829 protein-coding genes, 2 tRNA genes, 12 pseudogenes and 2 riboswitches (2 of these 845 running past the window's edge) are annotated in these 904,389 nt (G+C 72.9%); of the genes and pseudogenes, 368 read left to right on the top strand and 475 right to left on the bottom strand.

Annotated features, from left to right (window positions below; genetic code table 11):
- Both ACZ466_RS40410 and ACZ466_RS40405 read right to left on the bottom strand, forming a co-directional pair.
- Nucleotides 1-293 carry the 5' portion of an aldo/keto reductase gene (locus ACZ466_RS40410; protein ID WP_378287528.1) on the bottom strand. It extends 694 nt beyond the left edge of the window, so 293 of the gene's 987 nt are visible here — the first part of the coding sequence; the start codon lies at nt 291-293; the stop codon falls past the left edge of the window.
- Between the two features lie 160 nt (nt 294-453).
- Nucleotides 454-1,053, bottom strand: a complete 600-nt coding sequence (locus ACZ466_RS40405; RefSeq protein ID WP_378287529.1) for an NADPH-dependent FMN reductase — start codon at nt 1,051-1,053, stop codon at nt 454-456.
- A gap of 115 nt (nt 1,054-1,168) precedes the next feature.
- Here ACZ466_RS40405 and ACZ466_RS40400 point away from each other — a divergent pair, with 115 nt between their 5' ends.
- Entirely contained in the window at nt 1,169-2,065 is an 897-nt protein-coding gene (locus ACZ466_RS40400; protein ID WP_378287530.1) for an AraC family transcriptional regulator, read from the top strand.
- Between the two features lie 284 nt (nt 2,066-2,349).
- Here the strand turns inward: ACZ466_RS40400 and ACZ466_RS40395 are convergent, their stop codons facing one another.
- The 3 genes from ACZ466_RS40395 to ACZ466_RS40385 all read right to left on the bottom strand — a co-directional run bounded on the left by ACZ466_RS40395 (nt 2,350) and on the right by ACZ466_RS40385 (nt 6,217).
- Nucleotides 2,350-3,561, bottom strand: coding sequence for a DUF6745 domain-containing protein (locus tag ACZ466_RS40395; protein WP_378287531.1), 1,212 nt, complete (start codon nt 3,559-3,561; stop codon nt 2,350-2,352).
- Nucleotides 3,562-3,563: 2 nt separating this feature from the next.
- Nucleotides 3,564-4,118, bottom strand: a complete 555-nt coding sequence (locus ACZ466_RS40390) for a hypothetical protein (protein ID WP_378287532.1) — start codon at nt 4,116-4,118, stop codon at nt 3,564-3,566.
- Between the two features lie 545 nt (nt 4,119-4,663).
- A complete protein-coding gene (locus ACZ466_RS40385; RefSeq protein WP_378287533.1) occupies nt 4,664-6,217 on the bottom strand; it encodes an MFS transporter in 1,554 nt (517 codons plus the stop codon).
- Nucleotides 6,218-7,168: 951 nt separating this feature from the next.
- On the opposite strand from ACZ466_RS40385, the gene ACZ466_RS40380 reads away from it, so the two are divergent.
- Both ACZ466_RS40380 and ACZ466_RS40375 read left to right on the top strand, forming a co-directional pair.
- Nucleotides 7,169-8,419 (top strand): cytochrome P450, encoded by a 1,251-nt coding sequence (locus ACZ466_RS40380; protein WP_378287535.1) that lies wholly within the window; start codon nt 7,169-7,171, stop codon nt 8,417-8,419.
- Between the two features lie 219 nt (nt 8,420-8,638).
- Nucleotides 8,639-9,118 carry a hypothetical protein gene (locus ACZ466_RS40375; RefSeq protein WP_378287536.1) on the top strand — a complete coding sequence of 160 codons (480 nt, stop codon included), beginning with the start codon at nt 8,639-8,641 and terminating at the stop codon, nt 9,116-9,118.
- Between the two features lie 8 nt (nt 9,119-9,126).
- Here ACZ466_RS40375 and ACZ466_RS40370 read toward each other — a convergent pair whose 3' ends face one another.
- From ACZ466_RS40370 to ACZ466_RS40350, 5 genes are all read right to left on the bottom strand, one after another.
- Nucleotides 9,127-10,011, bottom strand: coding sequence for a sugar phosphate isomerase/epimerase family protein (locus ACZ466_RS40370; protein ID WP_378287537.1), 885 nt, complete (start codon nt 10,009-10,011; stop codon nt 9,127-9,129).
- A gap of 82 nt (nt 10,012-10,093) precedes the next feature.
- Complete coding sequence (locus ACZ466_RS40365) at nt 10,094-11,104, bottom strand: ABC transporter substrate-binding protein (RefSeq protein ID WP_378287538.1); 1,011 nt, start codon at nt 11,102-11,104, stop codon at nt 10,094-10,096.
- 66 nt (nt 11,105-11,170) lie between these two features.
- A complete protein-coding gene (locus tag ACZ466_RS40360; RefSeq protein ID WP_378287539.1) occupies nt 11,171-11,896 on the bottom strand; it encodes an SDR family oxidoreductase in 726 nt (241 codons plus the stop codon).
- A 33-nt stretch (nt 11,897-11,929) separates the two neighbouring features.
- Nucleotides 11,930-12,760, bottom strand: a complete 831-nt coding sequence (locus tag ACZ466_RS40355) for an ABC transporter permease (RefSeq protein WP_378287540.1) — start codon at nt 12,758-12,760, stop codon at nt 11,930-11,932.
- A complete protein-coding gene (locus ACZ466_RS40350) occupies nt 12,753-13,607 on the bottom strand; it encodes an ABC transporter ATP-binding protein (RefSeq protein ID WP_378287541.1) in 855 nt (284 codons plus the stop codon). Before ACZ466_RS40350 ends, ACZ466_RS40355 begins: the two co-directional genes overlap by 8 nt.
- A 365-nt stretch (nt 13,608-13,972) precedes the next feature.
- On the opposite strand from ACZ466_RS40350, the gene ACZ466_RS40345 reads away from it, so the two are divergent.
- The 3 genes from ACZ466_RS40345 to ACZ466_RS40335 are packed head-to-tail and all read left to right on the top strand — an operon-like array spanning nt 13,973 to nt 17,299.
- Entirely contained in the window at nt 13,973-15,508 is a 1,536-nt protein-coding gene (locus ACZ466_RS40345; protein ID WP_378287542.1) for an AMP-binding protein, read from the top strand.
- Entirely contained in the window at nt 15,501-15,875 is a 375-nt protein-coding gene (locus tag ACZ466_RS40340) for a 2Fe-2S iron-sulfur cluster-binding protein (protein ID WP_378287543.1), read from the top strand. Before ACZ466_RS40345 ends, ACZ466_RS40340 begins: the two co-directional genes overlap by 8 nt.
- Nucleotides 15,872-17,299 carry an aromatic ring-hydroxylating oxygenase subunit alpha gene (locus tag ACZ466_RS40335; RefSeq protein WP_378287544.1) on the top strand — a complete coding sequence of 476 codons (1,428 nt, stop codon included), beginning with the start codon at nt 15,872-15,874 and terminating at the stop codon, nt 17,297-17,299. Before ACZ466_RS40340 ends, ACZ466_RS40335 begins: the two co-directional genes overlap by 4 nt.
- A 68-nt stretch (nt 17,300-17,367) precedes the next feature.
- On the opposite strand, the gene ACZ466_RS40330 is transcribed toward ACZ466_RS40335, so the two are convergent.
- The gene (locus tag ACZ466_RS40330) at nt 17,368-18,120 is read right to left on the bottom strand and encodes an SDR family NAD(P)-dependent oxidoreductase (protein ID WP_464041869.1); all 753 of its coding nucleotides are present in this window, start codon (nt 18,118-18,120) and stop codon (nt 17,368-17,370) included.
- A 217-nt stretch (nt 18,121-18,337) separates the two neighbouring features.
- On the opposite strand from ACZ466_RS40330, the gene ACZ466_RS40325 reads away from it, so the two are divergent.
- Nucleotides 18,338-19,375, top strand: coding sequence for a zinc-dependent alcohol dehydrogenase (locus ACZ466_RS40325; protein ID WP_378287546.1), 1,038 nt, complete (start codon nt 18,338-18,340; stop codon nt 19,373-19,375).
- A 231-nt stretch (nt 19,376-19,606) separates the two neighbouring features.
- Entirely contained in the window at nt 19,607-20,233 is a 627-nt protein-coding gene (locus tag ACZ466_RS40320) for a TetR/AcrR family transcriptional regulator (protein ID WP_378287547.1), read from the top strand.
- 114 nt (nt 20,234-20,347) lie between these two features.
- Here the strand turns inward: ACZ466_RS40320 and ACZ466_RS40315 are convergent, their stop codons facing one another.
- On the bottom strand, nt 20,348-21,253 hold the full coding sequence (locus ACZ466_RS40315; RefSeq protein WP_378287548.1) for a TIGR03619 family F420-dependent LLM class oxidoreductase: 906 nt from the start codon (nt 21,251-21,253) through the stop codon (nt 20,348-20,350).
- A 136-nt stretch (nt 21,254-21,389) separates the two neighbouring features.
- Here ACZ466_RS40315 and ACZ466_RS40310 point away from each other — a divergent pair, with 136 nt between their 5' ends.
- Genes ACZ466_RS40310 through ACZ466_RS40300 form a run of 3 tightly spaced genes read left to right on the top strand, consistent with a single transcriptional unit; the run spans nt 21,390 to nt 24,039 of the window.
- Nucleotides 21,390-22,142 (top strand): ThuA domain-containing protein, encoded by a 753-nt coding sequence (locus ACZ466_RS40310; RefSeq protein WP_378287549.1) that lies wholly within the window; start codon nt 21,390-21,392, stop codon nt 22,140-22,142.
- The gene (locus tag ACZ466_RS40305) at nt 22,139-22,951 is read left to right on the top strand and encodes a ThuA domain-containing protein (protein WP_378287550.1); all 813 of its coding nucleotides are present in this window, start codon (nt 22,139-22,141) and stop codon (nt 22,949-22,951) included. The genes ACZ466_RS40310 and ACZ466_RS40305 overlap by 4 nt, the downstream gene beginning before the upstream one ends.
- Nucleotides 22,952-22,962: 11 nt before the next feature.
- A complete protein-coding gene (locus ACZ466_RS40300; protein WP_378287551.1) occupies nt 22,963-24,039 on the top strand; it encodes an acyl-CoA dehydrogenase family protein in 1,077 nt (358 codons plus the stop codon).
- A gap of 74 nt (nt 24,040-24,113) precedes the next feature.
- Here ACZ466_RS40300 and ACZ466_RS40295 read toward each other — a convergent pair whose 3' ends face one another.
- The 6 genes from ACZ466_RS40295 to ACZ466_RS40270 form a co-directional block, all read right to left on the bottom strand.
- Complete coding sequence (locus ACZ466_RS40295; RefSeq protein ID WP_464041868.1) at nt 24,114-24,587, bottom strand: nuclear transport factor 2 family protein; 474 nt, start codon at nt 24,585-24,587, stop codon at nt 24,114-24,116.
- Nucleotides 24,584-25,462, bottom strand: a complete 879-nt coding sequence (locus tag ACZ466_RS40290) for an enoyl-CoA hydratase (RefSeq protein WP_378281352.1) — start codon at nt 25,460-25,462, stop codon at nt 24,584-24,586. Before ACZ466_RS40290 ends, ACZ466_RS40295 begins: the two co-directional genes overlap by 4 nt.
- 15 nt (nt 25,463-25,477) lie before the next feature.
- On the bottom strand, nt 25,478-26,458 hold the full coding sequence (locus ACZ466_RS40285; protein ID WP_378281353.1) for an alpha-ketoacid dehydrogenase subunit beta: 981 nt from the start codon (nt 26,456-26,458) through the stop codon (nt 25,478-25,480).
- Nucleotides 26,446-27,471: a thiamine pyrophosphate-dependent dehydrogenase E1 component subunit alpha gene (locus ACZ466_RS40280; RefSeq protein WP_378281354.1), complete on the bottom strand. Its 1,026-nt coding sequence runs from the start codon at nt 27,469-27,471 to the stop codon at nt 26,446-26,448. The genes ACZ466_RS40285 and ACZ466_RS40280 overlap by 13 nt, the downstream gene beginning before the upstream one ends.
- 14 nt (nt 27,472-27,485) lie before the next feature.
- Nucleotides 27,486-28,916, bottom strand: a complete 1,431-nt coding sequence (locus tag ACZ466_RS40275) for an aldehyde dehydrogenase family protein (RefSeq protein ID WP_378281355.1) — start codon at nt 28,914-28,916, stop codon at nt 27,486-27,488.
- 99 nt (nt 28,917-29,015) lie between these two features.
- On the bottom strand, nt 29,016-29,606 hold the full coding sequence (locus ACZ466_RS40270; RefSeq protein WP_378281356.1) for a TetR/AcrR family transcriptional regulator: 591 nt from the start codon (nt 29,604-29,606) through the stop codon (nt 29,016-29,018).
- A 254-nt stretch (nt 29,607-29,860) separates the two neighbouring features.
- On the opposite strand from ACZ466_RS40270, the gene ACZ466_RS40265 reads away from it, so the two are divergent.
- Genes ACZ466_RS40265 through ACZ466_RS40255 form a run of 3 tightly spaced genes read left to right on the top strand, consistent with a single transcriptional unit; the run spans nt 29,861 to nt 32,960 of the window.
- The gene (locus ACZ466_RS40265) at nt 29,861-31,090 is read left to right on the top strand and encodes an acyl-CoA dehydrogenase family protein (RefSeq protein ID WP_378281498.1); all 1,230 of its coding nucleotides are present in this window, start codon (nt 29,861-29,863) and stop codon (nt 31,088-31,090) included.
- Complete coding sequence (locus ACZ466_RS40260) at nt 31,087-31,515, top strand: VOC family protein (RefSeq protein WP_378281357.1); 429 nt, start codon at nt 31,087-31,089, stop codon at nt 31,513-31,515. The genes ACZ466_RS40265 and ACZ466_RS40260 overlap by 4 nt, the downstream gene beginning before the upstream one ends.
- Before the next feature lie 38 nt (nt 31,516-31,553).
- A complete protein-coding gene (locus ACZ466_RS40255; RefSeq protein WP_378281358.1) occupies nt 31,554-32,960 on the top strand; it encodes an FAD-dependent oxidoreductase in 1,407 nt (468 codons plus the stop codon).
- A gap of 58 nt (nt 32,961-33,018) precedes the next feature.
- On the opposite strand, the gene ACZ466_RS40250 is transcribed toward ACZ466_RS40255, so the two are convergent.
- Entirely contained in the window at nt 33,019-34,077 is a 1,059-nt protein-coding gene (locus ACZ466_RS40250; RefSeq protein WP_378281359.1) for an NADP-dependent oxidoreductase, read from the bottom strand.
- A gap of 561 nt (nt 34,078-34,638) precedes the next feature.
- On the opposite strand from ACZ466_RS40250, the gene ACZ466_RS40245 reads away from it, so the two are divergent.
- The 3 genes from ACZ466_RS40245 to ACZ466_RS40235 all read left to right on the top strand — a co-directional run bounded on the left by ACZ466_RS40245 (nt 34,639) and on the right by ACZ466_RS40235 (nt 37,717).
- Nucleotides 34,639-35,190: a G5 domain-containing protein gene (locus tag ACZ466_RS40245; RefSeq protein ID WP_378281360.1), complete on the top strand. Its 552-nt coding sequence runs from the start codon at nt 34,639-34,641 to the stop codon at nt 35,188-35,190.
- A 446-nt stretch (nt 35,191-35,636) separates the two neighbouring features.
- Nucleotides 35,637-36,647 carry an endonuclease/exonuclease/phosphatase family protein gene (locus tag ACZ466_RS40240; protein WP_378281361.1) on the top strand — a complete coding sequence of 337 codons (1,011 nt, stop codon included), beginning with the start codon at nt 35,637-35,639 and terminating at the stop codon, nt 36,645-36,647.
- 275 nt (nt 36,648-36,922) lie between these two features.
- Nucleotides 36,923-37,717, top strand: a complete 795-nt coding sequence (locus ACZ466_RS40235; RefSeq protein ID WP_378281362.1) for a VOC family protein — start codon at nt 36,923-36,925, stop codon at nt 37,715-37,717.
- Between the two features lie 26 nt (nt 37,718-37,743).
- Here the strand turns inward: ACZ466_RS40235 and ACZ466_RS40230 are convergent, their stop codons facing one another.
- The 3 genes from ACZ466_RS40230 to ACZ466_RS40220 form a co-directional block, all read right to left on the bottom strand.
- The gene (locus ACZ466_RS40230) at nt 37,744-38,100 is read right to left on the bottom strand and encodes a hypothetical protein (protein ID WP_378281363.1); all 357 of its coding nucleotides are present in this window, start codon (nt 38,098-38,100) and stop codon (nt 37,744-37,746) included.
- Nucleotides 38,088-38,447: a hypothetical protein gene (locus tag ACZ466_RS40225; protein ID WP_378281364.1), complete on the bottom strand. Its 360-nt coding sequence runs from the start codon at nt 38,445-38,447 to the stop codon at nt 38,088-38,090. Before ACZ466_RS40225 ends, ACZ466_RS40230 begins: the two co-directional genes overlap by 13 nt.
- Before the next feature lie 383 nt (nt 38,448-38,830).
- On the bottom strand, nt 38,831-39,601 hold the full coding sequence (locus ACZ466_RS40220) for a hypothetical protein (RefSeq protein ID WP_378281365.1): 771 nt from the start codon (nt 39,599-39,601) through the stop codon (nt 38,831-38,833).
- A 361-nt stretch (nt 39,602-39,962) separates the two neighbouring features.
- Here ACZ466_RS40220 and ACZ466_RS40215 point away from each other — a divergent pair, with 361 nt between their 5' ends.
- The 4 genes from ACZ466_RS40215 (at nt 39,963) to ACZ466_RS40200 (ending at nt 44,117) form a co-directional block, all read left to right on the top strand.
- Complete coding sequence (locus ACZ466_RS40215) at nt 39,963-40,556, top strand: RNA polymerase sigma factor (RefSeq protein ID WP_378281366.1); 594 nt, start codon at nt 39,963-39,965, stop codon at nt 40,554-40,556.
- Nucleotides 40,549-41,601, top strand: a complete 1,053-nt coding sequence (locus tag ACZ466_RS40210; RefSeq protein WP_378281367.1) for a CU044_5270 family protein — start codon at nt 40,549-40,551, stop codon at nt 41,599-41,601. The genes ACZ466_RS40215 and ACZ466_RS40210 overlap by 8 nt, the downstream gene beginning before the upstream one ends.
- A gap of 79 nt (nt 41,602-41,680) precedes the next feature.
- A complete protein-coding gene (locus ACZ466_RS40205) occupies nt 41,681-43,390 on the top strand; it encodes a hypothetical protein (RefSeq protein ID WP_378281368.1) in 1,710 nt (569 codons plus the stop codon).
- 121 nt (nt 43,391-43,511) lie between these two features.
- Nucleotides 43,512-44,117 carry a dihydrofolate reductase family protein gene (locus tag ACZ466_RS40200; RefSeq protein WP_378281369.1) on the top strand — a complete coding sequence of 202 codons (606 nt, stop codon included), beginning with the start codon at nt 43,512-43,514 and terminating at the stop codon, nt 44,115-44,117.
- Nucleotides 44,118-44,140: 23 nt separating this feature from the next.
- On the opposite strand, the gene ACZ466_RS40195 is transcribed toward ACZ466_RS40200, so the two are convergent.
- The 12 genes from ACZ466_RS40195 to ACZ466_RS40140 form a co-directional block, all read right to left on the bottom strand.
- On the bottom strand, nt 44,141-45,121 hold the full coding sequence (locus ACZ466_RS40195) for an NAD(P)-dependent alcohol dehydrogenase (RefSeq protein ID WP_378281370.1): 981 nt from the start codon (nt 45,119-45,121) through the stop codon (nt 44,141-44,143).
- Between the two features lie 140 nt (nt 45,122-45,261).
- On the bottom strand, nt 45,262-45,978 hold the full coding sequence (locus ACZ466_RS40190) for a TetR/AcrR family transcriptional regulator C-terminal domain-containing protein (RefSeq protein WP_378281371.1): 717 nt from the start codon (nt 45,976-45,978) through the stop codon (nt 45,262-45,264).
- Between the two features lie 63 nt (nt 45,979-46,041).
- Nucleotides 46,042-47,016 carry an aldo/keto reductase gene (locus ACZ466_RS40185; RefSeq protein ID WP_378281372.1) on the bottom strand — a complete coding sequence of 325 codons (975 nt, stop codon included), beginning with the start codon at nt 47,014-47,016 and terminating at the stop codon, nt 46,042-46,044.
- A 14-nt stretch (nt 47,017-47,030) separates the two neighbouring features.
- Entirely contained in the window at nt 47,031-47,624 is a 594-nt protein-coding gene (locus ACZ466_RS40180; RefSeq protein WP_378281373.1) for a hypothetical protein, read from the bottom strand.
- 10 nt (nt 47,625-47,634) lie between these two features.
- Entirely contained in the window at nt 47,635-49,425 is a 1,791-nt protein-coding gene (locus tag ACZ466_RS40175; RefSeq protein ID WP_378281374.1) for a hypothetical protein, read from the bottom strand.
- A gap of 38 nt (nt 49,426-49,463) precedes the next feature.
- A complete protein-coding gene (locus tag ACZ466_RS40170) occupies nt 49,464-50,141 on the bottom strand; it encodes an isochorismatase family protein (RefSeq protein WP_378281375.1) in 678 nt (225 codons plus the stop codon).
- Nucleotides 50,138-51,199 (bottom strand): ABC transporter ATP-binding protein, encoded by a 1,062-nt coding sequence (locus tag ACZ466_RS40165; protein ID WP_378281376.1) that lies wholly within the window; start codon nt 51,197-51,199, stop codon nt 50,138-50,140. Before ACZ466_RS40165 ends, ACZ466_RS40170 begins: the two co-directional genes overlap by 4 nt.
- On the bottom strand, nt 51,196-52,239 hold the full coding sequence (locus ACZ466_RS40160) for an ABC transporter ATP-binding protein (RefSeq protein WP_378281377.1): 1,044 nt from the start codon (nt 52,237-52,239) through the stop codon (nt 51,196-51,198). Before ACZ466_RS40160 ends, ACZ466_RS40165 begins: the two co-directional genes overlap by 4 nt.
- Complete coding sequence (locus ACZ466_RS40155) at nt 52,229-53,209, bottom strand: ABC transporter permease (protein WP_378281378.1); 981 nt, start codon at nt 53,207-53,209, stop codon at nt 52,229-52,231. The genes ACZ466_RS40160 and ACZ466_RS40155 overlap by 11 nt, the downstream gene beginning before the upstream one ends.
- A 1-nt stretch (nt 53,210) precedes the next feature.
- Nucleotides 53,211-54,152 carry an ABC transporter permease gene (locus ACZ466_RS40150; RefSeq protein WP_378281379.1) on the bottom strand — a complete coding sequence of 314 codons (942 nt, stop codon included), beginning with the start codon at nt 54,150-54,152 and terminating at the stop codon, nt 53,211-53,213.
- A 61-nt stretch (nt 54,153-54,213) separates the two neighbouring features.
- A complete protein-coding gene (locus ACZ466_RS40145; RefSeq protein WP_378281380.1) occupies nt 54,214-55,821 on the bottom strand; it encodes an ABC transporter substrate-binding protein in 1,608 nt (535 codons plus the stop codon).
- A 46-nt stretch (nt 55,822-55,867) separates the two neighbouring features.
- A complete protein-coding gene (locus ACZ466_RS40140) occupies nt 55,868-56,752 on the bottom strand; it encodes an alpha/beta fold hydrolase (RefSeq protein WP_378281381.1) in 885 nt (294 codons plus the stop codon).
- Between the two features lie 375 nt (nt 56,753-57,127).
- Between ACZ466_RS40140 and ACZ466_RS40135 the strand changes: the two genes are divergently transcribed.
- Nucleotides 57,128-57,829 (top strand): GntR family transcriptional regulator, encoded by a 702-nt coding sequence (locus ACZ466_RS40135; RefSeq protein WP_378281382.1) that lies wholly within the window; start codon nt 57,128-57,130, stop codon nt 57,827-57,829.
- 100 nt (nt 57,830-57,929) lie between these two features.
- Here the strand turns inward: ACZ466_RS40135 and ACZ466_RS40130 are convergent, their stop codons facing one another.
- Together ACZ466_RS40130 and ACZ466_RS40125 are read right to left on the bottom strand one after the other, a co-directional pair.
- A complete protein-coding gene (locus tag ACZ466_RS40130) occupies nt 57,930-58,349 on the bottom strand; it encodes a carboxymuconolactone decarboxylase family protein (RefSeq protein WP_378281383.1) in 420 nt (139 codons plus the stop codon).
- Nucleotides 58,339-59,100: an alpha/beta fold hydrolase gene (locus ACZ466_RS40125; protein WP_378281384.1), complete on the bottom strand. Its 762-nt coding sequence runs from the start codon at nt 59,098-59,100 to the stop codon at nt 58,339-58,341. The genes ACZ466_RS40130 and ACZ466_RS40125 overlap by 11 nt, the downstream gene beginning before the upstream one ends.
- Before the next feature lie 236 nt (nt 59,101-59,336).
- On the opposite strand from ACZ466_RS40125, the gene ACZ466_RS40120 reads away from it, so the two are divergent.
- The 7 genes from ACZ466_RS40120 (at nt 59,337) to ACZ466_RS40090 (ending at nt 69,587) form a co-directional block, all read left to right on the top strand.
- On the top strand, nt 59,337-60,818 hold the full coding sequence (locus ACZ466_RS40120; protein ID WP_378281385.1) for an aldehyde dehydrogenase family protein: 1,482 nt from the start codon (nt 59,337-59,339) through the stop codon (nt 60,816-60,818).
- A 258-nt stretch (nt 60,819-61,076) separates the two neighbouring features.
- Nucleotides 61,077-64,802, top strand: coding sequence for a nitrate reductase subunit alpha (locus ACZ466_RS40115; protein ID WP_378281386.1), 3,726 nt, complete (start codon nt 61,077-61,079; stop codon nt 64,800-64,802).
- Nucleotide 64,803: 1 nt separating this feature from the next.
- The gene (gene narH, locus ACZ466_RS40110; protein WP_378281387.1) at nt 64,804-66,456 is read left to right on the top strand and encodes a nitrate reductase subunit beta; all 1,653 of its coding nucleotides are present in this window, start codon (nt 64,804-64,806) and stop codon (nt 66,454-66,456) included.
- Nucleotides 66,453-67,085 (top strand): nitrate reductase molybdenum cofactor assembly chaperone, encoded by a 633-nt coding sequence (gene narJ / locus ACZ466_RS40105; RefSeq protein ID WP_378281388.1) that lies wholly within the window; start codon nt 66,453-66,455, stop codon nt 67,083-67,085. Before narH ends, narJ begins: the two co-directional genes overlap by 4 nt.
- Nucleotides 67,082-67,819 (top strand): respiratory nitrate reductase subunit gamma, encoded by a 738-nt coding sequence (narI, locus tag ACZ466_RS40100; protein WP_378281389.1) that lies wholly within the window; start codon nt 67,082-67,084, stop codon nt 67,817-67,819. The genes narJ and narI overlap by 4 nt, the downstream gene beginning before the upstream one ends.
- Nucleotides 67,816-68,430, top strand: coding sequence for an HPP family protein (locus tag ACZ466_RS40095; RefSeq protein WP_378281390.1), 615 nt, complete (start codon nt 67,816-67,818; stop codon nt 68,428-68,430). The genes narI and ACZ466_RS40095 overlap by 4 nt, the downstream gene beginning before the upstream one ends.
- Complete coding sequence (locus tag ACZ466_RS40090) at nt 68,430-69,587, top strand: sensor histidine kinase (protein ID WP_378281391.1); 1,158 nt, start codon at nt 68,430-68,432, stop codon at nt 69,585-69,587. Before ACZ466_RS40095 ends, ACZ466_RS40090 begins: the two co-directional genes overlap by 1 nt.
- Here the strand turns inward: ACZ466_RS40090 and ACZ466_RS40085 are convergent.
- The 6 genes from ACZ466_RS40085 to ACZ466_RS40060 all read right to left on the bottom strand — a co-directional run bounded on the left by ACZ466_RS40085 (nt 69,569) and on the right by ACZ466_RS40060 (nt 74,461).
- Nucleotides 69,569-69,772, bottom strand: a complete 204-nt coding sequence (locus ACZ466_RS40085; protein ID WP_378281392.1) for a winged helix-turn-helix domain-containing protein — start codon at nt 69,770-69,772, stop codon at nt 69,569-69,571. The genes ACZ466_RS40090 and ACZ466_RS40085 overlap by 19 nt on opposite strands.
- Nucleotides 69,772-70,230: a response regulator transcription factor gene (locus ACZ466_RS40080; RefSeq protein ID WP_378281393.1), complete on the bottom strand. Its 459-nt coding sequence runs from the start codon at nt 70,228-70,230 to the stop codon at nt 69,772-69,774. Before ACZ466_RS40080 ends, ACZ466_RS40085 begins: the two co-directional genes overlap by 1 nt.
- Nucleotides 70,231-70,279: 49 nt before the next feature.
- Nucleotides 70,280-71,284, bottom strand: coding sequence for a sporulation protein (locus ACZ466_RS40075; protein ID WP_378281394.1), 1,005 nt, complete (start codon nt 71,282-71,284; stop codon nt 70,280-70,282).
- Between the two features lie 69 nt (nt 71,285-71,353).
- Nucleotides 71,354-72,199 (bottom strand): ion transporter, encoded by an 846-nt coding sequence (locus ACZ466_RS40070; protein WP_378281395.1) that lies wholly within the window; start codon nt 72,197-72,199, stop codon nt 71,354-71,356.
- A gap of 220 nt (nt 72,200-72,419) precedes the next feature.
- Nucleotides 72,420-73,751 carry a hemolysin family protein gene (locus ACZ466_RS40065; RefSeq protein ID WP_378281396.1) on the bottom strand — a complete coding sequence of 444 codons (1,332 nt, stop codon included), beginning with the start codon at nt 73,749-73,751 and terminating at the stop codon, nt 72,420-72,422.
- An 83-nt stretch (nt 73,752-73,834) separates the two neighbouring features.
- A complete protein-coding gene (locus tag ACZ466_RS40060) occupies nt 73,835-74,461 on the bottom strand; it encodes a TetR/AcrR family transcriptional regulator (protein ID WP_378281397.1) in 627 nt (208 codons plus the stop codon).
- 62 nt (nt 74,462-74,523) lie between these two features.
- Between ACZ466_RS40060 and ACZ466_RS40055 the strand changes: the two genes are divergently transcribed.
- Nucleotides 74,524-75,285, top strand: a complete 762-nt coding sequence (locus ACZ466_RS40055; protein WP_378281398.1) for a DUF4097 family beta strand repeat-containing protein — start codon at nt 74,524-74,526, stop codon at nt 75,283-75,285.
- A 21-nt stretch (nt 75,286-75,306) separates the two neighbouring features.
- Here the strand turns inward: ACZ466_RS40055 and ACZ466_RS40050 are convergent, their stop codons facing one another.
- From ACZ466_RS40050 to ACZ466_RS40005, 10 genes and pseudogenes are all read right to left on the bottom strand, one after another.
- A complete protein-coding gene (locus tag ACZ466_RS40050; protein ID WP_378281399.1) occupies nt 75,307-77,517 on the bottom strand; it encodes a N,N-dimethylformamidase beta subunit family domain-containing protein in 2,211 nt (736 codons plus the stop codon).
- Between the two features lie 11 nt (nt 77,518-77,528).
- Nucleotides 77,529-78,689 carry an ABC transporter ATP-binding protein gene (locus tag ACZ466_RS40045; RefSeq protein ID WP_378281400.1) on the bottom strand — a complete coding sequence of 387 codons (1,161 nt, stop codon included), beginning with the start codon at nt 78,687-78,689 and terminating at the stop codon, nt 77,529-77,531.
- 17 nt (nt 78,690-78,706) lie between these two features.
- Complete coding sequence (locus ACZ466_RS40040) at nt 78,707-79,546, bottom strand: carbohydrate ABC transporter permease (RefSeq protein ID WP_378281401.1); 840 nt, start codon at nt 79,544-79,546, stop codon at nt 78,707-78,709.
- Complete coding sequence (locus ACZ466_RS40035) at nt 79,543-80,403, bottom strand: carbohydrate ABC transporter permease (protein WP_378281402.1); 861 nt, start codon at nt 80,401-80,403, stop codon at nt 79,543-79,545. Before ACZ466_RS40035 ends, ACZ466_RS40040 begins: the two co-directional genes overlap by 4 nt.
- 9 nt (nt 80,404-80,412) lie before the next feature.
- Entirely contained in the window at nt 80,413-81,666 is a 1,254-nt protein-coding gene (locus tag ACZ466_RS40030; RefSeq protein ID WP_378281403.1) for an ABC transporter substrate-binding protein, read from the bottom strand.
- Between the two features lie 32 nt (nt 81,667-81,698).
- Entirely contained in the window at nt 81,699-84,017 is a 2,319-nt protein-coding gene (locus ACZ466_RS40025) for a family 78 glycoside hydrolase catalytic domain (protein WP_464041867.1), read from the bottom strand.
- Nucleotides 83,983-84,525: pseudogene (locus tag ACZ466_RS40020) on the bottom strand (glycoside hydrolase family 78 protein); the annotation flags it as partial. The pseudogene ACZ466_RS40020 and the gene ACZ466_RS40025, both read right to left, overlap by 35 nt.
- Nucleotides 84,526-84,578: 53 nt before the next feature.
- Nucleotides 84,579-85,334 (bottom strand): SDR family NAD(P)-dependent oxidoreductase, encoded by a 756-nt coding sequence (locus ACZ466_RS40015; protein WP_464041866.1) that lies wholly within the window; start codon nt 85,332-85,334, stop codon nt 84,579-84,581.
- The gene (locus ACZ466_RS40010) at nt 85,331-86,302 is read right to left on the bottom strand and encodes a C-terminal binding protein (protein WP_378281406.1); all 972 of its coding nucleotides are present in this window, start codon (nt 86,300-86,302) and stop codon (nt 85,331-85,333) included. Before ACZ466_RS40010 ends, ACZ466_RS40015 begins: the two co-directional genes overlap by 4 nt.
- Nucleotides 86,295-86,969 (bottom strand): GntR family transcriptional regulator, encoded by a 675-nt coding sequence (locus tag ACZ466_RS40005; protein WP_378281407.1) that lies wholly within the window; start codon nt 86,967-86,969, stop codon nt 86,295-86,297. Before ACZ466_RS40005 ends, ACZ466_RS40010 begins: the two co-directional genes overlap by 8 nt.
- 129 nt (nt 86,970-87,098) lie before the next feature.
- Here ACZ466_RS40005 and ACZ466_RS40000 point away from each other — a divergent pair, with 129 nt between their 5' ends.
- The 5 genes from ACZ466_RS40000 to ACZ466_RS39980 are packed head-to-tail and all read left to right on the top strand — an operon-like array spanning nt 87,099 to nt 91,148.
- Nucleotides 87,099-87,890 carry an SDR family NAD(P)-dependent oxidoreductase gene (locus ACZ466_RS40000; RefSeq protein WP_378281408.1) on the top strand — a complete coding sequence of 264 codons (792 nt, stop codon included), beginning with the start codon at nt 87,099-87,101 and terminating at the stop codon, nt 87,888-87,890.
- Nucleotides 87,890-88,774 carry an amidohydrolase family protein gene (locus tag ACZ466_RS39995; RefSeq protein WP_378281409.1) on the top strand — a complete coding sequence of 295 codons (885 nt, stop codon included), beginning with the start codon at nt 87,890-87,892 and terminating at the stop codon, nt 88,772-88,774. Before ACZ466_RS40000 ends, ACZ466_RS39995 begins: the two co-directional genes overlap by 1 nt.
- The gene (locus ACZ466_RS39990; protein WP_378281410.1) at nt 88,771-89,862 is read left to right on the top strand and encodes a Gfo/Idh/MocA family protein; all 1,092 of its coding nucleotides are present in this window, start codon (nt 88,771-88,773) and stop codon (nt 89,860-89,862) included. The genes ACZ466_RS39995 and ACZ466_RS39990 overlap by 4 nt, the downstream gene beginning before the upstream one ends.
- A 12-nt stretch (nt 89,863-89,874) precedes the next feature.
- Complete coding sequence (locus tag ACZ466_RS39985) at nt 89,875-90,318, top strand: VOC family protein (RefSeq protein WP_378281411.1); 444 nt, start codon at nt 89,875-89,877, stop codon at nt 90,316-90,318.
- The gene (locus tag ACZ466_RS39980) at nt 90,318-91,148 is read left to right on the top strand and encodes a fumarylacetoacetate hydrolase family protein (protein WP_378281412.1); all 831 of its coding nucleotides are present in this window, start codon (nt 90,318-90,320) and stop codon (nt 91,146-91,148) included. The genes ACZ466_RS39985 and ACZ466_RS39980 overlap by 1 nt, the downstream gene beginning before the upstream one ends.
- A 7-nt stretch (nt 91,149-91,155) precedes the next feature.
- Here ACZ466_RS39980 and ACZ466_RS39975 read toward each other — a convergent pair whose 3' ends face one another.
- The 7 genes from ACZ466_RS39975 to ACZ466_RS39945 form a co-directional block, all read right to left on the bottom strand.
- The gene (locus tag ACZ466_RS39975; protein ID WP_378281413.1) at nt 91,156-91,872 is read right to left on the bottom strand and encodes an anti-sigma factor; all 717 of its coding nucleotides are present in this window, start codon (nt 91,870-91,872) and stop codon (nt 91,156-91,158) included.
- Nucleotides 91,869-92,462 (bottom strand): ECF RNA polymerase sigma factor SigK, encoded by a 594-nt coding sequence (sigK, locus tag ACZ466_RS39970; RefSeq protein WP_378281414.1) that lies wholly within the window; start codon nt 92,460-92,462, stop codon nt 91,869-91,871. Before sigK ends, ACZ466_RS39975 begins: the two co-directional genes overlap by 4 nt.
- A gap of 81 nt (nt 92,463-92,543) precedes the next feature.
- Entirely contained in the window at nt 92,544-93,773 is a 1,230-nt protein-coding gene (locus ACZ466_RS39965) for a metal-dependent hydrolase family protein (protein ID WP_464041865.1), read from the bottom strand.
- A gap of 68 nt (nt 93,774-93,841) precedes the next feature.
- Nucleotides 93,842-94,174, bottom strand: coding sequence for a hypothetical protein (locus tag ACZ466_RS39960; RefSeq protein WP_378281416.1), 333 nt, complete (start codon nt 94,172-94,174; stop codon nt 93,842-93,844).
- Nucleotides 94,171-95,430: an aromatic ring-hydroxylating oxygenase subunit alpha gene (locus tag ACZ466_RS39955; protein WP_378281417.1), complete on the bottom strand. Its 1,260-nt coding sequence runs from the start codon at nt 95,428-95,430 to the stop codon at nt 94,171-94,173. The genes ACZ466_RS39960 and ACZ466_RS39955 overlap by 4 nt, the downstream gene beginning before the upstream one ends.
- Before the next feature lie 62 nt (nt 95,431-95,492).
- Nucleotides 95,493-96,257: an SDR family NAD(P)-dependent oxidoreductase gene (locus ACZ466_RS39950; protein ID WP_378281418.1), complete on the bottom strand. Its 765-nt coding sequence runs from the start codon at nt 96,255-96,257 to the stop codon at nt 95,493-95,495.
- A gap of 26 nt (nt 96,258-96,283) precedes the next feature.
- Nucleotides 96,284-97,321 (bottom strand): 2Fe-2S iron-sulfur cluster-binding protein, encoded by a 1,038-nt coding sequence (locus ACZ466_RS39945; RefSeq protein ID WP_378281419.1) that lies wholly within the window; start codon nt 97,319-97,321, stop codon nt 96,284-96,286.
- Between the two features lie 149 nt (nt 97,322-97,470).
- Here ACZ466_RS39945 and ACZ466_RS39940 point away from each other — a divergent pair, with 149 nt between their 5' ends.
- Entirely contained in the window at nt 97,471-98,091 is a 621-nt protein-coding gene (locus tag ACZ466_RS39940; RefSeq protein WP_378281420.1) for a TetR/AcrR family transcriptional regulator, read from the top strand.
- A 30-nt stretch (nt 98,092-98,121) separates the two neighbouring features.
- Here ACZ466_RS39940 and ACZ466_RS39935 read toward each other — a convergent pair whose 3' ends face one another.
- The 3 genes from ACZ466_RS39935 to ACZ466_RS39925 are packed head-to-tail and all read right to left on the bottom strand — an operon-like array spanning nt 98,122 to nt 100,636.
- Complete coding sequence (locus tag ACZ466_RS39935; protein ID WP_378281421.1) at nt 98,122-98,967, bottom strand: TauD/TfdA dioxygenase family protein; 846 nt, start codon at nt 98,965-98,967, stop codon at nt 98,122-98,124.
- Nucleotides 98,964-99,299 carry a hypothetical protein gene (locus ACZ466_RS39930; protein WP_378281422.1) on the bottom strand — a complete coding sequence of 112 codons (336 nt, stop codon included), beginning with the start codon at nt 99,297-99,299 and terminating at the stop codon, nt 98,964-98,966. Before ACZ466_RS39930 ends, ACZ466_RS39935 begins: the two co-directional genes overlap by 4 nt.
- Nucleotides 99,296-100,636 carry an aromatic ring-hydroxylating oxygenase subunit alpha gene (locus tag ACZ466_RS39925; RefSeq protein WP_378281423.1) on the bottom strand — a complete coding sequence of 447 codons (1,341 nt, stop codon included), beginning with the start codon at nt 100,634-100,636 and terminating at the stop codon, nt 99,296-99,298. Before ACZ466_RS39925 ends, ACZ466_RS39930 begins: the two co-directional genes overlap by 4 nt.
- A 73-nt stretch (nt 100,637-100,709) precedes the next feature.
- Between ACZ466_RS39925 and ACZ466_RS39920 the strand changes: the two genes are divergently transcribed.
- Nucleotides 100,710-102,158: an aldehyde dehydrogenase gene (locus ACZ466_RS39920; RefSeq protein WP_378281424.1), complete on the top strand. Its 1,449-nt coding sequence runs from the start codon at nt 100,710-100,712 to the stop codon at nt 102,156-102,158.
- Here the strand turns inward: ACZ466_RS39920 and ACZ466_RS39915 are convergent.
- From ACZ466_RS39915 to ACZ466_RS39905, 3 genes are all read right to left on the bottom strand, one after another.
- Nucleotides 102,130-103,098: an arsenic resistance protein gene (locus ACZ466_RS39915; protein WP_378281425.1), complete on the bottom strand. Its 969-nt coding sequence runs from the start codon at nt 103,096-103,098 to the stop codon at nt 102,130-102,132. The genes ACZ466_RS39920 and ACZ466_RS39915 overlap by 29 nt on opposite strands.
- A 15-nt stretch (nt 103,099-103,113) precedes the next feature.
- Entirely contained in the window at nt 103,114-103,824 is a 711-nt protein-coding gene (locus ACZ466_RS39910; RefSeq protein ID WP_378281499.1) for a MerR family transcriptional regulator, read from the bottom strand.
- 105 nt (nt 103,825-103,929) lie between these two features.
- Nucleotides 103,930-105,489 (bottom strand): M28 family metallopeptidase, encoded by a 1,560-nt coding sequence (locus ACZ466_RS39905; protein WP_378281426.1) that lies wholly within the window; start codon nt 105,487-105,489, stop codon nt 103,930-103,932.
- A 317-nt stretch (nt 105,490-105,806) separates the two neighbouring features.
- Between ACZ466_RS39905 and ACZ466_RS39900 the strand changes: the two genes are divergently transcribed.
- Nucleotides 105,807-107,012, top strand: a complete 1,206-nt coding sequence (locus tag ACZ466_RS39900; protein ID WP_378281427.1) for an MFS transporter — start codon at nt 105,807-105,809, stop codon at nt 107,010-107,012.
- Here ACZ466_RS39900 and ACZ466_RS39895 read toward each other — a convergent pair.
- The 6 genes from ACZ466_RS39895 to ACZ466_RS39870 all read right to left on the bottom strand — a co-directional run bounded on the left by ACZ466_RS39895 (nt 106,996) and on the right by ACZ466_RS39870 (nt 113,052).
- A complete protein-coding gene (locus ACZ466_RS39895; RefSeq protein ID WP_378281428.1) occupies nt 106,996-108,582 on the bottom strand; it encodes a class I adenylate-forming enzyme family protein in 1,587 nt (528 codons plus the stop codon). The two genes, ACZ466_RS39900 and ACZ466_RS39895, sit on opposite strands and share 17 nt — an antisense overlap.
- A gap of 112 nt (nt 108,583-108,694) precedes the next feature.
- Nucleotides 108,695-109,774, bottom strand: coding sequence for a pyrroloquinoline quinone biosynthesis protein PqqE (pqqE, locus tag ACZ466_RS39890; protein ID WP_378281429.1), 1,080 nt, complete (start codon nt 109,772-109,774; stop codon nt 108,695-108,697).
- Nucleotides 109,771-110,034 (bottom strand): pyrroloquinoline quinone biosynthesis peptide chaperone PqqD, encoded by a 264-nt coding sequence (gene pqqD, locus ACZ466_RS39885; RefSeq protein ID WP_378281430.1) that lies wholly within the window; start codon nt 110,032-110,034, stop codon nt 109,771-109,773. Before pqqD ends, pqqE begins: the two co-directional genes overlap by 4 nt.
- Complete coding sequence (gene pqqC / locus ACZ466_RS39880; protein ID WP_378281431.1) at nt 110,024-110,749, bottom strand: pyrroloquinoline-quinone synthase PqqC; 726 nt, start codon at nt 110,747-110,749, stop codon at nt 110,024-110,026. The genes pqqD and pqqC overlap by 11 nt, the downstream gene beginning before the upstream one ends.
- 18 nt (nt 110,750-110,767) lie before the next feature.
- Nucleotides 110,768-110,899, bottom strand: a complete 132-nt coding sequence (gene pqqA, locus ACZ466_RS39875) for a pyrroloquinoline quinone precursor peptide PqqA (RefSeq protein ID WP_378281432.1) — start codon at nt 110,897-110,899, stop codon at nt 110,768-110,770.
- Entirely contained in the window at nt 110,896-113,052 is a 2,157-nt protein-coding gene (locus ACZ466_RS39870; RefSeq protein WP_378281433.1) for an outer membrane protein assembly factor BamB family protein, read from the bottom strand. The genes pqqA and ACZ466_RS39870 overlap by 4 nt, the downstream gene beginning before the upstream one ends.
- Before the next feature lie 258 nt (nt 113,053-113,310).
- Between ACZ466_RS39870 and ACZ466_RS39865 the strand changes: the two genes are divergently transcribed.
- A complete protein-coding gene (locus ACZ466_RS39865) occupies nt 113,311-114,303 on the top strand; it encodes a ThuA domain-containing protein (RefSeq protein ID WP_378281434.1) in 993 nt (330 codons plus the stop codon).
- Between the two features lie 58 nt (nt 114,304-114,361).
- On the opposite strand, the gene ACZ466_RS39860 is transcribed toward ACZ466_RS39865, so the two are convergent.
- From ACZ466_RS39860 to ACZ466_RS39835, 6 genes are all read right to left on the bottom strand, one after another.
- Nucleotides 114,362-115,087 carry an ABC transporter ATP-binding protein gene (locus ACZ466_RS39860; protein ID WP_378281435.1) on the bottom strand — a complete coding sequence of 242 codons (726 nt, stop codon included), beginning with the start codon at nt 115,085-115,087 and terminating at the stop codon, nt 114,362-114,364.
- Nucleotides 115,084-116,934, bottom strand: coding sequence for a branched-chain amino acid ABC transporter ATP-binding protein/permease (locus ACZ466_RS39855; RefSeq protein WP_378281436.1), 1,851 nt, complete (start codon nt 116,932-116,934; stop codon nt 115,084-115,086). Before ACZ466_RS39855 ends, ACZ466_RS39860 begins: the two co-directional genes overlap by 4 nt.
- Entirely contained in the window at nt 116,931-117,800 is an 870-nt protein-coding gene (locus tag ACZ466_RS39850; protein ID WP_378281437.1) for a branched-chain amino acid ABC transporter permease, read from the bottom strand. Before ACZ466_RS39850 ends, ACZ466_RS39855 begins: the two co-directional genes overlap by 4 nt.
- A 15-nt stretch (nt 117,801-117,815) precedes the next feature.
- Complete coding sequence (locus tag ACZ466_RS39845) at nt 117,816-118,973, bottom strand: ABC transporter substrate-binding protein (protein ID WP_378281438.1); 1,158 nt, start codon at nt 118,971-118,973, stop codon at nt 117,816-117,818.
- A gap of 68 nt (nt 118,974-119,041) precedes the next feature.
- Nucleotides 119,042-120,850, bottom strand: a complete 1,809-nt coding sequence (locus tag ACZ466_RS39840; protein WP_378281439.1) for a thiamine pyrophosphate-binding protein — start codon at nt 120,848-120,850, stop codon at nt 119,042-119,044.
- A complete protein-coding gene (locus ACZ466_RS39835; protein WP_378281440.1) occupies nt 120,847-122,364 on the bottom strand; it encodes an aldehyde dehydrogenase family protein in 1,518 nt (505 codons plus the stop codon). Before ACZ466_RS39835 ends, ACZ466_RS39840 begins: the two co-directional genes overlap by 4 nt.
- A gap of 347 nt (nt 122,365-122,711) precedes the next feature.
- On the opposite strand from ACZ466_RS39835, the gene ACZ466_RS39830 reads away from it, so the two are divergent.
- The 8 genes from ACZ466_RS39830 to ACZ466_RS39795 all read left to right on the top strand — a co-directional run bounded on the left by ACZ466_RS39830 (nt 122,712) and on the right by ACZ466_RS39795 (nt 130,014).
- On the top strand, nt 122,712-123,503 hold the full coding sequence (locus ACZ466_RS39830) for an IclR family transcriptional regulator (protein ID WP_378281441.1): 792 nt from the start codon (nt 122,712-122,714) through the stop codon (nt 123,501-123,503).
- A gap of 60 nt (nt 123,504-123,563) precedes the next feature.
- Entirely contained in the window at nt 123,564-124,757 is a 1,194-nt protein-coding gene (locus tag ACZ466_RS39825; protein ID WP_378281442.1) for a CaiB/BaiF CoA transferase family protein, read from the top strand.
- A 50-nt stretch (nt 124,758-124,807) separates the two neighbouring features.
- Complete coding sequence (locus ACZ466_RS39820; RefSeq protein WP_378281443.1) at nt 124,808-125,596, top strand: citryl-CoA lyase; 789 nt, start codon at nt 124,808-124,810, stop codon at nt 125,594-125,596.
- A 154-nt stretch (nt 125,597-125,750) separates the two neighbouring features.
- Entirely contained in the window at nt 125,751-127,115 is a 1,365-nt protein-coding gene (locus ACZ466_RS39815) for an MFS transporter (protein WP_378281444.1), read from the top strand.
- Nucleotides 127,112-127,897, top strand: coding sequence for an N-acyl homoserine lactonase family protein (locus ACZ466_RS39810; protein WP_378281445.1), 786 nt, complete (start codon nt 127,112-127,114; stop codon nt 127,895-127,897). The genes ACZ466_RS39815 and ACZ466_RS39810 overlap by 4 nt, the downstream gene beginning before the upstream one ends.
- A gap of 29 nt (nt 127,898-127,926) precedes the next feature.
- Nucleotides 127,927-128,370, top strand: coding sequence for a type II 3-dehydroquinate dehydratase (gene aroQ / locus ACZ466_RS39805; RefSeq protein ID WP_378281446.1), 444 nt, complete (start codon nt 127,927-127,929; stop codon nt 128,368-128,370).
- The gene (locus tag ACZ466_RS39800) at nt 128,367-129,221 is read left to right on the top strand and encodes a shikimate dehydrogenase (protein ID WP_378281447.1); all 855 of its coding nucleotides are present in this window, start codon (nt 128,367-128,369) and stop codon (nt 129,219-129,221) included. The genes aroQ (ACZ466_RS39805) and ACZ466_RS39800 overlap by 4 nt, the downstream gene beginning before the upstream one ends.
- Before the next feature lie 106 nt (nt 129,222-129,327).
- The gene (locus ACZ466_RS39795; protein WP_378281448.1) at nt 129,328-130,014 is read left to right on the top strand and encodes a DUF899 domain-containing protein; all 687 of its coding nucleotides are present in this window, start codon (nt 129,328-129,330) and stop codon (nt 130,012-130,014) included.
- Nucleotides 130,015-130,092: 78 nt separating this feature from the next.
- Here ACZ466_RS39795 and ACZ466_RS39790 read toward each other — a convergent pair whose 3' ends face one another.
- On the bottom strand, nt 130,093-131,667 hold the full coding sequence (locus ACZ466_RS39790) for a phosphodiester glycosidase family protein (protein WP_378281449.1): 1,575 nt from the start codon (nt 131,665-131,667) through the stop codon (nt 130,093-130,095).
- Nucleotides 131,668-131,965: 298 nt separating this feature from the next.
- Here ACZ466_RS39790 and ACZ466_RS39785 point away from each other — a divergent pair, with 298 nt between their 5' ends.
- The 3 genes from ACZ466_RS39785 (at nt 131,966) to ACZ466_RS39775 (ending at nt 135,426) form a co-directional block, all read left to right on the top strand.
- Entirely contained in the window at nt 131,966-132,937 is a 972-nt protein-coding gene (locus ACZ466_RS39785; protein WP_378281450.1) for an LLM class flavin-dependent oxidoreductase, read from the top strand.
- Between the two features lie 123 nt (nt 132,938-133,060).
- The gene (locus tag ACZ466_RS39780; RefSeq protein WP_378281451.1) at nt 133,061-134,197 is read left to right on the top strand and encodes an acyl-CoA dehydrogenase family protein; all 1,137 of its coding nucleotides are present in this window, start codon (nt 133,061-133,063) and stop codon (nt 134,195-134,197) included.
- On the top strand, nt 134,194-135,426 hold the full coding sequence (locus ACZ466_RS39775; protein ID WP_378281452.1) for an acyl-CoA dehydrogenase family protein: 1,233 nt from the start codon (nt 134,194-134,196) through the stop codon (nt 135,424-135,426). Before ACZ466_RS39780 ends, ACZ466_RS39775 begins: the two co-directional genes overlap by 4 nt.
- Nucleotides 135,427-135,476: 50 nt before the next feature.
- Here the strand turns inward: ACZ466_RS39775 and ACZ466_RS39770 are convergent, their stop codons facing one another.
- Nucleotides 135,477-136,082: a TetR/AcrR family transcriptional regulator gene (locus ACZ466_RS39770; protein WP_378281453.1), complete on the bottom strand. Its 606-nt coding sequence runs from the start codon at nt 136,080-136,082 to the stop codon at nt 135,477-135,479.
- A 90-nt stretch (nt 136,083-136,172) separates the two neighbouring features.
- Here ACZ466_RS39770 and ACZ466_RS39765 point away from each other — a divergent pair, with 90 nt between their 5' ends.
- The 3 genes from ACZ466_RS39765 to ACZ466_RS39755 all read left to right on the top strand — a co-directional run bounded on the left by ACZ466_RS39765 (nt 136,173) and on the right by ACZ466_RS39755 (nt 138,733).
- Nucleotides 136,173-136,697 carry a nuclear transport factor 2 family protein gene (locus ACZ466_RS39765; RefSeq protein ID WP_378281454.1) on the top strand — a complete coding sequence of 175 codons (525 nt, stop codon included), beginning with the start codon at nt 136,173-136,175 and terminating at the stop codon, nt 136,695-136,697.
- A gap of 214 nt (nt 136,698-136,911) precedes the next feature.
- Nucleotides 136,912-137,367, top strand: coding sequence for an ester cyclase (locus tag ACZ466_RS39760; RefSeq protein ID WP_378281455.1), 456 nt, complete (start codon nt 136,912-136,914; stop codon nt 137,365-137,367).
- 40 nt (nt 137,368-137,407) lie between these two features.
- Nucleotides 137,408-138,733 (top strand): LLM class flavin-dependent oxidoreductase, encoded by a 1,326-nt coding sequence (locus ACZ466_RS39755; protein WP_378281456.1) that lies wholly within the window; start codon nt 137,408-137,410, stop codon nt 138,731-138,733.
- Between the two features lie 4 nt (nt 138,734-138,737).
- Here ACZ466_RS39755 and ACZ466_RS39750 read toward each other — a convergent pair whose 3' ends face one another.
- A complete protein-coding gene (locus ACZ466_RS39750) occupies nt 138,738-139,379 on the bottom strand; it encodes a TetR/AcrR family transcriptional regulator (RefSeq protein WP_378281457.1) in 642 nt (213 codons plus the stop codon).
- Between the two features lie 92 nt (nt 139,380-139,471).
- On the opposite strand from ACZ466_RS39750, the gene ACZ466_RS39745 reads away from it, so the two are divergent.
- From ACZ466_RS39745 to ACZ466_RS39720, 6 genes are read left to right on the top strand one after another with little or no spacing between them, the layout of a single operon-like run.
- The gene (locus tag ACZ466_RS39745; protein ID WP_378281458.1) at nt 139,472-141,043 is read left to right on the top strand and encodes an ABC transporter substrate-binding protein; all 1,572 of its coding nucleotides are present in this window, start codon (nt 139,472-139,474) and stop codon (nt 141,041-141,043) included.
- Nucleotides 141,040-142,182, top strand: coding sequence for a zinc-dependent alcohol dehydrogenase (locus tag ACZ466_RS39740; RefSeq protein ID WP_378281459.1), 1,143 nt, complete (start codon nt 141,040-141,042; stop codon nt 142,180-142,182). The genes ACZ466_RS39745 and ACZ466_RS39740 overlap by 4 nt, the downstream gene beginning before the upstream one ends.
- Nucleotides 142,179-143,162, top strand: a complete 984-nt coding sequence (locus ACZ466_RS39735; RefSeq protein WP_378281460.1) for an ABC transporter ATP-binding protein — start codon at nt 142,179-142,181, stop codon at nt 143,160-143,162. The genes ACZ466_RS39740 and ACZ466_RS39735 overlap by 4 nt, the downstream gene beginning before the upstream one ends.
- Nucleotides 143,163-144,119, top strand: a complete 957-nt coding sequence (locus tag ACZ466_RS39730; RefSeq protein ID WP_378281461.1) for an ABC transporter ATP-binding protein — start codon at nt 143,163-143,165, stop codon at nt 144,117-144,119.
- Nucleotides 144,116-145,060, top strand: a complete 945-nt coding sequence (locus ACZ466_RS39725; RefSeq protein WP_378281462.1) for an ABC transporter permease — start codon at nt 144,116-144,118, stop codon at nt 145,058-145,060. The genes ACZ466_RS39730 and ACZ466_RS39725 overlap by 4 nt, the downstream gene beginning before the upstream one ends.
- The gene (locus ACZ466_RS39720) at nt 145,023-145,883 is read left to right on the top strand and encodes an ABC transporter permease (RefSeq protein WP_378281463.1); all 861 of its coding nucleotides are present in this window, start codon (nt 145,023-145,025) and stop codon (nt 145,881-145,883) included. The genes ACZ466_RS39725 and ACZ466_RS39720 overlap by 38 nt, the downstream gene beginning before the upstream one ends.
- A 13-nt stretch (nt 145,884-145,896) precedes the next feature.
- Here ACZ466_RS39720 and ACZ466_RS39715 read toward each other — a convergent pair whose 3' ends face one another.
- On the bottom strand, nt 145,897-146,709 hold the full coding sequence (locus ACZ466_RS39715; protein ID WP_378281464.1) for a mycofactocin-coupled SDR family oxidoreductase: 813 nt from the start codon (nt 146,707-146,709) through the stop codon (nt 145,897-145,899).
- 30 nt (nt 146,710-146,739) lie between these two features.
- On the opposite strand from ACZ466_RS39715, the gene ACZ466_RS39710 reads away from it, so the two are divergent.
- From ACZ466_RS39710 to ACZ466_RS39700, 3 genes are all read left to right on the top strand, one after another.
- Complete coding sequence (locus tag ACZ466_RS39710; RefSeq protein WP_378281465.1) at nt 146,740-147,942, top strand: cytochrome P450; 1,203 nt, start codon at nt 146,740-146,742, stop codon at nt 147,940-147,942.
- 136 nt (nt 147,943-148,078) lie between these two features.
- A complete protein-coding gene (locus ACZ466_RS39705; RefSeq protein ID WP_378281466.1) occupies nt 148,079-148,837 on the top strand; it encodes an SDR family NAD(P)-dependent oxidoreductase in 759 nt (252 codons plus the stop codon).
- 123 nt (nt 148,838-148,960) lie between these two features.
- The gene (locus ACZ466_RS39700; RefSeq protein WP_378281467.1) at nt 148,961-149,854 is read left to right on the top strand and encodes an acyl-CoA thioesterase; all 894 of its coding nucleotides are present in this window, start codon (nt 148,961-148,963) and stop codon (nt 149,852-149,854) included.
- Nucleotides 149,855-149,861: 7 nt separating this feature from the next.
- Here ACZ466_RS39700 and ACZ466_RS39695 read toward each other — a convergent pair whose 3' ends face one another.
- The gene (locus ACZ466_RS39695; RefSeq protein ID WP_378281468.1) at nt 149,862-150,575 is read right to left on the bottom strand and encodes an IclR family transcriptional regulator; all 714 of its coding nucleotides are present in this window, start codon (nt 150,573-150,575) and stop codon (nt 149,862-149,864) included.
- A gap of 83 nt (nt 150,576-150,658) precedes the next feature.
- Between ACZ466_RS39695 and ACZ466_RS39690 the strand changes: the two are divergent.
- From ACZ466_RS39690 to ACZ466_RS39680, 3 genes and pseudogenes are all read left to right on the top strand, one after another.
- A pseudogene (locus tag ACZ466_RS39690) lies at nt 150,659-151,255 on the top strand (DODA-type extradiol aromatic ring-opening family dioxygenase); the annotation flags it as partial.
- 58 nt (nt 151,256-151,313) lie between these two features.
- Nucleotides 151,314-151,736, top strand: a complete 423-nt coding sequence (locus tag ACZ466_RS39685; RefSeq protein ID WP_464044039.1) for a class III extradiol ring-cleavage dioxygenase family protein — start codon at nt 151,314-151,316, stop codon at nt 151,734-151,736.
- Nucleotides 151,733-152,569, top strand: a complete 837-nt coding sequence (locus tag ACZ466_RS39680; RefSeq protein ID WP_378281470.1) for an alpha/beta fold hydrolase — start codon at nt 151,733-151,735, stop codon at nt 152,567-152,569. Before ACZ466_RS39685 ends, ACZ466_RS39680 begins: the two co-directional genes overlap by 4 nt.
- A gap of 72 nt (nt 152,570-152,641) precedes the next feature.
- On the opposite strand, the gene ACZ466_RS39675 is transcribed toward ACZ466_RS39680, so the two are convergent.
- Nucleotides 152,642-154,276 (bottom strand): FAD-dependent oxidoreductase, encoded by a 1,635-nt coding sequence (locus ACZ466_RS39675; RefSeq protein ID WP_378281471.1) that lies wholly within the window; start codon nt 154,274-154,276, stop codon nt 152,642-152,644.
- A gap of 206 nt (nt 154,277-154,482) precedes the next feature.
- Between ACZ466_RS39675 and ACZ466_RS39670 the strand changes: the two genes are divergently transcribed.
- From ACZ466_RS39670 to ACZ466_RS39630, 9 genes are all read left to right on the top strand, one after another.
- On the top strand, nt 154,483-156,159 hold the full coding sequence (locus ACZ466_RS39670; protein WP_378281472.1) for a bifunctional 3-(3-hydroxy-phenyl)propionate/3-hydroxycinnamic acid hydroxylase: 1,677 nt from the start codon (nt 154,483-154,485) through the stop codon (nt 156,157-156,159).
- Nucleotides 156,149-157,930, top strand: a complete 1,782-nt coding sequence (locus tag ACZ466_RS39665) for an FAD-binding protein (RefSeq protein ID WP_378281473.1) — start codon at nt 156,149-156,151, stop codon at nt 157,928-157,930. Before ACZ466_RS39670 ends, ACZ466_RS39665 begins: the two co-directional genes overlap by 11 nt.
- A complete protein-coding gene (locus ACZ466_RS39660; RefSeq protein WP_378281474.1) occupies nt 157,927-158,775 on the top strand; it encodes a coniferyl-alcohol dehydrogenase in 849 nt (282 codons plus the stop codon). The genes ACZ466_RS39665 and ACZ466_RS39660 overlap by 4 nt, the downstream gene beginning before the upstream one ends.
- Nucleotides 158,772-159,635, top strand: coding sequence for a branched-chain amino acid ABC transporter permease (locus ACZ466_RS39655; RefSeq protein WP_378281475.1), 864 nt, complete (start codon nt 158,772-158,774; stop codon nt 159,633-159,635). The genes ACZ466_RS39660 and ACZ466_RS39655 overlap by 4 nt, the downstream gene beginning before the upstream one ends.
- Nucleotides 159,632-161,482, top strand: a complete 1,851-nt coding sequence (locus ACZ466_RS39650) for a branched-chain amino acid ABC transporter ATP-binding protein/permease (RefSeq protein ID WP_378281476.1) — start codon at nt 159,632-159,634, stop codon at nt 161,480-161,482. Before ACZ466_RS39655 ends, ACZ466_RS39650 begins: the two co-directional genes overlap by 4 nt.
- On the top strand, nt 161,479-162,204 hold the full coding sequence (locus ACZ466_RS39645) for an ABC transporter ATP-binding protein (protein ID WP_378281477.1): 726 nt from the start codon (nt 161,479-161,481) through the stop codon (nt 162,202-162,204). The genes ACZ466_RS39650 and ACZ466_RS39645 overlap by 4 nt, the downstream gene beginning before the upstream one ends.
- 67 nt (nt 162,205-162,271) lie before the next feature.
- Nucleotides 162,272-163,489, top strand: coding sequence for an ABC transporter substrate-binding protein (locus tag ACZ466_RS39640; protein WP_378281478.1), 1,218 nt, complete (start codon nt 162,272-162,274; stop codon nt 163,487-163,489).
- 27 nt (nt 163,490-163,516) lie between these two features.
- Nucleotides 163,517-164,371 (top strand): alpha/beta fold hydrolase, encoded by an 855-nt coding sequence (locus ACZ466_RS39635; RefSeq protein WP_378281479.1) that lies wholly within the window; start codon nt 163,517-163,519, stop codon nt 164,369-164,371.
- On the top strand, nt 164,368-165,165 hold the full coding sequence (locus ACZ466_RS39630; protein ID WP_378281480.1) for a 2-keto-4-pentenoate hydratase: 798 nt from the start codon (nt 164,368-164,370) through the stop codon (nt 165,163-165,165). The genes ACZ466_RS39635 and ACZ466_RS39630 overlap by 4 nt, the downstream gene beginning before the upstream one ends.
- A gap of 15 nt (nt 165,166-165,180) precedes the next feature.
- On the opposite strand, the gene ACZ466_RS39625 is transcribed toward ACZ466_RS39630, so the two are convergent.
- The 3 genes from ACZ466_RS39625 to ACZ466_RS39615 all read right to left on the bottom strand — a co-directional run bounded on the left by ACZ466_RS39625 (nt 165,181) and on the right by ACZ466_RS39615 (nt 167,495).
- Nucleotides 165,181-165,636 (bottom strand): Crp/Fnr family transcriptional regulator, encoded by a 456-nt coding sequence (locus ACZ466_RS39625; protein WP_378281481.1) that lies wholly within the window; start codon nt 165,634-165,636, stop codon nt 165,181-165,183.
- Nucleotides 165,637-165,644: 8 nt separating this feature from the next.
- Entirely contained in the window at nt 165,645-166,496 is an 852-nt protein-coding gene (locus ACZ466_RS39620; RefSeq protein WP_378281482.1) for a universal stress protein, read from the bottom strand.
- Between the two features lie 123 nt (nt 166,497-166,619).
- A complete protein-coding gene (locus ACZ466_RS39615; protein WP_378281483.1) occupies nt 166,620-167,495 on the bottom strand; it encodes a universal stress protein in 876 nt (291 codons plus the stop codon).
- A gap of 153 nt (nt 167,496-167,648) precedes the next feature.
- Between ACZ466_RS39615 and ACZ466_RS39610 the strand changes: the two genes are divergently transcribed.
- Nucleotides 167,649-167,975: an SHOCT domain-containing protein gene (locus ACZ466_RS39610; protein WP_378281484.1), complete on the top strand. Its 327-nt coding sequence runs from the start codon at nt 167,649-167,651 to the stop codon at nt 167,973-167,975.
- Between the two features lie 62 nt (nt 167,976-168,037).
- Here the strand turns inward: ACZ466_RS39610 and ACZ466_RS39605 are convergent, their stop codons facing one another.
- Complete coding sequence (locus ACZ466_RS39605; protein ID WP_378281485.1) at nt 168,038-168,631, bottom strand: TetR/AcrR family transcriptional regulator; 594 nt, start codon at nt 168,629-168,631, stop codon at nt 168,038-168,040.
- 218 nt (nt 168,632-168,849) lie between these two features.
- Between ACZ466_RS39605 and ACZ466_RS39600 the strand changes: the two genes are divergently transcribed.
- The 4 genes from ACZ466_RS39600 to ACZ466_RS39585 all read left to right on the top strand — a co-directional run bounded on the left by ACZ466_RS39600 (nt 168,850) and on the right by ACZ466_RS39585 (nt 171,804).
- Nucleotides 168,850-169,683 carry a TauD/TfdA dioxygenase family protein gene (locus tag ACZ466_RS39600; protein WP_378281486.1) on the top strand — a complete coding sequence of 278 codons (834 nt, stop codon included), beginning with the start codon at nt 168,850-168,852 and terminating at the stop codon, nt 169,681-169,683.
- 58 nt (nt 169,684-169,741) lie between these two features.
- A complete protein-coding gene (locus ACZ466_RS39595) occupies nt 169,742-170,317 on the top strand; it encodes a carboxymuconolactone decarboxylase family protein (protein WP_378281487.1) in 576 nt (191 codons plus the stop codon).
- A gap of 270 nt (nt 170,318-170,587) precedes the next feature.
- Entirely contained in the window at nt 170,588-171,181 is a 594-nt protein-coding gene (locus ACZ466_RS39590) for a peptidoglycan-binding domain-containing protein (protein ID WP_378281488.1), read from the top strand.
- Nucleotides 171,182-171,546: 365 nt separating this feature from the next.
- On the top strand, nt 171,547-171,804 hold the full coding sequence (locus ACZ466_RS39585; RefSeq protein ID WP_378281489.1) for a hypothetical protein: 258 nt from the start codon (nt 171,547-171,549) through the stop codon (nt 171,802-171,804).
- Here the strand turns inward: ACZ466_RS39585 and ACZ466_RS39580 are convergent.
- Entirely contained in the window at nt 171,756-172,724 is a 969-nt protein-coding gene (locus ACZ466_RS39580; protein WP_378281490.1) for a DMT family transporter, read from the bottom strand. The two genes, ACZ466_RS39585 and ACZ466_RS39580, sit on opposite strands and share 49 nt — an antisense overlap.
- An 80-nt stretch (nt 172,725-172,804) precedes the next feature.
- Between ACZ466_RS39580 and ACZ466_RS39575 the strand changes: the two genes are divergently transcribed.
- The 5 genes from ACZ466_RS39575 (at nt 172,805) to ACZ466_RS39555 (ending at nt 179,837) form a co-directional block, all read left to right on the top strand.
- On the top strand, nt 172,805-173,353 hold the full coding sequence (locus ACZ466_RS39575; RefSeq protein WP_464041863.1) for a CGNR zinc finger domain-containing protein: 549 nt from the start codon (nt 172,805-172,807) through the stop codon (nt 173,351-173,353).
- 33 nt (nt 173,354-173,386) lie between these two features.
- On the top strand, nt 173,387-174,229 hold the full coding sequence (locus ACZ466_RS39570; protein ID WP_378281492.1) for an SMI1/KNR4 family protein: 843 nt from the start codon (nt 173,387-173,389) through the stop codon (nt 174,227-174,229).
- Nucleotides 174,230-174,379: 150 nt separating this feature from the next.
- Nucleotides 174,380-175,237 (top strand): pirin family protein, encoded by an 858-nt coding sequence (locus ACZ466_RS39565; RefSeq protein WP_464041862.1) that lies wholly within the window; start codon nt 174,380-174,382, stop codon nt 175,235-175,237.
- Between the two features lie 43 nt (nt 175,238-175,280).
- Complete coding sequence (locus ACZ466_RS39560; protein ID WP_378281494.1) at nt 175,281-175,604, top strand: GNAT family N-acetyltransferase; 324 nt, start codon at nt 175,281-175,283, stop codon at nt 175,602-175,604.
- Nucleotides 175,605-175,763: 159 nt separating this feature from the next.
- Nucleotides 175,764-179,837 (top strand): molybdopterin-dependent oxidoreductase, encoded by a 4,074-nt coding sequence (locus ACZ466_RS39555; protein ID WP_378281495.1) that lies wholly within the window; start codon nt 175,764-175,766, stop codon nt 179,835-179,837.
- Nucleotides 179,838-179,850: 13 nt separating this feature from the next.
- On the opposite strand, the gene modA is transcribed toward ACZ466_RS39555, so the two are convergent.
- The 9 genes and pseudogenes from modA to ACZ466_RS39510 all read right to left on the bottom strand — a co-directional run bounded on the left by modA (nt 179,851) and on the right by ACZ466_RS39510 (nt 187,841).
- Nucleotides 179,851-180,660, bottom strand: coding sequence for a molybdate ABC transporter substrate-binding protein (modA, locus tag ACZ466_RS39550; protein ID WP_378281496.1), 810 nt, complete (start codon nt 180,658-180,660; stop codon nt 179,851-179,853).
- Nucleotides 180,661-180,810: 150 nt separating this feature from the next.
- Nucleotides 180,811-181,158, bottom strand: coding sequence for a WD40 repeat domain-containing protein (locus ACZ466_RS39545; RefSeq protein WP_378281500.1), 348 nt, complete (start codon nt 181,156-181,158; stop codon nt 180,811-180,813).
- Nucleotides 181,159-181,260: 102 nt separating this feature from the next.
- Nucleotides 181,261-181,521 (bottom strand): annotated as a pseudogene (locus ACZ466_RS39540) (WD40 repeat domain-containing protein); the annotation flags it as partial.
- A gap of 439 nt (nt 181,522-181,960) precedes the next feature.
- Nucleotides 181,961-184,123: pseudogene (locus ACZ466_RS39535) on the bottom strand (protein kinase); the annotation flags it as partial.
- A gap of 170 nt (nt 184,124-184,293) precedes the next feature.
- Complete coding sequence (locus tag ACZ466_RS39530) at nt 184,294-185,739, bottom strand: class I adenylate-forming enzyme family protein (RefSeq protein WP_378281497.1); 1,446 nt, start codon at nt 185,737-185,739, stop codon at nt 184,294-184,296.
- A 106-nt stretch (nt 185,740-185,845) separates the two neighbouring features.
- On the bottom strand, nt 185,846-186,991 hold the full coding sequence (locus ACZ466_RS39525) for a thiolase family protein (RefSeq protein WP_464041861.1): 1,146 nt from the start codon (nt 186,989-186,991) through the stop codon (nt 185,846-185,848).
- 1 nt (nt 186,992) lies between these two features.
- On the bottom strand, nt 186,993-187,292 hold the full coding sequence (locus tag ACZ466_RS39520) for a Zn-ribbon domain-containing OB-fold protein (protein WP_464044038.1): 300 nt from the start codon (nt 187,290-187,292) through the stop codon (nt 186,993-186,995).
- Between the two features lie 9 nt (nt 187,293-187,301).
- A pseudogene (locus ACZ466_RS39515) lies at nt 187,302-187,373 on the bottom strand (hypothetical protein); the annotation flags it as partial.
- A gap of 66 nt (nt 187,374-187,439) precedes the next feature.
- Nucleotides 187,440-187,841 (bottom strand): nuclear transport factor 2 family protein, encoded by a 402-nt coding sequence (locus ACZ466_RS39510; RefSeq protein WP_378292609.1) that lies wholly within the window; start codon nt 187,839-187,841, stop codon nt 187,440-187,442.
- A gap of 263 nt (nt 187,842-188,104) precedes the next feature.
- Here ACZ466_RS39510 and ACZ466_RS39505 point away from each other — a divergent pair, with 263 nt between their 5' ends.
- Genes ACZ466_RS39505 through ACZ466_RS39490 form a run of 4 tightly spaced genes read left to right on the top strand, consistent with a single transcriptional unit; the run spans nt 188,105 to nt 192,446 of the window.
- On the top strand, nt 188,105-188,893 hold the full coding sequence (locus ACZ466_RS39505; protein WP_378292606.1) for an enoyl-CoA hydratase/isomerase family protein: 789 nt from the start codon (nt 188,105-188,107) through the stop codon (nt 188,891-188,893).
- Nucleotides 188,894-188,896: 3 nt separating this feature from the next.
- Nucleotides 188,897-190,072: an acyl-CoA dehydrogenase family protein gene (locus ACZ466_RS39500; protein ID WP_378292604.1), complete on the top strand. Its 1,176-nt coding sequence runs from the start codon at nt 188,897-188,899 to the stop codon at nt 190,070-190,072.
- Nucleotides 190,073-190,076: 4 nt separating this feature from the next.
- Nucleotides 190,077-191,681: a class I adenylate-forming enzyme family protein gene (locus ACZ466_RS39495; protein ID WP_378292602.1), complete on the top strand. Its 1,605-nt coding sequence runs from the start codon at nt 190,077-190,079 to the stop codon at nt 191,679-191,681.
- 54 nt (nt 191,682-191,735) lie between these two features.
- Complete coding sequence (locus tag ACZ466_RS39490; protein WP_378292600.1) at nt 191,736-192,446, top strand: TetR/AcrR family transcriptional regulator; 711 nt, start codon at nt 191,736-191,738, stop codon at nt 192,444-192,446.
- Nucleotides 192,447-192,503: 57 nt separating this feature from the next.
- Here the strand turns inward: ACZ466_RS39490 and ACZ466_RS39485 are convergent, their stop codons facing one another.
- The 3 genes from ACZ466_RS39485 to ACZ466_RS39475 are packed head-to-tail and all read right to left on the bottom strand — an operon-like array spanning nt 192,504 to nt 195,768.
- Nucleotides 192,504-193,616 carry an acyl-CoA dehydrogenase family protein gene (locus tag ACZ466_RS39485; protein WP_378292598.1) on the bottom strand — a complete coding sequence of 371 codons (1,113 nt, stop codon included), beginning with the start codon at nt 193,614-193,616 and terminating at the stop codon, nt 192,504-192,506.
- The gene (locus tag ACZ466_RS39480) at nt 193,613-194,593 is read right to left on the bottom strand and encodes an acyl-CoA dehydrogenase family protein (protein WP_378292595.1); all 981 of its coding nucleotides are present in this window, start codon (nt 194,591-194,593) and stop codon (nt 193,613-193,615) included. The genes ACZ466_RS39485 and ACZ466_RS39480 overlap by 4 nt, the downstream gene beginning before the upstream one ends.
- On the bottom strand, nt 194,590-195,768 hold the full coding sequence (locus ACZ466_RS39475) for an acyl-CoA dehydrogenase family protein (protein ID WP_378292593.1): 1,179 nt from the start codon (nt 195,766-195,768) through the stop codon (nt 194,590-194,592). The genes ACZ466_RS39480 and ACZ466_RS39475 overlap by 4 nt, the downstream gene beginning before the upstream one ends.
- 100 nt (nt 195,769-195,868) lie before the next feature.
- Here ACZ466_RS39475 and ACZ466_RS39470 point away from each other — a divergent pair, with 100 nt between their 5' ends.
- Nucleotides 195,869-196,270: a nuclear transport factor 2 family protein gene (locus ACZ466_RS39470; RefSeq protein ID WP_378292590.1), complete on the top strand. Its 402-nt coding sequence runs from the start codon at nt 195,869-195,871 to the stop codon at nt 196,268-196,270.
- 108 nt (nt 196,271-196,378) lie between these two features.
- Here the strand turns inward: ACZ466_RS39470 and ACZ466_RS39465 are convergent, their stop codons facing one another.
- The 14 genes from ACZ466_RS39465 to ACZ466_RS39400 form a co-directional block, all read right to left on the bottom strand.
- On the bottom strand, nt 196,379-197,884 hold the full coding sequence (locus tag ACZ466_RS39465; protein ID WP_464041860.1) for a class I adenylate-forming enzyme family protein: 1,506 nt from the start codon (nt 197,882-197,884) through the stop codon (nt 196,379-196,381).
- A complete protein-coding gene (locus ACZ466_RS39460) occupies nt 197,881-199,110 on the bottom strand; it encodes an acyl-CoA dehydrogenase family protein (protein WP_378292586.1) in 1,230 nt (409 codons plus the stop codon). Before ACZ466_RS39460 ends, ACZ466_RS39465 begins: the two co-directional genes overlap by 4 nt.
- Before the next feature lie 25 nt (nt 199,111-199,135).
- A complete protein-coding gene (locus ACZ466_RS39455; RefSeq protein ID WP_378292584.1) occupies nt 199,136-200,266 on the bottom strand; it encodes an acyl-CoA dehydrogenase family protein in 1,131 nt (376 codons plus the stop codon).
- Nucleotides 200,267-200,303: 37 nt separating this feature from the next.
- Nucleotides 200,304-200,612 carry a hypothetical protein gene (locus ACZ466_RS39450; protein ID WP_378292582.1) on the bottom strand — a complete coding sequence of 103 codons (309 nt, stop codon included), beginning with the start codon at nt 200,610-200,612 and terminating at the stop codon, nt 200,304-200,306.
- On the bottom strand, nt 200,612-201,061 hold the full coding sequence (locus ACZ466_RS39445; protein WP_378292580.1) for a nitroreductase family deazaflavin-dependent oxidoreductase: 450 nt from the start codon (nt 201,059-201,061) through the stop codon (nt 200,612-200,614). The genes ACZ466_RS39450 and ACZ466_RS39445 overlap by 1 nt, the downstream gene beginning before the upstream one ends.
- Nucleotides 201,062-201,072: 11 nt before the next feature.
- Nucleotides 201,073-202,317, bottom strand: a complete 1,245-nt coding sequence (locus ACZ466_RS39440) for a cytochrome P450 (protein ID WP_378292578.1) — start codon at nt 202,315-202,317, stop codon at nt 201,073-201,075.
- A gap of 5 nt (nt 202,318-202,322) precedes the next feature.
- The gene (locus ACZ466_RS39435) at nt 202,323-203,102 is read right to left on the bottom strand and encodes an SDR family NAD(P)-dependent oxidoreductase (RefSeq protein WP_378292575.1); all 780 of its coding nucleotides are present in this window, start codon (nt 203,100-203,102) and stop codon (nt 202,323-202,325) included.
- A gap of 5 nt (nt 203,103-203,107) precedes the next feature.
- Nucleotides 203,108-203,314 (bottom strand): ferredoxin, encoded by a 207-nt coding sequence (locus ACZ466_RS39430; RefSeq protein ID WP_378292573.1) that lies wholly within the window; start codon nt 203,312-203,314, stop codon nt 203,108-203,110.
- A 2-nt stretch (nt 203,315-203,316) separates the two neighbouring features.
- Nucleotides 203,317-204,531 (bottom strand): amidohydrolase family protein, encoded by a 1,215-nt coding sequence (locus tag ACZ466_RS39425; RefSeq protein WP_464041859.1) that lies wholly within the window; start codon nt 204,529-204,531, stop codon nt 203,317-203,319.
- 26 nt (nt 204,532-204,557) lie between these two features.
- Entirely contained in the window at nt 204,558-206,024 is a 1,467-nt protein-coding gene (locus ACZ466_RS39420) for an aldehyde dehydrogenase family protein (protein ID WP_378288420.1), read from the bottom strand.
- Between the two features lie 29 nt (nt 206,025-206,053).
- On the bottom strand, nt 206,054-207,256 hold the full coding sequence (locus ACZ466_RS39415) for a thiolase family protein (protein ID WP_378288418.1): 1,203 nt from the start codon (nt 207,254-207,256) through the stop codon (nt 206,054-206,056).
- Complete coding sequence (locus ACZ466_RS39410) at nt 207,253-207,699, bottom strand: Zn-ribbon domain-containing OB-fold protein (RefSeq protein ID WP_378288416.1); 447 nt, start codon at nt 207,697-207,699, stop codon at nt 207,253-207,255. The genes ACZ466_RS39415 and ACZ466_RS39410 overlap by 4 nt, the downstream gene beginning before the upstream one ends.
- Entirely contained in the window at nt 207,696-208,904 is a 1,209-nt protein-coding gene (locus ACZ466_RS39405; RefSeq protein ID WP_378288414.1) for a CaiB/BaiF CoA transferase family protein, read from the bottom strand. The genes ACZ466_RS39410 and ACZ466_RS39405 overlap by 4 nt, the downstream gene beginning before the upstream one ends.
- A 430-nt stretch (nt 208,905-209,334) precedes the next feature.
- Nucleotides 209,335-210,132: a PaaI family thioesterase gene (locus tag ACZ466_RS39400; RefSeq protein WP_378288412.1), complete on the bottom strand. Its 798-nt coding sequence runs from the start codon at nt 210,130-210,132 to the stop codon at nt 209,335-209,337.
- 143 nt (nt 210,133-210,275) lie between these two features.
- Here ACZ466_RS39400 and ACZ466_RS39395 point away from each other — a divergent pair, with 143 nt between their 5' ends.
- Nucleotides 210,276-211,145 carry an acyl-CoA thioesterase gene (locus ACZ466_RS39395; protein WP_378288410.1) on the top strand — a complete coding sequence of 290 codons (870 nt, stop codon included), beginning with the start codon at nt 210,276-210,278 and terminating at the stop codon, nt 211,143-211,145.
- Between the two features lie 65 nt (nt 211,146-211,210).
- On the opposite strand, the gene ACZ466_RS39390 is transcribed toward ACZ466_RS39395, so the two are convergent.
- Both ACZ466_RS39390 and ACZ466_RS39385 read right to left on the bottom strand, forming a co-directional pair.
- A complete protein-coding gene (locus ACZ466_RS39390; RefSeq protein ID WP_378288408.1) occupies nt 211,211-211,384 on the bottom strand; it encodes an amidohydrolase family protein in 174 nt (57 codons plus the stop codon).
- Between the two features lie 607 nt (nt 211,385-211,991).
- Nucleotides 211,992-212,375, bottom strand: coding sequence for a hypothetical protein (locus tag ACZ466_RS39385; protein ID WP_378288406.1), 384 nt, complete (start codon nt 212,373-212,375; stop codon nt 211,992-211,994).
- Nucleotides 212,376-212,591: 216 nt separating this feature from the next.
- Between ACZ466_RS39385 and ACZ466_RS39380 the strand changes: the two genes are divergently transcribed.
- Both ACZ466_RS39380 and ACZ466_RS39375 read left to right on the top strand, forming a co-directional pair.
- A complete protein-coding gene (locus ACZ466_RS39380) occupies nt 212,592-213,410 on the top strand; it encodes a mycofactocin-coupled SDR family oxidoreductase (protein ID WP_378288404.1) in 819 nt (272 codons plus the stop codon).
- The gene (locus tag ACZ466_RS39375; protein ID WP_378288402.1) at nt 213,410-213,925 is read left to right on the top strand and encodes a DoxX family protein; all 516 of its coding nucleotides are present in this window, start codon (nt 213,410-213,412) and stop codon (nt 213,923-213,925) included. The genes ACZ466_RS39380 and ACZ466_RS39375 overlap by 1 nt, the downstream gene beginning before the upstream one ends.
- An 11-nt stretch (nt 213,926-213,936) precedes the next feature.
- On the opposite strand, the gene ACZ466_RS39370 is transcribed toward ACZ466_RS39375, so the two are convergent.
- The 7 genes from ACZ466_RS39370 to ACZ466_RS39340 all read right to left on the bottom strand — a co-directional run bounded on the left by ACZ466_RS39370 (nt 213,937) and on the right by ACZ466_RS39340 (nt 220,780).
- Nucleotides 213,937-214,668, bottom strand: coding sequence for an alpha/beta hydrolase fold domain-containing protein (locus ACZ466_RS39370; protein WP_378288400.1), 732 nt, complete (start codon nt 214,666-214,668; stop codon nt 213,937-213,939).
- Nucleotides 214,665-215,642 (bottom strand): phytanoyl-CoA dioxygenase family protein, encoded by a 978-nt coding sequence (locus ACZ466_RS39365; RefSeq protein WP_378288398.1) that lies wholly within the window; start codon nt 215,640-215,642, stop codon nt 214,665-214,667. Before ACZ466_RS39365 ends, ACZ466_RS39370 begins: the two co-directional genes overlap by 4 nt.
- Nucleotides 215,639-216,433: a phytanoyl-CoA dioxygenase family protein gene (locus tag ACZ466_RS39360; RefSeq protein WP_378288396.1), complete on the bottom strand. Its 795-nt coding sequence runs from the start codon at nt 216,431-216,433 to the stop codon at nt 215,639-215,641. Before ACZ466_RS39360 ends, ACZ466_RS39365 begins: the two co-directional genes overlap by 4 nt.
- 7 nt (nt 216,434-216,440) lie before the next feature.
- On the bottom strand, nt 216,441-216,953 hold the full coding sequence (locus tag ACZ466_RS39355; protein ID WP_378288394.1) for a cupin domain-containing protein: 513 nt from the start codon (nt 216,951-216,953) through the stop codon (nt 216,441-216,443).
- A gap of 87 nt (nt 216,954-217,040) precedes the next feature.
- Complete coding sequence (locus ACZ466_RS39350) at nt 217,041-218,390, bottom strand: MFS transporter (RefSeq protein ID WP_378288392.1); 1,350 nt, start codon at nt 218,388-218,390, stop codon at nt 217,041-217,043.
- 118 nt (nt 218,391-218,508) lie between these two features.
- Nucleotides 218,509-219,879, bottom strand: a complete 1,371-nt coding sequence (locus ACZ466_RS39345; protein ID WP_378288390.1) for a cytochrome P450 — start codon at nt 219,877-219,879, stop codon at nt 218,509-218,511.
- A gap of 40 nt (nt 219,880-219,919) precedes the next feature.
- Nucleotides 219,920-220,780: a mycofactocin-coupled SDR family oxidoreductase gene (locus ACZ466_RS39340; RefSeq protein ID WP_378288388.1), complete on the bottom strand. Its 861-nt coding sequence runs from the start codon at nt 220,778-220,780 to the stop codon at nt 219,920-219,922.
- A gap of 268 nt (nt 220,781-221,048) precedes the next feature.
- On the opposite strand from ACZ466_RS39340, the gene ACZ466_RS39335 reads away from it, so the two are divergent.
- Nucleotides 221,049-221,759, top strand: coding sequence for an SDR family NAD(P)-dependent oxidoreductase (locus ACZ466_RS39335; RefSeq protein WP_378288386.1), 711 nt, complete (start codon nt 221,049-221,051; stop codon nt 221,757-221,759).
- A gap of 22 nt (nt 221,760-221,781) precedes the next feature.
- Here the strand turns inward: ACZ466_RS39335 and ACZ466_RS39330 are convergent, their stop codons facing one another.
- Nucleotides 221,782-222,678 (bottom strand): LysR substrate-binding domain-containing protein, encoded by an 897-nt coding sequence (locus ACZ466_RS39330; RefSeq protein ID WP_378288384.1) that lies wholly within the window; start codon nt 222,676-222,678, stop codon nt 221,782-221,784.
- 83 nt (nt 222,679-222,761) lie between these two features.
- Between ACZ466_RS39330 and ACZ466_RS39325 the strand changes: the two genes are divergently transcribed.
- The 4 genes from ACZ466_RS39325 to ACZ466_RS39310 all read left to right on the top strand — a co-directional run bounded on the left by ACZ466_RS39325 (nt 222,762) and on the right by ACZ466_RS39310 (nt 226,949).
- On the top strand, nt 222,762-223,931 hold the full coding sequence (locus tag ACZ466_RS39325; protein WP_378288382.1) for an acyl-CoA dehydrogenase family protein: 1,170 nt from the start codon (nt 222,762-222,764) through the stop codon (nt 223,929-223,931).
- Between the two features lie 25 nt (nt 223,932-223,956).
- Nucleotides 223,957-224,697, top strand: coding sequence for a 3-oxoacyl-ACP reductase FabG (gene fabG / locus ACZ466_RS39320; RefSeq protein ID WP_378288380.1), 741 nt, complete (start codon nt 223,957-223,959; stop codon nt 224,695-224,697).
- Between the two features lie 27 nt (nt 224,698-224,724).
- A complete protein-coding gene (locus ACZ466_RS39315) occupies nt 224,725-225,939 on the top strand; it encodes an acetyl-CoA C-acetyltransferase (protein ID WP_378288378.1) in 1,215 nt (404 codons plus the stop codon).
- Between the two features lie 116 nt (nt 225,940-226,055).
- A complete protein-coding gene (locus ACZ466_RS39310; RefSeq protein ID WP_378288377.1) occupies nt 226,056-226,949 on the top strand; it encodes a helix-turn-helix domain-containing protein in 894 nt (297 codons plus the stop codon).
- A gap of 124 nt (nt 226,950-227,073) precedes the next feature.
- Here the strand turns inward: ACZ466_RS39310 and ACZ466_RS39305 are convergent, their stop codons facing one another.
- Entirely contained in the window at nt 227,074-227,964 is an 891-nt protein-coding gene (locus tag ACZ466_RS39305; protein WP_378288376.1) for an LLM class flavin-dependent oxidoreductase, read from the bottom strand.
- Nucleotides 227,965-228,081: 117 nt separating this feature from the next.
- Between ACZ466_RS39305 and ACZ466_RS39300 the strand changes: the two genes are divergently transcribed.
- From ACZ466_RS39300 to ACZ466_RS39285, 4 genes are all read left to right on the top strand, one after another.
- Nucleotides 228,082-229,212 (top strand): helix-turn-helix domain-containing protein, encoded by a 1,131-nt coding sequence (locus ACZ466_RS39300; protein ID WP_378288375.1) that lies wholly within the window; start codon nt 228,082-228,084, stop codon nt 229,210-229,212.
- 125 nt (nt 229,213-229,337) lie between these two features.
- The gene (locus ACZ466_RS39295) at nt 229,338-230,984 is read left to right on the top strand and encodes a flavin-containing monooxygenase (protein WP_378288374.1); all 1,647 of its coding nucleotides are present in this window, start codon (nt 229,338-229,340) and stop codon (nt 230,982-230,984) included.
- Nucleotides 230,981-231,964 (top strand): alpha/beta hydrolase, encoded by a 984-nt coding sequence (locus ACZ466_RS39290; protein ID WP_378288373.1) that lies wholly within the window; start codon nt 230,981-230,983, stop codon nt 231,962-231,964. Before ACZ466_RS39295 ends, ACZ466_RS39290 begins: the two co-directional genes overlap by 4 nt.
- Nucleotides 231,965-232,039: 75 nt before the next feature.
- A complete protein-coding gene (locus ACZ466_RS39285; RefSeq protein WP_378288372.1) occupies nt 232,040-233,071 on the top strand; it encodes a zinc-binding dehydrogenase in 1,032 nt (343 codons plus the stop codon).
- 26 nt (nt 233,072-233,097) lie between these two features.
- Here the strand turns inward: ACZ466_RS39285 and ACZ466_RS39280 are convergent, their stop codons facing one another.
- Nucleotides 233,098-233,523, bottom strand: coding sequence for a nuclear transport factor 2 family protein (locus ACZ466_RS39280; RefSeq protein ID WP_378288371.1), 426 nt, complete (start codon nt 233,521-233,523; stop codon nt 233,098-233,100).
- Nucleotides 233,520-234,530, bottom strand: a complete 1,011-nt coding sequence (locus ACZ466_RS39275; RefSeq protein WP_378288370.1) for a TIGR03619 family F420-dependent LLM class oxidoreductase — start codon at nt 234,528-234,530, stop codon at nt 233,520-233,522. The genes ACZ466_RS39280 and ACZ466_RS39275 overlap by 4 nt, the downstream gene beginning before the upstream one ends.
- Before the next feature lie 658 nt (nt 234,531-235,188).
- Between ACZ466_RS39275 and ACZ466_RS39270 the strand changes: the two genes are divergently transcribed.
- Complete coding sequence (locus tag ACZ466_RS39270; protein WP_378288369.1) at nt 235,189-236,598, top strand: MFS transporter; 1,410 nt, start codon at nt 235,189-235,191, stop codon at nt 236,596-236,598.
- A gap of 65 nt (nt 236,599-236,663) precedes the next feature.
- On the opposite strand, the gene ACZ466_RS39265 is transcribed toward ACZ466_RS39270, so the two are convergent.
- Nucleotides 236,664-239,741, bottom strand: a complete 3,078-nt coding sequence (locus tag ACZ466_RS39265; RefSeq protein WP_378288368.1) for a discoidin domain-containing protein — start codon at nt 239,739-239,741, stop codon at nt 236,664-236,666.
- 179 nt (nt 239,742-239,920) lie between these two features.
- Here ACZ466_RS39265 and ACZ466_RS39260 point away from each other — a divergent pair, with 179 nt between their 5' ends.
- The 5 genes from ACZ466_RS39260 to ACZ466_RS39240 are packed head-to-tail and all read left to right on the top strand — an operon-like array spanning nt 239,921 to nt 246,871.
- Nucleotides 239,921-241,852, top strand: a complete 1,932-nt coding sequence (locus tag ACZ466_RS39260; protein WP_378288367.1) for an outer membrane protein assembly factor BamB family protein — start codon at nt 239,921-239,923, stop codon at nt 241,850-241,852.
- Complete coding sequence (locus ACZ466_RS39255) at nt 241,849-243,996, top strand: outer membrane protein assembly factor BamB family protein (RefSeq protein ID WP_378288366.1); 2,148 nt, start codon at nt 241,849-241,851, stop codon at nt 243,994-243,996. Before ACZ466_RS39260 ends, ACZ466_RS39255 begins: the two co-directional genes overlap by 4 nt.
- Before the next feature lie 15 nt (nt 243,997-244,011).
- Entirely contained in the window at nt 244,012-244,872 is an 861-nt protein-coding gene (locus ACZ466_RS39250; protein ID WP_378288365.1) for a hypothetical protein, read from the top strand.
- Nucleotides 244,872-245,672 carry a hypothetical protein gene (locus ACZ466_RS39245; protein ID WP_378288364.1) on the top strand — a complete coding sequence of 267 codons (801 nt, stop codon included), beginning with the start codon at nt 244,872-244,874 and terminating at the stop codon, nt 245,670-245,672. The genes ACZ466_RS39250 and ACZ466_RS39245 overlap by 1 nt, the downstream gene beginning before the upstream one ends.
- Nucleotides 245,673-245,698: 26 nt before the next feature.
- Complete coding sequence (locus tag ACZ466_RS39240) at nt 245,699-246,871, top strand: protein kinase family protein (protein WP_378288363.1); 1,173 nt, start codon at nt 245,699-245,701, stop codon at nt 246,869-246,871.
- Here ACZ466_RS39240 and ACZ466_RS39235 read toward each other — a convergent pair.
- From ACZ466_RS39235 to ACZ466_RS39205, 7 genes are all read right to left on the bottom strand, one after another.
- The gene (locus tag ACZ466_RS39235) at nt 246,861-247,343 is read right to left on the bottom strand and encodes an Ohr family peroxiredoxin (RefSeq protein ID WP_378288362.1); all 483 of its coding nucleotides are present in this window, start codon (nt 247,341-247,343) and stop codon (nt 246,861-246,863) included. The genes ACZ466_RS39240 and ACZ466_RS39235 overlap by 11 nt on opposite strands.
- The gene (locus ACZ466_RS39230; RefSeq protein WP_378288361.1) at nt 247,343-248,041 is read right to left on the bottom strand and encodes a sigma-70 family RNA polymerase sigma factor family protein; all 699 of its coding nucleotides are present in this window, start codon (nt 248,039-248,041) and stop codon (nt 247,343-247,345) included. The genes ACZ466_RS39235 and ACZ466_RS39230 overlap by 1 nt, the downstream gene beginning before the upstream one ends.
- Nucleotides 248,038-248,973: an RNA polymerase sigma-70 factor gene (locus ACZ466_RS39225; RefSeq protein WP_464041857.1), complete on the bottom strand. Its 936-nt coding sequence runs from the start codon at nt 248,971-248,973 to the stop codon at nt 248,038-248,040. Before ACZ466_RS39225 ends, ACZ466_RS39230 begins: the two co-directional genes overlap by 4 nt.
- A 74-nt stretch (nt 248,974-249,047) precedes the next feature.
- Nucleotides 249,048-250,850, bottom strand: a complete 1,803-nt coding sequence (locus ACZ466_RS39220) for a ferritin-like domain-containing protein (RefSeq protein ID WP_378288359.1) — start codon at nt 250,848-250,850, stop codon at nt 249,048-249,050.
- Between the two features lie 68 nt (nt 250,851-250,918).
- Entirely contained in the window at nt 250,919-251,161 is a 243-nt protein-coding gene (locus tag ACZ466_RS39215) for a hypothetical protein (protein ID WP_378288358.1), read from the bottom strand.
- Nucleotides 251,158-251,613, bottom strand: coding sequence for a cupin domain-containing protein (locus ACZ466_RS39210; RefSeq protein WP_378288357.1), 456 nt, complete (start codon nt 251,611-251,613; stop codon nt 251,158-251,160). Before ACZ466_RS39210 ends, ACZ466_RS39215 begins: the two co-directional genes overlap by 4 nt.
- A 38-nt stretch (nt 251,614-251,651) precedes the next feature.
- Complete coding sequence (locus ACZ466_RS39205) at nt 251,652-252,404, bottom strand: SDR family oxidoreductase (RefSeq protein ID WP_378288356.1); 753 nt, start codon at nt 252,402-252,404, stop codon at nt 251,652-251,654.
- Between the two features lie 155 nt (nt 252,405-252,559).
- Here ACZ466_RS39205 and ACZ466_RS39200 point away from each other — a divergent pair, with 155 nt between their 5' ends.
- The gene (locus tag ACZ466_RS39200; protein ID WP_378288355.1) at nt 252,560-253,807 is read left to right on the top strand and encodes a low temperature requirement protein A; all 1,248 of its coding nucleotides are present in this window, start codon (nt 252,560-252,562) and stop codon (nt 253,805-253,807) included.
- Here the strand turns inward: ACZ466_RS39200 and ACZ466_RS39195 are convergent.
- Entirely contained in the window at nt 253,787-255,475 is a 1,689-nt protein-coding gene (locus ACZ466_RS39195) for a nuclease/transposase family protein (RefSeq protein ID WP_464041856.1), read from the bottom strand. The two genes, ACZ466_RS39200 and ACZ466_RS39195, sit on opposite strands and share 21 nt — an antisense overlap.
- Before the next feature lie 453 nt (nt 255,476-255,928).
- Between ACZ466_RS39195 and ACZ466_RS39190 the strand changes: the two genes are divergently transcribed.
- The gene (locus tag ACZ466_RS39190; RefSeq protein WP_378286676.1) at nt 255,929-256,120 is read left to right on the top strand and encodes a histidine phosphatase family protein; all 192 of its coding nucleotides are present in this window, start codon (nt 255,929-255,931) and stop codon (nt 256,118-256,120) included.
- A 14-nt stretch (nt 256,121-256,134) separates the two neighbouring features.
- Here the strand turns inward: ACZ466_RS39190 and ACZ466_RS39185 are convergent, their stop codons facing one another.
- The gene (locus ACZ466_RS39185; RefSeq protein ID WP_378286674.1) at nt 256,135-256,476 is read right to left on the bottom strand and encodes a hypothetical protein; all 342 of its coding nucleotides are present in this window, start codon (nt 256,474-256,476) and stop codon (nt 256,135-256,137) included.
- A 141-nt stretch (nt 256,477-256,617) separates the two neighbouring features.
- Between ACZ466_RS39185 and ACZ466_RS39180 the strand changes: the two genes are divergently transcribed.
- Both ACZ466_RS39180 and ACZ466_RS39175 read left to right on the top strand, forming a co-directional pair.
- Nucleotides 256,618-257,916, top strand: a complete 1,299-nt coding sequence (locus ACZ466_RS39180) for an aromatic ring-hydroxylating oxygenase subunit alpha (RefSeq protein ID WP_378286672.1) — start codon at nt 256,618-256,620, stop codon at nt 257,914-257,916.
- Between the two features lie 14 nt (nt 257,917-257,930).
- A complete protein-coding gene (locus ACZ466_RS39175) occupies nt 257,931-258,257 on the top strand; it encodes a hypothetical protein (RefSeq protein ID WP_378286671.1) in 327 nt (108 codons plus the stop codon).
- A gap of 85 nt (nt 258,258-258,342) precedes the next feature.
- Here the strand turns inward: ACZ466_RS39175 and ACZ466_RS39170 are convergent, their stop codons facing one another.
- The gene (locus ACZ466_RS39170; protein ID WP_378286669.1) at nt 258,343-258,972 is read right to left on the bottom strand and encodes a TetR/AcrR family transcriptional regulator; all 630 of its coding nucleotides are present in this window, start codon (nt 258,970-258,972) and stop codon (nt 258,343-258,345) included.
- 105 nt (nt 258,973-259,077) lie between these two features.
- On the opposite strand from ACZ466_RS39170, the gene ACZ466_RS39165 reads away from it, so the two are divergent.
- The 8 genes from ACZ466_RS39165 (at nt 259,078) to ACZ466_RS39130 (ending at nt 270,798) form a co-directional block, all read left to right on the top strand.
- The gene (locus ACZ466_RS39165; protein ID WP_378286667.1) at nt 259,078-260,478 is read left to right on the top strand and encodes a hypothetical protein; all 1,401 of its coding nucleotides are present in this window, start codon (nt 259,078-259,080) and stop codon (nt 260,476-260,478) included.
- Nucleotides 260,479-260,483: 5 nt separating this feature from the next.
- On the top strand, nt 260,484-261,959 hold the full coding sequence (locus ACZ466_RS39160) for an acyl-CoA reductase (protein WP_378286665.1): 1,476 nt from the start codon (nt 260,484-260,486) through the stop codon (nt 261,957-261,959).
- Between the two features lie 2 nt (nt 261,960-261,961).
- A complete protein-coding gene (locus ACZ466_RS39155; protein ID WP_378286663.1) occupies nt 261,962-262,969 on the top strand; it encodes an aldo/keto reductase in 1,008 nt (335 codons plus the stop codon).
- 57 nt (nt 262,970-263,026) lie between these two features.
- Nucleotides 263,027-263,794, top strand: coding sequence for an SDR family NAD(P)-dependent oxidoreductase (locus tag ACZ466_RS39150; RefSeq protein ID WP_378286661.1), 768 nt, complete (start codon nt 263,027-263,029; stop codon nt 263,792-263,794).
- Nucleotides 263,795-263,928: 134 nt separating this feature from the next.
- On the top strand, nt 263,929-264,681 hold the full coding sequence (locus tag ACZ466_RS39145) for a hypothetical protein (protein WP_378286659.1): 753 nt from the start codon (nt 263,929-263,931) through the stop codon (nt 264,679-264,681).
- A gap of 505 nt (nt 264,682-265,186) precedes the next feature.
- Nucleotides 265,187-266,296: an SEL1-like repeat protein gene (locus tag ACZ466_RS39140; protein WP_378286657.1), complete on the top strand. Its 1,110-nt coding sequence runs from the start codon at nt 265,187-265,189 to the stop codon at nt 266,294-266,296.
- Nucleotides 266,297-266,409: 113 nt separating this feature from the next.
- The gene (locus ACZ466_RS39135) at nt 266,410-269,958 is read left to right on the top strand and encodes a protein kinase domain-containing protein (RefSeq protein ID WP_378286656.1); all 3,549 of its coding nucleotides are present in this window, start codon (nt 266,410-266,412) and stop codon (nt 269,956-269,958) included.
- Nucleotides 269,959-270,249: 291 nt separating this feature from the next.
- Nucleotides 270,250-270,798: an RNA polymerase sigma factor gene (locus ACZ466_RS39130; protein ID WP_378286655.1), complete on the top strand. Its 549-nt coding sequence runs from the start codon at nt 270,250-270,252 to the stop codon at nt 270,796-270,798.
- 18 nt (nt 270,799-270,816) lie between these two features.
- Here ACZ466_RS39130 and ACZ466_RS39125 read toward each other — a convergent pair whose 3' ends face one another.
- The 9 genes from ACZ466_RS39125 to ACZ466_RS39085 form a co-directional block, all read right to left on the bottom strand.
- Complete coding sequence (locus tag ACZ466_RS39125) at nt 270,817-272,295, bottom strand: dynamin family protein (protein ID WP_378286654.1); 1,479 nt, start codon at nt 272,293-272,295, stop codon at nt 270,817-270,819.
- 48 nt (nt 272,296-272,343) lie between these two features.
- Nucleotides 272,344-274,200: a dynamin family protein gene (locus tag ACZ466_RS39120; protein WP_378286653.1), complete on the bottom strand. Its 1,857-nt coding sequence runs from the start codon at nt 274,198-274,200 to the stop codon at nt 272,344-272,346.
- Nucleotides 274,197-275,414 (bottom strand): hypothetical protein, encoded by a 1,218-nt coding sequence (locus tag ACZ466_RS39115; protein ID WP_378286651.1) that lies wholly within the window; start codon nt 275,412-275,414, stop codon nt 274,197-274,199. The genes ACZ466_RS39120 and ACZ466_RS39115 overlap by 4 nt, the downstream gene beginning before the upstream one ends.
- Entirely contained in the window at nt 275,411-276,454 is a 1,044-nt protein-coding gene (locus ACZ466_RS39110) for a TRAFAC clade GTPase domain-containing protein (RefSeq protein WP_378286650.1), read from the bottom strand. Before ACZ466_RS39110 ends, ACZ466_RS39115 begins: the two co-directional genes overlap by 4 nt.
- 19 nt (nt 276,455-276,473) lie before the next feature.
- Nucleotides 276,474-277,364 (bottom strand): TRAFAC clade GTPase domain-containing protein, encoded by an 891-nt coding sequence (locus ACZ466_RS39105; protein WP_378286648.1) that lies wholly within the window; start codon nt 277,362-277,364, stop codon nt 276,474-276,476.
- A gap of 8 nt (nt 277,365-277,372) precedes the next feature.
- On the bottom strand, nt 277,373-278,578 hold the full coding sequence (locus ACZ466_RS39100; RefSeq protein ID WP_378286646.1) for an Hsp70 family protein: 1,206 nt from the start codon (nt 278,576-278,578) through the stop codon (nt 277,373-277,375).
- A gap of 88 nt (nt 278,579-278,666) precedes the next feature.
- Nucleotides 278,667-279,641 (bottom strand): nucleotidyl cyclase domain-containing protein, encoded by a 975-nt coding sequence (locus tag ACZ466_RS39095; protein ID WP_378286644.1) that lies wholly within the window; start codon nt 279,639-279,641, stop codon nt 278,667-278,669.
- Between the two features lie 42 nt (nt 279,642-279,683).
- Entirely contained in the window at nt 279,684-280,355 is a 672-nt protein-coding gene (locus ACZ466_RS39090) for a nucleotidyl cyclase domain-containing protein (protein ID WP_378286642.1), read from the bottom strand.
- A 6-nt stretch (nt 280,356-280,361) separates the two neighbouring features.
- Nucleotides 280,362-281,093 (bottom strand): Crp/Fnr family transcriptional regulator, encoded by a 732-nt coding sequence (locus ACZ466_RS39085; protein WP_378286640.1) that lies wholly within the window; start codon nt 281,091-281,093, stop codon nt 280,362-280,364.
- Between the two features lie 198 nt (nt 281,094-281,291).
- On the opposite strand from ACZ466_RS39085, the gene ACZ466_RS39080 reads away from it, so the two are divergent.
- Both ACZ466_RS39080 and ACZ466_RS39075 read left to right on the top strand, forming a co-directional pair.
- A complete protein-coding gene (locus tag ACZ466_RS39080; protein WP_378286638.1) occupies nt 281,292-281,849 on the top strand; it encodes a hypothetical protein in 558 nt (185 codons plus the stop codon).
- A 224-nt stretch (nt 281,850-282,073) separates the two neighbouring features.
- Entirely contained in the window at nt 282,074-282,526 is a 453-nt protein-coding gene (locus ACZ466_RS39075; RefSeq protein ID WP_378286636.1) for a LysE family translocator, read from the top strand.
- A 63-nt stretch (nt 282,527-282,589) separates the two neighbouring features.
- Here ACZ466_RS39075 and ACZ466_RS39070 read toward each other — a convergent pair whose 3' ends face one another.
- Complete coding sequence (locus ACZ466_RS39070; protein ID WP_378286634.1) at nt 282,590-284,002, bottom strand: acyl-CoA reductase; 1,413 nt, start codon at nt 284,000-284,002, stop codon at nt 282,590-282,592.
- On the bottom strand, nt 283,999-285,351 hold the full coding sequence (locus ACZ466_RS39065; protein ID WP_378286632.1) for a hypothetical protein: 1,353 nt from the start codon (nt 285,349-285,351) through the stop codon (nt 283,999-284,001). Before ACZ466_RS39065 ends, ACZ466_RS39070 begins: the two co-directional genes overlap by 4 nt.
- A gap of 105 nt (nt 285,352-285,456) precedes the next feature.
- On the opposite strand from ACZ466_RS39065, the gene ACZ466_RS39060 reads away from it, so the two are divergent.
- The 3 genes from ACZ466_RS39060 to ACZ466_RS39050 all read left to right on the top strand — a co-directional run bounded on the left by ACZ466_RS39060 (nt 285,457) and on the right by ACZ466_RS39050 (nt 287,549).
- Nucleotides 285,457-286,104 carry a TetR/AcrR family transcriptional regulator gene (locus tag ACZ466_RS39060; RefSeq protein WP_378286630.1) on the top strand — a complete coding sequence of 216 codons (648 nt, stop codon included), beginning with the start codon at nt 285,457-285,459 and terminating at the stop codon, nt 286,102-286,104.
- Between the two features lie 20 nt (nt 286,105-286,124).
- Nucleotides 286,125-286,997, top strand: coding sequence for an SDR family NAD(P)-dependent oxidoreductase (locus ACZ466_RS39055; RefSeq protein WP_378286628.1), 873 nt, complete (start codon nt 286,125-286,127; stop codon nt 286,995-286,997).
- Nucleotides 286,998-287,096: 99 nt separating this feature from the next.
- On the top strand, nt 287,097-287,549 hold the full coding sequence (locus tag ACZ466_RS39050) for a hypothetical protein (RefSeq protein ID WP_378286626.1): 453 nt from the start codon (nt 287,097-287,099) through the stop codon (nt 287,547-287,549).
- A 60-nt stretch (nt 287,550-287,609) separates the two neighbouring features.
- Here ACZ466_RS39050 and ACZ466_RS39045 read toward each other — a convergent pair whose 3' ends face one another.
- Complete coding sequence (locus ACZ466_RS39045) at nt 287,610-288,083, bottom strand: carboxymuconolactone decarboxylase family protein (protein ID WP_378286624.1); 474 nt, start codon at nt 288,081-288,083, stop codon at nt 287,610-287,612.
- A 196-nt stretch (nt 288,084-288,279) separates the two neighbouring features.
- Here ACZ466_RS39045 and ACZ466_RS39040 point away from each other — a divergent pair, with 196 nt between their 5' ends.
- From ACZ466_RS39040 to ACZ466_RS39025, 4 genes are all read left to right on the top strand, one after another.
- Nucleotides 288,280-288,681, top strand: a complete 402-nt coding sequence (locus ACZ466_RS39040; protein ID WP_378286623.1) for a GNAT family N-acetyltransferase — start codon at nt 288,280-288,282, stop codon at nt 288,679-288,681.
- Between the two features lie 361 nt (nt 288,682-289,042).
- The gene (locus tag ACZ466_RS39035; RefSeq protein ID WP_378286621.1) at nt 289,043-289,240 is read left to right on the top strand and encodes a ferredoxin; all 198 of its coding nucleotides are present in this window, start codon (nt 289,043-289,045) and stop codon (nt 289,238-289,240) included.
- Nucleotides 289,237-290,619, top strand: a complete 1,383-nt coding sequence (locus ACZ466_RS39030; protein ID WP_378286619.1) for a cytochrome P450 — start codon at nt 289,237-289,239, stop codon at nt 290,617-290,619. The genes ACZ466_RS39035 and ACZ466_RS39030 overlap by 4 nt, the downstream gene beginning before the upstream one ends.
- Before the next feature lie 271 nt (nt 290,620-290,890).
- Complete coding sequence (locus ACZ466_RS39025) at nt 290,891-291,556, top strand: GAP family protein (protein WP_378286617.1); 666 nt, start codon at nt 290,891-290,893, stop codon at nt 291,554-291,556.
- Between the two features lie 3 nt (nt 291,557-291,559).
- On the opposite strand, the gene ACZ466_RS39020 is transcribed toward ACZ466_RS39025, so the two are convergent.
- Complete coding sequence (locus ACZ466_RS39020; protein WP_378286615.1) at nt 291,560-292,360, bottom strand: sporulation protein; 801 nt, start codon at nt 292,358-292,360, stop codon at nt 291,560-291,562.
- Between the two features lie 174 nt (nt 292,361-292,534).
- Here ACZ466_RS39020 and ACZ466_RS39015 point away from each other — a divergent pair, with 174 nt between their 5' ends.
- Nucleotides 292,535-292,990, top strand: a complete 456-nt coding sequence (locus ACZ466_RS39015) for a tellurite resistance TerB family protein (RefSeq protein ID WP_378286613.1) — start codon at nt 292,535-292,537, stop codon at nt 292,988-292,990.
- An 11-nt stretch (nt 292,991-293,001) separates the two neighbouring features.
- Here the strand turns inward: ACZ466_RS39015 and ACZ466_RS39010 are convergent, their stop codons facing one another.
- Entirely contained in the window at nt 293,002-293,583 is a 582-nt protein-coding gene (locus ACZ466_RS39010) for a hypothetical protein (RefSeq protein ID WP_378286611.1), read from the bottom strand.
- A 105-nt stretch (nt 293,584-293,688) separates the two neighbouring features.
- On the bottom strand, nt 293,689-295,056 hold the full coding sequence (locus ACZ466_RS39005; RefSeq protein ID WP_378286609.1) for an ABC transporter substrate-binding protein: 1,368 nt from the start codon (nt 295,054-295,056) through the stop codon (nt 293,689-293,691).
- A 438-nt stretch (nt 295,057-295,494) separates the two neighbouring features.
- On the opposite strand from ACZ466_RS39005, the gene ACZ466_RS39000 reads away from it, so the two are divergent.
- Nucleotides 295,495-296,439, top strand: coding sequence for a DUF7065 domain-containing protein (locus ACZ466_RS39000; protein ID WP_378286607.1), 945 nt, complete (start codon nt 295,495-295,497; stop codon nt 296,437-296,439).
- Nucleotides 296,440-296,491: 52 nt separating this feature from the next.
- Here ACZ466_RS39000 and ACZ466_RS38995 read toward each other — a convergent pair whose 3' ends face one another.
- On the bottom strand, nt 296,492-297,703 hold the full coding sequence (locus ACZ466_RS38995; RefSeq protein ID WP_378286605.1) for a cytochrome P450: 1,212 nt from the start codon (nt 297,701-297,703) through the stop codon (nt 296,492-296,494).
- Nucleotides 297,704-297,805: 102 nt separating this feature from the next.
- Between ACZ466_RS38995 and ACZ466_RS38990 the strand changes: the two genes are divergently transcribed.
- The 6 genes from ACZ466_RS38990 (at nt 297,806) to ACZ466_RS38965 (ending at nt 303,934) form a co-directional block, all read left to right on the top strand.
- Nucleotides 297,806-298,483 (top strand): hypothetical protein, encoded by a 678-nt coding sequence (locus tag ACZ466_RS38990; protein WP_378286603.1) that lies wholly within the window; start codon nt 297,806-297,808, stop codon nt 298,481-298,483.
- Nucleotides 298,484-298,585: 102 nt separating this feature from the next.
- Nucleotides 298,586-299,671, top strand: coding sequence for an NAD(P)-dependent alcohol dehydrogenase (locus ACZ466_RS38985; protein WP_378286601.1), 1,086 nt, complete (start codon nt 298,586-298,588; stop codon nt 299,669-299,671).
- 24 nt (nt 299,672-299,695) lie between these two features.
- Nucleotides 299,696-300,916, top strand: coding sequence for a cytochrome P450 (locus tag ACZ466_RS38980; RefSeq protein ID WP_378286599.1), 1,221 nt, complete (start codon nt 299,696-299,698; stop codon nt 300,914-300,916).
- Entirely contained in the window at nt 300,913-302,370 is a 1,458-nt protein-coding gene (locus ACZ466_RS38975) for an aldehyde dehydrogenase family protein (protein WP_378286597.1), read from the top strand. Before ACZ466_RS38980 ends, ACZ466_RS38975 begins: the two co-directional genes overlap by 4 nt.
- Nucleotides 302,371-302,519: 149 nt before the next feature.
- Entirely contained in the window at nt 302,520-303,179 is a 660-nt protein-coding gene (locus tag ACZ466_RS38970) for a hypothetical protein (RefSeq protein ID WP_378286595.1), read from the top strand.
- On the top strand, nt 303,176-303,934 hold the full coding sequence (locus ACZ466_RS38965) for an SDR family oxidoreductase (RefSeq protein WP_378286593.1): 759 nt from the start codon (nt 303,176-303,178) through the stop codon (nt 303,932-303,934). The genes ACZ466_RS38970 and ACZ466_RS38965 overlap by 4 nt, the downstream gene beginning before the upstream one ends.
- 63 nt (nt 303,935-303,997) lie before the next feature.
- On the opposite strand, the gene ACZ466_RS38960 is transcribed toward ACZ466_RS38965, so the two are convergent.
- Nucleotides 303,998-305,212, bottom strand: a complete 1,215-nt coding sequence (locus ACZ466_RS38960) for a cytochrome P450 (RefSeq protein ID WP_378286591.1) — start codon at nt 305,210-305,212, stop codon at nt 303,998-304,000.
- Nucleotides 305,213-305,230: 18 nt separating this feature from the next.
- Entirely contained in the window at nt 305,231-306,727 is a 1,497-nt protein-coding gene (locus ACZ466_RS38955; protein ID WP_378286589.1) for an aldehyde dehydrogenase family protein, read from the bottom strand.
- 136 nt (nt 306,728-306,863) lie between these two features.
- Between ACZ466_RS38955 and ACZ466_RS38950 the strand changes: the two genes are divergently transcribed.
- The 3 genes from ACZ466_RS38950 to ACZ466_RS38940 are packed head-to-tail and all read left to right on the top strand — an operon-like array spanning nt 306,864 to nt 310,439.
- Nucleotides 306,864-307,919: a CaiB/BaiF CoA transferase family protein gene (locus ACZ466_RS38950; protein ID WP_378286587.1), complete on the top strand. Its 1,056-nt coding sequence runs from the start codon at nt 306,864-306,866 to the stop codon at nt 307,917-307,919.
- Entirely contained in the window at nt 307,916-309,067 is a 1,152-nt protein-coding gene (locus tag ACZ466_RS38945; protein ID WP_378286585.1) for a CaiB/BaiF CoA transferase family protein, read from the top strand. The genes ACZ466_RS38950 and ACZ466_RS38945 overlap by 4 nt, the downstream gene beginning before the upstream one ends.
- The gene (locus ACZ466_RS38940; protein WP_378286583.1) at nt 309,060-310,439 is read left to right on the top strand and encodes an FAD-dependent oxidoreductase; all 1,380 of its coding nucleotides are present in this window, start codon (nt 309,060-309,062) and stop codon (nt 310,437-310,439) included. The genes ACZ466_RS38945 and ACZ466_RS38940 overlap by 8 nt, the downstream gene beginning before the upstream one ends.
- Nucleotides 310,440-310,441: 2 nt before the next feature.
- Here the strand turns inward: ACZ466_RS38940 and ACZ466_RS38935 are convergent, their stop codons facing one another.
- The gene (locus ACZ466_RS38935) at nt 310,442-311,419 is read right to left on the bottom strand and encodes an LLM class flavin-dependent oxidoreductase (protein ID WP_378286581.1); all 978 of its coding nucleotides are present in this window, start codon (nt 311,417-311,419) and stop codon (nt 310,442-310,444) included.
- Nucleotides 311,416-312,663, bottom strand: coding sequence for a cytochrome P450 (locus ACZ466_RS38930; protein WP_378286579.1), 1,248 nt, complete (start codon nt 312,661-312,663; stop codon nt 311,416-311,418). The genes ACZ466_RS38935 and ACZ466_RS38930 overlap by 4 nt, the downstream gene beginning before the upstream one ends.
- A gap of 187 nt (nt 312,664-312,850) precedes the next feature.
- Here ACZ466_RS38930 and ACZ466_RS38925 point away from each other — a divergent pair, with 187 nt between their 5' ends.
- The 7 genes from ACZ466_RS38925 (at nt 312,851) to ACZ466_RS38895 (ending at nt 320,627) form a co-directional block, all read left to right on the top strand.
- Nucleotides 312,851-314,185, top strand: coding sequence for an acyclic terpene utilization AtuA family protein (locus tag ACZ466_RS38925; RefSeq protein ID WP_378286578.1), 1,335 nt, complete (start codon nt 312,851-312,853; stop codon nt 314,183-314,185).
- Nucleotides 314,182-314,481 carry an AtuA-related protein gene (locus tag ACZ466_RS38920; RefSeq protein WP_378286577.1) on the top strand — a complete coding sequence of 100 codons (300 nt, stop codon included), beginning with the start codon at nt 314,182-314,184 and terminating at the stop codon, nt 314,479-314,481. The genes ACZ466_RS38925 and ACZ466_RS38920 overlap by 4 nt, the downstream gene beginning before the upstream one ends.
- Nucleotides 314,482-314,499: 18 nt before the next feature.
- Complete coding sequence (locus tag ACZ466_RS38915) at nt 314,500-315,714, top strand: amidohydrolase family protein (protein WP_378286576.1); 1,215 nt, start codon at nt 314,500-314,502, stop codon at nt 315,712-315,714.
- Nucleotides 315,715-315,895: 181 nt separating this feature from the next.
- Nucleotides 315,896-317,164: an ABC transporter substrate-binding protein gene (locus tag ACZ466_RS38910; protein ID WP_378286575.1), complete on the top strand. Its 1,269-nt coding sequence runs from the start codon at nt 315,896-315,898 to the stop codon at nt 317,162-317,164.
- A gap of 6 nt (nt 317,165-317,170) precedes the next feature.
- Nucleotides 317,171-319,162 carry a branched-chain amino acid ABC transporter permease gene (locus tag ACZ466_RS38905; RefSeq protein WP_378286574.1) on the top strand — a complete coding sequence of 664 codons (1,992 nt, stop codon included), beginning with the start codon at nt 317,171-317,173 and terminating at the stop codon, nt 319,160-319,162.
- Nucleotides 319,159-319,866 (top strand): ABC transporter ATP-binding protein, encoded by a 708-nt coding sequence (locus ACZ466_RS38900; protein ID WP_378286573.1) that lies wholly within the window; start codon nt 319,159-319,161, stop codon nt 319,864-319,866. Before ACZ466_RS38905 ends, ACZ466_RS38900 begins: the two co-directional genes overlap by 4 nt.
- Nucleotides 319,867-319,868: 2 nt before the next feature.
- Nucleotides 319,869-320,627 (top strand): ABC transporter ATP-binding protein, encoded by a 759-nt coding sequence (locus tag ACZ466_RS38895; RefSeq protein WP_378286572.1) that lies wholly within the window; start codon nt 319,869-319,871, stop codon nt 320,625-320,627.
- Here ACZ466_RS38895 and ACZ466_RS38890 read toward each other — a convergent pair.
- Complete coding sequence (locus ACZ466_RS38890) at nt 320,599-322,506, bottom strand: acetate--CoA ligase (RefSeq protein WP_378286571.1); 1,908 nt, start codon at nt 322,504-322,506, stop codon at nt 320,599-320,601. The genes ACZ466_RS38895 and ACZ466_RS38890 overlap by 29 nt on opposite strands.
- On the opposite strand from ACZ466_RS38890, the gene ACZ466_RS38885 reads away from it, so the two are divergent.
- The 4 genes from ACZ466_RS38885 to ACZ466_RS38870 are packed head-to-tail and all read left to right on the top strand — an operon-like array spanning nt 322,430 to nt 325,735.
- Nucleotides 322,430-324,178, top strand: a complete 1,749-nt coding sequence (locus ACZ466_RS38885; RefSeq protein ID WP_378286570.1) for an FAD-dependent oxidoreductase — start codon at nt 322,430-322,432, stop codon at nt 324,176-324,178. The genes ACZ466_RS38890 and ACZ466_RS38885 overlap by 77 nt on opposite strands.
- On the top strand, nt 324,175-324,369 hold the full coding sequence (locus tag ACZ466_RS38880; protein WP_378286569.1) for a ferredoxin: 195 nt from the start codon (nt 324,175-324,177) through the stop codon (nt 324,367-324,369). The genes ACZ466_RS38885 and ACZ466_RS38880 overlap by 4 nt, the downstream gene beginning before the upstream one ends.
- Nucleotides 324,370-324,380: 11 nt before the next feature.
- Nucleotides 324,381-324,890, top strand: a complete 510-nt coding sequence (locus tag ACZ466_RS38875) for a nuclear transport factor 2 family protein (protein ID WP_378286568.1) — start codon at nt 324,381-324,383, stop codon at nt 324,888-324,890.
- Nucleotides 324,887-325,735, top strand: coding sequence for an LLM class flavin-dependent oxidoreductase (locus ACZ466_RS38870; protein WP_378286567.1), 849 nt, complete (start codon nt 324,887-324,889; stop codon nt 325,733-325,735). Before ACZ466_RS38875 ends, ACZ466_RS38870 begins: the two co-directional genes overlap by 4 nt.
- Before the next feature lie 12 nt (nt 325,736-325,747).
- Here the strand turns inward: ACZ466_RS38870 and ACZ466_RS38865 are convergent, their stop codons facing one another.
- From ACZ466_RS38865 to ACZ466_RS38835, 7 genes are all read right to left on the bottom strand, one after another.
- The gene (locus ACZ466_RS38865) at nt 325,748-327,745 is read right to left on the bottom strand and encodes an alpha-ketoacid dehydrogenase subunit alpha/beta (RefSeq protein ID WP_464041855.1); all 1,998 of its coding nucleotides are present in this window, start codon (nt 327,743-327,745) and stop codon (nt 325,748-325,750) included.
- A gap of 2 nt (nt 327,746-327,747) precedes the next feature.
- On the bottom strand, nt 327,748-328,674 hold the full coding sequence (locus ACZ466_RS38860) for an alpha/beta hydrolase (RefSeq protein ID WP_378290078.1): 927 nt from the start codon (nt 328,672-328,674) through the stop codon (nt 327,748-327,750).
- A 12-nt stretch (nt 328,675-328,686) separates the two neighbouring features.
- Complete coding sequence (locus ACZ466_RS38855; protein ID WP_464041854.1) at nt 328,687-330,168, bottom strand: NADH-ubiquinone oxidoreductase-F iron-sulfur binding region domain-containing protein; 1,482 nt, start codon at nt 330,166-330,168, stop codon at nt 328,687-328,689.
- A gap of 14 nt (nt 330,169-330,182) precedes the next feature.
- Nucleotides 330,183-330,695 carry an aromatic-ring-hydroxylating dioxygenase subunit beta gene (locus ACZ466_RS38850; protein ID WP_378290074.1) on the bottom strand — a complete coding sequence of 171 codons (513 nt, stop codon included), beginning with the start codon at nt 330,693-330,695 and terminating at the stop codon, nt 330,183-330,185.
- Entirely contained in the window at nt 330,692-332,035 is a 1,344-nt protein-coding gene (locus ACZ466_RS38845) for an aromatic ring-hydroxylating oxygenase subunit alpha (protein WP_378290082.1), read from the bottom strand. The genes ACZ466_RS38850 and ACZ466_RS38845 overlap by 4 nt, the downstream gene beginning before the upstream one ends.
- A 2-nt stretch (nt 332,036-332,037) precedes the next feature.
- Nucleotides 332,038-333,336, bottom strand: a complete 1,299-nt coding sequence (locus tag ACZ466_RS38840; RefSeq protein WP_378290072.1) for a CaiB/BaiF CoA transferase family protein — start codon at nt 333,334-333,336, stop codon at nt 332,038-332,040.
- Nucleotides 333,337-333,397: 61 nt separating this feature from the next.
- Nucleotides 333,398-336,541 carry a BTAD domain-containing putative transcriptional regulator gene (locus tag ACZ466_RS38835; RefSeq protein WP_378290070.1) on the bottom strand — a complete coding sequence of 1,048 codons (3,144 nt, stop codon included), beginning with the start codon at nt 336,539-336,541 and terminating at the stop codon, nt 333,398-333,400.
- Nucleotides 336,542-336,746: 205 nt separating this feature from the next.
- Here ACZ466_RS38835 and ACZ466_RS38830 point away from each other — a divergent pair, with 205 nt between their 5' ends.
- The 6 genes from ACZ466_RS38830 to ACZ466_RS38805 all read left to right on the top strand — a co-directional run bounded on the left by ACZ466_RS38830 (nt 336,747) and on the right by ACZ466_RS38805 (nt 343,395).
- Nucleotides 336,747-337,829 (top strand): ornithine cyclodeaminase family protein, encoded by a 1,083-nt coding sequence (locus tag ACZ466_RS38830; RefSeq protein ID WP_378290068.1) that lies wholly within the window; start codon nt 336,747-336,749, stop codon nt 337,827-337,829.
- A gap of 73 nt (nt 337,830-337,902) precedes the next feature.
- Complete coding sequence (locus ACZ466_RS38825) at nt 337,903-338,862, top strand: alpha/beta hydrolase (RefSeq protein WP_378290066.1); 960 nt, start codon at nt 337,903-337,905, stop codon at nt 338,860-338,862.
- Nucleotides 338,863-338,914: 52 nt separating this feature from the next.
- Complete coding sequence (locus ACZ466_RS38820; protein WP_378290064.1) at nt 338,915-339,748, top strand: SDR family NAD(P)-dependent oxidoreductase; 834 nt, start codon at nt 338,915-338,917, stop codon at nt 339,746-339,748.
- Nucleotides 339,745-341,388 carry an AMP-binding protein gene (locus ACZ466_RS38815; RefSeq protein WP_378290061.1) on the top strand — a complete coding sequence of 548 codons (1,644 nt, stop codon included), beginning with the start codon at nt 339,745-339,747 and terminating at the stop codon, nt 341,386-341,388. Before ACZ466_RS38820 ends, ACZ466_RS38815 begins: the two co-directional genes overlap by 4 nt.
- A gap of 16 nt (nt 341,389-341,404) precedes the next feature.
- Entirely contained in the window at nt 341,405-342,415 is a 1,011-nt protein-coding gene (locus ACZ466_RS38810; protein ID WP_378290059.1) for a dihydrodipicolinate synthase family protein, read from the top strand.
- A 68-nt stretch (nt 342,416-342,483) separates the two neighbouring features.
- Nucleotides 342,484-343,395, top strand: a complete 912-nt coding sequence (locus ACZ466_RS38805) for a VOC family protein (RefSeq protein WP_378290057.1) — start codon at nt 342,484-342,486, stop codon at nt 343,393-343,395.
- A 43-nt stretch (nt 343,396-343,438) separates the two neighbouring features.
- Here the strand turns inward: ACZ466_RS38805 and ACZ466_RS38800 are convergent, their stop codons facing one another.
- Nucleotides 343,439-344,863 carry an NAD-dependent succinate-semialdehyde dehydrogenase gene (locus tag ACZ466_RS38800; RefSeq protein ID WP_464041853.1) on the bottom strand — a complete coding sequence of 475 codons (1,425 nt, stop codon included), beginning with the start codon at nt 344,861-344,863 and terminating at the stop codon, nt 343,439-343,441.
- Nucleotides 344,864-345,022: 159 nt separating this feature from the next.
- On the opposite strand from ACZ466_RS38800, the gene ACZ466_RS38795 reads away from it, so the two are divergent.
- Nucleotides 345,023-345,823 (top strand): SAM-dependent methyltransferase, encoded by an 801-nt coding sequence (locus tag ACZ466_RS38795; protein ID WP_378290053.1) that lies wholly within the window; start codon nt 345,023-345,025, stop codon nt 345,821-345,823.
- Here ACZ466_RS38795 and ACZ466_RS38790 read toward each other — a convergent pair.
- Entirely contained in the window at nt 345,816-346,733 is a 918-nt protein-coding gene (locus ACZ466_RS38790; RefSeq protein ID WP_378290051.1) for a sucrase ferredoxin, read from the bottom strand. The two genes, ACZ466_RS38795 and ACZ466_RS38790, sit on opposite strands and share 8 nt — an antisense overlap.
- A 189-nt stretch (nt 346,734-346,922) precedes the next feature.
- Here ACZ466_RS38790 and ACZ466_RS38785 point away from each other — a divergent pair, with 189 nt between their 5' ends.
- Nucleotides 346,923-347,711 (top strand): VOC family protein, encoded by a 789-nt coding sequence (locus tag ACZ466_RS38785; protein ID WP_378290049.1) that lies wholly within the window; start codon nt 346,923-346,925, stop codon nt 347,709-347,711.
- Nucleotides 347,712-347,742: 31 nt separating this feature from the next.
- Here the strand turns inward: ACZ466_RS38785 and ACZ466_RS38780 are convergent, their stop codons facing one another.
- The 14 genes from ACZ466_RS38780 to ACZ466_RS38715 all read right to left on the bottom strand — a co-directional run bounded on the left by ACZ466_RS38780 (nt 347,743) and on the right by ACZ466_RS38715 (nt 361,167).
- Nucleotides 347,743-348,576: a FadR/GntR family transcriptional regulator gene (locus tag ACZ466_RS38780; protein ID WP_378290047.1), complete on the bottom strand. Its 834-nt coding sequence runs from the start codon at nt 348,574-348,576 to the stop codon at nt 347,743-347,745.
- Nucleotides 348,577-348,631: 55 nt separating this feature from the next.
- Nucleotides 348,632-349,489, bottom strand: a complete 858-nt coding sequence (locus ACZ466_RS38775; protein ID WP_378290045.1) for an SAM-dependent methyltransferase — start codon at nt 349,487-349,489, stop codon at nt 348,632-348,634.
- A 108-nt stretch (nt 349,490-349,597) separates the two neighbouring features.
- Nucleotides 349,598-349,942, bottom strand: coding sequence for a hypothetical protein (locus ACZ466_RS38770; RefSeq protein ID WP_378290043.1), 345 nt, complete (start codon nt 349,940-349,942; stop codon nt 349,598-349,600).
- 83 nt (nt 349,943-350,025) lie between these two features.
- Nucleotides 350,026-350,808, bottom strand: a complete 783-nt coding sequence (locus ACZ466_RS38765; protein WP_378290041.1) for an ABC transporter ATP-binding protein — start codon at nt 350,806-350,808, stop codon at nt 350,026-350,028.
- The gene (locus tag ACZ466_RS38760; RefSeq protein WP_378290039.1) at nt 350,805-351,686 is read right to left on the bottom strand and encodes an ABC transporter ATP-binding protein; all 882 of its coding nucleotides are present in this window, start codon (nt 351,684-351,686) and stop codon (nt 350,805-350,807) included. The genes ACZ466_RS38765 and ACZ466_RS38760 overlap by 4 nt, the downstream gene beginning before the upstream one ends.
- Nucleotides 351,683-352,558, bottom strand: a complete 876-nt coding sequence (locus tag ACZ466_RS38755; protein WP_378290037.1) for an ABC transporter permease — start codon at nt 352,556-352,558, stop codon at nt 351,683-351,685. The genes ACZ466_RS38760 and ACZ466_RS38755 overlap by 4 nt, the downstream gene beginning before the upstream one ends.
- A 14-nt stretch (nt 352,559-352,572) precedes the next feature.
- A complete protein-coding gene (locus tag ACZ466_RS38750; RefSeq protein ID WP_464041852.1) occupies nt 352,573-353,598 on the bottom strand; it encodes an ABC transporter permease in 1,026 nt (341 codons plus the stop codon).
- A gap of 82 nt (nt 353,599-353,680) precedes the next feature.
- Complete coding sequence (locus tag ACZ466_RS38745; RefSeq protein ID WP_464041851.1) at nt 353,681-355,312, bottom strand: ABC transporter substrate-binding protein; 1,632 nt, start codon at nt 355,310-355,312, stop codon at nt 353,681-353,683.
- A 55-nt stretch (nt 355,313-355,367) separates the two neighbouring features.
- A complete protein-coding gene (locus ACZ466_RS38740) occupies nt 355,368-356,186 on the bottom strand; it encodes an MBL fold metallo-hydrolase (protein ID WP_378290031.1) in 819 nt (272 codons plus the stop codon).
- A 2-nt stretch (nt 356,187-356,188) separates the two neighbouring features.
- Nucleotides 356,189-357,031 (bottom strand): MBL fold metallo-hydrolase, encoded by an 843-nt coding sequence (locus tag ACZ466_RS38735; RefSeq protein ID WP_378290029.1) that lies wholly within the window; start codon nt 357,029-357,031, stop codon nt 356,189-356,191.
- Nucleotides 357,028-357,864, bottom strand: coding sequence for an MBL fold metallo-hydrolase (locus tag ACZ466_RS38730; protein ID WP_378290027.1), 837 nt, complete (start codon nt 357,862-357,864; stop codon nt 357,028-357,030). The genes ACZ466_RS38735 and ACZ466_RS38730 overlap by 4 nt, the downstream gene beginning before the upstream one ends.
- Before the next feature lie 8 nt (nt 357,865-357,872).
- Nucleotides 357,873-358,712 (bottom strand): MBL fold metallo-hydrolase, encoded by an 840-nt coding sequence (locus ACZ466_RS38725; RefSeq protein ID WP_378290025.1) that lies wholly within the window; start codon nt 358,710-358,712, stop codon nt 357,873-357,875.
- On the bottom strand, nt 358,709-359,989 hold the full coding sequence (locus tag ACZ466_RS38720; protein WP_378290023.1) for an FAD-dependent oxidoreductase: 1,281 nt from the start codon (nt 359,987-359,989) through the stop codon (nt 358,709-358,711). Before ACZ466_RS38720 ends, ACZ466_RS38725 begins: the two co-directional genes overlap by 4 nt.
- 299 nt (nt 359,990-360,288) lie before the next feature.
- The gene (locus tag ACZ466_RS38715; protein WP_378290021.1) at nt 360,289-361,167 is read right to left on the bottom strand and encodes an IclR family transcriptional regulator; all 879 of its coding nucleotides are present in this window, start codon (nt 361,165-361,167) and stop codon (nt 360,289-360,291) included.
- 66 nt (nt 361,168-361,233) lie between these two features.
- Between ACZ466_RS38715 and ACZ466_RS38710 the strand changes: the two genes are divergently transcribed.
- The 7 genes from ACZ466_RS38710 to ACZ466_RS38680 all read left to right on the top strand — a co-directional run bounded on the left by ACZ466_RS38710 (nt 361,234) and on the right by ACZ466_RS38680 (nt 367,347).
- Nucleotides 361,234-361,533 carry a Dabb family protein gene (locus tag ACZ466_RS38710; protein WP_378290019.1) on the top strand — a complete coding sequence of 100 codons (300 nt, stop codon included), beginning with the start codon at nt 361,234-361,236 and terminating at the stop codon, nt 361,531-361,533.
- A complete protein-coding gene (locus ACZ466_RS38705; RefSeq protein WP_378290017.1) occupies nt 361,530-362,225 on the top strand; it encodes an isochorismatase family protein in 696 nt (231 codons plus the stop codon). Before ACZ466_RS38710 ends, ACZ466_RS38705 begins: the two co-directional genes overlap by 4 nt.
- Nucleotides 362,222-363,139, top strand: a complete 918-nt coding sequence (locus ACZ466_RS38700; RefSeq protein ID WP_378290015.1) for an isocitrate lyase/PEP mutase family protein — start codon at nt 362,222-362,224, stop codon at nt 363,137-363,139. The genes ACZ466_RS38705 and ACZ466_RS38700 overlap by 4 nt, the downstream gene beginning before the upstream one ends.
- Nucleotides 363,136-363,879, top strand: coding sequence for a maleate cis-trans isomerase family protein (locus tag ACZ466_RS38695; RefSeq protein ID WP_378290013.1), 744 nt, complete (start codon nt 363,136-363,138; stop codon nt 363,877-363,879). Before ACZ466_RS38700 ends, ACZ466_RS38695 begins: the two co-directional genes overlap by 4 nt.
- Before the next feature lie 27 nt (nt 363,880-363,906).
- Complete coding sequence (locus tag ACZ466_RS38690; protein ID WP_378290011.1) at nt 363,907-365,622, top strand: nitrilase-related carbon-nitrogen hydrolase; 1,716 nt, start codon at nt 363,907-363,909, stop codon at nt 365,620-365,622.
- Nucleotides 365,623-365,909: 287 nt separating this feature from the next.
- Entirely contained in the window at nt 365,910-366,746 is an 837-nt protein-coding gene (locus ACZ466_RS38685; RefSeq protein WP_378290009.1) for an undecaprenyl-diphosphate phosphatase, read from the top strand.
- Between the two features lie 160 nt (nt 366,747-366,906).
- Nucleotides 366,907-367,347, top strand: a complete 441-nt coding sequence (locus ACZ466_RS38680; protein WP_378290006.1) for a hypothetical protein — start codon at nt 366,907-366,909, stop codon at nt 367,345-367,347.
- 31 nt (nt 367,348-367,378) lie between these two features.
- On the opposite strand, the gene ACZ466_RS38675 is transcribed toward ACZ466_RS38680, so the two are convergent.
- Nucleotides 367,379-367,852: an RrF2 family transcriptional regulator gene (locus ACZ466_RS38675; protein WP_378290004.1), complete on the bottom strand. Its 474-nt coding sequence runs from the start codon at nt 367,850-367,852 to the stop codon at nt 367,379-367,381.
- 82 nt (nt 367,853-367,934) lie between these two features.
- Between ACZ466_RS38675 and ACZ466_RS38670 the strand changes: the two genes are divergently transcribed.
- Nucleotides 367,935-368,681 (top strand): SDR family oxidoreductase, encoded by a 747-nt coding sequence (locus ACZ466_RS38670; RefSeq protein ID WP_378290002.1) that lies wholly within the window; start codon nt 367,935-367,937, stop codon nt 368,679-368,681.
- Nucleotides 368,682-368,699: 18 nt separating this feature from the next.
- On the opposite strand, the gene ACZ466_RS38665 is transcribed toward ACZ466_RS38670, so the two are convergent.
- On the bottom strand, nt 368,700-369,680 hold the full coding sequence (locus ACZ466_RS38665) for a DMT family transporter (protein ID WP_378290000.1): 981 nt from the start codon (nt 369,678-369,680) through the stop codon (nt 368,700-368,702).
- Nucleotides 369,681-369,841: 161 nt separating this feature from the next.
- Here ACZ466_RS38665 and ACZ466_RS38660 point away from each other — a divergent pair, with 161 nt between their 5' ends.
- The 12 genes from ACZ466_RS38660 to ACZ466_RS38605 all read left to right on the top strand — a co-directional run bounded on the left by ACZ466_RS38660 (nt 369,842) and on the right by ACZ466_RS38605 (nt 382,853).
- Nucleotides 369,842-371,062 carry an SfnB family sulfur acquisition oxidoreductase gene (locus tag ACZ466_RS38660; protein WP_378289998.1) on the top strand — a complete coding sequence of 407 codons (1,221 nt, stop codon included), beginning with the start codon at nt 369,842-369,844 and terminating at the stop codon, nt 371,060-371,062.
- 125 nt (nt 371,063-371,187) lie between these two features.
- The gene (locus tag ACZ466_RS38655; protein WP_378289996.1) at nt 371,188-371,619 is read left to right on the top strand and encodes a VOC family protein; all 432 of its coding nucleotides are present in this window, start codon (nt 371,188-371,190) and stop codon (nt 371,617-371,619) included.
- A 46-nt stretch (nt 371,620-371,665) separates the two neighbouring features.
- A complete protein-coding gene (locus ACZ466_RS38650) occupies nt 371,666-372,934 on the top strand; it encodes an amidohydrolase (RefSeq protein ID WP_378289994.1) in 1,269 nt (422 codons plus the stop codon).
- Entirely contained in the window at nt 372,931-374,148 is a 1,218-nt protein-coding gene (locus ACZ466_RS38645; protein WP_378289992.1) for a threonine synthase, read from the top strand. The genes ACZ466_RS38650 and ACZ466_RS38645 overlap by 4 nt, the downstream gene beginning before the upstream one ends.
- Nucleotides 374,149-374,197: 49 nt before the next feature.
- Nucleotides 374,198-375,019 carry an ABC transporter ATP-binding protein gene (locus tag ACZ466_RS38640; RefSeq protein ID WP_378289990.1) on the top strand — a complete coding sequence of 274 codons (822 nt, stop codon included), beginning with the start codon at nt 374,198-374,200 and terminating at the stop codon, nt 375,017-375,019.
- Nucleotides 375,003-375,872, top strand: coding sequence for an ABC transporter permease (locus tag ACZ466_RS38635; protein WP_378289988.1), 870 nt, complete (start codon nt 375,003-375,005; stop codon nt 375,870-375,872). Before ACZ466_RS38640 ends, ACZ466_RS38635 begins: the two co-directional genes overlap by 17 nt.
- Nucleotides 375,869-376,888, top strand: coding sequence for an ABC transporter substrate-binding protein (locus tag ACZ466_RS38630; RefSeq protein ID WP_464041850.1), 1,020 nt, complete (start codon nt 375,869-375,871; stop codon nt 376,886-376,888). Before ACZ466_RS38635 ends, ACZ466_RS38630 begins: the two co-directional genes overlap by 4 nt.
- Nucleotides 376,889-377,078: 190 nt before the next feature.
- Entirely contained in the window at nt 377,079-377,999 is a 921-nt protein-coding gene (locus ACZ466_RS38625) for a cucumopine synthase-related protein (protein WP_378289984.1), read from the top strand.
- Nucleotides 377,996-379,087 (top strand): NAD(P)/FAD-dependent oxidoreductase, encoded by a 1,092-nt coding sequence (locus tag ACZ466_RS38620; protein WP_378289982.1) that lies wholly within the window; start codon nt 377,996-377,998, stop codon nt 379,085-379,087. Before ACZ466_RS38625 ends, ACZ466_RS38620 begins: the two co-directional genes overlap by 4 nt.
- A gap of 3 nt (nt 379,088-379,090) precedes the next feature.
- Nucleotides 379,091-380,302, top strand: a complete 1,212-nt coding sequence (locus ACZ466_RS38615; protein WP_378289980.1) for a cytochrome P450 family protein — start codon at nt 379,091-379,093, stop codon at nt 380,300-380,302.
- Nucleotides 380,299-381,507 carry a class I adenylate-forming enzyme family protein gene (locus ACZ466_RS38610; protein WP_378289979.1) on the top strand — a complete coding sequence of 403 codons (1,209 nt, stop codon included), beginning with the start codon at nt 380,299-380,301 and terminating at the stop codon, nt 381,505-381,507. The genes ACZ466_RS38615 and ACZ466_RS38610 overlap by 4 nt, the downstream gene beginning before the upstream one ends.
- A gap of 86 nt (nt 381,508-381,593) precedes the next feature.
- On the top strand, nt 381,594-382,853 hold the full coding sequence (locus ACZ466_RS38605) for an acyl-CoA dehydrogenase family protein (protein ID WP_378289977.1): 1,260 nt from the start codon (nt 381,594-381,596) through the stop codon (nt 382,851-382,853).
- Between the two features lie 268 nt (nt 382,854-383,121).
- Here ACZ466_RS38605 and ACZ466_RS38600 read toward each other — a convergent pair whose 3' ends face one another.
- The gene (locus ACZ466_RS38600) at nt 383,122-383,286 is read right to left on the bottom strand and encodes a zinc ribbon domain-containing protein (RefSeq protein WP_378289975.1); all 165 of its coding nucleotides are present in this window, start codon (nt 383,284-383,286) and stop codon (nt 383,122-383,124) included.
- A gap of 359 nt (nt 383,287-383,645) precedes the next feature.
- Between ACZ466_RS38600 and ACZ466_RS38595 the strand changes: the two genes are divergently transcribed.
- Nucleotides 383,646-384,275 carry a hypothetical protein gene (locus ACZ466_RS38595; protein WP_378289973.1) on the top strand — a complete coding sequence of 210 codons (630 nt, stop codon included), beginning with the start codon at nt 383,646-383,648 and terminating at the stop codon, nt 384,273-384,275.
- Nucleotides 384,276-384,394: 119 nt separating this feature from the next.
- A complete protein-coding gene (locus ACZ466_RS38590) occupies nt 384,395-385,300 on the top strand; it encodes a helix-turn-helix domain-containing protein (protein ID WP_378289971.1) in 906 nt (301 codons plus the stop codon).
- Here ACZ466_RS38590 and ACZ466_RS38585 read toward each other — a convergent pair.
- Nucleotides 385,297-385,725, bottom strand: coding sequence for a hypothetical protein (locus ACZ466_RS38585; protein ID WP_378289968.1), 429 nt, complete (start codon nt 385,723-385,725; stop codon nt 385,297-385,299). The genes ACZ466_RS38590 and ACZ466_RS38585 overlap by 4 nt on opposite strands.
- A 647-nt stretch (nt 385,726-386,372) precedes the next feature.
- On the opposite strand from ACZ466_RS38585, the gene ACZ466_RS38580 reads away from it, so the two are divergent.
- The gene (locus ACZ466_RS38580; RefSeq protein WP_378289966.1) at nt 386,373-387,269 is read left to right on the top strand and encodes a polysaccharide pyruvyl transferase family protein; all 897 of its coding nucleotides are present in this window, start codon (nt 386,373-386,375) and stop codon (nt 387,267-387,269) included.
- An 11-nt stretch (nt 387,270-387,280) separates the two neighbouring features.
- Here the strand turns inward: ACZ466_RS38580 and ACZ466_RS38575 are convergent, their stop codons facing one another.
- Nucleotides 387,281-387,880 (bottom strand): TetR/AcrR family transcriptional regulator, encoded by a 600-nt coding sequence (locus ACZ466_RS38575; protein ID WP_378289964.1) that lies wholly within the window; start codon nt 387,878-387,880, stop codon nt 387,281-387,283.
- A 129-nt stretch (nt 387,881-388,009) separates the two neighbouring features.
- On the opposite strand from ACZ466_RS38575, the gene ACZ466_RS38570 reads away from it, so the two are divergent.
- Entirely contained in the window at nt 388,010-388,831 is an 822-nt protein-coding gene (locus ACZ466_RS38570; RefSeq protein ID WP_378289962.1) for an SDR family NAD(P)-dependent oxidoreductase, read from the top strand.
- 144 nt (nt 388,832-388,975) lie between these two features.
- On the opposite strand, the gene ACZ466_RS38565 is transcribed toward ACZ466_RS38570, so the two are convergent.
- Nucleotides 388,976-389,215: a hypothetical protein gene (locus ACZ466_RS38565; protein WP_378289960.1), complete on the bottom strand. Its 240-nt coding sequence runs from the start codon at nt 389,213-389,215 to the stop codon at nt 388,976-388,978.
- Between the two features lie 190 nt (nt 389,216-389,405).
- Here ACZ466_RS38565 and ACZ466_RS38560 point away from each other — a divergent pair, with 190 nt between their 5' ends.
- The gene (locus tag ACZ466_RS38560; protein WP_378289958.1) at nt 389,406-390,062 is read left to right on the top strand and encodes a TetR/AcrR family transcriptional regulator; all 657 of its coding nucleotides are present in this window, start codon (nt 389,406-389,408) and stop codon (nt 390,060-390,062) included.
- 35 nt (nt 390,063-390,097) lie between these two features.
- On the top strand, nt 390,098-391,006 hold the full coding sequence (locus ACZ466_RS38555) for an alpha/beta hydrolase (RefSeq protein WP_378289956.1): 909 nt from the start codon (nt 390,098-390,100) through the stop codon (nt 391,004-391,006).
- A 147-nt stretch (nt 391,007-391,153) separates the two neighbouring features.
- On the opposite strand, the gene ACZ466_RS38550 is transcribed toward ACZ466_RS38555, so the two are convergent.
- Complete coding sequence (locus ACZ466_RS38550) at nt 391,154-392,386, bottom strand: RNA-guided endonuclease InsQ/TnpB family protein (protein WP_464041849.1); 1,233 nt, start codon at nt 392,384-392,386, stop codon at nt 391,154-391,156.
- 167 nt (nt 392,387-392,553) lie between these two features.
- On the opposite strand from ACZ466_RS38550, the gene ACZ466_RS38545 reads away from it, so the two are divergent.
- From ACZ466_RS38545 to hypF, 5 genes are read left to right on the top strand one after another with little or no spacing between them, the layout of a single operon-like run.
- Entirely contained in the window at nt 392,554-392,922 is a 369-nt protein-coding gene (locus ACZ466_RS38545; RefSeq protein WP_378281861.1) for a PadR family transcriptional regulator, read from the top strand.
- A 9-nt stretch (nt 392,923-392,931) separates the two neighbouring features.
- Nucleotides 392,932-393,549, top strand: a complete 618-nt coding sequence (locus tag ACZ466_RS38540; protein ID WP_378281860.1) for a D-sedoheptulose-7-phosphate isomerase — start codon at nt 392,932-392,934, stop codon at nt 393,547-393,549.
- Nucleotides 393,546-393,764: a HypC/HybG/HupF family hydrogenase formation chaperone gene (locus ACZ466_RS38535; protein WP_378281859.1), complete on the top strand. Its 219-nt coding sequence runs from the start codon at nt 393,546-393,548 to the stop codon at nt 393,762-393,764. The genes ACZ466_RS38540 and ACZ466_RS38535 overlap by 4 nt, the downstream gene beginning before the upstream one ends.
- Nucleotides 393,761-394,417 carry a D-sedoheptulose-7-phosphate isomerase gene (locus ACZ466_RS38530; protein WP_378281858.1) on the top strand — a complete coding sequence of 219 codons (657 nt, stop codon included), beginning with the start codon at nt 393,761-393,763 and terminating at the stop codon, nt 394,415-394,417. The genes ACZ466_RS38535 and ACZ466_RS38530 overlap by 4 nt, the downstream gene beginning before the upstream one ends.
- Nucleotides 394,414-396,681 carry a carbamoyltransferase HypF gene (gene hypF / locus ACZ466_RS38525; protein WP_378281857.1) on the top strand — a complete coding sequence of 756 codons (2,268 nt, stop codon included), beginning with the start codon at nt 394,414-394,416 and terminating at the stop codon, nt 396,679-396,681. The genes ACZ466_RS38530 and hypF overlap by 4 nt, the downstream gene beginning before the upstream one ends.
- A 3-nt stretch (nt 396,682-396,684) precedes the next feature.
- On the opposite strand, the gene hypE is transcribed toward hypF, so the two are convergent.
- From hypE to ACZ466_RS38465, 12 genes are all read right to left on the bottom strand, one after another.
- Nucleotides 396,685-397,779: a hydrogenase expression/formation protein HypE gene (gene hypE, locus ACZ466_RS38520; protein WP_378281856.1), complete on the bottom strand. Its 1,095-nt coding sequence runs from the start codon at nt 397,777-397,779 to the stop codon at nt 396,685-396,687.
- Nucleotides 397,776-398,903, bottom strand: coding sequence for a hydrogenase formation protein HypD (gene hypD / locus ACZ466_RS38515; protein ID WP_378281855.1), 1,128 nt, complete (start codon nt 398,901-398,903; stop codon nt 397,776-397,778). Before hypD ends, hypE begins: the two co-directional genes overlap by 4 nt.
- A 54-nt stretch (nt 398,904-398,957) precedes the next feature.
- The gene (locus ACZ466_RS38510; protein WP_378281854.1) at nt 398,958-399,230 is read right to left on the bottom strand and encodes a HypC/HybG/HupF family hydrogenase formation chaperone; all 273 of its coding nucleotides are present in this window, start codon (nt 399,228-399,230) and stop codon (nt 398,958-398,960) included.
- A gap of 19 nt (nt 399,231-399,249) precedes the next feature.
- Entirely contained in the window at nt 399,250-399,360 is a 111-nt protein-coding gene (locus ACZ466_RS38505; protein WP_378281853.1) for a DUF6893 family small protein, read from the bottom strand.
- Nucleotides 399,361-399,413: 53 nt separating this feature from the next.
- Complete coding sequence (locus ACZ466_RS38500; protein ID WP_378281852.1) at nt 399,414-399,623, bottom strand: hypothetical protein; 210 nt, start codon at nt 399,621-399,623, stop codon at nt 399,414-399,416.
- A 6-nt stretch (nt 399,624-399,629) separates the two neighbouring features.
- Nucleotides 399,630-400,265, bottom strand: coding sequence for a DUF5947 family protein (locus tag ACZ466_RS38495; protein WP_378281851.1), 636 nt, complete (start codon nt 400,263-400,265; stop codon nt 399,630-399,632).
- Entirely contained in the window at nt 400,262-400,834 is a 573-nt protein-coding gene (locus ACZ466_RS38490) for a NifU family protein (protein WP_378281850.1), read from the bottom strand. The genes ACZ466_RS38495 and ACZ466_RS38490 overlap by 4 nt, the downstream gene beginning before the upstream one ends.
- A complete protein-coding gene (locus tag ACZ466_RS38485) occupies nt 400,827-402,632 on the bottom strand; it encodes a nickel-dependent hydrogenase large subunit (RefSeq protein ID WP_378281849.1) in 1,806 nt (601 codons plus the stop codon). Before ACZ466_RS38485 ends, ACZ466_RS38490 begins: the two co-directional genes overlap by 8 nt.
- An 86-nt stretch (nt 402,633-402,718) precedes the next feature.
- On the bottom strand, nt 402,719-403,798 hold the full coding sequence (locus ACZ466_RS38480; protein WP_378281848.1) for an NADH-quinone oxidoreductase subunit B family protein: 1,080 nt from the start codon (nt 403,796-403,798) through the stop codon (nt 402,719-402,721).
- A complete protein-coding gene (locus ACZ466_RS38475) occupies nt 403,795-404,175 on the bottom strand; it encodes a hydrogenase maturation nickel metallochaperone HypA (protein WP_378281870.1) in 381 nt (126 codons plus the stop codon). Before ACZ466_RS38475 ends, ACZ466_RS38480 begins: the two co-directional genes overlap by 4 nt.
- 1 nt (nt 404,176) lies before the next feature.
- Nucleotides 404,177-404,761: a hydrogenase maturation protease gene (locus ACZ466_RS38470; RefSeq protein ID WP_378281847.1), complete on the bottom strand. Its 585-nt coding sequence runs from the start codon at nt 404,759-404,761 to the stop codon at nt 404,177-404,179.
- The gene (locus ACZ466_RS38465) at nt 404,758-406,212 is read right to left on the bottom strand and encodes a hypothetical protein (RefSeq protein WP_378281846.1); all 1,455 of its coding nucleotides are present in this window, start codon (nt 406,210-406,212) and stop codon (nt 404,758-404,760) included. The genes ACZ466_RS38470 and ACZ466_RS38465 overlap by 4 nt, the downstream gene beginning before the upstream one ends.
- 203 nt (nt 406,213-406,415) lie before the next feature.
- On the opposite strand from ACZ466_RS38465, the gene ACZ466_RS38460 reads away from it, so the two are divergent.
- Both ACZ466_RS38460 and ACZ466_RS38455 read left to right on the top strand, forming a co-directional pair.
- Nucleotides 406,416-406,922, top strand: coding sequence for a hypothetical protein (locus ACZ466_RS38460; RefSeq protein WP_378281845.1), 507 nt, complete (start codon nt 406,416-406,418; stop codon nt 406,920-406,922).
- 90 nt (nt 406,923-407,012) lie between these two features.
- The gene (locus tag ACZ466_RS38455; protein WP_378281844.1) at nt 407,013-407,789 is read left to right on the top strand and encodes a VOC family protein; all 777 of its coding nucleotides are present in this window, start codon (nt 407,013-407,015) and stop codon (nt 407,787-407,789) included.
- A 9-nt stretch (nt 407,790-407,798) separates the two neighbouring features.
- Here ACZ466_RS38455 and pip (ACZ466_RS38450) read toward each other — a convergent pair whose 3' ends face one another.
- The 4 genes from pip (ACZ466_RS38450) to ACZ466_RS38435 all read right to left on the bottom strand — a co-directional run bounded on the left by pip (ACZ466_RS38450) (nt 407,799) and on the right by ACZ466_RS38435 (nt 411,129).
- A complete protein-coding gene (gene pip, locus ACZ466_RS38450; protein WP_378281869.1) occupies nt 407,799-408,755 on the bottom strand; it encodes a prolyl aminopeptidase in 957 nt (318 codons plus the stop codon).
- Between the two features lie 76 nt (nt 408,756-408,831).
- Entirely contained in the window at nt 408,832-409,653 is an 822-nt protein-coding gene (locus ACZ466_RS38445) for an alpha/beta fold hydrolase (protein ID WP_378281843.1), read from the bottom strand.
- A gap of 1 nt (nt 409,654) precedes the next feature.
- On the bottom strand, nt 409,655-410,044 hold the full coding sequence (locus ACZ466_RS38440) for a VOC family protein (protein ID WP_378281842.1): 390 nt from the start codon (nt 410,042-410,044) through the stop codon (nt 409,655-409,657).
- A gap of 116 nt (nt 410,045-410,160) precedes the next feature.
- Nucleotides 410,161-411,129, bottom strand: coding sequence for an AraC-like ligand-binding domain-containing protein (locus ACZ466_RS38435; protein ID WP_378281841.1), 969 nt, complete (start codon nt 411,127-411,129; stop codon nt 410,161-410,163).
- Nucleotides 411,130-411,359: 230 nt separating this feature from the next.
- Here ACZ466_RS38435 and ACZ466_RS38430 point away from each other — a divergent pair, with 230 nt between their 5' ends.
- On the top strand, nt 411,360-411,950 hold the full coding sequence (locus tag ACZ466_RS38430) for a CGNR zinc finger domain-containing protein (RefSeq protein ID WP_378281840.1): 591 nt from the start codon (nt 411,360-411,362) through the stop codon (nt 411,948-411,950).
- The gene (locus ACZ466_RS38425; protein WP_378281839.1) at nt 411,947-412,504 is read left to right on the top strand and encodes a GNAT family N-acetyltransferase; all 558 of its coding nucleotides are present in this window, start codon (nt 411,947-411,949) and stop codon (nt 412,502-412,504) included. Before ACZ466_RS38430 ends, ACZ466_RS38425 begins: the two co-directional genes overlap by 4 nt.
- 22 nt (nt 412,505-412,526) lie before the next feature.
- Here the strand turns inward: ACZ466_RS38425 and ACZ466_RS38420 are convergent, their stop codons facing one another.
- Genes ACZ466_RS38420 through ACZ466_RS38410 form a run of 3 tightly spaced genes read right to left on the bottom strand, consistent with a single transcriptional unit; the run spans nt 412,527 to nt 417,716 of the window.
- Nucleotides 412,527-413,885, bottom strand: coding sequence for an NAD(P)/FAD-dependent oxidoreductase (locus tag ACZ466_RS38420; protein WP_378281838.1), 1,359 nt, complete (start codon nt 413,883-413,885; stop codon nt 412,527-412,529).
- A 37-nt stretch (nt 413,886-413,922) separates the two neighbouring features.
- A complete protein-coding gene (locus ACZ466_RS38415) occupies nt 413,923-416,085 on the bottom strand; it encodes an ATP-binding protein (protein ID WP_378281837.1) in 2,163 nt (720 codons plus the stop codon).
- On the bottom strand, nt 416,082-417,716 hold the full coding sequence (locus ACZ466_RS38410; protein WP_378281836.1) for a Scr1 family TA system antitoxin-like transcriptional regulator: 1,635 nt from the start codon (nt 417,714-417,716) through the stop codon (nt 416,082-416,084). The genes ACZ466_RS38415 and ACZ466_RS38410 overlap by 4 nt, the downstream gene beginning before the upstream one ends.
- Before the next feature lie 218 nt (nt 417,717-417,934).
- On the opposite strand from ACZ466_RS38410, the gene ACZ466_RS38405 reads away from it, so the two are divergent.
- Nucleotides 417,935-419,059, top strand: a complete 1,125-nt coding sequence (locus ACZ466_RS38405; RefSeq protein WP_378281835.1) for a CapA family protein — start codon at nt 417,935-417,937, stop codon at nt 419,057-419,059.
- Here the strand turns inward: ACZ466_RS38405 and ACZ466_RS38400 are convergent, their stop codons facing one another.
- From ACZ466_RS38400 to ACZ466_RS38390, 3 genes are read right to left on the bottom strand one after another with little or no spacing between them, the layout of a single operon-like run.
- The gene (locus ACZ466_RS38400) at nt 419,060-419,827 is read right to left on the bottom strand and encodes an FkbM family methyltransferase (protein ID WP_378281834.1); all 768 of its coding nucleotides are present in this window, start codon (nt 419,825-419,827) and stop codon (nt 419,060-419,062) included.
- A gap of 29 nt (nt 419,828-419,856) precedes the next feature.
- A complete protein-coding gene (locus ACZ466_RS38395) occupies nt 419,857-420,861 on the bottom strand; it encodes a right-handed parallel beta-helix repeat-containing protein (protein ID WP_378281833.1) in 1,005 nt (334 codons plus the stop codon).
- Complete coding sequence (locus tag ACZ466_RS38390) at nt 420,861-421,733, bottom strand: Rossmann-fold NAD(P)-binding domain-containing protein (protein ID WP_378281832.1); 873 nt, start codon at nt 421,731-421,733, stop codon at nt 420,861-420,863. Before ACZ466_RS38390 ends, ACZ466_RS38395 begins: the two co-directional genes overlap by 1 nt.
- 289 nt (nt 421,734-422,022) lie before the next feature.
- Between ACZ466_RS38390 and ACZ466_RS38385 the strand changes: the two genes are divergently transcribed.
- Nucleotides 422,023-422,568: a beta-class carbonic anhydrase gene (locus ACZ466_RS38385; protein ID WP_378281831.1), complete on the top strand. Its 546-nt coding sequence runs from the start codon at nt 422,023-422,025 to the stop codon at nt 422,566-422,568.
- Here ACZ466_RS38385 and ACZ466_RS38380 read toward each other — a convergent pair.
- Nucleotides 422,565-423,707 carry a S1 family peptidase gene (locus ACZ466_RS38380; protein ID WP_464041848.1) on the bottom strand — a complete coding sequence of 381 codons (1,143 nt, stop codon included), beginning with the start codon at nt 423,705-423,707 and terminating at the stop codon, nt 422,565-422,567. The genes ACZ466_RS38385 and ACZ466_RS38380 overlap by 4 nt on opposite strands.
- 295 nt (nt 423,708-424,002) lie before the next feature.
- Between ACZ466_RS38380 and ACZ466_RS38375 the strand changes: the two genes are divergently transcribed.
- Both ACZ466_RS38375 and ACZ466_RS38370 read left to right on the top strand, forming a co-directional pair.
- Nucleotides 424,003-424,494 (top strand): ATP-binding protein, encoded by a 492-nt coding sequence (locus tag ACZ466_RS38375; protein WP_378281829.1) that lies wholly within the window; start codon nt 424,003-424,005, stop codon nt 424,492-424,494.
- A gap of 713 nt (nt 424,495-425,207) precedes the next feature.
- Nucleotides 425,208-426,113 (top strand): hypothetical protein, encoded by a 906-nt coding sequence (locus ACZ466_RS38370; RefSeq protein WP_464041847.1) that lies wholly within the window; start codon nt 425,208-425,210, stop codon nt 426,111-426,113.
- Here the strand turns inward: ACZ466_RS38370 and ACZ466_RS38365 are convergent, their stop codons facing one another.
- Nucleotides 426,114-427,202: a S1C family serine protease gene (locus ACZ466_RS38365; RefSeq protein ID WP_378281827.1), complete on the bottom strand. Its 1,089-nt coding sequence runs from the start codon at nt 427,200-427,202 to the stop codon at nt 426,114-426,116.
- A 228-nt stretch (nt 427,203-427,430) separates the two neighbouring features.
- On the opposite strand from ACZ466_RS38365, the gene ACZ466_RS38360 reads away from it, so the two are divergent.
- Nucleotides 427,431-428,741 (top strand): amidohydrolase family protein, encoded by a 1,311-nt coding sequence (locus tag ACZ466_RS38360; RefSeq protein ID WP_378281826.1) that lies wholly within the window; start codon nt 427,431-427,433, stop codon nt 428,739-428,741.
- Nucleotides 428,742-428,759: 18 nt separating this feature from the next.
- Here the strand turns inward: ACZ466_RS38360 and ACZ466_RS38355 are convergent, their stop codons facing one another.
- Entirely contained in the window at nt 428,760-429,389 is a 630-nt protein-coding gene (locus tag ACZ466_RS38355; protein ID WP_378281825.1) for a TetR/AcrR family transcriptional regulator, read from the bottom strand.
- 322 nt (nt 429,390-429,711) lie between these two features.
- Between ACZ466_RS38355 and ACZ466_RS38350 the strand changes: the two genes are divergently transcribed.
- Nucleotides 429,712-430,353: an alpha/beta fold hydrolase gene (locus ACZ466_RS38350; protein WP_378281824.1), complete on the top strand. Its 642-nt coding sequence runs from the start codon at nt 429,712-429,714 to the stop codon at nt 430,351-430,353.
- A 10-nt stretch (nt 430,354-430,363) separates the two neighbouring features.
- Nucleotides 430,364-431,215 (top strand): DUF72 domain-containing protein, encoded by an 852-nt coding sequence (locus ACZ466_RS38345; protein ID WP_378281823.1) that lies wholly within the window; start codon nt 430,364-430,366, stop codon nt 431,213-431,215.
- Nucleotides 431,216-431,236: 21 nt separating this feature from the next.
- On the opposite strand, the gene ACZ466_RS38340 is transcribed toward ACZ466_RS38345, so the two are convergent.
- The 3 genes from ACZ466_RS38340 to ACZ466_RS38330 all read right to left on the bottom strand — a co-directional run bounded on the left by ACZ466_RS38340 (nt 431,237) and on the right by ACZ466_RS38330 (nt 435,236).
- Nucleotides 431,237-432,496: an MFS transporter gene (locus ACZ466_RS38340; protein ID WP_378281822.1), complete on the bottom strand. Its 1,260-nt coding sequence runs from the start codon at nt 432,494-432,496 to the stop codon at nt 431,237-431,239.
- 248 nt (nt 432,497-432,744) lie between these two features.
- The gene (locus ACZ466_RS38335; protein ID WP_378281821.1) at nt 432,745-433,752 is read right to left on the bottom strand and encodes an NAD-dependent epimerase/dehydratase family protein; all 1,008 of its coding nucleotides are present in this window, start codon (nt 433,750-433,752) and stop codon (nt 432,745-432,747) included.
- A 251-nt stretch (nt 433,753-434,003) separates the two neighbouring features.
- Nucleotides 434,004-435,236 carry a DegT/DnrJ/EryC1/StrS family aminotransferase gene (locus tag ACZ466_RS38330; RefSeq protein WP_378281820.1) on the bottom strand — a complete coding sequence of 411 codons (1,233 nt, stop codon included), beginning with the start codon at nt 435,234-435,236 and terminating at the stop codon, nt 434,004-434,006.
- Between the two features lie 876 nt (nt 435,237-436,112).
- Between ACZ466_RS38330 and ACZ466_RS38325 the strand changes: the two genes are divergently transcribed.
- The 3 genes from ACZ466_RS38325 to ACZ466_RS38315 all read left to right on the top strand — a co-directional run bounded on the left by ACZ466_RS38325 (nt 436,113) and on the right by ACZ466_RS38315 (nt 438,703).
- The gene (locus ACZ466_RS38325; protein WP_378281819.1) at nt 436,113-436,865 is read left to right on the top strand and encodes an SDR family NAD(P)-dependent oxidoreductase; all 753 of its coding nucleotides are present in this window, start codon (nt 436,113-436,115) and stop codon (nt 436,863-436,865) included.
- A 53-nt stretch (nt 436,866-436,918) separates the two neighbouring features.
- Nucleotides 436,919-437,911: a hypothetical protein gene (locus ACZ466_RS38320; RefSeq protein ID WP_378281818.1), complete on the top strand. Its 993-nt coding sequence runs from the start codon at nt 436,919-436,921 to the stop codon at nt 437,909-437,911.
- Nucleotides 437,912-438,091: 180 nt separating this feature from the next.
- A complete protein-coding gene (locus ACZ466_RS38315; protein WP_378281817.1) occupies nt 438,092-438,703 on the top strand; it encodes a Dps family protein in 612 nt (203 codons plus the stop codon).
- A gap of 10 nt (nt 438,704-438,713) precedes the next feature.
- Here ACZ466_RS38315 and ACZ466_RS38310 read toward each other — a convergent pair whose 3' ends face one another.
- Nucleotides 438,714-439,724, bottom strand: a complete 1,011-nt coding sequence (locus ACZ466_RS38310; protein ID WP_378281816.1) for a 2-dehydropantoate 2-reductase — start codon at nt 439,722-439,724, stop codon at nt 438,714-438,716.
- A gap of 218 nt (nt 439,725-439,942) precedes the next feature.
- Between ACZ466_RS38310 and ACZ466_RS38305 the strand changes: the two genes are divergently transcribed.
- Nucleotides 439,943-443,119, top strand: coding sequence for an AAA family ATPase (locus ACZ466_RS38305; RefSeq protein ID WP_378281815.1), 3,177 nt, complete (start codon nt 439,943-439,945; stop codon nt 443,117-443,119).
- Nucleotides 443,120-443,176: 57 nt separating this feature from the next.
- On the opposite strand, the gene ACZ466_RS38300 is transcribed toward ACZ466_RS38305, so the two are convergent.
- The 5 genes from ACZ466_RS38300 to ACZ466_RS38280 form a co-directional block, all read right to left on the bottom strand.
- Entirely contained in the window at nt 443,177-444,034 is an 858-nt protein-coding gene (locus ACZ466_RS38300; RefSeq protein WP_378281814.1) for an ABC transporter permease, read from the bottom strand.
- A complete protein-coding gene (locus ACZ466_RS38295) occupies nt 444,031-445,056 on the bottom strand; it encodes an ATP-binding cassette domain-containing protein (protein ID WP_378281813.1) in 1,026 nt (341 codons plus the stop codon). The genes ACZ466_RS38300 and ACZ466_RS38295 overlap by 4 nt, the downstream gene beginning before the upstream one ends.
- A gap of 29 nt (nt 445,057-445,085) precedes the next feature.
- A complete protein-coding gene (locus ACZ466_RS38290; protein ID WP_378281812.1) occupies nt 445,086-445,685 on the bottom strand; it encodes an NADPH-dependent FMN reductase in 600 nt (199 codons plus the stop codon).
- Nucleotides 445,686-445,808: 123 nt separating this feature from the next.
- Nucleotides 445,809-447,110, bottom strand: a complete 1,302-nt coding sequence (locus ACZ466_RS38285; RefSeq protein ID WP_378281811.1) for an NAD(P)/FAD-dependent oxidoreductase — start codon at nt 447,108-447,110, stop codon at nt 445,809-445,811.
- Nucleotides 447,111-447,167: 57 nt separating this feature from the next.
- A complete protein-coding gene (locus ACZ466_RS38280) occupies nt 447,168-447,755 on the bottom strand; it encodes a sigma-70 family RNA polymerase sigma factor (RefSeq protein ID WP_378281810.1) in 588 nt (195 codons plus the stop codon).
- A gap of 226 nt (nt 447,756-447,981) precedes the next feature.
- Between ACZ466_RS38280 and ACZ466_RS38275 the strand changes: the two genes are divergently transcribed.
- Nucleotides 447,982-448,533 (top strand): hemerythrin domain-containing protein, encoded by a 552-nt coding sequence (locus ACZ466_RS38275; RefSeq protein ID WP_378281809.1) that lies wholly within the window; start codon nt 447,982-447,984, stop codon nt 448,531-448,533.
- Nucleotides 448,534-448,606: 73 nt separating this feature from the next.
- Here the strand turns inward: ACZ466_RS38275 and ACZ466_RS38270 are convergent, their stop codons facing one another.
- Complete coding sequence (locus ACZ466_RS38270; RefSeq protein WP_378281808.1) at nt 448,607-449,503, bottom strand: DUF6338 family protein; 897 nt, start codon at nt 449,501-449,503, stop codon at nt 448,607-448,609.
- A gap of 149 nt (nt 449,504-449,652) precedes the next feature.
- Entirely contained in the window at nt 449,653-451,068 is a 1,416-nt protein-coding gene (locus ACZ466_RS38265; RefSeq protein WP_378281807.1) for an Nramp family divalent metal transporter, read from the bottom strand.
- A gap of 148 nt (nt 451,069-451,216) precedes the next feature.
- On the opposite strand from ACZ466_RS38265, the gene ACZ466_RS38260 reads away from it, so the two are divergent.
- A complete protein-coding gene (locus ACZ466_RS38260) occupies nt 451,217-453,100 on the top strand; it encodes a bifunctional sugar phosphate isomerase/epimerase/4-hydroxyphenylpyruvate dioxygenase family protein (RefSeq protein WP_378281806.1) in 1,884 nt (627 codons plus the stop codon).
- A gap of 31 nt (nt 453,101-453,131) precedes the next feature.
- Nucleotides 453,132-453,800, top strand: coding sequence for a TetR/AcrR family transcriptional regulator (locus tag ACZ466_RS38255; protein ID WP_378281805.1), 669 nt, complete (start codon nt 453,132-453,134; stop codon nt 453,798-453,800).
- Between the two features lie 24 nt (nt 453,801-453,824).
- On the opposite strand, the gene pqqB is transcribed toward ACZ466_RS38255, so the two are convergent.
- Complete coding sequence (pqqB, locus tag ACZ466_RS38250; RefSeq protein WP_378281804.1) at nt 453,825-454,727, bottom strand: pyrroloquinoline quinone biosynthesis protein PqqB; 903 nt, start codon at nt 454,725-454,727, stop codon at nt 453,825-453,827.
- Nucleotides 454,728-454,874: 147 nt separating this feature from the next.
- Between pqqB and ACZ466_RS38245 the strand changes: the two genes are divergently transcribed.
- Together ACZ466_RS38245 and ACZ466_RS38240 are read left to right on the top strand one after the other, a co-directional pair.
- Entirely contained in the window at nt 454,875-455,771 is an 897-nt protein-coding gene (locus ACZ466_RS38245; RefSeq protein ID WP_378281803.1) for a DUF5753 domain-containing protein, read from the top strand.
- 88 nt (nt 455,772-455,859) lie between these two features.
- Nucleotides 455,860-456,657, top strand: a complete 798-nt coding sequence (locus tag ACZ466_RS38240; RefSeq protein ID WP_378281802.1) for a hypothetical protein — start codon at nt 455,860-455,862, stop codon at nt 456,655-456,657.
- Between the two features lie 3 nt (nt 456,658-456,660).
- On the opposite strand, the gene ACZ466_RS38235 is transcribed toward ACZ466_RS38240, so the two are convergent.
- On the bottom strand, nt 456,661-456,795 hold the full coding sequence (locus ACZ466_RS38235) for a hypothetical protein (protein ID WP_378281801.1): 135 nt from the start codon (nt 456,793-456,795) through the stop codon (nt 456,661-456,663).
- Nucleotides 456,796-456,869: 74 nt separating this feature from the next.
- On the opposite strand from ACZ466_RS38235, the gene ACZ466_RS38230 reads away from it, so the two are divergent.
- From ACZ466_RS38230 to ACZ466_RS38150, 17 genes are all read left to right on the top strand, one after another.
- Complete coding sequence (locus ACZ466_RS38230) at nt 456,870-457,712, top strand: PaaX family transcriptional regulator (RefSeq protein WP_378281800.1); 843 nt, start codon at nt 456,870-456,872, stop codon at nt 457,710-457,712.
- 94 nt (nt 457,713-457,806) lie between these two features.
- Nucleotides 457,807-460,167, top strand: coding sequence for a molybdopterin oxidoreductase family protein (locus ACZ466_RS38225; protein ID WP_378281799.1), 2,361 nt, complete (start codon nt 457,807-457,809; stop codon nt 460,165-460,167).
- A complete protein-coding gene (locus ACZ466_RS38220; RefSeq protein ID WP_378281798.1) occupies nt 460,164-460,676 on the top strand; it encodes a hypothetical protein in 513 nt (170 codons plus the stop codon). Before ACZ466_RS38225 ends, ACZ466_RS38220 begins: the two co-directional genes overlap by 4 nt.
- A 49-nt stretch (nt 460,677-460,725) precedes the next feature.
- Complete coding sequence (locus tag ACZ466_RS38215; protein WP_378281797.1) at nt 460,726-461,259, top strand: ArsR/SmtB family transcription factor; 534 nt, start codon at nt 460,726-460,728, stop codon at nt 461,257-461,259.
- A 41-nt stretch (nt 461,260-461,300) separates the two neighbouring features.
- The gene (locus tag ACZ466_RS38210; protein WP_378281796.1) at nt 461,301-462,158 is read left to right on the top strand and encodes a M23 family metallopeptidase; all 858 of its coding nucleotides are present in this window, start codon (nt 461,301-461,303) and stop codon (nt 462,156-462,158) included.
- 129 nt (nt 462,159-462,287) lie between these two features.
- Nucleotides 462,288-462,572, top strand: coding sequence for a hypothetical protein (locus ACZ466_RS38205; RefSeq protein ID WP_378281795.1), 285 nt, complete (start codon nt 462,288-462,290; stop codon nt 462,570-462,572).
- Nucleotides 462,573-462,770: 198 nt separating this feature from the next.
- A complete protein-coding gene (locus ACZ466_RS38200) occupies nt 462,771-463,841 on the top strand; it encodes a LacI family DNA-binding transcriptional regulator (RefSeq protein ID WP_464041846.1) in 1,071 nt (356 codons plus the stop codon).
- 118 nt (nt 463,842-463,959) lie between these two features.
- Nucleotides 463,960-465,159: a mandelate racemase/muconate lactonizing enzyme family protein gene (locus ACZ466_RS38195; RefSeq protein ID WP_378281794.1), complete on the top strand. Its 1,200-nt coding sequence runs from the start codon at nt 463,960-463,962 to the stop codon at nt 465,157-465,159.
- Complete coding sequence (locus ACZ466_RS38190; RefSeq protein WP_378281793.1) at nt 465,156-466,166, top strand: zinc-dependent alcohol dehydrogenase; 1,011 nt, start codon at nt 465,156-465,158, stop codon at nt 466,164-466,166. Before ACZ466_RS38195 ends, ACZ466_RS38190 begins: the two co-directional genes overlap by 4 nt.
- A 46-nt stretch (nt 466,167-466,212) precedes the next feature.
- On the top strand, nt 466,213-467,226 hold the full coding sequence (locus ACZ466_RS38185; protein ID WP_378281792.1) for a hypothetical protein: 1,014 nt from the start codon (nt 466,213-466,215) through the stop codon (nt 467,224-467,226).
- Between the two features lie 32 nt (nt 467,227-467,258).
- A complete protein-coding gene (gene chvE / locus ACZ466_RS38180; RefSeq protein ID WP_378281791.1) occupies nt 467,259-468,386 on the top strand; it encodes a multiple monosaccharide ABC transporter substrate-binding protein in 1,128 nt (375 codons plus the stop codon).
- 7 nt (nt 468,387-468,393) lie between these two features.
- Nucleotides 468,394-470,055, top strand: a complete 1,662-nt coding sequence (gene mmsA / locus ACZ466_RS38175) for a multiple monosaccharide ABC transporter ATP-binding protein (protein WP_378281790.1) — start codon at nt 468,394-468,396, stop codon at nt 470,053-470,055.
- Nucleotides 470,052-471,344 carry a multiple monosaccharide ABC transporter permease gene (mmsB, locus tag ACZ466_RS38170; RefSeq protein ID WP_378281789.1) on the top strand — a complete coding sequence of 431 codons (1,293 nt, stop codon included), beginning with the start codon at nt 470,052-470,054 and terminating at the stop codon, nt 471,342-471,344. The genes mmsA and mmsB overlap by 4 nt, the downstream gene beginning before the upstream one ends.
- A 56-nt stretch (nt 471,345-471,400) precedes the next feature.
- Nucleotides 471,401-472,597 carry an aldose epimerase family protein gene (locus tag ACZ466_RS38165; RefSeq protein WP_464041844.1) on the top strand — a complete coding sequence of 399 codons (1,197 nt, stop codon included), beginning with the start codon at nt 471,401-471,403 and terminating at the stop codon, nt 472,595-472,597.
- A gap of 89 nt (nt 472,598-472,686) precedes the next feature.
- Nucleotides 472,687-473,547: an SMP-30/gluconolactonase/LRE family protein gene (locus ACZ466_RS38160; protein WP_378281787.1), complete on the top strand. Its 861-nt coding sequence runs from the start codon at nt 472,687-472,689 to the stop codon at nt 473,545-473,547.
- 95 nt (nt 473,548-473,642) lie between these two features.
- Nucleotides 473,643-474,113: a hypothetical protein gene (locus ACZ466_RS38155; RefSeq protein ID WP_378281786.1), complete on the top strand. Its 471-nt coding sequence runs from the start codon at nt 473,643-473,645 to the stop codon at nt 474,111-474,113.
- Nucleotides 474,114-474,254: 141 nt separating this feature from the next.
- Entirely contained in the window at nt 474,255-475,025 is a 771-nt protein-coding gene (locus tag ACZ466_RS38150; RefSeq protein ID WP_378281785.1) for a class I SAM-dependent methyltransferase, read from the top strand.
- Here ACZ466_RS38150 and ACZ466_RS38145 read toward each other — a convergent pair.
- The 3 genes from ACZ466_RS38145 to ACZ466_RS38135 form a co-directional block, all read right to left on the bottom strand.
- On the bottom strand, nt 475,003-475,881 hold the full coding sequence (locus ACZ466_RS38145) for an MOSC domain-containing protein (RefSeq protein WP_464041843.1): 879 nt from the start codon (nt 475,879-475,881) through the stop codon (nt 475,003-475,005). The two genes, ACZ466_RS38150 and ACZ466_RS38145, sit on opposite strands and share 23 nt — an antisense overlap.
- Nucleotides 475,882-475,988: 107 nt before the next feature.
- Nucleotides 475,989-476,747 carry an ABC transporter permease gene (locus ACZ466_RS38140; RefSeq protein ID WP_378281783.1) on the bottom strand — a complete coding sequence of 253 codons (759 nt, stop codon included), beginning with the start codon at nt 476,745-476,747 and terminating at the stop codon, nt 475,989-475,991.
- Between the two features lie 32 nt (nt 476,748-476,779).
- The gene (locus ACZ466_RS38135; protein ID WP_378281782.1) at nt 476,780-477,391 is read right to left on the bottom strand and encodes an ABC transporter ATP-binding protein; all 612 of its coding nucleotides are present in this window, start codon (nt 477,389-477,391) and stop codon (nt 476,780-476,782) included.
- On the opposite strand from ACZ466_RS38135, the gene ACZ466_RS38130 reads away from it, so the two are divergent.
- Both ACZ466_RS38130 and ACZ466_RS38125 read left to right on the top strand, forming a co-directional pair.
- On the top strand, nt 477,350-477,535 hold the full coding sequence (locus ACZ466_RS38130) for a hypothetical protein (protein ID WP_378281781.1): 186 nt from the start codon (nt 477,350-477,352) through the stop codon (nt 477,533-477,535). The two genes, ACZ466_RS38135 and ACZ466_RS38130, sit on opposite strands and share 42 nt — an antisense overlap.
- Nucleotides 477,536-477,966: 431 nt before the next feature.
- Complete coding sequence (locus ACZ466_RS38125; RefSeq protein WP_464041842.1) at nt 477,967-478,212, top strand: hypothetical protein; 246 nt, start codon at nt 477,967-477,969, stop codon at nt 478,210-478,212.
- Here the strand turns inward: ACZ466_RS38125 and dmpG are convergent.
- Genes dmpG through ACZ466_RS38110 form a run of 3 tightly spaced genes read right to left on the bottom strand, consistent with a single transcriptional unit; the run spans nt 478,209 to nt 480,936 of the window.
- Entirely contained in the window at nt 478,209-479,252 is a 1,044-nt protein-coding gene (gene dmpG, locus ACZ466_RS38120) for a 4-hydroxy-2-oxovalerate aldolase (RefSeq protein ID WP_378281779.1), read from the bottom strand. The two genes, ACZ466_RS38125 and dmpG, sit on opposite strands and share 4 nt — an antisense overlap.
- Nucleotides 479,249-480,145 carry an acetaldehyde dehydrogenase (acetylating) gene (locus ACZ466_RS38115; RefSeq protein ID WP_378281778.1) on the bottom strand — a complete coding sequence of 299 codons (897 nt, stop codon included), beginning with the start codon at nt 480,143-480,145 and terminating at the stop codon, nt 479,249-479,251. The genes dmpG and ACZ466_RS38115 overlap by 4 nt, the downstream gene beginning before the upstream one ends.
- Nucleotides 480,142-480,936 (bottom strand): 2-keto-4-pentenoate hydratase, encoded by a 795-nt coding sequence (locus ACZ466_RS38110; protein WP_378281777.1) that lies wholly within the window; start codon nt 480,934-480,936, stop codon nt 480,142-480,144. Before ACZ466_RS38110 ends, ACZ466_RS38115 begins: the two co-directional genes overlap by 4 nt.
- Before the next feature lie 115 nt (nt 480,937-481,051).
- Between ACZ466_RS38110 and ACZ466_RS38105 the strand changes: the two genes are divergently transcribed.
- From ACZ466_RS38105 to ACZ466_RS38055, 11 genes are all read left to right on the top strand, one after another.
- Nucleotides 481,052-481,843 (top strand): IclR family transcriptional regulator, encoded by a 792-nt coding sequence (locus ACZ466_RS38105; protein ID WP_378281776.1) that lies wholly within the window; start codon nt 481,052-481,054, stop codon nt 481,841-481,843.
- A 93-nt stretch (nt 481,844-481,936) separates the two neighbouring features.
- Nucleotides 481,937-483,163 carry a helix-turn-helix domain-containing protein gene (locus tag ACZ466_RS38100; RefSeq protein ID WP_378281775.1) on the top strand — a complete coding sequence of 409 codons (1,227 nt, stop codon included), beginning with the start codon at nt 481,937-481,939 and terminating at the stop codon, nt 483,161-483,163.
- A 91-nt stretch (nt 483,164-483,254) separates the two neighbouring features.
- Nucleotides 483,255-483,815, top strand: a complete 561-nt coding sequence (locus tag ACZ466_RS38095) for an HU family DNA-binding protein (RefSeq protein WP_464041841.1) — start codon at nt 483,255-483,257, stop codon at nt 483,813-483,815.
- A 205-nt stretch (nt 483,816-484,020) separates the two neighbouring features.
- Nucleotides 484,021-484,962, top strand: a complete 942-nt coding sequence (pfkB, locus tag ACZ466_RS38090; RefSeq protein ID WP_378281773.1) for a 1-phosphofructokinase — start codon at nt 484,021-484,023, stop codon at nt 484,960-484,962.
- A 53-nt stretch (nt 484,963-485,015) separates the two neighbouring features.
- Nucleotides 485,016-486,221 carry a mannitol-specific PTS transporter subunit IIC gene (gene mtlA / locus ACZ466_RS38085; RefSeq protein WP_378281772.1) on the top strand — a complete coding sequence of 402 codons (1,206 nt, stop codon included), beginning with the start codon at nt 485,016-485,018 and terminating at the stop codon, nt 486,219-486,221.
- A 42-nt stretch (nt 486,222-486,263) separates the two neighbouring features.
- Complete coding sequence (locus ACZ466_RS38080) at nt 486,264-486,578, top strand: PTS lactose transporter subunit IIB (protein ID WP_378281771.1); 315 nt, start codon at nt 486,264-486,266, stop codon at nt 486,576-486,578.
- Nucleotides 486,562-487,101, top strand: coding sequence for a PTS sugar transporter subunit IIA (locus tag ACZ466_RS38075; RefSeq protein ID WP_378281770.1), 540 nt, complete (start codon nt 486,562-486,564; stop codon nt 487,099-487,101). The genes ACZ466_RS38080 and ACZ466_RS38075 overlap by 17 nt, the downstream gene beginning before the upstream one ends.
- On the top strand, nt 487,098-488,138 hold the full coding sequence (locus ACZ466_RS38070; RefSeq protein WP_378281769.1) for a zinc-dependent dehydrogenase: 1,041 nt from the start codon (nt 487,098-487,100) through the stop codon (nt 488,136-488,138). The genes ACZ466_RS38075 and ACZ466_RS38070 overlap by 4 nt, the downstream gene beginning before the upstream one ends.
- Before the next feature lie 56 nt (nt 488,139-488,194).
- On the top strand, nt 488,195-488,488 hold the full coding sequence (locus ACZ466_RS38065; RefSeq protein WP_378281768.1) for an HPr family phosphocarrier protein: 294 nt from the start codon (nt 488,195-488,197) through the stop codon (nt 488,486-488,488).
- Nucleotides 488,489-488,571: 83 nt separating this feature from the next.
- Nucleotides 488,572-489,333, top strand: a complete 762-nt coding sequence (locus tag ACZ466_RS38060) for a DeoR/GlpR family DNA-binding transcription regulator (protein WP_378281767.1) — start codon at nt 488,572-488,574, stop codon at nt 489,331-489,333.
- 92 nt (nt 489,334-489,425) lie between these two features.
- Nucleotides 489,426-490,280, top strand: coding sequence for an acyl-CoA thioesterase (locus ACZ466_RS38055; protein ID WP_378281766.1), 855 nt, complete (start codon nt 489,426-489,428; stop codon nt 490,278-490,280).
- Here ACZ466_RS38055 and ACZ466_RS38050 read toward each other — a convergent pair.
- The 4 genes from ACZ466_RS38050 to ACZ466_RS38035 form a co-directional block, all read right to left on the bottom strand.
- Complete coding sequence (locus ACZ466_RS38050) at nt 490,254-492,032, bottom strand: FAD-dependent oxidoreductase (RefSeq protein WP_378281765.1); 1,779 nt, start codon at nt 492,030-492,032, stop codon at nt 490,254-490,256. The two genes, ACZ466_RS38055 and ACZ466_RS38050, sit on opposite strands and share 27 nt — an antisense overlap.
- Nucleotides 492,033-492,131: 99 nt before the next feature.
- Complete coding sequence (locus ACZ466_RS38045) at nt 492,132-493,151, bottom strand: hypothetical protein (RefSeq protein WP_378281764.1); 1,020 nt, start codon at nt 493,149-493,151, stop codon at nt 492,132-492,134.
- A gap of 87 nt (nt 493,152-493,238) precedes the next feature.
- Nucleotides 493,239-494,816, bottom strand: a complete 1,578-nt coding sequence (locus tag ACZ466_RS38040) for an FAD-dependent oxidoreductase (protein WP_378281763.1) — start codon at nt 494,814-494,816, stop codon at nt 493,239-493,241.
- A 4-nt stretch (nt 494,817-494,820) separates the two neighbouring features.
- Nucleotides 494,821-495,780 (bottom strand): MBL fold metallo-hydrolase, encoded by a 960-nt coding sequence (locus ACZ466_RS38035; protein ID WP_378281762.1) that lies wholly within the window; start codon nt 495,778-495,780, stop codon nt 494,821-494,823.
- A 105-nt stretch (nt 495,781-495,885) separates the two neighbouring features.
- On the opposite strand from ACZ466_RS38035, the gene ACZ466_RS38030 reads away from it, so the two are divergent.
- The 9 genes from ACZ466_RS38030 to ACZ466_RS37990 all read left to right on the top strand — a co-directional run bounded on the left by ACZ466_RS38030 (nt 495,886) and on the right by ACZ466_RS37990 (nt 503,877).
- On the top strand, nt 495,886-497,223 hold the full coding sequence (locus ACZ466_RS38030) for a hemolysin family protein (RefSeq protein WP_464041840.1): 1,338 nt from the start codon (nt 495,886-495,888) through the stop codon (nt 497,221-497,223).
- A gap of 7 nt (nt 497,224-497,230) precedes the next feature.
- Nucleotides 497,231-498,250: a hemolysin family protein gene (locus ACZ466_RS38025; protein ID WP_378281760.1), complete on the top strand. Its 1,020-nt coding sequence runs from the start codon at nt 497,231-497,233 to the stop codon at nt 498,248-498,250.
- A gap of 31 nt (nt 498,251-498,281) precedes the next feature.
- The gene (locus tag ACZ466_RS38020; protein WP_378281759.1) at nt 498,282-498,515 is read left to right on the top strand and encodes a helix-turn-helix domain-containing protein; all 234 of its coding nucleotides are present in this window, start codon (nt 498,282-498,284) and stop codon (nt 498,513-498,515) included.
- A 7-nt stretch (nt 498,516-498,522) separates the two neighbouring features.
- The gene (locus ACZ466_RS38015; RefSeq protein WP_378281758.1) at nt 498,523-499,065 is read left to right on the top strand and encodes a Clp protease N-terminal domain-containing protein; all 543 of its coding nucleotides are present in this window, start codon (nt 498,523-498,525) and stop codon (nt 499,063-499,065) included.
- Between the two features lie 181 nt (nt 499,066-499,246).
- Nucleotides 499,247-500,479 (top strand): RNA-guided endonuclease InsQ/TnpB family protein, encoded by a 1,233-nt coding sequence (locus ACZ466_RS38010; RefSeq protein ID WP_378281757.1) that lies wholly within the window; start codon nt 499,247-499,249, stop codon nt 500,477-500,479.
- Between the two features lie 66 nt (nt 500,480-500,545).
- On the top strand, nt 500,546-501,595 hold the full coding sequence (locus tag ACZ466_RS38005) for an NAD-dependent epimerase/dehydratase family protein (RefSeq protein ID WP_378281756.1): 1,050 nt from the start codon (nt 500,546-500,548) through the stop codon (nt 501,593-501,595).
- A gap of 85 nt (nt 501,596-501,680) precedes the next feature.
- Nucleotides 501,681-502,061: a VOC family protein gene (locus ACZ466_RS38000; protein ID WP_378281755.1), complete on the top strand. Its 381-nt coding sequence runs from the start codon at nt 501,681-501,683 to the stop codon at nt 502,059-502,061.
- Nucleotides 502,062-502,174: 113 nt separating this feature from the next.
- Nucleotides 502,175-503,299 carry a tetratricopeptide repeat protein gene (locus ACZ466_RS37995; protein ID WP_378281754.1) on the top strand — a complete coding sequence of 375 codons (1,125 nt, stop codon included), beginning with the start codon at nt 502,175-502,177 and terminating at the stop codon, nt 503,297-503,299.
- Nucleotides 503,300-503,364: 65 nt separating this feature from the next.
- Nucleotides 503,365-503,877: a cupin domain-containing protein gene (locus ACZ466_RS37990; RefSeq protein WP_378281753.1), complete on the top strand. Its 513-nt coding sequence runs from the start codon at nt 503,365-503,367 to the stop codon at nt 503,875-503,877.
- Nucleotides 503,878-503,897: 20 nt separating this feature from the next.
- On the opposite strand, the gene ACZ466_RS37985 is transcribed toward ACZ466_RS37990, so the two are convergent.
- Together ACZ466_RS37985 and ACZ466_RS37980 are read right to left on the bottom strand one after the other, a co-directional pair.
- Nucleotides 503,898-504,698, bottom strand: a complete 801-nt coding sequence (locus ACZ466_RS37985; protein WP_378281752.1) for a carbon-nitrogen hydrolase family protein — start codon at nt 504,696-504,698, stop codon at nt 503,898-503,900.
- Nucleotides 504,699-504,793: 95 nt separating this feature from the next.
- Entirely contained in the window at nt 504,794-507,310 is a 2,517-nt protein-coding gene (locus ACZ466_RS37980; protein WP_464041839.1) for a DEAD/DEAH box helicase, read from the bottom strand.
- A gap of 92 nt (nt 507,311-507,402) precedes the next feature.
- On the opposite strand from ACZ466_RS37980, the gene ACZ466_RS37975 reads away from it, so the two are divergent.
- Nucleotides 507,403-509,112 carry a hypothetical protein gene (locus ACZ466_RS37975; protein ID WP_378281750.1) on the top strand — a complete coding sequence of 570 codons (1,710 nt, stop codon included), beginning with the start codon at nt 507,403-507,405 and terminating at the stop codon, nt 509,110-509,112.
- Between the two features lie 22 nt (nt 509,113-509,134).
- Here ACZ466_RS37975 and gndA read toward each other — a convergent pair whose 3' ends face one another.
- The gene (gndA, locus tag ACZ466_RS37970) at nt 509,135-510,580 is read right to left on the bottom strand and encodes an NADP-dependent phosphogluconate dehydrogenase (RefSeq protein WP_378281749.1); all 1,446 of its coding nucleotides are present in this window, start codon (nt 510,578-510,580) and stop codon (nt 509,135-509,137) included.
- Nucleotides 510,581-510,736: 156 nt separating this feature from the next.
- On the opposite strand from gndA, the gene ACZ466_RS37965 reads away from it, so the two are divergent.
- Both ACZ466_RS37965 and ACZ466_RS37960 read left to right on the top strand, forming a co-directional pair.
- Nucleotides 510,737-511,507 (top strand): beta-phosphoglucomutase family hydrolase, encoded by a 771-nt coding sequence (locus ACZ466_RS37965; RefSeq protein ID WP_378281748.1) that lies wholly within the window; start codon nt 510,737-510,739, stop codon nt 511,505-511,507.
- Nucleotides 511,504-513,927, top strand: coding sequence for a glycoside hydrolase family 65 protein (locus ACZ466_RS37960; RefSeq protein ID WP_378281747.1), 2,424 nt, complete (start codon nt 511,504-511,506; stop codon nt 513,925-513,927). The genes ACZ466_RS37965 and ACZ466_RS37960 overlap by 4 nt, the downstream gene beginning before the upstream one ends.
- 143 nt (nt 513,928-514,070) lie before the next feature.
- On the opposite strand, the pseudogene soxR reads toward ACZ466_RS37960, so the two are convergent.
- A pseudogene (gene soxR / locus ACZ466_RS37955) lies at nt 514,071-514,541 on the bottom strand (redox-sensitive transcriptional activator SoxR); the annotation flags it as partial.
- Nucleotides 514,542-514,621: 80 nt separating this feature from the next.
- Nucleotides 514,622-515,224 (bottom strand): HdeD family acid-resistance protein, encoded by a 603-nt coding sequence (locus ACZ466_RS37950; RefSeq protein ID WP_378281746.1) that lies wholly within the window; start codon nt 515,222-515,224, stop codon nt 514,622-514,624.
- A gap of 160 nt (nt 515,225-515,384) precedes the next feature.
- Between ACZ466_RS37950 and ACZ466_RS37945 the strand changes: the two genes are divergently transcribed.
- The gene (locus ACZ466_RS37945) at nt 515,385-516,248 is read left to right on the top strand and encodes a GNAT family N-acetyltransferase (protein ID WP_378281745.1); all 864 of its coding nucleotides are present in this window, start codon (nt 515,385-515,387) and stop codon (nt 516,246-516,248) included.
- A gap of 69 nt (nt 516,249-516,317) precedes the next feature.
- Here ACZ466_RS37945 and ACZ466_RS37940 read toward each other — a convergent pair whose 3' ends face one another.
- The 5 genes from ACZ466_RS37940 to ACZ466_RS37920 form a co-directional block, all read right to left on the bottom strand.
- Complete coding sequence (locus ACZ466_RS37940; RefSeq protein WP_378281744.1) at nt 516,318-518,150, bottom strand: phosphoenolpyruvate carboxykinase (GTP); 1,833 nt, start codon at nt 518,148-518,150, stop codon at nt 516,318-516,320.
- Between the two features lie 183 nt (nt 518,151-518,333).
- Complete coding sequence (locus ACZ466_RS37935) at nt 518,334-519,386, bottom strand: ABC transporter ATP-binding protein (RefSeq protein ID WP_378281743.1); 1,053 nt, start codon at nt 519,384-519,386, stop codon at nt 518,334-518,336.
- A complete protein-coding gene (locus tag ACZ466_RS37930; protein WP_378281867.1) occupies nt 519,383-520,138 on the bottom strand; it encodes an ABC transporter permease in 756 nt (251 codons plus the stop codon). The genes ACZ466_RS37935 and ACZ466_RS37930 overlap by 4 nt, the downstream gene beginning before the upstream one ends.
- Before the next feature lie 180 nt (nt 520,139-520,318).
- Nucleotides 520,319-520,714: a TOBE domain-containing protein gene (locus ACZ466_RS37925; protein ID WP_378281742.1), complete on the bottom strand. Its 396-nt coding sequence runs from the start codon at nt 520,712-520,714 to the stop codon at nt 520,319-520,321.
- A gap of 77 nt (nt 520,715-520,791) precedes the next feature.
- Nucleotides 520,792-521,952 carry a nucleoside 2-deoxyribosyltransferase domain-containing protein gene (locus ACZ466_RS37920; RefSeq protein WP_378281741.1) on the bottom strand — a complete coding sequence of 387 codons (1,161 nt, stop codon included), beginning with the start codon at nt 521,950-521,952 and terminating at the stop codon, nt 520,792-520,794.
- Nucleotides 521,953-522,076: 124 nt separating this feature from the next.
- Here ACZ466_RS37920 and ACZ466_RS37915 point away from each other — a divergent pair, with 124 nt between their 5' ends.
- Nucleotides 522,077-522,751 carry a hypothetical protein gene (locus tag ACZ466_RS37915; RefSeq protein WP_378281740.1) on the top strand — a complete coding sequence of 225 codons (675 nt, stop codon included), beginning with the start codon at nt 522,077-522,079 and terminating at the stop codon, nt 522,749-522,751.
- Nucleotides 522,752-522,791: 40 nt separating this feature from the next.
- Here ACZ466_RS37915 and ACZ466_RS37910 read toward each other — a convergent pair whose 3' ends face one another.
- The 8 genes from ACZ466_RS37910 to ACZ466_RS37875 all read right to left on the bottom strand — a co-directional run bounded on the left by ACZ466_RS37910 (nt 522,792) and on the right by ACZ466_RS37875 (nt 529,205).
- Entirely contained in the window at nt 522,792-523,001 is a 210-nt protein-coding gene (locus ACZ466_RS37910) for a hypothetical protein (protein ID WP_378281739.1), read from the bottom strand.
- 162 nt (nt 523,002-523,163) lie between these two features.
- Entirely contained in the window at nt 523,164-524,567 is a 1,404-nt protein-coding gene (gene der, locus ACZ466_RS37905; RefSeq protein ID WP_378281866.1) for a ribosome biogenesis GTPase Der, read from the bottom strand.
- 9 nt (nt 524,568-524,576) lie between these two features.
- Nucleotides 524,577-525,242, bottom strand: coding sequence for a (d)CMP kinase (cmk, locus tag ACZ466_RS37900; RefSeq protein ID WP_378281738.1), 666 nt, complete (start codon nt 525,240-525,242; stop codon nt 524,577-524,579).
- 127 nt (nt 525,243-525,369) lie between these two features.
- Nucleotides 525,370-526,473, bottom strand: a complete 1,104-nt coding sequence (locus ACZ466_RS37895; RefSeq protein WP_378281737.1) for a prephenate dehydrogenase — start codon at nt 526,471-526,473, stop codon at nt 525,370-525,372.
- Nucleotides 526,474-526,523: 50 nt separating this feature from the next.
- A complete protein-coding gene (aroH, locus tag ACZ466_RS37890; RefSeq protein WP_378281736.1) occupies nt 526,524-526,886 on the bottom strand; it encodes a chorismate mutase in 363 nt (120 codons plus the stop codon).
- 41 nt (nt 526,887-526,927) lie between these two features.
- The gene (locus tag ACZ466_RS37885) at nt 526,928-527,659 is read right to left on the bottom strand and encodes a pseudouridine synthase (protein WP_378281735.1); all 732 of its coding nucleotides are present in this window, start codon (nt 527,657-527,659) and stop codon (nt 526,928-526,930) included.
- Nucleotides 527,660-527,752: 93 nt separating this feature from the next.
- Nucleotides 527,753-528,322: an SMC-Scp complex subunit ScpB gene (gene scpB, locus ACZ466_RS37880; RefSeq protein ID WP_378281734.1), complete on the bottom strand. Its 570-nt coding sequence runs from the start codon at nt 528,320-528,322 to the stop codon at nt 527,753-527,755.
- Nucleotides 528,315-529,205, bottom strand: a complete 891-nt coding sequence (locus tag ACZ466_RS37875) for a segregation and condensation protein A (RefSeq protein ID WP_378281733.1) — start codon at nt 529,203-529,205, stop codon at nt 528,315-528,317. The genes scpB and ACZ466_RS37875 overlap by 8 nt, the downstream gene beginning before the upstream one ends.
- Before the next feature lie 168 nt (nt 529,206-529,373).
- On the opposite strand from ACZ466_RS37875, the gene ACZ466_RS37870 reads away from it, so the two are divergent.
- Complete coding sequence (locus ACZ466_RS37870; RefSeq protein WP_378281732.1) at nt 529,374-530,564, top strand: serine/threonine-protein kinase; 1,191 nt, start codon at nt 529,374-529,376, stop codon at nt 530,562-530,564.
- Nucleotides 530,565-530,857: 293 nt separating this feature from the next.
- Here the strand turns inward: ACZ466_RS37870 and ACZ466_RS37865 are convergent, their stop codons facing one another.
- From ACZ466_RS37865 to ACZ466_RS37845, 5 genes are all read right to left on the bottom strand, one after another.
- On the bottom strand, nt 530,858-531,733 hold the full coding sequence (locus ACZ466_RS37865; protein ID WP_378281865.1) for a ParA family protein: 876 nt from the start codon (nt 531,731-531,733) through the stop codon (nt 530,858-530,860).
- Nucleotides 531,734-531,913: 180 nt separating this feature from the next.
- The gene (gene xerD / locus ACZ466_RS37860) at nt 531,914-532,840 is read right to left on the bottom strand and encodes a site-specific tyrosine recombinase XerD (RefSeq protein WP_378281864.1); all 927 of its coding nucleotides are present in this window, start codon (nt 532,838-532,840) and stop codon (nt 531,914-531,916) included.
- A gap of 252 nt (nt 532,841-533,092) precedes the next feature.
- On the bottom strand, nt 533,093-533,746 hold the full coding sequence (locus ACZ466_RS37855; RefSeq protein WP_378281731.1) for an NUDIX domain-containing protein: 654 nt from the start codon (nt 533,744-533,746) through the stop codon (nt 533,093-533,095).
- Nucleotides 533,743-535,428 (bottom strand): CTP synthase, encoded by a 1,686-nt coding sequence (locus ACZ466_RS37850; protein WP_378281730.1) that lies wholly within the window; start codon nt 535,426-535,428, stop codon nt 533,743-533,745. The genes ACZ466_RS37855 and ACZ466_RS37850 overlap by 4 nt, the downstream gene beginning before the upstream one ends.
- Nucleotides 535,429-535,621: 193 nt before the next feature.
- Nucleotides 535,622-537,193 carry a coiled-coil domain-containing protein gene (locus ACZ466_RS37845; protein ID WP_378281729.1) on the bottom strand — a complete coding sequence of 524 codons (1,572 nt, stop codon included), beginning with the start codon at nt 537,191-537,193 and terminating at the stop codon, nt 535,622-535,624.
- A 696-nt stretch (nt 537,194-537,889) separates the two neighbouring features.
- On the opposite strand from ACZ466_RS37845, the gene pip (ACZ466_RS37840) reads away from it, so the two are divergent.
- From pip (ACZ466_RS37840) to ehuA, 9 genes are all read left to right on the top strand, one after another.
- Complete coding sequence (pip, locus tag ACZ466_RS37840) at nt 537,890-538,861, top strand: prolyl aminopeptidase (RefSeq protein ID WP_378281728.1); 972 nt, start codon at nt 537,890-537,892, stop codon at nt 538,859-538,861.
- A 514-nt stretch (nt 538,862-539,375) separates the two neighbouring features.
- Nucleotides 539,376-539,942, top strand: a complete 567-nt coding sequence (gene ectA / locus ACZ466_RS37835) for a diaminobutyrate acetyltransferase (protein WP_378281727.1) — start codon at nt 539,376-539,378, stop codon at nt 539,940-539,942.
- 166 nt (nt 539,943-540,108) lie between these two features.
- On the top strand, nt 540,109-541,371 hold the full coding sequence (ectB, locus tag ACZ466_RS37830; RefSeq protein ID WP_378281726.1) for a diaminobutyrate--2-oxoglutarate transaminase: 1,263 nt from the start codon (nt 540,109-540,111) through the stop codon (nt 541,369-541,371).
- Nucleotides 541,372-541,444: 73 nt separating this feature from the next.
- The gene (locus ACZ466_RS37825; RefSeq protein WP_378281725.1) at nt 541,445-541,840 is read left to right on the top strand and encodes an ectoine synthase; all 396 of its coding nucleotides are present in this window, start codon (nt 541,445-541,447) and stop codon (nt 541,838-541,840) included.
- The gene (gene thpD / locus ACZ466_RS37820; RefSeq protein ID WP_378281724.1) at nt 541,837-542,745 is read left to right on the top strand and encodes an ectoine hydroxylase; all 909 of its coding nucleotides are present in this window, start codon (nt 541,837-541,839) and stop codon (nt 542,743-542,745) included. The genes ACZ466_RS37825 and thpD overlap by 4 nt, the downstream gene beginning before the upstream one ends.
- 214 nt (nt 542,746-542,959) lie before the next feature.
- Entirely contained in the window at nt 542,960-543,859 is a 900-nt protein-coding gene (gene ehuB / locus ACZ466_RS37815) for an ectoine/hydroxyectoine ABC transporter substrate-binding protein EhuB (RefSeq protein ID WP_378281723.1), read from the top strand.
- A gap of 3 nt (nt 543,860-543,862) precedes the next feature.
- Nucleotides 543,863-544,576, top strand: a complete 714-nt coding sequence (ehuC, locus tag ACZ466_RS37810; RefSeq protein WP_378281722.1) for an ectoine/hydroxyectoine ABC transporter permease subunit EhuC — start codon at nt 543,863-543,865, stop codon at nt 544,574-544,576.
- A complete protein-coding gene (ehuD, locus tag ACZ466_RS37805; protein ID WP_378281721.1) occupies nt 544,576-545,229 on the top strand; it encodes an ectoine/hydroxyectoine ABC transporter permease subunit EhuD in 654 nt (217 codons plus the stop codon). The genes ehuC and ehuD overlap by 1 nt, the downstream gene beginning before the upstream one ends.
- Complete coding sequence (ehuA, locus tag ACZ466_RS37800; RefSeq protein ID WP_378281720.1) at nt 545,216-546,085, top strand: ectoine/hydroxyectoine ABC transporter ATP-binding protein EhuA; 870 nt, start codon at nt 545,216-545,218, stop codon at nt 546,083-546,085. Before ehuD ends, ehuA begins: the two co-directional genes overlap by 14 nt.
- Nucleotides 546,086-546,155: 70 nt before the next feature.
- Here ehuA and ACZ466_RS37795 read toward each other — a convergent pair whose 3' ends face one another.
- Complete coding sequence (locus ACZ466_RS37795) at nt 546,156-546,776, bottom strand: MFS transporter (RefSeq protein WP_464041838.1); 621 nt, start codon at nt 546,774-546,776, stop codon at nt 546,156-546,158.
- A gap of 214 nt (nt 546,777-546,990) precedes the next feature.
- A pseudogene (locus ACZ466_RS37790) lies at nt 546,991-547,425 on the bottom strand (MFS transporter); the annotation flags it as partial.
- Between the two features lie 241 nt (nt 547,426-547,666).
- On the opposite strand from ACZ466_RS37790, the gene ACZ466_RS37785 reads away from it, so the two are divergent.
- From ACZ466_RS37785 to ACZ466_RS37770, 4 genes are all read left to right on the top strand, one after another.
- On the top strand, nt 547,667-548,842 hold the full coding sequence (locus ACZ466_RS37785) for a thiolase family protein (RefSeq protein ID WP_378281718.1): 1,176 nt from the start codon (nt 547,667-547,669) through the stop codon (nt 548,840-548,842).
- Nucleotides 548,843-548,846: 4 nt separating this feature from the next.
- Nucleotides 548,847-549,248 carry a Zn-ribbon domain-containing OB-fold protein gene (locus ACZ466_RS37780; protein WP_378281717.1) on the top strand — a complete coding sequence of 134 codons (402 nt, stop codon included), beginning with the start codon at nt 548,847-548,849 and terminating at the stop codon, nt 549,246-549,248.
- A gap of 17 nt (nt 549,249-549,265) precedes the next feature.
- A complete protein-coding gene (locus ACZ466_RS37775) occupies nt 549,266-550,411 on the top strand; it encodes an NAD(P)H-dependent flavin oxidoreductase (protein ID WP_378281716.1) in 1,146 nt (381 codons plus the stop codon).
- A gap of 204 nt (nt 550,412-550,615) precedes the next feature.
- A complete protein-coding gene (locus ACZ466_RS37770; protein ID WP_378281715.1) occupies nt 550,616-553,531 on the top strand; it encodes a hypothetical protein in 2,916 nt (971 codons plus the stop codon).
- Here ACZ466_RS37770 and ACZ466_RS37765 read toward each other — a convergent pair.
- Nucleotides 553,515-554,552 (bottom strand): SGNH/GDSL hydrolase family protein, encoded by a 1,038-nt coding sequence (locus tag ACZ466_RS37765; protein WP_378281714.1) that lies wholly within the window; start codon nt 554,550-554,552, stop codon nt 553,515-553,517. The genes ACZ466_RS37770 and ACZ466_RS37765 overlap by 17 nt on opposite strands.
- A 127-nt stretch (nt 554,553-554,679) precedes the next feature.
- Here ACZ466_RS37765 and ACZ466_RS37760 point away from each other — a divergent pair, with 127 nt between their 5' ends.
- Nucleotides 554,680-555,261 carry a DUF4126 domain-containing protein gene (locus tag ACZ466_RS37760; protein ID WP_378281713.1) on the top strand — a complete coding sequence of 194 codons (582 nt, stop codon included), beginning with the start codon at nt 554,680-554,682 and terminating at the stop codon, nt 555,259-555,261.
- A 129-nt stretch (nt 555,262-555,390) separates the two neighbouring features.
- On the opposite strand, the pseudogene ACZ466_RS37755 reads toward ACZ466_RS37760, so the two are convergent.
- The 3 genes and pseudogenes from ACZ466_RS37755 to ACZ466_RS37745 all read right to left on the bottom strand — a co-directional run.
- A pseudogene (locus ACZ466_RS37755) lies at nt 555,391-555,837 on the bottom strand (DedA family protein); the annotation flags it as partial.
- Between the two features lie 117 nt (nt 555,838-555,954).
- Nucleotides 555,955-556,854, bottom strand: coding sequence for a GNAT family N-acetyltransferase (locus ACZ466_RS37750; RefSeq protein ID WP_378281712.1), 900 nt, complete (start codon nt 556,852-556,854; stop codon nt 555,955-555,957).
- Nucleotides 556,851-557,102 (bottom strand): hypothetical protein, encoded by a 252-nt coding sequence (locus ACZ466_RS37745; RefSeq protein ID WP_378281711.1) that lies wholly within the window; start codon nt 557,100-557,102, stop codon nt 556,851-556,853. The genes ACZ466_RS37750 and ACZ466_RS37745 overlap by 4 nt, the downstream gene beginning before the upstream one ends.
- 155 nt (nt 557,103-557,257) lie before the next feature.
- On the opposite strand from ACZ466_RS37745, the gene ACZ466_RS37740 reads away from it, so the two are divergent.
- The 3 genes from ACZ466_RS37740 to ACZ466_RS37730 are packed head-to-tail and all read left to right on the top strand — an operon-like array spanning nt 557,258 to nt 558,518.
- Nucleotides 557,258-558,112 carry a helix-turn-helix domain-containing protein gene (locus tag ACZ466_RS37740; protein WP_378281710.1) on the top strand — a complete coding sequence of 285 codons (855 nt, stop codon included), beginning with the start codon at nt 557,258-557,260 and terminating at the stop codon, nt 558,110-558,112.
- Nucleotides 558,109-558,303, top strand: a complete 195-nt coding sequence (locus ACZ466_RS37735) for a DUF397 domain-containing protein (protein WP_378281709.1) — start codon at nt 558,109-558,111, stop codon at nt 558,301-558,303. Before ACZ466_RS37740 ends, ACZ466_RS37735 begins: the two co-directional genes overlap by 4 nt.
- Before the next feature lie 20 nt (nt 558,304-558,323).
- A complete protein-coding gene (locus tag ACZ466_RS37730) occupies nt 558,324-558,518 on the top strand; it encodes a DUF397 domain-containing protein (protein WP_378281708.1) in 195 nt (64 codons plus the stop codon).
- Here ACZ466_RS37730 and ACZ466_RS37725 read toward each other — a convergent pair.
- Nucleotides 558,518-558,888 (bottom strand): annotated as a pseudogene (locus ACZ466_RS37725) (IS5/IS1182 family transposase); the annotation flags it as partial. The gene ACZ466_RS37730 and the pseudogene ACZ466_RS37725 overlap by 1 nt on opposite strands.
- 167 nt (nt 558,889-559,055) lie before the next feature.
- On the opposite strand from ACZ466_RS37725, the gene ACZ466_RS37720 reads away from it, so the two are divergent.
- The 3 genes and pseudogenes from ACZ466_RS37720 to ACZ466_RS37710 form a co-directional block, all read left to right on the top strand.
- On the top strand, nt 559,056-560,315 hold the full coding sequence (locus tag ACZ466_RS37720; protein ID WP_378281707.1) for a hypothetical protein: 1,260 nt from the start codon (nt 559,056-559,058) through the stop codon (nt 560,313-560,315).
- A 112-nt stretch (nt 560,316-560,427) separates the two neighbouring features.
- Nucleotides 560,428-560,685 (top strand): hypothetical protein, encoded by a 258-nt coding sequence (locus tag ACZ466_RS37715; RefSeq protein WP_378281706.1) that lies wholly within the window; start codon nt 560,428-560,430, stop codon nt 560,683-560,685.
- 48 nt (nt 560,686-560,733) lie between these two features.
- Nucleotides 560,734-560,856, top strand: a pseudogene (locus ACZ466_RS37710) (DUF397 domain-containing protein); the annotation flags it as partial.
- Between the two features lie 62 nt (nt 560,857-560,918).
- Here the strand turns inward: ACZ466_RS37710 and ACZ466_RS37705 are convergent.
- From ACZ466_RS37705 to ACZ466_RS37675, 7 genes are all read right to left on the bottom strand, one after another.
- The gene (locus tag ACZ466_RS37705; RefSeq protein WP_378281705.1) at nt 560,919-561,296 is read right to left on the bottom strand and encodes a hypothetical protein; all 378 of its coding nucleotides are present in this window, start codon (nt 561,294-561,296) and stop codon (nt 560,919-560,921) included.
- Between the two features lie 3 nt (nt 561,297-561,299).
- Complete coding sequence (locus tag ACZ466_RS37700) at nt 561,300-561,944, bottom strand: TetR/AcrR family transcriptional regulator (protein ID WP_378281704.1); 645 nt, start codon at nt 561,942-561,944, stop codon at nt 561,300-561,302.
- A 479-nt stretch (nt 561,945-562,423) separates the two neighbouring features.
- Nucleotides 562,424-564,409: a PKD domain-containing protein gene (locus tag ACZ466_RS37695; protein WP_378281703.1), complete on the bottom strand. Its 1,986-nt coding sequence runs from the start codon at nt 564,407-564,409 to the stop codon at nt 562,424-562,426.
- Between the two features lie 289 nt (nt 564,410-564,698).
- Nucleotides 564,699-565,805 carry a TolB-like translocation protein gene (locus ACZ466_RS37690; protein ID WP_378281702.1) on the bottom strand — a complete coding sequence of 369 codons (1,107 nt, stop codon included), beginning with the start codon at nt 565,803-565,805 and terminating at the stop codon, nt 564,699-564,701.
- 489 nt (nt 565,806-566,294) lie between these two features.
- On the bottom strand, nt 566,295-567,206 hold the full coding sequence (locus ACZ466_RS37685; protein WP_378281701.1) for a hypothetical protein: 912 nt from the start codon (nt 567,204-567,206) through the stop codon (nt 566,295-566,297).
- Nucleotides 567,203-568,366, bottom strand: coding sequence for a TolB family protein (locus ACZ466_RS37680; RefSeq protein WP_378281700.1), 1,164 nt, complete (start codon nt 568,364-568,366; stop codon nt 567,203-567,205). Before ACZ466_RS37680 ends, ACZ466_RS37685 begins: the two co-directional genes overlap by 4 nt.
- 1,439 nt (nt 568,367-569,805) lie before the next feature.
- Nucleotides 569,806-570,408 carry an SDR family oxidoreductase gene (locus ACZ466_RS37675; RefSeq protein ID WP_378281699.1) on the bottom strand — a complete coding sequence of 201 codons (603 nt, stop codon included), beginning with the start codon at nt 570,406-570,408 and terminating at the stop codon, nt 569,806-569,808.
- Between the two features lie 11 nt (nt 570,409-570,419).
- Between ACZ466_RS37675 and ACZ466_RS37670 the strand changes: the two genes are divergently transcribed.
- Nucleotides 570,420-570,683 (top strand): TetR family transcriptional regulator, encoded by a 264-nt coding sequence (locus ACZ466_RS37670; protein ID WP_378281863.1) that lies wholly within the window; start codon nt 570,420-570,422, stop codon nt 570,681-570,683.
- On the opposite strand, the gene ACZ466_RS37665 is transcribed toward ACZ466_RS37670, so the two are convergent.
- The 5 genes from ACZ466_RS37665 to ACZ466_RS37645 form a co-directional block, all read right to left on the bottom strand.
- Entirely contained in the window at nt 570,658-570,882 is a 225-nt protein-coding gene (locus ACZ466_RS37665; RefSeq protein WP_464041837.1) for a hypothetical protein, read from the bottom strand. The two genes, ACZ466_RS37670 and ACZ466_RS37665, sit on opposite strands and share 26 nt — an antisense overlap.
- 893 nt (nt 570,883-571,775) lie before the next feature.
- Nucleotides 571,776-572,342, bottom strand: coding sequence for a hypothetical protein (locus tag ACZ466_RS37660; RefSeq protein ID WP_378281698.1), 567 nt, complete (start codon nt 572,340-572,342; stop codon nt 571,776-571,778).
- 1,015 nt (nt 572,343-573,357) lie between these two features.
- On the bottom strand, nt 573,358-573,696 hold the full coding sequence (locus tag ACZ466_RS37655) for a hypothetical protein (RefSeq protein WP_378281697.1): 339 nt from the start codon (nt 573,694-573,696) through the stop codon (nt 573,358-573,360).
- Nucleotides 573,697-574,275: 579 nt separating this feature from the next.
- Nucleotides 574,276-575,463, bottom strand: a complete 1,188-nt coding sequence (locus ACZ466_RS37650) for a hypothetical protein (protein WP_378281696.1) — start codon at nt 575,461-575,463, stop codon at nt 574,276-574,278.
- Nucleotides 575,464-575,688: 225 nt separating this feature from the next.
- The gene (locus ACZ466_RS37645; RefSeq protein ID WP_378281695.1) at nt 575,689-576,183 is read right to left on the bottom strand and encodes a hypothetical protein; all 495 of its coding nucleotides are present in this window, start codon (nt 576,181-576,183) and stop codon (nt 575,689-575,691) included.
- 320 nt (nt 576,184-576,503) lie between these two features.
- Here ACZ466_RS37645 and ACZ466_RS37640 point away from each other — a divergent pair, with 320 nt between their 5' ends.
- Nucleotides 576,504-577,328 (top strand): SDR family oxidoreductase, encoded by an 825-nt coding sequence (locus ACZ466_RS37640; protein WP_378281694.1) that lies wholly within the window; start codon nt 576,504-576,506, stop codon nt 577,326-577,328.
- A gap of 163 nt (nt 577,329-577,491) precedes the next feature.
- Here the strand turns inward: ACZ466_RS37640 and ACZ466_RS37635 are convergent, their stop codons facing one another.
- The gene (locus tag ACZ466_RS37635) at nt 577,492-578,607 is read right to left on the bottom strand and encodes an FAD-dependent monooxygenase (protein ID WP_378281693.1); all 1,116 of its coding nucleotides are present in this window, start codon (nt 578,605-578,607) and stop codon (nt 577,492-577,494) included.
- A 74-nt stretch (nt 578,608-578,681) separates the two neighbouring features.
- Nucleotides 578,682-579,434, bottom strand: a complete 753-nt coding sequence (locus ACZ466_RS37630; RefSeq protein WP_378281692.1) for a siderophore-interacting protein — start codon at nt 579,432-579,434, stop codon at nt 578,682-578,684.
- A 181-nt stretch (nt 579,435-579,615) separates the two neighbouring features.
- Here ACZ466_RS37630 and ACZ466_RS37625 point away from each other — a divergent pair, with 181 nt between their 5' ends.
- A complete protein-coding gene (locus ACZ466_RS37625; RefSeq protein ID WP_378281691.1) occupies nt 579,616-580,344 on the top strand; it encodes a TetR/AcrR family transcriptional regulator in 729 nt (242 codons plus the stop codon).
- Between the two features lie 958 nt (nt 580,345-581,302).
- Here ACZ466_RS37625 and ACZ466_RS37620 read toward each other — a convergent pair.
- The 3 genes from ACZ466_RS37620 to ACZ466_RS37610 form a co-directional block, all read right to left on the bottom strand.
- A complete protein-coding gene (locus ACZ466_RS37620; RefSeq protein ID WP_378281690.1) occupies nt 581,303-581,959 on the bottom strand; it encodes a hypothetical protein in 657 nt (218 codons plus the stop codon).
- Nucleotides 581,960-583,957: 1,998 nt separating this feature from the next.
- Nucleotides 583,958-586,075, bottom strand: coding sequence for an excinuclease ABC subunit UvrB (gene uvrB, locus ACZ466_RS37615; protein WP_378288766.1), 2,118 nt, complete (start codon nt 586,073-586,075; stop codon nt 583,958-583,960).
- Between the two features lie 102 nt (nt 586,076-586,177).
- Nucleotides 586,178-587,332 (bottom strand): sensor histidine kinase, encoded by a 1,155-nt coding sequence (locus ACZ466_RS37610; RefSeq protein ID WP_378288764.1) that lies wholly within the window; start codon nt 587,330-587,332, stop codon nt 586,178-586,180.
- A gap of 149 nt (nt 587,333-587,481) precedes the next feature.
- Between ACZ466_RS37610 and ACZ466_RS37605 the strand changes: the two genes are divergently transcribed.
- Genes ACZ466_RS37605 through ACZ466_RS37595 form a run of 3 tightly spaced genes read left to right on the top strand, consistent with a single transcriptional unit; the run spans nt 587,482 to nt 590,206 of the window.
- Nucleotides 587,482-588,507, top strand: a complete 1,026-nt coding sequence (locus ACZ466_RS37605; RefSeq protein WP_378288762.1) for a hypothetical protein — start codon at nt 587,482-587,484, stop codon at nt 588,505-588,507.
- Between the two features lie 8 nt (nt 588,508-588,515).
- Complete coding sequence (locus ACZ466_RS37600; RefSeq protein WP_378288760.1) at nt 588,516-589,289, top strand: hypothetical protein; 774 nt, start codon at nt 588,516-588,518, stop codon at nt 589,287-589,289.
- A 2-nt stretch (nt 589,290-589,291) separates the two neighbouring features.
- Nucleotides 589,292-590,206, top strand: a complete 915-nt coding sequence (locus tag ACZ466_RS37595) for an inositol monophosphatase family protein (protein WP_378288768.1) — start codon at nt 589,292-589,294, stop codon at nt 590,204-590,206.
- Between the two features lie 10 nt (nt 590,207-590,216).
- Here ACZ466_RS37595 and ACZ466_RS37590 read toward each other — a convergent pair whose 3' ends face one another.
- Nucleotides 590,217-591,449, bottom strand: coding sequence for an ArsB/NhaD family transporter (locus ACZ466_RS37590; protein ID WP_464041836.1), 1,233 nt, complete (start codon nt 591,447-591,449; stop codon nt 590,217-590,219).
- A gap of 59 nt (nt 591,450-591,508) precedes the next feature.
- On the opposite strand from ACZ466_RS37590, the gene ACZ466_RS37585 reads away from it, so the two are divergent.
- Nucleotides 591,509-597,373: a WD40 domain-containing protein gene (locus ACZ466_RS37585; RefSeq protein WP_378288756.1), complete on the top strand. Its 5,865-nt coding sequence runs from the start codon at nt 591,509-591,511 to the stop codon at nt 597,371-597,373.
- A gap of 7 nt (nt 597,374-597,380) precedes the next feature.
- On the opposite strand, the gene ACZ466_RS37580 is transcribed toward ACZ466_RS37585, so the two are convergent.
- The gene (locus ACZ466_RS37580; protein ID WP_378288754.1) at nt 597,381-598,136 is read right to left on the bottom strand and encodes an integrase; all 756 of its coding nucleotides are present in this window, start codon (nt 598,134-598,136) and stop codon (nt 597,381-597,383) included.
- Between the two features lie 300 nt (nt 598,137-598,436).
- On the opposite strand from ACZ466_RS37580, the gene ACZ466_RS37575 reads away from it, so the two are divergent.
- Nucleotides 598,437-602,114 carry an ATP-dependent DNA helicase gene (locus ACZ466_RS37575; protein ID WP_378288752.1) on the top strand — a complete coding sequence of 1,226 codons (3,678 nt, stop codon included), beginning with the start codon at nt 598,437-598,439 and terminating at the stop codon, nt 602,112-602,114.
- A 74-nt stretch (nt 602,115-602,188) separates the two neighbouring features.
- Here the strand turns inward: ACZ466_RS37575 and ACZ466_RS37570 are convergent, their stop codons facing one another.
- Entirely contained in the window at nt 602,189-604,288 is a 2,100-nt protein-coding gene (locus ACZ466_RS37570) for a UvrD-helicase domain-containing protein (protein ID WP_378288750.1), read from the bottom strand.
- A 167-nt stretch (nt 604,289-604,455) separates the two neighbouring features.
- Here ACZ466_RS37570 and drmD point away from each other — a divergent pair, with 167 nt between their 5' ends.
- Nucleotides 604,456-607,671, top strand: a complete 3,216-nt coding sequence (gene drmD, locus ACZ466_RS37565) for a DISARM system SNF2-like helicase DrmD (protein ID WP_378288747.1) — start codon at nt 604,456-604,458, stop codon at nt 607,669-607,671.
- Entirely contained in the window at nt 607,671-611,831 is a 4,161-nt protein-coding gene (locus tag ACZ466_RS37560; RefSeq protein ID WP_378288745.1) for an Eco57I restriction-modification methylase domain-containing protein, read from the top strand. Before drmD ends, ACZ466_RS37560 begins: the two co-directional genes overlap by 1 nt.
- Before the next feature lie 447 nt (nt 611,832-612,278).
- On the opposite strand, the gene ACZ466_RS37555 is transcribed toward ACZ466_RS37560, so the two are convergent.
- Complete coding sequence (locus ACZ466_RS37555) at nt 612,279-612,515, bottom strand: hypothetical protein (RefSeq protein ID WP_464041835.1); 237 nt, start codon at nt 612,513-612,515, stop codon at nt 612,279-612,281.
- 47 nt (nt 612,516-612,562) lie between these two features.
- Between ACZ466_RS37555 and ACZ466_RS37550 the strand changes: the two genes are divergently transcribed.
- The 4 genes from ACZ466_RS37550 to ACZ466_RS37535 all read left to right on the top strand — a co-directional run bounded on the left by ACZ466_RS37550 (nt 612,563) and on the right by ACZ466_RS37535 (nt 615,121).
- Nucleotides 612,563-613,498, top strand: coding sequence for a helix-turn-helix domain-containing protein (locus ACZ466_RS37550; protein ID WP_378288743.1), 936 nt, complete (start codon nt 612,563-612,565; stop codon nt 613,496-613,498).
- Nucleotides 613,495-613,704 carry a DUF397 domain-containing protein gene (locus ACZ466_RS37545; RefSeq protein ID WP_378288741.1) on the top strand — a complete coding sequence of 70 codons (210 nt, stop codon included), beginning with the start codon at nt 613,495-613,497 and terminating at the stop codon, nt 613,702-613,704. The genes ACZ466_RS37550 and ACZ466_RS37545 overlap by 4 nt, the downstream gene beginning before the upstream one ends.
- A 68-nt stretch (nt 613,705-613,772) precedes the next feature.
- Nucleotides 613,773-614,387: a restriction endonuclease gene (locus ACZ466_RS37540; protein WP_378288739.1), complete on the top strand. Its 615-nt coding sequence runs from the start codon at nt 613,773-613,775 to the stop codon at nt 614,385-614,387.
- 344 nt (nt 614,388-614,731) lie between these two features.
- Nucleotides 614,732-615,121 carry a FliH/SctL family protein gene (locus ACZ466_RS37535; protein WP_378288737.1) on the top strand — a complete coding sequence of 130 codons (390 nt, stop codon included), beginning with the start codon at nt 614,732-614,734 and terminating at the stop codon, nt 615,119-615,121.
- Nucleotides 615,122-615,193: 72 nt separating this feature from the next.
- On the opposite strand, the gene ACZ466_RS37530 is transcribed toward ACZ466_RS37535, so the two are convergent.
- Nucleotides 615,194-615,559: a hypothetical protein gene (locus tag ACZ466_RS37530; RefSeq protein WP_378288735.1), complete on the bottom strand. Its 366-nt coding sequence runs from the start codon at nt 615,557-615,559 to the stop codon at nt 615,194-615,196.
- Entirely contained in the window at nt 615,556-616,020 is a 465-nt protein-coding gene (locus ACZ466_RS37525; RefSeq protein ID WP_378288733.1) for a hypothetical protein, read from the bottom strand. Before ACZ466_RS37525 ends, ACZ466_RS37530 begins: the two co-directional genes overlap by 4 nt.
- Nucleotides 616,021-616,175: 155 nt before the next feature.
- On the opposite strand from ACZ466_RS37525, the gene drmA reads away from it, so the two are divergent.
- Genes drmA through drmC form a run of 3 tightly spaced genes read left to right on the top strand, consistent with a single transcriptional unit; the run spans nt 616,176 to nt 622,401 of the window.
- The gene (gene drmA / locus ACZ466_RS37520; protein WP_378288731.1) at nt 616,176-619,739 is read left to right on the top strand and encodes a DISARM system helicase DrmA; all 3,564 of its coding nucleotides are present in this window, start codon (nt 616,176-616,178) and stop codon (nt 619,737-619,739) included.
- Entirely contained in the window at nt 619,736-621,583 is a 1,848-nt protein-coding gene (gene drmB, locus ACZ466_RS37515; protein ID WP_378288728.1) for a DrmB family protein, read from the top strand. Before drmA ends, drmB begins: the two co-directional genes overlap by 4 nt.
- Nucleotides 621,580-622,401 carry a DISARM system phospholipase D-like protein DrmC gene (drmC, locus tag ACZ466_RS37510; RefSeq protein WP_378288726.1) on the top strand — a complete coding sequence of 274 codons (822 nt, stop codon included), beginning with the start codon at nt 621,580-621,582 and terminating at the stop codon, nt 622,399-622,401. Before drmB ends, drmC begins: the two co-directional genes overlap by 4 nt.
- Here drmC and ACZ466_RS37505 read toward each other — a convergent pair.
- The gene (locus ACZ466_RS37505; RefSeq protein ID WP_464041834.1) at nt 622,382-623,491 is read right to left on the bottom strand and encodes a hypothetical protein; all 1,110 of its coding nucleotides are present in this window, start codon (nt 623,489-623,491) and stop codon (nt 622,382-622,384) included. The genes drmC and ACZ466_RS37505 overlap by 20 nt on opposite strands.
- A 23-nt stretch (nt 623,492-623,514) precedes the next feature.
- On the bottom strand, nt 623,515-624,075 hold the full coding sequence (locus tag ACZ466_RS37500) for a DUF4365 domain-containing protein (protein ID WP_378288722.1): 561 nt from the start codon (nt 624,073-624,075) through the stop codon (nt 623,515-623,517).
- A gap of 226 nt (nt 624,076-624,301) precedes the next feature.
- Here ACZ466_RS37500 and ACZ466_RS37495 point away from each other — a divergent pair, with 226 nt between their 5' ends.
- From ACZ466_RS37495 to ACZ466_RS37480, 4 genes are read left to right on the top strand one after another with little or no spacing between them, the layout of a single operon-like run.
- Entirely contained in the window at nt 624,302-625,843 is a 1,542-nt protein-coding gene (locus ACZ466_RS37495) for a DUF3375 domain-containing protein (RefSeq protein ID WP_378288720.1), read from the top strand.
- A complete protein-coding gene (locus ACZ466_RS37490) occupies nt 625,840-626,694 on the top strand; it encodes a DUF4194 domain-containing protein (protein WP_378288718.1) in 855 nt (284 codons plus the stop codon). Before ACZ466_RS37495 ends, ACZ466_RS37490 begins: the two co-directional genes overlap by 4 nt.
- Nucleotides 626,687-630,055, top strand: coding sequence for an ATP-binding protein (locus ACZ466_RS37485; RefSeq protein ID WP_378288716.1), 3,369 nt, complete (start codon nt 626,687-626,689; stop codon nt 630,053-630,055). Before ACZ466_RS37490 ends, ACZ466_RS37485 begins: the two co-directional genes overlap by 8 nt.
- Nucleotides 630,036-631,259 (top strand): Wadjet anti-phage system protein JetD domain-containing protein, encoded by a 1,224-nt coding sequence (locus ACZ466_RS37480; protein ID WP_378288714.1) that lies wholly within the window; start codon nt 630,036-630,038, stop codon nt 631,257-631,259. Before ACZ466_RS37485 ends, ACZ466_RS37480 begins: the two co-directional genes overlap by 20 nt.
- Before the next feature lie 131 nt (nt 631,260-631,390).
- Here the strand turns inward: ACZ466_RS37480 and coaE are convergent, their stop codons facing one another.
- The 6 genes from coaE to polA all read right to left on the bottom strand — a co-directional run bounded on the left by coaE (nt 631,391) and on the right by polA (nt 641,216).
- Entirely contained in the window at nt 631,391-632,011 is a 621-nt protein-coding gene (coaE, locus tag ACZ466_RS37475; protein ID WP_378288712.1) for a dephospho-CoA kinase, read from the bottom strand.
- A 43-nt stretch (nt 632,012-632,054) separates the two neighbouring features.
- Nucleotides 632,055-632,549: a GNAT family N-acetyltransferase gene (locus tag ACZ466_RS37470; RefSeq protein ID WP_378288710.1), complete on the bottom strand. Its 495-nt coding sequence runs from the start codon at nt 632,547-632,549 to the stop codon at nt 632,055-632,057.
- A 37-nt stretch (nt 632,550-632,586) separates the two neighbouring features.
- Nucleotides 632,587-634,533: an endonuclease/exonuclease/phosphatase family protein gene (locus ACZ466_RS37465; protein ID WP_464041833.1), complete on the bottom strand. Its 1,947-nt coding sequence runs from the start codon at nt 634,531-634,533 to the stop codon at nt 632,587-632,589.
- A gap of 765 nt (nt 634,534-635,298) precedes the next feature.
- Nucleotides 635,299-636,774 carry a 30S ribosomal protein S1 gene (gene rpsA / locus ACZ466_RS37460; RefSeq protein ID WP_378292146.1) on the bottom strand — a complete coding sequence of 492 codons (1,476 nt, stop codon included), beginning with the start codon at nt 636,772-636,774 and terminating at the stop codon, nt 635,299-635,301.
- A gap of 245 nt (nt 636,775-637,019) precedes the next feature.
- The gene (locus ACZ466_RS37455) at nt 637,020-638,144 is read right to left on the bottom strand and encodes a polysaccharide deacetylase family protein (RefSeq protein WP_378292144.1); all 1,125 of its coding nucleotides are present in this window, start codon (nt 638,142-638,144) and stop codon (nt 637,020-637,022) included.
- A 327-nt stretch (nt 638,145-638,471) separates the two neighbouring features.
- Nucleotides 638,472-641,216 carry a DNA polymerase I gene (gene polA / locus ACZ466_RS37450; protein ID WP_378292142.1) on the bottom strand — a complete coding sequence of 915 codons (2,745 nt, stop codon included), beginning with the start codon at nt 641,214-641,216 and terminating at the stop codon, nt 638,472-638,474.
- 45 nt (nt 641,217-641,261) lie between these two features.
- On the opposite strand from polA, the gene ACZ466_RS37445 reads away from it, so the two are divergent.
- Nucleotides 641,262-641,696: a PaaI family thioesterase gene (locus ACZ466_RS37445; protein ID WP_378292140.1), complete on the top strand. Its 435-nt coding sequence runs from the start codon at nt 641,262-641,264 to the stop codon at nt 641,694-641,696.
- Nucleotides 641,697-642,019: 323 nt separating this feature from the next.
- On the top strand, nt 642,020-642,583 hold the full coding sequence (locus ACZ466_RS37440; RefSeq protein ID WP_378292138.1) for a DUF4352 domain-containing protein: 564 nt from the start codon (nt 642,020-642,022) through the stop codon (nt 642,581-642,583).
- A 128-nt stretch (nt 642,584-642,711) separates the two neighbouring features.
- Here ACZ466_RS37440 and ACZ466_RS37435 read toward each other — a convergent pair whose 3' ends face one another.
- From ACZ466_RS37435 to ACZ466_RS37410, 6 genes are all read right to left on the bottom strand, one after another.
- Nucleotides 642,712-643,440 (bottom strand): ABC transporter ATP-binding protein, encoded by a 729-nt coding sequence (locus tag ACZ466_RS37435; RefSeq protein ID WP_378292136.1) that lies wholly within the window; start codon nt 643,438-643,440, stop codon nt 642,712-642,714.
- Complete coding sequence (locus ACZ466_RS37430) at nt 643,430-644,170, bottom strand: ABC transporter ATP-binding protein (protein WP_378292149.1); 741 nt, start codon at nt 644,168-644,170, stop codon at nt 643,430-643,432. The genes ACZ466_RS37435 and ACZ466_RS37430 overlap by 11 nt, the downstream gene beginning before the upstream one ends.
- Nucleotides 644,171-644,517: 347 nt before the next feature.
- On the bottom strand, nt 644,518-645,672 hold the full coding sequence (locus ACZ466_RS37425) for an ABC transporter permease subunit (RefSeq protein ID WP_378292134.1): 1,155 nt from the start codon (nt 645,670-645,672) through the stop codon (nt 644,518-644,520).
- Nucleotides 645,669-646,634, bottom strand: coding sequence for a branched-chain amino acid ABC transporter permease (locus tag ACZ466_RS37420; protein ID WP_378292132.1), 966 nt, complete (start codon nt 646,632-646,634; stop codon nt 645,669-645,671). The genes ACZ466_RS37425 and ACZ466_RS37420 overlap by 4 nt, the downstream gene beginning before the upstream one ends.
- A gap of 109 nt (nt 646,635-646,743) precedes the next feature.
- Nucleotides 646,744-647,904, bottom strand: coding sequence for a branched-chain amino acid ABC transporter substrate-binding protein (locus tag ACZ466_RS37415; RefSeq protein ID WP_378292129.1), 1,161 nt, complete (start codon nt 647,902-647,904; stop codon nt 646,744-646,746).
- A 471-nt stretch (nt 647,905-648,375) separates the two neighbouring features.
- Nucleotides 648,376-648,957: an ANTAR domain-containing response regulator gene (locus ACZ466_RS37410; protein WP_464041832.1), complete on the bottom strand. Its 582-nt coding sequence runs from the start codon at nt 648,955-648,957 to the stop codon at nt 648,376-648,378.
- 128 nt (nt 648,958-649,085) lie between these two features.
- On the opposite strand from ACZ466_RS37410, the gene ACZ466_RS37405 reads away from it, so the two are divergent.
- Nucleotides 649,086-649,158, top strand: a tRNA-Leu gene (locus tag ACZ466_RS37405).
- Nucleotides 649,159-649,322: 164 nt separating this feature from the next.
- On the opposite strand, the gene pyk is transcribed toward ACZ466_RS37405, so the two are convergent.
- Together pyk and ACZ466_RS37395 are read right to left on the bottom strand one after the other, a co-directional pair.
- Nucleotides 649,323-650,759 carry a pyruvate kinase gene (pyk, locus tag ACZ466_RS37400; protein ID WP_378292125.1) on the bottom strand — a complete coding sequence of 479 codons (1,437 nt, stop codon included), beginning with the start codon at nt 650,757-650,759 and terminating at the stop codon, nt 649,323-649,325.
- Nucleotides 650,760-650,925: 166 nt separating this feature from the next.
- Nucleotides 650,926-651,480 carry a type 1 glutamine amidotransferase domain-containing protein gene (locus tag ACZ466_RS37395; RefSeq protein WP_378292123.1) on the bottom strand — a complete coding sequence of 185 codons (555 nt, stop codon included), beginning with the start codon at nt 651,478-651,480 and terminating at the stop codon, nt 650,926-650,928.
- Nucleotides 651,481-651,553: 73 nt separating this feature from the next.
- Between ACZ466_RS37395 and ACZ466_RS37390 the strand changes: the two genes are divergently transcribed.
- Complete coding sequence (locus ACZ466_RS37390; RefSeq protein ID WP_378292120.1) at nt 651,554-652,270, top strand: helix-turn-helix domain-containing protein; 717 nt, start codon at nt 651,554-651,556, stop codon at nt 652,268-652,270.
- Between the two features lie 59 nt (nt 652,271-652,329).
- Here ACZ466_RS37390 and ACZ466_RS37385 read toward each other — a convergent pair whose 3' ends face one another.
- Nucleotides 652,330-652,677, bottom strand: coding sequence for an MmcQ/YjbR family DNA-binding protein (locus ACZ466_RS37385; RefSeq protein ID WP_378292118.1), 348 nt, complete (start codon nt 652,675-652,677; stop codon nt 652,330-652,332).
- On the bottom strand, nt 652,674-653,549 hold the full coding sequence (locus ACZ466_RS37380; protein ID WP_378292116.1) for a hypothetical protein: 876 nt from the start codon (nt 653,547-653,549) through the stop codon (nt 652,674-652,676). The genes ACZ466_RS37385 and ACZ466_RS37380 overlap by 4 nt, the downstream gene beginning before the upstream one ends.
- 103 nt (nt 653,550-653,652) lie before the next feature.
- Here ACZ466_RS37380 and ACZ466_RS37375 point away from each other — a divergent pair, with 103 nt between their 5' ends.
- Together ACZ466_RS37375 and ACZ466_RS37370 are read left to right on the top strand one after the other, a co-directional pair.
- The gene (locus ACZ466_RS37375; RefSeq protein WP_378292114.1) at nt 653,653-655,134 is read left to right on the top strand and encodes a pyridoxal phosphate-dependent decarboxylase family protein; all 1,482 of its coding nucleotides are present in this window, start codon (nt 653,653-653,655) and stop codon (nt 655,132-655,134) included.
- Between the two features lie 111 nt (nt 655,135-655,245).
- Nucleotides 655,246-656,829 (top strand): IS1182 family transposase, encoded by a 1,584-nt coding sequence (locus ACZ466_RS37370; protein WP_378293548.1) that lies wholly within the window; start codon nt 655,246-655,248, stop codon nt 656,827-656,829.
- Nucleotides 656,830-656,891: 62 nt separating this feature from the next.
- Here ACZ466_RS37370 and ACZ466_RS37365 read toward each other — a convergent pair whose 3' ends face one another.
- The 21 genes from ACZ466_RS37365 to ACZ466_RS37265 all read right to left on the bottom strand — a co-directional run bounded on the left by ACZ466_RS37365 (nt 656,892) and on the right by ACZ466_RS37265 (nt 679,371).
- The gene (locus ACZ466_RS37365) at nt 656,892-657,332 is read right to left on the bottom strand and encodes a VOC family protein (protein WP_378286983.1); all 441 of its coding nucleotides are present in this window, start codon (nt 657,330-657,332) and stop codon (nt 656,892-656,894) included.
- A 64-nt stretch (nt 657,333-657,396) separates the two neighbouring features.
- On the bottom strand, nt 657,397-657,864 hold the full coding sequence (locus tag ACZ466_RS37360) for a helix-turn-helix transcriptional regulator (protein ID WP_378286984.1): 468 nt from the start codon (nt 657,862-657,864) through the stop codon (nt 657,397-657,399).
- 17 nt (nt 657,865-657,881) lie between these two features.
- Nucleotides 657,882-658,460, bottom strand: coding sequence for a GNAT family N-acetyltransferase (locus ACZ466_RS37355; RefSeq protein WP_378286985.1), 579 nt, complete (start codon nt 658,458-658,460; stop codon nt 657,882-657,884).
- A gap of 186 nt (nt 658,461-658,646) precedes the next feature.
- Nucleotides 658,647-660,110, bottom strand: coding sequence for a glutamate synthase subunit beta (locus tag ACZ466_RS37350; protein ID WP_378286986.1), 1,464 nt, complete (start codon nt 660,108-660,110; stop codon nt 658,647-658,649).
- Nucleotides 660,111-660,127: 17 nt separating this feature from the next.
- Nucleotides 660,128-664,687, bottom strand: coding sequence for a glutamate synthase large subunit (gene gltB / locus ACZ466_RS37345; protein WP_378286987.1), 4,560 nt, complete (start codon nt 664,685-664,687; stop codon nt 660,128-660,130).
- A gap of 330 nt (nt 664,688-665,017) precedes the next feature.
- The gene (locus ACZ466_RS37340) at nt 665,018-665,803 is read right to left on the bottom strand and encodes a hypothetical protein (RefSeq protein WP_378286988.1); all 786 of its coding nucleotides are present in this window, start codon (nt 665,801-665,803) and stop codon (nt 665,018-665,020) included.
- A gap of 772 nt (nt 665,804-666,575) precedes the next feature.
- Nucleotides 666,576-667,400 carry a hypothetical protein gene (locus ACZ466_RS37335; RefSeq protein WP_378286989.1) on the bottom strand — a complete coding sequence of 275 codons (825 nt, stop codon included), beginning with the start codon at nt 667,398-667,400 and terminating at the stop codon, nt 666,576-666,578.
- Nucleotides 667,401-667,491: 91 nt separating this feature from the next.
- Complete coding sequence (locus ACZ466_RS37330) at nt 667,492-668,190, bottom strand: VIT1/CCC1 transporter family protein (protein WP_378286990.1); 699 nt, start codon at nt 668,188-668,190, stop codon at nt 667,492-667,494.
- 19 nt (nt 668,191-668,209) lie between these two features.
- A complete protein-coding gene (gene lgt, locus ACZ466_RS37325; RefSeq protein WP_378286991.1) occupies nt 668,210-669,547 on the bottom strand; it encodes a prolipoprotein diacylglyceryl transferase in 1,338 nt (445 codons plus the stop codon).
- Nucleotides 669,548-669,646: 99 nt separating this feature from the next.
- Entirely contained in the window at nt 669,647-670,648 is a 1,002-nt protein-coding gene (locus ACZ466_RS37320) for a DsbA family protein (protein ID WP_378286992.1), read from the bottom strand.
- Nucleotides 670,649-670,812: 164 nt separating this feature from the next.
- Nucleotides 670,813-671,586, bottom strand: coding sequence for a DsbA family protein (locus ACZ466_RS37315; protein ID WP_378286993.1), 774 nt, complete (start codon nt 671,584-671,586; stop codon nt 670,813-670,815).
- 116 nt (nt 671,587-671,702) lie between these two features.
- A complete protein-coding gene (locus ACZ466_RS37310; protein WP_378286994.1) occupies nt 671,703-672,194 on the bottom strand; it encodes a vitamin K epoxide reductase family protein in 492 nt (163 codons plus the stop codon).
- A gap of 340 nt (nt 672,195-672,534) precedes the next feature.
- Nucleotides 672,535-673,365 carry a tryptophan synthase subunit alpha gene (gene trpA / locus ACZ466_RS37305; protein ID WP_378287047.1) on the bottom strand — a complete coding sequence of 277 codons (831 nt, stop codon included), beginning with the start codon at nt 673,363-673,365 and terminating at the stop codon, nt 672,535-672,537.
- 5 nt (nt 673,366-673,370) lie between these two features.
- The gene (gene trpB, locus ACZ466_RS37300; RefSeq protein WP_378286995.1) at nt 673,371-674,606 is read right to left on the bottom strand and encodes a tryptophan synthase subunit beta; all 1,236 of its coding nucleotides are present in this window, start codon (nt 674,604-674,606) and stop codon (nt 673,371-673,373) included.
- 152 nt (nt 674,607-674,758) lie between these two features.
- Nucleotides 674,759-675,580, bottom strand: a complete 822-nt coding sequence (trpC, locus tag ACZ466_RS37295; RefSeq protein WP_378286996.1) for an indole-3-glycerol phosphate synthase TrpC — start codon at nt 675,578-675,580, stop codon at nt 674,759-674,761.
- 207 nt (nt 675,581-675,787) lie between these two features.
- Nucleotides 675,788-676,234 (bottom strand): DUF2752 domain-containing protein, encoded by a 447-nt coding sequence (locus ACZ466_RS37290; RefSeq protein WP_378286997.1) that lies wholly within the window; start codon nt 676,232-676,234, stop codon nt 675,788-675,790.
- 10 nt (nt 676,235-676,244) lie between these two features.
- On the bottom strand, nt 676,245-676,916 hold the full coding sequence (locus ACZ466_RS37285) for a response regulator transcription factor (RefSeq protein WP_378286998.1): 672 nt from the start codon (nt 676,914-676,916) through the stop codon (nt 676,245-676,247).
- On the bottom strand, nt 676,913-677,623 hold the full coding sequence (locus tag ACZ466_RS37280; RefSeq protein WP_378286999.1) for a Trp biosynthesis-associated membrane protein: 711 nt from the start codon (nt 677,621-677,623) through the stop codon (nt 676,913-676,915). The genes ACZ466_RS37285 and ACZ466_RS37280 overlap by 4 nt, the downstream gene beginning before the upstream one ends.
- Nucleotides 677,620-678,018 carry a phosphoribosyl-AMP cyclohydrolase gene (gene hisI, locus ACZ466_RS37275; RefSeq protein ID WP_378287000.1) on the bottom strand — a complete coding sequence of 133 codons (399 nt, stop codon included), beginning with the start codon at nt 678,016-678,018 and terminating at the stop codon, nt 677,620-677,622. Before hisI ends, ACZ466_RS37280 begins: the two co-directional genes overlap by 4 nt.
- Before the next feature lie 144 nt (nt 678,019-678,162).
- A complete protein-coding gene (locus ACZ466_RS37270; RefSeq protein ID WP_018657218.1) occupies nt 678,163-678,369 on the bottom strand; it encodes a cold-shock protein in 207 nt (68 codons plus the stop codon).
- Nucleotides 678,370-678,621: 252 nt separating this feature from the next.
- On the bottom strand, nt 678,622-679,371 hold the full coding sequence (locus ACZ466_RS37265) for a TIGR03085 family metal-binding protein (RefSeq protein WP_378287001.1): 750 nt from the start codon (nt 679,369-679,371) through the stop codon (nt 678,622-678,624).
- Between the two features lie 185 nt (nt 679,372-679,556).
- Here ACZ466_RS37265 and ACZ466_RS37260 point away from each other — a divergent pair, with 185 nt between their 5' ends.
- From ACZ466_RS37260 to ACZ466_RS37230, 7 genes are all read left to right on the top strand, one after another.
- The gene (locus ACZ466_RS37260; protein ID WP_378287002.1) at nt 679,557-681,506 is read left to right on the top strand and encodes an ABC transporter ATP-binding protein; all 1,950 of its coding nucleotides are present in this window, start codon (nt 679,557-679,559) and stop codon (nt 681,504-681,506) included.
- Nucleotides 681,503-683,284, top strand: coding sequence for an ABC transporter ATP-binding protein (locus tag ACZ466_RS37255; protein ID WP_378287003.1), 1,782 nt, complete (start codon nt 681,503-681,505; stop codon nt 683,282-683,284). The genes ACZ466_RS37260 and ACZ466_RS37255 overlap by 4 nt, the downstream gene beginning before the upstream one ends.
- A 143-nt stretch (nt 683,285-683,427) precedes the next feature.
- On the top strand, nt 683,428-684,696 hold the full coding sequence (locus ACZ466_RS37250) for a hypothetical protein (RefSeq protein WP_378287004.1): 1,269 nt from the start codon (nt 683,428-683,430) through the stop codon (nt 684,694-684,696).
- Between the two features lie 115 nt (nt 684,697-684,811).
- On the top strand, nt 684,812-685,240 hold the full coding sequence (locus ACZ466_RS37245) for a hypothetical protein (RefSeq protein WP_378287006.1): 429 nt from the start codon (nt 684,812-684,814) through the stop codon (nt 685,238-685,240).
- A 100-nt stretch (nt 685,241-685,340) separates the two neighbouring features.
- Nucleotides 685,341-685,679 carry a hypothetical protein gene (locus ACZ466_RS37240; RefSeq protein WP_378287007.1) on the top strand — a complete coding sequence of 113 codons (339 nt, stop codon included), beginning with the start codon at nt 685,341-685,343 and terminating at the stop codon, nt 685,677-685,679.
- 46 nt (nt 685,680-685,725) lie between these two features.
- On the top strand, nt 685,726-686,943 hold the full coding sequence (locus tag ACZ466_RS37235; RefSeq protein WP_378287008.1) for a winged helix DNA-binding domain-containing protein: 1,218 nt from the start codon (nt 685,726-685,728) through the stop codon (nt 686,941-686,943).
- A 113-nt stretch (nt 686,944-687,056) separates the two neighbouring features.
- Nucleotides 687,057-688,217: an acyl-CoA dehydrogenase family protein gene (locus ACZ466_RS37230; RefSeq protein ID WP_378287010.1), complete on the top strand. Its 1,161-nt coding sequence runs from the start codon at nt 687,057-687,059 to the stop codon at nt 688,215-688,217.
- Nucleotides 688,218-688,235: 18 nt separating this feature from the next.
- On the opposite strand, the gene ACZ466_RS37225 is transcribed toward ACZ466_RS37230, so the two are convergent.
- Nucleotides 688,236-688,865, bottom strand: coding sequence for a hypothetical protein (locus ACZ466_RS37225; protein WP_378287011.1), 630 nt, complete (start codon nt 688,863-688,865; stop codon nt 688,236-688,238).
- 193 nt (nt 688,866-689,058) lie between these two features.
- Here ACZ466_RS37225 and ACZ466_RS37220 point away from each other — a divergent pair, with 193 nt between their 5' ends.
- Together ACZ466_RS37220 and ACZ466_RS37215 are read left to right on the top strand one after the other, a co-directional pair.
- Nucleotides 689,059-690,792 (top strand): CocE/NonD family hydrolase, encoded by a 1,734-nt coding sequence (locus ACZ466_RS37220; RefSeq protein ID WP_378287012.1) that lies wholly within the window; start codon nt 689,059-689,061, stop codon nt 690,790-690,792.
- A gap of 127 nt (nt 690,793-690,919) precedes the next feature.
- Complete coding sequence (locus tag ACZ466_RS37215) at nt 690,920-692,185, top strand: YeeE/YedE family protein (RefSeq protein ID WP_378287013.1); 1,266 nt, start codon at nt 690,920-690,922, stop codon at nt 692,183-692,185.
- A gap of 24 nt (nt 692,186-692,209) precedes the next feature.
- Here the strand turns inward: ACZ466_RS37215 and ACZ466_RS37210 are convergent, their stop codons facing one another.
- Entirely contained in the window at nt 692,210-692,614 is a 405-nt protein-coding gene (locus ACZ466_RS37210) for an NUDIX hydrolase (RefSeq protein WP_378287014.1), read from the bottom strand.
- 79 nt (nt 692,615-692,693) lie between these two features.
- On the opposite strand from ACZ466_RS37210, the gene ACZ466_RS37205 reads away from it, so the two are divergent.
- On the top strand, nt 692,694-693,479 hold the full coding sequence (locus ACZ466_RS37205) for a GntR family transcriptional regulator (protein ID WP_378287015.1): 786 nt from the start codon (nt 692,694-692,696) through the stop codon (nt 693,477-693,479).
- A gap of 83 nt (nt 693,480-693,562) precedes the next feature.
- Entirely contained in the window at nt 693,563-694,003 is a 441-nt protein-coding gene (locus ACZ466_RS37200) for an ATP-binding protein (protein WP_378287016.1), read from the top strand.
- On the opposite strand, the gene hisF is transcribed toward ACZ466_RS37200, so the two are convergent.
- The 10 genes from hisF to ACZ466_RS37150 all read right to left on the bottom strand — a co-directional run bounded on the left by hisF (nt 693,975) and on the right by ACZ466_RS37150 (nt 700,782).
- Complete coding sequence (gene hisF / locus ACZ466_RS37195) at nt 693,975-694,739, bottom strand: imidazole glycerol phosphate synthase subunit HisF (RefSeq protein WP_378287017.1); 765 nt, start codon at nt 694,737-694,739, stop codon at nt 693,975-693,977. The genes ACZ466_RS37200 and hisF overlap by 29 nt on opposite strands.
- Nucleotides 694,736-695,125 carry a RidA family protein gene (locus tag ACZ466_RS37190; RefSeq protein WP_378287019.1) on the bottom strand — a complete coding sequence of 130 codons (390 nt, stop codon included), beginning with the start codon at nt 695,123-695,125 and terminating at the stop codon, nt 694,736-694,738. Before ACZ466_RS37190 ends, hisF begins: the two co-directional genes overlap by 4 nt.
- Complete coding sequence (priA, locus tag ACZ466_RS37185) at nt 695,122-695,841, bottom strand: bifunctional 1-(5-phosphoribosyl)-5-((5-phosphoribosylamino)methylideneamino)imidazole-4-carboxamide isomerase/phosphoribosylanthranilate isomerase PriA (protein ID WP_378287020.1); 720 nt, start codon at nt 695,839-695,841, stop codon at nt 695,122-695,124. Before priA ends, ACZ466_RS37190 begins: the two co-directional genes overlap by 4 nt.
- Before the next feature lie 31 nt (nt 695,842-695,872).
- Nucleotides 695,873-696,514, bottom strand: a complete 642-nt coding sequence (gene hisH / locus ACZ466_RS37180) for an imidazole glycerol phosphate synthase subunit HisH (RefSeq protein ID WP_378287021.1) — start codon at nt 696,512-696,514, stop codon at nt 695,873-695,875.
- Nucleotides 696,511-696,681: a hypothetical protein gene (locus ACZ466_RS37175; RefSeq protein ID WP_378287022.1), complete on the bottom strand. Its 171-nt coding sequence runs from the start codon at nt 696,679-696,681 to the stop codon at nt 696,511-696,513. The genes hisH and ACZ466_RS37175 overlap by 4 nt, the downstream gene beginning before the upstream one ends.
- Before the next feature lie 2 nt (nt 696,682-696,683).
- A complete protein-coding gene (hisB, locus tag ACZ466_RS37170) occupies nt 696,684-697,277 on the bottom strand; it encodes an imidazoleglycerol-phosphate dehydratase HisB (protein WP_378287023.1) in 594 nt (197 codons plus the stop codon).
- The gene (locus ACZ466_RS37165) at nt 697,274-698,362 is read right to left on the bottom strand and encodes a histidinol-phosphate transaminase (protein ID WP_378287024.1); all 1,089 of its coding nucleotides are present in this window, start codon (nt 698,360-698,362) and stop codon (nt 697,274-697,276) included. The genes hisB and ACZ466_RS37165 overlap by 4 nt, the downstream gene beginning before the upstream one ends.
- Nucleotides 698,359-699,669: a histidinol dehydrogenase gene (hisD, locus tag ACZ466_RS37160; protein WP_378287026.1), complete on the bottom strand. Its 1,311-nt coding sequence runs from the start codon at nt 699,667-699,669 to the stop codon at nt 698,359-698,361. Before hisD ends, ACZ466_RS37165 begins: the two co-directional genes overlap by 4 nt.
- 46 nt (nt 699,670-699,715) lie before the next feature.
- A complete protein-coding gene (locus ACZ466_RS37155) occupies nt 699,716-700,540 on the bottom strand; it encodes a PhzF family phenazine biosynthesis protein (RefSeq protein WP_378287027.1) in 825 nt (274 codons plus the stop codon).
- A gap of 68 nt (nt 700,541-700,608) precedes the next feature.
- Nucleotides 700,609-700,782, bottom strand: a complete 174-nt coding sequence (locus tag ACZ466_RS37150; RefSeq protein WP_378287028.1) for a hypothetical protein — start codon at nt 700,780-700,782, stop codon at nt 700,609-700,611.
- Nucleotides 700,783-700,981: 199 nt separating this feature from the next.
- On the opposite strand from ACZ466_RS37150, the gene ACZ466_RS37145 reads away from it, so the two are divergent.
- Nucleotides 700,982-701,644, top strand: coding sequence for an LON peptidase substrate-binding domain-containing protein (locus ACZ466_RS37145; protein WP_378287029.1), 663 nt, complete (start codon nt 700,982-700,984; stop codon nt 701,642-701,644).
- A gap of 16 nt (nt 701,645-701,660) precedes the next feature.
- Entirely contained in the window at nt 701,661-702,143 is a 483-nt protein-coding gene (gene ybaK / locus ACZ466_RS37140) for a Cys-tRNA(Pro) deacylase (protein WP_378287030.1), read from the top strand.
- Here the strand turns inward: ybaK and ACZ466_RS37135 are convergent.
- The gene (locus ACZ466_RS37135; protein ID WP_378287031.1) at nt 702,027-702,629 is read right to left on the bottom strand and encodes a hypothetical protein; all 603 of its coding nucleotides are present in this window, start codon (nt 702,627-702,629) and stop codon (nt 702,027-702,029) included. The genes ybaK and ACZ466_RS37135 overlap by 117 nt on opposite strands.
- A gap of 131 nt (nt 702,630-702,760) precedes the next feature.
- Here ACZ466_RS37135 and ACZ466_RS37130 point away from each other — a divergent pair, with 131 nt between their 5' ends.
- Nucleotides 702,761-703,483, top strand: coding sequence for a DUF6882 domain-containing protein (locus ACZ466_RS37130; RefSeq protein WP_378287032.1), 723 nt, complete (start codon nt 702,761-702,763; stop codon nt 703,481-703,483).
- A gap of 493 nt (nt 703,484-703,976) precedes the next feature.
- On the opposite strand, the gene dnaE is transcribed toward ACZ466_RS37130, so the two are convergent.
- Entirely contained in the window at nt 703,977-707,507 is a 3,531-nt protein-coding gene (gene dnaE / locus ACZ466_RS37125) for a DNA polymerase III subunit alpha (protein WP_378287033.1), read from the bottom strand.
- 231 nt (nt 707,508-707,738) lie between these two features.
- Nucleotides 707,739-708,593 carry an AraC family transcriptional regulator gene (locus ACZ466_RS37120; protein WP_378287034.1) on the bottom strand — a complete coding sequence of 285 codons (855 nt, stop codon included), beginning with the start codon at nt 708,591-708,593 and terminating at the stop codon, nt 707,739-707,741.
- A 288-nt stretch (nt 708,594-708,881) separates the two neighbouring features.
- On the opposite strand from ACZ466_RS37120, the gene ACZ466_RS37115 reads away from it, so the two are divergent.
- Genes ACZ466_RS37115 through ACZ466_RS37105 form a run of 3 tightly spaced genes read left to right on the top strand, consistent with a single transcriptional unit; the run spans nt 708,882 to nt 710,337 of the window.
- On the top strand, nt 708,882-709,244 hold the full coding sequence (locus tag ACZ466_RS37115) for a chorismate mutase (RefSeq protein WP_378287035.1): 363 nt from the start codon (nt 708,882-708,884) through the stop codon (nt 709,242-709,244).
- An 11-nt stretch (nt 709,245-709,255) separates the two neighbouring features.
- The gene (locus tag ACZ466_RS37110) at nt 709,256-710,029 is read left to right on the top strand and encodes an AzlC family ABC transporter permease (protein ID WP_378287036.1); all 774 of its coding nucleotides are present in this window, start codon (nt 709,256-709,258) and stop codon (nt 710,027-710,029) included.
- Entirely contained in the window at nt 710,026-710,337 is a 312-nt protein-coding gene (locus ACZ466_RS37105; protein ID WP_378287037.1) for an AzlD domain-containing protein, read from the top strand. The genes ACZ466_RS37110 and ACZ466_RS37105 overlap by 4 nt, the downstream gene beginning before the upstream one ends.
- 4 nt (nt 710,338-710,341) lie before the next feature.
- Here the strand turns inward: ACZ466_RS37105 and ACZ466_RS37100 are convergent, their stop codons facing one another.
- The 3 genes from ACZ466_RS37100 to ACZ466_RS37090 are packed head-to-tail and all read right to left on the bottom strand — an operon-like array spanning nt 710,342 to nt 712,322.
- Nucleotides 710,342-711,271, bottom strand: coding sequence for an RluA family pseudouridine synthase (locus ACZ466_RS37100; protein ID WP_378287038.1), 930 nt, complete (start codon nt 711,269-711,271; stop codon nt 710,342-710,344).
- A complete protein-coding gene (gene lspA / locus ACZ466_RS37095) occupies nt 711,271-711,948 on the bottom strand; it encodes a signal peptidase II (protein ID WP_378287039.1) in 678 nt (225 codons plus the stop codon). Before lspA ends, ACZ466_RS37100 begins: the two co-directional genes overlap by 1 nt.
- Complete coding sequence (locus ACZ466_RS37090; protein ID WP_378287048.1) at nt 711,921-712,322, bottom strand: TraR/DksA family transcriptional regulator; 402 nt, start codon at nt 712,320-712,322, stop codon at nt 711,921-711,923. The genes lspA and ACZ466_RS37090 overlap by 28 nt, the downstream gene beginning before the upstream one ends.
- 976 nt (nt 712,323-713,298) lie before the next feature.
- Between ACZ466_RS37090 and ileS the strand changes: the two genes are divergently transcribed.
- On the top strand, nt 713,299-716,481 hold the full coding sequence (gene ileS / locus ACZ466_RS37085; protein ID WP_378287040.1) for an isoleucine--tRNA ligase: 3,183 nt from the start codon (nt 713,299-713,301) through the stop codon (nt 716,479-716,481).
- Nucleotides 716,482-716,563: 82 nt separating this feature from the next.
- Nucleotides 716,564-717,310, top strand: a complete 747-nt coding sequence (locus ACZ466_RS37080) for a DUF1707 SHOCT-like domain-containing protein (RefSeq protein WP_378287041.1) — start codon at nt 716,564-716,566, stop codon at nt 717,308-717,310.
- A gap of 147 nt (nt 717,311-717,457) precedes the next feature.
- Here the strand turns inward: ACZ466_RS37080 and ACZ466_RS37075 are convergent, their stop codons facing one another.
- The 19 genes from ACZ466_RS37075 to mraZ all read right to left on the bottom strand — a co-directional run bounded on the left by ACZ466_RS37075 (nt 717,458) and on the right by mraZ (nt 739,771).
- Nucleotides 717,458-718,432, bottom strand: a complete 975-nt coding sequence (locus ACZ466_RS37075) for a hypothetical protein (protein WP_378287042.1) — start codon at nt 718,430-718,432, stop codon at nt 717,458-717,460.
- A gap of 145 nt (nt 718,433-718,577) precedes the next feature.
- Nucleotides 718,578-719,510, bottom strand: a complete 933-nt coding sequence (locus tag ACZ466_RS37070) for a DivIVA domain-containing protein (RefSeq protein ID WP_378287043.1) — start codon at nt 719,508-719,510, stop codon at nt 718,578-718,580.
- A 49-nt stretch (nt 719,511-719,559) separates the two neighbouring features.
- A complete protein-coding gene (locus ACZ466_RS37065) occupies nt 719,560-719,844 on the bottom strand; it encodes a YggT family protein (protein WP_378287044.1) in 285 nt (94 codons plus the stop codon).
- A gap of 23 nt (nt 719,845-719,867) precedes the next feature.
- Nucleotides 719,868-720,410 (bottom strand): cell division protein SepF, encoded by a 543-nt coding sequence (locus ACZ466_RS37060; RefSeq protein WP_378287045.1) that lies wholly within the window; start codon nt 720,408-720,410, stop codon nt 719,868-719,870.
- 91 nt (nt 720,411-720,501) lie between these two features.
- On the bottom strand, nt 720,502-721,263 hold the full coding sequence (locus ACZ466_RS37055; RefSeq protein ID WP_378287046.1) for a YggS family pyridoxal phosphate-dependent enzyme: 762 nt from the start codon (nt 721,261-721,263) through the stop codon (nt 720,502-720,504).
- Nucleotides 721,256-722,023, bottom strand: coding sequence for a peptidoglycan editing factor PgeF (gene pgeF / locus ACZ466_RS37050; RefSeq protein WP_378287049.1), 768 nt, complete (start codon nt 722,021-722,023; stop codon nt 721,256-721,258). Before pgeF ends, ACZ466_RS37055 begins: the two co-directional genes overlap by 8 nt.
- 71 nt (nt 722,024-722,094) lie before the next feature.
- A complete protein-coding gene (ftsZ, locus tag ACZ466_RS37045) occupies nt 722,095-723,603 on the bottom strand; it encodes a cell division protein FtsZ (RefSeq protein ID WP_464041830.1) in 1,509 nt (502 codons plus the stop codon).
- A 507-nt stretch (nt 723,604-724,110) separates the two neighbouring features.
- On the bottom strand, nt 724,111-724,851 hold the full coding sequence (locus tag ACZ466_RS37040; RefSeq protein WP_378292845.1) for a cell division protein FtsQ/DivIB: 741 nt from the start codon (nt 724,849-724,851) through the stop codon (nt 724,111-724,113).
- A gap of 96 nt (nt 724,852-724,947) precedes the next feature.
- Nucleotides 724,948-726,378, bottom strand: coding sequence for a UDP-N-acetylmuramate--L-alanine ligase (gene murC / locus ACZ466_RS37035; protein ID WP_378292843.1), 1,431 nt, complete (start codon nt 726,376-726,378; stop codon nt 724,948-724,950).
- A 127-nt stretch (nt 726,379-726,505) separates the two neighbouring features.
- The gene (murG, locus tag ACZ466_RS37030; RefSeq protein ID WP_378292841.1) at nt 726,506-727,594 is read right to left on the bottom strand and encodes an undecaprenyldiphospho-muramoylpentapeptide beta-N-acetylglucosaminyltransferase; all 1,089 of its coding nucleotides are present in this window, start codon (nt 727,592-727,594) and stop codon (nt 726,506-726,508) included.
- Nucleotides 727,595-727,709: 115 nt separating this feature from the next.
- Nucleotides 727,710-728,969, bottom strand: a complete 1,260-nt coding sequence (gene ftsW / locus ACZ466_RS37025) for a putative lipid II flippase FtsW (RefSeq protein ID WP_378292839.1) — start codon at nt 728,967-728,969, stop codon at nt 727,710-727,712.
- A gap of 4 nt (nt 728,970-728,973) precedes the next feature.
- Nucleotides 728,974-730,479 carry a UDP-N-acetylmuramoyl-L-alanine--D-glutamate ligase gene (murD, locus tag ACZ466_RS37020; protein WP_378292837.1) on the bottom strand — a complete coding sequence of 502 codons (1,506 nt, stop codon included), beginning with the start codon at nt 730,477-730,479 and terminating at the stop codon, nt 728,974-728,976.
- Nucleotides 730,461-731,522: a phospho-N-acetylmuramoyl-pentapeptide-transferase gene (gene mraY / locus ACZ466_RS37015; RefSeq protein ID WP_378292835.1), complete on the bottom strand. Its 1,062-nt coding sequence runs from the start codon at nt 731,520-731,522 to the stop codon at nt 730,461-730,463. The genes murD and mraY overlap by 19 nt, the downstream gene beginning before the upstream one ends.
- Nucleotides 731,519-733,045 (bottom strand): UDP-N-acetylmuramoyl-tripeptide--D-alanyl-D-alanine ligase, encoded by a 1,527-nt coding sequence (locus ACZ466_RS37010; RefSeq protein ID WP_378292833.1) that lies wholly within the window; start codon nt 733,043-733,045, stop codon nt 731,519-731,521. Before ACZ466_RS37010 ends, mraY begins: the two co-directional genes overlap by 4 nt.
- The gene (locus ACZ466_RS37005; RefSeq protein ID WP_378292832.1) at nt 733,042-734,589 is read right to left on the bottom strand and encodes a UDP-N-acetylmuramoyl-L-alanyl-D-glutamate--2,6-diaminopimelate ligase; all 1,548 of its coding nucleotides are present in this window, start codon (nt 734,587-734,589) and stop codon (nt 733,042-733,044) included. The genes ACZ466_RS37010 and ACZ466_RS37005 overlap by 4 nt, the downstream gene beginning before the upstream one ends.
- Before the next feature lie 93 nt (nt 734,590-734,682).
- Nucleotides 734,683-736,401 carry a peptidoglycan D,D-transpeptidase FtsI family protein gene (locus tag ACZ466_RS37000; RefSeq protein WP_464044037.1) on the bottom strand — a complete coding sequence of 573 codons (1,719 nt, stop codon included), beginning with the start codon at nt 736,399-736,401 and terminating at the stop codon, nt 734,683-734,685.
- A gap of 721 nt (nt 736,402-737,122) precedes the next feature.
- On the bottom strand, nt 737,123-738,073 hold the full coding sequence (gene ftsL / locus ACZ466_RS36995; protein WP_378286278.1) for a cell division protein FtsL: 951 nt from the start codon (nt 738,071-738,073) through the stop codon (nt 737,123-737,125).
- Nucleotides 738,070-739,047 (bottom strand): 16S rRNA (cytosine(1402)-N(4))-methyltransferase RsmH, encoded by a 978-nt coding sequence (gene rsmH, locus ACZ466_RS36990; RefSeq protein WP_378286277.1) that lies wholly within the window; start codon nt 739,045-739,047, stop codon nt 738,070-738,072. Before rsmH ends, ftsL begins: the two co-directional genes overlap by 4 nt.
- A gap of 292 nt (nt 739,048-739,339) precedes the next feature.
- The gene (gene mraZ, locus ACZ466_RS36985) at nt 739,340-739,771 is read right to left on the bottom strand and encodes a division/cell wall cluster transcriptional repressor MraZ (protein ID WP_378286276.1); all 432 of its coding nucleotides are present in this window, start codon (nt 739,769-739,771) and stop codon (nt 739,340-739,342) included.
- 628 nt (nt 739,772-740,399) lie between these two features.
- Between mraZ and ACZ466_RS36980 the strand changes: the two genes are divergently transcribed.
- The 3 genes from ACZ466_RS36980 to ACZ466_RS36970 are packed head-to-tail and all read left to right on the top strand — an operon-like array spanning nt 740,400 to nt 745,390.
- Nucleotides 740,400-741,470, top strand: coding sequence for an AAA family ATPase (locus tag ACZ466_RS36980; protein WP_378286275.1), 1,071 nt, complete (start codon nt 740,400-740,402; stop codon nt 741,468-741,470).
- A gap of 3 nt (nt 741,471-741,473) precedes the next feature.
- Complete coding sequence (locus tag ACZ466_RS36975; RefSeq protein ID WP_378286274.1) at nt 741,474-742,826, top strand: DUF58 domain-containing protein; 1,353 nt, start codon at nt 741,474-741,476, stop codon at nt 742,824-742,826.
- A complete protein-coding gene (locus ACZ466_RS36970) occupies nt 742,823-745,390 on the top strand; it encodes a transglutaminase TgpA family protein (protein ID WP_378286273.1) in 2,568 nt (855 codons plus the stop codon). Before ACZ466_RS36975 ends, ACZ466_RS36970 begins: the two co-directional genes overlap by 4 nt.
- A gap of 242 nt (nt 745,391-745,632) precedes the next feature.
- On the opposite strand, the gene ACZ466_RS36965 is transcribed toward ACZ466_RS36970, so the two are convergent.
- The 9 genes and pseudogenes from ACZ466_RS36965 to ACZ466_RS36925 form a co-directional block, all read right to left on the bottom strand.
- Nucleotides 745,633-746,058, bottom strand: coding sequence for a DUF3040 domain-containing protein (locus ACZ466_RS36965; protein WP_464041828.1), 426 nt, complete (start codon nt 746,056-746,058; stop codon nt 745,633-745,635).
- Between the two features lie 174 nt (nt 746,059-746,232).
- Nucleotides 746,233-747,499: pseudogene (locus ACZ466_RS36960) on the bottom strand (DNA polymerase IV).
- A gap of 184 nt (nt 747,500-747,683) precedes the next feature.
- Entirely contained in the window at nt 747,684-748,445 is a 762-nt protein-coding gene (locus ACZ466_RS36955; protein WP_378286282.1) for a methyltransferase domain-containing protein, read from the bottom strand.
- A gap of 69 nt (nt 748,446-748,514) precedes the next feature.
- On the bottom strand, nt 748,515-748,937 hold the full coding sequence (gene nusB, locus ACZ466_RS36950) for a transcription antitermination factor NusB (protein WP_378286269.1): 423 nt from the start codon (nt 748,935-748,937) through the stop codon (nt 748,515-748,517).
- A gap of 27 nt (nt 748,938-748,964) precedes the next feature.
- Nucleotides 748,965-749,522 (bottom strand): elongation factor P, encoded by a 558-nt coding sequence (gene efp, locus ACZ466_RS36945; RefSeq protein ID WP_378286268.1) that lies wholly within the window; start codon nt 749,520-749,522, stop codon nt 748,965-748,967.
- A gap of 93 nt (nt 749,523-749,615) precedes the next feature.
- Nucleotides 749,616-750,692, bottom strand: a complete 1,077-nt coding sequence (locus ACZ466_RS36940; protein WP_378286267.1) for a M24 family metallopeptidase — start codon at nt 750,690-750,692, stop codon at nt 749,616-749,618.
- A 67-nt stretch (nt 750,693-750,759) separates the two neighbouring features.
- Complete coding sequence (locus tag ACZ466_RS36935) at nt 750,760-751,806, bottom strand: LLM class F420-dependent oxidoreductase (RefSeq protein WP_378286266.1); 1,047 nt, start codon at nt 751,804-751,806, stop codon at nt 750,760-750,762.
- A gap of 77 nt (nt 751,807-751,883) precedes the next feature.
- Nucleotides 751,884-752,549 carry an enoyl-CoA hydratase-related protein gene (locus ACZ466_RS36930; protein WP_378286265.1) on the bottom strand — a complete coding sequence of 222 codons (666 nt, stop codon included), beginning with the start codon at nt 752,547-752,549 and terminating at the stop codon, nt 751,884-751,886.
- A gap of 33 nt (nt 752,550-752,582) precedes the next feature.
- Nucleotides 752,583-753,038 carry a PaaI family thioesterase gene (locus ACZ466_RS36925; protein ID WP_378286264.1) on the bottom strand — a complete coding sequence of 152 codons (456 nt, stop codon included), beginning with the start codon at nt 753,036-753,038 and terminating at the stop codon, nt 752,583-752,585.
- Between the two features lie 123 nt (nt 753,039-753,161).
- Between ACZ466_RS36925 and ACZ466_RS36920 the strand changes: the two genes are divergently transcribed.
- On the top strand, nt 753,162-753,743 hold the full coding sequence (locus tag ACZ466_RS36920) for a TetR/AcrR family transcriptional regulator (RefSeq protein WP_378286263.1): 582 nt from the start codon (nt 753,162-753,164) through the stop codon (nt 753,741-753,743).
- Nucleotides 753,744-753,776: 33 nt separating this feature from the next.
- Here the strand turns inward: ACZ466_RS36920 and aroQ (ACZ466_RS36915) are convergent, their stop codons facing one another.
- The 11 genes from aroQ (ACZ466_RS36915) to ACZ466_RS36865 form a co-directional block, all read right to left on the bottom strand.
- A complete protein-coding gene (gene aroQ / locus ACZ466_RS36915) occupies nt 753,777-754,229 on the bottom strand; it encodes a type II 3-dehydroquinate dehydratase (protein WP_378286262.1) in 453 nt (150 codons plus the stop codon).
- Nucleotides 754,226-755,302 carry a 3-dehydroquinate synthase gene (gene aroB, locus ACZ466_RS36910; RefSeq protein ID WP_378286260.1) on the bottom strand — a complete coding sequence of 359 codons (1,077 nt, stop codon included), beginning with the start codon at nt 755,300-755,302 and terminating at the stop codon, nt 754,226-754,228. Before aroB ends, aroQ (ACZ466_RS36915) begins: the two co-directional genes overlap by 4 nt.
- Nucleotides 755,299-755,802, bottom strand: a complete 504-nt coding sequence (locus ACZ466_RS36905; RefSeq protein WP_378286259.1) for a shikimate kinase — start codon at nt 755,800-755,802, stop codon at nt 755,299-755,301. Before ACZ466_RS36905 ends, aroB begins: the two co-directional genes overlap by 4 nt.
- Nucleotides 755,803-755,828: 26 nt before the next feature.
- Entirely contained in the window at nt 755,829-757,007 is a 1,179-nt protein-coding gene (gene aroC / locus ACZ466_RS36900; protein WP_378286258.1) for a chorismate synthase, read from the bottom strand.
- 59 nt (nt 757,008-757,066) lie between these two features.
- The gene (locus ACZ466_RS36895; protein WP_378286257.1) at nt 757,067-760,297 is read right to left on the bottom strand and encodes a DUF4132 domain-containing protein; all 3,231 of its coding nucleotides are present in this window, start codon (nt 760,295-760,297) and stop codon (nt 757,067-757,069) included.
- Nucleotides 760,298-760,529: 232 nt separating this feature from the next.
- Complete coding sequence (locus ACZ466_RS36890; protein ID WP_378286281.1) at nt 760,530-763,547, bottom strand: glycine--tRNA ligase; 3,018 nt, start codon at nt 763,545-763,547, stop codon at nt 760,530-760,532.
- Between the two features lie 79 nt (nt 763,548-763,626).
- Nucleotides 763,627-764,430, bottom strand: coding sequence for a phytanoyl-CoA dioxygenase family protein (locus tag ACZ466_RS36885; protein WP_464041827.1), 804 nt, complete (start codon nt 764,428-764,430; stop codon nt 763,627-763,629).
- A gap of 44 nt (nt 764,431-764,474) precedes the next feature.
- Nucleotides 764,475-765,101, bottom strand: a complete 627-nt coding sequence (locus ACZ466_RS36880; protein ID WP_378286255.1) for a prepilin peptidase — start codon at nt 765,099-765,101, stop codon at nt 764,475-764,477.
- Between the two features lie 7 nt (nt 765,102-765,108).
- Complete coding sequence (locus ACZ466_RS36875) at nt 765,109-765,804, bottom strand: SseB family protein (protein WP_378286254.1); 696 nt, start codon at nt 765,802-765,804, stop codon at nt 765,109-765,111.
- 91 nt (nt 765,805-765,895) lie between these two features.
- The gene (gene bar, locus ACZ466_RS36870) at nt 765,896-766,999 is read right to left on the bottom strand and encodes a barbiturase (protein WP_378286253.1); all 1,104 of its coding nucleotides are present in this window, start codon (nt 766,997-766,999) and stop codon (nt 765,896-765,898) included.
- Between the two features lie 5 nt (nt 767,000-767,004).
- The gene (locus ACZ466_RS36865) at nt 767,005-767,979 is read right to left on the bottom strand and encodes a carbamate kinase (RefSeq protein WP_378286252.1); all 975 of its coding nucleotides are present in this window, start codon (nt 767,977-767,979) and stop codon (nt 767,005-767,007) included.
- A 147-nt stretch (nt 767,980-768,126) separates the two neighbouring features.
- On the opposite strand from ACZ466_RS36865, the gene ACZ466_RS36860 reads away from it, so the two are divergent.
- A complete protein-coding gene (locus ACZ466_RS36860; protein WP_378286251.1) occupies nt 768,127-769,101 on the top strand; it encodes a hypothetical protein in 975 nt (324 codons plus the stop codon).
- Nucleotides 769,102-769,107: 6 nt separating this feature from the next.
- Here ACZ466_RS36860 and ACZ466_RS36855 read toward each other — a convergent pair whose 3' ends face one another.
- Nucleotides 769,108-770,271, bottom strand: a complete 1,164-nt coding sequence (locus ACZ466_RS36855; RefSeq protein ID WP_378286250.1) for a pyridoxal phosphate-dependent aminotransferase — start codon at nt 770,269-770,271, stop codon at nt 769,108-769,110.
- A 112-nt stretch (nt 770,272-770,383) separates the two neighbouring features.
- Between ACZ466_RS36855 and ACZ466_RS36850 the strand changes: the two genes are divergently transcribed.
- A complete protein-coding gene (locus ACZ466_RS36850; RefSeq protein WP_378286249.1) occupies nt 770,384-771,772 on the top strand; it encodes an amino acid permease in 1,389 nt (462 codons plus the stop codon).
- A gap of 104 nt (nt 771,773-771,876) precedes the next feature.
- Here the strand turns inward: ACZ466_RS36850 and ACZ466_RS36845 are convergent, their stop codons facing one another.
- On the bottom strand, nt 771,877-773,499 hold the full coding sequence (locus ACZ466_RS36845) for an aldo/keto reductase (protein WP_378286248.1): 1,623 nt from the start codon (nt 773,497-773,499) through the stop codon (nt 771,877-771,879).
- Nucleotides 773,500-773,636: 137 nt separating this feature from the next.
- Here ACZ466_RS36845 and ACZ466_RS36840 point away from each other — a divergent pair, with 137 nt between their 5' ends.
- Nucleotides 773,637-774,896, top strand: coding sequence for an aromatic ring-hydroxylating oxygenase subunit alpha (locus tag ACZ466_RS36840; protein WP_378286247.1), 1,260 nt, complete (start codon nt 773,637-773,639; stop codon nt 774,894-774,896).
- Nucleotides 774,897-775,151: 255 nt separating this feature from the next.
- Here the strand turns inward: ACZ466_RS36840 and ACZ466_RS36835 are convergent, their stop codons facing one another.
- Both ACZ466_RS36835 and sigJ read right to left on the bottom strand, forming a co-directional pair.
- Nucleotides 775,152-775,484 carry a frataxin domain-containing protein gene (locus ACZ466_RS36835; protein WP_378286246.1) on the bottom strand — a complete coding sequence of 111 codons (333 nt, stop codon included), beginning with the start codon at nt 775,482-775,484 and terminating at the stop codon, nt 775,152-775,154.
- A 180-nt stretch (nt 775,485-775,664) separates the two neighbouring features.
- A complete protein-coding gene (sigJ, locus tag ACZ466_RS36830) occupies nt 775,665-776,552 on the bottom strand; it encodes an RNA polymerase sigma factor SigJ (protein ID WP_378286245.1) in 888 nt (295 codons plus the stop codon).
- 143 nt (nt 776,553-776,695) lie between these two features.
- Between sigJ and ACZ466_RS36825 the strand changes: the two genes are divergently transcribed.
- The 3 genes from ACZ466_RS36825 to ACZ466_RS36815 all read left to right on the top strand — a co-directional run bounded on the left by ACZ466_RS36825 (nt 776,696) and on the right by ACZ466_RS36815 (nt 779,909).
- Entirely contained in the window at nt 776,696-777,844 is a 1,149-nt protein-coding gene (locus ACZ466_RS36825) for a serine hydrolase domain-containing protein (RefSeq protein ID WP_378286244.1), read from the top strand.
- Between the two features lie 11 nt (nt 777,845-777,855).
- On the top strand, nt 777,856-779,316 hold the full coding sequence (locus ACZ466_RS36820) for an MFS transporter (protein WP_378286243.1): 1,461 nt from the start codon (nt 777,856-777,858) through the stop codon (nt 779,314-779,316).
- Between the two features lie 95 nt (nt 779,317-779,411).
- The gene (locus ACZ466_RS36815; protein ID WP_378286242.1) at nt 779,412-779,909 is read left to right on the top strand and encodes a carboxymuconolactone decarboxylase family protein; all 498 of its coding nucleotides are present in this window, start codon (nt 779,412-779,414) and stop codon (nt 779,907-779,909) included.
- A 70-nt stretch (nt 779,910-779,979) separates the two neighbouring features.
- Here ACZ466_RS36815 and ACZ466_RS36810 read toward each other — a convergent pair whose 3' ends face one another.
- The 4 genes from ACZ466_RS36810 to ACZ466_RS36795 are packed head-to-tail and all read right to left on the bottom strand — an operon-like array spanning nt 779,980 to nt 782,093.
- Nucleotides 779,980-781,128, bottom strand: a complete 1,149-nt coding sequence (locus tag ACZ466_RS36810; protein WP_378286241.1) for a methyltransferase domain-containing protein — start codon at nt 781,126-781,128, stop codon at nt 779,980-779,982.
- Nucleotides 781,125-781,250 (bottom strand): hypothetical protein, encoded by a 126-nt coding sequence (locus ACZ466_RS36805; RefSeq protein ID WP_378286240.1) that lies wholly within the window; start codon nt 781,248-781,250, stop codon nt 781,125-781,127. Before ACZ466_RS36805 ends, ACZ466_RS36810 begins: the two co-directional genes overlap by 4 nt.
- A gap of 4 nt (nt 781,251-781,254) precedes the next feature.
- Nucleotides 781,255-781,503 carry a hypothetical protein gene (locus ACZ466_RS36800; protein ID WP_378286239.1) on the bottom strand — a complete coding sequence of 83 codons (249 nt, stop codon included), beginning with the start codon at nt 781,501-781,503 and terminating at the stop codon, nt 781,255-781,257.
- On the bottom strand, nt 781,500-782,093 hold the full coding sequence (locus ACZ466_RS36795) for a hypothetical protein (protein WP_464044072.1): 594 nt from the start codon (nt 782,091-782,093) through the stop codon (nt 781,500-781,502). The genes ACZ466_RS36800 and ACZ466_RS36795 overlap by 4 nt, the downstream gene beginning before the upstream one ends.
- On the opposite strand from ACZ466_RS36795, the pseudogene ACZ466_RS36790 reads away from it, so the two are divergent.
- Nucleotides 782,061-782,129 (top strand): annotated as a pseudogene (locus tag ACZ466_RS36790) (hypothetical protein); the annotation flags it as partial. The gene ACZ466_RS36795 and the pseudogene ACZ466_RS36790 overlap by 33 nt on opposite strands.
- A 165-nt stretch (nt 782,130-782,294) precedes the next feature.
- Nucleotides 782,295-783,311, top strand: a complete 1,017-nt coding sequence (locus ACZ466_RS36785) for a hypothetical protein (RefSeq protein WP_464044071.1) — start codon at nt 782,295-782,297, stop codon at nt 783,309-783,311.
- Here the strand turns inward: ACZ466_RS36785 and ACZ466_RS36780 are convergent.
- From ACZ466_RS36780 to ACZ466_RS36740, 9 genes are all read right to left on the bottom strand, one after another.
- Complete coding sequence (locus ACZ466_RS36780) at nt 783,266-783,805, bottom strand: GNAT family N-acetyltransferase (protein WP_378286236.1); 540 nt, start codon at nt 783,803-783,805, stop codon at nt 783,266-783,268. The two genes, ACZ466_RS36785 and ACZ466_RS36780, sit on opposite strands and share 46 nt — an antisense overlap.
- 31 nt (nt 783,806-783,836) lie before the next feature.
- Nucleotides 783,837-784,664: a class I SAM-dependent methyltransferase gene (locus ACZ466_RS36775; protein WP_378286235.1), complete on the bottom strand. Its 828-nt coding sequence runs from the start codon at nt 784,662-784,664 to the stop codon at nt 783,837-783,839.
- 89 nt (nt 784,665-784,753) lie between these two features.
- On the bottom strand, nt 784,754-785,359 hold the full coding sequence (locus tag ACZ466_RS36770; protein WP_378286234.1) for a response regulator transcription factor: 606 nt from the start codon (nt 785,357-785,359) through the stop codon (nt 784,754-784,756).
- A complete protein-coding gene (locus ACZ466_RS36765) occupies nt 785,356-786,519 on the bottom strand; it encodes a sensor histidine kinase (protein ID WP_378286233.1) in 1,164 nt (387 codons plus the stop codon). Before ACZ466_RS36765 ends, ACZ466_RS36770 begins: the two co-directional genes overlap by 4 nt.
- Before the next feature lie 30 nt (nt 786,520-786,549).
- A complete protein-coding gene (locus ACZ466_RS36760) occupies nt 786,550-787,404 on the bottom strand; it encodes an ABC transporter permease (protein WP_378286232.1) in 855 nt (284 codons plus the stop codon).
- On the bottom strand, nt 787,404-788,333 hold the full coding sequence (locus ACZ466_RS36755) for an ABC transporter ATP-binding protein (protein WP_378286231.1): 930 nt from the start codon (nt 788,331-788,333) through the stop codon (nt 787,404-787,406). The genes ACZ466_RS36760 and ACZ466_RS36755 overlap by 1 nt, the downstream gene beginning before the upstream one ends.
- A 90-nt stretch (nt 788,334-788,423) precedes the next feature.
- On the bottom strand, nt 788,424-789,743 hold the full coding sequence (gene codA / locus ACZ466_RS36750) for a cytosine deaminase (RefSeq protein WP_378286229.1): 1,320 nt from the start codon (nt 789,741-789,743) through the stop codon (nt 788,424-788,426).
- 5 nt (nt 789,744-789,748) lie between these two features.
- Nucleotides 789,749-791,053, bottom strand: coding sequence for a WD40 repeat domain-containing protein (locus tag ACZ466_RS36745; RefSeq protein ID WP_378286228.1), 1,305 nt, complete (start codon nt 791,051-791,053; stop codon nt 789,749-789,751).
- A gap of 21 nt (nt 791,054-791,074) precedes the next feature.
- Nucleotides 791,075-792,478, bottom strand: a complete 1,404-nt coding sequence (locus tag ACZ466_RS36740; protein WP_378286280.1) for an acyl-CoA synthetase — start codon at nt 792,476-792,478, stop codon at nt 791,075-791,077.
- 111 nt (nt 792,479-792,589) lie between these two features.
- Here ACZ466_RS36740 and ACZ466_RS36735 point away from each other — a divergent pair, with 111 nt between their 5' ends.
- Nucleotides 792,590-793,168, top strand: a complete 579-nt coding sequence (locus ACZ466_RS36735; protein WP_378286227.1) for a uridine kinase family protein — start codon at nt 792,590-792,592, stop codon at nt 793,166-793,168.
- Between the two features lie 3 nt (nt 793,169-793,171).
- On the opposite strand, the gene ACZ466_RS36730 is transcribed toward ACZ466_RS36735, so the two are convergent.
- On the bottom strand, nt 793,172-794,989 hold the full coding sequence (locus ACZ466_RS36730) for a hydantoinase B/oxoprolinase family protein (protein WP_378286226.1): 1,818 nt from the start codon (nt 794,987-794,989) through the stop codon (nt 793,172-793,174).
- Nucleotides 794,986-797,031: a hydantoinase/oxoprolinase family protein gene (locus ACZ466_RS36725; RefSeq protein WP_378286225.1), complete on the bottom strand. Its 2,046-nt coding sequence runs from the start codon at nt 797,029-797,031 to the stop codon at nt 794,986-794,988. Before ACZ466_RS36725 ends, ACZ466_RS36730 begins: the two co-directional genes overlap by 4 nt.
- 145 nt (nt 797,032-797,176) lie before the next feature.
- On the opposite strand from ACZ466_RS36725, the gene ACZ466_RS36720 reads away from it, so the two are divergent.
- Nucleotides 797,177-797,551 carry an FKBP-type peptidyl-prolyl cis-trans isomerase gene (locus ACZ466_RS36720; protein WP_378286224.1) on the top strand — a complete coding sequence of 125 codons (375 nt, stop codon included), beginning with the start codon at nt 797,177-797,179 and terminating at the stop codon, nt 797,549-797,551.
- Between the two features lie 14 nt (nt 797,552-797,565).
- Here ACZ466_RS36720 and ACZ466_RS36715 read toward each other — a convergent pair whose 3' ends face one another.
- Together ACZ466_RS36715 and ACZ466_RS36710 are read right to left on the bottom strand one after the other, a co-directional pair.
- Complete coding sequence (locus tag ACZ466_RS36715) at nt 797,566-798,462, bottom strand: carbon-nitrogen hydrolase family protein (RefSeq protein WP_378286223.1); 897 nt, start codon at nt 798,460-798,462, stop codon at nt 797,566-797,568.
- Nucleotides 798,459-799,139 carry an SRPBCC family protein gene (locus tag ACZ466_RS36710; protein WP_378286222.1) on the bottom strand — a complete coding sequence of 227 codons (681 nt, stop codon included), beginning with the start codon at nt 799,137-799,139 and terminating at the stop codon, nt 798,459-798,461. The genes ACZ466_RS36715 and ACZ466_RS36710 overlap by 4 nt, the downstream gene beginning before the upstream one ends.
- A 264-nt stretch (nt 799,140-799,403) precedes the next feature.
- Here ACZ466_RS36710 and ACZ466_RS36705 point away from each other — a divergent pair, with 264 nt between their 5' ends.
- Nucleotides 799,404-800,258: a polysaccharide deacetylase family protein gene (locus ACZ466_RS36705; protein WP_378286221.1), complete on the top strand. Its 855-nt coding sequence runs from the start codon at nt 799,404-799,406 to the stop codon at nt 800,256-800,258.
- A 6-nt stretch (nt 800,259-800,264) separates the two neighbouring features.
- Here the strand turns inward: ACZ466_RS36705 and ACZ466_RS36700 are convergent, their stop codons facing one another.
- Nucleotides 800,265-800,933 (bottom strand): TetR/AcrR family transcriptional regulator, encoded by a 669-nt coding sequence (locus ACZ466_RS36700; protein ID WP_378286220.1) that lies wholly within the window; start codon nt 800,931-800,933, stop codon nt 800,265-800,267.
- Between the two features lie 128 nt (nt 800,934-801,061).
- Here ACZ466_RS36700 and ACZ466_RS36695 point away from each other — a divergent pair, with 128 nt between their 5' ends.
- Nucleotides 801,062-802,522 carry a DHA2 family efflux MFS transporter permease subunit gene (locus tag ACZ466_RS36695; protein WP_378286219.1) on the top strand — a complete coding sequence of 487 codons (1,461 nt, stop codon included), beginning with the start codon at nt 801,062-801,064 and terminating at the stop codon, nt 802,520-802,522.
- Between the two features lie 34 nt (nt 802,523-802,556).
- Here the strand turns inward: ACZ466_RS36695 and cutA are convergent, their stop codons facing one another.
- From cutA to ACZ466_RS36670, 5 genes are all read right to left on the bottom strand, one after another.
- Nucleotides 802,557-804,980, bottom strand: a complete 2,424-nt coding sequence (gene cutA, locus ACZ466_RS36690) for an aerobic carbon-monoxide dehydrogenase large subunit (RefSeq protein ID WP_378286218.1) — start codon at nt 804,978-804,980, stop codon at nt 802,557-802,559.
- Entirely contained in the window at nt 804,980-805,462 is a 483-nt protein-coding gene (locus ACZ466_RS36685) for a (2Fe-2S)-binding protein (protein WP_378286217.1), read from the bottom strand. The genes cutA and ACZ466_RS36685 overlap by 1 nt, the downstream gene beginning before the upstream one ends.
- Entirely contained in the window at nt 805,462-806,334 is an 873-nt protein-coding gene (locus ACZ466_RS36680; protein WP_378286216.1) for an FAD binding domain-containing protein, read from the bottom strand. The genes ACZ466_RS36685 and ACZ466_RS36680 overlap by 1 nt, the downstream gene beginning before the upstream one ends.
- Nucleotides 806,331-807,788 (bottom strand): uracil-xanthine permease family protein, encoded by a 1,458-nt coding sequence (locus tag ACZ466_RS36675; protein WP_378286215.1) that lies wholly within the window; start codon nt 807,786-807,788, stop codon nt 806,331-806,333. The genes ACZ466_RS36680 and ACZ466_RS36675 overlap by 4 nt, the downstream gene beginning before the upstream one ends.
- A 170-nt stretch (nt 807,789-807,958) precedes the next feature.
- Nucleotides 807,959-809,761: a PucR family transcriptional regulator gene (locus ACZ466_RS36670; RefSeq protein WP_378286214.1), complete on the bottom strand. Its 1,803-nt coding sequence runs from the start codon at nt 809,759-809,761 to the stop codon at nt 807,959-807,961.
- Nucleotides 809,762-810,247: 486 nt separating this feature from the next.
- Between ACZ466_RS36670 and ACZ466_RS36665 the strand changes: the two genes are divergently transcribed.
- The 5 genes from ACZ466_RS36665 to ACZ466_RS36645 are packed head-to-tail and all read left to right on the top strand — an operon-like array spanning nt 810,248 to nt 816,470.
- Nucleotides 810,248-811,318, top strand: a complete 1,071-nt coding sequence (locus ACZ466_RS36665) for an oxamate carbamoyltransferase subunit AllH family protein (RefSeq protein ID WP_464041826.1) — start codon at nt 810,248-810,250, stop codon at nt 811,316-811,318.
- Between the two features lie 40 nt (nt 811,319-811,358).
- On the top strand, nt 811,359-812,840 hold the full coding sequence (locus ACZ466_RS36660) for an FdrA family protein (protein ID WP_378288425.1): 1,482 nt from the start codon (nt 811,359-811,361) through the stop codon (nt 812,838-812,840).
- Complete coding sequence (locus tag ACZ466_RS36655) at nt 812,833-814,275, top strand: YlbE family protein (RefSeq protein ID WP_378288427.1); 1,443 nt, start codon at nt 812,833-812,835, stop codon at nt 814,273-814,275. Before ACZ466_RS36660 ends, ACZ466_RS36655 begins: the two co-directional genes overlap by 8 nt.
- Nucleotides 814,276-814,305: 30 nt before the next feature.
- Nucleotides 814,306-815,247: an aldose 1-epimerase family protein gene (locus ACZ466_RS36650; RefSeq protein ID WP_378288429.1), complete on the top strand. Its 942-nt coding sequence runs from the start codon at nt 814,306-814,308 to the stop codon at nt 815,245-815,247.
- Nucleotides 815,244-816,470, top strand: a complete 1,227-nt coding sequence (locus ACZ466_RS36645) for a DUF6986 family protein (RefSeq protein ID WP_378288431.1) — start codon at nt 815,244-815,246, stop codon at nt 816,468-816,470. Before ACZ466_RS36650 ends, ACZ466_RS36645 begins: the two co-directional genes overlap by 4 nt.
- Before the next feature lie 4 nt (nt 816,471-816,474).
- On the opposite strand, the gene ACZ466_RS36640 is transcribed toward ACZ466_RS36645, so the two are convergent.
- Nucleotides 816,475-817,395 (bottom strand): nitroreductase/quinone reductase family protein, encoded by a 921-nt coding sequence (locus ACZ466_RS36640; RefSeq protein WP_378288433.1) that lies wholly within the window; start codon nt 817,393-817,395, stop codon nt 816,475-816,477.
- A 103-nt stretch (nt 817,396-817,498) separates the two neighbouring features.
- Between ACZ466_RS36640 and ACZ466_RS36635 the strand changes: the two genes are divergently transcribed.
- Nucleotides 817,499-817,975: a MarR family transcriptional regulator gene (locus tag ACZ466_RS36635; protein ID WP_378288435.1), complete on the top strand. Its 477-nt coding sequence runs from the start codon at nt 817,499-817,501 to the stop codon at nt 817,973-817,975.
- Between the two features lie 6 nt (nt 817,976-817,981).
- Here ACZ466_RS36635 and ACZ466_RS36630 read toward each other — a convergent pair whose 3' ends face one another.
- From ACZ466_RS36630 to ACZ466_RS36615, 4 genes are read right to left on the bottom strand one after another with little or no spacing between them, the layout of a single operon-like run.
- Nucleotides 817,982-818,575 carry a nucleotidyltransferase family protein gene (locus ACZ466_RS36630; RefSeq protein WP_378288437.1) on the bottom strand — a complete coding sequence of 198 codons (594 nt, stop codon included), beginning with the start codon at nt 818,573-818,575 and terminating at the stop codon, nt 817,982-817,984.
- Between the two features lie 18 nt (nt 818,576-818,593).
- Complete coding sequence (locus tag ACZ466_RS36625; RefSeq protein ID WP_378288439.1) at nt 818,594-819,724, bottom strand: XdhC family protein; 1,131 nt, start codon at nt 819,722-819,724, stop codon at nt 818,594-818,596.
- Nucleotides 819,717-820,871, bottom strand: coding sequence for a vWA domain-containing protein (locus tag ACZ466_RS36620; protein ID WP_378288441.1), 1,155 nt, complete (start codon nt 820,869-820,871; stop codon nt 819,717-819,719). The genes ACZ466_RS36625 and ACZ466_RS36620 overlap by 8 nt, the downstream gene beginning before the upstream one ends.
- 2 nt (nt 820,872-820,873) lie before the next feature.
- A complete protein-coding gene (locus ACZ466_RS36615) occupies nt 820,874-821,776 on the bottom strand; it encodes an AAA family ATPase (protein WP_378288443.1) in 903 nt (300 codons plus the stop codon).
- Between the two features lie 125 nt (nt 821,777-821,901).
- On the opposite strand from ACZ466_RS36615, the gene ACZ466_RS36610 reads away from it, so the two are divergent.
- From ACZ466_RS36610 to ACZ466_RS36600, 3 genes are read left to right on the top strand one after another with little or no spacing between them, the layout of a single operon-like run.
- Nucleotides 821,902-823,206 carry a sulfite oxidase gene (locus ACZ466_RS36610; protein ID WP_378288445.1) on the top strand — a complete coding sequence of 435 codons (1,305 nt, stop codon included), beginning with the start codon at nt 821,902-821,904 and terminating at the stop codon, nt 823,204-823,206.
- Between the two features lie 41 nt (nt 823,207-823,247).
- Nucleotides 823,248-824,648, top strand: a complete 1,401-nt coding sequence (locus tag ACZ466_RS36605; protein ID WP_378288448.1) for a selenium-binding protein SBP56-related protein — start codon at nt 823,248-823,250, stop codon at nt 824,646-824,648.
- Nucleotides 824,645-825,268: a hypothetical protein gene (locus ACZ466_RS36600; protein WP_378288450.1), complete on the top strand. Its 624-nt coding sequence runs from the start codon at nt 824,645-824,647 to the stop codon at nt 825,266-825,268. Before ACZ466_RS36605 ends, ACZ466_RS36600 begins: the two co-directional genes overlap by 4 nt.
- Before the next feature lie 37 nt (nt 825,269-825,305).
- Here the strand turns inward: ACZ466_RS36600 and ACZ466_RS36595 are convergent, their stop codons facing one another.
- The 7 genes from ACZ466_RS36595 to ACZ466_RS36565 all read right to left on the bottom strand — a co-directional run bounded on the left by ACZ466_RS36595 (nt 825,306) and on the right by ACZ466_RS36565 (nt 830,741).
- The gene (locus ACZ466_RS36595; RefSeq protein WP_378288452.1) at nt 825,306-825,752 is read right to left on the bottom strand and encodes a PH domain-containing protein; all 447 of its coding nucleotides are present in this window, start codon (nt 825,750-825,752) and stop codon (nt 825,306-825,308) included.
- Nucleotides 825,745-826,620, bottom strand: coding sequence for an ATP phosphoribosyltransferase (gene hisG, locus ACZ466_RS36590; protein WP_378288454.1), 876 nt, complete (start codon nt 826,618-826,620; stop codon nt 825,745-825,747). Before hisG ends, ACZ466_RS36595 begins: the two co-directional genes overlap by 8 nt.
- 289 nt (nt 826,621-826,909) lie before the next feature.
- A complete protein-coding gene (gene ribH / locus ACZ466_RS36585) occupies nt 826,910-827,395 on the bottom strand; it encodes a 6,7-dimethyl-8-ribityllumazine synthase (protein ID WP_378288456.1) in 486 nt (161 codons plus the stop codon).
- 49 nt (nt 827,396-827,444) lie between these two features.
- The gene (locus ACZ466_RS36580) at nt 827,445-828,677 is read right to left on the bottom strand and encodes a bifunctional 3,4-dihydroxy-2-butanone-4-phosphate synthase/GTP cyclohydrolase II (protein ID WP_378288458.1); all 1,233 of its coding nucleotides are present in this window, start codon (nt 828,675-828,677) and stop codon (nt 827,445-827,447) included.
- Nucleotides 828,678-828,694: 17 nt separating this feature from the next.
- A complete protein-coding gene (gene pnuC, locus ACZ466_RS36575; protein ID WP_378288460.1) occupies nt 828,695-829,345 on the bottom strand; it encodes a nicotinamide riboside transporter PnuC in 651 nt (216 codons plus the stop codon).
- Nucleotides 829,342-829,935, bottom strand: coding sequence for a riboflavin synthase (locus tag ACZ466_RS36570; protein ID WP_378288518.1), 594 nt, complete (start codon nt 829,933-829,935; stop codon nt 829,342-829,344). The genes pnuC and ACZ466_RS36570 overlap by 4 nt, the downstream gene beginning before the upstream one ends.
- 73 nt (nt 829,936-830,008) lie before the next feature.
- Nucleotides 830,009-830,139: riboswitch (FMN riboswitch) on the bottom strand.
- Between the two features lie 158 nt (nt 830,140-830,297).
- A complete protein-coding gene (locus tag ACZ466_RS36565; RefSeq protein ID WP_378288462.1) occupies nt 830,298-830,741 on the bottom strand; it encodes a DUF6069 family protein in 444 nt (147 codons plus the stop codon).
- Between the two features lie 113 nt (nt 830,742-830,854).
- Here ACZ466_RS36565 and ACZ466_RS36560 point away from each other — a divergent pair, with 113 nt between their 5' ends.
- Nucleotides 830,855-831,292, top strand: a complete 438-nt coding sequence (locus ACZ466_RS36560; RefSeq protein ID WP_378288464.1) for a MarR family winged helix-turn-helix transcriptional regulator — start codon at nt 830,855-830,857, stop codon at nt 831,290-831,292.
- A gap of 64 nt (nt 831,293-831,356) precedes the next feature.
- Here the strand turns inward: ACZ466_RS36560 and ACZ466_RS36555 are convergent, their stop codons facing one another.
- From ACZ466_RS36555 to ACZ466_RS36505, 11 genes are all read right to left on the bottom strand, one after another.
- Nucleotides 831,357-832,094, bottom strand: a complete 738-nt coding sequence (locus ACZ466_RS36555; RefSeq protein ID WP_378288466.1) for an ABC transporter ATP-binding protein — start codon at nt 832,092-832,094, stop codon at nt 831,357-831,359.
- The gene (locus ACZ466_RS36550) at nt 832,067-832,990 is read right to left on the bottom strand and encodes an ABC transporter permease (RefSeq protein WP_378288468.1); all 924 of its coding nucleotides are present in this window, start codon (nt 832,988-832,990) and stop codon (nt 832,067-832,069) included. Before ACZ466_RS36550 ends, ACZ466_RS36555 begins: the two co-directional genes overlap by 28 nt.
- The gene (locus ACZ466_RS36545; protein WP_378288470.1) at nt 832,987-833,946 is read right to left on the bottom strand and encodes an aliphatic sulfonate ABC transporter substrate-binding protein; all 960 of its coding nucleotides are present in this window, start codon (nt 833,944-833,946) and stop codon (nt 832,987-832,989) included. Before ACZ466_RS36545 ends, ACZ466_RS36550 begins: the two co-directional genes overlap by 4 nt.
- Before the next feature lie 143 nt (nt 833,947-834,089).
- Nucleotides 834,090-834,752, bottom strand: coding sequence for an HAD-IA family hydrolase (locus tag ACZ466_RS36540; protein ID WP_378288472.1), 663 nt, complete (start codon nt 834,750-834,752; stop codon nt 834,090-834,092).
- Nucleotides 834,749-835,447, bottom strand: a complete 699-nt coding sequence (gene rpe / locus ACZ466_RS36535) for a ribulose-phosphate 3-epimerase (protein ID WP_378288474.1) — start codon at nt 835,445-835,447, stop codon at nt 834,749-834,751. Before rpe ends, ACZ466_RS36540 begins: the two co-directional genes overlap by 4 nt.
- A gap of 12 nt (nt 835,448-835,459) precedes the next feature.
- Nucleotides 835,460-836,407, bottom strand: coding sequence for a phosphatase PAP2 family protein (locus ACZ466_RS36530; protein ID WP_378288477.1), 948 nt, complete (start codon nt 836,405-836,407; stop codon nt 835,460-835,462).
- 158 nt (nt 836,408-836,565) lie between these two features.
- Complete coding sequence (locus ACZ466_RS36525) at nt 836,566-838,038, bottom strand: RsmB/NOP family class I SAM-dependent RNA methyltransferase (RefSeq protein ID WP_378288479.1); 1,473 nt, start codon at nt 838,036-838,038, stop codon at nt 836,566-836,568.
- Nucleotides 838,038-838,967 carry a methionyl-tRNA formyltransferase gene (gene fmt, locus ACZ466_RS36520; protein ID WP_378288482.1) on the bottom strand — a complete coding sequence of 310 codons (930 nt, stop codon included), beginning with the start codon at nt 838,965-838,967 and terminating at the stop codon, nt 838,038-838,040. Before fmt ends, ACZ466_RS36525 begins: the two co-directional genes overlap by 1 nt.
- Nucleotides 838,968-839,513: a peptide deformylase gene (gene def / locus ACZ466_RS36515; RefSeq protein WP_378288484.1), complete on the bottom strand. Its 546-nt coding sequence runs from the start codon at nt 839,511-839,513 to the stop codon at nt 838,968-838,970.
- 57 nt (nt 839,514-839,570) lie between these two features.
- Nucleotides 839,571-841,421, bottom strand: coding sequence for a hypothetical protein (locus tag ACZ466_RS36510; RefSeq protein ID WP_378288486.1), 1,851 nt, complete (start codon nt 841,419-841,421; stop codon nt 839,571-839,573).
- A 41-nt stretch (nt 841,422-841,462) separates the two neighbouring features.
- Nucleotides 841,463-843,487: a primosomal protein N' gene (locus ACZ466_RS36505; protein ID WP_378288488.1), complete on the bottom strand. Its 2,025-nt coding sequence runs from the start codon at nt 843,485-843,487 to the stop codon at nt 841,463-841,465.
- A gap of 78 nt (nt 843,488-843,565) precedes the next feature.
- On the opposite strand from ACZ466_RS36505, the gene ACZ466_RS36500 reads away from it, so the two are divergent.
- Nucleotides 843,566-843,642 (top strand) — tRNA-OTHER (locus tag ACZ466_RS36500).
- 50 nt (nt 843,643-843,692) lie between these two features.
- On the opposite strand, the gene metK is transcribed toward ACZ466_RS36500, so the two are convergent.
- From metK to pyrR, 13 genes are all read right to left on the bottom strand, one after another.
- Nucleotides 843,693-844,898, bottom strand: a complete 1,206-nt coding sequence (metK, locus tag ACZ466_RS36495; protein WP_378288491.1) for a methionine adenosyltransferase — start codon at nt 844,896-844,898, stop codon at nt 843,693-843,695.
- Nucleotides 844,899-845,354: 456 nt separating this feature from the next.
- Nucleotides 845,355-846,560 carry a bifunctional phosphopantothenoylcysteine decarboxylase/phosphopantothenate--cysteine ligase CoaBC gene (gene coaBC / locus ACZ466_RS36490; RefSeq protein ID WP_378288493.1) on the bottom strand — a complete coding sequence of 402 codons (1,206 nt, stop codon included), beginning with the start codon at nt 846,558-846,560 and terminating at the stop codon, nt 845,355-845,357.
- 641 nt (nt 846,561-847,201) lie between these two features.
- Nucleotides 847,202-847,456, bottom strand: a complete 255-nt coding sequence (rpoZ, locus tag ACZ466_RS36485; RefSeq protein WP_026405772.1) for a DNA-directed RNA polymerase subunit omega — start codon at nt 847,454-847,456, stop codon at nt 847,202-847,204.
- Nucleotides 847,457-847,487: 31 nt separating this feature from the next.
- On the bottom strand, nt 847,488-848,099 hold the full coding sequence (gene gmk, locus ACZ466_RS36480) for a guanylate kinase (RefSeq protein ID WP_378288520.1): 612 nt from the start codon (nt 848,097-848,099) through the stop codon (nt 847,488-847,490).
- Between the two features lie 73 nt (nt 848,100-848,172).
- A complete protein-coding gene (mihF, locus tag ACZ466_RS36475) occupies nt 848,173-848,496 on the bottom strand; it encodes an integration host factor, actinobacterial type (RefSeq protein WP_378288496.1) in 324 nt (107 codons plus the stop codon).
- A gap of 453 nt (nt 848,497-848,949) precedes the next feature.
- Entirely contained in the window at nt 848,950-849,648 is a 699-nt protein-coding gene (gene pyrF, locus ACZ466_RS36470; protein WP_378288498.1) for an orotidine-5'-phosphate decarboxylase, read from the bottom strand.
- Nucleotides 849,648-850,718 carry a dihydroorotate dehydrogenase gene (locus ACZ466_RS36465; RefSeq protein WP_378288500.1) on the bottom strand — a complete coding sequence of 357 codons (1,071 nt, stop codon included), beginning with the start codon at nt 850,716-850,718 and terminating at the stop codon, nt 849,648-849,650. The genes pyrF and ACZ466_RS36465 overlap by 1 nt, the downstream gene beginning before the upstream one ends.
- A 22-nt stretch (nt 850,719-850,740) precedes the next feature.
- On the bottom strand, nt 850,741-851,628 hold the full coding sequence (locus ACZ466_RS36460) for an iron-sulfur cluster-binding protein (protein WP_378288502.1): 888 nt from the start codon (nt 851,626-851,628) through the stop codon (nt 850,741-850,743).
- A 38-nt stretch (nt 851,629-851,666) separates the two neighbouring features.
- Entirely contained in the window at nt 851,667-854,996 is a 3,330-nt protein-coding gene (carB, locus tag ACZ466_RS36455; RefSeq protein ID WP_378288504.1) for a carbamoyl-phosphate synthase large subunit, read from the bottom strand.
- Nucleotides 854,996-856,138, bottom strand: a complete 1,143-nt coding sequence (gene carA / locus ACZ466_RS36450; protein ID WP_378288507.1) for a glutamine-hydrolyzing carbamoyl-phosphate synthase small subunit — start codon at nt 856,136-856,138, stop codon at nt 854,996-854,998. The genes carB and carA overlap by 1 nt, the downstream gene beginning before the upstream one ends.
- Nucleotides 856,135-857,439, bottom strand: a complete 1,305-nt coding sequence (locus ACZ466_RS36445; RefSeq protein ID WP_378288509.1) for a dihydroorotase — start codon at nt 857,437-857,439, stop codon at nt 856,135-856,137. Before ACZ466_RS36445 ends, carA begins: the two co-directional genes overlap by 4 nt.
- Nucleotides 857,436-858,383: an aspartate carbamoyltransferase catalytic subunit gene (locus tag ACZ466_RS36440; protein WP_378288511.1), complete on the bottom strand. Its 948-nt coding sequence runs from the start codon at nt 858,381-858,383 to the stop codon at nt 857,436-857,438. Before ACZ466_RS36440 ends, ACZ466_RS36445 begins: the two co-directional genes overlap by 4 nt.
- Entirely contained in the window at nt 858,380-858,976 is a 597-nt protein-coding gene (gene pyrR, locus ACZ466_RS36435; protein WP_378288522.1) for a bifunctional pyr operon transcriptional regulator/uracil phosphoribosyltransferase PyrR, read from the bottom strand. Before pyrR ends, ACZ466_RS36440 begins: the two co-directional genes overlap by 4 nt.
- Before the next feature lie 596 nt (nt 858,977-859,572).
- Between pyrR and bldD the strand changes: the two genes are divergently transcribed.
- Nucleotides 859,573-860,067: a transcriptional regulator BldD gene (gene bldD, locus ACZ466_RS36430; RefSeq protein ID WP_160819162.1), complete on the top strand. Its 495-nt coding sequence runs from the start codon at nt 859,573-859,575 to the stop codon at nt 860,065-860,067.
- Nucleotides 860,068-860,168: 101 nt separating this feature from the next.
- Here the strand turns inward: bldD and ACZ466_RS36425 are convergent, their stop codons facing one another.
- The 9 genes from ACZ466_RS36425 to ACZ466_RS36385 all read right to left on the bottom strand — a co-directional run bounded on the left by ACZ466_RS36425 (nt 860,169) and on the right by ACZ466_RS36385 (nt 870,024).
- Complete coding sequence (locus ACZ466_RS36425; protein ID WP_378288514.1) at nt 860,169-861,173, bottom strand: SMP-30/gluconolactonase/LRE family protein; 1,005 nt, start codon at nt 861,171-861,173, stop codon at nt 860,169-860,171.
- A gap of 168 nt (nt 861,174-861,341) precedes the next feature.
- Entirely contained in the window at nt 861,342-862,142 is an 801-nt protein-coding gene (locus ACZ466_RS36420; RefSeq protein WP_464041825.1) for a hypothetical protein, read from the bottom strand.
- A gap of 98 nt (nt 862,143-862,240) precedes the next feature.
- On the bottom strand, nt 862,241-864,349 hold the full coding sequence (locus ACZ466_RS36415; RefSeq protein ID WP_378291717.1) for an MMPL family transporter: 2,109 nt from the start codon (nt 864,347-864,349) through the stop codon (nt 862,241-862,243).
- Entirely contained in the window at nt 864,346-864,582 is a 237-nt protein-coding gene (locus tag ACZ466_RS36410; RefSeq protein ID WP_378291715.1) for a hypothetical protein, read from the bottom strand. Before ACZ466_RS36410 ends, ACZ466_RS36415 begins: the two co-directional genes overlap by 4 nt.
- A gap of 89 nt (nt 864,583-864,671) precedes the next feature.
- On the bottom strand, nt 864,672-865,349 hold the full coding sequence (locus ACZ466_RS36405; RefSeq protein ID WP_378291713.1) for a response regulator: 678 nt from the start codon (nt 865,347-865,349) through the stop codon (nt 864,672-864,674).
- Complete coding sequence (locus ACZ466_RS36400; RefSeq protein ID WP_378291711.1) at nt 865,346-866,437, bottom strand: sensor histidine kinase; 1,092 nt, start codon at nt 866,435-866,437, stop codon at nt 865,346-865,348. The genes ACZ466_RS36405 and ACZ466_RS36400 overlap by 4 nt, the downstream gene beginning before the upstream one ends.
- Nucleotides 866,438-866,441: 4 nt before the next feature.
- Nucleotides 866,442-867,809 carry an MFS transporter gene (locus ACZ466_RS36395; RefSeq protein WP_378291709.1) on the bottom strand — a complete coding sequence of 456 codons (1,368 nt, stop codon included), beginning with the start codon at nt 867,807-867,809 and terminating at the stop codon, nt 866,442-866,444.
- Between the two features lie 733 nt (nt 867,810-868,542).
- A complete protein-coding gene (locus ACZ466_RS36390; RefSeq protein WP_378291707.1) occupies nt 868,543-869,034 on the bottom strand; it encodes an SAV_6107 family HEPN domain-containing protein in 492 nt (163 codons plus the stop codon).
- A 219-nt stretch (nt 869,035-869,253) separates the two neighbouring features.
- Complete coding sequence (locus ACZ466_RS36385) at nt 869,254-870,024, bottom strand: L,D-transpeptidase family protein (protein ID WP_378291705.1); 771 nt, start codon at nt 870,022-870,024, stop codon at nt 869,254-869,256.
- Between the two features lie 109 nt (nt 870,025-870,133).
- Between ACZ466_RS36385 and ACZ466_RS36380 the strand changes: the two genes are divergently transcribed.
- Genes ACZ466_RS36380 through ACZ466_RS36360 form a run of 5 tightly spaced genes read left to right on the top strand, consistent with a single transcriptional unit; the run spans nt 870,134 to nt 872,878 of the window.
- A complete protein-coding gene (locus ACZ466_RS36380) occupies nt 870,134-870,607 on the top strand; it encodes a YbaK/EbsC family protein (protein WP_378291702.1) in 474 nt (157 codons plus the stop codon).
- 10 nt (nt 870,608-870,617) lie between these two features.
- Nucleotides 870,618-870,986 carry an arsenate reductase family protein gene (locus ACZ466_RS36375; protein ID WP_378291700.1) on the top strand — a complete coding sequence of 123 codons (369 nt, stop codon included), beginning with the start codon at nt 870,618-870,620 and terminating at the stop codon, nt 870,984-870,986.
- 57 nt (nt 870,987-871,043) lie between these two features.
- Nucleotides 871,044-871,898, top strand: coding sequence for a hypothetical protein (locus ACZ466_RS36370; protein ID WP_378291698.1), 855 nt, complete (start codon nt 871,044-871,046; stop codon nt 871,896-871,898).
- Between the two features lie 24 nt (nt 871,899-871,922).
- Nucleotides 871,923-872,255 carry a hypothetical protein gene (locus ACZ466_RS36365; RefSeq protein WP_378291696.1) on the top strand — a complete coding sequence of 111 codons (333 nt, stop codon included), beginning with the start codon at nt 871,923-871,925 and terminating at the stop codon, nt 872,253-872,255.
- 23 nt (nt 872,256-872,278) lie between these two features.
- Nucleotides 872,279-872,878: a GNAT family N-acetyltransferase gene (locus ACZ466_RS36360; RefSeq protein WP_378291694.1), complete on the top strand. Its 600-nt coding sequence runs from the start codon at nt 872,279-872,281 to the stop codon at nt 872,876-872,878.
- On the opposite strand, the gene metF is transcribed toward ACZ466_RS36360, so the two are convergent.
- Nucleotides 872,821-873,774 (bottom strand): methylenetetrahydrofolate reductase [NAD(P)H], encoded by a 954-nt coding sequence (metF, locus tag ACZ466_RS36355; RefSeq protein WP_378291692.1) that lies wholly within the window; start codon nt 873,772-873,774, stop codon nt 872,821-872,823. The genes ACZ466_RS36360 and metF overlap by 58 nt on opposite strands.
- 217 nt (nt 873,775-873,991) lie before the next feature.
- On the opposite strand from metF, the gene ACZ466_RS36350 reads away from it, so the two are divergent.
- From ACZ466_RS36350 to ACZ466_RS36330, 5 genes are all read left to right on the top strand, one after another.
- Nucleotides 873,992-875,047, top strand: a complete 1,056-nt coding sequence (locus ACZ466_RS36350; RefSeq protein WP_378291690.1) for a polyprenyl synthetase family protein — start codon at nt 873,992-873,994, stop codon at nt 875,045-875,047.
- 102 nt (nt 875,048-875,149) lie between these two features.
- Complete coding sequence (locus ACZ466_RS36345; RefSeq protein WP_378291688.1) at nt 875,150-875,701, top strand: carboxymuconolactone decarboxylase family protein; 552 nt, start codon at nt 875,150-875,152, stop codon at nt 875,699-875,701.
- Nucleotides 875,702-875,717: 16 nt separating this feature from the next.
- Nucleotides 875,718-876,326 (top strand): glycoside hydrolase family 3 N-terminal domain-containing protein, encoded by a 609-nt coding sequence (locus tag ACZ466_RS36340; RefSeq protein ID WP_378291686.1) that lies wholly within the window; start codon nt 875,718-875,720, stop codon nt 876,324-876,326.
- 591 nt (nt 876,327-876,917) lie between these two features.
- On the top strand, nt 876,918-877,679 hold the full coding sequence (locus ACZ466_RS36335; protein WP_378291684.1) for a glycoside hydrolase family 3 C-terminal domain-containing protein: 762 nt from the start codon (nt 876,918-876,920) through the stop codon (nt 877,677-877,679).
- 128 nt (nt 877,680-877,807) lie between these two features.
- Complete coding sequence (locus ACZ466_RS36330) at nt 877,808-879,025, top strand: serine/threonine-protein kinase (RefSeq protein ID WP_378291682.1); 1,218 nt, start codon at nt 877,808-877,810, stop codon at nt 879,023-879,025.
- Nucleotides 879,026-879,050: 25 nt separating this feature from the next.
- Here ACZ466_RS36330 and ACZ466_RS36325 read toward each other — a convergent pair whose 3' ends face one another.
- From ACZ466_RS36325 to ACZ466_RS36310, 4 genes are all read right to left on the bottom strand, one after another.
- The gene (locus ACZ466_RS36325) at nt 879,051-879,212 is read right to left on the bottom strand and encodes a hypothetical protein (protein ID WP_378291680.1); all 162 of its coding nucleotides are present in this window, start codon (nt 879,210-879,212) and stop codon (nt 879,051-879,053) included.
- Between the two features lie 99 nt (nt 879,213-879,311).
- On the bottom strand, nt 879,312-879,986 hold the full coding sequence (gene thiE, locus ACZ466_RS36320; protein WP_378291678.1) for a thiamine phosphate synthase: 675 nt from the start codon (nt 879,984-879,986) through the stop codon (nt 879,312-879,314).
- A gap of 136 nt (nt 879,987-880,122) precedes the next feature.
- Entirely contained in the window at nt 880,123-880,506 is a 384-nt protein-coding gene (locus tag ACZ466_RS36315) for an Rv2175c family DNA-binding protein (RefSeq protein WP_378291675.1), read from the bottom strand.
- A 37-nt stretch (nt 880,507-880,543) separates the two neighbouring features.
- Nucleotides 880,544-881,767, bottom strand: a complete 1,224-nt coding sequence (locus ACZ466_RS36310; protein ID WP_378291673.1) for an NAD(P)/FAD-dependent oxidoreductase — start codon at nt 881,765-881,767, stop codon at nt 880,544-880,546.
- Between the two features lie 55 nt (nt 881,768-881,822).
- Nucleotides 881,823-881,937, top strand: a riboswitch (TPP riboswitch).
- On the opposite strand from ACZ466_RS36310, the gene thiO reads away from it, so the two are divergent.
- The 6 genes from thiO to ACZ466_RS36280 all read left to right on the top strand — a co-directional run bounded on the left by thiO (nt 881,926) and on the right by ACZ466_RS36280 (nt 888,057).
- Nucleotides 881,926-883,047: a glycine oxidase ThiO gene (gene thiO / locus ACZ466_RS36305; protein ID WP_378291671.1), complete on the top strand. Its 1,122-nt coding sequence runs from the start codon at nt 881,926-881,928 to the stop codon at nt 883,045-883,047. (Overlaps the previous riboswitch by 12 nt.)
- Nucleotides 883,044-883,280 (top strand): sulfur carrier protein ThiS, encoded by a 237-nt coding sequence (thiS, locus tag ACZ466_RS36300; RefSeq protein WP_378291669.1) that lies wholly within the window; start codon nt 883,044-883,046, stop codon nt 883,278-883,280. Before thiO ends, thiS begins: the two co-directional genes overlap by 4 nt.
- A gap of 2 nt (nt 883,281-883,282) precedes the next feature.
- On the top strand, nt 883,283-884,071 hold the full coding sequence (locus ACZ466_RS36295) for a thiazole synthase (RefSeq protein WP_378291667.1): 789 nt from the start codon (nt 883,283-883,285) through the stop codon (nt 884,069-884,071).
- 136 nt (nt 884,072-884,207) lie between these two features.
- Complete coding sequence (locus tag ACZ466_RS36290) at nt 884,208-885,173, top strand: DMT family transporter (protein WP_378291665.1); 966 nt, start codon at nt 884,208-884,210, stop codon at nt 885,171-885,173.
- 104 nt (nt 885,174-885,277) lie between these two features.
- Entirely contained in the window at nt 885,278-887,188 is a 1,911-nt protein-coding gene (gene pknB, locus ACZ466_RS36285; protein WP_378291663.1) for a Stk1 family PASTA domain-containing Ser/Thr kinase, read from the top strand.
- Nucleotides 887,189-887,208: 20 nt separating this feature from the next.
- The gene (locus ACZ466_RS36280) at nt 887,209-888,057 is read left to right on the top strand and encodes a deoxyribonuclease IV (RefSeq protein ID WP_378291661.1); all 849 of its coding nucleotides are present in this window, start codon (nt 887,209-887,211) and stop codon (nt 888,055-888,057) included.
- 1,023 nt (nt 888,058-889,080) lie between these two features.
- On the opposite strand, the gene ACZ466_RS36275 is transcribed toward ACZ466_RS36280, so the two are convergent.
- From ACZ466_RS36275 to ACZ466_RS36265, 3 genes are all read right to left on the bottom strand, one after another.
- The gene (locus ACZ466_RS36275; RefSeq protein WP_378291659.1) at nt 889,081-889,902 is read right to left on the bottom strand and encodes a LytR/AlgR family response regulator transcription factor; all 822 of its coding nucleotides are present in this window, start codon (nt 889,900-889,902) and stop codon (nt 889,081-889,083) included.
- A gap of 45 nt (nt 889,903-889,947) precedes the next feature.
- Nucleotides 889,948-891,369 (bottom strand): sensor histidine kinase, encoded by a 1,422-nt coding sequence (locus tag ACZ466_RS36270; RefSeq protein WP_378291656.1) that lies wholly within the window; start codon nt 891,367-891,369, stop codon nt 889,948-889,950.
- Between the two features lie 80 nt (nt 891,370-891,449).
- Nucleotides 891,450-892,073 carry a sulfite oxidase-like oxidoreductase gene (locus ACZ466_RS36265; RefSeq protein WP_378291654.1) on the bottom strand — a complete coding sequence of 208 codons (624 nt, stop codon included), beginning with the start codon at nt 892,071-892,073 and terminating at the stop codon, nt 891,450-891,452.
- 268 nt (nt 892,074-892,341) lie between these two features.
- Between ACZ466_RS36265 and aroF the strand changes: the two genes are divergently transcribed.
- The 3 genes from aroF (at nt 892,342) to ACZ466_RS36250 (ending at nt 895,566) form a co-directional block, all read left to right on the top strand.
- On the top strand, nt 892,342-893,391 hold the full coding sequence (gene aroF / locus ACZ466_RS36260) for a 3-deoxy-7-phosphoheptulonate synthase (RefSeq protein WP_378291652.1): 1,050 nt from the start codon (nt 892,342-892,344) through the stop codon (nt 893,389-893,391).
- A gap of 285 nt (nt 893,392-893,676) precedes the next feature.
- A complete protein-coding gene (locus ACZ466_RS36255; protein WP_378291650.1) occupies nt 893,677-894,618 on the top strand; it encodes an EamA family transporter in 942 nt (313 codons plus the stop codon).
- Between the two features lie 63 nt (nt 894,619-894,681).
- Nucleotides 894,682-895,566: a DUF5954 family protein gene (locus tag ACZ466_RS36250; RefSeq protein ID WP_378291648.1), complete on the top strand. Its 885-nt coding sequence runs from the start codon at nt 894,682-894,684 to the stop codon at nt 895,564-895,566.
- 10 nt (nt 895,567-895,576) lie between these two features.
- On the opposite strand, the gene thiI is transcribed toward ACZ466_RS36250, so the two are convergent.
- From thiI to ACZ466_RS36210, 8 genes are all read right to left on the bottom strand, one after another.
- Entirely contained in the window at nt 895,577-896,848 is a 1,272-nt protein-coding gene (gene thiI, locus ACZ466_RS36245) for a tRNA uracil 4-sulfurtransferase ThiI (RefSeq protein WP_378291646.1), read from the bottom strand.
- Between the two features lie 140 nt (nt 896,849-896,988).
- Nucleotides 896,989-898,014 (bottom strand): 6-phosphofructokinase, encoded by a 1,026-nt coding sequence (locus tag ACZ466_RS36240; RefSeq protein ID WP_378291644.1) that lies wholly within the window; start codon nt 898,012-898,014, stop codon nt 896,989-896,991.
- A 154-nt stretch (nt 898,015-898,168) separates the two neighbouring features.
- Nucleotides 898,169-898,624 carry a hypothetical protein gene (locus tag ACZ466_RS36235; RefSeq protein WP_378291642.1) on the bottom strand — a complete coding sequence of 152 codons (456 nt, stop codon included), beginning with the start codon at nt 898,622-898,624 and terminating at the stop codon, nt 898,169-898,171.
- Complete coding sequence (locus ACZ466_RS36230; protein WP_378291640.1) at nt 898,621-899,445, bottom strand: MbnB/TglH/ChrH family RiPP precursor modification enzyme; 825 nt, start codon at nt 899,443-899,445, stop codon at nt 898,621-898,623. Before ACZ466_RS36230 ends, ACZ466_RS36235 begins: the two co-directional genes overlap by 4 nt.
- The gene (locus tag ACZ466_RS36225) at nt 899,442-900,404 is read right to left on the bottom strand and encodes a TIGR04222 domain-containing membrane protein (protein ID WP_378291638.1); all 963 of its coding nucleotides are present in this window, start codon (nt 900,402-900,404) and stop codon (nt 899,442-899,444) included. The genes ACZ466_RS36230 and ACZ466_RS36225 overlap by 4 nt, the downstream gene beginning before the upstream one ends.
- 57 nt (nt 900,405-900,461) lie before the next feature.
- Nucleotides 900,462-901,100 carry a response regulator gene (locus ACZ466_RS36220; protein WP_378291719.1) on the bottom strand — a complete coding sequence of 213 codons (639 nt, stop codon included), beginning with the start codon at nt 901,098-901,100 and terminating at the stop codon, nt 900,462-900,464.
- A gap of 51 nt (nt 901,101-901,151) precedes the next feature.
- Entirely contained in the window at nt 901,152-902,438 is a 1,287-nt protein-coding gene (gene macS, locus ACZ466_RS36215) for a MacS family sensor histidine kinase (RefSeq protein WP_464041824.1), read from the bottom strand.
- A gap of 20 nt (nt 902,439-902,458) precedes the next feature.
- Entirely contained in the window at nt 902,459-903,175 is a 717-nt protein-coding gene (locus ACZ466_RS36210; protein ID WP_378292702.1) for a lysophospholipid acyltransferase family protein, read from the bottom strand.
- A gap of 327 nt (nt 903,176-903,502) precedes the next feature.
- On the opposite strand from ACZ466_RS36210, the gene ACZ466_RS36205 reads away from it, so the two are divergent.
- Nucleotides 903,503-904,339 carry a hypothetical protein gene (locus tag ACZ466_RS36205; RefSeq protein ID WP_378292700.1) on the top strand — a complete coding sequence of 279 codons (837 nt, stop codon included), beginning with the start codon at nt 903,503-903,505 and terminating at the stop codon, nt 904,337-904,339.
- On the opposite strand, the gene ACZ466_RS36200 is transcribed toward ACZ466_RS36205, so the two are convergent.
- Nucleotides 904,336-904,389, bottom strand: partial view of an endonuclease/exonuclease/phosphatase family protein gene (locus ACZ466_RS36200; protein WP_378292698.1) — the 3' portion only. Its footprint extends 675 nt past the window's final position; the window shows 54 of its 729 coding nt (coding positions 676-729); its start codon lies beyond the right edge, outside the window; its stop codon occupies nt 904,336-904,338. The genes ACZ466_RS36205 and ACZ466_RS36200 overlap by 4 nt on opposite strands.

Below are 904,389 nucleotides of genomic sequence, written 5' to 3'. Positions count from 1 at the left end.
CGGTGGTTGCCGGCGGCGTTCGGGTCGGTCGCGTCCCGGGTGACGGTGTACTTGGTGGCGAGGACGAAGCGTTCCCGGCGTCCGGCGAGTAACTCTCCGACGACGCGTTCGCTGTTGCCGTCGCCGTAGAAGTTCGCCGTGTCTATGACGTTGCCACCGGCGTCGGCGTAGCGGTCGAGGACCCTCCGGGCGTCGGCTTCGGTCAGACCGCCGTCGGGGTATCCGTAGGCCATCGTGCCGAGGAAGAGTTCGGAGACGCGCAGGCCGCTGTTGCCGAGCAGTCGGTATTCCATGTCAGCTCCGTCGATGAAGGTGTGGCCGCCAGGCGGTGACCGTTCCGATCAGTTCCGCGAGATCGGTGGTCCCGTGCTTCCGGCCGATGTCGATGGCGACTTTTCGCCGGGATCGAACGAGATACCGGCCGGCGGTCGTGTGGGCCGCGGCGACGGGCGCCTAGGTCCGGTTGTGGGCCCGCAGCGGCGCGAGCGCCCGTGCCCAGGCGATCAGTTGGTCGAGCATGTCGGTGAGGGCGTCTTCCTGGTGCGGCGCGGGGCGCAGGTACTGGAAGTCCTCGAAGTCGGTGTGCAACCCGAGCCCGACCTGCGCCGACACGTCGGCGATCTGGAGTTCGCCCATCATCGACCGGAGCTGCTCGACGGCCCGCGCCCCGCCGAAGGCGCCGTACCCGACGAACCCGGCCGCCTTGTTGGTCCACTCGGCGTACAGGTAGTCGATCGCGTTCTTCAGTGCGGCCGGGGGCGCGTTGTTGTACTCCGGTGTGACGAAGACGTAGCCGTCGAACCGGGCGACGACCTGCGACCAGGTCTTGGTGTGCGGCCTGGTGTACCGGGCCATCATCGGGGTGAACGGTTCGTCGAACATCGGCAGATCGATCTCGGCGAGGTCGACGAGCTCGAATTGCGCGTCGCCGCGCTTGGCCGCCGCCTCGTACACCCAGCGGCCGACATCGCCGCCCTTGCGGGGGATGCCCCCGCCGTTCCCGTCGTCGCCGGGTCGGGTGCTGCCGACGATGATCGCTATCTTGATGGTCATCGGGTCTCCTTCGCGCCGTTCACTCGCGGACGACGCTATGACCCCGGATCGAGATGACCAATGCATGCACGTCTCGAATTAATCATCGAACGTCTTGCTCCCTAGACTCTCTTCCGTGGACGTGTTGAGCGATGTCATCGCGAGCATGCGCATCGGGCGCCCCGGTTTCGCGCGGGCCGAACTACGCTCGCCATGGGGCATGCGGTTTCCGCCGAGCCCCGGCACCGCGGGGTTCACCGTGCTGCTCCGCGGGTCCTGCTGGCTTCTGGTCGACGGCCGGGAGCCGATCGCGGTCGGACCGAGCGACGTGATCTTCGCCCCGCGCGGAGACGGCCACGGCCTGGCCGACAACCCGGCCACACCGCTGGTCGAGGCCGTCCACCCACCGCCGCCCCCGGCCGGAGGAGGCGACGTGGTGACCCTGTGCGGCGGCTACCGGCTCGACCCGAACCGCACCCACCCGCTGCTGCAGGACGTTCCCGCCGTCCTCCACCTGCCCGCGCGGCTCGGACGCCACGACGACCTGCGCTCCACACTCGGCGCGCTCGGCCGGGAACTCGAAGCGCCCCGCCCTGGAAGCGCGGCGCTCGTCCCGCTCCTGCTCGACATGCTCCTGCTGCACGTCCTGCGTGCCTGGTTCGAAGACCAGCCGCACGAGCCCGGCGGCGCGGGCTGGGCGGCGGCACTGGCCGATCGATCGATCAGCTCGGCGCTGCACGCCATCCACAGGGACCCCTCGCATGGATGGACCGTCCAGTCGCTCGCTGAGGAGGCGGGCCTGTCCCGGGCGGCGTTCGCCCGCCGTTTCAGCGCCGCGGTCCGCCAGCCGCCCCTGACCTACCTGACCTGGTGGCGGCTGACGACCGCGGCGAGCATGCTCCGCGAGACCGACGCCTCGCTCGAACAGGTCGCCTTCCAGGTGGGTTACTCCTCCCAGTACGCCCTCGCCAACGCGTTCAAACGTGAGTACGGCGTCCCGCCCGGACGCTTCCGTCAGACCGCGAGGGCATGACCCCACCGCCTGAACCCCTGTTCTCGTGCATAGCCGGGCGGCGGCGACTCGACCTGTCGCGGACGGTGCTCAACACGTTGTCGGGCGGGCTGTGCAGTGCTGCTCGGCATCGTTGCGGCCGGGACGCACGACGCCCGCGCTCGGGTGGTGCGAACGTGCGGGCAGGTAGTCCGGGTCGATCCGCGTGCACAGGTATGGCTTGCCCTTGGGGGTGAGCATCGCGGCGATCGCTTGCCAGAACGCGTCGTGGTCACCGCCTGGTCGCGGGGCGATGCCCGGGCTGCTCAGGTCCGCCGGACGCTCTCCCGGTACTGCCCGGGAGTAAGACCGATCTGCCAGGCGGCGGCCTGCACCGGGTCCCGGATCCAGCCGGGCACCAGCTCGCCGAACTCCCGCCGGGTGCCGTCCCGTTCCACCGTCCCGTTGGTCATCAGCAGCAGGTGCAGGTGGTCGTCGTACAGTTCCTCGACGCACCAGAGACTGAGGACCTGCCCAGGGTTGCCCGGGTCCGGTGCCTCCCGACCGACCCGCGGCCATCCCGCCTGGCCGACCACCTGACCCCAGCCGGCCCGCCCGGCCAGCATCTCCACGGCGCAGCGCCGCTGTTCGGAGTTGCGCAGCGACACCGCGCGGCGGATCGGGACGTCCTCTTCGACGATCTCGCGCGGCATGGTGACGCCGTGCCACGCCCACAGGCACCAGCCGTCGGGGTACCGCACCGCCGGGCCGCTCGGATGGTGGAGCCGGCCTTCGGCGTCATGGTGCAGTTCGATGGGACGTTCGGTGAGGATCACGCTGTTGCGCATCGGCCACCACTCCCCGACCTCGCGTCCCACCCGGAGCAGGCCACGGCTGTGGCGGTCCGGTTCCCAGACACCGCAGCGTGCCAGGAAATCGAGACGGGCCAGCTGCCCCAGCATCGGCGGGCGGACCGCGCCCAGCCGGGGCAGCGCCGCCACCTCGGGAAGCTGCTGCGCGTCCTGCCAGGTCGCGGCCACCTGGTCGACGGCCGCGCCGACAGCCTTGCCGAGCCCGGTCTCGACCGCGGCGGTCACCTCGCGGCCGAGCCGGCCCGGCAACCCGCCCCACCGCGGGTCCCGCTCCAGGTCGTCCAGGTCAGGCGGCAGCGGCTCCAGCATGATCAGGTCGGTCTCCGGAGGGTCCTGCGGCACCTGTTCGACGACGGCCTCGCCAGTCGGTTCCGGCAGCGTCTGCCACGCCCGCCTGGTGACCAGCGGAAGCCGGCCCGCGCGGATGTCGGCACCGATGCTGCCCGCCATCGGGGAGCCCAGCCAGATCACGTGCTCGGGTGGCTGCCGGCCGGCGCCGAGGTAGACGTCCTGGACGCCCGCCTCGGCCGCCGCCCGGTCCACCGGCCCCACGGCCAGCCCGTGCCCCGTCCACTCCTCGCGCACCGACGCCGACAACGCCTGCTGCTCTGCGGTCGGCGCCGTCGGTGGCCGACCGTGACCGTGTGCGGGACGCAGGTCCGTCATCGTCAGTCCGCAACAAAGCGGACGGTCGCGCTCATTGCCTGCTCCCGTGCCGCCCGCTCGCGCGCCGCCTGGTCACGGGCCGCCTGCGCCATTGCCTCCTGCTTACGAGCCTGCTTGCGGGCCTGGTCGCGCTTGCGACGAGCCCCAGGATCGAGGACACGCGGCGCCAGTTCGCGCTTGCGGCGCAGCACGTACCGGCCGGGGGCGATTCCGGTGTCGCCGTGCTCGGGGTGGTCCAGCCAGGCGGTCGCGCCCTCGCCGACCTCCAGCGACCCCAGGGTGAGGTCGTCCGCCGCGCCGCCGTCGCGGAAGTCGTACCGGACGTCACCGGAGGCCAGCAACAGGTGCGTGTGGCCGCCCGCCTCCCCACGGACCACCGCGACACCGGCCGCCGGGACCGGGGTCATCGGACGCTGGTGGTCGTCCACCGCCATCGCGGCGGGGATCACGGACACATCCCCCTGGTGCTGCAACCCGGCGATCGTCGGGATGTCGAGTTCGGCGGCCAGATGAGCCAGGTCGATGCCATCCGACCGCACGCTGCTGAGGAGTTTCACCACGGCCTCCCTCGAAGTGACTTGCCCAAAAGCTAGCGCCGTCGGCCCCACAGGGGAAACGTATTTTTCGGGACCGCATTCAAAGCCGCCAGCACACCCCCGCCCGACCTGGGTTCGCGAATGTCCATCAGTCTTATTGAAAGCTCCGCTATTCCACCCGCACGGCCCCAGCAGCGTGCCGCCCAGCGCCGCCATCACTGCGATGGGCATGTTGCTGTACAGGCTCCAGCGCCAGTCGGCGCACATTCCAAACGCCCCGGCCGTGTTCACGGGTCTGGGTGAAGGTGGCGGGTACGAGCAGGGCGGCGAACGTCCCTTGCAGCGCCCGCGCCGCGAACAGCATCCCGGGGTTTTGATCGTCGGCATCTGCCCTCCGGGCGTTCGCCGCCGAACCAGGTACACGACCGCGTTCCACCATGACCAGGCCCGATGTGCCTTTGACGTCATTCGGTCACTCGTTTGCCCGGTGGGATGCGCAGGTGGTGGAAAGGCGGCGGGGCGGGTGGCTCGCGTCCGTCCCGCCGCTCGGGACGTGATCGGCTGGGTCAGCCCTGTGGTTTCCTGCGTTCAGATGTTGCCGGTTCCTGTTGCGGGTCGGCGTTCGAGGTGGGCGGCAGGTGCCGTAGCAGTGCCACGGCCGCAACGGCGAGCGCGGTCAGCAGCACGGCACAGCAGAGCGCCGCGGTGTTCATCCCGGTGGTGAAGGCGTCGCGGGCCGTCTCCAGCAGCCGCGCCGCCGGCTCGGGCGGTAGCTGCTGGGCGAGGGCGGTCGTTTCGGTGAGGGTCTCACCCGGTGCGGCTTTGGGAAGACCGTCGCGGTAGACGGCGGTGCCGACACTGCCCAGGGCGGCCACCCCCATGGCCACGCCGAGTTCGGTCCCGGTCTCGCTCAGCGCCGAGGCCGCGCCCGCCTTGCTCGGCGGCGCCGAGCCGACCACCATGTCGGTGCCCAGCGCGGTGGCGGGGCTGCCGCCGGCGTAGGCGAGGGTGAAGCCGAGCACCGTCAGCAGCGTCCCGGATCGGGCGTCGACCTGGGTGAGCAGCACGAATCCGGCCGCCGACACCACCAGGGCGGCCCCCACCACGTAGCCGGGACGCACCCGCCGGGCGGCCAGGGGCGCCAGCGTGGAGGCGATCAGCAGCGCGCCGGCCGATGGCAGCAGCCAGAGCCCTGCCTCCAGCGGCGACATCTGCCGCACCAGTTGCAGGTACTGAGCGACGAACAGGTAGATTCCGCCGACGGTGGCCGCGCTGACCAGCAGCATCACCAGGGAGCTGCCGAGGGTGCGGTCGGTGAACAGCCGCAGATCCAGCAGCGGCTCGGCCAGTCGCCGCTGCCGGCGCACGAACAGCACGCACACGGCGGCGCCGACCGCGATGAAGGCCAGCGGGACGAGCGCCGGACCCCGCACTGACAGTTCTTTGACGCCGTAGATGACCGGCAGCGTCGTGGCCGGCGTCAGCACGACGCTGAGCAGGTCGATGCGCCCGGGTCGCGGGTGGCGGACCTCCGGCAGCAGCATCGGCGCGGTCACCAGCAGCAGCGCCAGCACCGGCACGCCGGCTACGAACACCGACCCCCACCACAGGTGCTCCAGCAGGACTCCCCCGAGCACCGGCCCGGCGGCGACGCCCACCGAGAACACCGCCGCCCACACACCGATGGCCAGCCCGCGCTGGCGCGGCACCCGGAACATGTCACTGATCAGCGCCAGGGTCGACGGCATCAGCGTCGCCCCAGCCATCCCCATCAGCCCGCGAGCGGCGATCAGCGCTTCCGCGCTGGCGGAGTAGGCGGCCAGGAGCGAGGCGGCCCCGAAGCCGGCCGCGCCGAGCATCAGGAGCCGGCGACGACCCAGCCGGTCGCCGAGCGCGCCCATCGTGACCAGGAACCCGGCGATCATGAAGCCGTAGATGTCGACGATCCACAGCAGTTGGACGCCGCTGGGCCGCAGGTCGGCGCTCAGTTGTGGCACCGCCAGGTGCAGCACCGTCAGATCCACCGCCAGCAGCAAGGTGGGCAGGGCCAGCACGGCCAAGCCCAGCCATGCACGCAGCCGGGCCGGGGATGCGTCATGCGGCAGCATGGACGCGGACATTCGATCTCCTTCACAAGAAGGGTGATCAGCCCGCACGACCCGACGCGAATCGCCGACGGTCCGCGCCGCCCGTTCGCCGAGAACACCGCCCGCTACAGCGCAGGCGGTACGGCGGTCACGGCACGGAAAGGGAACCTCACCTCGAGCACCTCGACCCACGACGGTAATCCCGTCGAAGTGCGGTGAGACGACGGTTCAGGGCACCAAGCGCAGCGGCCCCATGCAGGCAGAATCAACCAGGCAGGAAACAGGTCGGATCACCTGTGGACACCGAAAGCCGCTCCGGCGCGAAGGCTCGCGCACGTCACTGTGGACGCGCTTGACGATGAACGGGAACGACGGTCAGTTCAGGGCGGGCCACGCAGGCGAAGCGGAAGCCTGGACCATACCGCGAACCACGATCGTCAAGATCACCCTCCAGGAGCCGGACGGCAGCGCTCCCGCGATGCTGGCACGCCAATTCTCGACCATGCAAACTCACCCCGGCCGACCAGCGCTCGGAGGTCGGTGCTCATCGCCGTCGATCGAGGTCCAGCCACCCCCTGGTGCGGGCGGTCATCGGCGGCTCCCGGGTTGCCGCACTTCTTTGCGGCCCGGCACGTGAGGCTGGTGGCGAACTGCCGCGTCACCGAAGAAGTCAGCGGCGCACGCCCGCGACAGTCCCGGCACCGGCTGGTCCCCGCTGATGGGACTCCGGCCGCAAGGAACACAGGCCGTTCGATCTGCGACTTCTGCCAGTCGTAAAGCTGATCGACGGCCCAGGCCACGGAGCTGGAGCGCTTCAAGGACCTCGGCGACGGTTTGAACACCGAATCTCGCATCGGGGTACCGAATGATATTCGGAAAACCCTCGTGATTGAGTGATCTTCGGCGGATATGCGATCGATGGGTCGCCCCCTGGATCGGGTTCCAGGTTCCCGTTGCGGGCGGCCGGCGTTGAAGGAGCCGAGGATGAGCCTGACCGTGGAGGAAGCGGGCCGCGCGCTCGCCGATCCGAGCGCGTACGCCGATGACGCGCGGCTGCACGCGGCGCTGGCGCTGCTGCGCCGCGAGGCCCCGGTGCACTGGGTCGAGCCCGACGGCTACCACCCGTTCTGGGCGATCACCAGGCATGCTGACGTGCTGGAGATCGAGCGCAACCATCAGATCTTCCTGAACGCGCCGCGCCCGCAGTTGCTCCCCTCGGCCGTCGAGGACGAGATCGAACGGCAGGCCGAGCAGGGCCTCGGGCTGCGCACGCTGATCCACATGGACGACCCGGACCACCGGGTGATCCGGGCGGTCGGGGCGGACTGGTTCCGGCCCAGGGCGATGCGCGACCTTGAGCCGCGGATCAAGGAGCTGGCCCGCCGGTACGTGGACCGGATGGCCATCCTCGGCGACACCTGCGACTTCGTCCGGCAGGTGTCGGTGCACTACCCGCTGTATGTGATCCTGTCGCTGCTCGGCCTGCCCGAGTCCGACTTCGAGCGGCTGCTCAAGCTGACCCAGGAGCTGTTCGGCGGTGACGACAAGGACATGCGCCGGGGCGAGACCCCCGAGGAGAAGTTCGAGGTCCTGATGGAGTTCCTCGGGTACTTCCAGGAGCTCACCGCCGCCCGCCGCGCCAACCCGACCGACGACCTGGCCTCCGCGATCGCCAACGCCAAGGTGGACGGGAAGCCGCTGAACGACTTCGACGCCGCCTCCTACTACGTGATCATCGCGACCGCCGGGCACGACACCACCAGCGCGACCATCTCCGGCGGGTTGCACGCACTGATCGAGCACCCCGGCCAGCTCGCCCGGCTGCACGACGACCCCGCGCTGATGCCCCTGGCGGTGGAGGAGATGATCCGCTGGGTGACCCCGGTCAAGGAGTTCATGCGGACGGCGAACCAGGACTACAAGCTGGGCCAGGTGACGATCCGCGAGGGCGAGTCGGTGCTGCTGTCGTACCCGTCGGCGAACCGGGACGAGGAGGTCTTCGACGACCCGTTCCGCTTCGACGTGGGCCGCGATCCCAACCGACACCTGGCGTTCGGGTCCGGCACGCACTACTGCCTGGGCGCCGCGCTCGCCCGGATCGAGATCCGCGTCTTCTTCGAGGAACTGCTGCCCCGGCTGGAGTCGATCGAGCTGGCCGGTACGCCGGAGAACACCGCCACCACGTTCGTCGGCGGCCTGAAGCGGCTGCCCATCCGCTACTCCCTGCGAGGCTGAATCCGCCGGAAGTAGGGACGGGACTGTGCGGGACGTCGATCAGTCGGCAGATGCTCACGGGATGTGCGGCGTGCCGTTGGAGATCAGGTGTCAAGGAACTGTGCACGCTCCGTCAAGGACGGCATGCGCGTGCCGCAGCATACTGAAGCCAAACTGCCGGGAATTCGATTTCCGCCCATGCGGCGATCTGCGTCATACAAGCGGTTGAGAGGGCCTGTAATGTCTCGGACGTACCGGCGCATATTCGTGCGTATCGGTTTGGCCTTTGGCCTTGTGCTCGCCTCGATCACGTTCGTGGCCTCGCCCGCTTCGGCCCACACCCTGGGCGAAGCCGTCGTTTCGGAGCGGGGGTGCGGTTGGCCGAACGGCGACTACAGGGTGCTCACCAGGGTGGATCTCTGGGATGACCGGAACGACATGCCCTTGGGCGAGGTCTATGTGTTGTGGAACGGCACCTATCGGGAGAACTGTGTCGTCACCTTGAGGGTCGGCCGGGCGGACGGCGTCGCCAGTTATACAGAGGCCGTCTTGGAACGCCAGGGCATGAAGACCATCAAGGACGAGGGGAACTACGCCCACTATGCGGCGGCCAGCGGCTACGCCGCCGGCACGTGCATCAGGTGGACGGGGTCCATCGCGGCGATCTACGGCGGAGGAATCTACGGCACCACCACCACCGAGTGGAGGTACTGCGGCTGATGTCCGGCTCAGCGCGAATCCAGCGGGTGACGTTGCGAGCCGGTCGTCAGGCCTGCCGAGGCCATAGCTGCCAGGACGCTGCGATGGCTCCTCGCCGCCGCCTCCGCGACGGGCATCGCCCGGTGGACCGGCGTGATCACCTCGGCGCCGATCCGTCGAAGAGCGCCGATCGGGTCGAGCGTTCGCAGGAAACGGTCCAGGTCGAACTCCCCCTCGGCCGGCAGTGCGCGGTCCATGCTCTCGTTCCGGGTGCCCGGCGTGTCGAGGAGCGCTCCGTCATCGAGTTGCACGGAGAGGACGCGATCGCCGTCGATCGATGCCAGGAGCTCGAAGTCAGGGTCCGAGCGGAAGAAGTGCCATGCGTCGATCAGAAGGCCGCCGTTGGCACGGTCTGCCTGCTCGACGATGTCCCATCCGGTTCGGAGGTCCGGTACCGACGACCAGGGCATGAACTCGAGTTGGGCCTCGGCTCCGAATGCGGCGACCCTGTCGCCGACGTCCCGGAACGCGGCCGCCATGCCCGTCTGGTCCAGGGCGCTGTGGGGATTCGGCACCACGCTCACGAGCTCGGCTCCCACCTCCGCGGCCCCGCGCAGCGAATCCTCCAGGCCGATCGCCGCGAAGGGCGATACGGGCGGCACGAGCGTCGGGTGCCATCCCATCAGAGGATCGAAGATGATCCTGAGTCCGGCCGTGCGGATGCGGTCGCCCACTTGTGCGGGCGAGAGTCCGCGCTCCGACTCGGTGGCGAGATCCAACGCGCTCAGGGACACCCATTCGTACGGACCGTCGGCCGCGACTTCGACGCGCGTCTCCAGGTCTCCGAAGAAGTCAGCGGTGCCGGCCCAGAGGATCCAGCTCACCGGGTTCCGGTCGATGCGTTCAACGGTCATCCGGCCTCCTCGTACTCGCCTCGGCGTTCACCGGCGCCCGGAGGGGGTGGACGCGCACACCCCCTCCGGGCCGTCGACCGGGTCAGCTCGCCGGCGCTTTCCAGATCATGTTGTCGCAGGTCATCTTCGGTTCGGACTTGATCTGCCCCTGCTTCTCCGCCAGCTCGATGGCGCGCTGGAGGGCACCGCAGTCCAGCTTGGTGGACAGCAGGCGCATCGGACCGTCCTTGGAGACGACCTGCTTGGCGAGATCCAGGCTCGGGACCCCGAAGGACTTCTGGAGCCCGGCCGCCACGGTGTCCCGGTTCTGCTCCGCGGTGACGTAGTCGAGTGCGTCGCCGAATGCCGCGCAGAACTTCTGGGCCTTGTCGGGGTTCTTGTCGAGCCAGTCCTTGTTCGCCATCCAGCCCGAACTCATCGTGTTGTACATGTCCGAGGGGGCGTCCTTTTCGTTGGGGACGTCGACGAACAGCTTGACGCGGTCCTCGCCCTGCTGGGTGAGGAAGGGGTAGGTCACCACGGCGTCCACCCGGCCCTGGTCGAGCGCGGAGAGGGCGCCCTTGCCGTAGCCGATCGCGACGTAGCTGACGTCGGAGGCCTTGAGGCCGCCGGCTTCGAGCATCATGCCGCCGAGCAGCTCGGTGGTCGACTTCAGTGCTGAGACACCGATCGACTTCCCCTTCAACGCGGCGATCTTCTGCTTGTAGGGCAGACCGGCCATCCCGGCCAGCGGGCCGTCCGAGTCCACGATGAGGCCGTTCCAGATCACGGGGCCGACACCGCAGAAGTAGCGGAGGTCGGCTCCCTTCTGATTGGCCTGCGCCATCACCACCGGGCCCTGCTGGACGGTCTGGATGGAGCCGTTGGCGAGACCCGCCAAGGCCGGAGCCGCACCCTGCATGGGGACGTTCTCGGCCTCGAGGCCGCGCTTCTTCCAGACCCCCGCCTCGGACCCGAGGATGAACGGGGAGTCGGAGGCGGTCAGGCTGGTCGCGACGTTGATCGTGCCGGCCTTGGAGTCGCCTCCGGCTCCGCACGCGGCCAGGCTGAGCGCGCACGCGACGCTGACCAGCGCGCAGGTCATCTTGTTCATCCGGGTCTCCTCGTCGTTGCGCGGTCGAGTTCCAGCTCGACCAGGGCCGTTCACTGGCCCATGTCTTCACAGGGTGTTCTGGTAGCCGCCCGCCACCGGCAGCCCGGCCCCCGACAGGTAGTCGGCCTGGCGCGAGCACAGGAAGGCCACCAGCGCGCCGAAGTGGTCCGGCGAGCCGATCCGGCGGCCGGGCCCGTCGCGGTCGGCCGCGAAGGCCAGGTAGCGGGCGGTCGAGTGCGGACCCGGCTGGATCGAGTTGACGGTGATGCCGTCGTCACGAACCTCGTCGTTGAGGGATTTGAGGTACACCGAGAGGGCGGCCCGGGCGGCACTGCTGCTCGCCAGGCCCACCAGCGGTTCGCGGGCCCCGAGCGAGGTGATCGCGACGACCCTGCCCCAGCCGCGCGCCCGCATGGCGGGCACCGTGGCCGTGCACAGTTCGACCGCGCTCATGAAGTTGAGCCGCATGGCCTCGTCGACCGCGTCCTTGGTCAGGTCCACCGCGTGGGCACCGCGTGGTCCGGGCGCGTTGGCGACCAGTATGTCGATCCCGCCCATCGCGGACCCGGCGTCCTCGGCCAGCCCGGTTCCCGAGCCTTCCGAGGAGAGGTCCGCGACCGATCCGGTGCATCGGGGCCCGAGCCGTTTCAGTGCGGCGTCGAGGCGATCGGGGTCCGAGCCGCAGATGTGCACCCGGGCCCCCTCCGCGACCAGTCGCCGTGCGGTGGCGAAGCCGAGCCCGGTGGTCGCCGCGGGGACCAGCGCACGCCGGTCACGCAGGCCCAGGTCCATGGCCGCTCCGCACGGTGGAACGTTCCGGCCGGTTCACTCCCAGCGGAGCAGCCACTGCTCGCCCTTCTCCGCGATGAGGCCGAACACGGTGGCGATGACCGCCATCACGACCAGTACCGCCAGCATGCTGTTGATATCGAAGGAGTTGCTGAAGGACACGACCGACAGCCCGAGCCCCTGCTTGGCGGAGACCATCTCGCTGGCCACCACTCCGAGGAGGCTGTAGGTCACCGAGAGCCGGACCCCGGCCGCGATGGAGGGGACCGCCGACGGCAGGGCCACCTTCCACATCACCTCGTGGCGCTTGAGACCGAGGGTCTTCACCACCGCCAGCTGGTCGGGCTGGACTCCTTTGACCCCGGCCCGGGTGTTGAAGAGCATCATGAAGAAGACGATGGAGACCGCGAGGAAGACCTTCGACCAGATCGTCAGGCCGAACCAGAGCAGGAACAGCGGTGCGAACGCGATCCGGGGGAGGCTGTTCACCGGGATCAGGAAGGGCGAGATCACCTTGTCGAGGAAGGGGACCTCGGCGAGCACGAGACCCGCGAGGATTCCGGACGGCACCGCGATCAGGAGCGCCAGGAGCGTGGCCCAGAGGGTGTCGAGTGTGGGAGCGACCAGCTCGCCCGATGCGAGCATCCGGGTCAGCGAGTCCCACACGCCCGAAGGCTGCCCGACGAACTGCGCGTCGAGGCTTCCCGTGCCGACCAGGAGTTCCCAGCCGCCCAGCACGATGACGACCAGTGCGGCCCGGCCCAGCCAGACCTGGATCGTTCCGGTCTTCTTCGGCTTGCGCCGCTGCCGCCGGGACGGCTTCTCCTTCGGAGTCGCCTCGGCGGTCCTGGTGAGAAGGTCACTCATGGCCTTCCCCTTCCTGCAGGAGGTCGAAGAGATCCCGGTGCAGCCGCTGGAACTCCGGGCTGAAGATGATCTCCTTGAGGTTCCCTGAACGCGGCCGCGGCAGGTCGACCGGCTGGTCGGACGCGATCCGCCCGGGCCTGGGCAGCATGACCACCACGCGGTCCGCCAGGAGGATGGCCTCGTTCAGGTCGTGGGTCACGAACAGCACGGTCTTGGAGACGCGGTCGGATCCCTCCTGCTCCAGGAGGTCGAGGAACTCCGCCTGCAGGCGGAGCTTGGTCTGGGCGTCGAGCGCGCCGAAGGGCTCGTCCATCAGGAGGATGTCGGGGTCGGTGACCAGGGTGCGGGCGATCGCGGCGCGCTGGCGCATGCCGTGCGACAGCTGGCGCGGGTAGACCTTCTCGAAGTCGGCCAGGCCCACCAGCTCGAGCATCTTCCGCGAGCTCGCGAGCCGCTCGGCCCGTGACAGGCTCGTGCGCGCCTCGAGACCGAGCTCGACGTTCTTGTGGACGCGGCGCCAGGGCAGCAGGCCGTCCCGCGCGAACATGTAGCTGGTCTTGTTGCTCGGGCCGCGCACGGGCTGCTCGTCGATGACGACCTCGCCCTCGGTCGGCTCGACCAGGCCGGCGAACATGTTCAGCAGGCTGGTCTTCCCGCAACCGGATGCTCCGACGAGTGCCACGAACTGGCCCTTCGGCACCTCGATGTTCACCTCGCGCAGCGCCTCGACCGTTCGCCCACCACCGAGCCCCCCATAGGTGAGGCTGACATTGCGGGCCGCCAGCACGGACTCACGCGCCTCAGTGCGCGCCTTGGGCGCGACCTCACCGGTCACGGATGTCGTCATTCGGGTGCCCACCTCCAAACGTTGCGTGTGTTCCCGACGGGGATCCAGGGCGGTCGTCATGCACTTCTCAGCTCGCCCGGGGCTCATCTGGGACGATGCCGGGCGAGTATGTTGCATCAGTGTGAAGTTACAGTGTGACGTACGTCAATAGGTCGGGATGAACAGCCTCAACTCCCGGCACGGAGAGGCCGTCCGGGAGCGGCCGAGAGGAACCCGAAACCCGCCTGGAGCGAGGCGGCAACCTCGATCGATGCCATCAGGATCATCGCGGGCGGGCCCTGGGCGGAGGGCTCTTGATACTAGACAATGACACTAGTAACCTCTCGGCCGGTAAGTGTAGTCCTCCTGTGGTAAGGAACGCCCTGGTGACACGAATCGAGATCGCTGGCATCACGGCTGAGGACACCGACCTCGCGCTGACCGACGGTGTCTCCGGCCTGACGTGGGGCCGGCTCCTGGACCAGGCCGTGCGCGCCGGCAACGCCCTCCGCGACGCCGCGGCCGGTGGCCGGGCGGCGGTCATCGGCGCCAACGAGGTCCGCACCCTGGTGGCGCATCTCGCGGCGGCCCTGGCAGGTGTCTCCTCGGTGGCGGTGAACGCGCGCCTGCGTCCGCAGGAGGTGGAGTACATCCTCCGGGACTCGGGATCGACGGTGTGCGTGGTCCCCGCGAGCCGGTATGCCGACCTCTTTCCCGTGGCCGAGCGCGCCGGCTGCCGGACGGTCGTCTCCGACGTCTCCGGCGCCACGGCCTGGCAGGAGCTCGTCGAGTCCGGCGCGCCCGACTGGGACCCGCACGCACCGGTCGAGCCGCTCGTCCTCTACACCTCCGGAACCAGCGGCTTCCCTAAGGGCACCCACTCGCGCTGGGCCGCACGGCCGGAGCCGGACGTCGGCCGGCACCTCGATTCCGTGCGCGCCGGCATGGCCGCGGTCCCCGACGGCCCCCATCTGGTGGCCGGGCCGCTGCACCACAACGGACCGTTGATGGGACTGCGCAGCCTGCTCATGGGACGGCCAGTCGTGATCCTGCCGAAGTTCACGGCCGAGGCCGCCCTGGCCGCCATCGAGCGGCACCGGATCGCCTCGACGGTGATGGTGCCGACCCACCTGAGCCGGATGCTCGCCCTGCCCGAGGACCTCCGCCGCCGGTACGACGTCGGCAGCGTGGCGCACCTCGTGCTCACCGGCGCCCCGTGCCCGCAGGAGGTGAAGCGCGCCTTCATCGACTGGTTCGGACCGGTGGTCAGCGAGGCCTACGGCGGTTCGGAGTCCGGGACCGTGTGCATGATCGGCTCCGAGGAGTGGCTGCGCAAGCCGGGCTCGGTGGGTCGTCCGCTGCCCCGCTTCGACGTGGTCGTGGTCGGCGACGACGACCGGCCGCTGCCCGCGCACCGTACGGGCCGTCTCTATTTCCGCGACCGGACGGGGCACGGGATCGAATACCTCGGCGACCCGGAGAAGACCGCGGCGGCCCATCTCGAGCCGGGGCTCTTCTGCCTCGGCGACGTCGGGCACGTCGACGGCGACGGCTATGTCTTCGTCACCGACCGTGCGGTCGACATGGTCCTCTCGGGCGGGGTCAACGTCTATCCCGCCGAAGCCGAGCGCGTCCTCCGTGACCACCCGCAGGTCGAGGACGCCGCGGTCATCGGCGTCCCCGACGAGGACATGGGCGAGAGCCTACTGGCCCTGGTCGTCCCGGTCGCCGGGCGGGCACTGGACGAGCGGGCCCTCGACGCGTACTGCCGCGGGTTCCTCGCCTCGTACAAGTGCCCGCGTTCGTACGCGTTCGTCGACAGCGTCGGACGGGACCCGATGGGCAAGGTGCAGAAGAAGCGGCTGCGCCAGGCGTATCTCGCGTCGAGTGCGGGGGCACCGGGTGCCGTTCCTCATGCCTGAGGCACCGGTGCCCGCGCAGGCGGCGAAGGCCGGCGCCGCCCGCTGGACGATCCACGTGCTGCCGTCCGGGGTCGAGTTCCGTGCGCGCGACGGCCAGACGGTGCTGGAGGCCGCCGAGGAGCAGGGCGTCATCTGGCCGACGACCTGCCGTGCCAACGCGGAGTGCACCCGCTGCTTCTTCGAGATCGTCGAGGGCCGGGAGAACCTCTCCGCCATGGAACGCCGTGAGGAGGAGGCCCTGGACGCGATCAGGTGGCGCGGGATCCCGCGCCCCCTGGAACGGCTTGGTTGTTGCGCAGAGGTACATGGCGACGTGGTGGTGCGTCGCCGCAGTGTTCGTAAACGCGAGGAGAAAGCGACCCGATGAGCATCACGGAAGACCTCGGCCGGATCCATGCCAACGTGGAGAAGCACAAGCTGTCGTACCCGGAGGAGGCCGGATTCGGGGAGCTGCACCGCCCCGAGCCCGCCTACTCCCACATCGACCCGAAGCGGTACACCTCGCCGGAGTTCCTCCAGCGTGAGTTCGACTCGTTGTGGTCCGGCACCTGGCAGATGGCGTGCCGGGCCGAGCAGGTCGCCGAGCCGGGCGACTTCCACGAGTACAGCATCGGCCGGCAGAGCTACCTGGTGGTGCACGGGCAAGACGGCAGGCTGCGCGCCTTCCACAACGTCTGCCCGCACCGCGGCAACCTGCTCAAGCCGTCCTGCGGTTCGGCGAAGGAGCTGCGCTGCGGCTACCACGCGTGGGCCTGGACCCTTGACGGCAGGCTCAAGGACATCCCCGACCGCCAGCTCTTCCCGGAGATCAAGGACGACGACTACGCCCTGCACGAGGTCGCCTGTGACCAGTGGGGCGGCTTCGTCTTCATCCACCCCGTCCCGGCCGAGGCGGGCAGCCTGCGCGAGTTCCTCGAACCCCTCGCCACCGAGGTGGACAAGTACCACCTCGACCGGTTCCGGGCCTCGATGCACGCCGAGATCGTCCTCGACTGCAACTGGAAGGTGGCCCTCGAGGCGTTCCTCGAGGCCTACCACGTCGGGGCGACCCACCCGCAGCTCATGACGTTCCTCGACGACGTCAACACCGCCTTCAGCGAGTACGGCAGGCACGCGATGATGATCGTCCCCTACGGCGTCCCGAGCATGCGGCTCGAGCACGTCGACCCGGCCGAGATCTACGAGTCCTACTACTCCCGGTCGGCCTCGGGCTTCCGGCACAGCAAGCAGGGCAAGGGCGAGGACGCCGCGGGGATGCCCCGGCAGCAGACCGTCGACCTGCCTCCGCAGCTGTTCGACGAGGACGGCGAGTGGCGGCTCGACGAGTCGGTCAGGGAGTACCTGATCAAGCAGAACCGCGCCAGGGCGGCCGAGCTCGGGCACGACTACTCCGAACTCAGCGACGCGCAGATGGTGGACGACTACGACTACCACATCTTCCCGAACCTCAAGTTCAACGCCCACGCCGGCGGTGCGCTGACGTTCCGCTCGCGTCCGCACCCGACGGACCCGAACCTGTGCGTCTTCGACGTCTACACGCTGGTGTGGGACAACGAGCACGAGGAGCGCGCCGAGGTCGCGCCGACCATCGCGGTGAACGTCAAGGAGGTCAGCATGGGCCAGGTCCTGGACCAGGACTTCTCCAACCTCCCCCACGTCCAGCGGGGACTGCACAACTCGGCGCTCGAGCACCTGACGGTCGGGGGTTCGGAGATGCGCGTCATCCACTTCCAGAAGAACCTGATCGAGCATCTCGAAGCGGCCGAAAGCGCCCGGGCCGGTCAGGACTGAGCGGGCGCCGGCCACGGGGCGGCGCGCACCACGTCATCGATCGTGGTGCGCGCCGCCCCGTGGGGCGATCAGAACTTGACCTTCTTCGTCAGGCCGCCGTCGGCCACGACGTTGACCCCGGTGACGAAGCCGGCGGCGGGACTGGCCAGGAAGGCGACCACGTTGGCGATCTCCTCGGCGGCGCCCATCGAGCCGCGCGGGATCTGGCCCAGGATCGACTCGTAGAACGCGGGGTTCTGTTCCTTGATCGTCGCCCAGCTTCCGCCCTCGAAGTACACCGGGCCGGGCGAGACCACGTTGGCCCGGATGCCTTTCGGGGCCAGGGTCTGGGCCAGGCCGGAGGTGTGGTGGATCGTGGCGGCCTTCAGCGCGCCGTACGGGCCCGCGGGGTTCCCGCCGAACGTCTCCACCGCGGCCGTGGTGCCGATGGCCACGATCGAGGCCGCGTCCGACTCCTCGAGCCTGGGCAGGGCGGCTTGGACCAGATGCACGTAACCGAGCACGTCGACCTCGAAGTTCCGGCGCCACGCGTCGACACCGGCGCCACCGAGACCGCTGACGTTGCTCACGACGATGTCGATGCCGCCGAGCGCCTCGGCGGCCGCCCCGACCCAGGCGTCGATCGACGCGGAGTCGGCCATGTCCACCTGCTGCGTGTGCACGTCACCGAGCGACTTCGCCGCCAGGGCGAGCGCGTCCGGATCACGACCGCAGATGGAGACCGCGGCGCCTTCGGCGACGAGCGCCCGCGCGATCGCGAGCCCGATCCCCCGGCTCCCACCCGTGATGAGGGCACAACGACCGTTCAGCCCCAGATCCACCGATTTCCTCCTGCTCGTTGCCGATCAATTGTCCCAGTTACTTTAGTGTAGTATCAGTAAGAAGGGAAGGTGAGGTGGGCCCAGTCCACCGCAGTACAGCACCGCCTTTCGCCCTAGGCAGTTGACCTGTGCGGCCCAATAACTTGATGCTCACCTAGATTTCTCCGTGCCCCGCGTTCATGCCGGGGTCACCCGGAGCCGACAACGAGGAGTCGCGGTGCGAGCAGCCTTCATCAGTGCGGCAGGAGCCATCCGGATCGAGGAGGTCGCGGATCCCGCGCCCGACCGCGGTGGCGTCGTCGTCGACATCGTGTCGTGCAGCATCTGCGCCACGGACGCGCACTACTTCGCGGCCGGCGGACATGACGTCCCACCGTCGATCTTCGGACACGAGTGGGTCGGCCGGGTCTCCGAGGTCGGTGCCGACGTCACCGATCTCGACGCCGGGCGGCTCGTCGCGGTGACCGTCGGCACGTCGTGCGGCACGTGCGCGCCCTGCCGGCGCAACCTCGGCGACCTGTGCGCGAGCACGCTCCAGCAGGCGCGCGGCCGGGACTCGGCCGCCTCTCCCTGGGGCGGCTTCTCCGATCGCATCGCCGTCACCGCGAGCCGGGTGCTGCCACTGCCGGAGTCGATGCCCGCGGAGTCGCGCGAGCTCGTCGAACCCGCCGCGGTCGCCCACCGCGGCGTGCGGCGGGCGGGGATCCGGCTGGACGATCTGGTCGTCGTCCAGGGCGGCGGTGCGATCGGGCAGTTCGCCGCCCAGTGGGCGAGACTCGCCGGCGCGGGCCGGGTGGTCGTCGTGGAACCCTCCGCGCCCAGGCGCGAACTGGCGGTCGCCTTGGGAGCGGACGAGGCGGTGCGTCCCGACGAGGCCGCCGACCGCGTCAGCGAACTCTCCGAAGGACTGGGTGCGGATGTGAGCATCGAGTGCACCGGGATCGCTTCGCTGGTCTACACCGGGTCCGAATTCCTGCGGCGGGGCGGCCGGCTCGCACTGCTGGGCTTCCCGCTGGAGCCGTCGACCATCCCCGTGCGCGAATGGCTGATCCGTGAGCTCGAGGTGGTCGCGTCGATGGGCTACAGCAGGTCCGACACCGCCACCACGGTCAGGTTCGCGGCCGACGGACGGCTGCGCGCCGCCGGGATGGTCACCATGCGGATCGGCTTCGACGGTCTTGAGTCGACCCTGGCCGGGATGCACGCCAGGACGATCGACGAACCGCGGGTGGTCTTCGACCCCGGAGCGCACTGAGCCGTCCGGTCGTCCTCCAGATCGGCGAAGGGCCGGAGGCCCTGGCACAGGGCGGGTTCCATGGTGACCTGACGCACCGTGAACCGTCGGGAACAGCACGTCGGGCGCCGCGGCTAGGATCTGTACCGACACTGGCCCTGAATCACGGCTCTTCGGGCACGGGCTTCTGGACGAAGCCGAACCCCCCACCGGACCGGGCGTGCGCACGGAGCCGACAGAACGGACTCGAGGATGACCAAACCTGAGGAAGGGGTACCCCGCGGCGCCCACCGGCCGTCCCGGCGGGCGCAGGTCGTGGAGGCGGCGATCCGCGTGTTCGCGGACCAGGGACTGAAGGCCTCGGTCGCCGCGGTCGCCGCGGAGTCGGGCATGAGCCCCGCGTCGATCTACTACCACTTCCCGACGAAGGACGAGCTCCTCACCGCCGCGCTCGAGGAGATCAGCTCGCGCATCTCGAAGACCACCCTGGCCGCCGGAGGCGAAGAGGCCCTGGACATCCGCGGGGCGGCGCAGGCGGTGTGGGAGTACCACCGCGAGCACGCCGCGGAGACGCGACTGCTCTACGCCTGGGCGGCCACCGGTCCCGAGCCGGCCCGGGCGGTCCGGGACCAGTTCGTGGCCCGGCACGTCGAGCAGTCCCGCCGGCGGATGAGCGATCAGGGGCGCCAGTCGCGACTGGACCTCGCGGTGGCGGACCTGGCGGCCCGCGCCTACGTACGGATGGCCATGGACCTGTCCCAGGCCTGGGCCGCGGGCGGCAGGATCGCCGGCTATCGGCGCAAGGACCTGATCGTGGAGGCGCTCATCGAGGTCGGCGAGCGCCTGGCCGGATCCTCGCCGGACACCCGGACGATGTGACGCAGGACGGCTGACTGCCGATGGCAGGAGCTCCGGGATGCGGAGCCCTGCCATCGGCGTCTTCGGTTAGCGCGTTACTTTAGTCATTTCATATATGGCGCACCGGGCGAAGGGTCACATTCCCAAGGCGTCCGCCACCCGGTCGGGCAGCCCGGTCCATGCCTCCGGCGAATCGATCCCGGTCCAGAAGTTGGGGTCGAGGATGACCTCGGCGACGCCCGCGTCCCGGGCCCTGGCGACCTGCTCCGGGATTCCGTCCACGCCCAGCAGGGGCCGCGCCTCGGTGGCTCCGCCCGGGGGCTCCATGAAGATCCGCCAGTAGAGCTCGACCGGGGCCCGGCCCTCCGCGCGCTGCGCGTTGATCTCTTCGTGCTGCCGCACGATCACGTCGAGGGGGAAGGTCGGGTTCCAGATGTCGAACAGCTTCGCCGTTCGGCGCCGGCCGGCTTCGGAGAACATCCCCGAGAGAAGCTTCGGGCGGGGGCGCTGGACCGGCTTCGGCGAGACGATCGAGGGCGGGATGTCGAAGAACTCGCCGTGGAACTCCACGGGGTCCTCGCCCCAGCAGGCGAGGACCGCCTCGATCAGCTCGTCCGCGCGACGGCCCCGGGTCCGGAAGTCGACGCCCATCTGGTCGTGCTCCTCGCGCGACCAGCCGATGCCGAAACCGGCGACCAGGCGTCCCCCGGAGATCACGTCGATGGTGGCCAGCCGCTTGGCGATATCGACCGGGCGGTGGTAGCCGGCGACGAGGATGCTGGTCCCGATCGCGATCCGCTCGGTCCACGCGGCGAGCGCGGACAGGGACTCCGTCGCGGAGAGCATCGTCCGGTACTGCTCGGGCACCGCCCGTCCGGGCTGGCCCGCGTAGGGCGCCGTGGGCTCCAGCGCGAAGAAGAGGTGGTCCTGCACCCAGAGGCTGGTGAAGCCCCTGGCCTCGGCGCGTTCGGCGAACGTCCGCAGCACCTCGCGGCCCAGATGAGGACCCAGCTGCGGAACCGAGAAACCGACACCCGTCATTTCGCGCCCTCCTCGACTCGTGCTCAGAAACTAGCGCCATCATGTTTCTTTAGTCAATCTCTTGTTACTGGTACGCTGCGGGAGATCGGTCTGGCAGGCTCCGCGGCGGCGCCGAGCAGAGAGAGCGGGAAAGCGCATGGACCATCGAGCACGACGCGGCCTGCTGGTCTGCGGTGGGCGGTTCCACGACTTCGACTTCGTCCGGCTCCGCCTGCTCCAGCTGCTGGCCGAGGACGAATCCGTTCGGATGCAGGTCGTCCCGGACTGGTCCGGGATCGAGGCACGGCTGCCCGCCTCCGACTTCCTGATCAGTTACACCTGCGACGTCCGGCCGACCGAGGAGCAGGCACGGGCGCTCTCGCGGTGGGTGCGGGACGGCCATCGATGGCTGGCCCTCCACGCCACCAACAGCGCCCTCGAGCTCGGCGGGCGGCGGGTCACCGCGCTACCGCTCCCGGAGGCGTTCGTGGACGCCCTCGGGAGCCGGTTCCTGTCGCACCCGCCGATCGCCCCGTTCACCGTGACCGCGGCCGAGCCGGATCACCCGCTGGTGGCCGGCGTCGGCGAGCTGGTGGTGAGCGACGAGCTCTACCTGAGCGAGCTGCGTCCGGGAATCCGGCCGCTCCTGACGACCCGCTGGAGCGGCGTGACCCCGCGCTTCGCGGACTCCGACTGGACCGGCGACGAACCGCGTCCCGTCGCCTATCTCAATGATCACGGCGCGGGGTGCGTCTACTACCTGACCCTGGGCCATGCCCGGGGGCACTACGACATGCAGCCCGAGACGGACTACTGGCCGGAGGTGGACCGCGGCCCCTGGGAGGAGCCGGGCTTCCAGCTGCTCGTCCGGCGCGGCCTCGGCTGGGTCTCGGAGAGGAGCACGGCATGAGCACGAAGGTCCTCGCCCTCACAGGCGGCCACTCCTACGACGTGGAGGCGTTCCGCGGATACCTCGGCGAGCTCCACGGGTGCGAGGTGACCTGGGCGGAGCAGCCGGACGGGAACGCGCTGATCCGTTCCGGCGAGGCCGCGTCCTACGATGCGCTGCTCTGCTACGACATGCCCGGCATCACCGTGAAACTGCGGAACCCGATCCGCACCGAGGCACCGGACGCGGCCCTCAAGCAGGGCTGGCGGCGGCTCCTGGACGCGGGAACCGGTGTCGTCTTCCTCCATCACGCCCTGGCGAGCTGGCCCGAGTGGCCGGAGTTCGCCGAGATCATGGGCGGGATCTTCCTGTACCGGGCGGGCACGGTGCGCGGTGAGCGCCATCCCGACTCCGGTTACATCGAGCACGTGCCCGAGGAGTTCCGGGTCGTCCGGGACCACCCGGTCACCCGGGGTCTGCCGGAGAGGTTCCGGCTCGCCGGCGACGAGCCCTATCTCTGCCCGGTCTTCGAGGACTCGGTCGAGGTCCTGGTCCGCCGGGTGGGGTACGAGGAGGCGGGCGCCTACCTGTCCAGCGAGCACACGGTGCTCACAGGCGAGGAGAGACCCTGCGCCGGCGCCTCGTCCCTGGTGAGTGACGCCGCCGCGTGGGTCCGGCGGGAGCGGAACAGCCGGATCGTCTACCTCCAGCCGGGGGACAACGGCTCGTCGTTCAAGTCCCCGCACTTCGTGCACCTGACCCGCAACGCCCTGGCCTGGGTCTCCGCGGTGCGATCGTGCGGTTCGTCCGCCGCTGCCGGCGAAGAGTAGAGGGGAAGTCCATGTTTCACCTGACTTCGGAGCACCTTGAGTTCCGTGATCTGACCAGGAAGTACTTCGGCGCGAAGGTCGATCCCTCGGCCGAGTCGGCCGGTGCCGGTGAGATCCGCGGCTGGTGGCGCCGCGCCGACGAGGAGCTCGGGCTGGGCGCTTCCTTCCTGGCCGAGGAGCTGGGTGGCCTGGGGCTGGACTTCGGCTTCGCCGCCGTCCTGCTCGAGGAGGCGGGCCGCGTCCTGCTCGATGCCCCCCTCCTGCCCGTCGTGGTGGCCTCACAGGCCCTGCGGGGGGTGGACGCGGAGGTCGCCGCGCGGCTGATCACCCCGGGAAGGTCCCTCGGGGCGGCCCTCGGCGGCATCGACTGGACGGCTCCGCCGCCCCTGCGGATCAGCGGCTCGGGCGCCTCGTCCACCGTCACCGGCGAGCTCGGGCTGGTCCTCTACGGCCAGAGCCTGGACGTCGTGCTCTTCCCCGCCGTCGACGCCGCAGGCGAGGTGGGGGTGTACGCCGTTGAGACGACCGCGGACGAATATGCCGCCTCGCCCATCACCGGCGTGGACCTGCGCCGGGAGGCCGCGCGGGTACGCCTCGACGCCGCCCCCGTGGTGAAGGTGTCCGCCCCCGGCGACGGTGCCGCGCAGGCCGGGCGCATCGGCGACATCGCCGCGATCGCGCTGGCCCTCGAACAGGTCGGCGCGGGTCAGGCCGCCCTGGAGATGGCCGTCGACTACGCGCGCACCCGCGTCCAGTTCGGGCGGGCGATCGGCTCGTTCCAGGCCGTCAAGCACCGGTGCGCGGAGATGCTCGTGGACGTCGAGCGCGCCCGGTCCGCCGCGTACCACGGGGTGACCCGCGTCCTGGCCGGCGAGGACCTGGCGGAGCCCGCCGCGCTCGCCCAGGCCACCGCGTCGGAGGCCCTGGACCGGATCGCCTACGAGAACGTGCAGGTGCACGGCGGCATCGGGTTCACCTGGGAGCACCGGGCGCACCTGTACGCCCGGCGGGCCACCTCGACGCGGGCACTGCTGGGCGGCCCCGACCTCCACCGTGACCGCCTGGTCGCGGCGCTCCAGCGCGCCTGACCTCCCGATCGAGTAGTCGGCCCCCGGCACCCAGAGGTGCCGGGGGCCGACCGCCCGGTGCCGACGGGTCCTCGTCAGGCGCCCGCCGTCCGAGCCGCCGCGAGGGCCGGCAGGTCCGGATTTCCCAGCCGCCAGCGGATCGCGAGGGCGAGCCCGTCGGCGAGCCACCGGCCATCGCCGGGAGCATCGCCGGCGCGGGCGAATCGCCAGGTGTAGGTGCCGCCCAGTTCGAGCCACTGCGTCTCCAGGACGTGCATGGCCCGCACCTCGCACTCGAGGACCACGTGGTCGCCGTCCTGGCTGATCAGAGGGTTGGAGACGCTGTGCTGGGTCGCGTCGCAGTCGTTGATGAAGCCGCCGCCGACTCGGGCGACCCAGTCGTCCGCCGTCCACCAGCCGATCGAATCGGGACGCCACGAGCTGTAATCGAGGTGCAGACGATCGGCGAAGGCGGCCCGGTAGTCGCCCCACTCGCGGCGGTCCAATCCCCGCAGTGCGCGGTGGACGATCTCGAGGACCTCCCGGCCGCTCTGCTCGCGGACGGTCATCCGGACGCCCGGCGGTCCTCGGCGAGCGCGGCGCGGACGCTGTCGACACCGCGGCCGCCGACCGCGCTGCCGGTGGCCTCCGCGCTGTGGGCATGCCCCAGGTGGTGCAGTCCGAAGACGGAGTCGAGTCCCGTGGAGAAGCCCATCAGGTCCTCGCACTGGTTGACCGCCCGCTTGGCCAGGGCCAGCCCGAACCGCGGCTGCTTCGCGATGCGCGCGGCGATGTCCAGTGTCCGGGCCTCCAGCTCGGCCCTCGGGACGACGCGGTTCACCATGCCGAGCTCCCTGGCGCGCAGGGCGTCGACCCGCTCGCCGAGGAAGAGGAACTCCTTGGCGAAGCGAGGGCCCATCACCCACGGGTGCGCGAAGAACTCGACACCGGGCACCCCCATCATCACCACCGGATCGGCGAAGAAGGCGTCCTCGGCGGCGATGATCAGGTCGCACGCCCAGGCGAGCATCAGCCCGCCGGCGACGCAGGCTCCCTGGACCATCGCGATGGTCGGCTTGGGGATCTCGCGCCAGCGCTTGCACAGGCCGAGGTAGAGCTCCGACTCCCGTGCGAAGCGGGACTCCACCCCCGGCTTCCCCACGTGGTCCCACCACATGCCGGCCGCGGGCGGGAAGGATGTGCCCGCGTCCCGTCCCGGCGTGCCGAGGTCGTGGCCCGCCGAGAAGTGGTCGCCCTCCCCGCCGAGGACGATGACGTGCACGTCATCGTCCCGGGCGGCCTTGAGGTAGGCGGAGTCGAGGGCGTAGAGGAGCGCCCCGTTCTGCGCGTTGCGGTAGCGCGGCCGGTTCAGCTTCAGCACCGCGACCCCGTCGCGCACGCCGTAGGTGACGAGCTCTTCCCCGGGATCCTGTCCTGCGGTCATCGTTCCTCCGGCCCTTCAGTCGACGACGTGCTTGCGCACGGTCTCCACGATCCGGTCCACCGACGGGATCGCCAGTGCCTCCAGCGACGGCGACTGGGGAAGCGGGATGTGCGGCGTGGTGATCCGGACCGGCGCGCCGTCGAGATACTCGAACGCCTCCTCGACCGCGATCGAGACCAGCTCCGCGCCCCAGCCCAGCAGACGGGGGTTCTCCTCGACCGTGAACAGCCGGCCCGTCTCCTTGAAGCTGTTCAGGACCGTGGTCACGTCGAGCGGCACCAGCGAACGCAGGTCGATGACCGTGCAGTCGATGTCGTGCCGGTCCGCCAGGATCTCCGCCGCCTCCACCGCCTTCGGCACCATCGCGGCCAGCGCGACGATCGTGGCGCGCCCGCCGGTCCGGACGATCCTGGCCCTGCCGAGCTCCTCGACGATCTCGCCGTCCTCGACGTCCTGCTTGGTGGCCAGCAGCGCCTTGTGCTCCATGAACATGACCGGGTCGCTGTCGCGGACCGCCGCCGCCATGAGCCCGACGACGTCGCGCGGTGTCGAGGGCGCCACGACCTTCAGCCCGGGCACCTGCATCAGCCAGTTCTCGACGCTCTGCGAGTGCTGCGCGCCGAAGCGGAGGCCGCCGCCGTTGCCGAAGCGGACCACCAGGGGCATCGTGATCTGGCCGTTCGTCATGTACGGCGTCTTGGCGATCTGGTTGACGATCATGTCCTGGCAGACCGAGACGAAGTCGGCGAACATGATCTCGGCGATCGGCCGCAGGCCCGTCATCGCGGCCCCCATCGTGGCGCCGATGATCGCGTCCTCGGAGATGGGCGTGTCCAGGACCCGCTTCGGGCCGAACCGGTCGAGGAGGCCGGCGGTCGTCTTGAAGACGCCGCCGGCCGCGCCGAGGTCCTCGCCGATGAGGATCACGCGCTCGTCGCGCGCCATCTCCTGGGCGATGCCGCGGGCGACGGCGTTGCGATAGATCAGTTCCGCCATGAGGCACCTCCGTCGGCCCACACGGCCGTCATCAACTCCGCGGGATCGGGATTCGGGGACGAGACCGCGAACTGCGCGGCGTCCTCGGCGTCGCGCTCGGACTCCGTCTCGATCTGGTCGAGGGCGGCCTCAGGGACGCCGGCCGCGACGAGCACGCCGCGGTAGAACGGGATCGGGTCGCGCTTGAGCCACTCCGCGATCTCCTCCTCGGGGCGGTAGGTGCCCGGGTCCGCACTGGCGTGGCCGAGGTGCCGGTAGGTGACGGCCTCGATCAGCGACGGCCCTCCCCCGCTCCTGGCCCGTTCGATCGTCCGGGCCGCGGTCGCGTAGACCTCGTCCGGATCGTTCCCGTCGACCAGGATCCGCTCCAGCCCGTAGGCGGAGGCGCGGTCGGCGGCCGGATTCGGCACCGCGGTGACGTCCCGGATCGGCGTGTACTCCATGTAGTGGTTGTTCTCGCACACGAAGACCACCGGCAGCTTCCAGACCGCGGCCAGGTTCAGGGCCTCGTGGAAGGCGCCGATGTTGGTCGTGCCGTCGCCGAAGAAGCAGACGGCGACCTGGCCGGTGCCGCGGTACTTCGCGGACAGGGCCGCGCCGGCCGCCACCGGGAGGTGCGCGCCGATCACGGCGTACGAGCCCATCATCCCGTGCTCGACGCTGGTCAGATGCATGGAGCCGCCCTTGCCCGCGGCGAGGCCGGTCGACTTGCCGAGCAGCTCGGCCATGATCGGACGCATCGGCACGTCGCGCGCGAGGATGTGGCCGTGGCCGCGGTAGGTGGCGAAGGTGTAGTCGTCCTTCCTCATCGCCACGCCGAACGCCGCGGCGATCGCCTCCATCCCGATCGACGCGTGCCCCGGCCCGGTCAGTCCCTGCTGGAAGAGCCGGTGCCACCGCTTGTCGAAGTGCCGGATCCGGGCCATCAGCCGGAAGATCGCGAGCTGCTGCTCGCGTGCCGGCGTGGCGCCGCCCTGCCGGTCATGACGCCGTTCGACGGCCGTGTCGGTCATCGCGCCTTCTCCATTCACAGACGAATCGCCTTGTACTCGAAGTACTCCTCGAGCCCGTACCTGCCGAGTTCCCGCCCGTTGCCGGACTTCTTGACGCCGCCGAAGGGCGCCCTGGCGCTGAACGCACCGCCGTTGACCGCCACCTGGCCGGTCCGGATCCGGCGGGCCACGGCGACGGCCCGGTCCTCGTCCCCGGACCAGACCGCGCCGCTGAGCCCGTACTCGGAGTCGTTGGCCACCTCGACGGCCTCTTCGGTGTCGTCGACCGGGATGACCACGAGCACGGGACCGAAGATCTCCTCCTGCGCCACCCGCATCCCGGACTTCACGTCGGTGAGCACGGTGGGCGTGACGTAGTAGCCACCGCCTCCGGATCGGCCTCCGGGGTCGTCGGAGATCCCGCCGGCCAGCAGCCGCGCGCCCTCGCTCAGGCCGAGCTCGATGTAGGAGTTGACCGTCTCCCGCTGTTCGGCCGACGCCATCGGGCCGACCACGGTCCGCGGGTCGGACGGGTCCCCGACGACGACTTCGGCGACCGCGGCCCTGATCTCGGCCTCGACCTCGGTCTGGAGCGATCGCGGCACGACCAGGCGGGTCAGCGCGGAACAGGTCTGGCCCCCGTTGGAGAAGCAGGAGCCGAGGGTGCCCCGGACGCTGCGTGCGACGTCGGCGTCGTCCAGCACCACGGAGGCCGACTTGCCACCGAGTTCGAGCGCGACCCGCTTCACCGTCGCGGCCGCGGTGGCGGCGATCCGCGCCCCGGCCTCGGTGGAGCCGGTGAAGCTGATCATGTCCACGTCCGGATGCGCGACCAGGGCCTCGCCGATCACCCGCCCGGTGCCGGTGAGCAGGTTGGCGGTCCCGGCGGGGAGGCCCAGGGCCTCGATCTCCTCGAACAGGAGGACCGAGCTCAGGGGCGCCACCTGCGAGGGCTTGACCACGATCGCGCATCCGGCGGCCAGTGCCGGCGCCAGTTTCGCGACGACCTGGTAGATCGGGTAGTTCCACGGCGTGATCGCGCCGACGACACCGACGGGTTCGCGGACGACGGTGACGTTGTCCACCCGCTCGTCCAGGGGGAGTTCGGCGAGGGCGTCCGCCGTGCCCCGGATCGTCGCGATCGACAGGCCGACCTGGACGGAGCGGGAGAAGGCCAGGGTCGACCCGACCTCCTTGCTCATCACGGCCGCCAGCTCGTCCTCGCGGGCGGCGAGCCGGTCGGCGAGCCGGCGCAGGAACGCGACGCGCTCGGGCACCGGGACGGCGCTCCACTCGCGCTGGGCCCGCCGGGCCGCGGCCACGGCCCGCTCCAGCTGGTCCGCTCCGGCCGGCCGGAGCGTTTCGACGACGGTCGCGCTCGCCGAGTCGAGAACGGTGATGCCGTCCCCGGATCCGGTGCCGGCCTCCCAGGCGCCGTCGATGTAGTTGCCCGGCCGCAGAGCCATGGACTGGCCTCCTCAGTCACTCCGAGTGGGCCCGGTCACAGGCCCACGCCGGGCAGGCTAACCAGTAACTAGATGATGTGGCAAGTAATCGACTGATACTCAAGAAAGAAGGATGCGGCGGCCCACCACGTGCGCGGCGTGGACATCGGTCCCGAAGGACGCCGAAGGCCCCTCCGGCCCCTCGAGGCCCTTGGCGGCCAGCTCCGCCAGGAGCGCCAGCAGCGCCATCGCGCGCATCGTCCCGCCGAGCCGCCCCAGCTCGGGGTCCCGTCGCAGCACCTCCTCGGCCATCACCTTGACCACCGGCTCGAAGGGGGAGACCTCGGGCTCGTCGTCGGCCCCGTGGGAAAGCCGGTTGGCCACGAAGAGGAAGCGCGCCTCCTTCGGCGAGCGGCGGATCCACTCGGCGGCCCGGTTGATCACTCCGTCGACCCAGTCCTCCATGGCCGCCTCGTCCCGCTGAGCTGTGACGACGTCCAGGAGCGACCGCCCGATGCGCTCCCGCAGGGCGTCGAGCAGCTCCTCCCGGCTGTCGAAGTGGTAGTAGACCGCCGCGGAGGTCATCCCGGCCCGTTTCGCGATCCGCGAGATGGCCACGTCGTACTGCCCGTCGCTCATCAGCTCGTCGAGCGCGGCGTCGAGCAGCTCCTCACGACGCGAAGGTCTGTGGGCCGGCCGAACAGTTGCCATCAGAGCCTTGCCACCTTTCTATAGTTATTGTTGACTATGTCGCACCCGCCGGACCGTTCACACCAGCGTTCGCAGCAGAACATCTAGATGATCGGTCCCTTGCACCCAGCGTAGTGATGCCCGCGAAGACAGGAGGGCGGCGACCGTGATCGACCGCACCGGACCGGTCCGTCCGGCGCCCGGCGAGCGCATCCTCACCCCCCTCGGCCACTCGGCTTCACGAAATCGATCATCCAGGAGGCGCCTTGCCCGAAGTGTCGCAAGCATCGGCGTTGGAGGACTGGGCCTCCGACGCGAACGGCTGGCTGGCCGGACGGCTGCCCGCCCGGCCCGAGGAGGGCTTCGAGTGGGGAGCCGGCGACGACGGCGCCCCGGTCTTCCACAACGTCTCCGACGAGGACCTGGGGCGGCTGGTCGAACGGAGCGCCGCCTGGCAGCGGCAGAAGTACGACGCCGGCTACGGCGCCCTGACCCTGCCCGAGGAGCACGGGGGCGCCGGACTCCCCGGTGAGTACGAGCGAACGTTCGCCCAGCTGGAGTCACGGTTCCAGGTGCCGCACACCCCCGAGCTGGTCGGTGTCACCGTCGGCCTGATCGCCCCCACCATCGCCCGGCTGGGCACCGAGGAGCAGCGCGCCCGGTGGCTCAGGCCGATGCTCCGCGCCGACCTGCTCGCCTGCCAGCTCTTCTCCGAGCCGGAGGCCGGCTCGGACCTGGCCAACGTACGGCTCCGTGCCGTGCGCGAGGGCGGCTCGTGGGTGCTCAACGGTCAGAAGGTCTGGACCTCGGGGGCGCAGTTCGCCCAGGTCGGCGAGCTCATCGCCCGCACCGACCCCACCGCCCCCAAGCACCGGGGCATGACCGCGTTCATCGTGCCGATGGACGCACCCGGTGTCGACATCCGCCCGTTGCGGCAGATGTCCGGTGGCACGTCGTTCAACGAGGTGTTCTTCAACGATGTCCGGATCCCCGACGCGGACCGCATCGGCGACGTCGGCGACGGCTGGCGGGTCGCCCTGACCACCCTGGGCTTCGAACGCGGCCACTCCGGACGGCGCAAGGTCGGCGGCAGCTGGGAGTACCTGTGGGAGCTCGCCCGGCACACCGGCGCCCTGGAGGATCCGCTGAAGCGTCAGAGCGTGGCCAGGGCCTACACCGCCCACCGCCTGCTCGAGCTGCTCGGCGACCGGGTCGCCACCGCGCAGGCCGCGGGCGAGGCACCCGGTCCCGAGGGGTCGCTGCGGAAGGTCTTCTGGGTCGACCAGCTCCGGGCCTTCTCGGAGACCAGCCAGGACCTGCTGGGCGAGCGCCTCGCCTTCGACCACGGCGAATGGGGCACCTACGCGTGGAGTGAGCACGTCCTCGGGGCGCCGGGCTTCCGCATCGCGGGCGGCTCCGACGAGATCCAGCGCAACATCATCGGGGAGCGCGTCCTCGGGCTTCCCGCCGAACCACGCAACGACAAGGGACCGATGACCGAGTGACCATCCTGGAAACGGCGATCGTGGCGGCGCGGCCGCAGGCCCTGGCCGACTACTACCGCACCGTCTTCGCCCTCGAGCCGGAGTGGAGCATCGAGCTCACCGACGAGGCGTTCGCCGCCTCGGGGCTGGGAGTGCCCTGCCAGGTGATCTGCCTCCGCACGCCCTCGGGCCAGCGGCTCAAGTTCCTGGGCCCCGCCCGGCGGCCGCGCACCGGCCACGGCGGCCCGCCGGTGATCGAACACGCCGGCGCACCGCTGTTCACGCTGGTCGTGGACGCCCTGGAGGAGGTCGTCCGCGCCTCGCGGGCGGCCGGTGGCGGCGTCCTCGGCGACGGGACGGTGATCGACGTCAAGCCCGGGGTCCGGGTCACCTTCCTCACCGACCCGGAGGGGAACGCCGTCGAACTGATCGAACGCGCGTCCTGACGCACTCCTCCGCCGCCACCCCACACCAAGGAGCAAGTATGGACACCATCGACGTGCTCGTCATCGGATCCGGCATCGCCGGCCTCTCGGCCGCGCTCTCCGCGACGGAGAACGGCGCGGAGAGCGTCGTGATCCTCGAGGCCGACACCGAGATCGGCGGGTCGTCCCGCCTCAGCGGCGGCATCATCATGGGCGCCGACTTCAAGCTGCAGCGCGAGGCGGGCATCGAGGACTCCGCGGAGAGCTTCTACCGCGACTACATGAACGCCAACGTCTGGAACCTGAACCCGGCGGCGGTCAAGGCGTTCTGCCGCGAGTCGGGCCGGGCGATCGACTGGCTGGTCGACCACGGTGTCCAGTTCCACCCCGCCCTGGTCTTCGGAGGCTCCGAGAACACCCCGCGCTGCGTGGCGGCGGTCGGGCAGGGCGGGCAGCTGGTGAACAGCCTCGCCCGCGCGGTCCGCGAGGCGGGGGTGGACATCGTCGTCAACCACCGCGTGGAGCGCATCCTGGTCGAGGACGGGCGCGCCGCCGGCGTGGTGGCGGACGGCGAGGAGATCCGTGCCGCCGCGGTGGTGATCGCATCGGGCGGCTACGGCGCCGACCGCCGGCTGCTGGCCGAGCACAACCCGTCCTTCACCGCGACCGGCGACTGGGGCTGGTACATCGGCACCGGCACGGCGCGGGGCGACGCCTTCGGTTTCGCCGAGCAGCTCGGCGCCCAGATCGTCGGGCACGACCGCGGCCTCCGCCTGCTCCACCCCGACTTCGTGCACACCTTCGAGAGCTACATCCCCGGGTGGATGGTCCTGGTGAACAAGGAGGGGCGGCGCTTCGTCGACGAGTCGGCCCCGTACGGCGTGCTCGAACGGACGACCCACCGGAACGGCGGCGTCGCCTGGTTCGTCTTCGACCACCAGGCCGTCGACCGGAGCACGGCCGGCCGGACCAAGGCGTACAAGCAGGTCTTTCCCGAGCGCGAGGAACGCCAGAGCCCCAACTGGAACCCGGCGATGATCGCCGAGCAGGTCGAGGCCGGCCGGATCCACTCCGCCGGCACCCTCGCCGGGCTCGCCGAGGCCGCTGGCCTTCCGGCCGACCGGCTGCAGGCCACCATCGAGTCCTACAACGACGACCGCCCCGACGAGATGGGGAAGGACGCCCAGTTCGTCCGCCCGGTCGCCGAGGGCCCGTTCTACGCCGCCGAGGTGCGCCTCGCCACCCTGTGCTGGACGGCCGTCGGCCCCGCCATCACCGGCCGCGGCGAGATCACCGACACCCTGGGCCGCCCGATCCCCGGTGCCTACGCCTGCGGCGAGGTGACCGGGGGAATTCTCGGCGACGTGTACGTCGGCAGCGGGAACTCCGTCGGCAACTCGGCCACCTTCGGGCGGATCGCCGGGCGGAGCGCGGCACAGGACGTCTCCGCCACGCACTCCGCCTGACCCTCGCCGCCCATGGCGGCCGCGGCTCTCAAGAGAGGCGCGGCCGCCATGAACGGGGTCACGCGAGCTTCACCAGCATCTTGCCGAGGTTGGCGCCGGTGAGCACACCGATCAGCGCTTCCGGTGCGTCGGCGATGCCCTCGCGCACCGTCTGCATGACGACCATCTCGCCCCGGTCGATCCAGCCGATGACGTCGTCCTCGAACTTGTCCTGCAGATCGAAGTGGTCCCTGGCGATGAAGCCGCGCAACGTCAACCGCTTGAGCACCGCCTGGATCAACTGGTCGACGGCCGGGCCCTGGTGCTGCGCGGAGAAGTCGACACCGAAGTTCGAGATCATCCCGCACAGCGCGATCCGGCCGAACGGATTGAGCAGGTCCAGCGCCGTCGTCAACTGCTCGCCCCCGACGTTGTCGAAGTAGACCGAGTAGCCGTCGGCACTGGCCGCCCGGAGCCGCCCGGCCAGATCTGGTTCGCGGTAGTCCAGACCGGCGTCGAAGCCGAAGTCGTCGACCAGCGCCCTGGCCTTGTCCGGGCCACCCGCGGTGCCGACGACGTGGACGGCCCCGAGGTTCCTGGCCATCTGGCCCGCCACACTGCCCACGCCGCCGGCCGCCCCCGAGACCCAGACGGTGTCACCGGGCACGATCTGCGCGATCTCGGTGAGGCCGACGTAGGCCGTGAGGCCGGTGAGTCCGAGGACACCGAGCCAGTACGGCGCCGGCGCCCGGTCGACCCGGATCCGGCGGACCTCGTCGGCCCGGACGACGGAATGCTCCCGCCACCCGAGCTGATGGCGTACCCAGGCGCCCTCGGGAACGTCCGCGGACTTGCTCGCCACGACCTGGCCCACGGCCATCCCGTCGAGGGGCGCGCCGAGCGCGAAGTTCTGCGTGTAGTGCTTCTCGAAGTCCTCGAGCCGACCCCGCGTAGAGGGATCGACGCTCATGTAGTGGTTCTCCACGAGCACCTCATCCGGCCCGAGCGCAGGCAGGCCGATGTCGGCGATCTCGAAATCCTCCACCCTGACGACCTGCCCCACCGGCCGGCGGGTCAGCACCACCGCCCGCGTGGTCGTCTCTCGTACGGAACGCGCCTGCCCTGCCGTGGTTCCCATAGACATCTCCTGGATCACTATCAACCCAACTATCTTAACAGAGCCTATAGAAACTGGCCCGCCATCGACAAGCCCCTCCCACCAGACCCCACAAAACCCCAGCGACCTGCACATACTCGCGAAGAGAGCCACCCGCTCACAGGACGCACACAACCCCACTCCCTACCGGTTCACGCCATCCGCACATGGAAACAACAAGTTGCCTCGGTAACCCGGCCCTCCCCCACGCAGCATCTGAACCCCAGACGCCTACGCAGAGCAGAAGCACCTACGCGGGTCGGCCAACATCACCTCGGGCGATTTGCGGAACAACCTCTTTTCAGCAGCCGTGCGAGGTCGGCTGACCACAGCATGGTCGCGTCCGGTGTGGCACCCCGAGAACGCGAAAAAGAGGCTTCACATGCTCATGGACCGTGCTTCGCTGCCGTTCTCTCCACCTACGTCACCGGGGTCAATGACAGCTGACGACGGCCCGCGTTAAAGCCGTTGTCATTCGGGACTCCTGTCCCTGTCGGCCCGAGTCCACCGAGTGCATGCTTCCCTCTGTTAAAGGGGGTACCAGTGAGACGTTCTGCCACGGCCATCGTCGTAGCGGCTGTTCTAGTCACTTCCAGTGCAGGGTGCGGGTCGACCGCGGCGCCGACAGCGGCAGGCTCGGAAAGCTCGCCGCCTTCCGCTCCTGCGAGCACGCCGTCACCCACGCCGTCGGTCGAGAAGCGCACCGTCACCGAGACCGAAGCGATCCCGTTCAAGACCAAGAAGGTGAACGACCCCACGCTCGCCAAGGGCGAGACCAAGGTGAGAACCCGTGGCGTCGCGGGTGTCAGAACCCTGACCTACAGCGTCACCATCACCGATGGAGTGCAGACCGGCAGGAAGCTGGTGCGAAAGGCGGTCACGAAGGCACCGGTCGCCCGGATCATCGCCGTCGGTACGAAGCAGACGCGGCAGTGCGATCCGAACTACAGCGGCGCCTGCGTACCGATCGCCAGCGATGTCGACTGCGCGGGCGGCAGCGGCGACGGCCCGGGCTACGTCCAAGGCCCCGTCCGCGTAGTCGGTTCGGACATCTACGACCTGGACCGCGACGGGGACGGCACGGCCTGCGACTGAATCCGCGTCCCGCAAACGCGCTCTCGGCATGGCACCTCGACCTGAGCACGCGGCATGCTGCGTCGCCGCTAGCCCTCTTGCCCCCGGACACACGCTGGTCGTCCCGACAGACCACTACACCGATATCTTCGACACGCCGCCCGGCTCCCTAGGTGACCGAGGCGTTCGCTGCGCAATCTGTTCGCTGTAGGCCCGGATGTTGTGCAGGGCCTGCTGCTCGGCTGGCCGGGATGTTGACCGGGCTGAGAATCGCTACCCGGGGGCGGCGGACGGTTCCTTGGAACCGGTCGGCTCCCGCTCGACGTGAACGCGTGGGCCGAACGGGCCGGGCATGTCCGCGCCGCGCCCAACGGGCGTGCCGGACGGCCACGTGTGCTGGGCCGGCGAACTCTCGCTCTGGCTAGACCGTCTGGGTCAGAGGGTGTCGTCTGCGAGAGGGGACTGCTGTGACCGTTCGCGCCGAGGAAGAGGACCGGCGAACGAGCAGCGCCGCACGGCGGATCCGAGGGCGCCGCGTCTGGGTGGACGTGCTGCTCTGGGTTGCTCTGGCGCCGTTCGCGGTTTGGGCGGCGCTGCGGGTGTCCGGCTGGGAACCGGTGTTCGGGTGGAAACAACTGGTCGCCTTCACCCCGTACGTGGCGACGGTCTCCCTGGTCGTCCCGCTGGCGGCGTTGTCGCTGCGCAGGTGGTTCGTCGTTGTGGTCGGGGTCCTGGTGGCCGGGGCGCTGGGCGTCGTGGTCGTCCCGCGTGCGCTGCCCGACGCGAACCCGGCGGCGGACGGGCCGCGGGTGCGAGTGCTCGCGGCCAACCTGCTGGCGGGAGGGGTGCCCGCGAAGGACATGGCGGACCTGGTACGGCGCGAGCGGCCCGACGTGCTGGCCCTGCAGGAGGTGACGCCGGAGGCGGTGGAGTCGCTGGACGGCGCGGGCCTGCGGGAGTCGCTCCCTTATCGGGTGCTGCGGCCGAGTCCCGGCGTGGTCGGTTCCGCCGTGTACGCGCGCTTCCCCGTCCGGGAGCAACCGCTGATCAAGATCGGGTTCGGGCAGGCGCGGGCGCGGGTGGACGTGCCCGGCGCCCCGCCGGTCGAGGTCGTCTCGGTGCACCCGTGCGCGCCTTCAGCGCCCGACCGCGCGGGCTGCTGGAAGGCGGGCTTGCGAGCGCTTCCCCGGGCGGACGGGCGCGGCCCGGTCCGGATTCTGGCCGGGGACTTCAACGCCACGGCCGACCACGCCGAGTTCCGCAGGCTGACCGATTCCGGGTACCGCGACGCCGCCGACGTCACCGGCGGCGGGCTGCGTCCCACCTGGCCGGCCGGATGGCGCGGCAGGGTGCCGCCGGTGACGCTCGACCACGTCTTGGCCGATGCGCGGGCGGCGGTCCGCGGCTTCGAGATCCACCGGCTGCCCGGCACCGACCACCGCCCCGTCCAGGCCGATCTCACCCTTCCCCGCGGATAGCCGGCCGCACGTCAGGGCCGCAGGACCAGCGAAGGACACCATCCCAGGGCTGCTAGTGAGCCTCCTGAGGTTGCGGGGGCGGCAGTGCCGCTTCACCGTTCGTTCGTCGTGAGGCACGGCTCTGGCGTTACCGAAACTTCCGATAAAAGGGATTCTTTGGGAAATATGATTCCGGCGGAGTGTGCCTGCTTACCCCGTCCGCTCGTAACCTGGATGTGGAAACTGCAGGCGCATGAGCCGAAAGATCGACCCGCGCCCCGAGCGAGGAGGTCGGCATGCCTGTGATGACAACGTACGAGCATGGGGCGCCCTGCTGGGCGGAGCTGTCCACGCCGAACATACAGCGGTCGAGGGACTTCTACTGCGAGCTTTTCGGCTGGAGCGTCTACACCATGGCGGATACGCTCATCGGCGATGTCGACATATTGACGCTCGGCGGGGTCGACGGCCCCCGGGTGGCCGGTCTGCTGGACATGGCCGATGTCACGCTCTCGCCGAACTGGACGTGCTATTTCAACGTCCGCGACCTGCCGCGCGCCGCCGACGCGGTCCGCGAGGCGGGCGGAGAGGTGTTCTTCGAGGCCGATGTCGGGCTCGGGTTCATGGCGCTCGCCGCCGACACCGAGGGCGCGGGGTTCGGGCTCTGGCATCCGCACGTCCAGGTCCACCGGGGCGCGCACGTCGTCGACGAGCCGAACGCGATGTGCTGGCTGGAGCTGGCCTGCCAGGACGCCGCCGCGGCCCAGGACTTCTACGGCCACGTCCTGGGCTGGGGGAAGCCGACCGAGTTCCAGGGCGCGACCAGCGACAAATGCTTCATGTGGACGATGACCGGCCGTCCGATCGCGAGGCTGGTGTGCGCCGACGAGCCGCCGCCGGACCGCGGCTCCCCGGCGCGCTGGTACCCGTACTTCGCCGTCGCCGACTGCGACGCTTCCGCCACCGCCGCGGTACGGCTGGGCGCGACGGTGAAGGTGACGTGCACCGAGACGGTGCACGGGCGGCTCGCCTCGTTCGCCGACCCCACCGAGGCGACCCTGGACGTCATCCAGTTGCGCCCGCGATCGTAGGACGGCACGGCGGTACCCGGCGCTTCTCAGACGTCGCGGACGCGGAGGGCGGTGTGGCCGGCGATGGCGATGCCCGCGGTCGCCGCGGCCAGGACCGCGAGTCCGGCTCGGGGGGCGAGCATGTCCTCGATCGGGACGACCGTGTAGGCGGCTTGGCCGGCGGTGATCGGCCAGTACCATGCGAACCGGTCGCCGATGGCGCCGGGCAGGCCCGGGACGAGGAGGGTGACGCCGACGAGCATCAGGTAGAGGGGTCCTCCGGCGAGTGCCGCGAGGACACCGGGATCACCGACGCCCGCCGCCGGCAGATCGGCGCCCCTGAGCATCAACTGCACCGCGGTGAAGCTGACGAGTGTCGTGGCGATGCCGGTCACGAGTGCCACGGCCCCCACGACCACGGCCTTCGCCGCGAGCAGGCGGGACCGTGAAGGTACGACGGTGATGCTGGTGCGAGGGGGGTGACGCTGAGCGCGCCGAGCATCCCGATGACCAGTTGCGCGAAGAGGAATCCCTTCAGGCCGGCCGCGGTCGGATCCCAGTCGCCGGGCAGGTCGGACGGGGAAGTGCCGAGCAGATCGGAGGCGCCCAGCACGCTCAGGGCCGCGCCGGCGGCGATCGTGCTGACGGCCGCGATCCAGGTGCTCCGGACGCTGCGGAGCTTGGTCCACTCGGAGCGGAGGACGCCCATGTGGCGGCGCCCGGCGGCCTGTTTCGGACGGACGGCGCTCATGCGGCGCGGCTTTCGTACTCGGTGGCATCGTGGGTGAGGCGGAGGAAGACCTCCTCCAGAGAACTAACGCGGGGACGCGACCTGCGCGACGCGCTGATGGCCTTCGCTCTGCGGGTGGCGACGACGGCGTTCCCGTCGTCGGAGTACGTGACCTTCCGCCGCCTGACCTCGCAGGAACGATCCGCACCGCGCCGCGCAGCACTTCGTCGTCCTCACCCTGCTTCTCGCTCTGGACACGCTCAAGGACGACCCGGGCGGCGAGGCGGCCAAGGCGAAGATTCCGGCCATCATCGCCGATGGCGTCGACGCGTTCCTGCGCGCCTACCGCTGAGACTCGCCGCGTCCGAGCAGGCGGAGCGCGCGCTGTACGCCGGCGCCGCGGTTCACGCTCTGTCCTGCGAACGGGGCTGCGCCTCCTTGAGGATGTCGTCCCCGTCGTACAGCGTGGCCCCGAAGTTCCACTCCTGCTCCGAGAGGAATGACACCAGCCGGTCCCAATCCTCCGGGTCGATCCGTCCCGCCAGCCGCACGAGCCCGTAGCGGGACAGCGTCTCCAGCACCGCCCAGTCGGTGGAGAAACGCAGCTCCTGGGCGTACTCCCCCGGGCCGACCTCCCAGCCGGCCTTCTCGAAGGCCATGCCGACCTCGCCGAGATCGGGCCCGATCTCACCGCGATACCTCTCGCCCGGCTCGGCGTGGACGCCCGCGTAGAAATTGGGCACCCTGGCCAGGATCTCCTGCCACCACCCCGGGATGTGCTCCGGATCGCGCGGATAGGTGGCCAGCTCCTTGCGGAACTGCTCGGGCACGAACCCGTGCGGCGGTTCGATCTCGCCGTCGTAGTCGAACTCCACCCTGAACCGCCCGTCGGCGGCCACCGTGAACTCCATGGAGTGCCAGGTGCCGGTCCCCTGCCGGTACATCCCGTGCTTCAACCGCCCGCACGGCTCGCTCAGCCCCTGGGGGATGTTCTCGGTCCGGTACGACCCGTCCTCCTCCTGGACGGCCAGAGAGGCCAGCGTCCCGGCTCCGACCAGCGCCGTCCACCGGAACGTCGCCTTGGCCCAGCCGGGACGCAGGCCGTCGGTGAGGATCTCGCCGATCCTCCGCTGGACCTCCTGCTGTCCCTCGGCATCGAGATCACCACGCGCCATGCCATCGCTCCTTCGAGATCGCGTCCACGTACAGGCACTGAGACGCGACTCTCCGTCCATCCGTTTCCCCGGATTCGGACGGACCTCGACGGTCGAGACTCCACTCCCTCGGGACGCGCCTGCGAATTCCTTATGAGCCGGTCGCCCTCACTCTGTCGGAAACCACAGGGCAGCGGTCTCGGGACGATCGGATCATGGCCTGGACGCGGCGAGGCCGATCGCCGGGGTGTTCCCGGGGCGGCACACCGAGTTCCGTTCTGGCGAGAACCGTAGGGGGCCGTTCGGGAGACAAGGGGTGTTCATCCCGATCCGAGCTGGAGGACCGCATCGTGCACCGACGACTGGGCGTCGTGTGAAGGCCGTGCCCGTGAAGCCGCCCGCGGCGAGCGGGCTCGCCGACGCCGACGTGATCCGGCTGTCCCTGGACGACCCCGAATGGTTCGCCGAGTTGTTCGACCGGCACCATCGCCGGATCCATCACTACGCCGCGCGGCGCCTGGGGGTGCAGGCGGCCGACGACATCGTGGCCGAGACCTTCCTGGCGGCCTTCCGCCGCCGCGCCGCCTACGACCTGGCGCAGCCGCTGGCACGGCCCTGGCTGTACGGGATCGCGACCACCCTGGTGGCCCGGCACCGGCGGGCCGAGGAACGCTACTACCGGGCGCTTCGGCGCACCGGGGCCGACCCTTTGCCCGAGCCGCTGGCGGACGCCGTGGCCACCCGGGTCGTGGCCGAGAGCCGGCAGCGCCAGCTGGCGGACGCGCTGGCCGGGCTGTCACGCGGCGACCGCGACGTGCTGCTGCTGGTGGCCTGGGGCGATCTCACCTACGAGGAGGTCGCCCAAGCCCTGGAGGTGCCCGTCGGCACCGTGCGTTCCCGCCTGCACCGGGCCCGGCGCAAGGTCCGCCGAGCCCTCGGCGACCCCATGACGGCCGAGGAGGCCACCGATGAATGACCTGGACCTGCTCAAGGACCTGCGCCGGGCCACCCCGGAGATCACTCCCGCGGCCGCGGCCGCGGCGCGTGACCGGCTGCGCGCCGAATGGACCGAGCCCGCGCGCGGGCCCCGCCGCGCCGTCCCGCGCGGCTGGTCACCGCCACGGCTGGCCACCCGCGCGGTCCTCGCAGGAGCCCTGGGGCTCGCGCTCGCCGTCGGGATCGGCGTCGCGCAGAACACCGGTGACCCGCGGCACGGCGTCCGTCCGGGCACCTCGATCGCCAACGCCGCCGTGCTCGGGGAACGGGCCGCCCGCGCCGTGGAGAACACCCCGTTCACGATGCCGCGCCCGGACCAGTGGATCTACCACAAGGGACAGTCCGCCCAGTTCAGGGGCGACATGAACACCTGGTGGCTCGGCATGGACACCCGGAGGATGAACACGTGGGAGGACTGGGAACGCGTCGACGGCCAGGGCTCGGCCCAGTTCGTCGGGGGCAGGCTGCAGGTCCGCACCCCCGGGAGGCGCGAGGACCTCTCGGGCGACCTCGTCGGCTACAAGGCCCCCGGCCCGGACATGTACCGCGTGATCAAGGAGCTGCCTACCGAGCCCGGCGCCCTGCTGCGCGCGCTCTACGACCCGGACACCCTGCGGGTCCCCGATAATCCGGACGCGCCGAAGAACGTGCCGCGTGCGGTGCGGGTGAAGCCGGACGACCGTTCGGTCTTCGGGACCATCACCGATCTGCTCCAGCGGCCCCTGCCCCCCAAGCTGCGGGCCGCCCTCTACCGGGCGTTGCCGCGCATCCCCGGCGTGTCGGTCCAGACGGACGCGACGGACGCCGCTGGACGGCACGGCACGGCCTTCACCAACACCTTCGAGGGATGGGTCCGCGAGATGATCATTCTGGCCCCGGCCACGTACCGCTATCTCGGCACACGTTCCTACGCCGTCCGCGACCACGTGGCCCAGGGCGAGGGCACGGTCAAGAAGGGCTCGGTCCTGCAGCTGACCGCCCAGCTCGACATGCGTGTCGTCGGCAAGCCCGGCGCACGGCACTGATAAACGGGTCGCTCCGGCGCCCCGGCAGCGACCCGGCCGTTACCAACCGCTGCGCACAATGCTGGCGGGAGGTGCCCGGGTGCGAAGGGTGGACCGCGAGCACTACGCCGGCCTGCTGCGGCTCGCGTACCTGGTGCTGGACGACGGCGACGCCCCTCTCGCGCGCGCCCGCCGCGTCGCCGCCGGTGCGGCACGGGTTCGGCACGGCGGTCACCCGGCCAGGCGGGCGCGGCTCGTCGCGCTCCTGCTCACCGCCCCGCCGGCCGGCCGGCACCGGCTGCACCGTCTCTTCGTCGAGCCGGTGCGGACCCCGCCGGGGCCGGTCCGGGCGGCGCTGCGGGAGCTGTCTCCGCACGAGCGGCTCGCCTACCTGCTGCGGTGCGACGGTCTCACCGCACCCGAGGTCGCCGCCGAGCTGGGCGTCCACCGCGAGTCCGGCGTCCGGGCCGATTTCCGGGACGTGGATCGGGTCACCGCCGCCGTGGACGGCCGGACGGGGCTGGACGAGGCCGCGCAGCGGGCCGAGATCGAGGCGTTCGAGCCCGACCTCGTCCGGCTCCGCCCGCCGCCCGCCGTCCCGCCCGCCTGGCGGGCCGGCATGGCGGCCGTGCTCGCGGCGGCGCTGGTGGCGGTCGCCGGGTTCGTCCTCACCCGGCCGGACGCGGCGCCTGGCGGGCCCGCCGCGATCGACCCTGGTGCGTGGCAGAAGACGGGCACACCGACCATCAACGAGTGGCCCGCCCAGGGCGGCCGGCTGCACGACGCCGGGCTGCTGCGCCGGGCCGCCGACGCCTGGCGGACCGACCGCCGCGACCCGCCGCTCGGCCGCGTCTTCGTCCTGTACGCCGGGACGGTGGACGGCGCGGCCCTGGTGGTGCTGCGCGACTCCCCCGGCCCGCGGGACGCGCCCCGCGTGGCGCAGTACTTCGAGCGGCGCCTGTCGCGCGGCGTGGAGTCGGTCCGCACGCTCGGGACGGGCGCGGGGCAGCTCATCATGCTGGGGATGACGTGGCGCTACCTCGTCCCGCCATGGCTGCGGGACGTGCGGGCGGCGATGCCGTCCCGGCGCTCCCCGGACTGGCAGCCGGTGGCGGTACGGGACGGGCTCAGCGATCCGCTGCCGTGGAGCTGGTTCACGCCGCGCTGCCAGAACTACGTGGTGTTCCAGATGACGTCCCGGCCGGCCGCCGGCGGGCGACCGCGGACGGTCACGCAGCTCGCCCCGCACAACCCGCAGTCCGCGGCGCCGCAGGTGTGGTTCCGCGACCCGCCGGAGCAGGAGGAGCGGTTCCGCTGGGCCGCGCTGCACGCCGTCGCCTGCGAGGCGGCGGCGACGCTGACCGAGTCGGGCGACCTGCGGCTCGGCCATCTGTGGAGCGGCGAGCTGCCCGAGGGCGGCGGCCGGGCGACGCTGCTGACGGTGGACGCGTCCTCACCGGCCCCGGGCGGCTCGATCCTGATCTCCGAGGACGGCCGGGCGCTGTCCGAGCGGGGCGGGACCAACAGCGCCACCACCTCGTCCGCCGGGACGATCACCGCCGCCCTGTGGTGGCGGGCGCCCCGGCGCTGGCATCTGGTGGCGGCGGCCGGCCCGAGCGTCGCGCGGCTGAAAACGGTCGGCGAACTGGGCTCCCACGAGAAGGGCGCGGGACGGCCGGGCGGAACGCCCCTGCTGGTGGTGCCGGGCCCGCGCGCCGGCGGCACGCCCCCGGAGACGGCCCGCCTCCCGGTCGTCCAAGTCGTGGCCTACGAGTCGGACGGAGACCGCACGGTCGTCAGCCCTTCATGAGAAGAGTGGCTCCCTGAAACGGCTGCGCCCAGCGTGCCCTACCCCCTCCTGAAGAGCGCCTTTGCCAAGCTGGACCCGCGCGGCCCGAACGAGCCCTGCGGATCCGGAGCGAAGGAGAGCCATGAGCAAGGTCTTCAGCGCCCATGCCGTCTCGGTCGACGGCTATATCAGCGGTCGCACGCCCGACGGCGGCGAGGAGTTCGGGCGCGGTCTCGGTGACGCGCCCATGCTCTTCGACTGGTACTTCGACGGGGACACCCCGAGCCGGCTGTTCGACGGATTCAAGCTCAGTGAGCCCAGCGCCCGGCTCTTCGACACCATCGCGGCACGAGTGGGGGCGGTGGTGGCGGGGCGCACCACCTACGAGCACTCGGGCCATTGGGGAGGCGGCGGCCCCCACCCGACGGCGCGGCTCTTCGTCCTCAGCCACCGGCCCGCGCCCGAGATCAGCGAGACGCAGACGCTCGTCACCACCGGCGTCGAGGACGCCGTCGCCGCGGCCCGCGAGGCCGCCGACGGCAAGGACGTCGCCCTCATGGGCGGCGGCGTGCTGACCTCCGCGCTGGAGGCGGGCCTCGTCGACGAGGTGATCCTCCACCAGGTGCCCGTCCTGCTGGGCGGGGGTCGCGGCTTCTTCCACGAGTTCCCGGAGCACGTGCGCCTGCGTCTGCTGGAGGCCGTCCCGGCACCCGGCGTGACCCACCTCCGCTACGAGGTGGCCCGATGATCCTCGTCACCGGCCCCGGGTGATCAGAAGGTGATGGCGACTTTGCCCCGGGCGCGGCCGCGTTCGAGGTAGCGCAGCGCGTCGGGGATCTCGGCGAACGGGTAGGTGCGGTCGATCACGGGGGTGATCTGTTCCCTGTCCATGAGGTCGGCCAGGAGGCGCAGGTCCGTGGAGTTGGGCTTCCAGGCGACGCTCGCGATGCGCTGCCTGACGAACGGGTTGGCGAGGGCTCCGCGCAGGATCTGCGCCGCCGGGCCGAGCAGGCTGCCGCGGGCCGAGGCGATGCCGCCCACGATCACGAGCGTTCCGCGGGAGGTCAGGGGACGCCGCAGTGCCACCAGCGACCGGTCGCCCACGATGTCCAGGAGCAGGTCGTAGCGTCCCCGGCGTTCGGTGAAGTCCTCGCGGGTGTAGTCGACGACGTCGTCCGCGCCCAGGGAGCGGACCAGTTCGATGTTGCGGGTGCTGCACACGCCGGTGACCTCGGCTCCGAAGGTCTTGGCGAGCTGGACGGCGAACGTGCCGATGCCGCCGGAGGCCCCGTTGACCAGGACCCGCTGACCGGCGGAGATCTCGCCCACGTCCCGCAGCCCCTGCAGGGCGGTGTGCGCGGCCATCGACACCGACGCCGCCTGCTCGAAGGTGAGGCGGGCGGGCTTGACGGCCAGCCTGTCCTGCGGGACGGCGACGGTCTCGGCGAACGAGCCCAGCCGGACCTCCCCGAAGACCTCGTCGCCGTGCCGCAGTCCGGTCACCTCGTCGCCCACGCGCTCGACGACGCCGGCGAGGTCGGCGCCGAGGACCAGGCCGGGCTTCGGCCGGCGCAGCCCCATGCTGAGCCGTACCAGCTTCGGGTCGGCCGCCGCGTGGCGCCAGTCGTAGGGGTTGACGGACGCCGCCCGCACCCGGACGAGCACCTCGTCCCGGGCGATGGCGGGCTCGTCGACGTCCTTGAGGGTCAGCACGTCGGGCGAGCCGTAGCGGTCCCAGCTCCAGGCCTTCATGGCGTCTTCCTTCCGGTGGATTCCGTCGTACGCCGTAAGGTTGTCATACGCCGTAAGGCTATCGTACGGCGTAAGGGAGTCAAGGGGTGCGGCGGAAGAGGGTCAGACGGTGACCGGAAGTGACGGAGCGCCCGGCGGGCTCAGGAGCCGGCGGTGCGGCGGCGCTCCAGGCCTTCGAGGATCAGGTCCAGCGCGAACTCGAACTCGAACTGGTCGTCGCAGAAGCCCAGGGTGCCGTCCGGGTCGTCGTGGACGGCGTCCGCCAGCATCCCGACGAGGTTCGGGAACTGCTCGGCCATCTGCTCCATCATCGCCGCGGCCGCGGCGTCCGTGCTCTGGGCATCGTCGGGCTGGAACAGCTCCTGGGTGAACCCCAGAGCGCGGCTGCCCAGGACGTGCAGCGCGCGGTGGGCCAGTTCGTAGGAGAACCCGCCCGCCCGGAGGAGGGCGACGATGTGGTCGACGTGGGCGATGAAGATCGGGCTCGTGCTGGCGCGGGTCTCGAGCACCCGCGGGGCCCAGCGGTGGCGCAGGAGGACCTCCCGGGCGGCGAGGATCCGCGCGCGCAGCGCCCCCTGCCAGTCCTCGTCGGGAGAGGGCGCCTCGACCTCCTCCACCGCCGCCATGATCTCCCCCAGGACCACCTCGACGAGGCCGTCGAAGACCGCGTCCTTGTTGGCGACATGGTGGTACAGCGACATCGCCTCGACCCCGACCTCCTGCGCGAGCCGGCGCATGGTCAGCGAGTCGAGGCCGTCCCGGTCGGCGAGCCGCACGGCCGCGCGCAGCACCCGCCTCCGGCTCAGCGGGATGCGGGGCTGCTCGGTCAGCTCGTCGGCGTCGGTACGTGGGATCATGGATCTTCCTCCCGGCGCACTCTACCCGTACACGGTAAGTCTCACGCCGGTTCCCACGCGCGGCTAGTGGGCGTAGCGGAGTCTGGCCTGGTAGGGCTCTTCCAGCCGGGCGATCTCCGCGGGGGTCAGTTCGAGCGTCAGTGCCTGCTCGATGACGTCGAGATGGGCGGGGGCGGTGGGGCCGAGGAGGGGCGCTCCGCTGGGGGACTTGGCGAGCACCCAGGCGAGGGAGACCGCGGCCGGAGAGGCGGCCCGGTCCGCGGCGACCGCCAGCAGGCGTTCCAGGACGCGCTGGTCGCTGTCGCGCCCGTACCACTTTCGCGCGTGGTCGTCGGTCCGGCCGCGCTCGGTGCCGCGGTCATGGCCCCGCGGGTCGCCGGCGAGGAAGCCGCGGGCCAGCGGGCTGTAGGGCAGGAGACCGATCCCCTCGGCCCGGCACATCGGGATCAGTTCGCTCTCGTGCTCGCGCCACACGAGGTTGTAGTGGTGCTGCATGGTCGAGAAGGCGTGGCGGCCCAGCCGCCGGGCCTCGTAGAAGAATTTCGCGAACTGCCACACCGGCATGTCGGTCGCGCCGACATAGCGGACCTTTCCCGATTCGACGAGGGTGTGCAGGGCGTCGAGCGTCTCCTCGATGCGGGTGTCCTCGCGCCAGACGTGCGTCTGGTACAGGTCGATGTAGTCGGTGCCGAGCCGGCGGAGGGAGTCCTCGACCGCGGCCAGGATGTGCTTGCGCGAATAGCCGCCGGTGGTGGGCGTGCCGCCCATGCGGTTGCCGACCTTGGTGGCGAGGATGTAGTCCTCGCGGGGCAGCAGGCGGCCGAGGGCGGCTCCGAGCACCCGCTCGCTCTCGCCGCCGGAGTAGAAGTTCGAGGTGTCGAAGAAGGTGATGCCGAGTTCGACGGCCCGTTCGATGACGGGAATCGACGCCTTCTCGTCGAGGACCCAGGATCGCCACGTCGGGCTTCCGATGCCCATGGCGCCGAATCCGATCCGCGATGTCCAGAGGTTCGTGGAGCCCAGCCGCGTGTGGTCCATCAGTCCGTTTCTCTTCAGCCCGCGTGCGAGCGGGATCGTTCGGATGTCGGCACCCGGAGGCTCTCGAAGAGCTGGGTGACGGTGTCGAAGTCGCGCTCGTCGATGTCGATGCCGTGATCGACGGCGTTCCGGTAGGCCGGGGTGTCGAGCCCCTCCCCCGCACCGCCGGTGGTGGCGCGCAGCGTCAGCTCGCCGGAATCGGGGCCGCGGACCTCGACGCGGACGTCTCGCTCGGCGGCGCGCGCGACGAGGTAGGGCAGGAACACCGCGCCGTAGACGTTCCGCACGCGGACCTGGCGGGAGCCCGCGGCGGCCGCCTCGGCGCAGGCGAAGTCGAAGATCCGGATGCCGAACTCCAGCAGGCTTCCGCCGCGGGCGTCGACGACGGCCTCCTCGGGGGTCTCCGCGATCACGCGCGGACGGGGCCGCGGGCTCCAGTTCAGCCGGGCGCGGTTGGTCTGGACGAACCGCAGCGCCCCGCCCGTCACCGCCTCGGTCCAGACCAGCATGTCGGCGGTCTCGTCGGCCTGCCCCAGCGGGACGCCCACCATGCGGAGCGCGTCGGGGGCGTAGCGCCGCAGCTCGGGCACGGCGATGTTGGTGGTCATCGTCTCGTCCTCATGTCCTCACGACCGTGTTCTCCGTCGCCCCCTGGGCGCCGATTCCCCACTCCCCCTCGTGGCCGTCGGCGAGATCCTCCGGCAGGGGCGCTCCCCGGTAGAAGAGTCCGCGCACCCACCGGCCGCTGTGCGGCGTCGGCAGCTCGATCCCGAGGACCGACAGGAAGCATCGGATTCCGTTGCTGGCGAGAAAGTCCGCGTCGCAGACGCTCGCCCGAAGCTCGCTGTAGGGCGACGTCGCCGCCAGCTGGACGCGTGCCACCGAGAGCGAGTGCTCGGGCTCCTCCAGCAGGAACCTGCCGATGCCGACGTCGCCGGGCACGGACGCCAGGAAGTCGTGCAGCCTGCGGGTCATGCCCGCGACGTCGATGACGGTCTCACGCTCGACGCCCACGTCGACCGATCGCTCGCCGCGCCGGTTCTCGCCGTTCTCCTCCGAGCGGTACCAGAAGAACTCCCGTTTGCCGGGGCTCTCCAGGTCCAGGGTGAGGGCCCAGCCGAAGTGCTCCTCCAGGAGCGCGCGGACCTCGCCGACGGTCATCGTCGGGTCGACGGCCTGCGGCCGCTGCATCCCCGCCCTGGTCACCCGGCTGAACTCGCCGGCCTCGGGATAGAGCTCCAGGAGGAGGCCGCGGACGACTTCGGCGGCCTCGACGCTGCCGTAGCCGTCCACCGCCTCCAGCAGGGCCGGCCACGTGCGTTCGGTGGCGTCCCCATCGGCTTCGAGCAGTGCGTGGAGGTCGTCACGTGCGCGGAGAAGTGCCGCGGCGACGTCTCCGCGAGGCTCGATCAGGTCGGCCGCGGCCTCGGGGGCACCGGCGTAGGTGGACGCCGCGTTCGCCAGCAGGGACGCCAGGCGCCTGATCCGTCCCGGGTCGGCGGGCTGGGCGGCGGCGTAGGCGAAACCGAGCTCACGGGTGAGCATGAAGGCCGAGAGCCGCGCCGGCCAGCGCACCAGCGCGGCGACGGTGCCCAGGCCCGAGGAGTTGCCGATGCCGATGTGCCGCCGGATCCGCGGGTCGAGCGCCACCGCCCGGACGTCGCGCACCCGCGCCGTCGCCTCGACCAGGTCGAGGCTGACCAGGCGCCAGAGGTAAACGCAGAAGAGGTCGATGTGGTACGGCATGGACAGCGGACCGCCGTGCCGGGCGTGGCTCTGCCAGGCGCGGGTGCCCATCCGGCCGTTGCCGTAGTAGCCGCCGTTGCGCAGGATGTAACCGCCGTTCGCGTCGAGGGAGGACACCGCCGGCTGCTCTCCGCGCGCCAGCGCGTCGACGACCTCGTCGAACGTCCTGGTTCCGCGACTGGCGATGGTCCAGCCGTAGACCTTCGGGTCGGTGCGCCCCCGCCACACATGGGCGTCGAACTCCCGGCGCTCCCGCAGGAACCGCTGCTTGTCGGCGGGGCCGTCCAGCAGGATCCCGAAGAACTCCACCCGGGTGTCGCGGAAGAGGCGCTGGTGCCCCGGCGGGAACGGCGGGTAGACGAAGACCCCGAAGGAGAGTCGTCGCTCCTCCGCCCGGATGTCGTAGGCCATGTACCCGGTGCCGTCCTCGGCGACGTCGCACTCGCGCAACGTGATGCGCCACCGGTTCTCGGCCATGCGGCGTACCAGGGTCTGGGCGAAACTCAGCTTGCCGGCGGTCATGCCGCGCAGCGTCCGCGGCGACATCACCTCGTCGGGTGAGCGCATCAGCGCCGCGGCCCGCCGGGCCTTCTCCGACAGCTCCCCCGGGAGCTCGTCGAACACCCACTGCGGAACGCGGACACCGGCTCGCGGCGTCGTCATCCGTCCATCCTTCCGACCGTTCCACGCCTGACCGTGTGTCACAGGCCCGCCAGGTAGTTCTCGGCGGCCCCGAGCGAGATCACGTCGGCGTACTTGGCGTCCATGTCGAACAGGTTCACCTGGTGCGGGAGGACGGCCCGGTCGAAGACGCACTCCTCCACCACGGCGTTGCGGAAACCGTGCGCCGCCGCGTCCACGACGCTCGCGCGCACGCAGCCGCTGGTCGTGCAGCCCGCGTGGACGACGGTGTCGACCCCGCCGCCGCGCAGGTGAGCGGCCACGTCCGTCCCGTGGAAGGCGCTGGCCGCCGATTTCGCCACGACGTACTCGCCGTCCCGCGGGGCGATCTCGTCGATGATGTCGGTGCCGCGGCGCGGCGTGCCGGGGCGGTCGCCCTCGGGCCTGCCGTGGGTGTAGACGACCGGGATCCGCGCGGCCCGGGCCGCCGCCAGGAGCCGTGCGATCGCGGGCACCGCGCGCCACGCGGCCCCGCCGCAGCTGTCGGGGTACTTCGCGACCGAGTCCAGAACCGGTTCGTCGGCGTCCCCGGTGAAGTTGTACTCCACGTCGACGACGAGCAGCGCCGGCGATGCGCCGAGCCCGAACACGCGGTGGTATCCGGCCTGCTCGTAGACGGCCCGCTCGGACGCGGTCAGCGCCTGGAACACATCGGCGGGCGCGCTCGCGGATGGTCCGGCCGACGGCACCCGGCTCATGGGGCGGCCCCCGCGCCGGCCCTGGCCGGGGTGTCCCTGACCTCCCGCCAGAAGTGGCAGGCGACCATCCGGCCGGGCTCCACCTCGGTGTACGCGGGCGCCTCGGCGCGGCACCTGTCCCGGGCCAGCGGGCACCGGGCCGCGAACCGGCACCCGGCGGGCAGGTTCGACTGGCTCGGCGGCTCGCCCGCCACCGGGACGACGGGCCGGTCGCGCTCGATCCGGGGGTCGGGGACCGGCGACGACGCGAGCAGGCTCACGGTGTAGGGGTGGTAGGGCCGTTCGTACAGCGGCTCGCTCGCCGCCGACTCCACCAGCCGGCCCGCGTACATCACCGCGACGCGGTCGGAGATGTGCCGCACGACGCTCAGATCGTGGCCGATGAACAGGTAGGAGAGGCCGAGTTCCCGCTGGAGCCTCCGCAGCAGGTTCAGCACCTGCGCCTGCACGCTCACGTCGAGCGCGGAGACCGCCTCGTCGCAGACGATGAACTTCGGGTTCACCGCGAGCGCCTTGGCGATGCAGACGCGCTGGCGCTGGCCGCCCGACAGCTCGGAAGGGCGGCGGGACATCATCTCGCGGCCGAGCCCCACCAGTTCGAGCAGGTCGCCCACGCGCCCGCGCCGCGCCTCGCCCTTGGCCAGACCGTGGATGGCCAGCGGCTCGGCGACGATGTCACCGACCTTCATCCGCGGGTTGAGGCTGTCGTAGGGGTCCTGGAAGACCACCTGCAGTCCGCGGCGGACCTCGAGCAGCCGCCGCCGGCCCGCCCCGGTGACGTCGACGCCGTCGAACCTCACCGTGCCGCCGGTCGGCTTGACCAGCTGCAGGACGGCCCGGCCCGTGGTGCTCTTCCCGCACCCGGACTCCCCCACCAGGCCGAGCGTCTCGCCGGGCGCGACGGCGAACGAGATGCCGTCGACCGCCCGGACGTCGTACCCGAGCCTGCGATGGGCGCGGGACCGGGACTTGTAGTGGACCCGGAGGTCGGTGACCTCCAGCAGGGCGCCGTCGCCGGACGGCGTCGCGCCCGTCGCGCTCGTCGCGGTCGCGGTCATCGTGCCTCCCCTCCCTCCATGACGGCGGCGTCCGCACGGCCCGTCCGAGCACGTACCTCGCCGGGGTCCACCCAGCACGCCGCGGTGTGCCGCTCCGGTGAGACGGGTTCTGGCGCCTCGGCGGTGCAGCGGTCGAGCACGACCTGGCACCGGTCCGCGAACGGGCATCCCGGGGGCAGTGCCAGCAGCGACGGGGGCCTCCCCTCGATCGAGACCAGGTCCTCCGACCGCGGGGTGTCCAGCCGCGGGATCGCGCCGAGCAGCCCGACGGTGTAGGGGTGCTCTGCGGCGTAGAAGATCTCGTCGACGTCGCCGATCTCGACGATCCGGCCGGCGTACATCACCGCCACCCGGTCGGCGAGGCCGGCGACCACCCCCATGCTGTGGGTGATCACGACCATGGCCGTGCCCAGCCTGGCCGTGACCCGTTTGAGCAGCCGCAGGATCTGCGCCTGCGTCGTCACGTCGAGCGCCGTCGTGGCCTCGTCCGCGATGAGCAGCTTCGGGTCGCAGCTGAGCGCCAGCGCGATCATGACGCGCTGCCGGAGCCCGCCGGAGAGCTGGTGCGGATAGCTCTTGAGCCGCGCGGCCGGATCGGAGATCTCGACCAGGCCGAGCAGCTCGACGGCGCGGGCGTCGGCCTCCCGCCGCGACGCGCCGGTGTGCTGCCCGATCACCTCGCGCAGCTGCGCGCCGACGGTGAGGGTCGGGTTGAGCGTGGTCATGGGGTTCTGGAAGATCAGCGCGATCTCGTTCCCGCGCAGCGCCCGCAGCCTGCGCTCCGGGAGTCGCAGCAGGTCGCGCCGCTCGTACAGGATCTGACCGGAGGTGATCCGGCCGCGGGTGCGCGGCAGCAGCCCCATGATCGCGAGGGCCGAGGCGCTCTTGCCGCTCCCCGACTCGCCGACGAGGGCCAGCACCTCGCCCGCCCGCACGGTGAACGAGACGCCGTTGAGGGCGTGCACCGGGCCCCGGGGCGAGTCGTAGACGGCCTGGAGGTCCCTCACCTCGAGCAGGGGCGTCTCGATGTCAGACTTCATCGCCGGCTCCTCCACTCCGTTCACCGGTCCGTTCGCCGGTCCGTTCGCCACCCTGGATCGCCGTGCCGGATCGCTTCCGCCGGCGGCGGGTACGCCCCGTGACCTTTGGATCGAAGAGGTCGCGCAGGCCGTCCCCGATCAGGTTGAAGCTCAGCATCGCGACGAAGATGAGGAAACCGGGGACGAGCGACATCAGCGGCACGGTGCCCAGATAGGGATAGCCGTCGCGGAGCATGCCGCCCCAGTCGGGCGCGGGGGCGGGGAGTCCCAGCCCGAGGAAGCTCAGGCTGGCCGCGGTGAAGATCGCCATGCCGCCGGTCAGCGCCGACTGCACCACCGTCACCTCCAGGACGTTGGGCAGCAGGTGCCGCAGCAGCACCCGCGACGTGGACGCGCCCGACACCTTCGCCGAGGCGATGAACTCCCGCTCCCGCAGGCTCAGCGCCTGGCCGCGCACGACGCGGGCGAACTTGGGCACGTTCACCACGGCGATGGCCGCGGCGACCGTCCAGAAACTCGGTCCGAGCGCGTAGGTGATCGCGAGCGCGAGGATCAGCTCCGGGAAGACGATCAGGCCGTCCATGACGCGCATCACGACCGCGTCGACCCAGCCGCCGACATAGCCGGCCAGCAGGCCGACCAGCACCCCGACGACGAGGGCGATCAGCACCGAGACGATGGCCACGGCGAGCACGAGCCGGCCGCCGTACAGGGCGCGGCTGAAGACGTCGCGTCCCAGCTGGTCGGTGCCGAAGACGTAGCCCCCTCCCGGAGGGCTGAGCACCGTCGCGAGGTGCTGTTCGAGCGGCTCGTGGGTGGCGAAGACCGGCGCGGCCAGCGCCAGCACGACCAGGACGGACAGCAGGACCGAGCCGAGCGTCAGCCGCGGGTAGGCGCTCGTCGCCGTCCACAGGCGGCGCCCCGTCGAGACGCGCGGCCGGGCCGCGGTCGGGAAAGTGGTCGCGGCCATCTCAGCTCACCTTGATTCTGGGATCGAGGGCGCCGTAGAGGAGGTCGACCAGCAGGTTGATGACGACGACGCCCAGGGTGATGACGAGGATCAGCCCCTGGAGTACCGGGAAGTCCTTGCCGAGGATCGAGTTGGTCAGCAGGGTGCCGACGCCCGGCAGGGAGAAGATGTTCTCGGTGACGACCGCGCCGCCCACCAGCCCCGCGGCGTTGAGCCCGACGACGGTGACCATCGGGATCATCGTGTTCTTCATCGCGTGGCGCACCACGACCCGGCGCGGGTCCAGGCCGCTCGCGTGCGCCCGCAGGACGTAGTCCTCGGAGAGCACGCTGAGCATCAGCGCCCTGGTGTAGCGGGCGAACGTCCCGACGTAGGCCATCGAGAGCGTGACCGACGGCAGCACCATGCGCTCCAGGTTGCCCAGCGGGTCCTCCGAGAACGGCACGTAGCCGCTGCTCGGGAGCACGCCCAGGGTGAGGGCGAAGAAGTAGACGAGCAGGATGCCCAGGAAGAAGTTGGGCAGCGACAGGGCCAGCACCGAGGCGCCCGAGGCGAGTGCGTCGATCCAGCGGCCGCGGAAGAGCGCGGCCGCCACGCCCAGCGCCGTCCCGGCCACCAGGGCGATCAGCAGGGCGAGCACCATCAGCTCGACCGTGACCGGGATCCGCTCCAGGATCGTCTCGGTGACCCCGGTCGGCGTCCGGAACGAACGGCCGAGATCGCCCTGCAGCAGGTTGCCGAGCCAGTCGAAGTACTGGACGGCCATCGGCTTGTCCAGGCCGAGGCTGCTGGTCATCTGCCGCAGCTGCTCGGGCGTCGCCGAGGAGTCCTGGCCCCCCATGAGCGTCCGCACCGGGTCGGGGAACAGCACCCGCGTGACGATGAAGGTCAGCACGCTGACCACGATCATCACCAGCACCGCCGCGCCCAGTCTCTTGATCACATACCACGTCACAGCAGCCTGTGCCTCCAGCCTTGAGGGATGTCCCGCGACCGCCCGGACGTCACCGGCTGATCCACATCTCGCGCAGGCGGTAGATCGCGTCGGGGTACAGGGTCACGCCGCCCAGCCCGCTGCTGTGCGGGACGAGGGCGTTGGGCCAGACGACCCACACGTACGGCGCGTCCTTCTCCACGATCCGCTGGATCCGCCGGTAGATCTTCGCGGCCTCGGCGTTGTCGAGGACGCCGGCGGCCTCGTCCAGCAGGCGGTCGACCTCGGGATTGCTGTAGCCGGTCGAGTTCTGGCCGCCCTTGCTGTAGAGCAGGGTCCGCAGGAGCCCGTCCGGGTCGGCCCGCGGTGTCCATTGGGTGAGCGACCAGCCGATCTTGTCGTCCACCACGTTGTTGTAGTAGTCGCTGCCGGGGACGGTGCCGACCTTCACCTTCAGGCCGATCTTGGCGTAGTCGCCCTGCAGGAGCTGGGCGATCGCCTGGTAGTCGGAATCGCTGGAGTTGACGTAGTTCACCGTCAGCCCCGCCGCCCCCGCCTGCTGGACGAGCTGCCTGGCCCGGTTCAGGTCGTAGGGGTACACCGGCAGGGTGTCCTCCTCGAAGTACGCCCAGCCGATGCCGGTGGGACCGGTGGCGACGCGCGCCTTGCCCCGGTAGATCGCGCTCCTGACGCCCTCGCGGTTGGTGGCGTGGGCGATGGCCTGGCGCAGCTCGGGCCTGTTGAACGGCGGCTTGTCGCAGTCCATCTGCAGCGCGTACCAGCTCCCGGTCCGCGCCTCCTTGAGCGCCACGCCCGAGTCCTTCTGGATCGTCAGGGCCAGCTGCGGGGTGATGGGGTCCGTGAGGTGCGCCTCGCCGGTGCGCAGCATCGTCAGCTGGACCTGCTGCTCCGGCGTGTTCTTGAAGGTGATGGAGTCGAGGTGCACCTTGCCGGGGTCCCAGTAGCCGTTGAACCGCTTGAGCTTGAGCTCGCTGTCGGCGGTGTAGCCGACGAACTCGAACGGTCCGGTCCCGACCGGGTGGACGCCGTAGTCCGCGCCGTACTTCTGGACGGCCGCCGGCGACACCATGAAGCCTGGCCGTTCCCCGAGCGCGGCGAGCAGCGGCCGCCAGGCGGTGGCCAGGTTCAGCTCGACGGTCGCGTCGTCGACGACCTCGACGGCTTCGAGGGGCGGCGTGAGCGAGCCGCGCAAGGGCGAGTTGGTCCTCCTGTCGAGGATGCGGTCGAGATTCCACTTCACGGCCTCGGCGTCGAAGGCCGTGCCGTCGTGGAACCGCACGCCCCGGCGCAGATGCAGGGTCAGCCGCTTGCCGTCCTTGCTCGTCTCCCACTTCTCGGCGAGCTCGGGGACGATGTTGAAGTCCTTGTCGTAGGCCACCAGCGTGTTGTAGATCGCGTAGTAGGCGAAGCGCTCGGTGGTGTTCTGCGAGAAGGCCGGGTCCAGCGTCGAGAAGTTCATGCTCATCGCGAAGACGAGGTCTCCGCCGCGGACCGGCGGCCCGGTCGGCCCCTCGGCCCACTGCTCGCCGGTCGAGACGCCGCCGCACGCGGCGATGAGCAGGCCCAGCGCGGAGACCCCACCGGCCTGCAGGACGAACCGCCGGCTCATCGCGCCGTCCGGCGCGGGGCCCGGCCGATCCGCGTTCTGGCGTGCCACTGCCTCCACCTTTCGTCAGAGTCGGATGATGCTGCGTGGACCCGGGTCAGTCGCCGCGCGCGACCGCGCGGCCGGGCGGGCGCCCGGACGGCGGGACCCGCGGGCCTTCCCCGGGCGGGTGCAGGAAGTCGCGGACGGTGGCGGCGACGATGCCGGCGGCCTCCTCGAAGACGGCGTGCTTGACGCCCTCGACGACCACCAGCCGCGACCCCGCGATCCGTTCGTGCATCGCCCGGGACATCTCGGGGGGCGAGCCGACGTCCAGCGCGCCCGTCATGATCAGTGTCGGAGCGGTGATGCGGTGCAGCTCGTCGATGAGGTCGGTGGTGGCCAGGACGCGGAAGGCCGCGGCGTAGGCGGCCGGGTCGTTCCGCCGGAAGCGGTCCAGGTGCGCGCGGACGACGCCGGGGTTCTTCTTCCGGAAGTCGTCGGTGTACCACCGCTCCCCGCCGTCGGCGACGACGGCGGGACCGCCGGTCTCCACCGCGCGCAGGCGGGCGAGCGCCGCGGCACGCTGTGCTGCGGTGCGGCCCGCGACGGCGCTCAGGATGACGAGCCTGCCGACCAGTCCGGGATGGCGCAGCGCGACGGCCTGGGCGATCAGCCCGCCGAGGGAGAAGCCGACGATGTTCGCCCTCGCGATGCCCAGCTCCGCCATCAGGCCGACGTGGTCGGCGACGAAGTCGGCGATGTCGTAGGGGCCCGCCGGCTTCGGCGAGGTGCCGTGGCCGCGCAGGTCATAGCGGACGACCGTGCCCTTGTCCGCGAGCGGTCCGATGACCGGATCCCATCGGGCCAGGTCGGAGCCGACGCCGTGGATCAGGACGGTCGGCGTCCCCGCCCCGGGCGCGCCGTCGACGACGGTGTGCAGCGTGGTGGCGGGGAGCGTCCCCTGTGCTGGTTCCGACGCCGAGGGGCGCATCCGTTCCATACAGGCATCCCTTGTTCTGATGGCGTACCGGGTTCCGATGGTGAACCGGGCCGGTCGTTCGGCGGGTCACCGGTCGTTCGGCAGGTCGATGGGCCGAAACGCGGTGTTCCCCGCGAAGATGCGCATCAGTCTGCCGTTAGCTATCTGACAGGTCAATAGCTGACGGTCTCGACATCTGCTTGTAACACACGCCGTGCGGGCACCGTGTCGTCCTCCGCGTGCGCGAGCCCCGGCGGAATGCTCGTCCGCGAAGCCGACGGCAGACGAGGCGGCGGCGCGGCGCCGGGACGGGCGGCGCGCGCACAGTGCGGTCAGCATCGCCGCCGAGCTGTCCTACAGCGGACATCTCTCCCGGTTCTGTGTCATGATTGCGCCGTGACGTTCTCTGGTACTGCCGTCAACCGCCCGCCCGCCCTGATCCGCGATCAGGTCGCGGCGCAGATCCGTGAAGCGATCACCGACCTGCGGCTCCTGCCCGGACAGGTGCTCGTGGAACGGGAGCTGTGCGAGACCACGACAGCGAGCCGCGCGACCGTCCGGGAGGCGCTCCGCCAACTCGAGTCGGAAGGTCTCGTCGTCTCCACCAACGGACGCGGGACCGTGGTGTCGACCCTCTCGGTCGAGGACGCGAAGCAACTCTACGAGGTGCGCTCCTCCCTGGAGGGCCTGGCCGGACGCCTGTTCGCCGAGCGCGCCACCGAGTCCGAGCGGCGCGCGCTGCGGACGGCGCTGATCCACCTCGAAGAGGTCGCCGAGGACACCCGCCGGCTGTCGATCGCCAAGACCGCGTTCTACGAGGTCCTGGTGAACGGGGCCAAGAACGCCGAGCTGAAGCAGATCCTCGACTCGATCAACCGCCGGGTGACGCTGGTCCGCGCCGTCTCGCTCTCCAAGCCCGGCCGGGCCAAGGAGTCCCTCGCGGAGGTGCAGGCGATCTGCGACGCGGCGGTCGCCGGTGACGCCGCCCGCACCGAGGAACTGTGCCGTCAGCACGTCGAGCACGCCGCCGAGACCGCGCTTCCCCTGCTCGCGGAAGGTGAGGGCCTCGATCTCATCTCTCCGGAGCTCAGGGGCTGAGTCCGGCCTCGGTGTGAAGAGCGCCCCGAGCCAGGGCCGAGGGGCGCCTTCCCACGTGTGGACCGTCGCGTGCGGACCGTCGCGTGCGGACCGTTGAGCCTCAGGCCGGGCCGGCGTCCGCGACCTCGCGCTCGTGGTCGGCGATCGCCGCCCGCGCGCTCGGCAGGATCGACACGGCGGCGGGGACGCCCGCGTAGACGGCGACCTGCCGGACCACCGCGGTGAGCTGCTCGGGGGTGAGCCCGTTGCGGAGCGCGCCGCGCGAGTGGATCTCGAACTCGCGCGTCTTGCCGAGAGCGGCCGTGACGCCCAGGACGACGAGGCTGTGCTGAGCCCGGGCCAGCCGGTCGTCGGTCCAGATCTCGCCCCAGCAGTACGTCGTCATGAACCTCTGGAACTCGACCGTCAGATCGTCGACGTGGGAGGTCGCGGCGTCGACGTACTCGGAGCCGAGCACCTCCCGGCGCACCTTCATCCCCTCGTCGTGAAGGTCCTGGTCGGGCAGCGTGTCAGCGGACATGTGTGGCGATCTCCTTCGCGATCGGTTCCGGGCATTCCTGCAGGACCGTGTGGCGCGCCCCCGGCAGCACCGCCGCGCGCCCGCCGGTCCGGTCGGCCATCAGCCGGGACATGCGAGGCGGTGACCCGATGTCGGACTCGCCGGTCATCGCGAGCAGCGGCGCACGGATACGCCCCAGGTCGTCCGCCAGATCCGTGGTGGCCAGCACCCGGTAGGCGCGGGTGTAGGCGTCGCGGTCGAGCCGCTCCATCCGGGCGACGACCTCCGCGCCGGCGTCCGGGTGCCCGGCCAGATACTCCTCGCTGAACCAGCGCCGCACGCTGCCGCGCGCGGCACCGGCGGGGCCTTCGGCCTCGACCGTCGCGAGCCGCCGCAGCACCGCGGCCCGCTCCTCCCCGGTCCGGCCGGCGACGGCGCCGATCACGACGAGACGGCGAACGGCCTCGGGACGCGTCACGGCGATCCGCTGGACGATGAGGCCGCCCAGCGAGAAGCCGACGGTGTCGGCCGTCCCGACGCCGAGGCGTTCGAGGAGCCGCAGGTGGTCGAGGACGAAGTCGTCCACGTTCCACGGACCGGCGGGCGCCGGCGAGCGGCCGTGCCCGCGAAGGTCGTAGCGGACGAACGCGCGCCCCGGCGGCAGCTCGTCCAGGACGCCCTGCCATGCCTCCAGGCCGCTGCCCACCCCGTGGACGAAGACCAGGGGCGGGCCCGCGCCGAGGTCCCCGTCGACGCGGTAATGGACGTCCACCGGCTCGGTGAGAGGCTGCGGTCCGCCCGTTGCCCGCGGCGATGCGGGGAAACCCGATGTCATGGCGTCCTGTCTGATAGCTGCTAGATGCTCGGAATCTAATCGGCACCGATCATCTTGTCAACGAGCGTGTCCCGCAGCTTCACGGTGGTTCGACCTCACAGCTGACAGACAGCCGACATTAGGTTAGCGTGCTGGCCTGCGGATCACGCGCTTCGCCTGAAGGGACGACCTGAATGCCACTGCTCCCCGACACCCACGTGCACGCCCCCGAGTGGCCCGGCCGCGACTGGCGCATGCTGATCGGAGGCAGGTGGGTGGAGTCCGAGGGGCACCGGGAGGTGGTGGACCCGGGGAGGGGCGAGGTCATCGCCGTCGTTCCCGAGGCCACGCTCACCCACACCGACGCGGCCGTCGACGCGGCCCGCCGCAGCTTCGACGCGGGCACCTGGCACCGCCTGCCCGCCGAGAACCGGGCACGCGTCCTGTGGCGCATCGCGGACCTGCTCGAAGAACGGGCGGACGAGATCGCGACGGCGGAGGCGCTCAACCAGGGCGCACCCCACCGCAACGTCCGCAACGGCTTCCTCCCCGAGGCGGCCCGCGTCTTCCGGTACTACGCCGGCTGGGCGGACAAGATCGCCGGCCGGGCCTCGCAGCTGCGGCGCCGCGGGATGGACCTGCACGCCTACACGCTCAAGAGCCCCGTCGGCGTCGCGGCCCTCATCACCCCGTGGAACTCGCCCCTGGTGATGGCGGCGTGGAAGGTCGCCCCCGCGCTGGCGGCCGGTTGCAGCTGCGTCGTCAAGCCCGCGGAACTGACGCCGCTCAGCACCCTCATGCTGGCCGAGATCGCCCAGGAGGCCGGCCTTCCCGACGGGGTGCTCAACGTCGTCACCGGCGACGGCGTCACCGTCGGCGCGCGCCTGAGCGAGCACCCGCTGGTGGACAAGGTGGCGTTCACGGGTTCGACCTCGGTCGGCAAGGCGATCGTCCGCGCCGCGACCGGCAACCTGAAGAAGGTGTCCCTCGAACTCGGCGGCAAGTCCCCGGTCCTCGTCTTCGACGACGCGGACGTCGAGGAGGCCGTCGCCGGGGCCGCCGCCGCGATCTTCTCCAACGCGGGCCAGGTGTGCACGGCCGGCTCCCGGCTGCTCGTCCACGAGGCCGTCTACGACGAGGTCGTGGCCGGCGTCGCACGGCGCGCGGAGGCGCTCAAGGTGGGGTACAGCTTCGACCCTCTCGCGGAGATGGGGCCGCTCATCTCCGCGGAGCAGCGCGAGACGGTGATGGGCTACATCGAGTCGGGGGTCACCGAGGGCGCCACCGTGGTCGCGGGAGGCCGGAGCGCGGGCCCGGGATTCTTCGTGGAACCGACCGTGCTCGGCGACGCGCGGCCGCGGATGCGTGCGGTCCGCGAGGAGATCTTCGGCCCGGTCGTCGCGGCGATGCGTTTCAGCACCCTCGACGAAGCGGTCGCGGCCGCCAACGACACCCCCTACGGCCTCGCGGGCTCGGTGTGGACGCGCAACGTCAGAACGGCGCATCAGGTCGCCGCACGCCTCAGAGCCGGCCGGGTCGGCATCAATGTCCACGGCCTGCCCGACGTCACCATGCCCACCGGGGGCTTCAAGGAGTCCGGCTGGGGGCGTGAGCTCGGGCCCGAGGGCCTCGACCTCTTCCTGGAGTCGACCTCGGTCTTCACCAGGCTGTCCTGATCCGGGCGGCGGCGCGATCCGTTCGGCGACTTTTCGGGTGTTCCTTTATTCGGGTCGGGGAAGGCGGGCGGCGGAGGGTTAGGGGAAGGTAAAGAAGGTTGACGTGAATGGTCAGATGGCGTGAGATTCCTTGAGGACGAACTCGCCCGGTACGTCGCGGGGAAGGGCGTCGATTCGGCTATTCGCCACTCGGCCCCGGCAGGTGTGTCTTTGTCGTGATCCCGGGCGGGTCGCGCACCCAGGAGGGGAGACGCCGCCTTGGCCGCACGCACGGGCCGCCGGAAATGGGAAGAAGCCGCATCCGAACGGCTGCTGAAATCCGGGCGATTTCTGCGGCGCACGGAGACGACCGCGGACCTGCGCGCCGTGTACCGGGACGACCAGGACGTCAACGACCGGCCCTACCGGGAGCGCTGGGCGCACGACCGGGTCGTGCGGTCCACCCACGGGGTGAACTGCACCGGCTCGTGCTCCTGGAAGGTGTACGTCAAGGACGGGATCATCACCTGGGAGACGCAGCAGACCGACTACCCGAGCGTCGGCCCGGACCGTCCCGAGTACGAGCCGCGCGGCTGCCCGCGCGGGGCGTCGTTCTCCTGGTACACCTACTCGCCGACGCGCATCCGCCATCCGCACGCACGGGGCGTGCTGCTGGAGATGTACCGGGAGGCCAGGGCGCGGCTGGGCGATCCCGTCGCCGCCTGGGCGGAGGTCACCGAAGACCCGGAGAAGCGGCGGCGCTACCAGGAGGCGCGCGGCCGCGGCGGGCTGGTGCGGGTCGGCTGGGACGAGGCCCTGGAGATCGCCGCCGCCGCGCACGTCCACACGATCGCCCGGTACGGGCCCGACCGGGTGGCCGGGTTCTCCCCCATTCCCGCGATGTCGATGGCCTCGCACGCGGTCGGCGCGCGCTTCATGTCGCTGATCGGCGCGCCGATGCTGTCGTTCTACGACTGGTACGCCGACCTGCCGATCGCCTCGCCGCAGGTTTTCGGCGACCAGACCGACGTGCCCGAGTCCGCGGACTGGTGGGACGCGGCGTATCTGGTGCTGTGGGGTTCCAACGTGCCGGTGACGCGCACGCCGGACGCGCACTGGATGGCCGAGGCGCGTTATCGCGGGCAGAAGGTCGTGGTCGTTTCACCGGATTATTCGGACGCCACGAAATTCGCCGACGAGTGGCTGCACCCGCATCCGGGAACGGACGGGGCGATGGCCATGGCGATGGGCCATGTGATCCTCACCGAGTTCTTCGTGCGCCGCACCGTCCCCTATTTCGCCGATTACGTCAAGAAATTCACCGATCTGCCGTTCCTGGTGTCGCTGGTCCCGGGAAAGGACGGGGAGCCGACGCCCGGCCCGTTCGTCACCGCGTCCGATCTGGACCTGGACACCGGCACCGCGCCGGAGTCCCGGAACTGGCAGCCGGTGCTGGTGGACGACCGCACCGGCGCCCCCGTGGCGCCGGGCGGGACGCTGGGCCACCGCTGGGACGAGGAGGGCGCCGGACGTTGGAACCTCGACCTCGGCGACGTCGACCCGCGGCTGTCCCTGCTCGGGGAGGGCGAGTCCGTCCAGGTGGTGCTGCCGCGCTTCGACGTCGAGGACGGCGTCGTGCGCCGGGGCGTGCCGGTCCGGCGCCTGAACGGCCTGCTCGTCACCACCGTGTTCGACCTGCTGCTCGCGCAGTACGGCGTGCGCCGCGAAGGGCTGCCCGGGCAGTGGCCCGCCGGGTACGACGACCCGTCGCAGCCGTGCACCCCGGCGTGGCAGGAGGGCATCACCTCCGTCCCGGCGCAGCGCGTCGCCCGCATCGCCCGCGAGTTCGCGACCAGCGCGGAGCGCACCGAGGGCCGGGCCATGATCGTCATGGGCGCGGGGACGAACCACTGGTTCCACTCCGACACGATCTACCGCTCGTTCCTGTCGCTGCTGCTGCTGACCGGGTGCCAGGGCGTGAACGGCGGCGGCTGGGCCCACTACGTCGGGCAGGAGAAGGTGCGCCCGCTCGGCGGCTGGCAGCAGCTGTCCCAGGCGGCCGACTGGGCGCGGCCGTCCCGGCAGATGGCGGGCACCCCGTACTGGTACATGCACACCGGGCAGTGGCGGTACGAGGGGTTCTCCGCCGAGGCCCTGTCGTCCCCCACCGGGCGCGGGCTGTTCGCGGGACGGCACACCGCCGATCTCGTCGCGCAGTCGGCGCGGCTGGGCTGGATGCCGTTCTACCCGACGCTGGCGGCCAACCCGCTCGACCTCGGCCGGCGTATCGCCGAGGCCGGGGCCGACCCCGGGCGGTGGACGGCGGCGGAACTGGCCGCCGGGCGGCTGTCGTTCGCCTGCGCCGACCCGGACGCGCCGGAGAACTGGCCGCGCGTGCTCACGGTGTGGCGCGCCAACCTGCTCGGGTCGTCCGCCAAGGGCAACGAGTACTTCCTGCGCCACCTGCTCGGCGCGGCCGACAACGCCTCCGCCCCGCCCGCCGGTCCCGAGGCGCGGCCGCGGGAGGTGACCTGGCGGGACGGCGAGCCGCGCGGCAAGCTCGACCTGCTGATGGCGCTGGACTTCCGGATGACGTCCACCACGCTGTACGCCGACCTGGTGCTGCCCGCCGCGACCTGGTACGAGAAGCACGATCTGTCCAGCACCGACATGCACCCGTACGTGCACGCCTTCTCCCCGGCGATCAGCCCGCCGTGGCAGACCCGCACCGACTTCGAGATCTTCCACGGGCTGGCCCGCGGGCTGAGCGAGCTGGCCGCGGGCCGGCTGGACACCGTCCACGACCTGGTCGCGACCGCCGCGCTGCACGACACCCCCGGCGAGCTGGCCACGCCCGGCGGGCGGGTCCGCGACTGGGCGGGCGACACCTCAGGCGCTCCGGGCGCGCCGCCGCCCGAGCCGGGCCGCAACCTGCCGTCGTTCACTCTCGTCGAGCGCGACTACACCGCCGTCGCCGACCGGCTGGCCGCCCTGGGCCCCCTGGTCGAGGGGAAGGGCATGACGGTCAAGGGCGTCACCGTCCGGCCGGACGCCGAGGTGGAGTGGCTGGCGGCGCGGTGCGGCACGGCGGCCGGCGGCACGGCGCGGGGCCGTCCCCTGCTGGACACCGACGTCAAGTTCTGCGAGGCGATCCTCGCGCTGTCGGGCACCACCAACGGGCGGATCGCCGCCGAGGGCTTCTCCCGGCTCGCCGAGCGCTGCGGCCCGTCGTCCGGGCTGGACGAGCTGGCCGCGTCGGTCGCCGAACGCCGCGTGCTGTTCAGCGACACCCAGGGCCGGCCCGTCCAGGTCGGGGCGAGCTTCGAATGGTCGGGCAAGGAGGCGCCGGACCGCCGGTACGCCCCGTTCACCATCAACACCGAGCACGCCAAGCCCTGGCACACCCTCACCGGGCGCCAGCACTTCTACCTGGAGCACGACTGGATCGCCGAGTGCGGCGAGCAGCTCCCGGTGTACCGGCCGCCGCTGGACATGGCCGCGCTCGGCGAGTTCCGCGACCACGCCTCCGGGGCCGGGGACACGGGCCGGTCGGTGACGGTGCGGTACGTCACGCCGCACTCCAAGTGGTCGATCCACTCCGAGTACCAGGAGAACCTGCTGATGCAGACCCTCGCCCGCGGCGGCCCGGTGATCTGGATCAGCGTGCCGGACGCCGAGGCGATCGGCGTCGCCGACAACGACTGGATCGAGGCGGTCAACGGCAACGGCGTCGTGGTGGCCCGCGCGGTCGTCTCGCACCGGATGCCCGCCGGCACCGTGTTCATGTACCACGTGCAGGAGCGCCTGGTGAACGTGCCGCGCTCGCAGGCCACCGGGCGCCGCGGCGGCGTGCACAACGCGCTCACCAAGCTGCTGATCAAACCGACGCACCTGATCGGCGGGCACGCGCAGCTGTCGTTCGCGCCCAACTACTACGAACCCACGGGCAACCAGCGGGACGCGGTCACCGTGATCCGGCGGCGGTCCCAGGAGGTGAGCTACTGACATGCGCGCGGCCACGACGAGAGTGATGGCGCAGATCGCGATGGTGATGAACCTCGACAAGTGCATCGGCTGCCACACCTGCTCGGTCACCTGCAAGCAGACGTGGACGAACCGGTCCGGCACCGAGTACGTGTGGTTCAACAACGTCGAGACGCGTCCCGGCCAGGGCTATCCGCGCGGCCACGAGGACCAGGAGAAGTGGAAGGGCGGCTGGACGCTGCGCGACGGGCGGCTCGTGCCGCGCGGCGGCGGGCGGCTCCGGCGGTTCGCCCGGCTGTTCGCCAACCCCGAGCTGCCGTCGCTGGACGACTACTACCAGCCGTGGACCTACGACTACGAGAACCTGACCAGCGCGCCCCTGGGCGACGACCCGCCCACCGCGCCGCCGCGCTCGCTGGTCGACGGCGGGCCGACCGCGGTGACGTGGGGCCCGAACTGGGACGACGACCTGGGCGGCGGCCCCGCCGAGCTGGCCCGCGACCCGCTGCTGCGCAAGGTCGGCGACGACGTCCGGCTGGAGTACGAGCGGTCGTTCATGTTCTACCTGCCGCGGATCTGCGAGCACTGCCTCAACCCGTCGTGCGTGGCGGCCTGCCCGTCCGGGGCGCTCTACAAGCGGATCGAGGACGGGATCGTGCTGGTCGACCAGGACCGCTGCCGCGGCTGGCGGATGTGCGTGTCGGGCTGCCCGTACAAGAAGGTCTACTTCAACCACCAGACGGGCAAGGCGGAGAAGTGCACGATGTGCTACCCGCGGATCGAGGCGGGCGAGCCGACCGTCTGCTCGGAGACGTGCGTGGGGCGGCTGCGCTACCTCGGGGTCATCCTGTACGACCCTGACCGGGTGGGGCGCGCCGCTTCCGTCCCCGACGACAAGGACCTGTACGAGGCGCAGCTCGAATGCTTCCTGGACCCGGAGGACCCGGCGGTGGCCGCGGCCGCGGAGGCGAGCGGCGTGCCGCACGACTGGGTGGAGGCGGCGCGCCGGTCGCCGGTGCACGCGCTGATCAGCCGCTACCGGGTGGCGCTGCCGCTGCATCCGGAGTACCGGACGATGCCGATGGTCTGGTACGTCCCGCCGCTGTCGCCGATCGTGGACGCGCTGGCGGAGACCGGCCACGACGGCGAGGACACCGGCAACCTGTTCGGCGCCATCGAGGCGCTGCGGATCCCGGTCTCCTACCTGGCCGAGCTGTTCACCGCGGGCGACCCGGAGCCGGTCGAGGCGGCGCTGCGCCGCCTGGCGGCGATGCGCGCCCACATGCGCCGCGTCAACCTGGGCGAGCCGCGCGACCCGGCGATCGCCGGGAGCGTCGGCATGGACGTGCGGGGCGTCGAGGAGATGTACCGGCTGCTGGCGCTGGCCAAGTACGAGGAGCGGTACGTGATCCCCACCGCCTACGACGGGCGGTCCGGCGGCGGCGAATCCGCGTCCTGCGGGTGCAGCCTGGACGGGCCGGGCGGCCCGGGAATGCTGGAGCCCGCCGCCCACTCCCACCCCGGCGCCGGCGCCGACTCCTTCCACGCCCCGCTCGCCCCTCCCGTGGCGCGCGCCACCGGCGACGGGCGCCGCGGGCGGGTCAACCTGCTGAACTGGAACGGGCGCGGCCGTCCCGCCGGGCTGTTCCCCGCACGTCCGGAGGAGCAAGAGTGATCAAGCCGATCGTGTGGCAGTCGGCCTCGCTGCTGCTGAACTATCCCGGGCCAGGCTGGGCGCGGGCGGTGTCGCTCGTCACGGACGCCGTGGGTCCCGGGAAGGGGCCTGCCGCCGAAGCGGTGCGCCGGTTCGTCCGGGAGACACGGGACGTGGAGGCGCTGGAACTGCAGGCCCGGTACGTCGCCACGTTCGACCGCACCCGCCGCCGCACGCTCTACATGACGTACTACACCGACGGCGACACGCGCTCGCGGGGCGGGTCGCTGGCGGCGCTCAAGGCGCGGTACCGGGCCGCCGGGTGGGCTCCCGAGGAGTCGGAGCTGCCGGACTTCCTGCCGGTCATGCTGGAGTTCGCCGCCCGCTGCCCGGCGGGCGGCGCGCTGCTGGCCGAGCACGGCGCCGGGCTGGAACTGCTGCGGCGGGGGCTGGACGCCCACGGCAGCCCGTACGCGCTGCTCGTGGACGCCGTCCGCGCCACGCTTCCCTCGCCGGGGCGCGCGGAGCGCCGTAGCGTGCGGTCGCTGGCCCGCACCGGGCCGCCCGCGGAGACGGTGGGCCTGGAAGGGGCGCCCGGGCTCCCCGCCTTCGGCGCCTCGGCGGCCGCGGCGGAGGGAACGCGCCGGTGAGTCACGTGCAGGTCGCCCTGTGGGGGGTCCTTCCCTACATGGTGCTGGTGCTGTTCGTCGGCGGGACGGTCTGGCGGTTCCGGTACGACCGTTTCGGGATCACGACCAGGTCCACGCAACTGCATGAGAGCAGGCTGCTGCGGATCGCGAGCCCGCTGTTCCACTTCGGCCTGTTCTTCGTGATCGCCGGCCACGCGGCCGGGCTGCTGATACCCGAGAGCTGGACGGAACGGGCGCACGTGTCGGAGTCGTTCTACCGGCTCAACGCGCTCGCGGTGGGCGGCGCCGCCGGGCTGGCCGCCGCGGTGGGGCTCGGCCTGCTGATCTGGCGGCGCGTCCGGGTCCGCGCCGTGCGGCGGGCCACCCGGCGGGACGACCGCGTGGTGTATCCGGTGCTGGCCGCCGCGCTGCTGGCGGGCCTCGCCGCGACCTTGCTGGGGCCCGCGTCGGGCGGCTACGACTACCGGCTGGGGGTCTCGGTGTGGTTCCGCAGCGTGTTCGCGCTCGCCCCGGACGTCCCGGCGATGGCGGACGCCCCGTTCGTCTTCCAGGCGCACGCGCTGCTCGGGATGGCGCTGTTCGCGCTGTGGCCGTTCAGCCGTCTCGTCCACGCGTTCGCCGCGCCGCTGGGTTACGCCGTGCGGCCCTATGTCGTCTACCGGTCGCGCGGCGCGGGTTCCGGGACGCGCGGCGGTCACTGGTCGGTGCCCCCGTCGAGCGCCGGCCGCCGATGAGGGCTTCCGCCACCGACCAAGTGCGGGACGGCGTCGCCGCCCCGCCGCGTCGCGGGCGCCTGCGTCCGGTGCTCGCGCCGCTCGGCGGCGCCGCCGCCACCGCGCTCATGGCGGCGGTGTGCATCAGCGTGCCCGCGGCGCTGGCGTGGTGGACGGACCGGCCGCTGGTCTTCCCCTCGCTCGGCCCGACCATCTTCCTGGCGCTGACCAGCCCGTTCGCCGAACCGTCGTGCCCGCGCAACACCCTGCTCGGGCATCTGGTCAGTGCCGCGGCGGGCTACGCCGCGCTCGTCTGCGCCGGGCTCACCCGGACGCCGCCGGACCTGCTCCACCCGGACGCCCGCCGGATCCTCGCCGTCGCGATCGCCCTCGGCCTGACCTGCGCCGGGATGGCGGCGCCGTGGACCCGCCACCCGCCGGGCGGCGCCACCACGCTGATCGTCGCCCTGGGCCTGCTGCGCACCCCGGCGCAGCTGCTGGACCTCATGGCGGCGATCGTCCTGACCAGCGCGCTGCTCGTCGTGCTGAACCGGCTCGCGGGCAGGCCCTGCCCGTGGTGGCGGCCGTCCCCCGCTCGGCGCGAGGGGCGCCCGGAGCGCACAGGAAGGTGATGAACACGAACACGCGCCTGGGCCGGTCCTTCCTGGCCACCGTCGGGCTCGTCGTGCTGCTGCTGGTGGCGGCGGCGGTCCCGCTGTCCCTGCTGGCCCGGCATCACTACCGCGACGAGGCGATGCTGCGGCTGGAACGCCAGGCCGTCGCCGCGGAGACGGCCTGGCGCACCGCGCGGCACCCGTCGACGCCCGTCGCGGCGCACTCGGCCGTCGGCATCTACGGGTACGCGGGACGGCGGTTCGCCGGGACGGGCCCCGCGCGCTCGGCCCTGGCGGCGGCGACCCGCGACGGGCAGTTCCACGAGGCGGTGGAGGACGGGCACCTGGCGATCGCGATGCCGGTCACCGACGCCCGGGTGATGCGGGTCAGCATGCCGTACGCCCCGGTGGCGCACCGGACGGAGCGCACCTGGACGATCATCTGGGCCGTCGCGCTGGCCCTGGCGCTGGCGGCGTCGCTGCTCACCCGCCGCTCGGTCCGCCTGGCCGGCCGCCTCGACCGGGCGTTCGCGCGGGAACGGCGGTACAGCGAGCACGTCGCGCACCAGATGCGCACCCCGCTCACCGCGCTGCTGGTCGGGCTGGAGGCCGCGCTGCAACGTCCCGGAACGGACCTGGGCGCGGCCGTCCGCACCGCGGTACGGCGCGGGCACCGCCTCGCCGACACCGTCGACGACCTGCTGCTGCTGGCGCGCGGACGGCAGGCGCCGGAGCCGCTCGACATCCCGGGGCTGCTGGGCGACGTCCGCGACGCCCGGCTGCCGCTGGCGGCCGAGGCCGGAAGGAGGCTGACCGTCGGCGTCCCCGCGCCGCTCCCCCGGATCCGCGCCGCGCGCGCCGCCCTCACGCAGATCCTCAACGTGCTGGTGGACAACGCGCTCGTCCACGGGCAGGGCGACATCACCCTGACGGCCCGCCACCACGGCGGCATCGTCGCGATCGACGTCGCGGACTCCGGCCCGGGAGTGCCGCACATAGCGCGCGACGGAACGCGCGACGGTGCGCGCGGCACCGGGCTGGCGCTGGCGCGGGCCCTGGCGGAGGCCGAGGGCGGGCGGCTGCTCGCACGGGCGGGCGCGCCGACCGTCTTCACCCTGGAGGTCCCGGTCCGGCCACGGCCACCGGACCCGGCGGTTCAGACCCCGGTGACGTAGCCGTAGCCGCGCCCGCGCACGGCGATGATGCGCCCGGACTCCAGCCCGGCCTCGGTGAGCCTGCGCCGCAGCGCGGAGATGTGCACGTCGAGCGTCTTGCGGTCGCCGAACCAGCCGGGACCCCACACCTCGCGCATGAGATCGTCCCGGAGCACCACCTCGCCGGCCCGGGACGCCAGCGCCATCAGCAGATCGAACTCGCGCGGCCGCAGCGCGACCTCCCGCGCGCCCGCGAACGTCCGGCGGGCCTCCGGCTCCAGCCGGAGCGCGCCCACGACCACCGTCTCGACCTCGGCCCCGTGCGGGTACCGGCGCAGCTGCGCGCGGGTGCGCGCCAGCAGCTCCCCCAGGCGCCGACGTCCAGCGCGCTCACCACGTCGCGTTCCCGGCTGCGCGCGGTGAGCACCACGATCGCGGTGTCGGGCAGCCGCCGCCGCAGCACCGAGCAGAGCTCCACCCCGTCCACGTCGGGCAGGCCGAGGTCCAGGAAGATCAGCTCGGGCGGCCGCCGGTCGACCATCGCCACCGCCGCGCCCCCGGTACCGGCCAGGCCGACGGTGTATCCCTGCTCGTTCAACGCGGTGACCAGTTCGGACCCGATCTCCGGATCATCCTCGATCACCAGCAGCCGCGCGCCGGACACACCGTCATCGTACGCACGCCGGCGCCGGCGGAGGCGACCGCCCGGCCGGTCAGCCGTCCTCGTCCTCGTCGTCCTCGGTGAACTCCTCGATGATCTCGCCGGCGACCATGCCGCCCACGACGCCGACCGCGACACCGGCGGCCGCGCCCGCGGCGACGCCGCCCCAGCCGGGGCCGCGGCGGTGGCCGTGCTCGTCATGATGGCCATGCCCCTTGTGGCCGTGGCCGTCGGGGTCGTGGCCGTACGGGTCGTGGCCGCCCGCCGTGTGGAAGCCGCCCGCGTGGCCTCCCCCGGTCAGGGCGTCCAGCCAGCCGGTCAGCTCGGCCGCCCAGTCCATCGCCATGAGCTCGTCGTGCCCGGCCTCGAGGCGGAAGATCTGGTCGCTGGAACCGAACAGGCCCGAGCGCTTGTCGGCCTCCAGCACCACCGCCATCCCCGAGGGGTTCGCGACGAAGGTCAGCTCGACCTCGGAGACCCGGCCCGCGTACGGGGCGGGCGGGTAGAACTCGATCTCCTGGTAGAACGGCAGCGACTGCGCGACGCCGTGGATGTGCCCGTGCTCCACATCGGCGCTCTTGAAGTGGAACCCGGCCTGGTCGAACCCCTCGATGATCCGCCGCTGGGACGGCAGGGGCTCCACCGTGACCGGGTCGAGGTCGCCCTTGTCGACCGCCTTGGCCACGGCCAGTTCGGTGCGCACCCCCATCGCCATGCCATGGAGCGGGTGCCCGTTCACCTCGGTGACGGGGGTCTCCCAGGGGACGGGGAACTCGAAGGCGATGACCTCGTCCTGCTTCGCCGGCACCCGGAACGCCCCGGCGACGTCCACGCGGTGGAACTCCACGGCGCCGGTGGACTCCTCCTCGCCGTGCTCGACCTCGATCCGGGTGCCCAGGGAGAGGGTCACGCGCTGGATCTCCACGTCGTACTCGGCGGCCGTGATGCGGACCTCGCCCGCCAGCGGCTCGCCCGGACGGCACCGCGAATCCGTGAGCACGGTGTCGACCTTGGGGCCGCCCACTCCAAGCGCCCCCATCATCTTCTTGAAGACCATGACGACTCCTCTCGCGTCCGGAACCGCCCCGCGGCGGCCTCCGCCGGCCATGCTATTACAAATGTAGTTTCAGTTGGCCGCCGGCTCCGTTCCAGGGCGTGTCCCGTCCCCGCCGTCCCGCACCGACGGGCGGTCGTCGCGCAGGGCCCGGACCTCGTCCCGCAGCGCGGAGATCTCCGCCAGCAGGAGCGTGTTCGACTCGCGCTGCGCCTGCATGAACGTCTCGGCCACCTCCTGGTCGTCCTCCTCCATCGCCCGGACGACCACCGCGATGAACAGGTTGAGCACCACGAACGTGCACAGGAGGATGAAGACGACGAAGAAGATCCACCCCGCGGGATGGTGCTCCATCACCGAACGCGCCACGTCCGACCACGCCTCCCCGGTCATCACCTGGAACAGCGTGAACAGCGAGGTCGGAAGGTCGCCGAAGTACTCCGGCGTCGTCGCCCCGAAGAGCTTGCTCGCCATCACCGCCGCGACGTAGAGCACCAGCGCCAGCAGCGCGGCGATCGAGGCCATCCCCGGCACCGCCCCCAGCAGCGCCGACACCACGCGGCGCAGGCTGGGCACCACCGAGATCAGGCGCAGCGCCCGCAGGATCCGCAGCGCCCGCAGCACCGACAGCCCGCCCGAGTGCGGGACCAGGGAGATGCCCACGACGACCGCGTCGAACAGGTTCCACGGGTCGCGCGCGAACCCCACCCGCTGGACGTACACCTTGGCCAGCAGCTCGACCACGAACACGCCCAGCGCGACCCGGTCCACGGCGTGCAGCACCGGGGCGTAGCGGTCCATCACCGGCGGGACCGTCTCCAGGCCGAGAGTGACCCCGTTGATGAGGATCACCGCGATGATCAGCCGTTGCGTGCGCCGCGACTCCACCACCGCGCGCACCCGCTCGACCCGGCTCACGTCATCGGACGGTCTCGTCCGCAGGGCCGCCCGCGCCGGAGGCGCCGGGCAACTGCTTGAACACCATGAGGGGCTTCTCTTCTCTTCTTCTGTTGTCGGAGCGAGGCCGTTGCCGGGCCGCCGCGCGCGAGTCGTCGCGCACGTTTCCTACGACAGTTGTAGCAGAGGAGTGGGAATCCCACCACGCGCTCCCCCGCCTCCACGGGCGGGGCGGCGACCGTCAGGCCCGGCCGCCCTCGGGCCGCTCCGCCCCGTCCCGCCCCCGGGAACGTTTCCGCGCCTTCTCGGGACGCAGCCGCACGCCGGTGATGGCGTGCCGGTCCAGCCGGGTGACCTCGATCTCCCACCCCGGCACGCGGACGCGGTCGCCCGTGCGTTCGGGGATGCGGCCGAGCCGGGACAGCGCCAGCCCGGCCACGGTGGTGTACTCGCCGCCGGCCAGGTCGTCGATCCGGACGCCGATGTCGGGCAGGTCGTGGATCGGGAACGACCCCGGCAGCAGCAGCGACCCGTCGGGCTCGGTCCGCACCGCCATCACGTCCGGGTCGGTCTCGTCGTAGATCTCCCCGACGATCTCCTCCAGCAGGTCCTCCAGGGTGACGATCCCGTCGACCGCGCCGTGCTCGTCCACCACCAGGGCGAACTGCTGGTGCTCGGTCTTGAACCGGCGCAGCGCGTCGGAGACCCGCACGGTGTCGGGGAACATCATCGCCTCCCGGGCCACCTCGGCGACCGGCGCCCCCGGATCGGTGGTGATCAGCTCGCGCAGGTTGGCCACGCCCACGACATGGTCGAGATGGCCGGACGCCACCACCGGCGCGCGCGAGTGCCCGGACTCGGCCAGCGCCTCCCGGGCCCGGCCGCCCGGCAGGTCGGCCGGCAGGGTGAACACCTCCCGGCGGGGCACGAGCACCTCGCGCAGCGTGCGCTCGTGGATCTCCAGCGCGCCGGAGATGATGGTGCGCTGCTCGGCGTTGAGACCGCGGTGCCCGGCCACCAGATCCCGCAACTCCTCCGGGGTGAGCTGCTCCTTGTCGGCCCGCGGATTGCCGCCGAGCACCCGGACCACCAGGTCGGTCGACCTGCCCAGCGTCCACACCGCCGGACGCGACACGGTGGCCAGCACGTCCAGGGGCCTGGCCACCAGCAGCGCCCAGGGGGCCGCGAACTGCATGGCCAGCCGCTTGGGCGCCAGCTCGCCCAGCACCAGCGTCAGGAACGTCAGCACGAGCGTGACCAGCCCGATGGCCACCGGTTCCGCGGCGCCGCCGAGGAAGCCCAGCGGCTCCACCAGCGGCCGGGCGAGCGACACCGCCGCCGTCGCCGAGGCCAGGAAGCCCGCCAGGGTGATGCCGATCTGGATCGTGGCCAGGAACCGGTTGGGGTCGCGGGCCAGCCGCACCAGGGTCCGCGCCCCCGCCCCGCCGCGCCGCTCGAGCTGCCGCAGCTGCCCCTCCCGCAGCGAGATCAGCGCGATCTCGCTGCCCGCGAACACCGCGTTCAGCAGGATCAGCAACGCGACCAAGGCGACGGTCAGCCAGTAGTCACCCATGTGAGCTCCCCACACGACACCGGAACGATCCCGCCCAATCTATTACATTTGTAGATGCAGGATCGGCGCCGGCGTGCGTCCCTTCAGGCGTCCGCGGACGGGGGGAGCAGCGCGGTCAGCACGGCGGTGAACGCCTGCTCGATCACCTCGGCCGTGACGGCCTCCGGGTCGGCGAGATGCTCGTTGACCAGGCCGTTGGTGAGGCAGTGCAGGATCAGACCGGCCAGTTCGGAGGGGACGGCCGGGTCGCCGCCCGCGCGTTCGGCCGCCTCGGCGATCGAACGGGCGGCCGCGTCCCGCTGGGCGCGGCGCACCGGGGCCAGGACGGCCCGGGTCCGCTCGTCGTGAGCGGCGCGGGCGGCGAACTCCAGGCCGAGCCGGCCGCGCCCGGTGTCCCCGACGATCCGGGTGCTGATCAGCTCGGCGACGCGTTCGACCATCGCGCGGGTGCCGCCCGCGGCGTCGAACTCGGCGGTCACGGCGGCGAGTTCGTCCTCGGCGCCCCTGCCGAGGACCGCACCGAAGAGTTCCCGCTTGCCGCCGAAGTTGGAGTACACGGCCCCCTTGGTGAAGCCGGCGCCGTGGGCGATGTCCTCCAGCCGGGCGTCGGCGTAGCCGCGTTCGGTGAACACCCGCACCGCCTCGGCCAGCAGCCGCCGCCGCACCTCGTCGCGCGGCACCCGCCGGGCGGGCCCTGGGTCGTCGGTCATGAACGTAGCGTAGCATACTCAAAGTATTCAGTACTTTCGGTATCGAACCTCGGGAGGGCCCGATGACCACCTCGTTCCGCCGCCGCCTGCCGCTCGCCGCGGGAGCGCTGCTCGCGCTCGCGTCCCTCACCGGCTGCGGCGCCTCGGCCGGCGACGCCGAGCCCGAGAAGCGCGACTTCGGCCCGGTCGGCACCCGGCTCACCATCGCCAAGGACGACGGCGACCTGGACGTGCGGCCCGCCGACGTGACGAACGTCCGGGTGACGCGCCGGTTCGACCGGTGGTCGCTGATCGGCGGCGAGCCGACCGCGACGTGGGAGCTCAAGGGCGACCGGCTCACCCTGGCCACCGGCTGCGGCACGCTGGTCGGCGGCTGCGAGGTGCGCTACGAGGTGCTGGTGCCCCGGAACCTCGCGCTCAGCGTCGAGGGCCGGAACGGCAGGATCACGGCCACCGGATTCGCCGCCGCGCTGCGCGTCCGCAGCGACAACGGCGCGATCGCGGTCACGGGCGCCGCCGGCCCGCTCGACCTGCGCAGCGAGAACGGCGCGCTGCGCTCGTCGGCGACCACGTCGCAGCAGGTCTCGGCCGCCTCGCAGAGCGGCAGGGTCGAGCTGTCGTTCACCGCCGCGCCGCGGCGGGTGGCCGTGACGACCGAGAACGGCGAGGTGACGGTGTCGGTGCCGCGCGCCGCGTACAAGGTCGCCACCGCCACCGAGAGCGGCGAGGTCCGCGCCGACGTGCCCCAGGCGGCCTCCGCCCCCCGTTCGATCACCGCCCGGACCGGCAGCGGATCGATCACCCTGACCACCCCGGCCGGATGACCTCGGCCGTCCGGCCGGGCTTCACGGGACGGGTGGTGGATCGAAGGGCCGCGGGGCCAGGAATCGGGTCAGGACGTTCTTGGTGATCGTCGAGACGTCGTTGGCATAGGCGTCGTACGACAGGGCGCCGCACCAGGCGATCGAGCCCGTGGAGAAGACCGCGCCGCCGGAAGGGGTCTCGTAGAAGACCATGTCCGCTCTGAGGTCCGGGGCGGTGAGTTCCTCGGTGGCGGGCGTCCAGTGGTCCTCGGGGAAGTCCGTGGCGGTCGCCAGGACGAGAGCGTGCGGAGGCGTGCCCAGCGACGGATCAGCGCGGTCCACCTCGTAACCCGCCGCGCCGTGGGAGAGGACCCGGTTGGGGAAGTCGCCGATGGGTTCGTCCGCGGGCACGCCCTCGAAGATCCAGCTCGCCCTGGGGTCTTCGCTGCCCGGCCCTCGCACGTAGGGTGCGCCGGTGGCCTTGGGCGTCGTGGACCAGCAGCCGGAGAAGCCCACGCCGACGTAGCGCTGCGGGGCCCTGCCCCGCCACCGCCACAGACCGCCGGGCTCGCCGGTCGTGCTCAGGTGCCCCTCCCCCGGCGCGCAGTGCCAGGCGGTGACGGCGGCTCCGTGCCGGCGGACCTCGATGGTGTGGCCCTCTTCCTCGTCCAGGCCCGTGACCCAGTAGAGGCCGTTGCCGGAGAGGTACATGTAGCGGCCGCCGGAGTTCTGGTACGCCTCCAGCGCGTCCAGCATCGGCCGCGACCAGTACTCGGCGTGGGTGCCCGAGAGCACGACCCGGTAGCGGTTCAGCAGGGCGGCGCCCTCTCGGTGCAGGTCCGCGTCCGTCACGATGTCGACGTCGTGGCCGTGGTGGTGCAGCCACTCCAGCAGGTGCAGGTCCGCGCCGAGCTGGTGCGGCGACTCCAGGATCGGCAGGTGGAAGCCGGGGCGCAGGTTCAGCAGGGGGCGGCGCCAGGAGGAGTAGCAGACGCCGCTGCCGTCGGTGTGGGTGTCGTAGGTGCTGTTGAGGCCGTGGTCGAGGACGTACCGGCCGGCGGCATCGCCCTTCCCGCCGTACTGCTCCAGTGCGCGGACGTTGCCGTAGGCCAGCCAGCTGAACAGCGGTGCCACGAACAGGATCGGCGCGGTGGCGCGGTCGCGCGGTGGTCGCACGACGAACGGGACGAGGTCCTCGCCCTTGTTCGCGCCCCGGACGCGGGCGGCGTAGATGCCGCTGGGCAGGTCCGCGTCCACGGTCCACTCGACGGTCGGGGTCCAGCCCGCGTCGTCGAGGTCGTCGTCGTGGAAGTGGAGGGCGTCGTAGCGGGACGGATCGGCGGCGGGCGAGTCGTGGCCGTCCCAGCGCGGCCCGGTCACGCCCCGGGTCGGCATCTGGACGGTGCGGCCGTGCGGCGCGTTCCCGGTCGCCTCGATGACGTTGCGGGTGCCGATGACCTTGGCGAAGTCCCAGGCCGCCGCCGGCATCGGCGGGGCCGTGAGGTCGAGGCGGTCGCGCTCGGCGACGCGTTCGGGCCGGGTCAGCGCACGGGCGAACAGCCGGGGCGCCGCGATCTTGCCATTGAAGGTCGCGCCGGTGTGGTCGCCGGAGGCGTCCCGGAGCCACGCTCCGGCGATCAGCAGGGGCGCCCCGGTCGCGGCCGGGCGGGCGACGGTGGCCCGCGCGGCGGCCTCGGCGATCTCACTGATCACCGACCGGGACGGAACGGTCCAGGCCCGGGCGGGCATGACCGTCACCGACAGCTCCTCCCCCGGCCCGTCGAAGGCGGCGACCACGCAGTGCCAGTCGTCTTCGCGGAGCCGGCGGCTCGTCTCCACCCGGTCGGCGCCGTCCCGGCCGGACGCCGTGAGACCGGTGACGGTGAAGCGCACGCGGCCGTCCTCGGTCAGGGACAGGGACCAGCCCGTGCCGGAGGCGTCCCGCTTGCCGATCAGGGCCTGCTCGCGGGCGGCCGGCAGCGTCGGCCGGACCCAGAGCGCGACGCTGAAGGCCGCACCGGGGTCGAGCCGGGGATCATGCGGCACCCGCACATGCGATCCGCGCCGCAAGGGCCGGGGCCCGGAGGGATAGGCGCCCTCCACGGTGGCGGCGACCGGCTCGGCCGCGCTCGCCTCCTCGCCGCGCAGGCGGACCAGGGACACCCGCACCTCCGGGTCGGCGCTGCCGACCATCAGCGAGAGCCGTTCGCCCGCACTCACGCAGATCGGGTCGCAGTACCCGACGACGTCCATCGCCCTCCCCCTCAGCCGGTCGCGAGGCGGGCGCCGGTCGCCGGGTCGAAGTAGTGCAGGGCGTGCGGGTTCACCGCCAGGTCGATCTTGTCGCCGGGCCGTACGCGCAGCCCGGCGGGCACGCGGGCGCACAGCAGCCGCTCCTCGCCCCCGTTCCCGGGTCCCGCGGCGCGCTCCTCGGTGAAGGTGGCCCGGCTGATCGCCGCGGTCTCCTCCGGTGTCGACGGGACGGCGAAGAACAGCAGCGCATCGGCGCCCAGGTCCTGGCGCACGGCGCATTCCACGCTCAGCACGCGGTCGCCCTGGGCGGCCTCCGGGCGCAGTTCCTCGGGCCTGAGGCCGACGAGGACCCGCTCGCCGTCGCGCACCGGGGGGAGCGGCCCGGCGTTCAGGCTCAGCGTGAAGCCGCCCAGCGCCAGCGCGTCCCCGTACCGGGTGCCGATCGCGAAGTTCATGGGCGGGGAACCGATGAACGCCCCGACGAAGGCGTTGGCGGGACGGGCGTACAGCTCCTGGGGCGCGGCCACCTGCTGGAGTTCGCCGCCGCGCAGGACGGCGACGCGACGGCCCAGCGTCATCGCCTCCACCTGGTCGTGGGTGACGTAGACGGTGGTGACGCCGAGCTTGCGGTGCAGCTGTTCCAGTTCGGCGCGCATGGAGACGCGCAGCTTGGCGTCCAGGTTCGACAGCGGCTCGTCCATCAGGTAGGCGCGGGGACGACGCGCGATCGCCCGTCCCATCGCGACCCGCTGGAGCTGGCCGCCCGACAGGGTGCCCGGCCGGCGGCCCAGCACCTCGCGCAGCCCGAGCAGGTCCGCGACCTCGTCCACGCGCGCGTCGATGTCGCGTTTGGCGGTGCCGCGGACCCGCAGCCCGTAGCCGAGGTTGGCGCGGACGGTCATGTGCGGATAGATCGCGTAGTTCTGGAACACCATCGCCACGTCGCGCTGCCGGGGCTCCAGCGCGGTGACGTCGTCGCCGCCCATCCGGACGGCCCCCGACGAGGGGCGCTCCAGCCCGGCGAGCAGCCGCAGCAGGGTGGACTTGCCGCAGCCGGACGGGCCGACCAGGACGAAGAACTCCCCCTCCTCGATCTCCAGCGAGACGTCGTCCACCGCCGCCCGCGCCCCGTCGTACCGCATGACCACATGGTCGAGTTCGATGGACGTCATCGCGCCCTCCTCTCCTCTCACCCGTGCAGGGTGCTGGTGAAGCCCTTCATGACCGAGCGCTGGGCGACGGCGAACAGCGCCACGACCGGCACGGCCGCGATCAGCGCGGCGGCGAAGATCAGGGGCCATTCCGCCGTGTAGCGCCCGACGAACGAGTAGACGGCGACGGGGAGCGTCACCTTGTCGCTCCCGCCCGCGAAGACCAGCGCGACGAAGAAGTCGTTCCACACGAACAGCCCCGTCAGCGTGGCGACGACGCCGGTGACGGGCCGCACCAGCGGGAACACGATCTGGACGAACACGCGCAGCGGCCGGGCGCCGTCCACCCGGGCGGCCTCTTCGTAGGCGGCCGGCATGCCGCGGAAGAAGCCGGTGTAGAGGAAGACCGCCAGGGGCATCTGGAGGCCCAGGTAGACCAGGATCAGCCCGGCGCGGGTGCCGGTGAGGCCCGCCTCGACCATGAAGGCGTACAGCGGGATCATCCCGAGCTGGATCGGCATGATCAGGGCGAGGACGAACAGCCCGAACACCGCGCCCGACAGCTTCGTTCCGCGGCGCGCGAGCGCGTACCCGGCCGGTGCCGCCAGGACGACGAGCAGCAGCACGACCGCGGCGGTCGTCAGCGCGCTGTTGAACAGCGCCTGCGGGAAGGACACGGTGTCGCCGCCCGCCTCGTTCCAGGCCCGCCCGAGGTTGCCGAGCGACGGCGAGGACGGCGGCGCCAGCGTCGACCCGCCGGAGTCGCCGGGATCGCGGAGCGTCGTGGCCACCACGAGGTAGACGGGCGCGAGCATGGGCAGCGCGCCGAGCCAGAGCCCCAGTTCGCGGAAGGCCGTCCAGCGGCCGTACCGGTTCACGCGCGCCTCCCTCGCAGCCCGCGGACCTGCACCAGCGCCGCCAGGCACACCCCGGCCACCAGCAGCAGCGCGACCGCCGCGCTGTAGCCGTACCGGCCGTTGACGAACGCCTGCTTGTAGACGTAGGTGCCGAGCGTGTCGGTGCCGCCGGCGGGGCCGCCGCCGGTGAGGGCCATCACCTGGTCGAACAGCATGAACGCCGAGATCGTGGACAGGGCGGTCCCGATGGCGACGGCGGGGCGCAGCAGCGGCAGCGTGATGTCGCGGAACCGGCGCCAGGGCCCGGCGCCGTCCACGTGGGCGGCCTCCAGCAGCTCGTCCTGGACGCTCTGCACGCCCGCGAGGTAGATGAGCATGTGGTAGCCGGAGAACTGCCAGATCATCACGATGACGACGGCCACGAGGGCGGTGTTCCGCTGGCCGAGCCACGGCTGGGCGAACGAGGCGAGCCCGGTGCCCTCCAGCAGCTCGTTCAGCGGGCCGTCGACGTCCAGGATGAACTTCCAGATGTAGGCGACCACCAGCGGGCTCACCACGGCCGGGACCAGGAACAGCGCGCGCAGGACGTGGCGGGTGCGCAGGGTGCGGGCCAGGCCGAGCGCCAGCCCGAGGCCGACGGCGTTGACGCCGACCACGTACAGCGCGGCCAGGACGAGCGTCTGGGCCACGACGTGCGAGCCTTCGCCGAAGAACTCGCCGAAGTTGGCCAGGCCGACCCAGGAGGGCGCGGTCAGCCCGTCCCAGTCGGTGAACGCCGACAGCCCGCCGAGCAGGGACGGCCCGAGCAGGAGCAGCAGGGTCAGCACGGCGGCGGGGGCGACGAAGGCCCACGGCACCGTTCTCGGACTTCTCATCATGGGGGGCTCCTAGGGGGCCTTGCTCGTCCAGGCCGCGTCCATGGGCCGCAGGACGTCGGCGGGCCCCGTCCGGCCGTTGAGGATCTTGACCAGGCCGCTGTCGAACAGGGTGATCAGCTCCGGGTTCGGCCAGTGCTGGTCCATGATCGGGCTGGTCCTCCCGTCGCGGAGGTAGGGCTCCAGGGCGGCGGCGTAGGCGGGGACGCGCCTGGCGTCCGGGCCCTCGGGGATGGCGGGGACGGCGTCGTCGAGCGCGGTGTAGCGGACGCGGTGGGCGGCGTAGTGGTCGACGAACCGCTTGGCGAGCGCCGGGGCGCCCGCCTTGGCGGGGACGACGAGGCCGCTGCTGGGACCGGCCGGGACGCGCACCCGCGCGGGGTCGTCGTCGCCGGGGAAGGGGAACATCGTGAACGTCGTCTTGGGGGCGGCGGCCTGCCAGAGAGGCAGCGTCACCGTGGGGGCGACGACCATCTGCGCCTTGCCCTCGCCGAGGGACCGCGCGGCCGCCTCCCGGGTCGTCCCGGCCACGCCTTCGGCGAAGCAGCGGGCGTCCTTCATCTGCCCGAAGCGCTCCACGGCCTTCGCCCAGCCCGCCGTACCGGCGAAGGTGGCCTGGTTCGCCAGGCGCTTGGCGGCATGGCCGGGGTCGTCGGCGAAGACGGTGGACGCCGCCAGCGCGAAGCCCACGATGTGCGGCATCTTCGAATCCTCATGGCCGGCCATCGCGAACGCGGCCTTCCCGCCCGCCGCGGCCTCACGGCACCGCGACAGAACCTCGGAGAAGGTCTTCGGCACGGGCGTGCCCTTGGGGGCGAGCACGCCGATCGCCATCGTGTCGATGGGGAGGCCGTACACCTTCGAGCCGTCGCCGACGACCGACCTGTAGTCCTTGGGGATCCCGCCCGCCCATGACGCGGCGCTCAGGTCGGCGAGCAGCCCCTTGTCCGCCAGGGCACGGGCCGTGCCGGACTCGCCGTAGCCGAGCACCGTCAGCGCGACGTCCGGGGCGCGGCCGGTGGCCAGCTGCCGCCTGAGCGCCTGGAGGTGCTGGTCGAAGGGGGTCTTCTTCACCGTGACGGTGACGCCGGCGTTCGCCTTCTCGAACTCCCGCGCCGCGACGTCGAAAGAGCCCTCCTTGCGCCCGTCGTCCCAGACCGAGAGGACGAGCTCGCCGTCGCCGCGGGCATCGCCGCCGCCGCATCCGGTCGCCAGCAGCGGCGGCGCCAGCGCGAGGCAGCACAGTGTTCTGAGCCTGTTCTTCATGAGTGACCTTCTTCCTGGCCGCGGGGCCTGACTCAGTCGCGCGCCGGCGCCAGCCGGAGCCGGTGGGACCCGCCGCCCACCTCGATCACGAGGTGCTCGCCGCTGCGCCTGACTCCCTCGACGCCGTTCGCGCCGGAACGCCACATCGTCCGGCCGTCCTTGGTCAGCTCCGCGGGGGCGGCGGCGGACGCGGGCAGCCAGATCTCGGCCTCGCTGGTCGCCGGGACCCGCACCACGATGTCCAGGGCGCCGTCGGCGGCGTGCCAGTCGACGGACGCGTCGCCGCGGACGGTGCGCAGCCGGGCGCTCGCGCGCTCCAGCCGGTGGGTGAGCGCGGGGCGCACCCGGATGCGCCGCCAGCCCGGTTCGGCGGGCGCGAGCCCGGCCACGTCGTTGAAGAGGAACTTCTCGATCATGGCCATGAGCTTCATGTTCCGGCTGAAGGTGGGATCCCCGCCCCAGGTCTCCCAGATCGTGGTGGCGCCGCGCTCGACCTGCTGCCCCCAGCTGGGGAAGGTGGTCTTGGTGGCGATGCCGTACATGGCGTCGGCCGCGCCGATCCCGGTCAGGACGTTCTGGAGCGCCGCGGTGCCCATCGTGCCGGTGCTCAGATGCCCGCCGTCGCTCTCGATCCGTTCGACGAGCACCCGGCCGACGCGGTCGCGATGCTCGTCCGGGACGATGCCGAACCACAGCGGCATCGCCTGCGCGGTCTGCGAGCCGGTGGCGTAGCGACCGGTGGCCGGGTCGAGGAACCGGTCGTTGAAGGCGGTCCGGATCGCCTCGGCCAGTTCGCGGTAGCGGGCGGCGTCGGCGTCCTCGCCGACGACCGCGGCGGCGTCCGCGACCATCGTGGTCACCGCGTGGAACCAGGCGGTGGAGGTCAGCTCCACGGGCGTCCGGTTGGGGCTGAGCGAGCACGTGCCGTCCGGCTGGGGCTCCATGTGGTCGCCGAGGCCCTCGCTGAGGATGAGGTCCTTGGCGCGGGTCCGCAGGAACTCCACGCCGCGGCGCATGCCCGGGTAGTGCCGCTCCAGGATCGAGCGGTCGCCGTAGAACCGGTACAGGTTCCACGCGATGCTCGGGTACGACGTCATCGCGAAGTCGGGCAGCGGCGCGTACGGCCAGTAGATCACCGCGGACCAGTCGTCGGGGAGCTCCTCGCGCGCCTTCTCCAGGTCGCCGTACTCCTGGCTGTCCAGCGCCTCCTGCATCTCGACCTTGCCGCGCCACTGGAGCGGGCAGATGGTCGGGAAGCGGCCGTCGGGCAGCTGGGTGCCGGCGAGGTCGTCCAGCCATTTCAGCCAGAACGCGCGCGCCTCGAAGTCGTAGAGGTAGTCCTCGACCGACCAGCCGGGGTCGCCGACCCAGCCGACGCGTTCGGCGCGGTCGGCGGCGTCCTGGGGGAAGCCCTGGAAGCTGGCGCGGAACGTCCACAGCACGTTGCGGTGGATGCGGTTCAGCAGGTCGTCGGAGCAGGCGAACGTGCCCGCGGGCTCCAGGTCGGAGTGGACGACCCGGGCGCGCACCTCGTGCAGCTCCACCTCGGGGCTGGAGGCCGTCACCTCGACGTGGCGGAATCCGTGCAGGGTGAACCGCGGCTCCCAGATCTCCTCGGCGGCGCCCTTGAGGGTGTACACGTCGGTCTGCCTGGCGGCGAGCCAGGACTGCGTGTTGGCGTCGTCGTCGAGGTTCCCGTCGGCGTCGACCTCACCGGCGTGCCGCAGCTCGACGCGCGCCCCGGCCGGGCCGGTCACGCGGATCGCCGTCCAGCCGGACACGTGCTGGCCGAAGTCGACGACCTGCCTGCCCTCATCGGCCCGAGTCGTGGCGACGGGTGAGAGCGTCTCGATCACGCGGACGGGCTCCAGGAGCTGCGCGCGGACCCGTCCGGCCGGGGCCCGCACCTCCGCCGCCGGGGACCAGCCCGCCGCCGCGAACCCGGCGCGGTCCCAGCCGGGGGCCTCCTTGCGGGCGTCGTAGTGCTCGCCGTGCGAGTAGTCGTTGTAGACGACGGGCCCGGCGGACGTGCGCCAGGTGCCGTCGCTGACGACGGTCACCCGCTGCCCCTCCGCCGTCTCGATCTCGATGCGCAGCAGCGCGGCGGGACGGTCGCCCCACGGCGTGCGCGGGAACGGCCCCGGGCCGTTGTCCGGCTCCGCGCTGTACCAGCCGTGGCCGAGGATCAGCCCGACCGCGTTCGCGCCCGCGTTCACCTGCCCGGTGATGTCGTAGGTGGAGGCCAGGACGCGGGGGGTCGGGGATGCGGGCGGGCTCGCCGTCGCCGTCGCGCAACTCCGGATCGTGGTCGTAGCTGGTGGTGGCGGGATCGAGGACGCGGTCGCCGACACGGCCGCCGTTCAGCCGCAGCTCGTAGTAGCCGAGCGCGGAGACGTGCGCGCGGGCGCGGGTGACCGTGCCGGGCACGGTGAACTGCGCGCGCAGCAGCGGCGAGGACACGCCCGCCTCCCCCGCGATCCACTGGGCCCGGCCCCAGTCCGACGGTTCCAGCAGCCCCATCTCGAATCTGGCGGGCGGGGCGTCCGGGCCCGGACCGCCGCCGCGACCCCACAGCCGGACCGTCCACCAGCAGCGCTCGCCCGAACGCAGCGGGCGGCCCGCGTAGGCGACCCCGTTCACCCGGTCCGCCGGGACCCGGCCCGAATCCCACAGGTCGGCGCTCCCGGCCGCCAGCAGCCCCGGCGCGGACGCGACCAGAATCTGGTACGCCCGCAGCTCCTCCGCGCCCGGCCCTTCGGGCACCCAGCCGAACACCGGCTCGGGCACGTCCAGGCCGAGCGGGTCCACCAGATGCTGGCAGCGCAACCCTGTGGCCCGCAGCTCTCCGGTCTCGGTCATCTGTCTCTCCCCTGCTTCGCGTGCGGTCGTGGCGGGCGGTGTCGGTCGATCGGTCAGTCCATGCGCAGGCCGCCGTTGACGTCGTAGGTGGCGCCGGTGGTGAACCCGGCCTCCGGGGAGACCAGCAGGCCGATCGCGTGCGCGACCTCCTCGGCCGCGCCGAGCCGGCCGAGCGGCACCGAGGCGGCGAGCGCGTCGCGGGCCCGGCCGTCCAGCGCGGCGATCATCTCGGTGCCGATGGGACCGGGGGCGACGGCGTTCACCCGGATGCCCTCGGGCGCGAGCCGGCGGGCGAACGACCGGGTGAGCGCCAGCACCGCGGCCTTGCTGGCGGCGTAGTGGACGCTGGTGGTGAGCCCCCCGGCCTGTCCCGCCAGCGAGGCGACGTTGACGATCGAGCGGTCGCCGCGCGCCGCCCGCAGCAGCGGGATCGCGGCCTTCACGACCAGGAAGGCGCCGCGGGCGTTGGTCTCCATGACGGCGTCCCAGTCCGCCGCCGTGATCGCCTCCCAGTCGGTGTACGGGCAGATCCCGGCGTTGTTGACGACGGCGTTGAGGCTCCCCCACTCCCCCGCGACCCGGTCGAGGAGCCGTGCGGCGCCGTCCGGGTCGCGCTGGTCCAGGTGCGAGGCGACCGCCCGCACGCCGAGGGCGCGGCATTCGGCGGCGACGCGGCCGGCGCCCGCGGCGTCGGCGGCGTAGGTGAGCCAGACGTCGTCGCCGCGGCCGGCGAGCAGGCGGCAGGTCGCGGCGCCGATGCCGCCGCTCCCTCCGGTGACCAGGACGGTGCGGTTCTCGGCCGGGGTCATCGGACGTACTCCGGGTTGACGATCGAGGGGACGGGCCGCCGGTCCAGGAAGTCCACGACCTGCCGCGCCGTCCGCTCGCCCAGTTCGTCCAGCGCCTGCGGCGAGTACCAGGCGGCGTGCGGGGTGAGGATGACGCCGGGCAGGTCGCGCAGGGGGCTGCCGGCGGGCAGCGGCTCGGTCTCGAACACGTCCAGCGCGGCCCCGGCCAGATGCCCGTCCCGGATCGCTCCGGCCAGCGCCGCCTCGTCGATCAGGCCGCCGCGGCAGGTGTTGACGACCACCGCGCCGCGCGGGAGGCGGGCGAGGGCGCGGGCGTCCAGCAGGTGGCGGGTGCGGGCGGTCAGCGGGACGTGCAGGCTGAGGACGTCGGCGGCGGCCAGCGTCGCCTCCAGCCCGGCGGGCCGGTGCCCCGCGGCCGTGATCACATGGTCGGTCACATGCGGGTCGTGCACGACGACCGGGAAACCGAGCGCGGCGGCGTGGGCGGCGGTGCGCGAGCCGATCCGGCCGAAGCCGACGACGCCCAGGGTGGTCCGGGACGGCCGGAAGGCGGCGGGCGCGTCCTCGGTCACCGCCCAGCGGCTCCGGCGCACCGCGCGGTCCAGCGGGAACAGCCGCCGTCCGGCCGCCATGACGAGCGCGATCGTGTGCGCCGCGACCTCCTCGACGCAGTAGTCGGGGGTGTTGGCGACGGCGATGCCGCGCGCGGTGGCGGCCTCGACGTCGATCATGTCGTAGCCGATCCCGAGCCGCCCGACGAACCTGCAGCGCTCCAGCCGGTCGAGGACCTTGGCGGTGATCGGCGCCCACTGCACCATCAGCGCGGTGGCGTCCGCGGCGGCCTCGATCACCTCGTCCTCGGTGCGGCACCGCGCGACCCTGGTCCGCAGCCCGCCCGCCCGCAGGATCTCCAGGACGCGTTCGGTGCCGGGCAGGTCGGTGTCGGTGACGACGACGAGCTCACTCATCGGCGGCCTCCGGCAGCGCGGTCCGGATGCGTTCGGCGGCGATCTCGATGTGGCGCGCCATCTCGGCCTGGGCGACCGCGGGGTCGGGGTCGAGGATCGCGTCGAGGAGCACGTCGTGGGTGGCGGCGTGGTGCTCCAGCTCCCCCGGCCGCAGCGCGGCCGTGGCCGCGCGCAGGAACGCGCCGATGCGGCTGCGCAGCTGGGTGACCAGCTCGCCCACGAGGCCGTGGTCGGCCAGTTCCCAGAGCCGCTCGTGGAAGCGCTGGTCGATGTCGAACACCTGCCGGAAGTTGCCCTCGACCGCTTCCTTGCGCATCCGCGCGACCATCGCGCGCAGTTCGCGTTCGTCCTCGTCGGTGAGGCGCTCCCGGACGCGGGTGACGACGAACTGCTCCAGGACGACGCGCAGCGAGCACAGTTCGTCCAGCTCCCGGGGCGTGAGCGTGGCGACCCGCGAGCCGCGGCGGGGCGTCCGCTCGATCAGCCCCTCGTCGGCCAGCTTCGACAGCGCCTCGCGGATCGGGATGTGACTCACGCCCAGCTCGGCGGCCAGCGCGCGCTCGACCAGCCGGGTCCCGGGCGCGTACCGACCGTCGTGGATCGCGTCCCGGATGCTGCCGGCCACCTGGTCGGCGAGGTTCCCGGGGTTCAGTGGGTTCAGTGTCATCTGCGCTTCCGTCATCTCGGCAGTGAACGCTATAGCATTTAGCGTATAGCGAGTTCATGGCAAACGCTATAGCATCTAGCGAACCCGTGGTGAGACCCGTGGTGAGACTCGTGGTGAAAGAGGGGCAGGATGCGGATCGCAGCACAGCGGAAGGCGCTGGTCACCGGCGGCGGATCGGGTTTCGGGCGGCTGATCGCCCACCGGCTGCACGCCGCCGGCGCGGCGGTGACGGTCGTGGACGTCGACGCGGACGGCGCCGCGGAGGTCGCCGGCGAGCTGGGCGACCGGGCGCTGGGCGTGACCGCCGACGTCCGGTCCCCCGAGGAGATGGCGCGGGCCGTCCGCACGACCGTGGAGAGGTTCGGCGGGCTGGACACCCTCGTCGTCTCGGCGGGCGTCTTCCACATCGGTTCGCTCGAGAGCACCACCGAGCAGGACTGGGACCGCACCCTCGGCGTCAACCTCAAGGGCGCGTTCATCACCGTCCAGGCCGCGGCCGCGCCGCTGCGCTCCAGCGGCCGGGGGCGGATCGTGACGATCGGCTCGGACTGCGGGCGGCGCGGCTTCGCCCGGCAGGTCCCCTACACCGCCTCCAAGTTCGGCCTGATCGGACTGACCGAGTCGGTGGCGGCCGAGCTCGCGCCGGACGGCGTCACGGCCAACTGCGTCTGCCCGGTGGGAGTGCCCACGACCGGCATGGGCCAGGAGGTGCTGGACTGGAAGGTCCGCCAGGCCGGGGAGACACCGGAGGCGATCATGAAGGCGACCGCCCGGACCAACCCGCTCGGCCGCAACGCCAGCGAGGACGACGTCGCCGACGCCGTGCTCTTCCTCCTGTCCGAGCAGGCGGGGTTCCTGACCGGGGTGACCCTGGACGTGGACGGCGGCGCGCACCTCGGCACGGTCCCGGGGACCCGCTGATGGCCGCCATCCCGCTGGTGGACACGCACGTCCACTTCCACGACATGGGCCATCCGAGGCTGCGCTACAGCTGGCTGGAGCCCGGCGCCCCCGTGGACGAGGTGACCGGCCCCGACGCCGCCATCCGCGCCCAGCGCTACTGGGCCGACGACTTCCTCGCCGAGACGCGCTTCCACAACGTCGCCAAGGTCGTGCACGTCCAGGCCGCGATCGGCAGCGAGGACCCGGTGGAGGAGACCCGCTGGCTCCAGGCGTTCGCCGACCGGCTCGGCGCCCCGCACGGGATCGTGGCCTACGCCGACCTCGCCCGTCCCGACGCGGCCGCGGTGCTCGCCCGGCACGCCGCGTTCGCCAACCTGCGCGGCATCCGCGACCTGCGCTACGACGGCTACCTGACCGACCCGGACTGGCATCGGGGCTACGCGGCACTGGAACGGTACGGCCTCGTCTGCTGCGACGACCCGGCCGTCGAAGAGATGGCCGACGCGCGGAAGCTGGCCGAACGCCATCCCGGGGTGACCCTGTGCGTGGACCACGCCGGATACCCGCGCCGCCGGGACCGCGCCTACTTCGAGGAATGGCGCGCCGGGATGCGCGAGCTGGCCAAGGCGCCGAACACGGTGGTGAAGATCTCCGGCCTCGGTCAGGCCGACCACCGGTGGACGGTCTCCTCGCTCCGCCCCTGGGTGCTCGAATGCGTCGAGGCGTTCGGCGCCGGCCGCGCGTTCTTCGGCTCGAACTGGCCCGTCGACCGCCTCTACAGCTCCTACGGCGACGTCGTGGACGCCTACGCCGAGATCATCGCGGAGTTCGGCGAGTCCGAGCGGCACGCGCTGTTCCACGGCAACGCCGAACGGATCTTCCGCCTCGGGGAGGGCTCATGACCGCCCGCTCCGGCGGCGGCGGGACCGGCGGGAGGGTCGCGCGGATCGCCGTGATCGGCTGCGGGTGGTGGTCCACCTACGCGCACCTGCCCGCGCTCTCCGAGCACCCCGGCGCGGAGATCGTCGCGGTGGCCGACTCCGACCCGGCGCGGCTGGAGGCGGCGGCGAAGGCGTTCGGCGTGCCCGCGGCGTTCGCCGACACGGCCGCCCTCCTGGACGCGGTGGACGTGGACGGCGTCGTGATCGCCGTCCCGCACGCCGCGCACCACCCGGTGGCCAGGCTCGCGCTGGAGCACGGGGCGCACGTGCTGCTGGAGAAGCCGATGACGATCGAGCCCGCGCACGCCCGCGAGCTGGTCGCGCTCGCCCGCGACCGCGGCGCCGAGCTGATCGTCGACTATCCGTGGCATTACAACGAGCATGTGCTGGCGCTGCGCGACACGATCGCCCAGGGGACGATCGGGCCCGTCGAGCACGTGTCGGTGCTGTACGCCTCCACGGTCCGCGAGCTGTACCGGGGCGATCCCGAGCCGTACCGGGAGGTGTTCGGTTACACCGTCAACGCCCCGGACTCGCGCACCTACAGCGACCCGGCACTGTCGGGCGGAGGGCAGGGGCAGACCCAGGTCACCCATGCGGCGGCCCTGCTGCTGTGGCTCACCGGGCTCCGCCCGCGGGGCATCGCCGCGTTCCGTGCCGATTTCGAGCTGGACGTGGACCTCGCCGACAGCATCGCGATCCGCTTCGAGGGGGGTGCGATCGGGACCCTGAGCTCCACCGGCGCCGTGCTGCCCGTCCATGAGGAGATCATGCGCCTGGAGGTCTTCGGCCGGCACGGGCACGTCCTGCTGGACGTCAACCAGGGCACGGCCTCGGTCCACCACGCGGGCGGCCTCACCGAACTGCCGCGGCTGCCCGCCGGGGAGCGCAATCCCGAGCACGCGCCCGTCCGCAACCTCGTGGACGTCGCGCTGGGGCGGGGCGGCAACGGCTCCCCCGCCGACGTCGGCCTGGGCGCCGTGCAGTTCGTCGCCGCCATGTACCGCTCGGCGCGGGACAACACCATCGTCGACCCGACGCGACTCTGAGAGGGACGCCCGATGCTCACAGGTTTCTCGCACGTGGGATTCACGGTCACCGACATCGAGGAGGCCGCCGCGTTCTACCAGAAGGTGTTCGAGGCCGAGCCGCTGGTGCGCCGCGTGTACGACGCCCCCTACACCTCGGTCCAGATCGGTTACCCCGACGCCCGGCTGGACATCGCGATCTTCCGGATCCCGGGGTCGGACGGGCTGCTCGAGCTCATCCAGTACCTCAACCCGGTCGGCGTCCCGGTCGACCTGGAGACCCGCAACCCCGGCACCGCCCACCTGTGCCTGAACACCGACGACCTGGACGCCGAGTACGCCAGGCTGACCGGGCTGGGGGCCACGCCCCGCAGCGCGGCCCCGGTGGAGATCACCTCCGGCCCCAACGCGGGGCGCCGGGTCGCCTACTTCCGCGACCCGCAGGGGCTGACCCTCGAACTGATGGAGATCCGCTGATGCGCGTCGCGAACCTCGGCGGACGCCTCGTCCTGCTCACCGGCTCCGGGGCGCTGGACGTGGAGGACGCCTCCGGCGGCCGGTTCGGCGCCGACCCCCAGGCCGTGTACGCCCGCTGGGCCGAGTTCGCCTCCTGGGCGGCGACGGCCTCCGGCGGGACGCCCTACGACCCGGACCTGCTCGGCCCGCCGGTCCCGGCACCGCGCCAGGTGTTCGCGATCGGGATGAACTACCGCGCGCACGCGGCCGAGGCGGGTTTCGAGACGCCCGACCGGCCCACGGTGTTCACCAAGTTCCCCAGCTGCGTCACCGGCCCCCGCGGCACGGTCGCGCTTCCGCCCGGCGGGCACACCGACTGGGAGGTGGAGCTGGTCGTCGTCATCGGCGCCACGGCCCGCCATGTGAAGGAGGCGGACGCCTGGGACCACGTCGCCGGCCTCACCGCGGGGCAGGACCTGTCCGAGCGCATCGGCCAGCTCGCGGGGCCCGCGCCCCAGTTCAGCCTGGCCAAGTCCCACCCGGGCTTCGGCCCGATCGGGCCGTGCCTGGTGACCCCGGACGCCTTCGACGACCCTGACGACATCGAGCTGTGGTGCGAGCTCAACGGGGAGCGGGTCCAGCACGGCCGGACGAGCGATCTGGTGTTCCCCGTCCCCCGCCTGATCGAGGAGCTGTCGGCGACGCTGCCGCTGCTGTCCGGCGACCTGATCTTCACCGGCACCCCCGCGGGCGTCGGCATGGGCCGCACCCCGCCGCGCCGGCTGGCCCCCGGCGACGAACTCGTCACCGGCGTCACCGGCGTCGGCGAGATGCGGCACCGGCTGCGTTGACGTCCCCTCAGCCGAGCGGGACGGTCAGGAAGGGCGCGCCGGTGGGTTGCGAGGACCCGCCTGCGGGTTCGACGGTGACGGCGATCGTGCGGGCGTCGGCAAGTCCCTCTGCGATGAACGGGCGCCGTCCCTGGCTCGCGGGCGGCGGCAGGGTTCCGGCCGAACGCGGGGCGGCCCGTCCGAGGTACCACAGCTGGTAGGTCTCGTTCTTGGGCAGGGCGCGGAGGCGGGACGCGGCGACCACGGCCTTGTCGAGCGAGCGGGAGGCCACGACGGTGAGGGTGCCGGCGCCGCCGGGCCGGGCGGTGGCGGTGCGGGCGTCGGGCGCGGTCAGGACGGCGGTGACCTGGCGGTCAAACGCCCGCGCGCGGTCGGCCTCGCGGTACTGCTGGACGGCCGCCGTACCGCTGATCAGGGCCAGGACCAGGCAGGCCGCGGCGAGGACCCACCCGGCGCCGCGGGCACGGGCGCGGGGCAGGCCGCGGGCGATCCTGGGCGGGAGCTGCCGGGTGTGGGCGATCTCCTCGAGGACGTCGCGGTGCAGGGAGTCCGGTGGCCGCCGGGTTGCGGCCACGGCCAGGCGCGCGGTGGTCTCGCGGAGGCCGCCGACCTCTTCGGCGCACGTGGCGCACCCGTCCAGGTGGCGCCGGAAGCGGCGGCGTTCGGTGTCGCTGAGCGCGTCCAGGGCGTAGGCGGCGGCCAGCAGGTGCGGGTCTTGGGTCATCGCTGGACTCCCAGGCAGTCGCGCATGCGGATGAGCCCGTCGCGCATACGGGTCTTGACCGCGGCCAGGCCGACGCCCAGCAGTTCGGCGACCTCCCGGTAGGTGTAGCCGCCGTAGTAGGCCAGGGTGATCGATTCGCGCTGGACGTCGGTGAGGCCGCCCAGGCAGCGCCGCACCTGCTGGTGCTCCAGGCGCGTGTGGGCCTCCTCCGCCACGACGTCGTAGTCCGGATCGGGGGCGGCGGCGCGCCTCTCCCGGTCGCGTCCCGCCTGGGAGGAGCGGACCCGGTCGATGGCGCGCCGGTGCGCCACCGTCATCGCCCACGCCAGGGCGCTGCCGCGCTCGGGCCGGTGGTGGGACGCCTTGCGCCAAATCTCGACGAGGACCTCCTGGGCGACCTCCTCTGCCTGGGCAGGATCGCGCAGCACCCGCAGGGCCAGCCCGTAGACGGGCCCGGACAACTGCTGGAAGACCTCTTCGAAGGCGTCCTGGTCACCGCGGGCGACACGGGCCAGCAGCACGGCCAGATCGTCCACGGCGTCCACCGTGCCCGGCGCCGCGCGCCGGGCCCGCCCGCTCGGATCGTTCATCGTCACAATCATGGTTCGGAGCGGACGGCGCCGCGGGTGGGTGTGTGAACAAGCTCACACGCCCGTCCGAACGGTGCGGGGTCAGGGGCCCTTGTGAATGCGGCCGTCCTTCATGACGAAACGGACGTCCTGGGTGACGGTGATGTCCCGGGACGGGTCGCCGGGGACGGCGATGATGTCGGCGAGAAAGCCCTCCCGCAGCCGGCCGAGCTCGTGGTCCAGCTCGACCAGCTCCGCGCTGGTGACCGTCGCCGCCCGCAGGGCCTGCATCGGCGTCATCCCGCGCGACACCAGCGCGACCAGTTCCTTGGCGTTGTCGCCGTGCGGGACGGCCGGGGCGTCGGTCCCGCAGGCGATCTTGACGCCGGCGGCGATGGCCTTGGGGAGCATCGACCGGGCCTGGGGGAACACCTCGGCCGCCTTCCTCCGCAGCTCCGGCGCGGCCCGCCCGATGTCCATCGCGTCGGTCAGGTAGGTCGTCGACACCAGGAACGTGCCGTGCTCGACCATCATCTTGAGGGTTTCCTCGCTGGCCAGGAAGCCGTGCTCGATGCAGTCGATGCCGGCCCGGACGCACGCCTGGACGGCCCGGTCGCCCACCGCGTGGGCGGCGACGCGGATGCCGGCCCGGTGGGCCTCGTCGGCGATGGCGGCCAGTTCCTCGTCGGAGTACTGCTGGGAGCCGGGGCCGGTGCTGTGCGACATCACCCCGCCCGAGGCCGACACCTTGATCACTTTGGCGCCGTGCCGGATCTGGTAGCGGACGCAGGCGCGCACCTCCCCCACGCCGTTGGCGATGCCCTCCCCGATGCTCAGCGGCATGATCCCCGGTGCCAGGCGCTGGAACACGGTCGGGTCGAGGTGGCCGCCGTAGGGGGTGACCGCGTGCCCGGCCGGGATGATCCGCGGGCCCTCCACCCATCCCTGGTCGACGGCGCGCTGCACCGCGACGTCCAGCAGGTAGCCGCCCGTCTTGACCATCAGGCCGAGGTTGCGGACCGTGGTGAAGCCGGCGTGCAGCGTCGTGCGGGCGTTGAGGGTCGCGCGGATCGAGCGGTACGCCGGATCGTCCTGGACGCCGTGCATCGGCAGCGGCAGGCCCGTCGGGGTCTCCGGGCCGCCGATCAGGAAGTTGAGCTCCATGTCCATCAGCCCGGGCAGCAGCGTCACCTCGCCCAGGTCGAGCTCGGTCGCCCCGGCCGGGATCTCGGCGGGGCCGATCGCGGCGATGCGGTCCCCCTCGACCACGATCACGGCCGGGGACCGGACCTCCCCCGCGTCGACGTCCACCCAGCGGGCGGCCCGCAGCACGATCGGCGCCGAAGGCGCCCCGGGGGGCGTGGGGGGTCGTCCCCCCTCGGACGGCGCAGCCGGAGCGGTCACGGGGCGGGCTCGATGTCGCAGTCGAAGGTCGACGAGCCGCTGTCGGGGACTTTCGGCTGGCGCCACACCTCGACGGGGAAGGACACCTCGATCATCGAGTACAGCAGGTGGAGGAGGTTGGTCGCGTCCTCGGGCAGCGCGTCGAACGGGAGCCGCTCGATGTAGGCCATGGCGTCCTCGGCGCGGGGCACGACCGCGTCGTAGAACGCCTGCATCTCCTCCATCGTGCTGGCGAGCCGGGTGCCGTACCGCTCGTGCTCGGTGGGGAGGCACCATTTCACGGCGAACGGTTCGAGACCGGCGAACTCCCGCGGCAGCAGCGCGCTCACTTGCGGGCCCCCTCGTGGTCGTGGACCCAGTCGCCGACGACCTTGTGGAGGTGCCGGCACAGGATCTCCTGGTCGTTGAGCAGGAAGCGGTCGACGTACCGGGTCTCCAGCATCATCTGCGTGGCCTCGAGCGTGTTGGCGTCCTGGAGTGCGAACTCCTTGAACGTCACCGCCGCCATCTCCTGGGCGATGCGCTCGCGGACGTTGGTGGCCGGCACGAAGTAGACGTTCCCCTCGAAGACGTGCGTGTTGGACGAGGTCGGCCAGTAGTGGTAGGTGAGGTACCACCCCTGGCTCCAGATGAGGATCACGAAGTTCGGGAACAGCTGGAAGGAGTCCAGCCCCCAAGGTTCGCACTTGGCGGGGTTGACGCCGGCCGGCATCTCGCCCAGGTCGATCTGGTCCCACGGGCCGAACAGCCCGCTGCGGGTCAGGATCTCCATGGGCTTGACCAGCTCGGTGTCCATCTCCCAGAAGCGGACGCCCGACGTGCTCACCATCCGGTGCGGATCCTCGAGCTGGTAGTGCGGCGCCTCGAATCCGGCCTGCTGGGCGGCCGTGGAGTACTTCTCCGGCGACTGCTTCGCGTGCAGGACCGGTGCGTGGTAGAACTCGGCGAAGGCGTCCATGTACAGCTTCCAGTTGGCCTGGATCGTGGTGCTGTACCCGAAGCGGGCGGTCTGCTTCTCGAACGGGTAGCCCTCCAGGGCGGTCACCATCGGGCCGAGGAACTCGCGCAGCGACTGCTCGGGCTCGCGGGCGAAGTTCACGAAGATGAACCCGGCCCAGACGTCGCAGTGCACCGGCGCCAGTCCGTACCTGCTCTTGTCGACGTCGAAGAACTCGCCCTCCTGCTGGATGAAGTTCAGCGAGCCGTCGAGGTCGTAGCGCCAGCCGTGGTACTTGCAGGTGAACTGGCGGCAGAAGCCCGCGGTGTCCTGCTTGGGGTCGTCCGACCAGACGAGCTTGTTGCCGCGGTGGCGGCAGATGTTGTGGAAGGCGCGGACCTCCCCCTCCCTGTCGCGGACGACGACGATCGCCGCGCCGGCGGCGGCGATGTCCTTGGTGAAGTAGCTGCCCTTGCGCGGGAGCTGCTCCACCCGGCCGACGTTCAGCCAGGCGCGCTTGAAGATCGCCGCCTTCTCACGCTCGTAGAACTCGGGGGTGATCGAGTCCTCGTAGGACACCGGCTCCGTGCCCAGCTCGGGATAGTGCTGGGTCCAGCTGCCCTCGGGCGGCTTGGGGAATCGCGGCATGGTCCTCCTCCTTCAGGGCGATGGGGCGGTGGGGCGATGGGGTGGATGGGGGCGGCCGGGCGTCACAGCACCGACCCGCCGTTGACGCCGAGGACCTGCCCGGTGATGAAGCCGGCCTCCTCGGAGGCGAGGAAGGCGGCCGCCGCGGCGATGTCGTCCGGGGTCCCGAGATGGCCGAGGGGGATGTTCGCGGCCATCTTCTCGTTCGGGGGCAGGTTCCCCTCGGCCTGCGACCGGTGCTGCATCGGGGTCTCGATCCCCGACGGCGGGATGCTGTTGACCGTGATGCCCTGGGACGCGTAGGCGCGGGCCAGGGACTTGGTCAGCACGATCACCCCGCCCTTGGCGGCCGCGTAGTGCGCCATGGTGGGCGAGCCCCGCTGGGCACTGGACGAGGCGATCGTGACGATGCGGCCCCAGCGCGCCGCGACCATGTCGGGCACGGCGGCCTGGCAGCAGTGGAAGGTGCCGGTGAGGTTCACGTCGATGAGGCGGTTCCACCGCTCGGGAGTGATCTCCTCGAACCGGTCGAAGGCGACGAGACCGGCGCTGGTCACGAGGATCTCCGTCGGCCCGAGCGCCGCGCGGATCTCGGTGAACGCGGCGTCGAGGGCGGGGCGGTCGGTGACGTCGGCGGCGAGCCCGAGCGTCTCCACGCCTTGCGTCCGCAGTTCCTTGGCGACCCGGGCCGCGCCGTCGCCGTCGAGGTCGAGCACGGCGACGCGGTGGCCCTGCTCGGCCAGGTGGCGGCAGGTGGCCTCGCCGATGCCCGACGCCCCTCCCGTGACCACCGCCACCCGGGGCCGCCGCCCCTCCGTACGTGGCATCGCTCCGTCCCTCCTCATTCTCATGGTCATTCGTAGACGACCTCGACGACGGGGCTGGCCGGCACCGCCTGGCAGGTGAGCACCCATCCCTCGTCGACCTCGTCGGGGGTCAGCGCCTCGTTGTTCCGCATGACCGCGCGCCCCTGCACGACGCGGGCCATGCAGGTGGCGCAGGTCCCCGCCTCGCACGACGAGGGCGCCCGGAGACCGGCGGACCGCGCCGTCTGCAGGAGCGTGGCGTTGTGGCGGTGCGCAACGGTCGCGGTCTTGCCGCCGAGCTTGACGGTCACCTCGATGCCGTCGGCGGGGCCGGTCGCGGGCTGCTCGGCGGGGGTGAACCGCTCGATGCGGATCCGGTCCTGTCCGACCCCCAGGTCACGGAGCCCGGCTTCGGCGACGTCCATGAAGCCGTCCGGCCCGCAGATGTAGAAGGCGGCGTCGCCGGCGCCGGCGGCGTGGCGGGCCACGGTGCCGCGGTCGACGAAGCCGCGCGCCAGGTCCTCGTGGTGCTCGACGGCGAGGCGGTCCGGGTGTCGTCCCGCCAGCGCGTCGAGCTCGTCGCCGAAGATGGCGGCCTCCCGGGCGCGGTTGGCGTAGAGGAGGCGGACGCGGCGTCCGGTGGTGGCGAGGGCGGTCTTCAGGATGGAGAACACGGGCGTGATGCCGCTGCCGGCGGCGAACGCCACGATGTCGTGCCCGCCCCGGTCGAGGACGAACGAGCCGCCCGGCCGGGCGACGTCGAGCACATCCCCCTCGCCGACGGCGTCGTTCAGCCAGTTCGAGACCAGGCCGCCCGGCACCCGCTTCACCGTCACCCGCAGTTCGCCGTCCACCTCCGGCGCGGACGACATCGAGTAGCTGCGCAGGTGGGTCCGCCCCTGGCGGGCGACGCGGATCGTGACGAACTGCCCGGCCTCGTAGGCGAAGGCGCCGGCCAGCCCGGACGGCACCTCGAACACGAGCGAGCGGGCCTCCGGGGTCTCCTCGACGATGCGCCGGACGCGCAGCGGGTGGTACCGGAGGCGCTCCGGGACCCGGTCCGGGGGCACCGCGTCTGAGGGCATGCTCTTCCCATCGGCCGGGACGTTAGTCAAGCGACTAACATCTTTGATCACATGATTAACATGGGAGCCGCACCGGGGGCAAGGGCCGGGGGCGGCCGCCCGGGCGCCATACTGGAGAAAGATCTGGGACCTGCAGGGGGAGGACGCGCATGCCGGCACGACGGAGCCCCGTCGACGAGTCGGCGACCCGCACCGCGCTGCTCGACGCCACCGAGGAGCTCATGCTCGAGGAGGGGTACGCGGCCGTCACCACCCGCCGGCTCGGGGCGAAGGCGGGGCTCAACAACGCGCTGGTGTTCTACTACTTCGGAACGGTCGACAACCTGTTCATCGAGCTCTTCCGGCGGGGCGCCGAGCGGAGCCTGCGGCGGCTCGAGGAGGCGCTGCGGTCCCCGCAGCCCCTGTGGGCCTTCTGGGAGCTGACCCACGACTTCTCCAGCAACGCGCTCATCATGGAGTTCACCGCGCTGGCCAACCACCGCAAGGCCATCCGCGCCGAGATCGCCGCGTATTCGAGGAAGTTCCGCACGCTGCAGCTCGAAACGCTCTCGGGCGTGCTCGAAGGCCACGGCGTCGATCCCCGGCGGTGGCCGCCCGCGTCGCTGATCCTCCTGATGGCCAGCTTCTCCCGCTTCATGCACATCGAAGAGGGATTCGACCTCGACATCGGCCACGCCGAGACGGTCGCGGTCATCGAGCGCGAGATCCGCGCCCTCGAGGGCGAGCGGCGGCCGGCCGGTGACGGGGCCGTCGCCGGCCGCGCCGAGTAGGCGCACCGGCCGGCGAACGACCCCGGGCCCTCAACGGATCGGCTCGTCTCCGAACACCGTCGTGCGGAGCAGCTCGCGGGGCGAGTCCGGAGGGTACGGCGCGGCGCGGTGCACGACGCCGGTGTTGTCCCAGATGACGGTGTCCCCCACCGACCACCGGTGGCGGTAGACGCGCTCGGGCGCGGTCGTCCGGTCGAGCAGCTCCTGCAGCAGGGCCCGGCCCTCGCCGGCGTCCATCCCGACGACATGGTCGGCATGGGCGCCGATGACGAGCGACCTGCGGCCGGTGCGGCGCGTCCACACCAGCGGGTGGGTCGACGTCGGCCGCCTCCGCCACCGTTCGAGCTGCTCGGGCGCGGGATCGGGCGTGACCCGGCGCTGGGACGCCTCCAGCGAGTGCACGACGCGCAGGGAGCCGAACCGTTCCCTCTCCTCGTCGCCGAGCAGCTCGTAGGCGGCGTAGGTGCTGGCGAACTCCGTCTCCCCGCCGCCGGCGGCCACCTCCTTGGCGCTGAGGACGGTGGCCTTCTGCGGCGGCTCTCCGTTGAGCGGCGTGCAGCCGTCCATGTGCCACTCGAAGGTGGCCTTGAGGTAGTCGGCCGACGCGTTCTTCGACTTGTCGAGCGTCACGCGGTAGATCCCGGGGACGGCGTGGTGCCCGGCCTCGTAGTCGATCTCGCCGAGCCGCCGGGAGAAGGCGACCTGGTTCTCCGGGTCGAGGTGGAGGCCGCGCAGGACCAGGACGCCGTACTGCTCGAGCGCGTCCAGGATGGCCCCGGCGACGGCGTCGTCCCGGGCGAGCCGCTCGGCGCTCAGGCCGCCGACCTCGGCGCCGACGGTGGCGGCGAGGGGCCGGCAGGTGATGGTCGTGGTCACGGGGAGGGCTCCAGGTAGCGGTCGAAGTAGGCGGTGCCGGAGTCGATGACCTTGGGCTGGTGCCAGACCTCGACGGGCAGCGAGACCATGATCAGCGAGTACACGAGGTGGAGCAGGTTCAGCTCCCGCTCGGGCAGCTCGTGCAGCGGGAACGTGTCCAGGTGCGCCATGGCGTCGCGCACGCGCGGGTACATCGCGTCGTAGAACGGCTGCATCTCCGCGATCGTGCTGTTCAGCCGCTCGGCGTACCGGGCCGCCTCGGTCGGGATGCACCACTTGGCGGCGAACGGCTCGCAGTCGGCGAACGCGTCCGGAAGCATCGGGTCGCTCACGCGGGGACCCCCTGCTCGTCGCGCAGGTAGGACCGCACCCAGTCGCCGACGACCTTGTGCAGGTGCCGGACCGTGACCTCCTGGTCGGACAGCGGGTACGCGTCGATGACCCGCGACTCCAGGCCCAGCTGGGTCCCGTCGAGGGTGCCCGCGTCCTGGAGGCCGGCCTCCTTGGACACCACGGCGGTGACCTCGTGCCGGATCCGCTCGCTGGCGTTGCGCGACGGCGGGAAGTAGTACGACATCTCCCACGTGTGCGTGTTGGGGGAGGTCGGCCAGTACTGGTACGTGAGATACCAGCCCCGCTCGTAGACCAGGATCACGAAGTTGGGGAAGATCTGGAAGTTCGAGATCGACCACGGATCGAGCCCTCCGGGGTTGAGCCCGGCCGGCAGGTTGACCGGGTCGAGCTCGGGGATGTCCGGGCGCTCCCAGGGGCCCATGAGGCCGGCCTCGGTGACGTGCTCGATCGGGTACATCTCGTGCGGCGGCGTCAGATGCCTGGGGACGCCCTTCCACCCGCCCGTGCTCACCAGCCGGTGCGGCCCGTCCATCTGGAAGTGCGGGACCTTGAAGCCGGTCTGGAAGCTCCGCAGCGCCGGGACCTGCTGCTGCGAGTGCAGGATCGACGCGTGGTAGTACTCCTGGAACGCGTCGAGGAAGATCTTCCAGTTGCTGAGGATGTCGGCCTTGAACGCGTACCGCTCGGTGACCAGGTGGAACGGGTAGCCCTCCAGGCCCCGCACCATCGGCCCGAGGAACTCCGGCAGCGACTGGCTCGGCTCGTCGGCCAGGTTGACGAAGACGAACCCTTCCCAGACCTCGCAGTGCACCGGCACGAGCGGGAACTCGGCCTTGTCGAAGTCGAAGTACTCCTCTTCCTGGAGGACGAACTTCAGCGCACCGTCCAGGCCGTACCGCCAGCCGTGGTACTTGCACATGAACTCGCGGCAGGTGCCGCGGGTCTCCTCGCGCGGCGTCTCGCCCCACAGCAGCTTGTTGCCGCGGTGGCGGCACACGTTGTGGAACGCGCGGACCCGGTCGTCGAGCCCCCGCGTGAGGATGAGCGAGGTCCTGGCGACGCCGAGGTCCTTGGTGAAGAAGCTCCCCTTGCGGGGCAGCTGCTCGACCCGGCCGACGTTCAGCCACGCCCGCCGGAAGATCGCCTCGCGTTCCAGCTCGTAGAACTCCGGCGAGATCGAGTCCTCGTACGACACCAGGCCGGTCCCCATCTCCGGAACCCGTCCGGTCCAGCTGGCCTCCGGCGGCTTGCCCGAACGCGCCATGGCCCGTCCTTCCCTGCCGTCCCGCTCGACGACATCTGTCGCGATGTTCATCGACTGACTAACATGCTCTGGATAACACGCGCCGAGCCGGGGCCGCAAGGTCCGCGCCGACGAGGGAGCGTTCATGAACGAGTGGAAAGACCTGTTCATCGGGGGCGAGTGGATCACCCCGGAGAGCGGCCGGCACATCGAGGTGATCTCCCCGCACACCGAGGAGCCGATCGGCCGCGCCGCCGCGGCGGGCACCGCGGACGTCGACCGCGCCGTCGCCGCGGCCCGGCGGGCGTTCGACGAGGGGCCGTGGCCGCGTACCGATCCGGCCGAGCGGGTCGCGGTGATCCGCCGGCTGGCCGCGCTCTACGGCGAGCGCCGCGACGAGCTGGCCGCGCTCATCACCGCCGAGCTGGGCGCCCCCATCTCCTTCGCCGAACGGGCGCAGGTCGCCCTGCCCTGGTCGATGATGAGCGCGATCGCCGACATCGCCGACGGCTACCCGTGGCAGGAGAAGCGGCCCGGCGTGTACGGGCAGGACATCGTCCTGCGCAGGGAGCCCGTCGGCGTCGTCGCCGCGGTGATCCCGTGGAACATGCCGCAGTTCCTCACGGTGACCAAGATCGTCCCGGCGCTGCTCGCGGGCTGCACCGTCGTGCTCAAACCGGCACCGGAGTCGCCGCTCGACGCGCTGTTCCTGGCCGGCCTGTTCGAGCAGGCCGGCCTGCCGCCGGGCGTGGTGAGCGTCATCCCCGCCGACCGCGACGTGAGCGCGCACCTCGTCGCCCACCCCGGCGTCGACAAGGTCTCCTTCACCGGCTCGACGGCGGCCGGCCGGCAGGTGGCGGCGGCGTGCGCCGCCAACCTCACCAGGGTCGGCCTCGAACTCGGCGGGAAGTCGGCGGCCATCGCGCTGGAGGACGCCGACCCGGCGGCGGTGGCGACGGCCGTCCGCTTCTCGGGCATGGGCATGGCCGGGCAGATCTGCAACGCCCTCACGCGCGTGCTCGTACCGGCGAACCGCGTCGACGAGCACGCCGACGCCCTCGCGGCGACGCTGTCGGCCCTCAAGGTCGGCGATCCGACCGACCCGCGGACCGAGATGGGCCCGCTCGTGGCCGAACGCCAGCAGCGGCGCGTGCGAGAGTACATCGACATCGGCGTGCGCGAGGGCGCCCGGCTCGTCACCGGCGGCACGGGCCTGCCCGAGGGCGTCGAGCGCGGCTGGTACGTGCGGCCCACCGTGTTCAGCGGCGTCGACCCCTCGATGACCATCGCCCGCGAGGAGATCTTCGGCCCGGTGATCGCGGTGCTGCCCTACCGCGACGAGGACGAGGCCGTCCGCATCGCCGACGACACCGAGTACGGCCTGGCCGGCGCGGTGTTCACGGCCGACACCGAGCGCGGCCTCGGCGTGGCCGCCCGGGTGCGCGCCGGCACCTTCGGCGTGAACCAGGGGTACTCGATGGACCCGGCCGCGCCCTTCGGCGGTGTGAAGGCCAGCGGCTACGGCCGCGAACTCGGCCGCGAGGGCATCGAGGGCTACCTCGACATCAAGTCGATCTCGATCGCGGCCCCGTAGCCGGCGTCGGCAGCAGCCGCGGCACCGCCCGGATGTAGACCACCATGCCGATCACCTCCACCAGGGTCTGGGCGACCACCACCACCGCGGCGACGGCCAGCGTGTCGGGCAGGGCCAGGGCCAGGGGGAGGACGACCAGGGAGTTGCGGGTGGCACCGGTGAACACGATGGCCCGGCCGGCGGGCACGTCCAGGCGGAACAGGCGGGCGACGCCGAGACCGGCGAAGGCCATCACCACCAGGAAGGCCACGTAGAACGGCACGACGCGGGCCACGGCGGCCAGGTCGCCGCCCAGTTCGGGCACCTGGGAGGCGACCACCGTGGCCAGGGTGGCCGCCATCAGCGGCACCATGGCCGTGCCCGCCGCGTCCGCGGCCCGCCGCCCGGCCGGCCGGCGGGCCGCCCATGCCTGGGTGAGCCAGGCCAGCGCGAGCGGGACGACGATCAGCGTCAGGAACGCCTCGACGAACGGGCGGGCGTCCACCACCTCGGCCAGCCCCGGCCCCATGAACACGAACAGGAACCCCGGCAGCAGGATCATCTGGACGAGCAGCAGCAGCGGGGTCGCGGCCAGCAGTCGCCGGTTGTCGCCGCCGGCCAGCCCCGAAAAGACGATCACGTAGTCGACGCACGGCGTCAGGAGCACCAGCAGCACGCCCAGCCGGACGGCCTGATCACCGGGCAGGAACCCGAACATCGCGGCCACGACCAGCGGGACGACCGCGAAGTTCACCACCAGGGCGGCGGCCAGGAACCGGCCCGCGCGCAGCGACCGGGCCAGATCGGCGGCGGGGACCTGCAAGAACGTCACGTACAGCAGTGCCGCCAGCACCGGGTTGATGGCGTGCTCGAGCCAGGGCCCCGCAGCGGGGGCGGCCCGGCCCACCAGGCCCCCGGCCGCCAGGGCCCCCACGTAGACGGCGACCTGGTGGCGTTCCATGGTGGACAAGAGCGGTCACACCGCCGGGGCGAACAGATCGGCGAGCAGGCCGGCGCCTTCGTCCGGGGCCCGGACCTCCAGACGCAGCACCGGGCCGTCCAGATGCAGGCGGAAGTCGAAGAAGGGGCAGCACCGCTGCTCGGCGGCGGCCAGCGCGGCGATGTCGGCGGTCCGTTCGGCGGGCAGGACCAGGCGCACACCGCCGTCGATCTCCTCGCGTCCGGCCCCCGACAGCAGTCGGCGCCACTGCCCGGCCCGCTCGGTGACACCGTCGCCGGGCAGCGAGCAGGCCACCGGGGCGGTGCGCCACCGTTCGGTCGGTACGGGGTCGGGCTCGAGGAAGGCGCAGTGCGGATCGCAGGGGGTGCTGCGGTCCGGCAACGCGTCCAGGTGCTCCAGCGCGCGGTGCAGTGTGCCGGTGAACGCGGCCAGCTCCGCCGCACGCCCCTCCGCCTCGGCGATCCGCGCGGCGATCCTGGGCCGCAGATCGGCCTTCACGTCCATGCAGGCGCCCGACTCCCGCACCGCCAGCAGCTCGGCGATCTCCTCCAGCGGCAGCCCGAGGTGCTTGGCCGCGCCGATGAACGCCAGGCGCTCGGCGGCGTCCTCGCCATAGAGCCGGTAGCCGGCCGGGCTGCGCCCGGCGGGCAGCAGCCCCGCCGCGTCGTAGAACCGCAGCGTGCTGGCCGGGACACCGGTACGTTCGGCGAGCTGGGAGATCCGCATCGTGTTCACGCCTCGACCGTAAACCTTTGACCCGACTCTAAGGTCAAGCGCCCAGAGGCCCCGATCCGGGCGATGGATCGGGGCCTCCGGAGGTGCGTCCTCGGGTTACCTGGTGAGGCTTCCGTCGTGGTGGTCGGCGGACGCCTTCGCCGTCCCGGCGGCCGCGGGCCGGGTGGCCGGGCCGGGGAGGTCCTTGCTGTAGGCGTAGGTGAGGGCCGAGTGGGCGATGGCGCCCAGGTTGACCTTCAGGGCGGTGTCGCTGATGTTGGTGATCGTGTCGCAGCCCTGGTGGTAGCACGGGTCGTACGGCTGGCCCGCGGTGCCGCCGAACAGGGCGGCCTCCTGCGGGGTCTTGACGCCCTCCGCGCCGGTGAACAGGCCGCCGGAGGGGATGCCGACCGCGATGAACGGGCCGTAGTCGGAGCGCCCGTCGAAGTCGGTGCCGACGTGGCCGAGCTTCAGGGTGTCGAAGTACTTCTCGAAGGTCTTCTCGATCTCGTCCGATCCGGGCGGCCCGGCGGGCGCGCCGGTCGCGTCGGAGTCGTCACCGTCGTAGATCTTGTACGCGAAGTTGGGCGAGGCGACCATGTCGTAGTTCAGGTAGAGGGCGATCTTCGCCTGCTCGGCGGCGGGCAGGTTCGCCACGTAGTGCTCCGAGCCGAGCAGTCCCAGCTCCTCGGCGCCCCACCAGGCGAAGCGCAGCTTGTTGCGCGGCGGCAGCTGGCCCAGCTGGACGGCCACCTCCAGCAGCGCGGCGCTGCCGGAGCCGTTGTCGTTGATCCCCGGCCCGGACAGGACGCTGTCGAGGTGGGCGCCGCCCATGACGACCTTGCTCGGGTCGCCCTTCTTGGACTCGGCCAGGACGTTCCAGGTGGTGCGGGTCTCGCTCTCGGTCTCGGTGCGCAGCCGCACGACCGTCCCGGCCGGGGAGGCGAGGTCCTCGCCGACGGCGAAGCTGGTGCCCACCGTGGGGATGGTGACGCCGGGCTTGTTCAGCGTCCCCTGCAGGGTGGCGGTGCGGCCGGGCTGCCCCTCGTTGAAGACGATGACGCCGCTCGCGCCGGCGGCCTGGGCGTTGAGGGCCTTGACCTCGAAGTCGCACGTCCCGCGCTGGACGAGGGCGATGTTGCCCGCGGTGAAGCCCGCGAAGTCGGCGGCCTCGCACCCGCTGGTGGAGCTCGGCGCCGGCGACGGCGGCAGGGTGAGGTCGACGGCCTGCACCGTCGCGGTGACGTCCCCGGACCCGGAGTAGGTCATGGTGGCGAAGTCGCCCACCGAGCTGCCGTCGGGCGGCGTGGGGGCGTAGGTCCTGGCCTCCGGCGAGGTCTGGTTCAGCACCGCGGTGGAGTTCTCCCGGAAGAACGGGAACGCGAACGGCTGGACCGTGACGTTGTACCCAGCCTTCTTCAGCAGGCCCGCGACGTAGTCACGCGAGGCCGCGTAGCCGGGCGTTCCCGAGGCCCGGCTCCCGCCGTTGGCGGCGGCGATGGCCTGGAACGCCTGCAGATGCCGTTTGGCGTTCGGAACCTTGATCGAGTTGAGCGCTCTCTGCTGGGCGCCGGCACCGGGATCGGCCGTGGCGGGCGCGGCGAGGGAGAGTGGCAGGGCGATGGCCGTGACCGCGGTGGCGGCACGGAACACACCCCGGCGAACGTGAAAACGCACGATCGGCTCCTCGGAGTTCGGATGATCTAGGAACGTATCCCTAAATATCCGCACAGGGAAGGCGCGTCGCTCCCTCACAAACGACCGAATATGGCCGCGGCGGAGGCCCGTCACCGCGTCGCCGGAAATCACGTTCCGCCGCGCAGCGGTAAATCACGATGATCACTTCGCGCGCCTTGGCGGGCCTTCCTACGGCCTGCGAGAAAGGGCCCTGAAAAAGGTCCGAAAATGGAAGGGATCCGCCGCCGAGGCGGCGGACCACTCGTCCGGCAGGTTCGGCCTCGACCCGCTGTTCGCAGGCGGCCGGGAGGAGACCGGTGGGGTATCTGCGGTTGCTGGGGGATCGCCGGATCCTCGTGCTGTGGCTGGCGCAGTCACTGAGCGTGCTCGGCGACCGGATGTACGCGCTGGTCGTGATGTGGCTGGTGTGGGAGACCACCGGCTCGGCGGCACTGATGGGCCTGGTCGCGGTCGCGGAGTCGGTGCCCTACGTCGTGATCGGGACGGCCGGTCGCCGCCTGCTGGTCCGGTTCGCCTCGCTGGGACGGCTGGCCGCCCTGGACGCGGCGCGGACGGTGGTCGTGGGTGCGCTGCCGGCGGTGTGGGCGGTGCACGGCGCGAGCCTCGTCGCGCTGCTGGTGGTGGCCGGGCTGCTGGGGGCGCTGGGGGCGCTGTTCGACCCGAACCTGGGCGCGCTGGTGCCCGATCTGGTGCGTGCCGATCAGGTGCAGGAGGTGACGGGGCTGATGGATCTGGTCGCCCGGATCGCCCGCATCGCCGGACCGGGCGCGGCCGGGCTGCTGCTTCTGGTCGTGCCTGAGGTCGCGCTGTACGTCGTGGACGCGTCCACGTTCGGGGTGTCGGCGGCCGCGCTGACGCTCTTGTCCCGCCGCGCTCGCGCGAGTCCGCGGCCCGCCGGTGACCGGGGGACGTCGGATGCACCCGGGCGGCCGCGGGCGCGGCGCCTGGTGGCGGCATATCCGCTGACGGGATGCATGGTCGGCCTGCACGGGGCGGGGCAGATGCTGCTGGGGGTGGCGTTGGTGCTCCCGGCGCTGCTGGCGCTGCGCGGCGGCGAGGGGGCGGGCGCATACGCCGCGGCGATCACGGCGACCGGGGTGGGCGCGGTGGCGGCGAACCTGGTGGCCGGCAACCTGCGGGCCGCCTCGACCGTCCCGGCGGCGTACTGCCTGGCGTGGATCGCCCAGGGTGTGGTGATGACCGCGACCGGCGCGGTGGGGTCGGTGGGGTGGATCGTGGGCCTGTCGCTACTGGCGGGGGCGGTCGGCCCGTTCTGCGCGATCGGGCTGCGCACCCACCTGGCCCGGTTCGGGCGTGATGAGCGGCTGGCCTGGATGGCGCTGGACCAAACCGTGCTGCGCGCGGCCGGCACCGTGGGGACGCTGGTGTTGCCGGTGCTGGCCGCTTCGCGTCCGGCGGCCGGGTTCATCGCCGGTGGCGCCGCGACCGTGGCGGTGGCGGCGGGGGTGTGGGCGGCGGCCGTCGTCAGGGGGCTTCGGTGAAGGTGGTTCCTTCGCGGATCAGGGCGGCGAGGCGGCGGCGGTCGGGTTTGCCCGAGGGGAGCAGCGGGAGCCGGGAGTCGTCGGCGATGAACCAGCGGCGGGGGACCTTGTAGCTGGACAGCGCTTCGCGGGCCTTGGTCCTCATGGCCCCGGTGTCCCAGGTCTTCGGGTCCTTCGGTACGACCACTGCGGCGACGACCTGGCCGCGGTCGGGGTCGTCCAGGCCGATCACGAGGGAGTGCCGGATCTCGTCGAACTCGTCCAGCACCGCCTCGACCTCCTTGGGCGAGACGTTGGCGCCCGCCGACTTGATCAGTTCGGTGGTGCGGCCGGCGAAGAACAGCCGGGCGTCGCCCTCGTCCTCGGACTGGAAGACGCGGTCGCCGGTGTGGTACCAGCCGTCGGCGTCGAAGACCTCCCAGCGTTCCCGCTTCAGGTAGCCCTCCATGGCCCCGGGGCCGCGGATCAGCAGCTCGCCCTCCGTGCCGCGCGGGACGGGCAGGCCGGTGGCCGGGTCGATGATCCTGACGTCGGTGGAGAAGAACGAGCCGCCCGACTCGCTGAGGCTGCGGTGGGTCGGCGTCTCACCCGGCACGCTGGTCATCGAGAGGTCCGCGGGCCCTTCGAGCAGCATCCGCGCCGAGGACAGGTCGCGTTCCGGGAAGTCGGGGTGCGCCCGCAGTTCCTGGACGAACGTGGGGAACCCGACCACTGCTGTCCCGCGCTCGCGCTCGATCAGTTCCATGGCCTCGGCCGGCCGGGGACGGGGCAGGCACAGCACCGTGACCGGCGCGTGCAGCGCGCCCGCCACCGAGAGGATCCCGCCCACCCAGAAGAACGGCATCGTGGTGAGGAACTTGGGCGGCAGTTCGCCCGCCCACGCCCGCTGGTGGCCCGCCATGATGGTGGTCTGCCGCATGATGGTGCCGTGCGTGAGCACCACGCCTTTCGGCTCGGCGGTCGTCCCCGAGGTGTAGACGACCACCGCCGGGTCGGCGGGGAACACCTGGTCCTCGACGGCGGCCAGCAACCGGGCGTCGGCGTCATCGGCGCGCGGGTCGGCGAACAGGTCGAAGTGGGTCGCCCAGGGCCGCTCCACCGGCTGCGTCGTCCAGATCCGGCGGAGGTACGGCGCCTCGGGCAGGCGCAACGGCCCGGTCCCGTGGTCGGCGAGGGACGGCAGCGCCTCCGGCAGGAACGCGGGGACGTCGACCTCCAGCACCCTTTCCGGGACGATGAGCACGTCGACGTCGCCGATGCGCAGGGCCGTGCGGAGCTCGCGCGGGGTGTAGAACGTGCTGAAGGGCATGACGAGCGCGCCGATGCGGCTCGCGGCCAGCCAGGTCAGCAGCCACTCGCCTCCGTAGGTGAAGAACAGCCCCACGCGGGTGCCCTTGCCGATGCCGCGCGCCAGCATGCGTCGGGCGATCGCCGCGGACAGCCGGTCGGCCTCGGCGTAGGTGTACCGCTCCTCCAGTGACACCAGGTAGTCGGTGTCCCCGAACTCGCGGGCCGCACGCTTGATCGCGTCACCGATGGTCGGCCTGAAACCGATGTCAGGAGGGTGCATGCGCCTCGTCTCTCCAGCCGCGACAGCGTTCGGCGTCCCAACGTATTACGCGAGTGTTCAGCCGATGTGACCGGCCTGGACGTTGGGTTTCCGGGAGCTTCGTCCACGCTGGTCAGCCCGGGCGCCGGTAGACGAACGCGGGGGCGGGCTCCTGTTCCGCGGCGGCGGCCGTGTCGCGGACGAGGTGGTGGTCCGGGGACAGGGAGCAGGCGGGGTCGGTGCGGGCGGCGTCGCCGGTCAGGGCGTGGGCCTGGCAGCGGCAGCCGCCGAAGTCGGTCTCGCGGCGGGGGCATTCGGCGCACGGCCCGCTCATCCAGCCGGTGCCGCGGTAGGCGTTGAACGCCGCCGACCGCTCCCAGATCCAGGCGAGGGACTTGTCGCGCACGTTCGGCGGGTCCAGGTCCGGGATCGCGTACGCGGCGGGGCAGGGCAGCGCGGTGCCGTCGGGGCCGACGGTGATGGAGCGGGCGCCCCAGCCGCCCATGCAGGGTTTGGGGACGCCTTCGTAGTAGTCGGGCATGACCCAGACCAGTTCGGGTCGCCGGTGGCGTTCGCGCCATGCGGCGACGGTGACCTTGGCGCGGTCGAGCTGGTCGCGGGCGGGGAGCAGCGCGGCACGGTTGCGCAGGGCCCAGCCGTGGAACTGGGTGTTGGCCAGTTCGATCCGGTCGGCGCCCCAGGCCGCGCCCAGTTCCAGGATCTCGGGCAGGTTGCCGAGGTTGCGGCGGTGCAGGACGACGTTGAGCCCGAACGGCAGGCCGGCGGCGCGGATCACTCCGGCCGCGGCTTCCTTGGCGGTGTAGGAGTCGCGTCCGGCGATGAGGTCGGAGCCGGGACGGCGGGCGTCCTGGAGGGAGAGCTGGACGCTGTTGATCCCGGCCCGGGCGAGTTCGTCCAGGCGCTCGGTGGTGAGGCCGAGGCCGCTGGTGACCAGCTGGGTGTAGATGCCGGCCTCGTGCGCGGAGGCCACGATGCCGGTCAGGTCGCGGCGCAGCAGCGGCTCGCCGCCGGAGATGTGGGCCTGGACGATGCCCAGGTCGGCGGCCTGGGTGAAGACGCGGGCCCAGTCGGCGGCGGACAGCTCGGCGCTGGTGCGGACCAGATCGAGGGGGTTGGAGCAGTACGGGCAGTGCAGCGGGCAGGCGTGGGTGACCTCCGCGAGCAGCGCCCATGGCGCGGGCACCTCGGTCATCGCAGCCAGCCCTCCTCGCGGACGCGTTCCAGGAACGCGGGCACCTCGTCGTCGAGCGGCGCGTCCGGGAACGCGGCGGACAGCTCGGCGATGACGTCGGCGACCGTGCGGCGGCCGTCGCACAGCCGCAGGATCCGGCCGCCCGCACCGGTCAGCCGGACCGCGCGCTCGGGCATGAGGAGCAGGTCGGCGTCGCGGACGCGGTCGTACCGCAGCATGACGGACCGGTCCAGGACGGGCCGCCAGGGTTCAGCGGACATCGAGGGTCTCCACACGGTGGATCATGGCGTTGTCGACCGCGTCGAGGAGCGTCCAGAGGACGTCGCACTTGAAGGTGAACGCGGCCAGCACCCGCTCCTGGTCGGCCCGCGTCCGCGCCCAGGCGTGGACGAGGTCGAGCGCCTCCTCCGAGTCGCGGCGGCCCTGCCCGACCCGTACCTGGAAGTAGCACAGCCCCTCGGGCTCGATCCACGGGTAGTGGCGCTCCCAGGCGGCGATCCGGGTGACCATCAGGTCGGGCGCGAACAGCTCGGTCAGCGACGACGCCACCGCCTCCAGCGGGGAGCCGTTGCGGCAGAAGTTGACGTAGCCGTCCACCGCGAATCGCACGCCGGGAAGCACTCCTTCCCCAGAGAGCAGAAGCGCTCTGTCGAGGCCGACGGCCTCCCCCAGCCGCAGCCACCGCTCGATCCCGCCGGAGCCCTCCTCCTCGGGACGCCCGTCGTGGTCGTGGATCCGCCGGATCCACGACCGCCGCAACTCCCGGTCATCGAGCTTGGCCAGGATCAGCGCGTCCTTGATCGGAATATGCCGCTGGTAGTGGAACCGGTTGAGGATCCACCGGCGCAGCTCCTCCGCCGACAGCAGCCCCTCGTGCATGCGCACGTTGAACGGGTGCCGGTGGTGGTACCGCTCCTCGGCGAGCGTCCGGAGCCGGTCTTCGAGCCGGCCGGGCGGCCAGGGTGCCGTCTTCATCGTTCGTTCAGCGCTCCCTCAGTCCTCGGCCGTGAGGTACGCCGTGACCTCCAGCGAGGTCTCCACGATCTGGTAGTCGGGCGTGATCCAGGTGTCGGTCATGCCGGTTCCTCTTTCCTCTCGGTCCGGGGCGGTCCCCCGGAGGCTCACTGGACGACGATCTTCCCCGTGCTCTGCGGGAAGACCGGGTCGTTGTAGAAGTACTCACCCGCCTTGGTGAAGGTGTGGGAGTACGACCGGCCGGGGCTGAGCCGGCCGGTGTCGAAGACGCGCTCGAAGAACGAGGCCGCGCCGTGGCTGTGCGCGTTGCCCTCCGGGTTCACGAAGGTGACCTTCGTCCCCACCGGCACGGTCAGGTGCTGGGGCGACATGGCGTTCTGCGCGACGATGTTCTCGGTGCCGCCCGGGGCTCCGGCACCGGCGTCCCACACGCGGCCGAGGGTGACGGTGTCGCCCACGGCGCTGCCCGCGACCGGCGCGGTGCGGATCTGGTTGCGCTTGGACGGCGGGGTCGGCGTGGGCGCCGGGGCCACCTTCCCGTCCAGTTTGAACGCCCAGAGGTGGTCGCCCTTGGGGATGTCGGGGTAGGGCAGGCCGTTTCCACCGGCCAGGACGGCGATGTACTGCTCGCCGTCGATCTCGTAGGTGACCGGGCTGGTGTGCACGCCCGCTCCGCACTGCCAGCTCCACAGCTTGCGGCCGTCGATGTCGTCCATCGCGTGCAGCACTCCGTCTGGGCCGCCCTGGAACATCACCCGGCCGGCGGTGCTGAGGATGCCGTTGCCGTGGGCGAGCGACCAGTCGCCCTCCCGGCGCCAGACGGGACGGTTGGTGCGGGGGTCGACCGCGACGATCCCGCCGGAGAAGTACTCCCCCAGCGGCCGGGCCGTGTTGACGCGGCCCCCGTTGGTGTTGGAGTAGGAGGAGTTGATCAGTCCGTAGCCGACGTACAGGAGACCGGTGTGCGGGCTGAAGGAGATGTGCGACCAGTCCGCGCCGCCGCCGGCCCCCGGGTACAGGATCGTGGCGTCGTCCCAGAACGGGGTGTAGATCGGGCCCGTGGGGTAGTGCGGCACCGGCCTGGTCGTGTCGCGGTGGCTGGGGGCCAGGGGGACGAACGGTCTTCCGCCCGGGAACGGCTGGGTGGGCCAGGTCTTCTGCCGCGCGTCCTGCGGTACGGGCCGCTCGGTCATGCCGTGGACGGGCTTCCCGGTGGCGCGGTCGAGGATGTAGTACATCCCGGTCTTGCTGCCGTACACGACGACCTTGCGGGTGCGGTGCCCGATCCGCAGGTCGATCAGCACGGGCGCCATGACGTTGTCGTAGTCCCAGATGTCGTGGTGCACCGACTGGAAGTGCCAGCGGCGCTCGCCCGTCTTGGCGTCGATCGCGACCAGGCAGTTGGAGAAGAGGTTCAGGCCGCCGCGGGTCGAGCCGTTGGTGCGCGGGTAGGGGTTGCCGAACGTCCAGTAGACCAGGTCGAGTTCGGGGTCGACGGCCGGGTGCATCCAGCAGACCGCGCCGCCGGTCTTCCAGCTCTCGCCCTCCCAGGTGTCGTTGCCGTACTCGCCGGGTCCGGGCGGCCCCCAGAAGGTCCACGCGACCTCGCCGGTGCGGGCGTTCAGCGCGTAGCCGCGGCCGCGGGCCCCGGCGGTGCTGCCCTCGGTGCCGATGTAGATCAGCCCGTCGTGGTAGACGACGGCGCCGGCCAGGCCGCCGCGGTTGCCGCCGCACTGGCCGTTCTGCGGGTCGCAGCCCGGGTCGCCCTCGCCGGGGACGAGCAGTTCGCGCTGCCAGACCACGCCGCCGGTCTTCTGGTCCAGCGCGTAGACGATGTTGGAGCCGGAGGTGGTGTACACCAGGCCGCCGCCGAGGCCGACGCCGCGCATGTTGGTGCGCTCGGAGCCGACGCTGGTCTTCCACTTGATCTCGCCCGTCCGGCCGTCCACGGCGAAGAGGTTCTGCTGCGCGGTCTGGACGTACAGGACGCCGTCCTGGGCGACGACGGTGCTCTGCTGCGCGCGCCCGTCGGTGGCGCCGCCCTCCAGGTTGACGTGCCAGGCGCCGCCGAGCCGCTTGACGTTGCGCCTGGTGACGCGCCGCAGCGACGAGTGGTTCTGGTTGCCCAGGTTCCCGCCGACCTTGGGGAAGTCGCCGCCGGCCGGTTCCAGCCCGCGGGGCTGCCCGGGGACGGGAAGCGCCATCGTCGAGCCGGTGTCGGCGTGCGCCGGCGCGCGGAAGGGTGTGAAGGCGGCGGTGCCGCCCGCGATGGCGGCCCCGGTCAGAAAGTTCCGTCGTCTCATGCTGCTCTCCAACCCGCCGGTCCGGCTGATGGTCCACTAGACGGATGACTCAGTCCGCTGAACGGACGACACGGTAAGCCGGGATCCGAAGGGCTGACAACCCCCCGATGCGAACGAACCCGGCACCATCAAGGCCACCTTTCGACGGCGCCCCTTGTTGTCCGGGCATCGGCGTGAGATCGTCATGCAACCTCTGAACGGTTCATCCAGACCACTAGATGGACCTCGGAGCGAGCATGTGAGGAAGGAACCTGCGTCATGAGGAGACCCTCGTCCCATCTGGTCACCGCGATGGTGTCGGCGATCGGCACCGCGGCCGTCCTGGTCGCGGGCACGCTGGCCGGAGGGCTGCCCGCCGCGGCCGGAAGCCCCCAGGCCAAGCCCGAGAAGCGCGGCGCCCAGGAGCTGGGCGACCCCGAGTACGGCGTCTGCCGGGGCACCGATCCCCGCTGCTACCACGACTGGGGCAACTTCGATCCCGCCGAGGGCTACAAGGTCCTGGTGTACAGCCGTACCGCCGGACCGCGCCACGCCAACCTCGGGCCCGCGCTCGCCGCCGGCCTCAATCCCCCGCTGAGCGCGGCCAACGCGGCCCAGAGCGCCCTGGTGAAGATGGGCAAGGACAACGGCTTCGCCGTCGACTGGACCGAGGACGTCACCCAGCTCTCCTCGGCCGGGCGGCTCCTCGGCTACAACGCCGTGGTCTTCCTCAGCACCACGCGCGACACCCTCGACGACGCGGCGCAGACGGCGCTGCGCCAGTACGTCCGGGGCGGCGGCGGCTTCGTCGGCATCCACAACGCGTTCGGCACCGAATACAACTGGCCCTGGTACGAGGGGCTCCTGGGCGGCGCCAACTTCTACGACCACGGCCCCGCCCAGCCCGGCACCGTCCAGACCCTGAACCGCAGGGACGCCTCCACCGCCGGCCTGCCCGCACGCTGGGCGTTCAGCGACGAGTGGTACAACCTGGTCCCCTTCCCGTCGCGCGTGCGGATCCTCGCCACCGTGGACGAGCGGACGATGGAGCGCGGCACCGAGGGCGGCCTGGGGCACCCCGGGCACGGTTCGTCGCATCCGATCGCCTGGTGCCACTACTACGACGGCGGCCGGGCCTGGCTGACCACGCTCGGGCACGACGCCAAGGCGTTCACCGACGACGGCTCGACCTTCGCCGGGGCACCCCAGTTCCAGCGGCTCGTCCTCGGCGGGATCGAGTCGGCCATGGGCAGGAAGCCCTTCTGCCGCTGAGCCGCGCCCGGCTCCACGGGTGGCCGGGGATCCCCCGGCCACCCGTGCACGCCACCCTCTACAGGCCCAGATAGATGCGCCGGACGCGGACGTCCTCGCGCAGTTCCCGGGACGTGCCGGTCATCGCGACCTCGCCGTTCTCCATCACCACGCAGTCGCTGGTCGCCTCGAACGTCAGCTTGGCGTTCTGCTCGACCAGCAGGAGGCTCAGGCCCTCCTCGCGCAGGCGGACGAGCACCGCGAGGATGTCCTCGACGAGCTTGGGCGACAGGCCCATGGACGGCTCGTCCAGCAGGAGCAGCCGGGGCTTGGCCATCAGCGCCCTGCCGACGGCGAGCATCTGCTGCTGCCCGCCAGACAGGGCCCCGGCCAGGCGCCCGCGCATCTCCCCCAGCACGGGGAACAGCTCGTACACCTCCCCCAGCGTCTCCCGGGTGGCGGAGTCGCGCCAGGAACGCGCGTAGGCGCCGAGCATCAGGTTCTTCTCGACTGTGAGCCCGGGGAAGACGTGCCGTCCCTCGGGAACGTAGCCGATCCCGTGCCGGACCACGTCCCGCGCCCTGACCCTGGCCAGGTCGGTCTCGCCGAAACGGACCCGGCCGCCGCTGCGGGGCACGAGCCCCATCAGCGCCTTGAGCGTGGAGGTCTTGCCGGCCCCGTTCGCGCCGATGATGCCGACCGACCGGCCGGGCTCGACGGTGAACGAGATCGACCTGACCGCGCACACCCCGCCGTAGTGGACCGAGAGGTCCTCCACCGCCAAGGTCGCGGTACCGCCGTTCATGAGCTCACCTCCGTGGTCGGAAGGGGCATCTCGGCCATGGCCGAGTCGCCGAGGTAGGCCTCGATCACCGCGGGGTCGCCGACGACCTCCTCCGGCGTGCCTTCCGCGATGACCACGCCGCCGGCGAGGACGGTCACCCGCTCGCACAGCGACATGACCAGGCCCATGTTGTGCTCGATGAGCACGACCGTGACGCCGCTGCCGCGGATGGACCGGACGATCTCGGCGAGCTGCCGCACCTCCTCGCCGTTGAGGCCGGCGGCCGGCTCGTCCAGCAGCAGCACGCGCGGCGAGCCCGCCATCGCGCGGGCGATCTCGATGCGGCGCTGGATGCCGTACGGCAGCGAGCCCGGGGCGGCGCCGGCGAACTCGGTCAGCCCGAACCGTTCCAGCAGCGCGTCCGCCCGCTCGTCGAGCCGGCGCTCGCGCCGCAGGACGCCGACCGGCCACAGCACGTACCGCCAGCTCGCGACGGTGCGCGACCGGTCCAGGGCGACCAGCAGGTTGTCCTTGACGCTCATCTCCCCGAACAGCCGCAGGTTCTGGAAGGTGCGGGCGACGCCCAGCATGGACAGCCGGTACGGGCGGGCGCCGGTGACGGTGCGGCCGTCCAGGACCACCCGCCCGCCGGACGCCTTGTAGAAACCGCTGATGACGTTGAACAGCGTGGTCTTGCCCGAGCCGTTGGGCCCCACGATGCCGCGGATCTCGCCGCGGGCGACGGTGACCGACACGCCGTCCAGCGCCTTGAGCCCGCGGAACCGCTTGCTCACTTCGCGGACCTCGAGCATGGGCGGGGCTCCCTCCGCGTCCGCCCCCGCGGCCTTCGCGGCGGGCTCGTACGGCTGGAACGGGCGCAGCTCGGCGCGGTCGGCGGACCTGCCGCGCCGCCGGTCGACCGCGCCGCGGACCCGCGCCGGGATGCCCGCCAGCCCGGTCGGGGCGAAGACGACCATGATGACCACGACGGTGCCGAATCCGAGCTGGGCGATGGTGGGGTAGTCGACCAGCTGCTCGCGGATCAGCGTCAGCCCGATCGCGCCGACCACGCAGCCGACCAGGCTCTGCCGCCCGCCGATCACCACCATCGCCAGCAGCAGGAACATGTTGGCGATGTTGAAGGTCTCGGGCGCGATGTAGCGGATCAGCCCGACGTACAGCACCCCCGCCACGCCGCCGAACACGCTGGACAGCATGAACGCGGCCATCCGCAGCAGGGGGATCTCCGCGCCCACCGCGCCCGCGGCGAGCGGGTCGTCCCGCATCGCCTTCAGCCGGCGCCCGAGCCCGGTGCGGACGACGAACAGCCCGAAGGCCAGCGCCAGCCCGAACACCACCACTTCGAGGTAGTAGTACAGGTACTCGCTGGTCAGGTCGATGCCGAACATCGGCGGCACGGGGATGGCGGAGATGCCCTCGGCGCCGCCGGCGATCTCGGCGTTGGTCGTCCAGTTGATGAACCCCAGCGCCAGGCCGAGCGTGACGATGCCGAGGTAGTGCGACTGCATGCGCAGCGCCGGGATCCCGACCAGCAGCCCGACCAGCGCCGAGGCGACCATGGCGAGCGCGGCCGCGGGCCAGAAGCCCAGCCCGCTGTGGGTGGTGAGGATCGCGGTCGCGTACGCGCTGACGCCGAAGAAGGCGACCTGCGCCAGGTTGATCTGCCCGGCGATGCCCATGGCCAGGCCCATCCCGATGGCCAGCAGGGCGAACACCAGCGCGATGTTGACCACGTGGATGGCGTAGCCGCCGACCTGGTACGGCAGGATCCAGGCCGCCGCGACCAGTGCCGCCAGCCCGCCGACCCTGGGCGCGCGGGGATGCCGGAAGGTACCGGGGAGGTTCATGCTCGGCTCACCGTCATCTCGCCGAACAGGCCCAGCGGGCGGACCATGATGATCACCGTGAAGACCAGGAACACCACCAGCTCGGAGTAGCCCTGGAAGTGCCCGGCGGCGAAGGAGTCCAGGACCCCGATCGCCAGCCCGCCGACGATGGCGCCGGGGATGTTGCCGCAGCCGCCGAGCATCGCGGCCGCGAACCCCTTGATGCCGATCGCGCCGCCCATCGTCGGGTTGACGTACAGCAGCGGCCCCACCAGGCCGCCGGCCAGCGCCGCGAGCCCCGCGCCGATCGCGAAGGCGATGGCGTTGCTGCGGCCGACGTGGATGCCCACGGCGGTGGCGGCCTCGTGGTCCATCGCGACCGCCTGCATGGCCGCGCCCCGCTTGGTCCGCTGCAGGAAGCCGACCAGCAGCACGACCGCGACCGCCGCGATGAGCAGGACGACGAGGTCGTAGGTGCGCACCCGCAGCCCGAACAGCTCGATCGGCGCGGCCTGCACCGGGTTGTCGACCGCGTGCCCGGTGGCGCCCCAGATCAGCACGGCCACCGCCTGCAGCACCATCCCGAAGCCGATCGTGCCGATCAGCATCAGCGTGAAGTCCTTGTTCTCCAGCGGGCGCAGCACCCGCTCGATGAACAGCCCGATCAGCCCGGTCAGCGCGATCGCCAGCGCCATCGCGACCGCGAACGGCAGCCTGGTCGACATGTAGAAGGTGGACGCCGCGTACGCGCCGATCATCAGGACGTCGGCGTGCGCGAAGTTGACCAGTCCCATGGTGCGGTAGACGAGGGAGAAGCCCATGGCGACCAGCGCGTAGATCGCGCCGAGGCTCAGCCCGCCTATCAGTGTCTGAAGGAAGACCTGCATGGTTCTCTTCTCCGGTCAGCCCTCGGCCTGGACGAGCTTGCCGTTCTTGATGAGCCCGATACTGGTCGCCTTGATGCCGACGCCCGTCTCGTCGTAGACGAAGTCGCCCAGCAGCCCCCGGTGCCGCACGGCCCGGATCGCGTCGGCCAGCTTCTTCCCGGTCGCGACATCGCTGTTCTTGAGCGCGGTCAGCATGATCTGGGCGCCGTCGTAGGCCTTGGCGCCGTGCATCTCGGCCTCCTCGTTGAAGGCGGCCTGGTAGGCGGCGGCGAACTTCCTGGCGGCCTCGCCGATGTCGTTGCTGAGGTAGGGCGAGCTGACGATGGTGCCCTCGGCGTTCTTGGCGCCGGCGGTGTCGATGAAGACGGGGGTGCCCTGCGGGGCGGCGCCGGCGAACGGGACGGTGATGCCGAGGTCGCGCGCCTGCTTGACGATCAGCCCGGACTCGACCTCCTCGGCGCCCAGGAAGACGACCTCGGGCCCGGCCTGCCGGATCTTGGTCAGCTGGGCGCTGAAGTCCTTCTGGTCGATGGTGACGACCTCGTCGGCGACCGGCTTGACGCCGCGGTCGGCCAGCGCCTTGCTGAACGCGTCGTGCTCGCCCTTGCCGTACGCGCCGTTGTTGGTGATCAGCGCGAACTTCTTCATCTTCTCGGTGTCGGCGAGGTGCTTGGCGAGCGTCTCGTCGTAGGTCGTGCTGGTGGGGCCGTTGAGGAAGAGGTAGGGGCTCTTGAGCGCCACCATGCCCGGGGACTGGCCCGAGGCGATGTTGGGGATCTCGAACTGGCGCAGCACGGGCGCCATCGCGATCGTGACGGCGCTCTCGGCGGTGCCGAGCATCGCGATGTACTTCTGGCTGGCGATCTTGCGGGCGATGTTGGTGCCGACGGTCGGGTCGCCCTGGTCGTCGAAGACGTCCAGCTGGATCCTGCGCCCGTTGATGCCGCCGGCCTTGTTCCACTCGTCGACGGCGAGTTTGACGCCCTTGTGCTCCCACTTGCCCAGCGAGCTCAGCTGGCCGCTCTGGGCGTTGACGACGGCGATCTTGATCGGTCCGGAGCCGCCGGAACCGGAGTCCTCCGACTCGCCGGGGGCGCCGCAGGCGGCGGTCAGGCAGGCCGCCAGCGCACCGGCGGCCAGGGCGGAGAGACGGAACCTGGACAGGTTGAACATGAGCGTCACCTCGGGGGGTGGGGGTTGCGGAAGGCGGCGGGGGACGGCGGCGGTGCGGGAGAACGGGGTCAGGCGCGGGGCGGTTCGCCGGGGAAGGCGCCCTGGTAGATGTCGTTGATGTTCCAGTGCCCGGGTGTGGGCACCGGCTCGTTGACCATGGGGACGTCCAGCACCGCCGGGCGCCGCCGGGTCACGGCCGATCGCAGTGCGGTGCCCAGCTCCCCGGGGGCGGAGATCTCGTAGCCGTCGGCTCCGCAGGATCGCGCGAGGGCGGCGAAGTCGGGGCTGTAGGGGCGGCCGTCGGGGTCGTGGAACTCGCAGCCGTAGGCGGCGCCGAAGTTGGCCGCCTGCAGGTCGGCGATGGTGCCGTGGGCGCGGTTGTTCATCACCACGAAGATCACCGGCAGGCCCTGCTCGACGGCCATGGGCAGCGCCGGGAGCTGGGCGCTCATCCCGCCGTCGCCGATCAGCGCGACGACGACGCGGCCCGGCCGGGCGATCTGGACGCCGATCGCGGCCGCGGGCCCGAAGCCCATGGTGGACGCGCCGCCGGGCGTGATGAACCGGCCCTCGGCGGGCAGCTCGTAGCACTGGGCGACGCCGTTCTTGTTCCAGCCCACGTCCGTCACGAGGATCGCGTCGTCCGGCAGGGCGTCGCGCAGGTCGCGCAGGATGCGCTCGGGCCTGAGCGGGAAGTCGTCGGCGCGGCCCCGCTCGCGGCTGCCGGCGAACAGCTCGGTGCGCGCGGTGCGGATCCGCTCGCGCAGCCCCGGCCGGGTGAGGGGTTCGGGCCGGGCCGAGCGCACCGCCGCGGCGATCGCCTCGACCGCCCGCGCGACGTCGGCGACGGCGCCGACCTCCACGGGGTGGTTGCGGCCGATCTCGGCCGGGTCGATGTCGATCTGGACCAGGCGGCCCTGCCCCTGCCCGGGGCCGAGGTTCCAGGTGAACCGCGGGTCCCAGGAGCTGGCGTCGGTCTCGGCGAACCGGGTCGCCAGCGCCAGCACCACGTCGGCGGTGCGCGCGTAGTCGTTGGTGGTGCGCAGTCCCCAGAAGCCCGGCATGCCCAGCAGCAGGGGGTGGTCGTCGGGGACGGCGCCCTTGCCCATCAGCGAGTGCGCGATCGGGATGTCCAGGTGCTCGGCGAGCGACAGCAGCGCGGCGCGTCCGGGCCCGCCGCGCAGGCCCCCGCCGAGGTAGATCAGCGGCTGCCGGGCCCCGTCCAGCAGCGCGGCGATCCGTTCGGCGACCGGGGCGGGCAGGTCGGGCCCGGACGTGCTCGCCGGGAGCGGGCGCTCCTCGCCCGGAACGGGCCGGGAGAACAGGTCCATCGGGACGTTCAGCAGCACCGCGCCGGGCCGGCCGCTCGTCGCCGTCCAGAAGGCCCGCTCGGTGAACCGGCCCAGGTCCTCGGCGCGGTGCACGTGCCAGGCCCGCTTGACGAACGGGCGGTAGATCGCGGTCTGGTCGGCGTCGGCGTGCAGGTTCACCTCCTGGTGCGGATGCCGGCCGTGGTAGTAGGAGGGCACGTCCCCGGAGATCGCGATCAGCGGCACCGAGTCCAGCGCGGCGGTCGCCACCCCCGTGACGGCGTTCATCATCCCCGGCCCGACGTGCACCAGCAGCACCCCGGGGCGGCCCGACGCACGGGCGTAGCCGTCCGCGGCGTGCGCGGCCGCCTGCTCGTGCCGCGCGATGACGAAGGTGATCGGGCTGCGGCCCAGCGCGTCCAGCAGCGCGATGTTGGTGTGCCCGCAGGTGCCGAACACGTACTCGACGCCGTAGGACTCCAGCTGGCGGACCAGCGCCTCGGCCGCGGTGACCGCCGCGGCGCGGCCGAGGGACTCGCCGTCGTGGGCGCGGGTGTCGACGGTCATCGGGCGTTCTCCTCGTCTCGGGGCAGGTCGCTTGATCCGCGCGCTCCCCAGAGGGAGACGCCGCGCAGCATCAGGGTCTTGACGACGGTGTAGTCGTCGATCATGCAGCCGGGGGACTCCCGGCCGAAGCCCGAGTCCTTGACGCCGCCGAACGGGACGTGGTCCAGCCGGTAGTTGGAGGAGCCGTTCACCACCAGCCCGCCGACCTCCAGATCGCGCCAGGCCGTGATGATCCGCTCCAGGTCGCGGGTGAAGATCCCGGCCTGCAGCCCGTACCGGCCGGCGTTGCAGCGCTCGATCGCCTCGGGGAGGCCGTCGAAGGGCAGGACCGCGACCAGCGCCCCGAAGACCTCGTCGGTCACGACCGCGGCGTCGTCGGGCGGCCCGGCGACGATGGTGGGGGCGGCGGTGGCGCCGTCGCGCTCACCGCCGAGCACCAGCCGGGCACCGGCCGCGGCGGCCTCGGCGCTCCAGCGCACGACGCGTTCGGCGGCCTCCTCGTCGACCATCGAGCCGACGTCGGTGGCCGGGTCGAGCGGGTCGCCGACCTTGAGCGCCGCGACGGCGGCGGTGAAGGCGTCCAGGAACTCCTCGAAGCGGGGGCGGTGCACGTACACCCGCTGCACCGAGATGCAGCTCTGCCCCGAGTTGGTGTACCCGGTGCGGGCGCAGACCCGCGCGGCGGCGGCGATGTCGGCGTCGTCGCAGACGATGGTGGCGGCGTTGCCGCCCAGCTCCAGGACCAGCCGCTTGGCGCCCGCCGCCCTGGCCACCGCCGCGCCCGTCGCGGCGCTGCCGGTGAAGCTGATGACGCTCACCTCGCCGGCCGCGCACAGGGCCGAGCCGACCTCGCCGCCCCCGTGCAGGAGCTGCACCGCCTCGACCGGCATCCCGGACTCGACCAGCAGGGCGACGACGGCGGTGGAGGCGGCCGGGGCCTGCGGCGGGGCCTTGACGATCGTGGTGTTGCCCGCGGCGAAGGAGGCGCCGAGCTTGTGCGCCAGCAGGTTGGCCGGGGCGTTGAACGGCGTGATCGCCAGGGCCACGCCCGCCGGGGCGCGGTAGGTGAACGCGGTGTTCCCGATCCCCCGGTCCCAGCCCGCCACCGGGAGTGTCTCGCCGCCGATCCGCCGGGCCTCGGCGGCGCACACCGCGAAGGTGTCGGCCACCCGGTCGATCTCGCCGCGCCCGTCCTTGAGGGGCTTGCCCAGCTCCAGGGCGAGGAGGCGGGCCAGCTCGTCCCGGCGCTCCAGGGCCGCGGCCGAGGCGCGTTCGAGGATCTCGGCGCGGGAGGCCGGGGCCAGGCCCGCCACCGTCCGCGCGGACGTGCGGGCATAGGCCCGGACGGCGGCGACGTCCTCGGGGCCGGCGGACGGCGCCCGGCTCACGAGCCGCCGCGAATACGGTCCGATTCGTTCACTCTGCGGACCATCGGTGACCCAGCCGCCGGCCACCAGAGCCGCCGCCTGTACCGCTGCGGCCTCGGGATCGGCGGCAAGAACCGGGTTCGGCATCAACTTCCTCCTGGACCGCTAAACGGTTCATCAGGCCCACTTCGCGGACCTGCGAGCCAACGTAAGGGCACCCGCCGCCCCTGACAAGGCCCCTCTCGCCGGAACTTGCGCCCGTCCGCGGGCCGCGGGCGGTCCGCACGACGGTGAAGGCCAGGAAGGATCGTCTCTAATGTTCGAACCAGTGAGTTAGTTATAGGTGACCTGGCTCACAGACGGAAGGGCGAGCGGAGGTTTTTCTGGACCCGCACCTCCCTCTGCACCGGCTGACGGTCCAACTAGACCGCCATGCGGACTGTGTGTAACGTACGAATCCGGGAGACCACCAGAGCCAGGGAGAGCGAACGCCTGTGAGTCCAGCGAGGAAGCCCGAGGCCGAACCGCCGGCCGACGCCCAGGGCGTGCGCAGCGTGCAGCGGGCCGTGGAGATCCTGTCGCTGCTGAGCGAGGAACGGCCCGTGGTGACGATCCGCGACATCGTCACCGCCACCGGCCTGGCGAAGACCACCGTCATCCGGCTCGTGCAGACCCTGGAGCACAACGGCCTGCTCTGGGCGACCCCCAACGGCTACCTGCCGGGCCCCGGGCTGTGGCGGTGGGCCCACCTGGCCCGCAGCAGCTGGGAACTCCCGCCCGAGACCCGCAAGATGATGCGCGACCTGGGCGCGCGCAAGCGGGAGACGGTCAACCTCTACATGCTCCGCGACATCTACCGGGTCTGCGTGGCACAGCAGGAGAGCCCGCAGCCGCTGCGGCACGTCGTCCACGTCGGCGACGAACTCCCCCTCTGGGCCGGCGCCTCGTCCAAAGTGCTGCTGCGGGACGCGCCCGAGGGGCTGCTCGCCCGGATCGCCGTCTCCTCCCCCTACGGCGAGGGCCACGTCCGCCGCCTGCGCGAGTGGATCGACGAGGCGGCGCACCGCGGCTGGGCGGTCAGCCACGGCGAGCGGGAGGACGGGCTGTCCGCCGTCGCCGTCCCGGTCCTGGGCCGCTCCGGCAAGGTGGTCGCCGCGCTGTCCCTCAGCGGCCCCACCGTGCGCTTCACCGACGACCAGGTCGAGCTGTTCGCGGCGGACCTGCGGCAGGTGGCCAAGGAGATGTCCGAGCGCGGCTTCGACCACCCGCTCGCCCCCGCGCACTGATCCCGCCGATCACGTAGGAACGCGCGCGCCGCCGCGGCGCGCCACCGAAGGAGCAAGCGCATGCAGGAGCGACCGCTCAGCGGCATCCGGGTCCTCGACCTGACCAACGTGCTCGCCGGACCCTACTGCAGCTACCAGCTGATGCTGCTCGGCGCCGAGGTCGTCAAGGTCGAGACCCCCGGGCAGGGCGACCTGGCCCGCAACCTCGGCCCCGACCCCGAGCTGAACCGCGCGGGCCTCGGCGCGTCGTTCCTCGCCCAGAACGCGGGCAAGAAGTCGCTCGAGATCGACCTCAAGGCCCCGGCGGGCCGGGCCGCCTTCGAGGACCTGGTGCGCGGCGCCGACGTGCTGCTGGAGAACTTCCGCGCCGGCGTGCTCGACCGCCTGGGCTTCGGCTGGCCCCGCCTGCGCGAGCTCAACCCCCGGCTCGTCTACTGCGCCGTCTCCGGATTCGGCCAGACCGGCCCCATGAGCCAGGCCCCCGCCTACGACCAGATCATCCAGGGCCTCTCGGGGATGATGAGCGTGACCGGGACCAGGGAGACCGCGCCCCTGCGCGTCGGCTTCCCGGTCTGCGACACCGTGGGCGGGCTCGCCGCCGCGCTGCACATCTGCGCCGCCCTGGCCGGCCGGGCGTCGACCGGCCGGGGCACCTTCCTGGACGTCTCCATGCTGGAGGCCGCGGTCTCCGCCATGGGCTGGGCGGTGTCCAACTACCTGGTCAGCGGGGTGCCGCCGGAGCCGATGGGCACCCAGAACGCCACCTCCGCCCCGTCCGGCACCTTCGAGGCCGCCGACGGCCCGCTGAACATCGCCGCCAACCGGCAGGAGCAGTTCGAGACCCTCTGCGCGATCCTGGACCGCCGCGACCTGCTCGACGACCCCCGCTTCGCGGACCGGGAGGCCCGCAAACTCCACCGCGAGGAACTCGACGGCGAGCTCAACACCGTCCTGCGTCGCCGTACCGCGCGGGAATGGGAGGAGACCCTCGGAGCGGCCGGGGTGCCCGCGGCCCGGGTCGCCGAGGTCCCCCAGGCGGTCGAGCTGGAGCAGCTGCGCCACCGCGGCTTCTTCACCGACCTGCCCTTCCCGGACGGGTCCGGGAGGACCCTGCGGGTGGCCGGAAGCGGCGTCCTCCATGACGGCGAGCCCCTGCGTCCCGCCGCCCCGCCCCCGCTGCTGGGCGAGCAGAACGGCGAGCGCCGGGAGCTGGCGGCGCGCTGGAACGGCACCGAGACGGCCGTCACCCCGTGAGACCGCACCCGTGAGACCGCACCCATGAGCCGGCACCGTGAGGAGCTTCCGTGACCGAGATCGACCCGACGGGGGCCGTGGCCGGCTGGTGGGCCACCGCCGTCTCCCGGATGGAACCCGGCGTCATCGAACTGCGCGGCCGTCCCGTGCAGGACCTCATCGGCACCACCGGCCTCAGCTCGATGATCTGGCTGATGCTGCGCGGCGACCTGCCGGACCCGCGGCAGGCCGGGCTGCTGGAGGCGGCCCTGGTCGCCGCGGTCGACCACGGCCCGCAGGCCCCCTCCATCGCCATCGCCCGCATGGCCGCCACCTGCGGCGTCGGCCTCAACAGCGCGGTCGCCAGCGCGGTCAACACGCTGGGCGACAGCCACGGCGGCGCCGGCGAGCAGTGCGTCCGGTTCCTGGACGGGATCCTCGAAGCGGAGGCCGCCGGCGCCGACCTGCCGGCCGCCGTCGAGCGGGCCGTCCGCCAGGGGCCCCGCTACGTCCCGGGCTTCGGCCACCGGTTCCACCCGGTCGACCCGCGCCGCGACCCGCTCCTGGGCCTGGTCGAGAGCGCCGTCCAGGACGGTGTCGTGCCCGGGGACCATCTCCGCGCCGGCCTCGCGGTCGAGGCGTACCTCGCCGCCAAGGGCGACAGGCCGATCCCGATGAACATCGACGGCGCCACCGCCATCATCTACGCCGAACTGGGCTTCCCCGCGCCCCTGGCCCGCGGCCTGTTCGTCCTCAGCCGCAGCATCGGGATCCTCGCCCACGCCTGGGAGGAGACCCAGCAGGGCCGCCGCAACAAGGGCCCGATCCCCCGCTCGATCCTGCCCGCCCGGCTGCCCTGACGGGCGTCCGGCGCGGCCCCGGCGCGGCGTCGTCCGAGGTGAACGTCGCTCTGACCTCTTGACATGTGATGCCGCGCACCATGAACATACGTGACGGCCCGATTAATTAACTATCTAGTTCGTACTAACGGGCTCTCACCCCGAGGAGCATCACGTGCGCGACCACCCGACCGCCGGCACGGCGGGAACCCCCGAGGGAGGCCAGCCCCGCAAGGCCGCGCTGGCCGCCTGGATCGGCAGCGCGCTGGAGTACTACGACTTCTTCATCTACGGCACCGCCGCGGCGCTGGTGTTCGGCAAGATCTTCTTCCCCGACTCCGACCCGGCCGCCGGCACCCTGCTGGCGCTGGCCACCTTCGGCGTCGGCTACCTCGCCCGCCCGGTCGGCGCGTTCGTCCTGGGGCACGTCGGGGACCGGTTCGGCCGCAAGAAGGTGCTGGTCTCCACCGTCATGCTGATGGGCGCGGCGACCTTCCTCGTCGGCTGCCTCCCAACCTACGGCCAGGTCGGCCTGCTCGCACCGGTGCTGCTGGTTCTGCTGCGGCTGGCCCAGGGCTTCTCGGCGGGCGGCGAGCAGGCCGGCGCCAACTCCATGACCCTCGAGCACGCCCCCTCGCACCGCCGCGCGTACTACACCAGCTTCACCCTCAACGGCACCCAGGCCGGCCAGATCCTGGCCACCGCGATCTTCCTGCCGGTCGCCGCCCTGCCCGAGGACCAGCTGCTGAGCTGGGGCTGGCGGGTCCCGTTCTGGCTCAGCGCGATCGTCATGGTGGTCGCGTACGGCATCCGCCAGAAGCTCGCCGAGACCCCCGTGTTCGAGCAGGAGGCCGCCCAGGGCGCCGTCGCCGGGCTGCCGCTGGCCGTCCTGCTGCGCGACCACTGGGCCGACGTGCTGCGCGTGATGGTCGCCGCCGTCATCGCCTCGGTCAGCACGATCTTCACCGTCTACGCCCTCTCCTACGCGGTCAACACCATGGACCTGGAGAAGACGCCCATGCTGTGGGTCGGCGTCCTCGCCAACGCCGCGGCGCTGGTCGCGCTCCCGCTGTTCGGCAGGCTCGCCGACAGGATCGGGCGCAAGCCCGTGTTCATCGGCGGCTCGCTGGGCTGCGCGGTCCTGATGTTCGCCTACCTGTGGGCCATCTCCGCCGGGAACTACCCGCTGATCTTCCTGGTCGGCATCCTGATGTTCGGCGTCGTGCACAGCGCCACCGGAGCCGTCTGGCCCGCCTTCTACGGGGAGATGTTCAGCGCCCGGGTCCGGCTGTCGGGCACCGCCATCGGCACCCAGATCGGCTTCGCCATCGCCGGGTTCGCCCCGAGCATCGCCGGCGCCATCGCCGGGGACGGCCCCGGCGCCTGGCTCGGCGTCTCGATCATCACCGCCGTGCTGTGCCTGATCAACATCGCCGCCGTCGCGACCGGCCGCGAGACCTACAAGGTCCCCACCGACCAGCTCGGCGTCCGCCCCGCGCCCGCCGCCCCGGCCGCCCCCTCGCTCGCGGAGCGGGCATGACCGGGGACGCCTTCCAGGTGTACGCGCTGCGTTACGCGCACCGCGACGGGAAGCGCGGCCAGCACTTCCACGGCTACGACGAGCGCTGGGACGAGCCGCACCCGACCGCCTACTACATCTGGCTGGCCGTCTCCGACCGGCACACCGTCGTCATCGACGCCGGGATCGCCCCGGACCAGGCCGGCCGGCTCGCCGGGATCGACTACCACGCCTCGCCGGTGACGCTCCTGGCCGACCTGGGGGTGGCCGCCGGATCCGTCGGCCACGTCGTCCTGACCCACCTGCACTACGACCACACCGGGACGGCCGCCGCGTTCGAGAACGCCCGCTACGTCCTCCAGCGCGCGGAACTCGACTACTGGACCGGGCCGTGGGCGCGGCGCGTCGAACGGGAGCGCTGGCTGGTCAACGACGACGACCTCGCCCACCTGCGCGGGGAGCGGGACCGGGTGCGGCTGGTGGACGGGGACGCCGACGTGGTGCCCGGCCTGAGCGTCCACCTGGTCGGCGGCCACACCGCCGGCATGCAGGTGGTGCGCGTCCGCACCGGCCGCGGCCACGTCGTCCTGGCCTCCGACGCGAGCCACTTCTACGAGAACCTCGAGGACGACCGCCCCTTCGCGATCCTGCACAGCATGACGGGCATGTACGGCGCCTTCGACCGGATCAAGGAGCTGGCCGGCGGCCCCGGACTGGTCGTGGCCGGGCACGACCCCGAGGTGCTCGAACGCTTCCCGCCGCCGTCCGAGCCCTTCCGCGGGCGGATCGCACGCATCGCCTGAACACCACGCCACAGATATCGGGGACCCCAATGCAACCGACCGTTCTCGTCCTGAACGGCCCCAACCTCAACCTGCTCGGACAGCGCGAACCCGAGCTGTACGGCACCGTCACCCTGGCGGAGATCGAGGCCAGATGCCGCACCGTCGCGGCCGGACACGGCCTGGGCGTGGACTTCCGCCAGAGCAACCACGAAGGGGCGCTGGTGGACGCCGTCCAGGAGGGCGCCGCCGGCATCGTGATCAACCCGGCCGCGTACGCGCACACGTCCATCGCGCTGCGCGACGCGCTGGCCACCGCCGGGGTCCCGATCGTCGAGGTGCACCTGACCAACCTCCACCGCCGCGAGGCGTTCCGGCACACCTCCCACACGGCCGCCATCAGCGACGCCGTGATCTGCGGCGCCGGCGCGCACGGCTACGAGCTGGCCCTGCTCCACCTGGCCGCGCTGCTGGACGGGGAGCGGCCGGCATGAGCGGGCACCTGATCGGCCTGATCGGCTCCGGCATCGCCACCTCGCTCAGCCCCGCCCTGCACGAGCGCGAGGCCGACCACCACGGGCTGCGCTACCTCTACAAGATCATCGACATCGCCGAGCTCGGCGTGGACGCCGGTGCCGCGGGCGACCTGGTCCGCACCGCCCGCCGGCTCGGCTACACGGGGCTCAACATCACCCATCCCTGCAAGCAGACCGTGATCGAGCACCTCGACGAGCTGTCCCCGGACGCCGCCCGGCTCGGCGCCGTCAACACCGTGACCTTCGAGGGCGACCGCGCCATCGGCCACAACACCGACTGGACCGGCTTCGCCGAGTCCTTCGCCCGGGGCCTGCCCGACGCCGCCGCGCACCGGGTCGTCCAGCTCGGCGCCGGCGGCGCAGGCTCCGCGGTGGCGCACTCCCTGCTGACGCTCGGCGCCGACCGGGTCACCCTGGTCGACGCCCGCGCCGACCGCGCCGAATCACTCGCCGCCGAACTCACCGAACGCTTCGGCCCCGGACGCGCCCACGCCGCGGCGCCCGCCGACCTGGAGTCCTCGCTCCGGCACGCGGACGGCCTGGTGAACGCGACACCGGTCGGAATGGCGGCGCACCCGGGATCCCCGGTCCCCGGCGAACTGCTCCGCCCGGACCTCTGGGTCGCCGACGTCGTCTACCGCCCGCTGCGCACCGAACTCCTCGGCCGGGCCCGCGACATCGGCTGCCGCACCCTGGACGGCGGCGGCATGGTCGTCTTCCAGGCGGCGCACGCCTTCCGCCTCTTCACCGGCCTGTCCCCCGCCACCGACCGCATGCTCGCCCACCTGTCCGCCCTGATCACAGCCTGACCACGGCGGGCAGGGCGCCGATGAGTTCCGCGGGCTCGCCGGGTCTACCTCGTCGGAAGGTGCCTACCGGCACGCAAACGATACGCAGGTGGGGAGAGATGCCGACGTGACCTCCAAACCACTGCCGCCGGTCGTCGACGAGCAGAGCTGGCGCGGCCGGCTCGACGAGTTGCGCGCCCGTGAGAAGGCCGCCACGAGGGAGCTCGATGCCATCGCCGCCCAGCGGCGGAGGCTGCCCATGGTGCAACTGCCGGACTACACCCTGGAGGGGCCCGGCGGCCCCGTCCGGCTCGTCGACGTCTTCGACGGAAAGTCCCAGCTGATCGTCTACCACCACATGTGGAACCCCGGTCAGGAGTGGCAGTGCCCGGGGTGCACCGGGTTCACCTCCCAGTTCTGGAAGCTGGAGTTCCTCGACGACTACGACGCCCGCTTCGTCATCGTCACCCAGGGACCGATCGAGGAGGCCCTGGCGTACAAGCGGCGGGTCGGGAACGCGATGGACTGGTACTCGACCGCCGGCAGCTCCTTCGGCGGCGACATGGACGCGCCGCCGGGGGGCGGATTCGCGGTCAACGTCTTTCTCCGCGACGGCGACACCGTCTACCGCACCTGGCACACCAGCGGCCGCGGCACCGAGCAGCTGAGCCACACGTTCCCGCTCATCGACCTGCTCCCCTACGGCCGGCAGGAGGAGTGGCAGGACGTCCCGGAAGGCTGGCCGCAGGCGCCGACCTACAGCCATTGGTGGAGCTCGGAGCAATACACCCGATACGGCGAGGACGCGCACTAGGCGAAGGCCGGTCCCCGGCGAGACGGGCGGACGAAACGAGGAGATGCGCGGTGTCTCGTCCGCCCGTGCCCGGGCCGGTTACGGGCGGACGAGCAGGACGTTGCCGAGCGAGCGCTGACCGGTGGCGTCGGAGGGCCGGTTCACGATGCCGGTGCCCGAGGTCACCATGACGCTGGAGCCGCCGCCGTCGAGATTCAGCGCCTCCCGGGCGCCGAGCAGCTTCATGAGCTCACCGGTCTGGGCGATCCCGAGCCCTTCGCTGTAGCCGTCCTGCCTGCCGTCGACCACCACCAGCATGAGCCGGCCCCGGCCGTCCATGCCGATCATCGAGCGCGGGTTGCTGCGCAGGGCCCAGTTGTAGGTGAACGTCTGGTCGGTGCCCTCCCGGATCAGCCCGTCGGCCACCGCGTTCACGTTCACCTTCCCGTCCCTGACCAGGGTCGGGCCGACCTGCAGGATCGTGGTGTCCGGCGTCAGCGGCACGCGGCGCCCCTTGCTGTCCTCGACCCGCTCACTCACGCGCAGCCGATCGCCCGCCTTCACATGCCCGAGCAGCCAGGCGGCGCTCTCACCGATGGCCTGCACGGTGGAACCGCCGGCCGGGACGCGCGCACCGCGTGAGGTGTTCACCGCCGTCACCCGGTCGTGGGCGTCCAGCACGGCCTCGGCGCCCGCGCCGGCGGGCGGCGTGCCCCATTCGGGGGTGAAGAGCACCAGTTCGCTGGCGTCGGTGCACTTGAGGTCGTGCTGCGGCTTCTCGGTCGGCTGGTCCCCGCCCACACCGCCGCAGTTCCAGATCTCACCCGGCAGCCGGTTGACGCCGTCGATCTCGACGGTCTCCCGGCCGGCCCGCAGCCGCACGTGCGCGGTGTAGGCGTCCACGTCCACCGCGCGCCCACCCTTGGTGATCTTGATTCCGCCCCGGCCCTGCGTGGCCGAGCCGATCAGCCTGCCGTCCTTGACGTACATGCCGCCGGGCGCGCTGTTGTAGAACCACTGCGCGTTCACTCCGGCCACCGCGCCCGCCGCGGCGGCGAGGTCGGTCAGCTTCTCCGTGCCGTTCAGCGTCGGGCCGAAATCGGTGCCGACCGTGCCGCCGAACTCGCGGAAGTCCACGCGGAGCACATGCACCTTCTGGGGCGCCCCGGCATCGGTGCCGTCCTGCGCGGTGTAGCGCGTACCGCCCGCGAACCCGGCCGCCCTGATCGTGGACAGCGCGCTCGTCGCCTCGGCGCCGGTGGCGTACCGCCCGACCCGGACGGTCCAGCCGACGGGGCCGGCCGGACGGTCGGCGAACGCGGGCGAGGAGACCTCCTCCAGCCGCGGCTCGAACCCCTTCGCCCGCAACGCGCCGACCACGCGATCGGCGATCTCCTTCGCCCCCAACGCGGTGTTGGCCGTATTGAGCTGCCCGTCGACCGTGCCCGGCAGGTACACCTGGACGGTCCAGAAGTCGCCGGCGTCCTTGGCCCCGAGCGACAGCGAGGTCAGCGTCACCCCGGACGCCACGGTGGTGGTCACCGGCGCCGCGCTCAAAGGCAGCCCGCCGCCGAAGAAGGACTCCCGCGGGGACGGGGCCGCCGTCGCCGCGGGCACGTTCACGGCCAGTACGGCCGCGGCCACCGCCACGGCCGAGAGGGTTTTCGGGCGCATGCAAGTCCTCCATGTCACGGTAAAAACAAGCATGATCAGACAAAGGCCGACGGATGGCCCGAAACCGTCCTCGAAGGGTCTGCCGCGCAACATGACGTGAACAACTGCGCCGGCGCGCACGAGCTGACCTGCCCGGATGGCTGAACGATCACGCCCCGGGCCCGGCGCGTGCGCGGCTCGGGAGTTGACCGCGGCTCCCGGCGGCGTTCCAAAAGCAACAGTTTTGCAATCCTTGCAATGAAAGAGGCGGGGTGTCTAGCATGCGGATCCGAGGCCGAGCGTGCGGAAGGCGATGTCAGTGACGGTTGAGCTGTCGTGCGGGCTGCCGCCCGGTCCCGCGTTCGGCGATCTGGCGGTTCTGGCCGAGAAGCTGGGCTATGCACGGGTCTGGATCTTCGACTCGGCTCCGCTGTGGGAGGACCCGTTCGTCCATCTCGCCCTGGCCGCGGAACGCACGTCGCGGATCGGGCTCGGCACCGCGGTCCTGATTCCGAGCGAGCGGTCGGAGATGGCCATGGCGTCGGCGATCGCGGCCATCGCCCGGCTGTCCGGCGGCCGGTTCCGGGCCTGCTTCGGCACGGGCGCCACCGCGCGCCGCACCATGGGCCGGCGGCCGCTGACACTGCGCGCCCTGGAGGAGTACGTAGCGGCCGTGCGCGGGCTGCTGGCGGGCGAGACCGTGACGATCGAGGATCAGCCTGCCCGGATGCTGCACGCGGAGGGCCTGGCGGCGCCTCGTCCCATCGACGCGGAGATCTGGTTGAGCGCGTTCGGTCCGCGCGCCATTGAACTGGCCGCACGCATCGCCGACGGCATCGTCGGCCAGTCCGTACACCCCGCGCTTCCGATGGCGACCATGCGGGCGGGCACGGTGCTCGAACCGGGTGAGGACCGCGGCGCCCAACGGGTGGGCGAAGCGGTCGGCCCATGGCAGGTGGTCGCCTTTCACGAGGCCTACGCCATCGGCGGGGCCGCGGCGGTCGACGCGATGCCCGGTGGGCAGGAGTGGCGGGAGGCGCTCGAACGACTCGCTCCGGAAGGCGAACGCCACCTGCTGGCCTACGAGGGGCACGTCACCCATGTGACGGAGCGTGATCTTCCTCTGGTCGGCTATGACCACGGATTTCCGACGCTGATCGGAGAGGCGGACGAGATCCGGGACGGCCTGGAGCAGCTGGGGGAACGCGGCGTGCGAGAAGTGATCTACACGCCGAGCGGACCCGACGTCGCCCGCGAACTGCGCACCTTCTCGGCCGCGGCGCGCAGGTGATGATCTCCGGTGAGCCGGTGGACCGCTCACCGTACGGCGCCCCGGAGACAGGTCGCCCGGCCCGTCGACGAGAATTACGTTCTGATATCATGAAAACATGGTTCTCCTCATGGGCGGCGGCAGATGATCCTCGACTTCACCCCAGACCAACGGCTGTTCCACTCCACGACCAAGGACTTCCTGGAGCGCACGGCGCCTGTCGCCGCCGTGCGCGAGCTCGCGGACTCCGGCGGCGGGTTCGACCGCGACTGGTGGCGGCGGGGCGCCGAGCTCGGGTGGACGGCGCTGCTGGTGCCGGAGGAGCTCGGCGGCGGCTCGGTCTCCGGGTCGCCGGTGACGGAGTTGACCATCGTCGCCGAGGAGATGGGCCGCGCGTGCGCCCCCGGCCCGCTGACCACGACCAGCGCCGTGCTGGCCGGCCTGGCGCGCGCGGGCGACCGGTTCGCCGCCGCCATCGAGGCGATCATGAGCGGCGAGACCGTCGCGAGCTGGGCGTTCTACCGGCCGGGCCGCGGCCTCTCCCTTGACCACGCGTCGCTCTCCGCCCGGGCCGAGCCCGACGGGGAGGGGTACCGCCTGTCCGGCGAGGTCGACCGGGTGGAGTCCGGTGACCAGGCGGGGGTGTTCCTGGTCACGGCGGGCTCGCCCGGCGGGCCGGTGCAGCTGCTGGTGCCCGCGGACTCCCCCGGCGTCACCGTCACGCCGACCTGGACGCTCGACGTCGTCCGCCGCACGGCCCGGGTGGGCTTCGCCGATGTCGCCGTCCCGCCGGACGCGGTGGTGCAGCGCGGCGCCGAGGCCGCCGCCGCGGTCGAGGCGCAGCTGCAGATCGCGGCCGCGCTCGCGGCGGCCGAGATGGCCGGCGCGGCCGACCGCACCTTCGAGTTCACCGTGCAGTGGATGTTCGACCGCTACACCTTCGGCCGCCCCCTGGCGTCCTACCAGGCGCTCAAGCACCGCATGGCCGACAACAAGACCTGGCTCGAAGCCTGCCACGCGACCGTGTCGGCCGCGGCGCGGGCGCTCGACGACGACCCCGCGGAGGCGGCCGAGGCGGTGAGCGCCGCCAAGTCGTTCGTCGGCGCGAAGGCACCCGTGATCATCCAGGACTGCGTCCAGATGCACGGCGGCATCGGCGTCACCTGGGAGCACGACATCCACCTCTACCTGCGCCGCGCCACGCTCGACCGCGCGCTGTACGGGACGCCGGAGGAGCACCGGCGCCGCATCACCGACCTGCTCGACCGGAGGGCCGCATGACCACCGACGACCTCGAATCCGTCGAGAGCTTCCGGGCGAGGGCGCGCACCTGGCTCAAGGAGAACATGCCTCCGGCGCCCGACGGGTACAGGTGGCAGGGCGACGACGCGTCGTGGCCGCGGGCCAGGGAGCTGCAGAAGATCCTCTACGCGGGCGGGTTCGCCGGCATCTGCTTCCCGAAGGAGTACGGCGGGCTCGGCCTCACCCCCGCCCACCAGCGCGCGTTCACCGAGGAGTCCCTCGGCTACGAGATGCCGCTGGCGCTGAACGTGCCGACGTTCTCCATCTGCGCGGCGACGATCCTCGACATGGGCACCGAGGAGCAGAAGCGCGCGCACATCCCGGCGGTCATCAAGGGCGAGGAGGTGCTGTGCCAGTTCCTGTCCGAGCCGAACGGCGGCTCCGACCTGGCCGGCCTCACCACCCGCGCGGAGCGCGACGGCGACACGTGGATCCTCAACGGCTCGAAGATCTGGAGCACGTTCGCCTTCGCCGCCGACTACGCGCTCTGCCTGGCCCGCACCGACTGGGACGTGCCCAAGCACCGCGGACTCACGATGTTCCTGATGCCGGTGCACGCCGAAGGCGTCACCATCCAGCGCATCAAGCAGACCAACGGCTCCGACGAGTTCTGCCAGGAGTTCTTCGAGAACGTCGTGCTCCCGGCGGACGCGGTGGTCGGCGAGGTCAACGACGGCTGGACGGTCGCCAGCCGCCAGCTGTTCCACGAGCGCACCGCGGTCGGCGGCGGCTCGCCGTACACCAGCGGAGCCCGGCCGCGCAGCGGCGGCGAGGTGCACGACCTGCTCGACCTCGCCGAGCGCACCGGCCAGCTCGACGACCTCCGGGTCCGCGAGGACATCGGCGAGGCCAAGGCGATGCGCCTGGTCGAGGAGCAGATGATCGCCCGCGTCTCCCAGGCGATCAAAACCGGTGCGATGCCGGGCCACGCCGGGTCGCTCCTCCGCCTCTTCCACGCCGAGACCGTGTGGATGCAGACCGACGCGGCGCTGCGGATCGCCGGAGCCGTGGGCGTGACCGGCGAACCGGGCCGCGACCAGGACCCGACCGACGTCGGCGAGGACTTCATCTACCGCCAGGCCTCCGGGCTCGGCGGCGGCAGCACCGAGATGGCCCGCAACATCATCAGCGAACGCCTGCTCGGCATGCCGCGCGAGCAGGCCGCCGACCGGGACATCCCGTTCCGCCAGGTCAAGACGGGCCGGTAACCGGCCAGATCGGACGGCACCGACCGTGAGCCGGTCGGTGCCGTTCCGCGTCACCCCGCAAGGCCGCCGAGGGTCAGGTCGAGGAGCCGGCGGCCGCCGTCCTCGGGGCGGTTGCGGCTGACCGTCCAGGCGATGCCGCTGACCAGGTCGAACAGCTCCTCGGGCGTGACGTCGGCGCGGACGGCGCCGGCCTCGCGGGCCCGGTCGAGCAGCGTCCGCGTGATCTCCTGCATGCTCGCGCAGGTGACGCCGAGCGCCGAGTTCCGGCTCCCCGCCGCGTCGAGGACGCGTCCGGGCAGGTCGCCGTACGTGCTGACCTGATCGATCATCGCCAGCAGCCACGCGCGCAGCGCCTCCGCGGGACGCGGGGCGGAGACCAGCTCGGTGCCGCGCCGGTGGGTGGCGGCCATGTTCTCGGCGAGGGCGGCGACGAGCAGGTCGTCGCGGTTGGGGAAGTGCCGGTACAGCGTCGCCGAGCCGACGCCCGCGGCACGGGCGATCTCGTCGATCGAGGTCCCGGCGCCGTCGCGCAGGAACGCCCGCTGGGCGGCGGCGACGACGGCCTCGTAGTTGCGCCGGGCGTCGGCGCGCTTCGGCTTGCGCGGCCCGAACTCCGGAGGTGCGCCCGGAGCGGATGCCGGTGCGGCGCCCGTCACTTTCGCCTCCCTTGACACTAAGCGGGGACAGACCCCATATTACCGATGCGGGGAGCGTCCCCGTTTTTCATCATAGCGAGGTTCGGCCAGATGACCCAGGAAACGCGCACGGAACGTGACATCGACGGCCGGGAACCCGGTCCGGCCGACCCGCTGGCGATCCTCATGGCGGAGCGGGAGATCTACAGGACCTTCTACCGCTTCTTCCGGATGGCCGACCTCGGGCGGTTCACCGACATCGGCACCGCCTGCTTCACTCGCGACGCCCTCATCGAGTACGACGTGATGCCCGGTCCGACGCAGCGCTTCCACGGCCGGGACGCGTTCGCCGCGTTCATGTCGGCGGGCGGCCCGCGGCGGGAACCGCGGGTGGCGCACGTCGTCGGCCAGACGACCATCGACTGGATCTCCGGCGTCCCGCACGTCGAGGCCTACGCGACCGTGTACCACTGGGCGGCCACGCGCACACCGCTCGGCGAGCACCGTCCGGCGGACTGGACGGTGGTCGGCCTCGTCCAGGACACCTTCGCCCAGGAGGACGGCCGATGGCTGATCAGCCGGCGGCACGTCGAGCCCGTGGCCGGACTCGTCGCGGTGGGCACCGCCCCGCGGTGAAACGGCCGGGCGCCCTCGGCGCCCGCCACGACCACGGCGCGGTCCGGCTTGCGGGATCCGGCCGGGTGTGAGATAGATCCTAAGGAAATCTATAACGATGACTTCAAGATTCCATATCTGTAGCTTCAGTTCGGCGGGCGGGCGGGTGTGGCCTGCCTGGACGCGGCCCCCTCCCCCGACGCCGAGGCCCCTCACGCGCCGAAAGGAACGCCCCATGACCGTTGAGGACATCGCCAGGACCAACAAGGAGATCCTGCGCGCGTACTACGCGGGCGGCTCGCGCGACGGGTCCTCCGGCGGGGACGCCGACGACCGGCTGGCCGAGTTCTTCCACGAGGACGTCGAGCTGCCGGCGAACACGATGCCGAACGGGCGGCAGGGCCTGGCGGGGCTCCGGGAGCACAACCGGTACCTGGCGACGAGGCTGAAGGGCCGTCCGGTGACGGTCGAGACGATGATCGCCGAGGGCGACAAGGTCGCCGTGCAGCTGACGGTGCGCGGTCAGGTGATCGGCGAGGTGATGGGGCTCCAGCCGAGCGACCGGGAGTTCGAGATCGAGGAGCTCATGATCTTCACGTTCCGCGACGGCAAGGTGAGCCGGGTCGACCGTGTCGCCGACCGCTACGCGCTCGTCGAGCAGGTCGGGCAGGGCAGCATCACCGTCGGCTAGCGGACCGCCCGGCGCACGCACTCGACAGGGGCAGGGAACTGTGACTCGGCAAGGCGATCGACGGCTCCACGTCAACCTCCATCTCGACCAGGCGGGCCATCACATCGCCGCCTGGCGCCGCAACGGCCACGACCTCTCCCGGTACGACGACATCACCTACGACATCGAGCTCGTGCGGCTCGCGGAGCGGGGCCTGCTCGACTCGATCTTCATCGCCGACGCGCCGATGCTCCTGCACAACGCCAGGTACCGGGTGCCGTTCCTGGAGCCCATCACGCTGCTGGCGGCGTACGCGGTGGCGACCAGCCGCATCGGCCTGATCGCGACGGCCTCGACGACCTACTTCGAGCCGTACAACCTGGCCCGGCAGTTCGCGTCGTTGGACCGTATCAGCGGCGGGCGCGCCGGCTGGAACATCGTCACGACGGCGCTGACCGGGGCGGCGCGCAACTTCGGCGACCGGGAGCTGCGCGACCACGACGGCCGCTACCGCGACGCCGAGGAGTTCGTCGACGTGGTCACCAAGCTCTGGGACAGCTGGGAGGCCGACGCCGTCGTCGCCGATCCCGCCGGCGGGGTGTTCGTCGACACCGGCAAGGTCCACGCGATCGACCACCGCGGGCGCGTCTTCGACGTCGCGGGGCCGCTGAACGTCCCGCGCTCCGCGCAGGGCCGCCCGCTGCTCGTCCAGGCGGGCGCCTCGGAGGCGGGGCGGAGCTTCGGCGCCCGGTTCGGCGAGGTGATCTTCACCAACCAGCTCTCGCTCGAGTCGGCGCGGGCCTACTACGCCGACATCAAGCGCCGCGCCGCCGGCTTCGGGCGCGCACCGGAGGAGATCTTCATCCTGCCGGGCATCAAGCCGGTGCTCGCGAGCACCGAGGCCGAGGCCCGGCGGCGGGCCGCCGAGCTCGCCGAGCTCATCGAGCCCGAGATCGGCCGCACCATCCTGACCTGGCAGGTCGACGGCATCGAGCTGCCCGAGATGCCGCTGGACGAGCCGTTCCCGGACCTGACGGCGACGCTGCCGCCGGAGGTGCGGAGCCGGTACGCGCGGCTGGTGGAGATGGCGCGCCAGCACGACATGACGACCGGCCGGCTGCTGCGGCGGCTGGCGGCCGGCACCCATCGCGAGTTCATCGGCACCCCCGAGATGCTGGCCGACGACATGGAGGAATGGTTCCGCGCCCACGGGGCTGACGGCTTCACCCTGCAGCCGCAGGAGCTTCCGGAAGGGCTGGAGGTCTTCGTCGACCACGTCGTCCCGATCCTGCAGCGGCGGGGCCTGTTCCGCCGCGAGTACGAGGGGACGACGTTGCGCGACCTGTTCGGCCTGCCGCCCGTGCCGAGCCGGCACGCGGTCGGGTGACGCCCTACGGCGCGTAGGCGCGCAGGAACGCGTCGACGCCCGTCCGCTCGGTGCGGCGGACGGCGTCGGGCGGGACGGGCCGCGTGCCCAGCGCGCTCTCGGCGTCGAGGTCGGCCCAGATGAGGGCGATGAAGTGGCTGCCGGCGCGGGCCGGGTCGTCCATCCGCAGGCGGCCGGCGTGCGCCAGCTGCGCCATCCGGCCGGCGAGCGCGTCGAGGGAGGCGTCCCGTCCCGGCCTGTTCACCGTGTCGGCGAACAGGTCGGGGAAGCGGCCGATCTCGGCGTAGATCAGCCGCCGGATCGCCCAGGCGTCCGGGTCGAGCATGCAGCGGGTCAGGTTGGCCGCCAGTTCGAGCAGGGCCTCGCGCAGGTCCTCGGGATCGGCGGGGAAGGCGGCCAGCGCCTCCAGCGTCCTGGCGTTCAGGCGCTCGTTGGCGGCCCCGATCGCGTAGCGGAAGAGCTGCTCCTTGTTGCCCATGTGGTTGTAGATCGTCGGCGTCGCGACCTCGGCGGCCTCGGCGATGTCGTCCATCGTGGTCGCGGCGTACCCCTTCGCGCCGAAGACCCGCTGCGCGGCGCGCAGGATGGCCTCGCGCTTCTCGACGCGACCGCGCAGCGGCGGGCCGGGCGGGGTGTCGGTCGTCACGCGAGGAGTTTAGTGGACGGCCCGCCGCATATTCCCTACTATAATGGTCGTAAAAGTTAGCTACAGCGGCCGTTAAAGAACGGGATGAACGCATGAGACGCTGGATCATCGTCGCGGCGGCGGCCGCGATCGCCCTCGGCGGTTGCGGCTCGGGCGCGCAGTCCGGCGGCGCCGGCCGCTCCGGTGGTCACGCGACGCTCCTGACGACCCTGCAGCCGCCGACCTTCGACCCCGCGTCGATCGCCTCGGTCGGCGCCGTCGAAGGTCCGCTGGGCTACGCGGTCTACGACAACCTCTTCCGCGTCGACTACGCCGCCGGCACGGTGATCCCGCGGCTGGCGGAGTCCATCACGCCCGACGAGGCCGCGACCGTCTGGACGATCAAGCTCCGGCCGGGCGTCACGTTCAGCGACGGGACGCCGCTGGACGCCGGGGCGGTGAAGTTCAACTGGGACCGCATCAAGGACAACCCCCAGCTGGGGTCGGGGTGCTCCACGACGATCGAGGACTTCAAGGCGATCGACGTCAAGGGGCCGCTCGAACTGCGGATCACGCTGCCCGAGCCGCGCGGCAGCCTCCCGCAGCAGCTGTTCGGCAGCGGCCAGGTGCGCAGCGGGACGTGCACGAACATCGCCTCGCCGGCGGCGCTGAAGAAGCACGGGAAGAGCTACGGCACGAGCCCGCAGACCACGGTGGGGGCGGGCCCGTTCGTGCTCAAGGAGCTGGTGCCGGGCAGCCATCTCACGCTGGAGCGCAACCCGCGCTACTGGGACGCGCCGCGCCCCTACCTGGACAAGCTCACGGTCAGGCAGGCGCCCGACATCACGACCTCGGTCAACGCGGTCATGTCCGGCGCCGCCCACGTCGCGAGCGTGATGGCGTTCACGCCGGACATCACGCGCTACAAGCAGGCCGGGTTCCGGTACCACCTGCAGCCGATGAACGGCGCCGCGATGGTGATCTTCAACGCGTCCCGGCCGCCGCTGGACGACCCGCGCGTCCGCCGGGCGCTGACGCTGGCGACCGACCTCGACGACCTCACCAAGAAGAACTTCGCCGAGACCGTCAGCCCGTCCGACGGCTGGCTGACCAGATCGTCCCTCTTCTACGACGCCGGGCGCGCCGCCCAGCTCAGGCAGCCCACGAACGACCTCGCCGAGGCGCAGCGGCTGATCGACTCCTATGTCGCCGAGAAGGGCGGCCCCGTGACGGTGACGGTGCCCGCGGCGCCCACCGCCATACCGACCTTCACCACGCTGCAGCAGCAGTGGCGGCGGCTGAAGAACGTCCAGGTGAACATCGAGACGGTGACCGGTCAGGTCGCGACCCAGCGGCTGCTCGCCAACCAGGCTCAGGTCGCGCTCAACCAGTCCGGCGCCAACGACCCCGAGGCGATGGTCGCCTCGTTCGGCACCGGCGGGCCGCAGAACTACCTGAAGTGGTCCGATCCCCAGCTCGACGCGATCCTGGCCAAGGCGCGGCCCGAGACCGACCCGGCCCGCCAGAAGGCGCACATGGTCCAGGCCGCCGAACGGCTGGTCCAGCTGAACTGGTTCATCATGCTGTACCGCCCGGGTGCTCCGACGCTCGTCGCGAAGGACCTCACGAACGTCAAGCTGCACGACCCCTCGCAGGTCGACCTGGCCCAGCTGAGGTTCAGGTGACGCCCGGGACCATGCTCGCCGCCGTCTCCCACGAGGGCGAGTCGCACTTCCGCCTGGAGCGGGTCCCGGTGCCCGAGCTCGGCGACGGCGACGTCCTCGTCCGGGTGGAGGGCGCGTCGATCAACAGCTCGACGCTGCTGCGCTGGCGGGAGCTGCCGTGGTACCACCGGCTGCCGGCGATCATCGGGATCCACGCGGCGGGCACGGTCGCCGCCCGCGGCCGGCACGCGTTCGGGACGGCCGTCGGCGACCGCGTGCACGTCGACCCGACGCTTCCCTGCGGACGCTGCGACGCGTGCCTCTCCGACAACGGCGTCTCCTGCCGCGAGGGCGTCGTGGTGATCGGCTCGGATCCGGGCGAGGGCGCGAGCGCGGCGGCGCGAGAACGGTACGCCCACTACTCGTCGGGGTGCTTCGCCGAGTACTGGCGCGTCCCGGCCACCGCGATCAACCGGGTGCCCGACCACGTGCCGTTCCCGGTCGCCGCCGGGCTCGGCCTGCTCGGAGTCTCCTACCACGCGCTGACCGCCGCGCGCCCGCCGAGGGACGCGACGATCGTGCTCACCGGCGCGACCGGCGGCAACGGCGCGGCCGTCGTCCGCCAGGCGCCGCTGCTGGGCGTCGGGCGGGTGCTGGCGGTCGGCCGCTCGGCGGAACGGCTGAAGGCCCTGCGGGAGCTGGCGCCCGAGATCGTCGAGCCGCTCGTGCTCGAACCCGGCTGGGAGCGCGACGACGGCCTGACGCGGGCGATCCGGGAGCGCACCGCCGGGAAGGGAGCCGACGCGCTGCTCGACTTCCTGCCCTCCGGGCACGCGATCACCGCGCAGGCGCTGTTCGGTCTGCGGACCGGCTCGCGGGCCGTGCTCTACGGCGGCGACGGCACCGAGCAGCTGGCGTTCGACTACGTCCGGGCGATGCCGGTGTCGCAGTACCGGCTGCTCGGCGAGCGCGGGCACGGCCGGCGCGACATGCTGGAGATCCTCGGCCACCTGGAGGCCCGCCGGCTCGACCCGGCCCCGCTCGTCACCCACCGCTTCCCGCTGGAGGCGATCAACGACGCCGTCGACCTGCTCGACGCGCACCGCGCGGGCGCGGACGTCACCAAGTGGTTCGTCACGATCGAACCGGCCGCGCCATGAGCCCGCCGCTGATGGAGGTGCGCGACCTGCGGCTCCGCTACCGCACCGGGCGCGGCATGGTGCACGCGGTGGACGGCGTCAGCCTCACCGTCGAACGCGGCGAGACGCTCGGCCTGGTCGGCGAGTCCGGCTGCGGCAAGACGGCGTTCGCGCGCGCGGTCACGGGGCTGGTGCCCGGGAACGACGCGCAGCGGAGTGGATCGGTCCTGTTCGCGGGAGAGGACCTGCTCGCCCTCGACGACGAGGCGATGCGGTCGGTGCTGGGCACCCGGATCGCGATGGTGTTCCAGTCCCCGCTGACCTCGCTGAACCCGGTGATGCGGATCGGCGCCCAGCTCACCGAGGGCCTGCGGCTGCACCGCTCGCTCTCCAGGGCCGCCGCCCGCGCCGCCGCCGCCGACCTGCTGCGCTCGGTGCACATCGCCGACCCCGAGGCGATGCTGCGGCGCTACCCGCACCAGCTGTCGGGCGGCATGCGGCAGCGGGTGATCATCGCGATCGCGCTGGCCTGCGGGCCCGAGCTGCTGCTGGCCGACGAGCCGACCACCGCGCTGGACGTCACGGTGCAGGCGCAGATCCTCGACCTGCTGGCCGAGCTGCGGCGCGAGCGGGGGATGGCGACCGTCCTGGTGTCGCACGACCTCGGCGTGGTGGCGACGCGCACCGACCGCATCGCGGTGATGTACGCCGGCAAGATCGTCGAGTACGGCCCGACGCGGGCGCTGTTCCGCCGCCCCCGGATGCCCTACACCGAGGCGCTGCTGGGGGCGATCCCCCGCCTGGACGCCGAGGACCGCGGCCCGCTGCGCACGATCCCGGGCAGCCCGCCGAGCCTGCTCGACCCCGGCCCCGGCTGCCGCTTCGCCCCGCGCTGCGCGCACGCCGGGCCGCGCTGCCTCGCCGAGGAGCCGCCGCTGCGCGAGGCCGGGACGCCCGGGCACCGCTTCGCCTGCTGGCACCCGATCGGGACGGAGCCGTAGATGACGCCGAAACTCGAAGTCGACCGCCTGGCCGTCGAGTACCCCGCCCCGGGCGGCCGCACGGTGCACGCCGTGTCCGGCGTCAGCTTCGCGCTGGCCCCCGGCGAGACGCTCGGGCTCGTCGGCGAGTCGGGCTGCGGCAAGTCGACCACGGCCAGGGCGATCGCCCAGCACGTCCGCGCGACGGGCGGGACCGTGCGGCTCGACGGCCGCGACCTGTCGACGCTGCGCCGGGGCGAGCTGCGGCGCGCCCGCACCCGGCTGCAGATGATCTTCCAGGACCCGGTCTCCTCCCTGAACCCGCGCCGCCGCGTCGAGGACATCGTCGGCGAGGGCCTGCGCATCTGGGGGCTGGGCGACGCGCGGGAGCGGGCCGAGAAGGTCCGGACGGCGATGGAGGCGGTCGGCCTGTCCTACGACCCGGCGGCGCACCGGCGCCGCGGGCAGTTCTCCGGCGGCCAGTGCCAGCGCATCAGCATCGCCCGCGCGCTGGTCCTCGAACCGGAGGTGCTCATCTGCGACGAGCCGGTGTCGGCGCTCGACGTCTCCGTCCAGGCGCAGATCCTCAACCTGCTGGTCGACCTGCGCGGGCGCCACGCGCTGACGATGCTGTTCATCGCGCACGACCTCGCGGTCGTCAGGCACGTCAGCGACCGCGTCGCGGTGATGTACCTGGGCAGGATCTGCGAGATCGCCACGCCGGACGCGCTCTACCGGCGACCGCTGCACCCCTACACGCGGACACTGCTGGACGCGATCCCGGTCCCCGACCCGGACGTGCGGCCCGCCCCCGCGCCGCGTTCCGACGGCGTCCCCTCGCCGCTCGACCCGCCCTCGGGCTGCCGGTTCCGGACGCGCTGCCCGCGCGCGAGCGAGCGCTGCGCGGCCGAGGAGCCCGCCGTCCGCGAGGCCGCCCCCGGGCATGCCGTCGCCTGCCACCACCCGCTCGCGGCATGAGGGCCGTCGCCCGCCTCCTGGCCCGGCTGGTCGCGACGTTCCTCCTGGTCACGTTCGCGGCCACGCTGCTGCTGCAGCTCACGCCGGGGTCGCCGGCGACGGTCATGGCCGGGGACAACACCTCGCCGGCGGTCGTCGACGCCATCAACCGCCAGTACGGCTTCGACGATCCGCTCCTCGTCCGCTACGGCGACTGGCTCGCGGGCCTGTTCCGGGGCGACCTCGGCATCTCCTACCTGAACAGGCAGCCGGTGCTCGACACGATCCTGCGGCGCTTCCCGGTCACCTTCGAGCTCGCGCTGCTGGCCACGCTGCTGGCGCTCGCGATCGCCGTGCCGCTGGCCGTCCTGTGCGCCCAGCACCAGGGCTCGCGCCTCGACCGCCTCGTCGGCGCGCTCGGCTCGGCCGGAGTGTCGGTGCCCTCGTTCGTGGTCGCGATGACGCTGATCTACCTGCTCGCCTACCGGACGCACGTCTTCCCGCTCATCGGCTGGACGCCGTTCACCGAGGCCCCGCTGGAGAACGTGCGCGGCGCGGTGCTGCCGGTGGTGTCGATCGCGCTGGCCGACACGGTGGTGCTGCTGCGCGTGCTTCGCGCCGACCTGATCCAGACGCTCCAGCAGGACTTCATCGCCCTCGCCCGTTCCAAGGGACTGCCCCGCCGGACCATCATGTGGAGGCACGCTCTGCGCCCCTCGTCGTTCTCGCTCCTCACGCTGAGCGCCCTGACGCTCGCGCGCCTGCTGGCGGGCACCGTGCTCGTCGAGACCATCTTCGTGCTGCCCGGCCTCGGCACGCTGCTGCTGGAATCGATCACCAACAAGGACCTCGTCACCGTCCAGGGCACGGTCGCGTTCATCGCGATCGCCTTCCTCGCCGTCAACTTCCTCGTGGACCTGCTCTATGGCCTCCTCGACCCCCGCACCCGCGTCCGCGCGTGAGCGCCGGCGGCGCCCGCCGCCGGCCGTCGCCTGCGCGATCGCCTGGCTGGCACTGGTCATCGCGGCCGCGCTCACCGCGGACCTGCTGCCGATCAGCGACCCCGGCGTGGACGTCGGCCACGGCGTGCAGACGCCGCCGTTCGAGGTCGCCGGGCAGCTGCCGGGCACCGACGCGCAGGGGCGCAGCATCCTCTCGCGGCTGATCTTCGGCGCGCGCGTCTCGCTCGCGGCGGCCGCCGCGGCGCTGGTGATCGCGGTCGTGCTCGGCCTGCTCGCCGGCATCACCGCCGGCTTCGTGCGCGGGAGGTTCGACACCGCGGTCGGGCTCGTCGTGGACGCGACGCTGGCGTTCCCGGGCCTCATCCTGCTGCTCGCGCTGGCGGCGGTGCTCGGCCCCGGCATCCCGACGATCATCATCGGGCTGTCGATCGCCGCGTTCCCGTCGTTCGCCCGGCTGGCGCGCAGCGGGACGCTGCGGCACGCCGACGCCGAGTACGTGCTCGCCGCGCGCGGGCTCGGCGCGCGGCGCGGCACGATCCTGCTGCGCGAGATCCTGCCGGTCGTCGCGCCGCCGGTGTTCGCCTACGCCGGCGTGATCGCGGCCGTGCTCGTGCTGGCCGAGGCCGCCCTGAGCTTCCTCGGGCTCGGCGTCGTCACCCCCACCCCGAGCTGGGGCAACATGATCGCCGACGGGCGCAACCATCTGCAGACCCGGCCGCACCTCGTCTTCGTGCCCGCCACCGTGCTGTTCCTGACGATCCTGTCCTTCAGCGTGGTCGGCGAGTGGCTGCGCGGCCGCTCCGACGAGCAGGCGAGGCTGTGACGTGCCCGGAGCCCTAGGGCTTGTTCGTGCCGCCGGCGTCGACGGTGAACTGCAGGCCGGTGACATAGCGGGCCTCGTCCGAGGCCAGGAAGAGCACGGCGTTCGACACGTCCCGCGGCTCGACGGCCGGCGCCAGCGGGTTCATCGCGCTCATGGCGAAGAGCGGTTCGCGCGCCGCGAGCTCCTCGGGCGGCGGTCCGAGGCTGAGCCCGGTGCCGCTCACGCCGGTGGGGTGCACGGTGTTCACGCGGATCCTGTGCGGGGCGAGCTCGTTGGCGAGGGCCTTCATCAGCCCGACGACGCCGTGCTTGCTCGCCACGTAGTGGGCGTAGGGGACGTGCCCGCGGATCCCGGCGGCCGAACTGATCAGGACGACCGAGCCGCCCTCCCCGGCTTCGATCATCACGGGGACCGCCGCCCGCACCGTGTTCCAGGCGCCCTTGAGGTTGACGTCCATGACGAGGTCCCACGCCTCCTCGGACAGCTCCCACGCGCTTCCGGCGCTGATCACGCCCGCGTTCGCCACGACCGCGTCCAGCCGGCCGAACTCGGCCGTCGCCGCGTCGACGGCGGCGCGGAGGTCGGAGACCGAGCGCACGTCGGCCGGCAGCGCGACGCAGCGGCCGCCCGCCCGCCTGACCAGCTCGGCGGTCTCCTCCAGCTGCTCCTTCGTGCCCAGGGAGTAGGCGAGGACGTCACCGATGTCGCGGCACACGTCGGTGACGACGACGTCCGCCCCCTCCTCGGCCAGGCGCACCGCGTGGGAACGACCCTGGCCGCGGGCCGCTCCTGTCACCAGCGCGACCTTGCCCGTCACACGCCCCATGGCCGATCACCCTACCGCGGAGGAGTGAGAATGGGACCCGTGCAGAGCAACGAGCAGTCGTGTCCTGTCGTGAATCTCGATTACTCGGCCCACCGCCCGCAGGGCGAGTGGATCCGGACGTTCGACGAGCTGCGGGCCGAGGCCCCCTGGTACCGCAACGACTTCGGCCCCGGCTTCTGGATGATGCTGAACCACGAGGGCATCCTGGAGATCCTGCAGAACCCGGAGGACTTCTCCAGCAGCTCCGTGGTGGCCATGGATCCGGATCCGGCGTACCGGTGGATCCCGGAGATGCTCGACGGGGAGGAGCACCGGGAGTGGCGCCGGCAGCTCGCGCCCGCCTTCTCCCCCAGGGCGATCGTCCGCCTCGAGGACCGGGTCCGGTCATGGGCGCGCGAGGTCATCGACCGTATCGCCGAGCAGGGCTCGTGCGACTTCATGGCGGAGTTCGCGCAGATCTACCCGACGACCATCTTCCTCGACCTGATGGGCCTGCCCGCGGCGGAGCTGGACACCTTCATGGAGTGGGAGCACCAGATCCTGCGCTCTCCCAAGACCGAGGAGGGCCGGGTGCTGCGGATGCGGGCGATGCGCGCGGTGACCGGCTACTTCGCCGAGGTCGTCGCCCGCAAACGCAGGGAGCCCGGAGACGACCTCATCAGCGCGGCCCTCCGGTTCCGGATCGGCGGGAAGCCGGTCGGTGAGGAGGACCTGCTGGCGTTCTGCCTGCTCATGTTCATGGCGGGGCTGGACACGGTCACGGCCACGCTCGGCTGGAGCTTCCTGCATCTCGCCCGCAACCCCGAGGACCGCGAGCGCATCGTCGCCGATCCGGAACTGATCCCCGGCGCGATCGAGGAGTTCGTCCGGGCCTACGCGATCGTGCTGCCGGGCCGCAAGGCCACCCGCGACACGGAGGTCCAGGGCTGCCCGATCAAGGAGGGCGACATGGTGCTGCTCCCGCTCAACGCCGCCACCCGCGACGACGGCGCCTTCGACGACGCGCGCACCGTGCGGATCGATCGGAGCCCCAACAACCACATCGGCTTCGGCGCCGGCCCGCACCGGTGCCTGGGGTCCCACCTCGCCCGCCGCGAACTGAGGATCGCCTTCGAGGAGTGGCACGCCCGCATCCCCTCCTACCGGCTGGCGGACGAGGGCTCCCGGGAACTGCTGGAGTCGGGCGGCCAGCTCACCCTGACCACTCCGCTGCACCTGACTTGGGACGTCTGACCACCGTCTCCGCGCCCCCGGCCACCACCGGGATCCGCTCATGGGACTCCGGTCTCAGCGGGCGATGAGAACGGGCCTATCCTACGGCGAGATCGGCAATCCGATGGGCCTTGCGCCGAGAGCGACGGAGGAGCACATGGAGATCAAGGGCAAGAAGGCGGTCGTGGTCGGCGGCGCGTCCGGGATGGGCCGGGCCACCGCGGAACTGCTGGCGGCGCGCGGCGCCGCCGTCGCGGTCCTGGACCGCGAGGGCTCGGCGGGCCCGGACGTCGCCAAGGCCGTCGGCGGCCCCTTCCACCCCGTGGACGTCACCGACTTCGCCGGCACCGAGGCGGCCCTGGCCGCCGCCGTGGCCGACCTGGGCGGCCTGCACGTCGTCGTCACCACCGCCGGCGGCGGCGTCGCCCAGCGCACCCTCGGCAAGACCGGCCCGCACGACCTGGACGCCTTCCGCCAGACCGTCGACCTCAACCTGATCGCCTCCTTCAACATCTCCCGGCTCGCCGCCGCGCACATGAGCACCAACGAGCCCGAGGACGAGGAGCGCGGCGTCATCATCAACACCGCCTCCATCGCCGCCTTCGAGGGCCAGATCGGCCAGGTGGCCTACACCGCCGCCAAGGCCGGCATCGCGGGCATGTGCCTCACCATGGCCCGCGACCTGGGCTCGCTCGGCATCCGCGTCCTGGCCATCGCCCCGAGCCTCTTCTCGACCGGCATCACCGCCGGCATCCCCGACGACTTCGCCAAGGCCCTCACCAAGGACGCCGCCTTCCCCAAGCGCATGGGCCGCCCCGAGGAGTACGCCAAGCTCGCCTACGCCATCGTCGACAACCCCATGCTCAACGGCCAGTGCCTCCGTCTGGACGGCGGCCAGCGCTTCGCCCCCCGCTGACACGTCCCACGGCCGGACCGGCGCGGAACGGCTCGTCCCCCCGCAGTGGGCCGGGACGAGCCGTTCCCCTTCCGCATCAGTCCGATCCGACCAGTACCACCCATGGACGACCGGCAGGAGCCTATGGAGATCACGGAGAGGCCGGGGCTCGCCCGCCTCCTCACGCTCGAACCGGTGGGCGGGAACCTGCTGCGGGCCGCCGCCGAGGACGCGCCCTCGCACCCGGGGGCGCGGCTGTTCGGCGGGCAGGTGGCCGCGCAGGCCCTGATGGCGGCGGGCCACACGGTCCCGGCGGATCGGGCGGCGCACTCGGCGCACGGCCACTTCCTGAGGGCGGGCGACCCGCGGCTGCCCGTCGACTACCGCGTCGAGGAGATGCGCGCCGGGTCGAGCTTCACCACCCGCCGCGTCGTCGCCGAGCAGAACGGCGCCGCGATCTTCCTTCTCACCGCGTCCTTCCAGGTCGAGGAGGAGGGACTGCGGCACCAGACCCCCCGGTCCGCGGCGCCCGATCCGGAGACGCTGCCGCCCGCGATCGAGGCCATGGCGAGCGCCGGAGAACCCTCGCTCAGTTGGTTCCGCACCTTCTCCGCCACGTTCCCCCTGGACCTGCGCTTCGACGGGGAGCTGCCGCGCGTCGCCGTCGCGCGCGGCGAGCGCAGGCCCCCGAAGCAGCGCTTCTGGCTGCGGTCCGCACGGCCGCTCGGCGACGACGCCCTGCTGCACGCGGGCGCGGCGGCCTTCGCGACCGACGTCTTCCTGCTCTCCTCGTCGCTGCCGCCGCACGGGTTGAAGGCGGGCGACCCGGGCCTGGTCTTCGCGAGCCTGGACCACACGGTCTGGTTCCACCGGCCCTTCCGGGCCGACGAGTGGTTCCTCTACGACCAGGAAAGTTTCTGGGCCGACCGGGGCAGGGCGCTGTGCCGCGGCCTGATCTTCGACCGCGAGGGCGTGCTCGTCGCGACGGTGATGCAGGAGGCCCTGGTCCGCGCGCCGCGCACCCGGCCGGGGCCCTGAGGCACGGCTAGGGCCGGCCGGGGTCGTCGGAGCGGGTCGGGCGCAGGGCGCGGCCGACTCTCTGCGCCGCCTGCACGATGTGCTTCTCGGCCGCCTTCGCCTGGTCTTCCCGGTGGGTGATGAGGTTGAGGCAGGTGCGGGGGACGGTGTCCGGGATGGAGGCGGCGATGGCGTACGCGCCGACCAGTATCTCGCCCTCGCTGGTGGCGTAGCCGCGCTCGCGGGTCCGGGCCACGGGCGCCGGTTCGCCTTCGCGCGGCGGCGCGGCGGACAGGAGCGCGTAGCCGGCGGCCCCGCGGTCGATGGGGGTGCGCATCCCGGCCTTGAACGCGATGTGGTGGGAGGTCGTCGTGGGCTCCACCAGGACGATCGCGACGGCCTCGTCGCCCTCGGCGACGAACAGCGCGACGGTGCAGCCGAGGTCGTCCGCCGTCTCGCGCATGATCGGAAACGCGGCCTCGCGCAGCGCGGGCAGGTAGGTGTCGGCGAGCGTGGCCAGCCGGGCCCCCGGATGGTACGTGCCGTTCTCCCCGTGCGCGACGAAGCCGAAGTCGGCGAGCGTCTGCAGCAGCCGGTAGGCGATGGACCGGTGGACGTCGAGCTCGCGGGCCAGCTCCTGGACGGTCATGCCGCCGCTCGACTCCACGACCGTCAGTAAGGCGCGCAGGCCGCGCGCGAGCGTCTGGCTGCCCACCTGCGTGCGTCCCGTGGATCCTGCCATGTACGAGGCCCCCTCACCCATCACCCGGCCGGCCCTGCACCGGCGCCCGGCGGCGTTGACGGCCCGCTGGACCGGTCCCTACCATGTGCACATATATCGAGCACGTGTATGTAAATAATGATACAGCATCGAGGGTAGGCGCGCGAACACGGCGCGCCGCCCGGTGGCGTCGGCACCGGCCGCAGCCCGAACGTCAGAAAGGATCCGCCGTGCCCGTTGCCCTGTGCGCGACGTCCCATTCACCGCTCATCGGCCTGCACGATCCGGCGCCCGAGGTCAGGGCGGAGGTCGACGCCGAGTTCGCCGCGGCGCGGGCGTTCGCCGAGGACTTCGCCCCCGACCTGGCCGTGATCTTCGCGCCCGACCACTACAACGGCTTCCTGTACGACATGATGCCGTCCTTCTGCGTCGGCGCGGCCGCCACCTCCGTCGGGGACTACGGCCTGCCCTCCGGCGCGCTGGACGTGGACCGGGACGCGGCGTACGCCGTCGCCGAGAGGGTTCTGGCGAGCGGCGTCGATGTGGCGGTCTCGGAGGACATGCGGGTCGACCACGGTTTCGTCCAGCCGCTGACGTTCCTCTTCGGCTCGTTGACCGCGGTTCCGGTCGTTCCCGTCTTCATCAACTGCGTGGCCGAGCCGCTGGGGCCGGCCGTCCGCGCCCGGCACCTGGGCACCGCGGTCGGGGAGGCGCTGAAGGAGATGGACCGCCGCGTCCTCCTGATCGGCTCGGGGGGGGCTGTCGCACGATCCACCGGTGCCGCGGTTGAAGGAGGCGACGCCCGAGGTCGCGGAGCGCCTGACGCACGGCCGCGACCCCTCGCCGGAGCAGCGCGCCCAGAGGGAGGGCCGCACCGTCAAGGCCGCGAGCGAGTTCGCGCACGGCGGCGGGGCGCTCCGCCCGCTCAACCCCGACTGGGACGCGCTGGTGCTGCGCTCTCTCGCGGCGGGCGACTTCGCCGCGGTGGACGGGCGGAGCAACGAGTGGTTCGTCGCCGAGGGCGGCCACTCCGCGCCCGAGGTGAGGACCTGGATCGCGGCGTACGCGGCGCTGGCGGCCGCGGGCCCGTACACGGTCCGCTCGTCCTACTACCGGGCGATCCCCGAGTGGCTCGCCGGCTTCGCGACGACCACCGCGGTCCCGCTGGACGGTGCCGCGTGAGCGGGGCGGGGGCGGTGGCGGTCCACCGGCGGACCATCGTGGTGGACGGGCTCGTCACCGGCTTCCTCGACGCGGGCGAGGGGGAGCCGGTCGTCCTGCTCCACGGCGGCGAGTTCGGCGCCGAGGCGGAGATCGCCTGGGAGAACACCATCGCCGCCCTGGCGGAGCACCACCGCGTGCTGGCTCCGGACCAGCTGGGCTACGGCCGGACCGCGAAGGTGGTGGACTTCGTCGACGGGCGCGGCGCGAGGATCCGGCACGTGGCGCGGTTCTGCGCGCTGCTGGGGATCGACTCGGCGTACTTCGTGGGGAACTCGATGGGCGCCGTGAACCTGCTCGTCGACGCCGTGGCGGACGCGCCGATCCTGCCGGTGCGCAAGATGGTCGCCATCTGCGGAGGCGGTGAGATCCTGCGGAACCCGCACACGAGCGCGCTCTACGACTACGACGCGACGCTGCCGGCGATGCGGCGGATCGTCGAGGCGCTGTTCCACGATCCGTCGTATCCGGCCGACGAGGACTACGTGCGGCGGCGCTACGCGTCCAGCGTCGCCCCGGGCGCCTGGGAGGCGATCGCGGCGGCGCGCTTCCGCCGTCCCGGGGCCGAGCCCCCGGCGGGCCCGCGCGGCGAGCCGGCGTACGAGCGGATCTCCGTCCCGGTGCTGATGGTGGAGGGCGAGAAGGACAAGCTGAAGCCGCCCGGCTGGGCGGCGGAGATCGCCGACGTGATCCCGGACGGCTCCTCCGTGGTGGTCGAAGACGCCGGCCACTGCCCGCAGATCGAGCGTCCCGAGGTCGTGAACAAGCTCCTGCTGGACTTCTTCGTCGACTAGGCGCCTGGAAGGCCGTCGCCCGGACCCCGCGGGATGTTCCCCGCGGGGTCCGGGCGAAAGGCGCCGCCGGGGCTACCGTTCCGCGCGGTCCGAGGGCACCTCGCCCGTGGCCACGGCCTGGCCCGCGCGGAATCCCCAGACCATCGCGGGCCCGATCGTTCCCCCCGCTCCGCCGTAGGCCCGTCCGGTCACGCCCGCCATGGCGTTGCCCGCGGCGAAGAGTCCGGGGATCACGCCGCCGGACACGCGCTGGACGCGGCCGTCGCGGTCGGTGCGCGGCCCGCCCTTGGTCCCCATCGCGCCGACCGAGACCGGCACGGCGTAGAACGGCGGCGTGTCAATCGGGCCGAGCGTCCGGCCCGCGGCGGTGGCCGCCGACTCGTCGCCCCACCAGCCGTCGTACGCGCTGGACCCGCGCCCGAAGCCCGGGTCCTCCCCCCGCGCGACGTCGCGGTTCCAGTCCTCGATCGTGCGCGCCAGCCCGTCCGGGTCGATGCCGGTCGCCGCGGCGAGCGCCGGAAGGTCGGCCGATCCCGAGAACCAGTCAGGGACCGGCTCTCCCGGGGCGACGCCGAGGAAGCCGTAGCGGTCGAGGTGAACGGAGTCGAACACGATCCACGCCCGGTCGTTGACGTACCCGTCGCGGGGGTCGAGGTAGTGGAAGGCGCCGGCCATGGAGTTGTAGTCGCAGGACTCGTTCACGAACCGCCGGCCGGCCCGGTTCACCATGATGCTCCGGGGACGGGTGCGCTCCAGCCTGACGCTGCGGCTGCGCGGGCGGCCGTCGATGGTGTCCCCCGGGATCCGGACGATGGGCACCCACCATGCCTCGCCCATGGTGCCGAGGTCCGCGCCGAGGGCCATGGCCATGCGCAGCCCGTCCCCGGTGTTGTTGGGCGGCGACACGGCGCCGTGCATAGGGCCCCGGAGGAAGGCGCGGACCAGCGTCTCGTCCCACTCGAAGCCGCCGGTCGCCAGGATCACGCCGCGGCGGGCGCGCACGGCGACCCGCTCGCCGCCGGTCTCGACGCGCACGCCCGCCACGGCGCCGCCGTCGTCTCCGGTGAGGAGCTCGACGGCGCGGGCGTTCGTCCGCGGGACGACGCCGGCGTCCAGCAGCCCCTTGAGGAGCCCCGCGACGAGGGCGGTCCCGGCGACGCACGTCGACGCGGGCGCGTCTCCGATCGACGGATGGAGGCGGGCGCGGGTCTCCGCGTCGAATCCCACGTTGCTCCAGTCCGCCGGGAAGGCGGTGATCCTGTCCTGCCACTCGCCGAGCCGGGCCGCGTCGTACGGCGCGGGGCTGAGCGAGCGGCCGCCCGTGGGTTTCCCGCCGGGCAACTCCGGTTTGTAGTCCGGGAAGCCCGCGGCGATGTCGAAGCGCACCTCGCTGTGCGCCTCGACGAAGTCGATCATGCGGGGTGCGGTGCGGACGAAGGTCTCGACGAGACCGTCGTCCATCGACCCCAGGGACTGGGCGCGGAGGTAGCGCAGCGCGTCCTCGACGGGCAGGTCCAGGCCGGGTGCCCGGTCGTGGGCCGGCACCCACACGATCCCGCCCGACACGGCGGTCGTCCCGCCCACGGTCGGCGCCTTCTCGTACACCTCCACGGAAGCCCCGTGCGACACGGCGGTGAGCGCCGCGGTGAGTCCCGCGCCGCCGCTGCCGAGGACGACGACATCCACCTCGTGATCCCACGCGGTCATGGCTCGCGCCTCCCATCGTTCCTGTGACTCGTACCTGTGACGCGTGTTCCGATATTTACATCACAGTACTCATTATCTTCACACTAATCGATGTTTCCGGCGGATGAACATTGACGGCCCGCAGGTGGCTGGCTAAGTTGTGAATATCGCAACAGCATGTGCGTTATATACACACAGGCTGTCCCCCTGTCAGTGAAGGGTCAACGATGGGTTCCAGTCCCCCGCGCACGGCGCCGCCCACCGCGTCCAGAGATCGCGTGGACGTGTTCATCGTGGGCGCCGGCCCGGTCGGGCTCACGCTCGCGAACCTCCTCGGCGCGCACGGCGTCTCGGTGCTCGTGGCCGAGGAGCGCGCGGCGCTCATCGACTACCCGCGCGGTGTCGGCCTGGACGACGAGTCGCTGCGCACCTTCCAGTCGATCGGGCTGATCGACCGGGTGCAGCGGCACACGATCCCGAACCAGATCCTGCGCTTCGTCAACGGCAAGGGCCGGGTGCTCGCCGAGATCGCGCCGAGCGGCACCGACTACGGCTGGCCCAAGCGCAACGGCTTCGTGCAACCGCTCGTCGACGCCGAACTCCTGGCGGGGCTGGCGCGCTACCCCTCGGTCGAGGTGGCGTGGCGGACCCCGGTGGAGACCTTCGACGACACCGGCGACGGGGTGATCGTCCGGATCCGCTCCGGCGAGGACTCCGGAGAGGGCTCCGTCCGCGAGGTCCGCGCGCGCTACCTGGTCGGATGCGACGGCGGCCGCAGCCTCACCCGCCGCCTGCTCGGGACGTCCTTCGAGGGGACGACCTCCTCGACCCGCTGGCTCGTCGTCGACATCGAGAACGACCCCCTGGGCTCCCCGAACAGCTATGTCGGCGCGGATCCGGAGCGGCCGTTCGCCTCCATCTCGATCGCGCACGGGATCCGGAGGTTCGAGTTCATGATGATGCCGGACGAGGCGGACGACGAGGCGGAGAAGCCGGAGTTCCTGCACCGCCTGCTGGCGCCCTACGTCCCGGACCCGGCCCAGGTCCAGGTGATCCGGCACCGCGTGTACACCCACCACTCCCGGCTCGCCGGAACGTTCCACAAGGGCCGTGTCCTCCTCGCCGGCGACGCCGCCCACCTCATGCCGGTCTGGCAGGGGCAGGGGTACAACAGCGGGATCCGCGACGCGGCCAACCTCGGCTGGAAGCTCGCCGCCGTCGTCCGCGGCCTCTGCGGCGAGGAGCTGCTCCCCACCTACGACCAGGAGCGGCGCGACCACGCCCGCGCCATGATCGACCTGTCCACCACGGTCGGGCGGATCATCTCGATCCGGGACCGCCGGCTCGCCTGGGCGCGCGACCGGGTCGCCTCCGCCGCCTCGGCGTTCCCGTCGCTGAAGCGCTACGTCGTCGAGATGCGGTTCAAGCCGATGCCGCGCTACCAGAGCGGGGCGATCGTGCCGCCGTCGGGTGCGGGCTCGCCGGTCGGGCGGCTCTTCATCCAGCCGAAGGTCCGCACGTCGGACGGCGTCATGCTCCTCGACGACGCGCTCGGCGGCTGGTTCGCCGTGCTGTGCTGGAACAACGACCCGACCGCGATCCTCGACCACGACGCGCTGGAGCTCTGGCGGCGGCTCGGGGCACGGCTCGTCGCCGTCGTGCCGGAGGCGCAGCTCGGCGACGGCGCCTTCCCTCCCGAGGTGCTCGTCGTCGGCGACCCCGGCCCGCTGAAGGCCTGGTTCGACGCGCACCGTGAGTCGGTCGTCTTCCTGCGCCCCGACCGATGCGTCGCGGCCGCCTCGATCGCCCAGCAGTCGTCCGCGACCTCCCGACGGCTGATGAAGGCCCTGGCCCTGAACCCGTCCGCCGCAATCCCGGAAGAGGTGGGGGAGAATGACCGATAGTCGCAGCGACCACGACCACGAGCACGACCGCGATCCCGAACCCGACCGCACCGTCGACGTCCTCGTCGTCGGCTCGGGCGCCGGCGGCCTCACCGCCGCGCTCGCGGCGAACGCCCGCGGGCTCAGCACGCTCGTCGTGGAGAAGGCCGCGCACTTCGGCGGCTCCAGCGCCCTGTCGGGCGGCGGGATCTGGGCCCCCGGGGCGCCGCAGCAGGTGCGCGCGGGGGTGCGCCTGGACTCTGAGGACGTCCTCGAATACCTCCGCAAGATCACGGACGAACTGGTCGGCGATGACCGGCTCAGGGCCTACCTGGAACACGCTCCGAAGATGCTCGCCTTCCTGGAGGGGGCCAGCGAGCACCTCCGCTTCGTGTGGAAGCCCGGCTACCCCGACTACTACCCGGAACTGCCCGGGGGCTCGGCCGAGGGAAGCGTCATCAACATCCCCCCGATCGACATGCGCAAGCTCGGAGCGGACGCCGAGCGCCTGCTCCCGCCGCACGCCGTCGCTCCCCCGGGACTGTGGATCGGTCCCAACGAGCTCGTCGACTTCTACCGGCTCCGCCAGACCTGGAAGGGCAAGCTCCTCTTCACCCGGCTGCTGTGGCGCATGGTGCGGGCGCGGCTGCTCGGCGAGCGCGTCGTGACGATGGGCCAGGCGCTCATGACCCGGCTGATGCTCGCCTTCCGCGAACGCGGGCTGGAGCTGTGGCTCGACTCCCCCATGACGTCGCTGACCACCGACGAGACCGGGCGGGTCACCGGCGCCGAGATCAGGCGGGACGGGACCGTCCGGCGGGTCCGGGCGCTCGGGGGCGTCGTCGTCGCCTCCGGCGGGTTCGACCACGACGCCGAGCTGCGCCGGACCCACCAGCCGCAGGCCGACCCGTCGCTGAGCCTCGGCGCGACGTCCAACACCGGTGACGGCATCGTCGCCGCCCAGCGGGCCGGCGCGGACCTCGACCTCATGGACGGCGCCTGGTGGTACCCGGCGGTGGCGTGGGGCGAGGGGCGGGTGCAGTTCAGCCTGAACGAGCGGATGATGCCGGCGCAGTTCATCGTCAACGGCGACGGCGACCGCTTCATCAACGAGGCCGCCCCGTACCAGGACTTCGGCTACACGATGATCGCGGGCGAGGACGCCGGCGTCCGGCACATCCCGGTCTGGCTGATCACCAACGAGTGGTGCTGGCGGCGTTACGTGATCTTCGGGCATCTGCCGCTGCCCAGGATCCCGTTCGCGCCGGTCCCGACGGGGCGGAAACTGCCCGGCTCGTGGACCGCGTCGGGCTCCGTCGTCACCGGGGGGACGCTCGACGAGCTCGCCGGGCGCATCGGCGTCCCGGCCGACCGGCTGCGCCGCACCGCCGACCGGTACGACCGGATGGCCGGGACGGGGCGCGACCCCGACTTCCACCGCGGGGACAGCCTCTACGACCAGTACTACAGCGACCGCACGCTGCCGCACCCGAACCTGGCGCCGCTGGGCGAGGGCCCCTACTACGCGTTCGCCCTCAGGCTCTCCGACCTGGGCACCAACGGCGGCATCGTCACCGACGCGCGGGCCCGCGCGCTGCGCGGCGACGGCACGGCCATCGACGGGCTGTACGCGACCGGCAACGCGTCCGCGACGATCATGGGCCGCAGCTACGCCGGCGCGGGCGCGACGCTCGGCCCGGCCATGACCTTCGGGTACGTCGCCGCCAACGACATCGCCGACGCCCGCGGCGGCTCCCGTCCCGAGCGCGCGGAAGGGCGGAGGACACCGTGACGACGAACGGAAGCCCGCCCGAGTACGGCGGCAAGCGGGTCGTGGTCACCGGATGCGCGTCGGGCATCGGCGAGGCCCTCGCGCGCCTCCTGGTCCGCCAGGGCGCCGAGGTCATCGGCCTGGACCGCCGGCCCACGTCGGCGCCGGTCGCCGGGTTCCACCGCGTCGACCTCGCGGACTCCCGCTCCGTCGCCGAGGCGGCGGGCGCCGCGGGCGACCGGATCGACGCCCTGTTCAACGTCGCGGGCGTCTCCGGGCTCGCCGACCCGGCGGAGATCATCGGGATCAACTTCGTCGGCACCCGGGAGCTCACCGAACTGCTCCTGGAGCGCATGACCGCGGGCGCGGCGGTGGTGAACACGGCCTCGATCGCCGCCTCGCACCACCCGCGGCGGCGCGAGCTGGTGGCCGGCCTGCTGGCCGCGGCCGACCGCCCGGCCGCCACGCGCTGGTGCCGCGACCACCGGGAGCGGATCGGCACCGGCTACGCCGTGTCGAAGGACGCCCTCGTCTGGTACACGCTGACGCGGTCGGTCGAGCTGGCCGCGCGGGGCGTCCGCATGAACTGCGCGGCCCCGGGGCTCACCGACACGCCGATCCTGGACGCGTCCCGGGAGTCCAGGGGAGCCGGGTTCCTCGACTCCATCCCGCGACCGCTCGGCCGGACGGCCGAGCCCCGCGAGCAGGCGGCCGTGCTCGCCTTCCTCAACAGCCCCTCGGCCAGCTACCTCACCGGACAGGTGATCTGGGTCGACGGCGGATACATGGCGGGCGTCGCCACGGGCCGGTTCCCGAACGTCACGGGCGGTGTCGGCGACGCGCAACAGCCGGGAGAACGATCGTGACGGACATCATCGCCGGGCTCGCGACCGGGGCCATCTACGCCATGGTCGCGCTCGGCTACAACATGACCTATCTGGCCTCCGGGGTCCTCAACTTCGCGCACGCGAACCTGATGGTCGTCGGGATGTACGTGGCCTACTGGGCCTACAGCGCCGGCGGCCTGCCGATGCCGCTGGTGTTCGCGGTGGCCTTCCTCCTCGCCGGGCTCGCCGGCGTCCTGGAGGAGCGGTTCGCGATCCAGCCGCTGCGCAAGGCGGAGGGGAGCGCCGAGCTGGTGACGATGGTCGGGGTCGCCACCGTCATCACCGGGATCATCGCCCTGGTCTACGGGACGGACGCGCTGCGCGTCCCGTTCTTCGGACCGGACGGGACGCTCGTGTTCTTCGGCACCCGGGCGCAGCCGCTCGACCTGATCATCGTCGCGGCGGCCATCGTGCTCGCCGTCGCGCTGGAGCTCGGCACCCGGCGCACCAGGATCGGCCTGGCCGCGCTCGCCCAGATCGACGACCGGGAGGCGGCCCAGCTCCGCGGGATCAACGTGGGCGCGCTGTCGATGTGGGGGTTCGCGTTCGCCGCCGCGGTCGGAGGGCTGCTCGGGCCGCTGCTGGTCGCCAAGACGTTCGCCGCGCCCTCGCTGGCGCTCATCCTGGCCGTGAAGGGATTCGTCGTGCTGGTACTGGGCGGTGTCGGGAGCCACCGGGGCGTGCTCCTCGCCGCGTTCGCGATCGGGATCATCGAGGCGCTGGGCGCTCGCTACATCGGACCGCTGTACCGGGACATCGTCGTGTTCGTGGTGTTCGCGGTGACCCTGCTGGCCTTCCCCCAGGGGCTGGCGGGCGGCCGGAAGGAGAGAGTGGTATGACGACGGGTGCGGCACGCAGGCTCGCCCTCGCCGGGTGGCCCGTCATCGTCGGCCTGGTGGCCGTGCTGCCCTGGCTGGGCCTGAACAGCGCGACGATCCGCCTGGTCCTGCTGATCGCGATCCTGTCCATGGTCGTCAGCGGGCTGAACCTCACGCTGGGCTACGCCGGCGAGCTCGCCCTCGGGCAGGTGCCGCTCTACGCGGCGGGCGCGTACACCACCGGCTATCTCGCGATCAACGTCATCGACGACCTGCTGGTGTGCCTGCTCGCGGCGGTGGCGGTGGCCGTGCTGCTGGGCGTGGTCACCGGGCTGCCCGGGCTGCGCCTGGGCGGCTGGGCGCTCGCGATCACCTCGTTCTTCGTGGTGCTGCTGATCCCCTCGGTCGTCAACATCTTCGGCGACCGGCTCGGCGGGCTGGAGGGGCTGAACGGGATCCCGGTCCCCACGCTGCTCGGCTCCGAGCTCGGCGACAACGGCTTCTACGTCGTCGTCATCCTGGTCACGGCCGCGTGGTTCGCCGTCTTCCGGAACATCGTGGTGTCCCGGCACGGGGCCGCGTTCCTCGTCCTGAAGCAGAGCCCGGTGCTGGCGACGGCGATCGGCACCTCCCCCTTCGCGACCAAGGTCACCGTCTACGCGCTCAGCGCCGTCCCGGCGGGCATCGCGGGCTGCTTCATCGCCTACCTGGACGCCTACCTGTCCCCGCTGACCTTCGGTCTCGAGCTGGCGATCGTCATCCTGGCGGCCGCCATCCTGGGCGGGGCGACCAGCGTCTACGGCGCGATCGTGGGCGCCGCGATCATGGAGATCGGGCCGCTGCGGATCACGGTCTTCGACCAGTACGCGCTGGTCGTGTACGGCGCCTTCCTGATCGCCGGGGGCCTGCTGCTCCGCAACGGGCTGGCGGGCGTGACCGAGCGGCTCGGGCGGAAGGCGGCGGCGCGGCTGCGCCGCCGGTCCGGCCCCGCCGGGGACGCGGCCCCGGCCGAGCCGCCCGCCGCCGTGACCTTCCCGGCCGTCGACGGGCTGGCGCTCACCGTGTCGGGGGTGAGCAAGCGGTTCGGCGGCAACCTCGCCGTCGACGACGTCTCCTTCGAGGCCGGGCCGGGCCGGATCACGGCGCTCGTCGGGCCCAACGGGTCCGGCAAGACGACCCTGATGAACCTCATCTCCGGGTACTACTCGCTGGACGGCGGGACGATCAGGCTCGGCGACCAGGTGATCTCGGGCCTGCCCGCGCACCAGGTCGCGCGGCGCGGCGTCGGGCGCACCTTCCAGACGCCGCTGATCCCGCAGGGGCTCACGGTGATGGACGCGATCGTCACCGGGCGGTTCGCCCGGCACCGGATCTCCCTCGCCGAGAGCGCGCTGCGCCTCCCCCGGCACTGGAAGGCGCTGGACGCCGAACGCCGCACCGGCCGGCAGATCATGGAGAGCCTCGGGCTGGCCCGCCAGGCCGGGACCCCGGCCGCCGACCTCGCCCTCGGCACCCGCCGCATGCTCGAACTGGGCCGGGCCATCGCCGGGGGGAGCTCGCTGGTCCTCCTGGACGAGGTCGCCTCCGGTCTCGACGAGGACGACATCCACGGGCTGGTGCGGGTGCTGACGAGCATGCGCGACGCGGGGATCACGATCCTCCTGGTGGAGCACAACTTCGCGCTCGTCCGCGCGCTCGCCGACACCATCGTCGTGCTCGCCGAGGGACGGGTGATCGCCACCGGGTCCCCCGACGAGATCGCGTCCCATCCCGAGGTCGTCCAGACCTACCTGGGCCAGGGCGGCGAGATCGCCGGCACCCGGGTCGCGGACGAACTGCTCGACACCGAGAAGGCGGACCGGGCATGACCACGCTGGAAGTTCAGGGACTCGCCACCGGCTACGGCGATCTGCGCGTCGTGAGCGACGCCACGTTCCGCGCGGACAGCGGGTCCGTCACCGCGCTCCTGGGCCGCAACGGCGCCGGCAAGACCACGACGCTGCGCGCCGTCGCCGGACTGAACAAGATCACCGCGGGCAGCGCGACGCTCGACGGCGCCGACCTCTCCCGGATGGCACCGTACCGCAGGGCCAGGGCGGGCATCGCCTACGTCCAGGAGGGCAAGCGCGTCTTCCGGTCGCGGACGGTGGAGGACAACCTCGTCCTCGGCACCTACGCCTGCCGGGACCAGGCGCGCGGGCGCACGCTCATCAAGGAGATGTACGAGCGCTTCCCCATTCTCGCCCAGCGCAGGAAGCAGCCCGCCGCGTCGCTCAGCGGCGGGCAGCAGCAGATGCTCGCGATCGCGCAGGCGCTGGTCGCCGATCCCGGGGTCCTGATGCTGGACGAGCCGTCCGCGGGCCTGGCGCCCGCGATCGTCGGGCAGGTGCTCGATGTGATCAAGGACCTGCGGGCGGGCGGCCTGGCCGTGCTCCTGGTGGAGCAGGCGGTCGACTTCGCCCTCGCGGCGGCGGACCGGGTCGTCGTCCTGAACGTGGGACGCACGGTCTACTCGGCCCGCAGCGACGACCCCGGCCTCCGCGACGCGATCCAGCGCGCGTACATGGCCGAGGAGAGCGAACTCCCGTGACGCGGCCCCCGCGTCCATGAAAGGCCACGACCAAGTTCGGAAGCACGGAAGAAGGAAGCCCACCCCCATGATGTCACTCAGCGCACCCCTCAGACGCCGCTCGGTCATCGGGACGACCCTCGCGCTCGCGCTCACCCTGTCGGCGTGCGGGACCACCTCCGAGGGCGACGACAAGGAGTTCGACGTCCTGTTCATCGGCGGTGTCACCGGCCCCACCGCCGCGACGGTCAAGGCGACGACCGACGCCCTGGAGGCGGCCGCGGCGTCGGTCAACGAGGCCGGCGGCATCGCCGGGCGCCGCGTCAAACTCCAGTTCAAGAACTCGCAGGCCGACCCCACCCGCGCGGTGAGCCTCCTGCAGGAGTCGCTGTCGGGCTCGAACCCGCCCGACGCGGTGATCCCGAGCGGGTCGAGCGCCGAGGCGCTGGCGCTGGTGCCGCTGCTCACCCGCAAGAAGATCGTCTCGGTGGGCTTCGGCGCCAGCCCGCTGCTCAACGACCCGAAGAAGTACCCGTACCACTTCCAGACCGCCCCCAGCAGCGCGGCGCAGCTCACCGGCCTGCGCCCGCACCTGGAGAAGAAGGGGGTCAAGAGCCTGGGCGTCCTGGTCTCCAAGGACGAGTACGGCAAGGGCGTCGTGCAGGCCATCAAGGAGCGGATGGCCGGCAGCGCCATCAAGGTGAACGCCTTCGAGTTCGTGGCGACCGACGTCGACCTGTCCGTCTCCTACCGGCGCATGCTCGCCACCAAGCCCGACTTCGTGTTCCTCGACACGACCGGTGAGGCCGCCGTCCGGCTGATGCAGGCCCGGACGCAGGCCGGCGGGACGAGCGTCCCCACGGCCGCCGGCATCGGGATGTCGCTCACCGCTGGCGGGCCGTACAAGTACGGGAGCCGTGAGTCCAACGAGAACCTCGAGATCCTCGTGTTCAAGGTCGAGGTCGCGGTGCCGGAGAGCCAGCAGTCGCCGACGTTCAAGGACTTCTACAAGCGGTACACCGGCGGCAAGCCCACCACCCAGAGCCTGTCCACCCCGTCACTCGCCTGGGACGAGCTGCGGCTCCTCGCCGCGGCGGGCGCGCGGCCGGGGGCGCTCGACAAGACCCCCGACTCCCTGGTGAAGGCGTTCTACAACCTGCAGATGCCGGCCGGGCACTGGCTCACCGAGACCCAGTTCAGCTACACGCCGGACCGGCACACGCCGATCCCGCCGCCGGACGACTTCCCGTTCATCCCGTCCTCGCCGCAGGTCAACGGCCAGTACCAGGTCAAGTCGGCGCAGTAGCCGGCGCACCGGAAGAAGGGACAGCGGATGACGCTCTGGACCGATCTGGGCTCCACCCCGTTCACGGTCCGCAGGGTGCGGGTCGGCGACTGGTCGACGCGCGTGCTGGAGGCGGGCGCGGGCACGCCGCTCGTCATCATGCACGGGACCGGCGGCCACCTGGAGGCGTTCGTGCGGAACGTCCCGGCGCTCGCCGAACGGTTCCGGGTGATCGCCTACGACTTCCCCGGTCACGGGCGCACGACGCCGGCCACCCGCGACCTCGAGATCGCCGACTACCAGGAGCACCTGCTCGGGCTGCTCGACGAGCTCGGGCTCGGCCGCGTGCATCTGAGCGGCGAGTCGCTCGGCGGATGGGTCGCGGCGGGGTTCGCCGCGGCCCATCCCGAACGGGTCGACCGGATGGTCCTGAACACGCCCGGCGGCTCGATGGCGACCCCCGAGGTCATGGACCGCATCAGGACGCTCAGCCAGGGCGCGGCCGACGATCCCAGCCCGGAGCGCATCCGCGCCCGGCTGGAATGGCTGATGGCCGATCCCGCGTCGGTCACCGACGAGCTCGTCGCCGTCCGCCGGGCGATCTACGCCCAGCCGGGTTTCGCGCGGTCGATGCGGCACATCCTGTGCCTGCAGGACCCGGAGGTGCGGCGCCGCAACATGCTCACCCCCGAGATCCTGTCGAGGATCGAGGCGCGGACGCTGGTGATCTGGACCAGCCACGACCCGTCCGGCCCCCCGGACGCGGGGGCCGAGATGGCCGGCCGCATCCCGAAGGGCGAGTTCCGGCTCATCGACGGCGCCGGGCACTGGCCGCAGTGGGAGCAGCGTGCGGAGTTCGACCGGACGGTCCGGGAGTTCCTGGCGCCGGAGGGTGCCGCGTGAGCGGCGGCGTCGCCCCCGAGGCCATCGCCGCCGCGGCCGACCGCCTCGACCGCGCGGCGATCGACCGCGCGGCCTGCGCCCCGGTCGCCGACCTCATCGGCCCGTCGGACATCGACGCGGCGTACGCGGTGCAGTCGGCGCTCACGGACCGGCGGGTCGCGCGCGGCGCCCGGATCATCGGGAAGAAGATCGGCCTGACGTCGGAGGCCGTCCAGCGCCAGGTCGGGGTCGACCGCCCGGACTTCGGGGTGCTCTTCGACGACATGCGCCACCCCTCCGGCGGCACGGTGCCGCTCGACCGGCTGCTGCAGCCCAGGGCCGAGGCGGAGATCGCCTTCGTCCTCGCCGCCGACATCCTCGATCCCGACCCGGCCGTCGTCCGGTCGGCCGCCGGGACGGCGGTCGCGGCCATCGAGGTCGTCGACAGCCGGATCGAGGACTGGCGGATCGGGATCACCGACACGGTGGCCGACAACGCCTCCAGCGGCGTGTTCGTCCTCGGCGACCGCGAAGTGCCGGTCGAGCGCTTCACGCCCGCCGAGGTGTCGATGCGGATGTTCCGCAACGGCGGGCAGGCGAGCGACGGGTCGGGCCGCGCGTGCCTCGGCGACCCCCTCAACGCCCTGGAATGGCTCGCCCGGACCGCGCTCGACATCGGCGCTCCGCTCCGCCGCGGCGACATCGTGCTGTCCGGCGCGCTCGGGCCCATGGTCCCGGTGCGGGACGGGGACCTCATCGAGGCCGACATCCACCCGCTGGGGCGGGTGTCGGCGACGTTCGTGCAGGGCGGCTGACCGCCTGCGCGTGGCCTATCGCTGCTCGGCGGGGTGGGCGTACAGGTCGGGCAGGCGCATCCGGGTGGCCTGCAGCCGGTCGACGATGATCTCGGTGAAGCGCCGCGACAGCTCGTAGGCCATCGCCGGGTCGACGGCGCACAGCGCGCGCAGCAGGGGCGCGTCGAACTCGATCGCGCGCACCGGTGTGCGCGCGCACGCCCCGAACCGCCACCGGTACGGGGCGTGCAGCCAGGACCAGCCCAGCACGTCGCCCGGCCCCAGCGTCTCGATCACGACCGCGCCGCGGCCGGGCACCTGGAGGTCGATCACCACCGCCCCCTCCTGCAGGATCCAGAACCGGTCGGCCGCGCCGCCCTCGTCGAACAGCCGGTGCCCGTCCGGGAAGGCGGCCGGCCGGGCGGTGCTCGCGATCCGCGCCAGCGCCCGCCGGGGCGTCCCGGAGAAGAACGGCTCGTGGGCAAGGGTCATCTCATCGATCATGGCCGGGCCTCCGGCTGCACGATCGCGACCGCGCACGGCGCGTGCTGCAGCAAGGTCCCGCTGGTGGCGCCGAGCAGCAGCGGATCGAACCCGCCCGTCCCGCGGTTGCCGACCACGGCGAGAGCGGCGTCTTCGGCCGCCTCGAACAGCGCCTCGCGCGGCGGGAGCATCGGCACCGACGTGGCCGCCTCGACCTCCGGATACCGGATCCGCCAGGGCTCGACGGCGTGATCCAGCCGGGTCTGGCACATCTGCAGCAGCTTCTCCTGCTCGGAGAACAGCGCGAGATCGGCTTCGGGCACCGCGCTGGGCTCCCAGCAGCCGTGGACGGCGAGCAGCGACCACCCGCGCAGCGCCGCCTGCCGGAAGGCGAAGGCCAGCGCCGCCTCGCCCCCGGGCGACCCATCGACACCCGCGACGACCAGCCCACTCCGTGCCGCCGCGTTCCGCACCACCACGACCGGACAGGTGGAACGGGCGGGCAGCCGCAACGCGGTCGACCCCACCGGCAGCTCACCCCGTCCGCGCGCACCCACGACGGCCAGTTCGGCGTCACGGCACTGGTGCTTCAGCGCGACGTGGGCGGGCCCGTTCATCAGGTGCCGGCGGACCGCGACCGTGGGCTCGGCCCGCTGCGCCAACTCCGCACCGTGGTTCAGGACGTGCTGGCCCACCCGCTTGAGGGTCGCGGTGCCCTCGTAGTCGATGTAGTCGATCGGGTACGGCCAGCGCCAGGCGTGCACGACCTCCAGCGGAAGCTCCCGCAGCCGCGCCTCCTCCACCGCCCACGCCAGGGCGTAGTCGCTCTCCTGGGACCCGTCGTAACCGACGAGCACATACCTCCCCATGGTGAATCCCCCTCCTGGTCCGGCGCCGCCACCCCCGGCCTCCAGGCTCGATGCTGCGACGCCCCGAAGGACCGGACCAGGGACTTTCGTCCCGAATGGGCCTCGGGGCGGCCCTGGTGAGGGTCAGGCGCCGACGGTCTCTCCGGGGACGCGGACGACCGCCACCGGGCATTCCGCGTGGTGGAGCAGCGCGTAGCTGACCGACCCGAGCAGCAGGCCGCGGACGCCGCCCAGCCCGCGCGACCCCACCACCAGCAGCCGGGCGCCGACCGAGGCGGTCATCAGGGCCTCCCGAGGCGGCCCGGACACGACCTTCGCCGTGGCCTCGACGCGCGGGTGGCTCTCCCGCCAGAAGATCAGGAGCTGCTCCAGCCGCGTCCGGGCCGCCTCGCGCAGGCCGTCGGCGTCCACCAGCGGCGGCAGGTCGTCCGGGCGCGCGGAGTCCCAGGCGATCACGGCGGTCAGCCGGGCGCCGTGCGCCTCGGCCTCGGTGAACGCCAGCGCCAGGGCGGCGCGGGAGGCCGGGGAGCCGTCGACGCCGACCACCACCGTGCCGGGCTCCTGTTCGGGGGCGGGTTCGGGCTCGCCGCGCACCACCACCACCGGGCACGGGGCGTGCGCGGCCAGCTGGGCGCCGACCGAGCCCAGCATCAGCCCGGTGAAGCCGCCCAGGCCGCGCGAGCCCACCACGACGAGATCGGCGTCGGCGCCCGCCTCGATGAGCCTGGCCGCCACCGCCCCCCGCTCCAGCAGGAGGTTCACCTTGAGATCGGGGGCGATCTCACGGACGCGCCCGGCCCCCGCGTCCAGGGTCTCCTGGGCCGCCGCGCGCAGGTCCAGCGCGGGCATCGCGATCGCCCCGCCGATGTAGAGCCCCCAGACATGGACCACGGTCAGCGGCACCCCGCGGGCGCTCGCCTCCGCGGCCGCCCAGTCCAGCGCCCGGACACCGGCCTCGGACCCGTCGTAGCCGACCACGACGCCATTGCTCATGTTCATGCTGTTCTCCTGCCCCTGCGGATCGGTCACCTGCAGTCTTCTGCCCGGTGACGTCCGGTATCAGAGGGCGTCGGTCCATGACCATGAGGACCTTCGGCCCTCCGCCGGGGCCGCGCGCGGGAGAAGGGTGGAGGGGAAGGCAGGAGGTGCGCGATGAACATCTGCTCGTTCCCCGCGTTCGCCGACCCCCGCGACGGCTGGGGACACATGGGAAACGGGGCCTGGGCGGGCTGGATGATGGGCTGGGGCCTGCTCCTCCTGCTCCTCACCGTGGCCGCGGTGACCGTCGCCGTCGTGCTGGTCATCAGGGCCACGGAGCGCCCGCCCCGCACCGCCCCTCCCGCCGTCGGCCGCCCGGACGACGGCGTGGAGCGCGGCCGCGGCATCCTGGCCGAGCGCTACGCCCGCGGCGAGATCGACACCGCCGAGTACCGCGAGCGCCTGGCCACACTGGCGGGCCCGCCCGGCGATCCCGGCTGAACGTTGCCGGGCGGTCCAGCAGGAACAGCCGAGCGCGCGGGCACGGCCCCTCATGGGAGGGGTCACGGCCGGGGGTCGTCGTCCAGGGGCTCGAAGCGCGCCAGCTGCTCCTCGACGAGGGAGAGGATCTCGTCGTGGCCGTCGGTGATCCCGAGCATGCCGTCCATGGCCAGCCCGCGGGACAGCGCGACGGTCAGAACGGCCAGCGCGGACGGGGTCGGGCCGCCGCCGTCGGTGGCCCGGCTCTTCACGGCGTGCTCGAGTATCTCCTTCTGTATCCGCCGGTACCTGCGCGTGTAGGCGACGAGTTCGGCGTGGACGACCTGCCGGTGGTGGGCCAGCGCGAGGAACTCGATGGTCAGCGCGCTGTCGCGGGGCTCGCTGCTGACCTCCCACAGGGCGCGCAACGGCTGGTCGGCCTCCGCGGCGCGCTCCAGCCGCCGGACGGTCGCGTCGGCCCCGCGGCGGAAGACGGCCAGGAACAGCTCGTCCATCGTGCGGAAGTAGTAGTAGACCAGGGCCTGGTTGACGCCCGCCTTCGCGGCGACCTTCCGCGTGGTGACCGCGGCGTACCCCTCCTCCAGCAGCAGTTGCGTCGCCGCCTCGATCAAGACTGCGCGGGTCTTGGAGTCCCTGCCGGGACGGGGATCGCTCATGGCGCCGTCGCGTGCGGGAGGCCGGGGGTGCGGGCGGTGGGAACCACCCGGCCACTCTATCCACCCTTGACCTGCGCCGCCCCCGGCTGTTAGGCATATGCCCAAGGATATTTAGGCGGGTGCCTAGACAGGGTGGGAACGAGCGTGCCCGATCCATCACCCTGAGCGCGCCGGCCGGTCCGCGGGGCGGTCCACCTCACTCGTCCGGAGGAGAGATCATGTCCATCGCCTTCACCCCCGTCAGCCCGGAGATCGGCGGCGAGGCCACCGGTCCCACGGGACGCCTGCTGCTCGAACCCGGCAACGCCGAGAGGCTCCGCGCCGCGCTGGACGCCCACGGGGTGGTGATCTGCCGCGAGGCGCACCTGGAGGACGGCGACCTCGTCGCCCTGAGCAGGCTCCTGGGCGAGGTGGTCGTGGCCCCGATGGGCGGCGACACCGACCACCCGGAGATCTCGACGATCAGCCTGGACCCCGCCAAGAGCGAACTGGCCGCCTACCGCGCGGGCACCTTCTACTGGCACATCGACGGCGCCAACGACGAGATCCCGCAGAAGGCCACCCTCCTGGTGGCCCGCCAGGTGTCCGACGAAGGCGGCGACACCGAGTTCGCCAACACCTACGCGGCCTACGAGGCGCTGCCGGAGAGGGAGAAGGAGGAACTGGAGGGGCTGCGCGTGGTGCACAGCTTCGCCGCCGCCCAGACGCTGGTGCACCCCACGCCCTCGGAGAAGCAGCTCGCCGCCTGGCGGCGGGTGCCCTCCGGCGAGCATCCCCTGGTGTGGACGCGCCGCAACGGCCGCAAATCCCTCCTGGTCGGCGCCACCACCGACCACGTCGTGGGCATGCCGCAGGCCGAGAGCCGCGCGCTGCTCGACCGTCTGCTGGAATGGTCGACCCAGCCGCGGTTCACGCTGCGGCACCACTGGACCCCCGGCGACCTCGTGATCTGGGACAACACCGGAATGCTGCATCGCGCGCTGCCGTACCAGCCGACCTCCCCGCGGCTCATGCGCCGCACGACCCTCGTCGGCGAAGAGGCCGTCGCCTGACAGGCCGGCCATCACCGCCGCACCGTTCAGACCATCAACCTTGGAAGGACGACCCGACATGGCACGCGTTGAACCGCTCCCCATCAAGAAGTGGCCGCCGGAGATGCGCGAGGCGCTGGCCGCGATGGTGCCGCCGGCGCCCCGGCACTCGCAGCCGACGTCCGAAGGCCGTCCCAAGGCCCTCAACACGCTGGGGACCTTCGCGCACCATCCGGCCCTGGCGCGTGCCTTCTTCACCTTCAACGGCCACATCCTGATGGCGACCACGCTCACCGAGCGGCAGCGCGAGCTCCTCGTCCTGCGGGTCGCGACGCTGCGCTCCTGCTCCTACGAGTGGGCCCAGCACGTTTTCATGGCGCACGACGCCGGCCTCACCGACGATGAGATCGGCCGCGTCGCCTGGGGCGCGGACGCGCCGTACTGGGACCCGCTCGACGCGGCCCTGCTCCGCGCGACGGACGAACTGATCCGCGACGGCGCGATCGCGGATCCGACCTGGGCCACGCTGTCCGGCGGCCTCGACGAGCAGCAGCTGATGGACGTCATCTTCACGGTCGGCGCCTACGAGACCCTCGCCTGGCTGATGCGGTCCTTCGACCTGGAATTCGACGAGGACCTGCGCCGGGACACCTGACCTCTCCCCACGACTCGCACGCCCCCGGCGGCCCCGCCGGGGGCGTTCTTCACGCGCCGGCGCCCCGCCGCCGGCGGCCGAGTTCCTTTCTTCAAAATACATAAAAGATCTCTGGCGACTGTAAACCGGCGAAGTGAGGCGCGCGTCACGGGCCTTATCATTTGATCTCCAGGGCGGTGGACGAACTTTCTCGCGATAGGGCGAAAACTTGACCTGACAATCGGGCGTCCCACGTAGAGAAGGGTCGAACACGTCCCGAGAGGAGATCGCATGAGAATCACGCTGCGGCTGATGGTGGCGGGCCTGGCCGCCGCCATTGCCGCGCTCGTCGCCGGCGTCGGCGCCGTTTCCGCCAATGCCGACGGACCGGGGACCGACAGGCGGATCGTGGCGGCCATCGAGGCCCAGCCGTGGAAGGCGCTCAAGAAGGGCGACCGGGACTACCGGGTGGCGGCCGCGCGCTGCTTCCTGGCCCAGTTCGGCTACTTCAGGAACTGCGACCCCAGGGCCGCCGGCTCCGACGTCTTCGATGACGCCCTGGTCACCGCCGTCAAGAAGTACCAGGCCGCCCGCGACCTCGAGGCGACCGGCGGGCTCAACGCCGAGACCTGGGTCACGCTCCGCGCCGACCACGGCGTCGCACGGCCGGGCGACACCCGTTCCCACCTGGTCAAGGGACTGCAGCACTCGCTGAACATCCTGGGCGACGCCATCCCGGTCGACGGCGTCTACGGGAACAGGACCAAGACCGCCGTCTGGAATTTCCAGAGCCGCAAGGAAATCGGGGTCGACGGCACGGTGGGGCCGATCACCTTCCGCGCCATGTTCGCGCAGGGCTCCGAGAACCTGCGCACTCCCCGATGACCACGACTCGATCGGCCGCGCACTCCCACTGAAACATCATCCGGGGCTGGGAGTGAAAGGTCGATATCCGGGTGGCCGCCGTCCGGCGGCCGCCCGGAGCCGCTATTTCTTCGGCCCGATATTCGCGGTGCATTCGTCGACGGAGGCGCCCGGAAGCCGGTGGCGAAGCACCCCGGTGAATCGATCGAGATCCCGGACGAAGATTCCCTGGGAATCCTTGAAGAGGGCGGCATGCCCGAGTCGCGCTGCTCGGCCGTCGCCCGGTGGGGCGGAGAAGTTCACGGCGGCGTTCCGAACCGGCGCCGCGGCGCGGGCGTCGCATGCTGATGTGAACGATCTTCCGCCCGCGTCCGAGGGGAGATAGCGTGCCCGGCCCCCTGCTCTTCCTGCTCGTCGTCTTCGGGTCCATCGCCGGGTTCGTCGGCGTCCTCTTCCTCATCGGCTTCGTCCTCACCGGGCTCGCGTCCCTGTTCTCCGGCGGCACGTCGTCCAGTACGAGCGGCGGCTTCTTCGGAGGGGGCTCCTCCGGGAACCGCTCGGACTCCTCCCGCAACGAGAACGGCGGGTGCGGGGGCTACTCCTGCGGTTCCTCCTGCGACTCCTCCTGCGGCGGCGGTGACTGACCCGCCAGCAGCACCCCCGCGCCGCCCAGGACCAGGCCCGCGATCGCCAGGCCGTCGAGGGCCTGGCCGACCAGCGCGAACGCCAGCAGCGCCGTCACCGAGGGCGTCAGGAAGAACAACGTGGCGACCCGGCTGGCCGACGCGCGCTTCAGCATGGTGTTCAGCAGCAGGAAGGTCCCGATCGAGTTGACCAGCACGATCCAGGCCAGCGCCCCGCCGAAGGCCGTCCAGTCGCCGACCCGTGGGGTCTCCCAGGCCAGCGACGCCAGGCCCAGGACGGGAGCGGCGACGAGGAACTGCACCGCGGTTCCGGTCCGCACGTCCATGTCGGCGGCGAACCGCTTCTGGTAGAGGGTGCCCAGGCTGAGCCCCAGCACCCCGGCCACGCACAGCACGGCGGCGGTGCCCGCCGCGGCGGCCGCCGGGACGGCGATCCGGTCGGCGACCGCCAGCACCACGCCCGCCGCGCCGAGCGCGAACCCCGCCCATCGGCGGGCGCCGATCCGCTCCCCCAGCAGCGGCCCGGCCAGCAGCGCGATCAACACCGGGTTCAGCCCCTGCACCAACGCCACCACGGCGGCGGGCAGGCCCATGCCCAGCGCGGTGTAGAGGGCGCCGAACTGGACCGCCTGGATCAGGAGGCCCGTCACCGCCAGGTGCGCCAGCCGCCGTCCGCGCGGCCAGGGCGCGCGCACCGCCACCGCGTACGCGGCCAGCAGCACGCCCGCCAGCGCGAACCGCGCGAAGGTCAGCAGCAACGGCGGCGCCGCGTCCACCCCGATCACCCCGGCGATGAACGCGCTGCTCCAGAGCACCACGAACGCCGTGGGCGTCACCGCTCGGACGGCCCGGCCGCCGCGGCCCGCCGTCCCCGCGGGCGGCGGGGACGTGCGGCTCCCCCGGCGCAGGCCGATCGCCATGAGCCCTCCAAGTAACCGGTCGATGTGGTTATCCCATCTGGTCACGACTCTGGGTAACCTGTCAATACGGTTATCCTGGAATGGTGGAGTTCACCTTCGTCAGCGGCGACGCGGCCCTCGACCTGGCCGGCACCGTCCGGTACCGCCGCCACGAGCGGTGCGAACTGCTGACCGGGCCCGCCGAGGCGGCGCGCTGGACGGTGGCCGCCGGGCTGCTCGACGCTCCCCCGCACGCCGGCGCGGCCGACCTGGCCGCCGCGGTCGCGCTGCGGGAGGCGATCTACCGCGCCGCCACCGCGGTTCTGCGCGGCGAGCATCCCGCCGCCGCCGACCGCGACGCCATCAACGACGCGGCCGCGCGGCCCCCCGTCACCGTCCGCCTCACGGCCGAGGGCGGCGTGGCGCGCACCGGTGACATGGCCGCCGCGCTCGCCGAGGTCGCCCGCGCCGCCGTCCACCTGCTCACCGAGCCCCTCGCCTCCGCCATCAAGGAATGCCAGGACCCGCGCTGCACCCGCCTGTACGTGGACCACTCACGGCGCCGCTCGCGCCGCTGGTGCGACATGCGCGAATGCGGGAACCGCGCCAAGGCCGCCGCGTTCCGCGAGCGCAACCTCGCCGGGCCCTGACCGCTTGTCAGGGGCATGCGCTTGACTGCCCCCATGGACGGTGAGCAACTGGCGGCGGCCGTGGCCCGCCTGATGGGCGTGGGTGCCGGTGACCTGACGTGCGACGAGCCCGGGCATCCGGACGGGCACACCTGCCTGCCGATCTCCGGCGGCGCGGACGTGGACGGCCTGATCGAGACGCTCACCAAGCGGTACGCCGGCCCGTTCACCCACGCCGCATCGCCGTCCCTGCGCTTCGCGGAGCAGGCCGGCCGGACGCACGCCTGGGTGTGGGACGACCGGGCGGTCACGCTGGGGCGGGGCCCGGACGGCCGGCCGTTCATAGCTGTCGCGGAGCGGGACATCCCTCGCCCGGAGGAGCTGCCCGCGGAGATGTCCTGGGTAGAACGGCTGGTCGCGATCACCGCCGGGACGGCGTCACCCGTGCCCGCGCCCGACTGGGCGGCGGTCGAGTCCCGCCTGGGCGCGCCGCTGCCGGGCGACTACAGGCGGATCGTCGAGACGTTCGGCTGCGACGGCCTGTTCGACGCGTTCTTCCAGGTCTTCACCCCCGATGAGCTGATCTGGCATGCCGAGGTCCACGCCGGAGACGACCTCGCCCCGGGAGACGAGCATCCGCCCTTCCCCGCCCCGTCGGGAGTGATCCCCTGGTCGAGCAACGAGCACCAGGAGACGTTCTTCTGGATCACCGAAGGGCCCGATCCCGACCGCTGGCCCGTCTACGCCGTGGACAGCCTCGGCGACGGCAGCCGTTTCGAGTGCACGGCGACGGAGTTCCTGTTCCGCCAGATGACCGATCCGGACCACCCGTTCTTCACACGGTCGGACAACCTCCGCGGGCACTGGTTCATGAAGTTCGCCCGATCCGGCGCCTGACGCGCCCGTCCGGCTCCGCACCGACCGGTGCACCGGGCGACCTATCATCGTGACGTGGTAGTTGAAAGAGAAATTACCCCGGGCGGCGCGGACGCGGCGCGGGTCGAGGTCCTCACCGCGCGGGACGTCCCGCTGGGCGGCCCCCGGGCGATGAGGGTGCGGCGCACGCTGCCGCAGCGGGCCCGCACGCTGATCGGCGCCTGGTGCTTCGCCGACCACTACGGCCCCGACGACGTCTCCGCCGGCGGCGGCATGGACGTCGCGCCGCATCCCCACACCGGCCTGCAGACGGTGAGCTGGCTGTTCGGCGGGGAGATCGAGCACCGCGACAGCATGGGCAACCACACGCTCGTACGGCCCGGCGAGCTGAACCTGATGACGGGCGGCCACGGCATCAGCCACTCCGAGGTCTCCACCGCCCGCGCCACGATCCTGCACGGTGTCCAGCTCTGGGTGGCACTGCCCGAGGAGCACCGGCACACCGGCCGCGACTTCCAGCACCACGTCCCGGACCCGGTCCGGCTGGACGGCGGCGAGGCCAGGGTGTTCCTCGGCTCGCTGGCGGGCGCGGCCTCCCCGGTGCGGACCTTCACGCCGCTGCTCGGCGCCGAGATCACCCTCGAGCCGCGGGCGGCGGTCACCCTGGCGGTGGACCCCGGCTTCGAGCACGGCGTGCTCGTCGACGCTGGGGACGTCCGCGCGGCCGGAACCCTCCTGCGGCCCGCCGAGCTCGGCTACCTCGGCGCGGGCGCCGGCACGCTGACGCTGGCGAACGAAGCGGACACCGCCGCCCGCATGCTCCTGCTCGGCGGACCGCCGTTCAACGAGCGGATCGTCATGTGGTGGAACTTCATCGGCCGGAGCCACGAGGACATCGTCGAGGCGCGGGAGGCGTGGCAGAACGCCTCCGGCCGTTTCGGCGCCGTCGAGGGCTACGACGGGGACCGCCTCCCCGCGCCGGCCCTGCCCAACGCCACCCTCAGCCCCCGCGGCAACCCGTCGCGCTGAGGGCCGACACGCAGAATGATCAACGACCGATGAGGCTGGAGCCATGAGCGACACGACCACGACCGCCGACGTGGAGACCATCGACAACCCCGACGCGAACCGCTACGAGGCGCGGGTGAGCGGGGACCTGGCCGGGTTCTCCCAGTACATCCGCACCGACGAACTGATCGCCTTCGTGCACACGGAGGTCGACCCGGCCTACGAGGGGCGCGGCATCGGATCGGCGCTGGTCCGGTCCTCCCTCGACGCCGCCCGCGTCCAGGGCGTGCCGGTGCTCGCGGTGTGCCCGTTCTACACCGCCTGGATCGCCAGGCACCCCGAGTACCAGGACCTGCTGTACACCAGCAAGAGCCGCGTCACCGACTGACGACCGGGCCCCCTCGGCGTCGCCCCGTGAACGCCTCACAGCGCCGGTGCGCCGGTTGTGTGACAGATGTAACCGTGTGTGAGTCCTTGGCGTGACATGGGGTTAACGGGCGTTTCATACGTTCAGCGCGCTGTCCCGATCCGATGAGGGGGCTGATCGTTGACCGCGCTGGATTCGCAGGCCGCGACGCAGGTGCGAACGGTCTGTTCTTACTGCGGTGTGGGCTGCGGAATCGTCCTGGACGTCACCACGGGGCCGGACGGCCGCCGGAAGGTCGTCAAGGCGACCGGCGACAAGGCGCACCCGGCCAACTCCGGGCGGCTGTGCACCAAGGGCGCGACGACGGCGGACATGCTGGCCGCGCCCGGCAGGCTCACCTCCGCGCTGGTACGGGACGCGCGCGGCGCCGAACCCGTACCGGCGGGGGTGGACGCGGCGATCGGCGCGACGGCCGCCCGGCTGCGCGCCGTCATCGACGAGCACGGCCCGGACGCGGTGGCCCTGTACGTGTCGGGGCAGATGAGCCTGGAGGCGCAGTACCTGGCCAACAAGCTCGCCAAGGGGTTCATCGGCACCAACCAGATCGAGTCCAACTCGCGGCTGTGCATGGCCAGCGCGGGCACCGGATACAAGCTGTCGCTGGGCGCCGACGGCCCGCCCGGCTCCTACCAGGACTTCGACAGGGCCGACGCGTTCCTGGTCATCGGCTCCAACATGGCCGACTGCCATCCGATCCTGTTCCTGCGCATGATGGAGCGGGTGAAGGCGGGCGCCAAGCTGATCGTCGTCGATCCGCGGCGCACCGCGACCGCCGCCAAGGCCGACCTGTTCCTGCAGGTCAAGCCCGGCACGGACCTGGCGCTGCTCAACGGGCTGCTGCACCTGCTGGTCGAGGGCGGGCACATCGACGAGGCGTTCGTCGCCGACCGCACCGAGGGCTGGGAGGCGATGCCGGAGTTCCTGGCCGGCTACCCGCCCGCCACGGTCGCCGAGATCACCGGAGTCCCCGAGGACGACCTCCGCACGGCCGCCGAGTGGATCGGCACCGCCGCCGAGTGGACGAGCTGCTGGACCATGGGGCTCAACCAGAGCACCCACGGCACCTGGAACACCAACGCCCTGATCAACCTGCACCTGGCCACCGGCGCCATCTGCCGCCCGGGCAGCGGCCCGTTCTCCCTGACCGGCCAGCCCAACGCCATGGGCGGCCGGGAGATGGGCTACATGGGGCCCGGCCTGCCCGGGCAGCGCTCGGTGCTGGTGGAGGAGGACCGCGCCTTCGCCGAGCGGCTGTGGGACCTGGCGCCGGGCACCATCCGCGCGGACGGCTCCGGCAAGGGCACCGTCGACATGTTCCGGCGCATGGCCGACGGCGACATCAAGGCCTGCTGGATCATCTGCACCAATCCCGTCGCCTCGGTCGCCAACCGCAGGACCGTCATCGACGGGCTGGAGGCGGCCGAGTTCGTGGTGACCCAGGACGTCTTCGCCGACACCGAGACCAACGCCTACGCCGACGTGGTCCTGCCCGGCGCCCTGTGGACCGAGGCCGAGGGCGTCCTGATCAACAGCGAGCGGAACCTCACCCTGGCCCCGCGGGCCGCCGACCCGCCCGGGGAGGCGCTGCCGGACTGGCAGATCATCGCCCGGATCGCGTGCGCGATGGGCTACGCACACGCCTTCTCCTACTCCGGTGCCGAGGAGATCTTCGAGGAGATCAAGGGCGCCTGGAACCCCGCGACCGGCTACGACCTGCGCGGCGTGACCTACGGGCGGCTGCGCGACACCCCCGTCCAGTGGCCCGCCCCGGACCCGGACGGCCCCGACCGCAACCCGATCCGGTACCTGGACCGGGACGGCGGCGGGCCGGTGTTCCCGACCGCGAGCGGCCGCGCGGTGTTCTTCGCCCGCCCGCACATCCCCGCCGCCGAGATGCCCGACGACGCCTTCCCGTTCGTCCTGAACACCGGCCGGCTGCAGCACCAGTGGCACACCCTCACCAAGACCGGCAAGGTCGCCAAGCTCAACAAGCTCGACCCCGCGCCCTTCATCGAGATCCATCCTCAGGACGCGCGGGAACTGGGCATCGGCGAGGGCGACACGGTCGAGGTCGCCTCCCGGCGCGGCAGGGCCGTGCTGCCCGCCGTGGTGACCGACCGGGTGCGGCCCGGATGCTGCTTTGCGCCGTTCCACTGGAACGATCTGTTCGGCGAGTACCTGAGCGTCAACGCCGTGACCAGCGACGCGGTCGACCCGCTGTCGTTCCAGCCCGAGCTCAAGGTGTGCGCGGTCTCGCTGACCAGGGTCGCCACGCGGGCGGCGATGCCGCCGTCCATCCAGGGCGGCGCCGGAGCTGTGGGCGGCGACGCCCCTCCCCCGGCCGCGGCCGTCTTCGGGCTGCAGGACCTGGCACCGCCCGTCCTGACCGAGCCCGAACGCCGCTACCTCTCCGGGTTCCTCGCGGGGCTGGACGCCGGGGCGCCGGGCGTCCCCGTCCTGCCGCCCACGGCGCCGTTCGGGCAGGACAGCGCGCTGTGGGTGAACGGCGTCCTGGCCGGCCTGTACTCCCGCGTCCCGGCCCCCGTGCCCGCGGCGGAGGCCGGGGGCACGGGTCGCGAGATGGCCGTGCTCTGGGCGTCGCAGACGGGCAACGCCGAGGAGTTCGCGGCCGCCACCGCCGAACGTCTCACCGCGGCCGGGCACCGGGTCGCGCTCCGCTGCATGGACGACACCGACCCGCGCTCGCTCCCCGGCGGCGAGCTGCTCCTGATCACCAGCACCTTCGGCGACGGCGACGCGCCCGACAACGGCTCGGGCTTCTGGGACGCGCTGGCCGCGGACGACCTCCCACGCATGGAGGGCGTGCGGTACGCCGTCCTGGCCTTCGGCGACTCCTCCTACGACGACTTCTGCGGCCACGGCCGCCGCCTGGACCGGCGCTTGCAGGAGCTGGGGGCCGTGCGGCTGGCCCCGCGCACCGACTGCGAACCCGACTACGACGCCTCAGCCCAGGCGTGGCTCGACCAGGTCCTCACCGCCCTGGAGGATCGCCCACCGGCCGCCGGTGCCGCTCCGGCTCCGCCCGCCGCTCCGGCCGCCCCCGCCCGCCGCGCCAAACCCGTCCCCGCCGCCGCCCGCCTCACCGGCAACCGGCTGCTCAGCCGCCCGGGGTCGGCCAAGGAGGTCCGGCGGTTCGTCTTCGACACCCGTGACGGCGACGCCCCGCTCGCCTACCAGGCCGGCGACGCGCTCGGCGTGCGCCCGGTCAACTGCTCCGACCTGGTGGCCGAATGGCTGGCCGCCACCGGCGTCGACGCCGGCACCGTCATCGAGCTGGACGGCGTCGGCCCCGTCCCGTTCGATGAGGCGCTGCACCGGCATCTGGACATCACCAGGATCACCCCGGACCTGCTGCGCTTCGTCGCCGAACGCACCGGCGACCGCGCCCTGAGGAAGCTGCTGCGTCCGGGCAACAAGGGCCAGCTCACCCAGTGGTCCTGGGGCCGCCAGGCCGTCGACGTCATCGCCGAGCACCCCGTCCGCGCCACCGCGCAGGAGTGGGGGGACGTCCTCAAGCGCCTGCAGCCCCGCCTCTACTCGATCTCCTCCAGCCCTCTCGCCGAGCCGCACGAGATCGCGCTGACGGTCTCCGTCGTCCGGTACGACAACCTCCACGGCCGCACCCGCAAGGGGGTCTGCTCGGCCTTCCTCGCCGACACCGCCCCCGACACGCCGGTACCGGTCTTCGTCCAGACCGCACCGCACTTCCGGCCGCCGTCCGACCCCGACACCCCGATGGTGATGATCGGCCCGGGAACCGGGGTCGCACCGTTCATCGGCTTCCTCCACGAACGGCGCGCCCGCGGTCACCGCGCCCCCAACTGGCTCTTCTTCGGTGAGCAGCACCGCGCCACGGACTTCTACTACCAGGACGAGCTGACCGGCCTCCACGACGACGGCCACCTCACCCGGCTCGACACCGCGTTCTCCCGCGACCAGCGCACCCGGACCTACGTCCAGGACCGCATGCGCGAGCACGGGCACCGCCTGTGGTCCTGGCTGCAGGACGGCGCCCGCCTCTACGTCTGCGGCGACGCGTCCCGCATGGCCAAGGACGTCGACCAGGCGCTGCGCGACATCGCCGCCACCCACGGCGGTCTCGCCCCGGACGCCGCCACCGCGTACCTCAAGCAGCTCGCCTCCGACAAACGCTACGTCCGCGACGTGTACTGACCGCTCGCAGGGTTCAGGGGCTCTCGAAACCGGCCGCCGTCAGTACGGTCCTGCCCTGTGCCGAGACCACCAGCTGGAGGAACTCCTTGGCCAGGGCGGGCTGGGGCGCCTTGGCCAGGGTGGCGATGGGGTAGTCGTTGATGGCCTGGGCGGCCTCGGGGAAGTCGATGCCGTGCACCTTGGCGCCGGCGGCCTTGACGTCGCTGCGGTACACCAGGGCGGCATCGGCCTCACCGAGGGTGACCTTGTTCAGGGCGCCCTTGACGTCCTGTTCCAGCGACACCGGCTCGACCTTCACACCGGCGGCGCCGAGGGCCTTCTGGGCGGCCGCGCCGCACGGGACCTGCTGGGCGCACAGCACCACCTTGACATCGGACCCGGCCAGGTCCTTGATGCCGGCGATCTTGCCGGGGTTGTCGGCGGGGGTGGCGATCTGCAGCCGGTTGCGGACGAAGGTCTGCGGCTGCCCCTCGGCCAGGCGCGCGTCGGTGACCGTTTTCATGGTGGCGGGGCTGGCGGCGGCGAACACGTCCACCGGGGCGCCCTGGGTGATCTGCTGGGCCAGGGTGGAGCTGCCGCCGAAGTTGAAGCGGACCTTCACCCCCGGGTGCGAGCCCTCGAAGGTCTTGCCGAGCGCGGTGAACGACTCGGTCAGCGACGCGGCCGCGAACACCGTCACCGTCTTTCCGCTTCCGGCCGATCCCCCGGAGGCGTCGTCGCCGGTGTCGCCGCAGCCGGTGACGGCCGTCGCGAGCAGGGCCAGACCGGCGACCCCGGCGGTCAGCCCGGAGGTCAGACGGGTGGTCAGGTGCTTGAACTGCACGGCGGCTCCTCAGGGGTACGGGTCACGGCCTCGGCGATCACGCGGGGGCGCCGCGACGACCCTTACCTTATCCTTGCAGAAACGACACTCCAAGCCGCATATGGCATGCATCTGCCAGTACCGTGCCCGAGCTGAGTCGCAGATGCGGAACTAGAACGCGTAGTCCCAGGCGATCTCCCAGAGCAGGAGGGAGCCGTCCGCCATTCCGGAGACCGCGTGGTGGGCGTCCGGGGTCATCGCGGCCGAGGCCACGTAGGCGGTCTTGACCTGGTGGAGGCAGCGGCCCTCCTCCAGGTCCCACCAGCGCAGCGTGGTGTCCTCTCCGCCGGACAGGGCGTGGCGGCCGTCGGCGCTGATCGCGACGGAGTTGATCTGGGCGGTGTGGTGGACGGGGAGGCGCCCGCAGGTGCCGGCGGCGAGGTTCCACGCGCATACGGCACCGCCGGTGCCGCCGGACACGGCGTGGCGCCCGTCGGGCGTCACCGCGACCGCGCTCACCGCTTCACCGTGGTCGGTGAAGGTGCGCAGGCACCGCCCGGCCGCCAGGTCCCACCAGCGCACCGTCCCGTCGGCGCCGCCGGAGAGGGCGCGCCGGCCGTCGGCGGTGACGGCCACGGAGTTGATGAGCCCGTCGTGGCCGGTCAGGGCGTGGAGGCGGCGGCCGCGGGCCAGGTCCCACCAGCGCAGGACGCCGTCCACGCCCGCGGACAGGGCGCGGCGACCGTCGGGCGCCAGGGCGACCGAGAACGTCGGCGACCCGGTGCCCAGGGGCAGGGCCGCCCGGCACCGGCCCTCGCCCAGGTCCCACCAGCGCACCGTGTCGTCGCCCACGGAGACGGCGCGCCGGCCGTCGGGCGTCACCGCGACGCCGAAGACGAAACCGTCGTGCCCGGTCAGGACGCGCAGGCACCGGCCGGTGGCCAGGTCCCACCAGCGCAGCGCCGCACCGCTCGCCGACAGGGCGTGCCGAGCGTCGGACGTGATCGCCACCGCCTTCGCGAGGTGGCTGGGCGACTCCAGGCGACGGGTCTGCCGGCTGCCGAGGACGGCGGTGCGCCGACCGCCGTGGCCGGCCCGCCGCCACAGCTCCGCCAGCGCCGGGTCGTGCCCGAAGCCGGGGACGGCCCGCGCCCGCCGCAGTTCCCCGGCGGCGCCCCGGGGGTCGCCGCGGTCGAGGAGTGCGCGGGCGGCGTCCACGCGGTTCCGGAACTCCTCCGCCTGCGCCCCCCAGGTCGAGCGTGAAACGCGGACGGCTGTAGCTCCAGGGCGCGGCACCGCCGGTCGCGAGGTCCCACCAGCGCACGGTCTTGTCGAAGCCGCCGGAGACGGCGGTCCGGCCGTCGGGGGCCATGGTCACCGCGTTGATCGCGCCGCCGGAGGCGGAGAACGTGCGCAGGCAGCGCCCGGTGGCCAGGTCCCACCAGGTCAGGTCGCCGTCCTTGTCCCCGGCGACGGCGGTGCGGCCGTCCGCGCTGACGGCGACCGCGAGGATCGTCGGAGTGATCACGTCGATCACGCGGTGGCCGTAGGTGAGGACGCGGAGGCCGCGGCCCGTGGCCAGGTCCCAGGACCGCACGGTGCCGTCGCCCCCGCAGGACAGGAACACGCTCTCGTCGGCGGCGAGGGCGATCGAGTACGCGGCGTCGTCATGGCCGGTGTAGGTGCGCACGCACCGGCCGGCGTCCAGGTCCCAGCGGCGTACGGTGCCGTCCTCGCCCGCGGAGAGGGCCTGCCGGGCGTCCCGCAGCACGATGATCTGGTTGACCGGGCCGTCGTGGCCGGTCAGCGTGCGCAGGAGGCGGCCGGTGGCGAGTTCCCACCACCAGAGGGTGCCCGCGTGGTCCCCGGCGAGGGCGAACCGCCCGTCGGCGGAGGCCGTCACCCAGCGGAAGGGCGCCCCTTTCCGGCCGGTGAGGGTGCGCAGGCAGCGGCCGGTGGCCAGGTCCCAGCACCGCACCGTGCGGTCCGGGCTCCCCGTCACCGCGAGGCGGGCGTCGGGCGTCACGGCGACCGAGAAGACCGGGTCGGTGTGCGCGGTGAGCGTGCGCAGGCAGTCGCCGGTCTCCAGGTCCCACCACCGCACGTCGCCGTCGTCGCCCCCCGACAGCGCGTACCGGCCGTCGGGGGTCACGGCCACCGAGAGGACGGTGCCGGTGTGACCGGCGAGGGTGCCCAGGCACCGGCCGGTGCGCAGGTCCCAGCGGCGCAGCATCCCCTTGTTCCCGGAGACCATGGCGTACCGGCCGTCCGGCGTCATCGCCACCGAGAGGACGGCGACGTCCTCCTCGGCGACGGTGCCCAGGAGCGCGCCGCGGCGCAGGTCCCAGCTCAGGACCCGGCCGTCCTCGGCGCCCGTGATCGCGCGCATGCCGTCCGGGGAGAGCGCGACGCCGCGCACGCGCCCGGTGTGCTCGCTCAGGACGTTCAGGCACCGGCCGGTGGTCAGGTCCCACCGGCGCACGGTGCGGTCGGACCCTCCGGAGAGGGCGTAGCGGCCGTCGGGGGTCACGGCCACCGACCAGATCTCCTCGGAGTGGCCGGTGAGCGTCGTCGCCCGGCGGTCACCCGGGCTCCATGAGCGCAGCCCGCCGTCCTCGGCGCCCCACACGACGCGCCGGCCGTCCGGTGTGACCGCCACCGTGCAGATCCAGCCGGACTCGCACCGGGCGGTCGACGACGGTTCGCCGGCGCCGCCGCGCTCCAGGTGCACCGACTCCAGCAGCCGAGCGAGGTCTCCGCCGGCCTGCTCCGCCGCCTCCAGCCGCCGTACCAGTTCGTCGTCGGTGATGAGTGCGTCGCGCCAGTGCAGCAGGCCCAGGTTGAACGTCGCGTCCGGGTGCCGCGGGTCGTCGCGCAGAGCCCGCTCCCAGCAGGACTCGGCCTCCTCTCGCCGGCCGCCGAGGAGCAGGGACACGGCCTGGTCGTAGGCCGTGATGAGCCGGTCCGCGCATTCCTGAGCGGTCGGCCGCTCGGCCGGGTCGGCGGCCAGGCAGTCGCCGAGCAGGGCCGCGACCCCCTTGGGGGCCGCCGGGCGCTGGTCGGCGTCATCTCCCGCGAACAGTTCCAGGACGGTGGCCGCCCACGAGCGGACGTCCCCGGCCATGCCGTCGTCCGCGGGCGACGCCGTCCGCCGTGCCGATCCCAAGCCGGTGAGCTTCGCGACGCCGTCGGCGGTGAGCAGCACGCCGGCCGTCCCCACGTCGCCGTGCACCACGCCCGCCTCGTGGACGGCCTGCAGCCCCCACGCCAGTTGGACGGCCATGTCGATGATCTCGCCGGCCGTGGAGAGCCGCCCTGCCCGCGCCGCCTCGGCGAGGTCGTCACCTCGCACGTCCTCGGCGACGACCTCGGGAGCCCCGTCCACGACGCGGACGTAGTGACACCCGCGGACGTTGCGATGCGGCGGCAGCCCCAGCCAGGCCCACGTCTGCTCCGGCAGGACGGCGGACTCCGCCGGGTTCACCCGCGGCCCCTCACGCGGATCGGTGACCGGATCACGCTCAGGGCCACGCCTGCGCCCGAACAGCCGCCGGCTCCTGCCCACCCTGGTCCTCCTCGCGCTGCCGCCCCGACCGGACGTCAGGCTCCCAGACCGCCGCCGGGAGGGGTCCCGGCGATCTCAGCGCGGGCCGCTCAGCCGCCGCGCGCCTTGACCATGGCGGTGCGGCTGACCTTGGTCGCGGCGCTGCGCGGGACGGCGTCGACGAACTCGACGGTCTTGGGCACCTTGTAGGCCGCCAGCCGGCCCTTGGCGTAGGCGATGACCTCGGCGGCGTCCGGCGGGGCACCGTGGTCGGCGGGTTCGACGACGGCGTGCACCCGCCGCCCCCACTCGGGGTCGCGCAGCCCGATGACGACCACGTCGGCGATCCCGGGGTGGTCGATGAGCGCGGCCTCCACCTCGGCCGGGAACACGTTGGCGCCACCGGTGATGATCATGTCGACGGCGCGGTCCTTGAGGTAGAGGTAGCCCTCCTCGTCGAGGTAGCCGACGTCGCCCGCGGTGTGGAACCCGTCCTCGGTGGCGGCGGCCCGCTTCGCCTTTCCGCGGTAGCTGTAGCCCCCGCCGATCGCCGACCGCAGGTACACGGTGCCGATCTCCCCCGCGGGCAGGTCCCGGCCCTCCGCGTCCAGGATCCGCAGTTCGGTGCCCTGGAAGCCGCGGCCGACGCTGCCCTCGTGCGTCAGCCACTCGTCGCCGCGCAGCGCGGTCAGGCCGAAGCCCTCGGTCATGCCGTAGGCCATGAAGATCCGCTCCGGCCCGATCAGCCCGGCCCAGCGCCGCACCAGCGACGGCGGCATGGGCGCCGCGCCCTGCAGGATCCACTGCAGGCTGGACAGGTCGCGCCCCTCGATACCGGGCAGGTCGGCGATGCGCTGCAGCATGGTGGGCGTCGCGGTGAAGGTCGACACCCGGTGCCGCTCGATGAGGTCCACCACGCGGGCCGCGTCGAACTTCTCCATGACCACCAGCCGCTCGCCGCCGAGCAGGTTGTTCAGGGTGGAGAAGCCGTTGGTGTGGTACATCGGCGCGGGCACCAGGATCGTCTCGGGACGCGGGATCGGCTGCCACAGCGCGGCGAACGGCACCACGCGCCGCTCGTCGAAGAGCGCGGGCCGCTCGGTCATGATCACCTTGGGGGTGCCGGTCGAGCCGCTGCTGCAGATGCCGAAGACCTGCGGCGACACCGCGTCCGGGAGGTCGGGCACCGGATCGCCGGCCGTGGCCCGGATCCAGGCGATGTCGGACGGATCGAGGTGCACCTTCGCGTCGATCACCTCCCGCACCCTCGCCAGCTCCCAGTCCGGCAGATCCCAGCGCATCGGCACCGGCACCGCGCCGAGCTTCCACGCGGCGAGCGCGCCGAGGACGAACTCGGGGGTGTTGCGCAGCGCGAGGCAGAGCCGGTCGCCGGTCCCCAGCCCCCGGGCCGCGAGCGCGCCGGCCAGCTGGCCCGACCTGCGGTGCAGCTCCTCCCAGGTGAACGTCACCTCCTCGCCGTCGAGCAGGCACAGCCGCAGCGCGATCTCGTCGGGGCGCTCGCCGGCCAGCGCGGCGACCCGTCGGCCATAGCTCATCGGACCGTCCAAGGCACCTCCATCCAGAACTTCAATGTCGACATCGATATTGAGTTACTGTTCGCCGGGTGTCAAGGCGTTCGTCCGGGAGAAGGACCCGCCCGCGTCAAACGGAGAGGATGGAGACTCCGGCGGTGCCGGGTGCTCCGTAGAGCTGGGCGTAGCCGACCCGGGGCTGGCCCGGGACTTGGCGTTCTCCGGCCTGGCCTCGGAGTTGGAGTACCAGTTCGTGGACCTGGCGCAGGCCGGAGGCGCCGATGGGTTCGCCGTTGGCGATGAGACCGCCGTCGGTGTTGACCGGCAGCCGCCCGCCGATCTCGGTGGCGCCCTCGGCCAGCAGCCGCTCCTGCTCGCCATCGGCGCACAGGCCGTTCTCGGCCATGTGGATGATCTCCGCGCCCGCGTCGGTGTCCTGCAACTGGACCACGTCCACGTCCTCGGGACCGATGCCCGCCTCCTCATAGGCCGCCCGCGAGGCGAACACCGTCGGCGCGTCCGCCTGCTCCACCGCGGCCCACGAGGCGTGCACCTCATGCGCCCCATAGGAGCGCGTGCGCAGCGTGGTGGCGCGCAGGAACACCGGGGAGGAGGTGTAGCGGTGGGCGATGTCGGCCCGGCACATCACCACCGCCGCCGCGCCCTCGTCGGGGCTGCAGAACATGTAGCTGGTCAGCGGGTAGTTCAGCATCCGCGACCCCAGGACGTCCTCCTCCGACAGCGGCTTGCGGCGGAAGGCGTTGGGGTTGATGGCGCCGTTGCGGTAGTTCTTGGCCGCCACCCGCGCCAGCGTCCGGTGCGAGATCCCGTGGTCGTGCATGTACCGGTTGATCTTCATCCCGAAGAACTTGGTCGTCAGGAAATGACCGATGTCCCCGTACCACGACGGCGCGCTGTAGTGGATCGGGTCGGCGGTGAAGGCCCCCGAGTCGTGCTTGTCCATCCCGACCGCGACCCCGATGTCGTACTTGCCCGACCGGATCCCATCGGCGGTCAGCTGCAGCGCGGTCGCCGCGGTCGCGCACCCGTTGTAGACGTCCATGAACGGGATCCCGGTCAGCCCCAGCAGGCCCACGACGGCGTCGGGGTTGTCGACCTCGCGGCTGCCGCCGAAGGCGAACTGCACCTGCCTCCACTCGACCCCGGCGTCGGCCAGCGCGCCGCGGACCGCCTCGGCGCCCATCTCGATCGCCGACTTGGCACCGAACCGCCCGAACGGGTGGATCCCCACCCCGATGATCGCGACATCGCCCATCTCAGCTCGCCTCCTGCTCACCGCGCGGCCTGAAGGCGTACGACATCACCTCGGTGCCATCGCCCTCGGTACGGAAGGTGAAGATCTCCAGCTCCAGCTCCATCCCGAAGCCGATCCGCTCGGGATCACTCACCGTCAGGCGCCCCTCGACGCGCACCTCGTCACCGAGCTGGACCAGGCCGACGGCGAAGGGGCGGAAGGTCTCGGGCGTCTCACCACTGGCATAGGGCTCCTTGGGCAGGAACTCCTGCGTCGTCCACGTCCACAGCGTCCCGGTACGCGGCAGCAGCACCCGCCCCATACCGGTGTCACCACACCGCGGACACGACGACTGCATCGGGAACGTCGTGGCCTCACACCGGCCGCACCGCCCCCCGATCAACTGAGGTCGCTCACTGGGCCAGGTGAAGACATCGGGCGCGAAGGGAATCTGTGGCAACGACGACTCCTAGCGTGCGGGCCGGTCGGCGAGGCCGTCGGCCGTGATGAACCGGCAGCGGCAGGCGGCGATGCGCCAGCCGTCCGGGGTCCGGACAAGCTCGTCGACGTAGACGGCGTGGCGGGAGATGCCCTCGGTCCGCTCGGCGAAGAGCAGGTTCCGCGTGGTGCGGGCGCGGTCGGCGCCGGTCATCTCGATGACCGGGACCCCGCCGAGGTGCAGTCCTCCGGGGGCCGAGCCGGCCATCTTGCGCAGGCCCTCGTGCCCGTCGAACGTGCGCCCGTACACCTCGTAGCGGGCGTCGGGCGTGAACAGCGAGACCCAGCCCTCCACGTCGTCCAGGTCGAGCGTGATGCAGTAGCGCGCCAGCAGGTCGCTGATGGCGGCGTGGTCTTCGGGGGTGACGAGCATCTCGCACTCCTCGTGCCGGCCGGTCGGGGGCGGTCACCAGCGGGGCCTCGGCCGCGATGTACCAGGGCTGACCACAGTAATCTTCTCCCGAACGCGGTAACAATATTGACATCGAATTCATCTATTGATACCGCCCGGCAGCCCGCGCGCGCCGCGGCCGGTCCGCGGGGTCGACGCGAGACGCATGCAACATTGACGTCAATGTAGAAAACTGTCAGGGTCGACGCGACAGCAGATCGCGTAACCATCGAGGGAGGCCGCACATGGCCGATGGCCGGGAGGCCGACAGCCCCGTGCTCGTCGAGGCCCGTGAGGGGGTGGGGATCGTGACGCTGAACCGTCCCGAGACCCTCAACTCCAGTGATGAGGCGCTGCACGCCTCGCTCGCCCGGGTCTGGCCGGAGCTCGACGCGTCGCCGGACATCCGCGCCATCGTCCTGACCGGCTCGGGCAAGGCCTTCTCGGCGGGCGGAGACCTCGGCCTGCTCGACAGGATGACCCGGGACACCGCGCTGAGGGCCCACATCATGGCGGAGGCGGTGGACATCGTCCGCGGGATGACCTCCGTCCGCGTGCCCATCGTCGCGGCCGTCAACGGCCCGGCGGTCGGCCTCGGCTGCAGCCTCGCCGCCATGAGCGATCTCGTGGTCATCGAGGAGCACGCCTACTTCGCCGACCCGCACGTGGCGCTGGGCCTGGTCGCCGCCGACGGCGGCGCGCTGACCTGGCCGCTGCTCACCGGCCTGCTGCGGGCCAAGGAGTACATCCTGCTCGGCGAGCGGCTGCCGGCCGAGGAGGCGCTGCGGCTCGGCCTGGCCAACCGGGTCGTGCCGAAGGGCCAGTCGCTCACCGCGGCCCTGGAGCTCGCGACCCGGCTGGCGAAGTCCCCGCCGCAGGCGGTCACCGAGACCAAGGCGCTGCTCAACGACTCGCTGCTGCGCGCGGTCGGAGCGCTACTGTCGAAGGGGATCGAGAGCGAGTCGGCCTCCTTCGACGAGCAGGCGTTCCAGGCCAATCTGGCGAAGATGCTGAGCCGACGGGGAACGAGCTGACCGGTGAACGTCGAGGACGAGGACGAGCGGTTCCGGGCGGAGGTCCGGAGTTTCATCGCCGAGCGCGCGCCGCGCCTGCGCATGAGCGAGGGGACGCGGGCGCCGCGCGACGCCGGTGAGGAGCGCGAGATCCGGGGGTGGCTCGGCGCGCTGTACGAGGCCGGCCACCTGGGCGCCGGCTGGCCCCCCGAATGGGGCGGCCGTCCCGATCACCGGCCGACGCGGGACCTCATCCTGATGGAGGAGCTGTTCCGGGCCCGCGCCTACCGCCCGCTCGACCAGGTGATGCTGGCCAGCCACGAGATCCTGGAGTTCGGGACCGAGGCGCAGAAGCGCGCGTACCTGCCGCGGATCCGCTCGGGCGAGCACATCTGGTGCCAGCTCTTCAGCGAGCCCGACGCGGGCAGCGACCTGGCCTCGCTGCGCACCCGGGCCGACGCCTCCGGTGACGGGTTCGTCGTGACCGGGCAGAAGGTGTGGTGCACCGACGGGCACTGGGCGGACATGGGCATGCTGCTGGCCCGCACCGACCCGGCGGCCGAGCGGCACGCGGGCCTGACCGCGTTCGTGGTGCCGATGGACAGCCCGGGGATCACCGTCCGCCCCATCCGGGAGATGACGGGATCGGCCGAGTTCTGCGAGGTGTTCCTCGACGAGGTCCGGCTGACCTCCGAGAACGTGCTGGGCCCGGTCGGCGGGGGCTGGTCGGTGATCAACTCGGGGCTCGCCTCCGAGCGCGCCTTCGTCGGCGCCAACGCGGTCCAGCTGGAGATGATGTACGACGACCTGGTCGCCCTGGCCCGCGCGGCCCGGCTGCCCGACGGTAGCCGGGCGATCGACCAGGAGAGCGTCCAGGCCACCCTCGCCGAGCTGCTGGCGAGGACAGAGGCGGCCAAGCTCATCGTCCAGGACACCGTGCGGCGGATCGTGAGCGACGAGGAGCACCCCGCCGACGGCCCCGTGGCCAAGCTGGTCTACACGGAGCTGAACGTCGAGCTGTGCGAGCGCGCCCTCGGCATCGTGGCCTCCGCCGCCCATGTCGACGAATCGGACCGGGAGGTCGTCGAGCGATGGTACGAAGCGTTCCTGTGGTCACGCGCGCTGACCGTGTCCGGCGGGGCCTCGGAGATCATGCGCGGCATCATCGGACGGCAGCTCCTCGGCCTTCCGCGGGCGTGAGCCGATGACGGCGACCGACGGCTTCCCGCGCGCCTCCGCCGAGGCCGCGCGACGGTACCGGACCGCCGGCCTGTGGGACGACCGGACCCTGGCCGACGGCGTCGAGGCGGCCGCCGCCCGCGGGCCCGGCGCGGTGGCGCTGGTCGACAACGAGCGGCGGATGACCCGCGCCGAGCTGGCGGAGGCCGTGGCCGCCGGGGTCGCGACCCTGGCCGCGGCGGGCGTCCGGGCCGGCGACGGCGCCGTGCTGGTCAGCGGCAACACGCGCCACGGGGTGATCGCCTACCACGCGCTGCTGCGCTCGGCGGCGACGGTCGTGGCGCTCGACCGCCGGTGCGGGATCGCGGACCTGCGCGCCGCGCTCGACGTCCTGCCCGAGGGATCGCGGGTCATCGTGCCCGCCACGGAGGCCGGTCGCCTGGGCGAGGTACTCGACCCGGCCGCGACCGTGTCCCTGGAGCTGTTCGACGAGCGGCCCGCACCCGGCGCCACCGCCGCGAGCCCGTCGTCGGCGTGGAGCGAGCCGGACCGCGACCGTGCCGCGGTCGTGCTGTTCACCTCGGGCACCACCAGCCGCCCCAAGGGGGTCGTCCACTCCCTCAACACCCTCACCGCGGGCGCGCGCAACATGGCGCTGATCACCTCCGCGGACGAGGGCACGGTGCAGTTCCTCGTCAGCCCGCTCACCAGCATCACCGGACTCATGCAGGTCCATCTCGCGGCCGACGCGCACGCCGCGCTCGTCCTGGAGGACCGCTTCGACCCGGAGGAGTCCCTGCGGCGCATGAACGCCGCCGGGGCGACGCTGCTGGGCGGCGCCCCGGTCATCGCCGAGCGCCTGCTGCACGCCGCGCTGGCGGACACCAAGGCCGACGCCGGCGCGCGTCTCAGCCTGCGGACGCTCGCCCTCGGCGGCGCGATGCTCCCGCGGCCCCTCCTCGAACTGGCCACCGACACCTTCGGGATCGAGATCGCCCGCGTGTACGGCTCGTCCGAGGCGCCCAACTTCACCGGCAGCCTCCCCGGCGACGAGCGGGAGCGGCGGCTGTCCGACGACGGCGCGCTCACGCCCGGGAGCGAGGTGCGCGTCGGCTCGGCCCAGCACCCCATGGAGGGCCTGCTGCGCGGGCCGTGCCTGTTCCTGGGCTACCTGGATCCCGCCGACGACGACGACGCCTTCGAGGACGGCTGGTACCGCAGCGGCGACCAGGTCGAGCTCGACCAGGGCAGGCTGACGGTCGTCGGCCGGCTCAAGGACGTCGCCAACCGCAACGGCCTGAAGATCTCGCTGGCCGAGATCGACGCCGCTCTCGAGGGTCTCCCCGGCGCGCTCGAGAGCGCCTCGTTCGCCCATCCCGACCCCGCCACCGGGGAGCGGCTCGCCGTCGCCGTCCGGCCGGCGGACCGCGCCGGGATCACGCTCGACGGCGTCGTGGAGCACCTGCTCGCCGCGGGGCTGGCCAAGCGGAAGCTGCCCGAGCAACTGGTGCGCTGGGACGGCCCGCTGCCGCGGACCGCGTCGGGGAAGGTCGTCCGTTCGCGCCTGCTCATGGAGTCCCCCGGGAAGGACGGCGACCTGGCCGCGCGCCTGCGCGCGGTGACCCGGTGACCGCGGGCGAGACGGCACCGGGCCGCGCCGCCGCATCGTCAGAAAGGATCACCTTTGGCTGAACGGACCGCCCGCAGAGCCGTCCTCCCCAATGCCGGCCGCGGCAGGCGGGGCGACGAGGAAACCGACAAGCGCCGCGGCACCGGACGCACCTTCCGGGGGCGCGAGACCCGACGCCGGCTCATCGAGGGGGCCAAGGCGGTCTTCGAGCGCGACGGCTTCCTGCATGCCCGGATCGCCGACATCTGCGACGCCGCGGGCATCTCCCACGGCTCCTTCTACACCTACTTCGTCTCGAAGGAAGAGATCTTCACCGAGATCGTCGACTCGGTCGAGCTCAACCTGCTCACCCTGGAGCCCGCTCCCGCCGACGCCGACCCGGTCGAGCGGATCCGCGCGGCCAACGAGCACTACCTGCTGGCCTACGCCGCCGACGCCAAGATCATGCGGGTCATCCACCAGGTGGCCACGATCGACGCCGAGGTCAGCGAGACCCGCCTGCAGCGCCAGGACGCCTTCGCGCGCGCCATCGAGCGCCGCATCCGCCACCTCCAGGAGGCCGGCCACGCCGACCCCGCGGTGGACCCCGCCTACGCGGCCCAGGCGCTCGGCGGCATGGTCGCCTACTTCGCCGAGTACCTCTTCAACACCGACAACACTTTCGGTTTCGACCTCGCCGGCGCGACCGAGCAGCTCACCCGCATCTGGACGAACGCGCTCGGCATGCACGACGCCGCCGCGGAGCGGGCGCCCGCGCACGACTGAACGGCCGGGCGGCCTGGAGGCGCCGGACGGTCGCGTCCGGCGCCTCCAGGCCGTGGTTCACCAGGTCGGGACGTGGCGCCCGGACGGGTCGGCGCTCGCGGAGCCGGCCGGACGTCCCCCGCCGGACCAGCCCTCGTGCCGGGCGATCGACCGCAGGGCCTGGCGCGGGTTGCGTCCGAGGCGGGCGTCCAGGTGGGCGCGCCGTTCGTACAGGTGCAGGCCGTACTCCCAGGTGAAGCCGATCGCTCCGGTCAGCTGCAGCAGGTCGTGCAGCATGGGGACGGCGCCCTCGGCGACCGCGGCCTCGGCGAGCAGGACGGTCCGTCCGGCGTCCGGTGCCCCGGTGCCCAGCCGGTCGGCCGCCGCCTCGGCCAGGAGGGACACGCCGCGCAGCCGCACGGTGTGGTCGACGAGCCGGTGCTGGACGGCCTGGAACCCGCCGATGGCCTTCCCGAACGCCTTGCGCTCGCGGGCGTGGCCGACCGTCCGCTCCAGCATCCGCTCCAGGCCGCCCAGAGCGTCGCCGGCGAGCAGCAGGCCGTGCAGGCGCTCGACCCGCAGGCGCCCGCCCGGCTCCGCCCTCACGGGCGAGCCCTGCGCCCCCGTGAAGGCGATGTCGGCGCACGATCGGGTGACGTCGAACGCGTGGGAGCTCTGCGCGGTGCAGGTGCCGGCGCGGGGAACGAACACCATGGTGTCGCCGTCAGGCGGCAGGCACAGGAAGGAGTCGGCCTCCTCGGCGCCGGCCACCAGGTACGCCCGCCCGTCGACGCGCACCTCCCCGTCCCGCTCCACCACGGTCGCGGCGGGATCGAGGAAGGCCAGTGCCGGGATGTGCTCGCCGGCCCCTATCTCTTCGAGCAGGGCCGGGCGGCGGGGGTCGTCGAGCCAGCGCGACAGCGCGTGGGCGGCGGCGACCACTCCCGCGTAGGGGGCGCCGTGGAGCGCGGCGCCGAGTTCCCGGGCGGCCGTCAGGGCGGCCGGCGCCTCGTCGCCGAAACCGCCGCACTCCTCGGTGGCGCAGAACGCGGTGACGCCCAGTTCGGTGAGGGTCGGCCAGCGGGCGCGCCAATCAGTGTCGACGACCGGCTGCTGCGAGGGGGCGCCGGCGCCCAGGGCCTTCCTCAGCGCGGCGGCCAGCTCCCGCAGGTCGGCGCGTGTGGTCGTCATGAGTCCCACCTCCGGAGGAGCGCGGCGGCGGGCAGGGCCGGGTCGGTCCGCGTTTCCCGGACCCAGGTTCCCAGTCCGTGGGTCAGTTCGGTAGAGGTTCCCAGCAGCGCGTCCAGGGCCAGGACGCGGCTGTGGAAGTGGTGGTGGTCGTGCTCGGCGGTGAAGCCGATGGCGCCCAGCACCTGGAGGGTGCGCTGGCAGACGCGGCGGCCGTTGCGGCCCGCCAGCGCCTTGACGACCTGGTCGTGCCGCGGCGGGGTGTCCCCGTCCAGCCGTACGGCCGTGGCCGTGACGCCGTCCACCGCGGCCAGGTCCGTCAGCGCCCAGGCCAGCAGGTGCCGGACGGCCTGGAACGTCCCGATCGGCCGGCCGAACTGCTCCCGGGCCGCGGCGTGCTCGGCCGCCAGCAGCAGGCCGGCCTCGGCCGCCCCCAGGATCTCCAGGGCCGCGGCGATCCGGCCGAGGAACCGGCCGCGCGCACGGGCCGGGGCGGCCCGGTCCTCGGGGACGGCCGGGACCGCCGCCGGCGGTTCCCGGTCGATCTCCCGGATCGTCAGGCGGCCGGCGACGGCGACGGTCCGCAGCTCGACCTCGTCGGCGGCGACGACGTCGGCGCCGTGCCCGGGACGGTCGATGAGCAGCGACCGGCCGGCGACGTCGCCCACGACCACCAGCCGCTCGCCGCGGCGGGCCGAGCGGCGGGGGATCGCGGCGACCAGCTTCCCGGGCGACAGCCCGGTCAGGTCGAGGAACGGCTGGGCCATCAGGGCGCCGAGCGCGGCCGAGTCGGCCAGTTCCCGCCCCTGGGCGCGGAACAGCGCCAGCGCGGCCTGGCGGGCCGTGAGGTCGGCCAGTTCGGTCAGCAGGTCCCACCAGCCGAGCGAGGTGAGCGGGTCGCCTCCGTCGCCGGCCCGCAGCGCGCGGCTCGCGGCGTCGACGAACGCGTCATCGGCGCCCTCGGCGAGGAGCGGCCTCATGGCAGCCGCAGGATCTGCTTGGCGATGGTGTCGAGCTGCATCTGCTGGGACCCCCCATAGACGGTCACGATGCGGGAGAAGAGGTAGTCCTGGCGGCGGACCGCCGCGTGCTCGTCCTGGAGTCCGATGGCCAGGTCGGTGTCGTCGGCCAGCGACCAGTCGTTGACCGACTGCTCGGCCGCGGCCAGCAGCAGCTTGGAGAAGGCCGCCTCGGGGCCGGCCAGCGTCCCGGTGACATAGCGGTCCATCACCACGTGGCTGCTCGCGCGCACCGCGGCCAGATCCAGCAGGGCCTCCCCCAGCAGGCCGTCCTCGGCGCGCGGGCCGCCGTCCTCGGCCTCCGCCGCGGGACGGAGGCCGTCGAACAGCTGGCGGTACAGGAAGCAGTGCCGGAACCAGGCGAAGGTCCCCCGCTCGTGGGCGAGGATGTGCATCGCGACCTTCCAGCCGCCGCCGACCTCGCCCACGACCTGGCCGGACGGCACCCGCACCCCCTCCAGGGTCACCTCGGCCAGCTCGTCGGTGCCGTTGGCCTGCTCGATCGCCCTGACCTCGACCCCGGGTGAGCGCAGATCGACGGCGAAGGCGGTCAGGCCGCGGTGGCGCGACTCCCGGGTGCCGGTGCGGGCCAGCACCAGGCACCAGGACGCGTAGCGGGCCCAGCTGGTCCAGATCTTGCGGCCGCTGATCACGTAGCCGTCGCCGTCCGCGGTGGCGCGGGTCCGGACGCTGGCCAGGTCCGACCCGGCCTCGGGTTCGGAGAACCCCTGCGACCAGCGCTCGTCGCCGCGCAGGAAGCGCGGCAGCACCCGCGCGGCGAAGTCGCGGCGGCCCATCGCGAGCAGCGTCGGCGCCAGGATCTCCAGATGCTCGAACAGGGCCATGGCGCCCAGCCCGTGGCGGGCCAGGGCCTCCCACATCGCCGCGCGGTAGGCGATGCCGCCGCCCAGTCCGCCGAACTCCTCCGGCCATCCGCGGCGCGCCCAGCCCTCGTCGAACAGCACCCGCATGAGCTCCGACATGGCGGCGACCCGCTCGGCGTACGAGGGGATCGGCCGCGCCGCGGCGACGAAGGCCGGCGGCCGTGCGGCCAGCCACGCCTCGAAGGCGGCCGTGTAGGTGTGCACGTCGCCGGCCAGGGGGCCGGGCGCGCTTCCCGCGTTAAATTCCGACATTGACGTCAATATAAAGAGCGTGCCCGCGCCGGCGCAACCTTCTGCGCCCCGCATCACAGGGGTAATATCGAAATCGACGTCGACGTCATAGCATGGGGCCATGGACGACTTCACGCTCGAGGACGAACTCGCCGTCCGCACCACGCTCGCCCGCTACTGCCGCACCTGCGACGACGGCGACATCGCCGGGGTGTCGGCGCTGTTCGCGCCGGACGGGGTCTTCGCCGTGCCCGCCCGGAACCTGGAGGCCCGCGGTACGGCCGCCATCACCGCGTGCTTCGAGGAGAGCCAGGGGCCGCCCGAGCGGCGGGGCAAGCACCTGACCCTCAACACCGTCCTGGAGACCGGGAACGGCAGGGTCACCGCGGTCTCGGACTTCCTCTTCCTGCGCCCGGTGGGCGCCCAGCCGGTCCTGGCGATGGCCGGCCGCTACGACGACGAGTTCGTCAAGATCGACGGGAGGTGGGTGTTCGCCCGCCGGGAGGTCCAGGCCGGCCGCTGACGCCCGACCGCCGACACCCGGGCACGGGCGGGCCGCCGGGGGCCGGCCCGCCCGTCTCGCCCGCGGCCACGGTGCGCGCCGCCCCGCGAACGGCGGCGCGCACGCCGGTCAGAGCCCGCCGGTCAGAGCCCGCCGCCGGCGGCCCTCTCGGCCAGTTCGCGGCGGAGGATCTTGCCCGTGGCCGAGGTGGGGAACTCCTCGACGACGACCACCTGGTCGGGCGTCCCTGGAACCGCGGAGCCGCCGCCGGACCCAGTCCCGCACGCCGGCCTCGTCGACCGCCCGGCCGGGGCGGAGGATGACGAACGCGCCGATGCGCTGGCCCCACTCGACGTCCTCGACGCCGGCGACGACGCAGTCGAGCACCGCGGGATGGGCGTTGATCACGTCCTCGATCTCGGCGGGGGCGATGTTCTCCCCGCCGCGGATGATCGTGTCGTCGGCGCGCCCGCGCACGAACAGGTACCCGGCCTCGTCGACGAAGCCGCGGTCCCTGGTGGGGAACCACCCGTCGGCGCCGACCTTCCGCCCGGCCTCCAGGTACTCGCCCGCGACCTGGGGGCCGCGCACCGCGATGTCCCCGACGACCCGGGGCGCGACCGGGCGGCCGTCGTCGTCGTGGATCTCGATCTCCACGGTGGGCAGCGGCCTGCCGACCGAGCCGAGCCGGGCGCGGACGGCCGGGTCGGCCGCGGAGGCCGCCGCGCGGTGGTCCTCGGGGCCGAGGATCGCGATGGAGGAGGCGGTCTCGGTCAGGCCGTAGGCGTTGACGAAGCCGGTCTCGGGGAACAGCCGCAGCGCCTTCTCGACGACCTCCCCGGAGATCTTCGCGCCGCCGTAGGACAGCGAGCGCAGGCACGCCGGCCCCCGCGCGCCGCGGGCCTCCAACTCGGCGACGATCCGCACCAGCATCGTCGGCACCACCATGGCGTGGGTGACCCGCTCCCGCTCGACCGTCTCCAGCCAGCCCTCGGGGGTGAACCGGTCCAGGTAGACGATCCGGCGCCCGCTGTAGAGGTTCGACAGGGCGTTGGCCACCGCGGCGATGTGATACGGCGGGACGCACACCAGCGTGGCGTCGTCCTCGGCCGCGGACCCGAACTCGACCGAACCGAAGACGTAGGCGGCCAGGTTGGCGTGCCGCAGCACCGCGCTCTTCGGCGCGGCGGTCGTGCCGCTGGTCATCAGCAGCACCGCCACCGACTCCGCGTCGATCTCCCACGCGGCCTGCGGCGGCTTCTCCGCGGCGGGCAGGCCGAGGAACTCCTCCAGGCCGATCGCCGGCGCCCCGTCCACCCGGTCCGGGGTGTCGGTCACGACCAGCGGCTCCTTCTGCCGGCCCAGCACGTCGGCGAGCTGCTCGTCGCCGTAGCGGTAGTTGACGGGCAGGAACGGGACGCCCGCCAGCGCGGCGGCGAACAGCGCGACGGGGAACGCCGGGCCGTTCGGCCCCAGGTAGAGCAGCCGGTCCGCGCCGGAGGAGGCGACGCGGGCCGCCCCGGCGACGGCCCTGTCCCGCAGCCCCGCGGCCGTCAGCCCGCCCGCGCGGTCCCCGACCAGGACCCGGCCGGGATCACCGTCGGCGACCATGTCCAGGATCATCGCGAGGTTCATCGGTCCCCGCGTTTGATCTGGTTGAAGGGGACGCCGCGGTCGGCCGCGTGCTCGCGCGGCATGCCCAGCAGGCGCTCGCTGATGAGGTTGCGCGCCATCTCCGAGCTGCCGCCCCCCAGGCTGCCCGCCTGGCGGCACAGGAAGTGCAGGCTCGCGTAGTCGAACTCGTCCCCCTCGGCCCCGACGCCGATCGCAGCGCCCGAAACCTGCACCGTGGCGTCGGCGTGGGACTCGCTCTCCTCGGCGTGGAACAGCCGGGGCACCGAGGCCGCGGCGGGCGGCAGGTGGCCGCCGGCGATCCCGGCCGAGACCCGGTCCACCAGCTGCCGGTGCACGACCGTCATCGCGATCGCCTCGCCGACCCGCCGCCGCACCTCCGGCTCGTCGCCGCGGCCCGACCGCCGGGCCAGGTCGAGGATGTCGGGCCGCGGCCTGGTCGGCGGCTGGGCGTAGCCGCTGGTGAAGATCGAGCCGCCCCCCACGGCGGTGCGCTCGTGGTACAGCTGCCGCGACGCGACCGTCCAGCCGTCGTTGACCTGCCCGACCACGTGCTCGGGGCCCAGCACGACGTTGTCGAAGAACTCCTCGCAGAACTCGTCGGTGCCGTCGGCCATCCGGATGCGGTTCATCGTCAGCCCCGGCGCCCGCGTGGGCATCAGGAACATGGTCAGGCCCTCGTGCTTGGGCTTGTCCGGATCGGTCCGCACCAGGCACAGCCCGTAGTCGGCGCCGTAGGCGAAGGTGCTCCACACCTTGGCGCCGTTGATGATCCAGTTCTCGCCGTCCCGCACCCCCCGGGTCAGCAGGCCCGCCAGGTCCGAGCCGCCGCTGGGCTCGGACAGGAACTGGCAGAGGACCTCCTCGCCCCGGATCGCCGCACCGATGTGCCGCCGCTTCTGCTCCTCGCTGCCCGCCTCCAGCAGCGTCGCGCAGCAGATGCTGAACGAGGGGATGTTCAGCACGATCGGCATCTCGTAACCGTCGGCCTCCTCGCTGAACGCCTGCTGGTAGGCGTGCGGGAGGCCGAGCCCGCCGTACTCCGCCGGGAAGCAGATGCCCGCGAACCCGCCCGCGTACAGCTTCTGCTGCAGTTCCCGGGCGCGCACCCAGTGCGCCGGGTCGTCACCGCTCAGGTGCGGAGCGTTCGGGTCGATGCGCGGCATGTTGTCCGCCAGCCAGGCCCGCGCGCGGGCGCGGAAGGACTCCACGCTCTCGGTGGTGGTCATCGTGTTCCTCTCTCCCCTCGGCCGATCACAGACCGGCCAGGTCGGCCAGCCGCCGGCGGTGCTCGTCCGGGGTCCCGTACAGCGAGTGGTCGACCGTCGCGCGGCGCAGGAACACGTGCAGATCGTGCTCCCAGGTCACCCCGATCCCGCCGTGGATCTGCACGCAGTCCTGCAGGACGGTCAGCGACCGGTCCCCCACGAAGCTCTTGGCGACGCTGACGAGCTTCGCCGCGTCGGCGGCGTCGTCCTGCACCGCCGCCGCGGCGGCGAACGTGGTGGCCCGGCACGCCTCCAGCCAGGTCCGGTTGTCCGCGAACCGGTGCTTGAGCGCCTGGTAGGAGGCGATCGGCCGGCCGAAGGTGTAGCGGTCGAACGCCCACTTCAGCGTCGCGTCGAACATGCGCGTCAGCCCGCCGCAGACCTCCGCGCACTGGATGACCAGCGCCACCTGCAGCTGCCGCTCCACCGCGCGCGCGTCACCCGGCGCCCCCACCAGCGCGGAGGCGTCCACCTCCACCCCGTCGAACCGCACCGACCCGAACTTGCGGGTCAGGTCCAGGCTCCGCTGCGCCGTGACCGACACGCCGTCGGCCACCGCCGGGACCAGGAACTGCGCCGTCCCGTCCGGGGTGGCGGCGGTGACCAGGAGCAGATCGGCCTGGCCGGCCGCCTCGACGCGGTCCTTGACGCCCTCCAGCCGGAAACCGCCGCCGGCCGAGGGGGACGCGGTCAGCCCCGGGGCCAGCGGGGCCCACGACCCGCCCGGCTCGTACACCGCCCACGACGCGATGCTCTCGCCCGAGACCAGCGCCTCGATCTCGGCGGCGTGGCCGGGGCCGGTGCCGTGCGCCGCCACCAGACCCGCCAGCACGACGTTGGTCGCCAGCAGGGCTCCGGGGGCCACCCCCGTGCCCAGCTCCTCGGCGAGCAGGGCCAGGTCCCGCACCCCGTTGCCCGAGACGCTCCCCCCGCCCAGCTCCTCGGGCACCAGCAGCGCCGTCCAGCCCAGCTCGGCGGCCCGGCTCCACCAGTCGCGGTCGAATCCCGTCTCCGCCTCCCCGCTCCGGCGGATCCGGTCCAGGGGGTACTCCTTCTCCAGAAACTCCCGCGCCGTCGCAAGGAACAGCTTCTGGTCGGAGGAGAGATCGAACTCCATCACCAGGTCCTCACCTTTCTCCAGAGCGCCATGGTCGTCAGTCCGAGGCCGGAAGCGGCTTGGCGCTCTTCAGCACCACCGGGCTGCCGTCGACGGCCAGCTCCGCCGTCCCCGCCCGCACGCACAGCAACTCGATGTCGACGCCCTCGGCGGTGTACCGCTTGCCCAGCTGCGCTCCCCCGCCCCCGCCCGCGGACGCCGCGGGCGAGGCGGGCGGCACCGACGTCCTCGCCGCCATCTCCTCACCACCGCAGGTCACCGAGACCTCCGGGCCCGCGTGGCGGACGACGACCACGGCGGTCGCGTCCACGGCACTGACAAGGGTCTGTCCGATCTTCAGCTCCATCACGCGTCCCTTGCCGGGGAGAGCACGACCACGGGGATGACCCGTTCGGTGCGCGTCTCGTAGACGTCGTAGTTCGGCCACTGCCCGGCCATGATCTTCCACAGCCGGGGCCGCTCGTCCGCCGACGCCGTGCGGGCGACGACCGGGACGTGCTCGGCCCGCACCTGGAGCTCGGCCCGGGGCTCGGCCTCCAGGTTCAGGTACCACTGGGGGTGGTCCGGGGCGCCGCCCTTGGACGCGACGACCAGGTAGTCCTCGCCGTCGCGCCCGAAGATGAGCGCGGACGTGCGGGGCTGCCCGCTCCTGCGCCCGGTCGTGGTCAGCAGCAGGGTCGGCACGCCGTTCCACAGGTAGCCGACCTCGCCGCCGGTCTCCCGGTAGCGGCGGATGTGCTCGGCGCCGACCAGGTTGAGGTCGGGCGCCTGGTAGCCGGGCTCTTTCTCGCTCATGCGCGGTCTCTCTATCCGAAGACGACGGGGATCTCGGTGACGCCGCGCTCGTACATGCCGATGAAGCGGGGCGGCTCGCGGTCGGGGTCCAGCCGCAGGTCGGGCAGCCGGTCGAGCAGCGCCCCGATCCCGGCGCTCATCTCCGCGCGGGCGACGTGCATGCCCAGGCAGATGTGCGGGCCGCCGCCGAAGGCGAAGGACGCCTTCATCTTGCGGGTGATGTCGTACTCGTCCGGGTTGTCCCAGCGGGCCGGGTCGCGGTTGGCCGACCCCAGGCACAGGTGCAGGACCGACCCGGCGGGCAGGTGCGTGCCGTGGAAGTCGACGTCCCGCGTCACGTACCGGGAGAACATCGGGTCGGTGGGCATCCACCGCAGCGCCTCCTCGATCGCGGGGCGCAGCAGCGAACGGTCGGCCTTCACCCGTTCCAGCAGGTCCGGCCGCTGCAGCAGGGCGGCGAGCGTGATGCCCATCTGCTTCCAGGTGGTGCCGGACCCGGCGAGCAGCAGGAGCAGCGCGAAGGAGTAGATCTCGGCGTCCGACAGCCGGTGGGTGGTGCCGTCCTCCTCCTTGAGCTCGGCCTCGACCAGGATGCTGATCAGGTCGTCCTGCGGATTCTCACGGCGGGCGGCCACGATCGGCCGCAGCACCTCCACGATCTCCATCGGGCGGGACATGGCCTCGCGGACGTCCAGCGCCCGCTCCGGGGAGATGCCGAAGCTGCCCGTGATCGTCAGCACCGGGATGGCCGCGCAGAAGTCGACGTTCAGCTCCGCGCGGCCGTCGGCGGCGAACCCGTCGATCAGCGCGTGGACGGTCTCCTCGATCCAGTTGGTGATCCACCACCGGGCCCGGGCCGGGACGAACGACGGCTGCACCAGGGCCCGGTAGCGGCGGTGCTGGTCGCCGCCCATGTTCAGCATGCTGTTGTACACGTCGGCGCCGCTGGTGGGATCGACCTCGTCCGGGGAGGAGGCGAACACCTCGGGGTTGCGGTACGCGGCGTCCAGGGCGGCGTGGCTGAAGGCCGAGTAGTGCGGCCGGTCGGGCTCGGGCAGGCCCTGGAAGAAGGCATCGCCCGCGTAGCCCGTCAGCTTGTGCACGGTGCCCTCGTGCACCGTCCCCTTCTCCCGCAGCTCCCGCCAGACCGGGTAGGGATCGGCGGTGAAGTCGCCGCCCATGCGCACGTTGTAGCTGCTGCGCAGGTCGAACAGATGCCGGAGCCGCTCGCGGTCCAGCGCTTGGGTCTCGCTCATCTCCGCTACCTCGCCACGTATCCGCCGTCGACCGGCAGGAGGACGCCGGTGATGTTGGCGGCCCGGTCGGAGGCCAGGTAGACGGCGGCCTCGGCGCAGTCCTCGGCGGTGATGGGACGGCCGAGCGGGTGCATGGCGCCGACCTGCCGGACCGCCTCCTCGCTCATCTGGTCGGCGCCCCCCATGCCGCCCGCCGCCATGAAGTTGGTGAAGGGCATCCCGGCCGGGCAGATGGCGTTGGCCCGGATGCCGAACGGCGCGCCCTCGATGGCGACGGCGCGGGTGAGCTGGTGCACCGCGCCCTTGGTCGACCCGTACACCGATCCGCCCCAGCCGACGAGGCCGGCCACCGAGCCGGTGTTGAGGATGACGCCGCCGTCGCCCTGCTCCTTGAAGCGCAGCACGGCGTGCTTGCTCCCGAGGAAGACGCTGCGCAGGTTGACCCCGATCAGCCGGTCGAAGTCCTCCACCGTGTGGTCTTCGAGCAGGGCCCCCAGCCGGGGGGTGGGGACGCCGACGTTGTTGAACAGGACGTCCAGCCGGCCGAAGTGCTCGACCGCCGCGCCGAGCATGGCGATGACGTCGTCCTCACGGGAGACGTCGGTCCGGACCGTCACCGCGGTGCCGCCCGCCTTGCCGATGAGCTCGGCCGTCTCCTCGACCCGCTCGAGGCTGATGTCGGCGCAGACGACGCGGGCGCCCTCCTCCGCGAACCGCACGGCCGACGCCCGGCCCACGCCGGACCCCGCGCCGGTGACCACGGCGCTCTTTCCCTCAAGCAACATCCGTGTCACGCTCCATTGTCGTTCGGCGCCAGGCTCAGCGCGCTGGTGGGGCAGGCGTCGACGGCGGTGCCGATGTCGTCGGCGGGGTCGCCCGCCTGGTCCACGACGACCGCCTTGGCCTGCTCATCGTGCTCGAAGGTGTGCGGCGCGTAGACCAGGCACATGCCGCTGCCGAGACAGAGGCTCCGGTCGACGACGACGCGACCGCTCACCGTCAGACCCCGGCCAGGACGGGCGGCTCGGCCGGGGTGAACCGGTAGAGGCGCTCGGCGTTGCCGCGCAGGATCTTGTACTGGGTCTCCTCCGGCAGGTGGCCGATCCGGTTCTTGATCACGCCGATGGAGTCGGGCCAGGTGGTGTCGGAGTGCGGGTAGTCGGTCTCGCACATGATGTTGTCCTCGGGGATGTCACCGAGTTCGATGCTGGCGATCGCGTGCGCGTCGTCGATGATGCAGCCGAAGATGTGGTCGCGGAACGAGGCGCGGACGTCCAGGGTGTCCAGGTCGATCGCGCCGCTGCCGGCGTGCTCCATGAACTGCACGCCCTTCTTCACCCAGTGGCGCTGCTTGTCGAGGACCTGCTCGGCGCGCTCCAGGAAGTAGGGGATCCAGCCGGCCTCGCCCTCCGACAGGGCGATCTTGAGGTTGGGGTAGCGCTGGAACAGCCCGCTGAACAGGAACGACAGCATCGTCCCGGAGGTGCGGGTCGCGCCCCAGGTCAGGTTGGCCATGAACGGCGCGTCCTTGCAGATCTGCGGCAGCGTCGACGACGAGCCGACGTGCATCGACACGACCATCTCCAGGTCGTTGGCCGCCGCCATGACCGGCTCCCAGTAGCCGTCCTTGTCATGGATGGTCGGCAGGCCCAGCGGCTCGGGGTTCTCGGAGAAGGCGAAGGTGGTGGCGCCCTTGTTCGCGCAGCGCTCCATCTCCTTGACCGCCAGCCGCGGGTCCCACAGCGGGATCAGGATCAGCGGGATGTAGCGGCCCGGCGCCGCCCCGCACCACTCCTCGATCATCCAGTCGTTGTACGCCTTCAGGCACACCAGCCCGAAGTCGCGGTCGCTCGCCTCGTAGAACAGCTGCCCGCAGAACCGGGTCACCGACGGGAAGCACAGCGAGGCCAGGATGCCCGCGCGGTCCATGTCCTTCACGCGGGCCGCGGCGTCGTAGCAGCCGGGCGCCATCTCGCTGTAGGGCACCGGCTCGGGGCTGAACTCCTCCTTCGACTTGCCCACCACGGCGCTCAGCCCGGAGCTGGGCATCCGCTTGCCGTCGTAGACCCAGAAGTCCATGCCGTCGTCGTCGACCTCCAGGTGCGGGGCGCGGTCGCGGTCCTTGGCCGGGACGCGGTCGGTCCACACGTTCGGGGGCTCCAGGACGTGGTCGTCGACCGAGATGAGCCAGTCCAGGTTGAGATTGGTCGCCATCTTCCGTTCCTTCCTGCCGGGCGGGCTCAGCGGAGCTCGCCGACCACCATGTGCTTCACTTCCTGGAAAGCGCGGATGCCGTCGGTCCCGCGCTCGCGGCCGAGGCCGCTCTGCTTGTAGCCGCCGCTCGGGGCGTAGGCGCTGAACAGCGCCGTGTTGACGTTGACCGCGCCGGTGCGCAGCCGCCGGGCCACGGCCGTCGCCGCCGCCACGTCGGCGCCGTAGACCTGACCGGACAGGCCGTACTCGCTGTCGTTGGCGATCCGCACGGCGTCGTCGACATCGCGGTAGCCGATGATCCCGATGACCGGGCCGAAGATCTCCTCCTGCGCCGCCGGGTTGGAGTTGTCGGGCAGGTCCAGGACGGTCGGCTCGAAGAAGTAGCCGTGCTCCAGACCCTCCGGGCGGCCGCCCCCGAAGGCCACCCGGCCCCCCTTCTCCCGCGCCATCTCGACGTACCGCTCGCAGCGGTCCCGCTGCGCGGCGCTGATGACCGGGCCCATCAGGGCCTCGCGGTCGGAGGGGGGACCGACCTTGATGCCCGCGTAGACCCGCGACACCGCCTCGACCACCTCGTCCTTGCGGTCCTGCGGGACGAGCATGCGCGTCGCGGCCACGCACGCCTGACCGGCCGTGGCCGCCACGACGGCCATCGCCCCGCCCGCCGCCTTCTCGACGGCGTCGGGCAGGTAGATCTGCGCCGACTTGCCGCCCAGCTCCAGCGCCACCCGCTTGATCGTCGGCGCCGCCTGCGCCAGGATCGCCCGCCCGACCGTGGTGGATCCGGTGAACGACACCATGTCCACGGCCGGATGCGTGGTGAGCAGCTCCGCCCCCGCCGCGCCCGGCTCGACCACCACGCTCAGCACGCCCGGCGGGATGCCGGCGACCTCCGCCGCGGCACCGAACATCAGCGAGGAGACCGGCGTCAGCGGGCTCGGCCGCAGCACCACCGAGTTGCCCGCCATCAGCGCCGGGACGATCTTCTGGAAGCCCATCATGAGCGCCGCGTTGTACGGCGTGATCGCCGCCACCACGCCGACCGGCTCGTGCCGCCGCAGGCTCAGCGCCAACCGGCCGCGCACCAGCTCGTCCACCGGGACGGGGTTGGACTCCTCGTGCGCCATCGACAGGTACAGGTCGATCGTGTCGCGCGCCGCGGCCAGCCCGGTGCGCAGCTGCGTGCCCTCGGCGAAGAACACCGGCTGGCCCGCCTCGGCCACGATCGTGTCGACCAGCGCCTCCCCGGTCGCCTCGATGTGGTCGAGGAACGCGTGCAGGGTCTCGGCGCGCTCCGCGGCCGGCAGGTCCGCCCACACCCCGGCGTCGAAGCTGCGCCGCGCCTCGACGACCGCCCGTTCGATCTCGTCCACGGGCGCGGCGGAGACGTCGGCCGCCGGCGTCTCGTCCGCCGGATTCTCCACGGTGAACCTGTCGTCCCCGTCCACCCACTTGCCGGCCACATACGAGCACCAATGAGGAATGAGTCCCACCGATTGCTCCCTTCTCTCACGCTGACGGGTCAGAACGATTCGGCGGCGTAGACGACGGCGCCGCCGTAGTGCGGCGAGGACTGGCAGGCGACCCCCACGGTCGCCTTCGGACGCTGGCGCTCGCCGGCCCGGCCGGCGAGCTGGAGATAGCACTCGAGCATCTGGGGGATGCCGTGCATCCGGCCGTTCCCCAGGGCCCCGCCGCCCGACAGCACGGGCAGCGCGCCGGGACGGTCGCTGTCGATCCGCCCGTCCTGGACGAACCGGTGCGCCTCCCCCACCGGGCAGAAGCCGAGCGCCTCCAGCCAGAACCAGACGAACGGCGAGAAGCCGTCGTACATCTGCGGCAGGTCCACCTCGTCCGGCCCGATCCCGGCGCTCTCCCACAGCCGGCGGGCGGTCTCCGCGCCGCCGGACATGATGTCGTCGAGCGTCCAGTGCAGCGGCAGCCGCGCCGCGGGAGGCGGGCTGGAGGCGTAGCCGGCGACGTAGACCGGCTTGTGCGGAAGGTCGCGGGCACGTTCGGCCGAGGTGACCACGAACGCCGCCACCCCGTCGACCGGGATGTCGCAGTCGTAGCGGCAGATCGGGTCGGCGAGTGTCGGCGCCGCCAGGTACTCCTTCTCGGTGAGCGGCTTGCCGTGCCAGTACGACCAGGGGATCCGGGCGCCGTTCTTGCGCGCCTCCACCAGCACGGCCGCCATCGCCTCCCGCGTGGCCCCGTAGCGCCGGAGGTACTCGTTGTAGGGCAGCGCGATCATCGCCAGCGGCCCGAAGTAGCCGGCCGGCGCGGTCCACTGCTGCGGGCCGGCGACCTCCCGCATCGGGTTGCCGTGGTAGCTCCCCCGCGGATTGTGCAGCGCCCGGTAGAACAGCACGTGGTCGGCGGCGCCGCTCGCCACGGCGTTGACCGCCAGCGTCAGGGCGCCGGAGACCTGGCCGATGCCCTGGAAACCCGCGACGTAGCGCGGCGCCGTGCCCAGGTGCTGCGCCATCCAGCCGGCCGTCACCGTGCTGATCCCGTCCTCCACGGCGTGGGCGCCGGCGGAGGGGAACAGCGACGCGGCGACCACGCCGTCCACGTCGCGCGGTTCCAGCCCGGCGTCGGCGATCGCCCGGCGGGCGGTGTCGACGGCGAGCGCGCCCAGCGGCCGCGCGGCGTGCCGTTCCACCTGGCTGTGGGCGTAGCCGGCGATGGCCACCTTGGTGCTCGCCGCGAACCTGCCGCTCACGCGCCCTCCTCCCCTCTGCCCTTGCCGCCGAGCACGAAGGCGGGGACGGCGACGCCCGGCGCGACGTCCTCGAACGCCGCCTCCACCGAGGCGCCGACGCGGACGGGCGCACCGGGACCGTCGAGGAGCCGGCCGATCACCCGCAGCCCTTCCTGCTCCGCGAGTTCGACATCGACCAGCACGAACGGCAGGTCGTCCGCGAAGCCGGGCAGGAACGACTGGCGCATCACCGTCCACGAGCGGACCGTGCCGCGGCCGCTGACCGGCTCGAACGCGAACTCCGGGTCGGTGCTGTGGCAGTGCGGACAGGTCTGGTCCGGCGGAAGCGTGAACGCGGCGCACCGGGAGCAGCGGGCGACGGTGAGCACGTGCCGGGCCGCCGCCTCCCAGAACGGGGCGGACAGCTCGTCCGGCGCCGGCACGGGGCGCTGGGCCTCGGTCACGGGATCGCCCCGGCGTCCTTGAGCGCCGCGATGTCCTCCCAGGTGCGTCCCAACTCCAGGAGCACCGCCTCGGTGTGCTCGCCGTGCTCGGGCGCCCGCCGCAGGTCCGGCGGCCGCTCGTCGAACTGCACCGGCACCGTCGGCAGGGAGTACGTCACGTCGTCCTCGACCACCTGGCCGATGTAGTCGTTGGCCAGGACCTGGGGGTCCTGCAGCAGCTCCTCCACCGCCTGCACGGGCGCCCACGGGGCGTCGATCCGCGCGAGCAGGTCCTTCCACTCCTCGAACGTCCGCCTGGCGAACTCCGCCTTCAGCTCGGCGATGCAGGCGTCCCGGTTCTCGCGCCGCGCCGCCAGGTCCACGAAACGCGGATCGTCCACCAGTTCCTCGCGCCCGACCAGCTTGCAGAAGTCCGCCCAGTACCGGTCCCCCTGGAGGAACACGAGCTGGATGTGGCGCCCGTCCTTCGTCGCGTAGACGCCGACCAGGGGGTTGGGCGACGCCTCGTTCCCGGAGGCCGCCCTCGGCCGATGCCCCTGCAGCGCGGACAGGACGTCGGACGACAGCGTCCACATCGCCGTGGCCAGCAGCGACACGTCCACCACCGACCCCTTGCCGCCGCGCTCGCGGCGCAGCAGCGCCGTGGCGATCCCGAACGCCAGCGCCATGGCGCCGTTGCGGTCGCCCATCGCACCGCGCTGGCCGATCGGACCGTCGCGGTCGGGCGGTGTCAGGACGTGCGCCATGCCGCCCCGCGCCCAGAACGCCGACGAGTCGTAGCCGGGCAGGTCGGCGTCGGGCCCCCGCGGCCCGTAGCCGTTCCCCCGCGCGTACACGAGCTTGGGGAAGCGCTCGGTGAGCGTCTCCGCGTCCAGCCCCAGGCGGCGCAGCGCCCCCGGCCGGAAGTTGGTGAGGAACACGTCGGCCGTCTTCAGCAGCTCGTCGAGGACGGCCCGCCCCTCCTCCTGGCGCAGGTCGAGCGCGACCGACCGCTTGCCGCGGTTGGCCAGCGCCATCGACAGGTTGACCCCGCCGGCGTCGGTCCCGATGCCCTGCGTGGCCAGGCCCCGGTACGGGTCGCCCTCCAGGCGCTCGATCCGGACGACGTCCGCGCCCCAGTCGGCCAGCAGCGCGCCGGCGACCGGGACGAACACCCACTGCGCCAGCTCGACGACGCGCAGGCCGCTGAACGCACCTTCGTCCACCAAGAACCTCCCTGTCTCTGCGGCGGTCACAACCAGCGCCTCCTGAAGGTGTGCGGTGTTCGCGGGGCGGCGCGACATCCCGGCGGCGGGGACCCGCGCGAACGCGCGGGTGATGCGGGCGGTTCGGGCGTCGCGGCGATGGCCGCGAAGGTCGATCGGAGGATGCGCGGGCGTTCGTCCGGGCCGGCCGCAAGCGGATCCGGTCGGCGCCGCCGGGGAGGGCCCTGGCGGCGCAACCCGCGAACAGGTTGCTGGGGGTGGGTAGTTGCTATCATTTAAGCAGCGCTGCACTAAATGGTAGCAACGACGTCTGCGGAAGACCAGACCTCCGGCTCCTGTTTCGAGAGCTCCGGCGGACGTTCGGCCGATTCCGAGCAAGAGAAAAGGCGCTCGCGTGCGTCGAACGCACGCGAGCGCCGGGGGCGAGAACTCAGGCGGGGAAGGTCCTGGCGACGGCGATGCCCGTCAGGCGGTCGTCCCTGCCGGCGTCGCGCAGCTCCACCTGGCCGAGGCCGTCGCGCAACCCGGCGGTGGCGACGACGGGACCCACCCGCGCGGGCTGGAGGTAGCGCAGCTCGAGCGAGGACAGGGTGCCGCCGGGCGCCAGCGACAGCACCGCCTCCTCCGCGACCAGGGCGATCAGCCCGCCGTTGATGGTGCGGGAGGCGTTCAGGCCGTCCTCCGAACGGGGCAGGACGGCCAGCCCCGGCCCGCGCCGCTCGCACCCCGCACGCTCGGCGAACGGCTTGACCAGCCGTTCCTTCTGCAGCGGGAGTTCGACGCTGAGGGTGGCCGGCAGCGACACGCCGGGGTCCGGCGCCAGCATGAACGAGCCGTGCGCGATCGCCCACGGCTCGCCGCCGCCGGTGGTGAACTCGACCCGCCCGGTGAAGACCGAGCGGCCGGCCTTGACCGTCCGGGCGATCCCCAGCAGCGTCCCGGCCGCGGGAGCGGGGCGGTACAGGTGGACGTCGAGTCCCAGCGTCACCGGCACGCGCGGGTGCGTGACCTTGGACGCCAGCAGGCCGATCAGCGTGTCGGCCCAGGTGGCCAGGATGGACGTCCGCAGGCGCGCGGTGCCCGGCACGTGCATCTCCGGGGTGATCGAGGCCGTGCCGTGCAGGTCCTCGCCGACGCTGGTGGTGGCGAAGCCGAGCTCGCCGAGCATGTGACTCGATGCCTCGGGGCCGGTCTCGGGGCCGGTCTCAGGGCCAGTACTGACGCTCACAGCGGTCTCTCCTTGCGCGGGTCGGCCGGCGGTGCGCACCGTCACCGCACCCTCGCTCCCCCGTCGTGATCCATGTAATGTCAACTTCGACATCGAAGTTTGGATAAGTCTGCGAAGGCTTGTCAAGAACCGCGGAGGTCACCATGACCGAGTCGACGCTGGAGGGCATGCTCGCCATCTTCGACGTGGCGCCGGACGGGGCCGACCCGCGGCGTTTCCTGGGCCACAGCGACCCCGGGAGCCGCCAGGTCGTCGAGGCCAGCCAGATGCTGTCACAGGCGATCGTGGCGGCGGGCAAGGCCCTGCCCGAACGCACCGTGCGGTCCGCGCACGGCCTGTTCGTCTCCGCGGGCGATCCCGCGCTGCCGCTGGAGTTCACCGTCACACCGGTCCAGGTCGGCCGCTCCTTCGCCAGCGCCACCATCGCCGTCACGCAGGGCGACCGGACCCGCTCGACCATCTCCGTGCTGCTGGACCGGCCCCAGCCGGACCTCATCCGGCACGACCGGTGGACCGGCCCGGAGGTCGGCGGCCCCGACGCGGCGAACGAGATCGACATGCCGCTGCCGGGCAGGCGGCTGCGCATCGAGGGGGTCCGCGACATCAACGATCCCGACGAGGTCGGGCCGCCCGTCGTGGACGCCTGGCTGCACTACGACCAGGTCCCCGGACGCGACGACCTGCGCCGCGCGCTCCTCACGCACTTCACCGGCCACCTCTCCATCTCCACCGCGATGCGGCCGCACGCCGGGCTCGGGACGTCCCAGGCGCACTACACCGTCTCGACCGCGCCCATGGGCATCTCGGTGGTCTTCCACGACCCGGTGGAGTGGAACGGCTGGATCCGCTACCACCACGAGAGCACCTACGCGGGTGCCGGCATGAGCCACATCCGCGGCCAGGTGGTCACCGAGGACGGGCGCCTGATCGCCTCGTTCACGCAGGACGCCATGATCCGCGCCCTCTCGCCGAGCGGATCGGCGGCGTCCATGCCCGTCGCATCCCGGCTCTGACAGAGCGCGCAGGGCCGCCGCCCGGACGGGCGGCGGCCCTGGCGACGCGGCGGCCCCCGGCCGGATCAGACGGGGATGAGGCGGGACAGGTTGCCACCCATGATCTTGGCCTTGGCCTCCTCGGTGAAGGAGGCCAGATCGTCGACGAAGGTGATCGGGTCGGCCTTGCCCTCGGGGTGGGGGTAGTCCGAGCCGAACAGCACCCGGTCGATCCCGAGCAGGTCGGCCAGCGCCGCCATGTCGTCCTCGTTGACCTCCTCCCCCTCGTAAACGAGGGGGATTCCAACCCGTGCCCTCAGGAGAGGAACCTCAGGTTGAGGTTCGCGGTTCATCCGCCCCGGCAACCCGGAGCGTCCCCGCGCAGCAACGGCCGGCCCGGCCGCCGTGCACACGAGCCCGGCTCGCGTGCGATAGTGCGCGCCGCGTTCACATCGGCGGTGTTGCCGACGTAGCTGCAGGACCAGCACCGTAAAACACGCTTGGCTCTCGCGCGCCTCCCGGTCCCTGGTCCCACACGCCGGACAACGCTGCGAGGTGGACGCGGGATCGATCTGTACACGCGGCCGGGCGCCTGTACTCGAGCCGCTCGACCAGCATGGCCCGACCAGCTTGGTCTCCAGCGGCCAGGCATCACAGACGGTAACACCAAGCTCGCAGACCGCGCTCGGAGTTTCGGAAATCCGCCGCGGCGGCGGATTTCCGATCCTTGTCCTGCTCCGCAGAGGTCCGATTCCTCCCCCGCCGAAGGCGGGGGAGGAATCGGATTTCCCGATACCCCGGGTGGAGAAGATGCCGTCCCGATGGTCGAACGACCAGACCTCGTCCATCCGCTGCTTCAGCCGTGGATCACCACGCGTGAGCTCCGGGTCGTCCCACACCCGTTCTTCCAGCAGGCTCGCCAGGGCGGGGAACATCAGCGTCCGCTGGATGCCCTGCTCGTCCATCAACTCCAGCCGGGACCTGGGGGGGGTCGTGGAACGACTTGCCCTCCGGGTTCCCGTGCTTGAAGTAGTCCTCCTGGGCGCCCGGACGGGCCACCACCTCGAAGGTCGGGTTCGGGATGTACTCGCTGATCTGCCCCCGGACCGCGATCTTCGTCCGGCCGCGGACCTGCACGTACTGGATGGCGCCCCGGTGGTCCTCCGGCAGGTGCCGGGTGAACGCCTCCTCGGTCTCGTACATGTGGTTGTCCGCGTCGAACAGCGGGAACGGCAGCTCACGTGACGGCATGTCGGGCTTCCTTTCGCGACGAGATGGTCGCCTCCCGCCCGGCGGGTCCCCTGTGCGGTCGCACGGGCCCGAGCGAGCGGGCATGACCTGGTCGACCTCCCCGGCAGCGTAGCTCAATGTCAATATCGACATCAATACTGACTTCGGGCTATCGTGCAGACGGCGGGGCCCGAGGACGGCCGCGGGCACGCCTACCCCCCAGGAGGCATCGACACCATGGGACAGCTGGACGGCAAGGTCGCCTTCATCACCGGAGCGGGCCGCGGCCAGGGACGGTCGCACGCGGCGCTGCTCGCCGAGCACGGCGCCGACGTGATCGCCGTGGACGTCTGCGCCGACATCCCGACCGTCCCCTACCCGATGGCCACGGCCGACGACCTCGCCGAGACCGCCCGCGTGGTCGAGGCGGCCGGGCGGCGGTGCGTGACCGCGGTCGCCGACGTCCGCGACATCGCGGCGCTGGACAAGGCCCTGCAGCACGGCATCGCCGAACTCGGCGGCGTGGACATCGTCCTGGCCAACGCGGGCGTGCTGCACAGCGATCCGGGGGCCGAGACGACGCTCGAACGGTCGGCGGCCAACTGGGCCGACGCGATCGGCGTGATGCTCACCGGCGTCTTCAACACGCTGAAGGTGACCGAGCGCCCGCTCATCGACCAGGGCCGCGGCGGCTCGATCGTCGTCACCGGCTCCACGGCCGGGCTCAAGGGGATGACCGACGGCTCCGGCGGCCTCTCCGGGTACAACGCGGCCAAGCACGGCCTGGTCGGCCTCGCCAAGGGGTGGGCCAGGCTGCTCGGCCCGCACAGCGTCCGGGTCAACGTCGTGCACCCGACCGCGGTCGACACCTTCATGATCAATAACCCGCACTCGCCGATGACCGACGGGAGCCGCCTCCAGCAGGTCACGCGGGTGCTGCCGGTGGACCGGCTGCAGCCGGTGGACGTCAGCCGGGCGATCCTGTGGCTGGTGTCCGACGAGGCGTACGCCGTGACCGGCATCTCGCTGCCGGTCGAGGCCGGCATGACCCTGTGATGATGGACGCCGACGCCGTCGCCCTGCTGCTGGTGCGCGTGGTCGTGGGCCTCACAATGATCGCCCACGGGCTCAACCACTGGCGGGGCGGTGGCCGCATCGAGGGCACCGGCCGCTGGTTCGGCGGGCTCGGCCTGCGGCACGGGGTGCTGCAGGCGTGGATGAGCGTGGTCACCGAGATCGGCGCGGGGATACTGCTGGTGGCCGGCCTGCTCACGCCGCTGGCGTGCGCGGCGGTCATCTCCGTGATGCTGGTCGCGGGCCTGCTCGCGCACCGTCCGAACGGCTTCTTCGTCTTCAAGGACGGCTACGAGTACGTCCTCGTGCTCGCGGTCGTGACGCTGGCACTGGCCGTCCTGGGCCCCGGGCGGCTGTCGCTCGACGCCGCCGCCGGCACAGAGGTGGACGGCTGGGTCGGTGGCGGCATCGCGCTCGGCGTGGCCGTGGTCGCGACCGCGGGCCTGCTGGCGACGTTCTGGCGGCCGGAGCGCGGGAAGTCCGATGCCGCCGCGTGACGGACAACCTCTCAAGAGCCGGTGAGAGGGGGCAGGAGGCCCGCCGCGGCCCAGTCCGCGACGAACGCGGCCATCGCCGGAACGGTGTCGCGGTGGAGGGCGGCGGCATCGGACCGGACGCGCAGGTCCACGTGCACGCCGGACCGGGCGGCGCGCGCGGCGAACGCCAGCGAGTCGTCCAGCAGGGGATCGTTGCCCGCCGCCAGGAGCTGGATCGGGGGCAGGCCGTGCAGGTTGCCGAAGAGCGGGCTCACCAGCGGATCGTCCTTGGCGGCGCCGCCGGCGTAGGCGGCGACGCGGGCGCGGACCGCGCCGAGGTCGAACGCCGGATCGCCGGCGGCGTTGAAGAGCAGGCTGGACGCGCCCAAGGTGAGGTCCAGCAGCCCGGAGACCAGCGTCCCGCAGCCGGGCAGGGCGGCCCCCCGGTCGCGCAACCGGAGCAGCAGGGCGGTGACCAGCCCGGCTCCCAGCCGCTCGCCCGCCACCGCGACCGGTCCGAGGCTCCGGCCGAGGTCGTAGGCGGCCTCGACGTCGTCGAGTGCGGCGGGGAAGACCTGCCGGTAGCGGGCGCAGACCACCGTGGCCCCGGTCTGGAGGGCGAGCCGGCGGGCCGTGTCGGGCACCGGCTCCGGGTCGGCCGCGAGGTAACGGTCCCCCGGCGCGTAGAGGACGACCGTCCCGGCCGGGTCTGGGGGACGCACGATCAGGCCCGCGGCCGTCGCCTCGGTGCGCACGCCGGTCATGGCGTCTCCGCCGCGGCGCGATCCAGGCCGAGCAGCGTCCGGAACGCGGGTGGATTGCGCCGCAGGCACTCCTCCCCCACCGAGCCGAAGCCGTCCGCGGGGCCGGTGGAGGGGTGGGCGTAGACGGCGGTGATCGTGATCGGGACGTCCTGTGCCTCGGGCGGTCGCGTGGACCGGTCGTCGCGGAGCACGACGGAACCCTTCGGCAACGAGAGGCCGCGGTCGTCGAGGACCCACGAGGCCACCACCACGAGCGCGTCCGGCACCTGGGACGGCGCGTCCGAAGCGGACAGGCCCCGCAGGATCATGTCCGGCCCGAGAAGGCCGTGCGCGGCCGTGCGCGCGAGCGGGTGCAGCGCGATCTCCTCGAAGAGCCGGTGGCGGGCGAGCAGCCCACCGGCGTCCGGGGCGCGCGACTCGGACTGGACGCGTTCGCGCAGCTCGTCGGCGAACGCCTCGGAGATGGCGCGTTCGATGACGGTGTGCCCGCGTTCCTTGAACTCGGCCACGTGGCGCGCGAGCCCGAGCCTGGCCGCCCGGTGGCCGAGGTGGGGGTTCTCGATCGTGCGGGCGGCCATGTGGTCGTGCAGCCCGGCGAGCACGGGGTGCATGGCGGCGGGAGCGCTCCCCTCCATCCGCATCACGCCGGGACCGTGCCGGTGCACCATCTCGCGGCGGGCGCGGTCCATGGCGTCGCGCCCGGCGGCGTACACCGTCTGGACCATCGCCAGCATGCCCTGGTAGTCGCCGGAGACGCGCAGGTCGGCGTCCTGGATCTCGCCCGGCCCGGCCTCGACGGCGCCGCCGCCGACGCGGACGTGCCAGGCGCCGCCGATCCCCGGCGGCGGATCCGTGAACGTCTCGCAGAGGGTGAAGCGCACGTCCGGCGCGGCGTTGCGGACGAAGCGCGCCGCCTCCTCGATCCACGCGCCGGAGAGGAACTCGAACCGCCCGTCCGCGGGCGCACGGGTCATCGAGGCGACCTCCCGTTGACCATGCCGAAGCCGTAGGTCTTGTATCCGAGCAGGACGAGCAGTTCCTCGGAGGCGAACTGCACCACGGCCGGGTCGAGCGACAGGAACCAGTTCTCCTGGGGGCGGTACATCGTGCGGGTGTACCAGCCGAAGACCGCGGCGCGCCGCCGGTCGGCGGTGCGGTTGAAGCCGGTCTGGTGCCAGAGCCGGCTGTCGAAGACGACCAGCGAGCCGGCCGGGGCCTCCATCGGCACCGACGAGGTGTCGTCCTCGGGCCGCGGCGAGCGGTTGAGGAGATGGCTGCCCGGGACGAAGCGGGTGGCGCCGTTGTCGACGGTGAAGTCGTCGACGCACCATGCCGCGTTGGCGCCCTGCGGCTCGGCCGGCCAGGGCTCCTGCAGGAAACGCTGGTCGGCGTGGACCATCATCTCCCCGCCGCCGGGGCCGGTGATGTTCGCCGACAGGTTGCCGAGCAGCATCGGCCAGCCGAGCCGGGAGCGGACCAGGCGCAGCGCGGTCGGATGGGCGGCGAGGTTCTCGAAGACCGGTCCCCTGCTGAGGACGTTCCACACCCGCTGGTTCGTCTCGTCGTGCGCGTAGTCGGCGGCGAAACGCTCCTCGCGACCCCACGTGCGGTCCGCGGCGGCTGCCGCGTAGAGACCGTCCTTGACTGCGCGCAGGGTCTCGCCCTCCAGCACGTCCGTCACCGCGCAGATGCCGTGCTCTTCCAGGTCGTGCTCCGCGCGCTCCAGGTCGTTCGTCGGGGCCGGGAGCGTGGCTCGGGTGGTCATCTGACGCTCAGCCGCCCGCGCCCGCCTGCGCCGCGACCCACTGGGGATGGTTGGCGCGCATGGCCTCGACGATGGGCTTCCACCGCTCGACGGTCTGGTCGTACACCTTCATGTCGAAGCTCGTGGACGTCCGGAACTCCAGGACCTCCACGCCCTCCGGCCCCGCCGTGTACGCGTAGGGGGCCTCGGCCTGCACGAAGAACCCCTCGCCCGCCTTCATCGTGCGGGTGCCCATCGTGAGCTCGCCGGAGATGACGTAGTAGAGGCAGTCGGCGGAGTGGCTGTGGCGGGGCAGCCGGAAGCCGGCGCCGAACCAGGCGTGGACGAGGCTGAAACCGTCCGGGCCGTGGCCCTTGAAGAGGACGGTGACGCGCTGCCCGTCGCGCAGCGGGCTGGTGTCGTACTCGGCGTGGACGGCCTTGTCGATCCGCGGTGCCGACATCATGCCGTCGTCGTCGATCGAGGGCGCGTCCTCCGAACGGAAGAACCTGATCTTGTTGACCCGCTCACTCGCGGCCATGACCCCACCTCATCTCGGCGATACGGAATTCCGGAGTCTTGTCAACTTCGACATCGACTTTGACAATGCCATGGGCCCCGCCGGGCGTCAAGGCCGCTCGGCGCCGATCGCGTCCCCGGGATCGGCGGCCGGATCGGCGCCCGCCACGTACTGGACGGCCGGGACGGACAGCGCGACGAAGGCGATGGCGCACACCCCGAAGATCCAGATCACCGGTCCGAGCGAGGAGCCGGTGACGGTGAACAGCAGGCCGGCCGCGAACGGGGCCAGCCCGCTCGCCAGCACGGTGCCGATGTTCTGGCCGAAGTTCGCGCCGGTGTAGCGCACCGGCCCGGGGAACAACTCGGCGATGAGGGTGAAGGCCGGCGCCTGGACCATCGCCACCAGCAGCGAGTACACGCCCAGCGCCACGATCAGCCCGGCGAAGCCGGTCGCCTTCCCCAGCATGTACATCACCGGGAACGCCGCGACCAGGTACCCGACCAGCACCGCCGCGAACGTCCGGCGCTGGCCGTACCGGTCGGCCAGCCGGCCCGCGACCGGGGCGAGGAACGCGCTCAGGATCGAGCTCACCGCGGAGGCCGCGAAGACCTCGCCGCCGGGCAGGTCGCGGTTGCCGACCAGATAGGTGTGGAACCAGGCGGCCAGCCCCGCCGCGCCGTTGGCGCTGATCGCTATACCGCCCGCGATGAGCACGTTGCGGCGGTGCACCGTCAGCACCTCGCGCAGCGGGGAGCGCGTGACCTCCCGGCGCTCGATCATCCGGGTGAACTCCGGTGAGTCCTCCAGCTTCGTCCTGATCCACAGCGCGATCGCGGTGAGCGGGGCGGCGATCAGGAAGGCGATCCGCCAGCCGTAGTCCTCCATGCCGTCCCGGCCCAGCACGCCCGTGAGGACGGCGGCGGTGACGGTGCTGGTGGCGCCGCCGAGCACGGCCCCCATCGACGTCAGCGACGCCATGAACACGCGGCGCCGCCGCGGCACCGACTCCAGCACGTAGGTGATCGAGCCGAGCATCTCGGACCCGGCCGAGATGCCCTGCCCGAGCCGCAGCAGCACCAGCAGGAGCGGGGCCAGGGCGCCGAGGGTGGCGTAGGTCGGGAGGATCCCGACCAGGGTGCTGCACACACCCATCAGGAGCACGCTGAGGACCAGGGCGTTCCGCCTGCCGCGCCGGTCACCGTACCGCCCGAACAGGATCCCGCCGATCGGCCTGGCGACGAACCCGGCGCCGAACACCGCGAGCCCGGCCAGGAACGAGGTCGAGGCGTTGTCGGACGGGAAGAACTGCGGTGCCAGGAAGACCGTCAGCACTCCGTAGAGCGCGAAGTCGTAGTACTCGATGAAGGTGCCGACGAAACCCGCGAGCGCGGCCCGGCGGGCCATGCGCGGTGAGGGCCCCGGGGCTCCGGCGGTGGACGAGGGGGGTTGCATCATGGACTCCCGGTCAGGAGGTGGCCCGATGGGGTGGGGAATCTCGGCGCAGGCCCGTACACGGGCCCGCCGCGGATGCGGAGGCGGGCCCGGACGCGGGCGGGGGCGGGGGCGTGCCGGCTCAGCCGTCGAGCTCGGCCCTCCCCCTGCGGACGGTGACGGGTTCGGCGAGCCGCTGCTCGTCGCAGATGCGCTGGACCTTCTCGATCGTCTCGTCGAGGCCGGCGCCCAGGCGCGGGCCGGGAGTGAAGGCCGCCGGCAGGTGCTTCATGCCGTTGATGACCCCGATGGTGTCGTAGTGCACGGCGCCGCCCTCGGCGCAGGCGAAGTCGGGCATCCGGTCCAGGACCGCGGTGAGCATGGTCTTGAACGTCACGCGCGCCACGTTCGAGCCGATGCACCGGTGGATGCCCAGCCCGAAGCTGTTGTGGCGGTTGCCGCTGCGGTCGAGGCGGATCCGGTGCGGGTCCTCGAACACGGTCTCGTCCCGGTTGGCCATCGCCCATGACAGCCAGAGGCGGTCGCCCTCCTTGAACCGGGTGCCGTTGATCTCGCAGTCCCGGGAGACCGTGCGGCCGTCGCCCTGGGCCGGGGTGAAGAAGCGCAGGAACTCCTCGGTCGCGCTGTCCAGCAGCGTCTCCCGCTCCCGGCTCAGCCGCTCCCGCTCCCCGGGATGCCGCGACAGCCACTCCAGGGAGTGCGCGGTCAGCGCCGTGGTGGTGTCGAAGCCGCCGCCGATCAGCAGCATGACGACGCCCAGCAGCTCCATGTCGTCGGGCCGGCGGCCGTCCAGCTCGAGGTGCACCAGCTCGTTGATCAGCCCGGGACGCGGCTCGGCCCGGACCGCTTGGATGGTCTCCAGCATGTGCATGCCCATGCGGATCTGGAGTTCCTGCACCCGGGGATAGTCCGGCGAGTCCATCGGGGTGTAGACGGCGGCGTGGACGGGTTCGCAGTAGACGTCCCAGTCCTTCAGCGGCATGCCGAGCATCGCCAGGGTGAAGACCGCGGGCACGATGTTGGCGAGATGGTCGACGAAGTCGATCCGGCCGGTCTCGATCACCTCGTCCAGGCACGCCCGGGTCAGCTCCTCGACCACGGGCCTCCACCGCGCGACCGCGGCCGGCGACAGGTAGGGGTTCAGCGCCTGCCGGTAGTACCGCTGGTCCGGCGGGTCCATCTCCAGGAAGCCGCCCCGGTTCCGCTGTCCGGGCGGGGGCGGGATGGTGATCCCCACGTAGCCGGTCCCGGTCCCGGTCACGTCGTTGTCGTTGGACAGGACGTCGGCGCGCCGGGCGAGGTCGAACAGCTCCTTGTTGCCGCTGGCGAACCAGTAGCCCCCGTGCGTGTCGTTCCAGGCCACCGGGCACCTGCCGTGGAACTCGTCGGTGAGCTGCTCGAACTCCACCCGGTACCGCGTGGAGTGGCGGTCCAGGCTGATGGCGGGCCGCTTGCGCCCGGTGTCGGTGGTCTGCGTTTCGTCATCGCTCATGGCGGTGCTCCAGCCCGAGTCGGAAGGGGGGTGGGGAACGTCAGGCGTGGAAGTCGTGGAACTTGAGGTACGACCCGGCGTCCACGCGCAGCTGCAGGCCCGTGACGTACCGCGACTCGTCCGAGGCGAGATAGACCACCGCGTGGCTGACGTCGACCGGTTCGATGTAGGGGATGGGCATGGCCTGCTGCGCCGGGAACGCCGGCAGCGCGTCCTCGCGGGTGGGGTTCTCCAGGTCCGGGCGGAACGCCTTGTACATCGGGTCGCTGTTGAGCATGCCGGTGTTGCAGTTGGTGGGGTGGACGACGTTGGCCCGGATCTGCCGCGGCGCCAGGTTGCGCGCCAGTTCGTGGACGAAGTGCGACAGCGCCACCTTGGCGTACTGGTAGCCCGCGCCGCCCGGGTCCCTTCCGGGCTCGGCGATCTGCATGCCGACCATGAACGCCGCCGCCGACCCGGTCGCGATGATCGAGCCGCCCTCGGTCAGATGCGGCAGCGAGACGTGGACGGCGTTGATGACGCCGACCAGGTCGGTGTCCACCGCGTCGGCCCACGCCTGCATCGGCGGCCGGCCGCCCATCGGTGAGATCCCGGCGTTGGCGACCACCACGTCGAGCCCGCCCAGCTCGGCGATGCCCTGCTCCAGCGCGGCCGCCAGCCGCGCCCGCTCGCGCACGTCGGCCTGCACCGCCACGATCCGCCGGCCCTGCTCCTCGACCAGCCGCACCGTCTCCCGCAGATCCTCCGGGGTGCCCAGCGGGTACAGGTTCGTCGCCAGGTCGCCGCAGAGGTCGACGGCGATGATGTCGGCGCCCTCCTCGGCCAGCCGGACCGCGTGGCTGCGGCCCTGCCCGCGCGCGGCCCCGGTGATGAAGGCGACCTTGCCCTCGACTCGACCCATGATGAGACCTCTCTCTCAGGTGGTCGGCGGCCGCTCCGGCCGTCGACGGAGGGGAATGCGATGGTCTTGACCTCGGGGAGACCCGTCGGGACACTGCGGGGACGCCGCGGTCGCCGCGGTGCCGTCCCGGCCTCCATGCGCGCCTCCTCCGCCCGCGGGACCGCTCGGCCCGGTCCCTTGCGGAGAGCATCCACTGTCTATAACTTCGACGTCAATATCGGAAGCAGAGCCGGAAGCGGGGGCCGTGACAGCACGACGAAGGGCACTGGTGACCGGGGCCGCCCGGGGGCAGGGGCTGGCGATCGTCCGGCGGCTGGTCGACGAGGGCTACGCCGTGGTCGCCTGCGACGTGCTGGAGGACGAGCTCGCCACCGCCGCCGCGGCGCTGCCCGCGGACGCGGTGCACGCGCGGCGGCTCGACGTCTCCTCCGCGGAGGAATGGCAGGCCGCCGCCCAGAGCGCGCGGGACCGCTTCGGCGGCCTCGACGCGCTCGTCAACAACGCCGGCGTGCTGCACCGCGCGCACATCGCCGACGAGGACCCCGCCGACTTCGAGCGCGCCTGGCGGGTGAACTGCCTCGGGCCCTTCCTCGGCATCCAGGCCTGCCTGCCCCTGCTCCGGGAGGGCGCCGATCCCGCCATCGTGAACACGGTGAGCAGCGCGGGCATGCGGCCTTTCCCGCGCCACGTCGGGTACTCGACCTCCAAGTGGGGGGCGCGGGGCCTGTCGCTCAGCGCCGCCGCCGAGCTCGGCGCGGAGGGCATCCGGGTGAACTCGGTGCTGCCGGGGCCGATCGCCACCCCGATGCACGAAGCGGAGACCATCCGGCGCCTCAGCTCCTCCGCGCTGCTCGGCCGGGCGGGCGAGGCCCACGAGGTGGCGGAGACGGTGGCCTTCCTCCTGTCGCCGGGGGCCTCCTTCATCACCGGGTCCGAGGTGCTGGTCGACGGCGGCCAGCTGCTCCGGATGCACACCTGACGCGACCGGCCGTCCGCCCGGCTCACGCCACGGTGGGCAGCACCTCTTCGGAGGTCCGCAGGACCTTCGCCAGCGCGGGGTCGCGATCGCCGCTCCGCCAGAGGAGATGGGCGTAGATCGGCGGGATCTCCTCGGCGAGCGGGAGGATCCGCACGCCGTCCAGGGTCATCTGCGCGACCGCCGAGTCGGTGGAGAAGTGCAGCCCGACACCGGCCGCGACCAGCGCGAAGCACGTCCACGAGTCGGGGGCGGTCTGCACGACGTCCGGGACGAAGCCCGCCGCGTGGCAGCCGTTGACGAACATCGCGCGGACCGCCGAGCCGTACTCCTCCGGCATCGCGATGAACGGTTCGCCGCGCAGGTCGGCGAAGGAGACCGACGCCGCCGCCGCGACCGGATGCGCGGAGGGGACGGCGACGATGCCGCTCTCCCTGGCCACCACGCGGCTCTCGACCCCGGCCGGCGGGTGCTCGAAGCGCGCGATGGCCAGGTCCGTCGTGTGCTCCAGCAGCTCGCGCACCACGGCCGGGCCGTAGCGGCCCGGCCGGAAGGCGAGGTCGATGCGCCGGTGCCGCTCGCGCACCGTCCGCGCGAGCCGTCCCACCATGGCCTGGGACGCCGGGCCGGCGAAGCTGAACCGCACCCGCCCGCTGTCGCCGTGGTGCGCCGCCTCGACCTCGGCGCGGGCCTGCTCGCCCATCCGCAGGATCGCCGCCGCCGGTTCCAGCAGGGCCCGCCCCGCGGGCGTGAGCTCGACGCGCCGGGTGGTGCGGTCGAACAGCGGGGCGCCCAGGTCGGCCTCGAGCGCCCGCATCGTCCGGCTGATGTAGGGCTGGGCGAGGTGCAGGCGCTTGGCCGCACGGCCGAAGTGCAGTTCCTCGGCGACCGCGCGGAACACCTTGAGCTGGATGAAGTCCACGGCGAGATTATATCCGCGGGTGAAATAGTCACCGAGCTATTGGTATTTGACTTGCATCAGAAGGGATCGGAGAATCGAGGCCCATGAGCGACAGAGTCGGCGACGAGGACTTCTCGGACATCCTTCACCAGGTGCGGCGTTTCGTCCGGGACGACGTCGTGCCGCGGGAGAACGAGATCATGGCGGCCGACCGGGTCCCCGACGATCTGCGCGCCGCCGCGGCGGAGATGGGGCTGTTCGGCTACGCGATCCCCGCGGAGTGGGGCGGGCTCGGGCTCGACCTGCGCCAGGACGTCGAGCTGGCGATGGAGTTCGGCTACACCACCCTCGCCCTGCGGTCGCTGTTCGGCACCAACAACGGCATCGCGGGCCAGGTGCTGGTCAACTTCGGCACCGAGGTGCAGAAGAAGCAGTGGCTCCAGCGCATCGCCTCCGGCGAGGTCGTCGCCTCGTTCGCGCTCACCGAGCCGGGCGCCGGGTCCAATCCCGCCGGGCTGCGCACCCGCGCCCGCCGCGACGGCGACGACTGGATCCTCGACGGCCAGAAGCGCTTCATCACCAACGCACCCCTCGCGAACCTGTTCGTGGTCTTCGCGCGCACCCGCGAACCCGGCCCGGACGGCCCCGGCATCGCGGTGTTCCTGGTGCCCGCCGACGCCCCCGGGGTCAGCGTCGGCCCCAAGGACGCGAAGATGGGCCAGGAGGGCGCCTGGACCTCCGACGTCGTCTTCGACTCGGTGCGCGTGCCCGAGTCGGCGCTGGTCGGCGGCGCCGAGGAGGTCGGCTACCGCGCGGCCATGATCTCGCTGGCCCGCGGGCGCGTCCACATCGCGGCCCTCGCGGTGGGCTGCGCGCAGCGCGCCCTCGACGAGTCGGTCGCCTACGCCGCGGCCAACACCCAGGGCGGTGTCCCCATCGGGGAGCACCAGCTCGTCCAGGCGATGCTCGCCGACCAGTACACCGGCGTCGCCGCGGGGCGCGCCATGGTCCGGGACGCGGCGGCCGCCTACGACAGCGGCGCCGACCGGCGGGTCATGCCGTCCGCGGTCAAGCTGTTCTGCACCGAGATGGCCGGCCAGGTGGCCGACCTGGCGGTGCAGGTGCACGGCGGCACCGGGTACATGCGCGAGGTCCCGGTGGAGCGGATCTACCGCGACGTCCGCCTGCTGCGCCTCTACGAGGGGACGAGCGAGATCCAGCGCCTGATCGTCGGCGGCTCCCTGGTGCGCGGCGCGCGCGGCCGCACGTCCTGACCCGGCGATGACGAGGAGAGTCACGATGGGCCTTCTGGACGGCCGGACCGCGGTCATCACCGGCGGCGCGCAGGGCATCGGGTACGCGATCGCCGAGTGCCTCATCGCCCAGGGCACCCGGGTCGTCCTCGGCGACCTGGACCTCGCCGCGACCGAGGACGCGGCGAAGCGGCTCGGCGGCGCGGGCACGGCGTCGGCGGCGCGGTGCGACGTGACCGCCGCGGCCGACGTGGACGCGCTCCTCGCGCACGCGGTCGAGGTCTTCGGCTCCCTGGACGTGATGGTCAACAACGCCGGCATCACCCGCGACGCCACCCTGCGCACGATGACCGAGGACCAGTTCGACCAGGTGATCGACGTCCATCTCAAGGGCACCTGGAACGGCACCCGCAAGGCCGCCGCGATCATGCGGGAGCAGAAGTCGGGCGCCATCGTCAACATCTCGTCCCTGTCGGGCAAGGTCGGCATGGTGGGCCAGACGAACTACTCGGCCGCCAAGGCGGGGATCGTCGGGCTGACCAAGGCGGCGGCCAAGGAGATGGCCCACCACGGGGTCCGCGTCAACGCCGTGCAGCCCGGCCTCATCCGTTCGGCGATGACCGAGGCCATGCCCGCCAAGGCGTGGGAGCAGAAGATGAGCGAGATACCCATGGGCCGGCCCGGCGAGGTGGCGGAGGTCGCGAGCGTCGTCCTCTTCCTGGCCAGCGACCTGTCCTCGTACATGACCGGCACGGTGCTCGAGGTCACCGGCGGGCGGTTCATGTGAGCGCGAGCCTCGGAAAGGGGCCCCATCATGCGTGAGATCGTGATCTGCGAACCGGTCCGCACCCCGATCGGCCGGTTCGGCGGCGCCCTGAAAGGGCTCGGCGCCGCGGAGCTCGGCGAGATCGCCCTGCGCGGCCTCCTGGAGCGGACCGGGCTCGACCCCGCGGCGATCGACGACGTCGTGGTCGGGAACTGCTACCCCAGCAGCGAGGCGCCGGCGATCGGCCGCGTCGTCGCGCTCAACGCGGGCCTGCCGGTGACGGTGCCCGGCATGCAGGTCGACCGGCGCTGCGGCTCCGGGCTGCAGTCGGTGCTCCAGGCCGGGATGCAGGTGGGCGGCGGCGTGCACGAGCTGGTGATAGCGGGCGGCACCGAGAGCATGAGCAACGTCCCGTTCTATTCGGGCGAGATGCGCTGGGGCAGCAAGGGCCCGGGGGTGACCCTGCACGACGGGCTCGCCCGCGGGCGCGTCACCGCGGGCGGGCGCGACCACCCGGTCCCGGGCGGCATGCTGGAGACGGCCGAGAACCTGCGGGGAGAGTACGGCATCTCCCGTGAGGAGCAGGACCGGCTCGCCCTCGCCTCGCATCGGCGGGCGGTCGCCGCGCAGCGGTCCGGGGTGTTCGCCGAGGAGATCGTCCCGGTCACGGTGCGGACCCGCAAGGGCGAGCAGGTCGTCGACACCGACGAGCACCCGCGCGCCGACACCTCCCTGGAGGCGCTGTCCGGCCTGCGGCCGACGCTGGGCCGGCAGGATCCCGGCGCCACCGTCACCGCCGGCAACTCCAGCGGGCAGAACGACGCGGCGGCGATGTGCGTCGTCACCCACCGCGAGCGGGCCGAGGCGCTGGGGCTGCGGCCGCTCGTCCGCCTCGTGTCGTGGGCGGTCTCCGGCGTCCCGCCCGCGACCATGGGCATCGGGCCCGTCCCCGCGTCGGAGGCGGCGCTGGAGCGCGCCGGGCTGAAGATGTCCGACGTCGACCTGGTCGAGGTCAACGAGGCGTTCGCCGCGCAGGTGCTCGCGTGCACCCGGGAATGGGGGTTCGGCGCGGCCGACTTCGAGCGCCTCAACGTCCACGGGTCGGGGATCTCCCTCGGGCATCCCGTCGGCGCCACGGGCACCCGCATCCTGGCCACGCTCGCGCGCGAGATGTGCCGCCGCGAGGCCCGGTACGGGCTGGAGACCATGTGCATCGGCGGCGGCCAGGGCCTCGCCGCCGTCTTCGAGCGCGTCGCCGCATGACCGCGGCGTTCACCTGACGCGCCCTTCCGCACACCCCGGATGTGCTAGCATTTGAGCATAGGTATGCTAGCATTGCAGCAATACTGCATGATATGCAAGCATCCGGGGGACGCACCATGCCCATCAACCCGTCACCGGCCGTGCTCCGCGCCAACCAGCTCCTGTGGCACCTGGCCCGGCGGCCGTCCGAGTCGTACTCGGTCTCCGAGCTCGCCAGGATCGCCGACATTCCCCGGGCGACGTGCGATTCCATCCTGCAGGCCCTCGCCGAGTCGGGCCTGGTCGTCCGCCGGGAGCCGGAACTGCGGTACGCGCTGGGCAGCTTCTGCATCGCGCTCGGCGACGCCGCCCGCCACGCCAATCCGATCCTCAACGCCGCGAGCCGGGAGGCGGAGGACGTGGCGCGCAGGCTGAACGCGTGCGTGGCGGTGTCGGCGCCGGTGGCCAACGAGACCCGCGTGATGGCGGTGTCGGACTGGGGCCCGCCGCTGGGGCTCCGCCCGCGTCCCGGGCAGTCCATGCCGCTCGTCCCGCCGTTCGGCGCCGTGTTCGTCGCGTGGGACGACGCCGACGCCGCCGCCTGGCTGGCCCAGGCCGGCGAGGACCGGCCCGACGAGCGCCCGGACCGGTGGCGGAAGGCACTGGAGGCCATCCGGCGCCGGGGCTACAGCATCTCGGTGGCCCGTGCCGCCACGGACCCCGGCCCCCACGAGTTCGACTCCCTGCTCACCCTGCCCGACGCCGAGGACGCCCGGCGCCGGCGGGACGAGCTGGTCGGCCTGATGCAGCACACCGAGTACCTCGCCGAAGAGATCGCCGACACCGCGACCGTCCGCCTGACGCAGATCTCGGCGCCGGTCTTCGACGCCACCGGGCGCGCCGCGGCGTCGCTCATGCTGATGGGGCCCCAGCACGATCTCACCGGCAAGGAGCTCGCCGCCCTCGCCCAGCAGGTCGCCGAGGCAGCCCGCCGCGCCGGCAAGGCCGCCGGTGGCGGCAACGGCGTCTGAGCCGCCGCTCCGCTCCGGGTGCCGGCGCATATAACACTCTGAGGGGGCGACCCCTCAGACTCCCCGGCAAGAGCAGGACTGACCGTCACCCTCCACTCCGCCGGCGCTCCGCTCCGGGTGCCGGTCAGTCGGCGTCGGCGAACGCGCCGATCACTTCGGAGAAGCGGTGCAGCGTCTCGGCCGGGGCGAAGTCGGTGAACCAGGCGTAGAACCGGTCGACGCCCTCGGCGTGGCGGCGGGCGAAGTGGTCGGCCAGCTCGGGAGCGGTGCCCACCACCAGGCTCTCGCCCATCTTGGTGCGGCCGAACCGCCGGTGGGCCAGGGCGGTCACTTCCTCGCGGCGGTCTTCGTCGGGCACGAGCGCCACCATCACCTGCATCGACACCCGTGCCGTCCCCGCCTGCTCCCTGAGGGCGCCGAGCCGGTCGAGGGCCTGGACGGGGAGGTTCCACCAGTCGGCGTGCTCCCTGACGAGGGCGAGGGTGCGCTTCCCGACACCGCCGATCGTGATCGGGATCGGCCTGGTCGGCACGGGCCGCTGGCGGGCCCCCTTCAGCGTGAAGTGCTCGCCGTGGTGGTCGATCTCCTCGCCGGTCCAGAGAGCGCGCATGATCTCGATCGACTCCGCGAGCCGTCCGACGCGCTCGGGCGGCTCGGCGTCCGGCAGCCCGAAGATCGCCATCTCGGCGGGGACGGAGCCCCACCCGATGCCGAGCTCGAACCGGCCGCCCGAGGCGTGGTCGAGCGAGGCCACCTGGCGGGCGAGCACCGCGGGGTGGCGGAAGGCGTCGCAGAGCACCAGGTGCCCGACGGTGAGCGTGCCGGTGCGGGCGAGCACCCACCCGGCCAGCGCCATCGCCTCCCACATGTCGTGCTCGAAGGCGAGGGGCGGGGCGAGGTGGTCCATGAACGCCATGCCCTCGAACCCGGCGTCCTCGGCCGCCCGCGCGCGCTCCACGATCGCCTCGTGCGACATGCGCATCTGGGGCAGGTACAGATGAAAGGACGGGTTCACCAGGTACCCCCACAGCGCTCCGGGATGTCCATGACCAGGGCGCAATAGTAACATCGAGCTCGAAATCAATCTCTCCGCCCTGGGAGCGGCCGGACGAGCAGACGATCGGGGAGCGTGATGGCCACGGGTGAGCCGGCGGCGTCCTGGGCCGAAGCGGCGCTCGGACGCCTGCGCCGCGGGATGGACGGGCTCGACGCGCTGCTCGGGAGCGGGGCCGATCTCGAGGCGGTGGTCCGCCGGGCCGCCGGGTCGTTCGGGTTCGCGATGGGCGTGCGGACCGCCGACGGCACGGTCGTGAGCGGCGGCCGCGACGGGTCGCTCTCGGCCGGCCCTCCCCCGCCCGGCGCACGCTGCCGCAGGCTCCCGGGCGGCTCGCATGTCTGGCTCCACTCCGGGGACGGAACGGCCCCCGAGAACGGTGAGGCGCCGGCATCCGCCGGGGGCTCCCCCGCCGACCTGGAGGAGCTCGTGCTCCGGTGCTTCGGCGACGCGGTCGAGAGGACGATCGCCCGATCCGGTGAGCGCCAGACCGCGGCCGACATCCACACGGCGGTCGACGGCCTGGCCTCGGCGGAGGACCGGCGGCACGCGCTGCGCCGGCTGGGGCTGCGCGACCGCGCGCCGGTGATGCTGCTCGCGCTGGCCGGGCCGGCCGCGGGCGTCGAGCGCGTCCTCGGGCAGATCCGGACGCTCGCCCCGGTCGTCCACCACGTCCGCGACGACAGGGTCCACCTCGTGCTCGCCGACGGGCTGGGCGGCGTGCGAGAACTGCACATGCCGCTGGGGGTCCGCGGCGCGTTCACGCCCCCGGGCCCCGCCTCCAGGGCGCCCGAAGCGTGGCGCCACGCCCGCAACGCGCTCCGGTTCGCGCTGCCGAGCACCCGCGAGACCGGCCCGTACCGGAAGTCGGAGGCCGTCCTGGTCGACTCTTCGGCGCTCGGCTCCTACGCCATCCTGGCGGAGCAGCTGGGCGCCGAGGGATTGGCGCAGGTGCCCGACGTGCAGCGCCTCGCGCAGTTGCTCCGGGACAGCGGTCCCGAGATGGAGCGGACCCTCCTGGCGGTCGCGGCCACCGACTCCCTCCGCCAGGCGGCGCGGACGGTCCACCTGCACCACAACTCGGTCGCCCACCGGGTGCAGCGGGCCGAGAAGGTGCTCGGTTTCTCCTGCACGGTGCCGTACGGGCGCGCACGGCTGCTGCTCACGCTCACGCTGCACCGCCTCCTGGAATCCCACAAGCTCTTCTGAGCCGGAGTGAGCCGGAGCCGCCGCGATGGTCGCCAAGTGGCGCCCGGTTCGAGCCAGATGACCGGTGACCCAGGTCATGCCGCCCTGCGAGGGTGATCGCGCAGGCCGCGACGTGAGGAGGGCACATGGCACGGCACACCGACTACGACGCCATCGTCATCGGCGCGGGCTTCGGCGGGATGTACGCGCTCCACCGGCTCCGCGACGACCTCGGCATGCGGGTGCGGGTGTACGAACGCGGAACGGACGTGGGCGGCACCTGGTACTGGAACCGCTACCCGGGCGCCCGCTGCGACGTCGAGTCGATGTTCTACTCCTACTCCTTCTCCGAGGAGCTGGAGCAGGAGTGGGAATGGACGGAGCGCTTCCCCGCGCAGCCGGAGATCCTCGCCTACGCGAACCACGTCGCCGACCGCTTCGACCTGCGCCGCGACATCGCGTTCGGGATCTCGGTCGCGGCGGCCTCGTTCGACGCGTCCGGGAACCGCTGGCTGGTCGAGACCGGCGGCGGCGAGCGGGCGAGCGCGCCGTTCCTGATCACGGCGGTGGGGTGCCTGTCCGCCTCCCGGGTCCCCGCCATCCCGGGGCTGGACGATTTCGCGGGCGAGACCTGCCACACCGGCCGCTGGCCGGAGCGGGGCGTGGACCTGGCGGGCAAGCGCGTGGCCGTCATCGGGACGGGGTCGTCGGGCGTCCAGGCCATTCCGGTGATCGCGCGGGAGGCCGGGCACCTGACCGTCTTCCAGCGGACCCCGCACTTCACGATCCCCGCGGGCAACCGCCCGCTGCGGCCGGACGAGGTGGCCGGGATCAAGGCCGAGTACCGCCGCCTCCGGGCCGAGAGCAGGGTGTCCCCCTCGGGCGTGCCGCTCAAGGAGCCGCCGATCGGCAGCGCGCTCGAGGTCCCCCGTGAGGAGGGGATCGCCGAGCTCGACCGCCGGTGGAAGAACGGCGGCACGGCGCTGATGACGACGTTCAGCGACACCTCTCGCGACATCGACGCCAACGGCGTCCTGGCCGGCTACGTGCGGGAGCGGATCCGGGAGGCGGTGGCGGACCCGGCGACGGCCGACCTGCTCACGCCGGCGGACTACCCGATCGGCGCCAAGCGGATCTGCCTGGACACCGGCTACTACGCGGCCTACAACCGCGACGACGTCACCCTCGTCAGCGTCCGCGACACCCCGATCGAGCGCATCACCCCCCGCGGCGTGCTGGTCGGCGGCGTCGAGCACGAGGTGGACGTCATCGTCTTCGCGACCGGGTACGACGCCATGACCGGGCCGCTCAACGCGATCGACATCCGGGGCGCCTGCGGGCGGTCGCTGCGGGACGCCTGGGCGGCCGGCCCCCGCACGTACCTCGGGATCGCCGCCGCCGGCTTCCCGAACCTCTTCATGGTGACCGCGCCGGGCAGCCCCTCGGTCCTCGTGAACATGATCGTGTCGATCGAGCAGCACGTCGACTGGGTCCGCGACCTGCTCGCCCACTGCCGCGAGCACGGCATCGTCCGCGTCGAGGCGCGGGCCGACGCGCAGGACCGCTGGGTCGAGCACGTCAACGAGCTGGCGTCCCGCACGCTGTACCCGAGGGCGGACTCCTGGTACGTCGGCGCCAACGTGCCGGGCAAGCCCCGGGTGTTCATGCCCTACGCCGGGGGCATGGGGCCGTACCGCGAGGCGTGCGACGACGTCGCCGCGGACTCCTACCGGGGCTTCACGCTCACCGGGCCCGGCACCTCCGTCCCCTCGTCGAAAGCAGGCCGTCCATGACCGACCGCGCCGTGAGCACCCGCCACCTCGTCGACCCGGCCGTCGCCCCGGCGCTCGACGTCTTCCCTGCCTTCGCCTTCAGCGCCGAGACGCTCCCCGCGATGCGCGCGAGGATGGGCCGGACCGTCGAGGGGGCTCCCGATCCGGCCGAGCTGTACCCCGACGTGGATCGGAGCGAGCACCGCGTTCCCGGCGCGGCCGGAGACCCCGATGTCCGGGTGCTCCACTACGAGCCCCGGGGCAGGGCGGCGGCGAGCCCGGCGCTGGTCTGGATGCACGGCGGCGGATTCGTCATCGGGAGCGCCGATGACGACGACCTCACCTGCCGGCGCCTCGCGTCCGAGACCGGCGCCGTCGTCACCTCGGTCGACTACCGGCTCGCCCCGGAGACCCCCGCGCCGGGCCCGGTCGACGACTGCTACGCCGCGCTCGCCTGGGTGCACGGGAACGCCGGCGAGCTGGGCGTGGACGGGTCGCGCATCGCCGTGGGCGGCGCGAGCGCCGGCGGCGGCCTCGCGGCCTGCCTCGCGATCCTGGCCCGTGACCGCGGCGAGATACCCGTCGGGTTCCAGGCCCTGGTCTACCCGATGCTCGACGACCGCACGGCGACCACCGAGCCGGCCTCCCCCTACGCCGGGGAGTTCGTCTGGACGCCGGCCGACAACCGGTTCGGCTGGTCGGCCTACCTCGGCGGGGAGCCGGGCCGGGCGGGCGTCTCGCCGTACGCGGCCGCGGCGCGCGTCGAGAGCGCCGCGGGCCTTCCGGCGGCGTTCATCTGCGTGGGGTCGCTCGACCTCTTCGCGGAGGAGGACGCCGAGTACGCCGTCAAGCTCATGCGCGGCGGCGTGCCGACCGAGCTGCACGTGTACCCGGGCGGCTACCACGGCTACACCATGGTGCCGGACGCGTGGATGGCCAAGGCCCACCACCGCGACCTCCTCGGAGCGCTCGGCCGGTACTTCGGCCGCGGCGCCGGCTGAGCGGCCGCTGATGACTTATATCGACATCAATATTAATATTCCCGCACAGGGATCCACCCGACGGACGGGGGCACCATGATCGCCGCTTTCACCACCTCCGGCGGCGTGGGCGTGGGCGAGGTCCCCGAGCCGGTCCCGGGGGAAGGCCAGGTGCTGGTCGCCCCGCTGGCCGCCGGGATCTGCGGCTCGGACCTGCACCTGGTCGACGCGATCACGGCCCGGGGGGAGGCGGCGCCGCGGATCGTCCTGGGGCACGAGTTCTGCGCCGAGATCCTGGAGCCGGGACCGGGCACTTCCGGCCGGTTCGAGCCCGGGACGCGCGTGGTGTCGGTGCCGCACGTCTTCGGGCCGTCCGGTCCGGTGGACCTCGGCTTCTCACCCGTCCTGCCGGGCGGGTTCGCCCCCCGCGCGGTGATGCAGGAATCGCTCCTGCTGCGGGTTCCCGACGGCCTGGAGGACGAGCGGGCCGCGCTGACCGAGCCGCTGGCCGTCGCCGTGCACGCGGTGCGCGCGGCCCGTCCCGCCCACGGCGACGTGGCGCTCGTCATCGGCTGCGGGCCGATCGGCCTGGCCGTCATCGCGGTGCTGAAGGCCGAAGGGCACGGGCCGGTGGTCGCCACCGACTTCTCCCCCGCGCGCCGCGCCGTGGCCGAGCGGCTGGGCGCGGACGTCGTGCTGAACCCGGCCGACTCCTCCCCCTACGAGGCGTGGGACGAGCTGGGCGTCACCGAGCGGCCCCCCTCGCCGCTCCTGGACGGGGAGCTCCCCGCGGGAAACGTCATGGCCTTCGAGTGCGTCGGCGGGCACGGGCTGCTCCAGCAGCTCATCGACGGCCTCCCCCGGCACAGCCGGATCGTCGTCGTCGGCTCCGGCGTCACCCCGGAGACGATCACTCCGGTGGCGGGGATCCTCAAGGAGGTCTCGCTCACCTTCGTCTTCGCCTACCGGCAGGCCGAGTTCGCCCACGCCCTCGGGCTCCTGGCCGGCGGACGGGTCGACGCCGGGGCCTTCGTCACGGGGGTCGTGGGGCTCGACGGCGTCCCGGGCGCCTTCGACGACCTGCGCGCCGCCGACGAGCACGTGAAGATCATCGTGCGTCCCCGATGACGGCGGTGACGGCGGCCCGGCGGGCCTCAGCCGCCCGGAACCCCGAGCACCGCGGCGTTGCCCTCGCGCCAGATCGCCCTGAAGGCGCGGTGGAGGATGACCCAGCCGCCGGCGGAGCGGCGCAGCTCGTCGTCGTAGAAGCCCACGACACGGAACGTCGGGCCCTCGGGGTGGCCGGCGCGCACCAGGAGGGCGTCCAGGTAGCTGCGGGCGGTGGCGCCGTCCGCCGTCTCGGCGATGTCGACGTTCGTGACGCGGTGGGCCGAGGCGTCCAGCGGAGCGTGCAGGTCGCGCATGTGGCGGGTCAGCGCCGGCGCGCCGCTGATCGTCCCGGCGGCCGTCGTCATGGTGCAGTCCGGGTCGAAGAGGGCGCCGAAGAGCTCCCAGTCCTTGGTGTCGATCGCGGTGGCGTAGTCGAGGAGCACCCGCTCGACGCCGGTCATCGCGGTCATCGCGTTCCCCGCCCCGCTCCCGCTCCGGGCCCCGGCCGGGACGGCTCAGCGTCTCCGTGCGCCGCCCGCAGGAGCGCCGGCAGGTGGCCCATGAGCGTCTCCCAGAAGGCCGTGTCGTCGCTTCCGGGCGCGAAGTTGCTGTCGAGGACGAGCTCGTCGCAGCCCGCGGCGCGGGCACCGTCGATGCGCTCGCACAGCGCGTCCACGTCGCCCACCCACCGGCCCGTCGACTGCCCCATCGGGCCGGGCTCGGCGGGACGCCCGTCGCCGGGCGCGACCGAGGAGGCCAGCACGCGGAGCGAGAGTTCGAGCGGGCCGCGGCCGAACTCCGACCGGGCGAGCTCGTTGAGGGCGCCCAACCGCTCGACGGCGGTGCCTGGCTCCAGGCCGAAGGGCTGCCACACATCGCACCAGCGGGCGGTGCGCCGCCATCCCGCGCGGGCCACGAAGCCCCCGTACGTGCGGACCCGGACGCCGTCGTGGGGCGAGGGCGAGGTCTGGCACAGGGGGATGTCCACATGACGCCCCTTGTACTCGACGGTGCCGCCGCGCCAGCACAGGTGCAGCGTCTCCAGCACCTCGTCGGCGAGCCGGCCGCGCTCCTGGAACGGCGCACCCATGAGGCGGTACTCGTCCTCGCACCACCCGACGCCCAGGCCCAGGGCCAGGCGCCCGCCGGACAGCAGGTCGAGGGTCGCGGTCTCCTTGGCCAGCACCAGGGGGTGGTGGTAGCCGACGACGAGGATGGAGGTGCCGAGCGTGCAGCGCCGCGTCCGCCCGGCGACGTAGGCCAGGACCTCCAGGGGCGCCAGCGCGTGGGCGTGCTTGTCGGGCCACGGCTTTCCCGGCACGCCGCCGTAACCCGAGATCGGAGCGAGGGGCCTGAACAGGTGCTCCTCGACCCACACCGAGTCGATGCCGACGCGGTCGGCCTCTACGGCGAAGTCCGCGACGAGGGGCATCCGGGCGGCGGGGCCGAGCTGGGGCAGGCAGACGCCGAGGCGCACGGTGCGGTCCTCCTCCCCTGATCAACTCAACATCGACATCATATTTGATTACGCTGGGCGGCGTCCAGACCGGAACCGGCCCGGCATGGACACGCAGCCCTCGGACCTGCGGGAATCGCCGCGACGGCCGGGTGCCCCACCCTGCCCCCCAGCGGTGGACGGGCCGGACAGACACCGAGAACAACTCCCCGTCCGGTCTTGACGCAGGACAGCCTCCAAAAGCAATATCGATTTCGACATCGAGGTTCGGGTCGGCGAAGGGAGGCGAGCGGATGACGAGATCCACCCCCGACCCCTGAGGTCCCGCCACATCCTGATCTCGCTCGCGACAGGTGCTCACGGTCCGCGCCGCGCCCATCATCGTCGCCTCACCGAGTCCGGCCCCATCTCGCCGACGCCCCCATCGACCACATGAGGGCGCCGCCGGACTCCGCCGCCGCTGGTGCACCGACCCAGCGCCCGGACATCCTCCGCGCCGACCGCCGCCCTCGGACCGGCCCACCCGCCGGCCCGGTCCGCCACCACAGGCCAAGCGCTCTTCACCGCTGCCCTCGCACGCCCGGACGAGTCCGGCCGTGCCCGACACCACCCCACCCCACCTCCGGAGGACCGGATGACCGTCTCACCCGTCCCACCCAGTCAACGTGCGCACACACGCGTGCTGCTCACGCTGATCGCGGTCGAAGTCTTCGCCGTCACCGAGACCGCGATGGCGATCGCGGCCATCCCGACCTTCATGCGGGTCTTCGAGGCCGACGCCGCGGCCGTCGGCTGGACCACCACGGCCTACCTGCTGGTGGGCGCCGGCTTCGCGGCCACCAGCGGCCGGCTGGGCGACATCTTCGGCCGCCGGAACGTCCTGGTCTTCCTGCTCGGCGCGGCGGCCTGCGGCTCGCTGATCAGCGTGCTGGCCACCGACCTGTGGATGGTGGTGCTCGGCCGCGGCATCCAGGGCCTGGCCGCCGGCGCCCTCCCGATCTCCTTCGCGCTGGTCCGCGAACTCCTGCCGGAACGGCGGGTCCCGCTCGCGATCGCGCTGCTCGGCGGCATCGTGCCGATCTGCGCCGGCGCCGGCGGGCTGCTCGCCGGGGTGCTGCTCGACAACGGCGGCTGGCGCCTGCTGTTCTCGGTGGCGACCGTGCTGGGCATCGCCGCGGCGCTGACCGGACTGGCCGGGCTGCCGCGCACGCCCGGGCTCAGGCCGCGGCCCCCGGTCGACATGGTCGGTGCGGCGCTCCTGCTCCCGGCCAGCGGCGGCGTGCTGTTCGGCGTCACCCAGGCCGGGGAGTGGGGCTGGACCGACATGTGGGTGCTCGCCTCGATCGCGGCCGGGATCGTGGCACTGGCCGCCTGGTTCGGGTGGGAGCGGCGCGTCCGCGAGCCGATCGTCGACGTCCGGCAGTTCAGAAACCGGAAGGTGCTGCTGACCACGCTGGGCACGCTCGCGGTGGGCATGGGCGGGCAGGGGGCGGCGACCATCATGGCGCCGATCGTCCTGCAGCTGCCCGACAGCGCACCGGTCGGCATGGGCCTGTCCCCCACCGCCGCCGGCGCGGTGATGCTGTGCATCGCGGTGATCAGCTACGGCGGGGCGGCGCTCAGCGGCCGGATCGCCCAGGTGGCCGGCGCCCGCTGGTCCCTGATGATCGCGTGCGCCCTGTACATCGTCGGGCCCGTCATCTGGATCCTCCAGGCGCAGAGCCTGGTCGGCACCCTCATCGGCCTGGGCCTCACCAACATCGGCTCCGCGTTCGCCTTCACCGCCCTGCCCAACCTGATCGTCGAGGTGGTGCCGCCCGAGCAGACCGGTGCGGCGACCGGCATGAACCGGGTGACGCTCAACGTCTCGATCGCCACCGGCCTGGCGATCGCCTCGGTGATCCTGGCGTCCTCCACCGCGCCCGGCACGCCCTTCCCGACCGAGGCGGCGCTGACGGGCGGGTGCCTGTTCATCATCGGCTCCGCCGTGGTGACCCTGATCCTCACCGCCTTCATCGGCGGCGCCCGCCAGGCGGACGCGCGCCAGGCGCCGACGCCCGACCTCGGCTCCAAGCAGGCCATGGCCTGAATGGACCGCTCCGCTTCACCGGGCGGCCGTCCTTGCCGGGACGGCCGCCCGGCCCATGACCGGGACTACCTGATCGCTGACCGGCGGGCCGGGGACGGGAGCACGGCGAGTTCGGAGAGCTTGCCGGGACCGGTGGCGACGACCGCGACGTAGCGCGCCTCCACCGGCCGGTCGCGGCGCAGGGGCGCGTAGGCCTTCCCGTCGCGGGACACCTCGACGCGCGGTGCGCGGCCCGGTGCCCAGATGGGCAGGACGGAGCCGATCCGCCGGACCGCGCCGAGATCGACGACCATGCGGCCGCCGGCGGGCCCCGGCGACCAGGCGGTCCGGCGGGCGCCGTCCACGGCTCGCGCCGGATCGGTCATCCCCGGCGGCCGCGGCGAGGTCGGGTAGGTGATGCGCCCCCGGGCGAGATCGGTCGTCGGCAGGCGCGGCCCGCGGGTGAACGCGGCGCGCTTCGTCGTGCCCCGCGCGACGCGGACGTTCACGGTCTCGCCGGTGGTCAGGGACCGCAGCCGCACCCGGGCCGGTTTCGCGCCCGGCGCGTTGGCCACCTCGACCGCGCGGGAATCGATCACCTTCAGGGTCAGTCCGGCGGGCGGCGCACCGCCGCCGGGCCCGTAGGCGGCGAACCGGGCGGGCGCGATCCTCGCGTCGGCGGCGCGGAGCGCGAGGTCGTACCGCGTGGACCGGCCGGGACCGGTGCGCTGGACGCCCTGGTAGAGGATCGCCTCCCGGGCGCCCTGCGGCAGGACGGCCGTCGCGCCGGTCACCGCCGCCGCGCCCAGGTTGAACAGGCTCAGCTGGCCGCCGGCGAGGCTCGCGACCAGGCCCGCGCAGTCGGTACGGGGCGCGGGCGACGCGCTGCGGGACGCCGTCCGCCGCGGCGCCTCGGCGGGATGCGCCTCGACGGTCAGCGGGGTCGCGGGCCCGTCGGAGAGCGTCACGCCGGTCGGCGAGACGCTGATCGGGTTGCGCCCGGTCCGGACGACGAGGCCCGCCCGGCCGTCCACGTTCAGCCAGCCGCCCGGGACGCGCCGGGTGACAGGCGTCCGCGCCGCCCGCCGCCAGGTCCGCCCATCCGGCGAGGTCTCGACCGTGTAGCGGGCGGGGCGGGCATGGCCCCAGTGCAGCCGGACCCGGTCGACGGGAAGCCGGTCGCCGAGGTCGACCGTGATCGACCGCGGCCGGGTGCGCGGCGGCGGAGGGACGCCCGAGTCCGGCACCGGTGCCGGACGCGGCGCCGTGTCGCCGTCCGTCACCCGGTGCGCGGGCGCCCGCGGATCCGGGGCGGACACGGTGACGGGCCTGCCGCGCGCCCGGTTCGCGCCGGTGCCCGCGTAGATCTCGAACTCGTCCAGCGCGCAGCAGCCCTGGCTGCCCGGGGCGGCGGCCCTCACCCGCACGTAGCGTGCCGCGGCGGTGCGCAGGCGCAGCTCGTCGGCGCCCGTGCCGCCGTCCGGCGCCGGGAGCGTCACCGAGCCGCCCGCCCAGGTGAAGGTGCGGTCGCCGTCGAGGCCCGGCACCCCGGGCATCGTCATGTTGTACAGGCGGAGCACCCCCTCACCGGCGGCGACCCCGGAACTGGCGTAGACCGCCGATCCGTCCGGGAGGGTGGTGAACCCGACCACGCCGCCGGGGACGGTGAGGGCCGAGGCCGCCCCGGTGAACCCGTCCCGCGGCCGGGTGTACGCCCGCGCCCGCCGCGCCGTCACCGGCACGGCCGTGCTCGGCAGGAACGACGGGCTGGTGCCCGCCGAGTCGAACAGCCAGTCGTCGTGCTGCGGGTGGTAGGCGAACTTGACGTAGCCGGGCTTGGTCACGGCGGCGGCCAGGGCGTTCGCCGACTGGTGGGCGAGCAGTCCCACCCCGGGACCGTGGTCCACGGCGGTGGTGTACCGCTCGAAGTACCGGCGCGGGGAGACGGGGCGCACCGCGCCGCCCGCGAGCCGGTGGAGCAGGTAGGCCATGCCCACCTCGGCGCGCGCCTCCGGCTCGTACTTGCCCTCCCCGCTGAACTTGGTCAGCCGTCCCCCGGGCGGGTAGCGCACGTAGGGGATCAGCCGGTCGGCGAGCATCGTCTCCGCCGCCGCGGCGTACCGGTCCCGGTCGAGGACGGCGCGGGCGGTGACCGGGAGCAGCTGGCGGCCGTAGAGATGGTGGCGGTCGGCGACCATGAAGTCCTGCGGAACGCCCGAGTCCATGCCGGTCTGCGCCATCGTCGCCCACAGCGGATCGTCGTTCGGCGGCGTCACCAGCTCCTCGGGGACGCTCCGGTCCGCCAGCAGGAACTGGGCCGCGTTCCGGCCCGGGTAGGCGCCCATCGACTGCTGGTAGATGGGGTTGTACGAGCCGTGGTTCTCGACGATGAAGGTGCCCCAGACGTTGTGCGCCCGGTTCCAGGCCGACACCGGGCGGCCGTTCAGCGGGGCGGGGTTGGCGCGGTCGGCCGGGGGCAGCCCGCCCATGTTGGCGGTCCAGCGGGTGAGCCACTCGCGCCAGGACGCGGCGTTCGGGTCGTCCGGCAGCCAGGCGAGCGCGGTCGCGAGCGGCATCGTCCGGGCGCCCATCTCCTCCATCTTGGTGTCGCCGCGGTAGCCGCCGCGCAACCCGTTGGTGTGCGGGTCGGTGTCGCCCGCCGCCACGATGGCGTCCGCGGCGGACCGGATGATCCGGTCGATCCGGGACCTGGTGGCGCTCGTGAGGCCGGACCACAGCATCTTCGCCGCGGCGACGAAGTAGGTCTCCATGGTGGAGTCCCAGTAGACGGTCCGCCCCCAGGTCCCGGCCGGGTCGATCCAGCGGTTGCGGGCGGCGGCGTACTCGATCGTCCGGAGGGTGTGGTCGCGCAGGGTCGCGGCGGTGACCCCCGCGATCGCGGGGTCGTACACGCCGTACTCGAGGAGGACGGCGTTGCCGAAGACGGCCACGTGCCGGAAGTCGTCCAGCCGGTACGAGCCGATGCGCCCGTCCCAGGCGCTGTCCGCGACCGGGGTGTTCAGCAGCAGCGCGCGGTTGTAGACGGCGGCGAGCCGGCCCCCCGGCCCCCGGCCGGGCCGCGCGGTCGCGGGAGCGGCGGCGCCGAGGTTGACGAGGACGGCCGCGGCGCACGCGAAGGCGAGCGTGCCGAGTCCACGCCTCATGAGGGCGGGGTGCCGCGCACCAACCTGATCATGAACACGGAGCGTAGCGACAGCGCGCGCGTGCGCACGCTCGAACACGCCGTTGACCTGCGAAGTTGATCAGTGAACAAGTTACGCGCACCGGGCATCCTAAGAAAAGGATGCGCGCGTTGGTGCCGACACACCGCGGAGATGCCGTGATGCTCAGAGCGCTTCAGGGAAATGATCCGACCCGGATCGATGTCTACGACGTTCTCGCGCTACTCGGCGAAGGCGGCATGGGCAGGGTCTACCTCGGCCGGGACGAGTCCGGCCGGCTGGTCGCGATCAAGAAGATGAACGAGCTGGCCAGGGCCGGGGGCGCGCACTTCTTCGACCGGCTCCGCAAGGAGTTGAAGGCCGTCGAGCGGATCGGGGCCGACTTCACCCCGCCGGTCCGCAAGTCGTGCCTCGATCCGCACGACCCGTGGATGGCCGTCGACTACATCAAGGCGCCGACGCTGCGCCAGCTGGTCCAGCAGTTGCCCAGGCCGCTCCCGGTCGAGGCCGTGGTGTGGCTGGCCGGGTCCCTGCTCCGCGTTCTGCGCGAGCTGGCGGCGAAGGGCATCGTCCACCGCGACCTGCATCCGGCCAACATCCTGGTGCGCGCCGAAGGGTCCCTGGTCATCGACTTCGGGCTGGCCCGCGACCTGGCCCGGGCCGTGACGCAGCCGTACTACGCGTTCGGCGCGCGCGGCTACATGGCGCCCGAGCAGCGGGACGGGACCCACCCCCAGACGCCCGCCCTGGACGTGTACTCCCTCGGCGCCGTGCTGGCGTTCGCCGCGACGGGCGAGGACCCCGGCACTTCCGAGGACTGGCTGATCGAGCGGGACGCAGCGGGCAGGCCCAGCCTTCCCGGCCTGCCTCAAGAACTGCACGACGTCGTCCACGCCTGCATGCGGCACCGGTGGTGGGAGCGGCCGAGCCTGGAGAAGCTCGAAGCCCTCGTCCGCGCGCTGCCGCGCGGCGGGGAACCGGACGGCGTCGCGCTCCTGCCGACGGACGCGCTGGGAGTGCTGCGCGACTACGCCGAGATGCCGGTGGACGACAGGCCCGAAATCCGGCAGGTCCCCCGCGTCTCCGAACCGGCCAGGGCGCCGCTCGGCTCGGGTGAGCGCTTCCCGGTCGGATCCAGCGACCAGTACGTGAGGCCGGTCGTCGAGGGCGATGTCCTGGTCGTCGCGGGGCTGGCCGGTGTCGTCCAGGGCTTCGGGCGGCACAGCGGGGACCGGCTGTGGGAGACGCCCCTCGGCGGCCGCGTCGAGAGCAGGCCCGCGGCCCGGCACGGGACCGTGGTGGTGTGCGGCAGCGACCACCGGGTGTACGCCCTCGACGCCGAGACCGGGAAGGTCCAGTGGGTCCACGGGCTGGAGAGCACCATCGGCTCGGCGCCCGAGGTCACCGATGACGCCGTGGTGTTCGGTGACCGGGCCGGACGGCTGCACGCCCTCGACCTCGCCGGCGGGCGGCGGAGATGGAGCTTCGCGGCCGCCCACTCGTTCCACGCGCGGCCGGTCATCGCGGGGGGCGTGGTCTACGCCGGATCGTGGGACCGCTCGATGTACGCGGTCGGGCTGGAGTCGGGGAAGGAGGAGTGGCGCCGTCCGGTGCGCGGCGAGATCCACCAGACCGCGGCCGTCGCCGGCGGACGGGTGTTCTTCGGCAGCGGCGACCATAGGCTGCACGCGCTCGACGCTGGCACGGGCGCGCCGCTGTGGACGTTCCCGACCGGCGGTCCGGTGCACTGCGAGCCCGTGGTCGACCGGGGCGTGGTGTACTTCGCGGGCTCCGACGGCTGCCTGTACGCGGTCCGGGCGGACACCGGGGAGCAGAAGTGGCGCGCGCTGGCCGGCTCCTTCACCTCCTCACCGGTGCTGGCCTGCGGCAGGCTCTGGGCCGGAAGCTTCGGGACGGTCTGCTCCGTCGACGCCGCGGACGGCGGCGACCTGAGGGAGCTCCGCGTGGGTGACGCGGCCGTCCTGGAGGTGGCGCTCGCCCCGGACGGCGAGCGCGGCCGGTTCTACCTGGGCACCGCCGACGGCCAGGTCGTGATCGCCTCGGCCCGGACGTCCGGCGGGCCGCGGAGATGAGCGGCTGGTGGCCGCGCATGGTCTGGCGGACGACCTCGACGGCCCGCCTGAAACGGTCCCGGCCGCCGTGCACGATCGAGGAGGAGCTCTCCCCCGTGCCCTGGGCCACGCGGTACTCGGCGCGGTCCGACGACGACGGGCGGTCGCTCGTGATCGCCTGCCTCGACGGCGCGTGGAAGAAGTCCGCGCAGCCGGAGGAGTACGCGACGGCGGTCGCCCGGATGACAGAGCTCGGCGAGGCCGGATCGCTGGCCCGTACGGTCCAGGGCGGGGTCATGCCGGAAGGGCCCTGGTGGCTGCTGACCGAGGGCCCCGCAGTGACGTCGCTGCGGGATGTGGTCGCGGCCGGCGGGCCGTTGCCCCAGGAGGATCTGTACCGGGTCGCCGAAGCCGTGGCGCACGCGCTGACCCTCTTGGACGAAGCGGGTCTCGTCCACGGGATGCTGACCCCCGACTGCGTCCGGGTGGACCTGGACGCCGACCTGGTCAAGGTCGAGTGGTACGGCTTGCTTCCCGTGCTGGGCCGGGTCGAGTTCCCGGCCGGAGCCCCTTACCTGGCGCCGAGGAACGGCCGGTTCCAGCGCGGGATCGGAATCAAGGACGACGTGTACTCGTTCGGCCGCCTGCTGCTGTTCATGCTCATCGGCGACGACCCGCCGGGCCTCCGCCGCCGCGCGCTCAGGCGCCGGCTGCGCCAGGACCCGGACGTGGACGACGACCTGGTCCGGCTGATCTCCGGTTGCCTGCGCCGCTGGGCGTGGACGCGTCCACGCGCGGAGAAGGTGCTGACCCGGCTCGGGCGGCTGCGGGGGCTCTCGCAGCGAAGCCGCTCGTACATGGAAAGCCTCACTCCGCCCGACGAGCCTCCGGGATCTGAGACGGTCCCCGCGACGTCGCGCGAGGACGAGACCCCGCTCCCCGACGAGGGGCGGCATGCCGAGGAAGACGAACACGTGGCACGAGCAGGCACCCGCCCCCATCCCGATGTCGTCGACGCCCACCGCATCCTCAAGGAGGAGATGTCCGGACCGGGCGCGGCCGACGACGACTGGCAGCCGCACCACAAGCCGGTCAAACCAACTGAACCGGCCAAGGCGACCGAGGCGGCGGAACCGGCCGGGCCGTGGGTCTTCCCGACCAACGGGATGGTGGACGCCCCTGTGACGGTGGCCGGTGGAGTCGTCTACGCGGCCTCGACGGACGGCCGCCTGTACGCCCTGGACCTGTCCTCGGGAAAGCACCGCTGGACCTACGCGACGGACGACGCGGTGCTGTCCGCTCCGGTCGTCGCGAACGGCCACGTGCACGTGGCGTCCACCGACGGCAGGGTGCACTCCGTCAGCGCCGAAACGGGGCGGCCGGTATGGCAGCTGGACGCCGGGCCGATCGGGATCTCCGACCCGGTGCTCGTCGCCGGCGGTCTGCACTTCGTGACGGCCGAGGGCGACATCGTCTCGCTCTGGCTCCGCTCCAGGACCACGGAGATCACCTTCGTGGGCGACGCGGTGGGCTCCTCGCTCACGGCCGCGGGCACGGACCTCTACGTGGGGGCGCTGTCCGGCCTGCACGCCATGACGGTCGCCGATGAACGGCTCGTGCCCCGCTGGCACTACGCGCACGCCGATTTCAGCGGATGCACCCCGGCCGTGTCCGAGCACGCCGTCTTCGTCGGCGGGACGGGCAGGGACGGCGGGGACGCCCTCTACGCCGTCGGCAGAGCCGGCGGCGAGGAGATCTGGACGCGGCCGACGAGGGGACTCGTCTGCGGCCGCCCCGCCCTCGGGGCGGGGGCCCGATGGCTGTTCGCCGCCGACGACGCCGGCGGGCTGAGCGCCCGCGACGCCGCGTCCGGTGCCGAGCTGTGGGCCGTCCAGCACCAGGGCGGCTTCGTCAGCGGCCCGGTGGTCGACGGCGGCACCCTCTACGCGGGCGGCCGCGACCGCCACCTGCGCGCGTACGACACCGGCGACGGCAGGCCGCTGTGGAAGGCGGCGACCGGTGGATGGATCAACCGCGGCGGCCCCGTCGCCGCCGGCGGGCTGGTCATCGTCGGCTCGGCGGACGGCCATGTGCACGCCGTCACCGCCGGCGGCGACCGGATCGCGGTCCCGCCCGAGCAGATCGACATCCGCTTGACACTGTGACCACGGAGGTGGCCCATGCCCTACCAGGCCGAGATCAGCCGAGCCCGGCCGGCTTTCTTCGTCTTTCTCGTCGACCAGTCCGGCTCGATGGACGGCTTCACCCGGGACGGCAAGATCAAGAAGGACGTGGTGGCGGAGTCCCTCAACCGGCTCCTCCACCAGCTCATCAACCGCTGCGTGGTGGAGAAGGGGATCCGCAACTACTTCAAGATCGCGGTCATCGGGTACGGGGCCGGGGACCGTCCCGGCTCGGTGCTGCAGGGCGGCCTCGCCGGGTTCGACTTCGTGACCACCAGCGAGCTCGACGAGAACAAGCTGGGCATGGACGTCATCGAGGAGCAGTACCCGGACGGGAACGGCGGCTACGTCCAGCGGCGCCGCAAGGTGCCGATGTGGGTGCGGCCGGTCGCCGAGGGGCGGACCCCGATGTGCGCCGCGTTCACCAAGGCGTACGGCCTGCTCGACAGGTGGGTCAGCGAGAACTACGACCACTTTCCGCCGGTCGTGCTGAACCTCTCCGACGGCTGGGCCACCGACGGCGACCCCACCGGGATCGGCAAGAAGATCGCGTCCCTGGGCACCAACGACGGCCAGGTCCTGCTGTTCAACCTCCACCTGTCCTCGGAGGAGTCGGCGTTCGGGAACGCCGGGCGGCCCATCGTCTTTCCCGAGTCCCCCGCCGGCCTGGACGCCAAGGCCGCCACCATGTTCGAGATCTCGAGCCCGCTCCCGGACCGGATGCTCGGGTACGCGGCCGAGCACAACATCAGCGCCCGTGCCGGGGCGCGCGGTTTCATCCACAACGCGGGCGCCGATCTGGTGATCAAGTTCCTGCAGATCGGGACCCGGAACGTGCCCGGCGGGAAAGGCCCCTGATGAAGGCGTCCATCCGCGTCTTCACCCAGGCCAAGCGGGGCGAGCTGGAGGCGGACAACATGGACGCCTGCTGGCCCGGGGGCGACGGCGAGGCCGACCGCCCGGTGGTCCGGCTGGCGATGGCCGACGGCGCCACCGAGCACCTCCTGTCGGGCCGGTGGGCGGCGCAGGTGGTCCGCAGGCTGAGCCGCTCGCCGGTCCGCGACGTCGCCTCGCCGGAACGGTTCGCGCGCAACATCGGCGTGCCCGGCGCCGGCTGGGTGCGGTCGCTGGCGGCGTACCAGCAGATGCGCGAGGAGCAGGGCGAGCCGCTGCACTGGTACGAGTTCTCCAAGCTGCTGGAGGGATCGGCGGTGACCGTTCTCGCCCTCTTCCTCCAGGACGGTGAGGGCACCGCCACCCGCGGGACCTGGCACGCAGCGGCGATCGGGGACACCAATCTCTTCCACTCCCACGTCCACGGCGACCAGCGCACGACCGCCGCGTTCCCGCTGCGGCACCAGGCGGATTTCACGGACACGCCGCCGCTGCTGCTGAGCGAGGTCTTCGCCGAGGAGGAGATCCGGCCCCGGGTCCGCTGCATGTCGGGAGAATGGGCCTCGGGGGACGTCTTCCTGCTGGCCACCGACGCCCTGGCGGCGTGGATCTGCGGGGCCTTCGAGGCCGGGGGCGACCCGTGGACGGAACTGGACGGCGCGACGGCCGGCCCGGAGGCGTTCGCCTCCTGGCTCGCCGGCAAGCGCAACGAACGCGAGATGCGCAACGACGACGTGACCCTGTTGCGCTTGGCCATCCACTGACCGGTGTTCCAGGAGGGAGGGCGGTGGTGACGAACTTTCCGCCGGTCGACGACTACATCAACTGGCTGGACGACACCCGGGACTGCTTCGCCCCCGGTGCGCGCTTCCACGCCGCCGAGGTGGAGCCGCACACCGACGGCCTCCCCCGCGGGCGGACCGGCCGGTTCGGCGTCGTCTTCAAGATGACCGCGGCGAACCAGTTCTACGCGCTCAAGTGCTTCACCGAACCGGACCCCGACCGCGCCGGCCGCTACCGGCTGCTCACCGAGCGGCTCGCCGGCGCGTCCATGAACTGGGTCGTCCCCGTCGAGTTCGACGAGCGCGGCATCAAGGGCTGGGACGGGCGCTGGTGGCCGACCGTGACGATGCCCTGGGTGGGCGGCAGCCCGCTGGTCGACTGGCTGGACGACCACAGGGGCGACCGGGCGGCGGTCGAGCGCTGCCGGATGGACTTCGCCAGGACCATGGCGTCCCTGGAGGACAGCGGGCTGGCGCACGGCGACCTGCAGCCCGACAACGTGCTGGTCGAGGCGGGCGACCGGATCCGCCTGATCGACTACGACGGCATGTTCGTGCCGGGGCTGCACAACCTGGAGCTGAGGCAGTCGGGCATCAGCAGCTTCCAGCACCCGGCGTGGCCCGAACACGGCCGCCTGGGCCCGACGATGGACCGCTTCCCCGCGCGCCTGATCCATCTCAGCCTGCTGGCCCTCACCTACGACCCCGGCCTGTGGACCGAGCTGCACACCGACGGGTCGCACGCCCTGTTCTTCGAGGCCGACGACCTCTCCGACCCCGGGCGCTCGGAGCGGATCGCGAGGCTGTGGGGGATTCCGGACGCGACGATCCACCGGGAACTGGTGCAGCTCACCAAGGATCTGCGGCACCGCACCGGGGTGATGTCCATCCCGCCCCTCGACCCCGTCTACCGGCGGCTGGACCCGCTGGGGTTCGTCGCCTCCCCCCGCCCGCGCGCCACCGGTCTTCCAGGAGCCGGTGCCCGACCCGGGCCACGCACCACCGGCGCACAGCACCGCCGCCCGCCAGGCGGCACGGTTCCGGCGCCCTGGTCGCCCCCGGCCCACCCGACCGTGCCCGGACCGTCCACACCCCCGCGCCAACGACGCAAGCCCCACTACGCCTTCGCCGGAGTCTTCCTCGCCCTCCTCGTCCTGGTGGTGCTGACCCTCATCCTGTGATCCGGATGATCGTGGAGGGGGCTCCCTGGCTGGTCAGCTTCGAGTAGGGGCAGAGGGCGGTCGCTTCCGCGAGCAGGCGGGCGGCGGTCTCGCGTTCCACTCCGGGCCAGCTCACCACGAGGTCGGGCCGCAGCTGGTAGCCGCCGTCGCCGGGGTCGCGGCCGAACGCCACGGAGGCCTCGATCGTGATCGGGGCGGGGTCGAGCGCGTGCCGGCGGGCCACCAGGCTGAGCGCGCCGTGGAGGCAGGCGGCGAAGGCCGCGGCGAACAGCTGTTCGGGGTTGGGCCCGGTGGTGTCGCCGCCCAGTTCGCGGGGCACGCGCAGGCCCAGGTCGAGGGCGCCGTCGGAGGAGCGGGCCCTGCCGGTCGCGCGGCCGTGGCTGGAACCGCCGCCGCTCACGGTGACGTGCGCGGTGTAGAGCGGCTTGAACGCGTGGCCGTCGTCCGCGGGCGGGGCAACCGGGTCGTGCATCAGTTCCGCCTCTCCTGCCAGCGCCGCAGCTTGTCGGGGTTCAGCACGATCCATACGGCGGTGACCTCGGCCCCGGCGACGCTCACGCTGACCACCGCGACCGCCCGGCCCGCCCGGCGCAGCACCAGACCCGTGCGGCCGTTGACGGACTCGACGGTCGCGACGGTGCGGGGCCGGCCGGTCAGCAGCGCCGTGACGAAGCGGGCTACCGCGTCCGCGCCGCGGGTCGGGTGGATCGCGGCGCGCACCTGGCCGCCGCCGTCGCTGACCACCATCGCGTCGGCGGCCAGGACCGCTTCCAGCGCCGCGGTGTCCCCCGTGCCGCAGGCCGCCGCGAACCGGCGCACGACGTGATCGTGCCTCCCGAGCAGGGCCGGGTCGGAGACGTCCTGCCGGGGGTGCCGCCGCGCCCAGGCGGTGACCGGGTCGGGGGCGGGGCGGAGGGCCGGGCCGGCGGGCAACGGGGACGCGGACACCAGCAGTTGCAGGCAGATGCCTCCCGCGACACGTGTGAGCCAGGCCCGGGGCACCGCGATGCCCTCGCGTTCGCCGTCGTCGAGGGCGTACCAGCGGCGGTAGGTCTCGTGGACGATCCGCTCCGCGGCCCCCGCGCCGAACATCCACACGGCGATCTCCAGCAGGTGCCGCCGTTCGTCGAGCATCTCCGCCAGCGAGGAGGCGGCGCCCGAGCCGGTCATGGCCGCCCGTCCTCGTGGTCCCGCGTCCGCGCGGCGGTGATCTTGGAGGGGTTCATCATCCACAGGACCTGGTCGATGCGGTCGTCGGAGCCGTTGACGGTGAGGACCGTGAACATCTCGCCGTCGCGGAAGAGCAGGGCGGCCGCCTGACCGTTCACGCTGGCCCAGCGCACGCCGACCCCGCTCCAGAACCGGTCCGAGAACGCCCTGACGTACCTGGCCACGCGGAACGCGCCCACCACGGGGAAGCGCGACGCCCGGACGGCGCCGCCGCCGTCGGAGTAGCTGACCGCGTCCGCGGCGAGGAGCTCCTCCAGGGCGGCGAGGTCCCCGGCGCGGGCGGCGGCGACGAAGGCGGTCAGCAGCCTGCGCTGCTCGGCCCCCGTCACCGGCGCCCGGCGCCCGGACCGCAGGTGCTTGCGGGCCCTGCTGACGAGCTGCCGCGCCGCCACCTCGCTGACCTGGATGATCTCGGCGATCTGCGGATAGGGGTAGTCGAACGCCTCGCGCAGGACGTAGGCGGCGCGTTCGGTGGGCGAGAGCTTCTCCAGCAGGAACAGCACGGCCAGGCCGAGGGCCTCGCCGCGTTCGGCGCCGAGGTGCGGATCCGCGCTGGTGTCGACGGGTTCGGGCAGCCAGGGGCCGACGTAGGTCTCGCGGCGGACCCGCGCGGACTGCAGGACGTTGATCGCGAGCCGGGTGGTCGTCGTCGCCAGGAAGGCGGCGGGATCGGCCACGGTGCCGCGGTCGTAGGTCTGCCAGCGCAGCCAGACGTCCTGCACGAGGTCTTCGGCCTCGGTCGAGCTGCCCAGCATCCGGTACGCGATGCCGAACAGGCGCGGCCGCACGCCGCCGAAGACCTCCGCGGCCCGGTCGAGATCCTCCGGCCCGGTGTCGCCCACGCTGATCGCCCCCGTTCCCCTGGTCATCATGCCTCCCCTACCCGATCGACCGCCTTCGGACAGCTTTGACAGGACAGACCGCCGGTTTGTGACACCGCGCGCCGTCACATCCGGGGGTGAGACCGTTCGGCGGTGGTCGCGCCCGTCCCCTCCTCGCGGAAGTCGATCTTCCGGTGGGTTCCGTCGCACAGCGGCTTGCCGGAGGAATGGCCGCAGCGGCACAGGGTGATCCTGTTCCGGGTCTCCAGCGGCCGGCCGTCCGCGCGCAGCACCGGCACGCCGCCGGTGACCCACAGCGCGCCGGCCAGGCCGCCCTCCTCCTCCAGGACGGAGATCGCCCGCGGGAGGTCCGGCTCGACCGTCTCGCCGCCGCGTTCCAGAGCGTAGCTGTACGACCCGGACGGGCAGTGGTCGATCCGGCCCATGACGGTGGAGCGCACGTCGCTGTCGCCGGTGTCGGCGAGCATCTCGGCGATCGGCCTGGTGCGCCCGAGGCAGAAGGCGGCGTGGACGCACAGCTCCCCGACCCGCTGGGCCGAGATGCCCGTCCCGTCGTGCACGTGCTGAAGTTCCGCGTACGGCCGGACGTCGGCGGACTCGGTGCCGTCGAATCCGATCACGGCGTGCGTCCCGTCGCAGAACGGCTTGGCGCCCGACCGGCCGCAGCGGCACAGCGCGTAGGTGTCCTCGGTCGGCAGGGCGTCGCCGGTCCGCCAGGTCAGCGCGTCGCCCTCGGCGGAGACGATCTTGCGTTTGCGCCTGAGCGGGAGCCCGCCGTACACGAGGTAGGGTCCGCCGGCGAGCACGACGATCCGCTGCCGGTCGCCGGTGCTCCACCGGCGCAGCTCGGGTGCGACGTACTCGAAGGTGGGGCCGGCCGTGGTGCCGTCCTCGTCGGGCATCCGCATGAGTGCCTGGACCTGGGCCCGGAGCCCGTACATGGTGCCGGTGGCGACCGCGAGCAGCCTCGGGCTGCCGTTGAACGCCTGCTCGAGCAGATGCAGGACGGCGCAGTAGGTGTGGTCGAACTCCTCCTGGGCCGTGCGGATGGGGCTGCCCGGGGCGTGATCGGCGCGCCTGGGATCGCGCCTCATCGGCAGGACGCCGTCGAGGTCCACGCTGATGGCCTCGCCGGTGGGGCCGGACCGCGGGGTGTCGCCGCGCCGGTAGCGCCGGCCCGCCCTGAGCTCCTGGAAGCGGTAGTAGTGCGCGACCTCGTCCCGTTCGGGGTGGTGGACGTCGCGGTCGCCGTCCCAGACCTCGCCGCCCGCCAAGCCCTCGCCCTGCTCGACGATCTCCTCCAGCGCGGCCAGCGCCGAGGCCAGGTCGCCGACCGCGACCAGCCGGCCGGCGGTGTTCCGGAAGTGCCCGCCGTGCACCTGGCGGGCCGGATCGCCGCTGAAGACCTCCCGCTCGCCGAGCCGGTCGCACAGGTGGCGCAGGCCGTCCCCGATCGCGGCGTAGAACTGCCCGATCGTCTCATAGCCGTCGTCCTCGGGCGGGGCATCGGGCGGTGCGGGCCGTTCGAGGCGGAGGAACATGTCGAGCGCCTCCGCGCCGAACGGCAGCAGCGACAGCTGGAGGGAGCGGTCGCCGTGCGGCAGCCGCCGGGGGTACGGCTGCAGCATCCGCGGCGTGTCCAGCCGCGGGCTGCCGCCGACGGCGTTGAGCAGGTTCGCGGCCAGCGCCAGATGGAGCATCTCTTCGGCGAAGACGCCGGCCACCACCTGGACGGCCTCGGGATTGCGTTCCGGGTCGAGCGAGTAGAGCGCGCACAGGTACGGCGGCAGGGTCGCGTGCTCCAGCTCGATCGCCCACTGCAGGTGCTCGCGGAGATCGTCGAGCGTCGCGATCCGCGCCGGCGGGACGGGCGCGACGGCGTCCCGCCGCTGGACTGGGTGATTCACAGATGTCTCGTTTCGCCTGTCGAAAAGGGGGAGGGCCAGGGCGCCGTACACGCCCGCCGCCGGCGGGCTCAGGCGCCTTCGGCGGCGCCGCCCTGGTCGGGCCGGGAGCCGCCGTACAGTTCCTCGACCGCGTCGAGAAGGTTGCGCAGCTCGATCTCCTGGCGCTGGACGTCGGCCGGATCGAACAGCCACTCCGAGACCGGCGGGCCGGTGGCCTCCTCCGGGCGGCTGGACTCGGCCAGGGTCAGTTCCGCCTCGACGTCGACCTCGAGTTCGATCTCGAGGTCCTCGTCTCCGGTCGGCGTGCTCATCGTTCCTCCACGTGCGGCTTGGACGGATGTCCGGCCGGCCGGGTAGCGCGGAGGTGCTCGCGCCGGGCGAGTTCCGCCTCGTCCACCAGGGTCAGCATGGGCTGGCCCGGTTCGCAGAGCATCGTGACGGTGAAGCGCAGCGGCACGTCGTCGCGGTTGTTGCCGTCCTGGTAGTGGATGACGTCGCCGCCGGGCTCCCAGAACGCCTCCCCGGCGCGGACGGCCCGCTCCGGCCGCCCCTCGACCTCCAGCAGCATCTCGCCCTCCAGCACGTAGCCGAAGGCCGGGCCCGAGTGCCGGTGCGGCGGCGCGCCGGGGTCGCCCGGCGGGTACTCGATGACCACGGTCATCACGTGCGCCCCCGCCGGGATGAAGGGCGGCTCGGCCTCCTGCAGCGTGGTGAACGCGGTCTGCCACGCGGTCGACCTGGCCTTCGGCTCGGTGCCGGACATGGGATCTCCTCCTTGACTCTTCGATCGAGGGCGCGTCGCTACTCGGCGGCCGCGCTCCCCAGCCAGTCGGCGTACTTGATCTCGCCGAGGGTCGCGCCGTCGACCGGCACGAGGTCCGGCTCGCCCAGCTCGGCCCCGAAGTAGTGCGCGTGCGGGTCGGTGACCACCTCGCGCTTGTCGCCCCAGGCCGTCAGGGCGTCCCGGAAGAACTCGTCCATCCGGAACCGCTCGGGACCGGCGATCTCGATCCGCCCGTTCAGCGGCGTGCCCACCGCGGCCCTGCCGACCGCCCGCGCGACCTCGTCGCCCGCGATGGGCTGGAACGCCACCGGCGGCATCCGGACCGTGTCGCCGTCGGTGGCGCCGTCGGCGATCCTCCGGGCGAACTCGAAGAACTGCGTCGCGTGCACGAGCGAGAACGGGATCGCCGAGTCCTCGATCAGCTTCTCCTGGGCGATCTTCGCCCGGAAGTAGCCGATGTCGGGCCGCCGCTCGGTGCCCACCACCGACAGCGCGACGTGGTGGCCGACCCCGGCCTCCTTCTCCGCGGCCAGCAGGTTGCGGGTGGAGGTCTCGAAGAACTCCAGCACCGCGGCGTCCTCGAAGGACGGGGAGTTGGACACGTCGATCACCACGGACGCGCCGGCCAGGGCCTCGGCCAGCCCCTCGCCGGTGAGCGTGTTGACGCCGGTGTTCGGCGCGGCCGCCACCGCCTCGTGGCCGTGCTCGCCGAGCCCGGCCACGACCTTCGACCCGATCAGGCCGGTGCCGCCGATAACCACGATCTTCATGTCAGGCCCTCCTGTTCGCCGGGCCGCGGTCGCCGCCCGGTCGCCAGCTAAGACAGGGCACCCCGCCGGCCTGTGACAGCTCCGGCGAATTTCGGCGAATCGGACGCCGGCTGTCACAGGCGCGGGCGCTGCCCTGTCTTGTCGGCAGGACGACCATGAGCGACGGGAGCGAGACCGTGCCGCCAGCAGGTGACAGGTACCGGATCCGGGTGCGGATGACCGCGCGCGCGATCGACGAGCCGCACCGCACCTCCAGCCCGCTCGAACTGCTGTTCGATCTCACCTTCGTGGTGGCGGTCGCGGCCGTCACCGCCCAGTTCGCGCACGCCGTCGCCGGCGGGCACGCCCTGGACGGGCTCGTCCCGTTCCTGCAGGTGTTCTTCGCGGTGTGGTGGGCCTGGATGAACTTCACCTGGTTCGCGTCGTCGTACGACACCGACGACATCGCCTACCGGCTGCTGACCATGCTGCAGATGGCCGGCGCCCTGGTCCTGGCGGCGGGCGTGCCGGCCGCGGCCGACCACTCCGACTACCGCGCCGTCACGATCGGCTACTTCATCATGCGGATCGCCCTCGTCGCCCAGTGGCTGCGGGCCGGTGCCGAGGACCCGGCGGGCCGCCCCACCGCCCTGCGGTACGCCGCCGGGATCACCGCGCTGCAGGCGGGCTGGATCCTCCGGCTCGTCCTGGCGGAGACGGGCGCCCTGCCGTCATGGGCGCGGCTGCCGACCTTCGCCGGCCTGGCCGCCCTGGAGATCGCGGTGCCCTGGTGGGCGGAACGCACCAGGAGCACCACCTGGCACCCGCACCACATCGCCGAACGCTACGGCCTGTTCACGATCATCCTGTTCGGCGAGAGCGTCCTCGCCGCGTCCAACGGCGTTCAGGGGGCGCTCGAAGCGGCCGAGGTCAGCGTCTCCCTGATCGTCATCGCCTCCGCCGGGCTCGTCCTGCTGTTCGCCCTCTGGTGGCTCTACTTCCTCGCCCCCGCCGGCGAGGGCCTCAGCGACCGCCGCAAGCGCTCCTACCTGTGGGGATACGGCCACTACGGCATCTTCGCGGCCCTCGCGGCCCTCGGCGCCGGCCTCGAGGTCGCGGTCGAGCAGACCGGGCACGATCTCAAGGCCACGCCCCTGGCGATCTGCTACGCCGTGGCGATCCCGGCCGCGCTGTTCATCGTGCTGCTCTGGCTGGTGCACCGGCCGCTCCTGGCGGAGTCCGTCGTCCATCCCGTCGCGCTGCCGGGCGGCGTCGTCGCCATCCTGCTGCTGCCGCTCGCGGCCTCGCCGGCGGGGGTGGTCGCCGTCGTCGCGGCGATCGCGGCCGTCTGCGTCCTGATGACCGCCGCCACCATCGTCCCGAAGGCCGGCCGGAAACCGTTCCTAAGCAGTGTCCAGGAGTGACATCTGGTGCCGGCTCCCGGGACTGCGCGCATCCCGAACGGTGTTGGATGGGCTGGTCTCCCGCGTTCGCTGAGTCCTCGTCCGGCGACGTGCATCGTGTGCAGGTTCCGTGACGGGTGGGCGGGTTCCCTCACGCCCCCGTGCGCCCGGTCGGGCCTGGGCGGTCCGATGCCCGCGGCGATCGCTCTGGTCGTCGCGGGGCGGTGCCGTCCGTCGCCGGATCGGGTGCCCGAGGGCGCGTCGCCCGATCGCGATACCGGCGGCATCGTGTCGGGACATCTTTCGTTTGCTGCTGGTGAGGGGCTTGCGCCAGTGTTCATCGCCCCAGATCGAGGTGTACGCCGGGTCCACCGCGACGATGGCGAGGTCCTGCTCGGCGGCCATCGAGACCAGTCGGGCTTTGAGCCTGCCGGTCGGGAGTGCGGAGATGAGCTGCCGGAATCGCTTCTTGCGGCCATGCTTCTCGCGGGCCTTCTCGGCGGTGAAGTCCAGGTTCTCGATACCGATCGCCGTGACACCGCACCGCTTGGCCCAGTGCAGCAACCGGCTGATGGCGTGCCGCACCTGGGCGTCGCGGTGGTCTGCGGTGCCGGACAGGTCGTAGCCGAAGCGTTTCGGGTCACCGACAGGGTTGCCGTGCGCATCAAGGCGGTAGGCGGCGAAGTGGTCGGCGTTGGTGTCCACTCCGATCACACCCTGCGCGCACGCCGCCTGGAGAGGGAGGGTGCGTGCGGGGGTGCGCTGCCAGGAGGCAGTGAGGTACCAGCGGTCGCGTTCGGGGTCGTGGTGGATGCGGTAGGCCACCGCCCGGTCGGCCTGGATGCGGTCGGCCCACTCGGCTCCCCGGTGCTGGAAGGCGACGCGGGCGGCCAGGACGTAGCGGCCGTGCGGAGCATTGGCCAGATGGGCCAGCGGGGCGGGGAGCCTGAGGGCCGCCTCCCCGCCGGGGGTGAGGCGGATGGTCTCGTTGCCGTACCGCTTCCCGCTCTCGCCATCGGCGGCCAGGAACGATCGTCCGGCCTCCCAGCGCTCCCGCCACCGCTGCTCGGTCAGCTCGGCATTCTCGAGATGGTGGCGAACGTGGGCAAGCCTCTTGCCGCCGCGCACCACGTGCACGATCCCGGCGTCCCGGTCGGCCCGCTCACCGGTGAGCCGGTCTTTCAGGGCGGCCAGGCGGCGGGACTTGGCGAACCACTCCCGCCGAGACCGGTACCCGCCCGGCGCCCGCCCGGCACCCCTGGCTCCCAAGGGCAGGGACAGCCGGTGCTCCAGCGTCCGCACCCCCGACTCCAGGCCCTGGACGTGCGCGTGCTGGGCGCCGCGGGCCAGGGCCCACTGGTCATGGGTGGCCTTGGTGATCGAACCAGCCCACCGCGACGACGACACCCCGGTCAACTCCCGCTTGCGCGCCGCCCACCGGTCGGCATCATGGTCCAGGCCGTCGCGGCACCGCATCTTCAGATCCCGCGCGGCCAGCGAACCCAGATGCGCCCCCACCAGCCGCAACACCCGCTCGTCCTCAGCCGTCAGGCCCTTGAGACGGTCACGCACCGCCACCCCCGACGGGCCCGCCGCAACGAACGGCGGCGCGATCGTACGCACCCCGCCGTCTGGGGGGCGGGCTGTGCGGCCGGGGGCGACCACACCACTGGAAGCGGTGCGCGACATGACGAACACTTTAAGTGATGAGATTCGAACATGCAATCGACTCGTGCTGCTCGGACACCATGGCGGCATGGTGCGCGGGACGGGGCGGCTGTGGACGGCCGTCGTGCTCATCGCCGCGGTCGGCGTGACGGGATGCTCCGGCGGCGAGGAAGCGGACGGGCCGCGGGCCGCCGGCGGGCCGTCCACGTCAAGCGCGGCGGCCATGCCCGGCGACGGGCAGACGCGGCAGCTGATGGAAACGCTGCGCGGGGGCGGGCACGCGATCGTGTTCCGGCATGCGGCCACGGACCATTCCGACCCGGACGCCGACGAGGTCGATCTCGGCGACTGCGCGACCCAGCGGAACCTCTCCGAGCGGGGCCGGGCCGACTCGCGCGCGATCGGGCAGGCGTTCCGGACGCTGCGCCTCCCGGTGGGCGAGGTACGGACCAGCCGTACTGCCGCACCGCGGAGATGGGCAGGCTGCGTCCGCTGCTGGGCCAGGCGCCGCCGCGCGGGCGCAACACGGTGCCGATCGTCCACGGTCACTACGTGCGCGCCCTGGACGGCATCGAACTGGCCGAGGGCGAGGCCGCGGTCTACCGGATCGCCGGCGGCCGGCACGAGCGGGTCGGCAGGGTCCTGCCCGGCGCCTGGACGTCCTGACGGCGGGGGCTTCGCTAGAAGATCCAGTCGTTGGCGCGCGCCTGTTCGAGCAGCTGGTCCGCCTCCCGGCTCTCGAGCATCTCCAGGCCCCGGACGGCCCAGAACCGCAACGGCTCCTCCCGGCTCTCCAGCTGGTCGCGGAACACCGCCAGCGCCTGTGCGGCGCGGGCCTCGGCGATGAGTTCCAGCAGCCAGCAGCCCAGGTCCTGATCTTCCCGCTCCGCCGCGAACTCCGCGATCAGCTCGTCGACGTACCCGTCCGCGTGCTCGCGCAGGAAGTCGAAGGCCTTCTCCCGGACGCGCGGGTCCCTCTCCCGCATGAGCTGCATGGCCTGATCGAAACGACGCCGCGACATACGCCGACTTTACGGGCGCCCACCGACACAACCGGACGCGTTGATGGAAATGAGGTTCTCGTATTTGAGATTACCACTTGCATAAGTCTACGGAGGCGTCTACTTTCGTGTCGGCAGGCCGCTTCACCATGGAGGCAGACCGTGGCGCACTTCACCAAGCCCGTCGAGGGCAGCTGGACCGATCACTACCCGCATCTGCGGAAGACGCCGACGACCTACGAGGACTCGATCTCACCGGAGTACTACGAGCTCGAGCGCAAGGCGGTGTTCGCCAAGACCTGGCTGAACGTGGGACGCGTCGAGCGGGTGCCCCGCGTCGGGTCCTACTTCACCAAGGAGATCCAGGTCCTCAACACCTCGATCATCATCGTGCGCGGCAAGGACCAGCGGGTGCGCGCGTTCCACAACGTCTGCCGGCACCGCGGGAACAAGCTGGTGTGGCAGGACTTCCCGGGCGAGGAGGTGCAGGGCACGGCGCGCCAGTTCACCTGCAAGTACCACGCCTGGCGCTACGGCCTGGACGGCGCGTGCACCTTCGTGCAGCAGGAGAGCGAGTTCTTCGACCTCGACAAGGGCGAGTACGGGCTGGTCCCGGTGCACTGCGACGTGTGGGAAGGCTGGATCTTCGTCAACTTCGACCGCGAGTCCGAGCCGCGGCCGCTCAAGGAGTACCTGGGCGCGTACGGCGCCGGGTTCGAGGGCTACCCGTTCCACGAGATGACGCAGGTGCACGAGTACCGCGCCGAGATCGGGGCGAACTGGAAGCTCTACATCGACGCGTTCACCGAGTTCTACCACGCGCCCGTCCTGCACCAGAAGCAGGCGGTCCCGGAGGAGTCGCTGAAGCTGCAGCAGGTCGGTTACGAGGCCCTGCACTACGGGATCGACGGCCCGCACGGCGTCGTCTCCTCGTGGGGCGGCATGGCGCCGCCGAAGGACGAGAAGATGGTCAAGCCGATCGAGCGCAAGCTGCGCAGCGGGCTGTTCGGCCCGTGGGACCCGCCGATCGACATCGACCTGCCGCCGTCGGTCAACCCCGGGCGGCACAAGGCCTGGGGCATGGACTCGTACCTGATCTACCCCAACTGGATGCTGCTGGTCTGGAAGCCGGGCTGGGTGCTGACCTACCACTACTGGCCGACGTCCTACAACACCCACATCTTCGAGGGCACCTGCTACTTCGTGCCGCCGAAGAACGCCTGGGAACGCGTCCAGCAGGAGCTGGCGGTGGTCTCGTTCAAGGAGTACGGGCTGCAGGACGCCAACACCCTCGAGGCGACCCAGAAGATGCTCGAGTCCCGGGTGGTCACCGAGTTCCCGCTCAACGACCAGGAGATCCTGCTCCGGCACCTGCACCAGACGACCGAGCAGTACGTCGCCGACTACGTCAAGCAGCACCCCGAGGCCAAGGACAGCGTGCCCGGCCCGGCGGCCCGGTGAAGAGGAGAACCACGATGGCCGTTTTCCCGCAGCAGTTCGCCGACCTGGAGCCCTTCGCCGACTGGGCCGTCCAGACCGAGAAGGCGCGTTACGCCAAGCGCTTCACCAGCACGATGGAGGAGCTGCAGGCGTTCTACGACGCGGCGTTCCCGCGCCTGGACGACGCCAAGGCCTACCTGGAGAAGGTGTCCCTCGACGACATCAGCGAGGAGGACAAGCACCTGACCTGGCTGTTCTGCGCGCTGTGCACGGTGTCCTTCCCGGTCGAGGTGTGGCGGCAGCCCAAGGTGCCCGACTCGGGCCCCTCCTCGATCGACGCGGTCCGCGAGCCCGCCGTCTAGCCCGCGCGGCTCCGCTGTCTGCCCTCCCATCACCGCCTTCGCGGGCCGGCGCCCCGGCCCGCGGAGGCGGTGATCCGCGTCCGGCTCAGCGCGGCGTGAGACCGGCGTGGAACAGCGTGACGGCGTGCCGGATGTGGCGTTCCTCGTCGTCGGGGTCGCGGCGCAGCCCGAACACGGCGAGCATGGCGGGGAAGCCGGACACCATCGCCAGGAACTGCTCGGCGGCGAGTTCGGGGTCGTCGACGACGATGGCGCCGGCGCGGGCGTGCCGTTCGAGGACGTCGACGACCGAGCGCAGCCGCGGCGACCAGGTCATCGAGTGCGCGGCCTCGGCGAACTCGGGGAAGTGGTGCGCCTCGCTCATCGCGACCCGGGTCAGCCGCGCCACCTGCGGGTCGACGACCCGCGCGATCGCGATCCGCGCGATCGCCGCCAGCGCGGAGGGCAGGTCGTCGGCCACGTCGTCGAGGTCCGGGGCGTCCCAGTTCAGGGTGGACATCGCCCACGGCAGCACCTTGGCGAACAGCGCCCGCTTGTCGGGGTACTTGGCGTAGAGCGTGCGCTTGCTGATGCCCGCCGCGCGGGCGATCTCCTCCATCGTCGCGCCCTCGAAGCCGCGGTCGGAGAACACCTCCAGCGCCGCCTCGCGCAGGCGCCGTTCCAGCTCGGCGGCCTCGGCCCGCGTGGGCCGACCGGTTCTGAGGTGCTGTCCCATGGCATGAAGTATGACCGCCCGCGCGGGATCCCCCGGGCCGGGGCCCGGCCCATTGACCGAAAGTAAACGCGAACGTATATTTCCGGGGAGACCCGGGGAGGGACATTGGGCACCACCGCACAACCGGCCGCACTCGATGCCGGCGATGTCGCCGCGTGGACGGAGCGTCCGCACGAAGAACTGCTGGGACTCGCACGAGACGTCGTGGAGCCGGTCCAGCGCGAGGTGCTGCGGCGGCGGTTCGAGGCGCTGCGCCCGCGCGTGGAGGCGCTGGGCAGGCTGGCCGAGCGGCAGGACGTCGGGCGGATCGACGGCCTGGACGACGTCGTCCCCGTCATGTTCGACCACAAGGTCTACAAGAGCTATCCGCTCAGCCTGATCGAGAAGCGGCGGTTCACCCGCCTGACCGCGTGGCTGAACCGGCTGACCACCCACGACCTGCTCCAGACGCCGGTGGACGACCTGCGCTCGGTCGACGACTGGCTCACCCGCCTCGACGACGACGGCATGATCATCGGCCATTCCACCGGCACGACGGGGAAGCTGAGCTTCATCCCGCGGTCCCGGGTCGAGTGGCCGGCCTGGCGCAACGCGCACTTCCTGGCGATGCGGGCCGCGCTCGGCGTCGACGTCCGCCAGGTGAAGATCCCGTCGTTCTCCGCCGGATACCGCAGCGGCCACCAGATGATGACGAAGATGGGCCGGCTGATGGCGGGGGCGCAGGCCGGCGGCGACGAGGCCCGCCACATGCTCCACGACTACCCGCTGTCGTCGGACCTGCTGTCGCTCGCCGGGCGCCTGCAGGCCGCCGAGGAGCGCGGCGAGCTGGACGAGCTGGAGATCGACCCGAAGATCATCGAGGAGCGGCGGCAGCTCATCGAGGCGAGCCGCCATCGCGACGACGACCTGCAGAAATGGTTCGCCAGACTGGCCGAGGAGTTCCGCGGGCAGCGGGTGCGCATCGGCGGCACGTCCGCCGACCTGGTCCGGCTCGCGCTCAGCGGGCGCGAGCAGGGCGTCGGGTGCGAGTTCGCGCCCGACTCCATCCTGATGGCGGGCGGCGGCTTCAAGGGTTTCAAGGACGCCCCGGCCGACTGGCAGGACCTGCTCAAAGACTTCTTCGGCATCGACCGCGTCGCGAGCATGTACGGGATGTCCGAGTGCATGGGCACCGCCCCGAAATGCTCGGCCGAGTACTACCACTTCCTCCCCTACACCCTGCCGATCGTCCTGGACGAGGACGCGAGGCCGCTGCCGCGCGAAGGCGTGCGGACCGGCCGGCTCGCGCTGTTCGACCTGCTGGCCGAGACGTACTGGGGCGGCTTCATCTCCGGCGACCGCGTCACGATCTACTGGGACGATGCGTGCGCGTGCGGCTGGAAGGGCCCGCGCATCGACGGCGGCATCGTGCGGTTCTCCGAGCTGGAGGGCGGCGACGACAAGATCACCTGCGCGGGGACGGCGAAGGCGTACAACGACTTCATGGACTACGTGAGCGGAGCGTGACCCCCATGTCCCGGACGGCCGCCCCGGAGACGGCGACGAGCGTGCTCGACATCCCCATCGTGATCCGCGGCCGCGTCATCGAGCCCGGCGACGACGCGATCGTGTTCGGAGGCCGCGGCGGTGCCGCCTTCCGCCAGGCCGACCCGCGCCGGTACGCCCGCGAGCTGGTGCTCGCCAGCCCCGGCGACCTCAAGGACCTGTACGACACGCCGATCGACGAGATCATCGACTTCCTCGCCGAGCTCGGCGGGCGCCTCACCCTGGACAACCCGCTGATGCGCAAGGCGTTCGACCTCGCGCTCGAGGCCGGCGACATGACCGAGCCGGTGCTGCGCCCGATCTACGAGCAGTTCCCCCGGATGTTCGACCGGGACCGGCTGGGCGCGCAGATCGACGCCAAGGTGGGCAAGGACTACCTGGACGGATGGGTCGAGCAGGGCGGGCCCGGCCGCTCCCTGGTCCGGATCCGGGCCGTCGGGACGCGGCAGCTGCACATCATCGCCGGCAACGTCCCGGTCACGGCCGGCATCACGATCGTCCGCGGCGCGCTGACCAAGGGCGACACGCTGGTCAAGACGCCCTCGAACGACCCGTTCACCGCCGCGGCGATCATCCGCACCATGGTCGAGCTGGACCCGGACCACCCGGTCACCCGGCATTTCGCCGTCGCCTACTGGAAGGGCGGCGACGCGGAGGTCGAACGGCAGGTGATCACGCCGAACCGGATCGAGAAGCTCACCGCCTGGGGCGGGACGGCGTCCATGACGCACATCCAGAAGTACCTCGTGCCCGGCATCGAGCTCATCGCGATGAACCCCAAGCTCTCGATCTCCATCATCGGCCGCGAGGCGCTGGAGGGCGAGGAGGCCAGGGACCGGGCCGCGCTCGGCGTCGCCCGGATGGCCGGCCACATGAACCAGACCGCCTGCGCCAGCACCCGCGTCGTCTACGTCGAGTGCACCGACGACGAGGACGACCTGGCCCTCCTCGAGGACTTCGGGCACGCCGTCCACCGGGCCTTCCTCGCCCTTCCGCCGCACGAGTCGACGGCGCCCAAGCGCCCCGCGCCCGACCTGGAGGAGGAACTGCGCGCGATCGCCCTCGACGAGGAGTTCTACCGGGTCATCGGCGACACCTCCAGCGCGGGCGTCGTCATCTCCCGCACCGCCGACGAGCCGGTCGAGTTCGCCCGGCAGCTCGGCAACCGCATCGTCAACCTCGTCCCGGTCCCCGACATCACCAAGGTCCCGCGCTGGGTCAGCGAGGAGACCCAGACCGTCGGCATCTTCCCCGAGTCGCTGCGCCGGAGGCTGCGCGACGGCCTCGCCCTCCACGGCGTCCAGCGCACGCAGCCGATCGACCGGTCGATGCAGATGAACGATCTCGATCCCAGCCAGACCGTCCGGTTGCCCCACGACGGCACCGAGCCGTTCCGCCGGTCGGTGCGCTGGGTCGTCGACACCTCGGCCGAGGCGGTCTAGCCATGGAACTCCGCCGGCTCGGCCGCAGCGGCCTGTACGTGTCGGAATTCGCGCTCGGCGCGATGACCTTCGGCATGAAGGACTGGGGGTGCGACGAGGACACCGCGGTCCGCCTCGTCGACCGCTACCTGGACGCGGGCGGCAACTTCCTCGACACCGCCGACGGCTACCCGGGGTCGGAGGAGATCTGCGGGCGCGCGCTCAAAGGCAAACGCTCCCGGGTCGTGGTCGCCACCAAGTTCGGGATGCCGACCGGGCGCGGCCCGCACGACCGCGGCGGGAGCCGTATCAACATCCGGCGGGCCTGCGAGCGGAGCCTGCGCCGCCTGGGCACCGACTACATCGACCTCTACCAGCTGCACGTGGACGACGAGGCGACCCCGCTGGAGGAGACCGTCGCGGCGCTCGACGACCTCGTGCGTGCCGGAAAGGTCCTCTACGTGGGCGCGTCCAACCTGCGCGCCTACCGCCTGATGAAGGCGCTCGCCATCAGCGACCGCCTCGGCGCGGCGCGGTTCGTGTCCTTCCAGGGCCAGTACAACCTGATCGTCCGCACGCTGGAGCGCGAGCACGTCCGGCTCTTCGCCGAGGAGGGCCTCGGCCTCATCACCTGGAGCCCGCTGGCGGCCGGAATGCTGACGGGCAAGCTCCGCCAGGGTGCCGAGCCGCCCGCGACACGGCTGGCGCAGCGGGAGGTCGCGTTCGACTCGCTGGTCAAGAACGACCGGGGCTTCGGCATCGTCGACCTCGTCCGCCGGGCCGCCGCCCGGATCGGCTGCACTCCCGCGCAGCTCGCGCTCGCCTGGCAGCGCACCAGGCCGGTGACCGCGACGATCGTCGGCGCGCGCACCGAACGGCAGCTGGAGGACAACCTCGGCGCCCTCCACGTGCGGATTCCCGCCGAGATCCTGGACGAACTCGACCAGGCCACCGCCCCGCCGCCCGAGTACCCCGGAACCTTCATCGACATCTTCCAGGGCTGGCTGCGCGGCGGCACCCTCCTGCAGTAACACATGTGAACGCTCCCGTATATTTATTGCACACCCACCGCCCGAGAGGACCCCGGTATGCCACAGCCGCCTGAGGAGAAGGTCGCCATCGTCACCGGCGCCGCGTCGGGCATCGGGCTCGCGATCGCCGAGCGGCTGGCACGCGACGGCGCGAGGACCGCGCTGTTCGACCTCGACGGCGACGCGGCCGAGACGGCCGCGGCCAAGATCCGCGGCGGCGGGGGCCGGGCGGTCGCGGTCCCCGCCGACGTCGCCGACCGCGACGCCGTCGCCCGCGGCCTCGAGGAGGTCCGCGACCGCTTCGGGCCCGTCACCATCCTCGTCAACAACGCCGGAAAGGAGGGCTTCCGCCGCTTCCTGGACATCTCACCGGAGAAGTGGAACGAGATGCTCGCCATCAACCTGACCGGGACGTTCCACTGCTGCCAGCTGGTGCTGCCGGACATGATCGCGGCCGGGTGGGGGCGCATCGTCAACATCTCCTCCTCCAGCACCCACGGCGGCCAGCCGTACATGGCGCACTACGTCGCCTCCAAGACCGGGATGGTCGGCCTCACCAAGTCGCTCGCCCTGGAGTTCGGCCCCGACGGCGTCACCGTGAACACGATCCCGCCCGGGTTCATCGACACCCCGATGACGCGGCGCAACGACGCGCGGGGCAGGTTCGGACCGGGCGGCATCGAGGAGGCCATCTCCCGGACCCCCGTCGGCCGCGCGGGCAGACCGGAGGACATCGCGGCGGCCTGCGCCTTCCTCGTCTCGGACGAGGCGGGCTACATCACCGGCCAGATCATCGGCGTCAACGGCGGCCGCAACACCAGCTGACGAACGGGCTCCGAGCCCGTGAAGCACCGAGGTCGGTGCCGGGTCGCCAGTGCGGAGTGCGGACAACTGCCGCCCGGGCGTGAAGGTCGGCCTGACGGCCACTATCGGACGCGCGGACCGTGCCGATTTCTCCAGTGAACACTGGCGTCCTTATGGCGGCCGTCCACAGCGGGGAGCGCCTCTACCTCGCGCGGTTCGACGGCACCGCGTTCCAGCCCGTCGCACCGCCGCCCGACGTCGCCTACGCCTACGACACCCGCCTGTGGGCCGGTCCGGCCGGGGTGTGGATCCAGATCAGGGTGCCGGGCCCGGACAGTACGATCAGGCCCGCGCTGTTCCGGCGCGTCGGCGACGCCTGGGAGGCGGACCCGCTCGCCGGCCGGTTGCAGGACGGGCTGTCGGACCTCCAGGCGCGCACCGCCACCGAGGCATGGACCGGAAGCTGCCGCTACAACACCGCCACCGAACGCAGTGAAGCGGTGGTCCTCCACTGGAACGGCTCCGCCTGGACGATGCTGCCGCCGCTCCCCACCGACTCGTGCGTCACCAGCGTCGCGCCCACCGGGGGCGGAACGGTCTGGGCACTCACCTACGACACCCTGTACCGCTGGAACGGCACGACGTGGACCGCTTCGGCCCCCGAAGGCAACTTCGACAACTACGGCAAGAAGGTGCGGCTGGACAAGGACGGCAACCCGCTCGTGATCGTCCCCCGCCCGATCATCTACGGCCGCGCGCCGCTGCTGCGGTACGCGGGCGGCACCTGGCAGACCTTCACCACTCCTGTCGAGACATGGGTCGGCGACCTCTCCGTCGCGCCGGGCGGGCGCATCTGGGTGACGGGGAACACGCTGATCGATTCGCCCGTGATGCTGACCTCTCCCTGAGGGCCGGCCGGTCGCGTTCGGAGAACAGGCCCGGTGTCCGCATGGACATCGGGTCTTTTGCCTGCCGGGGACCCGATGTCCACCACGGCACCGGCATGGGCGAGGCAGGTGGTCAGTGGGACTCGGCGAAACGCTCCGGTGGCCGGCGCGACGCGCCCGGCTGCGCGGTGGTCGATCCCGATCGTCGCGACTCTGGGCCACTCCACGAGTTCTGTGACGCTTTACACATTCATTCTTCTCAAACCGGGCAATATTTCCGAGAAATTCTCAGATGGTGATTCTCGCGCGCGTCGCGGAAGGGACGCAGAACGGCGCGGAACACTAGAGAACGAAAAGGAACACCTTGCGCCCAACTGCTGTGACCTCCGGTTTCGTCGCGCCGCGAAACGGAGTGGAACACCCCGGAACGCTCGCGTAGATCACGCGATGTGCCTGGTTGGTGCCATAATTGCCCGCAGCGAGAAAAGATCAACTGAGGCGAGAACCAGCGACGAAAGCAGCGGCGATGAGCGACGAGCGTCCGTGGAGTCCGGAGGCGCTGCAGGAGTTCATTCGGATTCTGGAGGATTTCCGGCGCGCGTGCGGGCGGCCCAGCCTGCGGAAGATGGAAAGGCTGTCGGAGCAGGTGGCGGAAACGCAGCGGCGGGCCGGCCGCGATCTGCCGTCGCTGTCCCTGGCCACCCTGAGCAACGTGCTCAACGGCCGCCGCAGCGGCCCGCCGGACTGGCGCTGGGTGGCCACCTTCGTACTGACCTGCCAGAGATACGCCGTGAAGGCCGGGCTGATCCCGGCCGACCCGGGCGAGAGCACCCTGCCGCAATGGAACGCGATGCTGCAGGAGGTCTACCTCTCCCCGCCCGACGGGGACACCGGCAACGGCCGGGCGCGGGTCGAAGGCCGTCACACCCGGCCCTTTCCCGGGCTGCCGGCACCGGGCGACCCGCCCGACGCGGGCGGGCCCTCGCTGCCCCTGGCCGCCCCCGTCCACGTCCCCGATCCCGACCAGCCCAGCGTCCGCAACGGGGCGCCGCCGGCCAGGCCCGTCCCGGTCGCCCTGGACGGGCGGGCCCTGCAGGCGATGTCCGAGGAACTGATGCAGGACTACGTCGGCGACCCCGAGGGCACGCCGACGCTGACCGAGCAGCGCATGCTGACCCTCTTCGGCCGGCACGGGGTGCGCCTGGTCCGCGCCGCCGAGAGCGGCGATCCCGAGTCCTGCTTCGAGCTGGGCGTGCTGCTGTGCCTGGAGGAGCGCCCCCAGGAATCACTGGCCTGGCTCATGCAGGCCGAAAGCCGCGGGCACGGCGCCGCCACCGCGCTGATCGAGAGCCTGGTGCCCGCCACCGCGGCCACGGAGCACGCCTACCTGCTGGGCCGCCGAGCGCTGGCCGACGGCGATCTGCAGGCCGCGCAGGTCTACCTGGAACGCGCGGCGCGCCGCCGGCACGTCCGCGCCGCGTTCGAGCTCGGCGCCGCCCTGCCCCACGACCGCGACCAGGCCGTCTACTGGTTCTCCCGCGCCGCCGATCTCGGCCACGACCTCGCCCGGTGGTGGGCCGGCACGCTCGCCGGCCGCGACCCGTCAGGTCCGCGCGCACGGCTCGCCACCGATTAAATAGACACCGCTGTTTGGCAAGGTGTTCACCGGGCCGTCGGGGGCGGTTGGGGGGACCGAGATCCGCCGGCGGTCGGATGATCGACGGCCGGAGTCGCGGTGACGGGAGTGGGATGACCGGAGCGAGGGGGGCCGTCGCGGCGGAGTGGCGGGCCGGTGACGTCGTCGACGGGCGGTACGAGGTCGTCGAGACGCTCGGCCGGGGCGGGATGGGGGTGGTGCACCGGGTCCGGCACCTGGGCTGGGGCACCGATCTGGCCGTGAAGTCGCCGCGCCCCGAGATGTTCCGCGACGCGGCCGGCCGCGAGCGGTTCGTCACCGAGGCGGAGACGTGGGTGTCGCTGGGGTTGCACCCGCACGTGTGCACGTGCCACTACGTCCGCACGCTCGGCGGCGTTCCCCGGGTGTTCGCGGAGTACGTCCCGGGCGGCAGCCTGCGCGACCGGATCGCCGACCGCCGGTTGTACGCCGGTGGCCCGGAGCAGGCGACGGCCCGGATCCTGGACACGGCGATCCAGATCGCGTGGGGCCTCGACCACGCGCACGGCCGCGGGCTCGTCCACCAGGACGTCAAGCCGGCCAACGTCCTGCTCGACGAGGCGGGAACGGCGAAGATCACCGACTTCGGCCTGGCCCGTGCCCGGGAGGCCACCGTCGCCGGTTCCAAGGACGGGCCCGGCGCGACCGTGCTGGTGCCGGGGAGCAACGGCATGACGCCCGCGTACGCCTCGCCGGAGCAGTTCGCGCGCCGGTCCCTGGGGCGGCGCAGCGACGTGTTCAGCTTCGCGGTCACCGTCCTGGAGATGCTGGTCGGCGAGGTGACGTGGATGGTCAGCCCCGCCGCGGGCGCCACCCTGGCCGCCTGCCTCTCCGACGGCACGGGCATGGCCGTCCCGCGGATCCCCGCCGACCTGGCCGACCTGCTGACCCGCTGCCTGCGCGACCACCCCCGGCACCGGCCGCGCTCGATGGCCGAGGTCGCCGACGGGCTGACCGCCTGCTACGAGGCGCTGACCAGGGCCGCGTACCCGCGTGCGCGGCCGCGCGCCGCCGACCTGCGGGGCGACGAGCTCAACAACCAGGCGCTGTCGCTGCTCGACCTCGGCCGGACCGCCGAGGCCGAGCAGGGGTTCGCCGAGGCGCTGGCCGCCGACCCGCGGCACGCGCAGGCCGCCTACCACCTCGGGTTGCAGCGGTGGCGGCGCGGCGCGATCGGCGACGAGACCGTCGTCGCCCAGTTGGAGGCGGTCCGCGCCGACACCGGCGATTCCCGGCGGGCGCGGTTCCTGCTGGCTCAGGTGCACATGGAACGCGGCGATCTGGACGCCGCGCGCGAACTCCTGGACGGGGTGGCCCGGGAGCGACCGGGCGACCGTGAGGTGGAGGCGGCCCTCCAGGCCCTCGGCGGCGGCCGGATCACCCACGCGCGCTGCACCGGCGCGCAGGAGATGGCCTGGACGGCCGACCCGCCGCCGCGGACGCGCCTGCCGCTCAGCCTCGGCGCCGACCGGAAACTGGCGCTGAGCGGGGAGGCCGACGGCACGGTCCGGCTGTGGACGCTCCTCGACGGCCGGTGCCGGCTGACCCTCACCGGGCACGAGGGCCCGGTGAGGTCCGTCGCGTTCTCCGCCGACGGGACCCGCGCCATCTCCGCGGGCGAGGACGACACGGTCCGGCTCTGGGATCTGACCGGGGGGCGCTGCGCCCAGACCTTCCATCAGGCCAGGCACAGTGCCGTCGCCATGAGTTCCGACGGCGACGTCGCCGTCTACTCGTCCTATGACGGCGCCCTGCGGGTGGTCGACACCCGCAGCGGACGGGTCGTCCGCCAGGTGAAGGTCAGGAGCTGGGGGTCGCCGTCGGCGCTGATCAGCCCGGACGGCCGCTGGGCGATGAGCTCCGAGACCGGGATGAAGGCGGCCGTGCGGCTGTGGGACCTGGCCACCGGCGAGTGCCGGCACGTCCTGCCCGAGCCCATCCCGGGGTCGGCGACCGGCGGGTGCTTCAGCTCCGACAGCCGCTACGCCGCCACCTACGGGCCCCTCGACGGGCCGATCCGGATCTGGGACGTGGCCACCGGCCGATGCGTCCGCGTGCTGCGGGACGCGGGCCCGAGCGGCCCGATGTCCCTGAGCGACGGCGCCCGGTACCTGATCTCCGTGCAGGGTGTCCACCTGCGTTTCTGGGACGTCGACAGCGGCCGTTGCGTGCGGCGGTTCGTGGCGCACCGGGGCGGTGCCCGCGCCGTCCGTCTGAGCGCCGACGGCCGGTCGGCCGTGTCGGCGGGCGAGAAGGACGGCACGGCACGGTGGTGGCGGCTGCCCCTCGGGCAGCACGTCGCCGCGCCGAGCCTGAGCCGCCCGCGCCCGCACACCGAGCTGAGCGACTCGGACGCCACGGTCGACGCGCTGGTCGCCGAGTCGGAACGGGCCCTGTCCGACGGCCGGCTGACCGCGGCGCTCGATCTGCTCACGCGCGCCAGGACGGTGCCGGGGCACGAGCGTGCGCCACGGGTCATGTCCGCCTGGCGCGCGCTGGGCCGCCGCGCCGTCCGGACGGATCTGCGGGCCGCGTGGGTGTCGGCGGTGCTGACCGGGCACCGCCGCGGCATCGCCGCGGTCGACGTCGGCGCCGACCGCGGGCTCGCGGTGACCGGCGGGCAGGACGACACGGTCCGGGTGTGGGACCTCGGCACCGGCACCTGCCTGCACACGCTGACAGGCCACCGGCAGGCGGTGGTCTCGGTGGCCCTGAGCGCCGACGGACGCCGGGTCCTCTCCGGCGACAGGCGGGGCGCGGTACGGCTCTGGTCGACCGACACCGGCGAGTGCCTGCGCGTCCTGGCGGACAACTTCTCGCTGCTGGACAGGGCGCGGTGGGCGCGGGTCAAGGCCGACGAGTACATCGGGGTCGAGGAGCCCGGCGGCCCGCGCGGGGGCGTGGACGTGCCCATGGAGGCGCTCTTCGGCGACGCGCACGTGCGGTTCGGCGACGGCGGGCGGCTCGCGGTGGTCGGCCACGGCGACGGCCGGATCCGGTTCTGGGATCTCGGCACCGGCGCGCAGGTGCGCGCCATCGACACGGTGGACTTCGGCGAGGACGGCCTGGAGGCGCGCGACATCGGCATCAACTCGCTGGCGATCGGCGGCGGCGGCCGTCTCGTCGCCTCCGGCCACGGCGGTCCTCCGCGCCGCGGCGCCTCGGTGCGGCTGTGGGACTTCGACGAGGGCCACGCCAGGGGCGTTCTGCGGCCGAGACCGGCGGACAGGCGCGTCATGGGGCCCGAGGTGACCGCCCTGTGCCTGAGCGCCGACGGACGGCTCGCCCTGTTCAGCGACAAGGCCACGATGAAGCTCTACCTCTGGGACGTCGCGACGGGGCGGTGCGTGCGGGAGCTCGCGGAGAACGCCGGCTGGTCGCTGGACGCCCGGTTCACCGCGGACGGCCGGTTCGCGGTGTCGGCCGGTTTCCGGGGCGTCCGCGTATGGGAGGTCGGCAGCGGGCGATGCCTGCGGGTCCTCGACGACCGGGAAGGGAAGGGAGTGCGCTGCCTCGCGTCGACCCCCGACGGGAGTTTCGTGCTGGCGGGCCATGAGGACGGTTCCCTGCGGGTGTGGGAACTGGACTGGGAACTGGCCGCTCCCCCGTCGTATTCGGCGTGAATTGATTCTTTTCCATGCGCAAGCCGCTGGCCGCATCCGGACGTTGTCCCCATCTTGCCGGAGCCGACTCCGGCCGTCCCCGAACCAAAGGGCGGACCGCGGTCTGACCAGGCGTTCGAACCCGCGTCTCCGGCGCCGCTCCGATCGTTTTCCGGAAAGCCGTCAATTTCCGCAATCAGGTGCGGGAGGCCGCCGTCATACTTCACGCGGAGCCCACCGGGAACGGGGGGCCGGGGCGGTGAGGGAGCGTGGTTCGGCATGTCATATCGGGCGCCTGGACTGTGGGCCTCCATGGATGACGAGCGCCTTGTGGGCTGTTTCCGGCAAGGCGATCACGGCGCGTTCGGCGAACTGGTGCGCAGGCATGAGCCGCGGCTCTTCCGGGTGTGCCTGCGCATCACGCGGGACCCCGAGGACGCCCGGGACGCGCTTCAGGAATGCTGGCTGAAGGCGATGACCGGGCTCGCCGGATTCGAGGGGCGTTCGCAGGTGAGCACCTGGCTCCACGCGGTCGCCACCCACGTGGCCCTCGACCAGCGGCGCCTGAAGGAGCGCCTGCCCGACCCGGTGGCCACGAGCGAGATGGATCTGCTGCTCCCGGCGCTCCCCGGGCCCGCCGAGCAGGTGGTAGGGCGCGAGTACTGCCGCCGGTTGCTGGCGGGGCTGTCGCCGGCGAAGCGCAGTGCCCTGATCCTGCACTACGCCCTGGGCCTGTCCTACAAGGAGATCGCCGATCTGCAGGGCGTTCCGCTCACCACCGTCCAGACGCGCATCCTGCGCGGGCGCCGCGCCTTCGCGTCCCTGGCGGAGGCCGCGCCCGCGGGCCTGCGCGCGGCCTGACCGGGCCGCGCGGACCCGTCAGGCGGAGCCCTCCTCGGCGAGGAAGTAGAACGCCTCGCACAGCTCGCGGGCGGTCTGGGCGTGCCGCCGGACGACCCTGGAGTGCGACCACTCGTGCGACTGCCAGCGCCGGATCTCCTCGTCGGCGGCCTTGCGCAGGTCCGCCGGGGAGGCGCCGGGCGCCGCTCCCAGGCACGCGGCCGCGTCGTGTCCGGCGGCGAGACGGATGAGGGCCCGGTGGTCGTCGTCCGGCAGCACCAGGCCGCCCGAGGCCGAGGTCGCCAGGGCGGCGGCGAGGGCGGTCTGGCGCATCAGCGGGTGGCGGCGCAGATCGGCCAGCCCGGAGCGCAGCGCCATGAGCGCGGCGATCTCCTCCTTGGTGCGGCCGAGCGCGCACACCTCCTCCAGCAGCGCCGCGGCGGACGCCGCGCGGAGGCGGTCGGCCCGGGCGCCGAAGTGGTCCCGGATCTGGTCGAGGAGATCGTCGACGCCGCTGTGCCGGCGCAGCACCGCCAGCACCTCGGCGGTGCTCGCGCCGCCCTCCCGGACGGCGGTGACGGCGATCTCCACGCCGTAGCGGCCGAGCAGGCCCAGCAGCCGCTCGCGTGCGGGTCCGGTGATCGGGGCGCCGCTCCAGGACGTGAACGTGTCCGAGGAGAAGAGCGCCTCGTCGAGCTCCGCGGGATCGGCGGCCGCCAGCCGGAGCAGCGACGCGGTGTCGGCGTCGGTGTAGTGGTCCCCCAGCACGGTCTCGGCCAGCAGGCCGGCGACGGGGACCACCCGTGCCGCCACGCCGGAGAGGCGGTCGCCGTAGCGGGCGGCGACCCTGCGCGCGCGGGGCCAGGGGTCGCCGATGCCGTCGCCGAGCTCGTCCACCCGGCTGAGGACGCCCAGCACGTTGAGCGCGGTGATGTGCTCGTCGGCCCTGCGGCGCAGGGCCTCCAGCGCTTCCAGGTCGTTCTCGCCGGGGTGCGGCGTCACGTAGAGGAGGGCGTCGGCGCGGGCGAGCGCGGCCATCGACAGGTCGTCCAAGCCGGTCAGCGAGTCCAGCCCGGGGGTGTCGACGACCGTGTAGCCGGAGGCGAGACGCTCGTTGGGGGCCTCCACGACGAGTTCGGCGATCTCCTCGTGCGGGATGCCCAGCGCCGCCGGGTCGTCGGGCACCCCGCCGCCGGGCCGGGCCGGCACGTGGCGGACGCCGCCGTCCCGGTGCCGCACCTGGACGCGGTTGACGTGCGCGTCGCGGAACCAGGCCACCAGGAGCGTGCACTCGGTGGCGGCGGTCGCCGCCAGCCGGTGCCCGAGAAGCGCGTTGACCAGGGTGGACTTGCCCGCCTTGAGACGTCCGCCGACGGCCAGCCGCAGGGTCGGCTCGGCGAGCCGCGCGGCGACGGCGGCCAGCCCCTCGGCGGCGGGTGCGGCGGGGTCGAGATGCGGCACGGCCCGCTCGCAGAGGACCCGCAGCCGGGCCGACAGCGGCCCCTCGACGGCCGTCATCGCCTCGTCCACGGCCGGGGCGCCCGGTGCGCGGCGGCGGCGCGCACGTCAGCGCACCCCCAGTTCCCGGCGCATGGCCTCCGCCCGTCCGCCGAGGCCGCGCAGCCGCTCCAGCCCGGCACGCGCCTGCCGGCGGTCCCGGGCCAGCGTCTCCTGCGCGGCGCGCAGATCGCTCTGGTGCGCGGCCAGTTCCGCCTCCAGCCGCGTCCGCTGGGCCGCGATGCGCTCGGAGACCGCGTCCCCCAGCCGGTCGCTCAGCTCCTCCACGGCCGCGGAGATCTTGGGCGGGATCTCGGTGTTGAGCTCCACCACCAGCCGGTTGACGTACTTGGTGGCGTCGCCGCGCGCCCGGCGCAGCTCCTCGCGCCGCTTGCGGCGGCCGCTCAGCAGCGCCATCAGCCCGAACCCGGCGGCCACGGGCAGCAGGATCGACCCGGTGACCGCGCCCAGCGCCGCGATGGTCAGCGCGCCCGCGCCCCAGCCCGGCATGACCCGTTCGATCATCGCCAGCGGGCCGCGGGAGTCGTCGGCGGTGGTCCCGGGCCGCGGCAGCTCCCGGAGCCGGTCCGGCAGCGTCAGCTCCCGGCTCACCTCGACGTCCACATCGGCGAACTCGCGGCCGATGTCGGCGGCCAGGGCCCGCATCCCGGTGCGGACGCCGTTCTGCAGCTCCAGCCAGACGCCCTCGATGCCGGCCTCCAGGTCGCCGGGCAGCTCGCTGAGCAGATCGGAACCGCCGCTCTTGGCGATCTTCTCCTCGGCCAGGGCGCGCAGGTCGTTGACCGAGCGCTGGAAGCCGAGCCGCAGCGTGCGCTCCAGCTCGCGGGTCCGCCGCGCCAGGGTCCGGCGCCACTGGGCGTCGGCGCCCTGCAGCTCGCGCAGCCGCTCGCGCCGCTCCACGACCTCCCGCTCCAGCTCCGGATCGCCCTCCAGCGACCGCACCCGCCGTTCCAGGGCGGCCGCGAGCGGCTCGATCTGCGCGGCCGCCAGATGCAGCGCGTTGTCCAGCCGGATCTGCCAGGCGCGGGACGCGACCCGCTCGGTGAGCGCCGCGCTCAGCTCGCCGATGCCGGACGACGCCGCCAGCCGTTCCGCCTTCGCCGCGTCCCCGGACTCGCGGGCGGCGACCGCCTCCAGCTCGGCGCGGCCGCTCACCGGGAACCACGGCGCGGACGCGTACCGGGGCGCGTGCTCGGCCAGCAGCGCGCGGTTGCGCTCCAGGACCTCCCGCCAGCCGCGGTACTTGTCGGTCTGCGCGAGCACGAACAGGACGGTCCCGATCCGCTCGGTGGCCCGGGTGAGGAAGGTCAGCTCGGACCGGGTGAGCTCGACCGACCCGTTCACCACGAACACCAGCGCGTCGGCCCCGGTCAGCGCCGCCAGCGTGATCCGGGCGTGCCCGGAGACCAGGCCGCCGACGCCCGGCGTGTCGATGAGCACCAGGCCTGCGCGCAGCAGCGGGGACGGCACGCCCACACGGACGTGCCGCACGTCGTCCCGGACCTCCGCGCCGCTCTCGGGGTCGAGGGCCGCGTAGGCGGGGATCTCGTGGAGTCCGATCGGGACCGGATCCGGCTTTCCGTTCAGCACGGCCTCGGCCTGCGGCTCGGGCGCGTACCCGACCGCCAGGTGGACGCTGGTGGCCACGTCCACCTCGACCGGCAGCAGCCCCGGCCGCCCGACCAGCGCGTTGATGAGCGAGCTCTTGCCGCGCTTCTTCTCCCCCACCACGATGGCCCCGGCGGCGCCGGTCTCGGCCCGGCCCGCCTCGGCCCGGATCGCCGCGGCGGTCGCGTCCCGGTCGGCCGGATCACCGAGGGCCATCACGGCGTCGGCGACCTCCTGGCAGAGCGCCCGCACCTGCGGCGCGAGCCGGCTCGCAAGCCGGCTCTCGTCCTCGTTCACCGGTCCCTCCCCCACGTGTCGCCGAAGAAGTCACCGGTGTGACCCGGCCGTTCGGGCAGTTCGACATCGGGCGGCGGCTCCGTCCGCCGGACCGGCCGGACGGAACCGCCGCCGTGCGGATCGGACGGCGCACCGGGACCCGCGCCACCGAGCAGTTCCTCGATGTGCGCGAGCTCCCCCTCGGCGGCCTCGGCCTCCTTCAGGGCGGCCTCGTAGCGCAGCTTCGCACGGTGCCACGCCGCGATGAGCTCCTGGCGTTTGCGCTCGGGGAGGCCCCGCGCCTGATCGGTGCGCTTGCGCGCTCTCGCCGCGTCGCCGCCGAACGAGTGGGGCGTGTGATGCTCCTCTTCGGGCCCCAGGAAGGCGCGTGCGATGTCCCGGGCGACCCCGCGCAGACCGCGGCCGCCCCGGTCCTCCTCAAGGACCTGCTCGTGCTGGAAGCGGTCCCAGTCGGACCGTTTCGGAGCTCCGGCGGACTTGGGACGCACGGGTTCCGTCCGCGGCTCGGGCTTCGGCCTGGGGATCGTCCTGGGCTCTCTGACTCCTTCGACGCACAGGTGGGTGAGGTGTTCGGCGCGACGGTCCGCCATCGTCCACCAGCCCGTGGCCAGGGCGAAGTCAGCCCCGGTCAGGACGGCTCTGTCCCAGTACTCGGCAGCCTGGTCCGCGGGAAGGACGTGCACCACGTCCGGCTGGACGGAGAGCCGCCGCCCACCCTCGCCCTCGGTTTCCTTGACGGAGGTCGACGCCCAGGGGGCCGGTTCGGGCAGGGTCCGCTCCAGGACGATCTGGTCCTCGTGCAACTCCCACACCGGCTTCATGAACCGCTCGTACACGCGTCCCGCCCACTCCTGGCAACGCGCGGCCAGGTCCGCCAGGGGCGGCAGGTCGGCGACGGAGCCGCCCGCGCCGAACCAGCCGACGAAGCAGTAGAGTTCGCGGCCGCCCTGCAGGTCGGTGTGCATGGCGTCGCTCAGCATCCGGGCCCGGCAGGCGACGCCGACCAGCACCCCGTCCGCGCCGCGCGCCAGCAGGAAGCGCGGGGCGTGGCTCTCCTCGCCGGCGTCCGGGCGGACCAGGTCCTCGCCCCCGTTGATCACGTCGAGCATCGCCTTCTCGGGCCGGCCGCCGAGGGGCACCCCGGCGGGCCAGGCCCGCCGCCACCGGTCGACCCACCGGGTGCGGCCGTACACGACCGGCGACCACTCGGTCATCGGACCACCCCGTCCTTGATGATCGGGAGCCCGTCGAGCTCGCCCATGAGCTGGGCGGCGCGCTGCTGCGCGGTGTCCAGCTCCTTCTGCAGGTCGGCCGCCCGCTGGGCGGCGAACTCGATCTCGCCGCTCTTCCGCCTGATCTCGCCGCCGCGGAAGAAGCCCGCGCCGAAACCGCTGCGCAGCTGCTCCAGCTCGGTGCGGGCGTCGGCGCGGCGGCTCTCGACCTCCTTCAGGTCGCGCCGGTCGAAGGCGGCCTGCTCGGTCAGGTAGTGCATCAGGGAGAAGATCAGCGGCTTGTGCACGAAGATCGGGTCGACCTGGCCCGGCTTCACCGTGCCGCCCGGCTCGACCCCGAACCGCCCCAGCTGCACCGGGCAGATCATCGCGGTGACGCCCGGGTAGTAGGCGAAGGGCACCAGCTTCTTCAAGTTCTTCACCATCACCCTCAGGGCGTCCTGGCGCGGCATCCCGCTCCGCTCCTCCAGCACGTCGCACTTGGTGACGATCACGACCAGGGACGGCCGGGCCCGCCCCTCCTCCTTGAACTGCTGGAAGAGCCGCATGATGGTCTGGGTGAAGATGCTCAGGCCCATCGCCCCGGTCACCTGCATGCCGGCGCACTCCTCCCTGATCCAGTCGCCGACGTGGTGGCCGTCCAGGACGAGGTAGATGCTGTTGGACTCGGCCAGCCGCTCGCGCAGCGTCGGGATGTCGGCGGCGGTGTCGGCGTCCCTGGTCGACGCGGTCCCGGCGCCCCCGCGGAAGTCCACGAAGTCCAGGTGCAGCATGGTCTCCAGACCGTGGTTGAAGATCATCTGGTAGGCCGTCGGGACCTCGTCGGTCGGCGGCGGCAGCTCGCCCCGCGTGTACAGCGTGTCCCACCGCCGGGTGAGGTCGATGTGGTCGTCGGGGTCCCGGGTGAACAGGTGGTAGCCGTGCACGCCGGTCGCGAGCATCGCGTACATGCCCAGCATCAGGGTCGTCTTCCCGGAGCCGGTGGCCCCGAGGATGGTCAGCTTGATCTCCGGAGTCCTCATCGCGCTTCCTCCCCGCGGCTCAGCCGGCCGCGTCGAGTACCTGATCGAGAAGTTCCTGCAACCGCTCGGCCGGTTCGACCAGCGGTTCCAGGCGGGACAGCTCCGCCAGCGCGGACCGGCGGCGCTCCTCGGCGAGCTGGGCGTACGACGACTCGCCCTTCCACCAGCTGGTGAAGCGGTCGACGACGGTGTCCTGGGCGGCCAGCCTGTCGGCGGACTCGGCGTGCTCCTGGACCAGGGCGGTCAGGGTGTTGATCCGGCTCAGCAGGCCGACCCACAGGCACGCCAGGACGGGCACCGCCACGTTGACGGGCTCGGGACCGCAGGCCACCGGGACCGCGAGGCCGATCGCCGACTCCGACCGGTCGATCGCCTCGATGAGCTGCCGGAAGGGGGCGGCGATCCGCTCCTGCGCCTCCTCGCCGAGGTGCGCCACCAGGTCCCACTTGGTGAAGACCACCAGCACCGGCAGCACCGCGCCGTCCCGGTCGGCCAGCGCCCGCATGACGTGGGTCACCAGGGTGGCGTTCTCCAGGGCCGCGCCGCGCCGGGTCGCCAGGCGCTGGGCATCGGCGAAGACCACGATGGCGTCGGACTCGCGCAGATCCTCGTACAGTTCCTTGGCCTGCTCGCTGTCGACGCTCCTCTCCGACAGCGCGCCGCCCCGGTAGTCGCGCCAGGTGAAGGGGAACACGTCCGATCCGTTGTGCTGCAGCACCAGGTTGAAGCTGCTGCGCTGGTTGCTGGGGTCGGGATACCTGCCCTTGCGGATCGCGCGGGCGGCCTTCTTCAGGACGCGGTGGTCGTACGCTTCGGCCGCGCGGAGCGAGAAGCCCTCCATTCCGACGCGCATCGTGTCGTACATGAGCGATACGTAGGTGGTCTTTCCGGCCGAAGAGTGACCGATCATGACGATCTTCATGAGATGTCCGGCATCCAGTCCTCGGGGTCGGGGTCGAGCGGGGGGCGGCGCCTTCGCGGCACAGGGTCCGCCGACGGTGCGGGGTCCGCCGACGGCGCGGCGGTCCCGGCCGTGGATGAGAGCAGGGCTCCGTGGACGACGGCCGATTTCGGATCGGGTGCCGTCAGCGGGAGGGCGCCGAAGTGCTCGGCGATGAGCTCCGCCACGCGGGGCACCTGGCTGGAGCCTCCCGCCAGCGCCACGGCGGCGAGGCCGGCCGGGTCCAGGCCGGCGCCGGCCACCGTGGCCGTGAGCGTGTCCAGGCTGCGCCGGAGGTCGCCGTCGACGATCCCGGTGAACTCGTCCCGGGTCACCCGGAACGTCGCCGGATAGCCGGGCACCGCCAGGTCCACGGTGTACAGCCGCGACAGCACGTGCTTGGCGTCGACGACCTCGCGGCGCAGCACCGCGCGGGCATGCTGCGCGGCGGGGCCCGCGGCCGGCTCCGCCCAGGCGGCCGGGTCGCGGTCGACGGCGCGCGCCTCCAGCATCTCGAGGAAGCGCTCGTCGAGGTCCTCGCCGCCCAGCGAGGCGTCCCCGCCGGGCTCGCCGACCAGGACGAACCCGGCGCCGTCGCGGCGCACTACGGCGGTGTCGAAGGTGCCTCCGCCCAGGTCGTACACCGCCAGGCACCCGCCGTCGGGCAGGTCGATCCGGGAGGCGTCCGCGCACCCGGTCGCCGTGCAGCCGACCGCGTAGTGGACGGCGGCCGCGATCGGCTCGGCGACCAGCCGCGGCGTGCCCAGCCCCGCCGTGGCGGCGGCCTTCCGCAGCGCCGCGAGCTCCTGGTCGCCCCAGGCCGCCGGATGGGTGAGGACGACCTCCCCGGGCTCGTCGCCGCCCTGGACGGAGCGCGCCTCGGCGGCGGCCCGCTCCAGCACCGCCGCGACGAGATCGGTGGTGGCGACCGTGCGCCCGTTCAGCCTGACCTTGGGCCCGGCGACCAGCGCCCGCTTGGGCAGCCGCACCGCGCTCGCCGGTTCATGGCGTCCGCGCTGCACCGCCTCCGGGCCGGTGAGCAGCGTCCCCTCGGCGTCCATGGCGACCGCCGAGGGCAGGTAGCGGCTGTTGGCGATCTCCAGCGGGACGATCCGGCCGTCCACCGACATGGCGACGGTGGTGAAGCTCGTCCCGAAGTCGATCGCCAGCGCCCACTGCCCCATCCGGGCCTCCCCGTCCGTTCGCCTGTCCTCTTGGACGGCACGGGCGGGCGGATTTCATGCAGCGAAAGCAGAGAAAGTAAAAGAATCTTCAAATGTCCTGGTCGAAGCCCGAGTCGTCGACCTGGTCATCGCCGTAGTCCTGGTCGGCGAGATCGGGCTCGGGGGCAGGCTCCAGCGCGCCGTAGGACGCCGGCAGGCCGTGCGGCACCTCGTGCCAGCCCCGCATCGGGTCGTACTCCCAGCCCCGCACCGGATCGTGCTGCCAGTCGGGCGTCGGGTCGACGGGATCGCGCGGGTCGACGTGGTCGGGGTGCGCCCGGTGCCCGCCCTGATCTGCGGGATCGTCCTCGTGGCCGAGCCACCACCAGACGCCGACACCGGCCGCGGCCAGGGGGATCATGGCGAGCCAGGGCGCGCCGGACCTGTCCTCGTAGGCCCCGGTGAAGTCCGGGACCAGGCCGGCGACGGGCCGCACGGCCGGGACGTGCAGCCAGGCGTCGGCCTGGTAGCCCTTGGCGCTCATGACCACCTGGACGGGCTGGAAGTCGCGGGCGGCGAGCCGGACGTCGTAGCCCTGCGAGAACACCTGGCGGTACAGGTCGTCGGACACGATCGCGGCCATGTCGGCGTCCCGGTGCCGCTTGAGGGCCTGGCGGGGCGGCGCCGAGTCGACCATGCGGCAGGCGGCGACCACTCCGGCGCCGACGTAGCCGATCGAGGCGAGCTGCACCGGCCCCTGCGCCATCCCCATCCGCAGCCGCAGCCGGCCCGCCTCGCCGGGCAGGGAGTTGACCCGGCTCATGGCGGCGTTCAGGGCGAGGATGACGGTCGGCAGGACGCGGGCCTCGTTGATGCCGGGCGGCAGCGTGATCAGCTGCCCGTCCCCCTGGTCCTGGCGCGCGCAGGAGTCGGGCGCGATCCCCGCGGCCTTCAGCGCGTGGACCATGCTCCACAGCAGCCGCCCCTGGGCGTCGACCTGCCCTGGCGCGCTGCGCTTGGAGTATCCCTCGAGATCGACCACGAGGCTGGTCCGGCGCACCGCCGGGAGGTTGTCGCTACCCATTCGACGGCCCCTCGGAGTGGTGGCGTCCTTGACTGGCGGGCTTCACGCGGAGCTTACCGATTCGGCACCCCGGGCATCCGGCCGGAATGGGACGGGCAGCGGGACGACGGTGCCGAGCGCCTCGTCCGCCCTCGCACCGGTGCCCGCCCGGATGAAACCCCGGTACCTGATCCCCTTCGCCGAGATCCTGATGGGCTGGAAGCCGGCCGGGTCGAGCCTGCAGAAGCCGGTGCTCACGACATCGGCGTAGAGCGAGTCGGACACGGCCAGGACCAGGTCGTGCTCGGGCCGCCGGTCGAGCAGGGCGCGCAGGGGCGCGGAGTCCAGGAGGCGGCTCACCACGATCGGCGCGGCGCCGGCGGGACCGAACGGGCCCGGGGCCAGCGTCCCGTGGTGGAAGGCGAGGCGGATCCGGAGCCGGTCCCCGGCGGCGCGGCGCTCGTTGATCTCGGCGAGCGCCGTGTCGAGCTCCGCCGACAGGGCGCCCACCGCGTGCGAGATGTCGACGTCCCCGGGGAGCACGGCCAGTTCCCCGTCCCCGGCGAACTGCCGGTACCAGAGCTCCCGGTCGAGCCCGGCCCCCGCCGCCGCGCGTTCGAGCGCGTGCCGCAGGTCGTCCTGCGCCATGAACTGGCGCAGCGCGTCCCGCGCGCTGTAGCGCTCGACGTCGACGGCCACCAGGAGCCGGTACTGCAGGCGGGACCGCGCGGCCATCGGCGGTCACTCCGCCCCGCCGGCCGGCCTCGCCTGGGCGCGCAGGGCGTCCAGGTCGAGGATGGCGGTCCGGCGGTATCCGGTCGCGATCAGTCCGCGCGACTTCAGCTTGCGGAGCTCCCGGCCCGCGGTGTCGGCGTCGGCCCCGGCCATGGCGCCCAGTTCGTCCTGGGTCAGCTCGACGTCGAAGACGATGCCCTCGTCCTGCGGATGGCCGTAGGTTCCGGCGAGGTCGACCAGGATGCGGGCGAGCCGGACGCGGGTCGGGTAGCCGTAGAAGTCGACCCGCCGGCGGTTGGCCCAGCGGAGCCGCCGGCTGATCACGCCCGACACCTTGATGCCGACCTCCGGGACGTCCTGCAGCAGGCCGAGGAACTCGTCCCGCGAGATGATCTTCACCAGCACCCGGCCGCACGCCATCACGCTCGCCGACCGCGGCGAGCCGTCGAGCGCGGCCATCTCGCCCACGGTGTCGCCGGCCATCCGGATGCCCAGCAGGGCCACGCGGCCGTCGCCGAGGTTGGAGGTGACCTTGGCGAAGCCCCCGAGCAGCAGGACCACGTGCGTCGAGCGCTCCTGCTCCCGCAGCAGCACCTCACCGTGCTCGTAGCGGCGGCGGGACCCCAGGTCCATCAGCCGCGCCCGGCTCGCGGCCGACAGCTCGGCCAGCAGCGTGCCGCGCGGCCACGGCCGTTCGGGCGCGGACCCGGCCGGCCGCGGAATCGCGGAGTGAGTCATGGCAGCCTCCCCGAGAGCGGCCTTCATCGGCCGCCGTACGGCAAGGATGACCGACATCGCCGGGAAGGAATACGTCCATTACCGGAATGGCACCGGTTCGCCATCCAAAGGAACGATACAAAGGCCGCCGCCCCTTCCGGCCGCGGCTCTCGTCACCGCGCGGGAGAAATGACGGTGGCGGGTGGTAGGTCTCGGGGCATGGACGAGTGGCCCGGAGCGGACGCCTTCGAATGGGTCGGCGGCACGTGGCGCAGCGAGGCGGCGTGCGTCACCTTCGTCGAGGACGATGACGTGGAGCGGGTCGCCGCTTCGTTCGGTGGGCGCGTGGACCACGCCGTTCGCGTGCGCGGCGAGCGGCCGCCGGAGGAGGCGCCGGCAGTCGTCGGCGATCAGGTCCCCGGGGCCCGCCGGTTCGGTGAGGGCCTGCCGGTGGCGCTGTTCGCCCGCCGGGGCGGCTGGGTGATGGCGTTCGAGGACAACGGCGGCGAGGGTGTGCGCGCCGAGGTACTGCAGCGGGTGGCGCGGGTCGTGGAGTCGGAGGCGATGCGCCGCCTGCGCGGGTATCCCGATGGCGTGTCCTACACGGCGCCCGGTCATGCCCTTGCCGTCCAGGCGCTCATGCGGGCGACGGAGCCGGGCCCGCCCGCGAACACGGCGTACCGGACGATCAGGTGCGCCGATGAGGTCAGGCAGGACCTCGAACAGGACGTGGCGGGCCTGCGCGAGGTCGTGATGCGAGCCTTCGCCGCTCCCTAGAGTGCGCTCACGGACGACTCGAAGGCGGCTTCGAGGCGGCCGTTCGCGGGTGCGAGACTGGGCCCCGTGTTCGTACAGTTCCTTGCGGCGGCCGGCGTACTGGCCGTACTGACGATGGTTCCCGGTCCGGACATGGCCGTGGTGACCAAACGGGCCCTCGCCTCCAGCACGCGGGACGGCCTGCGGACCGTCGGCGGCATCGCCGCGGGCCTGCTGGTGTGGGCGTGCTCACCGTGGCAGGGCTGGCGGCCGTCCTCGCCGCGTCCGCCACGGCCTACACCACCGTCAAGCTGTTCGGGGCGCTCTACCTGGTCTTTCTCGGCGTCCAGTCACTGCGGCACAGCCGTTCGGGGGCCGGCGCGGTGAGCGCACCGTCTCCGAACGGCAGCCCGTGGCGGACCGGGTTCGTCAGCAACATGGTGAACCCGAAGATCGCCGTCTTCTACACCGGCCTGCTGCCCTCGCTCGCCCCGTCCGGGCTCCCCCCGCAGGCCGGGATGGCGCTGCTGGTACTCCTGCACGCGGCCCTCACCCTCGGCTGGCTCGGAGGCTACGTGATGCTGCTGTCCAAGGCCCGCGCGCTCTTCGAGAAGCCCTCCGTGCGCCGGGCCATGGACCGCGCCACCGGCGTCGTCCTGATCGGGTTCGGCGTGCAGGTCGCCACCGCCCGCCCCTGATCGGGTCGGCGGGCATGGCCGGGCACCGGCGGTCCTTCGACCGGCCGGTGCCCGGGGGCGTTCTCAGGTCGTCGCGACGCCGTCCTCGTGCGCCATCCAGTGCACGAAACGGTGCAGCGGGTACATGGCGTCGTGCGGGTTGCCGATCGTGCTGGGTCCCGCCTCGCCCAGCCGGACGACGCGCTGCACGCCGCCGCTGGCGAGCCGGTCGCGGTAGTCCGGCATCCGCTCGAAGGGGTAGAAGCCGACCGTCTGCGTCGCCACGTTGACGTGCCGCACGGCCTGGTCGAGGGAGTCGACGCGGACCACGTTGGCGGTCTTGTTGATCGGGTGGAAGTCCACCGGCTCGTCGGACCGGATCACCAGGCCCTTGCCGTCGGTCCTGCCCCAGACGCCGAACTCGTCGTCGAGCATCATCAGCGTGTCGATCTGCTCGCGCAGGTCCCTGTCCAGCGGCCGGGCATCGCCCGAGGCGGCCGCCTTGGCGGCGATCCGGGCGTGCAGCCGCTCGCAGAAGCGGTCGGCGTCGGCCTGGTCGCCCTCCAGGTAGACGAAGCGGCTCGCGACGCACGCCTCCTGGTTGAGCACCATGACGTCGGACGCGGCCAGCTCGGCGGCGAGGTCGAGCGTCTCGTCCGAGGCGAACGCCTCCCTGCCGACCATCGAGATCGAGGTCTTGGGGTCGAACGACACCAGCTGGAAGCCGGGGCCGAGATACTTGATCACGTTGTTGATCGCGTCGCCGCCGCCCCACGCGACGATCTTGTCGAAGTACTGCGGCCGGTACAGGACGCGCTCCACCGCGTCGTCACCGCCGCGCCAGTAGACCGCCGTCATCGACCTCACGATGGGGTGGTCGGGATCGATGTCGGCCATGATCCGCAGGATCGCGACCGTCGTGAACGGGTCGCTGGACGACATCTTGAAGAGGTTGACGGCCTTGACCATCGCGCCCTGGGCGATGGACTTCACCGCGACGCCGGGAGAGTTGCCGGGCAGCACGTGGATCAGACGGGGAGCGAACGCCCGCACGAAGCTCTTTCGGCCGGTGAAGTCCTGCTTGGGGATCCACTCGTCCAGCGCCCTGGGATCGGGGAAGTTCTGCTCGACCACCGTCTCCAGCAGCCGCCGGTCGAGATAGGCGGCCGCCCCGGTGACCTGCGACTGCAGCACCGGGCGCGGGAGGACGTGGGTGGACGACATGCGCTCGACGCAGTCCTGCACGAACGGGTTGTGCGGGTCGCGGATCCGCTCGCCGGTCTCGACGAGGAAGTCGATGATCTCCTTGAGCGGGACGTTCAGCAGCGGCGGCACCTCGCCGCGCGGGTGCACCGCCCGGTCCATGGCGATCGCCGGCGTGGTGAAGCCGGCGCCCAGGTCGCGGGACCGGTGCGTGACGTCGTCGCCCTCGACCAGTTCGCCGCGCAGGAAGAACGGCGCGGAGACGGTGGTGGCCTCGTTGTGGACGGCGGTCATGACAGGCCCCTCACGTAGGCGTCCACGGTGCCGGCGCAGCCGATCTTGTCGTCACCGGCGGCCAGGTCGGCGTACCGGGCGATGTCGTTGCGCACCGACGGGCCCGTGCTGCCGCAGGCGCAGGGGTCGAGGTCGAGCGAGATCTTGTCGCCGGTGATGATGCCGCCCCAGCGCCCGTCGAGCGAGAGGTCGAAGAAGGCGGCGCGGCCCTCGATCTCGCCGCTCTCGTGCGGCAGCAGGTTGTCGCCCGTCTCGTCGAGGATGAACGGCACGATCCACGGCGGCACGTGGTAGCGGTCGCCCTTCTGGCACTTGGGCATGCCGGAGTTGAGCTCCTGCATGGAGTAGTTCTGGAAGTCCCGGTCGGGCGGGATGTTGAACGTCTGGTGGACGAACTCCTGGTAGTCCGGCGGCAGCTTGGCGCGCTTGAGCCCGCCGCCGACGTAGAGGCAGTTGTCGGGGTGGAAGTGCTCGGCCGCGTAGCCCATCTCGCGAACGATCTTGGCCACCTGGTAGAGCGAGTTCCACATCCCCGCGATGTAGAGCTTGTCGGCGCGGTACCGCACGAGCGCCTCGGCCGTCGCGGTCACCGAGGCCTTCATCACGGCCTCCCGCTCCCGGGAGGTCTTCTCGAAGTCGGCGAGCTCGTCGGGGCGGGCGGTGCCGTCGGCGATCTTCTTGCGGAGCACGACCATCTTGGTCAGCGAGCCGACGGTGATCGGGGGCACCGGCGGGCGGAAGCCCTCCTTGGCCGGGTCGCCGAAGGCGTTCTTCTGCGCCTCGGCGATGACCAGGTTCTTCGGGACGGCGGCGGTGGCGCCCGTGCCCATGATCCGCCGGTCCCCCTCCGGCTTGACCCCCGAGCCCCAGGAGAACACGTTGACGGTGTCCTTGCGCGACCAGTCCATGTCCCGGTCCGAGGCGAGCAGCATCGCCGACTTGCCGGTCGTCCCGCTGGAGCAGGACACGTAGTGCCCCCTGGCCTGGAGCCGGTCGATCCATTCGTCGATGTCGGAGATGTCGGACGTCTCGATCGGGCTGATCGGGTACGGCGAGACGGTGCCCAGCCACTTGCCGAGCCGGTCCCACCTCTCCTCGATGAGGAAGCTCTCCGGGTAGCTCTTGTAGGCGGTGTGCGGGAACAGCAGCGGCACCGCGTCCGCACGGTCGCGGATCCGGGTGATCCCGGCCTCCCGGGCCCGGTGGCCCAGCAGTTTGATGCGGTCCCTGCGTTCCTGGAACCGCTCGTCGAGCGCCGCCAGCTGCGTCTCGCGCAGCTCGGCGTGCGAGTGGTCGAAGCGGTCCGGGGCGTCGACCAGCCGCGTCAGTCTTTCGAGGGCAGAGCTCACCGGGCATCCTTCCCTGTGTCGTTGCCGGGCAGAAAATGGCAACTCATGCGTATCATTATGGGCGAGTGGAGTGAGGATGCAAGTGGCGGTACCGAGGAGGCCGGCATGACGAACGTCAGCCCGCCGGCCCGTCCCAGGGCCGGACGGCCCACCCGCGCGCAGGCCGAGGCGCGGCACGAGGAGCTGCTGGACACCGCGCTGGACCTGTTCCTGGAGCACGGCTACCAGCTGGCGACCATCGAGATGATCGCCTCCCGCGTCAGCATGACCAAGCGCACCGTCTACGCCCGCTACCCCGACAAGGCCGCGCTGTTCCTCGCCGCGGTCCGGCGCGCCATCGAGCGCCAGGTCGTCCCCCGGGAGGTGTTGGAGAACGTCGACGACGGCGACCTCGCCGAAACGCTGGAAGCGGTCGCCCGGCTGCGGATCGGCCAGGTGATGACGCCCAACGGCCTGCGCCTGCAGCGCGTCATCAACACCGAGAGCTACCGCTTCCCCGAGATCTTCGTGACCCACAACGAGCTGAGCACCGCGCCGGTGTTCGACTTCGTCTCCGGCCTCCTCGACCGCGCCGCGGCCGAGGGGACGATCGCCCCCATCGACTCCGGGCAGGCCGCCCGCGCCTTCATGAGCATGGTCGTCGGCGGCCAGGTGCGCGCCATCGTGGCCGGCCGGCCGCCGACGCCCGAGCAGATCGACGAGCGGGTCGGGTTCACCGTCCGCCTGCTGCTGGACGGGCTCCGTCCACGCTGAACCGATTGAGAGGCAGTACGTTGACGTTCGATGCGAACCGGCCCGTCGCGGTCGTGACCGGGGCCAGCTCGGGGATCGGCCGATCGACCGCCCGCAAGCTCGTGGAACACGGCTGGCAGGTGATCGGCGTCGGCCGCGATCCGCGACGCTGCGCCGAGGCCGAGGCGGAGATCTCGGCCTCGCCCGGCGGCGGCGCCTTCCGCGTGCTGCGCGGCGACTTCACCCTGATGGCCGAGGTCAAGCGGGTGGCCGACGCGATCGGGGGCTGGACGCCGCGGCTCGACGTCCTCGTCAACAACGCGGGCGGCGTACGGGACCGGCAGATCGTCACCGCGGAGGGCACCGAGGCGACCTTCGCCGCCAACCACCTCGCCCCGTTCCTGCTCACGCGGGAGCTGCTGCCGCTGCTGCGGACCGGCGCGGCGAGCCCGCCGCCCGGACCGGCACGGGTGATCGCCGTGTCGTCGAGCGCCCACCGGATCAGCAAGGGCCTGCGCTGGGACGACCTGCAGAGCCTCGGCCGTTTCCAGACCGCCGCCGCCTACGGCCAGGCCAAGCTCGCCAACATCCTGTTCACGCGCGAACTGGCCCGGCGGGCGGCCCCGGACGGGATCGTCGCGCAGGCCATGCACCCCGGAGTGGTCGCCACCAACTTCGCCTCGCACGGTGACCCGGTGATGCGGGCGCACATGGCCGCCGCCGACACCGTGTCGCCCGACGAACCGGCCGAGACGCTGGTCTGGCTGGCCACCGAGCCCGAAGGCGGTCGCGACGGCGGGCGCTACTTCCACCGGAAGGCGGAGGAGGCTCCCAGCGAGCTCGCCCGCGACGATGCCGCCGCCGCCCGCCTCTGGAGTGAAAGCGAGAAGCTACTGGCCGAACTCGGCTTCTAGCGCACGAGCCTCCGCGCTCCCACCCGTCGCCCGCGATCCTTGGCGGCATCGGTACCGTCCGGTCTGGTGAACGACCGGATTCGGGGTAGGCGTGGATCCATGGACAGCGTGACACGGGGGCTGGTCGCCGGGGCCGCGGGCACCAGCGCGCTCAATGCCGTCAGTTATCTCGACATGGCCGTACGGGGCAGGCCGGCCAGCAGCACTCCGGAAAAGAGCGTGGAGAAGCTCGCGGAGGCCGGCGGCATCGGGCTCGGGGACGACACCGACAAGGCCGAGAACCGCAAGGCGGGCCTGGGCCCCCTGCTCGGGTACGGGACGGGGCTGGGCGCGGCGATGGTCTACGGCCTGCTGGCGCGGCACCGCCGCGTCCCGCGCCCGGCCGCGGGCCTCGCGCTGACCGGGCTGGCGATGCTGGGGTCGAACGCTCCGCTGACCGCGCTCGGCCTGACCGACCCGCGCCAGTGGACGTTCAAGGATTGGGTGAGCGACATCCTGCCCCACCTGGCCTACGGAGTCGTCGCCGCCGGCGTGTACGAAGCCCTGCGGTAGCGCCGCCAGGTCGTCCGCCGGGGTGGGACGCCCCCGGCCGTCGAGGCCGGGGGCTTCTCGCTATTCGAACATGCCGGGCTCGTAGTCGCCGGCGGGCTGCTGGACGATGACGTTCATCCGGTTGAAGGTGTTGATGGCGGCGATGAGGGACACCAGGGCGGCGAGCTGGTCCTCGTCGTAGTGCTTGGCGGCGTTCGCCCAGACCTCGTCCGCGACACCGCCGGCGGCGTCGGCGATGCGGGTGCCCTCCTCGGTGAGCTCCAGGGCGGCCCGCTCGGCCTCGGTGAAGACCTTCGCCTCCCGCCAGGCCGCGACCATGTTGAGGCGCAGCGAGGTCTCCCCCGCGTGCGCGGCCTCCTTGGTGTGCATGTCGAGGCAGACGCCGCAGCCGTTGATCTGGCTGGCGCGGATCTTCACCAGCTCCTGCGTCGCGGCCGGCAGCGTCGAGTCCCGCACGGCCTGGTTCGCCGTGACGATGTACTTCAGGAACTTGGCCCCGACCGGGTTGCCGTAGTAGTTGAAACGGGCTTCCATCGCGAGCTCCTTTGCCCTTGCCGGTGCTTACACCCCGTTGACGGAACAGCCCGGCCGAATGCGACACGGGCGGATGTGACGTGCGCCTCCCGCCCGTCGCGGCCGCCGCCCGGCCCGATCTCCAAGCGACCGCCAACCAGCACCAAAACCCCAGGTCAGGCCGTTCCTCTGAGAACGCGCGGGGCACCTGGACCATGTGCCGCGCTACGACCGGTTCCGGGACGAGGTCGCCAGGGTGCAGGCGGCGCACCCCGACGTCGAGCTCTACGTGGTCTGGAGCGGGCCCGGCGAGCCGGTGATCCTGCACTTCATCCGCACCCGTCCGGCGATGCGCGGCCAGGGGCTGGCCGAGGCCGCGCTCCGCGACGTGCTCGCGCTGGCCGACGAGTGGCGGGTGCCGGTCCGCCTGACCGCCGAGCCGGTCACCGGCGACACCGACACCGACCTCGCGCGGCTCATCGCGTGGTACGAGCGCCACGGGTTCGCGCTCCGCGGCCCGGCCCGTCCGGGCGAAGACGCCGTGATCATGCAGCGCCCCGCCCCCGAGGACGACCCCCCTCCCGAACGACCCGAGCGGCACGGGCGACGCCTCCGGTAGCGCGCGCCGGAACCCTTCGACGCCATTCCCGCCAGAGTCAAGATCAACATATTCCGCCGCCGGCGGGAACGCTCCGCAACGGCGCCAGAGCCCGCGGGCGAACGGCCGGGCCGTGCCGTCGCGAGGGCGGCGGGACGCGTCAAGATCGAGAAAAGGAAGCGCACCGGGAATTTCGCAATACGTTTCGAATTCTGCGGGTCTGGCGCGGGGAGGCCCGCTGAGAGTAACGTTCTCCCAACCAGAAGGAACGCTCTTGCAAAATGGTAAGCCGATAAGTACAGCCGGTGACCGATCGCGAGTTCCCGTTCCGGCGGATACGCACCAGTGACGGCATTCCCTGCACCGCAAAGGAGACATCGTCGTGAAAGTCAGGGTCGATCCAACGCGCTGCCAGGGCCACACGCTCTGCGCGATGCAGGCTCCGGACGCCTTCGAACTGGACGACGTCGACGGCCACGCGTCGCCGGCCAGTGAGAACGTCCGGGCCGGCCAGGAGCCCCAAGTGATCAATGCCGTCAGGAGCTGCCCCGAGCAGGCGATCTCTGTGGAGGACGCGTGAGCACCGAAGATATCGTCAGCGACGAGGACCGCAAGAAAATCAAATATCTCTTCGACCGGCACGCCCCCGACTACCGCGAACGGTTCGAAGAGATAACCCGGGAGATGCATTCCAAGTGCCCCCTCGCGTGGTCGGAGTCCTACGGCGGCCATTGGGTCGCCGCCGGCAACCGCGAGGTCTTCGAACTCGCCCGCTCCGCCGAGTACGTCTCCAACGACCATGACGTCACCGGGGAGAAGCGCGGCTACCAGGGGATCTCCATCCCCGCCCCGCAGCGCGGCCGGGGCAATCGGGGCGGCTTCCTCGAAATGGACCCGCCCGAGCAGCGCCACTACCGGCAGGCGCTCAATCCCTACCTGTCCCCGGCCGCCGTCCAGCGCTGGACACCGTGGATCGACGAACTGGTGCGCGCCTGCCTGGACGAGAAGATCGAGGAAGGCCGGATCGACTTCGTCGAGGACCTCGCCAACATCGTGCCGGCCGCCTTCACGCTGGCGATGATGGGCATTCCCGTCAAGGACTGGCGGACCTACAGCGAACCGGCGCACGCGGTCATCTACACCCCGCTGACCTCACCCGACATCCAGCGGGTCGGGCGACTGCACCTGGCCATGCAGCAGGAGCTCGCCCGGCGGCTCGCCGAGATCCGCGCGCATCCCCGGCCCGGGCTGGTGAACGGGCTGATCACCGCCGAGATCAACGGCGAGAACCCGTCCGACCAGGAGCTGCAGGGCGTGCTCGGCCTGCTCATCGGCGGCGGCTTCGACACCACGACGGCGCTCACCGCGCACGCCATCGAATGGCTCTCGCAGAACCCGGGCGAGCGCGACCGCCTCGTCCGCGAGCGGGCCACGCTGCTGGACCCCGCCACCGAGGAGTTCCTGCGCTTCTACAGCCCGGTCGTGGGCAACGGACGGACGATCTCCGCCGACTGCGAGCTCGCCGGGACCCGGTTCAGGGAGGGCGACCGCGTCTGGGTGTCCTTCGCGATGGCCAACCGGGACCCCGCCGCCTTCCCCGACCCCGACAGCATCGACCTGGCGCGCGAGGGCAACCGGCACAACAGCTTCGGGCTCGGCATCCACCGCTGCATCGGCTCGAACGTCGCGCGCACGGTGTTCAAGCGCATGCTCGTCCAGGTCCTCGACCGGATGCCCGACTACGCCTGCGATCCCGAGGGCACCGTGCACTACGACACGATCTCCGTCATCAACGGCATGCGCTACCTCCCCGCGACCTTCACCCCCGGCCCCCGGCTCGGCGCCGGTCTGGAGGAGACCCTGGAGAACCTCCAGAAGGCCTGCGACGAGCAGCGGCTCGCCGAGCCCGTCACCGCCCGCAAGGCGAAGGCGAAGGTCACCGGCTCAGAGGGGGCGTAAGGGGGCACGCACACGGCGGCGGCCGCCTCGACCCACCGGCACGAGAACGAGAGCACGTCCTTCAGCCCGGCACGATCAGCGGGCGGGACGCGGCCGTGCGGCCTCCCGGCGATCAGCGGGGCCGGCGGCCTTCGACCGCCGGTCGAACTTTGTCCACCCTTGACATCCGCTGAGATCACCGGCCGCGTCCGGGGGCATCACCCGATTCGGGGGATGCCCCGCGCCGGGCCGGCGGGGTAGGTCGGGAGGGACGGCGAGAGGAGATGCCCTCATGGAAGCCAGCACGTTCCTCCTGCTGTTGGCGCTGGCACTGGGCCTCGCGACACAGCCGTGGTCCATCCTGGCGGCCGTTCTCCTCTCCGCCGCGAAGGGCGGCACGAGCAAGGCGACCGCCTTCGTGGCCGGCTGGATCGTGGCACTGGCGGTGGTCGCGACGGCGGGTGTCATCCTGCTGCCGTCGCGGGGCGCCTCGGCCTCGAAGGCGGCGTCGCCCGGCCACGCCGGCGCCGACGTGGCCCTGGGCGTGCTGCTCGGCGCGGTCCTGATCTGGCACTGGCGGACCCACCGCTCCGCGTCGACGAACACGGTTCCCGGCTGGGTCGGGCGGATCGACAAGATGTCCCCGGTGCTGGCCCTGGGGCTCGGCGCCTTCCTGCCCAGCTACATCCTCGTCGCCGCCGCCGTCAACCAGCTGCTCGAGGCGGGCTGGAAGGGCGGCGGCCTCGCGGGCGTCATGGTCGCCTTCGTCGTGCTGGCGTCCGCCGGCGTGGCACTGCCGCTGGCGATCACGCTGGCCAGGCCCGACCGGGCATCGGGCGTCCTCAAGCGATGGCGGGAGTGGCTGATCGTGAACCGCCGCCCGATAACGTACGCGACCTCCGGCCTCTTCGCCGTCCTTCTCGTGATCAAAGGGGTGGCGGGGCTGCTGCTCAGCTGACGCTCAGCCGCCGCCGTACGGCCGGCGGCGGCCGCGGGCCCAGCGGTGGTCGGAGGAGTATCCGGTGACGGCCTGGAGCCAGCCGGTCAGTTCGTGCTCCCAGGCCATGTAACGCGCCTGCCCGTGGGTGACCTGGAAGCGGCCGAAGGGTTCACCGCCCTCGGAGAGCAGGTCGCCCCGCCTGTCGGCCTCCACGGCCACGCCCAGCCCGTCCGGGCTCGCCAGGAAGGTCAGCTCCACGCCGCGGACGTGCCCGCCGTACTGCTGCGGAGGATGAAACTCGATCTTCTGGTGGAAGGGCAGTTCCTGGTGCAGGCCCGTGACGCGGCCGCGTTCGGCATGGGCGCTCTTGACCTGCGAGCCCAGCTCGGCGAAGGCGTCCAGGACCCGCTGCTGCGACGGCAGCGGGCCCACCGCGAGCATGACCGGATCTCCCCGGCCGGCCGCGTCCACGTCGGTGCGCAGGCCGACGGCCATGCCGCGCAGATGCCGCCCGCGCGCCTCGGTCAGCGGCGTCTCCCAGGGCAGCGGGAGCCGGAACGGGATGGTGTGCGGCCCTCCCGCCGCGAGGTCGAGACCGCCCGCGATCACCGTGCGATGGAACTCCAGCCCGGCCTCGCCCTCGCCGCGGAGCCGGGCGACCAGGCTCAGCGCGATCTCGCCGACGCGGACGTCCCGGTCGCCGCCCCGCAGGCGCACCTCGCCGGCCAGGTGATCGCCCGGCCGGCAGTGCGCGGAGGCCGGCACCGTCTCCACGGAAGCAACACCGGTGCCGGACGAGTCCGGCGACTGCCTGAAGCCCATCGCTCCCCCAACGGATATGCGGTTGTGATCGCGCCCGCGCCCGCCACCGGGACGAACCGGGCCGCCTCCCAGAGAACCATCTCCCGCGTCCAGGCCACGGGCGATATCCACTACGACACTTGTAGCAGATCAGTTAGGCTTCGGTCAGGCCGACCGACGACCGGAGGCGATCCGATGGCCCTGTGGAACCGGCTGCGCGAGTCCGCCCACGCCACCCGGTCCCGGTTCACGGCAGGGAGGAACGCGTTGCGGAGCGCCGTGTTCCGGGACGCCGCCATGGCGATGTGCGCGCTGGTGGCCGCCGCGGACGGCACCGCCGCGGCCGCCGGGCGGCAGCGCGCCGCCGCCCTCATCTCCACCAGCGAGCTGCTCGCGAACTTCGAGGCCGGCGACCTGCACTGGCGCTTCGACGACTACCTCGCCAAGCTCACCGCCGACTTCCCCTTCGGCAAGATCGGCGTGCTGCACGACATCGGACGGGTGAGGGGCAGGCCGGCCGAGGCGCGCGCCGTGATCCGGCTCGGCGTCGCCGTCGGCTGGGCGGACGGCCGCCTCGACGGCGGCGAGAAGGCCGTCATCCGTGAAGCCTGCCGGGCCGTCGGGCTGTCCCCCGCCGACTTCGACCTGTGAGCGGGTGCGGGTCAGGCGCTCCCCGACGAGCGGAGCACCGCCCCGCTGCGGAACACCTCGGCGGCCTCGCTCGTGCCGGAGGGCACGGCGGCGGCCGCCAGTGCCTGGGCCTTGAACGCCCGCGCGGCAAAGCTCAGCCTGTGCAGCACCGGTCCGGCCTCATCGCCGAGGTCCGCCGCGGCGTCCTCGCCCCAGAGCCTGACGTCGACCCTGCCCTCGTCGAGCGCTCTGAGCACGATCCGCCGGACCCGCGCGTCCGAGCCGTACAGATCCGCGCCCACCGCGATCGCCTGCGGCGGCCACGACTCCTGCACGGGCGAGGAGAGCGCGCACTCGAAATCGATGGGCCGGGCGCCGAGGATGCTCAGCGGTCGCGGATCCGCGTGGTCGGCGGTGAGCACCAGCGCGTCCCAGCCGGCCATCGCCCGGTCGAACAGCCAGCCGCCCGCGTGGCGCACCGCGTCGACCGGGTCGGGCGCGAGCACGATCACGCGGTGCCGCAGGGTCCTGGCGCGAGAGCGGGTCGACAGCCGGGGCATCCGATGCAGGCCGCGCGCGCACGGATCGGCGGGGTTGAAGGGTTGGACGGTCATCGGGTCTCCTTGCCCGTGAGAGGGATCGCAACGGTCCAGGAGACGGTCGGCGCCGAGCCCGGCGGCGGGCCGCTGCGCGGCGGCCCGCCGCCGTCGACCGCCTCCTTACTTGAAGTCGCTCATGCTCTTGCCCACATCGGCGAGCTTGACCGGCTTGGTGTAGCCGCCGGTGAACCTGTGGGCGGGGGCGTTGCAGCGGTAGGCGCCCTTGTCGGGCTTGAAGTCGGCCGGCTTCCAGCCCTGCGGGGTCGCCTTCTCGACGTTGAAGCAGGACAGCGGCGCGTCGTTCTTGGAGAGGTCGACCGGGGCCTGCAGGCCGCCGCCCGTCCACGCGGTCTCCTTGACGGCCGTCTCGAAGAGGCACTTGCGGGTGAGGTTCTCACCGCAACTGGAGGCGGCCTTGGCGAACAGCAGCCAGGTCGAGAACGCCCGCACCCCCGGCAGCGTCACCTGCGCCTTGGGGGCGTGCTTCTTGAACAGGTCGACGAGCTGCCGGGTCGCGGGGTTGGCGGCGGCGGTCTCCAGCGGATGGATTCCGCTGAGGTCGGCCAGGGTGTTCTGGGTGCCGAGCGAGGGGGCCGCGAGCTGGATGAAGGCGGGGTTGTAGGCGTTGCTGTTGGCGTCGATCCAGTCGGGCTTGTAGCCGATGCCGGTGAGGGCCTGCTGCAGCTTGGGCAGGTCCTTGAAGTCGCCGAGGTACATCAGGCCCTTGACGCCCTTGCTCTTGATGGCGTGGGCGTACGGCGTCCAGTCGGTGACGCCCTGCGGCGGGAACAGATCGGTGTAGGTGATCTTGGCGCCGACGGCGGCGAACGTCTCCTTGGCCTGTTCCAGCAGGGTCTTGGTGGCCGGGGAGTCCCCCGTGAGGATGCCGACCGAGCCGGCGCTGGCCGGGTAGGCCTCCTTGACCAGCCAGGTGATGTAGCCGGTGTAGCGGTTGTAGGACGGTCCGCCGGTCTGGCCGATCTGCAGGTCCGATCCGTTGTTCTCCAGCTGGACGACCTGGGCGGGGAAGGCCGGCAGCAGGCAGGACAGCCGGTCCTTGACGCCGAGGCCGTCCAGCCCGGAGCTGCCGCCGACCAGGGCGAAGTCCTCGCGGCACGACTCCAGCATCCGCTGGCGGACCTCCATGAACCTGGCGTCGCGGATGTTGGCGACGACCTTGCGGCCGTTGATGCCGCCCGCCGCGTTGCACCACTGCGTGAACACCTTGGCGGTGTCGAGGTACTCGGAGTTCTTGGTGAAGCCCACGTCACTGAAGACCCCGATGTCGATCTCTTTCGCGGTGACGCCCTGGGCCGACGAACCGGTCGCCTTACCGGGCTTGCAGATGCCCTTGAGGTCGCCGAAGTCGGCGGGGGCGGCGGCCTGAGCTGCCCCGGGCGTTTCCTCGGTACTGGTGCCGCCGCGGGCGCACCCGGCTGCGAGCAGGGTGAGCGCCACCAGGGCGGCGAGGGGGCGATGCGGTCTCACGGATCCTCCTCGTGCTGTCCCCGACTGAATCGAACGGTGAATCAGGTGTTCGGCCCGCCTGCCGCGAGCACGGCGGACGGGACCTAGGGAGCGAGCAGGACCTGTGGGTTCACGCGACGAATCCGCGGTGGGGTGGGATGCGGAGCTTCGCCCACAAGCCTTGAGCCGGGCCGACGAACGGGCGGCCTCTCGCGAGACCGCCTGGCCCGTGCGACACCCTCTCGTAATGAGTGAACACTAACTTCTCCTTGAAGGCGCCGCAAGCACCACCTCGAAGGCGACGACGACCCGCCGCGACCTGCCCTTCCACCACCGCACCGGCGTACCGTCGGCCCGCCCGTCACATAGAGTGAACACTTGCTTTTCATAGTGCGGAGAGATACAAAACTCGGGACCGTACGCCGGGTCCGCGCCCGTGGCGCGGGGAGACGAGGGCAGATGGCGAAGCCGGCCGACGAGGCGCGCATGATCGACGCGACCGACGAGGTGTTCCATCCGGCCGGCGAGGACCCGCACTGGAGCGAGAGCGCATGGTTCGGCTTCGCCGTCCCGGAGCTGGACCTGAACGGCTTCGTCTACTTCTTCCACGACGTCCGGACGGGCGTCTCCGGAGGCGGCCCGGCGCTCTGGGACCCCAGCGGCGAGGAGGTCTACGACTGCCGGTACTACGACTGGCGGTGGCACCAGCCCCCCACCGGCCCGCTGGAGTTCAAGGACTTCCGGCTGCCCAACGGCCTCCGGCACCAGGTGCTGGAGCCGATGCGGCGCTACCGGCTCACCTACTCCCAACCCGGGCTGGAGCTCGATCTGGAGTGGACGGCGCTGATGGCGCCGCACGAGATCCGCTACGACAACCTGTCAACGATGATCGGCGCCCGCCACTTCGACCAGCCGGGGCGGGCCGTCGGCACGGCGGTGCTGGACGGCGAACGCCTGGAGGTCGACTGCTTCTCCCTGCGGGACCGCACCTGGGGCCCGCACCGGCCGGGCGCGTCCCGGTCCGGCGACTACCTGTGGGCCATCGCCTCGCCGCGGTCGCACTGGCACGTCATCACCCATTCCACTGACGAACCCGGCGTGGACGCGGTCATGAACGGCTACCTCGTCCGGGACGGCGAGGCGGGCGACCTGGTCCGCGGCGAGCGGCGCGTGCTGGAGCGGCGGCGGGGCGCACCGGTGCGGGTCGTCCTCGACGCCGAGGACGACCGCGGACGCACCCTCCACGCCGAGGGCCGGGTGCGCACCGCCCTCCGCTGGCTGGGCTGGCCCGGCCGGCTGGCATTCTGGACCCTGACCGACTGGCGCTGGGACGGCCTCCAGGGCTGGGGCGAAGACCAGGAGTTCTTCCCACGCGACCAGGTCCGCTCGCTCATACACCCCTGAGCGAGAATCAAGCAAGTGCTCACTCATTACCCCTCCCGCCATCGGTCGCCCTTCACCCCCGGCGGTTGAAGGTGATGTCCAGGCGTTTTGGTTTGCGGGACATGCCTGAGGTGAAGGAGACGTCGGTGCCCGGGGCGAGTCTGATGTCGCTCACCCGGGCCAGGAGTTCCTCGAAGACCACGGTGATCTGCAGCCGGGCGAGGTTGGAGCCCACGCAGCGGTGGCGGCCGAGGCCGAAGGCGAGGTGACGGTTCGACTCCCGGTCGAAGGTGAGGCGGTCGGCGGGGGTGAACTGGTCCTCGTCGCGGTTGGCCGAGCCCAGGTGGGCCACCACCCAGTCGCCGGGGCACAGCTTCCGGCCGCCCACTTCGGTGTCCTTGGTGACGTAGCGGGCCGTGTACTGGACGGGGCTGTCCATCCGGAGGAACTCGTCGAGGCCCCTGCTGACCCACGCCGGGTCGCGCAGCCTGTCTTCCAGGCCGGGCGTGGTCGCGACGTGGTACACGATGTTGGCGATCGCGTTGGTGGTGGTGTCCAGGCCGCCCAGCAGCAGGATCATCAGCGTGCCGATGCGTTCCTGGTCGGTCAGCGGGCGGCCCTCGACGGTGCCGTTCAGCAGTGCGGCCAGCACGTCGTCCCGGGGTGGCGCGGTGCCGCGTTCGACGGCGGCGATCCGGGCGTCCAGGACGTTGCGCGCGACCCGCTGCAGCGCCACGAACCCCTCCCCCGCGTTCTCGCTGCCGATCAGCATCGTGGCCTTCTGCAGCTCGCGGATCTCGTCCTCGTCGTCGGCGGCGAGGATGATCCGGGCCAGGCCCAGCGCCGGGACCGGCATCGCGAGCTCGGTGAGCAGCTCGCAGCGGCCGCGGTCGGCGAACGCCTCGATGAGCTCGACGGTCGCCCGCCGCAGCGTGCCGACGTGCGGGGCGAGCGCCGACGGCGTCAGGAACGGGTTCAGCAGTTGCCGGTAGTCGCGGTGGATCGGCGCGTCCACGTGCAGCGGCGGCATGGGGGGTTCTTCGGGACGGTGCGGCACCGTGATGCCGTGCGCGCTGGAGAAGGTCTCGGCGTCCTTCAGCACGGACCTGACGCCGGCGTAGTCGGTGACGAGCCAGTAGCCGCCGTGGCTGGAGCTGTGGGTCACCGGGCATTGGGAACGGGCGTGCGCGAGAACCCCGTGCAGGTGCTCGGGCAGCGTCGGGTCGTACAGGTCGATGTCCCGCAGGATCGCGGACGGCTCCGTGGGGGTGGTTCCGGCGGTCATGGTGCCGAGGATGGAGGGCAGGCATTACAGGAGGCGTTAGACCGGGGGTAACGGTGGGGCTAACGGCGCGGTCCGAGCGTCGCGAAGGTGGAGAAGCTGTACATGAGCGGGCGCGCGGACATCGTCGGCGCCCATGAGAACCGATTCAGGTTCGCCGAGCTGATCGTCGACCACGGCCGGCGGGAGGCCGCGGCCGGCGGGCCCCTGCAGCAGATCGGGACCTGGATCCTGATCGGCATGACCGGCCGGTGGCAGCGCGTCATGGCGCTGTGGGAGTTCACCGACGGCTGGGACGGCTTCAGCGCGCTCGTCGAGAAGACCATGGTCCGCCCGGATCCGGCGCTCGCCGCCCTGTACGACGGCATCGAGGGGCTGCGCAGCGGTGGCGAGGACTTCCTCATGCTCCCCGGTGCGGGGTGCCCCGATCGCGACGGCCTGGCGGCACGGGGCGTCGCGGGCTCGCTGATGTCCTACGAGACCGTGCGGGTGGAGCCGGGGGCGGAAGAGGCGTACATGGAGGCCGTCCGGGACCGCTGGGCACCGGTCGCCGAGGGCTGCGGCCACCGCCTGATCGGCAACTACCGGGCCGCCAAGACCGACGGGCTCGTGTTCACCGCCTGGGCGCTGGAGCGCGGCGACCACGCCCGCCTGGCCCGTTCCGCCGAGGCGCGCGCGTGGCGGGAGTCGGCCCGGACCTGGGCCAGGTCGTGGCAGGAGGAGCTGTGGATCGCCGCGCCCGGTTCGCCGCTGGCGGGCCCGGAGACGGCCCGGCGGTTCTGAGTGATCCGCCGGGGTTAACGACGCGGGTAACGAGGCGGCGTGACCGTCGTCACCTGCCGATCCGTACCGCGGCACTCGCCGCCGACATCGCGTGGAGCGGGCATGGAGATCACCGCCGGAGTCACCACCGCCCCGGGCTCGGGGTTCGCGTTGCGCACGCTGGAGCTGGACGGTCCGGGCCGCGGTGAGGTGCTCGTCGGCGTGCGGGCGGCCGGTGTCTGCCACACCGATCTGCTGTGCGCCGACGGCGTCCATCCCGCGCCGTTGCCGGGGGTGTTCGGGCACGAGGGCGCCGGGGTCGTCGAGGAGGTCGGGGACGGCGTGGAGGGCTACGCCCCCGGTGACCGGGTCCTCATGTCGTTCGACTCGTGCGGGGCCTGCGCGCGGTGCGGGCGCGGGTTCCCCTTCTACTGCGAGGAGTTCCAGACGCTGAACTTCGGCGGCGGCCGGCGGGACGGCGGCACGGCGCTCAGCCTGGACGGGCGGCGCGTGCACTCGCACTTCTTCGGCCAGTCGTCGCTGGCCACGCACGCGGTCGCGCGGGCGCGGACGCTGGTGAGGATCCCGGACGACATCCCGTTCGAGGTCGCGGCGCCGCTGGGCTGCGGGGTGCAGACGGGGGCCGGCGCGATCCTGAACGTGCTGCGCACCCGGGCCGGCGGGACGGTCGCCGTGGCGGGCGCCGGCGGCGTGGGGCTCGGCGCGGTCATGGCGGCCCGGCTGTGCGGCGCGGGGCTGGTGGTGGCGATCGACCCGATCGCGTCGCGGCGGGCGCTCAGCCTGGAACTCGGCGCCGACGTCGCGCTCGATCCGCACGGCACCGACGTCGCGCGGCGGCTGGCGGAGCTCGGCGGCGTGGACTCGGCGGTGGACACCTCCGGGCGGCCCGCCGTGATCACCGCCTGCTTCGAGGCGCTGCGGCCCAAGGGCGGGCTGGCGCTCATCGGCGGCCCGGCCGAGCCCACCTTCGAGTTCGAGGCCTACAAGTTCTTCGACGGCCGTTACGTCTGCGGGCTGAGCATGGGCGAGTCGGTGCCGCGGGAGTTCGTGCCGGTGCTCGTCGACCACTGGCGGGGCGGCCGCTTCCCGGTGGACCGGCTCGTGACCGCCTTCCCGCTGGCCGATCTCGGCAGGGCGGTCGAGGCGATGCGGAGCCACGAGGTCATCAAGCCCGTCCTGATCCCCTGACAGCACGAAGGAACGAGGACGACCATGCCCAAGCCCGCCGAGGAACTGGCCCAGGAGTTCGACTACACCGATCCGGAGACCGTCGAGCGGCTCTACGAGGTGTACGCCGCGTTGCGCGCCCGCTCGGGCGCCGTCCACAGCCCCAGGTTCGACGGCCACTGGGCCGTCACCCGCTACGAGGACGTCGTCGAGATCTGCAAGGACACCACCGGGTACACCAGTACGCGGGGCGCCACGATCCCCGACGTCGGCAACGTCGTCCGGTCGATCCCGCTGGAGGTGGACCCGCCCGAGCACACCCGGTACCGCCGGTTCCTGGGGCCGCGGTTCCGCAAGGCCGAGACCGACCGGATGGAGCCGAGCGTCCGCCGGATCGTCCGCGGCCGTCTCGACCGGTTCCGCGGCGACGGCGAGGCCGACCTGGTGCCGGCGCTGACCGAGCAGGTCCCGGCGATCGTGATCGCCGACCTGCTCGGCCTGCCCGAGCAGGACTGGGACGCCTTCCGCGCCTGGACCACCACGATGCAGCGGACGGCCTACTCCGGCGACAAGGAGGCCAATTCGCGGGCGTCGCAGGCGCTGGCCGGCTATCTCGGGGACGCGATCGAGGCGCGCCGGGGCAGCGGCGAGGACGACGGCGGCGTGCTCTACCAGCTCGCCAACGGCCGGGTCGGCGACGAGCCGATCCCGCACGACCGCGCCCTGGGCATGGCGCTGCTCATCCTGATGGCGGGGCACGAGACCACCGCGAACGCCGCCGCGAGCGCGCTGTACTACCTGGCCGACAAGCCGTGCCTGCGCGACCGGCTGCGCGACGACCCCGCCCTGACCGCCCGGTTCGTCAACGAGCTGCTGCGCTACGAGGCGCCGGTGACCGGGATGGCGCGCACCGCGACCTGCCCGCACGTGATCGACGGCAACGAGATCTCCCCCGGCGACAAGATGCTGCTGCTGTTCACCTCCGCCAACCACGACGAGCGCGTGTACAGCGATCCCGACGCCTTCGACCTCGACCGCGAGGAGCGGTCGCATCTGGCGTTCGGGTACGGCGCGCACCGCTGCCTGGGCGAGCAGCTGGCGATCCTGGAGCTGAAGGTGATCGTGTCGGAGGTGCTGCGGGTGCTCCCCGACTACGCGCTGAGGCCGGGCACCGAGATCACGCACACCCCGTGGGTGGCGCGCGGCCCGGCGTCGCTGCCGGTCGTCTTCACCCCGAGCACGGCCGGCGAGGAGGTGCCCGCGTGACCGGCGGACCCGTCCAGACGATCAACGGCGCGTCCGCGCCGGGCGGCGGATCGTTCGCGGTGGTCGACCCGGCCACCGGCGAGCCGTTCACCCGGGTGCCCGAGTGCACGCCGGCGCAGGTCGAGGAGGTGATGGCGGCGGCCGAGGCGGCGTTCCGCACCGGCTGGCGCACCTCCCGGGAGCGGCGGCGCCGGGCGCTGCACGCCGCCGCGGACGTGCTCGCCGCGCACGAGGACGAGCTGGCCGCGCTGGTGGTCCGCGAGCAGGGCAAGCCCCTCGCGGACGCCCGCATGGAGGCGATGGCGGGCGCGCTGGTCTTCCGCTACTACGCCGACCTGGAGGTCCCGCCGGAGATCATCCAGGACGACGGGTCCGCCCGCGTCGCGGTGACGCACCGGCCGCTCGGGCCGGTGGTGGCGATCACCGCGTGGAACATTCCGCTGATCATGGCGTGCTGCAAGGTCGCGCCGGTCCTGGCCGCGGGGAACACGGTGGTGGTGAAGCCGTCGCCGTTCACCCCGGTGACCACGCTGCGGCTGGGCGAGCTGCTGCGCGAGGCGTTCCCGCCGGGGGTGCTGAACGTGGTGAGCGGCGGCGGGCCCGAGCTCGGCGCGCTGCTGACCCGCCATCCGCTCACCCGCAAGATCACCATGACCGGGTCGGTCGCCACCGGCAAGAAGGTCGCCGCCGCGGCGGCGCCCGACCTCAAGCGGGTGACGCTGGAGCTCGGCGGCAACGACGCGGCGATCGTGCTCGACGACGCCGATCCGGCCGCCATCGCCGAGCGGCTCTTCTGGGGCGCGTTCGGCAACTGCGGGCAGCTGTGCATCGCGGCCAAGCGAATCTACGTGCACGAGGACCTGCTGGACGGGGTCACCGAGGCGCTGGTCGCGCGGGCGGAGCGGACCGTCGTCGGCGACGGCGCGGCCGAGGGCACCGAGCTCGGGCCGCTGCAGAACGCGCCGCAGCTGGCCCGGGTCACCGGACTCGTCGAGGAGGCGCGGGCCAAGGGCGCCAGGGTGCTGACCGGCGGGCGCCGCCTCGACCGGCCCGGGTACTTCTACGCGCCGACCGTGCTGGGCGGCGCCGGGCACGGGATGCGGATCGTGGACGAGGAGCAGTTCGGCCCGGTCATGCCGATCCTGGCCTACCGCGACCTCGACGAGGCCGTCCGGCTGGCCAACGACACCGCCTTCGGCCTCGGCGGCTCGGTCTGGAGCGGCGACCCGGCGCGGGCGGCGGAGGTCGCGGCCCGGATCGACGCGGGCATGGTGTGGATCAACACGCACGGCGACAACGCCTTCCCCCGCCAGCCGTTCGGCGGCGTGAAGTGGAGCGGGCTCGGCTCGGAGCTCGGCCCGTGGGGGTTCCTGGCCGCCACCGACACCCAGGTCGTCTACGAGTCGCGGGCGACCGGCGAGCCGCCCTCGCTCATCCAGACCCAAGAGGCCTGAACGGCCCGAGCCGAGGAGGGGACCGCCGATGCGCGCGCCCGGTGAAGACGATCTGCGGCCGATCGCAGAGGGGCTCGGCCTCGGGCTGTCCGAGGCCGAGCTCCGGGCCGTGACCGGCCTGATCGGCGGCGATCGAGCATCTGTGGCCGATGGCGCGGACGGTCGCCGACGTGGCGCTGCTGCTGGAGGTGATGGCCGGGCCCGACGGCGTCGACCAGCGCCGGTGGCAGGAGCCTGAACGGCCGGGCGTACACGTCTCCATCCCCGAGCACCGCCTCGCCGCGGCCATCCTGCCCGCGTCGATGCTCATCGGGACGACGCACCAGCTGCTGTACGGCGACGGCGCCGGGCTGAACCACCGCGGCCCCGCCGACCTGCCGCTGATGCGGGCCGTGCTCGACGGCCGCCGCTCCCGGGCCGCGGCCCTCTCCCCCGGCATCACGATGGCGCTGCTCGGCGGCGGCTACCTGCTCGCCCAGGACGGCGGCATGGGCTACGCCATGGCGCGGCAGGCCGCGCCGTGGCTGCGGGCCGGCTACGACAGGGCGCTCGCGCGCCACGACCTCCTCGCCATGCCCCGGGCATCCGGCGATCTCGGTTCCGGCCGGGCTCGTCGACGGGCTGCCGAAGGGCCTGATGCTGGTCGGCGCGCACGGCGACGACGCGGCCGTGCTCCGCGCGGCGAACGCCTGGGAGGAGCTCACCGGCGGCTTCCCGCGGCCCGCCGGGGCGCCCCGCGGCAGGTAACGCGGCAGGTAATGGCGCCTCCGGAGGATCGCATCGACACCGATGCGAAGGAGAGGCCATGACCGGGCCACACGAAGGACGAATCGCGGTCGTCACCGGAGCCGGGCGCGGCATCGGCCGGGAGTACGCCGCCGCGCTCGCCGCCGACGGTGCCACCGTCGTGGTCGCCGACCTCGACGAGGGGCTGGCCGACGAGACGGTCAAGCTGATCACCGCCGACGGCGGCAGGGCGGTGGCCCGGCGGGTGGACGTCGGCGACCCGCGTTCGGCCGCCGATCTCGGCACGTGGCTGCGCGGCGAGTTCGGCGCGGCGCACATCCTGGTCAACAACGCCGCGATCTACCACTCGATGCGCAACGACACCCAGATGGACGTCGACATCGACTACTGGCGCAGGGTCTTCGCGGTGAACCTGGACGGCGCGCTGCTGGTCACCCAAGCCGTCGCGCCGCTGATGGCCGAGGCGGGCTGGGGCCGGATCGTCAACCAGGCGTCGACCGGCGCCTACTCCGGTCTCGGCGGCGCCTACTGCGTGTCCAAGCTCGCGATCATCGGCCTCACCCAGGGTTTCGCCAGGGAGCTGGGGCCGCACGGCATCACCGTCAACGCGATCGCGCCCGGCCTGATCTACACCGAGGCCACCATGGTCACCGTGCCGCCCGAGAGCAGGGCCGCGCTCACCGCCGCGCAGGCGGTGAAGAAGGAGGGCCAGCCGGCCGACCTCGTGGCCGCGCTGCGGTTCTTCTGTGGCGAGGACTCCGGCTGGGTGAGCGGGCAGGTCACCGTCGTCGACGGCTTCAAGACCCTGCGCATCTGACCCGCACGCTGAAGGGCCCCTGGCGGAATCCCGCCAGGGGCCTTGCGCTTGCCGGCGCCGCCGCTAACGGCCGCGGCGGCGGAACGTGACGGGCAGGGACGTCCAGCCGGAGCCGGTGCCGGCCTCCCGTTCGAGGACGGCGCCCTCCGCGAGCCTGATGTCCTCGATCCGGGCGAGCAGTTCGGCGGCGCCGATCTGGATCTGCATCCGGCCCAGGTTGGAGCCGATGCAGCGGTGGTAGCCGAGGCCGAAGCTCAGGTGCGGGTTCTTCTCCCGGTCCAGCCGCAGCTCGTCGGGGTCGTCGAACACGGTCTCGTCGCGGTTGGCCGCCGCGAAGTGCAGCAGCACGACGTCGCCCCGCTTCAGCTCCCGGCCGCCGAGGACGGTGTCCTTCATGACGGTCCGCGAGAGCGAGCTGACCGGGGGCTCGAAGCGCAGGAACTCGTCCAGTTCCTGCCGGGTCCAGTCCTCGGCGCGCAGGTGCTCCTCCAGGCCGGGCGTCTCGGCGGCGTGCCGGAAGACGCCCGTCAGGGCTGCGTTGGTGGTGCTGAGGCCGCCCATGACCAGGATCATCAGCGTGCCGACCCGCTCGTCGCGGGTGAGCGGGCGGCCGTCGACCTCGCCGTACAGCAGCGCGTCGATCGCGTCCTCGTGCCGCACCCCGGACCCGAGCCGCTGCTCCAGGATCTCCTCGACGATCTCCTCCAGGCGGGCGCGCTTGTCGCCCTCCTGCGCGGGGTCGTTGCGGGAGATCTGCGCGGCGACCTCGCGGGCCCGGCCGAACAGGTCGTCGTCGTCGACGTGCAGGATCACCCGGGCCAGCACCTCGGCGGTGAACGGCGCCGCGAAGTCGGCGTGCAGGTCGGCGGCGCCGCGGCCGGCGAACGACTCGACGGTCTCGATCGCGATCCGCCGGATGGCGTCCTCGTACCTGGTGATGCCCGCGCGGGAGAAGTGCCGGTTCAGCAGCCTGCGGAAGTCCTTCTGCAGCGGCGGATCGAGGTCGATCGGCGGCATCATCAGCGACTGGTGGTGCGGGAAGGCCACGCCGTGGCTGGAGGAGTAGGTCGCCGGGTCGCCGAGCGCCTCCCGCACCTCCGCGTAGCTGGTGACCAGCCAGTATCCGCCGTGGGCGGTGCTGCGCGAGACGGGGCAGCGGGATCGGGCGTGGTCGGTGACCTCGAACAGGTGCTGCGCCGTCTCGTGGTCGTAGGCGTCGAAACCGTCGACCAGGCGGTCGAGGTCGGGGCCCGCCGGGGCCGGTCGTGTCTCGGTCATGGGTCGCTCCGTTGGTGTTCAGCCCGCGTTGAAGGAGATGGTCTGGGCCAGGGTGAATTCGAGGGCGCCCTGCACGCCGTGCTCGACGCCGATGCCGGAGCGCTTCCACCCGCCCATCGGCGAGTGGACGCTCATCACCCCGTTGCCGCCGTTGATGCGGACCCGGCCGGTGTCCATCCGCTCGGCCATCCGGTAGGCCGCGCCGGTGTCGCGGGTGATGATGCCGCCGGCCAGGCCGTAGTCGGAGTCGTTGGCGATCGCGACCGCCTCGTCGTCGGTGTCGAAGTCGATGACCACGCCGACCGGACCGAAGATCTCCCTGCGCGCGACCTCCCAGCGGTTGTCGACGCCGGCCAGGATCGTCGGCTCGTAGAAGAAGCCGGGCGTGACGTCGGGACGCCGGCCGCCGGTGACCAGCGTCGCGCCGTCCCGCAGCCCGCCCGCCACGAAGCCCTCGACCCGCTCGCGCTGCGCGGCGGAGATCAGCGGGCCGAGGGTGGCGGACGGGTCGGCGCCGCCGCCGATCCGGACCTTGCCGGCCAGGTCGGTCACCGCGGCCAGGTAGTCGTCGCGGAGTGAGCGGTGCACCAGGTGCCGGGTGGTGAGCTCGCAGCCCTGGCCGCAGTGCGCCATGTTGAGGCCGAACACGGCGGCGGCCGCGGCCGCGGCGTCGGCGTCCGCCCGGACGATCGCGGCGGACTTGCCGCCCAGCTCCAGCACCAGCCGTTTCAGGGTGGGCGCGGCGGCGGCCATGATCGCGGCGCCGACGGCGTCCGAGCCGGTGAAGCTGATCAGGTCGACGCCGCGGTGCTCGACCATCGCCATGCCGCCGTCGGCGCCCGCGTTGACGATGTTGAGCACGCCGGGCGGCAGGCCGATCTCGTCGGCCAGGTCGCCGAACAGCAGCGCCTCCAGCGGGGTGAGCGGCGACGGCTTGAGCACCGCGGTGTTGCCCATGGCCAGCGCCGGCGCGATCTTGCAGAGGTTCAGATAGAACGGGAAGTTGTAGGGGGTGATGGCGCCGACCACGCCGACCGGGCGCCGCTTCACCACCTCGGTGCCGAGCATCGGCGCCCGTCCCGGACGGGGCGCGAGCGACAGCGGCATGGTCTCGTCGAGGTCGCGGGCGGCCAGGTCGGCGCAGAACTCCAGGTGGCCCATGCCGCCCACCCAGTGCACGGCCTCGGCGTTGGCGGGCAGCGCGCCCGACTCGGCGACGATCTGCGCGATGATCGCGTCCTTGCGGGCGGTCAGCGCGTCGGCGAGGCGGACCAGGTACCGGGCCCGCTCCTTGCGCGCCATGCGCGGCCAGGGGCCCTCGTCGAAGGCCGTCCGGGCCGCGGCGACGGCGGCCCGCATGTCGTCGGCGGTGCCCGCGGGCACCGCGCCGATCTCCCGCTCGGTGGCGGGATCGATCACCGGGAGCGTCTCGTCCGAGGTCGACGGCCGCCACCGCCCGCCGATGTACTGCGCGTCGAAGCCGTACCGGATCTCACCCACGTTCCCCCTCGCCATGCGCCATCCCTGCCCTTCTCGGTGAACGGTCGAGGTGGCAGCGTCCCGCGGGGCCCGTTACCTGACCCGTCACCGGGCGGCCGGGACGCGCGCACGGTAACGACGCGGGTAACTGGGGCCGGTTTTCCTGTTCACCGTGCGCTCTGAGAACGAAGGCATGGCCGTGCGGGTCCTGGAGGGGGTCAGGGTCGTCGAGATCGGCGGCATGGGGCCCGGGCCGTTCGCCGGGATGGTGCTGGCCGACCACGGCGCCGAGGTGGTCACGCTGGTCCGGCCCGGCCGCGTCCGGCGGATGTACGAGGGCCGGACGATCTTCGAGCGGGGCAAGCGGTCCGAGGTGGCCGACCTCAAGTCCGGCCCGGGACGCGCGCGGGCGCTGGAGCTGATCGCGGACGCCGACGTCGCCGTGGAGGGCTTCCGGCCCGGGACGGCCGAACGCCTCGGCCTGGGCCCGGACGACTGCCGCGCCGCCAACCCCCGCCTGGTGTACGCGCGGATGACGGGCTGGGGCCAGGACGGGCCGCTCGCCCGGCACGGCGGCCACGACATCAACTACATCGGGCTCGCCGGGTACCTGCACCAGGTGGGGCGGAAGGGCGGTCCGCCCGTGCCGCCGCTCAACATCGTGGGCGACTTCGGCGGCGGCGGGCTGCTGCTGGCGTTCGGGATCGTCGCCGCGCTGCTGGACGCGCGCCGCACCGGCCGGGGCCGGGTGGTCGACACCGCCATGGTCGACGGCGTCGCGCTGATGATGGGCCACTACTACATGCCGGGGGCGCGCCTCGGCCCCCGCGGCACCAACCAGTTCGACTCGGGCGTGCCGTTCTACGACGTCTACCGCACCGCCGACGGCGGCTACATGGCGGTCGGGGCGACCGGCGCGGACCTGTACGCGCGGATGACCGAGACCCTCGGCGTCGACGTCTCCGACCTGCCAGGACAGCACGATCCGGCGGGCTGGCCGGAGCTGCGCGAGCGCCTCACCGCGGCGTTCGCCACCAGGACCCGGGCCGAGTGGACGGAGGTCTTCGCCGCCGTCGACGCGGCCGTGACGCCCGTCCTGGACCCGTACGAGGCCCTGGACCATCCGCACCACCGCGCCCGCGGCACGTTCGTCGACGCGGGCGGGCACCGCGAGCCCGGCCCCGCGCCGCGCTTCCGCGAACTCGGCCCCGGCAGGGAGCACGCATGACCGGACCGCTGGAGGGCGTCGCCGTCCTCGACTTCACCACCTCGCTGTCCGGGCCGCTGGCCGCCGGGATCCTCGCCGACCTCGGCGCCCGCGTGATCAAGGTGGAGCACCCGGCGAGGCCCGACCGGGCCCGGTTCGTCGGGACGCGGCGCGGCGGCATCTCCGCGATGTACCAGATGGCCAACCGGGGCAAGCTGTCGATCGCGCTCGACCTGCGCGAACCGGACGGCGCCGCCACCGCGCTGGCCCTCGCACGCGAGGCCGACGTCGTCGTGGAGAACTTCCGCCCCGGAGTGACCGAGCGCCTCGGCATCGGCTACGCCCGCCTGAGGGACCTCAACGACCGGCTCGTCTACGTGTCGATCAACGGGTTCGGCTCGTCCGGGCCGTACGCGCGGCGGCCGGCGTTCGACAGCCTGCTGCAGGCGTACGGCGGCCTGGCGGCGCTCCAGGGCGGGGCCGGCGGCGAGCCGGGGCCGATCGGGCACGCGGTGGTCGACAAGCTGGCCGGGATGATCGGCGCCCAGGCCGCCCTCGCTGCGCTGCTGGCGCGCGGGCGCGGCGCCGGCGGGCAGCACGTCGAGGTGTCGATGCTGGAGGTCGCGGCCTGGTTCGTCCACCTCGACGCCGCCGGGCCGAGCACGCTGCCCGACGCGCCGAAGGACCAGGGGGACGACGCCACCACGGGACAGCGGACGGCGCTGCGGTTCGCCGACGGCTGGGGCATGGTGTCGCTGGGCCACGACGGCGGCCTCCGCGCCCTCTGCGAGGTCCTCGGCGTCGCCCTGCCGCCGGAACTGGCGACCATGGCGGGTCGCCAGGCGCGCCCGGAGGCGTTCCGCGCGGTGCTCGACGCGATCAGGGGCAGGGCCGCGGGCCTGCCGCGCGCGGCGACCGGGGCCCGTCTGGTGGCGGCGGGCGCGCTGTACGCCGACGTCCTCGAACCGGCGGAGATCCCGGCCAACGAGCAGGCCGTCGCCCGGCGGCTGTTCGTCGAGTCGACGCACCCGGTGGCGGGCCGCGTCGTCGAACCGCGCCTGCCCGCGGTGTTCTCCGCGACACCGCCCGCCGACCCGGGCCCCAGCCCGGCGCTGGACGAGCACGGCGACCTGATCCGCGCGGAACTGGAGGGACGGACCCATGCCTGACGTCGACATCGTGATCGTCGGGGCCGGCGGCGCCGGTCTGGCCGCGGCGGTCAGCGCCGCGGACGAGGGCGCCTCGGTGCTGGTGGTGGAGGCCGCCGACCGGGTGGGCGGCGCCACCGCGCTGGCCGGGGGCAGCTTCATGGCGGCGGGCACCGCGCAGCAGGCCGCGGCGGGCCATCCCGGCGACTCCGCGGACGAGTTCTACGACTACTACATGACGTTCAACCGCTGGGACGCCGACCCGGCCGTGGTGCGCCGCTTCTGCGACCGCGCCGAGCCGACGCTGCGCTGGCTGGAGGGCCTCGGTGTCGAGTTCGCCCCGGAGAACCTCTACCGGGCCGGGCTGGAGCGGTCGCCGCGCAGCCACCGCCCGACCGGCGCCGGGCGGGCGATCGTGCGGGCGCTGGGCGCGGCCTGCGCCGAACGCGGCATCGAGATCGCGCTCGGCAACCGGGTCGACGGCCTGACCGCCGAGGACGGCCGCGTGACCGGCGTGCGGGCCCGCGGCGAGGACCTGACGGCCGCCGCGGTCGTGCTCACCACCGGCGGCTTCGGCGCGAACCCCGACATGGTCGCCGCGCACTACCCCGACGCGGCCCGGGGCGGCGGCGAGGTCTGGTCGCCCGCCCCCGCCACCTGCGCCGGCGACGGGATCGCGCTGGCGGAGGGCGCCGGGGCGGGCACCACCGGGCGCAACCACGGCGAGCTGCTGCTCACCCCGGGCTTCGGCCGCGACCTCGAACCGTTCGTCCCCGGCTGGCTGGTCTACGTGACCGAGGACGGCCGCCGGTTCGTCAACGAGCTGGCGCCGCACACGGTGATCACGCCGCTGGCGCTGACCCACGGCGACGCGTGCTGGGCGGTGTTCGACGACGCGGCGTGCCGGTCGGCGGCGGCCGCCCCCGACGCCCCGTTCGGCGCGGGCAGCTGGGTCGCCGGGACGCTGCTGGCCGAGGCGGAACGCGGCCGCGTGCGTACCGCCCCCACGATCGCCGGGCTGGCCGCGCGCACCGGCATGGACCCGGTCACGCTGGCCGCGACGGTCGCCCGGTACAACGCCGACTGCGCGGCGGGCGCCGACTCCCGGTTCTTCAAGGACCCGGCCGTGATGAAGCCGATCGCCGCACCGCCGTTCTACGCCGTGCGGATGGTCCCGTCCGTCGTCGCCGTCACCGGCTACGGGCTGCGCACCGACCCGGACGCGCGCGTCCTGCGCGCCGCCGACGGCGAGCCCGTCCCCGGCCTGTACGCGGCGGGCGAGGTCAGCGGCAGCGTGCTCGGGGCCCAGTACGTCGGCGGCGGCAACGCGGTCGGCAGCGCCCTGATCTTCGGCCGGATCGCCGGGCGCGCCGCCGCCGCCGGCCCCCGCTGACGTCAGTCCGCCAGGAAGGCGGGCAGCACCTTCTCCACCAGCAGGTCGAACTGCTCGCGCGGCCGCCATGACGCCAGCCGCAGGGAGATGTGGGAGGCGCCCTCGTCCCGGACGGCCCGCAGCTGCTCCGCGCACTCCTCCGGCGACCCGACCGCCGTCATGGCCAGGGCGCCGTCCCGGTCGAACACGCCCTCGCCGTAGTAGTTGTCGAAGAAGCGCCGCGCCTCGGCCAGGCACTCCTCCCGGTCGGGGCCGATGTTGACGCTGTGGTAGACCCCGATCGGGAACGGGCCGGGGTCCCTGCCCGCGGCGCGGAGCTCGGCGTCCAGCCCGGCCCTGAGGGCGGCGACGTACCCGGGCGCGCCCCGGCTGGTGAGCAGGCCGTCGGCCCTGGTCGCGACGCGGCGCAGCACCCGCGCGGCGTGCGGTCCGGCGGGCGGGTTGGCGCTGATCCAGATCGGGCAGGGGTCCTGGACGGGCGCGGGCAGGATCCGGATGCCGTCGTAGCGGGCGAACCGCCCCTCGAAGTCGACCGGGTCGCCGGTCCAGAGCCGCCGCACGAGGCCGATGTACTCCTCCAGCCGGGCGACGCGCTCCCTGTCCGGCACGCCGCCGAAGTGGCGGCCCTCCTCCTCCGACGCCCCGCCCTTCTTCTGCAGGCCGTTGCACACGGCCAGCAGCGTCCGCCCTTCGGAGACGACGTCCAGGCTCGCCCACTGGTAGGCGAACAGCGCCGGATCGCGCACCGCGAAGCTGGCCATGCAGCCGGCCCCGAGCCGCAGCGCCGAGGTGGTGCCGGCGAGCACGCCCAGGCAGGCGAGCGCGTCCGGGCGGGCCTTGGACGTCAGGCTGTCGCCCACCCACGCCGTGTCGAACAGGCCGGTCTCCTCCGCCAGCGGCGCCAGCCCGAGCAGCTCCCGGACGGTCCCGACGCCGAACAGCGACGCGCGCTGCGGAATGGTGATGCCGATCGACGTCACGATGACGACGCTCCCTCAACAAGGTCGAAGTCCACCGTCACGGCCTCCCACGACAGCTCCGGCGCGGACGGCGTGCGGACCAGCCGGGCGCCCGGCGCCGGCCGGACGTCCCGCACCCGCGCCAGCAGCGCGTCGACGGCCGAGACGATCTCCATGCGGGCCAGGTTGCTGCCGATGCAGCGGTGCGCGCCGAGCCCGAAGCTCAGGTGCGGGTTCCGGCGCCGGTCGACGTCCAGCTCGGCGGCGTCCGGGAAGACGGACTCGTCCCGGTTCGCCGAGCCGAGCATCACCGCGACCATCTCGCCGGCGCGCACCCGCCGGCCTCCGACCAGCACGTCCCGGGTCGCCGACCGGGCGATCATCTTGACCGGCGGCTCCAGCCGCAGGAACTCGTCCAGCGGCCCGCGCGACCAGCCCGGTTCGCGCAGCCGCTCCTCGATCCCGTCGCGCGCGGCGAGGTGCGCGACGATGTGGCCGATGGCGGCGACCGTGGTCTTCAGCCCGCCGAGCAGCAGCTGCATGACCGTGCCGACCCGCTCGTCGCGGGTCAGCGGACGGCCGCCGTCCACGGTGCCGCGCAGCACCGCGTCGAGGACGTCGTCGCGCTCCTCCCGGCCGGCCAGGTCGTCCAGCATCTCCTCGACGACCGCCTGCAGCCGCCGGAAGGCCCGCGCGTTCTGCTCCGCGCTGCCGTAGCCGACGCCCTCGACGATCCCGCGGACCTCGGCGAACCGCACCGGGTCGCGCAGGTCGAGGATGACGGTGCTGAGCACCGCCGCGGTGAGCGGCTTGGCGAAGTCGCCGATGACGTCGCAGCCCGGCCCGCCGCGGGCCCGGTCGCCGAGCGGCAGCACCGCCTCGACGTGCTCCTCGGCCAGCCGGTGGACGCGGTCGGCGTGCCGGGCCAGGCCGTGCCGGGAGAAGTACCGGTTGAGCAGCCGCCGGAAGTCGGTCTGCAGCGGCGGGTCGAGGTCCTGCGGCGGCTTGCGCAGCCGGTCCTCCACCGGGATCATGATCCCCCGCGCGTTCGAGAACGTCTCCGGGTCCGACAGGACCCGCCTGATGTCCTCGTGCGCGCTGACGATCCAGTAGCCGCCGTGGGCGTCGCTGCGCGCGACCGGGCACCGGCCGCGCGCCGCCCCGACGATGTCGAAGTACCGCTGCGCGGTGCCGTGGTCGTAGCCGTCGTAGTGCTCGATCGCCGTGCCCGTCTCGTTCCGGGTCCCGCCGCCTGTCGTGGCCACCTGCCATCACCTCACGCGTGGTCCGGCCGCCGCCGCGGCCCTGGCGAGCCCGAGCCTGGCCCCCGCTCGTTACCGGCCGCGTTAACCGCTCACCCCCCGCACACCCGCTCCGACCACGGGTAACGAGGCCGGTAACACGGCCGGGCCAGCATCGGGCCAACGTTCACGAGGCGGAGGAGGCTACGGGATGGGGAAGCGGCGGACCGTGCGCGTCGGCTGCGGAAGCGCCTACGACGGTGATCGCCTCGACTGGTCCGTGGACCTGGCGAGGAGCGGTCTGGTGTCGTACCTGGGCTTCGACTGCCTGGCGGAGGCGACGATGACCTTCGCGCAGCTGCGCCGGGTGCTCGACCCGTCGGCCGGGTACGCGCACAACCTGGAGCCGGTGGTCCGGGACTTCGGCGGCTTCGTCGCCGACGGCCTGAAGATCGTCGGGAACTTCGGGGGCAGCAACACCCGCGCCGCGGTCGACACCGCCGTGCGGCTGTTCCGCGAGCAGGGCCGGAGGGGCGTCCGGGTCGGCGGCGTCCACGGCGACGACATCCGCGACCGCGCGTTCGGTCTGGACCTGGAGCTGCCCGACCTGGGCTGCCGGATCTCCCAGGTCAAGGAGCCGGTCGTCTCGGTCAACGTCTACTCCGGCGCGGCCGAGGTCATGGAGCTGCTGGACCGCGGCGCCGACTTCGTCATCGGCGGCCGCACCGCCGACCCGTCGCTGTACGTGGCGCCGATCTGCCACGAGCTCGGCTGGGACCTGACCGACCTGCAGCGGGTGGCCGAGGCGACCACGGTCGGGCACCTGCTGGAGTGCGGGATCCTGGTCAGCGGCGGCCGGCTGGCCAACGCGCCGCACCAGCTGCCCGCCGACGCGGTCCGGATCGGCATGCCCTACGCCGAGGTGGGCGACGACCGGATCGTGATCTCCAAGACGCCGGAGTCGGGCGGCGTGGTGGACGAGCGGACCGTCAAGCTCCAGCTCGGCTACGAGATCCAGGACCCGGCCAACTACCTCACCCCCGACGTGACCCTCGACGTCAGCCGGACCGCCGTCGCGGTCGTCGGCGAGAACCGGGTCGAGGTGACCGGGATGACCGGCAAGGCGCGTCCCGAGACGCTGAAGGTGCTGGTCGGGCTGGACCTGGGCTGGAAGGTCGGCGCCGAGATGTCCTTCGGCGGGCCCGGCTGCCTGGAGCGCGCCGAGTACGCCAAGGAGCTGCTCGCGGCCCGCTGCGCGGAGTTCAGCGCCGGGATCGTCGACTCGCGGGCTGACCTGATCGGCGTGGACTCCCTGTTCGGCGACCGGGTCGCCGCCGGGTACCCGGCCGAGGTCCGGCTCCGCTTCGCCGCCCGCTGCCCGGACGAGGACGTGGCCCGCGCCTACATGTTCGAGGCCAAGCACCTGTCCTTTTCCCTGGCCGGTGCGACCGCGAGCACGCCCTCGATCGAGCGGTTCATCGGGGTGACCCGCGCCTACGTGCCGCGATCCGCGGTCTCCCTGGAAACGGAGCTGGTGACCGTATGAAGCTGCACGACATCGCCTACAGCCGGGCCGGGGACAAGGGCGACGTCTCCAACGTCTGCGTGTTCGTCGAGGACGACGCGCACTGGCCGCTGCTGCTGGAGAAGGTGACCGCCGGCAGGGTCCGCGAGAAGTTCGGCTCGCTGGTCAAGGGCGAGGTCACCCGCTACGTCTACCCGAACCTGCACGGGCTCAACTTCGTGCTCGAAGGCGCGCTGGACGGCGGCTGCAATTTCGGGCTCCGCCTGGACGTCTACGGCAAGTCGTACTCGTCCCTGATCCTCGACATCGACCTGTGAAGGAGGGTTCCGGTCACCATGGACCGCACGAACCTCGACTGGATGATCTCGGTTGACGACCACGTGCTGGAACCGCCGGACGTGTGGCAGGGGCGCGTCGCCGCCAGGTACCGCGACCGCGCGCCCAGGCTGGTCTCCGACGGCGACGGCGAGCGCTGGGTGTACGACGGCCGCGACGTCCCGACCTCGGGACTGTCGGCGGTCGTCGGCAGGGACAGCACCGAGTTCAGCCCGGAGGCGATGAGCTACCGCGACATGCGCCCCGGCTGCTACGACCCGGTCGCCCGCGCCGAGGACATGAACCTGGACGGCGTCATCGCCTCGCTGTGCTTCCCCTCGTTCCCGCGCTTCTGCGGGCAGATCTTCTACGAGGCCGAGGACAAGGAGCTCGCGCTGGAGTGCGTGCGGGCCTACAACGACTGGATGATCGAGGACTGGTGCGGCGCGGTGCCGGGCCGGTTCATCCCGATGGCGATCATGCCGCTGTGGGACCCGGCGCTGGCGGTCGGGGAGATCGAGCGCACCGCCGCCAAGGGCGCCCGCGCGGTCGCGTTCTCGGAGAACCCGGCGCCGCTGGGGCTGCCCACGATCCACGACCCGTCCCGCTACTGGGACCCGGTGCTGAAGGCCGCCGCCGACAACGAGCTGGTGGTGTGCATGCACGTCGGCTCGTCCTCGCAGCTGCCCCGGATCTCGCCGGACGCGCCGGTGCTGGCGAACATGTCGTGGGGCTCGGTGCGGACCGCCGGGGCGATGCTGGAGTGGCTGTTCAGCGGCAAGTTCCAGGAGATCCCGCGGCTGAAGATCGCGCTGTCGGAGGGCAGCATCGGCTGGATCCCCTACTTCCTGCAGCGCGCCGAGCAGGTGCTCACCACCCAGAAGTACTGGGCGGGACGCGGCGTCCGGTTCGACCCCGCCGGGGGGACGGCCGGCATGGGCTCCAACCCGGCGGTCGACCTCGACGCGATCGACATCTGGCGGGACTACCGCGAGCACATCTTCGGCTGCTTCATCGACGACGCCGCGGGCATCGGGCTGCTCGACATGGTGGGCGAGGACAACATCATGATCGAGACCGACTACCCGCACTCCGACTCCACCTGGCCGGGCAGCCTGAAGCTGGCCGGGCAGCGGCTCGGCCACCTGCCCGCCGAGACCCAGTACAAGATCATGCGGGGCAACGCCGAGAGGCTCTTCCGCTTCACCCCGGCCGAGCCGCCCGCGACCGCCTGACCCGCGTCGGCCACCACGGGCCCACGGCTGCGCGCCGTGGGCCCGTCTCCCTTTTCTCGCTGTCAAAGGGCCGGTGAGCTGGTGCGTTACCGCGTGGATGTAACGCATGTCATAACGACCCGCGCCTTGGCTGGAGGCCCACAGGCATCCGCCTGACCCACCTCAGCCACAGGGGACAGCCGTGCGAAACAAGGACAGGCGCCGCAGCAAGCACGCCATCGCGCTGGCAGCAGCGTCCACGCTGATCTGCCTGCTGGCCGCGGCGTGTTCCAGCGCCGATGGCGACAGCACCGCCGGGGAGGGCGCTCTGGGGACGATTCCCCCGGACTCGCCGTCCCCGGCCAAATCCACCCTGACCTTCGGCAGCATCTCCGCCGACACCGGCCCGGTCATCCTGTCGTCGATCGCCGACGGGACCGAGGCGTGGGCCCGCTACGTCAACACCCACGGCGGCATCGGCGGCCACCCGGTCAAGATCGTCCGCTGTGACGACGGGCTGGACGCCACCAAGAACCAGGACTGCGCCCGCCGGCTGATCCAGGACACGTCGGTCCTCGCCGTGATCGGCGGCGAGACCGTGGTGACGCCGCTGGTGGCCGCGCCGCTGCTGAACCAGGCCGGGCTCAGCTACCTGTCGACCGAGACGACCGGCGAGGGCGAGATGAAGGGCCCGGCGATGTTCGCCATCACCGGCGGCGCCATCACCCAGTTCGCCGCGCTCGCCAAGCACTTCCCGGCCAACGGGGCCAAGAAGGTCGCGCTGGTGAACGCCGCGTCCACCTCCTCCAGCAAGGCGGCGGCGCGGACGACCGAGGAGGTGAAGGCCGCGGGCGGCAGCGTGGTCGCCACCGTGTTCGCCAAGCCGGGCACGCCCGACTACTCCCCCGTCGCCACCCAGCTGCTGTCGGCGAACCCCGACGTGATCTTCACCGGGGTCACCCCGACCGACCTGCCGGCGCTGGTCCGCGCGATCCGCCAGCAGAACCCCACCGTCAAGATCGCCACGCTGGCCAGCCAGTGGCCCGCCACCACGGTCAAGACGCTCGGCGACACCAAGGACGGCCTCTACATGGCCACCGACTGGGCCGCCTTCCCCGACGACTCGGCCGACCCCGACATCACCGCGATGCGGGTGATGCTGCACCGGATGGGCAGGCAGGCCAGCTTCGGGCAGGGCTCGATGTCGGGCTGGCTCGGCGGGCGCGCAATGGAGGCCGCGATCGCCGGCATGAAGGACGACAAGATCACCCGCGCGGGCCTGACCGCCCACCTGCGCGCGGCGACGCTCACGGTGAAGGGCGTCCCGGTGCCGCTCACCCTGCCCAAGGGCTCGGCGCCCGGCGGCTACGACGGCCTGGCCAACCCGTCCGCGTACATCAACCAGTGGAAGGGCGACGACCTGAAGCAGGTCGCCCTGGTGCGGGACGTCTTCGCCCCGGCCGGGGGCTGAGGCCCCATGCACGCCAACATCCAGCTGCTCATCCTGGGCGCCGCGGCGGGAACGCTCTACGCCCTGCTGGCCTCGGGCCTGCTCATCGTGTTCCGGAGCTCGCGCGTCCTGAACTTCGCGCACGGCGCCATCGCCACCGTCGGCGCCTACAGCTATCTCTTCTTGATCCACGAGCTGGGCTGGCCGAAGATCCCGGCCGTGGTGGGCGGGGTGCTCGCCTCGACGGCCGTCGGCGTCGCGTTCGACCTGCTGTTCATGCGCAGGCTGCGGCACGCCGACCCGCTCGCCCGGCTGGTCTGCACGCTGGGCCTGATGGTGCTGATCCACGCGCTGATCCACCCGGTCTTCGGCAAGGAGGACCCGGTCCCGGTGCAGCTGTTCCCGACCGACACGCTGCGGCTGCCGTTCGGCGAACCCGCCTTCATCATCGGCCTGGACCGGGTCATCCTGATCGTGATCACCGTGGTGATCTGCGCGCTGCTGTGGGCGCTGTACGCCTTCACCCCGTTCGGCCGCGCCACCCGCGCGGCGGCCGACAACGAGCGCGCGGCGCAGCTGCTCGGCGTCCCGCCGCAGCGGCTGGAGATGCTGAACTGGGCGCTGGGTTCCGCGCTGGCGGGGCTGGCCGGGATCTTCCTGTCCACGCTGCAGCAGCCCAGCCTGAACGCCTACACCCAGGTGCTGGTCACCGCGATCGCGATCTCGCTGGTCGCCGGGTTCCGCTCGTTCGGGCTGCTGGTGGTGGTCGGCACGGTGCTCGGCAGCTGCTCGGCGCTGCTGCTGCGCTACAGCCAGCGGCTGGCCGAGGCCACCGGCGTGCCCGGCTGGGACCAGGCGCTGCCGCTGCTGGTGATCATCGGCGCGGTGGTGATCGGCGGCCGGAGCGTGGTGCCCAAGGGCGCCGAGACCAGCCGCAGCCTGCCGCCGGCGCGGCTGCCCGAACGGCCCTGGCGGTGGGCGGCGGTCGCCGCCGCCGCGGGCGTGCCGTGGTTCCTGCTGGCGCCGATCGGCCTGGTCGACCCGACCACGGTCAGCCTGATCATCGCGGTGGCGCTGATGTCGCTGGTGGTGCTGACCGGCTACTGCGGCCAGATCTCGCTCGGCCAGATGACGGTGGCGGCGGTCGGCGCGCTCGGCGCCGGCCGGGTGCTGGAGCACGTCGGGCTGACACCGCCGCTGGCGCTGCTGGCCGGCGGCCTGCTCGCGGTGCCCGTCGGGTTCCTGGTCGGGCTGCCCGCGGTGCGGGTGCGCGGCGTCAACCTGGCCGTCGTCGGTCTCAGCGTCGCGATCGTGATGGACGCGACGGTGTTCTCCTCGGAGCGGCTGACCGGGGCCGGGCTGGGCCTGAAGTACCCGACCGCGTCGGTGTTCGGCATCGACATGAACGGCATCACCCAGCAGCGCGCGTTCGGAATTTTCACGCTGGTGATCACCGTGCTGGCGGGGGCGTTCGTGCTGTACGTGCGGCGCAGCCCGCTCGGCGCCCGGTTCCTGGCGGTGCGCGCCAACGAGCGGGGCGCGGCGGCGCAGGGCCTGTCGGTGGGGGCCACCAAGCTGCAGGCGTTCGCGATCGCCGCGTTCATCGCGGGCGTCGCGGGCGCGCTGCTCGGCTACCGCAGCCAGCAGATCGCCTGGGCGTCGTTCGAGTTCTTCACCTCGATCACGCTGGTCTCGGTGCTGTACCTGGGCGGGATCACCTCGGTCGGCGGCTGCGTCCTGGGCGGGCTGCTGCTGGCCAACGGCGGGCTGATGGCGCACGTGTTCAGTTTCAGCGGGCACGCGCACACGATCGTCAACGTGCTGTCCGGGCTCGGCGTGATGAGCATCGTCATCATGCATCCCGAGGGCCTGGCGGGCGTGCCCCGGCAGATCGCCGAGGCGCTGCGCGGGCGCCGGAGACCCGGCCCGGACACCGGCGGCGGCGGTCCCGGCGGCGCGCACCGGCCCGCGGTGAAGGCGGCGGCCGGGCCCGCCCTGGCAGAGGAGCGGGCGCGATGACACGGCTACTCCGGATCCGGGACGTGGACGTCGAGTTCGGCGGCGTCAAGGCCCTCGACGGCGTCTCGGTCGACGTCACCGCCGGCCACGTGCACGGCCTGATCGGGCCCAACGGCAGCGGCAAGTCCACGCTGATGGACGTGGCCGGGGGCTTCCTGCGGCCCGCGCGCGGCACGGTGGAGCTGGCCGGGAGGCGCGTCGAGCGCCGCCCGGCGCACCGCCGGGCGCGGGACGGGATCGGCCGCACCTTCCAGGGGCTGGAGCTGTTCGACGACCTGTCGGTGGCCGAGAACCTCTCGGTCGGCCTGGTCGGCGGCGCCCGGCCCGCCCGCGCGGACGTGGAGTGGGCCGCCGGCCTGCTCGGCGTCGCGGACGAGCTCGACCGGCTGGTGGTGGAGCTGCCGCACGGCCGCCGCCGGCTGGTGAGCGTGGCGCGGGCGATCGCCGGGCGGCCCAGGGTGCTGCTGCTGGACGAGCCCGCCGCGGGCCTGGAGACCGGCGAGACGGCCGAGCTGGGCCGCGCGCTGCGCGAGATCGTCGCGCCGGAGACCGCGATCCTGCTGGTCGAGCACGACATGCAGCTGGTGATGGGGGTCTGCGACCGGGTCACGGTGCTGCAGCTCGGCGGCGTGATCGCCGAGGGGAGCCCGGCGGAGATCCGCACCGATCCGCGCGTCCGCGCCGCCTACCTCGGGGAGGGCTGACCATGCTGCTGGAGATCTCGAAGGTCACCACCGGCTACGGGCGGATGCCCGTCGTGTGGGACCTCGACCTCACCGTGGCCGAGGGCGAGATCGTCGCCCTGCTGGGCCCGAACGGCGCCGGGAAGACCACGGCGCTGCTGACCGCCGGCGGGTTCCTGCGGCCGATGTCGGGCACGATCACGCTGGACGGCGCGTCCATCACCGCCGTGCCGCCCTACCGGCTCAGCCGGCACGGCCTGGCGGCGGTCACCGACGACCGGGCCCTGCTGCCGTCCCTGACCGTGCAGGAGAACCTCGCGCTCGTCCGGAACCGGAGGTCGGACCCGCTGGCGCTGTTCCCCGAGCTGGAGCGGCTGATGGGACGGCGCGCGGGGCTGCTGTCGGGCGGCGAGCAGCAGATGCTGGCACTGGCCCGCGCGCTGTGCTCGCGCCCCAAGGCGATCCTTCTGGACGAGCTGTCGCAGGGGCTGGCGCCGCTGGTCGTGGAGCGCTGCCTGAAGGCGCTCACGGACGCCGCCGCGGAGTGGGGCCTGGGCGTGCTGCTGGTGGAGCAGAACGTCAGCGAGGCGCTGAAGGTCGCCGACCGCGCGTGCGTCCTGTCGCACGGCCGGGTGGCGCTGGAGTCGGACGCGGCGTCGCTGCGGGAGGACACCGGGCTGATCGAGTCGAGCTACCTCGGCGAGGCCGGGGCCGGGCCGGGAACCGATCCCGGGCCCGGCTCGGGCACCACGGCTAGAGGCGGTTCCGCAGGATCGGGGTGAGCGCCTCCAGGACGGACGCGTCCTCGATCGTCGGCGGCACGGGCTCGTCCCGGCCGCCGGCGATCCCCCGCATCGTCCGGCGCAGGATCTTCCCCGACCGGGTCTTCGGCAGCGCCGGCACGATGGACGCCTCCCGGAAGGCGGCGACCGCGCCGACGTCGCGCCGGACCGCCTCCACCAGCTCGGCGCGCAGCTTCGCGGCGTCGTCGCCGGCGGCCTCGGCGCCCGCCTTGAGCACGATCAGGCCGTAGGGCACCTGCCCCTTGAGCGGGTCCGGGACGCCGATCACGGCGCATTCGGCGACCGCGGGATGGGTCGCCAGGGCCGCCTCGATCGCGCCGGTCGACAGGCGGTGCCCGGCGACGTTGATGACGTCGTCGATCCGGCCCATGACGAACAGGTGGCCGTCGGCGTCGAGGTGGCCGGAGTCGCCGGTGTGGTAGTGGCCCTCGTGCCGGCTGAGGTAGGACTCCACGAACCGGTCGTCGTCGCCCCACAGCGTGGCCAGCGCGCCCGGCGGCAGCGGCAGCCTGATCGCGATCTCGCCCTCCCGCCCGGCCGGGACCGGCGCGCCGGACTCGTCGAGCACCCGCACGTCCCAGCCGGGGACGGGCACCGTGGCCGAGCCCGGCTTGACCGGCAGCGCCTCAAGGCCGCGCGGGTTGGCGGCGATCGGCCAGCCGGTCTCGGTCTGCCACCAGTGGTCGGTGACGGGCACGCCCAGCACGCGGGAGGCCCAGTGGTAGGTCTCCGGGTCGAGGCGCTCCCCGGCCAGGTAGAGCGCGGCGAGCGTGGTGGTGTCGTACTTGCCCAGCTCGGCGGCCTCCGGGTCGGCCTTCTTGATCGCCCGGATCGCGGTCGGCGCGGTGAAGATCGTCTTGACCCGGTGCTCCTGGACGATCCGCCAGAACGCGCCGGCGTCGGGCGTGCCGACGGGCTTGCCCTCGTACACCACGGTCGTCGCCCCGACCAGCAGCGGCCCGTACACGATGTAGCTGTGGCCGACGACCCAGCCGACGTCGGAGACCGTCCAGAAGACGTCCCCGGCATGGACGTCGTAGACGGCGCCCATCGACCAGGCGAGCGCGACGGCGTGGCCGCCCGCGGTGCGCAGCACGCCCTTGGGCTTCCCGGTCGTGCCGGAGGTGTAGAGGATGTAGAGCGGGTCGTCGGAGGCCACCGGCACCGGATCAGCGGGCTCGGCGGCCGGGACGACCTCGTCCCAGTCCAGGTAGCCGGGCAGGGTCAGGTCGGCCGGGCAGGCGTCGCGCTGGAGCATCAGCGTGTGCTCCGGGCGGTGCGCGCTCAGCTCCAGCGCCCGCTCCAGGATCGGCTGGTACTCCACGACGCGCGCCGGTTCGAGCCCGCACGAGGCGGCGACCACGAGCGTGGGCCGGGCGTCCTCGATGCGGGCGGCCAGCTCCTTGGCGGCGAACCCGCCGAAGACCACCGAGTGGACGGCGCCGATGCGGGCGCAGGCCAGCATGGTCATCACCGCCTCCGGCACCATCGGCATGTAGACGACCACCCGGTCCCCCTTGCCGACGCCGAGCGCGGCCAGCGCGCCGGCGACGCGCGCCACCTCGTCCCGCAGCTCCCGGTAGGTGAACGACCGCCGGGCGGGCGTCCGGGACGGGTCCACCATCGCCGAGTCCCAGATCAGGGCCGTGCGCTCCCCCGCCCCGCCCGCCACGTGCCGGTCCAGCGCGTTGGCGCAGGTGTTCAGCTCCCCGCCGGGGAACCACCGGTAGAACGGCGCCGCGCCGGCGTCGAGCGCCCGGGACGGCTCGGCCGTCCAGTCGATGATCTCGGCGGCCTCGCGCCAGAACCCCTCCGGGTCGGCCAGGCTCCGCCGGTACGCCTCCGCATACGCTCCCACGTTCGCATCCCTCCGGCTCGTCGGAGACGCCGTGCCGGCGTCCACCGGCACGGTATTGACGCGCCGGTCCCCTGACCAGGTGCGGGTAACGCGAGCGATAACGGAGCCCGCGCAGACTGCCGCCATGGCAGCGACTCCGAGAGCAGACGTCATCGTCGTGGGTTCCGGCGCGGCCGGGCTGGCGGCGGCGCTCACCACCGCGCGGGCCGGGCTGGGCACCATCGTGCTGGAGCGGACCGGCCTGCTCGGCGGGACGTCGGCGATGTCGGGCGGCCTGGTCTACGCGCCCGGCTCCCGCCCGGCCCGGGAGGCCGGGCACGTCCCCGACCCCGGCGCCGTCACCGGCTACCTGGAGGCGGTGGCGCGGCGTCCGATCGACAAGGCCCGGCTTGAGGCGTTCCTGGAGGCCGCCCCGGCGATGGTGGACGAGCTGGCCGGCGCGGGCGTCGCGTTCCGGCTCACCGGGCTGGTCGACTACTACCGGGACGCACCGGGCGCCGGTCCCGGCCACGTCCTCGGCACCCACCCGTTCGACCCGTCCGGGCTCGGCGGGCTCGCGGCGCGGGTCAGGCGGTCGCCCTACCGCGGCCCCGAGGAACTCTGGACGGCCGGCACGGGCCTGGTCGGCCATCTCGTCGCCGCCTGCGCGCGCGCCGGGGTGCGGTTCCGGACGTCCTGCCGGGCCAGGAAGCTGCTGGTCGAGGACGGCCGGGTCGCCGGGGTGCTCACCGGAGGGTGCGCCGAGAGCGTCGCCGTCCGCGCGCCGGACGTGGTGCTGGCGAGCGGCGGCTTCGAGTTCGACGACGGGCTCCTGCGCGAGTGGGTGGGGGCGCCGCTCGAAGGCTCCTGGAGCTGCCCCGGCAACGAGGGCGACGGCCTCGCCATGGCGCGGACGGCGGGCGCCGGGCTCAGCGGCATGGGCGAGGTCCAGTGGTACGCGCTGCTCCGGCTGTCGGACGAGGAGCGGGAGGGCGCGCCGCTGATGCACGACGCGAGCCCGGCCCGCAACCTGCCCGGCTCGATCATCGTCGACCGGAACGGCCGCCGCTTCGCCAACGAGGGCACCCTCTACCAGGACTTCGGCCGCGCGGTCGCCGACCCGGACGCCGCCCGCCTGCCCGCCTGGCTGGTCGTGGACGCCGGCTTCCTGGACCGGTACCGGGAGCGCTGCTTCGGGGACCGGCCGCTCACGCCCCCGCACTGGCTGTCCGCCGGGACGATCTCGGAGCTGGCCGGGCTCATCGGCGCCGACGCGGCCGTGCTGACCGAGACGGTCGAGCGCTTCAACGCCGGCGCGGCCCGCGGCCTGGACCCCGACTTCGGGCGCGGCGAGGCCGCCGTCGACCGCGAGTGGGGCGACGGCGACCGGGAGGGCGCCCGCGCCTGCCTGGCCCCGCTGGAGCGGGGCCCGTTCCACGCCACCCGCGTCTACGCCGGGTCCTCGGGCACCACCGGCGGCCCCAGCGTGGACCCCGACGCGCGCGTCCTGGACGGCGCCGGCGCGCCGATCCCCGGCCTGTACGCGGCCGGGAACATCACCGCGGGCGTGTTCGGGGACTCCTCACCCGCCAGCGGGGCCACCCTCGGCCCCGGCATGACGTTCGGCCACCTCGCCGGCCGCGCCATCGCGGCCGGCCGCCGGGACGCACACACCGATCACAAGGAGGCATGACCGTGGACGTGTTCGTGGACAAGGACCTGTGCCAGGGCCACGCGCGCTGCAACCTGATCTGCCCGGAGGTCTTCGACCTCGACGAGCACGGGTTCGCGGTGGTCCTCGCCCAGGAGGTGCCGCCCGGGCACGAGGGCGCGGTCGAGGACGCGGTGCAGAACTGCCCGGAACAGGCCATCACGATCAAGTAGAGGGGCCTCCGATGACCGACGACGACCGGATCGGGGCCCTCGAACGGCGGCTGCGCGAGGTCGAGGACCGGCTGGCGATCTACCAGCTGCTGATGACCTACGGACCGGCGGCCGACAGCGGCAGCGACGACGTGGTGCGCGCGCTGCACACCGAGGACGCCGAGTACGACAGCGGCCTGGAGACCTTCCACGGCGCGGCCGGCATCGCCGAGATGATCGCGTCGCTGCCGCTGCACCGCAAGATCATGGCCGGCGGCTCCGGGCACATGGCGACGCTGCCGGCCGTCCGGATCGACGGGGACCGGGCCGTGGCGCTGTGCCACGGCATGCTGCAGCGCTTCGACCGGAAGGCCGACGCCTTCCGGGTCTGGCGGACGACGGCCGTCCGGCTGGAGTTCCGCCGGACCGCCGCGGGCTGGCGGATCCACCGGCGCCGCAACCATCTGATGGACGGCAGCGACTCCGCGCACCGGCACTTCCGGGACGGGCTGCGCGAGGTCGGCGCCGTCCCCGGCGAATGAGGCTGGGAGCCGGGCTGCCGACCGCCCTCGGCCAGCGGGACGGCCGCGCCGTCGCCGGGTGGGCCCGTGCCGCCGAGCAGCACGGGTTCGCCTCGGTGGCCGTGGTCGACCGGCTGGTGGCGCCGACCTACGACCCGCTCACGGCCCTGGCCGGGGCGGCGGCCGTCACCGAGTCGGTCGACCTGTACACCTCCGTGCTGCTGGCGCCGCTGCGCCCGGCGGCGGTGCTGGCCGCGCAGGCCGCGACCGTGGACCGGATGTCGGGCGGGCGGCTGCGGCTCGGCGTCGCCGTCGGCAGCAGGCGGCCGGACTACGAGGCCGCCGGGGTCGCGTTCACGCGCCGGGGCGCGATCCTCGACGAGCAACTCGCCGCCTTGAAGGCGACCTGGGCGGACGGTGCCGATTTCGTCTCCCCCGGCCCGGCCCCGTGCCGGGCGGGCGGCCCGCCCGTGCTGATCGGCGGCGCGTCCCGGGCCGCCGCCCGGCGGGTCGCCGCACTCGGCGACGGCTGGATCTGCGGCCTGGGCGGGGCCGAGGGCTTCGCGAGCGGCGCCGCCACCGTGCTGGCGGAATGGAGGCGCGCCAGACGGGACGGCCGTCCGCACCTGCTGTCGGTGGTGCACTACGCCCTCGGGAGGGACGCCGTGGCGCACCGCGAGGCGTTCCTGCGCCGCTACTACGGCGCGGCCCCGTTCGTCGAGCGGATGATCGCCGACACCCCGGTCAGCGAGGCCGACCTGGCGGAGGTCCTGGCCGCGCACCGGGAGGCGGGCTGCGACGAGGTGCTGCTGTTCCCCTGCTCCGCGGAGCCGGGCCCGCTCGACGCGCTGGCCCGGCTCCTCTGATCGCCGCCCTGATCAACGGTCCCGGCAGAGGTTCCTGATCTCGGCCACGACGTCGCCGGCCCCGGGCAGCCACGCCTGTTCCAGCGGCGGGCTGTAGGGCACCGGGGTCGGCGCGCCGCCCAGCCGCCGGACCGGGGCGTCCAGCGTCCAGAACCCCTCGTCCACCGCCCGCGCGGCCAGTTCGGCGCCCACCCCGAAGTCGCCGGCGCCCTCGCTGACGATCAGCAGCCGGTTGGTGCGGCGCAGCGAGCCGAGGACGGTTTCGGTGTCCAGCGGCGCGATCGTCCGCAGATCGATCACCTCGCAGGAGATGCCGTCCTCGGCCTCGACGATCGCGGCCGCCTCCAGCGCGGTGTGCAGCGCCCGCGAGAGCGTCACCACGGTGATGTCGTCGCCGGGCCGGGCGACCGCGGCCCTGCCGATCGGGGTGCGGTGGCCGGGCGCGGGCGCCGGGCCGGAGCCCGCGTACAGCAGCCGGTTCTCGATCACGACCACCGGGGCGGGCAGGTCGATCGCCGAGCGCAGCAGGCCGTACATGTCCTCCACCGTCGCCGGCATCAGCACGACGAGGCCGGGGATGTGCGCGAGCAGCGCCTCCAGGCTCTGCGAGTGCTGGCTGCCGGACGAGCGGCCCACGCCGAACTGGGTGCGCACCACCATGCCGACCTCGGTGGCGCCGCCGGTCATGAACCCGAGCTTGGCCGCCTGGTTCATCAGCTGGTCGAGGCACACGCCGACGAAGTCCAGGTACATCAGCTCGACCACCGGGCGCAGCCCCGCCATCGCGGCGCCGACCCCGAGGCCCATGATCGCCGTCTCGGCGATCGGGGTGTCCAGGAGCCGCCCCGGATACTTCGCGTGCAGGCCCTTGGTGATGCCGAACACGCCGCCGCCCGCGGCGACGTCGATCCCGGCGAGGAAGACGCGCTCGTCGTCGGCCAGCGCGTGGTCCAGCGCGGCGCGGACGGCCTGGCTGCCGCGCAGCGCGGCGTCCGGGTCGCGCGGCGGCGCCGGGGGCGGCGCGGGCGCGCGGGCCACGACGCGCCGCACGTCGCCGAGCTCGGCCATGCGGCCGGGGTCGGGCCAGGGCGCCTCGCGGGCGGCCTTGACGGCGTGCTCGACCTCCGCGTCCACCTCGGCGCCGACCGCCTCGACGTCCGCGGCCGCGACGCCGCCCGCCAGCAGCGCGGCGCGGGCGCGGTCCAGCGGGTCGGGCAGCCGGGCGGCCTCCGGGTCGCGGTAGCGCTGCGGGTCGCCCTCGTAGTGGCCCATCACCCGTTCGGTCACCGCTTCGAGGAGCACCGGGCCGGCGCCGCCGCGCAGCCGGGCGACCAGCCCGGCCGTCGCGGCGTCGACGGCGTCGACGTCGTTGCCGTCGACGCGCTCGTGCGCGATCCCGTAGCCGCGCGCCCGTTCCGACAGCGGCACCGGATGCTGGTCGCCGGTCCGGCTGAACTCGGAGAACCCGTTGTTCTCGCACACGAACAGGATCGGCAGCCGCCACAGCGCGGCCAGGTTGACCGCCTCGTGGAAGGCGCCGGTGGCCACCGCGCCGTCGCCGAAGAAGGCGGCGACGACCCGGTCGCTCCCCGCCCGGCGGGCCGCGTGGGCGGCGCCGGCCGCGATCGGGAGGCCGGCGCCGACGATCCCGTTGGCGCCGTAGATCCCCCGGCCCGGGTCGGCGATGTGCATCGACCCGCCGAACCCGCCGCAGGTGCCGGTCGCCCGGCCCATCAGCTCGGCGAACATCCCGGTCATGTCGAGGCCCTTGGCCAGGACGTGGCCGTGGCCGCGGTGCGTCGAGGTGATCACGTCGTCGGCGCGCAGCCGCGAGCACACGCCGACGGCGACCGCCTCCTGCCCGACCGACAGGTGCACGAAACCGGGCACCGCGCCCTCGCGGTACAGCGCGGAGGTGCGCTCCTCGAACCGCCGGATCCGGAGCATCCGCCGGTACCGGTCGAGCCGCACATCGGTCCCGGTCCCGGTCCCGGTGCCGGTGCCGGTCACCGTCACGAGGCGCCGCCCGGAAGCAGGTGCTCGGTGAACCAGGCGGTGGCGTGCCCGGCCGCGGCCCGCAGCTTGTCCTGGTCGCTGTAGAGCGTCATGTGCGTGGTGTGCGGCAGCGTGACCAGCTTCTTCTTCGCCGTCGGGATCTGGTTGTAGGCGCCGATCTCCAGGTCCCACAGCGTCAGGTCGTCCGCCTCGGCCACGATCACCAGCGACGGGACGTCGTAGATCCGCCGGGTGAACGGGACGACGTCGTACTCCAGGAGCAGGTCCACGCTCTCGACGGTGCTGCTGTTCTGGTACAGCGGCGCCTCGGTCTCCTTCAGCGCCTTGAACGTGTGGTAGGTCTCGGGGAACGGCCAGGTGCCGAGGTCGGCGGCCGGATCGGCGGTCGCGTGCGGGACGTGCAGCCGCTCGCCGGGCTTGTCGTAGCGCAGCGCCCGGTCGTCCAGGATCGTCCGCCACAGCCTGCGGTAGCCGACGGAGCCGTGCGCGCGGCGCATGTTCTCGTACCCGTCGATCACCGGGATCTGGCTGACCAGGCACTTCACCCGCGGGTCGGTCGCGCCCAGGATCAGCGCGTGGCCGCCGGAGTAGGAGATCCCCCAGACGCCGAGCCGGTCGGCGTCGACGTCGTCCAGGCGCTCCAGGAAGCTGAGCGCGTTGCGGTAGTCGCGGATCTGCGCCCACGGGTCGAGGTGCTGGCGGACGTCGCCGTCGGAGACGCCCAGGTTGCGGTAGTCGAAGACCAGCGCGGCGATGCCCGCCTGGGCGAACGCCTCCGCGTAGTACGGCATGACGAGCTCACGGACGTAGCACCAGCCTCCCGCGAGCACGACGGCCGGGAACGGGCCCTCGCCCTCGGGCCGGTACAGCCAGCCGCGGCACGTCTGTCCCTCGCTCTGGAACTCCACGTCGGATCGGTGCATGAAAGGTGACTCCTATCTGAGGTCCGGGCAGCCGCCGCCGGCGTGCGCGGCGACGACGCTGGCGAATCCGGTCAGCAGGGACAGGGCGACCCGCGCGGCGCCGTCCGGGAGGCGGCACACGCCGCGTCCCGACAGCGTCGCCATGAACGTCTCCAGCTCGGCGAGCGCCGCCGCGCCGCCCCTGCCCCCGTCGAGGTCGTCGAGGATGGCGGCCATGTCGGGCAGCCCGCGCGAGCACGGCGGGCACTGGCCGGCGGTCTGCTCGCCGAAGTAGCGGACGATGCCGGCCACGACCCGCACCGGGCAGTCGTCCGGGCCCAGGACCTGGATCGACTTGGTGCCCAGCGACGCCCCGGCGGCGCGCAGCGCGTCCGGGGTGAGGGCCGCGTCGAGGCGGTCCGGGGTCAGCAGCCCGCCCGCGTACCCGCCCACCAGGACGGCGCGGGCGCCGTCGAGCAGGCCGTGGTCGTCCAGCACCCCGGCCAGCGACCGGCCGAACTCGATCTCGGCGACCTCGAACGGGCCGCCGAAGCGGCCGATCGTGAAGACGCCGCTCCCCGGGCAGCCGGGCGTCCCGCCGGACCGGTACGCCTCCGCGCCGATCGCGGCGGCGACCGCCAGATGGACGAGCGTCTCCACGTTCTGGACGAGCGTCGCCCGCCCGAAGACGCCCACGTCGCTCGGGTACGGCGGGCGGATCCGGGGCAGCGGGTCCTTGCCCTCGATCACCGACAGCAGCGCGGTCTCCTCCCCCGCCACGTACCGGGTCGGCACCCGCTGGACGCGGATCTCCAGGTCGTCGCCGCGGGTCGCCTCGACCGCCGCGGTGATCCGCTCGGCGGCCTCGTGCGCGTCCTCGTCGACGGCGACGTAGCCGAGCGCGGCGCCGACCGCGCGCATCGCCAGCCGCAGCCCGTCCAGGACGGCGTACGGGCGGTGCGCCATCAGGTGGCGGTCCTTCTCGGTGCCCGGTTCGCGCTCGGAGCCGTTGGCGACGACGACGGGGCGGTCCGCGCCGATGACCCGCCGCCACTTCTCGGCGGTCGGGAAGCCCGCCCCGCCGTGGCCCGCCAGGCCCGCCTGCTCGACCAGGTCGAGCAGGGCGCCGGGCGTGTGGTCGCGCCAGCCGCCTGCCGCCCGCCACTCCTCCAGCGACTCGGTCTTCGTCCCGTCCGCCAGGAGGAGGCGGGGCGCGAAGCCGCCACCGGGCTCGGGCGCGGGCGCTGGTTCGGGCGGCGGGGCCGCCGCCCTGGCCGCGAGTTCCTCGCGAATCGCGTTGCGCGGGCACATCGCGTCGGCCTCCAGGCCGCGCGCCCGGATCTCCTCGTCGTCGGCCGCGAGCCGGTCGCCGTCCGGGGTGACGTAGGCCAGTCCGTACCGGTCGAGCTCGAACAGCTCGGGCGCGACCAGCACGCAGACCCCCTGCCCGTCGCAGCGGGTGGCGTCGACGCGGAATCTGACCTGCTCGGTGGTGGTGGCGAGACGCCGGTCCATGCCTTGCCTCCCCCTCAGAGGATGATGCTGAGCGTGCCGTGCGAGTGGAGGGTCTCCACGTCCAGCTCGGCCCGGCGGAACCTGATCTTGAACGTCCCGTCGGCGGCCGCGACCAGCCGGTACAGGTACCGGCCCATGTAGGTGTCGACGCCGCGGCGCGACCGGTACACCGCGAAGTTGGCGGTGACCTCCAGCTCGTCGCCGTCCCGGGACAGGATCCGGGTGTTGCCGATGATCCGCCGGGTGCGCGACCAGGGGAACTCCCGGTGCGCCTTGCGGCTGTTCAGCCGCTTCACCCGGGCGTCGATCATGCCGCGGGTGTCGGAGACCAGCATCAGCGCGTCGGCGGGCCCGCCGGAGGGCCGGTCGGTGCTCGGCACCTCGTAGCGGGCGTCGGGGGTGAGCAGGCCGAGCCACTCGTCGAGCCGCCACTCGTCCAGCAGCGCGGCCTCCTCGTACAGGAACGCCTCCACGTCCAGGCGGAGCGCGTGCCGGTCGGCGGCCGCGGCCTCGGGCGTGACGGTCATCGGATCACCGCCGAACCGGCCGGGGCGGGCGACCCGGACGCCTCGCCCGGCGACTCCACGCCGGTGACCCGCTCGGGGAAGCCGGAGCCGTCCATGAGCGCGGCGTACGACCGCCAGAACGTGCGGATCTGCAGCTCGTCCTGGGAGTTGGACTCCCGCGTCATACCGCGCGAGATGTCGCTCCACCGCGCCTCGCGGACGGCGGCGAAGCCCTGCTGGCACGACTCCAGCGCCTCGACGTCATCCGGGCTGGCGAAGCCGCCGGGGCCGAGGAAGGTCAGGAAGCTGTCCAGGCGGCGCTGCAGCGCCGCGCTCCCCTCGGCCTCCTCGGCCGGCGCCAGCGCCCACGCCTCCAGCGCGTGCCGGTCGGGGGCGGTCGGCTCGATCCGGCGGACGGTGATCGCGGCGACATCGTTGATGATCAGGTTGGGGAAGATCATCAGGTTGCGGAAGGTGTCGGCCATCCGGCGGCCGCGCTCCGCGCCGTGCCGGTCGACCAGCCGGGCGAGCGTGGCCGCGATCTCGTCCCGGGCCTCCTCGCCGAAGAACGGCTCCCAGTAGGCGATCGGCCGGCCCCAGGCGGCCGGGCTCTCCACCACCGCGTGGCCGTTGCCGAGGTCCACGCCGTTCCCGGCGCCGAGGGCGTCCTTGCGCTGCCCGCCGCCGGTGTCCTTGACGAAGTCGACGTAGGTGGCGTGCACCGTGGGCGCGTGGTAGCCGTCGATGCTGTTCTCCAGCATCAGCTTCCAGTTCGCCTTGACGCTGTAGCGGTGCGCGCCCTTGACGATCCGCATCCCCTCCGCGGCCTGGTCGAGCACCAGGTCGAGGTACTCGATCGCGCCCGCCAGGTAGGCGCGCAGGTCGACGGCCTCGGCGTCGTAGTTGACGAACCACAGGCCCCGGTAGTTGTCGAACCGGGCCGGGGCGACCAGGTTGTGGGCCTCCTTGCGGAACCCGGGGCCGTAGCCGTCGGCGCCGGGCGTGACCACCAGCCGGCCCGTCGTGTCGAAGCTCCAGGCGTGGTAGAAGCACTGGAACACCCGCGTGTTCCCCGCGTCCTCGCGGCACAGCGTCGCGCCGCGGTGCGTGCAGGTGTTGAAGTGCATCCGCACGGTGCCGCCCGAGTCGCGCAGGAAGATCAGCGGGCGGCCGCCCACCCCGCGCCGGACGAAGTCCCCCGGCCGCGGGATCTCCGACTCGTGCCCCACGTACAGCCAGCAGCGGTCGAACAGCGCCCTCCGCTCGCGGTCGTAGACCTCCGGCGAGGTCATCAGCGAGCGGTGGACGCGGAAGATCCCGTTCCGCCGGTCGTCGACCACCAGGTCGTCCCGGTATCCCATGGTCACAGTGCTCCTCTCGGCCCGGTCGAACCGGAATCGAGCGCGCCGGCATCGATCGCGCCGGCCTCGGTCAGCTCGGCCAGTTCGGCCTCGCCGATCCCGGCCGCGGCCAGCACGGCCCGGGTGTCCTCCCCCGCCTCCGGGGCCCGGGTCGGCGGGCGCGGCGTCGCACCGTCGAACAGGCACGGCGTGTTGACGCTGACGTGCCGGACGCCGAACTCGTCGTCGAACTCGACGACCGCGGAGCCGGCCCGCACCTCGGGGTCCGCGACGGCCTCCTCCAGGCCGCGGACCGGCGCCCAGACCAGCCGCCGGGCGCCGAGCCGGTCGGCCCACTCGGCCAGCGGCCGCTCGCGGAACAGCTCGTCGAGCAGTTCCAGCAGCGCCGTGCGGTTCGCGCGCAGCCGGGCCGGGTCGCCGCCGCGGAACCGGGGGTCCTCGTCCAGCCAGGGCGCGCCGAGCGCGTCCAGCAGCCGGTCCCAGTCCCGGTCGGGCGTCATGACCTGGAGCCACAGCCAGCGCGCGTCGGCGGTGCGGAAGCAGTTGACGGTCGGGATCGGGGCCGTGTCCCGGCCGCCGGCCCGGTGCGCGCGGCCGCCGTTCAGCAGGTCGCCGGCGTCGGAGGCCATCAGCCACATCCCGGTGGCGGCCAGCGACGTGGTGACGTGGCCGCCGGTCCCGGTGCGCTGCCGCGCGAACAGGGCGGCGGCCACGGCTCCGGCGAGGGCGGACCCGGCGGCGCGGTCGCCGAACCCGCCGGCCGGCTGGGGCGGCTCCCCGTCCGGGCCGGCGAACAGCGACGCCGCGCCCGAGTAGGACCAGTACGCGCCGTGGTCGTAGCTGCGCCGGCCGGCCAGCGGCGAGGCCAGGTCGTAGCCGCTGATCTGCGCGACGATCAGCCGCGGGTGGCGTTCCCGCAGCGTCGCCGCGTCCAGTTCGAGCCGTTCCAGCGCGCCCGGGCTGAGGTTGGTGACGAACACGTCCGCGGTGGCCAGCAGCCGGTCGAGGGCGGCCCTGCCGCGGTCGATCCGCAGGTCGAGGACGACGCTGCGGCGCGACCGGTTGTGCACCTCGAAGCGCGGGTTGACCGGCGGCGCGCCGTCCCGCTCCAGGGAGCCGGGACCGCGCGCCGGATCGCCGCCGGGCGGTTCGACCTTGATCACGTCCGCGCCCCAGTCGGCCAGCACGGTGGCACAGGCCGGTCCGGCCGCGAAGCGTCCTATCTCGATGATCCGGACGCCGGCCAGGGGCGCCTGGCCGGCCTCCTCGTCCCCCATGGGGTAAGCGGTTGCGTCGGGCACGGAACCGAGCCTGCGGCACGGGCATTACCCCCGGCGTTAACGCCGGTCGGCGGGCGGTTCCTCACCCGATCGCGGCGGCGCTGCCGGCCGTCGGACGCATGGCCGTCCGGGCGCCCCGGCGCGGCTGTCCCTGCCCGGCCCGGCCGGTGCGCGCCGGGCCTGCCTCCACCGGGTCGCGGTTCAGCAGCCTGCGCGCGTCACCGGGCCGCAGGCCGAGCTCGGCCAGCGCCTCGGTGGCCCGCCGGTAGACGGCGAGCACCGAGCTCTCGCTGCCGACCTTGCGCTCGATCGCCACCAGCACCCGGTAGGCCGGGTCGGAGTACCGGTTGGTCTCCAGCACCGCCTCGCAGGCGCCCCGCGCCGCCTCGGCCCGGCCGAGCTCCAGGTAGATCGTCGCCAGCTCCAGCCGCGCCTCCTCGTGCACGAGATCGAGGTAGTTGCGCCGCTCCTCGGCCCAGGGCAGCGAACTGCCGTCCAGGTAGCGGCCGGGGGCCAGCTCCAGGCCCGCCTCCAGCCGGGCCCGCCGCTCCGGCCCGGACGACGCCCCGGCCGTGGCCAGCATCCGCTCGGACTCGATGTCGTTGGCGACGAACGCCGTCGTCTCCGGCAGCATGACCAGGTTCCCGCGGCGCTCCAGGTTCACCCCGCTGCTGCGCCGCAGCTTGTGCACGATCTGCCGGAAGTGGTTGCCGCCGCTGCGCTGGTCGGCGTCGGGCAGCAGCCGCCGCTGCAGCTCGAACCGGTCGATCCCGCGCGGGTGCAGGGCCAGGCAGGCGACCAGCTCCAGGATCTTGGTCCGGCCGATGCCGGCGGGCCGGCCGTCGATCAGCAGGTCCCGGTAGCGGCCGAACGGCTGCAGCACCATCGTCACCTCGGCCACGCCCTGCCGCGCCGCCCCGGACGGGCCCGGCCGGGCGGACGGGGCCACCACCAGGCGCCGCCACCGCGAGTCGTCCGGCGCGCGCTCCAGCTCCCGCCGCAGGATGTCGGGGAACAGCTTGATCGACTGGATGAGCAGCGAGAACGACCCGGTCAGCATGGACACGTGGTAGGCCTGCTCGGCGGCGCCGGTGGCCGCCTCGGCGTTGCCGAGCCGCGCCTCGGCCTCCGACAGGCCCGCCGCCGCCATCGCCAGCATCAGCCGGCGCTGGCAGCGGGTCATCGAGGTGACGGTCTCGCGCAGGATCAGCCGGGCCTCCTCGGTCCGCCCGGCGCGCAGATAGGCCAGCCCGAGGAAGCACTGCGCGATCTCGACGTAGGCGGTCTGCCCGGTGCGCGACATCTCGTCCAGCACCGGTTCGAGCTGGGCGATGCCCGCCTCCGCGCCGACGTCGGTGAACTGCAGGTAGCCCATGAAGATCTCGTAGACCGGCAGCAGCGAGAACCCGGACCGCTGGCTGTCGGCCATCGCCAGCCGCAGATGCTCGCGGGCGCTCTCGTGGTCGCCGTTGGCCAGGTTCAGGATCGCCTCGATGAACCGCGAGTGCGCGCGCTCCCTGATCTCCTGCGGCACCCGCCGCCACAGGTCGCCCGCCACGTCGGTCTCCTCCCGGAACGCCGCCGCCAGCACCAGGTTCGGGTTGAGCACCACGGACTCGTCGTCCAGGTTGCCCATCCGGGCCAGCTCGCCCAGCCGGCCCTGCAGGAACAGCCCCCAGCTCATCTGGCGGTCCACGTCGGGCAGGTCGCGGGCGTCCGGCGGCGGGACGTACCGGGTCGCGACCGCCACCTCGATCATGTAGCGGACCACGTCCGCGCCCGAGTCGCCCTCGTACTTGTCGAGCAGGCCGAGGGCCTCCTGCGGGTGCGCCTGCAGCACCCACGCCGCGATCGCGAGCAGGCTGGGGTCGAGCTCGATCGCGGCGCGCAGCCGGCCCTTGCGGTCCAGCCCGCGGATCAGCGCGCGGGCCCGGTCGAACTCGCGCATGCCGTGCGCGGCGCGGACGCACGCGCCGATCAGCCGCGGGTCGGCGTGCACGCGGGTCTCGCCGAACGCCTCCAGCCAGCGCTTGACGACCGGCCAGTCGGCCCGGCCGAACAGGGCCGGGAACGCCTGGACGGCCGTCTCCACCGCCTGGTCGAGGTCGCCGAGCGACAGCCACACCTCGGTGGCGTCCTCGAACTGCCGGACCGCCGCCAGATGGCCGGCGTAGGCTGCGCGCAGCCGCACGTGCCGCTCCGGCTCCGTCTCGATCAGCCGCTGCCGCAGGAACGAGCGGAACAGCGAGTGGACCACGATGGCCGAGGAGGTGGCGCTGGTCGCGGGCAGGTGCCGCGCCGACACCGCCAGCCACAGCCGCTGCCCGTCCGGGCCGCACAGCGCCGCCGCGACCTCCGGCGTCACCGTGCCGGTGACCGAGGTGTCCAGCAGGAAGCGCCGCTCGTCCTCGGGCAGCGGGCCGAGCACCTGGCGGCCGAAGTAGGCCGACAGGTCGCGCAGGTTGGGCTGCTCGCCGAGGCCGAACCGGGAGGCGAACGCGACGCCCGCGGCCCATCCGCCGGTCGCGGAGAAGATCCGCTCGCAGGTGTCCGGACCCGGGCCCGTGTCCATGCCCGTCTCCAGGCCCGCGTCCGGGCCCGCGTCGGCCCGCCGGACGTACTCGGCGGTCTCCTCCAGGGTCAGGTTGAGGGTGGCGTCGCCGAGCTGGGCGATCTGGCCGTGCACGTAGCGGCGCTGCAGCGGCCAGGGCAGCTCCTCCCGCGACAGCAGCAGCATCCGCATCCGGTCGGGCAGGTACTCCAGGAAGGTGTCCAGGGCCGACGCGGCGTCGGGCGACGCCGAGATCTGCTGGCACTCGTCGATGACGACCAGGACGTCCTCGCCGCCGGACGCGGACGCCAGGATCGCGGCGGCCTCCTCCGCCGTGCCGTTGCTCTGCAGGGTGCCGCGCATCGCGTCCACCGCGTCGCCGGCCACCGGCCCGAGCGCCGTGGCCAGGTCGAACACCAGCCCGGACGCCGAGCGGTCGGAGCGGTCCATGGTGAGCCAGGCGAGCCGGCGCCCGGTGCGGCGGGCGAACAGCTGCGCCTCCACCGTCTTGCCCGCGCCGGGGGCCGCCACGATCTCGACGATGGCGTAGGAGTCGAACAGGGTGTCGAGCAGGTGATCGAGCCGCGGCCGTTCGATCGAGCCGCGAGGTACGCCGGGTGCGGCGAACTTGTGCCGCAGTGCAGGCGCCGAGGTGTCCGTCGTCCGGGGATCCAACAATCCAGCACCTCCTCGCCAGGACGGAGCCCCCGGATCCCATGCCGGGATTCGGTCGGTCCGCAGGAGTGAGTTACCTGCAACATGCCCGAAACCCCGACGGGTGTCAACGAACCGGCAACACCTCGGCGACCTGCGAGGAAACTCCCCGGATCGAGCGTCCCGGCGCTCGGGAGGCCGATAACGCGCGCGATAACGGTCGGCGGTGAGCCTGGCCGTGCTCGACGAAACCCGCCTGTCCGACCCGTGGCGCCCGACGCCGGCACGGGACCGGCACCGCCCCTACCGGAGGTCGATTTTGACGCTGCTGCTGAGCGACAGTGAGGTGCGCGCCGCCTGCGACATCGGTGCCATGGTCCCCTTCCTCGAAGCCGCGCTTCGCAAGGAGGCCAAGGGGCCCGGCCCGCGGCTCCCCGAGCGCGTGAACCTCGGCCACGGCCGGTTCTTCCTGCGCGTCATGCCGGCGTTGCTGCCCGAATCCGGCCTGCTCGGCCTCAAGTTCTTCCACGGCTCCATGCCGGACGGCGTCCGGTACGTGGTCGCGGTGTGCCGGCTGGAGACCGGCGAGGTGGAGGCGCTCGTCGACGCCGCCTACCTGACCGCCGCCCGGACCGGCGCCACCAGCGGCGTCGCGACCCGCTGCCTGGCCCGCGAGGACGCCGCCGCGGCCGGGGTGATCGGGTCGGGGCTGGAGGCGGAGACCAACCTGCGCGCGGTGTGCGCCGTCCGCCCGATCGAACGGGCCAAGGTCTACAGCCGGTCCGCCGGACGGCGCGAGGCGTTCGCCGCGCGGATGTCCGAGTCCCTCGGGATCCCGGTGACCGCCACCGGCGATCCGCGGGACGCGGTGGCCGGGACCGACATCGTCGTGGTGGCCACCAACACCGGGCCCGACCCGGTCACCGCCTACGAGGGCGCCTGGCTGGAGCCGGGGCAGCACGTCGTCTCGATCGGCTCCACCACGGCCGCGCTCCGCGAACTGGACGTGGCCGCCTTCACCGGCGCCGACACCGTCGTCCTCGACACCACCCTCGAGCAGATGAGCCACGAGTCCGGCGACATCATCGCGGTGCTGGACGCCGCGCCCGGCCGGCTGGCCCCGGTCGCGCTCGACCAGATCATCACCGGAGAGGTGCGCGGCCGCCGCAGCGACCGCGACATCACCCTCTTCAAGTCCGTCGGCAGCGCCGCGCAGGACCTGCTCGGCGCCGCCCACGTCGTCGGCGAGGCCCGCCGCCTCGGCATCGGCACCGAGATCGGCGAGATCGCCGCCCCCAAGCGGTTCTGAGCCCGGCGGCCCGGCCGTTCCGGGCCGTCACGCCATGTCAACGATCAACCACCGCAGACAGGAGTCGACGCAGATGAGGTCCCAGGAAGTCGAGTTCCAGAGCGAGGGCGTCACCGTCCGGGGCGACCTGCTGCTCCCCGAGGGCGACGGGCCGCATCCGGTCGTCGTCATGGCGGGCGGCTGGTGCTACGTCAAGGAGCTGCGCCAGCCGCAGTACGCCGAGGAGTTCGTCCGGCGCGGGTTCGCCGCGCTGATCTTCGACTACCGGACGATCGGCGCCAGCGACGGCGCGCCGCGGCAGCACCTGGACCCGTGGGCGCAGATCGAGGACTACCGCAACGCGATCACCTACCTGGAGACCCGCTCCGACATCGACGCCGGCCGGGTCGGCGTCTGGGGCATCTCCTACAGCGGCGGCCACGTCCTGGTGCTGGGCGCGGTGGACCCGCGGGTGAAGGTGATCGTCAGCAACGTGCCGGTGATCGACGGCCACCGCAACATGTGGCGGGTGCACGGCACCGACCGGTTCCGCAAGCTCCAGGACGCGATCCTGGAGGACCGGCGCAAGCGCTTCGAGACCGGCGAGTACGGCTACATCACGATGTCGGGCACTCCCGCCGGCCCGGACGCCGACCTGGCCACCTGGCCGCTGGACGAGGTGAAGGCCGTCTTCGAGGAGCTCAAGCGCACCCAGGCGCCGCGGCACGAGCACCGCAGCACGATCGCCTCGGTCGAGCTGCTGATGCAGTACAACGCCGCGCCGTACGCCGAGCGCATCGTCCACAAGCCCACCATGATGATCGTCGCCAACGAGGACGACATCACGCTGTGGGACGTCGAGACCAGGGTGTTCGACTCGATCCCCTCGAACGCCAAGCGCCTGGTGGTGCTGCCCTCGACCAGCCACATGACGCTCTACAGCGACCTCACCGCGCTGGACCTGGCCGCCAAGGCGGCCGGCGGCTGGTTCTCCGAGCATCTGGCCGCGCCGCCCACGGTCCCCGGAATGATCGCCGAGTTCGCCGCGCGGTGAGCGTGAGGCGGGGGTGAAGCCGAGTACCGGACCGGACGGCAGGGAGCCGCAAGTGACTGACAGTTCGCCCTTCTCGCTCGCGGGATCGGTCGCGGCCGTGGTCGGGACCAGCCCGAACATCGGCACGGGCATCGCGCTGCGGCTCGCCGCGGCCGGCGCCCGGGTGGCGTGCGTGGACCGGGACGCGGAGCTCGCCGAGCACGCCGCGGCCGAGGTCCGCGCCGTCACCGGCGCCGAGACCCTGGCGGTGACCTGCGACGTCACCTCCGAGGACGCGGTGGCGGCGGCGGTGGCCCGCGTCCGGTCCGGGCTCGGCCTGGTCGACGTGCTGGTCAACGGGCCCGTCGTCTACCTGGAGAAGGGGATCAGGGAGATGTCGCTCGCCGAGTGGCGGGCCCAGCTGGGCGTGCTGCTGGACGGCACCTTCCTGTTCACCAAGCACGTGACCGAGGCGCTCATCGAGGCCGGGCGGCCGGGCGCGGTCATCAACCTGGTGTCCACGGCCGGCCACCAGGGCGAGCCCGGCAACATCGGCTACACCACCGCCAAGGGCGGCGTGGTCAACATGACCCGGGCCGCCGCGATGGACCTGGCGCCGTACGGCATCCGGGTCAACAGCCTCACCCCGACCGCCACCGATCCCCGCCAGGGGATCGAGCGCGGCCGGCGGTGGGGCGTCACCGGGGTCGCCGGCGCCCATGTCGCCGCCCTGGACGTCGCGGCGGCGCAGGTCCCGCTCGGCGCGCTGCCCACGCCGGCCGACTACGGCGACGCGGCGGTGTTCCTCGCCTCCCCCGCCGCCCGCATGGTGACCGGCGCCGATCTGCGGGTGGACGCCGGCTCCCTCGCCAAGTACTGGCGGCAGAAGCCGGGAGGCGGGGCATGAGCGGGCGGACGGCGCCGGCCGCGGTGCCGCCCGGTCGCCGCGAGCGCGAGGTCGCCGCGGGCCGCTGGCGCGACCGCATGATCGACGGGTACGTGGCGGAGGCGGCCGAGCGCCGGCCGGACGCGCCCGCCGTGATCGACGGCGACGTCACGCTGACCTACGCCGAGCTGGAGCGGCGCGTCCGGGCCACCGCCGCCTCGCTCCAGGATCTCGGGGTGGTGCGCGGCGAGGCCGTCTCGTGGCAGCTGCCGAACTGGCACGAGGCCTGCGTCCTGCACCACGCGGTGCTGCGGATCGGCGCGGTCAGCAACCCGATCGTCCCGATCTACCGGCGGCGCGAGCTGGCCTACATCCTGGCCGAGGCGCGCAGCAGGGTGTTCGTCATGCCGGAGACCTTCCGCGGGTTCTCCCACGTCGACATGCTCGCCGAGATCCGCGGCGAGCTGCCGCTGCTGGAGCACGTCGTGCCGTGCCGGGGCGGCGGGAGCTCCTTCGATGACCTCTGCGCGGGCGACCGCGCCCCGGCGCCGGTGGACCGGACGGCGGACGACCCGATGCTGCTGCTGTTCACCTCGGGGACCACCGCGCGGCCCAAGGGCGCCGTCCACACGCACAACACCCTCGACTACGAGAACCGGAGCATCATCGACGTCTACGGCCTCACGCCGTCCGACGTCGTCTTCATGCCGTCGCCGGTGTCGCACATCACCGGCCTGCTCTACGGGCTGCAACTGCCGGCGATGCTCGGCACCGCGGTCGTCCTCCAGGACGTCTGGGAGGTCCAGGAGGGGCGCCGCCTGATCGACCGGCACCGCTGCACGTTCACCGTGGCCGCGACGCCGTTCCTGCACGACCTCACCTACCGGCCGGACCCCGGCGGCCTCGACGTCTCGTCCATGCGCGTGTTCGCCTGCGGCGGGGCCGACGTGCCGCCGGGCCTGATCAGGGACGCCCGGGAGCGGCTCGGCTGCGTCGCGTCCCGGCTGTACGGGTCGACCGAGTTCCCCACCCTCAGCACCACCGGCCCGGACGACCCGCCCGAGAAGGGCGCGGTCACCGACGGGCGCGCGATCGGCGCCGCCGAGTTCCGCGTGGTGGACGACGGCGGCCGCCCGGTGGCGGCCGGGGAGGTCGGGGAGCTGCTGGTCACCGGGCCGGAGCTGTTCCTCGGCTACCGGCGCGCCGAGGACGACGCGGACGCCTTCACCCCGGACGGCTGGTTCCGCACCGGGGACCTGGCCGTCCGGGACGCCGACGGCTACCTCACCATCCGCGGCCGCAAGAAGGACATCATCCTGCGCGGCGGCGAGAACATCAGCGTCACCGAGGTCGAGGCACTGCTGTTCGACCATCCGCGGATCGCCGAGATCGCCGTGGTCGCGATGCCCGACCCGGTCATGGTCGAGCGCGGCTGCGCCTTCGTCGTCCCGCGGCCGGACGCGGGCCCGCCGCTCACGCTCGCCGACCTGGCGGGCTACCTGATCGAGAGGGGCGTGGCCAAGCAGAAGATCCCCGAACGGCTCGAACTCGTGCCCGGGCTGCCCAGGACGCAGTCGGGCAAGGTCCAGAAATTCCGGCTGCGCGACACCGTCCGCGCCAAGCTCGCGTCCGAGGGCGTCATCGCCCCCGCGGACGCCTAGAGGGGGACGAACGACGATGACCCGCTACGGCAGGGCGGAGGCGCGCGAATGGGCGCGCGCCGAGATGAAGGGCGTCTGCAACGTCATCATCCCGTCCTACACCGCCGATCTCCGGGGGCTCAACGAGGCCGGGATCCGGCACGACGTGCGCCGCGACATCGAGCTGGGCTTCAAGGGCGCGCTGATGGTGAGCGAGACCGCCCTCAGCGCCGACGAGTACGTCCAGATGGTCGAGTGGGCCGCCGACGAGGCCGCGGGCCGCCTGGTGCTGTTCTTCCACGCCGCGTTCAACACGCTGGAGGAGAACATCGCGGTCGCCAAGCGCGCCGAGGAGGCCGGGGCCGAGATGGTGCTGCTGTCCTACCCGCCCTCGTTCTACCCGACGTCGTTGCGGCAGGTGTACGACTACACCGAGGCGTTCTGCGCGGAGACCGGCATGGGCGTGATGCTCTTCCCGGTGCCGCTGTGGGGGTTCGAGCGGCTGCACCCGGCGTCCATCCCCGTCGAGATGCTGGAGGAGATGGTCGAGACCATCCCGAACGTCGTCGCGATCAAGGCGGAGGGCGGGATGCCGGCGATCGCCGGGTTCACCGAGACCTGGAACCGGCTCTCCGACCGGGTCGTGGTCACCATGCCGCTGGAGCAGCAGGCCATCCCGCTGGCCACCGTGCTGCCGCTGCAGCTGATCGCGACGTCGAACACCGAGTGCCTGGGCGGCGCCGTCCCGGCCATGCTCGACCTGTGCCACCAGGGCCGTCACGCCGAGGCGATGGAGCTCTACTGGCGGGTCGACCCGGGGCGCCGCGCCAACGACCGGATCGGCGTGGCCGGGACGAACAGCGTGCACCGGATGGCGTGGAAGTACCAGGCGTGGCTGACCGGTTTCAACGGCGGCCCGCTGCGGATGCCCACGCAGCGGCTGGTGGCCCCGCAGATGGCCGGCTACCGCGCCGCCGCGCGCGAGGCGGGCGTCCTCACCGCGACCGAGCCCGACGAGGCGTTCTTCGTCGGCCGCAACCCCGCCTGAACCGCGATCCGGCCAATCCGGCCAATCCAGCCTGAGCCGCGTCCCCTCGAACACATCGGAGGTTCATCATGGCGCTCGTCCAGGAGTTCGGCTACGCGGTGTGCGGCGTGCCCGACCTCGACGCCTCGGTCGACTTCTTCCGCACGGTCTGCCAGCTGGAGGTGTCCGAACGCCGCGACGGCACCGTCTTCCTCACCGGTGGCGAGCAGCACGCCTGGCTCCGGCTGGAGCGCCGCCCGGAGCCGGAGCTGATCCGGCTCGGCTTCCGCGTGACCGGTCCGGACGCGCTCAGCGAGGTCACCATGCGCCTGGAGGACGAGGGCGTCGCCTGGGCCGAGGGCGGCACCCTCCGCGACGACCGGGTCGCGGGCGCCGTCCGGTTCCGCACGCCGCAGGACATCGAGGTCGAGCTGTACGAGGAGCAGGTCGTGCTGGCCGCCTCCCCCGCGCCCGACCGGGGGCTGGAGCGCGTCCTGCACACGGTCGTGGCCACCGACGACGTCGTCGCCGGCCGCGACTTCTGGAAGCGCACCATGGGCTTCCGGCGCTCTGACCAGATCGAGGACCTGGTGGTGTTCCTGCGCTGCGGCGACGGCTACCACCACAGCATCGGCCTGGCCAAGGGCGAGCCTGGGCGGCTCGACCACATCTGCCTGCTCGCCGACGGCATCGACACCGTGGTCCGGTTCCGCAACCACGCCCGCGCGCACCACGTGAAGGTGGGCGACCTGGTCCGGCACACCGCGTCCGGCTCGGTGTCGGTCTACCTGCAGGAACCGTCGCTGGGCATCGGCGTCGAGATCTGCGCCGAGCACGAGGTGATCACCGACGAGTCCTACAACGGGCGGCTGCTCATGGCGGGGCCCGTGACGGCCGACCGGTGGAGCGTCGGCTTCCCCGACGCCGCACCGGCCGGCACCGTCTTCGGGCGGGGCGGCGGCACCGCGGCGGGCGACGCCGTCTCCGGCGCGGGACGCTGACGCGGCGGCCGGGCCACGCGCCCGGCCGCCGGGCCGCGACCGGCTACAGCGCGAGCGAGACGTACTTGGTCTCCAGGTACTCGTGCATCACGTACCTGCCGCCCTCGCGCCCGTAGCCGGACAGCTTCATCCCGCCGAACGGCGCCTGCCCGGTGGAGGGCGCGCCGTCGTTGACGCCGACCACCCCGTACTCCAGCGCCTCGGCGGCCCGCACCACCCGGCCGAGGTCGCGGCTGAACACGTACGCCGCGAGCCCGAACGGGGACGCGTTCGCCCGGCGCAGCGCCTCCTCCTCGGTGTCGAACGCGGCCAGCGCCGCGACGGGGCCGAACGTCTCCTCGTTGAAGATCAGCATGTCGTCGGTGACGCCGTCCAGCACGGTCGGCTCGAAGAACCGGCCGCCGGGGCCGCACGGCGAACCGCCGCGCAGCAGCCTCGCGCCGCGCGCCACCGCGTCGTCCACGTGCGCCCGCACCTTGCGGAGGGCCGCCCCGTCGATCAGCGGCCCGACGTCGACCGCCTCGCTCAGCGTGCCGCCGACCCGCAACGCCCCGACCGCCGCGTCGAACGCCGCCGTGAACTCCTCGCGGATGCCCCGCTGCACGTAGATCCGGTTGGCGGCGATGCAGGACTGGCCGTTGTTGCGGAACTTGGCCCGCAGCACCCCCGCCACCGCCGCGTCCAGGTCGGCGTCATCGAAGACGATCACGGGGGCGTGCCCGCCCAGCTCCAGCGAGAGCCGCGTGACGTTGCCCGCCGACCGCTCGATCAGCTGCCGCCCCACCTCCGTGGACCCGGTGAACGACACCTTCCGGACCCGCGCGTCCGCGAACACCGCCGCCGCGAAGTCAGGCCCCGGCGCGGTGACGACGTTGACGACCCCGGCGGGCACCCCCGCCTCGACCGCCAGCCGTCCCAGCTCCAGCGCGGTGAGCGGGGTCTGCGGCGCCGGCTTCACCACCTGCGTGCAGCCCGCCGCCAGCGCCGGCCCCAGCTTCCGGGTGATCATCGCCAGCGGGAAGTTCCACGGGGTGATCGAGGCGGTCACCCCGACCGGCTGCCGCAACACCAGCACGCGCTTGCCCTCGTGCCAGGACGGCACGGTCTCGCCGTACACCCGGGTGGCCTCCTCGGCGGCCCAGGCCAGGAACGACCGCCCGTAGGCCACCTCGCCGCGGGCCTCGCCGATCGGCTTGCCGCCCTCCCTGGCGATCAGCTCGGCGAGCTCCGCGGACCGCTCGGACACCAGGCCGGCGAACCGGCGCAGCACCGCGCCCCGGTCGTCGGCGGTGCGCGCCCGCCAGCCCGGCAGCGCCGCCGCGGCGGCGCCGATCGCGTCGCGGACGTCGGCCGCGGTCGCCTCGGGCACCTCGGCGAGGATCTCGCCGGTCGCCGGGTCGTCCACCGCGATCGTCCGGCCGCTCTCCGGCGACCGCCACACCCCGTTGATCAGATTGCGCGTCTCCATGCGGCGCATCGTGACCGCGCGCCGTTATCCCGGCCGTCACCGCGAGACGGCCGGTTCCGGTCCGGCGGGTCCAGGTAGGAACGGCTTCGGACTCCGCCGCGAGCGTCCCGCCTGTACCGTGGAGCGCCCGCAGTGAACGCAAGGAAGGCTGGGCGCTCCGTGAGAGAGATCGAGGGCTGGGTACCGCGCGACATCGACCTCGTGACGCCCAACGTCGCGCGCATGTACGACTTCTACCTCGGCGGCAAGGACAACTACGAGGTCGACCGCGAGGCCGCCGCGCAGATCCTGCGGGTCGCTCCCTTCACCCCCGTCCTGGCGTACGCCAACCGCGCGTTCCTGCGGCGGGCGACGCGCTGCCTCGCCGCGGCCGGGATCAGCCAGTTCCTCGACATCGGCACGGGACTGCCCACCCGGAACAACGTGCACGAGGTGGCCCGCGAGGTGGCCCCCGGCTCCCGGGTGGTCTACCTCGACAACGATCCGGTGGTCGTGACGCACGGCCAGGCCCTCATCAGCGGCGCCAACGGCACGCTCGTCCTCGAGCACGACCTGCGGAAGCCGGAGGCGATCCTCGGCGACCCCGCGATCCGCGGGTTCCTCGACTTCGAGAAGCCGATCGGGCTGATGCTGCTGTCGGTGCTGCACTGCCTGACCGACGAGGAGGGCGCCTTCGCGTCGGTGGCGACGCTGCTCGACGCCCTCGCCCCGGGCAGCCATGTGGTGGTCTCGCACATCACCGGCGACGACGATCTGACCGCTAACTCCGTGGCCGTCTACAACAGCGCCAACACCGACATGACGCACCGCACGCGCGAGCAGCTGCTCCGCTTCTTCGACGGGTGCGCGCTGCTCGACCCCGGGCTGGTCCGGCTCGACCAGTGGCGGCCGGACGCCGGCACCGAGACCATCGGGCAAGGCGGCGACTACTTCCAGTGCGGCGTCGGCCGCCTCATCTGATCGCGATGCTCCGCAGGGCCAGTTCCGGTGCCGTCTTCTCGGCCGCCTCGGGGGGCCGGCCGCAGACCAGGACGGGGACGTCGCGGAGCAGGTCGACCGTCGCGGTCGCCGCTCCGGGGCCGTGCGGGCCGTGCCAGGCCAGCTCCACGGCCGCCGACCGCCCGCCGGGGGCGATCTCGGTGCGCGAGGAGGTCAGCCGGTGGGCCGACCAGTCCCAGCCGAACCGCTCGAACAGCTCCCGCTCGGCCACCTGCGCCCACGCGTCCAGGGCGAGATCGCCGCGGTAGTGGCCGCGCAGCGGCGGCGGTCCCGAGCGGCGCACGATCGTGTCGAGGGTCCCGGTGTCCAGGAAGCCCCAGGCCCGCCCGTCCGGCAGGGTGAAGCCGGTCGGGGCGAAGCGGTGGCCGCTGGTGTGGCTGCATCGGCGGACGCGGACGTCCGGCCAGGCAGCGGCCACGTCCAGCACCAGGCGGGTGCCCAGCCGGCCGCAGCAGCCGTCGCGGGCGCCGTGCCCGCACAGCAGCACCTCGGCGGGCGCCTCCCGGCGGCCCGCGTCCGCCTCCGGGGCTTCGACCAGGTCGGCGAGGTGCCCGGCGGGCACGAGGTGGTCGGTGCCGGCGAAGCGGCCGGTGCCGGCGTCGCGGCGCCAGACGGTCACCCGCGTGCCGGACCCTTCGCCGGGGCCGCCGTCAGCGGGCCGGACGGCCAGCAGCCGGGTGCGGCGCAGGCCGCGCCGCCGGAGGCCGGCGAAGACCGGCAGCTCGGTGACGTCCCGCGGCCAGGGCGGCGGCACCTCGACGAGCACGAGCGTGTCGCAGGTCGGCGCGGTGCCGATCGGGTCGATCCCCTGTGCCCGCGTCCAGGGCGCGCACCGGTGGGACAGGGTGGGCGACGTCGTGTCCAGGCTCACGGGCGGGCGCCTTTCATGGGGGGATGGTATCGATCGGCTCCGCGGCGTCGTCCGGCGCCCTCCCCGGGGGACCCGAAGGGAGAATGGCCAAAATTGTGGTGATTTATTGGGAAATAGCTTTCCGTCACGGTGGGCACTTTTACCCCAGCGGACCGTAGCGTCGAAGGGAGGCGCGGAGAGGGGGCCGGCATGCCGGAGAAGACGGCGTACGAGCCGGGCGAGCCGAACTGGATCGAGATCTCCAGCCCGGACGTCGAGGCCGCGACGGCGTTCTACGGCGGCCTGTTCGGCTGGTCCTCCTACAGCGTCTCCGACCCGTTCGTGGGCGACTTCACCATCTTCACGCTCGGAGACGTGACCGGCCCGGAGGTCGCCGGGCTGACCTCCCTGGCCGACGACACCGTCAGCGCCACCTGGACGTGCTACTTCACCGTCCGGGACGCGTCGAAGGCCGCCGATGCGGTCCGCCGGGCGGGCGGCCGGGTCTACATGGAGGCCACCGACGTGGCGCATCTGTGCCGCGTGGTGCTCGCCGCCGACGACCAGGGCGCGGGCTTCGGACTGTGGCAGCCCCGCGCGCTCGCGGGCTGCGGCGTGGTCGGCGAGCCGAACACGGTCAACTGGATGGGCCTGGTGAGCCGGGACACCGCCGCGGCCCGGGACTTCTACCGCCGCGTCCTGGGCTGGAAGGAGCCCACCGTCGCCCAGGGCCTCCTCGTCGACTCCGTCTACGAGTGGCGGATCGCCGACGGGCCGGTCGCGTTCATGGTGCTCGCCGACGAGGAGCTGCTGGACGACGACCTGCCGGCCTTCTGGCTCCCCTACTTCGTCGTCGCCGACTGCGAGGCGACCGTCGCCGCGGCCAAGGCGCTCGGCGGGTCCGTGATCATGCCGTGCACCGACACGCGGTACGGGCCGTGCGCCGCCGTCCAGGACCCGGCGTCCGCGCCGCTGGGCCTCTTCCAGCGCCGCCCATGAGATCGGGCGCGCCGATCCGGCCGGCGACCGGCTACTCCTGCGCGCGGTAGCGCGCCCTCAGCTTGGAGGACGCGGCGTCGACCACCTGGCCCTGCACGCCGGGCTGCATCTCCCAGTGCCACGAACGCAGGTGCTCGCGCGACAACCGCTCCGCCTCGTCCGGGTCGCCGCGTTCGATCGCACCGGTGATGCGTCCGTGCGCCGACAGCACCTCGCGCCGCTCGTCGAGGCTCAGATAGTCACCGGCCTCGTTCAGCGCGTCGGTGAGCGTGAGCTCCCAGGTCTCCTCCTGGGCCGCCCAGAGCGATCCCAGGCCCCGCAGGACCAGCTGCAGCGTCTGGTTGTCGTTGAACGAGCTCAGTACCTGGTGGAACCGGCGGGACGCCCGGGTGAACTCCGCGGCGTCGTCCACCTGCCGCTCGGCCTCGGCGAGCAGCTCGCGCAGGACGGGGACGACGACCTCGCCGCGGTCCGGGCGCATGGCGCAGCACGCCGTGCTCAGCGGTTCGAGCATGGTGATCGCGTCTCCGAGATCGGACACCTTCACCCGCGCCGCCTGCAGGGCCAGCCCGAGGGCGTAACCGGCGCTGGAGGCGCCCGGCGCGTGGATCTCGGCTCCCCCGACGCTGCCCCGGCGGACCGTGATCAGCCCCTCGTTCTCCAGGATCCGCAGCGCCTCGCGCACCGACGGGTAGCTCACCCCGAACTCGGCGACGAGCTCGTCCTGCTTGGGCAGGAGGGAGCCCGCCTCCAGGTCGGCCGCGAGAATGCGCGCCCGCAGCTTGCCGGCGACCTGTTCGGCCAGGCGGAGCTGCCTGGGCCGTCCCCGCCGGGGGGCTCGTGACGAAGGAGGCGGGGACACCATGGTCACAAAGTTAACAGATACGGCTTGAAATGCTGTTAGGAGCTGGTAAAAGCCGTCAGGGCTTGTAGGCGATGCCGCCGTACATGGCGATGTCGGCGTCGTCGACACGGCCCACGTCGACGTGATCGGGACGCCATTTGTGGATCTGCACCACGCCCGGCTCCTCCAGCTCCAGCCCTTCGAAGAAACGCTCCGCCTGGGCCAGGGTGCGCCATCGGAGGGTCTCGCCGTGCGAGTGGTACACCTCCTGAACCCGGGCCAGCACCTCGGGCGCGAAGTCGTCGGTGGCGATGGCGGCGGCGAAGTAGCTGCCCGAGGGCAGCACGTCCACGATCCGCCTCACCACCCGGTAGGCCTCGTCGTCGTCCTCGATGAAGTGCACCATGGCGATCAGCGACAGCCCGACGGGCCGGCTCAGATCCAGCGTCTCGAGCAGCTCGGGCGCGGTGATGATCGTCTCGGGCTCGCGCATGTCCGCCTGGATGTAGGCGGTCCGCCCCTCGGGGGTGCTGGTGAGCAGCGCCCGGGCGTGGGCGAGCACGATGGGGTCGTTGTCGACGTAGACCACCCGGGATTCGGGCGCGATCGCCTGGGCCACCTCGTGGAAGTTGGGCGAGGTGGGAATTCCGGTGCCGATGTCGAGGAACTGCCGGATGCCCTTGTCCGCCGCCAGATAACGGGCCACGCGGTGCATGAAGGAGCGGTTGGCCTGCATGTGGATCCGCAGCGACGGCCACACCTGGAGGGTGGCGTCCCCCGCGGCGCGGTCCGCCGCGTAATGGTCCTTGCCGCCGAGGATGTAGTCGTAGATGCGCGCGCCGTGGGCCCTGTCGGTGTGCAGGTCCACCCCCTCCGCGCCCGCTCCCCCGCTGGCCGGGGTGCCGCCCGGTGCACCACCGTCGGTTTCGCTCACGACTGTTCCCCTCTGGTCACGCCATGCTCCCGCACCACAGGATAAGGCTATTCTCCCGTTACAGAGAGGTTGTCCTGAACGCGTTGAGGGCGGCTTTTTGCCATTCCGTCAGCCGTCCGCGTCGGAAAATCTCCTGGCCAGATCGCGATGCCTGTCCGCGGCCTGCCTCGCCCGGTCGGCGCCGATGGGCGATCCGGGCATGCCGCCCAGGCGCTCGACCTGATCCGCGAAGCGCAGGTGCTCGGCCCGCGCGTGCTCGCGGCAGGCGAGGCAGGTGACGTTGCCCGGACGCGGAGAGGTCATCGCGTACGGCACCCGCAGCCCGCATCCGGTGGTGACCACGCTCGGCAGGTCACCGGCCAGACCGAACGCGGAGGCCATCAGGTCGCGGACGGCGGCATGGCGACGGACCACCTTGACCTCGACATGGATGTGCGGATCGTCCCCGCCCATGGAGCCCTCCCGCGCCCTCACGCCACGGCTGCCGGACCGACTTCACGATCAGTCTGCCACGCGACCCGCGCCTCGGGACCGGCTCAGCCGCGCCCGTGCCGCCGGACGGTCAGGACGGCCGACAGCAGCGTGCGGGTGTACTCGTGCTCCGGGTCGCGGCGGACCCGCCGCCACTCGCCGGTCTCGACCGCGACGCCCTTGTAGAGGACGACGACCCGTTCGGCCAGCGCGGACACCGTGGCCATGTCGTGGGTGATGAGCAGGTAGGACAGTCCGAGGCGGTCCTGCAGCTCGCGCATGGTGTCCAGGATCCGGCCGCGGACCGACAGGTCGAGGGAGGCGGTGGGCTCGTCCAGCACCACGAACTCCGGCTCGGTCACCACCGCCCGCGCGATCCCGGCGCGCTGCTGCTGGCCCCCGCTGAGCTCGCGCGGGTAGCGGTCCCACAGCCCCGGGTCGAGATGCGCCAGCTCCATGGCGTGCTCGGCGCGCTCGCGCCGCTCGGCGGGCGCCAGCCGGGGGAAGTGGACCTCCAGCGGCTCGGTGACCGACTGGCCGAGCGTCCGCCGGGGGTTGAGCGCCAGCTCGGGCTCCTGCAGGACGATCGAGGTCTTGCGGCGGAACTCGGCCAGCCGCTCGCGGCCGAAGCGGGCGAAGTCCTCGCCGCCCGCCAGCAGCCGCCCCCGGTCGATCGGCTCGGCGCCCAGGCAGATCCGGCCCAGCGTGGACTTGCCCGAGCCGCTCTCGCCGATCAGCCCGAGCGTCGTGCCGGGCTCGACGGTCAGCGACACCCCGCGGACGGCCTCGACCGCGTTCCGCCCGCGCCCGTAGGTCTTGTGCACCTCTTCCAGGACGAGCCTGCTCACGACGCCTCTCCTTCGCTGCCGTCCGTGTCCTCCAGGTCGCCGGCTCCGGCGGCCTCGACGAGGGACCGCGTGTACTCGTGCCGCGGGGCGGCGAAGACCTCGCCGACGGGGCCGTCCTCCAGCACCCGGCCCGCGCGCATGACGTACACGCGGTCGCAGTAGTGGGAGACGACGCCCAGGTCATGGGTGACGACGAGGACGCTCTTGCCGTCCTCGTGGCAGATCCGGCTGAGCAGGTCGAGGATCTCGCGCTGCACGGTGACGTCCAGCGCGGTGGTGGGCTCGTCCGCGACCACCAGCTCGGGGGCCAGCAGCAGCGACATCGCGATCACCACGCGCTGGGCCATGCCGCCGCTGAGCTGCCCGGAGTGCCCGGCCAGGACGCGCCGCGGATCGGCGATCTCGACGCGCTCCAGCATCTCCAGCGCCGCCCGGTCGGTCCACGCCCGGCTCCTGCCGTGCGCCCTGCCGACCTGCCGGAACTGCCGGTCCAGTCGGACGACCGGGTTCAGCGCGCTCCACGGCTGCTGCGGGATGAACCCGATCCGCGCGCCCTTGAGGCGGCGCAGCTCCCTGGCGGGCAGGGCCTGCAGGTCGGCGCCGCCGAACTCGGAGGTGCCCGCGGCGAGCGTGCCGTTGCGGGGCAGCATCCGCAGCGCGGCGCGCAGCGACACCGACTTGCCCGACCCGGTCTCGCCGATGATGCCGACGAACTCGCCGGCGCCGACGTCGAACGACACCCCGTCCACGACCCGCGTGGTGCGGCCGTGCCGGGCGAAGTCCACGGTCAGGCCGCGGGCGGCCAGCAGCGCCGCGGACCCGCCGTCCGCCGCGGCGCCGTCCGCCGCGCGCGGGCCGGGAGTGCTCGTCACCTTCACTGGATCTCCTTGGCGAAGTACGCGTCGAGGCTGTCGGCGATCAGGTTGAACGCGACGATCGCCCAGACCAGCGCGAGGCTGGGGAACAGCACGGGCCACCACTGGCCGCCGGTGATCCCGGTGGCGCCGGACTGCACCATCGCGCCCCAGCTGGGGGTCGGCGGGGCGATGCCGAGGCCGAGGAACGACATCGCGCCGATCGCGCCCAGGGCGAGCGCGCCGCCGACGCTGGCCTGGCTCAGCACCGCGCCGCTGACGTTGGGCAGGATGTGGCGGCGCAGCACGTGCCCGCGGCGGGCGCCGATCACCTCGGCGAAGAACACGTACCGGGACTCGCGGATGTGCAGCGCCTCCGCCCGGGTCAGCCGGATGAACCGGGGCATGTTGAGGATCGCGATGGTGAGCACCAGGACCGCCGTCCCGCCCCCGCTGATCTGGACGATCACCAGGATCAGGATGAGCAGCGGGAACGCCTGGAAGCCGTCCACCAGCCGCATGATCGGTTCGGCGAACCGGTTGCGGGTGCCGGCGACCAGTCCCAGCAGCGTCCCGGCCAGCAGCGCGACCAGCGTGCCGCCCAGCGCGATGGGCAGGTCGGCGGCCCCGGCCGCCAGGGTGCGGACGAACACGTCCCGGCCCGAGGAGTCGGTGCCGAACCAGTGCTCGGCGGAGGGCGCCTTGAGGACCGCGTCCACGTCGATCGCGTCGGTCTCGGCGCCGAACCGGGCGGCCAGCGCGCCGCCGAACAGCAGCACGAGCATGCCCAGCCCGATCCAGGCGCCGCGCAGGGCGCGCCGTGCGGCGGGCCGTTCCCGTTTCCGTGTGCGGACCGGAGCGGCGGCGCCCGCCCCGGCCGTCGTCGCCGGCTTCATGGAGGAGGCTCCCTTCAGGAGGAGGCCGCCCGGACCCGTGGGTCCAGCAGCAGGATCAGGATGTCGATCAGCAGGAACAGCACCACGGTGATCCCGCCGAAGACCAGCACCAGCCCCTGCACCACCGGCAGGTCCAGCTTGAGGATGGAGTCGACGCCGAACGCGGCGGCGCCGTCCAGGCTGAAGATCTTCTGCATGATCGCGTTGCCGCCGATCAGCGCCCCGGACACGATCGCGACCGTGGTGAGGATCGCGGTGCGGGAGACCGTCAGCGCGGACAGGAACACCCGGCGGGGCGGCAGGCCGAGCGCGCGGGCGTACTCGACCTGCGGCGAGGCCAGCACGGACCCGAACGCCGACCGGGTGACCTTGGCGAACACCGCCGACAGCACCAGCCCGAAGCTGACCACCGGCAGCACCAGCTGCGCGGCGGCGGCGCGGAAGGCGGCCCAGTCGCCGGCGGGCACCGCGTCCAGCACGGCCACCCCGGTGATCCGCGGCGGCGCGGCCTGGTCGAGGGCGAGCTGGCCGACCGGGGCCGGCAGCAGCCGCAGGTGGAAGAACAGCACGTAGATCAGCACCAGCGCGAACACGAACTCGGGGACCGACTGGAGCAGCGCGACCACGCTCCGGCCCGCCCGGTCCGGCCAGGCGGCGCGGTACCAGGCGCCGACGGCGCCGAGCGCGACCCCGGCCGCGACCGCGACGGCCAGGGCGAGCACGCCCAGGGTGGCGTCCAGCGGCAGCCGGGCCGCCAGCTCCTCGGCGACCGGCTGCCGGGTGAAGTAGGAGGTGCCCAGGTCGCCGCGCAGCAGGCCGCCGAGGAAGGACGCGTACTGGTCCCACAGCCCGCGGTCCAGGCCGAGCTGGCGTTCGGTCTGGGCGATGGCCTCCGGGGTGGCGTACTCGCCGGCGACCGACGAGGCGGCGTTGGTCCCCGACAGCCGGATCATCCAGAAGGCCAGCGAGGCGACCGCGAACAGCGACACCGGGATGGCGATCAGCCGCCCGGCGATCATCTTGACGGGGATACGTCGCATGGTGGTTCGTCTTCCTCGTGGCTGGTTTCCTCGTGGCTCTCGGGTGGCGGCCCGCCGCGACGGCGCGGCGGGCCGCCGGCGGTCACCGGGAGCAGGCCGCCTTCGCCTGCGTGTAGTCGTTGCCGAACCCGGTGCTGGGGACGTCGGTCACGCACTTGTTGCGCACGCCCACGGTCGAGCGGTCCACCAGGTACACGGCCGCCTGCTGGTCGGCGATGATCCCGGCCAGTTCGGCGGTCTTGGCCTTGGTGGCGGGGGTGTCGAAGCCCTCCGCCTGGAGGTCGGCGGCGAGCCCCTCGAGCTTGCGGTCGCAGAATCCGGTGTAGTTCTGCAGGCCGTCGCAGCCCAGCGTCAGCCAGGCCGAGTAGCCGGGGTTGCCGGCGGCGGGCGTCTCGGCCATCAGGAACGCCTGGAGCTTGTTGGCCAGGCCGTCGGCCTTGAACTGCACCGCGGACGGCACGTTCTTGATCCGCATGTCGACGCCGATCGCCTTCAGCTGCTGCTGGATGAGGACGGCGAGGTTCTCGGCGTACGCGCCGGGCTGGGCGTTGGACACGCTGAGCTGGAAGGAGAACCCGTCCGGCACGCCCGCCTGGGCGAGCAGCCGCTTGGCCTCGGCGGCGTCGTGCCGGTAGTTGTCGCCCTTGCCGAAGGCGCCGTACGCCTGGGAGAGGCCGCCCTGCGCCGGCTTGGCGAAGCCGCGGTAGACGGCGGTCTGGATGGCGGAACGGTCCAGCGCGAGGGAGATCGCCCGCCGCACCTCGGGCTTGCCGAGCACCGGGTCCTTGGCGTTCAGGCCGAGCCAGTCGCGGCCGGGGTTGGCGCAGCTCACCAGGTTGACGTCACCGGAGCCGCGCAGGCTCTCCAGCTGGGTGTAGTCGAGGCCGGTCGTCTCGGCGGCCTGGCCGGTGCGCACCAGCTGGATCCGCGAGGACGACTCCGGCACCGTGCGCAGCACGACCTTGTCGACGTCGCCGCGCTGCCCCGCGTAGTGCGGGTTCTTCCCGAAGGTGATCTGCTGGGAGCCGAACTCGGTGAGCGTCCACGGGCCGAAGTCGGCGGTGTGGTCGGTCAGGTACTTGGTGGCCCACGGGTCGCCGGCCCCGGCGTTCGCCTTGGCCGTCGCGCTGTCCAGGATCAGGCCGGAGTTCCCGGCGAGGGTGTACTTGGCCAGCTCGTTGCGCTTCTTGAGGTGCAGGGTGAACTGCGTCGGGCTCTTGACGGTGATGGTCTTGTCCGGGTCGAACCCGCCGACGGTGAACCACAGCGTCTTGGCCGAGGCGTCGATCGCCTTGATCCGGTCGATGGACCACTGGACGTCGGCGGAGGTCAGCACCTTGCCGGCGGCCGACTTGACGTTGTCGCGGAGGGTGAAGTCGATGCCCTTGCCGTCCGGGGTCTCCGTCCAGGAGGACACCAGCGGCGACGAGGCGGCGATCTTCGGGGGGACACCGGGCGCGCAGGCGCCGTCGGCGCGGCCGGAGGTGTCCAGCTCCAGCAGCCGACTGTGCATCACATCGCCGACGATCTTGGATGCCTCGCTGGAGTACTTGGCCCGGTCGACGCCCTGGAAGTCCTGGGGCAGCACGAAGACGTAGCTGCCCGCACCGCCGGCGGACGAGCCGGTGCTACCGGCTCCGCAGGCGGCCAAGGGCGCCGCCAGCAGCGGGATCGTCACGGCGGCTGCCAGCCGCCGTACGGCCTTTCTCGGCATGGAGTGCTCCTGTTTCGCGGAGAGGGGGTCAAGCAGGGGAGGGGCGGGAGCGGGATCAGGGGGCGGGGCGGGCCTTGGCGCGCAGGGCCTCCAGGTAGGCGAACGACTTGGGCACGTCGGTGACGACGGTGCCGTGCGCGGGGGCGATCACGGTGGGGTCGGTGTGGTCGATCAGCCGCAGGAACCGCTGGACCGTGTCCTCGATGTCGAGCAGTTCCAGCCCGCTGACGATCTCGGTCATCGGCGCGTAGGTGTCCGCGCCGGGCGCGAATCCCAGGTCCTCGGTGGTGAGGCCGCAGGCGTCCTGGCGGTGCCAGTGGAAGTAGGCGAACCCGTCGGCGGGGAACAGGGTGCGCGAGCGGTGGTCGAAGCCCCAGACCGTGTTGGGCAGGTCCTTGAACAGCGCCTCGACGATCTCGAACTCGTGGCCGCCGCCGAGGTCGAGCCGCTCCCCCGGCGCCATCGGCCGGTACGCCGAGTCGGGGACGCCGGGGTGGTAGAGGAAGTAGTCGCGGGTGTCGCCGACCACGGTCAGGCCGGGGAACGTGCGGTGGAGCAGGGTCAGGGCGCCGGCGTGCGGGATCTCCGGGTGCGTCGGCATCACGTAGTCGAGCGGCCGGCCGCCGAGCGCCGTGTCCAGGGCGGCGGAGAACCCGGGCCACAGCGCGGGGTGCCCGGCGTCGACCAGCAGGGTCTTCTCCTCGCCCAGCACCAGGTAGGCGTTGAGCGCGGAGTGGGCGAGGTCGGGCTTGCTCCGGTCGAGGAACAGCGCCGAGCAGCCGCCGATCCACTGCACCCCTTCGGCGATCGGCCGGGGGAAGCGGCCGGGGACGAAGTAGGTGCCGTAGACGTCGAGCAGGTCGTCGAGATCCATGGTCACTCCTTCACTGCGGCGGCTCGGGCGCCGAGGACGCGGCGCGCGTGGGACAGGTGGCGGCGGACCGCGTCCGCGCCCTCGATGACGCAGCCGTGGTACGGGCAGAGCCGCTCGATCTCGCGGCCGCCGAAGACGGCGTCGAGGTCGCCGAGCAGCGGCCCGGGATCGGCGTCGCGCATCCAGTAGAAGCGGGCGAAGACGTGCTCCCTGACCTGCTCGTACGTGATGCCCGTCCCGTCGGAGACCGGGCGGTCGCCGGGGGCGGCGAGGGGGACCTCGCCGAAGAAGTCGCTGGAGAACAGCGTCCTGGTCGTGCGGTCGTACAGCCAGGCGAAGCCGAGCGTGGTCAGCCGGGTGTGGAGCAGTTCCAGGCGTCCGCCGCCGAAGCCGACGGTGGACGGCCGCTCGCTCTCAAGGTCGATGGCGCGGTTCGCGCCGGGCGGGACCATGAACACCATCTCGGTGCCGGTGGGAACGTTCCCGCCGAACCCGTCGTACTCGAACCAGCGCAGCAGGTGCCCGGCCCCGGCGAACCAGATCCGCCGCACCCCGAACTCCGCCACCACGGCGGCGAGGTTGCCGATCTGGTCGGCCTCGTTGCGGTCGGCGTAGATCTCCAGCTCGCGGCCGTCCAGCAGCGCGCGGAGCTGGTCGAGGACGAGCCGCTCGTGCAGCCGCACCCCGGTCCCGGCGAGCAGCGCCCGGCCGGGCTCCAGCAGCAGGTAGCAGCCGATCGGCTCGTGCCCGGTCACGCCGGGCGCGCGCCAGCTCAGCCGCCCGTCGATCGGCACGACCCCGCCGAGGCGGTACAGCTCTCCGGGGACGATCTCGGTGGCCTTCATCGGGTCGCCTCCGTCCGGTCCAGGGTGCTGGGGCCGGAGATGCTCTGCCGGTTCTCCTCGACCACCCGCAGCGCCCGCTCGGTGACCTCGGCGAGGTGCTCGCCGCTGAGCGGGGCGCCGTGCGCCGAGCAGACCGTGCGGACGGGATGCTCGCGGACGAGCTCGCGGTAGCGGGCCACGCCCGGCCCCATGCGGTGGTAGCGCATCCCGACGAACGGAAGCGCGAACCGCCGCACGCCGTGCTCGGGCGCGTCCGCCGGGACCTCGCCGGGCAGCAGCCCGCACACCTCGGGCGAGTGGTCGTGGATGTAGCCGAGCCCGTCGGAGGTGAACAGGGTCCGGCCGCGCGTCTCGTAGCCCCACAGCGTGCCGGACAGGTCGTACCAGACCGGGTCGAGGAACTCGAACCGCGTGCCGCCCAGGTCGAGCGCGTCCCCGGCGCGGGTGCGGCGCAGCCGCTCGGGGGCGATCTCCGGGAAGTACAGGTGGTACTCGCGGGTGTCGCCGACCGCGACCGCGCCCGGGTGCAGGTCGAGGAGGCGGCCGAGGTTGCCCGCGTGCGGGATTTCGTGGTGGGTCGGGAAGACGTAGTCCAGCGGACGTCCGTCCAGGCATTCGTCGAGCTGCCGCCGGATCCCGTCCCACTGGGCGTAGTGGCCGGTGTCGACGAGCAGCGTCTTCTCGGTGCCGGCGACCAGGTAGGTGGCCAGGTGCTCGTGGGTGGTCGCGCCCTTGCGGGTGGGCCAGGCGCCGGAGTCCGAGCACCCGCCGAGCCAGTACAGTCCCGGGGCGAACTCCCGTGGGAGCCGGTCGGAGACCGGGTATGCGGTCACGTCTTCTCTCATCTCGTGCGGACCTCCGTCAGCCGGGCCAGCGCGGATCGGGTGTCGTCGAAGGCGCGCCGCACGGTGGCGGCGCCGCTGATCACGCGGCCGTGCACCGGGGCGATGCGCTCCACGTCGTAGGCGGCGGCGACCCGGTCGAACGCCTCGGCCACCTCGGGCGCGGTGGCGCCGGGCAGCCAGTTCACGCGGCGCGGGATCTCCTCCAGCAGCGCGTCCGGTCCCGGCAGGTCCTCGGGCCGCTGGACGACCGGCGGCGCGTCCGCCGCCCCCGGCCGCGACCAGCCGAAGAAGTCGCTGGTGAACAGCGTCTTCGTGGACTCCTCGTACGCCCACTGGGTGAGGAACATCTGCTTGACCGGGGCGTCCAGCCAGTGGAAGCGGACGCCCCCGCCGAACTCGGTGGTGGACCCGTTGGGCGCCAGGCGGATCTCGCGCCGGCCCAGGAAGCTCCGGCCGTCCTCGTCGCCCACCCATTCCAGGATCCCGCCGCCGCCTCCGAAGAGCAGGCGCGCGTCGTCCCGGAGGCCGAGCAGCAGGCCCAGGTTGCCGATGCAGTCGAACTCGTTGCGGGTCGGGAACACCCACAGCGCGCGGTCCCCGGCCAGCTCGCGCGCCGCCCGCGCCACCCGGGGCCGCAGGATCGCCGGTCCGGTGTCGAGGAAGACCGCGTCGCCGGGGGTGGTCAGCAGGTAGCAGTTGAGCGGCTCGAACGAGGCCGTCCCGTCGGCGAGCCAGGTGAGGTCGCAGGCCGGAACGGTGCCGCCGATCCGGTAGAGCGCACCGGGCACCAGCTCGGTGACGGCGGGTCCGGTGACCTGCGTCGCGGCGGCCGTCATCGGACCCGGCCCTCCGGGCTCAGCGTCCCGACGAGCATCGAGGCGCGCAGCAGGTGGTCGCGGGCCCTGGCCGGGTCGGCGGCGATGGCGCGCATCTCCTCGCGCTGGCGGATCCGCTCCGCCTCGTCGGTCTCCTGCAGGACCTCCCAGTTGCGGTGGGTCACCACGCGGACGTAGTCGTGCGCCACGGCGCGGCGCGTCTCCTCGTACCGTTCCAGCGGTCCGGGGTCGCCGCGCTCGGCCGCCAGGATCGCCTCGACCGCCGCGGCGGCGTCGTGGATGCCGCTGTTCATGCCCATGCCGCCCAGGGGGTTGTTGATGTGCGCGGCGTCGCCGGCGAGCAGCACCCGGCCCACCCGGAAGCGGTCGGCCACCCGCTGGTGGACGCGGTAGACGCGGCTGTGCGCCACCCGGTACGGGCGGGGCAGCGGCGCGATCGCCTGCAGCCGGCGCTGGATCTCCTCCGGTTCCTGCGCGGCGGCCGCGGCCTCCTCCCCGCTCGGGATCGGGAACAGCGCCCGCCAGTGCAGCGGCGTCCGCAGCAGCACCAGCCACTCGACGGGGTCGGAGATGTAGTTGACGGTCGCGATGCCGGGGATCAGCTCCGCGAAGTCCTCGGTGGTGGACACCACCAGGAAGTGCTCGGGGTAGGTGATGCCGTCGAAGGCGACGTCCAGGCAGCGGCGGATCGCGCTGCCCGCGCCGTCGGCGGCGATGACCCAGCGGGCGCGCACGGTGCCGCCGGGGTCGACGTCCAGCTCCACACCGTCATCGGTGTCCCCGGCGCGGACGCCGGTCACCTCGGTGCCCAGGGCCAGCGTCACGTTCGGCATCGCGCGCAGCTCCGTCTCGATGATCCGCACGAGGTTGCGCTGCTCGCTCTGCAGCCGGTACGGGAACGGGGTGTCGCCCGCGATGCTGTCGAGGTCGAAGTGCGCGATGACGCCCTCGGCGCGGTCGCGGTACTGGTAGGTGTCGGAGACCAGGCCGACCTCGTGCAGCCGGCCGGCGACTCCGAGGCGGTCGAGGATCTCGAGGGTGGGCGGGTGGAAGGTGGACGCCCTGGACTCGGCCGGGTCGTCGGACCACCCGTGCCGGCGTTCGAGGACGGCCACCCGCAGGCCGGCCCGGGCCAGCGCGAGCGCCGCCGTGGCGCCGACCGGGCCGAAGCCCGCGATCGCCACGTCGTGGTCGCCGGCGGCGGTGCGTCCGCCGGCGCCGTCCGGGCCGCCGTCCGAACGGCCGGTGCCGTTCGAACCGTTGGGGCCGAGGTTCACGGATCCTCCTGAAACATCTGCAGCTCTCACACTGCGGGAACCGCTTGCTCGGTATGTGGGAATGGACAGTAAGCGGGGGTACCGCCGCACGTCAATAGCCGGACCGGGGCCGGATCGGCGATTTAATCAACGGGTTACATGCCGGGTGTCCGGAAACCTGATCGTCATCCGTCCGTGCCGATCGGTGACGTTTCACTGGTGGCCACCGGGTGTCACCACCGTATCGGGGGCGCAGAAAAGCCGAGGTCGTGCCCCCTGGAGGCAGGGGCACGACCTCGGCCGAGCGATGGACCGGCGGATCAGCCGTCCGCGATGTGAGAAGAGAAGCCGCGGGCCGCGCCGCTCCCGGGCCCCCGCTCCAGCGCCGCCGCGATCTCGGCCGCGCCGGACACCAGCAGATTGATGATCTTCATGCGGTCGGCCTGCTGGAGCCGGAACAGCGGGCCCGCCACGCCGATCGCCGCCAGCGGCTCGCCCTGCCTGCGGATCAGCGCCGAGGCGCCCCAGATACCCTCGTCCACCTCGCCGAAGCTCTCGACCCAGCCGGTCCGGGCGACGGTGTCCACGTCGGACTCGATCTGGTCCCGCTCGGCGGGGGTCAGCCCCGTCACCGACGCCAGGTAGCGGTCGCGGTCGGCGGCGGGCATCGAGGCCAGCAGGACGCGCGCGGCCGAGCCGCGGTGCAGCGTCATCGGCTGGCCGGGATCGAACTGGAGCCGGACCGGATGCGGGGACTCCACCCGGTCGATGCACATCGCGTTCCAGCCGACCCGCTTGATGAGCAGGGTGGTCTCGCCGCCGGCAGCGGCGATCGAGTCGAGCACCGGGCGGGCGGTACTCTCCAGGGTGTCGCCGGCGGCCCGCGCCGCCCGGGCCAGGCCGACGAACAGCCAGGTCAGCCGGTACTCGCCGGCGCCAACGTCCTCGACCATCCCGGTGTCGCGCAGGACGGACAGGTAGCGGTAGACCGAACTCTGCGGCATGTCCAGCGCCCTGGCCAGGTCCGCGGCCGTGCGGGTGTGCCGGCGCTCGTTGAACGCCAGCAGCAGGTGCAGCATCTTGCGCGAACTCTCGGCGCCGCTGCGCCGCTGGGCCTTGCCGGCCGCACGCTCGGTCTGGGGCACCGGGCCTCCCGTGTGCTCGGAGCTGATGTCGGGGGTCGTGCTACGATCGCACATAGCAAAAATCATGCTCTCACACTGCGGGAATGGTAGCAGAACCTGATCCCGAAGGATGTCCCCCCGATGGTGCGACACATCGTCGTCCTCCAGTGGTCCGACTCGGCCACTCCCGCGCAGAAGGAGGAGGCGGCCGCGGCGTTCCGCGCCCTGCCCGGCTCCGTCCCGCAGATCCGCGCGCTGCGCAGCGGGCCCGACCTCGGGCTCGTCCCCGGCAACCACGACTTCGCCGCCGTCCTCGACTTCGACACCGTCGAGGACTGGCGGGCGTACCAGGAAAGCCCGCCCCACAAGGAGCTCATCGCGCGGCACATCAAGCCCATTCTCGCCGGGCGCACCGCGATCCAGTTCCAGGTCGGCCAGTGAACGTGCCGGCCGGTGATCCCTCGGCCGGGAGCGGCGGCCGTTCCCTGGCCGAGGACTACCAGGACGCCGGATTCGGCGCCGAGCTGGGGATGGGGGCACGCCCCGCCCTCCTCATCGTCGACCTCGTCCGGGCCTACCTCGACCGCGACTGCCCCCTCTACGCGGGACCGCACATCGAACCCGTCGTGGAGCGGGTCGCCGCGCTCGCCGGCGACGCCCGGCGGCACGGGCATCCGGTCGTCTTCACCTACGTGTCGTACCGCAAGGACGGCGCCGACGGCGGCCTGTTCCGCCGGAAGGTGCCCGCGCTGCGCTTCTTCGAGGAGGGCTCGCCCTTCGCCGCGCCGCCGCCCGAGCTGGCGCCCGAGCCCGGCGACCTGGTCGTCACCAAGCACTACCCGAGCGCGTTCTTCGGCACCTCCCTCGCCTCCACGCTGACCTCGCTCGGCGTGGACGGCGCGGTGGTGACCGGCGTGAGCACGAGCGGGTGCGTCCGGGCCACCGCGCTCGACGCCCTGTGCCACGGCTTCCGGCCCGCGGTCGTGACCGACGCCGTCGCCGACCGCGACCCCGCGCCGCACCGGGCCGCGCTGTTCGACCTCGGCGCCAAGTACGCCGACCTCCGGACGGCCGCGGACGTGCGCCGGGCCTGGGGCCGCTCCCGGGCGTGCGCCGGCGGGGACGCGGCATGAGCGGGCACCACGGCTTCCCCGCCGACCGGCTGCGGGCCCGGATCTCCGCCGGGCCGCCCGTGCTCGCCGCCGGCTGCCACGACGCGCTCAGCGCGCGGCTCGCCGCCGACGCCGGTTTCGAGGCGGTGCACCTGTCCGGGGCCGCGGTCAGCGCCACCGCGCTCGGGCTGCCCGACCTCGGCTTCACCGGCGCCACCGACATGGTCGACGCGCTGCGCCGGGTGAGCGCCGGGGCAGGGCCGGGCGTCCCGATCGTCGCGGACGCCGACACCGGCTACGGGGATCCGCTCCAGGCCGCCGAGACCGCCCGCCGCTACGAGGCGGCCGGCGCCGCCGCCCTGCACCTGGAGGACCAGGTGCTGCCCAAGCGCTGCGGCCACATGGCCGGCAAGCGCCTGGTCCCGGTGGACGAGGCCGCGGCGCGCGTCGCCGCGGCCGCCGGAGCCCGGCAGCGGCTGCTGGTGATCGCGCGGACCGACGCGCTGTCGGTCGCCGGGACGGCCGAGACCCTCGCCCGGGTCGCCGCCTACGCCGCCGCCGGCGCCGACGCGATCTTCGTGGAGGGGGCGCGCGGCGCCGCCGAGTTCGAGGCGGTCCGCGAGGCCGCCGCGGGGCTGCCGCTGGTGGTGAACTTCTCCGAGGCCGGAGCCGAGCCCGACCCGCTGCCCGTGCTGGCCAAGGCGGGCGTGCGGCTCGCGCTGTTCCCCGTCGCGGCGCTCCTGGCCGGGGCCCGCGCGATGCGCGACGCCTACCGCGGCGTGCTCGACCGCGCCGCCCTCCCCGGCGGCACCCTGCCCTGGGACGAGTTCACCGCCCTGCTCGGCCAGGACGCCCTCGTCGAGGCCGAACACCGCTACCGGGCCGCCCCCTCGCCCTCCCTCTCCTCCACCTCCGACTCACAGGAGCCCGCATGACCACCGTGCTCGCGCCGCGCGCCGCGTTCGGCGTCATCGTCCCGTCCACCAACACCGTCGTGGAGGACGAGTACTACCGCTTCCGCGCCCCGGGCGTGTCCTTCCACTCCGGCCGGATCCTGATCCGGGACGCCGCGCTGGACTCCGACGCCGCGTTCGAGACGTTCCTGGCCGGCCTGCGCGAGGAGATCGCCGCCGCCGTCGCCTCCGTGCTGACCTGCGAACCCGACTACCTGATCATGGGGATGAGCGCGGAGACGTTCTGGGGCGGCGCGGCCGGGAACGCCGAGTTCGAGCGGTGGATCGGGGAGCTGTCCGGGCTGCGCGTCTCGACCGGCGCCTCCGCCTGCCACGCCGCCCTGACCGCGCTGGGAGCCCGCCGCATCGGGGTCATCACGCCGTACCAGCCGGTCGCCGACGAGCAGGTCCGCGCCTTCTTCACCGAGCTGGGCTACGAGGTGCACGCCGTGCGCGGCCTCAAGTGCGGCTCGGCGACCTCGATCGCCTCGGTCGGACCCGAGGAGATCCGGGCCGCGTTCGCCGCCGTCGACGGGCCCGGCGTGGACGCCCTCGTCCAGGCCGGGACGAACCTGCCGGTGATCGGCGTCGCCGACGAGCTGGAACGGGAGCTGGGCAAGCCGGTGATCCCGATCAACGCCGCCACCCTCTGGCACGCCTACCGGGCCAACGGCATCACCGACCGCGTCGAGGGCGCCGGCCGCCTGCTCGCGACCCTCTGACCGCCGTCCAGCGAAAGGACCATCTCCATGCCATCGACGCCCTCCGCCGGCACGGTCCGGGTGGCGGCCGCGCAGTTCTTCTCCGGCACGGACGTGCGCGAGAACCTCGCCCTCTGCCGCGGCTTCCTGCGGCGGGCCGCCGGCGAGGGCGCCCGCCTCGTCGTCCTGCCCGAGAACTCCAACCGCGTCCGCGACTACGCGGACCGCCGGGAATGCTGGGAGCGCGGCGAGGACCTGTCCGGCCCGTTCGTCACGGGCCTGCGCGAGACGGCGGCCGAGCTCGGCCTGCACGTCGCGGCCGGCGTCGACCTGCGCGGGGACGCCGAGCCGATCGTGCACATCGCCTCCGTCCTCATCGGCCCGGACGGCGGGATCGTCGGCGTGCACCGCAAGCACGTGCTGTGGGACTACGAGTACACCCTGTTCGAGCCGGGCGAGGAGCCCTACCAGGTCTTCGACACCGCGCTCGGCCCGATCGGGCTGCTGCTGTGCGCGGACGGGATCGTCCCGGAGACCCCGCGGGCGCTGGCCCTGCTCGGCGCGCGGATCCTGTGCAACTCGCTCAACTCCCGGGGGCCCGACGAGCTGCGCGTCCACGTGCCGCTGCGGGCCATGGAGAACCGGGTGTTCCACGTGGCGGCCAACACCGTCGGCGGCCCCGAGCTGGAGTGGCCGTGGATGGGCGGCAGCCAGATCGTCGCCCCCGACGGCACCCGCCTGGCCGAGGCGAGCGAGCTGGAGCCGGACCTGGCCGTCGCCGACATCGACCCGTCCGAGGCCGGCGACAAGCGGATGCCCGGCGTCGCCGACCTGGTCGCCTGGCGCCGCCCCGAGCTGTACGGGGCGCTGACCCTGCCGCTGGACCAGGTGCCCGCCGCGGCGATGTACGGCCCGGCGCCCCGCGACCTGCCGTCCCGGCCGCTGCCGACCGCGCTGATGCAGGTCTCCCACTTCCGCGGCACCGAGTGGACGATCCGGCGCGCCCTCGGCCAGATCGCGTACGCGGGGCGGCGCGGCGCGCGGCTCGGGGTGCTGCCCGAGCTGTTCTGCTTCGCCGACGGCGAGGCCGCCGCCGACCCTGGCGCCGCCGCGGACCTGTCCCGCGAGGTCCTGGACCGGGTCTCGAAGGCGTGCGCCGAGGCCGGGCTGTACGTCGCGGCCAGCCTCGTCGAGAGGGGCGCCGGCGGCCGCTTCCATTCGACCGTCCACCTGGTCGACGACACCGGCGCGGTCGTCCACGCCTACCGCAAGACCCACCTCACCGACGCCGAGCGCGCCTGGGCCTCCCCCGGCGACGAGATCACCGTCGCCCGCACCCCGATCGGCGCGATCGGGGCGATGGTCGGGGACGAGGTGTGGGTGCCGGAGGTCGCGCGGGTGCTGGCGCTGGAGGGCGCGGAGCTGATCGTCCACCCGACCTCGTGGACGTCGCGGGCGGCGATGGAGATCGCGGCGACCGAGCGCACCGAGGAGAACCGCGTCCACCTGGTGTCGGTGACCCGGCTGGACTGCCCGGCCGGGCTCGGCAGCCAGGCCCTGCGCCCGGACGACTTCGCCCCGGGCCAGCCGATCGCGGTGATGCGCTACCCGACCGGCTACTGGACGCGCCCCGGTTTCGAGGAGCAGCTGCTGCTCGACCTCGACCTGCGGGAGGCCAACGACAAGATGATGGGCCACCATCTGGACCCGCTGGCCAAGCGGACCCCGCACCTCTATCCCATGTTCGTGTCCGAAAAGGGATGATGGCGACTTTCCGCAGTTCTCCCGGCCTTCAGGAAAGGCAAGGACCACGGGGTGAATTCTCGGTGAACTTCGAGGTCGGGCGGGCACCGTGCACCGAGAGTGAGTTTTGCCTGCCTCACATCGACCAGTACTGTTTCTGCTGCCGCTGACGGAGCCCCTCGATCCAGCCTTGCCGACGCGGAGCTTCATGGTGCGGCGTCCCCCCTGAACCGTGAGACGCGGCCGGTCCCGGCAGGCGACCGCGCACGTGCCGCGGCCCGCGTCGACGAACGAATACGAGGGCTAGGTTGAACATTCTGGAAGCGGTGTTCCTCGGTGCCGTCGAGGGATTGACCGAATTCCTGCCGGTCTCCAGCACCGGGCATCTGACGATCCTCGAAAGCCTGATGGGGTATTCCCCCCAGGACCCCGACATCACGGCGTTCACCGCCATCATCCAGGTGGGCGCCGTCCTCGCGACGCTGATCTACTTCCGCCGCGACTTCCAGCGGCTGATCGCCGCGTGGGTGCGGGGGCTGGCCAGCCGCGAGCGCCGCGCCGACCTGGACTACCGCCAGGCGTGGGCGGTGATCGTCGGCTGCATCCCGATCGGGATCGTCGGGCTGCTGTTCAAGGACCAGATCGAGACGACGCTGCGCAGCCTCTGGTTCGTCGGTTCGGCGCTGATCCTGTGGAGCGGGGTGATGTACTTCGCCGACAGGACGGCCCGCCAGGACCGGCACGAGAAGGACGTGACCTGGAAGGACACCCTGATCATCGGGGTGGTCCAGTGCCTGGCGCTGATCCCGGGGGTGTCGCGCTCGGGCGCGACGATGAGCGCCGGCCTGCTGCGCGGCCTGGACCGGGTCGCGGTCACCAAGCTGTCGTTCTTCCTCTCCGTCCCGGCGCTGACCGCGGCCGGCGCGCTGCAGATCGCGACCGAGTACGACTCGATCTCCCACGGCGTCGGCTGGCCCGCGACGATCACCGCCACCGTGGTCAGCTTCGCCGTGGCCTACGTGGCCGTGGCCTGGCTGCTGAAGTTCGTCGCCAAGCACACCTACTCCGTCTTCATCGTCTACCGGGTGATCCTCGGCGTCGTCGTGCTCGCGCTGGTCTCGACCGGCGTCGTCTCGGCCACCTGAACGCCCGCTGACGGGACGCCGACCCCCGCGGGTCCAGGGGCTTTCCGTTCTGTGCGGGGCGAACCGGCCCGGCAGGGTGATCGTCAAACTTTTGGCCGTGCCAGGGCCGGGACCCGGGCCTGGCACGGCCGGGTTCGACGCACTTCCGGAGAGGAACGAGATGCGCCTGAGAATGCTGCCCGCGGCCGCCCTGCTGCCGGTCCTCGGTCTGACCGCCTCATGCACGACGGAGAACACCGCGCTCAGGCAGATCCAGCCGAACGCGACCGTCTATATCGACGCCTGGGACGAGGACGCCGACGAGGGGGACCGGGCCCTCGTCGAGCAGAAGCCCTCGGGCATGTGGGTCGTCCCCTCGGACGCGCCCTTCCGCTCCAGGCGCGTCAAGGGCTTCACGGTCCGGGTGACGCTGGACCCCAGGCGCGGTTTCGTGGTCACCGATCTGGGCGGCACGAGGGTCGGCAAGGACCACGACAACTGCCTTGAGCAGGGCGAGACCTATGCCTTCCTCGACACCCCGCCGAGCTCGCTCCGGTGGGAGCCGGCCCGGGCCGACAGCGGTGCGAGCAACGACGACTGCCAGGTCGTCCAGACGGACTGAGCAACCGCCCCCGCCGGTGCCGCGGGCGCCCTCAGGTGATGCCGGCCAGGCGTGACCGGGTGCGCTGCGGGGCCGACGGGGGCAGCGTGTCGATGACGCCGGCCAGGGTCACGCCGGCGAGGCTGTCCCGCCACGCCTGATGCGCGTCGGCCATCTTCACGGCGAGGACGCAGGTGCTCTGGCAGTCCTCGGCCGGCAGCGCCCCCCTCCCCTGCCGCCGGATCTCGCGGCACTCGTAGGGGGAGGACGTGCCGTCCACGGCCTCGACGATCTGCAGCAGCGTGATCTCCGCGGCGGGCCGGGCGAGCCGGAACCCTCCCCGCGGGCCCGTGGTCGCGGCCAGCAGGCCGGCCTTGACCAGTGCCTTCAGCTGCTTGGCGAGGTAGGGCGCGGGCAGGTCGTAGTACTGCGCCAGCTGCGCCGTCGACGCGCTGGCTCCCGGCTCCAGCTGCGCCAGCGTGGTGGCGCAGTGCAGAACCCATTCGGTGCTCGCAGGCAGCTTCACGCGTGCCAGTCTATTCACGGACATTGTGGACCTTTTTAGTCCATGATAGTTTCGTGCCCGATCACGAGGACGGGAGAGCACCATGCGGATCGCCGTCGCCGGCGCGACCGGCACCATCGGCACCCTCACCACCGCCGCCCTGGAACGGGCCGGGCACGAGGTGGCGGGCATCAGCCGCTCGCTCGGCGTGGACCTGACGACCGGTGCCGGGCTCGACGCCGCCCTGACCGGTGTGGCCGCGGTCGTCGACGTCACCAGCAGCAACGCCACCGACCGGGACGAGGCGGTGGGGTTCTTCGGCACCGCCACGCGCCACCTGCTGGCCGCCGAGGAGCGGGCCGGCGTGCGCCACCACGTCCTGCTGTCGATCGTCGGGCTCGACCGCGTCGAGGGCAACGCGCACTACGCCGGCAAGCGGGAGCAGGAGCGCCTGGTGGCCGCGGGCCCGGTGCCGTGGACGATCGTCCCGGCCACGCAGTTCCACGACTTCGCCGCGATGGTGGCGAGCTGGACCGAGCAGGACGGCGTCGCCACGATCGCGCCGCTGCTGGTGCAGCCGATCGCCCCGGCCGACGTCGCCGACGTCCTCGCCGAGGTCGCGGTGGGACGGCCGCAGGGCCGCTACGCCGACCTCGCCGGGCCCGAGCCGCAGGACCTGGTGGACATGGCCCGGCGCACCGACCAGGCGCGCGGCCGCTCCGTCAGGCTCGTGCCGACGTGGTCGGGGATCTTCGACCCGGCGATGGCCGGTGACGTGCTGCTGCCCGGCCCGGACGCCCGCATCGCGCCGACCACCTTCGACCAGTGGCTCGCCGGGCAGACGCCGTAGGACCGCCCGCGGGCCGCCTCACGCGGCGGCCCGCTCCCGGGAGCGGGCCAGGACGAGCAGGACCCCGGCCCCCGAGACCGCCATGCCGAGGACGACGCTCGCGGTGAGGTCCTGGCCGAGGATCGGCACGGCGAGGACGGCGGTCACCGGCGGCACGAGGTAGAGCAGGCTGGTGGCGGCCCCGCCCGTCCCGCGCCGGAGCAGGGCGAACAGCAGGATGAGCGCGCCGATCGAGTTGACGATCGCCAGCCATGCCAGCGAGCCCAGCGCCTCGGCGGTCAGCGGCATGTGCAGCCCGCCGTGCAGCGCGGCCAGCGGGAAGGTGGTGACCGTCGCCCCCAGAAGCTGGATCGTGGTCCCGGTGCGCAGGTCGACGGAGAGGCCGAAGCGCTTCTGGTAGAGCGTCCCGGCGGCGAGCCCGGCCAGGGCCAGGAGGGTGTAGGCGTAGCCGACGAGGGGTGCGCCGCCGGACAGGTTCCCGCTCACCGAGACGGCCACGCCCGCCAGGCCCAGGGCGAGCCCGGCCCACTGGCGTCCGGTCAGCCTTTCGGCGAACATCGGGACCGCCACGGCCGCGACGATCAGCGGGCAGGCGCTGAGGACGAGCGAGGACAGCCCGGCCGGCACCCCGTGCCCCAGGCCGAAGAACACGGCGCCGAGCTGCACCGTCTGCAGCAGCACTCCGGTCGCGAACAGGTGCGCGTAGACGCGGCGGTCCTTCGGCCACGGCGCGCGGGTGGCCAGCGCGACCGCGCCCAGGACGGCGAACGCGGCCAGGAACCGCCAGGCGACCAGGGCCAGCGACGCGCCGCTGCGCGCCCCGATGGTCCCGGCGAGATACCCGCTGCTCCAGATCGGCACGAACACCACCGGCAGGGCGGCCGCCGCCACCCGGCGGGCGGTCCGCCCTCGTCCCGGCGGCGCCTTCTCCCTCCGGCGCCCCGGCTCCCCGTCCGTGTTCTCGGCGGGGTCGGCTCGGCATTCCTCGGACGCGGTCACAGCCCTCCCTCGGCCGGGCGACGGCTCTCCGGATCAACCGCCGCGGCTCCGCCGATCATCCCGCCCCGCGCCCACCGGCACCGACACGACGTCGGCACGTTTTCATGGTTAACCTACCTTTATAATAGGAAATTACAGCCTCCGTCGACAAGGGGAGATCGATGAGCACGACCAGCACAGTCACGGCACCGCCCGTGCTCTCCGACGCCGCGGCGGTCGAGGCGGCCCGCGCCTTCGCCGCCCGGATCGCGCCCGGCGCGATCGACCGGGACCGGGAGGCCCGCCACCCGGGCCCCGAGCTGGACGAGCTGGCCGCCACCGGCCTGCTGGCCGTCTCCGTCCCGCGCGAGCACGGCGGCGGCGGGGTGGCGGCGAGCACGGTGGGCGAGGTGTTCCGGATCCTCGCCGTCGCCGACCCCTCGGTGGCCCAGCTGATCCTTGCGCACTTCGTACTGATCGCCCTGCTCGGCGAGGCCGGCACCGACGCGCAGAAGGAGTTCTTCTACGGCCGGGTGACCGCCGGCGCGCGGATCGGCAACGCGACCGCCGAACGCGGCACCAAGCACGTCTTCGACCGGCTCACCTCCGTGACGCCCGCCCCCGGGGGCGGGTACCGGCTCGACGGCCGCAAGTACTACACCACCGGCGCGCTGGGCGCCCAGTGGATCGGCGTCGCCGCCTCCCTGGACGGCGACCAGAGCCTGCCGGTCACGGCGTTCGTCCCGGGCGACGCCGAGGGCCTGGAGTTCGGGGACGACTGGACGGCCTTCGGGCAGCGCGCCACCGCCAGCGGCTCGATCGTCTTCAGCGGCGTGCACGTCCCGGCCGACCGGGTGCTGCACCTGGGCCCGGTGCCCGCCGCCCCCCCGCCGCTGATCCTGGGCGCCTACGACCAGCTGCTGCACCTGGCCATCGACGTCGGCATCGCGCGGGCGGCGCTGGAGGAGGGGGCCGCGTTCGTCCGCACCCGCTCGCGCCCGTGGTTCGAGTCCGGCGTGGACAGGGTGTCGGACGAGCCGCACGCCGTCCTGCGCTTCGGCCGCCTGACCACCCTCCTGCACGCGCTGGAGGCGCTGTACGAACGGGGCGGACGCGCCGTCGACGCCGCCCTCGCCGCTCCGGAGCCGACCGACGAGAACACCGCGGCCGCGTCGCTGGCGGTCGCCGAGGCCAAGGCCTACTCCCAGGAGATCGCGGTGCAGATCGCCACCGACGTGCTGGAACTGGCCGGGACCAGCGCCGCCGACGCGAGCCACGGCCTGGACCGGCACTGGCGCAACGTCCGCACGCACTCCCTGCACGACCCCGCCCGCTGGAAGTACGTCCACATCGGCAACCACCTCCTCAACGGCGTCAACCCGCCCCGCTACCCGCTCCTCTAGACGCCCACGGCGGCCGCCTCCGCGCGGCCGCCGTCCGCAGAGGGCCGATGACATTCGCGATTACATTCGTAGGTGTACGGCCCGGTCGCCACGCCGGGCGGCTCCCGAGAAGTGGCGGAGGACCCATGACCACGTTCGACTCCCCCATCCCGCGGTTCCACCTGGCGATGCCGGTCGACGACCTGGACGCCGCCCGCCACTTCTACGGCGAGGTGCTCGGCCTGGAGCAGGGCCGCAGCTCCGATTCCTGGGTGGACTGGAATCTGCACGGCCACCAGTTCGTCACGCACCTGGCGCCGGAGCGTCCGGGGCGGGTCCACAACCCGGTCGACGGCCATGACGTCCCCGTGCCGCACTTCGGCCTGATCCTGACGGTCCCGGAGTTCCACAAGCTCGCCGACCGGTTGCGCGCGGCGGGCACCGCGTTCGTCATCGAGCCCTACGTGCGTTTCGAGGGGCTGGCCGGCGAGCAGTGGACGATGTTCCTGCTCGACCCGGCGGGCAACGCCCTGGAGTTCAAGGCGTTCGCCGACGACGCGCAGGTCTTCGCCTCCTGACCGTCCCCCGGTCGGATCGCGGGCCGAGATCATGTACTTTTCCGGTGTGAATGATGGGAAATCGATCGCGGGGCTCGATCTGACCGGTCTGCGCCGCTCGTTCCACGCGCACGCGGAGACGGCGTTCACCGAGCTGTGGACCTCGGTCGCGATCGCGGCGGAGCTGCGGCGGCTCGGCTGGCGGGTGCGCACCGGCCGGGAGGCCGCCGACCTCTCGCGGGTGCCCGCGCTGCCCGGCCCGGACGAGCTGGCGCGCGCGGCCGAGCGGGCACGGGCCTGGGGCGCCGACGACGACGGCCTGCGAGCCGTCCGCGACGGGCACACCGCGGTGGTCGCCGACCTCGACGGCGGCGCGCCCGGCCCGACGACCGCCGTGCGGGTCGACATCGACGCGCTGCCCCTGGCCGAGTCCGGTGACCCGTCCCACGCGCCGGCCCGCGAGGGGTTCGCGTCGCGGTCGGCCGAGGTCATGCACGCGTGCGGCCACGACGGGCACATCGCGGTCGGCCTGGAACTGGCGCGGCGCCTGGCGGGGAGGGGCTTCCCGGGCCGGGTCCGGCTGCTGTTCCAGCCCGCGGAGGAGGGTGGGCGGGGCGCCCGCGCGATGCTCGCCGCGGGCGCGGCCGAGGGCGTCGACCGCCTCTACGCCCTCCACCTCGGGCTCGGCCTGCCGGTCGGGGAGGTCGCGGCGGGCACCTCCGGCTTCTTCGCCAACGCCAAGCTGCTGGCGGCCTTCACGGGACGGCCGTCGCACGCCGCGCACTCCCCCGAGGAAGGGCGCAACGCGCTGCTCGCGGCGGCTCAGGCGGCGCTGGGCCTGCACGCGCTGCCGCGGTTCGCCGCCGCCGACACGCGGGTGAACGTGGGCGTGCTGCGCGCCGGGACGGCCCCCAACATCGTCGCGGCGGACGCCGAGCTGCGGATGGAGCTGCGCGCCACGGACGGCGAGGTCTGCGACGAGCTCGAGCGCCGCGCCCGTGCCGTGCTGGACGCCGCGGGCGCCGCGCACGAGGTCGGCGTGCGGGTCGAGCAGATCGGCGCGGCCACGACCGCGCGCTGCGACCCGGCGGCGGTGCGGGCGATCGCCGCGGCGGCCCGAGACGTTCCGGCGGTGACGCGCGTCCTGGACGACCACCGGTTCGGGGCCAGCGACGACGCGACGTTCCTGATGCGGGCCGTCCAGGACGCGGGCGGCGAGGCGACGTACCTGGTCGTGGGGGCGTCGAGCCCCGCACCGCACCACAGTCCCGGATTCGACATCGACGAGACCTGCCTGGCCATCGCCGCCGACGTGTTGGAGCGTGCCGTCCGATGAGTTTCAGCCATCTGTCCCATCTGGAGTGCGGGCGGTGCGGCGCCGTCCACGCCGCGCAGCGGCCGCACAACCTGTGCACGGCGTGCGGGTCGCCGCTGCTCGCCCGCTACGACCTGGACGCGGTCCGCTCGTCGGTGACCCCCGCCGACCTCGCGACCCGCCCGCCGGACCTGTGGCGCTACCACGAGCTGCTCCCGGTCTCCGCGCCGGGCTCGGTGGTCAGCCTCGGCGAGGGCATGACCCCGCTGGTGCCGATGGCGCGCTACGGCGAGCGCATCGGCGTGCCCGGACTGCTGATGAAGGACGAGGGGCTGGTCCCCACCGGGTCGTTCAAGGCGCGCGGCGCCGCCGTCGGCGTCTCGCGCGCGGCCGAGCTGGGGATCGGGCGGCTGGCCATGCCCACCAACGGCAACGCGGGGGCCGCCTGGGCGGTGTACGGGGCGCGCGCCGGGCTGACCTCGACGGTCGTGATGCCGGCGGACGCCCCGGAGATCACCCGGCGCGAGTGCGTGGCGGCCGGCGCCGACCTGCACCTGGTCGACGGCCTCATCAGCGACGCCGGGCGGATGGTCGGCGAGCTGGTGGCCCGCGAGGCGGGCCGGGTGTTCGACGCCTCGACGCTCAAGGAGCCGTACCGCATCGAGGGCAAGAAGACCATGGGGCTGGAGATCGTCGAGCAGCTCGGCTGGCGGTCGCCCGATGTGATCATCTATCCGACCGGCGGGGGCGTCGGCCTGATCGGCATCCACAAGGCGGTGCGGGAGCTGACCGAGCTGGGCTGGCTGACCGGCCCGCCGCCGCGGCTGGTCGCGGTGCAGGCCGAGGGCTGCGCGCCGATCGTGCGGGCGTTCGAGCGGGGCGAGCGGGAGAGCACGTTCTGGGAGGACTCCCGCACGGTCGCGTTCGGCATCAACGTGCCCAAGCCGCTGGGCGACTTCCTCATCCTGGAGGCGCTGGCGGAGACCTCGGGCACCGCGATCGCCGTCGGCGACGACGAACTGATCGAGGACCTGCGCGCCGTGGCGGCCCTGGAGGGCGCCTACGTGTGCCCCGAGGGCGCGGCCGCGTTCACCGCCGCCCGCAGGCTGCGCGCCTCCGGCTGGATCGCCGAGGACGAGCGGGTCGTGGTGCTCAACACCGGCGCCGGTCTGAAGTACCCGCAGACGGTCGAGGCGGACGCGCCGATCCTCCCGGTGGACGCCTCGCTCGCCTGATTCCCTATAAAAGAAGTATGTTCTACCCGGTTTCTAGGTGAGGGGATCAGTGGACGAGGACATGACGGCCGTCCCCGCCGGCGACGCCGGCGACGGCGCGGCCCTGCTGGTCGTCGACCGGGTCGCGATCGGTTACCGGCGGAACGGGCGGTACGTGCCCGCCGTGGGCGAGGCGAGCTTCGAGGTGCGGCGCGGCGAGAAGATCATGCTGCTGGGCCCGTCGGGCTGCGGGAAGTCCACCATCCTCAAGGCCGTCGCCGGGTACCTGCGGCCGGCGGCGGGACGCATCGTCGTCGGCGGCCGGGAGGCGCCGCCGCCCGGCCCCGACCGCGCCGTCGTGTTCCAGGAGTTCGACCAGCTCTTCCCCTGGCGCACGGTCCTCGGCAACGTCGTCTACCCGCTGCGGGTGACCGGGGTCGACCGCGCCACCGCCCGCACCCGCGCCGTGGAGCACCTGGAGCTCATGGGGCTGGGGGCGGCGCTCGACAGCTACCCGCACCAGCTCTCGGGCGGGATGAAGCAGCGGGTCGCCATCGCCCGCGCGCTGGCCATCGACCCGCTGATGCTGCTGATGGACGAGCCGTTCGGCGCCCTCGACGCGCAGACCCGCGGGCGCCTCCAGCGCGAGCTGGCCACCATCGCGGCCCGCACCAACGTGACGCTGCTGTTCGTCACGCACAGCATCGACGAGGCGATCCTGCTCGGGGACCGGGTGGTCGTCCTGGCGGGGCGCCCCTCCCAGGTGGCGCGGATCGTCGACGTCGCCGGCCTCGGCGGCCCGGACGACCCCGGCTTCGCCGACGCCCGGCAGACCCTGCGCGGGCTGCTCGCCGAGGAAGGAGAGGACCTCAGCCGTGCCGTCTTCGACTGAGACCGAGACCGGGGCCCCCGGGAAGGCGGCGCCGCACGCGCCGGACCGGGCCCGGCGTCTGCCGTCCTGGTCGCGGCTGCCCGCCTGGGCGCGCCGCACCATCCTGTTCGCCGTGCTGATCGGGATCTGGCAGGCCTACGCGTCGTACTCGGGCGCCAGCCGGTTCGTGTTCGCCGGCCCCTGGGACGTGGCCCGGGCGTTCGCCGAGGGCTGGGCCAGCGGCGAGATCGCCGTGGCGACCGGCACCACCATGCGGCTGCTGGTCACCGGGATGGTCATCGGCATCGCGCTGACGATCGTCCTCACCGTCCTGGCGATGACGACCCGGATCGGCGACGACCTCCTCACCCTGCTCTCCTCCATGATCAACCCGCTGCCGTCGGTGGCGATCCTGCCGCTGGCGATCCTGTGGTTCGGGCTGACCGACTCGGCGCTGATCTTCGTGACGGCCAACGCCGTCCTGTGGCCGATGACCGTCAACGTCAGCATGGGGCTGCGGACCGTCCCGGCCACGCTGACGATGGTCGGCCGGAACCTGGGCCTGACGGGCTGGCGGCTCACCCGCGACGTCCTGATGCCCGCCGCCCTGCCGCACGCCATCGCCGGGCTGAAGACCGGCTGGGCGTTCGGCTGGCGCACGATCATCGCCGCCGAGCTGGTGTTCGGCATCGCCGGCGCGCACGGCGGCCTCGGCTTCTTCATCAACAACTCACGCTATTTCGCACGGATCCCCGACGTGTTCGCCGGGCTGGTGACGATCGCCCTGATCGGCATCGCGTTCGACCTGTTCTTCGGCTGGGTCGAGCGGCGCACGGTGGCGCGCTGGGGAATGAAGGAAGGCGCAACGATATGACCCCCCGCCTGCGGACCCCACGCCCGGCCGCCCGCTCCTACAGCCGCCGCGACGCGCTGCGGCTGGGCGCGGTCACCACCGGCGCCGCCGCGCTGTCCGCCGCGTGCGGCGGCGGCTCGGACGGCTCCGGCAAGGAGATCGGCATCGCGATCGGCAACGGGATCAGCTACGCCGCGTTCAACGTGATCCAGGCCAAGGGCTGGCTCGAGCAGGAGCTCAAGGGCCGCACCATCTCCTGGCGGGTCATCTCCGGCGGCGGCACCACCCGGGACGCGCTGCTGTCGGGCAAGCTCCAGATCGGCTCCTCCGGCCTCGGCCCGCTGCTCATCGGGTGGGACGCCGGCGTCCCCTGGAAGATCGTGTCGTCGCTGAACGACATGCCGCTGTGGCTGGTGGCCAAGGACCCCAGGTTCAGGAGCCTGCGGGACTTCAGGCAGGGCGACCAGATCGCCGCCGTCCAGCCCGGGTCCATCCAGTCGGTCATGCTGCAGAAGGCCGCGCAGCAGCAGCTCGGCGACCCGCACGCCCTGGACAAGAACATCGCCACGATGGCGCACCCCGAGGCGTTGCAGGCGCTGCTCGGCGGCCAGATCGCCGGCGCGTACACCTCGCCGCCGTTCCAGTTCCAGGCCGTGGAGCAGGGCGCCCGCAAGCTGGTCGACAGCTACGGGCTGTTCGGGCAGCACGGTTTCAACGTGATGGCGGCGACCGATGAGTACGCGGAGAAGAACCCGGACGTCCTCGCCGCGGTGCACAAGACCATCGCCCGCGCCAACGACTTCATCATCAAGCAGCCCGCCGAGGCGGCCAAGATCCTCTCGGCCGCGGAGAAGGGCAGGATCTCGGCCGCCCAGTACGAGAAGTACCTCACCCACCAGGGCATCCAGTTCACCACGACCCCGCACGGCCTGCTGAAGATCGCCGCGTTCATGAAGGAGATCGAGGTCATCAAGAAGGTCCCGGGCGACTGGCGCGACCTGGCGTTCGACACCGTCAAGAAGGAGAACGGCTCCTGACCGCGTAGGCGGCCGGGCGCGACGCCCGGCCGCGTCCGCGGGTTGACGGACGGTCGTGCGAGCCCTCCGAAAGCCTTGGTCAGGAGCGGGCCAGACCTCCCCTTCCGGAATGGAAACTTTGGCCGCGATGAACATGTTCCCGCAGGTGGGGGTAGTGCCGCACAGTGTGAACCATTCGCAACGGATTGAAGTGACCTGGTCGGGTCTGGGTGTCACCGTCACCGCCGACCTCGATGACCGGAACGCCGGTCTGGCCCGGGCACTGTGGGAGTCCCTGCCGTACCGGAGCCTGCAGGGCCACGCCCTGGTGGCCGGTCACCACCTCTTCCACGTGGCCCCGATCCACGACCTGATCCACCTGGACGCCGCCCACCGGGTCGACCGCCGGACGGTCCCGGACGGCACCGTCTTCTGCTCGAAGCTGCAGCATCTGGGGATCAAGTACGGGACGCTGACCGAGCCGATGGCGGCCGCCCCGATCGGCCGGGTCGTGCCCGGCGACCTGGACGCGCTCGCCGAGGCCGGGCGCGCGGTGTGGGAGTCGGTCTACACGTCCAAGAAACCGGTCGTGGCCGAGGTGCGGCGCGCCGGCGAGATGGGCGGCCACCGCGTGCCGCGGCTCACCGCCGCCGCGCCGGAGGCCGACGCGCTGATCGGCGACGTGCACGCCGAGACCGAGCGGATCTGGCTCGACCTGCCCGAGGAGCTCGCCGAGGTGCACGACGGCCGGGTCCGCTCGGGCGCGGGCAGCTACGGCACCGTCCTGACGACGATGCTGTTCGTCAACGGGGAGACCCGGCCGCTGGGCTACAACGCCTACAGCGGCCTGGTGCGCGCCGCGCACGAGGGGATGCCGGTGCGGTCGCTGCGCCACATGGCCCGCACCCTGATCGCCGTGCCGGCGGAGTTCCTGGCCTACTGCGGGCTGGAGAAGCTCGGCGCGTTCACCGAACGGGTGCTGGAGCACCTGGACCGGCTCTCGACCCGCGACGACTTCATCGCGGTCATGTCGCACATGGCGCTGTACGTCAACTGCCTGGGCGGGTGGAACCTGCACCTGTTCCCCTGGCATCTGGGCGAGCACCTCACGGCCGGCGGAGCGCGCCGGTGACGGGCGGCCGCGTGGCGGTCGTCGGCGGCGGCGTGATCGGGCTGTCGGTCGCCTGCCACCTGGCCGAGGCGGGCGCCGACACGGTGCTGCTGGAACGGCACGGGCTGGGGTCGGGGGCGTCCCGCGCCACCGCCGACGTGCTGCGCGCCTACTTCCCCGGCAACCCGGTCAGCTCGGCGATGGCGGTGCGGAGCCTGGCCGCCTACCGGGCCTTCGCCGGGCGGACCGGGACGCCGCTGCCGCTGCGGCGGGTCGGCTACCTGGTCCTGTTCACCGAGCCCGAGCAGGTCGCGGCGTTCGAGGACGACCTGCCCGCCCAGCGCGCCGCGGGCGTGGACGTCCGCCCGATCGGCGCCGCGGAGGCCCGTGGGCGCAACCCGCTGATCGGCGACATCGGGCTGCTGGCGGCGGCGTGGTCGCCGCAGGCGTACGTCTCCGACACCGCGGCCATCGTCGGCGGGTTCGCCGCCGCGGCCCGGCGGGCGGGCGCCGACCTGCGCACGGGCTGCCCGGTCACCGGGATCGACGTCCCCGCGGGCCGCCTGGCCACCACCGGCGGCACCCTGGCCGCCGACGCGATCGTGTGCGCCGCGGGCGCCTGGTCGGTGCCGCTCGCCCGCGCGGCGGGGGTGGAGCTGCCCCTGGCCGAACCGGTCGAGCAGGAGCTGCTGGCCACCGGGCCGCCGCCGTCCGGGGACCCGGTCCCCGATATCCCGATCACCCTGCGCGCCGGCAGCGGCCTGCTCGTGCGCAAGCGCGGGGACGGGCTCCTGGTCGGCATGGGCTACCCGGGACCGGATCGGGAGGAATGGCGCGAACGGGTGCGCGCCGAGCTGGCCGCCACCTATCCGAGCCTGGACGGGGCCGGCCTGCGCACCGCGTTCACCGGCGTCCGCGACGCCAGCCCCGACCGGACCGCCTTCATCGGCGGCGTGCCCGGAGACAGGCCCTTCCTGTACGCGGCCGGGTTCTCCGGGCACGGCCTGTGCACGGCGCCCGCGGCCGGGGAGCTGGTCCGCGACCTGTACCTGGGCCGCGAGCCGGACTTCGACGTCCGGCGGCTCGCGGCCACCGCCCAGAGGGGGTGAGCCATGGAACCGGCGCACATCGTGCTGGACTTCCGGCCGGAGGACGTGCACTCGGTCAACGAGCGGCTGCGGCGGGCCGGGACGCTGGTCCCGGTGGAGGTCGAAGGCGTGCGGGTGTGGGCCGCCGCCCGCTACGCCACCCTGGAGGCCGTCCTGACGCACCCCGACCTGTCCCGGGACATCCGGCACTGGTCGCGGGAGGGGCGGCGCGCCCTCGACCCCGGGGGGTCGATCGCGCAGATCGTCGGGGACACCTCGCTGGTCAACGCCGAGGGCGCCGAGCACCGGCGGCTGCGCGGGCCGCTCGCCCGCGCGTTCTCGCCGGGCCGCGTCCGCAGGCTGCGGCCCCGGATCGAGGCGCTGACCGCGGAGCTCGTCGACCGGCTGGCGCTGCTGCCGCCGGGCCCGGTCGACCTGCGCCGCGAGTTCGCCTTCCCGCTGCCCTGCGACGTCATCGCCGACCTGCTGGGCGTCCCGCCGGGCCGGCGGCCCGAACTGTACGAGCACGGGCGGGTGACGTCCACGACCCGGGACGACCGCCGGCGCCTGGCGGGCGCCCGCGCCGGGCGCCGCGCGGTGCTCGCCGAGATCGTCGCCGAGCGGCGGCGCGGCCCCGGCGACGACCTGATCAGCGAGCTGGTCGCCCTGGAGGGGGACGGTCTCGGCCCCGGCGAGGTGCTGGACACCATCGAGGTGCTGTTCGTCGCCGGGCACGTCACGACCGTCAACCTCATCACCAACGCCGTGCGGGCCCTGCTCGACTCCCCCAGCCAGCTGCGGCTGCTGCGGTCCGGGGACCTGCCGTGGGAGGCGGCCGTCGAGGAGTCGCTGCGCCTGCACTCCCCCATCGGGGTGTTCCCGATGCGCTACGCCGTCCGCGACCTGCGGATCGACGGAGTGCGGGTGCGCAAGGGCGAGGCGGTCCTGGCCTGCTACGCGGCGGCCGGGCGCGATCCCGGGCGGTACGGGGAACGGGCCGCGCGGTTCGAGCCGTCCGGCCAGGCCACGCCGCACCTCTCGTTCGGGCTCGGGCACCACTACTGCCTGGGCGCGCCGCTGGCCCGGCTGCAGACCGAGGTCGCGCTGGACGCGCTGTTCGAGGCGTTCCCCGACCTGGCGCCCGCCGAGCCGCTGGACCGGCTCGGCGGCCTGAACACCGTGATCGCCGTCAGCGCCAGGACGCTGCCGGTACTGCTCGGCAGGAGGGCGCGGTGAGCGGCGGCGGGCTCGGGCGGGCGGTCGCCGACGGCCTGCGCGCCGCGGCCGACCGCGAGGTGCTCGTGCGCGGCGACCGCCGGCTGCGCGGCGACGAGGTGCTGGCCATGGTCGAGGCCGGCGTCGAACGGCTGACCGCGCGCGGCGTTCGGCCGGGCGCCACCGTCGCCTGCCTGTACGGCGAGGCGCCCGAGTCGGTCGCGGCGCGGCTGGTCGCGCTGGCGCTCGGGTGCCGGTTCGTGCACCTGGTACAGGACGTCCCGGTCCCGATCGCGGCGGAGACGATGCGGGCGCTGGACGCCTCGGCCCTGCTGTGGGACCCGGCCCGGGAGCCGGACGCCGGGCCGCTGCTGGCCGCGTGCCCGGTGCCGGTCCGCGCCCGGCTGGACGCCGGGCTGTTCGCTCCGACGACGGCCGGGCCGGTGGACATGCCCGGTCCGGACGACGCCCCGGACGCGACGTCGGTGGTGATGTTCAGCAGCGGCACGACCGGGCCGCGCAAGGCCGTGGCGTACGGGCACGGAACCGAGGCCGCCCACCTGACCGCCGCGCGGGCGATCTTCGGTCCCGGACCGTGGCGGCTCCTGGTGGCGCCGCGCGCCCGGTACCTGCCGGGCCTGTTCACGCTGTGGACGCTGGCGGGCGGCGGCACGGTCGTCCTGGAACCGGCCCTGGGCGACGCGCGGCGGCTGGCCCGGCTGGTGGACCGCGAGGGCGTCACCCATTGCATGGCGGGCCGCCCGCTGGCAGTCTACGGCCTCGCCCGGGATCTGGACGCTCCCCTGACCGGCCTGCGGCAGCTGCTCTACGGCGGGACGGCCGCCTACCCGGCCCGCACCGCCGCGGCCGGCCGGCGGCTCGGCCCGGTGCTGACGCAGACCTACGGCATCACCGAGGGCGGTTTCCTGACCGTCCTCACCGCCGACGACCACCACCGCACCGAGCTGCTGGGATCCGTCGGGCGGGCGGTGCCTGGGGTGGAGATCCGCGTCCGCGACTCGCGCGGCGGCGACCTTCCCCGCGGGGAGACCGGGGAGGTGTGGGTCCGGACGGGGCAGCGGATGCTCGGCTACGTCAACGCCCCCGGGCGCACGTCCCGGACGGTGCCGGGCGGCTGGCTGCGCACCGGGGACCTCGGCCGCCTGGACGCCGAGGGCTACCTGTTCCTCTCCGACCGTGCCGCGACCGCGCCGCCCGTGAGGTGATCTCGGCCTGCTTCCACCTCGGGTGAAAGAGTGGGGCATGTAACCGCCCCCTTACCGCCGGGGCCGAGGAGAGGCCGAGGAGACCCATGGACTTCACCCTGCCCGACACGCTGGTCCGGCTGCTCGCCGACCTGGACGACTTCATCGAACGGGAGATCGCGCCGCTGCAGGAGCAGGACGAAAACGCGCGGTTCTTCGACCACCGCCGCGAGTACGCCCGCACCGACTTCGAGAACGGCGGCGTCCCGCGCCCGGAGTGGGAGGAACTGCTGGCGGAGGTGTTCCGGCGCGCCGACGCCGCCGGATGGCTGCGCTACGGCCTGCCCCGGGAGGCGGGCGGCTCGGACGGCACCAACCTGGACATGGCGGTGATCCGCGAGCATCTGGCCCACCGCGGGCTCGGCCTGCACAACGACCTGCAGAACGAGTTCTCGGTGGTGGGGAACTTCCCGTTCGTCCACATGCTCCTGGAGTACGGGACGCCGGAGCAGCGGGAGGAGTTCATCGAGCCGATGCTGGCCCTGGAGAAGGGCGTCGGCTTCGGGCTCACCGAGCCCGACCACGGCAGCGACGCCACCTGGATGGAGACCGCGGCCGTCCGCGACGGCGGGGACTGGATCATCAACGGGGCCAAGCGCTTCAACTCCGGGATGCACGCGGCCACCCACGACGTGATCTTCGCCCGGACCTCCGGGAACCCCGGGGACGCGCGCGGCGTCACCGCCTTCTTCGTCCCGGCCGACTCCCCCGGCCTGTCGGTCGACTTCCACTGGTGGACGTTCAACATGCCCACCGACCACGCCGAGGTGACGCTGCGCGACGTGCGGGTGCCCGACTCGGCGATCTTCGGCGCGGAGGGCGAGGGGCTCGCGGTGGCGCAGACGTTCGTGCACGAGAACCGGATCCGGCAGGCCGCCTCCGGGGTCGGCGCCGGGCAGTACTGCGTCGACCGCAGCGTCGAGTACGCCCGGCGGCGCAGCACCTTCGGCAAGCCGCTGGCGACCCGCCAGGCGATCCAGTGGCCGCTGGTGGAGCTGCAGACCGAGGCCGAGATGCTGCGCGGGCTGGTCCGCAAGACCGCGTGGGAGCTGGACCGGGTCCCGCACATGGAGATCAGCGACCGGGTCTCGATGTGCAACTACCGCGCCAACCGGTTCGTGTGCGAGGCGGCCGACCGCGCGATGCAGGTGCACGGCGGGCTCGGCTACACCCGGCACACCCCGTTCGAGCACATCTACCGCCACCACCGGCGCTACCGGATCACCGAGGGGGCGGAGGAGATCCAGATGCGCAAGGTCGCCGGGTACCTGTTCGGGTTCACGGGCCCGCGCAAGGGCGAGGGCTGAGAGGGCCCACCCGGGCGAGGTGACGCGGGAACGCGGAACCTGCGCGGCCGCCGCCGCGGGTGCCGACTGCGTCCAAGGCGGTGAGTTGACCTCCTCCCCCTCGTCAACCGAGGGGGATTCCAACCTGTGGCCTCAGGAGAGGGCAACAGGTTGAGGTTCGCGGTTCGTCCGCCCCGGCAACCCGGAGCGTCCCCGCGCAGCAACGGCCGGTCCGGCCGCCGTGCACACGAGCCTGGACTCGCGTGCGATGTTGCACGCCGCGTTCACATCAGCATCGCCGACGTAGCCGCAGGACCGGCAGCCGGAAACACGCTTGGCTCTCGCGCGCCTCCCGGCCCCTGGCCCCGCACGCCGAACAGCGCTGCGAGGTGTACGCGGGATCGATCTTTTGCACGCGGTCGGGCGCCTTAGGCTCCAGCCGCTCGACCAGCATGGCCCGGCCAGCTTGGTCTGCACCGGCCAGGCAGTATCGACGTTAGCACCATCCTCGCAGGCCGCACCCAAGATTTCGGAGATCCGCCGTGGCGGCGGATCCCCAGTCCCTGCCCTGCTCCCCAGGAATCCGATTCCTCCCCCGGACGATCCGTCCGCGTGCGCGAGCGCACCGGCGCCCTGAAGTCCAAGGTCGAGACGCGCGTCCGGGAGGGGGCCATCGCCCGGCGGCGCGGCGACGACCTCCTCCGCATCCTCTCCGCCGGGTAGGCGAGGCGGCCGGGGTCCCCTCCGCATCCCCAGGAGGAACGGGACATCTGACTCATGACACCCGGCCGGGAAGATCGGCAGCATCGGCCCATGCTTCGTGGATCGCTGTGTGCGCTGACGTTGGTCGTGTCCCTCGCCGGGTGTTCCAGTGAGGTCGCGCAACCGCGCGACCCCGTGCAGCTGGACGGCAAGGCGTTCGGCCCGGAGCTGCCCGCGGTGCGCCCGTACGAGTTGAACGGACCGCGCACGCTGGCCGGCTGGTCCCGCGATCCGGAGCTGGAACGGTCCGCCGACTTCACCAGGCTGGCCTCCGCGCTCCCGCAGTCGCTCCGCGCCCGGCTCACCGGCGTCCGGGCGGGCTATTACCGGCTGCCCGGCAGCGACCGCGTCCTGGACCGGTTCTTCTACGCGGGCGGCACGCTGGGCGGCGGTGATCCGGAGGCGGTCGCACAGGAGGTCATCGCGTACGCCAACGGCTACCGGCGGCGGACCGTGACGGCCGCGGACGCCACGTTCGGCGACCCCGCCGTCAAGCGCGTCTACGTCAGCTTCGGCCTCGCCGCCTTCCAGAACCCCTACCAGGTCGGCAAGGCGGCGCCCGCGTCGTACAACTCCGTCGTGTGGACGGACGGGAAGACGCTCGGGGTGGTCACGATGGAGAGCCCGAACCTCTCCGACGTGCTCGGCAAGTCCAAGCAGATCCGCGCCGACCTCGGCTGAGCACGCGCGCCCCGGAAAATGGCTCCGGGGCGACCGAAACCCGGGCGGGGAGGTTATATCATCGCGCGCACCGGGGGCGTTCGGAATGTGCACGACGGGGTGGTCGCGCGAGGAGCAGCATGACGAGCACCGGACCGCGGGGCGGCCTTCCCGCGGCTCCCCAGTTCAGCCCCGCACGCGGCGGTCCGTCCATCTGGCGCATGCTGCTGGGCGCGCGCCTTCGCCGCCTCCGTGAGGCTGCGGGCGTGACGCGCGAGGACGCCGCCTACTCGATCCGGGCGTCGGCGTCCAAGATGAGCCGGCTGGAGCTGGGCCGCGTCGGTTTCAAGGACCGGGACGTCGCCGATCTGCTGACCCTCTACGGCGTGCACGACGAGAGGGAGCGGATGAGGCTCCTGGCCGTCGTCCAGCGCGCCAACGCGCCGCAGTGGTGGCACCGGTACGGCGACATCGTGCCGACCTGGCTGGAGACCTACATCGCGCTGGAGGAGGCCGCCCACCGCGTGCGCGTGTACGCCACGCAGCTGGTTCCGGCGCTGCTGCAGACCGAGGACTACGCGCGCGCCGCCATGGACCTGTGCCCGCCGCACAGGCACCCGGACGACCTCGACCGCCGCGTCGAGCTGGAGATGGAGCGGCAGCGGATCCTGGCGCAGCCGGACCCGCCCAGGCTCTGGGCGCTGATCGACGAGGGCGCCCTGCGGCGCCCGGTGGGCGGCCGGCAGGTCATGCGCCGCCAGCTGCGGCACCTGGTCGAGATGACCGCCGTGCCGAACGTGACGCTGCAGATCCTGCCCGCCCGGCTGGGGCTCGGCCTGCCGGGCGGGCCGTTCACCCTGCTGCGCTTCCAGGAGCCCGACCTGCCCGACGTGGTCTACCTGGAGCAGCTCGGCGGCGCCCAGTTCCTGGAGAAGCGGCAGGAACTCGACCTCTACGGCAGCACGCTGGACGCCCTGTGCGCGCGGGCGGCCCAGCCCGACCAGACCGCGGAGCTGGTCAAGGCCGTCATCGGCGACCTCGGCTAGCGGGTGAGCTCCTCCAGCCGTTCGAGCGGCGTGGCGCGCAGCTTCTGCAGGCACATCACCGGCAGGTAGGCGCCGTCGCTCTCCATGACGTGCGTGGCGGTGGACGGGCAGTCCTTCCGGGTCTTCACGCGGGCGGCCACCTTGGCGATGGCCTGCTGGGTGCCGCAGGCCGCCTTGTCGAGCCCGCCGACGGCGAACGACGGGTCCTCGATGCAGTCGCCGGTGCCGAGGACGCCGCCGCCCTGGCCGAGGCACAGCACCGGCCGCGACACCGAGCCGCCGCCGCCGAAGGACCTCAGCTTCATCGTCTCCAGCGTCTGCGGGGCCGGGCAGGCGGCGCCGGAGTCGACCCGGGCGATGACCTTGCCGTACCAGTCGCCGGAGCACGGCTTCTCGCCGCCGAAGCCGAAGGAGGCGCTGCTCACGCAGTCACCCTTGGCGATCATGGCCCCGCCCGCGCCGGGGTCGCCGGGGTGCGGGCCCACACCCACCAGTGGGTGTGGGCCGGGCTGTCGCCCCTGCTGTTCCGGACTTGGCCGTACTTGACCTCCTCCCCCTCGTAAACGAGGAGGATTCCAACCCGTGGCCTCAGAAGAGGAGAACAGGTTGAGGTTCGCGGTTCACCCGCCCCGGCAACCCGGAGCGTCCCCGCGCAGCAACGGCCGGTCCGGCCGCCGTGCACACGAGTCTGGCCTCGTGTGCGATATTGCGTGCCGCGTTCACCTCGGTGTTGCCAGCGTAGCCGCAGGACTGACACCGGACACACGCTTGGCTCTCGCGTGCCCCCAGGCCCTAACTCCCGCATGCTGAGCAAACACTGCGAAGTGTACGCAGGATCGATCTTGCTGCACGCGGCCGAGCGCCTGTGCTCCAGCCGCTCAACCAACATGGCCTGGGCAGCTTGCTCTCCACCGGCCAGGCATCACAGATGCTAGTACCAGCCCGTAGGCCGCGCCCGGAGTTTCGGAAATCCGCCGTGGCGGCGGATCTCCGACCGGCCCGCTCCTCGCCTCTGGGCGTTTGGCCTGCTCCTTCGGGGAAGCCTCAGCGGGAGGGAAGCGGAGGGGAGCCGATGCGGGTGCTGCTGGCGGGATGGCCGAGCTTCCTGCGCGGAGAGGCCACCGCCGGGGACGTCCTGGCGATGGAGGCGGTGCGGGCGACGCTGGCGGGCGCGGGCGTGGAGTGCGACACCGCCTGGAGCCCCGTCCTGCGCCCGGAGGGGCTGACGCTCGACGGTGCGGACCCCGCCCGCTACACGCACCTGGTGTTCGCCTGCGGCCCCGCGCACGGCCGCCAGGTCGAGTCCCTGCACCGCCGTTACGCGCGCTGCCACCGCATCGCGGTCGGCGTCTCGGTCATCGATCCGGGCGCGCCCGCCGTGACGGGGTTCCATCTGGTGCTGCCCCGTGACGCCCCCGGCGCGGAGCCGAGCCGGGACCTGTCGGCCGCGACGCCCGTGCCGTCCCCGGGCCCTCCCGTCGTGGGGGTCGTGCTGGCGCCGGGCCAGGGCGAGTACGGCCGGTGGGCCGACCACGGGCGCGTCGACCGGGAGCTGACGGAATGGCTGCACGCGCGCGGGCCGGCACGGGTGCCGCTGGACACCCGGATCGACCCGCGCGACTGGCGGCACCCGGCGGCGCCCGCCGAGCTGGAGGCCGTCCTGCGGCGGCTGGACCTGGTGGTCACGACCCGCCTGCACGGCCTGGTCCTCGCGCTCCGGAACGGGGTGCCGGCGCTGGCGGTGGATCCGGTGGGCGGCGGCGCGAAGGTCACCGCGCAGGCGCGGGCCTGGGGCTGGCCCGCGATCGTCACCCTGGGCGACCGCGAGGAGTCGTTCCACCTCGACCGGGCCGTGCTGGACCACTGGTGGGACTGGTGCCTGTCCCCCGGCGCCGGGCGGCGTGCTTGCGGGTACGGGACGTTCGCGTCACCGCTCCTCGCCCGTCTCGGCGAAGCGCTCGGACTGTAGGGGCGGAGGCGTCAGGGGCGGAAGGCCCTGAGCGCGGCGTCGACGAGCGCGTCGGCGTACTCGGCGGTGAGCGGCCCGGAGCGGTGCAGCCACCGCTGGAAGAGGGGGGCGTAGAGCACTTCGAGCACCAGGTCGAGATCGGCGTCCGCCGCCAACTGGCCCGCGCGCTGGGCGCTGCGCAGCCGCGCCTTCTTGGCCTCGTCCACGGGACGGGCCAGCTTCTCGCGGTACTGGGCGGCGAGGCCGGGATCGTTGACGATCTCCGCGTTGAGCGCGCGGACGGGCCGCTCGAACTCCGGGTCGGCGAACTCGGCCGCCGTCGCGCGCATGACGAGCTTGAGATCGGCCTCGAGGTCGCCGGTGTCGGGCAGCGCCATGCCCTCGCCGCCGGCGTCCAGGCTGAGCTCCAGGAAGGAGTCGAAGATCACGGCGCCCCTGGACGGCCACCACCGGTAGATCGTCTGCTTGCCGACGCCCGCCCGCGCGGCGATGGCCTCGATCGAGACCTTCCCGTACCCCACCTCGGAGATCAGCTCGCGGGTGGCTGTGAGGATCGCCTGCCGCGACCGCTCGCTGCGCCGGGTCTCGTCGGGCCTCCTGGAGTTGGGCATGCGGGTCAGGCTAGCAGCTGACGAGACGGACCGGTTCGTGTTGACAACCGGTGAGCGAGGACGCAGACTGTGGAGCGTCAACGAACCGAGACGTATCGTCTCGTCTCTATCGAGAAGGGGTGAGTCGCTGTGACGACCCGAAGAGTGTGGTTCATCACCGGCGCCTCCCGGGGCCTGGGCAGGGCGTTCACCGAGGCCGCCCTCGCCGCCGGAGACCGCGTCGTGGCCTCCGCCCGCGATGTCTCACCGCTCGCGGACCTGGCCGGGAGGCACCCGGACGCCCTCCTGCCGCTCCCGCTGGACGTCTCCGACCGCGGAGCCGTGTTCCAGGCGGTCGACAGGGCCGCGGAAGCCTTCGGGAGGCTCGACGTCGTGGTCAACAACGCCGGCGGGCTGCTGTACGGGATGGTGGAGGAGGCCACCGAGGAGCAGGTCCGCGCCCACCTCGACGTGAACTTCTTCGGCGCGCTGTGGGTGACCCAGGCCGTGATCCCGTACCTGCGCGCACAGGGATCGGGGCGGATCCTGCAGGTCACGTCCATGGCCAGCGGAGGGGGCATGGCCTCCGTCGGGTTCTACGGCGCGGGCAAGGCCGCGCTGGACTCGCTCACCGAGGCGCTGGCCATGGAGGTCGCGCCGTTCGGCGTCAAGGTCACGAACGTGCAGATGGGCGGCTACGACACCGGGCTGTTCACGACCGGCACCACGGCGACCGCCCCCGACCCGGCCTACGCCTCCCTGCGGGCCGAACTGGAGGAGATGTGGGGCGACGACGCCGGGCCGGACCCGAGCACCGCCGCACCCACGATCATGAAGCTGGCCGGGCTGCCGGATCCGCCCCGGCGGCTGATCGTCGGCAGCCGGTCCTACGACCTCGTCCAGCAGATGGACGGCGCCCGCACGGAGCTGTACCGGTCGTGGGAGGAGCTCAGCCGCACCGCCCCGGGCTGACCCGGCGGCCGGTTCCGGACGGCGCCGGCGCCCGCCCTGGTCTGGCGAAACGGCGCTCCACGGCCGATGATGTGGTGATCGGGGCCGGGCCGTTGCCCCCGTGCGGTCCGGCCTCTTTTTTGATCTCCACCGGCTCCACCGGCCTCAGCGCCACAGGTGTCTGAGCCGCCAGGGACTCCCCTCGATCTCCGGGCCGACGACCTCCACGACGACCATCGGGCCGTCCGGCTCGCTGGCCTGCAGGCGGAAGAGCCGCGCCTCCCCGGGCGCCTGCCACTCCCCCATCACCTTGCGCACGCGGTACGCCCGTCCCGCCTCGGGCGTGAGCAGGGTCGGACGGCCGGTCGCCGGGTCTGTCTCCACCTCGACAGGTGCATCGATCAACACAGCACCCAACTCTAGAACATTTGTTCGAGTCGCGGCGACGTTCTCTCGCGGAACGTCGGCGCCGCCCGTCGTGGCGGCATCCCGGAAACGCTGTCCACATGCGGCCTGAGCCACCGAACCCCATTGCTAATGCGAAGGTGTTCGCATTAGCTGGTGATGTCCGGCACGACGACACGGGAGCGGCGGAATGCGGGAGACCCGGCAGGCTTCGGGGGCGGTCCGCCCCGGGGGCCGCACGGCGCGCACGCGCGCCGCCGTGCTCGACGCGGCGCGCGACGAGCTGGAGGACGCCGGGTACGCGGGCCTCACCCTGGAGCGCGTGGCCGAGCGGTCCGGAGTGCACCTGGCCACGCTGTACCGGCGGTGGCGCACCGTCGAAGGACTGGTCGTCGACCTGCTGGGCGAGATCGGCAAGACCCGGGTGCCGATCCCCGACACCGGCTCGCTGGAGGAGGACCTCCGGATCCTCGCCCTGGAGATCGCCCGGCTGTACCAGCAGCCCCGGATGCGGGCGCTGATCGAGGGCGTCGTGGCCGCCGCCGTCCGCTCCCCCGAGGCGTCGGACGCCTGGGCCACGGTGATCGCCGAACGCAACCGGCTGGCCGCGCGGATCGTCGAGCGCGCGGTCGAACGCGGCGAGCTCCCACCCGGCACCGACGGCATCGCGGTCATCAGCGCCGTCGGAGCCCCCATCTACTACCGCATGCTCGTGGCCCGCGGCGCCGTCGACGACGCCCTCGCCGAGAGCACCGCCGTCTCCGTCCACGCCGGAGCGCTGAAGGGCGCCTTCACCCGGCCCGCCGGCGATCCCCCGGCAGACGGCACGCCGTCCACCACTCCCTGACAGGACCGCCCCACCAGGCGCGGAAAGGACACGCAATGCGACAGGACATCGAGTTCGACTCCGCCGGCACCACCCTGCGCGGCCGGCTCTACACCCCCGACACCTCCCCCGGCCCCCACCCCGCCGTCGTCGTCACCCACGGCCTGGGCGCGGTCAAGGAGCAGTACACCGACGACATCGCCGAGGCGCTCGCCGCCGCGGGCCTGGCGGTGGTCCTGTACGACCACCCCACCTTCGGCGCCAGCGACGGCGAGCCCCGGCAGGAGGCCGACCCGTGGGCGCAGATCCAGGGCTACCGGGACGCGATCACCTTCCTGTGCACCCGGCCCGAGGTGGACCCCGGCCGCATCGGGATCTTCGGGTCGAGCTACTCCGGCGGGCACGTGCTGGTCGTGGCGGCCCTGGACCGGCGGGTGAAGGCGGTCTACTCCCAGGTCCCGGTGATCAGCGGCGGGACGACCCTGTCGCGGTTCATCCCCAGCGAGGCCCTGGCGGAGGTCCGGCGCACCTTCGACGCCGACCGGCTGGCGCGCTTCCGCGGCGAGCCCCCGGCGATGCTCCCGCTGGTCACCGCGACGCCGGGGGAGCCGGCGGCGATGGCCGACCGGGAGACCTACGAGTGGTACCAGACCATCGAGCCCGAGCGGCTCGCCACCTGGCGGAACGAGATCACCCTCCGGTCGGTGGAGTCGATCTCGGGCTACGAGCCGGGCGACTTCATCTCCCGGATCACCCCCACGCCGCTGCTGCTGGTGGTCGCCAAGGACGACATCCTGACCCACAGCGACCTGGCCTTCGCCGCCTACGAGCGCGCCCTGCACCCCAAGCGGCTGGTGACGCTGCGCGGCGGCCACTTCGTCGTCTACAACAAGGAGTTCAAGAACACCGTCGGCCTGATGACCGAGTTCTTCCTCGACAACCTGGGGCCTGAGGGCGACGCCTGACCGGTTCCAGAACCGATCATGAGATTCCCCGGGTGCCGGACGGGGGTAGGGGCCAGAAGGGTCCGCCACAGGATCACGCACGCCGGAGAGGGAGGCGCGTCTTGACCTCCTCCCCCTCGTGAACGAGGGGGATTCCAACCCGTGGCCTCAGGAGAGGAGAACAGGTTGAGGTTCGCGGTTCGTCCGCCCCGGCAACCCGGAGCGTCCCCGCGCAGCGACGGCCGGTCCGGCCGCCGTGCACACGAGCCCGAGCTCGCGCGCGATCACGAGTCTGGTCTCGTGGGCGATGTCGCGTGCCGCGTTCACGTCGGCGTTGCAGGCGAAACCGCAGGACCGGCACCGGAAACGCGCTTGGCTCTCACGCGCCTTCGGGTCCCTGATCCTGCACGCCGAGCAGCGCTGCGAGGTGCCCGCGGGATCGATCCTGTGCACACGGCCGGGCGCCTTATGCTCCAGCCGCTCGACCAGCACGGCCCATCCGCCGGCCAGGATGCCCCGGTTCAGGCCCGCCTTGGCGGCGACATTGCGTCCCGGCCGCTCGACGGTGCCCTTCGCCGAGCGGGTCATGCCCCGGACGTTGAGGTCCTCGACACCGATCACATCGAACCCGCGCGCCAGCGCGGTGGAGGTCTGCTCCACCCAGTTCTTGCGGCGATCGCTCTGGCGGGCCTTGAGCCGGGCGAGTGCGGCCTTGAGCCTGGCCCGGCGGCCGGAGCCGCGCCGGGCGCGCCCCAGCTTGCGCGCCAGCAGCTCCAGGCGCCGCGTCTCCCCCGGGGTGAGGCCGGGGACCTTCAGCAGGTCCCCGGTCGAGAGGGCGGCGCTGACGGTGACGCCACGGTCCACTCCGACCACGCTCCCGTCACCGGGGCCGGGGACCGAGGGCGGGACGTGCGCGAACGCCACATGCCAGCGCCCGGCCCGATCACGCGTCACCCGATAGGACCTCACACCCTCCGGCACCGGCCGCGACAGACGGAACCTCACCCACCCGCACTTGGGCACCAGCACCGCACCCCACCTGCGCGACAACCGCACGACCTGATGCGGCTTGACGCCCACCTGCCGGAACCCCTCATGCACCCCCTGCTTGCGCCAGGTGGGACGGCGGTGGGTACCGGCGAAGAAGTTGCTCATCGCCTGCGCAAAATCACGCAGCGCCTGCTGCTGCACCGTCTGCGACCCCGCCCGCAACCACCCGAACTCGGCACGGGCCTGCGTGGGCTGCCGGGACTGCTCGTTGTAACCGGGCGCCCCGCCCCGGCGCCGGGACCAGAAGCTGTGTTGCTCGACGGCCAGGTTCCACGCGTACCGGGCGTGCGCGCAATGCGAGAGCAGGACTTGCTCCTGCTCGAGCGCGGGGACCAGGCGGTAACGCGGCACGAGGCGAGCCCAGCGTGCACGCTCGAACACACGGGCGAAAACGTACTGGATCGCGCCTGGTCAACCGGCATTCGCCCGCAGGGGGCGAATCTGCTTTCCCTGCCCTGCTCCGCAGGAGTCCGATTTCTCCCCGGCCTCAAGGCCGGGAACTCCTCGGAGGTCCCTTGATGAACGGATGCGACGCTCGCAGCCTGCTCCACCCGTACCTGCTCCTGCTGCTCTACGAGCGTCCCGGCCACGGGTACGACCTCATCGGCCGCCTCGGCGGCTCGGGGGTCTCCGACGTCGAGCCGGGGCACGCCTACCGGGTGCTGCGCAACCTGGAACGCGAAGGGCTCGTGGTCTCCTCGTGGGTGCCGTCCGAGACGGGACCGGCCCGCCGGAGGTACGAGCTGACGCCCAGGGGCGTGGAGCACCTCGGCACGTGGACGCCGAGGCTGGCCCACCTCGGGCAGGTGATCGCCGCCTTCCTCGACCGCTGGGCCGCGGCCTCCCGCGGCGCCGCCGACGCCGGGCGCGCGGCGTCCTGGTCCTGAGGCGGCCCCATGGAGACGGCGCGGGCGAGGGAGGCGGTCCGGCGGGCGTTCGACCGGCGGCTGGAGCCGGGCCGCGCGCTCGCGGGCGAGGCCGACCGGATCGCCCGCGCCTGCCGCGCCATGGCCGTCCGGTTCCACCGCGGCGGCCGGCTGATCGTCTTCGGCAACGGCGGGGCCTGCGCCGACGCCCAGCACGTGGCCGTGGAGTTCGTGCACCCGGTGATCGTGGGCAAGCGGGCGCTGCCCGCGCTCGCCCTGACCGGGGACGTCGCCACGCTGACCGGGATCGCCGCGGCCGACGGGGTGGAGGAGATGTTCGCCGCCCAGCTGCGCGCGCTCGCGGCGCCCGAGGACATCGCGCTCGGCCTCTCCCCCGGCGGCCGGTGCGGCAACGTGCGGGGAGCGCTGGAGACGGCGCACGGGATGGGCCTGCTCACGGTCGCCCTGACCGGCGAGGGCGGCGGCTTCCTCGCCCGGAACCCCGCGGTGGACCACCTGCTGACGGCCCGTGCCGGCGACCCCCTCCTGGTCAAGGAGATGCACGTGACCGTGTACCACGTGCTGTGGGAGCTGGTTCACGTGTTCCTCGAAAGGCCCGGACTGCTGGAGAAGGAGGGCGTGGGATGAGCGTGCCCGACTGCCATGGCGAGGTCTGCGTCACCTGTTCGGACTCCGCCGTCCGGGTGCGGGTGAGGGAGCTGCTGCCCGACGGGCTCGCGATCGTCGAGACCGAGGCCGGGCCCGAGGAGGTCAGCGTCGCGCTGGTCGACGCGCGGGTCGGGGACGACGTGCTCGTCCACGCCAAGGAGGCCATCGCGGTCATCCCGGACGGTGCGCGATGAGCGCGGGCGGCGGCGTGGAGGCGCTCTACCCCTTCCTGTACGAGGGCGGCGCGGAGGCCGCGGCGGTGCTCGACGAGGTGCGCGCCTCGACGGTGCGGAAGGCCGCGGAGATCGTGGCCCTGCGCCAGAGCCTCGCCGACCTGCTGGGCGACGGGCTGGTCGCGTGCGCCCGGCGGATGGCCGGGGCCTTCCTCGACGGCGGGCGGCTGTTCGCCTTCGGGAACGGCGGCAGCTGCACCGACGCCCAGGATCTGGCCCAGATGTTCCTGCACCCGCCCCAGGGGCGGCCCCTGCCCGCCTTCTCGCTGACCGGTGACGTCGCCGCGCTCACGGCGCTGTCCAACGACGTGGGGTTCGAGGTGGTGTTCGCCCGGCAGCTCGCGGCGTTCGGGCGCCGGGGCGACGTCGCGGTCGGCCTCTCCACCAGCGGCGGATCGGCCAACGTCCTGCGCGCCTTCGACGAGGCGTCCCGGCGCGGCATGGTCACGGTCGGGTTCGCCGGGTACGGCGGCGGCGCGATGGCGGAGGCGGGCACGGTCGACCACCTGTTCGTGGTGCCGTCGTCCTCGGTGCACCGCATCCAGGAGGCGCAGACGACCGCGTACCACGTCCTGTGGGAACTCACGCACCAGGCGCTGGACGACCGGCTGTGACCGGCCGGATCCGGGTCCGGGTCGAGGGCGTCGTGCAGGGGGTCGGCTTTCGCCCGTTCGTGCACGAACTGGCCGGGCGGTACGGGCTGTCGGGGTTCGTGGGCAACGACTCCGAGGGCGTGTTCGCCGAGGCCGAGGGGGATCCGTCGGCGCTGGCCCGGTTCGTGGACGACCTCGGCGGGCGGGCTCCGGCGCTGGCCGTGGTGGAGCGCGTCACGGCCGAGCCGCGGCCGCCGCTGGGCGAGCCGGGGTTCCGGATCGTGCCGAGCGACGGCGCCGCCCCGCCCGCCGCGCTCGTGTCCCCCGACACCGCGACCTGCGCGGACTGCCTCGACGAGCTCGCGGACCCCGGCGGGCGGCGGCACCGCCACGCGTTCACCAACTGCACGCAGTGCGGGCCACGGTTCACGATCGTCAAGGCGGTCCCGTACGACCGCCCCGCCACCACGATGGCCGGTTTCGCGATGTGCGCCGCGTGCGCGGGCGAGTACGGGGATCCCGCCGACCGGCGCTTCCACGCCCAGCCGGTGTGCTGCCCCGCGTGCGGCCCGGCGCTGAGACTCCTCCGGCCGGGCGGCGCGGCGATCGTGGAGGAGGCAGTGGGTGCGGCGGCGGGCCTGCTGCGCGACGGCGCGATCGTGGCGGTGAAGGGCCTCGGCGGCTACCACCTCGCGGCGGTCGCCTGCGACGAGCGCGCCGTGGCCGCGCTGCGGGCGCGCAAGCACCGCGAGGAGAAGCCGTTCGCCGTCATGGCCGCCGACCTGGCGGGCGCGCGGGAACTGGTCCGGCCGGACGCCGCCGGGGCCGCCCTGCTGACCGCCCCGTCCCGGCCGATCGTGCTGCTCCCCCGCCGCGCGGGCGCGCCGGTCGCGGCCGCCGTGGCTCCCGGTAACCGCGAACTGGGCGTGCTGCTGCCCTACACCCCGCTGCACCACCTCCTGCTGGCCGAACTCGGCGGGCCCATCGTGCTGACCAGCGGCAACGTGTCCGACGAGCCGATCGTCCACCGGGACGAGGACGCCCTGGAACGGCTCTCGGGCATCGCCGACGCGTTCCTGACGCACGATCGGCCGATCCACATCCGGACCGACGACTCGGTCGTGCGCGCCTTCCGCGGCCGCCCGTACCCGCTGCGGCGCTCCCGCGGGCTCGTCCCGTCGCCGGTACGGGTGCCCTGGGAGTTCCCGAGACCCGTCCTGGCCTGCGGCGGCGAGCTGAAGAACACCTTCTGCGTCGCCAAGGGGAACCGCGCCTTCCCGTCCCATCACATCGGGGACCTGGAGAACCACGAGACGCTGCGCTCGTACACCGCGGGGATCGAGCACTTCTGCGGGCTGTTCGGCGTCCGGCCGGAGGTCGTCGTCCACGACCTGCACCCGGAGTACCTGTCCACGAAGTACGCGCTGGAGCGGGAGGACGCCGAGCTGCTCGGCGTCCAGCACCACCACGCGCACATCGCGGCGTGCCTGGCCGACAACGGGGAGGCCGGGCCCGTGATCGGCGTCGCGTTCGACGGGCTGGGGTACGGGGACGACGGGACGCTGTGGGGCGGCGAGTTCCTGATCGCGGACCTGGCCGGTTACCGGCGCGCCGGGCATCTGGAGGCGGTGCCGATGCCGGGCGGGGCCGCGGCGGTCCGCGAGCCGTGGCGGATGGCGGCGGCCTACCTCGACGCGGCCTACGGCGATGACCGTCCTGAGCTGGAGGTTGTGCGGCGCAACCGCGAGCGGTGGCCCGCCGTGGTGGCGATGGCGCGCTCCGGCGTGAACGCGCCGGCGACCTCCAGCGCGGGACGGCTGTTCGACGCGGTCGCGGCGATCGCCGGCGTGCGCGACCGGGCCGGCTACGAGGGCCAGGCCGCGATCGAGCTGGAGCAGCGCGCCGACCCCGGCGAGCGCGGCGCCTACCCGGTGACGGTGACCGGCGGCGCGACGCTGGTGCTCAAGGGCACCGACCTCGTGCGCGGCGCGGTCGACGACGTCCGCGCGGGCGCCGGAGCGGGTGTGGTCTCCGCGCGCTTCCACAACGGCCTGGCGCGCTCGGTCGTGGAGACGGCGCGGACGCTGCGCGAGCGTTCCGGGCTGGAGACGGTGGCGCTGTCGGGCGGCGTCTTCCAGAACATGCTGCTGCTGGAACGGGTCGTGGCCGGGCTGGAGGACGGCGGCTTCCGGGTCCTGGTCCACGCCCGCGTCCCGGCCAACGACGGCGGCATCTCCCTGGGCCAGGCGGTGATCGCCGCGGCCCGCGACCGGGCCGGGGCGTGACCGTCAGCAGATGCGCGGCAGCGGGTCGCCCACCAGCGTGTCGACGATCCGCGTGCCACCGAAGGCGGTCTTGAGCAGCACCAGCCCGGACGGGTCGTCGTCGACCGCCCCCACCACGGCGGCGCCCTCCCCCAGCGGGTGGCCGCGCAGCGCGTCCAGCGCCGCCTCCGCCCGGCCGCCGTCGACGACGGCGACGAACCGCCCCTCGCACGCCACGTACAGCGGGTCGATGCCCAGCAGCTCGCAGGCCCCGCCGACCGGGGCGCGCACCGGCACGGCCGCCTCCCGCAGCACGACCGTGCGCCCGGCGGCCCGCGCCACCTCGTTCAGCACGGTCGCCACGCCTCCTCGGGTGGCGTCCCGCATCATCCGCACGCCACCGGGGACCGCGTCGAGGAGCGCGGCGGTGAGACCGTTCAGCGGGGCGGTGTCGGAGGTGACGTCGGCCTGGATGTCGAGCTCGCCCCGGGCCAGCATGATCGTGACGCCGTGCTCGCCGATCGGACCGGACACCAGCACCGCGTCACCCGGCCGCACCGACCCCGGCCCCAGGGCCGGGGCGTCCCCGGCGCGGTCGAGCACCCCGATGCCGGAGGTGTTGACGTAGCAGCCGTCGGCCTTGCCGCGTTCGACGACCTTGGTGTCCCCGGTGACCACGGCGACGCCCGCCCGCGCGGCGGCCTCCGCCATCGAGGCCGTGATCCGCCGCAGGTCGGCGACGGGGAAGCCCTCCTCCAGGACGAACCCCGCCGACAGGTACAGCGGCCGGGACCCGCTCACGGCCAGGTCGTTGACGGTGCCGTTGACCGCCAGGTCGCCGATGTCGCCGCCGGGGAAGAACAGCGGCGAGACCACGTAGGTGTCGGTGGTGAACACCACCCGGGCGCCGTCCACGCCGAGGACCGCGCCGTCGTCCAGCGCCTCCAGCGCCGGATTGCGGAACGCCTCCACGAACAGCGCCTCGACCAGCGTCTGGGTCGCCTTGCCGCCCGCGCCGTGGGCGAGGGTGATCCGCTCCTCCCGCACCCTGGGCTTGCGCCGGCGCGCCCGCTCGATCCGCTCCAGGACCTCTTCCTCGCGGATGTGCCGGGTGGTCATGCGCGGATCGCCTCCTGCACGCGCTGCCGCGTGAACCGGCCGAAGTTGTAGTACGCGGCGCACGCCCCCTCCGACGACACCATGCAGGTGCCGATCGGGGTCTCGGGCGTGCAGGCGGTGCCGAAGACCTTGCACTCCCAGGGCCGGAGCACGCCCTTGAGCACCTCGCCGCACTGGCACGCCTTGGGATCGGCCACCCGCACCCCGGGCACCTCGAAGATCCGCTCCGCGTCGTGGGCGGCGAACTCCTCGCGCAGCCGCAGCGCCGACTGGGAGATGAACCCGAGGCCGCGCCACTCGAAGTACGGCCGCAGCTCCATGACCCGGGAGATCGCGTCCAGGGCGCGCCGGTTGCCGTTCCACTGGACGACCCGCGTGTACTGGTTCTCCACCTCGGCGCGGCCGTCGGCGAGCTGCTGGAGCAGCATGTGCACCGACCGCAGGATGTCCGCCGGCTCGAAGCCCGCGCACACCAGCGGCCGGCCGTACACGGCGGGGATGAACTCGTACGGGCGGCAGCCGATCACGGTGGAGACGTGCCCCGGGCCGAGGAAGCCGTCGAGCCGCAGGTCGGGCGAGTCCAGGATCGCCTTGATCGCCGGGATGATCGTCACGTGGTTGCAGAAGACGGAGAAGTTGGCCACGCCCTCCGCCGCCGCCCGCAGCACGGTCATCGCCGTGGACGGCGCCGTGGTCTCGAACCCGATCGCCATGAACACGACCTTCCGGTCCGGGTTCTCCCGGGCGATCTTGAGGGCGTCCAGCGGCGAGTAGACCATCCGGATGTCCGCGCCCTCGGCCTTGGCGTCGTAGAACGAGCCCTGGCCGCCGGGCACCCGCATCATGTCCCCGAACGAGGTCATGATGACCTCCGGGCGGCGGGCGATCGCGATGGCGTCGTCCACCCGCCCCATCGGGATCACGCACACCGGGCACCCGGGCCCGTGCACCAGCCTGACGGTCTCGGGCAGGTGGTCCTCCAGGCCGTGCTTGTAGATGGTGTGCGTGTGGCCCCCGCACACCTCCATGAACGTGTAGTGCCGGCCCGGCTCGCACAGGCCGGCGATCCGCGCGGACAGGGCCTGGGCCTGCCCGGCGTCGCGGAACTCGTCGACGAACCGCATGACGGTCAGCCGCCTTTCAGGTCTTCGGTCTCGGGAGCGTCGTCCGATCAGTGTTCAGGTGATGTCGGATCCGGACAGGGCGTCCAGCTCGTCGGTGTAGGCCTCGCCGAGCCCGCGCAGCAGTTCCAGCGTGGCCGCGGCCTCCGCCTCGTCGATCTTCGACATGGCGAAGCCGACGTGCACGAGGACCCAGTCGCCCGGGGCGACCCGGTCGGCGCCGAGCAGGCCCACGTTGACGGCGCGGCGGACGCCGGCGACCTCGACCGTGGCCAGGTCGCCGCCGTCCGCCGCGATCGCGACGATCTCACCGGGGATGGCGAGGCACATCAGCGGCGCCGCCCCTCGTTCACATCCGCTCCATCTTGATGTAGCGGGCCATGGCCGGATACTCCCGCCACAGCGCCACCAGCACCGCGGCCCCGGCCACCACGCCCAGGACGGTCAGCGGTCGTCGCATGTCCGTCGTCTCCTTCGTCGCTGTTCTCCGGCCCCGCGTCGGGCAGCGGCCGCTCATCCGGGCGGCAGGTTCGGCATGTCGGGCGCGATCGGGTCGTGCGCCTTCGGGTTCACCCCGGTGGAGCGCCGCGCGTCGGCGGTGTGGTCCTCGTGGTGCCCCGACTGCTTCTCGTAGGCGCCCGGCTCGTTCCCCTGCCGGACGCCCTTGGTGTGCGACGGGGTGTCCGGCGCGACGTCGGGCTTGCCCACCTTGATCTCGGCCATGGTCGTTCACTTCCCTTCCGGGTTCGTCGCCAGTTCCGCGAAGAAACGCTCGATCTCCGGCCACACCTCCAGGCCGCCGGACAGGCCCTTCCACGACCGCCGGACGGCGGCCACCAGCCGGTGGCAGTCGTCGACGGGGACCAGCCACTGCTCGTCCGCCCCTCGGGCGGTGTTGACCAGCAGCGCCTCCACGCCGGGCAGCATGGTCCGCAGCGCCTCGCAGCGCGCCTCGGCCGCCGCCCACACCGGCGGGTCGACCTCCCAGCGGGTGGCGCCGGCCGGGCTGGGGCAGCGGGCGGCCACGCCGCCGTCCGGCTCGCGGACGAAGAACGCCAGCCCGACGGGGACGCCCAGGTCGGCGGACGGGACGCCGTCCAGCCGGACGCGGCGGCGGGGCACCAGCCGGTAGTGCCCGCGGCCCGCCGCGTCCCGTTCGAAGAGGAGCGCGCAGGCGCGGCAGGCGCACAGCAGTTCGTCGCGCCGCTCGTCCAGGACGTGGGCGTGCCCGTCCGCGACCGGGTTCGCGCACAGGTCGCACTTCTCGGCGGGGTCGCGGCGGAGCGTCGCCGCGCGCCCGAGGACCCGTCCGAGCGCCGCCGAGGAGGCGGGCCGGGGTCGCGCGATCCGCGGCGCGGTGGTCATGGGGCCTTCCCCACCTGGGACGCGGGCGGGGCGCCGTGCCGCAGCAGCGCGTCGACCGGGATGAACGTCGCCGGCCGCGCGGCCGCCTCCCCTCCCTCGGGCTCCACGGCGGACAGCTCGGGGGCGACGGCGAGCACGGCGTCCCGCACGGCCTGCTCGGCCATGCCGGCCGTGCTCCCGCACCCGCCCGAGCCCCCGGTCAGCCGGACGCGGGCGACGTCCCCGTCGATGCCGGCCAGCTCGACGTCCCGGCCCTGCGAGCGCAGGTAGGGCCGGACGCCCTCCAGGGCGCGGCTCACCCGCTCCTCCGTCGGCGCGGGGTGGACGTCGTGCAGCGCCAGCAGATGGCCGAGCAGGTCGTCGTCCATCAGGGCCGCGGCGAGCCGGGCGTCACCGGCCGCGCGGTCCATCACGCGCGCCAGCGCCTCGCCGTACACCTCGGCGAGCAGGGCCACGGCGTCGAGCGCGCCCTCGGCGGTCGGCCCCGGCGCCTGCTCCAGCGTGCCGAGCAGCTCATCGATCCGGCCGAGCCGCTCGGCCAGCGCGCCCTCGCCGAGCCGCTCACCCATGGGTGGCACCGAACATCGGCGAATGGACCTTCTCGAGCGTGCGGCCCTTGCCGAGGTACATGTGCACCCCGCACGGCAGGCAGGGGTCGAAGCTGCGCACCGCGCGCATGATGTCGACGCCCCGGAAGTTCTCCGGGCCGTTCTCCTCGAAGATGGGCATGTCCTGGACGGCGTCCTCGTACGGGCCGGGCGTGCCGTAGCTGTCGCGCGGGCTGCCGTTCCAGGGCGTCGGCGGGTACGGGTGGTAGTTGGCGATCTTGCCGTCGCGGATGACGAGATGGTGCGACAGCACGCCCCGCACCGCCTCGTGGAAGCCGCAGCCGATCGCCTCGTCGGGCACCTCGAAGTCCTGGAAGACCTTGGTGTCCCCGGCGCGGACCCGTTCCATCGCCCGCTCGACGAAGTGCAGCGACATCGCCGCCGCGTACGCCACGAAGTAGACCCGCGCCCGGTTGCGCTCGATGGCGTTCGACCACTGCGGGATCCGCCACTCCAGCGTCGTCTCGGGCAGCCGGTCGCCCCTGGGCAGGGAGATCTGGACGGTCTGCCCGGTGGCCTTCACGTACGGCGTGTCCACCAGCCCGGCCAGCGCCGTGGTGTACAGCCGGGCGTACGGCCCGCCGCCGGTGTCCAGCGCCAGGTGCTCCCCGGAGTTCTTGTCGTACCAGCGCGGGCTCATCACCCAGCTGTACTTGTCCTCGAAGTCGCGCTTCTGCGGCGCCGGCAGCGTCGTCTGGTTCCACGGGTGCCGCATGTCGACCGGATTGCCGAGCGGGTCGTGGGTGACGAACGGCTCCTCGCCCGCCCAGTCGTCGTAGTACGAGCTGCCCAGCAGGATGCGGATGCCGAGGTTGATGTCGACCAGGTCGGTGGTGAGTAGCCGCCCGTCCACCACGATGCCCGGGGTGACGTACATCGCCTTGCCCCAGTGATTCATCGTCTCGTACCGGTAGTCGACGACGTCGGGGTTCTGGAACGCGCCCCAGCAGCCGAGCAGGACGCGGCGGCGGCCGACCTCCTCGTACCCGGGCAGCGCCTCGTAGAAGAAGTCGAAGACGTCGTCGTTCATCGCGACGGCCCGCTTCACGAAGTCGATGACGCTCAGCAGCCGGCTCAGGTAGTCGGTGAACAGCGACGGCTCCGGCATCGTGCCCACGCCGCCCGGATAGACGGTGGAGGGGTGCACGTGCCGCCCCTCCATCAGGCAGAACATCTCCCGGGTGACGCGGCTGACCTTCAGCGCCTCCTTGTAGACCGACCCCTCGAACGGGTTGAACGCCTCCATGATGTCGGCGATCGTCCGGAAGCCGTGGATCGCGGCGCCCGGCGCCTCGGTCGTCCGGGCCCGCTTCAGCACGCTCGGGTTGGTGTCCTTGACCATCGCCTCGCAGAAGTCGACGAAGACGAGGTTGTCCTGGAAGATCGTGTGGTCGAACATGTACTCGGCGGCCTCGCCGAGGTTGAGGATCCACTCGCCCAGCGGCGGCGTCTTGATGCCGTAGGCCATGTTCTGGGCGTACGCCGAGCAGGTCGTGTGGTTGTCGCCGCAGATGCCGCAGATGCGGCTGGTGATGAACCCGGCGTCCCGCGGGTCCTTGCCCTTCATGAACACCGAGTAGCCGCGGAACAGCGAGGACGTGCTGTGGCACTCGGCCACCCGCCGGTTCGCGAAGTCGATCTTCGTGTAGATGCCCAGGTTGCCGATGATCCGGGTGATCGGATCCCAGGACATCTCGACGAGCTGTCCCGGGGCCCCGGTCGCCGCCCCGGCCGTCTCCGGGTGCGCGGTGTGCGCCATTGCGTCGTGTCCTCTCGTTCACTGCTGCCGTCAGGTGCGGGCGGGTGCCGTCCGCCGCGGGCCGCGGGCCGCGGCGCGCTCTGTCGCTACGGGCGCCACCGCGGATCGAAGCCGCTGGTCAGCGCCTCCCGGTTGTGGCGCCAGCGGGGCTCCCGGTTGGCGGTCCGGTTGGTGAGGCCGCGCAGCCGGCGGACGAACGCCCCGTACGGCTTGATCATCATCGAGGAGAGGTGGCCGCCCGGCGGCATGTCCATGAAGGGCATGAACTTGTCCGGGAACCCCGGCATGGTGCACGCGATGCAGATGCCGCCCACGTTCGGGCACCCCCCGATGCCGCCCATCCAGCCGCGCTTGGGGACGTTGCAGTTCACCACCGGCCCCCAGCAGCCGATCTTCACCTGGCACTTCGGCGAGTTGTAGTCCCCGGCGAAGTCGGCCTGCTCGTAGTACGAGCCCCGGTCGCAGCCCTCGTGCACGGTCTTGCCGAACAGCCACTGGGGCCGCAGCATCTCGTCCAGCGGGGGCGGCGGCGCGGCGCCGGCGGCGTGGTAGAGCACCCAGGTCAGGGTCTCCATGAAGTTGTCGGGCTGGACCGGGCAGCCGGGGATGTTGACGATCGGCAGCCCCCCGGTCGACCGGTAGTCCCAGCCCAGGTAGTCGACCAGGCCCATGCAGCCGGTGGGGTTGCCCGCCATCGCGTGGATGCCGCCGTAGGTGGCGCACGTGCCCACGGCGACGGTCGCCCACGCGCGCGGCGCCAGCATGTCGATCCACCGGTTCAGGGTCATCGGCTCGCCGGTGTCGGGGTCGTTGCCGAACGAGGTCCAGTAGCCGTCCCCGTTGATCTTCTCGTTGGGGACCGAGCCCTCCAGGACGAAGATGAACGGCGCCAGGTCGCCCCGCGCGGCGGCCCGGAACGGCGCCAGGAACTCCTCGCCGCCGACCGTCGGGGACAGCACCTTGTTGTGCAGGTGCACCTTCGGCAGTCCCGGCACCACGCCGGTCACCACGTCCTCGATCGCCGGCTGCGACGCGGCGGTCACCGACACGGTGTCGCCGTCGCAGCTCATCCCCTCGGAGATCCACAGCACGTGGATCTCGTCGAATCCGCCGCCCGGCTCCGCGCCGCGCCGCGCCTCCATCGTCCCCGGGTCCATGGCGGTCATCGGGCGCCTCCCCGCGCGCCGGCCGCCGCTTCCGCTCCGGCCTCGGCTTCCGGGTCGACCGTGATGGACTCCAGGACGACGTCGTCCCGGCCGCACGCCTCCACGTCCACCCCGCCGCAGCGCGGGCACGCCGCCAGGGTCCGGGCGGACTCGACCGGCGTCGAGCCGCCGCAGCCCCGGCAGTGCACCGACAGCGGCTCCATGACCAGGTCCAGGCCCGCGCCCTCCAGTTCGGTGCCGGCGGCGGCGAGGCGGAAGCCCTGGTCGACGACCTCCGGATCGACCGGGTGCCCGCCCACGCGGACCTTCACCTCGCTCACCCGGCGGCCCCGGGCCCGTGACCGGGCGGCCTTGACGATCGCGTCGCACAATCCCATCTCATGCACAGGTTCGCTCCGTATCAGCTCGTCCGGTATCAGCTCGTCCGGTTCCACGTCGTCCGGCCTCGGATCGGGCGGCCTCGTCGCGGGCGAGCGCCGTCACCAGCCGGACGGCCTCGTCCAGCACGGCGCGCACCGGTTCGGAGAGCCCCATCCGCTCCTCGACCACGGCCGGCCGGCATCCCACGACCAGGACCCGCTCCACGTCCCCGCCCAGCCTGCGCAGGAGCCGGAGCACGGCCAGCGGGTGCATGCCGTGGCCGTCGACCGCGGGCGCGCCCAGCACGGCGTCCCCGCCCATGCCCTCGTCCGGGTCCGCGGCGTCCAGGACGGCCAGCCCGCCCGGCGGGCCGTCGACCGGCAGGGCGTCGACCATGATCAGGGTGTCGTGGCGGCCGTCGAGGAGGTCGTAGGCCAGATGGACGCCGCGGATGCCGTAGTCGACGACGTCGACGCCCGCGGGCAGTGCCGGAACGTCGATGCGGCCCACGACCTCGACGCCGAAGCCGTCGTCGCCCAGGAAGACGTTGCCGATGCCGGCGACCAGCACCCGGCCCGCCGCCCCCGCGCCGCCGCCGCTCATCCGGTGCCCGCCCCTCCGGCCAGCGGCACGATCTCGTCCGGGGAGAAGTACCGGTAGCGGCCGTACCAGCGGTTCAGCTCCGCGGCCGGGTCGTCCTCGATCGACACGGCGAGGTGGCAGGCGTCGTCCACGTCCATGAGCACCTTCTCGACCAGCGCGGTCCTGCCGTCCAGGAACACGTCCTGCGGGTCGGTCCCGCGCCGGCGCGGGCGCAGCCGCACCCGGCTGCCCTTGGACACGGCGACGCCGGCCACCATGACCCGGTCGGTCTCCGGGGACACCGAGGCGTCCGCGCCCGGGTCCCACCAGGGCGTGTCGGGAGCGGGCGGCTCCCCTGCGCCCGCCGGTGCCGGGTCCGGGCCGGCCCCGGAGACGGGGGCGAGGGAGCGCACGGCTCCGTGCAGGCGGGACATCACCTCGGCGGGCATGCCGTCGACCCGGTCGATGATGGCGGCGGCCCGGGCGTCGGTGGCCCGCGCCTCGCGCTTCTCCTCGTCGGTCAGCGTCAGCGTGCGCAGCGAGAGGATCTCGTCGATCTCGGTCGCGTCGTGCAGGTCGCCGGGGCTCTCGGGGGCGACGCGCGGCCGGTCGTAGAGCAGGATCGGCGACGACAGGACCAGATCGCTGCGGTCCTCGGGTCCCGCGAGCACCGGGAAGGTGTGGACGTTCGCGCAGCCCCGGGCCGCCCGCCCGGCCCACTCCGGCGGGTCCAGCAGCGAGAGGAAGGAGCCGCGGTCGACGGCGAGGAGCGTGTGGGAGGCGAGCAGCGACCAGCGCAGCACGTCGTCGCGGGTGGCCTCCGAGCGGTCGGTGCCGTCGCCGTTCTCCACCCGGATCCGCAGCCGGTACGCGCGCTCGGACCCTACGGGCTCACCGGCGGGCGACTCGGTGCAGGTCGCGAACGCGGAGAGCCGCACCGTAGCCGACACCGGCCAGCGTTCGCGCAGCACCCGCCCCCGGACGCCGTCGCCGGCGATCTCCTCGCATTCGGTTCCGCCCGGCGCCCGCAGGGAGAACAGCCGTTCGCAGCCCAGCAGGTCGCCGAGCCTCACCCGCAGATCGAACTCCCGCGGCACCGCCTCGTCGAAGGGCAGTTCCGCGCCGAGCGCCTCGACCCGGCGGTGCGAACCGTCGGGTCCGCGCCGGTGGACGGTCCTGCGCTGCAACTGCAGGAAGCGGAGCCGGCACGTGACCGTGGCGTCCTCCGTGGCGCGGGCCAGGCATTCGGTCTGCTGCCACCACGATTCCGCGGACCCGGCCACCGTGGTGTCGACCAGGCCGTGGGCGTCCGCCCAGGAACGGGGCGTCAGCACCCCGAACTGCCAGCGGACCCGGTTCTTGCCCGAAGAACGGCGGTACGGGTAAAGCAGATAGCCCTCGTAGAGAATCGCGTCGGCCACCGCACGCACGGTCTCGAAACCGTGCTCGCCGACGGCCGCGCCCGTTTTCATCCAGGTCCCCCCGTACCAGGTCAGGTGCCGTCACCACGGGAGAAGAACGGCGCCGCCCCCCGTCGCCTTCTCCGGTATAACGGCCGGAACGGCGCCCGCGTAAGTGACGGGCGCCCCTAGGTGACGGCCGCACCTACCGGAAAAGGCCGGCGCCCGCCGGAGAAATTCGGGATATCGGAAGCCCTGGCGGGGAGGCCGGGGAAATGCACGCTTCCCAGCACGCCGGACGGGCTCGCGCGGTCGCCCGCGCCGGGGCCCGGGGGCTCGTGGCGGCCATGGCCATGACGGGTGCCCGGACCGTGACGGCCGCGGCCGGCCCGCATCAGAAGAGCCCGCCCGAGGCCATCGTCGCCGAGCACGCCCCCGAGTGGTTCCAGCGGCTGCCGGACCGGCAGCGCGAGGCGCTGACGGAGATCGCGCACTGGTTCTACGGGACCGGCGGCGGCGTGGTGTTCGGCCTGCTCCCCGAGCGCGTGCGCTTCCACGTGCTGGCGGGACCGGCCTACGGGCTGGTGATCTGGCTCGGCTACGAGCTGGCGATCGCCCCGGTGCTGGGCACCGGGCCCGCGCGCCATCGCCGCGTCACCTGGCGGACGGCGGTGGCGATCGACCACGTGCTGTACGGGGTCGTCGTCGCGGGGCGGCTGGCCCCCGAACCCGCCCGCCGCCGGCCCGGTTCCGGTTCCTCACGCCGCACGCGACGGAGATGACGGACTTCTTGGGAAACAGGATTCCGATCGTCCCGTGGTCGTTTACCTGCGCGCCCGTAGCGTGGAGGGGAGCGCGGAAGGGGGTGGGCCATGCCCGGGACGACGTCGTACGAGCCGGGCTGGGTGGAGCTGGCCAGCCCCGACCCGGCCGAGTCCAGGGCGTTCTACCGCGGGCTGTTCGGCTGGGGCTCCCACCCGCTCACCGACGAGCGCGTCTCCGGGTACGAGATGTTCACGCTCGGCGGGGACGCGGACGGGCCCGAGGTCGCGGGGATGGACGCGCTCACCGACGACTCGCTCACCCCTACCTGGACCTGCTACTTCAAGGTCGCCGACATGGGGAAGGCCGCGGCGGCGGTGCGGGAGGCGGGCGGGCTGGTGCTGCTCGACGGCGTCGACGCGGGCTCCCTGGGCCGCATGGCGCTCGCGACGGACCCGGAGGGCGCGGGGTTCGGGCTGTGGCGCCCGTCCCGGTTCCCCGGCGCGGCCGTGGCCGGGGAACCGGGCACGATGTCCTGCGTGCTGCTGGTCAGCCGGGACGCCGACGCGGCCGGGCGGTTCTACGGGCGGGTGTTCGGCTGGACGGACCCCGCGCGGGTCCGGGGCGCCTCCGGCGAGGTCTGCTTCGAGTGGACGAGCACCGGCCGGCCGATCGCCAGCGTGGTGTGCGCCGCCGGCGAGGCCGAGGACGAGCCGCCGTACTGGACGCCCTGCTTCGTCGTCGCCGACTGCGACGCGGCGTGCGCCGAGGCCGAGCGGCTGGGCGGCTCGGTCGCGCGGCCCTGCGCCGAGTCCTCCCACGGCCGGCACGCCCTCCTCACCGATCCGACGGGCGCGTCCCTGGCCGTCGTCCAGCCGCCCCGGTGACCGCCGCGGTCAGCGGGCGTCGCGGAAACGGTCGGTGGCCTCGATGAGGAGGTGGCGGGTGCCGGGTTCGGAACCGCCGTGGCCCGCGTCCTCCACGATGTGGAGCTCGGCCTCCGGCCAGGCCCGGTGCAGGTCCCAGGCCTGGTCCGGGGGCGTCTTGACGTCGTAGCGGCCGTTGACGATGACGGCCGGGACGTGCCGGATGCGGTCGACGCCCGCCAGGAGGCCCTCGCCGGGGAGGAACCCGCCGTTGCTGATGTAGTGGTGCGTGATGCGGGCGAACGCCAGGATCAGGGCGTCGCCGAGGTCGGGCGGCGTCATCGGGAGCAGGGTGTTGGCCGACAGCTCCCAGGCCATCCAGGCGCGGGCGGCGGGAAGGTGGACCGCGGGGTCGGGGTCGGTGATGCGGCGGCCGTAGGCGGCGACGAGGTCGTCCTGCTCGGCGGCGGGTATCGCGTCCCGGAACGCGGCCCACTCGCCCGGGAACAGGTGGGCCGCGCCGCCGGGGGTGAACGCCCAGGCCTCGTCCGAGGGCCGGACGAGCCACACGCCGCGCAGCACCAGCTCGCTCACCCGTCCGGGATGGGCCTGCGCGTAGGCCAGGGCGAGCGTGGTGCCCCAACTGCCGCCGAAGACCAGCCAGCGCTCGACCCCCAGGTGCTCGCGCAGCCGCTCGATGTCGGCGACCAGGTGCGCGGTGGTGTTGCGCTCCAGCGACACCGCCGGGTCGCCCGCGTAGGGCAGGCTGCGGCCGCAGTTGCGCTGGTCGAACAGCACGATCCGGTACGCGGCGGGGTCGAAGAACCGGCGGTTGTCGGGGAGCAGTCCGCCGCCGGGGCCGCCGTGCAGGAACAGCGCGGGCTTGCCGCCGGGGTCCCCGCAGGTCTCCCAGTAGATCTCGTTGCCGTCACCGACATCGAGGAGCCCGGAGTCGTACGGCTCGACCGGCGGATAGTAATCCCTCAGGCGCATGGCCCCCCTTGGACGTCGTCCCATCTCAGGGCGAAACACTATCCATGACACCGAACGACGTGCAGGGGTGTCACGTCTGCCTGGCGAAGAACTCGAGCAGTTCGGGGGCCAGCGCTTGGGCGGCGACATCGTGGTCTTGGCCGGGGAGCGTCCGGTGGACGGCCCCGGGGACGGCCCGGGCGAGGGCGGTCCCGGCGTTGCTCATCCACGCGGGGCTGTTCTGGCCGTTGAGGACGAGGACCGGTTGCTCGATCGACGCGGCCGTGCCGGCGGGCAGGGGGTTGCCGGGCCCCATGACCTCCGCCTCGTAGGCCAGGGTGTGGGCGAGTGCCTCCATCTGCCGCCATGACGGGTCGGCGCGCATCGCGCCGACCAGGTCGGCGGGGACCTCGGCGGCCCGGACCATGAACAGCTCCACCGCCTCGCCCCGCGCTCCCCCGTCCACCAGGGCGGTGAGGCGCGAGGCGAAGTCGTGCGGAAGCTCAGGGGCGCCGGGGTCGACGTGGTACGGCGGTTCCCACAGGGCGAGGCGGGTGATGGCCGGGAGGCGGGCGGCGGCCCGCAGCGCCAGCGCGGCGCCGGAGGAGCCGCCGAACACCATCGCCGTGCCGCCCGCCGCCTCGATGACCGCGGCCAGGTCCTCGATCTCCCGCTGGACGGCGTAGGGCCGGGCGTCCCCGCTGGCCCCGCGGCCGCGGCGGTCGTAGTTGATCACCGTGAACCACGGGGCCAGCGTCCGCGCCACCTCGGCGAGCACGGGATGGGACCGGTCGGTGAAGGCGCCGTGCACCAGGACGAGCACCGGGCCGGCACCGCCGCGGTCGAAGACGATCGGCGTGCCGTCGGCCGAGGCCGCAGTCCCCGTGACGATCGAAGCCGGAGTCGCCGTCATCTCAGCCGGCCGGGTTGACCAGGCACAGCGCCGACCACTGGTGGCCGTCGGGGTCGGTGAAGCCGCGCTGGTAGCGGGGGCCCTCGGTCAGCGGTTCGCCGACGGCCGTCGCGCCGGCGGCCACCGCCTTGTCGAACAGCTCGTCCACCTCCGCGGGGCCGTCGAGGCCGAGCACCAGGATCACCTCGGTGGTCTCGGCCGGGTCGGCGACCCGGTTCCTGCTGTAGCCGGCGAACGTCGGCTCGGCCAGCAGCATGACCTGGGTGCGCTCGCTGATGACCACGGAGGCCATGTCGTCGGTCATCCCGAAGAAGTCGAAGCCGAGCGCGGTGAAGAACTTCTTGGACCGGTCGAGGTCCTTGACGGCCATGTTGACGAACAGGGTGGACATTTCCGTTCCTTCCCGGAGGTCGCGGCCTTGCGGCCTGCCATGTCCACGAGTCTGCCGATCGCGCGGCGGCCGGGCTTGCACCTGAGCGCCGGGCGCTTGACGATCCGTGCCGGGGCTCAGCCGCCCGGCATCAGGCACGCCCTGCGGTACTCGGCCGGCGGCGTCCCGTACACGCGCCGGAACAGCCGGCTGAAATGGGTCGGATCGGGCAGCCCCCACCGCGCGGCGATGGTGCTGACCGACTGGTCGACGTGGACCGGGTCGGCCAGGTCGCGGCGGCAGCGTTCCAGCCGCCGGTGCCGGATCCACGCCGCGACCGTGGTGTCCTGCGACTCGAACAGCCGGTGCAGGTAACGCAGCGACACGTGGTGGGCCGCCGCCACCATCGCCGGGCTGAGGCCGCTGTCGCCGAGGTGCTGTTCGACGAACGCGTGGACGCGCTGCAGCAGCACCCGTTCGCGGGTCTCCGGCTCCAGCTCGGCGACCTGCGACGCATGCTCGGCGACCGTCGTGGTGAGCAGGTCCGTCACCACCGTGGCCAGCCGGGTCGCGCTGGCCGGCCGGTAGGTCTCCACGTCCTCGGCCACCCGGCGCAGCAACGGCGCGGCCAGCGCCGCGGTGCCGCCGTCCCCCGAGAGCGCGACGGCGGTGAGCCGGCGCACCGTGTCGGCGGGCACGGCGAGCGCTTCCCGGGGAAGGCTGAAGACCGCCAGCCGGACGGCCGAGTCGTAGACCAGCTCATACGGGCGGGCGAAGTCGTAGACCGCCAGATCGCCGCTGCCCAGCCGCGCCGTCCGTCCGTCCTGGCCGAGCAGGATCGTCCCCGACAGCGCCAGCACCACCCGGTACGGCTCCGGCCCGCCCCGCCGGATCAGCCCGGGCGTGCGGTGAACGCCGTGCGGCGTCGAGGTCTGGATCCTGCCGACGCCGATCGGGCCGAGCTGGGCGGCCTCGATCCGTCCCTCCAGGGGGACGTCCGGGTCCATCCGCACATCCAGCGGCCCCAGGGTGTCGCAGACCACGTCGAGCCAGGCCTGCACCCGCCGCGCGGCAGGTATGTCACCGGCATGGATGAGGACAGCCAACGCACCTCCCGTGAAAGCCGGCTCATCGTTGCACGTGGTTCAAACCTCCCGGAAGGGCCTTGATCGGCTCTTGCCCGGCCGTGTCCGGCCATTCCCCGGGCATCGCCCCTCACCGCGCATCCGCTGATCAGGCGACGACCGAGGCGACGAAGGCGTCCAGGTTCGCCCCGATGCGGCATGACCCCCTAAATGAGATGTGATGGTTGGAAGACCTTGCTACCGTCAGCATCATGGAGTGTCCGGACTTCCCGATCCTCGGGACCGAACCGCTGCCGGTGGAGCTGGCGAACACGCTGTACGGCGGCGGCGGTGAGCGCACCGACTTCCTCGGCGAGGCGGCCTGGATCGACCAGTGGTTCGCCTGCGTCTGGGACGCGCACGGCCTCGCGACGACGCCGCCGACGGGCCTGGACCGCCGCGCCGGACGGGTGCACTCCCTGCGCGACGCCGTCCACGACCTGCTCTCGGCCGCGGCCGACGGCCGCGCCCCCGGCCAGGCGGCGGTCAGCCGGGTCAACGACTTCGCCCGGGCCGCGCCGGCCTATCCGCGGCTGGAGTGGCCCGCCGGGGGAGCCCCGGCCGTCCAGTGGCTCGACGACACCGGCGGCGGCACGGCCGTCCTCGGCCGCATCGCCGGCTCGTGCATCGAGCTGCTGACCGGGGAGCGGGCGGAGCACCTGCGGCGGTGCCGCGGGCCGGGCTGCTCGATGCTGTTCGTCAAGAACCACTCGCGCCGGCGCTGGTGCCACCCGTCCTGCGGGCACCGGGACCGGCAGGCCCGCTACTACAGGCGGCGCGCCGCCCCGGAGGGATCCCGATGATCACATGGCGGCGGCTCGGCGAACCGGACTTCCCGCTGCTGCGCCGCTGGCTGGAGCAGCCGCGGGTGGCGCGGTGGTGGCACCACGAGACCTCGCCGGAGGCGGTGGCCCGCGACTTCGGTCCCGCGGTCCGGGGCGAGGAGCCCTCCGAGGACTTCCTGGCGCTGCTCGACGGGCGGCCGTTCGGGCTGGTGCAGCGGTGCCGGCTGGCCGACTACCCCGAGTACCTGGCCGACCTGGCCGCCATCACCGAGGTCCCCGAGGGCGCGCTGTCGATCGACTACCTGATCGGCGAGCCGGACCTGATCGGCCGCGGTCTGGGCCCCCGCATGATCCGCGCGTTCGTCGAGCGGACCTGGGACGACCATCCCGGCGGCTCGTCGATCATCGTTCCGGTGGTGGCGGCCAACCGCGCCTCCTGGCGGGCGCTGGAGAAGGCGGGGCTGCGCCGGATCGCGGAAGGCGAGCTGGAGCCCGACAACCCGATCGACGACCGCGCGCACTACCTCCACCGGATCGACCGGCCGGGCTCCCCCGCAGACCTTCCCGGCTGACGGCGAGCCTTCACGCGGCCGTTCAGACCGGGTGGTCGTCCGGGGCCGCCAGCGGCTGGACGCGGGTGGTCGCGGCCCGCCACAGGACGTCCGGCTTGAAGAGCGACTGGGGCGGGGCGGTGAGCGCCAGGACGTTCACCATGCGCGTGCAGACGTGGTGGTCGACGTTGGCGAGCCTGACGACGCGCGCCACGTACCGGTTGATGACGCGGGTGCTGATCCCGGCCGAGGCGCCCTTGGTCGTGGAATAGCGCAGGTCCTCCCCGGTGGCGATGAGCCAGGGGCCGGCGGCGTTCTTGGCCATGCGGCGGGCGATCCTGGTCGGCGCGGCGCCGCTGCGCAGGGCGTCGTCCAGGGTGAGGGCGGAGATGGCGGCGACGCTCATGCCCTGCCCGTAGAGGGGGTTGAACGCGCACACCGAGTCGCCGAGGGCGATGAAGCCCTCGGGCAGGCGGGACAGCTTCTCGTAGTGGCGGCGGTGGTTGGCGGTACGGCGGTAGCTGGTGATGGGGGTCAGCGGCTCCGCGTCCTTGATGGCCTCGTACAGGTGCGGGCTGCGCAGGGACTTGGCGAACTCCAGGAAGCCCTCGTCGTCGGTGGGCGGGTAGTCCCCGGCCATGCCGAACAGGCTGACGATCCACCGGCCGCCCTCCTGCGGGAACAGCGCCCCGGTGCGGGTGCCGTTCGGCGCGTCCGCTTGGAGGTAGAGGGCCTTCCATCCGGGGTCGAATCCGGGCGGGACGGCGTAGCGGCGGCTGGCGTACCCCAGCAGCGGGTCCACCTTCGTCTGCGGGGGCTCGGGGAACCCGAGCCGGCCGAGCCATTCGGGGGCGCGCGAGCCGCGGCCGCAGGCGTCGACGACCAGGTCGGCCCGCAGCGGCTCGGCGTCCGCCCTGGTGCCGTGCTCGCGCGCCTCGACCCCGCCGACCCCGGCACCGGGGCCGCCGGCGGACGGCAGCAGGCCGGTCACCTCGCGGCCGTCCAGGACGGTCACGTTCTCGAACTTGGCCAGCCGGGCGCGGACGGACCAGTCGAGCAGTTCCCGGCTGAAGGTCAGCAGCCGGGTGACCTCGAACCGCCGCCGCCAGCCGCCGGGCGTCATCCACAGCAGGTCGGAGGGCACTCCGAGGACCGGGGCGCCCGCGGTGCGCAGCTCCTCCTCCAGGCCGGGGAACAGCCGCTCGGCGATCTCCATGCCGCGGCTCCACAGCACGTGCAGGTGGCGGCCCTGCGCGACGCCCGGCCGGTAGGCGGCGGCGTCGGGGAACCGGTCGCGCTCGACGAGGGTGACCCGGTCGAAGTGGTCGCTCAGCACGCGGGCGGCCAGCAGCCCGGCCAGGCTCCCCCCGATGACGACGGCGTGCTCGCGGGACGTTCCCACAGTGTGTGCCTCCAGGCTTTGTGACGTGACGGGCCGTTCAGCGGCGGACGGCTCCGGACGGCTTCGCGGGGGGACGCGGCGGCGCGGAGGGTTCGGAGGGGTCGGGCCTGGGCCTGTCCCCCAGGGCGAACGCGACCGCCTCGTCGAGGCCCAGGCGCGAGGCCGCCCGGTGGAACGCCTCGTACTCGCGGTCGCCCAGGGCCTCCCGCGCGTGCGTCTCGCACTGGCCGTGCGGCGCGTTGAAGTACGCCGACCCGAACAGGGGGAGCCCGACGGTGCGCCAGATCCGCCCCGCGGCGCCCTGCAGCGCCGCCGCGTCACGCCCGTCGCCGCCCATGACCCGGACGAGCGCGAGCAGTTCGATGGACAGCACGGTGCAGACGAGGTCGTGGAAGGTGTGGCTGATCCGCATGGACGCGCGGGTGAGCCGCTCCGCCTCGTCCAGGCGGCCCCCGGTCAGGGCCGCGAAGGCCATCACGTAGAGGGCGTAGGCCCTGACCCATTGCTCGTTGTGCTCTTCGCAGACGGCGTGGACCTGCTCGCACATGGCGGCCGCGGCCTCCAGGTCGCCCTGGAAGGCGGTGTTCATGGCGAACTCCACCCTGGCCATGATGACGCTCGCGTTCAGTTCGCCGAGGGCCTCGTACTGCGCGAGCGTCTCCTTGAACAGCACCTCGGCGAGCGCGTGCTCGTCGTTGACGAGCGCGACGCAGCCCAGCCGGTGGACGGCGTTGGCCAGGGCGGTGCGGTCGTCGGTCCGCTGGGCCTCGGCCTGGCTCTCCTCCAGATGCGCGACCGCGCCGGCGCTGTCGCCCTGCTTGATGGCGACGTAGCCGTTCACCCACAGGGCCTTGGCGCGGGTACCGCTGGGCTCGGTGTCCAGGGCCAGTGCACGGTCCAGCCAGTAGCGGCCCTCGTCCAGGAACCCGCACCCGACCCAGTAGAACCACAGGGAGGCGGCCATGTGCAGGCCGGTGCGCGCTTGGCCGGGGGCGGTGAGGCAGTGGTCGAGGGCGGCGCCGATGTTCACGTGGTCCTTGTAGAGGCGCCGGAAGACCTCGGTCTGGACGGAGCCGAACCAGTGCTGCTCCCCCCACTCGGCCAGCCGCAGGTACCAGTCGCGGTGCCGGCGCGCCATGAGGTCCTGCTCGCCCAGCTCGCGCAGCCACTCGGCGCCGTACTGCCGCAGCGTGTCCAGCATCCGGTAGCGCGTCGCACCGCCCGGGGCGGCGTCGTCGCTCCGCGCCAGGACCGACTTGCCGACCAGGCCCTCCACCAGCTGCGGCACGGCGTTCATGGGCAGGACGTCGTCGCCGCAGACGCGTTCGGCGGCCTCCAAGTCGAAGTCGTCGGGGAAGACCGACAGGCGCGCCCACAGCAGCCGTTCCCGCGGCGCGCACAGTTCGTGGCTCCAGCCCACCGTGGTCCGCAGCGCACGGTGGCGGGACGGCTCGTCGCGGCCGTCGTCAACCAGCACCTGGAACCGGTCGTCGAGCCGGGCCGCCAGCTGGTCGAGGGACAGCTCCGGAAGCTGCCCCGCGGCGAGCTCGATGGCCAGCGGGATGCCCTCCAGGCGACGGCACACCCCGGCCACGGTGTCGAGGTTCCGTTCCGTGACGGCGAAACCCGGCACGCGCGCCGCGGCGCGCTGCTCGAACAGCGTCACCGCGTCGGAGCGCACGGCAGAAGCCGAGGCGGGCGCCGCGGGCAGGGGGTTGAGCGTCAGCGTCCGCTCGTCGTCGAGCCCGAGCGGCCGGCGGCCCGTGGCCAGCACGCGCACGCCGGGGGCGGCGTCCAGCAGCGCCCTGACCAGCGGCGCGCAGGACTCGGTCAGGTGCTCGCAGGTGTCGAGGACCAGCAGCAGCCTCGTGCCGGCCAGATGGTCGGCGATGACGTCGAGCCGGGGGCGGGCCGTCTGGTCGGGGATCCGGAGCGTGCGGCCGACCGCGTGGCCCAGGAGCGCGCCGTCGCGCAGCCCGGCCAACTCGACCAGCCACGTCCCGTCCGGGAACTCCGCGGCGAGGTCGCGGGCCGCGCGCAGCGCGAGGCGGGTCTTGCCGACCCCGCCCACCCCGGTCACCGTGACGGGCCCGGGGCGGCGGCACAGGCCGGTGAGCTCGGCCAGCTCGCGGCGCCGTCCCACGAAACCGGTCGTCTCGGCCGGCAGGTTCCCGCCGCGCCGGGTCATGGATTCGGTCATGCCCGCCTCGTCTCCTCCCTCACCGGGACGCGGCCCGCCGCACCGGTCTCCCCGGTTCCGCCGGTCTCGCCGGTTCCGCGCTCCGCGTGCACCAGCAGCACGCCGGCCTCGTCCTCGAGACGGCCCGACACGTGGCCGAGGAGCCGCGCCATGAGGTCGTCCACGATCCGAGCCGGGTCGTCGCCCGCCCGCTCCGCCGCGCATTCGGCGAACGGGAAGCTGCCGCCCTGCGCGTCCCGGGCCAGCGTCACACCGTTCGCGCAGACCAGCAGCCGGTCCCCCGCCCCGAACGGGACGGTCGTCTCCTCACACCAGCCGGCCAGGTCCAGCAGCCCGAGCGGGGGCAGCACCGGCAGCGGTTCCAGGACCGACGCCCGGCCGTCGCGCAGCAGCAACGGCGGCGGATGGCCGCAGCACACCATCTCGGCGCGTCCCGCGTCCTCCGGCACCGACAGCAGGAGCGCGGTGACGGCGTCGCCGGTGTCGCCGGGATGCGCCAGCACGGCGTGCAGCCGCTCGGCGAGCCCCGGCAGCGCCGGCTCGTGCGGGGCCAGTTCCCGGAACGCGTCCAGGACGGTCCCGGCCGCCCGCGCCGCCGCCTCCCCCTTGCCCAGCGCGTCGACGACCAGCGCCCTGAGCCCGAACGGGGTCCGGACGACCGCCTGCCCGTCGCCGCCCCGCCGCTCCGCGGACACCGGCACCAGGCGTCGGCTCTCGGCGCGCACCGAGCCCTCCGCCGTCCCCGCCGCCCCGTCGCGCCCGCCCGGCGGTTCGGCCAGGAGCTCGGTCAGCAGCTCCCGGGACGCCTCGCGGGACGCGCTGTGGAGCGCCAGCAGCTCCATCGCCTGCAGATGGCGGTCCAGGTCCTCGAACTTCTCCAGGTAGGCGGCGCCGACGAGGTTCTCCAGGTAGACCGCGTCGGGCACCTCGGGGTCCGGGAACCGCATGATGGTGAACGCCCCGCCCTCGGCCGCGTGCGCCCCGAAGCGGAACGGCATCACCTGGATGGTGACGTTCGGCCGACGGGAGAGGGCGAGCAGGTACTCCAGCTGGCCCCGCATCACCTCCGGCCCGCCGAGGGGACGGCGCAGCGCCGCCTCGTCGATGACCGTCCACAGCCGCAGGGCGTCCGGGCCCCACAGCCGCCGCCCGCGCCGCATGCGCAGTTCGACCCGGCGCCGGATCTCCTCCTCGCCGGCGTCCGGGTGGCCGAGGCGGAACACGGCGCGCGCGTAGTCGGGGGTCTGCACCAGGCCCGGCACGAACTGGATCTCGTACGTCCGGACCAGCGAGGCCGCCTTCTCCAGGCCCAGGTAGGTCTGGAACCAGGGGGGCAGCACGTCGCCGTGCCGCTGCCACCACCCGGGCAGGTTGCTCTCCCGGGCCCAGCGCAGCATCGTCTCCCGGGTGGGACCGTCGGTGACGCCGTACAGGGCGAGCAGGTCGGCCACGTCCCGCTCCTTGAAGCCGACGCGTCCCAGCTCCAGCCGGCTGATCTTCGATCCGGACGAGCGGATCGCGTATCCGGCCTCGTCCCGGGTCATGCCGGACGCCTCCCGCAGCCGCCGCAACTGGGCGCCGAGGACGAGACGGCGCACCGTCGAGCCCGGCGCGGAGTCGTCGACGGCCACGTCGTCCCTTCCGTGACACCGGTCCCTGGCACCGGTCCCCGGGGACCTCCCGGGCGCACTGTCCTACGGCGTCGCAGGCGTCGCAGGCGTAGCAGGCAGTGTGCCAGCCTCCTCCCGGCGGAATGGGCGATTGGCCGGATGATGCCGATCGGGCGGCCGCGACCGGCGGCCCGGATCCCCCCGGGCACGGGCCGGGAATCGCGGCCTATCCTGGGGAAATGGGCATCGAGCCGGTGACCTTGGCCCTGTGCGGCGATGTCATGCTCGGCCGCGGGGTGGACCAGGTCCTGCCGCATCCCGGCGATCCCTCACTCCAGGAGGGGTATGTCCGCGACGCCCGGGACTACGTCGCGCTGGCCGAGACCGCCAACGGCCCCGTCCCGCGCCACGCCGATTTCGGCTGGCCCTGGGGCGACGCCCTGGCCGTCCTGGACGAGGCCGCCCCCGACGCGCGCGTGCTCAACCTGGAGACGGGCGTCACCCGGGGCGGCCGCTTCGAGCCGGGCAAGACCGTGCACTACCGGATGGCCCCCGGCAACCTGCCCTGCCTGGCCCTGGCCCGCCCGGACGCGTGCGCGCTGGCCAACAACCACGTCCTGGACTTCGGCAGGGAGGGGCTCGCCGACACGCTCGACGCGCTGGCCGCCGCCGGGCTCCCCGCCGCGGGCGCCGGGCTCGACCTGGAGGAGGCGTGGCGTCCGGTGGCCGTCGAGTTGCCCCGCGGCGGCCGCGTCCTGGTCTTCTCGTGCGGGATGGCCTCCAGCGGCATCGACCCGGGGTGGGCCGCGGCGGCCGGCCGATCCGGGGTCGCGTTCGTGGCGGAGCCGACCTACGCGGGGGCCGCGGCGGTCGTGGAGCGGATACGGCGGGTCAGGCGGCCGGACGACATCGTCGTGGTCTCGATCCACTGGGGCTCCAACTGGGGGTACGAGGTCCCCCGGCACCAGGTCCGCTTCGCGCACGCGCTGCTGGAGGGCGGGGCGGACCTCGTCCACGGGCACTCCTCCCACCACCCCCGGCCGGTGGAGGTCCACCGCGGCAAGCTCGTCCTGTACGGCTGCGGCGACCTGGTCAACGACTACGAGGGGATCTCCGGCTTCGAAGGCTTCCGCGACGATCTGCGGCTGCTGTACCTGGCCTCGGTCCGGCCCGGCACGGGCACGCTGGAGCGGCTGCGCATGGTGCCCCTGCGGGCGCGGCGGATGAGCCTGTGCCGGGCCTCCGCGGCGGAGGCCGCCTGGCTGGGGGCGTCCCTCGACCGGGCCGGGCGCGCGTTCGGCCCCCGGACCCGCCTCGGCTCCGACGGGACGCTCACCTTGGACTGGGCCGGCCGGCCCGGCTGATCAGCCCCGCAGCCTGGCGTAGATGTCGCCGGAGCGGCCCCGGGGGCGGATGCGTTCGAGCCGCCGCACCAGGTCGTCCGCCTCGAGCCAGCGTTCGCTCGCCAGCCGCATCGTCTCGATGGGCGAGTAGTTGTAGAGGTAACCGCCGGCGTCGCCGAGCGGCCCGAGCCGCCCGAGCCGTTCGACGTGGGCCAGCGCCTCCAGGGTCGCCTCGTGGGCGGACGGCACGTACTCGAACGACAGCCCCCGCACGGGCCGGGTGAGCCCCGCCAGCACGTCGGCCTCGAAGCCCTCGACGTCGATCTTGAGGAAGGCCGGCGTCCCGTGCGCCGCGATGAGGTCGTCGAGGGTGGTGACCTCGACCTCGACGGAGCGGTCCCACCGCACCCGGGCGAAGCCGCGGTCGGTCGTCACCGAGTCGATCCAGCCGGGCGACATGGTGGAGACCGTCGGCGTCGCCGTGGACAGCGCGAGCTGCGCCCGCCCCGGGCGCGCCCCGGCCGCCTCGGGGACGATCGTGACCCCCTGGTCGCGGCCGAAGAAGAGGCGCAGGACGCCCAGGCAGTCGGGCTGCGGCTCGACCGCGACCACCCGCGCGCCCAGGCGGCGCCAGGCGCGCACCCGGCTGCCCACGTGGGCGCCGATGTCGAAGGCGACGTCCCCCGGCCCGAGGAACTCGCCGTAGAGGCGCAGCATGCGGCGGTGCTTTCCCGGTATGCCGTGGTACATGACCAGTGACCGGGCGATTCCCCAGGCGCGGAGCAGCATCCGCCGACACTACCGCGCGGGGTCGCCGCTCACGGCCAACTCACGCAGCCGACGTTGGCGAACATGCCGCCGGTCACCGTGTTGTCGCAGTTCACGATCGCGCGGACCTCCGCCGGCGCGTCGATCTTGAAGCCGTAGCCGGGGGACGTCCCGGCGAGGGCGACCTCGTTGCCGGTGAAGACGGTGCGCAGTCCCCAGTGGCCGCCGACCCGCGTGCGGTGCGTCCGCCAGCCGTCCGTGCGGCTGGCGGTGCAGGCGTTGTGGGAGAACACCCAGTCGTTGCCCTTGACTTCGCCGCAGCCGTCGCCGCCCGCGCCGGCGTCGAGGACGTTGCCGACGACCAGCCCGCGGCTGGTGCCCTCCCTGACGGCGATCGGCTCGGCGGTCGTCGTGTGGATCGTGTTGCCGGCGACGATGTTGCGGTCGCTGCGATCCGGCAGGCCCTCGGTGTGGACCGGCCAGTCGACGTCATCGGAACCGATCTGGACGCCCTCGCCCCACTGCGAGCCGGCATGCCCCGTGCCGTACACGGTGTTCCCCGAGACGAAGGAGCCCGTCGTGTGCCGGCGCAGGTGGATGCCCTGCTCGCCCACGTCGTGGACGTTCAGCCCTTCCAGGGTGACGTGCTCGGCCCGCTCGACGACGACGCCCTTCCTGGCCGCCGCCACCGAGAAACCGTGCACGTGCCACCATGACGCGCCGTCCAGGTGCAGCCCGTGGCCGCCCCGGTGGCCGCCGTTGGTCAGGACCGCCTTCGGGCCGCCGCACAGCCAGATGGGCCTGTACTCGGTGCCCGGGGTGGTGGCGGTCCAGTTCCCGTCGTAGGTGCCGTCGGCGATCCGGATGACATCGCCGGGCCTCGCGCCCGCGAGCGCCGCGGCGAGCCGTTCCGGGCCGTCGACGGTCACGGTGGGCGCGGAGCATCCCGTTCCGGGGGCGGCCGCACGCGCCATGCCGGGAACGGCCCCCGCGACCACGGTGGTCGCGGCGACCACGGCGACCACGGCGGACGGCGACCGGCCGGGGGCGCGCATCAGCGCCCCCCGAGCCGGACGTTGACCGCCCGCGCGGCCTCTACCAATGCCGACCTGACACCCATCCGTTCCATCTCCTTCAGCCACGCCTCGGCGTCGTTGGGCAGACCGGCGCCCCCGTAGGGCCCGAGGTCGGCGATCCCGTAGCAGGGGTTCCACATGCCCTCGGCGGTGATCGCGGTGATCCTGAAGACCTCGTCGGAATCGTCGATCTCCAGGCACGAGGCGATGCCCCGCATCTCGTTGAAGAACGAGATCTTGACCGCGTTGAACAGGTTGTGGACGTACTTCTGGAATTCCGCCTCCTCGACCCCGAGGAATTGCACGGCCCGGCCGAAGGGGCGGTGGAGATCGCACACGATCTCGCCGGTGAGCTCGTCGCCGCCGACCACCCCGACCGACACCAGCGGCGGATTGATGAAATCCTCGTACGCCGTTCCGGCCCTGAGGTATTCGGGGCAGTACGCCACGCCGAAATCGACGCCGGCCTTCCCGTTGGAGGCCGCCTCCAGGACCGTGACCAGTTTCCGCGTCGTGCCGGGCGGGACCGTGGACCGGTAGACGACGACGGTGAAGGTGTCGGGCGTGGTGTGCGCCAGGGCCGTGCCCAGGGCGCGGGACGCGTCGAGCAGATGCGTCAGGTCGACTCCCCGTTCACCGGCCGGCGCGGAGACGGTCACGAAGACCGCGTTCACGTCCATGAGATCGAGCGCCTCCGGCTCGACCGCCAGGAATCCGAGTTCGGCCGCCCGGTGCCGGGCCGCGGCGTCGGTGTCGACGAAGGTGACCTTGTGGTCATGGCGGCGGAAGCCACGGCCGGTGGCCGTCCCCACCACGCCGGCGCCGATCACGACGATGTTCGCCACGCTCATTCCCGATTCCGTCGGCGGTGCCCGGCCGGGCGATCCGGCGACCGCACCCGCCGACTTCCGCGCACTCTACGAGACGGCGGCCAAAGCGCCGATCATCCGTTCTCCGGCCGCGCCCAAGAAAGGCCCAAGATTGATCGACTCAATGGTTCCGGCGATCGGCGGAAGCGGACGAACACCGACATCGATCAGGTTTTGCCCTGCCACTGCCCGAGGTTGGAATTCGCGTCCCCATAGTGATCTCTGGGGCGGCGAGGCGTCACACCGCCCACCGACACGAGGGGAGACCCGGATGAACGTGCTGGACGAGTTGTTCGCCGAGGCCGAGTGGCACGCGGACCTGGCCGCGGCCGGGCCCGACGGCAGGGAACCCCGGCTGCGGCTGGTCGTCGTCACCTGCATGGACACCCGCGTGAACCCCTACGAGATCCTCCGCCTGAAGACCGGGGACGCGCACGTCCTGCGCAACGCGGGCGGCGTGACCACCCCGGACGTGCGGCGCGGCCTGGTCGTCAGCCAGCGCGAGCTGGGCACCCGGCACATCATCGTCATGCACCACACCAGGTGCGAGATGGCGGGCATCACCGACACCGCGTTCAAGGACGACATCGAGGCGGACACCAGGCTGCGGCCCGACTGGGCGCTGGAGGCGTTCACGAACGTGGACCAGGACGTGGACCGGTCGATCCGCAGGATCCAGGCGGACCGGACCATCCCGTACCGCGACTCGATCTGCGGCTGCGTCTACGATGTCGACACCCACGAGGTGCGGCGCCCGCGGTGGCCGGCGGACGGCGACCGGGCGGCCGCCCCGCCGCCGAGCTTGTTCCGGGGTTAGTTTCGGGGTGAGGAGACCTCGGCGCCGAACCGCTCCAGCGGTTCGGTGACCGGCTGGAAGAAGGTCACGCCCCCGGTGCGGCAGTCGCCCGAGCCGCCCGAGGTGAGCCCCAGCGCGGTGGTCCCGCTGAACAGCGGCCCGCCGCTGTCGCCCGGCTCGGCGCAGACGGTGGTCTGGATCATGCCCGTGACGGTGCCCTCGGGGAAGTTGACGGTCGCGCCGACGGCGGTGACCCGGCCGGTGCTGACGCCGGTGGTGCTGCCGCTGCGCACCACCTGCTGGCCGACGACGGCCTCGCCCGCCTGGGCGATGTCCCTGGTCTGACCGTTGAACAGGTTGACCGCCCCGTCGCCCGCGGCGCCCGCCTCGGCGCGCACGAGGGCGAAGTCGTCGCCGGGGAAGCTGCTCTGCACCGTGGTCCCGAGCGGCCGGTTCCCCTGCTGGTCGGCGGTCCAGGTGCGGACGGCGTTGCCGCAGTGCCCGGCGGTGAGGAAGAAGTCCTCGCCGCCCCGCCGGACGTTGAAGCCCAGCGAGCAGCGCGACCCCTGGCCGAAGATCGCGTCGCCGCCGAGGGCGAGCGTGCCGAGCCGTCCCGGGACGCGCACCGTCCGCACCGCCGCGCCCATCCGCCGCGCCGTCCTCTGGACGGCGGCCATCCGCGTCCCGGTGACGGTGGCGTCGGTCCACACCACCACCTGCGAGGTGGCCGGATCGACCGCCCAGCCGGTGCCGGTCACCGTCCCCATCGACCGCCGCAGCGCGGTGGTGACACCGGTCAGGGCCGCCGGGCTCCGCCGCGTCATCTTCGGCACGGCCCCGGCCCCGCGGACGAGGCCGGCGTCGGCGGCGTTGGTGACCATGACGACGGTGCGCCCGGCGCGGTCCAGGTAGGCGCCTGTCGTGCGGGCGGCGCCGAGCCGGCCGGTCAGCACGCCGGCGAGCGTCGCGGTCCTGCGCGCGGGCGCCGCCGCCCGGGGGCCGCGCGCCGCTCCCGCGCGTCCCTCCCCGGCCTGGACGTCCCCGGCGAGCCTGGCCACCTGCTCGCCGGGACGCTCCGGCGCCCCGGCGGCCCGCACCGCGTACAGCGATCCGGCCGCGAGCCCCGCGGTCCCGGCGGCCACCGCGGTGGCCTTGGCCATCGTGCGCAGACGGCTTCTCCGAGCGGCGTTCCGACGCCTCATGAGCCCTCCCGGCTCCGGCTTCCGTTCCATGTGGGGGTGATACGGAGCGCCGTGCGGAGGAGTTCAAGACTCGGGACGAAGAGCGGGGAGCCACTGGTTTTCACCAGAAAGCACGCATGACACTTTGGCATGGTGCGCGCGGCCGAGCGGACTTACGCTGGACCGGTTCTCACTCTCTGTTCGCGGACCACGACGGACAGTGAGCATCGGATCGGGAGCCATGACCACGCGAAGCGCTGAACGGCAGGTGCCAATGCCACCATCGTCGCCGTCCCCCCGTTCCACCCATGATCCCGACGGGGCCGGCCGGGGCCGCGAGCGGCTGGAGCTGCCCGCGGTCCCCGGCGCGGCGGGCGACGCCCGCCGCTTCATGGCCGCCCGGCTGCGCAAGTGGGGCCTCGACGCGCTCGTGGAGGACTGCGAGCTGGTCGCCAGCGAGCTGGTCACCAACGCGGTGCAGGCGGTCGCCTGCGCGGCCGCCGCGGCGGCCCGCGCCCCGGATCCCGCCGACCCCCCGCCGAAGGTGCGGCTGCTGCTGCGGCGGACCCCCGGCCGGCTGGTCTGCGAGGTCTGGGACCCGGTCGACGCGCGGCCCGTCCCGGCGGCGGCCGCGACGTTCGACGAGTGCGGCCGCGGGCTGCTGCTGGTGGCGTCGCTGGCGAGCGGCTGGACCTGCCGAACCTGCCCGGACGGCGGCAAAACGGTGACCGCCTGGTGGCAGCTGGGGCCGGAGTTGCCAGAGTGACTTGCGTCACCCGAGGGGCTGCCCCAGGATGAGACGCACCGGTCGGCGGGGGCCGCGACAGGCGGCCGGCCTGCACCCGGAGCGCGCTGTTCACGGCATGTCCGAACGGAGGCGACTCGTGCAGGAAGACCGTCCGACACGAACCGGCGGGCAGCGCGCCTGCGTGTCGTGCAAGGGCACCCGGCTGTCGCGTTACAACCACGGCCCCCTCTGCGGTCCCTGCCTGCAGGCCGCCCGTGACGGCAGGGGCATAGCCCCCACCTGGATCTGGGATTCCGCGCCGATGCGGGGGGCGCTCTCCCGCGTGGACGTCCCCGCCGTCGTCGCGCTGGTGCGCGCCGCCGCGGGGCTGTCCCAGGAGGAGCTCGGGCTCCTGGTCGCGGGCTGGTCGCAGTCCACGGTGTCGCGCATCGAGAAGGGCACCCGCGGCACCCTGTACGACATCCGCGAGCTCCTGGCCTGCGCGGACGCGGTGGACATGCCGCGCGAGGCGCTGGCGCCGCTGATCCTGGGGGATCCGGACGCCACCCTGACCTGCGGTGGCGAGACCTGCGGGGGCGAGACCGGCGGGTGCGAGACCGACGCCGTCGAGAGGATCGAGAGAGAAGAGGGAGACCAGGTGGACCGCTGGGACTTCAACGGCATGGCGGCGGGCCCTGCGGCCGCCGCCGCGCTGCCCGCCTTCGAGGTTCCGGCGCGAGTCGACGACGCCCATGTCCGCTACCTGCGCGCGTCACTGGACCGGCTCCGCGACCGCGACCAGGAGCTGGGCGGCGGGGGCCGTCTTCGTCCAGGCGCGCCGGCAGTTCGCCCGGGCCCGCAGGATGCTCGACGAGTCCGACTACAGCGCGCGCGTCGGCCACCGGCTGCTGGTGGTGACCGGCGAGCTGGCCGAGGAGGCGGGCTGGGCCGCCTTCGACTCCGGCGACCAGGTCTCCGCCCGCGCCTTCTACAACGAGGCGCACGTCCTGGCCGGGAGCAGCGGCGAGACCGAACTGCAGACCCACATCCTGACCACCATGGCGATGCAGGCCAACCACCTGGCGTGGACCACCCGGCGCCAGGGCGTGGCCCGCGAGGCGCGGCGCCTGGCCGAGCTGGCCGCCGCCGTCGCCGAGCACGAGCCCTCGCCGCGGCTGCGCGCGCTCGTGTCGATCCGGCTGGCTGTCGCCTACGCCAACGACGGCGAGGCCGCGGGCTTCCGCGGCGCGGTCGCGCAGGCGCGCCGCGAGCTCGACCACGGCGAGCACCCGGCCGACCTGCCCTGGACGGAGTTCGTCACCCCCGGCGAGGTCGACGCGGCGGAGGCGACCGGCCACCTGAGCCTGGGCGCCCCCGGCCGCTCGGTGGAGATCCACCGCAACTCCCTGGAGGATGCGGCGCTGAGCCCCCGCAACCGCCTGTGCGCGGCGGGCTACCTGGCCAACGCGCTCCTGCAGCAGGGGGACGTGGCCGAGGCGATCCGGACGGGGCTGTGCGTCATCACCGGGCTGGCCGGCGGGATGACTTCGGCGCGTCCGCTGGCCAGGCTGCGCGCCGTGCGCGGCGCCGCGGAGCGGATCGGGGACGTGGAGTTCTGCTCCCGCTTCGACGCCGCGGCCCACGGCCTGGCCGTGTGATCAGCCGGCGGGGAGCTTCCCGAGGGTGACGTCCACGGTGCGTTCGGCGCCGTCCCGGACGAGGGTGACCTTGGCGGCGGCCCCGGCCTTCTGGCCGGCGACGGCCTGGGTGAGGGCCTCTTCGGTGGGCGTCCCGGTCCCGTTGAAGGCGATGATGACGTCGCCGGGCTTGATCCCCGCCTTGGCCGCGCCGCCGCCGCGGGCGACCTCGACGACCTCCGCCCCGGCCGGCTCGCCGGTGCGCAGGTCGGCCACGGTGCGGACGGTGACGCCCAGCGCCGCCCGGCCGGAGTTGGTGACCTTGCCGTGCGCGATCAGCTGGGGCACGATCGCCGCGACCGTCGCGCTCGGGGTGGCGAAGCCGATGCCGGGGGCCGGGCCGCCGCCCTCGGGGTCGCCGGCGGCGGCGGTGGGGATGCCGACGACCCGGCCGTCCAGCGTGACCAGCGCGCCGCCGCTGTTGCCGGGGTTGATCGCGGCGCTGGTCTGGATCGCCTGGACGATCGTCGATCCCGGGAAGGCGCCGCCGGGACGGGTCGACACGGTGCGGCCCATGGCGGACACGATCCCGTTGGTGACGCTGCCCGCCAGCCCCAGCGGGCTGCCCATGGCCAGCACGAGCTGCCCGACCTTGAGGGCGTTCGAGTCGCCGAACGACGCCTTGGGCGGTTTCCCGCCGGCGACCTTCACCACCGCGAGGTCGTCGGCGTTGAACGCGCCGACGAGCTCGGCGCGCAGCGGGCCGCCGCCGCTGGCCGGGGTGACCTCGATCCGGCGGGCGCCGGCCACGACGTGGGCGTTGGTGACGATGTGGCCGTCGTCGTCGTACACCACGCCGGAGCCCTCGCCCGAGTCCGTGCTGATCTGCACGACCGAGGGCAGGACGGCGGTGACGGTCCGCTCGAAGCGGCGCTCCAGGTCGGTGGCGCCCGCGGTGCCCTGGGCCTCCGCGGTGCCGGTGGCGCCGGACCGCGCCGCGCGCCCGTCGCCGTCCGTGCAGCCCGCGGTCACGAGCGCGACCAGCAGCACCACCGCCGCCGGCACCGTGGCCGGCGGCATCGTGCCGGCCGGTCCGGCCCTCAGCCCCATCCCAGTCCCTTCGACGGTCACGCGGCCGTCCCGCGGGCCGCGGGCGGCGGGACGGATCTGCCCGCGGGCCGGGGCGGCAAAGCCCTCGCGACGGAAAGAACGCGTCAACGCTCCGTCCCGGGCCCGGGACGGTGTGCACGACCGTGCCGAAGGCCGCTACTTCGGTCGGCCGGGCGGCGACGAAAGTCGCTTATCCCGCCGCGGCCGGGCTTCGTAGCGTCAGGGCGCATGGAACCACGAACCTCACGCCGCCGCGTCCTGTCCCTCGCGTCCGGCCTGGCCGTCGCCGCCGCCGCGTCGCCCGTGGCGGCCTCGCGGGCGGCCGCGGCGGCCCCGGCCAGGGCGGGCGGGCCCGGCCCCCTCCTCATCCGCGATGTCCGCGTCTTCGACGGCCTGCGCCCGCGGGGGCGCGGTTCCGTGCTCGTGGTGGACGGCCTGATCGCCGCGGTCGGCGACGTGCCGGCGTCCCCGCGCCACCGGGTGTACGACGGCGGCGGCCGGACGCTGCTGCCCGGCCTGATCGACTGCCACGTCCACGCGTTCGAGGGCAGCGCGGCGGACGCGCTGCGGTTCGGGGTCACCACCGAGCTCGAGATGTTCGGCGACCCGGCGGGGCTTCCCGAGGCCCGCCGGCGGCGCCGGTCGACGGCGCCGGCCCGGCGGGCGGACCTGTGGTCGGCCGGCGTCGGCGTCACCGTGCCCGGCGGCCACCCCCTCCAGCCCGGCTGGGACTTCCCCCGGGTGACCGCGGACACCGACATCGACCGGTTCGTCGCCGACCGGGTCGCCGAGGGCTCGGACTTCGTGAAGGTCATCCTGGAGAACGGCCCGCCGCCGCCCCGGCCGCCGCTGCCCACGCTGACCGGCGACCAGCTCCGGCGCGTGATCGCCGCGGCGCACCGGCACGGCCGCCGCGCGGTCGTCCACACCGAGAAGCTGGAGCTCTCCCTGGCCGCCGTCCGCGCGGGCGCCGACGGTCTCGCGCACGTCTTCTGGGACGTGGAGGGCGGCCCGGACGGCGTCGCCGAGATCCGCCGCGCCGGGGCGTTCGTCATCCCGACCCTGTCGGTCGTCGACTGGGGCGCAGGCGCCAAGGACCTGCTCGCCGACGACCGGATCACCCCCTGGCTCAGCCCGACGCAGGAGTACCTGCTCGCGCAGGAGCCGCCGGACCGTCCGGGCCGCCCCGACTTCCTCGGGATCGGCTCGGCGAACGTCCGGCGGCTGCACGCCGCGGGCGTGCCGATCCTGGCGGGCACCGACGCGCCCGTCCGCGCCAACGCCAACGGCGTGAGCATGCTGGTCGAGCTCGGGCACCTGGTCCGCGCCGGGCTCTCCCCGAGCGCGGCGCTGGCCGCGGCGACCTCGGTCCCGGCGCGCGCGTTCGGCCTGGGCGACCGCGGCCGCATCGCCCCCGGCCTGCGCGCCGACCTGGTGCTGGTGGACGGCGACCCCACCACCGACATCACCGACGCGCGCGCCATCGCGGCCGTCTGGAAGAACGGCCGCGCCGTCGACCGCACGCCGCCGCCCGAGTAGCGGCGCCGGCGGGCCGGCTCACCCGGCCGGTGCGGGGTGTACGAGGCGGGTGAGCAGGCCGGTCAGTTCCCGGCGGAACGCCTCGGTGTCGGCGGTCGGCCGGTCGGCCAGGTAGCGGTGCGTCAGGGACTCGGCGGCGGCGACCAGGAACCAGGCGGTCAGGTCGGGGTCGGGGACGCGCACGGTGCCGTCCTCGCGCAGCAGGCCGGCGACGAGGCCGACCAGCGAGTCCTGGAGCGCGCGGAGCTCGGCCAGCAGCGCGGGCGGGCGCGGCGACTCCTCGAACAGCACCTGGTGCAGCCGGGGGTCGCCGTCGTGCGCGCCGAGCGCCACGTCGACCAGGACGGTGGCGCGTTCGTCCCAGGCCGCGGGCAGCCCGCGCCGGACGGCGGCCTCCGCGAGCCGGCGGCCGTGGTCGACGTGCCGCCGCGCGAGCTCCAGCAGGATGGCGTCCTTGTTCGGGAAGTACTGGTAGAGCGAGCCGATCGACAGTCCCGCGGCCTCGGCGATGCGGTTGGTGGTGCCCGCCGCGTGGCCGTGCTCGACGAAAACGCGAGCAGCCGCTTCGAGGATCTGCTCCCGGGTCTGGGCCGAACGCTTCTGACGTGGGCTTTTACGCGGACGGAGCCGCTTGGGCGTGCCGGGCATCGGGGGGCCTAACGCGAGTAGAAACGCGAGCAATTGCTCACTATTGTCACGGCATCCGGCGGAACGGCGCAAGGAGCGGTGATGACGGTCGACTACCTGGGGTTCTTCCCCCGATGGGCGCGCGAGATCGAGGGCCCGGCCTCCGAATCGGAGTGGCGGCGCTGGCGCGGCATGGACGTGCACATGGAGCGGGTGCGGGACCCCGGCGCGGCGGTGAAGGTGGTGGTGCTGCACGGGGCGGGCGGGCACGGGCGCATGATGCTGCCGTACGCGCGCCTGGTCGAGCGGGCGGAGGTGGCGCACCCGGTGCAACGGGCGGCCGGTGACCTACGGGGCCTGGGTCGACCTCGCCGAGGAGCTGATCCGGGAGGAGCGGGAGCGCGACGGGCGGCCCGTGCTGGTGGTGGGCGGCAGCGTCGGCGGGATGCTCGCCTACAGCGCGGTCGCGCGGGCCGGCGCGGACGGGCTCGCCGTCACCTGCCTGCTGGACGTCCGGCACGCGCCCGCGCGCGCCGCCGCCGCCCGGTTCGGCCCGTTCGGCACCTACGCGGGACCGGTCATGAACGCGCTGCGCCCCTTCGAGGGCGTGCGCGTCCCGATCCGCTGGATCGCCCGGATGTCGGCGATGGCCAACCGGCCCGACCTGAACGCGGCGGTGGCCCGGGACCGGCTGGGCGGCGGCGGCCGCGTCTCGCTGCGCTTCCTGCGCACGTACCTGGCCTCGGCCCCGGAGGTGGAGCCCGAGGAGTTCACCGCCTGCCCGGTGGTGCTGGCGCATCCGGCCGACGACCGGTGGACGCCCGCCGCGCTGAGCCTGCCCTTCTTCGAGCGGCTGGCGTCCGAGAAGCGGCTGGTGATGCTGGAGGGCTGCGGGCACCTGCCGGTCGAGGAGCCCGGCCTCACCCGGCTGGCGGAGGCCCTGGGCCGGCTGGCGGCCGACGCGGCGCGGCGCCCGCTCCGATAGCGTCTGCTTCATGCGGCTTCATGTGGGATGCGCGATGTGGACGCACGCGCCGTGGCAGGGGCGCTACCTGCCCCATCCGCTCCCGCCCCGGGAACGTCTGATGTCCTATGCGAGCTGGTGCAACGCCGTGGAGGGCAACACGACGTTCTACGCCACGCCGTCGCGGAGCTCGGTCAGGTCGTGGGCGGATCAGACCGCGCCCGAGTTCCGCTTCGTGGTCAAGCTGCCCAAGTCGATCACCCACGAACGGCGCCTGTCCGGCGCGGAGGAGGAGCTGCGGGCGTTCCTGACGGCGATCGAGCCGCTCGGCCCGCGCGCCCACGCCCTCTGGGTGCAGCTGCCGGGGTCGTTCACGCCGAACGACCTCGGCACACTGGCCGCCTTCCTGCGCAGGCTCCCCCGCTCGCACCGGTACGGCGTGGAGGTGCGGCACCGCGACTTCTTCGAGGACGGGCGCTCTCGGCGGTTCCTCGAGCAGGTGCTCACGGGCGTCGGCGCCGAGTGGATCCCGTTCGACACCACCACCCTCTTCCGGAGCCCGCCGACCAGCGACGCCGAACGCGACGCGTGGACGAAGAAGCCGCGCGTGCCGCGCCGCTCGGCGGCCCTGACCGACCGGCCGATCGTCCGCTACCTCGGCCGGGACGACACCGCCCGCACGGTCGAGGGCTGGCGGCACTGGACCGGCACCGTCGCGGAGTGGCTGCGCGAGGGGCGCTCGCCGACGGTGTTCGTCCACACGCCCGACAACGCCGAGGCGCTGATGCTCGCCCGCCGGTTCCACGACGAGGTGCGGGAGCTGGTGCCCGAGCTCGAACCGCTGCCCGAGCCGGTGCCCGCCGAGCCGCCGACCCTCTTCTGAGGCGGCGCCGGTCCGGCCGGCTCACGATCCGGCCCCGCGGTCGGACCGCCGGCGGGACGCCGGGCGCAGCAGCGGGGCCAGGAGCACCATCGTGCACATGAGGAGCGGGAAGACCAGCATGGCCGTGTGCAGCCCGACCGAGTGCGCGATGGCGCCCATGAGCGGCGGCCCCACCAGGAAGCCGACGTAGCCGACCGTGGAGACGGCGGCGATCGAGTCCCCGGGGTGCCGCGGGTTGTAGTGGGCGGTGTGGCTGAAGGTCACCGGGACCACGGCCGCCAGGCCCAGGCCGATCAGCGCGTACGCCGCCAGGCCCGTCCACGCCGTCGGCAGCGCGATCGCGATGACGGAACCGCTCGCCGCGAGGAGGACGCAGCCGCGCAGCAGCTTCTCGGTCGGCACGCGGACGCGCACCCGGTCGGCGGCCAGCCGGCCGATCACCATGCCGACCGAGAAGACCGCGAAGCCGGCCGCCGCGGTCCAGGCCGACGTGCCGGCGACGTCGTTCAGGTACAGGGCGCCCCAGTCGTTCATCAGCCCCTCCCCCATGAGGGCGCAGAAGGCGATGAGGCCGGGCGCCCACAGCCCGCGGGCGGGGAGGGACAGCAGCGGCGCGGAGGGTCCGGCGCGCGGCGCGTCCGGTAGCAGGAACCCGATCGCGCAGGCGCAGACGGCGGCGAGGACGAGCGCGGTCACCAGGAAGTGCCCCTCGACGCCGATGCCCGCGCTCGCCGCGAGCCCGCCGACCGCCGCGCCGAGGACGCCGCCGAGGCTGAACATGGCGTGCAGGCTCCCCATGATGGGACGGGAATAGGCCCGCTCGGCGAGCGCGCCCTGGGTGTTCATGGACACATCGAGGATGCTGTTGCCGATCGCGAACGCCGCCAGCGCCGCGGTCAGCTGGACGAGCCCGGGCGCCAGCGTGATGAGCGGGAGCGCGGCCAGGTAGAGGGCGGCACCGGCCAGCACCCGCCGGCTCCCCCACCGCGCCACCATCCCGCCGGCCAGCGGGAGCCCGGCGAACGCCCCGGCCGCCAGCCCGGTCAGCGCCACCGACAGGGCGCCCGGGGAGAGTTCCAGCGCGTCGCGTACGGCGGGCACCCGGGCGGCCCAGGTGGCGAACGCGGCGCCGTTGACGAAGAACACGGCGGCGATGGCCGTCCGGGCCGCCCGTCTGCGGGCGGGCGGCAGGCTTGTGAGCGCGGCGGCCCCCCGGGCGGCGCCGTTGGCGTTCACCTCCGTGGTGTGTGCACTGCCATCGGTCCTGTTGTCTCTGGGCATGATCTCCTCGCTCGAGGACCGGCCCGCGGGGCGGGCGAGGGTCTCGAGTGCGGGTCGTTTCGGCGGCGGGGTGGGGGCGGGCTCGTCCGGCGGGCCGTCGGGGCGCCGGACGAGCGTGATGCCGCCGTGCGTACGGTGGTGGGCCGCGGGCGGCCGCCGGTGCCGGTCAGTGCCGGGCGCGCACCGGACTGGAACGTTCCCAAACCGGTGGGCGCGACCGCCCCGGCCGTCCTCGCGGCCTCATTCCCTCATTCCCGCCCGGCGGCCTCGCGGCGGAACGCGACCGTCACCGACGGCAGCTCGGGGAAGGGGCCGAGCTCCTCGGCGAGCGACTTCAGCCCCTGGTCGAGCGCGACGCGGGGCCGGTAGCCGATGTCGCGGAGCTTGGAGATGTCGGCCACCAGCCGGAAGCTGTCCTCCAGCATGGAGGCGTCGGCCTCCAGGCGGGCGGGCCGCCCGGTGGCGGTGCCGACCGCGTCGGCCAGGGCGCGCATCGACACCTCCTCGCCGCTGCCGATGTTGTAGTGCTCGCCCGGCTTGCCCGACTCGGCGAGCGTGATGAGCGCCTGGCAGACGTCCTGCACGTGGACGAAGTCGCGGGTCTTGCGGTCGATGTCGCCGACCACCGGGATCGGCAGCTCGTTGAGCTGCCAGCGCAGGAACTGCGACACCTCGCCGCCGGCCGTGCGCGGGTCCTCGCCCGGCCCGTAGACGACGAACGACCGCCCGATCATCACGGGCAGGTCGAGGGCCTCGTACAGGGCGCGCAGCGTGAGCTCGCCGGAGTACTTGGAGGCGCCGTACGGCAGGAACGGCCGGGTCGGGTGCTCCTCGGTCATGGGGAACGCCTGCGGCGTGCCGTACACGATGGCCGAGGACATGAAGACCAGCCGCCGCACGCCGAGCTCGGCGCACGCGTTGCCCACGTTGCACGTGCCGAGCCCGTTCATCTGGAAGTCGAACCTGGGGTTCTCGACCGAACGGGTCCCGCTGGCGTTGCCCGCGAGGTGGTAGACGGTGTGCACGTCGCGCAACGCGAGGAGCGTCTCCCCGTAGTCCCGAAGGTCGGTGCGGCGGTGGGTGACGCCCGGCAGCCCGGCCACGGCCGGGGACGGGTCGGCGAGGTCCACGACGACGACCCGCTTCCCGAGGTCGGTCAGCGCGGCGACCAGGTGGCCGCCCACGAAGCCCGACCCTCCGGTGACGGCGACGTCGGCGTCGTCGGATGGTGAGGAATGCAGCAGCGTACTGCCCATGGGGAGACTCCAGATGTCATGCGTCCCGGCATGGGGACGCAGGGGGTGTGGACGGGGAGGCGGGGGTCGCCTCCGGTGCCGTCCCGCCGCGGCCTCGGTGCCGCGGCGCCCCGGGGCCCGCCGGATCGATCAGGGCCCCGGCGTTGCGGTGGACGGGGCGGCCCGCGCGCCGGTGGGGAAGCGGGCCCGCGCCGGGTGGAGGGCGCGGGCCCGGGCCTTGGACCGGCCGGGCGCCGCCCGTCCGCGGCGGGTCAGGCGCGTCCGCCGAGCTTGGCGACTCCGCGCCGCACCGCGCCGATCATGTGCTCCACCTGCTCGTCGGTCAGGTGGTCGTAGATGGGGAGCTGGATCTGGTGCTCGAAGTAGGTGCGCTCGGCGACCGGGCACTCGCCGTACCCGTGGCCCTGCGCGCGGAACTCCGGCAGCAGGTGGATCGGGAAGTAGCGGATGACGATCTCGATGCCCTCCTCCTCCTGGAGGTGCCGGATGAAGTCGTCCTTGGGAGCGCCGACGATCTCCGGCCGGTAGAAGAGCGTGTAGAGGTGGTAGACGTGGCGGGCGAACGGCTTCTCGATCTGGACGTCGATGCCGCGCACGTCGCGCAGCCCCTCGTCCAGCCGGGCGGCGATGTCGCGGCGCCGCTCGTTGAGGGCGTCCAGGCGGCCCAGCTGGACGATCCCGAGCGCGGCGCTCAGCTCGCTCATCCGGTAGTTGTTGCCGACGAGGTAGCGGCCGTGGGCGAAGTCGTGGGTGTAGGAGCGGAGCACGTGCGCGTCGCGGTAGTAGGCGGGCTGCCGGTACGGGCCGATGGCGGCGTCGTCGCGCTCGGTCATCTCGCCCCAGGTGTGGATGGTGCCCAGCGCGCGGGCCATCTCGGCGAACCGGTCGTCGCCGGTGACGAAGGCGCCGCCCTCGGCGGTCGTCATGTTCTTCAGCGAGTGGAAGCTGAAGCAGCCGATGTCGCCGATGGTGCCCAGGGCGCGGCCCTTGTAGGTGCCGCCGGGGACGTGGGCGCAGTCCTCCACGACGGTGAGGCCGTGCCGGCGGGCGATGTCCATGACCGGGTCCATGTCGACGGCCTGGCCGCCGTAGTGGACCACCCAGATCGATCTGGTCCGCTCGGTGATGAGCGGCTCGATGGTGGCGGGGTCGATGTTGAGGCTGCCGGGGTCGATGTCGGCGAACCTGACGACGCAGCGGCGGGCCTGCAGCGGCCAGGTGGTGACCCAGAACGTCTGCGGGGTGGTGATCACCTCGTCGCCGGCCTCCAGCCCCAGCACCTGCGCGGCCAGGAACAGGGCGGTGGTGCAGGAGTTGGTCGCCTGCGCGTGCCGGGCGCCCAGCCGCTGCGCCAGGCGCCGCTCGAACTCCGCGCCGCTCGGGCCCATCGCCAGCGTGTCCTGGCCCAGCGCGTCCGTCACGGCCTTGATCTCTTCGTCGCCCAGCCGGTTGGAGATCCCGCTGTAGGGCACCACGTACTTCACGGCGGCACTCCTCTCCCTTGCTCCGATGGAGGTGGTTGCTTCGTTGGGGATGTTGTGGACCGCTCCAAGGACGACCCGTCCGAACCTGCGACGGCGCGGCGCCGGCCAGGACGTCGACCGGCACCGGGGCCCGTGAAGTGGAGATCTCAATGTGACGCCACGGCCGGACGGATTCTCGCGTGCGACCACCGTGGTGACCATCCCGTGCCTACCGTGTCAAGTCGATGGTAATGGAGCCATTATCCCGAGCGATATCGACTGCGGGGAAGAAAACAGTAACCCGCACCCAAGCCGCACCCCCAAAGGGCAACTTACGGCAAAAACGCCCGCAGCCCGCCCCCATAACTGCCGATCGACCATATCCCCCGTTCCAGACGTCCACGGTCGGACTCCCACCACTTCCCCAACATCACGACATACTTCCCGTTTTATGGACGACACGGGATATTCGGGCATTCTTCGCTGAGCGCCGCGAGGATCATCGATGACCAGCGGCAACCTTCTCCAGGACGAGCCGGCGAACGCCCGATCGCCCGCATCCGACCACCTCCGGGCCGCCGCGGGAAAGCGAGCCCGCGCCACCCGTCCCGGAACCACAGAACGGCGAATTCCCGTCCCGCGGCGAGGCCATCCGTAAATAGAGATCAATCGAAAATTGATGCCATTCCAAAGAACACGTGCACCGGAACGGCCAACCCCATCAACGTTGCGCACCCGGGTAACGACAATGAGTAAAGGCTTCGGTGAAGCGATTCCCGCGGCCCGGACGGGTATCTAGCAGTCGCCGGGATGGTCACGGCGGAACGGCACGGCAGGGTGGTGAAGGGTCATGCGGCGATGCGGCGCGCGGGCGCCGGAGGACGACGGGAGCCGCCGGTGACCGGCGGAGACGGGCGGGCGGCCCTGGTCACGGGCGCGTCCCGCGGGCTGGGCGCCGCGATCTCCGCCGCGCTGGCCCGCGACGGCGTCGCCGTCGGCATCAACTACCTGCGCGACCGGGACGCCGCCGAGGCGCTGCGCGGGCGGATCGCCGCCGCCGGCGGCCGCGCCGAGCTGTTCCGGGCCGACGTGACCGACGAGGCCGGGGTCGAGGACCTGCACGAGCGCGTGCTGGACGCCTTCGGCCGGCTCGACGTCCTGGTGTTCAACGCGACCGGGCCCCAGCCCGACCTGCCCGTCGAGGAGGTGACCTGGCAGGACGTCCTCGACCAGCTCGACTTCTTCGTCAAGGGCCCGCTGCTGCTCACCCGGCTGGCGGTCGCCGGGATGAAGCGGCGCCGGTTCGGCCGCATCGTCCACATCGGCTCCGACGTGGTCCAACTGGGCCCGCCGTCCTCCAGCGCCTACGTCGCGGCCAAGTCCGCCCAGCTCGGGCTGACCCGCGGCTGGGCCCGCGAGCTCGGCCCGCACGGCATCACCGTCAACTTCGTCGCGCCCGGCTGGATCCCCACCGACCGGCACGACGGCGTCCCCGCCGAGGTCAGGAGGGAGTACGCGGACCGGCTCCCGCTGGGGCACCTGGGCGTCCCGGACGACGTGGGCGAGGCCGTGGCGTTCCTGGCCTCGGAGCGGGCGGCGTTCATCACCGGCCAGACCCTCGCGGTCAACGGCGGCGCCACCTTCGGCTGAGATGATCGTGTTCGTTCGGGAACGGCCGGTGCCCGTGTGTATCTTCGGGGAGCATGCGCAGTGCCCGTGTGTTCGACCGTCCGGCGGCGAACGGAGAACGGCCGTCGGTCAACCGTCCCCCGGTCCCCGATGACGAGGTGCCCCGCGTCGTCGAGTACCTCCGGAACGCCAAGACGGTGATCGCGGCCCGCTCGTACGCCCCCGACGACGTGGAGCCCTCCCGCGGCGACCGGGTGCCGCTGGTCTTCAAGACCGACGGCGCGTGGGTCTGGGCCGGGGCGGTCTACTACTACCTCGACGAGCACGGCATCGCCCCGGAACCCGATCTCGTCGCGCACATCCGCGCGCAGGGCCACCGTCTCGCCGAGGTGGACGACGCCACCCTGGAGATCGCGATCCAGATCGCCACCGGGCAGCGGGAGCCCGACCCGGCGCCGCCGCCCGGGGCGCACGCACCGCAGCAGCAGGGCGCCCCGTACGGGCAGCCCGGAGCGTTCCCGGGAGGCCCGCCGCCTCCGGGAGGCGCCCCGTACCCGCCTCCTCCCGGTTACGGTCCCGGCCTGGCCGGGCCGGGCGGGCCGCCGCCCGTCCCGGGGCCGTTCCCCGGCGCGCCCATGCCCGCCCCCGGGGGCTACCCGCCGCCTCCCATGCCGCCGGGTCCGCCCGGGGCGTATCCCGGGCCGCCCGCGCCTCCCGTCCCGTTCGGGGCGGGCGGGCCGCCGCCGCTGCCGAACGCCTTCCCCGGCGGTCCCTTCCCGGGCCCCGGCTACGCGCCGTACCCCGGGCCGGGGCAGCAGGCGCCGATGGCCGACGACCCGCTGGCCGACCTCGAACGGCGCCTCAAGGACCTGGGCGTCGACCCGGCCGCGTACCGGATCAACCAGGTCGCGGAGGGCGCCTGGTGCCTGGTGCCGGAAGCCGGCCGCTGGTCGGTGTTCCTCGTGCAGAACGGCCGGCGCCGCAAGCAGATGCTCTGCGACACCGCCGACCGCGCCGCGGCCTACCTGCTGGGCGCCGCGCTGTTCTACCGGCGCCCGCTGCCGTAGCGCCGCCCGTTCCCGGCCCGCGGGGGCCGCGGCGCTGCGCGGCGCCGCGCCGCGCTCCCGCCCGTCGATCGGTGATCCTTGCCCATTCTTGGCGTCGCGATGGTCGCTCCGAGAGCTGGTCCGGCCCGTTCCCGGGAACGGTTACGCCTGTTCGTACCGTGATCGGGAGGGGAGTCGTCCGTGGCCGCCCAGCGCACCAGCAAGCAGTCCGGGAAGACGAGCAGCCAGCCGTGGGTGCACACCGACGGAAGAGAGATCCAGGAGTTCGGCACGGTCCGGATGTTCCCGCTCGGGCTGTCGTTCGACGCGCGGATGTACTCCTGCCAGCGGCTCAACCAGGTCCTGGCCGACACCCAGATCCTCTACGGCCTCTACAAGAAGCACCACTGGCTGATGCGCGGCCCGACGTTCTACCAGCTCCACCTGCTGCTCGACAAGCACGCCGAGGAGCAGCTCAAGCTGGTGGACCTGATCGCCGAGCGGGTGCAGACCCTCGGCGGCGTCGCGGTCGGCGACCCCCGCCACGTCGCGGAGATCACCGTCATCCCGCGCCCGCCGGACGGCGCCGAGGAGGTCCCCGCGATGCTGTCGCGGCTGATCCAGGCGCACGAGACGATCCTGGTCGCCGCCCACGACGCGGCCGCCCGCGCCCAGGAGATGGGCGACGACGGCACCAACGACCTGCTGGTGTCGGACGTCGTCCGCACCGGCGAGCTGCAGACCTGGTTCCTGATCGAGCACCTGGTCGACACCCCGCTGATCGAGGCGCCGCACGACGGCCACTCCCGCTGACCCGCGCCGGTCAGCGGGGCTCCAGGGCGGGGAAGCCGGTCTCCGGGTAGAGGCCGCGGACCTGGGCGCTGAGGCGGGCCAGCCCGAGCAGCCCGTCGATGTGCGGCGTGGGGACGCCGACGCGGCGCGCCAGTTCGGCCACCGCGGTCACCAGCGCGTCCAGTTCGGTCGGGCGGCCGGCGTCCACGTCCTGGAGCATCGAGGTCCGCACCGCGCCCAGCCCGCGGGTGACGGCGTGCCGCTCCTCGGGGTCGGCGTCGACGGGCAGCCCGATCCGGGCGCCGACCTCGGCCGCCTCCCGCATGCACGCGCTGGCGACGCCCCGCACCAGCGGGTCGTCCAGGATCCGGTCCAGGGTGGCGCCGGTGAGGGCCGACAGCGGGTTCATGGTCATGTTGCCCCACAGCTTGTACCAGACGTCCCGCTGGATCCGGTCGCTGATCCGCACCTCGAAGCCGGCGCCGCGCAGCGGCCCGGCGACGGCCTCCACCCGGTCCGAGCCGCCGCCGCGCGGCTCGCCGAGGATGATCCCCTCCCCCGCCGGGTGCCGTACCACGCCGGGCTCGGGGCAGGACGCGCTCAGGTGCACGACGCCGCCGACGACCCGCCCGGCGGGCAGCGCCGCCGACACCGCGCCGCCGGGGTCGGTGGACTCCAGGCGGACGTCGTGGCCGAGGCCGTGGAAGAACCACCAGGGGATCCCGTTCATGGCGGGCAGCAGCACGGTGTCCGGGCCGGCCAGGCGGGCGATGGACGGCGCGGCGGCCGGCAGCGCGGTCGCCTTCAGCGCGATCACGACCACGCCCTGGACGCCGAGCCGGGCCGGGTCCGCGGCGACGGTGACCGGGATCGGCGCGGAGCGCTCCCCGTCCGGCCCCTCGGCCAGGACGAGCCCGCCCCGCGCGCGGACGGCCTCCAGCGTCGCGCCGCGCGCGACCGCCGACACCGGCACCCCCGACCGGGCCAGCCGCGCCGCGACCAGGCCGCCGATCGCCCCCAGCCCGTAGACGCAGATCCTCATGCCGCATCGACCTCCAGGGGCTGGACCTGGAACGCGAGTCCGTCGGGGCCACGGGTCACGGGGGGTGCTCCTTGTCGTCGGCGGGGCGTCGGTGTAGGTCAGCGTAGGCTGCGGAAACCGGGGGAGGCGGAGACGCCCGCCGTTTTGTCGGTGCCGGTCGATACCGTCGATCCGCACCTCCACGACCCCGACGCACCACGAGGAGACGGCGGCCCACCATGACATCCGCGCTGATCGGACGGGAGCATCCCGCGTCGGTGCTGGACGCCGAGATCGAGCGGGCCACCACCAGCCACGGCGGGCTGGTGCTGGTCACCGGCGAGGCCGGGATCGGCAAGACGTCCCTGGTCACCAGCGCGGTGCAGCGCGCCCGCGGCGAGGGCGTCCTGGTCCTCGGCGGCTCCTGCTGGGACTCGGCCGCCGCCCCCGGCTACTGGCCGTGGACGCAGGTCGTCCGGGCGCTGGGGCGGGCCGCCGGCGAGGCGGAATGGGCCCGGCTCCAGGAGCTGGCGGGCGCCGAGCTGGGCGCGCTGCTGGGCGAGTCCCCGCCGCCCGGCGGCGCGGGCGCCGACGGGTTCCGGCTCTACGACGCGGTCACGACCGCGCTGGTGGCCGCGTCGCAGCGGCGCCCGGTCGTGGTGGTGCTGGACGATCTGCACTGGGCCGACGCCGCCTCGGTCCGCCTGCTGGAGTTCGCGGCGCGGCACACCTGGTTCGAGCGGCTGCTGCTGGTCGGCGCCTACCGCGACGTCGAGGTGGAGGGCGGCGAGCACCCGCTGCGCGGGCAGCTGGCCGCGCTGGCCGCCCAGGCCACGATGGTGACGCTGACCGGGCTGGGCCGCGCCGAGGTCGGCGCGCTGATGTCCCGCACGGTCGGCCTGGAGCCCGAGGCCGCCCTGGTCGCCGAGGTGCACCGGCGGACCGGCGGCAACCCGTTCTTCGTGGAGCAGACCGCGCGGCTCTGGCACGGCGGCGGCACCGTCACCGCGATCGCGCCGGGCGTGCGCGCCGCCGTGCAGCGGCGGCTGTCGCTGCTGGCCCCGCCGGTCGGGCGGATGCTGACCGCGGCGGCCGTCCTGGGCCGCGAGTTCCACCGCCGGGTGCTCGCGGCGACCGCGGAGACCCCCGTGCCGCACGTGGACCGGTTGCTCGACCAGGCGCTGGCCGCCCGGCTGGTGACCGCCCTCGGCGAGGGCCGGTACGCCTTCGCCCACGACCTGGTCAGGGAGACCCTGTACGACGCGCTCGACGAGGACGCCGCCCGGGAGGCGCACGCGGCGGTGGTGCGGGCCCTCGACCGCTCCCCCGCGCTCGCCGAGGGGATGCTGCCGACCGAGTCGGCCCGGCACGCCCATCTCGCCGGCGACCTCGTCGACCCGATGCGGGCGGTGCGGCTGCTGAAGGCGGCCGCCGACCACGCCTCGGCCCGGCTGTCGGTGGAGGAGGCCGCGCTGCACCTGCGGCGCGCGCTGGAGCGGGTCCCGCCCGACCGCCTCCGCGACCGCACGCTGATCACCCTCGAGCTCGGCGGGACGCTCCACCGCGACGGCGGGGCCGACGCCTCCTGGCGGGCGTTCGAGGAGGCGATCGGGCTGGCCCGGAAGGCCGACGACCCCGAGCTGCTCGCCCGGGTGGCGCTGGCCGCCTACCGGCACCAGGCCGAGATCGGCGGCACCCGCCGCGTCGAGCTGCTGCGCGAGGCGCACCGCCGGCTGGTCGGCGGCGCGGAGCCGGCGGCCACGGTGCCGCCCTACCAGCTGGCGCAGGAGGTGGCGGAGAAGGTCACCGGAATGGCCCGCGAGGGCGGCGACGAGGAGGGGCTGGCGTTCGGGCTGTGGGCGCGGCACGACGCCATCCTCGGCCTGGGCACCGCGGCCGAGCGCGAGGCGCTCACCGTGGAGCTGGCCGACATCGCGCGGCGCTCCGGCGACCGGGCCGCGGTCGCGTTCGCCACCTCGTTCCGCTGGGTGGCGCTGCTGGAGCAGGGCGACCCGCGCTACCTCGACCACTACCGCGACTTCGTCGCCCTCACGCAGGACGACGACTCCACCCTGTGGGGCGCGGCCTCCCTGATCGACAAGGGCATCGTCAACACGCTGCAGGGGCGTTTCGAGGAGGCCGCGGCCCTCATCACCGCCATCGACGAGATCGGCGAGGACGAGGCCCACCAGGAGTTCGGGTTCATGGGCGTCCACCTGCGCTGGGCGCTCGCCGCGCTGCGGGGCGCGTTCGACGAGGCCACCGCGCTGCACGCGGCGATCCGGGAGCACGGGCACCCCTACGCCGTGCTGCTGGAGGGCATCACCGCCGTGGAACGCGGCGACGCCGCCACCGCGCTGCGGCTGCTGGAGGCGATCGAGGACGGGGCGCTCCCGTACCCGCGCGTCATCGAGCCGCTGTGGCTGCGCTTCCTGGCGCAGGCCGCGGCCGTGTCGGGCGATCCCCGGCTGTGGGAGCGGGCCCGGTCGGCCCTGCTGCCGCACCGCGGCCTGTGGGCGGTGGCGCTGTACGGCTGCGACGTGAGCGGCCCGACGGACCTCTGGCTGGGCCTGGTCGACGCCGCCCAGGGGCGCTGGGACGACGCGGTCGAGCGGCTGACGGCGGCCTTCCGCTCGGCCGACCGGCTGGGGGCACGCCCGTGGTCGGTCGAGGCGCGCGTGCGGCTCGGGCTGGTGCTGGCGGCGCGGGGCCGCGACCGCGACCGCGGCGCCGCGCGGGCGCTGCTGGCCGAGGCGGTGGCCGAGGCCGAGGACCTCGGGATGCTGCACGTGCCCGCCCGCGCCGCCGAGGCCCTCGCCGACCTGAGCGGTGACGCCGCCGGGGCGGCCGAGCATGAGCCCGGGCCCTCCGGTGCCGTGTTCCGCTTCGACGGGCGGGTCTGGACACTGTCGTACGAGGGCCGCACCGTCCACCTGCCCGACGCCAAGGGCCTGCGCGACCTGCACCATCTCCTCGGCAGCCCCGGCACGCCGATCCCGGCGGTGACGCTGCTGGCCCCCGAGGGCGGCGAGGCCGTGGCGGCGGCCCGCCGGATGGGCGGCGACGACGTCCTCGACGAGCGGGCCAAGGCGAGCTACCGGCGGCGGCTGGAGGTCCTGGACGAGGAGATCGACCGGGCGGCGGCGCTCGGCGACGACCGCCGGGCCGCCGAGCACGACCGGGAGCGGGCCGCCCTGCTGGAGGAGCTGCGCGCCGCCGCCGGGCTGGCCGGGCGCACCCGCCGCCTGGGCGACGAGGCCGAGCGGGCCCGCAAGGCCGTCACCGCGCGGATCCGCGACACCCTGCGCAAGCTCGACCACCACCATCCGGAGCTGGCCGGCCATCTGCGGGCCTCCGTCTCCACCGGCGCCACCTGCCTCTACCAGCCCCATCCCGCCGCCCGCTGGCGGCTGTGACGGCGAACGCGCCGGGCCCGGCCGGGATCGTCCCGGCCGGGCCCGCGGCGGCACCGGTCACTTGCGGTTGTAGAGCCACATCGTGAGGGAGCCGAACACCAGGATGAAGGCGGCGCCCCAGCCGACCACCCAGAACAGCTCGCCGCCCACGTCCCCCTCCATGAAGCCGCGGACCACCGCGACCAGGTGGGTGATCGGGTTGACGTCCACGAACGCCTGGAGCCAGCCCGGCATCGTCTCCGGCCGCACCAGGATGTTGCTGAGGAAGGTGAGCGGGAACAGCACCATCATGCTGACGCCCATGACCGACTTCTCCGAGCGCATCAGCAGGCCGAACATCGTCCAGACCCACGAGAAGGCGAACGAGAACAGCACCAGCACCGCGATGCCCGCCAGCACCCCCGCCGGGCCGCCGTCCGGGCGGAAGCCCAGCACCAGGCCGAGCACCAGGATCACCAGCGACGCCGCCGTGTAGCGGAACATGTCGCCGAGCAGGTAGCCGACCATCGGCGCGGGCCGCCACATCGGCAGGGTGCGGAACCGGTCGAAGACGCCCTTCTCGATGTCGGTGTTGACCGACACGCCGGTGTACATGGTCGTCATGATCACGCTCATCACCATGATGCCCGGCAGCAGGAACTGCAGGTAGTCGGTGACCGAGCCGGCCAGCGCCCCGCCGAACAGGTAGGTGAACATCAGCGTCATGATCACCGGGAAGACGGTGACGTCGAACAGCTGCTCGGGCACGTGCTTGATCTTCAGCATGGCCCGCCAGCCGAAGGTCATCGACGCCGACAGCGCGCTCGGCCGGCGGGGCCGTTCGGAGGGCGCCAGCACCGCGCCGATGATCTCCGGGGAGGGGACGTAGGCGCCGGGCGCCTCGTCGGTGGTCGTGGTCGTGGTCGCCGTCGTCATGCCGCCATCTCCTTGCCGTCGTCGCCGTCGCCGGCGGCCTGCTCGGCCGGGCGGCCGGTCAGGGTGAGGAACACCTCGTCCAGGCTGGGCTGGCCGAGGGAGAAGTCGTCCACGGTGATCCCGGCCGCCGCCAGCTCGGCCAGCGCGCGGGAGGCCTGCTCGGCGCCGCCCTGGCCGCCGGCGCCGGTGCCGCCGCCGGTCAGCCGGGCGGTCAGCGCGACCGGCTCGGGCTCGGGCTCCACCGGGGCGTCCAGGACGCGGGCCAGCAGCCGCTGCGCCTCGGGACGCTGCGCGGCATCGCGCAGCCGCACGTGCACCGAGCCCGCGCCCACCGAGGACTTGAGCTCGCCCGGGGTGCCCTCCGCGATCACCCTGCCGTGGTCGATGACCGCGATCCGGCCGGCCAGCCGGTCGGCCTCCTCCAGGTACTGGGTGGTCAGCAGCACCGTGGTGCCCTGCGCCACCACGACCCGGACGATCTCCCAGACCTGGTTGCGGCTGCGCGGGTCCAGGCCGGTGGTGGGCTCGTCCAGGAACAGCAGGTCGGGGGTGTTCAGGATGCTGGCGGCGATGTCGATGCGCCGCCGCATCCCGCCCGAGTAGTTCTTGACCTGCCGGTCGGCGGCCTCGGTCAGCCCGAACGCCTCCAGCAGCCGGGCCGAGCGCTCCCGCGCCGCGGGCTTGCCGTAGCCGATCAGCCGGCCCAGCAGGACCAGGTTCTCGGTGCCGGTGAGGTCCTCGTCCACCGAGGCGTACTGCCCGGTCAGGCTGACCCGGGAGCGCACCGCGTCGGGGTCGCGGCGCACGTCGTGGCCGAAGACCCGGGCCTGGCCGCCGTCGGCGCGCAGCAGCGTGGACAGCACCCGCACCGCGGTGGTCTTGCCCGCGCCGTTGGGCCCGAGGACCCCGTACACGATGCCGCGCGGGACGGCCAGGTCGACGCCGTCCAGCGCCCTGGTCTTCCCGAACGTCTTGACCAGTCCCGAGGTCTCGATCGCCAGTTCTGTATCAGGTGTGCTCATGTCATGTCCGCCCTTTCGGTTTCGTTCGTTCAGGAGACGTACGGCCGTGCCGCGCGGGCCTCGCGCAGGGCCAGGCCCCACCAGGCGAGCTGGTCGAGCATGGCCTCGGCGTCCCGTTCCAGGGCGCCGTCCTGGACGGGCGGTCCGCCGTCCGAGGCGAGCAGGTCGAACGTCACGCGCCCGCGCACCGTCGCCATGTGCAGCTCGGTGAAGACCGTCCTCAGATGCTCGATCGCGTACAGGCCCTCGGAGCCGTGCCCGTAGGCCACGAACCCGACGGGCTTGGCCCGCCACTCGTCGTAGGCGTAGTCGATGGCCTGTTTGAGGGAGGCCGGGAAGCTGTGGTTGTACTCGGGGGTGACGACGGCGAAGGCGTCGGCCCGCTCGACCCGTCCGATGAACGCGGCCACGCCGGGCGTGACCGCGCACAGGTAGCGGGCCGGGAGGTCGAAGTCGGCGAGGTCGACGACGTCGACCTCAAGGTCCGCGCGGGCGCGGGCGCGGTCGGCGAACCAGCGGGCGACGCCCTCGCCGGACCGGCCCGCCCGGGTGCTGCCGATGATGACCGCGAGGCGCACCGGTCCGGTCCGGTCCGGCTCCGCGGCGTCCGTGCCGCCCGCACACCCCATCGCGCACCTCCCGATCGCCGCCGGGCCGCCCGTGCGGTCACGGCCCTCACCCGCCAGGCGCGAGATCGGGCCGGACGCCCGCTAGTTCCGATCTAGCGGGCGCCCGGCCCGTGGGGCGCGGGGTCAGTGGTGGATGAGCGGGAGCTCGGGCGCGTCGGTGTCCAGCGGAACGAGCGGGGACCGGACCAGGCCGAGCTGGACGGTCTGCCGGCCCAGCGCGGCGTTCAGCAGCCAGTCGGCAGCGGTGCGGGTGCGGTTCCCCGGCAGCGACAGCAGGTGGTAGCCGCGGGTCACCGTCTTGGCGGCCAGGCCCGACAGCGGGACGCCCAGCGGGTCGGCGGCGGCCTGCGTCCCGCCCAGATCGACGACGAAGCCGAGGTCGCGGTGCCGGTAGGGGCGGCGGACGCCCTCCCCGTACGAGGCGGCGATGTTGCGCGCGACGCGGTCGCCCTGCCGCACGGCGTGCTGCGCGGTCATCGGCGTCACCGCGCCGGGCCTGGTCAGATCGGGCACGGCGGCCGCGTCGCCGCAGGCGTAGAGCTCCGGGTGGCCCGGCACGGTGAGGTACTCGTCGACGACGAGCCTGCCCCTGACGGTGTCCAGGCCCAGGGCCTTCACCAGCGGGTCGGGGCGGACGCCGACGCACCACACGATCGAGCGCGTCGGCACGAACGCGCCGTCGCTGAGCAGGACGCCCTCGTGGGTCGCCTCCCGGATCGAGGTGCCGGTCCGGACGTCGACGCCGCGCCCGCGCAGCACGCGCTCCGCGGTGCGCGACATCCGCTCGTGCAGCTCCGGCAGCACGCGGGGGGCCACGTCCAGCAGCAGCCAGCGCGGCGGGTCGCCCAAGTGTGGATGGCGGCGGGCCAGCGTGCGGGTGAGCAGCACGCCGTGCGCGGCCACCTCCGTGCCGGTGTAACCGGCGCCGACCACCACGAACGTGCGGCGCGCGGCGCGTTCGCGGGGGTCCTCGGCGGTGTCGGCCAGCTCGATCTGGCGGATCACGTGGTCGCGCAGGTACAGCGCCTCGGGGATGCCGCGGAAGCCGTGCGCGTGCTCGGCCACGCCCGGGATCGGCAGCAGCTTGTTGACGCTGCCCACCGACAGCACCAGCCGGTCGTAGCCGGTCTCGCCGCGCACGCCCTCCGGGTCGCAGTAGCGGACGCGGCGCGCCGCCACGTCCACGTGCTCGACCTCGCCGAGCACCAGCCGCGCGCCCGGCAGCGCGGCGGGCAGCGACACCGCGACCCGGCGCGGGTCCAGCAGGCCGCCGGCCACCTCGGGCAGCAGCGGCACGTACAGGAAGTAGTCGGTCGGGTTGATCACCACGATGTCCGCCCGCCCCCGGGCGAGCCGCGCCAGCCTGCGCGCGGCGTGGAAGCCGGCGAACCCGGCACCGACGATCACGATCTTCGGACGTCGCATCCGCCCGCCCCCCTATCCGTCTCCGGCGGTCACCTCACCCTGGCCTCGTCCTCATGGTCACGAGGAGGACGTGGCGAAGCCGCGGTCCCGGGCGTAGCCCTCCAGCCGCGTGCGCAGCCGGCGGCGGCCGCGGTGCAGGCGGGACATCACCGTCCCGATCGGGACCCCGAGGATGTTCGCGATCTCCTTGTAGGCGAACCCCTCCACGTCGGCGAGGTAGATCGGCAGCCGGAACTCCTCCGGCAGGTCGCCCAGGGCCCGTTTCACCTCCGAGTCGGGCAGCCGCTCCAGCGCGGCGGTCTCGGCCGACTTCAGCCCGCCGGGGGTGTGCGAGGCCGCCTCGGCCAGCTGCCAGTCCTCGATCGACTCGGCGGTCGACTGGACGGGCCGCCGCTGCTTCTTCCGGTACTCGTTGATGAAGGTGTTGGTCAGGATGCGGTAGAGCCAGGCCCGCAGGTTGGTGCCCTCCTCGAACCGGTGGAACGAGGCGTAGGCCTTGGCGAAGGCGTCCTGGACGAGGTCCTCGGCGTCCGCGGGGTTGCGGGTCATCCGGAGCGCGGCGGCGTACAGCTGGTCGAGGTAGGGCACCGCGTCCCGTTCGAAGCGCCGGCGGTCCCGGTCCGCGCCCGGCTCGGTCATGGGCATGCGGGGCTCCGTTCACGCGTTCCGCCGCCGGGCCAGGACCCCTGGGCCACCGCGTTCATGTCGTTCCCCCTTCGCGTGGCGAGTCCGGAATGGACCGTATGCCCGACATTTGGCGCGTTTAACGATCGACCCGGAGCGACCGCGCGATCCCGGGCGTGTCCGTTTCGTTGCAGGTAGCCGGGTAGATGCCCCATCAGCCAGAACACGGCGAGGGGGGGAACGCCACATGCGCCCGCACGGGGAAGACGACATCATCGGAGTCCTCACCCACGAGCACCGCGAGATCCAGACCATGTTCGACGACCTCCAGCTGGCGCTCGGCGCCGAGGAGAAGCGCCGGATGGCCGGGGAGGTGACGGTCGAGCTGGTCCGCCACGCGGTCGCCGAGGAGCGGTACCTGTACCCGGCCGCGCGCAGGATCGTGCCGGACGGGGACGCCGTGGCCGACCGCGAGATCGAAGACCACGCCGAGGTCGAGAAGCTGCTCCGGCGGCTGGCGGAGACCGATGTCGGCGACCCCGCCTTCGACCGCATGGTCACCAGCCTGGTCAGCGACGTGATGGCGCACGTGCAGGACGAGGAGGCCACCCTGTTCCCCCGGCTGGCCCGGCACGCCGACGCCGCGGAACTGGCCGAGCTGGGCAGGCGGGTGCGGGCGGCGCGCGCCGCGGCGCCGTCCCGGGCGCGTCCGGCGGGCGGACCGCCGCTCAGCCGGCTGCTCGCCCCGGGCGGCGGGCTGGTCGACCGGGTCCGCGACCACCTGGCCGGCCGGATCTGAACCGCCGCCCGTGAACATCGCGTGAACGGCGCGCGTGAACCGGCCCCGCGCCTGGACCACTCATATGCGGCGGCTAGGCGACAATTCCCGAGAGCAATCCCACGAAGCCGATGGAAATCACTTGCGTCGCCAGCAGCTTCGTCAGGAGGCGGGGATCGGAACGTTCATCGTAAATGTGCCGCGCCGCCGCCTTGGCGCGGCAGGAGAGGGTCTCCCGGGGGATCGAGTGGCGGGAACGCATTCCCCCCGGAACGGTGCCGGTGGGAACGGCGCCCGGAACGGCCGCCGGTACGGGGTCCTCCCGCCGGTCGACGGGCCGGACCAGCAGGCTGGTGATCGCGCGCGTGGGCACCAGCATGTGGTCCCAGTGCAGGGCGTCCAGCGGCAGCGGCCGCCCGTGCCCGTCGACCTCGAAGATGGGCCCGTTCAGGGTGATGTACTGGACGCCGCGGGCGCGGTCGACCGACCGGTCCCCGTACACGCCCCGGTAGGTGTCGCCGCAGGTCAGCTTGACCTCGACCTCCACGTCGCGGCCGGCGAACTCCAGCCACCGCCGGGTCGCCGCCGTGCCGGTCACGCCCGCCGCGCGCACGGCGCGCTGCCAGGCGGCGGAGCCGTCCTCCAGCCTGGCCAGGACGGCGGCGGCCAGCGACGCCAGGGTGAGCGAGATCATGAGGAAGCACACCAAGGACCACGTCATGACGCCGAACGAGGGCACCCGCAGGGCGCCGTTCTCGCGCGCCTCGCCCAGGCTGATCAGGGTCCGCGGGCCCACCAGGCGGAGCAGTTCCAGCGCCAGGAGGGTGGCCGCGGTGACGAGCGCCCCGGCGAGGACCACGCGCCCGTACTGCGAGGGCTCGGGGTGGCGCCGCGCCCGCCCGGGCTCGCGGCGGCGCAGCCGGTCGTAATGCACCCCGGGAAGCAGGACCAGCGCCAGCGGGACGATATGCGCGAGCAGCGTCAGGTTCACAAAGAGCCATTCCCTCCAGCGCGCACGCACCGCAAAGTCCTGCCCCCGGGTTCTTGAGGGCCAAATCCTTCCAGTAGACGGACCCGATTTCAACAGCCGGAGTCGATGGACGAGTAGTCCAATTAAAGGCGCCTATGCGGTCGCGCGGACTAGAGGTCCTGGATCTGGGTGATGACCATCGCCAGGGCGAAGAAGCCGTAGAAGGCGATGGCGATGACCATCCCGGCGAGCCGGACGCCGCGGATCCGCACGGCTCCGGGCAGGTCGCGGGTGTTCAGCCGGACCAGCAGGATCGAGTAGAGCAGGGTGACGACCGACGCGGCGCAGGTGGACACCAGCAGCAGCGCGATCGGCTGGTCGAAGCCCGCCAGCAGGATGGCCGAGCCCAGGACGATCTCGGCCCACACCACGGCGAGGTAGAGGCGCGACTCGGTCCAGCGGGCCGAGCCGGCGAGGTAGTTGCGGCGCAGGAAGTCCGAGGCCACGCGGCCGATGACGTCCAGCAGCCCCATCGCCGCCGCCCAGAGCGAGACCGCGGCGATCGCGAAGAACAGCGGCTTGAGCCATTCCCCGACCTCGGCGGCCATGACCTCGCCCTGGACGCGCAGGAACGACGGGCCGGACTCCAGGTCGCCGCGGCCGAACAGCGTCTCGTACGCCAGCAGGCTCATCACGCTGATGGTGACCAGGCAGACCAGGAAGAAGGTGACGAAGTGCTCGACGTTCGCGCGCTTCCACCAGACCCGCCAGCGGGCCAGGTTCTCCGCGGTCTCGGGGAAGGTGAAGCGGTCGCCGCCCGCGGCCTCCTCCCGGCCGGTGATCGGCGAGATCAGGCGCGGCACGTGCGCGCCCATGCCGTACCGCTTGTCGCGGATCCAGTTGCTGAGGACCAGGTTGTGCACGCCGCCCGCGCCGGCCGCGCCGAGCGCGCTGAGGATCATGGTGAAGGTGATGCCGTCGGGGATCCGCCCGAAGCCGGTCACCGTCTTCTCCGCGCCCTCGCCCCAGGTGGACAGGGAGATCACGAACACCGCCGCGACGGCGAGGAAGAACAGGGTCAGCGCCACCTTGACGGCCTCGACCCGCTCCACCGTCCGGTAGATCACCTTGGAGAGGGTGAGCAGGGCGCCGATGGCGACCAGCACCCCGACGGTGATCCAGACCGGGTCGCCGCCGCCGGCCAGGTAGGTGAACACCGTCGAGCCGCTGGTGGCCCAGCCCGGCCAGACGTACTGGAAGGCGCCCGCCAGGCAGATCAGGACGCCCCAGCCCTTCCACCACCGGGAGAAGCCGGCGACCACGGTCTGGCCGGTGGCCAGCGTGTACCGCTCGATCTCCATGTTGATGACCAGCTGGACGACCAGCGTGGCCAGGGCCAGCCACAGCAGCCCGAGCCCGCCGATCGAGGTGAGGTACGGCCAGAGGATGATCTCCCCCGCCGCCATGCCGATGCCGACGGCGACGATCCCCGGGCCGACCATGCGGCGCAGCGGCATCGGCTCGGGCAGGTCCCGGACGGCCGCCGGTTCCGCGGGGCGGCCGGGCGAGGTGGTGTGTTGGCTCATGCGACTCTCCGGCGTTCCGGGGGTGTGATCCGGCTCACGAGCTTAATGGACGAACTAGTACGTTCCTATAGCCGCACGCCGTCTGGCAAGCCCCTGGGCGCGATACGGTAACGTACTAGTTCGTCCATTAATGGAGGCGTGCGGGGAGATGCGCAGATCCATCGCCACGGTGTCGCTCAGCGGCTCGCTGGCCGACAAGCTGACCGCGATCGGCGCCGCCGGCTTCGACGGCGTGGAGATCTTCGAGAACGATCTGGTCGCCGGCGCGATGGGCCCGGAGGAGGTCCGCGCCCGGGCCGCCGACCTGGGCCTCGGCATCGACCTGTACCAGCCGTTCCGCGACTTCGAGGCCGTCCCGCCCGCCCTGCTCGCCCGCAACCTGCGCCGCGCGGAGCACAAGTTCGCGGTGATGGAGCGCCTGGGCGCCACGCGGCTGCTGGTCTGCTCCAGCGTCTCCCCCGAATCGGTGGACGACGACGCCCTCGCCGCCGAGCAGCTGCGGCTGCTGGCCGAGCGCGCCGCCGAGCACGGCATCACCATCGCCTACGAGGCGCTGGCCTGGGGCCGCCACGTGGACGACTACCCGCACGCCTGGCGGATCGTGCGGATGGCCGACCACCCCGGCCTGGGCGTGTGCCTCGACAGCTTCCACATCCTGTCCCGCGAGACCGACCCGTACGCGATCGAGACCATCCCGGCCGAGAAGATCTTCTTCCTGCAGCTGGCGGACGCCCCCAGGCTGCCGATGGACGTCCTCTACTGGAGCCGCCACTACCGCTGCTTCCCCGGCCAGGGCGACCTCGACGTGGCGGGCCTGGTCGCGCACGTCCTGCGCACCGGCTACGACGGGCCGCTGTCGCTGGAGGTGTTCAACGACATCTTCCGGCAGGCCGCCGCCATGCGCACCGCGCGCGACGCCATGCGCTCCCTCATCTTCCTGGAGGAGGAGGTCGGCGAACGCCTCGACGCCCAAGGGGCCCTGAACCTGCCCGCGCCCGCCCTGTCCCTGCCCGCCCCGCCGCCGGCGGCCCCCGTCCCGACCGGATTCGCGTTCGCGGAACTGGCGGTGCCCGAGCCCCGCCCGCTGGGCGACCTGCTGGACGCGCTGGGCTTCGTCCGCACCGGCGTCCACTCGGGCAAGCCGGTCGAGCTGTGGGAGCAGGGCGAGGCCCGCATCCTCCTCAACTCCGGCAGCGCGGAGAGCGAGGACGGCCCCGCGCTGGGCGCCATCGGCCTGGAGTCGCCCGACCCCGGCGCGTCCGTCAAGCGCGCCGAGGCGCTGCTGTCGCCCGTGCTCCCCCGCTCGCGCGCCCCCCGGGACGCCCCGCTGGACGCCGTCGCGGCACCGGACGGCACCGAGCTGTTCTTCTGCCGCACCGCCCGGCCCGACCACCCCAGCTGGACCGACGACTTCGGCCGGGACCGGCGGGAGCCGCCGGACGGCGAGATCACCCACATCGACCACGTGGCGCTCACCCAGCCCTGGCACCACTTCGACGAGGCGTCGCTGTTCTACCGCGCCGTCCTGGGCCTGCGGCCGCACGAGAGCCTGGAACTGCCCGACCCGTACGGGCTGATGCGCAGCCGCGCGGCCTCCACCGCCGACGGCCGCGTCCGGTTCGCCCTCAACGTCGCCTACGTCGGTGCGCACGACGGCGTCCCTTACGGCGCGTCCCACGGCGGGCCCGGCGTGGCCTGGCAGCACGTCGCGCTGGCCAGCCGCGACATCGCGGCGACCGCGCGCCGGCTGCGCGCCGCCGGGACCGCCGTGCTGCCCATCCCCGCCAACTACCACGACGATCTGGAGGCCCGCCACGACCTGGGCGCCGAACGGCACCGGCTGCTGCGCGAGCTCGGCCTGCTGTACGACCGCGACGCCCACGGCGAGTTCCTGCACTTCTACACCCTCACCACGGGCCGGGTCTTCCTGGAGGTCGTCCAGCGTCTCGGCGGCTACCGGGGCTACGGGGCCGTCAACGCCCCCGTCCGGCTGGCCGCGCAGCACGCCGCCTCCCGGCCCCGCCTAGGATGAAGCCCCGTCAGCCGCCGTTCCGTGGAGTCCCATGTCGTCCCAGTCCGCCACCCCCGCGTCAGGGGGACGTCTTCGCGACGCCGAACGCACCCGCGCCGAGATCCTGGAGGTCGCCCAGCGCGAGTTCGCACGGCACGGGTACGCCGGGGCCAGGGTGGACGAGATGGCCGCGCTCATGCGCACCACCAAGCGGATGATCTACTACTACTTCGGCAACAAGGAGAAGCTCTACATCGCCGTCCTGGAGAAGGCCTACACCGAGGTGCGCACCGCCGAGGCCGCCATCGACGTGCAGCACCTGGCCCCGGTCGAGGCGATCCGCACCCTGGCCGAGCTGACCTTCGACCACCACGACGCGCACCAGGACTTCATCAAGCTGGTCAGCATCGAGAACATCCACCACGCCGAGCACCTGCGCAAGTCGGAGGTGCTGGTGAACCTGGGCGCCCCCGCCTCCGGGCTGATCTCGCAGATCCTGGACGCGGGGCGGGCCCGCGGCGACTTCGTCCCCGGCGCCGACGCCGTGGACGTGCACATGATGATCAGCGCGTTCTGCTTCTTCCGGATCTCCAACCAGCACACCTTCGGCGCCCTGTTCGGGCGCGACCTCGCCGCGCCCGAGCACCGCGACCGGCACCGCGAGATGATCGGCGAGATGGTCGTGGCCTACCTCACCGGCGCCGGGCGCCGCACGCCCTGATCCCTGCGGCGCGTGGTGCCGTGCTCACAGTTCGATCACCGCTCCCTCCCTGGCGACCTCGATTCCGGACGCGGCCAGCAGCCGGTGCCCGTCGTCGTCCGGGTCGTTGAGGGGATTGGTGTTGTTCAGGTGGGTGTACAGGCGGCGCGCGGCGGGCAGCGCGGCCAGGCGCTCGGCCGTGCCGCCGGGGCCCGTGACCGGCAGGTGGCCCATGCCGGTGGAGGTCCGCTCGGAGATCCCGGTGCGGCGGGGCTCCTCGTCGTCCCAGAACGTGCCGTCGACGAAGACGCAGTCGGCGCCGCGCAGCGCGGCGTCCAGCTCGCCGGGCCAGCCGGCCAGCGCCGGGGCGTAGACGACGACCTTGCCGTCGCGGGCGTCCCTGACGCGCAGCGCAACGACCCACGCGTCACCGGCGGCGCCGTCGAGGTCGGCCGCGTAGCGGGGGCGCTTGCCCGACACCCTGATCCCCTGGACCTCCAGGGGGCCGCCGTCGAGCGGCTCGGGTTCCTTCTCGGGCAGCCTCGTCCAGGAGAGCCCGGCGTACGGGGCGAGCACCTTGTCCAGGTGGAGGCCGTCCGACAGCGCCGCGCGGACGGTGCCGGTCGCGACGACGCGCAGGCCGGCGGCCTCCCGCAGGCGGGGCAGGCCGAGGGTGTGGTCGAGCTCGGCGTCGGTGAGGATCACCCCGGCGAGCGGGGTGTCGCGCGTGCCGGGGCCGGGGTGCAGCTCGGCGCACTCCTCGATCTGCTCACCGATGTCGGGGGTCGCGTTCACCACGTACCAGCGGCCCGCCCCGGCCTCGACGGCGATCGAGGCGTGCCGCCGGCGCCGTCCCGGCTCGGCGCGGGCGGCGGCGCACCCCGGGCACGCGCAGTTCCACTGCGGCACGCCGCCCCCGGCCGCCGTTCCGAGCACCAGCAACCGCATCCCGTGCACCTTCCTCTCGGTCGCCTGGATCCTATGCCGCGCTCGACCGGTGATCGGCGCCGCGCAGGAGCAAGTGCGGTGACACTGTGGATGACCGTGCGGCCGGGCGTTAGTGTCGGGTCCTGAACGGTCGCGCAGAGGGAGGACATGGGCACTCTCGCGGAGGAGCGTCCCGGTGACCGGATGTCGGCGGCCGGTGACCCGGGTCCCGCCCTGCACCGCCTGCTGCTGGGCGCGCGGCTGCGGCGGCTCCGGGAGAGCAGCGGGCTGACGGCCGGGCAGGCGGGGGCCGCCGCCGACCTGGGCCCCGCCGAGATCGCCGCCCTGGAGCGCGGCGGCACGGCCTGCCGGCTGCGCGCGCTCATCGACCTGTGCGACCGCTACGGCGTCACCGACCAGGCCGAGCGCGTGACGCTGCTGCAGCTGGCCAGGCGGGCCAACGATCCGGGCTGGTGGGCGGCCTACGACGATGTGATCCCGTCCTGGTTCGAGCCGCTGGTGGGCCTGGAGCAGGCGGCCCGCTGCATCCGGGGCTTCGAGGTGCGGGAGGTGCCGGGGCTGCTGCAGACGGCCGAGTACGCCCGGGGCGCGATCCTGCTGGGCCACGGCGCCGAGCCGGACGCGGTGCTGGAGCGGCGGCTGGAGGTGCTCGTGCGGCGGCAGCGGATCCTCGGCCGGGAGCGGCCGCCGCGGCTGTGGGTGATCATCGACGAGTCGGCGCTGCGCCGCCCCCTGGGCGGACGACCCATACTTTTCCGGCAATTGCAGCATTTGATCGATATGTCAGAACTGCCGCATATCACCATTCAGGTGCTGCCCGCCCGCGCCGCGCGGCCCGCGGCCGAAAACCCGATCGTGCTCCTCGACATGCACGCGGGCGAGCTGAACGACATCGTCTTCGCCGAGCGGCCCGGCCCCGCCCGCTACCTCGACGGCATCGACGAGGTCACCCGCTACCGGCAGGTCCTCGACCTGCTCGCCGTGCGCGCGGCCCGGCCCGACACCAGCCGCACCGTCCTGCACCGGCTCGCCCGCGAGCTCTGAGAGCGCCTCCCGGGAAAGAACACGAAAGCCGTCCGAGAGTGACGGATGACGCAAACCCGGCCCTGACCGCGTGGCATGCTGAGACGCCATGGCCAGAAAGAGATACCCGCGCCATCCGGTGCGCGACGCCTTTCTCCGCCGGCTGCTGGAGCTTCACCAGGCGTGCGGCTCCCCGGCCTACGCGCTGGTGGCCAGGACGTCGAGCCGCCTGAACGAGACCCATCCGGTGCCCGGCGGGTCGGCCAGCCTGCCCGCGCTGTCCAAGACGGCGCTGAGCGAGACCCTCAACGGCCATCGCAAGGGCCTGCCCGACCACGGCTTCGTGGCCTCGTTCGTGCTGTCCTGCTACCGGATCGCCCACGAGCAGGGCATCCTCGCCGAGGATCCGGGCCGCGAGGCGCTGCCCCGCTGGCAGGACATGCTCCGCGAGGCCGAGGAGGAGAGCGAGCGCCTCGGGCTGCCCCGGCGCCGCCTTCCCACCGGCCCGCTCGGCGACCTGACGGCGCCGGTGCGGCTGACCGCCGTCCAGTGCGAGCTGCTGGCCGTCCACGGCGCCTTCGGGCGGGAGCTGGCCCACCGCGCCCAGGCGCGCGAGCCGCGGGCGGTCTACCAAGCGGCGGTGCTGATCGCGGCGGCCCCCGGCCGGGACGAGGACGCCGTCTCGCTGCTCACGATCGCCGCCGCCGCGAGGGATCCGGACGCGCTGGAGCTGCTGCAGGCCAGCCCGCGGGAGCTGGACCGCGCCGCCGCCGCGGCGCACGCCGGCGAGCTGGCGAGGGAGGCCGGCACCACCGGCCGTCCGCAGGCGGCCCGCGCCTTCCGCGCCTGCGCCGCGGCCCTGGACGGCGCCGGAATCGCGGCCCCGGACACCGCCGACGCCCCCTGAGCGTCAGTCCAGGCGCTTGAGCTCGGCGGCGTAGCGGCGGCCGTTGCCGATGTAGAGGGCGACGGCGCCGTCCTGGATCGAGGTGCGGGCGCCGACGCTGATCGTGCCGTAGTCGCCGCGCAGCGCGTACACGGCCATCGGTCTGCCTCCCCTCGCCGGCACCACGACCCTATACTCTACATAATGAAGACGCCAATCGACACTTTTGTGGAATGAACGCGCCCGCGGAGCCGGAGTTCCGGCGCCGCCGCGAGCTCGGCGCCGCCAGCGCCCGCTCGCTGCTGCTGACCGTGCTGGGCGAGTTCGCGCTCCCGGCGGGCCGCCCGGTGTGGACGGCCGCGCTCCTGGAGGCCCTCGGCCTGCTCGGCGTGGAGGAGAAGGCCGTCCGGCAGGCCCTGGCCCGCAGCGCCACCGAGGGCTGGCTGGAGGGCGAGCGCCACGGCCGCCGCACCCGCTGGCACCTCACCCCGTCCGGCCGCCGGCTGCTCACCGACGGCACCGAGCGCATCTACGGCTTCGGCAGGCCCATGGAAGGCTGGGACGCCCGCTGGCTGCTGGTCCTGGCCGGCGTCCCGGAGACCGACCGCAAGCTGCGCCACCTGCTGCGCACCCGCCTGGCCTGGAACGGCCTGGGCAACCTCTCCCCCGGCGTGTGGGTCACCCCGCACCCCGAGCGCGAGGACGACGTCCGCGCCGTGCTGCGGGAGATCGGCGTCGCGCGGACCTCCACCCTCTTCACCGGCGGCCTCGGCGACCTGGCCGAGGCGCGCCGCGTCGCCCGCCAGGCCTGGGACCTGGACGAGATCGAGACCGCCTACGAGCACTTCCTCGCCGCCGCGGACGCGCTGCGCCCCGGCGACGACGCCGCGACCTTCGCCGCCCACACGCGGCTCGTCCAGGAATGGCGCCGCTTCCCCTTCCTCGACCCCGGCCTGCCGGTCGAGCTGCTGCCCGAGGGCTGGAGCGGGGCGAAGGCGTTCGCCCTGTTCCACGACCGCCACGACGCCTGGCGCCCGGCCGCCGACCGCCAATGGCGGGGATTGACGATGTCCTGACGCCGCCGGACTGGAGAACCCGCACCGCGACGAGGGCTGAACCGCCGCCTGGAACCGGCCCGTTTGTCTTGGGCGGCACGGGTAGGGAAGCGGCATGCGACCACCTGCCCGACCGCCGTCGACGGCGGGTCGTACGAAGGACATCTGGGGAGAGCGCACTCCCTTCGCCCCCGGCACTGACTGGCCCGAGCGCGCCGACGCCCACCTGACACGGGAACCGGAACGGTGGGTGACGTCGGCCTGCGTGCTGTGCTCGAACGGATGCGGCCTGGACATCGGCGTCGCGGAAGGCCGCATCGTCGGTGTCCGGGGCCGCACCGGCGACCGGGTGAACCACGGCCGTCTCGGGCCCAAGGGCCTGTACGGGTGGCAGGCCGGCAACTCCCCCGACCGCCTCACCCGGCCCCTGGTGCGCCGTGACGGCGCGCTCGTCGAGACCGGCTGGGACGAGGCGATGGACCTCGTCGTGGCCGGCGCCCAGCGCGTCCTGGAGGAGCACGGCCCGCTCGCCATGGGCTTCTACACCAGCGGGCAGCTGTTCCTGGAGGACTACTACCTCCAGGCCGTGATCGCCCGGGCCGGGATCGGCACGCCGCACCTGGACGGGAACACCCGGCTCTGCACGTCGACGGCCGAATGGGCGCTGATCGAGTCGTTCGGCAGCGACGGCAACCCCGGGTCGTACACCGACGTCGACCACGCCGACACCCTCTTCCTGGCCGGGCACAACGTGGCGGAGACGCAGACGGTGCTGTGGGCGCGGATGCTGGACCGGCTGCACGGCCCCGACCGGCCCCGGCTGGTGGTGGCCGACCCGCGCCGCACCCCCGCGGCCGAGCTCGCCGACGTGCACCTGCCCGTCCGGCCGGGCACGAACGTGATGCTGCTGAACGCCCTCCTGCACGAGATCATCCGCACGGACCGGGTGGACCGGGCGTGGGTGGAGGCGCACACCGTCGGGTTCGACGAGCTGGCCGCCGTGGTCAAGGGCTACCCGCCGGAGCGGGCCGCGGGCGTGTGCGGGGTGCCCGCGGACGGCATCCGCGCCGCGGCGGAGCTGCTCGGGGCCGCCGAACGGCTGGTGTCGACCGTCCTGCAGGGCGTCTACCAGTCGCACCAGGCCACCGCCGCGGCCGTCCAGGTCAACAACCTGCACCTGCTGCGCGGGATGATCGGCCGCCCCGGCCGGACGGTGTTCCAGATGAACGGGCAGCCCACGGCGCAGAACACCCGGGAGACCGGGGCCAACGGCCTGTTCCCGGCGTTCCTGAACTGGCAGAACGACGAGCACGTGGAGCGCCTCGCGCGGCACTGGCACGTGGACCCGATGCGGATCCCGCACTGGGCCCCGCCGACCCACGCCATGAAGATGCTGCGGTACATCGAGCAGGGGTCGCTGCGCTGGCTGTGGATCACCGGGACCAATCCGGCGGTGTCCTGGCCGGAGCTGGGACGGGTCCGTTCCGTGCTGGAGAAGGAGGGGCTCTTCCTGGTGGTGTCGGACGCGTTCCGCACGGAGACGACCGACCTGGCCGACGTGGTGCTGCCCGCCGCCCTGTGGGGCGAGAAGGCGGGGACGTTCACCAACGCCGACCGCACGGTGCACTACTCGGGGAAGGCGGTGGACCCGCCGGGCGAGGCGCGCGCCGACTTCGAGGCCCTGCTCGCCTTCGCGCGGGCGATGGGGCTGCTGGACGACGAGGGCGAGCCGCTACCGCGCTGGAGCACTCCCGAAGAGGCCTTCGACGACTTCCGGGCCCTGACCCGTGGCGCGCTCTGCGACTACAGCGGGCTGAGCCACGAACTGCTGCGGCGCGACGGAGGCGTCCAGTGGCCCCGCCCGGAGCACGCGGACGCGAGCACGGAGCGCCTCTACGGTGACGGCCGGTTCCGGACCGGCGCGTCCGAGTGCCAGAGCTACGGGCACGACCTGCTGACGGGCGCGCTCAACGAGGCCGACGAGTACGCGGCGCACGATCCCGCCGGGCGGGCCATCATCAAGGCCGCCGAGTACCTGCCGCCGCACGACGTTCTCGACGACGAGCATCCGCTGCGGCTGACCACGGGCCGTACCGTCCACCACTGGCACACCCGCACCAAGACGGCGCGCGCGCCGGAACTGCAGGCCGCGGCGCCCGACATGTGGATCGAGATGTTCCCGGACGACGCCGCCGCCAGGGACATCGCCGACGGCGACATGGTGCAGGTCGTTTCCCGGCACGGCCTCGTCCAGGCGACCGTGAGGCTCGACGGCACGCGCAGGGGCGTGGTCTTCGCGCCCTTCCACTACGGCTACTTCGATGTCGACGACGCCTCGGGCGAGGGGGACGCCGAGGGCACCAGGGCGGCCAACGAGGCGACGCCGACCGACTGGGACCCGGTCTCCAAGCAGCCGGTCTACAAGGTGACCGCCGTCGAGGTCGTCCCGCTCGGCGGGGACGAGGAGCGGCGATGACGGGCATCGGGAATCTGGGCGCGCTGCTGGAGGAGCTGTACGAGGCCGAGAACGACCTCGCCGCCGAATACCGGGAGGTGGCCCGGCGCACCGTCGACGAGCCCGACATCCACCACATGTGCGGCACCCTGGCCGGGCAGTGCGACGACCATTCCGCCGCCGTCCGCGCCATCGCCGAGCAGTACCACCTCAAGCTGGCGAACGGCGATCCCGGACCGCGCGCCGCCGCCCGGGTCTGCCGCGTGGCGGTCGAGGCGGCGGCCGACGGGCACGGGCACGGCCACATCCCGGCCACGGGGGCGCGCCTGCTGGGCTACCTGCGGGAGCTGTTCCTGGCGGTGGAACGCGTCGACCTGCACTGGATCGTCGCCGGCCAGGTCGCGCAGGCGCTCCGCGACCCCGAGTTCCTGGCCCGGGTCACCGCGCTGCACAAGCAGACGCTGACCCAGGCCAAGTGGCTGAAGACCGCGATCCGCGAGACCGCCCCGCAGGTGATCCTCACCTCCTGAGCTCCGCCCGCGCGTTGAAGAAATTACGTTTCTACGTAATTATGTAGACATGACGGCGGACGATGGGGATCGCGAGGCGCTCGCGGAGCGGCTCGCACGGCTGGAGGAGCGGGTGGCCGCCCTGGAGGCGGGCTCCCCTCCCCCGGCCGACGGCGGCGGCGCCGAGACGCGCCCGGTCGCCGACGCGGAGACCTTCTGGGCCCTGAACGGCCTGAAAGAGCGCACGGACGACGCCGTCCTGTTCACCGGCTCCGTGACGCTGCCCGAAGGCGAGCACTACGAATGGCAGCAGGGCCACCGCACGGCGGACCTGCTCGCCGACGACTGGTCGCAGGCCGCCGACGCGCTGTCCGCGCTCGCCCACCCGGTGCGGCTGCTGCTGCTCAGGGAGATCATGTGCGGCGCCCGCACCACCGCCGAGCTCGCCGCGCACGAGCGGCTCGGCACCACCGGGCAGCTCTACCACCACCTGCGCCAGCTGGTCGCGGCCGGCTGGCTGCGCACCACCGCCCGCGGCCAGTACGCCGTGCCCGGCGAGCGCGTGGTGCCGATCCTCACCATCCTCGCCGCGACCCGCCGCTGATCCCGGCCCCGCGCCGGCCCGCACTCGATGGGAGACCCGTGATGCACAAGAGAATGGCCCGCTTCAGGACCCCGCTCCTCCTGGCCGGCGTGCTCCTCGCGCTGAGCGAGTTCGTCCACGGCGTCGGCCAGGTCTCCCTGGCGGGCATCGTGCTGGTCGTGCTCGGCCTGGTGCTGTTCTTCGTCCCCTCGGGCGCTTCCGGCCGGCCGCCGATCACGCTGCGCAGCCCGGTGAGCGGACGGTGGGTGCCGGTCAACAGCCCGGCCGACAAGGTGCCCAGCCACGGCACCCACGAGCTCGGGCAGACGTACGCGATCGACCTGGTGTACGCGCCGGACCCGGACGTGGAGTGGAAGCCGCTGCGGTCCGGGGCGATCGCGTCGCGGCCCGAGACGTTCCCGGCGTTCGGGCGCCCGGTCGCCGCGCCCGCCGACGGCGTGGTGGTGCAGGTCTGCGGCTGGCAGCGCGACCACTGGAGCCGCAACTCCTGGCCGGCGCTCGTCTACCTGATGATCGAGGGGATGTTCTTCCGGCAGACGCTGTCGCTGCTGACCCTCTCCGGCGGCCGGTTCGTGCTCGGCAACCACGTGGTCCTCGACCTGGGCGACGGCGCGTACGCGGTGCTCGCGCACCTGCGGCGCGGTTCCGTGCGGGTGCGGAAGGGCCAGCGGGTCCGGGCGGGCGACGTCCTGGGCGAGGTGGGCAACTCCGGCAACAGCTCCGAGCCGCACCTGCACTTCCACGTCATGGACAGCCCGCGCCACATGGTCGCGGCCGGGCTGCCGTTCGCGTTCCCGTACGAGAGCGACGGCGAGAGCCGCACCGGCGTGCCCGGCGGGCGGCGTCCCTTCGTGGCCGGCACGGCCGCGGGCACGGAGGCGGCCTCCCGCGCAGCCTGACCCGCCCTGTCCTGGGAGGTTGCACCACCAAACTTGGTCCCGGCATGGCCATAGCGCCCCGGCCCCGGGGAAGGGACGCCCCAGCAGGCAGTCAAGACCGAGACCACGAGTCCAGAGGGGGCCGCGCACATGCTGAACACGCTGAACAAGATGGGGCTGTCGTCCAGCGTCATGTACGGGATGGGGTTCGCGTCGATCGGCGCGTCGGTGGCGTCGTGGGCGATCTCCCGCAGCGCGGAGGCGGCGGACATCGACCGCGCGGACCGCTGGGGCATCTTCGTCGGAACGTGGGCGCCGACGTTCTTCGCGCTGGGCTGCGCGATGCGCCTCGAGGAGCAGTGGGGGCCCAAGGGCACGCGCGAGCAGATGAAGGAGTCGCGCGAGCGCGCCCGCGAGGCGATGCCCATCAGCTAGCCGGACCGGCCGGCCGGGCGGGTGGCGGCCGCGGGCCGCCTGATGGGTCCGCGCGCGCCCGGCCCCGCCCGGCGTCGCATGGTCTACCGCCTCACCTGGCGTGGAATGTTCGCGCTATCACGACTCTGGCCGGGGGTATTGACATGGGTCCGCGTTAGCGCAAACATCGGGCCACCCGACCCGTGCGGAGGAGATCACATGACCGTCCCGCCCGCCTCGCCCCCCGCCGGCGCGGGGCCTGGAGCGAGCGGAGGCCAGGCCGCCCGGCCCCGGGCGGCGGTCATGGAGGACGTCGCCCTGCTGGCCGGGGTCTCGGCGATGACGGTCTCCCGGGTGCTCAACTCCCCCGACAAGGTGCGGCCCGAGACCCGCGCCCGGGTGCTCGCGGCGATGCGCGAGCTGGACTACCGCCCCAACTCCGCCGCGCGGGTGCTGGTCACCGGCCGCTCCCAGGTGCTGGGCGTGGTCTCCTTCGACACCACCCTGTACGGCCCCGCCTCGACCCTGTACGGGATCGAGCGGGCCGCCCGCGGCGCCGAGCACATGGTCAGCATCGCCAGCGTGAGCTCGCTGACCCGGCGCTCCATCCAGGACGCGGTGGAGCGGCTGCGCTCGCAGTCGGTGGACGGGATCGTGGTGATCGCGCCGCACCGGTCGGCGGCCGACGGGCTGCGCGGGCTGCCGCCGGACTTTCCCGCGGTGGTGGTCGGCGCGGGCGACGACCTGCCGGTCCCGGCGGCCGCGGTCGACCACCGGGCGGGCGCCGAGCGCGTCACCCGCCACCTGCTCAGCCTGGGCCACGAGACGGTCCGCCACGTCGCCGGGCCGATCGACTGGATCGACGCCAGCGAGCGGGTCGCCGGCTGGCGCGCGGCGCTGGAGGCCGAGGGCCGCCCGGTGCCCGAGCCGCTCCCGGGCGACTGGAGCGCCCGATCCGGCTACGAGCAGGGCAGGCTGCTCGCGGCCGACCCCGAGGTGACCGCGGTGTTCGCCGCCAACGACCCGATGGCGCTGGGCCTGCTGCGCGCGCTGCGCGAGGCCGGCCGGCGCGTGCCCGAGGAGGTGAGCGTGGCCGGCTTCGACGACGTGCCGGAGGCGCCGTACTTCGCACCCCCGCTGACCAGCGTCCGGCAGCCGTTCGGGGAGGTGGGGCGGCACGCCTTCCAGCTCCTCATGGAACGCATCGCGGGCGCCGAGGGGGCGCCGCGCCGCACCGTCGAGCCCGAACTGGTCGTCCGCGAGAGCACCGCCGTCATGAACGCCCGCTGACCCGACCCGCCGACCCTCCCGTCCCCGACCCGACCCGACCCGCACTTTGTTAGCGCTAACGCAAGCAAGTGCTAGCTGTGCTGGCTGGACGTACCACCGCGAAGCAAGGAAGCGATCCGTGCGCATCACCAAGATCGGCACCCATGTCGTGGGCACTCCCTGGCGGAACCTCACGTACGTGACCGTCCACACCGACGAGGGCCTCACCGGCGTCGGCGAGGCCCGCATGCTGGGCCACACCGGGGCGCTGCTCGGCTACCTGGCCGAGGCGGAGCGCCGGCACGTGACCGGCAGCGACCCGTTCGACATCGAGGACCTGGTCCACCGGATGAAGTACGGCGACTTCGGCCGCGCCGGCGAGATCGTGATGTCCGGCATCGCCTGCGTCGAGATGGCCTGCTGGGACATCGTGGGCAAGGCCCTCGGCCAGCCGGTGTGGCGGCTGCTCGGCGGCAGGGTGCGCGACCGGGTCAAGGCGTACGCCAACGGCTGGTACACCGTCGACCGCACCCCCGAGGAGTTCCACGCCGCGGCCCGGCGGGTCGTCGAGCGCGGCTACCGGGCGCTGAAGCTCGACCCGTTCGGCGCGGGCCGGATGGAGCTCGACCACGACGAGACGATCCGCTCCATCTCGCTGGTCGAGGCCGTTCGCGACGCCATCGGCCCCGGCTGCGAGCTGCTGGTGGAGATGCACGGCCGCTTCTCCCCCGCCACCGCGATCCGGCTCGCCCGGCTGCTGGAGCCCTACGACCCGGCGTGGCTGGAGGAGCCGGTCCCGCCGGAGAACCTCAAGGCGCTGGCGAAGGTGTCGGCGCACACCGGGCTGCCGATCGCGACCGGCGAGCGGATCCACGACCGGATCGAGTTCCGGGAGTTGCTGGAGCTGCAGGCCGCCGACGTGGTCCAGCCCGACGTCGGCCATCTGGGCGGGATCGCCGAGACGCGCAAGCTGGCCGCCACCGCCGAGACGTACTACGTGCAGCTCGCGCCGCACAACGTGGGCGGCCCGGTGCTCACCGCCGCCAGCCTGCAGCTGGGCGTGTGCGTGCCCAACTTCAAGATCCTGGAGCACTTCAACGACTTCGCCGACGCCGAGATCGGCACGATCGCGAAGGGCGCCCCGAAGGTCGTGGACGGCCACTTCGCCGTGCCGACCGCGCCCGGCCTCGGCGTCGAGCTCGACCTGGACGCGATCGCCGAGTTCCCGCGCCGCGACGCCGACTTCGACCTGTTCGCCGAGGACTGGCACAAGCGCGACGGCACCGCCAGGCGCGCCGCGGCCTCCGGCGGCCCGGGCGGCTCCGGGGAGCGCCGGTGAGCCGTTCGGTGCTGGTGGAGGCGCCGGGCCGCTTCCGGATGGTCCGGTCGGACCCGCCCGAACCCGGGCCCGGCGAGGCGCTCGTCCGGGTCACCGCCGCCGGCCTGTGCGGCAGCGACCGCGAGCTGTACGAGGGCGCCCGCCCGCCGGAGTTCGTGTCGTACCCGATCACGCCCGGCCACGAGTGGTCGGGCACGGTCGCGGCGCTCGGCCCCGGCGCCGATCCGGCGCTGGCCGGCGCCAAGGTGGTCGGCGAGGGCTTCCGCGGCTGCCAGGGCTGCGCGCACTGCCGCGACGGCGCGCCCAACCTGTGCGTGAACGGCTACGACGAGACCGGGTTCACCCGTCCCGGCGCGTTCGCCGACCACCTGGTGGTGCCGGCCCGGCTGCTGCACGTGCTGCCGCCGGACGCCGACCTGCGCGCGGCGGCGCTGCTGGAACCCGCCGCGGTGATCGCCTCCGCGGTGCGGCACGCGGCGCTGCGGCCCGGCGAGACCGCCGCGGTGGTCGGCGCCGGCACCCTCGGCATGCTCGCGCTGCAGCTGCTGTCGGCCGCCTCGCCGTCCCGGCTGGTGGCGGTCGATCCCCGTGCCGAGCGGGCCGAGGCGGCGCTGGCGGCCGGGGCCGGCACGGTGCTGCGCCCCGGGGAGGCGGCCGAGGGCTCGTTCGACGTGGTCGTCGAGACCGCCGGCGTCACCGGCACCGCGCACGCGGCGGTGGCGCTGGTACGGCGCGGCGGCCGGGTCGTCCTCACCGGGATCCCCGGCGACCCGGCCGACGCCGTCCCCGCCGCGCTGCTGGTCACCCGCGCGCTCACGCTGCACACCGTGTTCGGCGCGGGCCCGGCCGACTGGGCGTACGCGGTGCGCGCGTTCGGCAGCGGGGTGCTGCGGCCCGCCGCGCTGATCACCCACGAGCTGCCGCTGTCCGGATTCGAGCGGGCGCTGAAGCTCAGCGCCGCGCCGGACGCGGGCAAGGTGCTGCTCCGTCCCGGCCTCGAGGAGTGAGCGGCCTGCGATGAGCCGACCCGTATCCGATCCCGCAGGAGGAACGATGGACCCGCTCCCCGACCCCGCGCCCGGCGCCGCCGCCGCGGCGGCGGGCCCCCGTCCGCCCGGCGAGCACGCCCTGCTCGCCCTGGGCTTCCCGCCCCGGCCCGAGCCCGCGCCCTCCTCCGCCCGGAGCTTCCCCGACGGCGGCACCTGGCGCACCGAGCTGCCCTCGTGCGAGGGCCCCGCCGTGCTCGCGGCGGTGCTGGAGGAGAGCGCGCGGCTGGAGGTCCCGCTGCACCGGATCAGCCAGGGCAGCGGGGTGTGGATGCTGACCGACGCCGAGATCGGCGAGATGGTCTCCGGCTGCGCCGAGCGCGACATCGAGCTGTGCCTGTTCCTGGGCCCGCGCGGCACCTGGGAGCCGGGCGCGGGCGGCCGCTCCTACCCCGGGTCGGGCCCGCGCGCCCGCGGCCGCGACCAGCTCGCCCAGTGCGTGGAGGACGCCGAGCGCGCCGCCGCCCTCGGCGTGCGGTCGCTGCTGGTGGCCGACGAGGGCGTGCTGTGGACGCTGCACCGGATGCGCGCGGCCGGACGGCTGCCCGCCGGCACCACGTTCAAGGTGTCGGCGCTGGTCGGCCCGGTCAACCCGGCCTCGTTCCAGGTCTGGGAAGGGCTCGGCGCCGACTCGGTCAACGTGCCCAGCGACCTGACGGTCGCCCAGCTCGCCGAGATCCGCGTGCTCAGCGCCGCCCCGATGGACTTCTACGTCGAGGCGCCCGACGACCTGGGCGGCCACGTGCGCATCTACGACGCGGCGGAGCTGGTCCGCTGCGGCGCGCCGATCTACCTGAAGTTCGGGCTGCGCAACGCGCCCGGCGTCTACCCGGTCGGCCGCCACCTGCTGCCCGCCGCCGTCGAGTCGGGCCGGGAGCGGGTCCGGCGCGGCCGGCTCGTCCTGGACACCCTGGCCCGGCTCGGCGCCGGCGGCGGCATGTCCCCGCCCGGCTCCCGCGCCCCGGGCCCGCTCCGGCGGTTCCCCGACACCGCGCACGACGCACTCCCGCTCAACTCCTGACGCGTGTCCCCACCCCCCACAAGGAGAACGACATGAGATTCGGGCGCCTCACCACGGCGGTCTCCGCCCTCGCCGTCGCCGCCGCGCTGACCGGCTGCGGCTCCAGCGAGAAGACCATCGACCAGGAGGCCAGGTCCGGCGACACCAAGGGCGCGCTGATCGGCATCACCATGCCGACCAAGTCGTCCGAACGCTGGATCCACGACGGCGACAACGTCAAGGCGGGCCTGGAGAAGCTCGGCTACAAGGTCGACCTGCAGTACGCCCAGGACGACATCCCCACCCAGGCCAGCCAGATCGAGAACCAGATCACCAAGGGCGCGCGGCTGCTGGTCGTCGCCTCCATCGACGGCACCGCGCTGACCAGCCAGCTCCAGCAGGCCGGGGACAAGAAGATCCCGGTGATCGCCTACGACCGGCTGATCCGGCAGAGCCCGAACGTCGACTACTACGCCACCTTCGACAACTACAAGGTCGGCGTGCAGCAGGCCACCTCCCTGCTCATCGGGCTGAAGATCAAGAACGCGGACGGCTCGGAGGGCAGCGCCAAGGGGCCGTTCAACATCGAGCTGTTCGGCGGCTCGCCCGACGACAACAACGCCACGTTCTTCTACAACGGCGCGATGTCGGTGCTCAAGCCCTACATTGACAAGGGCGCCCTCGTCGTCAAGAGCGGCCAGACCGACTTCAAGACGATCGCCATCCTGCGCTGGGACCCGGCCACCGCCCAGAAGCGGATGGAGGACCTGCTCACCAAGACCTACAACAGCGGCACGAAGGTGCAGGGCGTGCTGTCGCCCTACGACGGGCTCTCCATCGGGATCCTCTCGGCGCTGAAGAGCAACGGCTACGGCACCCCGGGCCAGCCGTACCCGGTGGTGACCGGGCAGGACGCCGAGGTGGCCTCGGTCAAGTCGATCCTGGCCGGCGAGCAGTACTCCACCATCTTCAAGGACACCCGGCAGCTGGCGGCGGAGACGGTGAAGATGGCCGACACCGCGCTCAAGGGCGGCAAGCCGGCCGTCAACAACACCACCGACTACAACAACGGCGTCAAGGTCGTCCCGTCGCAGCTGCTCCAGCCGGTGATCGTCGAGAAGTCGAACGTGAAGACGGCGCTGCTGGACAGCGGCTACTACACGCAGGCGCAGCTGGGCTGAGGCCGCCATGACCAACGACACGACCGGCGCCGAGGCCGGCGGCGAGATCCTGCGGATGCGGGGGATCACCAAGACCTTCCCCGGCGTCAACGCGCTCCAGGACGTCGGCCTGTCGGTGCGCCGCGGCGAGATCCACGCCATCTGCGGCGAGAACGGCGCGGGCAAGTCCACGCTGATGAAGGTGCTGTCGGGGGTGTACCCGCACGGCGCGTACGAGGGCGAGATCCGCTTCGAGGGCGAGCCGTGCCGGTTCTCCGGCATCCACGACAGCGAGCGGCGCGGGATCGTCATCATCCACCAGGAACTGGCGCTGTGCCCGCAGCTGTCGATCGCCGAGAACATCTTCCTCGGCAACGAGCTGTCCTCCGGACGGTCCCGGCGCGGCGGCCCGCGCCGCGGCCCGCGGGGCCTCCTGCCGGGGCTCGGCCTGATCGACTGGAACCGCACCAACCACGAGGCGGCGCGGCTGCTGGAGCGGGTCGGGCTGCCGGAGAACCCGGTGACCCCGATCGCCGACCTGGGCGTCGGCAAGCAGCAGCTGGTCGAGATCGCCAAGGCGCTGTCCAAGGAGGTGCGGTTGCTCATCCTGGACGAGCCGACCGCCGCGCTCAACGACGAGGACTCCGCGCACCTGCTCGACCTGGTGCGCGGGCTGCGCGCCGAGGGCATCACCTCGCTGATCATCTCGCACAAGCTGAACGAGGTGCTGGCCATCGCCGACTCGGTGTCCATCCTGCGGGACGGGCGCATGATCGAGACGCTGGACCCGTCCCGCGCCGAGGTCACCGAGGACCGGATCATCGCCGGGATGGTCGGCCGCGACCTGGAGCACCGCTACCCGCCGCACGAGCCGGACATCGGGGACGAGGTGCTGCGGATCGAGGACTGGACGGTGCACAGCCCCACCCAGCACGGCCGGGTGGTGGTCGCGGACGCGGGGCTGACGCTGCGCCGCGGCGAGATCGTGGGGCTGGCCGGGCTGATGGGCGCGGGCCGCACCGAGCTGGCGATGAGCGTGTTCGGCCGCTCGTACGGGACGGGCATCTCCGGCCGGCTGTTCAAGGACGGCCGGCCGATCGAGGCGCGCACCGTGCGGGAGGCCATCGGGCACGGCATCGCGTACGCGACCGAGGACCGCAAGCGCTACGGCCTCAACCTCGTCGAGGACGTGAAGCGGAACGTGTCGGCGGCCGGGCTGGGCCGGCTGGCCCGGCGCGGCTGGGTGAACGGGCACGAGGAGTACCGGGTCGCCGAGGGCTTCCGCACCGGCCTGAACATCAAGGCGCCCAGCGTGCTGAGCGAGACCGGCAAGCTCAGCGGCGGCAACCAGCAGAAGGTCGTGCTGTCCAAGTGGATCTTCACCGATCCGGACGTGCTGATCCTGGACGAGCCGACCCGCGGCATCGACGTGGGCGCCAAGTACGAGATCTACTCGATCGTCAACCGGCTGGCCGAGCAGGGGAAGGCGATCCTGCTGATCTCCTCCGAGCTGCCGGAGCTGCTGGGGATGTGCGACCGGATCTACACGATGGCGGCGGGCCGGATCACCGCCGAGGTGCCGCGCGCCGAGGCCACCCAGGAGCGCCTCATGACCCACATGACCATGGACCGCGACGGCCGGGACGAGCCCGGCGGCGGCACGCCGAAGGACAAGGAGCAGGTCCCATGAGCAGCGCGCCCGCGAACGCCGGCGCCGGCGCCGGCACCGATGCCTCCGGGACCGGACCGGGCGGACCGGGGAAGGCCGGCCCGGCGGGGGACGGCGGCGGATCGCCGTACCGGCTGTCGATCAACATCAGGCAGAGCGGCATCTACGTCGCCTTCGCCCTGATCGTGGTGCTGTTCACCGCGCTGACCGGCGGCGACCTCCTGCAGCCGCAGAACATCTCCAACATCATCGTGCAGAACTCCTACATCCTGATCCTGGCGATCGGGATGATCCTGGTGATCATCTCCGGGCACATCGACCTGTCGGTCGGGTCGGTGGTGGCCGTGACCGGGGCGATCGCCGCGGTGCTGATGGTGAACCACGACCTGGCCTGGCCGGTGGCGCTGCTGGTGACGCTGGCGGCGGGCGGGCTGATCGGCGCCTGGCAGGGCTACTGGATCGCCTACTTCGGGATCCCGTCGTTCATCGTGACGCTGGCCGGGATGCTGCTGTTCCGGGCGCTGACGCTGACCGTGCTGGGCAACCAGGGCATCGGCCCGTTCCCGTCGGAGGTCCGCACGCTGTCGAACGGCTTCACGGCCGGCTACCTGGGCAACGTCGGGCTCGGCGCGCTGGGCGGGGCGGACCTGTTCAGCCTGCTGGCCGGGGTCGCGGCGGTCGCCGGGCTGGCGGCCGCGCAGTGGCGGACCCGCACGGCGCGGCTGGGGTACGGCCAGACGGTCGACCCGTTCCCGGTCTTCGTGCTGAAGATCGCCGCGGCCGGGGCGCTGATCATGGCGGTGACGGTGCAGCTGGCCCGGTTCCGCAACCTGCCCTGGGTGCTGGTGCTGCTGGCGGCGCTGGTGCTGGGCTACACGCTGCTGACCAACCGGGCGGTGTTCGGCCGCCGCATCTACGCGGTGGGCGGCAACCTGCAGGCGGCCACGCTGTCCGGCGTGAAGGTCAGGTCGGTGGTCTTCTGGATCTTCGTCAACATGGGCGTGCTGTCCGCGCTGGCCGGGATCATCTTCGCCGGCCGGCTCAACCAGGCCGGGCCCACCGCCGGCAACACCTTCGAGCTGGACGCGATCGCGGCCGCGTTCATCGGCGGCGCCGCCGTCCAGGGCGGGGTCGGCAAGGTGGTCGGCGCGATCACCGGCGGCCTGATCATGGGCGTGATCAACAACGGCATGTCGCTGATCGGCGCGCCCAGCGAGCGGGTGATGCTGGTCAAGGGCATCGTGCTGCTGGCCGCCGTCGCGTTCGACGTGTGGACCAAACGCCGCGCCGGCGCCCCCGTCCTGCGCTGAGACCGATCCTCCCCGCCGAGCTCGTTCCTCCCCGCTCCGCCCCCGAGAGGAGAGTCATGAGGTTCATCCCCCACTGGACAACGCCCCTGGCCGGCACGGCGGTACTGGCCGCCGCCCTGGTGGCGGCCTCCGTCCCGGCCGCCGCCGGTCCGGCGCCCGCCCCGGCGGGCGCCGGCCGTCCCGAGATCGGCAGGGAGCCGTTCGGGTCCCTGGCCGACGGCACGAAGATCGAGCGCTACACCCTGAGCAACGGACGCGGCATGCGGGTCCGGGTGCTCACCTACGGCGGCATCGTGCAGAGCCTGGAGGTGCCCGACCGCAAGGGGCGGCCGGGCAACGTCGCGCTGGGCTTCGGCTCGCTGGCGGGCTACCTCGGCGATGCCTACACCGAGGCCAACCCCTACTTCGGCGCGATCATCGGGCGGTACGGGAACCGGATCGGCGGCGCCCGGTTCACCCTCGACGGCACGACCTACCGGCTGGCCGCCAACAACGGGCCCAACAGCCTGCACGGCGGGGACCGGGGCTTCGACAAGAGGGTCTGGAAGGCCGAGCCGGTACAGGAGGGCGGGAACGTCGCCCTGCGCATGACGCGGACCAGCCCCGACGGGGAGGAGGGCTACCCCGGAACGCTGAAGACCACCGTCACCTACACCCTCACGCCGAAGAACGAGTTGCGTATCGGCTACCGGGCCACGACCGACAGGCCGACGGTGGTGAACCTGACCAACCACACCTACTTCAACCTCGCCGGGGAGGGGTCGGGCGACGTCTACGACCACCGGCTCCAGGTCGACGCGAGCCGCTACACGCCGGTGGACGCCACGCTCATCCCCACCGGTGAGCGGGCGCCCGTGCGGGGCACGCCGTTCGACTTCACGGCGCCGCACGCCATCGGCGAGCGGATCCGCGACGGCCACCCGCAGATCCTGGTCGGCCAGGGGTACGACCACAACTTCGTCCTGGACCGCCAGGGGCCGGGGCTGTCGCGCGCGGCGCGGGTCACCGAGCCGCGTTCCGGCCGGGTCATGGACGTCCACACCACCGAGCCGGGCGTGCAGTTCTACTCGGGCAACTTCCTGACCGGCACCTTCGCCGGCACGAGCGGGAAGGTGTACCGGCAGGGCGACGGGTTCTGCCTGGAGACCCAGCACTTCCCCGACTCGCCCAACCAGCCGGGGTTCCCGTCCACGACGCTGCGGCCGGGCCAGGTGTACGACACGACCACCGTGTACGCGTTCTCCGCGCGCTGATCCGGGCGGACACTGATCACAATGGGACGGCCGGGCGGCGCGACCGCCCGGCCATCCCTTCCTTCCCGGAGCAGTCCTGGAGCATGACGATGACTTCGACGAACGAGATCGAGGTGGCCGTGGCCGCCGGCGCGGCGCTGGGCGAGGGCCCGACCTGGGACCCGGCCGGCGGGCGGCTGCTGTGGGTGGACATCCTGGCCTGCGAGGTGCACGCCTACGATCCGGTCACCGGCGCCGACACGGTCCTGCGGGCGACGCCGCAGCACGTGGGCGCGGCCAAGCCGCGGGCCGGCGGCGGGCTGGCGGTCAACCTGCGCGACGGGGTCGGCCTGTACGACCCGGACGGCTCGTTCCGCTGGCTCGCCGAGTACCCGGAGGAGGGCGTGCGGGGCAACGACGCGGCCGTGGGGCCGGACGGCGCGCTGTGGGCGGGGACGATGCGCTACGACACGCGGCCGGGGGGCGGGAGGCTGCGCCGCGTGCAGCCCGGCGGCGGGACGGCCGTGATCCTGGACGATGTCACCATCAGCAACGGCCTGGGCTGGAGCCCGGACGGCCTCCTGATGTACTACATCGACACTCCGACCGGGCGGATCGACGTCTTCGACGTGGAGCCGGGCACGTTCCTGCCGACCGGCCGCCGCCCGTTCGCGGAGGTGCCGGAGCCCGGTGAGCCGGACGGCCTGACGGTGGACGCCGACGGCAACCTGTGGGTGGCGGTGTGGGGCGGCGGCCGGGTGCTGCGCTTCACCCCGGACGGCGCGCTGGACGGCACCGTCGAGGTCCCGGTCCCGCTGACGACGGCGTGCGCGTTCGGCGGCCCGGACCTGCGCGATCTCTACATCACCACCGCCTCGCAGGGCGTCCCGCCCGGCACGCCGGACGCGGGCGCGCTGTTCGTCGTCCGGGACGCGGGCCGGGGCGCCGCCTCCCCCGCCTTTCCCGGCTGAGGCTCCCCCGCGTTTCCCGGCTGAGGCCCGCGCGGCGGAATGCGGCGGCACACTGGGGAGGTTGCCCCTCAAAAGATCGTTTCAGGAGGACGCGGGTGCTGGACACGGGCTTGTTCGAGCAGGTCGGCGAGGTGGTGCGGGGCGCGGCGCCGCGCGATCCGGGCGAGCCGCGGGTGCAGGTGCGCCGCAACGGCGTGAAGGTCTGGTACGGGTCGCCCGACACCGCGGCCCGCGAGCACTACGAGGCGCAGATCATCGACGCGGAGATCGCCGGGTCCGGGTCCGGCGCCCGCGCGTTCGCGGTGGAGATCGGGTTCCACGCGGAGCACCCGAAGGAGGCCGACAACGACGCGGCGCTGGAGCGGCTGCGGGCCCGGGAGGGGCGCTGGCGGCCGGAGCTGGGCGAGGAGGCCGTCGCCGGGGCGTTCCTGGGGCGCGGGTCGTGGCGGCGGGTGTCGGAGACCTGGCCGGACCCCGATCTGGACGACCCGGACCTGGCGTTCGACATCGGTGTGCGGCTCGTCGAGTACATCCGCGTCCTGGAGGCGCGGAACACGGCCGGGTGACCGCCTCTGACCGGGCGAAGGTTTGTCCGGCGCCGCCCGCTGGGAAGGGAGCTTCCCGACAATCCCCCTATTTACGGAAGCTTCCTAATTCCTGAAGTCCTCCGGCCGCGGGTGCGGCGCGGCGCCGCGGCCGGGGGCGGCGTGAAAGGATCCCTCACCATCGACGTCACCGACGAGCACTACCAGCGCATCGCGGAGACCTACGAACGCAACTGGGCCGACCGTCCCGAATACATCGCGTGGATGGCCGACCGCATCATGTCCTGGCTGAAGCCCGCGCCCGGCGACCGGATCGCCGACATCGGCTCCGGCACCGGCCTGTTCCTCAGCAGGCTCCTGGAGACGGCCTCCGCCCGGACGCCCATCCTCTGCATCGACCCGTCCCAGCACATGCTGGACCTGCTCCCCGACGACCCCCGCCTCTCCCCCGTCCGCGCCACCGCCGAGCAGATCGCCTCCGGAGAGGTGACGCTCCCGTACGAGAACGTCGACGCCTTCGTGTTCAAGGAGGCGATCCACCACGTCAAGGACATCCCGGCCACGCTGCGCGGCCTGGCCGACCGGCTCGCGCCGGGCGGGAGCGTCCTCATCGTGACGCTGCCCCGGCGCCTGGACTACCCGCTGTTCCCCGAGGCTTTGGAACGTTTCGCCGCCCACCAGCCCGAGCCGGACTCGATCGCCGCGGCCATGCGCGCCGCGGGCCTGCGCACCGAGCACCGCCACGAGGAGTACGCGGTGACGATCGACCGCGAGCAGTGGATCGCGCTGGTGCGCAACCAGTGGATGTCGGTGCTGTCGTCGTTCTCCGCCGAGGAGATCGACGCCGGCGTCGACACGATCCGCCTCCACCACCCCGAGCACGAGATCACCTACACCGACCGCTTCGCCTTCATCCAGGGCTTCCGGGACTGAGCCGCCCGCCGGCGGTGACGGCGGCGATCCCGCCGCCGTCACCGCCGGCCGCCTCGTCGCCCACCGTGTCGCCGACCGCGACCGTGCCGGGCCGCACCACGGAGAGCTTGGTCCCGAACGCGACACCGCCCTCGGGGACCCTGCGGTAGGCGGCGAGCGTCCGCAGCGGTTCCGGACCGGCCTTCCTCCCGCCGTCCTGGTCGACGGTGGTGACGGCGCAGCGGATGGCGAGCTTGGCGAAGGCGAGCCCGGCACCGCCGATGGCGAGGCCGCGCAGCGCGTCCTCGGCGTGCGGTTCCTCCGGTCCGTCGATCACGATGTTGGGCCGGAACCGGCTCATCGGCAGCGCGGGGTGCCCGGCGTCGGCGAGCCGCCGGTTGAGCTCGTCCAGGCTCGCCCGCGAGACGAGGTGGACGGCGCCGCTGTCGGCGTATCCGGCGCGTCCCGGTGTCAGGCCGCCGGTGACGCGGTCGTGCTCGGGCGGGACCCGCACCAGCCTGCTGGGCGCTCCGAGGAAGTCCGACAGCCAGGCCGCGGCCTCCGGCCCCTGGTCGATGCCCTGGTACGGGGTCCCGAACAGCTCGACGTCGCCGCGGGCCGAGCGCACGTCCACGTCGATCGCGACGGGGCCGGTGCCCGGCGCGCGCAGGGTGAGACGGTCCCCGTCGGCGCCGATCTCGGGACGGATCAGCGCGAGCCGGGGATCGCGCCGCTGGCTGCGGAACGTTCCGCCGCCGTCCACGACCATGAAGGCGCGGTCGTGTTCGAGACCGGCCTCGCCCACCCGGGCCGCGGTGAGCCCGATACCGGCGCACCCCTTGACGGGATAGGTCACGAGTTCGACGACGACGGCCAAGACTCCCCCTGGTTCACTCGGCGACAGGCGGGACGCTACGGCCCGCCCGCCGCCGGAGGCCAGGGTTTCGGCGCGTACCTGACACGAATACGTCAGGTTCGCCCGGATCAGGTCCTGGCGGTGCGGGCGAACAGGCGGGCGCCCGCGACCAGGCAGAGGGCCGCCGGCGCCAGGGTGACGGCGGCTCCCACGGCGACGGTTCCGCTGGCGTAGTGGCCGAGGAACGCCTCCCGCACGGCGTCGACCGTGTAGCGGAACGGCACGGCGTGCGAGACCGCGTCCAGCCACGCCGGGCCCAGGCTCATCGGCAGCAGGACGCCCGACAGCAGCATCAGCGGCAGCATCGCCGTGTTGGCGATCGCGGCGAACTCGGGCGTGGAGCCCACGTTCATCGCCAGCCCGTACGACAGCGCCGACAGCGCCGCCGCCAGCACGGCGACGAACGCCAGCCCGAGCAGGACGCCCGGCAGCGGCGCGCGCAGCCCGAAGGCCAGCCCGAGCAGCACGAGCAGGACCGACTGCGCGACCAGCTGCACCACGTCCCGCAGCACGCGGCCGAGCAGCAGCGCGACCGGGCTGACGGGGGTGACGCGCATGCGGTCGATGACGCCGAGGGTGCGGTCCATCATGATGCCCAGCCCGACGAACGAGCCGCCGAGCAGGGCGAGCTGGACGAGCAGGCCGGGCACGAGCGCCTGCCAGGACGACCCGTCCACTCCGAGGGCGACCTCGGTCAGCAGGGGGCCGAAGAGCGCGAGGAACAGCAGCGGCTGCAGCATGCCGAAGAACAGGTTGGTCTTGGAGCGCAGCGTGGCGCGCATGGCGCGGCCGAAGATGACGCCGGTGTCGGCGAGGAGAGCGGGCATCGGAACTTCCGGGGTCGGTGGGGCGGGCGGGGTCAGATGGCGACGGGCGCCTGTTCGGGGGGCGCGCTCCGTCCGGTGACGGCGAGGAAGGCGTCCTGGAGGCCGGCACCGGGGCCGCCGTGCCGGGCCTTGAGCTCGGCGGGCGTGCCCTCGGCGGCGATCGCGCCCGCGTCCACGATCACCACCCGGTCGGCGAGGGCGTCGGCCTCGTCCAGGTAGTGGGTGGTCAGGAAGATCGTGGTGCCGTGCTCGGCGCGGATCCGGCGCACCAGGTCCCACAGGTCGGAGCGGCTGCCGGGGTCCAGGCCGGTGGTCGGCTCGTCGAGGAACAGCACCTCGGGCCGGTTGACCAGGCCGAGCGCGATCTCCAGGCGGCGGCGCTGGCCGCCCGACAGCGCGGCGGTGGGAAGGTCCATGAGGTCGCCCAGGCCGAGGTCCCCGGCCAGTTCGCCGGCGCGGCGGCGCGCGGCGTCCTTGGGCAGCCGGTGCAGGCGCCCCTGGGTGACCAGTTCCTCGCGCACGCCGCACGCCGGGTCGAGGCCGCCGGACTGCGCCACGTACCCGATCCGGGCGCGCACCCCGGCCGGGTCGCGGAGCAGGTCATGGCCGGCGACGGTCGCCTCGCCTCCGGTGGGCGGCAGCACGGCTGGCGGAGATCGTCCGCGGCCGCCCGACCGCTGTCCCCGGCCCGCGCGGTGCTGGCCCGGCTGCGCGAGGAGGTGCGCGGCCGGGAGCGCAGCCTGGGCCTGACCGAGGGGTGCGAACTGTTCGCCTGTGAGGTCGATTGAGTGAAAAGGCGGGTGATCAAGTGATCCGACTTGACGTTTTGTGTTCGTCCCCGTACTTTAAGTAGCGCGATCTGGGACGCTGGGTTTGATGTCGGCGTGCGGGGCCCCCTTTCCACCGGAGTGATGGTCTGGGGCCTCCCCGTCGCCTCTGGTCGAGCCAACATGGCCAGGTCGCGCAGGGAACCGGCCTCCCGGGAACGGACCACGCACGGGATGCGTGTCGCCGCCCCGGGGTCGAGTACGCCGGGGACCAGTGCGTCCAAGACCGTTCGGGGCGCGCGGCTGAGCAACTTATGCACAGTCCTTAGGAACGGTAGTTCAGGACGCGGTCGGCTCTCGACGGCGTCGAGGAGGTCCAGCAGCGCGGCGGCGATCGTGCCGGGGTCCTCGCCCGCCGCCGTGCGCCGGCCGATCTCGCCGAAGACCTGGGCGTGGCACCAGCCGATCTGGCCGGCGACCAGGCGGGGGAGCGGGTCGTCCGGCGCCGCCCCGGCCTCCTCGGCCAGGACCTCGGCGAGCCGGTCGACCATCTGCCCGCCCAGCTCCTCCAGGCGCGCCATCAGCGTCGGCGCGGCCCGCATCATCTCGAAGACCCGCCCGAACCCCGAGCCCGCCTGACCGCGCCCGCCGCGCCGCGCCGTCGACGGACGGCACGGCGCGGTCAGGGGAAGGGCTAGCCGGCGGCGCCGGCGCGGTCGCGTTCGGCGGCCAGCTGCAGCGCCACGTCGATGATCATGTCCTCCTGGCCGCCGACGTACCCGGCCTCGCCGACCCGCTGCAGGATCGCGTGCGCGGGCACGCCGTAGCGCTCGGCGGCCCGCTCCGCGTGCAGCAGGAAGCTGGAGTAGACCCCGGCGTACCCCTGCGTGATCGCGGACCGGTCGGCGAACGGCAGCCGCGGCAGGAACGGCCGCACCACGTCCTGCGCGGCGGCCAGGACGCCCTGCACGTCCACGCCGGTGGCGATGCCCAGCCGGTCGAAGGTGGCGGCCACCACCTCGGTCGGCGCGTTGCCCGCGCCCGCGCCCAGCGCGCACAGCGCCCCGTCGATCTGCCGGGCGCCGTTCTGCACGGCCAGCACGGAGTTGGCCACCCCCAGCGAGAGGTTCTGGTGGCCGTGGAAGCCGACCTGCGCCTCCCGCCCGACCTCCTCGACCAGCGCGGCGACCCGCTCCTGGGCGTCGCCGAGCACCAGCGCCCCGGCCGAGTCGACCACGTACACGCACTCCGCGCCCGCGTCCACCATGATCCGCGCCTGCGCGGCCAGCTCGGCCGGGCCGATCCGGTGCGACAGCATCAGGAAGCCCACGGTCTCCATGCCCAGGTCGCGGGCGGCGGCGAAGTGCTGCGCCGACACGTCGGCCTCGGTGCAGTGCGTGGCGATCCGGGCGACGGACGCGCCCACGCCGTGCGCCTGCCGCAGGTCCTCGACGGTGCCCAGGCCCGGGAGCAGCAGCACCGCGATCCGGGCGCGCTCGGCCTCGTCCACGGCGGCGGCGATCAGCTTGACCTCGTCCTCGAGCGAGAACCCGTAGTTGAACGAGGAGCCGCCCAGGCCGTCGCCGTGCGCGACCTCGATGACCTCCACCCCGGCCCGGTCGAGGGCGTGCACGACCCCGCGGACCTCGCCCTCGGTGAACCGGTGCGCCATGGCGTGGCTGCCGTCGCGCAGCGTGGAGTCGGTCAGCCTGATCTTCTCGTCGACAGCGGCGTTCATGACGCCACCTTCCCTTCCGCGAGCCGCTCGCCGACGCGGGCCGCGGCGGCGGTCATGATGTCGAGGTTGCCGGCCCAGGGCGGCAGGTAGTCGCCGTTGCCGCGGACCTCCAGGAATACCGCGACCCGGGCGTGCCCGTTCCAGATGTCGCGGGGCTCGTCGAACTGCGGCTCGGCGCGCAGCGCGTACCCGGGGACGTAGGCCGCCACCCGCTCCACCATGGCGTCCACGGACGCGGCGATGGCGGCGGTGTCGGCGTCGGCCGGGATGGCGCAGAACACCGTGTCCCGCATGATCATCGGCGGGTCCACCGGGTTGAGGATGATGATCGCCTTGCCCCGGTCGGCGCCGCCGACCGACTCGATCGCCCGCGCCGTGGTCTGGGTGAACTCGTCGATGTTGGCGCGGGTGCCCGGCCCCGCCGAGCGGGAGGCGATCGACGCCACGATCTCGGCGTAGGGGACGGGCGCCACCGACGCGACCGCGTGCACGATCGGGATGGTGGCCTGCCCGCCGCAGGTGATCATGTTGAGGTTGGGCGCGTCGGCGAGGGTGTCCAGGTTGACCGGCGGGCACACGAACGGCCCGGCCGCGGCGGGGGTGAGGTCGATGGCCTGGATCCCGGCCTCGGCGTAGCGCGGCGCGTTGGCCAGGTGCGCCTTGGCGGAGGTGGCCTCGAAGACCAGGTCGGGCAGGACGGCCTGGCCCAGCAGCCAGTCCACGCCGCCCGCGGACGCCTCGACCCCCAGGTCGCGGGCCCGCGCCAGCCCCTCCGACTCCGGGTCCACCCCCACCATGGAGTGCACCTCGATCGACTCGCTGCGCAGCAGCTTGACCAGCAGGTCGGTGCCGATGTTGCCCGGCCCGACGATGGCGGCGGTGAGCGTGCTCACGAGCCCTCCCCTCGGAAGCGTGCGGTGACGGTGCCGATCCCGGCGAACGCCGCGGTCACGGTGTCCCCGGCGGCGACCGGGACGGCGGCGGTGAGCGAGCCGGGCAGCACCACGTGCCCGGCCTCCAGCGTGACGCCCATCGGGCCGAGCACGTTGGCCAGCCAGATCAGCGCGTTGAGCGGGGACCCGAGCACCGCGCCGCCCGCGCCGGTCTGCACCAGCTCGCCGCCGCGGTGCAGCAGGCAGCCGGTCAGCGACAGGTCCAGCCCGTCCGGCCGGACCGGCGTGGTGCCGAGGACGACGCCGCCGCTGGAGGCGTTGTCGGCCACGGTGTCGGGGAGCGTGATCCGCCAGTCCGCGATCCGGGAGTCGATGATCTCCAGCGCGGGCAGCACGAAGTCCACCGCGGCGGCCGCGTCCGCCGCCGTCACCCCGGGCCCGGCCAGCGGCCGGCCGAGCACGAACGCGATCTCGGGCTCGATCCGCGGCTGCACGAACCGGCCGGCGTCGATGGGCGCGCCGTCGGTGTGGAACATGGTGTCCAGCAGGTGCCCGTAGTCCGGCTGGTCCACGCCGAGCTGCCGCTGCATCACCGCCGAGGTCAGCCCGACCTTGTGGCCCTTGATGACCGCGCCGTCCGCGACCCACCGCTCGACCTGGGCGCGCTGGACCGCGTACGCCGACTCGAGCGACACGTCCGGGAACGTCTCGGTGAGGGGCGCCACCGGGACGCGGGTGGCGTACGCCTCCAGCAGTCCCGTGGCCGCCTTCCCCACGGATTCGGGGTCCATGGTCGTCCTTTCGTCGTTTCCGCAGGTGAATCCTGATCCCCGGGAGCCGCCGGAGCCAACGGTCTCGTCCCACGTGACGGGACGCGGCCCGCGGAATCCCGCCTAGGGTGAGCGCATGGCCCCCGCGACCGACGACACCTACCTGCACCGCGTCGTGACCGTGCTCAACGCCTTCCGCGCCGAGGAGAACGCGGTCGGCGCCGCCGAGCTGGCCCGCCGCACCGGCCTGCCGCGGTCCACCGTCCACCGCATCGCGCTGACGCTGGTGGAGGAGGGGCTGCTCGAACGGCACGGCGCGGAGGTGCGGCTCGGCCTGCGGCTGTTCGAGATCGGGCAGCGCGTCCCGCGGCAGCGCGCGCTCCGCGACGCCGCCCTGCCCTACATGTCCGACCTGCGGGAGGCGACGCGGCAGACCGTGCACCTGGCGGTGCTGGAGGGCAGCGAGGTCGTGTATGTGGACATCCTCCGGTCGCCCGGCGGGCCGCCGATGCCGTCCCGGGTCGGCGGGCGGCTGCCCGCGCACGCGACCGGCGTCGGCAAGGCGATCCTGGCCTTCTCGCCGCCGGAGGTGGCGCGGGCCGTGCTGGACGGCCGGCTGCCCCGGCTCAGCGAGCGCAGCACCGTCGCGCCCGGCCTGCTCGCCCGGGAGCTGAAGGGGATCCGCCGGGCCGGGGTGGCCTACGACCACGAGGAGTCCGCCCAGGGCGTGGTCTGCGCCGCCGGCCCGGTCCTGGGCCCCGGCGGCGAGGTGCTCGGGGCGCTGTCGGTGTCGGGCTGGAGCAACCGGATGCGCCTGGACCAGGTCTCCCCCGCCGTCCACACGGCGGCGCTGGCGCTGTCGCGCACGCTCGGCCACCGCGGCGGCACGCTCGGCGACGGCGGGGCGCGCCCGGCCCGCCGCCGCTGAGCTGGGCACCTTGACTGTTGGACGGCGTGTTGGATATCACCAAGAGGTTACTTATCAGTAAATGAGCAATCACCGCCGGGCCAGGAGGCGACCTTGAGCGAGCGAACGGGAGCGGCGGGGGTCAGGAACGCCCCCGGGGTCCCCGAGATCCCATGGGGCACCCTCCCGCCGGAGGTGATCGACCCGATCCGCCCGTACGTCGACGACGTCGCGCACGAGATGATCGACTGGATCCGGCAGCGCATCCCCGAGTACTCCCGGCCGCTGGGCAGCAACTACGGGCAGAAGATGTGGGGCGCCATCCGGCAGGCCGTCTCCGACTTCCTGGTGGTGGTCTCCAGCCCGGACGCCTCCTGGGAGCCGCTGCGCCAGATCTACGCCGAGATCGGCGCGTACGAGGCGCGCAAGGGCCGCAGCCTGGAGAGCCTGCAGACGGCGATGCGGCTGTGCGGCCAGGTCGCCGCCCGCCGCTTCACCACCGACGCGGCCCGGCTGGACTGGCCGCACGAGACGCTGGGCCGGCTGATCGAGGCGCTGTTCGTGTTCCTGGACGCGATCTCCGAGGCGGCCACCCGCGGCTACGCGAGCGTCCACGACCGGCCCGGCAGCCAGCGCGAGCACCTGCGCGCCCGGCTGCACGCCATGCTCACCGGGGACGGGCTGGCCGACCGGGTGGCGATCACCCAGCTGGCACGATCCACCGGCTGGGGCACCCCGTCCACGATCGCGGTGGTGGCGGTGCGCAGCCTCGGCGACCAGGCCCCGCCGCTGCTGCCGCCGCCGGTGCTGGCCGACTGGCACAGCCAGGTGCCGTCGCTGGTCGTCCCCGACCCCGACAGCCCGGGGCACCGCGACCTGCTCGCCGCGCTGGGCGGCACGCCCGCCGCGGTCGGCCCGACCGTCGACCTGTCCCGGGGGAGCGTGTCGCTGCACTGGGCGCGGCGGGCGCTGGAGCTGGCCGAGGCGGGGAAGATCCCCGGCGACGGCCTGGTGCGCTGCGTGGACCATCTCCCGACGCTGGTCGCCTCGGTCGGGCTGGACCTGATCGAGGCGGCGATCCCGCAGCGGCTCGGTCCGCTGCTGGAGCTCACCCCCAACCAGCGGCGGCGCCTGGTGTCGACGCTGCTCACCTACCTGGAGAACGGGCGCAACGCCGCCGCGGCCGCCCAGCGCCTCAACGTGCACACCCAGACCGTCCGCTACCGGCTGTCGAGCCTGGAGGAGCTGTTCTCCGGCGAGCTGAACGACCCCGGACGCCATCTGGAGCTGCTCCTGCTGCTGCACAGCTGGCAGCACCTGGTCGAGCCGCACGAGGACTGATCCCGCGCCCTCCGGGCCGTCCGGGTGGTCGGCGCCACCCCGCTGGTCTAGCCTGACCAGCACAATCGGGTTGCGGCGAAGGGAACAGCGGATGAACAAGACCGAACTCATCGAGGCCGTGGCGGAGCGGGCGGGCAGCGAGCGCGCCGTGGCGCGCCGCCACGTGGAGGCGGTGTTCGACGCCATCGTCGACAGCGTCACGGCCGGTGAGCGCGTGCTGGTGACCGGCTTCGGCACCTTCGACCGCGCCGCCCGCCCCGCCCGGACGGCCCGCAATCCGCGCACCGGGCAGACGGTCGAGGTGGCGGCGGGCGAGGTGCCGAGGTTCCGGTTCGGGCAGACGTTCCGTAACCGGGTGGCCCAGGGCGCCGACGGCGCGTCCGGCGGGACGGCCGCCGCCGCGGCACCCGCCCCGGCTCCGGCGCGGGCCACGGCCGCGGCGGCCGTCCAGGAGGAGGCCGCCGCGTCCGCCGAGGTCCAGGCCGCCAAGCCGCCGAAGAAGGACAAGAAGGCGAAGAAGGCCAAGCAGGCCGCCGCGGACGGCGGGAAGGCCCGCAAGGAGACCAAGACCGTCAAGAACGCCAAGGCCGGGAAGACCGGGAAGGACGGCAAGAAGGGCGGCTCGGGGAAGAAGGCCGCCAAGGCTCGCTGACGTTACCGCCGCCCCCTCCGCCTCGCGCGTGCCGCACGCGCGGGGCTTCTCGCATGCCCGCTTCGCTTGCCATTTCTGTGATCCAGCCCACCCATTCCGGCCTTCAGGTCTTGACCTCGGACACTCACGGGCGTAAACAAAGGAGAACCAACTCAAAACCTGGAGGAAACAACATGCCGGGTGCGGAGCGGGGAACGGCCCGCGGATGATCGTCACGGTGACCCTCAACCCGAGCCTGGACCGGACGATCGAGGTGGACGTCCTGACCCGGGGCGAGATGATCCGGGCGCGCTCGGCGCGGCTGGACCCGGGCGGCAAGGGCGTCAACGTCTCCCGCGCCCTGCTCGCGGGCGGGGAGGTCGCCTCCACCGCCGTGGTCACGGTCGGCGGCTCCGAGGGCGAGCAGCTGCGGCGGCTGCTGGCGGCCGAGGGGCTGGCCGTGCGCGCGGTGCCGGTGGCCGGGCGCACCCGCTCCAACGTGACCATCGCCGAGCCGGGCGGGGTGGTCACCAAGCTGAACGAGCCCGGCGCCCCGCTGTCCGGCGACGAGCTGGCCGAGGTGGCCGGGGCCGTCGCCGCCGAGTCCGCCGCGGCGAGCTGGGTGGCGGGCTGCGGCAGCCTGCCGCCGGGCGTGCCCGACGGCATCTACGCCGAGCTGTGCCGCCGGGTCTCCGCGGCCGGCATCCGGGTCGCGATCGACTCCAGCGGGCCCGCGCTGCTCGCCGCCCTCCCCGCCCGTCCCGACCTGGTCAAGCCCAACCGGGAGGAGCTGGCCGAGGCGGTCGGGCGCCCCGTCGGCCGGCTCGCCGACGTCGTCGAGGCCGCCCGCGAGCTGCGCGCCCGGGGCGCCCGCGGGGTGCTGGTGAGCCTGGGCTCCGACGGCGCGGTCCTGGTCGACGACGACGGCGTCATCGCCGGCGACGCCCCCGTCGCCCACCCGCGCAGCACGGTCGGCGCGGGCGACGCCCTGCTCGCCGGGTTCCTGGCCGCCGGGGCGCGCGGCCCGCGCGCGCTCGCCGAGGCGCTGGCCTGGGGCGCCGCCGCGGTGCGGCTGCCCGCCAGCCGGATGCCGCGGCGCTCCGACATCCGCCACGACATCGTCCGCATCCACTCCCGGCCCGACCTCGACCAGCCCCTCGTGAGCTGACCCGCGACACCTTTCCCTCCACCCCCACCCCCCCGGACCATCAGGAGGCCGTCATGGCCACTGCGTACACCCCGCAACCGACCGGCGACGGAGTCAGGGCCCGCGTCCAGCGCCTGGGCGGCCATCTGGCGGGCATGGTGATGCCCAACATCGGCGCGTTCATCGCCTGGGGTCTGATCACCGCGCTGTTCATCCCCACCGGCTGGCTGCCCAACAAGGATCTGGGCGAGCTGGTCGACCCGATGATCAAGATCCTGCTGCCGCTGCTCATCGGCTACACCGGCGGCCGGATGGTGCACGGCCAGCGCGGCGCGGTGGTCGGCGCCGTGGCCACCATGGGACTGGTGGTGGGCGCCGACGTGCCGATGTTCCTGGGCGCCATGATCATCGGCCCGCTGGCCGCGTACCTGATGAAGCTGTTCGACGGGCTGATCGAGGACCGCGTGCGGACCGGCTTCGAGATGCTGGTGGACAACTTCTCCGCGGGCATCCTGGCCGCCGCGATGGCGATCGCGGGGAACGTGGCGATCGGCCCGGTCGTGCGCACCTTCACCGAGGCCGCCGGGGACGCGGTCGGCTGGCTGGTCGACCACGACGTGCTGCCGCTGACCTCGGTGCTGATCGAGCCGGCCAAGGTGCTGTTCCTCAACAACGCGGTCAACCACGGCGTGCTCGGGCCGCTGGGCGTCCAGCAGGCGGCCGAGACCGGCAAGTCGGTGCTGTTCATGCTGGAGTCCAACCCCGGCCCCGGGCTCGGCGTGCTGCTGGCCTACATGTTCTTCGGGCCGCGCCGGCTGCGCCCCAGCACCCCCGCCGCCGCGATCATCCACTTCTTCGGCGGGATCCACGAGATCTACTTCCCGTACATCCTGATGAAGCCGCGGATGATCCTGGCCGCCATCGCCGGGGGCGCCACCGGCATCGCCATCTTCCTGGCCGCCGGAACCGGACTGGTCGCCACGCCCTCCCCCGGCAGCATCTTCGCCTACCTCGCCCAGACGCCGCGGGGCGTGGGCAACTGGGTCGGCGTCTACGGCGGGCTGCTGGCCTCGGCCGCCGTCTCGTTCGCGGTGGGCGCGGCGCTGCTGGGCTTCGGCAAGCTCGCCGAGGACCGGCCCTCCGGCGAGCAGGACTCCGGGGACGAGGCGGCCCCCGAAGGGAAGGACTCCGGGGACGAGGCGGCCGCGGCCACGGAAACGGGCACGAACGAAGACACCGGAACGGACACGGGCACCGCCCAGCAACCGGCCGCGCGCTAGCCGCGGCGGCCCCGACCACCCGACCCCCAGCGGAGGACCAGCATGGGAACCACCATCGAAGGCAAGGACATCCGCAAGCTCGTCATCGCCTGCGACGCCGGCATGGGCAGCAGCGTGATGCTGGCCGGGCAGCTGCGCAAGGCGCTGAAGAAGCAGCCGGTCGCGGTCGAGCACACCCCCGTCGACTCCATCCCGTCGGACGCCGACGTGGTCGTCTGCCACTCCGGGCTCGCCGAGCGGGCCCGGCGCGGCGCGCCCGGCGGCGCGGTGGTCGTCCCGTTCGAGATCTTCATCGGCGACCCCGCCGTCGACCGGGTCGTCAAGGCCATCAAGGACGGCGGTGCGCTCAGTGTCTAGCGCCGCGGGGTCCAGCGGCGCGGGGTCTGGCGGCGCGGGCGCGGCCGGGCTGCTCGATCCGGCCGCGATCCGCCTGGACGCCCGCGCCGAGGACCGCGACGACGCGGTACGGCAGTGCGGCCGGCTGCTGGTGGAGATCGGCGCGGTGGAGGAGGCGTACGTCGCCAGCATGCTCGACCGCGAGCGGTCGATCTCCACCTACCTCGCCGAGGGCGTGGCCATCCCGCACGGCACGGCCGCGGGCAAGGACGCCGTGCGCCGGGACGCGCTCGCGGTCGTGCGCTTCCCCGAGGGCGCGGACTGGAACGGCCACACCGTCACGCTGGCCATCGCGATCGCCGCGCGCGGCGACGGCCACATCGGCATCCTCGCCGAGCTCGCCCAGATCCTGATGGACCCCGGGCGCGCCCGCGCGCTGCGCGGGGCCACCGCGGCCGAGGAGATCGTCCGGCTGCTCCGTCCCGCCGACCAGGAAACCGACCCAGACCACGACCACGACGAGGAACAGGAGCCGGCACAGTGAAGGTCGCCCGCTTCCACGCCCCCGGGGACATCCGCCTGGAGGACGCCCCCGAGCCCGAGCCCGGCCCCGGAGAACTGAAGATCCGCGTCCGCAACTGCTCCACCTGCGGCACGGACGTCAAGATCTCCAGGTTCGGCCACCACCACATCGTCCCGCCCCGGGTGATGGGGCACGAGATCGCCGGCGAGGTGGTGGCCGCCGGGACCGGGACCGAGGGCTGGGCGCCCGGCGACCGGCTCCAGGTGATCGCCGCGATCCCCTGCGGGACCTGCGCGGAGTGCTCGCGCGGGCGGCGGACCGTCTGCTCCCGGCAGGAGTCGATGGGCTACCACTACGACGGCGGCTTCGCCGAGTTCATGATCGTCCCCGCCAAGGTCCTGGCCGTGGACGGGGTCAACCGGATCCCCGAGGGCGTCTCGTTCGCCGAGGCGTCGGTGGCCGAGCCGCTGGCCTGCGTGCTGAACGGGCAGGAGCTGGCGCGGGTCGGCGAGGGCGACGACGTGGTGGTGTTCGGCTCCGGCCCGATCGGCTGCCTGCACGTGCGGGTGGCGCGGGCGCGCGGCGCGGGCCGGGTGTTCCTGGTCGAGCTGAACCCCGACCGGCTGCACCGGGCCGCCGAGCTGGTCAAGCCGGACGCGGCGATCCTGGCGGACGGCACCGACCCGGTCGAGGCGGTCCGGGACCTCACCGGGGGCCGCGGCGCGGACGTGATCATCACGGCGGCGGCCGCGCACGCGCCGCAGACCCAGGCGCAGTGGATGGCCGCGCCGGGCGGCCGGATCAGCTTCTTCGGCGGGCTGCCCAAGGACGACCCGGTCATCTCCTGCGACTCCAACCAGGTGCACTACCGGGAGCTGACCATCGTGGGCGCCAACGGCTCCAGCCCGGCGCACAACGCCCGCGCGCTGGGGCTGATCGGCTCGGGCGAGGTGCCCGTGCACGATCTCGTCACGCACCGCGTCCCGCTGGCGCGCGTGCACGACGCCCTGGACCTCGTCGCGCGCGGCGAGGCGATCAAGGTCACCGTCGAGCCCTAGGGCGCGTCCCGGGGTCGGCACGAGCGGGGAGCGCATCCCCGGAAGGCAGGGAGAACGTGCCCGAACGCATCGTCGTCGTGGGGTCGGCGCAGGGGCTGCACGCCCGGCCCGCCAGGATCTTCGTCCAGGAGGCCGCGCGGCAGCCCGTGCCGGTCCTGATCAGCGCGGGCGGCAAGGCCCCGGTGCCCGCGGCCAGCATCCTGGCGGTGCTGGCGCTGGGCGCCGGGCACGGCGCCGAGGTGACGCTGAGCGCCGAGGGCGAGCACGCCGAGCGGGCGCTGGACGAGCTGGCCGAGCTGGTCGCCCGCGATCTGGACGCCGAGGAGCCCGGCGGGGCCGGGGCCGGGTGAGTCCCCGGGCTGCCGCCGCCGCATGACGGCTGTACGACAATGGTGTCCCCGTCACCACGTCCAGGGCAGGTGAGCCGACGACCATGTACGCCGAGGAACGGCAGCAGGCGATCCTCGCCCGGGCCCGCGCCGACGGCCGCGTCGACGTGGTCGCGCTGTCGGAGCTGTTCGCGGTGACCACGGAGACGATCCGGCGCGATCTGACCGTCCTGGAGCGGGCGGGGACGCTGCGCCGGGTGCACGGCGGCGCGATCCCGGTGGAGCGGCTGGGGTTCGAGCCGGCGCTGGCCGCGCGGGACGCCGTGCTCACCGAGGAGAAGGAGCGGATCGCCAAGGCGGCGCTGGCCGAGCTGCCCGACGAGGGCTCGGTGATCATCGACGCGGGGACCACCACCGCCCGGCTGGTGCAGCTGCTGCCCGCCGACCGCGAGCTGACCGTGATCGTGAACTCGCCGCCGCACGCCACCGCGCTGGCCGCCCGCGCCAACCTGACGGTGATCATGCTGGGCGGCCGGGTGCGGGCGCGCACCCTGGCCACGGTGGACGACTGGGTGCTGCGCCCGCTGGCCGACCTGTGGGTGGACGTGGCGTTCATGGCCACCAACGGCTGCTCGGCGGCGCACGGGCTGACCACCTCCGACCAGGCGGAGGCGGCGGTCAAGCGGGCGATGATCGCCTCGTCCCGGCGGCGGGTGCTGCTCACCGACCGCACCAAGATCGGCAACGACAACCTGGTGCGGTTCGCGGCGCTGTCGGAGATCGACGTGCTGATCACCGACACCGGGCTGGACACCGAGGTCGCCGCCGAGCTGGCCGCCGAAGGCCCCGAGGTCATCCGCGCCTGACCGGCCCGTCCGCCGGGGCGGCGTGGAGGCGCCCGGACAACCGACTGTACGGTTGGACAGGATCTGTGGCGATGTGAGGCGGAGGCACCCGGATGAGCCACCGTACGGACCCGGAGACGGGCGGGGAGAAGGGCGCGGGCTCCCCACCGGAGATCGTGCGGCTGTTCGACCTCGAGGCGCTGGACGGCGACGCCTTCCAGATCACCGCGACCGGAGGGATCGGGCGGGAGCGGCTGTTCGGCGGCCAGGTCGCGGCGCAGAGCCTGCGCGCCGCCTGCCTGACCGTCGGCGCCGGCCGGCTCCCCCACTCCCTGCACGCCTACTTCATCAGGCCGGGCACGCCCGGCGAGCCGCTGCGGCTGGACGTCGCGCGCACCCGGGACGGCCGGGCGTTCTCCACCCGCCACGTCACGGCCGCCCAGGGCGGCAAGCCCATCTTCGAGATGATCGCCTCGTTCCACGACCCGGAGCCGGGCTTCGACTGGCAGGCCGGACCGCGGCCGGACGCGCCGCCGCCCGGCCGCCTGGAGCCGCCGGAGTTCCCGGCGTTCATCCGGCATCCGCCCGGGTTCGAGTTCCGGGTGGTGAAGCCGCCCCGCCCGAACGGGTTCCCGATCCCGCACCCGTTCTGGATCCGGTGCCGGGAGCCGCTCGGCGACGACCTGACGCTGCACGCCTGCCTGATCACCTACCTGTCGGACATGGCCGTGGTCAGCAGTTCGCGGGCGCCGGGCTCGCCGCGCGAGCTGGCGGCGGCGGTCAGCCTGGACCACGCGCTCTGGTTCCACCGGCCCGCCCGGGTCGACGAGTGGCTGCTGTTCTCGGCCGACCCGGCGAGCAACTTCGGCGCGCGCGCCCTGGCCCGCGGCACGCTGCACACCGAGGACGGGGTGCTGGTCGCCTCGCTCGCGCAGGAGGCCCTACTGCGCCCTGCCGGCGGCTCCTGACCCGGGCGCGGTGCCGTCCACGAGCGGGAGGCGCAGCGCGGCGGGCGCGTGCGCGGGCACCGCCGGGTCGCGCGGCGCGACCCACTCCAGCCGCCGGTAGGCGGCGCCCGGCTCCGGCCGCGGGTCCGGCTCGCCCCGGTTCGGCCAGAACGCCATCGCCCGCTCGGCCTGCGCCGTGATCGTCAGGGACGGGTTGACGCCGAGGTTGGCCGTGATCGCCGAGCCGTCCACCACGTGCAGCCCGGGGTGCCCGAACACGCGGTGGTAGGGGTCGATGACGCCGGTCTCGGGCGAGTCCCCGATGACGCAGCCGCCGATGAAGTGCGCGGTGGTCGGGATGTTGAACAGGTCGAACCAGGTGCCGCCCGGGGTCGCGTCCAGCTCCTCGGCGAGCATCCGGGTGGCGTCGTGGCCGATCGGGATCCAGGTGGGGTTGGGCTCGCCCGTCCCCTGCCGCGCCGACAGCAGCCGGCGGCCCAGCAGGCCGCGCCTGGCCCGGACGGTGATGGAGTTGTCGTGGGTCTGCATGACCAGCGCGATGATGGTCCGCTTCGCCCAGTCCCGCAGCGACAGGCCGCGCAGGATGATCGTGGGGTGCCGGACGCTCTGCCCGGCGAACTTCGCCCAGCGCGGCAGGCGCCCGCCGCCGTCGACGAGCAGCGTGCGGATGGCGCCCATCGCGTTGCCGTTGAGCCCGTACCGGGTCGGCTCGATGTGGGTGTTCTCGTCCGGGTGGAAGGAGGAGGTGATGGCCAGCCCGGTGCTGTGGTCGACGTCCTTCTCGCGGTGCCACACGGTCATCCGCTCGACGCCGAGCAGGGCCTCGGAGTTGGTGCGGGTCAGCTCGCCCAGGCGCGGCGACAGGCGGGGCAGCCGTCCCTTGCCGCGCATCTCGTGCAGCAGGGACTGGGTGCCGTACGTGCCGGCGGCGAACACGACCTGCTCGGCGGTGATCGTGCGGCGGCGGAGCGGGAGGGCCCCGGTCCGCACGACCTCGATCTGGTAGCCGCCGCCGTCCCTGGGGGCGACGGCCCGGACCGTGGTGTCGGGCAGCACGGTGACGCCCTTGCGCTCGGCCAGGTAGAGGTAGTTCTTGGTGAGGGTGTTCTTGGCGTTGGCGCGGCAGCCGACCATGCAGGAGCCGCACGCGACGCAGGCGTTGCGGCTGGGCCCGGCGCCGCCGAAGTACGGGTCGTCGGCCTCCGCGCCCGGCTCGGTGCCCGGCTCGCCGAAGAACACCCCGACCGGCGTCACGTGCCAGGTGTCGCCGACGCCCATGCGCTCGGCGACGCGGCGCATCGCCTCGTCGGCGGGGGTGATCAGCGGGTTGGGCGTGACGCCGAGCATCCGCTGCGCCTGCTCGTAGAACGGCGCGAGCTCGTCCTGCCAGTCGGTGATGTGGCCCCACTGGCGGTCGGTGAAGAAGGGGCGCGGCGGCACGTACAGCGTGTTGGCGTACACCAGCGAGCCCCCGCCGACGCCCGCGCCCGCCAGGACCAGCACCTTGGCCTTGCCGCGGACGAGGTGGAACCGCTGGATGCCGCGCATGCCCAGCCGGGGCATCCACACGTACTTGCGCAGCCGCCAGTTGGTCTTGGGCAGGGAGCCCTCGTCGAAGCGGCGGCCGGCCTCCAGCACCGCCACCCGGTAGCCCTTCTCGGCCAGCCGCAGCGCGGCGACGCTGCCGCCGAAGCCGGACCCGACCACGACCACGTCGTAGTCGAAGCCCTCGCCGCCGTCGGTTCCCGCCATGAGCCGGTCGCCTCCTCCGTCGCCGCGCGCCGTCGCCCGGCCGAATCTGAACGACCGACTATCGACCCGCGGCGGCGGCAGCGCAATGTGCGCGCGGCATCACTTCGCGCGAGGGTTTGTCATCGCGCTGACAAGATCGTGCCCGGCGCGCACGGCGTCGCCGACCGACTCGCGGAGCAGGTCGCGGGCCGCCGCGGCGCCGCCGGCGAGCCGCTCGATCTCCTCGCGCGCCAGGTCGTCGCGGACGGTCGCGGCCAGCAGCTCGCGGTAGCGCTCGTTCTGCTCGGGCAGCCGCCGCACGACCTGCCACTCGTGGTACGCGTCGTCGAGGCCGCGCGCCTGCGCCGCGTAGGTCTCCAGGGCCTCGACGCGCTCGACGACCGAGGCGACCGACAGCTCCAGGGCGCGGTCCTGCGGCTCCAGCAGCGCCCGCACCCGCGGCGAGAGCCGCTCGGGACGCTGCGCGCGGCGCTCGCGGCGCAGCCGGGTGTGCTCGGCCAGCGCGACCGCGATCGCCCATTCCTGCCGGGGCAGCACGACGGTGTTGTCGACGTCGTCCAGCAGCCCGGCGCGGTGCGCCGCCGAGCCGAGCACCGCGTCGCAGGCCCGCTGCGCGCGTACCAGCAGCCGGGCCGCGGGCCGGTCGAGGTCGCCGGGCAGCAGGTAGCGGCCGTGGTACCGGCGGGCGGCCCGGGCGGCGGCCGGCTCGCGCAGGTGCCGCAGGATCCCGGCCGTCCAGCCGGTGAAGCTCACCGCGGCCAGCAGCACCGCCGCCTCGCCCTGCCCGGACAGGATCAGCAGGGCGTGGACGAGCGGCACGACCAGCATCGCCAGCAGGGCGGCGCGGCCCCACCCGAAGACCACGTCGACCAGGTCGTCCCCGTCCATCGCGGCCAGGAAGAACATGCGGATCCACCCGCCCGGCAGCACCCCGTAGAAGAGGGCGGCCGCCGGGACCCACAGGGCGCGCGCGGCGATCGTGCCCCGGCCGGTCCGGGGGCGCGGCGGGGCGGGCAGGCGGGCGGCGACCAGCCGTTCGGGGGCGGCGTCCAGGAGCGCGCGGTCCTCGGCGGGGATCTCGGGGTCGAGGACGGGCCGGGGGCGTCCGTCATCCGTCATGGCACTCCCACCGCTCGGGAACGAACCTGACCATCACCCCGTGCCTATCACGCGGAAAAGGGGCGCTCCAGATCCTCCACGAGATCTTCACAACTCGGCGGCGCCGGCCGCGCCGAGGGCCCTGCGCAGCGCCGCGGCGAGGTCACCTGGGCGGGGACGGGGCAGGATCGCGCCCAGGTGCGCATCGGGACGCACCAGCCACGCCTCCCCGGCCCTGACGCCCAGGCCGCGCGCCACGGCGCCGCCGGGATCGGCCACGACGTGCACCGGAGCCCCCGAGACGGCGCGGGCCTCGGCCACGAGGTCCTCGCCGTCACCGAGGCCGGGGGCGAGCAGCAGCGCGAACCCGTCCCTGAGCAGCCGGCGCAGCCTGGTGGCGCCGCCGGGGTCCCCGAGCGGCAGGTCCGGGACGATCACCCCGGGCGCGGGCGGCTGCACGGCGCCCTTCGGCGGCCGTCCCGCCGGCGGCGGCCGGGTCGGCTCGGGCGTGGTGAGCGGCGAGCCGCCGTACCAGAACGGCTCGGCGAACCGGCCCGAGTCCACGCCCCCGATCGCCGCCGGATCGGCCGCCGCCCGCTCCAGCGCCGCGATCCGGCGCGCCCGCGCCTCCTCCCCCTGCGGCACGAGGAAGCGCATCGTGGCGGCCGTGACGTCGAGGTTCTCCAGCGCCGCCGCGTGCCGCTCCAGGTGGTAGGTCTCCAGCAGCTCCGGCGGCGCCCAGCCGCGCAGCACGAACGCGATCTTCCAGGCGGCGTTCTCCGCGTCCGGCACCCCCGAGTTGAGGCCCCGCGCGCCGAACGGCGCGAACACGTGCGCGCAGTCGCCCGCCAGCAGCACCCGGCCCACCCGCATCCGGTCGGCCACCCGGGACTGGAAGCGGTACACCGAGCGCCAGAGCATCCGGTACGGCCGGTCCCCGATGATCTGCCGGACCCGCCGGTCGAGGCCGCCGCCCGCCTCCTCCTCGTCCAGCGAGAACCCGGGCGGCACCTGCCAGTCGATCCGGTACCGGGACCCCGGGCACGGATGGATGAGCACCTGGCGGCCCGGATTCCACGGCGGGTCGAAGTAGAAGCGCCGCTCGTGCTCCCAGCCGGGCAGATCCGCCTCCAGGTCGACGATCAGGAACCGGTCGTCGAAGCCCTCCCCCGGGAACCCGACGCCGAGCAGTTCGCGCACGCCCGGGGACCGCCCGCCCGAGCACGCCACCACGTAAGGCGCCCGCACCGCTTCCCCGTCCCCGCAGTGCACGGTCACCCCGCCGGCGTCCTGCTCCAGCCCGGTCACCTCGCAGCCCCACCGCACCTCGATCAGATCGGCGTGCTCGGCGACACAGGCGTCCAGGATCTCCTCGGTGCGGGACTGGGAGATGTTCACGCACGGCGGCAGCGTTCCCGGTTCCGCGAACCGCCACGAGAACAGCTCCCGGTCGCGGAAGTAGGTCCGCGCCGTCGTCCAGGCCAGCCCCTCCTCGGCCACAGCCTCCGCGCCCGCGTGGCACCAGATGTCCAGCACGTCGCCCTGCTGGCAGATCGACCGCGACCCCGCCGCCGCACGCCCCGGATGCCGCTCCAGCACCAGCACCCGCACCCCCCACCGAGCCAGCAGCAGGGCGGCCGTCAACCCGACAGGCCCCGCCCCGATCACGAGAACCCGGTCGCTCATCTCGTCAGTCCTGGAGTTCGGCCCAGGTCTCGCGGTCGCGTTCGGGGGTCCAGACGCGGGGGCGTTCGATGCCCTCCAGTTCGTCCCAGAGGCGGGAGACGTCGAACGGGAGGCAGTGCTCGAAGATCGGCCAGCCGCCGTAGGCGGGGGCGAGGGCGCCGTGCACGGCGGCGAAGGCGTCCTTGAGCGTGCCGCCGCGGTCGCGGACCTCGCCCACCTCGGCGATCATCACCTCGAGGAAGTCGCGGGTCTGCGCGATCGCGGCGCGCACCGCCTCGCGGCCGTGCGCGACCGCGCCGCGGCCGCCGATCAGAGTACGGGCGCCGAACGACTCCACGTGGTCGAGGGTGCCGGCGGCCCACTCGCGGTGGAAGGCGTCGCCGGTGTAGAGAGCGGCCTGGGTCTCCACCAGGTCGCCGGCGAACAGGATGTGCCGCCGCGGCAGCCACGCCACGATGTCGCCCTCGGTGTGGCCGCGCCCGCAGTAGGCCAGGTCGAGGTCGCCGCGGTCGCCGCCCAGGTCGATGGTGAGGGTGCTGGAGAACGTCACCGTCGGCCAGGTGAGCCCGGGGATGCCCTCGGGCTCCTTGAACAGGCGGGGCATCCGGCCGTACTCCGACTCCCAGTCCTGCCGGCCGCGCTCGGCGATCAGGGCGCGGGTGCGGTCGTGGGCGATGATCACGGGGGCGCCGAACGCGCTCGCGCCCAGCGTGCGGACCGCATGGTAGTGCGACAGCACGAGGTAGCGGATCGGCTTGTCGGTGTGCCGCCGCAGCTTCACCAGCCAGTCGCGGGCGGCGGCGGGGGTGGCGAGGGCCTCGAAGCAGACCAGGAAGTCCTCGCCCTCGACGGCGCCCACGTTGGGGTCGCCCTCGGCGGTGAGGGCGTACACCCCGTCGTCGAGCACCTCGAGGGTCTGCTCCTTGTCGGCCAGGTCTGCGGACGACGCGAACGGTCTGGGCATCGTTGCCCCCTTCACGGGATCGCCGGCGGTGCGGGGTTTCATTCCACCGCGCGGCGCCCGGCAATCCCGGGTGAGAAAGATCTTGCGCGGGGAATGGTCTGCAGCGTGGACGTCGCGCTGGGTCTGCTCGCCGTCGTACTGCTGACCGCTGCGACGGGCTGGTTCGTCGCGCAGGAGTTCGCGTTCGTCACCGCCGACCGGTCCGAGCTGGAGCGGCGGGCCCGGGAGGGCGACCGGAACGCCGCCCGCGCCGTGCGGGTGATGGGGCGGGTGTCGTTCATGCTGTCGGGCGCCCAGCTGGGCATCACGGTGACCGCGCTGATCGTCGGGTTCATCGCCAAGCCGGCGCTGGCCGACCTGTTCGCGCCGGGGCTGGCGGCGGCCGGGGTGCCGGCCGCGGCGGTCGGCGGGATCGCGGTGGCCGCCGGGTTCGCGCTGGCGACCGTCGTGCAGATGGTGCTGGGCGAGCTGCTCCCCAAGAACCTGGCGCTGGCCAGGGCGGAGCCGCTGGCGCGGGCGCTGGCGCGCTCCACGCTGGTGTACCTGGCGATCGCCTCCCCGGTGATCCGGCTGTTCGACGCCGCCGCGGGCCGGCTGCTGCGGGCCGTGGGGATCGAACCGGTGGAGGAGCTGCACCACGGCGCGACGCTGGAGGAGCTCGGCCACATCATCGGGGAGTCCGGGGAGGAGCTCCAGGAGGGGCAGGACCTGCTGGAGCGGGCGCTGGCGTTCCCCGAGCGGACGGCCGAGGAGGTCATGGTGCCCCGGGTGGACGTGGTGACCGTCCCGGCGGCGGCGACGGCCGACGGGCTCACCGACATCATCACGGCGCACGGCCACACCCGCTACCCGGTGGTCGGGGACAGCGTGGACGATCTGGTCGGGCTGGTGGGGCTGGAGGAGCTGGTGCGGCTGGACCTCGAGGAGGCGGCGCGCACCCGGGTGGGCGACGTGTGCCGTCCCGCGCCGCTGCTGCCCGCGACGCTGCCGCTGCCGGAGGTGGTGGCGCGGCTGCGCGACGGGGAGGGCGCGATCGCCTGCGTGGTCGACGAGTACGGCGGGTTCGCGGGCCTGGTCACCTGGGAGGACGTGGCGGAGGAGCTGGTCGGGGAGATCGCCGACGAGAACGAGGTGGGCGAGGACCTGGCGGTGCGCCGCGGCGACTGGTGGACGACCGACGCCGGGCTGCGGGTGGACGAGGTCGCGCACGAGACCGGGATCGCGCTGCCCGCGGGCGGCGACTACGAGACGGTCGCCGGGCTGCTGCACAAGCGGCTGGGCCGGATCGCCGAGCCGGGCGACGTGGTGACGGTGGACCTGGCGCCGCGGCGGCTGGGCGAGCCGCCGCGGCGCGCGGTGGTGGAGGTGCTGTCGGTGCGCCGGCACGTGCCGGAGCTGGTGCGGCTGCGGGTCGAGGACGTGCCCGCGGGACGGGGCGGGTGATCGGGCCGTGGACCTCTCCACCGGGGTGCCGCTGACCGTGGGGCTGCTGGCCGCCAACGGGTTCTTCGTGGCGGCGGAGTTCGCGCTGGTGGCGGCCAAGCGGCCGCGGCTGGAGCGGGCGGCGGCGCGGGGCAGCCGGACGGCGGCGGCCGCGGTGGCGGGGATCGGCGAGCTGTCGCTGATGCTGGCGGGGGCGCAGCTGGGCATCACGATGTGCTCGCTGGGGCTGGGCCTGGTGTCCGAGCCGCTGATCGCCGAATCGCTCGCCCCGCTGTTCCACGCGGCGGGGCTGCCGCACGGGGCGGCGCACGCGGTGGCGTTCGTGCTGGCGCTGGGGCTGGTGACGTTCCTGCACATGGTGGTCGGGGAGATGGCGCCCAAGTCGTGGGCGATCATCCGGCCGGAGCGGTCGGCGATGATCCTGGCGCCGCCGTTCCGGGCGTACGCCGCCGTGGTGCGGCCGGTGCTGGCGGCGCTGAACGCGGTCACCAACCTGCTGCTGCGGCTGGTGGGGGTGCCGCCGCGCGACACGGTGAGCGTGTCGCGCACGCCCGAGCAGCTGCGCAGCCTGGCGGTGGAGTCGCGCCGGCTGGGGCTGATCGAGGAGACCGATCTGCATCTGCTGACGGCCGCGCTGGACGCGCCGCGCACGCCGCTGTCGGGCCTGGTGATCCCGCTGTCGGAGGTGGTGTCGGTGCCGCCGTCGGCGACCGCGGCGGAGATCGTGGAGACGGCGGCGCGGACCGGGCGGCTGCGGCTGATGCTGCGCGGCGCGGCGGAGGGCGGGCCGCCGCGGATGGTGCATGTGCGGGACGCCTACCTGGCGCGGGCGCGGGGGCGCCGGGCGACGGCGGGCGGGCTGGCGCACCCGGTGCCGGCGCTGGCGGCGGCGACGCCGGTCGCGGAGGCGGTCACGACGCTGCGCGCCCATCACAGCCATCTGGGCCTGGTGCGGGAGGCCGACGGCCGGATCGCCGGCCTGATCAACCTGGACGATCTCCTCTCCACCCTTGTCAACGTCGGTTGACAAGGATCGAGTGTCAACCTACATTGACACCATGGACGACGGAGTGAGGCTCGCCCAGGAGGCGGGCAGCCGGGACCCGGCCGTCGGGCTGCGGGCCGTGCGGGCGCTGCGCGAGCTGGCCGACCGGCTGGAGGCGCTGCAGGTCGCGGGGGCGCGCGAGCAGGGCTGGTCCTGGCAGGAGATCGCGGTCTGCCTCGGCGTGAGCCGGCAGGCCGTCCACAAGAAGCACGGCGGAGGCCGCCGTGTCCTCAAGAAGGAAAGGTGACACGGGGATGTTCGAGCGCTTCACCAAGGAGGCCCGCGCCGCGGTGACGGGGGCGCAGCAGGAGTGCCGCGCCACCTCCGGCCGCAGGATCGGCACCGAGCACCTGCTGCTGGCGCTGCTGCAGGGCGACGGCCCGGCCGCCCGCGCCCTGCGCGACCACGGGCAGGAGCCCGGCGCCCTCCGCGCCGCCGTCGTCCGCAGGGCCGGGGCCGGCGACATCGACGCCGAAGCGCTGCGCACCCTGGGCATCGACCTGGACGCGGTGCGCCAGGCCGCCGAGAGCAACTTCGGCGAGGGCGCGCTGGACGCCCCCGCCGGCCGCTTCCGCAAGGGGCACATCCCGTTCGCCCCCGAGACCAAGAAGGCGCTGGAGCTGGCCCTGCGGCACGCGATCCGGCTCAAGCACGGCCACATCGGCGGCGGCCACCTCCTGCTGGGCCTCCTGCACGACAACGAAACCGAGGCGGTGCGCCTCCTGGCCGCCCAGGACGTGCACGTCGCCGCCCTCCGCGCCGACGTCACCCGGCTCATCACGGCCGACGCCGCCTGACCCGCCCCGGCCCGGCTTCACCCGCGGCGCCGGGCCGCGCGGCCGCACCCCGAACCCGACCCCGCCGTAGTTGCGCCGCTCCATCCGATCACGGCGGCCACCGGTCCCCGCAGGGATCTTCGACAGGCTCCTCAAACGTTACGTGATGCTAGAGTCACGGATTGTGAAAATAGCGGTACAGGTGAAGCTGCTGCCGACGCCCGAGCAGGCGGCTGTGCTGAGCCACACCCTGCGGGCCTGCAACCAGGCCGCCGGCCAAGCGGCACAGATCGCGTTCGAACGGGGTGCGTTCTCTCGAGCCGGGTTGCAGAAGCTGTTGTACTGCCAGATGAAGGCACGGGGCCTGTCGGCCCAGCCCGCCCTGCATGTGATCCGCAAGACCGCCGACGCCTACACCACCCTGCACGCCCAGATCCGCGCCGGGCTCCTGGGCGAACGGGGCTCACCACGGCGGACCGAGGCCACCTCCAAGCCGATCGGTTTCCGGCCGGATGCCGCACAGCCGTTCGACGATCGGTGCCTGTCTTGGCAGCTTGACACCCGCACCGTGAGCATCTGGACGATCCGCGGCCGGATGAAGAACCTGTCCTTCACCGGTGAGCCGTCCCAGCTGAAGACCCTGGCCGAGCATCGCCGGGGCGAGTCGGACCTGGTGTGCCGGGACGGGAAATGGTTTCTGATGGCGACCTGCGAGGTGCCCGAGGCCGAACCGTACGAGCCCGCCGATTGGATCGGGGTGGACCGCGGCATCGCGAACCTGGTTACAACCAGCGACGGGCACAACCACCAGGGCCGGAGCCTGGAACGCTACCGGCGCCGGATGGCGCGGGTGCGGGCCGAACTACAGGCCAAGGGCACCAAGTCCGCCAAGCGCAAACTCAAGAAGCGGGCGCGCCGGGAGGCCCGGCACGCCGCCCATGCGAACCACACGATCGCCAAGACGGTGGTGGCCGATGCCCAACGCACCGGACGCGGGATCGCCCTCGAAGACCTCAAGGGCATCCGCGACCGGGTACGGCTCAGGCGGCACCAGCGGGCCACCCTCGCGTCCTGGCCATTCCACCAACTCGGCACCTTCATCGGCTACAAAGCCCGGCGTGCCGGGGTGCCGGTGATCGAGGTGGACCCTGCCCACACCTCCCAGGGGTGCCCGCGCTGCTGGCACGTCACCAGAAGGAACCGTCCCACCCGGGACGTCTTTTACTGTATGGTCTGCGGGCTCGCTGGCCCGGCCGACCACATCGCCGCCGTGAACGTCCGAAGACGCGCACGAACGGCGTGGGTGTTCGTCAACCCGCCCCATGCAGCCGTGTCACCGCCCCATCGTCAGAGGCAGTCACGAGCCGCAAGCCCATCCCTTTTCAGGGGCGGGCAGTTGACTCCGGGCAAAGTCTTCGGCGACCCCGCGTCCTGACCGCATGGCCCCCGCCGGCGCGGGTAGGGCGGGCTGCACCGATCCCCGCAACCGACGGAGGCAGTCATGCGCGTCGTGGTCGTCGGCGCCACCGGCAACGTGGGCACCAGCACCGTGCAGGCGCTGGCCGCCGACCCGGCGGTCACCTCGATCCTGGGGCTCGCCCGGCGCCGCCCCGGACTCAAGGTCGACAAGACCCGGTGGGCCGTGGCCGACGTGAACACCACCGACCTGGTCCCGCACTTCCGGGGCGCGGACGCCGTCGTCCACCTGGCCTGGCTGTTCCAGCCCACCCACGCGCCCCTGGTCACCTGGCGGGCCAACGTGCTCGGCAGCGCGCGGGTGTTCATGGCCGTGGCCGAGGCGGGGGTGCCGGCCCTGGTGTACGCGTCGTCGGTGGGCGCGTACTCCCCCGGCCCCAAGGACCGCGGCGTGGACGAGACCTGGCCCACGCACGGCTGGCCGGCCGCCGCCTACAGCCGCGAGAAGTCCTATGTGGAGCGGCTCCTCGACGGGTTCCAGGCCGAGCATCCCGAGTGCCGCGTGGTGCGGATGCGGCCGGGGTTCATCTTCAAGCGGGAGTCGGCCGCCGAGCAGCGCCGCCTGTTCGCGGGACCGTTCCTGCCCGGCCCGCTGGTGCGGCCGGGGCTGATCCCGATCGTGCCGGACCTCCCCGGGCTGCGCTTCCAGGCGCTGCACACCGCCGACGCGGGCGACGCCTACCGGCTGGCGGTCGTCCAGGACGTGCGGGGGCCGTTCAACCTGGCGGCCGAGCCGGTGATCGGCACCGGCGAACTGGCCGAGCTGCTGAAGGCCCGGAAGGTGCCGGTGCCGGCCCGGGGCGCCCGCGCGGCGCTGCGCGCGGCCTGGACGATGGGCATGGTGCCCGCCTCGCCCGACCTGCTCGACCTGGCCCTGCACGTCCCGATCATGGACACCGCGCGGGCCCGGGCGGAGCTGGGCTGGTCGCCCGCGCACACGGGCATGGAGGCGCTGCGCGACTTCCTGGCGGGGCTGCGCACGGACGCGGGCATGGACACCCCGCCGCTGGCACCGGGGACGGGCGGCCCGATGCGGCTGCGCGAGCTGATGACCGGCGTGGGCCGCCGCCCCTGACGCCGCCCCGGGAACAGGGTCCCGTCACCGCGGTTGACCTCGACCACGCTTGAGGTCGCACACTCGTGGTGAGGAGGTGCCCGACATGTCCATCCAGCTCGATCACATCATCGTCCCCGCCCGGGACAAGAAGGTCTCGGCCGAGTTCCTCGCCCACGTCCTGGGCCTGGAGGTCGGCCCCAGGACCGGCCCGTTCCTGCCGGTGAAGACGGGCAACGGGGTGACGCTCGACTTCATGGACTCCGACGACTTCCGCTGGCAGCACTGCGCCTTCCTGATCCCCGACGAGGAGTTCGACGGCGTCTTCGCGCGGATCAAGGAGTCCGGCGCCCGCTACTACGCCCACCCGGACGGCAGCGGCCCCGGCCAGATCAACACCCGCGACGGCGGGCGCGGCGTCTACTTCGACGACCCGTCCGGGCACGCCATGGAGGTCCTGACCGTCCCGTACGGCGGCTGGTCCTGACCCCGGGGGCGGGTTCCTGGACGCGGCGAGCGCCCTGTTCGCCGAGCGGTTCGACGTCTCGCGCGCCACCGTCCACCGCCATGTCAAAACCGGGTTGTGAGACTCTGGATCACGTGGACGGCGACGAGGTCTGGTGGCGCGCCGACGAACTGGAGGCCGGCGGCGATCGCGAGGGCGCCCGCGCGCTGTACCTGGAGGCCATGGCCGGGGGCGTGACGGGCGCCGGGGTCGAGTACGGCGTCGCCCTGCTGCGCTGGGGCGAGGACGCCGCCGAGGCGGAGCGGCTGTTCCGCGCGTCCATCGCCGCCGGCGAGGACTGGAACGGCGACGAGCGGCTGGGCGAGCTGCTGCGCGACACCGGGCGGGCCGAGGAGGCCGTGGAGATGCTGGGTGCCCGCCTGGGCGAGGGGCACCTCCACCTGGCGAGGCTGATGGCGAACATCCTGGCCGGGGACCCGCTGCGGCACGCGGAGGCCGAGCAGTGGTACCGCGTCGCGCTCGACGACGAGGACCCCTACGCCGCCAACGATCTGGGCGCCTTCCTCAGCGAGCGGCCGGGGCGGGAGGAGGAGGCCCGCGTGCTGCTGCTCCGGGCGTACCTGGCCGGCGACGACCTGGCGGCGGGCAACCTGGGCTCGATGGCCTCCGATGACGGCGACACGGCCGAGGCGATCCGGTGGCTGCGCATCGCCGTGGAGGAGGGCCGGGACGCCAAGCTGCTGCAGCTGTCCAAGCTGGAGGACGAGGCCGGCGACGCGGCGAGCGCCGCCCGGCGCATCCGCCGCGCCATCGGGCTCGGCCTCGCCGGCGCGCACACCGCCTACGCCCGGCACCTGCAGCGCAACGGCGAGGAACCGGTGGTGATCGAGGCCGCCCACCAGATCGCGGTGGAGGCGGCGGACGAGGACGCCGACTACTGGTACGCGGCGTGGCTGGAGGTCCGCGACCGCCTGGAGGAGGCGCTGCGCCACTACGGCCTGGCGGCCGAGGGCGGCGACCGCGACGCCTACCTGCGGCTGGCCTACGTCCTGCACGATCTGGACCGGGACGAGGAGGCCGAGGTCCGCCTGCGCGAGGGGACCGAGCTGGGCGACCCGCACTGCGCCGTCGCCCACGCCCATCTGCTCCTGGACCAGGACCGCGCCGGCGAGGTGCCCGCCGTCCTCGAGCGCGCCACCGCGCTGGGCGCCGACCTTGAGGAGATCGAGGGGCTGCGCGGCCTCCTTCCACCGCGCTGATCCGTCCGCCCGCCCGGCCCTTGGTCTACCGTGCTGTAGATCGTCGGCGACGAGGGGGAGGTTCCATGTCCTATCCGGAGGCCCGGTACCTGGGCGAGGGCGGCGAGGTCAGCGGCGTGCTGCGGCGGGCCGCCGCCGGGCCCGACCTGACGACCGCGCGGGCCGGGGCGCCGCCCGGGACCGGAACCCGGACCAGCTACCTGGGCACGGGCGGCTCCACCGGCGGGGCGTTCGGCCTCTACCAGTGGGACATGGGCCCGGAGCCGTCCGGGCCCGCCGCGCACTTCCACCGGACGATCACCGAGTCGTTCTACGTCCTGTCCGGGACCGTCCGGCTCTACAACGGCCAGGACTGGGTGGACGCGACGCAGGGCGACTTCCTGTTCGTGCCCGAGGGCGGCGTCCACGCCTTCCGCAACGAGTCGGGCGAGCCGGCGTCGATGCTCATCCTCTTCACGCCGGGCGCGCCGCGCGAGGCCTACTTCGAGGCGTTGGCCGAGATCGCGACCAGCGGCCGGCAGCTGTCGAAGGAGGAGTGGACCGAGCTGTACCGGCGCCACGACCAGTACATGGTCTGATAAGCAGCGGCCGAGCGCGGTCAGTCGAGGGGCGTGACGCCGAACCGGCGCAGCCGCAGGGCCGGGTTCTTCGTCCGGACCTCGGCGACGCGGTCCGGGGAGACCTCCCCGGCCGCGATGCCGGTGCCCTCCCCCAGCGACGCCACGACCACGCCCATCGGGTCGATGATCATGCTGTTGCCGGCGCCGTTGGGCGCGCACTGGTCGGCGGCGACGACGTAGATGGTGTTCTCGATGGCGCGGGCCCGGACGAGGGTGCGCCAGTGGTCCTCCTTGAGCGGCCCCGGCACCCACTGGGCGGGCAGGGCCAGCGCGTCGGCGCCCGCGTCCACCAGCAGCCGGGCCATCTCCGGGAAGCGCGCGTCGTAGCAGGTCTGCATGCCGAAGGTGACGCCCTCGACCTCGAAGGTCTGCGGCGGCTCGATCGGGCCGCGGCGCACCAGGTCGGACTCCTTGTAGCCGAACGCGTCGTACAGGTGGATCTTGCTGTAGCGGGCGACCGGCTCGCCGGACGGGGCGAGGGCGACGAGGGTGTTGGAGATGCGGCCCGGCTCGTCCACCGCCTCGTTCACGCCGGCGACGACGTGCACGCCGTGCCGGGCGGCCAGGTCGGCGAGGCCGCCGACGAACGGCCCGTCCAGCGGCTCGGCGGACTCGACGAACCGCTCGTCCATCTTCGGCGCGGCGAACATCGCGTACTCGGGCAGCACCACCAGCCGGGCGCCGCGCCCGGCGGCGTCGGCCACGAGCTTGGCCGCGTCCGCCAGGTTCCGCTCCTTGTCCTGCCCTGCCGCGAACTGCGCTACGGCGACCTGGACCATCTCGTTCTCCTCGTTCCGTGCGTTGTTTCCAGGTACGACCTGCCCCGAGACGCCGCCGGGAAGCGTGCCGCGATCATCGGCTCCGCGGGGGGTGGTCAGCCGCCCAGCCGGTCGACGGAGATGACCTTGACGACGGCCTCGCCCGCCTCGTCCGAGCCGACCAGGTCGACCTCGGCCGTGATCCCCCAGTCGCGGTCGCCCGCGGGGTCGTCGAAGACCTGCCGGACCCGCCACAGGCCGTCGTCGGGGACCTCCTCGATCTGCAGCAGCCGGGGCCCGCGGGCGTCCGGGCCGGTGCCGAGCTCGTCGTGGTCCTCCCAGTAGCCCGCCATCGCGTCCTCCCAGCCGTCCGCGCCGAGGCCCGGGTCCAGCTCGCCGAGCTCGGAGTACCGCTCCAGCGCGGCCAGCTCCACCCGGCGGAACAGCGCGTTGCGCACCAGCACCCGGAACGCGCGGGCGTTGGCGGTGACCCGGGTGACCCGCTCCTCGATCGCCTGCTCCAGCTCGCCCTCGTCGCGCGGGTTGGCCAGCTGCTCCCACTCGTCCAGCAGGCTGGAGTCGACCTGCCGGACCAGCTCGCCCAGCCACTCGATCAGGTCGATCAGATCATCGGTCTTGATCGACTCGGGCACCGTCTGCTGGAGCGCCTTGAAGGCCCCCGACAGGTAGCGCAGCACCAGGCCCTCGCCGCGCGCCAGCTCGTAGAAGGCGATGTACTCGGTGAACGTCATCGCCCGCTCGAACATGTCGCGCACCACCGACTTGGGCCGCAGCGGATGGTCGCCCACCCACGGATGGCCCGAACGGTAGATCTCGTACGCCGCCTCCAGCTCCTCCTGCAGCGGCTTGGGGTAGTCGACGTCCTGGAGCAGCTCCATCCGCTCCTCGTACTCGATGCCCTCGGCCTTCATCTCCTGGACGGCCTCGCCGCGCGCCCTGTTGAGCTGGGCGGCCAGGATCTGCCGCGGGTCGTCCAGCGTCGCCTCGATCACCGACAGCACGTCCAGCGCGTACGACGGCGAGGCCGGGTCGAGCACCTCGAAGGCGGCCAGCGCGAACGTCGACAGCGGCTGGTTGAGCGCGAAGTCCTCCTGCAGGTCGACGGTGATGCGGGCGTACCGGCCCTGCTCGTCGGGCTCGTCCAGGCTCTCCACCACGCCCCCGGCCAGCAGCGAGCGGTAGATCGCGATCGCCCGGGAGATGTGCCGCCGCCGCGCCGCCGGGTCCTCGTGGTTGTCGGTGAGCAGCCGCTTCATCGCCTGGAACGCGTTCCCGGGGCGGGCGATCACCGACAGCAGCATCGCGTGGCTGACCTCGAACCGGGAGCGCAGCATCTCCGGCTCGGCGTCCTGGAGCTTGGCGAAGGTGTCCTCGTCCCAGCCGACGAAGCCCTCCGGGGGCTTCTTGCGCTGCACCTTGCGGCGCTTCTTGGGGTCGTCGCCGGCCTTGGCCAGGGCCTTCTCGTTCTCCACCACGTGCTCGGGGGCCTGCGCGACCACGAACCCGACGGTGTCGAACCCGGCCCGGCCCGCGCGCCCGGCGATCTGGTGGAACTCGCGGGCCCGCAGCCGCCGCACCCGGTGCCCGTCGTACTTGCTCAGCGCGGTGAACACCACCGTCCGGATCGGGACGTTCACCCCGACCCCGAGGGTGTCGGTGCCGCAGATGACCTTGAGCAGCCCGGCCTGGGCGAGCCGCTCCACCAGCCGCCGGTACTTGGGCAGCATCCCGGCGTGGTGGACGCCGATGCCGTGCCGGACGAACCGCGACAGGTTGCGCCCGAACCGGGTGGTGAAGCGGAAGTTGCCGATCAGCTCGGCGATCCTGGCCTTCTCCTCCTTGGTGCAGACGTTGATGCTCATCAGCGCCTGCGCCCGGTCCATCGCCGCGGCCTGGGTGAAGTGCACCAGGTAGATCGGGGCCTTGCGCTCGGCCAGCAGCTCCTCGACGGTCTCGTGCAGCGGCGTGACCCGGTAGTCGTAGATCAGCGGCACCGGACGCTCCGCCGAGGTGACCAGCGCCGTGGGCCGCCCGGTGCGCCGGGTGAGGTCCTTCTGGAAGAACGAGACGTCGCCCAGCGTCGCCGACATCAGCAGGAACTGGGTCTGCGGCAGTTCCAGCAGCGGGATCTGCCAGGCCCAGCCGCGCTCGGGCTCGGCGTAGAAGTGGAACTCGTCCATGACCACCAGGCCGATGTCGGCCTCGGCGCCGTCCCGCAGCGCGATGTTGGCCAGCACCTCCGCGGTGCAGCAGACGATCGGGGCGTCGGCGTTGACGCTGGCGTCGCCGGTCATCATCCCGACGTTCTCGCGGCCGAACATCTCGCCCAGGTCGAAGAACTTCTCCGACACCAGCGCCTTGATCGGCGCGGTGTAGAACCCGACCTGGTCGCGGCCCAGCCCGGCGAACAGCGCCCCCGCCGCCACCAGGCTCTTCCCGGAGCCGGTGGGGGTGGCCAGGATGACGTTCGCGCCCGACACGACCTCGATCAGCGCCTCCTCCTGCGCCGGGTACAGCGTGATGCCGCGCCCTGACACCCATCGCTCGAACGCCTCGTACAGCGAGTCGGCGTCGGCGTCGTTACCGGAGGGGAGCTGATCGATGAGGTTCACCCCTCCATCCTGCCTCTGATCGCCCACTGCCCGCGCCGCGCCCGGGCGATTATGATCTCGGGCAGGGACGGGCGGCGGAGGGCGGCGGGGCCATGGCGTCGGGGACGGTCGGCAGGTTGACGGGGCGGCTGTCCGGCCGGCGGGTGCTGCGCGGGTGCCGGGAGATCGCCGACGAGGTCGCCTCGGTCGAATCCGACTTCGTGGATCTCTCCGACTCCGCGCTGGCCGCCCTCACCGGCGGGTTCCGGGCCCGGATCGCCGCCGGGGAGGATGCGTTCGACCTCCTGATCGAGGCGTTCGCGGCGGTGCGGGAGGCGTCCCGGCGGACGCTGGGGCTGCGCCACCACGACGAGCAGATCATGGGCGGGGCGGCGATGGCCATGGGCGCGGTCGCCGACATGCGCGACAGCGAGGGCAAGACCCTGACCTGCGTGCTCCCGGCCTACCTGGCCGCCCTGGAGGGCGGCGCCGTGCACGTGATCACGATGGACGACCGGCAGGCCGCGGAGGCGGCGCGCTGGATGGGCCCGGTCTACCGGGCGCTCGGCATCGAGGCCGGGCTGATCGGGCACGACCTGGAGACGGACGCGCGGCGCGCGGTGTACAGGGCCGACGTCGTCTACGGGTCCGCCGACGAGATCGGCTACGACGTGCTCCGGGACGAGCTGGCGTGGACCCCGGACGAGCTCGTCCTGCGCGGCCTGGACGCGGGGATCGTGGACGACGCGCTGCACCGGTTCGTCCTGCAGGGCGACACCGAGTTCCTGATCAGCGGCCCGGCGGGCGAGGACGTGGTCGAGCGGCGCACCGCCTGGGCCGGGGTCGCCGGGTCGCTGAGCCTGGACGCGGGCGACTACGCCGTCCACCGGGAGACGCGCTCGGTCCGCCTCCTGCCGCAGGGGGTCGACCGGCTCCAGGACCTCCTGGGGGTCGACGAGCTGCGGCCGGTCGAGGACGCGGTCGAGCTGGGGGTGGTGGCCGCCGTCCTGCGGGCGCGGGAGTTCGGGACGGAGGAGCCCGACCCCGCCGGGAACGTCAGGCTCGCCAGGATCACCGGCGGTGGGCTGCTGCGCGCGTACGGGACGCTGTCGGGCGCGTCGGCCGGTGCCGCCGAGCAGTCGGAGGTGTTCCAGCGCCTCTACGGCATGACGGTGGTGCCGATCCCGTCCCGGCGCCCGGAGGGCGAGGAGTCCGGCTGGATCGTCGAGATGGACCGCTACGAGCGGCAGGCCACGGCGAGCATGGCGGTGGACCTGCAGCGCGCGGAGCGGGCGGCGGAGCGGGCCGCGATCATGCCGGGCGGGGAGCCCGTCGCGGTCGACGGCCTGTTCGGGGAGTACCTCGAGATGCTGCTCCATGGGCTGCCCAGGTCGCTCGGCCGCGACGACGTCGAGCACGTCCTGGCGCGCATCGGGGACACCTACCCGATCTCGGTGACGGCGGACGAGCTGGTGCGCGCCCCCAGGCGGAGCGCGGTCATGGAGCGCCTGCGGGCCGACATGGTCGAGGCGTACGGGCGCCGCGAGCGCGAGCTGGGCGCGGAGCTCGCCCGGGAGATGGAGCGCAGGGTGCTGCTCGCCGTGACGGACCGCGGATGGCGCGAGCATCTGGCGCGGGCGGACGCGCTGCCGGGGAGCCTGTCCCTGCTGGGGAGCGGCGAGCCCGGCGAGGAGTCCATGACCGAGGCGTACCTGGACGCGGTGGCCGACTCGCACCTCATGATGAGGGAGCTGATCGTCGAGGACGTCGTCGGCTACCTGTTCCACATCGAGCTCGACCCCGAGGAGCCCGAGGACGCCTGAGGGCGCCGCCGGCTCCGCCGGTTCAGGCCGGGCGCTCGGTGCGGTCACCTCCCCAGAGGGTGTGGAAGGAGCCCTCGCGGTCGGTGCGGCGGTAGGTGTGGGCGCCGAAGAAGTCCCGCTGGCCCTGGGTGAGGGCGGCGGGCAGGCGCCGCGTCCGCAGCGAGTCGTAGTACGCCAGCGCCGTGGCGAACCCCGGCGCGGGGATGCCCGCACGGGCGGCGGTGGCGGCCACGTCGCGCCAGGCGTCCTGGGCGTCCCCGAGGGCCTCGGCGAAGTGGTCGTCGGTGAGGAGCGTCGGGGTCGCCGGGTCGGCCTCGTACGCGGCGCGGATGCGGTCCAGGAACCGGGCGCGGATGATGCAGCCGCCGCGCCAGATCGTGGCCATCGCGCCCCGGTCGATGTCCCAGCCGTACTCGGCGCTGCCCGCCTGGATCTGGTGGAAGCCCTGCGCGTACGCGACGATCTTGGAGGCGTACAGGGCCTTCTCGACCGCGTCGGCGAAGCCGGAGCCGGCGGCCGCGGGCGCGGACCGGGCCGGGCCCGGCAGGCCCTGCGCGGCCTCCCGCAGGTCGGCGTGCCCGGAGACCGACCGGGCGAACACCGCCTCGGCGATCCCGCCGACCGGGACGCCCAGGTCGAGGGCGGTCTGCACGGTCCAGCGGCCGGTGCCCTTCTGCTCGGCCTGGTCCAGGACCACGTCCACGAACGGCTCGCCGGTGGCGGCGTCGGTGTGCGCCAGCACCTCGGCGGTGATCTCGATCAGGTACGACTCCAGCCGCCCGGTGTTCCAGGTGCGGAACACCTCGGCGATCTCGGCCGGGGACAGTCCGGCGGCGTGGCGCAGCAGGTCGTAGGACTCGGCGATCAGCTGCATGTCGGCGTACTCGATGCCGTTGTGCACCATCTTCACGAAGTGCCCGGCGCCGTCGGGGCCGACGTGCACGCAGCAGGGCGTGCCGCCGACCGAGGCGGCGATGTCCTCCAGCATCGGGCCGAGCGCCGCGTAGGACTCCGCCGACCCGCCCGGCATGATGCTGGGGCCGTGCAGCGCGCCCTCCTCACCGCCGGAGATGCCGGTGCCGACGAAGTGCAGCCCGCGCTCGCGCAGCGCGGCCTCGCGGCGCCGGGTGTCGGCGTAGTGCGCGTTGCCCCCGTCGACGATCATGTCGCCGGGCTCCAGCAGCGGCGCGAACTCCTCGATGACCGCGTCGGTGGGCTCGCCCGCCTTCACCATGATCACCAGGCGGCGGGGGCGCTCCAGCGCGGCCGTGAACTCCTCGGGCGACCGCGCCGGCAGGAAGGTCCCCTCGTGGCCGAACTCCTCCACCAGCGCCTTGGTGCGCGCCGGGGTGCGGTTGTGCACCGCCACGGGATGGCCGTGCCGCGCCAGGTTGCGGGCCAGGTTCCGTCCCATGACCGCCAGTCCCGTGACGCCGATCCGCGCCCCGCCCTTTTCCGCGTTCCCCATTGGCTCTCTCCTGCCCATCTCGCTCATCTCGCGCCCTACCCCTTGGTACGAGGGAGAACACGGCCGCGTTCGGGCGACTCGGAGCCGCATGTCCTTGTTCCGCGCGGGAACGGCATCCATGGTTGAGATCTCACGCACAGCGCCGAGAGGGGAGCGATGCTGGGACTGCCGGAGGGCGTCGAGGCCTGCCTGTTCGATCTGGACGGGGTGCTGACCCGTACCGCCGCCGTGCACGCGGCGGCCTGGAAGGAGATGTTCGACGAGTTCCTGCGGGAGCGGGCGGAGCGGACGGGCGAGCCGTTCGTGCCCTTCGACTCCGCCAAGGACTACAGCCGGTACGTGGACGGCAAGCGGCGGGAGGACGGCACGCGCTCGTTCCTGGAGTCGCGGGGCATCACCCTCCCGGAGGGCTCCCCCGAGGACCCGCCCGAGTCCGAGACCGTGCGGGGGCTGGGCTCGCGCAAGAACGCGCTGGTCCTGAAGCTGATCGAGGAAAAGGGCGTGGAGACCTTCGACGACTCGATCGAGTACGTGCGGCGGGCGCGGGCGGCGGGGCTGAAGACCGCCGTGGTGTCCTCCAGCGCGAACACCGTCCAGGTGCTGCACGTGGTGGGGATCGCCGACCTGTTCGACGCCCGCGTCGACGGGGTGGTGGCCGCCGAGCGCGGCCTGCCGGGCAAGCCGGCGCCCGACACGTTCGTCGAGGGGGCCCGGGAGGTCGGCTGCGAGCCGTCCCGCGCGGTCGTCTTCGAGGACGCGCTGGCGGGCGTGGAGGCGGGCCGGGCGGGCGCGTTCGCGTACGTGGTGGGCGTCAACCGGGTCGACGGCGAGCACGCCCGGGCGCTGGCCGAGCACGGCGCGGACGTGGTGGTGGACGACCTGTCGGAGTTGCTGCAGGGCGACGAGGTACTGAAGGGGGATCGGTGACCGAGCGGGACGTGCGGGGCGCCTCCGACCGGCCGGTGTACGCGGTGGAGCCGTGGTGCGTGCGCGAGCCGGAGCTGCGGCTGGACCGCCTGGCGCAGGGCGAGTCGGTGTTCGCCCTGTCCAACGGGCATGTGGGGATGCGGGGCAACCTGGACGAGGGCGAGCCCCACGGGTTGCCGGGCACCTACCTCAACTCCTTCTACGAGCAGCGTCCGCTGCCATACGCGGAGGCCGGGTACGGCTACCCCGAGCAGGGGCAGACCGTCATCAACGTCACCAACGGCAAGCTGATCAGGCTGCTGGTGGACGACGAGCCGTTCGACGTCCGCTACGGGCGGCTGCACCGCCACGAGCGGATCCTGGACCTGCGGGCGGGGACGCTGACCCGCGAGGTGGAGTGGACCTCCCCCGCCGAGGACCGGGTGCGGATCACCTCCACCCGGATGGTGTCGCTGACCCAGCGCGCGATCGCGGCGATCTGCTACGAGGTCGAGCCGGTGGACGAGCCGCTGCGGCTGGTGGCCCAGTCGGAGCTGGTGGCCAACGAGCAGCTGCCCGATCTGGGCGACGATCCGCGGGTGGCGGCCGCGCTGGAGTCCCCGCTGGTCAGCGAGGAGCACGTGCACAACGGCACCAAGGTCATCCTGGTGCACGCCACCCGCAAGAGCGGGCTGCGGATGGCCGCGGGGATGTCGCACGAGATCGAGGGTCCGGGCCGGATGGAGGTGGACGCCGAGAGCTCCCCCGACGTGGGCCGGATGACGGTGGCGACGGAGCTGCAGCCGGGGCAGAAGCTGCGGATCGTGAAGTACATCGCCTACGGCTGGTCGTCCCAGCGGTCCCGGCCGGCGCTGCACGACCAGGTGGTGGCGGCGCTGGCGGCGGCCCGGCACACCGGCTGGGACGGGCTGCTCAAGCAGCAGCGCGAGTACCTGAACGAGTTCTGGCGCGGCGCCGACATCGAGATCGACGGGGACGCCGAGATCCAGCAGGCGGTCCGCTTCGGGCTCTTCCACATCCTGCAGGCGGGGGCCCGCGCGGAGCGGCGGATGATCCCGGCCAAGGGGCTGACCGGGCCGGGGTACGACGGGCACACGTTCTGGGACACCGAGACGTTCGTGCTGCCGGTGCTGACCTACACCCACCCGTCGTCGGCGGCGGACGCGCTGGCCTGGCGGCACATGACGCTGCCGCTGGCGCACGAGCGGGCCCACCAGCTGGGGCTGGCGGGCGCCACCTTCCCGTGGCGGACGATCCGGGGCCAGGAGTGCTCGGGGTACTGGCCGGCCGGGACGGCGGCGTTCCACATCAACGCCGACATCGCCGACGCGGTGGTGCGGTACGTGGACGCGACCGAGGACGAGCGGTTCGAGCGCGAGGTCGGGCTGCCGCTGCTGGTGGAGACGGCGCGGCTGTGGCGCGACCTGGGCCACCACGACGTGGAGGGCGTCTTCCGCATCGACGGCGTGACCGGGCCCGACGAGTACAGCGCGGTCGTGGACAACAACGTCTACACCAACCTGATGGCGCGCCGGAACATGCAGGCGGCGGCGGCGATGGCGATGCGCCATCCCGACCTGGCCGAGCGGTACGGGGTGAGCACGGACGAGGCCGCGTCCTGGCGGAACGCGGCGGCGGCGATGCTGCTCCCCTACGACGAGCGGCTCGGGGTGCACCCGCAGAGCGAGGGCTTCACCAACCACGCCAAGTGGGACTTCCAGGGGACCAAGCCCGACCACTACCCGCTGCTGCTGAACTACCCGTACTTCGACCTGTACCGCAAGCAGGTGATCAAGCAGGCGGACCTGGTGCTGGCGATGCACATGTGCGGGGAGGCGTTCACCGACGAGCAGAAGCGGCGCAACTTCGAGTACTACGAGGGCCTGACGGTGCGGGACTCCTCACTGTCGGCGCAGAGCCAGGCCGTGATGGCCGCGGAGGTGGGGCATCTGGACCTGGCCCACGACTACCTGGGCGAGACGGCGCTGATGGACCTGCACGACCTGGCCCGCAACACCCGCGACGGGCTGCACATCGCCTCGATGGCGGGGGCGTGGAGCGGGCTGGTCGCGGGCTTCGGCGGGATGCGGGCGTCCGACGGGTGCCTGTCGTTCGCGCCGCGGCTGCCGGGCGGGATCAGCCGCATGGCGTTCCGGATGCGCTACCGGGGCAGCCGGGTGCGGGTCACGGTGCGGGCGGAGCACGCGATCTACGAGCTGCTGGAGGGGCCCGGCCTCAAGCTGCGCCACCACGGGGAGGAGTTCACCCTGGGGGACGAGCCGGCCGAGCTGCGGATCGAGCCGATGCCCGGCCTGCCCCGGCCGGCGCAGCCGCCCGGCCGGGAGCCGATGCCGCGCCGCACCGACCCTCATCTGCGGGAGGTGCCGGAGCAGTCGCTCGCCGCCGACGGCCTGGGCTGACGCCCTCACCCACCGGGGACGGTGCCGCAGGAGGCGTCCCCGGAGGGGACGTCCACGGGCCGGACGGCCACGGGCGGGGTCGCGCCGGACGGCGCGCAGGGGTCGCAGACGTCCGCGCCGCCGGCGGCGGTGGTGCGGACGGCCCCGGTCTCGGGCTCGCACTCGACCATGAGGCGGCGGGGGCCGGGGCCGTTGTCGCCGAGCCGGTCGTACGGGTTGGCCAGCGCGCACGTCTTCAGGGACAGGCAGCCGCAGCCGATGCAGTCGGTGAGGTCGTCGCGGAGCCGTTCCAGCTGGGCGATGCGGGAGTCGAGATCGGCGCGCCAGGTCTCCGACAGCCGCGCCCAGTCGTCGGCCGTGGGGGTGCGGCCCTCGGGCAGGGTGCCGAGGGCGTCCCTGATGTCGCTCAGCGGGATCCCGACCCGCTGCGAGATCTTGATGAACGAGACCCGGCGCAGCGTGTCACGGGGGAAGCGCCGCTGGTTGCCGGGCGTGCGGCGGCTGCTGATCAGCCCCTTGGACTCGTAGAAGTGCAGCGCGGAGACCGCGACCCCGCTGCGTTCGGCGAGCTGGCCCACGGTCAGCTCGTGCACCCTGTGCTCCAAGCGCGTCATGGGCCCCATCGTAGGTCATCCTCAACAAGAGTTGAGGTTTGCGCCGCCGAGCGCGGCGGGGCGCGGGGCGCGGGCCGGGGTCAGCCCGGCGTGGGAGTGGCGCCGCCGGCGCCCATCCCGCCCGCGGGCCGCTCCGCCCGCCGCTCGGCCTCCTTGCCCGCCTTGCGCAGCCGGAACGCGGCGCCGATCATGATCGCGCCGACCACGATGGCGAACGCGCCGATCAGCCAGACCAGCGCCAGCGCCCCGGAGACCGGCCAGGCGAACAGCAGCACGCCGAACAGCACCGAGAGCGCGCCGGCCGCGATGTAGAACCACTCACCCTCGATCTCGCGGCGCAGCGCGACGGCCGAGATGATCTCGAACACCCCGACCACGACCGCCCAGACCGCGATCAGCATGAGCAGCGCGAACGCGGTGATGGCCGGCCAGATCAGCGCCACCAGGCCCAGCACGATCCCGGCCACCCCGATGACCGCGGCCCAGGTCCGGGACCCCCCGAATCCGCCGCGGATCGCGCCGACCAGCGCGATGATGCCGTCCACCAGCGCGTACAGGCCGAACAGGATCACCAGCGCCAGCACCGTGATCCCCGGCCAGAACAGCGCGGCGAGGCCGAACAGGACCGCGAACCCGCCGCGTACCGCCAGCACCCACCAGTGCCGGGTGATCAGATCGAACACGTCAGGCCTCCCTCTCCGTGGCGGCCCCCGGGTCGAACGCCCGGAATGAACGTCTTTGAGCACGCCTTTCCCGAATGACTGCCCGTACGGAAAGCACCCGTTCCCTCAGCGAGCCAAAATTCGGGTCGACTCCAGGCAAAGCCCGGCTACGATCACGCGAATGCGCCCCTTCTCCGGACCCTCCGATCTGCGCGCCATGCAGGAGCTCACCCGGCGGCTGGAGCCGCGGAGCGGCCGCTGGCACATCGGCGAGCTCGTCTGGTACCGCCACCAGCACGGCGAGTGCGCCTGGCCCACCGCCCTGTGGGAGCGCGGCGGCGAGACCGCGGCGTGGGCGTGGCTCGCCCGGCCCGGCGAACTCGACCTGCACCTCGACCCCGCCCACCCCGACCTGGCCGACGAGATCCTGCGCTGGTTCGACGAGGTCGCCGGGAGCGACTCCCGGGCGATCACCGTGCTGGACGCCGAGACCGGCCTCATCGAGACGCTGCGCCGGCACGGCTACCGCGAGGTGACCGAAGGCCCGTTCTTCATCCACCTGCGCCGCGACCTCGACGGGCTGCCCGAGCCGGAGGTGCCCGAAGGGTACGCGCTGCGGCACGTGCGGGGCACGGGCGACGCGATGGCCAGGGCGGCGGTGCACCGGGCGGCGTTCTCCCTGCCCGGCGCGCCGTCCATGGTCACCAGCGCCGCCTACGAGCGGATGATGGGCGTGTGGCCGTACCGGGCCGACCTGGACTGGCTGGTGGAGGCGCCCGACGGCTCCCCCGCCGCGTTCTGCCTGGTGTGGCTGGACGAGCACAACCGCGAGGCGGTGCTGGAGCCGGTGGGAACCGATCCGGGGCACCGGCGGCGCGGGCTGGCGAGCGCGGCCGTCCTCGCGGCTCTGCGCACCGCGCGGGAGCTGGGCGCGGAGACGGCGCGGGTCGCGGCGCGGGGAGACGACGCCTACCCCTCGGCGCGGGCGACGTACCGGTCGGTGGGTTTCCGGCGCTCGGCGCGGAACGTGACCTTCGTCCGCTGACGGAAGGGAAAGAGCGGGCCGCGCCGTCGCCGGCGCGGCCCGCTCTCTGTGCCGGGATCTACCGGTGGGTCAGTGGCCCAGCCGGTTCACCAGGGCGTTGTACTCGTCCCACAGCTCCTTGGGCAGGTGGTCGCCGAAGGTCTCGAAGTGCTCGGGGACCAGCGCGGCCTCCTGCCTCCAGACCTCGGTGTCGACCGTCAGCAGGGTGTCGAGGTCGGCGTCGGCGATCTCCAGGCCCTCGGTGTCCAGGGCCGCCTTGGTGGGCAGGTGGCCGATCGGGGTCTTGACGGCGTCGGCCTGGCCGTTGAGGCGCTCCACGATCCACTTCAGGACGCGGCTGTTCTCGCCGAAGCCGGGCCAGATGAACGTGCCGTCGGCGTTCTTGCGGAACCAGTTGACGTAGTAGATCCGCGGCAGCTTCTCGGCGTCGGTGGAGCGGCCGATCTTCAGCCAGTGGCCGAAGTAGTCGCCCATGTTGTAGCCGCAGAACGGCAGCATCGCGAACGGGTCGCGGCGCAGCTCGCCGACCTTGCCCTCGGCCGCGGCGGTCTTCTCCGAGGCCACGTTGGCCCCGAGGAACACGCCCTGCTGCCAGTCGAAGGACTCGGTGACCAGCGGGACCGCGCTGGCCCGGCGGCCGCCGAACAGGATCGCCGAGATCGGGACGCCCTTGGGGTCCTCCCACTCGTCGGCGATGATCGGGCACTGCCCGGCCGGGGTGGTGAAGCGGGCGTTGGGGTGGGCGGCCGGGGTCGTCGACTCCGGCGTCCAGTCGTTGCCCTTCCAGTCGGTCAGGTGCGCGGGCGGCTCGTCGGTCAGGCCCTCCCACCACACGTCGCCGTCGTCGGTGAGCGCGACGTTGGTGAAGACGCTGTTGCCCCACAGGGTCTTGACCGCGTTGGCGTTGGTGCCCTCGCCGGTGCCGGGGGCGACGCCGAAGAACCCGGCCTCGGGGTTGATCGCGTAGAGCCGGCCGTCCTCGCCGAACCGCATCCAGGCGATGTCGTCGCCGACCGTCTCGACCTTCCAGCCGGGGATGGTCGGCTGGAGCATGGCCAGGTTGGTCTTGCCGCAGGCGGACGGGAACGCGGCGGCCACGTACCGGGTCTCACCGGTCGGCGGGGTGAGCTTGAGGATCAGCATGTGCTCGGCCATCCAGCCCTCATCCCGGGCCATGGTCGAGGCGATCCGCAGCGCGTAGCACTTCTTGCCGAGCAGGGCGTTGCCGCCGTAGCCGGACCCGTAGGACCAGATCTCCCGGGTCTCGGGGAAGTGCGAGATGTACTTGGTGGAGTTGCACGGCCACGGCACGTCCTGCTGTCCCGGCTCCAGCGGGGCGCCGACGGAGTGGACGGCCTTGACGAAGCCGCCGCGCTCCTCGATCAGGCGCAGCGCCTCGGTTCCCATCCGGGTCATGACCTTCATCGACACCGCGACGTAGGCGGAGTCGGTGATCTCAACGCCGAGCTGGGAGATGTTGCCGCCCAGCGGGCCCATGCAGAACGGCACCACGTACATGGTGCGGCCCTTCATGCAGCCCTTGAAGAGCTCGCCGAAGGTGGCCCGCATCTCGGCGGGCGCGATCCAGTTGTTGGTGGGGCCGGCGTCGGCCTCCTTTTCCGAGCAGATGTAGGTGCGGTCCTCTACTCGGGCGACGTCACTGGGGTCGGAGGCCGCGTAGAAGCTGTTGGGCCGTTTCTCCGGGTTCAGCCGCTTGAACGTGCCCTGCTCCACGAGGAGCCCGGTGAGGCGCTCCCATTCCGATTCCGAGCCGTCGCACCATTCGATCCGGTCGGGCTGGGTCAGCTCGGCGATCCCGCGGACCCAGTCGATCAGCGCTGTGTGACTGGTTGGGGCCTCGTCGAGGGCCGCTGCCGACGACGCGGTGACCTGGTTGGACACGGGCAACTCCTTCAGCTGTTCGCAGGATCTTTGCATCATGAACAAAAGCGAACGTCTTTGCCATTTGGTCTGGACCAATCGCGGCAGCTTTTGGGGGTTGCGGTCCGTTTATGTGACTGATATCACCTGGCCCGTCTTGTCCGGGGTCGGAGGGCCGCGGGCACCGGTTCCGCCTGGCGGAGTTCACGCCGGGTAAACGTGGGTTTCGGTGGCCTTCACGGCGGCCCAAACCCGGCTGCCTTCGGTCAATTGGAGTTCGGCGACGGCGCCGGGCGTCACGTCGGCGGCGGCCGGCAGCGGCGGGCCGTCCAACCGGATCCGGACCCGATCGCCGTGGCGCTCGATGGCGCCGACCCGGGCGGGCCACAGATTGCGCGGGCTGCCCTCCGGCATGGAACGGTGGATCGCCACCGACGATGGCGCGAAGGCAAGGAAAACCTCGCCGTCGAGCTTGTCGATCGTATCCAGTTGGTGGGCACCGTCCTGGAGCGTGACAGTACCACCGGACGCGTGCCCGCGATAGAGGTTCAGCCCGACCAGGCGTGCCACGTAGTCGGTCCTGGGACGCCGCGCCACTTCGGCGGGCTCGCCCTGCTGCACCACCCGGCCGCCCTCCACCACGACCAGCCGGTCGGCGAGCACCATCGCGTCCAGCGGGTCGTGGGTGACGAGCACGGCCGCGCCCTCGAAACCGGCCAGATGGCGGCGCACCGCGGCCCGGATCTCCAGCCGCGTATGCGCGTCCAGGGCCGACAGCGGCTCGTCCAGCAGCAGCAGGCTCGGTTCCACGGCCAGAGCGCGCGCCAGGGCCACCCGCTGCGCCTGCCCGCCCGACAGCGTCCTGGGACGGGACGAGGCGTAGTCGGCCAGGCCGACCCGTTCCAGCCACTCGGCGGCCCTGCGGCGCGCCTCGCGCCGCCCCGTCCCCTGGCAGCGGAGCCCGAACGCGACGTTCTCCACGGCGCTCAGATGCGGGAAGAGCAGATAGTCCTGGAAGACCATGCCGATCCCCCGCCGCTCGGGCGGCAGCGCGTGGACGGCGTCACCGTCCACGCGGATGTGCCCGGCGGCCATCGGGGTGAGCCCCGCCAGGGCCCGCAGCGCGGTGCTCTTGCCCGCCCCGTTGGGCCCGAGCAGCGCCACGACCTCACCGGGCTCGGCCTCCAGCTCCACATCGAGCTCGAACGGCCCGCGCCGTACCAGCAGCCGCGCCTCCAGCCCCCGCCGCCCGCTCACGCCGTGTTCACCCACCGGTCCCGGAGCGCGGCCAGGACCAGCACCGACACCACCAGCAGCACCAGGCTCAGCACGATCGCGGCCTGCGGATCGGTCTCCAGGGCGAGGTAGACGGCCAGCGGCATGGTCTGCGTGCGCCCCGGGAAGTTGCCCGCGAACGTGATCGTGGCCCCGAACTCCCCCAGCGCCCGCGCCCAGCACAGCACCGCCCCGGCCGCGATGCCCGGCGCCACCAGCGGCAGCGTGACCCGCCGGAAGACCGTCCAGCGGGTGGCGCCGAGCGTGGCGGCGGCCTCCTCGTACCGCAGGTCGGCGGCGCGCAGCGCGCCCTCCACGCTGATCACCAGGAACGGCATCGCCACGAACGTCTCGGCCAGCACCACGCCCGCGGTGGTGAACGGCAGCGTGATCCCGAACGCCGAGTCCAGCCACTGGCCCACGACCCCGCGCCGTCCCAGCACCAGCAGCAGCGCCACGCCGCCCACGACCGGGGGCAGCACCAGCGGCACGGTGACCAGCGCCCGCACCAGCCGGGCGCCCGGGAACGGCACCCGCGCCAGCATCCAGGCCAGCGGCACCCCGAACAGCAGGCACAGCCCGGTCGCGAGCGTGGCGCTGACCAGCGACAGCCGCAGCGCCTCCAGCACCTGCGGCTCGCCCAGCCGCGTGCCCAGCGTGGACCAGGGGGCCCGGAACAGCAGCCCGCCCAGGGGCAGCACGAGGAAGGCCAGCGCGATCAGCGCCGGGACCATCAGGATCCACGGCGGCCGCCCCGGATGCCCCTCCCCCGCCTTGGCCTTCTTGGCCTTCCTGAGCCGCGCGGGCGCGTCCGGCGGGGCGGGCGGGGTGGAGGCGGTCACCGTACGGCGCATGGCCTCACGCCGCCGCCGCGACCATCACCCGGCCCGGCCCGGCGGGCACGCGCCCTCCGTTCACTGCCCGGCCAGCTCGACCACGACGTTCGTGGACTTCACCACGGCGTCGGCCACCACCCCGGGCGCCAGCCCGAGCTCGTCGGCGGCCTCCCGGCTCATCAGCGACACCAGCCGGAACGGCCCGGCCTGGATCTCCACCTGGGCCATCACCCCGTCCCGCCGGACGTCGGTGACGATGCCGCGCATCCGGTTGCGGGCCGAGGAGGAGGCCAGCTCGGCCTGGCCGGCCTCGGCGCGGACGAAGGCGGCCAGCTCGGCGGCGGGCACCAGCCGGTGGCCGTGCTCGTCGCGGGACGCGGCCAGCCGCCCGCCGTCCACCCAGCGCCGGACGGTGTCGGCGCTGACCCCGAGCAGCGCGGCGGCCTCGCTGATCCGGAAGGTCGTCTCGGTCATCACGGGCACACCCTACCCCTCGCACTTACCAGGTCGGTCCCTGGATATCACCCGGAGATGCGATGCCGCCTCGCCGGTCAGCCCGGCCCGGCGCCGTTCCCCGGCTCGATCACCCCGGCGATCATCCCGAGGGACGCCCAGTCGACCAGGCGCCTCCGGCGGATCTCCCCGAACGTGGCGATCTCCACGGCCGTCCGCTCGCCCTCGGCCGCCGCGCCTTGCGGCTCGGCCGACCGCAGCTCGGCCAGCTCGGCCTCGGTGACCTCGGCCCCGAACACGTGCGCGCGGTGCGCCGACATGGCCGCGTTGACCTGGCGGTCCCCGTACGCGCGCAGGCGGCCGGGCGGGAGCTCCAGGCCGGTCTCCTCGGCCAGCTCCGCCAGCGCCACGGCCGGCGGGTCGTCCGTCCCGGCCGGGCCGGACCCGCCGGGCGGCTCGTGCACGAAGCCGTCGGCGGTGGCGCCCGGCCCGCGGAACTCGCGGACCAGCACGACCGTCGTCTCGTCGAGCGTGGGCCCCGGCCGGTAGAGGACGACGACGCTCGTGTCGGGCCGGAAGACCACCAGCTCGCCGTCCTTGACCCGGTCCTCGGCGGTGACGCGCACCCGGACGCGCAGCCCCCACTGGTCGCCGAACCGCCAGGCGACGCGGGCCCCGAGCAGGACGTTGCCCGCCGCGCGCTGCGCCCCGTACCAGCGCTGGAAGGGGCCGGTGCGCCACAGCGCCAGCGGCACCGCGCACTCGCCCCCGGAGCGGGGCGCGCCCGCGCCGATCCTGTCCAGGGCGGCGGCCACCGTGCCGGGGAGGTCGGTGGCGGTGGGCACGCCGTGCTTCTCGGCGTAGTGCAGCAGGTAGCGGTTCTTGGGGGCGCCGGGCGGGGCGCCGAACACCGCGCGCCCGCTGTCGTGCCACATCCCCCATTCGACGTTGGTGGTGAACGCGGGCATGGTGTCCAGGTCGCGCGGCACGTAGAAGAGCACCTCGTCGGCGAGGTGCAGGCAGCGCTCCTCCCAGTCGACCTGGCCGGTGTAGTCGTCCTGGATACCGTGCCGGTCCTCGGGGTCGAACACCACCAGCCGCCCGCCGCCGCGCCAGCGTGCGCGCAGCTCGGCGAGGGCGGCGGGGCGCCAGGACGGCACCTCGGGCGAGCGCGGCGTGGGACCGGCCAGGAAGATCGCCGCGTCCCAGCGGTCCGGCGGCTCCTCGCGCGCGTACACGGTGATCGTTTCCTGGGCCATGGCCGTACCTTCCTGTGTTCGGGCCGCCCGCGCCGGGCCGCCGGCGGCCGTCGCGGCTTGGACCGATCCCCTTGGGGTAAAGGGCCTTCCAACAAACATTCCGCCCGGTCTAAGGAGAGAAGCGATGACTGGGACAAGGCGGGTGCCGCGCAGCCGCGGCGCCCTGTGCGGAGCGCTGCTGGTGCTGCTCGGACTGTGGGGCGGGCTCCTCCCCTTCGCCGGTCCGTACGCCGATTTCGGTTTCGCCCCCGACAGGACGTGGTTCTACACCACCGAGCGGTTGCAACTGAGCGTGGCCCCGGCGATCGCCGTCGGGCTGGGCGGGCTGGTGGTGCTGGTCGCCGCCGGGCGCGTCCTGGCGATGACGGGCGCCCTGCTGGCCGCGCTGGGCGGCGCCTGGTTCGTGGTCGGGCGCCCCGTCGCGGCGCTGTGGGACGTGCAGGGCGTCGGCGCGCCGCTGGGCACCGAGGAAGGGCGGCGGCTGGCCGAGGACCTGTCGGGCTTCTCCGCGCTGGGCGTGGTCGCGGTGTTCCTGGCCGCGCTGGCGCTGGGACGCTTCGCGGTCGCCGGCGCGCGGGACGCGGAGGACTACGGCGGCTACGGGGACGACGGCCACGAGGAGCCCTACGACGCCCCGAGGAGCTCCAACGTCACCTCGCGCTACTCCGGCTCCAGCGGCACCACGCAGCCGCTGGCCCCGGCGTTCGGCCGCTACGCGCGGCCGCCGCAGGACGAGCCGCCGGGGCCGCCGCACGCCCCCGACCAGCGCGTGGCGGGAGATCCCGGGCCGCGGGCCTAAGGCCGGGGGCCCTGAGGCCAGAGGCCCGGAGCCGAGGGGGTCAGCGGTTCCTGCCGCGCATGTTGCGGACGGAGGCGCTGGTCTCGTAGTCGCGCTTCTCGTCGTCGAGCCGGACGTCGTCGCGGTCGGTGAACATGGCCACGAAGGCCACCAGCAGGCCGACGCCGCCGATCCACGGCTCCTTCCAGGCGAAGCTGAGCGCCACGCAGCCCAGCGCGACCGACATGAGCAGCAGCAGCTTCACAGGCACCCCTCGAGCATCCGGTGCGGCGCACTCCGCCAAGTAAGCGATAGGTTACATCGCTTCCGCCTGACTGCATGGTGACACGACCCGGCCCGCCCACGAAAGTGCCATGTGGGGGGACGACCCCCCACACCCCCCGGCGACCGGGCGGGCCGGAAACGATCGCCGCTACTTGCGCTTGGAGCGCTTCTCGCGGATCTTCATCGCGATGTCCAGCGGGGTGCCCTCGAACCCGAACTCCTCCCGCAGCCGCCGTTCGATGAACCGCCGGTAGCCCTCCTCCAGGAACCCGGAGGTGAACAGCACGAAGCGCGGCGGGCGCACGCCCGCCTGCGTGGCGAACAGGATCTTGGGCTGCTTGCCGCCCCGGACCGGGTGCGGATGCGCGTTCACCAGGTCGGCGAAGAACTGGTTGAGCTTGGAGGTCGGCACCCGGGTGCCCCAGCCCTCCAGCGCCGTCTCGATCGCCGGGACGAACTTGTCCATGTGCCGTCCGGTGCGGGCGGAGATGTTGACCCGCGGCGCCCAGCGCGCGTTGTGCAGCTGCCGGTCGATCTCGCGCTCCAGGTAGTGGCGGCGCTCCTCGTCCAGCAGGTCCCACTTGTTGTAGGCGATCACCAGCGAGCGGCCCGACTCGATCACCATCGAGACGATCCGCAGGTCCTGCTCGGCCAGCGGCTCGGTGGTGTCGACCAGCACCACGGCGACCTCGGCGCGCTCCAGCGCCGACCGGGTGCGCAGCGTGGCGTAGAAGTCGGCGCCCTGGTTCTCGCGGTGCCGGCGGCGGATCCCGGCGGTGTCGATGAACCGCCAGGTCTTGCCGCCCAGCTCGATCAGCTCGTCGACCGGGTCGCGGGTGGTGCCGGCGACCGCGTCCACGACCGCCCGGTTCTCCCCCGCGAGCTTGTTGAGCAGGCTGGACTTGCCGACGTTGGGACGGCCCAGCAGCGCCACCCGGCGCGGCCCGCCGGTCTCGCCGAACGTCTCGGCGGGGGCCTCCTCGGGCAGCGCCTCCAGCACCGCGTCCAGCAGGTCGCCGCTGCCGCGCCCGTGCAGGGCGCTGACCGGGTGCGGCTCGCCGATGCCCAGCGACCACAGGATCGCCGCGTCGGACTCGGCGCCCACGTCGTCGACCTTGTTGGCGACCAGCACCACCGGCTTGCCGGACCGGCGCAGGATCTCCACCACGGCCTCGTCCACGTCGGTGGCGCCCACGGTCGCGTCGACCACGAACATCACCACGTCGGCCAGGTCGACCGCCAGCCGGGCCTGCTCGGCGATCGCGGCGGCCAGGCCGGAGGAGTCGGGCAGCCAGCCGCCGGTGTCGACCACGGTGAAGCGGCGGCCGCTCCAGGTGGCGTCGTAGGCGACCCGGTCGCGGGTCACCCCCGGCACGTCCTCGACGACCGCCTCGCGGCGCCCGATGACCCGGTTGACCAGGGTCGACTTCCCGACGTTGGGACGGCCCACGACCGCCACCACGGGCGCGGGCGCCTCGTCGGCGGCCCATGCGCCGGAGTCCCCGGCCTCGCCGGCGTCCTCGGGGAGGGTCTCGATCTCGTACTCGCTCACGTGTGCCACTCAGTCGCTCATCGCTCTGGCGAGGCGGAGGACCGCCTCGATGACCTCGTCCAGGCCCAGCCCGGACGAGTCGATCTCGACCGCGCCGCCGGCCTTGGCCAGCGGGGACGCGGTCCGGGTGGAGTCCAGCCGGTCGCGGCGGGCCTGCTCGGCCCGTGTCACGGTCACCGACGCGGCCGGGTCGGCGGCCAGCTCCTTGGCCCGGCGCGCGGCGCGGACCTCCTCGCTGGCCGTCAGGTACACCTTGACGGCCGCGTCCGGGGCCACCACGGTGCCGATGTCGCGGCCCTCCACCACGATCCCGCCGGCCCCGATGATCTCGCGCTGCAGCGCGACCAGGCGCTCACGGACGGCGGGGACGGAGCTGACCGCGCTGACCGCGTTGGTCACCTCGCGGGTGCGGATGGGCGCGGACACGTCGGCGCCGTCCACCGTGATGGCGGGGCCGTCGGGGTCGGTGCCGGACTCGATCACCGGCTCGGCGGCGCGGGCCGCGACCGCGGCGGGGTCGTCGACCGGGACGCCCTCGCGCAGCATCCACCAGGTCATCGCGCGGTACATCGCGCCGGTGTCGAGGTAGCGCAGGCCGAGCGCGCGGGCCACGCCCTTGGACGCGCTGGACTTGCCCGACCCGGAGGGGCCGTCCATGGCGATGACGAGCGGCACGATGCTCCCTTTCTTCGCGGCGAGACGCGGTGCGGTGGTGCTCCAGGCGGTGCGGCCGACGTGCCAGGCTACCGGCTCTCCGGGAGGACCTCGGCCGCCCGGCGCGAGCCGCCTCCGGGACGGGAGGTCAGCCGGGGACCGACCAGCCGCGCGCCCGCAGCTCCTCGGCCAGGCGCTCGGCGGCCTCGGGCCGCACCGAGATCTCCAGCACGCCCAGCGGGCGGCCGGGCGAGTGCTCGATGGTGACGTCCTCGATGTTGACCCCGGCGATCCCCGCCGCCTGGAAGATCATCGCCAGCTCGCCGGGGCGGTCGGGGATGACCACCTGGACCACGGCGTAGGACGACGGCTCGCCGCCGTGCTTGCCGGGGATCCTGGAGCGGCCCGCGTTGCCGCGCAGCAGCAGGTCGGCCACGTGCCCGGCGGCCCCCTCGCTGCCGTCGCGCAGCAGCGAGGCCGCCACGGCCAGATCGGTGGCGACCGCCTCCAGCACGTCGGCGACCGGCTCGGCGTTGGCCGACAGGATGCCGATCCACAGCCGGGGGTCGCTGGCGGCGATCCGGGTGACGTCCCGCACGCCCTGCCCGGCCAGGCCGAGCGCCACGTCGCCGGCGCCGGTGAGGCGGGCGGCGACCGCGGCCGACACCACGTGCGGCGCGTGCGAGACCAGGGCGACGGCGCCGTCGTGCTCGGCGGCGTCGACCACCACCGGCTCGCCGCCGCACGCGCGCGCCAGCGCGGTGACGGCCTCGACGGCCCCCGGCGCGGACTCCTCCGTCGGGCACAGCGCCCAGGGCCGGCCGAGGAACAGGTCGGCGCGGGCCGCGGCGGGCCCGGAGCGCTCCCGGCCGGCCAGCGGATGGCCCGCGACGTAGGAGGTCAGGTCGCAGCCCAGCTCGGCGGCCTGCCGCAGCGGCAGCGCCTTGACGCTGGCCACGTCGGTGTAGACCGAGGCCAGGCCGCGCTTCTGGGCGTCCAGCAAGGTGACCGCGACGGCGGCGGGCGGCACCGCCAGCACCGCCAGGTCGGCCGGGCCCCCGCCCGGCTCCCCCGAGGCGCCGCCGGGGAGCGCCTCGCCCGCGCCGAGCTCGACCGCCATCCGCAGCGAGACCTCGTCGCGGTCGGTCAGCAGAACCTCGGCGCCGCGCTCGCGCATCGCCAGGGCGATCGACGTCCCGATCAGCCCTGTCCCGACGATGACGACACGCCCTGGAATGCCCTCTTCAACCACCCCACAAGCCTAGCGACGCTTCGGGGCTCCTCCGGCCGCTTCGCGCCGGGCTACTGGGCGATGTCCAGGCGCAGCGCGGTCGCGCCCCGCAGGTACACGTGCTGGATCTCCGACCGCGGCCGGTCGGTCTCGATGTGCGCCATCAGCCGGATCACCCGCGGCAGCGCGTGCGGCACCGCGATCTCCGACGCGCACAGCAGCGGCACCTCGTGGAAGCCCAGCTTGCGCGCGGCCAGCGCCGGAAACTCCGCCACCAGGTCCGGCGTCGCCGTGAACAGCACGCTGATCACCTCGTCGGTGGTGAGCCCGTTGCGGCCCATCACCTCGCTGACCAGCTCCGTCGTGGCCTCCAGGATCTGCTCCCGGTCGTCGGCGTCGACCTGCGTCGCCCCCCGGACCGCGCGTACCGCCACGTGTTCGTCCCTTCCCGTCTCGCCAGTCTCGCGCCGCTCGGCTACAGGCCGACCGCCTTGTACAGTTCGCCGATCTCGGTCACGGTCAGCGCCCGCATCGTGCCGGGCTTCAGCTGGCCCAGCTTGATCGGCCCGAAATCTATGCGGGCCAGCTGCTGGACGGGGAACCCGACCTCCTTCAGCATTCGCCGCACGATGTGCTTGCGCCCCTCGTGCAGGGTGATCTCCACCAGCACCCGCCTGCCGACCTGGTCGAAGATCCGGAACTTGTCGGCCTTGGCGGGGCCGTCCTCCAGCCGCACCCCGGCCCTCAGCCGCTTGCCCAGATCGCGCGGGATCGGCCCGTGGATCTCGGCCAGGTAGGTCTTCTGCACGCCGTAGCTGGGGTGGGTCAGCCGGTGCGACAGCTCCCCGTCGTTGGTCAGCAGGATCAGGCCCTCGGTGTCGGTGTCGAGCCGGCCGACGTGGAACAGCCGCTCGGGCACCTCCACGTAGTCGGCCAGGGACTTGCGGCCCCGCTCGTCGGCCATCGTGCTCACCACGCCGCGCGGCTTGTTGATCGCGTAGTAGCGCATCTCGGCGCGGGTCTCGACCCGGCGGCCGTCGACATGGATGACGTCCCGGCGGGGGTCGACGCGCTCGCCGAACCGGAACACCTCCTTGCCGTTCACGGTGACCCGGCCCTCGCCGATCAGTTCCTCGCAGTGGCGGCGGCTGCCGATCCCGGCCTCGGCCAGAACCTTCTGCAGGCGCACACCCTCGTTCTCGTTCATTCGGCCCCTCGCCTGACGGCTCGGGACCGAATGAGCCGGGGTGCTGTGCTCACCGGTTCACTCCGTTCCTCGCCTGGCGGCTCGTCTCTTCGTTCACTTGTCCTCGATGATCTCTTCTGGCAGGTCGTCGGGCAGGTAGGGGGCCAGCTCGGGCAGCTCGTCCAGGTCGCGCAGGCCGAGCCGCTCCAGGAAGTACCCGGTGGTGCGATAGAGGTGCGCCTGCGTCTCGGGGTCCTGGCCGGCGTCCTCGATCAGGCCGCGCAGCGTCAGGGTGCGGATCACCCCGTCGCTGTTGACGCCGCGGATCGCCGAGACGCGGGCGCGGCTCACCGGCTGCCGGTAGGCCACCACCGCCAGCGTCTCCAGCGCCGCCTGGGTGAGGCGGGCCTGCTGGCCGTCGGTGACGAAGCGCTCCACGACCGGGGCGCACACGTCCCGGGTGTAGTACCGCCAGCCGCCGGCGACCTCCCTGAGGTCGAACCCGCGGCCCTGTTCGGTGTATTCCGCCGACAGCTCGCGCAGCACGGCGGTGATCTCGTGGGTGGGGCGCTCCAGCAGCTGGGCGAGGGTGATCTCGGCGACCGGCTCGTCCACCACCAGGAGGATCGCCTCGACCGACGCCCGCAGCCCCGGCAGGTCCTCGTCGCCCGGTCCGTCAGTCATCGCCCTCGTCCTTCTTCCCGTCGCCGTCCTCGGCGGGGCGGGCGCCCTCGTAGTCGTCGCCGACCTTGATGTCGCCCTCCTCGCTGCCCGTCCAGGTGATGTGCAGCTCGCCCAGCGGCTCGGGCTGCTCGAACGCCACCGCCAGCTCGCGGTACAGCTCCAGCAGCGCCAGGAACCGGGCCACGATCTCGAACGTGCCGTCGCAGTCGTCGGTGAGCACCCGGAAGGTGGTCTGGCGCAGCGCACGCATCCGCTCGATGACGATGGCCGCCTGCTCCTTGACGGTGGTCTGCGCCTGGTAGATGTGCTCGACCGACACCGACGGCGGCGCCTTGGGGGTGAGCGCCCTGGCGGCCAGCCGGGCGAACTGGTCGGGCCCCAGGCCCAGCAGCACCTCGGGCAGCAGGCCGGCGAACCGCGGCTCCATCGGCACCATCCGCGGGAACCGGCGCCCCTGGTCGGCGATCTTCCCGGCGAAGACCCGCGCGACCTCCTTGTACGCCCGGTACTGCAGCAGCCGGGCGAACAGCAGGTCGCGGGCCTCCAGCAGGGCCAGGTCCTCCTCGTCGTCGACCTCCCCGGACGGCAGCAGCCGCGCCGCCTTGAGGTCGAGGAGGGTCGCGGCGACCAGCAGGAAGTGGCTGGCCTGGTCCAGGTCCCACTCCTTGCCGTGGGAGCGGATGTGGGCGATGAAGTCGTCGGTGACCTTGTGCAGCGAGACCTCGGTGATGTCCAGCTTGTGCTTGGAGATCAGCCCCAGCAGCAGGTCGAACGGGCCCTCGAAGTTGTCCAGGTGGACCTGGAAGCCGCGCGCCCCCTCGGCTCCCTGCTCCGGCTCCGGTTCCGTCCCGGCCGCCCCCGACGTTCCGGACGTTCCGTCCACGTCGCTCACGGTAGCCGAGCCCACCCGGTGTCCTCCCCTTCCCGCCGACCGTCCCGCCGAAAGAACCATGCTCCCACGTGCGCGCGAGCACCCGCGCCACGCGAACCCGGACGGCCCCCGGCGTGTCAAACTTGTCGATCACATCCCCCCGCAGGCCCCGGAGACCCCATGCGCGCTGGGTTCGAGCTGCACGGCCGGTACCGGCTGGAGGAGCGGCTGGGCCGGGGCGGGATGGGCGAGGTGTGGCGCGGCCACGACCGGGCCCTGGAGCGCCCGGTCGCCGTCAAGCTCATGATGGGAGTGCGGGCCGACGGGGAGCCGGCGGCGCGGTTCCGGCGGGAGGCCACCCTCGGCGCGCGGCTGCGGCATCCCGGGATCACCGCCGTGCACGACATCGGCCAGGACGAGGACCTGCTGTTCATCGTCATGGAGCTGCTGGAGGGCCGCGACCTGGCCGCCGTGGTGGCCGGGTCGCCGGGCGGGCTGCCCGTCCGGCGCGCCGCGTCCCTGGCCCGCCGCGCAGCCGAGGCGCTGGCCGCCGCGCACGCCGGAGGCGTCGTGCACCGCGACCTGAAACCGGCCAACCTGTTCCTCACCAGCGGCGGCGAGGTCAAGATCTGCGACTTCGGGATCGCCCGCGCCGCCGACGCCGCGTCCGTCCTCACGGCGAAGGGGCAGGTCTTCGGCACTCCCGTGTACATGTCGCCCGAGCAGTGCCGCGGCGACGGCGCCGCACCCCGTCACCCGGGCGAGACCGCACGCTGGTACTCGACGAGCCCTCGACTCGCACCCCGGCAAGGCGGAGCGGATCGCACGCTCACTGCTTCTCATTCTCACAGGGGGGGGAAGGCCCACAGGTTCTTCGCGCGCTGTTCCACCGTCAGCCTGATCTTGATAGCCGAGAGGTACGCCGCGACGGACCCGGCCCGCGCGAGCAGGATCATCGGCATCCTCCCCGAGGACAGACTCAAGGACCTCTCCTCGCAGCTGATCATGGACCTGGCGCCGGCCCGTCCCGGCCTGGCCGAGCGGTTGCTCACCTCCCGCCCTCGCCCCGACCGCGACTTCCGGCTGACCGGGCAGGTCGCCTCCGCCATGGCCGCGAACCACCCGGAACACGCGAAGGCATTGATCAAGCGGACGCGCCGCACAGCACGGCTCATCCTGCTGCCGTTCTCCCGCCACACGGCCCTCGCCAATCTCGCCGAGGGCATCGCGCCGGCGTTCCCCGACCGGGCAGAGGCGATCGCCCGCTCCATCGCGCGAGGCCATCCCGGTGCCCTCGCCGAGGCCGCGATCGGCATGCGGCAGGCGCATCCGGAGCGGGCGGCGCGGCTGGCCGACGGGCTGACGGGCTGACGGGCCGGCGCGATTCGGCGCTGAGCCGGGTCGTCCCCGAACTGGCCCGCCAGGCTCCCGACCGCGCCGAACGGCTGGCGGCCGGCATCACCGACACCTTCCTGCGCGCGACGACCCTCGCCCGGACCGCGCAGATCCTCGACGGCCGTGAACCGGTGCGGCATCTTCGCCACGAGCGGCGCCGTTCCGTGCAGGAGTCCCTGCGCGGGCGACACCGGGAGTCCGCCATGCTGTGGCTGGACGTCCCCTCGCTGGACGTCTGATCCGGCGCCGACCGGCTCGTGCGGGGCCGGTCAGTCCTCCTCCTCCATCGCGCGCCAGCGCTGGAGGACCTCGCGGGCCAGGCCGCGGTAGGCGTTGGCGCCCATGGAGTTGGGGTCGAAGTAGGTGATCGGCTCGCCGGCGACGGTCGCGTCGGGGAACCGGACGGTGCGGTTGATCACGGTGTGGAAGACCTTCTCGCCGAACGCCTCCACGATGCGTCCCAGCACCTCGCGGGTGTGCAGGGTGCGCGAGTCGTACATCGTGCCGAGGACGCCATCGATGACCAGCTCGGGGTTGATCCGCCCCTGCACCTTGTCGATGGTCTCCATCAGCAGCGCGACCCCGCGCATCGCGAAGTACTCGCACTCCAGCGGGATCAGCACGCCCTCGCTGGCGGCCAGCGCGTTCACCGTGAGCAGGCCCAGCGACGGCTGGCAGTCGATGAGGATGTAGTCGTAGTGCGGGACCGCCGACTTCAGCGAGTGCGCCAGGATGTACTCCCGGCCCACCTCGTGGACGAGCTGGACCTCCGCGCCCGACAGGTCGATGTTGCTGGGCAGCAGGTCCATGCCGTCGACGCCGGTGTCGATGACGACGTCCTCCCAGTCGGTGTCCGACTCCAGCAGGAGGTTGTGGATCGTCATGTCGAGCTGCCGCGGGTCGCCCTTGCCCAGCCCGACCGACAGCGCGCCCTGCGGGTCGAAGTCGACCAGCAGCACCCGGCGGCCGTACTCGGCGAGCGCGGCGCCCAGGTTGATCGTGGTGGTGGTCTTGCCGACCCCGCCCTTCTGGTTGCAGATCGCCACGATCCGCGCGGGGCCGTGCTCGGCCAGCGGTTCCGGGTCGGGGAACGCGGGCACGGGACGCTGAGTCGGCCCGAGGGCGCGGCTCGGATCGGTTTCGATGGTGGCGGAGGAGAGGACCCCCCCTGAAGCCTGCGTGCTCGTCACCAGATCCCTCCCCGGTGGCCCGAAAATGCCATCCAGCACCGGGGACTCTAGGGCTTGACATCACCTGTCACAAGCCGACGCGCGCCGTTGGTCGCGATTTGTCGACGGGCGCCCCAGCAGGTCACCGGCCAGGTGTCAGCTCCGCGCGCGCGGGTGGGAGGTGGCGTAGACCTCGCGCAGCAGCTGCACCGTCACCAGAGTGTAGACCTGTGTGGTCGTCACCGAGGCGTGTCCGAGCAATTCCTGGACGACGCGCACGTCGGCCCCGCCGTCGAGCAGGTGCGTGGCGAAGGAGTGGCGCAGCGTGTGCGGCGAGACGTCCGACAGGCGGGCGCGTTCGGCGGCGGCGCGCAGCACCATCCAGGCCCCCTGCCGCGACAGCCGCCCGCCGCGGGCGTTGAGGAACAGCGCCGGCCCGCCCCGCCCGGCCCGCGCCAGTTCTGGGCGGGCCCGCACGAGGTAGGCCTCCACGGCGCGGCGGGCGTAGTCGCCGATCGGGACGACGCGGGCCTTGCCGCCCTTGCCGGCGACGCGCGCGAAGCCCTCGCCGAGGTCGAGGTCGTCGACGTCCAGGCCGACGGCCTCGGAGATGCGGGCGCCCGAGCCGTACAGCAGCTCCAGCAGGGCGCGGTCGCGCAGCGCCCTGGCCGCCTCGGCGTCGCCGTCGGCGCCGCCTCCCGCGGCCGCCAGCAGCCGCTCGACGTCGGCGAGGGAGATGGCCTTGGGCAGCCGGCGCGGCGGGGTCGGGGGCTTGACGTCGCGGGCGGGGTCGGTGCCGGTCAGGCCCTCGCGCAGCGCGAAGCGGTGCAGGCCGCGCACGGCCACCACGGCGCGGGCCGCCGACCCGGCCGACAGCGGCGGGTGGTCGGCGTCGCCCTCCCGCAGCCCGGCCAGGAACTCGCGCACGTCGTCCTCGGTGACCTGGTCGATCGCGGTGCGGCCGCGGCCGGTCAGGACGGCCAGGTAGCGGCGCAGGTCACGGCGGTAGGAGCTGAGGGTGTTGGCGGCCAGGCCGCGCTCCACCGCGAGATGCCCGAGGTAGGTGCGCACGGCCGAGCCCAGGGGGGTGGCGTCGTCGGGGGTCTGGCCGTCGGTTCCGGGCCGCGCGCCGCTCCGGCCGGTCGTGCTCGGTGACAGTTGCGGCACCTCTTCCGGGCGGGGTGGCCGAGTGGGACGTGCCCATCATGCCCCCTCCGGCCGCGCGGGAACGCGCCATCCGCGCGCGCCGCGGGCCGATGTCGCAACAAAACCGACATGCGCCCGTGCGGGGGCCCGTGCGGGCGCCCGGCCGGGGGCGCCCGCACGGGCGGCGGTTCAGCCCTCGGGCGCGTCGACCGGGCGCAGGTCGCGGTAGCCGCGGGCGCGGGCCGCGTGCACGGCCAGGATCCCGGTCACCGCGATCATGTTGTGCAGGTCACCGGCGAGGACCTTGCGGACCGCCTCGTCCAGCGGCACCCACACCACCGGCATGTCGGCCTCCTCGTGCACCCGCTCGAAGTCGATCTGGTCGGCGGGCACCTCGGTCAGGCCGCGGGCCAGGAAGATCCGCACCCGCTCGTCCGACATCCCGGAGGAGGGCAGCACGTCGGCCAGCACGTCCCAGCGGTCGGCGCGGTAGCCGGCCTCCTCCAGCAGCTCGCGCTCGGCCAGCTTGTGCAGCGGCTCGCCGGCCACGTCGCGCAGCCCCGCCGGCGCCTCCCACAGCAGGTAGCCGGAGGCGTGCCGGTACTGGCGCAGCAGCAGGACCCGGTCGGCGTCGTCGACGGCGAGGATGCCGACCGCCCCGGGATGCTCGATGACGTCGCGGTGGACGATCTCGGTGGTGCCGCCGCTGGGCATCGGCACCGAGTCGCGCCGCACGTCGAACACGTGCCCCTCGAACACGCGCTCGGTGGCGACGACCTCCCAGCGGTCGCGGCGGTCGCGCACGTCGTCCACGCCCGGCGGGACGGCCCCGGGACCGCTCACGAGGTCGACACCGCGTCGGCGCCGCCGCGCAGCTCGGCGTAGTCGAGGGCGGCCGCGACCAGCCCGGCGAACAGCGGGTGCGCGCGGGTCGGGCGGGAGCGGAACTCCGGATGCGCCTGGGTGCCCACGAAGAACGGGTGCGTCTCGCGGGGCAGCTCCACGTACTCCACCAGGCGGCCGTCGGGCGACAGGCCGCTGAAGCGCAGCCCGGCCTGCTCCAGCTGCTCGCGGTAGGCGTTGTTGACCTCGTAGCGGTGCCGGTGCCGCTCGGAGACCTTGGCCTCCCCGTACAGCTCCCGCACCACCGAGCCCTCGGCCAGGTCGGCCGGGTACAGGCCCAGCCGCATGGTGCCGCCCATGTCGCGCTCGCCCGCGACCACGTCGACCTGGTCGGCCATGGTCGCCACCACCGGGTGGGCGGCGGCCGGGTCGAACTCGGTGCTGCCGGCGCCGGGCAGCCCGCCCTGCGACCGGGCCGCCTCGATGACCATGCACTGCAGGCCCAGGCAGATGCCCAGCAGCGGGACGCGGTTCTCCCGGGCGTGCCGGACCGCGCCGAGCTTGCCCTCGATGCCGCGCACGCCGAACCCGCCGGGGATCAGCACGCCGTCGACGCCGTCGAGCTCGCGGCGGGCGCCCTCGGGGGTCTCGCAGTCGTCGCTCTTGACCCAGCGGATGTTGACCTTGGCGTCGTTGCCGAACCCGCCGTGCCGCAGCGCCTCGGTGACCGACAGGTAGGCGTCGGGCAGGTCGATGTACTTGCCGACCAGCGCGATCGTCACCTCGCGGGCGGGCCGGTGGACGCGGCGCAGCAGCTCGTCCCAGGCGCCCCAGTCCACGTCGCGGAAGGGCAGGCCCAGGCGGCGCACCACGTAGGCGTCCAGGCCCTCGGCGTGCAGCACCTTGGGGATGTCGTAGATGCTGGCGGCGTCCACCGCGGAGACCACGGCCTCGCGGTCGACGTCGCACATCATGGAGATCTTGTGCTTGAGCCCGTCGGTGATCGGCCGGTCCGAGCGGCACACGATCGCGTCGGGCTGGATGCCGATGGAGCGCAGCGCGGCCACCGAGTGCTGGGTGGGCTTGGTCTTCAGCTCGCCGGAGGGGCCGATGTAGGGCAGCAGCGACACGTGCAGGAAGAAGCAGTTGTCGCGGCCGATCTCGTGCCGGATCTGGCGGACCGACTCCAGGAACGGCTGCGACTCGATGTCGCCCACCGTGCCGCCGACCTCGGTGATGACGATGTCGACGTCGGTGTCGGCGGCCATGCCGCGGATCCGGTCCTTGATCTCGTTGGTGATGTGCGGGATGACCTGCACGGTGTCGCCGAGGTACTCGCCGCGCCGCTCCTTGGCGATCACGTTGGAGTAGACCTGGCCGGTGGTGACGTTGGCGGACCCGTGCAGCTCGGTGTCCAGGAACCGCTCGTAGTGGCCGATGTCGAGATCGGTCTCGGCCCCGTCGTCGGTCACGAAGACCTCCCCGTGCTGGAACGGGTTCATCGTGCCGGGGTCGACGTTGAGGTAGGGGTCGAGCTTCTGCATCGTGACCCGCAGGCCGCGCAGGGCGAGTAGCCGCCCCAGGCTGGACGCCGTCAGTCCCTTGCCGAGGCTGGAGGCGACACCGCCGGTGACGAAGAGATGCTTGGTAGGACGTGTTCTACCAGTGGCTGCCGAAGGCAAGAAGGCGCTCCCGTGGTCGTTGCGAGGCGGACGGTACCGCACTGTCCACGGGCCACCAGGATAACAGGCACGACACCGTGGCCCGTCCGGGTCGTGCCCGTCCAGGTCGGTCAGGCCCCTGGTCAGAGGCCGGTTCCCGGCCGGGTTGACCGAATCGGGCGCGGAAACGGTTCCCGCGCCGCGAAAACGCCGGTCAGATCCGCGGGGCGGCCGTGGGCATGATCGTGCGCAGCTGCCGGGTGAGCTCGTCGATCAGCGACCGGGCCTGGTCGGCGGCCTGCCGGGCGGCGTCGCGCTCCTGGGAGAGCTCGGCGATCGCGGCGCGCTGCTCGGTGACGGCCTGGGCAAGCTGGTCGACCCACTGGTCGCGTTCCTTGAGCTTCTCGGCGACCGCGTCCCGCTCGGCGGCGACCTGGCGCATCCCGGTGACGGCCTTGTCCCGTTCCCGGCCCGCCTGCTCGGCCTGGCCGCGGGCCAGCGTCAGCTCGGACTCGGCGCGGGCCTGCGCCTGGACGGCGGCCTCCCGGCCGCGCTCGGCCGCCTCCCGGCCGCGTTCGGCGGCCTCGCGGGCCGAGGCGGCGGCGTCGCGGGCCTGGCCGGCCGCGTCCCGCTCGCGCTCGGCCTTCTTGGCGGCCTCCAGCGACTGGGCGGCGGTGTCGAGGGCCTGCTCGCGCTCGGCCTCGGCGCCCTGGACGCGGCGCCGGGCCTCCTCGGCCTCCTTGGCGGCCGCGGCGGCGGTGTGCTGGAGGTTCTGCGCCTTCATCTCGGCGTCGGTGAGCTTGGCGCGCAGCCCCGACAGGTCGCCGTGCGCCGACTCCAGCGCCCGGGACAGCTCGGCGGCCTGCTCGGCCATCCGGTCGCGCTCGGCCTCGGCGGCGCGGCGGGCGTTGACGGCGTCCTCGACGGCGCGCAGGGCGTCGTCGCGGGCCTCGCTCATCGCGTCCCGCTGGGTGATGGCCTGCCGGACGGTGGCCTCGGCCTCGGCGACCCTGCGCTCGGCCTGCTCCATCCCGGCCTGGGCCTGCTCCATCTGGGAGCGGGCCTGCTCGGCCTGCGCCCGGGCCTGGTCGGCCTGGACGCGCGCCTGGTCGGCCTGGACACGCGCCTGCTGGGCCTGGTTCCAGGCCGCGGCGGCGTCGCGCTGCGCGGACTCCTTCTCGGCCTGGACGGCCGCGATCTGCGCCTGCGCGTCGCTCTGCGCCTCGGCCAGCCGCCGCTCGGCCTCCACCGCGCGCCGGTCGGCCTGCTCAGCCTGACCCCGCGCACGCTGCACCTCACCCCAGGCGGCCGCCGCGTCGCGCTGCGCGGACTCCTTCTCGGCGGTGATCGCCGCGATCTGCGCCTGCGCGTCGCTCTGCGCCTCCGCGATGCGCCGCTCGGCCTCCACCGCGCGCCGGTCGGCCTGCTCGGCCTGACCCCGCGCACGCTGCACCTCACCCCAGGCGGCCGCGGCGTCGCGCTGCGCCGCGTCCTTCTCGGCCTGGACGGCGGCGACCTGCGTCTGGGCGTCGGTCTGCGCCTCGCTGACCTTGCGTTCGCCGGCCGCCAGCGCGTCGCCGATGAGGTCGGCCATCTGGCGCAGCCGCTCGACGATGTCCCAGGGCTGGGCCTCGGGCCTGTCCTGCTCGGGCCGCGCAGCCTCGCCGGGACGCCCCGGCGAGGCGGCCTTGATGGGCTGCTGGGCGGCCGCGTCCCGGCCCATGGCGGGCCAGGGCGCACCGGTGTCAGGGACGGGGCGCGACCCCGATCCGTTCAGCTCGCTCACGTGTCTCCTCGCCTGGCGGCGCGGGGCCGCGGACGCGGGGGCGTCGTACTCATGGTGTTCGCCGCACTCCTCGCCCGGCGTCGATCGTCCGCCCGGCGGCTCGTCGCTTCGCTCACCCAAGGCACTCTAGTGCCGACCAGCACGACGTTTGCCCAGTTTGGGGTTTAGTTTCGTGATCCGCGTGGTCTATTCGCGCGCATGAATCCGCTCCGGGCCGTCGATGAGCAGGTTCCTGAGCGTCCGAAACTCCGACTCGACGGGCTCGCGCCGCCCCGGAGCGATGCAGCAATCGCACGAGGGCGCCGCCGGGGCGCACCCGCCTCAGCCACTCTACTCAGCCACCGCCGACCTCAGCCGTTGCGATGGCGAGTCGAAGCGATGCGGCAATCGCACGCGACGCCGCCATGAGCGGCTATCCGGTCGACACAACCTCACCCCCCTACGACGCTCAACCGTTGCGATTGCGAGCGAAGCCAGGTTCGAGCCTGCGAGAACCTGATCGCGCAGCGAGCCGCCAGGCGAGTCGGAGCGATGCAGCAATCGCACGCGGCGCCCGCCGAAGGAGGGCGTTCAACGCCCGACGCCAAGGGCGCCGCAATGAGCAGAGGGGGCGTTCAACGCCCGACGCCAAGGGCGCCGCAATGAGCAGAGGGGGCGTTCAGCGCCCGACGCCGAGGGCGCCGCAATAATCTCAGCATGGAGCTTCGGACCTTGTATCCGCCGATCGAGCCGTACGACTCCGGGCTGCTCGACGTCGGCGACGGCAATCACATCTACTGGGAGGTGTGCGGCGATCCCGGGGGCAAGCCCGCGGTGATGGTGCACGGCGGGCCCGGCGGCGGCTGCAGCCCCGACCACCGCCGGCAGTTCGACCCCGAGGCGTACCGGATCGTGCTGTTCGACCAGCGCAACTGCGGGCGCAGCACGCCGCACGCCGCCGACCCGGAGGTGTCGCTGGAGGCCAACACCACCTGGCATCTGGTGGCCGACATGGAACGGCTGCGCGAGCACCTGGGGATCGAGCGCTGGCAGGTGTTCGGCGGGTCGTGGGGCAGCGCGCTGTCGCTGGCGTACGCGCAGGCCCATCCGGACCGGGTCACCGAGCTGGTGCTGCGCGGCATCTTCATGCTGCGCCCGTTCGAGCTGTACTGGTTCTACCAGGAGGGCGCCTCGCTGCTCTTCCCCGACCTGTGGGAGGACTACCTCGCGCCGATCCCCGAGGACGAGCGCGAGGACCTGCTGTCCGCCTACGCCGAACGGCTGAACTCGCCAGACCGCGAGGTGCGGGTGGCCGCCGGCCGGGGGTGGTCGCAGTGGGAGGGCCGGACGGTCACGCTGCGTCCCGACCCGGAGCTGGCCGAGTCCTTCGGCGAGCCCGACTACGCGGTGGCCTTCGCCCGTATCGAGAACCACTACTTCGTCAACGAGGGGTTCTTCGAGGAGGAGCAGCTGCTGCGGGACGTGGACCGGATCCGGCACATCCCGGCGGTGATCGTGCAGGGCCGGTACGACGTGTGCACCCCGGCCGCGACCGCGTGGGATCTGCACCGCGCCTGGCCCGAGGCCGAGTTCCATCTGGTGGACGACGCCGGGCACGCCTACAGTGAGCCGGGGATCCTCCACCGCCTCATCGAGGCGACCGACCGCTTCGCCCGCTCGACGGGCTGATCCGCCGGGTAACAACTCCGTCACATAGCGGTCATTTCGCCGTCATCGAGCCGCCGCCGCGGGCCGCCCTCGCGGGCCCCCGGTCACGGGGGTGGTCCTCTCGGGAGCCCTTACCGGCGAGGCGTTCGGGGGACCTCCGGGCGGTCGCCGGGTGCGGCCCACCAGCCCCATGGCCCTCTCACCTCGCGTGACGCAACGTGACGCTCACCGCACACACCCCGTTGACAACCGGATTGTGTGATTCACGTCACAGAAATGAGACATAAATAACGTCATCTGCTCGTAACAAATCACTAGAGTGCCCCTCGATGAGACTCCGGTGCAGCTGCGGCGCAGACACCCCGGTTACCCCTGCGTATCGCCCGGAATAGCGCCCGCCACGCGCGCCCGCGTGGCGCATAAATGGCACCGAATTTGACAAGCACATTGTTATACCCCGTGCGCCACACCCTAAACATCTCGCACATAACATTCCGTAGCGATCAGTGGCCGGGATTCGCTAAATTACCTGGACATGGCAGCGCAACCCCTGCAATCGCCCCCTGACCGATCCGGACCGGACCCGGCCATTAGGCTCGAGGAGCCCCGTCTTACGGATGGCCCGGAGATGTGGCGGCTGGCACGGGACTCGCAAGTTCTCGACGTGAACTCGCCCTACAGCTACGTGCTGTGGTGCCGCGACTTCGCCGGCACTTCCGTGGTCGCCCGCGACGGTTCCGCCGCGTGCGGTTTCATCACCGGCTACACGCGGCCGAACCGGCCCGACACCCTTTTCGTCTGGCAGGTCGCCGTCGACCACACCTACCGCGGCCTCGGCCTGGCGCGGCGCATGCTCGACGGGCTCGGCGACCGGATGGCGGCCCGCGGCTGCCGCTACCTGGAGGCCACCGTCACACCGGACAACACCGCCTCCACCAGGATGTTCGAGTCCTTCGCCCGCGGCCGCGGCTGCGCGGTCGCCCGCAGCCCGCTGTTCACGCCCGAGCACTTTCCCGAGGGGCACGACCCGGAGGTCCTCTTCCGCATCGGCCCCTTCCCGCCCGCGACGCCGTCCGTCGCGCCCGACGGGAAGGCCGTCTGATCCGTTCCGCGGACGGGTCGCCCCGCCCCTCCAGGCGGCGCGCCCTGCCCGCCCGAGGCCCGTCCGGAGCCCGTTCGCAGCGATCTCACAGCCGGCGCCCAGTTCATCTCCCGACAGTTCGCAGCCCGTTCTCAGCCCGTTCACCACACCTGCCGGAGGCAGAAACATGGATGTTTTCGCCCACCTCGAATCTGAAGTCCGCGGCTACTGCAGGGGCTGGCCGACCGTGTTCAGCACCGCCCGCGGCAGCCACATGACCGACGAGGACGGCAAGACCTACCTCGACTTCTTCGCCGGTGCGGGAACGCTCAACTACGGGCACAACAACCCGCAGCTTAAACAGCGGCTCATGGACTACCTCGCGAGCGACTCGGTGGTCCATGGGCTCGACATGTACACGGTCGCCAAACGCGACTTCCTGGACCGTTTCAACGAGATCGTGCTCGCCCCGCGCGGGCTCGACTACAAGGTGCAGTTCCCCGGTCCGGCGGGCAACCATTCGGTGGAGGCGGCGCTCAAACTGGCCCGGAAATTCACCGGCCGGGAGAGCGTCATCAGCTTCACCAACGCCTTCCACGGCATGACGCTGGGCGCGCTGGCCGTGACCGGCAACTCGATGAAGCGGGACGGCGCCGGGGTGCCGCTGGGTCACGGCGTGGCGATGCCCTACGACAACTACCTCGACGGCCGCACCCCCGACTTCCTGCTGCTGGAGACGATGCTGGACGACAGCGGCAGCGGCCTCGACAAGCCCGCCGCGGTGATCGTCGAGACCGTCCAGGGCGAGGGCGGCCTCAACGTCGCCACCGCCGAGTGGCTGCGCGGCCTGTCGGACCTGTGCAAGCGGCACGACATCCTGCTGATCGTCGACGACGTGCAGATGGGCTGCGGCCGCACCGGACCCTTCTTCAGCTTCGAGGAGGCCGGGATCACCCCCGACATCGTCTGCCTGTCCAAGTCGCTCAGCGGCTACGGGCTGCCGTTCGCGATCACGCTGATGCGGCGCGACCTGGACGTGTGGGAGCCCGGCGAGCACAACGGCACCTTCCGCGGCTTCAACCCCGCCTTCATCACCGCCACCGCCGCCCTGGAGGACTACTGGACGGGCGAGGGCCTGGAGAAGCAGACCCTGGCCAAGGGCCAGCAGGTCGAGCTGGCCCTGAACGAGATCGCGCTGGAGCACGCCGGCGCCATCGAGGGCGTCCGGGGCCGCGGGCTGGCCTGGGGCCTGGTCATGCGGGACGCCGAGATGGCGCCGCGGGTGTGCGCCGAGGCGTTCGGCCGCGGGCTGCTGATGGAGACCTCCGGGCCGGAGGGCGAGGTGGTCAAGCTGCTGCCGCCGCTGACCACCACCGACGCCGAGCTCGCCCGGGGTCTGGAGATCATCGCCGAGTCGGTCCGCGCGGTCCGCGCGACGGTGGCGGTCTGACCGCCGCCGCGGTCCACCGCCCCCGGCGGCCGGGGCCCCGCGCCCCGGCCCGCAGAACGAAAGGAACACACCAATGATCGTCCGTTCTCTCAAGGACATCATCGGCACCGAGCGCGACGTGCAGGCCCCGACATGGTGCAGCCGCCGCTTCGTGCTGGCCGGCGACAGGGTCGGCTTCTCCCTGCACGACACCGTCCTGTACGCGGGGACGTCCACCAAGATGTGGTACGCCAACCACATCGAGGCGGTCTACTGCATCGAGGGCGAGGGCGAGCTCGTCAACGAGGAGACCGGCGAGCGGCACCGCATCGAGCCCGGCGTGATGTACCTGCTCAACGGCCACGAGCACCACACGCTGAACGCCCACACCGACGTGCGCACCGTCTGCGTCTTCAACCCGCCCGTCACCGGCCAGGAGGTCCATGACGAGAACGGTGTCTACCCCCTGCTCACCGAGGAGGACGCATGAGCATCATCGAGAGCCATCCGAGCATCGACGACCCCTATCCCACCCGTAAGTGCGGCGAGGCGGTGCTGCTGTACCGGCAGGACCCGGTGGTGTACGGCGGCCCCGAGGACGGCCCGGTCGACGCCGCCACGCTCGACTCGTTCGAGACCAACGGCTTCCTGAACGTCGACGAGCTGCTGCGCCCGGACGAGGTGGAGGACTACCGGGCCGAGCTGCGCCGGCTGTCGGCCGACCCGGCGGTGCTGCGCGACGAGCGCGCCGTGACCGAGCGCGGCACCGACGAGGTGCGCTCCATCTTCGAGGTGCACAAGCTCAGCGAGGTGTTCGCCGAGCTGGTCCGCGACCCCCGCGTGGTGGGCCGTGCCCGGCAGATCCTGGGTTCGGATGTTTACGTGCACCAGAGCCGGGTGAATTACAAGCCAGGCTTCACGGGCAAGGACTTCTACTGGCACTCCGACTTCGAGACCTGGCACGCCGAGGACGGCATGCCCCGCATGCGGGCGGTGAGCATCTCCATCGCGCTCACCGAGAATTTCGTGCACAACGGCGGTCTCATGATCATGCCCGGATCGCACAAGACCTTCGTGTCGTGCGTCGGCGAGACGCCCGCCGACCACTACAAGGAGTCGCTGAGGCGCCAGGAGATCGGCACGCCCGACCCCAACAGCCTGTCGATCCTGGCCGACAAGTACGGGATCGAGCTGTTCACCGGCCCGGCGGGCTCGGCCACGATGTTCGACTGCAACTGCATGCACGGCTCGAACGGGAACATCACGCCGTTCCCGCGCTCGAACGTGTTCATCGTGTTCAACAGCGTCGAGAACGCCTGCACCGAGCCGTTCTCGGCGGACGAGCCGAGGCCCGCGTTCATCGGCGCCCGCGATTTCACCCCTGTCGGGGCGTAACCGACTGCGCCGCGCGCCCGATTCCCCTAGAACGGTTTATTAGTCCCGCAAGTCCCGCAAGTCCCGTCAGTCCGATCAGTCCGGTCAGTCCCGAGCGTCCCGTCCGGCGCCTGTTCCGGCCGATCCCGACCCACATACCCGACCGACGGCCCCGCGACCGCCGGAGGGCCCCAGCGGCCCCCGGCGGTCGCGGGGCATCACTAGGAGATCAACGATGACTTCCTCCAGTTCCAGGCGCGACTTCCTGCGCACCGCGACCCTGCTGGCCGGCGGGGTGTCGCTGGCCGCCGCCGGCTGCTCGACCACCAACCCGGAGACCGAGCGCCAGGGCGGCGGCTCCTTGGCACGCGCCAAGCAGGAGGGCAAGATCAAGGTGGGGTTCGCCAACGAGGCGCCCTACGGCTTCACCGACAAGTCCGGCAAGCTCACCGGTGAGGCGCCGGAACTGGCGAGGGCGATCTTCAAGGAGCTCGGCATCCCCAACGTCGAGGGGGTCCAGGTCGACTTCGGCGGGCTGATCGCGGGGCTGAACGCCAAGCGGTTCGACGTGATCGCGGCCGGCATGTTCATCAACAAGGAGCGGTGCGCCTCGGCCGCCTTCTCCGACCCCGACTACGTGGCCAAGACCGCGTTCATGGTGCCCAAGGGCAACCCCAAGAAGATCCTGAAGTTCGAGGACGTCACCAGGTCCAAGGCCAACATCGGCGTGCTCACCGGCGCGGTCGAGGGCGGCTACGCCGAGAAGCTGGGCGTGCCCAAGGGGCAGATCAAGCCGTTCCCCGACCAGCCCAACGCGTACGAGGGCCTGAAGGCCGGGCGGATCGACGCGATCGCGCTGACCCGCATCTCGCTGGCCGACCTGCTGTCCAAGCACCCGGGTGAGCCGTTCGAGGTCACCGAGGCGTTCACCCCGGTGATCGACGGCAAGGAGCAGCTGGGCGCGGGCGGGTTCGGCTTCCGCAAGGCCGATACCGACCTGCTCAAGGCGTTCAACGACAAGCTCACCGAGTTCAAGCAGCAGAACAAGCTGCTGCCGATCATCCAGCCGTTCGGGTTCAGCCAGGCCGAGCTGCCCGGCCCGGGCGACACCGCCGCCAAGTTCTGCGCGGTCTGACCCATGGGGCACGTCCTCGACAGCTACCAGCTGCTGCTCCGGGGCGCGGGGATCACCATCCAGCTCACGCTGTACGGGAGCGCGCTCGCCGCGGTGCTCGCGCTGGTCTTCGGACTGGCCGGCACCGCGCGCAATCCCGCCCTGCGCGCTCTCAACAGGGTCTACGTGGAGTTCTTCCGCGGCACCGCGACCCTGGTGCTGATGTTCTGGTTCTTCTACGCGCTGCCGCTGGTGGGACTCCGGTTCACGACCATCTTCGCCGCGGTGCTGGCGCTGGGCCTGAACGTGGGCGCCTACGGCGCCGAGGTGGTCCGCGGAGCGATCAACGCCGTGCCGAAGGCCCAGTACGAGGCCACCGTGGCGCTCAACTTCACGCCGGCGCAGCGGATGCGGCGGGTGCTGCTGCCGCAGGCGGTGGCGCTGATGCTGCCGCCGTTCGGCAACCTGCTCATCGAGCTGATGAAGGGCACCGCGCTGGTCTCGCTGATCACGATCAGCGATCTGACGTTCCGGGCCAAGCAGATCCAGTCGTCCACGGGCGAGACGTTCTGGACCTACACCACGATCCTGGTGCTCTACTTCATCATCGCGCAGTTCCTGCAGCTGTTCGTGCGGTACGCCGAGCGCCGGGTGGACCGGATGCTCGGCCGGACGCCGTCGCGTGAGCAGAGCCTGGCCACCGTGTCGGCGAGCGCGCCCGGCAGCGGGGTGATGTGATGACCTGGGACTGGACCTACACCGGGGAGATCCTCCCCGACCTGCTGAACGGCCTGCGCGTCACCATCCTCGCCACGGTGCTCGGCTACGTGCTGGCGCTGGCCCTGGGGCTGGTGTGGACGCTGCTGCGCCGCTCCCCCAACAAGGCCGTCAGCCAGACGACGCGCTGGATCCTGGAGTTCATCCGCAGCACCCCCCTGCTGGTGCAGCTGTTCTACATCTACTACGTGTTCCCCTCGATCGGGCTCACCCTCGGCCCGCTCACCGCGGGAATCCTCGGCCTGGGACTGCACTACTCCACCTACACCGCCGAGGTGTACCGGGCGGGCATCTCCGACGTCCCCCGCGGCCAATGGGAGGCGACCGTCGCGCTCAACCTGCCCAAGCGGCGGGTATGGCAGGACGTGATCCTTCCTCAGGCCGTCCGCAAGGTCGTGCCCTCGCTCGGGAACTACCTCATCGCCATGTTCAAGGACAGTCCGCTGATCTTCGGGATCACGGTCGTGGAGCTGCTCGGCGCGGCCTACCAGGCCGGTTCCGTGGGAGGCCAGTTCCTCGAACCGATCACGATGGTCGGCCTGCTCTTCGTCGCCGTCAGCGTCCCGTCCTCGATCCTCGTCCGTCGCCTGGAGAGGCGCTATGCCACCTACTGATGCCACACCCCCGGCCCCGACTCCCGAGGACGCCTCGGGCGTCCCGCTCGCGAAGGGCGACGGCCCGCCGCCGAAGGGGCCCAGCCAGGCGCCGGGCATCCGCTTCGAGAAGGTGGTCAAGCGGTTCGGCCAGAACGTCGTGCTGCGCGAGCTCGACTTCACCGTCGCCCCCGGCGAGCGGGTGACGCTCATCGGGCCCAGCGGCTCGGGCAAGACCACCATCCTGCGGCTGCTGATGACCCTGGAGAAGGTCGACGACGGCGTGATCCGGGTGGGCGACGAGCCGCTGTCGCACATGGACAAGGGCGGGAAGCTCGTCCCGGCCAACGAGAAGCACCTGCACGAGATGCGCAAGAAGATCGGCATGGTGTTCCAGCAGTTCAACCTGTTCCCCAACATGAACGTGCTGCGCAACCTCACCGAGGGGCCGGTGCACGTGCTGGGGCTGTCCAAGGACGAGGCCGCCGAACGGGCCCGCAAGCTGCTGGACATGGTCGGCCTGGCCGACAAGGCCGCCGCCCACCCGACCCAGCTTTCGGGCGGCCAGCAGCAGCGCGTCGCCATCGCCCGCGCGCTGGCGATGGAACCGCAGGTGCTGCTGCTGGACGAGGTCACCTCGGCCCTCGACCCCGAGCTGGTGGTGGGCGTGCAGGACCTGCTGCGCGACATCGCCAAGGAGAGCGACCTGACCATCCTGTGCGTCACGCACGAGATGGGCTTCGCCAAGGACATCTCCGACCGCGTACTGATGTTCGATCAGGGGCAGATCGTGGAGGAGGGCCCGCCGGAGCAGATCTTCGGCGAGCCGTCCGAACAGCGCACGCGGGACTTCCTCCAGGCGGTCCTGGCCTCGTAGGGGCCGCCGCCGGGCGTACCGCGGCGCCATGGATCACCCGCGCTCCCGTCGCCCCGGGAGCGCGGGTGGTTCACCCCCCGCGCCCCGGGGCGCCGTGGTCAGGGCGTGCGGCGCCGCCACGGCCGCGGCCGCGGGCGTCCAGCCAGGCGACCGGGAGGGCTGCGGCCATCCCGGCGGCCGCCACCGCGAACGACCCGGCGATCCCCAGGACGCCGGACAGCAGCCCGATCGCCACGGCCCCGGCGCCGGTCCCGGCGTCGAAGGCGATGTTCCAGGCGGCGCTGGCCGTGCCGTGCCCGTCCGGGCCGGAGCGCTGGAACATCACCACCAGCGTGTCGTTCTGGACCAGCCCGAACCCGAGCCCGTAGAGGGTCGCGGCGGCGACGGCCGCGCCCGTGGCCCAGCCCCCGTCCATCGCCGCGGCGGCGGCCATCCCCGCCATCCCCGCCACGCCCGCAACGCCCCCGGGTGCGGTCAGCCGCCCGGCCCCGCAGCGGTCGTTCCAGACCCCGGCGCCCCAGCGCCCGGCGATGATCGCCGCGGAGAGGGCGAACAGCGCGACCGCGGCGGCGGCGGGATCGTGCAGGGCGAGGGGCAGGAACGAGACGACGCCGCCGAGGGCGCTCGCCGCGGCGAACAGCGCCGTCCAGGGGCCCGCCGCCCGGGTCAGCGCGCGGCCTGCGGCCGACACCCGCAGCGAAGCGAGGAATGTCGGCCCGGCACTTGCCGGGGGGGTCTGCGGGGTCGTCCTCCCGGAATGACGCCGACAGCCGCGAGCGGAGCGACGGTGCGCCCGTGCGGGACGTCCCGGAGGCGGCGCCCCGCGCCGGGGCCAGCGCCGGGTGCCGCGACATGACCGCCACCAGCGGGGCGGCGAGCACGCTCAGGGCCCCCGCGGCCACGAAGACCGGGACGAAGCCGTACCGCTCGGCCGCCCACAGCCCCGCCGGCAGGATCAGCACCTGCGGCAGCCCGACGGCCAGGCCGTACAGGCCGACGGCCCGTCCGCGGCGGCCGGGCGCGACCAGGCCCGCCACCAGCGCCGCGCCCGCGACGGTGACGATGCCGAACCCGGCCCCGCGCACCGCCGACACCGCCAGCACCCACGGCAGCGCGGCGGAGGCCGCGTAGGCGAAGGTCGGCACGCCCAGCAGCAGCGCCCCTGCCGGCAGCAGGACGCGGGCCCCGAACCGGCGGGTCAGCCGGCCCATGGCGAGCTGGACGGCCACCGTGACCGCCATGACGGTCCCGGTGGTCGCGCCCGCTCCGCCGTGCCCGGCGCCGCCGCCGACCGACCACAGCGGCACCACCGAGATCAGCACGGCGTGGTTGGAGAACATCCCGAACGTCGCCGCCAGCAGGAGCAGGAAGTCGCGGCCGGCCAGCCCGGAGGGCGCGGCGTCGCGCCCGGGGGCGACCCGGCCGGTTCGGGCGGTCGGGGCGGGTATGTCGCTGGGGGTCACCCGACCGTTGCTACCGCACCCGGGGTGTCATGTCCAATATCGGGTTAACACCTGTCTTTTCGCAGCCGAATCGGATTCGGTACCGTGGGGCGCAAGCTCCGGCGAAGGGAGGTCACGCGTGACCGGAACAGCGGCCTCGGGCACGGCCATCGTGGGACTCGGCATGACCGAGCTCGGCAAGGTGTACGGGCGCAGCCCCCGCCGGTTCGCGGCCGACGCCGTCCGGCTCGCCACCGCCGACGCGGGGCTGTCCCTGGACGACCTGGACGGCCTACTGGTCAGCCACGGCATGGGCGGCTCCCCCGGCATCGAGCTCGCCGACACCCTCGGCTTGCGCGACCTGCGGCTGCTGTCCCAGATGAACTCCTTCGGCGCCACCGCCGGCGCCATGGTGTCGTACGCGGCGATGTCCATCCTCAGCGGCGCCGCGTCCACCGTGGCCTGCGTCTTCGCCGACGCCCCGCTCAAACCGAAGACGTCGGCGGGCGAGGCGTACCACCGCGATTCGCCCGCCTGGTACGGGTTCGGCGGGATGACGGCCGCCCTCGGGTTCCGCAGCGTCAACGCCTTCTACGCCCTGGCCGCCCGCCGCCACATGGAACGCTACGGGACGACCGAGGAGCAGCTCGGCGCCATCGCCGTCAGCACGCGCGAATGGGCCGTCCGCAACCCGATCGCCCAGATGCGCGAGCCGATCACCCTGGACGACCACCGGGCCTCCCGCTGGATCGCCGAACCCCTGCGCCTGCTGGACTGCTGCCTGGTCTCCAACGGCGCCGTCGCCATCGTGGTCACCGGCGCCGACCGCGCCCGCGACCTCGCCCGCCCGCCCGTCCACCTGTGGGGCTGGGGCCAGGGCCACCCCGGGCACCGCAAGGAGCGCGGCAGCGGCTTCGGCCTCACGACGGGCGCGCTCACCTCCGGCCCGACCGCGATGAAGATGGCCGGGGTGACCGTCGACGACGTCAGCCAGTGCCAGCTCTACGACTGCTACACCTACACGGTGCTGGTGACCCTGGAGGACTACGGGTTCTGCGCCAAGGGCGAGGGCGGCGCGTTCGCCGCCTCCGGCGCCCTCGGTCCCGGCGGCGCGCTCCCGACCAACACCGGCGGCGGCCAGCTCTCGGCGTACTACATGTGGGGCATGACGCCGCTGTCGGAGGCCGTCGTCCAGGCGCGCGGCGACGGCGGCGACCGCCAGGCCGGCAACGACGTCGTCCTGGTCAGCGGGAACGGCGGCATCCTCGACCACCACTCCACGCTGATCCTCAGCCCGCACCCGAAGGGGGCCTGACCCGATGGAGATCGGCATCCTCAAGCGAGACGGGCGCACCGATCCGTTCTTCGACGGCACCGCCGCCGACCGGCTGGTCATCAAGCGCTGCGCGGCGTGCGACCGCTGGCACGCCCCCGACCAGCACTCCTGCCCCGGCTGCGGCGCCGAGGACCTGGCCTGGGCCGGGGCGAGCGGCGCGGCGACCCTCGTCACCTGGACGGTCACGCACGGCCGCCCCCGCGCCGACGGCACCGTCCCGCCCCCGGCCGTGCTGGCGCTGGTCGAGCTGGAGGAGGGCCCCTGGCTGCACGCCCGGCTCGACGGCGCCGCCCCCGCCGCCCTCCGCGAGGGCCTCCCCCTCGAAGCCTCCTTCGAGCACCCCGCCGAAGGCGAGGCCTACCTCCTCTTCCGCCCCGCCCACTGAGCCGAGGGAGCCGCGAGATGCGCACCGAGATCTGCGAGCGGTTCGGGATCGAGTTCCCGCTGCTGGCCTTCAGCCACTGCCGGGACGTGGTCGCCGCCGTCACCAACGCCGGCGGCATGGGCGTGCTCGGCGCCGTCGCCTACACCCCCGATCGGCTGGAGGAGGAGCTGCGCTGGATCGACGACCACGTCGACGGCCGCCCCTACGGGGTCGACGTGCTGGTCCCCGGGAAGATCGACGAGTCGGCGGAACGGGCCGGGCGCGGCGAGGGCGGCCTGGACACCATGCTCGCCGCCGTCCCCAAGGAGCACTGGGCGTTCCTGGCGGGCCTCTTCGCGAAGTACGACGTGCCCCCGCCCGACCTGGACCGCGCCCGCCGCGGCGACTCCCGCGGCGGCACCCAAGTGACCAAGGAGGGCGCCACCGAGCTCATCGACGTGTCGCTGTCCCACCCGATCCGGCTGATCGCCAGCGCCCTCGGCACTCCCCCGCCCCTCATGGTGGACAAGGCCAAGGCCGCCGGGATCCCGGTCGCCGCCCTGGTCGGCACCGCCGAGCACGCCCGCCGCCAGGTCGCCGCCGGGGTGGACCTGATCGTGGCCCAGGGCGGCGAGGCCGGCGGCCACACCGGCGAGATCTCCACCATGGTGCTGGTGCCCGAGATCGTCGACACCGTCGCCCCGATCCCCGTCCTGGCCGCGGGCGGCATCGCCACCGGCCGCCAGATGGCCGCCGCGCTGGCGCTGGGCGCCTCCGGTGTGTGGTGCGGCTCGGTCTGGCTCACCACCGAGGAGGCCGAGACCTCGCCGACCGTCAAGGCGAAGATGCTCGCCGCGACCTCCCGCGACACCGTCCGCTCGCGCTCGCGCACCGGCAAGCCCGCCCGCCAGCTGCGCTCGGCCTGGACCGACGAGTGGGACGACCCCGCGAGCCCGGGGCCGCTCGGCATGCCGCTGCAGATGATCGTCGCCCACGGCGCCATGGCCCAGATCGAGAAGATCGCCGAGTCGGGCAACCCGGGAGCCCGCGCGCTGGCCAACTACTTCGTCGGCCAGTGCGTCGGCCTGATGAACACGGTCAAGCCCGCCCGCCAGGTCGTCTACGACATGATGCGGGACTTCGCCGAGGCCCTCGACCGCCTTAACACCATCTCCGGCGAGTAACTCAACTCTCCACCGGAGGTCACCCCTACCCCCGGCGCAATTCGCACTTTTTCCTATCACTCGACACAGAGCCTCTATACGCTCGCACCAAGCGATGTCGCTCCCCGCGCGGCCGCTCCACCGCAGGGCGCACGCCCACGTGGATTAATGACACATGGGTTCACAACGCGCCCCTCAGGACACCGCGACCGAGGGAGACGATGGGTGAACGCCCCCCGAGAACCGGACTCGGCCAGCGAACTCTTCACCCTGTTCAACCGGCTCACCCGGCCGCTCCCCTGGCGGTTACACGTACGCCCGTTCCCGGTGGTGGTCATCGAGCCGGGCACCATCGCCGTCGACGAAAGCGCGTACATGGCGGCGCTGCACAAATGCGCCGAGAAACTGAACCTCACCCACCAGTACGTGGAGTTGAGCGAGAACGGAGAGCAGGGCGGCGAGTCGCGCAACCCCCGCTCCAGGGCATGCACGCTGCTGGACCGGTTGACGCAGAATATCCACTGGGTCGCCGAATCCCCTCATTACGGCGCGTTCCGTTTCCCCCGATCAGACCTGGTCAGGACGCTGGAGGAGGCCGCCGCCGCGGCCCGGGGCCACGCATCCGATTCACAGGACATGTCGGCCGTCGCGGTGACGGCCTGGAACAGGCAGGCGAGCCTGTTCCCCAGACGCAACCGGTCCGCCAACGTCTTCGCCCAAGGCGCGACGGTGGCCGCCTTCGTCATGGCGGTGGCCGGCGGCATCATCGGCGGGTTCGCCGGACAGAACAACTGGATCGCGCTGGCCATCACAGGAATCCTCTTCGGCCTGCTTTTCCTGACCGCCGCGCTCCCCGCCCGCGGAGTCTGGCTCCCGGTCCTCTCCCGCGTGGGCTTCGGCGGCCGATACCGGTGGCTGGCCACGTCTTCCCTCATCAGGATCCTCGGGGACGGGAGCGGCGGCGCCCAGGGCCGCACCGGCTTCGAGGGGCGCCTCTACGAGGTCCTCAGGCGCCTGACCACTTCCGCCCCCCACGACTTCCTGCTCCGGATCAAAACGCTGGCCTTTCTGGAGGACATGCGGGCGAACCACCGCAGGCTCTCACCCGACCTGCGCGGGTTCAAACGTTCCGCCCCTCCCGTGCTCTTCCTCAAGGGGGTCACCGAGAAGAACGGCGGGATAGACCTGCTGGCGGCGTTGAGCGACATCCGCAGCCAGCGCAGCGAAATGCACCCGCTCCTCGTCATCGCCTCAGCGGACTCCGCCCACCGCGGCGAACTCCCCGGCCCATCCCCCACCCCCGAACGGAAGTCACTTCTGGGCATCTACGGGGGATGGCGCGCGGCGCTCGGCACCCTCCAGCCCCCCAGCAGCCACGTGCCGCTGCCCTGGCTGCTCCGCCTGCCCGTCCAGCCCGGGGACGCCGCCTCCATTCCCTCGCGTCCCGCGACACCCCGCCGCCGCCCCCGCTGGACGTGGGCCTGGTCCAGGCGCGGACTGTTCGCCGGAGTGGCGGCGCTGGCCATCATCGCGGGCATGGTGCAGGCCAGCCTTCGCCTGGACTACTGCAACGTGGGGATCACCTTCGACTGGAGCACCGACACCCGTTTGCACAGGCATCCCGACGGTTTCAAGGAATGCGCGGGAGTCGCGACCGGGAAAGTCCGCTTCGAACGCGGCCGGCCAAGCGTCGGAATCGACAGCGAAGTGCGCCCGCCCAGCCCCGGCAACACCGGCTCCCGGCTGACTCTCGCCGACCTGCAAAACAAGATCAACAAAGAGAACGAGCGGGTCAGAAAAAGCAGAAAACCCTATGTCACCGTGCTCCACGCCGGGGCCTTCACCGCCCGGCAGGGCGAACATGACCGCGCCGTGAGCAGCATCAGGGAACTCGCGGGCGCCCACCTCGCACAGGTGCGGAACAACGGGCGGCAGCATCCCGGCCAGGTCGGCAATTTCCTGCAGGTGCGGCTGCTGCCCGTCAACACCGGCCAGGACATGGGCCTGGCCGGAATCGCCGCCGACCGCATGCTGGATCTCGCCCGCAGGGATCCGACGGTCATCGGCGTGGTGGGCCTGGCCCGCAACACGGCGCACACGCAAAGAGCCATCCGGCGACTGCACGACGCAGGCCTCCCCGTGCTGGGCACCGCCAACTCCTCGGACCGCCTGCCCGCACTCCCGCATTACTATTCGCTGGCCTCGACCAGCCTCGAGCAGGCCACGGCGGCCAAAGCGGCCGCACGTGAGAAATCGGGGACCCGCCCGATCGAGCGCATCATGATCGTGTCGAGGGCGTCCGACCCCTCCGACGACGCCTACGGCCCCGAACTGGCCTCCGGCGTGCTGGAGGCGCTGCGACCTCGCCATGTGGACAGCGTGCCGTACCTGAGCTCCAACGACATCTCCGACAAGGTCCGGAACGCCTGCGCAGGGGCGGATTCCAGTCCCTACACGCTGGTGTACTTCGCCGGGCGCGCCGAAGACCTGTGGGGCTTCATGCACGGCCTCGCCCTCGGCGGCTGCACCGATCGGGAACTGACCGTGGTGGCCGGGGACGACGTGACGAAGTACCAGTTCGGGACCGGGCCGTACCAGGTCGCCCTGCATCCGAAGATCACCTTCTACCACACCGCCTTCGCCCACCTTCCGCACCTGATCGCGAACAGCCGGGCCACGATCAGCTCCTTCTTCCTCCTCGCGCGCAATCCCGCCTTCCTCGGCCTCGGCAACGGAGCGACCATCCAGGGGGCCGACCCGGTACTGGTCGACGGTCATATGGCCCTCGCCTTCGACGCGACCTCGGCCCTGATACAGGCGGCGCAGAATTCCTTCAACGTGCTCGGGCTGAACCGGCCGGATCCGGCCCAGATTCCGGGCAGCCGCTCGGTCACTTCGGGCTCCGTCCGGCTCGCCCTGCCCCACGTCACGGTGCCCGACGGCGCGACCGGGAAGGTCGACCTCACCCGGGAGACCCACAGCCGGGCCGGGCCGGGCAATCGGGGCCTCACCCTGGTCAAGATCACCGCTCAGGACGGGCGGGTGAAGTCCGAGCCGGTGTGCGGACGGCTCAGCGGCGGCGGCGCCTCGGCTCCGGGCCTGGATCCGTGCCCGCGGCCGCCGCTCAGCGGTACTGGTTGAGGGGGCGGCCGGGGCCCTTGCCGACCTGGTCGACGAACAGGCGGGCCAGGGCCTCGTGGCCCCGGACGGTCGGGTGGAAGCTGCGCGGCTCGGCGGCCAGGGCCGAGACGCTGACGGCCAGGCCGTTCATGTACGGGTCGGAGCTGCCCACCTCGTGCCCGGCGAACGTGCTGTAGGCGTCGGCGAACTCCACGCTGCCGGCCCCGCCGGTCGCGGCGATCCGCTGGTCGGCCTCCGCCGTGGTCTGCCGGATCAGCTCGTTCAGGTCGCGGGCCCGCGCGTTCAGCCACTGCTGGTCGGCGACCGAGAGGTTGTCGCCGCCGGCGCCGTCGGCCTCGGAGAACGCCCGCGGGTACCCCATCACGATCACCCTCGCCTTGGGCGACTTCGCGGTGACCTTGGAGTACAGGTCGGGAAGCGTGCGGCGCAGCTCGGCCATCCGGGCGGCCACGTCGCGGCCCTGGTCGGAGCAGCTGCGGCTCCAGGGCAGCTTGACCACGCACCCGGCCAGCACCTTGGAGAACCCGACGTCGTTGCCGCCCACGCTGATGGTGATCAGGCTGGTGTTCGCGTCGATCCGGGTGAGCTGGGAGGGCTCGCCCGACTTGCCGCTCAGGAAGGTGCGGGTGGTGGCGCCCGAGCAGGCCCAGAACGCGCTGCCCTTGAACGGGAAGCTCTTGGCGACCTGGTGGTAGTAGGCCTTGGAGGTGCGCTGGCAGCGTTCCAGCGGGTTCTGGTCGGCCACGGTGGCCTCGGCGCCGAGGCCCGAGGAGTAGGAGTCGCCCAGGGCCACGTAGGTACCCTGCGCGGCGGCCTCGGCCGGGGTGAGCGCCCTGCGCTGCGGCTGCGCGCGCGCCGGATCGGCGCTGGCGACCTTCATCTTCGCAGGGCAGCCGGCGCCGAAGACCTCGCACCGGACGGCGGGCAGCGCCACCAGCGGGGTGATCGCGACCGCCAGCAGTCCGACCAGCACCGCGACCGCCCGGCCGCGCGGGCCGAAGCGTACGCCCGGGATTCGCATGCCACCGTCCCCTTCTCCGGCTCCCCCTTGGCAGACGCCGCGAGGGCCGCCCGGGTTCCCGCCTTTACATTGTAGATTATTTTCCGTACCGCGCGCTCAACGATCTTGAGTGCGGGATCCTGGGACGGTGCTCTCCGTGCTGACCGGTCTGGGCCTGTCGTCCGCGGCGGGCCTGAACGCCTTCATCCCCGCCCTCGTCGTCGGCCTGCTCGACCGCCACAGCGACCTGGTGCGGCTGCCCGCGGAGTTCGCCTGGCTGGCCGACGGTCGGGTGCTGGCACTGCTGGCCCTGCTGCTGGCCGCCGAGGTCGTCGTCGACAAGGTCCCGGTCGTCGACACCGTCAACGACATCATGCAGACCCTGATCCGCCCCGCCTCCGGCGGCGCCGTCTTCGCCGCCACCGAGGCCGCCGCCCGCGTCGACGACTCCACGTTCATGCGGGACAACCCGTGGATCGGCTGGACGCTCGGCATCGCCGTCGCCCTCATCGTCCACCTCACCAAGACCTCCGTCCGTCCCGTCGTCAACGCCGGCACCCTCGGCGCGGGCGCACCCGTCGTCAGCACCGTCGAGGACACCTTCTCCCTGGGCATGAGCCTGCTTGCCGTCCTCGCCCCGGTGGTCGCGCTGATCGGCCTCGCCATGCTCGGCTACGTCGGATACCGCCTGCTCCGCCTCCGCAGACGACGCGAGGAGCAACCGGGCTGAGGCCCGCCGGCGCCGCACCGCCAACGCGACGACCACCACCACCGCCAGCACCCCCGCCAAGGCCCAGCCCGCCGCGCCGAGCAGCCGCTCCAGCCGCGCCACCGAGGCCCCCGCGAACGCGCCGAGCCCCACGTACACACTCGCCCACAGCAGCGCCCCGGCCAGTGAAGCAGGCAGGAAACGGCCGTAGGGCACCCGCGACGCCCCCGCCGCGGCCGGGGTGAGGGTCCGCACGACCGGGACGAGCCGCGTCAGGAACACCGCCGCGGCCCCATGCCGGCGCAGCGCCGCCAGCGCCCGCTCCCAGTGCCGCTCGCCGAGCCTCTGGACGACCCGCGTCCGCCCCAGGCGCGACCCGTACCGGCGCCCGATGCCGTAACCGACATGGTCGCCCGCCGTCACCCCCAGAGCCACGACCACCAGCATGCTGGCGAACCGCACGGGTTCCGCCGCCGACGCGCCCAACAGCAGCACCGCCGTCTCTCCCGGAACCAGCGCGCCGAGCCCGAGCCCCGACTCCGCGAACGCCAACAACCCCGCGACGACCAACACGACCGCGAAGGGAAGCTCCCCCATCGTCCGGACGCCGTCGACGATCCATTCCACCCCGTGCCCCCGCGCGTTCGACCGCGCCGCCCAGGGGCAACCTTAATCAACCGGACGAAGCGGGCAAAGCCCGACACCCCCGGTAGGTCAGAGCTCCGCCCACATCACGACCCGCGGACCCAACTCGTGCAGACCCGCCCCGACCTCGGCGTCCCAGTGAGCGCGCAGGCCAAGCCCCCAACGCTCGCGCGGGAGCTCCTCGAAACCGTGCGCGGCGTACCAGGGGCCGTTCCACGGCACGTCCCGGAACGTCAGCAGCGAGACCCCGGGCGACCCCGCCTCCGCCGCGCGCCGGAGCACCTCCTTGAGCAGCCTGCCGCCGATCCCCTTCCGCACGTGGTCGGTGTGCACGCTGATCTGCTCCAGGTGGACGGCGCCGTCCACCTCCTCGACCGCCGCGAACCCCACCGGCGGATCCCCGGCCACGAGGATCTCCGCCCGCTTCTCGATCATCATCTCGACCACCATCGGGCCGGGCGGGAACACGATCCCCAGGGGGGTGAACAGGGCGTCGCCGGACTGCTCGATCCCCGGCAGCACCGGCCAGTCCTCGGGCCGTGCCGGGCGCGGTTCCAGATCCATGCCGCGATCGTACGTCCGCCCCGTCCCGGCAAACCGCATCCACACCACGCTGCGAACCCCGTCGGCGCGCACGCCCCACTCCGAGGCCAGCGCATCGATGATCCGCATCCCGCGCCCGTTCTCGGCCAAGAGGTCGTCGCACAGCCGCGGCCGCGCTCCCCCTGCCCCGTCGTCCGCCACCTCCGCGCGGACGCGGACGCCCTCGTCCACCACGCTCACCTCGACCCGGCCGCCCCGCCCGGACGCGGTGTGCTCGACCGCGTTCGCGAACGCCTCGTTCACACACGTCCGCACGTCGTCCAACGCGGGATGCCCTGCTCCCAGAACATCCCGGACGTACGCCCGCGCCAAGCCTGCGGCACATTCAAGCCCCGGCAGCGTGACCCCGACCCCCGCCCCGTTCACGCCGCCGCCGCGATCGTGCGCGCGACCTCGTCCAGCCGGGCCGCGTCGACCTCAGCGCCCCGCCAGAGCAGCAGCCACGCATGGCCGCACTGCACGGCGACCACCGGCTCCCAGTGCCCGTCCCCGCACCGCACGTACAGGACGGGCTCCGCGCACCGCGGGAACTCCAGCCGGCACCCCAGTGAGCCCGTCCACAACCGCCACGCCAACCCGGCCAGGAGCGCGTACCGCATCTCGCTCGGCGCCATCACATCCCCTTTCGGTCCTGATGTCACCGGCCAGATTCATCGCGCTCCGCACACGCGACAACACTTTCGGCTTCGCCCGCGACGTCCAGTCACTGGATTTCCAGAGTCCCTGGATCCTCGTGGCCCATGACTGCACACCGTGACACTCTGATCACATGGCGGAATCACCCCCCTCGACGGCCCGCCTCCGCAAGATCGGCCGCACCCTGCGGCAGATCCGCGAGGAGGCGGGCCTCACCCTCAACGCCGCAGGCCGCCGCATCGAACGATCGGGCTCGTCCCTCAGCCTGATCGAGAAGGGAACGCAACTACTCCGGCTGCGCGACCTCAAACACATCCTGGACGTCTACGACGTCGACCCCGACACCCACCACGCCCTGATGACCCTCGCCGCCCAACAACACCAACAAGGCTGGTGGGACGACTTCAAAGACACCATCCCAGCCGATGCGCTGGATTACACCTCGCTTGAGAACGACGCGACCCACCTGGACGCCTTCGAGATGGGCTTCATCCCCGGTCTCCTCCAGACCGAGGACTACGCCCGGTCAATCGTCCGATCGGATCTTGAGGAGGCACAAACCAGCAAGATGGATGGCTTCCTGGCCTTCCGGATGCGACGTCAGCAGATACTGGATCGTTCTGCTCCGCCTCGGCTGCGCCTGGTCATCGACGAAGCTGCTTTGCGTCGCACACGAGGCGGCCGCACGGTGATGCGCGAGCAGCTTTTCAAGCTGCTCGACGACTCCCAAAGACAGCACATCACCGTGCAGGTTCTCCCCTTCTCCTGTCGAGAGGATCCGGGAGTGACCGCAACCTTCTGGATGCTGGACGTCGGCCGACCGCCCATCCTGAGCTCGGTTCTCATCACCCACCTCACCGGCAGGCTGCATCTGGAAGGCAAAGCAGACCTTGAGCGCTACAGCGCGGCATTCGACCGGCTGCGCACCTCAGCCCTTACCGAGCCGGATTCCCAATCCCTGATCAAGCGCCTAGTCTCGGACCTATGAACGCATCGCCCCTGTCCCAGGTGACCTGGCGCAAGAGCAGCCACAGCCAACTCCAGGCGTCAGAATGCGTCGAAGTGGCGGCGATGACGGAAGCCGTGGCAGTACGAGACTCCAAGGATCCGCACGGCCCCGTCCTCACCCTCCCACCCACCACATGGCACTCACTCCTACGCAACCTCAAAAACGCCTGACCAGCACCTAGCCTCGCCCTATGAACGAGGCCCGCCCCTCCCCCACCCGCTGGCGCAAGAGCCGCCACAGCAACAGCCAGGCTGGCGAATGTGTCGAGGTTGCAGGACTAAGCGACGCCGTGGCCGTACGCGACTCCAAGGACCTGGGCGGCCCCGTCCTCCCCCTGCACGCCGCCACGTGGCGCTCACTCCTGCGCGACATCAAGAACAGCTAACGGGTCTTGCCGGAGTCGTAGCCGGCGTCCAGATGGACGGTGATGTCGTCGGGCGGCGGACCCAATTCGTCCAGCTCACCGCCACCGGGCGCCTTGGTGATGCAGCCGTCGACCGCGAGGTCGTCCAGGATCAGGCCGACGATCCGGTCGTAGGCGGCCAGGGCGATCCGGTTGAGCCGGGCGAACACCCCGGCGGCGATCCATTCGTCGCGGCGATTGCGGATCGTGGTTGCCGAAGCCGAACCACAGGACCTGGAGCAGCTTGCCGAACACGAGCCGGTCGCTGATGCGCCGCCGGTGACAACCCAGCGGATGCGCCGGGTCGTACACCCGGCCGCTTGGGCAGCAGCGCCTCGAACTGGACCCACAACGGTTGCGCGAGCTCTTAATCAGCGCCACGGGGCCACCTGCATGAATAGCCGACGACGTTATGGCGAGGCGTTCGCCGAGCGATTCCGGTGCGCCGGCGGGGGTTCCTTCGAGAGCTGCGTAAAACCGGGTGATCCTGATTGGTCCGGGGCGGTACCGTCCCGCATCATGATCACCGAGGCATGGGCACTTCTGGACGCCGGCGACATCCCCGGGCTGCTGGGGCACCTTCGATTCAACGCGGAGAGCATGGAGCAGGCCGAGGTGGCGCGGCTCTTGGAAGGGGCGGCCGCCCGATCGGGTTTCGACGATCTCAGGGAGGCGGCCGCCGCCGTCGCCGCCGACCCGGCCCGCCCCCAGACTCTGTACGCCTTCGGTCACGCGTGCGTGGAACGGGGCGTTTCCTTCCTCGCGGTGCCGGCGCTGCGCTCGGCCCTCACCATGGCGCCCCGGTCTACGGCGGTGCTGAACGAACTGGTGGCTGCTCTGGAGGACGAGGTCAGGCACGCGGAGGCCGTCACCGTGCTGGACGAGCACACCGCCATCCTGCGCCCCTGGCCCGACCGCTACCTCGTCGCGTACAACGCGCTCATGGCCGGGGACCTGGCCCGCGCCACCGGGGAGGCCGAGCGGCTGTCCGTGCCGAAGGACGACCACTGGCTGCCCGCGCGCGACCGGCTCGCCCGGATGCTCGCCCGCGCCCATGCGATCCGCGCGGTCAGCCCGCTCGACGCCAAGGACCTGCGGGGCTGGCATTTCGTGCTCAGTGGCGGTGTGCTGGCCACGCTGTCGCCGTACGGGTTCGACGCCGGTATGACGGGCCGCTACGCGTACATGGGCGACGGGTACGGCGGCTGCCGCCGCAGCCTGGACCGGCTCCGTCTGATCCTGGCCGCGGCCGGACGGGAGCCGAAGGTGATCGGCCTGCTCCCCGACCGGTCGAGCCACATCCTCGGGCTGGCGGCCGCGCGGGTCCTCGGCCTGCCCGCCGAGCCGTTCGCCCCGGGACGTCCCGACACCCTCGTCGTGGCCTACAACCTCAACGAGACCGACGTGAGCGAGCTGTGGGAACGTACGCCGGGCCAGGTCCTGTTCGAGCACGCCACCTGCTGGACCACGCCGGCGCCGGTCAGCGCGGACGTCAGCGGGTTCCTGCACCAGGCGGTGACGGAGCCATGGGGCGAAGGGCTCCGGCAGGGAACGGACGGCTCCCTGCAACGGATCCCGCCCGACGAACGACCCGTCGAGGAATTGGCCGACGAGATCGTACAAGCCGCGCCCCTTCTGGACGAGGGCGACGGCGCCACGCCCCCTGACCGCGATGAGGCGCTCCACCACCTCGTCGCGTTGATTCGCGACCATTGGCTGAGCGGCCCCCGCAGCCGCGTCCGTTCCCCTGGCCCCGTCCCCAGTTCCCGCTTCCTCTAACTGCTGGACATCGTGCAGATCGCCCTGGATCTGCCGGCCTGGATGCCCGCCGGGCTGGTCGAGGCCCGAGTGACGGTCCGCGACGGCCGTGCCGAGAAGGTCACGCTGCCACGTGGACGCCTTCGCGCTCGAACTGGACCGGCCCAAACAGGACATGAAACGCTCGCTGCTGGTCGAGGGGTACGGCATCCCGCTGGGCGGGGTGCCGGCCCCGGCCGATCGAAACGATTCCCCGCTGCTGGGCTCCACCCTCGACAAGCTCGATGACCTGGGCCACTGCCCGACGAGATCACTGCCCGACGAGATCACCGTCAGTAACCTGGCGCGCCGCGCCTGGACCACCCACGTCACCAATCTGCGCGACCTCTAAGCGGCGCTCAGCCTCGGCTCATGACCGACCTACGTTCACTGGCGCACGAGCAGCCACAGCCAACTCCAGGAACCGGAGTGCATCGAGGTGGCCGAGGGTGAACGACACCGTGGCAGTACGAGACTCCAAAGACCCGTCCTCACGCTCCCGCCCACCACCAAAGGTGGCTGACCTGCCCCCGGTGTCCTGAGCCGTCAATTCGGCGTCCGATGTTCGATCGTGATCGGCCGTCGCTACTGCCTGAGGAACTCCGATGCCTGACGCCATGTGTCGGACAGTTCCGGGTCGTCCGCGGTCCAGGTGGTCGACCGGAGCGATCCGCGGTCCCGGAACGCGCGCATGATCTGCAGGTGAACAGGCAGCTTGACGAAGTTCCGCATGGCCTGATCGCTTTCCCATAGGGAGACCGAGCCGGACCTGCGCCGTAGGGGTTCCAACCAGAGCCAGTGCCCGACGGCGCCCTCCAGGGTCGGCCACAGGCGCGTCAGTCGTGTGCCCGCCCGGTAGATCCTCGGCATGTCCCAGAGGTGGTCGGCGGTGAACTCGGTGACGCTGACGAGCACGTGGCCGTGGGCGTCGGCCGGTCCAGGCGTCCAGGCGCTTCTCAGCACGAGTCAGTCCTCCGGAAGGGCGTCGGGGTCGGTGGCGTGGCCGCGCAGCCGCTCCAGGACGGCACGGCGGGCGCGAGTGAAGGTGATCTCGCGGCCGACGAGCCGCGAGTGGATCACCGCGGACTCGCCCAGCGCATCGATCTCATAGGCGAGCTGCCCGGTATCGAGGTGGCCGGGAAGCTCGCCGAGGGCGATGGCCTCGTCGAGGAGCGACCGGATGAACGCCAGCCAGTCGTGGATCGACTCGGCCAACCTGGTGTGCACGGCACCGGGCCGGTCGTCGAACTCGGTCTGGGCGGCGAGGAAGAAGCAACCTCCCGGCAGCGCGCCGTCGGCGTAGAAGGCCAGCCGCGCCTCATGGAGCGCGAACACCCTGCGCAGACCGGGAGGTGTGCGCAGGGCCGGTGCCACGACCCGGTCGGTCCACTGGCGGCGCGCCCAGTCGATCGTGTCGAGCTGCAGGTGTTCCTTCTCCTTCCAATGGGCGAACAGCCCGGACTTGCTCACGCCGAGGTGCTGGGCGAGGCGTCCGAATGACAGGCCCTCCATGCCGTGCACCGAAGCCAGCGCCACGGCGGCGTCCAAGACCGCCTCCCGGGTTCGCCGCCCCCGCAGCAGCCGGCCGTCTCCCCGTCCCTCGTCTTCCATGCCGCCGAGGATACTATAAGACCGACCGGTCGGACTTATAGTGAACCCTGCGGTGGTCAGTGTCCGGAGTCGTCAATTCGGTGGCAGTCGATCGTGGTGCTTCAGCAGCATCCATGATCACGCGAAGGCCGCAGTTTCCGGACGCGATCGCTTCGCACCGTCTGTGAGCGGCCTGTCATCTGATCGCCTTGTGGGCTGAGGCGTGGTGAGGCGGCAGGGCCGCGGTGGTGTGATGTCGATCTGGACGAGGGCAGTGCGGTGGTCTGCCGACAGCTGCGGCGACGCGACGGGCGACTGACAGTGCCCGCCCAAGACCGCGCGAAGCACCGGGATGATCTCGCTGGAGCGCACCACCATCGCGGCGCTGCGCACCGCGCCTGGCAGCAGGCGGAGGCGGACGCCCACGGCGAGGGCCCGTACCGGCTGTGGACGGTGTTCAGCCTTGGCTGTTCACACTGTCAGTGTCCCCAAGCGACGTCTTAGCGGACGATCACCCGCACAGCGGCGAGGTTCTGGACCAGGCCGTATGGGGTGTCAGGGTCGCCGTTCTGTTGCGCGGTTACGCGGGCGACGGTGTCGTACGTGCCGGGCTTGACGAAGGTGTGAGTCGCCCGCTGGTGGATCACGGATCCATTCGGGGACGGAGAGGCCGTGAAGGTGCCGGTGCCCTTGAAGTCCCACTCCACTCGAACGATCTTTCCTGCGCCGGGCGGGACCTGGGCGCTGAGGGAGAACGTGACGGGTGTGCCGGCGTGGTGCGGACCTGGGTCGGCCCTCAGTGTCGCGACCGGCTGGACGCCGTGGCGTTGCGCGGCCGTTGGCGCGAGCCGAACCTGGGTATCGGGGTCGATGCCGTAGCCGGTGGTGGCGGGAGGCCGGATGCCGCGGGTGACCCAGGCGTCCAGGTAGAGCAGTGCCTGCTGCAATGCGCCGTCGTATCCGACGATGTGGGCGGCGGCGTCGGTTTCGGGGCTGGTGGCGGGGCCGCGGCGGTCGTGGTCGGCGTTGTCCATGTACCAGAGCCGGTAGCCGCCGCCGAGGTCCGCGTCGCGGACCTTGCGGTGGTACCAGTCGGCGAACCAAGGGTATGCCTGGACGTCCATCGTGGACGCCAGCATGATCATTCTGCCGTGGAAGCGGCCGGTGGCGACCGCGCCGCCCGCTCCGGCGGCCAGGATCGGCCCGACGAGGGTCGGTCGCTGTGGCCCGGCAGGAAGGCCGTTCGCGGTGCGGTATTGGTTCCAGCCGTACTGGTCCGGGCCCGGGACCTGATGGCGCTGGTAGTACTGCAGCGCCATCAGCCAGGAGTTGTCGATCCGCACCGACGTGCCGGGCTTGATCTGGTCGGTGACCGACGGGTCGGCCCCGGCCCCGAAGGTGAGGGTGCGCCCGGTCACCCTTCCGATCGGCACGACCTTGCCCGCCGCCGGTCCGCTGGCGATGACCAGATCCGCGCCCGCAGTCTCCCCCTCCGGCACGTCCGCCAGCACGAGCCCCCTCGGCGAGCCGACCAGACCCGTCGCCGTCGTGTCGTGGCGCACCCGAGCCGCACGCACCGCCGGCTCGCCACCCTCATAACCCGCCTTGGACCAGAAGTCGTCGGAATAGGTCGGATCGAGGGCCCGGACCCCCGGCTGGACGGCTTGGAAGGCGCCCCCGTCCAACGTCGCGTACTGCCACCACCCGCGCAGCGGGAAGCCCAGACGTGTCACCTCGCGCAGGATCGTGCGCTGTTCGGCGTTCAGGCCCGCGTAGGGATTGCCGCTGCCGCCGGGCGCCACCGCCTCGGCGACCTCCGGCAGCTTGTCGCGCAGCACCCGCGAGGCCAGCAACTGAGCGGTCATGGAACTGGGGATGCCGTTCGGGACGCCCGGAACCATGGGAACACCACCGTCCCAAACGCCTCTGCTGTTCTCCAGCCCACCGAGCGTCTGGTACGCGCCGCCACTCGCACCGTAGAGGTAGCCGCGCGGCCGCACAGAGGAGCGGTAGATCTTGGCCGCGACGGTCCGGGAGTATTTCGCCGATGCCGCGTTCACCCGGTAAGGCCCGACTTCAGCGGCGGCCGTGACACCTCCGCCGTTGTTGGTCGAAACTACGTATGCGCCGTTGGAGATGGCGAAAGCGACGGTTTCCGACGCCGCGTCCTCCTGCGTCACCGTCGGGTAGGTGGACTCGAAGAAACGCCCCCGATACTGGCCCGGTGCCGGGAAGTAGAGCGAGAATCTCGCGTTGGTCCCGCTGAATCCGCCGTGGACGTAGCGGTAGTGGACCGTGACGCCGGTCGCCGGGTCGGTCGTAGTCCCGGGCCGGTCGGCGTCGATGTAGGGCTCGTCCAACACCGGGTCGACGCACGCGGCTGTGATGAACACTGGGCCACCGGCCGTGAGTGGCCTGCACCAGGCCGTCCCTTCTGCGGCCGTCGCCACGCTCGCCGGGATGACGACGGCGGCCAGCGCCGTCATCGAGGCCAGCGTGGCGGGTGCGGGTGCCGCGGCGATGCGCCTGGTCCACGTACTGCTGGTTCTCCTTGACATGACCATCCTTTGCGGGGGTGGGATGAGGCGGCTCGGTCGCCGTGAAGACGGCGCCTGGAAAGCGGCACGCGGCCGACCCCACAGGCAACCGCGGCCGCTCATAGATGAGTGATTCCTCATGCTCGCGATGTGCGGGATGCCGTCACTGCGCGCGCGGAAGGTGCCACGGATCGCGCTGTGGTCACAGGCTTGGACACGCTCGTGGTCGCAGCGTGCATCAGGGTCGACGGAATTCACCGAGGTAGAGTCCGCCACTACCAGCGAGGGGTCCGCTGGCCCGGGGATCGAGCACGAACGCGACACGGCGCCCATCGGGCGCGGGAACCGACTGGTTGGCCTCCCCACCGATATCGCTCACATACGTGAGCCTGCGGATGTTTCGCGAGCGTTCGTAATCCACGACGAAAAGATCGAAGGGCTTGTCCCCGTAGCGCGCGTGACCGCTGACACCCCGGTCAGGGCCGTCGGGGTCGGAGATCCGGTTCGACTCCTCAAGACCGAAACGCTCGTTCGGGAATGAGTGTGCCTCGTTATGGGCAGGGTCCCGCGACAGGTTCGTCACCGCGCCGGTACGCAGGTTCACCTCGTGCATCTCTCCGTTGAGGACGCCGTCGATGTCGTCGATATGGTAGAAGGTGAGCGCCTGATCATTCCTGAGGAAGTTGTAGGGCTCGATCAGGCCCTCGAGCGGAATCTTGATTTCCCGCCGGCTGGTTATCGCGGCATGCGACCCGTCATGTGCAATGGTGCCCGTCCACAACCCTCCGCGGACGCTCCAGGCAGCGAGTCGGAAGCCGCCGTCCGGTGCGGTCGCCGGGTGCCGTACATCATCTCCTCGGGGTGATGCTGGGCGTGGTCGGCGTTCGTCCCGCGGCGACGCGGTGGACCGCGTGATGGCGACTTCTCCCACGGCCTGCACGCCCAGGGGTTGCGGCGGCCGCGAAAGGGACTGTGGCATCCAGTACAGTTCGGTGCTCGCCTGGTCCGGGCCCGCTGTGATGAGGAAGCTTCCGTCGGGCAGGTAATAGATGCGTTCGACCAGCCCCTTGTCGCCCCACTGACATGTGAGGCACCGCTCTTGGCGGGTGCGGAGATCCAGTTCGTGCGCGTGACTCTGCTCGGTGTCGGATTCGGTAAAGGCGATCTTGGTGCCGTCGCGCGACCACACAGGCCGGTCGCCCCAGTCGAGGACGCGGCGTATGTCGAAGGGAGCGCTGAAGTAGTCGATGCGAGGACGCTGCTCGGCGGCCGCCGCGTTGGGCGACAGCGAGCCGAGGATCGACGCACCTGTGATGAGTGTGAGCAGTCGGGTTCGTGGTCGCATTGATCTGCTCCCTTGGCCTGCGACGATGAAGTCGGACTGGATGGGCATCGGTATCCGCTCTTGGCCGCCGCGATCGTCGCGCGCGTTCGTGCCGTCATGCCCGGGGCTTGGCCGCGGCCGGGTTCGCTCAGTGACACCGAGACGGGACGTCGATTCAGGCCTCGGATGTGAGCGTGGTGCTCCATCCGGGGCCGGTGCACCACGGATCATCGGTTCGCAGACCGCCGCCCCTCCTCGGCCGGAAGATCGCCGGGCCGCGGGCGAGCAGCGGCTGGAGGGGGTCGCGACCTTGGAGAGCCACGGCTCTGGGCTCGATACGCGGGCGTGGACGGTGTCGGTTTCCTCTTCGACCCGCCGATGCAATCGGACATCCCCGTTGGCCCAGTCCATCTCCCCTTGCTAGATGGACCGGGGCCACCCCACCGCGGCATGACGCCCCAGGACGGTCCCGGCGGGACCGGAGCCCCATCCCCGACGCTTCGGATGCCGTCATGGCGCGAACTCCGAGGCGAAGTCTTCGACATCGACCAAGTCCTCGAAGCCGAAGACGTATGCCGCTTCGACCAGGTCGGAGAAGTCCAGACCGCCCGCGGCGATGGCCTCGTTAGGGTAGGCCGAGGTCGGATTGAACTCCAACGCCAAGCGCCTGGCCTTGGCCCATACCTTCCCGCTTTCCGGGTCGGCCAGGAGGGCGGGCCACGCCGTGCCGCCGAAGGTCTTGAAGCCCGGTGTCCCGTTGCCGACCTCGTTGCCGTTGGCGATCTTGATGTAGTCGAGGTGGTCCCGCACGTAGGCGAGTGCCGCGGGTGTCGTCAGATACTCGTTGACCTCGCTGTGCTGGACGAGATGCACCCGTGACCTCATATCGACGGCCGGCGCCTTCTCGGCGATGCGCCGGGCCACTGCCGCGGTCACGTCCGACTGGCCCGCTTCCATGATCCACACGTCGCCCCCGCGGCGCAGTGTCTTCAGGGCGTGCTTGGCCAGGAACGCCACCGCGGCAGGCCGGTCGGCGTGCGCATCCGCCCATGCCCTGCCGAACGCGAGATTGAACAGCGAGGTCGCGTCGATGAAGCTGCCCGGGTTGTTGCCGTAGGTGCCGGTCGCGGCGACGTAACGCACACATGCCAGGCGCTCGTCGCGCAGCATGGTCGTCAACCCGGCCGCCGCCAGCAGGTCATCGGTGTCAGGCTTGTTGTCGAAGTTCGCGATCAGGAGGTCCTCGGCCGGGTGGAACCGCCCGACCGGCTCGGCGGTGCGGCAGCCCGCCCCGTTCTTGGACTGCTTCGGGGCCGCGTCATCCGCGTCGCCCCTGGCGCTTGACGCGTCTGCCCCAGAGATCGCGAGGCACAGGAGGCCGGCGAGCGCCACGATGCCCAGGCGCCGGATCGGACGCTTCATGACCGGGGCCGGGAGTAGGGCGGCAGCCGGTCGGGCTCGACCCTCCAGGCGTCCGGCCCGCCGGCCTGCCACGCCTCAAGGTCGAACAGCAGCAGCGCCGAGCCGTCGCCGTGTGCGTCGTTCGCGTCTTTCAACGTGAAGGCGATCCTTCGGCGATCGGGCGATATGACCGGCTGGTTGGCGCCGTAGCCCTTGAAGTCGGTGAAGTGCGTGAGCCGCTGCCAGCGAGCCTCACCGTCCAAGGCCACCCGCCAGATGTCGATGGCGAGCGGGCCGACCTCGCTTCTGGGGTCCCGCTCCACGGCGATCCAGCGGCCGGCCGGATCGATGCCCTCCGCCTCCTCGTACCACGGTGACCGGGAGTGGTTGACGATCTCGCCCGTCACCCGGTCCACGCTCGTGACCTCGGAGCCCTGGTGGCCGTAGGTCGTGAAGAGCAGCTCGCGATCGACACCACGGTGCCCGCGCACGGTGCGGAAGTCCTGGGGCTCCAGCAAGGCGATCGGTCGCGCGACGTCGTTGCGGTCGAGGAGCAGCGTCCGGTCGACCAGGGAGGGGGTGCCCCGGCGGTCGTAACGGATGCGACCGGTGAACAGTTGCGAGGGTGCGTTCAAGATGTCCCTGTCCGGGTCGTCGAAGTCGTAGTCCGAGCGGGCCCAGGCGATGGTGGTCGAGCCACGCGCCCCCGACACGGCGATACCCTCCCAGCACCGTTCGCCCAGGGGCACCGGGGCACTGTGACCGAGCGGCTGCCGCATGAGCCAGATCCGGCCGTCGAATCGTCCGCCGGTCGCTTCGCCCGGGGCGCACAACACCAGGTCACCGTTCGTCAGCGGCGTGGCTCTCAGCACCGGCGGCGCGAAGCTCCCGGTCAGCACCCGGGCCCGGGGCCGCCGACCGTCCGCACGCCCGTGGCCGAGGTCGACCCGGTAGTCCCAGACCTCGCCGCGCTCGTCGATCACATACAGGCTGCGCCCGTCGGGTGCCCACTGGGGCCTCGACGCGTTCATCCCCTCTGGCAGGGGCAACTGGACGATGTGCTCGGGCAGATCGTCCAATGGCGACTCGGGCGGTGTCTCACCGGCTGCGGTCGTACCGGCCACGGCCAGTGCGACCACGAGCAGGCCGCGGCCGATCCGTCGGGTAACTCCGATCACCATTCGCCTCACTTTCGGAAAGGAGCCAGAGGTGAACGGCCGGGCGCTCCGAACCGGACCACCAGGCCAGAAAGAAACCTAGATCCAAATTTTTAAAACGACACTCTCAGGTTTAGGTATGAGCAACCTCACACGTATTGGCGTGGAAGTCAAGGACGATCTCTGGGGCCCGCATAGGGTGCTGGTCCTTCTAGCCGATTTCGCGGGAGACAGCCCAGATATCGACGTATTTGGACGGCTCGTCGAGCAATCACCGGTCGGCGACTCGGCAATCGGGAGCCGCTCGTTGAACAGCTCGACAGACAGGACGACATTGCAGTGTGCACGCCGGGCAGGGCAGCGGTGAAGAAGTCGGTCGCGACGAGTTCAGCGACGGGCCAGACGGCCAATTCTGCCACCGGCCCCTTGCTTCTCAACTAATCAGACAAGCAGGCGCCGTGCCCGTTCCGTCCCCATGTCGGCGCCGCCGCGGGGAGGAACGGACCCACACATGAATCAGTGACCGTGCATCCGCGGCGGCCTCCGATGATCACCGCGTTGGGATCGAGGTCGACGCTCTCGGTGGAGCGCTTGCCGAGGTCGACGATTCTCTCGTCGACCTGTTGCAACTGGCCTTAGCCTGGTTGGCTTCGATGTACTCGATTTTCGGGTAGCGCTCCTTCAGCCCTTTGATGACCATCTTGAGGATCCGCTTTTTCTCGGCGGGTTACCGCCTCTGCTTGATCAGGGACGCGGGCAACACATGTGTTCGCCTCGGCGTTGCTCAGACCCGCATGAGACCGTTGGGTTCGCAAGGTTTTGAACCGCTCGGTGCGCAGCAACCGGCCTTACCGGGCCCGGAAATCGACCTGGACCCGGGCCTGCGAGAGTGATTCTCCAGCCGCTTGCCCCGCGGCCGCCTGCGGCACCGCGGAAGCGACCACCACGGCGGCGCCCACTCCGGAAACCAGCCTCCACTCGTGACGATGTATCGGTCTCTTGAACACCTTGCATCAGCCTCGTTCGTCGTTGCCTGCACGGTGTGACCGGTGGCCACTACGCCGGACGTCCCAATCAGAAGCGGCCTCGAGTACGTGGTGATGTCACCGAAGTCGTGTACTGCTCCAGGCGGGGCGGCCGCCTCGTGATTCCCGGGACAGGCTCGTCCGCTCGTCCCGGATGCTCGACACCAGGCAGGCGAACCGCGGCAGCACCAAGGCGCCCCGCGCGCAGCCGGCCGGTCCGGCGTTCATGCCTTGTCGGTCGGATCGCATCACCCATCCCTGTGATCTGCGACACCAGAGTGAATGTAGAATCGCATTACGGATTTCGCGTGTCAAGAGTTTGATTCTCGCTCAGCGGTAGGCGCATTCACACAGGTGCGTGCTGCCATGTGCGCTGGCAGACACCGGTACGGCAGGCCGTGCACGTCGTTGCTGGACGAACCGGCGGGTAAGGCCGGGCTACTGTGGGGACGTTGGCCCAGCAACGGCCCCAGAACGGCGGGCGGCGATCTTCACGCCCGTCCCCACTTCACCGGCGAAGCTGGAGCGAACCAGCCGGGCGGGTCCCCAGATGACGTAACCGAGATCCGAGTTCTGGTCGGTGGCGAGGATTCCGGGCAGTTCGTTTGCTCGACGCTGCTGAGCGTTCGATCGTTTGAAGGGGAACCCGTCGACCGTCTCCCGCAGAAGGTCGGCGAGCCGCGTGACACACAGGTACTTGCTGAGGAAGAACAGCGACCAGGACGCCTCGTGCCCCTCGGGGGTGCCGTGTAGGCGATGCCGGATGAACGACGCCGCGAGTACCAGCGCGTCGATACGTTCGTGGCTCTCCTCCAGCGGGTTGACCACGCAGCGACCGTCCTCAATGAGGGAGAGGACGGCCGCGATGAACTCGGCCCTGGACGGCGCCGAAGGGGACTGGCTCGCCGCGGCCGCAACCAGCGCCTCGAACTTGGCGCGGCTACGTCCGATCACCACCACTCGGTCTCCTGCTGCGAGGTAGTGGCGCGCCAGGGCGGCGCCCATCCCGTCCGTGCCTCCCGTGACCACGATCGCCCCCACGACGCACTCCCATCATTCCGGAACACAGGTTCCGGGCCGCCGAAGACGCGTTCCGACACCACGGCCTTTCCGTCGACATGCGTGCGGTCGCGGCAGCGGCCGGAGTCGGCATCGGCACGCTCTACCGGCACTTCCCCACCAGGGAAGACCTCGCGCAGGCCATCACCGGGTCCGACCTCGCCGTCACGCACCTCCCCGATCGGGCGTCAGCGATCGCGGACTGCGAGAGTTCTTCACCAGGACGCCGGCTCAACTCACCGCCAACAAGGCCATGATCGACCTACTCGCGGGCGGATCCCCTGCGACGCGGATCTTGAGCGATGCCTTGCCCATCTGAGAACCGTCGGCCGCGGAGCCATCGAGCGATCCGCCACCGACCGCACCCTCGCTCCGGACGTCACCGCATACCAGTTGCTCGGCCTCATCCGGATCGTGCAGCTCATCTCCGAACCGGCGCCGGGCACGATTGAGCATCAGGTCGAACTCGCGCTGCGAGGGTTGGCCGCCTGATGCTCGCGATCAACGCGCCCGACGCGTCAATCCCTCATCGCTGGCCTCACGAACGTCCGCCCCCGCAACAGCAGGGTGTCCGGGTGAAGTGGCGCACCGCCGATGGCCGGTCCGGCAACTGCGTGGACGGCAAGGGCATCAAGAAGTGCAGCAAGGACTTCCCCGAGAAGAGGACGGAGAGATCGGCGACACCAGCGGCCGGCAGGCCGGCAAGAGATGACCGGGTGCCGTTCACGGATGTGCCGTAAGCGGCAAGTCCGGTGCCTTCGCACGGGTCATGCCCCTTGCGCGACGTCCTGCCACCGGGCGGGCTCGGGTCCGCGCAGTGCGTGCTGGTCGGCTGAGCTGTGGGCGTTGACCATCGTGTTGATGAGGTCGGCTGTGCCAGAAGGTGGCGGAGAGGCGAACGCGTCGGCGGCCTCGACCGACCCAGTGGGCCCGAGGGGGCAGGAGTTCGCATGCGGTGAGGTCGTCGGTGAGCACACCCTCGGGCCCGGTCACCGGGAACGGGGTCGCACGCCCCGGCGGTCGCCGTCGTCCGTCAGGACCGCCGCTCTGCGGAGGTCTGCGCGTCCGACCGTAGCCATGGCGACACATCCGCCTCCAGCCCGATCCGTCCGTCGGCGGTCTGCGGCAACGGCAGCGTGGACGACGACTGCCGGAACAGCGCAACATCCGGACGCCCACTGTTCGATCCGTCGTACAAAGCTCCGTGACCAGGGAGCCAACGCAGGATCTACCAAGGATCTCACCGGCCCGTCGGAGCACAACAGCGCGTCGGCCAGCTCGAACAGCGCATCCGGTGCTTCAGCAGCACCCATGATCGTGCGAAGGCCGCTACGTTGTCTGGAGGTCGTCTATGCGAGACGGTCCAGCAGTTGGGCCTCGGCGGCTTGGGCTCCGCGCCCGGTGTCGGCCCACACTTCGATGGTGCAGGTGGACCTGCCAGAGGCGGGGAACAGACGGCCCACCGTGGTGGACAAGAAGGCTCGATACCCCTCACCCTCCCACCACCACTGCGTCAGCCCCGACCCCTCCGCCAAGAGCCGGAGCCCTGTGGCGCGCTTCCGGATGTGCTCGGCATCCGGCAGGCTGAGCGGCTCGGAGCGCTTCCAGGCTCGACTGGCGGACTCTTCGTGTAGTGCGGCGTCCTCAATGAGGACATCGGGGTGGCCGAATACCTTGACCACACCATCCGGTGTCCATCCTGGGCCGCTCACCGTATAGGCGACGGACCCATCGATTCTGAGCAGGATTGACCAGGGGATCGAAGTCGTGTGCTCGATCAGGTCGATCCACGGCTCGTCATCGGCCCCGCCGAAGTCAGGCCGAGGCTCGAAACTCATTCGTTCGCCGAAATGCACGGCAGGGTTGTAGAAGGCCAGCCCGCCGTAACGCTGCTGTGTCTCGCGCAACAACCGCAACGCCCGATCGTCTGCGATCCCGTGGCGCTCTCGCAGTTGGGACCGGAGAACCTCGTCATCAACCGAGGCGTCGAACGGCTCGCGGAGAGCCCAGGAGCTCAAGAACTGCCGCGCTCGTGGAGTCAAGCTGCCCAGGTCATCGAGTATGTGCTGTATCTCGCCATCCTGTCACGATCACGCAGCCCGAGCACACCGCAGCGGAGGTTGAACAACGAACCTGGAATCTGTCCGGCAAGCTCGCCCGCTGCACCGAGGCGCCTGTGATGGCCGTCGACGCTGTCGGGCCCGCGGCCGGTCCGGCCAGCGCCGACTCGAAGCGGTACAAGAACTCACTGTCGGTGGCGGCTGGGGCGTCCAGGTGAAGTGGCGCACCGCCGATGGCCGGTCCGGCAACAGCGTGGACGGCAACGGCTCCGGCGAAGGCGTCAAGAAGTGCAACCAGGACTCCCGCCGAGTACTCGGCCCTGAAGCGCGGGGCTTGTTGACTCGGCCAGGACGTGGTTCACGCTCCCGACTGCCCCTTACGGCGGGACGGTCACGGGTCGCATCCACCCGCCCCGGCTATGACGGGGCGGGTTCGGGCGTGCGCGGGCAGCGCTGAGCGATGTACCAGCACGAGCGGCGGCACACATTGGCTGCGGGCTTTGTAGGTGATGAACACAGCGAGCCGGCGGAACGGCCAGAAAGACAAGCGCGCTCGCTGGTCGCGAGGAACCGGAACCCGTTCGCCTATCCCACTCAGCCCCTCGAGTACGATCCGGCGCCCGGTGCGTGCCGCGACGGCGACGACGTGCCACCGCGCGGGCTCGGATCCGCGCACGGCGTGCTTGGTCGGCCGAGTTGTGGGCGTTGACCACCGTGTTGATGAGGTCGGCTGTGCCGGAAGGTGGCGGTGGCGAACACGGTCGGCGGCCTCGACCGACCCGGGGCACGGGCAGGAGTCAGCGGGCGGTGAGTTCGTCGGTGAGCACGCCCTCGGACCCGGTCGCTGTCGTCCGTCAGGGCCGCCGCCCGCTCACGCCGTCCCGAACAGGATCGATCCGACCTCGAATTCGGGGGTGAAGTTCGTGTCGACGCCGGGGCCCACTACGGCATGGACGACCCCGTCACAGCTGACGCCGGAGTACAGGTGGGCGGTGTAGACGGCGGAGTGGTTCCACGCAGAGCCGGCGTGGAACGGCTGCGCCAGGGGCGTGCATCCCCCGCCCGTACCGGGTTTCACGTTCTTTACCGGCAGGGTGTGGGACTGGCCGCCGAACAGGTCGACGCTGTCGCCCGCCAGGGCGTGAGCAGCGGTGGCGGGAACGCCGACCAGGGCGGCCGCCAAGAGGACCGGAGCGAGAAGCTTGATCATGGGAACTCTCTTCGAACAGACGGGCTGCACCACCAACCTAAGCGAAGAGTAGTAGCTCGACTACATGCCGTGAGGATACGGTTTTGTTCACTGGTCTCGGCAGCATGACGGACCAAGCGCCTTGACGCGTGGCTGTCCCCCAGCGACGTCGCGGCATACTGGCTCGGCTACGCGGCGTCGGTGTCAGTGCCCCGCACGATGTATAGAGATCGTCACCGAACACGGCCGAGATCTGGATCTGTCCGCCCAGGGCCTCCACGTAGCAAGCGTTCGATCTGGGAGACCCGGCTCTTGGTCACGCCCATCCGATCCCGCGACAGCCCGAGACTCTTGCGCCGCTCAGCGAGCCGATGCTCATCGATATATGCCTGATTCCGCTGACGGGCCCGGGCGACACCCTCCTCACCCCCGGCTCCGGCCACGACCTCGGCACGCACGTCGCTCCACTTGGGGAAACTCGTCATAGCCGCCCTCCTCAGCCTCTCGTTCCTTTACCCATCCCTGAGCGACCCCGCCGTCCTGCGGCCAGAGCCCACAGGGCCGCCGAACGCGGCGCGGAGCTCATCCAGGTTGAGGATGTCAGCCGGCCAGTGACTGGAAGCGTTCACCAGGCCGCCACGTCAGTTCCAGCGGGACCCCCTCGTGGGCGAGGTCCTGGTCCAGCAGCCCGGTCCAGGACGGGCGCCACCGCGACGCACGGGACGCCATCTCCGCACGCAGCCCGGTCAGGTGGACCCTGAACCCGTCCCACCAGACGGGCAGATGGTCGTAGGCGCGGTCGGCGGTGAACCCGTCGGCGGTGACCGCGACACGGGCGTGCGTCCACCGGCCACGCTCTGGGTCGGCCTCCCGCTCCCGCCACGCGTCCAGCAGCGCGGACAGCTCGGCATCGGCCATCTTTCCCCATCCGATGCCGAGCTTGTAGTTGTGACCGGGTCGGTCGGTGCCCGTGTAGGCGACCTCGATGGAGGTCTCGCCCAGGTTCGCGCGCACCCACGCGGCGACCTCGTCGGGGTCGGCGGAGGGCGCTGGACGGTCCAGCTCGAACGAGTTGCGCATCGCCTTCGCGATCGCCCCTTCCACCTGTTCCAAGTCCATGATGTGCACGCGCCGCACGGCGGGCTCGCCGGTCCCGGCGGCGAGCTCCGGCCGCGAGGCCCCAGGCGTCACGCCGAGCCGCCGCGCCAGATCCAGGACCTCCGCGACCGGCGCCGTGAGGTCGGGCGGCTGCAGGGCCTCTTCCAGCGGCGCGTACAGGGCCTCGATCACCGCCGTGTCCACGGCGCGGGCCGCCACTGCCGCCATCAGGTCGTCGTAGGCATCGCGCGCCGCGTCCGGGTCCTCCGAGCCATCGGCGTAGCCTTCGAAGGACTCCTCGCCGCCGGAGTCGGGGACGCCGTCCATGTCGCCGGGGTACTCGGCCCGCGCCCAGGTCTCCCCGTCCCACCAGTGAACCCACGAGACCAGCTGGATCTCCTTCTGGGCGGCGTGGACATAGTCCCAGGGAAACCAGCCCGGCGCCCCCGCGAGCAGGTCCACGGGCGGGAGTCGGCGGCGGGCGGTGCTGTAGTCGAGGTCGAAGCCGTAGGTGACGGCCCGGCCGCCGTCGACCCACGCGATGCCCCAGGTCCCGCTGCCGAACTCCACGCGGCGCAGGCCGCCCCCGTCCTCCTCGAACGTGATGATCGGCTCACTCGGGAGAGCGGCGCCCAGCAGCGCATGCCCCGCGGCCTCGTTCCACAGTTCGTCCGGATGGTCCGGCTGCACGGCGGCTCCTCATCGAGCATGAATGGTCCGCAGATACCGACGCCCGCGCCGCGCGGCCAGTTCCTGGTAGAGCGATCTGGGGCCGCCGACCGCGCCATGATCGTCCACCCGTGTGTGTTGGATCCCACCGGAATCCATCGTGGCCGTCTCAGCTTGCAACAGCCCTTCCCAGCGGACGCGGATATCCCCGAGGTGACCTGGTGACCACGGGGCCTGGGCCAGAGGTCACTCGGTGGTCGGCCTAGGCAGGTTGAGGGCGGCTCGCATTCCGGCGGCGGCGAGGACGACGGCGGCCAGCAGGTAGAACGGGCAGAACACCGACACGTAGCCGGTCCCCTGCGACGTCGCGACATACGCGGCGAGCAGTCCTCCCGCGGTCAGCGCCCACATGGCCGCGAAAGCGGCGCGGCGGCCGGGCACGCCGGGGAGCATCAAAGCCACCGCCAGGGCCAGTGGGACCAGGCCCGAACTGGTCAGGTACTCGAACCATGCCGCCGGCAGCGGGGTCGGTCCGTAGCCCGCGACGATCACCGCGGTGTCGGTGTGCGCGATGCCCGTCCCGAGGACGGCGTCGTCCTGTCGTGCGGGCCGAGGGAGCAGGCGTGGCACCGGGTTGAAAAGCACCTGCGGGAACACCGAAACGACGAGGGTGACCAGCCGCCAGGTGAGGGCGGGGCGTTCCCACAGACGCGGCCGGGTCCCGGGCGGGGGCTCCGTCATCGGTCCCTCCCTTTTCGATCTTCAGTGGACGGCCCCCATGCAACCGCACCCCGGTGACATCGGGGACGGTGATCGCCGGAGATGCGGCTGTGGCCGTGAGAGCAGCAATGCCGGTGCGTTGGTCTGAGCGACGGTCGTGGGGGGGGTGATGTCCAGGAGATTCAGCGACGGTGTCGTGTCGCTGGACGGCTGAAGGTCGAGCCGGGGCCGCCCGGCCGATTACGGCCAGGCGGGCCCGTCTCTCAGAGCACCGATGATGTGGGTTCGTCACGGACCTCGGGAGTTTGATCATCGCGGGCGGGGCGTGTGAGGGTGGCCGGATGGGCATCGACGACCTGGCCAGGAGCCCTCGTCCACTGACCGGCCGGACCGCGCTGGTCACGGGGGCGAGCCGCCGCGGCGGCATCGGGTACGCCATCGCCCGCCGGCTGGCGGCGTACGGGGCGGACCTCTTCCTGCACCACTTCCAGCCGCACGACCGCGACCAGGAATGGGGGGCCGATGATCTCGGCGCGGTGCTGGCGGACGTGCGCTCTCACCTCGTCGACGGCGCCCGGCTGGCGGACCTGCACGCCGACCTCGCCGAACCGGGCGCGCCAGAGCGGGTGATCGACGCCGCCGTGGCGGAGTTCGGGCACCTGGACGTGCTGGTCTGCAACCACGCGCTCACCGGCCAGGACGGCCCGCTCGGCGCACTGACCGAAACCGAACTGGACCGGCACTGGGCCGTGGACGCCCGATCGTGCATCCTGCTCGCCCAAGCCTTCGCCGACCGGCACGACGGGCGCCCGGGCGGCTCCGTGGTGTTCATGACCTCCGGCCAGCGCCTCGGCCCGCTCCCCGGCGAGGTCGCCTACGGCGCCGCCAAAGCCGCGCTCGAAGGCATCACCGTGACCCTGGCCGACCAGCTTTCCGACCAGGGGATCAGGCTCAACACGGTCAACCCGGGACCGGTGGACACCGGGTACCTGACCGAGGAGATGTGGGAAACGGTCGCGCCGATGTTCCCGTTCGGCCGCTACGGCGAGCCGGACGACCCGGCGCGCCTGATCACCTGGCTGGTGACCGACGAGGCGCGCTGGATCACCGGCCAGGTCATCGACTCCGAGGGCGGCTTCGGCCGCTGGCGCCCCCGCGGCCGATGAACATCAGATCGAGCGGCCTGCCGCGAGCAGTGCGGTGACGAGGTTGCGGCCGACTTCGCCGGTCGCGCCGGTGACCAGGATCGTCCTGGTGTCTCCGTTAGGTGTTGGGAGTGCGGGCGGGCGGGTGTGGGGTGACCATGAGGCCGTTGAAGGTCGGCGGATGTCATCCGGTCCAGCCCAGGACCGGGTGCATGGAACGGACGAAGACCGAGGCGGGCGCCATCCGCAGGGCCGCGTCGCGGGCGGCCAGCGGGAGACGGGCCGGGTCGGCCATCGCACCGAGTTGCCGGGAGCGGCGGGCGATCATCTGGGTGCGGGGGCGGCGGGCGCGGTCGTAGGCGCGCAGGGCTTGGACGACCGTGGTGTCGCCGGTACGGGCCGCCTCCAGCGATCGGGCGAGCACCACGGCGTCTTCGAGCGCCTGGCCTGCGCCCTGGCCGAGGTTGGGCGTCATGGCGTGGGCGGCGTCGCCCAGCAGCGCGACCCGGCCGGTCGCGTAGGTGCTCAGATCGGGCAGTTCGTAGGTGTCGTGCTGGAGCACCGCGTCGGGCTCCACCGACTCCAGCAGGGCGGGGATGGGGTTGTGCCGGCCGGCAAACCGGCGCCGCAGGTCGGCGAGGCCGCCGGTGCTGTTCGGCGGGGCGGTGACCATGGCGTAGCAGTAGATCCGTCCGTCTGCCAGCGGGGCGTAGCCGAACCGGTCGCCCTGCCCCCAGCTCTCCACGCTGCCCTCGACGGGATAGGCGGCGGTGATCATCCGGAAGGTGGTGTAGCCGGCGTAGCGGGGTGCGGGAGCGTCCGGCCACAGCGAGCGCCGGGTGATGCTGTGCAGGCCGTCGGCGCCCACCACCACATCGGGGGTGCTGGTTCCGCCGCTGTGCACCACGGTGCCGTCCGGGCGAACCTGACGGACCTGGACGCCGGGTCGCAGCGTCTGGGGCGGCAGTGCCCGGTGCAGCAGGGCGAGCAGGTCGGCGCGGTGCAGCGTCGCCCACGTGCCGTAGCGGCGGGTGAGCCGGGCGACGTCGTTGCGGATCAGCCAGGTGCCGTCGGCGCGCCGGGTGCCGACGGGGGCGTCGGTCACGGCCTGGGCGCGGACCTGGTCGCCCAGTTCGAGCGCGTCCAGTGCGCGCAGCGCGTTGGGCTGGATCGACAGGCCGGCACCGATCTCGGTGAACTCGGCCGCCTGCTCCAGCACCTGTACCCGCCAGCCAGACCGGTGCAGGGCGATCGCGGCGGCGAGTCCGCCGATTCCGCCTCCGATGATGAGCGCTTGCATCTGTTTCCTTTCGGTCGGGAAGTGTCGTTCGCCGGGGAACGCCGTGCCGGCCGTCGCGCGGCGCTCTTCGCGGGTCAGTGCAGGCCGCGCTTGCCGACGGCCCAGAACGGCTTGACCTTGATCGAGCGGCGGTCCCAGCCGCGCTCGCGGACCAGGTGGTCGCGGATCTGCTGGCAGGTGCGCGCCTCCCCGGCCAGGTAGGCCGCGCCGTCGCCGGTCGGCACGTCCAGATCGGCCACCGCCGCCAGCAGCGTCGCCGACGCGACCGCCGGCGCGCCATGGCGGTGCACGCGGCGCAGCCGGTGCGGGCCGGGCATCGGCAGGTCGTGCTCGGGCGACTCGCTCTCCAGCACCCCGTACACGCGGGCCGCCGGCTCCAGCGCCCGCAGCATCGGACCGAACGCCGCGCTCGCGGTCTCCTCGCCGGCGAACAGGTGGAACGGCGCCGGACGGGTGTGAAAGTCGCCCTGCGGCCACCAGACCGGCACCCGGTCCCCCACGGCGGCCGCGCGCGCCCACCTCAGCCCGATGCCGTCCCCGTCGTACAGGTGCGCGCGCAGTTCGACCGCGCGCTCGCCCGGATCGAAGTCCCAGATGGTGTAAGTGCGCAGCGTCTCGCCCGGACGCAGCAGCCCCGGCACCGACAGGGGGTCGTTGATCTCGACCCGCACGTGCTGCCCGGGAACGTAGGGGAAGCCGATCGGCTCGTCGGCGACCAGGCGGATCCGCCGCATCGTCGGCGTGACCATCCCGGTGTCGGTGACCGTGGTCTCCAGGCGGTACTTGGCGAACGCGCCGCGCAGCGGCTTGCGGATGCGGTTTCTCATTCTCAGGCCCTCCGTGCGTCGCGCCGGCGGGCTCGGCGGGACATGCCCCACCACACCGCGATCACCAGGACGACGAGCAGAATCCATGTCACGAACAGCTCCTTAGAGGCTCTAGAAGTTTTAGAACCTCTAAGGAAGCATAGAGCCGCTAGGCTGTCAACGTTCCCGAGAAAGGACCGCCATGGCCGCCCCCACCGCCCGCAGGCGTGAGAAGCTCCGCCAGGCGACGCTCGCCGAGATCCGCGAGGCCGCCCGCGAGCTGCTGACCACCCAGGGGCCCGCGGCGGTGACGATCAACGCGGTCGCCCGCCGGATGGGCATGAGCGGACCCGCGCTCTACCACTACTTCGCCTCGCACGACGACCTGGTCGCGGGCGTGACCGCCGACTTCCTGCGCGAGCTCACCACGGCGATGGAGACCGCCCGCGACGACCCCGCCAACGGCACCGCCGCCGAGCGGCTGCTGGCCACCTGCCGCGCCATGCGCCACTGGGCCACCGCCCACCCCGCCGAGTTCGGATGGATCTTCGCCAGCCCCATCCCGGCCGCCGCCTCCGCCCGCCTCCGCCCCGACACCCCCCGCAACCAGGCCGCCCGCGACTTCGAACTGGTCTTCCTCCAGCAGATCGAGGAGCTGTGGACCCGTCAGCGCTTCCCCGTCCCCACGCCCGAAGACCTGGCCCCTTCCGTCCGCGAGCAACTGCGCCTCTACGCCACCTCCCTGGGCCGCGACCTGCCCATCGAAGCACTCCACGTGGCCCTGTCCTGCTGGATCAGGCTGTACGGGCTGCTGTGCATGGAGGTCCTCAACCAGCTCGACTTCGTGTACTCCGACCCTGCCCCCATCTACGAGGAGACCCTCCGCGACCTGGCCGCCATACTCGGTCTCGACTACTCGCCACCCGCCTGAACCGTTCCCACGCTTGCCCGTGACACAGAATCTGTTACGCCCATCTGGCCGGCCTGGGCACCTACGTCCGCCTCTCAGACCTCAGCCAAGGTCACCGCTGACGCCGACCCCACTGACCAGGCCCGCTGCCACTACCCCGTGAACCGCCGTCGCCACTGACCTCGCGAACGCTCTCGCAGCGGCCCCTTTCCGCCCTATTCCGGCCGCTCCCCGGCGAGGTCGCCTACGGCGCCGCCAAAGCCGCGCTCGAAGGCATCACCGTGCCCCTGGCCGACCAGCTGTCCGACCAGCTCAACACGGTCAACCCGGGGCCGGTGAACCTGACCGAGGAGATGTGGGAAATGGTCGCGCCGATGTTCCCCCTTCGGCCGCTACGGCCAGCCGGACGACCCGGCGCGCCTGATCACCTGGCCGGTGACCGACGAGGCGCGCCGGATCACCGGCCAGGTCACCGACTCCGAGGGCGGCTTCGGCCGCCGGCGCCCCCGCAGCCGATGAACATCAGATCCGGCGGGGACGACCGCAGGTCATCGTCTGGCGCGGCGTCGGACACACTGATTCCAGCCCGGCGACCTCCTGCTCGCCGGCACCGATGACAAGGTCACCGCCCCTGGCGCGCCGAACGACACGGCAAGGTGCACGTCGACCAGGCCCGGGCCGGCCGCGCTGCCCAGGCTCAAGGGCCGCCAGATGAGCGTCCAGCGGCTGAGCCCGGACGGTTCGATGCTCGCGGTGGTTCATTCCCCTGCGGACGGCGGCAAGAGCTCCGAGCTGCCGGACTGGCGGCTGGGAACGACGAGCAGCTCACGATCCTGGGTGAGGACGGCCGTTTCCTGGCGCAGGGCAGGACCATATGGCGGACGGGCAGGCCCGCGCCGAGATGGTCGCGGCCGTGTTCGTGGACGGTGGCCGGGGCGAAGATCACCAGGCGGGTTACTGGCCGTGGCGCGTCGAGCGATCACGGAGAGCGGAGCGACGCCGTCCGCTTCGCGTGCCGGTGGTCGATCAGCTCGATCATGGTCCCCGGCGACGGACGCGGTACCTCGTCGTAATGGTGCGGCAATGAGAACAACGGCTCCAGCAGCGGTATCAGGTCAAACGGAAGCTCCGCCGGCGCCAGGTAGGCGTCGTCCAGGCGGTAGGCCACGCGCGTCCCGTGCCGGCTGCTCTCTCCCACCACCTCGAGCGGGGTTTCGAGGTCCTGCCAACCGGCGCGCTGCCGGTAGTGCCGCCCGTCCCGCCACACGTCCGCGACGACCTCCGTGCACAGCGCGGTCACCATCCCCATGCCCCACCTGCGCATGGGGATCTGGCCGCACATCAGGGACGTCATCAACTCCGTGATCGCCGGCCGCCGCCCGGGACACATCGGTTCGACCGGAAGCCCGGGCCCGTCGTCCTCGACCGAGAACGTGTGCGGGCCGTCGACGACGACTCGTACGGTCAGCGGCCCGTACGGCGCCTCCTCGACCAGGGCGTCCTGCACGACAAGGGCAAGCGCCACGCCGGGCAGAGCCGGATTCCCGCGTGCCGTCCCCCCGAAGTACATCTGCGGACGACGGCGGACCGCCTCGAACCCCTCAAGAACCTCGATCTTCGATGCGTCGTACGGCATTCCTGATTTTCCCACGAACCGGCCGCAAGCGACGGCCCGGACGCGATGCCCTGCCCGGTACCAGACGGCGATCCTCGCGCTCGCGTGCTCTCGGGGCGACAGGACGCTCACCAGCCTCAGCGAGGGCAGAACCGTCCTCAACCACGACATCGCAGTACCAGCGGCGGCCTGGCTCGCGCCGAGTCGAAGGGGCACCTTCCCGCCCTCGACCATCACCCCACCTGCCCTGCAACCCCCTGAGCAGCTGAGGCGGCCGGTTCCACCCGGCATTCGAGCGGCTCGTCACGAGGCACGCGCCGCATCCAGGCACGCGTCCGGACGACGGGAGACCGCTCGACCACCGCGGCCGGTCAAGCCGGGTGCGCCGACGCCCCCCTCCGCCGGGGCCCGCACGGTCACCGTCAGCCCGAGGTCGTCGGCCAAGGCGGCGAGGGCCGGAGAGGCTCTACGGCCATGGGCGCCGGGTCGGCGCACCCAGACGCGGGGCACGTGGCCGTCGGCCCGGCTCCGGCATCACCACGGCGCCGTCACCCGCGATCCGCGGCGTGGAGCACCACGGCGACTCCAGGAGGACACGCGTTCGCCGACGAGTCGGCGGCAGCGCGGGCCGCGGCCGCGATCGGCGCGGCGCCCCCGGCAGGCGTGCCGCCGCCCGCACTGGGCCTGGAGGCGGTGCGCGTGCCCGCCCGCACCGCCGCGATCGCTGCTGGCGAGCAGGGCGCCGCCGCCAACTGAACGGCCTCCGCACCCTGTGCGCAGCGTCGCTGGATGAGCGTCGTCCGGCGAACCGGCCTTGATCCCCTGGGGCCGCCGCACGCCGGCGCCCTCGGCGCCGCCCGCACTCCGACCCAAGCCGCGCGGGCCGCATGCGGGGGCGGCCGGCAGGCGCCGGCAGCCGGCGGCGGCGCCCGCCTTGCGCTGCGGCGCAGGCACGGGCGCCGGGGCCGCCGAGACGCGGCGACGGGCGCCCGGCGCACCGGCGCTCGCATGGCGGCCAGCGGCACGGGTGGCGAGGAGCGCAGACCCAGGCGGCGCAGACCCGGCGGCGCTGGCGTGCGGAGCGGCCGCGGGCAGCGCGCCGCCCCGCTCGCCGACCTGGGCCCCGCGGCGGGCGCTCATCGCCGCGCCTGCCACGGGCACGGCGCCGCGTGCAACCGACCGGCTGGCCCAGCTCGACCGCCTCGCGGCGTCAGTGCGCGGCGGCCTGCGCAAGCGCGGAGCGGCGCCGCTGCCCAGCGGCCCGGAGCCGAGCGGCGGCGCCTTTGCCCTTCGCCGCACGCTGCTCCCGTCGGCCTGGCGCGGCTGCACGGCGCAGGCGCACGGACTAGGCGGGCGTGGGGTGCAGCGCTGGACGGGGCGTCGCCGCCGTCCGCCGTCGGGCGCCGTCCTCTCGCCTGACCCGCATGGGCGGGAGTGCCCGGCCGACACGGGATCGCCGGGCGACGCAGCGCCGACGCGGGCCGTGGTGTCCCTCCAGCGGCGGTGGGCGTCTCCTCGTTCCTGGGCGCCCAGCGCGCCGGGCGGCGGTTTCTGGGGCTGGGCGGCCCAGCGGCGCCGTGGCTCGGTCGAAGCAGCAGCATCCCGGGACGACGCCCCGCCGCCGGTTCGCCAGCCGGTCGGGCTCGGGCTCGAGGAGGGCGCCGGCACGCGGCGCGGCGCCGGCCGGGGGTGGCCGACCGCCGCGACGGCACCTGATGGCAGCGTGGCTTCTCGTCGGGCTCGGGCCCGACGAGGGGGCCGACACGGGGCGCGGCGCCAGCCCACGAGTGGCCGACCGCGGCGACGTCATCTGATGGTGGCGCGGCCTTCTCGGGCTCTGGTGGGGTGGTGGCGGCGCTGCGTCCACGCGCGGGCTGCGGGGCCGCGCCGTTGCGCAGTAGTACCGGCGGCCACAGTGGGCCCAGGGCCAGGCCGGCGCAGGGCTGCCGGGGGGGGTGGGAGTCGGCATTCCCTGGGGTGCGGCTCCGCGCGGCACCGCTCGGTGCCGTGCCCCGGCGGTTATTTGACGCCGGCCTCCTTCATTTCCCTCAGTTCGCGTTTGAGTTCCTTGATCTCGTCGCGGAGGCGGGCGGCGAGCTCGAACTGCAGGTCGGTGGCGGCCTGGTGCATCTGGTCGGTCATCTGGTCGATCAGGGCCTCCAGCTCCTCGCGGGGGCGCTCGCCGACCAGGTCGGCGGCGTGGCGGCCCGCCTCCCTGGTGCGGGAGGCCAGGCCCGGGACGGGGGCCTTGCCGCGGCTCTGCTGGCGGCCGGCGCCGCCGATGAGGGTCTCGGTGTCGGCGTCCTCGCGGGCCAGGGAGTCGAGGATGTCGGCGATGCGCTTGCGGAGGGCGGTCGGCTCGATGCCGTGCTCCTCGTTGTAGGCGATCTGCTTGGCGCGGCGGCGGTTGGTCTCCTCGATCGCCCGTTCCATGGACGGCGTCACCGTGTCGGCGTACATGTGGACCTGGCCGGAGACGTTCCGGGCGGCACGGCCGATGGTCTGGATCAGGGAGGTCTCCGAGCGCAGGAAGCCCTCCTTGTCGGCGTCGAGGATGGCGACCAGGGACACCTCGGGCAGGTCGAGGCCCTCGCGCAGCAGGTTGATGCCGACCAGCACGTCGAACTCGCCCGCGCGCAGCTCGCGCAGCAGCTCGATGCGGCGCAGGGTGTCGACCTCGCTGTGCAGGTAGCGGACCTGGATGCCCAGCTCCAGCAGGTAGTCGGTGAGGTCCTCGGCCATCTTCTTGGTGAGGGTGGTGACCAGGACCCGCTCGTCCTTCTCGGTGCGCAGCCGGATCTCGTGGATGAGGTCGTCGATCTGGCCCTTGGTGGTCTTCACCACGATCTCGGGGTCGACCAGGCCGGTGGGGCGGATGACCTGCTCGACGACGTCGCCGCCGACGCGGTTCATCTCGTAGGAGCCGGGGGTGGCCGACAGGTAGATCGTCTGGCCGATCCGCTCCAGGAACTCCTCCCACTTCAGCGGGCGGTTGTCGATCGCCGACGGCAGCCGGAAGCCGTGCTCGACCAGCATCCGCTTGCGGGACGCGTCGCCCTCGTACATCGCGCCGATCTGCGGGACGGTCTGGTGGGACTCGTCGATGACCAGCAGGAAGTCCTCGGGGAAGAAGTCCAGCAGGGTGTTGGGGGCCGAACCCGCCTCGCGGCCGTCGATGTGGCGGGAGTAGTTCTCGATGCCCGAGCAGGTGCCGACCTGGCGCATCATCTCGATGTCGTAGGTGGTGCGCATGCGCAGCCGCTGGGCCTCCAGCAGCTTGCCCTGCGCCTCCATCGTGGCGAGGGTCTCCTCCAGCTCGGCCTCGATGCCGCCGATCGCCCGCTCCATCCGCTCGGGGCCGGCGACGTAGTGGGAGGCGGGGAAGACGTAGAGCTCCTCGTCCTCGCTGAGGACCTCGCCGGTGAGGGGGTGCAGGGTGGCCAGCTTCTCGATCTCGTCGCCGAACATCTCGATCCGGACGGCGAGCTCCTCGTACTGCGGGATGATCTCGACGGTGTCGCCGCGGACCCGGAAGGTGCCCCGGGTGAAGGCCAGGTCGTTGCGGGCGTACTGCATGCCGACCAGCTGCCGGAGCAGGTCGTCGCGCTCGATCTCGTCGCCGACCCGCAGCCGCACCATCCGGTCGACGTACTCCTGCGGGGTGCCCAGGCCGTAGATGCAGGAGACGGACGCGACCACGACGGTGTCGCGGCGGGTGAGCAGCGAGTTGGTCGCCGAGTGCCGCAGCCGGTCGACCTCGTCGTTGATCGAGGAGTCCTTCTCGATGTAGGTGTCGGTCTGCGGGATGTAGGCCTCGGGCTGGTAGTAGTCGTAGTAGGAGACGAAGTACTCGACGGCGTTGGCGGGCATCATCTCGCGCAGCTCGTTGGCGAACTGGGCGGCCAGGGTCTTGTTGGGCTGCATGACCAGCACGGGCCGCTGGAGCTGCTCCACCAGCCAGGCGATCGTGGCGGTCTTGCCGGTGCCGGTGGCGCCGAGCAGGACGGCGTCCTTGTCGCCGCGCCCGATCCGCTCGCCCAGCTGGGCGATGGCCTGCGGCTGGTCGCCGGACGGCGTCATCTCCGTGACCACCTCGAACGGCGCCACCCGGCGCCGCAGATCCGTGATCGGCCGCATCCCTCGCCTCTTCCCTGCTCGGACCGGCGGGCCGCTATGACCCGCTCCCACCACTGTATGCAGGGGGTACGACAATCGCGGCCGCTCTATTATTTCCGCAGGTCAGGTGGCAGGCAGCGGGAGCCTGGCGCGGACGGCGAAGCCGCCGTGGTCGCGGGGGCCCGCCTCGAAGCTGCCGCCCAGCCCGGTGACCCGCTCGCGCAGGCCGAGCAGGCCGTTCCCGCCGCTGGGCAGCCCGTGCCGTGGCCCGGCACGGGGCGGCTCGTTGCGGATCTCCACCTCGACGGCCTCCGGGATCAGGGACAGCTCGATCGAGGTGTCGGCGTCGCCGGCGTGCTTGTGGACGTTGGTCAGCGCCTCCTGGACCAGCCGGTACAGGGTGCGGCCGACGGCGGCGGGCATGGGCCGCTCCTCGCCCTGGACCGACAGGTCCACGCTGAGCCCGGCGGCGCTGGACTGCCCGATCAGCTCGCGGATCTCCGTCAGGGTGGGCGAGTCCTGCGGCAGCGCCTCCTCGCCCTGCCGCAGCACGCCGATCACCTGGCGGAGCTCCTCCAGCGCCTGCCGGCCCATGTCCCCGATGACGGTGGCGGTCTCGGCCGCGCGGGCCGGGTCGCGGACGGCGATGGCCTTGAGGGCCCCGGCGTGGACGACCATGACGCTGACCCGGTTGGCCACCACGTCGTGCATCTCGCGGGCGATGCGGGTGCGTTCCTCGCCGCGGGCCCGTTCGGCCAGGAGGTGCTGCTCGCGCTCCAGCCGTTCGGCGCGTTCCTGGAGGGAGGCGAACAGTTGCTTGCGGGTGCCCATGTACAGGCCCAGAAGGACGGGGGGCGCGGTGAAGGCGAACCCGAACGTGGCCTGGGCGAGGAGCGGTTCGTCTGCGGCGGTGGGCCCCGGGAAGAGCAGGAACATCACGTACCCGGCCAGGGCGACGGCGATGACCGTGCGCCGGGACGCGGCGTAGGCGCCCAGGGAGTACAGCGAGACCAGTCCGGAGAAGCCCCCGCCCCCGGTGGGGGTGGCGAAGAGGATGCCGAACACCGACAGGCCCACGGGGTGGCGGCGCCGTACGACCAGGGCCAGGCCCAAGACGGCGCTGGCGGCCGAGACCTCCCAGCGCGGCAGCCAGAAGTGCTGGGGGGCGAAGTAGAGCCAGAAGGCGTCGAACGCGGCCAGGCCGACGGCGAGGGAGACGTCCAGGGCACGCGAGCGACGTGTCGGCCACAGTGCCGACCACCAGCCCCGGACGGTCATGGACTGAGCTTATAGCGCAGGTGGGGCTCTCTATCACGGGCCGTCGGGACCCGGCGGAAACCCTTGCGCGCAGGGCGCTGCGGGCCGGTCCCCGTGGTGGCCCCGCCGCGGGCGCGGTGGTTACGATGCCGACACCGACAACGACGGGGATGACGCTCACGATGACCCGCTTCGCCGCCTGGGCAGGCAAGAACGCCGACGCCGTCATCGCCTTGGTCCTGGCGCTCGTCGTGGCCGCGCTGGGCCTGGGGGTGAAGCTGCCCAACGAGGACGAGATCACCAACAGCGCGGTGCTGGCCGTGGTCGGCCTGCTGGCCACGTCGGTGCTGCGCGACCGGGCGCGGCGGGCCCCGGTGGAGAACGAGATCAGGGACTCGCTGCGGTCGTCGTCGGCCACGCTCGACGGGCTGACCGAGAAGGTCGGCCGGATCGATTCCTTCGAGGGCGTGGTGACCGACACCAAGCGCGCGCTGGAGGAGACCTCGGTCGTGAGGGTCATCAGCGGCGCGCAGGTGGCGCAGGTGCTGGAGGAGGCCCGGCGCAACACCGACCGGTGGTTCTTCAAGGGGGGCACCGGAACCTACATCAGGGCCAAGACGCTTCCCGAGTGCGTGGCGGCCGCGCGGCGGGAGCGGCGCACCCTGCTGTTCCGCCTGGAGATCATCGATCCGACCAGCGTGGCCGTGTGCGAGGACTACGCCCGGCACCGGCGGTCGGTGGCCGAGGGTCCCGACGCAACGGGCGAGCCGTGGACGCTGGAGCGCACCCGCAAGGAGGCGTACGCGACGATCCTGTCGGCGTGCTGGCACAAGCAGCGGTTCGGGATGCTCGACATCGACATCGGCCTGTCCAGGACGATGACGACGCTGCGCTACGACCTGTCGGCGTCCCGGGTGGTGGTGACGCGGGACGACCCGCGCGGCGAGGCGCTGGTGGTCGACAGCGGCAAGTTCTACTACGGGTGGGTCAGCGCGGAGCTGCAGACCAGCCTGGACCAGGCGCGGCGGGTGCCGGTGGAGCAGGCCCGGCTGGCGCCGCTGGACGACGAGCCCACGGTCGAGGAGGTGCGCAAGCTGTTCGACGTGATCGGGATCGAGCTGGCCGCCGCGTACACCGACCGGGACGTCGTCGAGATCATCCGGAAGGCCCTCCGTCCCAAGGACCCCTACGAGTAGCAGAGGCCATGCGCTACACCGAGATTCGCCGGGAGATCGCCGCGGGCACGGCGGCGGCGACGGTTCCACGGTGGGCGCGGCATGTCCTGGACGACATCGCCGCGGGAAGGGTCGCGGTGGAGGCGGTACGGCATCCTCTGGGCTTCCTGTGCCTGCCCGTGGAGAGGACGGGCGACCTGGGCGTCTGCCTGCATATCTGGACTCCGGAGGTAGAGTCGGTGGCGGCGACGACCTCCGGAGTGCACTGCCATAGCTGGGAGCTGGTGAGCTTCGTGTTGTACGGCGAGGTGCGGAACACCCGCGCGCGTGTGGCCGACGTTCCTCCCGCGGGGGCGGACGGCGCCACCCACAGGGTTTTCGAGGTCGTCAGCAGGGGCGAGGTGGACGAGCTGAAGGCCACGGGCCGCACGGTTCGTTACGCCGCCGGCGACACCGGCACGCACGGCACGGGCGCGGTCTACACGCTGCCCGCCGGGGTGTTCCACAGCACGTTCATCGAGGGCGGGCCGGACGCGGCGACGGTTGCGCTGGGCCGGCAGGACCCTGACGGCGGCGATCTCTCGCTCGGTCCGCTGGGCACGTCCTCCCACCAGATGCGCAGGCTGCGCTGCGATCCCGACGAGACGGCCCGGGCGGCGCTGCGTTCGGCGCGGCGCATCGAGGCCGCCCATCCCGCGCTGCCCGAGCCCGAGCCCTCCCTTGAACCGGGCCTTGAGCCCGGCTCGGAGCGGGGTGCGGAGCCGGGTGGGCGCGGCCGGTCCGGCCGTACGGCGCGGGGGTGACGATGGGATCGCGCGTTCCGTCCGCACAGGGCGTGCCGGTCGATCTGGGCGCGGCCCGCCGGGTGGCGGTGGAGGCCGCCGAGGCGGCGGGGGCGCTGCTGCGTGAGCGGATGGGCGCGCCTCTGGACGTGCGGCTGAAGGACCCGGGCGGGGACGTGGTGACCGAGCTGGACGTCGCCGCGGAGTCCCTCATCCTGGGGCGCCTGCGCGAGGCGTACCCGGGGCATCGGGTCATCGCCGAGGAGTCGGGCGTCACCGACGGTGAAGGCGGCGGGGACGGCGCCGGCATGGTCTGGCTGGTCGATCCCCTGGACGGCACCAACAACGTCGCGATCGGCATGCCCGTGTACGCCGTCGGCCTGGCGTTGTGCGCGGGCACGGTCCCGGTGCTGGGGGTCGTGCACGACCCGGTCAGCGGGCGGACGTGGTCGGCGATCCAGGGGGAAGGGGCGCTGGGCCCGTCCGGGGCGCCGTTGCTGCTGAACGGATCGTTGCGTCCGGGCCGTAAGGAGAACCCGGTCGTGGCGTGGACGCAGGGCCACAAGGTGGGCCGCTCCGACCCGGTGGCCTTCCCCCTCAGGTCGGTGCTGGAGGCCAGCAGCGGCCGGGTGCTGCAGTTGTGGGCGCCGCTGGTGGCCTGGGTGATGCTGGCGCGCGGCGACATCGACGGGATCGTGGGCTACCGGCCGGAGGTGGTGGACCTGCCCGCGGGGGCGATCCTGGCGACCGAGGCCGGGGCCGAGCTACGGGCGCTCGACGGCTCCCCCTACGAGCCCGGTATCGACCGTTCCCCGGACGAGCTCAGTTTCGTGGCGGCGCGGCCCGCTTTCCTGGAGCGTCTTCTGGAGACGACCGCGAAGGCCACCCGCCTGGCCCGCGAGGCGAGTCCGTCGGGCGAGTTGCGCCTCGCCTGGTAGCCCCGGGGCCTCAGGCCGTGAGGAAGAGCGCCCCGGTCGCCGCCGCGCATCCGAGCACGGCCAGGACCGCCCCGGTCAGGACGAAGGTGCGCATGGGAACGGCCACTCCCCTGCGGCGGCACCACTCGAACCACAGCAGCGTGGCCAGCGACCCCCACGGGGTGATGACCGGGCCCACGTTGGTACCGATGAGGAGCGCCAGCAGCTGGTCGTGGTTGCCGGACGGGACCACGGCCTCCCCCGCGACGTAGGCGGGGAGGTTGTTGAGGGCGTTGGACAGCCCGCCCCCGGCGAACGCGGCGCGGAAGGCACCGCCCACGCCGTCGTCCTCGCCGATGAGGCCGCGCATCACCGTGTCGAGCCCGTACCGGCTCAGGGTGGGCACCACCAGGAACAGTCCGGTGACGAACACCAGCAGCTGCCAGGGGATCAGCGCGGGTCTCAGGTGTGAGCGGTCGCGCACGGCGAAGGCGACCACGGCGATGAGCGCCGCCGCACCGGCGGCGACGGCGATCTCCCAGCCCGTCTCGGCGCCCGCCAGGACGGCGCCGATGAACACCAGGCACGCCAGGCCGGTGGCGCTGAACAGCACCGGGTCACCGATGGGCGTGGGCGCCGGCGGCTCGTACCGGTCGGCCCCGCGCGCGCCCCGCCGCCAGTAGAAGACCCAGAGCAGGACCATGGTGACGGCAAGGGCGGCCAGTTGCGGCGCCCACATCCGTTCGGCGAACGCGGGCGTCTCCAGGGCCACCCTGTCGGAGGCCAGGAGGTTGGTCAGGTTGGACACCGGGAGCAGGAGGCTCGCGGTGTTGGCCAGCCACACGGTCGTCATGGCCAGCGGCAGGGCGGCGATGCCCGTGCGCGCCGCCAGGGCCAGCATGACGGGGGTGAGCAGCACCGCGGTCGTGTCGAGGTTGAGGAAGACCGTCGTCAGGGACGCGAACGCCACGCACAGCAGGAACAGGGCGCCGTAGCCGCCGCGGCCCGCGCGAGCGACCCGTTCGGCGATGACGTCGAAGACGCCTGCCTCTTTGGTGAGTTCCGCGAGGACGATGACGGCGAACAGGAAGACCAGCATCGGCCCGATCCGCCGGACGCTGGCCTCGGCCTCGTGGGCGGGCAGCAGGCCCGTGGCGACGAAGAGCAGGCCGATGAGCAGGAGCCCGACGCGGACCCAGTCCAGCACGCCCGCGGAGAGACACAGCCGGCGGAGGGTCTGGCCGATCGCTACCACGGGCGCCATGATCCCATAGGCCGCGCGCCGCCTGGGGCGGACGGCGGCGGGCGCGCGATACTGGCCGCATGACTCCCCCCGGTGTCCCCCTCAGGCAGGAGCGTCCGACCGACTTCTTCATCAGCTACTCGCCGGCCGACGAGCGCTGGGCGTCGTGGATCGCCTGGCAGCTGGAGGCGGCGGGGCACCGGACGATGATGCAGGCCTGGGACTTCGTGGCGGGGACGAACTTCATCGACTTCATGGACCGCGGCCTGTCGGAGGCCAAGGTCGTGGTGGCGGTGCTGTCGCGCAACTACCTGCGTTCACGGTACGGCCGGTGGGAGTGGATGACGGCGTTGCGGGCCGACCCGGACGATCCCGCGAACAAGCTGGTGACGGTCAGGATCGAGGACTGCCCCATCGACGGGCTCCTGTCCACCATCACCTACGTGGACCTGGTCGGGGTCGACGACCCCGACCGGGCGCGCACGATGCTGATGCGGCGCATAGAGGAGGCCCTGGCGGGCCATGCCCGTCCCTCCGACGGCCCCGGATTCCCTGGCGGAGGGCGTCCTCCCCTGGCCGGGCGCGTGGAGCAGCCCGAACCCCCTTCCCAGTCGCCCGAGCCCTCGTCGCGCTTGCCCGAGCCCACGGGTGAGCGTCCCGCACGCCGTGCGCCCGTCGTTCCACCGGTCTTCCCCGCCGGGGAGGGGGACGGGGAGAGCACGCGCGAGACCCTGACCGTGCTGCACGTCTCGGGCCCGCGCTTCGGCCGCACGCTCGCCGAGGAGGGCGAGCCCACCACCGCGACCGAGTTGCAGAACCGCATCTGGAGCGAGGTGACGCTGCTGGCGGACGCGGGCGTCCCCCGGCCGGAGCTGCTGGTGGTCACGGGCAACCTGACGCACTCGGGCAGCCGCAAGGAGTTCACCGAGGCGCTGTCGTTCCTGACGAGCCTGCGCGCGCTGCTGGGCCTGGAGGCGCAGCGCGTCGTCATCGTGCCGGGCACCCATGACGTGACCCGGGCCGCGTGCCAGGCGTACTTCTCCAGCTGCGAGGCCGACGACATCGACCCGCAGCCCCCGTACTGGCCCAAGTGGCGCCACTTCTCGGGGCTGTTCAAGGAGTTCTACCAGGGGCTCGACCCGCTCATCTTCGACAGCGCGCAGCCGTGGACGCTGTTCCCCGTGCCGGACCTGAAAGTGGTGGTGGCCGGGCTCAACTCGACCCTGCCGCAGACGCACCGTCCCGAGGACCGGTACGGGCAGGCCGGCCAGGCACAGGCGGCGTGGTTCACCGAGCGGCTGCGGCATTTCGAGGACGAGGGCTGGCTGCGCCTGGGCGCGGTGGAGCACGGCCTGGTCCCCGGGGAGCCGGGGGCGCTGCGCGATGCCGACACGGTCGATTCCCTGCTCGGCGGGCACGTGAACCTGTTCTTCCAGGGGACCGAGTCGGAGCTGGGCGCGATCCCGCTGACGCCTTCGAACGTGCCGTCCGTGCCCTCGCTGGGGGCGGGGCGCCACCAGGTCCTCGTCCTGAGGCGGGACGGCCTGGAACGGTGGACCGCGCAGGACGCGGGAGGGCGCGGCCCCGAACGCCTGGAACGGACATGGGCCAAGGCCGTTGGTACGTTCCCTCCCCCGGCGGAGGCCGCGCAGCCCGCACTTCCCGTGGGCCCGACCCCCGAACTGGGCGAGGGCGCGTCCGAGGGCGAGGGCGCCGATCCTGCCCCCGACCCGACGGCGAGCCTGCTCGACCGCATCGCCGAAGCGTGCGAGACCCGTTTCGAGAAGGCGACCATCCGCCGCATCGACGCCGACCCGCCCCACCTCCTGCTCTCCCATCTGGAGGACGGCTTCGTCCGCCAGTACAGGATCGGCGCGCACGTCGGCCAGGTGACGGACGCGGACGTGGACGCCTTCGTACGGCACGTGCACGCCGACGGCGCCGACTACGGCTCGGAGCTGGTCTACCTGGGCACGCCCCCGCCGCGTTCGCTGCGCCAGGACGCGCTGCGCCGCGGCATCCGGGTGCGCAGCCTCACCGAGTTCCAGGGCCTGCTGGACCTGTCGGAGTACGTCGCGGGGCAGACGTCCCGCCTGGCGGCCGGGGGCCTCTACCCGCCCTCGCTGTACGTGCCGCAGCGCTACCGCGAGCTCGACCGCGTCCCCGCGCCGTCCGAGCGGCAGGAGGAAGCGGACGGCGACCGGGCGCCCCAGGACCAGGCGCCCCAGGACCGGGACGTGCGCGCCGACGTCGTCGGGGAGATGCTGCGCCTGCTCGCCGCCGACCACGGGCGCTTCCTGCTCCTGCTGGGCGACTTCGGGCGCGGCAAGACCTTCGCGCTGCGCGAGCTGGCCCGCCGCATCCCCGCCGAGCTGCCGCACGTCATCCCGATCCTCATCGAGCTGCGCGCGCTCGACAAGGCGCACTCGGTGGACGGCCTGGTCGCCGCGCACCTGGCCAACCACGGCGAGGAGCTGATCGACCTCAAGGCGTTCCACTACATGCTGCGGCAGGGCCGCATCGTGCTGCTGTTCGACGGGTTCGACGAGCTGGTCACCCGGGTGACCTACGACCAGGCCGCCGACCACCTCGACACGCTGCTGCGGGCGGCGCAGGACAAGGCGAAGATCGTGGTGGCCGGGCGCACGCAGCACTTCAAGTCGCAGGCGCAGGTGCTGACCGCGATGGGCGAGAAGGTCGGCGTGCTGCCGCACCGCCGTGTGCTGGGCCTGGAGGACTTCACGCCGTCGCAGGTGCGCTCCTACCTCGTGGGCCGGTACGGGGACGAGGAGGTCGCGGACGCGCGGCTGCGCACGCTGGAGGACATCGGGGAGCTGCTCGGCCTGACCAGCAACCCGCGGATGCTGAGTTTCATCGCCGACCTGCCCGAGGAGCGGCTGCGGGCCGTCGCCCAGGCGCGCGCGACCGTCAGCCCCGCCGACCTCTACCAGGAGATCCTGTCGTCCTGGCTGGCCTACGAGGCCGAACGGGTCCGCCAGAGCGGCGGGCCGTCGGGCCTGACGGCCGACGACATGTGGGCGGCGGTCGGCACCCTGGCGCTGCGGCTGTGGGAGGGCAACGAGCAGTTCCTCCGCCTGGCCGAGCTCGCCGACGTCGCCGACACGCTGAGCGGCCTGACCGACGGGCGCCTGTCGCCGCACCAGGTGACGCACGCGATGGGCGCGGGGAGCCTGCTGGTCCGCACCGAGGAGGGCCTGTTCGGGTTCATCCACGGCTCGGTCATGGAGTGGCTGGTGGCGCGGCACATCGCGGAGCGGTTCGCCGAGGGGCGGGCCCCGGAGGCGCTGGCGCACCGCGCGCTGTCCCCGCTCACCGTCGACTTCGTGTGCGACCTGGCCGACACCCGGGCCTGCCAGGAGTGGGTGGCCGGGGTGCTGGCCGATCCGGAGGCCGGGGACGCCGCCCGCGCCAACGCCATCAAGATCACCACCCGGTTGCGGACGCCGGCCCGCACCGACCTGCGCGGCGCCCGGCTGCAGGGCGAGGACCTGTCGTACCGCGACCTGCAGGAGGTCGACCTGACCGGCGCCGACCTGACCGACGCGCAGCTGGTCGGGGCGAACCTGTCGCGGGCGGTGCTGCGCGGCGCCTCGCTGGCCGGGGCGCGGCTGGACGAGGCGCGCCTGACCGGCGCCGACCTGCGCGGCGCCGACCTGTCCCGGGCCCGGCTGGCCCGCGCCGACCTGCGCGACGCCGACGTGGAGGGCAGCCGGTGGACGCGGGCCGCGCTGATCGCCGCCACGCTCCCCGACCGCATCGCCCGCGCGCCCGAGCTGCGCGAGGCCGCCATCGCCCCGGGGCGTCCCATCGACATCCAGGTGGCGCCCGCCGCGGTCGGGGTGCCGTACGGGTTCCACTTCCAGACCAGCCGGCTCCCGCAGCCGCTGGCCTACAGTCCGGGCGGGTCGGTCCTGGCGGTCGGGGGCGAGGACGGGGGCGTCCTGGTGTGCGACGCCGTCACCGGCACTCCGCTGCGCACGCTCCAGGGCCACCGTGCCCGCGCCTACGCGGTCGCCTTCGACTCGGCGGGCAACATGCTCGCCACGGGCGCGGCCGACGGGACGGTGCGCCTGTGGGACCTCGCCACGGGACGCAGCGCGCACACCCTGACCGTCCACCCCGAAGGCGTCTGGCCCGTCGTCGTGGGGCCGGGCCCCGATCCCCTCGTCGCGGCCGGTGCGGCGGACGGCACGATACGGGTCTGGGACTCGTCCACGGGAAACCTGCGGCACGAGCTGCCCGGCCACACCGCCCCCGTATACACGGCGGTCTTCGACCCTGGGGCGTCCCTCATGGTGACCGGCGACGCCGGCGGCACCCTGCGCGTGTGGGACCTGGGCACGGGCGCCCTGCACCGCACCCTCACCGGCCACAGGGGCGCGGTGTTCCGGGCCGTGTTCCACCCCGACGGCTCCATCCTGGCCGCAGGGGACGAAGCGGGGGTCGTACGGCTCTGGGACATCCGCACGGGCGAGATCCGTGAGGAGCTCCTCGGCCACACCGGACGCGTCTACGCCATCGCGTTCCACCCCGAGGGCCGCCTCATGGTGACCGGCGACACCGACGGCTCGGTGCGGCTCTGGGAGGACGCCCGCCACAAGCTGACCCTGCCGGGCCACGGCGGCGCCATCTACCAGGCCGCGTTCAGCCCCGACGGCAGCCGCCTGGCCACCGCCGACAGCGCCGGGTCCGTCCGGCTGTGGGACCCCGCCACGGGACGGCAGCGGCTGGAGCTGGCCGGGCACCGGGGCGCGGTGTGGCCGTTCGCGTTCCGTCCCGACGGCGCCCAGCTCGCCACCAGCAGCAACGACGGCACCGCCCGCCTGTGGGACGCCGAGACCGGCCAGTGCCGCACCGTCCTGCGCGGCCACGGCAGGCGCGCCACCGGCGTGGCCTTCAGCCCCGACGGCGGCCTGCTGGCGAGCAGCGGCAACGACGGCCTCGTCCGCCTGTGGGAGCCGCGCACCGGCCGGATGGTGCGCGAGCTGCACGGCGTCGCCGACAACCTCACCTCCGCCGCGTTCAACCCCGCCGGGGCCCAGCTCGCCACCGCCACCAACGACGGCGGCGTGCACCTCTGGCAGGCCGGCACCGGCACGTTCGAGCGGGAGCTGAACGTGGAGACCGACCACGTCTGGGCGCAGGCGTTCAACCCCGCCGGGGACGTCCTGGCCACCGCCAACGACGACGACAGCGTGCGCCTGTGGTACTGGACCACCGGGCGGGAGATCGTCGACCTCGCCGGGCACCGCGGCCGGGTCCGCTCGATCGCCTTCGCCCCCGGCGGCGAGCGCGTCGCCACCGGCTGCGACGACGGCCTGGTCCGCGTCTGGGGCGCCCGCAGCGGCGAGCTGCTCGCCGAACTGCGCGGCCACACCGACCGGGTCTACCGGGTGGCGTTCGACCCGTCCGGGGACACCCTCGCCAGCGCGAGCAACGACGGCACCGCCCGCCTCTGGGACACCCGCTCGGGCACCGCCTCGCACGTCCTCACCCGCCACACCGGACGGCTGTGGACGTGCGCGTTCAGCCCCGACGGCACGCTGCTCGCCACCGCCGGCGACGATCTGGTCGTCCGGCTGTGGAACGCCCGTACCGGCCACCACCTGCACACCCTGCCCGGCCACACGCGACGGGTCTGGTCGGTGGAGTTCAGCCCCGACGGCACGCTGCTGGCCAGCGCCGGAGACGACGGAACCCTGCTCCTCTGGGACGTCGCCGACCGGAACGCCCCGTCCCAACGCGCGACCCTCCTCGGCCTGGCCGAGGGCTGGGCGGCGCTGTCCCCCGAGGGCCGCTACAAGGGCGAGGGGAACACCTCAGGGGAGTTCTGGTACGCCATAGGCATGTGCCGGTTCGAGCCCGGCGAACTCGACGCCCACCTGCCCGAGGTGCGCCAGATCCCCCTGGACGCCGAATTCTGACCCCGTCTCAGCCCTCGAACACGCAGTGGGCGACGGTCGCGTCGTCGTGGGGCTTCGCACGGGGCCACCGGATGCCCCTGGGGTCGGTCCGCTCGATCTCCCTCGTACGGGCGATCAGCGCGGCCGGCCCCTCCTTCTCCACGAGCCCGGCCAGCCCCCGCCAGTCCGCCATGCCGAACAGGTCGGCCGGCCGCGTCGCCCCGTCCGTCATCAGGTAGGCGGCACGCAGGCCGCCCAGCGGCACCGTGCCCGTGATCGCGTACTGGGCGGCCGACGGGTCCGCCGCCGCGTAGTACGGCCCGCCGGTGATCTCCTGGAGCCCGTCCGCGCCGTCCAGCAGCAGCGTCGAGTCCGCCAGCACGAGGTAGTCGACGAGATCGCCGCGAACCCGGAGCGCCACCACCGTCGCGGCGGGCGTCGTCGGGCAGGTCAGGTCGCACGTCGCCCGATGCGACGCCGCCACATCGGCGATGGCCCCCGCCAGACGTCCCACCAGAGGCCGCTCATCGGGCCGGTGCGCGCCCTCCGGTGGCCCGACGGGAGGTCCCGCCTGCGGCGCGTCCCCGAGCCCGTCCACGAGCCGTGAGAGCAGCCTCATGCCCAGCGAGCGGGAGTACCAGGCCGTCCCGTGGACACACCCGAGATCGGTCCCCAGCGCCAGCCCGCACCCGTCCAGCACCACGACGGCGCCGGGCGCCGCCGCCACGAAGTCCTCGTTCCCCCGCCGCGGATCCCCCAGCTCCGTAGCCCACGCAACCCGCATCCCGGCCTCCCCGCCGTCTGCCCCAGACCCCCATCATCCCCGACCCGGCACAGCCTCAGAGCTCCAGTCCGAGATCAACAGAATCGGAGCCGGAGTGCGAGGGGACGCCTAGATCGACTTCCGGCGGTGGACTGCGATTGTCGGAGACGGGGCGTAGCATGACCATCCACTTCGATGGAAAGCGGCGGTATGAGCGGTAGTACGCATCTGTCAATTCGTGTCCCATGGCATGATTCCGGATGGTCCGGAACTGTATGTAAGGATCCCCTGGGGAACGCCTCATGCGTTCTACTTCGAAACGTGGGCCAGCGGCGCGATGACAGCTACGAGCTGGCACACGCCGGCAAAGCACTGTACGATCTGGAAGCTCACCGGGTCGGGTGCCTGACCGAGCGGGGCACCTTCCTCAGCCGCCGTCCTTTCCAGTACCAACGTGAGCACCCCTACGGTTTCACACCGGCGTTGAAGGGTCGGATAAAGCCGACCCCCGTCACTGTCCCCGCATTCGGGGCACACGCGACACCCTATTTCTGGCTACACCGCAAAAACGTCGACGAGGTCGTCAACGCGTATAACGTCGACTACCTTCCGGAACGCGAGGATGCCGTCGATGCCGCGCTCGGCTTCCCACCAGAGTGGGTTCTCCATGGAGACAATCAGCAGGCGCTGATCGAGCGCTTCTTCGAGGACGTTGACCCTGCGGACTCGCTGGTCTTCTTCTACGCGAAGCACTCGCCGTTCGACAGCGCGCGCAACGGCGGGCCCCTGTTGGTCGGAGCCGCCCGGGTGACCGATGTCCAGCTCCCCGGGCGGTGGCTCACCGACGGCGCGAGCGCCTTTCCCAATCACATGTGGGAGACGGCGGTCCTGCACTCCCTCAGGTCTGACGGCACCGGCGGCATGCTTCTCCCGGTGGCGGACCTGGCCCGGCTCGACGAGGAAGGTGAGGATGTAACGCAGGCTCTGGCCTGGGCTCCCGCGATCGGCCGTGAGTTCGCATATGTCACCGAGCACGTCTCACATGACACCGCCATCGCCGCCTTGGAAAGGCTGTTCCATGCGGCGCAACGGTGCCGGAAGCTCGGACTCGACATCCCAGAGCACTCCCTGCAGTGGGTCGACGACCGCATCGGCGAGCTCTGGACTATGCGAGGTCCTATGCCAGGGCTCGGCGCGGTACTCGGAGGCGCACTGAAGTTCCCCCACAGCCAGGTCCTCGCACGGGCCGTCGCCCGTCACACACCGGACGGCACCGACCCGTGGGAGGTGCTTGCCGATGCGATCGCGAATCCAGTCGGCTGTCCAGGCGAGCTGAACGCGGCGATACCCGACACCCATCGAAAGATGTGGCGGACAAGCCTTACCCCAGAGCACCTCCGTGTCCTGCGCCTGCTAGCACGTTTCCACATCACCCCCGATCAGGCGGCGGCCCTCTTCAAGGGTTCTACAGAGATAGAAGTGGAGCACGGAGAGCTCCTGGACGACCCCTATAACGCCTATGTCTGCACTGTCGGTGGACCTGATCCCGTACCGTTCGACGTGGTCGACCGCGGCTGTTTCCCCCAGTCCTCCGTCCGCGCGCGGTTCCCCCTCCAAGAGCCGACGGCAATGACCGACGGCGCCGACGCCCGGCGTGTCCAGGCGCTGCTGGTCGCGGTGCTGGAGGAGGCAGCCCAGAACGGGGACACCCTTGTTCCGATGGACCGCGCGATGGAGATGGTCGAAGCGCGGCGCCTCGCCGAACCCTGCCCGATCTCGGAACCGATACTGCGAGCCCATCGGCTCCATCCCGACCAGTTGCGGTACAGCCTGGAGAGCCCGTACTGGCCACCGTTGACGGGCGCCAAGCTCGCCGACGGTACACCCACCTTCAAGCTCACAAGGCTGGAGACGACCGCCCAGGTGATCAGGAAGGTGGTCGACGCGCAGATCGCGCGTCCCCGCATCACCGCGCCCTCCGGCCTCCGATCAAGCCTGGATCAAGTACTCGGCTCGTATCAGGCGGAGAATGACGACGATTCCCAGGCCGAAGACCGGGCTCGGCTAGAGAAGGCCGCAGCGCTCGAGGAGCTCTACTCCTCGCCCCTGAGTGTGCTCAACGGACGGGCGGGAACCGGCAAGACGACCCTCATCAAAGCGCTGACGACCAGAGATGAGGTGCGCGGCAAGGGGGTGTTGCTGCTCGCACCGACGGGAAAGGCCCGAGTACAGCTCCAGACCAAGGTCGGCCTGGAGGCGCAGACCATCGCGCAGTTCCTCACCAAGTGCCGCCGGTACGACGGCAGGACCAACGCCTACATCATTGACGGCACTCTGCAGAAGGCACCCCGCTACGGCACGGTGGTCGTCGACGAATCGTCCATGCTCACCGAGGAGCAGCTGGGCGCGCTGCTCGATGCTCTGGTCTTCCCCGACCGCTTGATCCTGGTGGGCGATCCTCGTCAATTGCCGCCCATCGGATCGGGCCGCCCCTTCGTGGACCTGATCTCGTATCTGACGGCGGGAAGCGAGGTCCCCAGGTTCCCGCGCGTCGCCCAGGGGTACGCCGAGCTCACCGAACTCCGGCGGCAGAAGGGAGGACACGTACGCGACGACCTCATGCTCGCCTCCTGGTTCTCCGGGGACGAGGTTCCCCAAGGTTTCGAGGAGGTCTGGGAGCGGCTGCGCAACGGTTCGTCGATGGAACGGCTCGGCGCAGTGCCATGGCAGGGGGTGCGTCCCACGGAGACGCTGGACGAACTCCTTCGCGATGAGATCGGCATCACCGATGACGATCCTTCGGGCGCTTTCGAGGTGTCCTACGGTGGGCAGCGCAACGGCAAGTGGGTCAACTTCCCATGGGGCAGGGGAGGCGCCGCGTCACGCTGCGAGGACTGGCAGATCCTGTCGCCTACGCGTGGCCGGGGCTGGGGCACCGTTGAGATCAACCGGCATCTGAAACGCACCTACCGGAGCAAGGCGCTCGCCGACGCGCTGAAGCCTCGCCGGGATCGCACGACACCGCCACCACTCGGCACCGAGCAGATCGTCCTTGGCGACAAGGTGCTGAACAACTCCAACGGGAAAAGTGACGCGTATCCGCGGGGGACGGGGCTCGACTACGTCGCCAACGGCGAGATCGGAGTGGTCGTCGGCCGGCTCGGCAAGCGGGGCTCCAACCCGCGCTGGACCGACGTCGAGTTCTCCTCCCAGACGGGTGCCACGTACAGGTACAGCGGGGAGAGCGAGGACGACCCGACGCTTGAGCTGGCCTGGGCGATGACGATCCACAAGTCACAGGGCTCGGAATTCCGGAAGGTGTTCGTGATGCTCCCCGGGTCGGCCCGGAGGCTGTCTCGGGAGATGCTCTACACCGCCCTCACCCGGCAGCAGGAGCGCGTGGTGCTCCTGCACGAGAGGTCGATCGACGAACTGCTGGACCTGACCGTGTCCACCGGTTCGGATACCGCACGACGACTGACCGATCTCTTCACCCCGCCGGCCCCTCGGCAGGTCCAGTTCGCCGACGGGTCCCCCGCCGGGGTCATGGACGCCAACCGCGTCCATATCACTGCGAACGGAACGGTGGTGCGCAGCAAGAACGAAGTGATCATTGCGGGGATCGTCGACGAGTTGGCTCCCGGCCTGTGGCAGTACGAACGGCGGCTGACGCTCAACGGTGCGACGTACAAGCCTGATTTCACGATCGTCACTCCCGATGGCCGGACCATCTACTGGGAGCACCTGGGGATGCTCGACAACGCCGGCTACAAGGCCATGTGGGACCGCAAAGAGCGCTGGTATCGGTATGGCGGGGTGATTCCCTACGAGGAGGGCGGTGGCCCGCAAGGTACGCTCCTCCGGACCAACGACCTGAACGGTGTCAATGTCCAGGCCTGGACGGAATTGGCCAGAGCGGCCATCGGCCCCATCAGCGCAGGGCCCGTGATCTCTTCCAAGAAGAAGATCAAGAAGTCGCGCCCGGGAGAACCGACGTGAAATGTCCCGTTCCGGCTCGCCACCTGCCGTGCTCCGGCGCGATGAGCCGCGCCGGAGCACCCGCAGGCCTCGTCTCACAACGGCAGGAACGAACTCCGGTTGCCGGAGTAGGAGACGTAGAGGGCGTCACGGGCCCGGGTGCAGGCCACGAAGAGCAGGCAGCGCTCACGTTGCAGGTCCTGGCGGCGGGCGATCGGGTCCTCCGCCTCGTCCGTGAGCGCTCTGGGAGCAGGGCAGGCGACGTCGTTCACCCCGATCACCGCCACGCAGCGGAACTCCAGCCCCTTCATCCTGTGCATCGAGCCGATGCGCACGCATTCGGGGGCCGATCCTGAGGCCGCCAGCGAGATCGTCGCGATTCCGGCGTCCCTCAGCGCTTGTTCGGCCCGGCCGGCCACCGGGTTGAACCGGGCCGCGATGCCGATGGCGTGCGGCTCGATGCCCGCTTCCAGCCATGCGCGCACTTGGTCGACCAGGTCGTCCAGTTCGGTCTTCTCGTCCGGGCAGGCGCGGACTACCGGTCGGCGGCCGTGGAGGGAGGATCTGAATCCGGCGAGCGTCGCGGGCTCGTCGTCCAGGCCCGCGACGGGTTCGATCCCCAGGGTCCGTACGGCCCAGGTCAGAATCTCGGCGGTCGTGCGGTAGCTCAGCTTCAGTCGGTGGCTACGGCCCGCCACCTTGATTTCGAGCCGTTTCAGGGAGACGCGGTTGTCGTAGATCCGCTGATGCGGGTCGCCCACGATGAACAGGTCGTCCGGGCCGGAATCGACCGCGGCGCGCAGCATGCGCCAGCGGGACGGGTGGAGGTCCTGCGCCTCGTCCACGACGATGTGCCGGTAGCGGAGGTCGGGGCGGCGTTTGAAGATCTCGGCCGCCCGGTCGGCGAGTTGAAGGTAGGTGGCCTGCCTCGTCCGCCCGAGCGTCTCCTGGAACCGAGCGATCGCGGCCCATGCCTGCTCGCGCTGTGCCGGATTGAGCTGCCTGCCCCGTCCACGGCGGTCGCAGGCCAGATAGGCCGCCTTGCTCGTCAGTCCTTGCGCCAGGACGACCTGTTCCCATTCGCGGTGCAGGAATGCGGGGGAGAACGGGGCGTTGCTCTGGTCCGCCGCCCGGTGCCAGAGGGCTTGCAGTTCCGCCTCCCCGATGATCCGCGGGTACGCGTCCGCCTCTTCCTTGACCGTCCGGTAGGCGAGCTTGTCCGCGTTGATGACCTCAACGCGCTTGCGGACGTCCGGTTCCTCGATCAGCAAATCGAGCTGGCGCCCCAGCGCCTCGGCAAGGGTGGTGGTGAACGTGGTCACCAGGACGCGTTCGGATCGCGCCGCGAGATAGCGCGCCCGGTGCAGGGCGGTGACGGTCTTGCCCGTTCCTGCTCCCCCGGTGACCTGGGCGGATCCGGTGTAGGACGGGCGGTAGGCGAGTTTGCGCTGGGCCGGGTGCAGGAAGAGCCGCCACAGGGCGAACGGGTTCTCCAGGATGCTTGCCAGTTCGTCCGATCCGGACACGAACGCGATTTCGCTGGGCGTCCGTTCCATGGCCGTGACCAGGTCGGCGGTGTCCACCTCGGCGGGGGGCTCCGAATCGGGCAGCAGCCGGCAGACCTCCTCCCATGCCTCCTGGAGGGTCATGCCGTCCGCGAGCGCCAGGAGGGCGAGGAACTGCGGCTCCGGCAGCATGGTCTCCAGCGCACCGAGGTGATCGTCGTTGGTGACGAGCCGTATGATCGGGAGCACTTCCGCGTCGAGGCCGAGTCCGATCAGGTCCGCGTTGGAGAAGTCGGCGAACAGTCGTTCGTCCGTCGTTTCCGCCACCGCCCCGAGCGCGGGTCTGAGGGTGTCCAGCGCCCGCGCGTCGCGGACCTCCAGCAGGCCGAGCCGGTGGTTGACCGAGAACTTGCGGCCGGTGGCGTACTTGTAGGCGGCGTCATGCTCGAGGACGGCGAGAAGGCAGTAGACGTCGCCGGTCTCGGGTTTGAGCACCACGCCACGGCGCCCGTCGTCGATCTTGATCGTACGCACCCGAGGGTCGCGCGCCCCCTGGATCTTCTCGAGGTGAAGGCCCGCGAAGGTGTGCTCCTCGAACTTGTCGATCGCGGCGTCCACGGCCTTGCGGACCTTCTTGTCCAGGTTTGCGTACCCTGTCAGAAAGCTCTTCGCGATCGCGAGTCTGGCCACCGGGGGTTCCCGCCTTCCGCGATGTCGGGTTCAGTTGTCTCAGCCTGGCCGGAACGAGCCAGGCTCGGCTGAATTCTCGTGATCGGTGCGGCACGATGTCTACCGTCGGGGGTCGGGTCTATCGGCCGGGTCTGACAACGGGGCGAACATATGGGGATGGGGCGAGCATGACCGAGACGGTCGTCCAGGACGGGGACGTGCCGGCACCCGGGCAGCTGGTGACGGTGCGCAACCGTGTGTGGGTGGCCTCGGACGTGGTCCAGGGGACGATGGGCGGGCGTGACGGCGGTCTCACCGCGCGGGCTCCCCACCTCGTCGACCTGGTGAGCGTCGAGGACGACGCCTGGGACGAGCGGTTGCGGGTGATCTGGGAGCTCGAGCCGGGCGCGGTCGCGCACGACCGGCACGACCTGCCGGCCCCCGCCGCCGGTTACGACGACCCGCGCCAGCTGGACGCCTTCCTGGACGCCGTCCGCTGGGGCGCCATCGCCTCGGCCGACCGAACCGTGTTGCAGGCCCCGTTCCGCTCCGGTATCGAGATCGCCGACTATCAGCTCGACCCGGTCGTGCGGGCGTTGTCCATGCCGCGCACCAACCTGCTCATCGCCGACGACGTCGGGCTCGGGAAGACCATCGAGGCCGGGCTGGTGATGCAGGAGCTGACGCTCCGGCACCGGGCACGCACAATGCTGATCGTGTGCCCCGCCGGGCTGACCCTGCAGTGGCGCGACGAGATGCGCGACAAGTTCGGCCTCGATTTCACGATCCTCGACACGGCGTTGCTGAAGAGGCTGCGCCGGTCCCGCGGGCTGTACGTGAATCCGTGGACGCACCATCCCCGGCTCATCGTCAGCATCGACTGGCTGAAGCGCGAACGCCCCCGCCGGCTTCTGCGCGACGTGCTCCCTGATGCACCCAAGTATCCCCGTACGTTCGACATGCTGGTGGTGGACGAGGTCCACACGTGCGCGCCGACGACCCGGGGGCGCTACGCGGTCGACTCGCTGCGCACCCGGGCCGTCAAGGAGCTCGCCCCGCACTGCGAGCACCGCCTGTTCCTGTCGGCCACCCCGCACAACGGATACCAGGAATCGTGGACGGCCCTTCTGGAACTGCTGGACGACCAGCGGTTCGCACGCAATGTTCCTCCCAGCGATGAACAGCTCGCACGCATCATGGTCCGTCGGCTCAAGCGCGACCTGCCGCCGAAATGGGACGGCACGGCGCGGTTTCCGGAGCGCGTGCCCGGATATCTGGAGGCCGACTACTCCAAGGAGGAGCGTGACGCGCATCAGCGCTTGGCGGAGTACGCCGGGTCGCGCCGTGATTCGGCCGACGGGGACGCTGGACGTGCCGCGGCCGACTTCGTCACCACCCTGCTGAAGAAGCGGCTGTTCTCGTCACCGAAGGCCTTCTTCGAGACGGTCGGCACCCATCTGGAGACGATGGCCGCCAAGGAGGCCGGCGGGGAGCATCTGCGCCAAGCGTCCAAGGCCGCGGGACAGAGCGTGCTGAAGCCGCTCATCGACCGGCTGGAGGAGACCTCCGAGGAGGACGACGCCTACGCCACGGCCGAGAACGACGCGTTCACCGCCGTCCGCAACGTCACCGCTCCGCTCAGCGCGGACGAACGCAAGCTCCTGGTGGCGCTGCGGGACTGGGCGGGCAACGCCAAGGACCGCACGGACGCCAAGTTCGCGGCCTTCCGGGCCTGGCTCGACCCCATCCTCAAGCACCCGGACGGAACGTGGACCGGCGAGCGCGTCATCGTGTTCACCGAGTACCGCGACACGCAGCACTGGCTGCGGGAACGCCTCCTGGCCGCCGGGTATCCGGCCGAGCGCCTCGCCCAGCTCTACGGCGGCCAGGACACGAAGGATCGCGAACGAATCAAGAACGTCTTCCAGGAGTCCCCGGACCTGCCCGGGGGCGAGGTGCGGATCCTGCTCGCCACCGACGCCGCCAGCGAGGGCATCAACCTGCAGAACCACTGCCACCGGCTGGTCCACTGGGAGATCCCGTGGAACCCGAACCGGCTGGAGCAGCGCAACGGCCGCGTCGACCGGCACGGGCAGCCGTCCCCGCGCGTCGACGTCCTGCATTTCGTGCCGAAGGGGTGGGACACGACCGGGAACGCCGGCTACGCGAACGGCTCGCTGGAGGACGAGCTCTACTTCCTCCACGTCGCCGCCCGCAAGGTCGAGCAGATTCGTGAGGATCTCGGCAGCGCCGGCGACGTCATCGCCGCCCAGGTGGAGCAGAAGATGCTCGGCCGCCGGGTCGACTGGCAGACCGCCGACACCGAGATCGCCCAGCGCGCGGGCAGGGCGGCGCTCAAGGTGAAGCGCGAGCTGGCCCAGGATCTGCAGCGCCTCGCCGACACCCTCACCGGCAGCCGCACCCGGCTGAACCTGTCCCCGGCCACGGTCGAACGGGTCGTGCGCACCGCGCTCCGCCTCGAGCACAACAAGGATCTTCTCGACGCCCCGGCGCCGCCCGGTTTCACCGGGGCCTGCTTCCGGGTGCCGCCGCTGACGGGGTCGTGGGCCGACGCCCGCAACGACGGCCTGCACCATCCGGTGACCGGCGAGGAGCGCGTGGTCACCTTCGACGGCGACGCCGCCGCCGGGAGGTCGGACGTCGTCCTGCTGCACCTGGGGAACCGGCTGGTGCAGATGTGCCTGCGGCTGCTGCGCGCCGAGCTGTGGTCGGGGGCGCACGGCGTCGCCCGCCGCACCGGCCTGTCCCGGGTCACCGCCCGGGTCGTCCCCGGCGATCTCCTGCGCACCCCGGCCGTCGCCGCGCACATCCGAGTGGTGATGACCGGTGCCGAGGGCACCCGCCTGCACGAGGAGATCCTGCTGGCGGGCGGCGTCATCGAGGGCGGCGCCCTCACCAGGGTCAAGGCCGAGGACCTCCAGGCGTGGCTCGCCGCCGCCACCGACGAGACACCGCCCCAACCCCTGCTGGACACCCTCACCGGCCTGTGGCCCGAGATCGAGCCGAGGCTCGCCCGGATTCTCGACACCCGGGTCAACCAGCGCAAGGGCCGACTCGACGCGGATCTGGCGGCCCGCTGCGAGGAGGAGGTCCAGGCCATGCGGGAGGTGCTGGCCGAGCTCCAGCATTCCATCCGCGCGACGCTCGATGACGACGACCAGTGGGAGCAGCCCAGCCTGTTCGAGATCGAGCAGGAGCAGCTGCGCGCCGATCACCAGGCGCTGCGGGACCGCCTCGCCGCGATTCCCGAGCAGCTCAAGCACGAGACCAGCGCCCTGGAGCGCCGGTACGCCAAACCGCGCGCCCGCTGGTTCCCCGCCGCCGTCACCTTTCTCGTCCCCGCCGCGATCGCCCACCAGCACGCCCACCGGAGCACGCACTGATGCCGCCGCGCAGAAAGCCCAAAGGCCCTTCGATCACCCAGCAGCACGCCGAATGGGTCCGCCTGCTGCGGCCGGACGGCCCGTTCGTCTCCGCGACCGTCCTGGCCTCCGTCTTCGGCCAGGGGCTGGACACCGTGCCGCGCCCTGTCCTCGAACGGGTCCGGCAAGGGTGGAAGGAGGTCCAGGCGTCGCCTCAGGTGCTGTTGCCCGCTTGGTACAAGCTGATCCTGAGCGAGTTGCTGAGTTGTACCGACGCTGCCATCGCCGAAGGTGCGGCGCTGCCAGAGGGCCTGCGCGCCTGGAGCCCTACCGACCGGCGCGCCCGCCCCGACGCGGTCCTGTACGGGCCGGACGGCAAGGGCGGTCGCGCCGAGCGGCTCCTGCTGTACCGGCGGCCGTGGAACGAGCCGCTCGCCAAGGCCACCAAGCAGGCGTCCTCCCCGGTCGAGCAGGCGATCGACCTGTGCCGCCGCCGCGCCACTCCTCTCGCGCTGCTCACCAACGGGCGGCTGTGGACGCTGGTCCACGCGCGTCCTGGGGAGCCGCCCACCGTCGCCACGTTCGACGCCGACCTGTGGTTCGAGGAGGACGAGCTGCTGCGCGCCTTCGCGACCCTGCTGTCGGCGCGCAGCGTGCTCCCGCCCGCCACCCTGCCCGACGGCGGCGGGCACTCGGCCAGCCTGGCCGCGCTGTTCGCCCGCAGCGCCGAGAAGCAGGCCGAGGTCACCGACACCCTCGGCGAGCAGGTGCGGGACGCCGTCGCACTGCTCGTCGGCGAGATGGGCCGCCTGGACCGGGAATCCGACGGCGCCCTGCTGGCCTACATCCCGGCCCGTGACGCCTACCGCGGCGCGCTGACCGTCATGATGCGGCTGGTGTTCCTCCTGTACGCCGAAGAGGCGCGGCTCGTCCCGGTCGGCACCGAGCTGTACGACCACTCGTACTCGGTGAGCGGGCTGTTCGACCTCCTCGAAGCCGAACGGAGCCGCTCCGGCGAAGGCTTCGGCGACACCCGCGCGGCCGCCTGGCCCCGACTGATCGCCACGTTCCGCGCCGTGCACGCCGGGTCGGAGCACAACGCGCTGCGCATCCCGCCGTACGGCGGCGGGTTGTTCGACCCGGACCGCTATGACTGGCTGGAGCGCCTACCGGTCACCGACCGGGTCGTGCACGCCATCCTCGAAGCCCTGCTGATCCTCAAGCAACGCGGCGAACGCCTCTCCTACAAGGGCTTGGACGTCGAGCAGATCGGCCACGTCTACGAAGGGCTCCTGGAGTACTCCTGCCGCCGCACCACCGAACCGCACATCAGCCTGATCGGCGCCCTGAACGCGACCGTTCCCCTCGCCGACGTGGAAGAGTCGTCCCAGGGCGAGGACTTCGATGACTGGCTGGGAGGCAAGAGCGGAGCGACCCAGGCCAAGCGCCGCAAGGGCCTTGCCGCCGAACCTGACCCAGACGCCCTCGGCCAACTCGACGCCGCGTGCGACAACGACCGCGAGCTCGCTTCCAGGGTCCGCCCGTTCTGGGGCCTGCTCCGACCGGATCTGCGCGGCCGGCCCGTCGTGCACCCGGCCGGGTCCCTCATCATCGACAAGGTCGGGGACCGCCGCGCCACCGGCACCCATTACACGCCGAGGTCCCTGGCCGAGGAGGTCGTGGAGCACACCCTCGCGCCGCTGTGCTTCTCCCCTGGCCCCGCCGAGGGCGCCGACCGCCCGTCCTGGAGCGCCAAAGCGGCACCGGAGCTGCTCAAGCTGAAGGTCCTCGACCCCGCGATGGGCTCGGGCGCGTTCCTGGTGTCGGCCTGCCGGTACCTGGGCGACCGTGTCGTGGAGGCTTGGGAACGCGACGGCCTGCCCGACGACGTCATCGAAGCCGTCGGTCCCGACTTCGACCGCGACGATCTCCTCCTGGAGGCACGCCGCCGGGTCGCGGCCGGCTGCCTTTACGGTGTAGATCGCGATGAGATGGCCGTCGAACTGGCCAAGTTGTCGCTGTGGCTGGTCACACTCGCCAAGGACAAGCCGTTCTCGTTCCTGGACCACGCCCTGCGCTGCGGCGACTCCCTGATCGGCCTCACCTCGGAGGCGCAGATCGAGAACTACCACCTCGATCCGCAACGCGGCCGGTACATCAACAACCGCACCACCGGCATGATCAGCGAGGTCACCGGCCCGCTGCTCACCCGCGTCCAGGAGCTCCGCGAACGCATCGAGGCCCAGCCCGTCCGCGACGCCGAGCACGGCGAGGAACTCGCCCGCCTCCTCGGCCAGGCCGAACGCCTCGCCGACCGCCTCCGCCTGGCATCCGACGCAGTCGTCGCCGCCGCCCTGTCGGCCGCCGGTGACGCCAAGTCCAACCGCCGCCCCCACTGGGAAGAGCAGGACGAGGACGCCTCCGACCTCTTCGAGGAACGCCTGACCCAACTCGCCGACCTCGTCGAGAAGGCGCTGGAGGTGGACGAGGACGGCTACCCAACCTTCGACGCCGAACAGGCCGAGAAGGAAGCCCGCGAACGCATCACCCCCATGCTGAAGGGCACGCGCCCCGAGCCCATCCGCCCCCTCCACTGGCCGTTGGAATTCCCCGAGGTCATGCGCCGAGGCGGCTTCAACGCCGTCGTAGGAAATCCGCCCTTCATCGGCGGCCAGAAACTCACCGGCAGCGTCGGCGACGACGTCCGCGAATTCCTCGTCCAGTGGATCGCCCGAGACAAGCGGGGCAGCGCAGACCTGTGTTCCTACTTCTTGCTGCGTGACCTGGCTCTAGCACCCAGCGGGCGGACGGGCATCATCGCCACGAACACCATCGCCCAAGGTGACACCCGAGAGGTCGGACTAGACCAAGCCACCGAGTGGGGCTGGGACATCTACCACGCCATCAAGTCTCAGCCCTGGCCCGGCACCGCCTCCCTTGAGGTCTCCCTGGTGTGGGCAGGCCATGCCGCGTCAGGCGAGAAACGCATCCTCGACGGCAACGAAGTCCCCGCCATCACCACATCCCTGGATGCCGTGTCCCGCGTCGTTGGCAACCCGTACCGCCTGGCCACCAACAAGGAGCAGGCGTTTCAAGGCTCGAATGTCCTTGGCGCGGGCTTCATAATCAACCCCCAGCAGGCAGAAGAGCTCATCGAGACCGACCCGCACAACAAGGACGTATTGTTCCCATATCTCAATGGCGAGGATCTTAACCAACACTGGGACTCGTCCGCCCGCCGCTGGGTCATCAACTTTCACGACTGGTCTGAGGAACGCGCGACAACATACAAGGAACCGTTTGAGATCGTTGAACGCAGAGTAAAGCCGTTCCGAGCACAGAATAAGCGAAAAGTCAGACGTGAGCGCTGGTGGCAGTATGCAGAACGAGCTCCAACCCTGCAAGAAGCTATTGAAGGACTCGACTGGGTCTTGACGATCGCCCTTGTTAGCAAGACGGGTTTGCCTGTCTGGCAGGAAACTGGCCAGGTTTTCTCACATATGCTCGGTGTTTTTGCCACGCAACGCGATGCAGACTTCTCCCTTCTATCCAGTGCAATGCACTTCATATGGTGGACGACAAAAGGGCAGTCCACCCTACGCACAGATGCCCGCTACACTCCCTCCGACGGTTTTGAAACTTTCCCACAACCCACTCTTTCAGAGTCGATGGACCAAGCTGGCGAGTCACTGCATTCATTCCGGCGAGAAATAATGAAACAGCGGCGAGAAACACATCCAGGACTGACCGCTATCTACAATCTCGTTCACAATGTATCCGTGCAAGACGAGGACATTGTTCGGTTGCGGGAGATTCATGTTGAGGTTGATGAGGCAGTGCGGGAGGCGTACGCGCTGGACGAGGAGCAGGAGCCGGAGATCCGCGAGTTTGAGGCTCGGATAGCGGCGGCGCCGCTGCCGTCCTGGCGGGAGATCGATCTGGGGCATGGGTTCCATGAAACTCGCCAGGGCGTGCGGTTCACGATCAGTCCGCAGGCTCAGCTTGATGTCCTTGACAAACTGCTGGCGCTGAACCACTACCGGTACAAGCAGGAGGAGCGGAAGGGCCTGCACAACAAGCCGCGTCGCAAGTCGAGCCGGAAGCCCGCGCGTCCGGCGACGCTCAAGACCACCGAAGATGTCGGTGATGGCCTTTTTGCGCCGCCGGACGCGCTTTTCTGACCTCTTGATCACCGTGGGTCGGCGTTCGAGAACACCATCGCCACCCATGACGCGAGGAGCATGTGGACTTGCTCGGCAGCCGACTCCACGTCCGTGCACGGGGCGAGCAGCGCACCAGTGGAGGACCGGAACCACAAGACAGGGAACGTGGGAATGCTGGTCGGTCCCGGCACGACAGTGACGCTCTCCCCCAGCCAGGTCAGGCGCTCGTCGAAGACGCGCAGCAACGGACGGTCATCGACGTAGCGGCGTGCGCACGTCCAGCCAGCATCGCAGAGAGCGAGGGCGAGCCGATCAAGGTGGGCTGTTGCCGGCAGAGCGGCCGCGCGGACGACGGGTACAGGGGGAGTCCCAACCTTCGCACGGCCCTTCCTCCCCCATAGGGAGCGCCGCCGCCAGTGCCACGTCCCACTGCGGTGACGGCCTGGACGACTCATTCGCCCAGCCTCACCGGGTCCATACCTTGACTTGGGCGCGTGTGCGTTCACCCTTCAGCGCCGCGTGAAGTTCATCCGCCGTGGAACAGATGACGGTCGGGTCGACGCCGGCTCCGGGGTCATGGAGTGTGGCCACCCAGTCGCCCAACCGCCCATCGAAACGGACCGATCGCCAGATCCGATGTCCGGTGAACTCCGCGCGCAGTCCCGCAAGCTCTCGATCTTCACAGTTCGTGCCGTCACCCATCGCGGGATACCTCTCCTGGTTCTTCTTGACCGATTGAGGAGACCAGCATGCCGAGTCGAGTTACTCTCAGCTACAAACCGATCTCAAGTCGTCACCAGGCGCCGGTGGCTCGCGTCAAGGAGCGTTCCGTCGCCGTGATCATTCCGGGAGGTCCCCCCATGCCCCGGCACGGACGTCAGCTCCACCCGCACTCGCTTCTCACGTACTTCGGCGCCGAGCTGCGCCGCCTGCGCGAGGCGGCAGACCTGTCGATGGCACAGCTCGGCGAGGCCATCGGCTACACCCCGCAGTGGATCGGCGCGGTCGAGCTCGGCAACGAGAAGCCCTCCCCCGAGTTCGCCGAAGACCTCGACACCTACTTCAAGACCGAAGGCATGTTCGTCCGGCTCGTGGAAGCACACGAGCGCGAACTCAAGCGTCCCAAGGTGCCGCCGAACTTCCCCCGGTTCGCCGAGTTGGAGCAGAAGGCATCCTCGATGCATATATTTGAAGCCCTTCTGATCACTGGGCTCCTCCAGACCGAGGACTACGCACGAGCGGTGTTCCTCACCGTCCAGCAACCGGAGGACGTCGAGCCCCTTCTAGCAGCGCGCATGGAGCGCCAGTCGATCCTCGAGCGCCAGAAGCCGCCCCGGCTCTTGGTGACGGTGGACGAGCACGCACTCCGAACCGTCCTGGGCGACATCGAGGTGATGCGGAATCAACTCGAACACATGATTAAGGTGGCTCATCGCCCCAACGTCATGCTCCAGGTCGTACCAGAGAAGACGGGCGGATACGCCGGATCATGCGGCAGCTTCACCATCTTGGGCTTCGGGAACCGTCCCAACGCCGCCTACATCGAGGCTGCTGGGGTGGGGCAAGTGATCGAGGAAAGCTCCAACGTCGCCAACTTCCACATAGGGTACGACTTGATTCGTGGGCAGGCGCTGCCCGTCGAGCAGTCACTACTGCTGATCAAGTCGATCATGGAGAGCCTATGAGCGAGGTAGATTTCTCGGCCGTGCGGTGGCGCAAGAGCAGTTACACGGATGGCCACGGCGGGCAGTGCGTGGAAGTGGCGGAGGTTGCGCCCGCTGTGGCGGTGCGGGACTCGAAGGATCCCGAGGGGCCGAAGCTGCTCTTCGGGGCCGTGGCATGGCACGCGTTCTCCCAGCGCGTCAAGAGCGGGCGCCTCGACCTGATCTGACCGAGCGGCACCGAAATGTCAGGGGCCCGTGTCATCCTGCGTACATCGCTGGATGACACGGAGGTCCCATGGACGGTACACCCCCCGCTCCTTCCCCGTTCCAGTCCGCTCTGCGCCTCGTGGGTCTGAGTGTCGGCGCGCTGGCAGCCGGCGCGTTCACGACCGGACTGGTGTATTTGGTAGCCCGGCACTGGGTCGGGATCCTTCAGTTCCTCTCCGTCCTCGCGCTTCTCGTCGGCGGCACCGGCGCGTACCTCTACCATCGCCACCACGAGGCCGAACAGCGCCGATGGCAGCTCCAGATGCTCGCCCGGCTCGACCAGGTGGACGTCATGACCGGTCCGGAGTTCGAGGAGCTCACGGCCGAGCTTCTCCGCCGGGACGGTTTCCGCTCGGTCAGGATCCTCGGAGGCAGCGGCGACAGGGGCGTGGACATCACCGCGCTCACCCCTGACGGGCGCCGGGTCGCCGTTCAGTGCAAGCGGAAGAAGGACAAGGTGTTCCCTTCACAGGTGCGCGAGCTGGCCGGAGCGCTGGTCTGCACCTACCGCGACCATGCGGGCGTGTTCGTCACCAACAACTATTTCTCCGAGCAGGCGCAGGCAGAGGCGCGCGGTCACATGACCCTGGTGAATCGGGCGACGCTGGCCGGTTGGCTCGATGGCCGGGAACTCGTGCTCTGAGCGACGACCTCGAAGCCCGGGTATCGACACTCGCGGCTGATCATGTCGCTGGCCGGTTGCGGTCTCTTTCAAGGACCCGTGCAAGGGCATGGGTTCGCGGATGGTATTCCATCATGGATGGCCGCACCCTTTCATCGCTACATTCCGGCTCGACCGAAAGCGCGACGCCTGATGCGAAACGGTCGGTGGCGAGTCGTGCTCGGCGCGGCCTCGCCTTGCCATGAGGATCAGGGGGAAATGCACACGTGAGCACGGAGAACGTTCGGACCTGCGGCCGTCCCACTCGCTCCGGGACGCCCTGCAAGAACCCGGTATACGGAGCGAACGTCGCCTGCGGCACCCATGTGACGGACCATGAGCGCGAGCTGGCGGAGGCGCACCGCAGAGGTTACCGCGAGGGCTACGAGGAAGGGCGCGAGAGCACTTCCGGAGCCGCCGATCTCAAGGTCGAGTGGCTGGAGCGCCGCGTCAAGGAACTCGAGCAGAAACTCGACGACGCGACGCGCGTCCACGAGGTCGACGGGGGTCAGGCGGTCGAGGTCGACGGTTACGCCTACCTGTGGCGCGGAGCCGAACCCCTCGAAGTGGGTGATCACGTGCTGCTGCCCGAAAACTATGTCAGCCGGGTCAAGAACGGTCCGGGGCCGACGCGGGGAGTGGTGACCCGCCTGGGCATCACCTACCGGGGCGAGCTAGCGACCATCATCGGCCGGGCGCCGCGAGACCACGGCTGACCGGGCGAGATCCGCCACCGTCCCCCGCCCGCGCGGCGCTGAGCCACGCCGCCGCGCATTGACGGGGCCGCGCTATCGCCGCCCGTGCCTGTTGCGGCGCTCGGTCTGCTTCGGATGCCCGGCAGCGACCATGGTCAGCCAAATGGTCGACGCGGCGTCGTCGATGGCATACCAGAGGCGCCCGCCCCCGGTGACTTCGTACTGCCACTGCTCGAAGATCTCTCCCTTGACGTTCGCTGTGCCGAGAGAGCCGCTGAGCCGGTGCTGCCGTGGCGTGGTGGCACGTGGCTCATCAACGATGTCGAACCACGCTCGCCGCACATTGCCGGGAACCTGATTGCACAGTTGCCTCCAAGCCCTTCCCACCGCGTTATCAGCTGCGACGAGAGACCATTCGGCGGGCGGATGGAGTTCGTCGCCGCGCTTGGGAGCACTCATTCGGCGTCGACCGGAGGGGGAAACAGGACCGGCCCGTCTCCAGGCAACGGCCGACGCAGGGCGCGGGCGGTCTCGGGGTCGCTCCAGGCGATCGCCGTTGATTTCCAGGAGCGCTTGGCCCGCGCGTAGGGCAGCAGCTCGCCGGTGTCGGCGCCGGCCACCAGGTGGTCGAGAAGTTCACGAACGCATTGCGGGCCTTCCGCCTCGGGCAGCCAGGTCAGCCAGGGCAGGTCCTGAGCGAGAGCTTCCTCGGCCAGTTCACGGTTGGCGCGGGCAACGATCGCCATCGACCGAGCGAGGGTGAGCAGCGCGTCCTGAGCGGCCTGGTAGCGCTCATCGCGAATCAGCCACACGTTTTCGGCGTCACGCCGCTCCAGAAGGACATCGGCGTTGTCCACGGCGGTGAACACTTCACCGCGCTCACGGACAAGGGTGCTGAACGGGAAGGTTCTCGTGCTCATGCTCTCCACTCTAGCACCCGATGCACTCTTAGTGCATCACTAGTGCAACACTCTCGAGTGGGCCGAAAGGCCACCGCGTTCTCGTGTGCACGCGCGATCGGCGGCCGACTCTCAGACACGGGGCGGGTGTCGGTGGCGGCGTCTAGGGTGGCGCTGTGACTGACGAGACGGTGCTGAGGGCCCCCGACCCCGCCGTGATCCGCGACGAGTTGCAGCGACTTGTGATCAAGGATCTGCACGGTCCGCTGGCCGGGGAGTTCGAGGAGTTCCGGGAGCGGCCGACCGATCGTTACGTGCTGGGGAGGCTGGCCCCCGACGGCACGGTGATCGAGCCGGACGAGCAGGACGACACCGCCGACGCCGACGGCGCCGATCTCGGAGAGGACCAGACCGAGCCGAGCGCTCCCAACATCGTGAGCCTGGCACCGTCCTCGCTGGGCTGCACGGTCTACATCGACGGCGAGCTCGACGAGGTGCCCGTCGCCGCCGAGTGGGCCCGTTACGAGCGGGTGCACGCGGAGGACGACGACGCGGCCGGGCCGGTCTGGCGTCGTATCCCTGAGCACGGCGAGGTCTCACTGAAGCTCCGCGAGGGCACGCTCGACCCGGAACCGGTGATCGATGCGCTGCCGCAGGTGACCGTGCAGGGCCGAGCCCGTCGCCTGGACGGGCACTGGCTGGTATCGATCTTCCTGGTGAACGGCCAGCCCAGGCCCCAGCGGCTTCCCGACTCGGCGTGGCTGTTCCAGGCCTCGATCACCGTGCGGGCGCCCGGCGGGTCCGCGCCTTTCCTGCCCCGGCCGGACAGGGCCAGCGGCGGCGACGACGCCGACAAGGCCGAGCAGAACCGCCTGGGCATGGCCTACCGCTTCCATCCGGAGTTCGCTGTCGGGCATGGCACCGGCGTCCACGTGACCCAGTCCCCCGATGACCCCATGCGCGCCGTCGAGATCACCACGGCGGCCGTGCCCGAATACGAGATCCCCTACACCGACGTGCCGAAGGCGGAGGACGACCCCGACCTTCCCGAGCTCGCCGACCTCGAGCTCGACATGAAACGGCTCGCCGAGCTCGCCGACGGTCCTCCCGCCGCGCTCCTGGCGGCGCTTACACCGCTGGTCACCGGCTACCGCCGGTGGATCGAACGGCGCCGGGCCGACCTCGACGACCCGGCCCGCAGGCTGGAGCGGCACCGCTCCGACGCCGAGGCCGCGCTCGAGAAGGCGGAGCTGGCCGCCACGAGGATCCAGCACGGCATCGAGCGCCTCGGCGATCCGCATGCCCGGCGCGCGTTCGGATTCGCCAACCGCGCGATGTACCTCCAGCGCATCCACACCATGGCGGCCGACCGGCGCGGCGTCGACGACTCCGTCGCCCTGGAGACCGCCCTCGCCGAGGTCGACGACCCGGACAACCACCGGTGGCGCCCGTTCCAGCTCGCGTTCGTGCTGCTGAACCTGCCCGCGCTGGCCGACCCCGCGCACCCCGAGCGCGCCCCGGGCAACTCGGCGCTGGCCGATCTGCTCTGGTTCCCCACCGGCGGCGGCAAGACCGAGGCCTACCTCGGCCTCACCGCGTTCACTCTCGCGATCCGGCGGCTCCAGCCGCCGGTGGGCGGCACCGACTCCGGCGCGGGCGTGGCCGTGCTGATGCGCTACACCCTGCGGCTGCTGACGATCCAGCAGTTCCAGCGGGCCACCGCGCTGATCTGCGCATGCGAGAAGCTGCGCGCCGACGACGAGGGGACCTGGGGCCGCGAGCCGTTCCGTATCGGCCTGTGGGTCGGCGCCGGGGTGACGCCCAACCGCACCGACCACGCCGCCGAGTGGCTGAAGCAGCACAAGGGCAACCGGCGCGGTCCGGCACGGGCACAGGGCTCCCCCCACCAGCTGACCTCCTGCCCCTGGTGCGGCACCAGGCTGGAGCCGGGCCGCGACGTCCAGGTCGACATGATCCGCCGCCGGACGCTGGTGATCTGCCCCGACGTGTTCTGCCGGTTCGGGATGGCCGGCGGCCGCGAGGGCATCCCGATCGTGGTGGTCGACGAGGAGATCTACCGCCTGCTGCCCAGCCTGATCATCGGCACCGTGGACAAGTTCGCCCAGCTCGCCTGGCGCGGGGAGACCCTCGCCCTGTTCGGCCGGGTGTCGCGGCGGTGCGAGCGGCACGGCTACGTGACCGACGATCTCCGTTCCGCCGACTGGGAGCTGTCGGGCAGCGCGTCGCACCCGGCCAAGGGGGACGCCCCGGCCGCCCGGATCGTGCCGACCGGCCGGCTGCGCCCGCCCGACCTGATCGTCCAGGACGAGCTCCACCTGATCTCGGGCCCGCTCGGATCCCTGGTGGGCCTCTACGAGACGGCGGTGGACCGGCTGGCGACCTGGGAGCGGGACGGCGGCGAGAGCGTCCGCCCGAAGATCATCGCTTCCACGGCGACCATCCGCCGGGCGGGCAAGCAGATCGGGGCACTGTTCAACCGGCGCACCGAGCTGTTCCCCCCGGCCGGCGTCGACATCGGCGACAGCTTCTTCGCCCGGCAGCGTCCTGCCACTCCCACCGCGCCGGGGTATCGGCCGGGCCGACGCTACATAGGGATCTGCGCCCACGGCGTACGGATGAAATCGACGCTGATCCGGGTGTACGTGTCGGTGCTCGGGGCGGCACAGGCGCTCCACGACAAGTACGGCGGGAACGAGGTCACCGACCCGTACATGACCTTGGTCGGCTACTTCAACAGCCTGCGCGACCTCGGCGGCATGCGCAGGCTCGTGGAGGACGACGTGTCCACCCGCCTGGCGCGGGCCGACGAGCGCGGCCTGGCCAGGCGCTTCGACCCGCTGGCCAAGGAGCTCACCTCCCGGCTGTCGTCGCCCGACATCCCCGACGTCCTGGAGCATCTCAAGGTCCCGTTCCGGGCGAACCGCGCGCGGGGCGAGCGGCGGCCGATCGACGTGCTGCTCGCCACCAACATGATCGCGGTCGGGGTGGACGTCTCCCGGCTGGGCGTCATGACGGTGGCCGGGCAGCCCAAGTCGACCGCCGAGTACATCCAGGCGACCAGCCGCGTCGGTCGTGCGGCACCCGGGCTGGTGTTCACCGTTTTCAACTGGGCGCGTCCCCGCGACCTGTCGCACTTCGAGACGTTCGAGTACTTCCACGGCACCGTCTACCGTCACGTGGAGGCGCTGTCGGTCACCCCCTTCGCCGATCGGGCGGTGGACCGCGGGCTCACCGGAGTGCTCATGGCGCTGGTCCGCGATCTGACCGAGGACTACAACGGCAACCTGAAGGCGGCCTGGTTCGACCGCAACGGCACGCTGGCCGACCACGTCGTGCGCTATTTCGGGCGCCGCGCCGCGGATGTGACCAGTGACAACAGGGTGGGGCGCGCGGTCGAGCAGCACCTTGACGCCCGCCTCGACCACTGGAACGCCCAGCGGCTGATACCCGGCCGGCGGCTCGCCTACGACCACCCGCCGGGCCGCGCCGACGAGGTGGTGGGGCTGCTGCGGCGCCCCGAGCAGGGCCCGTGGGTGGCGATGACCTGCCCCACCTCGCTCCGCGACGTGGAGCCCGGCGTCCGGCTGCTGCTCCTCCCCGAGGACGACGGGCTGTCGATCACGACCGAACCCGCGTACGCTCCGGTGGCCGAGGCCGACGACGGTGACGGTGGCCCCGGCTCCTCCGGGCCGGATGACCAGGACGGGGGCCCCCGATGACGATGCCCGCCCCGCAGCCCATGCGCGTCGGGGAACTGCGGCCCAACCAGCTCCTGCACACCTACGGCGTCGGCGCGGTCGCCGACCTCCCCAACCTGTCGGTCGTCGTCGCGGGACTGGACGACTGGGACCTGGCCAAGACGACCATCGTCCGCGAGGACCGCCTGCTGGCCGCGATCCGCCGCGAGCTCGGGCCACAGGTCGAGACACTGCGCACACCGCCCTACATCCCCGAGACCTCCGACCCGTTCGCCGAATGGACGCGCGTCGGGGTGCCGGTCCGGCTGTTCCCGCGCTGGCTGCGCTGCTCCGACCTGCGCTGCAACCGGCTCGCCCCCGTGGAGAGCAGCATGTTCGAGCTGCTGCCGCATTCGTTCTCGCCGGAACGGATCCGGTACGTCCACGGCTGCCGGGGGCGTGGTGGCAGTCGGCCCACCGTGGTTCCGGCGCGTTTCGTGCTCGCCTGCGAGGGCGGCCACCTCGACGACTTCCCCTGGCTGTACTACGTGCACGGCGGGAGGGTCCCGCAGGAGGGCGAGCATGTGCTGCGCCTGCTCGAGCGCGGCACCACCGGTGAGGCCGCCAACGTGTACGTGGAGTGCTCGTGCGGTCGCAACGTCCGGCGGTCCATGGCGCAGGCGTTCGGCTTGGACGCATGGCGCAACCTGCCCGCATGCCGGGGCCGCAACCCCCATCTGGCCGGTTTCTCCGAGTGCGGGGCCAGGACCCGCACCCTCGGGCTGGGCGCGACCAACGGCTGGTTCGCCATGCAGCTCCAGGCGTTCACGCTGCCGCGGGCAGACGACGAGATCGCGCAGAAGGTCGCCGAGAACTGGGCACAGCTCAACCTGCTGGCCAGCCTGTCCAGGGAGCAGGCCACGGCGCTGCTGCCCAGTTTCGCGTGCTGGCCCGAGCTGGAGTCGTACGACATCGACAAGGTGTGGCGGGCCATCGTCCGCCGTGCCGAGGAGGGCGAGGACGACGGCGACGACGACGATCAGGACCTCGACACCCCCGAGTGGGAGGCCCTCACCCGCCCGGACCCGGTCGAGCTTCCCGACTTCACCATTCGCAAGGAACCCGTCCCCAGCGAGGCCCGTCCATGGCTGAGCGAGGTGGTGCTGGCGTCGCGGCTCCGTCGGGTGTCGGCCCTGTACGGTTTCACCCGCATCGACGCTCCCGAATGGGATGTGCAGGCCACTGACAGCGGCCGTCGCGTGCCCCTGTCGCGGGAGGCGCCGACGTGGGTACCGTGCGCGGAGACCCGCGGCGAAGGCATCCTGCTGCGCTTCGACGAGCAGCGGCTGCGGGACTGGGAGGAGTCGGAGCCCGTCCGCCTGCGCGCCAGAATGCTGCGCCCCGCGCACAACGACTGGAGAAGCCAACGTCAGCTTCCTCCAGGCCAGTGGCCCGGCATGCGCTACCTTCTGCTGCACACCTTCGCGCATGCGCTGATCCGCGAGTTCGCCTTGGAGAGCGGCTACAACGCCTCGGGCATCGCCGAACGGATCTACGCGCGGGGCGGAGACCGGCCGATGGCCGGCATTCTCCTGTACACGTCGGCTCCCGACAGTGAGGGCACCCTGGGCGGGCTGGTGTCGCTGGGGCGTCGCGACCGGCTCGGCACGCTGATCCGTCAGGCCCTTGAGGCCGCTCGTCTTTGCAGCTCCGACCCGCTGTGCGCACAGCACGACCCACGCGTGCATGGCAGGTTGTACGGCGCCGCCTGCCATGCCTGCCTGTTCGCCGCCGAGACGTCCTGCGAGCGCGGCAACCACTACCTGGATCGGGCCCTGCTCGTGGACACGGTGACCGACCCCGACATCGGTTTCCTGGCCCGGTGAGCCCGCCGCTCGCGGCCGTCATCGCGGACCTGACCCGCGACCTGCCGCCCGGCTGCGTGGCCGACTGGGCGCGGATCTTACGCTCGGTGTCCTTACCCGGGCCGGGCGTCGAGGCCACGCTCATCGAAGCCACGCCGGGCCCCGTCGCCGCCGCCAAGGTGGAGCGGTTCGCCACCGCTTGGCGGACCGGCAGACCCCCGCTACCCGGGGCCGCGGTCGCTCTCGCGTTGGAGGTCGGCGCCGCGTCGTATGCCGAACAGCACGCCCGCCAGACCGATGTCATGGTCAGCGGGCCGGTGAGCCTGGGCGCGGATACCGCGGTCCGGCTCACCGGCTCGGTCATCACCGAGGTGATCCGAGGAAGCGAGCGGTCGCTGCTGGTGGTCAGTTTCGCCGCCTTCGGGGTCGCCGCCGTGCTCGCCGAGCTGGAACGGGCCGTCCACCGGGGAGTCCGTATCGATCTCGTACTGGAGAGCGGGCGAGCGGACGGCGGCACGCTGCGAGGTACCGGCGCGGAAGCCGCGTTCGCCTCGCTCGGCGGCGCGGTGACGTTCTGGTCGTGGCCGGCACCCCGCCGCCCGATGGTGCGCGGCGCGCGAGCGGCCATGCACGCCAAGCTCGTGGCCGCCGACGAGCGGGTCGCCGTACTGGGCAGCGCCAACCTCACCGACCGGGCACTCGCCCACAACATCGAACTGGGCGTGGCCGTCCGTGACCCGGACGCCGTCGGCCGCATCGTCCGCCACTTCCGATCACTGATGCGGCCCGGAGAGGGGCCTCTCGAACCGGTGCCGCGCGCTAGCCGTCCTCGATCGTGAACGAGGTCAGGGACCGGAGCTCGGTCCGCTTACGGCTGCGGGCCAGCACGCCCGCCGCCCGGACCGTCGCCCCGTACTCGGCGGCCCGCAGCGCCAGGTTGAACAAATCGGGATGGAGCCGTACCCAGATCAGTCGGCGCATCCGTTTGTCCCTGGTGGCCGCCACACCCTTGATCACCACCCAGCCGGGCTCCGTCGGCCGATCACGTTCGGTCCGCCAGATCTTGCCGGTGACCTCGACCCGCTCGTCGCGCATTCTGCCGTCGTCGAGGTCCTCCTCGGCTTGGGCGAGCACCGACACCTGCGCCTCATCGAACCGGATCGGCGGTGTTCGAACCCCTGTCGGCAGGGACAACGCCCAGGAAAAGCGCAGCTCGAACGGATGGTCCTGCTCGGCTCCCCCGAACCGGGAGAGGGCACGGCACAGATTCGCGGAGATCCCCTCGCCGACGCGTTCGGTGAACGGGCTCAGCTCCGACCTGTCGAGCGCCTCCCCCGCCGCCGAGTGCGCCGCGCGCACGGCGTCGTAGAGCCGCAGCATCGCTCTGCGCCCGAACGGCTGGTCGACGGCGAACAGCCCGTCGTCCTCGTCGAGAGGAACCTCCACGGAAAGGACGTAGCTGCCCTCGGAGGACGGCCCGAGCCGTGCTCGCTTCGGAAACTCCTCCACCCGGTGCGGTTTGCGTCGGGGCAGGACCAGGACGGGATCGGCGACCACCGCGTACGCGCCCACGATGAGCAGTTCGCGGATGCCGTCGACCGTCTGGAGCCCGTCCGCCACCGAGATCGTTCCGGGTGGTGTTCCCGGGTGGGTGCGCACGTAATGGCGATCGACGCTGACGGTCGTGAGATCGCGCAGGATCTGCGGCCTGGGCCGGTCCTCTGTCTCTGACAGGACCTGAAGCAGATTGACCATGCGCAGGACGTAGTCGCGAGCGGTTTCGTCCCCGGGAACGACCACCTCACGGTCTTCGCCTGCATGCGTGAGCGCCCAGAGGGTGGATCCACCGATCCGCTCGGCCTCTTCCCAACCGCCATTGGAGAGGTATGCCTCCACGTCGCGCAGGGGCACTCGGCCGAGGACGGCCATGTACTCCTCATCAGACCGCGCGGTCACGGCGCCACCCCTCCCACACCCGGCCTGATCATGAGGCTCAGCAGCGACTTCGCGGTGAGGAGGTTCGCCTTCGGAACGTCGACTGTGATCTTCTTCTCTCGGGGACGATCGAGAATCGGATGGATCCCGTGATAGCCCTCCCAGTATGCGCCCCATCGCAAGGTCAGGCCCGTCCCGGTGACCTCGGTGTACTCGGCGGGATCATCCGGCACCACGACCAGGATGAGATAACGGGGCATGTCGAAGGCGCCGGCCAGCTGATTGAAATGAGCAATCTTGAGCGGATAGCGCCAATTGTCCGAATTCCCCTGAGGGGTACGCCACGACTTCACCTGGACGTCGATCTGCGGCAGATAGATCGTGCTACGGGCACCGGGATAGCGGATGCCGAAGTCGATCCCGTCGCAGTCCGGTTCGGGCTTCTGGATCTGCAGGCCGACCGCGGCCGCGAGCACCCGGACGTACTGCTCGGCGTAATGGCCCTGATGGTTGTCATGGTCGAGCGGCAGAACCGACCTCCCGCCATCTTCTCGACGCCACGCCGAGCACTGACTCATCTTTTGACCAAGAAGCACTTTATGGTGAAGACCATCACCAATGGAAGGGGGCGTTGACATTCCCCGCGTCGGACACCGCCGCACAGCCGGAAGCCCCGGAGATCGACGACCGAGACCCACGTCCGCAGAAACCCTGAGTACAGGGATCGTGACGTTTTGTCGTACCCGCGGGTGAGACTGGCACCCGGCGGCGGAAGCACCGATCGCACGGAGGTGATCTCCCCGGGTGGCAGCCAAGAGCGCCGAGCAGTTCTTCCACGAGTTCCGCACCGGATCCGCGGCAGATGTCGCGATGTCACTCCTCAGGTCGAAGCACGCCCTAGTCTCCATGGCGCTGATGGCCGCGCACCTGGGTGACGGCCAGATCGTCGACGGGATTTCGCTGACGGCCATGCTCGACGAGGATCTGCCCGCGCTGGAGCGCGGCCTCACCTCAGGCGAGCATGACGCGGACGATCCGGTTCAGCTGGGCGCCGAGCGGATGCTGACGACGTGGGTGAAGAAGGGCTGGGTGCACCGAAGCATCGACGCCGAGACCCGGACCGAGCGCTACCAGCTCACCACCGGCGCCGCGCACGCCGTCCGCCAGATGCGCGGCCTCCGGCAGCAGAGCTCGGTCGCGACCCAGTCCGCCCTGTCGATGGTCATGGCCGAGCTGCGGCAGATCGCCACCGAGTCCGATCCCGACCCGAACACGCGACGGCGGGCCATCGACGAGCAGATCACGGTACTGGCCGCCCAGCGCGACCGGATCGACGGCGGCGAGGCGGTCGACGTCGACGCCGGGGAGCTGATCGACAGGGTGGCCGCGGTGGCTCAGCTGGTCGAGCGGATCCCCGCCGACCTGGCCAGGTACGGAGAGCAGATGCACGCCAACACGGCCATGCTGCTCCGGCAGAGCCTCTCGGACGATCCCGCGGAGTTCGCGCAGACCCTCGACCGCATGTTCGCCGGACACGATGTCATCGCCGACTCGCCGGAAGGGCAGGCGTTCCGCGCCTTCGCCACCCTGGTCGGAACGCCGTCGCAACGGGCCCAGCTGGAGTCCGACATCGACGCGATCCTGACGCAGCTGGAGGGGTTGCCCGATCACCTGGCGGAGATCCTGCGCGGATTCATCAACGCGATGTGGCAACGCGTCGAAGAGGTGGAACAGACCCGGGGCATCGCCTTCCGGCGGATGAGCACCTTCGTCCGGGGTGGTGACGCCGCGCACTACCGCGGCATGCGAACCAGGATCAGTGAGGCACAGGCGCTGGCCGCCGACGCGTTCCAGGTCACGCACGGCGGGCGCGACATCGGGTTCCCCATTCCCATGAGCGGTGCCGACACCTCCTCCGTCGGACGGCTGCGGCTGGACGAGGGCAGCCCGGCAGCCCCCGATCCGGTGATCGATTCGGGGGACGAGTTCGACATAGATCCGGCCGCTCTCGCAGGCCGTGAGTCGATCGACTGGCTCGCCCTACGCGACGCGGTACACGCGGCGATGGCGGCGCACGGCGACATCGCCACCCTGCCCGAGGTGCTGGAGCATCTGCCGGGCGCGCGCACGGGCGACATCATCGCAGTCTGGTCGCTCGCCAACCGGTATGGCGAGGTCGATCGCGACGCCCAGGTCAGTGTGCTCGCTCACACCGACCGCGGGCCCCGTGAGATCACACTCCCCTACCTGGTGTTCGGTGAGCCGATCCCCGACCCGACCGTCCCCACTTCCCACGAGCACGCCCGGCCCGGGCAGCTGTCCCTCTTGGAAGGAGACTCCGGATGACCGGCCCACCTGACCCCTCCTTCGCAGCGATCTTCGACGAGGAGGCGCTCACCGGCCCGCACACCCCTGGACGAACCGCCTCGGCCGTCATCTCCGAGGACACGCTGGCCAAGGTGTTCGAGGAAGACGACGACCGCACCGCCGGCACCCTCGTCGAAGGCCCGGCGCGCCCGCCCCGCTTCGACGGGGACACAGGCGAACTGCCGGCCGAGGCATGCTGGGCTCTCCAGGCACTGGTCGCCGCGCCGCACGTCAGCGAGCAGTCGCGGAAGGCCTGGGCGGCGGTCGTCCAGTACGCGGACCAACTCCGTGTCCGGCTCTCCGAGCTGGGGCTCGTGCTGGAGATCAACCGCGAGCACGGCTACGCCTTCACCCGCCAGGGCGGCGACCCGAGCCCCCACGGCCGCGCGATCCTGCGGACCAAGACGCTCAGCCTCGCGGCGAGCGCGCTCTGCCTGTATCTGTACAACCAGTACGTGCTCGCGCCGGACGCCCCGGTGGTCGAGACGACGGACATGGTCGACCACATGCTCGCGTACCGGCGGAAGAACGACACCGACGACGCCGCATTCGACAAGAAGACACGCACCGCGATCAAGACGCTGGAGGATGCGGCGATCATCAAGCCCATCAAGGGCACCGGACGCTACGTCATCTACGGCGTCATCACCTCGATCCTCACCGCTGAGCGCGTCGAGGCGCTCAGCGACCGTTACCGGGCGATCGCCGACGGCACGCTCCAGCACGCCGACGAAGGCGACACGGCCGGCGTCGACGAACGCGGTGAACGGAAGGACGTGGAAGACGACGGCTCTGCGGAGGGGGAAAGGGGAGGCACCGCCGATGTCTGACGATCTCACGAACCGCGGAGTCCTTGCGGGCCAGTTCCGCCTGGCCCGGCTCCAGGTGATCAACTGGGGCACGTTCTGCGGGTACAAGGACTTCCCGATCGACGCGCGCGGTGTCCTGTTCACCGGACCGTCGGGTTCCGGCAAGTCGTCCCTGATGGACGCTCATTCGATCGCGCTGCTACCGACCCGCGACCAGCGTTTCAATGCCTCGGCGGACCTGACCGCGCGCGGCGCGAAGCAGGGAACGCGCAGCGTGGCCGACTACGTTCGTGGCGCATGGTCCGAGACCGACGACGAACAAGGCCGATCGCAGGTCCGCTACCTGCGTGGCGGCAAACCGACCTGGTCGGCCGTCGGAGCCACCTACGACGACGGACTCGGCTCGGTGACCACCGCCGTGGTCGTGAAGTGGTTCTCCGGGACCGAGACCGACGGCTCGGCCCTGAAGTCGATGTACCGGTTGCATGACGGCCACTTCGAACTGATCACACTGGAGGGGTGGGCCGCGAGGGGGTTCGACACGAGATGGCTCGGGAAGGCGTACCCCGCCGACTGCCCCGAGGGCCCGGAGGCCTATACCCGTCAGCTGCGCAAGCGCATTGGGCTCGGCACCTCCAAGACGGCGCTGTCGCTGCTGGGCAAGGCCAAGGCGATGAAGAACGTCGGCGACCTCAACCTGTTCGTCCGCGAGAACATGCTGGACACGCCCGCCACCTATGCGGCGGCGCAGCGCATGGAGGACGCCTTCACCCCTCTCAACGAGGCGTACGAGACCGCCCGCCGTGCTCATGAACAGCTCAAGATCCTCGCCCCGATCCCCGGTCACTGGCATGCGTACGGCGAGGCGAGGAAGGAGGCCGCGCTCACCGAGCGGCTTCTCGGCGCCCCCGTCGACCGCTACCTTCGGGCCGTTCACCTCGGTGTTCTCCGCACGGAGATCGAAGGGCTGGCCGAGAAGCTGGAGCACTTGGGCGGCCGGCTGGAGGAGCAACTCCAGCTCGCCGACCAGGCGGAAAGCAACTACCTCTCCCTGGAGAACCAGCTCACGCGCGCGAGCGACGTACTCGACCAGCTCGGCACCCGGCTGAAGTCCGCCCGGACGGAGTTCAACCACAGGAAGCGCGCGTTCGATATCTACGCCAGCCACCTCCGTCGGCTTGAACTCGCCCCGCCGGACGACGAGGACGCCTTCCTCGCCCTGCGGGGCATGGTCCGCTCAAAGCGCGATCATGCGGCGGCCGAGAAGGAAGAGCTCAAGCCCGTGCTGCACGACGCGTTCGCGGAGGCCGCCAACGCGAAGCGCGATCTCCAGGCCAGGCAGGAGGAGCTGGAAGCGCTCGTCAGGGCCGGCTCGCTGATTCCCTCCAAGGAACTGCGGCGCCGCGACCTGATCGCGAAGCAGTCGGGCCTCTCAGCGGCGGAGCTGCCGTACGTGGCCGAACTGCTCGACGTTCTGCCCGGTGAAGAGCGCTGGCGGCCCGCGGCCGAGAAGGTGCTGCGCAACTACGGGCTCCGGCTGCTGGTGCCCGCTGACCGGCAACACGCCGTCAAGACCTTCATCGACGAGAACGATATGCACGGCATCGTCGAGTACAGCGTGGTCACCGCGGCGTCCGAGCACCAACCGCGCCCGGAACCTGGCACGTTGGCGAGCAAGCTCGGTGTGAACACCGGGCATCCGTACGGCCCCTGGCTCGCAGGGCAGGTGGCCCGCAGGTTCGAACACGTCTGTGTCGGGTCGGCCCGCGATCTCGACGAACATCGGGTGGCGGTCACGGTGCGGGGGACCGTGAAGCTGCCCGGCAACCACTACCGCAAGGATGACCGGCCGGAGTTGACGAGCCCCTCGTCGTACATTCTCGGCGCAGATGTCGTGACCAAGCGCGAAGCACTGCAGGCAGAGATCACCGAGCTCGAGTCGAAAAGGGACAAGGCCGCGGCCGGAGCGGACGACCTGGATCGCCGGAACACCGCAATCGATCAGGTGGTTCATGCGGCCGAACAGGTCGTAGCCCACAGTGCCTGGGGCGACCTCGACCACAGGCGCTCCCAGCACGAGATCGACGAGCTCACCGAACGGATCCATGAGATCAAGGAGAACGATGTCGACCTCCGACGACTGGAAGAACGACGCGACGCCGCCAAGACCGCGTGGCAGGGACTGAACGACGCCTGTTCCGACCTGCGCAACCGGATCACCCAGAGCGAGCGGCGACAAGAGACGCTGACCGGGGAACTCGCCCGGCAGAGCCCTCGGCCGCACACGGTCGACGACGGCGACCGGGAGTACCTCGATGCCTTGCTCGTCAAGCTCGATGCAGCTGTTTCGTCCGAAGGCATGCCTCATCTTCGGCAACTCCTTCGCAGCGACCTCGAGCGACGGCATCAGAAGGCCAGATCACGCCACGACCTCGCTCTGAGCGGGATGAAGGGAGACATCAACCGCTTCCTGGATAAGTGGCCAGATTCCGCACCCGATGGCACCGGCGATGTCGAGCGCTCCGGCGGCGACTTCGCCGCGCTGCACGACGAGATCAGCGAACGCCGGCTACCGGAGGCCATGGGCAGGTTCCAACTCATGATCAGCCGGGACATGGTGCCGTCGATCATGTTCGTGCAACGCGCCATCGAGGAGGCGGCCAGACAGATCCGGGAGCGCGTCGAGATGGTGAACGAGGGGCTGCGGCGAACGGAGTTCAACACCGGAACCCGTCTACAGATCGCCTATACGGTCAAACCGTTCACGGAGAGCAGGGAGTTCCGTTCCCACGTCGACGCGCTCCTGCGCCACGAGGCGGCCGCGCCGGCGAACGCCGAGGCGTCGATGGGGCAGTTCAAGCGCGTCCGCAGGTTGATGAAACGCTTCACCGCCGACGACGCCGAATCACGCCGCTGGACGGAGAACGTCCTGGACGTCCGGCAGGGCTACGCGTTCTATGGACGCGAGGAGACACCGGACGGAGTCACGGTCAACACCCATCGCAACACCGCCTCCAACTCGGGTGGAGAGCAGGAGAAGCTCGTCGCCTTCTGTCTCGCGGCAGCCCTCAGCTACAACCTCGCGGACGCCGGCTCCGGCGGACGACCGCGCTTCGCGGCCCTGATGCTGGACGAAGCATTCAGCAAGTCCGACGAGACCTTCTCGGCACAGGCGCTGGCGGCGTTCGACGAATTCGGTTTCCAGCTCCTTATCGCCGCACCGATCCGCATGTCCGGTGTGCTCGAGCCCTTCATCGGCCAGGCGATCCTGGTCGAGAAGCGTTCCACGGCCGAAGGCGCGCGTTCCAACGCCGCCACCGCCTCCTTCGGCGAACTCGCCGCCCGGCGGGTCGCCGAGGCCGATGGAGCCACGGATGCGTGAGCCGGACGACGTACTCGGGCAGTTGGGCACCAGGTTCGAACGCGATTACCCCGACTGGGCACGAGGCAAAGGCACCTGGCCGCTGCGGATCTCCCTGCATCCGCCGACCCCGCGGCAACGCTCCGCCGACCCCGTGGCCTGCCACGCCTGGGCCGCGAGATGGGCTGTTTACGAAGGCCCCGGGACGGTAGACCACACGAGGCTCAGGTTCCCGACGGGAACCCATGCCATGCCCAGAACACTGATCCTCGATCGACCGCGCGAGGTGGCGGCGGCTCTGCCGGTCACTCGCGCCACGTGGACGCGGTGCGGCGATCGTCTCACCAGACTGCAGCACGAGTTCCCCGACGCACGTTTCAGTGGAGTGATCCGGCGGATGACCGAGCTGACGGAACGGGACTATCAGCGCTTGGTCGACACGGCCGCCTGGCTGAAGGAGAACCCGACGTCCGACCGCCTGCTGCGCCAGTTGCCCATCGAAGGCATCGACACCAAGTGGCTCAGCAGGCACGCCGCCCTCGTCCTGGCCCTCATCGGAGAGGGGGACGACGGCGTTCCTCCAGCCGAGGACGCCGCATCCGGATCCACCCGGAGACGGCTGCATGAACGCCTCGGGCTTCGCCTACCACCCGAGCTGATCCAGGTCGCCGTGCTCGATCCCGAGCTACGCTCCCGGATGGCCGGAATGAGGCACTTCGCCACCTCTCGTGAGGACCTCGAGCGGTGGCCCCGGCACCCGCGGGTAGTAATCATCCTCGAGAACAAGGAAACCGGCTACGCCATCACCGACGACCAGGCAGACACCGTCGTACTGCACGGTCAGGGCTTCAACATCGCGGACTACGCCCGGATCTCCTGGGTGCGAAACGCTCGCGCGGTCTTTTACTGGGGCGACATCGATGCTCCCGGGCTGCAGTTCGTCAGCGATCTCCGCGGACGTGGAGTGCCTGCCCGTTCGCTCCTCATGGACCTCCCCACGCTCGAGCGTTTCCGGCACCTCGCGGTCAAGGGCACGGTCCCCCGGAGAAGCGTCGTCCCGCATCTCACCGACGCCGAGGCGGCTCTCTACCGCCATCTTGTGCATCATGCCGCAAAGCACGGCGCCGGCCTGCTACTCGAGCAAGAACGCATCCCATGGCCCCACGCCCACTCGGCACTCACCAACGCCATCCGGAAGGCGGACCAGATGTCTTCGGGCTCTTGACTGCTATGCCGCGGGTGCGCAGACAAACCATGCGACGCAGTTCCGGTCGCCGGGCGCTGCAACAAGGCGAGACGGCCCTGAAACGCCCGCTCCTCCCCTGAGAGCCTCAGTCCCAGGGGGGAATCCGTAGTTCATTGCTCTGGCATCGGCTCAGCGGTCTGGGCGCGGCGGGTGAGGTCCTTCCAGAGGTCGTCGACCTGGGCGCGGAGGTCGTCGAGGGAGCCGGAATTGTCGATCACGTGGTGGGCGATGGCGCGGCGGTCCTCGCGGGAGGCCTGCGCGGCGATCCGGGCGCGGGCGTCCTCCCCGGTCATGCCGCGGCGGCCCGTCAGCCGCTCCAGCTGGGTCTCGACGGGGGCGTCCACGACCACCACCAGGTCGTACATCTCCCCGAGGCCGTTCTCGGCCAGCAGCGGGACGTCGTAGACGAGGATGGCGTCCTCGGGCGCGGCCTCCATCAGCTCCTGCGTCCGCTTCCCCACCAGGGGGTGGACGATCGCGTTCAGCGCCGCCAGCCGCTCCGGGTCGGAGAACACGATCGAGCCGACCTTCGGGCGGTCCAGCCCGCCATCGGGCAGCAGGACCCCCTCGCCGAACTCGGCCACCACCGCGGCCAGCCCGGGGGTCCCGGGCTCGACCACCTCGCGCGCGATCCGGTCGGCGTCGATGACCACCGCGCCATGCTTGGCCAGCCGTCCCGACACCTCGCTCTTGCCGGATCCGATACCGCCGGTAAGTCCCACTTTCAGCACGGCACCACAGTAGTGCCGCCGCGTCACGGCCACCGGCGGAGGGTCAGCCCCCGGCCGCGGCGGGGACGAGGGCCTTGCGCATGTGCACGAGCGTGAGATGGGCCGCGACCCGTTCACGGTGGGTCTCGCTGTAGCCGAGCCGCCGGTAGAGGCGCAGGTTGTCCTCGCTCAGGTGGCCGGTGAACAGCACGCAGGCGTCGGCGCGCCCGGCCACCTCCTCCTCCAGGGCGCGCATGAGCCGGCCGCCGATGCCGCGCCCCTGCATGTCCGGGGCCACCACCAGACGGCCCACCAGGCAGGTGTGCTCGCTGAACTGGGCGCGGACGGCCCCCACCAGGCGCCGCCCCGACACCGCCTTGAGCACCGCCGCGTCGCCCTCCAGCAGCCTGCGCATCTGGTCGTACGACTCGACCAGCGCAGGGATGAACGGGTCGCCGTAGAGCTGCGCCTCGGCGACGTAGGCCGCGCGCTGCAGCGTCAGGATCTCGCCCGCGTCGTCAGGGCCGGCCCGCTCGATCGAGGCCGTCGGTTCGCTCATGGGCGCGACCCTAGCGGCGCCCGCGCGCCCCGTCCCCTCACTGCCCGATCCGGACCGTCACCGCGACGGGATAGTGGTCGGACGCCGACGACCGCGGCACGTCGTAGTCGCCGAACATCAGGTCGTCGGTGCCGAAGATCCAGTCGACCCGGCGGCCGTCCCCGGTGGTCGGCGCCGGGTCCCCGCTGGGCGCGGCGCTGCGCAGCTCGGTGCCGTCCAGCATCCGCGAGATCTCCGCGCTGCCCGGCCCGGCGTTGAAGTCGCCCGCGATCACGGTGCGCGGGGCGCCGCCCCACGCCCGCAGCAGCGCGGCGATCTCCCGGCCCCGCTCGGCGGACTGGTCGGCGCCGCCCTCCAGATGGGTCGACCACACGTCCAGGGTCTGCCCGCCGACCCGCACCCGGGCCCACACGTACCCGCGGATCTGCGACCAGTCGCCCTTGGGCATCCGGCCCGTGCCCGACCGCTCCACCGGCAGCGAGGTCAGGATCGCGTTGCCGAACTGGCCGTCGGCCGCCGGGCCCCACAGCAGCTTCATCCCGAGCCGCCGCGACAGCCACACGCCCACGTCGGTCGTCCCCGACAGCAGCGACCCGCGCCCGGCCTCCTGCAGCAGCACCACGTCGGCGCGCTGCGACTCGATGGTCGCGGCGACGGCCTCCGGATTCAGCCGCCCGCTGGGGCCGACGGCGTCGTGGATGTTGTAGCTGACGACGCGGATGCGGCCGTCGGCCGGGGCCGCCTTCGCCTCGCCGTCCGGGCCCGCCACCGTGAAGACCGCCGTGCCGAGCAGCAGGACCAGCGCGGCGGCGCCGGCGGTCAGCGCCCGCAGCGGCGCCCGCGCGGGCAGCGGCCCGCCGCGGGCGGCGGCGATCGCGGCCAGCGCGCCCAGCGCGATGCCCGCCAGGCCGGGCAGCAGGTTGTTCGGGAACGGCATCGGCTCCAGCGCGCTGACCTGGTACGACACCAGGATCAGCCCGATCAGCAGGCCGCCGGTGGCGGCGCCCACGTCGATCCGCTGCACCGGCCCGCCGACACCGGCCCGGCGCAGCGGCGCCCGGCACGCCACCGCCAGCAGCCAGGCCGACAGCACCTGGCCGACGATCACGACCGGGACCACCTCGACGCCCGCGACGGCGTACGTCCCGGCGACCGCCCCGGCGCCCACGCCCAGCAGCGTCCCGCCGAGCACGCACACGCCGCCGGGCACCGCCCGCACGGCCAGCCCGGACGCCAGGAACGCCAGCGCCAGCCCCTGCCCGACCACGATCACCACGTGCGCGGCCGTCAGCGACAGCCACCCCGCCGAGGCCACGAACGCCGGGCTGGACAGCACGAGCACCTGCAGCGCCAGGAACGGCCCGAACGCCGCGGCGCCGAACGCGTCCTGCCAGGAGATCCCCGGCGCCGCCACCGCGCCCGAGGACAGCTCCCGGTAGAGCGCGGCGGCGCCCAGGCCCACGAACAGCAGGCAGGCCAGCCACGGGCCGATCCCCGAGCGCCAGGAGGCGTCCCAGGTCGCGAACGCCATCCGCACCGCGCCGTCGGCCGACAGGCCCGCGACGGTGGCGGTGGCGAACCCCACGCCGGACAGCCCGCGCGCGCCCTCGTACAGCGCCCCGACCGCGATCATGCCGACCGCCGTGCCGACGAAGGCCAGCCACGTCTGCGGCGTCAGCGCCTGCGCCAGCAGCCGCACGGCCAGCAGCCCGCCGACCCCGGCCAGCAGCAGGCCGCGCGGCCCGGCGGCCTTCCTGATCAGCGGCCCGGCGAACCCGGCCAGGTACACCGCCAGGACGACGGCGCCCGCGACCGCGGTGCCCGCCGTGTCGGCGAAATGGTCGTACTGGGGAAGCGCGGAGCGCAGGGTCTGCGCGAGCACCGCCACCGTGATCGCGATCAGCGCGAGCCGCGCCGGGCCCTGCGGAACGATCGGCGGCCCGGCCGGTTCGCCGGTCCTGATGCCTAGGTCTGTGCTGGCCAATTGAACGGATGCTCCCGGGGACGAGCGGAACGAGCGAGCCGACCCATGATCGCGCGTACCGGTGGCCAACACGAGCGTCGCCCACCGCGAGTCGCGCAACCGCCGGAAAACCCACGATTCCGGAGGAGAACACCCCGGATCGGTCGCCCGCCCGAACGGATGGCGCCGGCCCCGGAACCGCTCCGGGACCAAGCCCGATCCAGAGCCTAGAGCCCGAGAAGGCCGCCCGCGCCACGATCCCCCCGAACACCCTCCCCACATCCCGCCTTCGCCGCCCCCGCGCCGCGCTCGGGAGCGCGGAACGTTCCGCGCGGCGTGCCGGGCAGGGCGCGCAGCATGCGGCGTCCCAGGCCGCCGGGCAGGTGGGCGGGATCTCGATGCCGACCGGCGCGACGCGGGCGTACAGGTCGATGACCAGGCCCTTTTCGCGGATCAGGTCGACGACGCCTGCGAGGCCGCCGCCGCGTCCGCTTTCGCCGCCAGAAGGTGGGCGCGGCCTGGCGGTGGCACGCTCTGAGAAGCACGCACACGCTCTGGCAGGCCCGAGCGGACCGTAGGCCGCAGTCGGGCGAGCAGGCGCTCGGGGGCGGCGGGTGGCGGGTCTCTCAAGGGTGCGCCGAAGCGGCCCCTGCGGAGCGCGAATGCGCTTCGGCGGGCGGAGTGAGCCGTGTGCGTTCGGGGTGGGGCGGGAAAGGGCGACGGCCGCGCGCCGCCCCTTTCGGGACGGCACGCGGCCGTCAGAGTGTCCTGCTCAGCGCGTCCGGATCACTGGCCGCCGGACAGCTTCTCGCGGAGCGCGGCCAGCGCCTCGTCGGTCGCCAGGGCGCCGCCGGAGGTCTCCTCGCCGCCGCCGCCCGAGTACGAGGTCTCCCCGGCCGGGGCGCCGCCGCCCTCGGCCTCGGCCTCGGCCTTGCGGGCCTCCTCGATCTGCTTGCGGTGGGCGTCGAAGCGGGACCGGGCCTCGGCGTACTGCCGCTCCCAGGTCTCGCGCTGGGTGTCGTAGCCCTCGAGCCACTCGCCGGTCTCGGAGTCGAAGCCCTCGGGGTACTTGTAGTTCCCCTGCTCGTCGTACTCGGCGGGCATGCCGTAGAGCGTCGGGTCGAAGTCCTCTTCCTCGATGCCCGCGGCGCTCTCGTTGGCCTGCTTGAGCGACAGGCTGATCCGGCGCCGGTCGAGGTCGATGTCGATGATCTTCACGAAGATCTCGTCGCCGACCTGGACGACCTGCTCGGGGATCTCCACGTGGCGCTCGGCCAGCTCGGAGATGTGCACCAGGCCCTCGATGCCCTCCTCGACCCGGACGAACGCGCCGAACGGCACCAGCTTGGTGACGCGGCCCGGCACGACCTGGCCGATCTGGTGGGTGCGGGCGAACTGCTGCCACGGGTCTTCCTGGGTCGCCTTGAGCGACAGCGACACGCGCTCGCGCTCCATGTCGACGTCCAGGACCTCGACGGTGACCTCCTGGCCGACCTCGACGACCTCGGAGGGGTGGTCGATGTGCTTCCAGGACAGCTCGGAGACGTGCACCAGGCCGTCCACGCCGCCCAGGTCGACGAACGCGCCGAAGTTGACGATGGAGGAGACCACGCCCTTGCGGACCTGGCCCTTCTGCAGGGTGTTGAGGAAGGTCTGGCGGACCTCGCTCTGGGTCTGCTCCAGCCAGGCGCGGCGGGACAGGACCACGTTGTTGCGGTTCTTGTCCAGCTCGATGATCTTGGCTTCGAGCTCGCGCCCGACATAGGGCTGCAGGTCCCGCACCCGGCGCATCTCCACCAGCGACGCGGGCAGGAAGCCGCGCAGGCCGATGTCGAGGATGAGGCCGCCCTTGACGACCTCGATGACGGTCCCGGTGACGATGCCGTCCTCGTCCTTGATCTTCTCGATCGTGCCCCAGGCGCGCTCGTACTGGGCGCGCTTCTTGGACAGGATCAGCCGGCCCTCCTTGTCCTCCTTCTGGAGGACCAGGGCCTCGACGTGGTCGCCGACCGTCACGACCTCGTTCGGGTCGACGTCGTGCTTGATGGACAGCTCACGCGAGGGGATGACGCCCTCGGTCTTGTAGCCGATGTCGAGGAGGACCTCGTCACGATCGACCTTGACGACAGTGCCTTCGACAATGTCGCCGTCGTTGAAGTACTTGATGGTCTCATCGATCGCGGCGAGGAAGGCTTCCTCGGACCCGATGTCATTGACCGCTACCTGCGGGGTGGTCGAGGTTGCCTCGGTGCTGCTCGTCATGTGTCGGCTGGCTCCGGATACGGACATGCGTAGTTGCCTGAACTGCGCGGAGGGCCGTTATCCGCCCTGCCGATGACCGGAGGGACGTGGCGGGAAAACCGCCGCGTCAGAGAAACCGATGTCGACCTGACCGAGCGCGAGCTTGCTCCGTCCGAAGCCTGCGCAAGCCCACAGCGCAGCGATCAGCATATTGGACCAGGCCGCCGTGGTCAATCGGGGGGCGGTTCGGGGGGGTTCGGAGGGCCTCAGTAGATCCGGCCCTGCCCGCGCAGCTCCTTGACGAGCCGGTCCTCTTCGGACTTCGGGAACGTGATCGTGTTCGGATCGCCGTCCGAGGTGTACCGCGTCGCCGGGTTCCTATCCAGCTCCTCGAGCCAGGCGGTGGAGCAGTAGCGCGTGCAGTCGTTCTCCTTGATCTTGCCTTCCGAGCGTACACGGGCGACGGCCAGCCGGTCGAACTCCGTGTCGAACGGGGATTCGGAGGGCTTCCACCCGGCCAGGAAGATGCCCCGGAAGGCGTAGGAGCCGTCCTTCTTCTCCGCCCACGACCGCTTGTCGGGCTCGGAGCCGAACGGGTAGGCGAGCGTGGCGGTGTGCGCCCCGGTCAGCGAGACGATCTTGGCCTCGACGTCGCCGATCTCCTTCTCCACCTCCTTCCTGGACAGCGTGGACAGGTCCCTGTGGGTCAGCGTGTGGTTGCCCAGCTCGAACCCGTTCTGCGTGAGCCAGCGCAGCCCCGCGGCCTCCTGGGAGGCCAGGCCGAACAGCTCCTTGTTGAGGTAGAACGTCGCGGTCGGGCGGAAACCCGGGTGCTGCCGGGCTACCTCCTGGAGGATCGCCACCGCGGTGCCCGGCTTGGGACGCCCCTGCGGGTCGAGCGAGAACTGCTCCGGCGTGCTGTCGTCGAAGGTCAGCACCACCGGATGCCTGCCCGCGGGCACGTTGATCCGTCCCGTCACGAACTCCCCCGCGGTGATCGGCACGTACCCGCCGCGGGCCAGCCGGACCAGCTCCTCGCGGAACTCCTTGACCGTGCGGTCCAGCGCGAGCGTGGGCTTCTCCACGATGCGGTGGTACATGAGCACCGGGACCTGGCCGAGCTCGTTGGCCTGGACGGCGGCGGCGGCCGGCGTCGCGGGCCGGAGGGGCCCGACGTGGACGGGGGCCTTCGCCGGCCCCGGAGCGGCTCCCGGCCCGGCCGCGCGGTCGCCGAGGCGCACGTCGTCGACCTTGCCGGCCGGCACCGGTTCCTTGCCCCCGGCACGGGCGGCCACCGTACTCGGCGTCTCCGCCGGTTCCCCCGGCAGCCACAGTCCGAGGACCACGGCCGCGACCACGACAGCTGCGGCGATCTTGTGAAGGAGTGGCACGGGTCTCCCGTCGATCAGCGCTGACAGGGCCGGAATAGGAAATACGGCGGCACGGCCCCGAACCAAGCGGACACGGCTTGCCGTACCCGGACATGATCTCCCACAACCCGGTATCGCGCCCACCGAAACCGCCCGATGACCATGATCGATCCGTCCCTTGACCGACCGCCCCGCGTGGCGACTGGCACCCCCGGACGGGAGCGCCCCGCCCCGCCCCCGCGGAGCCTCACCGAGGCGTCGTGATCCGAGCCGCCCACGGTGCCCCCGGGGCGGCCCGAGGGCGCCCCGGGCGGGTCAGTGGGCGGGTCAGTGGGCGCGCCGGGCGGGTCAGTGGGCGGCGGCCTGCCAGGTGTGGCCGGTGCCTATGCTCACCTCGAGGGGGGCGCGGAGCTCGTACGCGCCGGCCATCTGCTCGCGGATCAGGGCCTCCAGCGTCTCCCGCTCGCCCTCGGCCACCTCGAACACCAGCTCGTCGTGGACCTGCAGGAGCATGCGGGAGCGCAGCGCGTGCTCGCGCAGGGCGCGGTCGACGTTGAGGCTCGCGACCTTGACGATGTCGGCGGCCGAACCCTGGACGGGGGCGTTCAGGGCCATCCGCTCGGCCATCTCGCGGCGCTGGCGGTTGTCGGAGGTCAGGTCGGGCAGGTAGCGGCGGCGGCCGAGGATGGTCTCGGTGTAGCCCTCCCTGCGGGCCCGCTCGACGACGTCGCGCAGGTAGTCGCGGACGCCGCCGAACTGCTGGAAGTACTCCTCCATCAGGCCGCGCGCCTCGTCCGGGGAGATCCGCAGCTGCTGGGAGAGCCCGTAGGCCGACAGGCCGTAGGCGAGGCCGTAGTTCATCGCCTTGATGCGGGCGCGCAGCTCGGGGTCGATCTGCTCGGGAGGCAGCCCGAACACGCGGGAGGCGGTGATGGTGTGGAAGTCGGCCTTGGCGCGGAAGGCCTCCAGGAGGGCGTCGTCCTCGGAGAGGTGCGCCATGATCCGCAGCTCGATCTGGCTGTAGTCGGCGGTGAGCAGCGTCGCGTAGCCCGGCCCGACCACGAACCCCTCGCGGATCTGGCGGCCCTCGGCGGTGCGGATCGGGATGTTCTGCAGGTTGGGGTCGGTGGAGGACAACCGGCCGGTGGCGGCGACCATCTGGTTGAACGTGGTGTGGATGCGCCCGGCGTCGTCGGCCATCGGGATCAGCGAGGCGACGATGCTCTTGAGCTTGGAGACCTCGCGCCAGCGCAGGATGTGGTCGAGGACCGGGTGCGGGTTCTTCTCCGCCAGGTTGGTGAGGGCCTCGGAGTCGGTGGTGTAGCCGGTCTTGGTGCGCTTGGTCTTGGGCAGCCCCAGATCGTCGAACAGCACCTGCTGGACCTGCTTGGGCGAGCCCAGGTTGAACTGGCGGTCGACGGCGGCGTGGGCGAGCTGCTCCTGCTCCTTCTCCTGGGCGCCCAGGGTGGCCTCCAGCGAGGCCAGCCGCTCGGCGTCCACCGCGATCCCGGCGCGCTCCATGTCGGCCAGGACGCGCACCAGCGGCAGCTCGACCTCGTGCAGCAGCCGGGTGGCGCCGCGCTTCTCCAGGTCCTGGTCGAGGACGTCGGCGAGCTCGGCGACGGCGCGGGCGCGCACGGCCAGGTCGTCGGCGGCCTCCTGCTCGCCGGACCCGTCGAGGGTGAGCTGCCCGGAGTCGTCGGACTCGGCGCGCAGCTCACGGTGCAGGTAGCGCAGGACGAGGTCGGCCAGGTCGAAGGTGCGCTGGCCGGGCAGGGCGAGGTAGGCGGCCAGCGCGGTGTCGCTGGTGAGGCCCTGGAGGTCCATGCCGCGGGCGGCCAGCGCCAGCATCGGGCCCTTGGCCTCGTGCAGCGCCTTGGGACGGGACGGGTCGGCCAGCCACGCGGCCAGGGCGCGCTCGTCGTCCTCGTTCAGCTCGGCCGGGTCGAGGTGCACCGCGGGGGTGCCCGACTCGCCGGGCAGGGTCGAGGCCAGCGCGATCCCGGTGACCTCGCCGGTGCCGCGCCCCCAGGAGCCGGTGATCGCGACGCCGGTGCGGTGCGCGGGCCCGGCGTGCTCCTCCAGCCAGGAGGGCAGCTCGCCGGGCTCCAGGGCCCGCCGGTCGACCTCGAAGCCCTCGTCGGCCTCCGGCTCGGCGGTGGACAGGGTGGCGTACAGCCGTTCGCGGAGCACCCGGAACTGCAGCGAGTCGAACAGGGTGTGGATCTCCTCGCGGTCCCACTGGCCCATCGACAGCTGCGGCGGCCGCATCTCCAGGCCGACCTCGCAGTCGAGCTTGTTGATCTGCTGGTTGCGCAGCACCTGGCCCAGGTGCTCGCGCAGGTTGTCACCGGCCTTGCCCTTGATCTCGTCGACGTGCTGGACGAGGGCGTCCAGGTCGCCGTACTTGGTGAGCCACTTGGCGGCGGTCTTGGGGCCGACGCCGGGCACGCCGGGCAGGTTGTCGCTGGTCTCGCCGACCAGCGCGGCCAGCTCGCGGTAGCGCTCGGGCGGCACCCCGTACTTGGCCTCGACGGCGGCCGGGTCCATCCGGGACAGCTCCGAGACGCCCCGGACCGGGTAGAGGATCGTCACGTTCTCGTCGACCAGCTGGAAGGCGTCGCGGTCACCGGTCACGATCAGGCTCTGCATGCCGGCCTCCGTGGCCTGGACCGACAGCGTGGCGATGATGTCGTCGGCCTCGAACCCGGCGACCGACAGCCGCGGGATCCGCAGCGCGTCCAGCACCTCGAAGATCAGGCTGACCTGGCTGCGGAACTCGTCGGGCGTCTTCTGCCGGCCGGCCTTGTACTCCACGTACTGCTCGTGCCGGAACGTGGGCTCGGAGCGGTCGAAGGCCACCGCGATGTGGGTGGGCTCCTCGTCGCGCAGCACGTTGATGAGCATGGAGGTGAAGCCGTACACCGCGTTGGTGGGCTGGCCGTCGGTGGTGCTGAAGTTCTCCACCGGCAGCGCGAAGAACGCCCGGTAGGCCAGGGAGTGCCCGTCGAGCAGGAGGAGCCGGTCTCGCTTCGCCGCCGGCGCGCTGTCAGCGGCCGGCGCCTTGTCAGGGGTCGTTGGTGTGGTCGCCACACCTGGACTCTAGTCTGCGCGTACGACAGTTCGAGGGAGGCTTCGATGACCGAGGAGCAGCGGGATCACCTCGCCGCGGTGGTGGAGAGCACCGGCGGCGAGGCGTACGGCGACCTGCCGAGGTCCATGGGGATCGAGTACCTGGAGGCCTCCGCGGAGCGCGTGGTGGGCCGGATGCCGGTCAAGGGCAACACCCAGCCGTACGGCCTGCTGCACGGCGGCGCCTCCTGCGTCTTCGCCGAGTCGCTGGGGTCGGTCGGCTCGGCGCTGCACGCGGGGCCGGGCCGGATCGCGATGGGGATCGAGATCAGCGCCACCCACCACCGCTCGGCCACCGAGGGCTGGCTGACCGGGGTCGCCACCCGGCTGCACGGCGGGCGCACCCTCGCCACCTACGACGTGGTGATCTCCGATGATCGGGACCGCCGGGTCTGCACGGCCAGGATCACCTGCATGCTGCGTGACAAGCCCTCGACCTGACCAGGACCGTTCCAGGCTTTTGGCGGGTTTTGCACCTACTTGTCGGGGACTTTCTTTGCGGTGGACGGCGAACGGTCGGTAGCGTTGATCGGAACGGCCCGGGATCACTGAGTAGACAACGTGCGTGTCCGGGGAAGGTTCGCGCGGCCCCAAAGGTGGTCCTGGGCCTGTGCATGCCCCGGCCCGGCCGGGCCTGACCTGCTCGTACGCTCTCGGCGCCTCCGGGCCGCGCGACACCGGTGACCGCCGATCACCGGTTGCGGTTGGGTTGCGAATGCGATCGGGCCGTTCACCAGCGCGGCGGACCGGCCTAGGTTCGGCCCATGAGACCGGTGATCGCACGGCTGGTGGCCGCCTGCGCCGCCGCGGCACTGGCGCCGTCCGCCCTCACGGCCTGCTCGGGCGCATCGGGCTCCTCCCCCGGTTCGGGCGCCACCCCCACCTACGAGCTCCCGGCCGAACGGGTCCGCGACGGCGAACGGGCGGTCCGCGGCCGGACGGGACGCAGCGCCGACCTGGAGTTCACCGTCCTCGGCTACCGGGACGGCATCCGCGAGATCCTCGGCACCCACGCCGGGATGGTCCCCAAGGGCCGGTACGCGCGGGTGCGGATCCTGGTCGTCAACCGGGGCCGCGACATCCAGGTCTTCGACACCTGGAAGCAGGTGCTCCTCACCGCCGACGGCCGCGCGCACGTCCCGGACGTGAACGCCACCATGGTCAAGCGGCAGCCCGAGCGGCTGTCGGTGGGCGCGGCGATGCGGGCCGAGTTCGACCTCTGGTACGACGTCCCCGGCACCACGCCGGTACGGGGCATCCGCCTCTTCGGCTGGCCCACGGTCGGCGCCGTCTCCGACCCGCCCGGCGCCGAGATCAGGCTCCCCTAGCGGGGGCTCCCCCGGGCTGGAACGCGACGCGGCCGCGGCGGGCCGCCGTCTCACACGGCGAACCCGCCACGGCCACGGTCGCGGTCGCGGTCGCGGTCACGACATGGTCGCGGTCACGGCGCCTGCGGTCAGCCGGACGACGCCGCCTCGCCCAGGTCGCCGCCCAGGTACGCCGCGCGCACCTGCGGGTCGTCCAGCAGCTCGGCGGCCGGCGCGGCCTTGACCACCCGGCCGGTCTCCAGCACGTACGCCCGGTGCGCGATCTGCAGGGCCTGCTGCGCGTTCTGCTCTACCAGCAGCACCGTGGTGCCGCGCCGGTTGATCTCCTCGATGATCGAGAAGATCTGCTGCACCAGCATCGGCGCCAGGCCCATCGACGGCTCGTCCAGCAGCAGCACCTTGGGCTTGGCCATCAGCGCGCGCCCGATGGCCAGCATCTGCTGCTCGCCGCCGGACATCGTGCCGCCCGCCTGGCCCTTGCGCTCGGCCAGGCGCGGGAACAGCTCGTAGGCCTCCTTCAGCTCGGCGCCGAAGTCCCCCTTGCGGGTGTAGGCGCCCATGAGGAGGTTCTCCTCGACCGTCATGCCGGGGAAGATCCCCCGGCCCTCCGGGGCCTGCCCGATCCCGGCGAGCACCCGCTTGTGCCCGGGCGTCCGGCTGATGTCGGCGCCGTCGAAGACGATCGCGCCCGACGACAGGGGGCGCAGCCCCGAGATCGTCTTCAGCGTGGTCGTCTTGCCCGCGCCGTTGGCGCCGATCAGCGTGACGATCTCGCCTTCGCCGACCTCGACCGACACGCCCTTGAGCGCCGCGATCTTGCCGTAGTGGACGTGGATGTCCTTGATCTCAAGAAGCATCGGCCGGAGCCCCCAGGTACGCCTCGATGACCCGCGGGTCGTTCTGCACGTCGGCCGGCCGGCCCTCGGCGATCTTCTGGCCGAAGTCCAGCACCGCGATCCGGTCGCTGATCCCCATCACCAGGCCCATGTCGTGCTCGATCAGCAGCACGGTGCGGCCCGAGTCGCGGATCTTGCGGATGAGCTCCTGCAGCGCGATCTTCTCCGCCGGGTTCATGCCCGCCGCGGGCTCGTCCAGCAGCAGCAGCTTGGGATCGGTGGCCAGCGCCCGGGCGATCTCCAGCCGCCGCTGGTCGCCGTACGGCAGGTTCTTGGCCGCCTCTTCCAGCCGGTGCGGGATGCCGACGAACTCCAGCAGCTCCCGGGCCTTCTCGCGGCCAGCGCGCTCCTCCCGGCGGTGCCAGGGCAGTCCCAGGCCCGCGCCGACGAAGCCGGTGCGGTGGTGCGCGTCGGCGCCCACCATGACGTTCTCCAGCGCCGTCATGTTCTGGAAGAGCCGCACGTTCTGGAACGTGCGGGCCACGCCGAGCTTGGTCACCGCGAAGCGCTTCTTGCCGTCGATGCGCTGCCCGCCGAAGACGACCTGCCCCTCGGTGGGACGGTAGACCCCGGTGGTCACGTTGAACACCGTGGTCTTGCCCGCCCCGTTGGGGCCGATCAGGGCGAAGATCTCGCCCGCGGCGATGGACAGCTCCACCTGGTTCAGCGCCACCACGCCGCCGAAGCGCATGGTCACCTTGCGCAGTTCCAGCACCGGCTCGCCCTTGGCGCCCGGTGCCTCGCCGGGAGCGGGCGCCGCCTCCGAGGGCGCCGTGCCGGCGGCGGGCGCGGCGGCGGCCGCCTCCGTCACGGACGTCTTCGCCTTCGGCGCCTTGGCCTCCGGCGCCTTGTCGGCCTTGTCCGCGGCCGGCTCGTCCGCCGTCGCCTCGTCGTCCACGGCCGGCGTGTCCGCGGCCGTCTCGCCGGTCGCGGGCCTGTCCGTGGCCGCGGCGTCCTTGGCCGGCTTGTCCGTCGCGTCCGGAGCGGTCTCGCCCGGACCCGGCTCCGGGTCGTCGGCCCAGCCCTTGTCCTCCGCGCTCACTTGCTCACCTCCGTGGCAGGACCGGAGGACCCGGGACCGGCCACCTCCGCGCCCATACTGCCCATTCCTCCGGTGCCCTCGGCCAGTTCGGCCTTGCGTTGCCGCGACGGCCACAGCCCTTCCGGACGGAACGCCATCATCGCCACCAGGGCGGCGCCGAACAGCAGCATCCGGTAGTCCTCCGACAGCCGCAGCCGCTCGGGCAGCCAGGCCAGCACGAACGCGCCCAGGATGACGCCCGGCATGTTCCCCGAGCCGCCCAGCACCACCGACGCCAGGATCAGCGCCGACACCAGGAAGACGAAGTTCTCCGGGTTGATCGAGGTCTGCTTGGCCGCGAAGACCACGCCGCCGCTGCCGCCGATCGCCGCGCCGATCGCGAACGCGGCCAGCTTGAACCGGAACGTCGGGACGCCCATCAGCTCGGCGGCGTCCTCGTCCTCGCGGATCGCCGCCCAGGACCGGCCGACCCGGCTGTGCTCCAGCCGCTTCACGAAGATGATCGTGACCACGATGAAGAACACCAGCAGGTAGTAGTACGGCCGCGAGTCCAGGAACCCGTACTTCAGCGGCTGCACGCCGAAGATCTCGAACTCCGACAGCGACGGCGGCCGCGGGATCCCCTGGATGCCGCGGGGCCCGTTGACGTAGTCGCTGTTGTTGACGGTCTTCTTGACGATCTCACCGAAGCCCAGCGTCACGATCGCCAGGTAGTCCCCGCGCAGCCGCAGCGTCGGCCCGCCCAGGACGACCCCGGACAGCGCCGACAGCAGGATGGCGAGGACCAGGACCTCCCAGAAGCTCCAGCCGTACTTGGTGCCGAAGATGCCGATCGTGTACCCGCCGACCGCGTAGAACGCCACGTAACCGAGGTCGAGCAGGCCCGCCATGCCGACGACGACGTTCAGTCCGAGCGCCAGCAGGACGTAGATCCCGATCTGGTCGCTCAGCATGCTCGCCCAGTCGGCGCCCGACGGGGCCATGAACGAGCCGATCGCCTCGCTCGGCAGGAGCAGCGCGCCGATGATCAGCAGTACGTACACGCCCCAGCGGGCCGGGCGGGGCGCCACCGCCCACCGGTCGCGGACCGTGTCCAGGGCCGTGCCGACGCCGCCGCCGGAGCCGCTTTTGCCATTCTTCTTGAGGTTCATGCGCGCGCCTGCTGGAGAGACTCACCGAGGATTCCGGTGGGACGGAACATGAGAACCAGGATCAGCACGGAGAACGCGACGACGTCCCGCCACTGCGAACCGAAGATGCTCGAGCCGTACATCTCGAAGAGCCCGAGCGCGAAGCCGCCGACCAGCGCGCCGCGGATGTTGCCGATCCCGCCGAGGACGGCCGCCGTGAACGCCTTGATGCCCAGCAGGAAGCCCGCGAAGTACCACGCCTGCTCGAACCGCAGGAAGTACAGCGCCGCGGCCACGCCGGCCATCGCGCCGCCCACAAGGAACGTCGCCGACACCACGCGGTCGATGTTGACGCCCATCAGGACGGCGGTCTCGGGGTCCTGCGCGGTGGAGCGGATGCCGCGGCCGAGCTTGGTGCGGTTCACGAACTGGTCCAGCGCGATCATCATCAGCACCGCGCCGAGGAACACGATCAGCTTGTCGTTGCTGATCACGATCGGCCCGATGTCGATGACGTCGGTGCGCTGCACGAAGTGCTGGTCGACCGGGAGCTTGCCCTGCGCCTCGGACTTGCCGAACACCCTGGGGATGATGACCGTGGCGAACAGCTGCTGCAGGAAGATCGAGGCGCCGATGGCCGAGATGAGCGCCGCCAGCCGGGAGGCGCCCTTCTTGCGCAGCGGGCGGTAGGCCACCACCTCCAGCAGCATCGCGCTGCCGCCGGAGACGGCGGCGGCCACCAGTGCCATGACCGCCACCACGCCGACGAGGGCGAACCCGCCCACGCTGGAGACGCCCATCAGCTGGACGGTGCCCAGGGCCGCGAACGTCCCCACCATCCAGATCTCGGCATGGGCGAAGTTGATGAGCCGCAGGACGCCGTAGACCATCGTGTAGCCGAGCGCCACCAGGGCGTAGATCGCCCCGAGCGCCAGGCCGTCGATGGTGTACGGCCAGAAAGTACTAAGGAAGTCGTCGAACACCTTTGGTCGCCTTTGTGAAAAGGAGCGGGAGCGCGCCGTGCGCTCCCGCTCCCGCGCCTGCAGGGCGCCTCATGGAGGGGCGCGATGGTCGAGAAGGCGAGTCCGGCCCCTACCCGACCTTGGCCTCCTTGGTGTTGCCGAGCAGCGGCAGCTTGTTGTCCTTCACCTCGTAGACGAAGATGTCCTGGGAGGCGAGCTCGCCCTTGGCGTCGAACTTGATCGGCTTGCCGACGCCGTCGAAGCTCACCGAGGAGAGGAACTGGTTGATCTTCTCCGGGTCGGTGTTGCCCGCCTTGACCGCCTCGATGAACGCGGTGGCCGCGTCGTAGCCCTCACCGGAGTACACGCCCACCGGGGTCTTGAACTTCGCCAGGTAGTCGTCGGCGAACTTCTTGCTCTTGGCGTTGGTGGTGCCCGCCTCGTCGATCAGGCAGCCGCAGCTGAGCAGGACGCCCTGGGCGTTCTGCTGGCCGGCGCCCTCGATCAGGCCGGTCGCCACCGAGCCGTCGCCCGACATCAGCTTGGCCTTGACGCCCGCCTCGCGGAGCTGCTTGAACAGCCGGCCCGCGACCGAGTAGTAGCCGCCGTAGTAGACCACGTCCGGGTTGTACGACTTGATCTTGTTGACCGTGGAGGAGTAGTCGGTCGCCTTGTCGTCCACCGGGTCGGACTGGACCTCGGCGCCCTTGCCGCGCACCGCGTTGCCGATGCTGTCGGCCAGGCCCTTGCCGTAGTCCTGGTTGTCGTGGACGGTGTAGACCTTCTTGGCCTTGAGCTGGTTGATGATGAACTCGCCGGCGCCGGCGCTCTGCACGGCGTCGTCGGCCACCACCCGGTGCCAGTACTTCCAGCCCTTCTCCGCGAGCGTGATCTGGGTCGCCGACGGCGACACGCTCGGGACCTTGGCCTCCTCCAGGATCGGGCCGGTGCTCTGCGACTCGCCGGAGAACGCCGGGCCGATCAGGCCCGCGATCTTGTCGTTCTTGATCGCGCCCTGCACCAGGGTGGTCGCCTGCTCCGGCTTGCCCTGGCTGTCATAGGTCTTGAGAGTGATCTTGACCTTGGGGTTGGTCGCGTTGTATTGATCGATCGCCAGCTGCGCGCCGTTCTTGGGCGGGATCACCAGGCCCGAGTTCTCACCGGTGAGGTCACCCATCACCCCGATCGTGACACCGTCGCCACCACCCGAGCCTTCGTCGTCACCGCCGCACGCGGCGGCGCCGAGCGTCAGCATCGCGCTCACCGCCACCGCGCCGGTGATCCTCATCATGTTGCGCCGCAAGGTGCCCAACCTTTCCATACGGATCCGGGAGGGGATCGGGTACGAGACATGCCCCGACACCCGGTGTCTCTTCTGGAGAAACCGGTCAGTCAGGGAGCAGGTCTGTCGTACACCGTCGACCCGCCCCAGATCAGCACCCCCGGGCAGAAGGGTTACTCGTTCGTTACGGCTCCGTGCTCATCGCCCCTGGTCACGGCCATGGGCGAGCACGGAGAGTGAGCGTTTCGGCCGGGACGGCGATGGGGCGGTCCGGGCGCCCGCGGGCGGCCGCCGCGACGCCCCCGCGGGCGGCGCGGCGGGGTCACGGCACGATCACAGCACGGTCCCGGTATCACCAGGGAACAGCGCTTTCCCCACATCGAGCCGACCGGAAAACCCCCGGAGGAGCGTCCGGAACCGCGGGCGGACGGCGGCCGGGAGCCGGCGGGAAGCCGGCGCACGCCGGCGGGGCGGCCGGGGTCAGGAGGTCGCCGGCCGGCCGGTCCCGCCCGAGCCGCCGGCCAGCACCGCCTCGGCCACCGCGCGCATCGTCAGCCGGCGGTCCATCGAGGTCTTCTGGATCCAGCGGAACGCCTCGGGCTCGGTCCAGCCGTGCGCCTCCTGCAGCATGCTCTTGGCGCGATCCACGACCTTGCGGGTCTCCAGCCGGTCCTGGAGGTTGGCGACCTCGGCCTCCAGCGCGCGCAGCTCGGTGTAGCGGCTGACCGCCATCTCGATCGCGGGCGCGAGGTCGGTCTTGGTGAACGGCTTGACCAGGTAGGCCATCGCGCCGGCCTCGGTGGCCCGCTGGACGAGCTCGCGCTGGCTGAACGCGGTGAGGATGACGACGGGCGCGATGCGTTCGGCGGAGATCCGCTCGGCCGCGGAGATCCCGTCCAGGACGGGCATCTTGACGTCCAGGATGACCAGATCGGGCCGGTGCTCGGCGGCCAGCCGCACGGCGGTCTCGCCGTCGCCGGCCTCGCCGACGACGTCGTAGCCGTCCTCCTGCAGCATCTCCTTGAGGTCCAGGCGGATCAGGGCCTCGTCTTCTGCGATCACAACTCGCCGAGCGCTCTCCGTCACGCCCACGAGACTACCGGGACCCGCTACGCTGGTCTCGGCCAGGTCCGCCACTGATAACCGGTGGACGTTCTGTGACCTGGATGTACGATTTGCCCCAAATGAATGCCCCGGTACTCCAACGGTAGAGAGAGCAGATTCAAAACCTGTCAAGTGTGGGTTCGAATCCCACCCGGGGCACTTCTCCGACCGCCATCCCACGGACGGCGGTTCTTTCTTTTTCCCGCCTCCGCGCACCGAGTGCCGAGTCCCCGCGACGCGGCGCGGCGCCCCGAGAGGCGCGGGGCTCCTCGGGGCGCTGCGCGCGACCGCGCCCGGACGGCTCCGGGCGGCGCGAGGCGGCGTCAGGTGGCGGTGGCCTGGGCGATGGCGTCGCCGATGCGGTGGACGCGCAGGGCGTTGGTGGAGCCGGGCGTGCCGGGCGGGGAGCCGGCGACGATCACGACCTTGTCGCCCTTCTGGCAGCGGCCGGACTCCAGCAGGCCCTGCTCGACCTGCCGGACCATCTCGTCGGTGTGGTTGGCGAACGGGACGATGTGCGTCTCGACGCCCCACACGTGCGCCAGCCTGCCGCGCACCGCCGGCACGGAGGTGAAGGCCAGCAGCGGGATCGGCGAGCGGTAGCGGGACAGCCGGCGGGCGGTCTCGCCGGACATGGTGAAGGCGACCAGGGCCTCGGCCTCGATGATGGCGCCGACCTCGGCCGCGGCGCGGGCGATGGCGCCGCCGACGGTCTCGGGCATGCGGTCGAGGGTGTGGGTGGCGTGCAGGGCGGCCTTCTCGGCGGTGGAGACGATCCGGCTCATGGTCTGCACCGACTCGATCGGGTACTGCCCCACGCTGGTCTCGCCGGACAGCATCACGGCGTCGGCGCCCTCGAACACGGCGTTGGCGACGTCGGAGGTCTCGGCCCGGGTGGGCCGGGGCGCGGAGATCATGGACTCCAGCATCTGGGTGGCCACGATCACCGGCCGCGCCTTCTCCCGGCACAGCTCGATGGCGCGCTTCTGCACGATCGGGACCTGCTCCAGCGGCAGCTCGACGCCGAGGTCGCCGCGGGCGACCATGATGCCGTCGAAGGCGGCCACGATCTCGGGGAGCAGGTCGACGGCCTGCGGCTTCTCGATCTTGCCGATCAGCGGGACCCGGACCCCCTCCTCCTCCATGATCTGGTAGCAGATGTCGGCGTCGGCGGGGGTGCGGACGAAGGACAGGGCGACCATGTCGACGCCCAGCCGCAGCGCCCAGCGCAGGTCGGCCTCGTCCTTCTCGGTGAGGGCGGGCACGCTGACCGGGACGCCGGGCAGGTTGAGGCCCTTGTTGTCGGAGACCATGCCGCCGACCTCGACGGTGGTGCGCACCCGGGGGCCGTCGACCTCGGTCACCCGCAGCGCCACCCGGCCGTCGTCGATGAGGACGGTGTCGCCGGGGCCGACGTCGCCGGGCAGGCCCTCGTAGGTGGTGGAGACCTCCTTGCGGGTGCCCGGGACGTCCTCGGTGGTGATGGTGAACTCGTCGCCGAGGGTGAGCCGCACCGGCCCGTCCGGGAACCGCCCGATTCGGATCTTGGGCCCCTGCAGGTCGGCGAGGATGCCGACGCCGCGGCCGGTGGCGGTGGAGGCGGCCCGGAGGCGGTGGTAGACCTCCTCGTGGCCGGCGTGCTCGCCATGGCTCATGTTGAGCCGGGCGACGTCGATGCCGGCCTCCACGAGCTCGTGGATCCGTTCGTCGCTGGAGCAGGCGGGGCCGATGGTACTGACGATCTTCGCTCGACGGGTCACGTGCACAACGCTACTTAGTTACCTGCCGGTACGGATATTCATGCAGGATACGGTCGCGAAAGATTAACCCGGTGGTCTAGCTCAAGGGTCTAGACCACGGGCTTCCACCACGGGCCCCACCACGGGCTCCCACCACGGGCTCCCGGGCGGCCGCGGCCCGCCGGGCTCAGCGCTTGAAGATCTCCACGGCGGCCTGGCAGAACGCCTTGAGATCGTCGGGCTTGCGGCTGGTGACCAGCACGCTGGGGGCCTTCTCGCAGGTGACGACCTCCTCGTCGACCCACTCCGCGCCGGCGTTGCGCAGGTCGGTCTGGAGGCTGGGCCAGGAGGTCAGCCTGCGGCCGCGCACGACGTCGGCCTCGATGAGCGTCCACGGCGCGTGGCAGATGGCCGCGACCGGCTTGCCCGCGTCGAAGAACCCCTTGGCGAACTCCACCGCACTGGGCTGCGTCCGCAGGAAGTCGGGGTTGGCGACGCCGCCGGGCAGGACCAGTCCGTCGAACTCGGTGGGGTCGGAGACGTCCACGGTTGTGTCCACCTCGAAGTGGTCGGCCTTGTCCAGGTGGTCGAACGCCTGGATCCGGCCGGACTCGGTGGAGACCAGGCGCGGGCGCCCCCCGGCCTGCTCCACGGCGTGCCAGGGTTCGGTCAGCTCCACCTGCTCGGTTCCCTCGGGCGCGACCAGGAACGCGATGGTCTTTCCCTGCAGGTCAGTGGACATGACGGTGTTCTCCCCCTTGTCGGGTTGTCGCTTCGGGCTTCCACAGGGGGCACTGCCCGTCCTGGACGGTGGTATGCAGGAAGGCGTGAACGCCCTGCGCTACCGCGAGTTCCCGGCGCCGCCCGGGACGGGTTTCGCCTGCCTGTGGACGCACGAGCATCCGGCGGGGGCGGAGACGGCGCGCGTGCAGCCCGTGGTGCCGGACGGGTGCGTGGACCTGATCTGGTGGGCGCGGAACGCGGAGGTCATGGTGGCCGGGCCCGACACCGGCCCCCGTCCCGCCACGCTGGAGCCGGGCGACGTGCTGGTCGGCGTGCGGCTGCTGCCCGGGACGGCCCCGCCCGCGCTGGGCGTGCCCGCCGACGCCGTACGGGACGGCCGCGTCCCGCTCCGGGAGCTGTGGGGCCCGGACGCGGACCGCCTGGGTGAGGCCGTGGCGGGCGCTGAGGACCGCTGTGCGGCGTTCTCCGAGGCCGTCCGGGCACGAATGACGACCCCGCCCGATCCGCTCGTCACCGGGCTGGTGGCGAGCCTGGAGCGCCGGTCGGTGCGCGAGACCGCCGACAGCCTGGGCCTGGGCGAGCGGCAGTTGCGCAGGCGCACGACGGCCGCCTTCGGGTACGGCCCCAAGACCCTGCAGCGGGTACTGCGGTTCCAGCGCGCCCTGGAGCTGGCGCGGGCGGGGCGGCCGCTCGCGGACGTCGCGTACGCGACGGGCTACTCCGACCAGGCCCACATGGCCCACGAGGTGCGCGACCTGGCCGGTGCCCCGATCCGCGCCCTCCTCTGATCCCTCGGAGCCCTCTGATCCCTCTGATCCCTCCCGGACCGCGTCGGGGCGGGGCGGGGCTACCGGGGGCGGAGGCGCTTGGGGAGGGTCGCCACCACCACGTCGTAGGACTCCTCGATCAGGGCCTTGAGTTCGCCGTCGTCCAGGACGCCGTTCAGCAGGACGGTCACCCAGTGGCGCTTGTTGAGGTGGTAGCCGGGCAGGACCGTGCCCTCGTACTGCGCCTGCAGCGCCTGGACCTCGTCAGGGGGCAGCTTCAGGCTGACCCTGGGCGGTTCGGCGTCCTCCCCCAGCAGGGCGAAGATCTTCCCTCCGACCTTGTAGACGGCGGGCTGCGGGCCGAAGGGGTACTCCTCTCCGGCACCGGCCAGGGAGAGGCACCGCTTGGTCACGTCCTCGGTGTTCATGTCCGGAGTCTGTCGTAGGCGCGGAGCGTCTTGAGCCGCTCCAGGGTGATGTACCCGCGCCATTCGGGTTCGGTGATGGGGGTCCAGAAGGGGAAGTGGACCGTCCAGCCGCCGTCGTCGAGGCGTTCGTCGACCAGGGCGTCCAAGTGGGCCTCGACGAGGTCGTCGTCGAACAGGCGGCGGCCGAAGCCTCCGGGCTCGGGCGCGAAGTCGAGCGGCGAGTGGTCCTCCCCGGCCCCAGGCTCGAGGGAGACGAGCTTGAGGAGGGCGTCCCGGTAGCGCTCGAAGACCGCCTCCGCCCGGGCGCGTTCGGGCGCGTGGTCCAGGAAGCACAGGATCGCCAGCGCGTCGTAGGGGCCGGGCTCGTTGCCCTCCTTCTCCAGGTAGGCCCACGAGAACTCGGTCGCGGGCCCGACCCAGGGGTGGCCGGAGCCGACCAGGTGCAGCAGGCCCGCGAGGGTCGCCGTCGGGTTGATACTGGCGGGCGGGTCGTCCGTGGTCTGCCACCACGGGGCGCGGGGGGCGTCCCGTACGGTCGGCAGCACGAACGGCACTCCCCCGCCCGGACGGGTGATGGAGGCCAGGAAGTCCCCGATCCGCCCGACGGCCGGGTCGCCGTCCGCGCCGGCCTCGTGCAGGATCTCCAGGGCGTGCTGGGCGGGCACCGGCTGGCTGGCCTCGCCGCGCAGGTCGGGTTCGAGCGCGTGCCCGTAGCCGCCGTCGGGGTTCTCGTACGGGCGCAGCGCGGCCACGACGGCCGCGGCGGGGCCGCCCCGGAAGTGGAAGGCGAACCGGCGCCGGTCGATGAGCCGCGCGTTCAGCCGCAGGAACTCCTCGGCGGCGTCCAGGTCCTTGACGTGCAGCGTCTTCATGGGCGCCACCCTAGGCAGGCCGGTGAGCGCGCGTCTTGCAGGAAACGGACACCCTGGAGACAGGCATGTACGAACCATGATCGGCGCTGCTTCACTGGCCGTCATGAACGACCCTCTGCGCGAACAGGACCGGGCCGCCGCGGCCCTTGAGGCGGTGGCGCGGGCCGCGGGCCCGTACCTGGACGGCCTGGCGGACCGCCCGGTGCACGACCGCTCCAAGGACGACCTCATCGCCGAGCTGGACGGGCCGCTGCCCGCCGTGGGCGAGGGGGCGGAGGCGGCCGTGGAGCGGCTGCTGCGCGTGGGCACGCAGGCGGCCACGCACTCCTCCGGCCCGCGGTTCTTCCATCTCGTGGTGGGCGGTTCCACCCCGGCGGCCATGGCCGGGGACTGGACGGCGTCGCTGCTGGACCAGTGCGCCGGGCTGTGGCTGGCCTCGCCCCTGGCCGCACAGGCGGAGACGGTCGTGCTGCGCTGGCTGAAGGAACTGTTCGGGCTGCCCGCCTCATACGGGGGCGTGCTGACGCCGAGCGCCACGCTCGCCCACGTCACGGGCCTGGCGTCCGCGCGGCACTGGTGGGCGGGACGGCACGGCGTGGACGTGGCGTCGCAGGGCCTGGCCGGGCTGCCGCCGATGCCGGTGCTCTCCAGCGGGCTGGTGCACGTCAGCACGCGCAAGGCCCTGCAGATCCTGGGATGCGGCCGCGACACCCTGCGCACGTTCGCGCGGGGCGACGACGGCCACGTGGACCTGGCCGCGATGGAGTCCGCGCTGGCCGGGCTGGACGGGCGGCCCGCGGTGATCGTGGCCAACCTGGGCGAGGTGACCACCGGCGCGTCCGACCCGATCGCCGACCTGGCCGACCTGGCGGAGCGGTACGGGGCATGGCTCCACGTGGACGGCGCGTTCGGCATGTTCGCGGCGCTGTCGCCGCGTACGGCGCATCTGGCGGCGGGCGTGGAACGTGCCGACTCGGTCACCGCGGACGGGCACAAGTGGCTGAACGTCCCCTACGAGAGCGGGTTCTCGTTCGTGCGCGACCCGGCCGCGCTGGGCTCGGCGTTCGGCGCGTGGGGGGCCGCCTACCTCCCGGACGCCGATGAGGAGGGGGACGGGACGGAGCGCGTCAACTACAACATGCTCGGCCCGGAGTCGTCGCGGCGGGCGCGGGCGTTCCCGATCTGGGCGACGCTGCGCGCCTATGGCCGCGACGGCCACCGGGAGATGGTCGAGCGGCACCTGGACGTCGCCGCGCACCTGGGCCGGCTCGTGGAGGAGGCTCCCGATCTGGAGCTGCTCGCCCCCGTCCAGCTGTGCATCACGTGTTTCCGTTACCGTCCGCCGGGCGTGCCCGAGGCGCGCCTGAACGACCTCAACGCGCGCCTGGGCGAAGCCCTGCTGGCCGACGGACGGGTCTACGCGGGCACCTCCACCTACCGCGGCATGACGGTGCTGTGTTTCAAAAGGCCCGGCCTACGGCGCTCGCCTGGCGGCTCGCCCCTAACCGGGCCTTGTCGAGCGCGGCATCGCTTCGCGATCTGCCCGGTGAGGCCCGCCTCCGGCATCGCCCCACCGGCCAGGTAACGCGCTCGTGCCGCACCTGAGGCCACGTCGAGACAGGCCCTAGAAGACTGCTGAAGATCTTGGGGTTCTGGCCCCGTCGCGGTTGCGGCGGGGCCAGTGTGGTGTGGTGTGGTGATGGGTGAATGGGCCGGGGAGAGGGTCGGTCCGGATGTGTGGGAGACGTGCCGGGAGCTGATCCCGGCCGGGAGCGTGTTCGCGTTCCTGGCCGAGCACCGTGGCGCGTTGTTCCCGGCGGAGATGTTCGCCGACATGTATCCCTCGGCCAACGGGCGGCCCTCGATGCCGCCGCAGATCCTTGCCGCGGCGATCCTGCTGCAGGCCCTGCACGGGCTGTCGGACTTTGAGACGGTGCAGGAGTTGCGGTGTGACCTGCGGTGGAAGGCCGCCTGCGGGCTGGGCCTTCACGACACCGCGTTCCACCCGTCGCTGCTGGCCTACTTCCGTCGCCGGCTGGCGCGTTCGGCCCGGCCGGACCGGATTTTCGAGGCCGTCCGGCAGGTCGTCCAGGCGACCGGGGTGCTCAAGGGCCGGCAGCGGCGGGCGCTGGACTCGACCGTGCTGGACGATGCGGTGGCCACCCAGGACACCGTCACCCAGCTGATCGCCGCCGTCCGGGCGGTGATCCGCGAGGTGCCGGGAGCGGCCGGGGTCGCCGCCGCCCGGTGCACCGCGCACGACTACGCCCAGGCGGGCAAGCCCCGCATCGCCTGGGACGATGAGCAGGCCCGCGCCGAGCTGGTGGACGCGCTGGTCACCGACGCGCTGCGGCTGCTGGGGCACCTGCCCGAGCAGGAACTGGGCGAACGGGCCGCGAACGCGGTCGGCATCCTGGCCCTGGTCGCCGGTCAGGACGTCGAACCGGCCGGCGGGTCCGACGGCCGCGACGGACGCTGGCGCATCACCGACGGCACCGCCCCCGACCGGGTGATCTCGGTCGTCGATCCCCAGGCCAGGCATGTCCACAAGACCCGCAGCCACCGCCAGGACGGCTTCAAGGCCCACCTGGCCGTCGAGCCCGAAACCGGCCTGTTCACCGCCGTGGCCCTGCGACCGGGCGCCGGGCCCGCCCACCATGAGGCCGTCGTCGGCCTGGACCTGCTCTCCTGCGAGGACACGCCGGTGGAGGTCTTCGGCGACACCGCCTACTCCACCGGCCAGGCCCGCCGGGCCCTCACCGCCGCCGGGCACCGGCTGTTCATCAAACCCGCCCCGCTGCGGCCCGCCATCCCCGGCGGCTTCACCCTGGACGACTTCGCCATCGACACCACCACCGGCACCGTGACCTGCCCCGCCGGGCACACCGCTCCCTTAACGGAACCCGGCGGGCGACACCACCAGCGCAAAGCCACGTTCGGAAAGCTCTGCACCGGGTGCCCCCTGCGCGAGCGGTGCACCAACGCCAAGGCCGGCCGCATCCTGACCATCCGCCCCCACCACGACCTCCAGGCCGCCGCCCGCCGCCAGGCGGCCGGCGATCCGGCCTGGCAAGCCGACTACCGCCGCTGGAGACCACCGGTCGAACGCGCCGTCGCCTGGCTCGTCCACCACGGCAACCGCCGCCTGCGCCACCGCGGCACCATCGCAGGCGACGCCTGGCTGCACACCCGGGCCGCCGCCCTCAACCTCCGCCGACTCATCAACCTCGGACTCACCCGGACCAACAGCACCTGGCATCTGTCCTCGGCCAACGCATGACCACAGAGGGGCTGTCCGGCCCACGGCCGGACAGCCCCTCTAACAAGATCTTCAGCAGTCTTCTAGCCCCAGGAGGCGTTCTCGTCGAGCCGCTCGAAGGGCTGGGTGAGGCTGTACCAGTTGCCCGAGTCGTCGCGGAAGATCGCCTCGATGCCGTACGGCCGCTTCTCCGGCTTCTGAATAAAGGTGACGCCCCTGGCCGAGAGCCGCTCGTACTCGGCCTGGCAGTCGTCGGTGTTGAACGCCCCGGCGCCGAGCACGCCCTTGGCGATCAGCCCGCGCAGCTGCGCGGCCGACTCGGGGTCCAGCGACGGCGGGCCGGGGACCATCAGGGCGAGCTGCAGCTCGGGCTGGTCCTTGATGCCGACGGTGACCCAGCGCATCCCGCCCTCGCCGAGCGTCATGTCGGTCCGCTCCTCCAATCCGAGCTTGCCGACGAAGAACTCCTTGGCCGAGTCCTGGTCGAGGACCCAGACGGTGGCCAGCCCCAACGCGGTGATCATGATGTGTGCTCCCCTCCGTGGACGACTCCTCCACGCTAGGAGCGGGCGGCGGCCGGGCGCTTCTTCAAAGTTGCCGTGCGGGCGGGACGTCCGGGCCGGCGCGGAAGCCGCCGGCCCAGAACATCACGAAGCAGCCCGGGATGGGCGGCGGCGCGTTCTCGCGGGCGCTCGCGCGGAACTCCGTCGGCGTCATTCCGACCTTCCGCTTGAAGCGCGTGCAGAACGTGCCGAGGCTGGAGAACCCCACCAGCAGGCAGATCTCGGTCACCGTCAGGTTCGCCGACCGCAACAGCTCCTGCGCCCGCTCGATGCGCCTGCGGGCCAGGTAGCTGCCGGGGGTCTCCCCGTACACCTCCCGGAACAGCCGCACGAAGTGGTAGCGGGAGTATCCGGCCCGGCCGGCCACGGCCGCCACGTCCAGCGGCCGCGACCATTCGGCGTCCATCACGTCCTTGGCCAGCCGCATCCGGCGCAGGACGCGCGGATCCTCCGTCGCCGAGGTCGCCACGGAGGTCGTCGGGGAGGTCGTCACGGTGCCCGTGCGGCGGGTCAGCGGGCGCCCGGCCAGGGACCGGGCGGGGTGTGCTCGACGGCCTCGGTCTCGACCTTGGTGTCGTACACCCGGAACCCGCGGGCCTGGTAGTTGCGCAGCGCGGCCGGGCCGTCGTTGGAGCAGGTGTGCACCCACACCCGGGTGGTGGCCTCGCGGCCGGGCCAGCGGCCGGCCAGGTCCCACGCGCGGGCCGCGCCGGCGGCCAGCAGGTGGCCGCCCAGGCCCCGGCCGTGGAACTCCCGCAGCAGCCCGAAGTGGGTGATCTCGACTTCGCCGGCGGCCTGCGGGTCCAGCTCCACGTACCCGGCCGGGGTCCCGCGGACGTAGGCGACCCAGGTCTCCACCCCGGGCCGCGCCAGCCAGTTCCGCCACTGCTCGTAGGACCAGCCGAGCCGGTCCAGCCAGTACCAGTCGCCGCCGACCGCCGTGTAGAGGAAGCGGCTCAGCTCGGGTCCCGCCATCTCCGCGCGGACGATCTCGGCGGCGGTCTCCGGTTCGCGTTCCGCCGGGCGCAGATCGGCGCTGTCGCGCTGCTCCAGGTACCAGGTGGTCACGTCGAGGTGCCTGATCGGCATGCGGTCCCCCCACATACAAAGCCGCCGTGTCCCGGGCTCGCCCGTGTCAGGGCACGCCGGGATCACGGCGGGGTGAAAACGGTCCAGGGTCGGCTGATTTCCGGCCAGGCTATAGGACGCGGAGGGCGGCGCGGACCGGGTCGGGCCACAGGCCCGGGGTCCGGTCCGCGCCGCCGCGGGCTCAGGTCAGGCGATCGGCCTGGCCGTCGGGGGGATCGGGTAGGGCAGCGCGGTGTCGCCGCCGAGGAACTTGTCCACGCCGTGCGCGGCGGCGCGGCCCTCGGCGATCGCCCAGACGATCAGCGACTGGCCGCGGCCCATGTCGCCGGCCGCGAAGACCCCGTCGACCGAGGTCCGGTAGTCGGCGTCGCGGACGACGTTGCCGCGCTGGTCCAGCTCCACGCCCAGCTGCTCCAGCAGGCCCTCCTTCTGCGGGCCCAGGAAGCCCATCGCCAGGGTGACCAGCTCGGCCGGGATCTCCCGCTCGGTGCCCTCGATCGGCGCGAAGCCGGTCTCGGGGCCGCCGACCTCCACCAGCTTCAGCGCGCGGACGTTGCCGTCGGCGTCGCCGAGGAACTCGGTGGTGGACGCCGCGTACACCCGGTCGCCGCCCAGGTCGGCGAGCTCCTCGTGGGCGCTCTCCATCTTGAACAGCATCGGGTACGTCGGCCACGGCTGGGCGTCGGGCCGGTCCTGCGGCGGCCGCGGCATGATCTCCAGCTGGGTGACCGACGCGGCGCCCTGCCGGATCGCGGTGCCGATGCAGTCGGCGCCGGTGTCGCCGCCGCCGATGACCACCACGTGCTTGCCCTCGGCGGAGATCGGCGACTCCTCGAAGTCGCCCTCCTGCACCTTGTTCGCCGGGGGCAGGTACTCCATCGCCTGGTGGATGCCGCCGAGCTCGCGGCCGGGCGCGGTCAGGTCGCGCCACACGGTGGCGCCGCCGGCCAGCACGACCGCGTCGTACTTCTCGCGCAGCTCGTCGGCGGTGATGTCGACGCCGGCGTTCACCGAGGTCTTGAAGTCGGTGCCCTCCGCGCGCATCTGCGCCACGCGCCGGTCGACGTGCCGCTTCTCCATCTTGAACTCGGGGATGCCGTAGCGCAGCAGCCCGCCGATGCGGTCGGCGCGCTCGTACACCCGGACGTCGTGCCCGGCGCGGGTGAGCTGCTGCGCGGCGGCCAGGCCCGCGGGCCCGGAGCCGATCACGGCCACCTTCTTCCCGGTGCGGACCTTCGGCGGCTGCGGCCGCACCCAGCCCTCCGCCCAGGCCCGGTCGATGATCTCGACCTCGACCCGCTTGATCGTCACCGGGTCCTGGTTGATGCCCAGCACGCACGCGCTCTCGCACGGCGCCGGGCACAGCCGGCCGGTGAACTCGGGGAAGTTGTTGGTGGCGTGCAGCCGCTCGATCGCCTCCGACCAGTCCTTGCGGTAGACCAGGTCGTTCCACTCGGGGATGAGGTTGCCCAGCGGGCAGCCCTGGTGGCAGAACGGGATGCCGCAGTCCATGCAGCGGCTCGCCTGCTTCTCCAGCCGGTCCCTGCCGAAGCCTTCGTAGACCTCCGACCAGCTCTTGATGCGCACGTCGACCGGGCGCCGCTTCGGGAGCTCGCGCTGTACGGTCAGGAAACCCTTCGGGTCGGCCATATCTCGGGTGCCCCCTCTCAGCTCTGCGCGGCGGCCATGATGGCCTCGTCGACGTCCCGGCCCTCGGCCTCGGCCTTGGCCATGGCCTCCAGGACCCGCCGGTAGTCCCGCGGCATGATCTTGGTGAAGCGGTGGGCGGCGTTCTCCCACTCCGCCAGCAGCTTCTCGGCGACCGTGGACCCGGTCTCGGCCAGGTGCCGTTCCACCAGGCCGCGGACGAAGTCGGCGTCCTCGCCGGTCAGCGGCTCCAGGTCGACCATCTCGGGGTTGACCCGTTCGGCGACCAGATCCAGAACGTAGGCGATGCCGCCCGACATTCCCGCCGCCAGGTTGCGGCCGGTGCGGCCCAGGATCAGCGCGCGGCCCCCGGTCATGTACTCGCAGGCGTGGTCGCCCACGCCCTCGACCACCGCGGTGGCGCCGGAGTTGCGCACGCAGAACCGCTCGCCGACCACGCCGCGGGCGAACAGCTCGCCCGAGGTGGCGCCGTACAGGATGACGTTGCCGCCGATGATCTGCTCCTCGGCCGCGAACGCCGCGTCCTCGTGCGGCCGCACGGTGAGGCGCCCGCCCGACAGGCCCTTGCCGACGTAGTCGTTGGCGTCGCCGGTCAGCCGCAGCGTGATGCCGCGCGGGACGAACGCGCCGAACGAGTTGCCCGCCGACCCGGTGAAGGTGACGTCGATGGTGTCGTCGGGCAGCCCCTCGCCGCCCCACTTCTTGGTCACCTCGTGGCCCAGCATGGTGCCGACGGTCCGGTTGACGTTGCGGATCGGCAGGTCGAGGGTGACCTTGTCGCCGAACGCGATCGCGCCCTCGGCCAGCTGGATCAGCGTGTTGTCCAGCGCCTTCTCCAGCCCGTGGTCCTGGACGGTGGTGCGCCGCAGCGCCGCGCCCTCGGGCACCTCGCTGGGACGGTGCAGGATCGGCGACAGGTCAAGCCCGGACGCCTTCCAGTGCTCCACCGCCCGCCGCGGGTCGATCATCTCGACGTGGCCGATGGCCTCGTCCAGCGACCGGAAGCCCAGCGCGGCCAGGTACTCGCGGACCTCCTCGGCGATGAACTCGAAGAAGTTGACCACGAACTCGGCCTTGCCGGTGAACCGCCGGCGCAGCACCGGGTTCTGGGTGGCCACGCCGACCGGGCAGGTGTCCAGGTGGCAGACCCGCATCATCACGCAGCCGGACACCACCAGCGGCGCGGTGGCGAAGCCGTACTCCTCGGCGCCCAGCAGCGCCGCGATGACCACGTCCCGGCCGGTCTTCATCTGCCCGTCGGTCTGCACCACGATCCGGTCGCGCAGGCCGTTGAGCAGCAGCGTCTGCTGGGTCTCGGCGAGGCCGAGCTCCCAGGGCGCGCCGGCGTGCTTCAGCGAGGTCAGCGGGGACGCGCCGGTGCCGCCGTCGTGCCCGGAGATCAGCACCACGTCCGCGTGCGCCTTGGAGACGCCCGCGGCGACCGTGCCGACGCCGACCTCCGCGACCAGCTTCACGTGCACCCGGGAGGCCGGGTTGGCGTTCTTCAGGTCGTGGATGAGCTGCGCCAGGTCCTCGATCGAGTAGATGTCGTGGTGCGGCGGCGGCGAGATCAGGCCCACGCCCGGGGTGGAGTGCCGGGTCTTGGCGATCCACGGGTAGACCTTGTGGCCGGGCAGCTGCCCGCCCTCGCCGGGCTTGGCGCCCTGCGCCATCTTGATCTGGATGTCGTCGGAGTTGGTCAGGTACTCCGAGGTCACCCCGAACCGTCCCGACGCCACCTGCTTGATCGCGCTGCGCCGCAGGTCGCCGTTCTCGTCGGGGGTGAACCGCCGCGGGTCCTCGCCGCCCTCGCCGGTGTTGGACTTGCCGCCCAGCCGGTTCATCGCGATCGCGAGGGTCTCGTGCGCCTCCGCCGAGATCGACCCGTACGACATCGCGCCGGTGGAGAACCGCCTGACGATCTCCGCGACCGGCTCGACCTCCTCGATCGGCACCGGGGGCCGCTCGCCCTCGCGCAGGTCGAACAGGCCGCGCAGCGTCATCAGCGCCTCGGCCTGGGAGTCCACCGAGGAGGTGTACTCCTTGAAGATCTCGTACCGGCGGGTCCGGGTGGCGTGCTGCAGCTTGAACACCGTGTCCGGGTTGAACAGGTGCTTCTCGCCCTCGCGCCGCCACTGGTACTCGCCGCCGACCTCCAGGGTGCGGTGCGGCGCCTCGTTGCCGTTCGGCGGGTAGGCGCGGCGGTGCCGCTCGGCGACCTCGCGGGCCAGCACGTCGTAGCCGACGCCGCCCAGCCGGGAGGTGGTGCCGGTGAAGCAGCGGCCGATGACGTCCTCGCCCAGGCCGATGGCCTCGAAGATCTGCGCCCCGGTGTAGGACGCGACCGTCGACACCCCCATCTTGGACATGACCTTCAGGACGCCCTTGCCGTACGCCTTGATCAGGTTGCGGACGGCGAGGTCCGGGTCCAGGCCGGTGATCTCGCCGGTGCCGATGAGGTCCTCGATGGTCTCCTGGGCCAGGTACGGGTTGATCGCGGACGCGCCGTACCCGATCAGCAGCGCCATGTGGTGGCACTCGCGGGCCTCGCCGGTCTCGATCACCAGGCCGACCTGGGTGCGGGTCTTCTCCCGGATCAGGTGGTGGTGCACCGCGCCGGTGAGCAGCAGCGACGGGATCGCGGCGCGGGAGGCGTCCGAGCCCCGGTCCGAGAGGACGATGATCCGCGCGCCCTCGGAGATCGCGCGGGAGACCTCGGAGCAGATCTCCTCGAGCCGGTGCTCCAGGGCCTCGCCGCCGCCGGCGACGTCGTACAGGCCGTGCACCACGTGGGCGCGCAGATGCGGCAGGTCGCCCTCGTCGTCGATATGGATGATCTTGGAGAGTTCGTCGTTGCCCAGGACGGGGGTGGGCAGCACCAGCCGCCGGCACGACTCCGGCCCCGGCTCCAGCAGGTTGCCCTCCGGCCCGAGCGTGGACTGCAGCGAGGTGACCAGCTCCTCGCGGATCGCGTCCAGCGGCGGATTGGTGACCTGCGCGAACAGCTGCTTGAAGTAGTCGAACAGCAGCCGGGGGCGCTCGGAGAGCACCGCGATGGGGGTGTCGGTGCCCATCGAGCCGATCGGCTCGGCGCCGGCCCTGGCCATCGGGGTCAGGATGATCCGCTGCTCTTCGAGGGTGTAGCCGAAGCTCTGCTGCCGCTTGACCAGCGTCTCGTGGGTCGGGATCTCCCGCTCGCGCTGCGGCAGCTCCTCGAACCGGACCAGGCCCTCGTGCAGCCACTCGCCGTACGGGTGCGCGGCGGCCAGCTCGGCCTTGACCTCGTCGTCCTCGACGATCCGGCCGGCCTCGGTGTCGACCACGAAGATCTTGCCGGGCTGCAGGCGGCCCTTGCGGACCACCTTGTCGGACGGGATGTCGAGCACGCCGGCCTCGCTGGCCAGCACGACGAAGCCCTCGTCGGTCACCCAGTACCGGCCGGGGCGCAGCCCGTTGCGGTCCAGGACGGCGCCGACGACGGTCCCGTCGGTGAAGGTCACGCTGGCGGGGCCGTCCCAGGCCTCCATCAGCGTGGAGTGGAACTCGTAGAAGGCCCGGCGGGCCGGGTCCATCTCGGTGTGGTTCTCCCACGCCTCCGGGATCATCATCAGGACGGCGTGCGGCAGCGACCGGCCGCCCAGGTGCAGCAGCTCCAGGCACTCGTCGAACGAGGCGGTGTCGCTGGCCTCGATGTCGATCACCGGGTAGATCCGGGACAGGTCGCCGGGGATCAGGTCCGACTTCAGCAGCGCCTCGCGGGCCCGCATCCAGTTCCGGTTCCCCTTGACCGTGTTGATCTCGCCGTTGTGCGCGATGAACCGGTACGGGTGCGCCAGCTCCCAGGCCGGGAAGGTGTTGGTCGAGAACCGCGAGTGCACCAGCGCGATCGCGCTGGCGAACCGGCGGTCCGACAGGTCGGGGAAGAACGGCTCCAGCTGCGGGGTGGTCAGCATCCCCTTGTAGACCAGGGTGCGGCTGGAGAGGCTGGGGAAGTAGACGGGGACGTCCTGCTCGGCGCGCTCGCGCATGCAGAACACGGCCCGGTCCAGCTCCAGACCGGTCTTGCCGGCGTGCGGGCCGTCCTCGGCGGGCGCGGCGAACATCTGCGCGAAGTGCGGCATCGCCCTGCGCGCCGCCGGGCCCGCGAAGTCGGGGTCGTGCGGCAGCTCGCGCCAGCCCAGGACCGTCAGGCCCTCCTCGGCGCACAGCTTCTCGACGTGCGCGACCGTGCCGGCGCGCTCCTCGGCGTCCGCGGGCAGGAACGCGATGCCCGCGGCGTACGAGCCGGCCTCCGGCAGCGCGAAGTCCACGACCTCGCGGAAGAAGGCGTCGGGGATCTGGACCAGGATGCCGACGCCGTCGCCGTCGTCCGGCTCCGCGCCGACGGCCCCGCGGTGGTCCAGGTTCTTCAGGACGGTCAGGGCGTTCTGAATGATGTCATGGCTCTTGCGACCGTGCAGGTCCGCCACCATGCCGACACCGCAGGCGTCGTGCTCGTTGGCCGGGTCGTAGAGCCCCTGGTTCGGAGGCAGGCCCGGTCCGAGGGCAGCAGCAGCCATCAACCCTCCCGTCGTCGTTCGTGTCACTGCTTCGATGACTTGATGTCAATCTCGATGTCAGTGCAGTCTCGGGACGACGCTGGCCCTGCTGCGGTGTGAAGACATTACCTCACTGCCGGGATCATGCCCGTCTGCACCAGATCGCGAAACTTCCTCGCGCGCCGGCCTCGGGACAATGAACCCTGGAGTGGTTTAGACCAGGATACCGGGCATATTTTTCACCAAATCGCCCTGACCTCGGTGATCATCCTCACGGTGGGTGCATGTTTACCCGGTGACAGCGGAAACATGCGTGCAACCCGGGACGAACCCGAACCAATGAGCTCCGTGTCAGGAGCCGGGCGGGGTCGCCGGCGGGGTCGCGCGGGCCGCCCGTCCCAGGGCCGACGGCGCCTTCCCGCCCTCGATGAGCAGGGACAGCAGGGTCTCGTCCTCGGCGTCGCCCTGGCCGTCCAGACGCTGTGCCCACGCCACGACCGCGTAGTGGCCCATCGCCAGGCCGCGGGCCGCGGTGAAGCCCTGCCCGAACCGGTCCAGCGGCGCCTGCGCGGGCAGCGGCCGCACGAACCCGCCGCCGCTGCCGAGCGCCCCGACCAGGCGGTCGGCGTCCTGCTTGCCGGCCAGGTTGAAGACCGCGACGGTCAGCGCGTGCCCCTTGGCGGCGTCGTCCCCGGACGCGGCGTACACGCCCCGCACGGCCTGGGTGCACTGGCCGCGGCGCAGCTCGCCGCCGATGCCCGAACCCCAGACGGCCGCCGAGCAGTCACCGTCCAGCCGCTTGTCCTTCAGCGAGAGTTTCAGCTCGGCGCCGGGCGCCCGGACCTCCAGCTCCTGCGCGGCGGCCGGGAACGCCTCCTCGATCGTCAGCGGCGCGGGATCCTGGGCGCGCTGCTCGATCGCCGCGTACGCCCCGGTGGACGGGGAACTGGAGTAGGAGGACGGCGACGCGCCGCTGTCGGCCGGGCGGCCCACGGCCGAGCCCGGCGCCGTCCGCGCCGGCGGGTCCTCGCCCCCGGTGAGCGTCACCACCGCCAGGGCCAGGACCATCACCAGGCCGAGACCGCCGGCGGCGATGAAGTAGATCTTGGGCGACAGCCCGCTCACCCCGCTCAGCACGCCCGGAAGCCTTCGGTACGTTCCATTGTCACCCGGGGCGGCGGGTGCTGCGGCGGCGGTGCGGTCCCGTCCCTTCGCCGCCTTCTGCTTCGGCGGCTTGGACGCTTTGGGAGGCTTGGGGGGCTTGGCGGGGCGGGACGGCCTGGACGGCCTGGGGGGCTTGGGCTGCTGCTGGGCGTTCCGAGGCGCCTGGGCCCCGTCACGTCCGCGGGGGCCGCGTCCACCGGGGGCGGGACGCCCGCCCCTCGGGCGTGGAACGCGCTGGGCGCCGCTGTCCTGCGGCGCGGCGGGACGCTCGGGACGGTCGGCCTCCCGGCCCCGTCGCCGCGCCTCGGGCCGGCGCCCGTCACGGGAACGTGGCTCGGCGCCGCGCTCGACGGGCGCCCGCGGCTCGGGCGGGCGGGGCCTGGGAGCCGCGCCCCGCGGCCCGGAGGGGGCTCCCCCGCCGCCACCCGGCCCGGGGCCGGGGCCTGGACCGCGCCGGTCCTCGCGGCCGTCGCGGCGCTCGGGAGCGCGCGGACGCGGGACGCGCCCGCGCGGGGCCTCGTCCCGGTCCCGCGGGCCGTACTCGGAAGCGGCCGAACGCGGGTCCGGCTGGCCCCCGCGGCGCGGACGCGGCGCACCACGGCCCGGTAGGGGCCGCGGGCCCGTACGGCGAGGGTCCTGGCCGCGCTCGCGCTCGTCCTGCGGGCCGCGTCGGCGGGGTTCGTACCGGTCCACGGTGGCCCGGGCTAACGGACGCGCGCCGGGAGGCCCGGCGGGATGCGGCCGGTCAACGCGGGGTCCCGTCCACCAGCTCCAGGCGGCCCCACACGAAGTCGGCGGGCTTCTCGATCGCCAGGCTCGCGTCGATCATCTCGTTGAGCGAGGCGGGCTGGACCCCGCCGGCGCGCTGCACCCAGGTCACGATGGCGTAGTGGCCGTACGCCTGGGCGTACGCGGCGCTGAACCCGGCATGGAAGTCGGGGGTGCCCGGGGCGGTCAGCGGGTAGACGAACCCCGCACCGGTCGCCGGGTCGAGGTCGCGCACGATCTGCTCGGCGCCCTCCTGGCTCGCCAGGTTGATCGCGACGAACTGGCCGACGTGCTTGCGGTCCTGGCTCACGTACGCGCCGCGCGCGATCTGCGAGCACTGGTACTTGGCCAGGTCGCCCTGCAGGCGCTGGCCCCACGTCACGGCCTTGCAGTCACCCGCCAGCTGCGAGGCGGCGAGGGAGAACGAGTACTTCTGGTAGGCGACGGTCTTGACGTCGGCCGGGAACGCCTCGCCCTGGGTGATCGGCCGCTGGTCGGCGGCGCGCTGGGCCAGCTTCGCCATGTCCTTGTCGGCCATCTGCGGCGTGTAGGCCACCGGGGTGAGCCGGGCGCCGTTGCCGGGGGCGGCCGACTCCTTCTCCTCGTCGCCGCCGAGCAGGAAGAACGCGGCCGCTCCGGCGACGGCCAGGACCACCACGACCGCCGCGACGATGATGACCGGCGTCCGCGATCCGGAGGACTTGGCGCGGCGGCGCGGCCCGTCCCTGTCCTCCGGCCGGAGGTCCTGCCCGCCCTTCGGGCGCGATGCCTGGGATGCACCTGTGTCACGAGCCTCGATCACAGTCCGGGAGCTTAGCGGGCCCGGTCCCCCTCGCGGGCCCAAAAGGCCGTTTCGCCCAGATTCCGGCGGAGGACCTCGCCGAACGGCGCCGTCAGAGGCCGCTGGTGCCGATCAGCGCGCCGACCCCGTAGGTGATCGCCGCGGCGGCGGCGCCGAACGCCAGCTGCCGCAGGCCGCCGAACCACCACGGCCGGGTGGTCACCCGGGCCACCAGCGCCCCCGCGCCGAACAGCCCCAGCGCCGCCAGCACCGCGGCGGGCCACAGCGTCCCGGCGCCGAACAGGTAGGGCAGCACCGGCAGCAGCGCGCCGACCGCGAAGGACAGGAACGACGAGCCCGCCGCCAGCACCGGCGAGGGCAGTTCGCCCGGCGCCACGCCCAGCTCCTCCCTGGCGTGCATCTCCAGGGCCTCCTCCGGGTCGCGCGACAGCTGCCGGGCGACCTCGGCGGCCAGGTCGGGGTCGACGCCGCGGCCGATGAACACCTCGGCCAGCTCCTGCTGCTCGGCGCGCGGGTGCCGGGCCAGCTCCAGCCGTTCCACCTCGATCTCGGCCTCGGCCAGCTCCGACTGCGAGGCCACGGAGATGTACTCCCCCGCCGCCATCGAGAACGCGCCCGCCGCCAGGCCCGCCAGCCCGGCCAGCAGCACGACCTCCCGCGAGGCCTGGCCGCCCGCGACGCCGGCGATCAGCGCGAAGTTGGACACCAGCCCGTCCATCGCGCCGAACACCGCGGGCCGCAGCCAGCCGCCGGTGACATCGGCGTGCTTGTGATGGTTCTCGGCGGTCACTGCGGCCCCTTCACCGGGCTTACTTCGGGTCCTTGACGGGCTCCCCCTTGTCCGCGCCGGCCTTGCCCTGCGCGGGCTCGTCCTGCTGGGGCTCGTCCTGCGCGGGTTCGTCCTTGACGGGCTCGTCCTTGACGGGCTCGTCCCGCGCGGTGTCGGCGGAGTCCGGGTGAGCATCATTCTGGCCGGTCGCCGGCTCCGCGCCGTCCTCGGGGTCGGCCTTCGTCTCGGGCTCGGGCTCGGGCTCGGTCGCAGTCTCGGTCGCGGGCTCCGGCTCGGGTTCGGGCTCCGGCTCGGGCTTGGGCTCGTCCTCGGCGACCGCTTCCTTCTCCGGGGCCGGGTCCGGGTCCGAGTCTTCCGAGGGGGCGGGCTTCTCGCCCTCCCCGGTAGAGGTCTCCTTCGCCTCGGAGTCCGACGGCTTCTCCGGCTTCTCGGAAGTCTCCGGCTTCTCCGGCTTCTCCATGTCCGGCCCGCTCCCGGCGGGCTCCGGGCCGTCGCCCTTCGTCCCGTCGGACGCGGCGGCGCCGACGTTCTCCGGGCCGGTCTTGTCGCGGGCCCAGTAGATGTAGCCGACCGCGCCGAGGAAGACGAGGAGGGCGGTCCAGTCGTTCAGGCGCATGCCCAGGATGTGGTGCGCGTCGTCGATCCGCAGCCACTCGATCCAGAACCGCCCGACGGTGTAGCCCGCCACGTAGAGGGCGAAGGTCCGGCCGTGGGTGAGCTTGTAGCGCTTGCCCGCCCAGATGACCAGGACGGCGACGCCGATGCACCACAGCGACTCGTACAGGAACGTGGGGTGGTAGGTGGCGATGTCGGCGTACTTCGGGTCGAGGCTGGCGTCCTCGAGGCGCGGCCGGTGCGCCTGGTCGATCTCCAGGGCCCAGAACGTGTCCAGCGGACGCCCGTACAGCTCCTGGTTCCAGTAGTTGCCCCAGCGGCCGATGCCCTGCGCGAGGGCGATGCCGGGGGCGACCGCGTCGCCCAGGGCGGCCACGGAGACCCCGAGCCGGCGGCAGCCGATCATCGCACCGACGGCGCCCAGCAGGACGGCGCCCCAGATGCCCAGGCCGCCCTCCCAGATCTTCAGGGCGTCCACCGGGTCGCGGCCCTCGCCGAAGTACCGCTGGTAGTCGGTGACGACGTGGTAGAGCCGCCCGCCGACCAGGCCGAACGGGACCGCCCACACGGCGACGTCGATGACGACCCCGGGCGTGCCCCCCTTGGCGGCCCAGCGCCGCTCGCCCAGCCAGACCGCGACGACGATGCCAATGATGATCATCAGGGCGTACGCGCGGATCGGGACGAAGCCCAGATGCCAGACGCCCTGGGACGGACTCGGGATGAAGGCCACCGGGTGCATGGGCGTTGACGTTACCGCCTCCGGCGGGGCCCGTGCCCACCGGACGGGCACAGGACGCGATCACAATTCGGCGCGCCCGTCCGCCGGGGCGCCCGCGGATCAGCCGTGCCGGGCGTCATGCACGGCCCTTTCGAACGCCGCCCGGTTCCGCAGGTGGGTCGAGGGGTCGAGCGGCATGCCGTCGAGGAAGGCCGCCGGAACGCTCCGCACCCCGCGGACGTCGGCCGCGTACCTGGTCAGCTGCTCCACCATGGGCGTCCGGGTGCCGCGGTGCACGCAGGCGGCGAAGGCCCGGCCGGTGATCCCGGCACGGGCGCCCAGGGCGATCAGCTGCTCGGGCGGCGGGGCGTGCGCGCCCTCGCGGGGCTGATGGGCGAAGAGGGCGTCGTGGTAGGGGTACCAGCTGCGGGCGGGCGCGCACAGCGCGGCGTTCGCGGCGCCGCCGGCCACCGCGGAGCCGGGCGGGGCGGAGCCGTCCGGCACCGGGGGCTCGGCCAGGCCGCGGGCGGCGCCCGGGTCCACCGGTCCGCCGGTGGCGCCCGGCTCGACGGGCCCGCCGGTCGAGCCCGGGTAGCGCGGTTCCACGGGCCCGCCGGTGGAGCCCGGGTAGCCCGGGTCTCCGGGGACGCCGGTCCCGTCCGGGGGCGCCGGGACGTCGGGCGCGGCGGGCGTCACCGGGGCGGGCGCGGGACCGCCGCCCGGCGGGTAGGTCGCGCCGCCGTCGGCGGGCAACTCGATCGCGCGGTAGACGACGCGGAGCCGCCCGCGCGAGGCCAGCCCCTTGATCACCGGGCCGATGGCGTCCTCGACGCGCTTGCACTCCGCGCACCGGTAGTCGGTGAAGACCTCGAGCAGGGGGGCGCTCTCGTCCCCCCACACCACCACGGACGAGCCGTCCGAGGCGCGGGTCACCGGCGGCGGCGGCCCGTCGTAGCCCGTCGCGACCATCGCGCCCGGCTCGTCGTCCCGGTCCCGCAGGACGGCCAGCGCCGCCGGCACGATGGCGATCATCACACCGGCCGCGAGCACGGCGAACAGGCGGCGCCGGCCCTCGCCCGCCGGGTTCCGGTACGGCGGGCTCCCGGGTGCCAACGTGCTCATCGTTCCCCCGATCGATGCGCGTGCGCGCATGTCGAGGCTAACGAAGCGGTTGCGCGGGGAAAGGCATCCGGCGGTGAAGAGAGCGCAAAACGGAGGGCGCCGCGGACCCGTCCCGCGGGTCCGCGGCGCCCCTCGCGCGGCCGGTCACCCGGCCCAGGTCACCGTTAACGGGCGCCCTTGGCGTCGGCGACGGCCTTCTCCAGGGCGGCCGGGCTGCCGAGCTCGTTCTCCAGCTTGCGGTTGTTCAGGAACACCGTCGGGGTGCTGTTGACCTTGCGGGTCTCCAGCGCGTACTTGGTCATCGAGTCGACCTGCGGCTTCTTCTGCTGGTCGGTGACGCACTTCTCGAAGCCGGCGTCGGTCACGCCGACGTCCTTGCCCCAGGCGGCCAGGTCCTTGGCCGCGAAGCCCTCCGAGCCCTCCTGCGGCTGGAACTTGAACAGCGCGTCATGGTAGGAGAGCCACTTGTCGGCCGGGACGCACAGCGCGGCCGCCGCCGACCGCATCGAGTTGCCCTTGATGGGCTCGCGCTGCTCGCCGAACAGGTGGAACGGGTAGTAGACGACCTTGACCTTGCCCTCGGAGGCCAGCTGCTTGACCGTCTTGCCGGTGCTCTCCTCGAACTGCTTGCACGCCGGGCACTGGAAGTCCTCGAAGATCTCCAGCGTCGGCGCGGTCACGCCCGCCTTGGCCATCACGATCGAGCCGTCGGCCTGCCGGCTCAGCGGGGCCTGCGGACCGGTGTAGGGAGCGGCCGTCTGGTCGCGCTTGCCCCGCTGGTCCAGGACGATCACGGTGACCACCACGACCAGCGCCACCGCGACCACCGCGCCGAGCACGACGGCCAGCAGCCGGCGTTGCTTCGCGCGCGCCGCCTGGCGCCTGCGCTCGGCGGCCAGCCGCTCGCGCGCGGTCCGCTCTCGTGCGGCCTTGCTCATGTGGATCTCTCCTATGGGGACGCCGCGCGGGCTCCGGCGCGCGCGGACGGGGCGGTTCCGGCCCGGCGGCCCTCCGGCCGGCCGGCGCCGGGCGATCTCGCTAGCCGGCTCGCGGGCTAGTCGACATGGCCGATCCGCCGGAACTCATCGAACAGGACAAGGACGAACAGCAGGATAGTGACGATGTGCACGGCGGTGCACCAGAGGCAGATCTTGTGCAGGATGGCCAGTTCGGCCGTCACCAGGTACACCACGAACAGCAGCCCCACGCAGACGCTGCCGAGCCGGCCCCAGCGGAACGCCGGGGCGTCCGACCGCAGCGCGGCCGGGGTGATCAGCACGGCGAAGCCGACGAAGAAGGCCAGGCCCAGCAGTGGCAGCGGGATCCCCAGCAGCTCGCTGTACTTGCTCGTGGTGACCGAGTGGCAGTCCACGGTGGAGGTGGTGGTGCAGACCAGCGCCTCCTTCTGGTAGTGGGCCACCGTCAGGTAGGCGGAGACCGCCAGGCCGGCGAGCGTGAGCACCCACGCCGCGACCGGGAACCACCGCGGGCGCGCGGGCGGCGCGGACGGCTCCTCGCCGTCCCGCACCTCGGCGTGCTGCACCATCACTGATCCTTCCGCGAGCGAGCGCACATCACCAAAAGCCGTCCGGGAGCGCCGGTGCGGGCAGGGCGCCCGCCTCCGGCGGGACTCAACCTTAGGGGACGCCGCATAAAATCCGCGTTCGAACACGGCGCGCCCGGCCGGTCCCGGCCCTCGGCCGGTCGCCGGTCCCGGGGCCGAGCATACGACCCGACCGGACTCCTGCCGACCCCCCGCCGGGCGCGAACGGACCGGAACGCACCGAAACGGCCTCGCCCGGAACGCACCCGGGAACGGAACGGCCCGGCCCCTCGGCGAGGGACCGGGCCGACGTGGAAACGCTCCGGAGAAGGCGGCGCCCGGGTCAGCGAGGTGCCGGGTTGCGGACGCCCTCGGCCAGCTCCGTCGTCAGGACGCGCAGCTCCTTCAGCCCGGTGGGCAGGTCGGGCGCGTCCAGGATGCGGCGGACGAACGCCGACCCGACGATGACGCCGTCGGCGAACCCGGCGACCTCGGCGGCCTGGGCGCCGTTGCCGACGCCCAGCCCCAGCCCGACCGGCAGCGCGGACCCGGCGCCGGCGAGGGCGGCGCGGGTGCGCTCGACCAGCCGCGGCGCCCCGGTGTCGACCGCGCTGCGGGCGCCGGTGACGCCCATCAGCGACGCGGCGTAGACGAACCCCCGGGACACTTGGGTGATCTTGGCGATGCGCTCGTCGGTGGAGCTCAGCGCGACCAGGAACACCCGGTCGAGGCCGTGCTCGTCGGAGGCCTCCAGCCAGGGCCCGGCCTCCTCCGGCGTGAGGTCGGGGGTGATCAGGCCCGACCCGCCGGCCGACTTCAGGTCGCGGGCGAAGGCGTCGACGCCGTACCGGTCGACCGGGTTCCAGTACGTCATGACGAGGGTGGCCACGCCGGTGGCGGCCACCGCCTCGACCGTGCGGAACACGTCGGCGACCCGGACGCCGCCGAGCAGCGCCTGGTGGACGGCGTCCTGGATGGTGGGGCCGTCCACCATCGGATCGGAGTAGGGCAGGCCGATCTCGATGACGTCGCAGCCCGCGTCGACCATGACCTTGATCGCCTCGACGGCCCCCTCGTAGCTGGGGAATCCCGCGGGGAGGTAGCCGACCAGCGCGGCGCGCCCCTCGCCCCGGGCCTTGTCGAAGGCGGCCCGCACCGCGCCGGGCGCCTCGATCGCGCTCACTGGGCCGCTCCTTCCGGCATGAGGCCGAAGTACTCGGCGGCGGTGTGCATGTCCTTGTCGCCGCGGCCGGACAGGCAGACCACCACGAGGCCGTCCGGCCCCAGCTCGCGCCCGACCTTGAGGGCGCCGGCCAGGGCGTGCGCGGACTCGATGGCCGGGATGATGCCCTCGGTGCGGCACAGCAGCGCGAAGGCCTCCATCGCCTCGGCGTCGGTGATCGGCCGGTACTCGGCGCGGCCGGTGTCGTGCAGCCACGAGTGCTCGGGGCCGACACCGGGGTAGTCGAGCCCGGCGGAGATCGAGTGCGACTCGACGGTCTGGCCGTCCTCGTCCTGCAGCAGGTAGGTGCGCATGCCGTGGATCACGCCGGCCCGGCCGGCGGAGATCGTCGCGGCGTGCCGGCCGGTCTCGACGCCGTCGCCGGCGGCCTCGAAGCCGCACAGCCGGACGGACTCGTCGCCGACGAAGGCGTGGAAGGCGCCGATGGAGTTGGAGCCGCCGCCCACGCAGGCGACCACCGCGTCGGGCAGCCGGCCGGCGAGCTCCAGCACCTGCGCCCGCGCCTCGACGCCGATGACGCGCTGCAGCTCGCGCACCATCATCGGGAACGGGTGCGGGCCCATGGTGGAGCCGACGCAGTAGTGGGTGCGGTCGACGGTGGCGACCCAGTCGCGGAACGCCTCGTTGCAGGCGTCCTTGAGGGTGCGGCTGCCGGTGCGGACCGGGACGACCTCGGCGCCCAGCATCCGCATCCGGGCGACGTTGAGGGCCTGCCGCTCGGTGTCGACCTCGCCCATGAAGACCGTGCAGTCGAGGCCGAGCAGGGCGGCGGCGGTGGCGGTGGCGACGCCGTGCTGGCCGGCCCCGGTCTCGGCGATCACCCGGGTCTTGCCCATCCGGCGGGCGAGCAGCGCCTGGCCCAGCACGTTGTTGATCTTGTGCGAGCCGGTGTGGTTGAGGTCCTCGCGCTTGAGCAGGATCCGGGCGCCGCCGGCCCGCTCGCCGAAGCGCTCGGCCTCGGTCAGCAGGCTGGGGCGGCCGGCGTAGTTCCTGAGCAGGTCGTCGAGTTCGGCGGTGAAGGCCGGGTCGTTGCGGGCGGTCTCGAACTCGCGGGTCAGCTCGTCGAGCGCGGCCATCAGGGCCTCGGGGGCGAACCGCCCGCCGTAGAGGCCGAAGTGGCCGGACGCGTCCGGGACGGCGGCCGCGGGTCCGCCCGCGGTGTCGGTGGTCATCAGAGTGCGGTCCTGTCGCAGGTGTGGTGGGTCGATCGGGTCACGGAGACGTCTGATCGGCCCGCCATCGTTCGCGCAGGGACAGGGCCGGACCCCGCCCGGGGCCCGTTCGCTCGGATGACTCGGTGTTCATGCCCGTACTTTACCGGTGCTCAGCCGCTCTGGCGCAGCGCCGGGTGGGCGCCGGCCGCCACCAGGTCGGCGACGGCGGTGCGCGGGTCCCTGCCGATGACCAGGCTCTCCCCCACCAGCACGGCGTCGGCGCCGGAGGAGGCGTAGGCCAGCAGGTCGTGCGGGCCGCGCACCCCGGACTCGGCGATCTTGACCACGTCCTTGGGGATCAGCGGCGCCAGCCGGGCGAACACGCCCCGGTCGACCTGGAGGGTCTTCAGGTCGCGGGCGTTGATCCCGATGACCTTGGCGCCCGCGTCCAGCGCGCGCCGCACCTCCTCCTCGGTGTGCGCCTCCACCAGCGGCAGCAGCCCGATCGACTGGGCCCGCTCGACCAGCGAGACCAGCGCGTCCTGCTCCAGCGCGGCGACGATCAGCAGCGCCACGTCGGCGCCGTGGGCGCGCGCCTCCCACAGCTGGTAGGCGGTGACGATGAAGTCCTTGCGCAGCACCGCGATGTCGACGTTGGCGCGCACCGCGGCCAGGTCGTCCAGGCTGCCGCCGAAGCGGCGGCGCTCGGTCAGCACGCTGATCACCTTGGCGCCGCCGGACTCGTAGTCGCGGGCGAGCGCGGCCGGGTCGGCGATGGCGGCCAGCGCGCCCTTGGACGGGCTGCTGCGCTTCACCTCGGCGATCACCCCGACGCCGGGGCCGCGCAGGGCGCCCAGCGCGTCGCGCGGGGGCGGGGCCGCGGCGGCCTTCTCCTTGAGGGCGGCGAGCGGAACCTCCCGCTGCCGTTCGGCGAGATCGGCCCGGACGCCTTCGATGATCTCGTCGAGCACGCTGCCGGTCTGCCCGCTCACGCTGCACCTCCCGCCGCTCGCCTCCGACGCGCCGGACGGCTCCGGCCGATCCGGCCGTTGCCGCGCACCTCCGGCTCACACACGCGGGGCCCCCATATGGTCAGGTCGTTCCGTGCACCGATCGTAGCCGCCCCCTCCGACGGTCCACGCACCCGCCCTGAGCCTCGGGCCGGACGGGGCGGTCCGCGCACGGGGGCCGGCGCGGGGCTACGGCGCCAGAACCTGCGCGAACGGCAGGTTCCGCAGGATCCAGTAGAGCCCGAGAACGCCCAGGAAGGCGTAGAGCACCCGGGGGCGCAGCAGCACGGAACGCATCGGGACGCCCCGGGCCGCGCTGACCGTCCAGCGGATCCACAGGTAGGCGAAGACCGGCAGCAGCAGCATGACGAGGGGGTTCATCCCGAACGCCTGGCCCACGTCGCCGTGCATCAGGGAGTGGGTCATGCGCAGGCCCCCGCACCCGGGGCAGTACCACCCGGTCAGCCCCAGGGACGGGCACGTGGGGTAGTGGCCGGGCTCGTGCGGGTCCACGAACGCCACCAGGACCGCCCCGACGGCCGCCGCGGCCCCCACGCCCAGCGGTCGCAGCAGCGCGCCTCCGCGCCTCTGCGTGCGTCCGGCGGGCGGTCCTTGTACGGGAGTGCTGCCTGTCACGCCGCCCAGCCTAGGCGTCCAGGACGTACCCCACGCCGCGCACGGTCCGGATGGGGCTTCCCTCGCCCAGCTTGGAGCGCAGCTGGGCGATGTGGACGTCCACGGTGCGGCTCCCGGCGCCCGCGCCCGGCCCCCAGGCCGCGTCGAGGAGCTGCTCGCGGGTGAAGACCCGCCCGGCGTTCCCCATGAGGAACTCCAGAAGGTCGAACTCGGTGACGGTGAGGGCGACGGAACGCTCCCCGACGGCGACCGTGCGGGCGCGCGGGTCCATGGCCACCGTCCCCGCCCGGAGCGTTCCCGGGGGCGGGCCGGGCCCATCACCGCGCAGGGCGTCCCCCACGGCGCTCACCAGCACTCTGGGGCTGAACGGCCTGGTCACCCTGTGCTCGCCCAGGCCGCGGGCGGCCGCGGGCTCCAGCGGGCCGGTCACGGCCACGACGGGGGCGCTCCCCGCCGCCTCGGCCACGCGCCGGTAGAGGTCGGTGGGCAGCGCGGCGGTGGACAGGTCCAGGACGACCACATCCGGCCGCAGCCGCCCGGCGGCCGACGCCGCACGCGCCGGGTCGGTCTCCAGCTCGATCTCGTAGCCCTCGCGGGCGAGATAGCGGCGCTCCAGCTCGGCGACGCCCTCGTCGTGCTCGACCAGCAGGACCAGGCCGCCGCCCCCTCCCTCGAGGTTCATGGGCGGCGGTCGCCGGACGCGGGGCGGGCCGCCGCGGAAGAGGCGGTCGGGTCTTCGCCGCGGTCGAGCGACTTCCACAGGCTCGCGGGGTCGTCGGCCGCTCCGGTGCGGTCTTCGGCCGGGCGCTCGGCGCCGCCGGAGCCGACAGGGCCGTCGTCGGAGCCGTCGCCGGGGCCGCTGCCAGGGCCCTCGCCGGCGGGACGCGGGGAGGCGGAGGCCGGCGCGCGCTCGTACCGCGCCGACATGCCCGGCCAGCGGGCGCCGCGCAGCACGGTGACCGCGCCCGCGGCCACCAGGAGCAGCCCCCCGGCCAGCGACACCGCCCACCAGGGCCCGACCTCGACGGACAGGTTCCCGCCCAGCCGCAGCAGGGCGCTCTTCTCGCCCGCGGCGGCCAGCACGTCGGACCGCTGGACGACCGTCACCGAGCCGTACCCGATGCCCGCCCCGAACAGGGCCAGCAGCACGCCCACGCCCGCGCGCACACGGCCCTGGGTGGCGAACAGCGCGGCGAGCCCGGCCAGGGCGGCCCAGCCCAGGGCGCCCGCGGCGCCGCCCAGGTCACGGCCGGTGAGGTCCTGGGCGAAGGGCGTGATGGCGTCCTGGGCCCGCACGGTCGCCCAGGGGCGCCCGGCGGCCAGCAGCGCGAGCCCGGCGCCGCCTGCGCACAGCAGCGCGGCCAGGCCGCGCTCACGGCTGGGGCTCACGGGCTCTCGGAACCTCCCGGGGCGGCGGGCCTCTCCCCGACGACCGGCTCGAGCACGTCGGCGTCCCAGCAGGTGCGGTCGCCGGTGTGGCAGGCGGCGCCGACCTGGTCGACCTTCACCAGGATCGCGTCGCCGTCGCAGTCGAGCGCGACCGACTTGACCCACTGCTGGTGCCCGGAGCTCTCGCCCTTCACCCAGTACTCCTGGCGGCTGCGCGACCAGTAGGTGCAGCGGCCGGTGGTCAGGGTGCGGTGCAGGGCCTCGTCGTCCATCCAGCCCAGCATGAGCACCTCGCCGGTGTCATGCTGCTGGGCGATGGCCGGGACGAGGCCGTCCTTGGTGCGCTTGAGACGGTCAGCGATCTTGGGGTCCAGGTTGGACGCGCTAGCGGACATGCGATCCATTGTGCCTGCTCCCCCGCGCGACCCGGCACAACCCCGCCCGCGCCCGCGCGCCGTCCGCCCGCCCGCGCATACGGCAAAGCCCGCACCCCCGGCTCGGGATGCGGGCCATGCTGTAGGACTAGGGTGTAACGCGTGTTACAGGGGGACGACCTGGTCGGCCTGCGGACCCCGGTTACCCTGCGTCACTTCGAACTGGACGCGCTGGTTCTCGTCCAGCGTGCGGTACCCGGAGGACTGGATCGCCGAGTAGTGCACGAACACGTCCGGCCCACCGCCGTCGACGGCGATGAAACCGAAGCCCTTCTCGGCGTTGAACCACTTCACGGTGCCCTGCTGGGGCATGTCTTTCTCCTTGCGGCAAAACGTGGGCCCACACCTCGCGGGCCCAGCGCGGTCACTGCGGAACGCTCTCGCCTCCCGGTACGGTCCCGGAAAAGCCAAAACGCCCGCTGCCATCAGTCCGCGGGCGTCTGACAAACGATCGAGAACCACGACTGCAACCGACGGCCCCACCGTATCACCGGTTCCCCGTAAAGCGGAGGAGCTACAACCCCCCCGATTCACCTGTCGGCGAACCTTCCCGTTACCGCCCCGTTAAAGGCGCCAACCCGTCTCATGGAGGATGTCGAGGGCCTGCGGCGACCCGGTGAGGCGTACACGCGCGACATCGGCGCGCCCGAGGGCCCACAGCACCAATTCCCCCACCGGTCCGTGGACGCGGACGCCCCCTCCGGAGCGGGACGGCGGGCCCGTGCGGCCGGGCCCGGAGGCGCGACCGGCGGCGCCGCCGGGGGTTCGGCGGCCCCGCCCGGAGGAGGCCCGGGCGGTCCGGCCGTCGGGGCGGATCAAGGTGACCTCAACCGGCACTTTTCTTAGCGCAAAGCGGGCAATTTTTATCCGCCGCCACAGAAGGTCCTCCAGGGCCGGGCTCAGCGTCCGGGGCTCCCAGTCGGGACGAGCCCTGCGGACGTCCTCATGATGGACAAAGAACTCGACCGCGTTCGCGTTTTTGTCCATGACCGGAACCGCGTACGGCGACCACTTCGGAGGTCCGCGCCGAATCCGGTCCACCAGCTCCTCGAAGGCGCTCGTCCGTACCGCCCGGCGCCGTACCCGCTCCGTGTGGAAGGCCAGGAGGGGCAGCAGAATTCCCGGCCCGGCGTCCGGGCGGCCCTCCCGCACGACCAGGTGCGCGGCGAGATCGGCGGCCGTCCAGCCGGCGCATCCGGTGGGCGCGGCGGGGCCGGCCTCGGCCAGCGCGTCGCACAGCGCCGACCGCTCGTCCCGGACGGGCCGCACGGGCGCGCGCGACGGCGCAGCATCCCGCCCGAAATGCCGATTCATCCGGCGATGGTAGGCCCTGCCCCCTTCATGGGGAATAAGGGGTCTCTGCGGATGGTAGGCATGTGCACGCCCGCAACCCCGTCCAGCGCCCGGAGGGGGTCGCGCCAGGGCGTCGGCGTCTGTGTGGAGGAGTGTCCGTGCCAAGTGGGTCGACGCGTGTCAAGTCACGCATCCTCCGAGAGGGGATGCGGGTCCTGTGGGTGGCGGTGCGCGCCGAGCCCAGGGTCTTCGCGCTCTCGGTCATCGCCAGCGGCCTGTACGCCGCGATGACCGTGGGCACCGCCCGGGTCCTCGGGTGGGCCACCGAGGAGGTGATCCTCCCGGCCTTCGAGTCGGGTGACACGACGGCGGGGGCCCTGGCCTCCGCCGCGACCGCGATCCTGGCGGTCGCGCTGTTCAAGGCGCTGGGGGTGGCGGGCCGCCGCTTCTTCGCGGGGCTGATGCAGTACCGGATGCAGGCCAGGTACCGGCGCGCGGTGACCCGCCAGTACCTGCGGCTCCCCCTGGCCTGGCACCACCGGCACCCCACCGGGCAGCTGCTGTCCAACGCCAACGCCGACGTGGAGGCGTCGTGGGCGCCGATCGCGCCGCTGCCGATGGCGGTGGGCGTGGTGTTCATGCTGCTGATCGCCGCGGTCTCGATCGTGCTCACCGACGTGACGGTGGCGGTCGTCGGCTTCCTGGTGTTCCCCGCCATCGCGCTGCTCAACGTCCTCTACCAGCGCCGGCTGGCGCCCGTCGCGACCCGCGCGCAGCAGCTGCGCGCCGAGGTCAGCGAGGTGGCGCACGAGAGCTTCGAGGGCGGCCTGGTGGTCAAGACCCTCGGCCGGGAGCGGTCGGAGACCGAGCGGTTCGCCGGGGCGGCGGACGCGCTGCGGGACGCCAACATCGCGGTCGGGCGGGTCCGCGGGCTGTTCGACCCCGTGCTGGAGGCGCTGCCCAACCTGGGCGTCCTGGCCGTGCTGTGGGTCGGGTCCGTCCGGTTGCAGGGCGGCGCCATGACGGCCGGCGACCTCGTCAACGTGGCCTACCTCTTCACTCTGCTGGCCTTCCCCATCCGCGCCCTGGGGTGGGTGCTGGCGGAGGTGCCCCGCAGTGTCGTCGGATGGCGGCGGGTACGGGGCGTCCTGGACGCCGGGGGCTCCCTGCCGTACGGGGACGGTGCCCTGGACGGGGACAAGGCCGCGGAACTGGAGGTGCGCGAGGTCCGCTTCGCCTACGAGGCGCCCGTCGCACCGGCCGACGCGAACGACTCCACCGGCGACTCCGCCGGCGATGCCGGCGGCGCTCCCGCCGAGCGCGGCGACGACCTCGGGGCGCCCGAGAGGGCGGCCGCGACCGAACAGGTCAGGGTGCTCCACGACGTGAGCTTCGCCGCGGCGCCCGGCCGCACGATCGCGATCGTCGGCCCCACCGGCTCCGGGAAGTCCACGCTGACCTCGCTCCTGGTGCGGCTGGTCGACCCCGCCGACGGCTCGGTGCTGCTGGACGGGGTAGACGTGCGCGACGTCAGGCAAGGAGGGGTGGCGGAGACCGCCGCGCTGGTCCCCCAGCAGACGTTCCTGTTCGACGACGACGTGCGCGGCAACGTGACCCTCGGCCTGGACGTGCCGGACGAGCGCGTGTGGGAGGCCCTGCGCCTGGCCCAGGCGGACGGTTTCGTGGCCGCGCTCCCCGATGGCCTGCACACCGAGGTCGGCGAGCGCGGCGCGACGCTGTCGGGCGGCCAGCGCCAGCGCTTGGCCCTGGCGCGCGCCCTCGTGCGACGCCCCCGCCTGCTGGTCCTGGACGACGCCACGTCCAGTGTCGACCCCCAGGTGGAGGCCCGGATCCTGGAGGGCATCCGGGACACCCAGGAGAGCGGGGAGAACGGGGCCACCGTCGTGGTGGTCGCCTACCGGAAGGCGACGATCTCACTGGCGGACGAGGTCGTCTACATGGAGCGCGGCCGCGTCCTGGACCGCGGCGCGCACACCGAGCTGCTGGAGCGCTCCGAGGGCTACCGCAACCTCGTCAACGCCTACGAGCGCGCCGAGGCGGAGCAGGAGGCGCTGGAAGGCGACGAGGAGCCCGCCACGGAGAAGGCCCGGACAGTGACCGGCGAGGACGAGGAGCAGGGGGCGCTCGCACAATGACCACTCTCAACGAAGTGGCCGCGGGCGAGGGCGCCCTGGCCACGCTGCGGCGCGGCATCCGGCTGAGCCCCGAGTTCGGGGCCGGGCTGGCCGGGACGCTGCTGCTGGCGCTGGTGGCGACGGCGGGCCGCGTGGTGGTGCCCGTCGCGGTCCAGCAGACGATCGACCGGGGCCTGGGCGCGGCGGGCGGGCCCGACGTCGCGTTCATCCGGAACGCGGTGCTGCTGTGCGCGGTGGCGGTGCTGGCGACCGCGCTGAGCGCGTACGCGATGAACGTCCGCCTCTACCGGTCCTCCGAGACGGGGCTGGCCACGCTGCGGGTGAAGGCGTTCCGGCACGTGCACGACCTGTCGATGCTGACCCAGAGCGGCGAGCGGCGCGGCGCGCTGGTCTCGCGGGTCACCGGCGACGTGGACCAGATCAGCCAGTTCATGCAGTGGGGCGGGCTGATGATCATCGTGTCGCTGGGGCAGCTGGTGGTGGCCAGCGTGCTGATGGCGGTCTACTCCTGGCAGCTGACGCTGCTGGTGTGGGTGACGTTCCTGCCGCTGGCGTTCGCGCTGCGCTGGATCCAGCGGCTGGTGTCGGGCGCCTACACGCGGGTGCGCGAGCGCATGGGCGACCTGCTGGCAGCGGTCAGCGAGTCGGTCGTGGGGGCTCCGGTCATCCGCGCCTACGGGGCGGAGGAGCGCACCGCGCAGCGCGTGGACGAGAGCGTGGACGCGACCCGGCGGGCGCAGACGAAGGCGCAGGGACTCGTGGCGCTCACCTTCCCCACCAGCGAGCTGGTCGCGGCGACGGCCACGGCCGGGGTCGTGGTGGCCGGGACGCTGCTGGGCGTGGGCGGGCACCTGTCGGCCGGGAAGCTGGTGGCGTTCCTGTTCCTGGTGACCCTGTTCGTCAGCCCGATGCAGACGGCCACCGAGGTCCTGAACGAGGCGCAGAACGCCATCGCCGGGTGGCGGCGGGTGCTGGGCGTCCTCGACACCGAGCCCGACGTGGCCGACCCGGGCGAGGACGGGGAGGTGCTGCCGCGCGGCCCGATCGAGATCCGTTTCGAGGACGTGGGGTTCGCCTACCCCGGCGGGCCGCCCGTGCTGCACGAGGTGAACGCGGCCATCGCGCCGCGCTCCCGGGTGGCCGTGGTGGGCGAGACGGGCTCGGGCAAGACCACGTTCGCGAAGCTGCTCACGCGGCTCATGGACCCCGCGTCGGGACGCGTCCTGGTGGACGGGGTGGAGCTGGACCGGGTCCGCTTCTCCTCGCTGCGGGAGCGGATCGTGATGGTGCCGCAGGACGGGTTCCTGTTCGACGCGTCGCTGGCCGACAACGTCCGCTACGGCAGGCCGGACGCCACCGACGAGGACCTGCTGCTGGCGATGACCGAGCTGGGCCTGGCCGACTGGCTGGAGGGCCTGCCGCGGGGGCTGGAGACGCCGGTGGGGCAGCGCGGCGAGTCGCTGTCGGCCGGCGAGCGGCAGCTGGTCGCGCTGGCCCGCGCCTACATCGCCGACCCGGACCTGCTGGTGCTGGACGAGGCCACCTCGGCCGTCGACCCGGCCACCGAGGTCCGGATCCAGCGGGCGCTGGACGGGGTGACGCGGGGCCGGACGGCGATCTCGATCGCGCACCGGCTGTCGACGGCGGAGTCGGCCGACGAGGTGATCGTGTTCGACGCGGGGCGGATCGTCCAGCGCGGCCCGCACGCCGAGCTGGTCGCCCGGCCCGGGGTCTACGCGGACCTGCACGCGTCGTGGATCGCCCAGCGGGCGCTGTGATGTCCGGCCGGTGCCGCCGGCGGGGACATACCCATTGGTACTTCCCGGGGGGAGGCTTGGGGTGGCCCTGACCGGGGAAGGAGACCGGCCGATCAGGGGTAAAGCACTTGCCCGATATCTGGTCGGGTGCGCATTCTGGCGTGGTGAAGAACGAGGTCGTGATGCAATCAGCGGGCACGTTGCACGGTCAGCTGCAGCGGGGTCTGGGCAGGGCGGCGCGGCGCGCGGCCGACAAGCCGGGCGCGGGCGAGTACGTGTACGACTGCATACGCCGCGATCCGCGCTATGACCCCCAGTGCGAGACGCGCGGCCTGTATTACGCCCGGCTCATGGTCGATCTGGAGCTGCCGACGGGCCCGGTGGCCGAGCACCTCTTCGACCCGGCCGACGCCTGGCACGCCGAGGGCGACGAGTGGCGGGTCCAGCTCGCGCTGGACGTGCTGACCGAACTGGTGCGGCTGAGCCGCCGGGAGGCCGCCGGCCCGCTCCGCCAGTACGCCGAGGAGGGCGACCACTGGTTCGACGCGCTGGACGCCCTGACCGGGCTGGGCGATCCGGCGCTGGCGGCGGGCATGGACGCGCTGGTCGCGGCCAGATGCGACGAGGCCGCTTTGGACTGCCTGATCTCCGATCCGGGCAATCCGGTGATCGAGAGCTGGGCGTCCCGGCAGCCGCGGATCGCGGCGGCGCTGACCCGGGTGCGGGAGAACGGGCGGGCGCGGCGTCTCGCCGGGGTGGGCACGGGTGAGCGCGGCGACCGGTCCGAGCGGACCGAGGCCGAGCTGCTCGACATGGCCCGGCGGCGCGACGACGGCGCCGTCGCGGCCATTTTCGAACTGGGCCGCAGGCGCGCCCCCGGGTTGCTCGACCTGGCGGAGGAGATCCTGCCGCAGCGTCCCAACAGATGGGGCGGCGCGGTGTGCCGGGCATTGCGGCAGTACGGGCCCGAGGCGCTGCCGCGGGCGCGGTCCTGGGCCACCACGCGGGGCGGGTGCGCGGACATGGGCTTGAGCATCCTGGCCCGCTACGGCACCCACCAGGACATCCCCCTGTTGATGACCGAACTGCATGTCGCTTTGGAACGCCGGGACTGGGGCGGCGCCGCCGGGCCCATCGAGGGGCTGGGCAGGCTGCGCGCCGGCGAGGCCGTCCCGCTGCTGAAGACCGCTTGGACCGAGTCGACCTACTCGTATCTACGACCGCGTGTGCTCACCGCTTTGACCCGCACCGCCCCCCACACCGCCGAGTCCTACACCATCGAGGGCCTGTGGGACTGCGAGGAAGGCGTCCGGCAGGTCGCCTCCCAGACCGCCCCCCTCACCCCCGAGACCCGCATCCGGCTGCAGCGCCTGCACCACGACGACGCCGAGGAGCCCGGCGTGCGCGCCACCGCCGCGGGCCGCCTGATGTAGCGGGACCCGGCCTCATGGAGCGGGGCCCCGAACGATTCCCGCCGGGCGCTGAACCGCCGGTCCCCCGGGTGCGTACCTCCCGTCGATCACGCAAACATCGCGGGAGGACGGGCCCATGGGCTCCCTGTACCAGATGACCCCGGTCAAGGCCGCGCTGCTGTGCGGCGCCGTCATCGTGCCGCTGGCCGCCGGCTGCTCCGGCTCGTCCGGCTCGGCGTCGCACTCGGGCCACGAGGGGCCGGCCGCCAAGCCGGCCACCATCGAGCAGCTGGCCCAGAAGACCGGCTGCACGCTGGCCGGCAAGCGCAACTCCGCCGAGCTCCGGCAGGGCGCCTGCCAGACCTCGCGGGGCCGCTACACGCTGGTGAGCTTCACCGACGACAAGGGGCGCGACTCCTGGCTCACCGAGGCCAAGCCGTGGGGCGGCTCGTACCTGGTGGGGCCGCGGTGGGTGGCCGTCGCCACGCCGCCGATCCTGGAGTCGCTGCGCAAGGAGGTGGGCGGCAAGATCATCAATGGCGACCAGCACCACTCCGGCGGCTGACCCGGGCCCGTGCCGTCACCGCCGGGTACTACTTTCGTCACGCGCGGTTCCGCCTCCGGGAGGGCGAGCGGCGGGGGCGGCGCCCTCTAGACTCGCTGCCATGATCTCCCCTGTTCGACGGAAACTGGCCGTGCTCCCCCTGGTGCTGCTGCCCCTGGGCGCGGCCGCGGCGTGCAGCAGCGAGAACGCGACGACGGACTGCACGGTCAACGCGTGCACCGTGACTTTCAACCGCGGCGTCGACGCGAGCGCGTCCATCCTCGGGGTGAAGGCCGAGCTGGTCAGCGTGCAGGGCCAGAACGTGACGATGAAGGTCGCCGGACAGCAGATCACCGTTCCGGTGGGCGAGGGCGAGCAGGCCGACGGGTTCGACGTGTCGGTCCAGTCGGTCACCCAGGACAACGTGGTCGTCAAGATCTCCAACGGCGGCGGCGGCTGATCCCGTCCGGGCCCGCGCGGCGGGCCCGGACGCGTAGTATTCGACCATGCGTTCGATCGATGTGGCCGAGCGGCGGCTCCGGCTGGCCCTGCGCCACCGGCTGGCCCCCTCGGCCCGCGCCGGCGGCCCCGCCGACGTCGCCCGGTCCCTGGTGGCCCTGCACGCCACCGACCCCGCCACGGTCTTCCTCTCGGTGGCGGCGCGCGGCGACGGGATCGCCCCGGCCGACGTCGAGAGCGCGCTCTACGACGACCGCGCGCTGCTGCGGATGCTGGCCATGCGCCGCACGATGTTCGTGGTGCCGGTCGAGCTGGTCCCGACGCTGCAGGCCGCGTGCGCCGACGCGCTGGCCGTCCGGCAGCGCCGCACCTACGCCCGGCTCATGGAGCGCGGCGGCATCCTCGACCAGATCGACGTCCCCGCGGGCGGCCTCGACGCCTGGCTCGACGAGGTGGAGGAGGCCACGCACCGGGCCCTGCTGGCCCGCGGCGAGGCCACCGGGGCGCAGCTCAGCACCGACGAGCCGCGGCTGCGCGTCAAGGTCGACGCCGCGCCGGGCAAGTCCTACTCCCGGCCCACCGGCATCACCACCTGGGTCCTGGTCACGCTGGGCTGCAAGGGCCGCATCGTGCGCGGCCGCCCCAACGGATCGTGGATCAGCAGCCAGTACCGCTGGGCCCCCGTCGAGGAGTGGCTGCCCGGCGGCATCGCCCCGCTGCCCGCCGACCGGGCCCGCGCCGAGCTGGCCGGCCGCTGGCTGCGCGCGTTCGGGCCCGCGCCGGTCTCCGACCTCAAGTGGTGGACGGGCTGGAGCGCCGGCGAGGTGAAGAAGGCCCTGGCCCTGCTGGACGTGGGCGAGGTCGAGCTGACCGGCGGGCCGGCCGGCGACACCACCGGGCTGGTCCTGGCCGACGACCTGGAGGCCCCGCCGGAGCCGTCCGGCGGCCCGTGGGCGGCGCTGCTGCCCGCCCTCGACCCCACCCCGATGGGCTGGCAGGAGCGCGGCTGGTTCCTCGGCGGGCACGCGCCGCGGCTGTTCGACCGCTCCGGCAACATCGGCCCGACCGTGTGGTGGGACGGCCGCGTGGTGGGCGGCTGGGCGCAGCGCGCCGACGGTGAGATCGCGGTGCGGCTGCTGGAGGACGCGGGCGCCGAGGCGGAGGCGGCGGTCGCCGCCGAGGCCGAGCGGATCGGCGCCTGGTGCGGCGACGTCCGCGTGACCCCGCGCTTCCGCACCCCCCTGGAACGCGAGCTCACCGCCTGACCCCCCGCCTGACCCACCGCCATCGGCCCCGCGACCTCGCCTTCCGCGCCGGCGCCCGGCCGAACGAGCGGGGCGGCGCGCGGCGGGTTCCGCGCATCGGCGAAGATGTGGGCATGCCCGCAGAACGCATGCTCCCCACCGCCGAAGCCGAGGACCTCATCGAGCTGACCCGCGACATCGCGCGCAAGGAGCTGGCGCCGCGCGCCGCCCCCGCCGAGGAGGCCGCGGCCTTCCCCCGCGAGATGTTCCGCGTGCTCGGCCGGGCCGGGCTGCTGGGCCTGCCCTACCCCGAGGACCAGGGCGGCGGCGGGCAGCCGTACGAGATCTACCTGCAGGTGCTGGAGGAGATCGCCTCGGTGTGGGCGTCGGTCGCGGTCGGGGTCAGCGTGCACACCCTGTCCTGCTACCCGCTGGCCACCTTCGGCACCGACGAGCAGCGCAAGCGGCTGCCCGAGATGCTCGGCGGCGAGCTGCTGGGCGGGTACGCGCTGTCGGAGGCGCACGCGGGCTCGGACGCCGGCGCGCTCAGCACCCGCGCGGTGCCCGACGGCGAGGGCTACCGGGTGAACGGCACCAAGACCTGGATCACCCACGGCGGCGAGGCCGACTTCTACGTGCTGTTCGCGCGGACGTCCGACGACGGCGGCCGCGGCATCAGCTGCTTCCTCACCGAGGGGCGGATGGACGGGCTGACGTTCGGGCCGCCCGAGCGGAAGATGGGGCTCACCGGCTCCACCACCGCGCAGCTGATCTTCGAGGACGCCCGGCTGCCCGCCGGGAGCCGGCTGGCCGAGGAGGGGCAGGGCTTCCCGATCGCGCTGTCGGCGCTGGACTCGGGACGGCTGGGCATCGCGGCGTGCGCGGTGGGCCTGGCGCAGGGGGCGCTGGACCACGCGGTGTCGTACGCGGCCCGGCGCGAGCAGTTCGGCCGGCCCATCATCGCCAACCAGGGGCTGTCGTTCCTGCTGGCCGACATGGCCGCCGCCGTGGAGTCGGCCCGCGCCACCTACCTGGACGCGGCCCGGCGCAAGGACCGGGGGCTGCCGTTCGGGCGGCAGGCCTCGATCGCCAAGCTGGTCGCGACGGACGCGGCGATGAAGGTGACGATCGACGCCGTGCAGGTGCTGGGCGGGTACGGCTACACCCGCGACTTCCCGGTCGAGCGGTACATGCGCGAGGCCAAGGTGATGCAGATCTTCGAGGGCACCAACCAGATCCAGCGCATGGTCATCGGCCGCCACCTGGCCCGCGACGCCGAGCAGCGCGGCTCCTGAACCGCCGGGGCGACCGCCCTAGTAGGGGGTGCCGTACGGGCCCATCGCGGCGGCGCGGCGGCGCTTGACGCTGCTGTTGCGCATCACCGCGATCACGACGAACGCCGCGCCCCCGGCCGCGCCGAGCCCGAGGCAGGCCAGCATCGCCAGGCCCAGGTACCCGTAGGAGGTGTCGTCGGGCGTCATGAGCATGTCCCCGGAGCCCTCGCAGGTCAGCCGGGCGCTGCCGGTCAGCGGGGCCTCGAACGTGGCGGCGTAGCGGTAGCCGGTGCGGTCGCTGGCGCTCCAGGAGTGCTCGCGGGTCAGCGGGAACGGGTCGGGCCTGCCGTCCCTGACCAGGGCGCAGGACGCCGGCGTGGGGTCGCCGAGGCGCACGTACAGGAAGTAGGTGTGCCCCGCCTTGAGCTCGACGGAGATGCCGGCCCGCGCGTCCCCGCTCGCGCTGGGCCCGTCGGCGGCCTGGGAGTCCTGCCAGTTGAGGGCGAACACCACGATGAAGATCAGCAGCGGCACCAGCACGAGCGCGAGCGGCAGCGCGTACCAGCCGCTGCCCGGGCGCACGGGCGGGAGGTCCTTGCCGGACGGAGCCCCCGGCCGGGTCGGCGGCTGAGGCGGCGGCCCCATGGGCAGATCGGATCCGGGCCACATGCTGAGCTCCCCCGCGCGGTATTTCCTTTATCTCCGCAAATATAGTCCGGAGGTGTGATGAGCGGCCCAAACGGATATTGTTACTAAGTAGTAGCCACAATCGGCCGACGGACACCCGTCCCCGCCGGGGTCGTACGGCGACTGGAGAGTCATCATGGCGCTCAGGGACCGTTGGCACACCCCTCCGATCCGCATGCCCAGCCCCCCCACGCTGCGGACGCGCGCCCTCATGCCCTACCCCTTCAACCGCTACCGGGTCGAGCGCGACCTGCCGGTCACCATGAACGACGGCGTGACGCTGCTCGCCGACCGGTACGTGCCCGTCGGCACGCGGCAGCCCCCGCCCACCATCCTGGTCCGGACCCCCTACGGCCGGCGCGGCCCCGCCGCCGTCCTCAACGGCCTGCCGTTCGTGCCGTTCGGCTTCCAGCTCCTGGTGCAGAGCGCCCGCGGGACGTTCGGGTCGGGCGGCGAGTTCGACCCCCTGGGCAGCGAGCGCGACGACGGCCTGGCCACGGTGGAGTGGCTGCGGAACCAGCCCTGGTTCAACGGGTCGTTCGCCACGTACGGCGCCAGCTACCTCGGGTACTCGGCCTGGGCCCTGGCGGCGGAGGCGGGCCCCGAGCTCAAGGCGATGTCCCTGCAGATCACCGCCTCCTCCTTCCGGGACGCCGCGTACGTGGGCGGATCGTTCGCCCTGGAGTCCACCCTGTCCTGGACCACCCTCACCCGCCACCAGCAGCAGCCGTTCGGGATGTTCACCGCGCCGCTGCTGTCCCGGCGCAGGGCGCTCCGCGCCGCCCGCAGCGGACGCCCCCTGTCGGAGCTGGACGCCCTCACCGGCGGCGCCCCCATGAGCTTCTACCAGGACCTCCTGGCCGCCCACCGCGACCCCGGATCGGCCTACTGGCTCAAGCGCGACTTCAGCGGGACGGTCGGCGAGGTGACCGCCCCGGTGGCCCTCCTGGGCGGCTGGTACGACGTGTTCCTGCCGTGGCAGGTCAGGGACTACCTCGCGCTCAGGGCCGCCGGGCACCGCCCGTACCTCACGATCGGGCCGTGGTGGCACACCGACGCCCGCCACGCCGTGGTGTCGTTCCGGGAGTCGCTGGCCTGGTTCCGCGCGCACCTGCTGGACGACCCCTCCGGGCTGCGGCCCAACCCCGTCCGCGTCTACCTCACCGGGGGCCGGGAGTGGCGCGACTACGCCGACTGGCCGCCGCCCGGCATGCGGCAGGAGCGCTGGCACCTGCACGCCGGAGGCGGCCTGGGCGTGGACGGGCCACAGGACGCTCCCGCCAGCCACTACCGCTTCGAGCCCACACGCCCCACCCCGGCCCTGGGCGGGCCCACGCTCCTGGGCAGTTCCAAGCCCGTGGACAACCGTCCCCTGGAGAGGCGCCCCGACGTCCTGGTCTTCTCCTCGCCCGTGCTGGCGGAGGACCTCGACCTCGTCGGGCCGGTGGCGGCCGACCTGTTCGTCCGGTCCAGCCGCGAGCACACCGACTTCATCGTGCGGCTGTGCGACGTGGCCCCGGACGGGACGTCCCTGAACGTGTGCGAGGGCGGCCTGCGCCTGGACCCGGACCGGCCGGTCGCGGCGGACAAGCCCGTGGGCACCGAGGGCGTGCGGCGGCTGGCGATCGACCTGTGGCCCACCGGGCACCGGTTCCGCCGGGGCCACCGCGTCCGGGTGCACGTGACCAGCGGCGCCCACCCCAAGGTCGCGGCCAACCCGGGCACCGGTGAGCCGCTCGCCACCGCCCGCGACTCCGTCCCGGCGCTGCAGGAGGTCTTCCACGACCCCGACCGCCCCTCGGCGATCCTGCTGCCGGTCGTGGTGCGCTCGCCGGAGGCGGCCCTGCCCGCGCCCGAGGAGGAGGACTGGGAGGTTTCCGCCCCGGCGGGTAGGATGTCCAGGTCATGAGCGTTCCAGGATCCACCGCACGGCTGCGCATGGTGCTGTTCACCATGGCGCTGACCTGCGTTGACGACGGACTCTGTCGCGGCTGACCCCGCCGCCGTCCGCTCCCCACGCCTCCTGGAGACCCCCTTTGTCCGCGACGCTGCCTCCGCGTGCCCGCCTGCTCCCCCCGCCGGTCACCTCCTCCCCCGCCCCGCCCGCCGAAGATCTCGGCCCGGTCGACCGCGTCCCGCTGCTGGTGGCCGCCCTCGGCTCGGCCGCCCTCACCGCCTACGTCTGGACGCAGCACGGCGCCAAGCAGGGCGTCCTCCTACTCCTCGGCCTCGGCCTGGGCCTGGCGCTGTTCCACTCCCGCTTCGGGTTCACCTCCGCCTGGCGGCAGCTCACGGCCGTCGGCAACGGCGCGGGCCTGCGCGCCCACGCCCTCCTCCTCGGCTCCACCGCCACCCTCTTCGCCCTGATCATCGGCACCGGCACCGGCCTGTTCGGCTCCACGCCCGCGCCCTCCGGCGGCGACCTGGGCGTGGCGCTGATCGCCGGCGCGTTCCTGTTCGGCATCGGCATGCAGCTCGGCGGCGCCTGCGCGTCCGGGACGCTGTTCGCGATCGGCTCGGGCCAGTCCACGATCGTGCTGACGCTGGGCGGGTTCATCATCGGCTCGATCCTCTACACCTGGCAGTTCGACCTGGTGAAGGACCTGCCGGCCCTCCCGGGCGTGGTCCTGGCCGACCACATCGGCTGGTTCGGCTCCTGGGCCGTCACGATCGCCGCGCTGGCGGGCGTCGTCGCGCTGACCCGGGTGATCCAGAAACGCCGCAACCCGCCCCCGGTCGGCACCGTCCCCTCCGCCCGCGGGCCGCTGCGGATCGTCCGCGGCTCCTGGCCGCTGCTGGCCGGGGCCGTCGTGCTGGCCGTCCTGGGCGCCGGCGTCCTGCTGGTCTCCGGCGGCGCCTGGGGCATCACCAGCGCGTTCGCCCTCTGGGGCGCCAAGTTCCTGCAGCTGATCGGGCTGCACCCGGAGACGTGGTCGTTCTGGGAGCAGCCGCGGCAGGCCGCGATGCTGAACGGCCCCGTCCTGGCCGACAAGACCAGCCTGACCGACATCGGCATCATGCTCGGCGCCGCCGTCGCCGCCGCCGCGAGCGGCGCGTGGACGCTGCACCGGAACATTCCCTGGCGCACCGCGGCCGCCGCCGTCCTGGGCGGGATCATCATGGGCGTCGGCGCCCGCCTCGCCGGCGGCTGCAACATCGGCGCCTACCTGGCCGGCATCGCCTCCGGCAGCCTGCACGGCTGGCTGTGGGGCCTGGCCGCCATCGGCGGCACCTACGTCGGCCTGCGCGCCCGCACCCTCTTCGGCCTGGCCAACCCCACACCCCGCGACAGCGTCTGCTGACTTGACCTCAACCCCGTAGCCCCCTCAAAGAAGCCGGACGCCGTCATGCTCCCGGACGGCGGGCTCAGCGCCGTCCCGCAACGCGTCCCGCACCCTGATGGCGAACGCCTCGTCCATCAGGCCGTCGAGCTCGTCCACCGAAGCCCAGCGGAAATCCTTGGCCTCCCCGGTCTCCACGAGACGGCCGCCGGTGGCGCGACAGCGGAACACCAGCGCGACGATGCCACGCGCCATGTTCTTGTAGACGCCGGTCAGCGGTCCGGGCTCGACCTCCAGCCCGGTCTCCTCCCGGACCTCGCGGCGCAGCCCTTCGTGGACGGTCTCGTCCAGTTCCAGGACGCCACCGGGCGGCTCCCAGTGGCCGTTGTCGCGGCGCTGGACGAGCAGCGCCCGTTTCCGATCGTCGAGGACGACCCCCGCTACGCTCACCGAGTACCCGGCCAATGATCACCTCTCAAGCTCGTAGGCTCGAACGCTGATACACGTATGGACGAGTGAAGGAGCCCACGTGCCGGACCTGCCGCTGGAGCGCATCGACCCCGACAGCGACCGCGCGGCGTTCCGGCAGATCGCCGACCACCTGCGGACGCTGATCCAGCGGGGAACGCTGCAGCCCGGCGACAGGGTCCCGTCCGAGGCCCGGCTCATGGAGCACTACGGCGTGGCTCGCATGACCGTCCGCCAGGCCCTCCAGGTGTTGCGGTCGGAAGGTCTGGTGGTCGCCGAGCACGGACGCGGGGTGTTCGTCCGCGAGCGGCCCCGTGTCCGGCGTCTGGCCTCCGACCGCTTCGCCCGCGGGCACCGCGCCCGAGGCAAGGCCACCTTCATCGCGGAGGTCGAGGAGTCTGGGTCGAAACCGACGGTCGACACGGTCGAGGTCACCGAGGAAGAGGCGGACGCCGACGTCGCGGAACGGCTGGGGCTGCAGGCGGGAGCCCGGGTGATCGTCCGCCGGCGCCGCTACCTCATCGACGGCCGTCCCGCTGAGACCGCGGTCTCCTACCTGCCCGCTCAGATCGCCGCCGGCACGGCGATCGCCCGGCCCGACAGCGGGCCGGGCGGCATCTATGCCCGCCTTGAGGAGCTCGGGCACCATCTCGCCCGCTTCACCGAGGAAGTGCGAAGCCGCATGCCGCTCCAGGAGGAGGCACGCGCCCTGCGGCTGCCGGCCGGCGTCCCCGTGTTCCACCTGATCCGGACGGCGTACGACACCACGGGGCGCCCCGTCGAGGTGTGCGACACCGTGATGTCCTCCGACGCTCACGTTCTGCAGTACGAACTTCCCGCTCAGTAACGCTTGCATGTCCAGAGGACTTACCTTACAAAGGAATTTCCTCTAGACGAGTAGGCGTCTAGACATGACTCGGCGAGGTTCTGATGCGTTGCCCTCCCCCTTCCGACCCGCTCCTCAAGCTCAGGCTGCACGCCCGTCCGGCGGCGGTCGGCCGCGGCCGCTCGCTGATCCGGGAACTCCTCGACCGCTGGAAGCTGACGCACGTCGCCCACGATGCCGAGCTGATCGGCTCCGAGTTGCTGACCAACGCGATCAAGGTGGAGCGCGCCCGCGGCGCCCCGGGCGTCCACGCGACCGTGATCCTGGGGCTCAGGCTGCGCCCCCGGAGCCTCTTCATCGAGGTGGGCGACTCCGCGGAGGCGGCGCCCGCGACCAGGGCCCCGGACGACCTCGCCGAGGGCGGCCGGGGGCTCCTGATCGTCGCGTGCCTGGCCCGCTCGTGGGGAAGCCGCCCGTCCGCGAACGGCGGCAAGACCGTCTGGGCGGAGATCGCGCTCAGCGGACGGGGTGGCCGGACTCTCTGAGGGTCTGCTTGACTTCGGAGATCTTGAGTTCGCCGAAGTGGAAGACGCTGGCGGCCAGGACGGCGTCGGCGCCGGCGGCGATCGCCGGGGGGAAGTGGTCCAGGGCGCCCGCGCCGCCGCTGGCGATCACCGGGACGGTCACGGTCTCCCTGACGAGGCGGAGCATCTCCAGGTCGAAGCCGGCCTTGGTGCCGTCGGCGTCCATGGAGTTGAGCAGGATCTCCCCCACGCCCAGTTCCTGGCCGCGGCGCGCCCACTCGATCGCGTCGATGCCGGTGCCCTTGCGGCCGCCGTGGGTGGTCACCTCGAAACCGGAGGCGGTGCCCTCGGCCCGGCGGGCGTCCACGGACAGGACGACGCACTGCGACCCGAAACGGTGCGCGGCCTCGCGGAGGAACTCCGGGCGCGCGATCGCGGCCGTGTTGATCGAGACCTTGTCCGCGCCCGCGCGCAGGAGCCGGTCCACGTCCTCGACCGTGCGGACGCCGCCGCCGACCGTCAGCGGGATGAACACCTGCTCGGCGGTGCGGCTCACCACCTCGTAGGTCGTCGAGCGGTCGCCGCTGGAGGCGGTGATGTCGAGGAAGGTCAGCTCGTCGGCGCCCTCCGCGTCGTACCGGCGGGCGAGCTCCACCGGGTCTCCGGCGTCCCGCAGGTTCTGGAAGTTCACGCCCTTGACCACGCGCCCGGCGTCCACGTCCAGGCACGGGATCACCCGTACGGCCACTCCGCTCATGCCGCGCTCCCCCGGTACGCCTCGACCTCGACCTCGACCAGCATCCGCTCGTCGATCAGCCCCGCCACCACCAGCATGCTCGCCGCCGGCCGCACGTCCTTGAACAGGCTGGCGTGCGCCCGGCCCACCTCGCCGGAGTCGCCCGCCCGGGTGATGTACATCCGGGTGCGGACGACGTCGTCGGCCGACAGCCCCAGCCGCTCCAGCGACCACAGCGCGATCTGGAACGCGGTGCGGGTCTGCTCGTACGGGTCGCCGACGTGCACGACGTCGCCGTCCACGGTGGCGGTGCAGCCCGACACCATCGCCAGGTTCCCGGCCATGACGGCGCGGGAGTAACCGAACCTCTCTTCCCAGGGGCCGCCGGAGGAGATGCGTTCGATCACTTGACGGCCTCGAGCGCCTCTTCGAGAGTGAACGCCTGCGCGTACAGCGCCTTGCCCACGATCGCGCCCTCGACGCCGTCGCCCACCAGGCCGGCCAGGGCGCGCAGGTCGTCCAGCGACGACACCCCGCCGGAGGCGATCACGGGCTTGGCGGTACGGGAGCACACCTCGCGCAGCAGCTCGGTGTTGGGGCCGCGCAGCGTGCCGTCCTTGGTCACGTCGGTGACGACGTAGCGCGGGCAGCCGTCGTCCTCCAGCCGGGCCAGCACCTCCCACAGGTCGCCGCCCTCGCGGGTCCAGCCGCGGGCGGCCAGCGTGGTGCCGCGCACGTCGAGGCCGACCGCGATCCGGTCGCCGTACTCGGCGATGATCTTGCGGCACCAGGCCGGGTCCTCCAGCGCGGCGGTGCCGATGTTGACCCGCGCGCAGCCGGTGCCCAGCGCCGCCTCCAGGGACGCGTCGTCGCGGATGCCGCCCGACAGCTCCACCTTGACGTCCAGCGTGCCGGTGACCTCGGCCAGCAGCTCCCGGTTGGAGCCGCGGCCGAACGCCGCGTCCAGGTCGACCAGATGGATCCACTCCGCTCCCGCGCGCTGCCAGGCCAGCGCCGCCTCCAGGGGGGCGCCGTAGGAGGTCTCGGTGCCGGCCTCGCCCTGCACCAGGCGCACGGCCTGGCCATCGGCGACGTCGACAGCGGGAAGAAGCGTGAGAGTCATACGGAGAACCTTATCCAGGGGTCACGGAACGTCAGGCGAGGGTGGACAGCCAGTTCTTCAGGAGTTCGGCGCCGGCGTCGCCGGACTTCTCCGGGTGGAACTGGGTCGCGCACAGCGGGCCGTTCTCGACCGCGGCGACGAAGCGGTCGCCGTGCTCGGCCCAGGTGACCAGCGGCGGCGCGATCGTACCGGTCGGGTCGGGCTGCAGCTCCCAGCGGCGCGCGGCGTAGGAGTGCACGAAGTAGAACCGGGTGCCGGGGTCGAGGCCGCGGAACAGGACGGTGTCCTCGGGCGCGTCGACGGTGTTCCAGCCCATGTGCGGGACGACGGGCGCGTTCAGCCGGTCGACGGTGCCGGGCCACTCGGCGCAGCCCTCCGTCGTGACGCCGTGCTCGATGCCCTTGGCGAACAGGATCTGCATGCCCACGCAGATGCCCAGCACGGGCAGGCCCCCGGACAGGCGGCGGCCGATGATCTGCTCGCCGCGCACCGACAGCAGGCCCTCCATGCAGGCCGAGAACGCGCCCACGCCCGGCACCACCAGGCCGTCGGCGTTCAGCGCGGCGTCCCGGTCGGGCGTCACGGTCACCTCGACGCCGTGCCGGGCCACCGCCCGCTCGGCCGACCGCAGGTTGCCCGAGCCGTAGTCCAGGATGACGATCTTCTTGGTCACAGCCGCAGCACCCCCGCGGTGAAGGCCAGGGCCATCAGCGCGAACACCACCACGGCGGCGATCTTGAGGCCCTGCCGGATGAAACTGATCACGCCCATCAGCAGGAAGACCGCGAGCCCGAACAGCAGCACGTTGCCGTAGGAGAACTCCAGGCCGCCGATCGTCACGGCTACAACGCCCCCTTGGTGGAGGGGATGCCGTGCACCTTGGGGTCGAAGGCGACCGCGTCGCGCAGCGCCCGGGCGAGGGCCTTGAACTGCGCCTCCACGATGTGGTGCGCGTTGCGGCCGTACGGGACGTGGACGTGCAGCGCCACCTGCGCGTTCGACACGAACGACTCGAAGATGTGCCGGGTCATCGTGGTGTCGTACTCCGGGCCGATCATCGGGGCCATGCCCTCGGGCTCGGAGTGCACCAGGTAGGGGCGGCCGGAGACGTCCACCGTGACCTGGGCGAGGGCCTCGTCCAGCGGGATCGACGCGTCGGCGAACCGGCGGATGCCCGCCTTGTCGCCCAGCGCCTCACGGAACGCCTGCCCCAGCGTGATCGCGGTGTCCTCGATGGTGTGGTGGGCGTCGATGTACAGGTCGCCGGAGGTCTTGACGGTGAGGTCGAACGACCCGTGCTTGCCCAGCTGCGCCAGCATGTGGTCGTAGAACCCGACACCGGTGGCCACGTCGACCACGCCGGTGCCGTCCAGGTCGATCTCGACCAGGACCTGGGTCTCCTTGGTCCCGCGCTCGATCCTTCCCCTGCGCGTCACACGCTCTCCTTCATCGCGGTACGGAAGGCGGCCATCTCCTCGGCGGTGCCGACGCTCACCCGCAGCCACTCGGGCGGGCCCACCTCCCGGATCAGCACACCCCGGTCGAGCATCGACCGCCAGACCGCCGTGCGGTCCGGGAAGCGCCCGAACAGGACGAAGTTGGCGTCCGAGTCGGCCACCGTGAAGCCCTCGGCGCGCAGCCAGGCCACCAGGTCGTCGCGCTCGCGGCGCAGCCGGTCGACGGCGCCCAGCAGCTCCGCGCCGTGCGCGACGGCGGTCCGGGCCACCGCCTGGGTCACCGACGACAGATGATACGGCAGCCGGACCAGCAGCAACGCATCGATCACCGCCGGGTCGGCGGCCAGGTAGCCGAGGCGGGTCCCGGCCATCGCGAACGCCTTGGACATCGTCCGGGTCACGATCAGCCGCGGGTTGCCGGGCAGCAGCGTCAGCGCCGACGGCGTCCCGGAGCGGCGGAACTCGGCGTACGCCTCGTCCACCACCACCATCCCGGGGGCGGCCGCCAGCACCGCCTCGATCGCCTCCAGCGGCAGCGCGGTGCCCGTCGGGTTGTTCGGCGAGGTGAGGAACACCACGTCGGGGCGGTGCTCCTCGATCGCGGCGACCGCGCGGGCGGGCTCCAGCCCGAAGTCCTCGTCGCGGTGCGCGTCGACCCACCGGGTGCCCGACACCCGGGTGATGATCGGGTGCATCGAGTACGACGGCTCGAACCCGAGCGCGGTGCGGCCGGGACCGCCGAACGCCTGCAGGATCTGCTGGATGATCTCGTTGGAGCCGTTGGCCGCCCACACCTGGCGGGAGGTCAGCCCGGCGCCGGGGGTGTCCTCGTTCAGGAACGCGGCCAGGTCCCCGCGCAGCGCGACGGCGTCGCGGTCGGGGTAGCGGTTCAGCGACCCGGCGACGTCCGCGACCGCCTCGCCCAGCGCCTTCACCAGGCGGTCGGACGGCGGGTAGGGGTTCTCGTTGGTGTTGAGCGCGACCGGCACCTCCAGCTGGGGCGCGCCGTACGGCTCGCGTCCCCGCAGGTCGTCGCGGATGGGCAGGTCGTTCAGGGACGTCATCGGGTCGGGATCCCCCAGTCGAAGCGGGCCTTCAGGGCGGCGCCGTGCGCGGGCAGGTCCTCGGCCTCGGCCAGCGTCACCACGCGGGCGGTCGCGCCAGACAGTGCCTGCCGGTCGTACTCCACGACGTGCACGCCGCGCAGGAACGACTGGACCGACAGGCCCGACGAATGGCACGCGCACCCGCCCGTGGGCAGCACGTGGTTGGACCCGGCCAGGTAGTCGCCCAGCGACACCGGCGCGTGCGGCCCGATGAAGATCGCGCCGGCGTTGCGGACCCGCGCCGCCAGCTCCCGCGCCCCCGCCGTCTGGATCTCCAGGTGCTCGGCGGCGTAGGCGTCCACCACCTTCAGGCCGTCCTCCAGGTCGTCGACCAGCACGATGCCCGACTGCCGCCCGGCCAGCGCCTCGGCGATCCGCTCGGTGTGCTTGGTGCGGGCCACCTGCGTCTTCAGCTCGGCCTCGACCGCCTCCGCCAGTTCGGGCGCGTCGGTGACCAGCACGGCCGCGGCCAGCACGTCGTGCTCGGCCTGGCTGATGAGGTCGGCGGCGACGTGCACCGGGTCGGCGGTGGCGTCGGCCAGGATCGCGATCTCGGTCGGCCCCGCCTCCGAGTCGATCCCGATCACGCCCTTGAGCAGCCGCTTGGCGGCGGCCACGTACACGTTCCCGGGGCCGGTCACCAGGTCGGCGCGGGGGCACTCCTCGGTGCCGTAGGCGAACATCGCCACCGCCTGCGCGCCGCCCGCCGCGTACACCTCCTCGACGCCCAGCAGCGCGCACGCCGCCAGGATCGCCGGGTGCGGCCGCCCGCCGAACTCGGCCTGCGCCGGGGACGTCACCGCGAGCGACTCCACCCCGGCCTCCTGCGCCGGCACCACGTTCATGACCACGCTGGACGGGTAGACCGCCCGGCCGCCGGGCACGTACAGGCCCACGCGGCGCACCGGGATCCACCGCTCGGTCACCGTGCCGCCGGGCACCACCTGGGTCGTCACGTCGGCGCGCCGCTGGTCGCGGTGGACCAGCCGGGTGCGGCGGATCGCCTCCTCCAGCGCGTCCCGCACCGCCGGGTCAAGCCCCGCGAGGGCCTCGTGGACGGCCTGCACCGGAACCCGGACGGCGTCCAGCTCCACGCCGTCGAACGTGCTCGTGTACTCCCGGACCGCGGCCGCGCCGCGATGCCGCACGTCCTCGCAGATGGGCCGCACCCTCTCCAGGGCGGCCTCGACGTCGAACTCGGCACGGGGCAGCACGGAGCGCAGGTCACCGGGCAGCGACCCGCGCAGATCGATACGGGAAATCACCTGGACAGTCTATTCACTGCCGGGGCCGGCACCCCGGCAGTGTCGATCAACTCCGCGGGTCGGCCTTCAGCTCGCCGTCCAGAACGGTGACGGCGTCGCCGGAGAGGACGACACGGGCACCGCGCACCTCCGTGCGGACCAGGCCGCCCCGTTCCGACAGCTGGCGGCCCCGCAGCGCGTCGCGGCCCAGCCTGCCCGCCCAGTACGGGGCCAGCGCGCAGTGCGCCGACCCGGTGACCGGGTCCTCGTCGATCCCGACCCGCGGGCCGAACACCCGCGACACGAAGTCGCTCCCGCCCGCCGGGTCGTCCGAGGGCGCGGTGACGATCACGGCGCGGGCGTCGAAGGCGGCCACGGCCGCGATGTCCGGGGCCAGCCCGCGCACCGCCTTCTCGCCCGGGACCTCCACCAGCAGGTCGGTCTGCGCGGTGCGGCCCGTCCAGACGAGGGGGACGCCCAGCGCCTCGGCCAGGCCGCCGGGCGCCGGGACGGGCCCGGGCGGGGTGGCGGGGAAGTCCATCTCCAGCAGCCCGCTCGCCCCGCACCGCACCGTCAGGACGCCGCTGCGCAGGGTGCGGAACCGGATCGGCCGGTCGGACAGGACGGTGCCGGTCTCGTACAGGGCGTGCGCCGCGGCCAGCGTGGCGTGGCCGCACAATGCGACCTCGACCGACGGGGTGAACCAGCGCACCTCGAAGTCCGCGTCCGCGTCGTCCGGCAGGGTCCGGACGAACGCGGTCTCGGAGTGGCGCATCTCCGCGGCCACCCGCTGCATCCACGCGGGGTCGGCGGACGCGTCCAGCAGGCAGACGCCCGCCGGGTTGCCGGCGAAGGGACGGTCGGTGAAGGCGTCGACGACGAGCATGCGCATGCGCCGACGCTAGCCGCCGCCGTCCGCACCGGCCATGGCCAATCGGCGGGAAGTGGCCTGGCCGGGGGTCAGGCGCGCTTCGTCCGGGTGAGCGGCGGCAGATCGTCGGCGGCACCGGTGCGGTCCGCGGGCGCCGGGTCGAAGCGGGCCGTCCAGCGGCGCGGGGAGGCGACGAACCAGCCGAGCACGAATCCGACGGCCAGGCTCGCCAGACTCAGGAAGATCAGGTTGAGCCACATCACGGCGGCCTCCAGGGTCTTTCGGGCCGACGTTAGCCCCGTCGCGGGCGCGGTGCGGGCGGCTCGCCGCGAACTGGCCCGGGGTGACCATCCCCCATGCCTCCTTCAGACTATGAGAATTCCAGCATTCCAAGATCGCCGAATCGGACGTACCCTGGCCGCGGAGCGCTCTTTCGGCGGACGCACGAGGGTGGGAGATGCGGTGACCGAGCGGCTTCCGTTGTTCCCCCTGGGCACGGTGCTGTTCCCGGGCCTGGTGCTCCCCCTGCACCTGTTCGAGGAGCGCTACCGCCTGCTCGTGCGCGACCTCCTGGAACGACCCGAGCCGAGACGGCTCGGCGTGGTGGGCATCGAACTGGGCCACGAGGTCGGCGACACCGCCGGGCTGCGGCTGGCCGAGGTGGGCTGCGTGGCCGAGGTGCACGGGGTGAACGGCCGACCCGACGGCCGCTACGACATCGTCACCGTCGGCGCCAGCCGGTTCCGGATCAAGGAACTGGACCGGGCGCTGCCGTACCTGCGCGGCGAGGTCGAGTTCCTGCCCGAGGAGCCCGGCGCCGACCCCGGACCGGTGGCCCAGCGGGTCCGGCTGCTGTTCCAGCTCTACCGGCACCGGCTCGCCGCGGCGGGCGCCGAGGTGGCCGAGCCCGTCGAGCTCCCCGAGGACCCGGTGAAGCTGTCCTACCTGATCGCCGCCGCGGTCGTCCTGGACGGCCACGACAAGCAGCGCCTGCTGGAGGCCGAGGACGCCGCGCTGCGGCTGCGCGCCGAGCACGACCTGCTGGTACGGGAGAACCGCCTCCTCAACGCGATGCCGACCGTCCCCGCGGGCGGATTCCTCGACACCTCCTTCCACCCCAACTAGCGGCACACTGGGGTCCATGGGCAAGGCACAGGGAACGCAGGCGACGGTGGCCGCCACCAAGGCCGGGATCGATTTCACCCTGCACCCGTACGACACGGCCCCCGACGCCGAGTCCTACGGAGAGGCCGCCGCCGACGCGCTCGGCGTGCCGCACGAACGGCTGTTCAAGACGCTGCTGGCCGAGGTCGACGGCAGGCTCACCGTGGCGGTCGTCCCGGTGTCGGGCTCACTGGACCTCAAGGCGCTGGCCGCGGCGGCCGGAGGCAAGAAGGCGCGGATGGCCGAGGCCCGCGACGCCGAACGCGCCACCGGATACGTCGTCGGCGGGATCAGCCCCCTGGGCCAGCGCCGCCGGCTGCCGACCGTGCTCGACGCCTCCGCCTCAGCGTTCCCCACGGTCTACGTCTCGGCCGGTCGGCGCGGCCTGCAGATCGAGCTGACCCCCGCCGACCTCGTCCGCCTGACCGGTGCCGCGCTCGCCGCGATCGCCCGAGGGTAGCCGCTTCACCAGCACCTCCAGCACCCCGTACACCGCCACCGCCAGCAGCGGCCAGAACACCAGGATGCCGGTCGCGCGCAACTGGGCGACCCCGGTGACGGTACGGCCGTCGGGCGCCCGGCGCACCGCGCGCTGGAAGGCGTCCAGCCCGATCTGGTGGCCCAGCCGCCAGGCGACCAGGGACGCCGCCAGCCCGCCCGCCGCCAGCCCGAAGATCAGCGGCAGGTCGTTGCCGCGCCCCCCGGCCAGGTAGCCGCCCACCCCGCACAACACGCCCGCGACCACCGCGACCAGCGCGAACCTGCCGTCCACCCCGATCGGCCCCTGGCCTTCCGGTTCGGCCAGAAGCGCCTGCCCCTGGACGACGATGTAGGTCACCTTCGGGGAGATCTCCGTCCACAACAGCCCGGCCGGGGCCCCGAGAAGTGCGATGATCAGAGTGGTGACCGCCCAGGTCCGGAAGGCCCTCACGGTCGGTCGCCGCACTGCGTACGCTCCTTTGACGGTCGGCCGGGAAACAGCGAAAGCCTAGCCTGCCCCGGTCGGCCGATCGACAACCGAATGGTGCCCGATTCACGCCGCCGAGCGGCCCGATTCTCTGAGATAATGTGCCCGACATGTCCGGATTCAGCCCTGCGTTCCAACGCCTCGGCGCCGCCCTGGCCGCGGTCGTCCTCCAGCAGCAGGAGACCCTCGCCGAGTTCCTGCCCCGCGAGGACTGGAGCGCCGACCTGACCGCCCGCACCTACTCCAGCGGCGGGGTCACGGTGCAGGTGTCGCTGCTGGGCAGCTACGCGGCGCGCGAGCGCACCTGGCTGTGGGGCTGGGCCAACCCGCAGTTCGGCGACGACCATCCGGCGGTCGAGCCGACCCTCGCCATCCGCGGCCTCGGCGCCCGCCTCGGCATCCCCGAGTTCACCACCCCCGAAGTCGACCTGAGCTGGTACGAAGGCCCCGCCGGCCACGGCGGCGAACTCATCGCCATGGCCGCCGGCGGCGTACTCGGCGGCGGCGGCTACATCGGCGCCGGCTACGACGGCGGCTCCGCCTACCTCCACGTCGACGACCCCCAGGCCCCACCCGCCGCCTGGGACCCCGTCCCCGTCCCCCGCCTGCTCATGAACGCGGTGAGCCTGTTCCCGCACGAGCCCCGCCTCACGCTCGCCCGCCTCCTCAGCCGCCACCGCGTCGCCTACCGCGAAGGCGACGGCGTCACCGAGATCCGCCTCCCCGGCGGCGGCACCGCACGCGCACACTTCGACAGCCTGGGCCGCTGCAATGATTTTGATTTTGACGCCCTTGGCTCTGCTCATGGCGGCGCCCTTGGCGTCGGGCGGTAGACCGCCCTCCTTCGGCGGGCGCCGCGTGCGATTGCTGCATCGCTCCGACTCGCCTGGCGGCTCGCTGCGCGATCAGGTTCTCGCTCTGTTCATTGCGGCGCCCTCGGCGTCGGGCGTTGAACGCCCTCCTTCAGCGGGCGCCGCGCGCGATTGCTGCATCGCTCCGACTCGCCTAGAGGCTCGCTGCGCGATCAGGTTCTCGCAGGCTCGAACCTGGCTTCGCTCGCAATCGCAACGGTTGAGGTCGCCGGTGGCTGAGCAGAGTGGCTGAGGTGGGTGCGCCCCGACTCGGCCCTCCACAGTGAAAAGGCGCACCCCGCAGCGACCGCAACGGCGACCGCTAAAACTGGCTGGCCTGGAGCGGAGCGCCAGCGGAGTGGAGGGACGGGCAGGCGGCGGGGAGCGGGTCCGTAGCGAGCCCCCAGGCGAGCGGAGGAGGCGCTTCGCGCCGTATCGGGGGGTGTGGGGGGTCGCCCCCCCACAATGACACGCCTTAGCTTAGGCAGGAGGGGCCTAGTAGTTGTTTCAGGTCGCCCATCAGGGCGGGGGACGGGGCCACGCGGAGTCGGTCGTCCAGGCGGACGACGGTGGTGCGGGGGCCGTTCTGCAGGTGGAGGTGGACCTCGGCGGAGCCGGGGTGGGTGACCAGGACTTCCTTGAGGCGGGAGACCAGCGGCGGGGTGCAGCGGCCGATCTGGAGGGTGACCGAGAGGGGGCCGGTGGCGTCGGTGACGGTGAGGTCGGGCTGGGTCACCTCCATCGCGATGATCTTGGCGACGTCCTCGCGGCGGTCCAGGCGGCCCTTGACCACGAGGATCGCGTCCTCGGCCAGGAGCGTGGAGCACAGCTGGTAGGACGAGGGGAAGCACATCACCTCGATCGATCCGGCGAGGTCCTCCAGCTGGAACATGGCCCACGAGTTGCCCTGCTTGGTGACCTTGCGCTGGAGGCCGCCGAGGAGGCCGGCCACGGTCACGACCTGGCCGTCGGGGCGGCCGCCTTCGTTCAGGGAGGCGATCGCGCAGTCGGCCTCGCGTTCCAGGATGTGCTCGACGCCCAGGAGGGGGTGGTCGGAGACGTAGAGGCCGAGCATCTCGCGTTCGAAGGCGAGGAGGGTGGTCTTGTCCCAGTCGTCGCCTTCGGGGATGGCGACGGCGAAGGCGTCCTCGCCTCCGTCGTCCTCGAGCGCGCCGAACAGGGAGTCCTGGCCGATGGCCTCCTTGCGCTTGATGTCGATGACCGAGTCGATGGCCTGCTCGTGGACCATGAGGAGCGACTTGCGCTTGTGCCGGAGCTCGTCGAAGGCGCCGGACTTGATCAGCGATTCCACGACCCGCTTGTTGCACACGATCGGCGGGACCTTGTTGAGGAAGTCGTTGAAGTCGGTGTAGGCGCCCTTCTCCTTGCGCGCGGCGACGATGCCGTCGACGACGTTGACGCCCACGTTGCGGACGGCCGACAGGCCGAAGCGGATCTCGGTGTCCCCGATGGGGGTGAAGTCGGCCTCGGAGGTGTTGACGTCCGGGGGCAGCACCGTCAGCTTCATGCGGCGGCACTCGTTCAGGTAGAGGGCGCTCTTGTCCTTGTCGTCGCCGACGGAGGTGAGCAGGGCGGCCATGTACTCGGCCGGGTAGTTGGCCTTGAGGTAGGCCGTCCAGTACGACACCAGGCCGTAGGCGGCGCTGTGCGCCTTGTTGAAGGCGTAGTCGGAGAAGGGGACCAGGATGTCCCACAGGGTCTTGACGGCCTCCTTGGAGAAGCCGTTGTCGATCATGCCCTGTTCGAAGCCGACGAACTGGGCGTCCAGTTCGGCCTTCTTCTTCTTGCCCATGACGCGGCGGAGCAGGTCCGCCTTGCCGAGCGTGTAGCCCGCCACCTTCTGGGCGATCGCCATGACCTGCTCCTGGTAGACGATCAGGCCGTAGGTGGTGTCGAGGATCTCCTTGAGCGGCTCTTCCAACTGGGGGTGGATCGGGGTGATCTCCTGCTGGCCGTTCTTGCGGAGCGCGTAGTTGGTGTGCGAGTTGGCGCCCATGGGGCCGGGCCGGTACAGGGCGCCGACCGCGGAGATGTCCTCGAAGTTGTCCGGCTTCATCAGCCGCAGCAGGGCGCGCATCGGGCCGCCGTCGAACTGGAACACCCCGAGGGTGTCGCCGCGGGCCAGCAGGTCGTAGGTCGGCTGGTCGTCCAGGGGCAGGGCCAGCAGGTCGACGTCGACGCCCTTGTTCTTCTTGATGCCCTTGAGCGCGTCGTCGATGATCGTCAGGTTGCGCAGGCCCAGGAAGTCCATCTTCAGCAGGCCGAGCGTCTCGCAGGTCGGGTAGTCGAACTGCGTGATGATCGCGCCGTCGGCGTCCCGGCGCATGATCGGCACATGGTCGGTGATCGTCTCACCGGACATGATGATCCCGGCGGCGTGCACGCCGGTCTGCCGGATCAGGCCCTCCAGGCCCTGCGCCAGGTCCATGATCTGCTTGACGTCGGGCTCTTCCTCGTACAGCTTGCGCAGCTCGCCGGCCTCGCCGTGGCGGGGGTGCTTGTCGTCGAAGATGCCCGACAGCGGGATGTCCTTGCCCATGACGGCGGGCGGGAACGCCTTGGAGATCCGGTCGCCGAGCGCGTACGGGAAGCCCAGGACGCGGCCGGCGTCCTTGATGGCGGCCTTCGCCTTGATGGTGCCGAAGGTGGCGATGAACGAGACCTTGTCCGCGCCCCACTTCTCGGTGGTGTAGCGGATCACCTCGGCCCGCCGGTCTTCAGGGAAGTCGATGTCGATGTCGGGCATGGAGGCGCGCTCGGGATTGAGGAACCGCTCGAAGATCAGCCCGTGCGGGATCGGGTCCAGGTCGGTGATGCCCATCGCGTAGGCGATGAGCGATCCGGCGGCGCTGCCGCGGCCGGGTCCGACCAGGATCCCGTTCTCCTTGGCCCACATGATGAAGTCGGCGACGACGAGGAAGTACGAGGGGTAGCCCTTGCCGAGGATGACGCCCATCTCGTACTCGGCCTGCTTGCGGTACTCCTCGGGGATGCCGCCGGGGAAGCGCCGCTCCAGGCCGCTCCAGACCTCCTTGCGGAACCAGGTCTCCTCGGTCTCGCCCTCGGGGACGGGGAAGCGCGGCATGAGGTCGTGCGACTCGAACATGCCCTCGGGGTCGACCCGCTCGGCGATCAGCAGCGTGTTGCGGCAGCCCTCGGTCCAGATGTCGGAGGTGTCGATGGTGCGCATCTCGTCGGCGGTCTTGATGTAGTAGCCGCTGCCGTCGAACCGGAACCGGTCGGGATCGGCCAGCTGCTTGCCCACCTGGACGCACAGCAGCGCGTCGTGCGCGGTGGCCTCGCTCTCGTGGGTGTAGTGCGAGTCGTTGGTGACCACCGGCGGGATGTTCAGCTTCCTGCCGATGTCGATCAGGCCCTGCCGGACCCGCTTCTCGATCTCCAGGCCGTGGTCCATCAGCTCCAGGAAGTAGTTCTCCTTGCCGAGGATGTCCTGGAAGTTGGCGGCGGCCTTGAGGGCCTCGTCGAACTGGCCCAGCCGCAGCCGGGTCTGGATCTTGCCGGACGGGCAGCCGGTGGTGGCCATCAGCCCCTCGGCGTGCTCGGCCAGCAGCTCCTCGTCCATCCGGGCGTACTTGAAGACGAAGCCCTCGGTGAACGCGCGGCTGGAGAGCTTGAAGAGGTTGTGCAGGCCGGTCTTGTTGCGGGCCCACAGCGTCTTGTGGTTGATCAGGCCGCCGCCGGAGACGTCGTCGCGCTTCTGGCTGGGCTCACCCCACTGGACCTTCTTCTTGTGGTAGCGCGACTCGGGCGCCATGTACGCCTCGATGCCGATGATCGGGGTGATCCCGGCGGCCGTCGCCTGCCGGTGGAAGTCGTAGGCGCCGTGCATGTTGCCGTGGTCGGTCATGGCGATGGCGGGCATCTTCTGCCGGTCGACCTCTTCGAACATCTGCTTCAGCCGGGCGGCGCCGTCCAGCATCGAGTACTCGGTATGGACATGCAGATGAACAAACGAGTCGGCCATGCCTCGTGCGCCTCCATTGCGTCGCGCGTCCTGCCCGCCATGCGTGCTCGCATGCGACCGCCCACGTGCGGCGAAACACGTGTGGCGGTGTACGGTCCCGGGGGAAGATCGCCACCCCGGATCGGCGTCCGGGACGGCGCGGTTCTGAGAGCCTAACCCGCCCCATGGACCCCATGGGCCCCGACACTCCGATGCCCGCTTGAGCCCGGATGGCCCGTTACGAGGGGCTCATCACCGTGTACGTTCCGTGCCGTGTTTCGGACCCGCGCCCATGGCGTCCCGGTAGGCGCCCGGCGGCACGCCGACGGTCCGCTTGAAGTGGCGGGTCAGATGGGCCTGGTCGGCGAAACCGGTGCGGGCCGCGACCTCGGCGGGCCGCAGCCCCGCGTCCAGCAGCCGGCGGGCCTCCCGCACCCGGACCTGGTTCAGGTACGCGTGCGGCGGCAGGCCGGTGGCCGTCCGGAAAGCCCGCAGCAGGCGGAACGCGCCGACCCCGACGCCGTCCGCGAGGGACTCCAGCGACGGCGGATCCAGCAGGTTCTCGTGAAGGATCTCACGGGCCGTCCGGACGGCCTCGGGCATGCTGTCCGGGGCCGGGGCGAAGGCGCTCCTCCCGGAGGGGCGGGCATGGCGCAGCAGGCTCGCCACGGCGGCGCGGAACAGCGAGGAGGTCGCCAGCGCGTCCCCGTGCTCGCCGGAACGGTGGACGGCGCGCAGCAGCCGGGCCGCCTCGGGGTCCGCCACGACCGGTTCGGGGAAGTACGGGGTGCCCGGCGGGGCGCCGAGATCGGCGGCGATGCCGCTCATCACCTCGATGGACGGGTACAGCACGCGGTAGGACCAGCCGCCGGGGACCCCCGCGTAGCCGCTGTGCACCACGCCGGGGTTGACGAGGCCCAGCGCGCCGGCCCCGGCGCGCTCGACGCTCCCCCCGTACTCGAACTCCTCCACGCCGGACTCGATCAGGGCGATGGCGTAGCCGTCGTGGGTGTGGCGGGTGAACCTGTGGGTCACGAAGCGGGCCCGCAGCAGGTCGACCCCGGGCAGGGCCGCGTGGCTCCAGTAATGTGCGACCTCGCTGGTCATGCCTGACATGCTATCCGCCGGACGGTCTCGGATGATGAGACGGAGGTTCCGGGGATTGGCGCGATGCCGTCACTCCGGCCTACCATCGGAGCGTGGAACGTCGCTATTCCAGGTTTACGCAGCCGGCTCCGGGCGAGCCGGTCGGCGCGACCTGAGCGACGACCCCGGAGCCGGCAGCAGGCGGAGCCCTCGACAGGGCTCTGCCTTTCTCATTTCCGAGACAGCGGCCCCGGGCACGGACGGACCTCCTCCGGCGCGGACGGCCGCCGCGAGAGAGGGACACCCGACATGACCGCCCACCCCGACCCCGAGCTGCTCACCGTGCCTCTGCCCCGCCCCGAGGACCTGGCCACGGTCGACGACGCCCGCGCCGCCATCGACGGCCTCGACGCCGTGCTGGCCGCGCTGCTGGAGCGCCGCGCCGCCGTCGCCGGGGTCGTCCAGCGGCTCAAGCCCGTCGGCGGCTTCGCCGGCCGCGACCCCGAGCGCGAGCGCCGCATCGTCGCCGCCATGTCCCGGCACGCCCCGTCCCTCGCGCCCGGCCACCTGGCCCGGATCATGAACGCCGTCATCGAGGCGGGCCTGGACGCCGCCGAGCGCGATCCCGGCGGGCGCAAGAACGTTCAAGACCCGGCCGGGGCCGGCGGCTAGCGTCCCCCGGCATGGAAGCGACGGAATCGGCGGACGCGGGGACGGCGGCGGCCCGGGACCCGCGCGCCCGCGGCGGCTCCCCGGAGCGCTCCGCCGCGGTACGGGACGGCCTGGGCGTCGGCCTGGCGGTCGGGGTCTCGGGGCTGGCGTTCGGAGCGGCGGCGATCACGGCCGGGCTGACGGTGGCGCAGGCGTGCGCGCTCAGCCTGCTGGCCTTCACCGGCGCCTCACAGTTCGCGCTGGTCGGCGTGATCGGCGCGGGCGGCAACCTGGCGACCGGCGCCCTCGGCGCGGTGCTGCTGGGCGGCCGCAACGCCCTGTACGGGCTGCGGCTGGCCGGCCTGCTGCGGGTACGGGGCGTGCGGCGGCTGCTGACCGCGCAGGTGGTCATCGACGAGACCACGGCCGTGGCGAACGCCCAGCCCGACCGGGCCACCGCCCGCGTCGGCTTCTACGTCACCGCGATCAGCATCTACCTCACCTGGAACCTGACCACGCTGCTGGGCGCGCTGGGCGCGGCCCGGCTGGGCGACCCGGAGTCGCTCGGCCTGGACGTGCTCGGGCCCGCGGTCTTCCTGGCGCTGCTGTGGCCGCGGCTCACCGCGGGCCGCACCGAGGGCCGGGTCGCGGCGGGCGCCGCGGTGATCGCGCTGGGCACGACCCCGCTGCTGCCCGCCGGGATCCCGGTGATGCTCGCCGCCGTCGCCGCGCTGGTCGCGCTCGTGCTGCCCGGCGAGCGCCGCAGCGGCACCGGGGACAGGGACGGGGAAGGGCGCGCGTCATGAGCGTGTGGATCGCGGTGCTGGCCACCGCCGCCGGCTGCTACCTGCTCAAGCTGGGCGGGCTGGTCACCCCGCAGCGGGTGCTGGACGACCCGCGCGTGCGCCGGTTCACCGACCTGGTGCCGGTCGCGCTGCTGACCGCGCTGATCGCCGTCCAGGCCCTGGCCCCGGACGGCCGGGCGCTGGAGTTCGACGGGCCGCGGCTCGCCGGGCTCGCCGCGGCCGTCGTGGCGCTGCTGCTGCGGGCGCCCTTCCTGGTGGTGCTCGTCGCCGCCGCGGCCGTCGCCGCCGGGCTGCGGCTGCTCGGCTGAGCGGCTACGACTCGGCCTCGATGATCTCCAGCGCGCGGGCCAGGTCGTCGGGGTAGCGGCTCTCGAACTCCACCCGCTCGCCGGTGGCCGGGTGCTCGAAGCCCAGCCGCGCCGCGTGCAGCCACTGCCGGCGCAGCCCCAGCCGGGCGGCCAGGGTCGGGTCGGCCCCGTAGGCCATGTCGCCCACGCACGGATGCCGGACGGCCGACATGTGCACCCGGATCTGGTGGGTGCGGCCCGTCTCCAGGTCGATGTCGAGCAGGGTCGCCGCCCGGTAGGCCTCGACCGTGTCGTAGTGGGTGACCGACGGCTTGCCGCCCGCCACCACGGCGAACCGGCCGTCGCCCGAGGGGTGCCGGTCGATCGGGGCGTCGATCGTCCCGCGGAACGGGTCGGGGTGGCCCTGCACCAGCGCCTGGTAGCGCTTGTCGACGGTGCGCTCCTTGAACGCCCGCTTCAGCCGGGAGTAGGCGAGCTCGCTCTTGGCGACGACCATCGCGCCGGTGGTGTTGGCGTCCAGCCGGTGGACGATGCCCTGCCGCTCGGCGGCGCCGCCGGTGGCCACCGTGTGCCCGGCCCCCAGCAGCCCGCCCAGCACGGTCGGGCCGTTCCAGCCGGTGGTCGGGTGGGCGGCGACGCCGGTCGGCTTGTCGACCACCACGATGTCGTCGTCCTCGTACAGGATCCCCATGCCGGGGATCGGCTCGGCCACCGGGGCGGGCGCGGTCGGCGGCGGCGGGAGCGTCACCTCCAGCCAGGCGCCGCCGTGCACGCGGTCGGACTTGGCCACCTCGTTGCCGTCGAGCAGGACGTCCCCCGCGGCGATGATGTCGGCGGCCCGGCTGCGGGACAGCCCGAACAGCCGCGCCAGGGCCGCGTCGATCCGCTCGCCCTCCAGGCCGTCGGGGACCGGGAGGCTGCGCACGTCCCCCATCAGGCCTTCTCCCCAGGCGCCGGGTCGTGGTCGGCACCGGGGCCGTCGCCGTCGGAGCCCTTGGGGCCGTCGGGTTCCTTGGAGTCCTCGGCGTCCTCGGCGTCCCGGGACTCCTTGCCGCCGATGCGGGTGCCGTCGATCTGCAGCCCGCGGGCCGCCAGCAGCACCGCCAGCACGCCGCCGCAGACGATCGCCGAGTCGGCCAGGTTGAACACCGGCCAGTTCGGCACCTCGATCCAGTCGACCACGTGCCCCTTCAGCGGGGCGGGGGCGCGCAGCATCCGGTCGATCAGGTTGCCGACCGCGCCGCCCAGCAGCAGGCCCAGGCACACCGCCCAGGGCACCGAGCGCAGGTTGCGGGCGGTGCGCAGGATGGCGATCACCACCCCGCAGGCGATCAGCGTGAACACCACCGTGTAGCCGGTGCCGATGGAGAACGCGGCGCCGCTGTTGCGCGTCTCGCGCAGCGTCAGCAGGCCGCCCAGCAGCTCGATCGGCTCGCGGTCCTGCAGCGTGGCCACCACGACGATCTTGGTGACCACGTCCAGGGCCAGGGCGGTCAGCGCGACCGTGATCAGTACGCCGACACGGCGCGGCCGAGGTGATCCGGCAGATCCCCCGGCCTCGCTCTCGTAGTTGGTTGCGTCGTTCAGCGACGTTCCTCGCGTTGTTTGCATGACACGCATAGCGTCGCACGGGGGAAGGCCTGCAGGCGCGCCTTGCCTACCGGCTTCCCGCAGGACTCGCAGATCCCGTACGTGCCCGCGTCGATCCGTTGGACGGCCCGCTCGGACTGGGCGAGCAGGTCACGCGAATTGTAGGTCAGCGCCAGCTCGTGCTCGCGCTCGTAGGTCTTGGCGCCGGTGTCGGCCTGGTCGTCCCCCGCGCCGTCGGCGTTGTCGCCCTCGGCGATCTGGGTGGTGGAGGCGGTGATCTCCGCCTCCAGGCCGGCGATCTGCTCCTCCAGGGCGGCCCGCACCCCGGCCAGCTCGGCGGCCGTCCAGCGGTCCTCGCCCTCGCGGACGGGCAGGGTCGCCGCCTTGGCCGCCACCGTCCCGCCGCCGGTGCGGGCGGATCCGGTCTCGGCGGACGGCGCCGCCCTCCTGACCCGGTGCTCCTGCGCGGGAACGGCCTCGGGGGCGTCCGGCGCGGCGCCGTCCTCCCTCGGCGACGTGTCCCGGGCGGACGCGTCGCGGGCGGCCTTCGACCGGGGCGCGGCTCCGCGCTTGGCGGCCGGCGCCTTGGCCGCGGACTTGGCCGGCTTGGCGGCGGGCTTGCTCGCCTCGGCGGGCTCGGCGGCCTTGGAGCGCTTGGCGGCCGGGCGTGCCGCGGCGCCCTTCCCGGCGCCCGTGCCGGCGGCGGCGTCGACGGGATCGCCGCCGCTCCCGGTGCCCGTGGGCTGGGAGCCGGTGATACGGGCGGCGGACGGCTCGCCCCTCCCCGCGCCGGCCATGTCGGCCCCTCTCGCGCTGATCTTCTCGACAGGCAGTGCGGGCAGCATAGGTCCCCTTTCGCGGCACGGCAAACAACCTGGGTGCATCACAGGCCGCATATGCCCCGTGACGGCGCGCCGAGAACCCCCCGACCGCCACAATCTGCGCCGTGACCTGCGTCGAAACGCTCCCCGGGGCGCCCGCCGCCGCTGAAATGGGAAGAGTTTTGCGCGGTGGTGCGTTAACCTCTCAGCGAGCAGTCATGTCGGCAGGCCTTGACGGGGACACCTGCCGCCGCAAGCAGCCACGAGCGATCCGGGGACGGTGCGAGCCCGGAGGCGAGCCCGGCGGTCTGATCACCCCGGAGCCGCCGGAAGAACCGCCGGACCGCACCGGAAGCCGCCCTCGGGGCCGGCCCGCCGGGAGCCGGGCCGGCGCAGTAGACCCGGCAGCCGAGACTCGAACGAAGCGGATCGCGCCCTTCCGGCGCGGTCAAGGAGGGTGGTACCGCGGGATCCGGCCCGGCCCAGCGCCTGGCGGAGGTCTCGTCCCTCCGGTCCACGTGCCGTACGCGTCGATCCGGAGGTCCGTCCCGTGACCCGCAAATTCCCGCCCCTGCCCGCGCAGGTCGATCTGCCCGCCCTGGAGCGGGAGATGCTGCGCCGCTGGCAGGACGGCAAGGTGTTCGAGCGGTCGCTGGAACGCACCGCCTCGGGCCCCCGCTGGCTGTTCTACGAGGGCCCGCCCACCGCCAACGGCATGCCCGGCGTCCACCACGTCGAGGCCCGGGTGTTCAAGGACGTCTTCCCGCGCTACCGCACCATGAAGGGCTACCACGTCCCCCGCAAGGCCGGCTGGGACTGCCACGGCCTGCCGGTCGAGGTGGCCGTGGAGAAGGAGCTGGGCCTCACCGGCAAGCGCGACATCGAGTCCTACGGCATCGCCGAGTTCAACGCGCGGTGCCGGGAGTCGGTGCTGCGGCACGTGGACGCCTTCGAGGAGATGTCCGAGCGGATGGGCTTCTGGGCCGACACCGCCCAGGCGTACCGCACGATGGACCCCGAGTACGTCGAGTCCGTCTGGTGGTCCCTGAAGGTCATCTTCGACAGGGGGCTGCTGTTCCGCGACTTCCGCATCACGCCGTACTGCCCGCGCTGCGGCACCGGCCTGTCCGACCACGAGCTGGGCCAGCCCGGCGGGTACGAGACCGTCACCAGCCCCTCGGTGTACGTGCGGATGCCCGCCACCTCCGGCCCGCTGGCCGAGCTGGGCGCCGCCCTCCTCATCTGGACGACCACCCCTTGGACCCTGGTGTCCAACACCGCGGTGGCCGTGCACCCCGACGTCACCTACGTCGCCGCCCGCCCCGCGGGCTCCGACGAGGTGCTCGTGGTGGCCGAGCCCCTGCTCGACCAGGTCCTGGGCGAGGGCGCCGAGCGGCTGGCGACCTTCCAGGGCACCGAGCTGGAGCGCACCTCCTACCGGCGCCCGTTCGACCTGGTCGACATCCCCGACGCCCACTACGTGGTCCTGGGCGACTACGTCACCGTGGAGGACGGCACCGGCCTGGTCCACCAGGCGCCCGCGTTCGGCGCCGACGACATGACCGTGTGCAAGAACTACGGCATGCCGATCGTCAACCCGGTCGGCCCCGACGGCCGGTTCCTGCGGGACGTCCCCCTGGTCGGCGGCAAGTTCTTCAAGGACGCCGACGAGGCGCTGACCGACGACCTGCGCGCCCGGGGGCTGCTGTTCCGCGGCGGCCACTTCGACCACAGCTACCCGCACTGCTGGCGCTGCCACACCCCGCTCCTCTACTACGCGCTGCCGTCCTGGTACATCCGCACCACCGCCGTCAAGGACCGGCTGCTGGAGGAGAACGCCAAGACCAACTGGTTCCCCGAGACCGTCAAGGAGGGCCGGTACGGGGAGTGGCTGCGCAACAACGTCGACTGGTCGCTGTCGCGCAGCCGCTACTGGGGCACCCCCCTGCCGCTGTGGGTGTGCGGCGCCGACGAGGACCACATCACCTGCGTCGGCTCTCTCGAGGAGCTGGGCGAGCTGGCCGGGCGCGACCTGTCCAAGCTCGACCCCCACCGCCCCTACGTCGACGACGTCACGCTGCCCTGCCCCCAGTGCGGCGAGGAGGCGCGGCGCGTGCCCGACGTCATCGACGCCTGGTACGACTCGGGGTCGATGCCGTTCGCGCAGTGGGGCGCCCCCCACCGCAACAAGGAGGTCTTCGAATCCTCCTACCCGGCCCAGTACATCTGCGAGGCCCAGGACCAGACCCGTGGCTGGTTCTACTCCCTGATGGCGGTCGGCACGCTGGTCTTCGACCGGTCGTCCTACGAGAACGTCCTCTGCCTGGGCCTCATCCTGGCCGAGGACGGCCGCAAGATGAGCAAGCACCTGGGCAACGTGCTGCGGCCCATCCCGCTGATGGACGAGCACGGCGCCGACGCGCTGCGCTGGTTCATGCTCGCCAGCGGCATGCCGTGGGCGGCCCGGCGGGTCGGGCACGGGGCCATCGAGGAGATCGTCCGCAAGGTGCTCCTCACGTACTGGAACACCGCCTCGTTCCTGGTCCTGTACGCCAACGCGGCCGAGGCCCAGGACGGCCGCGCGTGGACCCCCGACCGGATGGCCGAGGCGCCCGCCCCGGCCGACCGGCCCCTGCTGGACCGCTGGGCCCTGGCCGAGCTGCACCGCACCGTCCGCGACGTCGACGGCGCCCTCGACGGGTTCGACTCGGCCGCGGCCGGGCGCCGGCTGGCCGAGTTCGTCGACGACCTGTCCAACTGGTACGTGCGGCGCTCCCGGCGGCGGTTCTGGGAGGGCCCGGACACTCCCGGCGGCGCCGCCGCGTTCGCCACCCTCTACGAGTGCCTGGAGACCCTGACACGGCTGATGGCCCCGATGGTGCCGTTCCTCACCGACTACATGTGGAACGTCATCCGCCCGGCCGACGCCCCCGAGTCGGTCCACCTGACCGACTTCCCCACCGTCCGGGAGGACCTCCTGGACGCGACGCTGTCGTCCCAGATGGCCCTCGTCCGGCGCCTGGTGGAGCTGGGCCGGGCCGCGCGGGCGGGCAGCGGCGTCCGCACCCGGCAGCCCCTCGGCCGCGCCCTGGTGGGCGCCCAGGGCTGGGCGGCGCTCCCCGCCGAGCTGCGCGCCCAGATCGCCGAGGAGCTGAACGTCCAGGCGTTCGAGGAGCTCTCCACGATCGGCGGCGACCTGGTCGAGTACGAGGTCAAGCCCAACTTCCGCGAGCTGGGCAAGCGGTTCGCCAAGGACACCCCGAAGGTGGCCAAGGCGGTGACCGGCGCCGACGCCGCCGGGCTGGTAGCCGCGCTGCGCGCCGACGGCACCGTCACGGTCGAGGCGGGCGACCTCGGCGCCGTCGCGCTCTCCCCGGACGAGGTGATCGTCACCGAGCGGCCGCGCACCGGCTGGGCGGTGGAGAGCGCCGGCGGCGAGAGCGTCGCGCTGGACCTGACCGTCACGCCCGAACTGCGGCGCGCCGGGCTGGTCCGCGAGGCCGTGCGGCTCGTCCAGGACGGCCGCAAGTCCTCGGGGCTCGACGTCACCGACCGGATCGAGCTGTGGTGGCGGGCCGCCGGCGACGACCTCGCCGAGGCGCTGCGCGCGCACGAGTCCGAACTGGCCGGCGAGGTCCTGGCCGCGAGCGTCCGGGAGGGCCGGCCCGACCTGGACCTGCCCGCTCTGCAGGACGACGAGCTCGGCCTGACCTTCTGGCTCCGCAAGAGCTGACCGGGGCGCTTCGGCGGCATTCGCACGACGAATGCCGCCGAAGCCCTATTCGAGACACATCGCGTTTGCGATGATGGAGGGCGTGAACGCGAACGAGCCCTCCGAACCGGCCCCGGACCCGGGATCGGCGCTGCGCGCCTCCGACGCCGACCGCGACCGGGTCTCGGACCGTCTCCGGGAGGCCCTGGCCGAAGGGCGCATCACCCCGGAGGAACACGCCGAGCGCATCGACGTGGTCTACCGCGCCAAGACCTACGCCGACCTGGAGCCCGTCCTCAGCGACCTGCCCGCCGCCCCCGAACCACGGGTGCGACTGGAGAAGGAACCGAGCCTGCCGCCGCCCGAACCGCAGCCGCCCTCCGTCGTGGCCGTCTTCGCGGGCGCCGAGCGCCGCGGCCGCTGGCTCGTCGAACCGGAGACCACCGTGACCTGCGTCTTCGGCGGCGCCGAGCTGGACTTCCGCCAGGCCGTCCTCTCCCAGCGCGAGGTCACCCTCACCATCACCTGCGTCTTCGGCGGCGTGGACATCACCGTCCCCCCGGGCGTACGGCTGGTGAGCTCCATCTCCGCCGTCTTCGGCGGCGTGGACCTCCCCGAAGACGACACCGACTCCCCGGACGCCCCGGTCATCCGCCTCAACGGAACGGCCCTGTTCGGCGGCGTGACCGCGAGCCGCAGCGAGATGGGCACCACCCGCGCCGACCACCGCCGCGAACGCCACAGCCTGCACCAGCAGCACCTCCAGATGCGCGAGGACCACCGCGAGCAGATCCGGCAACTCCGAGACCAACGCCGCGAACACCTACGCCGCCAACGAGAGTCACGCTAGTCATTGTGGAGGGGCGACCCTCCACTCCGCTGGCGCTCCGCTACGGGCCGGACAGTGTTCGGCGGTCGCCGTTGCGGCTGTTGCGGGGCGAGTGATCCCCCGAAGCGGCGCTCCGCGCGGCCGCGGCCAAGCGGAGGATGTTACGCGTCACGCATCGGGCTGGCAGACGAGGCAGGGGGTGCAGCCTCGGGTCTTGGCCTCGGCCCGGGAGACGGACTCCAGGTCTTCGGTCTCGTCGCCGATGTCCTCGATCAGGGCGCAGTCGACGCGGTGGTAGCGCTTGGTGCCGCTGAGGATCCGCACCGTCACGTCGTCCCCGGGGGTCCTCTCCGCGGGGATGTCGGCGGCCGTCGCCGGAGCGGGCCAGGCCGACGGGAGCGGGGCGGTGGGCTCGGCCGGGTGGCCGGATCCGGCCTCGGGCTCGCGGGCCGGCGCGGGGCTCGTGGCCGGCGGGTCGGCGCGGAGGGGCGAGGTCTCGTCCGCCGGTGCCTCGGTTACACCGGACGCCTTGGTCTCCGGCTTGGAGAGGGGGTCCGGGGGCGAGTCGGCGGGGACGGGGATCTCGGCGGTCTTGGCGGCGGTCTTGCCCGCGGGGACGGTCACCGCGGCTCGGGCCGCCAGGGCGGTGTCGGGCATGCAGGCGGTGCAGGGGCTGAAGCCCTCTTCCTTCGCCTCCGCGTAGGTGAGCTCCTCGCGGTCGCGTCCCGCCAGCTGGCGGCAGGTGTCGAGGTGGTAGCGCTTGCGGCCGCGGACCACGTACACGACGGCGTCGTCGGGGACCTCGGCGGACGGCGGCTGGATCCGCACCGTGTCGTCGCCGGGAGGCGGGGCGGGGGTCTTCGAGCGGGCCGCGGGGCGCTCGGGCTTCTTCTTGCCCTTGGGCTTGGCGGGCTGCCGGGTCCTCTTGGCGGCCGGTGCGCCGGAGCCGAACAGCTCCTTGCGTCTCAGGAAGACCCCGATGGCCAGGCACAGCGCCGACACGACGCTGACGGCGATCGAGATGTAGATCACCACCAGCGCGTCCAGGCCGAGGACCTGGGCGCTCTCTCCGTTGCCCGCGACGATCCCCGCCACCAGCAGGGCGATCGCCACGACGACGAGGACGCCGCTCAGGATGATCACAGGGTCTCTCCCCCTTCACAGCCCGCATCCCCCGTGCCGTCCACGGCCGGGGGCCACCGCCGATGCTCCGAAACGCCGCCGGGATGGCGGCGGTGCCATCCGCGGCGCGGCGAACGGGACGACACTATCGTCCGCGAGGGCTGGTTCAGCGCCTCTCGTGCGGCGGGTTGTCGCCGCCCGCGTGGAACGCGCCGGTGGCCGAGTGCTGGACCTGCTGGTGCTGGGCCGGCTCGGGGGGCGGGAAGGTTCCGGGGCCGGTGGGGTTGCCGCCCGCGGCGCCGTTGCGGTTGTCGTGCGGGATGGCCGGCTGCGGACCGGTCGGCGGGCCGCTGGGGCCGACCTGCTGCCCGGCCGGGGCGGCGGGGACGGCGGGGAAGCCTCCGGTCTCGGTGCTTCCGGCCTCCAGGTCGCGCAGCTGCCCCTCGAGGTAGACCTTGAGGCGGCTGCGGTACTCCCGCTCGAACGCGCGCAGGTTGTCGACCTCGCGCTCGAGCTCCTCGCGCTGCTGCACGAGCGAGCCCATGACCTGGCGGTGCCGCTCCTGGGCGTCGCGGTCGAGGGCCTCGGCGCGGGAGCGGGCCTCGCTGACGATCTGGTCGGCCTGCCGGCGGGCCTTGCCGAGGATCTCCTCGGCCTCGCGGCGGGCGCGGCCCAGGGTCTCGTCGGCCTCCCGGCGGGCGTCCGCGATCGCCTGGTCGGCGGTCTGCTGCGCCAGCGCCAGCACGCGCGCCGCGGTGTCCATGTTGTCCTCGCCGGAGGGCGCGGGGGCCATGCCCAGCCCGCCGCCGAGCGCCGGCTCGGGCTCGGGCTGCGGCTGCATCGGCTCGGGCGGCCGGGGCGGCTCGGGGATCTTGGCCACGTCCGGCTTGGGCTCGACGATGGGCGCGGCCATCGCGGGGACCTTGCCGCGCAGGCACTCGGCGAGCTTGGCCCGCAGCTCCTCGTTCTCCTGGATGAGGCGGTCGAGCTCGGCCTCGACCTCGTCGAGGAAGGCGTCCACCTCCTCCTCGTCGTACCCCGGCCTCAGCCTGGTGGTACTGAACTGCTTGTTCCGCACATCGGCGGGTGTCAGCGGCATGTTCGTCTCCTTGGCGCGCTTGGAGTCTGTCCCAAAGGACGGTATCCGATCAGAGCCTCTGCACGAAGATGATCATGACCCAGACCACAAGGATGAGGACAGTGAAGCTGAGGTCCAACGCCACGTTACCCAGACGGATGGGCGGGATGAAACGTCTCAGGAGTTTCAGTGGCGGATCGGTGATGGTGTAGGTGGCCTCGGCGATCACCAGCACCACTCCGGTGGGACGCCATGACCGTGCGAACGACTGCAGGACCTCCAGGATCAGCCTCCCGATCAGGAACAGGAGGAAGATGTAGAGGACGAACGCCAGCACGGTTCCTACGATTGTCACGGAGCCACTCTCACATGTGCCTGTCAGCTTTGGTTGAAGAACCCTCGTTCTGCCATCCGGGCCTTGTCCTCCGCCGTCACCTCGACGTTGGCGGGTGACAGGAGGAACACCTTGTTCGTAACACGCTCTATGCTCCCGTGCAGGCCGAACACCAGACCCGCCGCGAAGTCGACCAGCCTCTTGGCGTCGCTGTCGACCATCTCGGTCAGGTTCATGATGACGGGTGTCCCCTCACGGAAGTGCTCCCCGATGGTCCTTGCCTCGTTGTAGGTCCTTGGGTGCAGCGTAGTGATTCGCGCGAGGTCGGTGGTACCCGACTCGTAGAGCGCCACCGAGCGCCGCTCGGCGGCGGGCGAGGCGTGATGATCGCGTTCCCGGTCCGCGGCATCCTCGGCTCGGGTAAGCTGACCGCCGGATTCCTCCTCGCGGAGCCGACCCTGCCGACCCTGTCCCGGGTCGGTATCGTCGTCGTACGTCTCGTACTCGTCGTAGTCGTACTTGTCGTCGTAGCGGTCGTCCTCCACAAGGCCGAGGTAGACCGCCATCTTGCGCATCGCGCTGGCCATATGCCCTCCGTCGTCCTGTGGCCCCGGCACCGCCGTCGGACTGCTCCATCTGCGTGGTCCGCCGTTTCGGCAGGTACCACTGGGGGGGACATTACCTGACGATTGCCTGTCGGCCGCCGAGCAACGCCGTACCGATCCGCAGGTGTGTCGCGCCACACCCGATCGCGGGCTCCAGATCACCGCTCATACCCGCCGATATGGCATCGGCGCCGGGGTGCGCCTTCCGCAGGTCGGCGGCGATGCCGGCCAGCCGCTCGAAGGCCGGTCGCGGGTCGCCGCCCAGCGGCGCGACCGCCATCACCCCGTCCAGGGTCAGCCCCTCGGCCGCCGCGATCGCGTCGGCCAGCGCGGGCACGTCGGCGGGCGCGACGCCGCCGCGTTCGCCGCGGTCCGGGCCGGGCTCGTCGAGGGAGACCTGGATCATGCAGCGCAGTGTGCGGCCGAGCCGTACGGCCGCGGTCGACAGCGCGGCGGCGAGCCTGGGACGGTCGACCGACTGCACCACATCGGCGTAGGACGCCACCGAGCGCGCCTTGTTGGTCTGCAGCTGCCCCACGAAGTGCCAGGTCAGCGGGAGCCCGGCGGTGGCGGCCGCCTTGGGCGCGGCCTCCTGGTCGCGGTTCTCGGCGACGTCGGTGAGGCCCAGTCCGGCCAGCAGCCGTACGTCGGAGGCCGGGAAGGTCTTGGTGACCGCCACCAGCGTGACCTCGCCGGGGTCGCGCCCGGCCGCGGAGCACGCGGCGGCGATCCGCTCGCGGACTTCGGCGAGGTTGGCCGCCAGCTCCTCGCTCCGCTCCCGGAGACCCTGCCCGGGCCCCTCGCCGGGGACGCGCCCTGGCGGCGCGTCAGGCATCCGCGTACCGCTCGGCACCGCCATCGAGCCAGACATACCCGGCGAACCGCCCAGTGCGGCCCTCACGGCGGTAGGAGAAGAGCTTGGGGGTCTCGATGGTGCAGCGCGGGTCGACCTGGACGTCGGTCACCCCGCATCCGGCGAGCTGCTCGACGATCCCGGCCCGGATGTCCAGGCCGGGCGTGCCCGCCCGGGTGGTGGCGCGGGCGGCGGGGACGGCGGCGGCGACCTCGTCGCGCATGGCGGCGGGCACCTCGTAGCAGCCGCCGCAGGCCGCCGGGCCGATCGCGGCGGAGATCCGGCCGGGCTCGGCGCCCTGCTCCCGCATGCGGGCGACCAGTGCCGGGACGACCCCGAGCGCGGTGCCCGGACGCCCGGAGTGCGCGGCGCCCACCACCCCGGCCACGGAATCGGCGAGCAGCACCGGCGCGCAGTCGGCGACCAGCACCGCCAGCGCCAGCCCGGGGACGGTGGTGACCAGCGCGTCGACCGCGGGGGCGCCGTCCGCCGCCCCGTCGACATCGTCGGGGCCGGTGACGACGCGCACGTCGGCGCCGTGCACCTGCCGCATCCAGACGGTGCGGCCGGGGGCGAGGCCGAGGGCGGTCTCGGCGCGGCTCCGGTTGGCGCGGACCGCGGCCGGGTCGTCGCCGACCGCGCCGCCGAGGTTGAAGGAGTCGTAGGGGCCCTCGCTGACGCCGCCGGCCCGCGCGGTGAACGCGGCGCCGATCCCCTCCGCCAGCGCGACGCGCGTGATCATGCGGTGGCCGCCGGCCGGCACCCTGGGGCCGGGCCCGCCGGCGGGCCCGGCCGTGCCGGGCGTGTGGACGGTCACTTCAGGAAGTCGGGGACGTCGAGGTCGTCGTCCTCGTCGAACACGACGGGACGGCGGCGCTGCCCGGTCGCGGCGGAGCCGCTGTCGGACTCGCCCGCGTGCACGCGGGTGGCCGACTGCTCGGGGTTGCGCGGCGCGGGCAGCCGGAGGCTCTCGTCCGGCTCGTCCGCGGCACCGCCGTCGGCGCCGGTCCCGCGGCCGGCGCCGCCGGAGGCGGCGTCGTCGCCGGCGGGCGCGGCCGGGCCGGCGCCCCCGGAGGCGTCGCCGGCGGCGGCCGGCGCGGCGGGACGCGGCCGCTCGTCGTCGGCCGGGCGGCGCGGCGGCACCGGAACGGGCTGGGACTGCTGCTGGGCGGGCGCCGCGGCGGCCTGCGCGACCGACTGGTGCGGCTGCGAGCCCGCGGACGGCTGGGCCGGGGTGTGCGCGGAGCCGAAGGCGTCCGAACGGCCGACCCGGCTGGGGATCGGGTTGGACGGCGCCGCGGGCGGCGGCGGGGTGGGGCGCGGCGGCGGTGGATGCCGTCTGTCCCGCTCCGGCTCCGGGGCCGGCCTAGTAGGGCGTGCCTCGTCGAAGCCCGCCGCGATCACCGTCACCCGGACCTCGTCGCCGAGCGCGTCGTCGATGACCGCGCCGAAGATGATGTTCGCGTCGGGGGCGGCCGCGTTGGAGACCAGCTGGGCGGCCTCGTTGATCTCGAACAGCCCCAGGTCGGAACCGCCGGAGATGGACAGCAGCACGCCGTGGGCGCCGTCGATGCTGGCCTCCAGCAGCGGGCTGGAGATCGCCATCTCGGCGGCCGCGACCGAGCGGTCGTCGCCGCGCGCCGAGCCGATGCCCATCAGCGCCGAGCCCGCCCCGGACATGACCGACTTGACGTCGGCGAAGTCCAGGTTGATGAGGCCGGGGGTGGTGATCAGGTCGGTGATGCCCTGGACACCGGACAGCAGCACCTGGTCGGCCGCCTTGAAGGCGTCCAGCACGCTGACCTGCCGGTCGGAGATCGACAGCAGCCGGTCGTTGGGGATGACGATGAGGGTGTCGACCTCGTCGCGCAGCGTCTCGATGCCGGCCTCGGCCTGCATGGCGCGGCGCTTGCCCTCGAAGCTGAACGGGCGGGTGACCACGCCGATGGTCAGCGCGCCGAGCGAGCGGGCCACGTTGGCCACCACCGGCGCGCCGCCGGTGCCCGTGCCACCGCCCTCGCCCGCGGTGACGAACACCATGTCGGCGCCCTTGAGGACCTCCTCGATCTCCTCCCGGTGGTCCTCGGCGGCCTTGCGGCCGACGTCGGGGTTGGCCCCGGCGCCCAGGCCCCGGGTGAGCTCGCGGCCCACGTCGAGCTTCACGTCGGCGTCACTCATCAGCAGCGCCTGAGCGTCGGTGTTGATCGCGATGAATTCGACGCCCTTGAGACCCTCTTCGATCATCCGGTTGACGGCGTTGACGCCGCCGCCGCCGATGCCGACGACCTTGATGACCGCGAGGTAGTTCTGCGGTGCTGCCACGACGAGGGGCCTTTCCGCTCGCTCTATCCGGCCGGCCGGCCCGGTCCGCGGCCCGGTCGGCCGCGGCGTGTCCGCCGCGGCGCCGGTGCCGTGCCCGGTACCCGGTGCCGGCCGTCTGGTGTGTTGTCTGGATGTCTGTGTCTGTTCGGGACGGGCCGGGGTGATCGGCGCCACCCCAAACCCTCACCCTCAACTTGAGGCTTACAGTTATGTCAACCTGAGGACTGATACGGACAGTAGGGCGGGCTTACCGCCAGGGTCAACTAACCTCGCGCCAACGGAACCGGCGTGTCGCACACAGCACCAGATGCCCGGGTTGGTGACGACCACCGCCGATTCACCTCCCGACCGGTCCGTCCGCCGCTACCGCCGTTCCAGCGTGCCCCATCGCGCGTCCGGAAGCGCCGCGACACACGCACCGGAACGGAGTCCCTGCGACCTACCCCGCATCGGCTGCCCCACACGTCCCGGAAAGATCGGATTGATCACCTTGGCCGGCCCGGCCGGTCAGCGCGTGGTGACGACCTCCGGGGAACTGACGTCGATCGTCCGCGCGTACCTCCCCGCGGCGGACTTCTGCAGCGCGTCCACGAGCCGGACCTTCTCCGCGGAGCGCTCGGCGGGGCCCCACACCACCGTCCGGCCGCCCGACATCCGCAGCGTCACCGACTCCGGCGACGGCGCCTCCACGCCCCACACCCGCGCGCTCAGCCGCTCCGGCAGGTCCTCCAGCACCCGCAGCGCCGCCAGCGTCGCGGCGTCGGTCGGGCCGGGCGAGGCCGACGACAGCGCCGGCATCCCCTGCGGGCGGGACGGGCCGTCGGCCACCGCCACCCCGTGCCGGTCGAGCTGGTAGTACCGCCCGGCGCGCTCCACCGCCGCGACCGGCACCCGCTCGCGCACCACGATCCGGACCGTCGCGGGCCAGTGCCGCTCCACCGTGGCCGACTCCACCTCGCGGAGACGCTCCAGGCGCGCCTTGACGCCGCCGGTGCCCAGCCGCGCCATCGGCAGCCCCAGCCGGATCCCGGCGGTCGCCACGATCCGGTCGCGCGGCGCCAGCGCGGTGCCGGTCACCTCCACGTTCCGCACGACCAGCAGGCGCGAGCCCAGCAGCACCCAGGCGACCGTGCCCAGCAGGCCCAGCACCAGCAGCGTGACGCACGCCGCCTTCCACCGGCCGGCACGCCGGTCGCGGGCCGCGGGCTCGGGAGTGCTGCTGCGTTGACGCGTCCCCGCCTCGGTCATGACCACAGCTTGACAGTGATCGGCGCCCAAACCCGGGACCCCACGCCGGGCCGCCCGGGATCACGCCCGCGCGAGCGGGCCGCGCCCGGACGCGGCTCAGGCGCCGGCGCGGGCGGCCAGCAGGCCGAGGATCTCCGGGCCGAGCCGGGTCACGTCGCCCGCGCCCAGCGTGATGACCACGTCGCCGGGAACGGCCAGGCGGGTCGCGGTCGCGGCCGCCTCGTCCCATTCCGGCACGTACTCCCAGGCGGTGCCGTCCGGGACGCGCTCGGCCACCAGCAGCCCGGTCACCCCGGGCTCGGGGTCCTCCCGGGCACCGTAGACGTCCAGGACCACCGCGACGTCGGCCAGCCCGAGCGCCGCGCCGAACTCGGCCGCGAAGAACCGGGTGCGGCTGTAGAGATGCGGCTGGAACACCGCCACGATCCGCCCGGCGGGCCCTCCCGCCGCGGCCTTCTGCTCCACGTAGTCGCGGGTGGCCGACAGGTCGGCGGTGAGCTCGGTGGGATGGTGGGCGTAGCTGTCGAACACCTCGACGCCCGCCGCCTCGCCCTTGGGCTCCAGCCGGCGCATGGCCCCGCGGAACTCCGCCAGGCCCTCGACCACCGCCCGCTCGTCCATGCCGAGGGCGCGCGCCACCGCGACCACCGCCGCCGCGTTCAGCGCGTTGTGCCGCCCCGGGACGCCCAGCCGCACCTCGCCCACGCCGCCGAGGTCGAACCGGGAGCCCAGCCCGCGCGGCGTGAACCCGTCCACCCGCAGGTCGGCGCCCGGCGCCTCCCCGTAGGTCAGCACGGCCAGCCCGCGCCCGCGGGCCAGGTCCGCCAGCTCCATCGCCACCGGGTCGTCGGCGCCCGCCACCAGCGTCCCGCCCGGCTCGACCCGGTCGACGAAACGGGCGAAGTTCTCCTTCACCTTCTCGAAGCCGCCGTAGTTGTCCAGATGGTCGGCCTCGACGTTGGTGACGACCGCGATCGCCGGCGAGTACATCAGGAACGAGCCGTCGCTCTCGTCGGCCTCGGCGACGAACACCTCGCCCGTGCCCTCGTCCGCGCCGAGCCCGGTGGTGACCAGCTGCCCGCCGATGCAGTACGACGGGTCGGCCCCCGCGTGCTGCAGCGCGACGGTCAGCATCGAGGTGGTCGTGGTCTTGCCGTGCGTGCCCGCCACCGCGACCGCGCGCCGCCCCGCCATCAGCGCCGCCAGCGCCTCCGACCGGTGCAGCACGCGCAGCCCGCGCTCGCGCGCCGCCACCAGCTCCGGGTTGGTGTCGCGGATCGCGGTGGACACCACGACGGTGTCGGCGTCCCCCAGGTACGCGGCGTCGTGGCCGACGAAGACCTTGGCGCCCAGATCGCCCAGCTGGGCCAGCAGCTCGGAGTCCCGGGCGTCGCTGCCGGAGACGGCGATGCCGCGCTTGAGCATGATCCGCGCGATGCCGGACATGCCGGCGCCGCCGATCGCGATGAAATGGACCCTGCCCAGCTCCCCCGCCGGCACGACCTCACCTGGACTGATCAGACTCATCGGCCGGCTCGCGTCCCCTCGCTCTTGCCGTCCCCCGCTCGCCTCCGCGGCGCCATGTGGCGCCGCCTTCCCTCCTCGCTCGTCCCTCGCTCGTCAGTCCAGGCGACGCCGCGCCCCTCCGGCTCGCTCACTGGCGTCCCCCGCGGACGACCTCGTACACCATCTGCGCCAGCAGCGCGTCGGCGTCCCGGCGGCCCATCCGCCCGGCCGCCTCCGACATGGCCGCGACCCGCGCCGGGTCGGCCAGCACCGGCAGCAGGTTGCCCGCGATCCACTCCGGCGTCAGCTCGGCGTCGTCGACCAGCAGCCCGCCGCCGCCCGCCACGATCGGCTCGGCGTTGAGCCGCTGCTCGCCGTTGCCGATCGGCAGCGGCACGTACGCCGCGGGCAGCGCCACCGCCGCCAGCTCGGCGCACGTCATCGCGCCCGCCCGGCACATCGCCATGTCGGCGGCGGCGTAGGCCAGGTCCATCCGGTCGCAGTACGGGATCGTCACGTACTGCGGGCCGCCGGGAATCTGCTCGGGCTCCTCGGTGTTCTTGGGGCCGACGATGTGCAGCACCTGGATGCCGGCCTGCCGGAACGCGGGCGCGGTGGCGACCGCGGCGCGGTTCAGCGAGCGCGCCCCCTGCGACCCGCCGAAGATCAGCAGCGTGGGCAGGTCGGGCAGCAGCCCGAAGTAGGAGCGGGCCTTGTCGCCCATCGCCAGCCGGTCCAGCGTGGCGATCTCGCGGCGCAGCGGGATCCCGACGAACCGCGCGTTCGGCAGCGGCGAGTCGCCGTGCGAGACCGCGACGTGGTCGGTGAAGCGGGCGCCGAGCTTGTTGGCCAGCCCGGGCTTGGGGTTGGCCTCGTGCACGATGATCGGCACCTTGCGCTTGCGCGCCGCCAGGTACCCGGGAGTGGCCACGTAGCCGCCGAACCCGACCAGGACGTCGGCCTGCGCCTGGTCCAGGACGGACGCCGCCGCGTTGATCGCCCCGCGCAGCCGGCCGGGGACGGTCAGCAGCTGCGGGGTCAGGGTGCGGGGCAGCGGCACGGGCGGGATCAGGGCGAGCTCGTAGCCCCGCTGCGGGACCAGCCGGGTCTCCAGGCCCCGCTCGGTGCCGAGGCAGGTGATCCCCACGTTGGGATCGTTGCGTCGCAGCGCGTCGGCCAAAGCCAGGGCGGGCTCGATGTGTCCGGCGGTGCCGCCGCCGGCCAGGACAACCCTCATGCTCGTTGACAACTCCTCAGCATGTTCGTATGGCGGTGCCGCAGGCCCCGCCTCCCGCGCCGCGTTCCCGCGGACGAACGGTCGCCGGGCCGATCGGCACCCCCGGTGTGGGGACTCAGCGCCGTGCCAGGCCCAGCCAGCTTAGGGCCCGCGGGACCGGTCCGGGACCCCGCGCGGCCAGCGCCTGGCGCGCCCCGGGCTCGCGTTTGGCGAAGGCCAGCAGCATGCCGAGCGCGATCAGGGTGGGGATCAGCGCCGACCCCCCGTAGGAGACCAGCGGCAGCGGGATCCCCGTGATGGGGAGCACGCCGATCACCGCCCCGATGTTCACGATCGCCTGCACCACCAGCCAGGCCGTGGCGCCGGCCGCCGCCAGCCGGGTGAACGGGTCCTTGACGCGCCTGGCGATCCGCAGGCCCGCGTAGGCCAGCAGCCCGAACAGGCTGAGCACCACGAGCGTACCCACCAGTCCGAACTCCTCTCCGACGATCGCGAAGATGAAGTCGGTCTCCGCGTGCGGGAGGAAGTCCCACTTGGCCCGTCCCTCGCCCAGGCCGGTGCCGAACCAGCCGCCGGAGGCGACCGCGTACAGGCCCTGTGTTCCCTGGTAGCGGGCGCCGAGCGGGTCGCCGGACTGGTCCAGGAACCCGGTGAGCCGCTGCATCCGGTACGGCTCGACGACGATGAGGATCGCCACCAGCAGGCACACCAGCCCGGCCATGCCGACGAACAGCCGGCCGGGGGCGCCCACGACCCACAGCAGCGCCAGGAAGATGGTCAGCAGAATCAGCGTCGTGCCCAGGTCGTCGCCGAGCATCACCAGCAGCACCAGCAGCCCGGCCCCGGGCAGCAGCGGCACCAGCAGCGGTTTCCACTCGGTGAGCTGGCCCAGGCGCTCCTTGCGGGCGAGCAGGTCGGCGCCCCACAGCACCAGCCCCAGCTTCGCGGGCTCGGACGGCTGGATCTGGACCGCGCCCAGGTCGATCCAGCGGGTGGCGCCGCCGGCCGTGCGGCCCAGGCCGGGGACCAGCACCAGCATCAGCGCCACCACCGACAGCAGCAGCAGCGGGTAGGCCAGCGCCCGGAACGTCCGGACCGGGAGGCGCGAGGCCAGCCACATGCCCGGCAGCCCGATCGCCACCCAGATCGCCTGCTTCTGGAACAGCGTGTACGCCGAGCCGGTCTCCTGGATCTGCTTGACCAGGGACGCCGACAGGACCATCGTCAGCCCCAGCGTCAGCAGCATCACCGAGCAGCCCAGCACCAGGTAGTACGAGGTCAGCGGGCGGTCGAGGAGGCCGACCGCGGCGGCGACCCGCTCGCGGGGGCCGGACCGTCCGGCGGGCTCGGCCTCGGACGGCAGCGCGGTGCCCACGCCGTCAGCCGGGCTGCTCGCCGGGGAGGGCGGCGCCGGGCAGGCGCCGTACCGAGGCGATGAACGCGTCGCCGCGCGCCGGGTAGTTGGCGAACATGTCGAAGGAGGCCCCGACCGGGGCCAGCAGCACGGTGTCGCCCGGACGGGCCAGGGCGGCGGCTTCGTTCACGACGCGGTCCATCGCCCCAGTGTCGGTGTCGGCGACGTCGACGACCGGAATATCGGGCGCGTGTCGCGCGAGTGCCTCGGCGATCCGGGCCCGGTCGCGTCCCATCAGCACGACGCCGCGCAGCCGCGGGGCGCAGGAGCGGACCAGGTCGTCGACCTCCAGGCCCTTCAGCAGCCCCCCGGCGATCCACACGATGGACTCGTAGGCCGCCAGCGAAGCCGCCGCCGCGTGCGGCTGGGTCGCCTTGGAGTCGTTGATGTAGGTGACCCCGCCGGCGTCGGCGACGTGCTGGATGCGGTGCGGGTCGGGCACGAAGGCGCGCAGGCCCTCCCGTACGGCCTCCGGCGGCACGCCGTAGGCGCGGGCGAGGGCGGCCGCCGCCAGCGCGTTGGCGACGTTGTGGGGCGCGAACGGCCGCACGTCGCCCAGCGCGGCCAGCTCCGCCGCCTCCCGCTCGGGGTCGGCGGTGAACGCCCGGTCGACCAGCAGCTCGTCCACGACGCCCAGGAGGCCGGGGCCGGGGACCTCCAGGGTGAACCCGGCCCGCCGCCGCCCGGCGCCGGCGGCCAGGCCGCTGGAGCCGGGGTCGTCGGCGTTGTAGACGGCCGTGCCGCACCGCTGGAAGATCTTGGCCTTGGCGGCGGCGTACTCCTCCATGGAGCCGTGCCAGTCGAGGTGGTCGGGCGCCAGGTTCAGGACGGCCGAGGCGATCGGGGCCAGGGAACTCGACCAGTGCAACTGGTAGCTGGACAGCTCCACCGCCAACACGCGGCGTTTTCTCCGACCCCCTGAAGGGGGCCCGCCCCCAACCTCGTGTTTCTCCAGGACGGCCTCGACGATCGGCGTGCCGACGTTGCCGACCGCCAGCGCGTCGTGCCCGGCGGCCTGCAGCATGCACGCCAGCATCCGCACGACCGTGGTCTTGCCGTCGGTGCCGGTGATCGCCAGCCACGGCGCCGCGCCCTCGGGACGCAGCCGCCAGGCCAGCTCCACCTCGCCGTACACCTCGATCCCGGCGGCCGCGGCGGCGCGCGGCAGCGGCGCGTCCGGCCGCCAGCCCGGGGAGATCACCACCAGCTCGGTGCCGCCGGGCAGGGTGTCGCCGTCGCCGAGCCGGACGGTGATCGACCCGCCGCCGTCCGGGAGCCCGCGCGCGTGCTCCTCCAGCGCGGCGGCGTGCGCGCGCTGCTCGTCGCCGTCGCGGCCCTCCACGACGGTGACGCGGGCGCCCCGCTCGGCCAGGACCCGGGCCGCCGCCCGTCCCGACACCCCCGCGCCGGCCACGCACACCGCGCGGCCGGCCCACTCCCCCCCGGTCGAACTCAACTCTTCGGCATCCATTCCAGGTAGAAGAGGCCGAGGCCGATCGCGGTGAACAGCGCCGACATCAGCCAGAAGCGGACGACGATGGTGGTCTCGGCCCAGCCCGACAGCTCGAAGTGGTGCTGCAGCGGGGCCATCTTGAAGACCCGTTTCTTGGTCAGCTTGAACCCGCCGACCTGGATCATCACCGACAGGGTGATCATCACGATCAGGCCGCACAGGATGGCCAGCAGGAACTGGGTGCGGGTGAGGATGGCCAGCCCGACCAGCACGCCGCCCAGCGCCAGCGAGCCGGTGTCGCCCATGAAGATCTTCGCGGGCGGGGCGTTCCACCACAGGAACCCGAACACGCCGCCCAGCACCGCCGCCGCGACCACCGCCAGGTCGAGCGGGTCGCGGACGCTGTAGCAGTTGGGCGCCAGCGCGAAGTCGTAGCAGCTGTTGCGCAGCTGCCAGTTGCCGATGATCACGTAGGCGGCCAGCACCATGCCGGCCGGGCCCGCCGCCAGGCCGTCCAGCCCGTCGGTCAGGTTCACGCCGTTGGACATCGCCGCGATCAGCAGCAGCGCCCACACCACGAACAGGTACGGGCCGATCGAGGGGCCGAAGTCGCGGAGGAAGGACAGGTGCGGGGAGGCGGGGGTGATGTCGTAGCCGTTGGGGAAGTTCAGCGACGCGACCGCGAAGACCACGCCGACCAGGATGATGCCGATCATCTTGGCGCCGCTGCGCAGGCCCAGGCTGCGCTGCTTGAACACCTTGATGTAGTCGTCGACGAACCCGACCAGGCCGAGCCCGGTCATCAGGAACAGCACCAGCATTCCCGACACCGTCGGCATCGTGCCGTCGAACAGGTGCGCGCCGACGTAGCCGACCAGCGACCCCACGATGAAGACCGTGCCGCCCATGGTGGGGGTGCCGCGCTTGCCGTGGTGGCCGGAGGGGCCCTCCTCCCGGATCATCTGGCCGTAGCCCAGCCGGTTGACGATCCGGATCCACACCGGGGTGCCGACCATGCCGAAGATCATGGCGATCCCGGCCGCGATGATGATGTTGGTCACGCGCGCTCACCCGTTCCGCCCGGGCGCGCCAGGAGCGCCTCGGCGACCCGTTCCATCCCGGCGACGCGAGAGCCCTTCACCAGTACGACGTCCCGCGGCCGCAGCCGCCCGCTGAGCGCGGTCACCGCCGCGCCGACGTCATCCACCTGTACGCACTCTCCCGTCCATGACGCCACCTGGTCGGCCCCTTCGGCCATCGGCGCGGCGTTCGCGCCGACGACCACGAGGCCGGCGATGCCGCTGCGCGCGACATGCTGCCCGATCTTGGCATGTTCCGCCACAGAGCCGGTGCCCAGTTCGGCCATCTCGCCCAGGACGGCGAACGCGCGCCCGCCCCGGGCCATGTGGGCCAGCACGTCGACCGCGGCGCGGGTCGACTCGGGATTGGCGTTGTAGGCGTCGTTGATCACCGTGACGCCGTCGGGGCGCTCGGTGACCTCCATCCGCCACCGGCTGGCCGGGCGGGCCCGCGACAGCGCGTCGGCGACGGTGGCGGCGTCCAGGCCCGCGGCGCGTCCCACGGCGGCGGCGGCGAGCGCGTTGGCGACCGCGTGCGCGCCGTGCAGCCCCAGTTCCACCGGGGCCGTGCCCTCGGGCGTGACCAGGGTGAACCGGGGGCGGCCCGCCTCGTCGAGCTCCTCGTCGGCCGCCCGGACGGTCGCGCCCGGGGACCGGCCGAAGGTCACCACCTCGGCCTCGGTGCGCGCCGCCATGGCCGCGACGAGCGGGTCGTCGGCGTTGAGGATCGCGGTGCCGCCGGCCGGCACGGCCTCGGCCAGCTCGCCCTTGGCCTTGGCGATGCCCTCGCGGCCGCCGAACTCGCCGATGTGCGCGGTGCCGACGTTCAGGACCACGCCGATGTCGGGACGGGCGATCCCGGCGAGGTAGGCGATGTGACCGACCCCACGCGCGCCCATCTCCAGCACCAGGTGCCGGGTGCCCTCGTCGGCGCGCAGCACGGTCAGCGGCAGCCCGATCTCGTTGTTGAACGACCCGGGCGGCGCGATCGTGGGCCCGGCCCGCTCGACGACCTGGGCGATGAGGTCCTTGGTGGAGGTCTTGCCGGACGACCCGGTGATGCCGATGACGGTGGCCTGGGGCAGCCTGGCCAGCACGCCGCGGGCCAGCCGGCCGAGGGCCTGCTGGACGTCGTCGACGATCACGGCCGGGCCGCCCACCGGGCGTTCGGCCAGCACGGCCGCGGCTCCGGCCTCGTAGGCGGCGGCGGCGAAGTCGTGCCCGTCGGCGCGCTCGCCGCGGAAGGCGGCGAACAGCGCCCCGGGCCCGGCCTGCCGGGAGTCGATGACCACCGGGCCGCTCACCAGGGGGTCGCCCGGCCCGGGGTTCCCCGGCCCGGGGTTCCCCGGGGCGGGGTCGCCCGGCGCGGGATCGCCCGGCGGGTCGCCCGGCGCGGGGTCGTGCGCGGCCGGGCCGTCCGGTGCGCCGGGGCCGCCGGGCGGGGACGCGCCCGCCAGGGCGCCGCCCGTCAGCTCCGCGATCGTCGACAGCGGAAGTGGGATCACGCCTGCGTCCCGTCCCCTCTCACGTCCTGTCCCGCACGGGCGGCGCGGCGCAGCAGCGCCGCCCGGACGACCTCGCGGTCGTCGAAGGGGCGCATCTCGCCCGCCGCGTACTGGCCCTGCTCGTGCCCCTTGCCGGCGACGACGACCACGTCGCCGCGCCGGGCCCTGCCGATCGCCAGCTCGATCGCCGCGGCGCGGTCGGGCTCCAGCACGATGTGCGCCCGGTGCGGCTGCGGCACCTTCAGCCCGCCCTCGACCATAGCGGCCAAGATCGCCAGCGGATCCTCGGACCTCGGGTTGTCGTTGGTGAAGTAGGCCAGGTCGGCCAGCCGGGCCGCGGCCTCGCCCATCAGCGGCCGCTTGCCCCGGTCGCGGTCGCCGCCGCAGCCCAGCACCACCGCCAGCCGGCCCTCGGTGACCGGCCGCAGCGCCGTCAGCACCGCCTCGACCGCGCCCGGCTTGTGGGAGTAGTCGACCAGCGTGACGAAGTCCTGGCCCTCGTCGACGCGCTCCAGCCGGCCCGGCACGCCCGGCAGCGCGGCCACGCCGTGCACCGCGGTCTGCAGCGGGATCCCGGCCTCCACCAGCGCCACGATCGCCGCCAGCGCGTTGGCGACGTTGAACGGCCCGGCGAGCTGGACGGCCGCGTCGGCCTCCACGCCGCCCGGCCCCACCACCCGGAACACGCTGCCGTCGGAGCCGGTGCGCACGTCCTCGGCCCGCCAGTCGGCCGACGGGTCGCCGCCCGCCGAGTAGGTGGTCAGCGGCACGGTCGCGATCGCGGTCAGCTCCCGGCCGTAGTGGTCGTCGACGTTGACCACGCCGACGCGGGAGTACTCCGGCGTGAACAGCCGGGCCTTGGCGGCGAAGTAGTCCTGCATCGTCGGGTGGTAGTCGAGGTGGTCCTGGGAGAGGTTGGTGAAGACGGCGACCTCGTACACGGCGCCGCCGACCCGGCCCTGCTCCAGGGCGTGGCTGGAGACCTCCATCGCCGCCGCGCCCACCCCGCGCTCGCGCATCATCGCGAAGATCGCGTGCAGGTCGGTGGACTCGGGGGTGGTCAGCGCGCTGGGCAGCCGGGCGTCCTGGATGCGCATCTCCACGGTGCCGACCACCGCGGTCTCCACCCCGGCGGCGCGCAGGCCCGCCTCCAGCAGGTAGACGGTGGTGGTCTTGCCGCTGGTGCCGGTCACCCCGATCAGGGTCAGGTCGCCGGCGGGCTCGCCGTACACCCAGGCGGCGGCCCGGCCGAGGAGGGCCCGCGGGTCGTCGACGACGAGGACCGGGAGCCCGGTCGCCCCGGCCCGCTCGCGCCCGGCGGGGTCGGTCAGGACCGCCGCCGCGCCCGCCTCGGCGGCCTGCGCGGCGAACTGGGCGCCGTGGGCGCGGGCGCCGGGCAGCGCCGCGTACAGGTCGCCCGGCAGCACGGCCCGCGAGTCGTGGGTGATGCCGGTGACCGCGACCCCGGCGAGATCCCCGCCGCCGGCGCCGAGCAGCGCCGCGAGCCCGGAGAGCGGACGGGCCGGGTTGGTGTTCGGGCGCATGGCGTTTCTTCCGGTACGGGTCGAAGGGGCCGGCGGGGCCGCCGGCCGGGACACAGGTGCTGGGCTCACGGCGAGAGAGAGTACTCGCTGCGCTCAGTCGCGGGCGTAGATCTTGGTGATCGGCGGTTTGCTCCCCGTCGGCGGGATCTTGCGGGTCTGCAGCGCGAAGCTCATCACGTCCTTGAAGACGGGAGCCGCCACATCGCCACCATAGTGGCTTCCCTTCCGCGGACCCTGCAGCACCACCTGGACGACCAGCTGGGGGTCGTCGGCGGGCGCGAACCCGGCGAAGGAGGCCGTGTAGCCGCTGCCGTCGTAGCAGCCGCAGCGCGGGTTGACGATCTCGGCGGTTCCGGTCTTCCCGGCCACCCGGTAGCCGGGGATCTTGGCCTTGGGCGCGGTGCCGTCGCGGGAGGTGACCCCCTCCAGCATGTCGCGGATCTCGCGGGCGGTGCCGGGGCTGACCACCCGCCGGCTCGCGGGGCGCGCCGCGGGGGTCAGCGCCCCGTCCTCGCCCGTCGTGCCCTCGATCAGGGTCGGCGGCACCCGCGTCCCGCCGTTGGCGATGGTGGCGTACACGCTGGCCATCTGCAGCGCGTTCACCGAGACCGTCTGCCCGAACGCGATCGGGTAGCGGTCGGTGCCCGACCAGCGCTCGGGCGGCAGCAGCTGCCCGGCGGTCTCGCCGGGCAGGCCGACGCCGGTCTTCTCGCCGAACCCGAAGGCGCGCAGGAACTGGTAGAGGGTCTGCTGCGTGATCCGCTCGCTGGCCAGGATGGTGCCCACGTTGCTGGAGGTGGCCAGCACCCCGCCGAAGGTGAGCCGCTGGGTGGGGTGCCGGTGCGAGTCGCGGAACGTCCGGTCGTAGCGCTTGAGCCGGTCGGGCACGGTGAACACCGTCTCCGGCGTCACCCCGCCCTTCTCCATGACCGCCGCCGCGGTGAGGACCTTGCCGGTCGAGCCGGGCTCGTAGGCCTCCTGGACGATCGGGCTGCCCCACCTGCTGGGGTGGGAGTCGTTGTAGTCGTTGGGGTCGTAGCCGGGCGCGGAGGCCATGGCCAGCAGCCTGCCGTCGCGCGGGTCCATGACGACGACGCTGCCGCTGCGCGCGCCGGTCGCCTTGACCTGCTGCTCGATGGCCCGCTGCGCCTGGTACTGGATGTCGCGCATCAGCGTGAGGCGGACCCCGCGGCCGGGAACCGGTGGCCGCTTCTGGTCCTCTCCCATCGGGATGTGCTGGCCCTCGGGGCTGATCTCGACGCGCTGCCAGCCGCTGCGGCCGGCCAGCTGCGAGTTCATCGCGTACTCCAGGCCGGTGGCGCCCTTCCCTTCGGCGTTCACGAACCCTATGACGCCCGCGGCCAGGGAGTCGTTCGGATACTGCCGCCGGTACTCCGGCAGCGTGCCGATGCCCAGGAACTTGTACCCGGTCACCAGCCGGGCCTGGTCGGGGCGGACGCCGTGCGCGAGGTACTCGAACCGGCTGCCGGGCCTGCTGATGGTCTTCATCACGGACGCCGGGTCGAGCCCCAGGGTCGGGGCCAGCGCGTTGACGATCGCCTGCCGCTTCTCCGGCTTGATGATGTACGGGTCGGCGAAGATCGCGCGGGCCTCGACGGTCATGGCCAGCGGGTTGCCCTGCGCGTCGGTGATGTCGCCGCGGCCGGCGGGCAGGTCGATCTCCTGCAGCCGCTGCTTGATCGCCAGCTCGCTGTAGGAGCCGGACTCGATGGTCTGGAGCTGCACCAGCCGCCCGGCGAACAGCGACAGCACGAACGCCACCACCAGCAGGCCGACGTTGAGCCGCTTGATCGGGTCGCGCCGGTGGAACGGGACGCGGGGGCGCGGCGGCCTGCGACCGGGCGGCCCGCCGCCCGGGCCCCTCCGGCGCTTGGGCCGTTTCGGGCGCTTCGGGCCGTCCGCGCGGGTGCGGCGCGGGGCGGGCGGCCCCGGGTCGGCGAGCGCCGCGCGGCCGGACGCGCCGCCGGCCCGGCCCCGCTTCGGCCCGCCCGGGGCCTTGGCCGCGCCGGTGGCGCCTCTGCCCGTTCTGCCCGCCGAAGTCTTGGAGGTCTTGCTCGCGGAGGTCTTGCCCGCGGGAGTCTTGCCCGCCGGGGTCTTGCCCGCCGGGGTCTTGCTCGCGGTCGTCTTGCTCGCGGGAGTCTTGCCCGCGGCGCTCTTCGCGCCCGCGCCCTTCCCGCCCGAGCCGCGGACGGGCGCCTTCTCGTCGGAACGCCGCCTGGCCTGGGCGCTCTTCTTGTCCCCCGCGGCCTTCCCGCCCCCGGACGCGGCAGCACCCTTGCGGGCCGGCCTCCGGGGGCCGGAGCCGCTCGGCGACCGCGGCGGATCGCCCGTCCTGCGCCCGGACGCGCGCGCCGCGCCCGGGCCGCTCCTGCCGTCGCCGGAGTCGTCGTCGCCCCCCTGGCCCCGGGACGGCCGTCCCTTGGCGCCGCGCCCACGGCCGGGCGGCTGTCCCGCCCCGCGTCCCGGCCCCGCCGTCACCCTGTCCCCCGCTCCGTCCCGGTCCGGCCGCCGATCACGGCGTACCGGCCCCCGTTCCCGTGCCGGCGCGCTCGCCCGCCGTAGCGCCGGGCGCCGTGCCCGTCGTCGTCCGCGGCGCGCCCGCGCCGCCGTTCGTGCCGCCGTTCGCGCCGCCGTTCGCGCCGCCGTTCGCGCCGGCGGTGCCGTGCGGGCGGACGGGCTCGGTGCTCATCGCGGGCAGGCCGTCGCCGGGCACCAGGGCGCCCGGGATCCCGACGACCCCGGCCGCGCCCGCGACCGCCGCGGAGGCGTGCGGCACCGGACGCACCGTGCCGCCGATCGGCTGCCCGGTGTCGCCGTCGATGAACGCCAGCCGCGTCGGCCGCTGCATGCCCAGCGCCTCGGCCTTCTGCGCGAGGCGCTCCGGCGACCCCTCGCGGGCGATCTCCTCCTGGAGCGCCTCCTGCTGCTGGCCGAGCAGCTTGTTGCTCTGCTGGAGGCGGGTCAGCGTGAAGGCGTCCTCGGCGAGCACGGTGTTGAGCAGCAGCAGGCTCACCAGGGCACCGCCCATGAGCCCGCAGATCAGCAGCACGAACGGGGTGCGCGGCGGCGCGGCCGGCCGTGCGGCGCGCCGCTCGGGCTCGGCCCTGGCCGCGGTCTCGGCCCGCGCCCCGCCCTTGGCCGGCGCCTTCGTCCTGGACGCGACCGTGCTCGCCGCCTTCACCGCGGCGTCGGCCGACCCCCCGGACCGGCCCTCGGTCGTCCCCTTGGACGGGCTCTTGGACGGGCCCTTCGCCGGAGCCTTCGCCGGGGCCTTGGCCGCCTTCGGCCCCCGCCCCCCGGGTCTGCCACGGCCCGGGGCCTGCGGTTCGGGCGCCGTCGTGGTACCGGGACGCTGCGCGCCCTCGGCCCCCTCGGCGGGGCGCGTGCGGCCCCCGCGGTCGCGGCGGGCCCGGCCCGGGGCCGGTGGCGTGGCGCCCGGCGGGCGCCTGGTCGTGGTCGTCATGTCGCCTCCCGGAGCCGCTCGGCGGCGCGCAGCCGCACCGATCCGGCCCGTGGGTTGGTCGTGGTCTCCTCGCCGGAGGGCAGCTCGGCGCCGCGGGTGAGCAGCCGGAAACGCGGCCGGTGCTCGGGCAGCGGGACGGGCAGCCCCGGCGGGGTGGTGTCGGCCGCCTCGGCGGCGAGGACCCGCTTGGTGATGCGGTCTTCCAGGGAGTGGTAGGACAGCACCACGATCCGGCCGCCGACCGGCAGCGCGCCGAGCGCGGCGGGCAGCGCCCGCCGCCAGATGTCCAGTTCCCCGTTCACTTCGATGCGCAGCGCCTGGAAGGTGCGCTTGGCCGGGTTGCCGCCGGTGCGGCGGGTGGCGGCGGGGATCGAGGTGCGCACCAGGTCGGCCAGCCGCCGGGTCGACTCCAGCGGCTCCTTCGCGCGCTCGCGGACGATCGCGGCGGCGATCCGCTGGGCGAACCGCTCCTCCCCGTACTCGCGCAGGATGCGGGCCAGCTCGGCGGGCGGGTAGGTGTTGACCACCTCGGCCGCCGTCAGGCTCTGGGTGCGGTCCATCCGCATGTCCAGCGGGGCGTCGTAGGAATAGGCGAAGCCGCGCTCCGCCTCGTCCAGCTGGGGCGAGGAGACCCCGAGGTCGAACAGGGCCGCGTCGACGCCCGGCAGCCCGATCCGGTCGAGCACGGCGGGCAGCTCGTCGTAGACGGCGTGCTCGAGCCGCACCCGGTCGCCGAAGCGCGCCAGCCTGCGGGCGGAGCGCTCCAGGGCGGTGGGATCGCGGTCGAGGCCCACCAGGCGCAGGCCGGGATGGGCCTCCAGCATGGCCTCGGCGTGGCCGCCCAGGCCGAGGGTGGCGTCGAGGTAGACGGGCGCGCGGCCGGTGACCTGCACCGCGGGCGCGAGCAGTTCCAGAACGCGACCGAGCATGACCGGTACGTGACCGGCCTCGGCAGCGTGGTCCCCCACGTCCATGCTCACACCCCCTTGTGCTGCCACTACGCTCGCGGACTGCGTGGCATCGTCGGGCCGGAAGCCCCCAGGGCACGGACGCGATCGGCAAGGCTCGGCCGAGCCCCGATCGAAAGGTGCCCCCCGGCGGGCCTCGCCCGGCCAGGTCCCCATCCGCTGCCCGTGAGGAAGATCACCGCGTCACCGCGGGGGGTCGCCGTCTGGCGCCGGGGAAGCTGCGCCAGCTGGCCGGAGAGCGGCTGGAGACCTGGCCGAACGTGGGCCAGTGCCGGTCATCGGACCGACGAGTGAAAGTTCACAGGATCCCGGGCAACACCTCCTCCGAGACATCGGCGAAGGCCTCTTCCTCCTGCTCGAGGTAGGCCTCCCAGGCCGCGGTGTCCCAGATCTCCAGGCGCGTGTTGGCCCCGATGACGGTGCAGTCGCGGGTCAGGCCCGCGTATGTGCGCAACGGCGGCGGGATGGTGACGCGTCCCTGTTTGTCGGGGACCTCGTCGGAGGCGCTGGCGAAGAACACCCGGCTGTAGGCCCGGACGGCCTTCTCGGTGACCGGCGCCGTACGAAGCGCCTCGGTGATGCGCTGGAACTCTGCCATGGGGAAGACGTACAGGCAGCGTTCCTGGCCCTTCGTGATCACCAATCCCCCCGACAGCTCCTCGCGATACTTCGCCGGCAGGAACAGTCGTCCCTTGTCGTCGAGGCGCGGGCCATGGGTGCCAAGAAACAACGGCCCCCACCTCCCGCACCGTGTGGAGCGCTAACGCCCCCCACGGCGCCCCACTCTACTCCACTCTTCCCCACCGTCAACTACGAAAACATCTCTCGCGCGCCGTAACGCGCCGGAAACCTGCAGGTCAGAGGGGGTGGTGCGGAGTGGGGCGCGCGGGGGGCGCCCCGCGCGCCCCGCTCCTTACCACCTTCCGCCGGGCCGCCCTCCGACGCCCTGTCAAGGAACGGTCAGAGGCCGGCGGGCGCCGGCCGCGTACCGTCGCGCGGAACGCACGGGGCGGGAGCGGGCCGGGGTGGAGCGAAATGGAGCGGCCGGCGGGGCTGTGATGGTCATCCGGGTGGAGCACAATGGCTCACGATCGACATGAACATCGCGACAGCGCGGCCCGACGACGTACTGTCATGGGGACAGGCACTCTCGTGGGGAGCACTGTCATCGTTGGGAGCACTGTCATAGGGACAGGCACATTGACCGGGGCGCGTGAACCAGGACGCAGGGCCATGCCGTACCGGGTCGCTGAGGAGGTCCCGCTCCCGCGGGGAGGCCGGAGGCCCCTGGCGCACCGGCGGCCCGCGGCGGGGCCGGCGACGGGAACGAGCGGCCGTTCGGCTGAGGAGGGTTGCTGGTGGCAGTAGGCACGCACGGTGAGTCGTACATGGAGACCGACTCCGCCGTATCCCCGGACCGCGCCCGCCACGGCGGCTCCGGCGCCGCCCCCGGCCGCGGCGGCTCCGGCCCCGACGGGCCCGGGCTGGAGGGCCTCGCCCAGGTCGCCGGCAAGATCCGGAACGCGGTGGAGTCGGTGATCGAGGGCAAGCCCTCGGCGGTGCGGCTCGCGCTGACGGTCCTGCTGGCCGAGGGGCATCTGCTCATCGAGGACGTGCCCGGGGTGGGCAAGACGATGCTGGCCAAGGCGCTGGCCCGGTCGATCGACTGCTCGGTGCGCCGCGTCCAGTTCACCCCCGACCTGCTGCCCAGCGACATCACCGGCGTCAGCGCCTACAACCAGGAGCTGCGCGAGTTCGAGTTCAAGCCGGGCCCGGTCTTCGCCAACATCGTGGTCGGCGACGAGATCAACCGCGCCTCCCCCAAGACGCAGTCGGCGCTGCTGGAGTGCATGGAGGAGCGGCAGGTCACCGTCGACGGCACCACCTACCCGCTGGAGCGCCCGTTCATGGTGATCTCCACGCAGAACCCGGTGGAGATGGAGGGCACCTACCCGCTGCCCGAGGCCCAGCGCGACCGGTTCACCGCCCGCATCTCGATGGGCTACCCCGACCCGGCCGCCGAGCTGGAGATGCTGGACGTGCACGGGCAGTCCTCGCCGCTGGACCGGCTGCGCCCGGTGGCGCACGCCGGCGACGTGCGGGAGCTGATCGAGGTCGTGCGGCGCCAGCATGTGGCGGCGCCGGTCCGGCAGTACGCCATCGACCTGGTCACCGCCACCCGCAGCCACCCCGACCTGCGGCTGGGCGCCTCGCCGCGGGCGACGCTGCACCTGGTGCGGGCGGCCCGCGCGTTCGCGGCGCTCGACGAGCGCGACTACGTGCTGCCCGACGACGTGCAGGAGCTGGCGGTGCCGGTGCTGGCGCACCGGCTGCTGCCGACGGCGGAGGCGCAGGTCGACCGGCGGCGGCCCGAGCACGTGGTGGCCGAGCTGGTCAACCGGCTGCCGGTGCCCGCGCCCAGGACGTGACCCTTGAGGAGAGCGCTGGCCGGCCTCACCACCAGGGGGCGGTCGTTCGTCGCCGCGGGGACCACCGCGATCGTGTGCGCGTTCGTGCTCGGCGAGCGCGATCTGCTGCGGGCCGGGGTGCTGGTGGTGGTCCTGCCGCTGCTGTGCACGCTGGCGGTCTCGCGCACCCGCTACCGGCTGGCCTGCGCGCGGCGGCTCGACCCGGCGCGCCTCCCGGTCGGCCGTGAGTCCCGGGTCGACCTGCGGCTGGAGAACGTGTCGCGGCTGCCCAGCGGGCTGCTGATGGTGGAGGACCAGGTCCCGTTCACGCTGGGCGGGCGGGCCCGGTTCGTGCTCGACCGGATCGAGCCGCAGGGGTCGCGGGAGCTCAGCTACCGGATCCGGTCGGACGTGCGGGGGCGGTTCCGGGTGGGGCCGCTGACCGTGCGGCTGGCCGACCCGTTCGGGATGGTGGAGCTGGTCCGCTCGTTCAGCCTGTCGGACGGGCTGACCGTGACACCCGCGCTGGTGCCGCTGCCGGACGCGCGGCCCGGCGGCGCCTGGGCCGGGGGCGGCGACAGCCTCGCCCGGACGGCCGCGGCGGCGGGCGAGGACGACGTGGCGCCGCGCGAGTACCGGCACGGCGACGACCTGCGGCGGGTGCACTGGCGGTCCACGGCCCGGCACGGCGAGCTGATGGTGCGGCGCGAGGAGCAGCACTGGCAGAGCAGCGGCGCGCTCTTCCTCGACACGCGGCGGGCGGCGTACTGGGGTGAGGGCCCGGCGTCGGCGTTCGAGCAGGCGGTCTCGGTGGCCGCGTCGGTCGGGGTGCACCTGGCGCGGGGCGGGATGGCGCTGCGGCTGGTGACCGACCGGGGCGAGACGCTGCCGCGGGCGGTGTCGTCCGAGGGGTCGTTCGAGGCGGCGCTGCTGGACACGCTCGCGACGGTCCGGACGTCCCGGGGGCGCTCGCTGACGCCGGGCCTGGCCGCGCTGGGCGGCGGGGCCGCCCAGGGCCGGGACGGCGACGGCCTGGTCGTCGCGGTGTTCGGCGCGCTGAGTGCGGAGGAGGCGCAGCGGGTGGCGGCGGCCCGGCGCGGCACCGCGGCCCACATCGCGGTCATCGTCGACGCGCCCCGTCCCGCCGGCGCCCTTCCGGCCGAGGACGGCGGCCCCGACGGCGCCGCGGCGGACGCGTGGGAGGACCCCTGGGCGGACGCGGCCGAGGGCGGCCGCCCCGTCCGCGACGCGCTCGGCGCCTCCGCGGAGGGCACGGCGCGGCTGCTGCGCGCGGGCGGCTGGCAGGTGGCCGTGGTGGAGTCCGCGCTCGACCTGCCCGCGGCCTGGTCCGCGACCGGGAGGACGGCGGCACGGTGAACATCCGGATGACGATCATGGCCGCGCTGGCCACGCTCGCCGGGTCGGTGGGCCTGTACCCGCTGTTCTCCAGCGGCCCCTGGTTCTGGTCGGGGTTCGGCGCGGTGCTCTCGGTGGTGGCGGGCGGGCTGCTGGTGCGGCGGTTCCGCGCGCCCGCGTTCCTCAGCGCCCTGGGCGGGCTGGCCGCGCTGCACGTCTACCTGACCGTGCGGTTCGCCGCGGGCGAGGCGTGGCTGGGGTTCGTCCCGACGCCGTCGTCGCTGGGGCGGCTGGGCGACCTGTTCGGCGAGGGCTGGGAGGCCGCCAACCAGTACGCCGCGCCGGTCCCGCTGGTGCCGGGGATCGCGCTGCTGGCCACGGCCGGGATCGGGCTGGTGGCGGTCGCCGTCGACCTGCTGGCCGCGCGGCTGCGGCGGGTCGCCCCGGCGGGGCTGCCGCTGCTGGCGATGTACAGCGTGCCCGCCGCGGTGCGCGAGGAGAGCATCAACTTCGTGGCGTTCGGGATCGGCGCCATGGGCTACCTGGCGCTGCTGGTGGCCGACTCCCGCGAGCACGTCGTGGGCTGGGGCCGGGTGGTGCTGACCCGGCGCTGGACCGAGGAGGTGCCGCTGGCCGGCGCGCCCGGCGGCCTGGACGCGGGCGCGGGCAAGGAGTCCCGGGGCGGGCGCCGGGAGCGGCCCGACTCCAGCGCGCTGGCCGCCAGCGGGCGCCGGATCGGGACGGCCGCCGTGGCGATCGCGGTGCTGCTCCCACTGGCCGTGCCGGGGATCCGGCCGCACGGCATGTTCGGGATGGGCGCGGGCGGCGGCCGGGGCGGCGGCACCCAGACGGTGACCACACCCGACCCCCTCGTCAGTCTGAAACGCGAGCTGACCAGGCAGGACGACTCGGTGGTGCTGACCTACCGCACCGACGACGAGAGCCCCGACTACCTGCGGCTGTACGCCCTCGACCGGTTCGAGGGCGACCGCTGGACCTACAGCGCGCTGGAGAGCACCGCCCGCGACCGGGTCACCGAGGGGCCGCTGCCCGCCCCGCCGGGGCTGAGCGAGGCCTCCACCAGCCAGGTGAAGACGTCCGTGCGGGTGCAGCGGCGGGTCCGGAACATGACGTTCCTGCCGGTGCCGTACGCGCCGTCCCGGCTGTCGATCGAGGGCGACTGGCGGGTGGACCCCGCCTCGCTGATGATCTACTCGCTGCGCGACTCGGCGAGCGGGCGCTCGTACGAGGTCACCAGCACCCGGGCCGAGCCGACGGCCGAGCAGCTGGCCGGCGGGCGGACCTACCCCAGCGAGATCGTCACCCCCTACACCCGGGTCCCCAAGAGCATCCCGCCGCAGATCCGGCAGCTGGCGCAGAACGTCACCGAGGGCGCCACCACCGCGCACGACCAGGCCGTCCGGCTGCAGCGGTGGTTCACCACCGACGGCGGGTTCCAGTACGACCTGAGCGCTCCCCCGCCGCAGCACGGCAACGACCTGGTCGACTTCCTGGAGCGCAGCAAGCGCGGCTACTGCGAGCAGTACGCCGCGGCGATGGCGCTGCTGGCCAGGATCCTGGGCATCCCGGCGCGGGTGGCGATGGGCTACACCGCGGGCACGCAGACCGAGCCGGGCCAGTGGGTGGTGCGGTCGCGCGACGCGCACGCCTGGCCGGAGCTGTACTTCCCCGGGACGGGCTGGGTGCGGTTCGAGCCGACCCCGGTGGGGGCGGCCGGGCAGGGCACGGCGAGCACGCCCGCGTACACCGACCCGGCGACCGGCGGGGACGGCGCGGCGCAGGAGGAGCAGGAGGCGCCGAGCCCGGAGGAGTCGCCGACCGCGCAGCAGAGCGCCGGGCCGGAGGCGACCGAGCGCAGGCTGCCGCAGGACCAGGGCCCGGCCGGGGCGCCCGCCGAGGAGGAGGACGGCGGCGGCGTGCCGACCGGCTGGCTGGCGGCGGCGCTGCTGGTGCTGATGATCCTGGCGGCGCCGGTGACCGCGCGGCTGCTGGCCCGGCGGCGGCGCTGGGCGGCGATCGTCCCGCGCGAGAAGGCGCCGGACGGCCTCGGCGTCGGCACCCGCCGGAGCGAGGGCGGTCCGCTGCCGGCCGGCCCGGTGGAGGCCGGGCCGCTGCCCGCCGACCCGGTGGACGCCGCGCACGCGGCCTGGGAGGAGATGCGGGCCGACGCCCTGGACCACGGGCTGACCTGGCGGGCCAGCGACACCCCGCGCGCCGCCGCGCGGCGGCTGGGCGAGCTGCTGGAGCTGGACGCCGAGAGCGCGGGCGCGCTGGGCCGGATCGCGCGGGCCGAGGAGCTGGCCCGCTACTCGCGGACGCGCGCGCAGGCCCCGGCCGAGACGCTGCGGGCCGATCTGAAGACGGTGCGGGAGGCGTTCGCGGCGGCCGTGGGCCGCAAGGCCCGGCTGCGGGCGCGCTACCTGCCGCCGTCCAGCATGGCCGCTTTCCGGTCGGCGGGCAGCCGCGCCCTGGAGGCGACCTCGCGGTTCGACCGCGTGACCGCCCGGCTGGACGGCCTCGCCGACCGGATCTCCACGCTCATCCGCACCCGCCGCCGCGGCTGATCGCCCCGCGCTCGCCCCTCACCGGGCCCGCGGGTCGCGCCGGAAGATCAACGCCCCGGCGGTCGCCGGACGGAAACGCGTGAGCCGCATGCGGCGCGAGGTCGCATGCGGCATCGGGGCCGGGCCGATCAGAGCCCGGAGCGCATCAGGGCGCGGCGTCGCCTGCGGAGAGCGGAGCCCTCACGGCCGACGGTGATCGCCCGGCCGGCGGCGCCGGTGGCGCTCGCCGTGCCGGGCAGCGGTCACTCGCCCTCGGTGCGGCGGCGCCAGCGCTCTTCCATCCGGTCCATGAATCCGGGCTTGGACGACTTGTCGCGGCGGCGGGCCGGGCGGCCACCGCCGCCGCCCCCTCCCCCGCTGCCGCCGCCGGCGGGATCGCCCGTGCCGGACGCGGCCGCCTCGGCGCCCACCCCGGTCATGCGCTTCCAGCTGGTCAACGCCCAGACACAACAAACGACCATGAGCAGGAATCCGGTCACGCTCACTGCGATGGTGACCGTGCCCGCGTTCATGACGAGCCCGGTCATCAACGTGGACACGCCCACCACGAACCCGAGGGCGGCCTTGACGATCCGGCGCTTGTAATGCACCTGGGGGTTGGTCGAGCGGACCGCATGAGCGAACTTCGGATCCTCGGCGTACAACGCCTGCTCGATCTGGTCGAGCATGCGTTGCTCGTGCTCAGAGAGCGGCACGGCGCCTCCCAACGACAGCCCCGCGACGGGGTATCCGATGCAGGACGAGAACCTCAACGGTGATATGCCCAGAATACGAGGCGGAACGAGGGGACGAAAGCGAACGGCCAAGCGAGCACCACTTGCGGGTCATCTCTGCGTCCACCGTCATTCCCGTACGTCCCGGTCGTCACCTGCGTCACCGCCGTGCGCGCGCCGGACCAGTGCGGCCGGCCGGACGGCTCCGCTGCCGAACCGGTGCGCGACCTGGTCCATCGCGCGCTCGGCCTCTCTCCAGCCGGTTTCCGGTTCGTCGAAGGCCAGCTGGCGGGGGGCCTGATCGGAGGGGCCCAGATTCTCCACCCGGACACCCACCAACCGGAGTCGTACCCGCTCCAGACCGGCGGCCTCGTAGAGCTCGCAGGCTGTGACATAGATCACACGGGCGAGATCGGTGGGCTCGCGCAGCGTGCGCGCCCGCGTGATCGTCTTGAAGTTCGCCATTCTCAGTTTGACGCTCACGGTGCGTCCGGCGTTCCCACTGGCGCGCAGCCGGGCGCCGACCCTCTCGGCCAGCCGCAGCAGCTCCCGGCGGATGATCTCCGGGTCGTCGATGTCGGTGTCGAAGGTCTCCTCGGCGCCGATGCTCTTGTCGGGCGTGTGCGGCACCACGGCGCGCGGGTCGCGGCCCCACGACAGCTCGTGCAGATGGTTCCCCAGCGCGTTGCCCAGCTCCCGCTGGAGCGTCGCCAGGGACACCTGGGCGAGCTGCCCCACCGTCCGCAGGCCCAGGCGCGTCAGCGCCTCCTCAGTGCGCTCCCCGACGCCCCACAGCGCGGCCACGGGCAGCGGGTGGAGGAACTCCTCGATCCCGTCCGCGGGCACCACCAGCAGCCCGTCGGGCTTGCACCGGGTGGAGGCCAGCTTGGCGACGAACTTGGTGGACGCCACGCCCACCGAGCACGTGATGCCCTGCTGCTCGCGGACCTGCTCGCGGACCATCCGCGCCACCTCGGCGGGACGGCCCAGGCGGCGCCGCGCCCCGGCCACGTCCAGGAACGCCTCGTCCAGCGACAGCGGCTCCACCAGCGGGGTGAGGCTGCGGAAGATCTCGAACACGGCGGCCGACACCGCCGAGTAGCGCTCGTGCCGGGGCGGCAGCACCACCGCCTGGGGGCACAGCCGCCGCGCCCGGGTCATCGGCATCGCCGAGTGCACGCCGTACTCGCGGGCCTCGTAGGAGGCCGCCGACACCACCCCGCGCGCCCCCCACCCCGCCGACGATCACCGGACGGCCGACCAGCTCGGGACGCTCCAGCAGCTCGACGCTGACGAAGAAGGCGTCCATGTCGACGTGCAGGATCGGGCACCCGGAATCATCGCCCGGCGGCCCAGGCACCGGCCCAGGACGATGCAGTTGCTGCTTCCTACTCATTGCGGCGCCTTGGCGTCGGGCCTGGGAGGCCCTCCTTCGGCGGCGCCGCGTGCGATTGCTGCATCGCTCCGACTCGCCTTGCGGCTCGCTGCGCGATCAGGTTCTCGCAAGCTCGAACCTGGCTTCGCTCGCAATCGCAACGGTCGAGGTCACCGGTGGCTGAGCCGGGGCAGGGGCGCCGCATTTAAACGCGGTCCGCTACTACGTGGAGTTGGGTGGCGAGTTCACGCAGGACCGGGTGGACGGCGGCCACGGCCTCCAGGGCGATCAGCGACTCGGCGGCGTCCTGCTCGGCGTCCAGCAGCCCGTTGGGCACCAGATCGGCGAAGATCCGCACGCCCTGCAGCGCGCCGACCCGCAGCCCGGCGTTCTCCACCAGCGCCGACAGCGACTGGCGGGTGAACCGGCGCGGGATGCGGTCGTGCTCGCCCCAGTGGCCGGACGGGTCGGTCAGCGCCCGCCGCGCGTCGTCGAAGTGGCCGGCCACCGCGCGGTGCAGGGCCGCGGCGATCTGGCCCGCGACCAGCACGCTGACCGAGCCGCCGTGGCGGACGGTGCCGGTCAGCGCGGCCATCACCGCCGCCGGGTCCTCGACGTACTCCAGCACGCTGTGGCACAGCACCAGGTCGGCGGCGTCCGTGCCGACCAGGTCGGGCAGGTCGACGGCGTCGCCCTGCACGGCCCGTACCGTGACGCCCGCCTCGTCGGCGCGGCGCTCCAGGGCGGCCAGCGCGTCCAGGCTGGAGTCGACCACGGTGACCCGGTGCCCCAGCTCGGCCAGCGGCACCGCGAAACCGCCGGTGCCGCCGCCGACGTCGACGACGTCGCGGGGGCCCGCGCCGGGGTCGAGGCGGTCGAGCACCTTGCGCAGCGCGTCCCACAGGACGGCGTTGCGCACCCGGCCGCCGCCCCAGGGGCGTCGTCCCGGTCGGGCGGCCACGCCCATTCCCCTGGCGTCGTGCTCCTCAGCCCTCTTCATTGCCCTGTCGCCCTCATCATCCGCCCTCGCCAGTGGTCAGCTCTCCAGGGAGAGGGAGGGTTTGAGCTGCTGCAGCCGGGACAGCAGGCCGTTGACGAACCGGGGGGAGTCGTCGGTGGACAGGTCGGTGGCCAGCGCGACCGCCTCGCTCACCGCGACGCCGTCCGGGACGTCCTCGACCCACAGCAGCTCGAAGGCGCCCATCCGCAGGATGTTGCGGTCGACCACCGGCATCCGGTCGAGGGTCCAGCCGGTGGAGTAGGTGGCGAGCAGCTCGTCGATCCGGTCGCGGTGCTCCTGGACGCCCTCGACCAGCCGGACCGCGTGCCCGTGGGCCGACAGCTCGTCCTGGTTGGGCCGGCCGCGCTGGGCCAGCACCGCCGTCGGCTCCTCCTCGCGGAGCTCGGCGGCGAACAGGATGTCCAGGGCCAGCCTGCGGGCCTTGCTTCGTGCGCTCATCTGCTCCCGTCCGCTCGTGCCCGGCGGTCAGCCGCGGCCGAGGTAATCGCCGGATCGGGTGTCGACCTTGACCTTCTCGCCGGTGGTGATGAACAGCGGCACGTTGATCTGCGCGCCGGTCTCCAGCGTGGCCGGCTTGGTGCCGCCGGTGGAGCGGTCGCCCTGCAGGCCCGGCTCGGTCTCGGTGACCTCCAGCACGACGGCGGCGGGCAGCTCGACGTACAGCGGGTTGTCGTCGTTGAACGCGATCACCGCGTTCTGCTCGGGGAGCAGGTAGTCCGCGGCGTTGCCGACGACCCCGCCGGGGATGTGCGGCTGGTCGTAGGTCTCGGTGTCCATGAAGACGAAGTCCTCGCCCTCGCGGTAGAGGTACTGCATCTCCCGCTTGTCGACGCTGGCCACCTCGACCTTGGTGCCGGCGTTGAAGGTCTTGTCGACGACCTTGCCGGACAGGATGTTCTTCAGCTTGGTGCGGACGAACGCGCCGCCCTTACCGGGCTTGACGTGCTGGAACTCCTGGACGGTCCACAGCTGGCCGTCCAGGTTCAGCGTCATGCCGTTCTTGAGGTCGTTCGTCGTGGCCACAGCGTCCTCTCCCGGCGGGACCCGCCCGCCTCGGTCGTTCTTTCCGCTCGTGCTCGTGCTCGCCCTGGGCCAGGGCCCGCCCGCGCCCCGTCTTCAGAGGACGAGCAGGTCCTTGGTCGTCTCGGTGAGGAGCTCCGGCCCGCTGCCCCGGACGACCAGTGTGTCCTCGATGCGGACCCCGCCCCGGCCCGCGAGGTAGACCCCGGGCTCGGCGGTGATCGGAACTCGATCCATCAGCTTACCGGTCTTGTCGTACCCCATGAGCGGAGCCTCGTGGATCTCCAGGCCGACGCCGTGCCCGAGGCCGTGCGGGAAGTCCTCGCCGTGCCCGGCGTCGGCGATCACCTTCCGGGCGGCGCCGTCGACCGCCTTGGTCTCGGCGCCGGGCGCGGCCGCCGCGATCCCGGCCAGCTGGGCGCGCAGCACCAGGTCGTAGAGGTCGCGCTGCCAGCCGGCGGGCTCGCCCAGCGCGACGGTGCGGGTCATGTCGGCGTGGTAGCCGCCGTGCAGGGCGCCGAAGTCGAAGGTGACCAGGTCGCCGCGGGCCAGGACGCGGTCGCCGGGACGGTGGTGCGGGATGGCGCCGTTGGGCCCGGAGGCGACGATGGTGTCGAAGGCGGGGCGCTGGGCGCCGAGGTCGACCATGTGGCGGTCCAGGGCGATGGCGGCCTGGCGCTCGGTCATGCCGGGGGCCAGCCCGGGGAGGAGGGCGGCGAAGGCGCGGTCGGAGATGGCGCAGGCCTCGCGCAGCAGCGCCAGCTCGTCCTCGTCCTTGACCAGGCGCAGCTCCTCGACCCGGTGGCCGGCGGGGACGAACTCGGGGGCGCCGTCGAGGGCGGTCAGGGCGGCGTGCTTCTCCACGGTGACGGCGTGCGCCTCGAACGCGAGCCGCCGCACGCCCGTCTCGCCGGCGCGGGAGGTCAGGGTCTCGGCGGTCGGCCGCTCGACGACCAGCTCCAGGTCGGGGCAGACGCGGCGGGCGGTGCCGGCGTAGCGGGCGTCGGTGCACAGCACGGCCTCGCCGCCGGCGCCGACCAGCAGCGCGGCGTTGGAGCTCTCCAGCCCGGTCAGGTACCGGACGTTGACGAGCCGGGTGATGAGGACCGCGTCCGCGTCGGGGGCGATCCGCTCGGCCAGGGCCTCCCGGCGGCGTCGATGCTGGTCGGTCATGGCCGAACTCTAGTTCACCCGGGCGGGCCGGAGGCCGCAGGGCCGCCCGGCCCGGGCGGGCGGCGGGTCACACCTCGGCGGCCAGTTCCTTGATCTTCTCGATCAGCGCGAGGCGGCTCTTGTGGTCGCCGGCGATCGGGGTGACGTTCAGCGTGGTGACGCCGGACTCCTTGAGCGCGGCGAGCCGCTCGCGGATGTGGCTCTCGGGGCCGATGAGCGACATCTTCTCCAGGAGTTCCTGCGGGACCTTGGCGGCGGCCTCGTCCTTCTTGCCGTCCAGGTAGAGGTCCTGGATCTCCTCGGCCTCCTTCTCCCAGCCGTACCGGCGGCACAGGTCGTTGTAGAAGTTCTTGCCCTTGGCGCCCATGCCGCCGATGTAGAGCGCGGCCATCGGGCGGCCGAACTCCAGGAAGCCCTTCACGTCGTCGCCGATGGCCAGCGGGGCCTGGCCGACGATGTCCAGCTCGCCCAGCGCGGGGTCGCGCCTGGACCGGCCCGCCTCCAGGGACGCGCCCCACACCTCGCCGGCCTTCTCCGGGACGTAGAAGATCGGCTCCCAGCCGTTGGCGATCTCGGCGGTGAGCTCGACGTTCTTGGGGCCGATGGCGGCGACCAGGATCGGGATGTCGGGCCGCACCGGGTGGTTGATGATCTTGAGCGGCTTGCCCAGTCCGGTGCCCTGGCCCTCGGGCAGCGGCAGGCTGTAGTGCTTGCCCTCGTGCTGGAGGCGCTCGCGCCGCCAGACCTTGCGGCAGATGTCGATGATCTCGCGGGTGCGGCCGAGCGGGGCGTTGTACGGCACGCCGTGGAAGCCCTCGATCACCTGGGGTCCGGACGCGCCGATGCCGAGGGTGAAGCGGCCCTCGGAGACGAAGTCCAGCCCGGCGGCGGTCATCGCCAGCAGGGTGGGGGTGCGCGAGTAGATCGGCAGGATGCCGGAGGCGATCTCCAGCCGTTCGGTCCTGGCGGCGATGAAGCCCATCTGGCTCACCGCGTCGAAGCTGTAGGCCTCGGCCACGAAGACGATGTCGAGGCCGGCCTTCTCGAAGTCGGCCAGCTCCTCGACGGTCTCCTTGAAGCCGCCCGCGTAGTTGAGGGCCATCCCGATGCGCATCCGGCATCCCTTCCTCGAAACCGAACCTGATTCCAGTTGAACGTAACCTAGTCCGCCGCCCGGCCCCGCACCCGGGGTCAGCCCAGTGCGGGCCCCCGCAACGCGGCCAGAGCCGGACCGTACATGCCCGTGCGGATCCGGCGCACCACCGCACCGTCCTTTCCCGCCAGCGAGGCGGCCAGCTCCACCGCGGCGGGGAGCACGCCGGCCTCGTCGGCGGTGCGCGCCACCATCCCGGCGGCCAGCGCCTGCTCGGCGGTGTACCGGCGTCCGGTGACCATGGCCTCGTGCGCGACCGCGGGGGTCAGCCGGGCCTGGATCAGCGCGGACATCCCCGGCGTGAAGCTCATCCCCAGATCCACCTCGGGCAGGCAGAGGAAGCCGCGGTCGGTGCGCATCACGGCCAGGTCGTGGGCGAGGACGAGCATCGCGCCGCCGGCGAAGGCGTGGCCGTTGACGGCCGCGACGGTCGGCATCGGGAAGTCCAGCAGGCGCGCGTACAGCGCGTGCACCCGGCCGAGGTACTCCTCGAAGCGGTCGCCGTTGGCGCCCAGCCAGTCCAGGTCCAGGCCGTTGGAGTAGAACTTGCCGGTGCCCGCGGTCACCAGGGCGCCCGGCGAGCCGGCCTTCTCCACGGAGTCGAGGGCGTCCCCGACCGCGTCCAGGAAGCCGGGGCCGAAGCGGTTCTCACCGTCGTCGTAGCGCAGGACGAACACGTCGCCGTCGCGCTGCAGGTCGATCACGCCAGGTCTCCTTCGTGAGTGGTCGACCGAACCCTACTCGCCGGTAACGGCCGGGAGGACCATGCAGGTCGCGGTGCCGTGCGCCATCAGCCGCCCGGCCGCGTCGGTGATCCGCCCCTCGCAGGTCGCCACCCGGCGGCCCATGTGCACCGTACGGCCCTCGCACGTCAGCCGCCCGCCCTCGACCGGCACCGCGCGGACGAAGTTGACCTTGAGCTCCAGGGTCGTGTAGCCCGCGCCCTCCGGCAGCGAGGTGTGCACCGCGCAGCTCATCGCCGAATCCAGCAGCGTGGACAGGACGCCGCCGTGCACCGTGCCGAGCGGGTTGGCGAAGTCGGCCCGGGGCTCCATGGCGAAGACCACCAGGCCCGGCTCCAGCTTCTCCGCCTCCATGCCGAGCAGCGCCCCGATCCCGGTGCCGGCGGCGGCTCCGTGTTCCAGCGCCGCCCTGAGCTGCTCCAGTCCCGCCGTCGTCCCGCCGTTCCCCATCGCCGCGCTCCGTTCCATCGCCGGGCAGCCCGCCCTAGGTATGACGTCCGTCATATCCCTGCTTTTCTATGACCATCGTCATGCCGAACGCAAGAGCCATATGATGAATGTCATAATCGGGCCATGGGGACCGACAGCCGGGAACGCATGGTGCGCAGCGCCGCCTTCCTCTTCCGCGAGCGCGGCTACAGCGGCACCGGGTTCCGCGACGTCATCGCGCACAGCGGCGCCCCCCGCGGCTCGATCTACCACCACTTCCCCGGCGGCAAGGTGCAGCTGGCCGAGGAGGCGGTGCGCTACACCGGGGACTTCCTCAACGCCGGGATCCAGGCGGCCGTGGAGGGCGGCGACGCCGCCTCGGCGGTGGACGCGTTCGTGGGCTGGTGGCGGCAGGTGCTGATCAAGAGCGAGTTCCGGGCCGGCTGCCCCATCGTGGCGGTCACGGTCGAGTCGCACGAGGACGCGCCGCAGCTGGCCGCCGCCACCTCCGCCGCGTTCGGCCGCTGGCAGGACACCCTCGCCACCGGGCTCGGCAACGCGGGCGTCCCGGACGCGCGCGCCGAACGCCTCGCCACGCTCATCGTGTCCGCGGTGGAGGGCGCCACCATCCTGTGCCGGGCGCACCGCGACGTGACCCCGCTCGACAACGTGGTGGCCGAACTCAAGGAGATGGCCCGCGCCGCCGCCGAGGCCGCCGACACCTGACCTCCACCCGCCGGGCGCCCTGGCGGGGCGCGGTCAGGCTCGGGCGGCGGGTTCGGCCAGGAGCTCGGCCACGGCCTGGAGGGCCAGGACGTAGGACATGAGGCCGAAGCCGGCGATCGTGCCGGTGGCCACTCCGGCGACCACGGAGGTGTGCCGGAACTCCTCGCGCGCGGCCGGGTTGGAGATGTGCACCTCCACCAGCGGCGCCCGCAGCTGGGCCAGGGCGTCGCGCAGCGCGTAGGAGTAGTGGGTGAACGCCGCCGGGTTGAGCACCATCGGCAGCCGCTCGTCGGCCGCCTCGTGCACCCAGCGGATCATCTCCGCCTCGTCGTCGGTCTGCCGCACCTCGACCTGCAGGTCGAGGCGGCGGCCGGTCTCGCGGCACAGCGCGGTGAGGTCCTCGAACGACTCCGAGCCGTAGACGTCCGGCTCGCGCGTGCCCAGCCGGCGCAGGTTGGGCCCGTTCAGCACCAGCACGCGGTTCATCGGGCCACCTTCTTGTACGCGGCCTCGAGGAGCTCCTCGGGCGGGCCCTCCAGGCGGCCCGGCTTCGCCAGGCCGTCGAGGACCACGAAGCGCAGCGTGGAGCCGCGCGACTTCTTGTCGATGGTCATGGTGGCACGGAGCGCGGGCCAGGCCTCGGCGCCGTAGGAGACCGGCAGCCCGGTGGCGGTCAGCACCGCGCGGTGCCGGTCGACCGCGTCGGCGGGCAGGCGGCCGGCGAGCGCGGCCAGCTCGGCGGCGTAGACCATGCCGATCGCGACGGCGTGGCCGTGCCGGAACCGGTAGTCCTCGGCCGTCTCGATGGCGTGCGCCAGGGTGTGGCCGTAGTTGAGGATCTCCCGGAGCCCGGCCTCCTTGAGGTCGGCGGTGACGACCTCGGCCTTGACCCGGACGGCGCGTTCGACGAGTTCGAGGGTGTGCGGGCCGGACGGGGACGCGGCGCCCTCGGGGTCGTCCTCGACCAGGTCGAGGATGGCCGGGTCGGCGATGAACCCGGCCTTGATGATCTCGGCCAGCCCGCTGATGTAGTCCTCGCGGGGCATCGTCACCAGCGTGGTCAGGTCGCACAGCACCCCGGCCGGGGGGTGGAAGGCGCCGACGAGGTTCTTGCCCTCGGGGATGTTGATCCCGGTCTTGCCGCCCACGGCGGCGTCGACCATGCCCAGCAGCGTGGTCGGCACCAGGACGGCCCGCACGCCGCGCAGCCACGACGCGGCGGCGAAACCGGCCAGGTCGGTGGTGGCGCCGCCGCCGACGCCCACGATCGCGTCGGACCGGGTCATGCCGAGCCGGGCGAACTCCGACCACAGCCCGGCGAGCACGCCGACCTCCTTGGCCGCCTCGCCCTCGGGCACCGGCAGCGCGTGCACCCGGTAGCCCGCCTCCTCCAGGACGGCGCCGACCGGGCGGGCGATCTCCGCCAGCCCCCGGTCATGGACGAGCGCGACCGTGCGGACGCCGCCTCCGAGCAGGCCGGGCAGCTCGCCGAGCACGCCCGCGCCGATCACCACGTCGTAGGGGTCGGCGCCGCCGACCCGGATCCGGCGGACGCTCATCCCAGCTCCTTGAGGATCTCGCCGACGATCTCCTCGGGGGTGCGGCCGTCGGTGTCGACGTGCAGCGTGCCGAGCCGCTCGTAGATCGGGAGGCGCTCCTCCAGCAGTTTGCGCAGCTGGCTGCGCGGGTTGAGGACCAGCAGCGGCCGGGCCGAGGCCAGGCCGACCCGCTTGACCGCCTCCGACAGCCCCACCCGCAGGTAGACCACCGTGTGCCCGGCCAGCAGCTCCTGCGTCTCAGGGGCCAGGACGGCGCCGCCGCCGAGCGCCAGCACGCCCTCGTGCCCGGCGAGCGCGGCGCGCACGGCCGCCCGCTCCAGCTCGCGGAACCGCTCCTCGCCGTCGTCGATGAAGATCTCGCCGATCGGCTTGCCGGCGGCCGCCTCGGTGTCGGCGTCGGTGTCGCGCAGCGGAACGCCGAGCCGTTCGGCCAGCACCGTGCCGACCGTCGTCTTGCCCGAGCCGGGCGGCCCGATCAGGACCGCCTTGGGTCGCACCATGGTCTCCACCTGAAGTCGCGCCTTCCCTACTTGACGGCCAGGGAGGAGAGGTACCCGCGCAGGTTGCGGGCGGTCTCCTCGGCCGAGTCGCCGCCGAACTTCTCCAGGGCGGCGTCGGCGAGCACCAGCGCCACCATGGCCTCGGCCACCACCCCGGCGGCGGGGACGGCGGTCACGTCGCTGCGCTGGTTGATGGCCTTGGCGGGCTCGCCGGTGCGCACGTCGACCGTGTCGAGCCGGCGCGGCACCGTGGAGATCGGCTTCATCCCGGCGCGCACCCGCAGCACCTCGCCGGTGGTCATGCCGCCCTCGACGCCGCCCGCCCGGTTGGTGCGGCGGCGGATCCCGTCGGGGGTGTTGTCGATCTCGTCGTGCGCGGCCGAGCCGCGGCGGCGCGCGGTGGTGAAGCCGTCGCCCAGCTCCACGCCCTTGATCGCCTGGATGCCCATGAGGGCGCCGGCCAGCCGGGAGTCGAGCCGCCGGTCCCAGTGCACGTGGCTGCCGAGGCCGGGCGGCAGGCCGTAGGCGAGCACCTCGACGACGCCGCCGAGGGTGTCGCCGGCCTTCTTGACCTCGTCGACGTGCGCGACCATCGCGGCCGCGGCGGCGGGGTCGAAGCAGCGCACCGGGTCGGCGTCGACGGCGGCCAGGTCGGACGGCTCGGGCAGCGTCCCCTCGGGGGCGGTGACCTCGCCGAGCGCGAGCACGTGGCTGAGGATCTCCACGCCGAGGGCCTGCCGCAGGAACTGCCGGGCGACCTCGCCGAGGGCGACGCGGGCGGCGGTCTCGCGGGCGCTGGCCCGCTCCAGGACGGGCCGGGCGTCGTCGAAGCCGTACTTCTGGATGCCGACCAGGTCGGCGTGGCCGGGACGCGGCTGGGTGAGCGGCGCGTTGCGGGCTTGGGCCTCGAGCACGTCGGCGTCGACGGGGTCGGCCGACATGACCGTCTCCCACTTGGGCCACTCGCTGTTGCCGACCTCGATCGCGACGGGCCCGCCGAGCGTCACGCCGTGGCGCACCCCGCCGACGATCGTGACCTTGTCCTGCTCGAACTTCATCCGGGCGCCCCGCCCATGCCCGAGCCGGCGGCGGCGCAGGGCCTCGGCGATGTCGCCCGAGGTCACGCGCACGCCGGCCGGCAGGCCCTCCACAATCGCGGTCAGGGCCTGGCCATGGGACTCCCCCGCGGTCAACCAGCGCAGCATGGGGTCAATCCTCCCATCTCCCCGACCCTGAACGCGCACGGGCCTCAGCACGGGCCCGCTCAGCCCGTGCCGGTGAGCCGTCCCAGATCGGCCAGCGCCTCCGAGACGGGCACGGCGAGGGACGGGTCGTCCAGCGCCGCCGGATCGCCCTCGACCGTGACGCGCTCCAGGACCTGATCGTCCTCCTCGCCGCCGCTCCCGGCGTAGAGCCCGGTGTCCAGGACGATCTCGACGGACAGGCCGGCGGCGAGCGGGCGGGAGATCTCGTACTGGATGCCGTCGGAGTCCCTGGGCAGCAGCCAGCCGCGCCGTTCCAGGCCGCGTACGGCGCCGGAGGGCACCGTGGCCCCCTCGAAGCGGGCCAGCCGCCCGCCGGTCCGTTCCTCCTCGGTCAGTGCCGCGACCGGCCTGGCGAGCTGGGGGAAGGGCTGGAGGATCTCGTAGTCGGCGAAGACGTCCGACCACGCCTTCACCGCCTCGCCCAGCTCCAGCGGGTGCGGGATCCCCACGAGGGCGGTCTCCGGAAGGGTGAAGGCGTCGTCGGCCACGTCGGCGAGGGTGCTGTCCTCGGCGACGCGGAACGCGGTCGCGCGGCCGCCGTGCTCGGCGGTCCACACCAGCCGCCGCGCGATGTGCCGGACCAGGGGGTGGCCGGTGAAGTAGGTCCGGAACTCGGCCGGGGTCCAGCGCCGCCCGGTGACCATGGCCCGCTCCAGCCGCAGGACCTGGTCGGACGCGACGGCGCGCGCGTCCTTCTTCAACTGGGCGAACCTGCGGTACGCCTCGGGCGCGAGGTCCGGGTCGTCGCTCTTGGCGGGTTTGGGCAGGGCCTTGCGGCGTTTGCCGTCCTCGCCCGTGACGTACGGCGTCAGAGCCTCGTCGAAGCCGACGGTGAAGCGGCGCGGGCCGTAGTCGAGGACGAGGGCGCCCGCGTCGTCCAGGCCGAGGTCCGGGACGAGCCGGTCGCCCAGCTGCTCGGCCGTGAGCCCGAGCCGCCCGGCGATCTCCGCGATCTTCTCCCGGGCCCGGTCGCGGAGGCCGCGGTACCGCACCCGCTCGGCGATGCCGTGCAGGTGGACGAGCGCGGTCTCGGTGCCGATCTCCGCCAGCACGTCCAGCCCCCTGACCGCCCGCGCGTGGCCGGACTCCCCCGGCCAGGCGCGCACGAGCGGGGTGAGGCGGCGCACCGTCCCGTCGTCGCCGAGCGGGCCGAGGGCGGTCAGCGCCCAGGCGTCGGCGGACGGCGCTCCGGCCATCTGCCAGCGTTCGAACAGCGACCAGGCGAACCCGGCCAGTGACGCCGGGTCGCATTCCGCGGCGGCCCGCGCGACGCCGGGGTAGACGTCGCCGGGCTTGGACAGCGCGAGCATCGTCATCAGGGTGCGGGTCGCGGCGGCGGGCAGCGCCGCGCGCCGTCCGGGCAGCAGGATCTGGGGCAGCGCGGCCGGGTCCGCCCAGTCTCCGATCGCGGGCAGTCTGGCGGCGCGGACCTCCAGCGCGTCGGCCGCCAGCGTCGCGGCGATGGCGTCGGCGGCCTCGGCGCCGTGCGCGCGGGCGGCGTCCACGACGGCGGCGTCGCCGTGCTCCCCGGCCAGCGCGCGCAGGGCGGCCTCGGCGTCGCGGCGGGGGCGGACCGGCTTGCCGAGGGCGGCGGGCACCAGGAACGGGACGGCGTCCAGGCCGTGCCGCCCGAACCAGGCGAGCGCGTGCCGCTTCGTCTTGGTCTTGCCGAGCCATCCGGCCATGAGCGCCGCCACCTCGGCGTCCAGGAACGGCAGCAGCATCGTGTCCTGCGAGGCCGGGACGTGCAGCGCGCACTTGACCAGGGGCGGTCTCATCGCCAGGCCGTGCCGGGCGACGAGGGGCCGCCACCAGTCGCCGCGGAAGGCGAGCGGGGTGCCCGGGTCCCAGCCCTCCAGGAGCGGGCGCACCAGGTCATCGGGGCCTTCGGCGACCAGGCTGAGCCGCTTCTGCCGGTTCAGCTTGCCCGTACCGAACTTGCGGGCCATGACCTCGAGGTCGGCGTGGGGGTCCAGGGGCTCGATCAGGCCGTCCGGCACGTCCGCCCACGCCTCCCGTTCGCCCGGCTCCCAGCGCAGCGACCCTTCGGCGGGCGGCGCCAGGCCCTTGAGGACGATCGGCGCGCGGTCGCGGGCCCAGGGCGGCTCGGCGAGCAGCGCGGGCACCTCCGCGGCCGGGGCGTCCGGGACGCGTGCCACCGACGCCGCGATCTCCCTGGCCGCGGCGGGCACGGCGAGCCCGGGGTGCAGCCGCAGGTGCGCCTTGAGCATCTCGGTGGCCAGCGCCGCCGCCCGGGTGCCGCCCGCCGTCACCGGCGCCAGCACGCGGACGGCCCGCGCCGGGAAACGCTCCATCGCCGTGAGCAGCGCCTGCTGGGCGTGCTGCGACTCGATGCGGCCGGCCATGGCGGCGAACGCCTCGTCCAGCGGCAGCACGCCGAGGGCGGCCAGGACCTCGGGGTGACCGGCGGGCGGCATGTCGCCATGAGGGTCCAGCGCGGCCGCGAGCGCGGGCACGGCCGCCGAGCCCATGCCCTCGGCCATCGTGACGAACAGGCCCTCCCAGCAGTCCCGGTAGGTCAGGGAGAGCCAGAGGCCAAGCAGCTTGGCGTGGCGGGCCGTGCTCAGCGAGGCCAGCAGCATCCACCGCCAGCCGTGCGCGGGCGGCGAAGCGCAGCACTCGTCCACCCAGTCGCGCCGCGTCGGGACGAGGTAGGAGGCGACCACGCGCTGCCCGGCCGCCCGGCGCGCACCCGCGAGGAGCTCCTCGGCGGCGGCGTACTCCTCGTCGCCGCAGGCCGCCAGGAGCGCGCGGACGTCGCGCAGCGCCCCGGCGTCCGGCGGGCCGGTCCCGCCGGGCCGAACCCCCAGCCGCAGGTACATCACCAGGTCGGCCAGCTCCGCGAGCGCGCGGGCGGCGAAGGCCAGGCCGTGCTCCTCCGCCCAGCCGTGCGCGAACCGCCGCTCGGCCTCGGCGCGGTCCTGCCGCGGCGGCCCGCACACGATCGCGGCGACGACCGCCGCGCCCTGCGGGTCGGGCTCCCCGCCGAGGTGGCGGCGAGCCCGTTCGGCGAGTCCCGGATCGGTCTCGGAGTGGGCGAGGACCTCCTCGATCCGCTCGCGCCTGCGCTCGACCCCGCGCGCGATCCAGTCGGCCGAGCCGTCCTCGACGCGCACGGGCGCCCCCGCGGCGCCGCCGCGCCGCGGGTGCAGTGCGTCGCGCAGCGCCTCCGGCAGGATCAGAACGTCCTCGCCCACTTGATCATCCATGGCCGATCACCGTAGGACACCCCTACGACGCTCAACCGTTGCGATTGCGAGCGAAGCCAGGTTCGAGCCTGCGAGAACCTGATCGCGCAGCGAGCCGCCAGGCGAGTCGGAGCGATGCAGCAATCGCACGCGACGCCCGCCGAAGAAGGGCGTCCAACGCCCGACGCCAAGGGCGCCGCAATAAGGAAGAGCGATGCAGCAATCGCACGCGGCGCCCGCCGAAGGAGGGCGTCTAACGCCCGACGCCAAGGGCGCCGCCATGAACAAGAGGCCAATCCAAGGCGCCGTCGACCAGGTCGCGGATCGAGGCCAGCAGGCCGAGGCGGTTGGCGCGCAGCGCCGGATCCTCCGCCATCACCATCACGTCGTCGAAGTACCGGTCGATCGGCTCGGCCAGCGGCAGCGCGGCCTCGGTGAACTCCGGCAGCGGGGCCCGCTCCGGCAGTGCCTCTCGCACGGCCGCGAACGTCTCCTCCAGGCGCCGTTCGGCGGGCTCCTGGAACAGCCCGGGGTCGTAGCCCGCGGCGGTGCCCTCCGGCACGATCCGCAGCACCCGCTGCAGCGCGGCCGTGAGCCGCAGGAACCGCTCGTCGCCGAGCAGCTTGCCCAGGTCGACGGCCGCCCGCTCGGCGTGCGCGGGCGAACCGGCGTGGGGCAGCACGGCCCGCACCACCGGGATCGGGTGGCCGTCGTCCAGCAGCGCCCGCTCCAGGCGGCGGGCGACGAACCCGGCGGCCTCCGCCGCCGCGTCCGCGGTCACCTCGACCGGCTGGTGGCGCGCGGCGACCAGCAGGCCGTCCTCGACGGTCAGCGCGGCCAGCCGCTCGTGGCCGCGCAGGATCGCGGTGAGGCCCAGCGCGGCGCGGCGCAGCCCGAACGGGTCGGAGCTGCCGCTGGGCACCGACCCGACCGCGAACAGCCCGGCGAGCAGGTCCAGCCGGTCGGCCACCGCCAGCAGCGCCCCGGGCGTCCCGGACGGCAGCGCGTCGCCCGCCGAGCGGGGCAGCTCCATGTCGTACAGGGCGCGGGCGACGGCCTCGTCCTCGCCCGCGCGCCGCGCGTACTCGCGGGCCATCGTCCCGGCCAGCCCGGACAGCTCGATCACCATGGACGAGGCGAGGTCGAACTTGGCCAGCTCCCCGGCCCGCCGCAGCACCGCCGCCTCCTCCGCGCCGAGCCCGGCCCGCTCCGCCAGCTCGGCGGCGATCTCCCGGATCCGGCCCGCCCGGTCGGCCATCGACCCGAGCCGCTCGGTGAAGGTGAGCCGGTCGAGGCCGCGCGCGATCTCCTCCGGCGCGCTGCGCAGGTCCTGCTGGAAGAAGAACGCCGCGTCCTCGTAGCGGGCGCGCAGCACGGCCTCGTTGCCCGCCCGCACCGCCGCGTGGTCGCACTCGCCGTTGGCGACGGTCACGAAGTGCGGCAGCAGCCTCCCGGCGCCCCCGGGCTCGCGCACCGGCAGGTACCGCTGGTGCTTCTTCATGACGGTGGTGAGGATCTCCTCCGGCAGCTCCAGGTAGGAGGCGTCGAAGGAGCCCAGGATCGCCACCGGCTCCTCCACCAGGTTGACGACCTCCTCCACCAGCGCGCGCTCGCCCTGGAAGTCGATCGTGCCGCCGGCATCGGCGGCCAGCGCCCCGGCCGCCTCGATGATCTGCGAGCGGCGGCGCTCCACGGCGGGCTCGATGCCGTGCGCGCGCAGCGTGGGCAGCAGCGCGCCCGCGTCGGGGACGGACACGTCGGTGGTCGTGGCGGTGCGGTGCACCTGGGTGATGCGGCCCGAGGAGATGCCGCCCGCCTCGAACGGCACCTCGTGCTCGTCCAGCAGCGCCAGCAGCCAGCGGACGGGCCGGGCGAACGACAGGCCCGGGGCGTTCCACCGCATGTTCTTGTCGGCGCGCAGCCCCTCGACGATCACCGGCAGCAGCTCGGCCAGCACCTTCGCGGCGGGACGGCCCGTGATCGGCCGGACCAGCCCGGCGTACTCGCCGCCGCCGACCGTGACCGTGCCGACCTCGGACGGGTCGACGCCCTGCCCGCGCGCGAACCCCTGCAGCGCCCGGGTCGGGTTGCCGTCGGCGTCGTAGGCCGCCGACAGCCGCGGCCCCTTGACGACCTGCTCGGTGTCGGGCTCGCGCGGCGCGACGCCGCCGGCCACGACGACGACGCGGCGCGGGGTGGCGTAGGTGTGCACCTCGCCGGCGTCGGAGAGCAGCCCCGCCTCCTCCAGCCCCCGGGTCAGCTCGGCGGCCACGTGGTCGAGGGTGCGGCCGACCTCGTGCGGCGGCAGCTCCTCCACCCCGATCTCCAGGGCGAACACGCCCGGCGCGGAGATCTCGGGATAGATCGTCAGCGTCCCGGCCGCGGCCTCCGGCTCGGCGGCGCGGGTCGAGGCGTCGCCCAGCGGATGCCCCAGCTCGGCGCGGCGCTCCACCCACAGCTCGGCCGCGTCGTGGGCGAGCCGGCGCATCCGGGCGAACGCGCGGGCCCGCTCGGTGGTGCCGATCGCGCCGCGCGAGTCGAGCACGTTGAACGCGTGGGAGCACTTGAGCACGTAGGAGTGCGCGGGCACGGGCAGCCGGGCGTCCAGCATCCGCCGCGCCTCGGCCGCGTACGCCTCGAACAGCTCCCGGACGGTGCCGATGTCGGCGTCGTCGAGGTAGTAGCGGCTCATCTCGTACTCGGCCTGCCCGAACGCCTCCCCGTAGCTGATCCCGGGGGCGTAGGTGATGTCCTTGAAGTGCGACACCCCCTGGAGCGCCATGATGATGCGCTCCATCCCGTAGGTGATCTCGACCGACACCGGGTCGAGGGTGAGCCCGCCGGACTGCTGGAAGTAGGTGAACTGGGTGATCTCCAGGCCGTCCAGCCACACCTCCCAGCCCAGCCCCCACGCGCCCAGCGCGGGCGAGGCCCAGTCGTCCTCGACGAACCGCACGTCGTGGGCGCGCAGGTCGATGCCGAGGGCCTCCAGGCTGCCGAGGTAGAGCTGCTGGGCGTCGCCCGGCTCCGGCTTGAGGATCACCTGGAACTGGGTGTGGGTCTGGAGCCGGTTGGGGTTGTCGCCGTAGCGGGCGTCGTCGGGGCGGACGCTGGGCTCCACGTAGGCGACCCGCCACGGCTCCGGGCCGAGCACCCGCAGCGCCGTCGCCGGATTGAGGGTGCCCGCTCCGACCTCGGTGTTCATCGGCTGGGTGATGAGGCAACCGTGCCCCGCCCAGTGGTCGGTGAGCCGGATCAGGGCATCCTGCATGGTCAGCACGGGTCGTCTTCTCCTACACGGCCGGCGTTTCGGTCTGCGCGGTACTGGTCGGAAACCCAGCCTACGGGGATCAGCGGCCGAGACCCCGGCGGATCGCGTCCAGGACCGGTGAGCCGTCGCCGTCGAGGAGGTCGCCGGGCGTGCCCTCACCGGCCGGGCCCGGCGGCAGGAGCGGCGGCTGCGCCATGAACCGCGGCCGGGTGCCGCGGTGCGGCTGCGCCGCGTGCACCAGGAACGGATGGCACAGGTAGACGTCGCCGGCGCGGCCGGTCGCGTACGCGACGGGCCGGTCCTCGCTGGCGGCGGCGGCCGCCTCGGCCAGCGTCCTGAAGTCCAGGCCCTCCTCGCCCGCCGGTTCGAGGATCGGCGGGACGTCCAGATGGGAGCCGGCCCGGATCCTGGTGGGGGCGTCGTCCTCGCCCACGTCCGAGAACAGGAACAGCATCAGCAGCGCCCGCCCGCGCGACCGCAGGTTCGTCCGCCAGCTCATGAAGTCCGCGGCGTTCTCGCCGGAGAAGCTCGCCTCCACGTGCCAGCCGCCGTCGCCGGGGTCGTCGGGGCTCGGGAACCGCACCGGGAACGTGCCGAGGCTGCCCTGCGGCTGCCACCGGCCCTCGCCGACCAGGGCGTCGAAGGCGGCCCGCAGGCGCGGCGTGTCGGCGGCGGCCCGGAACGGCTCCTGCGCGTAGTGGCCCAGCCGGACCACCGGCTGCGTCCAGGTCGCCGGGTCCTCGGGGTCGCACCCGGTGTCGCGCCAGAGGATCGCCCGGCCCTGCTCGGCCAGCTCCCGGGGGAACGCCTCCTCCAGCCGGACGAACCCGTCCTCGACGAAGGCCTGGATCTGCGCATTGCTCAAGGTGTCGGTCGCGGTCACCGCCCCAGCCTGCCGAACCGGGCCGCGGGCGGGCCAGCGATTTTCTACCCGGCGTGGACGAGGATGCCGATCAGGGCCCCGGCCAGCATGAACGGCCCGAACGGCAGCTCCGACTTGCGCCCGGCCCGCCGCAGCGCCAGCAGCGTCACGGCGAACACCCCGGACGGCACGTACATGGCGAGCACCCCGAGCACCCAGGCGCCGTACCCGACCCAGCCCAGGTACAGCCCGAGCACCCCCGCCAGCTTGACGTCACCGAGGCCGATCTTGTCGGGCACGACGACCCACTGGACGGCCAGCAGCAGCCACAACCCGGCCAGGCCGAACAGGGCGTACAGCAGCCGGGCCCCGCCGTCCTCCGTGGCCGGAGCGGCGACGGCCAGCAGGGCCGCCCCGGCCCCGTACATGGGCAGCGTCAGCGGGTCGGGCAGCCTCTTCGAGGCGATGTCGACGGCGCCCAGCACCGTGCCGACGGCCCCGAGGACGAGAAAGGCCGGCAGGTCGGGCCGAACCTCGACCCGCCACACCAGCAGCCCCGCCACGACCACCGCGACCACCGCGATCGGCAGCGCGCGACGCCGCACCACCCCCGTCCAACCACCCCGCACCCACCACGACTCGCGGGGGGTGTTCTCGGTGGTGTCGGGGGAGTCGTTCGCGGGGGCGTCCACTGGGGCGTCAGCGGCGGGCGATGGTGAGCTCGACGCCGCCGACGACGCGGCCGCGCAGCAGCTCGGCCAGCCGGTCGGAGACGCGCTGGACGGCGGCCCGCTCGTCGTGGCCGGGCTCGACGGAGAACCGGATCGCCAGCTCGGCCGCGGTGCCCTCCGACAGCCGCACGCCGGTGACCGCCTCCTCCGACCCGAACGCGGCCTCGACGGCGGCCAGCACCTCCGGGTCCTCGTGCGGCGGCGGGATGGTGCGGCCCTCGGCGAGCAGATGCAGCCGCAGCCCCTCCACCGCGAACGGCACCGGGCCCGCCACGTCGACCACCAGGGCGTGCGCGCCCTCGTCGAGCGCGGCCAGGCAGGCCTGCCTGGCGTGCACCGCGACCGGGCGCGCGTCGGGCCGCCACGCCTTCATCGTCTCGGCGGAGGTGAAGCCGAGCACCCCGCGCCGCCCGTCCCCCCCGACCAGGGTGGGCAGCGCCATGTCACTGGACTTCTCCCGGCGCAGTTCGCCCGGGGCGACGTCCTCCTCCTCGGTGAGGACGGCCACGACCGGGACCAGCAGCCGCGCCTCGTGCAGCCGGTTGATCACGCCGTGCGCGCCGACGCGGCCCGCCGCGTATCCGGCGAGCGCCTCGCGCAGCCGCGGGTCGGCGGCGCCGTCGTCCGCGGGGAACTGAGGTTCGGGAATGGTCAGTCCGGGCACGGGACGAGGCTATAACCTCCCGCCGCCGCGCACGCACGAGAATCGGCACTCCCCGCGACGATCCCGTGACACTGCGTGGCATCGCCCCAGGTCAGGGTTCGACGATGGCGGCGACCGTTCCGCCGCCGGAGGGGCCCTGGTGGACGGCGGCGACCGACACGAACACCGCCGGATCGCCCGTGACCGACGCCGCGACGCCGCCCACGCACGCCTTGATCTGCCGGTGCCAGTGCACGTCGGAGTCGTCCAGCATGATGTTGCGGCGGCCCCGCACCGAGCCGCCCGGGTCGGCCTCGCACTTGATGAAAGCGTTGACCAGCCGGCCGCCGAGGTCGTCGGGGTGCGGGCGGTCGGGCAGGTCCAGCCCGGCGGAGCGGATCGCCGACCAGATGCCGTCGGCGTCCAGCGCGTCCCGCATCACCCCGTGCCCGGCCCGGTAGCGGCCGCCGATGCCGCGCACGTTGCCGACCAGCACGATCTGCGCCCGGTCCAGCTCCACGCCGGAGGAGCAGGACGCCACCGAGGAGAACAGCGACAGGTCGCGGTGAATCCGCTCCGCCGCGGGCGCCTCGATCTCGCCCAGCGCGACGGCGATGCCGAGCGCGGTGGTGGAGTTGGAGATGTCCATCGACTTGAGGGTGTCCTCGGTGACCACGTCGCGCCCCCGCGACTTGGCGTCGTTGATGGTGTCGAGGGTGAGCAGCGGGGTCTTGGTCTGGACGTAGTGCACGTCCGCCGGATCGTCGATCCCGGCGGTCTTCATGGCCTCGCGGACGCCCGCCGCGACCGTCTCCACCATGGCGGGACGGCCGATGTCCTCGGGCAGGATGATCTCGCTCATCGCCACCCCGACCGACAGCCGCGGCTCGTCGGAGGCCGGCGCGGCGGCCGGATCGACGGTGGCGAAGACGGTGGCGTGCGGGCTGAGCACGCCGTCGGTGCCGCCCGACCACACCAGCGGCACCCCCTTGACCTCCTCGGCGGTGCGGGTGCCCCGGGCGGCCAGCACCTCGCGGAACGCCCGGTCGGCCAGCAGCCGGGTGTAGTCGTTGACGCCGCCGTTGCCCTCGGTCTTGCCGACCACCGCCAGCACCCGGTCGGCCTCGATCACGCCGTCGTCGATCAGCCGGGCCAGCCCGGAGGCGTCGGTCACGCTCTCGATGGGGATCTTGCGTACTTCGATCGGATCGGGCACGTTCGCTACTCCTCGATGATGGTTCCGGCCTTGCCGTGCGCGGCCTCGGTGATGCGGTCCAGCGAGGTGATCGCCGCGCGCCGCCCGCCGGCGGCCAGGAAGCGCAGCACGGCCTCGACCTTCGGGCCCATGCTGCCCCCCGCGAAGTGCCCGGCGGCGGCCAGCGTGCGCAGCTCGGCGGCGGTCGTGCGGCGCAGCGGGCGCTCGGCCGCGGTGCCGTACCCGGCCATGACGTGCTCCACGTCGGTGGCGATGACCAGGGCGTCCGCGCCCAGGCGGCGGGCCAGCAGCTGCGCGGCCAGGTCCTTGTCGACCACGGCCTCCACGCCGCGCAGGGCGCCGCCGGCGTCGCGGACGACGGGCACTCCCCCGCCCCCGGCGGCGATCACGACGTGCCCGGCCTCCAGCAGCACGGCGGCGGCGCCCGCGTCCAGGACCTCCAGCGGCTCGGGCGAGGCGACCACCCGGCGCCAGCCGCGCGGGCCGAACGACCGCCACGACTGGCCCAGCGCCATGAACCGCTCGGCCTCGTCCCTGGGGAAGGACCGGCCGACCGGCTTGACCGGGTCGGTGAACCCGCGGTCGGCGGCGTCCACCAGCGTGCGGGTGACCACGGCGGTCACCGGACGGGACGCGCCGCGGGCGGCCAGCGCACGTTCCAGCGCGTCGACCATCAGCACGCCGATGGTGCCCTGGGTCTGCGCGCCGCACCAGTCCAGCGGGACCGGCGGGACCACGTGCGCGGCGAGCTGGTTCTTGATGAGGAGGTTGCCGACCTGGGGGCCGTTGCCGTGCGCCAGCGCGACCCGGGCGCCCGCCGCGACCAGGTCGGCGACGTGTTCCATGGCGCGCCCGATGGCGGCCTCCTGCGCCTGCGGGGTGGCGCTGCCGTCCGGTCCCGTCATGGCGTTGCCGCCCAGCGCGATCAGGACCCGCCCGAGTCCGGGGTCGTCCCCGCCGTCCCTGCCGTCCCCGCTCACGGGCCGACCGTATCCGCGCCGCCGCCCGTGCTCACCGGCGAAAAACGCCCAACCCGCGCCAAGGTTTCGGCAGGTCGCGCTGACACGGCGAACGAAAATCCGGGCAGATCGGACGCTCCGCATGGTTTCGCCCGCTACACTCCCGGCGTGCAACCGACGACCGCCGCCCCGCCCGTCCCCACCGGGCGCGCCGCCCTGGACGCCTGGCGCGAGCTGGACCGCGGCCTGCGCCGCGACCTGCTGCGCGGCGACCGGGCCCATCCCGACCCGACGACCGCGGTGATCGCCGTCGGCTACGCCCGCGCGATGCTGGGCGTCCCGTACTGGCGGCGCGCCTGGCCCGTGCTGGTCGCGGTCGTGGTCTGGGCGGTCGCCGTGGTGATCGTGACCGAGATCGCGGCGCCCGGGGTGTCGTTCGGGTGGGGCAGCCCCGCCGGCCCCGCCGCCGCCGTGCCCGCGGTCGCCGCCGTGCTGCTCGCCATGCTGCGGCTGCGGCGGCGGTCGCTGGCCTGGCACCGGCTGGAGAGCCTGCACGCCGCGGCCCTGTGGGTCACCGAACAGCCTGCGCCGTATGCGGGAACGCCGGGCGCTCAGGAGATGGCCGTGCGGTACGACCGGGCGGTGCTGCGCCGCCAGTACTTCCTGCTCGTGGCGATCGCGGCCTTCGCCGTGGCGGCCGCCTCGGCGTGGAACCCGGCCGTCGGGCTCGGCATCGCGGCGATCTTCGGCGTGCTCGTCACGCTCACCGTCGTCCTGACGATGCGCTCGACGCGGCCGCACCTGCCCGCGCTGCACCTGCGGGCGGACGGCTTCGAGGTCCCCGCCCTGGAGGCGCGGGTGGCGTGGAGCGAGCTGGGCGAGATCCGCGTCGTGCCGTACCGCGCCCCCGCCGGCGGCCTCGGCGCGAAGGGGCGCAACCGGGTCGTGGTGTTCGTCGCCGCCGACGCCGGGACGCTGATCGCCCGGCTGCGGCCGCGCGCCGCCCGGCGCGCCCGCACCTGCATGAAGGCCTACGGCGGCCCGCTGGCGTTCGCGGACGTGGCCCTCGAACGGTCCGCCGAGGAGATCGCCGCGGCGGCGTCCGCGCTGAGCGGCCTGCCCGTCCGGCGGTTCGGCCCGTAGGACGCCTCAGGCGAGCCGCGCCAGCCGCTCCACCGCCTCGTCGATGACCTCGTCCTTCTTGCAGAACGCGAACCGGACGAAGTGCGCCCCGGCCTCCGGGTGGTCGTAGAACACCTGCGTCGGGATCGCCACCACCCCCGCCCGCTCGGGCAGGGCCTTGGCCAGTTCGATCCCGTCGGTGAATCCGAGCGGGCGGATGTCGGCCTGCACGAAGTAGGTGCCCTGCGGCCGGTACGTGGCGAACCCCGCCGCCTCCAGACCGCTGATCAGCCGGTCGCGCTTGGCCTCCAGCGACTTGCGCAGCTCTCCCACCCACGGCAGCTCGTTGCGCAGGCCGTAGGCGGCGGCGCGCTGCCAGGGGCCGCCGGTGGCGTAGGTGAGGAACTGCTTGACCGTCTGCACGGCCCGCACGTACCGGGCCGGGGCCGTCACCCAGCCGGTCTTCCACCCGGTGACCGAGAAGCTCTTCCCGACCGACGACACCGTGACGGTCCGCTCGCGCATGCCGTCCAGCGTCGCCAGCGGGACGTGCTCGACGCCGTCGTAGGTGAGGTACTCGTACACCTCGTCGGTGACGGCCACCAGATCGTGCTCGCGGCACACGTCCGCGATCACCTGGAGCTCGTCCCGGGTGAAGACGGTGCCCGCCGGGTTGTGCGGCGAGTTGACCAGGATCAGCCGCGTCCTGGGGCCGACGGCCGCGCGCAGCTCGTCGGGGTCGAAGGTGAACCGCCCCTCGACCGGCCGCAGCAGCACCGGCCGCCGCACCGCCCCCGCCAGCGCCACCGTGGCGGCGTAGGAGTCGTAGTACGGCTCGAAGACGATCACCTCGTCGCCGGGCCCGGCCAGCGCCATCACCGACGCCGCGACGCCCTCGGTGGCGCCGACCGTCACGTACACCTCGGTCGCCGGATCGAATTCCAGGCCGTACCGTTCGAGCCGCTGCGCCGCCACCGCCTCCCGCAGCTCGGGCAGCCCGGGGCCGGGCGGGTACTGGTTGCCGCCGGACCGGATCGCCTCGACCGCCGCCTCCAGCATCGCCGGAGGCCCGTCGGTGTCGGGGAACCCCTGGCCCAGGTTGATCGACCCGGTCGCCACGGCCCGCGCCGACATCTCCGCGAAGATCGTCTCGCCGAACTCCCGCATCCGCGGTACCAGCGGTTCGCTCACGCCGCCATCCTCTCCCGGCCTCGGCCGTCCCTCGCACTCACCACGTGTATCGAATCGGTCTCCGATCCATGAAGACGGTATCGACCCACGCCCCGGCGGTGATCTACCGGCGATGACCCCCCGCGAGGAATCCGGTGCTCCCCCGGACACCCGGCTGCGGCGCGAGCTGCGGCCCCGCCACCTCCGCATGATCGCGCTCGGCGGGATCATCGGCGCCAGCCTGTTCGTCGGCAGCGGCGCGGTGATCCACACGGTGGGCCCGGCGGCGGTGCTGTCGTACGTCATCGGCGGCCTGCTCGTCGTGTTCGTGATGCGCATGCTGGGCGAGATGGCCGCCGCCCAGCCCACCCTGGGCTCGTTCATGGAATACGCCCGCGCGTCCCTGGGCGGCTGGGCGGGATTCACCGTCGGCTGGCTCTACTGGTACTACTGGGTCGGCATCGTCGCGTTCGAGGCCGTGGTCGGCGCGCAGATCCTGCAGAAATGGATCCCCGGCGTCCCGCAGTGGACGTTCGCGCTGATCCTCATGATCGCCCTGACCGCGACGAACCTGGCCTCGGTCCGCTCGTTCGGCGAGGCCGAGTACTGGCTCGCCTCGGTGAAGGTCGCCTGCATCACCGTCTTCCTCCTGGTCGGCACCCTCTACGTGGTCGGGCTGTGGCCCGACAGCACCGGCTCGGTCACCCACATCGCCCAGGACGGGTTCCTGGCCGAGGGCGGGTTCGCGGTCGTGCACGGCGTCGTGATCGTCGTCTTCTCCTACTTCGGCGCGGAGATCGTCACCATCGCCGCGTCCGAGTCCAAGGAGCCCGCCAAGGCCATCGCGACCGCCACCGTCACCGTCATCTGGCGGGTGCTGCTGTTCTTCGTCGGCTCGGTCACCCTGCTGGTCATGATCACCCCGTGGAAGGAGATCCCGCACGACGGCACCAGCCCGTTCGCCGCCGCGTTCGACCGCTTCGGCATCCCGGCGGCCGAGACCATCATGAACATCGTCGTGCTGACGGCCGTCGTGTCGGTCCTCAACTCCGGCCTGTACATCGCGTCCCGCATGCTCTTCGCGATGCGCGAGCACGGCTGGGCGCCGGCCTGGGTCGGCGACACCAGCCGCCGCGGCGTCCCCTGGAAGGGCATCCTGCTCAGCACCGCACTGGGGTACGTCGCGGTCATCATGAGCTTCGTCTCGCCCGACCGCGTCTTCTACTTCATCATCAACTCCGCCGGAGCCGTCGCGCTCTTCCTGTACGGCATCATCGCCCTCTCCCAGGTGCGCATGCGCAACCGACTGGAACGCGACTCCCCGGAACGCCTCAAACTGAAGATGTGGCTCCACCCCTGGCTGAGCTGGGCCACCTTCGTCTGCGTCGTCCTGGTCCTCATCTCCATGGCGATCGTGGAGGACACCCGCTCCCAGCTATGGCTGAGCCTGATCAGCCTGGCGGGCTTCCTCGTCGCCTACGCCATCGTCACCCGCCGCAACCAGCCGAACGAGCCCAGGTAGAGCCCCGCCGTCGCTGCCCGGGAGGCGTGCTGCGCACCCTGGCCCGTCCGGTGGATCGACCATCCCGCCCGCGCCGCCGTCGCCGAGCGGGCGTCGGGGAAGTGTCATGTGCGGTCGGGGTATGCCCGCGGTTCCCGGCGTGTCGGCCGGGTGATGCTTTCCAGCCGGGCGGCGAGCTCGTCCGGGATTTCCATGCTCATCGCCGCCAGGGCGTCCTCCAGGTCGGGCAGGCCCTGGACGTCGACGAGTGTCGAGGCGACGGATCTGGTCCGCTGCCAGGCCAGGGCCAGTTGCGCCATCGAGCAGCCCAGGTCTGACGCCCCCTTCCTGAGGGCGGCGATGGCGCCCGGTTCGCCGGTGTTCAGGCTCGATGTCCCGGTGACAGAGACGTTCTCGCTGATGAGGCCCAAGCCTTCGTCTTCCAGGAGCGGAAGGTGTTCGTGTTCCAGACCGCGCGCGGTCGGACCGTAGGGGGCGTGCAGTGAGACGAATCGTGCTCCGGCGCGCCGGTCGCTGAGTGACAGCGCCTTCATGAGCCGGTACGCGGGAGTGCCCGACGCTCCGAGGTAGAGCACCTTTCCGGCGCGGACGAGGCCGTCCAGCGCGTCCATGGTCTCCTCCAGCGGGGCGTCCAGCGTGCCGAGGTGGACCTGGTAGAGGTCGATGTGGTCGGTCTGGAGGCGGCGCAGGCTGGCCTCGCAGGCGGCGCGGATGTGGCGGCGGCCGTTCGCGCCGTCGCCCCCGGATGCCGCGAGCCGCGTGGACAGGACGACGTCCGTACGCCTGCCCCGCAGGACCCGTCCGCAGGTCTCCTCGGAGACGGCATCGACCGCGGCGATGAGGGTGCCCCCGGCGTCGAGGTAGCGATGGGTCAGCCTGGCCGCCGTACGCTCGTCGCAGTCCGGTCGCGCCCGGAGGCCGAGCCGGGAGACGTACAGGCCGCTGCGGCCCACGCGGTTGCGCGCCAGCGGTTCGGGCGGCGTCCGAGTACGGTGACGGCTCTCTCCCGGCGCCGCGGGCGGCCTGTCCTCCGCGCCGCCCGTGACGCGCTGTGGTGGTTCCGTCGCCGCATGCCCGGGGGGTCGGCGGATGAGCAGCCCGTTGAGGAACAGGTCGATGGCATGCCGGAGGTGTCTCTCCTCGTCCTCGGGCGTGCGGTGGACGCCGTGGGCGGCGAGCCAGGCCGGCATGGCGCCGACCATCGCGAAGAACTGCTCGGCCGCGAGTTCGATGTCGCCGATGGTGATGGCGCCCGCGTCGTGGTGCCGCCGCAGCAGGTCCATGATCATCTGAATCCGCGGGGACCAGGAGACGGCCTGCGTGCTGGCGGCGAACTCGGGGAAGCGGTGCGCCTCCGCGATCGCCATCCGGTTCAGCCGGACCAGGTCCGGGTCGACGGAGCGCGCCAGGATGGCGCGGGCGATCACGGTCAGGGCGGCGGCGAGGTCGTCGGGCAGCGGTTCCAGCACCCGTTCGTGGCGTTCGTGGCGGGTCAGGGCCCACGCGCCGACGGCGATGAACAGCGCTCGCTTGTCGGCGTAGCGGCCGTACAGGGTGCTCTTGGTGATGCCCGCGGCCTGCGCCACCGCCTCCATGGTGGTGCCGTCGTAGCCGTGCTCCAGGAACGTGTCCACGGCGGCCCGCCGCAGCCGGTCGGTCAGCCGGGCGGCCTCCATCGAGGTGGGCCGCCCGGTACGCGGGCCTTCGCCGCTTGCAGTGGAAGTCACCCCGAAACCCTACGAGACCGTCTGGTTCCTATCAAGACGGTTTCGTCCGGTTAGCCGCCTCCCTTCCCTATAACCAGACGGAACCGTATGATTTCGTGGCATCGCACCCACGGCCCGAGCCGCTCGGAGGCAGACTGATGGCGCACTTCCCCAAGCCCGCCGAGGGCAGTTGGACGGAGCACTACCCGGAGCTGGGCACCGGGCCCGTCTCGTTCGAGGACTCGATCTCGCCCGAGCACTACGACCTGGAGCGCAAGGCGATCTTCGAACGGACCTGGCTGAACGTCGGCCGCGTGGAGCAGGTCCCCAGGAAGGGGAGTCACTTCACCAAGGAGATCCACGCGGCCCGCACGTCCCTGATCATCGTGCGCGGCGCCCAGGGGGAGGTGCGCGCGTTCCACAACGTCTGCCGGCACCGCGGCAACAAGCTGGTGTGGAACGACTACCCGCAGGAGGAGACACGCGGCACCGCCCGCCAGTTCACCTGCAAGTACCACGGCTGGCGCTACGGCCTCGACGGCGCCTGCACGTTCGTGCAGCAGGAGAAGGAGTTCTTCGATCTCGACACGTCGGAGTACGGGCTCGTGCCGGTGCGCTGCGAGGTGTGGGAAGGGTTCATCTTCGTCAACCTCGACGACGACGCCACGCCGCTGCGCGACTATCTCGGGCGCCTCGCCCAGGGCCTGGAAGGCTATCCGTTCGGTGAGATGACCGAGGTCTACCGGTACCGGTCCGAGGTCGGGAGCAACTGGAAGCTCTACATCGACGCCTTCGCCGAGTTCTACCACGCGCCCGTGCTGCACGCGAAGCAGTACGTGGGCGAGGAGTCGCGCAAGCTCATGGGGTACGGCTACGAGTCGCTGCACTACGACATCGACGGGCCGCACTCGATGCAGTCGGCGTGGGGCGGGATGGCGCCGCCCAAGGACCTGAACATCGTGAAGCCGATCGAGCGTGTGCTGCGCAGCGGCAACTTCGGCCCCTGGGACCGCCCCGACATCGCCGGCCTGGACCCGCTCCCGCCGGGCGTCAACCCCTCCGGCCACCCCGCCTGGGGCCTGGACTCCTACGTCTTCTTCCCCAACTTCATGATCGTGGTGTGGGCGCCGGGCTGGTACCTCACCTACCACTACTGGCCCACCGCCTACAACAAGCACATCTTCGAAGGCACCCTGTACTTCGTCCCGCCCAAGACCGCCGCCGACCGCCTGCGCCAGGAACTGGCCGCGGTCACCTTCAAGGAGTTCGGTCTCCAGGACTGCAACACCCTCGAGGCCACCCAGACCATGCTCGAATCCCGGGCGGTCACGCACTTCCCCCTCAACGACCAGGAAATCCTCATCCGGCACCTGCACAAGAGCGCGGCTGATCAAGTCGCCGCCTACCTGGACCACTAGAGGGCGGTGTTCTCCGTGGCGCGGTTGAAGCGCGCAGCGCCCCCCGACCTACGGGACTGCTGGACCGGCCCTGAGAACCCGCCAGACGCCCGTTCGTCCGCCGGCACCGGCGCTCGTCGTCACTCCTCCCCGGAGAACCGCTCCCAAGCGGATTGGCGGGTCATGCCGAGGGCCTCCCTGATCGGCGACCGCGGCGACGTGGGGAAACCAACCTTTCGCGCTCCCAGCCCTCACTTCCTCCGGGTGGCGACCCGGTCAGGGCGCCAAGGTCAAGGTCGTGCCGGTGAGCCGGCTGAGCAGATCCGAAAGGACGGCGTAGATCTCGGCGCCGTCGATCCTGGAAACCCAGCGGTCGCCGTCCAGAGAGAAGTTGTCGTCCAGGCGCCTTCCAGTGACGAACAGCCGCCCTTCGGCCGGCTGGACGTTGATGACCATGATCAGTTCACCCTCCCGGTAGAGGGAGAGGATCAGGTCGGGGATGCGGCTGCCCTCGATGGCGACGCCGACGTCGTCGGCCGCACGCTGGACGCTCCGCTCGATGCGAACCAGTTCCTGGACGGCCTTCTCGTTGCGCTCTGCGAAGTCCATCCTTGGATCCTCTCGCGAGCGGGATGGACGGCTCGGGAAGCCATCGGCCTGATCGACGACCGTTGGGTCAAGGTGAGCACCGAACTCGCCGGGATCTACGTCGATCACCCGGCTACCGCGAGGGGTGGCCACCCGCCACGACAGGACACCTGGTTCTCGCTCGGTTTACAGGGAGCGTGGTCATTTCTCCAGGCCGGCCAGGCCCAGGCGGGCGAGGCGGTCGGGGTCGGAAAGGATCTCGATCGCGGTGATCTTGTCGTCGGTGACGGTGAAGCTCATGACCGAGAACAGTTCGCCGTCGACGCTGTTGACGAACCCGGCCGCTCCGTTGACCAGCACGGGACGGCTGGTCGCCAGGGTCGCCATGCGCTGGAAGGTGCCGGCCTGGCCGGCCACCGCCTCGCGGCCGCGCAGAACCCGCATGCCGCCGGGCAGGGCCTTGCCGCCGTCGGCGCGCAGCACGACATCGGGGTCGAGGACGGCCACCAGAGCGTCGAGGTCGCCGCCGCGCGCGGCGGTGAGGAAGGCGTCGACGACACGGCGCTGGGCGACCGGGTCGGGATCGGGTTCGGGCGCGGTGCCCTGGACGCGCCGGCGGGCGCGGCTGGCCAGTTTGCGGGCCGCGACCGGGCTGCGGTCGATGATGGGGCCGATCTCCTCGAACGGCATGCCGAACATGTCGTGCAGGACGAAGGCCAGCCGTTCGGGCGGGGTCAGCGCTTCCAGCACCACCAGCAGCGCCAGCCCCACCGAGTCGGCGATCAACGCCTCGTGCTCGGGGCCGGCGGCCGGTTCGCTCACGATCGGGTCCGGCAGGCGGGCCTCCAGCGAGGTCTCGCCCCGTCGCGTGCGGGAGCGCAGCATGTCCAGGCAGACCCGGCCGACGACGGTGGTCAGCCAGCCGCCGAGGTTGCCGATCTCGCCGGCCTCGGAGCGGGCGAGCCGCAGCCACGCCTCCTGGACGGCGTCGTCGGCCTCGGTCAGGGAGCCGAGCATCCGGTAGGCCACCGCCTTGAGATGCGTGCGGTGCTCTTCGAATCGTTCGGCCAGGAAGTCGTGCCCGTCCATGATCGCCTCTCATCATCGCCCGCCGGCGCCGGCACTCGCGACACTGACGAACCCCACGCCGCCGATGTGACGCACGCATCCGGTCACCTTCACCGCGACCCGTTCGTCATGGCTGCGATCAACGACGAACGGAGCAGGAAACGATGAGCGGGTTCGAGATCCACGGGACGGTGGCGGACGGTTTCGAGGCGGTGCGCGAGGAGTTCGCCGCCGCGGTGGCGGCCGAGGACGGCGAGTCCGGAGCGCAACTGGCGGCGTACGTGGGCGGCCGCAAGGTGGTCGATCTGTGGGCCGGGGACGGAGTCACCGGCGACACCCTGACCGGTGTCTACTCCTCGACCAAGGGCGCTGCGACCCTCGTGGCGGCGCTTCTGGTGCAGGACGGCACCCTCGACCCGGATGAGCCCGTGGCCGTGCGCTGGCCGGAGTTCGCCGCCGCCGGCAAGGCCGGGATCACGTTGCGGGACGTGCTGTCGCACCGGTCCGGTGTGATCGGTGTCGACGGCGGGCTGACGGCGGCCGAGCTCGCCGATGACCGGATGATCGCGGAACGGCTGGCCGGGCAGCGTCCGTACTGGCGGCCGGGCACGGCCTACGGCTACGGCGGGTTCGTATCGTTCGCGATCGTCGGCGAGGTGATCCGCCGGGTCGCCGGCCGCTCCCTCCAAGAGATCTTCGAGGAGCGGGTCCGCGCACCTCACGGGCTGGAGGTCCACCTCGGGCTGCCGGAGTCGCTGGAGGACCGGTACCGGGAGGTGCTGCCGGGCCTGGCGAGCCCGGAGGCGCTCGCCGCGTTCTGGGCGAACGTCCCGGGCCCGCACAGCATCACCGGGATCGGCTACGGCCTCGACTCCACCCCTCCCCTGGACCAGGTCGCCTTCATCAACACCCGGCGGGTGCGGGCGCTCGGCCAGGCCTCCGCGGGCGGCGTGGGCAGCGCGCGGGGGCTGGCCGCCATGTACGCGGCGGCGGTCTCCGGGCTGGACGGCCGCGCCCCGCTGCTCAAGCCCGACACCCGCGACGAGTTCGCCATGCTCCACTCCACCGGCGGCGACCTGGTCGTCGGCCCGCAGGGCCAGTACGCGCTGGGATTCCAGGCCAAGGGGCTGCGCTACCCGTTCCTGAGCGCCCGGGCGTTCGGCCACGGGGGCTCGGCGGGCTCGGAAGCCTTCGCCGACCCCCGCAGCGGCATCGCCTTCGGCTACACCCGCCGCCGCTTCTCCTTCGACTGGTCCTACCCCGAACACGACCGGCTGGCCGCCGCCGCCCACCGCGCCGCCACCCTCTCCTGAGGAAACCCCTGATGACTTCGCAAACCCGAACCCGCCCCGAGGCCGAGAGGACCGGCCTCGCGCTGCTGGTGATCGCGGCCGCGCAGATGCTGATCGTGATGGACGGCACCATCGTCACCGTCGGGCTGCCCGTCATCGGCTCCGGCCTGGGCATCGCGCAGGCCGACCTCGACTGGGTCCTGACGTCCTATGCGCTGGCGTTCGGCGGGATGCTGCTGGCCGGCGGCCGCGCCGGTGACCTGTTCGGCCGCCGCCGCCTGTTCCGGGCCGGGCTGGTGGTGTTCCTGCTCGCCTCCCTGCTGGGCGGTGTCGCCCAGAACGGCGGGACGCTGATCGCCGCGCGCGTGCTGCAGGGGGTGGGCGGCGCCGTCATCGCCCCGGCCGCGCTGTCCCTGCTCGCGGACACCTTCCCCGCCGGCCCCCGGCGCAACAAGGCGCTGGGCGTGTACGGGGCGATGGGCGGCCTGGGCTCGGTGGTCGGCCTGCTGCTGGGCGGCGCGCTGACCGAGTACCTGGGCTGGCGATGGATCATGTTCATCAACGTCCCCATCGCGCTGGCGGTGCTGGCGGGCACGCTCGCCGTGGTCCCCGGCACCCGTGAACGCGGCGGAATCGACCTGCCCGGCGCGATCACCGTCACCCTCGCCCTCGGCTCCATGGTCTACGCGATCAACCGGGCCGGATCCGACGGCCTGGCCGACGGGCGGACCCTGGCCTTCGGCGCGATCGCACTGGTGCTGGGCCTGGCGTTCGCCGTCATCCAGCGCCGCGTCCGCGCCCCGATGCTCCCGTCCGGCGTGCTGGCCGACCGCGGCCGGCTCGGCGCCAACCTCGTCATGCTGCTGATGGGCGCGGGCCAGCTGGCGACCTTCTACTTCCTCACCCTCTACATGCAGACGATCAAGGACTATTCGCCCATGCTCACCGGGCTGGCCTATCTGCCGTTCGCGATCGGCATCGGCATCGGCTCCGGCGCCGTCGGCCCCCGGCTGCAGGCCCGCGCCTCCCCCCGCACCGTCCTGGCCGGCGGCATGGCGGTGGCCGCCGCCGCGATGGTCTGGTTCAGCATGCTCACCCCGGACCAGAACGCCCTGGCCGTCCTGCTACCCGCCCAGCTGGTCGCGGGCATCGGCCTGGGCATCGGGTTCGTGGCGGCCACGATCGGCGGCGTGCAGGACGTCGCCCCCGGGGCGTCGGGCATCGCCTCCGGGCTCATCAACACCAGCCAGCAGATCGGCGGCGCACTGGGCCTGGCCGCCCTGGCCGGCGTCGCCGTCAGCGCCACCGAGAGCCGGCCCGCCGGAACAGCACTCCCTGAGGCGCTCACCCACGGCTACACGGCCGGCCTGCTCGGCGCGGCCGCGTTCTACCTGGCCGCCGTCCTCACCGCCGTCCTGCTCATGCGGCCACGCCCCGGCCGGCGCGACCGGCCGTCGACCACGCCCGAGAAGGCGGCCGTCTCTCAGCGGTGACCCGACCGCGAACCGGTGCCGATCACCGGTCACATCCGGACCTTGCCGTCCGTCGGACAAGCGACGCGTCGCTGAAGATCGAAAGGAAACCCGTCATGACCGCCACCATCGAGAAGTCCGAGTCCCGGCTCCCCAACCCCGCCGTGCTCGTCCCCGAACTGGGCGAGATCGGCCAGGCGCTGTTCAAGGCCGTCGGGAACGGCTCGATCCCGCAGGCCACCATCAGCCTGGTGCAGCTGCGCGCGGGCCAGATCGTCGGCAGCACCTACCTGACCGTCCTGCACACCGGCAACCTCCGCAAGGCGGGAGAGACCGAGGAGCGCATCACCGCCGTGGCGTCCTGGAAGGACGCGCCGTACTTCACCGACGCCGAGCGGGCCGCGCTGGCGCTGGTGGAGGCCGTCCTCACCCCCGACCCGCACGGCGAGCGCGTCCCCGACGACCTGTACGCCCGGGCATCCCGGCACTACGACGACAAGGCGCTGGCCACACTCACCATGGCGATCGGCCAGGTCGGCTTCTTCACCCCCCTCGCCCTCATCGGCAAGCCGCTGCCGGGCGTGGCCCCCGCCCAGCAGTGGAGGAGCGAGTAGCACCCGGCCGGACCCGACGAACCGTCAACCGTACGGCGGCGCCGCGCGGCGCCGCCGTACGTGCCGAGGATCAGCCGGACGGGACGGGGTCGTCGGGCGAGTCGAGGTAGACGTACTGGCGGTCACGGGTGACCGCGAGGCCGAAGCGCCCGGTGACCGGGCGTCCCTTTTCCTCCCACCACCGGTAGGCGGCTTCGATCTCCGTCCACAGGGAGCGCGGCCCGTGCTGGCGTACCCGGTGCGTGGACGCGCCGTCGGTGACGTCGACACACGCCCAAGACGCACCGGCGAACGCCCAGAAGGTGAAATCGTCGCCGCCGTCGTCGGCGTCCACGAAACGCCTGCTGACATCGGGCAACCCCGCCCCGACCGCGAACGAGGCGTTGAGGTCGTCCCAGGCGACCGCGTCCGGATGCAAGGTCGTGGTCGACTCGGCCGCGCCCGCCAGGTCGGCCGGCGGCGCGGGGCGCGGGGCGCGCTGGGCGCGCAGCCACATGAACGCGACCGTATTGTCGACGAACCGGCCGTGCGCCACACCGTGCTCGTCAACCACCAGCCGGACCAGCGCGCCGTTGTCAAAGGCGGTTCCCCACGGGGTGAGGATGACACCGCCAAGTCGGGTCTGAGCCACCCACGAGTAGGGGACCTCCTGCACGGCCGCGGTAGCGATGACCCGGTCGTAGGGCGCGCCCGGAGCGTGGCCGTCCGCGCCGTCGCCGGTGACCACTGCGGGCGACACCCCCGCCTCCGCCAGCGCCTTGCGGGCCCGCTCGGCAAGCTCGGCGTCGACCTCGATCGTGGTGACGTTCTGTTCGCCGAGACGGGCGGCAAGCAGCGCGGCGTTCCAGCCGGTGCCCGTCCCGATCTCCAGGACACTCATCCCGGCCTCCACCTGAAGGCGGTCGAGCATCATGGCCACGATCGAGGGCTTGGAGATCGAACTGGTGATCCTCCGGCCTGCCCCGGTGTCGGGCGTGGCGCCGTCGTCGACCTGCGTGACGATCGCCTCATCGGCGTAGACGGCCGCCAGCCACGCCGCCGGATCCTCGTCGCGGCGGCGTGCGGTCAACACGCCGCCGTCGGCGTCGTCCCAGACGACACCGGGCACGAACAGGTGGCGGGGAGCGGCCAGGAACGCTCCGCGCCAGCGGTCCGGCAGCACACCGGCGGCCGAAAGCTCGTCGACCAGCCGCCGGTTCAGGGCCGTGTATTCGGTCACTTGCCCTTACCGCCCTTGCCGCCCTTGCCCTTGCCGCCCTTGGTGGGATCGACGAAGGTGCCCTGCTTGTCCTTGTCCCTGCTGCTGTCCCGCTCGTCTCCGCCCGTACCGTGCTTCCCCATGTTCCTACCTCTCCTTCGTGGATGAACAGCTCATCGGGTTCGTCCCAGCGGATGCGCCGACGGCCCGCACGCGGCGGGCCAGTTCGGCCGGGTCGGGCGCCTCCACCAGGCGGTGGTGGCCGAAGGCGTCGCGGGTCATCGCCCACCATTGGCCTGTGGAACGCCCCCACCAGGCCAGAACGCCCGGGAAGCGGCGGCCGAACTCGGCGGTGATGCGGGAGACCTCCGCAGGCGGCGGAACCATGGTGTTCACCGCCCGCCCTCCAGCGCGCGCCGGGCGAGGTTGCTGCGAATGATCAGGGCGGCGTCCACGATGTGGTTCGCCTCGGCGATCGGTTCGCCCCACGACGTCCAGAACCAGAGCCGTCCGCCGTCTTTGCGGCGCGGACCGCAGGTGATCGTGTCGGCCGCGTTGGCCGAGCAACATCCGGTGATATCCCGATTGATCACCTTGAGGCCGCGCTTGGTGCGTTCGACTTTGAGGCCCTGGCCGAGCAAGTATCCGGCCAGGGCCTCAAGCGGATCGGGATTCGTCGTAGCATCGGTCATAGGTCGGACCACTTTCCGGCCGAGGCCCCGGGTCCCCTGGTGTTCGCCCACCAGGCCGGGGCCGCTTTCCTTTTCACCGGCTATGCAAGCGGTCTCCGGGTTACCTTGGAAGACGTTGAGCGTTGTCAGCCCCGCGTTGTCCGCTGTCCCTCCGGCAAGAAATGCGGACACCGCCCCATTCAGGCGAAATGGTGGGTAGCAATGTCCTTCGGGGAAACCCTGCGCAGGCTGATCGCCGAGCGCGAGATCGGAGTTCGGGAACTGGCCAGGCGGGTTCCGTGCGACGCGGGACACCTGTCGAAGATCAGCCACGGCATCAAGAGACCGTCCGAGCAGCTCGCCTCACGCCTGGACGATCTTCTGGACGCCAACGGCGAACTCGTTGCCCTTTTCACAACAACATCGGACAATACTGGTCAAGCCACTGGCGCGGGTTCCGAGAAGACCCGTTTTCCCGACCGCGAGGAGGACGACGAAATGCAACGACGTCGGCTTTTGCAGTCTCTGATCACCCTCGGCGCCGCGTCCTCCCCGGCCGTCGAGGCGCTCCAGCACATCCGCGACGGCGTCGACCGCGCCATCGGACGCGACGAGGGCAGCCACCTGGACGACTGGGAAGAGACGGTCGCCGAGTACGGCTACAGCATCCTGCAGCTCCCGCCTCACCGGACCATCCCGGAACTGGCCGCCGATCTGGTGACGGTCCAGCGGGTGGCCTCCCGCCATGTGGGCGGGCGGCAGTACCCCGCGTGGTGCCGGGTGAACAGCAACCTCTCCATGCTCATGGCCAAGACGCTCGGCAGTGCCGGCCAGCCACGCCTGGCGCGTGACTGGTGGACCACCGCCGAGCACGCCGCCACCACCTCGGGCGACGCCGACCTGAGGGTCATGGTCACCGCCGAGCGCCTGATACAAGGCATGTACGAGGAGCGTCCGGCCGCCGTCATGCTGCGCAGGGCGGACGCGACCCTCGCCCGCGCGCCCCGCGCACCCGGTCGCGGAACCGCCCAGCTCCACACGGCCCGCACTCAACTGCTCGCCCTCCAGGGTGACGGCGCGGCGGCGGCAACCGCGCTGCGCACCGCTGAGGAGTACCTTCAGCAGCTCCCCGCCTCGGTGACCCGCAACAGCCCGTCGGTCTTCGCGTATGGCGAGGACCGCGTCCGCTACACCGAGGTATGGGCGCATGCCTACGTCGGCGGCAGCCTGGGCGAGCTGGAAGAGGCGGTGGAGCGCGCCCTGCACGCGCTACCCGACGACGAGCCTCCTCGGCGCCCCGCCCAGCTCCGCCTGCTGCATGCGGCCGGACTCGTGCGCGCCGGGGACGTCACCGAGGGCGTCAGGCACGCGCACGCCGTGTACGAGGCCCAGCCCGCCGACCAGCGGAGCACCATGGTGACCAGCCTGGCCAAGCAGGTGATGGAGGCCGTCCCGGAGGCTGGCCGCAAGCAGCCCGGCGTCGCCGCCTACGGCGAGCTGCTGGCTTCCGGTCCGCGCAGGTCGATGGCGTAGAGGTCGAACCACGGCTCGGTCTCGCCCTCTTGGCCGGGCACGCGGCCGACCTTCCTCCAGCCCCACCGCTGGTACATCTGCTGGTTCTCGTGCTCGTCCATCCCGGTCGCCAGCGTCGCGCGTTCTTCGGTTCGCCCTGTCAGCAACTCGTCCATGAGCCGACGGCCCAGGCCCCGGCCGCGGTACGCGCTGCGTACGGCCAGGTCGATCACGGCGAACGTCCGCTCCCCCGTCTCGGTGGTGAAGCCGTCCGGTGGGGGCGGCTCCAGGCCGTCCCACCAGGCGGAGCGGGTCAACGGCAGGCCGTAGACGAACCCGGCGAGGGCGCCCGCGTCCCGGGCCGTCACGGCCTCGAAGCCGCGGGCGGGGATCTGGTGACCCATCCGGGTCCGGTAGTCGTCGAGGTCGTATCGGGGGAACGCCTCGGCGTACACGCCTTCGATCTCGGCGAACCGCTCTTGCACCGCCGTACCGTCCAGGTGCTCCAGGTCCATCTCGCCATGAGAGCACACGGACCGCCGTCCGTCAGGCCGCGGCCGTTACCAGCCAGGCGGTGCCGGGAACCTGGACGCCGGTCGGGCCTGCGAAGGGGGTGAATGCCTGGGTCAGGGCTGTTCGGGCGGGTTCGGTCGCCTCCGGAGGCAGGTGATGGCGGACCGGGCCCCAGCCGCTGAGGAACTCGGCGGCGTCGGCGGGGTCGCGGCCCCAGAGTTGCGGGGCCTCTACGTGGGTCGCGGTGATGTTGCGGAAACCGGCTCTGGTCAGCAGCGCGTCGACGTGGGCCGGGTCGGCCAGGGATGTGGGGCCGGTGCGCGGCGGGCCGGTGACGGGGCCGGGGTGTGGGAGGAATGGCTTGAGGGCGTTCAGGACGGCGCCCAGGGCGGTGTCTGTGAGGTCGTCCATACACAGGAAGGCGAGTCTGCCGTTGCCGGTCAGGGCGCGGTGGACGTTGGTGAAGGCCGCGACCGGGTCGGCGAAGAACATGATGCCGAAGCGGCTGATCGCCACGTCGTAGGCGCCGTCGGGGAAGGGGTGGACCTGGGCGTCGCCCTGGTGGAAGGTCACGTTCGGTACGTCTTCCTGCTCGGCGCACGCGCGTGCTCGGGCGAGCATCGGGGCGGACAGGTCGACGCCGGTCGCCCGGCGGCCACGGCGGGCGGCGAGCCTGGTGACCTGGCCGTTGCCGCAGCCGATGTCGAGCACGCGGTCGCGGTCGCCGATCGCGGCCGCCTCCAGCAGCCGGTCGTTGAAGGCGCCGTTGAGGGTGTCGTAGCGGTCGTGGCGGGCGGCCCAGTGCTCGCCCTCGTACCCGTTCCAGGCGGCGGACTGGTCCACGTTGACGATCTCGGTCATGCCCGGCTCCTATATGAACATCGGTTCATGAACATGGGTTCATAATGACGGGCGTGGCTTCGTCCGTCAATGTCCGAAGGAGTACGGGGTCAGACCCAGCCCATTTCCCGGGCGGTGTGGACGGCGGCGACCCGGTTCGGCTCGCCCAGCTTGGCCATGGCGGAGGACAGGTAATTGCGGACGGTGCCCTCCGACAGGTGGAGGAGGGCGGCGATCCGGGCGGTCTCGGTACCGGCTCCGATGAGGCGGAGGATCTCGCGCTCGCGGGCGGTCAGCGGGTTGTCGCCCGCGGCCATGGCGCTGGCGGCCAGTTCGGCGTCCAGGTAGCGGCCGCCCGCGTGGACCTTGCGGATGGCGGCGGCCAGCTCCTCGGTGGGGGCGTCCTTGGCGACGAAGCCGCGGACGCCGGCGGCCATGGCGCGGCGCAGGTAGCCGGGGCGGCCGAAGCTGGTGAGGATGCAGACCGCGCAGCGGGCACCGGACTCGCTCAGCCGCTCGGCGACCGTCAGGCCGTCCGCGCCGGGCATGTCGATGTCCAGGACGGCCACGTCCGGCGCGTGCTCGGCGACCGCGGGCGCCACCTCGTCGCCGCGGCCCACCTCGGCGACCACCTCCAGGTCGGGCTCCAGGCCGAGCAGGGCGGCCACGGCGCCGCGGATGAGGTGCTCGTCGTCGGCGAGCAGGACGCGGATCATGGCTCCCCGATCGGGACGACCGCGCGGAGCAGGAACCCGTCGCGGTCGCGGTGCCCGGCGGTCAGGGTGCCGCCCAGCACCTCGACCCGCTCGGCCAGCCCGGCCAGGCCCGAGCCGGGCGCGCGGCGGGACGGGCGGGCGCCGTCGTTGCTCATCTCCAGCACCACGGAGTCACCATACGGCGCGATCGTGACGGCGCAGCGCCCCGCCTCGCTGTGCTTGATCACGTTGGTGGCGCCCTCGCGGATCACCCACGCCAGGACGGAGCGGACCTCCGGCGGCAGGTCGGCGGGCGGGTCGCCGATCTCGCAGCGCACGCCCGCGGCCTCCAGCACCGCCCGCACCCCGGCCAGTTCGGCGTCCAGCTCGACGGCGCGGTAGCCGCGGACGGCGGCGCGGACCTCCCGCAGCGCCTCGCGGGCCGCGTGCCGCACGTCGGCCATCTCGTCGCGGGCGCGGGCGGGGTCGGCCTCGGCCATCCGCATGGCCAGCTCGCTCTTCACCGCGATCAGCGACAGGCTGTGCCCGAGGAGGTCGTGCAGGTCGCGGGAGAAGCGCAGCCGCTCCTCGGTGACCGCCAGCCGGGCCTGGGCCTCCCGGGCGGCGTCGGCCTCCTGGTGGAGATCCCACATCCGCTGGTAGTAGCGGTTGACGTAGAACGTGCCCCAGAACAGGGCGGCGAAGAGGGCGAACAGGAAGAACGGCCGGTACCAGTGCCACTCCCCGTACAGCGAGGCGATGAGCGCCGCGACCGCCGCGCTGCCCAGGCAGAACGCGATCTTGCGGGAGCGGCCGCGCACCCACAGCGTGACGGTCGACACCCAGAAGACCGGCACCAGGCACCACATCGGATGGGTGATCATCATCAGGCTGAGCAGGAACGTCACCGCACCGCCGGCGACGAGGTCGCGGTTCGGCAGCCGCCCGGCCAGGCCCAGCCTGACCACCCTGGCGTAGTGCCAGATGAACACCGCCGTCCCGCCCGCGGCGGCGACCGTGAGCGGGAGGCCGATGTCGTCGTAGGACTGGCTCAGCGCCATCCCCGCGGGGATGAGCACGCCGACCACGGTGAGCAGGAACGTGCGGTAGATGATGCGGCGGTAGCTCTCCAGCCGTCCGGCCGCGCGCTCTTCCAGTTCGGCGGTCGTCGCCGCTCCCATCCGGCCCCCCTTCCGTCGTACGGTACCGGCTCAGGAGTGCCGGGGTTCCCAGCGGAACCAGCGGGCCGCCAGCATCCGGCCGATCGCCGCCCAGGCCAGCAGGATCGCGAACGGCCGCAGGCAGGCCCGCCAGGCCTCGGCGAAGCCCAGGTCGGGGTGGGCGGCGCCGTACACGGTGAAGTCCTGGCCGAAGTAGGCGGTGCGGACGATCTCGACGACCGGGGTCAGCGGCAGCAGCCGGCACGCCTCCAGCACCGCCTCGGGAGCGTCGTCCAGCGGCACCATCACCCCGGCGCCGGCCATGCAGCCGAACAGGACCGGCAGGACGGTCAGCTGGGCGAGTTCGGCGGTCGGGGTGAGCCCGGAGACCGCGAACGCCAGCAGCGCGAAGATCACCGCCCCGGCCGCCAGCCCGGCCAGGAGCAGCAGCGGGTCGGCCGGGAACGCGCCGTCCAGCGCGGTGACCAGGAGCGCCAGCAGCAGGACGGCCTGGACGAGGTACATCCCGGCGGCGGTGAGGACGCTGCCGCCGAGGATCTCCACGTCGCTCAGCGCGGTGCCGCGCAGCCGCTTGAGGGTGAGGTCCTCGCGCCGGGCGGTGAAGACGCTCGTCAGGTGCATGAACACCACGAGGATCAGGAAGAAGCCGAGATGGCCGGTGCCCTGGAAGACGGCGCCGTCGATCCCGCCGATGTCCTGGCCGCGCGCGGGCAGCAGCAGGCCCGCGAACAGCAGCGGCATGCCGATGACGGTGAACAGCGCGGTCCGGTTGCGCCACAGGAGGGTGGCGTCGAGCCGGGCGATCCGCAGCAGGTTTCCGGGACGGACCGGGCCGGCGCTCCGGAGCGTGGCGGCGTCCCGGGGCATTCCGGTGAGCAGGTTCATCACGCGGCCTTCCCTTCGGCGGTGCGCAGGAACACGTCTTCGAGCGAGGCGCTGCGGGCCTGGAGGCCCTCCAGGACGAGGGCGTGGCCGTCCGCCCAGCGCAGCAGCTCGTGCAGGGCGGGCTGGAGGCCGCCGGGCCCGATGCCGTAGGCGGCGACGGTCCGCCCGGAGTCGACGGAGATCGCGGCGGCCGCGCCGCCCAGCACGGGCAGGTCGGCGACCTGGAGCCGGTCGGGCACCGCGAAGCTGATCCGGTCGCCGTGGCCCGCGACGACCTCGGCGACGGTGCCGGTGACCTCGATCCGGCCGCGGTGCATGATCGCCAGCCGGTCGGCGAGGTGCTCGGCCTCCTCCAGGTAGTGGGTGGTGAGGACGACGGTGGTGCCGCCGGCGACCACGTCCCGCACGGTCCGCCAGGTGGCGCGGCGGGCCTCGGGGTCCATGCCGGTGGTCGGCTCGTCCAGGAAGAGCACGCGGGGGCGGCCGAGGAGGGCCAGGGCCAGGTCGAGGCGGCGTTTCTGGCCGCCCGACAGCTGCCGCGTGCGCACCTTGGCCTTGGCGCGCAGGCCGGCGAGGTCGAGGGCCTCGTCGCGGGGCCGTGCTCCGGGGGTGAAGCCGCGCCAGTGGTCGACGGTCTCGGCGACGGTGAGGTCGGCGAAGAACCCGGCCTCCTGGAGCATGATGCCCAGGTGCGGCCGGACGGCGCGGCGGTCGCGGTGCGGGTCGCGTCCCAGCACCCGGACCGTTCCGGCGTGCGCCGGGGTGAAGCCTTCGAGGGTCTCCAGCGTGGTGGTCTTGCCGGCGCCGTTGGTGCCGAGGAGGGCGTACAGCTCGCCCTCCCCGACCTCGAACGAGATGCCCGCGACGGCCTCGAAGTCGCCGTAGCGGCGGCGCAGGCCGTCGACGTGGATCGGGGGGTCGTTGTGCATGTGTCCAGGGTCGCGGGCGCGGTCCCGGCCGGGTAGAAGCCGCTGTCACCGGTCGGGGACGCGCCTGTCAGGCGGACGGCATGACACCTGTCACGTCGTGCGGTCGCCGGGGCGGCGGAAGTCGACCTCCTCGGGGTCGCGGCCGGGCCAGCGCAGCAGGGTCGGCGCGGGCGGGGTCTCGGCGACGATCCGGCCGCGCGCGACGACGTGCGAGGGGCGGGTCTGGCGGCGGACGGCGTCGTACGGCGACTCGGCGGGCAGCACCACCAGGTTCGCCGGGCGGCCCTCCGCCAGGCCGTACCCGTCGCCGAGCCGCAGCACCCGGGCGGCCCGCTCGGTGACCATCGCGAACGCCTCGTCGATCTCGGCGGGCCCGGTGAGCTGGGCCGCGGCGATCCCGGTCAGGGCGACCTGGAGCGGGAAGGCCGTGCCGAGCGGGAACCACGGGTCCATGACGTCGTCGTGCCCGAACGCGACGTTCACCCCGGCGCCCAGCATCTCCTTGACCTGGGTGACGCCGCGCCGCCTGGGGTAGCCGTCGAACCGGCCCTGCAGGCACAGGTTGGCCATCGGGTTGCAGACCAGGTTGATCCCGGCGCGTGCCAGGATCCGCTGGAGCTTGTACGAGTAGGCCCCGTTGTAGGAGCCCATCGCCGTCGTGTGCGAGGCGGTCGCCCGGTCCCGCAGGCCGCCGCGCCGGGCCAGCGTCGCCAGCACCTCCACGAACCGGGACTGCTCGTCGTCGATCTCGTCGCAGTGCGCGTCCAGCAGCAGCCCGTGCCGCTGCGCGACGTCGAAGGCGATCTCCAGCGAGCGGACCCCGTCCTCGCGGGTGTCCTCGAAGTGCGGGATGGCGCCGATCGCGTCGACGCCGCGCCGGGCGGCCTCCTCCAGCAGCTCCGCGCCGTCGGCGAAGGAGACGATCCCCTCCTGCGGGAACGCGACGAGCTGCAGCGTGATCACGTCGGCGACCCGCTCGCGGACCTCCAGCATCGCGTCCAGGGCCACCAGGCCCGGATCGGTGACGTCGACGTGGCTGCGCACGTGCAGCACGCCGTTGGCCGCGTACCAGCGGAGCACCTCGGTAGCGCGGGCGATCACGTCGTCGCGGGTGAGGGTGCGCTTGCGCTCGCTCCAGACGGCGATGCCCTCCCACAGCGAGCCCGAGGCGTTCCAGCGCGGCTCCCCCGCGGTGAGGGCGGTGTCGAGGTGGACGTGCGGCTCGACGAACGGCGGGCTCACCAGCGCGCCCGCCGCGTCCAGGAGGACGCCGCCGGCGCCCAGGCCGGCCGGCAGGATCCGGCCGAGGCGCGCGCCGTCGATCTCGATGTCGTGCAGGCCGTCCCGGCCGGGCAGCCGGGCGTTGCGCAGCAGGTCCAAGGCGCTCTCCTCCGGGTCCGCGATCTTCACCCAGCCTACGGGCGGGTCCGCCACCGGACGAGGGCGTCGTCGCGCAGCGCGGCGAGTTCGGCGGCGCCGGGGTGGTGGCGCTCGGGGACGAAGCCGGGGACCGCGCCGGTGCGCTCCCCGGTGAAGGGGTCCCAGATCTCCAGCCCGTCCGCGCCGGCGGAGTAGAGGCGGCGGTCGTCGGCCAGGAGCGGGCGGCGCGGCCCGGCGAACCGGGTCACCTCCGCCCCGGTCCCGGCGTCGAAGATCTGCACGCCGTCGAGCAGGTAGAGGTCGTCCCGGCCGATGCCGGAGAGGGCCACCAGGGTGTCGGAGACCCAGCACATGGGCTCGTTCCAGGAGTAGTCGCGCCAGCACAGCCGCTGCCGGGACGGCCCGTCCTCCGACTCCCAGGGGTTGCCGTCCAGCCAGCGGCGCAGGTCCCACACCGCGGGCACGCCGACCGGGGCCCAGACCCAGCCGTCGTCGGCGATCCAGCGGCCGTCCGGGGAGACGTGCAGGGCGCCGTGGAAGTAGTCCAGGTGGTGCTCGGGGAACCGCTCGCCCTCCTTGGCCTCGGGGTGCTCGCGCCGGGTGAGGAGGGCCCCGGTGGCGGGGTCGGAGACGTCGAGGCGGTTCCAGTCGGTGCGGTGGACCACGACCTCCCGTCCCTGGTGCTCGGCGAACGCGAGCGAGAACGGCACGTGCTCGGTCCGGTGGTCGCCGCCGTTCAGGGTCATCATCACCTGCCCCGAACGCAGGTCGACCAGCGTCCCGCCGGTGCCGCGGTCGTGGACGACCGCCGCGAACCGGCCGCTGGGCGACACGTGCAGGCGGAGGCGGGGGCGCCGGTCCGGCTGCCTGTCCTCGCCCTTCTCCCTGCGCAGCGGAACCCTGGTCAGGGCCTCGTGCTCGCCGGACGCGGCGTCGAAGCGCACCAGGCGCCTGCGTTCGGTGAGGAACAGCCACACCGGGCCGCTCTCCCCCGCGATCGCCGCCCAGTCGAGCGGGTCGCGCAGGGCGCGCGGCAGCGGCGTGACGGTCAGCGCCGGATCGACGGGCTCGGGGCGCTCCAGGATCTCCGGCTCGCCGCGCCAGCCGACCATGCTGCGGTTGTCCTCGTCGGCGACCCGCTCCGCGCAGCCCTCGCACACCTGGATCAGCTCCGGGTCGCCGCCGGCCTGGTCGCAGTCCTCGCAGGCCATGTCGTACTCCAGGCCGCGGCCGGTGAGGAGCCGCACGTGGTCGACCTCGTCGCCGTCGGGGCCCAGCAGGTGCCGGCACATCCGGCTGGTGCTCGCGTAGGCCACGTGCCCGCACGGCAGAACGTCCATCGTCGCTCTCCCCAGCCCTGCTCAGCCGCCGAGGCGGGTCTTGACGACCTTGCCCATGGCGTTGCGCGGCAGGGCCTCCACCAGGTGGACGGTCCGGGGCCGCTTGTGCGCCGAGAGCCGCTCGGCGACGAAGTCGATCAGCGTGCGCTCGTCGGCCCCCGTCCCGGCGACCACGTAGGCGGTGACCTGCTCGCCGAGGTCGGGATGCGGGGTGCCGACCACGGCGGCCTCGCGGACGGCGGGATGGGCCAGCAGCGCGTTCTCCACCTCGCCCGCGCCGATCCGGTAGCCGCCGCTCTTGATGAGATCGGTGGACGCGCGGCCGACGATCCGGTGCCAGCCGTCCGGGCCGATCGTGGCGATGTCGCCGGTCCGGAACCACCCGTCGGCGGTGAACGACGCGGCGGTGGCCTCCGGGCGGTTCAGGTAGCCGCCGAACAGCATCGGGGCGCGCAGCTGCAGCTCGCCCGGCGTCTCGCCGTCGGCCGGGACGGGACCGCCGTCCTCGGCCGCCAGCCGGGTCTCCACGCCGGGCAGCGGGAGGCCCACGTACCCGGGCCGCCGTTCGCCGCCCGCGCGCGCGCTCACCGTGATCAGGGTCTCGGTCATCCCGTACCGCTCGACGGGGCGGTGGCCGGTGAGGTCGGCGAGGCGTTCGAACACCGGGACTGGCAGCGGGGCACTGCCCGAGACGAGCAACCGGGCCCCGCGCAGCGCGCGCGCCGCCTCGGGCTCCGCGCAGACCCGCGACCACACCGTCGGGACACCGAAGAACAGCGAACCGCCGTCGGCCTGCGCGGCCGCCGCGTACGCCTCCGCCTTGGGACGACCCGTGTGCACGAGGGGCGACCCCACGCGCAGCGCGCCGAGCACCCCGAGCACCAGCCCGTGCACGTGGAACAGCGGCAGCCCGTGGACGAGTACGTCGTCGGGCGTCCACTCCCACGCCGCGGCCAGCGCGTCCAAGCCCGCGGCGATCGCCGAGCGTGAAACGAGCACGCCCTTGGGCGCGCCCGTCGTACCGCTGGTGTAGAGGATCAGCGCGGTCGCGTCCCCGGGCGCCTCGTCCTTGACCGGGCCGCCGCGGCCCAGCTCGTCGACGGGCACCAGCGGCGGCTCGCCCTTCACCGGCTCGTACGCGCCGCGCGCGGCCAGCAGCAGGCCCGCACCCGAGTCGCCCAGGATGTGCGCGCGCTCGTCGGGCCCGGAGTCGGGCGGCAGCGGCACCACCGGCACCCCGGCCAGCAGCCCGCCGACCACCGCGACCACGGTCTCCACGCTCGCCGTGGCGTGCACCGCGACGGCCCCGGCGCCCGCGATCTCCGCGGCGACCCCGGCGGCCCGCTCCAGCAGCTCGGCGCGGGCCAGCCCGCGCTCCCCCACCCTGATCGACTGGTCCTCGCGCGGCCCGTCCGCACCCAGCAGGTCCCTCACGCGTCCCCCTCGTCCGGCCACGCTGACATTGTCCTCTCCGGGAACGCCCGGCCCGGTCACGCCGTTTCCTCCGGCAGTATGCCTTTCGTGCCAGAGCCGAGCATGACGTATCCAGGACTGGCCACGCGCCTGCTCGCGCGGCCTCCGTCCTGCGGGCCCGTCCGGGTGGCCGCCGTGGACGGGCCCAGCGGCGCGGGCAAGTCCACCTTCGCGACGCTGCTGGCCGCCGCCCTGGAGGACGCGGGCACCCCGGCGCCGCTCGTGCGGTCCGACGACTTCCGGGTGCCGTGGGACGCCGACCCGCTCACCTGGTGGGCGCCCCTCACCGAGGCCGTCCTGGCGCCCCTGGCCGCCGGACGGCCCGGCACGCTGCGCCGCTACGACTGGCACCGGGACGCCTACGGCCCCGAGGAGGAGATCCCGCCCGCGCCCGTCCTGATCGTCGAGGGCGTGGGGGCCGCCTGGCGGGAGTCGCCCGCCGCGTACCGGATCTGGATCGACGCCCCGCGCGCCCTGCGCCGCGCCCGCGTCCTGGAACGCGACGGCGCCGAGTACGCCGCCGCCTGGGACGCCTGGTCCGCCCGCGAGCACCGCCACTTCACCGCCGACGGCACCCTCGCCCGCGCCGACCTGCGCGTGGACGGCGCCTCCGTCAAGGCCCGCGTCCTCACGGGAGGCTGACGCTCAGCGCTCCAGGTCGTCGACGTCCGCGCTGGTCCGCCCGCCGCTGAGCAGCGGGAACCCCGGCCCCCGGTCGAAGAACAACGGCTCGCCCCGCTCCTCCCGGAGCCGGTCGCGCAGAGCACGGGTGGCCTCCTCGTCGGGGACACCGCCGCTGAGGACGACGCCGTAGTCGTCGCGTGCCCCCTCGGCCGACACCTTGCCGTCCCGGACGTCGGCGGCGACCCGCGCCGGATCGCGGTCCAGCGGGTCGCCCCAGCCACCGCCGCCCGTCGTGCGGATCCGGATCACCTGCCCCGCCCGCACCGGCCGGTCGTCGACCAGCCCCTCCATCTCCTCGCCGTCGATGTCCACGCGGAACGGCGCCCCCGCGCGGCCCCCGTTCACCCCCCAGCACGACAGGATCGACCGGTCGGCGATCGACATGTAGTGCGCGTCCCGCAGCATCCGCAGGTGCTTGTCGTACCCGAGGCCGCCGCGGAACTCCCCCGGACCGCCCGAATCGGTCGCCAGCCCGAGCCGCTCCACCACGAACGGCCAGCGGGCCTCCGCGAACTCGGCCGGGATGTTCCGCGAATCGGGCACCACGTGGATGGTGTCCTCGCCGTCGGCGTAGTGCCGCCCGCCCGACCCGCCGCCCAGCACCTCCCGCATCAGGTACGGGCCGCGGTCGTCCTCGCCGTACACGCCCGTGTACCGGATGGTCTCCTGGTCGGCCGGCATCCGCCCCCCGGTGGCCTTGGCCAGCACCCCCGCCAGCACGCCCAGCAGCCGCAGGATCACGAACGTCCGCGCGTTCGTCGGCGCCGGGAACACCGGGGTCAGCAGCGTGCCCTTCTCCGGGAACCGCATCTCGATCAGCGGCACCACGCCCTCGTTGACGTCCAGCTCCGCCGCCCGCTCGGGCGTGTCCGCCAGGTTCCGCAGCACGGGCGCCAGCCACTTCTTCAGGAACACCCCGTCGGCGTAGTCGCCCGCGTGGTTGATCGGCCCCTTCGCCTGCGGGGACGTCCCGGTGAAGTCGATGACCAGCGGCACCTCGGCCGCGTTGTCGACCGTCAGGGTGATCCGCTGCGCGTGCAGCCGGGGCGGGTCGACGCCGTCGTGCTCGGCGTAGTCCTCCCACACGTAGGTGCCGTCGGGGATCTTCGCGAGCAGCTCGCGGCGGAACGTCTCGGTCGTCTTGCCGATGATCGCGTCGAAGCACTCCTCCACCGCCGCCCGGCCGTACCGGGCGAACAGCTCCGCCAGCCGCCGCGCCCCCATCAGGCACGCCGAGCACTCCGCGTCCAGGTCCCCGGCCAGCGAGTCGGGCATCCGCGAGTTGCGCGTCATGATCCGCAGCGCCGCCTCGTTCGGCACCCCCTGGTCCCACAGCTTGATCGGGGGCACCATCAGCCCCTCCTCGAACGCGCTGCGCGCATGACTGGGCATCGACCCCGGCACCGCCCCGCCGATGTCGTCGTGATGCCCGAACGCCTGCACGAACGCCACGACCTCCCCCTCATGGAAGACCGGGACCGTCACGCACAGATCGGGCAGATGCCCGATGCCGCCCTCGGACAGGTACACGTCGTTGTGGAAGAACACGTCCCCCGGCCGCATCCTCTCCAGCGGGAAGTCCCGCGCGATCGGATGCACCAGCGCCGAGTACGACCGCCCCGTCAGCTTCCGCAGCCGCCGGTCGTGGATGCCCGCCCGGAAGTCGTGCGCGTCCCGGATCATCGGAGACCGCGCCGTCCGCGCGATCGCCGTCTCCACCTCCCGCTCGACCGACGCCAGCGTCCCCTCGACGATCTCCAGCAGGATCGGATCCGTCATCGGGTCACCGTCAGGTTGCCGTAGGGGTCCATCTCGGCGCGGAAGCCGGGGTGGAGGGGGAGGGTGGAGCCGAACTCCTGGATGATCGCGGGTCCCTCGACCACGTCGCCGGGGGCCAGGCGGGCGCGTTCGTAGACGGGCGTGTCCGTCCAGCCCTCGCCGAAGTGGACCGGGCGCGAGGACGCCAGGGCGCGGGACGGGTCCTTGTCGCCGGGCGGGCGCTCCCTCAGCCGGGGACGCTCGATGGGGCCGATGCCCGAGACGCGGTAGTTGACCCACTCGACCGGGTGCCGCCCCGGGTCGTCTCGGTAGCAGTAGCCGTACAAAGCCTCGTGGGCGTCGTGGAAGCGGCGGACGACCTCGGCGCGGAACCCGGCCGAGCCCGCCGGGCCGTCCGGGACGGCGACCCGCACCTCGAACGCCTGGCCGTAGTAGCGCAGGTCGGCCGTGCGCGCGAAGCGGCGCCGGCCGGGCGGGAAGCCCTCGCGGTCGAGGGCCGCGGCGGCCTCGGACTCCAGGGCGGCGAACGCGTCCGCGAGGACGCCCGGGTCCAGTTCGGTGTCGCGCATGACGCGGGTGCGCACGTAGTCGTTCTTGACGTCCACCGTGAGCAGCCCGAACGCCGACACGTTGCCCGGGTTCTCCGGGACGACCGCGGCGGGCAGCCCGAGCACGTCCAGCAGGCGGCAGGCCAGCAGCGGGCCCGAGCCGCCGAACGCGACGAGGGGGTAGTCGCGCACGTCCAGGCCGCGCTTGACGGTGATCTGCCGGATCGCGTTGGCCTGGTTCCAGGCGGAGATCTCCAGGATGCCGGTGGCGGCGCGTTCCAGGGTGAGCCCGAGCCGTCCGGCGAGTTCTTCCAGGCCCGCGCGGGCGGCGTCCACGTTCAGGGGGATCTCGCCGCCGAGCAGGTGGGGCGGGATGCGGCCGAGGACGGCGTGCGCGTCGGTGACGGTGGGCTCGGCGCCGCCGCGGCCGTAGCAGAGCGGGCCCGGGTCGGCGCCGGCGCTGCGCGGGCCGACCTTCATCGTGCCCTCCGGCGACACCCAGGCGACCGAGCCGCCGCCCGCGCCCACCGTCACGATGTCGATCATCGGGATCTTGACCGGGTGGCGGCCGATGGACCCCTCGGTGGTCAGCGTGGGCTCGCCGTCCAGGACCACCGCCACGTCGGTGGAGGTGCCGCCGCCGTCCAGGGTCACCACCGAGCCGCGCCCGGTGCGGGCCGCGACGAAGGCGGCGCCGAGCGCGCCCGCCGCCGGGCCCGACAGGACGGTGGTGATCGGCTGGTGCGCCACCTCCTCGGCCGACAGCACCCCGCCGTTGCTCTTCATCACGTGCAGCGGCGCGGGCGCCCGCTCGGCGATCCGCCGCAGGTAGCGGGACATGACCGGTTTGACCGCCGCGTCCACGAGGGTCGTCACCGAGCGCTCGTACTCGCGGTACTCGCGCAGCACCTCGCACGACAACGAGACGACCGCGTCCGGGTGCTCGCGGCGCAGCACCTCGCGCATCGCCAGCTCGTGCGAGGGGTCGGCGTAGGAGTGCAGGAAGCACACGCCGATCGCGTCGATGCCCTCGTCCCGGAACCAGCGCGCCGCCGCGACCGCCGACTCCTCGTCGAACGGCCGCAGCTCGGCCCCGGTGTGGTCGAGGCGGCCGCCGACCGTGCGGACCCGGTGCACCGGGACGATCCGCGGCGGCTTGACCCAGAAGTAGGAGTTGCCGTAGCCGTCCGGGACGCTCTGCCGCGCGATCTCCAGCACCTGCTCGAAGCCCTCGGTGGTGACGAACCCCAGGTCCTCGATCCGGTCCTCCAGCAGCCGGTTGGTCGCCACCGTCGTCCCGTGCGACAGCCCGGACGCCGCTCCGCCGCCGGCCGCCTCCAGCACCTTGGCCGCGGCGGTCAGGAAGCCCTCGGCGGGATCGGCCGGGGTGGACGGCGTCTTGGTCGTGACGATCTCCCCGGTGTCCTCGTCCAGCGCCACGACGTCGGTGAACGTCCCGCCCGTGTCGATCCCGATGCGCAGCCGTCGCCCCATGCCCTGAGGTCTACCGGACGCGGCCCCCCGCGCGAACCGTCGCAATATGCCAATCAGCGGGTCCTTCTTTGGCGAGTCGCGTCGGGCACTAGGCTGGGCGCGTTCTTTTCCACGAAACCACTGATGAGACCGCTGGAGCCCGCCGATGGCGCTTGAACGGCCCGAGATCGACTTCCCCGAGGGGCAGCCGCCCGCCTACCTCGACATCACCGACATCACCGAGGGCGACGGCGCCGAGGCGGCCAAGGGCGACACGGTGCAGATGCACTACGTCGGCGTGTCCTTCTCCACGGGCGAGGAGTTCGACGCCTCGTGGAACCGCGGGAGCACCTTCGAGTTCTCGCTCGGCGGCGGCCAGGTCATCAAGGGCTGGGACATGGGCATCGTCGGCATGAAGGTCGGCGGCCGGCGCAAGCTGGTCATCCCGCCGCACCTGGCCTACGGCAACCGCAGCCCCAGCCCGGCGATCAAGCCCGGCGAGACCCTGATCTTCGTCGTCGACCTGGTCGCGATCGGCTGACCCCGCCGCGCGGCTCAGTGCGGGAAGGACGTCTCGGCCGGGGCGACCAGGTCGGCGGCGTGCTTCTCGTACAGGGCCAGGTTGCGCTCGGCGAGATGGTCGAAGCCGTGCCGCACCGACGACCCCGGGGTGAGCGAGCCCATCGCCGCCTCGGGGTCGAGCCGGGCCGCGGCCCAGCCCTCGTGGGTGGCCGCCCGCGCCACCACCTCGGCCACCGGCGACACGATCATCGAGTTGCCGAAGTAGAGCGTGCCCCCCGGATCGGCGCCCACCGCGTTGGCGCCGACCACGTACACGTGCTCGTCGTAGGCGCGGGCCCGGCAGGTCAGCTCCCAGATGTCGGCCGAGCGCAGCAGCGCCGACGGGCGGCAGACCAGCTCGGCGCCGCGCACCGCCTGGATCCGCCACAGCTCGGGGAAGTCCCCGTCGAAGCAGATCGCCATGCCGATGCGGCCGAGGTCGGTGGGGACGACGCAGACCTCCGTGCCGGCGGTGGCCCAGCCGCCGTGCCGGGAGTCCTCGACGCGGAACGGGTGCGTCTTGCGGTAGACGCCGAGCACCGAGCCGTCCGGCCCGATCAGGACGGCCGAGTTGTAGACGGTCGCCGGGTCGGGGCCGCGCTCGTAGGTGCCCAGGCACAGGTGGACGCCCAGCTCGCGCGCCGTCTCCTGGAACGGCTCGGTCACCGGCCCGGGGATCTGCGAGACCACCTCCCACAGCCCCTCCGCGGGAAGGCCGGGGACGAACCCGGTGGTGCAGGTCTCGGGCAGCACGACCAGTTCGGCGCCGGTCTGCTCGACGCAGCGCCGCGTCCAGGTCGTGGCCTTGTCGATGTTCGCCCGGACGGAGTCGCGCGTGAGCGGCCCGGGAGCCGGGGCGATCTGTACGGCGGCGGCGGTGAACGCTCTCATGGGTGCCTCCTGGTGCGACGTCCCAGGACATACCCGATGACGACGCCCGCCAGTGCCACCGCGCCGCCCGCACCGAACGCGGCCAGCGTCGCGCCGGAGCCGGGGGCCGCCGCGGCCGCCCCGCCCATGTAGACCGCCCCGGGCCGCGCGGGTTCAAGTGCCGGAGGGGCCTCCTGAGCCGCCTGCGTCCGCGCGGCGGGCATCGGGACGACCTCGGCCTCCTCCGCGCCGGCCGGTACCGCGACGCCCAGGGACCGCTCGACCGCCGCGAAGAACTCCCCCGCCGTCTTCTTCGCCACCGAGCCGAGCATCCGCTGCCCGACCCCGCCGATCATGCCGCCGACGACCGCGTCCGCGTCGTAGTCGACGCGGGTGCCGTCCTCGCCCGCCGACAGCCGCACCAGGACCGTGGCGTCGACCGTCCCCGGCGCGCCCTGGCCCCTGGCGCGCAGCACGAACGAGCGCGGCGGGTCGGGGTCGGCGAGCTCGACGCTGCCGACGTAGGTGCCCTTGACGGACGCGACCCCGGCGGTGACCGTCATCCTGTACGCGTCCCGTCCGGTGGCCTCCAGGGAATGGCAGCCAGGGATCGTCCGGGCCAGCACCGCCGGGTCCTGCAACGCGTCCCACACCCGCGGGAGGGGAGCCGCGATGGTGGCGCTACCGGTGACCTTCATGTCCCGACCTTAGAGAACCCGCGGCGGGCTCCGTACGGCAACTTGTGCCGAGCACACGCCGAAGGTTGGTCAGATACACCCCGTTCGGTCCGGGGACGTACAGAATGTCCCCTGGAGATCATCCAGAATGTCCCCTGGAGATCATCGCTCGGCGGACGCGAACCCTCCCGGGGCTTCGCGCGTCAACCGAAGCGACGGCCCTGAATCGGACCGGGCCCGGAGCGGGCCCGCGGCGGACGGAGAGCGCGGCTGATGCTAGGGAAGATGCCCGTGGTCGCCACGGTGGCGGCAGGCGTGATCGGCGTCGGGGCGGGCGCCTGGCCGACCGTGCGCGGGTCGACGTCCGGTGACGAGGGCCCCTCGGTGCGGACGCAGCTCACCGGCGCGCTGGCGGACCAGCAGTGGGCCAAGCCCAAGCCGGGGTCGTGGACGCCGCCCAAGCCCGCGCCGGACGGCCTGCCGCCGGTGATCCGCAGCATCGGCACGCAGGACAAGGTGGTCTTCCTGACCATCGACGACGGCTACGAGTACGATCCCGAGTTCGTCGACCTGGTGCGCAAGGAGCGCGTGCCGATCATGACGTTCCTGACCTCCCAGTACGTGAAGGGGCAGGGGCAGTACTTCTGGGCGCTGCGCAACGCCGGGTCCCAGATGGAGAACCACACGGTGCAGCACCTCAACATGGCGATGCAGCCGCCGGAGAAGCAGAAGAAGGAGATCTGCGACGCCTCCGACACCATCGCCAAGCAGTACGGGCGGCGCCCGCAGATCTTCCGGCCGCCGTTCGGGAGCATGAACGAGAGCACCCGCAAGATGGCCAAGGAGTGCGGGATCAAGTCGATCCTGATGTGGTCGGCGGAGTTCTACAACGGCACCTCCGGACCGGGCGTCGGCTTCAACGGCTTCGCGCGCGGCGACGGCTCCGGCAAGAACTTCCGTCCGGGCGACATCGTCCTGATGCACTACCGCAAGGGGCTGGCCGAGCAGTTCAAGATGATCCTGGGCTGGATCCGCCAGCAGGGCTTCCGTCCCGCGGCGGTGGAGAACTACCTGCCCAAGTCGCTGGGCGGCAACGCCCCCGACCAGCCCGCTCCCGGGCAGACCGCGGGCGTGCCGTAAGGCCCGTCACGCCGGTGGGGCGAAGGCGCGCAGGAAGGTGTCGGCGGCGGCCGCGGTCACCGCGTCGAGTTCGCCGGCGGAGGCCGGCCGGGCGCCCATGCGGGTGCGCGCGTCCACCGGGCCGGTGAGCAGGGCGAGGAACTGCTCGGCGGCCACGACCGGGTCGAGCGGGCGCAGCCGTCCGGCCAGGGAGAGCCGGGCCAGCCGGTCGGCGACGGCCTCGGTGAGGCGGTCGGCCCCGTGGCCGCGCCCCATGTCGAGCAGCTCGGGGCACCAGGCGGCCTCGACCTGGGTCAGCCGCCGCAGCGCCCGGGCCCGTCCGTCGCAGTGGACGCGCAGCATCCGCCCGCCCACGTCCTCCAGCAGCGCGCGCAGGTCCTCCGCGTCGTCGGGACGGGCGGCGAGGTCCTCGACGGCGGCCAGGTGCTCGGCCAGCACCCGCTCGGAGGCGGCCGCCATCGCCTCGCGGAACAGCGTGGCCTTGTCGCTGAGGTGGTTGTAGACGGTCGGCTTGGCGACCCCCGCCTCCTTCGCGATCTCCTTCACGCAGGCCTGGGCGTAGCCCTGCCGGGCGAACACGGTGAACGCGGCGTCCAGGATCGCCTCGCGCTTGTCGATACGACCGCGTGAGGGGGTCGCCTGCCTCGTCGCGGACGGGGTTCTCGCAGCTGCCACGCCCCGCATCGTACCGTCGCGCGGCGCCGGTTTGAACCCACGGGTTCAGTGAAGTGGTTCCGGTGGTTGTGCATGGTCAGGAGAGCCCATTACTTTGAACCCATGAGTTCATTTTGGGAGGTCCATCCATGACCCGCGGACGCGACGCCCTCGATCCGGCGCTGCTGCGGCTGATCGGCGTGATCCTGCTCGGCGGGATGCTCGGCATCCTCAACAGCACGATGGCCGCCGTCGCCACCGGCACCCTGGCCGCCGAGTTCTCCGCCCCGCTGAGCACGATCGGCTGGGTGTCCACCGGCTTCCTGCTGGCGGTCACCGCCGCGATCCCGTTCACCACCTGGGCGGTCGACCGGTACGGCGGCAGGCGGCTGTGGCTGGCCGGGCTGGGGCTGTTCCTGGCCGGCTCGCTGGGGTCCGGCCTGGCCTGGGACACCGGGCCGCTGATCGCCTTCCGGATCGTCCAGGGGCTGGGCACCGGGATCCTCGACCCGCTGGTCCTGGTGCTGCTGGCGCGCGCCGCCGGCCCCGCCCGCGCGGGACGCGTGATGGGCCTGATGGGCGTGGTCCTGTCGCTCGGGCCGGTGCTCGGTCCGGTCGCGGGCGGGCTGATCCTGTCCGGGCTCGACTGGCGGTGGATGTTCCTGCTGAACGTGCCGCTGGGCCTGGTCGCCGTGCTGCTGGCCCTGCGCGTGCTGCCCGCCGACGCGCCGGGCAACGGCGACGGCGGGGCGGAGGGCCCGCGTCTGGACGTGCTCGGCCTGGCGCTGCTCGGCCCGGGTTTCGGCGTGCTGGTGCTGGCGATGACGCAGTCGGCGGAACGGGACGCGTTCGCCGTCTGGCCGGTGCTGGCGCCGCTCGCGGCCGGCGCCGCGCTGCTCGGCTGGTACGGGCTGCACGCGTCGCGCCCGCGCCGCGACCGGAGCCGGCCCCCGCTGATCGACCTGCGGCTGTTCACCAGCGTGGGTTTCTCGGCGAGCGTGGCGACCATGACGCTGGTCGGGCTGGCCACGTACGCGGCCCTGTTCGCGCTGCCGCTGTACTACCAGCAGGCGCACGGGCACGGCGTGCTGGCGGCCGGGCTGCTGCTGGCCCCGTTCGGGGCGGGCTCGGCCGTGGCGATGCCGCTGGCCGGGCGGCTCAGCGACCGCATCGGCTCGCGGGGCCTGGCCCTCGGCGGCGCGGTCGCGGCCCTGCTCGCCGCGCTCGCCCTCACCCGGGTCGGGGCGGGTACGGGCGAGGCGTGGCCGGCGGTCGCCTCGCTGGTGCTGGGGCTGGGCCTCGGCTTCGTCGGCGCGCCCACGATGGGGTCGATGTACCGCACCCTGCCGCCGCCGCTGGTGCCGCAGGGCAGCTCGGTGCTCTACATGCTCAACCAGCTCGGCGCGTCGGTCGGCATCGCGGTCGTGACGCTCATCCTGCAGGCCGCCGGGCCCGGGGAGGTACTGGACGGCGTGCGCGGCGTCTTCTGGTTCGGGGCCGGGGCGACCGCCGCGATCCTCGCCGCGGGCTCGCTGCTGCCCGGCCGTCCCGCACCCGCCTCCGGTGATGTTCCAGGTCCGGTACGGCGCGCCTCCACGACTTCACGCTGAATTTGCTGTGTGGTTGGCTCCGGAGGGCCTCCTGTCAACGAGCGGCAGTTTGGGAGGCCCTCCTCCGCCCCTCCTCCGTGCGCAGCGCCACGTCGTCGCGGGCGCGCAGCCGCAGCCGGAACAGTTCGTCGGGCCCCATCGGCATCGCGGCGACGCGGATCCCCTCGGCGTCCTCGACCGCCGAGGCGATCACGGCCGACACCGGGATGACGCCCGCCTCGCCCGCGCCCTTGATGCCGAGCGGGTTGAGCGGCGAGGGCGTCTCCAGGTGCCCGGTCTCGATCCGGGGGATCTCCGTCGCGTACGGCATCAGGAAGTCCATGAACGAGGCGTTCAGCAGCTGGCCGGACTCGTCGTAGGCCATCCGCTCGTACAGCGCGCCCGCGACGCCCTGCGCCACTCCCCCGTGGATCTGCCCCTCCACGACCATCGGGTTGATGAGCCGCCCGCAGTCGTGCACGACCGCGTACCGCAGGATGCGGATCTCGGCGGTCTCCGGGTCGGTCTCGACGATCGCCGCGTGCGCCCCGGCCGCGAACGTCGACCGGACGGGCGAGTAGTAGTCGCGCCCCTCCAGGCCGGGCTCCTCGCCGCGCGGCACCGGCGGCCGGTCCGGCGGCGCGGCCGTGGCGAACTGGGTGGCGCGCCGCGCCTCCTCGTCGAAGGCGTACCGCAGCGGGTTGGACAGCACCGCCACCGTGCGCAGCGGGACGGCCGCCGACCGGTCGCCGCGGACGTGCACCACCCCGTCGGTGATCTCCAGGTCCTCCGGGTCGGCCTCCAGCGCCTCCCCGGCGATCCGCAGCGCCTTCTCCCGCACCTTGCGGCAGGCCAGCGCGATCGCGTTGCCGCTCATCACGGCGGCGCGGGAGGCGAAGGTGCCGACCGCGTACCCGAACCGGCGGGTGTCGCCGGTGGTGACCCGCACGTCGTCGATCGGCACGCCCAGCTCGGCGGCGGCGATCTGCGCGAACACGGTCTGGTGGCTCTGCCCCTGCGAGGTCAGCCCGGTCGAGACGTGCACCCGCCCGCCGGAGTCGATCTCCACGTGGCCGCCCTCGTACGGGCCGACGCCGGTGCCCTCGACGTAGCAGCCGAGCCCGATCCCGATCCGGCGGCCCGCCGCCTCCGCCTCGGCGCGCTCGCGCGCGAAGCCGTCCCAGCCGATCAGCTCCCTGACCTTGCGCAGCAGCTCCGGGTAGTCGCCCGAGTCGTAGATCAGCGGGCGGCCGTCCTGGAACGTCAGGCCCTGGTCGTAGGGGAACTCGTCGGGCTGGATGAGGTTGGCCTCCCGCACCTCCGCGCGGTCGCGGCCCAGATGGCCGGCGATGCGGTCCATCGTCCGCTCCATGCAGAACACGCCCTGCGGGCGGCCCGCGCCGCGGTACGGGGTGACGATGAGGGTGTTGGTGTAGAGGCTGAGCACCTCGGCCCGGTAGGCGCCCAGCTTGTACGGGCCGAGCAGCTGCGTGGACGAGATGATCGGGATGATGATCCCGTACGGGGTGTAGGCGCCGTGGTCGTGCAGGATCCGCACGTCCATGCCCAGCACCCGGCCCGCGTCGTCGAACCCGACCCGGACCCGCTGCACCTGGCCGCGCTCGTGCGCCGCCGCCACGAAGTGCTCGCGCCGGTCCTCGGTCCACTTGACCTCACGGCCCAGCAGCCGGGCCGCCCACGGGACCAGGATCTCCTCCGGCCACGGGTGGACGATCTTGACGCCGAAGCCGCCGCCGACGTCGGGCGCGATCACCTCGACCTTCGCCGGGGCCAGTCCGAGCTTGGCGGCGACGGCGGCGCGCACGCTGGTGGACGCCTGGGTGGAGGAGTAGACGCGCAGCGACTCGTCGTCGGGGTCCCAGCGCGCGTAGACCCCGCGGCCCTCCAGCGGCATCGACGCGCTGCGCTCGATGTCGAGCCGGAACTCCAGGACGTGCGGGGCCGCCTCGATGGCCGCGTCCACGTCCCCCACCTCCTGGTGCAGGACGGCGCCCACGTTGCCCGGGACGTCGTCGTGCACGAGGTGCTCGGCCCGTTCCGCGGCCTCGATGCCGACGACGACGGGCAGCGGCTCGTACTCGACGCGGATCCGCTCGGCGGCGTCCTCGGCCAGGTAGCGGTCCTGGGCGACCACCATGACGACGGGCTCGCCCACGTGCCGGACGACCTCGCGCGCGAGCGGATGGCCCGTCCGGCCGTGGGTGAGGGCGGGGTGCGGGATGAGCAGCGGCAGCGGCTCGCCCACTCGCCCGGGAAGGTCCTCCCAGGTGTAGACGGCGACGAGGCCGTCCACGTCCAGCGCCCCGGACACGTCGATGTCGACCACGCGGGCGTGCGCGTGCGGCGAGCGCACGAACGCCGCCGCGAGGGCGCGGTGGCCGAGATCGTCCAGGAACCGCCCCTGGCCCGTGAGCAGCCGCGGGTCCTCCCGCCGCTCCACCGGCTCGCCGAACCCCATCAGGACTCCTCCAGCAGCTCGGCGGCGCGGTGCACGGCCTTGACGATGTTCTGGTAGCCGGTGCAGCGGCACAGGTTGCCCGAGATGCCCTCGACGACCTCCTCGTCGGTCGGCCGCGGCGTCTCGCGGAGCAGCGCGGTGACCGTGCAGAGGAAGCCCGGCGTGCAGAAGCCGCACTGGAGCCCGTGGCACTCCCGGAAGGCCCGCTGGACCGGCGACATCGCCCCGTCCGGCCCGGCCAGGCCCTCCACGGTGGTGATCTCGTGGCCGGCGGCCGTGACGGCGAACATCAGGCACGAGCGCACCGGGTCGCCGTCCAGCAGCACCGTGCAGCAGCCGCACACGCCGTGCTCGCAGCCCACGTGCGTGCCGGTGAGGCCCAGATCGTGCCGCAGCAGGTCCGACAGCAGCCGCCGCGCCGGAGCCCGCGCCGTGCGGTGCACCCCGTTGACGGTCAGCGCGATCTCGAACGTCTCCTCCATCAGCCCGGGTCCTCCCTGCTCAGCGCGTCCGCGGCGGCGGCGCGCAGGGCCCGGCCGGTGAGCACCCCGGCCAGGTGCCGCCGGTACTCGGCGCTCGCGTGCACGTCGCCGCCGGGGTCGAGCCGCTCGGCCGCGTACGCGGCGGCCTCGGCCCAGTCGCCGGTGCGCACGGCGGACGCGGCCGGCCCGGTCAGGTCCAGCACCACCGGGGTGCCGCCCACGCTCAGGTAGCCAGCGCGGGCCGCGGCCACCCGCAGGTCGTCGTCCAGCGTGACGACGGCGGCGACCCCGGCCAGCGCGTAGTCGCCGTGCCGCCGCGCCGTCTCGGTGAACGCGGTGCCGGTGAGCCGGGACGCGGCCGGGAAGAACGCCGACACCGCCAGCTCGTCCTCCCGCAGGGACGACTCCAGCGGCCCGGCGAAGAACCCGGCCGCCGGGATCGTGCGGCTCCCCCGCGCCGAGACGGCCTCCACGGTGCCGCCGAGGACGGCCAGGACGGCGGGCAGCTCGGCGGCCGGGTCGGCGTGCGCGAGGCTGCCGACGACCGTGCCGCGGTTGCGGATGACGGGATGGGCGACGTGCCGGAGCGCCTGCCGGAGCAGCGGCTGCGCCTCGGCCGCCGCGGCGTCGCGCTCGACCCGGGCGTGCCGGGCCAGCGCCCCGACCCGCACGCCCTCGGCGGTGGCGCGCACGGTGTCCAGCTCGGCCAGGCCGTTGATGTCGACCAGGCGGGCGGGGGCGGCCAGGCGCATGTTGAGCAGCGGGATGAGGCTCTGCCCGCCCGCCAGCACCTTGGCCTCCCCCTGGGCCAGGGCGTGCAGGGCCTCCTCCGTCGTGCGCGGGGCGCGGTACTCGAACGGCGGCGGCTTCACGGCCCGGCGTCGCCTCCCGTCCCGGCCGCCGGCGGCGAGGCCACCGCGGGAGCCGGCCCCGAGAGCCGGTTGGAGATCTGGCGGAGCAGGTGGTATCCCACCAGCACGACGATGGTGCCCAGCGCGATTCCCTCCAGCTTGAAGTCGTCGGTGATCTGCTGCACGACGGGGCCGATCGCCAGGATGATGCCCGCACCGGCCGGGACCATGTTGACCGGGTCGGCGAAGTCCACCCGGTTCTCGATCCAGATCTTGGCGCCGAGCAGGCCGATCATCCCGTACAGGATCACCGTGACGCCGCCCAGCACGCCGCCCGGGGTGGCCGCGACCAGCGCGCCGAACTTGGGGCACAGCCCGAACAGGATCGCGATCAGCGCCGCGATGTAGTACGCGGCGGTGGAGTAGATCCGGGTGGCGGCCATCACGCCGATGTTCTCGGCGTAGGTGGTGGTGGGCGAGCCGCCCACCGAGCTGGTGACCACGGTCCCGACACCGTCGGCGAAGATCGTCCGGCCGATCAGCGGGTCCAGGTCGGTGCGGGTCATCTCGCCGACCGCCTTGACGTGCCCGGTGTTCTCCGCGATCAGCGCGATCACGGCGGGCAGCACCAGCAGGATCGCCGACATCTTGAAGTCGGGCGCGTGCATCTGCGGCAGCCCGAACCAGGCGGCGTCCCCGACCGCCGAGAAGCTCACCCGGTCGTGCGGGAACGCGGTCGCCACGCAGTAGACGCCCTCCGGCCGGCACGCCTGCCCGGCCGCGTCCCGCAGGTTCTGCCCCGGCAGCACGGAGGTGATCGGCCCGGCGGCCAGGTCCAGCACCCACGACAGCGCGAACCCGAAGACCAGCCCGAGCAGGACCGCGATCCGGCCGAGGAACCCGCGGAACACCACCATGGCCAGGAACACGAACACCATGGTGATCAGCGCGACCCACCCGTCCTGCGGCCAGTAGGTGTCGGCCACCACGAACGCCAGCCCGAACCCGATCAGCATCACCACCGCGCCCGTCACCACGGGCGGGAACACCTGGTGGATGATCCGCGGGCCGAGCACGTGGATGATCACGCCGCACAGCGCCAGCACCGCGCCGGCGACCAGGATCGCCCCGGTCACCCAGGCGTCGGTCTGCGCGCTGTCGACCCCGGCCCGGATCGCGAACACCCCGCCCACGAACGAGGCGCTGGTGCCCAGGTAGCTGGGCACCTTCCCCTGCACGATCAGCAGGAACAGGATCGTGGCGACGCCCGACATCATCACCGCGAGGTTGGGGTCCAGCCCCATGACCAGCGGGAACACGAACGTGGCGCCGAACATGGCGATGACGTGCTGGGCGCCGATGCCCGCGGTGCGCGGCCACGACAGCCGCTCGTCCGGGGCCACGACCTCGCCGGGCGGGGGCGTCCTGCCGTCCCCGTGCACCTTCCAGCCGGTCGGTTTCCACCCTGTGGCCATCCGCGCCCTCCCTCGGGGTGCCTGCCTTGCGCGCAACCTAGAACGACCCTGGTGAGCAGGCATCGGCGACATCTGCCAAAGCACCGCTCCCGGCTTGGCAGACGGCACCCTGTGGGGCTTCCCCCGGCGGCCGTCCCGACGCATGGCCTCCGGGTGCGCGGCGGAACGGCTCAGATGCCGCGCATCCGGAGGACGTGCAGGGCCAGGGTCAGGTTGAGCCGCAGGTGCGCGTCCTCGGTGAACGGGCCGAGCATCCGCTCCAGCTTCCCGATCCGGTACCGCAGGGTGTTGTAGTGGAAGTGCAGCCGGCGGGCCGTCTCGGCGACGTTGAGGTTGGTCTCCAGCAGCACCTGCAGGGTGCGGCGCAGGTCGACCAGCTCCGGCTCGTCGTCGGCGGCCAGCTCGCCGAGCGTCTCGCGGACGAAGGCGTGCAGCTCCGCCGCGTCCGACACCAGGCTGAGCAGCCGGTAGACGCCCAGCTGGTCGAAGTGCGCGCGGGCGCCGGCGCCGTGCAGCTGGCGGCCGACCCGCACCGCCTTGACGGCCTGCTCGTAGGCCTCGGGCAGGCAGGCGGGCGAGGAGACGGTGCGGCTGATCCCGGTGGAGAAGGTGCGGCGGTGCTCGGCGAGCACCGCGGTGGCCTCCTTCACCATCGCCTGGACCGGTCCACTGGTGACGGCTGCCGCGTCGTCGCCCTCGACCCCCACGACCGCGACGACCTCGTGCGCGAAACTGGCGACCGCGGCGCCCCGGTCGTGCCGCCGCACCGCCGTCGCCCAGGCCGCGGCGAGCCGCTCCTGCGCGGTGCGCTCCTCGGCGCCGCGCCCGGCGGCCTCGCCCCGCCCGGTCTCGCCCCGCCCGGCCTCACCGCGCCCGCCCGCCTCGCCGCGCCCGCCGCCCTCGCCGCGGGCGCCGCCGGACTCGCCGCGCGGACGGTCGGGATCGGCGCCCCGCGGACGCCCGTCCAGCTCGGCGACCAGCACCGTCACCGGGCGGTCCAGGTTCCAGCCGAACCCGGCGCAGTGCGCCACCACCCGGTCGTCGTCCCCGGCCCGGCCGGCCAGGATGTCGCGCAGGAAGTCGGCGCGGTACTTGCTCTCGACCGCCGCGACCGCCTGCTGCTTGGTCACCACCAGCGCGGCGACCGTGGCGGCGCGCTCCAGGATGGTCAGGTCCGTCTCGCGCAGCGCACCGCTCGGGCTGTAGGCGACGATCTTGCCGTGGTCGAACCCGCCGGCCACCACGGGCACCACCAGATGGTCGCCCTCGACGGCCGCTGACGGCCGCCCCCCGGCCGGCGGCGCGCTCTCCTGCGGCAGGCTCCGGCCCAGCGCCCGCACCGCCTGGACGTGCTCGTCCGGCCCGGCGGCGGCCAGCACCCGGTGCTCGCCGTCCAGCGCCACCACGGCCACCTCCAGCAGCACCGCGACCTCGTCCACGACCTCCTGGAGCCCGCCGCCGCCCAGCACGATCTGCACCAGCGCCCGGTGCACCTCCTCGGTGCGGGCCAGCACGGCCGCCTGCCGGTTGAGGATGTCGGTGAGCACCTGGTTGAGGATGTCGTCGAAGCCGACGTCGTCGGCCAGCAGGATCAGCGGGAAGCCGCGCCGGTCGGCCTGCTCGATCATCTCGGCGGGCAGCGAGTCCAGGTAGCGGCCCAGCTTGATCGCCAGCGCGGCCAGGCCGCGCTCGTCCAGGTCCGCCACCAGGTTGTCCAGGGACTGCGGCGTGTTGCGCAGCGGGTAGCCGGTGGTCAGCAGCAGCTCGTTCGGCTTGACCCACGCCAGGATGTCGGGGACCTCCATCACGTTGAGCCGCTGGACGACCCGGCCCAGCCCGGAACGGCCCGCGATCAGCCGCGCGCCCTTGAGGGTGGAGACCCCCAGGACCTCGCCGACCGGCAGCCCGTAGGTCAGGGTGCCGGTGCTCGCGAGCCGCAGGGCCGGCGGGCCCGGGTCCACGGGGATTGACATCAGATGACTCCCAACTGGGTCGGCTCCGGCGGCGAGTTCTTCGTCCGCCGAGGTGCGCGGGCCGGGCCCTGGTGGGGCCCTCCCCGCTCGGCCCGGGCCGTGCCGTGCCGGGCCGGCGCGGGGTGGCACGCGCGGCCGGGTGCGGCACCGGTCGCCGTCACTGCCGATCTGGAGCGAGGGGCCCGCGGCGCGCCCGGCGGTCCGCCGGGCGGCCCGCCCCGCGCACGCCGCGGGGCGAGGGGTCCGGGTGAGGCGCTCATGGACGCTGGCTCACGGGAACGGTCACCTCGCTCTTTGGTGCTTACATCGCCCGCCAGGGCGTGATCGCTACCGCTTCCTGATCAACACTGACAACAAAGACGAACGATGACAACCAGTCTTGGCAGCTTTCTCCATACGTCCCCTCCCGCGCCCGGCCGTACCGTCCCAGCTAGAGAGGCCCGGACCCGCCGGTGAGACCCGCCGGCCCGGCCTCGGGAGGACCACGTGACTGCCCTCGTGCGCGACCCGATGCGCGATCCCCTGCCGCCGGCGCCCCGGCCCGGGCGGCGGCCGCCCGCCGCCGGCGCGGCCAGCCTGGCGCTGCGCCCGGTGCTGGACGCGCCGCGCCGCCCGGCCCGGGTGATCGCCGCCTTCCCGTCGGCGGTCTACCTGGAGACCCGCGGCGGTCCCGAGCCGCGGGTGGTGGCGGTGGTCAGCTCCGACGCGGTGCGGCTGCCGAACGCGGTCGTGGTGGTGGCGACCTGCCGGGAGCGGCCGTTCCGGACCGTCCGGGAGGGCGGCGAGGCCTGGACCGGCGACGGCCGGGTGGAGGCCGAGGGACTCGACGTGAAGGTCCGGCGCTGGTGGGACCCGGCCCCCGCGCTCGGCACGGTCACGCCCGCGGCGCTCGCGCGCGGCGTGCGGGCCCTGGAGTCGGCGCTGCGGGAGGCGGGCGAATCGGCCGTAGGCGGCCTGGCGGGCCACCCCGACCCGCTGCGGCTGGCCGAGCGCTGCGCCGCCGGCGACCTGGCCGGCACGGTGGAGGCCGCCGAGCGGATCGTGGGCCTGGGCCCGGGGCTGACGCCCAGCGGGGACGACATCCTGTCCGGGCTGCTGGTGTCGCTGCGCCTGGTCGGCGGCGCGCTGGGGCCGGGCGGCCCCCGCGGCGCCGCCCGTGCCGCCGCCCGCGAGGTCGGCCGCGGGCACGGCTCACGGGCCGTGTGGATGGCCGACTGGCTGGGCGCGGCCGTCACGGCGGACGCGTGCACCCGTACCACCGCGCTGGCGGCGTCGCTGCTGCACTGCGCGGCGTCCGGCGCGGCCGGGGCCGAGGTCGCCGCCGTGCTGCGCGCGGTCGCCGGGCACGAGCCCGCCGCGCCCGCGGTGCGGCGGCTGCTGGCGGCCGGGCACACCTCCGGCGCCGACCTGGCGACCGGCGTGCTGGCCGGCTGCCGTGCCGCGCTGGCGCTGGCCGCCTTCCGGCCGGGCATCGCCGGCGCCCGGGGCGAGGCCGTCCGGGGCGAGGCCGCCCGGAGCGGGGCGGGCCGCCGGGGCGCGCAGAAGGTGTCGGCGTGAACGACGAGTCGGCGGGCGGGTCCCCCGGCGAGGAGGCGCCGTGAGGCGGTGGGTCGAGGTGCGGCGGGGGGCGTACCACGACTCGGTGACCCTGATGCGGGTCAGCCGGGAGGTCGGGGACGCCGCCGGCGTGTCCGGGGCGATGGCCGCCATGGCGACGGAGCTGAACCTGGAACTGCTCGGCCGGATGGGCTTCGAGGTGCCCGCCGGCGCGGGGCCCGCCGACCTGGTGGTGGCGATCCGCGCCGACGACGATCCCGCGCTGGACGCCGCCCGCGGCACGCTGGAGGAGCTGCTGCGCTCGTCCCGCGAGCGGCGGGGCGGGACGGCCGCCGAGGGCGTCCCGGGCGCGGCGCCGCCCGCGCGGACGACCGGGGCGGCCGCCCGGCGGCGCCCCGAGGCCGGGATCGCGCTGGTGTCGGTGCCCGGCCCCCATGTCGTCCCCGAGGCCATGGACGCGCTGGCGGCCGGGCTCAACGTCATGATCTTCAGCGACAACGTGCCGCTGGAGCAGGAGATCGCGCTCAAGGACGCCGCCGCCCGGCGCGGCCTGATCGTGATGGGCCCCGACTGCGGCACGGCGCTGGTCGGCGGCGCCGGGCTGGGCTTCGCCAACGCCGTCCGGCCGGGCCCGGTGGGCCTGGTCGCGGCCTCGGGCACCGGCGCCCAGCAGGTGATGTGCCTGCTGGACGCGGCCGACGTCGGGGTCGGCCACGCGCTGGGCGTCGGCGGCCGCGACCTGTCGGTGGAGGTCAGCGGGCGGTCGGCGCTGGCGGCCCTGGCGGCGCTGGACGCCGACCCGGGCACCGAGCTGATCGTGCTGGTGTCCAAGCCGCCCGCGCCGCAGGTCGCCGATCTGGTCCGGGAGGCCGCGCGGCGGCTCGTCACCCCGGTGGTCTTCGCCTTCCCCGGCCCCGACGACGATCTGACCCGGGCCGTGGAGCGGGCGCTGAAGAGGCTCGGCCGGTCCGTGCCGCCCTGGCCCCGCTGGCCGGCGTCCCGGCTCGCGCCGCGGCGGGGCGCAGGCGGGCTGCGGGGCCTGTTCTCGGGCGGGACGCTGCGGGACGAGGCCGCCGCGATCATCACCGCGGCCACCGGCGGCGACCCGGCCGCGCGCGGGCACCTGCTGGTCGACTTCGGCGACGACGCCTACACCCGGGGCCGCGCCCACCCGATGATCGACCCGGCGCTGCGGCTGGAGGCGGTCGCCCGGCACGCCGCCGACCCCGGGTGCGGGATGCTGCTGCTGGACGTCGTCCTGGGGTACGGGGCCGACCCCGACCCGGCCGCCGCGCTGGCCCCCGCGATCGCCGCCGCGCTGGAGCGGCGGGACGACCTGGCCGTCACGGTGTCGCTGTGCGGCACGCCCGCCGACCCGCAGGGACGGGACGCGCAGGCCGCGGCGCTGAGCGGGGCGGGCGCGTCGGTGTTCGCCTCCAACGCGGAGGCGGCACGGCACGCGATCCGGTGGTGCGAGGGCACGCCAGGAACGGGCGAGGGCACGGAGGGCGCCGATGACTGAATCCCGGCCGCGGCTCGGCGGCCTGCTCACCCGAGAGCCGAGCGTCGTGGCGGCCGGGATCGGCGTGCTGGCCGAGTCCCTGGAGCGCCAGGCGGTCCCGGTGGAGGCGGTCGACTGGCGGCCGCCGCCCGAGGGCTCCGAGGGCGCGCTGGCCGCCGTGCTGGGCCGTCCGGGGCACGCCGAGGCCAACGAGCTGGCGGTCGGGCGGATGCTCAGCGCCCGCCCCCACCTGGTCGACGTCCGTCCCGCCGCGGAGGTGCTGGGCCTGGAGCCCGGCGCGTTCCTGCACGCCGGCCCGCCCCTGGAGTGGGAGCGGGCGTCCGGGCCGATGCGCGGCGCGCTCGTCGGCGCGATGCTCCTGGAGGGCCTCGCCGGTTCCCCGGAGGAGGCCGAGCGCGCGCTGGAACGGGGCGCGGCGACGCTGGAACCGTGCCACCACCACGGCGCCGTCGGCCCCATGGCGGGCGTGGTGAGCCCGTCCATGTGGATGCTGGTGGTCGAGGACGCCGAGCACGGCGGCACCGCCTGCTGCTCCCTGAACGAGGGCCTGGGCAAGGTCCTGCGGTACGGGGCGTACGGCCCCGAGGTGATCGAGCGGCTGCGCTGGATGGGCGCGGTGCTGGGGCCCGTGCTGCGCTCGGCCGTCCGCCGCCACGGCCCGCTCGACCTCCTGGCGATCATGGCGCAGGCGCTGCAGATGGGCGACGAGCTGCACAACCGCAACCGGGCGGCGAGCTCGCTGCTGCTGCGCGAGCTGGCCGCCGACCTGGCCGAGGCGGACGCGCCGCGCGACCGGGTCGCCGAGGCGCTGCGCTTCGCCGCCGGCAACGACCACTTCTTCCTCAACCCAGCGATGGCCGCCGCCAAGGCCGCCGCCGACGCCGCCCGCGGGGTGCCCGGCTCCAGCATGGTCGTGGCGATGGCCCGCAACGGCACCGACTTCGGCATCCAGGTGTCGGGCACCGGCGACCGCTGGTTCACCGGGCCCGCCGGCGTGCCCGACGGCCTCTACCTCGGCGACTACGGCCCGGCGGACGCCAATCCCGACATCGGCGACTCGGCGATCACCGAGACCGCCGGGGTGGGCGGGTTCGCGCTGGCCGCCGCGCCGGCGATCGTGCGGTTCGTGGGCGGCGAGGTGCCCGACGCGCTGGCCGCCACCCAGCGGATGTACGAGATCACGCTGGCCGAGCATCCGGCGCTGCAGATCCCGCTGCTCTCGTTCCGCGGCACCCCGGCGGGCGTCGACGTCGCCCGGGTGGTGCGCACCGGGATCCTCCCGGTGATCGACACCGGCATCGCCGGGCGCGAGGCCGGCACGGGCCAGGTGGGGGCGGGGCTGGTGTCGCCGCCGGCGAACGTGTTCCGGGACGCCCTGCACGCCCTCGCCGAGGACGGCGGGGACCCGGCGCCCGCTGCCCCGAAAGGCGCGTGAGACGAGGTCGCGGCCGGGTAGTTTCGGCGCATGACCGAGTCGATCAACGGGGTGCCGGACGCGGGCGGGCCGATCACCGGCGCCCAGTACGAGATCGCCGCCGGACCGTACCGCGCGGTCGTCACCGAGGCGGGCGCGGGGCTGCGCGAGCTGACCTGCGAGGGCCGCCCGCTGGTGCTGTCGCACGGCGCCGACGAGCCCGTGCCGGTGGCGCTCGGCCAGGTGCTGGTGCCGTGGCCCAACCGGATCGACCGCGGCCGGTACGCCTACGGCGGCCGCATCCACCAGCTCGACCTGTCCGAGCCGAAGAACGACTGCGCGATCCACGGGCTGGTGCGGCACGCCACCTGGACGGAGGCGGACCGCGAACGCGACCGGGTCCGGATGCGGCACCGGCTGATGGGGCACGCGGGCTACCCGTACCGGCTCGACCTGGAGGTCGCCTACGCGCTGGACGCCGAGCGGGGCCTGACCGTCACGGTCTCCGCGCGCAACACCGGCACCCGCACCGCCCCGTACGGGCACGGCGCCCACCCGTACCTCACCGTGGACGAGCCGATCGACGACTGCACGGTGACGGTGACCGCGGACCGGTGGCTGCCGGTCGACGACCGGATGATCCCGTCCGGGCCGCCCGAGGACGTCGCCGGCACCCCCTACGACCTGCGGGACGGGCGCAAGCTCGGCGGCCAGAGCATCGACAACGCCTTCACCGGGCTGCGCCGCGACGCCGACGGCCGGGCCTGGATCCGGCTGACCGGCGGCGGGCGCACCACCGCCCTGTGGGTGGACGCGGCGCATCCGTGGCTGGAGGTCTACACGGCCGACCAGGCGCCGGGCGACCGGCGGCGGCGCGGGCTGGGCGCCGAGCCGATGACCTGCCCGCCGAACGCGTTCGCCACCGGAATCGACGTGATCGACCTCGAACCGGGTGCCCACGCGGGCGGATCTTGGGGGATCATGTCGGAGTGAACCTCAGCGTCCCCTCGTTCGATGACCTTTCCGCCCGGATCACCGCGGTCCGCGACGATCACAGCGAGCAGTTCCCGGGACCGGCCACGGGGCGGCAGCCGGTGCACACGGTGTACGTCCCGGCCGACCGGTTCTCCCGCTCCACGCCCGCCGACTTCGGCGCCGAGGCGCTGCGGCTGCTCAACACCCACACGCCCGGCGCGGGCTCGTTCGGCACCGCGTTCGGCCTCGATCCGGAGATCGCCGGGCCGGTGCGCGAGCGGGTGGCGGCCAAGCTGGCGGGCGAGCCGGTGGAGGACGTGCGGATCGACTTCGAGGACGGCTACGGCGTCCGCTCCGACGACGAGGAGGACGCCCACATCACCCAGGTGGTGGAGGCCGTCGCCGCCGCGTACCAGGTCAAGGGGCTGCCGCACTACTGGGGGCTGCGGATCAAGTCGTTCGCCGACGGCGGCCACGACCGGGCGATGCGGACCCTGGACGGCTTCCTGACCTCCCTGCGGGACCGGCTCGGGCGGCTGCCCGGCGGGTTCACCATCACCTTCCCCAAGGTGCTCACGGCCGAGCATGTGACGCTCTTCGTCGACTACCTCGACCGCCTGGAGAACGCGCTGGGACTGCCCTCCGGGATCCTGCGGTTCGAGATCCAGGTGGAGACCACCGAGGCGATCATCGACGCGGACGGCCGGATCGGGCTGCGCGCCATCGCCCGCGCGGCGGGCGAACGGCTCACCGCGGCCCACTTCGGGGTGTTCGACTACACCGCCGCGCTGGGCCTGCCGCCCGAGCAGCAGCGGCTCGACCACCCGGCGTGCGACTTCGCCCGGCACGCCATGCAGGTCGCGTTCGCGGGCACCGGCGTCCGGCTGTCGGACGGCTCCACCAACGTGATCCCCCGCAACGACGGGCCGGACGAGGTCAACGAGACCTGGGCGGTGCACGCCGCGCACGTCCGCCACTCCCTGCGGCACGGCTTCTACCAGGGCTGGGACCTGCACCCGGCGCACCTGCCCAGCCGCTACGCCGCCGTGTACGCCTACCACCTGACCGGCGTCGACGAGGTGATCGGCCGCGTCCGGGCCTGGCACGAGCAGGCCGCCGCCAAGGACAGCGGCGTCCTGGACGAGCCCGCCACCATCAAGGCCCTGACCGCCCGTCTCCAGCGGGCCGTCGACTGCGGCGCCCTGGACGAGACGGTACTGCCCGCGTCCGTCGAACGCTGACGGGTCAGCCGGTGGTCGGCCCTGCCCAGTCGGCGGGGGTGAGGGTGTTGAGGGTGGTGAACAGTTCGCTCTCCTCGTAGGCGTAGTGGGCCTCCAGGTCGGCGGTGACGCGGTCGAACTGGGCGCGGACGGTGGCCGGGTCGGCGGAGGCCATGCCGTCGAGGGTCTCCTGGAGTTCGGCGCGCAGGCGTGCCACCTGGGCGTGCTCGCGGCGCAGGCGGTCCAGGACGGGGCCGAGCTCGGGGTGGAGGCGGCGCAGCGGCGGGAAGCCGCGGTTCTCCTCGCCGTCGTGGTGCTCGCCGAGGGCGGAGCAGAAGGCCACGCAGTGGGTGCGCAGCCGGGCGGCCGCGTCGGGTTCGGGGCGCTCGCCGCGTTCGGCGCCGGTGAGGTACGCCTCGACCTCCTCGCGCAGCGAGGCCAGGTCGGCGCGCAGGGTGGCGTGCGCCTGGACGATCACGTCGCCGAGGGCCAGCGACCGTGCGGAGTCCGCGCGGTACAGGGCCACGACCGGGATGACCCGCTCGGTCATCCGCTGGTACTCGGCGTAGGCGGGGACGAGTTCCCCCTGCAGGGTGTAGAGCCGGTCGCGCTCCTCGCCGTGCAGCGGTAGCGCGGTGGCGGCGTAGGTCTCGACGCCCGTGCCGTCGTCGGTGCCGATCTCGACGGTGACGCGGGAGTCGGCGAGCAGGTTGCCGTACCAGGCGGGGTCGCCGGGTCCGCCGGCGTTGGAGGCGAAGACCAGGATCCGGTCGCCGTCGGGCATGTACGTGAGCGGGCTGGTGCGGCGCCTCCCGGTGCCGGATCCGGTGGTGGTCAGCAGCACCAGCGTGGCGCCCTCGAACATGCCGCCGACGCGGCCGCCGTTCGCGCGGAACTCCTCGATGATCGCCCGGTTGAACTCCGCCGGCGAGAACTCTTCGGCCATGGGGCGCCCCCTTATCCTGAATTCCTGAAGCCTTGTACGGGACAGTGGTTTTGCTTGAGAGACAAAGCTACTTTAGAAACAAAGCTATTGGGGTTGCCCAGGTATGTCAACGGACGAACGCCCCCTGCCCGCGGGGCTCGGGGTGGAGGACGGCATCCGCACCATGCTGCTGCTCATGCCGCGGATGGTCGGCCGGGTGAAGCGGATCAAGGTCCCCGCCGAGCTGCGCTCGTTCGACCTGGCCCCGCGCCACCTGTCGCTGCTGTCCTACCTGCTGTTCGACGGGCCGATGAGCGTGAACGAGCTGGCCGCCCGGCTGGAGATCGCCCCGGCCACCGCCAGCCTGATGGTCGGCGACCTGAGCCGCCAGGGCATCCTGGAGCGCCGCGAGGACCCCGACGACCGGCGCCGCACCATCGTCAGCATCGCCGACGCCCACCTGGAGTCGATCAAGGGTTGGCTGGCGCAGGGCGCCGGCGCGTGGCGCACCGCGCTGGAACCGCTCACGCCCGAGCAGCGACGCATGTTCGTCGACACGCTGCTGGCCTACGAGCGCGCCGTCACCGAGGGGCTCGGCTGACGCGCGTCAGCCCTCGGAGCGGGTGAACGCCTCCAGGTCGGCCGGGGTGTCGATGTCGTCGGGCGCGGCCACGTCCGCGCACGGCACCGGCGTCACCAGCTCCGGATGGGCGCGCAGGAAGGACCGCGCCCCGGCGTCGCCCTCGGCCGCCTCGGCCGCCGCCGCGAAATGCTCGCGGGCGATCAGCACCGGGTTGCGCGGCCGCCCGTGGTAGGACGCGACGGCGACGCGGGCCCCCAGGTGGTACGCCTCGATCAGCCGCCGCACGGCCTCGGGCGTGACCCGCGGCTGGTCGACCAGCGCCACGACCACGGCCGGGCAGCCCGGCGGCAGCGCCGCCAGCCCCGCGCGCAGCGAGGAGCCCATGCCGGTGCGCCAGCCGGGGTTGGGCACCACGACCGCCCCGATCACCTCGACCTGCGCGGCGCCCGCGACCACCAGCACCGGCGAGCAGCCGCCCTCGCGCAGCGTCCGCACGCCGCGGTCGACGAGGCGCTCGCCGTCCAGCTCCACCAGCGCCTTGGGCCGGCCGAGCCGGCTGCCCTCACCGGCCGCCAGCAGCACGCCGGCCGGGTTCTCCGCTCCGCGCAGCACCGTCATCAGGCGAGGGTAGCCCGCTCACCCCTCCGGGTCGTGGACGTCGCCGTGGATCCTGCCCTCGGTGTCGGTCAGCGGACGGCCCGACCCGCCCCAGCGCAGCTGGATCAGCTCGGCGGCGATGGACACGGCGGTCTCCTCGGGCGTGCGGGCGCCCAGGTCCAGCCCGATCGGCGAGCGCAGCCGGGACAGCTCGCCCTCGGTCAGCCCCGCCTCGCGCAGCCGCTTCATCCGGTCGTCGTGGGTGCGGCGCGACCCCATGGCCCCGACGTACCCGGCGTTGGTGCGCAGCGCGACCTCCAGCAGCGGGACGTCGAACTTCGGGTCGTGGGTGAGCACGCAGATCGCGGTCCGCTCGTCCACCGCGGTCCCGTCCAGGTACTTGTGCGGCCACTTCACCACGACCTCGTCGGCGTCCGGGAACCGCTTGGGCGTGGCGAACACCGGGCGGGCGTCGCACACCGTCACGTGGTAGCCGAGGAACTTGCCGACCCGGGCCACCGCGGCGGCGAAGTCGATCGCGCCGAAGACCAGCAGGCGCGGCGGCGGCGCGAACGAGTGCACGAACACCGCCAGCTCGTCCAGCCGCCGCTCCCCCTCCCGGCCGTAGTGGCGCTGGCCGGTCAGCCCCTGGGCGAGCATGCCGCGCGCGTCGTCGTCGACCGCGGCGTCGAGCCGGCCGGCGTACGCGGCGCCCGGCGCCAGCGACCCGCTCGCCCGGTCGGCCCAGATGACGCGGCGGGCGCCGACGTCGCCCGGCCCCGCCACGACGGTGGCGACCGCGACCGGCTCCCGCGCGGCGATCGCGGCGGCCACGTCCGCGAACTCGGGGAAGGTGGCGGGCCCCACCGGCTCGACCAGCACGTCCAGGATGCCGCCGCAGGTCAGGCCGACCGCGAACGCGTCGTCGTCGCTGACGCCGTAGCGCTGCACGACGGGCCGCCCCGACTCCATCACCTCCTGCGCCAGGTCGTACACCGCGCCCTCGACGCAGCCGCCGGACACGCTCCCGGTCACCTCCCCCGACGGCGACACGGCCATGGACGCGCCCGCCGGACGGGGCGCGCTGCGGAAGGTGTTGACCACCGTGGCCAGGCCGAAGGTCTCCCCCGCGGCGAACCAGGCGGCGATGTCGTCGAGCACGTCACGCATGCGGATCTCCGATCAGGCGGGCCAGGTCCTCCAGAGCGGCCAGGCTGTGCCCGGAGGTGAAGTCGTCGATGTGCGGGAGGGCGGCGGCCATCCCGGCGGTCAGCGGCTCGTAGCCGGGACGCGCCTTGTGGGGGTTGGCCCACACGACCCGGCGGGCGAGCCGGTGCAGCCGGGCCATCTGCTCGCCGAGCAGCCCGGCGTCGCCGCGCTCCCAGCCGTCCGAGGCGATCACCACGATGGCGCCGCGGGCCATGCCGCGCTGGCCGAAGCGGTCGAGGAACTCCTTCAGCTCCTCGCCCAGCCGGGTCCCGCCGCTCCAGTCGGGGATCGCGGCGGACGCGGCGGCCATCGCCGAGTCCGGGTCGCGGTGCCGCAGCTCGCGGGTGAGCCGGGTCAGGCGCGTGCCGACGCTGAACACCTCGACCGGGCGGCCTCCCCCGCCCGAGCGGGCGGCGGCGTGCGCGAACCGCAGCAGCGCGTCGGCGTACGGGCTCATGGAGCCGCTGACGTCCACCAGCAGCACGACGCGGCGCGGCCGGGTGCGGTGGGCGCGGTGCCGCAGCAGCGAGATCTCGCCGCCGCGCCGCAGCGTCTCCCGGACGGTGCGGCCCGGGTCGAGACGGCCCCGCGGGGCGGGCGCGAACCGGCGCGAGCGGCGCCGCTCGGTCGCCGCGTCCAGCACCGCGATCAAGCGGTTGACCTGGGCGCGCTCCTCCGGTCCCAGCCTGGCGACATCGCGTTCGCGCAGCACCTCGACGCCGCTGGCGGTGGCGACCCGGACCTCGCCCGGATCGTCCTCGCCCTCGCCCGGCGGGCCCGGCGCCACCACGGGCACGTGCCGCACGACCACCGGCGGCGGCGTGCGGCGGCCCGGACGCGCCGTCAGGCCCGAGAAGTACGCCGCGAAGCACCGGTCGTAGCGCGGCAGGTCGTCGGGGTCGGCGCACAGCGTGAGCCGTCCCGCCCAGTACACGTCCGCGCGGTCCAGGACGTCGAGGTGGTCGAGGGCGCGGAGCATGGCCTGGACGCGCTCGGGGTCGGCGGCGCCTCCGGCGGCGCGCAGCGTCCGCGCGAAACCCACCATCGTCTCGGTGACGTCCCTGCCCTGGACGGCGGGGCCGCCGCCGGGGAGCGCCGCTCCGGGCATCCTCACCCCCCGTTGAGCAGGGCGTCGAGACCTTGGGCGACCACCCGCTCCTGGTCCTCGCGGTACTTCAGGACGGTCCCGAGCGTCACCGCCGCGATCTCCGGGTCGAGCTCGCGGACGCCCAGCGCCACCAGCGCCTCCGTCCAGTCCAGGCTCTCCGCGACACCGGGCGGCTTGAGCAGGTCGGCGGCGCGCAGCCGCTGCGCGGCGTGGGCCACCTGCCCGGCCAGCCGCCCGGCCGCGTCCGGCAGCCGGCGCCGGATGATCGCCACCTCGCGGTCGAACGAGGGGTGCTCCAGCCAGTGGTAGAGGCAGCGGCGCTTGAGCGCGTCGTGCACCTCGCGGGTGCGGTTGGAGGTGACCACGACCACCGGGGGCCGCTCGGCGCGGATGGTGCCCAGCTCCGGCACGGAGATCGTGAAGTCGCTCAGCACCTCCAGCAGGAACGCCTCGAACTCGTCGTCGGCCCGGTCGATCTCGTCCACCAGCAGGACGCTGGGGGCGGTCTCCAGGGCCTGGAGCAGGGGCCGCGCCATCAGGAACCGGCGGTCGTACAGCTCGCCCTCGAGACGGGCGACGTCGGTGACCCCGGCGGCCTCGGCGGCGCGCAGGTGGAGGAGCTGGCGGGGGAAGTCCCAGTCGTACAGGGCCTGGGAGGCGTCGAGGCCCTCGTAGCACTGGAGCCGGATGAGGGGGGCGCCGAGCACCGCGGCGAGGGTCTTGGCCAGCTCGGTCTTGCCGACCCCGGCCTCGCCCTCCAGGAACAGGGGCCGCCCCATGCGCAGCGCGAGGAAGCCGGCCGTGGCCAGGCCGTCGTCGCAGAGGTAGGCGTGCCGGTCGAGCAGGCCCGCCAGCTCCGCCGGGGTTGCGATGTCGAACGCGGCCGCGGCCGTCCTGTCACCCACGATCACAGGCTACTCACCTCGCGGACGGACTCTCACTGACGGATGCCCCGAAAAGTCCGGAGATAAAGCCATTTAATTGAGTAGGGAAAGTTGACTTCCGGTGCGGCGCTGACGACCATCGGTCCATGAACCCGGACGATCTCACCGGCGAGACCGCCTACGAAACGGCCCGCGAGCTGGGCCGCGCGAACGCGCGCGACCCGCTCCAGGGCCTGCGCCGGCCCTCCCGGCGCGGCCTCCTCCGCCTGTCCGCCGGGGCGGGCCTCGGCGCCGCCCTCGCCGGCACCGCGGCCGCCCCGCGCGCCGCCGCGTCCACCGGCCCCGCCGCCACGGCCGCGGGGATCGTCAAGCCGCTGCCGCCCGAACTCTTCGTCCAGCACGGCACCAACGCCGAGACCCGCTGGGAGGCGATGCGCGGCCAGGGGTACCTCACGCGAGCCGACCGCTTCTTCGTCCGCAACCACGTCTCCACGCCGCTGATCGACGCGCGCACCTGGAGACTGCGGCTGTGGGGCACCGGCCTGCACGGCGCCCCGCCCGAGGCCCGCCCGGTCGAGTTCTCCTACGAGGACCTGCTCGGCATGCGCGCCGAAACGATCACCGCGTTCATCGAGTGCACCGGCAACGGCCGCGGCTTCTACACGAGCCAGCAGGGCCAGAAGGTCTCCGGCACCCCGTGGCGGCTCGGCGCCGTGGGCGTGGCGCACTGGCGCGGCGTACGGCTGGCCTCCGTCCTGGAACGCGCCGGGCTCACCCGCGAGGCCGTCGACCTCCTCCCCCGCGGCCTCGACGACGAGTACATCGACAGGGGCGAGAACCTGGGCCGCGTCCGCCGCCCCCTACCCGTCGCCAAGGCGCTCAAGGACGTCCTGCTCGCCTACGAGATGAACGGGGCTCCCCTGCCGCCCGACCACGGCTACCCCGTCCGGCTGGTCGTGCCCTCCTGGGTGGGGATCGCGTCGATCAAGTGGCTGGGCGACATCCAGGTCTCCGACCAGCCCCTCTACTCCCCCTGGAACACCCGTTTCTACCGCCTCTTCGGCCCCGGCCACCCGCCCGAGGGCAGCGCCCCGCTCACCCGCATGAACGTCAAGAGCGCCTTCGAACTCCCCTGGGACGCCACGCTGACCCGGGGCCGCACGCACGTGCTGCACGGCCGCTCCTGGTCGGGCAACGGCCGCGTCCGCCACGTCTCGATCAGCACCGACGGCGGCGCCACCTGGCACCGGGCCAGGATCCACGGGGCTGACGCACCCGGCGGCTGGGTACGGTGGGAATATCCGTGGCGATGTCCCGGCACCACCGGACGCTACGAACTACTGGCGCGCGCCACCGACGAGACCGGCGCGACGCAACCGGACACCGCCCCGTACAACACGTTCGGCTATCTGTTCGGCGCCGTGGTCCGCCATCCTGTGACGCTCGTCTGACCCGCCGGTGAGACTCCCACGGCGCAGTGGGAGGAGCTCTCATGGCACTCTGGACGCCCGACCCCACCTTCTACGCCTCACCCCGCGACGCGGCGGGCGCGCCCCCCGAGAAGCTGGCCTACGTGGTGGCCTTCGACCGCGCCGCCGCGAAACCCGACGCCGTCGCCGTCCTCGACGTGGACGACGCCTCCCCCACCTACGGGGACGTCGTCGGCTGGACGGACCTCCCCTACACCGGGGACGAACTCCACCACTTCGGCTGGAACGCCTGCAGCAGCGCCCTGTGCCCGTACGCGCCGCACCCGCACGTCGAGCGCCGCTACCTGATCGTCCCCGGCATTCGCTCCTCCAGGGTCTACATCATCGACACCAAGGAGCAGCCCGCCTCGCCCCAGGTCGTCAAGGTCCTGGAGGCCGACGAGCTGGCCGAGCACGCCGGCTACTCGCGGCCCCACACCGTCCACTGCGGCCCCGAGGGCCTCTACCTCACCGCGCTGGGCGGCGCCGACGGCCAGGACGGCCCCGGCGGCATCGCCCTCCTCGACCACAACTCGTTCGAGGTCCTGGGCCGCTGGGAGGTCGACAGAGGCCCGCAGTACTTCGCCTACGACGCCTGGTGGCACATCGCCTACGACGTGCTCGTCAGCTCCGAGTGGGGCACCCCGTCCATGCTCGAGGACGGCGTCGTCGCGGAGCAGCTCCTCGGCCGCGAGTACGGCCACGCCCTGCACTTCTGGGACCTGCGCAAGCGCCGCCACGTCCAGACGGTCGACCTCGGCGACGATCAACAGATGGTCCTGGAGGTGCGGCCCGCCCACGACCCCACCCAGCAGTACGGCTTCGCGAGCGTCGTCGTCAGCGTCGAGGACCTGTCCGCCTCGGTCTGGGCCTGGCACCGCGACGGCGACGCCTGGGCCGCCGAGAAGGTCATCACCGTCCCCGCCGAACCCGCCGACCCCTCGCGGCTCCCACCGGTGATCCAGCCCTTCGGGGCCGTGCCGCCGCTGATCACCGACATCGACCTCTCGGTCGACGACAGGTGGCTGTACGTGTCGTGCTGGGGCACCGGGGAGCTCAAGCGCTACGACGTGACCGATCCGTTCGCCCCGGTCGAGGCCGGGTCGGTCCGCATCGGCGGCATCGTCGACCGCACGCCGCACCCGGCGGCGCCCGGCCTGCCCCTCGCGGGCGGCCCGCAGATGGTCGAGGTCAGCCGCGACGGCCGCCGCGTCCACGTCACCAACTCCCTGTACGGCGCGTGGGACGACCAGTTCTACCCCGACGGCGTCGGCGCCTGGATGGCCAAGCTCGACTCCACACCCGAGGGGTTCACCTTCGACGAGCGCTTCTTCCCCCACGGGGATGATTTCCGCGGCCTCCGCCCGCACCAGGTCCGGCTCCAGGGCGGGGACGCCTCGTCCGACTCCTACTGCTACCCGTGACCAACGGCTCGCTGGCCGCACTGGTGGCCCTGGGGGCCTTCCACGGCCTCAACCCCGCCATGGGGTGGCTCTTCGCGGTCGCCCGGGGACTGCAGGAACGCAGCCGCGCACGCGTCCTGCAGTCCCTGCCGGCCATCGCCGCCGGCCACGCCGCCTCGGTGGGCCTGGTGGCGGTGCTGGTCTCCCTGACCCGTTCCATCGCCACCACCCAGATCATCGCGATCGTCGGCGGCGTCGTCCTGGTCGGCTTCGGCCTCTACCGGCTGCTGTCGCGGCGCCACTTCCGCTGGGTCGGCATGCGCCTCTCCCTGTGGCAGCTGGCCGGGTGGTCGTTCCTGATGTCGTCCGTCCACGGCGCGGGCCTGATGATCCTGCCCGTCCTGACCACCGCCCCGGCGCCCCATCACCACCACGGCGCCGCCACGAGCGACCTGTCGGCGGCCGTCTTCATCACCGGCGTCCACACCCTGGCCATGTTCGCCACCGCGGGCCTGATCGCCGTCCTCGTCTACGAGATCGTCGGCCTGACCATCCTGAGAAGGGCCTGGTTCAACCTGGACCGCCTATGGGCCGCCGCCCTCATCACCGCAGGCACCGTGACCCTCCTCACCGCCACCTGACCCCTAACGCCGCCGTCAGGAGCGCGAGGGCCGGGGCCTAGATGGGGTCGGGGGCTTCGCCGTGGCGGTGGACCAGCGCCTGGAGTTCGTCGAGTTGGCGGGCGGCCAGGACGCGTTCGGTGCCGTTGATGCCCATGGCGCCGATGGACGTGCCGTCGGCCAGGTCGACGGTGGGCCACGGCTCGCCCCTGGACATGGACACGTCCACGACCTCGGCCCACTCCAGGCGGCGGGTGCGGAAGGCGTTGACGATCGTGACGCCGGTGCGGTCGGCCACCACGCGGCAGCGCGCGAACATGTGCAGGACCCAGCCGAGGAACAGGCCGAAGCCGACCATGAGGATCCGGTCGAACACCTTGAACTGGGGCGCCACCACGACGGCGAGCAGGACCATGCCCAGCACGATCACGCCCGCCGTCGCGTAGGCGACCACGCGGGTGGTGCGGGGGCGCCACACCACCGGCAGCCCGGGAATGTCAGTCAACGATCTTGGAGATGGGGATCTCGAGGATGTCGTGCGCGCCGACCGCCTTCAGCGCCGGGATCAGCGTGTTGACCCCGCGCTTGGCGACCACGCTCTCCACCGCGTGCTTCTCGCCGCCCGCCAGCGGGGTGACGGTGGGCGAGGACATCGACGGCATGATGTCCAGCACCGCCCGCAGGTCGGAGTCGGCGATGTTCAGCTTGAGCAGGACGTTGCCGCGGGCGCGGATGGCGCCCTGGAGCAGGAGGGCGATGTCCTCCATCGCGGCCCGCTTCTCGGGGTTCTCGTAGGACTCGCGGTTGGCGACCAGCTCGGTGTAGCTGGTCAGCAGCGTGTCGAGGATGCGCAGACCGTTCTTGCGCAGCGACGAGCCGGTCTCGGTGAGGTCGACGATCGCGTCCACGATGTCGGGGACCTTGGCCTCGGTGGCGCCGTAGGACGGGACGACCTTGGCCTTCACCCCGTGCTTGTCGAGGAAGCGGCGGGTCATCGCCGGGAACTCGGTGGAGATCCGCACGCCCTCCGGCAGGTCGGACACCTGCTGCCAGGGCGCGTCCTCCGGCACCGCGATGATCACCCGGACCGGGTTGCTGGTGGCCTTGGAGTACTTCAGCTCGCCGAGGCTGACCACGTCGGAGTCGGTCTCGGTGATCCAGTCGCGGCCGGTGATGCCCAGGTCGAACAGGCCCTGTTCGAGGTAGGTCGGGATCTCCTGCGGGCGCAGCACCCGCACCCGGTCGATCCGCGGATCGTCGATCTGCGCGCGGTAGTCGCGATCGGAGGCGCGCCGGACGGTCAGGTCGGCGGCGTCGAACAGCGCGGTGGTCGCCTTCTCCAGGGAGCCCTTGGGCAGGACGAGAGACAGCACGGGGAAACCTTTCGTGACGGGATGTTGCGTTCGGGAAACCGGGGACTGCGTCAGGAGCCCAGATGCTCCGCGCGATGCCCGGCGTGACCGTGATGCCGCTCGCCTCGCAGGGTCAGTGCCATGTCGGGTGCGGCCACCGTCGCCTCCCATCCCGTGGTGCGCCCCCGCCGGTCGAGCCGGCGGGCGGTTCCTACCGCGCCGGTCCACCGGCGCGCCGTCCATCCCAGATCTTACGCGGTCACGGCGGGGGTTCCGCCGACCGGCCCGTCCACCGGCGTGCCGCACCGCCTCACACGGCCGCCGCCGAACGCAGCCGGCGCAGCGTGAGGGCGGTGTCCAGGGCGGCCACCACCGACTCCCACCCCTTGTCCTCCTTGCTGTCGGGGAAGCCCGACCGGGCGATCGCCTGGTCCAGGTCGTCGCAGGTCAGGACGCCGTTGCCGACCGGGGTGGCCTCGTCCAGGGCGACCCTGGTCACGCCGGAGGTGACCGAGTCGCAGACGTAGTCGAAGTGCGCCGTCTCCCCGCGGATCACGGCGCCCAGGCAGACCACGGCGTCCAGGTCGCGGGCCAGCTGCTGGGCCACCACGGGCAGCTCCAGCGCGCCCGCGACCCGCGCCACGACCGGCTCGCGGATCCCGCAGGCGCGGGCCGCGTCCAGGGCGCGTTCCAGGAGCCGGTCGGTGATGTGCCCGTGCCAGCGCGTGCAGACGATGCCGAGGGTGAGGCCCCCGGCGTCGACGGTGGTGTCCTCGGGACGCCCCGCTCCACTCATGTTTCCTCCCTGGGGGCGGTCCCCCGGACCCCCCGAACGGCTCCGCCGCTCATGAGAGCCCCTCGATCTGGTGTCCGAGACGGTCGCGCTTGACCGTCAGGTAGCGGCGGTTGTGCTCGGTGACGACGACCGGCATGCCCTCGCGGCCCAGCACCTCGAGGCCGAAGCCTTCCAGGCCCTTGAGCTTGGCGGGGTTGTTGGTCAGCACGCGGATCGAGCGCACGCCCAGGTCCCGCAGCATGTGCGCGGCGTTGGAGTACTCGCGGGCGTCGGCGGGCAGGCCCAGCTCCAGGTTGGCGTCGACGGTGTCGGAGCCGTTGTCCTGCAGCGCGTAGGCCCGCAGCTTGGCCAGCAGGCCGATGCCGCGGCCCTCGTGCCCGCGCAGGTACAGGACGACGCCGCGGCCCTCTTCGGCGATGCGCTCCATGGCGGCGTCCAGCTGGGTGCCGCAGTCGCAGCGGTCGGAGTGCAGCACGTCGCCGGTGAGGCACTCCGAGTGCGCCCGGACGAGCACGTCGGTGCCGTCGCCGAGGTCGCCGTGGACCAGCGCGACGTGCTCGCCGCCGTCGATGGCGCTGGCGAACCCGACCGCGCGCCAGGTCCCGTACCGGTTCGGCACGCGGGTCTCCACGACCCGCTCCACCAGCGACTCGGTGCGCTTGCGGTACTCGACCAGCTGCTCGATCGAGATCAGCTTGAGGCCGTGCTCCTTGGCGAAGATCTGCAGCTCCGGCAGCCGGGACATGGTGCCGTCCTCGTTCACCACCTCGGCCAGCACCCCGGCGGGCGCCAGCCCGGCCAGCCGGGCCAGGTCGACGGCGGCCTCGGTGTGCCCGCGCCGCCGCAGCACCCCGCCCTCGTGGTAGCGCAGCGGGAAGATGTGGCCGGGGCGGACCAGCTCGTACGGCTCGGTCGCCGAGTCGCACAGCGTCCTGATCGTCTTCGCCCGGTCGGCGGCGGAGATGCCGGTGCTGACGCCGTCGCGGGCGTCCACGCTGACGGTGTACGCGGTGCGCATCCGCTCGGTGTTCTGCGCCGTCATCAGGGGGATCTGGAGCCGGTCCAGGTCACCGCCCTCCATCGGCACGCAGATCACGCCGCTGGTGTAGCGGATCGTGAACGTGAGCAGCTCGGGCGTCGCCTTCGCCGCGGCGAAGATGATGTCGCCCTCGTTCTCCCGGTCCTCGTCGTCGACCACCACGACCGCGCGGCCCGCCGCGATGTCGGCGACCGCCTCCTCGATCGGGTCGAAGATCCCGCCGCTGCCGTTGCCTGTTCCCATGCCCACACCGTTCGTGCTCACGCGGCCACCGCCTCGTGTCGGGGGTTCTGCGCGTTCTGTGCCCGGGCCTCCCGGTGCCAGTCGCGGAACCCGATCATCACCATGACGAAGAAGACGCCGTACACCGCGGCCGAGACGTACAGTCCCGACTTCAGCGCCAGCGGGACACCGACCAGGTCGACCAGCACCCAGACGATCCAGAAGTCGACCAGCGCGCGGCTCTGGGCGAAGGTCGCCACCGCGCTGCCGACGAAGATGTAGGCGTTCGCCCACGGCGACCAGGCGATCTTCAGCCAGTCCATGTGGGTGAACAGCTGCGCCACCACCGCGGTGCCGACGACCAGGGCGGTCAGCAGGACGATCCGCTCGCGGGCGGTGGCGGGGCGGATGGCCAGCAGCCCCTGGCCGTCGCGGCGCCCGCGCGTCCAGCTCCACCAGCCGAAGACGGCCAGGCCGATGAACAGCACCTGCTTGAGCGCGTTGCCGGGGACGTGGGCGTGCAGCGAGGCGGCCAGCAGCAGGGCGGCGCCGGTCAGCTGCACCGGCCAGGTCCAGAGGGTCTTGCGCATGGCCAGCCAGACCACGGCGAGGGAGAGCACGTTGCCGACGAGGTCGGTCCAGAGGATGTGCTCGCCGAAGACCTCGAAGCCCGCGTTCAGGACGTTCATGTCCGGTCGCCCAGCATGCGTTCGACGTACTTGGCGACGACGTCGACCTCGAGGTTGACCGGGTCGCCGGGCTTCTTGTGGCCCAGGGTGGTGAGGGCGAGCGTGGTGGGGATGAGCGCGACGCTGAAGCGGTCGGCGCCGGCCTCGACCACGGTGAGGCTGATGCCGTCGACGGTGATGGAGCCCTTGTCGACCAGGTAGCGGCTCAGGTCCCCGGGGAGGGAGATCGTGACGACCTCCCAGCGCTCGCCGGGCTCGCGGGAGAGGATCTCGCCGACGCCGTCGACGTGGCCCTGGACCAGGTGGCCGCCGAGGCGGTCATGGAGGCGCACGGGGCGTTCGAGGTTGACCTTGGAGCCGGGGCGCAGCGCCGCCAGGCTCGACTTGTCGAGGGTCTCCTTGATGGCGTCCGCGGTGAAGGCGCCGTCCTTGACCTCGACCACGGTGAGACAGACGCCGTTGACGGCGATCGAGGCGCCGTGCACGGCGTCCTCGGTGACCAGCGGGCCGTGGATGGTGATCGCGGCCGAGTCGCCCGCGGGCTCGATCGCCACGATCTCGCCGAGCTCCTCGACGATACCGGTGAACATCTCCCGGGCCTCCTTCATCGTGCGAAGGCTCCGGGGGGTCGTGACGTCGAGCAACGCCCCGAACAGGGGCGTACGGCGCGCTGCCTCCCATCCGGACTTTCACCGTCGGTCCCGGAGTTCCACCGGGTCAACCGGCCGATGGCTTCGGCCGGGTCGCGGACTGTCACCGCCGGTTCGGAATTTCACCGACCCCGGAGCACGCGTTCACTGCTGCCAACCAGTGTGCCATGCCGGGCATTCCCCACCCCATGTGAGTAAGGCCACGGCGGGCAACCCTACTTACCAAGCGCTTGCTAGGTTAGCACACCGGCCCGGCGCCCCACCGGCCGGACGCCCCCGCGCCCGGCCGGCGGGCGCGGCCGCTAACCCCCGGCCGCCGCGGGCTCCCGGCGCCCGGCCGTGCGCCAGAAGCCCGGGACGAGGACCGCGGCCACCACCACGTGCAGCAGCGCCAGCGTCGCCTTGGTGGACCCGGCGGCCTCCACCTGGAGCAGCGGGACGAAGGAGACCAGCAGCACCACGAGGGCGGCGGCCGTCCAGACGACCAGGGCGCGGGCGGCGGCGAACCGCTCGAGCGCCGCCAGCAGCGCCCAGCCCAGCAGCGACGGGACGAGCGAGAAGAGCAGGACGGGCACCACGTCGACCTCCTGCGCCTCCCGTCCCGGCTGCGCGACCACCAGGTCCTGGCCGGCCGCGACCGCGACCAGCCACACCAGCACCGCCGCGAGCACCGTCGCGGCCACGGCGATCACCCGGCCGCGCCGCCGCGCGCCCGTTCCGGCGGTCCGGCTGCGTTCCGCCACCATGGCACCCTCCTTGAAGTCATCGATTATTGAGGATCTCAACTATTGACCACCCTAAGGGTAATGCTTGAGAACCTCAACATTCGGTATCGCCAACGGCTGCCTATGATCGGGACATGAGCACGCCGCCGGCACCGGACCGACCGATCAGCCAGGAACTGCTGGAACTGACCTTCCGACTCACCGCCCGGCTGCGCGGCGGGCTGGACGCGGCGCACACCGACCTCGGCCTGCCGCCCGCCCAGGCGCAGGCCCTGGCCAGCCTGCGCGCCCCCGTGCCCATGCGGGAGCTGGCGACCATGCTGGCCTGCGACGCCTCCAACGTCACCGGCATCGTCGACGGCCTGGAACGGCGCGGCCTGGTAGAGCGGCGACCCGACCCCAGGGACCGCAGGGTGAAGCAGCTGGTGCTCACGGAGGAGGGCGAGCGCAGGCGCGCGGCCCTCGACGCGCACATCGCCAAGACCGCCGGCGAGGTCTTCGACCTGCCCGAGCGCGATCAGGAGGCGCTGCGCGACCTCCTCAGCCGCCTGGTGGAGGAACCGGACGCATAGCGATGCCCCGCCCCCTGGCCCGGTGCGCTATGGCACGGGCGAGGGGGCGGGGCCGGGCGGTGTTCTACTCCTCGTTCTGCTCCTCGTCCGGGCTCGCCGGGACGCGCAGCAGCGTCAGCAGGCGCCGCCTCAGGGCCCCGAAGCCGGGGGCGTCGACGGCGCGCGGATGGTCGAGGTCCACCTCGATCGTCTCGGCGATGCGGCCGCCGTCCAGGACCAGCAGCCGGTCCGCCAGCAGGATCGCCTCGTCCACGTCATGGGTGACCAGCAGCGCCGCGAAACCGTGCGCCGCCCGCAGCCGCCCGAAGAGGGCCTGCATCTTCAGCCGGTTCAGGGCGTCCAGCGCGCCGAACGGCTCGTCCAGCAGGAGCAGGTCCGGGCGCCGGATGAGGGCGCGGGCGATGGCGACGCGCTGCGACTGACCGCCCGACAGCTCGGCGGGCCAGGCGCCGCCGCGGTCGGCCAGCCCGACCTCGGCCAGCGCGTCGGCGGTGCGCTGGGCGGCGTCCCCGGTCCGCACGCCCAGGGCCACGTTGTCGGCCACCCGCTTCCACGGCAGCAGCCGGTGCTCCTGGAACACCACCGCCCGCGAGGCGGGCACCGACACCGAGCCGCCGGCCTCCTCGTCCAGGCCCGCCAGGATGCGCAGCAGGGTGCTCTTGCCCGAGCCGCTGGCGCCCAGCAGCGCGACCACCTCGCCGCGGTCGATGGAGACGTCGACGCCGTCCAGCACGACCGTGTCCCCGAACGAGCGCCGCACGCCGGCGGCCTCCACTACGAGGCTCGAAGTCCGCGTCGCCACGCCAGGACCCTCCTCTCCCCCGCCCGCAGCGCCAGGTCCGACAGCAGGCCGAGGCCCGCGTACACCAGCAGGCCCAGCACCACGACCTCGGTCTGGCTGAACTCGCGGGCCTCCATCATCATGAAGCCGAGCCCGCTGTCGCCGTTGACCTGCTCGCCGACGACCAGGCTCAGCCAGCCGGCCGCGAACGCCAGCCGCAGCCCCAGGAACAGCGAGGGCGTGGCGCCGGGCAGCACCACGTGCCGGAGCCGTTCCAGCCAGGTCAGCCCGCAGGTCCGGGCCGCCTCCACCAGCCGCTCGTCGATGTCGCGGATCCCGGCGTAGGTGTTGAGGTAGATCGGGAAGAACGCGCCCAGCGCGACCAGCGTGACCTTCAGCGACTCCCCGATGCCCAGCCAGATGATCAGCAGCGGGACCAGGCCGAGGTGCGGCAGCATCCGGGCCATCTGGACGGTCGGGTCGACCAGGTCGTCGCCCAGCCGCACCAGCCCCGCGATCGAGCCCAGGACCAGTGCCAGCGTCCCGCCGATGAGCAGCCCGAGCACCGCGCGCTGGAGCGAGTCGGCGAGGTAGCCGGCGAGCGTGCCGTCGCTGGACAGCCGCCAGCCCGCCTCGAGCACCTGGCTGGGCGGGGGCAGCTTCTCGTGCGACAGCACGCCCGCGCGGCCCGCGCCCTCCCACAGGACCAGCAGCACGACCGGGGTGGTCAGGCGGCGCTTGCGGAAGTTCGCCGCGCGCGCCTTCGGCTTGCGGGCCTTGGACGTGCCGGCCTTGGATGCGCGGGCGTTGGACGTGCCGGCCTCCGGTTCGCGGCCGGCCGGTTCGCCGCCGTCCGGCGCGTCCCCGTCCGGGTCGCCGCCGGCCGGCTTGCGGAGGTTCTGCGCGCGGACGCTCATTTGAGGATGTCCGCGTACCGGCCGTCGACGCGTCCCGCGATGTCGACCTTGCCGGGGATCAGCTCCAGCGCGGTGAACCCGTCGGCGATCTTCTGCAGTTCGGCGCCGATGGCGCCGTCCACGGGCGCGAGCGGCTGGGCGCTGCGGGCCAGCGCGCGCTCGGTGGGGGAGGGCTCCATCTTCAGCTCGGGCGCGAGGATCTTGGCACGCTCGGCCGGGTTGGCGATCCCCCAGTCGGTGACCTGCCGGTAGGACTGCAGGAACTTCTTGATCTGGTCGGGCCGCTTCTCCAGCGCCTCGGGCGAGACCAGCACGTACTCCCGGTTGTTGGCCAGGCCGCTCGCGTCCGCGAGGATCTTCACGCCGGGCCGCTCGGCCAGCGCGAAGTAGGGGTCCCAGATGACCCAGGCGTCGATCTGGTCGTTGTCGAAGGCGGGGCGCCCCTCGGCGGGCTTGAGGTAGCGGACCTTGACGTCGTCGATCGTCATGCCGTTGGCCTCCAGCAGCCGTACCAGCAGCCAGTGCACGTTGGAGCCCTTGTTGAGCCCGATGGTCCGCCCGCGCAGGTCCTTGAACGAGCGGAACCCCTTGGCCTCCTTCACCAGCACCGCCTCGCCCTTGGGCACCGGCGCCGAGGTGGCGATGATCTTGAAGTCGATCCGGCCGGCCGCCGCGAAGATCGGCGGCGCCTCCCCGGTCTGGCCGATGTCGATCGAGCCGGCCTTGAGCGCCTCGGTCAGCGCCGGGCCGCTCTCGAACAGCGACCACTTCGCCCCGGACGCGGCGTCGCGCGCCTTGACCAGGCTGAGCCCGCCGAAGCGCTGGTAGCCCACGCGCAGCGCGCCGCCGGAGCCCGACTCGTCCTCTCCGCCGCAGGCGGCGAGCGCCCCGGATCCGAGCAACACCAGCAGGCCGGCGAGCAGGGCCGTGATCCGGCGTCTCCGTGCAAACTGCATCTGTCCAAGCTCCCTGTGACACCTCGGCCCGGGACCCCCGTGGCGGGGCGGGCATGGTGCCGACGAGCATATAGGACTAATCCTACCAATTCACTATACTATCGTGCGCGCCGCACCTCACCGGACCGCTCTCACAGGCCGGATCAGCCCCGGCGGGAAGGGTGGACGGACAGGCGCAGGCCCCCGGGCACCGCGGCGATCGGCGTGAGATCGGGCACCAGCAGATCGGCCTCGGTCAGCTCGGACGCGTCGTGGCTGGTGGTGACGGCCAGGACGGTCGCCCCCGCCGAACGGCCCGCCCGCACCCCCGCGGGCGCGTCCTCGACCACGACGCAGTCGCGGGGGTCGACCCCCAGACGGCGCGCCGCCAGCAGGTAGCCGGACGGATCGGGCTTGCCGACGTTCACGTCGGAGGCGGTGACCACCACCTCCGGCAGCGGGATCCCGGCCGCCCCGGTACGCGCCGCGAGCTGGACCGGGTCCATGGACGTCACCACCGCCCACGGCAGCCCGTCCATCCCGGCGAGCAGCTCGAGGGCGCCCGCGATGGCCGTGACCCCCTCCACCTCTTCGGCCTCCAGGGCGTCCAGGTGCTCGGTGGCGGCCCGCACCCGCTCGGGCGGCAGGAAGTCGGCGACGCGGTCGGAGGTGCGGCGGCCGTGCGCGCCCACGAGGAACTCCTCGGCGTCGATGCCGTACCGGGGCGCCCACAGCCGTGCCGCCCGTTCCACCAGGGGCGTCGAGTCGACCAGGGTGCCGTCCACGTCGAACAGCACCGCCGGGCACGGCAGGGTCAGCGCGCTCACCGGGCGGCGGCCCCCTCCGCGGCCCCCTGCCCCGCCCCCTGGGCGGCCTTCTCGGCCTGGCCGCGCAGCTTGCGCACGGCCTCGGCCGGATCCTCGGCGCCGTACACGGCGCTGCCCGCCACGAACACGTCGGCGCCCGCCTCGGCGCACCGCTCGATGGTCTCGGCGCTGACGCCGCCGTCCACCTGCAGCCACACCGGCCGGTCGCCGATGAGGGCGCGGGCGCGGCGGACCTTGGGCAGCACGACATCGAGGAACTTCTGGCCGCCGAACCCGGGCTCCACGGTCATCAGCAGGAGCATGTCGATCTCACCGAGGATGTCCTCGTAGGGCTCCACCGGCGTGGCCGGGTTGATGCCCAGCCCGGCGCGGGCCCCCGCCGAGCGGATGGCCCGCAGCGTCCGGACCGGGGCCTTGGCGGCCTCGGCGTGGATGGTGACGCTGCCCGCGCCCGCCTCGGCGTACTGCGGCGCCCACCGGTCGGGGTCCTCGATCATCAGATGGCAGTCGAGCGGGAGCGCGCTGGTCCTGAGGAGCGCCTCCACGACCGGCAGCCCGAGCGTGAGGTTGGGCACGAAGTGGTTGTCCATCACATCGACGTGGACCCAGTCGGCGGCGTCGGCGATGATCGCGACGTCGTCGGCGAGCCGGGAGAAGTCGGCGGACAGGATGCTGGGAGAGATCTGCGGAGCCATGATGCCCCGAGTCTATTGCCGTATCCTCGCCCGCTCCTCACCCGCCCGGGTGAGGGCGCGGGGGGTTCCGCGCGCCAGCCGCAGCCGGACGAACACCTCCGGCGCGCCGGCGGTGGCCCACAGCGCCAGCAGCGCCTGCACCACGAACGCCTGGAAGGGCTGGGTGCCCAGGAACAGCCCCAGCGTGTAGATCGCCATCGCGCCCGCGGCGCCGACCGGGATCCGGGCCAGCCGCCGCCAGGGCTCGCCGCCCGCGTCGTACCCGATCCGGGACGCCGCGTACGACAGCCCGGCCAGCAGGCCGAACAGCCCGCCCGCGGCCGCGGCGCCCTCGCTCAGCGTGATCGGCTCCACGCTCCCGCCCGCCTGGGCGATCGCGCGCGCCCAGGCGGTGGGCCAGCGCCAGCCCTCCAGCGCCTCGACCGCGGCCCACATGCCGCCCAGCGCCGCCAGCGCGACGGCGAGGCTGAACCCGAACTGCTCGGGCAGGGAACGGGCCGTCCACCACGGCACCACCCGGGGCTCCAGCCACAGCGCGGCGGCCAGCACGGCGGCGCCGACCGCCCAGCCGGCCAGGACCTGGCCGACCGAGTGCACGCCCAGCACCACCCGGGAGACCCCGATCCCGGCGATCAGGGCCAGCGCCGCCGCCCACAGCACCCGGCGGCGGGTCTGCGCGGCGAGGTAGCCCCAGAGCGCGACGGCGTTCTGGGCGTGCCCGGACGGCATGCCGAACGACTCGCGGGGCTCGTGCCCGGTGACGGACGTGTCGGTCCAGAACGGCCGGGGGGCGTGGAAGACCAGCTTCAGCCAGGTGTTGACCACCGAGCCGAACGACAGCACCACGGCCGCGCGCGCCCCCAGCCGGGGATCCACGCACCAGTAGACGATCACCAGCAGCGGCAGGTAGAAGGCCGCGCTGCCGATGAACGACAGGACGTGCATGGCGCCGGTGAGCACGGATCCCCCTGAGCGAGTCGAAGGGTCTGGCAGGGTCGGTGGAAGTCATCGAGGTTACTGAGCGCTCTCGGGAGGACGTCCCTCCAACACGTAAAGGTTCCCCGCCGTCCACCGGCAAACGGCCCGGCCCCCTTTCCGGGCCGCCCTCCGGACGACCGTCAGCCGCGCCGCAGCAGCGCCAGGAACATCGCGTCCGTGCCGTGCCGGTGCGGCCAGAACTGGGCGTACGGCCCGTCCCCCAAACCGGTGAGGCCGGGCACGACGGACGCCAGGACGGCCGGGGAGTCCAACCGCTCCACGTCGTCGCGGCCCCGCAGCACGTCGTCGACCACCACCCGCGTCTCGGCCAGGTGCGGGGAGCAGGTGACGTAGGCCACCACTCCCCCGGACCGCACGGAGTCGAGCGCGCGGCGCAGCAGGTCACGCTGGATCGGGCCGAGCTCGGCCACCGCCTCCGGGCCCCGCCGCCAGCGGGCCTCGGGACGGCGCCGCAGCGCGCCCAGCCCGGTGCACGGCACGTCCAGCAGGACCCGGTCGAACGCCCCGGGGCGCCAGGCCGGCGCGGTGCCGTCGGCAACGACCACGCCCGCCCGGCCGTCGACGGCGCGGGCGACCAGGGCGGCGCGGTGCGGCTGGAGGTCGGCGGCCAGCAGCCGGGCATCGCGCTCGCCGGCCAGCGCCGACAGCAGCCCCGCCTTGCCGCCCGGCCCCGCGCACAGGTCGGCCCACAGCGCGTCGCGGCCCTCCACCGGGGCGGCGGCCATGGCGAGGGCGACCAGCTGGCTGGCCTCGTCCTGCACGGCCGCCCGCCCCTCGCGGACGGCGGCGATCGCGGCCGGGTCGCCCTCCGGCAGCACCGCGGCGTACGGCGAGTACGGCGCCGCCTCGGCCCCCGCCTCCCGCAGCTCCTCGACGGTCGCGCGGCCGGGCCGGGCCACCAGCGTCACGCGGGGGCGCTGGTTGTCGGCCTCCAGCAGCGCCTCGATCTCGCCCCGGTCGGGCCCGAGCGCGTCGCGCAGCGCGCTGACGATCCACTTCGGGTGGCTGTAGGCGACCGAGAACCTGGCCGCCTCACCGCCGCCCTCGGGGACCACGATCGCCAGCCAGCCCGCCAGGTCGCGGGTGGCGACCTTGCGCAGCACCGCGTTGGCGAACTTGGCCTGCCCCGGCCCGGCCACCGAGCGGGCCAGGTCGACGGCCGTGCCGACGGCGGCGTGCGGCGGGATCCGGGTGGCCAGGATCTGGTGCGCGCCCAGGCGCAGCACGTCCAGCAGCGGCGGGTCGATGCGGCGCAACTGCCGGTCGCTGCACATCGCCAGGACCGCGTCGTAGGTGCCGCGGCCGCGCAGCGTGCCGTAGGTCAGCTCGGTCGCCAGCGCCGCGTCCCGGCCGGTCAGCTCGCGGTCGCGGAGCCGGGCGGGCAGCAGCAGGTTGGCGTAGGCGTCGCGGGTCTCCACCGCGCGGATCACGTCGAAGGCGGTCCGGCGGACGAGGTCCTCGGGACCTCCGGTGCGGCGCGGGCCGCCGGGCCTGCGGTTGCGGGACGGGTGGCCGTGGCCGCCGCGGCCCTTCCCGCGGCCGCCGCCGTCGCCGCTGCCGTGTCCGCTGGGGCGCTTGCGGGCGGGAGGCATCAGACCAGGGTGTCCTTACCGGTGAGGGAGGCGCCGCGCGTCCAGTCGAGCGCGGACATCCGCCGCTTCCCCTGGGGCTGCACCTCGCCGAGCGCGACGGGGTGGGTGGCCGTGCCGACCAGGACCTCCTTCTTGGATGTCCGGATCTGGCCGGGGCCCAGCGGCCCGGCGCCGGCGGCCGGGCGGACCGGGCCGAGCTTGAGCCGCTCGTCGCGGAAGGTCGTCCAGGCGCCGGGGGCGGGCGTGCAGGCGCGGATCAGCCGGTCGACGCGCAGGGCGGGCGCCGCCCAGTCGACCCGGGCGACCTCCGGAGTGATCTTGGAGGCGTGCGAGACGCCGTCCGCGGGCTGCGGGCGGGGGTCCAGCGCCCCGGCCTCGATGCCGTCCATGGTGTCGGCCAGCAGCCGGGCGCCGGCGACCGCCAGCCGCTCCAGCAGCGTGCCCGAGGTGTCGTCGGGCCGGATCGGCTCGGTCAGCACCCCGAACACCGGCCCGGTGTCCAGGCCCTCCTCGATCTGGAAGGTGGCCGCGCCGGTCACCTCGTCGCCGTGCAGGATCGCGTGCTGGACGGGCGCCGCGCCGCGCCAGGCGGGCAGCAGCGAGAAGTGCAGGTTGACCCAGCCGTGCCGGGGGATGTCCAGCGCGGGCTTGGGCAGCAGCGCCCCGTAGGCCACCACCGGGCAGCAGTCGGGGGCGATCTCGCGCAGCCGGTCGAGGAACTCCGGGTCGCGGGCCTTGGCGGGCCTGAGGACCTCCACGCCCGCCTCCTCGGCGCGCCGCGCGACCGGGCTGGCCTCCACCTTCCGGCCCCGCCCGGACCGCGCGTCGGGACGGGTCACCACGGCGGCCACCTCGTGCCGGGGCGACTCCAGCAGCGCCTCCAGGGCGGGCAGCGCCGTCTCGGGGGTGCCGGCGAAAACGAGCTTCACCTACAGGGCCTTTCCGAACGTGCGGTGCGGGGAGTCCTTGACCACGGGCGCCGGCTCCCCGAACCACTCGGCCTGGCGGATCGCCTTCATGGCCGCCTTGCGCTGCTCGGCGTCCATCCGGTCGATGAAGATGATCCCGTCGAGGTGGTCGGTCTCGTGCTGGACGCAGCGGGCCAGCAGATGGCTGCCCTCCAGCGTGATCGGCTCACCGTGCATGTTGAAGCCCTTGGCCACGACCTGGACCGAGCGGGGCGTCGGGAACGCCAGGCCCGGCAGGGACAGGCAGCCCTCGTCGTCGGTCTCCTGCTCGTCGGACAGGTCCAGGGTCGGGTTGACCACGTGGCCCAGCCGGTCGTCGACGTAGTAGGTGAACACGCGCAGGCCCACGCCGAGCTGCGGAGCCGCAAGGCCCGCCCCCGGCGCGTCGATCATCGTGTCGGTGAGGTCCTTGACGAGCTGCCGCAGTTCCTTGTCGAAGTCCTTGACGGGCTCGGCCGGGGTGCGCAGCACTGGGTCGCCGAAGAGGCGAATGGGCTTGACGGCCAACGAGGACTCCGTTTCCTGTCCTGTAACTCACTGGTCCCTGCGAATCGGGTGTCCAGTCTACGAAGGGGCGCGCACCGACCGCGCCTTGTACGCGGCCGTCCGCGCCGCCTTGGCGATCAACCGGTCCGGGTGGTGGTCGCCCAGCGCCCTCAGGACCTCGGCCGCGTCGGGGTGGTCGGACCGCCACATCTCCTGGACCATCCCGGACAGGTCGGCCCCGGCGGGCGCGTCCGCGAGGGCCGCGGCCACCGCCTCGCCCGGGTCGGCGGTCTCCAGCATCCCGGCGACGGTGTCGACGAACAGCCACAGGTAGTCGTCGCGGTCCAGCGCGCCACGCTCCCCGCCGTCCTGAGGCTCGGCGAGGCGGTCGAGCCAGAGCAGGGCGTAGGGCCGCACCGGCCGCCTTTCGGCCGCCTCCCGCACGACGTCCGCGGCCTCCGGGCCGACCCGCTGCAGGACGGCGGCGGCGAGGTTGCGGGCACCGGGACCGCCGGTGCCCATGACCTCCAGCAGATCTCCCGCGGCGGCCTTGGCGTCGCGCCCCGCCAGCCAGCCGTCGATCTCCTCGTCGGCGGTGTCCTGGCGGTGCCAGGTCAGCCCGGCGACCAGCTCGGCGGCGGGCGCGGCGGCGAGATCGCCCACGACGGGCGCGGCGAAACCGTCGGCCAGCAGCAGCTCCCGCACGCCCCACACGCCCAGCGGCGTCAGCGCGTACCCGGCCCCCGCCTCCCCGGCGGAACGCGCGACGCCCCAGCGGACGAGGTCGTCCAGTTCCAGGGCCAGCGCCTCCCGCACGGCGGCGGCCAGCTCGCGGGCGTCGGCGGACTCGTACGCCTCGGTGACGTGCTCGATCAGCACGGCGGCCAGCTCGTCGGCGGCCGAGGGCTCCTCCTGCTCGTACAGGTGGATCAGCACGCCGGTCAGCTCGTTCTGCACGAGCCTGACGGCGTCCAGGCCGCCCTCGGGGTCGTGCTCGGGCACCGCCACGCCGTCGAACACGCGCAGCCACGCGTCCAGGACGGCCTCCGCGTCCCCCTCGCCCTCCAGCAGCGGCAGCGCCGGGCCGGGGCCGGCCCCGGCGTCCTCGACCACGATCACCTCGGCGTCCACCGCCGCCCACCAGAGCCGGTCCAGCTCGGGCAGGTCGGCCTGGACGCGGACGGATTCGGAACGGCGCGGCACGGGCAGCGCCAGGGCCTCGACGGCGGCGAGCGCGTCCGCGGCCGGCAGCTCGCCGTGCTCGTCCACCGCGCGGCCGTCACCGGTCCAGCCGGCCAGCGCGCGGACCTCCGCGGCCAGGCCGCCGGCCTGGGCCGCGGCGGCCAGTTCGGGCCCGGGGGCCAGCCGCACGGGCGGCACGACGCGTTCCTCGATATCGCGCAGGTACCGCTCGGTGCGGGCGTAGCGCTCCTCCTCGGGGAGGGCCTCGAAGTCCCGCACCCACCGGTCGACCGCCTCCCGGTCGTCGACCGGCACGCCCTCGGCGAGCATCATCCCGGTGACGAGCTCGGCGGCGGCCTGCCGCTCGGAGGTGTCCGCGGCGGCGACGACCTCGGTGAACTCGGGGACGAGCCGGTCCAGCTCCGCCTCCAGCGCGGCGGCGGACGCGGCGTCGGCGGCCCCGGTGTCGCGCAGGAACGCCAGCAGCAGGCGGACCGCGTCCACGACGGCGGGCGCCTCGTCGGCCGCGACGACCACCGACTCGGGGAAGACCTCCAGCAGCAGCTCGCGCAGCAGGGGCGGGGTCAGCGCCCCGGGCCCGGAGAGGTCCAGCTCCTCGCGGGCGAGGTCGAGCAGCAGCCGCACGCCCTCCGCGTCCACCGGCGCGCGCGCCTCGTCATCGGTCGCGCGGCGGTCAGCCCAGTGCCGGAACTCCCCGGCCACCGTGTCCACCCAGTTGTCGGCCACCCGGAGAACCCTAGTGCGCGGACCGTCCCGGCGTGAGCCGCTCAGATGAGCTCAAGGGGGTCGATCTGCACGCGCACCGTCTCCGGCGCCTTGCGCGCGCTGCGCACGCCCTGCGCCTCCTGAAGGGCCTTCGCCAGGGCCACCCCGGCGGGACGCGCCACGCGCACCAGCGCCCGCTCCTTCTCCGGCCCCTTGGAGCCCGCGGCCATGGGAACGGGAACGGGCCCGAGGACCTCCGCCCCGTCCGGCAGCCTCGCGTGGGAGAGCAGGTCCCGGATGGCCGCCGGAGTCCCCGTCAGCGACGCCATGCGCGCGGCCGGCGGGAAGCCGACCTCCCGCCGCTCGGCCAGTTCCCGCTCGGCGAAGGTGACCGGATCCCAGCGGACCAGGGCCTGCGCCGGGGCCAGCCCGCCGTCCGCCGAGACGACCACGGACGCCGACGGGCGCACCAGCGCGGCGGCGTTCATCCAGCGGCGCAGCGTCTCCTCCCCCGCCCGCAGGTCGGCGCGGCCGAGCAGCACCCACCCGTCCAACAGCAGCGCCCCCGCGTACCCGCCCTCGGCGACCGGCTCCGCGCCCGGCGTGGACACCACCAGCGCCCGCTCCTCGCCCACCCGGTCGAGGACGGCGTCGCGGCCCGACGTCCATACCGGCACGCCCGGAAAAGCCCTCCCCAGCTCCTCGGCCGTACGGCGCGCCCCCACCACCACGGCCCGGACCTGGCGGTGCCCGCACTCGGGGCACGCCCAGTCACCGGCGATCCGGCCGCACCACCGGCAGTAGGGGGCGGCATGGGCGGAGGTCATCGACAGCGGCCCCTGACAGGCCCCGCAGCGCGCGGGCGTACGGCACCGGCCGCACGCCAGCCCCGGCAGGTAGCCGCGCCGCGGGACCTGCACCAGCACCGGACCGTCCTCGAGCGCGCGCCGGGCCGTCTGGAAGGCCATGTGCGTCAGCCGGGCCGTGCGCGCGGCGCCGTCGCGGGCCAGCTCGCCATCGTCGCCGACCGGCCGCACGCGCGGCATCGTCGCGCGGATGCGGGACCGGTCGGCCGCCAGCGCGTGCGCCCATCCGGTCTCCACCAGCACCGTCGCGTCCGTCGTGCGGGTGAACCCGCCGATCAGCGCGCCCGCGCCCGCCCGGTGCGCGCGCAGCGCCAGCACCTCGCGGGGATGCGGGTACGGGGCGTGCGGCTCGGCGTGCACGTCGTCGCCGTCGTCCCACAGCACCACCAGGCCGAGATCGGCGACCGGCGCGAACATCGCCGCCCGCGTGCCGACGACCGCCCGCGCCGTGCCCCGGCGCACCGCGAGCCAGCGCCGGTAGCGCTCGGCCGGGCCCAGCTCCGCGGTCAGCGCGACATGCCTGCCCTCCCCCAGCTCCTCGGTCAGCGCCTCGTCGACGCGGGCGACCTCGCGGCCGTCGGCCATGACCACCAGCGCGCCGCGACCGCTCCCGAGCACGACCGCGACCGCCCGCGCGATCGCCCTCGTCCAGGCGGGGCCGGGCAGGGCCGTCCAGACCGCGCGCGGCGCACGCCCGGCTTCGAGGGCCTTCAGGAAGGACGGCCCGGCAGGGTACTCCTCCCAAGGGCCCGGCCCTTCCGCCCGGACGCCCACGGGCGCCTCGTCGGGCGGGGCCTCGGCCTCGACCCGCGCGTGCCGGGGCGGGATCGCCAGCCGCAGCACGTCGGCGAAGGTGCCCGCGTAGCGGTCGGCCACCTCCCGGGCCAGCGCGGCGATCTCCGGGGACAGGACGGGCTCGGGCGAGGTGACGCGCTCCAGGTACGACAGGCGGCCCTCGTGGTCGCTCTCGGCCACCCGTTCCAGGACCAGGCCGTCGACGAGCTGGCCGGCGAAGCGGACCCGCACCCGGCAGCCGGGCACGGTCTTCTCGTCCAGATCGGCGGGCACCTGGTAGTCGAAGGGCCGGTCGAGGTGCGGCAGCGACATGTCGACGGCGACGCGCGCGACCGGCAGCTCCGCGGCGGGCCGCCGCGCCCCCTTCTTCCCCTTGGAGGGCTTGGCGGCGGCCTCCAGCCCCGGAATGAGCCCGTCGTTGGTCACGCCCCCGTCCTACCAGATGAGGGGGACACCGAAATCATCGCGCGCCGCGGCGGCGGCCGCCGCTAGAGTGCCGGGCGATGGGCCGTAGCGCAGAGGTCGTCGCGCCCGGAATCTCCTCCGGGAGGACGCCGGTTCGATTCCGGCCGGCCCGTCCATGCCGAAAAGGGCCCCGGGCTCGCGCCCGGGACCCTCGCGACGCGGCAGGTCAGAGGCCGGCGGCCTTGGCCAGGTCGGCGGCGCGGTCGGTGGACTCCCAGGAGAAGTCCGGCTCCTGCCGGCCGAAGTGGCCGTAGGCGGCCGTCTTGGAGTAGATCGGGCGCAGCAGGTCGAGGTCGCGGACGATCGCGGCGGGACGCAGGTCGAAGACCTCCAGCACCGCCTCCTGGATCTTGTCGGTGGGCACCTTCTCGGTGCCGAAGGTCTCCACGAACACGCCCACCGGGTGCGCCTTGCCGATGGCGTAGGCCACCTGCACCTCGGCGCGGTCGGCCAGCTCGGCCGCCACGATGTTCTTGGCCACCCAGCGCATCGCGTACGCGGCGGACCGGTCGACCTTGGACGGGTCCTTGCCGGAGAACGCGCCGCCGCCGTGCCGGGCCATGCCGCCGTAGGTGTCCACGATGATCTTGCGGCCGGTGAGGCCGGCGTCGCCCATCGGCCCGCCGATCTCGAAGCGGCCGGTGGGGTTGACCAGCAGCCGGTACCCGCCCGTGTCCAGGTCGAAGTCGGCCAGCACCGGGTCGACCACGTGCTCCTTGACGTCGGGCGTCAGCAGCTCCTTGAGGTCGATGTCGGGGGCGTGCTGGGAGGACACCACCACGGTGTCGAGCCGCACCCCGCGGTCGCCGTCGTACTCGATGGTGACCTGGGTCTTGCCGTCGGGGCGCAGGTAGGGCACCACGCCCTCCTTGCGGACCTTCGACAGCCGCTGCGCCAGCCGGTGCGCCAGGGTGATCGGCAGCGGCATCAGCTCGGGCGTCTCCCGGGTGGCGTACCCGAACATCAGGCCCTGGTCGCCCGCGCCCTGGCGGTCCAGGTCGTCGCCCTGCTTGTCGCGGTCCTCGCCGTCGCGGGTCTCGTAGGCGTCGTCGACGCCCTGCGCGATGTCGGGCGACTGGGCCCCGATCGACACCGACACGCCGCAGGAGTGCCCGTCGAAGCCCTTCTTGGACGAGTCGTAGCCGATCTCCAGGATCTTCTCGCGGATCACCCCGGGGATGTCCACGTAAGTCTCGGTGGTCACCTCACCGGCCACGTGCACCTGGCCGGTGGTGATCATGGTCTCGACGGCGACCCGGCTCTTCAGGTCGTCCTTGAGCATCGCATCGAGGATCGCGTCGCTGATCTGGTCCGCAATCTTGTCCGGATGTCCTTCGGTGACGGACTCGGAGGTGAACAGGCGGCGAGACACGTACGTGAACTCCTTGCAGCGGCTGCTGACTGACGTCGCAGAAATCGGACTTGTGGATGTGACCTCCGGCGGGGAACGCCGCCCCGCGGGGGCTGGACCGTCTTCCGGCCTGTGGCACGACCGGCCGGGCGCGGCCGGTTGGCGTATTCCGCCGAAGTCTATCGGGATCGGCCCTGACGCAAGGTATACCGAACGCCGCCCCCCCTGCACCCCCGGGACGCACCGTGGCTGTGTTCTCTAAGTCCCGGCCTACGGCGCTCGCCTGGCGGCTGTGTTTCAAAGTCCCGGCCTACGGCGCTCGCCTGGCGGCTCGCACCTAACCGGAACTTGGCGAGCGCGGCATCGCTTCGCGATCTGGCCGATGAGGCTCGCCTCCGGCGTCGCCTCACCGTCCAGGTAACGCGCTCGCACGGTATCTGAGGGCCGACCCTAGGGTCCAGAACCCTGGCGGGCGGGTCAGTCCGGCAGACGGGCGGCGATCAGATCCCAGACCACCTCGGCCAGCGCCTCCTTGGCGCCCCGCGGCACCTCCGTGGAGGTGCCGTCCGCACCCAGCACGACGGCGGCGTTGTCGGGCCTGCCGAACGTCAGGTCCTCCCCGACCTGGTTGACGACGAGCAGGTCGCAGCCCTTGCGGGCGAGCTTCTCGCGGCCGTTGGCCAGCACGTCGTCGGTCTCGGCGGCGAACCCGACCACGACCTGTCCGGGCGGGCGGTCGGCCGCCAGCTCCGCAAGGATGTCGGGGTTCTTGGCCAGCGCGATCGGCTCGGGCTCGGCGCCCGGCGTCTTCTTGATCTTCGAGCCCTGGTAGCCGGCGGGCCGGAAGTCGGCGACCGCGGCGGCCATCACCACCGCGTCGGCGTCCTGGACGGCCTCGAGCACGGCCTTGCGCATCTCCTCGGCCGATCCGACCGGTACCACCTGGGCTCCGGCCGGGTCGGGCAGCGCGACGTTGGCGGACACCAGCGTGACGCGGGCGCCGCGGGCGACCGCCGTCCGGGCCAGCGCGTACCCCTGCATCCCGGAGGACCGGTTCCCGATGAAGCGCACCGGGTCGATGGCCTCGCGGGTGCCGCCGGCGGACACGACCACGTGCCGTCCCGCCAGGTCCCGCACCCCCTGACGGGCCAGGACGTGCCGGGCGACCTCGAACAGCTCGGCGGGCTCGGGCAGCCGTCCGCGCCCGGTGTCCTTGCCGGTGAGGCGCCCCGAGGCCGGGTCGACGACGATGGCGCCGCGGGACCGCAGCGTCGCCACGTTGGCCTGGGTGGCCGGGTGCTCCCACATCTCGGTGTGCATCGCGGGGGCGAACACGACCGGGCAGCGCGCGGTCAGCAGCGTGTTGGTGAGCAGGTCGTCGGCCAGCCCGTGCGCGGCCCGGGCCAGCAGGTCGGCGGTGGCGGGCGCCACGAACACCAGGTCCGCGCCCTGCCCCAGACGCACGTGCGGCACCTCGGAGACCCCGGTCCACACCTCGGGCGACACCGGGTGGCCCGACAGCGCGGCCCAGGTGGGCTCGCCGACGAACCGCAGGGCGTCGGCCGTGGGCACCACGCGCACGTCGTGCCCGGACTCGGTGAGCCGCCGCAGCAGCTCGCACACCTTGTACGCGGCAATACCCGCGCCGACGCCCAGGACGACACGCGGCCGGGAGGAGTCCATACGATCGCCTTCCGGAGTCTCCATTGCCCCAAAGGATCTCAAAGCCCCAACCGCCCCCACACAGCGCCCCCCAACCCACCGAGGCCAGCCGTGATTCACACCACGGGCTCCGGGCGAACGCTGGGCCGTAGAAGGCGAGGCCCAGTCCAGGATTCGAGATGCTCGGCCGGGCCCAACATGCAAGCCCAGGCGAAGATGGCCGTCAGGCCGTCGAGCCGGGGCGAGGCCCAGCCGGGGTTCCAGGAGGTCGTCCCCCTGGGTCAACACTGAGGTCCGGGGTCCGGCGAAGATGGCCCCAGGGCCATCGAGTAGGGCCGGCCCGCGGGCCGGGCAGAGCCCGGCGAGGACGGCCGCCAGGCCGTCGAGCCGGGGCGAGGCCCAGCCGGGGGTTCCAGGGGGTCGTCCCCCTGGGTCAACACTGAGGTCCGGGGTCCGGCGAAGATGGCCCCAGGGCCATCGAGTAGGGCCGGCCCGCGGGCCGGGCAGAGCCCGGCGAGGACGGCCGCCAGGCCGTCGAGCCGGGGCGGAGCCCAGTCGGGGGTTCCAGGGGGTCGCCCCCTGGGTCAACACTGAGGAACGGGGCCCGGCGAAGATGGCCGCCAGGCCATCGAGCAGGGGTCGCCCCCCGGGCCGGGCCGACCTCAGCCTTCGATGGGCTCGGCGTTGAGGAGGCCTTCCCGGGTCTCGCGCAGGGCGATCGAGAGCGGCTTCTCCTGGACCTGGGTCTCGACGAGCGGGCCGACGTACTCCAGCAGGCCCTCGCCGAGCTGGGCGTAGTAGGCGTTGATCTGCCGGGCGCGCTTGGCCGCGATGCTCACGAGGCCGTACTTGGTGTCGACGACCTCGAGGAGCTCGTCGATCGACGGGTTGGTGATGCCTTCGCTGCTGGCTGCCACTCCGTGGCCTTCCGCTAGATGTCTGAGCTGATTAACGAACAGCCATCAAGGTTAGCAGGTCATCGCACACGTCCTGGACGGACGTGTTGACGAGGGTGACGTCGAACTCCTTCTCGGCGGCGAGTTCCACGCGGGCCGCGTCGAGGCGGCGTTCGACGACCTCGGGGGGCTCGGTGCCGCGGCCGACGAGGCGGCGGACGAGCTCTTCCCAGGAGGGCGGGGCCAGGAAGACGTGGAGGGAGTCCGGCTTGGAGCGCCGGACCTGGCGGGCGCCCTGGAGGTCGATCTCCAGGAGCACCGGCTCGCCGCGGGCGAGCCGGTCCTCGACCGGGCGGCGCGGGGTGCCGTAGCGGTTCCCCGCGAACTCCGCCCACTCCAGGAGCTCCCCTTCGGCGACGAGCCGGTCGAAACCGGCGTCGTCGACGAAGAAGTACTGCACCCCGTGGGTCTCGCCCGGCCGGGGGGGCCGGGTGGTCACCGAGACCGACAGCCACACCTCTGGGTGGGCCCGCCGGATCTCGGCGACGACCGTGCTCTTGCCGACGCCCGACGGCCCGGAGAGGACCGTCAGCCGTCGCACGGGCACGCCCCGTGGGAGGGAGCTTTCCGGCGCAGGAATGGGTGCGCCGGATTCGGACGGGATGGAGCCGGGCGGCCGGGAACGCGCCGGACCGGCCGCGGCGGATTCGCCGCCGCGCCCGCCCATGAGTCGCGGATCAGCGGGTTCCACCGCCGAACTCACGCTCCAGGGAGGCGCGCTGGTTGGCGCCGAGGCCCCGCACGCGGCGGGACTCGGCGATGCCCAGGCGCTCCATGATCTGCTTGGCACGGACCTTCCCCACGCTGGGCAGGGACTCGAGGAGGGCCGACACCTTCATCTTGCCGATGACGTCGTCGGTCTGCCCATTCTTGAGGACCTCGGCAAGCGAGAGCCCCCCGTGCTTGAGCTTGTTCTTAACCTCGGCCCGCTCCTTGCGAGCCTTGGCAGCCTTTTCCAGGGCTGCGGCGCGCTGTTCGGGGGTTAGGGGCGGAAGAGCCACGCCGGGTCACCTCAGGTTTCCACTCGACGGAGTCGGACGGGTGTGGAAACTAGCGAGTTCACTGCCCATAAGGCAACGTGAAGTGCCGTTTAGCCCGCCACAAAATCACGAATATCACTCCTTGAAGTGTCCTGAATACCCAGTGTACCCAACTGGGCGGGGTGCGAGGGTCACCCCCCCGCCTTGCAGGGACTATTGCTTGATCGTGAAAAATCGCCCCCGGGACGCCCGTTTGCGTCATCGGCCACCCGCGAACACCACCCGAGGGGCCTAGTCGATCAGCGGAGCGCCATCGGATGATCACGCTGCGCGTTCGCGGCGGAGTGTGCACGGGAGATTCCCGACACATCAGAAATGTCGACTGGCGATCAGCGAGGGCCGTTGGAACGTGCCGAACGTGACGCTTATCACGCCCGGTCCGTATTTACCCTTTACGGTCCGCCGAACCGGGGATCACGGCGCGGTGCGCCGCAGCGCCGCCGCGATCCCCGCCGCCGCCGCGCCCGGGTCGGCGGCGCCGGTGATGGGACGCCCGATCACCAGCAGATCGGCGCCCGCGGCCAGCGCCGCCTCGGGCGTGGCCACCCGCGCCTGGTCCTGCGTCTCCGCCCCCGCGGGGCGCACCCCCGGCGTGATGAGCGTGATGTCCGGGCCGACCTCGGCCCGCACCGCGGCGGCCTCCTGCGGCGAGCACACCAGCGCCTGCGCCCCGGCCTCCACCGAGAGCGCCGCCAGGCGGCGCACCGCGTCCGAGGCGGGCCCCGCCACTCCGAGCGCGGCCAGGTCGGCGTCGCCGAGCGAGGTGAGCACCGTCACGGCCGCCACGCGGGCGGCCGGGGCGGCCTCCACCGCGGCGCGGATCATGGCCGGGCCGCCCGCCGCGTGCACGGTCAGGTACGCCGGCCGCAGCCGCGCGACGGCACGGGCCGCGCCGGCCACGGTGGCGGGGATGTCGTGCAGCTTGAGGTCCAGGAACACCTGGACCCGGCTGGCGCCCCGGACGCTGGCGACCACGTCGGGGCCGTAGCGCAGGTACAGCTCCAGGCCGACCTTGACGGTGCTGACGTGCGGGGTGACCAGGGTGGCCCAGCGCGCGGCCGTCTCCAGGTCGGGGGCGTCCAGGGCGACGGCGATGGGGGCGGGTGCGGACACTAAAGCTTCTCCTTCAGTTCCCCGGGCTCGGCGGCCGGCCCGGAGAAGGGCTCAGAGGCGTGCTCGGCGCCGCTCCCGGACACGGGGTCGGCGCCCGGCTCGGCGGGCGGCTCGGGGCGCACCTGGGGCGGTACGTACCCGGCGGGCTTGTGGGCCAGCCCCACGACGTCGGCGATCCGGCCGATCCGGCGGGCCGCGAGAGCCTCGTCCAGTTCCCGGACGATCCGCGGCACGGCCATCGGGTCGTGGAACAGGGTGGTGCCCACGGCCACCGCGGAGGCGCCCGCCAGGAGGAACTCCAGCGCGTCCAGGCCGGAGGCCACCCCGCCCACCCCGACGATCGGGATGCCGGGCAGGGCCGCGTGCACCTGGTAGACGCAGCGCACCGCCAGCGGGCGGATCGCGGGCCCGGACAGGCCGCCCGACACGCCGGTGAGCGCGGGCCGCAGCGTCCCGGTGTCGATCGCCATGCCCTCCAGGGTGTTGATCAGGGTGAGGCCCTCGGCGCCGGCGTCCACGCACGCCAGGGCGATGGTGACGATGTCGGTGACGTCGGGCGCGAGCTTGGCCAGCATCGGCACCCCGGGACGGGCGTGCGCCCTGACCGCCCGGACGACCGAGGCGGCGGCGCCCGGGTGCCAGGCGAACATCCGGCCGCGGTCCTCGACGTTGGGGCAGGCCACGTTGACCTCGATCGCGGCGATCCCCGGGACGCCGCGCAGCCGCCGGGCCAGTTCCCCGAACTCCTCCACGCTGTTGCCCGCGACCGACACGATCGTGCGCACGCCCTGCTCGGCCAGCCAGGGCAGGTCGCGCTCCAGGAAGCCCTCCACGCCCGGCCCGGGCAGGCCCATGGCGGTGAGCAGGCCGCTGGGCGTCTCGGCCATCCGCGGCGTCGGACGGCCCGCGCGCGGCCGCGTCATCACCGAGGTGGTGACGAACGCGCCGAGCCGGTCGAGGTCGAAGAACTGGGCCAGTTCGCGGCCCGTCCCGCCGCAGCCCGCCGCCGTCAGCACGGGGTTGGGCAGCTCCAGGGGGCCCAGTCGGGTCTCCAGGCGGGCCGCGTTCACAGGACCACTCCGCTCGCGTTCTTCATCGGTCGGTGCCTTCGGTACGGCTGAGGGCGCGGGGGGCGCCCAGGGCGTCGAACGGGATCGTGCCGAGGTCCCCCCAGCGGACGCGGTCGCCGCGCAGCACCGGCCCGTCGGCGCAGGCCCGCACCATGCGGGTCACGCCGTCGTCGCCGTGCATGGGGAGCATGCACGTCATGCAGACGCCGATGCCGCACGCCCCGGTCTCCTGGAGGAAGGACTCCACCGACACCTGGGACGGCAGGCCGTACTCCCCCGCCACCTGGGTCACCGAGCGCAGCAGCGGGGTCGGGCCGCAGCCGTAGACCACGTCGGCGCCGGTCTCCTGGATGACGCGGGGCAGCACGTCGCGGATCGCGCCCTGCTCCCCCAGCGAGCCGTCCTCGGTGGTGACGGTCGCCGAGTCGCCGATGCGCCGGGCCATGCGGGAGCCGAAGACCTGGCGGGCGGACGGGCCGCCGAGCACGAAGTGCACCTGGCAGCCGCGCCGCCGCAGCGTGTCGGCCAGCGCGAACAGGGCGGCGCCCCCGGGGCCGCCGCCGGCCAGCAGGCAGCTGACGGGGTCCCTGGGGAGCCGGAACGGGCGTCCGAGCGGGCCGACGAGGTCGAGCTGGTCGCGGGAGCGGCGGCCCGCCAGCCAGGCGGTGCCGGGCTCCCGGTCGGCGAAGACCAGCTCGACCGTCCCGCCGTAGTCCGACTTGACCTCGTACACGCCGAAGCAGCGCCGGACCAGGCGGCCGGTGTGCTCGCCGCCGACGGCCACCGCCACGAACTGCCCGGGCCGGAACCGCTCGGCGATCGCCGGCGCCACCAGCGTCAGCGCCTGGTAGTCCTGCACCTGGCGGACGGTCAGTACCGTCGCCGACGTCTGCACCGGCGTGTCGGACACCCGTCTCCCTCTCGTCGTCGTGCAGTGCTGTCCCGGTGCTACCCCCGGCCGTGCGCGCCGCGCATCCGCTCGGCGTGCTCCTGCAGCGACCGGACCCCGACCTGGCCGCCCGCGATGGCCTCGACGCCCTGCACGGCGGCGGCGAGCCCCTGGACGGTGGTCACGCACGGCACGCCGCGCAGCACGGCCGCCGTGCGGATCTCGTAGCCGTCCAGCCGCGGCCCGGACTGGCCGGGGCCGCCGAACGGAGTATTGACGATGAGATCCACCTCTCCGTCGAGGACGCGCCGCACGATGGTGGGTTCGCCGCCGGGGCCGGGACCCTCGCTGTGCTTGCGCACGATCTTGGCACGCACGCCGTTGCGGCGCAGGACCTCGGCGGTCCCCTCCGTGGCAAGAATCTCAAAGCCCAGGTCTGCCAGCCGCTTGACAGGGAAGATCATGTGCCGTTTGTCCCGGTTCGCCACCGACACGAACGCCCGGCCCTTGGTCGGCAGCGAGCCGTAGGCGGCCTGCTGAGACTTGGCGTAGGCGGTGCCGAACACCTCGTCGATGCCCATGACCTCGCCGGTCGAGCGCATCTCCGGGCCGAGGACGGTGTCGACGCCCTGCCCCTGCGCGTTGCGGAACCGGTCGAAGGGCAGCACCGCCTCCTTGACCGCGATCGGCGCGTCCAGCGGCAGCGAGCCGCCGTCGCCGCTCTCCGGCAGCAGCCCCTCGGCGCGCAGCTCGGCGACGGTGGCGCCGAGCATGACCCGCGCCGCGGCCTTGGCCACCGGCACGGCGGTGGCCTTGGACACGAACGGGACGGTGCGGGAGGCGCGCGGGTTGGCCTCCAGGACGTACAGGACGCCCGCCGACAGCGCGTACTGGACGTTCATCAGCCCCCGCACGCCGACGCCGCGGGCGAGCGCCTCGGTGGCCTCGCGGATGCGCCGCAGGTCGTCGTGGCCGAGGGTGATCGGCGGCAGCGCGCACGCCGAGTCGCCGGAGTGGATCCCGGCCTCCTCGATGTGCTCCATGACGCCGCCGAGGTAGAGCTCCTCGCCGTCGAAGAGGGCGTCCACGTCGATCTCGATGGCCTCGTCGAGGAACCGGTCGACCAGCACCGGGTGCTCGGGGGACGCCTCGGTCGCCTTGGCCATGTACGACTCCAGCGTGGAGTCGTCGTAGACGATCTCCATGCCGCGCCCGCCCAGCACGTAGGAGGGCCGCACCAGCACCGGGTAGCCGATCTCGGCGGCGATCTCGCGGGCCTCCTCGTAGGACGAGGCGGTGCCGTGCTTGGGCGCGAGCAGCCCGGCGCGGTGCAGGACGCGGCCGAACGCGCCGCGCTCCTCGGCCAGGTGGATGCTCTCCGGGGAGGTGCCGACGATCGGCACCCCGGCGTCCTTGAGCTTCTGCGCCAGGCCCAGCGGGGTCTGCCCGCCCAGCTGGACGATCACCCCGACGACGGTGCCGGTCCGCTGCTCGGCGTGCACCACCTCCAGGACGTCCTCCAGGGTGAGCGGCTCGAAGTACAGCCGCCCGGAGGTGTCGTAGTCGGTGGAGACGGTCTCGGGGTTGCAGTTGACCATGACGGTCTCGTAGCCGGCGTCGGTCAGCGTGAACGAGGCGTGCACGCAGGAGTAGTCGAACTCCACGCCCTGCCCGATCCGGTTCGGCCCGGACCCCAGGATGATGACCTTGGGCCTGTCGCCGGGCGGGACCTCGGTCTCCTCGTCGTAGGCGGAGTAGAGGTAGGGCGTGCGGGCGGCGAACTCGGCGGCGCAGGTGTCGACGGTCAGGTAGACCGGCCGGACGCCCAGCGCGTGCCGCAGCTCCCGGACGACCTCCTCCGACAGCCGGCGCAGCCCGCCGATCTGGGCGTCGGAGAAGCCGTGCCGCTTGGCCCGCAGCAGCTTGTCGCGGGTGAGGGCGTCCTCGGCGGTGCGGATCTCGTCGGCGATCTCGTTGATCGCGGCGATCTGGTCGAGGAACCAGGGGTCGATGCCGGTCGCCTCGTACAGCTCCTGGACGCTCGCCCCGGCCCACAGGGCCCGCTGGACGGCCCGGATCCGCCCGTCGTGCGGCCGGGCGGCCTTCCCGGTCCAGGCGGCGGCGTCGCCGGGCTCGCCGTCCCAGGAGAAGGACGAGCCCTTCTGCTCCAGGGACCGCAGCGCCTTCTGCAGCGCCTCGGTGAAGTTGCGGCCGATCGCCATGGCCTCGCCCACCGACTTCATGTGGGTGGTGAGGGTGCCGTCGGCGCCGGGGAACTTCTCGAACGCGAACCGCGGCACCTTGACCACCACGTAGTCGAGGGTCGGCTCGAAGGAGGCCGGGGTCTCGGCGGTGATGTCGTTGGGGATCTCGTCCAGGGTGTAGCCGACCGCCAGCCGCGCCGCGATCTTGGCGATCGGGAAGCCGGTGGCCTTGGACGCCAGCGCCGACGACCGCGACACCCGCGGGTTCATCTCGATCACGATCATGCGGCCGGTGCCCGGCTGGACCGCGAACTGGATGTTGCAGCCGCCGGTGTCGACGCCGACCTCGCGGATCACCGCGATCGCCACGTCCCGCATGTTCTGGTACTCGCGGTCGGTCAGCGTCATCGCGGGCGCGACGGTGATCGAGTCGCCGGTGTGCACGCCCATCGGGTCGAGGTTCTCGATGGAGCACACGATGACCACGTTGTCGGCGCGGTCCCGCATGACCTCAAGCTCGTACTCCTTCCAGCCGAGGATGGACTCCTCCAGGAGCACCTCGCTGGTCGGGGACGCGTCCAGCCCGGCGCCGGCGATGCGGCGCAGGTCGTCCTCGTCGTGGGCGAACCCGGACCCGGCGCCGCCCATGGTGAACGAGGGCCGCACCACCACGGGGTAGCCCAGCTCGCCCGCCGCGGCCAGGACCTCGTCCATGGTGTGGCAGATGAGCGAGCGCGCGGACTCGGCGTTCAGGCCCTGCTCGGCGGCGACCTTGGCGACGACCTCCTTGAACCGCTCGCGGTTCTCCCCGGCCTGGATCGCCTCGACGTCGGCGCCGATCAGCTCGACGCCGTACCGCTCCAGGACGCCGCTCTCGTAGAGCGCGATCGCGGTGTTGAGCGCGGTCTGGCCGCCCAGGGTGGGCAGCAGCGCGTCCGGGCGCTCCTTGGCGATGATCTTCTCGACCACCTCGGGGGTGATCGGCTCGACGTAGGTGGCGTCGGCGAACTCCGGGTCGGTCATGATCGTCGCCGGGTTGCTGTTGACCAGCACCACCCGCAGGCCCTCGGCCCGGAGCACCCGGCACGCCTGGGTGCCGGAGTAGTCGAACTCGCACGCCTGGCCGATCACGATCGGCCCGGAGCCGATCACCAGGACGGAACCCAGATCCTCGCGGCGCGGCATTACTCCGCCCCTTCCACAGTGAGAGTCGACCCCTGCATCAGCTCGCAGAAGCGGTCGAACAGGCCCGAGGCGTCGTGCGGACCGGCCGCGGCCTCGGGGTGGTACTGGACGCTGAACGCCGGGCGGTCGAGCAGCCGCAGCCCCTCGACGCAGCCGTCGTTCAGGTTGACGTGGCTGACCTCGGCGCGCCCGTAGGGGGTGTCGAACGGCCCGTCCACGGGGGCGTCCACGGCGAACCCGTGGTTGTGCGCGGAGACGTCCACCTTGCCGGTGCCGCGGTCCTGGACGGGCTGGTTGATGCCGCGGTGCCCGAACCTCAGCTTGTAGGTGCCCAGGCCGAGCGCCCGCCCGAAGATCTGGTTGCCGAAGCAGATCCCGAAGAACGGCTTCCCGGCGTCCAGGACGCCGCGCAGCGCCTCGACGGCGTAGCCGGCGGCCGCCGGGTCGCCGGGCCCGTTGGAGAAGAAGACCCCGTCGGGGTCGAGGGCGAGGATGTCGGCGGCGGTGCTGGTGGCGGGGAGCACGTGCACCTCGCAGCCGCGCTCGGCCATCCGGTACGGCGTCATCGACTTGATGCCGAGGTCGACGGCCGCGACGGTGAACCGCTTCTCCCCGTGCGCCGCGATGACGTACGGGTCGGGCGTGGACACGTCCCGGGCCAGGTCGGCGCCCTCCATCGACGGGCTGGCCAGCACCTTCTCCAGCAGCTCGGCCTCCGGGGCCCCGGAGGCGGCGCCGGAGAAGATCCCGGCGCGCATCGCGCCGCGGTCGCGCAGGTGGCGGGTGAGCGCCCGGGTCCCGGGAATGGCGATGCCCACGATCCCCTGCTCGCGCAGCGCCGACCCCAGCGAGCCGGTGGCCCGCCAGTTGGACACCACCCGGGCGGGCTCGCGGACCACGTACCCGGCGACCTGGATGCGGCGGGACTCGGGGTCCTCCTCGTTCACGCCGGTGTTGCCGATGTGCGGGGCGGTCATCGCCACGATCTGGCGGGCGTACGAAGGGTCGGTCAGGGTCTCCTGGTAGCCGGTCATGCCGGTGTTGAAGACCATCTCCCCGAAGGTCTCGCCCTCGGCCCCGTACCCGGCGCCGCGGAACACCCGCCCGTCTTCGAGGACCAGCAGGGCTGACGTCTGGGTCACTGAAGCTTTCCTTCCAGGACGGTGGGCGTGCCGCGCAGGAACGTCGCCACCACGCGGCCCGGCAGCTCCAGGCCCGTGTACGGCGTGTTGCGGCTCTTGGAGGTCATGGCCGAGGGGTCCACGGGCCGGCGCGGCGACGGGTCGTACAGGGTGATGTTGGCGGGGGCGCCGGCCTCCAGCGGGGCGCCCTGGCCGGACAGCCGGCCGATGCGGGCCGGGCGGTACGACATCCGGTCGGCGACCGCGGCCCAGTCGAGCAGGCCGGTGTCGACCATCGCCTCCTGCACCACCGGCAGCGCCGTCTCCAGGCCGATCATGCCCATCGCGGCCACGGCCCACTCGGTCTCCTTGGCCTCGACCGGGTGCGGGGCGTGGTCGGTGGCCACGCAGTCGATCGTGCCGTCGGCCAGCGCGTCCCGCAGCGCGGTCACGTCCTCGGCGGTGCGCAGCGGCGGGTTGACCTTGTAGATCGGGTCGTAGGTCTCGGCGCGGACGTCGGTGAGCAGCAGGTGGTGCGGGGTCACCTCCGCGGTGACCCGGCAGCCCTTGCCCTTGGCCCAGCGGATGATCTCGACCGAGCCGGCGGTGGACACGTGGCACACGTGCAGCCGGGAGCCGACGTGCTGGGCCAGCAGCACGTCCCGGGCGATGATCGCCTCCTCGGCCACCGCGGGCCAGCCGCCCAGGCCGAGCCGGGCGGAGATCTCGCCCTCGTTCATCTGCGCGCCCTCGGTCAGCCGCGGCTCCTGCGCGTGCTGGGCGACCACGCCGTCGAACGCCTTCACGTACTCCAGCGCCCGCCGCATGATCACCGCGTCGGAGACGCAGTGGCCGTCGTCGGAGAACACCCGGACGCCGGCGGCCGAGTCGGCCATCGCGCCCAGCTCGGCCAGCTGCTCGCCGCGGATGCCGCGGGTGACCGCGCCGACCGGCTGCACGTCGCAGTACCCGGCCTCGCGGCCCAGCCGCCACACCTGCTCGACCACTCCGGCGGTGTCGGCGACCGGGTCGGTGTTGGCCATCGCGTGCACGGCGGTGAACCCGCCCATCGCCGCGGCCCGGGTGCCGGACTCGACGGTCTCGGCGTCCTCGCGGCCCGGCTCGCGCAGGTGGGTGTGCAGGTCGACCAGGCCGGGCAGCGCGACGAGGCCGTCGGCCTGGACGATCTCCGCGCCGGCGGCGTCCAGCCCGGCGCCGATCCCGGCGATCTCGCCGTCCCGGATCAGGATGTCGGCGGGCTCCCCGCCCAGGATGCGCGCGCCCTTGATCAGGTACACGGGCTTGGTCATGTCCTCGCTCATGCTTCGGAGATCTCCTTGCCGATGGCGGGCTCGGAACCCCCGAGCAGCAGGTAGAGCACGGCCATGCGGGCGCTGACGCCGTTGGCGACCTGCTCGACGATGGTGGAGCGGACCGAGTCTGCGACCTCGGCGGCGATCTCGACGCCGCGGTTCATCGGGCCGGGGTGCATGACGATGGCGTCGTCGGCCATCCGCGCCATCCGCTCGCCGTCCAGGCCGTACCGGCGGCTGTACTCGCGGACGGTCGGGAAGTAGGCGGCGTTCATCCGCTCGGCCTGCACCCGCAGCATCATGACCACGTCGCTCTTGGGCAGGACGGCGTCCAGGTCGTAGGAGACCGCGCAGGGCCAGGTGTCGATCGCCACCGGCAGCAGCGTCGGCGGGGCCACCAGGGTGACCTCGGCGCCGAGGGTGTGCAGCAGCAGGACGTTGGATCGTGCCACCCGGCTGTGCAGGACGTCGCCCACGATGGTGATCCTGCGGCCGTCCAGGGCGCCGAGGCGGCGGCGCATGGTGAACGCGTCCAGCAGCGCCTGGGTGGGGTGCTCGTGGGTGCCGTCGCCGGCGTTGACCACGCTGCCGCGCACCCAGCCGGCCAGCCGGTGCGGCGCGCCGGACGCGCCGTGCCGGATCACCACGCCGTCGGCGCCCATCGCCTCCAGGGTGAGCGCGGTGTCCTTCAGGCTCTCGCCCTTGGACACGCTGGACCCCTTGGCGGAGAAGTTGATCACATCGGCGGACAGCCGCTTGGCGGCCGCCTCGAACGAGATCCGGGTGCGGGTGGAGTCCTCGAAGAAGAGGTTCACCACGGTGCGGCCCCGCAGCGTCGGCAGCTTCTTGATGGTGGAGCGGCCCGACACCTGGGCCAGCTCCTCGGCGGTGTCCAGGATGAGCAGGGCGTCGTCCCGGGTCAGGTCGGCCGCCGAGATCAGGTGGCGGTTCACGCGCGCTCCCCCCGCCCGGCCGGGCCGGCCGGGCCTTCCGCGTCCTTGCGGGCGGCCGGGCCGAGCAGGACGGCGTCGCGCCCGTCGTTCTCGGCCAGCAGCACCTTCACGTTCTCGCGCATCGAGGTGGGCAGGTTCTTGCCCACGTAGTCGGCGCGGATGGGCACCTCGCGGTGGCCCCGGTCGACCAGCACGGCCAGCTGCACGGCGCGGGGGCGGCCCAGGTCGTTGAGCGCGTCCAGGGCGGCGCGGACGGTGCGGCCGGAGAACAGCACGTCGTCGACCAGCACCACGATCCGGTCGTCCACGCCCTCGGGCGGCAGCTCGGTGCGGCCCAGCGCGCGGGCCGGCTTCATCCGCAGGTCGTCGCGGTACATCGTCACGTCGAGCGACCCCCAGGGGACGCGGCGGCCCTCGACCTCCTCCAGCTGGGCGGCCAGGCGGCGGGCCAGCGTCACGCCGCGGGTCTGGATGCCGAGCAGGACGACGCCCTCGCCGCCCTTGGTGCGCTCGAGGATCTCGTGCGCGATCCGGGTGAGCGCGCGACGGATGTCGGGGGCCTCCAGGACGGCCTTGTGCGCGGCCCCGTCCACGGCGTGGCGCCCGGCTCCGGCACCGGGTGCCGTCGCGGGTCCGGTCGCCGGTCCGGTCGCGGGGTCGTGTGCGGGCGACTTCGGGGGGTCGCCGCGGCGGGGTTCACCGTCCGCCACGCGCGCCCCGGCCGGTCCGCCCGGTTTCGAGGCAGCATTCACCGCCGGAACCTCCTTTCCCGCCTCACGGGACGGGTCTTAAAGGACGTCTTGTCCGTCTCACCGTAGCAGGACCGGATCGTTGCCCCGTCCTCGGGCCGGAGGGCGTCTTAGCAGGTGAGAGGCATCACATCGGGCGCGTCACGGGCGGTGCGCAGCCGGGCGGGGAGGTCGCCGGCCTCCCGTCCGGAACGGGCGGGACGCATGTGACCGGGGCATCTTGGACCCTTCGGACGATCCGGACGGCCCGGATCGAGACCTGCGGATTCGACCGCTTTTTTCCAATCAGCTTGACCTGAGGCCGTCCCCGTTTTACCGTCACTGTCCGTAACCATCCCTGGAGACAGAGCTTTACGGCGTCACAGCCTGAAGGACCTGACTCCCCCCGGGAAACCCTCCCGGGGCCGACCACAACGACGATAGTGAGCCTGGGGGCCCAAATGCCGTCTGAATACGCCAAGGCTCTCGGCGCGCGCCTGCGCGCCATCCGCACCCAGCAGGGCCTGTCCCTGCACGGTGTGGAAGAGAAGTCCCGAGGCCGCTGGAAGGCCGTCGTCGTGGGTTCGTACGAGCGGGGCGACCGCGCCGTCACCGTTCAGAAGCTGGCCGAGCTCGCCGATTTCTACGGCGTGCCGGTTTCCGAGTTGCTGCCCGGCGGAGCCGCGCCGAGCCCGCTCGGGCCAACGCCGAAGCTCGTGATCGACCTCGAGCGGCTGCAGCAGCTTCCGAAGGACAAGGCCGGTCCCCTCGCCCGTTACGCCGCGACGATCCAGAGCCAGCGGGGCGACTACAACGGAAAGGTTCTGTCCATCCGCCAGGAGGACCTGCGCTCGCTGGCGGTCATCTATGACAAGTCCCCGACCGAGCTGACCGAGGAGCTCATCACCTGGGGCGTGCTCGACCCCGAGGCGCGCCGCGCCGTCGAGGCCTTCTGAGCCGGTCGCCGGGCCTGTCCGGGCCCGGCGACCGCCCGCCGGGCCCGCACAGGCGGCCCGGGGGGCGGACACATCCGTGCGGGCGGCCGTGGAAACGCGCGCTACCCGGCCGGGACGGGCTCTGCGCCGTCCAGGGGAAGGCTGGAGACGGTGAACGGCAGGGTCTCCGGCGGAAGCCCCGCGACCCAGCGGTTGTACTGGCTGTTGACCACCATCACGCGCGTCCCGGTGAGCGCGATCGCGCTCGGGTGGCGGAAGCCGCCGGGCGGCACGTACCGGGCCGCGTACCGGCCGCGCGCCAGGTCCGGCGCCAGGGCGACCACCGCGACCTGCGGCACCAGGCCGGGCGTGTCGTTGAGGTTGCCCTGCACGACGTGCAGCCGCCCGTCGCGCCAGGCCAGCCCGTCCCCGTTGCGCAGCGAGTGGCCCTCCAGGTCGACCTGGACGGCCGCGCCGCTGCTCCGGTCGATCCGCCACAGCTCCCCGGTGTTGCTGTTGACCGTCAGCAGGTGGCCGCCGACCGCCAGGATCCCGTTGAGGTTGTGCCGGCCGTCCACCCACCGGATCGGGGACGCGGCCACGTCGAACCAGTTCTCGATCTCCCAGCGGTCGCCGTCCCGCGTGATCCGGTAGATGACCGGCTCGAACGAGTCGGTGGCGTACACGGTGCCGTCGCCGGCGACGGTGATCTCGTTGACGAACCCGCCCTGGACGCCCCGCAGCGTGGCCAGGAGACGCTGCGTGCGGGTGTCGTAGACGCGGAGGGTGCCGGTGTCGGCCCCGCCCACGTACAGGCGCCCTGCCGCGTCGACGGCCATGCCCGAGGTGAGGCGGCGGCCGTCCTGGCCACTGGGCGACCAGACCTTCACCTGGGGCTGCGTCACGTGCCCTCGGTAGAGGGTGCCGTCCTCTGCGCTGCCGACGTAGAAGTGGCCGGTGTTCCGGTCGAGGGCCATGCCGGTCGGGAACGCGCGGTCGCCGGGGACGATGTAGGCGTCCGGCGGCCCGGCCTGAGCTGAGGGGGCGTCCGCCGCGGCGGGGCCGGTGAGGGCGGGCAGCAGGGCCAGGAGCGCGACGGCCGCCGCGGGCCAGGTGAATTTTCTCATGCGTCCTTCTTCCTTTGCTCTGATGGGGTCGTCCACAGAATTCTCGGTGCCTTTTCCGGATGCCATCGGCCTGCATATCCTGGGTCTGCCGGAACCACCCTTGTGCTTTTCCGGGCATGCCGACGAGGGCGCTTCCGCTGCTTCGGGAAGCGCCCTTTCCGGCGTTCTTTAACGCAGTTTGGCCGTGTCCTCCGGGAGCACCACCTGGCCGGTGACGAATTCGCTCCAGAGGCCGAACCTCATGTTCGTTCCCGGGCGCGCCGAGGTCTCGGCGAATCCGACCGGGCGGCCGTTCACGGTGCGGGTCGCGCCGAACGAGAGCTCGAAGCGCGCCGTCCCCTGGCGCTGTCCGGGCGGGTTTCCGTCGGGCGGGATGATCTCGTCCAGCGTCCAGCGGTAGCCGGCGCCGCGGTAGGGCGGCGCGGCCCGCTCGAAGGTCTGCTCCAGGATCACCCCGGTGTCGGGGATCACGACGAGGACACCGCGCAGGGCCCCGACCTTCGCGTTGAAGGCCAAGACGTCGCGCAGCGTCCCGTCGGCGCTGGTGGAGCGGCCGGAGCCCACCTGGGAGCCGGGCGGGCACGCCTGCGCGCCCTTCTCCTCGATCAGCTCGGCCGAGCAGGTGGGGAACGCCTCCGGGTTGAACCCGATCGAGCGGTCGAACAGGAACACGAAGCGGCGCGGCGCCGCCGGGACCGAGCCGTCGGCGGTACGGCTGCGGCGGTCGAACGCGACCGTCACGCCGCGCCCCTCGCCCCGGGTGGCGGTCACGGTGAGGGAGTCCAGGTTCTCCGGACCGGGCACGTCCGGCTCGTACGGGCGCTCCGGGCCGCCGGGCGCCGGGTCGGGCGGGACCGGCGCCGGCGCAGGCTGCGCCGCGGACGCCGCCGGCACGAGACCGGCGGGCGCCGCGGCGAAGGCGGCCGCGAGCGCGGCCGCGGCGAATCCGCTACGGAAGGAAGGGCGCACAGATGTCCTCCGGGATCGGCTGCGAGACCCCACCACTTGATCAACACAGGCCGAAAGCGGAGATAAAAGCCGTACCGGGTTCGCCTCCGGGAAATCGCCTATCCAACGCGTTCCAGGGACACTTCGGGAAGGCGCCGGGCGATCGGCCCGGGAAGCCACCAGGCGCGGCGTCCCAGCAATTGCATGACCGCCGGGACGATCAGGCAGCGAATGACCACCGCGTCCAGCAGGATCGCCACCGCCAGGCCCAGCCCGAACTGCTGCAGCATCCGGGACGGGCTCAGCACGAAGGCGGCGAACACCACGATCATGATCGCCGCGGCGGCCGTGATGACCTGCCCGGTGGCGGTCAGCCCCTCCCGCACCGCCAGGGCCGGATCCCGGGTGCGGGTCCACTCCTCGTGGATCCGCGACAGCAGGAACACCTCGTAGTCCATGGACAGCCCGAACACGATCGCGAAGATCATCACGGGGATGAACGCCTCGATCGGCCCCGGCGGCACGCCGAACCAGCCCTCCTGGAACACCAGCGTGATCGCGCCCAGCGCCGCGGCGATGCTGAGCAGGTTGAGCAGCGCCGCCTTGATCGGGATCAGCACCGAGCGGAACACCACCAGCAGGAGCAGCGCCGACAGCCCCACCACGATCGCGGCGAACAGCGGCAGCCGCCCCGAGACGGTGTCGGCGAAGTCCTGCGTGGCCGCCGTGGACCCGCCGACCAGGTAGCCGCCGGGCAGCACGTCCTCGCGGAGCGCGTGCACCAGGTCGGCCGTCCCCTCGTCCTGCGGCGCGGTCTCCGGGAAGACCAGCACCGTGAACAGGCCGCCCTCGCCGGACGGGATCGGCGGGGTGGCGGCCGCGACGCCGTCGGTGCCCGCCAGCACGCCGTGGATCCGGCGTCCCTCGGCCGCGTCGCCCTGCCCCACGACCACCAGCGGACCGTTGAACCCGGGCCCGAACCCCTCGGCGAGCAGGTCGTAGGCCTTCCGGCTGGTAGACGAGGCGGGGTCGTTGCCGGCGTCGGCGAAGCCCAGCCGCATGCCCAGCGCGGGCGCCGACAGCGCGAGCAGCGCCAGCACCGCCACCAGCAGCGCCGGCAGCGGGCGCCGCTGCACGGCCGTCGCCAACCGCCGCCACCGGGCCCCCGTCTCCCTGCCCTTGGCGGCGGCCTTGGCGGCCCGCTTGAGCACGTGCCGGCGGATGCGCCCGCCGAAGATCCCCAGCAGCGCGGGCAGCAGCGTCAGCGCGGCGAACATCGTGACCAGCACGGTCAGCGCGACCGCCAGCGCGACGCCCTGCAGCGCCCCCAGGCCGAGCGCCACCAGGCCCAGCAGCGCGATGACGACCGTGCACGCGGCGATGAAGACCGTCCGGCCGGCGGCGTCCAGCGCCCGCACCGTCGCCTCCCTCGGCTGCAGGCCGTCCAGCAGCTCGTGCCGGTAGCGGTAGAAGACCAGCAGCGCGTAGTCGACCCCGACGCCCAGCCCGACCAGCATCATGATCGGCGGGGTGAAGTCGGCCACGGTCGCGACCCGGGAGGCCAGCACGATCAGGCCCATCGAGGCGCCCACCGCGAACAGCGCGGTGACCAGCGGCAGCGCCGCGGCGAGCAGCGAGCCGAACAGCAGCACCAGGATCACCAGCGCGGCCATCATGCCCGCGCCCTCGGCCCCGCCGCCCTCGCTCTCCTGCGCGCCGCGCGCGGCGTCGCCGCCCGCCTCCACCTGGACGCCGGCGGAGGCCGCGGTCCGGGCGGTGTCGATGATCCGGCGGACGTCCTCCTTGGGCACGGCCTCGGCCTTGCCCGTGAGGGTGACGGTGCCGTACCCGATCGTGCCGTCCCGGGAGATCGCCGAGGCGTCGTCGTAGGGGGCGCGCACGGCCGCCACGCTCGGCAGCCCCTTGACCCGGTCGAGCGCCGACCGCACGCCCCGCTCGACGCCGGGCGCGCGCAGCCCGTCCCGAGCCTTGACCACGATCTGCACGCTGTCGCCCGCCTGCGCCGCGCGGTGCTCGGTCAGCAGGTCGCTCGCACGCTGCGACTGCGTCCCGGGAAGGGTGAAGTCGTTGCGGTAGTCCGACCCCACGGCCTGCGAGGCGAACTGGACGGCCACCAGCAGCAGCGCCCAGATCCCCAGCGCGATCCACCGGCGCCGGTAGGACCAGGCCGCCAGCCGCGCGAAGAGGCCCTTCGCTTCCACGGTCACCGCCCCTTCCGGGCAGCGACCCGCGCGCCCGCGAAGGCGCCCGCCAGCGCGCACAGCACCGGCACGCCCAGGAACACCAGCAGCAGCATCGGCCGGTTCTCCACGTCGGGCGTGATGTCGAGGACGAAGTGGAAGAACGCGGCGCCGGCCTCGGTCGCCACGAATCCGGCCGCGCCACCGGCCAGGAAGCCGACGACCGCGCCGCCGACCTTGTTCGGAGATGATTCGTTCATGGCAACACCGTGCGGGAACGGCACGGCCCGCCGAATCGGCCGCGGGACGCCGGGACCGTACGACGGTTGTTGCGCCCCCGGGCGCCGCCCTACCCCCCGGGTTGCGCCCCGCCCGCCCAGCCGGGCGCGACCATGCCGCTCTCGTAGGCCAGCACCACCAGCTGCGCCCGGTCCCGCACGGCCAGCTTCGTCATGATCCGGCTCACCGAGCTCTTCACCGTCGCCGGGCTCAGCACCAGCCGCGCCGCGATCTCGTCGTTGGACAACCCCCCGGCGACCAGCCCGGTCACCTCGCGCTCCCGCGGCGTCAGGCCGTTCAGCCGGGGATCCGGCCCGGGCCGGGCCACCCGCCCCGCGTACTCGGCGATCAGCCGCCGGGTCACCGACGGGCTGATCAGCGCGTCGCCGCGGGCCGCGACCCGCACCGCCCGCACCAGCTCCGCCGGCTCGGTGTCCTTCACCAGGAACCCCGCCACGCCCGCGCGCAGCGCCCCGTAGACGAACTCGTCGAGATCGAACGTCGTCAGGATCACGATCCGGACCTCCGGCAGTTCCGCCGCGATCCGCCGGGCCGCCTCCAGCCCGTCCATGCCGGGCATCCGGATGTCCATGAGCACCACGTCGGGACGCTCCGCGCGCACCGCCGCGACCGCCGCCTCCCCGTCGGCGGCCTCCCCGACCACGGCGAGATCGTCCTCATCGTCCAGCAGCGAACGGAAACCGGCCCGGACCAGAGCCTGGTCGTCGGCGAGCAGCACGCGGATCATGCCTCGGCACCGTAGGGCAACCGGGCCCGGACCCGGAAACCGCCGCCGGGCAGCGGCCCCGCCACCAGATCACCGCCCAGCGCCCGTGCCCGCTCCCGCATCCCCAGGATTCCGCTGCCGCCCGCCGCGGCGCCGCCCCGGCCGTCGTCCTCGACCTCCAGGCGCAGCTCCGACGCCCCGTAGGCGAGCGTCACCCGCACCCGCCGCGCCGCCGCGTGCCGGGTCACGTTGGTGATCGACTCCTGCAGGATGCGGTACGCGGCCAGGTCCACCCCGGCGGACGGCTCGCGCCGCTCCCCCTCCTCCCCGACCGCGATCTCCAGCCCGGCCAGCTCCGCGTACCGGACCAGGTCGCCCAGCCGGTCCAGCCGCCCCGCGGGCGCCGTGTCCTCCGCCTCGTCCACCTGCCGCAGCACCCCCAGGGTGGCGCGCAGCTCGCGCAGCGACTCCCGGCTCGCCTCCTTGATCACCCCGAGCGCCGGCCCGGCCTGCCCCGGATCGCGCTCCAGCCGGTGCAGCGCGGTGCCCGCCTGCACGTTGATCATGGACAGGTGGTGGCCCACCACGTCGTGCAGCTCCCGCGCGATCCGCAGCCTCTCCTCGGCCGCGCGCAGCCGGGCCTCCTCCTCCGTCCGGCGCACCGCCGCCCGCAGGTTCTCCTGCCGGCCGTGCCACACCGCGCCCAGCGCGAGGACGGCCACCACCCAGCCGGCCAGCATCGTCAGCGCGATGCCGTTGAACTCGTGGTTGCCCGCCAGCGTGCCGAGCCCCGTCCCGATCACCAGCAGCGCGCCCAGGGCCACGGCCGCGTACGTCCGCCCCTCGGCCGCGACCGCGTACAGGCACAGCATCACCACCACCAGCAGCGGCCCGTCGACCGGGCTCAGCACGTAGTAGAGGCCGCAGGCGGGCAGGGCGTACAGGCAGGCGGCGAGCGCGTTGCGCCGGGCCGCGAACAGGGCGCCGCACACGCTGAGGACCAGTGCCGCGTCCAGCACCGTCCGCGGCCACGGCTGCTCCGGCGCGCCCAGCCACGCCGCGACGGTGGCGGCGACCACCAGCACCGTCACGACCGCGGGGAGGATCATCTGCTCAGCATAGGGAGCGCCGCGGCGCCAGGAGCGCCAGAACCAGCACGGCCCCCATGACCGCGGCGCTCACCGCGAACCCCAGCGTGAACCCGCCCTCGGCCGCCCCCGACGCCGCCACGATCACCGCGCTGGCCTGCGTCCCGAGCGAGGCGCCGACGGTGCGGACCAGCGTGTTCACCCCGGTGACGGCCCCGGTCTCCCCGGCCGCCACCGCCGCCATCACCAGGTTCGCGACCGCCGCGTACGCGAGCCCGATCCCGACCCCCCGCACGACGCCGCCCACGTACAGCTGCCACATGGCCTCGTGCGCCAGCGCCACGTACGCGTACCCGGCCCCGGTCAGCACCGCCCCCGCCATCAGCACCACGCGGGACCCGACCCACCGGTCCAGCAGCCCGGCGGTCATCCCCGCCACCGTCATCCCCGCGCTCGCGGGCAACTGCAGCAGGGCCGCCTGCGTCGCCGTACCGCCGAACCCGAAGCCGGTCTCCTCCGGAAGCTGGACCAGCAGCGGGAACAGCAGCCCGCCCGCCATCAGCGCGTACCCCGACAAAAGCGACGCGGCGTTGGCCGTCCAGATCGCCCGGCGCCGCATCAGCCGCAGGTCCACCAGCGGCTCCTCGACCCGCCCCTCCACCACCAGCCAGACGACCGCCAGCACGACCGCCGCCGCCAGCAGGCCGATCACCCCGGGCGACGTCCAGCCCCACTCCATGCCCTGCGTGAGCGCGGTCAGCGCGGCCACCAGCCAAGCCGCGAACAGCACCGCGCCCCACCAGTCGATCCGCGCGCTCTTCCCCCCGCCCACCGCCGGAACGATCCACCACGCGAGCACGAGCCCGGGCACCAGCCCCAGCACCGGCACCCACAGCAGCCACCGCCAGCCCAGATGGTCGATGATCGGCCCGGCGATGCACCACGACAGCGCCCCGCCGAGCCCCAGCATCGACGACATCAACCCGACCGCCGACGCCGTCCGCTCGGGCGGGAACACCTCCCGCACGATCGTGTACGCCAGCGGGAACACGCCCCCGCCGATCCCCGCCAGCACCCGCCCCGCCAGCATCGGCCCCAGAGAACCGGCCGACGCCGCGACCACCATGCCCGCCGTCGAGATCGCCAGCACCACCAGCAGCACCGGCCGCGGCCCGAGCAGATCCCCCAGCCGCCCGATCACCGGCGTGGCCACCGCCGCCGACAGCATCATCGCGGTCAGCGCCCACGCCGCCCCGGCCGCCGACGTGCCGAGCCCCTCCTGGATCAGCGGCAGCGCCGGGGTGACCACCGCCATCGACAGCGCGTACGCCATCACCCCGAGAAACGCCAGCAGCGGCACCAACCCCCGCCGCCCGCCACGCCCCGCCGCCAACGCCCCTCCTCACCACACCCCCACGATTGTCATACACCCTCAAAACCCCCATAAGCCCACCCCCACACGCCACCACCAGATCGCCGCACAAAAGGCCAAGGCCCCGGCAACGCCCTCGGCGCGGCGCCAACCGACACCGCAGCTGCGACCGGCGGCCACCCCTCGCAAGCCGTCGGAGCAAGCAGCACCAGGCGCTCACCAAACCTGGCCCGCTGGGACGGGCGGGACGAGGGACCGGCACCTGCGTGTGGTGGGCGGCTGCCCCCGCAAAGAGTCGGAGCAGGCGGCACGGGATGCTTCGCGGGGTGGGTCCGGCGGCGCGGCGGCGGAACCTGGCCGACGGCGGCCTCGTACCCGACGCACGCGGCACGGGGCACTCGGCCGGGCCCGCCAGCGCCGCCACCGGCACTGGGCTTGCGTCCGGGCTCCAGCACCTACCCGGGCGGACGAACGCGAGCACCTGTAAGCGACGCAGGCCTACAGGGCGCTTGCCGGGCTGGGGTCGCCGCCAGCTCCGGTTCCTGTTTCGGCACGACCGTCCGCCAGGACGAGGCGGGCGGGTGCCCTCTCAGGGGGCCGGGGCAGGCGCTTCGTGAGTGGGGGTTGCCGCTTTGTTCCTGGTGGCGGGTGGGTTTCGCCGGGGCGGGGGCGGGGCCGGTGAGGACGGCGGCCGCCCCCGGTCCCGGCGCGGCCGGCCAAAGGGGGAGGAAGCACGGCCGTGGAACGGCCGGCTTCAGCTGGCCTCGGGGATGGGGAGGGTGGGCTGGCCGGGGACGCCCAGGGTGTCCTCGACCAGGGAGACGAAGATCCCGGCGTCGTGCAGGAGTTCCTCGGCCTCGCGCGCGGTGACGGCGCGGGGCAGGCCGGCCTCGGCGGCGGCGCGCTTGTCGGCGCCGGCGGCGAAGAAGGCGGCCCACTCGCGCAGCGCCGGTTCGGCCTCGGGCAGCAGCACCCAGACGCTGCGGGGACGGCCCCGGCGGTGGGTGTCGACGGGCTCCTTGGACGCCAGCACCGCGGCCGCGGCGCGCAGCGCGGCAAGGTGCGCGCAGACGTAGCGCACGGCCGGCGAGGTCGCCTCGGCCGCCTCGGCCAGGCCCATCCGGGCGGCGTGCAACTGGCCGACCGCTGTCTGGGCGGGGCGGGGTGGCTGGAGCGGACGGTGTCGGGGGCTGGGCATGCGCTGGGCAGCGGAGTGGAGCCCGCGTGCGGCCATCGTGTCGGACATGACTGCCTCCTTCCGGCGGCTCGGGCCGGCCGGGCGGAGAGCTTCCCCTCACTCCGCCCGGCCGTCCGTCCCGCCTCGGCGGGGGGACGTCGCCCTGGTGCGGGCCGCGAGTCCCGCACCACGTCGAACATAAGTTCGACGCATTCACAGTAAACCGTCCTGACGCCGATTCGTCAATGCGTTCGAATGAGTGGCGTGACCCACAGTGATCTCACGAGGTCACTTGGGACGGCGCACGTGGACGGGGACGCCGGTCTCGACGATCTGCGGGAAGTACTCGGCGATGTGCATCGGGAGCCGGACGCAGCCGTGCGAGGCGGGGTGGCGCGGGACGGAGAGGGCGCCGTGGAAGGCGATGCCGCCGTTGAAGTAGATCGGGTTGTAGAGCCGGCCGAGGGGCGAGACCTCCCAGCCGGAGGCGCGCCGGCCGGTGCGGAAGTCGCCCGTGCCGGTGGTGGCGTAGCGGCAGCGGGCGACGGTGGCGCCGCGGTCCTTGGCGCAGTAGTACTCGCCCGATCCGGAGGAGATGTGGGAGATCAGGTCGGGCCTGCCGCCCTTGTAGACGACCAGGAACTGGCGGCGCAGGTCGACGTCGACCCGATCGGCCTCGCGGCGCTTGGCCATGGGGGCGGGCTGCTTGGGGGCGTCGAGGGCGGCCCAGGTCTTCTTGCCCACGGTGCTGCTCACCTTGAGGCGGTTGACCTTCTGGAACGCCCACACGGCCATCTGGGTGGTGAGGCCGTACCTGCCGTCGGCCTTGCCGGGGTCGTACTTGAGCTCTTTGAGGCGGCGCTGCAGCTGTTTGACGTCCTCGCCCTTGGCGCCCGCCTTGAGCGTGCGGCGGGCGGGCTCGGTGACGGGGGGTTTCGTGGCGGTCGGGGACGCGGATGGCGTCTCCGCCGCGCGTCCCGCGCTGCTCTCGCCGGCGGAGCACCCCGCCGCCAGCACCGCACCGCCCGCGATCAGCAGCGTGCCCATCCGAACGCTCATATGGCTCCCTCGCACGTGTGGTCCCCTGGGGGTTCGGCCACTTTAGAGTGATATCCCCCGTTCGAGAGGACCAGCGCGGCCTGGCGCGGGCGGCTCTAGAGTGTGGCCCATGCATCCCAACGCCGAACGTGTCGCCCGCGCGCTGCGCGAGCAGGGCGCGACCGGGGAGATCATCGAGCTGCCCGAGCCGGCGCCGACCGCGCGGGCCGCCGCCGACCAGCTGGAGTGCCCGGTCGGGGCGATCGCCAACAGCCTCGTCTTCGACGCCGACGGGGCGCCGCTGCTGGTGCTGACCAGCGGCGCGCACCGGGTGGACACGGCCAAGGTCGCGGCGCTGGTCGGCGCGGCGAAGGTCCGGCGGGCCGCGCCCGACTTCGTCCGCGCGGCCACGGGGCAGACGATCGGCGGGGTCGCCCCGGTGGGGCATCCGGCGCCGGTCCGTACGCTGGTGGACGTCTGGCTGGACAAGTACGACCGGGTCTGGGCGGCGGGCGGGGTCGCCCACACCGTCTTCCCGACCTCCTACGAGGAACTGCTGCGCATCACCGGCGGCGAGGCCGCCGACGTGGGGGCCGGCGAGTGAAGGACACGAGATGAGCACGGACGACACCCAGATCTGGCACAACCCGCGCTGCTCCAAGAGCCGGGCCGCGAAGGCCGCGTTCGACGAGGCGGGCGTGGCCTACACCGAGCGCCGCTACCTGGACGAGCCGCCCACGGCCGAGGAGCTGGAGGCGGTGTTGACGCGGATCGGCGCCGAGCCGTGGGAGGTGGCCAGGTTGAACGAGCCGGTCGCCAAGGAACTGGGCCTGAAGGACATGGAGCGCGACCGGGCGCGCTGGATCGAGACGATGGCGGCCAACCCGTCGCTGATCCAGCGGCCGATCGTGCTGACGCCCGGCGGGGGCGCGGTGGTCGCCCGCGACCCGGAGTCGGTGCGCAAGGCTCTCGACAGCGCGTGATGCGAGTGTGATTCTGGAAGACTGACGGGGACCGATCCACAGCGATCCGGAGGGGCGATGACCGCGCAGATGCGCACCGGCCCGGCCGCGCGCCACGCCGACTTCCGGGGGATCGATCCGCCGGCGCTGGGCCAGTTGATCAAGCAGGTGCAGGACGCCAACACGGCGATCCGGAGCTGGCTGAACGGGCACCGCCCGCCGCCGGGGGTGTCGGCCGCGGGGTACCGGCAGGCCGAGCAGGCGGCGCAGTGGGCGGCCGACCAGCTGGGCATGCTGACCCGGCGGCACGCCTACGCGATGACGCATCCGGACGGGGGCGGCGGGGTGGAGGTCCCGCCCGCCCCAGCGCCGCTGCCGCGTACTCCGGGCACCGGCACGCCCGGTCCCGGCGGGACGCCCGAGCCGGTGCGCGCGCAGCCGCCGCGCGGTTCGGGGTCCCCGGCCCGTCCGCCCTCGACCACCCCCAACGGGGCGGGCGACCTGGGCAACTTCCCGACCCGGCAGGACGCGGCGAAGGCGGCCAAGGCGGACGCGCTCGCGGTGGCCGCGGCCGTCCAGGACCGCCGGCCGGTGCCGGAGCAGGTGTGGAAGCACCTGAAGGAGAACGCGGGCGACCCCGACTACACCGAGAAGCTGTACGAGCGGCTCGGCCCGGCCGCGGCCGCCGACCTGCTCAAGGCGGCGGCCGGCGACCAGGCCCGGGTCGGCGCGGTGCGGGAGTCGCTCGGCACGGCCAGCCACCATCTGACGATGGACGTGCGGTGGCTGCGCGCCTTCCTCGCCGAGGCCGACCGCGCCGGGGTCCACCCGGTGGCCGTCCAGGTCCTCACCGGGGCGGACATGAGCCGCCGCACGCGTGAGGCCATCGGCAAGCTCGACCTCCAGCCCGTCACCGGCCGCCGGGCCGGCTAGGACGGCCCCAGAGAGGAGGCCGCGATGGCCGCTCCCCCGCCCCCCGGCAGCCTGCCGCCGCCGTTGGATTCGGCGGCGGCGACCAAGCTGCCGCCCACCGAACAGCCCAATCCCGCGTACCGGGAGCTCTACCAGGCGTACGCCGACGCCTACGGCAGTATCGGACGGCTCAGGCAGGCGCTGGATCCGGCGGTGCGGACGCTGAACGGCACCGACGCGTGGCTGGGTCCCGAGGCCCGCCAGTGGGGCGGCCAGCTGGAGTCCAACCGCGGAACGCTGCAGAAGGCCGCCGACCGGATCCTGTGGGACATCTACGACCGGCTGTCGGCGACCCAGCGCACCGTCCCGCGCGCCTGATCGACGGGTCTAGGCTCTAGCGGGTGAGGGAAGCGAAGCTGCGCGACATCGATCACCGCGCCTTCCTGCGCCGGCTCGGGCCGATCCTCGCGGTGTACGCGGCGGCGATGCGCCCGCCCGCGGAACAGCTGCCCGGCCGGCGCACGATCATGGAGCGGCACGCGGCGTACCCGGGGTTCCGGGCGGTGGTGGCCGAGCGGCGCGGTCCGGCGCTGCCGGGCGGCGGCGCCGTCCGCGGGTTCGCCTACGGGTTCCACGGCGAGCGCGGCCAGTGGTGGCACGACGTGGTGCGCGGGGCGCTGGCCGGGCCGTCCGGCGAGGACCACGCGGCGCGGTGGCTGGACGACCCGTTCGAGGTGGCCGAGTTGCACGTGCACCCCGACCACCAGGGGCAGGGGCTGGGGCGGCGGCTGCTGAACACCCTGTGCGAGGGCCGTCCCGAGCGGACCGTGGTGCTGTCGACGCTGGACCGCGGCCGGGAGGACACCCCCGCGCAGCATCTGTACCGGTCGGTCGGCATGATCGATCTGCTGACCGCGTTCGAGTTCCCCGGCGGCGGCCCGCCCTATGCGGTGATGGGGGCGACGCTGCCGCTGGCGCCGTACGGGCCGGGCACGGCGTAGGACGCGGCGTCCAGCAGCCCGTACACCTCGCGGGTCGCGGTGGACTTGTTGAAGGTGATGAAGTGGATGCCGGGGGCGTCCTGCTCGAGCAGTTCCCGGCACAGCTCGGCGGCGTGCTCGACGCCCAGCCGCCGCACCGCCTCGGGGTCGTCGGCCACGGCGTCGAAGCGCTCCCTGACCTCGGGCGGGAACGGCGCGCCCGACAGCTGCTCGGACCGCTCGATGGTGCTCATCTGGGTGACCGGCATGATGCCCGGGATGATCGGGACGTCGCAGCCGGCGGCCTGGACGCGGTCGCGCAGCCGGAAGTAGTCCTCGGCGCGGAAGAACATCTGGGTGATCGCGTAGTCGGCGCCGGCCCGGCACTTCTCCACGAAGTGGCGGGTGTCGCTCTCGACGTCGTCCGACCGGGGGTGCTTGTAGGGGAAGGCGGCGACGCCGACGCAGAAGTCGCCGTACATGCGGATCATCCGCACCAGCTCGGCGGCGTACTCCACGCCCTCCGGGTGCTTGATCCACTCGCCCATCGGGTCGCCGGGCGGGTCGCCGCGCAGCGCCAGCAGGTTGCGCACGCCCGCGGCGGCGAACCGTCCGATGAGGTTGCGCAGCTCGGCGGTGGAGTGGTCGACGGCGGTGAAGTGCGCGACGGGCGTGAGGGTGGTGTCGGTGGCGATCCGCTCGACGATGTCCACCGTCGTGTCGCGGGTGCCGCCGCCCGCGCCGTAGGTCACCGACACGAAGGTCGGGTGCAGGGTCTCCAGCTCGCGGATGGCGCGCCAGAGGTTGCGGACGCCGTTCTCGGTCTTTGGCGGGAAGAACTCGAAGGAGAATGACCTGCCACCGGCGGCCAGCAGCTCGCGGATGGTGGGGGCTCGGTCAGGGCGTTCGCGTCGCATCCCCCAAGGGTAATGAGTTTCCCCGCTGCGGGACGACCCCAGACTCTGTGCGGACGCCCCCTATCGCTCCCGACCTGCGCCGGAGCGCGCCATGTCCGGCTCCGTGGCGGCCGGGCATGGATTGAACATGGGGCCAGGTGGGAAATTTCCTTACATTCGATGAAATACTCATACCTCGGTGGAGGAGAGTGACCACCCCACTGGATACGATCACGGCATGTCCATGAGCCGCATCCGCAAAGAGGTCGACGCGGCACTTCTGGCATTCGTCGACCGGCAGCGTCCCGGTCTGCTGGCCATCAGCCCCGAGCTGGCGCCCCTGCTGGCGGCGCTGGACTCGCTGCTGGCCGGCGGGAAGCGGCTGCGGCCCGCGTTCTGCTACTGGGGCTGGCAGGCCGCCGGGGGCAAGGAGCCGCGCGAGGGGGTCGTCACGGCGGCGGCGTCGCTGGAGCTGCTCCAGGCCAGCGCGCTGATCCACGACGACGTCATGGACTCCAGCGACACCCGCCGCGGGCAGCCGTCCGTGCACCGGCGCTTCCAGGCGCTGGCGACGGAGGCGGGCTGGTCCGGGCCCGCCGCGCCGTTCGGCGAGGGCACCGCGATCCTGCTCGGCGACCTGTGCCTGGCCTGGTCCAGCGAGATGTACGAGTCCAGCGGCATCTCCCCGGAGCGGATCGGACCCGGCCGGGCGGTGTACGACCTGATGCGCACCGAGGTCATGTGCGGCCAGTACCTCGATCTGCTGGAGGGGGTGCGCGGCACCGGCACCGTGGACGCGGCGCTGCGGGTCGTGGAGTTCAAGAGCGCCAAGTACACCATCGAGCGGCCCCTGCATCTGGGCGCGACGCTGGCCGGGGGCTCCCCCGAGGTCGTGGAGGCGCTGCGCTCGTACGGGCGGCCGCTGGGGATCGCCTTCCAGCTCCGCGACGACGTGCTCGGCGTCTTCGGCGACCCGGCCGAGACCGGCAAGCCCGCGGGGGACGACCTGCGGGAGGGCAAGCGGACGGTGCTGGTCGCGCAGACGCTGGAACGTGCCGACGCGGCGCGGGCCGCGGTGGTGGAGCGGCTGCTGGGCGATCCGGGCCTGGACCGGGACGGCGTGGACGAGCTGCGCGCGATCATCGAGGACACCGGCGGGCTGGCGGCCTGCGAGGCCATGATCGAGCGGTACGCCGGGCAGGCGGCCGCGGCGCTGGCCGCCGCCCCGATCACCGGCGAGGCGCGGATCGCGCTGGAGGAGCTGGCGGTCGCCGCGACCGCCCGCCAGGCCTGACGCCGCGGGGCCGGTGACGCCGGTGTTCCGGCGGTGGCGCGATGTGGCCAGATCGCACCGCGGGGTAGAACTGTCCCACCATTCGGTGGCACAAATGGCGCCATGTCCCATGATCCAGCCCCGGCGCCCGGTCCCGGCACGCCGCGCGTCCCTCCGCTGCCCGAGGCCGAGTGGCACGACACGCTCAAGGCGGTCGCCGCCGCCACCGGCCCCCTCAACATCTTCACCACCCTGGGCCGCCACCGCGAGCTGTTCGACTCCTGGATCGGGTTCGGCTCGATGCTGCTGCTCAAGGGCACGCTGAGCGGCCGCGTCCGGGAGCTGGCGATCCTGCGCACCGCCCACCTGCGCGCGTGCGAGTACGAGTGGACCCACCACCACCGCATCGGCCTGGACGCGGGCCTCACCGAGGACGAGATCGCCGCGCTGCGCCTGGGCCTGGACGAGCACCCCTGGAACGAGGACGACCGGGCGGTCCTGGACGCCGCCGACGAGCTGAACGCCCACGGCACGCTGAGCGACGCCGCGTGGACGGCGCTGGCCGGGCGGTTCGGGGAGAACGAGCTGATCGAGCTGGTGATCCTCGTCGGGCACTACCACATGGTGGCGTTCGCGCTGAACGCGCTGCGCGTCCAGCCGGAGGCGGACCACTGATGCCCCGGCGGCGCTGATGGGCGGGACGAGGCGGTGGACCTCGGCCGCGGGGGCGCTGGCGTCCGTGCTCGCGCTGGTCGCGGCCCCGGGGCAGCCCGCGCACGGCCAGGCCGGGCGCTGCGGCGACCCGGCCGAGCGGCCCTGGTGCGCGACCGGGCTCGCGCCCGACGCGCGGGCGGGCCTGCTGCTCCAGGCGATGACCGTGGACGAGAAGATCGCGCTGCTGGCGGCCGACGATCCGATGGGCGGCCCGCTCGGCGGGTTCCTGGAGACCGCGCACGCCGACACCAACAACGGCATCCCCCGCCTGGGCATCCCCCCGCTCTACATGGCCGACGGCCCCGCCGGTGTACGGCAGGGCAAGGCGACCGCGCTTCCCGCGCCGATCGCGCTCGCCGCCGGGTTCGACCCTGAGATGGCCCACAGGTACGGCCAGGTCGTGGGGTGGGAGGCCCGGCACAGGGGGAACGACGTCATCTTCGGCCCCACCGTGGACGTCCTGCGCACCCCCCGGAACGGCCGCACGTTCGAGGGCTTCGGCGAGGACCCCCACCTCGCGGCGGGGCTCGGGGCCGCCTGGATCCGCGGCGCCCAGAGCCAACGGGTTCGAACTGTTCATCTGTGAGGTCGGTTGAGTGAAAACGCAGGCGATCAAGTGATCCGACTTGACGGCTTGTGTTCAACCCCGTACTTTCAGTAGCGCGATCTGGGACGCCGGGTTCGATGTCAGCGTGCGGGGCCCCCTTTCCACCGGAGTGATGGTCTGGGGCCTCCCCGTCGCCTCTGGTCGAGCCCACATGGCCAGGTCGTAGAGGGAACCGGCCTCCCGGGAACGGACCACGCACGCGATGCGTGTCGCCGCCCCGGGGTCGAGTACGCCGGGGACCAGTGCGTCCAAGACCGTTCGCGGCGCGCGGCTGAGCAACTCATGCACAGTCCTTAGGAACGGTGATGGCCTCCGTCAAGCACATGGCCGTCTACACCCAGGAGACCGACCGGCTCTTCCTGGATATCCGGGAGATCTACCTGGTCGAGACGGCCGTCAGGGACGCCCGCGCCGGGCGGCGCCGCGTACCGACGGCGCCCGGCGCAAGGCGGGGCGGGGCCCCGTTCCGGCCGTACTCCCCGCGGTCGGCGGACGGGCGGCGGCAGGCCGTCCGGGCGATCTCGGCCAGCGCCCGCCGCGACGCCGGGGCGCCGAGCCGGCCGCCCTCATGTGCAGGTTCGGCAAGCTGGGGCGCTGCGCGGCGACCAGGACGCCCTCATCTCCGAGGTGGCCAGGGCCAACCCGAACACGGTGGTGGTCCTGGAGACCGGCGGGCCCGTCCTGACCTCGTGGGCGGGCGAGGTCAAGGCCGTCCTCGCCGCCTGGTACCCGGGCCAGCAGGCCGGGCACGCGCTCGCCCGCGTCCTGTACGGCGACGTCGACCCGGGCGGGCGGCTGCCGGTGACCTTCCCCGTCGACGAGGGCGACATCCCCACGGCCGCCGGAGGCGCGGCGCAGTTCCCTGGCCTGAACCGGACGGTGACGTTCTCCGAAGGGGTCATGGTCGGCTACCGGCACTACGACGCCAACGACCTCGAGCCCCGCTTCCCGTTCGGGCACGGGCTGTCCTACACCACGTTCAGCTACGGCGACCTGGTCGTACGGCCCGGCTCGGTCCAGGTCACCGTCACCAACACCGGCACCCGCGCGGGCGTCGCCGTACCGCAGCTGTACCTGGGCCTGCCCTCGCCCAGAGCGGACGTGCCCCAGCCTCCCCGGCAGCTCAAGGGCTACGAGAAGCTGAGGCTCGCTCCGGGCGAGAGCTCGCGCGTGACCTTCCCGCTGTCCGGCCGGTCCCTGGCGTACTGGGACGAAGGGGCCGGTGCGTGGAAGATCGCACCCGGCTGCTACAAAGTGACGGTCGGCGGGTCGTCCCGGGACGGTGCCCTGCGGGGTTCCTTCGCGCAGGGCGGGGCCGCCTGCCCGGGTTAAGATCGATCGTTTCGCTGCCGCATGCCACGGGCACGCGGTAAAAATAAGGCATTCTTCGTCCGTCCCCGCCGAGTCGGAGTCCCCCAGTGCCGCACGATCCCTCCCGAGCGAGGACGACCCCTCGTCCCGTGCCGGTCCCGTCCGGCGTGCGCGGCTCCGCCGAGGCCGGCCACGGCGGCGCGGAGTTCTCGCGCTTCGACCGTCCGCGCCGCGACCGGGCCGCCGCCGACGGCGCGTACGACGGCGGGCCCCGCCCGGCCGGGCGCGCGCCCGCCGACCCCGCGGCGACCGACCCCGCCGCGCCCCGTCCTGCCGCGTTCGGTTTCACCAGGGCCGGCTCGACCGGCGACGACCGGGCCGCGCGCGAAGCACCCGAGGCCGAATCGGGCCCTGACGGCATCGCGCGCGCCGCCGAATCGCGTCCCGCGAGCCACGACGCGCAGCCGCTGACGCCCGAGGACCCGCGCCGCCTCGGCCCCTACAGCCTGGTCGAGCGCCTGGGCGCGGGCGCCCGGGGCGTGGTCTACCTCGCCCGCGACGAGGACGGCGCGGCCGTCAAGGTCACGCTGCTGCGCGGCGGGGCCGCCGCCCCGGGCGAGCGCGCCCGCGCCCGCCTCGCCCAGGACGCCGAGGCCGCGCTCCAGGTCGCCGGACGGCACACCGCGCTGGTCCTGGACGCCGACGTCACCGGCGACCGGCCCTACGTCGTCAGCGAGTTCGTCGACGGCCCGACGCTGCGGCAGGTCGTCGAGGAGCACGGCCCGCTGCCGCCCGAACGGCTGGAGCGGCTCGCGCTGCGCACCGCCGGGTCGCTGGCCGCGCTGCACAAGGCCGGGACCGTGCACCGCGACTTCAGGCCCGGCACCGTGCGGCTGGGCCCGGACGGCGCCAAGGTCACCGGTTTCGGCGTCGCCCGCGTGCCGGAGGCCGCCCCGCGCGGCGCGGGACGCGCCGGCACCCCCGCGTACATGGCGCCCGAGCAGATCGAGGACGAGCCGGTCGGCCCGCCCGCCGACGTGTTCGCCTGGGGCGCCACGATGGTGTACGCGGCGACCGGGCAGCCGCCGTTCGGCACCGGCCCGGACGCGGCCGTCATGCGGAGGGTCACCGGCCGCCGGCCCGACCTGGGCGATCTGGAGGGGCCGCTGCGCGAACTGGCCGCGCGCTGCCTCGACAAGAACCCCGCCGCCCGGCCCACCGCCCGCCAGCTCGTGCGGGCGCTGCGGGAGGGTCGGGCCCCCGTGCCCAAGCCGCGGCCCAAGCGCATCCCGCGCTACCGGTGGCGGATGATGGTGGCGCTCGCCGCCGTCATGGCGGCCGGATTCGTGCTGGGCATTCTCTTCTAGAGCTTCTAGAGCTCCGCGGCCCGGATCACCAGTGCGGCGGGCGGTCCTCGGTCAGGCGCGTGTCGTCGTCGCCGCCGCGCCAGTCACCCCAGCCGGCGTCGGTGTCGTCGGAGGTCTGGTCCGGCAGGATCTCCAGGTCGTCGTCGGACAGATCCACCGGGCGCTCGTCATCGGGTCCCAGGCTCATGGCCCCATTCTCGGGCATCGGCGGTCATGATCGACCGCCGATGTGATCCAGCGCACCGAGTGATCCGCCCCACCCGCCGGGTCAGGGCCGCCGCGGGGGTCAGCCTGCCGCGGGCAGCCGCCGGGACAGCTCCTCCGCCGCCGCCCGCGGGTCGGCGGCCTCGGTGATCGCCCGGACGACCACGATCCGGCGGGCGCCCGCGTCCAGCACCTCGGCCACGTTGCCGGAGTCGATCCCGCCGATCGCGAACCAGGGGCGGACCTCGCGCCGCGCCGCCACGTACTCCAGCAGCTTCACGCCCGGCGCCGCGCGGCCCGGCTTGGTCGGCGTCGGCCAGACCGGCCCGGCGCAGAAGTAGTCGACGCCCGGTTCGGCGGCGGCCGCGGAGGCCTGCTCGTCGGAGTGCGTGGACCGGCCGATCAGGATGTCCTCGCCCACGATCGCGCGGGCGGCCGGGACCGGCAGGTCGTCCTGGCCCAGGTGCAGCACGTCGGCCTGCACCGCGTGCGCGATGTCGGCCCGGTCGTTGACCGCCAGCAGCGCCCCGTGCCGGTCGCAGGCCTCCCGGAACACCCGCAGGTGCTCCAGCTCCTGCCGCGCCTCCAGCCCCTTCTGCCGGAGCTGGACGATGTCGACGCCGCCCGCGAGCGCCGCGTCGAGGAAGCCGGGCAGGTCCCCCTGGCGCTCCCGGGCGTCCGTGCAGAGGTAGAGGCGGGCCCGGCTGAGCCGGGCGCGCAGGGCGACCGCGCGGTCGGAGAGCAGATGCCTGGACACGGTGAAGGCGGGTTCCTTCCGCGGTCGGGAGAGACGATCAATGCGATGACGGGGCCGCACGCGGCGGCGTGGCCGCCGCGCGTGACCCCGTCATCCTGTCATGTGCGTTCCGCCGGACCCCGTCCGGTGGCGCCCCTCAGAACGCCAGCGCCTGGGCCCTCCGCCGGACCTCGGTGCCGCGGTTCTCACTGAGCGCCTGGACGGGGGTGCCGGGCAGCGTGTCGTCGGCGGTGAACAGCCAGCGCAGCGTCTCGACGTCGTCGAAGCCCGCGTCCGACAGCAGCGTCAGCGTGCCTGGAAGCCCCTTGATGACCTGCCCGTCCTTGATGAACTCCGCGGGCACCATCGGGGCGCCGTCGCGGCGGACCGCCAGCAGCTTGCGCTCGCTGAGCAGCTGCTTGACCCTGCTTTGCTTGATCCCGAGGGCTTCGGTCGCCTGCTTGAGGGTGAGCCACTCTCCGACGAGGGAGTCGGTCCGGGGATCGAGAGCGCTTTCTACGGTTGCGTGCAGTTGCGTCACGCCCCCTGCCTACCACGCCCCCATGTCGCTCAAACCCTCAGGAGTCCCCTCCAGTCCGCACCGCGTCCTTGAGGGGGGTGTCCGGGTCCGCGACGGCCTCCGGGTCGACCGGCGTTCCGGCGGCGATCAGCCGCCTGGCCTGCATCACGTCGCGCGGGCGGCCGACGGTGAGGACGGCCTCAAGCCGGTCGCCCGTGAGCCAGCAGACGGCCCACTTGGCCCCCGCCGGGTCGCCCCGGTGGACGAGGCGCTCGGCGGAGGGGTGGTGGCCCGCGTACTGCACCATCCGGCCGAACTGCTCCGACCAGAAGTAGGGGACGGCGTCGTAGGACGCGTCCTGGCCGAGGAGGGTCGCGGCGGCGACGTCGGGGGCGTTCAGGGCGGTGTCCCAGTGCTCGATGAGCAGGCGGCGGCCGTACCGCTCCGACCACCAGGCGGCGCAGTCGCCGACCGCCACGATGTCGCGGCGGGCGGGGCCCTCCCCGACGGTGGCGCGGAACGCGGCGTCGGTGACGATCCCGCCCTCGGTGAGCAGGCCCGAGCCGTCCAGCCAGTCCAGCCGGGGGCGGACGCCGACGCCGACCACGACCTCGTCGGCGGCGATCCGGTCGCCGTCGGCCAGGGCCAGGCCGCCGGGCTCGATCGCGGCGACCTTGACGCCGGTGCGCAGTTCCACGCCCGCCTCGGCGTACCAGGGGGCGGTGAGCCCGCCGACCTCCGGTCCGATCGCGTTGGCCAGCGGGGTGTCGGCCGCCTCGACGACCGTGACCGCGCAGCCCTTCCTGGCCGCGGTGGTGGCCACCTCGGCGCCGATCCAGCCCGCGCCGACGATGACGACGCGGGCGCCCACGGTCAGCCGGCCGCGCAGGGCGCGGGCGTCGTCGATGGTGCGCAGCACCCGCTGGGGCCCGTCGCCGGGCAGCGTGACGGGGGTGGCGCCGGTGGCGATGACCAGCCCGTCGAAGCGCAGGTCGCCGGCCGTGGTGGCGACGGTGCCGCCGCCTCCGGGCTCGGGCGCGGGGCGCAGCGCGGTGGCGCGCTCGCCGAGCAGCAGCCGGACGCGCAGCGCGTCCCAGTCGGCGTCGACGGTCGTGTCGTCCCGTTCCCCGGCCAGCACCGCCTTCGACAGCGGCGGCCGGTCGTAGGGCCGGTGCCGCTCCTCCGAGACCAGGGTCAGCTCGCCCTGGAATCCCTTGGCCCGCAACGCCTCGACGGCGCGCACCCCGGCCAGCCCGCCGCCCACCACGACCACGCTCTCCATGTCGGCACACCCTAGTCGGCGGCCGGAAGCGACCCGCGGGCGACGTAGGCTTGGGGGGAAAGTGCGCGGGAGTCCGGTACGACCGGGCTGAGAGGGCGGCTAGGACGGGCCGCCGACCGCTTGGACCTGATCCGGATCATGCCGGCGAAGGGAGCGGGATGGACATCGCGATCATCGGCGCGGGCGTCATCGGCCTGGCGACCGCCTGGCGGGTCGCGGCGCGCGGCGCCGCCGTCACCCTGATCGACCCGGCCCCCGGGAGCGGCGCCACCGCCGTCGCGGCGGGCATGCTCACCCCGGTCAGCGAGCTGAACTACGGCGAGGAGCCGCTGCTGCGGCTGGGCCTGGCCTCCCGCGACCGGTACGGCGCGTTCGCCGCCGAACTGGAGGAGGACACCGGGCTGCCGACCGGCTACCGCTCCGACGGGCTCCTGGAGGTCGCCTTCGACGCCGACGACCTGCGGCATCTGGACGATCTGCGCCGCTTCCAGGAGTCGCTCGGCATCCCCGTCCAGGCGCTGACCGGCCGCGAGTGCCGTCGGCTGGAGCCGATGCTGGCGCCGGGCGTGCGGGGCGGGCTGCTGGCCCCCGAGGACGGCGCGATCGACCCCAGGCGGCTGGCCCCGGCGCTGCTGGCCGCCGCGGAGCGGCACGGCGCGCGGCTGGTGCGCGAGCGGGCCGCCGCCGTGATCGTCGAGGGCGGCGCCGCGGCGGGGGTGCGGCTGGCGGGCGGCGCCGAGATCCGCGCCGACCGGGTGCTGCTGGCCGCCGGGCCGTGGTCGGGCGACCTGGAGGGGCTGCCGCCCGGGATCGTTCCACCCGTGCGCCCGGTGAAGGGGCAGGTGATCCGGCTCCGTACCAGGGTGCCGTTCCTGCGGCGCTGCACCCGCGGCGTGGTCAGGGGCTCCCCGATCTACCTGGTGCCGCGCGAGGACGGCGAGGTGGTGGTCGGCGCCACGCAGGAGGAGATGGGCTTCGACACGCGGGTGACGGCCGGGGGGCTGTGGGAGCTGCTGCGCGACGCGCGCGAGCTGCTGCCGGGCATCACCGAGCTGGAGTTCGCGGAGGTGTCGGCGGGGCTGCGGCCCGGCTCGCCCGACAACGCCCCGGTGATGGGGCCGGCGGCGCTGCCCGGCCTGGTCATCGGCACCGGCCATTTCCGCAACGGCATCCTGCTGACCCCGGTCAGCGCGGACATCCTTTCCGAGGCGCTGCTGGAGGGCACGGTGCCCGAGGTCGGAGCCGCGTTCACCCCCGACCGCCTGGTGGCGGCGCCATGACCGAGGAGACGACGACGATGATCAACGTGGTGGTCAACGGGGAGCCGCGCGAACTGCCCGGGGACACCACCGTGGCGGACGCGGTCGCCGCGGTGACCGGGCGCTCCGGCCCGGACGCCTCGGGCGTGGCCGCGGCGCTCAACGACGAGGTGGTACGGCGGTCCGACTGGGCCGCGACGACGCTGGCGGAGGCGGATCGGCTCGAGGTGCTGACCGCCGTGCAGGGAGGCTGAAGGTGGATCCCCGGGCGAACGACGACACGCTGGTGATCGCGGGCGAGGAGATCGGCTCGCGGCTGATCATGGGCACCGGCGGGGTGCCCAGCATGAGCGTGCTGCGCGAGGCGCTGCTGGCGTCGGGCACGACGCTCACCACCGTCGCGATGCGGCGGGTGGACCCGTCGGCCCGCGGCTCGGTGCTGGACGTGCTGCGCGACTGCGGGATCAGGGTGCTGCCCAACACCGCCGGCTGCTTCACCGCGGGCGAGGCGGTGCTGACCGCCAAGCTGGCCCGCGAGGCGCTGGGCACCCCGTGGGTGAAGCTGGAGGTCATCGCCGACGAGCACACCCTGCTGCCCGACCCGATCGAGCTGGTCGAGGCGGCCGAGCAGCTGGTGGACGACGGCTTCACGGTGCTCCCGTACACCAGCGACGACCCGGTGCTGGCGCGCCGCCTGGAGCAGGTGGGCTGCGCCGCGGTGATGCCGCTGGGCTCCCCCATCGGCTCCGGCCTGGGCATCCGCAACCCGCACAACATCGAGCTGATCGTGGAGGGCGCGGGCGTCCCGGTGATCCTGGACGCGGGTCTGGGCACGGCCAGCGACGCCGCGCTGGCGATGGAGCTCGGCTGCGACGCGGTGCTGCTGGCGACGGCCGTGACCCGGGCGCAGCATCCGGCGCGGATGGCGGCGGCGATGCGGCACGCCGTGGAGGCGGGGCGGCTGGCCCGGCAGGCCGGCCGGATCCCGATGCGCCGCTACGCGCAGGCGTCCTCGCCCTGGGAGGGCATCGCCACCGGACAGTGAAGCATCGTTAAAACGTCCCCGGAGAAATATTCGCTGGACCTGAAAGATCGCCGCACCTCAAACTGGGCGTGTCCAACTGCAACCGCACGGAATCGTTCGGTGTCGGTGGAAGAAACAGCGACTTAGGGTGCGGCGCATGGACCAGGAGGAATCGGCCGCCGGGCGACTCGCCATGGCGGCCGCGGGCGTCACCGTCGTGCTGTGGGCGTCGGCGTTCGTGTCGATCCGCAGCGCGGGCGAGGACTACAGCCCCGGCGCCCTGGCGCTGGGGCGGCTGCTGTCGGGCACGGTGACGCTGGCCGTCATCTGCCTGGTCCGCCGGGCGGGATGGCCGCCGCGGGCGGCCTGGCCCGGGATCGCCGCCTCGGGCGTGCTGTGGTTCGGCCTCTACATGGTGGCGCTGAACTGGGGCGAGCAGCAGGTGGACGCGGGCACCGCCGCGATGGTGGTCAACGTCGGGCCGCTGCTCATCGCGCTGCTGGGCGGCTGGCTGCTCAAGGAGGGCTTCCCCCGCGGGCTGCTGGCCGGGATGGCGGTGTCGTTCGCCGGTGCGGTCGTGGTCGGGTTCTCGATGTCGGGCGAGGGCCGCTCGCCGGTGCTGGGCGTGCTGCTGTGCCTGGTCGCGGCGGTGACGTACGCGGCGGGCGTGGTGAGCCAGAAGCCCGCGCTGCGGCACGCGAGCGCGCTGCAGGTCACCACCTTCGGCTGCGCGATCGGGGCGCTGGCCTGCCTGCCCTTCGCCGGGCAACTGGCGGGCGAGGCCGCCGGCGCCTCCACCGCCGCGACGCTCAACATGATCTACCTGGGCGTCTTCCCGACCGCGCTGGCCTTCACCACCTGGGCGTACGCGCTGGCCCGGACGTCGGCGGGGCGGATGGGCGCCACGACGTACGCGGTCCCGGCCCTGGTGGTGGTGATGTCGTGGGCGGCGCTCGGCGAGGTGCCCGGCGCGCTGACGCTCGCGGGCGGCCTGCTCTGCCTGGCCGGGGTGGCGGTCTCCCGCCGCCGCGGACGTCCGAAGGTAAAATTTTCGGACGAAAGCCCCATTACCGGACCAACTCCCCTGGAACCCGGACGGGCGGGCGAAGAGGCCGTACGATGAGGGCCGGCGGCCTGAGAAGGCCCGACCCCGCCGCCAAGATCAGCCGGGGAGGTCATCCTCCCGGCTGATGGGAACCGCCCGGGAAGGCCTTTACACTCGCTCTGATGGACACTACGGTCGCTGATCCCCTCGTCGGGCGCGTGCTCGACGGGCGCTACCGCATCGAGTCCCGGATCGCGCGCGGCGGGATGGCCACGGTCTACGTGGCCCGCGACATCAGGCTCGACCGCACCGTGGCGATCAAGGTCATGCACGCCGGCCTGGCCGCCGACGACGAGTTCGTCCGCCGCTTCATCGGCGAGGCCAAGGCCGCCGCCGCGCTGTCCAACCCCAACGTGGTCGCCGTCTACGACCAGGGCACCGACGGCGAGCACGTGTACCTGGTGATGGAGTACGTCCGCGGCCGCACGCTGCGCGACCTCCTCACCGCACGCGGACGGCTCGGCCCCCGCGAGGCCCTGGAGGTCATGCAGCCGGTGCTGGCCGCGCTGGGCGCCGCGCACCGGGCCGGGCTGGTGCACCGCGACGTCAAGCCCGAGAACGTGCTCATCACCGAGGACGGCCAGGCCAAGGTCGCCGACTTCGGGCTGGCCCGGGCCGAGACCGCGTCCGGGATGACCAAGACCGGCATGATCATCGGCACCGTCGGCTACCTCGCCCCCGAGCAGGTGCTGTCGGGCAGCGCCGACGTCCGCTCGGACGTCTACGCCGCCGGCACCATGCTGTTCGAACTGGTCACCGGCGAGCTGCCGCACCAGGGCGACACGCCCCTCGCGGTGGCCTACAAGCACGTCAACGAGACCGTCCCGCCGCCGTCCACCCTGGTGCCGGGCCTCCCGCACCGCCTGGACGCGCTGGTCACCCGGGCCACCGCCCGGCAGCCCGCCGACCGCCCGCAGGACGCCAACGCCATGCTGGCCGAGGTGGCCGAGGTGCACGCCGGCCTCCCCCGCGACATCGACGAACGGATGCCGCAGGGGGGCACCGCCGTCATGCCCGCGGGAATGCCACCGGACCGCACCCGGATGTTCGACGCCCGCACCGCGCCCACCGGAGCGCCGCCGCCACCGCCGCGGCGCACCCCCGCCGACCGCGCCATCGGCGCCCTCACCGGCCGCTACGTGCTGATCGCCATCGGCGCGATCGCGGCGGTGGTCCTCGGCTGGGCCGTGTGGTACCAGACCTCCGGCCAGTACGACCGCGTCCCCGAGCAGATCATCGGGATGCGCGTCGCCGACGCCCGCGACCAACTGGAGCAGGGCGGCCTCGACGTCCGGGTGGCCGAGCCGGTGTTCAACGACCGCGTCAGGAAGGGCGAGGTCGCGATCTCCGACCCCGGCCCGGGCGCCCGCGTCACCCAGGGCGCCACCGTCACGCTGACGCCGTCCAAGGGCCGCACGCCCCGCGAAGTGCCCGACGTGACCGGCAAGTCCGAGGACGAGGCCAGGCGGATCCTGCAGGACAAGGGCTTCACCCCCGGCGAGGTCAGCTCCGCCCCGTCCCAGTCGGTCGCCAAGGGCCGCGTCACGCGCACCAGCCCCGCGGCCGGGCAGAAGCACTCGCCGGACGAGCGCGTGCGGATCGTGCTGAGCAGCGGCATGTCGATGCCGTCCCTGCTGGGCCGCAACGGCCAGGAGGCCGAGAACCAGCTGCGCGGCATGGGCCTGGACGTCAAGGTCGAGAAGCGCAAGCGGGAGAACTCCGCGCCCGGCTCGGTCATCGGCCAGGACCCCGACCCCGGCACCGGCGTCTCGAGCGGCGACAAGGTCACGCTCGTGGTCAACGAGCGCGACTGCCTGTTCGGCGGCTTCTTCTGCAACGACGGCAACCGCGGCGACGGCGAGCAGATCCCGGTGCCCAACGTCATGGGCCAGCCCATCGACCAGGCCCGCAAGGCACTGCGCAACTCCGGCTTCAAGGTCGAGATCGGCAGCCGCGTCGGCAACCGCGTCGTCGGCCAGAACCCGATCGGCGGCCAGGCCCCCCGCGGTTCCAAGGTCACCATCTGGGGCTGACGAACTAAGCTGGACACCCTATGACCTCACCGAAGAGCCCCATCGGGGGCCATGTCCCCGTGGCCGGCGGCCTGGCCACCGGCGGCCTGAAGTACGCCGCCGAGATCGGGGCCGAGACCATCCAGGTGTTCGTGTCCAACCCCCGCGGCTGGGCCCTCCCCGAAGGCAAACCCGCCGAAGACGCCAAGCTGCGCGCAAGCGACGTCCCCGTCTACATCCACACGCCCTACCTGGTGAACTTCGGCTCCCCCAGCGCGGAGACCCTCGAGAAATCCCTCGCCACGGTCCGCCACTCACTGCAACGCGGCCACGCCATCGGCGCCCGCGGCGTCGTCGTCCACACCGGCTCGGCGGTCACCCAGTCCTACGACGACGCCATGGCCCAGGTCGGCGAGCACGTGCTCCCGCTCCTGGAGGAGATCCCCGACGACGGCCCCGACCTCCTCCTGGAGCCGATGGCCGGCCAGAACAACATGCTCTGCGCCAAGGTCCAGCAACTGGGCCCGTTCTTCGAACGCCTGGAGCACCACCCCAAGCTGGGCGTCTGCTTCGACACCTGCCACGCCTTCGCCGCCGGCCACGACCTGTCCTCCCCCGCCGGAGTGGCCGAGACGATCGACGCCCTGGTCGAGACCGTGGGGCCGGGCCGCCTCAAGCTCGTCCACGCCAACGACTCCAAGGACATCTGCGGCTCCGCCAAGGACCGCCACGAGAACATCGGCGCGGGCCACATAGGCGAGAAGGCCTTCGCCGAACTCTTCGCCCACCCCGAAGTCGCCGGCGTCCCCTTCATCATCGAAACCCCAGGCCGCAGCGCCACCCCCCACGGCAACGACATAAAAACCCTGAAACGCCTCCGCGACACCTAACCCGCCCCGCCCCACACAGATAAGCCACCGCCCCCACAATGCCCCGCCCCGCAAGGACCGCAACGGCGACCGCCGAAAACTGGCCGCCCCTGTGCGGAGCGCCAGCGGAGTGAAGGACGCGCTTCGCGCCGTCCCAGGGGCGTGGGGGTCACCCTTCACAATGTCCCACCCCGTCGCGACCGCAACGGCGACCGCGAAAAACTGTCCGGCCCGTAGCGGAGCGCCAGCGGAGTGGAGGGACGGGCAGGCGGCGGGGAGCGGGTCCGCAGCGAGCCCCCAGGCGAGCGAAGGAGGCGCTTCGCGCCGTACCGGGGGGCGTGGGGGGTCGCCCCCCCACAATGAAAAGAGCAGGCGGCGGGGAGCGGGTCCGTAGCGAGCCCCCAGGCGAGCGAAGGAGGCGCTTCGCGCCGTACCGGGGGGTGTGGAGGGTCGCCCCTCCACAAAGAAGAGAGGCCGGGCGTCGCTGAACAACCCCCCGACTGTTCAGCGACGCCCGGACCAACGCCGCCTGATCCCACCCCCCCGGTACGGGATCCGGCGGCTCCTGATCCGGCGTTCGACTGGCGCGCGCCGGATCTCCAGTTGTGTCTTGGCCGGGGGTGTGTTCGGCGGCCGGGCCGGCGCCCCTGTGCCGGGGCCGGGGCCCGCGCTGTGGCCGCTCCGCTCCCCCCGGATGCGGTGCGTTCCGCCGGCGTCGTGCGCCGGCGTCCTGCTGCGTGGTGCCACTGAGAACACTAGGGGTCTTCGATACCGCCCGGAACCTGAGACCCGCCGCGCTCGATAAGCGGTCTGTAGTCGTCGATATACGTAGCGTAGTGGTGCGACGAGCGGTCGGTTTCGAGGGACGAGCGGTCATGGGAACGGTCCAGCCGGTGCGGCGGGTGGCGTGCGGGCAGGCGCCGGCGCTCCCCGGAATACCGTCAAAGCTGCGGTGAAGTGGCCAGATCTCCGGCAGGGCTTTCGGTCAGAGGCGGCCGGAAGGGGATGTTCTCAACGCCGCGGGCGGCCGTGCCGGTGGCGGCGTCAACTGGGCCGTTCGTCGCCGTCCGGGGGCGGCTCGTCCTCGTAGCCGAACGGGGTCTCGGGGGCCGCGTTGCGGAACCTGCGGACGAGCAGGTCGCGGACCTCGCGGGTGTGGCGGCGGCTCACCGGGAGCAGTTCCTCGCCGACCTGGACGGCGGCGCGGCCCCCGTCGAAGTGCAGTTCGCTGATGTGGGCCGAGGCGACCAGGGTGCTGCGGTGGATGCGGATGAAGCCGGCGGCCTCCCAGCGGCGGGCGAGCGCGGCCAGGGGCATGCGGACGAGGAAGCTGCCGTCGCCGGTGTGGAGCCGGACGTAGTCGCCGTGCGCCTCGACGTGGGTGACCGACCGGCGGGAGATCAGCCGGGTGCGCCCGGCCAGTTCCACCGGGACCATCTCGTCCTCTTCGGCGCGCTCGGGCGGGTCGTCGGCCCGCGCCGCCTCGCGGCGGGCCGCCTCGTCGACGCGGCGCACCGCCTCGGCGAGCCGCTCCGGCCGCACGGGCTTGAGGAGGTAGTCGAGGGCGCCCAGTTCGTAGGCGGTGACGGCGCAGTCGTCGTGCGCGGTCACGAACACCACCTCGGGGGGCGAGGCGAACCCGGTGAGCAGGCGGGTGAAGTCGAGGCCGTCCAGGCCGGGCATGCGGATGTCGAGGAAGACGGCGTCCAGCCGCTCCCCCGCGCGCAGGATCCGGCTCATGTCGCGCAGCGCCCCGGCCGCCTCGGCGGCGCTGTGCACCTGGTCGATCCGCGGGTCGGCGCGCAGGAGGTAGACCAGTTCCTCCAGAGCGGGCACTTCGTCGTCGACCGCCAGGACGCGCAGCATAACTAGGACCTTGCCTCGATTACTGTGCGTTGGCAATCGCTTTCGCTAGGTGAGTCTCCCGGCGGCCGATCCCGGCCGCGGCCGGTTCTTGGGGACCCTGAGGTTGACCTTGGTGCCCGCGCCGATCCCGGTCTCGACCGTCAGGCCGAACGCGTCGCCGTAGAGCTGGCGCATCCGCTCGTCCACGTTGGCCAGGCCGATGCCGGCCCCGGTGCCGCCGGCGCCGGCCGCCCCGGACGCGGTGAGGATCTCCAGCAGCCGGTCGGGGTCCATGCCGGCGCCGTCGTCCTCGACGCTGATGGCGGCCTCGGCGCCCGCGTCCCGGCCGACGATGCGGACGTGGAACGGCTCGGGGCCGTGCGCGTCGTCCATGCCGTGCCGGATCGCGTTCTCCACCAGGGGCTGCAGCGACAGGAACGGCACGGTGACGGGCAGCACCTCCGGCGCGACCTCCACGCTGAACCGGAGCCGGTCGCCGAAGCGGGCCCGTTCCAGCAGCAGGTAGCGGTCGATCGAGCGCAGTTCCTCCGCGAGGGTGGTGAAGTCGCGGGGGTTGCGGAAGGAGTAGCGGGCGAAGTCGGCGAAGTCCAGCAGGAGGTGGCGGGCCCGTTCGGGGTCGGTGCGGACGAACGAGGCGATGGTCGTCAGGGAGTTGTAGACGAAGTGCGGGGAGATCTGCGCCCGCAGGGCCCGCATCTCGGCCTCGGCGAGCCGCGCCCTGGAGGAGTCGAGCTCGGCCAGTTCCAGCTGGCCGGACAGCCAGCGGGCGACCTCGCTCACGGCCCGCACGCGGGCCGCCGAGGCGCCGGCCACGTACGCGGCCAGGGCGCCCTCGACGCGGCCCTCGACCGCGAGCGGGGCCACCACGGCCACCCGGATGCGGCAGCGCGGGTCGCCGCAGCACAGCAGGTCCGGCGGCACCACCCGGGCCCGCCCGGTGGCCAGGACCTGCCGGACGTGCGCGGGCACGCCCCCCGAGTGCCGGTCGCCGCACGCGCCCTCCCAGACCAGCAGGCGGCAGAGGGCCGACCCCCCGGGGCCGTGCGCACCGCCCGCATCGGCTCCGGCGGGCGCGGGCGTGCCGCCCTCCTCAGGGCCGTCGTGCGCCGCGTCGAGGACGGGCCCGAGCCCGGTACGGGCCGTCCCGCCGCCGCCCGCCCCGCGGGCCCTTCCGAGCCGTCCGGGGGCGCCGGACGGGGACGCGGCGGCCACCAGGGCGACCGCCTCGGCGCCCAGCAGCGGCCGCAGATCGCGGGCCGCCTTGCGCGCCGACTCGCAGGTCAGCCCGCCGCGCAGGGACGGCGCCGCGCGCGAGATGGTGTGCAGCGTCGCGAACGTCGCCTCGTCGGCCACGGTGCCGAGCCCGTGCCGGCGCACGCGCAGCCACCAGCACAGCGCCGCCGCGGCCACGGCGGCGACCGCGGCCGCCATGGCCCCCACCACATCCAATACGGAAGGTACAGGCATGGCAACGTACGGTAATACTCCGCGTGCTTCCGCGCGGCGTCAACCGCGTAACCCGCCCGGACCCGCCGTCAGAACGGAGGTCAGAGCGGGGGCGACTCGTCGGAGTCCTCCTGGTAGGAGTACCGCTGCTCGCGCCACGGATCGGCGACGTTATGGTAGCCGCGCTCCTCCCAGAACCCGCGCCGGTCCTTGACCATGTACTCGATGCCGCGCACCCACTTGACGCTCTTCCACGCGTACAGGTGCGGCACGACGAGCCGGATCGGGAAGCCGTGGTCGGGGCTGAGCCGCTCGCCGTTGCGGTGGGTGGCGAACATCGTCCCGTCGGTGAGGAAGTCGCTCATGCGGATGTTGGCGCTGTAGCCGTACTCCGCCCACACCATCACGTGGGTGACGTCCGGGTCCGGGGGCGCCAGCTCGACGACGGACGTGCCGGAGACCCCCTCCCACTCGTTGTCGGGGATCGTGAACTTGGTGACGCAGTGGAAGTCGGCGACGGCCTTGGCCCGGGGCAGGGCCTCGAACTCGTCCCAGGACCAGGCGTGCTGGCCGCCCGACTCCGTCGCGCCGAACACCCGGAAGTCCCAGTCCTTGGGACGGAACTTGGGCACGGGGCCGTAGTGCAGGACCGGCCAGTCGCGAGGCACGTACTGACCGGGCGGGAGGGCCCGCGGGTCGTCTGAGGACTGTTCGGGTCGGGACATGACGCGGGCAATACTGCCATCCGTAGTGAGCTGAACCATATTCGCCCCCTCCTCTCCGGCCTCCCGGACGGCATCGGCTAGGCTGGGGACCGTGCGCAACGTCGTGTATTTCTTTTGGTACGGCCGGCCCGGGAGGCTGGTCTGCCAGACGCTGCGCTGACAGACCTGAGAAGGAAGCCCCGGGCCGCCACGGCCCGGGGCTTTTTTCGTGTCAGGACGCTTCGCCGGTCACCGAGGAGACCGGCAGGACGAGGAGAGGCAGCAAGCAATGGTCGTCGTCATGGCCCCGGGGGCCACCGAAGCCGATATCCGGGCCGTCGTCTCACTGGTCGAGACGGCGGGTGGGGACGCCTTCGTCAGCCGCGGGGTGGAGCGCACCATCGTCGGCCTGGTCGGGGACGTTCAGCAGTTCGGCTCGCTCAACCTCCGCGGGATGCGGGGGGTCACCGACGTCGTCCGGATCTCGGCGCCCTACAAGCTGGTCAGCCGGGAGAACCACGCCGAGCGGTCGGTGGTGCGGGTCGGCGGCGTGCCGATCGGCCCCGGGACGATGACGCTGATCGCCGGGCCCTGCGCGGTGGAGACCCCCGAGCAGACCCTGCAGGCGGCGCAGATGGCCCAGGCCGCCGGGGCGACCCTGCTGCGCGGCGGCGCGTTCAAGCCGCGCAGTTCCCCGTACGCCTTCCAGGGCCTCGGCGAGGCCGGGCTGCGGATCCTGGCGGACGTCCGGGAGGAGACCGGGCTGCCGGTCGTCACCGAGGTCGTCGACGCGCACGACGTCGAGCTGGTCGCCTCGTACGCCGACATGCTGCAGATCGGCACCCGCAACGCGCAGAACTTCGCGCTGCTGCAGGCGGCCGGCGAGGCGGGCCGCCCGGTGCTGCTCAAGCGGGGCATGAGCGGCACCATCGAGGAGTGGCTGATGGCCGCCGAGTACGTCGCCCAGCGCGGCAACCTCGACATCGTGCTGTGCGAGCGGGGCATCCGCACCTTCGAGAAGGCCACCCGCAACACCCTGGACGTGGCCGCGGTGCCGGTCGCGCAGCGCCTCTCCCACCTGCCGGTGATCGTGGACCCCTCGCACTCGGGCGGCAGCCGCGACCTGGTGCTGCCGCTGACCCGGGCGGGGATCGCGGTCGGCGCGGACGGCGTGATCATCGACGTGCACCCGCACCCGGAGACCGCGCTGTGCGACGGCCCGCAGGCGCTGGTGGACGGCGACCTGCGCGAGCTGGCCCGGCTGGTGCGGGACCTGCCGCCGCTGGTGGGCCGGAGGCTGACCGTCGCCGAGGGCGACGCCGCGCCCGTCCCGGTCTGATCCCGGCCCGGTCCCGGTCTGTTCCCGCCCCTTCCGCCGCCTCTCCCGCTCCGCCGCGCCCCAGCCGGGCGCGGCGGGGCGATCCCGGGCGGAACACCCGAACACGGCTGGTAAGGTCCCGACACATGGACTACTGGACGCCGAACTGCGGGCCGCCCCGCGCCTGAGGGGCGCGGCGACCTCCCTCGAGTTCTCGCGGACCCGGCGCACGCGCGCCCGGTCCCGTCTTCCTGCGCCCCGAATCCGGATCCTTCTCACCGATTCGAGTTCAGGAGCGTTCCTCTCGTGTCCGTACGCACCACCGAGCACGACCCTGCCGCGGGTTCCGGATCCGCGGCCCGCGCCTCCGCCGGACGGTGGGGCGGCGCCGCCGACGTCCTGGCCGCCGCCTGCCTGTGGGGCACCACCGGCACCGTCCGCACCTTCGTCCCGGAGGCGTCCAACGTCTCGATCGCCGCGGTCCGCATCGTCATGGGCGGCGTGCTGCTGCTGGCCTTCGCGGGCCTCACGGCGCGCGGCGCCGGCCTGCGCCGGCTGCTGGGCACCCGCCGCAACCGGCTCCTGGTGGTCCTGGGCGCGGTCGCCATCGCCGCGTACCAGACCGCCTTCTTCACCGCCGCCGCCCGGACCGGGGTGGCGATCGGCACGGTCGTCACCATCGGGAGCGCGCCCGCGTTCGCCGGGCTCCTCGGCCTGCTCACCCGGCAGTCGGCGCTCGGCGGGCGGTGGGCGCTGGCGACGGCGGGCGCGGTCGCCGGCTGCGCCGCCCTCGTCGGCGGCGGCCAGGACGCCGGCGCCGACCCGGCCGGGATCGGCCTGGCCGTGCTGTCGGGGCTGTCCTACGCGGTGTACGCCACCGTGGCGTCCACCCTCATCGCGGGCGGCGAGGAGGACCGCGCGGTCGCCGGGGCGCTGTTCGGGGCGGGCGCGGTGCTGCTGCTGCCGGTCCTGGTGACCAGCTCCCCGGGCTGGGCGGTCGGCGGCACCGGCCTGGTCGTCGCGCTCTACCTGGGCGTGGTCACGACGGCGGGCGGCTACGTGCTGTTCGCGCGCGGGCTGCGGAGCACGCCCGCGACCACGGCCACCACCCTGACGCTGGCCGAGCCCGCCGTGGCGGCGGTGCTGGGCGTGGCGGTGCTCGGCGAACGGCTCGGCGGCCTCGCCCTCGGCGGGCTGGCGCTGCTCGTCGCCAGCCTGCTCGTACTGATCATTCCGGCACGTCGATAACTGTTCTGAAATATTGGTCTGAACCACTGGGCAGGGCGCGCACGGGCGAGGATGATGTCCGGCATGACAACGGGCGACGGGGAGACCGGGGGCCGCGGACTCTCCCCCGAGGACCTGCACGGCGTCGATCCGGTCGCCGCGGTGATGCTCGCGGACGCCTGCCGCGCCATCGCGGCCTACCCGGAGCTGGTGGTGGTCGGCGCCCTGTTCACCGCGGCCGAGCGGGTCCCGGGCGGCTGGCAGGTCGTCTGCCCGGGCGACCCGCTGCCGCAGGGCGCCAGGGAGATGCTCGCCGACCACCTGGAGGACAGCGGGGAGGAGCCGCTGGCCGCGGCCGGCCGGCGGCTCCGCCTCCATCCGGCCGACGAGGTCGCCGCGGACGGCCGGCGGTTCCGGGTGGTGCGGATCGAGCAGCTGGTGCGGACGGGGCCCGACGGCCCCGAACCGCCCCGTCCCACCGACTTCGACCCTCGGCCCGGCGACCACCGGCTGCCCCGCTGCCGGCCGTTCGACCTGCTGCACGACGGGCAGACCATCCCCGACCTGGCCACCGCCGAACTGCTGTGCCAGCTGCTGGACGCCACCGCCCGCACCGGCACCGAACCGTCGGAGGCGTTCCTCACCCCGGCCCAGCTGACCCCCGCGTTCACCGTCGCGGAACGTTCCGAGGGCCGCTGGCGCCCGGTCGGCCGCCTCCACGAGACGCCGCAGCAGGCCCGCGAGTCCCTGGCCACCTACTTCCGGCACGTCGTCCCGGCGATCGAGCGGCCCGGCGAGGCCGACCTGGCCGAGTACACCGAGGCCGCGTCGCTGATGGCCGACCCCGCCCGCCGCAACGGGATCGCGGTGGCGGGGCGCCGGTTCCGCATCGTCCGGCTGGAGCGGCTCACGCTGATGGGGCCGGACGGCCCGGAGCCGCCCCGCCCGACCGACGCCGACCCGCGCTGAACGCCCCGGCTCAGGCCGCGCCGGCGTCGCCGTAGACCGGCCGGTGCTCCTGGACGGACCCGGCCAGCTGCTCGGCCAGCTCCCCCACGTCCAGGCGCTTCTCGATCTGCCGCAGGTCGTCGATCTTGGCCCGGGTCTCCGCGCGGCGCGGCGCCAGCAGCGTGCAGCAGTCCTCGTCCGGCAGCTCCGAGATCGACAGCGTCCGGATCCGGCGCGCCTGCTCCATGATCTCGCTCTTGTCCATGCCGATGAGCGGGCGCAGGATGGGCAGCTCGACCGCGTCGTCCAGCGCCGTGATGTTCGCCAGCGTCTGGCTGCTGACCTGCCCCAGCGCGTCCCCCGTGATCAGCGTGCCGCCGTGCAGCCGGCGGGCCAGCAGCTCGCCGGTCCGCAGCATCAGCCGGCGCTGCGCGATCACCGCAAGCCGGTCCGCGCCCGAGGACTTGATCTGCTGCTGCGCCTTGCCGAACGGCACCACGAACAGCCGGGACCCGCCCTGGAACCTGTCGAGCTCGCGCACCAGCGCGTACGCCTTGTAGATCGACTCCGGGCCGGTGAACGGCATGCCCGAGAAGTGCAGGTAGTCGACCCGCAGCCCGCGCCGCATCATCCGGTACGCCGCGACCGGCGAGTCGATCCCGCCCGACATCAGCACCAGCCCGCGGCCGCTCATCCCGACCGGCAGCCCGCCCTGACCGGGCAGCCCCCCGGAGAATACGAACGCCTCGTCCCGGTCGATCTCGATCGACAGCGTGTGGTCGGGGCCCTTCAGCCGGACCGGCAGCCCGTACCGGTCGGCGATCGCCGCGCCCACCCGGCGGTCGAGCTCGGTGGAGGTCAGCGGGAACCGCTTGTCGCGGCGCCGTGAACGGACCGCGAACGTGCCCTGGCGCCCGGCCATCAGCTCCAGCGCCGCCCGCTCCACGCTCTCCACGTCCTTGCCGACCCGCCAGGCGCGGTGCGCCCACACGATGCCCATCACATCGGTGATCCGCTCGGCCAGCGCGTCGACCGTGGCCACCGTGGCGTCCTTGGTCCGCACGACCATGACCCCGTGCCGGCGGATCACCTCCACGCGGGCGATCGGGCGGATCGCGGCCCGGATGTTGTCGGCGAGCCGCTTCTCGAACAGCTCCCGGTTCTTGCCCTTGAGCACGACCTCGCCCAGTTTGATCAGCACGCACGGCTCACCGTCGACCGGCGGGCGGCCGGGCGCCGCCGCGGTCGCGGTGTCGACCGCCGGCGTGCCGTCGGTGGCGATCGCGGTGTCGAGCGGCGGCATGCGGAATCCTCCTGGACGTACCAACGGGGGTAGGCCTCTAGTGTGACCCAAGACCGGCAACGCCGCGACTCGGAAACGTGTTCCCCGTGAGGGGACGCCCCTCCGCGGGGAACACGCCCCTTCAAGCCCTCAGGGCCGCATCAGCCGAAGAAGACCTCGGCCTCGGCGTAGCGCTCCACGGGGACGGTCTTGAGTTCCTTGGTGGCCTCGTCGAGGCCGACGCGGATGATGTCGGTGCCGCGCAGGGCGACCATCTTGCCGAAGTCGCCGTCGCGGACCGCGTCGATGGCCTGGAGGCCGAAGCGGGTGGCCAGGACGCGGTCGAACGCGGTGGGGGTGCCGCCGCGCTGGATGTGGCCGAGAACGGTGGCGCGGGCCTCCTTGCCGGTGCGCTTCTCGATCTCGTCGGCGAGGCGCTGCCCGATGCCGCCGAGCCGGACGTGGCCGAACGCGTCGCGCTCGCCGGTCTGCAGCTGCATCTGGCCGTCCATCGGGTGGGCGCCCTCGGAGACCACGATGATCGGCGCGTAGCGGGTCTTGAACCGGCTCTCGACGTAGGCGACGACCTTGTCGATGTCGAAGGGCTGCTCGGGGATGAGGATGACGTTGGCGCCGGCGGCCATGCCGGCGTGCAGCGCGATCCAGCCCGCGTGGCGGCCCATGACCTCGCAGATCAGCGCGCGGTGGTGGCTCTCGGCGGTGGTGTGCAGCCGGTCGATGGCCTCCATCGCGATGCCGACCGCGGTGTCGAAACCGAAGGTGTAGTCGGTGGCGTTGAGGTCGTTGTCGATGGTCTTGGGGACGCCGACCACGTTGACGCCGTTGTCGTAGAGCTCGCGGGCGACGCCGAGGGTGTCCTCGCCGCCGATGGCGATCAGCGCGTCGACGCCGAGCCCGGCCAGGTTGTCCTTGATCCGCTCGATGCCGCCCTCGACCTTGATCGGGTTGGTCCGGGAGGAGCCGAGGATGGTGCCGCCGCGCGGCAGGATGCCGCGGACCGCCTCGATGTCGAGGGCCATGGTGTCGCCCTCCAGCGGGCCGCGCCAGCCCGCCCGGAAGCCCACGAACTCGTAGCCGAAGACCTGCACGCCCTTGCGCACCACGGCGCGGATGACGGCGTTCAGGCCGGGGCAGTCACCGCCGCCGGTCAGCACTCCGACGCGCATGCCCTCTCCCTCAACAGACACCGGGCTCCTCCCTCGATTCCCTCGAACATTAGCCGCGGGCGCGCCTCGGACCGGGCATTCCCGTCTCGTCCCGGCGCGCCGCCATTGGTCTAGACCATAGTCCGTCGCGGGGCCCGCCGGGGCACTTCGCCCATCAGCGGCGCGCGGCCGGTCCGATCAGCCGGGCCCGGCCCATGATCTGCACCGCCAGCCCGCCGGGGACGCGCCGTACCGCCGCCCGGCGGCGGCGCGGCTCGCCGTTTCCGTCATACGACCATCGTGCCTCGGTGAGGGCCAGTTCCCGCACCGCTTCGGCGGAGAGTTCCGCGGCGTGTTGCCGGGCGAAGTCCCATGCGTCCCGGATCGACCCGTGGGTGGGGCGTCCGGCCGCCCAGCCGGCGTAGGTCTCCTTCCAGGACGTCCCGTACGAGGCGGCCAGCGCGGGCCAGGTGCGGGCGACGTCGCCGGCACGCTTGTAGAGGATGCTGCGCGCGGCGGCGGCGACGCCGGCGGGGTCGAAGCCGGGCGGGAGGGGGCCGCCCGCCGCGATCGCCCGTACCAGGGCCTCCTGGGCCGCCGCGAGACCGGTGTCGAGGGGTTCGCCGGTCATGTGACGGGGGTGTGGCCGGAGGCGGCGGCGATGGCGTCGAGTTCGGCGCACAGTTCCGCGGCGGGCGGGTAGCGGCCGTCGCGTTCCAGCAGGAGGCCGGGCGGGCGGTGGCGCGCGCACAGTTCCCTGACGAGGTCGAGTACCTCCGCCGGCACGGGTGCGGCGTGGGTGTCGTGGTAGCGCCCATCTTCCTGGGTGCCGCCGGCGATGTGGCAGTACGCGACGCGCTCCAGGGGCAGCCGGTCGAGGAGGGCCAGGGGGTCCTCGCCGCGGTTGCGGGCGTTGGCGTAGACGTTGGCGATGTCGAGCAGGAGCAGGGCGCCGCTGCGTTCCAGCAGCTCGGTGAGGAAGTCGCCCTCCTCGTACTCGGCGCCGGGCCAGTCGAACAGCGTCGCGATCGGTTCCACGGCCAGCGGCACCGGCAGCTCGGCCTGGGTGCGGCGGATGTTGGCGGTGAGGACGTCCAGCGCCGCGCGGGTGCGCGGGACCGGGAGCAGGTGCCCGGCCTCGATGCCGCCCGCACGGACGAACGCCACGTGCTCGCTGACGAGCGGGGCCCGCAGCGCCTCGGCGCAGGCGGCCAGGTGCGCGACGCGTCCGGCGTCCACCGGCTCGGCGCCGCCGAGGGACAGCTTCACGCCGTGCGGGACGACCGCTGCGCCCCGCTCGCGCAGGGCGAGCAGTTCGGGCGGCGGGTGGCCGATGTGGACGGATTCGGCGATCACCTCGGTGAAGCGCAGGCCGGGCAGTCCTTCGACGAACCCGCTGATCTCGGGCCGCCAGCCGATTCCCACGCCCAGGCCCGGGACCGTCTCGTTCATCCTCCGCCTCCTCCGCAGCCACCGCCGCCGCCTCCACAGCCACCGCCACCGCCTCCGTCTCCGCCGCCGCCGGAGCCGCCGCCACCGCACGAGCCGCCACCGCCGCAGCCGCCGGAGGAGCAGACCGAGGCGTCCGACGAGCAGACCGGGCCGCCGGAGCCGCCAGAGCCGGACGCGGTCGGGCTGCCGGTCAGCGCCATGAAGCGTCCGAGACCGACGGTCTGGGAGAACATCGGGTCGATCGCCATCATGGCCGCCGTCCCGAACAGCGCGACGCCCATCAGCGCCGCGGCGCCGGCGTAGGCGGGCGCGGCCTCGGGGTCGAGGTGGGCATGGCGGGCCCGCGCGTCCTCCAGGGCGCGCTCGCCCTCCCGGGTCCGCTCTTTCCCGCGGCCGACCGCGGTCGAGACCACGGCCAGCACCACGCACAGGACGACCAGCACCATGTGCTGGTACCAGGGCGCGTCCCCGCCCGACAGGACGCTCCACCCGGTGAAGAAGACGACCGCAAGCAGGCCGCGGGCGGGCCAGGGGGCGAGACGCGCCACCAGCCGCGCACCGTCCCCCATGACCAGGCCCTGGGCGGCCAGCCCGGCGCGGAGCTGCTTGATCGCCTGCCGCACGCCCGGGTCGGAGGCCAGGGCCGCCAGGCTCGGCGCGCGGGGGCCGGCCAGCGCCCGGAGGACCGCCAGGTCCAGCGGCGTGGTCGCCGAGCCCGGCGGGCCCGTGGCCTGGATCCGGCCTGTGGCGTAGGCGTCGACGGCCCCGTCCAGGCGCAGCGCGACCAGGGACGCCGCGATCGCGTGGCGGCCGCCGCCGTCCAGGTAGGCGAGCTCGTACGGGTGCGGCTCGCGGGACGGCGCCCTCCCGCGCCGCGCCGCGCGCTCGGCGGCCGCCCCCGCCCCCAGGAGCGCGGCGTAGGCGGCGACCAGCAGCACGAGGAAGATCCAGAAGAACATCGGCGCCTCCGGCGAATGGTGGCCTCATGAGATAGATGTCCGGAGCCGGCGCGCGGTTCAGTCCTCCTGGTCGAGTCCCTTCTCGATGGCGTAGCGGACGAGCTCCACGCGGTTGTGGAGCTGCAGCTTGCCGAGGGTGTTCTGGACGTGGTTCTGCACGGTGCGGTGCGACAGCACCAGCCGCTCGGCGATCTGCTTGTAGGTCAGGCCCTTGGCGACCAGCCGCAGCACCTCGGTCTCCCGCTCGGTCAGGCGCGGGGCGCCGTCGTCGCCGGGACGCGGCGCGGCGGCGAGCCGGCGGTACTCGCCCAGGATCAGCCCGGCCAGCCCCGGCGTGAAGACCGCGTCGCCGTCGCCGGTGCGCCGCACGGCGTCCAGGAACTCCTCACGGCCGGCGGACTTGAGCAGGTAGCCGGTGGCGCCCGCCTTGACGGCCTCCAGCACGTCCTGCTGCTCGCCGCTGGCCGACAGCACCAGCACCCGCACGGGCGGGTCGGCGGCGGCCAGCTGCCGGGTCACCTCGACGCCGCTGATGTCGGGCAGCTGGAGGTCGACGACCGCGACCTGCGGGCGGGCCGCCGCGGCGATGCGGACGGCGGCGCGTCCCTCCCCGGCCGTCGCGACCACCTCGTGCCCGGCCTCGGCCAGGTCGCGGGCGACGGCGTCGCGCCACATCGGATGGTCGTCCACGACCATGACCCGCAGGGATCCGGAGGGGGCGGGAGAGTCGTCGTTCACGCCGCCACCCTACGGCGGGGGCGGGCCGGCGGGCACCGCCATCTCGATCTCGGTGCCCTGCCCGGGGGCGGACACGATCGACACCGTGCCGCCCAGGTCGCGGATCCGGCCCCGGATGGACTGGGCGACGCCGAGCCGTCCCGCCGCCGCGGCCTCCGCGAGCCGTTCGCGGGGCATGCCGGGGCCGTCGTCGCGGACGCTCACCACGACCTCCCCGGCGCCGTCGTCCTCCAGCAGGACCCAGGCGCGGGTGCCGTCGGGGCAGTGCCGCCGCACGTTGTCGAGGGCGGCGGCGACCGCGGCGCCGACCTCCCGGGCGGCGTCCGCCGGCAGCCGGACGGGCGTGGCGGGGGCGGAGACAGTGACGTTCGGGGACGCGTGGCCGTTGAGCAGCGGCCGCAGGTCCACCTCGCCGGACGGGCCGGGCCCGTGCACGGCGCCCTGCGCCGGGCCGGGCGTGCGGCGGGCGCCGCGCGTCCCGCCGCGCGTCCCGCCGGGACTCCGCCGTGCTCCGCGGCGCCCGCTCGCCGCGGCGGGGCCGTGCCGCGCGCCGCGGCCGTGCCGCGCGGGCGGCTCGCCGGCACCGGCGCTGATCAGCGCGCGCAGCGCGGCCTCCTGCTCCCCCGCCAGCCGGCCCAGCTCGGCCGCCTCGCCGCCCATCTCGCCGCCGCGCCGCTGGACCATCGCCAGCACCTGCAGCACCGAGTCGTGGATGCCGCGCGCCAGCCGCTCCCGTTCGCGGGTGGACGCCTCCAGCTCCACCGCACGCGCCAGCCGGGCCTCCGCGTCCAGCGCCAGCTTGACCACGTGCCCCACCACCAGCCCGGCCATGACCAGCAGCACGATCCCGTTGAAGGTGACCGACCCGGCCGAGCCCGGCGTCCCGGCCAGCACGTGCACCAGCACGTTCGCCACGCCGAGCGCCAGCGCCGCGGCGATCCCCGCCCGCTTGCCGCCCGCCACCGCCCACGACAGCACGGCGGCGGCCACCCACGAGGCGGGCAGCGTCGAGCGGCCGCTGGAGATGTTGCCCGCCGACTCCACCCACGTGGTGGCCAGCAGGCAGCCCAGCGCCACCGCCAGGTCGGCGGCCAGGAGCGGCCGCCCGCGGCGCCGCGGGTCGGCGAAGGAGTAGGTGGCGTACAGGGTCCAGAGCGCCATGACGGCCAGCACGGTCCAGCCGCCGAGCGGATGATCGTACTCGCCGAAGTTCATGGCGATCAGGGCGGCCGCGTACGCGAGGGAGGTCCCCCGGTAGACCGCGACCGCCCGCCAGAGGGCGACTTCCAGGCCCATGACGCCGCCCGCCGCGCGGCTCAGTCGTCGTCGCCGGCCGGGCGGACCTCCCGGCCCGCCATCTCGGCCTTCACCTCGGCCGCGTACCGGTCCACGTACTCCTGCCCGGACAGCTCCCGGATCGTCTGCATGATCTCGTCGGTGATCTTGCGCAGCACCTCCCGGTCGTCCTCCTGCCCGTAGTAGCGGGAGAAGTCCAGCGGGGCGCCGAACCGCACCCCGGGCCGCACCCCCAGCCGGAACACGGGCCGGCCGGACGGCATCAGCTCGAAGGTGTTGATCATCGCCACCGGGATCACCGGCACCCGCGACTTCAGCGCCAGCCGGGCCACCCCGGTCTTGCCCCGGTAGAGCCGGTTGTCGGGCGCCCTGGTGCCCTCGGGGTAGATCCCCAGCAGCTTGCCCTCGCGCAGGATCCGCAGGCCGGTCTCCAGCGCCGCCTCCGCCGCGTCGCCGCCCGACCGGTCCACCGGGACCACCCCGACCGCGGTGAAGAACGCCCTGCTGAGCAACCCCTTGAGGCCCTTGCCGGTGAAGTACTCGCCCTTGCCGATGAAGAAGATCGGGCGCAGCAGCGGCAGCGGCCCGAAGAAGTGGTCGGCGAACGACAGGTGGTTGCTCACCAGCAGGGCCGGACCCCGCTTGGGGACGTTCCGCATGCCCGAGTTCCGGGGACGCCACACCAGGTACAGGATGGGCGAGAGAACGATCCTGAGGAGGATCCAGAACCAGAGCATGCCGACACCTTCCTCCGGCCGCGTCCAGCTGCGGCGCGCGTCCCGAACACTCCGACGAACGGGGGATGATGCGACATCCTTCCACTCCCCGGCCGACCTGCCCACACCCCGGCCCCGTCCGGGCCCCCGGCCCCGCCGGTCGGCCTTGCCCCGCCCCGGCGGGGGCGATATGAACGTAGGCTCTGCACAGGGAATCGCGATCGGGTGTGCCCCAAGGGCTTGCCCCAGGCGGCCCAGCGAATACCGTGGGACACACGTCTATGGGGGAGCGGAGGCCGTCATGCCGGTGCTGTCGGTCACGCCGGAGTCGTCGAAGGAGCCGGCCCCGTGAATCGCCGTGGCAATGGACTGTCAGCGGACACCTACGCGCCGCTGGTCGACCTCGCCCCGCATCTCGCCGACGTCATGCTGACGGCGCTGCGCGACGCGGGAGTGGCCGCCTACGCCGCCTCCCCCGAGGAGCTGGCCGGGCTGGCGGAGGAGGCCGCGTCGGCGGCGGCGTCCGGGGGCGCCGCCGGGAGCGTCGACGACGTTCTCGACCGGCTGTACGTGGACGTCGAGATGAAACCGACCGCCGAGAGCGTCCTGCGCGTCCACCTGACGCGGCTGCGCGACCCCGACTCCTCCCCCACCGCCGCCGAGAGCACGGGCGCGGGCGTGGACTCCCCCGCCACCGCCACGGGCCCCGACCGCCGGGGCGACGCGGCCGAACTCGACGAGGACGCCATCTGGGCCGAGATCGTCGCCGGCTACGACGCGGCCCCCGAGGGCGACCAGGTCCCCTGGCCCGACGAGGAGAACATCGACGAGCCGGCCGCCGAGCCGCCGCGCGAGGGCGACGACCGCACCGGGCGGCTCCCCCGCGCCCGCGTGATCAAGGCGGCCGACCTGGCGAAGGTCCCCGCCGAGGAGGACGGCGACGAGGAGGGCCACTACGTCCCGCCGCCCCCGCCGCCCCTGCCCAGCGCCGACCCGCTCACCAAAGGGGCGTGGATCGCGCTGGTCGGCGGGCCGCTGTACCTGCTGGTCACGGTGATCCTCGACTGGGAGGTGCCGGGCTACGCGGCGTTCCTGGCGGTGGCCGCGTTCATCGGCGGGTTCGTGACGCTGGTGCTGCGGATGGGCGACGAGCCGCGCGACCCCGACGACGGCGCCGTGGTCTAGACGAGGGCGGGCAGCCGCAGGGTGGCCAGGACGGGGCGGTGGTCGGTGGC

It is taken from the genome of Actinomadura rugatobispora (assembly GCF_055379765.1).
This window is presented reverse-complemented; position numbering and strand designations above follow the sequence as displayed.

Bases quoted from the DNA above. Each gene is read 5' to 3' on its own strand.
- ACZ466_RS39560 (WP_378281494.1), top strand. From the start codon at position 175,281: ATGAGCGACACGACCACGACCGCCGACGTGGAGACCATCGACAACCCC.
- ACZ466_RS39625 (WP_378281481.1), bottom strand. From the start codon at position 165,636: ATGACCCTTGCCCACGAGCCGTTCTTCTCCGGGACGCCCCGGCGGGCG.
- ACZ466_RS39450 (WP_378292582.1), bottom strand. From the start codon at position 200,612: ATGGAGCTGAAGATCGGACAGACCCTTGTCAGTGCCGTGGACGCGACC.
- ACZ466_RS40035 (WP_378281402.1), bottom strand. From the start codon at position 80,403: ATGATGAGAAGTCCGAGAACGGTGCCGTGGGCCTTCGTCGCCCCCGCC.
- ACZ466_RS37730 (WP_378281708.1), top strand. From the start codon at position 558,324: ATGAACGAGGCCCGCCCCTCCCCCACCCGCTGGCGCAAGAGCCGCCAC.
- ACZ466_RS39915 (WP_378281425.1), bottom strand. From the start codon at position 103,098: ATGGAACGCCACCAGGTCGCCGTCTACGTGGGGGCCCTGGCGGCCGGG.
- thiS (WP_378291669.1), top strand. From the start codon at position 883,044: ATGACCGAGGAGACGACGACGATGATCAACGTGGTGGTCAACGGGGAG.
- ACZ466_RS39355 (WP_378288394.1), bottom strand. From the start codon at position 216,953: ATGGCCGCGAGTGAGCGGGTCAACAAGATCAGGTTCTTCCGTTCGGAG.
- ACZ466_RS38235 (WP_378281801.1), bottom strand. From the start codon at position 456,795: ATGGCCGTGTACGCGCTGCGCGGCGACTACGGCACGATCAGCGTCGGC.
- ACZ466_RS36805 (WP_378286240.1), bottom strand. From the start codon at position 781,250: ATGGGGAAGCACGGTACGGGCGGAGACGAGCGGGACAGCAGCAGGGAC.
- ACZ466_RS39840 (WP_378281439.1), bottom strand. From the start codon at position 120,850: ATGACCGTCGACACCCGCGCCCACGACGGCGAGTCCCTCGGCCGCGCC.
- ACZ466_RS40210 (WP_378281367.1), top strand. From the start codon at position 40,549: ATGAATGACCTGGACCTGCTCAAGGACCTGCGCCGGGCCACCCCGGAG.
- ACZ466_RS37440 (WP_378292138.1), top strand. From the start codon at position 642,020: ATGAGACCGGTGATCGCACGGCTGGTGGCCGCCTGCGCCGCCGCGGCA.
- ACZ466_RS39110 (WP_378286650.1), bottom strand. From the start codon at position 276,454: ATGAGGACTCCGGAGATCAAGCTGACCATCCTCGGGGCCACCGGCTCC.
- ACZ466_RS39130 (WP_378286655.1), top strand. From the start codon at position 270,250: ATGGATGACGAGCGCCTTGTGGGCTGTTTCCGGCAAGGCGATCACGGC.
- ACZ466_RS36545 (WP_378288470.1), bottom strand. From the start codon at position 833,946: ATGCAGTTTGCACGGAGACGCCGGATCACGGCCCTGCTCGCCGGCCTG.
- ACZ466_RS39945 (WP_378281419.1), bottom strand. From the start codon at position 97,321: ATGCCCTCAGACGCGGTGCCCCCGGACCGGGTCCCGGAGCGCCTCCGG.
- ACZ466_RS36405 (WP_378291713.1), bottom strand. From the start codon at position 865,349: ATGATCCGCGTGCTGCTCGCCGACGACCAGGCTCTGGTCCGGGCCGGT.
- ACZ466_RS39465 (WP_464041860.1), bottom strand. From the start codon at position 197,884: ATGAACCTCGCGATGATCCTGGACATGGTCGCCGACGGTGATCCCGGC.
- ACZ466_RS37585 (WP_378288756.1), top strand. From the start codon at position 591,509: ATGACTCCCCCCGGTGTCCCCCTCAGGCAGGAGCGTCCGACCGACTTC.
- ACZ466_RS36235 (WP_378291642.1), bottom strand. From the start codon at position 898,624: ATGACCGGCGAACCCCTCGACACCGGTCTCGCGGCGGCCCAGGAGGCC.
- ACZ466_RS39735 (WP_378281460.1), top strand. From the start codon at position 142,179: ATGAGCCCGCCGCTGATGGAGGTGCGCGACCTGCGGCTCCGCTACCGC.
- ACZ466_RS39835 (WP_378281440.1), bottom strand. From the start codon at position 122,364: ATGCCGAACCCGGTTCTTGCCGCCGATCCCGAGGCCGCAGCGGTACAG.
- ACZ466_RS40185 (WP_378281372.1), bottom strand. From the start codon at position 47,016: ATGGACCACACGCGGCTGGGCTCCACGAACCTCTGGACATCGCGGATC.
- ACZ466_RS36280 (WP_378291661.1), top strand. From the start codon at position 887,209: ATGACCTCACCGAAGAGCCCCATCGGGGGCCATGTCCCCGTGGCCGGC.
- ACZ466_RS39615 (WP_378281483.1), bottom strand. From the start codon at position 167,495: ATGAACATGAGCAATGGCGTCGTGGTCGGCTACGACGGGTCCGAGGCC.
- ACZ466_RS37200 (WP_378287016.1), top strand. From the start codon at position 693,563: ATGCGTTGCCCTCCCCCTTCCGACCCGCTCCTCAAGCTCAGGCTGCAC.
- ACZ466_RS37500 (WP_378288722.1), bottom strand. From the start codon at position 624,075: ATGAGTCAGTGCTCGGCGTGGCGTCGAGAAGATGGCGGGAGGTCGGTT.
- ACZ466_RS38605 (WP_378289977.1), top strand. From the start codon at position 381,594: ATGGACTTCACCCTGCCCGACACGCTGGTCCGGCTGCTCGCCGACCTG.
- ACZ466_RS39470 (WP_378292590.1), top strand. From the start codon at position 195,869: ATGGACGACTTCACGCTCGAGGACGAACTCGCCGTCCGCACCACGCTC.
- ACZ466_RS40175 (WP_378281374.1), bottom strand. From the start codon at position 49,425: ATGACGACGCCGCGAGCCGGTGTCCGCGTTCCGCAGTGGGTGTTCGAC.
- ACZ466_RS38205 (WP_378281795.1), top strand. From the start codon at position 462,288: ATGCTGAACACGCTGAACAAGATGGGGCTGTCGTCCAGCGTCATGTAC.
- ACZ466_RS38815 (WP_378290061.1), top strand. From the start codon at position 339,745: ATGAGCGGGCGGACGGCGCCGGCCGCGGTGCCGCCCGGTCGCCGCGAG.
- macS (WP_464041824.1), bottom strand. From the start codon at position 902,438: ATGGGCCTGGAAGTCGCCCTCTGGCGGGCGGTCGCGGTCTACCGGGGG.
- ACZ466_RS36445 (WP_378288509.1), bottom strand. From the start codon at position 857,439: ATGAGCGAGGACATGACCAAGCCCGTGTACCTGATCAAGGGCGCGCGC.
- ACZ466_RS36935 (WP_378286266.1), bottom strand. From the start codon at position 751,806: ATGCGCATCGGGATGGCCCTCAACTACGCGGGCGGCTTCAAGGAGACC.
- gltB (WP_378286987.1), bottom strand. From the start codon at position 664,687: ATGGCTGCTGCTGCCCTCGGACCGGGCCTGCCTCCGAACCAGGGGCTC.
- ACZ466_RS38595 (WP_378289973.1), top strand. From the start codon at position 383,646: ATGCTTCGTGGATCGCTGTGTGCGCTGACGTTGGTCGTGTCCCTCGCC.
- ACZ466_RS38995 (WP_378286605.1), bottom strand. From the start codon at position 297,703: ATGACCGCCGGAACCACCCCCACGGAGCCGTCCGCGATCCTGCGGGAC.
- ACZ466_RS39725 (WP_378281462.1), top strand. From the start codon at position 144,116: ATGAGGGCCGTCGCCCGCCTCCTGGCCCGGCTGGTCGCGACGTTCCTC.
- ACZ466_RS38455 (WP_378281844.1), top strand. From the start codon at position 407,013: ATGCCCGGGACGACGTCGTACGAGCCGGGCTGGGTGGAGCTGGCCAGC.
- ACZ466_RS38960 (WP_378286591.1), bottom strand. From the start codon at position 305,212: ATGACCGAGACACGACCGGCCCCGGCGGGCCCCGACCTCGACCGCCTG.
- ACZ466_RS39370 (WP_378288400.1), bottom strand. From the start codon at position 214,668: ATGACCGGCGTGCGCACCGAGGCGACGGCCGCGGGCCTGATCGTGCGT.
- ACZ466_RS39985 (WP_378281411.1), top strand. From the start codon at position 89,875: ATGCTCACAGGTTTCTCGCACGTGGGATTCACGGTCACCGACATCGAG.
- ACZ466_RS36635 (WP_378288435.1), top strand. From the start codon at position 817,499: ATGTCAACGGACGAACGCCCCCTGCCCGCGGGGCTCGGGGTGGAGGAC.
- ACZ466_RS38630 (WP_464041850.1), top strand. From the start codon at position 375,869: ATGACCCCCCGCCTGCGGACCCCACGCCCGGCCGCCCGCTCCTACAGC.
- ACZ466_RS39975 (WP_378281413.1), bottom strand. From the start codon at position 91,872: ATGACCCAAGACCCGCACCTGCTGGCCGCCGCCTACGCCCTGGACGCG.
- ACZ466_RS40235 (WP_378281362.1), top strand. From the start codon at position 36,923: ATGCCTGTGATGACAACGTACGAGCATGGGGCGCCCTGCTGGGCGGAG.
- ACZ466_RS39235 (WP_378288362.1), bottom strand. From the start codon at position 247,343: ATGCACGACCCGGTTGCCCCGCCCGCGGACGACGGCCACGCGTTCAAG.
- ACZ466_RS40370 (WP_378287537.1), bottom strand. From the start codon at position 10,011: ATGACCGTTGAACGCATCGACCGGAACCCGGTGAGCTGGATCCTCTGG.
- pfkB (WP_378281773.1), top strand. From the start codon at position 484,021: ATGATCGTCACGGTGACCCTCAACCCGAGCCTGGACCGGACGATCGAG.
- ACZ466_RS40305 (WP_378287550.1), top strand. From the start codon at position 22,139: ATGAGCACGAAGGTCCTCGCCCTCACAGGCGGCCACTCCTACGACGTG.
- ACZ466_RS40405 (WP_378287529.1), bottom strand. From the start codon at position 1,053: ATGACCATCAAGATAGCGATCATCGTCGGCAGCACCCGACCCGGCGAC.
- ACZ466_RS38445 (WP_378281843.1), bottom strand. From the start codon at position 409,653: ATGACGGCGACTCCGGCTTCGATCGTCACGGGGACTGCGGCCTCGGCC.
- ACZ466_RS38680 (WP_378290006.1), top strand. From the start codon at position 366,907: ATGCGCCTGAGAATGCTGCCCGCGGCCGCCCTGCTGCCGGTCCTCGGT.
- ACZ466_RS39780 (WP_378281451.1), top strand. From the start codon at position 133,061: ATGATCCTCGACTTCACCCCAGACCAACGGCTGTTCCACTCCACGACC.
- ACZ466_RS38310 (WP_378281816.1), bottom strand. From the start codon at position 439,724: ATGAGGATCTGCGTCTACGGGCTGGGGGCGATCGGCGGCCTGGTCGCG.
- ACZ466_RS39315 (WP_378288378.1), top strand. From the start codon at position 224,725: ATGCGTGAGATCGTGATCTGCGAACCGGTCCGCACCCCGATCGGCCGG.
- ACZ466_RS38215 (WP_378281797.1), top strand. From the start codon at position 460,726: ATGACGGCGGACGATGGGGATCGCGAGGCGCTCGCGGAGCGGCTCGCA.
- ACZ466_RS38880 (WP_378286569.1), top strand. From the start codon at position 324,175: ATGACCGTGGACGTGTTCGTGGACAAGGACCTGTGCCAGGGCCACGCG.
- ACZ466_RS39100 (WP_378286646.1), bottom strand. From the start codon at position 278,578: ATGGGGCAGTGGGCGCTGGCGATCGACTTCGGGACGAGCTTCACCACC.
- ACZ466_RS37225 (WP_378287011.1), bottom strand. From the start codon at position 688,865: ATGTGGCCCGGATCCGATCTGCCCATGGGGCCGCCGCCTCAGCCGCCG.
- ACZ466_RS39865 (WP_378281434.1), top strand. From the start codon at position 113,311: ATGAGGAGACCCTCGTCCCATCTGGTCACCGCGATGGTGTCGGCGATC.
- murC (WP_378292843.1), bottom strand. From the start codon at position 726,378: ATGAGTCTGATCAGTCCAGGTGAGGTCGTGCCGGCGGGGGAGCTGGGC.
- ACZ466_RS38225 (WP_378281799.1), top strand. From the start codon at position 457,807: ATGCGACCACCTGCCCGACCGCCGTCGACGGCGGGTCGTACGAAGGAC.
- ACZ466_RS38000 (WP_378281755.1), top strand. From the start codon at position 501,681: ATGTCCATCCAGCTCGATCACATCATCGTCCCCGCCCGGGACAAGAAG.
- pqqE (WP_378281429.1), bottom strand. From the start codon at position 109,774: ATGACCGAGGTGCCCGCGCCATGGGCGCTGCTCGCGGAGGTCACCCAC.
- ftsL (WP_378286278.1), bottom strand. From the start codon at position 738,073: ATGACGACCACGACCAGGCGCCCGCCGGGCGCCACGCCACCGGCCCCG.
- ACZ466_RS36340 (WP_378291686.1), top strand. From the start codon at position 875,718: ATGGGCGGGACGAGGCGGTGGACCTCGGCCGCGGGGGCGCTGGCGTCC.
- coaBC (WP_378288493.1), bottom strand. From the start codon at position 846,560: ATGGACTCCTCCCGGCCGCGTGTCGTCCTGGGCGTCGGCGCGGGTATT.
- ACZ466_RS36400 (WP_378291711.1), bottom strand. From the start codon at position 866,437: ATGATCCTCCCCGCGGTCGTGACGGTGCTGGTGGTCGCCGCCACCGTC.
- ACZ466_RS36820 (WP_378286243.1), top strand. From the start codon at position 777,856: ATGACTTCGCAAACCCGAACCCGCCCCGAGGCCGAGAGGACCGGCCTC.
- ACZ466_RS39705 (WP_378281466.1), top strand. From the start codon at position 148,079: ATGGAGATCAAGGGCAAGAAGGCGGTCGTGGTCGGCGGCGCGTCCGGG.
- ACZ466_RS37555 (WP_464041835.1), bottom strand. From the start codon at position 612,515: ATGGGTGACGGCACGAACTGTGAAGATCGAGAGCTTGCGGGACTGCGC.
- ACZ466_RS38735 (WP_378290029.1), bottom strand. From the start codon at position 357,031: ATGAAGGCCACCGAGATCGTCCCCGGAGAGCTGTACCGCCTCGGCGGG.
- ACZ466_RS36655 (WP_378288427.1), top strand. From the start codon at position 812,833: ATGACTGAATCCCGGCCGCGGCTCGGCGGCCTGCTCACCCGAGAGCCG.
- ACZ466_RS39790 (WP_378281449.1), bottom strand. From the start codon at position 131,667: ATGCGCCCGAAAACCCTCTCGGCCGTGGCGGTGGCCGCGGCCGTACTG.
- ACZ466_RS39700 (WP_378281467.1), top strand. From the start codon at position 148,961: ATGGAGATCACGGAGAGGCCGGGGCTCGCCCGCCTCCTCACGCTCGAA.
- ACZ466_RS39170 (WP_378286669.1), bottom strand. From the start codon at position 258,972: ATGGGACAGCACCTCAGAACCGGTCGGCCCACGCGGGCCGAGGCCGCC.
- ACZ466_RS36650 (WP_378288429.1), top strand. From the start codon at position 814,306: ATGACCGAGTCGATCAACGGGGTGCCGGACGCGGGCGGGCCGATCACC.
- ACZ466_RS38535 (WP_378281859.1), top strand. From the start codon at position 393,546: ATGAGCGTGCCCGACTGCCATGGCGAGGTCTGCGTCACCTGTTCGGAC.
- ehuB (WP_378281723.1), top strand. From the start codon at position 542,960: ATGACTTCCTCCAGTTCCAGGCGCGACTTCCTGCGCACCGCGACCCTG.
- ACZ466_RS38020 (WP_378281759.1), top strand. From the start codon at position 498,282: ATGGACGACGGAGTGAGGCTCGCCCAGGAGGCGGGCAGCCGGGACCCG.
- ACZ466_RS36350 (WP_378291690.1), top strand. From the start codon at position 873,992: ATGTCCATGAGCCGCATCCGCAAAGAGGTCGACGCGGCACTTCTGGCA.
- ACZ466_RS37590 (WP_464041836.1), bottom strand. From the start codon at position 591,449: ATGGCGCCCGTGGTAGCGATCGGCCAGACCCTCCGCCGGCTGTGTCTC.
- hypE (WP_378281856.1), bottom strand. From the start codon at position 397,779: ATGACCACCCGGCACATCCGCGAGGAAGAGGTCCTGGAGCGGATCGAG.
- ACZ466_RS38825 (WP_378290066.1), top strand. From the start codon at position 337,903: ATGAGGTCCCAGGAAGTCGAGTTCCAGAGCGAGGGCGTCACCGTCCGG.
- ACZ466_RS38505 (WP_378281853.1), bottom strand. From the start codon at position 399,360: ATGCGACGACCGCTGACCGTCCTGGGCGTGGTGGCCGGGGCCGCGGTG.
- pqqD (WP_378281430.1), bottom strand. From the start codon at position 110,034: ATGTCCGCTGAACCCTGGCGGCCCGTCCTGGACCGGTCCGTCATGCTG.
- ACZ466_RS37375 (WP_378292114.1), top strand. From the start codon at position 653,653: ATGAACGACCCTCTGCGCGAACAGGACCGGGCCGCCGCGGCCCTTGAG.
- ACZ466_RS38095 (WP_464041841.1), top strand. From the start codon at position 483,255: ATGAACAAGACCGAACTCATCGAGGCCGTGGCGGAGCGGGCGGGCAGC.
- ACZ466_RS37985 (WP_378281752.1), bottom strand. From the start codon at position 504,698: ATGGTCCAGGTCGCCGTAGCGCAGTTCGCGGCAGGGCAGGACAAGGAG.
- ACZ466_RS40015 (WP_464041866.1), bottom strand. From the start codon at position 85,334: ATGACCCCGGCCGAGAACCGCACCGTCCTGGTCACCGGAGGGAGCGGC.
- ACZ466_RS38670 (WP_378290002.1), top strand. From the start codon at position 367,935: ATGCGGATCGCCGTCGCCGGCGCGACCGGCACCATCGGCACCCTCACC.
- ACZ466_RS37385 (WP_378292118.1), bottom strand. From the start codon at position 652,677: ATGAACACCGAGGACGTGACCAAGCGGTGCCTCTCCCTGGCCGGTGCC.
- ACZ466_RS37550 (WP_378288743.1), top strand. From the start codon at position 612,563: ATGCCGAGTCGAGTTACTCTCAGCTACAAACCGATCTCAAGTCGTCAC.
- ACZ466_RS38580 (WP_378289966.1), top strand. From the start codon at position 386,373: ATGCGGGTGCTGCTGGCGGGATGGCCGAGCTTCCTGCGCGGAGAGGCC.
- ACZ466_RS37155 (WP_378287027.1), bottom strand. From the start codon at position 700,540: ATGCGCATGCTCGTCGTCGACGCCTTCACCGACCGTCCCTTCGCCGGC.
- rpsA (WP_378292146.1), bottom strand. From the start codon at position 636,774: ATGACGAGCAGCACCGAGGCAACCTCGACCACCCCGCAGGTAGCGGTC.
- ACZ466_RS37775 (WP_378281716.1), top strand. From the start codon at position 549,266: ATGCGCACCGAGATCTGCGAGCGGTTCGGGATCGAGTTCCCGCTGCTG.
- ACZ466_RS37070 (WP_378287043.1), bottom strand. From the start codon at position 719,510: ATGCCGCTGACACCCGCCGATGTGCGGAACAAGCAGTTCAGTACCACC.
- ACZ466_RS38460 (WP_378281845.1), top strand. From the start codon at position 406,416: ATGCACGCTTCCCAGCACGCCGGACGGGCTCGCGCGGTCGCCCGCGCC.
- ACZ466_RS38740 (WP_378290031.1), bottom strand. From the start codon at position 356,186: ATGGATCTCGACGACCTGCTCGACGTCTACGGCACCTACTTCGTCCCC.
- ACZ466_RS40165 (WP_378281376.1), bottom strand. From the start codon at position 51,199: ATGACCGCGACCGCGACGAGCGCGACGGGCGCGACGCCGTCCGGCGAC.
- ACZ466_RS37260 (WP_378287002.1), top strand. From the start codon at position 679,557: ATGCGGGTCCTGTGGGTGGCGGTGCGCGCCGAGCCCAGGGTCTTCGCG.
- ACZ466_RS38370 (WP_464041847.1), top strand. From the start codon at position 425,208: ATGTCCGCTACCTGCGCGCGTCACTGGACCGGCTCCGCGACCGCGACC.
- ACZ466_RS39010 (WP_378286611.1), bottom strand. From the start codon at position 293,583: ATGACCGTCCAACCCTTCAACCCCGCCGATCCGTGCGCGCGCGGCCTG.
- ACZ466_RS37745 (WP_378281711.1), bottom strand. From the start codon at position 557,102: ATGGCGCCGAGCGAGATGCGGTACGCGCTCCTGGCCGGGTTGGCGTGG.
- ACZ466_RS39175 (WP_378286671.1), top strand. From the start codon at position 257,931: ATGGCCGTTTTCCCGCAGCAGTTCGCCGACCTGGAGCCCTTCGCCGAC.
- ACZ466_RS40160 (WP_378281377.1), bottom strand. From the start codon at position 52,239: ATGAAGTCTGACATCGAGACGCCCCTGCTCGAGGTGAGGGACCTCCAG.
- ACZ466_RS36965 (WP_464041828.1), bottom strand. From the start codon at position 746,058: ATGCTCGACCAGATCGAGCAGGCGTTGTACGCCGAGGATCCGAAGTTC.
- ACZ466_RS36695 (WP_378286219.1), top strand. From the start codon at position 801,062: ATGACCCGCGGACGCGACGCCCTCGATCCGGCGCTGCTGCGGCTGATC.
- ACZ466_RS39190 (WP_378286676.1), top strand. From the start codon at position 255,929: ATGGGCAGGCTGCGTCCGCTGCTGGGCCAGGCGCCGCCGCGCGGGCGC.
- ACZ466_RS37270 (WP_018657218.1), bottom strand. From the start codon at position 678,369: ATGCCCCAGCAGGGCACCGTGAAGTGGTTCAACGCCGAGAAGGGCTTC.
- ACZ466_RS38050 (WP_378281765.1), bottom strand. From the start codon at position 492,032: ATGGCGGGAACCGACGGCGGCGAGGGCTTCGACTACGACGTGGTCGTG.
- ACZ466_RS40395 (WP_378287531.1), bottom strand. From the start codon at position 3,561: ATGACGGACCTGCGTCCCGCACACGGTCACGGTCGGCCACCGACGGCG.
- ACZ466_RS37990 (WP_378281753.1), top strand. From the start codon at position 503,365: ATGTCCTATCCGGAGGCCCGGTACCTGGGCGAGGGCGGCGAGGTCAGC.
- ACZ466_RS38560 (WP_378289958.1), top strand. From the start codon at position 389,406: ATGCGGGAGACCCGGCAGGCTTCGGGGGCGGTCCGCCCCGGGGGCCGC.
- ACZ466_RS36210 (WP_378292702.1), bottom strand. From the start codon at position 903,175: ATGCTCTGGTTCTGGATCCTCCTCAGGATCGTTCTCTCGCCCATCCTG.
- ACZ466_RS38110 (WP_378281777.1), bottom strand. From the start codon at position 480,936: ATGGACCCCGAATCCGTGGGGAAGGCGGCCACGGGACTGCTGGAGGCG.
- bldD (WP_160819162.1), top strand. From the start codon at position 859,573: ATGCCGTCTGAATACGCCAAGGCTCTCGGCGCGCGCCTGCGCGCCATC.
- ACZ466_RS40065 (WP_378281396.1), bottom strand. From the start codon at position 73,751: ATGGGTGACTACTGGCTGACCGTCGCCTTGGTCGCGTTGCTGATCCTG.
- ACZ466_RS39675 (WP_378281471.1), bottom strand. From the start codon at position 154,276: ATGACCGCGTGGGATCACGAGGTGGATGTCGTCGTCCTCGGCAGCGGC.
- ACZ466_RS39565 (WP_464041862.1), top strand. From the start codon at position 174,380: ATGAGGGTGCGGCGCACGCTGCCGCAGCGGGCCCGCACGCTGATCGGC.
- ACZ466_RS39600 (WP_378281486.1), top strand. From the start codon at position 168,850: ATGTCCATCGCCTTCACCCCCGTCAGCCCGGAGATCGGCGGCGAGGCC.
- ACZ466_RS38885 (WP_378286570.1), top strand. From the start codon at position 322,430: ATGATCTCGGCGGCCTCGCGCCAGAACCCCTCCGGGTCGGCCAGGCTC.
- ACZ466_RS38465 (WP_378281846.1), bottom strand. From the start codon at position 406,212: ATGAAAACGGGCGCGGCCGTCGGCGAGCACGGTTTCGAGACCGTGCGT.
- ACZ466_RS36560 (WP_378288464.1), top strand. From the start codon at position 830,855: ATGAGCACGCCGCCGGCACCGGACCGACCGATCAGCCAGGAACTGCTG.
- ACZ466_RS37595 (WP_378288768.1), top strand. From the start codon at position 589,292: ATGGGATCGCGCGTTCCGTCCGCACAGGGCGTGCCGGTCGATCTGGGC.
- ACZ466_RS38105 (WP_378281776.1), top strand. From the start codon at position 481,052: ATGGCCCCCGCGACCGACGACACCTACCTGCACCGCGTCGTGACCGTG.
- ACZ466_RS38470 (WP_378281847.1), bottom strand. From the start codon at position 404,761: ATGAGCGGCGGCGGCGCGGGGGCGGCGGGCCGGGTGCTGGTCGCCGGC.
- pnuC (WP_378288460.1), bottom strand. From the start codon at position 829,345: ATGAACGTCCTGAACGCGGGCTTCGAGGTCTTCGGCGAGCACATCCTC.
- ACZ466_RS40090 (WP_378281391.1), top strand. From the start codon at position 68,430: ATGAACACGAACACGCGCCTGGGCCGGTCCTTCCTGGCCACCGTCGGG.
- ACZ466_RS38405 (WP_378281835.1), top strand. From the start codon at position 417,935: ATGGGCATCGAGCCGGTGACCTTGGCCCTGTGCGGCGATGTCATGCTC.
- hisF (WP_378287017.1), bottom strand. From the start codon at position 694,739: ATGAGCGGAGTGGCCGTACGGGTGATCCCGTGCCTGGACGTGGACGCC.
- ACZ466_RS39620 (WP_378281482.1), bottom strand. From the start codon at position 166,496: ATGGGGAGGTATGTGCTCGTCGGTTACGACGGGTCCCAGGAGAGCGAC.
- ACZ466_RS37540 (WP_378288739.1), top strand. From the start codon at position 613,773: ATGGACGGTACACCCCCCGCTCCTTCCCCGTTCCAGTCCGCTCTGCGC.
- ACZ466_RS39150 (WP_378286661.1), top strand. From the start codon at position 263,027: ATGCCACAGCCGCCTGAGGAGAAGGTCGCCATCGTCACCGGCGCCGCG.
- ACZ466_RS40060 (WP_378281397.1), bottom strand. From the start codon at position 74,461: ATGACCGACGACCCAGGGCCCGCCCGGCGGGTGCCGCGCGACGAGGTG.
- rsmH (WP_378286277.1), bottom strand. From the start codon at position 739,047: ATGGACGTGGGGGACCACGCTGCCGAGGCCGGTCACGTACCGGTCATG.
- ACZ466_RS38200 (WP_464041846.1), top strand. From the start codon at position 462,771: ATGACCGTCCCGCCCGCCTCGCCCCCCGCCGGCGCGGGGCCTGGAGCG.
- pknB (WP_378291663.1), top strand. From the start codon at position 885,278: ATGGACACTACGGTCGCTGATCCCCTCGTCGGGCGCGTGCTCGACGGG.
- drmD (WP_378288747.1), top strand. From the start codon at position 604,456: ATGACCGAGACGGTCGTCCAGGACGGGGACGTGCCGGCACCCGGGCAG.
- ACZ466_RS39205 (WP_378288356.1), bottom strand. From the start codon at position 252,404: ATGAAGATCGTGGTTATCGGCGGCACCGGCCTGATCGGGTCGAAGGTC.
- ACZ466_RS39765 (WP_378281454.1), top strand. From the start codon at position 136,173: ATGACCCAGGAAACGCGCACGGAACGTGACATCGACGGCCGGGAACCC.
- ACZ466_RS39435 (WP_378292575.1), bottom strand. From the start codon at position 203,102: ATGTTGCTTGAGGGAAAGAGCGCCGTGGTCACCGGCGCGGGGTCCGGC.
- ACZ466_RS38545 (WP_378281861.1), top strand. From the start codon at position 392,554: ATGAACGGATGCGACGCTCGCAGCCTGCTCCACCCGTACCTGCTCCTG.
- ACZ466_RS37485 (WP_378288716.1), top strand. From the start codon at position 626,687: ATGTCTGACGATCTCACGAACCGCGGAGTCCTTGCGGGCCAGTTCCGC.
- ACZ466_RS38590 (WP_378289971.1), top strand. From the start codon at position 384,395: ATGACGAGCACCGGACCGCGGGGCGGCCTTCCCGCGGCTCCCCAGTTC.
- ACZ466_RS37620 (WP_378281690.1), bottom strand. From the start codon at position 581,959: ATGCCGTACGACGCATCGAAGATCGAGGTTCTTGAGGGGTTCGAGGCG.
- ACZ466_RS37610 (WP_378288764.1), bottom strand. From the start codon at position 587,332: ATGACCGTCCGGGGCTGGTGGTCGGCACTGTGGCCGACACGTCGCTCG.
- thpD (WP_378281724.1), top strand. From the start codon at position 541,837: ATGAGCATCATCGAGAGCCATCCGAGCATCGACGACCCCTATCCCACC.
- thiO (WP_378291671.1), top strand. From the start codon at position 881,926: ATGGACATCGCGATCATCGGCGCGGGCGTCATCGGCCTGGCGACCGCC.
- ACZ466_RS40220 (WP_378281365.1), bottom strand. From the start codon at position 39,601: ATGGCGCGTGGTGATCTCGATGCCGAGGGACAGCAGGAGGTCCAGCGG.
- metF (WP_378291692.1), bottom strand. From the start codon at position 873,774: ATGCGACGCGAACGCCCTGACCGAGCCCCCACCATCCGCGAGCTGCTG.
- ACZ466_RS39640 (WP_378281478.1), top strand. From the start codon at position 162,272: ATGATGTCACTCAGCGCACCCCTCAGACGCCGCTCGGTCATCGGGACG.
- ACZ466_RS38295 (WP_378281813.1), bottom strand. From the start codon at position 445,056: ATGAGCACACCTGATACAGAACTGGCGATCGAGACCTCGGGACTGGTC.
- ACZ466_RS40155 (WP_378281378.1), bottom strand. From the start codon at position 53,209: ATGGCCGCGACCACTTTCCCGACCGCGGCCCGGCCGCGCGTCTCGACG.
- ACZ466_RS36940 (WP_378286267.1), bottom strand. From the start codon at position 750,692: ATGACCGACCAGCATCGACGCCGCCGGGAGGCCCTGGCCGAGCGGATC.
- ACZ466_RS39635 (WP_378281479.1), top strand. From the start codon at position 163,517: ATGACGCTCTGGACCGATCTGGGCTCCACCCCGTTCACGGTCCGCAGG.
- ACZ466_RS38500 (WP_378281852.1), bottom strand. From the start codon at position 399,623: ATGGCCGAGATCAAGGTGGGCAAGCCCGACGTCGCGCCGGACACCCCG.
- ACZ466_RS39895 (WP_378281428.1), bottom strand. From the start codon at position 108,582: ATGCACCCTCCTGACATCGGTTTCAGGCCGACCATCGGTGACGCGATC.
- ybaK (WP_378287030.1), top strand. From the start codon at position 701,661: ATGGGCAAGGCACAGGGAACGCAGGCGACGGTGGCCGCCACCAAGGCC.
- ACZ466_RS37965 (WP_378281748.1), top strand. From the start codon at position 510,737: ATGCTGGGACTGCCGGAGGGCGTCGAGGCCTGCCTGTTCGATCTGGAC.
- ACZ466_RS38510 (WP_378281854.1), bottom strand. From the start codon at position 399,230: ATGTGCCTCGCCATCCCCGGTGAGATCGTCGCGATCGCGGCGGACGGC.
- aroQ (WP_378286262.1), bottom strand. From the start codon at position 754,229: ATGAACCGCGTGCTGGTGCTGAACGGGCCCAACCTGCGCCGGCTGGGC.
- ACZ466_RS36640 (WP_378288433.1), bottom strand. From the start codon at position 817,395: ATGGCCGAAGAGTTCTCGCCGGCGGAGTTCAACCGGGCGATCATCGAG.
- ACZ466_RS39920 (WP_378281424.1), top strand. From the start codon at position 100,710: ATGAACGAGTGGAAAGACCTGTTCATCGGGGGCGAGTGGATCACCCCG.
- fabG (WP_378288380.1), top strand. From the start codon at position 223,957: ATGGGCCTTCTGGACGGCCGGACCGCGGTCATCACCGGCGGCGCGCAG.
- ACZ466_RS38485 (WP_378281849.1), bottom strand. From the start codon at position 402,632: ATGGCGCACACCGCGCACCCGGAGACGGCCGGGGCGGCGACCGGGGCC.
- ACZ466_RS37415 (WP_378292129.1), bottom strand. From the start codon at position 647,904: ATGATGAGGATCACCGGCGCGGTGGCGGTGAGCGCGATGCTGACGCTC.
- chvE (WP_378281791.1), top strand. From the start codon at position 467,259: ATGAGATTCGGGCGCCTCACCACGGCGGTCTCCGCCCTCGCCGTCGCC.
- ACZ466_RS38275 (WP_378281809.1), top strand. From the start codon at position 447,982: ATGCGCCCGCACGGGGAAGACGACATCATCGGAGTCCTCACCCACGAG.
- ACZ466_RS39525 (WP_464041861.1), bottom strand. From the start codon at position 186,991: ATGGGCGATGTCGCGATCATCGGGGTGGGGATCCACCCGTTCGGGCGG.
- ACZ466_RS37060 (WP_378287045.1), bottom strand. From the start codon at position 720,410: ATGGCCAGCGCGATGCGCAAGATGGCGGTCTACCTCGGCCTTGTGGAG.
- ACZ466_RS37545 (WP_378288741.1), top strand. From the start codon at position 613,495: ATGAGCGAGGTAGATTTCTCGGCCGTGCGGTGGCGCAAGAGCAGTTAC.
- ACZ466_RS40315 (WP_378287548.1), bottom strand. From the start codon at position 21,253: ATGACGGGTGTCGGTTTCTCGGTTCCGCAGCTGGGTCCTCATCTGGGC.
- ACZ466_RS39375 (WP_378288402.1), top strand. From the start codon at position 213,410: ATGATGGACGCCGACGCCGTCGCCCTGCTGCTGGTGCGCGTGGTCGTG.
- ACZ466_RS38480 (WP_378281848.1), bottom strand. From the start codon at position 403,798: ATGACCGCCATGGACCCGGGGACGATGGAGGCGCGGCGCGGCGCGGAG.
- ACZ466_RS38725 (WP_378290025.1), bottom strand. From the start codon at position 358,712: ATGACGGCCGCCGCGACGCAGGTCACCGGACCCGCCGTCACCGAGCTG.
- ACZ466_RS39745 (WP_378281458.1), top strand. From the start codon at position 139,472: ATGAGACGCTGGATCATCGTCGCGGCGGCGGCCGCGATCGCCCTCGGC.
- ACZ466_RS38810 (WP_378290059.1), top strand. From the start codon at position 341,405: ATGACCCGCTACGGCAGGGCGGAGGCGCGCGAATGGGCGCGCGCCGAG.
- ACZ466_RS40300 (WP_378287551.1), top strand. From the start codon at position 22,963: ATGTTTCACCTGACTTCGGAGCACCTTGAGTTCCGTGATCTGACCAGG.
- ACZ466_RS40360 (WP_378287539.1), bottom strand. From the start codon at position 11,896: ATGGACCTGGGCCTGCGTGACCGGCGTGCGCTGGTCCCCGCGGCGACC.
- ACZ466_RS36410 (WP_378291715.1), bottom strand. From the start codon at position 864,582: ATGAACGAATCATCTCCGAACAAGGTCGGCGGCGCGGTCGTCGGCTTC.
- ACZ466_RS38800 (WP_464041853.1), bottom strand. From the start codon at position 344,863: ATGGAGACGCGCAATCTGATCAACGGGGTGTGGCGGTCGCCGGAGAGC.
- ACZ466_RS37945 (WP_378281745.1), top strand. From the start codon at position 515,385: ATGCGCCCCTTCTCCGGACCCTCCGATCTGCGCGCCATGCAGGAGCTC.
- lgt (WP_378286991.1), bottom strand. From the start codon at position 669,547: ATGCACCCGGTGGCCTTCATCCCGAGTCCGTCCCAGGGCGTCTGGCAT.
- ACZ466_RS36250 (WP_378291648.1), top strand. From the start codon at position 894,682: ATGACAACGGGCGACGGGGAGACCGGGGGCCGCGGACTCTCCCCCGAG.
- ACZ466_RS39020 (WP_378286615.1), bottom strand. From the start codon at position 292,360: ATGGGCTTCAGGCAGTCGCCGGACTCGTCCGGCACCGGTGTTGCTTCC.
- ACZ466_RS38645 (WP_378289992.1), top strand. From the start codon at position 372,931: ATGAGTTTCAGCCATCTGTCCCATCTGGAGTGCGGGCGGTGCGGCGCC.
- ACZ466_RS39605 (WP_378281485.1), bottom strand. From the start codon at position 168,631: ATGAGCGATCCCCGTCCCGGCAGGGACTCCAAGACCCGCGCAGTCTTG.
- ACZ466_RS37220 (WP_378287012.1), top strand. From the start codon at position 689,059: ATGCCCAGCCCCCCCACGCTGCGGACGCGCGCCCTCATGCCCTACCCC.
- ACZ466_RS37240 (WP_378287007.1), top strand. From the start codon at position 685,341: ATGATCTCCCCTGTTCGACGGAAACTGGCCGTGCTCCCCCTGGTGCTG.
- ACZ466_RS40180 (WP_378281373.1), bottom strand. From the start codon at position 47,624: ATGACCACCAACATCGCCGTGCCCGAGCTGCGGCGCTACGCCCCCGAC.
- ACZ466_RS38385 (WP_378281831.1), top strand. From the start codon at position 422,023: ATGAACGTGCTGGACGAGTTGTTCGCCGAGGCCGAGTGGCACGCGGAC.
- ACZ466_RS37930 (WP_378281867.1), bottom strand. From the start codon at position 520,138: ATGGTCCCGGCGCTGATCGCGCTGGCCTTCCTCGTGCTGCCCCTGGGC.
- ACZ466_RS38745 (WP_464041851.1), bottom strand. From the start codon at position 355,312: ATGCCGAGAAAGGCCGTACGGCGGCTGGCAGCCGCCGTGACGATCCCG.
- ACZ466_RS39425 (WP_464041859.1), bottom strand. From the start codon at position 204,531: ATGGCGACCAATCTCAACCTGGACTGGCTCATCTCGGTCGACGACCAC.
- ACZ466_RS37630 (WP_378281692.1), bottom strand. From the start codon at position 579,434: ATGAGAAACCGCATCCGCAAGCCGCTGCGCGGCGCGTTCGCCAAGTAC.
- ACZ466_RS36605 (WP_378288448.1), top strand. From the start codon at position 823,248: ATGGCACTCTGGACGCCCGACCCCACCTTCTACGCCTCACCCCGCGAC.
- ACZ466_RS39475 (WP_378292593.1), bottom strand. From the start codon at position 195,768: ATGTCGGAATTTAACGCGGGAAGCGCGCCCGGCCCCCTGGCCGGCGAC.
- ACZ466_RS38055 (WP_378281766.1), top strand. From the start codon at position 489,426: ATGAGCCACCGTACGGACCCGGAGACGGGCGGGGAGAAGGGCGCGGGC.
- ACZ466_RS40055 (WP_378281398.1), top strand. From the start codon at position 74,524: ATGACCACCTCGTTCCGCCGCCGCCTGCCGCTCGCCGCGGGAGCGCTG.
- ACZ466_RS37560 (WP_378288745.1), top strand. From the start codon at position 607,671: ATGCCGCCGCGCAGAAAGCCCAAAGGCCCTTCGATCACCCAGCAGCAC.
- ACZ466_RS38045 (WP_378281764.1), bottom strand. From the start codon at position 493,151: ATGACGGATGACGGACGCCCCCGGCCCGTCCTCGACCCCGAGATCCCC.
- ACZ466_RS37310 (WP_378286994.1), bottom strand. From the start codon at position 672,194: ATGGTGCAGCACGCCGAGGTGCGGGACGGCGAGGAGCCGTCCGCGCCG.
- ACZ466_RS37255 (WP_378287003.1), top strand. From the start codon at position 681,503: ATGACCACTCTCAACGAAGTGGCCGCGGGCGAGGGCGCCCTGGCCACG.
- ACZ466_RS40010 (WP_378281406.1), bottom strand. From the start codon at position 86,302: ATGAGTGAGCTCGTCGTCGTCACCGACACCGACCTGCCCGGCACCGAA.
- ACZ466_RS38240 (WP_378281802.1), top strand. From the start codon at position 455,860: ATGGCCAGAAAGAGATACCCGCGCCATCCGGTGCGCGACGCCTTTCTC.
- ACZ466_RS38355 (WP_378281825.1), bottom strand. From the start codon at position 429,389: ATGCCCGGCACGCCCAAGCGGCTCCGTCCGCGTAAAAGCCCACGTCAG.
- ACZ466_RS39455 (WP_378292584.1), bottom strand. From the start codon at position 200,266: ATGGAGTTCGATCTCTCCTCCGACCAGAAGCTGTTCCTTGCGACGGCG.
- ACZ466_RS40385 (WP_378287533.1), bottom strand. From the start codon at position 6,217: ATGTCCGCGTCCATGCTGCCGCATGACGCATCCCCGGCCCGGCTGCGT.
- ACZ466_RS40120 (WP_378281385.1), top strand. From the start codon at position 59,337: ATGCCACTGCTCCCCGACACCCACGTGCACGCCCCCGAGTGGCCCGGC.
- ACZ466_RS40005 (WP_378281407.1), bottom strand. From the start codon at position 86,969: ATGACACTGAACCCACTGAACCCCGGGAACCTCGCCGACCAGGTGGCC.
- ACZ466_RS39255 (WP_378288366.1), top strand. From the start codon at position 241,849: ATGAGCGGCTGGTGGCCGCGCATGGTCTGGCGGACGACCTCGACGGCC.
- ACZ466_RS39050 (WP_378286626.1), top strand. From the start codon at position 287,097: ATGGACAGCGTGACACGGGGGCTGGTCGCCGGGGCCGCGGGCACCAGC.
- ACZ466_RS38990 (WP_378286603.1), top strand. From the start codon at position 297,806: ATGAGCGGGCGCGCGGACATCGTCGGCGCCCATGAGAACCGATTCAGG.
- ACZ466_RS38845 (WP_378290082.1), bottom strand. From the start codon at position 332,035: ATGGGATACCGGGACGACCTGGTGGTCGACGACCGGCGGAACGGGATC.
- ACZ466_RS39210 (WP_378288357.1), bottom strand. From the start codon at position 251,613: ATGTCCGGCACCGAGCCGAAGGCCAGGTCGACCGCGTGGCAGACCGCG.
- ACZ466_RS39990 (WP_378281410.1), top strand. From the start codon at position 88,771: ATGACCGCCCGCTCCGGCGGCGGCGGGACCGGCGGGAGGGTCGCGCGG.
- ACZ466_RS39480 (WP_378292595.1), bottom strand. From the start codon at position 194,593: ATGAGGCCGCTCCTCGCCGAGGGCGCCGATGACGCGTTCGTCGACGCC.
- ACZ466_RS39250 (WP_378288365.1), top strand. From the start codon at position 244,012: ATGCCCTACCAGGCCGAGATCAGCCGAGCCCGGCCGGCTTTCTTCGTC.
- ACZ466_RS37245 (WP_378287006.1), top strand. From the start codon at position 684,812: ATGGGCTCCCTGTACCAGATGACCCCGGTCAAGGCCGCGCTGCTGTGC.
- ACZ466_RS36825 (WP_378286244.1), top strand. From the start codon at position 776,696: ATGAGCGGGTTCGAGATCCACGGGACGGTGGCGGACGGTTTCGAGGCG.
- ACZ466_RS37740 (WP_378281710.1), top strand. From the start codon at position 557,258: ATGGCGGAATCACCCCCCTCGACGGCCCGCCTCCGCAAGATCGGCCGC.
- ACZ466_RS38260 (WP_378281806.1), top strand. From the start codon at position 451,217: ATGCGCAGATCCATCGCCACGGTGTCGCTCAGCGGCTCGCTGGCCGAC.
- ACZ466_RS40075 (WP_378281394.1), bottom strand. From the start codon at position 71,284: ATGGTCTTCAAGAAGATGATGGGGGCGCTTGGAGTGGGCGGCCCCAAG.
- ACZ466_RS38690 (WP_378290011.1), top strand. From the start codon at position 363,907: ATGCCATCGACGCCCTCCGCCGGCACGGTCCGGGTGGCGGCCGCGCAG.
- ACZ466_RS39090 (WP_378286642.1), bottom strand. From the start codon at position 280,355: ATGGCCGCGCGGTCCCGCCTGCAGTACCGGCTCCTGGTGGCCGTCGAC.
- ACZ466_RS39730 (WP_378281461.1), top strand. From the start codon at position 143,163: ATGACGCCGAAACTCGAAGTCGACCGCCTGGCCGTCGAGTACCCCGCC.
- ACZ466_RS36425 (WP_378288514.1), bottom strand. From the start codon at position 861,173: ATGAGAAAATTCACCTGGCCCGCGGCGGCCGTCGCGCTCCTGGCCCTG.
- ACZ466_RS37105 (WP_378287037.1), top strand. From the start codon at position 710,026: ATGAGCGTGTGGATCGCGGTGCTGGCCACCGCCGCCGGCTGCTACCTG.
- ACZ466_RS38805 (WP_378290057.1), top strand. From the start codon at position 342,484: ATGGCGCTCGTCCAGGAGTTCGGCTACGCGGTGTGCGGCGTGCCCGAC.
- ACZ466_RS38365 (WP_378281827.1), bottom strand. From the start codon at position 427,202: ATGGGGCTGAGGGCCGGACCGGCCGGCACGATGCCGCCGGCCACGGTG.
- ACZ466_RS39495 (WP_378292602.1), top strand. From the start codon at position 190,077: ATGACGGCGACCGACGGCTTCCCGCGCGCCTCCGCCGAGGCCGCGCGA.
- ACZ466_RS38415 (WP_378281837.1), bottom strand. From the start codon at position 416,085: ATGACCGAATCCATGACCCGGCGCGGCGGGAACCTGCCGGCCGAGACG.
- ACZ466_RS40355 (WP_378287540.1), bottom strand. From the start codon at position 12,760: ATGAGTGACCTTCTCACCAGGACCGCCGAGGCGACTCCGAAGGAGAAG.
- ACZ466_RS36275 (WP_378291659.1), bottom strand. From the start codon at position 889,902: ATGCTGCGCGTCCTGGCGGTCGACGACGAAGTGCCCGCTCTGGAGGAA.
- ACZ466_RS38335 (WP_378281821.1), bottom strand. From the start codon at position 433,752: ATGGGCAGTACGCTGCTGCATTCCTCACCATCCGACGACGCCGACGTC.
- ACZ466_RS37525 (WP_378288733.1), bottom strand. From the start codon at position 616,020: ATGAGCACGAGAACCTTCCCGTTCAGCACCCTTGTCCGTGAGCGCGGT.
- ACZ466_RS38375 (WP_378281829.1), top strand. From the start codon at position 424,003: ATGCCACCATCGTCGCCGTCCCCCCGTTCCACCCATGATCCCGACGGG.
- ACZ466_RS38040 (WP_378281763.1), bottom strand. From the start codon at position 494,816: ATGAGCGACCGGGTTCTCGTGATCGGGGCGGGGCCTGTCGGGTTGACG.
- ACZ466_RS38015 (WP_378281758.1), top strand. From the start codon at position 498,523: ATGTTCGAGCGCTTCACCAAGGAGGCCCGCGCCGCGGTGACGGGGGCG.
- ACZ466_RS39080 (WP_378286638.1), top strand. From the start codon at position 281,292: ATGGACGAGTGGCCCGGAGCGGACGCCTTCGAATGGGTCGGCGGCACG.
- ACZ466_RS37505 (WP_464041834.1), bottom strand. From the start codon at position 623,491: ATGGCCGTCCTCGGCCGAGTGCCCCTGCGCGACGTGGAGGCATACCTC.
- ACZ466_RS38965 (WP_378286593.1), top strand. From the start codon at position 303,176: ATGACCGGGCCACACGAAGGACGAATCGCGGTCGTCACCGGAGCCGGG.
- ACZ466_RS39290 (WP_378288373.1), top strand. From the start codon at position 230,981: ATGACCGACCGCGCCGTGAGCACCCGCCACCTCGTCGACCCGGCCGTC.
- ACZ466_RS36705 (WP_378286221.1), top strand. From the start codon at position 799,404: ATGCCCGTGGTCGCCACGGTGGCGGCAGGCGTGATCGGCGTCGGGGCG.
- ACZ466_RS36755 (WP_378286231.1), bottom strand. From the start codon at position 788,333: ATGCACAACGACCCCCCGATCCACGTCGACGGCCTGCGCCGCCGCTAC.
- ACZ466_RS37685 (WP_378281701.1), bottom strand. From the start codon at position 567,206: ATGAAGCGTCCGATCCGGCGCCTGGGCATCGTGGCGCTCGCCGGCCTC.
- ACZ466_RS40350 (WP_378287541.1), bottom strand. From the start codon at position 13,607: ATGACGACATCCGTGACCGGTGAGGTCGCGCCCAAGGCGCGCACTGAG.
- ACZ466_RS40000 (WP_378281408.1), top strand. From the start codon at position 87,099: ATGCGGATCGCAGCACAGCGGAAGGCGCTGGTCACCGGCGGCGGATCG.
- ACZ466_RS38770 (WP_378290043.1), bottom strand. From the start codon at position 349,942: ATGGGCGGGGACGATCCGCACATCCATGTCGAGGTCAAGGTGGTCCGT.
- narH (WP_378281387.1), top strand. From the start codon at position 64,804: ATGCGCGCGGCCACGACGAGAGTGATGGCGCAGATCGCGATGGTGATG.
- ACZ466_RS40340 (WP_378287543.1), top strand. From the start codon at position 15,501: ATGCCTGAGGCACCGGTGCCCGCGCAGGCGGCGAAGGCCGGCGCCGCC.
- ACZ466_RS38755 (WP_378290037.1), bottom strand. From the start codon at position 352,558: ATGAAGCCGGCGACGACGGCCGGGGCGGGCGCCGCCGCTCCGGTCCGC.
- ACZ466_RS39955 (WP_378281417.1), bottom strand. From the start codon at position 95,430: ATGCCGCGATTCCCCAAGCCGCCCGAGGGCAGCTGGACCCAGCACTAT.
- ACZ466_RS39775 (WP_378281452.1), top strand. From the start codon at position 134,194: ATGACCACCGACGACCTCGAATCCGTCGAGAGCTTCCGGGCGAGGGCG.
- ACZ466_RS39325 (WP_378288382.1), top strand. From the start codon at position 222,762: ATGAGCGACAGAGTCGGCGACGAGGACTTCTCGGACATCCTTCACCAG.
- cutA (WP_378286218.1), bottom strand. From the start codon at position 804,980: ATGGGGTTCGGCGAGCCGGTGGAGCGGCGGGAGGACCCGCGGCTGCTC.
- ACZ466_RS36890 (WP_378286281.1), bottom strand. From the start codon at position 763,547: ATGCAGGATGCCCTGATCCGGCTCACCGACCACTGGGCGGGGCACGGT.
- aroQ (WP_378281446.1), top strand. From the start codon at position 127,927: ATGCAACCGACCGTTCTCGTCCTGAACGGCCCCAACCTCAACCTGCTC.
- ACZ466_RS36325 (WP_378291680.1), bottom strand. From the start codon at position 879,212: ATGAGCCTGGGACCCGATGACGAGCGCCCGGTGGATCTGTCCGACGAC.
- ACZ466_RS36365 (WP_378291696.1), top strand. From the start codon at position 871,923: ATGGCCGCTCCCCCGCCCCCCGGCAGCCTGCCGCCGCCGTTGGATTCG.
- ACZ466_RS37435 (WP_378292136.1), bottom strand. From the start codon at position 643,440: ATGCTTCTTGAGATCAAGGACATCCACGTCCACTACGGCAAGATCGCG.
- ACZ466_RS40250 (WP_378281359.1), bottom strand. From the start codon at position 34,077: ATGGGAACCACGGCAGGGCAGGCGCGTTCCGTACGAGAGACGACCACG.
- ehuA (WP_378281720.1), top strand. From the start codon at position 545,216: ATGCCACCTACTGATGCCACACCCCCGGCCCCGACTCCCGAGGACGCC.
- ACZ466_RS39385 (WP_378288406.1), bottom strand. From the start codon at position 212,375: ATGCCGTCACGTGAGCTGCCGTTCCCGCTGTTCGACGCGGACAACCAC.
- ACZ466_RS36775 (WP_378286235.1), bottom strand. From the start codon at position 784,664: ATGACCGAGATCGTCAACGTGGACCAGTCCGCCGCCTGGAACGGGTAC.
- ACZ466_RS38160 (WP_378281787.1), top strand. From the start codon at position 472,687: ATGACTTCGACGAACGAGATCGAGGTGGCCGTGGCCGCCGGCGCGGCG.
- ACZ466_RS38255 (WP_378281805.1), top strand. From the start codon at position 453,132: ATGTCGTCCCAGTCCGCCACCCCCGCGTCAGGGGGACGTCTTCGCGAC.
- ACZ466_RS39850 (WP_378281437.1), bottom strand. From the start codon at position 117,800: ATGCAGGTCTTCCTTCAGACACTGATAGGCGGGCTGAGCCTCGGCGCG.
- ACZ466_RS39485 (WP_378292598.1), bottom strand. From the start codon at position 193,616: ATGACGACCACACGCGCCGACCTGCGGGAGCTGGCCGCCGCGCTGAGG.
- ACZ466_RS40045 (WP_378281400.1), bottom strand. From the start codon at position 78,689: ATGACGTCCATCGAACTCGACCATGTGGTCATGCGGTACGACGGGGCG.
- ACZ466_RS40320 (WP_378287547.1), top strand. From the start codon at position 19,607: ATGACCAAACCTGAGGAAGGGGTACCCCGCGGCGCCCACCGGCCGTCC.
- ACZ466_RS40225 (WP_378281364.1), bottom strand. From the start codon at position 38,447: ATGAGCGCCGTCCGTCCGAAACAGGCCGCCGGGCGCCGCCACATGGGC.
- ACZ466_RS37975 (WP_378281750.1), top strand. From the start codon at position 507,403: ATGGCGTCGGGGACGGTCGGCAGGTTGACGGGGCGGCTGTCCGGCCGG.
- ACZ466_RS38490 (WP_378281850.1), bottom strand. From the start codon at position 400,834: ATGGGTGAGCGGCTCGGCGAGGGCGCGCTGGCCGAGCGGCTCGGCCGG.
- ACZ466_RS39810 (WP_378281445.1), top strand. From the start codon at position 127,112: ATGACCGGGGACGCCTTCCAGGTGTACGCGCTGCGTTACGCGCACCGC.
- ACZ466_RS37640 (WP_378281694.1), top strand. From the start codon at position 576,504: ATGGGCATCGACGACCTGGCCAGGAGCCCTCGTCCACTGACCGGCCGG.
- ACZ466_RS40380 (WP_378287535.1), top strand. From the start codon at position 7,169: ATGAGCCTGACCGTGGAGGAAGCGGGCCGCGCGCTCGCCGATCCGAGC.
- ACZ466_RS36955 (WP_378286282.1), bottom strand. From the start codon at position 748,445: ATGGGCGTGGCCGCCCGACCGGGACGACGCCCCTGGGGCGGCGGCCGG.
- ACZ466_RS39350 (WP_378288392.1), bottom strand. From the start codon at position 218,390: ATGATGCAACCCCCCTCGTCCACCGCCGGAGCCCCGGGGCCCTCACCG.
- ACZ466_RS37690 (WP_378281702.1), bottom strand. From the start codon at position 565,805: ATGCGACCACGAACCCGACTGCTCACACTCATCACAGGTGCGTCGATC.
- ACZ466_RS37365 (WP_378286983.1), bottom strand. From the start codon at position 657,332: ATGATCACCGCGTTGGGGCTGGCCACCGTCTGGGTCCTCGACCAGGAC.
- ACZ466_RS36380 (WP_378291702.1), top strand. From the start codon at position 870,134: ATGCATCCCAACGCCGAACGTGTCGCCCGCGCGCTGCGCGAGCAGGGC.
- ACZ466_RS36625 (WP_378288439.1), bottom strand. From the start codon at position 819,724: ATGCGTGACGTGCTCGACGACATCGCCGCCTGGTTCGCCGCGGGGGAG.
- ACZ466_RS38300 (WP_378281814.1), bottom strand. From the start codon at position 444,034: ATGACGACGGCGACCACGACCACGACCACCGACGAGGCGCCCGGCGCC.
- ACZ466_RS39265 (WP_378288368.1), bottom strand. From the start codon at position 239,741: ATGAGGCGTGGACTCGGCACGCTCGCCTTCGCGTGCGCCGCGGCCGTC.
- ACZ466_RS38345 (WP_378281823.1), top strand. From the start codon at position 430,364: ATGCGGCTTCATGTGGGATGCGCGATGTGGACGCACGCGCCGTGGCAG.
- ACZ466_RS37695 (WP_378281703.1), bottom strand. From the start codon at position 564,409: ATGACGGCGCTGGCCGCCGTCGTCATCCCGGCGAGCGTGGCGACGGCC.
- ACZ466_RS38860 (WP_378290078.1), bottom strand. From the start codon at position 328,674: ATGCACCGATCCGACGTGGAGTTCCAGAGCGAGGGACAGACGTGCCGC.
- ACZ466_RS39940 (WP_378281420.1), top strand. From the start codon at position 97,471: ATGCCGGCACGACGGAGCCCCGTCGACGAGTCGGCGACCCGCACCGCG.
- ACZ466_RS36780 (WP_378286236.1), bottom strand. From the start codon at position 783,805: ATGGACCTGGAGCACCTGGACGGTACGGCGGTGCAAGAGCGGTTCGCC.
- ACZ466_RS38600 (WP_378289975.1), bottom strand. From the start codon at position 383,286: ATGCTGGTCGAGCGGCTGGAGCCTAAGGCGCCCGACCGCGTGCAAAAG.
- ACZ466_RS36310 (WP_378291673.1), bottom strand. From the start codon at position 881,767: ATGGAGAGCGTGGTCGTGGTGGGCGGCGGGCTGGCCGGGGTGCGCGCC.
- ACZ466_RS39440 (WP_378292578.1), bottom strand. From the start codon at position 202,317: ATGAGCGAGACCCAAGCGCTGGACCGCGAGCGGCTCCGGCATCTGTTC.
- ACZ466_RS39000 (WP_378286607.1), top strand. From the start codon at position 295,495: ATGGCGAAGCCGGCCGACGAGGCGCGCATGATCGACGCGACCGACGAG.
- ACZ466_RS39445 (WP_378292580.1), bottom strand. From the start codon at position 201,061: ATGAGCGAGAAAGAGCCCGGCTACCAGGCGCCCGACCTCAACCTGGTC.
- ACZ466_RS37395 (WP_378292123.1), bottom strand. From the start codon at position 651,480: ATGTCCACTGACCTGCAGGGAAAGACCATCGCGTTCCTGGTCGCGCCC.
- ACZ466_RS40085 (WP_378281392.1), bottom strand. From the start codon at position 69,772: ATGGCGCTGGCGTCCCGGGCCGGCGAGGTGGTGCTCCGGGACGATCTC.
- ACZ466_RS38780 (WP_378290047.1), bottom strand. From the start codon at position 348,576: ATGGTGTCCCCGCCTCCTTCGTCACGAGCCCCCCGGCGGGGACGGCCC.
- ACZ466_RS40030 (WP_378281403.1), bottom strand. From the start codon at position 81,666: ATGAAGAACAGGCTCAGAACACTGTGCTGCCTCGCGCTGGCGCCGCCG.
- ACZ466_RS36580 (WP_378288458.1), bottom strand. From the start codon at position 828,677: ATGGGAACAGGCAACGGCAGCGGCGGGATCTTCGACCCGATCGAGGAG.
- nusB (WP_378286269.1), bottom strand. From the start codon at position 748,937: ATGAGCGCACGAAGCAAGGCCCGCAGGCTGGCCCTGGACATCCTGTTC.
- ACZ466_RS36220 (WP_378291719.1), bottom strand. From the start codon at position 901,100: ATGGTCGTGGACGACCATCCGATGTGGCGCGACGCCGTCGCCCGCGAC.
- gndA (WP_378281749.1), bottom strand. From the start codon at position 510,580: ATGGGGAACGCGGAAAAGGGCGGGGCGCGGATCGGCGTCACGGGACTG.
- ACZ466_RS37735 (WP_378281709.1), top strand. From the start codon at position 558,109: ATGAACGCATCGCCCCTGTCCCAGGTGACCTGGCGCAAGAGCAGCCAC.
- ACZ466_RS37120 (WP_378287034.1), bottom strand. From the start codon at position 708,593: ATGACCAGCGAGGTCGCACATTACTGGAGCCACGCGGCCCTGCCCGGG.
- ACZ466_RS36230 (WP_378291640.1), bottom strand. From the start codon at position 899,445: ATGAACGAGACGGTCCCGGGCCTGGGCGTGGGAATCGGCTGGCGGCCC.
- ACZ466_RS38925 (WP_378286578.1), top strand. From the start codon at position 312,851: ATGGGGAAGCGGCGGACCGTGCGCGTCGGCTGCGGAAGCGCCTACGAC.
- ACZ466_RS38035 (WP_378281762.1), bottom strand. From the start codon at position 495,780: ATGCCCAGACCGTTCGCGTCGTCCGCAGACCTGGCCGACAAGGAGCAG.
- ACZ466_RS39870 (WP_378281433.1), bottom strand. From the start codon at position 113,052: ATGAGACGACGGAACTTTCTGACCGGGGCCGCCATCGCGGGCGGCACC.
- ACZ466_RS37605 (WP_378288762.1), top strand. From the start codon at position 587,482: ATGACGCTCACGATGACCCGCTTCGCCGCCTGGGCAGGCAAGAACGCC.
- ACZ466_RS36370 (WP_378291698.1), top strand. From the start codon at position 871,044: ATGACCGCGCAGATGCGCACCGGCCCGGCCGCGCGCCACGCCGACTTC.
- aroF (WP_378291652.1), top strand. From the start codon at position 892,342: ATGGTCGTCGTCATGGCCCCGGGGGCCACCGAAGCCGATATCCGGGCC.
- ACZ466_RS38660 (WP_378289998.1), top strand. From the start codon at position 369,842: ATGAGCACGACCAGCACAGTCACGGCACCGCCCGTGCTCTCCGACGCC.
- ACZ466_RS37005 (WP_378292832.1), bottom strand. From the start codon at position 734,589: ATGCGCCCGAACACCAACCCGGCCCGTCCGCTCTCCGGGCTCGCGGCG.
- ACZ466_RS38005 (WP_378281756.1), top strand. From the start codon at position 500,546: ATGCGCGTCGTGGTCGTCGGCGCCACCGGCAACGTGGGCACCAGCACC.
- ACZ466_RS38915 (WP_378286576.1), top strand. From the start codon at position 314,500: ATGGACCGCACGAACCTCGACTGGATGATCTCGGTTGACGACCACGTG.
- scpB (WP_378281734.1), bottom strand. From the start codon at position 528,322: ATGACTGACGGACCGGGCGACGAGGACCTGCCGGGGCTGCGGGCGTCG.
- ACZ466_RS38290 (WP_378281812.1), bottom strand. From the start codon at position 445,685: ATGGGGTGTGCGGGCGGCACGGACGCCGCGGAGCCGGACCGGACCGGA.
- ACZ466_RS39845 (WP_378281438.1), bottom strand. From the start codon at position 118,973: ATGTTCAACCTGTCCAGGTTCCGTCTCTCCGCCCTGGCCGCCGGTGCG.
- ACZ466_RS39520 (WP_464044038.1), bottom strand. From the start codon at position 187,292: ATGGGGCGGGTGCTGCTGCCGCGTACCGGGACGCTGTGGACGTGGACG.
- ACZ466_RS38785 (WP_378290049.1), top strand. From the start codon at position 346,923: ATGCCGGAGAAGACGGCGTACGAGCCGGGCGAGCCGAACTGGATCGAG.
- ACZ466_RS39215 (WP_378288358.1), bottom strand. From the start codon at position 251,161: ATGAGCACGCCGACCGGAGACGAGGACCTCGAGATCGAACTCGAGGTC.
- ACZ466_RS37100 (WP_378287038.1), bottom strand. From the start codon at position 711,271: ATGGGGGACGTGCGCAGCCTCCCGGTCCCCGACGGCCTGGAGGGCGAG.
- ACZ466_RS39610 (WP_378281484.1), top strand. From the start codon at position 167,649: ATGAACATCTGCTCGTTCCCCGCGTTCGCCGACCCCCGCGACGGCTGG.
- ACZ466_RS38210 (WP_378281796.1), top strand. From the start codon at position 461,301: ATGCACAAGAGAATGGCCCGCTTCAGGACCCCGCTCCTCCTGGCCGGC.
- ACZ466_RS37130 (WP_378287032.1), top strand. From the start codon at position 702,761: ATGTCCGGATTCAGCCCTGCGTTCCAACGCCTCGGCGCCGCCCTGGCC.
- ACZ466_RS39045 (WP_378286624.1), bottom strand. From the start codon at position 288,083: ATGGAAGCCCGTTTCAACTACTACGGCAACCCGGTCGGGGCCAAGTTC.
- ACZ466_RS38320 (WP_378281818.1), top strand. From the start codon at position 436,919: ATGCGCAGTGCCCGTGTGTTCGACCGTCCGGCGGCGAACGGAGAACGG.
- ACZ466_RS39125 (WP_378286654.1), bottom strand. From the start codon at position 272,295: ATGACGGCCGTCGAGGGGCCGCTGTCGGCCCGGCTGCGGGTCCTCTGC.
- ACZ466_RS37885 (WP_378281735.1), bottom strand. From the start codon at position 527,659: ATGAACGAGAACGAGGGTGTGCGCCTGCAGAAGGTTCTGGCCGAGGCC.
- ACZ466_RS38900 (WP_378286573.1), top strand. From the start codon at position 319,159: ATGACACGGCTACTCCGGATCCGGGACGTGGACGTCGAGTTCGGCGGC.
- ACZ466_RS39295 (WP_378288374.1), top strand. From the start codon at position 229,338: ATGGCACGGCACACCGACTACGACGCCATCGTCATCGGCGCGGGCTTC.
- ACZ466_RS38875 (WP_378286568.1), top strand. From the start codon at position 324,381: ATGACCGACGACGACCGGATCGGGGCCCTCGAACGGCGGCTGCGCGAG.
- ACZ466_RS36850 (WP_378286249.1), top strand. From the start codon at position 770,384: ATGACCCCCCGCGAGGAATCCGGTGCTCCCCCGGACACCCGGCTGCGG.
- ACZ466_RS37635 (WP_378281693.1), bottom strand. From the start codon at position 578,607: ATGCAAGCGCTCATCATCGGAGGCGGAATCGGCGGACTCGCCGCCGCG.
- ACZ466_RS38185 (WP_378281792.1), top strand. From the start codon at position 466,213: ATGGACCCGCTCCCCGACCCCGCGCCCGGCGCCGCCGCCGCGGCGGCG.
- ACZ466_RS40375 (WP_378287536.1), top strand. From the start codon at position 8,639: ATGTCTCGGACGTACCGGCGCATATTCGTGCGTATCGGTTTGGCCTTT.
- ACZ466_RS39195 (WP_464041856.1), bottom strand. From the start codon at position 255,475: ATGTCGCGCACCGCTTCCAGTGGTGTGGTCGCCCCCGGCCGCACAGCC.
- ACZ466_RS37700 (WP_378281704.1), bottom strand. From the start codon at position 561,944: ATGGAAGACGAGGGACGGGGAGACGGCCGGCTGCTGCGGGGGCGGCGA.
- ACZ466_RS39340 (WP_378288388.1), bottom strand. From the start codon at position 220,780: ATGGGTCGAGTCGAGGGCAAGGTCGCCTTCATCACCGGGGCCGCGCGC.
- ACZ466_RS39390 (WP_378288408.1), bottom strand. From the start codon at position 211,384: ATGGCGGCGCTGGCCGACCTGCTCGGGATCGACCGGGTGCTGTTCGGC.
- ACZ466_RS39800 (WP_378281447.1), top strand. From the start codon at position 128,367: ATGAGCGGGCACCTGATCGGCCTGATCGGCTCCGGCATCGCCACCTCG.
- ACZ466_RS39260 (WP_378288367.1), top strand. From the start codon at position 239,921: ATGCTCAGAGCGCTTCAGGGAAATGATCCGACCCGGATCGATGTCTAC.
- ectA (WP_378281727.1), top strand. From the start codon at position 539,376: ATGGCAGCGCAACCCCTGCAATCGCCCCCTGACCGATCCGGACCGGAC.
- ACZ466_RS37655 (WP_378281697.1), bottom strand. From the start codon at position 573,696: ATGATCAAGCTTCTCGCTCCGGTCCTCTTGGCGGCCGCCCTGGTCGGC.
- ACZ466_RS40280 (WP_378281354.1), bottom strand. From the start codon at position 27,471: ATGACCGACACGGCCGTCGAACGGCGTCATGACCGGCAGGGCGGCGCC.
- ACZ466_RS38750 (WP_464041852.1), bottom strand. From the start codon at position 353,598: ATGCGACGTATCCCCGTCAAGATGATCGCCGGGCGGCTGATCGCCATC.
- mmsB (WP_378281789.1), top strand. From the start codon at position 470,052: ATGAGCAGCGCGCCCGCGAACGCCGGCGCCGGCGCCGGCACCGATGCC.
- ACZ466_RS36550 (WP_378288468.1), bottom strand. From the start codon at position 832,990: ATGAGCGTCCGCGCGCAGAACCTCCGCAAGCCGGCCGGCGGCGACCCG.
- ACZ466_RS37265 (WP_378287001.1), bottom strand. From the start codon at position 679,371: ATGAATCGGCATTTCGGGCGGGATGCTGCGCCGTCGCGCGCGCCCGTG.
- ACZ466_RS36925 (WP_378286264.1), bottom strand. From the start codon at position 753,038: ATGGGGAACGGCGGGACGACGGCGGGACTGGAGCAGCTCAGGGCGGCG.
- ACZ466_RS39155 (WP_378286663.1), top strand. From the start codon at position 261,962: ATGGAACTCCGCCGGCTCGGCCGCAGCGGCCTGTACGTGTCGGAATTC.
- ACZ466_RS39115 (WP_378286651.1), bottom strand. From the start codon at position 275,414: ATGACCGAGTGGTCGCCGGTCGTGTACGGCCGCACCCGGTGGGTCGAC.
- ACZ466_RS36375 (WP_378291700.1), top strand. From the start codon at position 870,618: ATGAGCACGGACGACACCCAGATCTGGCACAACCCGCGCTGCTCCAAG.
- ACZ466_RS36670 (WP_378286214.1), bottom strand. From the start codon at position 809,761: ATGTCAATCCCCGTGGACCCGGGCCCGCCGGCCCTGCGGCTCGCGAGC.
- ACZ466_RS40200 (WP_378281369.1), top strand. From the start codon at position 43,512: ATGAGCAAGGTCTTCAGCGCCCATGCCGTCTCGGTCGACGGCTATATC.
- ACZ466_RS39230 (WP_378288361.1), bottom strand. From the start codon at position 248,041: ATGACCGGCTCGGGCGCCGCCTCCTCGCTGGCGGAGATGCTCGACGAA.
- ACZ466_RS39665 (WP_378281473.1), top strand. From the start codon at position 156,149: ATGACCGATAGTCGCAGCGACCACGACCACGAGCACGACCGCGATCCC.
- ACZ466_RS38140 (WP_378281783.1), bottom strand. From the start codon at position 476,747: ATGCCCGCTCTCCTCGCCGACACCGGCGTCATCTTCGGCCGCGCCATG.
- ACZ466_RS36730 (WP_378286226.1), bottom strand. From the start codon at position 794,989: ATGACGGATCCGATCCTGCTGGAGATCGTCGAGGGGACGCTGGCGTCG.
- ACZ466_RS39860 (WP_378281435.1), bottom strand. From the start codon at position 115,087: ATGAACGGCGGTACCGCGACCTTGGCGGTGGAGGACCTCTCGGTCCAC.
- ACZ466_RS38395 (WP_378281833.1), bottom strand. From the start codon at position 420,861: ATGCGCGCCCCCGGCCGGTCGCCGTCCGCCGTGGTCGCCGTGGTCGCC.
- ACZ466_RS39510 (WP_378292609.1), bottom strand. From the start codon at position 187,841: ATGCTCGTCACCCCCGAAGACCACGCCGCCATCAGCGACCTGCTGGCG.
- ACZ466_RS37110 (WP_378287036.1), top strand. From the start codon at position 709,256: ATGGAAGCGACGGAATCGGCGGACGCGGGGACGGCGGCGGCCCGGGAC.
- ACZ466_RS37490 (WP_378288718.1), top strand. From the start codon at position 625,840: ATGACCGGCCCACCTGACCCCTCCTTCGCAGCGATCTTCGACGAGGAG.
- ACZ466_RS38980 (WP_378286599.1), top strand. From the start codon at position 299,696: ATGCCCAAGCCCGCCGAGGAACTGGCCCAGGAGTTCGACTACACCGAT.
- pip (WP_378281728.1), top strand. From the start codon at position 537,890: ATGGAGCTTCGGACCTTGTATCCGCCGATCGAGCCGTACGACTCCGGG.
- ACZ466_RS37320 (WP_378286992.1), bottom strand. From the start codon at position 670,648: ATGAGCACGTTGGCACCCGGGAGCCCGCCGTACCGGAACCCGGCGGGC.
- dnaE (WP_378287033.1), bottom strand. From the start codon at position 707,507: ATGGCCGACTCGTTTGTTCATCTGCATGTCCATACCGAGTACTCGATG.
- dmpG (WP_378281779.1), bottom strand. From the start codon at position 479,252: ATGAACGCCGCTGTCGACGAGAAGATCAGGCTGACCGACTCCACGCTG.
- ACZ466_RS38715 (WP_378290021.1), bottom strand. From the start codon at position 361,167: ATGTGCGATCGTAGCACGACCCCCGACATCAGCTCCGAGCACACGGGA.
- ACZ466_RS39135 (WP_378286656.1), top strand. From the start codon at position 266,410: ATGACCGGAGCGAGGGGGGCCGTCGCGGCGGAGTGGCGGGCCGGTGAC.
- ACZ466_RS38440 (WP_378281842.1), bottom strand. From the start codon at position 410,044: ATGTCCACCCTGTTCGTCAACATGGCCGTCAAGGACCTCGACCGGTCC.
- ACZ466_RS38555 (WP_378289956.1), top strand. From the start codon at position 390,098: ATGCGACAGGACATCGAGTTCGACTCCGCCGGCACCACCCTGCGCGGC.
- ACZ466_RS38425 (WP_378281839.1), top strand. From the start codon at position 411,947: ATGATCACATGGCGGCGGCTCGGCGAACCGGACTTCCCGCTGCTGCGC.
- hisI (WP_378287000.1), bottom strand. From the start codon at position 678,018: ATGTCCGCTAGCGCGTCCAACCTGGACCCCAAGATCGCTGACCGTCTC.
- ACZ466_RS40095 (WP_378281390.1), top strand. From the start codon at position 67,816: ATGAGGGCTTCCGCCACCGACCAAGTGCGGGACGGCGTCGCCGCCCCG.
- ACZ466_RS40050 (WP_378281399.1), bottom strand. From the start codon at position 77,517: ATGGACGTCGTCGGGTACTGCGACCCGATCTGCGTGAGTGCGGGCGAA.
- thiI (WP_378291646.1), bottom strand. From the start codon at position 896,848: ATGCCGCCGCTCGACACCGCGATCGCCACCGACGGCACGCCGGCGGTC.
- ACZ466_RS38380 (WP_464041848.1), bottom strand. From the start codon at position 423,707: ATGGCCAAGGCCACCGCGGTGGCCGCCGGGACCGCGGGGCTCGCGGCC.
- sigJ (WP_378286245.1), bottom strand. From the start codon at position 776,552: ATGGACGGGCACGACTTCCTGGCCGAACGATTCGAAGAGCACCGCACG.
- ACZ466_RS39185 (WP_378286674.1), bottom strand. From the start codon at position 256,476: ATGTCGCGGCGTCGTTTCGATCAGGCCATGCAGCTCATGCGGGAGAGG.
- ACZ466_RS38285 (WP_378281811.1), bottom strand. From the start codon at position 447,110: ATGCGACGTCCGAAGATCGTGATCGTCGGTGCCGGGTTCGCCGGCTTC.
- ACZ466_RS37680 (WP_378281700.1), bottom strand. From the start codon at position 568,366: ATGGTGATCGGAGTTACCCGACGGATCGGCCGCGGCCTGCTCGTGGTC.
- trpB (WP_378286995.1), bottom strand. From the start codon at position 674,606: ATGACCACCGACACCGCGGGCGGACCCGCGGCCGCCGTCCCGGACGCG.
- ACZ466_RS40290 (WP_378281352.1), bottom strand. From the start codon at position 25,462: ATGACCGCAGGACAGGATCCCGGGGAAGAGCTCGTCACCTACGGCGTG.
- ACZ466_RS37430 (WP_378292149.1), bottom strand. From the start codon at position 644,170: ATGCGCTTCGGCGGCGTGGTGGCGCTGAACCAGGTGGAGCTGTCCATC.
- ACZ466_RS39720 (WP_378281463.1), top strand. From the start codon at position 145,023: ATGGCCTCCTCGACCCCCGCACCCGCGTCCGCGCGTGAGCGCCGGCGG.
- ACZ466_RS40130 (WP_378281383.1), bottom strand. From the start codon at position 58,349: ATGTCCGCTGACACGCTGCCCGACCAGGACCTTCACGACGAGGGGATG.
- ACZ466_RS38575 (WP_378289964.1), bottom strand. From the start codon at position 387,880: ATGCCCAACTCCAGGAGGCCCGACGAGACCCGGCGCAGCGAGCGGTCG.
- ACZ466_RS36720 (WP_378286224.1), top strand. From the start codon at position 797,177: ATGGCGCTTGAACGGCCCGAGATCGACTTCCCCGAGGGGCAGCCGCCC.
- ACZ466_RS39670 (WP_378281472.1), top strand. From the start codon at position 154,483: ATGGGTTCCAGTCCCCCGCGCACGGCGCCGCCCACCGCGTCCAGAGAT.
- ACZ466_RS37765 (WP_378281714.1), bottom strand. From the start codon at position 554,552: ATGCGAATCCCGGGCGTACGCTTCGGCCCGCGCGGCCGGGCGGTCGCG.
- ACZ466_RS36225 (WP_378291638.1), bottom strand. From the start codon at position 900,404: ATGTTCTTCTGGATCTTCCTCGTGCTGCTGGTCGCCGCCTACGCCGCG.
- ACZ466_RS38695 (WP_378290013.1), top strand. From the start codon at position 363,136: ATGACCACCGTGCTCGCGCCGCGCGCCGCGTTCGGCGTCATCGTCCCG.
- ACZ466_RS37580 (WP_378288754.1), bottom strand. From the start codon at position 598,136: ATGCGGGTTGCGTGGGCTACGGAGCTGGGGGATCCGCGGCGGGGGAAC.
- ACZ466_RS36240 (WP_378291644.1), bottom strand. From the start codon at position 898,014: ATGCGCGTCGGAGTGCTGACCGGCGGCGGTGACTGCCCCGGCCTGAAC.
- ACZ466_RS39300 (WP_378288375.1), top strand. From the start codon at position 228,082: ATGGCCACGGGTGAGCCGGCGGCGTCCTGGGCCGAAGCGGCGCTCGGA.
- ACZ466_RS36620 (WP_378288441.1), bottom strand. From the start codon at position 820,871: ATGCCCGGAGCGGCGCTCCCCGGCGGCGGCCCCGCCGTCCAGGGCAGG.
- ACZ466_RS39590 (WP_378281488.1), top strand. From the start codon at position 170,588: ATGAGAATCACGCTGCGGCTGATGGTGGCGGGCCTGGCCGCCGCCATT.
- ACZ466_RS37425 (WP_378292134.1), bottom strand. From the start codon at position 645,672: ATGAACCTCAAGAAGAATGGCAAAAGCGGCTCCGGCGGCGGCGTCGGC.
- ACZ466_RS39855 (WP_378281436.1), bottom strand. From the start codon at position 116,934: ATGAACCTCCCCGGTACCTTCCGGCATCCCCGCGCGCCCAGGGTCGGC.
- ACZ466_RS38165 (WP_464041844.1), top strand. From the start codon at position 471,401: ATGAGGTTCATCCCCCACTGGACAACGCCCCTGGCCGGCACGGCGGTA.
- ACZ466_RS39310 (WP_378288377.1), top strand. From the start codon at position 226,056: ATGCCCATCAACCCGTCACCGGCCGTGCTCCGCGCCAACCAGCTCCTG.
- ACZ466_RS38245 (WP_378281803.1), top strand. From the start codon at position 454,875: ATGGGCACTCTCGCGGAGGAGCGTCCCGGTGACCGGATGTCGGCGGCC.
- ACZ466_RS40275 (WP_378281355.1), bottom strand. From the start codon at position 28,916: ATGGCTCTGCGGCCGGGCAACTACATCGACGGCGCCTGGGAGGCCGGC.
- ACZ466_RS39505 (WP_378292606.1), top strand. From the start codon at position 188,105: ATGGCCGATGGCCGGGAGGCCGACAGCCCCGTGCTCGTCGAGGCCCGT.
- ACZ466_RS39910 (WP_378281499.1), bottom strand. From the start codon at position 103,824: ATGCGGATCTCCCAGCTCGCCGAACGTACCGGTGTCCCGGCCAGCACG.
- ehuC (WP_378281722.1), top strand. From the start codon at position 543,863: ATGGGGCACGTCCTCGACAGCTACCAGCTGCTGCTCCGGGGCGCGGGG.
- ACZ466_RS38945 (WP_378286585.1), top strand. From the start codon at position 307,916: ATGACCGGACCGCTGGAGGGCGTCGCCGTCCTCGACTTCACCACCTCG.
- ACZ466_RS39060 (WP_378286630.1), top strand. From the start codon at position 285,457: ATGACGAACGTCAGCCCGCCGGCCCGTCCCAGGGCCGGACGGCCCACC.
- ACZ466_RS40295 (WP_464041868.1), bottom strand. From the start codon at position 24,587: ATGACCGTCCGCGAGCAGAGCGGCCGGGAGGTCCTCGAGATCGTCCAC.
- ACZ466_RS39950 (WP_378281418.1), bottom strand. From the start codon at position 96,257: ATGCCACGTACGGAGGGGCGGCGGCCCCGGGTGGCGGTGGTCACGGGA.
- ACZ466_RS37445 (WP_378292140.1), top strand. From the start codon at position 641,262: ATGACCGAGGAGCAGCGGGATCACCTCGCCGCGGTGGTGGAGAGCACC.
- ACZ466_RS39595 (WP_378281487.1), top strand. From the start codon at position 169,742: ATGGCACGCGTTGAACCGCTCCCCATCAAGAAGTGGCCGCCGGAGATG.
- lspA (WP_378287039.1), bottom strand. From the start codon at position 711,948: ATGCAAACAACGCGAGGAACGTCGCTGAACGACGCAACCAACTACGAG.
- ACZ466_RS37055 (WP_378287046.1), bottom strand. From the start codon at position 721,263: ATGCCTGACGCGCCGCCAGGGCGCGTCCCCGGCGAGGGGCCCGGGCAG.
- ACZ466_RS38495 (WP_378281851.1), bottom strand. From the start codon at position 400,265: ATGACCACCGCGCCGCGGATCGCGCGACCCCGGCCCGCCTCCTCGGCG.
- ACZ466_RS40170 (WP_378281375.1), bottom strand. From the start codon at position 50,141: ATGAGCCGGGTGCCGTCGGCCGGACCATCCGCGAGCGCGCCCGCCGAT.
- ACZ466_RS36675 (WP_378286215.1), bottom strand. From the start codon at position 807,788: ATGGCCACAGGGTGGAAACCGACCGGCTGGAAGGTGCACGGGGACGGC.
- ACZ466_RS38905 (WP_378286574.1), top strand. From the start codon at position 317,171: ATGCACGCCAACATCCAGCTGCTCATCCTGGGCGCCGCGGCGGGAACG.
- ACZ466_RS38700 (WP_378290015.1), top strand. From the start codon at position 362,222: ATGAGCGGGCACCACGGCTTCCCCGCCGACCGGCTGCGGGCCCGGATC.
- ACZ466_RS37285 (WP_378286998.1), bottom strand. From the start codon at position 676,916: ATGAACCTCGAGGGAGGGGGCGGCGGCCTGGTCCTGCTGGTCGAGCAC.
- ACZ466_RS39580 (WP_378281490.1), bottom strand. From the start codon at position 172,724: ATGGCGATCGGCCTGCGCCGGGGGAGCCGCACGTCCCCGCCGCCCGCG.
- rpe (WP_378288474.1), bottom strand. From the start codon at position 835,447: ATGGCTCCGCAGATCTCTCCCAGCATCCTGTCCGCCGACTTCTCCCGG.
- ACZ466_RS37645 (WP_378281695.1), bottom strand. From the start codon at position 576,183: ATGACGGAGCCCCCGCCCGGGACCCGGCCGCGTCTGTGGGAACGCCCC.
- ACZ466_RS37165 (WP_378287024.1), bottom strand. From the start codon at position 698,362: ATGACGTCCCTGAACGACCTGCCCATCCGCGACGACCTGCGGGGACGC.
- ACZ466_RS39140 (WP_378286657.1), top strand. From the start codon at position 265,187: ATGAGCGACGAGCGTCCGTGGAGTCCGGAGGCGCTGCAGGAGTTCATT.
- ACZ466_RS38940 (WP_378286583.1), top strand. From the start codon at position 309,060: ATGCCTGACGTCGACATCGTGATCGTCGGGGCCGGCGGCGCCGGTCTG.
- ACZ466_RS38540 (WP_378281860.1), top strand. From the start codon at position 392,932: ATGGAGACGGCGCGGGCGAGGGAGGCGGTCCGGCGGGCGTTCGACCGG.
- ACZ466_RS38850 (WP_378290074.1), bottom strand. From the start codon at position 330,695: ATGACCGTCACGCCCGAGGCCGCGGCCGCCGACCGGCACGCGCTCCGC.
- ACZ466_RS39760 (WP_378281455.1), top strand. From the start codon at position 136,912: ATGACCGTTGAGGACATCGCCAGGACCAACAAGGAGATCCTGCGCGCG.
- ACZ466_RS38895 (WP_378286572.1), top strand. From the start codon at position 319,869: ATGCTGCTGGAGATCTCGAAGGTCACCACCGGCTACGGGCGGATGCCC.
- ACZ466_RS39245 (WP_378288364.1), top strand. From the start codon at position 244,872: ATGAAGGCGTCCATCCGCGTCTTCACCCAGGCCAAGCGGGGCGAGCTG.
- ACZ466_RS39825 (WP_378281442.1), top strand. From the start codon at position 123,564: ATGCAGGAGCGACCGCTCAGCGGCATCCGGGTCCTCGACCTGACCAAC.
- ACZ466_RS38920 (WP_378286577.1), top strand. From the start codon at position 314,182: ATGAAGCTGCACGACATCGCCTACAGCCGGGCCGGGGACAAGGGCGAC.
- pgeF (WP_378287049.1), bottom strand. From the start codon at position 722,023: ATGATCACGCGCGTCGCGCTGGCGGAGGGGATCGGCGCCGCGTTCACC.
- ACZ466_RS40335 (WP_378287544.1), top strand. From the start codon at position 15,872: ATGAGCATCACGGAAGACCTCGGCCGGATCCATGCCAACGTGGAGAAG.
- ACZ466_RS36735 (WP_378286227.1), top strand. From the start codon at position 792,590: ATGACGTATCCAGGACTGGCCACGCGCCTGCTCGCGCGGCCTCCGTCC.
- ACZ466_RS39570 (WP_378281492.1), top strand. From the start codon at position 173,387: ATGGACGGTGAGCAACTGGCGGCGGCCGTGGCCCGCCTGATGGGCGTG.
- ACZ466_RS37870 (WP_378281732.1), top strand. From the start codon at position 529,374: ATGCGCGCTGGGTTCGAGCTGCACGGCCGGTACCGGCTGGAGGAGCGG.
- ACZ466_RS39085 (WP_378286640.1), bottom strand. From the start codon at position 281,093: ATGACTCACTCCGCGATTCCGCGGCCGGCCGGGTCCGCGCCCGAACGG.
- ACZ466_RS36815 (WP_378286242.1), top strand. From the start codon at position 779,412: ATGACCGCCACCATCGAGAAGTCCGAGTCCCGGCTCCCCAACCCCGCC.
- ACZ466_RS37315 (WP_378286993.1), bottom strand. From the start codon at position 671,586: ATGAGCAAGGCCGCACGAGAGCGGACCGCGCGCGAGCGGCTGGCCGCC.
- ACZ466_RS39160 (WP_378286665.1), top strand. From the start codon at position 260,484: ATGTCCCGGACGGCCGCCCCGGAGACGGCGACGAGCGTGCTCGACATC.
- ectB (WP_378281726.1), top strand. From the start codon at position 540,109: ATGGATGTTTTCGCCCACCTCGAATCTGAAGTCCGCGGCTACTGCAGG.
- ACZ466_RS40285 (WP_378281353.1), bottom strand. From the start codon at position 26,458: ATGGCGGAACTGATCTATCGCAACGCCGTCGCCCGCGGCATCGCCCAG.
- ACZ466_RS38970 (WP_378286595.1), top strand. From the start codon at position 302,520: ATGGCGCGGACGGTCGCCGACGTGGCGCTGCTGCTGGAGGTGATGGCC.
- ACZ466_RS38280 (WP_378281810.1), bottom strand. From the start codon at position 447,755: ATGCCCATGACCGAGCCGGGCGCGGACCGGGACCGCCGGCGCTTCGAA.
- hypD (WP_378281855.1), bottom strand. From the start codon at position 398,903: ATGCGGTTCGTCGACGAGTTCCGCGACGCCGGGCAGGCCCAGGCCCTG.
- ACZ466_RS37925 (WP_378281742.1), bottom strand. From the start codon at position 520,714: ATGACCGAGACGACCTTCCGGATCAGCGAGGCCGCCGCGCTGCTCGGG.
- ACZ466_RS36290 (WP_378291665.1), top strand. From the start codon at position 884,208: ATGGACCAGGAGGAATCGGCCGCCGGGCGACTCGCCATGGCGGCCGCG.
- ACZ466_RS37920 (WP_378281741.1), bottom strand. From the start codon at position 521,952: ATGGCCCAGGAAACGATCACCGTGTACGCGCGCGAGGAGCCGCCGGAC.
- ACZ466_RS37915 (WP_378281740.1), top strand. From the start codon at position 522,077: ATGACTGGGACAAGGCGGGTGCCGCGCAGCCGCGGCGCCCTGTGCGGA.
- pqqC (WP_378281431.1), bottom strand. From the start codon at position 110,749: ATGAAGACGGCACCCTGGCCGCCCGGCCGGCTCGAAGACCGGCTCCGG.
- ACZ466_RS36270 (WP_378291656.1), bottom strand. From the start codon at position 891,369: ATGCCTGTACCTTCCGTATTGGATGTGGTGGGGGCCATGGCGGCCGCG.
- ACZ466_RS37390 (WP_378292120.1), top strand. From the start codon at position 651,554: ATGCAGGAAGGCGTGAACGCCCTGCGCTACCGCGAGTTCCCGGCGCCG.
- ACZ466_RS36610 (WP_378288445.1), top strand. From the start codon at position 821,902: ATGAACCCGGACGATCTCACCGGCGAGACCGCCTACGAAACGGCCCGC.
- ACZ466_RS37350 (WP_378286986.1), bottom strand. From the start codon at position 660,110: ATGGCCGACCCGAAGGGTTTCCTGACCGTACAGCGCGAGCTCCCGAAG.
- ACZ466_RS38985 (WP_378286601.1), top strand. From the start codon at position 298,586: ATGGAGATCACCGCCGGAGTCACCACCGCCCCGGGCTCGGGGTTCGCG.
- ACZ466_RS38130 (WP_378281781.1), top strand. From the start codon at position 477,350: ATGGCCGGCGACGGTCGCCTCGCCTCCGGTGGGCGGCAGCACGGCTGG.
- ACZ466_RS40190 (WP_378281371.1), bottom strand. From the start codon at position 45,978: ATGATCCCACGTACCGACGCCGACGAGCTGACCGAGCAGCCCCGCATC.
- ribH (WP_378288456.1), bottom strand. From the start codon at position 827,395: ATGAGTGGAGCGGGGCGTCCCGAGGACACCACCGTCGACGCCGGGGGC.
- ACZ466_RS39715 (WP_378281464.1), bottom strand. From the start codon at position 146,709: ATGGGGCGTGTGACGGGCAAGGTCGCGCTGGTGACAGGAGCGGCCCGC.
- ACZ466_RS36760 (WP_378286232.1), bottom strand. From the start codon at position 787,404: ATGAACCTGCTCACCGGAATGCCCCGGGACGCCGCCACGCTCCGGAGC.
- ACZ466_RS39650 (WP_378281476.1), top strand. From the start codon at position 159,632: ATGACGACGGGTGCGGCACGCAGGCTCGCCCTCGCCGGGTGGCCCGTC.
- ACZ466_RS37600 (WP_378288760.1), top strand. From the start codon at position 588,516: ATGCGCTACACCGAGATTCGCCGGGAGATCGCCGCGGGCACGGCGGCG.
- ACZ466_RS37720 (WP_378281707.1), top strand. From the start codon at position 559,056: ATGATCACCGAGGCATGGGCACTTCTGGACGCCGGCGACATCCCCGGG.
- ACZ466_RS38530 (WP_378281858.1), top strand. From the start codon at position 393,761: ATGAGCGCGGGCGGCGGCGTGGAGGCGCTCTACCCCTTCCTGTACGAG.
- ACZ466_RS37235 (WP_378287008.1), top strand. From the start codon at position 685,726: ATGCGTTCGATCGATGTGGCCGAGCGGCGGCTCCGGCTGGCCCTGCGC.
- carB (WP_378288504.1), bottom strand. From the start codon at position 854,996: ATGCCGCGCCGCGAGGATCTGGGTTCCGTCCTGGTGATCGGCTCCGGG.
- uvrB (WP_378288766.1), bottom strand. From the start codon at position 586,075: ATGCGGCCGATCACGGATCTGCGGCGCCGGGTGGCGCCGTTCGAGGTG.
- ACZ466_RS37825 (WP_378281725.1), top strand. From the start codon at position 541,445: ATGATCGTCCGTTCTCTCAAGGACATCATCGGCACCGAGCGCGACGTG.
- ACZ466_RS36710 (WP_378286222.1), bottom strand. From the start codon at position 799,139: ATGAAGGTCACCGGTAGCGCCACCATCGCGGCTCCCCTCCCGCGGGTG.
- ACZ466_RS36390 (WP_378291707.1), bottom strand. From the start codon at position 869,034: ATGTCCGACACGATGGCCGCACGCGGGCTCCACTCCGCTGCCCAGCGC.
- murG (WP_378292841.1), bottom strand. From the start codon at position 727,594: ATGAGGGTTGTCCTGGCCGGCGGCGGCACCGCCGGACACATCGAGCCC.
- ACZ466_RS39925 (WP_378281423.1), bottom strand. From the start codon at position 100,636: ATGAACATCGCGACAGATGTCGTCGAGCGGGACGGCAGGGAAGGACGG.
- pqqB (WP_378281804.1), bottom strand. From the start codon at position 454,727: ATGCGGTTGCTGGTGCTCGGAACGGCGGCCGGGGGCGGCGTGCCGCAG.
- drmB (WP_378288728.1), top strand. From the start codon at position 619,736: ATGACGATGCCCGCCCCGCAGCCCATGCGCGTCGGGGAACTGCGGCCC.
- ACZ466_RS38265 (WP_378281807.1), bottom strand. From the start codon at position 451,068: ATGAGCCAACACACCACCTCGCCCGGCCGCCCCGCGGAACCGGCGGCC.
- ACZ466_RS39645 (WP_378281477.1), top strand. From the start codon at position 161,479: ATGACCACGCTGGAAGTTCAGGGACTCGCCACCGGCTACGGCGATCTG.
- ACZ466_RS37665 (WP_464041837.1), bottom strand. From the start codon at position 570,882: ATGCTCAATCGTGCCCGGCGCCGGTTCGGAGATGAGCTGCACGATCCG.
- ACZ466_RS36570 (WP_378288518.1), bottom strand. From the start codon at position 829,935: ATGTTCACCGGTATCGTCGAGGAGCTCGGCGAGATCGTGGCGATCGAG.
- ehuD (WP_378281721.1), top strand. From the start codon at position 544,576: ATGACCTGGGACTGGACCTACACCGGGGAGATCCTCCCCGACCTGCTG.
- ACZ466_RS36525 (WP_378288479.1), bottom strand. From the start codon at position 838,038: ATGCCTCCCGCCCGCAAGCGCCCCAGCGGACACGGCAGCGGCGACGGC.
- ACZ466_RS38340 (WP_378281822.1), bottom strand. From the start codon at position 432,496: ATGCCCAGAGACAACAGGACCGATGGCAGTGCACACACCACGGAGGTG.
- ACZ466_RS40255 (WP_378281358.1), top strand. From the start codon at position 31,554: ATGGACACCATCGACGTGCTCGTCATCGGATCCGGCATCGCCGGCCTC.
- ACZ466_RS39285 (WP_378288372.1), top strand. From the start codon at position 232,040: ATGATCGCCGCTTTCACCACCTCCGGCGGCGTGGGCGTGGGCGAGGTC.
- ACZ466_RS39225 (WP_464041857.1), bottom strand. From the start codon at position 248,973: ATGATGACCAGGGGAACGGGGGCGATCAGCGTGGGCGACACCGGGCCG.
- ACZ466_RS39105 (WP_378286648.1), bottom strand. From the start codon at position 277,364: ATGATCGGTCACTCTTCGGCCGGAAAGACCACCTACGTATCGCTCATG.
- ACZ466_RS39995 (WP_378281409.1), top strand. From the start codon at position 87,890: ATGGCCGCCATCCCGCTGGTGGACACGCACGTCCACTTCCACGACATG.
- ACZ466_RS39395 (WP_378288410.1), top strand. From the start codon at position 210,276: ATGACCGAGTCGACGCTGGAGGGCATGCTCGCCATCTTCGACGTGGCG.
- ACZ466_RS37530 (WP_378288735.1), bottom strand. From the start codon at position 615,559: ATGAGTGCTCCCAAGCGCGGCGACGAACTCCATCCGCCCGCCGAATGG.
- ACZ466_RS36385 (WP_378291705.1), bottom strand. From the start codon at position 870,024: ATGAGCGTTCGGATGGGCACGCTGCTGATCGCGGGCGGTGCGGTGCTG.
- ACZ466_RS38220 (WP_378281798.1), top strand. From the start codon at position 460,164: ATGACGGGCATCGGGAATCTGGGCGCGCTGCTGGAGGAGCTGTACGAG.
- ACZ466_RS40365 (WP_378287538.1), bottom strand. From the start codon at position 11,104: ATGAACAAGATGACCTGCGCGCTGGTCAGCGTCGCGTGCGCGCTCAGC.
- ACZ466_RS36685 (WP_378286217.1), bottom strand. From the start codon at position 805,462: ATGGAGGAGACGTTCGAGATCGCGCTGACCGTCAACGGGGTGCACCGC.
- ACZ466_RS38955 (WP_378286589.1), bottom strand. From the start codon at position 306,727: ATGGCGAGGGGGAACGTGGGTGAGATCCGGTACGGCTTCGACGCGCAG.
- ACZ466_RS40195 (WP_378281370.1), bottom strand. From the start codon at position 45,121: ATGAAGGCCTGGAGCTGGGACCGCTACGGCTCGCCCGACGTGCTGACC.
- ACZ466_RS36840 (WP_378286247.1), top strand. From the start codon at position 773,637: ATGGCGCACTTCCCCAAGCCCGCCGAGGGCAGTTGGACGGAGCACTAC.
- ACZ466_RS39025 (WP_378286617.1), top strand. From the start codon at position 290,891: ATGGAAGCCAGCACGTTCCTCCTGCTGTTGGCGCTGGCACTGGGCCTC.
- ACZ466_RS40140 (WP_378281381.1), bottom strand. From the start codon at position 56,752: ATGGAACGGATGCGCCCCTCGGCGTCGGAACCAGCACAGGGGACGCTC.
- ACZ466_RS39095 (WP_378286644.1), bottom strand. From the start codon at position 279,641: ATGGGTAGCGACAACCTCCCGGCGGTGCGCCGGACCAGCCTCGTGGTC.
- ACZ466_RS37355 (WP_378286985.1), bottom strand. From the start codon at position 658,460: ATGCCGATCAGGCACCTCGACGTGACCACCTGGTACCTGGAGCAGCGC.
- ACZ466_RS36905 (WP_378286259.1), bottom strand. From the start codon at position 755,802: ATGGTGCGACCCAAGGCGGTCCTGATCGGGCCGCCCGGCTCGGGCAAG.
- ACZ466_RS36265 (WP_378291654.1), bottom strand. From the start codon at position 892,073: ATGTCCCGACCCGAACAGTCCTCAGACGACCCGCGGGCCCTCCCGCCC.
- aroB (WP_378286260.1), bottom strand. From the start codon at position 755,302: ATGAGCGTCCGCCGGATCCGGGTCGGCGGCGCCGACCCCTACGACGTG.
- ACZ466_RS39575 (WP_464041863.1), top strand. From the start codon at position 172,805: ATGGTGGAGTTCACCTTCGTCAGCGGCGACGCGGCCCTCGACCTGGCC.
- ACZ466_RS38655 (WP_378289996.1), top strand. From the start codon at position 371,188: ATGACCACGTTCGACTCCCCCATCCCGCGGTTCCACCTGGCGATGCCG.
- ACZ466_RS39280 (WP_378288371.1), bottom strand. From the start codon at position 233,523: ATGACCGCGATGACCGGCGTCGAGCGGGTGCTCCTCGACTACGCCACC.
- ACZ466_RS37380 (WP_378292116.1), bottom strand. From the start codon at position 653,549: ATGAAGACGCTGCACGTCAAGGACCTGGACGCCGCCGAGGAGTTCCTG.
- ACZ466_RS38710 (WP_378290019.1), top strand. From the start codon at position 361,234: ATGGTGCGACACATCGTCGTCCTCCAGTGGTCCGACTCGGCCACTCCC.
- ACZ466_RS38360 (WP_378281826.1), top strand. From the start codon at position 427,431: ATGGAACCACGAACCTCACGCCGCCGCGTCCTGTCCCTCGCGTCCGGC.
- ACZ466_RS39530 (WP_378281497.1), bottom strand. From the start codon at position 185,739: ATGAGCTATGGCCGACGGGTCGCCGCGCTGGCCGGCGAGCGCCCCGAC.
- murD (WP_378292837.1), bottom strand. From the start codon at position 730,479: ATGGATGCCGAAGAGTTGAGTTCGACCGGGGGGGAGTGGGCCGGCCGC.
- ACZ466_RS36630 (WP_378288437.1), bottom strand. From the start codon at position 818,575: ATGACGGTGCTGCGCGGAGCGGAGAACCCGGCCGGCGTGCTGCTGGCG.
- ACZ466_RS37040 (WP_378292845.1), bottom strand. From the start codon at position 724,851: ATGACCGAGGCGGGGACGCGTCAACGCAGCAGCACTCCCGAGCCCGCG.
- mtlA (WP_378281772.1), top strand. From the start codon at position 485,016: ATGGCCACTGCGTACACCCCGCAACCGACCGGCGACGGAGTCAGGGCC.
- ACZ466_RS38305 (WP_378281815.1), top strand. From the start codon at position 439,943: ATGACATCCGCGCTGATCGGACGGGAGCATCCCGCGTCGGTGCTGGAC.
- ACZ466_RS40310 (WP_378287549.1), top strand. From the start codon at position 21,390: ATGGACCATCGAGCACGACGCGGCCTGCTGGTCTGCGGTGGGCGGTTC.
- ACZ466_RS37480 (WP_378288714.1), top strand. From the start codon at position 630,036: ATGGAGCCACGGATGCGTGAGCCGGACGACGTACTCGGGCAGTTGGGC.
- ACZ466_RS39070 (WP_378286634.1), bottom strand. From the start codon at position 284,002: ATGACCGCCGTCCACAACGAGGCCACCACCGTCTCCGCGCCGTTCTTC.
- ACZ466_RS36715 (WP_378286223.1), bottom strand. From the start codon at position 798,462: ATGAGAGCGTTCACCGCCGCCGCCGTACAGATCGCCCCGGCTCCCGGG.
- ACZ466_RS36835 (WP_378286246.1), bottom strand. From the start codon at position 775,484: ATGGACTTCGCAGAGCGCAACGAGAAGGCCGTCCAGGAACTGGTTCGC.
- ACZ466_RS39695 (WP_378281468.1), bottom strand. From the start codon at position 150,575: ATGGCAGGATCCACGGGACGCACGCAGGTGGGCAGCCAGACGCTCGCG.
- ACZ466_RS37115 (WP_378287035.1), top strand. From the start codon at position 708,882: ATGACCGCCCACCCCGACCCCGAGCTGCTCACCGTGCCTCTGCCCCGC.
- ACZ466_RS36895 (WP_378286257.1), bottom strand. From the start codon at position 760,297: ATGGATGATCAAGTGGGCGAGGACGTTCTGATCCTGCCGGAGGCGCTG.
- sigK (WP_378281414.1), bottom strand. From the start codon at position 92,462: ATGAACGATCCGAGCGGGCGGGCCCGGCGCGCGGCGCCGGGCACGGTG.
- ACZ466_RS38430 (WP_378281840.1), top strand. From the start codon at position 411,360: ATGGAGTGTCCGGACTTCCCGATCCTCGGGACCGAACCGCTGCCGGTG.
- ACZ466_RS39710 (WP_378281465.1), top strand. From the start codon at position 146,740: ATGGGACCCGTGCAGAGCAACGAGCAGTCGTGTCCTGTCGTGAATCTC.
- ACZ466_RS38855 (WP_464041854.1), bottom strand. From the start codon at position 330,168: ATGGACCGGCGTCTCGCCACCACCACCGAGCAGGTCAGATTCCGCGTC.
- ACZ466_RS39980 (WP_378281412.1), top strand. From the start codon at position 90,318: ATGCGCGTCGCGAACCTCGGCGGACGCCTCGTCCTGCTCACCGGCTCC.
- ACZ466_RS37470 (WP_378288710.1), bottom strand. From the start codon at position 632,549: ATGAGCGAACCGACGGCCTCGATCGAGCGGGCCGGCCCTGACGACGCG.
- ACZ466_RS39345 (WP_378288390.1), bottom strand. From the start codon at position 219,879: ATGAGCGATGACGAAACGCAGACCACCGACACCGGGCGCAAGCGGCCC.
- mmsA (WP_378281790.1), top strand. From the start codon at position 468,394: ATGACCAACGACACGACCGGCGCCGAGGCCGGCGGCGAGATCCTGCGG.
- ACZ466_RS39365 (WP_378288398.1), bottom strand. From the start codon at position 215,642: ATGACCCGTGCGCCCGCGGACGGGCGGTTCGAGTTCCTCTCCGGCGCG.
- ACZ466_RS37780 (WP_378281717.1), top strand. From the start codon at position 548,847: ATGGAGATCGGCATCCTCAAGCGAGACGGGCGCACCGATCCGTTCTTC.
- ACZ466_RS38230 (WP_378281800.1), top strand. From the start codon at position 456,870: ATGAACGCGCCCGCGGAGCCGGAGTTCCGGCGCCGCCGCGAGCTCGGC.
- ACZ466_RS38400 (WP_378281834.1), bottom strand. From the start codon at position 419,827: ATGCTGCTCCGCGCCTGGGGAATCGCCCGGTCACTGGTCATGTACCAC.
- aroC (WP_378286258.1), bottom strand. From the start codon at position 757,007: ATGCTGCGCTGGTTGACCGCGGGGGAGTCCCATGGCCAGGCCCTGACC.
- ACZ466_RS39015 (WP_378286613.1), top strand. From the start codon at position 292,535: ATGGCCCTGTGGAACCGGCTGCGCGAGTCCGCCCACGCCACCCGGTCC.
- ACZ466_RS38615 (WP_378289980.1), top strand. From the start codon at position 379,091: ATGGAACCGGCGCACATCGTGCTGGACTTCCGGCCGGAGGACGTGCAC.
- ACZ466_RS39200 (WP_378288355.1), top strand. From the start codon at position 252,560: ATGAGCGACGGGAGCGAGACCGTGCCGCCAGCAGGTGACAGGTACCGG.
- ACZ466_RS38870 (WP_378286567.1), top strand. From the start codon at position 324,887: ATGAGGCTGGGAGCCGGGCTGCCGACCGCCCTCGGCCAGCGGGACGGC.
- ACZ466_RS36770 (WP_378286234.1), bottom strand. From the start codon at position 785,359: ATGATCCGCGTCCTGCTCGCCGACGACGAGCACCTCATCCGCGGCGCC.
- ACZ466_RS36920 (WP_378286263.1), top strand. From the start codon at position 753,162: ATGGGGACCGACAGCCGGGAACGCATGGTGCGCAGCGCCGCCTTCCTC.
- ACZ466_RS39460 (WP_378292586.1), bottom strand. From the start codon at position 199,110: ATGACCACCACCGAGAGCGTGGAGTCCTTCCGCGCCCGCGCGCGGGCC.
- ACZ466_RS37230 (WP_378287010.1), top strand. From the start codon at position 687,057: ATGCCCGCAGAACGCATGCTCCCCACCGCCGAAGCCGAGGACCTCATC.
- ACZ466_RS36745 (WP_378286228.1), bottom strand. From the start codon at position 791,053: ATGGACGTTCTGCCGTGCGGGCACGTGGCCTACGCGAGCACCAGCCGG.
- ACZ466_RS38390 (WP_378281832.1), bottom strand. From the start codon at position 421,733: ATGAGCGTGGCGAACATCGTCGTGATCGGCGCCGGCGTGGTGGGGACG.
- ACZ466_RS40270 (WP_378281356.1), bottom strand. From the start codon at position 29,606: ATGGCAACTGTTCGGCCGGCCCACAGACCTTCGCGTCGTGAGGAGCTG.
- ACZ466_RS39360 (WP_378288396.1), bottom strand. From the start codon at position 216,433: ATGACCACCCGAGCCACGCTCCCGGCCCCGACGAACGACCTGGAGCGC.
- ACZ466_RS38080 (WP_378281771.1), top strand. From the start codon at position 486,264: ATGGGAACCACCATCGAAGGCAAGGACATCCGCAAGCTCGTCATCGCC.
- ACZ466_RS38060 (WP_378281767.1), top strand. From the start codon at position 488,572: ATGTACGCCGAGGAACGGCAGCAGGCGATCCTCGCCCGGGCCCGCGCC.
- ACZ466_RS38475 (WP_378281870.1), bottom strand. From the start codon at position 404,175: ATGGGATTGTGCGACGCGATCGTCAAGGCCGCCCGGTCACGGGCCCGG.
- priA (WP_378287020.1), bottom strand. From the start codon at position 695,841: ATGACTCTCACGCTTCTTCCCGCTGTCGACGTCGCCGATGGCCAGGCC.
- ACZ466_RS39380 (WP_378288404.1), top strand. From the start codon at position 212,592: ATGGGACAGCTGGACGGCAAGGTCGCCTTCATCACCGGAGCGGGCCGC.
- ACZ466_RS36725 (WP_378286225.1), bottom strand. From the start codon at position 797,031: ATGGGGCGACGGCTGCGCATCGGGATCGACACGGGCGGGACGTTCACC.
- ACZ466_RS37625 (WP_378281691.1), top strand. From the start codon at position 579,616: ATGGCCGCCCCCACCGCCCGCAGGCGTGAGAAGCTCCGCCAGGCGACG.
- ACZ466_RS36565 (WP_378288462.1), bottom strand. From the start codon at position 830,741: ATGGTGGCGGAACGCAGCCGGACCGCCGGAACGGGCGCGCGGCGGCGC.
- ACZ466_RS36345 (WP_378291688.1), top strand. From the start codon at position 875,150: ATGTCCCATGATCCAGCCCCGGCGCCCGGTCCCGGCACGCCGCGCGTC.
- ACZ466_RS36765 (WP_378286233.1), bottom strand. From the start codon at position 786,519: ATGGGAGCGGCGACGACCGCCGAACTGGAAGAGCGCGCGGCCGGACGG.